This is a genomic window from Pontibacter sp. MBLB2868 (assembly GCF_051904785.1).
In the GTDB taxonomy this organism is placed as follows: domain Bacteria; phylum Bacteroidota; class Bacteroidia; order Cytophagales; family Hymenobacteraceae; genus Pontibacter.
In genome coordinates, this window is the sequence record NZ_CP196710.1 from 2534717 (window position 1) to 3457462 (window position 922746).

Sequence of the window (922746 nt, forward strand, 5' to 3'; positions counted from 1 at the left end):
TTTTGCCGGACCTGCAGACATGTGGCTCGACAGCAAAGAGCAGGTACTTTGGGTACCTACGATTATGGATGGTAAGGTTTACCGCATTGCACTGAACGGCAGATAAAGCCGAAGTGTAGTTTGAAAGGAGTCCCTTGATCAAATTTACTACTGCTACAATTTATAAGTATGATCCAATTACTCAGGCCGTTTTTATTTTGGCTGGCATTACTCTCCCCTGCGCTTACTTTGGCACAGGGAGAGCGAAAACTGCAACCTGCTTTAACGGCAGAAGCCATGCAAATTGACGGGCAATTGTTGGAGACCGTCTGGCAGCAGGCCGCACAAGCCAATGATTTCTGGCAGGTATACCCGGTAGATACAATTAAAGTGCCACACCAAACAGAAGTATGGGTTGCTTATGATGAAACGAATCTGTACGTGGCAGCTAAATTATACGGCATCACCTCCCATCCTATTATCCAGACGTTGAAGCGAGATACAGAATACTGGAACAGTGATGCTTTTTCAGTCATCTTAGACCCCTTGCACAAGCGGATGGGCGGCTACATTTTTGGGGTAAATGCAGGCGGAGCACAATATGACGGGATACTGGATGAAGTAACCGGAGACGATAGTCCAAACTGGGATACAAAGTGGTTATCTGCTACCAAGGCAGGTAGTGATGAACTTACAGTGGAAATGGCCATACCGTTAAATGTGTTACGCTTTAATAAAGGAGGTGAAACCTGGGGAATTAATTTTGTGCGCACCGACATGACCCGCAACACCTTTTCTGTATGGAACAGGGTGCCCAACCAGTACATTTTTGTAACCCCTGCCTATGCCGGTGAGTTGCGCTGGCCCTCAGCTCCTGAAAGCAAACAGAACATCGTGGTTTCCCCCTTTATGAAGGGTAGTGTAATACAGGATGATGTACAGGCAAATTCAACAGCTTATAAAGCAGAGGCAGGAGCTGAATTCAAGATGCGTGTGGGATCTTCGCTTAATCTAGATGTTACCATTAACCCGGATTTCTCACAGGTGGAAGTGGACCAACAGGTTACCAACCTTGATCGCTTCGATCCTACTTTCCCGGAGCGCCGGGGCTTCTTCCTGGAAAACAGCGATATCTTTAACGGTTTTGGCACATGGCCAGCCCAGCCATTCAATTCCAGAAGTATAGGTCTTAAAAACGGAAAGCAATTGCCCATATTGTTAGGCACTAAGCTCAGCGGCAACCTAACAGAGAACCTGCGCATTGGGCTCCTGAATGTGCAGACACGTCAGCATGAACAGGAAAGTGCTCAGAACTATACCGTGGCAGCATTCCGACGCAGGCTTTTCAAACGCAGCAATATCAGTGGTTTGCTTACCAACCGCCAGGGCATAGGGAGTGGTACTAATTTCGAACGCACCAAATACAGCCGCACGTACGGTTTGGAGTTTAATTATCTTTCAGAAGACGGAAAGTGGGTTGGGTTAGCTCATTACCACCAAAGTATCTTGCCTGGAAACTTGAAAGACACTCGCTATTACTCCTTTAGCCTGCAACACAACGGACGTAACCTGCAGGCAACGACCTACTGGAGTCGGATTGGCAAAAACTTTAACCCGGGTACAGGCCTGACGCCAAGGCATGAAGTATATGACCTATTGGAAGACTCCGTGCATCGTGTCGGATTTTACCAGTATTGGGGCAGTTATTCCTATACCCTTTACCCCAAGCAAGGTAGCCGCGTATTGCGCCATCGGGTGGAGTTCCAGCCAACTGTATACTTTGAACTTCAGCATGTGCAGCAGCAGGAAGGAACCTACAACCTTAATTACACAACCAGCATGGCCAATCGCGCACAACTGGAGGCAAGTATAAAACATGTAGCCGTTCAACTCCCTTTTCCTTTCCTGGTACCTGGCACCAAAGAACCCTTACCAGCCATGCGTTACAACTTTACCAGTGCCCGGGCAGCATACCAGTCTGATCCCAGAAAAGCCTTTTCCTGGAACCTAAGAATGGAAACCGGTGCTTTTTACAATGGGGTAATCCAGAGTTACGGTGGAGGCATGAAATATAGGGTGCAGCCCTGGGGTACCTTCTCCCTGGACGCTACCCAACATTTTATTCAGTTACCAAAGGCATATGGAAACAGCCGGCTCATGCTTATAAGTCCCAGAACAGAAATAGCACTGCGGCACAACCTCTTCTGGACCACGTTCCTGCAGTACAACACGCAGCGTCAGAACTTTAACATCAACAGCCGCATACAATGGCGCTTCAAGCCGATGTCTGATGTCTACCTGGTCTATACCGATAATTACACTACCGAAAACTTTGTACGGTTAAACCGTGGGATAGTAATTAAAATGAATTACTGGCTAAATCTTTAATACTTTGACAAGATGAGCAACGGCGTACTTTCATACACCTTGTATTCATGGGCTCAAGCCAATACTAATGCATCTATTTTGCTTCCTGAAAACTATGAAACCTGAAATTACATTTAACTGGATTGGCGGTCCCACCTTTTTGCTGAAACTGGGAAGCTTCAAATTGCTTTCTGACCCTATATTTGCGGGAGGTCCTGTAGCTTTTTATATGGATGGGCACCCTTCCACAGGTGAAGATAATGCACCTATTCTGCGTTTTTCGCCGCTACCTTTTCTGGATTTAAATAATCTGGATTTGGTCCTGATCAGCCACCTTCACAGTGACCACTTTGACAGCTTCGCAACTAAAATACTTTCCAAAGAAAGCATTTTAGTTGCGCCAACAGCTCAAATTAACTCACCTAAACTTCAGAAGTTTATCAATCGCCAGCCGCTGGGTTGGTGGGAAGAAGTGTTGCTGGAAAAGGAAGGTGAGAAGCTGCGCATCATGGGCTTACCCGCTAATCACTCGCATGATGAGCCTACAAATGAAGCTTTAGGGATTGTAAACGGATATGAGCTGCAATACACCTCGGGCAACTTTGCTTACACCATTTACTGGACCGGCGATACGGTATGGTTCGATGAAATCAGGGAAATAAAAAAACGGTTGGGAAAAGTGGATTTACTTATTCCACACATGGGGGCAGTAGGCAAAGATGGTCCCTGGGGCCTGATGACCTTAGACAGCGGGGAGGCTACCAAAGTGGTGGAAATTATAAAGCCTTTTACTGTCATCCCGGTACACCACCATACTTTTTCACATTACACCGAACCTATTAGTCCGTTGGTGGAGAAAATGGTAAACAGCCCCTCAGAGCTTCGGGTATTAACGGAAGGCCAGACCACCTACCTATAAGCATCCTTTTACACTACATACAAAACACTTTTCATGACAACCAAAAACCTATTACGCTTTTTATCCTTTCTCATCCTATCTCTCATTGGGGGATGCAGTACTTCTAAAAGGGCACCAGGCTCCCTACCTGCACACGTTCCCGCTTTACAGGTGCAGGGGGATACCATAAGCTATACGGTAAATTATATGGAGCTCACTGCATTAAAGCTGACACCTCGGCAGAAACAAATACAGCTGGAGATTGAATGCAAAATGCCGGAGAACCATGTGAAATTTATAAGTGGTTCCGATTCGTTAGAGGTCTTGCTACGGGAAGGAACTTTTGTAAAACTGTACCTGGTACAAAAACAGGACACTGTTCTGGTAGAAATCACAGGTATTCCCAGAAACGTAAACTTTACCGATACATACATCAAGCAGAAATCCGGTATAACAGACGTAGAAATCCCGGAGGTACACGAGCTAGCCAATATCTTGACGGCCATTTCGCGTGTCGGGCAGCTTGATTCAAACATGGTGGATATGACCACCCCTTACTACAAGGAAGTATTAACCCACTTCCGGCCTTATCAGCAACATGCTATCGTGGACACCATCAATCAACATATTGTTAAAGCGTTGGATACCGATAGTTACTGGTACTACTATGCTTTAAAGATGAATGCCGCTGCTTATACATTTAATGCTAATGGGAAGATTGTGAATACGGGTGTCATTCGGAAAATGGGTTTTGACAATGAAATAGATCCCATCAGAATACATGCTGGCCTGCTGGAGGACTTTGCTCGAAAATCAGGGTTCAGAAAGTTTTATGAAGAACACCAGCCCTACTACAATAGCCTGATTTTAACTTATAAAGCCCTAAACCCAATTGATCAGATGCAACAGTGGCTACAGCGCAAATTCCCGATCAGTTATGGGAACTACCGCGTCGTTTTTTCTCCTTTAGTGGGTGGGGCACATGCGGCAAGGCGCTTTAAGGACAACGGCTTTGAGCAAACGCTCATGTTTATTTCACGGGCTGAGTTTAATAAAAAGTACAGCAGTAATCTGAATAAGCTGCTGAATTCCCGGGTGGTCTTTACGGAAATTGACCACAACTTTGTAAACCCGACTTCTGATAAATACCTAGCCCAGATAAATGATGCATTCAGTAACCGAAGTAAGTGGGTAAAAGAAATGCCGGGCACTAACGCTTACTCCTCCCCATACATGATTTTCAATGAGTACATGACCTTTGCGCTCTTCTCGCTTTACGCTTTAGATACTTATCCGAAGCAGGATGTGGACGAGTTTATGCCGAGAATGCATAAGCAAATGGCCAACCGCAGGGGGTTCTACAGGTTCCCGGAGTTTAACCAAAAGCTTATCTCTGTGTATTCGGAAAATAAAAATATTCAAATTGATGCGATATTTGAGGAAATGTTAAACTGGAGTAACGAAGTAAACGATGCATCGAATTGATTCAGCGACCACTATTCACCGAAATCGCTACATCCGTTACTTATGCAACACATAATCCATGCTCTAACTATGAAAAAATCATTTTACCTTTTGGCCCTGCTGCTTTTTGGCAGCGGTGCCAAAATAGCAGTTGCTCAGGCAGGAGATGGCATAACAGCTATCCCAAAAATTGTGGGAGAAGGCACCGTATCATCCAAAGATTTTGAGTTTAATTTCACTACTAGCAGCGACTCATCTGTTGCCTTTTTCTCTAAAGCACTTCTGCCGGATTGGCGAAGAATTTCGATTGTTTACTCAAAACGCAGGAAAGGCGCGTGGCAGAAACCAATGCTGGCTCCTTTCTCCGGGCATTACCGCGATGCAGACCCGTTCATAAGCCCGGATCAATCCAAACTGATTTTCATATCTGACCGGCCATCCAAGTACCAGAAGTCTCCTTCAGATTATACGCTTTGGATGATTTCACAACCATTCCTGTCAACCACAGAACCTGTTCAGCTGGAAGGGGACTTTTACCATCTGATAAGCCCCCTCTACCCCAGCCTGTCGCTTAACGGCAATTTATACTTTAGTGCCAACTCTGATCACGACAGCGATGTATACCTTGTGAAAAATGAAAACGGCAAATATAAACTGCCGGTAAAACTGACTTTTAATAGTCCGGAACACCGCGATCTGGACCCGATCATTGCACCAGATGAATCTTTCATCATCTTTACAAGCACATCACGAAAGGGCTTCGGTGGTACCGACCTGTACGTCTCCTTCCAAAACAATGGTATGTGGTCAGAGCCTGTAAACTTAGGCAAGCACATAAACTCTTCTTCGAACGAAGGCCAGCCCGGCTTATCCCCTGATGGAAAGAAACTATACTTCTCTACTATCAGACCTAAGGATAAAACGAACTATGCGCCCCGCGGCAAAAGTATAAAGACGGCTGAACTCGAGAAAGAGCTGAGTTCACCCTTCAACGGGCTGCCTAATATCTGGGAGGTCAGCATAGAATCCATACATGAACTAAATGAATACGCAAAGACGACAAGCAATTAAGACAGGACTAGTGTTTGCCACACTAGTCTTTGGGAGCAGTGGAAACAGCACTTTATTTAGCAAATCCTTTAATAAACAAAAAATGAAACTTACACTATTACGCCATGCCACGCTGGTAGTAGAACTGGCTGGAAAGAAGATCCTGATAGACCCGATGCTGTGTGTCAAAGAAGCAATGGAACCGGTACAAAATGCATCTAACCAACTACGAATACCGATGACCCCGCTCCCGCTGACCGCTAATCAGCTAACAAAATTAATTGACTCCGTAGACGCCGTGCTTATTACCCACACCCACCGCGACCATTGGGATGAAGCAGCACAGAATCTGATTCCGAAAAGCAAACATCTCTTCTGCCAACCTCAGGATGAAGAAAAACTAAGGGAGCAGGGATTTAGTAAAGTACATGCTGTTTCTGACGAATTTAAATGGGATGAGGTAACGATAAACAGAACAGGTGGCCAGCACGGTACCGGAGAAATAGGCAAAAAAATGGGACCGGTATCAGGATTCGTACTTCAAGCCAATGACCAGACCATGTACCTTGCAGGGGATACCATCTGGTGCGCCGAAGTACAGGAAGCCCTGGCAACGTATAAACCGGGTGTAGTAGTAGTGAATGCTGGTGCTGCGCAATTCCTGCAGGGCGACCCGATCACGATGACGGCAGACGATGTGCGCCACGTGATACAGGCTGCGCCAGCCTCAAAAGTAGTGGCGGTACACATGGATACTGTTAATCATTGCCATCTTACCCGTACAAAGCTTCGCGCTTACCTTACGGAGAATAAGCTGGCAAACAAGTGCCTTATTCCCGAAGACGGACAAACGCTTTCCTATGCCGTTTAACCTACTGCCTGCCTGCTTTCTGAACGTCTATATGGCTAAGATACGCTTCCTGTTACCGGTCCTTTTAATCCCGTATGTAATGCTGGCACAGACCAAATCACCGGAAACTCGATTGAAGGAACTTGGATTGCAACTGCCCGAGGCTGCGCAGCCGGTTGCCAGTTATGTCAATTATGTGAAAACAGGCAATCTGCTTTTCCTTTCCGGCCATGCCTATTGCGGCCAGGCCACCACAGTGGATCATGGCAAGCTCGGCAAAGACTTAACTTCGACACAGGGTTATGAGGCTGCCAGGAGAACGACACTTTGTCTATTGGCTACCTTAACTGAAGCCACAGGAGGGGACCTGAACCGGGTCAAGCGTATCGTAAAAGTATTGGGAATGGTCAACTCCGCGGAAGATTTCACGGAGCAGTCCAAAGTGATCAACGGCTGCTCAGACCTGCTGGTAGAGGTGTTTGGGGAAAAGGGCAAACATGCCCGGTCTGCCGTAGGCATGGCCGCCTTGCCCGGGAATTTAGCGGTAGAAATTGAAATGGTGGTCGAGTTGCGGGAAGACTAACCAGCCCGCTGCCTGGCTCCGGTATTGTATGCCAGCGCCAGGCAGCGGGCTACAGAGACTTAACAAAGCGTATGGTTCCAGAACAGGATCTTGCCGGAAAACAGCCCTGAGCACATTGCTTCAAACGCTTCCCGGTATTGCGCGAAAGGAAACGTTGCGCCAACCTCTAAGCGGAAGGAGGCCGCTGCTAGTGTATGGATCAATTCGTGCTCCATACTTGCTTTTACATCCGCAGGTAGCTTACAGAGCCAATTGTCCAGTCCAAAGCCTTTCACGGTAAGGAGCTTCATGATGATGTCCGCGTTATGGTACTGCACTTTATCCGGGCTAAGCAAACCGTAAAGCAGCACAATACCGCCTGTACCAACACACGCATATATTCCAGCCCCTACTCCTCCACCCACAGCATCCAGGGCTGCCGTTACGCCTTTATTTTCTGTTAACCGAAGTACCGTATCAGGCCATTTAGCATCCAGCACATCTACCACTGCCGCGGCCCCCAGGCGCATTAATTCCTCCCGTTCGTTCAGGCCGCGTATGGCAGCAATCACACGCACGCCTTTCGCTCTAGCTAATTGAATCATGATTCTCGCAACTGTAGAGCTGCCTGCAGTTACCAAGAGCCAATCATTTTCCGCAACCTTCGCTTCATAAAGCAATGCCCAGGCGGTTACAGGGTTAAGGGCAAACTGACATGCTTTTTGGACTGGAAACGATGGTGGCAATGCATACAGCTTATCAACGGGTACCTGGACATATTCCGCCCAGCACCCTTTGGTCCTGAAAGCAACCAGACTACCCGTTTGAACAGCAGCGCTTCCACCGGCTTTTACCACGATACCCGCTGCCTCCAGCCCGGCTATCTGCGGAAACACAGCCTGCTGCCGGTATTTTCCCTGGATAAACATCACATCAGCGGGATTAATAGGACTGGCCAGGACCTTCACCAGCACTTCCTGCGGGCTCACTTCAGGCAAACCGGCCGCTTCATAATGCAGGACATCCGCAGGTACACCGGCTTGTTTAAAAATAAGTGCTTTCATACGTTTTATTTTGATTGTAACGGAACCAAGAAGACATGGCATTGCCGAATCAGTAGTTGGTTTATAAGACGCAGCAAATATACTGTAATTTATTTACAGACAGACTTGTCTGTAAATAAATTATTATACTACCTTTGCTTATCGGTATACCCGCTAAATTTTTCATCTCAACTAAACAAAAAACTATGAATACGTTTTATCTGAAAAAATTTAAAACAACAGAACGGAGTCCCAGGCCGCCACAGCTAAAGCAAATTGCCTATTCTGCGCTGGGTGGACTAGTGGCTATCACTGCTATAGGCAAACTCGCACAGTTCAGTCAAATGCCGCTTCTCATGGCTCCGTTCGGAGCCACCTGTGTGCTGGCTTTTGGTGTGCCGGACAGTCCGCTCGCGCAGCCCCGCAACATCGTTGGCGGCCACTTCATCTCTGCTTTCATCGGACTTCTCTGCCTGCAGTGGCTAGGCGCCGGTTGGTTCTCTATGGCTGTAGGTGTTAGCCTCGCAATTGGCATAATGCAGCTTACCGGCACCACCCACCCACCTGCTGGTGCCAATCCCCTATTGGTTATGATGGCAAAGGCCAAATGGTCCTTTCTCTTCTCACCCGTTCTTGCCGGTGCCTTGGTGCTTGTGCTGGTTGCCCTGCTCTTTAACAATGCCTCAAAAGCTAGGCGTTATCCAAAATATTGGTTTTAAAAGCTCCAGAAAGTCCACAATCAAATGAATAAAACTGAAATAGAACAGGCTTATCGCAACATGAAGCCATGTATCAGCAAGACTCCGCTGATGCGGAGTGAGAAGCTAAGTAGCCTTATCCAGGGAGAGGTATACCTGAAACTGGAGAACCAGCAGTTAACAGGCAGTTTTAAGGTACGCGGAGCCTTGCAGGTAATGGCGTCGTTGCCAACCGATACCAAGTACAATGGTGTTGTGGCACCAACTGCCGGTAACCATGGGATGGGCCTGGCCTATGCCGGAAACAAAGCCGGTGTACCAGTGCACATTTACCTGCCTTCCACCGCGGATGCTGCCAAGGTTAGCTTTATGGAGGAGCTGGGTGCTCACATTACCTATTTCCCCAATATTGAGACAGCCCGGCAAGCGGCCCTAAAAGCAGCTGCGGATCAGGGCCTTACATTTGTTTCGGCTTATAACAACCCGAACATGATTGCTGGTGCCGGCACCCTTGCCCTGGAAATATTGAATGAGCTACCGGATCTGGATATTGCAGTGGTCTGCACAGGAGGTGGCGGACTGACAGCTGGTATGGGACTATATTTGAAAGCCCAACAATCACGCAGCAGGCTAGTGGCTGTGCAAACAGAGAACAGCCCAACCTTTGCAGCATGGTACAAGCATGGAAAAGTAACGCAAATAGCATTAGCACCTTCCATAGCCGAAGGACTGAGTGGTTATATCGATCCTTCTACTATTTCCTTTCCTATTTTCAAGGAGGTAGTGGACGAGGTGGTGACGATCTCCGAAACGGAAATAACCACAGCCATGAGATGGCTTTTGGAAGAGCATGAACTGGTTATTGAACCCTCTGGGGCCGCCGGAGTAGCTGCTTTATTGGCCGGCAAAGTAGCTGTAGCTGGCAAGAAGGTAGTGGTTACGGTAACTGGTGGAAACATATCGCCAGAGCGATTTGGATACCTGATTAAAACTGGACTTTCTTCTTAACCCTAAGCTGATGGGGAGTATAATAAAGTATGGATTAACAGGCACCGCGTTATTTCCGGCAAAAAAAACAGACAGACTTGTCTGCAACAATAATTATACTTACCTTTGAGGCATGAAAAAGGTGAAGGAGAGAATATTAGAGACAGCGCATGAGCTGTTTTACAACCAGGGTTACTGCAATACAGGTATTAATCAGGTTATCGAAGAAGCGCAAGTGGCGAAGGCTAGCCTCTATCAGCATTTTCCTTCTAAAACAGACCTGTGCATCAGTTACCTGCAGTACCGCGCCTCGCAATCTACTTTCAGAGAAAAGGTAGAACCAGCTAAAACCAGGGAAGAGGTGGTTCTTAAAACCTACGAATACCTGGTCGATTACTTAATGAATGGCAACTTTCGCGGATGTGCATTCCAGAATATTGTGTCGGAAGTTAATCCACAGGAAGATAAGCGCATTTTACAAGAGGCCAAGCGGTTGAAAAGTGTTTCGAAACGATATTTTCAGCGAATGATCGCAAAAGATCCGGAAAACGTAACCGGAACGGAAGAACTGCTCGGTAACCAGTTGGTGGTACTTTTCGAGGGAGCTATTATTACCTACCAGATTCACCAGGAACTATGGCCTGTTGATGCTGCCCGTGCCGCTTCTCTGGCACTTGTTAAACAAGCATAAGAATAAACTCATGAGGTAAGTACTTCCTTTTATGTGCCAACTAAATTTCCTGACAATTTTACTGCCTGTGTAGTGGTTACCATTCTTACACAATGAATATAAATTTTTTTTATAAAAGACAGACCTGTCTGTATATAACATATTCCTTTGAGTAAATTATTTACCCTAAATCAGGCGCTCCTACTGATAGAGTGCCAGAACGAATGGCTTAATCCGCAGGGAAAGCTGCATCACCTGATGCAGGACAAAGAACAGTTTGAAGAATCCGCCAGCAACCTTACTCATGTCCTGAGACAGGCACGTGCGCGAGGGCTAAAAGTTATTCATTCCGATCTGCGCTTTCAGGAGGGATACCCCGAACTGGCCGGCGGCAAGTGTGGCTTGCGCGATGCAATTCCGGAGGCCGGCACATTCCAGGAGAATAGTTGGAACAGCCAGTTCTACCCCTCTCTCCAGCCAATAGCGGGCGAGTTTATCGTGCGGGGGCGAACTGGGGCCAGTGCCTTTTCCGGCTCTAACCTGGACGTGTACCTGCGCCATAACGGGATCACTGAACTATTCCTGGCAGGATATGCCCTGCATGTCTGCGTAGAGAGTACCATGAGAGATGCCCATGACCGGGGTTATCTCCCTTTCCTGATCATAGACGCCAGCGCCGCCTTCACTGCCATGCAAAAAGCGCATGTGCAGGAGCATGTTATCCATCACTTCGGTCAAAGCCTCACAACAGAGGCTTTATGCAAAACAATGCGAAAGGCAAAACAACTACAAACAGATGTCATCAACCACTTGCATGTTCATTATAAAATCTAAATGTTTATAAATATGAGAAAACAATTAGTAGAAAGCGTGGCTGAAATAAATGTGGTCATACTTACTGGAAAGGCCCTGGAGACATTTCAGATATTTTACACCCCGAATGTGGTCATGCAGGAAATTGACAACGAAAACATATTTGGCAAGGGGGATAGTCTGCTCCGTCAGCAAGAGTTCTTCAGCAACATCACATCCTTTAACGAAGCGGAAGTAAAGTCTGTTTCTCTGGCAGAGAACAGAAGAGTGGTGAAGTGGTTCCAGCACTACAAACGCAAAAAGTGGGAGGAGCGGAAGTTCCACCAAGTAGGCGTGCAGCAGAGGCAGCGTCGTGAGATGACCCATGAGAAGTTCTACTACGGTTCCTCAGTGTACAGTCCTAAATGAAACGCATCCCAACCTTCGTTTTGCTAGGAGCCGTGCCCCTGGTCTGGGGCATGAACTTCCACCTGGCCCGCTATTGCGTACAGCACCTCCCCCCTAACACGGTTGGATCCATACGGTTCATCATCGCAACCCTGCTGCTGTTGCCACTTTTCCTGGCACTTGAGCGGCCAAAGTGGCCCAGCCTGAAGCCGCACTTAGTTGCCATGGCTGTTGTGGGAGCCACTGGTGTGTTTGGGTACAATTACCTTTTTTTTAAAGCCATGCAGACGACAAGCCCTACCAATGCCTCCCTCCTTTTGGCTTTCAACCCACTGGCTACCCTGTTGCTTTCCACGCTATGGCTCAAGAAGGAAGCAAGGCCACTGCAGTGGGTCGGGGTAACCTTAGGCATGGCAGGCGTGTTGCTCATCGTCACCCGGGGGGAGCTACAGGCTTTGCTCGGTATGAAGATAAGCTACGGGGAAATCCTGCTCCTGCTGGTGGCTCTGTCTTTTGCCTTTGCCAACATTATAGTACGAAAATACCTACAGTCAGTCTCCTCCCTTGCCACCTCTACTGTGAGCACGATAGTGGGCACCCTACTTCTTTTAGCTGTAGCTTGGTTCGAGCCGCATCCTGCTGTGCCTTTCACCGCTACTCCGTTGTCGGTGTGGCTTGCATTGTTCTTCATGACCATGGGCGGGTCCATTATTGGCTATATTGCCTGGAACCATAGTGTCGCAAAAGTAGGGGCTGAAAAGGCGGCTCTGTTCATGAACCTCACCCCTTTTTATACCGTGCTGATTGCCCTGTGTATGGGTCAGCCCGTGGAACTACTGCAACTGCTGGGTGGAGGGTGCATTGTCAGCGGCATCGTAATGGCCAACCTACAATTGAAGCGAAAAGCTGCTAAGCCTATGCAGGTTTCCAGCTCCTAACATAAGAAATAAAATATATAACTATGAAAATCACACGTTTAAGTTGGGCCGGAATCATTATTCAGCAAGATAGCACTATGCTGATGATCGACCCTGTAGAAGATTTCACATCCATGGAGCCCTACATGGGCAGGCCCTTGGCTCCAGTTATCCCTTTTGCCGGGTGCATACAGGCCGACGCCATCCTATTGACCCATGTTCATCCTGACCATCTCGATGAAGATGCTATCCGCAATACATTAAGGCCAGGAGGTAAGGTTATCTGCCATAAAGCCGCCGCAGACAAACTGAGAGAACTGGGCTTCCCTGTACATGCCTTGGAATTAAACCAACCCCATACTTGTGGTGTTTTCACTGTCACCCCTGTTTTTGCCCTGGACGGAATCGGCCATGAGCAGGTGTCCTGGTTGGTCAGAAATGAGCTGGGGCAGCAGTTGTTCCATGGGGGAGACACCATCTGGCACAGCCGTTTTTGGGAGATTAATAACTCCTATGGCAAGATAGATGTAGCCTTTCTACCAATCAATGGCGTCGTAGTAAATTATCCGTTTGTTGGCTTTGCGCCACTGCCGGCTTCCCTTACACCGGAACAAGCCGTAGTAGCCGCCAAAATCATGCATACCGACTTACTCGTACCGATGCATTATGGCACTTTCCATTGCCCCCCTATATATACTGAGTTCGAAGCAGTCGAAGAAGTCTTTGTGAGTGCCGCATTAAAGTATGACATGAAGTATAAACTCATACCAGAGGGTGGTATGCTGCGCCTTGCAGAAATATAAAAATCCATTGCGCTACTTTAAAATAATACCTCGGGCAAGTTGTGCTTTGCGCAGGACTATACTTTGAGCACAAAGGACAGGTACTTGGCCTGTCCTTTGTGCTTCTACATAACATATACCTCTTTCCTTTAGTCTCTCAGCTCAAGATTATACGGCAGTCAGAGCGGCACATGATGGCTGCTAAGGTAATTTCAGAACCCGCTGTAACGAAATAAATGGCCGTGTGAATGGAAAGCTTTGAAACTTATAAGTCCCAATAAATACATTAAAACATCTAACACTATGAAAAGAGTTACTACGAATGTGCTCCTGCTACTCCTGCTAATTTTCGCACCATTTGCATTATCAGCAACAGGCACTCCAAAGGCTGAAGCGGAGCTCAATGCCATTATGAACGCCTATGTAGCGGCTACCAATTCACACGACTTTGAGAATGTGCAGCCCTTACTGCTCTCAGATGCCATCTACTGGTTCAATAAAAGCGAAAGTCAAGGCATCGCAGCCATCCGGAAGAACTTTGAAAGCACCTGGGGTTTTCTACCTGATGAAGTGTATGGTATAGTGAATATAAAATGGCTTTCGGTAGAAAAGAACAGTGCCACCTGTATTTACGAGTATACCTACCAGGGAACCCACGAAGGAAAACCTATGAAAGGCAAAGGCCGTGGTACCAGCGTGCTGGTCAGGCACCATGGAAAGTGGCGTATTGCCCATGAACATCTTTCCATTCCGCAATAAACCCACGATTGAATGCAGCTATTCAACAAAACCTACTGCCAATTAAGAATGGCAGCTTGTACGTTTATAATTTATTCAAATACATAAAGTATAAACAATAGCCTGGACTTTGCTGTCCCTATTCCATTTCTTGTGGAATTCAGCAAGGAAATTAGTGATGCATTTGAAAGTGACCTGAGGCGCACCATTAACCTTAGCGCAGAAATACCATTTTTAATGGAGGTAAAATATGTTACACAGACTCCAGGTCAGGAACATAAAAAGGATTTGTTCAGCCGCAACCGGTACTTTGGAAAGAGACACGAATTTGAATGAGATGAGGAACTGGGGTGCTTTGAAGTTACTATTTAACCAATAGGACCCATATTATATTATATACTAATACGGACACTTATTTTCCGGCAACAGCATACTCCACATCGCTTTAGACCATCCTCAGACCAATGAATACTGAGCAGCAGTACCAGGTAAAATACCGACGTGAGCGTTACATGCTACTATTACAAATTTGCTCCGGGAATACTGAAGACAAAATACCACTTTTGCCAAAGCGGCTGCACCCAGCTCCCTGATTTTTGTTACTCTACTTTTTGCTAACACGCCGCTCCTAGCCTGTGCACTTTATTTAAAAAAATCTTATACCTGTGCTTGGTATGCCTCCAGCGGAACGTTCCATATCTTCTACCTGAATGCAATGAATAACTTCCTGCTCCAGGAAAGCCCCCTCCTCTGTGATTAAATTGCAGTCAAGAGAATCAAATGTCCGGCTGATGTATGATCTTGGCCCATGCAGGTATGGGGGATGCATTTACAGGTTATCTAGCCGGATTATAGCCACAGCTCTAAGCCTGAGTGGACAAGCTTCTGACACCGTATCATCAGATTGTCGCCAATTTTCAGTTACTTTTGTAGCGTGGTTGAGGCCTTGGAATTGCTGACTTTACTACTGGTTCAGCTACGCTTGAAAGTTATACCAGCATTGTGTTGATAATACGTATCAAACCATTCCTGACTGTCTCTGAATGTTTGGAGGAATCAATGATTATTTAATCCTTCATACGCAATATACTGAGCTAAAAAAGGGGAGCTATTAACTCCCCTTATTACTTGTGGTTCCTCCTAATATTGATCTTCAGGAAAGCCGGTTCTTCTGTGCCCGGACACATGATAAATAGTGCCTGGTTCGTCGCTAAATTCAGCTTTGAAGTAAATACTATCGGTTTTGATCTTTGTTTTTGATACACCACCGTCCTTGATTACTTTGCCCTCAGTAATGCTGACATTGTTATCTGAAGCGGTATTAATTGCATCTTTCACCGAGAAGGAGCGACTTGCTACATCCAGTCCGGACTTAATTTTAAAATCCCGAAAGTTACCTTGGTCATCCACCCATATGGCATCAGACTTGTTGGCCGCCGTGTTGTAGGTAAGTAAGGGGGTATATCCTGCCTTCTCCACATCTTCAAAGACACCTGGGTCTGTTTCAACTTTGTACGTCACCCACCACTCGCCTGAGACAGGATAAGTAGCAGTGTATTTTACTTCCGGGGCATCCTTTTCACATGCGCTCATAATGCTACATGAAATGAGGATGGCGATTAGGTATAAGCACTTTTTTTTCATCTGATTTAATCTTTTTCAATTTAAAATTTAACAAACGTGCGGATGCCAGCGCCATACCCGGAGTTAAGCACTTCCCAGCTGTAACTTTGTCCTAAATCCACGGTGGCTTTGGTAGCGGCAAATTCGCTGCCATTCACGTCTTGCGCGGGCACACCTAATTTATTTCCTTCATAGTGGTAAAAATGAACGGTGGTAGACGAGCCAGCTGCTGACGTCCCCCCCACATTATCTGTGACATAGTGCCCTACGCCAAGTTTGTTCACCGTAGAAACACCGTTCGCACCAGCGTTGCGCTTGTACTTCCCGCTCATGTCAGCATCGGCAACAGCCGGATCGATCACGCCCACATAGCGTCGTTTAATAACTGAGAAGCCATCTTTATTCGTCGCCGAGTAGGTAATGGTATACACACCGGGAATATTCGTGTTCACAGTTCCATTTACTGACAATTCGATCCTCTGGCCATCTTCAGAAGCTTCAGCCCCTGGATCGGTGAAGACCTCTCCTATCAAAACAGAGTTCCACTGCTCTCCTTTCACCGTAATGACAGGATAGTAAGTAGTCCTGGAAATTCCCTCCGTATCTAGTTCCTTCTCGCAACCGGAAAAGACAAATACCGAAAGCAGCACTAATATGATCGTATTCTTGATTTTTTTCATGGTTTTGTTTTTAAAGTATGTTAGCGAACATCCCACCAAACCGGCTTGATAATGGGCTCCACTGATTGAGGGGCATTCGGATTGCGTTGTCTTTCTTCCTGTGGCCAGGGCAGGCGCGTTGGGAACTGCCTGCCTGAAGTAATGCCTTCTACCGGGTAAGTGAACTCTCCTGGCTTGTAGGATGCATCTGTTGCCCCTACCGGACTTGTCTCCGGGTAGCCGGTTCTGTTGCGCTCTAGGAAAGCTTCTATACCTTGATATGTACCCGCTAAGGCCACCCATTTCTGCACGATGATCGCTTCCAGCTGTTCTTCTACTGAAGTACTAGCCGGATAAGGGTAAAGGGCACCTCTCTCCGCTCCGATCTGCACGAAGGCAGCATCTACTCCCTGGTTGTAAAGGGCTGCGACATCGCCTGATCCCAAACCACGTAGGGTGGCTTCAGCTTGTAAGAAATAGCTCTCAGCCTTGGATATAAAATAAACAGGAGCAGTAGGCAGAATCAACGCCCTGGAGATAGTGCCCGGCACCAACTGCGAGGTTGAAGTACCCGAAGTGCCCTGCACCATCGCTTTCTGCCCTCCTGATCCAGGGATGTATACGTTATCCAGACGCTTGTCCCCGTTGGTCTGTAGGAACGAGAACAGCGTAGTGCTCGCCTTCAGGTTCTGATTGGTATTCAAAGCCGGACTTTGATCCATCTCATAGAGCGGGTTACGCTTGCTGGTAGCATCGGAGAAAATAGCCATGCTGGCATCTGCCTCTAAGAATTTCGCTCCTTTGTTGTACAAGCTCCTGATACCCGCTTCCGCCACGGCAGGACGGCCATACACCTGGCGCAGGTAAATCTTTAGCTTCAGGGTATTGGCAAAACGCACCCATTGGCTCATATCCCCGTTGAAAACGACATCGCCATTGCTCAGGTCAGGTGCTGCCTTGGCTGTCATCGGCATAGCCAGGGCTTTGTCTATTCTTACAATCAGTGAATCATAAACGGCCTGTCCATCCCTGAAGACAGGTGCCAGGTTTTTCGTTGCCCCCCCCTGGCTAGCCTCGTCAAATGGGATCTTATCATACAGGTCTACCAGCACCTGGTAGTTATAAGACTCCATCACGGTGGCCATCAGGTAGGCATTCCAGTTATTCTCAGCCGCTGCTTTGCTTTTGACAAAGCGGTAATTGTTCAGGGCACCGGCATATTGCTCCGTCCACCTGCCGGTAAATGCAGTTGGCTGGATATTGAACTGGTCAATGTCAACATATTGGTTGGAACCGTTGTTTTGGGTATAGTATTGCGACCAGATGCCACCAAGTATAGCATACTCTCCACCTACTGCACTAGCAGTCGAAGTAATCGCTGCCGGTAGCACCAGTTCCACAGGCGCATCTACAGGGTTATTCGGGTCTACGTTCACATCCAGGAATTCTTTATCGCAGGAAGTGGTGGAAGCGAGCAGCGTCAGCGCCAACCCCATGTTTAGAAATACTTTCTTCATTATCGTGTAAATTAATCTGATAAAGGATCTAATTTAAAAACCAACTTTTAGACTAACGCCATAGCTTCTGGTCGTAGGGCCGGCGGCAAACTCCCCGAACTCACTTGTCAGGTCGTTACCAAACGTAGTAGACTCCGGATCGATGATGTTGTTATTTTCAGGCGTCCACATCAACAGGTTTCTTCCCACCAGGCTCACGCTTATAGTGCTGAACGGTGTCTTCTCCAGGAGTGCTGCAGGCAGCATGTAACCAACTACCACTTCTCTTAGCTTCAGAAAAGATCTGTCTTTTAAGTGCTCCTGCTCAATGGCTGGATTATAACCATCATTCCAGTAGTTGGCGATGTGCTGCATGTCTATTGGGGTAGTGTTTTCTCTGGTAATCGGGTTGCCCTTGTCATCTTTATCGATGTTGCCGTCCCCGTCCGCGTCAACGCCTACCACCGATCCAGGCACGACAAAGGGCTGTCGGTCGTTATAAAGGGTGTTGGTTGTGTTACCCACAAACTGAGACAGGCGCTGGGTATAAGAATAGAACTTTCCACCGTGGCGGTAATCCAGGCCTACAGACAGATTGATTCCTTTGTAATCAAAATTATTGTATAAGCCCATGAGGTATTTAGGCTGCGCTGTGCCTAATATCTTCTGTTCAGTCGTTTGCAGCGGTAAGCCAGTGGCTTCGTTTACTATAATATGGCCGTCTGCATCCTTCAGAAAATCCGGGCCTTTAAACACACCCAACGGTTGACCTTCAATGGCCACGAAATCAATACCAAAGGCACCAGTTAAAACAACTTGTTCCAAACCTTCTCGCAGCTTCACTACTTTGTTGCGGTTGTTGGAGAAGGTATAGCGCACATCCCAGCGGAAGTCATTTACCTGCACCGGCGTAGCACTCAAGAGCAGTTCCAGACCTTTGTTCTCCACTTTACCAATGTTCATGATCTTGGTCGTATAACCCGATGATGCTGCTACCGGCACTGCCAGGATCTGGTCTGTTGTAGATCTGTTGTAGTAAGCAATGTCTGCATTGATGCGGTTTCTGAGGAAGCTCAGGTTGATACCGAATTCTGATTCTGATGTGATCTCAGGCTGAAGTAGCTCATTCCCTAACTGGTTTGATAGCTCATAAGCATTTCTGCCATTAACAGGGAAGGTAATATTGCCAAAACCCAGGCCCACTGAACCGGGCATAAATACAGATGATATGCTGTAAGGGCTGGCATCGTTACCCGTCTGCCCCCAGGCAGCTCTTACCTTACCATAAGACAGAATGTTTGGCAGGAACTCCGGAAACATGTCAGAAAAGACGAAGCTGGCATTTACTCCCGGGTAGAAAAACGAGTTGTTGTTCACAGGCAAGGTAGAAGACCAGTCATTACGGGCGTTCAGGCTCAAAAACAGGTAATCCTTATAAGAAAGCTCTGCCTGCCCGTAAACGCCATATAATCTTCTCAGTGACGCTGTGGTAGTAGCAGTGGCTGGATCTTTGGAATTTGACAGGTTATAATAACCCGGGATACTTAAACCTGTAATATAAGCGTAGTTCTCTTTGCTATAGCGCTCGTTCACATTGTAGCCCAGTATTCCATTCAAGTGCACATCTTCTGTCAGGTCGTTGCTGGAAGTCAAAAGGAAATCTGCATTCAGCTCACGGGCAAACCGTGTTCTTTCGTTCACGCGACCCGGAGAGTCTGACCCTCCACCGGCTAAAACAGGGCTGCTTTTAGATAAGGTATAGGCAGCAATCCAGTCTTTCAATAATCCGTTAGAGATATCCCCCCCTCCACGTGCTGTAGCCGTGAGCCAGTTGTTGAGCTTATACCCGAGACTCACATTCCCATAAATGCGGTTTTCTTCATAATCATTACCATTAGCCATGAGTGGGTAGTAAGGGTTTTGCGCATAACCGGTAAAGTAGTTATCCAGGTTATTGAATTTGTTGTTGATGTCTTGAAAGTCTACAATGCTAAAATCCCGTGGGATTTGGATGATCTCCTGGAACATGGTAGTACCACCACCACTTCCTTGCCCTGTCGTAACTACTTTCGCATCTTTGCGAACAAAGTTAATACTAGACGAGGCTGTCAATCTTTTCCCTTCCGTGGAACCTCTGAAAGAAAGCGTGTTGCGTTTGTAAGAATCTGCATCGGTCGGGATGATACCGTTTTCTGAAGCATTACCATACGAGAGGAAATAGGAAGACTTTTCCGTGCCACCGCTGATAGCGAGGGTATTCAGAAAAGAAGTACCTGTTTCATAGAAATCTTTCAGGTTATTTTCCTGGGCAGCATAAGGCTTCAGCTGCTGCGAGTTATCCACTACATTCCCCCACAGGCGGTCTTTGCCATGCAGTTTTGGTCCCCAGCTGCCGTTCTCGTTCGAGATCCACTCGCCGCTCCAGCCCTGACCAAAGGTGTTCTGCAGTTGTGGCAAAAATAATGGGGCAGAGAACGTGGTGGAAGTAGTATAGCCCACTGTCACTTTCTCTGAGGCTCTGCCTTTTTTAGTGGTGATCAGGATCACCCCGTTAGCTGCCCTGGAGCCATACAAGGACGTAGCCGAAGCACCTTTCAGGATAGAGATAGAGGCAATATCGTCGGGGTTGATGTCGTTGGCACGGTTGCCAAAATCCTGCGTTCTGTTGACACGACCGCCAGAAAAGTTACCTGAACCGTTATCAATTGGCACGCCATCCACCACGTAGAGCGGGTTGTTATTCCCTCCAATAGAAGAATAGCCCCGCAGGATGACCTTGGTAGAGGCACCGGGAGCTCCTGAAGCAGAAGAAATAGTCACCCCTGCTACTTTCCCCTGTAGGGAGTTCATCGGGCTTGAGGCCCTGCCCTTGGTGATCTCCTCTGCTTTTACTGTACTGGCAGCATAGCCCAATGAGCGCTCTTCCCTTTCAACGCCCAGCGCCGTCACGACCACCTCCTGTAGTTGCTTGGCATCCGTACCCAAAGCCACGTTAACGGTTGAGGCATTGCCAACAACCTTTTCAAGGATGGTATACCCGACATAGCGGAATTGTAAAGTTGTGGTGTTTGCAGGCATGTTAATAATAAAATTACCATCAATGCCTGTGGCTGTACCCGTCGTAGTACCTTTGACCACCACGCTCACGCCTGGCAAAGGTTGCCCGGTCTCCGCATCGGTGACCTTCCCGGAAACTGCCCGGCTTTGTGCCCACGCCTGGCTGGCAAGCACCAGGAACAAAGCCAGGTTCAAAAACATCATTTTTCTCATAGTATTAGTTTAGAATAATTAAATAGTTAATAATCATATAGTTAAGCAATATTTATTGACGTTTATATCTATTCTTAAGGCAAAATATTCCCCTGGCATGGCTGTCAAAGTCATGTAACATTTATGTATCAAATGGGAAAAGCTGTTAAATCGAGTAGGATGCCGCTCCCGTTGGGCTGGGGTTCTAAGTACTTACCTGTTATCCTAAGTTTACTCGTTCAGATGACTCGCCTCGAAGGGATGTATTTAACTGGTTTAGCCCTGGGATCTAAGGAAAGGATCTGCTTTCTCTAAGGGCTACAATCAGAGGTGTTCAGGCGTAGTTGCGTAGGCACTTCTTCCCATATGGTTATTTGTTTCCGATGAACCCTTATCCCTGTTGCCTTTTTCGCATCGATAGGGTAATTGGGAGTATATTTAATTAGCTTAAGCTGCCCCAGCAGAGATGCGTTGGATGGATGCCCACAACCAAATGAACGGATGAGTAATAACATGACTATAGTTCCTTACAAATGTTTAGTTGTACATTTCTTTATGGTTAACCACTGCGATCTAGTTACTAATTTAGGCTACCATTCCTGTTTAACAGAAACCAGCACCATACACTACCCTCCTTTTCCTAATCCATCAGGAGGAAACCACCGTGCCTGCAATTGGCTGTGCTCACATCTCACCTTAAGAAACAGCTTGTATTGGAAAGGGACAGGCAACGGTGGTTATAAAATTTTGAAATCAGGCAAGTAATCTTTCCTGCCTGCTGCTTCACTTGCATGAGATGAGTCTAACACATGCGTTACTTAGACCAACGCTCCTGATTCCGCGCTGGCACCTGTTCGTATGCTGCTTGAAACAGCAGCATTTCCGCCATCCCAGCCTATCCCTTATTCCCTACCTTTCTTACAGACTTGTGAAGTGATCATTTCTCTTCGTTTATTTCTTTCAAGACTCCATAGTGGAGAAAGCCCTGATGGGACAAAGATATATTCATTTTTTTAATATACAGACAAGTCTGTATATTTTTTTATTCAAATTCTCTGAGCCCCCTGGAGCATCATCTTACTTGCTGAATCAGTTACCAAAAAAGAGTATATTTTGGGGAGCTAACATGCGAAACTAATACCCACATGGCCTACCTTTGCAGTCCAGATTTCACAAAGTAACTAGTCCACATAATGAACCTCCCCTACCTCCATGACATCGTTATAGACAAAGTAAAAGCCACGCCAGTATATGTGCAGCTTGCCCAAGGCTTAGCGGCACTCATCAAGCAGGGCGTGCTCAAGCCGGGGCAAAAACTGCCGGGTTCTCGCATTCTGGCCGAGAAACTGCACCTGAACCGGAACACAGTGGTCCTGGCTACCGATGAATTGCAGGCGGAAGGCTGGTTGGAAGCCAGGGATAGAAAAGGCCTATTTGTAAATGAAATGCTACCCTTGGTTAACCCCACAGGAAATGGCAAACCCACAAAGACTTATCCTGCACATACGGGCTTTCTGCTGGAGGCAAACCAGCTGCTGGAAGCCCCAGAAGTGCACCACCTGCCGCTCGAGTTTAACGACGGATCTCCCGACCCACGCTTGAGCCCCTTACACGAGCTAGGACGGGAATACCACCGGCTGCTGAAAAAGACCAGCCCCTTGCGCTTGTTTAGTTATTCCCATGCCCAGGGCGATACCTACTTTCGGAAAATGCTGAGCCAGCAGTTAAATGAACACCGGGGTCTGAAAACACTACTAGACACTGTCTTTATCACCCGAGGCAGCATCATGGGCATACACTTACTGTCCCAGGTGCTGCTCCGAAAAGGAGACAAGGTAGTCATAGGCGAATTAAACTACCACACGGCTAACTTAAGTTTTGAGCAGGCAGGAGCACAGTTGCTGCGTGTGCCTGTAGATGAAAAAGGCATGGATACCCAAGCAGTGGAGAATTTGCTTAAAACACATCACGTAAGGATGCTGTATATCACGTCCCACCATCATCATCCCACCACGGTCACTTTAGCTCCTGAAAGAAGGCTTCACCTGTACGAACTGGCCAAACAATACCGGTTCTGCATCCTGGAGGATGATTATGACTTTGATTATCATTATGATAACACGCCGACACTTCCTATTGCCAGCATGGATACGCAGGGGCTAGTGGTCTATACAGGCTCTTATTCTAAAATTATCTACCCGGGTATTCGGGTAGGATTTATTGTAGCCCCGCCCAATCTAATCGAGGAACTCATAAAATACCGCCGTATCACCGACAGGCAGGGGGATCATTTAATTGAAAGAGCTATCGCTAACCTCATGCGCGAAGGTACCATGCAGCGCTATCTGCGCAAAAGCAAAAACCTCTACAAAAAGCGCAAAGAGTATTTCTGCCGGTTGCTCCGACAGGAATTCAGTCCTTACCTGGATTTCAAGGAGCCGGAGGGGGGCATGGCGGTATGGGTCACATTTAAGGAGGCATATCCATTGCCCGAAGTGACTGCCCGCTGTAAGGCAAAGGGCCTGTACCTCTCCAGCGGCCATGGCTACAATACGCCATCTGGAAACACAAACGCCTGCCGCCTGGGCTTTGCCAGCATGAATGAAATGGAGATGCACAGTGCATGTGCCATATTAAAGACAGTGCTGGAGGAGATGGCGCACCCTTGACCCTTAGATCACAGATGTGCAGGTTTGATAAAATTAAAACGTTCCTGCCTAAAACGGTACGACAGCATAACATGTCTTCCAAACAGAATTCAGCGTAATGCACTATTACGCTGGAATAGGTAACACGAATTTTAACCCATCCATATGAATAACTTTCTTCATCAACTCCTTAGAGAGGTCGGACTTACAGCCGATCATTTTACGCTCTTATGTGGACTTGCAAAAACCGTATCTTTAACCAAAAAGGAGTTTCTCTTGCAGACGGGCACAACGTGTTCATTTATCGGCTTTGTAGAAGTAGGCGTGTTGCGCTCTTTTGTTCAAAAAGAAGGAGATGAATTCAATATTGATTTTTACCTGCCCCACGCTTTTGTATGTGCGTATACCAGCTTTCTGACCCAGACCCCTGCTGCCGGCTCCATACAGGCATTGGCTGACACAAAGATTAAGCTGATTTCCTACGCCGACTACCACAGCCTTTTAGCACAGGACGATAGCTGGCACAGGTTAGGCAAACACATCTCTGACCAATTGTTTGTCAGGAAATGCAAAAGAGAAATCTCTTTCCTAACGGATTCGGCAAGTGAGCGCTACAAGGCCTTACTAGCTAACTACCCTACTATAGAACAGCTTGTTGCACAATATCACATTGCTGCATACCTGGGCATAAAACCAGAATCTTTAAGCAGGATCAAATCCTTAACATACATCAATGCATAGTTGTCAGCTATGGCTCACCTTTGTAGCAGGAAATAGTTGTACCCACTACAAAGAGTTAAATGAACCGGTTATTTAAGTATACAACAATTGTATTAGCAAGTATGACTTTACAGGCAGCTGCTCAAAACCAGATAAGCAGAACCGATCTGCTACACGCAAAGTTGCAAGAACAAACGGTCTCTTCTGTAAAAGTGGTCGAAATAGAATTTCAGGGCGGGCAAAAAGGTCCATCCCACAGGCACCCCTGCCCGGTTGTAGGTTACATTGTGTCAGGAACCTGCATCATGCAGGTGGAAGGAGCGCCTGCCCAGATTCTAAAAGCTGGTGAGGCGTTCTATGAGCCGGCCAATACACCGATTGTTTATTTCAATAATTACTCGAAAAGCGAACCACTCAAGTTCATCGCCTATTACCTGCTAAACGGCAACCAGGAATTAGTAGAGTTGCTTCCTGGAAAGAAAGAATAATTGTTTTAAAGAACGTGTTTAAAAAGGCAACCTACCTGAAATGGGATAGTATCCAATGCAGTATTTAAAGGAATAACTGCTCAAAATCATCAACCTGCAATGACTAATAGCTTTAAGTAGCTGATAACATCGTGAATTTCCCTTTTGTAAGACCTAACGAAGTGGAGCCTCTATTCAAGAATCAAAAACGATTTTTCAGCCGTTAGTCAACTTTCAACTAAACCAGGGGCTGCACTTCCCTTTTCTTCAAGATCGATTAATGCTATGAATTATAGACTTACCCTGCTTTTCTACTTCAGTTTAGCTATTCCCATTTCAGTTGCTACACCAACTTACCCCAACAAGCTGAATGTTTCACCTGTTACAACTGCTGACAGTCTTATCAGGATAGAAAAATCACACGTTACATTTACGAGCGGCCAATACAAATTGAAAGGTAAATTAATAGCTCCCAAGGGGACAAACAACAAAGTACCAGCCATTGTATTCTGTGTAGGTTCTGGTGAAGGCTCCTCTTATACTTCTAGTTATGCAGCTATGCTCGACTCCCTGCTGGAGCAGAATTTACCCTTGGATAGTGTCGCTCTCTTCTATTTTGACAAAAGGGGAATCGGAGAATCAGAAGGTAGATGGGATAATACCACCTTTGAAGAAAGGGCTGCTGATGCTAAAGCTGCAGCAGACTACCTAAAAACCCTCCCTTTCATAGACTCCGAACGAATAGCGGTAATCGGACATAGCCAAGGTGGTTGGATTTCACAAATCTGTGTATCGAAATATCCCGAGACCTTTATTGGTGGAATCTCAATGGCTGGTCCTACTTTCAATGTCCGGGAACAGTTACTCAACGATTATACCAGCACGCTGATATGTAAGGAACTGCTAACCGAAAAAGTAGCGAGAAAAAGAGCTATTCCAAAAGTAAGCCTTGCTTTTTTCATGGTTTCGATCATGCCTTTAAAAGGGCAGTGGAAGCAGCTGCAAGTGATCAAAAGTTTTGATCCTGCAAAGTACCTGACCACAATCAAAAACCCGTTCCTGTTTATGTTCGGAGAAAACGATGCCTTGGTCTCTGCGACAAACAGTATGGTAGCGCTAAACAAAATATACCCTCAGGGCTTACCACATAATATACAAACCATTACCATCAGTGGAGTTAACCATGGGTTCAAGCTTTCTGAGTTATGCTACAATGGAAGCTGGGAAAAATTAGCTTACTCAGAAGAATGCAAGCAGCAAATAAAGAGTTGGATACAAACTTTTCTGCTTCCTTAAACATTGTCTCCTAACTATTCACTTCCATAAGGCTTACTATAATTTCAATTGCCATTATTTAATGCAGATCATGCACATGCCTTCTTCTCTTTTTCAAATCCTTAATTTCCGTTTCGGTTCAGGACAAAGGAACTAAGCTCATTATCTTCTCGCAACATATTCTTTCCTCGCTTAGAACTTAAACTGCGAAAGGAGCCTTCAAACATCATTTCATATCGATGCACCTTATTAAAAATCTGCCCTGGCTTATTGGTAAGCCCATCAATTTAGATTTCCGGTAATACTTTTTCACATGATTTACTTATGGAGGAAATTTCCATTTCCGTAGGTATTCAGTTTCACCTTCATGCTTTAATACAACCAATTGGTATCCTCTGAAATGCGTTCAACCAATCCATGACACTTGGTCATCGCTGTGCCCCTTTAAATACTGCTTGAATGGCACCCTCTAAGTGAAAGACAAAGTAACATAGCTGGTCTCAGCTCCAGCCCTGTTTCCTCGTGCCAAGCCCGCCTCATGAGGTGCCGTACGCCAGCAGATAATACATTGTTTGGGTTGTGTTTCTCCCATAACTCCAAGTTGCCGGAATCAGGTATTTTCTCCAGCTTCCTGATAATACATACCCAGAGGTAGCCATAAATAGATTAAACAGCACTGTAAATTCATTACATTTAAACCAGGTTACCGTAAAACAATTATGCTTACAATTTTCTGTCATGGTGAGAGCAAAGGTGCACTTAAGTACCTATTCTTCGCTATATGGTTCAGCATAAGAGAAATGCATTATGCAAAACATGCTGTAAAAATAGCAGTTGGTGAAAAACTATGGCATGTCCAGAAAATAATTTCTCCTGCGCAAAAACACAGCGCAGTGTCCCCATAGCTTTGGCACATCAACAACAAATGCCATGCCCGAAGTGGAGGCTTCTACCTGCTCCGTACAGCAGCACATACTGTGAAAGTCGCCCCTATGACTTTAGCTGATTTCTATGAGGCTACAAAGACATTTAATAAAGTGTTCAGAATAGTATAGAACGACGAGTGTTTCCTCTTTCAGCCAGTTGTAGGCCCTGAAGAAGAGAACAGCAGTGGTGTTTACCTATTGGCTATAAAAGAGCGTAGGATCCTGACCAGGTATGGTGGCTACTAATTTAACACCTCCTCCCGCTCCAGTTCTTTCGCCAACTCTTGTTTGTTGAACTCCAGGTGAATCAGCTGGAGGTGGTTGTTGGTTCCTACTTAATGAAGACTTTTTTTAACCAGGTGTAGAAGCTTAAATGTTTAAGCGATAGCGAGTACTCCGACCGCCTCCTTCCTGGATGAACACTCCTAGTTCCAGCAGCTGCTGCAAATCCCTGGTGGCAGTCGCCTTGGAGGCTTTGGTAATGCCTACATATTTCCTGGCATTCATACCTCCCTCAAAACCCTCCGGTCCAGCATCCAGCATCCTTCTCACCGCCTTTGCTTGCCGTTCATTCAGCAAGTTTTGGAAACGTTCAAAGAACTTCGATTTCTTCAGAATAAACTCTACCAGGCTGATCGTCTGTTGCTGTGAGGTTAGAATAACGTGGACAAAGTATTTCACCCAGGACGTGATATCGTTGCTTTTCTGGGCCTGCTCCAAGGAATGGTAATACGCTTTTTTATCTGCCTCTATTGTCCGGGAGAGGCTAAGCAACACCGGGCGGCCTAATGTTTGCGACAACGCTTTTTCTGCTATGGTGCGCCCGATCCGGCCATTGCCATCTTCAAACGGGTGAAGAGTCTCGAAATAAAGGTGTGCCACCGCCGACCTGACAGGAGCTTTCCTGATCTCCTTGTCTCCTCCGGGTGCTGTCTGGTTAAACCACCGGATGAAACTGCTCATCTCATCCGGTATGCGGGAAGAGGGAGGCGCCTCGAAATGCACCTTTTCTTTACCAAGCGCGCCTGAAACAACCTGCATCGGTTCCTCATGACTGCGCCACGCTCCGACCTGGATTCGCTTCTGCTCTTTTAAAAGCATGGTGTGCCATTGGAAGAGCTTTTCCGCTGTCAAGGCCTCCGCATAGGTTTTACGGGCATCCGCCATCAGTTCACCTGCCCCTTGCGCCATTTTATCTTTTGTGGCTTCAGGGGTCTGGTTGAGGCCGAGGTTATTACGAATGGATGAAACAACGTCCCGGCGGTTCAGGTATTCGCCTTCAATTTCTGACGTTTTGATGGCTTCCGCCACCATCATATCCAGCACTGCTTCCAGCTGAACCGCTTTAGGCAGGGCCTTCAGCATCCCGCTGACATGACCCGTCAGCTCCGCAAACTCGTAAAGCATCTCCTCTACTTTGCTTACATCATACCTGAAATTAGGCCAGTCGGATTGTTGCCAATTGTAGATCATGAGCCGAATATACCACATATTCGGCTCAAATAAAACAAAATAGTGAGCCGAATAACCATTTTAATCGGCTCATTTAATCTTGCTTGTGCTAAGGCAGGAAATAAATGTGTACCAGTTGAATTGCTATACATGCAAGTATTTATTATGCGGATCAGGAAGGATATTCTATAAACTTACCATAGGAGTCTATTACTTATATGCTAACCCTTAGCCATTCTTCCCTATATTTAAAAGTAAAGCACGATGTACCAACTATTTGGAAACCAAAACAATAACCCGCCAGGAACTCTACCAACAGGTATGGTCGGAACCCATCTCTTCCCTTTCCCCAAAGTATAATATTTCGGACTATGAACTGCGGAAGCTTTGTAAAGAGCTGCAGATCCCGCTGCCAAAGCACGGGCACTGGCAACGTATCCGTGCCGGAAAGCAGGTGCCCATACCAGCACTGCCCTCCAATGAAACAGTAGCGCACGAAATGGATTTCCATAGGCTTGCCGAGGCGAAGGCAACGGCTCCCCTCAGTCCCCAGGAGCTTTTGCAGGAGGAAATCGAACAAAGCCTGCAAAAGGTGTTGCAGGTACCGGCCCCCCTCACCAACCCGGATAAGCTAATTGCCGCTACCAGGGCGAACATCGAGGAGCGAAATGTTACCTATCGCTTTACCGAACTGCTTACCACCGCCTATGGTTTTCTGGATGTGAAGGTTTCCAGGCAGAGCCTCAACCGGGCCTTCCGGATTTTGGATACGCTCATTAAGGCGCTGCAGGCAAGGGGTCACCGTGTTATGGTGAGCGATTACCAGGCCTATATTTATATCAGAAAAGAGCGATACGAGGTGGCCCTCCGGGAGAAACTGAAGCGATCTACTGAGATCAGGCCGGGGAACTACTCCTACGATTACACGACAACCGGCATCCTGGTCCTCAAGATTGGCCCCTCCTGGAACGGAAAAGAGTGGCAGGACGGCAAGGTGCCCTTGGAAAACCGGCTATCAGCCATCATCGCTTACCTCGAATGGAAAACACAGCATGAGGAAGAGTGGCGTCTCGAATGCCAGAAGGAAAAGGAAGTACGACTTGAAAAAGAGCGGGTCCTGCGGGAGCAGCAGGCACGGAAAGAGCAGGAACTTCTCAGGTTCAAGCACCTGTTACAACAGGCAAAGCGTTGGCATGAAGCCCAGCAGCTGCGGGCTTATATCGCCGCTGAAGCTCAACAGGTGGATAGCTCTTCCCCTCAGTCCACAGAACGTAAGGAGTGGCTGGCCTGGGCTGAGCAAAAAGCGAATTGGTATGACCCACAGGTAAACCTTTCGGATGAACTTTTGGACGAGGTAGACAAAGAAACGCTTGTTTTCAGGAAGAAGGCCCTCTTCTGATTAACCTTTTACATTCCTGTTATTCATGCGATTTAACCACAGCTAATCCGGCAGTACGGAAAGTCAGCACCTTGTGGCATCAAGACTATAGACTATAGTCTGACTAGCTCTATATTTTTCATTATTAGTATATACTAATCTGCTAATTCTCGTACAACATGACATTGCCTCTAAGAAAAATATCATTGCTAAATGTCATTGGCAATGGCGAAAGCACTCGTAAACATTTCTGAGTTTACAGGAAGTCTTTTACCATAGGAATTATCAACAATTAAGGAGTCTAAGACGCCCGACGCGCTATGAAACACCTCAAGAAGTTCCTGACCCGCCTGCAGACCTTTGAGCTCCGTGTGCTCCAAAAGAAAGTCTACGACCAACCATTTGGCCCTGCCAGAGAAGTACCGGTCTATGATATCGGGCACGAGACCAAACACTACGATGCCTTCACCTTTGAAAGCGAGCTCCGGCTGCTCTCCGAGATGGCCAGCCTGGACCTGCTCCCCCTCCCTACCGAGCGGCTTGGCCTCGTAGCTGAACAGATCGAGCATGTGGCGCAACGCTTCCAGCAGTTCTGGGTCAGCTACCACGCCCACTACGACGGCTATGGCATGCATTACGCTGAAAACTATATGATGCAAGTCAGGTTAGATAAGCTCTTTCACCTCCGGCACCTGCAGCCAGACACCTCGCATGTCCTGGTCGAGGAAAAGTTTGTAGAAGACCTGGCTGAGTCGGTGAAGCTGCGGGAGACCTTTCTGCAACAGCTCAGGAAGCGCACCAGCACCCTGCTTCCTATTGAAAGAGAACAGGCTCTGGCTGCCACACCCCTCTCTACAATTCAAGCCATTTCCGCATCTGTCAAGAGCGTTCCGCGCTTTGTGGAGGAAACGGCCGGGGAACTCTACCACATACTCAAAGGCTACTTCACCCCGGAGGATCAGCAGCAGCTCCTGCCCCTCCTGCAGGACAACCAACCGCCTGCCGCTCCCTTAGTCTTCCACGGGAACGGTAACCAACTGGCAGACGCCTTCAAGCAGCTCTTCGAGGCCAACCTGATCGTGGGCTGCCTCAAGGCAGACCTGGAGGAATGGATCTCCGGCCACTTTGCCTACGTGTTTCGCAGGCAGCAACGCACATTGCCTACCGGCTACCTGGCTGCCATCATCTCCTCCAACGCCAGGCCCTGCCAGTCCCCCATCCTGGACGTGCGCAAGCAACCCGGTGGTACCTATGCCATTTACCCGGTGCTCCGCACGCAAAAGAACTATAACTGTTAGTAGGAAACAGGCAGGATGCTGTCCTGCCTTCTTGTAACCCTGTAAACAATGCCGGTATCATTGCAGTGTACACCAAACCAATCACTGCCATGGAAAATTTCACCTTTGAGCAAATGCCCCAGGCCATGCGCCTGCTACATGAGAAAATGGACCGCCTGGAACTGCTGCTCACCGAGCAACGTGCCCCTCAGGACACGGAGACAATCTTTAACGTCACACAGGCGGCCGCCTTTCTCCACCTTTCTGTCTCTACCCTCTACGTGAAGGCCTGCCGCCGGGAAGTTCCTTATAACAAGCAAGGAAAACGGCTTTACTTCTACAAAAGCGAACTGGACGAGTGGGTACGCAAGGGACGGAAAAAGACGGTCTCCGAGATACAGGAAGAAGCGGTTCAGCATGTGCTGCGCCCAGGTCGAAAAGCCTGACGCTCGCCTTAGGGTAATTGGGGACTGAACAACTTGTAGGGCAAAGGTGCGAAGGGGGTAGGATGAATTAGGAACTGCCCCGGCGCCCGCACCGAATCGACATGATCCAGGCAAGGGTTCAATTCCGGCCCGAGATAGAGAAGGCCGTGGAACCCATCGCCCTGAGCTGGAGTGTGCTGGACAAGGCAAAGCTGAGCAAGCAAATCATGGTGGAGCGGGCTATAGAGTACCTGGTGAAGATGGAAAACAGGGTGGGATTTTTTAAAGCATCCAAACAACTTATTATCAAATTTTTAGCCAGCAAATATTTTTAACCACCCGAATCACCTACTAATCAAATTTAAACGCCTATTTTATCAAGGCGACACCCCATAAAACATAGGTAAAGCTATAGCTCACATTTGATGTCGTGCCTGCTACATCAAATGTGAGCTATAGCTTTACATGTAATAGTCAAGATAAAGTCTGACAGCTGGGGCAATTAGCTCCAAGTGCTAAGCTTTAGTTAGTTTGCCCTTCCCGTTTAACACAACGTGCTTGAAAATATTGCCGTTTCCTTCCATTCCCCCAGCTTGATCCAGCCAGTTTCCATTCCCCAGCAAACAAAGAACGACTTTGTAAAGCACCATTTCAAAATTCCCAAGTAACCGATGCCCCTTTATTACTATCCAGATTAACATGCGGTCGAATACCTTAGTCACCGTACGCCCGACAGCTATCATTTAATTTGGGCATGACAGCGTTTCCTGCAAGCATCACAATTTAGCTTTGTTAGGACAAATACAGCGATCGGATTAATATCCCAAGCCTACTTTGTACTTCCCTCTCCATTAGCCATTACAACGCAAAAATCCGTGGGTCATTCATTCAGGGGCAAAGGTAGCCTTGCGGTCCGGACACAGGAACAAGGTAGTCCAAACAAAATGGGTATCCGCCTGTGGCAGACCCTCCGCATTTTCTTTGGCTCCACCTTGCCTTTAGTCCGGCGCCGAAGGCAGATGGAGCACCATAATCAATTTCCTAACACTTAAACATCAATGATTATGGAAAAGACCGTTAACACCTCCGCCTTCACCAGAGTATCCGAAGTGAAGCTCTCCTACCGCAACAAGGTAAAGCCTAGTGAGCGGCCGCAGGTCACCTCCTCTGCCGACTCCTACAAAGTCCTCAAAGAAAGCTGGGACACGGGCAAACTGGAGTTCGTGGAGCAGTTCAAAGTGCTGCTGCTGAGCCGCGCCAATCGGGTGCTGGGCCTCTACCAGGTCTCCACCGGGGGCGTGGCGGGCACGGTGGCAGATCCAAAGCTCATCTTCGTGGCTGCTCTCAAAGCCTGCGCCTCCGGCATTATCCTCTCCCACAACCACCCCTCGGGCAACCTCAAGCCCAGCGCGGCGGACCTGCAGCTGACCAAGAAAATCAAGCAAGGTGGGGAATTACTCGACATCGCCGTGCTGGATCACCTCATCCTTACTAGCGAAGGTTACTACTCTTTAGCTGACGAGGGGCTCCTATAGCCCCTCGTTTCCTTTCAAAAGGGACTTTCTAGCTCCATAAAATCAATCTTTAACATTTTTAAAATTTACTGTTATGAACGCATATCAAAAATTCCAACTGCTCTCCGAACAAGTGACAGGCGAAGTAATCTCCCAACTCGAGCAGGGAAAGGTCCTCTGGCACAAGCCCTGGGGCTCCTACGGACTTCCAAAGAACTATTTCTCCGGGCGGCATTATGAGGGCTTCAACGCCTTCTTCCTCAACTACATCACAGAGAAACACGGCTTCTCGGCCCCCTACTTCCTAACCTTCCGGCAGGTCCGGGAGCTGGGCGGCCTCGTGCGAAAGGGCCAGAAAGGCACCTCCATCCTCTACTGGAAGGTATATGACAGTAAGGAGGCTGAAAAAAGCGGCGGGTTAACATCCAAAGATGAGGACAGACAGGGAAAAAGGTTTGTCCCCTTCCTGTGGACTGTTTTTAACATCGACCAGGTGGAGGGCATAGATTTCCAGCTACCCCCAATCCAGGAGCAGTCCGGACAGCAGGTGATCGCAAGCTGCCAGCGGGTAGTAGATAACTTTCCCCAGCCTTGCCCAAAAATCCTTCACGGGGGCTTTCAGGCCTATTATGCGCCGGTCCAGGACACGGTGCAGATGCCAGAACTAAGGCACTTTGTCTCCTCTGAGGCCTATCACGCCACACTCTTCCATGAGCTGATCCACGCAACAGGCCATGTCAGCAGGCTCAACCGCTTCGCAGAAGAAGGTCAGGCAGATCGTTTTGGCGACGAGCACTACAGCAAGGAAGAGCTCATCGCCGAGATGGGGGCTAGCTTCCTCTGTGCCTACACCGGTATAAAGGAAGCGGTATTTCAGAATTCGGTGGCTTACCTGCAGGGCTGGGTCAGCAGACTTCAGCAGGACAAGACCATGATCATCTATGCGGCAACCAAGGCTTTCAAAGCAGCCAGTTACATAGTAGATCTGAAAGCTGAGTCATGTAAGGAAGCATTACCAAAAGCAAAAGCAGCCGCCTAAAATGCAAAATCAAAAGGGTTGCCTGGCAAGGACGGGCAGCCTTTTTTTTATTTTTCCTTCAAAGTAGCTTTAAGCTAACAGAACTGCTAGCTATGAGAACCTCAGAAAACATGTAACGTCCAGCTAAGTAGCTGTTTCAAATTTATCCCACCTACCCAGTTCCTTGTGAAAAGGTTTTCGGTTGCTTTCCCACCTTTGCAGGAGTTAACCACCTGGATCGCCCGGTACTTTTACTAGCTCCCGTACGCCTGTCATAACGGCTTTTACCCGACAAGATACCACCGCGCCAGCAAACGATAAGAAACGATGAACATTCAGCAAATCAACAGCGAACTCTCTATCACTGATTTTCTGGCAGAACGGGGCGTGCACCCTTCTTCTAAAAAAGGATGTGACTGGTGGTACATCTCCCCGATACGCGCCAAGGAGCGTACCCCATCCTTTAAAGTCAATACGCGCTTGAACCGCTGGTATGATCACGGCAGTGGAGAAGGGGGCAAGGTCTTTGACCTGGCCCTGCGCTTCTACCCGGCCGCAACTGTTCGGGAAGTGGTCCAGCTCCTTTCAGGGCAATCCTTGTCCCCTGCAAAAAATACCATCATAGTCGCCCCTGCCATAGCACCACCCTCAGATTTAGAGATCAATGCTGTCAATCATAAAGCTTCTCCCGGCCTCCGGCTGCTGGCAATAAAACCCCTGGAGGAGAAGAGTCAACAGGCCACCTACCTCCGGCAGCGTAGTATTAGCCTTCATACAGCAAAGTCCTACTGCCATGAAGTAGATTTCGCTATCAATGCCAAGCAGTATGCAGCTATCGGGTTTGAAAATCGTTCTGGCGGGTACGAACTTCGCAACCGTTGGTTTAAGGGCTCCTCCTCCCCTAAAGATATCACCTTCCTGGACCACCAGGTAAACACCATTTGCGTGGTAGAAGGATTCATGGACTTCCTCTCACTCCTCGAGCTCTGGCCCCATTTGAAGGCCAATGCCAGTTTCCTTGTCCTCAACTCCCTTACGCAGTTGGGTAAGGCCGAGGGTGTGCTCGATAAACATCAACAGGTGCTCCTTTTCCTGGATCATGACACTGCCGGAAGACGAGTGACAGCGCAACTTCTTAACTCACTTAAAAAAGCTGTTGATGCCTCCGCTTTTTACCTTGGCTTTAAGGACCTGAACGAGCACCTTGTAGTCAGCCAGGGGCAGGCGAAACAACGACGGCTAAAGTTTGGTCACCGGTAGCTATATTCGCCTGCAACCTGTTCAGGTTCCACTTATTCGTGTTGTCGCACTTTTAAAGTCATGGTAAAAACATATGACGACTAAAACCAGAATAGCGGGTTTTGTCTTCCCCCGACTTTCTGGCCGAAGTTGCGAATGTTGTAAGTAAAAGTTAGCATGCCGTAACGTGTAAGCGCCACTGTCTGGTAGTCCTCGATCAGGTTTTCCCGGATGTACCTGTAAGCCGTGATGTTCTGATCCAGCAGGTCATAGACTGAAAGCTTCAGCTGGGCCCTGTCGTTCTTCAGGAAAAGGAAGGTGAGCCCCGCATTCAGCCTGCCATAGCTTTTCTGCAGGCCCGGCGCCATGTTAGAGTTATACCAGTAATCAAAAGTCGCTTCCCATACAAGCTTCTTTGGCAGCCGCACCACAATTTCAGATTTGGAAGTACTGGTGTTGATGCTAAGGTTATTGAAGGCATTGTTTTCATAGCTACTGCGCCTGTAGTTAAGTGAGAAGGACTGGCTAAGCTCCAGTTTATCATCCAGGTTCATGCGCCCCTCCACTTCAGGGGTGAGGGTCCAATTCTGGCTGTAGCTTTGAGTGTTGTTCAGCAATACAAGTGTCCTTCCATAAAAAACACGCATGTTAGCACCAATCGAAAACTTGTTCTTATCATATTTAAAGTCCTTCATCACACGGCCGCTTCCACTCAAATCCCAGTTGCCGTCTGTGTTAACAGGCTTGATTGTCTGCACCCCGTTTTCATCAACCGTACGTGCTCTGGTGATGGCGTTGTTTCTGATAGAGCCATACACAAATGCACTATAGTTGATCGATTTCTTGGTGTCGAACTTTCTGTAGTTGATGTTTACGGTATTGGATACGGCTGGTCTTAGTGTTGGATTGCCATACGCTATAAACAGCGGGTTTGTGTTGTCCAGAACTGGTTGCAGATATACCGCAGTTGGTTCTGAGAGGTTCACGTTGTAGGTTAAGTAAAACTGTTTCCAATTGACATTAAGGTTGGGGAAAACATAAAAGTAATCCTGCTTAATGTCCGGGGCTGTCTGAAAATTGTTGTTGATGTTCAAAAACGTAAAGCGGATACCCGGCTGCACAGTTACATCTTTGATTTTCCACTTAAGTCCTGCAGTCAGATAGTTTCTCCATCCTTTTCTATCTACCCCATTCGATAGTCCGGGCACAAGTGAAACATACTCCCCTGTTTCAGAGTCCGCCATGTAAGTGGCAAGAGAATTATCATTGCTAAAGTACTCTGAGTTGAGCCTAAAGACAGCGCTTACAAGTTTATGGAAAGGTTCTGTATAAGCTAACGAGTTGTAGACCTCAAAGTCATTCTGATCAGTATCCCGTAGCTGGTTCAGTTGCGTTACTGCAGAATCAGGCTGGTAAAAGATGTTTTCCGCCTCATTCAGCTGATCCTGCATGGAAGCATATTGGTTCAGCCTACTGTATAAAGTCAACAACCGTCCTTTCTTGTTGAAGTTGCGTTGAAAATTAAGGGTATTTCCAAACCCCATACCTTCTCCATTTATACTTTCCTCATTGGTACTCTGATTCAGTTGGATATCGTGGTTCCGGTAAGTATTGATAAAGGAGTTCTGGGTAGAGAGCTGGTACGACAAGTGCATACTCGGAGCTATGCTCAGCGTTGTAAGCGAATCCAGTTTCCATTCTATTTTTCCGCCAAGGCGGTGGCTCTCGCTTCTACCGTTTTGCCCCCTGTTTCTTCTGCTGTTGAGGGTATCGCTTTTCAGGAACTGCTCGGAGTTAACTACCTGATCCAGATCTTCTCTGCTGTCGCCGTAGAAATACTGCAGGTTTACCTTCGTGCCGCGCTTTGTTACCGTGTTGAAGTTAGCTCCTCCTCCGGAGGACTGCTCAATACCCTGGCCCATTCCTCCAAAGGAGACCCCGTTAAGGGAGTATCCCCCATCGGATCGCATGGACATGGTGCTAATGCCACTGCGGTCAAAGCCGCCGATCTTTCTGACATCTGCCATATCGAAGGCTGCCCGGTTCAGGTTGTTGGAGAACCCGATAATGCTCACCTGCGTGGTGTCGCGGAACATGTTCAGGATGCCGCCCCCCTCGTAGCGCGTGTCGGTGCCCGCGCCGCCGTACAGCTTGCCGAACATACCTTTCTTAATGCCCTTCTTAAAGGTCAGGTTGATGACCTGAGGGATGTCCATCTCGGGCAGGTCCGGGTCGCGGCGGAGGGCTTCCGGGTCATTCATCACCTGCACCTTGTCGATCACGTCGGCGGGAAGGTTACGGGTAGCCACCTTCGGGTCGCTTCCGAAAAACTCCTTCCCATCCACCAGGATTTTCTGTACCAGTTTACCATTGACCATGATGTTTCCCTGCTGATCCACTGTTACGCCCGGCAGTTTGCGTAGCAGGTCCTCCACCAGGGAGGTGGGCAGCGTCTTAAAAGAAGAGGCGTTGAACTCCAGCGTGTCATTGCGTACCAGCACCGGGGGGGTCTCGGCCACAATCAACACCTCACTGAGCAGGTGCTCGGACGGCTTCATATGGATTACCCCCAATGCAAAGGAGGGGCTCTCCTGGGAAAGCTGAAACTCCTTTCGGTACACCTGGAAGCCCATCATGGTAATTACCGTGCGGAGTTGCTGGTCCAGGGGAAGTCCGGTCACACGAAAAGCCCCCTTCTCATCGCTCATCCGGAAAGTGACCATCACCGTGTCGGCGGCAGAGTAAACAGCTATGGTGGCGTACGGTAAGGCCTCTTTGGAAATATCATCAAGCAGACGGCCCGTCAATTCGCCCTTCTGGGCCTTGCTTGAGTTTGGTAGAAAGAAAAGGAGTAGCAGGACTGCGAGTAAAGGATGTTTCATATAAGGATCAGGTAGTTAGTTTCACTTTCTTGCAAAATATAGCAGCAGATAGCTTATGCCAAAGTATATCAGCTAAAGCGGTCACATTCCTAAAACTAAGTAATTTCTTTACATAGTAATAATTTAATACACAAATTGGCGCATTCTTTAGACGAACCCACAACTACAGGTGACATAAGTGCACTTGGCAGCCCAAAATCAAGCTCACGACTTGGCTTGTCGCTTGCCTCCAAAGAACCCGACTTCTTTATACCCTATTTTCACTTTCCTCTGTCCGAGGAACCTTAAGAGACGAAGACAGGCCGCAGCGCTCCGAAACTGTATCAACTATCCCTTGCAGTTTAACCCTTTGGTGTTCAGCAACATCATTTTGATGGGAAGGGCGGTCGGTGTTGTTGAGGGTGTGATAGCAGGCTTGTACTTTATTCTGCTGATGGCGGAAGCCAACTGTTGGGGCGGCTTCATCATCTAACAGTGCTTCGTGGGAGCCGCCATGGGCGTGAGTGCCAACAATCTTTTTCCAGGCCAGAACCTGCTGCTGATTATGGTGAGCTGCATGGCTGCTATCAACACCTGCATCACCCGCACTCCAATCAGCAACATCCTCCTGCACTCCACTCTCACCGGCTTCTTCAGAAAATGTAGTGCACCTCATAAGCTGGGGAGCGTTCATCACCTATTAAGTAGCTGTTGTCAGCCTGATAACAGGCCTGTTTGCCTCCTTCTGGGACAATGCCCTACATTATGCTATCAACTTTTCCTTATTTTACCTGCATGCTTCCCTTGTGCTGCCGTTTGCCCTGAAGAAACTTCATATTCAGATCTGACTGAACCCGCTTCTGGTCCTGGGAGAGTTCCTCCCCTATATGGCTGTGGTATATACCCTGAAGTACCTGACCACCTCAATTGCCGGCTTACAGCTGACCCGGCCTTTAGTATTTGATAACCTGGCAGGGCTGAAAATTATCCCGCTGGTGCTCCTCACGCTTGTGGAGAATGTGTTTCAGCATGGGGACCTGACTAATAGTGTATACCCGGCACGCATCACCATCCACTATACCGACCAGGTGCTAAGGGTCACTACCACGAACCTGATCAGCCCGACAACACGTACGGGGCATCAGATTGGGCTGGAAAACATTCGAACCAGGCTGGCGCTTGCCTACCAGGAGACTGCCTCCCTTCAGGCAAATGCAGATGAAAAAGGGTGTTTCCACACAGATTTAAGCATTGCTTTCCCGCAAGTGACCCTGCGACCAAACCCACGCCACGATCCGTAAGGGAAAGGGCACAGCCGCCTTCTCCTGAACGAACATGTACAGCGCTGCGAATAGTGGCTTCCGGTAAAGCGGTTGGGTAATTACCAGATGAACAAGTACAAAGTGTACGTGTTCGTCAGGACAAAACGGGTGTTGGTGTAAAAGATATGGAAGTCTCATGTATACCTGCTACATTCCGGAAACAATCAGCTAGGATTGGCAAGGGAACTACTCGCTGTAGTGTCAGCTTTCTCTTGCGCAGTGCACTTCCAGGCTAAAAACAACTTAAAAACATACGGCGCTACGTTATTTAGAAAAAGCACAGCTGCTATGAGAGAAGGTCCTGCTTGTTTCAGACCTCGCTCCTGCACCTGAATAGACTATTGGTTAATTAGTTCGATAATTTGAAAGTGAATGTTACAAGAAGGAGAGCTGAAAGGCTCTCCACTTGTTTTAGGAATTGGAAACATTACAACCCGTTGCATACGGTTGACAACAGCTTGAACCAGGACTCTTCATCTTATCGCCGGACTCCAGCCACAGTCTGTAATATCCGCTCTGCCGCTCCTTGCGCATGGCACAAAAACTATTTTAATTAAACCACGCATCCGCATAAAACATACCTGTTACATGTTTACCGTTTCCGCATATTACTTTTATGTTTTAATTCCCATGCTGCTCATAGCATCCTGCATTTTCATAAACGACACAAAAGACAGCCTTTTCTTTCAAAAAATCCGAAGCAGCCTTTCCCGATCCAGACGGGCCAGGTAAAGGTTGCCGTCTTTCCAGCTGCCATAAGTACTCCCCTAGTTGCAACTGGATAAGTGGCACCTTCCCGTTCCACCTATCCCTAGATACCTGATTTCAGGCAAAGCAGCTGGATCCGGGGACACACCTCCAGGGGAAACCGTACACACAGCAAAGCAGCAAGTTTCCAACTTTGCTACGGCTTCAAAAAAGCGAGTAAGTTATTATGTCTACAGCATCGCCCACTTGGTCAAAAACTGCAGCCCGTTCATGTAAAATATTTTTAAAGAACCACTCAACCCACTTATTTCCCCATACTTATGTACCCCGCTCCTTCAGCAAAAGCCGGAGCGAGGCAACAGCAGGTCCTGCCTTTCCCGGAGTAAGTCAGGGCAGCTCCCCCTGATGGTAGGTTAACCTTCTCCACCTGACAAGGTGCTTTGGAAGACTATCGGCGGGTGAATAACACCTACAGGCACAACAAGAATTGTTTTTTTCATTTTATAAAATTTAGCAATATGAAAAAAGTTTCACGTTCTATCTTTGTCCTCTGTCTAGTAGCCACCGCCATCACTTTCCCGCTGCGGGCACACGCCCTGGGATGGGCAGACATACCGGATGGCTACACGTACCAGGATGCCAACGGGTGCATCCACCACGTTCACTCACAGGAATGGCAATTGTTTGGCATCACGTGGAGTAGCAGAACTGTTGATGATTTAGTGGCTTGTCCGGAATAACAATGCACCTTATACGAGTAAGTTTATTATTATCCACCCTGTTTGCTTTACAAACAGCATTCGGGCAAACCCTCCGCTTGCAGGGAATCATCTCCGCACATAGCACGCATGAGGGTTTGCCCTATGCTTCCATTGGTGTCCAGCATACCGCCACGGGCACCAGCGCTGACCTGCAGGGGAGCTTTAAGCTGCAGGCGCTCCTAACAGACACCCTCGTGATCTCAGCAGTCGGTTTTAAAACAGCGTATATTGCTGTTGCCGAACTCAAACCTGCCATTTACCTGCAGTCAGACACCACTGCCCTCGCGGAAGTAGTCGTCCGGGCCAAGAAGAGGCGGATGTCCGCCAGGGTCGGCAACCTGAAATCCGAAACGTTCTTAAGTCTTGGAGGCGCCAACCAATACGCCATGTTATTACTACCTCCGTCACCCATCGGCGGGGTACTCGATGAAGCCTTCTTTGCGCTGCAACCAGACACTCGCAAGCACGGCCGCTGGCGAACAGCACTACGGGTACGGGTGTATGCCAACAAAGTGGGAAAGCCGGGACTGGACCTACTCCCTGAAAATGTTATCGTCTCGGTGGATAAAACTACCAAGAAACTGGTAGTTGACCTTTCGCAATATGGCATCAGCGTGCCCCGGGAAGGAGTGTTCCTGGGCTTGGACCTGCTTGGCTACTTTGACGAGGAAGAACGGTTTGTTCCCTTTAGCCGCCAGACCAGGCCGGTAAACCTGCGGGTAAAATTCTCTGACTCCCCCTCCCCCTTTCAAACGTTTAACAGGTTCTTCGGCACTGGTTGGCAAGAAGTCAGGCACCGTACGCGTAGCGGTGACCTGATCCCCATGTTCGCCCAGTTTGGGGCACGCATTTCTTACTAGCAATGGGGGAGCGGGTGTTCAAGCAGTATCAGAAAACCTACCTATATCTCAAATCTCCCGCCGTCTGCCCTGGCCATTCTGCAGAATACCATCATCCACGCCTACATGGCGCTCTCGCCACTTGGGAGGCAACTCATACAAAACTCTCCATCACCGCACCACAGTGGGGCTGGCTGGAGGTTGGCGGGCTTCTTTGAACAGCGTTGTTATTCGCCGTAGTTTTTAACCAGCTTTTTTAAGCTATTATTTTCCAGCGCTTTATCAAGGTATTTGTTTCTACTACTGTTTTCTCTTTGGTAGGGTGCGAACAAACTTGCTACCTGGTTAAACTCATTGTTAAGCTCAATGAGCTCTCTTTTTTGCTCCTCCGTCAAAGGACAAGCAAGGTTGTCTTTATTAAACCGTATGAGTTTTTTCACAGCAACTTCTTTAGCAACTATCGCTTTTTCATTCGCATTTTGAGTGCATATTCCATAAACACCTAAGCAATAGTACTTCCACTCCTCCTCAAACACTTCCATAAACTTATCCTCGATCAATTCTCCTTTTTCATTGAATATATTGCCATATGCAAAGGATCTGGAATCGTGCGCTTGGAGAATTCTTTTAAAATTGTCCCTGAATCGCTGTTTGAACTCGTTTGGCTGAAGAACTTCTCTTTTATGTGCATTAACAAGTGCTATAACATTCTTTCCAAAATATTCTTCCTTTAGCACTTCTGCAGCGCAGTCGTTCAAAGGTGATGAAATCTTTATTTCATGTTCAACAAAGTAAGAAGCTTTAGGGACTAATTCTTTCGAAATTAAACTTTCCAGGAAGTCAGAAGAGGTTTCAGTTAGCTTCAATAAGTCTCTTTTTTCAATAAAATTCGCTTTTATATATTCAATATTTGTCATTCTTGTACTTTAATTTTGACTAATGCTTCTGCCGAAAATAGCGAAATAAAGATAATTTATGCTCTTAATATACCTCATACAGTAACTTTAGGCAATAACCTGATCGTAGCTTAAATACTATACATTTAATCTTAAAAGCGAATATTATCCGTTCTGGACTACTACTCAAATAGTTTTGCTGCTCCATATAACCAGAAGACTCTTATTCCTTCAATTTAAGCCTAACTCTACCAGAAGAGGTAATTGGTCTGTGGGAAACTTGCCCGGGTATAGGTACTACGCTTGGCAGTACATTCATCCTTCGCATCTACTGTTTTTTCCGGCAGCCCCTGCTACCTCAAACTGGTACACACTTGAAGGCTTTTCCCCTTTAGATGAAAAAATGTGTGCAGCAAGGGTTGAGACGGAACACGTAGTACTCAGCTACTCTTCTTTCTTTTCCCAGTTTAGCTTGTACCCCACCCCGAACCTGATGGTGTTGTTCCTGGAGTCAAACCCGTAGCTCTTTCCCCACACTTTTATAGGGTTTGTAGAAGACTTGGCCAGATCATACTGCCACCTCGCCTCCAGCCTTAACCGCCAGAGATAAGCCCCCACACCCAAAGAATATTTCCAGACCACAGGCTTGACGGCAGACCTCAGCGCTGGCAGCACATCTGACACACCCTGCCCCGCATCCCGGTAGTAGAAGTACTCCGCCCCTTTTCTTGTGAGCCGGATGTTGGGCATGAGGCCGGAAGACAGGAAAACACTGCCCATTGGTAACGGAAGGCTCGTTTCCAGCAGAAGCGGCACCTCAAGCGTACGATGCGTCACGTAGCCCGCTTTGATGAGGGGGCACAGGGAGCAGTTCTCAAAATTATTGTACACCAGAAAGCTACTTCCGTCATTGTAGTAGTTTAATCCCGATGTTAGCGAGAAAACCTTGTTCAGTTCATAAGATACGTAACCTCCGAGGTAGGGCCGGCGGTCATTGTCACCTTGAAAAGTAACTTGCACAGAGTCCAGCGTCACAGCGCCTGTTGGGTTGTCGAACATGAGTCCCGCGTTGAGGCCGTAAGAAAGCCGTTGCGCTTTCACGTTGCCAATGCACAGGAGTAAACAAATAAGGAGAACAAGTATTGCTTTCATGAAGTGGGAGTAAGGCATTGTTGTTTTTGTTTCGCAAACATGTGACAGCGCGCTCAAGCATATGAAGAAGCTAAGCAATAGCCGGTACATGTTGAAATTATTAACACCTGTTAAACTAATAAAATGTAAGTTAAAGCAAGAATCGGCACAGGTATCTCAACATACACCCTTGGGCTTAAAAATGCTTTGTTACTTTATAGCTTCTGTTAAGCTACGAACTTCTTTTCCCCCCAGCCAAGCCTGCCAATCCTGCGCAACCTGATCCCAGCCGAACTTGTCATAATCAACGTTTCCTTCCTTATCAAAGCCGAAATAGTTATGCTCCACCCCTATGTAGGGTTTGAATGTAAAATTGTTCTTTCCTTTTCGAATCGTCTCCAGCCGCAGGTAGTCATTGAAGGTTACGCCATGGTCCTTTGTCCCGTAGGTGACCAGCACAGGTATCTTTAGCTTCATCAGATAACCCATTGGTGGCTGGGAGAAAGTATAGGTGGTCCTATAGGCGTCCCCGCCCTGTGAAGCCACGCTTGTTGGATCATCAACAATGGTTTCCCAGTACCTGAACGCCTCTTCTGAGCTGGTGCCCGTGGAGTCTTCCTGTTCCCTGGCCTGGGAGATCATGGAAGCCATCCGGCCAAAAGGATTACCGCCTGAGTAAATCAGGTGTGTCACATCTTTGCATTCAAGTGCAAGCTTCGCCGCCACGGTGGAGCCCGCCGAAGGACCTGCCATAACCAGCTTATCCTTTTGCACCCACTGCTGTTTCTTCAAATACTTTATCACTTCCTGAGCTCGGCTGACATAGTAGTCTACATTATCCCTGGAATAAAACTGGGCAGAAGGAATACCTGTTTTGGGGTCAGCATAGGCACCATGCTTCAGGTCCCTGCGGTATGCAATCAAGGGCACGTAAGGCTTACTGATGATAACCAGGTGGTAGCCTTGTAGCAGGCTGTCGGCTTTGAAGGGGAAGAGCATAAAAGGCTTTCCGTCGTCATTGAGAAGAATGAGAGGGCGTGCCTGGGACCCTTGGTCGAAAAGTAAAACGGGTTTTACTGTCTGTTCATCCCCCTTTCTTGACATGACCAGAATGTCTACCGGGTCTTGCTTATAATTCATTTGCAGGTGACGGTAGCCAAAGTCTTCTGGCTTCTGATCCTGGGCGAATGACTTGCAGACAACCATTAAAATCAAAAATAGCAGTAGAGTAGCTTTATTCACTTTAAAATTGGTTTTATTTTTTTCTTAATAGGCTAGGCCTTTGTCGTTTATAAACCACAATGCTTTTGTTAGCTCTTTTTTTCTTGTCTGCTAGAGCTGAAGCAAGTTGCAAACGTACAATTCTGGTAAAAAAGGAGCTAATTTAACATCCTCAGCCTACTGTGCTACCAGGTACTTTTACCGTTCTTCATCTTTTCCAGAGTCTTCGCTAAGAATTGACTTTTTGAACCCGCAAGCTCAACTGCCTTGCCCTTGGCATTTATCGCCTCTTCTGCCTAGTAAAGCGGCGATAACTTCATAAGTTTACTTTTATATTATTGCCAAACGACACTTAACACACCACCCGCCTTCTACAAAGCTTTCCCTTTAAAACTCATACCCATAAAGCTAAGCAGCTGAACCGTATGCTAATACTTTGTTACACCAACACTGGTGCTGGCTAAACGTACCTGAGTAATTGCGGAAAGTGATACATATGACTTGACCAGGTTTCATGCTCGGACTCTACTAAGAAATGAAATACTGAGCCTATCTATACCTTTTTAGCGTTTCCTCTAGTTTTTCTTCAACCATAATTCTCAGGGATTCAGACTTTAGCACTACAACCCCTATTCCATATCCAAAAAGGTAGAGAATAATTACAACAGTGCTGCCAATGGCTCATCAACGGCCTAAAGATAAAGCAGTCTACATCTCTGAAAAAAAATTACACCAAAAGCCATTTCTCAAGCTGACTACATTTTACGCGCTAGGCAGCACAGTCCAGCGGTGGAAGTAACAGCAGCTTCCTGGCTCCTCTTCACCCGGGGGAGAATCGGGCAAGGCCAAGGCATCGCGTAAACAATGGTGATACGGATTTTTTACTTAACGGAAGACAAGCTCCCAGCATTGGAATGGGCCTTACCGGTGTTTTTAAAGATGCGGTAAAGCAAGAGGTTGAGACTAGTTAATACGGTGCCTTGGGTTTAGGTCATGCTCTAAAGCTAAAGCTGAACCAGGACACGCAGCCGTGACCACTACTTGCCCAACAGGTACACATATAATGATTGCGTTCCGCCAATCGATACTATATTTCACTTCAAGGCTTTGAACGCGACTGCTCCCTCAGACACCACGCCATTCATAATTAAGTTCACCACGAGTGTGCTGTCATTTAACGTCACGATCTTCATTTGCCGCTCAAATGGACGATCTGTTTCCTTTATTGTTAGAATGTCACCTTCTAATTCCCATGTCGCATGGCGTTCCACCGGGAAATAGGCTCCTGCGAATGACCGATCCACATCCATGTACACCAAGTGATTGTCTGGCTTAAAGTCATACTGGCAAACCTTCAGCATCAAGCTTGACTGGTCCTCAAATGCTTTTCTCTGCGCTGCAGGCATCGAAGCATACTGGGGGGAACTTTTGATCTTCTCAAGGGCTTCACTCCTGGTCAACTTCCAGGTGCCAATAAGTGCATCCGAACTTTGCTGTGGCAAGATTGAGATAAGAGAGTAAACAATCAGAGCAGTAAACAGAACTATCGTTTTCATACAGATATTTTTAAATAAAAGGAATCAAATTAAGCAAGTGTGAGACTTCCTATACCAGTGTGTCATGCAGGCTTGTGCAGGCAAAGGGGCATGCTAACCTGTTTCCGGTTGAACCCCTACTCCATTGGTCTTTCAGCTCTACTTTCTCAAAAAAGGATAAGAGAAAGACCATGGAGTCTCCCTCTTATACCGGATAGGTTCTTACAGCATTAATTTACACAATTTGAAGCATAGGTCTCCCACCCGTACAGGATGTCACCCTGGTAATTACCGCCGGTTAAAATGGTCCAGAGTGTGCTACAGTACTCCTCTTTGGAGGTAGGTTCTACAATTCCTCCCTTGATGGTTTTCAATTGCTCTTTTGAGATTCTTTCCATTTTTTTACATTTTAAAGTTGAACATTTAAATATAATTTAGTAGCGCTCTAAATTCACAGTAAGGGGACTACCCTGCGTCAAGCCTCAACAATGATGTATGAAATCCGCTAACACCCGGGTTGAACTAATTAAGTATAATATAGGAAAAGGCTACAGTCCCTTTAATAAAATTACACGAACCTAAGATAAATTGACACTAACACAACTGCTAGAGATGAACGTTCAAATCATATAGGAATCCTACTACCCCTCTTTCTTTAGATCCTTGACAGCTTTAAATAATGATTCGGCTCACAAAACAGCTATCTTACCTGTTTACAAATATGTCTCGGGTGCTGTTAAAAAACCTTCCTAATAAACTCTGCTCCCCTGTCACCACCTCTGCCTGCGCCACCAAACCTGTACGCAGGTTCACCTTTTTCCCATAGGTGGTTACGCTTGGTAACCTCACTGTCGCCGTAAAGACCGTATCTCCGGAAACTACATCTGAAAGATAGGTAACTTTGCCTCTAAGCAGACCAAATTCCTGGGAAGGGTAAGCGTTCAGCCTAATAAGCACGTCCTGCCCCCTCTTGATCTTTCCGAAGGACTGCTGCCCCAGCAACAGCTCCCCGAAAGGCTCGACGTCCTTTATCGCGTTGCTTATATACAAGATTGGCTTATTGAGCTTGACCCACTGGTTCTCCTTAAGTACTTGGTGGAAGATTACCCTTCCAGACTGCTCTGCAAACAGCACATGTTCTTTCTTCCAGCTATCGATCTCACTTTGAAACCGCTGCAGTTTCGACAGAAAGGTGACTCGCTCGTTTGATTTCTCGTGCGCAATTTCCATAAGCTCTCCACGCTTCTGTTCCTGCGATATGCTGTTGTTGATCAGGGAAGACCTGGTTGAGTGGAGCGGCAATTTGCTGCTTAGAAACTTTCTTTCATGGTCAGTGAACTCCTGTAGTGAGATAACATTTGCTTCCATCAAAGCCCTATGCCTTTCAAATTCATCTTTTGCAAGTACAAACTCCTCCTGATTAACCTTCTGCTGGGCTATTAACTGTGTTTCCAACTGCCGCAAGGCATCAATCTCACGCCGGAGGGCCTGCTCCTTCAATTGATACACACCACCAGGCGTGTAGTTCAGGAACTTTAAGTAGGCGAGATAGAATTCCTGCAGCGCAGGCTGTAACTCTCCGTAATGCGTCGTTGGCTTCAACTCAAAGCTAACTTTCATGTGTGGGTCGCCTGTCAGCACGTTCATTTGGAGTTGGTCGATACGTTGGCTGAGAGACAACACCTGCCCATGATCTGCGTTACTTTCCAAATAACCGAGAACCTCTCCCTTTTTGACAAGCTGATCTTCTCTCACAAAGAGTTTGGTGAGCTTCCCTTCCTGTCTTGCCAGTACTTCCTGCGGCCTGTTTTCAGCATCTACCCTGAGCCTGGCCGGAATAATCTCCGGTGATTTAATCAGACCGGCAAAAAGCAGGATCATTAGCAAGATAACAAAGAACAGGCTGATGCCCCAGCGTAAAATCCAGCCTGGTACTGCACCGATAATTTCTTGAACTTCTTCGCTATGCTCCTGCTCGAACAATTGATTGATAGGCATCTATTTGTGATTACATATTACATTGTTGTTAATATAGCCAACAGGCCTGAAAGCTTCGGCTTCCATATTTCCTACACTCCCAGCTCCAGCTGATTCTTCACCAACTCGAAATATTCTCCTTCCTGCGCCACCAAACTCTCGTGGGTACCTGACTCAATGATCTCCCCCTTGTGGAGCACCACGATCTGGTCCGCATGCCGTACCGTACTCAAGCGATGCGCCACGACTACCACCGTTCGCCCTTGAAAGAACTGGTTCAGGTTCTCTATGATCACCCGCTCGTTATTGGCATCCAGCGCGTTGGTAGCCTCATCGAAGAAAATAAAATCCGGGTTCTTGTACACAGCTCGCGCAATGAGAATACGCTGTCTCTGTCCCTGGCTAATACCATTTCCCTCTGCCCCTATCTTCGTCTGCACGCCCAAGGGTAAACCTAAAACGAAGTCCTGGAGGTTGGCCGCCTTGATGGACTGCCAAAGCCGCTGCAGGTCCGGCCGCTCGTCAGCCACGGCAATGTTGTGGGCAATAGTATCCGAGAAGATGAACCCCTCCTGCATCACTGTACCGCAGCTTCTGCGCCAGCTGGAAGGCTTGATGTTCTCCAGCACAGTTTCCCCTACTTTTATCTCACCCTTTTGGGCGCTGTAAAATCCGAGCAACAGTTTTAGAATTGTCGTCTTCCCACTGCCGCTAGTTCCAACGATAGCCGTGGTCTTGCCTGCCGGAATGATAAGATTAATATTACGGAGAACAGGCTCGTTCCCCGCTCCCGGGTACTTGAAACTAAGATCTTTAAGCCGGATTGTCCTGTCTTCCGGCAATCCCGCCTGAAATATCCTGTCCGCAGGTTCTTCATTCTCTATCTCATAGATTTCATTGAGGCGCTCCATACTGATCTTGGCATCCTGTGATGACTGGATGAAACTCAAAAGCTGTTCCACCGGGCTGTTAAGCTGCCCCAGGATGTACTGCACGGCCATCATGGCCCCCAATGTCATTTGCCCCGATATAACAGCCTTAGCCACCAGGAAAATAATGAAGATGTTCTTGCTTTCATTGATAACAAAAGCGCCAGCTTGCTGGTATTGGCCCAGGGACAGGCTTTTAACACTGTAGCGGAACAACCTGGCCTGAATCCGCTCCCAATCCCATCGCTTCTGACGCTCACAGCCGTTGAGCTTGATCTCCTGCATGCCATTGATGAGTTGTATTACAGCACTCTGGTTCTGAGAGGAAATAGCGAACCGCTTATGGTCCAGTTCCTTCCGTTTTTTTAAAAATGCCACAATCCAGAGCGTATACAAGATGCTGGCTCCCATAAAAACGAAGAAAACAGTTGCATTATAAAAGGCAAGCACAAAGGAAAAGACTACCAGGTTGAACAGAGAGAACAGCACCGTGAGCGACTGGTTAGTTAGAAAATTCTCAATGCGTTTCTGATCACTCATGCGTTGCATGATATCCCCGGTCAGCTTCGTATCAAAGAAACTAATGGGCAGATGCATCAGCTTGGACAGGAAATCAGAAAGAATGGAAACATTTAGTCGTGTACTCATGTGTAGCAGTATCCAGGATCGGATAAAGTCTACGCTGGTGCGCCCCAGTAGCAACATGAACTGAGCAATAAGTACTAGGTATATAAAGCTCAGATTTTGAGTGTTAATGCCCACGTCCACTACCGATTGGGTCAGGAAAGGAAGGATCAACTGCAGGATAGTACCTGCCAAAAGACCCAGCGCCAACTGAAGAAGCAGCTTTTTATATTGCAGCAGGTATGTCAGGAAAGTATGGAAGCTGGCTTTGTTCTCCACCTCACCCTCTTCCTCGTAAAAAGCAGGAGTAGGTTCTAATAACAAGGCAATACCATAGGAACTTCCATTATTCTTATAGCTGTAAAAATGCTCACAAAACTCTTTTATGGAGTATTTGATGATTCCCCTGGCAGGATCCGCCACGATACATTTACCTCGCTTTACCCCATACAACACCACAAAATGATTCTGATCCCAGTGCAGTACGGCTGGCAGCCTGGCTTCCATTAGCTGCTCCAAGTTCAGCTTTACACCACTTGCCCTTAACCCGATCTTTTCCGCCGCTTCTGCAATACCAAGCAGGGAAACGCCTTCCTTTCCAATTTCCGCCAGTTCACGCAGCTTCTGCATAGAATGACTTCGACCGTAATGCCTTGCTACCATCCGCAGGCAGGTCGGACCGCAGTCCATCTGGTCAAGTTGCTTATAAAAATGTTTCAATCAACTGATGTTAAGAGATTGCAAATTATCATGTCCATTTGTTGGGTTTTACCTGAACTTTACCTGACTTTTCAACAGCGCGTATTTGTGTTAAACTTTACTCGCACATCCACTAAAGACTGCGTAAGAAAGGGCAGAGCAGGACTTATGGCATTACTTTAACAAGTTTCGGACCTCCTCTAACAACTCCGGATCTTGAGGCCTGGGTGCATTTCGGTTAACAATTTGCCCACTTTTGTTAATTATTATGTAGCGTGGTATCTCGGAAATCTTCAGTGAACTAGCTAGTTGGGACTCAAAGTTCGACACCATCAGGTAGTTCGCACCTGGATTCAGTTTTAGTTCGCCGGACCTTTTCTCCCACCTGTACCTGTCCTTGTCCATGGAGATACTCATGAAAACCACATCTTCGTCCTGCAGGGACTCCTCAAGTTTTTTGCTGTGCGGGAACTGGGCAATGCAGGGAGCGCACCACGACGCCCAGAAGTCAACAACAATGACCTTCCCTTTTTGCTTGTCCAGAACCTTATGGAGCATAGTTGTATTTCCATCTATCTGAACCAACAGATCTTCATTCGCATTTTTAGTTTCAAGCTTGGCCAGTTCCAGGTTCTTCTGCAAGTACTCTTTGAAGGCTATATGAGCCTTATTAGGATTATACCTATGGACTGTCTTTTCAAATTCACTCAGGCTATTTGACGGTTTGTAAAACTTCATCATAGTGAAGAGCAAAAAATCCTCAATGTCCTTCTTCAAATTCAATTTCTTTATCAGCTCGTACTGCTTTTCAATTCCCATGTTTCCGGTTGCCTTCAATGAGTCACTCATGAGTTTGGCTAGGTTATAGGTGGCTGATTTGAAAGGGTCGCTCTCAGGAAAGGAATTTTCATTGAGTAAGGAAGCATATCCCAATAACCCAGAGAAGTCCTTTTCTTTTGAGGCTCGTGCTATTTCCTTTTTCAACTTAAACGTTTCTATTAAAGAGGTCATGTATTTCCCAAACCCTGGCGAAACTTCATGGTTTTTCAGAAAATCCCTTAGCGCAAGTTCTTTATTTTTAAATTCCTTTTCTACTTCTGACTTGCCAAGCTTGTCACCTACTAATTTATACTGAAGATTAAGTCTGCAGAAATTCAGTTCATTATCACGTATAGGATTTCCTGTTCTTAAATAAAAGCCCCCGGTACTGTCATCTTCAATAAAAATTGTTTCCCGAAGTTGCGTCGGGAAATAACTAGCCTTTAAGTCCCGACTTAGAAATAACAAGGTTGGGGCACGTGAAGCAGCAATTCTCAATGTATCCGCACCATGAAACTCATGCAGTTCATTATCCCCGAACTCATTCATGAATTGTATGGCATCCACTTTACCTGGAGCGTTATTTACAAAGCGGATGAAGTTGTTTCCATTTGCAGTAGCCTTTTCTTTATTCTGCATATGTTTCTCAGTTGCCTCTGTACAAGAGGCTAAGCTTAAACACATCAGAAACAAGACCGAAATAAACCTTAATGTCATTCCTTTATTTTAATATTTTTACAAACACTAATAAAGCAAACCAGAAAAAGGGTGGCCACCCTTTTTCTGGTTTGTTAAATTACATTAATAGGGACACGAATCGCAGCACCATCCTGCGCCAGAACCTATGTCATTTGCCATACCTATTGCTTCATCTTTATACATAGTGGATGGGCTGTAATACTTAGTTCCATCAGAATCCTTTACCCACCATCTGCATGTACCCTCTTCGGCAAGTTCATAAAGGCCACCTTTAATAGCTTTCAACTCATTTTTAGATAATATATTCATAATAGCAGCTACTTTTATAGATCAAAAAGCAGCAAAAACTTTACATTTGTTTTTCGTTTTAAAATTTGCTTACCGTTTCGGTAGGTATACCACCTGGTTCAGCAACCCCTCGGGCGGCTGTTCCTGTTTTAGGTCTATAAGAAAATATTGCTCATTAAGTTAAACATGGCTCCGCATTCTGATTGCCCGGAGCTATAGGCTATTATTCTGCTTCAGTGATCAGATACCTTATGTCCTGCATCCGGTAAGTATCTGGTAACCTGCGACCATTTATAAAAAAAGTGGGAGTGCCGCGTACCTCAGCCATATCCAGCCATTTTTTCAACTTAGTGTCATGATATGACAATGGTTTAACTTGCAGTTGATGCTTTATAGACCAACTTGTCAAGTCTTTAGCATCGCTCTCGAACCAGTCATGCAGCGCCTGATTCAGTCCTTCAGTGTCCTCAGCTCCAGAAAGTAGCTCCACAAACTGCCGTTTAGGGTCAGTTTCATCCTGATGGATAAAAATAACTGTGACTTTGAAATCTAAATCGCTTTCTAACCAGTCGTGGATGAGGCTATGAGCTTGGGAGCAAGGACCACAGAAAGGATTACTTACCATCACAAATTCGTACCTTGCAACGGGGTTCCCAAAGGTGAATAACTTCAGTTCTTCAGGAATATGCACTTTGACTTGCTTTGACAACATTGCACTAAACAACTCAGGGTTAGCCTTCAGCCTTCTGTACTCGTTCTTATACTGCCTGCCTTCCTTGAGTTGCCTGACAAGAGGCTTTACCCCCACCCACACAAGGCCAGGTAGTATAAAAGCAGTTATCTGTTCTAGGGAAGGGATGCTGTATTGGAACGGAAGCACCACCATATGCCATACTGCCCCTACAAAACAAGCTAATAGCACCCCGTGGACCACCATACACAACTTGCACCACACTTTTAACACTACCGCCTGCAGGTAAACAGCGTAGAAAGAGAATAAAGGAGCAATAAGTGCCAAATAAAGGAACAGCACTGGAACATTAAAGGAAAAAAGCAGCGCAGCTATGCCCGAAAAATAAATGAAACCGGCTTCAGCCATACTTAGCCAGGGCATCAGCTGTGCAGCCTTACTGCTTAGTACTGAGTTGCACCCCTTATTCGTACTGCTATCACACAGCTGCTTTACCAACACAATGTTCTTATTTAGATGCTGCAAAACCAGCAGCCAGCACACACCTGTACCGACCAGGCTGAACAACATTAAAGTGGTTTGCAAAGGAGACTTGAACAGAGTAATACGCTGCAGCAGGCAGGCTGCTACGAATAGCCAGCAAATTAGCAGCACATAGCGCACAAAAACCGGGTAGGTGATGTTATCTTTGGATTCCGGTTGCCTGCTCTTTCTTTCTCCAGTTGCCTTCAAGTTCAACACAGTACCGTTCCAAATCTTTGAGAATTCCTCTACGGTGTACTGCTGCATATCCCCTTTATCAGTAAAGACTTTTACTCTTTCTTTTGTAAGGCTCTCCACCACGGCAAACATCCCACCCTCACTTGTCAGAAAAATTAGCACAGGCTTTGAGAAGTTACTGATTAGCTCTTCCACATCTGTTCTGTAAGCCTGGTGAGATATTCCAAGTTCATGAAGCACATCACTCACACTCAACAGGCTCGGAAAATAGGGATGCCTTGTAAGCTTCTGCTCGAGCATTTCAGCATCTACACGTACATCATTCCTTCTTAAAAGCCTGCTGACCACATAGCGCATAGGCTGGTGCATGTACGTCGGGCTAAGAGAATTTAGGATTAATGAATTGAACATCATTGTTGTCTCTATAGTTATCTAGTTTACCATCCCACAATTCAGACAGCAGCAGGGCGTCCGCATAAAGTAATCCATTACTTTACACCCAACATTGAAAGCAGAGGCTTGCTTCCTGCTCTATTCACAATGGGTGGAGTGACCTTCTTCCTTTAACTTCTCTGATCATTTATGTTATTAAACTTATAGCACCCTAAGTGTAATCTCTAGTTTATTACACGAAGCCCCCGTTTTTCTTGACTAATAACAAGGGAGATCTGTAGCCAATAATGTTAGGAATTCTCCTTTGGGAGCACATCAGGGTAACTTATTCGACAGCTTTATACCTACCTACCGCTGCAGGAACCTTAACAAGAACCTTACATTACGAACAGGGTGCCGCCGTTTCAACACGGCTTTTTTATATATAGATGGTCTAACTTTATCAACAAAAAACTGTATTACAGCAAGTTATAAGAAAAGAAGGGTGCTTAATCATTTACCAGGACACCGGCTTTAAATTTGTAAATTTTTCCTCCACTAAACTTACCCATTTAGATGGCTGAACTAATTTTACAATAGGATTACTCTATTTAACATCAATATTGTACATTTACCAACAGAGTAACCTGTCTTGGCTGAATAAGCCTTTGCTTATTTCCTCCAGTCATGTGCTGACACTGCTGCCCCACAAACCGGGTACAGGCGTGCTTCAAAAGTCACCAGACCTTACACAGGTCTAGCGCCACAAGGCTAGTGTGATAGTAGAAAGTTTAACGGCTGAACCAGAAGTTTGAAGTTGACGTTGTCGCCCTAACTGGAAATCCTGGATGCTCAATTACACGAACTGCTTACTTATGAATTCAAAACTTAATTACAGGTGCATGATCGTTGATGATGAAAGCCATGCCATTGAATTGTTGTCCGACTATATCCAGTCGATGCCCCAGCTTCAGTTGGTTAAAACTTTTCAAGACCCCATAGCTGCCCTCATGGACAGCAACACAGGGGAGAGCTACGATTTTATCTTTCTTGATGTTGACATGCCTCGCTTAACTGGTATTGAGCTAGCCAAAGCACTCCGGGCAAAAACTCGTTTTTTAGTGTTCACAACAGCACACCTTAAGTATGCAGTGGAAGCGTTTGATGTACAGGCAGACCATTTTCTGCTCAAGCCCATCGGGTTGAACAAATTTGCCTTAGCCATTGATCAGCTCCTGAAAAGAAGCGAGTCTGCTTCATTACCACCTGCCTGCCCCGACAGTACCTTCTTCATCAAGAGCGATAACAAGAACAAGCTCATCCGTATCTGCTTCGATGATATCATCGCTGTAGAGGGGTTGAAAAACTACGTCAAAATCTATACCTCTACCCAACAGCATGTTGCTTATCTGACGATGAAAGAGACTGAGGATGCCTTGTGTGAGACAAACCGCTTCCTTAGAATACACAGGTCTTTTATTGTAGCAATTAAACAGATTGAAGCTGTGAACGGTCGCATGATACAATTAAAAAACGGTTTAGATGTACCTGTTGGCGATTCCTATAAAAAAGCTTTCTTTGACTATGTCTCAGGTAAAAGTTTGGTTTCCAGCCGGTAAGGCCGACTGGAAACAAACTGTCATTTCTTATCGAAAATGATCATTGTTGTTGTGGCCGTTATCGTAGGATCCGTGCTAAGAGTTTTACTGGCAGTCTCATTCCTGAATGAGAATAATCTTTCCTTTTTCAATTCAAATCGAGAGTTGTGCTGCTTTGCCATAATTTTTTATTTTTAAATTATGGCGCATTCTTTTGCTAAGGAAAATTGTTACACGAATCACTCCTTCTGTTTGACATACATCTTCTGACCTTTTGAAACCTTTTATCTTAGACTTTATCCGACGGCACAAAGTCCACTTTATCAGTTGGATTTTCTTTATTTCCTATGAAGTACTGATTGCCGGCATTCTGTATGGAAAATTCAGTTCATTCTGGAACTATGCCCTGCATTATGCCATTAATATCGCGCTGTTCTATACGCATGTTACTGTTGTGCTGCCTGCCACGCTTCAGAGACCAAGGCCCTTTTACTGGCTGCTCCCTCTTTTGGTGATTTGCGAAATAGCCGCCTTCACAGGCATCACCTATGGCGTAGAGGTTGTTATTACACAACACCTCCACCTACAGCTGACTCGCCCCCTGCTACTCGATTATGCTTACTGCTTCCGATCCGCTTGGAGAGCTGTTTATTTCATGGGATTTGCCACAGGGTTCTATTTTTTAGATAATTATTTAAAGGAAAAGCGGCGAGCTAACCGCGTCGAGAAAGAGCACCTGCTCCATATCATTGAGAAGCAGCAGCTTCAGAACGAGTTGATTCGCTCCCAGAACGAGTTGATTCGCTCCCAGAATGCCTTCCTGAAGGCTCAAATAAACCCACATTTTCTCTTTAATACTTTAAATTTTGTTTATAACAACGTCCGCAAGACCTCGGTGCAGGCATCAGAAGCGATACTTGCCTTGTCGAATATGATGCGCTATGCCCTGCAAAGTGAGGATGAGCATCAGCAAGCAAATTTGCTCGAGGAAATTGAGCATGTAGAAAATTTAATCTATATCCACCAGATACGGCATGACCATCAGCTTCAAATTCAACTGACTTACGGAGATAACCTGGCTAGTGTGAAGTTCACTCCCTTGGTGCTAATTACACTCGTGGAGAATATTTTTAAGCATGGGGAGCTATCCCGGGCAAACCATACCGCGCAAATCAGCATCAACCGCCAGGACCATACTTTAACGATCACCACCTCTAATTTGGTAAATACCTCTAAACAAACAGGGCACCGAATCGGGTTAGATAACATTCAGCGACGATTAAATTATAGCTATAAGGGGCAGTATACCTTTGAAGCACGAATGGAGGAGAATGGGTATTTTAATATCTTCATCGAGGTTACTTTACCAACCACGGTTAGCTTATAAAAACAAAACATTGCCTCACATAAAATTTAGGTTGTTTTCAGCCATTTACTCTTTAAACTTAATAATAGAGAATGATCCTACATGTTCACGAATGTTCAAAACCATTAGGGTTTTCGGGACGCTGAGCACTACTTAGACGGTAATCCGGAGATTTAAAACTGTTATGAAGCCGATAGTCTGGCAATATGCCATCGGAATAGGCGCAAATGGCGCTTTCGACTAGAGGCCAGATGGCAGTACGACTTGTCTCGATCGGCAACAAACTCTTATAAGGTAGGGGGGAAGCGATATGACTTTAATTCCTAGAACAATGTTGTCCGGTTTGGTTTGAACTATAACCTGAAAAAAACGAAACCATTATCTGAATAAGCTTTGAGAGGCATTCTCCATTATATAACCTTTCTTTAAATGCTGAAAGAAACTGTGGAGTATACCGCAACCGTGGCCAAGTATAAAGACGTAGTCCTGACTATCAGCTAATACAGCAATACAAAAATAATCCTAGGCATCAAGCCTGAAATAATCTATGACTATTTCAGGCTTGGCAATAATGTAAAGTATAAGTTCAAATCCTTTGGCTTCAAAGGAGCTAGAAACATTGAGATTGATGTTACAGGTGCAGTAGCGGCAGGCGGATTTATGACAAGCCTTTTAATATTCCCAGCCCACCAGTAATAGTGACATAAGCTGAAAAAGCAAACAACAGTGCGAGTAGAGGGCTGATGGTGATAACACCATCAGCGGCTAAAAAAAAGTTTGTATTAAAAAAATGAAGAGTTATTGGTGTAACACCAACAAAGGCAAAAATTTTAAACCGAAAGCGGTATTTTACATTACAGCAAATCAACAACCTGCATAAGGCTTTCCAGTTGCCCCTTGAAATTTTTATTAATGAAAAGGCCATGAATCTGGCTTAAACAATACAAAGGTTAAATTTCTCATTTTTCTAAAACATTTATTTAATTCCTTAAGCCCTCAATAATGAGGGCTTTTTTTCTGCAAATAATATTGGGGTCTTTGCCTAGTTGTAGTACTTCATGATGGCAAATATTTATCCTAAGCTGCTTTATTAATTTCCTGCCCTAATCTATCTCTAATTACTAATTTAGTGGAATAACCCTGCGCTCTTATGCCTTTATACCACTACACAAAGCTGGCTACGCTCTTAGAGTATATCCTTCCCTCGAAAACCCTAAAAACCAATAGTCTTACTTCTATGAATGATCCCAGGGAGTCACTCCCATGGGCATTTGGAGGTATTAATATACCCCTGGAACGGCTTTTTCAGGATGAGTACTCCGATCAGACGCATATAGACTGTCAGTACAGGTTCGGGCAAATGATCAAGGACCGTTTTCAGGTTATCTGCTTCTCAGGGGCCAGGCAGAATGGCTGGGATAATGAAATGATGTGGGCTCACTATGGCGCAGACCAGGGAGGAGTTTGCCTCGAATTTGATGAAGATATTTTTCTCCAAACCATTCAGGAAACTTGTCCGACGAAAACGCATTTTCTAAAGGAAGTACAGTATACTTCTCAGCAATTAGAGCAGCCTTTTATTTACTGGAATTGCAAGGAAGCCGATGAGCAAAACTTTTCCAACAACCTGTTAAAGATGTGTGACAGGATGATTTTCCATAAGTCGCATTTCTGGGAAAAAGAGGATGAAAAAAGGCTGGTCATCTTCCATCCCGAAAATCTGTTTATCCCGATCCACCCTCCGCTCAGAGCTATTCATGTCGGCTTGCGCTTTCCAAAAGCATACCTACCTTCTCTTAAGTTTCTTCTCCAGGATCATGACATAATGCTTTATGACATGGTCTATCAAAAGGATAGGTATGAACGGTGGCCGTCTAAATAGAATGTGAGCAGCAGGAAAAGTAACGGAAATTTAATTGAGGTTTCTGGCGTGGAATGAAAGGTGATTAGGAAGATGTAAAGGTAAGGTATGTAAGTCCGCGCCAGCCGGAGTTTGATGGTTAGTGCATCCCTATTTCCCTTTGGAAATCAATTAATGGTAAATTATTATATCATTTGAATTTACATTATAATAATTTAACTTCATTACAGAAACCTACCATACCTATGGAAACACCTCCTTTCTTCTCTGCACAGGACTTCAGGACCTTTGCAAAGTTCGCCAATGTAACCTACGATAAAACAAGCCCTACCCATTTAAAAGTCCGTGAAGAATTAAAGGCAGGCGCCTGGTCAAAAACCGGCTATTGGGTTAGGGAGTTAGCTGGCAAATTACCAGGTTACAAATTTGATTTTACCATGGCCTGGCAGCAACGCAGCAGGCAAGGCAAACATACCGTATCAACCTTTAAACCTTACACCTGGGGCCGTCTTTATATTGCAGATGCCCCAACCAAGGATGTTTACTTTACTGTAGGCCTGAATCCTGTTGAGGGCAATCTGATCCTAAAGCTTGATTACCAACGGGAAGGAAACTCAGAGTTAACAAACAGCCAGAAGAGGCTGTGCGAACTGCACCTTTATACCCCTAACGGAACCAGGCGCTATACAAGCCCCATTCCGTTAAACCAGCTGTCGCAGTACGATTGGAGCAGCCTTCTGAAAGCCTCCGTTACCTTTATCAAGGCTCATGAGGATCGGTATAAAGAGTTACTGGATCAATTAAGTTCTGTACAAGAACAGCGTATTGCCCGCGTAGCCTGGAATAGCAATGGGTGGATAGCTCCCTCCGGGCCAAAAGGTAAGAGTAAAGAAAAATCCTCTCATGAGTATAAGCAAGGCTTTGGGCATGAGGAATGGCTTTTCGATACAAGCAAACTAGTAGACGGCTATCACTACGCTTTCCTGGAACCTGTCAGGCGGCAGCATGCAGCCTTCGAAGGCAATAAGTATGATGTGATGCTTTACAGTCTGGACGGGGATTCAAAGAAGAGGTACTGGATAGGAGAAGTAAAACAAGTGGAAGTGATCTCCCCAGCAGAGGCAGAAAGAATACAGGCAATTTATAGTACAAAGGGATGGCTTTTGGAGATGAAAAAGCAAATAGCCGATGTAGGAGGAAAATCCAATAACCTTTCGAACTGGAGAAATGTGAATTTTTTCAACATCCGTTTCAAGCCCCAGGATCTCCGGGTATACCCGGATCTTATTGAAATCCCGGGTAATAACTCCGCTATCAAGCGCGATCGTTATGTTTTTCTGAAAGCCGGTCATGATTTCGATCAACCCACTGAGCTAGAGGGTTTCACTTTTCAGCCTGCGCCCAAACGTCTTAATGGTAATAACACCACCTACCAGACGGGTTACACCAGGCAAGCCAAGACTATAGAACTGGAACTGTTTCACAAAAAAATCAGTGATGCCCTTTGTGCCAGCTTACAGAAGGTGTATGGTAAATCAAACGTGCACCCCGAGCACCCTTCCGGTATCGGCAGTAACAGAATTGATATCGTGGTAAAGGATGGTAAGGAATGCATCTTCTATGAAATAAAGACGCATAATGCCTTACGGGTATGTATTCGCGAGGCATTTGGGCAAGTTATGGAATACGGTTTTTATACCAATAGCATTAATGCCAAAGAGCTTATTATTGTTTCGCATCATGCTGCAGATGCTGCTACCACCCTTTACCTACAACACCTGCGCAAACAGTTCGGACTCCCCCTTTATTATCAGCAGTACGATCTCGAAATGCAAGCATTGCAGCAAAAGGTATAAACACTACAATCAGTATACAGGAGAAGAAGAAAAATTTAATTTAAATGGAAGGGAACGGTCTCTACCTGCAAATGCTAGTGTTTTTTTATGAAGTCTGATATTGAATGTATGAATTCAATACATTACTTAGTTCAGGTTTTATCTCAATAACACTTTTAACGGGAGTGTAATTTAAACTGTGTCATTTCCATATTTTCATTTATTGGCCCTGTTGGTGTACTGGTGTGAATCCTTACAGCAACAGGGCCAAACTTTTAAAGTGCGTCTCACTTCAAGTCCAGCTGCATTCTGTCCCCAAACCAGATAGAGAGTTGCTGGGCCGTCTGGCTCCAGTTGCTTAGCGGCATGACCCATTTTTTGCTGATGTTCTGGTGAGACAGGTAAATCAGTTTTAGCAAAGCCATATCCGTTGAGAAAGCTCCTTTGGTCTTGGTCACCTTCCTGACCTGGCGGTGAAAGCCTTCAATCGTGTTTGTGGTATAGATCAGCCTTCTGATCGGCTCGGTGTACTTAAAGTACGTGCTCAGTTTGTCCCAGTTTCGCTGCCAGCTCTCGAGCACCTTGGGGTACTTTTTACCCCACTTCTCCTCCAACTCCAATAGCCGCAGCTCGGCCAATTCCTTTGTTTCTGCCCGGTACACGGGCTTTAAGTCTCTGATGAATTCTTTCTGGTCCTTAGAGCCCACATACTTGATGCTGTTGCGGATCTGGTGCACGATACAGCTCTGCACCTCGGTCTGGGGGAAAACACTTGTGATGGCCTCGGCAAAGCCCTTGAGGTTGTCAATGCAGGCGATGAGCATATCTTCCACGCCCCGCTGCTGCAGATCGGTAAGTACCGAGAGCCAGAAAGTAGCCCCTTCGCTTTCGGATACATACACGCCCAGCAGCTCTTTGTGGCCGTGGCGGTCAATGCCCAGAATATTGTAGACAGCTTTAGAGATGGTGCGCCCTTCCTGTCTGACCTTGTAGTGCATGGCGTCTAGCCAGACAATGCAGTAGAGCCCATCCAATGGCCGGGCCTGCCATTCCTTGACCTGGGGCACGATCTTCTCGGTGAGGGCGGCTAAGGTGTCGTGGGAGATGTCCATGTCATACATCTCCTTCAGATGCGAAGAGATGTCCCGAAGGCTCATGCCCAAACCGTACATACTCAAAATGCGGGGCTCCAGGTTCTCGGCCAGCACCGTCTCCCGTTTGCGGATGATCTGCGGCTCAAAGCTTGCCGAGCGATCGCGGGATGATTCTACTTCAATCATTCCATCTGAGGTGCGAACTTGCTTTGATACTTTGCCGTTGCGGCGGTTGCCTTGCTGGCGCTGCTCAGCGTCCAAGTGCAGGTCCATCTCCGCGTCCAAAGCGGCTTCTAAGAAATGTTTTAACAGAGGGCCTAAGGCGCCGTCTTTGCCAAAGGTGGGTTTGCCGCTCCTAAACTCTTCCAGGAACTGGCGCTTGATCTTTTCCAGATCCAGCTCGTTTTTTTCTTCCATGTCAACTGTGTTAAAGGTAATACTCCTAATCCTTTGACACAGTTTATTTTACAGTCTCCTTTTAACCCAAGAATTAAAATCCTCATACGTTTTATCCTGAGGCAATACTAAAGTCAATGCTCCTTTTTTAAACCACTCAAATGGGAAACGCTCCTCTTTCAAATCATTAGAATGTATTAATACTACTGGTGCTTGTTTACCATATTTAGCATTCTCAATAATAAAAAGTCCCATTAACTGTACAGCATCTTCATATAAGCCAGAATACCAGTGTGAAAAAGCAAGAGCCAAATAAGTGTATATCATATCAAGCTCTTCAAATAAGTTTTGAGTCTTAATGTGGTGATAATGTTCTGTAAGAATTTCAGCAGCTGATGAATATTCTCCAATTATTATTAAATGGTATCCATAATCAAATAGGGATTTTTCATACTTATGAAATAGTCCGTACGATTTTGCTAGTTCTGCTGCTATACCTGATACCTTTGCTGCCTCCGCATGATTTTCTAATTTCGAATAAGTCCATGCTAAACTCGTATATAAGCTATGCAAATTATCAATTGTATTCATGCCATAGGTTTCCATAGCGTTATCATAATGAGCAAAACATTTATTGAAACAATTTAATGCTTCTTGATACTCATTGTTCTCAGTATATGCTTTACCTAGTAACATCCAAAGGCTTATGATTACATTGGAGCTAGCATTTTTTTGAATTGCCTCCTCAAGAATGCAGTCTAATTTAGAAATTTTAACATCTAAGCGGCTCTCATGTATGATTAAACTAGCTAATGTAGCTTTACTTTGGATATATGTGTCGAGGTTGTTAGACTCGCAAAGCTCATTATAGATTGTCATTGCTTCCTCTCTGTACTCCTGCTGATCTGAAGCTCTATATATATACATAAGCACACTAGCCTTCTCAAACTTTATTTTTTCTACCAATTCTCCATTAACACAGTCACTTAACCCTTTCTCATATTTAGAAAGTGCTTGATCATAATGCTCTTGAAATCTTAGAATTCTTCCTTGAACATAATAAATCATGTCCCAGTACTTTGAGCGCTCATCGTGTTCTAAATCATTTGCTAACCTAAAAGCAAGATTGAAATTGCCAATTCCCATCATCGTAGACAAAAAAGAATAAGTTTCACTTTTTGCTACTTCAGAAAGTCCGCTTTTTAGTGCATGGTAAATAACAGCCCACCGTTCAAATATGAATGAATCGCTTTTTATGGATTGTAGGTAGTCAACAGAGAGCTTATGCACCTGTATTTGCACCTTTAAGTTAACATCAACTAAGAAAGACAGAATAAACTCAGGCACCTCGAATAGGTTCTGTTGCCGCCTCTCTATCAAATATTTTTTTTGTAGGTTCTTAAGAATATTTTGAGAATTACTAAAAGGAAGAAACCTTAAAAGGTCAAAGCGAAATGGAATACCTAATACAGATACAAATTCAATAAATTTGATTTCATCATCCAGAAGGTTACTAAGTATTTTATTTTTTATATAATTAGAAATTTCAACTGGAGATTCATTTCTAATATCTTCAAGAAGTGATTCAATTGGTTGATATTCGAATAGACTTGCAAATAGCTTAATTAAAAATGGATGCCCATTCAGCAGTAAAAACAAAACATTTTGCTGCTCTGTATCAATATCTTCAAGCCCATATGAATCAATGACTTTTATAAAGTCATCCTTTACTAAACCCTTTAGATTGACATGATATACAGGATTTAGCCAAGCACTAGACTTAATATCTCTATTAGTTGAGAAAATGACTTTTGAATTACTTAAGAATTTATTCAAGAGTTCAAGCACTGGATATAATTCATGCGTCTCCGAGTTTATAGCATCAAAGACGATATAAACTTTATGCTTGTCTAGAACTGAGTAAGATACTTTTAGTACTTCGTCTGTAGTAGAATTTACAAGGGCAGTAGATAAATCTGGATCATTTAGCTCTTGAATTAGAAACTTTGAAAGGTAATCAAGAAAGGCTTCTTTGGTTTTTACTAATCCACAATCAATCCAAAGACAATCTTTATGCTTCTTGTCTGATAGAAAGGTTGATAAGAAGCTTGTTTTGCCAATTCCAGAAACTCCACCAACCTGTACTGTGTTTACAGTATCAAGAGTATTATTTAATTCCTGCAATTCATTCTGCCGACCAATAAACCCTTTAACTGGAGGCGGTCCAAAGTACATGTATGGAGCGCGTTCCTTTGTTTTAATAGAGTCTATGGCTTGAAGAAATATATCATGTTGCTCTTCTAGCCTCTTTACAACATTAAGTGTTTCCTTTGTAGTTGAATTTATACTCCTAAATTCATCAAGAATTTGTTGAGCATAATTAGGCTTTATAACGAATGGCTTCTCCCTGAATTGATCTTCATGATCGGCCTTTAACTTCTTTAAAACATCAGTTGTGTAAACACTTACATCATTAGTTACAACATGATGAATTTTACACAGGAATATTAAATTACTGTAGGCACGCCGTTCTTCATTTGTTTGGATTATATTAAACCTCTCTCCTCCTGGCATTGCTGCTTCAATATGGCAACATTCACCTACTAGCTGATCTTCATCATTGAAAATAGGCTGCTCGCATCCGGGGAATGCACATTGATTACCAGACCGTAATAATAGCAACTTTATTATTTCAGCTTTTGGGTTAAGCCGTTGTGGAGTTTCTTTCATTGATAAATCAATATCTAAATGAAGTTAAAGTGATGATAACAGCTTATAAGGTTTAATAATTTGAAGTCTATGTATGAGCAAGAAAATTACAGGAATAACTGATATTTAAGCTAGTTCTAATTCATCAATATAAACGTTGTAAATGCCAGCTAGGAAATGATTAATATCTTCTTGATTTTCTAAAGTGAGTAACTCAGTTCTTTGATCAGGGGTAAGCTCACAAACGCCAAAGTTTTTAATATGATTTTTTGCTAGGGCAAAGTAATTATGTGCATAGGGCTTACTCATATTGGAAACATAATACCAGAATATATTACTTGATAAGATTTTTTTCAAGATCCTAAGTTCATCGATTTCATTCGAGATCAAAGCGTACCCATTATAAAACAGCAAATCGGGCTCTTCGGTCAGAATAAAGTAGGGTCGATCAGATATGTATGGGAACAACAGTTTAGCCCCTCTTATAGTTAAGGCTTGATTTCTCCCAAAAGCAAACCAAGCACCATAATTCCCTTTCCCATAATCTCTATTAGCTAGTTTAGCCCTCTTGCTACCAAGGTAATTGTAAGCATCTGGGAATGTGTTCTGCAAAAATCTTTCGGAAAATAACTCTAAGGTATACTCTTCAACCTGCTCATGATCTAATAAAATATCATGTTGCAAAACCCTGCGATATGGGAAAATCACCTGCTCTCTAAGTGTGAACAGATCTCTCTCATTTTTAATTATACTGGGCTTTATGGCAGGCACACATATTCCTTTTTCGATTGGGAAATTCTGTCCTTCTTTAGTATTTAGTATGTAATGAGTCTCTGTATCCTCCGCAGGTGTAAAAACAAAAATATCATTTGCCAAAGTTGCAAAACCATTGCGAATCAAATAGGTCCCTAAAGGTCTGCCCATATTTTCAATTTGGGTGATGTTTGCTAAAGTTTTCTTCTGCAGCAGATTCCAACCATCAATGGGGTGTAATAATTTGTAAGGAAGAACATAGAACTCCGGACTTGCAAGTTCCGGTAAGGTTTTACTACTTCGCTTTATGTAGTGTATAGTTTCGGATACTTTCTTTTGCAGAAAACAAACACATGTATAGGTTGTTCTTTTATGAAATAGTTGCTCCCCACCAAAATCGATTAAATAAAATGATGGTCTTTCATTTGTAAAATATTGCCTCAACAACCTTCCGTTGATACTCTTTATAAAGGAGTTAACAGTTATGTAGCCCAGTACACCATTTTGAGCTAGTGCTTCATAACCTATTTGAAAAAAAGCAATATACAAATCAGTATTACCACTCTTTGTTACTGACCAATTTGCTAAAAGGGCTCGGCTTTCTTCGTCTACCTTTTTTACAGTTACATAAGGAGGATTACCCACTATAATATCAAAACCATTATTCTGATTTATTAAAGGGAACTGATCTCTCCAGCTAAAGTTAAGTGAGTTTCCAACTTCTAAGTTAAACTGAAATTCCTCAACATCTTCATCTTCAGAAAGCGCCAATAATGAAAGTAGAATTTTCGTTCTCTCAATACTGTATGAGGTAATATCTACTCCAAAGATATTTTCTCTAAAAATATCACTACAAGTGCGTGATGTAGCTCTTTTTAAACGAATAGCTGCATTGAATAAGAAGCCACCACAACCACATGCAATATCAGCTAAACGTACTGCACTCTTATCTATACTTGAAATAGATAATGCATTGTCTATTATATATTCTCTTATAAAGTGAGGAGTATAAACAGCTCCATTAACTACTTTATCGTCAGGGGATATGACAAACTCAAACAGCGTGATTAAATTTTCGAAGGAAAAACCCTCGTTATGCTCATCAAGATACTGTAGAAATTCATTTAAGTGTTTTAGCTCACTCTCATCATTATCGTTGATGATATAATTAGCTAATAGTTTATTGTTGGTTACTTTTAAACTATTTAATTGAGCAAATGCACTTACAATTAACCTATTTACACAAAAAGGTTCTTTAGAAAACTTGGTTATAAACTTAAAGATGTTGTGGTTCATAATTGGCAAAGCCAAAACTTACTTGTAAATAAAGATTAGGCAAATCTACTTATTTACAGGCATAAGTTGAGGCCAAATATTGAAAGCAGACCAAGTAACTTGACCCAGTTGAAATGGCTCCCAATGTTTCGAAGTTGCAATAGCGTATGGACGCCAAATACGTTCTTGTGCCCTCCTTAGGATATTTCTATACTCATAACTACTTCTACTCTTAGGATTTAATAACTCTTTTCTCTTCTCACTATGATAGTTTGATAGAATAAAATCTGTAGCTAATATCCCATCTAGTGGTTTATGTGCAACGCGAGGGGAACCTAAAAATAAAGTCGAACCATAATTCATAGTGGAGTTTAAATAATCCATTCTATTTCCACCAAAATGAAAGTGGTAACGAGGATGTGCATCTTCGGGGGCATTACTAGCTGAGGAAACAATATCTCTATCTAGGTGCCAGCAATTTTTAAATAGCGTTTTGTCATCACCCACGCTCTTTGCATTGAGCATAATATTAAAATTAAGCCAATGTAGAGGATCTGCTAATTGACCATGATGTTTTACAACACCAATAATGTCAATATCATACTCTAAAGTAACATCTTGAACATTGGAAGGATGAATTCCATCTAATTTCTTAGGATCTAGTCTTATAATCACATTCTTTAAACTGTACCCCCAGCTATCATCCTTTCTTATAAGATCACCTTTGTATTGTATTTGGTAGTAGTTATTCTGGCACTCATTAGCAGCTTCTTCAAATGGCGTTTTCCCATCAAAACCAATTATACCCTCATCAGTGAGGATTCTTCCGAAATCACGCAAGTCTTTTGCTAGTTCTGATCTAACTCTAGATGGTACTATTTTTGCCACTTCTACTTTGACTAATCGTTCTCTTAATATCTTTTAATCTCTCCTCTTCAAATGGGTGTACCCTCACACCCTCTCTAAATTTTATCCTTTTAACAGCGGCATCGATAGAAATGTATTCTTTTTCTTGCCAAGGTTGTGGTGATCGACCATCAACCATTAAACCATCTACAGGATCAATAGGAACATTTAATGCTTTACATATTGTCCAAAAGCGAGAGCTGTAATTGTCTTTATAACCTGTTTGAGTGATTAAGCCTTTTAAATTAGTGGCACTTTTTAAGAAGTCGACTTTTTCACTTGCATTAAGGTAAGATAAATTCGCTGGACAATTCTTCAATGAAAACCACCATTCACTTACTAAGTGCATCCACCATCTCGGCCATGCTTCATTGAAAGGACCAGTATACTTGCAATTCTTTAAAAACTTATCTCTTAATGATGGCCAATCTTCAGAGCTTTGGTCTACACCCAAACGGGCCGCTAGGAAGTATTCATCTATTAGCACACCAGGCACCTCTATCATTTCCTTTAGTATAAGACGAGCATATTCATGCTCAGGCATTTTCCCATCAGTAGAACCAAAATAATTAAGCAACCGCACATCCAAAGACATAAGTTTCTCCTTCGGCAAATCAAAGAATTGATGGAGTTCGTTTTTCCTATTCCTTATACTTGATTTTATAACTCTTATCATTTCGTACCCTTTTGCTAATGAGACAAGTTGATCAGAGATTGTTTTCCTATTATCTATAAACTCACCTTTTAAGTACCTCTTATCAAAAAGATCGTGCCCAGTTTCATCTTTTTTATAAGATTTGTTAAGCCTGTCATCCGTAGAACATAAAACTATAGGTACTGCTTTTAGACTACCCTCCGTAACTCTTGTTCTAATTTCCTGTGCAAGAGTTAAAGCTCTATACTCAGCTTTTTTCTGATCATTTGTTACCATGTCAAGCCTCAAGTCTAAAAGCAATCCATTTACATCGTTTATGTCAGCTTTTAGTTTTGCCATCTCTTCCGAAAAAGGCAAGGGAGGTCGCATCTTAATCTCTAAGTCTTCTCTCGATCTTTCTAATATTTCAGCAAAAGAGTTAGTCTGATTAGAGTTCTCGTCATCTAAATACAGGTATTTTATTTTCATAATTTCTCAATTTCTTCTTCTGAAGCTTCTGGTATCTCTATCCGAAAACAGGTATTAAAACCTTCTGAGGGGCTAACCAATTCTATATTACCTTTGTAGGCACTTATAATATCAAATACTATCTTCAATCCTAAGCCAGTGCCGGTTGCTTCATCTATTTCATTAGAGAAATGACCAACAGGAGAGGACGTAGTGAAGAAAGCATCAAATATTTTATCTTGAAACTCTTCTGGTATACCATCCCCATTATCTGAGAATTCTAAAAATATTTTATGATCTATCCTCCCAAGCCGTATTTCAATTCTCCCTTTAGCACCCTTACGGCCTATTGCTTTCTTGGCGTTTGAGTATAGATTAAAAAGTATTGAAGACCATTCAGAAGGATGCATTGAGATCGTATAAAGATCAGGATCATCGTATTCTGGCACAGAAACATCAATGCTAAGCTTCTCTACATCAGGTCTGATGACTTCAACAAAAGTATTGACAACATCAGTAATTTCTTGAGGTACAAGCTCCCTTACAACATTTTCGGAAATTGCTTCATCGAAATAGGATGCATAAGTACGAAGTATTGTGACATTTTTAAGTATTGTATCAAATCTAGCTGTTACCTTATTACACTGATCTAAATCATCCTTTAGTAAGATAAGGCTTGCCTCCAGTGTGTGAAGATAGTGACGGATTTCATGGGTAAATTCTCCTATTATGATTCCTAAACTAGCTAAAACACGGAGCATAGCTAGTTCTTCTAGAATCTTGTTCTCATTTTTCGATTGCTCTTCTGCAACTTCTTTTAGATCTTTTGTTAGTTCTTTAAGTCTACTAACTCTACCTTGTCTCTGGCTAATGATATCACTTACTTCCTTTACAGACTTATCACTGTACTGGTCAATCTCTCTAATTTCGTCTTCTATCTGTTCAACCTCTTCAGCAACTTTATTTGCAACTTCGACAACTGTTAACTTAGGGCGTTCATATTTCTTTTCCCAGTCTTTTTGAACAGTTGTTTCTTTCACTCCTCTTGCCCTCGCAATTTCAGTAACTCCCCCAACTAGACTTCTATAAACAAAATTTTGGAGCTCTGTCAGGGCTTCATTTTCTTGCAATCCTTCTCTACTAGATGTCTCCTCAAGTAGACCTGTAGTTTCGTCACTTACTTCTACAAATCCAAAGAAATTATTATTACCGTGTTGTGGCAAAATGCTTCTCCTGCGAACAGATCTATCTAGGTTTAACCAATCAAAGTATGGCTCTCCATATGGAAGTACTCTAAATCCATTCCTATATAGTCTAATACCTCCAATTTCCTCTGATAACTCTCTTAACTTAGATACCTGTTGCTTAGGTACAAACTCCGGTATGTAAATAAAATAGTATGCTTGGAAATGAACATTTCGCAGATACTTAAATGGAGTTAGTTTATTATTATCTAATCCTATTGCCTCATCCCGAAAAACATTCAATACTTCACTTTCTACGTGATAACGTCCAAAACCTTCTGAATCAACGTAACCCTCAATCTTGCCTACAGCATACTTAAAGATCATTGTTTCTTCATTCGCTATTGGAGAAATATGATCATGATTCTTTTTTAAGAAACTAACTTTGAAGCCTGGATCTAACCTTTTCTTTTCAAAACTATACTGCTCTTTCGATAGTGGAAAAGGTTGAATAATTGCTGAAACGTACCTATAGACTCTCTTGATCGATGATTCAGTCCATTTATCACGTAGGTTAGATATTTTCAATGTTGTACCTGATTCTTTCGTCTTAGCAAGAGGCACTATCTTATTGGCGATACTTATTAGATTTGAATCACCTTCATAAAGATCCCAGTTTATATTTATTTGTAAGGCTTCAGGTTCATTCTCAGTTTGAGTAATTATAGATAATTGATGTCCTAACCGCTGTACAGCAAATCTTCCTACACCCTTTCTACCTGCTCTTTTGCGTCCGTATAATGGTGATAATGGCTCATGAATTTTAGAAGTTGAAGAAATCCTCATGAAACCTCTAATCAACTCATCTTTGGTCATTCCAACTCCATCATCATCAATAGTCAATACACCTCCAGCTTCGTCAGAATTTTCGAATGTTAACTCTACAACTTTTGCATCCGCATCATATGCATTTTTAACAAGCTCCGAAACTGCAGTTTCTTGTCTAGCAACAAGTTCTCTTCCCAGTCTATCAATTACGCCAGCATCAACTGAGAAACGCACATTGGATTTATCGAAAGACGCTAATTGGGAGGAAAGCTCTAAAATCAAAGAATAATTATTTGGATCATCTCTAAGAGTTTTAGCTAATTCCTCTCTAAACACCTCTTCTGTAACCATATAAAATATCTTTCAGCTATATTATTGTTTCCCCTTCAACTCATTAATCTGCTTTACCAAATCCTGAATAGCCTTATTCGCATTGGTCAAGAGTTCAACCTTCTCCCGCTCACTCTGTAAAAGTTTCTCAAACAACTCCGCTACTTTCTCAACTGGTGTATTGTTATTGTTAAAGGTTGGCTGGTAATTCAACTGATTAGTCGAACTCTCACGACAAGTATAGTTCGTCTGAATATTATAAACTGCCTTTTCCTCATCAAAGCTTTTGATAAAGTCAGCTGTCACACCCATGCCCTTCGCCAGTTTCTCCAGCGTGTCATCGGCTATATTTTCGCTTTGCTCCAGCTTGGAAATATTCTGCTGGCTCATGCCCGTCACATCGGCCAGGGCCATTTGCTTCATGCCAATAATTTCGCGTACCCGTTGCACTTTTCTTCCCAGGTGCACAGGTCTCTTCGGTTTTTCTTCAACGTCTGCAAACATAGCTTTATCTGTTAATCAATTAAAACAGTAGTAAAAAACCACTCTTAAGTAGTTATGTACCAATTGGTTTATTACCTACTTCAAAATGGTATACTTATCTTCGTGAAGATACTAAAAAATATCTGAATTTTTTAATACTCAATGGGCTATTGCAGGTGTATTTTACGCTGCATAGGCATGTAAATTACTACAAGCCAAAGAGCCAAATCCACCTATACTAATTCAAATAGGCTAGTGCCTCAAATTAAAATGAACCGCATGCATAACCCGTCCAGATCAAATGCTAATCATACTTTAAAAGTATGCGGGTATACTATGCCGCTTCATTCAAAAGCCAGCCAAGATTGGATGCTCCTCATCTCACCCCCTGAGTGAGCTCCTCTTCCACGTTACCGCCCAGCTAACACATGCTGTAGCATCACTTCCTGAGCGGTCTCTTATTTTGTTGTTATATCGTGTACAGCTCTTATCAGGGAGCTGACAGGAAAACTATTGTCATTCTTTTACCCTTCCTGCCATGGAAACATTACCCATTACTAAATCAAAACAAACTTCCGCACCACCCCAGCAGGCGCTGCAACACTTCTGCACGGCTTATTCCCACTGTGAAGCGCAGCAGATGCTCTGGAAATGGTTCATCCTTGCCCTCAAAGCTGACTACGACGGACTCAACTCAGCACGGACAACCCAACTTATCTCTTTCTATGAAAACATTAAGGCGCTTATTTCGGCTGTATATCAGCTACATGACCTGCCCCCGGAAAAAGGGCAGGCACCCCTGACGACCACCAGCCAACAAACCAGCCGGGAAAGCGGCTGCAAAGAAGTATCCATCGCTACTGCCCTGGACGTGCTACACAACAAAATGCACCACAACTGGACACTGCTCATCTGCCCGCCCGAGTGATGTTACCCCTCCTTTTTGCCGCTGACCCAGGTTTTTAACAGCAGCCATAACAGCGGGTAAACCTTTGTTACATCCTAATTTTTACTTGTATGAAACCAAAAAAATGGCTTCCCGGCCCCCCTTTTCCCTTTTATTGCCTGCTACTGCCCTGGCTCATCGCCCTGTTGATGGGCTTTGTCGGAGCGCCCGAACGGCACCAGCACCTGCCCCTTCCAGAGCTGGCACCCGGCCAACCCCTGCCCGATGTTCAGCTTACCGGAATGTTCAACTACCCCAAAACCACGGCCAGGCTCTCCGATTTCCGGGGCAAGCTCGTGCTGCTGGACTTCTGGGCCACCTGGTGCGGGGCCTGCCTCGTGAACATGCCCAAGCTGGAAAAGCTGCAGCAGGCTTTCGGCGACAGCATCCAGATACTGGCCGTTACCTCCCAAAGCCGGGAGGAAGTGGAGCGCTTCCGAAAGAAAAACAAGCTGCTCCAAAGCTACAGCCTGCCGATTGTAACAGGCGACACGGAACTCAAAAGGCTCTTTCCCCACAAGCTGCTGCCTGGAATTGCAACAGTTTACTGTAGGCTTTTTTCAGGCAGCCATCGTTTTGTTAAGGAAGAAGTTTTCAAACTGGCAGGGTGTCAGGTAGCCTAATGCCGAATGTCTCCTTTCCCTGTTGTAGAAGCCTTCGATGTATTCAAATACAGCCAGCTTGGCTTCTTGCCTGGTGTTGAATTTTCGGTGGTAGATCAGTTCTGTTTTCAATGTCTTGAAGAAGCTCTCGGCTACAGCATTGTCCCAGCAATTACCTTTCCGACTCATGCTCTGCACCACCGGTACCCCTGCCAGTTGCTCTCTGAAGGCACTGCAGGCATACTGCACACCCCGGTCCGAGTGGAACAGCAATGATTCTGTCACTGGCCTGTTTCTGACCGCCATCCGGAAGGCCGCCACCGTGGTCGACTCCGCATCCATCGTCTCACTCAAAGCCCAGCCCACTACCTTTCTATCGGCCAGGTCCAGTACCGCCGTCAGGTAGAGCCATCCTTCTCGTGTTTTTATGTAAGTGAGGTCCGATACCCATTTCTGGGCCAGCCGCTGGGCACTGAAGTCCCGGTTTAAATAATTGCTCGCTACAGAAAAGCCATGGTCGGAGTCTGTGGTCTGCACCCGGTATTTTTTTCTTACAATGCTTTGAATGCGGTGCTTTCGCATCAGCCGGGCCACTCTCGGTCTGGAGGCCATGATGCCCTGCTCGCGCAGCTCGAAACTAATGCGGGGGCTGCCATAGCGGCACTTGCTCTGCCGGTACACTTCTTTCACAGAGGCAAGAAGCTGTTGCTCTTTTCGCTCCCTTCGCCCCACAGGGTGCTTGAGCCAGTAATAGTACCCGCTTATGCTGACACGCAGCACCCGGCACATCTTCTCAACGGGAAATTGGTACCGGTGCTCCTTTATGAATCCGAATACCGCCCGTCTCCCTTGGAGAAGATGCTCACCGCCTTTTTTAGGATGTCACGCTCCAGCTGCGCCTCCCTGAGCTCCTTTTGTAATCGCTTGATCTCTTTCTGGTCATCTGTGAGCTCGGCAGTCGGCTGCGCAGGCCGGCGCTGCTTGTTGCGCCATTTGCTCAATCTGCCTGGATCTATGCCCAGCTCATCGGCTACTTCTTTTACTGATCCCCTGGCGTAGCTTAGCTCCACGGCCATCTGCTTGAAGGAGTCGTCGTAAACACGTTTTTCCATATAGTCAAAGTTAACAGTTTATAGTAAACTGCCCTTCTTTAACCCTACAGTCAAAGGTAGCAACTTCAGCCCCACCTGGTGTGGGTAGACGCCAAGGGCCGGCTGATCTCCCAGACAGCCTCGTATGATGCCAACCCGGAAACCATCCGAGCCTTGCTACAGCGCGGAAGCACCACCTTCCGGTCCGCCAAAAAAGATAACATGACCTACAACCCTACCCGGCCACTCTTCCTGGAAGGCAACGGCGGAGCGCCTTTTCCCCTGTATCGATCCCTGCTCACCCCTTATGTAGCGGGACTGCCGGTGCAGGGAGGCTTGCTTGCCTCGGATACAACCGTACGGCTTTTCCAGACCAATGCCTCCCTCGTGCAACTTTATAAAAGGGCAATAGGGCTGCCCTCTTACTTTTCTGAGAAGCAGGTACTTTTAGAGAGTGCTAAAGCCCAGGCATACCAGGTAAGCAACTGGTACGAAGACCGGCAGCGGAAGACCTTCTGCTATGAGCTGCTCCTGCCCGCCCACCAGGCCAAAGAAGCCCCTGCGCGCATGTTGCAGGACCTGGACCGCTTCTTTACAACGAAGGCCACCCTGCAGCAACGCCCCCTAGAATGCTGGGTGCTCTACCGCCGGAAGAAGGCTCCTGTGCCAGCATCCAAAGGAGGCACACCGGCTGATAACCTGGCCAGGGCGAATGAGCAGGAAAAGTACCTGCAAAACCGCCCCATAAGCAAGCTCATCACTTACCTGGACCAGCACCTTGCCCCTGTTCCCGTGGTGGATAAAACAGGGATCACGGTTCCGGTGGACCTGCGCCTGCAAACTGCCAGGGCTGATATGCAGCAACTCAACACCCAGTTGGCCGCCTATGGCTTAGAACTGCGCCGGGAGCCGGTCACGCTGGACGTGCTCGTGATACGCTAACATACACCAACACCTTAAACCATAAATAATCATAACCATGCAAAAAACAGCATTTACCCTCTTATGCCTGCTCGGCCTCTGCTTCCCTGCCCTGGCGCAGGAAGCGATCCGGGGCCGCATTGTTTCTGCCTCCGATAGCCTGCCCCTGCCGGGGGCCACGGTCCGCCTGCTGGGCGCCGCCATCGGTACGGTAAGCAATGCAGCCGGGCACTTTGAATTGCCCCTGCGCCAGCCTGTCGACACCCTGGAAGTTTCCTTCCTGGGTTATCTGCCACGTACCGTGGTAGTGCGCCCCCCTTACCCGACAGCGCTCGTCATCGCCCTCCGGGAAAATACACAGGACCTGCGGGAAGTAGTGATCTCCACGGGCTATGAGCAGCTCTCACCCGAGCGCGCCACCGGCTCCTACACCGTCGTGGATGATAAACTGCTGAACCGCTCAGTGAGTACCGATGTGATCAGCCGCCTCAAAGGGGTAGCCCCCGGCCTCGCTTTTGACGAGCGCCTGCCGGGCAGGCCGAAGGTCAACATCCGGGGCATCAGCACCATCTACGCCAACGCAGAGCCGCTCATCATCCTGGATAACTTCCCCTATGAAGGCAACCTGAACGCCATCAACCCCAACGATGTGGAAAGCATCACCGTGCTGAAAGACGCTGCGGCTGCTTCCATCTGGGGTGCCCGCGCAGGCAATGGCGTGATCGTAATCACCACCAAAAAGGGACGTTACAAGCAGCCCCTGCGGGTAAACCTCAACTCGAACGTATCCATGCAATCCAAACCGGATTTTGATAATATAGCGCAGATGGGTTCAGGGGATTTTATAGAAGTGGAGCGCTTCCTGTTTGACAAAGGCTTTTACAACAGCCAGGAAAACCACCCCTCCCACCCGGTATTATCGCCTGCCGTAGAGCTGCTGATCCTGCACCGCGACGGGCAGCTGACAAACGAGCAGCTGGAATCCAGACTGCAGGAGCTGGCAAGCCATGATGTTCGGGACGATTTCCGCCGTTACCTGTATGAAAACAGCCTGAAGCAACAGCATGCCCTCAGCCTGAGCGGGGGCAGCGACAAAATGACCTATTACCTCTCCGGGGGCTATGATGCCACGGCCGGGCAGTTGAAGGATGCTTATAACCGCCTCAGCCTCCGCTCGGAAAGTAGCTATACCCCATGGAAGAACCTCTCCCTGAACCTGGGTATCAATTACACGCAGGCAACCCAACGCGGCGGACGGCCCTCTTATGAGGACATCACCCCTGACCCCGCTTCTAAAGTGCTCTATCCTTACGCCCGGCTGGCGGACGAGAACGGCATGCCTTTGCCCCTTCCCCGGGACTACAGGCGCCCCTTTGCCGGAGCCGCCGAAGCAAACGGCCTCCTCAACTGGGACTACGTTCCCCTGAAGGATAATGACTTTGTAGACAATCAAACCGAGCAGCAGCAGCTCATCCTGACAGCCGGCGCTGAGCTTCAACTGGCCAAAGGGCTGGCGCTCATTACCAGGTACCAGTACGCTGCCAACACCGATGAGAACAGCAACCTGCAACAGCTCGGCTCCTACTATACCCGCAACTTAATCAACCGTTTCACCCAGCAGGCGGAGGACGGAACCCTCAGCTTCCCGGTGCCGCGCGGCAGCATCCTCGACTCCCGGCTTACCAGCTTCAGGTCGCAAAATGCCCGGGGCCAGCTCCGCTACGACGGGGCCTGGGGAAAACACGAAATAGCAGCCCTGGGAGGGGCAGAGCTGCAGTCGCAGCACACCACTGGCAGCAACTTCCGGACCTATGGCTACGATGAAAACGTGATCACCAGTATACCCGTGGACTATACGGGCCTGTACACAGCCTATTATAACCCGGGTGCCCGGCTGCGCATTCCCGATGGTACCGGCTTTACAGACAGGACCCGGCGCTTCACCTCTTACTATGCCAATTCCACCTATACTTATGATGGCCGCTACATCCTGTCACTGAGCGCCCGCAAAGATGCCTCCAACCTGTTCGGGGTGGCCACCAACCAGCGCGGCGTGCCGCTATGGTCTACGGGTATCGCCTGGAACGCACACCGGGAGAGCTTTTATCACCTCCCCTGGATGGACCGCCTCAAGCTCAAGCTCAGCTATGGCTACAATGGCAACGTGGACAATTCTCTAACAGCCCAGGCCACCATCATTTCCCTGAGCGGGGGTAACCTCAACAACACGCCTTTCGCCGTGGTACGCAACTACCCTAATCCCAGCCTGCGCTGGGAAAAGATTGCCACCTGGAACGCCGGCCTGGAATTCGGCCTCCTTGGCAACCGCCTGGGCGGCACTCTCGAGTACTACCGCAAGTACGGCACCGATCTGATCGGTGATGCCCCCGTGGACCAGACGGCGGGCCTGCTCAACGGCACCGTGCGCCGTAACGTGGCCGCCATGAAAGGCCATGGGCTGGACCTCTCGCTGACAGGCAAGCTCATCGACCGTGCCTTTGACTGGAGCAGTACGCTGCTCTTTAGCTACAACCGCAGCGAAGTTTCCGACTATGCAGGCGATGAAATGAGCGGGAGCCGCTACATTAACTCCGGCCTTTCGGTGGTACCGCTGGTGGGCAAGCCCCTCTACGGGATTTACAGTTACGCATGGCGCGGCCTTGATCCGCAGACAGGCGACCCGCAAGGCGTATTTGATGGGGAGCTCAGCAAGGACTACACCGAAATTACCCGCAAAACGCCTTTAGAGGACCTGGTGTACCATGGACCGGCACTGCCCCCCTACTTTGGCTCACTGCTACAGACCTTCACCTATAAGGGCGTTTCGCTTTCATTCAACATCACTTACCGCTTCGGCTATTACTTCCGGCGCCCTTCGCTCCACTACAACAACCTGTTCAACAGCTGGGAGGGCCACAGCGACTATGCCCAAAGATGGCAGCAACCGGGAGATGAACAGCATACGAACGTCCCATCGCTGGTGTACCCCAACAACGTGAACCGCGACAACTTTTACATGAACTCCGAAGCGCTCGTGGAAAAGGGTGACCATGTGCGCCTGCAGGATGTGAACCTGTCCTACGACATCATCCGGCCTGGAAAGCCAACCGGCACGTTTCGTAGCCTGCAGGTGTATGCACTGGCCCGCGACCTGGGCATTCTGTGGCGCGCCAACCAGCACCACCTGGACCCCGACCTGGCCAGCGGCTACCTGCCGCAAAGCCCTACGTTCTCGCTGGGCTTGCGGGCCGGACTTTAACTTATTCATACCTCAAAAGACAAAATCATGAAACTAAAATACCTACTGATTCCGGCGCTGCTGCTGCTCAGCTGCGCCTCCTGCGAGGAGTACCTCGACGTGAAGCCGGACAAACAGCTGTCCATTCCGACTGACAAGCTGGAAAACCTCCTGCACCTGCTGGACAATACCAGCGTGATGAACCAGAATTACCCTTCTGCCGGGGTACTGGCCTCGGATAACTTCTACATGACGGCCGCCAACTGGAATGCCCTGTCCAACCTGACCGCCAGGAATGCCTACATCTGGGAGCGGGATGTCTACAACGACAACGACCGCAATGACTGGACCATGCCTTATAACGCGGTTTTTATCGCTAACCTGGCACTTGAGGGCATCGGCAAGATTGCCCGCACCCCAGAAAATGAAGCGCTCTGGAATACGGTGAAAGGGAGCGCCCTCTTCTTCCGGGCCCATGCCTTTTACCAGCTGCTGCAAATCTTTGCCAGGCCCTATGACCCGGCCACCGCGGCACAGGACCCAGGTATTGTGCTGCGTTTAAACCCGGATATCAACGAGCGCTCAGTGAGGAGCTCCGTGGAGGAAAGTTATGCCCGCGTGCTGGCGGACCTGCAGGAAGCAGCCTCCCTGCTCCCGGATGTACCGGACTACAAAACAAGGCCTTCCCGGGCTGCTGCCCTGGCCCTGCTGGCACGTACGCAGCTGCAGAGGGGCCGCTACGCCGAGGCGCTGACTTATGCCAATGAGGCCCTGGCCCTTTACTCTCATTTGCTGAACTACAACAATCTGAATGTAAGTGCCTCCTATCCCTTCCCACGCTTTAACGAGGAAGTGCTGTTTCACTGTACCCTCAACAACATCTCCGGGCTCACCTACCCCAACGGGAAAGTGAACCCAACACTTTATGCCAGCTACCACCCGGATGACCTGAGAAAGAAAGCTTTCTTCAGGTACGTCGGCCCCACCGACATCGGCTTTAAAGGAAGCTACTATGGTACCTCTTTGCTGTTTGGGGGTATCGCAACCGATGAGCTGTACCTGATACGCGCGGAATGCCATGCGCGCCTGGGCAAGGTAAGCCAGGCCATGGATAACCTCAACGCGCTACTGGTTACCAGGTGGAAAGCTGGCACTTTTACTGCGTTGGAAGCTGCGGATGCCGACCAGGCCCTGGCCCTGATCCTGGAAGAACGGCGCAAGGAACTGGCCTTCAAGGGCCTACGATGGCCTGACCTGCGGCGGCTGAACCAGGAAGAGCGCTTTGCCCTCACCCTCACCCGCTCCCTGGACGGGCAGGAATACATACTTCCTCCCCGTGACCCGCGCTACATCTTCCCCATCCCGCAAAAGGTGATCGAATCCAGCGGGATTCCCCAAAACTAATGCAAAAAGCCTGGTGCCAAATGGCACCAGGCTTTTTTATAGAAGAAACTTCAAGAAGCTACAAAGTTGCTCTTAACTCTTCAATTACAGGATTATCCACCCCGCTCTGGGTTGGCTTGCCCGGGTCCAGCATGTCTTCTTCGGAATAGATAGCGCAACGCACATCCGAACCGTCGCAACCTTCGGGCGCATCCGTGATGGTGTAATCATCCGGGTTACCGGGATCTCCATTCAATTTTAGCTGGAACCACTGCAGGCCTCGGGCCTCGGGTAAACTGATAGATTTTGAACCGGCAAAAGCCAGGGCGGTGCCAAGCAAAACCGCGATGATACTTAAATTGATCTTTTTCATAATAAAGAATTTATTATTCGACATTTCATTTCAGTAAGCGTTCCACTTACCTGCTGTCCGGCCACTTTCCTTTCTGTAAATGTAGCCAGAGAAAGAAGCGCAGGTACCTGCAAGGCCCTGCTACCTGCTTTCAGGATGATTTCATTTAAAACTGCCCTCCTTTCTGCCGCACTTGTGCCCGCTGGCCGTCGCCCACGGGCCACAAGCGTTTTGCCTTAAAATGTAATAGAATAGCGATAACCGGTAACGCCAGGAAAAACATATTGAAAAAAAGGTGCTCTTTCCATCCCATGCTTCCCAGCACTCCTCCACAACTGCAGGGCACACGGCCGAAAGCCTGTAGCAGCACCAATGCCACGTAGCCTGTAAAAACCGCCATCAGTCCCGCTGCAACATACAGCCCTATCAATCGCATCTTTGGAATGCCTAACAGGAAACAGGTAAACAGCTCCACAAGCGGAATTACCCATACCAGGATGTGCCCCAGCCAGTCCGGGAAGGGCTGCATAGCCAGCTGCCCCTGGAACTGTTGGAAGTGCAGCAGCTTGCTCAGTGCCGTGTACAGCAGCAGCAGCAGGAGCAGGGCAGCAATAAAATCGATAGCAGCTTTTCTTTTCATAAGTGAGAGGGGTTTAACCTTTTACAACAGGAGATGCTCCTTTTTACTTGAAGTAAAGGTAGCCCCGGCAGCCAAGATATTTTCTGTTAACCAACAGGTTATCAGGCTATTTCACAGCAACATTAAAGCTGGTAAAACGTAGCCGTGCTGCTTATTTGGAGGAACGTAGCCGGCTCAGGGTATCGGGAAACATGCCCAGGAAGGAAGCAATATCTTTGATACTGGCCTTGTTGAAAAGGTGGGGCTGGTGGCGCATGAGCTTTTCATACCGGGCTTTTACAGGCAGGTGGGCACGGTCCTGGAAATGCCGCAACACCCGTAACTGGTAGCCTTCCGCCACTGCCCTTTCCAGGTGGCGGTACTCGGGGGAAAAAGAGAGTGTTGTTTTCAGGTCCCGCTGGGATACCAGCAGCAGGGTACAGTCTTCCAGTAACTGCAGGTAATACCTGGTGGGTACTTGCCGGCAGAAACTATCCAGCGCCCACATAATATCTCCTTTTTGCCAGAACCAGACAGTTATCTCTTCCCCCTTTTGCTCATGCAGGTAGTAGGCCCTGGCTGAACCGGACGCAAGAAACCAGGCGTATCCGGGCACCTGCCCTGGCTTTAGCAGGTGGTACTGCCGCGGAAAGACAAGTTCATGGCTTACTTCCCCCAGGCGCAACCGGAGCTGGGTTTCCACGGGATAAAAACCGCAAAGGGCCTGAAATAGTGCTTCCTCGTTTTCTGCCACTGTACGCATTTTTAAGTTTATTCGGGTAAAAGCAAAAGGGGCCTTTAAAAGGGCCCCTTTTGTATGGTAGGATAACTACTTCACTTCCCTGCTACATTGACATCACAGGAGTTGCACGTAGCTTTACCCGCTACATGTTCTTCTTATGCCCTTGCCAGATGAAAGAGGTCCCATTTGTAATGGTAATGGTTGTCAGGGTAGGATCGGTAGAGCGGCCGGTGATGGTACTCGCTTCCGTTTTGAAACGGAACAATGACCTGTTGTTGAGTTGCAGCTGTCTTCTGTTGTTTTTCATGCGTATGGTTTTTGATTAGCTTGAAACTACCGGGTATTGGCTCCAACCAGAAATTTTTTACATAAACAGCAGGATTCTGTAGATGTATAAAAAATATACTATCTTAGTTAACCGCAACCAGCCAGCACCTACCATGAAAACAAGCAAGTCCCTCAATAAAATTTTCCTGCATATTTTAGCCTGGTCAGCATTTATCTTTTATGAAATATCTGTAGTTTTCTTTACTTCTGGCCCTAAACAATCATTTTGGTGGACCTATGCCGGCTATTATACCCTCCATATTTTGCTTTTCTATGCCAATGCCCATCTCGTACTCTACTTTTCCTCCCGGAACAAGCACTTGTTGTTCCTGCTTACCCTCCTGGTACCTCTGGAACTGGCTTTTTATATTCAATTGCAATTCGGCCTGGAGAACCTGTACAACCTCTTCCGCCCAGCACCCCTGCCGGTTTCCCTCAATTATAAATTTATCATAGGATATACCTGGCGTGGTATCTACTTCATTGGCCTGAGCACGGCTTACTGGTTTGTCCTGCGCACCATTGAGAACACGAAAAAAATCGTTCATCTGAAAAAGCAGCAACTGGATGCAAAAGAGGAAAAGCTAGCGCTAGAAAAAAACCTCGTACAAACACAAAATGCTTACTTGCAGGCACAGATTAACCCCCACCTGCTGTTCAATACCCTCAATTTTATCTATAACAAGGTACAGGATGTGTCTCCGCCGGCATCAGAGGGGGTACTCCTGCTCTCGGAGGTAATGCGGCACGCTTTGGCCCCGGTTCATGCAGACGGCAAAACCGACCTGCACAGGGAAATTGAACATATAGAAAAATACATCGCACTCAACCAGATCCGGTTTGGTTATCCACTCTATTTTGACTGGCAGGTAAACAAGGACTTCCACATCGCACACCGTATCCCGCCCCTGGTGCTGCTTACATTCATTGAGAACATGTTCCACCACGGGGACCTGACGAATAGCTTACAACCTGCCAAAGCAACCCTGTATTGTGTAGGGGATACCCTGCACTTTCAGACTGCCAACAAAAAAAGAAGGTCCCGGCAAAAGCTCGGCCATGGGATTGGTGTACAGAATGCGCGCACCAGGCTCGACAGCTTTTACGGGCAAACCGCCTATACCCTGCAAATACAGGAAGATGACGGACATTATATGGTACAACTTAAACTGGAATTGGCATGATTAAATGTTTTGTAGTGGATGATGAGGCGCATGCCATTGAGGTATTACAGCGCTATATTGAGAAAACACCCGGTCTTGTATTGATAGGCACCGCGGAAAACCCCTTACTTGCCCTTGATGACATCACGGGCGGCAAACTTATACCGGAAATTGTTTTTGTGGATATTGACATGCCACAGCTCTCCGGCGTGGAACTGGCAGAGCTGATAAGCAAGTATACCAGGGTAGTTTTCACTACGGCTTATGCAAATTACGCCCTGCAGGCATTTGAGAAAAATGCGGTGGATTACCTGCTGAAGCCCATCACCTATGAAAGGTTCTTAAAATCGGTCAATAAGATACGGGAAAGTATTCATGCCAAAGCATGTATGCCGGCACAGCAGCGGGACCTTAGCTACATTTTCATCAAGAGTGAGACGAAAGGTAAAATGATCAAGGTAAACCTAGAGGAGGTCATCTACATAGAGGCACTTCAGAACTACATTAAAATCCATGTAGGCAAAAGTACCCATGTTACCTACCTGACCATGAAGGAAATAGAAGAGCATTTGCCACGCTGTAGCTTTGCGCGGGTGCACAAGTCCTTTATTGTCAGCCTTGATAAGGTGAAAGCAGTGGAAGGCAACCAGCTTGTCCTGCTGGATGACACCGTCGTCACCATCGGAATCAGTTACAGGGAGTCTGTGATGCAGAACATCCACGCCAGGTTGGTGAAAAGTAAACGCCTGCCTTAAGCCTTGCTTCGTGCTATAAGGGATTTATAGTGGCGCCACAGGCAATAGTAAGCCACCATCTCCTGTTTTCTGGGCTCATCCACGAAGAGTCGGTTCAGGTGCATGTGCATCAGATCGGCAGCAAACCGTGTCTTCCTTTCCGGGGGAAGCATAGCTGCCTTTTGTTCTATTTCCTGAAGCGTTGCCTGCATCCTGTGCCAAAGCTTTCTCAAAGCCAGTTTCTCTTTCGGCGCATCAGGCGGAAAAACGGGCAAAATGGACGTTCGGCTGACCACGCGGTACGTTGCACTCAGCTGCTCCCGTAACACTTTATCACCGTTAAACTCCAGGTAAAAGCGCTCATATAGGCCCGAAAAAAATGCTGCCTTTTCCGCTAAGTCAGCGGTAAAAATGCTGGTGGCTATAGCATCTATACCGGAAAAACCTACCTCATAATAGGCAAAGTCCGTCTCCTCATGGGAATGCTGTTTTATAGTGCCGGCAACCAGGGCGCTGCTGGCCGAGAAGAAAGCTTCAGTTGCTTCCATCAGCTCCGGCCCATACCTTTCAAGTTCTCTTTCATATACAGCTAACTGCACATCCCTGACCACTCCTTTTTCCAATTGCCTGGCAAGCTTCTGATGTAGCGTGTTCAGCGCGCTCCCTACATAAGCTGGCGAAACCGCAAGTCTTACCCGGATATGATATTCCGGGTCGCGGTAACGCACATAAAACCATTGTCGTACCGTTCCCTGCTTTTGCAAGCGGTTTACAACAGGCAGTATACTATCCGTTAGGATTTGGTTAGATCGCGAGGGATGGCAGTAGATTTTGAAGTACAGCCATTCATTTCCAGGTAACAGCTTCCGCTTAATTTTTTTTGTCCCTTGCCGCGCCTTCACAGGCAGCCTGCTAGCCGGGTACACTTCCTGTTCATGGTAAAGTGCCGCCATAAACTGGTGTATGAAAGGCTTTTGCTTTTCATCAGCCACGACAGCCGCTGACTCATCAACAAATGGAAATTCTTTGACCACCACCTGCGCTTTTTTCCGTATCTCCTGAATAAATGATACCAAATCGTCTTCCTGCTGCAGGTCGATGACCAGCTGGTGATCATGCTCTGTAAAGGCAATGTAGCGCGGCCAACCCTGCTCAGCGGCAAGTTGTCGCAACGCCTGCAGGGCTTGTTTCCCGCTTACCGCTAATACACTGGCAAACTGTTCTTTTTTCAGGTGCCAGGTCGCTAAATGCAGGATGGTTGATCTATACGCCACCCGGGGATAAAACCCCATCCCGGGGAAAAAGCTGTGTAAGTCCAGCGTGAAGTTGGCTTTCAGTCCCTGGTATTGCAGGTCGCACAGAAAGCGAAAAAAAGACAGGTCATTCCGGATATAATTAAAAGCAGAGCCCAGGCGGGGAATAATTTCTTTTTGCAGTTTCTGGGAGAAAAGAACCACCTGCCCTGCCTCCACCCTCACCCACAGATCTGATAGCGGGATTTGCCTCTCCAAGGGGAGCGTTGCCTGTACCAGGACGGGAATCTCAAATTCCCGGATAACGTTTCTCCGGTCTATGTTAGCTGTGTGCGCATCCGAGGTGTGGGCAATTTCCGCAAACAGCACATGGGGGTTGGCTTTCTGCTCCTGCGCTGCGAGGGCTTTGGCCATGTTGTCTATTTTTTCACTCACCGGCGTAAACCGGCCAAGCAAGGCTGTGGCGCTGGCCCCTCCTGCCTGTTCTATAAACACTTTGCCGCGATGCACGCGAAAGAGCACCGAGGTGGTGGGCGGCAGTTTACCGGTTTTGGTTTCCACAGGCAACCGCTCTACCTCCTGCTTATTTAGATGTATGGCTGCCATGGCGTGTGTACGGTTCTGCCATTTCTCCATCAACAAAGCGTGAGCCGGTGTCCATTTGATGGTCGGATGGTGCTCCCCTGCTACTGCCAGGTGCATTTCTTCAAGCAACTTTGGGCTGCTGTAACCTGAGGCAAGCGCTTCATACCCCACCCCTATCTCCGGATCCAACGCAACGAGTAAGGGTACTGCCCTGCCCTCAAACTTTTTACTGAAAGCATCGGCAAAGTGCTGCAGCCCCTGTGGCTGCTGCGTGGGTAATAGCCTGTTCAGGCATTCAAGCCCCTCTAAAAGGCAGGTTTGATAGGATATGTCAAGCCCCCCAGCAGCCTTCCCAAGATCCAAGTTTACATACAGCGGTGATTTTGCCTTTTTCAAATGACTGAATGACTGATACAGTCCCAGTATAGCGTTGCCGATGTTCTCTTTCCCAGCCACACCTGACACAGTATCTAGTTTTTCCAGCAGCTGTCGAACATGATTTACCCTTGGCGTATCCAGATGGAGTGACGCGCACAATCGCAAAAGCCTGCCCAGGTAATCCTCCCCTGTGATAGTAGGCTCCAGTGTGGACAGCAGCAGCTGCTGCGCTGTCAACTGCTCAAAAAAAGCACAGCCCTCCTCTTCATTCGCTGCTAGTGACTCTTTTATAAAATGCACAACAGCCTCTTTGCTCTTCCCAGACTGGCAAAATGTAAGAAGCGACTGAAGAAAGGTATTATAGCCTAAAGCGTCTACAAAAAAATTCCTTTTACCGCTGCCCGTGTCGTTCTCATACCTTACATAGCGGATTTCGTCCTTGACCCTATAGAAGGAAGTATTGCTCCGGTACATATGATAGGGTGCCAGCTCCTGCAGGAGCAGCTCATTGGCCAGCTTCATAACTTCTCCATAACCGAGCGAAACAACTGCTTTTAGCCCTTCTGTATGTACTACAGCCAGGGTATTGTTTCCACCGCCCCAAGTAGCTGTAGCTACCCCGGAAAATAGCCCAAAAGGCGTTGGCCTGAAGCACATCCTGTTGAGGTATTTCCGCAATGTAAAGAGCACCTCCGGGGATAGTGCGGCAACTTCAAAATTTTTCTTCGCAAGCTCCTGGTACAGGACAGCACTTGCCAGGCATATAGCCGCCTGAAAGTACGGATCTTTTAACAGGTGCTGTAAGTTTGCCTCATGGTAATTGTAAAATGGGGATGCGGGCATACGCAGCACAAGCTGCGGGTAAAATTGGTACATAAATCATATAAATTTATAACCAAATATATACCCATTGCATTATATCACCAAAATATAATCTGATTCTTATTTACAATATTGCTTTCCGCTCCTGGTAGTCAAGCAGGTACACCTGGTTTCTTTGGTAGTAACTGTCAGACGGAGAATAATGGATGTAGCCCCAGCGCTGCAACCTAGGTACTTGCTGAACCATCAGGAAGCATAAGCTTTACTTTAAAGTATGTTGTCATCGTACATAGGTAGTATGTAAAAAGCAGAAAATTTAATTGAGAAGAAGAATATCAAATGGAGTAAGTTGCCGTATCCTTTGATAATACTTTTCAGGCACTCCTTGCTACCTGTATTAAACTACACAAGCTGCAAGAAGCGCAAAACTATTTGCTAACGAAACCTTGGTAAAAGCGTGAACGTACCTCTTTTATACGTTAAGTATATCCTATTTTCGGGAAATAAGTAGATCACCTTTATAATAGGTAATACTTTTATTTCAATTCATAGAGGCTTTTAATTTTTTACTTTACCATGCTGCTTCTTTAAGCGCGTTTCGGTAAGTTGATAATACTCTCGCTTTTAGGCGTAGAATTTCTGGTGGTTTATTTGAATTTCCCCGGCAGAATGCCTGTTTAAAATGACTCAGACTGCCAACAGCAGGTTCTTGAGCCTGTTCTGCGAGTAGCTGCCAGCAGCACTTATGAGATGAAAACAGAATCAAATTACACCCACGTTGTTATGTTAGATTTAAAAAAATGTCCTCCCTTTTGATTTGTTGCATAAGCAAGGCATTGAATGTAACTTCAAGATTGTAATTTAATACATAGGCTAAAACTGATTGAGATGATTCTCTACCAAAGCAGCACTATCCTACTGGACTACACTCCTGCCACCGATATTTTAGAAGTGGTTTATCCAGATCTGCGTGCCGCTCAGCTTGATGAGGTGAAGCACAGCCTAATGCAACTGGTGGAGGCTATCCACAACTATGACGTGAAGAAGCTATTGCTTGACGGAAGCCGCTCTGCCATGGAGGTAACTGAGGAAGAAAGCCAGCAGATGGCAATGCAGCTTGCAGCTGAACTGGCAAAGACACGGCTGAAAAAGGTGGCTCGAATACGACCATCCGACTCCGAGCGGGAAATCTCATCCCAGGACCGCATCAACCAAATCAAGCATGCAGGGCTGCTCCCTTACGAGGTGAAGACATTTACCAGCAGAGCCGAGGCAAACGCTTGGCTGAAAAGCGATTTCCCTTTTTAACTCACAAGAACAGCCTAGTCCATGGCTTTTCTTTCCCCTAGCAGCAGGTTAAGATATTAGCTGTTATTAGTCTGAAACTTGTTTTAAAAGTCACTAGACCCTCTCAGTACCACAGATAAGCTAGCGGTGTCAGTTAAGCTGAAGCATAGGATAAAGTCAGGATTTTCCAAGCTTTGGTAGCAAATCAACTGTTGCCCTTCCTTCGGCAGTACGGCACCTGCCGCCTCTTTGAAACTTTTCTTGAAGTAATCCACAGACATAGACTTCACCGTTTCTTTAGCCTGGTACCTGATGTAACTATCTGTTAATAATGGTTGTAGTAGTGTGTCGAATTTTTCCATCTATACAAAGGTAATTAATGCTAACAAAATAGGCTGCTGCTTTTTACCACCTCTGCAAGGTGTTAGCATCCTTTGTAAACAGGCTGCATACCTACAGAGAACATACTTTTGATGACCTTATATTAAAGCAAAGGACAGCACCACAATTGGGGCTGCCCTTCGGTCATCTCATAGCTTTGGACCTGGTCGCTCTACTCTCCTTTTTATTTTACTCTGTAATAAAAGAAAAGTTAGCATATATAAGTTAGCCATTAGATTCTATTTGTAAACCGATCACTTGGGAAAGTGAATGGAAATTTCCGTCTTTGTTTAGAAGGGCTGAATGGCTAACTTATATATGCCCCTAGTACATACAACTAACTGGCGTTCATCCAATTTTGCGCGAAGCAAAACTCTGAGAGATGCAAGCGGCTGCTGGAAAACTCCACCACTAATACCCTTTATCTGCATCCAAATGGAAAGCTTACACAAGCTATGGGAACAACTGTTACAGAAGTGCGCTTGGACCCATTGAGGGTAAGCGTGATGAAGGCACCAGGTACCCAGATGGCTCAATGATATGAAAGGAGGTCGCCATAAACATTTTCCAGATGCTCCTCCGGAGCAGCAGGCAACTGAAGGTAATAATTAAGGAACCAGTGCTTTTGTAGCAATTCTTATAATTAATTGTTAGTAGCCGGTGTGATGCATTTAGAAGGCATTTCGTTATGGCTGCCATCACCTGGAATGGCAGTGAAGGAGTAGCCTCCAGCAACACTGGGAATAATGCTGTATTCGATGTCATGTTATAACAATAAACAATGTGCCCCACTCACATAGACGCCTCATCTTACCAAGCACCCGGTGTATCAGGAAGTTATTCCTGGCTTCACCTCGCACTAAGAACTTTATGTCCACCCCATTCAAAAAGATTGTGCCTAAATGATGCTAAAATTTAAATTTAATGATGAGATTTAGATGCAATTTAAAATGTACAGTCCGTGTTCTGCAAGCAAGTTAACCGTATAGTATTAATCATGCGCCTATGAAAGCAGACCACATGCATGGATCCTTGTTTGTGCTGCTGAAGCGCTTTGTTAAAAGGACTTACGGTTACGGCACGTGGGTGAAACTTATTGAAAATGCTGGTGTGGAGCACGGTTTTTTCCAAATGCAGGAATTGTATCCTTCGCATGAGATCTTCGCCATCATGGGTTGTTTGGCTGAAATGACGAACCGACCGCTCTCTGATGTTATGGAACAGTACGGGGAGTTTATCATTCCAGACCTGATGCTGATGTACAATAAGTATGTTAACCCTGAGTGGCGAACCTATCAGATGCTGCTTCACGCGGAAGAAGCCATGCACGGTGCGGTCAGAAGAGCGGACCGTAGCGCCAACCCTCCGAGGCTATTGGTTATCAAAAAAGGAGCCAACGAACTAATCATTGACTACCATTCCGAACGCAGGATGGCAAGCGTTGCAGTCGGCATCATCAGAGGCATTGCCAGGTACTTCGATGAAAGCGACACGGTGGATATCATGCACCTCACTCCTGTAGATGCGGAACGGGTACAGATCAAGGTAGAGTTCCATAATTAGGTTAATGACCTGCATTGAGGGTGTAACCCAAGCTGGTTGCTGCAAAAAAATTAAAGCAGCCACGCTCGAAGTTGCATGGTGGTATAATGAATTAGGCCTGTCGAATCCTCAGTATAGATCGAGTATGTTTCGCGTCCCAATTGAATTTGACCGTATAAGCAAAAATGAAAGATGCATTACTTCCAGACTCAGTCAAAATCTCCTTACTGGATGCCGATTACCTGCTGGTAGAACTCGATTTAACCCAAGGAGACATTAAATTAAGCTGGCTGCGGCCGGTGATTGGCAGCGAAATCGAGCATGGGCTTGGAATAGCTGTAAGCATGGCGCTAGAACTTAAACACGAACTCAAGAAGACACATTCCCTGCTCTGCAAACAAGGGAGATAAAACTCAGCTATACGGGATCCTCTTCAGCTTACAAGGCTTTTGCTTCCCCACACTTCCCTTAGCCTTTGTTTCCTACCGAATCGCTTCTAACTTCGCTTAACCGCCAGAATAAATGGTCTCACCCTTAAAACATTTATGTTTACCCTCGTATAAACAATTAGTGCTTATATGAATTTCAAATAGCAACCATTTGCCTATTCAATCTTCCAACTCCGAAAAAGACCTGGTGGACCGCCTGCAGTCAGGCGATCAAGCAGCGGTTTACATAGTGTATGACAAGTACTCCTCTGTCCTATACGGGGTTATACTGCGAATTGTCAAATGCGAAAAACGTGCCGAAGACGTGCTGCAGGATTGCTTTGAAAAGTTTTGGAAATCTGTCGGCAGTTACGATCTGTCGAAAACAAGCTTGTACACTTGGCTACTAAGCATTGCACGAAATGCGGCCCTTGATGCTTTACGCTACAATCTCAGTAGAAAAAACAGGAACTCCTTCAAAATTAACAGCTACAAGCCAGATTGTCCTGATGCCACCTCTACACAATTTAACACCAACCACCCTGGGGTAAAACAACTTACCCACCTGCTTAGCCCCATGCAAAAAGAGATTATCGATTTGCTTTACTTTGAAGGCTTCACGCATGCGGAAGCAGCAGAGAAATTATATATCTCACTTGGGACATTGAAGAACGAATCAAAAAATGCCTTCGCAAAACTCAAAAGGCATTTCGCATCTCATAATTGATTTTAAAATTTTGCTATCTTTATAGGCAATTACCAGAAAAAAATACCAAATGCAGGGGGGTAGCATTTTATATAAATCTGACAATACAACTATGCCATTTACCCCAAAGGGCGAGCAGTTCACCATCGAAGAACTTCAACTGGCCGTTGGCGGTGAATTTTATTTTATTGCCACAGCTCTCAACGACCAGGTATTTGTTGTAAATAGCAAGAACAACAGCGAGGTTCTCAACTACAACATAAACGCCAATTACATGTACCGCAGAAGCGTCAGCGATAACAAAGTTCTCAAAGGCAACGTGCTGCTGTGCAATTGTTCCTTACTGCAGGAAGCCCATTTAAAGCAGTTTACGGATATAACACAATACTTCGATTGCCCACATTCTGCCCAAGCGTTGCGCTTTTTTACAGTTTTGTTACCCTGGGTTTACTTTTTTCCTACCTTAAATGCTAACGTGCTAGTCTTCAAGTTAAACATATCATTTGTATTGTATCAGCGAAAATTACAAAGGGGTTAACTTGAATCTGTGATAAAGTTTGAAAGTATAGATAAATATTTTCATGCTCCACGTGTATATTGTAATAAGCTGGAAAATAAGCTATTACTAAACGAAGTTAATATTTTAGAAGCCTTCCCCTCAATCGCACTTTTCCAGGCACAGCAGGCAAGGCCAGTGCCCGGATAAAAGCCCTTATCAGCAAAACCAGGAGCAGGTGCAACGGGAGCAACTCGTAAAGCAAGGCCTTCCGAAGACCGCACCTGACCACAGGCATGTTATAGTAAGCACAAAAAACCTGTGAGCCGTTGCCCACAGGTTTTAATAGTTGAATGTTTAACTTATCAGAATAAATGCAGGAGGGGTGCTACCTTATAAATAAATTACTTATTGAAGGCTTTCTTAAGTTCCTCTACTGCCATACTTTGGGCCTCTCTGGCTTGCGGAAGCACAGCAGCCATGCCGAAAAACTCATGCGTAACGCCATCATACACTTTCGTTCTTACCGGAATACCTGCCTTCTGGAGCATATCGGCATACATCTGCCCCTCTGTCTGCAATGGATCGATCTGTGCGTTAATGACTGTGGCAGGGGGCAGGTTTTTCAGGTTTTTGGCCTTTACCAATGAGATAAGCGGACTATCGGCATCCTTCGGACTGTTCAGGTATTTCTCGAAAAACCATTTCATGAACGGCTTGTTCAACGGGTGGGCCTCGGCATACTTGTTATAGGATTCTGTGTTAAAATCATACCCAGCAATCGGGTACACTAACAACTGGTGTATCGGAAGCTTCACGTTATTGTCACGGGCCATCATGCTTACCGCGGCTGCCAGGTTTCCACCGGCACTCTCACCCGCCACAGCAATTTTATCGGGGTTGATCTGAAGCGACTGTGCATTGTTGAGCACCCACTTATAAGCCGCAAAAGAGTCGTTATGGGCAGTGGGGAACTTATACTCTGGCGCCTGGCGGTAACCCACTGATACAACCACAGCCCCGGTTTTATCGGCAAGTGCACGGGCCGACGCATCGTAAGCATCAATACTGGCAATTACCCAGCCACCCCCGTGGTAATACACAATGCCTGAATACGGGGCACTTCCGCCTTGAGGGGTATAAACACGCACATGTATATTGCCGCCTTCCACGGGTACCGTGCGCCCGGTGGTATCTACTTTAGCGGGTGCCACCTCTATGTTGTTATCCATCATCACATTCTTCACCGCATCAGCCGGTGTTGCCGCTTGGCGTGCCTGCTGTGCTGACCTTTCAAATAAAGGAGGGCCAGTGATCAGACTATCCAGTTCTTCGATCACCACCTGCATTGGATCTGTGATGGTTGGACCCCACGCTGGCGCCGGCCCTTTTGGCTCCAGGTTCTCCCCGTTATTCATCGCACCGTTTTGCATGCCATCCATATCAGCATTTGCAACCTGCTCTGTTGTTTCTGTTTCTGTTGCCTGGTCCTCGTTAGTTTGTGAGCAGCTTACGGTGAACAACACCACGAAAGCCAGGAAGAACATCGGTAGGCCTGAGTTTTGGCTTATACGTTCTCTCATGGCTTTATATTGCTGTCGATAAGAAGCAAGGTGTTTGATTAGATTAGTTTGTTTCATTGTTTTATTGTTAAGTTCTAAATAATAAACATCTCATACGGAAGGTTTAGAACCTTAGGTTTACGCGTATCATAAATGTTGCTTTAGTGGCAAAAAAACAGCCATTCGTATTTAAATACGAGTGGCTGGCATAGAAACAGATGATGTTTAGTTCTGGCTTAGAGCTGTTTCGGGTAATACTCCTTATTGCTTCGTCACTTTCCAGATTGAACCAGTGCCCGGCTGGTACGCATAAGGGGGTTTTTTGCTCATGTCAATCGTTACCACACCGTAGTCTACCACATACAGTGCACCATCGGGACCGAACCGCACCCCAAAAGGGCGTTCAATACCGGCTTCCTTGCTACCTTGCGCTGATGCCGGTCCGGGCTGCATGTTGCTTAGGAAAGGTTGCATATTTCCGGTGGACGGGTCAATCATCACAACGCGGCTTCCGGCAGGAGCTTTCCCTCGCAAGGGATTTGTTGGAGGAGCCAGATCGCCCCATTCGGCTACAAAGAGCATTCCCGCCAAATCACCCCATGAGGACGGCGCCACATCGATCATACTTGGTGATGAATTAACCTCATGTCTTCCTACAACTACCGAAGGGTCAGGAGGGGTTAATCCGCTTGCCTGATGGTCTATTACAAAACCCAGGTTTTTGCCTTGCGGCTGTCCGTTTAAAACAACCATGGCCTGCAGGCTGTCCGGCACCTCAAATGTGGCATCTGTCAAGGGCTTGCGACTGGCAGAGAAGTCCGGGATACCGTACCACATCCCTTTGCGAATACGCAAGGTGGCATCTATCTCCCCTTTCACCGGTCGGGCACCACGCACATCGTAACCATTCTCAGCGCCATACATTTCACCTGTGCTGCTCCAGGCTAACCCGATTAAATTCCGAAAGCCCCATGCATACGTTTCCATGGTACCCAGCGCATTGGCAGGGTCGAAAGCCAGTATAGAGCCGCCGCACAATTGCACACCCTTTATTACCTGGCCGGGCATGGAAGGGGTACCATACGGCAGGTAGGCCCCGGTTAAAACCGTATCGCCCGGGTTGCTTGATCTAAAATCAGGTGTCTTAAAGTTTTTCCCTAACAAAACTATGTCCTGACACGGCGTAGTGTGCACATTCGGGCTTCGCATGATCCAGGGGGCAACCGATTTGTCTACCACACCGGCATTTCCTGCCGGGCCAACCGCCACATACATTCTGCCGTCCGGACCAACCCGTATATCATTTATCTGGTGTTCGGCCTGGCTGTCTATGATGCCTTTAAAGATAGTTTCCACCTGGCCATCCATCGTCACCCGCGAAACAGCGCCGGTAAGGTCGTCGGCACGGTGTGTGATATAGAATGCCCCGTTATACCAGGCAAGGCCTACCACAGCAGGGTTTATTCCTTTACTGGCCAGGTCTACCACTTCGGTGGCCTTTCCGTTTTCAATTTTCATGATGCGGATGGGTGCTAGTTTTTCAGGCTCCAGCCCTCCCCCCGCTTCTACTACATACATATTCCCCTGATCGTCCCAGGTCATGCTGGTAGGTAACTGAAGGCCTCCAACTACTTTCTCCACCTTAAAGCCATCCGGTGTCTGGATATCCGGGAAATCATTGCTACCCTTATTGTCATCATTGCAACTCAGTAGTATACTGAGCGGTAGAAGCAACCCCAGCGAAAACGTTAAACGCTTTAGAGCGTGTATTTTAAGATTTTTTACTTTCATAATGCTTTATTTTTAACCGCTAATTACATGGTGTGCCATTAATACCTGGCAATTCTTACTGACATGCACACTGCCTGTCGTGTTTGAGGTGCCTGTACAATTTTACGGCCTCACAACCTGTGAGTTAGCTGTACATACACTGATATTGAGTTTACAGCCAGGTTACTCTCTGCCAAAATCATCCATTTTGCAGCGCACACAGCTACCCGGTAGTTTTTGGACGTGATCGGACTGAAACCGGAAAGTTTCGGGTTTGTCGTGATGCTGACAAATTTGAAGATAATTTTTTAAGGTAACGATGCCACGTGAATGCATTTTCCGGCTTTATCAGGCGGGCAGAAAGGAACAGATAAATATCTGCTGAGACTTCTTCCTGAATTTAGGGCTTACTTTATACTTTATATAACGGCAGTTTGTCTAAAAACCTCTGCCCGTTTCTTGGTTAAAGATAGTGATTTGTAGATATATTGCACTAGAGGAAGGGATTTTTATACGTTGGCTGTAGCCCCGCCAGCAGGCCCCAAACATGGCTTTTAGGGTCCACAACACGCTTAAAGAGGCGGCATAGTAAGCCAGCAGCCGCTCCAAGCCGACGATATTAAAGATGCGGCGCAGGTTGTAGGCCATCAGCATCAGGCCCACGTCAGCCGAGGCGCGTTCCATTCCCTGCTTGGTGAGCACGTAGCTGTAGCCCCACTGCCGCTTGAGCGTGCCGAAGGGGTGCTCCACGATAGCCTGCCGGCGCTTGTAAAGATCAGGCTGTGCGGCGATGTTCCGCCGGTTTTGCTCAAAGACCGGCGTGTAGGTGTTGCGCTCGATGAGCTTGCCGTTCCTGGCTGTCGTGCAGTGGTGACGCACCGCGCACGTCTTGCAGGCCTTGGTGCGGTACTGGTGGAAGCTGGTCGGGTGAGCCCGGCTCAGGTGCTTGGTGTAGACGTGCCCGTTGGTGGTGAGCGTGTGGCCTTCGGGGCAGGTATAGGTATCGCTTGTGTGGTCATAGGCGAAGTGCTCTACGTTATAGGCTGGGTCCGGCGCGTTGGATGCGGGCGCAGGCACGGCCACCAGTGCCGTGATGCCCAGCCCCTGGGCGGTCTCCAGCTCCGAGCCAGCATAGTAGCCCTTGTCAAAGAGGGCCGTGAAAGAGTGGTTGCGCACGATGCTCTTGGCCCGCCGAAGCATGCCTCCCATCGCCAGGCGATCGTTGTGGTTGGTGACGCGGTAGTCGAGCAAAAGGCAATGCCGGGCGTCTACCGTGGCCTGCACGTTGTAGGCCACTTCGGTGATGGTGTTTCTAATAATCAGCTGCCGGCTCTCGGCATCGGAAGTGGAGACCTGGTCCTCACCCGAGTCCTCCAGGTAGCGCAAAAGTCTCAGGTAGTGCTCGCGCCGCAGCGCGTGGCGGGCCATGGCGTCCAAAAGCGGCTCCACCTGGTTTGTCTGCGCCAGCGCCTGCTGTAAGTCCGAAAGCCTCTCTTCGATGTAAGTGAGGTGGCGGGCAATCTTGCCCCGGTTGTAGTTGTTCTTCTTGGAGTTCTGTGCCCGCAGCTTGGTGCTATCGCCGGCCAACAGCTCGCCGCCGATCAGGTCAAAGTGCTGCGCCATTTTCACGGTGGCCCGGAAGACACGGGTGATGGCCTTTGAGTTGTTCTTGCGGAAATTGGCGATGGTGTTGTGGTCAGGAGCCAGCTGGCCCAAGAGCCACATCACCTCCAGGTTGCGGCCGCACTCCCGCTCCAGGCAGCGTGAGGAGCGGATGCGGTTCAGGTATCCGTAGACCAGCAGCTTGAGGAGTATGGACGGGTGGTAAGCAGGTCGCCCGTTCTCGGGGAAGTCGGTGCGGAAGCCCAGCTTCTCCAAAGGCAGGGAATCGACGAAGGCGTCGATGAAGCGGACCTCGTTGTCCGGGGAGATCAGCTCCTGCAGGCTGGCCCCGCCACCGGGAGGCTCGTCCCGGCTATAGGCTTGCTTGAATTTCATAGCGCAAGTGGATAAGTGTCTTATCACTTAGCCACTTAGCTTGATAAAAGTTGCAGAAAGTAAGATGTTATTAGACAGTCTGACGGCTTGCATCAAACCATTTGTGTGGCTGGTAAAGGCAAAAACTATAGGCTGCTCAGGCTTTTGATATAGATTCGATGTCGGTCATAAAGAATTATTCCGGCCTTTTCCAGGTTTTTGAGAACAGAGGAAACAGTTTGGCGGCTGGTTGCGGTAAGCTTTCCTATCTCTTCATGGGTAATATGCATATGTATGGCCGCCTCGTTAGGGTTATTGGCCACCTGATGGCCATATTCCTTTGCCAACTCCTTTAGAAAGTCCATGATGCGCTCCTCAGCCGTTTTGAAAATAAGGCTTTCCAGGCGCCTCTGTACCTTTTCAAGGCGCTCGCCAATAGTTTTGCTAATCTGCAGAATCAACCTGGGGTTCTTAGCCATAAGCCTGGTAAAATCGCAGGCATTAAACTTACAGACCAAGGAGTCTTCTGCTGCAACCGCCACCTCGGTGCGGCTAGCCTGCCCAACCACGGCTAGTTCGCCAAATATCTCACCTGGCCCTAAAATGGCAAGAATCACCTCTTTGCCGGTTGCAAACTTCTGTGTAATTTTAACTCTACCCTCTTTAATTAAATAAAAACAGTTCGAGGTATCGCCCGAGAAGTATATAACCTCCTCTTTGTTGGTCTTTTGCATTAAAGCAAGTTTGCCCAGCTGTTGTCTATCCTCTGTGGTTAACACGCTAAAAATATTAAAATTCTCAAGGTACCACTGCTTCGTTTTTTCATGCTCTCCTGTTGAAAGTGACATAGAAGGTTATTGGTTAGGGTTTACAGATTTTCACTTCGTTGGTCCAGCTGTTAAAGAAAGTCTGGCCCAAAATCAAAACAGCAATTGTCAATACTAGTCCATACGCAACCATTTTAGCCAGAAACTGCTACATTCTAAAGTTTACTTTGCCCAAAAGGGGCAATAAGTTCTTCTACAAATTTAAATATTGGCATGTTAAAACTTTAAATATTCAAATTTTGCCCGTCTGATGTACGATAACACAGGGTAATTGGATACGCTGATTTATATTCCCAAAACTGTTAATTTTTTTTAAATAACTTTTAATATAAGAACTATCGTAAGACGATTAGTAACAAGCATATTAGTAAATATGACCATAAAATTTAACTCTCTATGATTAAAAAATAATTTTCAATCTAATAATTATGTTTTTATATGACAATACATACTTTTTTTAGTATTTCATAAATTTTTATATAATTATTAAATCTGATATTAAATTAGTTCCGTAGGTACACCTATACACGCTCCCATTCCCCCTGATTACCTGCTCACCAAGCTGATTACCTGCTCACCAAGCCCTTCTGTGAGTAATTGCAACACCCAATGTTCAATTCTTATCATTTTAAAACTTATTGCTTATGAAAAATTTTACAAAGGTTGGCCTGAAAGCCTGGCTAACGCTGCTAGTTGTTGGCGGCGTGGTGGCAGTTGGCTCACAGACTAACTACCTCGAATCATCGAGCCACAGGGAGGCGCCTATGATCATGAACGATCCGCTGGCAGATAATACAGATGTGTATGCTTTCCGAAATCCCACTGATCCCTCCAGAATGGTGATCATAGCGAACTACATTCCGTTCCAGCTGCCACAAGCTGGTCCTTATTATTACAATTTCGGAGAGGATGTGATGTATGACATTCACGTTAAAAACGATCCGAAAACAAAAGGCGATGACATTATATATCGCTTCGATTTCAGTATTAAAAACGAGGATCCGACTACCTTCTTTAATATCCGCTTAGGAAAAGAAAACCAGAAGGTAACCTACAATGTGCTGAAAAGCACCGACAACGGAAAAACCTTCTCCACTATTTTGGAGAATGCCGTGGTGCCGCCGCCAAATCAGGGGCCGCGTTCCATCGAGAGCGCCGTTGGTCTAAACAGCAACTATCACCAGGAATCCCTGATAGAGGGCATTCAGAGGCTGCCGTCTGGCGAGAAGATTTTTGTAGGCCCTGTGGATGACCCGTTTTTTATTGATGTAGGTGGATTCTTTGACCTGGGAAATCTCAGACCAGAAAACCCTGTGGATGGCCTGGCTTGCAAAAACGTGCATACCATCGCAATGAACATTCCGATTACTACATTGCAGAAAGACGGAAAGACAGCTAACCAGGCGAAAAGCATACTAGACTCAGACTATGTGATCGGTGTGTGGGCATCAGCAAGCCGCCCTAAGATTACTGTGCGAGAAAGAGGAGGCAAGGTGAGCCACAGTGGCCCTATGGTGCAGGTATCCCGTTTAGGAATGCCACTTACCAACGAGGTGATTATACCGATAGGCCGCAAGGACGAGTGGAATGCCACCACGCCATACAACGAAAAGAAGTTCGAAGAGTATTTCACCAATCCGGAGCTGTCGCTTTACATAGACAACACCGCATTTGGTGACCAGATACCGGAGTTAGGGGCTTTGCCGCTACAAATGAACTCACTTGGTCAGTATGACTTCCGAAATGGAAAGGATGGCTTGTACCCACTGCTCAACTCAAAAGCTGTAAAAGGCACCGCGCTGGACCCTGCCCTGTTTGGCAACTACCTGCTGCGCCCTAACGCGCCGCGCTCCGTAGATATTCTGCCTATTTTTATGACAGGCGTACCGAACCTTGCACCGTACCAGTTAGCTACCGGCAAAGGCGGTAACCCACTGGCTAAAGGCAAGCCGTTTGTAAACAACTTCCTGCCAACCTTCGGGGACATGCTTCGCGTGAACATGGCCGTGCCTATCACACAAAGAGACTCCCCTGACTTTAGCAGGTTCGGTTTGGTGCAGGCAGCTGTGCTCGGCTTAACAGACCCACGCTATAACTCAAATTCCAACATGGAGTTTATCCCGAACATGGATGGTTTCCCGAACGGAAGACGCATAGAGGATGACGTAGTGGACATCGAGACCATGGCCGTGAGCGGTGTTGTGCTGGCAGCTATTGGCTTATGGTACGACGATTATGTGCCCGGAAGTCCGAACCCTGTTACCAAAGATCTTCTTACCGTGCTCACCTATCCGTATGATGGCGTGAACACCAACGACAAGCCTTACTTGCAGGGTTTCCCTTATGTGGCGCAACCGTGGAGCGGCCTGGAAGGCAGCACCTGCGAGTGCGGCGAGAAGAATGGCATGATGGAGTCGCAGAACATTCAGGGCATGAACCTGAACGTGGCGCCGCCTGAGATCATGATGAAGGAAGTAGAGTCGTATCCGAACCCTGCCTCCGAATCTACCACGATCCGCTACAGCCTGCGCGACGCTTCGGCCGTATCGCTGAAAGTTTATGACACAGCAGGCCGTTTGGTGGCCAGCCCGATGACCAACAAAAAACTGGATGCAGGCATGCACGAGGTAAAGCTGGATGTAAGTAAGTTCGGAAACGGCATCTACTATGCTACGATGCAAAATGCCGATGGCAAAACGCAAACGATCAAAATAATAGTATCTAAATAAAAATAAGGCAGGTCGGCTTTTTGTCGGCCTGCTTTTATTTCATCCTACTTTAAAAACCTTATTATATGAAAAAAGGAAACATCTACGCCATACTTTTTGCCGTACTGCTTGTTGCCGCCGCTGGTTTTTATATGCACAGCAGAAACATAGAAAAACCGATCCCTCCGTTACACGACAGACAAGGCCCTATTGCCACAACCAGTGAGTGGCTCAACACCAAAGCAGCCATTGAAGGCTTGCAATACAAACTCCGAAAAAACAGCGGAGACACCCACAGTAAACTGTTGCTGGCCATGGCTTACATGCAGGAAGCGCGTGTAACCGGCGACCACCCCTACTATTACCCAGCCGCCCTGGAGCTGGTGAATGATGTGCTGGACAGGAAAAACATAGATCCTGCCATCCGCTACGAGGCTATCGTGGCCAAGGCCTCCATACAGCTCTCGCTCCACCAGTTTGAGAATGCTCTTGCAACCGGCCATGAGGCCCTGAAAATGAACGATAAACGCGCCGCTGTTTACGGGGTGCTGTGCGATGCCAACGTGGAATTGGGTAACTATGAAGAAGCCATAGAAATGGCCGATAAAATGGTGGCCAGCCGGCCGGACCTGATGTCTTATGCCCGCATTTCCTATCTGCGCGAGATACATGGCGACATGGATGGAGCTATTCAGGCCATGCAGATGTCGGCCAACGCCGGCTACCCCGGCCTCGAGCAAACGGCCTGGGCCAAGTATAACCTGGGGCAACTGTACGAGCGCACCGGCAACCTGCAGATGGCAGAGATCACTTACAAGCAGGCACTGCTCGAGAGACCGGAGTATGCCTTTGCCACCGCTGGCTTGGGGAGGATAAAGGATAAATCGGGCAATACAAAAGAAGCCATTGTGCTTTTGAAGGAGGCAGCGGGTGCTTTGCCGGAGTTCTCTTTTCAGGAGGAGCTGGCGCACCTGTATAAAAAAACGGGGCAAGAGCGCGAAGCAGAAAAAACCATGGAAGAACTTCTGGAAGGTTTTGAGGCTGACCAGGAAGCCGGACACATAGTAGACCTTGAGTTGGCTAAAGTATACCTGGAACTCAACAACGACCCGGACAAAGCCATGGCCTATGCTATGAAAGAATACAAGCGCCGCCCAAACAACATTGACGTGTGCAAGGTGATGGCCTCTATTTTTTACGCCAAAAAGGATTTCGGCAGGGCAAACACGATGCTAAAGAAAGCCACTCGCACCCAAAAACAGGATGCGTCGCTGCTTTGCCTCAACGGACTGGTGAACTACAAATTAGGGCATAGGGCAAGCGGTGAACACCTGCTGCAGCAAGCTTTCTCGCTTGATCCTTTCCAAACCGACCGTATCGGCGCAGAAGGCAGAAGCATCATCTCCAAGCGACTGTCCAGTTTATAACTTCTTTTAAGCCTTCTGTTCCAGGTTCTCTATTTATTGCACCAGGAACAGAAGGTCTTTCTTGGCCAACTTAACTCGAATCTATGTGAAAAATCTACTGTTAGTATCCGTCATCATGTGTTTTTGCACCAGCCTGTGCTTCGGCCATAACGGGTCCATTAAAGGCAAAGTCTACTCAAAAGACAAAAACACACCCCTGCAGGGAGCCACCGTAGCGGTAGCCAACACCGACAAAGGCGCTACCACCGATGCGTTTGGCATTTACAGTCTTACCGGCTTGCCCTTCGGCAAACAAACCCTCTATATTTCTTACCTGGGCTACCGCACACTTACCCAGACCGTGGATATTAAGGAGGGTGAAACCCTGCAGCTAAACATATTGCTTGAACCGGGTTTGGTCGACCTTTCGGAGGTAACCGTTAACTCGCAGAAGCAGGAAGCGCTGGGTACGATCAGTGCCCTTGACGTAAACCTGCGGCCGGTGCAGAGCTCTCAGGAGGTGCTGCGGGTTATTCCAGGACTGTTTATCGGGCAGCATGCCGGTGGCGGCAAGGCAGAGCAGATCTTCCTGCGCGGCTTCGACATCGACCACGGCACCGACATTCGGCTTACCGTGGATGGCATGCCCGTTAACATGGTGTCGCATGCGCATGGGCAAGGCTATTCCGACCTGCATTTTATCATTCCGGAAACCATTGAAGGCGTGGAGTATGGCAAAGGGCCCTACCAGGCTGACCAGGGCAATTTTGCCACCGCCGGATATGCCAGCTTCAGCACGCGCCGCTCCATTAGCAACAGTAGTTTAAAGCTGGAGGGCGGCCTGTACGACACCTACCGCGCTGTGGGTATGTTTGATTTACTGGGAGAAGCGGCACGCCAGAAACAGCAGCATGCCTATGTGGCCACAGAGTATATGTACACCAACGGGTATTTTAACTCGCCGCAGAACTTTAACCGGCTTAATCTTTTCGGGCGCTACCAGGGCATGGTGGGCCAGGATAAAATTCTTTCGCTATCGCTCTCCACGTTCCGTAGCAAGTGGGATGCCTCGGGCCAGATTCCCCTGCGGGCTGTTGAAAGCGGGCTTATTGATCGGTTTGGGTCTATAGACGATACAGAGGGAGGTGCCACCTCCCGCCAAAACGCCAACCTAACACTCACCAGCATTCTACCTAACGGGGCCACCCTAGACAACCAGATCTACCTCGTGAACTACGACTTCGAGCTATACTCCAACTTCACCTTTTTCCTGAACGACCCCATTAACGGAGATCAGATCAGGCAGCGCGAATCGCGAAATATCTACGGGCAAAGCAGCACCTACACCCAGGAAGGAAGCTTGTTTAACAAGCGTATCACAAGCGAGGCCGGAGTTGAAATGCGCTACGATGTGGTGCAGGGTTCAGAACTGTCACGCACCAAAGGGAGAAGCATCACCTTGTCTGAGGCTAAAAAAGGTGACATAGATGAATTGAATTTGGCCGCTTACCTAAGTGAGACGCTGGAGCTCGATCCGAAACTGCGCCTGAATGCAGCCCTTCGGCTGGACCAGTTTATGTTCGATTACCAAAGCCTGCTGAACATAGACTCCACCTATAGCCGGCAAGTGAATACCGAGTATAAGGTAAGCCCGAAGGTTAACCTCTTTTACAACCACTCCCCTGCCTTACAGTTTTACGCCAGCGCAGGCACGGGCTTTCATTCCAACGATACCCGCGTATCGGTGCAGGCAGGTGCCCTGCAAGTGCTGCCCACGGCTTACGGAGCCGACCTGGGGGTCAACTACAAGCCCATCCCTTCGCTGATCCTGCATGCCGCCATCTGGCGCCTTGACCTAGACCAGGAGCTGGTCTATGTAGGGGATGAGGGCATTGTGGAACCGTCTGGCAAAACACGCCGCTATGGCCTCGACTTGTCGGGCCGCTGCCAGTTGGCCACCTACCTTTTTGCCGACGCCGACGCGAACTTTACCAAACCTCGTGCAAAAGAAGAACCGGAGGGAAACGACTACATTCCGCTTGTCCCACTTGTTACGGGAACAGGTGGTTTAACCTTACGCCCTGAAGTTGGGTTGTTCGGCAGCTTCAGGGTGCGCTACCTGCAAAGCAGACCTGCCAACCAAGACTACAGCCTGACTGCCCGGGGCTATACCCTACTGGACGCTCTGGTGGGCTACACTTTTAAGCGCATAGAGCTAAAGCTTTCGGCGGAGAATCTGCTGAACACCAAATGGGAAGAGGCGCAGTTTGATACCGAGTCGCGGTTACGCGGAGAGACAGCCCCTGTTTCGGAAATCCATTTTACGCCTGGTTCACCGACAAATTACAGGTTAGCGCTCATTTTCCACCTATAATACCTATGGAAGCTGTGAATCATGAAGTTCACAATATAAGTAGAATTGATTACTGTCTTTATCCAATAAATTGATTGCTGAATCCTTACAACTTTTTAGTAGGTTCAATTTTGCACCAACCTACTGCGGATTATATTCACTCAAATTCACATCAATGGGCGAATCACCCTAACTAAATGGCTCTAAGTCTGTTGTGAGCCAAATATTGTTTTTAACGCTCCCGATGGTAATAACCAAGTTTAAGAAAAAATCATTAGGAAGGTTGTAGGCAGGTTCTCTGGAGCATCGTTGAGCCACTTAATCGCCGCCTCCTTCTCAGTGAATGTGCGGAGTTGATACGGGAACAGTCCTCCCTACTACTTTTAAATGTTCCAGGCTCCCCAACAAGACGTTTTCAGTATGGGCGTCATCTTTTTTAATTCGAGCAATTTTTTGGACATTGGTTAAGGACAGGTCGCTTAAGAATTGTATTGTGACCGGCTTACTTCTTTCATCCCCCTTTCTATTCTTGAATTACTGGCATTTAAAAGAACCTTCGTTACATGGTAAACCCGCATTGCTTCCACTAACAACTGAAGGCTATAAATTACCACTCAGACATTAAGGTCATGAAAATTCGCATAGTTCACTTGCAAAATGTCTGTTACAGGATCGTAGTCTAACCTGAATACACTGTTCTGACTCAGTCTCATCTCAATACGAATAAGTAGGTACAGGGGGAGGGTAGCATGGGCACCGCCCTGCCTGGGCTAATATTTCTCTAAAGTGACTGACTGTTGCCCTGAGAATCAGCAAACGCCTGCGCACTGTCACACACAGCAGTGCTTTCACAGACGAAATTGCTATGCCGCTATCTTGGAGCATCCGTCAGTGGGGCTGCGTATTCTCAAACAAATAAATCAAAAGCAATTGACCATTAGCACAAGCGGCCCTTTTTTCCCTAGCTGGGATGAATAATTCTAAACCTTATCTGCTAGTTCGTATTTTCACCTGGTAAGAAAGCAGCAATCAGTAACAAGATTTAAATGTTTTATTTAGTTGAATGGTAATGTGTAGTTTTTTTGTTTCCCCGCCAGTTGCTTTAAAAATGAATCAAGATATGCCTATTTGCAAGCACCCATTAACCTTGCTAAGACTATGTGAAATTCATATGCGGCATTAATCATATTAGCAAATAATACAACATTTTATCACAGGCATACTATAGTGCTAAAACCAAAAGAATTGTAGGCTCCCATGCTTTGATACGCTGACACAGGACAAGTTGGCTCAATTGTATACATACTTCCTAAAATTATTCTTTGATATACCAAAATTGCTTTTTCAAGAAGACTAGTTAAGATTTTAAAAATCAGATCATTTTCTTTAAGATTTAATAATGTACGAATTAAATATCCGTGAATTTAAAAAATTTATAAAATTTAGAATATCATAAATGTGGATTTTAATTAATCTAGTTATGGATTTCAAAACAATTTGAATAAATTAATAATGATTAATTATTATTAATTTACTATTATATATAACTTATATTAAAGATAATATTGCGTTTATGCATATGTAGGTTTAACACCTACATATGCATAAACCGTAAGGCATAATTGAGGAATCTTTTGTTTACTAAAATATGTGCGTTCCTTGGATTGAATGGAATTTTTATTAGTGTATACTGTATTTCTTATCCAGCATCCAGCCAAACTCCTCCCAGAAAATATTTCCCCACTGGGGTCGTACTTGTGAAAAAGCCTATCTATTCCCACTGAACTTTCACACACGTTTAGGAGACGCACCAGGTCCTATTGCCTGGTATAACGGCTTCTGCCACAGTAAACCAACGCCTATGGAATCCCCGGTAACACCACCTTCCTTCGTTTGCTTTTCGGCTTACCTCGGGCATGCTCCTGGCCAGCAACAAAACCCGCCTGCAAGGAGAAGAGCCTGCGGACGGGTGCAGGCAGCAAGATGTATTTTTGTAAACAAAAACGCTTGCCCGCCCTTCCATCGGCGGGAGCAGGCTTACCTCGGAACTCGGTTTCTGCTTCAGTGAGCCATGGCAAGAAGAAAGACGGATCAACAAGAAAAGCTGCTCTCCCGCTCTATCGCCATCCGGGTGACCCAGCGGGAATACCACCGGCTGGAGGGCATGCGGCAGAAAAGCGACTGCCACTCCATCGGCGAGCTTATCCGCCGCATCCTATCCGGGAAACCAATCACGCTGTTTCACCAGGACACTTCCCTGGACCAACCCATGGAAGAACTGGCCCGGATACGGCAGGAGCTTCGCGCGATCGGGGTGAACATCAACCAGATCACCCGCCACTTCCATGCCAGCCCCCGGGAAAGCAAACGGTTGCTGCTGGCCCAGCAGGCACTCGAGCAGTTTGCCAAGGTGGAAGCGAAGGTCAACCTGCTCCTCTCCCTGATCTCCCAACTGGCCAAGAAATGGTAGCAAAAATTATTACCGGCAAAAGCGTGAAAGGCATTCTGAACTATAACGAGCACAAAGTGCAGGCCGGACAGGGGGAACTGCTCCAGGCCCACCTGTTCCTGGCAGACCCACAGGAACTTGCCTTCCAGGACAAGCTTCAGCGCTTCGAACGGCTGCTGGCAAAGAACCCCCGCGTCAAAACCAACGCCGTACATATCTCCCTGAACTTCGCCCCGGGAGAAACATTAGACCCGGGAAAGCTGGCGCGTATTGCCGCCTTCTACATGGAAAGGATTGGCTTTGGCCAGCAGCCGTACCTGGTCTACCGCCACCTGGATGCGGCGCATCCACACCTGCACCTGGTCACCACCAACATCCGGCCCAATGGCACCCGCATCGACCTGCACAACATCGGCAGGAGCAAGTCAGAGCCCGCCCGAAAGGAAGTGGAACTTGTGTTCGGCCTGGTCAGGGCGGAAGACCAAAAGCAGGTAAGCGACCTGCCCCTGGCCCCTGCCTCCATTCAGAAGGCACACTATGGCCGGGATGAAACAAAACGCATCATCTCCCGCATCGTCACAACCGTCACCTGCCATTATAACTATACTTCCCTGGCGCAACTCAACGCTGTCCTGCACAGCTTTCGCATCACGGCAGACCGGGGCAACGAAAACACCCGGATGTACCGCAACAAAGGGCTTGTGTACAGCATTCTGGACGAAAAAGGACAAAAGCAGGGGGTACCCATCAAAGCGAGCGCCCTTCCCGGCAAACCAGGGCTTGCCCGGCTGGAACTGCGATTTGAGGAGAACAGGAAAGTCCGGAGGCTGTACCGGGAGTCCCTGAAAAAGCAGCTGGACCAGCTTATACACCTGCCCGGACTCAGCAAAGCGGCTTTCCTCCAGCGTCTGCAACACGAGCAGGTGGAGGTGCTCTTCCGGGAAAATGCCCAGGGACTTACCTACGGCATCACCTTTGTCGATCATCGCCGGAAAACGGTCTTCAACGGGAGTGAGCTCGGCAAAGCTTACAGTGCCAACGCACTGACCAGGCGCTTTGCTGAAAGCCTGGGAGAAATAAAGCAGGCACAAGGGGGACTGCCCGATACTGCCACAGCCTCCCTTCCTCACGCTACCCGTGAAGCTCCCGGCGCTGCCTCTTCCCCTCCCTTGGTAGCAAATTTAGTGGATAAGCTGCTGCAGGTGGAGTCACAGCAGGATTACCTCCCACGCCCGCTCCAACAAACGAAAAGAAAACGCAAAAGAAGAAGACCAAACCTCTAAAACCTATCCACATGCAAACCGGTGAAAACCTACAGGGACTGCGCCACGTCATAGATTTCACCAGGCTACTGAGCCTGGTGGTCCTGCTCCTCCACTGCTACATCACCTGCCAGACCGCTTGTCGGGAGTGGGGACTGGCATTCCCTGTGCTGGAACGGATAGCCGCCAACTTTGCCCGCATGGCGCTCTTTCAAGGCACGCTTCCTGCCAAAGCAGGAGCCTTCCTGTTGCTGGCCATTTCCCTGCTTGGCGCCAAGGGCAAGAAAGATGAGGAGCTCAGGGTAGGCGCCATCCTCGCCGCTTTGCTGACCGGCCTGCTGTTTTATTTTCTGAGTCCACTCGCCCTCTTGCTTCCCGGCTCGGCTGCTGGTATCGCTATCGGCTACATGGCCGCCACCGCTACCGGGTACCTCCTGCTCCTTTTCGCCGGGGCACGGTGCACACGCCTGCTCCGCCTCCGGCTGGCCCGCGACGTGTTTAACCGGCTAAACGAGTCCTTTCCACAGGAAGAGCGCCTCCTGGAAAACGAGTACTCTGTGAACCTGCCGGCTCACTATACCCTGCAAGGCAAATCCCGACGCAGCTGGATCAACATCATCAATCCCTTCCGGGCCCTGCTGGTGATCGGCACCCCCGGGGCGGGCAAGTCCTATTTTGTGATCCGGCATGTCATTACCCAGCATCTGCGCAAAGGCTTTGCCATGTTTCTCTATGACTTCAAATACGATGACCTTTCCCGCATCGCCTACAATGTGCTCCTGCAAAACACAGACAAGTATGCCGTGCCGCCCCGCTTTTACCTCATCAACTTTGACGACCTCTCCCGTTCTCACCGGTGTAACCCCCTGGATCCGGACACGATGACCGACATAACGGATGCAACGGAGGCTTCCCGCACCATCATGCTGGGACTCAACCGGGAGTGGATCAAAAAACAAGGCGACTTTTTCGTGGAGTCACCCATCAACTTCGTCACTGCCATCATCTGGTTTTTAAAAAAATACCAGCACGGCAGGTATTGTACGCTACCCCACGTGATCGAGCTCATGCAGGCAGAGTACCGGGAACTGTTTCCCCTGCTCCGGACAGAGCCGGAGATCGAGGTGCTCATCAACCCCTTCGTATCCGCCTTCGAACACCAGGCGGTAGACCAGCTGGAGGGGCAGGTGGCCAGTGCCAAGATCAGCATGGCCCGGCTTTCCTCTCCCCAGCTCTACTACGTTCTCTCGGGCAATGACTTTACCCTGGACCTCAATAACCCGGAGGAGCCCAAGGTCATCTCGCTGGGCAACAACCCGCAAAAGCAGCAGGTGTACGGCGCGGTCCTCTCCCTCTATGTTGCCAAGGCGCTGAAACTGGTCAACCAGAAGAACCGGCTCAAAAGCAGCCTCATCTTCGATGAATTTCCTACGATCTACGTCAACGGCATCGACCAACTCATTGCCACGGCCCGCGCCAACAAAGTGGCCACCACCCTGGCCGTGCAGGACTACAGCCAGCTTAAGAAGGACTATGGCCGCGAGCAGGCAGAAGTGGTGATGAACATCGTAGGCAATGTGATCAGCGGGCAGGTGGCCGGGGAAACGGCCAGGCAACTCTCCGAGCGCTTTGGCAAGGTGGTGCAACAGCGGGAAAGCATCTCCATCAACAGCAGCGACACCTCGGTGAGCCGCTCCACGCAACTGGATGCCGCCATCCCACCCGCCACCATCGCCTCCCTCTCCTCGGGAGACTTCGTGGGCACGGTGGCCGACGATCCCCACTGCCGGATTGAGCTGAAAACCTTTCATGCCGCCATCCGCAACGATCATGCTGCCATTGGCCGGGAGGAAAGGGCCTATGTGGAAATCCCCGCTGTCCGGGACATTGATCTCGTGACGATCCAGGAAAACTACCACCTGATCAAAATGCAGGTAGAGCACATTCTGCAGGGTGCCGGTTCATGAGTTTATCAAAATCAGGAGCACACAAAAAACGCAAATATACCTATATATCAATTACTTATAAAAGCGAATCCATTCATTAGAATGCACTTTATCAAAATATTACAACATACGTCTTGTCGTTTCCATACAACTGAATGCGTGTCGCCAGGCGAAACAATGGGTGCTGGGCTTCGGCCTGCCCGGTCAGATAACTGGAAAAGCATGTGGATGGGAAAGAACGGATGAAGCCTGCCTTCATTTTCACTATAGCTGAACAATTAAATCGCATGTCTATGATACACCAAGCAGAAAAACTTTACGAACAGCTGGTGGAACAACTCCGCGAGGCGGAGACGATCTCCACCCCGACACCCGCACAGCGCCAGGAAGCCAGCCTGCGGCACATCCGAGTAGCACTCCAAGAACTAAAAGAACTGGTGATCCACCATACCTTCCCCGAGGAGCAGGAGGAGATCCGTTTCTTCCGCCATGTCAAGCCTCGCTTCACTTCCCTTTTGATCTACCACTCACGCCTGGCCCTGATCGAACTTAAAAAGCCGGTGGGCAGCCTGCAGGATACCCGGCGTTACCTGGAAAACGAACTGCTGCTGATCCGCATTTTCTATGAGCACCATGTGCAGCTCTACCAGTACCTGCTCACCGGGGCCACCTACCTGGACACCAAACTGTTCGTGCGCGGGAACACGGACCTGCCACCGGACTTCAGCACCTGCTCGGTGGATACCGACACCCGCTTTACGACCCACTATGACTATGTGGTGGCCCGGATGCAGGCAAACGAGCGCCTTCGCAGTTACCTGGTGCAGGCGCTCCGCGACCTGGAGAAGGGCCAGTTTGATAGTATACCTGATCTACGCAAGGCCCTGGTCTGGACAGGCTCCAAAGTACACCTGATTGAACTGGCCTATGCCCTCTGTGAGTCCGGGCAGATCAACGGGGGCACCACGGGTGTACTGGAAATCGCTGAACGGCTGGAGGAGCTGTTCCAGCTGAAGCTTGGCAGCGTCTACCGCACCTTTCAGGAAATGCGGCAACGCAAAAAGGACAGCCGTACCAAATTCCTGGACCTGATGCAGGAGAAGCTACTCCACCGGATGGATGAGTTGGACGCGGCCTGAGCATGCAGGCCCCTTCCTCTTTGACAAGCACTGCCCCTGATACACTAAAAGGATGTGGACATATGGAAAAGCTCCCGCGGGGACTTTCCCACATGTCCACATCCCTGGTGGTAGTATTTACCGGGGTAACTTTCAGCAGGGATGCCAGTAAGGCCTTATGAACGCGCTCAGGCCCTGGAATCATTTGCAGCAGCTCTTGAAGGCTCCTCGCATCATTCTCCAAAAATAATTTCCCCACTACGGATTGCCTTGTGAAATACGGGCTTTTTCCCTTCCCACCTTTGGCATCATCAACGCTGTCGTACGGTGCGGCAGCCCAAAAACCAAAGAGAACATGCTAACGCAAATTACCTGGAACCAATTCATGCTGGCAATCGGGGGCACAGGGACGGCATACTACCTGGCAGTCCTGCTCCTCTTCTACAGAAGTGAAGCCAAACGCCTCCTGACCCGCAAAACCAACCGGACAACCCTTCAGCCAGACCGGCTTCCCCCTCCACAGGTGTCCATCATGGGGCCCGCCTCCACCGAGGTGGCCCCTCTCCTCTCCGAGGCGGAAGCTATCCGGGTAGCCCCTGCACAGGCCATAGAACCAGCTCCGGATAATGCGATGCTGGCAGAAATAAAGTCACTGCTGGAACTGGCACTCGAGGCAAACGCACAAAAGGAGGAGTTCCTCTCCCTCCTGCACCTGATCTTTACCAGGCACGCCCCACGAAGCCAGGTTCATCACCTGGAAGCCGTCCACCAATTCCTGCTCAAAGAGAGCAAGCGCCAACTCTCTTTCGAGTTGAGTCTCTCTGACCTGCAGTCCATATGGCCAAAAGATGCCTGAGGCGTCTGATCACCAGCTTTACCTGCACACTATACCTGCTTAATCATAACCACAAATCCAGATACCATGAAAAAGAACACAACCCAATTCCTACACCAGCGAAAACCATTAGCCTTTTCTTTTCTCACAGCCGCACTCATCTTTTCGGCTGCACTGGCCGCACAGGCACAGTCTGGCAACGGCGAGGCTGGTATCCAACAGGCTACCGACATGATCAGCGGCTATTTTGACACCGGCACCAGCCTGATGTATGCCATAGGCGCTGTTGTCGGATTAGTGGGTGCCGTGAAAGTATACCAGAAATGGAATGCCGGGGAGCCGGATACCGGTAAAGTGGCCGCCGCCTGGTTTGGCAGCTGTATTTTCCTGGTAATCGTAGCTACCGTCCTTAAATCCTTCTTTGGCGTCTAATCATATTTTTTATGGCAACCAGTGTATACCACATCAACAAAGGCATCAACAGGCCTATTGAGTTCCGGGGACTGAAGGCCCAGTATATCGGCTACCTTGCTATGGGGCTGGTAGCCCTGCTGCTGCTCTTCACCCTGCTCTACCTGACTGGAGTGGCCCTGCTCCTCTGCCTGGGTATCGTATTCCTCTGTGGCGGCGCCCTCTTCACAGGCGTCTACCACTTCAGTAAAACTTACGGGCAGTTCGGGTTGCTGAAAAAAGTGGCCTCCTACAGCATCCCCTCCCGTGTCCGCATCACCTCCAGGAAAACCTTCATTCACCTGATGAAAAAGGAAATATCCCATGGCAGCCGCAGTTGACATTGAACAGATGCTGCCCGTCTACAAGGTAGAGCAGGACTGCATTCTCTCGCGGCAGGGAGATATCACCCTTGCCTTTGAGGCAACCCTGCCGGAGATCTTTACCCTCTCTGACAAAGAGTATGAGGCATTTCACCAAGCCTTCATCAAGGCCATCCGGCTGCTGTCCCACCACACCGTGTTTCACAAGCAGGACTGGTTTACGGAAAGCGCCTACCAGGCTGATTTCACCAAGGAGGGACAGGACTTTCTTTCCAGGGCCAGTGAGCGCTTCTTCCACGAAAGACCTTACTGGGAACATAGCTGCTATGTGCTCCTGACCAAAATGCCGGAGGACAGAAGGCTGTCCAGTTCACTGGTGTCTAACCTGCTCCGGCGCTCGCTGGCGCCACAGCAGGCAATCCAGCCCCAGCTTCAGCTGGACTTCCTGGCACAGGCAGGACAATTTGAACGCGTGCTCCAGGATAGTGGCTTTGTTAAATTAAGAAGGCTTGGTAACGCCGAGCTGACCGGTACGCCAGACAGCGCGGGGCTATTGGAGCGCTATTGCGGCCTTTTGCCAAAAAGCAGTACCCCACTCCTGCAGGACGTTCACCTGCAGGATGGGATTCGCATCGGAGACAAGCACTGTCAGCTCTTCACCCTCTCCGATGCGGAGCACCTGCCTGCCCTGTGCGGCTCCCGTGTAAATTATGACAGGTACTCAACCGATCGCACCAAGTTCAGTACTGGCTTCGCCTCTCCGTTAGGACAGCTGCTGCCCTGCAACCACATCCTGAACCAATACATTTTTCTGGGGGATGCACCCAGGACGCTGCAGCGCCTGGAGAGTAAGCGTTTGCGGCTGCATTCTCTCTCCGCCTACTCGCGGGAAAACGCTATCGCCCGGGACGCTACGCAGGAATTTCTAAATGAGGCCTTCAGCCAGCAACGCCTTCCTGTGAAGGCGCACTTCAACGTGCTGGCCTGGACAGACAATAGGCAAAAGCTGAAAGAATTGCGCAATGCAATTTCTTCGGCGATCGCCCAACTGGACGCTACCCCGAAACTCGAAACAGACGGAGCCCCGCAGATCTTCTGGGGCGGTCTACCAGGCAATGAAGCGGACTTCCCCATGAATGATACCTTTGACACCTTCCTCGAGCAGGCCTGCTGTTTCCTGAACCTGGAAACCAGCTACCGTTCCTCCATCAGCCCCGTCGGGCTGCGCCTGGGCGACCGCCTCACCGGGAAACCCGTACACGTGGACATTTCCGATGAGCCGGTGAGCCAGGGCATCTGCACCAACCGCAACAAATTCATCCTCGGCCCCTCGGGTAGCGGCAAATCCTTCTTCACCAACCACCTGGTGCGTTCTTATTACGAGCAAGGTGCTCATATCGTGCTCGTAGACGTGGGCCACTCCTACAAAGGACTGTGCGACCTGGTCAAAGGCTACTACTTTACCTATAACGAGCAGCACCCGATCCGCTTTAACCCTTTCTTCATCGGCAAGGGCGACACGCTGGACACGGAGAAGAAGGAAAGCATCAAGACCCTGCTACTGGCCCTCTGGAAAAAAGACTCGGAAACCTTCTCCCGCTCCGAGTATGTGGCCCTGTCTAATGCGCTGGAGCAGTACTACAAACAACTGGACGAGAACCCGCACCTTTTTCCATGCTTTGATACCTTCTATGTCTTTGCCCGCGAAACTTTTAAACACACCCTGCAGGCAGAGGGCGTGAAGGAAAAGGACTTTGACATCGACAATTTCCTCTACGTATTGCGCCCCTACTACCGGGACGGCGAGTTTGGTTACCTGCTCAACGCCCGGGAGAACCTCGACCTGCTCTCAGAACGCTTTATCGTCTTTGAGCTCGACAACATCAAGGACCACCCCATCCTCTTCCCGGTGGTGACCATCATCATCATGGAAGTATTCATCTCTAAGATGCGCAAGCTCAAAGGTATCCGAAAGGTGATCCTCATTGAGGAGGCCTGGAAGGCCATCGCCCGGGAAGGCATGGCCGAATACATCAAGTACCTCTTCAAAACGGTACGCAAATTCTACGGTGAGGCTATCGTGGTTACACAAGAGGTGGAGGATATCATCTCTTCTCCCATCGTCAAACAAGCCATTATCAACAACTCTGACTGTAAGATCCTGCTCGACCAGAGCAAGTACCTCAATAAGTTTGACGACATACAACAACTACTGGGACTGACCGAGAAGGAAAAGGCACTCGTGCTCTCAGTCAACAAGGCAAATGACCAAATGCGCAGGTACAAGGAAGTCTTCATCAGCCTGGGCGGTAGCCTCTCCAAAGTCTATCGCACGGAGGTGTCGCTGGAAGAGTACCTGGCCTATACGACCGAGGAATCGGAGAAGATGAAGGTACATGCCTACGCACAGCAATGGGGCGGTGACATGCGCAAAGGAATCGCCCAACTGGCCGAAGACATCCGGGCCGGCAAAGTTTAACGCTATCAAACCCATACACCATGCGAACTTCTTCAAAAACCCTGTTACTCACGCTCCTGCTTTGTCTTGCCCTCGGCAGCGGGCAGGCCCGGGCCCAGGATCCCGTCACAGAAGCCATTAAAGCGGGCGTTACCAAAGTGATTGTCGCCATTGACCTGCAGATCCAGCGCTTCCAGAATGAGACTATCTGGCTTCAGAACGCCCAGAAAGTACTGGAAAACCAGCTGTCCGAGCTTAAGCTCACCGAAATCGCCCAGTGGACCGAGCGGCAACGGGAGCTGTATGCCGAATATTACGAAGAACTCTGGAAGGTGAAAGCCGCCATCGCCTACTACCAGCAAGTCCGGGAAATCATCCAGAAACAGGCAGCCCTGGTGGCCGAGTACAAGCGCGCCTACGGGCTCTTCCGGCAAGACGACAATTTCACTGCGGCCGAACTGGACTACATGTACCGCGTCTACACGGCTATACTCGAAGAGAGCGTCCAGCACCTGGACCAGGTACTGCTCGTGGTCAACTCCTTCTCCACGCAGATGACTGACGGCAAACGCCTGGAGCTGATTCACCAGGCTGCCGGCAGCATCGCCCAAAACTACATTGAACTGCGGGAATTCAACGCACAGAACATACGGCTAAGCCTGCAGCGCGCAAAAGAGCGAAACAACCTCCAGGCTATACAGAAACTTTACGGCTTTTAAACAGGAAAACATCATGAAGCAACTATTAGTTATATCCCTTCTTGCCTTCTGCATTTGCTCAGCCCAGGCGCAGACCTTCGACGAGTGGTTCCGGCAGAAGGAGACACAAAAGGAATACCTGGTGCAGCAGATCGCCGCCTTACAGGCATACTCCGGCACCCTGTGGCAGGGCTACGCCATCGTCCGCCAGGGGCTCAGCGCCGTGCATCACCATAAAATGGGCGACCTTGGTCTGCACCAGGATTTCTTTTCCTCTCTTCGGCGTGTAAATCCGACCATCGCGCAAACGGCAAATGTCACTGATATTATTGCCTGGCAGGCAGCCATTCGCCGCGACTTCGGGAATGTCACCGAGGCACTGTACCAGTCGGGGCAACTGACGCCAGCAGAACTGGACTATATAGACCAGGTGCGGGCAAAGGCCCTGGAGAACTGTGCCTGGGACATGGAGTCACTCTGGCAAGTGCTTACGGCAGATGAACTGGAGCTACGGGATAACGAGCGGCTCAGGCTGCTGGAGGAAGTACACCAGCGCATGCTTTCTACTTACCGGTTCACCCGGTCTTTTCTCCGGGAGGCGCAGTCACTGGCCCTGCAACGGGCCAAGGAGCAAAGCGCAGTCGAAGCCTTACAGAAATTGCACGGACTCTTCTAAAAACCTTAGCAATGCACAAGACAATCTTTCTCCTGACATTCCTGCTGGCAACATTTCTCTGCCTGCCCCCGCGGGCCAAGGCGCAAACCGAGGAAATACAGCAACTCCTGCTCAATGTGGAAAAGCTCAATCAGCTGAAAAGCATCCTTTCCGATATGAAGAGTGGCTATGACATCATCAGCCAGGGCTATGGTACCATCAAGGATATTTCCGAAGGCAGTTTTAACCTGCACGCACATTTCCTGGACGGCCTGCTAGCCGTGAACCCAACCGTGCAGCACTACAAACGGGTGGCTGAGATCGTAACCCTTCAGCAACGCATCGTCAGCGAATACAAGGCCGCCTACAGCCGCTTCCGGCAGGATGGCAATTTTTCACCATCGGAGCTTGACTACCTGGCACGCGTGTATGCCCATCTTTTCGACGAGAGCCTGCGCCACCTGGATGAGCTGGTGCTCATCCTCACGGCCGGTGAGCTCCGCATGAGCGATGATGAGCGACTGGAGGCCATTGACCGCATCTTCACAGGCACAGCCGAAAAGCTCACTTTCCTCAGGCACTTCAACCGGCAGGCAACCTTGCTGGCCATCCAACGGGCAAAGGAGCGCAACGATGTCCAGACATTGCAAAACCTCTACCTGGACTTCACCAGGTAACATCATAAGCATAACCCAACAGATCATATGGAAAAGCGAATCATACTATTCACGCTCCTGGCGGCAGCGCTGCTGCTCCCAGGCCAGGTCCGGGCACAGGGACTGGCAAGCGAGATGCAAAGCATGCACCAGGTGTTGGCTCAACTCTATGATGAGATGATGCCCCTCTGCGAGCGCCTGATCGGCGTGGGGCGGGGACTGGCTGGCTTTGCAGCCTTGTGGTATATTGCCTCCCGCGTCTGGCGGCACCTGGCCAACGCAGAGCCCGTGGATTTCTACCCGCTGTTGCGGCCCTTTGCCCTGGGACTGGCAGTGCTGCTGTTCCCGGCGGTGCTGGGCCTGCTCAACGGGGTGCTACAGCCTACCGTGTCGGCCACCGCCGCCATGGTGGAGGATTCCGACAAGGCCATTGTACTGTTGCTGCAGCAAAAAGAAAAGGCAATTCAGCAATCAGACGCCTGGCAGATGTATGCGGGCATGGACGGTGAAGGCGATCGCGACAAGTGGTACCAATACTCGCACCCGGACGACCCGCTCGGGGAGGGGGAGGGATTACTGGAAAGTGTCGGCAATGATGTGAAGTTCGCCATGGCCAAAGCGTCCTATAGCTTCCGTAACTCCATTAAGCAATGGATGTCTGAAATACTGCAGGTGCTCTTCCAGGCTGCGGCCCTGTGCATCAACACCATCCGCACTTTTTACCTGGTAGTGCTCTCCGTGCTAGGACCACTTGTATTCGGCTTTGCCGTGTTTGACGGCTTCCAGCACACCCTCACTGTCTGGATTGCCCGCTACGTCAACGTGTTTATGTGGCTCCCCGTGGCCAATATCTTCGGCGGCATCATTGGCAAGATACAAGAGAACATGCTCCGGCTGGACATTAGCCAGGTGGAGAGTAGCGGGGACACCTTCTTCAGCGCCACAGACTCAGCTTACCTGATCTTTCTCCTCATTGGCATCGTGGGCTATTTCACCGTGCCCAACGTAGCTAACTACATCGTGCACGCCGGTGGTGGAAATGCCCTCCTCTTTAAAGTCACTAACCTCCTCAGCACCACCAGCCACTCCGCTGTTACAGCTGGAAGTGCAGGAGCAGGCTATGCGGCCCACACCATGGGTGCCGGGGCCAGCCAACTGACTCACAGCTTGGCCAGTTTCACCAGCGGTCACGTTCCGGAAAGCACTGATCCCTCCAAAAGCACACCACCTGAAAACTTCCAGCAGGAACGCCTCTCTGGCAAATCATGATCCACACTTAATACCTCCCACACCATGTTCAGACAACTCCAAAACATCGATAGCGCCTTCCGCTATATCCGCAGTTTCTGCATTATGTTTCTCCTGGCCAGTACTACTATCTGTTGCTTTGCCCTTTACTATAGTTACTGCCAGGTACAGGCCGCCCAGAAGCGTATTTATATTTTGGCAGGGGGAAAAGCGCTGGAGGCTTTCTCCGCCGGGCGCAGGGAAAATATCCCCGTGGAAGCCAGGGACCACGTGCGGATGTTTCATCATCACTTTTTCACGCTGGCCCCCGACGACAAGGTGATCCAGTCTAACATCACCCGGGCTCTTTACCTGGCCGACGGATCGGCCAAGCGTGCCTATGATAACCTGCGGGAGAGCGGTTATTTCTCTAACCTTATCACTGCCAATGTCAGCCAGGAAATCACTGTGGACAGTGTACAGGTTAACACTGATAAAATCCCTTTCTACTTTCGCTGTTATGCCCGGCAAAGCCTCATCCGTACCACCTCCGTGCTGACGCGCAGCCTGGTAACAGAAGGCTATCTCCGTAGCGTTTCCCGCTCTGACAATAATCCCCACGGCTTTCTGATCGAGCGCTGGACAACACTGGAAAACAAAGATCTACTCACAAAAAGCCGCTAACCATGCTCTTGTTCAAACACAAGCCCACAAAGGAGCAGGATCCTCCGGTAAGGAACTCTGTACATCAGGCAGCCCAGGCCATTGCCAGTGTGATCCGCTGCTGGCAGAAAAAGGTAGCCCTCCTGTTAAACAGTAGATTCAAAGTACTCTCCCAGCGTACCCAGCGGGGCTGCCTCGTGCTCTTTTGCCTGTTGTTTGGCAGCTGCAGCCTGTGTTTGCTGCTGCAGGCCCTGTGGCCAGGTACACCTGAGGTAGTTCAAGCGACACTCTTCAACTACAAAGCAGAACCGGTCAGGAAGAAAGCAAACTTCCCCCCTGACCTACACCCAAAGGAACTGCAGCGGATCAGTGGCCGCCTAAAAGCCTTGTCCCGGACAGCAGCAGGCAGACACTTGCGTGACAGCCTATTGCAGGCAAGACCCAGCCTAGTGGACAGCATCCACTACTTAGAGCAACTACACAATAATATCAAACCCAACTCCTTAAAATAAAAAACCATGGAAACACATTCAGAAGCTTTCCTCCGCAGAAGAAGATTCCTTTTAGTCCTGCCCCTGCTGGTTCTGCCCTTCCTCACGCTGGCCTTCTGGGCGCTGGGCGGAGGCTCTGCTACCACAGCCGGGCCGGCATTAGCGGCCCACTCGCAGGGCCTGCGCCTCGAGTTGCCCGAGCCGCAGTTCAAGGATGAGAAGAGCCCGGACAAACTTAGCCTCTATAACCAGGAAAAACGCAACCAGCTAATGCAGCAGGAGAAAAGCAAAAGCACCTCGCTGGGCAGCTTGGGATTTGTAAACGAGGAAGAGCCAGTTGGCCGCTTGAGCGAGCTAATGCCGGTGCCGGCAACCTCGTCTCCAGTAGCAGACAGGGATAAAACGCAGGGAAAGCCTCTGGCAGACCCGAGCGAGGAAAAGATCAACCAGCGCCTGGAGCAGCTAGCGAGATTGGTTCACTCCGAACCGGAGCCGCCTGCCCTTATGCAAAAAACTGTAACAGCCGCTTATGCCAACCCCAATAGCAATGGTCGCTTCAGCCAGGACGTAGCCAAACTTGAGGCCATGATGCAGACCATGGGACGCGGCGATGGTGCCAACCCTGAGATGCAGCAACTGGAGAATATGCTCGAGCGAATCCTCGATATTCAGCACCCGGAACGGGTAAAGGAGCGGCTACAGGAACAGGCTACTGAAGAGCCTCCGCGCATTTTACCTGTCTTGAGCCTGACGGAACAGGCTCCTGTCACTTTGCTGGAAGCATCCCCCACTGGATTCCCTTCCATACTACCCGCCAATACCCTTACAGGAGTTCCCCTTCAGGGTCAAACTCCAGAGCACGTAGTGCAAAATGGGTTTTATAGCCTGCCTGCCCCACAGGAAACTGGAACTGGAAGCACGATTGAGGCTGCCATCCATGAAACCCAAACCCTAACTACAGGCGGTATTGTCAAAATACGCCTGCTCCATGACGTCATGCTATCCGGCAGGCTAATCAACAAGGGCAGCCTGCTCTATGGCACCTGCCGGATCAACGGAGAGCGGTTGGCACTAGAGGTCACCTCCGTGCTCATACAAAACACTGTGATCCCGGTAGCCTTGTCGGCTTTTGATCTGGACGGGCTGCCAGGGCTTTATATTCCCGGCACCGCTACCCGCGATGCGGCCAAGCAGGGCGTACCGCGGGCTATTAACCAAAGCCTTCAGTTCCCTGCACTTCCCCCTTCTATTGTGGCACAGGCGGCAAGCACCGGTATCGAGGCAGTTAAGGGCTTGCTGACCAGGCAAGCCCGGCAAGTCAAGGTTATGGTAAAGGCCGGACACCGCTTCCTACTTAGCGATAATAACAAGCAGTTTTAAACGTCATTTTTCCACTTTCCACTTATAGAATACAAACATGAAAAAGAACATTCTCCTCTCCCTCCTGTGCCTGCTCTTCTGGCACTTGGACACCCAAGCACAAGAACTCCGACAGGACATTCTGGAAGTTACCATCCATCAAACCACCAGCCTTATCTTCCCCTATGCCATCAAAAGCGTGGACCGTGGCAGCCGGGACCTGCTGGTGCAGGTGCCCCAGCAGGTGGAAAACGTACTCCATGTGAAAGCAGCCAGGGAAGGCATCGGGAACACAAACCTCACTGTTATTACATCTGACGGCAGGCTGTACAGTTTCTCCGTCAGGTACGCTACCACGCCGGAAACAACGGTTATCAAAATGGACAACATCCCGCACAGCGGCACATTCATACAGTTTACTGGCACCAGGTTGAACGAGGGGCAGCTACAGCACATCACCGGAGAATTGGCAGGTGATTTCCGGTTCTGTTACGGTATCAAAGACAAAGCAGGTAAGATGAAAGCTACGGTAGAAGGTATTTATACCCTCGGCAACACCCTTTTTTACCGACTGGTGCTCACCAACAGTTCTTCTGTTTCCTACGATATCGATTTTATGCGCTTCTCCAACAGGGATAAAAAACAGGTAAAACGTACCGCCACGCAGGAAGAGGAGATCACCCCGCTCTACATGCTGGGACTTGCTGACAAGGAAGTTGTGCCCGGGCATCGGAAGGTGCTAGTCTTTGCGCTCGATAAATTTACCATCGGAAAGGGGAAGGAGCAGGTCATCGAGCTCTTTGAACGGAATGGAGCCAGGCACTTAATGCTCAAAGTCCAAAGCAGAGACATCGTGAATGCCTGCCCGCTCCTCTTTGACTAACGCGGATTACGAGATCTTTTCACTTTTAGGAAACGTCAGATGAATACTAATAACCTAGAATACCTCAAAGATGGCCTGAAATACACAGGCTTCGGCGATAAGCTCCATGAAGAGCTGGAACGAAACGTAAAAATGCAGGCCCCGGCCTTTCAGCTCAGACTGCAGACGCCCTACAACAACAACACCATGGACTATACGCTGCACTTTAGAAAGTCTGACCAGGCTGACATGTACTTCTTCAACAAGTACGAGGCCACCCTGAAAACCCCAAACCCGGAGCAGGACAAGAGCCAGACTTTTTACATGAACAAAAACAGTGGCATTACAGCCCGGGAAGCCTACAACCTGTTAAATGGCAGGTCTGTGCACAAAGAACTGCTTAACGCAGAGGGACAGCCTTATAAAGCGTGGCTACAACTGGACCCGAACGCAAAGGACATGCAGGGCAACCACAAAATAAGGCAGTTTCACGAGAACTACGGCTTTGACCTAGAGAAGACGCTGAAGCAGTTCCCCATCAAAGAGCTACATGACCCTCAGCAGAAAGAGCAGCTGCTCCAGCGGCTCAAAAAAGGAAACCTGTACCCAGTCACTGTGCAGCAGGATGGGAAAGAGGTCACGCGCTTCCTGGAGGCCAGTCCGAAGTTCAAAACGATTAACGTGTATGACGAGCAACTCCACAAGGTAAAGCGGGAGACATTGCTTCGGCAGGAAGTAAGGCCTACTGTCCGGCAGGAACAGCAAGCACAGCAACCGAAGGTAAAACAGGATACCTCTCTAAAGCAAGAACCTGAAACGAGGCGAACCCGCAAGAAAGGCATGGGCATGTAGTCCCCCTTCTCGTTTATTACTTTTCCCTGCTTAGCAGACAGGTACTTCCAGCTCCGCCATTCGCCAGAAGGACGGAGCTGTTCCTTTCAGGGCAACCACCTCCGGATGCCACACTTCCCGTGTCTCCATAATTTATAGATACTAAGGCGGGTTCTTAACTTTCATCCTACTGCCCTTTGTCCAGCACTAAAGCATAAGAGTTCCTTCTCTTCATTATAACAAACCAGAAGGGGAAAACTTAGGAAATTAAGTAAAAGGGAGGGTGGTAGGTTGAACGGCGTTCCCGGGGAAATCCGAGCGGAAGCCGAGCTTTTCCGACGGAAGCGAATCTCCACAGGCGTCGACGAAGCGGACCTCGTTGTCCGGGGAGATCAGCTCCTGCAGGCTGGCCCCGCCAACGGGAAGCTCGTCCCAGCTATAGGCTTGCTTGAATTTCATAGCGCAAGTGGATACGTGTAGTATCCCTTAGCCACATAGCCTGACAGAAGTTGCGGGAAGAAAGATGCTAATAGATCGCCTTACGTTTCCTGGCTTTGTTTTCAGGCAGGCTTCAATTTATTACTGAAGCTAGTTAGGAGCACTAAACTCCTAGATTCCATGTCAGCCCGCCTGAGGCCAAGCCCGTGTTACCGGTTTGTGGTTTTACTATTTAAAATCTTCTCATACATATTTATCCATTCACTCACGCTCATTTTTTTCATTAGTTCACCGATAAGCCCATAAGGAATTTCATCAAACTTCTTAAAACGGATACAGCTTTTTCCCATATCTAACTTTTGCTTACTATGCCTCGGGTATTCAGATACAAACCATTCCAAAAGTTTTGGATCGGAATATATACCCATATGATAAAGGTTAATGGATTTTTTTTGAGAGGCAATTCCTGCAAATGTGAGAGGCTCACTGGGTTTACAATGATAACCGGCAGGATAAAGTGTGTGCGGAACAACATACCCCAATCCACCATAACTTATGGCTGGCTCAAATCCTTTTGGTAGATTTTTTAAAATGACATTATGTAGCTTGTTAAAAGGTTCCTCCCTCTCTCTTGGAAGGCTTGTTAGAATTTCTTGTACCGTTTTTCCTCCTGCTTTCATTAATTTTTTGAATTTAACGATGTTGGTCAAGTAAAATCACATTACCGTCAGGGTCTGTTAGCATTACGCTGGCAGGGCCTGACGTTTTTTCGTCAGCTTCGCTTGTAAGTGTAAGTCCGTTGTCTTTTAACTGTTTCTGAATTACACGAATATCATCAAAGGTTTCTAAGTTACCAGCATTTTCATCCCAGCCCGGATTAAAAGTTAGAATGTTGCCTTGGAACATCCCTTGAAAAAGGCCTATGATCGCACTGTCGTTTCTCATTATGAGATAGTGCTGTTCCATACTTCCTGCAAAAGCATTGAAACCTAACTTTTCGTAAAACTCTTTTGATATTTTTAAGTCTTTCACGCTAAGACTAATTGAAAATGCACCTAAATTCATAGTGTTTTATTCTTCTGTTTTATATTTTCCTTTAATGTCATTCAATAGTTTTGGAGCAAAAACTGAATTGACATAAATCCAATTGAAAATGAGGCAAGAAGTCCTGAGGTAATGAAGCATCTATTTTCCGTTTGACTCTTTTTTGACTTTTGTTCAATTTGTTAGTGGCGTCTGATCCAATGACCGCTTTCTTCTTGGATATAAGGAGAGCAAGGTGTAGCCGCAGCTTTACAAATGTGCCAGGTCAGGAGGAAGCAATTCTTAGTTTCTTCGTTCACTTAAGGATTCCAAAAATAAATTTGTAATGCCTTCATATAGTTTGTTCGTTGTGCCAAAAGTTACAAACTGCCCGTTTCTTGGAGGCTCTACAATACAATTGATGAAAACAGCTCCTCTTTCAAGCTGAATTGTTATCCTGTTTCGGTATTTTCTAATATCAGAGAAATTGTTCCTGAAGCTTTTTCCTTCGGCAGCTATTAGGGTTTCATTTTCCTTTACTATCCACCAACCATGTATTCTGAAAATTTCTTTTGAAATAGCGAAAGCCTCCTTATTTGAAAAGTTTTCTATTGGAATTACGTAGAAGTACAGCCTTTTATATTGCTTATAGCCTCCCATAAACCAGTAATTATTAGTCCAACAGCAAACTTTAATGTTGGAAATTGATTCCATTCTGGCTGTGACTCATCATAGAAATTCTTCTATTGTAATGTGCTTCCACCTCAAAAGTAAAAAGGTGCCATGAGGTAATGGAAGCCGTAGTTCAATATACTTAATCTTTTCTTATCCATCTTTCTTCTTCCCCCTAACGGGCTTGCCCACAGGGTGGCGTAGCTAACCTATAGGTGTGATTAGGTATTGTAATCCTTTGTTTAAATTTACTTTAACAATATAGAAAAGGGTTAATTAAGCTTTATAACTTTCTTTTTAACTGATCGCTTGTCATCAAACATAAGAATAAAGGTGTACATGCCTGGTGCAAGGGAGGAAATATCTATCTCATCCTCAAAAGAAGTACCCTCCTGCACCTTTCCTATCTGCTGGCCTATGGCGTTAACTATTCGTAAACCAAAGGCGGCAGCACAATCTCCAGCCTTAAAGCGAATCGTGCCTTTGGTAGGGTTAGGGTATACTCCGACCACGGCAGGAGCGCATCCGCCCTCAGGGCACAGCACCGGCTCCAAACCATTGAAGTAGGACTGCATAAAGTTGGGTAGCCCTGCATTGATGTCTACCTCCTCCATACCCCAGTCAAAGTACCTTACATCGCAGTCAAAGCCGCGCTCGTTTGGTCTGTTAATCGTTATCCCTCTGTTATGTGACGCATCCTGAGACAAGTTGCTGCTGATCACATAAATTCTGCCATCTGGGGCCAGTTGCATATCCTTATAGCCATTCAGCGGCCTGTCCGAAGGCCTGTTCAGCGTGGGATTTCCAATGATGATACTTCGTGCGGAGGCGATAACGGCTTTCGGTTCACTTGCTGAAACGTCATACTGCAGTATGTTATCGGTATAAGCTTCTCCCTCCTCCCGCATGCGCAGGCTGTCATTGGCAACATAGAGCTTTGTGTTATCTGGTGAAAAGGAAAGGCCAAACAGCTCGGTGTGGTAACCAAGGGTAATAGGATCTGACAACACACCTGTCTTGTCATCAAAGTTGAAAAGGTCTAATGGGCTGTGCTCTCCATTGACCGCCACAGCAATCTTTCTGCCGTTAGGTGACGCCTTCATCATCCCGCGTAAGGCTCTGTTTCTGTTTTGAGATGATGGCCCATGTACGGAGCCGATGCGCTGCACGAAGGCATCGGACACGCCGTTAGGGGTCAATAAGTTCACATGGAAGGCATCACTGCCCCAACCGTGCGTAACAAGCCAATAGTCCCTGCCGTTGCTGTGCGGTATAGCAGTAAGCTTTTCGGCTAACCTGCTATGCAGCAGCATGTTTTTCTGGTCTGCGACCACAGCGCCCAGTCCGCTTTCCAGGCTCATATCTACAACTGTATACCTCAATTCAAAGCTATGGTCTTGAACAAGGACTCCCAGAGTACACAAATCGTACATTGGCTCGTCTTCCGGGTAAGCGGCGTGATAGAGCGCAAAAACATAGTAGCGATGCGCCTGACCTGGCACCGGAACGATCATGGCTGGCTGGCCGATGGCATTCTGACAGTCAACAGGACTAAAGTCGCCGCCCTTCATTGGCTGATGGTTTCTGTTCCAGATCGTCCTGCCGTTGGTGTAGAAAAGAAGCTCCCCTGTTTCCCGGTGGGAAATGACGGCGCTACCGCCCTCCGTCCGCATGGCACCATTTGTCAGGCGCATGGGACAGCCGTTGTGGAAACTGAACCCTGCCTTGCTTCCGAAATACCAATTTGTCGCCTCCTTCTGAGCATAAGTTGTCAACTGGAGGAGCGTCATGAGGAGAACAAGGAAAGAAGTTCGTTTCATTTTGTTATAGCCGATAGGCGAAGCGTAGTTTACAGGCTGCACGTTAATAGCTGCTGGTTTGTTTTACTTTAATTCAATTGTTAAGATGAAAGCAAAGAGTACAGCGCGCAAAGCTAATAAGAGACACTAGTTTCGGTTTGATAAGTGAGCTTTCAATAACAGTATATATTTGATTATAACAACTTGACACTGGGTGGCACAGCTACCGTAAAGTTGCGGCTGTAACCTGTTATTCTTTATTTTGCAGGTATTCTTCAGTTTTAAAAGAGTCAAATCCTGCTTGTTTTAGTTTGGCTGTTAAAGTAGCACAAACTTCTTTGCTTGCAACTACACCAAACTCCTTCTGATAATCGTGGTTTGTGACCAGAATGTAGTCAGATGCATGAAGGAGCTTTACTGTGTCGCTGTTTAAGCCGGCCAAAGTATCATCAAAGTCAGCGAATCGTTTCGGAAATAGCTCTTCCATCCATTGTATAAACTCGCCTCCTTTTATTTCTTCTTTGCTGTAAATATAGAAATAGTGACCGTATTGGTAAGGATAGAAAAAGCCAGCTTTAGGGTAAATGAGCAGCTCTTGCTCTACCTTCTTTCCAAGGCCGAACCAAGTGCTTTTTTCTTTTTCGAATAGTTTAAACCTTACATTCTGTTCCCTTAATTCATCAAGAGACATTACATACTGGTAGTCTGGAAGGATAAACTGATAAATGCTGTAACCATCAAGCCTGAGAAGTTCATACACGAACGTTTCTTCAATTTCTGAATCAAAATCAACACGAGTTTTGACTTCTTTTCCAACAGAATGAAACAAGGCAATAAAGTGCTTCTTTTTCAAATGATTATAGTATATTAACGGTTAGGCTAAACGGCGGCGGAGGTCCTCGGGCGATGTTGGCGTTTAGCAGTTGTTAAGTCTATTTATTCTCTGCAATGCCCGTACGTCTTTTTTCTGTTTGTGACCTGTTTTAGGAAATTTATCAAAACAGCTGATGCACTAAAGCTGAAACCTGTCACTTATTCTATGAATTTAAAAGGCAAAGCTTCATTGAAACGGCATGATGGCCTCTGAATCAACTTCATTAGGCAATGTTATTTTCTTCTGTAAACTACAGAGGTGCCATCGTTGCCGTCAGTCCATATGTATAACAGGTTGTTTTCTACTTTAAAGAAGCTCTTGATAGAATTTGTCTCATTGTCATAAACAACCCTGTTATAAATCTTATTATCCAAATTGCTAGTTTCTTTGACAATGCTGTACAAGCCGCTCCTTGTTAGTTGCCAATTAGAAATAATTTCATAGCTACTATCTGTGAACTTCATTATAGAACCATTGCCAGGAGAATAATCAGTTAAAGCACCAGTCATGCCATTAGACGCTGATTTCATTTCCCATTCACCAACTATAGAATCATTTGCTATATTTTCTTCGTCGCAACTTGAAAAAGAAAGCATTATAATTAAAAATAGCGGGAGTAAATACCTTTTCATTTTGACGAATTTGTTGAAGAGTTATAACAAGGGTTTGTATGCAATTTTGGAACGGTCACTTTATTACTGTTACTTTTATTTAGATGACTCTTTGTAAATTCAATAGGTTGCACTTGTAAATTTAAATTGTTAAAAATTAAACCTAACGGTACTCGTACATGAGGTGAGCGAGGCTTTCAGCCGAAGCTTTGCTCATGTGTATGGTTAGGCAATTTTCCTTACACTTGCTGAATCAAAACCATTGCTGCCATAGAAAAGCTTCCTTTTCCTTTTCATCCTTCTCAACTTTATTCCAATGTTTATTCAACGGTGTTGAAAATTCTTCCCCACCTGATTTTGTCAAAGAGTCCACCATACTCATTTGAGGACATCCATATGAAGACTGCCTTACCGACAATGTGGTCTTCTGGCACATAACCCCAGTAGCGGGAGTCAAGGGAGTTATGGCGGTTATCACCCATCATGAAGTAATAATCCTGCTTGAAGGTGTACTGCTTTACCTCTTTGCCCTCAATGTACAGCTTACCATCTTTTACAATTGCATCTTTGTTGTGCTCATAGCCAAGAATAGCCTTCTGGTAGAAAGGAAGCGACTCAGATGTTATGGCAACGGAAGCCCCCTTTTGAGGGATGTAGACCGGTCCGAAGTTGTCTTTGTTCCAGTTCAGACTTGGCAAATGAGGAAACACATCCCCAGGTGCGTCCTTCTGCTCCCACAGGGAGACATCCTTTATGAAGGCAAGCGATTTAAGCTGTGCTGCCAACTCAGGAGTGGCGTCAATCACATACCCCGCCTTCCAAAGCATCACATCATTTACCCTGATGCCTCTGTCAAGTAAGAACTTCTCACTTAGCCGCTGGTCTGATTTAATGTAGTACTTGTATTGTGCCTGCGCTGGCATAGCAACTGGCTTGCCATTTATGTACACTTGCCTGTCACGGATTTCAAGGGAGTCGCCTGCCAAGCCGATGGCACGCTTGATGTAGTTGGTGCGCAGGTCGGCAGGGTGCTGCTCCTCTGGGGGAAAGTTAAACACCACTACATCGTTGTGCTTTACCTCTGAAAAGCTTGGCAGTCGGTAAGAGGGAAGCTGTATGGCATCTGAGTATGAGGGAATGTCCGTTCCCCAGATGGTCTGGTGCGTAAGCGGCACCTGCAAGGGAGTGGCAGGCGTGCGTGGACCGTAGTGAAGTTTGCTCACAAACAGAAAGTCCCCCACAAGGAGCGACTTCTCCATCGATGGCGTGGGGATAGTGTAGGCTTCAACTGTTCCCCATCTTATCAGGCTTGCAGCCACCACGGCAAACAAAATGGCATCCCCCCACTCTCCGGCAAAGCTCTTTTTCTTTTTAGGCTCTGTTACGGATGGCTTATTTTTGAAAAGCTTTAATTTCATAAAGACAATGTATTATAATTTTTGAAGAAGCTTATCATGCTGCTCACTCATTTTGTAACCGCCTTTACTTACATCTTCATTCATTTTATTTTTTGATTTTGCTTAACGGTCTTGTACAGGCAACGGGTGAGGCATTAGCCGAACATGATGCCTGTGCTGTGTTGCACTAAACCTTCGGTAGTTCTTTTGTAAAAAGCAGCGGATAAGGGCTATCTTTTGGATTCACTTTAAAGCATAAAAAGATGAAAAAAAAGAGCCTACCCTTATCCAGACTGCTTGCTCTAATGTAGCAGGATTCAGCGAGCTTTACGAGAAGTTCTCTAAAAAAATCACCGTGGCTGGCCGGGGCCAGAGCACCCTCTCCAACTACGCCCGCCACCTGGCCAAGGTGGCCCTGCACTTCAACTGCCTGCCTACCCAGCTGGACCCAGATCAGATCAACGACTACCTCTACCTGGTAAAGCAGGAGCACTGGAATTGCAACAGTTTACTGTAGGCTTTTTTCAGGCAGCCATCGTTTTGTTAAGGAAGAAGTTTTCAAACTGGCAGGGTGTCAGGTAGCCTAATGCCGAATGTCTCCTTTCCCTGTTGTAGAAGCCTTCGATGTATTCAAATACAGCCAGCTTGGCTTCTTGCCTGGTGTTGAATTTTCGGTGGTAGATCAGTTCTGTTTTCAATGTCTTGAAGAAGCTCTCGGCTACAGCATTGTCCCAGCAATTACCTTTCCGACTCATGCTCTGCACCACCGGTACCCCTGCCAGTTGCTCTCTGAAGGCACTGCAGGCATACTGCACACCCCGGTCCGAGTGGAACAGCAATGATTCTGTCACTGGCCTGTTTCTGACCGCCATCCGGAAGGCCGCCACCGTGGTCGACTCCGCATCCATCGTCTCACTCAAAGCCCAGCCCACTACCTTTCTATCGGCCAGGTCCAGTACCGCCGTCAGGTAGAGCCATCCTTCTCGTGTTTTTATGTAAGTGAGGTCCGATACCCATTTCTGGGCCAGCCGCTGGGCACTGAAGTCCCGGTTTAAATAATTGCTCGCTACAGAAAAGCCATGGTCGGAGTCTGTGGTCTGCACCCGGTATTTTTTTCTTACAATGCTTTGAATGCGGTGCTTTCGCATCAGCCGGGCCACTCTCGGTCTGGAGGCCATGATGCCCTGCTCGCGCAGCTCGAAACTAATGCGGGGGCTGCCATAGCGGCACTTGCTCTGCCGGTACACTTCTTTCACAGAGGCAAGAAGCTGTTGCTCTTTTCGCTCCCTTCGCCCCACAGGGTGCTTGAGCCAGTAATAGTACCCGCTTATGCTGACACGCAGCACCCGGCACATCTTCTCAACGGGAAATTGGTACCGGTGCTCCTTTATGAATCCGAATACCGCCCGTCTCCCTTGGAGAAGATGCTCACCGCCTTTTTTAGGATGTCACGCTCCAGCTGCGCCTCCCTGAGCTCCTTTTGTAATCGCTTGATCTCTTTCTGGTCATCTGTGAGCTCGGCAGTCGGCTGCGCAGGCCGGCGCTGCTTGTTGCGCCATTTGCTCAATCTGCCTGGATCTATGCCCAGCTCATCGGCTACTTCTTTTACTGATCCCCTGGCGTAGCTTAGCTCCACGGCCATCTGCTTGAAGGAGTCGTCGTAAACACGTTTTTCCATATAGTCAAAGTTAACAGTTTATAGTAAACTGCCCTTCTTTAACCCTACAGTCAAAGGTAGCAACTTCACACAACACCCCTTCCGACGCTTACTTCAAGTTCACCGTCTACTCCCTGCGCTACGTCTTCCGCATGGAGGGCCTCAAAGACAAGCGCATCGAGCTACCCACCCTGCGGCAAGACCGCAAACTGCCCGTCGTGCTCAGCAAGCCCGAGGTCAAACGACTGCTCTCTGCACCCAAACTACTCAAGCACCGCGTGCTGCTGGCTACCCTCTACGGCTGCGGGCTGCGCAATTTCGAGCTGTGCAACTTAAAACTCCCCGATGTGGACTTTGACCGCAGGATGCTGCATGTGCGCCAGGGCAAGGGAGGCAAGGATCGCTACGTGCCCCTGAGCGAGCACCTGATCCGCGGCCTGCAAGCCTACATCCAGGCCGAGTGCCCGCAACAGTGGCTCTTCAACGGGCAGGTACAGGAAAATGAGCAGGGGCTGCGCGACAGGCGCTACACCACCGTCGGCGTGCAGTGGGTGGTACGGGAGGCCAGAAAGGCAGCCGGCATCCAAAAGCAGGTTACCCCCCACACGCTGCGCCACACCTTCGCCACCCACCTGCTGGAGGACGGCCTGGACATCGTCTCCATCAAGGAGCTGTTGGGCCACGCCTGCATCGACACCACCATGGTCTACCTGCATGTGGCCCAGGGCGGCCGGAAAAAGCCCTTCTCCCCGCTCGATACGCTTTATAGCTAGTGCGGGCAAAACACGAAGTGGCCGATGTGTTGAGACAACACTGGCAAAAGGTGGAGCGCCACCCGCAGATCAACGCCTGGCAGCTGCGCACCCTTGGAGCCATCATGCGCTGCCGCACTGGGGCCATGGGCGGGCACGTGGACGCCTGCTCTGACTGCGGCCAGGTGCGCGTGAGCTACAACTCCTGCCGTAACCGCCACTGCCCCAAGTGCCAGGGCAGAAAGCGCGAGCAGTGGATACAGGCAAGGGAGGCCGAGCTCCTGCCCGTGCCTTACTTCCACGTGGTCTTCACCCTGCCCGATACGCTAAACCAGTTGGCCCTCTGCCAGCCAAAAGTTGTCTACAACACCCTCTTTGAGGCGGCCTGGCAGACACTGCTCACCTTTGCCGGGGACAAAAAGCACCTGGGGGCAAGGCCGGGCATGGTGGCCGTGCTCCACACCTGGGGGCAGACCCTCTCGCTGCACCCGCACCTGCACTGCGTCGTGCCGGGCGGGGGCCTGCGTGAAGACGGCAAGTGGAAGGGAGCCCGCAGCAAAGGTAAGTACCTCTTCCCGGTGAAGGCCATGAGCCGGGTCTACCGGGCTAAGTACGTGCAGCTGCTCAAGGCAAAGCTGCCCGATGTGGAGAAGGCACTGATCAGCGCGCTGTTCAAAAAAGAGTGGGTGGTGTACGCCAAGCGCCCTTTTGCAGGACCTGAGCATGTGGTGGAGTACCTGGGCCGCTACACCCACAAGATCGCCGTCTCCAACCACCGCCTCACCCAAGTAGACGCACAGACAGTGAGCTTTTCTTGTAAGGATTACCGGCAAGGAGCGCGCAAGTTGGAGATGAAGCTGGAGGCAATGGAGTTCATCCGCCGCTTCTCCCTCCACATCCTGCCAAAGGGTTTTGTCAGGATACGCCACTACGGCATACTCAGTGGCACGGGCAAGCAAACGGCCATTCCGGTGATCCGGCAGCAGCTGCCCGAGGAGAAGAAACGGAAAGTGGAGCCCCGCCAGCTGGAGGAATACAACCCGCTCCTCTGCCCCTGCTGCAAGAAGGAGACGATGGTCACCCTGCAGGTGCTGGCCAAAAGGGGGCCGCCGCAGGGCCTGAGGACAGAGCGTGAGTACCGGCAGTTCGAAAAAGGGATCTTAAAAAAACAACCACCCGAAGGTGGCCTGGCGCAGCTATGCCCACTGCGAAGGGAAAGCCATGAAAAAAGCGAAAACAGGAAACAAAAAAGGGAAGAGCACCTTCCACCACCACACGCAAGGCGCCACATCCGGTGCGCGATGGCTATAAAGCAGCCTTCCTAAAAGTATCTAAAGCAAACTCTTTCCGACTTAAAACCCATAACAGGCTGCCCGGTTAGTGCAACCACGGCTTCATTGTCGGCACTCCGTACCCAACGAAGCCTTAGTTGTTAGCCTTAGTTATTTTCTAGGGAACAGGTTTAGGCAATTCTTTTACATATTCAAAAATTTGCTGAATATCCTTTTCAGTGAGAAAGCTGAATTGTTCGTTCTCTTGATATATCAATCCTATTCCCTTTGCATTCTTATTGTTTGGTTGTGCCTCCTTGTCGATATGAACAGATGTCGTTAAACGTTTGCTGAAATCTTCTTCGGTTAAGTCAACCATGCCTTCCCATGGAGGTCCAACAAATTCTTCCCATGTGTCATGGCAGCTACTGCAGTAGTAATCAACAAGGGTCTTTCCCCAATCAGAGTCACCAGGGGAACTTTTATTGAATCTGCCTCCGAAATAGACCAATCTGTCATTGTCGAAGAACAAAAGGTCAGGTTTCCCTTTTTCCCCTTTTGCTGTATTATAAAAGTTTTTCCTTACAAGGAGTTTCCCTTTTTCATCAAAGTATTTCCAGGTTGAGAAAGGGTTCGTGTCAAGCAACTCACCTTCAACAAGCTTCTTTCCGTTGTATGACAGCTCAAATTCCCTACCTTCTTGTGAAACCTCCAAATCCACAGCAGGCTTGACTTTATCCTTGCAACTCAGGAGCAAGAACATCAAGATAGCAAAAAGGAGAATCAAGTTTTTCATACTAATCAAGCTGCTTTCTCTATTGTATTTGATTAAGGCTAACGGCTAGTGTACACGACGGCGAAGGCCATCGGCCGAGGTGACGTTTATACCTGGTTAGAGCTTTTTTTTTCTATTTTTGAATCTCACCAGTTGCCAAATTCACCCAGAAATTGAAATACATATTTCTCCCGTCCGCAACTACCCTCAGTTCATCCAACTCTTTATTATTCTTAAGGAAGGAACTATGAATAGCGTTTACGAATATCAATTTCTGTCCATTTGAATTTACTGCAGATAGGAGCTGATAATAGTAAGCCTCTGGTTCAAATAGGTAGTTGGAGTTCTTTATCATTTCTGCATGATGCGGGCTTCTCTGAATTTCTTTATTTATCTTTGGTTCAAGGGCTTTATTCTTTTCCTGTACATACCTTACAATAAGTCGGTTCAAGTCCGCAATTTCCTTTTTGTCAATATGTCCCGGACGAAGCGTATCCCCTTTTCCTACAACACCTATGTATTCTTCGTAGTCAAGTTGATAATATTTGCCTTCGCGTAAAGGGTCATTAGTTTGGGCTTGCAAACTTGCTCCTAAAGCAACTAGACTAAGTGCTAGGAACAAAGCAATAGACATGGATCTGGATGCTTTCATATTTTTAAATTAGCTCTAACGTTACTCGTGCAGCCGAAGCCCGAAGCGTAGCGAGGGTTAAAGCTGCACTTTGTTAGCGCTTGGTGCTTTTTCATGCTTGATAGACGTTCACGAAAAGCGAATTAAATATTCAAGCACAATCAAAGCTGGTATTGTAAATGGTAGCAGTATCGAAAACCAAAATCCAAAATTGAAAAGCCTTTGTCGAAATACTTCACTATTCACCTCGTTAAAGTTGTTATCAACTACATAGCCGAGACTGTAAAATAAATTGGCTATAAGCATCATAATCAAATAACCAATACCTTGAAAGAATGTCGTAAACAATGTTACTTCAAAGCTATTGTCGTAGGGAGCAATCAAGATTCCTCCTAATATAGCATAAGAAAAAAAGGCTGTTATACCTGCGACGATAAGCCCCATATTATACTTTGCTCTTTTACTTTCCCACCACTCTCTGACCGCCAAAGCATTTGTGTCCTTTACTTCTGATAATTGTAATGAGTCGTCACGTCTTGAACCTTTCACCGAAAACGACTTAATAGCAAGTATAGCCACTATGAAAAGCAAGATTGTGAGCCCAACAGTTATCATCTCATTGATTGTTATTTATCTTTAGCATCTCCGCTAACGGCAGTTTGTCTAAAAACCTCTGCCCGTTTCTTGGTTAAAGATAGTGATTTGTAGATATATTGCACTAGAGGAAGGGATTTTTATACGTTGGCTGTAGCCCCGCCAGCAGGCCCCAAACATGGCTTTTAGGGTCCACAACACGCTTAAAGAGGCGGCATAGTAAGCCAGCAGCCGCTCCAAGCCGACGATATTAAAGATGCGGCGCAGGTTGTAGGCCATCAGCATCAGGCCCACGTCAGCCGAGGCGCGTTCCATTCCCTGCTTGGTGAGCACGTAGCTGTAGCCCCACTGCCGCTTGAGCGTGCCGAAGGGGTGCTCCACGATAGCCTGCCGGCGCTTGTAAAGATCAGGCTGTGCGGCGATGTTCCGCCGGTTTTGCTCAAAGACCGGCGTGTAGGTGTTGCGCTCGATGAGCTTGCCGTTCCTGGCTGTCGTGCAGTGGTGACGCACCGCGCACGTCTTGCAGGCCTTGGTGCGGTACTGGTGGAAGCTGGTCGGGTGAGCCCGGCTCAGGTGCTTGGTGTAGACGTGCCCGTTGGTGGTGAGCGTGTGGCCTTCGGGGCAGGTATAGGTATCGCTTGTGTGGTCATAGGCGAAGTGCTCTACGTTATAGGCTGGGTCCGGCGCGTTGGATGCGGGCGCAGGCACGGCCACCAGTGCCGTGATGCCCAGCCCCTGGGCGGTCTCCAGCTCCGAGCCAGCATAGTAGCCCTTGTCAAAGAGGGCCGTGAAAGAGTGGTTGCGCACGATGCTCTTGGCCCGCCGAAGCATGCCTCCCATCGCCAGGCGATCGTTGTGGTTGGTGACGCGGTAGTCGAGCAAAAGGCAATGCCGGGCGTCTACCGTGGCCTGCACGTTGTAGGCCACTTCGGTGATGGTGTTTCTAATAATCAGCTGCCGGCTCTCGGCATCGGAAGTGGAGACCTGGTCCTCACCCGAGTCCTCCAGGTAGCGCAAAAGTCTCAGGTAGTGCTCGCGCCGCAGCGCGTGGCGGGCCATGGCGTCCAAAAGCGGCTCCACCTGGTTTGTCTGCGCCAGCGCCTGCTGTAAGTCCGAAAGCCTCTCTTCGATGTAAGTGAGGTGGCGGGCAATCTTGCCCCGGTTGTAGTTGTTCTTCTTGGAGTTCTGTGCCCGCAGCTTGGTGCTATCGCCGGCCAACAGCTCGCCGCCGATCAGGTCAAAGTGCTGCGCCATTTTCACGGTGGCCCGGAAGACACGGGTGATGGCCTTTGAGTTGTTCTTGCGGAAATTGGCGATGGTGTTGTGGTCAGGAGCCAGCTGGCCCAAGAGCCACATCACCTCCAGGTTGCGGCCGCACTCCCGCTCCAGGCAGCGTGAGGAGCGGATGCGGTTCAGGTATCCGTAGACCAGCAGCTTGAGGAGTATGGACGGGTGGTAAGCAGGTCGCCCGTTCTCGGGGAAGTCGGTGCGGAAGCCCAGCTTCTCCAAAGGCAGGGAATCGACGAAGGCGTCGATGAAGCGGACCTCGTTGTCCGGGGAGATCAGCTCCTGCAGGCTGGCCCCGCCACCGGGAGGCTCGTCCCGGCTATAGGCTTGCTTGAATTTCATAGCGCAAGTGGATAAGTGTCTTATCACTTAGCCACTTAGCTTGATAAAAGTTGCAGAAAGTAAGATGTTATTAGACAGTCTGACGGTTTTGTGTATACCTTGTGCGAGGCCATCAGCCGAAGCATAGGGTATAAACTGTGTTGGCTAAAGTATTTTTATTTTTAAGTATTGATAATCATTGTTGAGATCACCGTCTTCATCCCAGAATGCTTGAGCGTGTAGCACTTTTACAACAAGTGTAGATGGGTTTAACCAAAAAACTTCCTGTGGCTCTAATGCGACCATCCACTTACTGAAACTTGCGTCCAATTCTTTTTTGACTTTCTGGCCGTCTTCAACCTTATACAATTGAAAGTCGGAGCTTAAGTCATAAGGATTCGTGTAAATAGAAACTATGTATTTACCGTCAGGCGAAAAATAAGGATAGTCATTGAAGCTGATTATTTCCTTTCCATTATCTGAGCTGTACAGCATATACTCTCCATCTTCATAGTAACCAATGGATAAAAGATAAGCATTTAAGTAGCTAACATGTCCCACATAGTTGTAGACTTTCATGCTCTCTTCGGCATTGGGGGAGCTTACATATTCTACTTTCCCGTTGCCAGTAGTTACTGCAAGTACTGAGTCTTTACTTGACACTAAAGCATTTTGACGGTTAACAAAATGATCATCTTTACTTTTTGCTTTCTCAAATTCTTCCTTGTCAATGATATTAATCAAGACTTTGTCCTTCAACTGAACTTGGTTATGGGTTTCATACAGATCCTTAGTTTTAAGCTTAATCTGGGTGAGCGACCCAATATCTGCTTTTGGCAAATACACTACTTCCCAACCTGAAGAGGCGACATGCTGACCATTTCTTATAAAGCTTCTGCCAATCCGCTCCTTGATTTGGTACCAGTTTTCTTCGTCACCGATTACTTCCACTCTATACCCATACTCAAGTGTGTCAAGTATAGCAGATTCCTGGTCTGGCTTTTCATATATGAAACTACCGCTGGACTTTACAACAAATAGCTTCTTGATGGTAGGAATTTCATAAACATCAACATTTTTCTCTACAGCAGCCTTCTCTGAAGAGTTATGTTCTTTTGGTTCATTTTCTGAGTTACTTGAAGTATCAGAATTTGAGCAGCTTAATGCAGTGAATGCAGTAAACAGAAAGAAGAAAACAGCTTTTATTTTCATTTAATATTGTAGCCAACGGACTTGGACAGCCTAAGCCCGCAGCGTAGCAAGGGTTAAGGCTGTGTTGGGTTCTACGGTGTTTTTCTTCTTTTATTAGAAAAGAGTATTTTGATTTATAGGTTGATTTAGCTTAAATTTCATAGGACTTCCTTCTATTATTTGCACTTCATTAAGCTTTTTTAAATAAGAAGTCATTTGTCTTGTACTCCAATTAATTTTAACCCTTTTTAGAATATCTTTAGAAGTGAATACCTGTCCATATTGCAGTAAAAAAATGATTTTTTCTTTCACTAATTCTTCTTCGTTATTTTTAGATTTTGCTTCAACCTTGTAATTATTTTGGGGAACATCGAATAAGGGTTCATTGACATTTGAACCAGCATGTTTCTTAGTTGAGTATGTAGATTTATCAACATTTTGCAACTGTTCTACCGAAAAATAACTATTTAAATCCCACGATTTTATCAGGCTATTTACAAAATTAATTCGTTCATCAATAATCTGTATTTCTTCTCCAAATAGTCTGAAATTTTCAATTTGTAGAGGCTCAACTAATAGTAAGTCATATTTATTTTCAGACATATACTTTTGTCTTAACTCCATTAACAATCTGCCAAGTGCATTAACCCCAACTAATGTGTTGTCATTATGTATTTCTCTTACTGCACCCCAAAACCTATCTTTTCTAGAGTCTTCAACAATTTGTTTTGGATATGTTTCTTCTAATAGTTTGCCAAATTTGATAAAGTTTTGAGCAAGTTTAACTTGCAAAGACCATCTCATAATTGCTATCCTAACACTATCCCAATCTTTTCGAGTATGGGTTCTATGCGGTTTACTTTTCATTTTGGCAGTCATTGGGCTTTTTTCATTGATGATTTGCCGTTGTACATCGGGCAAGTCGGGGAATCTACAGGCCTGATATAATGCCTCTGACGTCAAAATTTTATGACCATTAACTACTAATGGGTAGCCTGAACACATATTTGAGAGCCCACCAAATGCTTCATTGGTTTTTCTAAACCAAACTACTTCTTTATCATTATACTCCCTTGAACTATATTTTTTCTCAATACTTATCATAAACCAGTCCTTTCACTACTAAAATTTCGTCATTTCAAATTACAAAACTATCGTTTATTGACGAATAAAGGTGTAAAGCCCCCTCCTCTGTACCAAAAAACTAAAGGAGTATTATTTGCAACATTTCTCCAAGTGAAAATCAAAGCACCAAATCCAAAATCTTTATAAGCTGGTAATGAGTATCCTAAAGGGCGTATATTTGTCATTGTTACATTTGAATTCCTTAGTATCTCTATACCTTTCTTTAAAAAAATCAGTTCTAATCGTTTTCTATTATCAGATGAAGAATAAAATTCTTCTGTATTTACATCACTTCTGAAAAAGTCTGAACTATAACTGGAGAACCCTTTAGATTCAGCATGTGCATTAGCTTCATTCTCTACTTTTTCTTTATACTCATATACAAAATCAGGTAGATTCTCTTCAACTGGTTTTAAGGCTGCAGCCTTAAACCAATAGATTGAAAGAACATTGATTAAATTTTTAAAATCATCGCTTACATTATAATAGAACTGCCCTAATTTCTTATAATAATATTTCTCTGCTATGAACATATAGAAAACTGTTAAATCAATTTCTTTTGACCTTAGTTTTGCTAATCTATCTTTTCCTGCCTCTGTTGCCCAGTCTTTCAGGTTATTAAAAGAAGTATTCCCTGTACATAGAACATCATCAATGTATATATTATGCTTATGTGAAATTGACCCAAGGTTGTCAGAATTATAATTGAAGTTCTCCTTTAAAACTTCAAATAACAATTCAAGAAGCTTTTTCTGACTTTTACCTTCTGCTTGTAAATCAAGAAAGTTTGAATTGTCAAGAAGTTCTCTATGAGTAGAATAGCCAAAGTTTTCCTTTAGCTTCTCAATTATTCCTTTAAGAAATTTCTTAACTCTTTCTTTTGAAAAATATACTTTACTAAAAATGTGATTCAATTCATTTAAAATAAAAATCTTTTCATCATCTGGAAATTGATTAATCCAAGTTATTATAGCCTGCTCTGAAACACCAAGACCTTCATCTTCTCTGTAATCCTTTATGATTTGATGTAGTTGTTTGATTTCTTTTTCCATGAATTTTATTTTTCTTAAATACCGTAGAACGGTTAGTATATGCAAAGCACGCAGCGTAGCAAGGGTTTTGTATATACAGGGTTATGTCTTGTCATTTTTCATTCATCCCCCTAATACGTTATCACGAATTTTTCAATTTCTGCCCAATCGTCGGATGGTTGCTTATTCCCGCCTGTGTGCCAAGTGTTGTAAACTAAAGTACCTGTCGGACTTTTAAAGAGGCTGAAAGTTCTATCTTTTGGTTTTAATTCTTTGTTTAATGGATAGGTCAATCCGAATTCTGTGAAGTTTTTATTGTTAACTTCAATGATTTTTTCGTAACCAAGGAGCTCAAATATTTTGCAATAAAGTTTTCCTACAGAAGTGATTACTTTAAGTTCTGAATGTTTATTAGCTTCTTCTGCTATCAACATTAACTCTTGCAGATACTGCTTGCACTCCTTTTTATTTAGGTTTAGCTTTGCCCAACTTTTAGAATGCCAATAACAGATTTCCAAAGCGAAAGGATTAAGATTACTACTGGAACCTGTTTTTATTTCTACTAAACGGTTTATCCATTGGTTTCTATGTTGCCACCAAGTTCCGCCTAAATTGTCGCTGAAAGTATCTAAGTATGGGAATTTTTCTGCAAAGTTTTGATAGTCGTTTATTGCATTACCTAACTTTACAAAGCTTCCTGTGTGCATATCTTGAAGCTCTCCAATTACTTGACCCGGATTAAGATTAAGAATGACGCAACTGTTTTTGAATGGGTTTCCAAAATAAGGTTCTAATAATGCATTAGGTACTAATGCTTGATTGTCCTTGCCAGAATAAATAGTTGAAAAAATATCCCTGTTGTAAAATTCGTGCGGTTCTTTACTCCATTCTTTGATGGACTCATTCCAATTATTTAACCAATTCTTCAGTATCATATCATTCTGATTAAGTTGCCGTTTTTTTCTCTTAATTCATTTTTCCCATCCTTTCTGGTTATATGGATTTTTTCGCCACTCCATACAGCATTAACTGCGTTACCTGTCCCAATTTTTCGGATTAGGTTGCCACGTTCATCTTTAAGTTCAACGTAGCCGTTTTTCAATGTTAGTATCATTTTAAAAGAGTTTTTTAAACCAATTTGCATTGCCTTCTTCAATTGCCTGCGGCAATTTATTTTTATCGTAAAATTCAATCTCCATTCTCCAGAATTTTTTAAGATTTATAGAACCTGAAATGGATGCCGGGTTAATGGCTTTGATTACAGAAACATCAATATTGGCTGAAAAATCTACTGTTTCTTCAAAGACTTCCAAAGTTTGATTGCTATGTTCTCTTGCCTGAAATATTGTTTTAAACTTTGGCAAATCAGCTGTAAATAAAACTGCTTTTCTGGCTCTTGCTAAGTCAATTGGGCTTTCTCCGAATTCTTTAATCCGTAAAGTTTCCATATTACTGTCAGAGGAACTTCCAACTGTTCCGCCCTTAAAGCCAAAAGATGTATTAATCTTTTTCCCAATTGCCTCTTTAATTACTATTCGCTTTGCGCCCAAAAATGTAAGGATAGTAATCATTTCTTCAAGAATGATATCCTTGATTAATTCTACTGAGTTCTTTAATGGAATTAATTTATTTGAAAGCTTTGGATGTGTAATATAAAGACCAGTATCAAAAACTCCGAACTCACCTGATAAGTGAAAACTTTTAGGTACATTGTTTCTTTCAACAATGATTAATTCACTTCCACCACCTGATTGCATTAGCTTTTTAAGAACATCTGTACTAAAGTTAGGTACACAGTCAATTATCGGGCTGAACAGAGATTTTGGCTCAAGGCTATAATTCCCTTTTGTACTTGCGTTATTAAAAGATATGCCGCCTAATGCCCAGTCTAAACATTCACTATCCGTTTTAAACCAAGAGTTATAATTTTCATTGTATAAAAATTCTGCTGCGGTTGAAACGAATGATTCTTCAATCTCATTAATTTTATTCAATGCTTTCGATTCAACTTTTCCTTTTAAAAATGAAGGAACCGCTAAAATTGGAGATGTTGCAACTTTTGCAACCGTAACTACATTTTCTATCCCTTTCTTTGTCAAAGATGATATGGGTAATTTAGAAGTTGCCGAATGAACAAAATTGCTTTCATTTACCCTGCTATAACTTCCTTCTGAAAAATCAGGAGGAAGCTTGTCAACTATTGCTATATATCTCATTTTTATTAATTTTTATTAGACATAACGTTAGGCCAGATGGTGTCTCGTTGGAGGGTCGCTGTGCTCTGCAAGGTTCCTCCAATGGCATCTGGACGGTGTTGGTCGAGGGGGTTTTCCCTTTCTTCTCCCGGATTAATGCGAACTTTTTCTTTTTATTTCAAGGGAAAACACCCTGCATGGTTGGGTTATTTTCTCCTATTAAAATCAACTTCTAAGTGGCGCTTTAGCCCTATGGCAATACTGTTAATAGTGAGGTATTAGCAATGTTGCCAGAGGCGTCAGGCCCCGGGCTGGCAACCACCAAAAGAAAGACTAACTCTATCATTGGCCTCTCTATTGCCAGCAACTCTCTGTAAAAGAGCCACCCTGGCCGAAGTTCCATACTTGACTTTGTCATTTCCCAAGTATAACTTCGCCCCACTGTAAGTCTTGCCTGGACGCCCCCGTCCGAAAGCCAGCTTTCTCCCGGCACCGCCGAAGCAAGACTCACGGCCTAAACTCCATTTATGCCTTTGGCTCTTTTCCTGATCGTTGCCCGGCTTTAGTGGCCTTTGATGCCGCCCAGCCCTAAAAAAAGCCTGAAAGACACGCCACTTTAAAACCTGAAAATAAGCCCAATCACGGCCAACGTTCTCGTACAGGCAATGGGTGAGGCAGTAGCCGAACATAATGCCTGTGCTTTGTTACCTGCTTGAGTTCTTCTTTTTCTTGTTAATGATGATGAGATATTTTCAAGAGAAAAAATACTCTGTCATCTCGTCTAAAAATTCTTTGTCCGTTATGGGCAAACCAGATTTAGAACCCAAAACGGAATCTATATTACATTTAGGGCAAACTGCTGTCATTCCACCATCACTTTCTTCAAACCATTCCTTAATTTCATTTGGAGCAAAAGTGTTTTGACAGTAAAAGCATGCACAAACCTCACTCGCTAGCACTTCTTCTCTATGAGAATAACAATGAGTATGGGCTTTTATCAAATAGTCTACACTATACTTCATTTTCATTCATACTTTTCTCTTACAGGTAACGGGTTAGTGCAGCTGATGGGCGAAGCGTAGCTGAGCATAAAAGCTGCATTGGGTTAGGGCTTGTTGTTTTACTGACTTACTCTTATAGGTTCTCTTCTGACCTTACTTCCAAACTTTTCGTTTCTTTCTTTTTCTAATTGCAGGTTGTTACTCAACTGATATAGATTGTTATAGCTGCTACTATCGCTTTGGTATGGTTCTAGAAGGTCATTAGTTTCCTTACTATACACTAACTTTGAGCCCTTTTTATTTATGCTCTCCAGCCTGCCGAGTCCACCACTAAATAGGAGTACCGTATCATCTGGTTGGAACTGGATAAACCAAAATAGTCCATCGTCAAATTGCCAATCGATAACAGCTGAAGCCTGCTGTGATTCTATGCCTTCAAGTGAGTATGCACCGTCATACAGATAGACTTTCTTTTCTTTGTTAAGTCGGGTTATGGTATTTTGTCCGAACTTATAGTGCAGTAAACTTTCTTCTGGTGTACATCCAATGAGCAACAGCAAAGAAAGTAATGTCAAATTCTTTAGTCTATTCAAGTTCATTTCATACTTCACTATTTGCCCTAACGGTTTGCATATGGCTTGTGGCGGTTTCGAAGCACTTTCCTGTCCACCGAAACTAAAGCTGGCTAGGGAGCGAAAACCTTGCTGGCAGCCGTTCACCCGCCATAAGCTATATGCGTTGTTGTAGGCAGGCTTTTTTTATTCTTTTTCAATTAATCCAAGTTCCTTTAATTGTCTTTTTAGGTTATCACCCCAAAAGGTGAATTTCCCATAGAATTCAAGACAGTCTTCAATTGTTTTAGGCTTGTCTAGCTCAGGTAATACAAACTGTTCAAAGTCGAAAATTAAAGAGTCTTTAAATTCTTCTAAGTCCGTGTTGTTAGTTATGGAGTATCCTTGATTGTCTCCAAATTTTCTTTTTTTTCGGTCTGGCAGAAAGGCTCCTTCATCAAGGTGAACCGTCAAATCATTGTATGTTGCTTTTTTCTTATTCTCGTCCTTCACTATTGCTTTCAAAGCAATTCCGATATTGAATCGAAAGTCTACACTGTCTTGTGAGTTCCAGGAATAGTTCTGGAGATTAATTACGTTGAAAAATTCTCCTTTGTCTTTCCACCAAGTTTGTCCAGATGTCTGATAGCCCCATTCTTTTAATGTTGGTTTGAGGTAAGTCTTAATAAATTCCTTCTGTTTCTCTTTTGCAGTCATCTGTTTTTAGCTTGCCTACAACGTACTTGGCTTTGCCGTGGCGTAGCTACGGTAAAGGTGTGGTTAGGCTAAGTAGTTCTTCACATTTATAATTCATACTGCAAGTAAAGCCTGAAGCAAAATATTTTCATCAATTTTTACTTAAGAAGTGTCTATTTCTTAAAGTTAAAAAAGAGTTCTAAGCAAAAGAGCCATTCCTATAATAATAGCCATAAAAGCACCTGCAAACATGCTAATGTTATTCCCATACTTATCAATGACTCTTTCATCTTTATTACTAAAGAGGTAGTACATTATAATAATTCCTAACAGAAGCAACAGTACTCCAAGAACAAGCTCATACCAATCCATTATTATTCTGTCATTTCATTAACTAACATTTTGCCTAACTTGTAGCTAAACGGAAGTCTATTCGGCTTATCTGCACTATGTGCGGAGGAATATTCACCTGTACTAGCAGGTTCTTTCCATAATGTATTTCCTAAAGCCTGCTCCCATTGCATATTCTTTAGCTAATATAGCTCTTTTCTATAAATTGTCAAGCGGGCTCACGATTTTATCCAGCGCGTGCGTCGTCACATGCGCGTAGATCTCGGTGGTTTTGCTGCTCCTGTGCCCCAGCAGCGTCTGGATATAGCGCAGGTCCGTTCCCTGTTCCAGCAGATGCGTGGCGAAAGAATGGCGGAGCGTGTGGGGCGTGACCTTAGCCTTGATTCCAGCCCTTTCCACACAGGCCCTGAAAACATTGCGCGTGCTGTCAACCGTGTACTGCCCGCCAGACTGCCCCTCAAATAGCCATTCCTTCGGTCGGTAGGCTTTATAGTAGGCCCTGAGGTTCTCCAAGAGTTTCTGCGAGAGGAGCGTAGTGCGATCCTTCTTACCCTTGCCGCCCCTGATGAGCAGCAGGTTGCGCTCTGACTTTACATCCGTCAGTTTCAGATTGATCACCTCGCCAATTCTCAGGCCACCGGAATACAAAAGCTGCAGCAGGCACTTGTGCTTCAGATTATTCGTCGCCGAGAGTATCTTCAACACTTCCTGCTTACTGAGCACCGTGGGCAAACGGTCAGGCTTCTCGGGCCGCTCCACATCGCGCAGCTGCACCTCATGGCGGCCCAGCACCCGCTGGTAATAGAACTTGACGGCGTTGATGCTCTGGTTCACAAAAGAACAGGAGTAGGTGCCCCCCTGCACCATCTGCCGGTGGTACTGGTTGATACCCTCCTCGCTAAAAGCATTTACTTGCTCCATACCCTTGGCCTTATGGCTGTTAAGGAAGCGAAGCAAAAGACTGTGGTAGGTGCGAATGGTGTTCATGGAGTAGTTCAGGAGGTAGAGCTTCTCCAGGTAATCGATCGGGCAGGTGATGTAATTATCCGCTTTCACATACGTCTGCTCCCACAGCCTGCGCAGCAAGAGCACGTCGCGCACCACCAGCTCCGGGCTCAGCCATAGCCAGCCTTTTCCATCGAGCTCCTCGGCCAGTTGCTGCATGTGCTGCCCGCCCTCGGGGATGGCAAAGCACTTCTGCTCCCCCTGCCAGGTGGCAAGGCCGCTGCATTTGAGCGTTTCATATACCTGCTGGCTGTAGCGGAAGGTAACGCTGATAACCGTTTTGCCGCCAGCCGCGAGCATGGGCTGAAGCCTGACCACCGGCAAATCCGGCATCTTCTCAAGTGGCTCCCCACGCTGTTCACCAGCCAGCACAGGCACTAGCTTATTGGGTTTCAGCCTTTTGGGGCGGTACAGGTAGCGCGTGTTCACCAGGGCCAACCCCTGAAAGTGGGTGTGTGTCATCTCAATGGCCTGCGGGCTGTGGTGCATCACAAAGCACTTGTACTGCTTACTGTATTTCACCCAGGGCGCCTCTTTCAACCTGTTGACAATAAAAGGGTTGGGCTTGTGCCATAACCGGATAAACTGCTTTCCCTCGTGTTCTAGCGTGTTCAGGTAAAGGATGGGAGAAGTATGATAAGTCTGCTGCATAGGGCCTATTGTTAATTTTGCCCAAATGTAAACCCCACAGTCAACGCATCCGTTTTATGAAACACCTAAGTGCGTTTCTAAACGCAACTATACGTTTCAAAAAACGGATGTTCCAATGAAGGAGGAAAAGCAGTGCCCGCAGTGCGGCAACAAGTTGAGCGGCAGATTAGACAAGCGCTACTGCTCCAACCAGTGTCGGGCGCAGGCCCACAACGCGAACAGGCGGCAGAATGAGGGGGAGCAGCTCATGCTCAGCCTCAATGCCACCCTACGCCGCAACCGCACCATTCTCCGGCAGGCCAGTCCCCAGGGGAAAACCAGCACTTACCGGCAAGTGCTGGAGATGGCCGGCTTCGACTTCCGCCACTTCACCCACCTCTACCGCACCAAAAGCGGCAACACCTACCACTTCTGCTACGACTACGGCTACCTGCTGCTTGAGGAAGAGAAGGTGATCATCGTCAACTGGCAGCCATACATGGAGCAAGGAAAGTAAAGCAACTGAACAGGTAAATTATCCGCACCTGTGCAAGGCGCTCCCTGTCGTATTGATTCGGTGGCTAGGTTTTACAGGCCCTGTACGGGATATCCCGGTACGCTTCCAGCTTTTAGTAAACTACGCTAGTTGGTAAACAGCAAGTAAAGTAAAGAAGGTTGCGTATGGATGTACAGCTGATGAGTGATCGTACCCATACTTTGAGAGAGACTAAATAACCTGATAGATCTGGCAAAACAAAAAAAGCCTGCAAATGAGATATTTGCAGGCTTTTAATTGATCTTGGTATTGCTACCAGCAGGGAGTAAATGCTGTATTTTATAATGTTTAAACTACAATAACTAGACTTAGAAATAAATTTTCTTACATACTGCAGCCATTACTATTAGCAACAGTAATAATATTGACTAAAAGTATAACCTTCCGTAAATATCTGCATAGCCAAACTGGAAACCATTGGTATCAGAAACCAGAAAAATTCCCTGCTCCACCCCACTCTGAGCAACGGTCCCTGTAGGTAAATTTGTGAGAGGCACAAGTTGCTTACCTGCCGTGTTAATAATAGTAAGGTTTCCATCTAAGTTGGCTACTGCTTTTCCATTAATAAACGGCTCTATATATTTAAAATGAATTGGGGTTAACGCTTCTCCTTGCTTATTTATCAGACCATAATAGCTTTTCTTAGAATTGCTGTTGGGGCTACTCTTCACTAAGAAAGTTTCAGAGGAAACAACCTTAAGGTATCCATAAGTAATTGGGATTACCACTCTGTTTTTGAGATCAATAAGGCCATAAAGTTGGTCTTTCTTAACTGCAACCAAGCCATCCTTAGTAGATTGCGCATCATCATAAATAAATGGAATTACAGTTTTCCCACTTCTGTCGATAAAGCCCACTTTTTTATCAATGATGGATTTTGCTTTTATAATTCCATCTGAAAAATTGTCCTGATAATCTATGTAAACATCTTCAATAAAAGCTAACTGTTGTTGCTGATTTAAAAAGGCACAAGAAAGCCCTTTTTTACCTCCAGTACTCAAAAAATCAGGTGAATACAAGGTGAACAGCTTATCTTTGTCATCAAACTGAATCTGCCGGAATTGAAAATCTATTAAAGTACTTCCATCTAAACCCAAGACTCCCATTTTTCCATCTTTATAAGCTAATACTATTTTATCATCTGGGTAAACCTGTAAACTCTGATGGAGAAATGGAATAATAATCTCGTTTTGCTTATTAATTAGACCCACTTTACTATTTAGTTTTGCGGCGGCAAAACCATTTTCAAAATCGAAAGCTGCTTCATAAAGTATAGGAATAATTAATTTACCAGTTCTATCCATGTACCCATACTTCCTTCCTTCGTCATGTACCACAGCTACGCCATCTTGTTGCTTATCAGCAAAATAGGTAACTTCCTTAATTATTGTTTCGCCCTTATCATCAATATAGGAGAATGTCTTTCCAATAGATATTCTCACAACTCCATCTCCAATTGCCCTTATGCCAGAATACATTAATGGCCTTATCTCCTTTCCCGCTGCATCAAACAGTCCATAGACTTGTTTATACGCCTCATGTGTGACACCAGGCAAATCTGGAACAATCCGCTCATAGTTATATACTACTACATAGTTTGTTAATTTATTATAGGCATCTCTCAATGGAAGAGCAGAAGAATATATAGCAGGAACAATAATTTCTCCACCTTTATTAATGACTCCCTGTTTTCCGTTAAGAACAACAGTTGCTAACTGCCCATCAAATTTCTCTATTTTGTCAAATTGTGGAGCAAGCACTTCTTTACCCTTGTCATTTACTAAGCCATAGAGGTTATTGAGCATCACACGGGCCACCCCTGCATAAATAGGCTCAGCATGTTGGTATTTCGGAGCCACCCGAATGACACCTGTTGAATCAGCATACCCCCAAAGCTTTTGCCGTTTGTAAGGAATAAGCTTTGCCATCTTTAGTTTTATCTTATCTCTATTTTCTTTGTAGAATGCAGGGTTTTCTTCTGGCGCTTCAAAATTTATCTGTGCAGCAACATCCAAATGAAAAAAAACCAGGATGCCAATAAATAAAATCAAAAATGGATTCTTCATATGTGTTTATTTGATTTTTATTGCGCCCAATTAGCAAGTAACAGTGAGCAGAAAAGTTGTGTGCAAATTGTGTGCACATAAAAAAAGCACTTACAAGTTTTACCTTATAAGTGCTTGATAATCAAGTGATCCCGTTTGGATTCGAACCAAAGACCTACTGCTTAGAAGGCAGTTGCTCTATCCAGCTGAGCTACGAGACCATTGTTTAGAGAAATGTAACACTTCCCGTAAACAAAAAATTTCGGAATCTCTTCCGAAATTTTTAAGTCGGGGTGGCAGGATTCGAACCTACGACCTCCACATCCCAAATGTGGCGCGATACCGGGCTACGCTACACCCCGAACTATTGCCTTCAACTCCGGTAGTGTTTGTGACACTGTTAATGTTGAACGCGGTGCAAAAGTAAGCGAAGATTTTAAATTGTCAAAACTTTTTTAAAATATTTTTCGCTTGCGGAGAGGGGGGGATTCGAACCCCCGGTACCCTTACGAGTACGGCAGTTTAGCAAACTGCTGGTTTCAGCCACTCACCCACCTCTCCGGTGCTCTTCCTGCTAAAGAGAATGCAAACATACGACATTACCTTTAACAGCGCAATAGCAATCCCTAAAATTTAAGCCATAATTATTCATTAAAAACAGCCTTTAAAGTATAAGTAATTGATAATATACAGCTTGGCCAATCAAAATAGATTGAAAATTTTATTGATGCCGGCCAAGTTTTTTCGAGCGACCTGCTCATTGCTACTAATTCAGTGGAAATATCAGACTATAAAGCCCAGGTCTGCTGGCAAACGAATAGCAAAACAGTGATTTTATTACTTCATCTGGCAGATATTGCTTCCATTTTATATAGCGTTTGACTTAAAAAGCACCGTAAGAATTATAAAATTCCAGGCGACTGCCTTTGCTTAGCACATAGGCACAACTAAAAGCTATGTATTGTTTAACACATCACTAATGTAAAGCTTTAGTATATTTGTACTCCGATTATGTTTTCCCATGACCTGGTATCAGAGCATTACTTTACTCGAGATCTTGTTCGGCACATTATTTTTTGTGCTGTACATAGGTTATCTGTACCGGGTTTGGAAAGTGGCGAGTTTCTTTAAGCAACGCCCACATGTAGTATGGTTTAAATTCCTGCTTCGCCATTTATACCTCCTACTGATCATAATTGCTATCCTTGGCCCCTCGTTCGGAGCCATGAAAAAAGAAATTAAGACGATAGGAAAAGACCTTTACATTGCCGTAGACCTGTCAAAGTCTATGGATGCGACCGATGTGCAACCCTCACGTCTTGGAAAAGCAAAACACGAGATACAGCGTTTGATCGCCAGGTTTAACTCGGATCGGATCGGTTTAATGGTATTTTCGAACGACGCTTACATCCAGAGCCCGCTCACATACGACCAGAACGCGCTGCAACTGTACATCCAGACGCTGCACACCAACCTTTTACCTTATTCCGGCACAGATTACGGGCCTGTACTCCAACTAACGTTGGATAAATTTTCAGCCGGAACGCAGGCAAACCTGGAGCAGCAAAAAGCAAAGGTACTTGTGCTAATTAGCGATGGAGAAGATTTTGGCGGAAACGTAGAACAGTTGGCTGAAAAGCTGAATGAGCAAAACATCAGAGTTTATACTTTAGGCATTGGCACTTCGGATGGAGGCCGCATACCAGTAGGCAACGGCTTTAAACGTAACAAACAGGGCAAAATAATTACGACCTCCCTTAACGCTGCTCCACTGATCCAACTGGCAGACCTGACCGGCGGCCAGTATTTTGAGGTAAATGACCGTGTAAGTGAGGTTAGTAAACTTATTAGTGCCATTAACAGAATTGAAGGAGAACTGCGGGAGAGCAAAACAGTAGATGTAACTGCTAACAAATATATTTATCCTTTGGCATTAGCCTTACTGTTGGTTCTGCTTGATGTACTCATCACGATCAAAGTAATCCGGATATGAAAGCAGCATGGCTCTTGGTTTTCCTGCTTAGTTTGCTGGGAGGTGGCTTTCGCACCATCTCCTCTATCAACAAGTATACTTCAGAAGCCGCACAGGCATATAAGTCTCAAGAGTATGTAGAGGCCATCGCTGCCTACGAATATTTGCTGAATCAGCTGGAGGTAGAGGATGATCAGCTGCGCCTGAACCTTGCCCATTCTTACTACAATGCAGGGCAGTTTAGCAAGGCTTTACAAGAATACCGACTTTTGGCAGATAATGCTTCGCACCAACTACGTTCTGTTGCACATCTACAGCTAGGAAACATAGCCACTAAGCAAAAAAAGTATAAACAGGCACTCTCCCTTTACAAGCAAGCACTGGTAGCAAGCCCTGGTAATGAGGCAGCCAGGTATAACTACGAACTCCTCAAAAAATACCTCGATTTGCATCCTGAAACTGCAGAGCAGCCAGAGCAACCACTTACCCCGCCTGAGCAAGCACCGGAAGACAGTGTTTCTACGCCTCCTTCTGCCGAAGAGGAGCCGCAGGCTAAAAATAAACCAGACTCCGAAGGTGACAAGGAGGAGGAAACAGAACAACCACAACCCGACAAAGAGGGTGAAACAGGTACAGGTGGAACCTCCAATAAGAAAAATGAGAAACCACCGCAACAGCAGGAAAAAGAACAAGCTTCCGGCTCTGAAAAAGGGGACACAGAAGGTATGAACCGCGAAAGCCAGTTCGACCCTCGACAGCAGGAACGTAGTGGTGGCTACGAGAATGCTTCTGACAACGACGCCCGCGCCCAAACCCGCCGAACCAGGTTACAGCAGGCCAACATTAGCCCGGATAAGGCTAAACTTTTACTGGATGCCATGCGCAATGCCGAGCTACAATACATACAGCAACTACCTAAAAAGGCAGGTAAAAAGCCTGACAGATCCATCCCTGACTGGTGACCACTTAACCCTGTTTAGTGGTCTGCTTTTCCTATTGTGACACCTCGGATTCGGCAGCCCTACAGGAGCTGCAGACACTGTGTTAGCCCATTGCCTTTTTTAACTTATAATAGAAATATGAAAGAAACTGATAACCTGCCTAAGTATCTGGAGAGCGAAGTGCTTATCCGGTTTGAAGACTGCGACCCGTTCGGGCACCTGAACAATGGCCGCTACATTGATTATTTTCTGAATGCACGCGAGGATCAGACACGCGAATTCTACGACCTGGATATATATGCCCATATCAGGAATACAGGAAAAGCCTGGGTAGTCGCTTCGAATCAACTATCATATCTCAGTGAAGTTAAATTTATGGAGTGGGTTAAGATCAGAACCTGCCTGAGATGGTACACTACATCTGATCTGCTTACCGAATGTATAATGCTTGACAGGGATACCGGAGCGATAAAATCTGTGATCTGGACACGCTTTGCTTACGTGGATGTTAAAAAAGGGCAAAAAGCCGAATATTCTGACGAATTGATGGACCTGTACAGCAAAGTAGCCGTGGTGGGAGAAGGAAAACCCAGCCAGTATTTTGAAGAGCGGGTGAAAGAGTTAAGATCAGCTGCTCAGGCATAAACTCCTGATTATATAGTTATTCTAAAATAACATACCCTGCACTAACACATTTTTCCTGCAGCTATATTACTTTTACCAGCTTTATGTAAAAAATCAGTTCGCGATCTAAAACTATGAAAAATCAATTAAAAAATGTGCTGGAGGTACTCGCTCTGGCCGAGAAATTAAAGTATGAACTCAGGCACAGCTGGCTCTCTAACGGCAGACAGGAAAGTGTTGCAGAACACACCTGGCGCATGTCCTTAATGGTAGTACTCCTTGAGCCATACCTGGATAAGGAGATCGATACTGCCCGCACCCTTAAGATGGTCATAATCCACGACCTGGTAGAAGCAGAAGCAGGTGACATTCCCGCTTTTGAGGTCACCACAGCCAAAGCAAAAGAGTTGAAGCAGGCTAAAGAGCTAAAAGCGATCGAAAACCTACGTGAAAGGCTTGGAAATGGCATAGGCCAGCACATTTACGAGCTATGGCATGAGTTTGAAGATAAAGTGACCTACGAGGCCCGAGTGGCTAATGCTCTGGACAAACTGGAAGTACAGATCCAGCATAACCATGCTGATATAACCACCTGGTTAGAAGTTGAACAGGAACTCGCCTTTTTGATGGGTAAACATACTGCTTTCGATAGCTGCCTGACACAGTTTAAGGAGTTGATCGAGGAATACGCGGTAATAAAAATGGAGAATGCAGGCATTGACACTGCAAAAGTTAGAGAGCGGGTTTCTTTAAAATATACATTTGAAGTATAAAGCATAAAAACGTGCAGGCCCCGCTACAGCCAGGGCTTGCACGTTTAAAGCTTCAAATCCGGGGCATGTGCCACTTCAAGTATAAAGCCATTCGGATCTTTAAAATCCACAGTGTAGTAACTCTTGTCATAGTGAGGCATAGCCAACGGCCCCCTGATGATAGCTGCTTTCTTGTTAAGCAGCCACTCCCCTACCTTATCAACCACTGAACGGCTGGATGCGTGAAAGCAGATATGCCTGACACCTAGTGTATCGTGTAGTTGAACCGGCATTTCACGAAAATAAATTTCATGCACACCGCAACTAAAGGAAGTACGGTTCAATGCATGCCATCCGATCAATGGAAAAAGCTCACTGTAAAATTGCAAGGACTCTTCCATATCTTTTACCCAGAACTCCAGGTGGCTGATGCCCACACCAAATTTATAGCTCATAGTTTCAGAATAGATTTCATTAGCCTGCGAATGTAAATAGTGTTTTAGGTTTTTGAAAATCTCCTGCTAAAGTTCATTCTGTTTGTTCAGACCGTGTTAGCAGCGTATAGGATATACGCTGGCAATACAGCAGGATATCGCCCTAAAAAGAAAAAGCCACACAGGTAACGTGTGGCTCGCCTTTCATAGCATGGAAAGACCTGATCTATTGTAAGCATGCTGATGGAAGCTATAATAAGTCGTTGTGAAACGATTCTTTAAGCAATCACAGCAGTACTTTAGCAATGATCTTAATCTAACAGACCTCTTTACTGGCTAAACAATAAAAAGTTTAAATATTATAACTTTTCCGCTATCACAGTACCTTTTAAAGGCTTTCACAACACACTTAAAAACCTCTGATTTACCTGATTCCAAAACACTGGATTGCTTCCTGCCTTATTAATTACATACCCTCTCTTATAATTTCGATCCGTTCACCAGCTAATCAATAACATTCTCATAATCAGCGTGTTTTACGGAGTATGTATTACAAACTAAATAATTAAAAAATAAAATTATGAAAAACCTATTACATAAGGCTACTACTGCTGTAGCTATTTACTCTCTTTTTGCGTTTTCTGCCTGCGAATCTGAAAATGCCTCTCCTGATGAAAACATGTTACAGGCCCAAAATGTGAATGATGCTAGAAGTAACAAGTCGCTGAATCTGGACAAAACCTACACAGTAGACTTGATGCCATTAAACGAATCGGGTGTACACGGTACAGCAACATTAACACTGATGGGAGATGAGTTACGTGTGCATGTGATGGCCAGCGGACTGGAGCCAAATCAACTGCACCCACAGCATATTCATGGTTTCATGGATAATAACAGGAATGCTGTTTGTCCACCAATGTCAGCTGACATGAACGGAGATGGCTTTATAGACCTTGCTGAGGGTGCGCCTTACTATGGACCAGTACTGTTACCCCTTGCACCGTTCCCAACTGCTCCGGATGGTACAATTGACTACACCATGACATTTGATGTATCTGAAAACATGGACTTGCTACCTTTACAGAACAATGCGATTGTGTTGCATGGCTTAACAGTTGATGGATTGAAAGTTGATGGCGTGGTAACCGGAGAACAATATGTTGCCACACTACCAGTTGCCTGTGGTGTTGTAAGACCTGGTAAAATGGGTAAATAAGATATCCCGTATCTAATTTAAATACAGCTATCAAAAGAGGGGCAGGGTAATTCCTGCCCCTCTTTTATTTTTTTGGTATGATACAAAACCTCCTTAAGTTCCGTAAACAATTTATATGATACCAGACTTTCCCCAAGGAGCATTTCAATCGAAAAAAAGTCTGGAAAATGATACTGAACTGGCCTCGCTGTTTTAGCTAACGAACGTTTGGTAATGAGGCTGAAAAATAGTAATTTCACACGATAAAACTTAACCTACTCTTACTATGCAAGTGAAAGAAGTATATATTGTTTCGGCGGTTCGTACGCCTATTGGCAGCTTTGGTGGTGCATTGGCAAGCCTTAGTGCAACACAATTGGGTGCTGCAGCTATAAAAGGAGCATTGGAGAAAGCCGGAGTTGATAAAAAGGAAGTTCAGGAAGTGATCATGGGTAACGTGATCTCTGCTAACGTTGGCCAGGCTCCTGCGCGTCAGGCAGCTATTTTTGCCGGCCTTGGTTACGAAGTAGAGTGCACAACAATAAACAAAGTATGTGCTTCTGGCTCTAAAGCAGTTATGTTTGCTGCCCAGGCTATTATGCTGGGTCACAAAGATGTTATCGTGGCTGGCGGTATGGAAAGTATGTCTAATGTACCATACTACCTGGATAAAGCGCGTTTCGGTGCAAAGCTTGGCCACGGCCAAATGATTGATGGTTTATTGCGCGATGGTCTGTGGGATGTGTACAACGATTTCCATATGGGTAACGCGGCAGAAAATACTGCCAAAGAAATGCAGATCACCCGTGAAATGCAGGATGACTACGCAATCAGTTCTTATAAAAAAGTAGCAGAAGCTGCTGAAGCCGGCCTGCTGAAAGACGAGATAATTCCGGTTGAGATCCCGCAGCGTGGCAAAGACCCTATCATCGTTTCTGAGGACGAAGAATATAAGAAAGTAAATTTCGAAAAGATACCAGGCCTGCGCCCTGTATTTGATAAAGCTGGTACTGTAACAGCTGCGAACGCTTCTACGCTGAATGATGGTGCTGCTGCACTTGTGTTGATGAGCAAAGAAAAAGCAGAAGAACTGGGTGTGAAGCCAATCGCGAAGATCCTTGGATTTGCCGATGCTGAGCAGGATCCAATCTGGTTCACAACAACGCCATCCCTGGCAATTCCAAAAGCGCTAAAGAATGCAGGTGTAGATGCATCTGATGTAGATTTCTACGAGATCAACGAAGCTTTTTCAGTAGTATCGATCGCTAACAACCAAAAACTTGGCCTGGAAGGCGGTAACGTGAACGTATTCGGTGGAGCGGTATCTCTTGGTCACCCGCTTGGTGCTTCAGGAGCTCGCATACTGGTAACGCTTTGCAATGTACTTGATAAAAAAGGCGGCAAGATAGGTGTAACCGGTATCTGCAACGGTGGCGGCGGTGCTTCTGCTATAGTAATAGAGAAAGTATAGTACCCCAGGCATACAATTTGCAGGAAGCCTTACGTTAACTCGTAAGGCTTCTTTTTTTAGTATACGTGTCGCCACTTATCTTCTGATGCTAATGAGCAGGGCTACATAGTATACTTTGAATTTATGCTTTCGCTGTATTGTTACCTATTTCAGCAGGTTTCAACTTTACCATCACCCATGCTGTTTTTTTCAGAATTAATTAACGCTGTTTATGTCTAGAATTCTTTTCTTACTTATAGCATTTTGCCTGTCACAAAGTATAGCAAATGCTCAAAAGAAAGTCATCACTTATCACCCCCAGGACCAAAGTGCTGTTAAGGAAGTGTATCAGATCCATCTTCCCGATTCTGCTATTGTTGGCTACTACAACCGCTATTACCTGAATGGCGAAAAGGAGGCTGTGGTAAAATTTTCAGAAGGGAAAAAAGATAGCGTGTACACTGAATACTACCCAAACGGGCAGGTAAAGCTGCAGGTAAATTATGATAAGGGTATAATGCAGGGGCCATTTAGAGCTTACCAGCAAAACGGCAAAATCTTACAGGAAGGCAACTACGAAAACGACCAGCAGTCCGGTGTTTTCAAGACCTATAACCCTGATGGCACTATCAAAAAAGAGGCTGAGTTTGTAAAGGGTTATCCGGAAGGCATGGTGCGGGAGTATTATAAAGATGGTAAACTCCGCTCTGAGATATCGTACAAGAACAGCCAGCAGGACGGTCCGGCTAAAACATACTTCCCGAATGGCAAACTGGAATCTGATGCTACCTACAGCAACGGAATGGTGGTAGGACCTTACAAAACATACTTTGATAATGGCCAGCTGCAGACGGAGACGATGAACGAGGCAGGTAAAAAGAACGGCAGCTTCAGGAGCTACTACCGCAATGGCCAGCTCAGCACCGAAGGCAGTTTTTCAGCTGGCAAAATGCATGGCCAGGCTAAAGCATTTTATGAAAGCGGCAAGCCACTTAGCGTGATCAACTATAAAAACGGAGCCATCAATGGTTCTGCGCAATACTTCTACGAAGATGGTAAGCTGAAGGAAGAGATCATCGGCAGCAATAACGGTGACGATACGAAAACAACCACCTACTACCCTTCCGGTAATATTAAAGCTGAGGAACAGACAAAAGGCAAGAAGAAACACGGTAACTGGAAAGAGTACTATGATACTCCCGGCAAGCCGGTACATGTTTCAGAAAACTACAACGCCGACAAACGCGTGGGCGAAAAGCTGGTTTACTATGAAGGCGGGCAGGTGAAGGAGAAGTATACTTATGAAGACGGCAAAATTGTTGGCCAGAGTTATGAGTATTACCCATCCGGCAAGCTTAAATCAGAAACTAACTACAAAGATGGTCGTCGCTTTGGGCCGTTCAAGCAATATTTCGAAGATGGCAAAGTGGAGGTGCTCGGTCAGTTCCGCAACAACCGCGAAACCGGTACCTGGAAGTACCACAATAAAGAAGGAAAAATATTTAAAACCCGCGTTTACCGTAATGGCGAGGTTCTGGAAGAGAAATAAGCTTATATTCTTAGCAATAGAAAAAGCACCTGGTATGGGTGCTTTTTTTGTTTCGGCTGTATCGTTTTTCCTGTTACGCAGCATTAACTCCTGCTAATTACCTATATTAGATTGCTAACAGGAATACACTTCCGTTTAGCTATAAGTTGAGCTGCATTTGAATTATAATCTCATAAAAGGTATTAGAAACAGAAGAATAAAATGAAGTGTATTCCATTGCTTTTGTTGACGCTCTTATTTTTTCTAAATAAGCAAACTGCCTTTGCTCAAATTGCTTTGGGTTGTGATACTGTTTACATTTTAACAGAGACAATACCTATGTATGAGAAAGGTGATGCTGAAGCAACAAAATATTTATTGAATGAAGTTGCACCAGTGGTAAGCAGCTACAATAAAAAGAATGATGCTCTTGTCACTAAGGTACATATTGACTTGATTATTAATCAACAAGGAAATGTAGTTGACGTTGAATTCCCAAATTCAAATATCTCAAGTGAGTTTGAATTTGAAATAAAGCAAAAGCTACTAAAAATGAAAGGTTGGAAGGCTGGAATAATGAATGGGGAACCTGTGTGTTGTCGATTATCATTTCCAATATCTTGTATTCTTTACAAATAAAACTTTAGCCTAAGAATAAAAAAAACGAAAGCTCAACACGGCACAGGCTCCATACTCGGCTGCGCCTCGTTCGCAGCCTGTACAAGACCGTTAATGTTATAAATAATAAGAACTAAATTGAAAATCTACGCAATTAGCGGACTTGGAGCAGACGAACGGGTATTTAACTATTTGAAGTTAAACTGTGACCTTGTCCCTGTTAAGTGGATTGAGCATCATAATGACGAAACTATTGAAGAGTACTCTAATCGGCTTTCAAAAATTATGGACACAACCTCCGAATTCGGAATTCTTGGAGTTAGTTTCGGAGGACTAATAGCAGTTGAAATCAGTAAAATCATGAAGCCAAAGCTGACTATACTACTATCCACGGCAGAAACTAAAGATGAGCTAAGGCCTCTCTTTAGACTGATCGGTAAAACTGGCTTGCTACAACTTCTCCCTCCTAAAACTTTCGATCCGCCAAGAGTACTTGCTCAGTTTTTATTTGGAACCCCTAACAAAGGGCTCCTAAACAGTATCCTTGATGATACTAACCTGGACTTTGCAAAATGGGCTGTCAACCAGTTGACGAATTGGAATAATCGGGATAGAATAAAGAACGTCTTGAGAATCCATGGCTCGAATGACAAATTAATTCCATTCAAGGGCAATGAGCAAATACACCTGGTTCAAAACGGAGGGCATTTTATGATCGTTGACAGAGCCGAAGAGATCAGTGAAATTATAAATAAAGAATTAAAGGCGCACTACGGCAAAATTCTCGAGCAGTAGAATCATGCTGCCCCTTACTTAGAGCTCAAAAACCATTTACACACTAACGAAGCTACACTTTGCAACCAGACATACTTACTGCACCCGATAGAAACCTGATCGGAAATAGAATTCGCACTAAACTGGCTGAGAACAGAACTTTTGAACTCTGGAGCGGCTTTAAGCCACGCGAAAAGGAGATCACTGGCCGCGTTGACAGCGACTTTTACTCGGTGCAGGACTTTGGAAATGCAGATAACCTGAGACAGTTTACCCCAGACACCTATTTTGAAAAGTGGGCTGCTGTAGAAGTTGAACCCGGTGCTCCGGTTCCGGAAGGTATGGAAGCTTATACTTTACCCGGTGGTCTGTATGCTGTTTTTATACATAAAGGCAAACCCGAAACTTTCTCTAAAACTACCGCTTATATTTTTGGGGTATGGCTTCCTCAATCAACATACGTACTGGACGACCGCCCTCACTTTGAAGTGATGCATGCAACATATGATCCCACTTCTCCAGAATCAGAGGAAGAGGTGTGGGTTCCAATAAAGCCAAAAGTATAGGCGCATAGTCCATCATCGTGCTGATGCATATTTGATTATTTAACATACTGGTTTTCAACCAATATATTGCAAATCAAGTTACCATTGTACCAACTGAGTATTGGGTTCATTTAATCTCAAAAGTATGAACAAGACAATTTTAGTAACCGGCGGAACAGGTTACATAGGATCGTGGGTAGTGAAGATGCTGCTCGAGAAAGGTTATACCGTTAGGATGACTGTACGCAACAAAAACAAAAAGGAAAAGTACGCCTACCTGTCTGATATTGCTGATAAATCAGACGGGAAACTTGAGATCTGGGAAGCTGACCTATTAACAGAAGGCTCTTTTAACAAGGCTGCTAAAGGTGCTGATGCCATCATTCATATGGCCTCTCCTTTTACACTACGTTTTAAGGATGCTCAGAAAGATTTAATAGACCCAGCCGTGAACGGCACACGAAACGTTTTGGAGGCCGCAAACCAGTCAGGTACTGTTAAAAAAGTGGTGCTTACATCAAGCGTTGCAGCTGTGCACGGCGATAACGTAGACATGAAGGAGCAAGGACTTGATGAATTCACAGAAGAACACTTTAATACTTCCAGCTCACTGGAGCACCAGCCATATTCTTACTCAAAAGTAAAGGCCGAAAAAGAAGCCTGGAAAATACATGATGCGCAAAATGACTGGCAACTGGTTGTGATCAATCCTTCTTTTGTGTTAGGTCCCGCTTTGGCCAAATCTTCAGATTCAGAGAGTTTAAGCTTTATGAAAGACATGCTGACGGGCAAGTACCATATGGGAGCGCCGGAGCTCATGTTCGGTTTTGTTGATGTACGTGATGTAGCTCAGGCGCACCTGCTGGCATTGGAGAACGATAACGCATCCGGCAGACATATTCTGTCTGAACGCACCGCCGGCGTATTCGATGCAGCTCAGATCATCAAAAGTAAATTTGGTAGTAAGTATAAGCTACCTGTCATGAAATCGCCAAAGATGATGCTTTACCTGGTAGGCTGGATGTTTGGGTTGACAACAAAATTCATCAAGAGAAACGTAGGCCACCCGATCAAGCTTAATACTACAAAAAGCAAGCAGGAACTTGGCCTGAAGTATACTCCGCTTGATAAAACCATTGAAGATATGGTATTGCAGATGCAGCAGGACAACATTTTAGCTTAACTATTGCGCTACCATAGTTTATAAGTTGTAATTTTTATCCCAGCACTGCTTGTAAAACAAGTTAACAGAAGAGAATGATCAGAAAGTATAAACCAGAGGATACAACCAAGCTAATAGCACTGCTTAGGCTAAATACCCCGCAGTACTTCGCCCCTGAAGAAGAGCAAGACTATCTCGAGTATCTAGCGCATCATTCACAGCATTATTTTGTAGTAGAAGATAGTGGTCAGCTTATAGGTGCAGGTGGTTTTAACCTTGGCTTTGATGAAGGGAAAACAGCCAGGATCTCCTGGGACATCATTCACCCTGACTTTCAGGGCAGAGGCGTAGGTAAGGTACTCACCCAGTTTAGGATCGATGAGATAAAAAAAGAGCCAGCCATTACAAAAATTGTTGTCCGGACGACACAGCTGGTTCATAGATTTTATGAAAAAAATGGTTTTGTGCTTGAAAGAACCGAGAAAGACTTCTGGGCAAAAGGCTTCGACCTGTACCAGATGACATTGGAACTGAGCTAAACGTGTCCTGGCTCAGAATAATGAATCCTGTATTTTACGAGGCGAAACATCCTGTTTTTAAATTTATTCGCTACTGAATTACTACTCTTGCTCTACTGAATTACTTCCCTTGCTTTTACTGGTGCCATTCTGCATAAATATTTAGTAAAGCTCATCTTTCCTTTAGTGCAAATATATATTATTATAACTACATAACATATATTTGTTCCACTGTGCCCATCTCTATCAACCCTTCTGCAGCTCCCTTACAGTCGGCTTTAAAATCATTGTTAAACTTTAACTAAATCAGTTTTATGATTAACTTAAAAGCTAGCAGCTATAAGCTGTTCAGAGTACCCCTAATGTTTTGCGCCTTGGCTATTTTCGGATGCGAAAGTCAGGAAGATGTGCAGCCGGATGGACTGCAGGCTACTGCTCAGCAGGAGATGAAGCACGAGCGGACAAATGTATATTACGGACCAACTACACCTATGCTGGGAGGCACTGCCCGCACCTGGGTAAAATTGATTAACGGAAAGCCTGAAGCGATTGGAATTGAGATGTCGGAGGAGGTATTGGAAAATATGCCTGCTGAGATGGGCATGTTCTTCCTCAAACTGCCTGGACAGGCACATGCCACAGGAATAAAAACTGTTATGGTAGACTGGAACCCAATGGGCCATGAACCAGCAGGGGTTTATACTGTTCCTCACTTTGACTTCCACTTTTACATGATCACCGATGGGCAGATCAAGCATATTGAGGGAGGCGTGGACGCAGGCGCTTACACGCTCCTCGAAAAAGGCATCCTCCCCCCTACCTACATTTTCGGACCACAGCCAATGGCTGTTCCGCAGATGGGGGTTCACTGGGTGGATGTAACATCACCGGAGTATTCTCCTGCCGGTTTCAGTAAAACCTTCATCTACGGCTCTAACAAAGACAGGATAACGTTCATGGAGCCGATGATTACCGTAGCCTATTTAAAAGGTTTAGCAGGAAACGTTCAAGTTGAGACACCTGTTCCCTCTTTGCTAAAGTATGAAGATCCTGGATACTATCCTGAGTCTTACACCATACAGCACAGTACTACCGGCACCTACTCTGTTGCCCTTACTAACCTGGAATGGCACAATTTAGAAAAATAAAAAAAGCTCCCTTGCCTGTGTTGGTAAGGGAGCTTTTTTTATTACTAACTGTCTTCTTCGACCTGATAAAACGTACCGCAACCTTTTCCTTCTGAAAACATTTTGCGCTGCCTGAACAACATGTAAACAACCTGATATGGTTTTCGAATAAATAACGACGCCTTTTAGTTTTACATAGATCAACATAGCCATTCCCCTAAGTATACCAGCAAAATTGTCCGGAACATCGTGGAGACGAGGGTTTTTAGTATTGGTCGGAGCAGATAGAATAAATAGACTAAAACATAAACAATCCAGATCAGTTTCACCTAATACCATTGCCAGTTTAGATGTAAAGATGATGTCGGAATTCAATATTTACGTATAAGTACAAATGCCTCAGGTAAGAAAAATTTAGTATCCAATGTCTTAGAATAGGCAATGAACAGGCGGAAAGTTATACTTGGACTATTGGCATCTTTACCTGTGGCTCTCTTCGCAAAACAATCAACGTGGAGGTTAATCATGTTAACACCAGATGGTTTTAAAGTGAAAGCAGGTGAAGCTCGTTTCGGTGTTCATTACACGATGAAAGGGGTAACGCTAAACACACTTGATATTAAAATTTCCGGAAAGGACACAGCCAATAACTTAGCCGTATTTGAGCAGATCGGACACACGCCAAATGGTGGTCCTCCCTTACACATTCATCCTAACCAGGACGAGTGGTTTTATGTGCTTGAAGGGGAATACCTGTTCCAGGTTGGCGAAGAGAGGTATACCATGGAACCCGGAGACACTATTTTTCTTCCTCGAAACGTACCACATGCCTTCGTTCAACTATCCGAGAACGCGAGGGTGGTTGTTTCTTATGCTCCCGCCGGAAAGATGGAGTCATTTTTTAAGGTGACAGATCAATGGAACTCACCTCCATCCAAAGAAGAGATAGCTAAAGTTTTTGAAGATCATGACATGAAAGTGGTGGGACCTCCTTTAAAAGTTGGCTAATAATAACGCCCGCGCACTAGCATCACTTGTCGCTACTCCCTTTTACTCACCGTAGCCGGAGGCTTTTCAGGTATTTACCATTCAAAAATGATAAACCGGAAAATTTCTCAACAAATTCACAAACCAATTTATCCACAGCAATAGTACAGTTGCTGAATAAGTTAAGTAATTATCCACCGAAACTGCCCATATTTTTGATTTTTAATTCCTAATTCTTCAAATTACCTTCGTAACCCAAATACAAGTACCATGACGCAAAACGGACAAAACACAGACATCCGCACTGACTGGAGTCTGGATGAGATAAAGGAGATATACTACAAACCAGTATTGGAACTGATCGTTGAGGCAGCTAATGTGCATAAGCAGTATCAAGCCACTGGCGAAGTACAGGTGTGTACACTGCTTTCAGTAAAAACCGGCGGCTGTCCAGAGGATTGTTCATACTGCCCGCAGGCAGCGCGTTTTCACACAGATGTAGAAGTGCACAAGCTTCTGAGCCAAGAGCAGGTGTTAACTGCAGCGCAGCGGGCCAAAGAAGGTGGCTCTACCCGTTTCTGTATGGGTGCCGCATGGCGTGAGGTGCGCGATAACCGCGACTTCGACAAAGTACTTGACATGGTAAAAGGCGTGAACGAGATGGGCCTTGAAGTTTGCTGTACGCTGGGTATGGTAAATGAGTACCAGGCTGAGAAGCTGAAAGAAGCCGGCTTGTATGCCTATAACCACAACCTTGATACGTCAGAAGAGCATTACGACAAGATCATATCTACACGTACATATGATGACCGCCTGGATACGATAGACAACGTGCGCAAAGCAGGAATATCTGTTTGCTCCGGAGGTATCATCGGCCTTGGCGAAACAGACGAAGACCGTATCGGTATGCTGCACACATTGTCAACACTGGTACAGCATCCGGAGTCAGTGCCGGTAAACGCGCTTGTGCCAGTAAAAGGTACTCCGCTTGAAAACCAGCCACTTGTATCGGTGTGGGAAATGGTGCGCATGATCGCTACTGCCCGTATCCTGATGCCGAAAACAATGGTACGCTTGTCAGCGGGTCGTGAGCGCATGAGCGTTACGGAACAGGCGCTTTGCTTCCTGGCAGGTGCTAACTCCATCTTTACCGGTGAAAAGCTACTGACTACCCCTAACCCTGATTTCGATCAGGACAAGGCGATGTTCGAGTTACTGGGTCTTTCTCCGAGAAAGTCTTTCAAAGAAGAGTCTCAACAAGTTTGTTCTTAGGCACAAGATTTTAGACACAAGACACAGGACTTTTGTTCTCATTGTATCTGTGAAGAAGTCTTACAGCTAACGTCTTATGTCTGAAATCCTTAAAAATAAACTACAGCAAAAGCTGGAGGAACGGGCCGCGCAGGGCAACCTGCGTCAGCTTAAAACTACCACCGGCCTGGTTGATTTTTGCTCTAACGATTACCTCGGCCTTGCTCGCTCTGAAGAACTGCGGGCACTTATCCATAAGGAAGAGGAAAACTATAAACACCTGCCACTGGGAGCAACTGGTTCCCGGTTATTAGCAGGTAATCATACTTTATTTGAGGAACTGGAAAAAACGATAGCCAGATACCACCATGGAGAGGCAGCACTGCTGTTCAACTCCGGGTATTCGGCTAACGTCGGGCTTCTGTCTGCCCTGCCGCAACGCGGCGATACCGTTTTTTATGACGAAGCCAGTCATGCTTCTATAAAAGATGGCCTGCGACTAAGTTTTGCAAAAAGCTACAGCTTCAGGCATAACGATGTGGCGGACTTAAAGCGGAGACTGCAAACTGCGACCGGAACAGTATATGTGCTTGTAGAGTCAGTGTACTCTATGGATGGCGATAAAGCGCCCTTGGCAGAACTGGCACAGCTATGCCAGGAGCACAGTGCAGCACTAATAGTAGATGAGGCGCATGCTGCCGGCCTGTATGGCCCTAAAGGTGAAGGCATGACTGTGGCATTAGGTCTTGAAGACCAGGTGTTTGCTCAGGTTATTACCTACGGAAAAGCCATGGGAAGCCATGGTGCAGCTGTGGTAGGATCAAAAGTGTTACGCGATTATCTTATAAATTTTAGTCGCGCTTTTATATACACAACAGGTCTGCCGACACACGCTCTTATAACGCTTAAATGCGCTTATAAATTGTTGCCGGAGATGAATAAAGAACGTGACCAGGTAAAAAAACTTGCCAGGCACCTGTTCGAGCAACTGAATAAAATAAAAGGCATCCGCTGCTCACCGGAAGAGAGTGTTATACTTTCAGTTTTCCGGGAGGTTGCCGATGTGCAGAAGCTAAAGGAATTAGCTTTATACTTACAATCAGAAGGTTTTGATGTACGCCCTGTACTTAGCCCTACTGTGCCGGAAGGCCGGGAACGCTTACGGGTAATTGTACATGCATATAATACATTAGGAGAAATTGAGGGCCTCGTGCAGGCCATAGCCAAAGGAACATGAAACGATATTTTGTAACAGGCATAGGTACGGATGTTGGCAAAACAGTTGCAGCCGCCATTCTTACCGAAGCGCTACAAGCCGATTACTGGAAACCTGTGCAGGCAGGCGGCTTGGATTTCACAGATACCGACACTGTTATGAGTCTGGTATCTAACCCTGCATCAGTATTTCACCCGGAAGCTTACCGCCTGAAAATGGCAGCTTCACCACATCGTGCTGCAGCCGCTGAAGGCGTGGAGATTGACGTGCATGGGCTTGAATTGCCCCATACAGCAAACAACCTGATTGTGGAAGGTGCCGGTGGTTTAATGGTGCCTTTAAACAAGCGTTACCTGATGATCGACCTCGTGCAGCAACTTGGCCTGGATGTGGTGTTGGTGTCGCGTAATTACCTTGGAAGTATAAATCACACGCTGTTAACAGCCGAGGTGCTGCGTTACCGCAAAATACCTGTAGCGGGTATCATCTTTAACGGAGAAGAGAACCAGAGCTCCGAAGACTTCATCATTAAGTATACTGGCCTTCGTCGCCTGCCTTCCATTCGCCAGGAAGCTGATTTTTGTAAAGAAACAGTGGCAGAATATGCTGAGCAGTTTAAAAGCTACTTAAAGTAAGCCTAAACTAGTTTATACATTGACAGGTTTATTTATTAGGTGTCAAGAAAGTTTTTCGAAGCATCCAGAAGCAATACTAACTCCTAATAAGCTTTACTAGAAGTACTGTGGCAGATCGGAAGAAGCATATTGTAATCAGCGGCACAGGAAGCATTTCCCCACTTGGCCATGACCTTGTTTCAGTCAGCCAGGGATATGCGCTGGGTCAACCTGCTTTCACTACGATCATCCATAACGGAGAGGCTACTCCGGTAGCCAGATTATTGCCTGCTGCAGAAGCCGAATTACTTAAGCTCACGCAGTCTAACCCTTTTTACAATCAACTTGACAGATCTGTACTGTTAGCCATTTATGCAGCCAGACAATCTGCCATAACAGCAGGGTGGTTTACTGAAAATTCATCTTTAAAAGATGATCTGGCCGTGAACATTGGTTCCTCTCGTGGCGCAACCGGTCTGTTTGAGCATCACTATGATTCTTTTCAGCAGAGTTCTGCAGGAAGGGTATCATCAAGCGCCTCCCCGACTACCACACTTGGCAACCTCTCCAGTTGGGTAGCACAAGCTGTAAATGCGGGAGGTGGCCAGATCAGCCACTCCATGACCTGCAGCACAGCACTTATGGCTGTTGCCAATGGTGTTGCATGGTTAAAAGCAGGTATGGCAAACCGTTTTTTAGCCGGAGGCACAGAAGCCCCTCTCACTCCTTTTACAATTGCCCAGATGAAGGCAGTAGGGATTTACTCTAAGCTGGCCAACGATCCGTACCCGTGTCAACCATATGCAATTGTCAAACAAAACACCTTTGTGCTCGGAGAAGGGGCAGCAGTGTTTGCTATGGAGCAGAAAGCAGAAGATAGCATACAGCAAGGAACAATACTTGTTGAGGCTGTTGGCCTGGGATTTGAAAAAATTGAGAGTAAAACTGGTATTTCTTCTGAGGGGCTGAATTTTCAAAGATCAATGCGGCATGCCCTTGAACAGCTGCCGAAAAAAGATCGTCATATTGATCTTATTATCACCCACACCCCAGGAACCCGCGTCGGCGACAGTGCAGAACTGGCTGCTATCAAAGCTACTTTTGGTATAGAAAACACACCTTTAATCAGCACGAATAAATGGCTTATTGGCCATACTTTAGGAGCTTCTGGCGCATTAAGTTTAGAGTATGCTTTACATGCATTACAAACACAACAAATTCCTTCCATCCCCTATTCAACTTCATTAGTTCAAAACCACAATACTAGTAACTTAACAAGAGTACTTATCAATGCTGCTGGTTTTGGCGGAAATGCTACGAGTGTTATATTAAAAAAGTTATAAAAGCTTTTACTTCTCTCCTAAAGTCAACTATTTAGGACAACCTTCCTTGCTTCCATTTTTGGGAAATACGCATCCCATTATGGAACAGATATTAAAAATGTACATATTATCATATATGCTTTTTAGTATTAAATTTATAACTCTTCAAACACCCTCTCTCTTAAAGTCCTATTAAACAGACACGGCTTAACAAACATCTAAAATCACTTATATAAGGTACAAATGTTGATTAAACGGGCAGGAAAATAAAGCGTTTTTTTCGGTCTAAACGCATTTAAGCAGGCTTCAAATTTACCTGTTGTAATAAAATGAGAAAAATCACATTCGTATCAGTACCATATATAGTTGTTGTTTTGCTTTTGTTAGGCCTAACACTAAACTCCTATGCACAAACTCCAGGACTCATTTACAAACCTGCTACCAATGGCGGGAATAAGGTTTTAGACCCAGACGGAAACGGTTATGTTTCTAAAACCAGCGCTGGTTTTACTGGTGGCAATGATGAAGGGGCTGCTTACAGTGAGATCGACTATAAGCCTTTCCCTGTATTTATGAATGAGCCTCTCTCTGACCTTTCTACAGGAGCCAAATACGGCCACACGGATTATGCACCGAAAGGCGTTGGCTCTTCTCCATTATCCAGTTATTTTGACGGAACAAATCTACTTTTCAGAGTTAGACTAGCTGGACAATCTACTGCTTCGAAGGGGTATAGCATTCTGATTGATACGAATAACGATGTATCTGGTACAGGTAAAAACCCTGGGTTTGAATATGAAGTTGTGTTAACAACTAATTTTGATGTTCGGATATATAACCATGGGTCAAACACAACTACTGAAGGCCCACAGATATTTAATGGTTCTGTAGATCAATATTCTCAAAAGTCTATTGCAGCCTCTACTGGAGGAGGAGACCCTGATTATTTTTATGACTTTTATGTGCCGATAGCAGCTTTTGGCAGTGGCCTTACAGCAAGCACTCCAATTCGTATGACCGGGGTAACCGTTACCAGCGCGAAAAGTGGGCTTTTTGGGGTTGCATCTGATATTGGAGGTGTAGATGACACCAAGTATAGCGGAAATTTTATAGGTGCTTTGAAGGATATCATCGGGAGTTACACTCCTACTACGCCAACTGGTATTCAAACAGGTGGGTTTGCTCAAGTAAAAGCAACTGCTCCTGTCGTTAATGGTCCTATAAATAAAGGTTCAGGTACTAGTCAAATTTTAACCGGTTATTCAGTGGAAGCTGCTGGTTCCGTGATTGATGTTTTTCAAAATGGAATACTTATTGGAAGCACAACTGTTACGACAAATGGCACATGGTCTCTTACTGTTGCTGAATCAACTTTAGTTGCTGATCGACTAATCACAGCTACTGTAAAACCTGCAAATAAATCTCTTTCAGATTTATCTAGTCCAGTAAAAATTCAAAAATCAAGTTGTTTTTCCACAAATCCTCCTACGATTTACGGACCTTCATCCGGTAACAAGGGTTTAACAGGAACAACATCTGAAACTGGCCTAATCAAAGTTTATCTAATTGGGAACACTAGCCCACTTTTTTCAGGTAATATTACGGCTGGAACAACTTGGGTAGCAGATTGGGGTAATCAAGGAGGGTCTTTACCTGATGGTACATACTATGCTACCGTAACTGTTAACGGTTGTGAATCTAACGCTTCAAATCAATTTTGTTTTGTATCAGCAAATAATGGTAATGGACAGGCAGTAGAATATACCACGCCTTCACCTACAATAACACCGTCTTCCATCACAGCCTCTACAGCTACTGTAACAATTACAGGCAAAGCTGGCTCCACTTTAACACTTACTAAAAACGGAGTTCAAATTGCTTCAACCACATTGGCTACTAACACAACTACATGGGTAGTCAATCTTACAAATCTGTCAAATGGTGATGTCCTTTACGCACGTGCAACTTATAATTCACCTTGTACCTCTACTTCTGGCAGATCGAATGCAGTAAATGTAGCTATTGTAACGACACCTGTTCAAAGCGCAGCGCCTGTCATTATTGGAAGTTATTGTGGTACCACAACCGCAATATCTGGAACATCATCAGAAGCTCCTGGTACAACAATCAACCTTTATGATGGTGCAACTTTAATCGGAACTACTAAAGTTAATGCTTATGGAGCCTGGACAATATCTGGTTTAAGTCTTGTTGGAGGCAAAACTGTAACTGCAAAAGCAACCGCTTTAAATAAAACTGAAAGTGTTGCCTCATCTCCTAAAACTATTGGTACATCCTATTCAGGAGCTTTACCAACTATCACTTCATCTCCTATTGTGGAGGGAGATACTAAGGTTACAGGTAAAGCTCCTGTTAACACAGTGATAACATTATATATTAATGGAGACCCAATTGTTGACATAAATGGCAATTCAATAACAGTTGTGACAAATTCGGCTGGAGATTGGACCTTCTCAAGCACTTCCACGCCTGCCTCTTTAACACCTTTTGATTTCTATGCAGGCGCAAAAGTTACTGTGTCAGCCAAAGCTTCAGGTTCAACCTGCGAGAGTGCTCCATCGGCTGAAGTAGAAGTTCAATGTAAACCTGCTGACCAATCGATCACAACCAGTTTATCAAAAGTAAAATATTGCCCTAATGAGAAAGCAATTGTAAAACTTAATAAATCAGAAGCGGGAACAATATATAACGTTTATATCAAAACAAGTACCCAATCAGATGCTCAGGCAAGCTTATTCAGTTATTCTATGTTAGGTACTGGTGGTGCATTAAACATCGAAACTTTTGCCTTAGCCAGTGCTGATGATGGGAAAAAGTTATTTGTACAAACCTTTAAAGTAGGAGCTAGTTGTAAATACAAAATAGGTAGTGACCTTACAGTAGGTGTTTATGGCCCTGTTCCGAATAACTTTACTTTGTTAGCTTCAAACCAAACGAGCAATTGTCCGGGAACTTCAAGCAGCATTACAGTTAAAAATGCACTTACCGGATACTCCTATCAACTTATTTACTATTCAAACAAGAATAAAATTGGTTCTGCGATTATACCAACTATTGATGGAGATATTAGCTTTCCAGCTATGGCCGTTAGTCAAACGACTGATTTTGGTGTTATTATTACAAGACTGGATGGTGGCTGTATAGCTGAAAATGAAAATGCTCAGAAAATTACGATCACAAGAACCGGACCTTTAGTAAATCAAACTGTTACTCCTTCTAATTCCACTATTTGCCCTGGTTCTTCTGTTACCTTTAGCTTTAGTACAGAAAGTGCATCTTATACCTATACGCTGGTAGACAAAAGCAATCCAAACGTAGCAATTACAAGTGTTTTAGGCAACAGCGGCACCCGCACTTTATCAACAGGCACTCTAAACACACTGGGTACTAAAACTTACCAGATTAAAGTAACTACTGGTACTTGCACATCTACCCTTTTATCTGAGCCAACAGTAACGGTGACTAACGGCCCATCTGCAGCTGTCTCAGCTGGTTCAAATAAAACAGTTTGCGGCCCAAGCACTACCTTGCAAGGCAGCGATCCAGCACCTGGAGTCGGCACCTGGGCACAGGTCAGCGGTCCATCTGCTAGCACCATTGTAAACACTAACTCAGTAAATCCAACGGTAACAGGACTGGTATCTGGTGATTATGTTTTCAAGTGGAGTATAACAACGAGCTGTGGAGAAGGAACTTATTCTGCGAGTACAGTTACAATCACAGTTAACTGCCCCGCATACCCAAGTGTCAAAACCACTAAGTTTATTGATGAATATGTGTTAGGAGATGTGTTAGCTGTTATTACAGATTCTGACGGAGGTATTTCAAATTACTTATTGACTAGTGGAATAGTGCCTCCGGGCACTGCACTATCCATTAGTGGCAACCAGGTGTATCTTAAAGTCACTAATGCATCAACTCTTGTAGCAGGTAACTATACTCTAGCAATTCGTACAACAGATGCAAAAGGATTTAATTCCAATACATCTTTACTCATCAGAATGTATGACAGAGTAAGTACACCAACGGCTCCTACGCCCCTCCCAGTGCATTTGGCCTACTTTACCGGCAGCCCGGAGGAGGGCAAAGTACTCCTGCAGTGGGTTACAGCTATGGAAAAGGACAACGACCGTTTTGAGATAGAGCGCAGTACCAACGGGGAGCAGTTTGAGCAGATAGGAATTGTAAAAGGTAACGGTAACAGCTCCCAGGCCATTCGCTACAACTTTACTGACAAAAATCCGGGTACTGGCACAGTGTACTACCGCCTGCGCCAGGTGGACTATAGTGGCGAGAGCAGCTACAGCAAGATCATCTCCGTGGCCCTGGGCCAGTTGCCGGTGGCCGGTACAGCGCAAGCCTACCCCAATCCTTTCACCAGTGAGCTCCATGCAGTGGTAACCCTACCCGGGGCACAGGAGGTGAAGCTGGAAGTGGTCGATATCCGGGGGCAGGCAGTCTACAGTGGCAGGCAAGCCATGCTGGCGGGGTTCAACCAGGTGAACCTGCCGCTCCAGGCCCTGCGCACCGGACTCTACTTCCTCAAACTCTCCGGGCCCAACATCAACACCACCCTGAAAGTACTGAAGGCCCGCTAAAATAGCCTGAAGCCCATACAACAGGAAAGGCTGCCTTTAAAGGCAGCCTTTCCTGTTGTATATTATTTTTTGATAAGTACCAATATTCTGAACTTCCTGCGTTATTTTTGTACTTCATATTTATTTTTAAAGTAACTAGATGAAAATCTTAAAGTTCGGTGGTACCTCTGTGGGCACCGCTGAGAGAATGAAGGCAGTAGCCTCGCTTATCAAAAACGATGAGCCAAAGATCGTAGTGCTTTCCGCTATGTCGGGTACTACCAATGCATTGGTGCAGATCGCTGAAAAGCTGCATCAGAATAAAAACCAGGAAGCTACTGCGCTGATTGATGCGCTACACAATAAATATAAACAGGTAGCAGAAGAGTTGTATACTACTTCTGCTAAAAAAAATCAGGCCGAAGAGCTTTTAAACAATCATTTCGATTACCTCCGCTCTTTCACTCTTGACCTTTTCACAATACATGAAGAAAGAGCCGTGCTTGCGCAGGGTGAGTTACTTTCTACAGCACTTTTCCAGTTTTACCTGGAGGAGCAAGATATTCCTTCTGTACTTCTTCCGGCGCTCAACTTCATGAAGATCGATGAGAATGAGGAGCCAGATACGGCATATATTGCAAAGAACCTGAAAACAGAGCTGGAGCAATATCCCAACACAAAACTGTTCATCACACAGGGATATATTTGCAGGAATGCGTTTGGTGAGATTGATAATCTAAAGCGTGGTGGGTCAGACTACTCAGCCTCTCTCATCGGTGCCGCTGCAGATGCCGATGAAATTCAGATCTGGACGGATATCGACGGGATGCACAACAACGATCCACGCATCGTAAAGGATACATACCCTATTGCAGAGTTATCTTTTGATGAGGCAGCGGAGTTGGCTTATTTTGGCGCAAAGATCCTACACCCTAGCAGTGTTTACCCTGCAAAAGAAAAGGATATTCCGGTGCGTCTGCTAAACACGATGCAGCCTGAGGCAAAAGGCACAATCATAACTTCCGAAAGCAAAGGAGGAAGTATTAAAGCAGTAGCCGCCAAAGATGACATCACAGCAATTAAGATTAAATCAGGGCGAATGCTGCTAGCATATGGTTTCTTACGAAGTGTGTTTGAGGTATTTGAAAGATACAAAACACCCATCGACATGATCACTACCTCTGAGGTAGCAGTGTCGTTGACAATTGACAACGCTAAATTCCTGAATGAGATCGTTGCTGAGCTAAAAGAATTTGGACAGGTAGAGGTTGACCAGGACCAGACAATTATTTGTGTGGTAGGTGACTTTATAGCAGCGCGAAGCGGGTCGGGCTTAAAAATATTTGAAGCACTTAAAGCTATTCCGCTTCGCATGATCTCTTATGGTGGAAGCAAGAATAATATCAGTCTTTTGATTGATACCTCCCACAAGGTTGAGGCACTTACCAGGTTGAACGATGGAATTTTTGAGAGAAACACAACCAATGCTTAAGGAACACTTACAGGAGTTGAAGCAGCACGCCACTCCCCTTTATGTATATAACCTGGAGCTTTTGCGCCAGACGCTGCAAACAGCAAAGCAGGAAGCAGACAAGTATAACTTCCATGTACATTACGCTTTAAAAGCAAATGCAAATGAGCCAATACTTAATGAAATGCGCCATCATGGGTTTGGGGCAGATTGTGTAAGTGGCAATGAAGTTAAAGCGGCCATAGAAAATGGTTTTGCACCACAGGAAGTTGTATTTGCCGGCGTGGGTAAGTCCGATGACGAGATCAACTATGCACTGGACCAGGATATCTTCTGCTTTAACTGCGAATCAAGCCACGAACTTGAAATACTGAACGAGTTGGCAGAGGCAAAAGGGAAAATTGCCAGTATTGCACTACGCATCAACCCAAACGTTAATGCCAAAACTCATAAGTACATTACTACCGGGCTTGAGGAAAACAAATTCGGAATAAACGCCTGGGAACTGGATAGCGTGTTGCTGTTGCTGCAAAAACTGCAACATATCAAACTGATCGGAATCCACTTCCACATTGGGTCCCAGATAACAGACCTTTCTGTATTCAGTAATTTGTGTACGCGTGTAAATGAGTTCCAGGAGTGGTTCCTGTCTCATAATATTCAGCTAGAGCATGTAAACGTAGGTGGTGGCCTTGGCGTGGACTATTATAACCCGGAGGAGCAGCCAATACCCGACTTTGCAGCTTATTTTGGCCTGTTTAACCAGTTCCTGGAACTTCGACCTGGGCAGCAGGTGCATTTTGAACTAGGCCGTGCACTTGTGGCACAATGCGGAACACTACTTTCCAGGGTCCTCTATATCAAAAAAGGCATTACAACTAACTTTGCCATACTTGATGCAGGCATGACAGAGTTGATCCGTCCGGCGCTGTACCAGTCTTACCACAAGATCGAGAACCTGACCAGTGAAAAAGAAGAAGTCCGCTATGACGTGGTGGGCCCTATCTGCGAATCATCGGACTGCTTTGGTAAAGCTGTTGTACTACCTGAAACAAATCGTGGAGACCTGATAGCTATCCATACGGCCGGTGCTTACGGCGAAGTAATGGCCTCACAATATAATCTCCGCACAAAAGCGAAAGCACTGTATATTTAACTGCTAAAGTATAAAAAAAAGCCCCTCATAATTTTATGAGGGGCTTTTTTTTATACTTTAGCAGTCGGATTATCTTCTTACTGAACCGTTGCTTCTATCTCTGTATTCTCTGATGCGAGCAGGTGTTTCCTGTATTTGAGAAACTACAAAATTTGGCTCTGCATGTGCTATACCCTCCTGCCCCTGAAGGAAATTTGCCAGATCAAGCGCATTTCCACTCGCATTCTTATCTACTTTAACTATATATGTGTTTTCATCAAGCCCTCCTACCAGACTGGCTCCATAAGATTGTAATGTTCTGTCTAAAGTTGCTTTCCCTCCACTTTGTACAGTTACAATGGCTTCATTGCTCACTCCAAGTAAATTATCCTGTTGCACAAAAAATGGAGCCGCATAAGTAATAAGCTTATCCTGAGCGAGTATCTTTATAACTTGTTCGGTTTGATGACAGCTCAAGCCTTCCATTAAGGAAAGTGTATAGAGCATTTCAGACTCAGAACTGGTCTGTCCGCTAATGCCATTCACAAAGCCATATTTTTCAATTGCGCTTTTCTGTACATCATATGTTGTACCGGCTGCGAATGTTACCAATACCTGCCGCGTAAAAACAGTTCCTAACGACTTTTCCTGCCCATTATAGGAGTAGCTGTACGAGGTACAAGCTGACCCATCCTTTGCCTGGCTTAATAAATTAGGATCGAAGCGCACATTCCTGATAGGTGATCCGTTATCCTGCCTGCAACTGGAGAAGGCGGCAATAACAAGTATATATAAAAAGAGGGGTATAATTTTTCTGACCATTATCGTACAATTTAATCATCAACACATAATTGTTGTACGAGCACTTTTAGCTTAAAGCTACAATTTCAACTAGCAATTTTACACCGCTTCAGCCCTTTAAACATAGAATTATACATTTAATGAGATATTTAAATGATTTACCGCTTTTATTTTTTAAAATTTTGTTGCTTAAACTTTACCTGTAACTATACCTACAGAATAGCTTCTTTCTCATAACACGACGCTTTTATGACTGCTTCAGGGGTAACATTTTCAGGAAGCAGTGCAATAAAAGCTTTAGCTCTAATCAGTTCTTTCTGCAACTCATTCAGATTTCTGCGCTTCACAAATCCTATAAGTTGTAACTCTTCCGGGTTTACACCAAATGAGGTTACTTCATTCCACTTAATATTTGTCAGAAACAGATCGCTGGGCATGCGAATATATACCTGTAACAGTGTATCCGGGTCGGTAGCAACAGCAGGCTTGTATTTCGGATAAGTATAACGATAACCATTCAGAGCAGCCGAAACATCCGCCCAAACAGCAGAGCCGGTTGGGTAGCTCCCCGCGCCTTTGCCTTTCAAAAACTGATCACCTGCAAATTTTGCCTGTATCTGTACACCATTATACTCGTCCTGCACATGATAAAGCTCATCCGAAGGAAAGACGAATGTTGGAAGTACCTGCACTTCAAGCTGCTCCTCGGTAGTAACCCTGGCAGAAGCAACCAGTCGGATACGAGCTCCAAGCTTTTGTGCCAACACTATATCTTTTGCAGTGATAGTGTCTATACCAAAACATAGCACATGGTCAGGCTGCACAAAAACTCCGAACGCATGTGCTGCTATCAGGCATATTTTATGAAGCGCATCATATCCCTGCACATCCATAGCCGGATCAGCTTCAGCAAAACCCAGTTCCTGTGCCTGAACCAAGGCAGCTTCGTAAGTGCTTCCATCCGTGTCCAGCCTGGATAGTATGTAGTTAGAAGAGCCATTCAAAATACCGCGCACCTGTAATAAAGGCTCGGTGCCGTAGTAGGCTTCCAGGGTCCTAAGTATAGGTATACTGCCACAAACAGCCGCCTCATACAACAGCCTGCCGCCATAGTGCTTTTGCAGTGCTACTAGCTCCGGCAGGTTTTCTGCCACTACTTTTTTGTTTGCTGAAACTACGGTTTTACCGGCTTTCAGTGCCTGTCTAATCAGTATAAGCGCCTCAGCCGGGTCGTTGATCAACTCTGTCAGGATAAGGAGGGAGTCATCCTGCAACAACTCCTGCGGATCATAAGTGAAAGCGGAGGCAGGAAGGGAGCGGGCTTTTCCCTTGTCCCGCACACAAATTCTGGCAACCTCCATTTGGCGGTTATACTGCAGCACATCATATAGCCCTTGGCCTACACAGCCAAAGCCAAGTATACCTATTCTGTTAGTAAGCATGTTTCTCATAGTTTAGTGCTTGAATATTTTCGGCTTCATAAAACGTAGAGATCGCCTTTGTTAACTGATCGCACTCTACTAAAAACCCATCGTGTCCGTAATCAGACTTGATCAAATAAAAAGCGGAGCCAGGCACCTGCTCATGTAAATATTGTTGCTCCTGCACCGGAAACAACAGATCTGAATCTACGCCAACAAACAAAGTTTTCGCTTTCAGGTGCGCGAGTGCTTTCACGATTCCCCCTCTACCACGACCAATGTTATGAGAGTCCATTACTTTGGAGAGCAGCCAATAGGTATAGGCGTTAAACCTGCCGGCCAGCTTCTCTCCCTGGTACTCCTGGTAAGTTGATGCTCTAAAATTATCAGTTATGCTGTTGCCTGGTTCTTGCTGGGTTTGCTCATAGGTGTTATAGTGCCTGTAGGAAAGCATTGCTATGGCTCTGGCCGTTTTCAGTCCTTCAAGACCTGCTGTTTTACTGTACTCAGCCCAGGTTGGATCCAGACGGATAGCCATGCGCTGGCTTTCATTAAAAGCAATACCCCACGCCGAATGACGCGCATTGGATGCAACATGCACCAATCGCTTAAATACTTCGGGTCTTTGCAAAGCCCACTCCAGCGCCTGCTGCCCTCCCAACGAACCGCCAATCAGGGTATGCACCTGCGTTACCGCCAGGTCCTGGCGCAGCAGATCAAAAGCAGCCACAATATCACGGTTGGTCAGTTGCGGAAAGTCATGGAAGTATGGTTTTAATGTGTTTGGATTAACAGACAGCGGACCAGTTGAACCATAGCACCCGCCCAGGGTATTTGCACAGATCACAAACCAATCGGCTGGATCAAAAAGTTTTCCTTTTCCAAACAACTCTCCCCACCAATCGGTAAATTCAGAGTTGCCTGTAAGGGCATGGCAGACCCATATCACATTATTACGGTTGCTGTTGAGGTAGCCATAGGTAGTATAAGCCAACTGGAAGCCGGGGAGTGTGGTCCCGGACTCCAGCTGAAACTGTTGCTGATAGTGGAAAGTATGTTGCTCAAGCATGACTATGTTTAACTTAAAATCGCTTCCGGCTCGGTAATCCGTACCTGCGCAAAAGCCTGTTCAAAATCTGCTTTGATATCGTTTATATGTTCTATACCGGCAGACACACGGAGTAGAGTCGGGTCTACTCCTGCATTTATCTGTTCGGTATCGCTTAGTTGTTGATGTGTAGTAGAAGCCGGGTGAATGATAAGGGTTTTAGCATCACCCACATTGGCCAGATGGCTTACAAGTGTCAGGCTATTTACAAATTTCTCTGCCTGTTTCTTATCACCCTTTATCTTAAAGGACAGAACACCTCCGAAACCTCGTTTCAGATACTTTTTAGCCAGTTTATGATAGTTGCTGCTCTCCAGCCCCGGATAATTAACCGACTCTACCAGTTCATGCTGTTCCAGCCACTTTGCCAGTTCCAGCGCATTTTGTACTGTTCTGTCAACACGCAGCGAGAGTGTTTCCAGGCCTTGCAGCAGCAGGAAAGAGTTGAATGGGCTAAGCGCCGGGCCAAAATCACGTAATCCTTCCACACGTGCCCGAATGGCAAAAGCAATGTTTCCGAAAGGCCCGTCAGCACCAAATACCTCCCAAAAATTAAGCCCGTGGTAACCATCAGATGGCTCAGAAAACTGTGGAAACTTACCATTGCCCCAGTTAAAATTGCCGCCATCCACAATCACACCGCCAATACTGGTACCGTGCCCTCCTATCCATTTTGTTGCAGACTCCACAACCACATTGGCGCCATGTTCCAATGGTCTGAACAGATATCCTCCTGCCCCAAAAGTATTATCAACTACCAGCGGAATCTCATACTTCTGCGCCAATGCTGCAATCGCCTCAAAATCCGGAATGTTAAACCTTGGGTTTCCAATAGTTTCCACGTAGATCGCCTTTGTATTTTCATCTATGTGTTCTTCAAAGCTATTTACTGCATCGTCTTTAGCAAATCGTACTTCAATTCCCAAGCGCTTAAATGCCACTTTAAACTGGTTATAAGTACCGCCATACAAGAAACCGGTGGAAACAAAATTATCTCCGGCCTGCAGGATGTTGTTTAGGGCAATGAACTGTGCCGCCTGACCAGACGCTACTGCTACTGCTGCTACGCCTCCTTCCAGTGCCGCAACACGCTTTTCGAACACATCTGTAGTTGGATTCATGATGCGGGTATAAATATTCCCAAACTCTTTCAGGGCAAACAGGTTAGCGCCATGTTCAGCGTTTTTGAAAGTATAGGAAGTTGTCTGGTAAATTGGCACAGCACGCGATTGTGTGGTGGGATCTACTTCCTGGCCAGCGTGTAGCTGCAATGTTTCGAAATGCAATGGTGTTGACATGATAGTTTAATTATAAATTTGGAGATAAAATATACAATGGAATAAAGACAGGACTAACTGCAGGTATGCGTTGAGGTATACAACAGACGCAGGTCTGCAGAAAAGCCATTAAGTGCTAAAATGTGGGATCTAGGCTAGCAACAACAGCAAGCCATCATGCGCATGGGCTTGCACATGTTTAAAGTACGCTGCATGCAAAGCGCAACGAAAAACAGCGTGAGTTTACCAACCAAGGATGTTGGTAACGGTACTACTAAAAAATGTTCTGTGTGATTGATTCCCTTTTTCATAAACGTATCAATTTATATTCTTCCGGATAATCCGGAATCAGGAATTAGCACCTTTTACCACGTTGGTTAGGTTGCTAGCGCTTCACAGAGCCTGTCTCTCCGCGCTTCTTTATAAATCAATTTTCCGTGTAGGGATAACTGACTTGATGTTGCAAGTATACGCCAGCAAATTTTAAAAAGCCAAAAATAATTTCAAGTATTTTTCTGAATGTTTTCTTCCGTAAAAAGTATAAATCGTTAAAAATTCATAATCACAATAATACCTTTTCTAACAGATAATTGGCTCCTCCATCATCTGCTTATCTTTACTTAAAGCGCCAGATATCCCTGTTATCATAAAACTTACAAACATGTAGGCGCACCAGCTGTTGGAAAGTATAATTAGCACCTCCTAAAGAGGTTTTTTCTCGTTTTAAGTAACAACTATGAAGATATTGCTGACAGGTGCCAACGGATATATCGGAAAACGGCTCCTGCCTCTTTTGGTAGAGCAGGGACATGAAGTCACATGCCTTGTCCGGGACCCGAGGCGATTCGGATTACCCGCCACACTTAAAGAAAAAGTCCAAGTTGAAAAAGGTGATCTTTTAGACCTTAACTCGCTAAAAAACTTACCACCTGACATAGATACTGCCTATTATCTGGTGCACTCGATGGGTGGTGACGGGAAAGATTTCTCTAAAATGGAGGACCAGGCAGCAAGAAATTTTACGGTTTCCCTGAACACGACTTCTGCAAAACAAATCATTTACCTGAGCGGAATCGCCAATGTAGGCAACCTGTCTACGCATCTTTCCTCCAGGTTGCATGTTGAGGATGTTTTAGCAGAAGCAAAAGCAAGCCTGACAGTATTACGTGCAGCCATCATCATAGGCTCAGGCAGTGCCTCGTTCGAAATATTACGTGATCTGGTTGAGAAACTACCTGTAATGATAACCCCCAAATGGCTAAAGTCCAAGTGCCAGCCAATTGGCATCCGGGACGTTATTTTTTACCTCACACAAGTGCAGGGCGATCAGCGTTTTTATGGTAAAAGCTTTGAGATCGGCGGTCCGGAGGTAATGACATATAAAGAAATGATCCTGAGGTTTGCCAAACTTCGTGGTCTGAAACGATACATTATTTCAGTACCCGTGCTCACCCCCCGGCTCTCCTCCTACTGGCTATACTTCGTGACCAGCACCAGCTTCAGCCTGGCCAGAAACCTGGTGGACAGCCTCCGAAACGATGTTGTGGTGATAGATCATTCTATTGAAAATTTAATCCCACATCATTGCCTCACTTTTGATCAGGCTATTAAACTGGCATTTAGCCGGATTGAGCAAAACATGGTGGTATCCAGTTGGAAGGATGCTTTGGTAAGCGGAAACATGCACCTGAACTACATGGATTTTGTACAGATACCCGAACATGGAGTGCTTACGGATAAAAAACGTAGAAAATTTAACAGACCTGTGGATGAAGTACAGCAGAACATCTGGCGCATCGGGGGTGAGCGCGGCTGGTATAAAACAGACTTTTTGTGGCGTATCAGAGGGCTGCTCGATAAAATGGTAGGTGGTGTGGGCCTCAGGCGGGGCAGGCGGAGCCCTTATGACCTTAAAGCCGGCGACACCCTGGATTTCTGGCGGGTACTGGTAGCCGACGAACAACAAAGACGCTTGCTGCTATACGCCGAGATGAGACTACCTGGTGAGGCCTGGCTTCAATTTAAGATATGCGAAGAGGCTGATGGAAACTATCTGGAACAACTAGCTGCTTATAGACCGAATGGCTTAATCGGACGATTATATTGGTATGCTGTACTGCCTTTCCATTCCATCATATTTGGTGGCATGATCGAGAATATTATCGACTACAGAAAATAAGTTCTCCCGATAATATTACTGATACAATATTCATCTGAAATTACAATTAATAGGTTCTTAAGTATAAAACTAAAAGCTATTCTCTTAGTATACTCCTATATATTTTTCAGCCTATGTTTAAGGCGCTTTAGTTGAAACAAGTTTTTGAAAATCCAATATTATTTCCTGCCCTATAATTTAATAGTTAACTTTGCTCCTCGATAACCCATCAGACCTAATGGAGGCTATAAAAGAAACCAACTTCTCCTTTCCTGGCCAGACCGGCTTTTACAGGGGCAAAGTCCGTGATGTTTATTATTTTAATGACAGGCTTGCCATTGTGGCAACGGACCGTATCTCAGCTTTTGATGTAGTGCTGCCGCGGGCAATACCTTATAAAGGGCAGGTCCTGAACCAAATTGCCAGCTTAAACTTAAAAGCCACTTCAGATATTGTTCCAAACTGGGTCATTACTACTCCTGATCCTAATGTAACCATCGGTTATCACTGCGAACCATTTAAGGTGGAAATGGTGATCCGGGGCTACCTGGCAGGCCATGCCTGGCGTGAGTATAAAGCAGGAAAGCGCAGCGTGTGTGGTGTAACTTTACCCGAAGGGCTGAAAGAAAATGATAAGCTTCCGGAGCCGATCATTACACCAACCACCAAAGCTGACGAAGGACACGATGAGGATATATCGAGAGAAGAAATTTTAGCGAAAGGATTTGTATCCGAACAAGATTACCTTAAATTAGAGCGTTATACGCGCGAGTTGTTTGCTCGGGGCACTGAGCTGGCACAGCAGCAGGGCCTTATATTGGTAGATACAAAGTATGAGTTCGGTAAGCACAAGGGAGAAGTGTATTTGATAGATGAAATTCACACTCCTGATTCTTCCCGTTACTTTTACAGCGAAGGCTATGCAGAACGGCAGGCAGCTAATGAGCCACAACGCCAGCTTTCGAAGGAATTTGTTAGGCAGTGGTTAATTGAGAATGGTTTTCAGGGACAGGAAGGCCAGCAAATACCAGAAATGACTGACAAAATAGTAGCCGGAATATCGGAGCGCTATATAGAGTTGTTCGAAGTATTTACAGGCAGGAATTTCCAAAAAGAAAACTATCAAAATGCTCTCAAACGAATTGAAGAGCAGGTAAAAGAAAACATTTTTAGTACCAATGATTACAATATTTAAAGTAGATTTGGTACATTTGCTTTTAAATCCTTATAGGTAGATCTATGAAGTACACGATTGACAAGAAAGAAAACTACACTATTATCACGATAGATGAGAAGAAGTTAGATACTTCTATCGCACCCGATTTAAAGTCAGAGTTCGTGAAGTTGAATGCTGAAGGGATCACAAACCTGATTCTTGACCTAAGCAACGTTAAATATACTGACTCCTCAGGCCTCAGCTCCATTCTGATAGCAAACCGCCTTTGCAACTCATCAAACGGATTATTAATTATGACAGGGCTTCAGGATCATGTTATGAAGCTGATCACTATCTCTAAGCTTGAGTCAGTTTTAAATATCCTGCCTACTGTAGAGGAGGCAATCGACCGTGTATTCCTGCACGAGATCGAGCAGGATCTTACTAACAAAGAAGACTAGCTATAGCCGCCTATTGTGGATTTCGAACTCAGAATATTAGGCAGTTCGTCGGCCACACCATCGGCAAACAGACATCATACCGCCCAGATCTTAACCATTGGTAATCAATACCACCTGATCGACTGTGGCGAAGGAACTCAAATGCAGCTGATGCTTTACAAAATAAAGCATCAGCGCATTTCTAGCATCTACATCAGCCACCTGCACGGTGATCATTATTTTGGCTTGCCTGGCTTGCTCTCTACAATGCATTTGCAGGGCCGACAAGCACCTCTGCACCTCTTCGGACCTCCCGGCCTCTCAGAAATCTTAAGTTTACAACTGAAGTACTCCGGTACTAACCTGTGCTATAAGCTGGTTTTCCATGAGCTGGATACAAGCAGCTATAAAAAGATATTTGAAGACAAGCAGATCACGGTTCATACTGTTCCTATGGAGCATCGCATACCCTGCTGTGGCTTTTTGTTCCGTGAAAAGCAAAAACCTCGTCCGCTAATAAAAGATAAGCTGCCCGCTTTTTTAACACCACCACAGTTAGTACGCCTTAAGTGGGGCGAGGACATACAGGATGAGCAAGGCAATGTGCTGGTACAAAACCATGAGGTAACCATGGAACCCAAGCGAAGCCGTAGTTATGCATACTGCTCCGACAGCCGATATAAGCCAGACCTGCTCCCTTACCTCTGCAACTTAGACTTACTGTATCACGAGGCCACTTTTACGAACGAATTACGTGAACGTGCCGAGTACACATTCCATAGCACTGCCCGGCAGGCCGCAGAACTTGCCGCAGCTGCTCAGGTAAACCAACTAATTATTGGTCACTTTTCTGTCCGGTATAAGGACCTCACACCCTTGCTGGAAGAAGCCAAGGAGGTGTTTCCGCAGACAAACCTCGCCACGGAAGGAAGTGTTTTTAATGTGCAGGAGTAACCGGCCAATTCTTAAAAACTTTAACAAAAAGGGTTGTTTACAGGTTAATCAGATTAATTTCCTATATTTAATCCTGGAGCTTTGCCCCTTTTAGTATCGTTATCAGAATACATAAAGAGAAGTATAAAACATGATCAAGAATAAGTTATTTACGGTAACTGGTATTTTCACTGGATTGGCAGTGCTGTTTATTATTATGCAGTTTTTCCGCATTGATAAAACAAACCCACCTGTTGATCCTTCTAAAGAGTTTGCCATGCTAACCAACCCTCCACAGGATGTACAGCTTATCCTGCAGGAGTCATGCTACGACTGCCATTCCAACGAAACTACTTACCCGTGGTACTCAAATGTCGCACCTGCTTCCTGGTTCCTGAAGAACCATATTGACGAAGGTCGCCACCACCTTAATTTTTCTGAGTGGGGAGATTATACAGCGAAAAAAGCAAACCATAAGATAGAAGAGTCAATAGAGATGGTTGAGGAAGGAGAAATGCCCATGACTTCTTATACACTACTGCACCCTGAAGGAAGGCTCACCAAAACTGAAAAAGAAAAATTGCTTACCTGGTTCAGGTCCATCAAGAAGTAAGCATTTCTGAAAACAAATTGATCCTGAAAAACTTTTAAAGTATAGCTGTTGCTGCCATTGGCGCTAAAGCTATACTTTGTGCTTTAGCACTATCACAAGCAGCTTTATTCCGAAATATACCACACAAATCGGATGATCTTGAAATGGCTAACATAATTCCATCGCAGCACCAACGCGAGAAAAAGAGAACGCAGCTGTTCCTGGTTCTCAGCGGTATCTTTATTTCCAATGCTCTTCTGGCTGAACTAATTGGCGTAAAGATATTTTCTGCTGAGGCTCTTTTTGGTTTACCAGGTGCCCAAATACCCGTGTTAGGTGGCTCAAAGCTGGATTTTAACCTAACTGCGGGAGTTATTATATGGCCTGTAGTATTTATCACTACAGATATCATAAATGAATATTTCGGAAAAGATGGTGTAAAGAAAGTAAGTATACTTACATTATTGCTTATTCTTTATGCATTTTTGATAATCAGCGCCGTAACCGGCCTGCCGCCTGCTCAGTTCTGGCTGGATGTAAATAGCTCTGATCCGCAAGGCAATGCTTTTGATATAAATTACGCCTACAACAGTGTGTACCGCCAGGGGTTAGGTATCATTATAGGCTCCGTTGCCGCATTCCTGCTCTCTCAGTTTTTAGATGCAACTGTATTCCATTGGCTGCGTCGGTTTACAGGCAGCAAAAAAATATGGCTACGTGCCACTGGGTCCACTGTAGTATCTCAGTTAATTGATTCGCTGGTCGTATTGCTGATAGCTTTTTATGCATTTGGCAACTGGTCTTTAGAGCAAGTCCTTTCGGTGGCACTGATCAACTATATTTACAAGTTCAGCATTGCTATTTTGCTTACACCTCTTCTCTATGTTGCCCATTACCTCATAGATCGTTACCTGGGGGAGGAGCAGGCAGAAGTACTCATAGAAGAGGCTGTTATTGAGAGTGAAGTTAACCACAAATAAATTTTTCCTACTGTAAGCCAAAGCCTTACATGTTACAACAATATTTTATTTGTATTTATACTTTCCTAGCTGTTACCTTTGCAATCTTGCAAAATAAAAAATGCCAGCTCACTTAGCACATACACAGATTTTTATTACCGGGTACGTACTTCACGACCTATAGTAGCCCCTCTTTTCTGAATTTGGAGCTATCTCAGCCTCCTGTTTTTACTTTATTTATTGAATCATTTTTTTGGAGGGACAATCATGTTCAGAGGAATCATTTTGGTTTTTCTTGGGGCTTGTAGCTTTGGCATATTATCTACATTCGTCAAATTAGCATATAAAGAAGGCTTTACCTTGGGTGATGTAACGGGCACTCAGGTATTATTTGGGTTGATTTTTCTTTGGGTGATGGTGTTGTTGCGAAAACTGCTTGGCAGTAAAAGCAACAGCACGTCGTTCAGGGAAAAACTACAACTGGCTGCCATGGGCACCAGTACCGGCCTTGTAAGTATATTTTATTATAAATGCGTCCAAACGGTGCCAGCGTCCATCGCTATCCTGCTCCTGATGCAGTTTACCTGGATGAGCCTGTTGCTGGATGCTGTAACAAAGCGTAAACTTCCACAGGCATCGCAGGTAAGTATGGTGGCGCTTGTTTTGTTAGGCACCTGCTTTGCCGGCAGGTTGTTTTCTGATAATCTACCAGCTTTTGACTGGTCAGGGATAGGCTATGGTCTTTTGGCCGCGATGAGCTACACTATTTTTCTGGCTGTGAACGGAAAAGCAGGTAACAAGATGCACCCGATCACGAAAAGCGCTATACTTCTAACAGGAGCCTGCGTTTTAATTTTTACAGTGTTCCCGCCGGTTTTCTTAATAAATGGTGCTCTTTTACATGGCTTATTTAAATGGGGACTGGTATTGTCTGTCTTCGGAACAGTATTGCCTCCAATATTTTATGCTTACGGCATTCCCAAAACAGGTCTGGGACTAAGTGCCATACTGAGTGCAGCAGAATTGCCAGTGGCGGTGTTAATGTCGAGTATAGTATTACAAGAAGAAGTTTTGCCGGTACAGTGGTTTGGCGTTGCTTTGATCCTGATGGCCATTGTAATAGCTAACTGGACAACGATTTTTAAAAGAACAGATAAAAAAGCTGCGGCTGTTCCCGTAGCAGAAATAGCACATTAACAACACGTATATTTTTAAATTTTGTATTTCTTGCCTATGATACTATAAAAGTTTTTGAAATTAAATTGGTTGATTTTAATGGTTAGGTTCAGCAATTGCGCTGTTTTCCTAACCATTGGTTTTTATAGGCCCTCTAATATCTAAAATAGCAGCACCTCTTCTTAGCCTCTCCATCCCCCTTAACACAGGACCTGCTGCATAACTTCCCCCATTAAACAATAAACTACCCTCCTTCCCTGTTTTATAGAAAAGCCTAATTTTTATTTACTTTACCCGATTTTCATTATGAAAAAGGCATTTCCAATTCTACTTGTAGCCGCTATATGCATGAGCTTTCAGGTAAAAAACGTATCAAATCCAACAACAACTACCAGTTCTGAGCTGGAAAATAACGTTACATCACCCAGTCCTGCCAATGTCTCCCTGGGCACCTATGTAGGAACACTGCCTTGCGCAGATTGCGAAGGTATACGCATGAAATTAACTCTGCAGGAAGGTAAAGCTGGTAAAAGCAAAACTTTTGTGATGGAGCAAACATACCTCGGTAAACCTGCAGGCAACAACGCAGTAAAGATTAAGGGAATCTGGTTCCCTGCCCGGGGCAATAAGCAGGATCCGAATGCTGTTATCGTTCAGTTGATCCCTGACGGTAAGTATGACCCGTTATACTTCATGCGCTTAAATGAGAAAGCTATAAAGATGCTGGACCGCCAGCAGAACCCGATCAAGTCAAAGCATAATTATATTTTACAAAAGCAACGGTAACGGCCTCCAAATTATCGCTTGTATTTCAATTCAAAGCCATTTTAGTTTAACTTGCAACTTAGAACTTAAGAACTAAACATACATGGCCCGTTATCTTACCGGAATACAAGCTACTGGCAGACCACACCTGGGAAATTTGCTGGGAGCTATTATCCCTGCCGTAGAATTATCCCGTACTTCTGAAGAGGAGTCACTGTACTTTATTGCTGACATGCATTCGCTTACCACAGTTAGGGATGCAGAACAATTAAAGAGTAACACCTATGCTGTAGCTGCAGCTTGGCTTGCTTTTGGGTTCGACACTGATAAGCACATTTTTTACCGCCAGTCTGATGTACCGATGGTAACAGAATTGAGCTGGTACCTAAGCTGCTTCACCCCCTTCCCGATGTTAGCAAATGCGCATTCTTTTAAGGATAAATCGTCGCGTAGAGGTCTTGCCGATGTTAATGCAGGTTTATTTACTTACCCTGTATTGATGGCAGCAGATATATTGATGTATGATGCCAACCTTGTTCCCGTTGGTAAGGATCAGATACAGCACCTGGAGATTACCCGCGACATTGCCAGTTCATTTAACCACACCTATGGCGAAACCTTTGTTTTGCCAGAGGCACGCGTAGATGAAGCCGTAATGACGGTACCTGGTATAAACGGAGAAAAAATGAGCAAGTCTTACGGCAACATCATTGACATCTTTGAAGCTGACAAGCCGTTGCGTAAAACGATCATGAGTATTGTGACCGATAGTACTGCCTTAGAAGAACCGAAGGATCCGGACAGCGATACAGTTTTCCAGTTATACAGTTTACTGGCTACTGCTGACGAGATAGAGACTATGCGGCAGAACTACCTGGCTGGTGGCTATGGCTACGGCCATGCAAAACAAGCTTTGTACGAGTTAATTATACACAAATATGCTGAGGAGCGCGAGTTATTCAATTACTATATGAGCAACCTGCAGGAAGTAGACAGGAAATTACTGGAAGGCGCTGAAAAGGCAAAAGCGATTGCTACACCAGTACTGAAGCGCGTTCGTGAGAAGCTTGGCTTTTAGCTGCCAGCTAGTTATTCAAATCATACGACCAGCAATAGAAAAAGGCCTGCTTTAACAGCAGGCCTTTTTCTATTTTAGTTGCTCGTCCTGTTACATCGTGCCATAATAACGATTGTAACGGTCATTGTATTCATTATTATCTAATATTCCGTCGTTGTTATCATCCCATAAAGAGAAAATTCCATCAGAATACTCTCTTTCATTTATCATTTTATCACCGTCTTTATCCCAATCTTTGTAATAAGTGGTTTTGGCAAATGCAGTTCTAAACTCATTTTCATCCAGGTTATTATCTTTATTAACATCCCAGTCTGCCCAGTTCTGGCCTTCTATGCCAAAATCATTGTTTGCTGTTGTCCACTCATTTTCATCAATTAAATCATCATCGTTTGTATCCCAGGTCTCAAAGAATCCATTAGAGAATTCATTGTCATCTAAAAGATCATCATCGTTCTCATCCCATTCACCATAGTTTCTGTTGGATGCAAAAGTTGTCCCAAAACGTTCATTATCCCAGTTGTCCATTACACCTGCGTCAGTATCAGCTGTCGTCTCAATGGTTTCAGTGTCTTCGGCAGTCTCCATATCGTTACCACCGCAGGATACCAGGCCAGTGAAAAGTGCAAAGCACAAACCGGTACCAAGTAATTTCCAAACTCTATTTTTCTCTGTCTTCATAGTCTTTTGATTTTATGCGTCAATTCAAATTTATAGTACATTAAAATTAAACGGGTTGTACCCTGCACTAGGTTTGTATTGGGCACATAGACAAGTAAAGACGCTCAAACATTAAGTATAGAGGGGTTTCCAGTTCGTTAACAATTGAATAACTCCCTAACAACAATCCTGCAAAATTGTATTTTTAACTTATTCCATATACATAAAAAAAGCACTTAGATCTGCGTTGGCAGTACGAAGTGCATTGTAAAAGTTAAGAAGGAAATGTAGGTATGCTCTAGTCCTGCTCCTGAATAATAAGGTCAGCAGAGGCTCGGTTTAGAGCAATGGGAATATTATTGATAACAGCCGTTCTGATCAGGGTCTGTATATCGTGCTCGTGACCATGTGGGGTTTCAGCATCAATAAAAAAGATTACTTTATCCACTTCCCCCTGTAAAATTTTAGCAGCGAGTAAAATATCTCCCCCACTTGGGCCATGGCCAAAGGGAGTTATGGTTAAATCGAGCATTTCTCTGATCAGCTGCGATGTATTGGAAGTGCCGATAAGTTGGTGATCCTTTAACAAATGGTGATTTACTTTGGCCCAATTAAGCAGGTCGTTTTTTCTGCTATTGTGGGCAATCAAGGCGATTGTTTTTTTCATGTTTTAATAAATTATCAGTTAAAGAGCGTTTTCGCTCCGTGTGCTTTGATAAAGTTATAATAATCCAGCTCAATAACCAGACTCATAACAGTTTATTAACACATCAACCTTAGCAGTAGTAACACAGTCGCTCCGCTGCCAGAAAGTTATTCTACTCCAGCTAATTCAATTTTAAATTCAGCACAAGAGCATGGATGGGTTTTATCAATCTCTAGATAAGACATTAAAAAAGCAGTGGGTGCAAGGGCCGCAGCTATTCAATATGCTACAGACCCTACACCCACTGCTTTTTTATAATTTATTTTGAACAGCATGGATATACTGCTTCAATGATTCCGGGTATTAAGGAATCCACTTTATATCTTTGAAATTAGGCTTCCTTTTTTCCAGGAATGCGTTTCTTCCTTCTTTCGCCTCTTCGGTCATGTATGTAAGGCGTGTGGCTTCACCGGCAAATATTTGCTGGCCCACCATACCATCATCTGTGGCATTGAAGGCAAACTTCAGCATCTTGATAGATGTTGGTGATTTCTCTAAAATCTCCTGTGCCCAATCATAGGCTGTATCTTCCAGTTCATCGTGAGGGATAACGGCATTTACCATACCCATGTCATAGGCATCCTGTGCCGAGTAGTTTCTACCCAAAAAGAAGATCTCACGGGCACGTTTCTGGCCAACCATCTTAGCCAGGTAAGCCGATCCATAACCACCATCAAAGCTGGTTACATCGGCATCCGTCTGCTTGAAGATCGCATGCTCTTTGCTAGCCAGGGTCAGGTCGCAGACAACGTGTAAACTATGTCCTCCACCTACAGCCCAGCCCGGTACTACAGCAATCACTACTTTTGGCATAAAGCGGATCAGGCGCTGTACTTCCAGGATATTCAGACGCGGCATTCCTGCCTCATCTACATAGCCCTGATGGCCACGCGCGTTCTGGTCGCCACCGCTACAGAAAGAGTAAACGCCATCTTTAGTTGACGGACCTTCCGCTGAAAGAAGTACGACACCGATAGAAGTATCTTCACGGGCATCCAGAAAAGCTTCGAACAACTCACCTACTGTTTTCGGACGGAATGCATTTCGTACGTTTGGCCTGTTAAAGGCAATACGCGCCACCCCATTCGACTTTTTATAGGTTATATCTTCGTACTCTTTTACTGTTACCCAATTTGCTTTGCTCATGATTCTAAGTTTTAATACTGCAAATATAAAGCGCTTACAGCTCCTTTGCTCATCAATTACAAGTATACCCTTTAATTAAGCTTTCTTCAGGTACATGGTTTTCAATACAACCTGGCTCTTGCCGATGCGGCATTCCACTTCATCGGGGTTGCCTGTGAGGCGAATATTTTTGATAACATTTCCTCTCTTTAATGTAGTTGACATACCTTTCACCTTCAGGTCCTTTACAACGTGTACTGAATCGCCATCATTTAAAAGATTGCCATTGCTGTCTTTCGCTTCCATGATCATTACTTAATTGAACTTAATTCCGACAAATGTCGAGCTTTGAGTTCGATTTTCCTTAAAAAATCAATTCATTTATGCGATACGGGTAGTGATTTAGCTATTAGTCAGGCCCTACTGCTTTAGCTGCCGCAATACTTCTTTTATACCTTCCAGGCCACCGGAAATGTTCTCCATTTGCGCGAGCACCTGCCCTGCCTGGTTGTTACCCCCCAAACCTTTCATGCGCTGGTTACGGACAAAGGTAGCCTTAATATCCTCCCAACGTCTGGAATCGTCTTCCGTCGCGATACCAATTAGTTGCTTAAACTTAAGCATATTGGCTTCTGCCCCTGAAGTCAGCGTCTGCGACTCTGCTTCGTAATGAGAAAGTATAAGCGTCTGAAGTTCCTGCTCATTCATTACCGGCATCACTTTTTCAGTCAGCTTATTCATATTTCTATAAGAGCCCTGTAGTTTAAAGGCAGGTTCCGTTCTATACTCTTCTGCCTGTGCTGCGGAGCTGATGTACTGCTGGTTCACCTTTAAAATTACTTCCTGTATCTTAAGCAGCTTTTGCAATACCAGCACATACTCATTAATCTCCTCTGGTGAGTGGTTTCCTTCAAACTCTAGTCCCTCACTGTTGCCTGTCTCGGCTAATTTGATCAGAGCATAAACATCCTTATGGCTCTTTGCTGACAACTTTGCGAGGACTGCATTTGATGTCAGCGCGTTTTCGATGTAACTCAACCTGAACACATCTTCTGTGTCCCCTATGATATCACCCAGGTTGTAAATGTCTGCGCGGTTCGCCAGCATATCCGGAATACGGAATTTCTCACCTGTTTCAGTATAGGGATTACCAGCCATCACCACGCATACTTTCTTCCCTCTGAAATCGTAGGTTTTGCTCCTGCCTTTGTAAACTCCTTCGATTTTACGCTGCGCATCACACAGCGAAATAAACTTCTGCAAAAACTCCGGATTACAATGCTGGATATCGTCCAGGTAGATCATCACGTTATCTCCCATCTCAAATGACAGGTTCAGCTTTTCCAGCTCTTCGCGTGCGGCAGCGTTTGGTGCTTCCGCAGGATCCAGTGCAGTTACCTGATGACCGATAGCGGGCCCGTTGATCTTCATAAAGATGATACCCAATCGGTTTGCCAGGTATTCCATGATGGTGGTTTTACCATAACCAGGAGGAGAAATAAGGAGCAGCATACCCATCAGGTCGGTACGTTTTGTCTCGCCTGCTGTGCCCATCTGCTTTGCCAGGTTTGCCCCGATCAACGGCAGATATACCTGGTCTATCAGTTTATTTCGCACGAATGATGAAAGCACCCGCGGCTTAAACTCCTGCAAACGCAGCTCTTCTTCAAAGCTTTGCGTCAAGTTTTTCTTCAGTTCAATAAACTTCAGAAACTGTGTAGCGGTAGTAGAAGTATAGTTTCTGAGTTTGTGAATATAGGAGTGAAAATGCAGTCCATACTTTTGGTCCTTAAGAAGTGCGTGTGAACCTCGTAGCTTGTCTAATTGATCCTGCAACACTGTATTCACCACCTGCTGATGACTGTAGCTGTTGGTAAACAGAACTACTGACGCTTCAGCCACATACTCCATCTTTTCCTGCAGGCTTGCCTGAACAACAAAAGCCCGTAGCCAATGCTGCACCAGCTCAAACTGCTGCACCGGACTATCTGCCAGAGCTTTTACAGAGGCCTCAAAAGCCTGTAAGACCTTCTTTTCTGACAGATACTGCTTAAAACTTTCATGAAGATCTGCTGCTTGTTTGTCTGTTATAAAATGATTGCCACGGGTCAGTTCGTAAAACAGGTATTCACCGGCATCTGTGTCAACAGTATTCTCAAACAAACCTGTTGCTCTGATAAAATTGCCAATGTCGTCCTGCAGATCAGAAATAATGTCATCGAATTCGCGTGTATCCGGAAATACCTGAAGAATAGCTCCTACTCCTTTTAACTGATGATGCAGCAGCTCTTTTCTTTTCTCCTCAGCAAAACTCTTCCAGTACAATTGAGCGCACGCCCTAACAGCAGACGGATAGCGTAGCAAGTCAGCTGTTTTGATAAAGCGGATGACAGTAGCCAGTATTAATGCCGCATCATGATCGTGCACCCCTTTCATATACCCTTCGTTAAAGCGTTGGGACATAAAGCGACCGACATACGCTACCAGTTCTGCTTCTGTCAGTTTATGCAGTTCATCAATTGTTAACAGCCTGAAACTATCTTCTGAATCTGAAGCAGTTATACTATTGCTTTGCGCCGATTCCAGTACCTTATAAGCCAAATATTCGGCCCGGTATACCTCACTATTCTCCGACACCAGCGACTGATCCCAAACCGGACGATAGCTTAAAAAAGTAGCATCAGTTACCTTCTCAAAAAAGTTGGTACCAGTTAAGTGGAAATACATGGCGTTGTCCTGGTAAACCACACTCAGTTCCAAAGGCTGTGTGTTTACCGTAAACTGGTGCTTGCCAAGCTTCAGAATATTAGCCCCTTCTACAAAAAGCTCCTGTTTATCCTTTAGCTGTCGGACTGCATCTTCCTTCACCGTTTTAAGACGGCTCTGAATTGTATCAGCTTTTACGGTATCGCCTATCTTAAGCAACTCCTCAACCGTAGCCCGCACCTTCTCGACCATCTGGTCAGAGGCAAAATACCCATTTATCTCGCTGAGGTTATTTAGCTTGCCAACACGGTTGTGTACGGCTTTTAAAATTCTGTCTGCAGCCTGCTGCAGACTGCCTGCCCGCTTATTAAGCGCTTCCTGCAGAGCTACTTTCTTCGACTCAAAAGCGCTGTAAATCTCCTCACGTTTGGACGTAATCTGATCAATAAAATCATCAAAATCAGGGAATTTTCCTTCCAGCTCTTCCAGCTGCACCATCAGCTTTGCCAGGTACTCCTCGCACTTTTGTGGCGAGTCACATACATCCAGGTAATTTACTACACTCTGGCTGATCAGTTTGATCTGAGAATTAAACTCAGCCTTACCTTCCTGGCTCTGAAGTTCCTTGCGCCGTCGCTTAAGTGTTGATTTGGTCTGGTTAAAGTTACCGTAGATGGCAGAGATCGAATCAATGATGCGTGTGGTCTGGGTGGCATCATCAATCTTCAGATTACTCACAACATCGATGAGCATTTCAAGTTCTGCCGCTATGCCGGTGATCTCGGTATCGATCGCATCAGCTTCTACTACTTTAGTAACGGCTGCGATTGCTGCATCTATACTTTGTACGCGCTGCTCGTAAGGCTTCAGAGCATCAGGCTTTAGCAGGAAAGCCACAGTAGCATTGGCTGTGTTCTGAGCGTAGTCAAGCAACTGCAGTTCGTATGCTTCGATCTTCATCAGATCCGTATACCTTAGATCCCGAAGCGACACCACTTCACCTCTGATCGAACGGATCTCCGCCAGGTACTTCACATAATCGTTGATATGCTCAGCCTTCTGAATTTTCAGAGCACTTATCAACGTATCAGCCTGGCCTAAAACACGCTCGATCTCTGCTTTTGTATTCTTTTTGATCCGCAGCACTTTCTCATACTCATCAACAGCTGCTGTGGCGGTTTGCCGGATCCCGGAAAGCGGCGTTGCCAGCTCATACGTTTCTTTCCGGCTCAGCCAGTGGTACGAATCGATTATATTTGTGGTAAGCCTGATCAGGTCGATGTACAGATTCGCATAAGAATCCTCTTTTTGCAGCAGGCTCAACAGTTCCGAACATTCTGCCATCGCACGTACAATCTCCTTGTTCCCGATCTTGTACAAGTATGACTCCTGCGTTACCGGAATACTAAAGTTAGGACCTATGTAGGGTGTTTGCCAGATCTGGATGGCATGGTGCTTCTGTGCTTCTCCGTCTGCTTTAAAATAGCATAGCTCTCCATTTTCATAAATAGCATAGCCATGGCACACAACAGGCACCTCAATTTTCTGATTGATCAGGTTGTAAGAGAGCAGCAGGTAAGTACCTTGTTCTTTGTTGTAGAACACGTATAGAAAGTCCTCCCCGTTCGGAGAAACGATACGCTTCTCGAACAACATATCCTGCAGGTTGTTGTCAAATTCTTTGTACTCGCCGGTTTGCAAGTAATAGCCGTAAGGGTAAATGATACCCTGCCCATCCGGAAGCAACACGCAGCTTTGCTCCAGTGCATCTATCCGTTTTGCTTCACTTAATTTTGAGTTGAAAACAAAATAACGATAAGCCAACTCTCTATAAGGCTTAATCTTAAGCAGTACAATGTTGCCAATCAGGGCATAGTATATCTCTGAATCATCGAGCGTCTGATCTTTATCATCAACCTCCTCTGAGTATATGCCCCGCCCTGATTCCGTGTTATCCTCTACTTTTATGGTAAGGTCACCATTGATCGTCTCCACAAACGCTTTGTCTTCGATGGAAACATGAGGATGCTTGCCTTTCCGATGAGCATCACGTGTAGCCCGTTTCCAGGTAAAATCGTGCTGCTCCGGAAATACATACTCGTGGTCGCTGCGGTTATCAATGTAAACAAGCTTATTGCCCTGTAGCGCCCACTTAAACGTCTTGACATCGCTGGCACTTTTACCTACCCTGAAAACCATAAACAGGTGCGTACCTATTATGGCAAACTTTACGAACTGTGTATTTTTGTAGTACTTGTAAAGCTTCTGAAAGTCGTCTTTGAAAGTCGCATCACTTACCAAGTCCAGCGCCTGCTGATGGAAGGTGTGGTTCTCGTAAGTATAAACACCAAATACATCACTTAACTCCACTTCTGACTTTAACCCCAGGTGCACATTGTACCCGAACAGAAGGTTGAAGCCCACTGGTACCATATCCCAGGGAACACAGTTATGCTCAGTAGTAACACGGTCAGTAGTTACAAGCCTCGTTTCGATGGCACCGAACACCTGCTTGCGTTCCTGGTTGAGCTGGCTCAGCTGTTCCCGCAGTTCAGTTCCGCTTTTGTGCAGGCGGTTGCGTAATATTTCATAGGTTCCGCCCTCCAGTTGCACGTTTTCAGATGCAGAAGGAATGGCGGCAGTGTTTTGATCTTCCATTTTTATTGGAGGATTAAATGTTATTGAAAAAGGATGCCAAGGGTTTGAATACAGGTAAAAAACACCCCTGCTCCTTTAAAAGGCAAAACAGGGGTGTGTATTTACTGGTTTATCAGGCGTGGCTAATTAAGAGAAACGTAAGGCTTATCGGCTATACCCATGGCTGTAGCTGTACTTGTCAGTTGCTTAAGGGTATTAAGCGTATTCTCATCAGCGCTGTGCTGCATCATTTTCAGAAGCAGTGCAGATATGCTCAGGTTGCGCACATCATCCGAAGTCATGCCAAACTGATTAATAAAGCGCTGCAGGTTTGCCTTGAAGTCCACATTACCATTTCCGTTTGCATGGAAGAATGTATCTTTCACTGTTTCCAGCACATTGCTGTTACTAACCAGCCTGTCTACCGCTTTACCTTTAGTAATAGACCCTACAATCTGATCAAAGAACATTGTCTCACCACCTACTATATCAATTTTAGCAGCTTTCAGCGCCTCCGAGATAACCTCAGCCTGTGAGGCGGCAATATCTTTCTGGATGTTGATCTGAGCCAGCTCAACTGATTTTTCTTTATCAAGACGCAGCTTGAACTCTTCGTGCTCTTTACCAACACCATCCAGCTTGCGCATGGCTTCTGCTTTCTCTTCGATGCCTTTTGCATCTACCGTGAACTTCTCACCAATTACACGTGCCTCTGCAAGACCTCGCTTCTCTTCAGCCGCTGCCAGGTTCTCCACAACAGTTGCATCTGCAATGCCTTTCTCTTTTGTAACCCTCACAGTTACCATTCCCAGTTTCTCATCTGCTTCGGCCTGTGCATTTGCTTTCGCAAGTATCACCTGTGCTTCTGCTTCCCCTTCCAGCTGGCGTGCATGGGCCTTAGCCTCCATCACCTGCGCTTCAGACAGGCCAATGGCAGCGGCTTGTGCCGCTTCGGCCTCGGCCATTGTTTTAATTGCCTGGGCACGGTTGTTAGAAGACACCTGCTCTGCTTCGGCATCGATCAGCATTTGCTTCGCTCTGAATTCAGCAGCCTGGCGTGCTGCCTCCGCACTCTTGATCTCTTTCACTAAAGATTCTTCAGCTTCTTTCTCAGCATTTTTGATCGCTACAGCTTTTGAACGATCGGCTTCTGCGAACGCCTTGGTGTCTTTGATCTTTTCTTCCTCTTCCACCACAGCTTTTTCAACTGTCACACGCTCCCGGATTATACCCTGAATGTTTTTGCGTTCTTCTTCAATAGCCTTTTCCTTTTCGATCTGGGCCAGTGCTACGATACGCTCCTTTTCATTTGCTTCCAGTAAACGGGCCTGCTCCACACGCTCTGTCTCAATAGCATCTGTACGCTCTTTGCTTCGCTCTGCCACCAATATCTGGCGATCCTTGTTCTGCTCTGCAATTTTTACTTCTTCATCTGTCGCAATCCTTGCCTTCTCAGCTTTCAGGCGCTCCTCGTGGCGCACTTTCTCCATTTCGGCAAACTCACGCGACTTGATGTTTGCGATCTCGCGCTTCTGTTTTTCCTCGTTTTCAGCTAACTGCTTTTCAAGCTCCAGTATTGTTTCCTGAGCCTCTACGTTCTGTTTCTTAATGGTCTTTTCCTTCTCACGCTCGATCAGGTTGGCCTGCACTTTCTGTCTTGCTGTCAGGTCAATAATCTTCTTGATACCTTCTGCATCCAGGATATTGTTTTCGTTCAGGTGCTGAAGTGGAGTCTGCTCCAGGTAATCAATGGCACAGTCGTCCAGGACATAGCCGTTCAGGTCTGTACCGATCGTCTGCAAAATCTGGCGCTTAAAATCATCGCGGCTCTGGTACAAGTCCACGAAGTCAAAATGCTTTCCCACAGTCTTCAGTGCCTCCGAGAATTTTGCATCAAAAAGACTTTCCAGTGCCGTATGGTCTGATGCTCTTTTACATCCAATAGCCTGTGCCACCTGTACCACGTCTTCCGGGGTCTTATTCACCCGCAGGAAGAAGTTCACTTTGATATCAGCCCGCAGGTTGTCTTTGCAGATAAGCCCTTCTGAACCTGTTCTGGCAATTACAATGGTCTTTAATGTGATATCCATCACCTCCAGTTTATGGATGATAGGCACCACAAAAATACCTGAGAAAGACACCTTGGTATCACCAAGGCCTGTTCGTACCAGCGCTTCGCCCTGAATGGCTTTCTGGTACATTTTAATAACGATGGCTATCAAGCCAATAATGACTACCGCCAGAATAATGACGATAGACAAAGACAATTGTCCGATCATGTTAAATAGTTTCGTAAGGTTCTATCAAATAAAAATTGTTCTCATTATTGAAATCGATCACCAGGGCAGTCTCACCTTTTTTAACGGCTCCGCCATGCGTGGTTTTCACATTCAGTAGTAGCGGTGCCCCATTGGTTTTAACAGTTGCCTGGCCCAACTCTGTAGCGTTGGCCGGAAGTATAACCGTGCAGATCTGGCCGATAATAGTTACAGCTGACTCATGTTCTTTCTCAAGTGCAGCAAATAGCTTAACAAAAGGCATTGTCAGGATTTTAGAGATGAAGAGAGCAGCAATAAAACAGGGAATCAGGTAAACCGCTCCCAACAAAGTAGATCCATTATTCAGGTAATAATTAGCTAAAATAGAAAGTACCCAAAAAGGCAGCGCCAGGAATGTAAGGAACACCATGAGCGGAATCTTACCCAAATTAAAGAACGCAAGGGCGGAATTTAGCCAGGTAACAGCAGATATCCCATCAGCATCCAGGTCTGCTTCTGCTTCCACTTCAATGTCCAGGAAATCCAGGTCCAGCAAACCAAAGATCACGATTACCCAGTACAGCAGCGTGAATACCAGAAAGGCTGTTGGAATGATGTTAACAGTAGAAAATGAAGCTTGTAAAAGTTCTGTCATGTTTGTTGACAAAAGGGTTTAATTCAAATTAAAAATCATTATTCTTTTTATCCGGGATCAGGGAACCTGCTTCAAAAAAATCTGGTTGGAGCGCAGCTTTATTCTTTACCGGCATTTTGGATAAAAAGCCCCCGTGAAAGTTTTGCTTCCTCCAGTTGCCTCTTTACTCCTGCTTGTGCAGTCTGCAAACGCTTCACTACTTCGATAATCTTATGCCCCAGCCTGATGGCATTTTCCAAAGACTTTTCAATTTTGGCCTGCACAATCCAGTCAAAGATCAGGTTATCAAAAAAGTAGTCGGAGAAAGTCTCAAAGCTATCCAGGTGAATGGAAAGCTTCTCATTCATATTCACATCTTTTAACTCGTAGTTGAACAGGCGAAGCCGTTGCTGTACGGTATGCATGGCAGCTTTTGCATCGTCAATTTTACCGTGTTTGATCGCGGTCACCATCATGCCCCCGCCAAACATATCCCAGGTACCCCAGTTTTCGGCAGCTTTTAGATCGTCTACTACCTTGTTCATTGCTGTTAGCACATTGTCGCCAGCCAATATAGCCTCATCCAACTCTTTCAAATTTGATTGCAAGCTGATGATCTGTTCAGCCATGTGGTTCAACTGCCTGGACTGCTCATCATTTTCAGCTAACAGAGCTGCCTCTTTAGCAGTAAGAACCGCCTTAAAACTTTTATCCAGCCCATCAAAACTTTTCAGCTCCTGTAGTAGGTGTTCCTCTTCCTGCTTCAAATCCTGAAGGGTGGCAACACTTTCCTCATACTTTAGCTGTGCCGCCAGGTACTCCTGCTTTTCTTTGTTCAGTTGCTCTTCTTTGCTGCCAAGTATAGTGTAAAAAACAGCTGTAAGACCCAGGCCTGTCAGTTTATCAACATCGGCGGCTTCTTTAGTCAGACTTTTCTGCAGTTCGTTGTTCTTGCTGGTTTCCGCAACAATGTCTGTTTGCACCTGCTGGAGCCTCGAACGCAACTTTGCCCTCTTTTTTTCCTTCGCAACCAGGTCTGCTAGTTGTTGATTTAGTTCGCTCAACATGTGTTATAATTTATATAATTGTTGCCTTTCTCATTTTCTCCGATTCCAGCCTAGGGTTTAACTTTCTAGCTTAAAGACCTGACTTTCTGAGATCTGCCCAAAAGCAGGTAAAGGAGCGTGCCTAATACAGGTATAAATATGATAACTACTGCCTAGATGAGCTTATCAATACCCGATTTAAAATTGCTCTTTAGTACATCAACCAAAGTCCACAACCAGATTGCAAATGGTATCAATAGAAACAAAAGCAGTTCTATACCTCCAAACCCTCCAATAAACAGTAGCAGATTCCCACTCATTCTTATGTCTTTTATATAAATTAAAAACCTATTCCTGAGCAGGAGCTTGCGCAAGCCCTAACTTCGCTTTTAGTGTTGCCACGTCGTCGGATGCTCTTTTTACCTCCGAGTGCTGTAAAGCCTTGTCAATTTCCTCGTCCACGGATCGGCTTTCATGAGCTATCTCGCCATAAGATTCTGCCAGAGCTTCCTCTACAGCTACTTTTTCTTTCATGCGCTCCAGAAGTGTAACTGTGCTGGACGAATCAATTTGAGCCAACTGCTTGTTGATCGTTTTAGTGGCATTGCTTACCGTAACTCTAGATTTTAGCGTTTTCAACTCATTCTCCCACTTGCTGATTGTGGAGCGCAGATTTTTTACACTGGCATCCAGTTGTTTAACAGACTTTTCAAATCGCTCCTGATCAGACTTGGCATTTTCTGACAGCTTACCATTTTCCTCCTTTTTAAGCAGGGCTTCACCGGCCAGCCTGTCAGCTTCAGTTGTCTCCAGATCACCTTTATGAGCACGCTGAAGAAGCTGTACCGCTTTGTTCTCGTAATCAGCGGCTTTGCTTTGATATTGATCGGCATCATTCCTGGCACGGATCGCCATTGCTTTTACCTCAGCCAAAGCACGCAGACTTTTCTCCAGGTCCTCTTTCATATCACGAATACCCTGCTCTGTCATCTTAATAGGATCTTCCAACTGATCGATAGCAGAATGTGTCTCGGCCTGCCCTATCTTGAAAATGCGTCTAAATATGTTCATAACTGTATGATTTTAAATTTTTAGAGAAATAAATTAACTGGTCCGAGTATTCACTCAGTAGAAGTGCAAGTGAATTAAAGCAGGCTTCTATTTCGCACAGATCAAGGGCTTCGAGCTGTAAAGTATCCCTGAAAATAACTTTCCGACCTGTTTCGTCAAGCACAAAAGCACCGTGTATTATGTCTCTGTTCTTTTGTAACAAACTGCGATATATCTCCATAGATGGCTCCGGCAGTTCCAGAATATATTGCTCCATTATGAGCAGCGGCTCTGCACAGCCAATTACCAGGTTTTTTATGCCCAGGCTTTCCTTTTCCACTACAAACAGGCACTCCAGCTCATCTTCAAAAGAGATCTGAAACTCCAGCTCCAGCAGATAGCCTTTCACTTTATCAAAGTAGTTGTTTCCCATATTCTTAAAATAAGTAGTTCAATGAATTTATAGTTTGGGCATACTTATCTTGTTTAGAGCAAGCTCCTGAGCCTGCTCTAGCAACAATAGAAGTCTTTAATTTTTGCCTGCCTTTCAAACAGCTCTGTTAAGCTGCATTTGTAAAATAGTGTCTGTTGAGGTTGGACCGGGGAGACAACTTAGAATAAAGTATAAAAGGTTTTATACCTGTGCTATGGTTTGGAGCATCTAATTTAATAAACTAAATAGTTCTTAGCCTATATAACTATATTTATTTTTATCTTTCTGCTGCTGCTCATAATTGTAGAATGTTTCGTATACTTGCCCACATTCATGTCTTATTTGACGATGTAATTATAATATAAATATTAATACGCTCAAAATATTAGCAAGGTTATTTTTTTGTATGTCATATATTGGAAAGAATATTAAGAAGATCCGGACTGTTAAAAACCTCAGTCAGGCAGCATTTGCTCAGCTGTTTAACCTAGCCCGGCCAAGCGTAGGAGCGTATGAAGAAGGACGTTCTGAGCCCAAAATTGACACTTTGGTACAGATTGCACAGCATTTTGGCATTTCAGTAGATCTGCTTTTAACCAAAGAGCTTACCATTAACGAGCTTTATGGATTCGACATATTTAAGAAAGGACTGAGCAAAGAGGAAGTTCTCAAAAAAGTAGCAGCAGCTGCTGACAGCACCAATCAATTTCCGCTGATAACCGGAACACATTCCGAAACTTATCCAGTTAAAAGTGCTGATCCAGCCTATGTTTCCTCACTCCCTACTGTCTCCGTACCCTTAAAGCAACCTGCCACAGAAACCAGAGCCTTTGAAATTACTACTGCAGAACTACAACTTTATGGAGTTCAAGTGGGAGATATTGCGCTATGTACTGCTACTAAAAAGAACTCCCAGACCTTAAGTGCAGCACGTATGTTTGCAGTTGTTACCACTGACAGCATCCGGTTTGGGAAACTGATCCAATCTAATAATAACAAAACGCTACAATTTGAAGCTAACCTCCCAGACGCCTCTGACCTGGAAATAAGTATGGATCAGGTGCAGGAACTATGGGAGATACAGGCCTTGATCAGCTACACGCCAACCTCACCAGAAACAAAGGGAGACAAAATAGCCATACTAGAAAAAAAGGTTGAGAACCTGATAAAGCGTATGGAAAAATTAGAACAAAAAGATAAACATTAATTAATACTCATCACATTGTCAAAGCTACCCAACCGTGCATATTTCAGCCCTGGAAACGACTGCCTGGATGCCATACTTGAATGCATCAACAGTGCAGAAGATTCTCTAAAGATCTGCGTTTTCACCATCAGCGATGATCGTATTACAAGTGCCATACTGGACGCTCATAAAAATGGTATTCAGATAAAGGTGCTTACAGATAATGAAAAGCTCTTTGACAAGGGTTCTGATATACAGGAACTGGCAGCAAAAGGAATTCCTGTACGGGTGGATATGACACACAACCACATGCACCACAAATTTGCCATCATTGATAACGAGGCGATACTAACCGGCAGTTATAACTGGACCCGCAGTGCAGCCAATTACAACCATGAAAACATACTTATCACCCATGACAGGGATACTGTTCTGGCCTATTGCCAGGAGTTTGACCTATTGTGGGATGAGATGGAAACGCTTGCTGGAAGCGCTGGGGAATTTTAAAGCGCAAATACTGTCACGACTTTAAAAACGAGCAATAAAAACCGCGCCTGCCTTAGTTACACACAAAGGCAGGCGCGGTTCGTACAAAGTTATTTTGTGAGGTAGCTTTACTCAGCCGTCCAGAGCACGCGCTCCTGGTCAGCTAATACAAGCAGCACACGTGGAGGGTTTGCCACTAAAACCAGGCGCATTTCCACACCCGGGAAAGAATCTGATTCTACCCATACACCCTCCTGCTCCTCGTTGCTGAGTTCCAGATTAGTCAGGGCACTTGCCATGTAGGCAGTAGGTAAAAGTATGTCGGCGTCAGATTTTATCTTTCCATGCACGTCTTCCAACACATCTTCCAGATAGTCTCCGTATTCTTCATTGAAATCATCTTCAAGATCATGGAGTTCTTCTTCAATATCATCATAACGCTCATCGTTATAATCCAAAGCATTGAGTTCCTGCTTCTTCTCCAGGATAGCAACAATAGAGCTGTTCAGGGCATTTGCGTTCATGGGTTCTTCTTATTTTTTACAAAGTTGACAACATGCCTTAGCAATTGCAAGTATTCCTAATGATAATTTGTATTGCTTTGATACTGGTTTTGATAAATATTTAAAAGCTGTATTTTTACAAAAATCACCATAAAAACTATTTTTAGAAACTATGGCAACAGATATTCTGCCTTTAAATGGCACCGATCATATTGAGTTTTATGTAGGCAATGCCAAGCAGGCTGCCCACTTCTACCAAACAGCTTTTGGTTTTAAGCTCGTGGCATACGCAGGCCCTGAAACAGGTGTCCGTGATCGTGCTTCCTATGTGCTACAGCAGGAGAAAGTGCGTTTTGTGCTGACAACTTCCCTTGACCCTAACTCTGATATTTCGAAGCATGTGCAGTTGCACGGCGATGGCGTAAAAGTACTGGCCCTTTGGGTTGATGATGCTGAAGAAGCTTTTCGCGGAACTGTGGAGCGTGGCGCAAAACCATCGCTGGAGCCTAAAACATTGCGTGACGAAAATGGCGAAGTTAAAGTGGCCTCTATCCACACGTATGGCGACACGATCCATACTTTTGTAGAGCGAAAGAACTACAACGGCCCTTTTATGCCAGGTTTTATAGCAAAGGAAAGTATAGTAGAAGTAGAGCCTGTAGGCCTGAAGTATGTAGACCATTGCGTAGGCAACGTGGAACTGGGCCGCATGAATGAATGGGTTGAATTCTATGAAAAAGTAATGGGCTTTAACCTGCTGCTCACCTTCGATGACAAGGACATCAGCACAGAGTATACCGCCCTCATGTCTAAAGTGGTATCGAATGGAAATGGCTACATTAAGTTTCCGATAAACGAGCCTGCCGCCGGCAAAAAGAAGTCGCAGATAGATGAGTACCTTGAATTTTACAAAGGAGCCGGTGTACAACACATCGCAATTGCCACAAACGATATACTGCACACAGTGAGCGAACTGCGCCGCCGTGGTGTAGAATTTCTTTATGTACCGGAAACATACTACGAAGATCTGATAGAGCGAATCGGTCACATTGACGAGGACATGGGCGAGTTGCGAAAACTTAATATCCTGGTAGACCGTGATGATGAAGGGTACCTGCTGCAGATATTTACGAAACCTGTGGAAGACAGACCTACTGTATTCTATGAGATCATCCAGCGAAAAGGAGCCAAGTCTTTTGGTAAAGGAAACTTCAAAGCCCTGTTCGAAGCGATAGAGCGTGAACAGGAGTTAAGAGGAAACCTCTAGTACCAAAATAAAGTATAGAAGCCCGTGAATTTCCGGGCCATTGAACTAGAATTATTTACAAAATCACACCAGTACTTTCAGTTGTACTTTTGGTACAGAAACGGCTGGTGTGATTTTTTGTGCAGCAAATTGTAATAAAAAAACCTTTTACAGAACACGAAATGATCGACTCAAGCATACGCCAAAAAATTGACAGTTGGCTAGCCGGCAACTATGACGAAGCCACAAAAAATGAAATTACCGGCATGCTGGACCGCGGCGAAGACGAAGCGCTTTCCGATGCTTTTTACAAAGACCTTGAATTTGGTACAGGAGGTTTGCGCGGCATTATGGGTGCAGGCAGTAATCGCATGAACCGCTATACGTTAGGGATGGCAACGCAGGGCCTTTGTAACTATCTGAAGCAGAATTTCCCGGATGAGCAGGTAAAAGTGGCCATTGCCCACGATTGCCGCAATAACTCAGACAACTTTGCCCGCATTGCAGCCGAGATATTCTCTGCAAATGATATAAAAGTATACTTGTTCAATGAGCTGCGACCAACCCCGGAACTTTCTTTTTCTATACGTCACCTTGGCTGCCAGAGCGGTGTGGTGGTAACAGCATCTCACAACCCCAAAGAATACAACGGGTACAAAGTGTACTGGAACGATGGCGCACAGGTAACTTCCCCTCACGACAAAAACATTATTGCCGAAGTAAATAAGATCACTTCTATTGATGAAGTAAAGTTTGAGGCAAAGCCGGAGAATATCCAGATGATCGGCAAAGAAGTAGACGAAGCTTATATGGAGCGTGTACTTGGCTTGTCAGTTTCTAAAGATGCCATCAAGCGCCAGCACGACCTTAAAATAGTCTATTCATCTATCCATGGCACAGGTATAACGCTGGTACCGGAAGTACTGAAGCGTTTCGGTTTTACCAATGTGCATGTGGTGCAGGAGCAGGCTGAACCAAATGGCAACTTCCCGACGGTGATTTACCCGAACCCGGAAGAGAAAGAAGCCATGACCCTTGCCCTGAACAAGGCCAAAGAAATTGATGCAGATCTTGTAATGGCCACCGACCCAGACTCTGACCGTGTGGGTATTGCTGTAAAAAACCTGAAAGGTGAGTTTGTTCTTTTGAATGGCAACCAAACAGGTGCTTTACTGATCAACTACCTGCTGCAGGCATGGCAAAACGCTGGCAAGCTTACCGGGAAAGAGTTTGTCGTAAAAACCATTGTTACCACAGATCTTATCAAAGATATTGCCGACAGCTACAACGTTACCATGTACGAAACCCTGACCGGATTTAAGTACATTGCTGAGGTGATCCGTGAAAAAGAAGGCAAGGAAGTATACATTGGCGGTGGCGAGGAAAGTTACGGTTATATGATCGGTGATTTTGTACGCGACAAAGATGGTATTTCAGCCTGTGCCCTTATTGCAGAAATGGCGGCAGTAGCAAAGGACAAAGGGCAAAGCCTGTTTGAAATGATGGTGGAGATGTACCAGAAGTATGGCTTCTACAAAGAGGAGCTGGTATCATTTACTAAAAAAGGACAGCGCGGCGCAGAAGAGATCCAGCAAATGATGGCCGACATGCGCAGCAATCCACCTCAAAGTATAGCTGGCTCAAATGTAGTTGAGATCAACGATTACAAAACAAGCACACGTAAATTAGTACTTACAACTGAGGAGCAGAAGCTTAAACTGGAAAGCTCTAACGTTCTGCAGTACCTGACCGAAGACGGAAGCAAAATATCTGCCCGTCCGTCCGGAACCGAACCAAAGATCAAGTTCTACATCAGTGTAAATGAACCACTACATTCTACGTCTGATTATGACAAGGTAGAGCAGCAACTAAACCAGAAGATAGAGCAGATCCTGAAAGACCTGAAACTGAAGGAATAGTGTTGATTATAAGCTAATTGAAAGGCTAAACTGTTTAATGAAAACATTAACAGTTTAGCCTTTTTAGTTTTGCGGCACCATGCCCCCTGCTCATGTAGAGAGAACAGTTATGTGCTGTAGCATTTGCGCAGGTAAATGCTACGTTGCTCTGGCAGTTGGAATAAACCCACCCCTACCCCTCCGAGGAGGGGAATGCCTGCAGGTTTTATCATTCACCACTTCAAAGGGAGATTTTTTCATTGTACTTACAAACAGCAAAGGCAGTGGTTATCGAAATGTTCCAAGTCCTTGGGTGGGGGTAGGGGCCCTCGTATAAAGAGCGCCTTGTGCATGTTGCGGTGCCCGCCAGGGTAGCCGAAGCAGCGCGGAGGCAGCTTCAGGCACACAGCGCGATGCCTGAGTTAGTTTACCCCGAAGAATTTCGGGGAGCCCCCGCGGGCTTGAGCGCACCAAAATAAGCAATGGAAAAGGACATAGCTAAGACTGAGGATCAGCTTCAGCTAGAATGTATTGCAGTAATAGTAAAATGAGGCTCAACGGCAGCTAGAAAGATTAGCAGGATCATAAGGAAGTCTACACAGATCTCTACTGCCGTCTAGTCGACAGATTGACAAGAGATAAAGAAAAGCAGAAATGGCAAAGCTATAGTCTCACTAACAACAAAAAGAAAAGCCGCTGGTCTTTGAACACAGCGGCTAATCTCCCTTTGGCTATAAGTTGAAACGTATTGTAATCATTTTCTATTAAACAGTGGCAACGTGTTTTTTATTGCCTTAAATAGTCATCTGTTTAAAATGGAGGTTCTTCATCAAATTTAGAAGTAGGGAACCCTCCCCCACCATTGCTGCCATCGTTCATCCGGCTGCCTAAACGGATAGAACCAGGAGCATCTGTATCGAAGGTACTGTTTGGCAGAGCATTAAACCCACCCATACTGTCTCCTCCAAAATCACTTTCCAGGTTTGTAAACTTAGTAAACTTGCCAATAAACTTCAACTGCACATTTTCCAGGGATCCATTACGGTGCTTGGCAATGATCACCTCTCCTACTCCGGCTGTTGGGTTACCCATTTCATCCTCGGTTATACCGTAGTATTCCGGACGGTAAAGGAAGCAAACCATGTCGGCATCCTGCTCAATGGAACCGGATTCACGAAGGTCGGAAAGCTGTGGACGTTTATCACCACCACGGGTTTCTACGGCACGGCTTAGCTGCGACAGGGCAATTACCGGAACGTTCAGTTCTTTTGCAAGCATTTTAAGTGCCCGTGAGATAGAGGCAATTTCCTGTTCACGGTTACCGCCACCTTTGCCGTCAGCGTTTCCGCTCATCAGCTGCAGGTAGTCAATAATAATCATCTGGATGTCATACTGCGCTTTCAGTCGGCGACACTTGGTGCGCAGCTCACGGATAGAAAGCCCTGGCGTATCGTCAATATAGATCGGAGCTTCGGTTAGCTTCGCTATCTTATGGTTCAGCTGTGCCCACTCATATTCTTCCAGGCTACCCTTCTTAATTTTCTCTGATTCCAGCTCTGCCTCCGACGAGATCAAACGATTCACGAGCTGCAAGGACGACATCTCGAGAGAGAAGATAGCGACACCTTTACCAAAGTCCACAGCAGCGTTACGCATGCATGATAGTACGAAGGCTGTTTTACCCATCGCAGGTCGTGCGGCAAGTATAACTAAGTCAGATTTCTGCCAGCCAGACGTAACCCGGTCCAGGGCAACAAGGCCGCTTGGCACTCCGGTCAAGCCATCCGCCTGCTTCCGTTTTTCCTCCAGTTCTTTGATTGCCATGTGCATCAAAGAACGCATATCATCAAAGTTCTTTCGTATGTTGGATTCCGATACTTCGTAGAGTTTCGCTTCTGTTTTGTCCAGCAGTTCGAATACGTCAGTCGTATCTTCGAAAGCGCTTGAAAGAACTTCTGAAGAGATGGAGATCAGATCGCGTTTGATGGAGTTCTCTGTAATGATACGGGCATGGTACTCAATGTTTGCCGCTGAGTTTACACGCGTAGTAAGCTGCGTTACATAGTAAGCGCCCCCTGCCAGTTCTAACTCCCCATGCTCCCGCAGCTCATGCGTTACCGTCAGAATATCGATCGGCTCCGATTTATCAAACAGCGAAAGAATGGCTTTAAAAATTCGCTGGTGCGCCTCTTTGTAGAAACTCTGCGGCCGCAGAATATCTATCACATTTGTTAGGGCATCCTTTTCCAGCATCAGAGCACCTAGCACGGCCTCCTCCAGATCAAGTGCCTGCGGCGGCTTTTTACCTAATTCCGATACAACAGGGGCTTTTTTTTGCCACCCGTTCCGGTTGCCAGCAGGTTTCACATTCATTTTCATCTCCTCCATAAGCACAAATTTAACAGATAAGCCGTAGAAGCAATCTTTATAAGTGTGTTAATAATCCACAAGATATCCACAAAGTATCAACATATTAGTGTATAGCTATTTTATTTTAGTCAGGGACTTATAACTTTGTCTGTTTCACATCAAATTGCCTGGACCATGGAGAAGAAGGAAATACAGCACATACATCTGATCGCCGTTGGGGGGAGCATCATGCACAACCTTGCATTGGCATTGCACGATAAGGGCCTGAAAGTGACAGGCTCAGACGATGAGATCTACGAACCTGCCAAAAGCCGCCTGGCTGCCGCTGGTATTCTGCCCGAGAAGGAAGGATGGTACCCAGAGAAAATTGATGCAAAGCCTGATGCCGTTATACTTGGCATGCATGCCCGCCCGGACAACCCGGAGCTCAAGCGTGCGAAGGAGTTGAATTTACCGATCTACTCCTTCCCGGAATTTATTTACGAGCAGAGCAAAGACAAGCAACGCATTGTGATCGGGGGTAGCCATGGCAAGACTTCCATTACTTCTATCATCATGCACGTGCTAAAGCACCTGGGCCGCAAGTTCGACTATGCCGTAGGCGCCCAGCTGGAAGGCTTTGACCGTATGGTGAAATTAACTGACGATGCCCCGGTCATCATTATCGAAGGCGACGAGTACCTCTCTGACCCGATCAAGCGCATACCTAAGTTTCACCTGTACCATCACCACATCGGGGTGATCAGCGGGATCAGCTGGGATCATATCAACGTGTTTCCTGACCCGGACAATTACCGTGAGCAGTTCCGTGTTTTTGCAGAGATGACTCCCAAAGCCGGTTCGCTGATCTACAACCAGGATGATGAGCAGGTACAGCTGGTTGCAGTGCCTCGTAACCCAGCTGATATTGCTTATATCGGCTATGGCGTACATGATTACAGCATTAAAAACGGAAAGACCATACTTCACACCAAAAAGGATGGCGATATAGAAATTCAGCTTTTCGGTGAGCACAACCTGCGCAACATAAATGCAGCTAAAGAGGTGTGCAAGAAAATCGGCGTGAAGGCACATGACTTCTATGAGGCGCTTAAATCATTTAAAGGTGCTGCCAAACGCCTTGAAAAATTAGGCGAAAGTGACACTTCCGCAATATTCAGGGATTTTGCTCATGCCCCCTCTAAAGTAAAGGCAACTACTGAAGCGGTAAAGGAGCAGTTCCCAAAACGTGAATTAGTGGCCGTAGTCGAGCTTCATACTTTCAGTAGCCTTAACAAGAATTTTCTACCGCAGTATGCCGGCGCATTGGATAAGGCAGATGAAGCCATCGTTTTTTTCAGCCCGAAAACCATTGAGCACAAGCGCATGGAGATGCTAACGGAGGATGAGCTGAAACAGGCATTTAAGAATCCGGGCATAAAAATATTTACTGATGCTGAGGCACTGCAGCAGCACCTTACAACCCGAAACTGGCAAAATGCGAACCTGCTGCTCATGAGCTCAGGCACATACAATAACATGAACCTGGAGGCGCTAAAAAAAGCGGTTCTTTAATACACATAACCAAGAGCTATGAAGCTAAATTTAAAGCGCCCTATTGTATTCTTTGACCTGGAAACGACCGGTACTGACATCTCGAAGGACAGAATTGTAGAGATAAGCGTATTGAAAGTGATGCCTGATGGTGAAGAGATCCTGAAAACACGTAAAATAAACCCAGGTATTCCTATTCCATTGGAGTCCAGCCTCATACACAAGATATACGATGAAGATGTAAAGGATTGTCCTCCGTTTAAGCAGGTTGCCCGCGACCTGGACCAGTTCCTGAAGGGCTGTGACCTGGGCGGCTATAATCTGCTACGTTTCGACATCCCTTTACTGGCCGAGGAATTTCTGCGCTGCGACATTGATTTTGATATCGAGAACAGGAACGTAGTGGATGCCTGCCGTATTTTTCACCAGATGGAGAAGCGCACCCTTTCTGCTGCCTATAAATTTTACTGTGATAAATCTTTAGAGAACGCACACAGCGCAGAGGCTGACACTGTGGCTACCTATCACATCCTGATGGCACAGTTAGACCGCTATCAGAATACGCCGGTAGAGGTAACGGAAGGAGTTGAGGAATACCCGGTGCAGAACGATATGGAGCAGCTGCACAAATTCACGGTTCAGAAAACAGCCGATCTATCCGGCCGGATCGTGTACAATAATTCTGGGCAGGAAGTGTTTAACTTTGGCAAGTATAAGAATGTGTCTGTGGAGGAAGTGCTTCAGAAAGAACCAAGTTATTATGACTGGATGATGAAAGGCGACTTCCCGCTTCATACAAAAAAAGTACTGACACGCATACGCCTGCGGAATGTGCAGTTATCGTAACCGATACATTTCATAAAAACAGAAGGGGCTGCCAATATTGGCAGCCCCTTCTGTTTTTATGAAATGTATCGCGTCATCGCATGGCCCCTACCCTTGTGTTTCTTAGTAGCCCGTTGGTTTGCGACACTTTATGCACGCATTTATTTTCTATAGAGCGGGAACCGCATTCACACCCGGTTATCTTATTACCCGAATATGTAAAATAGCAGAAGCTGCATCCAATAGAAGCCTGGCACATGTGCTTATCTCCCTGGCTGCTGAGGTAAAGGCTGTTATCAGACGCAATATCCAACTCCAGCGCCATCGAACGGAAGGCTCCGTTTCGCATTCCCAAACCAACCAGGTAATAGGCAGCAGTATCCTCCTCCACTTCCTGCACCTTCCGGATCATAACTTTATCTACAACTGTTCCGTCACCGAACTCACGGATAAAGGGTTGCAAAAGAACTTCTTTTGAAACAATGTAATGCACACTATCTGAAACCACCTGTGCCAGTAAAACACCGTCATACTTCATAGGTGCAGCCTCCCCCTCTATCTGCTCCACAGGCTCCTCGCTGTCCTGCGGAAACGACTCTCTTCTGGTACAAGCCGAAACAATTAAGAGCAACAGCGCCCAAAAGAGCACAGGCTGAAAAACGGCACGCCAGCAGCGGCCAAGGGTGAAAGTGTGCATATAGGTTTTATCTGGTTATTTACGGTAATACTTGAGGGCCTCCGGCATATGCTTCTTCAGGTCGGCTACTCGTGTTCCGGCGCTTGGGTGAGTAGAAAGGAATTCTGGCGGTGCTCCACCTCCTTGTGACTCCATACGCTGCCAGAAAGGGATTGCCTGTTGTGGATCATATCCGGCCATGGCCATGAAGATCAATCCCAGGCGATCAGCCTCCGACTCCTGATCACGACCATACTTCAGCATGCCTAACTGAGAGCCAACGCCATAAGCAGCCATCAAAAGGTTGGCTGCTGTGCCCGGCTGTGATCCGGCAAGTGCAGACAGTGTTTGTCCTCCAAACTGCTGAACCAATGCCTGACTCATACGCTCGTTACCATGCTTGGCAATGGCGTGGGCAATCTCATGACCCATTACGACAGCAAGACCTGTTTCGTTCTGTGCTACAGGCAGAATTCCTTCATAAACTACAGTTTTACCTCCAGCCATGGCGAAAGCATTTACCTGTTCGTCTTCAATGAGGTTAAACTCCCATTTATAGCCAGCCAGTTCGTTCTGCAAACCATTCGCTGCCATATACTGCTCTACCGCATTCTCAATACGGTTACCAACACGTTTTACCATGGCTGTCGCCTGTGAATTTCTGGAGAGTTTATGCTCCTTCAGAAACTGGTCATACGCTTCATAACTCATCGCCTGCATTTCCGCATCGGATACCAGGCTTAGCTGACGGCGGCCTGTAATAGGCACAGTAGTACATCCTACCATTATCACCATAGCTATCGCAAAAGCAACTATTTTCTTATACATCATTTTTGAATTTTACTGGTTCTTTAAAATCGTTTTCAAATTTTGAACCAATTTATCAGAAACCAAACGTTAATACATTAAAAAATTAACATATCACCATACTTCATTAACTACATCCTATCGTATAAACGCAGGAGGCCTTGCTCAACAAAGTACAATATGTGTTGTTGGATTATACGTCTGTCGGAGTGCAAAATGTTATCTGTATGAGCAGCACAATAAATTATGGCCTAAAATGTTTATCAGGAAACAGGCTACTGGTAAACAGGGTAGTATAAGGAGGCAGAAGCCTCAAAAAAACAAACGGATAAATTTTTACTTTTTTAGGTGAGGCAACGTTAGAAACCCTATTTTTGAGATTCGGAAAACCTAACGTATCATGCAATGAAGATATTAGCTATAGGAAGAAACTACGCTGAGCATATAGCCGAGTTAAAAAATGAAGTGCCTGATGAGCCTGTCATTTTTTTTAAGCCAGACACAGCGGTTTTACGTAACAACGAACCGTTCTATTATCCCGAATATACAAATGATGTACACCACGAGGCAGAACTTATTCTGCGCATTTGCCGGGAGGGGAAAAATATCGAAAAAAAGTTTGCGCACAAATATTATGATGCCATCGGATTGGGTATCGATTTCACGGCACGTGACATTCAGGCAAAGGCCAAAGCAAAAGGACTACCCTGGACATTGGCTAAAGGCTTTAACGGCTCCGCACCTATCTCGGAGCTTCTGCCCCTCGACCATTTCACGGACCTGCAAAACATCAGCTTCAGGCTCGATGTGAACGGCGAAACCAGGCAAAAGGGCAATTCGAATATGATGCTGAACTCTTTCGATGATATTATCGCTTACATTTCACGCTTTATTACACTAAAAACAGGAGATATCATTTTTACGGGAACACCAGAGGGTGTTGGCCCGGTTAAGATAGGAGATAGATTAGAAGGGTATGTTGAAGACAAAAAATTACTGGATTTCGAAGTTAAATAAGAAGCGGCTGGTGCTTGCCGCCCTGTCGCTGTTTACCACCTGCAGCACGTTTGCTCAGTTTGGGCCTGATAATGCTGCACCCAATGCCTCTGCTACTCCCAAAATTGTGGAGCCTAAGCCCGGTTATTTTTTGTTCCCGATCAAACCCGGCGAGCGCAATTACCTGTCTGGTTCTATGGGTGAGATCCGGTCTAACCACTTCCATGGTGGCCTGGATATTAAAACTGATCAGCGTGAGGGGTTGCCGGTGCATGCTGCTGCGGATGGCTATATTTCCAGGGTAAAACAATCTACCTACGGCTACGGCAATATCATTTTTGTGACGCACCCAAACGGGTTAGTAACAACATACGCGCACCTGCGGGAATACGAAAAGCCATTGGCCGACTTTGTGCGGCAGCGGCAGTATGATAAGAAAACATTTGAACTTGAGCTTTTCCCGGAGCCGGGCCGTTTCCCGGTCAAGCGTGGCGAAATTATTGGTTATTCCGGTAATACAGGAGGTTCTGGCGGTCCTCACCTGCACTTTGAAATTCGTGATGTGCAAGATCACCTGTACAATCCGCTGAAGTATAAATTCTCGGAAATAGTAGATACCACACCACCGGACATTTATACTTTAGGCATTACGCCTTTAAACATTAATGCCCGCATCGAAAACGAGTTTGACCGCGTTGAGTACCGCACCACGCAGAAAGGTGGTTCGGTTTCTTTACCCGATACGGTACATGCCAATGGCATGATAGGTCTGGAAGTACAGACTGTAGACAAACTGGACGGAGCTTCAAATAAAAACGGCACACAGGAAATAACCCTTTTTGTTAACGGGAAGCAGGTGTACAGCCACTACATCGACCAGGTTCCTTTTGAGTTGTCTCGCCAGGTTTCGCAGCACATCAATTATAATATTTATAAACACCAGGGCCGCTCTTTCCAGAAGGCTTTTGTGGATTACGGAAACGATTTGCCGCTTTATAAGGCCAGTGGGCGCCAGGGCAGGCTTGTAGTTCGCCCTGACTCTGTTTATCAGGTAAAGCTTGTAGCCCGGGACTCTTATAACAATACCTCTACACTGAGCTTTGTGGTAAAGGGGCAAAAGCCTATGTTTAGCCAGACAATTTCCAAAACAGTTAAAAAAGCGGACCTGGAACATGAGGTAATTGGTAACGTGCTTAAAATCAGTGCCACCGATACCAGTAGCACTCCTCAGAATATTGAGCTGTTTGTAGGCAACAAAGCACTTACACTTGTACCGAGCTATGTAAAGAACTCCACTTCTGTAAGTTTATATGACTTGCGGGCAGGCATCCCGGACTCCATGCGCTTCTGTGGCGTGTCTACAACTTTTGATCTGGAACAAATGGTACCTCCGGCCAAGGATTTTGCCTATACAAACAAGGACATGAAAATTGTGTTCGATAAAGAATCGCTTTACGACACACTGTACCTGAAGACCAGCCTGAATGGCGATGTGTATACTATTGGTGACTATTTTACGCCCCTTCATAAGGCAATGAAAGTTACGATAACGCCTCCCAATACGGTGAAAGACAAATCAAAGGCTGCCGTTTATTTCCTGGGTACAGGCCGTGGCCGTGGCTTCGAAGGCGGGCAGTGGGACGGAAACACCATCACCTTTACAACCCGCAACATGGGCAAGTTTAAAGTAATGGAAGATAACCGGCCACCTACTATCAGGTTGTTGAGCAAAAGTAAAGAGCAGATCAGGTTCCGTATCGGAGATGACCTCTCGGGAATCAACTCATTCAACGCTTATATTAACGGTGAATGGCTGTTAATGAAGTATGAGCACAAAGCGGCGATGATTTACTCTGAAAAGTTGGATAAAAGTGTACCTTTGTCAGGTGAAGTAGTTTTGAAGGTGAAGGACAATGCTGGCAACGAAGCCACCTATACTACAACTATCTGACAAACCTTATGGAACTTAATATCGGCGATAAAGCCCCGGAGTTTGAAGGAAGGGACCAGAACGGCAATTCTGTGAAACTTAGCGATTATCGGGGCAAAAAAGTGATCCTGTACTTTTACCCAAAGGATAATACACCTGGCTGTACTGCACAGTCCTGCAACCTGCGCGATAATTACAGCGACCTGCAAAAGAATGGCTATGAAGTGATCGGCGTTAGCATCGATAGTGAGAAATCGCACCAGAACTTTATCAGCAAATTTGAGTTGCCATTTACGCTACTAGCTGACACTGATAAACAAATAGTGGAGCAATACGGTGTCTGGCAAGAAAAATCGATGTACGGCAGGAAGTATATGGGCACTATGCGCTATACTTTCTTAATCGATGAGGAGGGGGTGATACAGGATATCATTACCAAAGTAAAAACGAAGGAACACGCCGAACAAATACTGAAATAATATGAACGCAGCTGCCCAAGAGGGCAGCTGCGTTTTTCGTATATTTGAATTGGGTTTTTACTGCTAAACTCAGCCAGACCCACCCATAACAAAACAGTTTAACAATCCATATTTCAATAAAGTGAATCCACATAACAAGAGTATCGACGAGCTGAAAGAGATTGCTGCACAAGTGCGCAGAGACATTGTACGCATGGTACACGCCGTAAACTCAGGCCACCCAGGCGGCTCGCTTGGCTGCACAGACTATTTTGTATCCCTGTATTTCCGGGTAATGGACTACAGCACCGACTTCAATATGAATGGTGAAGGAGAAGATCTTTTCTTCTTATCTAACGGGCATATCTCCCCTGTTTGGTACAGCACGCTGGCACGCGCCGGCTTCTTCGATGTAAAAGAGCTTTCAACATTCCGTAAACTTAATTCACGCCTGCAGGGCCACCCGGCTACAGAAGAAGGCCTGGAAGGTATCCGCGTTGCTTCAGGTTCGTTGGGCCAGGGGCTTTCAGTAGCCATTGGTGCAGCACAATCTAAAAAGCTGAATAACGATGACAAGCTGGTTTATGTGCTGATGGGTGACGGTGAAGTGGAAGAAGGCCAGGTATGGGAAGCAGCCATGTATGCTGCTCACCACAAGATCGACAACCTGATTGCAACCATAGACAGAAACGGCCAGCAGATTGATGGCTCTACAAACGAAGTAATGGGGCTTGGCGACCTTAGAGCTAAGTTCGAAGCGTTTGGCTGGCATGTACTGGAAACGAACGGTAACAACTTTGAGCTTTTACTTGCTGCGCTCGAGGATGCAAAAAAATCTACCGGCCACGGGAAACCAATTATGATCCTGATGAACACAGAAATGGGTTACGGGGTAGATTTCATGATGGGATCACACAAATGGCATGGTGTAGCTCCGAATGATGAGCAGTTACAGGTTGCATTGCAGCAGCTGGCAGTTAAAGTCGCCTCAGACTACTAATAAATATTCTTTTCAGGTTGTAACGCTTAGCCCCCGGCTTCATGGCAAAATGGCTTAGATCAGTTATTATCGTTTTGCTGCTTATTTCAGCAAACGGGATTTCTATGGCCCAAAGTAAGAAGTCGCCACCTAAAACCAGGATCCTGTTTCTACTCGACGCCTCAGGCAGCATGCTTGCCAAATGGGAAAACAGCGACAGGATGGAGGTTGCAAAAAACCTGTTAGCGCACCTGGTAGACTCCCTTGAGCGCTATGATAATGTAGAAGTAGCTTTGCGCGTTTATGGTCATCAATCACCACGGGAACGGAATGACTGCAGGGATACGAAGCTGGAAGTACCTTTTACAGCTAATAACAACAGCGGTGCCATCAAAAAAAAGCTGGGGCAGATTGTGCCTCGTGGCAATACGCCTATTACCTATTCGCTGCAACAGGCCGCTGGTGACTTTCCGTCTGATAAATCCAGGAACGTTATCATCCTTATAACCGATGGTTTGGAATCGTGTAACGGTGACCCTTGCGCTGTGTCCCTGGCTTTGCAAAAAAAGCGTATTTTCCTGCGGCCATTTATCATTGGTATTGGCATAGCGCCAGAGTATGAGCAGCAACTTAGTTGTATTGGTCAATACTTTAACGCCGCTGATATCAAGACATTCCAGAATGTGCTGACGGAGATCGTGACACAGACGCTTAGCGAAACAACCGTGAGCGTGGAGTTGCTGGATGAAAAGGGAAGACCTGTGGAGACGAACGTCAACATGACTTTCCTGAATTCAGTGACCGGTGACACAGAGTATAACTACGTACATTATAAGAACAGCCAGGGGAAGACTGATGTGCTGGATGTGGATGCCCTGATCCCGTATGATTTAGTGGTGAACACCACACCTGCTGTAATTGAGCCAAACCTGAAGATAAAGCCCGGCCAACATAATATTATCCGGGTAAAAACACCTCAGGGAGACTTACACCTGCGCCAGGATGGCCCTTCGCCATACGGGCAGCTTATTGCACTGGTAAGGGAACAGGGGTCGTCACAGATTTTGAATGTGCAGCCGTTTGGTAACAGGCATAAATACCTGACCGGCACTTATGATCTGGAGATCCTGACATTGCCACGCATCCACATGAAGGGGGTGGAGATAAAGCAGGGACAGACGAATACCATTACGATCCCACCGCCAGGGCAACTGTCCATACCTTCGCAAATGCAGGGCTATGGCAGCATTTATGAACTGGATGACAGCGGCCGGCAACATTGGATCTATAACCTGCCTGAGGATTACAGCAAACTAACGCTGCCTTTACAGCCAGGAAAGTATAAGCTTGTTTACCGGATGAAATCAGCTCAGGCAAGCAAATTTACCGATGTGCAGGACTTTACTATCAAATCGGGGGCAACAACAACCGTTAAGATTTTCAACAGATAGAAAAAAACAGCATGCTACGGGTAACCACTACAGGAAACAGACCTACAGCATGTATCATACAAAAGACCTTTAAAGAACAATAACATACAGATGAAAGAGTACACGTATTCAGAGAAAAAAGACACACGTTCAGGCTTTGGTGCTGGCTTGCACGAGCTAGGTAAAAGCAACCAGAATGTAGTAGCCCTATGCGCCGACCTGACAGGTTCGCTTAAAATGGATGCATTCAAAAAGGACTTCCCGGAGCGCTTTTTCCAGGTAGGTATTGCTGAAGCAAACATGATGGGCCTTGCAGCTGGTATGACTATCGGTGGCAAGATCCCGTTCACGGGTACGTTTGCCAACTTCTCTACCGGCCGTGTATACGATCAGATTCGTCAGTCTATAGCCTACTCTGGCAAAAACGTAAAGATCTGTGCTTCTCATGCAGGCCTTACGTTAGGCGAGGACGGTGCCACTCACCAGATACTGGAAGACATCGGCATGATGAAAATGCTGCCGCATATGACAGTTATTAACCCATGCGACTTTAACCAGACAAAGGCTGCCACCATGGCAATTGCTGAATACGATGGTCCGGTTTACCTGCGTTTCGGACGCCCTGTCGTACCAAACTTCACCCCTGCCGATCAGAAATTTGAGATCGGTAAAGCCGTAATGCTGAACGAAGGCACGGATGTAACTATCATTGCTACAGGACATTTAGTTTGGAAAGCGATTCTTGCCGGCCATTTATTAGCTGACAAAGGCATCTCGGCTGAAATTATAAATATACACACCATTAAACCTTTGGACGAAGAAGCAGTCTTAGCTTCGGTGCGCAAAACGAAATGTGTTGTATCTGCGGAAGAGCACAACCGTTATGGAGGCCTTGGCGACAGCATTGCACAAGTACTGGCCAAAAACTTCCCTGCACCACAGGAGTACGTAGCCACCGATGATACTTTTGGTGAGTCTGGTACTCCGGAAGAACTAATGGAGAAGTATGGCTTATCAGAAAATGACATTGTTGCTGCCGCAGAGCGCGTGATCAGCAGAAAGCAATAGCAATATCGGTTAACAGAATTCTGAAAGAGGCTGTGCTGATAAAAGGTACAGCCTCTTTTTTATTACCTTCAGCTAAAGAAAACAGGAACATCTCCCAGCAAACTGACGCGTGGAAGACAAAGAGCTTTTAGAAAAATTTGCACAACCCGAAAGCCGTAACCTGGCTTTTAACCAGCTTGTCCGGAAGTACCAGCAAAAAGTATACTGGCACATCCGTAAGATGGTTATTGACCATAACGATACCGATGACCTGACGCAGGAAGTGTTTGTGAAAGTATGGAAGAACCTGGACAATTTCCGAAAGGATGCCCAGCTTTACACCTGGATCTACCGCATTGCTACAAATGAATGCCTGACCTTTCTGGCTAACAAGAAAAAGCGCTTTTTCCTGCCCATACACGATGTGGCTGCAGAACTGTCAGACAAGATAGACTCCTCCTCTGATATTTCGGGAGATGAGATACAGCTTAAGCTACAGAAGGCGCTCCTGCGCCTCCCTGATAAGCAGCGCCTCGTGTTTAACATGAAGTATTATGATGAGATGAAGTATGAAGAAATGTCCGAGATTTTAGGCACCTCTGTTGGGGCATTAAAAGCATCTTATCATCTGGCAGTAAAAAAAATAGAAGAATTTTTAAAGCAGGATTAAACTTTAGCTTGTGTTACCTATCTAACAGGTACAGATGAACAAAATGAAAAAGGATTTTAAACTGGAGGATCTCCCAAAACACAATGTATACCAGGTGCCGGAAAATTACTTTGACCGCCTGCCTACACGTGTTATGGAAAGAACTGCTGCCGCAGGGAAACCCGAACAGGCATGGCTGCCAAGCCTGTGGCGTCCGCTACGGCTGGCAATCGCTCCCCTGGTACTACTGCTGGTTTTTGTTGGTGTGTACTTCTTCAATATAGCGCCAACAACACAGGAGCCCCAATATGCCTTGGGGCCGCTGGCAGAGCAGGATATCGTAGATTACCTGAATAACAATGAAGACCTGGAAGTAGCCGACTTTGCTGAGTTCAGTTCCTTGTCAGATCAGGAGCTCACCGCTGATTTTCTGAATATTAGCCCGACCAGCGCTGAGAAAGAACTTGAATACTATAATATTAAAGACTTAGAATATTAATTCACCCATGAAGCGTTACATAACACTATTATTCTTCTTTGTACTTGTGCTAAGTAGCTCTGCTGCCTTCGCCCAGGACAGGAGGGAAAACATTGAGGCCGCTAAAATTGCCTTTATTACTGACAGATTAAATCTCACACCCGAGCAAGCGCAGAAGTTCTGGCCTGTTTATAACGAGTATGAGAACAAGCGCCGAGATCTGATGAAAAACTACAGAAGCGGATACCGCAGAAACTTAGATGAACTCACAGATCAGGAGGCAAAGGATCGCCTTGAGGAGATGATCGATATCAAAGAAAAAGAACTTGCTTTGGAGAAAGAGTATATTGCCAGATATCAAAAAGTACTAGCTCCCAAACAAATCATTCAGTTGTACCGCGCAGATCGGGACTTTACAAAGTTGCTCCTAAAACGACTGGATAACAGAAGAGCTAACAACTAAAGGTTTTAAAATCATAGAGAACAAGAAAAGGCACTACATAACTGTAGTGCCTTTTCTTGTTCTCTATGATCCATTAAGATTTTTTCTGTTCAGCTATCCACTCATCCACTTTCTTCTCCAGTACTGCCAGCGGCATTACCCCTCCTTTCAGTATAAGGTCATGAAACGCACTGATACTGAACTTATCACCTAACTCACGCTCAGCCCGCTGGCGTAGCTCCTTTATTTTAAGTTCGCCGATCTTGTAACTAAGTGCCTGCCCGGGTATTGCCATGTAGCGCTCGATTTCTGCCACTGCCGCGTCCTCGCTTGTCAACTCATTGTCAAGGGAAAACTGTATGGCCTGCTCCCTTGTCCAGCCTTTGGTATGCATCCCCACGTCAACAACCAGGCGTATCGCACGGTGCATTTCATCGCTCAGGCGTCCAAAGTACTGGTAAGGGTCGGTGTACAGCCCCAATTCTTTGCCAAGACTTTCAGAGTACAAGGCCCATCCTTCTCCAAAAGCGCCATACCAGGCATACTTCCTGAACTTAGGCAAGCCCTCCTGCTCCTGCTGAATAGAGATCTGGTAATGGTGGCCCGGAATAGCTTCGTGTAAGAAAAGCGATTCCATACCAACAGCATTATACTTGGTAGCATCCAGAATGGGCACATAAAAAATACCAGGTCTGGAGCCATCCGGTGCAGCCGGGCTATACTCTGCACTTGCCGACGCAGCCCGGAAAGCCTCTGTCTGGCGCACTTCAAACTTTGCTTTCGGAGTGATGCCAAACAACTTGTTAAGCTGAGGTTCCATGCGCTGGTGTATACCTCTGTACGCCGCCAGCACTTGCTCCGGTGTTTTAAATGGTGTGAATTTAGGATTGTCGTTCACGTATTTAAAAAACGCTTTCAGATCGCCTTTGAAGCCAACCTGCTCCTTTACTTTTTCCATCTCCCCACGAATGCGTTCTACCTCCTGCTGCCCTATCTTAAATATCTGATCTGGTGTCATGTTAGTAGTTGTCCAGTAGCGGACCAGGTAACGGTAGTAGGCATCGCCTCCTTTTACACCGCTTATCCCTGTTGTGCTACGGCTCTTAGGCAGGTATTCCTGCTTCATAAAGTCATACAGCTTTTTGTAGGTCGGGATCACTTCCTCTTTTATTGCTTTGCTGTAGGCCTGCCTGATGCTATCTTTCTGAGTGGCGGTAAAGCTTTCCGGCAGGTTTTTAACTGGTGCCCAGAATATGGTTTTAGCAGGGTCGTCAACTACCATGGCCTGCAACTGCGGCATCACCTTTAAAGTGAGCGCACGGGGCAACACTATTCCCACTGACATGCCTTTGCGCATATTGGCTACAGCGGTGTCGCCCCACACTGTAAACCCTTTTATCCGACCCAGAAAGTCACTGTAATCTTCGGGGGTATTAAACGGCTGATTACTGGAACCTGACCCTAACTGTGCCATGGTAATAGGTAAGCCCCAGAACTGGTTGATGGGCAGTAATTCACTGGGTTGTTCAAGGCCTTCCAGCGACATCTCCATCTCATACTTAAAAATATCGTAACTCACCTGCTCCTGATCCGATAAGCTGCTCCTGTCAACTTTATTGATCTGGTCCAGGTACTTCCGGTACATCTGCCTTACCTGCTCTTTGTGCTCCTGGCTGAGGTCATTTGGTAACTGGTCGTTGTACCGGTTATCGGCTATGGCCGTCGCCTCAAGAGGAAAAAGTTTCAGCCGCTCCTCAAAGTAATTATCAAATATCTGGTCTATGTTCTGCTCTGTCTGCACAATTTCGGTAGTTTGCTCTGTTTCAGAAGTGCGTGCACAGCCTGCTATGCCACAGGTGGCAGCAGCCAGTCCAGCACAAAAAATGAGGTGGTGTTTTTTCATGGGTAAAGGTTCATAAGGTCCAACATTTGTTTTTAAGTACTTAAAAGCTAACGATCAGGTGCCACTGCAGGCTTATACGCAAGTTAAACTAAAAGCTTAAAATTCAATTTCTTAAAACAGTAAAGGTGAGACCGGAAGCCTCACCTTTACTGTTTTTATTATCATTGCAAATTAGCTAGTACGCCTCCATCAAAAACCCTATATCATCGCCGGGTTTAAACTCCATTGGCTTTTGGCTTTGCAGGAAAACCCGTGCTGATAAAGGACCGAGCAATTCTATCCTATCTCCTTTTATCCGTAACATACTTCCTTCGCGGAGGCCTATAACGGGCTGTCGATTATGATGGTGGAATTCTGCAATACGCGTTTCACGAGTCTCCCCCATGTGAGTAGAGCCTTCAATGGGGTCAAGGTAATGGGGGTTGATGTTAAAAGGAACAAGCTCCAGCGCATCAAAGGTTTTAACATGTACAATAGGCATGTCATTGGTAGTGCCGATGGTTTTGCCGGCCACATTGGTGCCTGCGCTGGTTCCCATGTACGGCATTCCTTTTGCGACACGCTCCTGCAGTGGCTTCACAAGCTTGTTGTTATACAGGTTTCGGAGTAGTACAAAGGTATTCCCTCCTCCTATAAAAACTGCCTCTGCTTCGTTCACAGCCTTTACAGGGTCATCATACTCATGAACACCGGTTACGCTGATGCCCCATTTCCCGAATGTGTCCTTTACTTTTGCGGTATACTCGTTATGCGATATTCCCCCCGGGCGGGCATATGGTATAAACAGTATGCTTGATTTCCCTTCCAGGAGAGACCTGACCTCCTGTTCGGCATGCTCTAAATACTCTGTGCCGTGGGTAGTAGAAGTGCTGATTAAAAGTAAATTTCTGCTCATGCTCAAAAGTAAAGATTTTGGATGAGTGAAACAGCGAAAGCTTCTATAAATTAAGGATCATGCTAATCCGGGCTTACTGGTTTAAGTTTGAGCTTTATCGTTTCCAGGTATGGCTCCAGTTGCCTGTAACTGGTGAGGGCACGTACCAGGCCAATACTTTTTAAATCGTAGAGAAACCATATCTCCACATAAAAATCCTGAAACCAGTATAAGTCTATTTTGCACCAGCCTTTGATACGGTGGTGTACATAGTGCCCCTGATCCAACACGAGGTCTGCTTGCAGGAAAGGAGAAAGCTCATTAAAATCTTTGGCGCTTATCATTTTTCTAAACTACACATACCAACAATTACATTAAAAAAGGCTGCACTCCGGCAGCCTTTATAGTTTAACGTAATTTTTCTGATTTTGGTCTAGTTCAGGTGCAAAGTGTACAATTCGAACCTATTAGAGGCAAAACTCCAATGGGAAGATGAAGGGTGGATCTCAATGCCATCCTCATCCATAATTGTAATTGCAAATCCCTCGCCCTGGTTTAAAGGCTCAGTAAAATGCTTCACAGGGTACACCTTTCCTTCCTCTACCCACTCTTCTGGTTCGAAGGCAGGCATGGAGGCATCTACGCACTTTGCGTAAACCGACATGTAGCTGGGTGGTACGAATAAATTAACCATATGAAATAAACTTTCCAGAAAGATAAAAAATTCCTCCAAAACAGGAAATGAATTTGCCTTATTCGGATAATTAGAAATTAATGGGCAAAAAACATGCCTTAGTTGCTGCCAGTTGCCCTCTGAGTCAGGTTCCTGCTAAATTACTATTTGTAAATAGTTAGTCCTCTTTATCATACCTCTTTTTGTAAACTTTTGTGTCAGCTAATTTTCCCTGCTTGCCGTATCTACATAACTGACAAAGATTCACTATCTTTAATTAAAACACGGCTTATGGCGGAAACAAAAAGAAATCGGTTCGGCGGTAGCAGGCAGGCATTTGCGGTTGCTCCTCGTGTGTGGGGACTTAAGACTATTTTTGCAAACTTATACTTTGTAGCCAACCCAGACGGAAAGTGGGTATTGATTGATACAGGTGTAAAAGGGTATGCTCTCCAGATCAGGCAGGTAGCAGACGAAATTTTCGGTGAAAACAGCAAGCCGGAGGCGATCCTGTTAACGCATGGTCATTTTGATCATACAGGCTCGGTAAAAGAGCTGGCAGAAAGCTGGAATGTACCGGTTTATGCGCACCCAATGGAATTCCCATACCTTACCGGCCAATCCAATTATCCGCCACCTGATTCAAGCGTGGGTGGAGGCGCCATGGCCTACATGGCATTTGTTTACCCCAAAAAGCCTATCAATATCAGCAAATACCTGGAGCTTTTACCCCCTGATGGCGCTGTTCCGGTGCTCGAGGGCTGGCAGTGGCTGTATACCCCGGGCCACAGTCCGGGACACGTTTCTTTTTTTAGAGAAGAAGACAAAGTGCTGCTTGCCGGCGATGCATTTGTAACGCGTCATGCAGAATCTGCGATTGCAGTGATGACCGAAAAGCGAGAGGTGCACGGTCCGCCTGCCTATTATACACCTGACTGGGGCTCGGCCCACCGCTCTGTGGAAATGCTCTGTAACCTGAGTCCTGAAATTGCGGCTACCGGCCATGGCATGCCCATGAGGGGCAGGGAATTGCGCTGGCAGTTGGAAGACCTGGTGAAGGAGTTTTGGATCAGGGCAGTGCCAGACCATGGCCGCTATGTGCATGAACCGGCAGTTACCGACGAGCGAGGCATCATCTCTTTACCGCCTCCGGTAAGCTATTCAGCTCCTAAGGTGCTTGCTGTGGCAGGCGCTGTGGCTGTTGCCGGCCTCGTATGGGCTACGCTCAGCAAGCGCAATAACAAAGCAAAACCCAACGAGAACGTACCTCAACAGCACCGGCCTCCCAAAGAAAGGCCTTATTCCCATAACCGTGTGATGAACGGCTTTCCACCGACTGTTGACCCTGAACACGATAACCCGGAAGCTCACACCAATAATTATCCCTAAACAGAAAAAAGCCTGGTGATCAAGATCACCAGGCTTTTTTACCTTAGCTAGTTGAGCTTTCCTTAATCACTTTTGTGATTTGCTCTGCCGGAGCCGCTCTTATTTCCGCCACCATCCTGCTTGTTTACAGTGGCCCAGGCTCTCTTTTCGGCTTCATCATGGCTTACACCACGTTTTTCGTAGCCTTCTTCTATATGTTCTGCTTTACGCTTCTGCTTATCGGTATAGGCCGACTTATCTCCTTTAGACATAATATCCTCCTTATTTTATGTTCAACAAAATATAGGCCACCACGGCAGCCTATATTATTTACGATAGAAAGCCAGCACAGGGTTTAGGCAATGCTTATTCTATTTCTTGCACTTTTATCAGCTGATTGTAGCCAGCAAATACTCCGACGCCACCTTTAATATTAGTATAAAGAATAGTTGGTTCTGCAAATGGGTTACCATCAAATTGTTGCTGCCGATGCAAAGCATCCTGGAACAAGTAATAGTTTCTGTCCGTCACTAAAAGTAAGATGTTTAACTTTATTTTACTTCCATCTGCGTTGCTCATATTTCGATAGAAATAAAACTTATCAGATGTGATGGAGCCGTTTTCTAACATATCATCTTTATACAGATACGATTTATTATGTTCAGAATATAGCTCCTCGACCTGGGTATGCACCTGACCATAAGTATCTCGTATTTTATACATAAAACTCCCCAGCACACGGTAATAATTCTTGGCTTCAGGTGCGTCTTTCCATTTAAGAGCAACTTTGTAGTTTCGCAACTCATCACCTGTATAATCAGGTTCAAGTACATAAGAAGTGGCAATATCAGTAATTGCAATATTAGTTACAGCAGGAATGGAACAGGAAGCGCTTGCAGAAAAACCATCAGGGGTAGTTACAGTGAGGTAATACGTTTTACCGGCTACTACATTGTTCATATTAACCGCTGTTCGGTATTCATCAGCATCCGGATTATAGTTCAGGGTAGCCACGTTTGCACCATCAGAGATAGTAACTGTAGCATTCGAAACTTTCCGCTGCTCTTGGCTCAACTCTTTGCCAATTGCCGGTTGCGTTCTCTGAAGTTGCACCTTAACTATTGTATCCTGTGGTGAGATGTAAGAGATAACTGCAAGCTTTGAGGATACATCCATTAACTTAATATTATCTGCGTCTCTTTCGCAACTGGTAAGTATGGCAACTCCTACAAGTAAAAAAACAGGTATAAGTTTCAATATATTCATTGTTGATGAGTTCTGGTGAGGTTAAAATTTAAAGCTATAGCTGACAGATGGGATGATCGGGAACAAGGTCATCTGCTTTAGTTTTGATTCAGATTCACCGTTCTCATACTCATTGCTTATAAAGTAGAAAAAGGGGTTTTTACGGTTATAAGCATTATAAAAACTAACTTCCCATGTACGCTCTCCCCATTTCTTCATTTTATGAAACTGCACACCAATATCCATGCGATGGTAAGCAGCCATCCGGAAAGAGTTTCTATCGCCATAGTCGGTAGCATTGTTATTCATCCAGTAATTACTTACATAGTTGTAAGTTGATGGTTGATGCGGCTTGACAGTATAGGAACCTACTGGTAGCGTAACTGCATTACCAGTGCCATAGACCCAAGTACCAGACAGTGTTATTTTATCGCTTAGTTCATAAATTCCTACCAGTGAGATGTCATGACGGCGGTCGTATCGGGCATAAAATTTCTTACCGAAATTAAGCGAATCAAACTGCATCTGCGTCCAGGATAACGTATAGCCTACCCAGCCAGAGAAGCGCCCAACCTTTTTCTGTAACAGGAATTCTACGCCGTAAGACCACCCCTTCCCTGCAGTAATGTTATCCTCCCAGCTAACCTTTTCAGCTGACTCCGGATCATCGATCACCAGAAAACTTGCCCCCTCTTTGTACCCTATAATGTTATCAGACTTTTTATAATAACCTTCCACTGTTAGTGCCAGGTCCTTCTCCAGGAAATCCTTTGCAAAACCTAAAGCCACCTGCTCCGATTTCTGAGGTGCAATTCGATCAGTGGTAGGCACCCATAGGTCTGTAGGCAGGCCAATACCGGTATTGCTGATCAGGTGTACATACTGGTTCATGCGGGCATAAGAAGCTTTAACTGCCAGGTCTTGTTTGATGTTATAAGCTGCTGACAGGCGCGGCTCCGGCATAAAATAACTCTTTTTAGCTGCAGCAAAGTGGCTAAAGCGAACCCCGACATTTAATTTTAAATTTGGTGCAGGCTTGTAAGTATCCTCTACATACACAGAGGACTCTAAACCGTTTATATAATTTTCCTCACGCTCATACTGTTTTCCAGCATCGTCTTTTATAACAATTGCACTAGGGTTAAACCTATGTAATGTACTCTGAAAACCTGCACGTATAGAGTGCTGCGGGTTAGGCAGGTAGTCCACATCATACTTCAGAGAGAAGTCATGGATACCAGAAAAGTAATCCAGCTTATACTTACTATCATTTTCTTTGTCCTCTTCCTCTAAATAAATATTAAAGCGATACCGGCTGAAGGTAACGGAGGTGTTAGCAAACAACTGATCTGTGAAAAGGTGATTCCAGCGGAGCGTTCCTGTAGCATTCCCCCAGTAAATGCCTCCCTCAGATTTGCTGTCATCATAATTCTCACGGTAGTAAAATTTATCACGCCCAAAGTAGCCACTCAGGTACAACTTATTCTTGCGCCCGAAGTCATAGTTAACCTTCGTGTTCAGGTCGTAAAAGTAATAGCCTGCCTTGCCATCGATGTTCATAAATGGCCTTGCCAGTACATCGGCATAGGTTCGGCGGCCTGAAATCAGGAAAGACGATTTACCTTTGATTAGAGGTCCCTCCAGCATTAACCTGGAGGAGATCAAACCGATTCCTCCCTCACCATGAACCTCTTCTTTGTTGCCCTCTTTCATGTTCAGATCAATCACTGAAGAAAGACGCCCGCCGTACCTGGCCGGAAAACCTCCTTTGGTCAGCTCAACACTTTTAAGTGCATCACCATTAAAAAGTGAGAAGAAACCGAACAAGTGTGATGCATTGTAAACCGTGGCATCATCCAGAATGATCAGGTTCTGGTCTGGCCCGCCGCCACGTACGTAAATACCACTATTCCCTTCACTGCCCTTTTGCACGCCTGGCATCAGCTGCAGTACTTTCATCACATCCTTTTCACCGAGCAGCATGGGTATATTCTTTATTTGCGAGACAGGAATTTCGATTTTGCTCATCTCTACAGCCTGGCTCACCTTTTCCACCCGGTTTGCCACAACCTCTACTTCTGTTAAAGTAGCCTCTGATTGCAAATCGATGTTCAACTCTACATTCTGGCGGAGAGAGAATTTTCTGAATTCGGGTTTATAACCGAGATAGCCGAAGGCCAACGTAATGGAATCGGAAGCAGGAAGTGTTAGAGAATAAAAGCCGTAGGTGTTCGTGCTGGTACTTACAGTTTTGCCGGGCAGGTATACGCTCACCCCAATTAGTTGCTCGCCGCTGCCTTTTTCCCGTACATACCCGCTAATGGTATGTTTGCTTTGAGCAAAAGCAAGGCTGGCACTACATAAAAGCAGTAGAAGCGTAAAAAGTGTTTTCATAGTTTAATTTTGCTTTGAATAATTCGACTAATTTATTGAATATTCCTTTAGCAATCAGTATGCCAAATATTAAAACTTTAAAATATTTAGTAAACGTCATAATTAAAGTTAAAACAATAAAAATCCAATCCATTGTCTTCCCGTTAGAGCTATTAACACTTCATTTAGCACAGCTATGGAACAGGTTACTTATAATTATCAGGATAAAGTAGTGTTGGTAACAGGTGGTACGTCTGGTATAGGTCTGGCCACAGCGCATGCATTTGCCCGGTCCGGAGCCAGGCTGATCATCACAGGCAGGAATGAAGAGAAAGCAAGGGCTGCTATGAGTGGAACCGCTTTTGAGCCGGAGTTTATTCAGACAGATAACAGCCGACCTAAAGCTATTATGCAACTGTTTGATAAGATAAAGCAAAAGTATGGACGCCTGGATGTAGCGGTTAACAATGCTGCCGATGAAACTGGTGTAGGTAAGCCCCTGCACGAATTTGAGCTGCCGGATTTTGAAAATGCCATGGCCGCAAACCTGCGCGGCGTTTGGCTTTGTATGCAGCAGGAGATCCGGTTAATGCTGGGACAGCAGCCAGCCGGCGGGGCAATTGTCAACGTGGCAAGTATAAATGGCTTAGGAGGTGCTCCCGGAGGTTCACTTTATTCGGCAGCTAAAGCGGGCGTGATTGCCATGACTAAATCAGCTGCGCAGGAACTGGCTACAAGTAATATCAGGGTAAATGTACTAACCCCGGGAGCCCACAATACCCCTATGCTGCAGGACATGTTCCGGATGCAGTCAGGCGGAGATGCAGCCAAAGAAGCGGAAGTAAAGCAGATGTACCTCAACTTTATTCCTCAGAAACGCCTCGGAGAGCCTGCTGAAGCCGCTGCCGCTATACTTTGGCTTGGCTCCGATGCAGCCAGCTATATTACCGGGCACACTATGATCATAGACGGAGGCATGAGTGCGATGTTAAGGTAAGTGTTAAGCTTTCTTCATTATTTGCCTACCTTTGTACTATGATTTCGATGAGGCAATTGTTTCTGAAGCACCAGGCCCAGACATCAGATTTTCCGCTGATGATTGAGGTTGAGAAAGCAGAGGGTGTGTACATGTACGGCACGGAAGGGCAGCGCTACCTGGACCTGATCTCGGGGATTGGTGTGAGCAATGTGGGGCACAGGCATCCTAAGGTAGTTTCGGCAATACACGAGCAACTGGAGAAATACATGCACCTGATGGTGTATGGTGAATTTGTACAGGCTCCACAGGCTAAACTCTCTGAAGCCATCTGCAGTACCTTGCCCGAGAGACTCAACAATGTGTACCTGCTCAACTCAGGTACCGAAGCCGTAGAAGGCGCATTGAAATTAGCTAAGCGCTTTACAGGCCGCACCGAACTCATCTCCTGCCGCAACGCATACCATGGATCCACCCATGGGGCTTTGTCTGTTAACGGTAGCGAAAACTTCAAGAACGCTTATCGCCCCCTGCTGCCAGATATACGTCATATTCAGTATAACTCCATCCCGGACCTACAGCATATTACCTGCCGTACAGCTGCTGTAATTGTAGAGACTGTACAGGGAGAAGCGGGTGTGCGCGTGTCAGAGAACAACTACCTGAAACACCTGCGCCAGCGTTGCACCGAAGTAGGCGCTTTGCTGATACTGGATGAGATACAGTGCGGCTTTGGCAGAACCGGTACTTTCTGGGCTTTTGAGCAATTCGACATCGAGCCGGATATACTTCTGTGTGCCAAAGGTATGGGCGGCGGAATGCCGATCGGCGCATTTATAGCTCCTCAGGAGATCATGGCCGTGTTCAAAAACGATCCTATACTAGGTCACCTGACAACTTTTGGCGGCCACCCCGTTTCCTGCGCCGCATCACTGGCTACGCTGCAAACAATTAAAGAGGAAAAACTGCTGGAGGGCGTGCAGCAAAAGGCCGAACTATTTAAACAACTACTGGTGCACCCACGCATCAAAGAGATCCGGAACTGCGGCTTGATGATGGCTGCCGAGTTTGAGTCGTTTGAAGTCTTGAAAGCTGTGATAGACAGAGCGATAGTGAATGGCGTACTTACAGACTGGTTTCTTTTCTGCGATAACTCCATGCGCATTGCACCACCCCTTACCATAACAGAAGAGCAGATACGGGAAGCCTGCGATGTAATATTACGATCCATAGAGGAAGCATAGGAAGTACAGAAATAATTTCCCATTTTCACCACCACTCCGGGACACTGTACGTAAAAGCCGGAACTATACTAACTTCTTTGGTATTCGGTATCCTCAGCTTTTATGGAAATAGCACTGGTACTTACTTTGCTTGTGATTGCAGTGGTACTCTTTGCCACTGAAGCGCTCTCTATCGAGATCGTTACACTGATCATGCTCATTATTCTGGCTAGTACCCGCATTATTACAGCAGAAGAAGCATTTGCAGGCCTCAGTAGCGATTTCATCATCATTATTGCCTCCATTTTTATACTTAGCGCAGCACTGCAAGAAACAGGTATCCTTGATTTTGTGGTTGTGCGGCTTGTTCGGATCGCCAGGCGCAGCAACAACCTCATGCTGTTTGTGGTAATGCTGATATCCGGAACTGTGTCAGCGTTTATGAACAATACTACTGTTACAGCCATGTTCTTAACACCGCTCGTCGGCCTGTCTAAGCGCATCAACCAGAGTACTTCCAAAATACTGATGCCACTGGCTTATGCCTCTATACTTGGCGGAACCTGTACGCTTATTGGTACATCTACAAACGTGGCCGTTAGCGGCTACATTGCAAAAACAGGAATGCCACCTATCGGCCTGTTCGAGATCAGCGGCATCGGTGTTGTGATATTTGCCGTTGGACTTATTTACATGATGACAATTGGGAAGCGCCTGTTGCCAAGCCATGATGATCAGCAACTGGCCGAAGAGTATAAACTACAAAAATACCTGACTGAAATTGTAGTAAACCCGGACTCCCCTCTTATCGGGCAGCTGGTGTTCGCATCTGACTTGACCACACTCAATTTCAGGATGCTGAATATAATCCGGGGGAAGGATAATTTCCTGCCGGACTTCCGGACCCGTATAAGGCCCAACGACATTCTGCTGGTAGAGGGTGATCTGGATAACCTCATCAAGGTAAAGGAAACAAAAGGCATACAGATCATGGCCGATGCGATACTTTCAAAAGACCTTGTGTCTGAAAATATCCGTCTTGCGGAGATGCTGGTGGTTCGTAACTCTACCCTGATAGGTAAAAGCGTGAAGGAAGCGGAATTTCTGCGCCGTTACGGCCTAGTTGTCATTGCCATTTCGAGACACGGCGAGACATTGCGCAGCAAGATCGGGAGCATACGGCTACAGCTCGGCGATCTCTTACTTGTGCAGGGCTCGGCACAGCGCTTCGATCAGCTGAGGCAGTCGAACAGCCTGGCACTGCTGGATGAGTTTCAACCGCTCCTTTTCAAAAAGCGGAAAGGGATCATTGTTATAGCCTGCTTTTTATTTGCCATAATTACCGGCACCCTGAACCTGCTGCCATTGTCAATTGCCTTTCTGTTAGCTGCCATTTGCAGTATACTGTTCCGGTGCATCAGCACCGATAAAGCCTATGCCGCCATAGATTTCCGTTTACTTATACTAATAGGCGGCATGACCGCCTTTGGTACTGCCATGGAAAACTCGGGAGCGGCAGATTTCCTGGCGCACGGAATTATTCAAATGATGGGTTCATTTGGTACGATGGCTGTGCTGGGAGGTTTTGTCGTACTTACGGTGCTGCTCACCCAGCCAATGTCCAATGCTGCCGCAGCACTGGTTGTGGTGCCTGTGGCCTTGCGCACCGCTGCAGAACTACACGCTGACCCCAGGGCATTTGCCATTGCCATTATGCTAGCCGCCTCTGTATCGTTGGTCACCCCTTTCGAGCCTGCCTGCATACTTGTTTACAGCCCCGGCAAATACCACTTCCGTGATTTCATAAAGACAGGCACGCCCCTAACCGTTCTGCTAATAATTGTGATCCTGGTATTAGTACCTGTTTTCTGGCCAATGTAACAGCATTAAAAGATAAAGAGTAAGGATATAAAATTAAGCGTCAAACGATGAAGAACAGACATTTTATACTTGCTGCATTATTGCTTGCCCTGGCCGGCTCCTGTAGTCCCAAGAACGAAGAAGTGCAGGATGAACAGGTAGAAGTTAACTCTCCCTCCGAGGGTTTGGACTCTATTGCCATAACTAAAAAAGACGCTTTAAAGACTGATGAGAATGAGATAAACCCTACAATGCCACTGCCGCCTCCGGTATTACGGCTTCTGTCAGAGCGCTATCCTGGTTTTAAACAACCCACTCTTTCCGCAGGAGTGCGTGCCATGGCAGACGCACATGAACAGGGACCGTACATTGTGCGCGGAGATTTTAATGGTGACACGCGGCAGGATTATGCGCTGCAGTTGCAACAAGATAGAAATGTGATCGTGTTAGCCATACTTGATGCGGGTAACGGGAACTGGGATGTGCATGAACTACAAAAGGATATCCTCTTTAATGACCGCGGAGAGCTTAAAAGCCTTTATTACCTGTACCTGACAGAGATTGGTGAAGAAATCATGGATCCTGCTACCAACGAAGTGTTTGAAGCACCGCATGATGCCGTGTCGGTGGGCATCGAAAAAAACACTACAACCTATGTTTACCAGTCTGGCTCCTTCGAGGCATATAGCCCAAGATGATGAATCGTTAACCTGTTTTAATCCACTGCTGTATAAAGTATCCCTCCGATAATGGCAGCGCCCACACTAACAGTAAAGGCCATTTTACCCAGCCTGGAAGATTGCAGGATATCGGAATCAGAAAAATAATACTTGTTGAGGTGTAGGTGGAACAGGAAAAATAGCAGGGCCAGTACAAAACTGAGAAACCAGAATATACCAAAACGAAGCATAAAATCAAGGGGAAGCCCTCCGTTAATGCTTCTCATAATAACCTTATCGCTTAACAGGAAATGTGATCCTAACGCTGCTACCGCGCTGCTGTAAATTATAATAAGTGATTTATAATACGAATAAAATCTCCTCATAAATAAATTGTTTCTACTGACCCGAATAGGTAAAGAATAGCCTTTTCTTACGCCATAAACAATAGAGCGTTAAGGCAGGTAACATGCTTTTCTTCTGATGTCAGGATTTTAATAATTCAGGAAGGACTGTGCCTCCAGTTTAATGCTCTCACGCGTTAAACCATCTTTTACACCCAATGATATCTTGCGAACCAGCACCCCCACAATAGCTTTCTTAAACCCGAGTCTGGCAGCCATGTGTATACAAAACTCCATTTCGCTCTCATCCACAATTCCGTCGGCCAGCATCATTTCAACCAAGTCATAGATCTGATCGAACCTCTCAGAATCATTTGTTGGCAGCTGTAACTCCGACGTATCAGTATTTGAAATTATATGACGCACCTCATTAGGCTTCATCCCATGCTTTGTACCTATCGAGATAATGAAATTCATCTCTGTAGGGTCTACATGGCCATCTACTTTAGCCAACGCACTGAGGTTCGCAATGTGGCTCTTTAACTTCTTTGTTTCTTCACTTTCAAAAAAACCGAACATACATTGCCTCTTTTAATGTAATTATATTTAAACTTTAAATCATGATAAGCATACTTCAGACAGACTGTATATCATGCTTCACAGCTGCAGAAATACCAAATTTAATTGTGCAACACAGGTTACAAATTGCTAGTATTGTAACTACCGCTATTGCATACGGTTTTCTCTATTTATAGAGACATGCTTTTGTAGCTTTTTTTATATTTATGCCCATAAAGCATTAAACACCTGGTAAATTCGAATTGCATTACACAGTTGTAATCAAATAACGTTGAGATTGGATCCTTTTGTGCAATTCAGTGCCAGACATTAAGCTAAAAAATTTTAAGTAGAATGAAAAGAATTGGAGTGTTTACTTCCGGTGGCGACTCACCAGGGATGAACGCATGTATCAGGGCGGTTGTAAGAGCTGCCGTACATCAGGGAGTTGAAGTATACGGTATTATGCGCGGCTATAAGGGTATGATAAAAGGCGAAATTGTACGCCTGGAGTCAAACTCTGTCAGTAATACGATTCAGAAAGGCGGCACAATGCTTCGATCCGCCAGAAGCAAGGAATTTATGACCAAGGAAGGCCGGCGCGAGGCCTATGACCAGTTAAAGAAATTTGGCATTGAAGGCCTGGTGGCCATTGGTGGCGATGGTACCTTTACTGGCGCAAATATTTTCTGCGAAGAATATGGCATACCTACTATAGGGGCGCCAGGTACTATTGACAATGACCTGTATGGCACCGATTATACGATAGGGTATGATACTGCAGTAAATACAGCACTTGATGCGATAGACAAGATACGCGATACGGCAGACAGCCACGACAGGGTTTTCTTTATTGAGGTAATGGGCCGCGACTCAGGCTATATCGCCATTCCATGCGCGATAGGCGGAGGTGCCGAGATCGTAATGATCCCGGAAGCAGAAACATCCATCCAAACAGTTGTAGACACACTTCGCACAGGCTGGGACCGTTCCAAAACTTCTTTTATTGTGATCATAGCCGAAGGTGATGAAGCGGGCAATGCGACAGATGTTGCCGCCGAAGTACAGAAAGCTTTGCCTTACATGGATGCCCGTGTTACCATTCTGGGGCATGTGCAGCGCGGTGGCTCCCCTACTGCGGCAGACAGGCTTTTGGCCAGCCGTTTAGGAATTGCCTGCGTGGAAGGCCTTTTGCAGGGACGTAAAAGTGTGATGGCCGGAATCGTAAATTCAAAGCTGGTTTATACTCCTTTTATTGATACTATTACCAAGCAAAAGATCATCAACCCGCATTACATCGAGATGGTCAACATCCTATCAGTATAACTTATACTTAACAGCCATTTACAGGCACTTGTAGAGGCTGTTAAGTATAGTACCTGTTCTATTTACAACTTGCCACCCAAAGCAAACATCTAACTACCAGACAGATACAATTCAAAGGTTTTCATAAGCCTATCTATATTCATACAAATTCGTAAAAGCAGAGCACAGATAACTTTTAAAGTTTTATTCTATCGCTACTGCTAAACATATCGGTAAAACCGTTCTGAAAGGTATACTATGGCTCCTGGTATTCATCATAGGCCTGGTTATACTCATTGTCATCGCACTCCAGTTTTCTGGTATTCAAAACTTCGTTGCCCAAAAGGGCGCTCAATACCTTTCCAAAACCTTAGACACTGAAGTAAGGATTGGCCGGTTTACTACCGACTGGCGTAACACCCTTGTTCTGAAGGATGTGTATGTGGAGGATCAGCAGCAGGACACGCTCTGGTATTCTGAACGGCTGGGCGTGGATATGGCGATCTGGAGCTTATTATCTGGTGAACTGAACATCTCAAAGATCAACCTCGACAATGCCACTGTTAAGCTGCACATCCGGGAAGACAGCACCTCTAATTTTGGTTTCATAACGGAGGCTTTTGCCACAGATACCACTGTCACCCAGCCCGCTGATTCCTCAGCAGCGATGCAGATTGACTTAGGAGTAATTGACCTGAATAATGTGTACCTGGTTTACCGGGATGATGCCGCCGGAAATTATGTAAAAGGCAGAGTTGGCGAAATGGTCACGACCATGGATAAACTGGACCTGGATGCCCAGCAATACCTGGTGGATGAAGTGGAACTACGCAACACCTGGGTCAATTACGAACAGACTAAACTTCCCCCTGACACAGAATCAGAACCTCTTGAACTTGATTTTGGGTTAAACAGGGTCGCTCTGGAAAATATAAAATTGAACTACCTCAGCTATGTGTCAAATCAACGCATAGAACTGGCTATCGGAGAGTCAGAAGTTGTATCGGATAACATTGACCTGAAGGAAGCACGCATCGACCTGAAAAGCTTTTCCCTACATAATGCCGATGTGCTTTACGTACAGGAAAAATATACTCCCGCTGACTCTCTTTCCGTTAATCCGGCCAAAACAGCTGAGGAACTGGACCAGTCTGTTGAGAAAGCAAGTGGGCAGTCTATGAACTGGGTGCTTGCCCTGGGCGACCTTGACATCAGTGATCTGGATGTTAAGTTTGACAACTCCAATACCCAGGCGGCACCTCGTGGCATGGACTATGACCACCTGCTTTTTCAGAACATCGTGATCGATGCTGAAGACATCCTCTATAGCCTTAACCGTTCGCGCGCCGAGATAAACCAGCTGCAGCTCAAAGAGAAAAGCGGCTTTACATTACAAAATTTCCAGGGTTTACTTAAACTGGACTCAACCAGCGCCAGCCTCACCAACCTTGATATCCTGACACCGAACAGCCATTTACAGAATGATTTGGCCATGACGTATCCTTCCCTGGATGCCATAGCTGAAAACCCTGAAAAACTGGCCTTAGACATTAACATAAACGACAGCTATGTAGGCATGCAGGACATACTTTACTTTGCCCCTGATCTCGCAAAAGACCCTTCCTTCAAAAGCATAGCCAACTCTACCATCAAAATCGAGGCGAAAGCCGAAGGCCCCATGGATAACCTCAGAATTGAGAACCTGAAGCTCTCCGGGTTAAAGAACACCTATGTTGATGTGAGTGGGGTGGTACGCAACGCAATGGATCCCGACAATCTTTACCTGGACCTGGATATTGACCGTTTGACCACCACCAGAACCGATGTGCTTGCCTTGATGCCTGCCGGAACCATTCCGCCTGATTTCAGGCTGCCAGCCCAGCTGAGCCTGCAAGGAAAGTATAAAGGCACCCTTACCGCTTTCGATGCCACCGCAGATCTGCGTAGTTCTTTCGGTAATGTGGCAGCAGTCGTGGATATGGGGCCCAACGAGCAATTTACTGCTACGGTAAAGTCTGGCGGTTTTGACCTGGGGCAACTCTTTACCGATAGCCTGGGACTTGGAACAGTAGCCCTCAACGCTAAAGCCAGTGGCACAGGCTTAACACCGGAAACCATGCGGGCCAATGTCGTTGCCACCATCCAGCGCTTTGACTACAACAGTTATACTTACAACAACATTAACGTAGACGCTGACATTGACAGAAATCGCTATGATGTGCAAGCAACCGCCAACGACCAGAACCTGGATTTTAACCTGACCGGCGACTTTAACCTGCGCGACTCTCTGAACCCAGCCTATACCTTTGACCTGAACCTGGCAAAAGCGAACCTCCAGGCACTTAACCTATACCCGGAGCCACTCTCAGTAAAAGGGCAGCTGGAGGGGAAATTTACTGGCGCTGATGCAAATTCGCTTAGCGGGCGTTTGGTTGGGGAGCAGCTTGTGATACGCCATAATAACGAAGCATTCCCGATCGATTCAGTTTTGCTTACGCTGCAGCAATCCGGAGAAAAATCAGAAATCGACATTGCATCCGACCTACTGGATGCACAGATGCATTTTGGCAACTCGCTGGCTACCTTGCCAACAGCCCTGCAAAAGCACTTCTCCAACTACTTCGACCTGCAGCCCGACCCTCCTTTCCCGGCAAATCTGAAATTAGAGGACTTTGAAGCTACCATTAACCTCAAAAAAAGCAGCCTGATCGCTTCCTTTGTGCCCGGGCTTGAGCAACTGCAAACCTCCGGTCCCATTAAAGCCACTTATAACGGAGAAACGCAACAGCTTGCCCTGAATGGAAACATCAATAAGCTGGTTTATACTGACTATACTTTACAGAACATAAACCTGCAGGTAAACGGTAACAGAGAACAGCTGGCGTATGATGTAAACCTCCAGAAGCTAATTTCGCCTTCGCTAAACATGACCAATGTGTCGTTGGAGGGAGCAGCCCGTGATGACAATCTGCAGGTGAAACTTAAAGTAGCCGGTGCTGACTCTACCGACACTCAGTTTATGCTTGGAGGTATTTTCAACAGCCTTGGCCGTGGTTACCGCTTTACGTTCAACCCCGATGAGGTGATCATAAGAGGCGATGTCTGGGAGATGCCGGATGATAATTCGCTGCAGTTTGACACGAACCTACTGTATGCTAATAACATACAGTTAAAGCGCAATAACAGCTCCCTTTCAATAAAAAGTACAGGTCCGGTAGTCCCCGGGGCTCCTATGAACATCAGGATAGACAATTTTGACATTGGGTATCTGATGAGCTCTTTCCAACCCGATGACAGCTTGCTAATGGATGGTGTTCTAAACGGGCAGGCCACGCTGCAGAATATCCTGTCCGGCACCTTGTCCTTTACCTCAGACCTGACCATAACCGATTTCAAATACCAGGATGTACCGGTAGGCAATCTGGCACTGGAGGCAACCAGCGCAACGGAGAACCGCTTCAACATCGATGCAAAACTAACCGGCAACAGCAACCAGGTTAATATTAATGGTTTTATAGAAACCCAGCCTGATGCCACTCTTTTAAACCTGACTGCAGACATAAACAACCTGAACGTTGCCTCTTTGCAAGGCTTTACAGAAGGAATTGTGGATGATTTGGATGGAAAGGCAAGCGGTGACCTGAAAATTGCCGGCACACTGGCCAACCCGGATATGAAAGGTGTTTTGAATTTCGATCAGGCGCAGTTTAACATTACAATGCTGGGATCCTTGTTCACGCTGCAGGATGAGCGGCTGGAATTCAACGAATCGGGCATTGCATTCCCTAATTTTACTGTAACTGACTCTTTAGGCAACGACCTTGTGGTCAATGGCAACATCCTGACCCAGGATTATACGGCCTACCAGTTTGACCTGGATGTTGACACAGACCGATTTTTGGCACTTAACTCAACTGCAAAGGAAAATGACCTTTTCTTCGGCACAGTTTTCATCGATGCCAACGCCTCTATTACAGGCAACCTGGAGCAGCCAGTAGTTCGTGTGAACGCCAAGGTGCTGGATGGATCCGATTTCACGGCCGTCATTCCAGCTGACCAGGCTGGTGCCGCAGAGCGCGACGGCATTGTAGAATTCGTTAACCTAAATCCTTCGCTTACAGCAATTGTTGGAGAAGAAAAGGAGGACTCTACTAAGCTCACCGGCTTTGTAGGTGCTGACATTGAAGCACAACTTACTGTAACAGATGAAGTACCGATCACCATCATCATCGACCCTGTTACCGGGGACCAGCTTACCGTGCGCGGCTCCGCAGATCCGCTTTTTATAGGCGTTCGCCCGAGCGGAGAAATTAATATGACGGGCCGGTACACGGTTTCTGACGGAAAGTATAGTATGGATTTCTATGACCTTGCCTCCAGAGAGTTAGACATTGCAAAAGGAAGCTACATCAACTGGACCGGTGAACCACTGCAAGCTACCATGGATATCACTGCGATATACAATGTAAAAACTGCCCCTATGGAGCTGGTTGCCTCCCAGGCAGGCGGAACGCTAAACCCGGTACTACGCAACCAGGTGCCTTTTCAGGTATATGTGTATGTGCAGGGCGAAATGTTGACACCTGAGATAAGTTTTGACATACAACTCCCTGAAGATCGCCAGGGTAGCGTGCCACCAGAAGTAGTCAGCAGCCTGGGTAACCTCCGGCAGGATGAATCAGAATTGAACAAGCAGGTTTTCGCGCTACTGGTATTAAACCGCTTCCTAGCCCCTGACCCGCTCAGTAGTTCTGGTGGAGGCTTTGCTGCTACAGCACGAAACAGTTTGGGCCAGGTAATGACAGACCAGTTAAATCAGCTGACAAACCGCTATGCCGGTGGTCTTGGCCTGGAGTTAGGGGTGGAATCTTATGAGGACTATTCTTCAGGCTCTGCCCAGGGCCGTACAGACCTGAACGTAGCGCTTAAACAGCAGTTCCTTAACGACAGGCTTACCGTTAGAGTGGGTACTGATATCGGCTTGGAAGGAGGAAATAAATCAAATCAGACCATGAGTGGTTTCGGGGGTGATGTTTCAGTAGAATATTCTATAACCGAGGATGGGCGCTTACGGGTAAGGGGGTTCCAGCGTAACCAGTACGAAGGAATTATTGAAGGTGGTGATGTGCGTGCCACTGGTGTGTCGCTCATTTACGTCAGGGAATACAACAGCTTCTCAGATCTGTTCCGTAACCTGGAAAGGCGCCGCGCCCGGGAAGCGGAGAGACGCCTGGAAAAAGCTGAAAGTATGAAATCCCCTAACTAGATCTTACTGAAATTCTATATGATAACACATAAACCCGTTACTGTTTTATTCAAACTTCATTGCCTGTCCCTGACACTGGTGCTGCTCCTATTTACGGGCTGTAGCATCACTAAAACCATTCCGGAAGGAGATGCACTGTTTGCAGGCTATAAGGTAACGGTGAAAGGCGAGAAAGACAGCAGTAACCGCGAAGCCGACCTGGAGACCGAACTAAGCGCAACCGTACGCCCCGAGCCCAATGCATCCATACTTGGTTTTAGGCCAAAGCTGGCTATTTACAACACCTTCTACACTGAAAAAGAAAAAGGCATCGGCCACTGGATCATGACAAAACTGGGGGAACCACCCGTGTTGATCTCAGAAGTAGATACTGGAAGTGTAAGCCAGATCATGAGCAACCGCCTACACAACAGGGGCTATTTCAACAACTCAGTAAACAGCACTACGGAGATCAAGAAAAAGAAAGGAACTATTCACTGGACTGGTCATGTGGGGGAGCCTTATCGCCTCAGAAACATCAAGTATACCTGGCATGATTCCCTGCAGGTGCAAGCGGCTATTGAAAGCACCAAAGCAGAATCGCTGTTAAAGCCCGGCGACCCTTATGACCTGAGCACCATGACGCAGGAAAGGGTGAGGATAGACAGTGAACTGAAAAACAGAGGCTACTACTTTTTTAGTCCGGAGCTCCTGATATTCAGCGTGGACACCACTGTTGGCAACCGGCAGGCCGATGTACTGATGCGCCTGAAAAGGGCTGCCTCAACAAAGGCGCTGCAGGCTTACACGCTGGACGACATCTATATTAACGCTGAGTATTCTCTTGGCGATAGCCTCTCTGTTAACGATACCATTAATGTGCGTGGCTACCATTATATTCCTAATGAGAATTATGTTAGGGCAAGGCACCTGCTGAGGAGCGTTTTCCTGGATCAGGATAGCTTGTATACACGCGAAGAGCACTTGCTGACGATCAAAAGGTTATCCGGCCTGTCTGCCTATAAATTCGTGAACGTAGACTACCAGTTAGATACAGCCAGTAATAATCAGCTGGATGCCTTCATTTTCCTGACTCCTGCCATGAAAAAATCACTAAGGGCAGAAGTAAAAATGGTAACCAAATCCAACGGGTTTGCCGGGCCAGGGCTAAATGTATCTTTCCGGAACAGGAATGCTTTTAAGGGGTCTGAACTGCTTACAGTAGAATTTACCGGTAGCCTGGAGTCGCAGGTAGGTGGCAGGGGCTCCGGAAGTGCATCGAGTGAAGTTGCAAATCCCGGCAACAATAACCTTAGTTCCTTTGAGCTCGGGGTGCAGACAACCCTTTCTATACCGAGAATATTGTCTCCTTTTGAGCTGAAGAATCTGCGTACTGAATTTGTGCCGCAAACGCGTATCGGGCTTGGTTTTGACTTCCTGAACCGAGTAGACTACTTCCAGTTAAACTCCTACAACGCTTCTTACGGCTATAACTGGCGGCCACAGGAAAAAATCACTTTCGATGCTACCCCAATTAACCTGCAATATGTACGACTTAACAGCACAGAGTTCTTTGATAGCCTGCTGACAGAGAACCCGTACCTGCGTCGCAGCTTTGAAAATCAGTTCATTATCGGTTCTATCTATCAGGCTACGTTCAGCACACAGATGTTTGAGGAACGCACGAACACTTTTTTTGATAGACTCACATTTGATCTATCCGGTAACCTGGTAAATGCCTTGCATAGCCTTACCGGAGCTTCAACACCTGACAACGATGAGCCACGCACCCTGCTCGGGCAGGCATATGCCCAATATGTTCTTGTGGATAATGATTTCAGGCATTATTTTAAGATCGGCGACGAAAGTCAGCTTGTCTCGCGGCTTGTAACAGGAGTTGGTTACTCTTATGGCAACTCCTCTACCATGCCGTATGTCAAACAGTTCTCAGTAGGTGGGCCTAATAGTATTCGTGCTTTCAGGGCTCGCAGCGTTGGCCCGGGTACTTACAACGACACCACAAAACTTGCCTTCTCTTACTTTGACCAGGTAGGTGACATAAGGCTGGAAGGTAACCTGGAATACCGCTTCCCAATCGCAGGTTTCTTTAAAGGGGCCGTGTTTGTAGATGCCGGTAATATCTGGCTGCTTCGCAATACTTATGACGATAATGGGAACATTATCCGTGAAGGCGGAAAGTTTGAAGCAGCTGACATTCTGGACGAGTTAGCCATTGGTACCGGCTTTGGTCTCAGAATAGATGTAGACTTCTTCGTTATCCGGTTAGACCTTGGCATTCCGGTACAGGTACCTTACCTGCCCAAAGGTGAACGACTGGTATTAGACAAGTTCAATGGCAGCTTCAGCGGCGATTATGGCATGGTACTTAATATTGCGATCGGATATCCGTTCTAACTGATCTGCGCATTGATGAAAGTAACGATCTCCTGCCATTGCTGCGGGTGAAACCAGGTGTATTCTTCAGGGTTCTTATTAAACCAGGTTAACTGGCGTTTCGCATAGCGGCGGCTGTTACGTTTAAGCAAACGAACAGCTTCGGCCCAGTCATACTTATCATCCAGGTAGTCGAATAACTCCTTATACCCTACTGTTTGGAGGGCATTGTGCTGTTTGTAAGGGTAAAGTTTTTTTACCTCATCTAACAGCCCCTGCTCCAACATCTGGTCCATCCGTTGGTCAATCCGCTGATACAGTTCCTCCCGCTCACGGTTCAGGGCCACTTTAATGCTCTGGAAGGGCCTCTCCTGCTTATCGCTAGTGCGAAAAGAGGAATAAGGCTGCTGGCTCGAAATGCAAACCTCCAGCGCCCGGATAACCCGTTGAGGATTGGCTCTATCTACCTGGTCAAAGTAAAGCGGGTCCAGTTTCTGCAACTCAGCTAACAGGGGTTTTAGCCCTTCTGCTTCATACTGCTTTACCAGTCTCTCTCTAACCTGTGGGTCTGTTTCGGGCATTTGGTCCATTCCCTGCAACACAGCGCGCACATACAAACCCGATCCGCCGGTCATGATCACCACATCGTGCTCCCTGAAAAGAGTTTCCAGCAAACCCAGCACATCTGCCTCAAATGCTCCGGCACTATAGTCCTGAGCTATACTGTGCGAGTCCACAAAATAATGCATGACTCCCTGCTGCTCTTCCGGGGAAGGCTTTGCGGTGCCGATGTTCATCTCTTTGTAAAACTGGCGGGAATCTGCCGAAATGATAGGAGTGTTATAGTGTTTGGCCAATTGCACACACAGGTCTGTTTTACCAACTGCAGTTGGCCCCACCACCACTACTAAATATTTCTGTTTCGTTACTTGTCCCATACACTTTCATAAAATTCCAGCAGCTTCTGTTCTTCGTTCTGCCAGTTCAGTTCCTGCCGCGCCTTAATACAGTTCTCCTGTAACTGCTGATACAGCACATCATCGGTCAACAGCTGATTTAATTTGTCTCTGATCTCCTGCACATCCAGCGTCGTCAACAGCCCAACCTGGTACTGCTCATTCAGCTGGCGGTATTCCGGAAAATCAATGACCAGTTGCGGAATGCCTGCCTGTACATAATCAAAAAATTTATTGGCCAGGGAGTAGTAGTAGCTTAACCCTTTGTTGTCGAGCAACATGGTACCTATGCGGCAATGGTGTGTTATCTGCAGCAAATCTTTTGGCAGCACCTGCCCTTTAAACGTAACTTTATGCGATACCTGCAATTCTTCCGCCAGTTCTTTTAACCTGGGTAGTACGTCTCCGTCTCCGCATATGATCAGCTCAGCATTCAGTCCTACCATTGCCTCCAACAGCTGTTCCAAACCTCTTCCGGCGTTCACCGCACCCTGGTAAAGTATGGTGCGTGGCCATTTTTCTACCTGGTCCAGCGGCTGCAGTACCGGCATGTTCCGGATCACATCAAACCTGGTGCTATACTTCTGATAAAAAATAGCTGCTATTGATTGTGTAACCGTGTAGGCGTGCCTGGTTCTGGGTACGATAAAACGCTCGATCGCCGTCCAGATAGCTTTCACAAATTTGCGGTCGGTTACCTCTATAACCTCCGGGAAATACTCATGGGCATCATAGATAAAAGACACTTTCTTCTGCTTTGCCTGAAAGTAGACCGGAAGGGCCGTGTCCAGGTCTATGGCACAGAGAGCGTGGTAGCTGCGCCTGTTCAGGTAGAGGTACAGGCGAACCATATATTCCAGGTAAAACAGTTTGCCGGTGTTAAAGCGGCACCGCAATCTCTTCTGCGTATACGGTTGGTGAGCTAAAGGCTTTGAATTATGCCACTCCCGCCCAACCAGCTCAACATCATATCCTTGCTTTGCCAGCGAACCACAGATCCGCTGCATTCGCTGATCATGGTTCAGGTCGGTTACTACGGCAAAAAAGAGTTTTTTCATGTGGTTAAACAGGAAAATCAACAGAAAGAGCACGAACTGGGCGCAACTGTTGTTTATAAGCAGCGAGGATTAACTCGAAGACGCATTTTTTTGCTAATTTACTCACTCAAACCGGAAAACCAGTATTCGGGAGTGGGCGACACCCAAATTAAACTAAAGTACTTTAGATTAAACGCAAATGCCAAACATATCTAACCAGCAGCCTCGTGAACTACTCGTACAGCAGGCAGAAATGCTCCTTCAGGTGCTTTTGCAGCTTGCCAAACCCTCACACGGACTAGTAATCGCATTAACTGACGGACAAGTACTGGCAGCCAATCCGGAAGCCTCTCTTTACCAACCTGCAGGCGCAGACTTTAAGCGTACTAAAAAACTGTCAGACCTTCTGAGTCTGGATCAGAAGGCATTGGACCAGTTATTGGCAGAGCTGCATAGCACAAAAAAGGTGGAAGGTGATTTTGCAGAGGAAGCGGGTGCCGTATGCAGTACTAACCACTTCTGCTGCCGCCTGGTTGATTATACCGGAACAAGCTTTGTTTGTGTTGAAATTTCAGGTGTCGGCCAGCCAACTACTCTCATTCCTTTTGATGGAGACAGCTACCATAACCTTTTCGAGAATAGTATTGAGCCTTTATTTATACTTGACTGTGAAGGTAATTTTATAGACCTGAACCAGAGTGCTTCAAAGCTATCCAAACGAAACAAAGATAACCTTATCGGTAGATCCATATTCCGTAGCTTCGGCTTGAACCTTTTTGAGCGTGTTTCACTCAAAAACCAGTTAAATCAGGCTTTCGAAGGTGCTCAGCAGCGTTTTGAATGGTGGTTGCGTGAGAACAACAGCGAACTGCTTCCTGTAGAAATCACACTACAGGCAGGTGAATTCAGAAATGAGAAGGTGGTTTTTGGCTATGTTAAGAACCTCTATGAAATGATCGGCGCCGAACAGGATGTCCGTTTTAGAAATCATCAGCTGGAGTTTGTAAACCAACTTATCACAAACCTGTCTACGTCCGGGAGCCAAAACGATGTGCTGGATTATACACTCGATGAATTAATTGACCAGAGTGATGTAACAGGTGGGTGTGTATATACTTACGATGCGGCAAGCCAGAAACTTAACCTCACCTACTCTACCGGTGATGCAGGTGAAACAGCTCTTCCGGAAGAGCTGGACTTCAGCTCGGATCTCGTGGAGCGGGTTATCTCCTCACAGAAACGCAAAGCGCTTGCCGATACCAGGAAGCTTCTTAAAACAAAGACCCAAAAGAGCCTTTCCATAGTACCCGTGCTTACGGATAAGGAGCTACTGGCCTTCATACTTGTCTGGCCAAGCGACAGGCCAAGTATGACCCAATCATTTATTGCCCTGCTGGACTTTATTGGCAGTGCCATTGGTAACTACATCGCGCGCCATAAACTGTTGCATCAGCTGTCTCTCTCTGAAGACAAGTACAGACTACTTTTCGAAGCATCCTACGACGCCATACTTATGTTTAAGGATGGCGTGGTTGTAGAATGCAACGAAAAGGCACTGGAGTTCTTCCGATGCACCCGTGAAGACCTCATCGGGCATACTCCAGATGATTTTTCCCCGGAGCTGCAACCAGACGGACAGAAATCAACAGTGAAAGCCCAAAAGCTGATGCAGGAGGTACTTACAACAGGTAAATCCATCACTTTTGAATGGAAAAACAGGCGTAAGGATGGCACCCTGTTCGATGCTGAGCTCAACGTAAATAAGGTCGTGATTGACGGAGAGGAGTTCATCCAGGTATTTAAACGTGATATTACTCAACGCAAGCAGATTCAGCAGGCAAAGCGCCGCCAGGAAGTGGTGCAGGAGTCGATGCAGCAGTTCAGGAATTTCCTGGAGAAAGTAAACCTTATCTATTATAGCCTGGACACGCAAGGGAACATTGCCTATGCCAATGATTATTTCCTGAACTACACTGAGTACTCCCGTGAGGAACTGACGGGCAAGAATTTCTATGAAACCCTTGTTCCGGAACCGGACAGGGAACAGCGCCGCCATGATTTCCTGCACTCCCTTAAAACCAAGCATCTTAATTCTTACTACGAGCGTGACATTTTAACCAAGTCAGGTCAGCTGAAGACTATCCGCTGGAACTGTATGTTTGAATATTCCCCTGAAGGCCAAATTATTGGACTAACCAGTGTGGGGAAAGACATGACAGACAAGCGGATTGCCATGGAGGCACTCAAGGATAACAAGATCCGTTTGCAGGACCTATTTGATAATGCCCATGACCTTATTCAGAATATATCTGTCGACAACAAGTTCATCTTTGTAAATAAGGCCTGGAAAGAACGCCTTGGCTATACAGATGAAGACATTGAGTCGCTCTCCCTGAACGACATTGTACACCCTTATTACAAAGCGAAGCTTATTTACCAGCTCCGCAACCTGTATAAAGGTGAAAATGTAAACAAGATCGAAACCGTATTCCTGACCAAGGCAGGAAAGCCGGTGCACCTGATCGGGAGTATAACCTGTAGCTGGCAGGACGGGCGCCCCGTGGCTACACGCGGAATCCTGCACGACATTACTGATCGCATCAAGGCAGAACGCCTTCAGAAAGTATACTACAGCATTGCCAACCTCGCCATCAGCAGTAAAGACCTTAACTCGCTTTACTCGGCTATACATCGTGAGCTAAGCAAAATAATAGAAACGCGGAACATATACATCGCCCTCTGCGATGAAGACCATAAAAACCTGCACTTCGTTTACCTGGTCGACCAGTATATAGATAAAGCTTCGGCACAGAGGACAAATCGCCCGTTCACTGTCGGTTTATCAGAGTACATCATTGAGTCGGGCAAGCCGCTTTACATGCAAAAACAGGAATTGATGGAGTTGTCCCAAAAAGACAATTTTGTAATTCATGGAGCCATTCCTGAAGTTATCCTTTGTTCTCCGCTGGCGATCGGCGACAGGATTATTGGTGTGATCACACTGCAGGATTATCAGAATGCCGACGCGTATGTACACACAGATATTGAGATCCTTCACTTTATTTCGAATCAGGTAGCGCTTGCTATCGAGCGTAAGCGAAACGAAGAGCAGATAAACACCCAGAACGCGCGGTTAAAGGCAATTTTTGAAAGTGGTACACACCACATGTGGTCATTGAACCGCAGATTTGAACTGACATCGTTCAACCAGAATTTTGCCAGTACTTTTGAAAAGCGCAATAACCAAAAGCTACTCCCCTTAACGCGCCTCGACAATGAGAACATGCTTGAGCTGCACGAGAATTCATACAAGTTCTGGAGTGCTAAGTATCAGCAGGCGTTTGAAGGTATACCGCAGCATTTTGAAGTGCATCTAAAGAACCCGGAAAGTTGGAGGGAAGTATACCTGAACCCGATCTACCTGGAAGATGGCACGTTTGAAGAGATATCCGGTATAGCGCTGGATATCACTGACAAGAAAAAATCACAGCTGGCGCTGGCCGAGAACGAAGAGAAATTCAGACACGTGTTTGAGTCGTTCCAGGATGTTTACTATAGTACTGCTATGGATGGTACCCTGGAACTGGTAAGCCCTTCCATTTATGACCTGCTAGGATACCGCGAAGAAGAAGTGATCGGAAAAAACACCACTTTGTTTTATGCCAATCCCAGCGACAGGAAGAGAATACTGGAACTTGTGCTCCAGGAAGAAAGCATACGCGATTATGAGTTAAATATGGTCCACAAAAACGGATCAGTTATTAACCTGCTGATTGATGCTCGCCTGACGTATGACAGCGAAGGAAACACGGTAGGCCTGGAAGGAGTTTTACGCGATGTATCGGAGCTTAAGCGTACCCAAATGGAATTGCTGACCGCTAAAGAAGAAGCTGAGAACCTCCTGAAGGTTAAAACACAGTTTTTGGCCAACATGAGTCACGAACTGCGTACACCGATGAATGGTATAATCGGAATGATAGACCTGCTAAACCAGATAAATACTGATCCGGAGCAGGGGGAGTATATTGACACCCTGCGCAAATCATCCGACGCGCTGTTAGCCATTCTTAACGATATTCTTGACCTATCTAAAATACAGGCAGGTAAACTTGTTATACATGAAAGCGGCGTGGATCTGCACGAGACACTGGATAAAATTTACAGCCTGTTTGTAAACAGGGCGCAGCAGAAAGACCTGCTCTTTAACTACACTATTTCCCCGGATACTCCACGGTACATTATCACCGACGAGACCAGGCTGCTGCAGATCTTCTCTAACCTGACCTCTAATGCCATTAAGTTCACCAGTGCGGGTGAGGTAAGTATAAGTGTAGAGAGCGAGCACCTGAGCGGTGACGAATACCAGTTGCAGGTGCGCGTAAAAGATTCCGGCATCGGTATTTCACCTGAAGGCCAGTCAATGCTTTTCACTGATTTTACGCAGCTCGATAACTCCTCAACCAAAACCTTCGGGGGCACGGGCCTTGGCCTTGCCATATCCAGGCAGCTGACACAGTTGCTGGGCGGCGACATAGGTGTGGAGTCTTCTCCGAATGACGGAAGCGTGTTCTGGTTTAACATTAAAGTACGTAAAGCCGATGAGGCTGAGGTGAAAGAGCATCTGAAGCATCAGCGCATTCAGGAGAGCGAACACAAGATATTAACCAGTAATCCCCGTGTGCTGCTTGTGGATGATAACCAGATAAACCAGAAAGTTGCTTTTAAACAGCTTGAGCGTTTAGGGTGCCAGACCGATGTGGCAGCGAACGGCTTTGAGGCCATCGACTATGCCACGTCTAAGGATTATGACATCATATTCATGGATATTCAGATGCCAGAGATGGACGGTATAACAGCTACAAAGCATATCAAAGAAAAGCTTGGTAGCGAATGCCCACCAATCATAGCCATGACAGCGTATTCGATGAAAGACGACGCTGACAAATTTATGAACCAGGGGATGGATGATTATGTATCGAAGCCCGTAAAAAGTGCAGACCTCTATGCAATGATCACCAAATGGGAGCAACAAAGAAACTTTACCGTACAACCTGAAATAACTGAAGCGCTAAATGAACCTCAAAACACGACACAAGCGATCATAGATGAAAACGTTGTAGAGCAATTACGTATGATTGGGGGAGAGGATTTTACCAAGCAACTCTATTCTGAATTTGAGCAGGAAGCCGCAGAACTACTTGAAGAGGCCAAAAAAGAGCTTCAAGAACAACATTACAAAAGTATTTTAAGTACATTGCATCAGCTTAAGGGGACCGGCTTTACTCTTGGCATTAACCCACTGGCCGAAATTGCAAAGCAGTTAGAGCACGATATCAAGCACGATCACTTCGACCGTGTGGATGATAACTTTGTGAAACTGCTGGAACAGTATGAAAATTACCGTAAAGCATATAAGGAAATTATCATTTAGTGTATAAATATGGCAGATAAAACTATCCTGATCGCAGAAGACAGTTCTGTGATCCTGAACCTGACAAAGAAGATCCTTGAGCTTCAGAACTATAAAATTCTGACCGCTAAAAATGGCGGGGAGGTGATCAAGCAGGTTGAAAACAATAAGATTGACGCAATTCTGATGGATTTGAACATTCCTGTGAAAAGCGGTATGGACTGCACACGTGAAATTCGTGCGCATAAAGATCAGGCAATCGCTAACATTCCGATCATTGCGGTTACAGGCAATGCTAACAACTATAGCATGGAAGACTTTAAGGAGGCCGGCATTAACGATTACCTTCCTAAGCCCCTGGACTTCGATGCCCTGGTATTAACCGTAAAGAAGTATACGGCTGAGTAAATGGAGCTGAAGTATACGCGGCCATTCTTAAACAAGCTGGAGGATATTTTTGCAGAGTCGGATTTTGTGCTGCGCTACGAAAAAGGCAATTTTAAGGCAGGCTATTGTGTACTCAAAGACATGAAAGTGGCAGTTGTAAACAAATACTTTAGTCTGGAGGGTAAAATCAATTGCTTATACGATATCCTGCGTACTATTTCAGTGGATGAGACCCGCCTGAGCGAAAAGAACCGGCAGCTTTATCTGGAAATCCGAAATCAGGAAGATACCAATTGAAAGTAACATTCTTAGGCACGGGCACCTCACAGGGCGTACCAGTTATCGGGTGCAGCTGTGAGGTGTGCCGTTCTGTAGACTACCGTGATAAAAGACTGCGCGTGTCGGTGCACCTGCAGGTTGATGATAAGAGCATTATTATCGACTCAGGCCCTGACTTTCGCCAGCAGGTATTGCGTGAGCGCATCAAAAAACTTGATGCGCTTGTTTTTACCCACGAGCACAAAGACCACACCGCCGGACTGGATGATATTCGCGCGTTTAACTTTTCGCAGCACAAAGACATGCCCCTTTTTGCTGAGGAACGTGTGTTAGAGCAGTTGAAAAGGGAGTTCGCCTATATTTTTGCCGATTTCAAATATCCGGGGATACCCCAGGTGCAACTCCACCCGATAACTGAAGAGCCTTTTGAAGTAGAAGGAGTACCCTTCATTCCTATCCGTGTAAAACACTACAAACTTCCGGTACTTGGCTTCAGGGTTGGCGATTTTACCTATATCACAGATGCCAATTATATTTCTGCTGCTGAGAAGGAAAAGATCAGAGGGTCCAAAGTCATTGCACTGAACGCACTACGCAAAGAGCCACATATCTCACACTTCTCCTTACAGGAGGCTGTTGATTTACTGGAGGATCTACAGCCCGAAAAGGCTTATCTCACACACATCAGTCACCTGCTTGGTTCGCACCGAGAAGTAGAACTGGAACTACCCGATTTTATACGACTGGCTTATGACGGCCTACAGATAGAAGTATAAGTGCATCAGAACTATTACTTTTTAAAGCAACTCACGCAAGCCCTGCAACAACGGCTAACAGGCAAACAAGTGCTCACTACTTTTAGCCAGAACAAGGATGAGCTTGTTATTGGCTTTGGCAATGTAAAAGATGAGTTTTACATCAGAGCGTTATTAAGCCCTCATTTTACTTCTCTTTCATTCCCGGAAACCTTTAACAGAGCCCGCGCCAACAGTGTAGACTTAATGGAAGCCATGCAGGGGAAATACGTGGAGGGCGTAGTCCAACACCTGAATGAGCGTAGCTTTTACCTGCAGTTAACGGATGACATGCAGCTGCTCTTTAAGTTGTTCGGTAATCGCTCTAATATTATCCTCTATCAGCACAACCAGGCGCTGGATCTATTCCAGAACAAGTTCAGCGCGGACGCAGCCCTGGATCCGCAGCAGATGGACCGGCCATTGCAGCAGAACTTTGAAGCTTTTGCTGCCGCCAATGGCAACCTGCGGAAAATATACCCTACGTTCGGCGATCTTCCGGCTATATACCTGGAGCAGTTACAGTATGACCAGTTACCCATCCGCGAGAAGTGGGAGCTGGTGCAAAACATGCTGGACCTCCTGGAAGCACCTGAGCAGTTCTACATCACCCGCGTTCAAGGAAAGCTGCGATTGTCGCTGCTGCCTGTTGGGGATGTAGTGCACACGTTAAAAGACCCGCTGGAGGCCCTGAATGCTTATACACGGTACTACCTATCCGAAACAGGTTTTGACAGGCAGTACCACCAGGCCAAACAGCAACTGGAACGCAAGCTTCTGGTAACACAAACGGTTTTAGAACAGGCAGGCGCCAAGCTGACGGAACTACAGCATGACAGGTCTTATTCACAAACAGCAGATGTGATCATGGCTAACCTCACAAACATTCCAGCCCGGGCAAAAGAGGTGACCCTGTATGATTTCTACACGGATCAGAATCGCAGGTACATACTAAAGGAATCTGAAACACCTCAGAAGTTTGCCGAGCGTCTTTACCGAAAAGCTAAAAACCAACACCTGGAGGTAAAGCAGCTGGAAGAAAAAGTTGAGCGAAAGCTGGAAGAGGTGATCCTGCTGGAAGATGCCCTGAAAGCCTTGTCTGATGCAACAGATTTAAAGCAGCTTAAAGTATTCCTGCGCGACTGTGCCCACCTGCTTTCCGGCAAGCAACAGGCACAGCAGGAAATACCGTTCCGGGTATTTGAGGCTGAGGGGTTTAAAATACTGGTTGGCAAAAGTGCGAAAAACAACGATGTACTTACGCAGCGCCATACATATAAAGAGGACCTGTGGCTTCATGCCAAAGATGTATCGGGCTCCCATGTCGTTATAAAGCATCAGGCAGGTAAAACCATACCGGTCACTGTTCTCGAGAAGGCGGCACAATTAGCGGCGTACTACAGCAAACGCAAAAACGACTCTCTCTGCCCTGTGCTGTACACACCTAAAAAATGGGTACGCAAACCCAAAGGTTCGGCGCCTGGTTCTGTTGTAGTGGAACGTGAAAAAGTAATGCTGGTAAAGCCTGAAAACCCGTTTGAGAAAAACCGGTAGATTAGTTGATTTGATAGTCACCACCCCGGACCTCTGGAACCTACTCCAAAAGCTAAGCTGACAAAGGGTCGGGATGAAGAGGGAAAAGAATGTGCGCACGGGGAGATTCGAACTCCCACACCCGAAGGCACCACCCCCTCAAGATGGCGTGTCTACCAATTCCACCACGTGCGCAGGTAAAATGTGATTGCAAAAGTAAAGAGCGCCCCTGATATATGCAACAGTACTCCCTCCTCTGAATGTAACAAAATCTCACTTTATTGGTAACTAGCTGACTATCTATCTACTGCAATAGTATTAAAAGCTCGCCCCTTAAAAAATAAAATATAATAAAGCGCAGATCAGAAACCATATCATAGCAATTACTTGTTCTGAAAACTAATAAGGGTACTAACGGAGCTATAAATTTACGACACGCGTTACAATTATTCCTTCTTCCCTTTTAATTAGGACTTTTTAAAGTGTATACTTAACTTTATACGCATGTAGTTGTTACAACTATATCAGTGTTAGTTGCTTAGACAATATTAGTATGAACATAGAGATCAGTGGACTATCGAAGGCGTTTGGCAAGAAGCAAGTTCTGAATAACCTTCACTTATCAATAGACAAAGGACAATGCTATTGCCTTCTTGGGAAAAACGGTGTCGGGAAAAGCACCTTCCTGAACTGTATCCTCGATCTGATAAAGCCTGATGCTGGCACGGTGTCTCTCTTCGGACAAAATCATAAACAGCATACGCTTGCAGTAAAACAGAACTTAGGCGCTCTTTGCGAAGACAATCCCCTGATTGAAGAATTTACTGGCCTGGAGTACCTTAATTTTACTGCTAAACTCTATAAACTTTCTAAGGCAGAAGCCGATGAGCGAATTAACAGCCTCACCGGTTATTTTTTTTCGGATCAGGAGTCCCTTCAGAAAAACATAGCCGGATATTCAACGGGTATGAAAAAGAAAATCGGAATAGCAGCTTCTATACTTCATAAACCTGATCTATTGATCCTGGATGAGCCTTTTACTGGCCTTGACCCTATTGCAGCCCAGTTGCTGGTAAAGCTTATCAGAAATTACAGCACCCCAAACCGGGTCGTACTTATCTCGTCGCATGACCTGAATTATGTGGAGAAAGTGGCTACGCATATCGGAGTGCTAAACGATGGCCATTTGATGTATAATGGCTCCATCCAGGAGTTTACTATGAATGGAGAAAACCTGATTGATCAGGCCCTTTTCCAATTGCTGCTGCCGCATCACCAGACAACAGATACCAATATCGACTGGATGCTTAACTAGTAAAATTCAGAACCGAAGCATCAGGGAGGCACAGCTACCTAAGATTTCTTCGTTTTCAATTTAATCTACTACATGGATTTAATCTTATTTTCCTGCAAAGCACGTTTTCACAGTTTTTTCAGGCATAAAAAGACTCAGCGCTCACTTTTGATGGCTTTGGGCATACTTGGATCTGCGTTTTACAGCTGGCTTTTTTCTTTTTTGCTGGATAAGGCGCACCAAGGTGGCATTAATCCCGGTGTACAACAGGTACTGGAATACACCAACCTGTTTTTGCTGGCTATTATAATTCTGCGCGGCTTTTTTCCGGCCTATATTCAAAAAACGGAAATCATTCCACGTATCTACCCTGTCAGTGCATTACAAAAGTTCTGGACGGAGTTTATAGTAGAACTGGTTTCTCCGTTTTACTTTATCCTGCTTAACTTTTTAATGCTACTGTTCCTGATGTCACCGGAATACACGTTCCTGCACCTGCTGCAGAGCATATTGGTGGTACTAACGGCACATGTTACCTTAAGAGCCCTACAGGTATTTGTAGAGCGGAAAATGCGCTGGTTACACAGTTCCTTCATCTCGGCAGCTGTACTTGCCGGCGGGTTCGTGGCTTTGCAGGCACGTGTACCCATGTTTACAGCTTCAGAGGAGTGGCTTTACCTGTTTGTACATCTGGCCAGCTTGGGCTTCCTGATCGGCTCTAATTTCTTTTTAGAGCAGGCTGCCGCTGAACCAAGGCGCAAAGAAGTAAGCTATAGCCAGAATGCGCGGCGCAGCTTGGGTTGGAGGCTTTTCAAAAATCACAAACTGGCCCGCCAAATGATCATTTTTGGGCTTGTGTTCAAAGGTTTCTTCCTGGCAATAGACGCCTTTTCTGTTACAAGAGATGGGGTGCACCTGTTTGATAAAAATGTAACGCTTTGGCTTTTTGTGGGCCCTATCATTGTGTTTGCCTATGTGTTTAACAATGTGTGGGGCTTTTATAAAAATCTTTGGTTAACTGTAGAGCGCACCAGCGGCAATTACAAGGACTTTTTAAAGGCTAGCTTACTGCCTATAAGGGTGCCGCTATTGATGGATGCGGTGCTGACTTTCTTGTACGTGGCCTTTTACAACCACGAAAATGCTATGTTCATCTTTATGATGTACACAGGCTCCATACTCCTTTTAACCCCATTTAGCCTGATCGCATCTTTTGTTAGTCCTAAAGCAGTAAAGGGAGGCTTGTTCAGCTTTGATGTGAAAGTAAGTTATCTGTTCAATTTACTTGGAATGGCGCTTTTCGGGATGCTGTTTCTGCCGCTTCTCCACCCTTTGCTCTACCTGATCTATCCTTTATTGATTGGAGGAGTAATGTTTGCCCTTTTTGCCGTTATGCGGGAATACTCAACCTATAAGTATAAGCTTTTTGAAACGCTTTATAAAGTTGAAGATTAACGAAGCTTAAATGTCTGACAAACCCTCATGCTGCCACTATAACTCACTGGCAGCATGAGGGTTTCCCTTTTGGTAAGGGCCTGTACTTAAAGAAGATTACCAGGCATCAGGCTATCCAGATCAAAAATATCGGCTTCCAGATTTCCCTGCACTTCCAGCAGAAGCGTCAGCCGCCCAGGCTGCGGAGAAACATTTTGCACACGCACCTGCTCCACTTTACCGAGTACTTTTACTCCTTTCAGCTCCAGCCCTTTTTCCAGAAGGACATTAGCCTTAGCCAGTTCTTTTGTAATAAGCTCTTTCAGGTTTATTCTGGTCTTTTGGATGATCTGGCTATAGGCTACTTTATTTGCCAACACCTCCAGTGCTGTATTATAGAATCCGCTTGTCGTTCTGGACTCTACCTTATACTTCTGCACAAACAATTGCTCCGTGGCGTTATCGTAGGCCAGAGTTGCCACTACAAACAGGTCTACCTCATCCCGCTTCATTATAGTTCGAAGCACTTTTATTTTAATCCCTAAAATAATATCTGCTGGACCGGTGCTGCTCTTGGTGATGCCGATATCCAGTATTTGGGCGTATGGCAACTCTGCGCCGCCCTCTTCCGGCTTGGGTATGAATTCACCCACCATTTGCTTCTGCAGGGCACTCTCTAAGGCAGGATAAGAAATTGAGACAGGTAATTGAATTTTAATGGCGTTCTCCATAGGATCAGTGAGGTCTTGAGCTGAGTAAGTAAAAGTACTTAAAAACCCAATATTATGGCGGAGCTTATAAGCAAATTACCGACTACCTGACTTGCAAAGCAATAGCAAACAAAAAAGCCACCCGTTTCGGAGTGGCTTTTTTATTCAAGTGATCCCGCTGGGATTCGAACCCAGGACCCATACATTAAAAGTGTATTGCTCTACCAGCTGAGCTACAGAATCAGTACTATTTTTTCCCTCGTTAAGGGATGGCAAAATTAGACGTTTTATTTTAAAGTGCAAAATAAAATTTCATGTTTTGCTCTTTCGTTTAATTAGAAAGAAAAAGCCTTCCCGGTTGAAAAGGCTGTGCTTTCTATTGTGATCCCGCTGGGATTCGAACCCAGGACCCATACATTAAAAGTGTATTGCTCTACCAGCTGAGCTACAGAATCTTTTTACTAACTTGCATTCTCAAGAACGTTTCCCTGAATTGCGATGCAAAAGTAACAACCATCTGTTTAAATGCAAAATCTTTGGTTTAAAATATCTGTCTTTTTGATTCTTTTTTTGGCGTTCTCAACAAAACAAGCTTATTGTCAGGAAGATAAATCAACACTGGCAGTAGCCGATTCTTTGTTCCAGCAGCAACATTATACAGAGGCCCTGGGATTATATGAGACAATACTGCAAAAGCAGCAGCTATACTCGCCGCAAATGCTCCTGAAAATGGCCTATATTAAAGAAGGGCTACGCGATTATACTGGTGCCATGTATTACCTGCATCTCTTCTACACCAAAGAACCCAGCCGCTCCACGCTCAAAAAGATGGAGGAACTGGCACTGGCCCACCGTTTACAGGGCTATGAGTATAATGACCTGCAGTTTTTTAAAACCCAGCTCAGCAAACACTACATGCGCATTCTGGAACTAATGCTCCTGGCTGCGGTAGTTACGGTCACCATCATGTTCTTTAGCTGGCGCAAAGGCCATCAGTTCACTAAAACGTTCAAGTTCGGCTTTACCGCCTACCTCCTGTTCTTACTTTATTATATCAACTTCCTTAACCTGGGTGATGCAGGCATTATCCGTAATAATGCTGTTGCCATTATGTCGGCTCCGTCTGCAGGAGCTACCTGGCTTGCTACTGCTTCAGAAGGGCACAAAGTGCCGATCACAGGGGAACAGGACATCTGGTATGAGATCCGCTGGAAAGGCAACAAGGCGTATGTCCGTAAAAGTAACTTGCTGGAGCTGCCATAGGCTCTCTCCGGGCATTGTGCCGGGCAGCAGCAGCTACCGGCTTTCCCATTGCTCTACCAGCCCCCTACTAAGTTTCAAATCACATAATTCCGATCCCGGCATTCCGCTCCTGCCACCACTTTACAGATATTTCTAATATGCTATCCAAAAACATTTTTATTCTACATCGCAAAATTTCTATACTAACATCAAATGTTATTAATATATTTAGGAGATTTTATATTGATCAAACACTAAACCCTTCATCATCCATCCATGAAAACAACTTGCGGCATTCTACTGCTATTGCTGTGCTGTGTATTTCAGCTTCGGGCGCAAGCTCCTTCCACTAAAATTGACAACCTGCGCGTATTCATCGACTGCCAGGCCTATTGCGACAAGGATTACATTAAGCGCGAAATAAATTTTGTAGATTATGTTAATGACCGTTTCCAGGCAAACGTGTACATCCTGATAACATCACAATCTACGGGGAGCGGCGGCCGTGAGTATAAGCTGCAGTTTGAAGGGCAGGAGAAGTTTGCAGGCATGACCGACATAAAATCCTATAACAGGCAAGCTACGGCCACTGACGCAGAAGACAGAAAGCTGGCTGTTGAGAACATAAAACTTGGTCTGTTACCTTTCATTTTAAAAACTGAAAAGGCAAAAGACCTGGAGATCTCATTTAAAGGTACTGAAGATCAAACAAATGAAACTGCCACCACCCCCAAAGAGGACCCATGGAATTTCTGGGTGTTTAACTTAAGTCTGAGAGGTTATTTCAGCGGTGACAGAAACTACTCCAGCAACAGCCTGAACAGTGAAATAAGCGCCAACAGAGTGACTGATAAACACAAAACAAGTTTCTCTATCAGTGCCAACAAAGACAACAACCGGTTTGGTGAAGGAGACGAAGAGTTTACCTACTCCAATGAGCGCTATGGATTCAGAAACACTACTGTATGGTCTGTTAACAAGCACTTATCAGCAGGGGCTTTTCTAAACGCACAGAAATCGGATTACAGCAACTATGATTTTGACCTGTCTGTGATGCCGGCCATAGAGTATAACTTCTTTCCGTATTCAGAATCTAATAACCGCTACCTGGGGCTGATGTATAAGGTTGGCCCGCGCTATTTTGATTACAAAGAAGAAACAATTTACTCCCAAACAGAGGAGCTACGCTTTCAGCAGAGCCTGTCGTTGGACCTGAGCTATAACCAGAAATGGGGACAGTTGAGCGGATCAACTTCTTTTAGCCACTATTTTCATGACTTTTCTAAAAAGAGGCTGTCATTTTCAGGTTACGCCGATATCAGGCTCTTCAAAGGATTTTCTTTTAATGTTGGAGGCTACTATGCCATACAAAGGGATCAGCTGAACATCATTAAAGGAGAAGTATCCGACCAGGATCTTTTAACCCGCAGAAGGCAGCTGAATTCCAACTATGACTTTTTCTTCAATTTTGGAATCCGTTACAGGTTTGGCTCCCTGTTCAATAACGTGGTAAATCCGCGCTTTAATGGCGGAGGTGGAGGTACGATCTACTACTTCTAAACTTATAAGTTATCAGTCCCGTGGCTCTGGCTCAAAAAGCCTTACCACGGGACTGAAGCTCTGGCTTTTGCTCCTACTTTTTCTTTAAAGGAGAGTCCTTCTCTTTTGCCATCACGTTGTATACCAACTTATCTGCTAAGCCCGGCAGGAGTTTATTGATCCATACCGCCATCTTACCCTGAGAAGTCATCACGAGGTCGCGCTTGCGCTTTATGGTGGCTTGCAGAATTCTGTCTGCCACTTCTTCAGCACTCATCATTTTCTCTTCTTCACGAGGCGTTTCACCCTGTTGCTGCCCATCGGCGGCCAAAGCAGTATTGCGGATATTAGAAGCTGTAAAGCCCGGACAAGCCAGCAGCACATGCACACCAGTATAAAGCATTTCTGTGCGTAGCGTTTCCAGAAAGCCATGCATGGCAAATTTAGAAGCGGAATACCCAGTACGGGCAGGTAAGCCTCTATAACCAGCAATCGATGAGATACCGATCACAGATCCTTTTGCTGCTTTAATGTAAGGCAGCGCATACTTTGTACTGTACACAGTACCCCAGAAGTTGATGTCCATTACTTTGCGCAACACCTCCAGGTCTACATCCTCGAACAAGGCACGCATCGAAATACCGGCATTATTGATAAGTATATCCAGCTTACCATATTTGGCGATCGTTTCCTGTATCATGCGTTCGCAATCAGCCTCTACGCTCACATCAGCTTTTATGGCTACATTGTCGATTCCGGCTGTAGCAAGCGCTAAGGCAGTGTCGTCCAGCCCCTCCTGCCTACGCCCGGAAAAAGCAACCTTGGCCCCTGCCCTGCCAAACGCAAATGCCAGCGCCTTACCTATACCTGATGTTCCACCAGTGATCAGAACTACTTTATTCTTCATTTATGCTAAAGTCATGTTTCAATGCTGCTGCAAAGATATTGTTAATTGTGGATTGATATCAGGCAAAAGTCCGAATGGTTTTTAGCTGCACGAACCCGATCCTATTCTGAATTCTTTAACTGGCCTTCTGTGTTGTAAGATTTTCGTACTTTTGCATATTGTGAGAAATAAGCATAAAAAGAAATTCCCTATACTCGAGCGTATCCGGATCGAGGAAATGGTAGCGGAAGGCAAATGCCTTGCGCGCTACGAGAACATGGTCATATTTGTGCCGGGCGTTGCACCAGGCGACATAGTAGACCTGCGCATTACACGCAAGAAGAAAAGCTTTATGGAAGCGGAGGCCGTGAACTTTCACGAGCTTTCAGACCTAAGGATTGAGCCTTTCTGTGAGCACTTTGGCATCTGTGGAGGCTGTAAGTGGCAGCACATTGACTACGACACGCAGCTACACTACAAACAGAAGCAGGTAAAAGATAATCTGGAGCGTATCGGTAAGGTAGCGCTACCCGAGTTTGACCCGATCCTGGGCTCTGCCAAAACACGTTACTACCGCAACAAACTGGAATATACTTTCTCCAACACCAGCTGGCTCACGAAAGAGCAGATCCAGTCCGGAGAGGAGTTTGACCGCGATGCGTTAGGCTTCCATATTCCCGGCAGATTCGATAAGATACTCGATATCAAGCACTGCTATCTGCAGCCAGATCCATCGAATGCGATACGCCTGGAGGTCCGTGCTTATGCCAAGGCGAACGGGCTGCCATTCTACGACCTTATCAGGCTGGAAGGCTACCTGCGCAACCTGATCATCAGAACGGCCAACACCGGTGAGCTGATGGTGATCGTGCAGGTGTATTACGAAGATCAGGAGGCCATGCAAAAGCTACTGGATCACCTGGCAACAACCTTCCCGGAAATCACTTCACTCCATTACGTTGTGAACCCGAAAGGCAACGAAACCTTCCATGACCTGGATGTGATCTGCTACAAGGGGCTGCCGTATATCCACGAAGAAATGGAAGGCCTCAAATTCCGTGTTGGTCCCAAATCTTTTTACCAGACCAATGCTGATCAGGCCTACGAACTTTACAGATTAACACGCGAGTTAGCCAACCTGAACGGAGACGAGCTGGTGTATGACCTGTATACCGGGGCAGGAACAATTGCAAACTTTGTTGCCAGGCAGTGCCGTGAGGTTATTGGCATAGAATATGTGCCAAGTGCCATTGAGGATGCCCGAATCAACTCGCAGATAAATGGTATCACCAACACCACCTTTTACGCCGGTGATATGAAAGACATACTTTCTGATGAGCTGATTGAACGCCACGGACGGCCGGATGTAGTGATAACCGATCCGCCAAGAGCGGGCATGCACCAGGACGTAGTAGAGAAACTACTGCAGGTGCACCCAAACCGCATTGTGTATGTGAGCTGTAACCCCGCTACGCAGGCCCGTGACCTGGAGCTATTATCTGCCAAGTATGATGTAACACGCGTACAGCCAGTGGATATGTTCCCACAGACGCACCACGTAGAAAATATTGTATTATTAACAGCTAAATAAGATATAAGCTAAAAGACACTAAACGTAAGTGCAACAAAACACCTGGACAGGGAATTTTTTTTCTTTTAAATCCAGCACGTCCTGCGCCTTATTTCCTGTGTCTCAAAAATAAATAATATGGAAAACGATCCGGAATTAAATGGCAAATACCTCGGCACTATCTCCAAGGATTTTGTGGTAGTAGCCGAAACGCTTAAAGAAGCATCATACCAGGTGCGCAAACGCAAGATATCCGACTACCCCATCTTTGTATTCAGTCGCACACAGTTACCTGTTGGTTCTGTTTTTCTGGCAAAGGAAGAGGCAGCCCTGGAGTGGCATATCAATGCCTCTTACCTCGAAGATTTTGTGCAACGACAGTTGGTAATGCCTGAAAAAGAAGAAGAGTTTAAAGCTGCTTACAGAGACCCGGATGAATTCTGCTGCCTCTTTGTAGCTGACAATGAATTCCAGAGCTTCATCTTTATACCTTACCCGGAAGATTAAGGCTGTAAACTGGAGCTCGTTTCACATATTCCCAAGATTTATTAAAACAGAAAAGGAAGCAGTACTGCTTCCTTTTCTGTTTTAATAACAATACAAAAATCTTAGTATGCCTTAAAAATGGCTCCAGCCCTGTGCTTTTAGCGGATATACGTTGCCATGTTTGGTAGCCAGGTTCACGCCTTCACTTGCTTCCGTGATCTTACCGATTATGGTGATGTCCGGGTGATTTTTTAATTTCTCATGATCTGCAAGCGGAACGGTAAAGAGCAGTTCATAGTCTTCGCCGCCATTCATGATACAGGTAAGCGGGTCGATGTTAAATTCCACAGCTGTTTCGAGCATTTGTCCGTCGGCAGGCAGGTTGTCTTTGTAAACTGTTGCACCAACCTTTGACTGGCTGCAGATGTGGAATAACTCAGAGGCAAGCCCGTCAGAAATGTCGATCATGGACGTTGGCTTTATACCACGCTCTTTCAGGTCATAGATCACGTCCATTCTTGCTTCCGGCCTAAGCTGGCGACCAACAATGTACTGTTTCCCTTCCAGTTCGGGCTGCATTTCCGGATTGGCCAGAAATGCCTGCTTCTCACGTTCCAGTATCTGAAGCCCCATGTAGGCAGCTCCCAGGTCGCCGGTAACACAAACAAGGTCATTTACCTGCGCTCCACTGCGCAACACGGCTTCCCCTTTGGCTACCTCCCCTATGGCTGTCACGCTGATCACCAGCCCTGCATGCGAGGAAGTTGTATCTCCCCCAACCAGGTCAACCTTGTAGTTCTCACAGGCCATCCGGATTCCCTCGTAAAGCTCTTCTACGGCCTCCACGGTGTAGCGGGCACCCAGGGCAATATTTACCGTGATCTGCGTAGGTTTAGCGTTCATTGCAGCTATATCCGACACGTTCACAGCTACTGCTTTGTAACCCAGGTGCTTTAGCGGGCAAAAGGTCAGATCAAAATGTACCCCTTCCAGCAGCATGTCACTGGATACCACGATCTGCTTTTCCTGTGGTTCGAGGATGGCGGCATCATCACCAATGCCTTTTATAGTTGAGTCGTTGTTTAGCTCGATCTTCTCTTTGATCAACCGGATCAGGCCGAATTCACCAACTTCACTTAATGGGGTATAGTCGCTCATGTTTTTCTGTTTTTGGATTTACAAAGGTAAGAAATTGAAGGAAAGATTCCGTAATGCTCCCCTACTCCACCTGCACCACAAAAGCCCCCTGCCCGGCTACATCATAAAAGGGAATCTGCAGTGGGCCAAGCTGCACTTTCAATTGTTCTCTGTACCAGGGGCTGTTAGACGCATCAAGTATAAGTTGCCTGAACTTAAACCGCTGCAACATTTCAGGTTTGATGCGGACATTGTTGCGAAGCAGGATGTAATCGACCTCAAGTGTATCTTTTGGCAGGAATGTAGCCGGATGTGAAAGTATAAGCCAGCTTTGCCCCTGCCATACCAGCATCCGGTTTCCATCCGGAAGTGGCACTGAAGCAGCCATGGGCTCCGTAGCCTGCTCTAATGATACAAATGCTGGCTGCTGCACTCCTTTCGCCCACAAATGCGGCTGTATATTAAAGGTGAAATTATCCTCGTCCTGCAGCAGTGCCGAATCGGCCAGCAGCACGGCCTGTTGCCCCTCCAAAAGGCTTATGCCTGTGCTGTTTCGGAGGCTATAAACGGTTAAGCTTAGCTGCTGCTTCTGCTGCACCGCCTCCCATACTTCCTGCGCTGCAAGTATGCCTACAAAACCAGTAGCTATACCCAGGTACAGCAATTTTTTACGCGCCAGGAAAACTAGCACAACCAACAGCAGCATGTAGAGCAGCACAGTTTGAAAAAGTGAAATATCAATGCCATTGATAAGGGCTCCCGGCAGTTTCTGCACCCACACATTAAACTCGTTCATTAACCAGATCAGCACAAAATGCAGCTTGAAAAGCAACCAGCTCAGCCCCGGTACCCAACTAAAAACCAGGGCCACCATTCCGGAATAAAGCACTACCGTAGCCATAGGCACCACAACGACATTTGCCAGCCAGAAGTAAACCGGGAACTGGTGAAAGTAATACAGCCCTAGCGGGGAAGTAGCCAGCTGCGCAGCAATAGCCACCGTGAACAGCGCCCATACCTTATCAAGGAACCAGTTATTTACTTCCAATAGCTTATAAAGCCTTGGTTGCAGGTAAACAATGCCCAGCACCGCCAAAAATGACAACTGAAAACCCACCTCCAGCAAATTGAGAGGGTTAAAGAAAAGCAGCACCAGGGCAGCAATGGCAACAGTGTTGTAAATATTTGTACGTCGCCGGATAGCCAGACCTATCGTAACCAAACTGAACATAACAACGGCCCGCAGTACTGACGGCGACAAACCGGTGATGAAGGCATAGCCCCAAAGTATAAACAAAATGACCACAGCACCAATAAATCGTTGCTGGCCTGTTCTGTTAAATTTTGCCAGGATCAACATCAACACCGAAAAGATCAGGCCCACGTGCAAGCCCGACACTGCCAGTACATGCATGGTGCCTGTGTTGGCATACGTCTTCCGGATACTGTTATCCAGCTCATCCTTTACGCCCAGTAACAGGGCCGAAGCAATGCCATATTCCCGTTTCTCATCCAGCCTGTCCTGCAACAGTGCATCTAACTTTCGGCGCAGCCTGATGCTATAGTATAAGGCACCAAGTGGCGGGTCGCTACCCGTTTTAGTATACTGAGATGCCTGCAGGTAGTGCCGGTGATAAATATTTTTGTTGCTCAGGTACTGCTTGTAATCAAACTGATTAGGGTTAGCCGGCTGATCCACTACCTGGGGAGCACCCTTGACCAGCAGCACATCGCCATAGTTGAGTTCATAGGCTTTGTCATCGTCATGAGGTACTGACAGCTGCACTTTACCCGAGGCAACCTGCCATGCACCGTTTATCCGTACCCGGCTAACCTCCAGCGCTGTACTTTGATAGCCTGGCTTCTGCACAATATAGTCTGCCACCACACCCGTATAATAATCCGGCTGTTTGTTTAAATGCAACAGATGATCAGGTTGATGCGAGGCGGTTCGGTAATGCGCCATAAAGAGTCCGGCACTAAAAAAGACCAGCAAACCCATTATGCCTGCTATGTTTGTGGCAAAGGCGGCTTTATACTTTTGGGTAATAAACGTTGCCGCCAGGAAGGCTATAAAGAAAAAGGCAAGGAGCTCAAGGCTATACCTGAACTCCCTGCCTGTGATAATATAAAGCAGAATACCCGCTAAAAAACTGATCGTGACGCGCACAAACGGATATGGCGCCCACCGCAGCATCAGCCTTTAAAAACCATTTTGTAATGCTTGATATCGCATTCGGTGAACATGTCGCCTTCAGGCTCAAAACCGTGGCGCTTGTAAAAATTAACAGCTGGCAACTGGGCATTCAGGTAGATCTTTTTCCCGGCCTGCTCCCGCTGCACATCCTCCAGCACAGCCTTTAACACCTGTGCGCCAACATTTTTATTACGGTATGGCTGCAGTACAGCAAAGCGCTCCAGCTTTACCCCATCCGAGGTTACCCGCCAACGGGCTGCCCCACAGGCCACCCCGTCACAGGCAGCCAGGTAATGGTTCGCTTCCTGCTCATGCTCGTCATATTCAGCGTCGCGCGGCACTTTTTGCTCCTGCACAAACACTTGTTCCCGTATACTGTGAGCAGTTTTCAGATCCTGCTCGTTATTAATTCTCTTCAGCTCAATCATGCTGCAAAAGTATAATATTTAAAAACATAGAGACGCAGTTTAAGCTGCGTCTCTACTATTTTTTAACCGTTTGCTGATTTATTAATCAACCTTTATAGATCTTTTTCGACCATTAACGCGCACAGCCTCGCCGTCTTCTTTTGTTTTTGTTTCCTCACGGGCAGCACGACGCTCTTCCTCCAGCTTGGTGTAAGCGTTAACAATGTCTTTCACCAGCCTATGGCGCACGACATCGTCTGCTGACATTTCCACGAATCCAATACCTTTTACTCCGCGCAGAATGTTAAGTACCTCCATCAGGCCGGAGCGCTGGTTACGTGGCAGGTCTACCTGCGACCAGTCACCGTTCACCATCACTTTGGCATTCGGGCCCATACGGGTCAGGAACATCTTCATCTGGGCAGGTGTGGTATTCTGAGCCTCATCCAGCAGCACAAAGGCATTATTCAGTGTCCGTCCGCGCATGTAAGCAAGCGGCGCTATTTCAATGATCTTGTTATCCTGGTAATACTTCAGTTTTTCAACCGGTATCATATCTTCCAGGGCATCATAAATAGGGCGCAGGTACGGGTCCACTTTTTCCTTCATATCACCGGGCAGGAAACCAAGGCTTTCTCCTGCCTCCACCACTGGCCTGGAGATAATGATCTTTTTTACCTCTTTGTTCTTGAGCGCACGAACCGCCATCGCTACCGAAACATACGTTTTACCGGTACCGGCAGGTCCGAGGGCAAATACCAGGTCGTTCTTCTCCACGGCATCCACCAGTTTCTGCTGGTTCGGGGTCTTGGCTTTAATTATGCCCCCCTTGCTGCCATACACGATGATGTCCGTAGACGTAACGATGACCTCCTCATCTGTAAAAGAATCGGCTGAAAGGTATCTATTTACGCTGTTATGCGTAATCTTTCCGAACTTGTGATAATGGTCAATTAATGATGAGAGTATCTCATGAATTTTTGTGATCTCAGGCGTTTGGCCCTGAATCTTTATTTCGTTGCCCCTGGAAATGATCTTGCTGCTTGGGAAAGCGGCAGCCAGTTGCTTGATGTTTTGATTTTCTGTCCCCAGGAAATCAATCAGAGAAATATTCTCTAGGGTTATTACTTTCTCTACCAAATGCTTATCTCCGTATATAGTAAGTTGGTTATATTCCTTTAATTTACTTAAATTAGATATATTATTATTACAAATCTACCTAAATTATAGTTCGTAGTATGGCAGTTATTACGTTTCTATCTGACTTTGGATATACCGACCATTATGTGGCTGCGGTAAAAGCAAAGATCCTTTCGAACAACCCCGAGGCCACAATTGTGGATATTTCACATGCTATAGACCCTTTTAACATTGCTCAGGCAGAGTATGTTTTAGGATCTGTGTATAATGATTTTCCCGAAGGCTCTGTACACCTGGCTGCCATAAGCACGCACGGAAGTAAAAATGGCAAATATCATGCTGCAAAGTATAAAGGCCATTACTTTTTAATGGCTGACAATGGCTTACTGTCACTGCTGACAGATGGGCAGCCCGACATCGTAATTGAGCTACAGAATGACACTCCGTTGATGGCCTTTCCGGCCAAAGACCTGTTGGCGCCTGTGGCTGCCTACCTGGCAAAGGGCGGCGATATAGAGATTTTGGGTGAGCGCACGTATCAGTTCCGCCAACTGCTCAACCGCCAGCTCCGACTTAACGACCATTACATTACAGGGCATGTGATCCATGTTGACCGCTACGGCAACCTGATTACCAACATCACCCGCGACAGCATTGAGACCATTGCCCATGGCCGCACGTACACCATACATTTCGGGCGGGAAACCATTAGCCGTATTTACCCTACCTATACCCAAGTTGATGATGGCGATTGCTGCTGCGCCTACAACAGCCAGGACCAGCTTTGCATTGGTATAAACCAAGGCCATGCTGCCGAGCTTCTGGGCCTTGGTTTCGACTCTCAGGTTGACGTACGCTTTTATCCGGGGAGCTGAAGTAATTTTCTGACTGCATAATTGAATTTAAAATGAGTGGAAATCATACTTCAGAAATCATGAAAGAGAGGCAAGCAAAACTGACGCTTTTTGTTCATCTGCTAACAGTTTTCGTTCTGCTGCTAAAAGGCATCGATAAAACAACGCAACACCATCCTGTTTCAGGCATTATACTTATACTGCTATCATTAATTATACTTGCACTTGTTGTTTTCGAAAGGAAATTAGGCCTTACGCACAGCACAGTTAAACTAACGTGTTACTTTATCGAGGCGCTTGCGCTTACTATTGTTGCTGTGGTACTGCACCAGGAAGGCAAGCAATATGTTCAGTATCTTTTTGGAGGAAGTGCTGTAGCATACTTAATTTCGGCCTTCGTTTATTATTACAAGCACAAACAGGCCAGCCATTAAAGCCGCTTGTTTTTGCAAACTCAACACATATAATTACCTAATTTATGATCATTCGCATTGTCAGGATGACGTTTCAGCCGGAGAAAACCGGTGATTTTCTGGAAATTTTCAAAAACTCAAAAGATAAGATCACGGCCTTTGAAGGATGTAATCATGTAGAGTTGCTGCAAGACTTAAATCAACCGAACGTTTACAGCACCTACAGCCTCTGGGACTCTGAAGAGCACCTGAACAACTACCGGGATTCCGAACTTTTTGGCAAAGTATGGAAAGCTACAAAAGCACTGTTTTCTGATAAACCCCAGGCATGGTCTCATGTTCAGGTAGAAGTATAACGTTTGCCGGATAAGTATAGCCTGCCAATGAGACCACAGGAATACTACCGGAACGGGTAAAACAATCCTCCCTCTTTTCCTGTACCTTTGCAAGGAAAGACCTTCATTTCAGGAAGGCCTGCAGCATGATAAAGAATTGAACGATGAATTACTTCGAGTTTTATAATATACCTGAAAGCTTCCTGCTGGACGAAAAAGCGCTGAAAGCAAAATACTACCAGCTGAGTCGTGAATATCATCCTGATTTTTTTGCCAATGAGTCGCAGGAGAAGCAGAACGAGATCCTGCAGCTTTCTACCCAGAACACCAATGCTTACCGCACCCTCTCCGACCCGGACCTGCGCATGCAGTATATCTTAAAGGAACATGGGGTGCTTGAAGAGGGCAAAAATGAGCTTCCTTCGGATTTCCTGATGGAAATGATGGACCTGAATGAGGAGCTGATGGAGCTGGAATTTGATTTTGATGCAGACAAACTGCACGAGATCGGAGAGAAAAGCAGTGGCATGACGGCACAATTAGATAATGACATTTTGCCTATGCTGCAGCGATACCCAGAGCTACATGGAGTTACCAAAGAAGAGGCCCTACAGGAGATTAAAACTTACTATTTAAAGAAAAAATATTTGTTGCGTATTCAGGAAACATTATCTAAGTTTGCATCCCGTTCCTAGCAGAGGAACACTTGCCTTGGTGGCGGAATTGGTAGACGCGCTGGTCTCAAACACCTGTGAGGTTACACTCGTGCCGGTTCGACTCCGGCCCAAGGTACATAAACGACAAAACCCACTGATTATCAGTGGGTTTTGTCGTTTACAGGTGGCAGGAATGGTGGCAAAACTTGCGGTAACACTTCACAACCTTATCATTGCTACATCCTCAATACAATCCTTTTTACTTCACCGATTGATCGTCATCCCTTAAATGGACTTCATCATATTAAAATATATACATATTAATATATAATTCTGTAAGTTTAGCACAGGAAACAAACTTACATTAGAAGATGAGCAACCGATTTAAAGCTAATCCTAGCAACACATTTAAAGATGAAATCAGATTTCTACAGACTCATGTACCTTCTGCCTTATTTGGAGAACATGAAGTAGAATTATCAATAGATCAAAGACTTCTACAGCATCTAATAACTTTAATCCCACAACTTTATGATGTTAGCGATACTTTATTTGGCGAAAATATAGATTCTCCAACTATACGCCCTATTGATATAGCAGCTTTCTTAGAACAAATCAAAAACAAGGAAGCACTGGCTTATAATATTGCTTTGGAACTAGGTGTAGACTTTAAAATAAAAACAGGAAGTAAAAGTTCTGATGGACTTGCCAACTTAGTTGCTGAATTTGGACGCGATGCATTTGGATGTTATCTGCCAATGCATGCCTTCTATAACAGTCCTAAAACGCCATGGGGTATATACTTATTCCCAGAAATTATTGCTGAGAGAGCTAGATTCTTATATAAGAATAAGCCATGCGGGCTCACTCCAGAAGAGCATTACATACTCTATTTTTACGCTGTTTATAGACACGAACAATTCCATTTTCAGACGGAAAGGTTTGCTACGAAACTAGAAGTAGGCTTTAAGCAAGCATTCTATAAACCTTATAGGGAGTATGTTTACAAAGCATTAAGATACTCAGAACATTGGTTAGAAGAGGCACTTGCCGAAGGTGCAGTAGTTGATGGGATTCTCGTTAGTAATAGAACTAAAATTGATAAAAGTACAATAAGAGAGATTTACCAGTATGATCTTCAATTCATGCCTCCAGGTTACAAAGATTACCACTGTAATTTCTATGGGGGCCGACCTAAAGCTCATCAAGTCTTTTCATCACAGATTATCAATGCTAATCCTGATTTTTATGAAAAAACGACAGCTCTTGTCTCTGTAAAAGGTGAGTTTAGCGCTGATGATAGACAAGTTCCAGTTTACATTGTTACTGGTCTTGAAAATCAAATTCGTAAAATAAATGAACAAGATTTTATTAGAACAGCTTAATAAAGTTGAACTTATTGAAGAGTTGAGATACCATCTTAAACTAACGCATACACAACAAAAAAACAGATTTTTATTAGTTGAAGGCTGTTGAATTGTTGGCAACAATTTGAACTATTGAAATATTGTTGACTTTAAGTTAACCTGTAATAGTCAAAGCAAAACCTAACAGCTGTAGATTAGCTGAGTTAAGATTAAAATTGGTACCTACATAAAAGAGGCCTGCTATTATTTATAGCAGGCCTCTTTTATGTAGGTAAGCCTTAACTACTTCTTAACTAACTCCACACGAATGTTCTGAGGCTTACTGTAAGGCAGCTCATAACCCTGCTTTGAAAAGTTGTCATCAGGACAATCTTTATACTTTACTGGCTTACCTTGTAGCGCGGTCCAAGTTAAATTAACTATCCGCTGCACATAAAAACTATTATCAATCGTTTCTGGATTACCAAAATCTGAGTTGAGGCTGTAAGTCACAAAATTGCGGAATTGAAGTGGTGAATTTTCAGAGCTATAACTTTCAGAAGCAGCTACTCCATTTTTCATTTTACCTATGCCACAATCTTTTATACCGTTTGTGATTGTTAAGCCACCTACGCTAAAAAAACTGTGGGGTGGTATTTCAACAACTCTTTTGGGTTTGATTTTAGTAGCCACCTCTACTTGGCTTGTTTTGACAGAAGACGCAAGATATGCCGGCCTGGAATAAGCACTTTTATTGCTTGTGCTTGTTTCTGTGTCATTGTAGTAATCAAAGCTTTGACCATTTACTATAAGATGACTCCGATCCAAATCAACGTATACTGGTGCATCAGACTTATTATAGAGGTTAAACCGTATTTTACCGGTCTCGTCCCAAAGGTTATAGCTTACCACTAAGTCCTCTCCCACGTGCTCATAAGAGCTGCCATTTGTTTTCACGTCTGCTGATGCTGTTTCCATCACTTGATAAGCTGTAGGAGAGCAAGATGTGAGCAGTACTGCAGCTAAAATGCCCAATATGTAGTTCTTTTTCATACTATTTTTGTATTCAATTAATATTAATACAAATATATTCAAATTAATACATATACAAAACTCATTCTAATTATGCTTGCTATAACAAAAGCTTAATCAGAAAAATATTAAGTATAAACATTCTCATCAAGAACCGCCATAAGGGTAAAAGCGATTAGGAAGTAAAAGCTAGTTATTATCATGGAGAAAATAATTCACTTATTGGACAACAATGTATATATAATGATTCAGCGTAAATCCCTTTTTTGAAACTATTTATAGTTCATATCAGAGCTAGGTGGCAGAATAGGTGGCAGAAGTTGTGGTAAAATATGTTAACAAGTATAATAATGTGTTAACATACCCCTGTACACACTGTAAACGCATGTTTTAATTCGATCGCAGCCATTAAGAACCCAATAAAGTCCGGCCCAAGGTACAATTAACAAATATAAAGGCCTGTAAGCTAAAACTTACAGGCCTTTTTTGTTTTCGGGGACGGTACAGGGGACGGATTATCTTTTCTAGAGAACATTAAAGAGTACAAGTTCTCAAACTAGCTATCTAATAGAGTTATTTGACATTAATACTTCAGTAGTTTTGTTTACGAAGTCTAATAGACATTTTGTATTAATAACACTACCTAATCCTAAGAAGTAATTTGGTTTATTGTTCGAGGAGCTTATTATGGATTCAGATAATACACCTAAAAAAAATAGTCTAGTACCTATTGTCACACCATTTTCAGTAGCGTAGCTACCTTGATTGTATATAAATACGGGGCTACCACTTGAACCAGGATAAACACCTGCATCAATAAGAAACTTTTCTTGATTTGTAAACCTGTTCCATACAGGAGTAGCTGTAATCCCTTTTCTTACAATTGGAAAAGAATTTTCAGTATCATACAAACCACTAGGGTATCCAATAAAAATAATCTCCTCCATAGCAGAAAACTTCTTTATAGTTTCTTCATCTGGAATTATGGAGGGATCAAGCGAGCGAAAGAATACTTTATAGTTATTCCTTTCAAGCCCAGAAATGATTGGGGCGATAGGATGAACAGCTAAATCGTTTGTTACATCTGCAAAAGCTGAAAACATACTTGAGTTTAATTCAACCCTAATTTTGTTTCCTGTTTGTGGAGATTTCCCATCACTCTTTACAAACTCAGTATAAACTTTTAAAGAGTCTTTAATTACATGATAATTAGTTACAAGTAAAGGAATAAAGATATTTTCAGCCCCTTTCATAGGCGAGTTGTAGATAAAACCAGTACCAGAGTTTATACTACCGTCTTTCATTTCTGCCCATATTGGGAAAGTAGTATATAATAATTGAGTGCTTATATTTTCAATATTCATTTTTGATTATTTACAGTTTGTTGAGGATTAGGTATTTCTAAAAGCAGTTCCTCTGCAAAATCATTTAATGCCTTTCGATTTTCCTTTCTAATAAAAAAATAAGATGTACCTGAAATAGCAGCTAAGATTGGGAGTACAATAAAAGTAAACCCTCCTAAATAAGTGTTTAATTTAAGATTAGAGTATAGCGCTCCAATTGCTATTCCTGTTAGTGTTGAAGCGATACTCAATAGTAAATCTGAAAAATTTGTTTTCTTACTTTTATATGGCTCTATTTTGTCCCTTATTTTTTTTAAAACACTTGAACGAACTTTTATGATGCTATCATTTACATCATCCTGCAATGAATGCACAGGATAAGTATAAGTGGTAGTAACTTCTTCCTTGTCATTGGGATCTACCTCCACTCTTACTGTTTCAGGCTTATGCACATATTGGACCTGAGGCTTGAATTTATCTTCCATCATTAATGCTCCACAAACATTTTCACTAAACGAGTTCCTATTCCAAATATAGTACATTTTTAATGTTTTATAATAACAAAAAAACCGGCATCACCGGTTCTTCTGCTAAAACTCTTCTGTCATAAACATAGCTGAGTACTCTTCACAGCATGGGCAGTACAAGAAGTAGTCTATTAAATCTAACATTCCTGTTTCTTTCCAGTGTGGTTGCTGCTCTTTAGGCAGCCCCTGATAATTGAATTCGTTCCTTACTCCTCCACATTTCCTGCAGGGATTTGTTTGCAACCTAAAAAGCTCATGAATACACATAGGCGGAGCAGCCTTATATCTAAAATTGTTCTGACTGTTCTTCTTTTTTCTGTTTCTTGCTACTGGCATTTTCTTGTTGATTTAAATTCTCTAATGTTTTTCTATTCTTGTTCTCTAGTCTGTCATAGAACCTTATCGTAGTCTTATCTAAAGGCACTAGGTGGAGCGTACAGAACTCAAGTGGCACTTCCTTTATCTCAACCTTCTTAAGCCTCTGAAGCTCCTCTAAGAAGCTATAATCTGTATAGAAGTCGGTATAAAGTGCAGAGACAGACTTGGAGCAGTTCCAGATCTGACACTTACACTCAACTTTGTTCATAGTTATACCCTCGAAGTCCGATGCCGTAGCATTGAAACACCTAAGTCCTGCTAAACAGTAAAATCGAACCAATTTAGGATGTGGTGAAGATTACCTTTTGCGCTGGCTTTACGAATAGTAATCAGTTAACTACCAGCAGCCTTTCCTGCGTTAGAAGAGTATAATTGTGTAATAAAACACAAAGGTTTATGCTCAGAACCAGAACACTTACTTTCTGCTTTTTCCTATTTACACTAACTGTATCGGCCCAGGAAGAAATAGGTCTCAATCCTCCGTCTATAGAGTGGCGGCAAATAGATGCGCCTGCCGGAAGGGTAATCTTCCCGAAAGGCCTTGATTCCCTGGCTTTCCGGGCTGCAGGAATAATGGCCTGGCAACAGCTGCACGACAGCAGCCTGGTAGGCACTGGTCGAACGAAACGCATCCCTACCATCCTGCAAAACCAGTCTGCGATGCCTGCAGGTTTTTCCACACCTGCCCCATGGCGAAACGAGTTTTATATAACGCCCCCACAAAACCTCTTTACCGGTCCCACGCCTTGGCTAACATACCTTACCACCCACGAGTACCGCCATAGTCAGCAGTTCCATATGGCAAACCAAGGCACTGTGCTTCCATTTAAGGTACTGATGGGCCAGACTGGGTGGCTGCTGAATGCGTTGGTAAACCAGCCTCTGTGGTTCAGGGAGGGAGATGCCGTGGTAACCGAAACTGCTTTAACAAACGCCGGGCGGGGGCAGGTACCCCGTTTTCATATGGAAACACGCGCCCTGCTCCTATCCGGTTACCGGTATAACTATGAAAAGTTTAACTACCCATCTTCTTTCAAGGATTTCATCCCGAACCCTTACCGCATCGGCTATTACATGACAAGCAAGGCACGCCGGGATTATGGCAATACCATTTGGCATGATGTACTTTACGAAACGCACCACAGCCTTCCGGTTTATGCGTTTACCCGCAGCTTAAAAAAGTATACCGGACTCAGTACCGAAATGCTGTACCAGGCAACCATTCAGGAATTGGACAGCCTTTGGCAACAAACAGATAAAAGTACAACGCTTACGCCTGCCAACGTCATCACCAAATCCGGCAGAACAAACTATACCAACTACCGCTTCCCGCATTATCTGCCAGACGGATCCGTCATAGCCCTGAAAGATGCCCTGGACGAGATCAGAACGTTTTACAGAATCTCTCCCGGAGGGGAAGAGGAAGCCTTGTTTCCCTATGGCGTTTATACCGAAGATCACCTCATGTTTTCGGGTGCGGGCGAATTTATAACTTGGGCAGAGGCTGCCTACGATGAGCGGTGGGTAAACCAGGATTACTCCATCATCAAGACCTACAACACCCGTACCGGCGAAACAAAAAAACTTACCTCTAAAACCCGCTACTTCGCTCCCGCCCCCTCTCCTGACGCAAGTAAAATCGCAGCGGTGCACGTAGATAAGTTTGGTCACAATTCTTTAGTCATACTTGATTCCGGAACAGGAGAACTACTGCGGGAATGGCCTATAGCGGATGGTACACAACTGGCGCAGCCGCGCTGGGGTGAACAGGGAAATAGTATAATAGCCCTGGAGGTAACGGAGAAAGGAAACCGTATAACCGAGACAGACATCGAAACCGGTGCAACCAACGTTCTGCTGCCCTTCACGAACGTGCCTTTATCGCGCCCCTTCGCCTTTGGCGAGTATGTATTCTTCTCCGGCGGCTACACAGGCATCAATAACATTTATGCCTACAACCGGACCACCGGAAAAGTATACCAGGTAACCTCCGTGCGGTTCGGGGCTTTTGACCCGACTGTTTCACCCGATGGTAAAAAGCTGCTCTACAGTAACTATACAGCCAGGGGATACCAGCTGGAAGAAACAGACCTAAACCCACAGCGGTGGGAGGAGTTGCCCCCTGATCAGGTTGCAGAACTCCCTTTCCTGGACCCATTACCCGCAGCGGAGAAGCAGAACCTTGCCGCCACTACTTTCCCCAGCGATTATCAAATTCGAAAATATCATGCCCTCACCGATGGCTTGTTCAATATTTATGGTTGGTTTCCTACCCTCGGCAACAACCAGTATGGCATCGACTTTTATACACGCAACCTGATGAGTACCCTGCGTGGCACAATAGGAGCCTTCTATAACACCAACGAAAATGCTTTAGGAGCAAAAGTTAACCTGGCCTATGCCGCGCTATATCCCATCCTGGATCTGGAGTATGGCCTCCGGACACGTAAAAAAGCAGAGATACGAGATGCCAATGAACTTGAGGTAAGGGACCAGGAATGGACAGAAAAGTATGTTTCAGGTGGAGTAAGATTTCCGTTTAGACTCACGCAGGGAAAGTACTTCACCAACCTGGAAGTTGGTGGGGCACTCGCCCATTACAAGGTAGACTTTGTTGACCCGTTGAACGAGAAGCAAACCACCGGGGAGTTAGACTTCAACAGACTCCGGAGCACCATAACATTTACCCGCTTGCTGCAACGCGCACGCCAGCAGGTGCAGCCACGCTGGGGCCAGGTCGCCAGTTTTGAATATCATAAAGCTTTTGATGAAGAACCGGAACGAATGGTGGCCGCCGGTGCCCTGTTCTTTCCCGGCTTTGCGCGTACGCATTCCTTAAACTTCCGAGGTAGCTGGAAAAAAGAGGCCGTACAGCAAACCTACCGCTTTGCCGATGATTTTGTGATGCCACGCGGTTACAAGCCTGACCCTTTCGAGAAAATTGCCGTAATTTCCGCTAATTATGAGTTGCCGATCTGGTACCCAGATATTTCATTGGGGCCGGTGGCTTTTCTGCAGCGTCTGCGCACAAATGTCTTCTTCGACTATTCTAAGGTTGAGCTGGTAGAGCAGCAAGGTAACTTGAACAGTACAGGCGCAGAATTGCTAATTGACCTGCGTTTCCTGCGGCTGTTCTCCAGTACGCTGGTTTTCCGGTATAACTATACCTTTAATGATGATTTAGCAGAAACCACTCCCTTTCAGTTTCTCGTAGCCCGCTTCGAATTGGCAAACTAACACTAGCACCTAAGCCTTGGAGAGCCTGTTCATCCGCTTCCTCATTTACAATTCGAAGCAAAAAGACTTCCTGGAGTAGTTGCAATAGTGAGATTAACAAAAGCTTCTCTTCCTTGCCATCCGGAAAAGAAATTGTACTTTAACAGACAAAACACCCAACTTTTGTTAAATGACCAGTTTTGAAGAGACCAAAAGGCTGCTGGAGAACTCCACGTTCTACTACATCATTTCCACCAACATGGAGGGCAGGTACACCTATGTGAACAACTGCTACAGCAATGCTTTTAAGCATATTTACGGGACGATAGTAGGGCAGCCGTATGAGATGACGATGCATCCGGATGACACCAAAGTATGCGAGGAGGTTGCCGGCAAATGCTTCACACATCCAGACAGTACCTTTCCGGCTACTATCCACAAGCACGATGGCAAAGGAGGTTACCTTATCACACAGTGGGAGTATAAAGCCTTGTTAGATGAGCATGGAAACCCGGCGGGCATGTTCTGCCTGGGCTACGACATTACCGACTACACAGCCTCCAACGAGCAGCTCAAGGATGCAAAATCCCTTTTAAAAGAAATCGCCTTTTACCAGTCCCATGTCGTCAGGAAGCCGCTGGCCAATATAATGGGTCTTGCAAAAGTACTGGAGCGGATGGAGCTGGACCAGAACCTTCAGAATATCTGCAACATGCTTATTGAGAGCAGCCAACAGTTGGATGCAGTAATCAAAGAAGCGGCTGCAAAGTAACCTGACAGCTAATTTGAATGAACGCAGATGCTACAAAACCCGCTTGATGTAGACCCAACCATCGATGTCATTTTTAAGATAGCCAGCGGTATCTTCTGGTCAATAACTTACCTGCTTATCCTGCGGCGCGGCTTCGCAGACAAAAGCTATGGCATGCCGATGGTGGCGCTTTGCGCTAACCTCTCCTGGGAGTTTATCTTTTCGTTCGTGCACCCGCACAGCACCCCGCAGCTTTACGTGGATTATGCCTGGTTAGCCCTGGATGCGGGTATTCTGGTGCAGTACCTGATGTATGGCAAAAAGGAGTTTTCGGAGCATCTGCCTGGCGAGTTCTTCTACCCCGGCTTTCTGCTCACCCTGGCCTTGTCCTTCCTCTTCATTTTGCTGCTGTCACGGGAGTTTAATGACCTGAATGGCGTGTATGCCGCTTTTGGTCAGAACTTACTGATGTCCGTTCTCTTTATCCACCTGCTACTAAAGCGCAACAGCCCCTTAGGGCAGTCGCTTTACATTGCACTGAGTAAAATGATCGGTACCCTATTCCCTTCCGTTCTGCTTTACATGTACTTCCCCGGCTCTTACCTGCTGGTTCTGCTGTATGTGAGCATCTTTATTTTTGACATGATCTACCTGCTGCTGCTCTACCTAAAGATGAAAGGTGCAGGTATAAACCCGTGGGCCCGGCTTTAGCTTATTCATAAAAGCACACGCTCTACCCGCCTAACTTCTCTGTGATCTCATCCACCAGTTCATCAACCCACCTGGAGGCGATACTTTCATACTCGTTCTGCACCCAGTTTTGTAAGTATGGTTTTGCAAGCCAGGTGGTATTCTTATCGGGAGTTACCATGTAGCTGTCAGGCTCCAGTTTGAACAGCAGGTCTTTGGTGATATCGAAGGGTTCTGCCCCTGCCCTGTTAAAACCTTCCAGCCGAAGCCTGAGCCCCATGTGCTGCACGTTGCCGTTGTCTATACTTACTTCTTTATCAGGATCTGCCGGATCTTTGGTCCAGGTGTCGAGCAAGCGCTCCAGCGTAAAGTTCTCGAACAGGGGTATAACCGGCTCCAGGTTCTTATGGATGTGCTGCCCAAGTGCAGGAAGTACGTCGTTGTAAAGTTGTTGCAGGGCTCTTTTATCCCGTGATGGTGTTTCTTGCATAAAATTAAATTTATTAGCTTATATACTGATTTGCCTTCTTAAGGCAAAGCTTATGGGTTCACTTCCCGTAACTTCCCTTCGGTCTCTCCCAGGTTTCGTCCCCATTTTGCAATGGCGTCCAGTACAGGTACCAGCGTTTTACCAAAATCAGTTAATGAATATTCAACCCGAAGTGGCACCTCCGGATACACTTCCCTTTTAACAAGCCCGTCTTCTTCCAGGGCTTTTAGCTGAAGGCTGAGCATTTTCTCCGTGATATCCGGGATCTGCTTCTTTAATTCACCGAACCGGAGCGTCTTGTTTCGCAGGTACCACAACACTACCGTTTTCCACTTACCCCCGATAAAATGCATCGTCACATCCATGGCACAATGATATGTTTTATCGTATAGGTCAAACACGTATTCCTTGTCTTGAATCAGCATAGGCCAGGTTTTAAAATTAATTTCATACTGTCAGGTTTGACAGTTATTGCAAAGGTAATCAACTATACTTAGTTTTGTTACTATACTTTTAACAGCAACTATAAACCAAACACTTAGATGAAAAATTTTGCAGTTTTAGGTACCGGCGTGGTAGGAAACACCATTGGTACTAAATTAATAAACCTGGGGTATGCGGTAATGATGGGGAGCAGAACGGCTGATAACGAAAAAGCACAGTCCTGGGTAGAGAAAAATGGCGACAAGGCCTCTGCGGGTACTTTTGCAGATGCAGCTGCGTTCGGGGAGGTCGTATTTAACTGCACCAAAGGGGAGCATTCACTGGACGTGTTCAGAATGGCGGGCCTGGAAAACTTCAAGGGCAAAACGATAATCGATATCGCCAACCCATTGGATTTCTCGCAAGGCATGCCACCATCCCTTATCCCCACTTTAACAAACACCAACTCACTGGGAGAAGAGATACAGAAATTGCTGCCGGAAGCGAATGTGGTAAAAACCCTGAACATTGTGAACTGCGAGGTAATGGTAGATGCTAAAAAAAGCGGTGGTGACCCAACAATGTTCCTGAGCGGAAACAACTCTGAAGCAAAAGCAGAAGTGACTGATATTCTAAGTCAGTTTAACTGGACAGATATAATTGACCTGGGAGACATTACCACAGCCCGGGGCACTGAAATGCTGCTACCGATCTGGATCAGAACCTGGATGGCTACCGGTAACGGTTACTTTGCGTTCAAAATAGTCAGGTAAACGCTTTATACTTCCCGTTAAAGTAAGACAGCAGCGATATTAATGGGTTCCTGAATTGCTGGTAGTAACCGGGGGTAAAAATAGCGTTACCCTCGGCCTTACCATGTATTTTAGGATCGAATTTACGTTAACTGCAACAGGATAACCCAACCTGCTACAATTTTACGTGCGCGCTCAAAAGCAGAAAGTATGCTCCGTTTGCTGCGGGTAATGACACTTGCCTGGCTAGTGGTCTAGTTTATTAGGTATCTGGTTACTTGGCCCCTCATACTTTTTCTGCCGTTGTTGGTGTTTTCACCAACAAACCAACTACAAAAACTGCCGAAACATCAGGTAAGCCTATTAAAACACTACTCCCAGGTGTTAAATGAGCAGACTTACAACATTAATGTTATTAATAGAAAAGATGTTATTGTCTTACATTCTGGTAAAAACAGTTGTGCGTATTGCACCGTTGGTAGAAACTTGCGTTACTAGTTCTGCCCCACCTTTCTGACAGGTGTAGTTAATAGTATAATTGCCGGTCGGCACATTGGGGCGTCCCTGGTTTTTGCCAGAGCAGATCACATCGTCTGTACGGGTGAAGGTATAAGAGATCGTGTTGCCACTTACTGTGTACCTGAAGTAGAACTTGAGTGGGGTGCATATACCATTGCAGTCCGGGTTCTCACTGTAGCCTTCGCCATTGCTACCAAAGTTGTAGATCAGATAGCCTGCGCCGTTACAAGTAGGGGTTCTCCATCTACCTACAGGGCAAGAGCTGCTGCTGCTTGTACCACCGTCCCCATTTTTAATTTTTTCGGCAATCAACATAAAATCTTCTTCTGCATCACTTACACATCCAGAAAAAGTAAAAGAAAATAGCGCTAATAGCAGGTATATAATTGATCTGTTCTTCATTTTCGGAATAATTTAAAAGCTGATAGATAAGTTTGCACCCAACGTACCGTTTGCGTTGGACATGATAAAGATGTCGTAGCCGAAGCGTAATAGCGAAGACGGCTTGCCTGATGCACCTATAGTAAGCCCTCGTTGCGCGAACAGGCCAATATGAGTGCCACCACCAAACACACCTGCAGATTCTCCGGGGTTTACGCTATTGCTCTCGTCGGCTGTGCCGCGGGTGTAGCAAATACCGCCACCTGCCAGACCACCAAATGTCACAATATCCTTCACAGATATCTCTTTAAACAGGTATGCTGTAGCATAATGTCTTGACCCATTATAGATTTCACCGTTGCCTAGATTTTCGGAGTATCCGAAATAGTTTGTCGAAGCTAAACCATAACCTTTTGATGGAGCTTTATTGGCATCTCCTGGCTCAAAATATTTCTCTAGCAGCACATTGAAACCGTAGATAGAAGATGTTTCAAAATCATAGATCTCTTCAGAGAATGTTACCTGGCGGGAGTAGGTTACCCCAACAAACGTACGGCCTAAGTTCTCTGTGGTGGTGGCCTGCGCAGTAGTTACCGGCCCCTGCGCCTGCACAGCAAATGCGCCCAGGAGTGTGAAAAACAAAAGGTAAATTTTTTTCATTTTAAAGTTTTAAAGGTGAATTATGAACTTGCTCATAGCTTATGAACCAGCTCGTTAAAAAAAAAGCGGTGCCATGCAGTAAGAACTGCAGGTATAAGATCATGAATGTTGATATGGTCTGTAAAATCCGGGCATGCAGATAATTGCCCTTAAGCTGCTCACAGATAAAGAACAGGCAGAAATGAGGTTAGTAGATCTTTTTGTATAAGCGTCGGGTTATAGTTAGAGACTGCTAATAAAAAAACAAATGTAGCTTCCATTGCTTTCTATTTCCAATACTCATAAGTGGGTATTTTTCGCCATTGTTGTTACCATTTCCAGAAAGCACGACGCTATATAAAAGAAGAAGCCCCTGTAAGTTTGTCCTTACAGGGGCTTCTTCTTTTAAAATGGTAATCTAAAGCTAGCTTCTTAATTAAGATTAACGTACCTAATCTGATAATCCTGGTCATTTACCCTTACCTTAATTAAGTATAAACCTGAATCTTTAAGTTGTTTATCAAATTTTAAAATATGGCTTCCGGCAGGTAACGCAGTGGCTGGTACTTGTTCAATTGTTACCCCACGCATATCGTACAAGGTTATCTGCACCTGGCTAATTTCAGGCAGGTTTACTTTCAGATACAATGTACCCCTCAATGGGTTTGGGTAAGCCTGAATTACAGCAGCATCTGGTAAACTAGTGCTGCTCTCAATATTCTGAACACTGCTGCTACTGATGTTACTTGAGGCTGCTCCGGTACATGTAATACTATTCTGAGAAGCGTTGTATGCTAAGGTACTGTGAGTAACACTATTCACACAGAAATCTACGGTTAAAGCGCCTTTGGCTGAAGCAGCGGTCATAATATTCACTGTCCCGTTTGCCCCTGTAGTACCGCTTCTGGTTTCGCTAAATGTTCCTGAAAACGTACCCGACACAGTAGCATTAGATACAGGATTCCCAAGGTTATCTTTTACAGTAACTGTAGCCAAACCATATTTACTTCCGGCGCCTGCGCTGGCAGTACCTGTAACAATAGCCGCAACAGACATGGATGAAGCAGATCCGCTTTGCCCTGTAACTGAAACACTGCCAGAAGTTGTAGCTGCACCGGCATTATCGGTAGCTTTAGAAGTTAATGCGTATGTGCCGGAGCCTATTGTCCAGTTTATACTATAAGGGCTGCTCGTGTCTGTTCCTATTAAGGTTCCGTTGGCATAGAAATCAACCTTAGTGACCGAGCCATCCGGATCAGAAGCATTTGCTGCTATTGTTACACTGGCGCCGGATGAAAAGGTAGCCCCATTTGATGGCGAAGTAATGGAAACGAATGGAAAGGGCATACCTATAACCCCAGATCAAGAGAGGTGCTGCAGGCTATTTTTCCTGGAACTCATACTTATGATATGACTGCTCTTTCACATACAGTTCATTGATGAGAGTCATTAAAACAGCAACAGTCGGCATCGCAAGCAACACTCCCCAAAATCCACCCAAGGTACCCATTGCTATCTGGCTCACAATAATAAGGAGAGGTGGTATGTCTACCATCTTCTTCTGAACAAGTGGCGTCATTAGAGCTGTCTGAAGCACTTGAATGCCGGTATAGAATGCAATCACAATCAGTACTGTGGAAGTACCCTGCATAAAAGCGAGTAGCACGGCAGGAATCAGAGCAATGATAGGACCAAAGTTGGGGATAAAATTCATCAGGCCCGCAATTAATGAAAGTGTAAGAACCAACGGAAGATCAACTACAATTAAACCGACAGCGGTTAGGATACCGATAAAAAAGACACCTATGATTTGCCCTATCAACCACTTTTTTAACACCTCATAAAGTTTGTCTAAAATATCCACGCCTTTATCTTTTGCCTTAGGCGGAAGCAAATGGACTACTCCCCTACGGTACAGTGATGGGCTTGCAGCAAGAAAAAGAGCGATCAGTAACACAATGTATAGATCACTGACAACTCCATAGGCTGAAGAAAAAAAGCTCCTTGCAATGGCACTGGTTTTCTCGGAGCTGGCGGTTTCGGAAAGCTGGTCAATAATTTTCTGACCGATGCTGCTTTCGCCTAGTCTTGCCCTGGCCTGTTCTACTGTTTGCGGTAAGGTTTCGGATAACTGCGAGATCTGCTGTGTCAACCTATCGCCGACAAACCAGAAAAAAGCGACTAACAGCACCAGGTTAATGAAAACAGACACAAAAACAGACCAGGATTTTGGAAGCGGAAGAATCTTACGCAGCATACCGCCAAAGGCAACGAAATAAACAGCTATTAAAAGGCCTGCAAAAGTCAACAGTATAATACTGAACAGGGTCTTGAAGAGCAAAAGAACTACAAAAATAAAAGCAAGTATAGCACCCCAGGTCCAAGCTTTTTTCGCAGTAGAATTATTAGTTTGAGGGTTGTTTGTAAAGGTTCTGTTCATTAAAACACGTGTTATACTTTATAAATAAAAGTTTTACGTGGTTCTTTCAATGAAAGTGCAAAAGAAGTTGCACAAACTATATTTGTCACCTGCACATTTTCTGTCCGGATAGTACCTTGCTGCCAGATCCTGTACTTAAAAATGTTATCCCGGAATGGGGTGTTTCAGGAGAGTTGTTACCTAAGAACTTACTGCGTTTGAAGTCAATAAAAAACTACACCTCTTATTTTCTGCTTTACCAAGGGCGTGCTGCTCCGGCTATATAAAGTAGTATCGCCCTCTATCGTAACAGAAGAGAACTACTGCCAGAGAATCCTGAAAGTTGTTTTTTATTTATACCTTAAGTTTATTAGGTATCTGGTTACATGGCCCCTCATACTTTACAAAAATGTAAATCCAAAGCGCCCGGGATAACCTGAAGATGATAGGGAGTAAGCCCACCACCACAACAGCCACAACACCCATCATCATAGCTATGGTTACATCTTCTATAAATTGATAAAGTATAAACAAAGCAACTAAGAAGATGGCCACATTAAAAGCGAAGCTAACATACATCGCTCCATAGTAGAAGCCCGGCTCAGGTTCTAATGGTTGTCCGCAGCAGGGACAGTTCTCATGCATGTCGGCAAACTTTGTGCTGTACAAGGTTCCTGAAGGAAACATATTTCCTTCTCTACACCTGGGGCACTTAGCTGTAAAAACCCCATATAAAAGCGAATTTCCCTGGCTCATTTCTTTATGTTTTTTGGTTTGCACGACAAAGATACTACGATCATCTGCTAAACTTACGTGACAAAAGTCTCTTTTTTCGATGCATTTTTAACTGTTACAGAAGTTCTGTGGTTTTTATACTACATGATCTGGGGCATAGCTACTTTAAGGTCATTTTTACAGATACTGTTACTTTACCCGGGCAACAATTTTGATGGCAGAAATAAACCATGTTTACACTTCGATTTTGTAATTCAAAAATGAAACCATACTTTTGCTAACACTGTTAGGTATAATAACAGACATAAAAACAAATGGGAATAGCGGAAAGAAAGAAACGGCATAAAGAGGAGATTCGCGCTTCTATTCTGGAGGCTGCCTGGCAACTGGTAGTTCAGGATGGATGGCAGGCACTTTCTATCCGTAAAATTGCGGAAGCTATTGAGTATAGCGTACCCGTGATCTACGACCATTTTGCAAATAAAGAAGCTATTCTGCTGGAGCTTACCAGGCAAGGTTTCCGGAAACTGAACGACGCGCTGATTAAAGCCCGAGACAAAGCTACGAGCCCTGAAGAGCAGGTGGAGGCCATGGCCTATGCCTACTGGAAATTTGCTTTCGACAATACTGCCTATTACCAGGTGATGTATGGCCTGGGCATACCTTCCTGCGAAACGGTAAACCAGATAAGCGAGCTTAGTACGTTCAGTGAACTGATCCTGCAACCAATCAAGGAGTTGATCGCTAGCGGCAAACACCCTGAAACCGATCCGTTCCTGAAGCTGCATACGTTCTGGTCAATGCTGCATGGCCTGATATCTATCAACATGATGGGTACCGGCGAAAGCAAGGAAGATCTAAACCAGATGGTGCTGAAGGACTTTATCCGCGGATTTATTTCAGGTATGAAAGCATAATATTTTTTTGCGTTACACCTAACAGTGTTAGTTATTATAACATCATTAATTACAAGTTTTAACAGTTAATTTTATTACCAATTATTATGGCAACAACAAAATGGTCTTTGGACCTATCTCACAGCGAACTAGGATTTAAGATCAAGCACCTGATGATCTCTAACGTTACAGGCAAGTTCTCTAAATTTGATGCAGAGGCTGTTACGAATGGCGATACTTTTGCAGACGCTACGGTAGTGGCTGACATTGATGTGGCTTCTATCAATACTAACAACGAACAACGTGATGAGCACCTGCGCAATGCAGATTTTTTTGAGGTTGGGGCTCACCCGAACATGCGCTTTGTCTCTACTAAAGTGGAACGCGTGGATGAAGATACCTTCAACCTTTTCGGTGACCTGACCATTAAAGATACTACCAAGCCGGTAAAGCTTTCTGTGGAGCATAACGGCATCGCCACAGATCCTTGGGGCAATGTAAAAGCAGGTTTCTCTATCAGCGGAAAGATCAACCGCAAGGACTGGGGCATCAACTACAATGCTGCACTTGAGACAGGTGGCGTAATGCTTGGCGAAGAGTTGAAAATTCAGGGTGAAGTACAGCTGGTAAAGCAGGCATAACCCTCAGATGATCATAAGTAAAAAGGCAGCCCGGAATGTTCCGGGCTGCCTTTTTAGCTTTATCTCTATTTGTGTAAATCTGTTTGCTACTTACAATAAAGCGCAAACGATTAATATTTGAATATGAAACCGGAACTCAGGAGTTAAGTATTAATTGCGCCGCCTCCCACAAATCCTTTGCCTGATACACATGGGCATTAGGGCCATACTTATCTCCTACTAACACAGAACGCACACCTACTTTAGCCGCCGCCTGAATGTCACGTTCCGAGTCCCCTATCATCCAGCTTTCAGAAGGGTCAATATGAAATTTCGCTATCGCTCGCTCCAGCATCAGGCTATCCGGCTTGCGAGACAGGGACTCCGAAGAAACAGGATGACCGGGAGCAAAATAAATTGCATCAATTATATTGTTGCAGCTAGTTTGCAACTTGTTGTGGCAAGCCAAAACATCCTCTTTATAGTACAATTTTTTAGCTATGCCGGCCTGGTTCGTAACCACGATCAGTAAATAACCGTTCTTCTTCAGCAGTTTTAGCGCTTCGGGCACGCCGGGCAACACATCAAACTCGTCCGGTTTATACGTATACTCACCGCGTTCGCGGTTTAGTACGCCATCACGATCCAGGAAGATGCATTTGTGTTGCTGCATAACAAGCATTTGTAGTTAGGGCGCTAAATTAACTAAAACTTCGTTTGAAGTACATTACCTTTTAGGGTAAGAGTGTAACAGATGTGCAAAAAAACTGTTTATATAAATAGACCCAAGCCACAGGTTATTTAGATTTCGAGGAGGTAAATATATGAGAGTAGCAATTATAGGTGCGGGGATTTCAGGGTTGGCATTAGCATATTACCTCCAGAAACTTGGTATCGCCTATGATCTGTTTGAATCCAGTTCCCAAGTAGGGGGTGCCCTGCGTACCCTTAAAATCGGAGGTTATTTACTGGAGTTAGGGCCAAACTCGCTCCAGTATTCATCCGAGATGCAGGAACTGATACGGGAACTAAAGCTGGAGAAAGAGGTAATGGCAGCTTCCCCTGCTGTTGAACATCGTTACGTTCTCCGGGATGGCGACTACCACAGGTTACCCACTTCCCCGTTCTCGTTGCTTTCCAATAATTTTTTCTCCTGGAAAACAAAATACCGCATTCTGAAGGAAAAGAATGTGCCTCCTGCCGATATCGACTACGAAACCGTCACACAGTTTTTTGAGCGGCGATTTGGGAAAGGTGTTCTGGAGTATGCTGTAAACCCTTTTATAAATGGCATTTACGCCGGAGACCCTGACAGGCTTTTGATTAACAAGACTATGCCGAAACTGAAGGCATTGGAGACAGCATACGGTTCTGTACTAAAAGGCCTTGTGCACCAAAAAGATACCGACAGTGCGCACGATGTGTTTACGTTTGTGGACGGCGTTAACTCCTTACCAACTGCCATAGCCGGCAAACTGGTATCGCTGCATACAGAACACAGGGTAGAGATGATCACTCGCAACCAGGGCAAGTACGTTATATCCTGCTCCTCCTCCGGCGACTACGACACAGAAGAATACAGCATGCTTGTACTGGCTCTGCCGGCTTACCAGGCTGCAGATCTCATGCACTTCACTTTTCCGGGAATGGCGGCAGCCCTCCAAAACATCAACTACCCTCCCCTGGCTATGGTTTACTCTGTATACAACAGGCGCGATGTAGGCCACGAACTAAAAGGCTTTGGTGCACTGCACCCTAAAGTAGAAGACACATTTGCTGCCGGCTCCTTCTGGACAAGTTCGGTGTTTGACGGAAGATGCCGGCCTCACGAAGTATTGATTACTACGTTTGTTGGTGGCACCCAGTACGCAACTAATGCCTTAACCGAACGCTCCCAGCTTATGAGCAATGTGCATGGCGAGCTCAGTAAACTGTATAACATCAGTGCAGAAAAGCCTGTATTCCAGTACACCCACCTTTGGGAGCACTCTATTCCGCAGTACGACCTGTATATTGAGGATGCACATGATATGGCGAAAGAACTGGAGCAGGATGGCATGTTTATAGCCGCAAACTGGCAGGCAGGTGTGTCAGTATCAAGCTGCATCAAGTACGCAAAAGAGCTCGCTCAGAAAATTAATTTAAAAAGGCCTTCTGTCCTGAATAGCTGATTAACTATATTTGGGGCATGAAAGACGCACTTGTCATCATCCCAACCTACAATGAAAGGGAAAATATAGAGGCAATGGTTAGGAAGGTGATGTCACTGAGCCATCCTTTCGATCTCCTGATCATCGATGACGGATCACCGGACGGCACCTCTGACATTGTGCGCAGCCTGCAACAAGAGTACCCAAACCGCCTGCACCTGGAAACACGTTCAGGCAAACTTGGCCTCGGTACCGCATATATTCATGGCTTTAAGTATGCCCTCCGCCACAAGTATGAATACATATTTGAGATGGATGCTGATTTCTCCCATAACCCCGACGACCTCATTCGCCTCTATAATGCTTGCGCCCTCGAAGGCTACGACATGTCCATCGGCAGCAGGTATATACAAGGGGTTAACGTGGTTAATTGGCCAATGAACCGTGTGCTTATGTCATACTTTGCAAGCCACTATGTACGCCTTATAACAGGTATGCCCATACAGGATACCACCGCAGGGTTTAAATGCTACAAAAGGAAGGTACTGGAAACGATACAACTGAATAACATTCGTTTTGTGGGCTACGCCTTTCAGATCGAAATGAAATTCCTGACTTATAAGTATGGCTTCAAAATAAAAGAAGTACCTATTATTTTCACTGACCGCACAAAGGGAGTTTCTAAAATGTCGTCCGGTATTTTTAAAGAGGCTGTACTGGGCGTGCTTAAAATGAAGGTAAACAGCTTCTTCCGCCACTTCGACAGGTACGAGGTTTAGGTACCAGTGAGGTTCTAACTGTTTACAGGAAGCACTTCTCCTTCCCGCAATTTCTGAAAGCTTTAATTTTCAGAAACAAATTTATACTTTAGCACAGCGCGCAGCCGTAAGTATGTTTACTATACTTTAATAAGCTGAACTCTCCGGGTAATTCACTCTTATGCACGACATTCTCTTCTGGGTTATATTTAACGCTTTTATCCTGCTTTTACTGGGCCTGGATCTGTTCGTGTTCCATAAGAAAGAACATGAGGTCAAGATTAAGGAGGCCCTGCTCTGGAGCCTGTTCTGGATTGTGCTTTCACTGTGCTTCAACGTATTTATCTATTTCTGGCATGGACCGGCCCCGGCACTGGAGTTCCTGACAGGCTATCTGATCGAAAAATCGCTGAGTGTAGATAACCTTTTCGTGTTCATCATGATCTTCAGCTACTTCCAGGTACCCCTTAAATACCAGCACAAAATTCTGTTCTGGGGTATATTGGGCGCCCTTGTCCTGCGTGGTATATTTATTCTGGTAGGTGTGGCCCTGTTAGCTAAGTTCCATTTTATTATCTACATACTAGGGCTCTTCCTGATTTTTACCGGCATTAAAATGGCGTTCACGAATGCCGATGAAGAGATACAACCAGGCAATAACCCACTGGTAAGCTGGGTAAGTAAACATATCAGGGTAACAAAACAGTCTGTGGGAGGCAAGTTTTTCACGAAGGTAAACGAGAAGTGGTTTGCCACACCACTGTTTCTTGTGCTGGTGATGGTAGAAAGTACCGACGTGGTTTTTGCAGCAGACTCCATTCCGGCTATTCTCGCCATTTCAAAAGACCCTTTCATTGTGTATACGTCCAACGTATTTGCATTGCTTGGGCTCAGAGCACTTTACTTTGCATTGGCAGGCATTATGCAGCTGTTCCATTACCTGCACTATGGGTTGGCGGTGATACTGGTCTTTATTGGCGTTAAGTTAATGTTGAGTGATCTCTATGAACTCGACATGAAATACGCCCTGCTGGTTGTGGGCGCAATTCTGGCTATTTCAATTATTTTGTCGCTGATCTTCCCCAAAAAAGAAGATGAAATACCTGAGCCTCCGGTAAATAAATAGAAAGTTTTGAAAAAAATATTTTCCCTGAAATTTGCTTTTATCATAAAAAATAATTTTTATTACAGTTCAAAACAAGAAAACATGTACTTATCATACGCCATTCTATTTACCAATTCTGTGAAGGTTCCTCCTGCGGGGCTCCGGTGGTAGATATTTTGTGTATATAGAAAGTACCAAAACATACTAAAGGGGCCCCGCAGCAAGCGGGGCCCCTTTTTGTTTATACATGTTTATTCAAATCAAATAATGTAAATGCAACAAGAAGAAATTGATTAAGTAATTAGCCATGAGAGCAAGTAAAACAACCATCGATCTAAAGCCACAGAGCAGTTTCCGTCAGGCAGACGGCAAGCTTGTAATGATCGCTGGACCATGCAGTGCCGAAAGTGAAGAACAGATGCTTAAGACAGCCCAGCTACTGAAAAAAGTAAATGGCATTTCAGTGTTTAAAGCGGGTATCTGGAAATCGCGTACACGCCCAAATAGTTTTGAGGGTGTCGGCACAGCGGGCTTGCAATGGCTTAATCGTGTAAAGCAGGAAACAGGCTTGCAAACAGCCTGCGACGTGGTAAACGCGCAGCAGGCAGTAGAGGCGCTGAAGTATGGGGTTGATATACTTTGCATCAGTGGCCGCGCAACAGTAAACCCTTTTACAATGGAAGAACTGGCCGCAGTATTAAAAGGCACTTCTACACCAGTACTGGTTTACAACCCGGTATATCCTGACTTACGCCTTTGGATGGGAGCCCTGGAACGGTTACACCAGGCAGGCATCACGGATCTGGGCGCTATACACCGCGGGTTTGCTACCGATGAACAGCACCCATACCGTAACCAGCCCAAGTGGGACCACATGCTGGAACTGAAACAGCAGTTACCAGATCTGCCTGTGCTTTGTGATGCCAGCCACATTGCCGGTAAAAGGAGCCTGCTTTACCCGGTTAGCCAGCGCGCTGTTGAGCTCGGCGTAGATGGCTTTCTGTTCGAATCGCATGTGAATCCGGCTGAAGCACTTAGCAGCCAGCAGCAGCAGCTAATGCCGCAGGAGCTTGGCTTACTGGTGCATGCAGTCGTTACCAAAGTTCAGCTGACAGAAACAACAGATCTGGTAGATAAGATGGAGGAACTGAGCAAGGAGATAGACCACCTGGATGATGAATTGCTTGAATTGCTCCTCCGACGCTCTGCCGTATCCAAAAAACTGGGTACGCAGAAAGGGTTGAGCAACACCCCTGCCGTACAGGCTGACCGGTGGCAGAAACAACTGGAAGGGTGGCTACAGCAGGAACACATATCCGGCCTTGACGAAAACCTGGTAAAAACGGTTGTCAGGGCATTGCAGCAACATTCCTCAGAAGCGCATAACGATCCGCTGAACACATCTGCTGTTGCCTGATTAAAAAGTCCCTGGCTCTAAGTTAAAAGCCAGGGACATTTTTTTTATGGACACATACTGTCGTTGGGGCACAAAACGTACCTTTGCTGTGTTAAGCTCTGAATACCTAACATACCTATTTAAAATTTTATATGAAAACCCCACTTTCCCGCTTCCGCACCATAGGCTACTACGAAGGAATATCATACCTGTTCCTGCTGGGTGTTGCCATGCCTGTAAAGTATATTTTAGGCGTACCGGAGCTTGTAAAATACACTGGCTGGGCACATGGCGTGTTATTTATACTTTATATAGCCAGCTTATTACAGGTCGCTCTTGTTTACCGTTGGTCCGTGCTTAAGGTAGCTGCTGGTGTAGTGGCCTCTTTATTGCCTTTCGGACCATTTGTACTGGATAAAAAACTATTGCGCCAACAGGAAGAGAAAATCGCAGCTAAGCAAAAAGTAAAACAGGCTGCCTAAGCGTTTGCTTTACGTGCCAACCGCTGTGCAATAACACTGGCTGCCAATAGCTGCAGTGCATGGTACATCATGATCGGGAGCAGCATAATGCCTACCATATTGGCATCCGGGAAAAGCACTTTAGACATGACAGTGCCATGTATCAGTGATTTTTTTGAGCCACAAAAAACAGCGGTGATCCGGTCTTCCTGCTTAAAACCCAACCGGCTGCTCAGGAAGTAGATTATACCGTATACCAGGAAGAACAAGGCTATCATAGCGGCTCCAAGCAATAACAGGTCAGCCACGCTGTACCCACTGAACATGTTACGGGCAAACGATTCGCAGAAGGACGTGTAGACAATTAGCAGGATGATGATCTGGTCAAAAATGCGTAGCCTGCTTTTGTTTCGCTCTGCAAATCCGCCCCAGTACCTGTGTAAAAATATACCCAGCAAAACGGGCAACAGTACTTGCAGCACCAGCTTCCCCATAATGCTCCCTAAGTCAAACCCTTCGGTGCTGGCCGTCAGGAAAAGGCCCATCCAGAGAGGTGTCACAAGTATACCGATCAGGCTGGAGATGCTGGCGTTAAAGATTGCCCCCGGAATATTTCCACCTGCAATAGATACCATTACCACCGACGAAGAAACCGTAGAAGGAAGCGCTGCCAGGTAAAAAGTACCCAGCCACAACAGCTCTTTATTGCCGCCTTCAAAAAATGTATGCAAAGGCAGTATCAGCAGCGGGAAAAGTATAAAGGTACTTAACTGCACCACCAGATGCAGCCGCCAGCTGCTCAGGCCTGCCTTCATTTTTTCTGGGCTCAGGCGCAAGCCATAAAAAAAGAAGATCATTGAAACGCCATAGGTAGCCACATCCCCCAAAGAAATGGGTTCACGGTCTATACCTGCCTGTGGCCATAAGGAGGCCAGTATGATCATACTGATCAGGGCTATCAGAAACCAATCCAGCCCAATGCGCGCTGCCAGCGCACCTATTCTGGGTACAAGGCCAACGGCTTGCCCGACTTCCTGATCTGCGTTGTGCTTTGGGTTCATCTGGTAAGTATAACCATTTATTGTCTTCTAATGCAAAACGACAACGGCTCCGCAGGTAATGCCTGCGGAGCCGTTGTCTCGAATTTCTACGCCTCCTTAATAATCCAGGAGGTCAATAGTCTTTAATTCAAATTCAGTTGTATCTACTTCTGTTGTATCCGGGTTGGTCACGATCAGGTCACGTGCACGGCCATATAACCTCACATCAGGATACAGGTTATCATACTCGGCCTGCGAGATAAGACCACGGCGGCGCATATGCCCACCTATCAGCCTGTAATACCCACTCTTCCAGCTTCTCAGGTGGCCTGCACTGTCAAAAGATGATCTGTAGCGTTTCGGACTAGGTATGATACTTGTCAGGAAGATGGCCTCTGCCAGATTTAGTTCTGATGGCTGCTTACCGAAATAAAAACGCGAAGCATCTTTTGCGCCATACACGTTTGGTCCCCATTCAATTATATTAAGGTACACTTCAAACATGCGGTTTTTAGACACCAAGTTCTGGTTTTCGAGTAGCCATACAATGATAGCTTCCTCTACTTTACGTGCCACCGTTTTCTTGCGCGACAGGAACACATTCTTTACCAGCTGCATAGAAATAGTACTTCCCCCTCGAGCAAATTCGCCTTTCTTAATGTTCTGGATAATAGCCTGTCTGAAAGCCTCCTCATGAAAACCTTTATGGCTATAAAAACCAGCATCTTCGGCTGTAAGTATGGCATTGCGCAGGTACGGAGAAATCTGGCTGATAGGGCTATAAAATGGATTGGAAGGCCCAACCGTAAACGTTCGTACGGGCTTTCCATACTCATACACCGTATGTGTGAAAGAGCCATTTATTTTCTGCAGGTTGGTATTGCCCCACTTAGTGATCTTGAAATCTTTGGAAGCATCCAGGTCAGAGTCAAACACCACCTGCTCTACGCTATCCATGTTGAGGTGAAACTTCAGGTCGTACTGCAATTCACCCTGCGCCTGTATTCCCTCCAGGTTCTCGAAAAGGCCAGCAGGTAAAGAGCTGAAGAAATCATTGGCCGGCATGGCTTTCGAGTTGACTTTCAGGTCGTAAATTTTTGCGTCTTTGTTCTGATAGGCAGCATAAATATTAGCGCTGGCATTATTAACGCGTACCTCCGTAAGGCTATCGATCACGAACAGGTTTGGCCCCAGGGTAACTACATAATCTATGGCACTTTCATTTACAAAGATATCTTCGTCAGCCAGCTTTGGGTGGTTCAAGGTCAGGTGATTTACCATCGCCCGCCCCTCAACGGTTAGCTTATCTTTCTTGTAATTTTTATCTGTAAGGCTTATGTGAAGTGTATCAAAAGCTACTTGCGCATCGAATTTATCCTTTATATAAGGCAGACGTATGCCTTTGTTATCATAGGCATATATACTTGTAGAAATACGGTAATCATCGGGATCAATGGTACCACGCACCCGCATGTTATTTTCAATGGAATCTGCCAGGATAGAGACCTGTGTTTCGATGTACCCGTCATCCATCCGCAGGTAAGGCATTTTTACCTCTATGGTGCGGTGCGTGGAAACATAAGAGGCATTCAGGTTCTTAAAGTCAACTTTATCTGGCACATTGTCGAATGCTGTCTCAATTACACGATTCAGCAGTTTTCCGTAATTACGCCCCTGCGTGGTATCTACCGGCTCCTGAGGCTCGTCTTTTTCAAAGAGAAATGAAAAGTTGGTTACATCACCGTTTTTACGGGCCGTAAGATAACCATCCGTAACCATGAGCTGCTTAAAAACAATGCGGCCTTTAAAGATAGAGCGAAAACTGATCGTGGCATAAACACTGTCAGTGGTAAAAAGAGTGTCCAGCTTATCCGGCACAAAAGAAATATCAGTGAGTACAACGGAATTCCAGTTAACAAACTCCGCGTTACCTATATTTAGATCGGCAGGATATTTATTCTCCACTTTCGTGATCACGCGATCAATGGTGTACTGCAATACCCTGCTCCTAAAAATAAAGAGCAGAACAACTATTATCAGAAGAAAGGCTAGCACACCGCTAGCCCAAACGAGAATTCTATTTTTCAAACGCTTGTCCAAAATGTCAGGTGCGAATTAACTAATAAGATTTGTATCTAAAAAAATGAAGCCAATTTATAATGTGCAAATATAAGGGCACTTTGTGACACCGTCGGCTATATATGCTTTATACAATACTACCATACTTACGGCAGATACGTTTTTAAGATATTCAATTCTGAACGAAGTAGGCAATCAATAGGCCCTCCTAATGCGTTCTACTTTAAATTTACGCCCCAAAAACAACTATGGTTCAACAAGTTACTTGTATTAATAAGCAAAATTATTGCCAACAAGTGTTAGCTTGATTAATTCTGACTGCTGCCTTTATTGGCTTAAGACGCAATACTGCTTATCTTTGAACAAAGAACCACCTCTATCATGAACTTAACAACACTTACTGCTATTTCGCCGGTTGATGGCCGTTACCGCCGCAGTACCATTGAGCTTGCCGGCTATTTTTCTGAGTTTGGCCTGATACGTTACCGTGTACTTGTAGAAATAGAGTATTTCATCGCTTTATGTGAACTTCCTGTACCGCAGTTAAAGCAGATCGATGCCTCTCATTTCCCAAAGCTACGCGCTATTTATGAGAATTTTTCAGAAGCAGATGCTCTTGAGATAAAAGAAACAGAAAAGATCACCAATCATGATGTAAAGGCAGTTGAATACTTTATTAAAAATAAGTTTGATGCGCTGGGGCTGGATGCATATAAAGAATTCATTCATTTCGGCCTTACCTCCCAGGACGTAAATAACACGGCTATTCCGCTTTCTATGCGTGAAGCCAATGAGCGTGTCATTCAACCTGCTTACCAGTTGCTGCACCAAACGCTTTCGGAGCTGGCACAGCAATGGAAAGATATCCCGATGCTGGCACACACGCATGGGCAGCCTGCATCCCCTACCCGCCTGGGCAAGGAACTAATGGTGTTTGCGGAGCGCCTTGAAAAGCAACTGGATTTGCTGCGACAAGTGCCTTTCTCAGCAAAGTTCGGTGGCGCAACAGGTAATTTCAATGCACATCATATTGCTTACCCAGCTATAAACTGGCCTGAATTCGGTAACCGTTTTGTGCAACAGGCACTGGGCCTTACCAGAAGTCAATACACAACCCAGATCGAGCATTATGATAACCTGGCTGCTTATTTTGATGGGTTGAAGCGGCTAAACACGATCCTGATAGATTTCTCGAGGGATATTTGGCAGTACGTTTCCATGGGCTACTTTAAGCAAAAGATAAAAGCCGGTGAGGTAGGTTCATCAGCTATGCCGCACAAAGTAAACCCAATTGACTTTGAGAATGCTGAAGGTAACTTAGGTATTGCAAATGCCATTTTAGAACATCTTTCAGCAAAGCTTCCTATTTCAAGACTGCAGCGCGACCTGACGGATTCAACAGTTCTCAGAAATGTTGGAGTACCGCTGGCACATATTCTTATCTCGCTCAAGTCACTGGAGCGCGGTATTGGCAAACTCGAGTTAAACCAGGCGGCACTAAACAAGCACCTCGACGACAACTGGGCAGTTGTGGCAGAAGGCATTCAAACTGTTTTGCGACGGGAAGGTTATCCGCAGCCGTATGAGGCCCTGAAGGAGCTAACGCGTAAAAATGAGAAGATGACAGAAGAGCGTATACACGCGTTTATTGATTCGCTGCAAGTAAGCGACCAAATAAAAACTGAGCTAAAGAACATTACGCCTTTCAACTATACCGGTGTTGATCTGTTGTAGTAATACAATTGCTAAATAAAAGATCCCCGGTTGATTGACAGCCGGGGATTTTTTATTTTCTGTCTTTCCTGGAAGAACGTTAAGGAGAATTATCAGGCTTGGACTTTAAAAATTGCCGTTAATACAAGCAGAAGATGAAACAAGCATCTTGCTTCTAATTCAAAACTATGGGTTCAACTGGAGGTCCCTTTCCAGGAAGTATTCCAAAGAAAACCTGTTGTCCGTGAGTTTGGATGTATTTTGTATCGTGCGAGGCTCAACCTCAAAGTCCCCCTCATTAAAAGGCTTGTAGAAACCAATATTCTGATCCGTGTAAGGTTGCTGCTTATACACTTCCCCGGCAGCTGCGGCAAGTTCGGCCATGCTGTAGTCGCGGGTGCCTAACAGAACATCAACCGATTTACCCTCAAAGTTCTGCTGGTAAAGATATTGTGCTGCCACATGAGCAACTTCGTAGGACGAAATATAAGGCAGTTTCAGCTCAGGACGGTACGGGGTGTGCAATCCCCAGTTAAGGTTTTCAAAAAAGTTGGCACTCCGTAAATGCTTCAGGTTTATACCTGCGATCTTATTCAACTCCTGCTCAAACGCAACCAAACGTGTAGCAGATCCGCCTTTTTTAATGATGCTGTTGCTGATGTTAACAACATGTGTAATGTTACTTTCGCTAATCAACTCCTCGAGCCGGCGTGCTGCTGCAGCAGGATCAGCAAAACACTCATCTGGTACAGTTAAAAAGAGGCTCCTTGCACTCCAGAAAGCTTCTCTTAAGAACGCATCATCCATAAAGTCCCCGGCCCAGATTTCAGCCTTCCCCTCAAACTTCTGTAATCGTGCGCGACTACGCCCCACGACACCAACATTTGCACCAGCTGCCAGTAATTCATCAGCTATTTTACCTCCAATATTACCACCGGCACCAAACACGAGTATAAGATCTTCTTTCATAATTTTATTTTGCAGTGAATAGAATATGCTGACAAAGTAAATTAAAGAAATGTACACATAATACTGTGGTAGACACATAGCTAAACAATCCCGACACACAACAATTTAAATAGCATGAAGTCTAATCCGGCTACCAAGGCAAACCATTCAGATTTATTTCGGAAGGCATTATATGGGCACTATGGTTTGGCGTTAATATCATCACATTAGAATCGTAGAGCTGCTTACCCGAAGGCTGATCATAATACAGGCTTGCTTGCACCAGGTACCAGCCTAGTCGGCTATAGAAAGGTAACAGCGCATCAGCGCAAAGCAAAAGCCCATACGAGCACTCTAGTTCTTTAAACAGCAATTTTTCTGTAGTTCTTAGCACCTCTGTTGCAAAGCCCTTGCCTCTGTAAGCTTTTGGGGTGATCACATTATTGATTCCAGCTACTTTGTACAGCTGTCCATCTATGGTTACATCACGCACAACAATGTTATAAAAAGCAGCTATACTGTTTCCTTCATACTTAATAACACTCCAGTCTGGTTGTGCCCAGGTATGGGCCTGTACAAAAGCTACATGCCCAAATTCGTTATCGATATGGTGTTGAAGCTCTGCTCGTGTTTCAGGGCTCAGGTTGACGTAACTTATACTTTTGATCACAGCTTTATTTGTAGCAGGTTTAATGAAGCCTGCAAAGGTAACAGAACATTATAGCAGTGAGGCGAAGGTGTATAAGAAAACTTAAATGCTATTTATACTTTATCTGTAAGCTCCCAGATAGACTGCACGAATCGCTGCCAGCTAAACCGCTTCTTATATTTGATTATATTTTGAGAAAAGGTAGGTGCTTCTTTTGAAGCATAAAATTGATGTATGGCATTGGCGATTGCCTGTGGCCGTGGTTCTACTACATACCCTACCTCACCATGCGGAACAAGTTCTGCCAACCCTCCGACGTTTGTAACCACCATTGGTTTATCGAAATGATAAGCTACCTGCGTTACGCCACTTTGCGTAGCGTGTTTATAAGGCTGCACTACCAGATCGGCTGCACAAAAATAATGACGTACTTCTGCATTGGGGATAAAGTCAGTTCTAAGTATAAGCCTGTCCTGCAGATTCAATTCGTTAATAAGTTGCTGGTAAGGGGCGGCATCTTCATAAAACTCTCCGGCAATGATAAGTTTGATCTCCGGATAATTCAGCAGACTTGGTTCAGCCATTGCTTTTAAAAGCAGGTCCAGCCCTTTGTAAGCCCTGATAAAGCCAAAGAAAAGTAAGTAATTATACCTGGGGTCAAGGTTAAGCGCTGCACAAGCGGCTCCTTTGCTTTCGGAGGCTCCGAAATTATCATAAAGTGGGTGTGGCAGGTATAAACCAGGCTTCCCTGGCTCAAACTTTTTCAGGTCCTGCTGCACTGCCCGTGACATAGTTACGAAGCCGTGGCAGGCACTCAGGAAATATTTTGTAAGCCATAGGTCGCCGGGACGCTTCTCATGGGGCACCACATTATCAGTTATCGCCAATACACGGCTATACCTGTTCCTGCGTACAATACGGGCAATTGTGCCTAAAGCAGGCCCCATAAACGGTAACCAGAAACGGAAAATAACTACATCGGGCCTTTGCTTCCGGATATAGGATCCCGTTTTCCACCAACTTACCGGATTAACAGAATTGATCAAAACTTTGATCGGCAGCCCGACAGGGGCTGGTTCATCTGAGTACTGGCTCTTGCCCGGAAAAAGAAAGGAAGGATATTGTAAGCTGAACGTCACGATCTCTACCTCATCGCCTTCCTGCTGAAAGGCATAGGCTAAACGTTCGTTAAAGGTAGCCATACCTCCGCCACGCAATGGGTGCGCCGGACCAACTATAACTACCTTTTTTGCCATTACCGCTTTAAGGCTCCTACTTTGCCGCGTATCAGGTACTCATTTTGCTTATTTGATGCCAAGGAGATCATTTCGGCCAGGAAACCTGCCAAAAACAACTGCACACCAAGTATAACTGCGACGAGCGCCAGGAAAAACAAAGGCTGATCTACTATATCACGCACTCGCCCATTGGCATAAATATCGAATATCTTCTGTGCTATTAGCCAAACAGTAATACCTAAGCCCACTACAAACATCAGCGTGCCCAGAGTACCGAAGAAGTGCATTGGCCGCTTCTTGAACCGGCTCACAAATGTGATGGAGAGCAGATCGAGAAACCCGTACACAAAGCGCTCAAGCCCAAATTTAGTGGTGCCGTACTTTCGTTCCTGGTGCTGCACCACTTTCTCGCCGATGCGGGTAAAGCCATTCCATTTAGCTATTACCGGGATGTAGCGGTGCATTTCCCCATGTACTTCAATGCTCTTCACTACCAGTTGGCGATAGGCTTTCAGGCCGCAATTAAAGTCGTGCAGTTGTATGCCTGACAACTTACGTGTGGCAGCATTAAATAACTTTGTAGGGATAGTTTTACTAGGCGGGTCAAAGCGTCTTTTTTTCCATCCGCTCACCAGATCATACTTCTGGTTCTTGATCATGTCGTACAAAGCGGGGATCTCTTCAGGGCTATCCTGCAGATCGGCATCCATGGTGATGACTACCTCGCCGGCACAACGCTTAAAGCCTTCGTTTAGGGCAGCGGATTTGCCATAGTTGCGGTTAAAGCTAATGCCTTTTACAGCATTATCCTCTGCCCCTAGTTGATTGACAACATCCCAGGAGTGGTCTGTACTGCCATCGTCAACTAGTATAACTTCATAAGAAAACTCGTGCGCATGCATCACACGTTTGATCCAGCGCACGAGTTCAGGCAATGATTCCTCTTCGTTAAAAAGAGGAACCACTACCGAGATATCATAAGGGTATTGCATTTTTATTCAAACTCCGGTCTGCTATTTTTCATCACTGCTGAGATGATTAGCGAAAAGATAAATCCTACGATCAAAGTTATAACGGCAGCACCTAGTATCATAGTAAGAGGACCCTGAAAATTTTCAGCCATTTTCATGCCCGCGTCTATCTGCTCATCAGACATTCCTTGCTCCAGCATCTTTACGCGCTGCTTCTCCATTATATTGCTCATATAATTAGGGTCTACAAAGGTTGTGTAGAGCCAGGTAAATAAGCCTGATAGGAAACCAAATATCACAGAAACAAGTGACCCGATGCCCAAACCCTGGCCATAAGACATATAACCGTAATTAATTGCCTTGTATTGCTTCATGGCTAATATAATACCCACAATCAGTATTATATAAGCGGCACTGCTTAGCCAACGGTTATCTCCAAGGTCAGTTACCATCAGGATCAAGGAGTACACTACTCCGACCAAGGCAGTAAGTAAACCATACTTAAGAGAGACAGAGGTTACAGAAGGTTGAGTTTCAGTCATGGGATTAGTATTTAAGGTTAAGAGTTACTTGCGAAAAAAAACTGCTGCTACCAACGAAAATACCGCTCCCACAAAAATCCTCCTCACAAAATCATCAGCTGCCAACATACTAGGTGTTATAGAATCCAGTGCTTTATACCCTTCGTCATACATTTTCTGACCAAGAAGTTTTATCTGTTCTTCACGGGTTTCCTGCAGCAGTGCCTTCATCTCATTCACATGTGTTTGCAGAACCTCAGGACCCACAACATAAATAAACAAGAAAACCAGCATAGCTGCACTTAGTGCTGTGTAAAAAGAAACTGCCAACCCCACACGCAGTCCCTTCAGAAAACCAATCTCGGTATCATTAAACTGTTTATAGTAACGAATAGCCAGAAACAGAAATACCGGAATCGGAATGTATGTTATCCGCCCCATCTCTCCGAAAGGATTTACTCCGGAAAAATAAAGCACAAGCACGAATACAAAGCAAACGAAGCCGCACATAACACCATACCGCACTCCCACTCTTATTATCGTCTGATCGAACATAGTAGCATTTCGTCTTACTGGAAACCCAGCTTCAACTAAATATAAGAATAAATATATTAAAAAGATTAATGGAGCACCACCTGGCCCTTATGAATTATGCCTGTAACTTTCCCTTTTAGTTCTTTGCCAAAGAATGGACTGTTCCTGGATTTTGATAAAGTAGTTTCTGCAGTAGGGGTCCAACGCACTTCAGGCTGAAATAAAGTTAGGTTAGCAGCTTGACCTTCAGCAATAAGCGGCTCTGGCAATCCGAGTACACGGCGTGGTCCGGATACAAACTTGTCTATAATCAACTCCAGTGGTAACGTATCAGACAAAGTAGTATACGCCACAGAAAATGCTGTTTCTAAATTGATAATACCAAAATCAGCCAGGTCAAACTCCAGCTTCTTAGACTCTGTATCGTGGGGCATGTGCGCAGATACAATAGCGTCTATCGTGCCATCCTGCAGTCCTTGTTTGATAGCAGACACATCTGCTGCATTCCGGAATGGCGGCGATACTTTATAGTTTGTATCAAAAGGCTGGATTGTCTGGTCTGTGAACGCAGGCTGAAAACTGGCCACGTCACATGTTACATGTAAGCCCTCGGCCTTTGCTTTTCGGATTGCCGCTATGGCAGCGGCTGTAGAAACCAATGAGAAATGTATTTTTCCCCCAGCGTAAGCTAACAATTGCAGATCGCGGGTGATTACTATTTCTTCTGCTAAAGCAGGTATGCCCTTCATCCCTAAGCGTGTGCTTGCCTCACCTTCGTGCATTTGCCCATTTTCAGTTAAGCGGGTATTCTCAGCCCTGTTCATCAACAGACCATCGAATAACTGCACATACTGTAGCGCCTTAAGTATAACATCCGCTCCCTGTAATGGCTTTGTACCGTCAGAAAAAGCAACAGCACCTGCCTGGTAAAGGTCAATCATTTCTGTCAGGTCTTTGCCGGCTGCATCTACCGTTACAGCTGCCACAGGGTGTAAAGTAACAGGTAGATGAAGCGAACGGTTGATAAGGTAATTTACAGCACCTTTCGTTTGTAACACCGGTTCTGTGTTAGGCAAGCAGAGTACTTCTGTAAAACCGCCCCTGGCTGCCGCTGCAGCAATGCTTTGAATGTCTTCTTTATACTCCAGACCAGGTTCCCCAACAAAGGCATTCAGGTCCATCCATCCTCCGGAAACAAACAGACCTTCTAAGTCTATTACTTTTTCAGCTTCCTGAATATCGGGACCAATATAAATGATGGTGCCATTTTCTATCAAAATATTCTGCTGTTGCAGATGGAATTCCGACTGTGGATTATAAACTGTTACTGCTTGGAGAAGTATTTTCATGTTAGAGGAATCTAATAAGTGCTATTTCAGCCATTAAGAATAACAGACACAATATTAGACAATATTTCCAAAGCTTTACGCCAAAATATCTTTTTTCGAACTCACCTTTTACTGAAAATGCATCCCCGTAGTCATATACATGCACATTTTTTTTGCCTTTAACGAGCGTACGGAGCTCATCCGGAGTATACTGCTCTAATTGAGATTCTTCGTTGTTATAGTTAAAGGCCAGTGTTGTAATGTCTTTATCCTGAAGTTTTAAAGTGTAAAATCCTGCCTGGTTCAGGGCTGATGGTATGGTAAAATATAAGCGCCCTCCACGTACCTGCTGCTCCGGTATAAATGAAAGCGTATCCTGCTCAAGCTTAAAAATACCCTCTTTTGCAGGTACTTCGCTTACAGGCACCTGCACAACACCATTTCCTAAAGTATAAGCAAGCTGTTGTTCCTGTTTATAGCCTGATATCACTACTTTGTACATTATCGGAAGCAAGAGAGCATGGTTTACCAGGGTATTGTACTGCTCCTGCAGCGGGGCTGCCATCAGAAAAAATTGCCCTTTGCCTCTATCATACCGCGACAAAAATGGTGCTCCACCTTTAAACTTTAGAATATCATCTGATGCGCGTGACCAGACCATGCCCCTGATGGAGGTTGGCATCTGCATCTTCGCATCGAATTCTGAGAAAATGTTTCTGAAGAAAGGGTTATTAGGATCTGGTGCTTCCAGACTTGTTTTGGCTCCCTCCTGTCCTACACCTGAAAAAGCAGCTGAAATATTCAATTCCTGAAACAGGGAGCTATACCCACTTTGATCACCTTTGGCAGGTGGAATTAGTACTAACGTACCTCCGGCTTTAACAAAATTTGCAGCTGTTTTAGCGATTGCGGCCGAAAGGTTATCTATAGCATTAAGTATAATAACATCAGAATTAGTTGCAGCAGCATAATTTATGTTTCCTGACCTATACTTGGAAAATTTAAACAGTGCTTCATTTTTATAAAGCCCCTCCAAAGGACTTTGCTCCTGGTCTGTAATCTCAGTAATGCTTATCCCTTTAGATGGGGTCAGAACAAAGTAGTAGGTATTATCAAAATCTACTGGAAAATCATCTAGTTGAACATAAGCATTAGTAGTCGCCTCATTACCTACTCTGAAACTTAATATAGCCTCTGTTGCCTGTTTGGCTGACAGATCAAGACTTATAGCAGCCACCTGCCTGTTATCAATAAACAATTTAACGGGTACATCGTCTACTGCTTCTGTGCCTGTATTTATAACACGCACATGCAATATATTGTCTGTACCTGGCCTTATAAATTCATCCTCCAGGTATACAGAATCAACAGCAACATTGGCATTCCCCGCTGATGCTATCGGGACAAGGTGAATCTGTGTAAGAGAATCATAAGAATCAAGAAACCTGCTGCTAAAAGTACTCTTTTGGAAATCAGATAAAAGGAATAAATGGGCTGGATTCTTTCTTTGCGATAATAAAGGGAAGGCCGTTGAGGAAAAGGTTAATTCATCAAGATAAGCGCTGGCATCTGCACCCTGAACAGATGCACCATGTCTGGCACGCGTGCTAGAAGTAACAGCAAATGCCGTAGAAGGAGGGAAAAGTTTTATAACTGTTTTAGCAAGATCAACAGCAGCATTCATAACTGTTATATCTTTCCCGGCCTGAAGGTTTTGTGCACTAAATGAGTTATCAACTGCAATAGCAACATCAGACTCATTAGCAGCCACTGCACTTTCAGAACCAGGAATAAAGGGCTGAGCAAAAGCTAAGACCAGAAAGATTATAAATAGAACCCGTGCTAATAGTATAAGCAACTGCTTTAATGTTCTTTGGCTGGCGGTAAGATCTTTAGAGGCCTGTATGAATTTCACATTACTGAATACCACCTTCTTCGCACGCCGTAGCTGTACCAGGTGCAGTAAAATAGGAATAGCTATAGCTGCTAATGCAAACAGGAAGGAAGGATATAGAAACGACATAGCACAAGTTAAAGATGATCTTAAGCAATTGCAAGAACAGCTAATAGCTCCTATACTTTAAACTGGAACTGATGGTTGGTTACATCAATTATTTCACGTGGGAGAAAGAAAATTTGTGTTGCTCCTTGGGGAGTAATAGTAGTATTGGCAATAGCAATTGAGAGATGAAAAATCCTCTTAGGCTGTATCCCCTGGCCATTAGCATGGCTTTTTTGCCTTGCCGTTCTATGGTCACCCTTTGGCAGTGGCCTGGCTTGGTGAGTTGCCAGGGTGAATGGCACCAGCCGACGTCATTTCGTTTTGCTGCTGGTGGTGGTTGGTAGGGGTATAAATGCCAAACAGGGCAGCTTCCTGTACGGATGCTGCCCTGCTGGTGTTGGGGTTGGCGGCCACCTACTCTCCCGGGTGTGACCCCAGTACCATCGGCGCGTCCGGGCTTAACTTCTCTGTTCGGGATGGGAAGAGGTGCTCACCGGAGCCATAGCCACCATTATCGTCGCTGCCGTCGTTGTGGCAGTCTAATGCTTATAGAAGCTTGTTTTGAGCATGATTGGGGAGAGAGCGGAAAAGTGGCGGGCCGCGTTGCGGCTAAAGGCCTGTGGCCTGTGAGAACACGCTCGGGCAATTAGTACCGCTCGGCTTTGCTATCTCTAGCTTTACACCTGCGGCCTATCAACGTCCTCGTCTTGGACGGCCCTTAAGGGAGATCTCATCTTGGGGCGGGTTTCGCACTTAGATGCTTTCAGCGCTTATCCCGTCCGAGCGTAGCTACCCTGCGCTGCGGCTGGCGCCACAACAGGTGCACCAGAGGCTCGTCCAACCCGGTCCTCTCGTACTAAGGTCAGGACCCCTCAAATCTCCGACGCCCACAACAGATAGGGACCGAACTGTCTCACGACGTTCTGAACCCAGCTCGCGTGCCACTTTAATCGGCGAACAGCCGAACCCTTGGGACCTTCTCCAGCCCCAGGACGTGACGAGCCGACATCGAGGTGCCAAACCTCCCCGTCGATATGAGCTCTTGGGGGAGATCAGCCTGTTATCCCCAGAGTACCTTTTATCCTTTGAGCGATGGCCCTTCCATGCGGAACCACCGGATCACTATATCCGTCTTTCGACCCTGCTCGGCTTGTAGGCCTCACAGTCAAGCGCCCTTATGCTATTGCGCTCTGCGCACGGTTACCAAGCGTGCTGAGGGCACCTTTGAAAGCCTCCGTTATTATTTTGGAGGCGACCACCCCAGTCAAACTACCCACCAAGCACTGTCCCCCTCTTGGAGAGGTTAGGCGCCAAGCAACTCAAGGGTTGTATTTCAAGGACGACTCCACGATGCCTGGCGACACCGCTTCACAGTCTCCAACCTATCCTACACATGAGTTACCCAGCGTCAATGCTAAGCTATAGTAAAGGTTCATGGGGTCTTTCCGTCCCGTTGCGGGTACTCGGCATCTTCACCGAGACTACAATTTCACCGAGCTCACGGCTGAGACAGCGCCCAGATCGTTACACCATTCGTGCAGGTCGGAACTTACCCGACAAGGAATTTCGCTACCTTAGGACCGTTATAGTTACGGCCGCCGTTTACCGGGGCTTCGATTCAATGCTTTGTCTTGCGACTAACATCCCCTCTTAACCTTCCGGCACCGGGCAGGTGTCAGGCCTTATACTTCATCTCTCGATTTCGCAAAGCCATGTGTTTTTGTTAAACAGTCGCCTGGGCCTTTTCACTGCGGCTTCTTGTATTGCTACAAGGAAGCGCCCCTTCTCCCGAAGTTACAGGGCCATTTTGCCGAGTTCCTTGGCCGTGATTCACTCGAGCACCTTAGGATTCTCTCCTCGACCACCTGTGTCGGTTTGCGGTACGGGCGGCATGCCATTTAAACGCTTAGCGGGTTTTCTAGGGAGCCTGATTAGGGACGATCTCCGCGCCCGAGGGCTTGGAGTACTTTCAGATTTCAGCTAGCCTGGCGTACTTCACAACCAGGCCAATACCTACGCCCTTAAACGCACTATTCCGTCAGTGCGCCGTCCTTTCACTTCTCCGTCACCGCATCGCTATGACGTGCCGGTACTGGAATATTAACCAGTTGTCCATCGAACTGCGCTTTCGCCTCGCCCTTAGGACCCGACTAACCCTGATCCGATTAGCGTTGATCAGGAAACCTTGGTCTTTCGGTGTGCGGGTTTCTCGCCCGCATTATCGTTACTTATGCCTACATTTGCTTTTCCAAGCGCTCCAACGCCCCTTGCCGGGACGCCTTCATTGCCCTTGGAATGCTCCCCTACCAGTGCACAGTGTGCAATCCGCAGCTTCGGTGCCATGCTTGATGCCCGATTATTATCGATGCCCTGTCGCTCGACCAGTGAGCTGTTACGCACTCTTTAAATGAATGGCTGCTTCCAAGCCAACATCCTGGCTGTCTAGGCAACTGGACCCCCTTTGTTCAACTTAGCGTGGACTTTGGGACCTTAGCTGGCGGTCTGGGTTCTTTCCCTCTCGGCGCGGGACCTTAGCACCCCGCGCCTCACTGCCGTGTATATCAAATGGCATTCGGAGTTCGTCAGGATTCGGTAGGATGTGACTCCCCCTAGTCCTATCGGTAGCTCTACCTCCATATGACTCCACCACGACGCTGCCCCTAAAGGCATTTCGGGGAGTACGAGCTATTTCTCAGTTTGATTGGCCTTTCACCCCTACCCACAGGTCATCCAAATACTTTTCAACGTAAACTGGTTCGGACCTCCATTTGGTTTTACCCAAACTTCATCCTGCCCATGGGTAGATCACAAAGTTTCGCGTCTACCCCCCCTGACTGTGCGCCCTATTCAGACTCGCTTTCGCTCCGGCTCCGCTCCTCAAGAAGCTTAACCTTGCCAGGGAGGAGTAACTCGTAGGCTCATTATGCAAAAGGCACGCCGTCACCCCACTAAAGGGCTCCGACCGCTTGTAAGCGCATGGTTTCAGGATCTATTTCACCCCCTTATTCAGGGTACTTTTCACCTTTCCCTCACGGTACTGGTTCACTATCGGTCTCTCAGGAGTATTTAGCCTTACCGGATGGTGCCGGTGGATTCAGGCGGGATTTCTCCGGTCCCGCCCTACTCAGGGTACCACTACGGCCAAAGAGCTTACGCACACGGGACTATCACCCCCTCTGGTCATCCTTCCCAGGATGTTATGCTTCAATCTTTGGTCCGACGTCGTGGCCCTACAACCCCAGCCGTGCCGTGACACGACTGGTTTGGGCTCTTCCGCGTTCGCTCGCCACTACTTACGGAATCATTGTTATTTTCTCTTCCTCCGGGTACTTAGATGTTTCAGTTCTCCGGGTTCGCTCCCCGTAGGGTAGTATATCTTCAATATACTGGGTTGCCCCATTCGGAAACCTGCGGATCAATTTGTATGTGCCAATCCCCGCAGCTTATCGCAGCTTGTCGCGTCCTTCATCGCCTCTGAGAGCCTAGGCATCCCCCATGCGCCCTTATCTGCGTTCTCGGCCGTTGCTCCTAAAAGCAAACGGCCCGCCTCTTTTCTCGTTTTGCATGAGTTGTCGTTTCCGACAACCTAAACTTTTATTTTCTCTCTCCCATCATGTCAAAGAACTTCTCTCAAATGCCCTTTCTTCCGCTCCTGCTGCCCTATGAGCAGCCTAAACCAAAGCAAAGGCCTTAAGTTGGAAGCAAAAACCTGCTGTTTCTGCCTGTTGTGTGTTGGTGTGGAGAATAACGGAGTCGAACCGTTGACCTCCTGCGTGCAAAGCAGGCGCTCTAGCCAGCTGAGCTAATCCCCCAGGGTAATCAAGTGGGCCTGCGTGGACTCGAACCACGGACCTCTACATTATCAGTGTAGCGCTCTAACCACCTGAGCTACAAGCCCAGAATGAGTGCTGGGCGCCTCACAGCCACCATACAGTGTAGGTTTTGAGGTGTTGCCGAGACAAAAATTACAAAAGAAGAGGATCCGCGCCGGTCTGCTTGTGCCCGGAAAGCCGGGTGTCGACCCTAGAAAGGAGGTGATCCAGCCGCACCTTCCGGTACGGCTACCTTGTTACGACTTAGCCCCAGTTACCAGTTTTACCCTAGACGGCTCCTTTAACGGTCACCGGCTTCAGGTCTCCCTGACTTCCATGGCTTGACGGGCGGTGTGTACAAGGCCCGGGAACGTATTCACCGCGTCGTTGCTGATACGCGATTACTAGCGATTCCGGCTTCACGGAGTCGAGTTGCAGACTCCGATCCGAACTGAGACCGGCTTTTTGAGATTGGCGCCCTGTTGCCAGGTGGCGACCCTCTGTACCGGCCATTGTAGCACGTGTGTAGCCCTAGGCGTAAGGGCCATGATGACTTGACGTCGTCCCCACCTTCCTCACTTCTTGCGAAGGCAGTCTCTCTAGAGTCCCCACCATTACGTGCTGGCAACTAGAGATAGGGGTTGCGCTCGTTGCGGGACTTAACCCAACACCTCACGGCACGAGCTGACGACAGCCATGCAGCACCTTGCTTTGTGTCCCGAAGGAAGGCTCCATCTCTGGAGCTGTCACGCGCATTCTAGCCTAGGTAAGGTTCCTCGCGTATCATCGAATTAAACCACATGCTCCACCGCTTGTGCGGGCCCCCGTCAATTCCTTTGAGTTTCACCCTTGCGGGCGTACTCCCCAGGTGGATGACTTAACGCTTTCGCTTGGACGCTGACAGTATATCGCCAACATCGAGTCATCATCGTTTACGGCGTGGACTACCAGGGTATCTAATCCTGTTCGCTCCCCACGCTTTCGTGCCTCAGCGTCAGTTTCGGCCCAGCGAGCTGCCTACGCAATCGGGGTTCTTGGTGGTATCTATGCATTTCACCGCTACACCACCAGTTCCGCCCGCCTCGACCGAACTCAAGCCCGCCAGTATCAACGGCAGTTCCACGGTTGAGCCGTGGGATTTCACCGCTGACTTAACGGGCCGCCTACGCACCCTTTAAACCCAATAAATCCGGACAACGCTTGCACCCTCCGTATTACCGCGGCTGCTGGCACGGAGTTAGCCGGTGCTTATTCATCTGGTACCGTCAGTTACCCCCGCAGGGGCGTTTTCTTCCCAGATAAAAGCAGTTTACAACCCAGAAGGCCTTCTTCCTGCACGCGGCATGGCTGGGTCAGCCTCTCGGCCATTGCCCAATATTCCCTACTGCTGCCTCCCGTAGGAGTCTGGTCCGTGTCTCAGTACCAGTGTGGGGGACCATCCTCTCAGAACCCCTAGCCATCGTCGCCTTGGTGGGCCGTTACCCCGCCAACAAGCTAATGGCACGCATGCCCATCTTCTATCGCCGAAGCTTTCACCACAACCCGATGCCGGGTCAGTGGTGGTATGCGGTATTAATCCCGGTTTCCCGGGGCTATCCCCCAATAGAAGGCAGGTTGCATACGCGTTACGCACCCGTGCGCCACTGACCAGGGAACCGAAGCTCCCTGATCCGTTCGACTTGCATGTATTAGGCCTGCCGCTAGCGTTCATCCTGAGCCAGGATCAAACTCTCCATTGTAAAAAACTTTACTGCAGTTCCCTGCAAAATGTGTCCGTTCGACCCCGGCTTTCCTTGTCCCTTACAGGACTGGCGCAAATTCCTTGCGCGGATTACCTTATCTTTTTGTATGTTATTTCTGTCTCAACAATCTCTCAAAGAACTTACCGAAGAACTACTTTCTTCGCCGGAGCGCCCCAGGGGGCGCTGATCTTATTTTTACTCCCTTTCGAGCCGTTCGCTCGTTTGCGGGGTGCAAAGTTCGGAAGTTATTTTCAAACTGCCAAATCTTTTTTCACTCTTTTTTTTTCTCTTCTTTCCGTCTCAGAACGTCCTTCCGGAGCGGGCTGCAAAGGTAGCAAAACCTTTTTAATTTGCAGCAAATTTTTTTACTCTTTTTTTTCAGCCTGCTGCTTCCGAATCAACCGCCGGCCCTCTTTCCGAACCGGGATGCAAAGGTAAGTGCTTTTTTGGAAACCGCAAGGGGCAAGGTAAGTTTTTTTTCAAGGCCTAAAGTCCTTCAAAATGGCCTTCTCGCCGCCTCCGGGCCGCTTTCGCTGCCCTGTCTTCCCTTCCTTTCTGCCCCGTTCCTGCTGAACCGGGATGCAAAGGTAAGCAATGTTTTCAGCCCCGCAAGCACTGCCCCCTAAAAAAAAGCAGCACCTCCTGCAAGTACCTGAAAATGAGCCCGAATATTTTCGCCCTTTCTGCTAATCATGGTTCTTGCCCCGCGCAGCCGCTCTTTTGCCTGTGCAGTTCAGTAAACATTCCTTGCTTTTCCTTTAGTTCCCTACCATATCAATTCTCTTTTAAGCAAAGAAGCCCGGTGTTTTACACCGGGCTTCTTCAACTAATCTTGTACTAATATGCTTAGCTTATACTTAATGCATCTCTCTTTAAAGTGCTCTTCCTATCTGGACCGACAGACACTATAGTAATAGGTACTCGCAAGTGCTCTTCTATAAATGCCAGGTAGTTTGTAAATGTTTCCGGCAATTCATCAATCGATTCTATCTTATTCAGATCAATCTTCCACCCTGGAAGCTCTGTATAGACTGGCTCCAGGTTTTCTGCTTCAAGAGAGTGAGGCACTTTATCTGTCAACTCTCCGGATGGCAGTCTATAATGCGTACATATGTTTATAGTATCAAACTCAGTAAGCACATCTGCTTTCATCATGTTCAGTTGTGTCACCCCGTTCAGCATAATAGAGTATTTAAGGCTAGGTAGGTCCAACCAGCCACAGCGGCGAGGTCTTCCTGTTGTAGATCCAAACTCTCGACCTGCTTGCCTGATGCTCTCCCCTACTTCATCTAATAATTCGGTTGGAAAAGGTCCGCTTCCTACACGTGTGCAGTAGGCTTTAAATATGCCGTATACTTCACCTATATGTTTTGGAGCAACGCCTAAACCTGTACAAGCTCCTGCTACAAGTGTAGTAGAAGATGTTACAAAAGGATATGTTCCGAAATCAACATCAAGCAAAGAACCCTGTGCTCCTTCGGCCAACACCCGCTTACCATTCTGAATAGCTTCATTTATCATGTACTCGCTATCCACCAACTTTAAAGTGCGCAGATAATCTACAGCATCAAAGAACAACTGCTCCTGCTCACCAAGTTCAAGCTGCTTTCCGTAGAACTCAACCATTTTGCGATGACGGCTAACAAGCTTATCATAGCATTCCTGGAAATCATCTGAAAGAATATCGCCGACACGTAATCCTACTCTTCCTATTTTATCCTGGTATGTCGGGCCGATACCTTTTAAAGTAGAACCTATTTTCCCGCTTCCCAGTGCTTCTTCGGATACTTTGTCGAGCACCTTATGAGATGGGAGTATTAAAGAGGCTTTTTTGGAAATGAAAAGGTTTTGGGCAGCATCCACGCCACGGTCTGTCAGCTTTTGCATTTCAGTTTTGAATACGATAGGATCCAGCACAACGCCATTCCCTATTATATTCTGAATATGCGAATGGAATATACCAGATGGGATCTGGTGCAGCACATGCTTTGTTCCTTCAAACTCCAGCGTGTGACCTGCGTTAGGTCCGCCCTGAAAACGGGCTACAATGTCATAGGTCGGGGCCAGAACATCGACGATTTTGCCTTTACCTTCGTCGCCCCACTGTAAACCTATTAAAATATCAACTGCCATTTATGTGTTTAGTAAATTGATTCCTTTAAGAATTGCGCTGCAAAGTTATCATTTTCTGCAATGGTAAAAATTGCGTTTAGTTTAGTAACGATCAGCAGCTTTCGAATATGATCAGATGGCTTTATAAGCACTAACTCCCCGCCTCTGTTTCGGAACTTGGTTAGCAGCGACACCAGAACACCCATACCGCTGCTATCCATGAAGCGGACATTAGAAAGGTCGACGGCGCAGAGCATTAGCTTCCCCTCCTGCAGATTATCAACTTCTTCGATCATCTGCTGTGTATCGGTACCGGCAATCAGGTCACCTTCCAACCTTATAAACAGGATATCATCCTTCTGCTCTATCAGATACTTCATGGCGTAGTTCCTCCGTAGCTTTTTTGGCGCGGCAATCACCGCAAACACCGTATAGATTTAGGGAGTGATGCAAGATATGAAAATTTAACAGCTCCCCTACCATCGTTTGTATATTATGAATACGTGGGTCACAGAACTCTACCACCTTATGGCATTCTGTACAAATCACATGGTCGTGCTGGCGATAGCCGTACGATTTCTCATACTGGGCCAGGTTACGGCCAAACTGGTGCTTACTCACAAGGTCGTTCTCTACCAGCAGATCCAGGGTATTGTATACTGTGGCCCGGCTAACACGATAGTTTTTGTTCTTCATGCTGATATAGAGCGATTCTACATCAAAATGCCCATCCCGGGAGTATATTTCTTCCAGGATAGCATAACGCTCCGGCGTCTTCCGCAGCCTTTTGCTCTCCAGGTAGGCGGTAAAGATCTTCTTTACCTCTTCAAATTTGTTATGATCTAATGCCATTATTCTATCCTTATCACAAATGGTGCCGCAGCACTAATCAAAACGTTCTGCTGTTAATACACCGTTTACTTTACTCATGCGCTGAATCAGCTTCTCCAGATGGCTGGTGTCATTTACAAACACCATGATATTACCTTCGAATATGCCATCGTTCGAATCAATTGTAATAGAGCGCATATTTACTTTTAAACTTGTGGAGATGATCTTGGTCAGGTCGTTTACCAGACCAACCCTATCCGTACCTTTAATACGAATACCAGCCAGGAAAGCGAGCTCCTTCTGATCTGTCCATTTGGCCTTGATCACTCTGTTGCCATAATTAGACATCAGCTCCATCCCTTCTTTGCAATTTGTGCGATGAATCTCAATCTCATCATCTTCTGTCTGGAATCCGAAAACATCGTCTCCCGGAATCGGATTACAGCACGTTGCCACCCTGTACTCCATGTTGGATGTCTTCTCGCCGATCACCAACATGTCAGAGTTAACACCGCGTATCTTCTGCACTTCTTTGTCAAAGGTTTTAGGCTCTAACATGGAGGTAGCTTTGTCTACAGCAGCTGTAAAGATAACCTCCTTGATATTTTTAATATCAATATGGCCGGTTGCTATTCTATAATAGAGGTCCTGCAGGGTAGGCACATTAAAGAAAGCCATCAGCTTATTCATATTGTTGTGCGTATCCTGCACTTCCAATAGCTCCAAGCGGCGATCAAGCATGGCTTTACCTTGCTCTGCTCTATTCTTACGCTCTTCCCGAAGCGCCTCTTTTATCCTGGACCTGGCCCGAGAGGTAACTACATACTGCAGCCATTCTTCGTTTGGCTTCTGCTTCTGAGAAGTTAATATTTCAACCTGGTCACCGTTCTTTAGTTTATAGCTAAGCGGTACCAGTTTCTGATTTACTTTCGCACCAAGACATTGTAAACCAATCTGGCTATGTATCTCAAATGCAAAATCAAGGGCTGTAGCTTTATCAGGAAGTATAATAAGTTCGCCTTTGGGCGTAAACACAAACACTTCTTCCACGAACAGGTTCTTCCGGAACTCATCCATAAATTCAAGTGCATTGGCTGTATTATTTTCCAGCATATCACGCACTTTATTTATCCAGACCTCCAGGCCAGACTCAGAGGCTGCACCTTCGGCTTTATACTTCCAATGCGCAGCATATCCCCTTTCTGCAATCTCATCCATTCGCTTGGTGCGTATCTGCACCTCTACCCACTGGCCAGACTTACTCATCACGGTGGTGTGCAATGATTCATAGCCATTGGCCTTAGGTGTGTTTACCCAGTCACGCAGGCGGTCCGGGTTAGGCTGGTAAAAATCCGTGATGATCGAATATACCTGCCAGCAGGCCGCCTTTTCATTTTCTAACGGAACATCTAATATAATACGGATGGCAAACAGGTCATAGATCTCATCAAAGGTGATGTTCTGTTTCTTTATCTTTTTTAAAATAGAGTAAATAGATTTTGGCCTGCCTTTGATATTGAATTTGAAGCCATACTTGCTAAGTTCCTCCTCAATTGGAGATATAAAATCTTTAATGAACTTGCTGCGGGCACTACGCGTCTGACGTATCTTATTGGAGATATCTTTATACGTATCCGTGTCTGTATACTTTAGATACAAGTCTTCGAGCTCTGATTTGATAGCATACAGACCAAGCCTATGTGCCAGCGGAGCATACAGATACATGGTTTCAGATGCAATCTTCAGCTGCTTATGGCGCGGCATACTATCCAGGGTACGCATGTTGTGCAACCTGTCTGCCAGCTTGATAAGTATAACCCGCACATCATCGCTCAGCGTGAGCAGCATCTTACGGAAGTTCTCGGCCTGCTGGGAGGTTCCGTAATCGAACACTCCGGAAATCTTGGTAAGCCCCTCAATGATCTTAGCTACGCTAGGGCCAAACTCGCGCTCAATATCCGCGATTTCCATTTCCGTATCCTCTACCACATCATGCAGCAGGGCAGCAACAATAGAGGTCGTACCCAGCCCGATTTCCTCAACGGCAATTTGGGCTACAGCTAAGGGGTGTAGAATATAAGGCTCTCCGGATTTACGACGCATGTCCTTATGCGCTTCTACCGAGGTATTAAATGCTTTCTTGATAATTTTGGCATCGCCATCCTTCAAGAAAGGTTTTGCATACCGTAATATTCTTCTGTAGTGTCTTAAGATCTCTTTGCGTTCTGCTTCCGGATCAATCATTGTAACCATATTCTATCAATGCATAAGCGTATGCCTATTACTGCATGCTTACTATATAAGTATAAGTAGGTAGCGGCTTTATAAGTTTCAAATATAATGATTATAAACTGCATCCAATAACATCCTGTGCCAAAGCGAGTATGCAACTCCGGCTATATCCAGAGAAAAAAATATTTGAAAAATTTTCAAGGGAGGTATTGCATTTAAAATTTCGTTGCTTACCTTTGCATCACTATTACAAACAAGCACACTTCAAGCGGATGTGGCGAAATTGGTAGACGCACTAGACTTAGGATCTAGCGCTGCGAGGCATGGGGGTTCGAGTCCCTCCATCCGCACAAACAACACGAACCCTCAACAGCCATTGTTGGGGGTTTGTTTTTAGTAGGTATTTCTAAAATCTTAAATTCTATAAGCCTTGAATATTACATTAAACCAAACCGACAGCACCAATGCGCAACTGAAGGTGGTACTGGAAGAGGCGGACTACGCACCGAAAGTAGACCAGCAGGTAAAAGAATACAGCAAAAAAGCCCAGATCAAAGGCTTCAGACCTGGTAAAGTGCCTGCCGGGCTTGTAAAGAAAATGTATGGCAAAAGCATTCTTGTAGAGCAAATCAATAAGCTGCTACAGGAAGAGATCTCTAAATACATTAAGGACAACGATGTAAAGCTTTTAGGTGAGCCACTACCTGAGCCTAGCCAGGAGCAGATCGATTGGGATAACCAGAAAGAATTTGAATTCAATTACGCAGTAGGTCTTCTTCCGGAAATCAACCTTCCACTTGATAAGAGCGTAGAGGGTTACGCAATAGAAGTTGATCAGAAGACAATTGACGAAGCTTACGAAAACCTGAAGCGCCAGTTCGGCAAAACAGTAAATCCTGAGACATCAGAAGAAGGTGACTTTATCTCTGGAGAACTGAAGCAGGTAGATGGTGAGTTTCAATCTAAAACGCTTATACCTACCAACCGTGTAGTAGAAAGCAAAGAGAAATTCGTTGGCGTGAAAGAAGGCGATGTTATCAAATTTGATATCCGTAAAACTTTCGGAGACGATAATGCCGCTCTTGCACATGTTACCGGTCTTGGAAAAGATGTAGTTGCTGACCTTAACGGTGAGTTTGAATTTACAGTAGACAAGATCAACCGTACAGAAGCTGCTGAGCTTAACCAAGAACTTTTCGACAAGCTTTTCGGTAAAGACGAAGTAAAGTCAGAAGAAGAGTTCGACGCTAAGATCCGTGAAACGATCAAGGAGAACTATGACCGTGAGGCGGACAACCTGTTATACCGCAACATTATCGATACACTAGTTGATAACGTTAATGTAGAGCTTCCTACTGAATTCTTCAAGCGTTGGATCCAGGTTACGAACGAAGGCAAGTTAACTGCCGAGCAAATCGAGGAGAACTTCGATAAGTATGTTCGTGAGCTGAAGTGGTCTATGATCAAGAATAAAGTAGTAGAGGAGAATGAACTTAAAGTGAGCAACGAGGAAGTTGTGAAAAGCACAAAAGAGAAAATGCTTGCTCAGTTCAACATGCCTGAAATACCTGAGGAACTGGCAGAAAGCATGAATAATTATGCAAACCAGTACCTACAGCAGGACAATGGCCGTAACTACATTAATGAGTACGAGCAATTGCTAGCAGAGAAAGTGCTCGCTAAACTTAAGGAGCAGATGACTGTTGTAGAAAAGACAGTTACAGCAGAGGACTTCAAAAATATGTCGTTTGAATAAGAACGCGTATTAACTATATTTACAAAAAAGGTCCTTTTTTAAGGACCTTTTTTTATTTTTGAGTAAACCGTAAACCTAAACACATATGTTTAACAAAGACGAGTTCCGGAAATTTGCCGTAAAAGGCCAGGGCATGAGTAGCCTGGGCGTAGACCAATATATCCACCACGTGGAAAGCAGAGCAATGCATACTGTTGAAAGTATGACACGTTCTGTGATTGAGGAACGCCCTACTAACTTCCGTGAGATTGACGTGTTTTCACGCCTTATCATGGACCGCATCATTTTTCTTGGTACACAAGTAGACGATTTTATTGCTAACATCATCACGGCGCAGTTGCTTTTCCTGGAGTCAGCAGACGCAAAGAAAGACATACTGCTCTATATTAATAGTCCGGGTGGCTCTGTATATGCTGGTCTGGGCATTTATGATACGATGCAGTATGTAAGCCCGGATGTTGCTACGATCTGTACAGGCCTTGCAGCATCTATGGGTGCCGTATTGCTGGCAGGCGGAGCAGCTAACAAGCGTTCCGCGCTTCCACATGCCCGCGTTATGATCCACCAGCCAATGGGTGGTGCACAAGGTCAGGCGTCTGATATTGAGATTACCGCTAGAGAGATCCTGAAGCTGAAAAAAGAGCTTTATGAGATCCTGGCGCAGCACTCAGGTAAATCGTACCAGGAAGTGTATGACAATTCTGATCGTGACTATTGGATGAAAGCCGATGAAGCCAAAGAATACGGGCTGATTGATGAAGTGTTGACACGCAAGAAAGCTTAAGTGTACCATAAACAGTACTTTAAACCCCACTCCGGATTAGCCCGGAGTGGGGTTTTTGTTTACCAAGTGTCCTGTTTTAACCCCATTCATACTCTTTTCCGTAGTAAATTACCATAACAACAGAAAAATTATCAACATCTGACTGTGGATATCCTTTTAACACAACTATCTACTAATCATAACATTAACTAAAAATAGATAAATATAAATTCTAAAATTTAAACCCTGTTTTTAATATTATAGTAAAAATTGCATTTAAGAAATTATGCCTGTATAATTTTTCAATTTTGTACCTTTGCTTTTAGACTTTGGTAAACAGAGTCTATATTATTTGGATCAATCGTTTCATATGGCTGAAATTACTTGCTCATTTTGCGGCAAAAATAAAAAAGATGTATCGGTGATGATTTCCGGTATCAACGCTCACATCTGTGATCGCTGTATCGGGCAGGCACAGCAGATTTTGAATGAGGAGAACAAAATACGCGCTAACAGCCGTACTCCGAAATTCAACCTGATGAAGCCGAAAGAGATGAAGACTTACCTTGATCAGTTTGTTGTTGGTCAGGATGAGGCTAAGAAGGTCATGTCAGTTGCTGTGTATAACCATTACAAACGCCTGATGCAGCCAGCCGAAGCTGAGGACGATATTGTGATCGAGAAGTCAAACATCATCATGGTTGGTGAAACAGGTACCGGTAAAACTTACCTGGCGCGCATGATGGCTGGTATTCTACAGGTTCCGTTCTGTATTGCAGATGCAACAGTACTTACAGAGGCCGGTTATGTGGGAGAGGATGTGGAAAGTATACTTACCCGACTGCTGCAAGCTGCAGACTATAATGTAGAATCAGCGGAACGTGGTATAGTTTACATTGATGAGATAGATAAAATTGCCCGTAAAAGCGATAACCCTTCCATTACCCGCGATGTAAGCGGCGAGGGTGTACAGCAGGCATTACTTAAATTATTAGAGGGTACTGTAGTAAATGTTCCGCCGCAAGGTGGCCGTAAGCACCCGGAGCAGAAAATGATCACCGTAAATACGGAGAATATACTATTTATCTGCGGCGGTGCCTTTGTAGGCATCGACAGGTTAATTAAAAACCGCCTGAACACCCGCCCTATTGGTTTCTCAAAATCCAAGCAGGATGACTCTGAAGAGGGCGAGAATTTCCTGAGATATTTATCAGCGCAGGATCTTAAGAACTTTGGCCTGATACCGGAACTGATCGGACGATTACCAGTGGTTACACATCTTAACCCACTGGATAAGGAAACCTTACGCCTTATACTTTTAGAGCCGAAGAACTCTATTGTAAAACAGTATAAGCGACTGTTCGAGATGGAGGATATTAACCTGAGCTTTGATGAGGGTGCCCTGGAGTATATCGTAGAGAAGGCAGCAGAGTATAAGCTTGGTGCACGTGGTTTGCGTTCGATTTGCGAAGGTATCATGACAGACGCCATGTTTGAGTTGCCATCTGAGGAAGGCACAAAAGAACTGCTTATTACAGGTGATTATGCCCGTGAGAAGTTTGAAAAATCAAGCCTCAAACAATTGAAAGTAGCTTAACCGAAAGGTAGTCCATAAAAGCAGAAGCCCCGCTCATTACAATGAGCGGGGCTTCTGCTTTTATGGATTTATACTATCTAAGCCTGCCTGGTGTCCAGGTAATTTACCATCAGTTCAGCGGCACGCTCTGCAGTCCGGAAATTACCGATCTTCTTTCGAACAAGCTCATACCCTTCCAGCTGTTTTTTGATGAAATACTTATCAAAAAGCACTTCCTTTAGCTCGGCAACAATCTTCTTGGGAGTAAAATCATCCTGAATCAGTTCGGTTACCACTGGCTTATCGGCAATAAGGTTTACAAGTGAAATATAGGGTACTTTAATTACCCGCTTTCCTATAGCATACGAGATGGTACTTGTTTTATAGCACACTACCTGCGGCACATTAAACAAAGCAGTTTCAAGAGTAGCAGTGCCTGATGTTACTAATGCAGCCTTGGCATGCGCGAGAAGATCATATGTCTGATCGTAGATGATCTTGATGTTAGGATCTTTGTTATACTGCTCGTAATACGATCTGGAAAAGTTTGACACACCGGCCACAACAAACTGATAATCACGGAAAGATGGCAACACGCTGAGCATCACATGCAGCATGTTCTCGATCTCCTGCTTCCGGCTGCCCGGAAGTATAGCAATTATAGGTTTGTTATTATATAACTTGTTCTTAGTCCTGAAATCTGTGGTAGATACATGGTCAGAAACAGAATCGTTTACCGGGTTGCCCACATAATCTACTTTATAATCAAACCGTGCGTAGAAATCCTCTTCAAAAGGCATGATCACGAACATACGATCCACTACCTTTTTGATGTTATGCACGCGTCCCTGGTTCCAGGCCCAGATTTTTGGGGAGATGTAGTAGAACACCTTTATATCCTGCCGTTTTGCAAATTTTGCAACGCGCATGTTAAAACCAGCATAATCTACTAATATCACTACATCCGGTTTCCATGCTTTGATATCGGCTTTACATTCTTTCAGAAAACCCAGAATTTTACGGAGGCTCTTAAAGACCTCAGCAAAGCCCATAAAAGCCATTTCCTGGTAATGATGCACCAGCTCCATACCTGCTTCCTGCATCATATCGCCTCCCCAGCCACGTATCTGGGCCGAAGGGTCCTGTTTAAGGAGTTGCTTTATAAGATTGGAAGCATGTAGGTCACCGGATCGCTCGCCAGCTATAATATAATATTTCATGCAGTACGTGTCCGTTCTGGGCTACCTGTAAAGGCTGTAAAAAATAAGAATGGAATATAGGCTAGATGAATTATTCTTCGCCAAAATACTCTACGTAGTTTCGGGGTGTTTCGTATAATTTCAGGCTATGTAATTTTGCCCTGCCAGCAGAAATTTCAGAAATATGTGGCTCCAGTATCTTCCAGAACTCAACAACCAGAATCTCTGTACTAGCCAGCTTGCCCTCCATAAAAGGCACATCCATGTTCAGGTTCTTATGATCTACCTTTTCTACGATATGCTTACGGATAAGCAGGCTTAGTTGCTTCAGATCAATCACAAAGCCTGTATCAGGGTCGGGTTTGCCTTTGACAGTTGTTACCAATTCATAATTATGGCCATGCCAGTTCACATTGGCACATGGGCCGAACACTTCTTTATTCTTCGCCAGCGACCAATTCGGGTTATACAGCTTGTGGGCTGCATTAAAGTGCTCTAACCTGCTTACGTAAATCATTTAACCTCTAAAATTGTAATTCTTTTTGAACAGCAAATATACAAAGAAAGGAACACCAAAGAACGAAGTAATGATTCCAATTGGCAGCCCTGCCGGAGGATAAATTATCCGGCTGAGCAAATCGCATATTAACATGAAGAAACCACCTACAAAAGCGCAAAAAAGAAGGTTCGATTTACCTGTAGCCCCTAGCAAACCACGGGTAACATGCGGAATGATGAGGCCAACAAACCCGATCGGCCCTGATGTGGCAACCGCAAAACCAGTAACTACTGAAACTGTAATCAATATTACCCATCGGGTACGTGCTACCCGTACCCCTAAAGCCTGAGCCCGCTCTTCTCCTAGCAGCAAAATATTCAGTTGCTTCTGATAAAAGAAGAAAAATGCAAGTGCCAGCCCCAACACAACCGTAGGATACGGCACAAGGTCCCAGCTGGCACGTTCAAAACTACCCATCGACCAGAAAATAACAGACTTCAGCTTCCCCTCAGAGTCAGACAAAAAAGTAAGCAAACCTACTATTGCAGCCACAAGGGAACTTAGGGCGATACCCGCCAGAAGGAGTTGCGCCGGAATCAATTGCCTTTTACGATAGCCAAGCGCTATGACAACCAACGTAACAGCAAAAGCACCTAACAAAGCAAAAACCGGCGGCATGTAAATGCCTGCAATGGATGCATCCACGAAACCAAAAAAAACGATTACAGCACCCAATGAGGCGCCCGATGCTGTACCTAACAAGTATGGATCTGCCAGGCCATTATTAACCATGGCCTGCATCAGATACCCACAAAAAGCCAGTGAGCCACCAACTACCAAAGCCAGCACCAGACGAGGCAGGCGCAGGTGCACAATGGCATAGTGCGTCGTGTTATCTGCGTTGTAAGCAAACAGTGCATCTATCACCGTGTTCATATCCGCATCAAAGGAACCAACCTGTAGCCCCAGCAGGAGGACCACCGCAATTAGTAACAGTGCAAGCAGAAAGTAGAAGGACCTGTGTATCATTGGTAAAGAAAGCCCTCCAACTCCTTTAGGGATTCCACCACGCGTGGCCCTGGCCTGGACATCAGGTCATCGGTGGGCTCATAAATACGGTTGTGCTGATAAGCCTTTATCTTTCTTAGCTCCGGATAAAGGTTAAAGAACCCGGTTTCTAATTCTTCCCTGGTGCCCCCAAGTAGTACATCCGGATTAAGCTTAAGAATATATTCTCTTGTGAGAGCAGGATAAGGCTGGTCAAAAACCTCTTTCACAGCGTTTTCTGCGCCAAGAATATGCAACTTATCCGTCAGGATAGTGTTTTGGCCATAAACGTAAATCGGATCTTTCCAGGTTATAGCCAACACCTGCAGTGGCTGCCCCACTGTTGCGTGCCGCTTTTTAATGGCATTAACTTCCTGCCTGAGCGAATCGGTTAAGGATCGCGCCTGCTTCTCACGCCCCATTATCTTTCCAATATCTTCTAAACCTGTAAAGATGTCTTCTACTGACTCATACTTCTGGTAATAGACAGGAATTCCCAGTTCTTCAAGCTTTGCAGCTACATCCAGTGGCGTGATCCCCTCAAGTGTAAAAATAAGGTCGGGCTTCAGGCCAAGCACCTGTTCATAATCTACGGGGTAATTACTGACAAGCGGCTTACTCATTGCAGCAGCAGGGTAATTATCCTGCGGTGTGCGGGCAATAATACTACTGCTATCCAGTACGGCGTACAGCATCTCGGTCATTGACGAAGCCAATGCAAAAACACGTTCAGGTCTTTCTGCCAGTCTGATCTCCCTCCCCAGGTCATCTTTTAACAAGATTGTTTTCTTTGCTTCTTTCTTAGCATTACTGCCGCAAGCGCACAACAAAAAGCATATCAACAGGAGTGATACTACCCTATGTGTGAAATACTGTGCTTCCCTTTTCAAAGTATAGGTATGTATTGCCAAGGTGGCTTGGTTTATTTTTGTAAATTTAGCGCAATTTCTGTTACAGTTTTAAACACTGATTATGATCGTAGTAACTGGTGCCGCAGGTTTTATCGCAAGCTGTCTTGTAAGTAGACTAAACCAGGCAAATTTTAATGATATAGTAGTGGTGGATAATTTTTCCGTCTCTAAAAAAGAAAATAACCTGAAAGGGAAGAAAATAAAAGAGTTCGTAGACCGCGATACCTTCTTCGACTGGCTCGATTCAAATTATGAGGAAGTTGAATTTATCTTCCATTTAGGTGCCCGCACCGATACAACTGAGTTCAACAAAGATGTATTCGACCTGCTAAACCTGAACTACTCTAAAAAAGTATGGAATGCCTGCTGCGAATACCAGATCCCATTGGTTTACGCATCATCGGCAGCCACCTATGGTGCAGGAGCTTTAGGGTACGACGATGAAGAAGCGACTATTCCGTTGCTGAAACCACTTAACCCATACGGAGAGTCAAAGAATGACTTTGACATTTGGGCATTGGAGCAAACCGCTAAGCCATTCTTCTGGGCCGGGCTAAAGTTTTTTAATGTATATGGCCCTAATGAGTATCATAAAGGTAAAATGGCTTCGGTTATATACCATACTTATAAGCAGATAAAGGAGAAAGGCAGCATGACCTTGTTCCGCTCTCATAACCCTGATTTTGCTGATGGTGAGCAAATGCGTGACTTCATCTATGTGAAAGATGTAGTAGAGGTATGTATGTTCCTGATGCACCACCGCCGCAACTCAGGCATCTATAACTTAGGTTCAGGAAAAGCACGCACATTTATGGCGTTAGCTTTAAATACTTTTGAGGCAATGGGAGTAACACCAGATATCGACTTCATGGATACACCCGAAACTATTCGTGATACCTACCAATATTTTACAGAGGCGAATATGAGCAAGCTGCGGTCTATTGGTTATGACAAACCTTTTTATACTTTAGAGGAAGGCATAAAAGATTATGTACAGCATTACCTGATACCAGGTAAGTATTATTAATCTGTCGTTCAATAAGGTTTCCTTCAGCTAAATTATAACTTATGAAATCACTTTGTTCCATTCTATTTTTTAGTTTCCTAGCCTTTTCGGTTAATGCACAGTCTGTTAGCACGGCTTACAATCAAGCATTAGCTGACTCTTTGGGAGCCGATGAATATGGTATGAAGCCATACGTACTTGTGATCCTTAAAACAGGTAGCAGCAAATTGAACGACCAAAATAAGGTGAGTGAGCTGTTTAGAGGTCATTTAAACAATATTGGTAAACTGGCAGAAGAGGGCAAGCTGGTCGTAGCCGGGCCGCTGGGTAAAAACGAAAAAAATTACCGGGGCATTTTCATTTTCAACACAAAAACTATTGAAGAGGCAAAAGATATGCTTCAGACTGACCCGGCAATAAAAGAAAAGCTGCTAGATGCCGAACTGTATGAATGGTATGGCTCTGCTGCGCTTCCAATGTATTTACCGGCTCATACTAAGATTGAAAAAATCCGGCCTTAACATGGCTGGCATTTTATTTATGGTAAAAGGAGCTGATTGCTCCTTTTACTTTTACTGCCTTTCTAAAACATTAAAATAATACTGATACCTGCGTACGCCCTGTATGCACCGCCCCAACCCCATTGGCTTTGCGGCCATCATAATTCAACGAAATGTTCAGACCGTTACTCAGGCGCTGTTGTACATTAAAGGACCATGTCAGGTTGTTACCCGGGCGCAGGGCATTCAGAATTTCGTAGCCTACATATGTATTCAGGTCGCCGGTATAATCAATGTTTACAAGGCGAAAGTTTGCTGCAACTGTCCGTTTACCTACCTGGCTTAGCTTCGCATCCAGCCCTAACTCGTTAAAGGTCGCTTTCTGCTCTTCATCAGTAGGTGCCAGTTCGTTTTCTCGTAGGGCAAACTGATACGTACCTGTAAACCTGATTTTTGTATTTGGCTGATACGAAAGTTCTGGCGTAAGCTCCTGCGATACGATCTGGAAATTTTTGGACGTAAGAAAATCAGACCTGTTTTCTCTCAGAGCATATACCGCCTGAAACTGGGTGCTCAGCACTTCATTTAAATTCAGCCGGCCAACCAATGTGTGGCTGCCCAAATTACGGGTTTCGGTACCGTTAGCCAGCAAAGACTTCTGCTGGTTCTGTTGGATAGTATACTCTATGCCATACTGTGGGTTGCTTCGGTTATAGTACACTGTATTTCGAAGCGTTTTAGCCATCGATAAAAGAAACTCATCCTCAAAATTTTCACTAAAAGGGTTGAAGCGGTTCCCCAGATCATCATCAGTCGTTTTTTTATCAATGCTTACAAAGCTTAACATTGAAAACTTTGAAGCCAGCCCCTTAACACCATCTTTCCCGCGCCATGTTCTTGGTGTTGTGCTGTTAAGGCGGTAGGTAAACCGGTTGGTGAAAGCATTTATATATTCATCTGTAGGCAGGAATATCTTGATATAGCGTCGCTGGTCAATAGTTTGCGCCTCCAGGTAATCATTGAGGTCATTGGGGTTACCGCCCTCACGCAAATAGTGCGTACCTTGGCCGGGTAAGGTTTCCCGGAAAATAAACACCCGTTTCAGTTCTCTTCCTGTGCCTACAGAATAACTTAACTCAGACCTGAAGCTACCATCCAGAAAACCGGCATTCCAATCTACACGCGACTGCACTGTCTCTTCATCTTTATTGGTAGCTAGCTCTAGTTTACGATAGGTTGCCTGTATGGCCAGGTCACTCTCCGGGCCAAGAAGTGTTTGCAGTATGGCATTATAGGTCTGCCCTATTTCAGGAGCCCCAAGTTCTCCGTTACGGGTCGGGCGTAAGTCTCTCCGATGGCTGTAGTCTACCCTGAACCTGGTATGGGCCGTATCGTTGCTCTCCACATAAACCAGATGCTCTTCAAAATACATTGCTGAACCAGTGATAGAGTCCGTACCCAGGGCTCTTATTTTATTTTTATCAAAGCGATAAATGTAACCAGGTGCAAAACCGCCAAGGTTATACTTCACGCCAACATCTCCCCTATACCACTCCGACTCCTGCTCTCCCTGTTCGCTATTGAGCAGGAAAAAATTATTGCGAAGTTCTATACGACCAAGTTTTTTCCAGGCGTCCAGGTAATGCTGTACCCCATCTAACTGCTCGTCGCGGTGACGACGACTGATGCGGTAATTAAAAAAATTTGCCGCGTCTTTTGCAGCACCAACCGACAGGTTTATGATGTTGTCTTCTGCTTTTGCCAGCGTAGCAGGCAAACTCCAGTCACGGTCAAATTCTATAGGCCGGTAACGGTCAATCGGGATGAAGTTCTGGTCTGTATACTCATAATTAAACGTGCTACTCAACTTATAATCACCCAAAAACTCCATTTCTCTGTTCACTACATTATAGCCAACCCTGATAGCTTTACCACTATCATCCTGCTCATCCAAATCAGAAAAACGATTGAGATCATTCTCTGATGTTGCCGCTTCCACAAAAAAATCTACCCCTTTACTGATCTCATAATTGGTTCCTACAGTAATTAACTGCTTCTTCCGCGGAGTAGGCAATACTCGTAACGGAGCATAGCTCCCTTGCGGAATACCATCCACAGGAGCCACCCATTTATATACACGACCGTTAACGGCATCATTGCTAACAACATAATCCCCCTGCCTGGGACCTACCTCCGTAAAGCGCACATTATAATATGCGTTTTCAGGATCGGTAGCGTACACAAAGATGGTAGCTGCACGCTGGCCACTGTTATACACTGTGTCACGTTTAGCATATAGCACCTGGTTTGGGTCAAAGGCTACACTGTCAGCCCCTGGTATTACAGCTAAATTCAGACTATCGCCTATACTTGCCAACAAGCGCTTTTGCTCATCCTGCAGATCAAGGTTGATGAGATTATTTGGGTTATCTGACTCATTGTAGTAATTGCCGTACACTTTAAGCCGCCCCAGGTTCTGGTAATGGTTAAGGGTATAAATGCCCCGGCTATAGTTTTGATCAGAGTACTCAAAATCTACTTTGATACGGGTATTTTTAGTGATGATGTGGCGCGTGGTAAAAGTGATCTCTGCCTGATTATAGTCAATCACATAATCATAGTCATAGCCCCGCACCAGTAACTTGCCGTCTAAAAAGACACGCTCAGAATTAGCCAGCACAATTATAAACCGTTCATTGTTGGGGCCACGTAAACGGTAAGGCCCAAGCACACCCTCCAGCGCCTGAATAGACTGGGAAGCAAACTTCCCTTTTGATACAGAAGCGGCAACTGCCGTTACCCCCTGGTTTTCCGGTTTGTTTCCGAACACTGTTTCGAAGGCTCCTCCCTGCACATTTTTGTAGTACTGCAAAAAGTAGGAGGGTTTACTTCGTAGCACCACATCACCGGCCGTCAGCTGCCAACGCTTATGGTCAAGTGTGATGTATACTTTGTCGAATTCCTGTAGCTGCTGTGTATTGCCTTCCGGCTGAAACGGGATGTTCTGGTCTGTAATGGCAGCTGTTATACTTATGTCTTCCGTTAACTTACCATCAAGCTGCAGGTTAAGTGCTGAATTAACGAATACATTTTGTGTGTTACCAAAGGATATGCCCCGCGAAATACTACCTGTTTTATTTAGGCCGGGCGTACTAAAGATTTCCTCCTTCGTACTGATATCTTCCTGGTAATAACCTTTTTGAAAAGAAGTCATCTCCAGCTTTGTAATGTCACGCTTAAAAGCTGGCTTTGTGAGGTTCAGGGGCAAGACCCTAAAGCATACCAACACCGAATCCGGTAGCGGCATTTTAGTACCAAGACTATCGGTCACAACGGAATCCGGTGCCGGAAAGTCAGTTAATTTAAACTCATTTCTGCTATAATTGTAGTCAAACCTGAACTGCTCTTTACGTGGATGGTAGAACGTTACTGACTCCGGTGAAAGCGTCAGCGTATCGAGCTGTTGCGGCTTCTGGGTTAAGCTTATCCATTTGCAGCGCTGATTACTGAACGAGGACTGAGCTAAGAGCGGCATGCTTAGCCAGAACAGCATAAAAAGCATGTACAGCCCTCTCCTACTCATGCGTTTGCCAGCGGTAAAGAAATATAAAACGCAGTACCTTTCCCTTCTTCTGATTCAAACCAGATTCGCCCTCCAGCATTTTCGATTCCTCTTTTTGCTACTGCCAGGCCTATACCCGAACCTGTATACTTCGTACTGAAGTTGGGAATAAAAACTTTACCTTTTATCTCCTGAGGAATACCGCTACCATTATCCTTTATTGTAATAAGCACAGAATGGTCAGGCTTAATCTCCAGCCCTATCATGATCAGGGGCTTTCGACTGGCAGGTACTGCTTGTATTGCATTCAGCAGCAAGTTATTAAATGTACGCACCATCAGGTTTTCATCTGCCACAACAATTGCCTCTTCCACTTCAAATTCAGTGCGAACAATGGCAGTAGCCGGGTCGTTGTGCAGGTCAACAGATTTACGTAGCGTAGCCGAGATATTTATCTGCTCCTGTTTTGGCTCCGGCATGGAGGTAAAGCTGGAGAAAGAAGTTGCAATATCACTCAGTATATTGATCTGTGTGATCAGAGTATGAGAAATTTTCTCGATCAGTTGTTCAGTATTCGGTTTCTTCTCCGCTATTGCCTTCTGCAGGTACTGCAACGATAGCTTCATCGGGGTCAGCGGGTTTTTAATTTCATGAGCTACCTGCCTTGCCATCTCACGCCATGCTGCTTCTTTTTCCTGCATTGCCAGATCTTCCTTGTTCTGCTCCAGGGTCAATAGCATACGGTTGTATTCGTTTACCAACATCCCAATTTCATCGGCCCCCTCATAAGCCAGCATTTCATTCTTACCAGTAAGAGAAGTATGTTTCAACTTGCCTGCCAACATGCGCAAGGGTACTGTTAACGCCCTGGAAGCGAAAAAGGTAAGTACCATAAACATAATAAACATGACCGTGAAAATATTCATCGTAGTTGTTATCAACTCAATCAGTTTCAGGTCTAGTTGCTGTTCCGAATCAAAAAACGGGATTCCGATAAATCCTATCAGCTCGTTAGGTTTAGCCTCACTACGAAGTGGCAGATAAACGGCATTAAAAGCAAGGTGGCCGGCTTGTTCCTGTAATAAAACTCGTAGCGCCTGCCTTTCGGAAATTGCAGCATAAGCCTGAGGGTTGATAAGTTTAGATAATAAGCCAGTTTCAAAGATCAACGGTTGGCTGGTTACCAATAACCTGCCGTTACGATCATACAAGTTAACGTCTGCCTCAGACAGGGCTGCTATATCCGCTATCTTCTTCCGGAGTTCTTTCCCGCTCTCCATCATTTTGTCGTTCAGCAGCCTGCTCAGGTTTTCCTGTATGGCTTCCCCGCGCTGTTCGTACGTGGTCATTAAGTCTTTTTTATAGGATGCGGTGACTAGCCCTGCAATGGTAACGCTCACCAATAGCAATGGAAGCAGGATACCAAAATTCAGGAAGAGCTGGATCTTAGTACTGAAGTTAGGGCTAAACTCTCTGATCTTGTGCCGCTGTACCAATAAGTAAAACAAGCCCATTAGAATTAACCCTGAAGTAAAGGCAAGGAATAAAAATGAAAAGTTAGACAGCACCTCGCGCCCTCCATATTTCTCAGTTGTTATGATCAGAATATTACCATCATTCCCTTTAACCCCTAAATGGTGAAAATTACCATGACTCATGCCTTGCCCAAACAACTCGGGTTGCTGAATCAACTTTCGATTAAAATTTGTAGCGTAATCATACTCTCCCTCGCTATACCATAGTTTGCCTTTTTTGTAAATGGCATAGCTGAGCATATCAGTCCTGAATGTCTTGGAGTAGTTCTGATCGACGAGTAACTCTGGGACAACACTGTTTGGCAACATTTTTTTAAGCGTGAGTTGCAAAACAATTGTGCCGCGCTGGAAATTACCGATGGGTATCTGTATTAATTTAAAATACGTCCGGGCATTGTAGCGGGTAGGATCCTTTATCAGAAACAAATTAGGCCGTTCGGTGCGGGTATCAGGCCTATCATACTTACGAAGGAGTTCCTGAAGGGTCGCAGCTGTTGTATCGGCACTTTCTAAAGTTTGCCCACGGCCATCGAATAAAAGTACATTCGTTTCATACTTATCAAAATAATCCTTGAGATATTGTTTAGTTATCTTACGCTTTATAAAACTGGCATCCACATAGGGGCCCATCATTTTCATCTGGATCAAGGCATCCGAAGCGATCTTTTCAGAAACATCATCCAAGAGATACTCCCCAAGCACATCATTATCCTGCAACAGATTAAATGCCAGCTTCTGCTTATACACCTTCAACTCGTTCTGGTAATGGGTGTATAATGCGAAAGCCCCAACAATCGCACTTACCATAACTACCAGGAAAAAGAAAAGATATGTTCTGTAAGGAAAACTTACTGCACGGTTACTGTGTGCAGATAAAATAATGATAAACCAGAAGCCTGAGCCTATCAGAATAACCGTAAGCAACTCCTCCTGAAGGAAGAACAAAATACCTATCAGCAGAACAGTAATAAGTAACAACGTCCTGTAGGCCCATGCTTTGCTAACCTTTTGTAACAACACCGTCACCACAGTACTTAAAGTATAAGTGAACATGCACAAAGCAAGGGTATGGATGGTCATCACCGCATAGATTATTATCTTGTACTTTGTGAAATTGAGGGATTGCGTGACATCCAGAACCAGGGGGGAGTTGTGATATATACTGTGATAAAATAGGTAGAGTACCGCCAGCAGAAGATAGAGCCCTAGCATGCACCAAACCATGGCCGACATAGCCTTGTCCTGAGAATAGATTTTCAGCTGTGCCAGCACTCTGTTTTTTCGGAATAGGTATAGCCCTATGCCGGCCACTGTTGCCAAAAGCAGCATATTAAGTGCCAGATCGCCAACAGAGGGAGACCAGAAAGAGGCTGCATATAGCCGGGGATCAAACAACTCTGCTTCAGAAATTGAAAACGGAAGGTCGAAAACCAGCAGCAAAAGCCTGTAGATTACTAGCAGGATCAGAAAAATTGCACCCCCTTTACCATATTGCATTTTACTGCCAAAGTGCTTTAACAGGGCAAAACAAAACAGCACAAAGAAAAAAGAACCAAATGTGAGCAGAATAAGCTGTAAATCTTTGGTTCGGCTCTGCTCCTGCTGCCCTTCGAAATCTACCGCAAAAAGGAATTTATTATCTGGGGTATGCACTACTGGAAATGAGGTTGCCTGATCCAGTTCGAGGTTTGCGCTTATGCCTTTGAGTACTTCATCTTTGAGCTGTGGGTACAACTCCGCTTGTGTCCGGCTATTTACTTTAAGTGGGATACACACATAAATATGATAGTTGCGAAAGATATACGGAACTACAATAAATGAACCGTATTCACTTCTAACAGCTGTAATAGAAGAAGTATGATTAAGAGTTTCTAAATCCGGAACAACGGCATGGTCTGACCAGAAAACCAGTTGATCTCCCTGATATATAAAGGTAGGATAATCTGTTTTCTTGATGAGCTTCGAAAAAGAAACCCTTTCGTTTTTTAGATATTTACTGAGTTGTGATGCGTCTTTTTGAGCCTTGTGGATACAGGCATTTGTTCGCGAGACAATAGTAGATAGTTGAGCAGCCTGATCTGTAACAGGGTTTACAGTAGGGAAATTAAAATGCAGTGCTGCTGTAGCCAAAAAGCAAAGCAGCGCAGCAATAAGTAATATAAGGGGAGTTACTTTCCGTTTCAAAACATTGGATTATCTACGAATTTAAACAAAAACGCAAGATAACCTCTATAGATTCAAACGGAAATTAGCGTCTGCTATAGTTAGAATCATAGTCTACGCCTGCAAAAAAGTAAAGCATCAGGATACGGGCGTATCTAAACAACAGCGGGGTAGTTAGTAATATGATACCTGCTACGACCGAAAGATACACCCACGTTGGCGGATCATTTGCTAAATAATACAGCAGTACACCAACCACAAGCACAATCCCGACTGACAAACCGTAACTAATATACATTGCTCCCCAAAAAAGGCCTAGCTCTGTTTCGTAATACAGACCACAAACCGGACAGCTTTTATGCATTTGGTCAAACTTGCGCAGGTTAAGAAAAGAATGAGTAAATACATCTCCTTCTCTACAACGCGGGCAACGACAATCAAGAATTGCGCCTACTTTGCTCGGTTCAGGCATTTTTATTTCTGCCGTACTTATACCACAAAAGCCCCACTGCACCAATAAGTACATACGGAACTACCATTAGGTATAAAATGCCAGTATTTAAACCTGAGCCTACTTCCGACTCCGGATTTTTGCTTCCTGTACCAACATTCGATTCTACAGTAGCACGGCACATAGCACACTGGCTATAGGCATTAGATGTAGTAAAAGCGAATGCAAAAACTAAACAGAAAATGGCTAGTACTCTTTTTATTCTAAGCTTCATTACTTTAAAACAGTTAAGTTAGCTTACAGGTTTCAGGTGTAATAAGGTGAAATTAGCAAATATACCAGTACACCTGTCACAGCGACATATAACCAGATCGGGAATGTCCATTTAGATATACGGCGGTGCCTGACCAACTGGTTAGTAATTCCAAAATATACTGAAAGCAATACAAGAGGAACAATAGCGATGGCCAGTACAATATGCGTTAGAAGTATAAAATAGTATATATACTTTAAGGCTCCATCTCCACCAAATACAGTTCTATCACCTAGAAAATGGTATGTAACATAAGATACCAGGAAAATAGAAGATAAGCCAAATGCTGTCAGCATAGAGGCTCGGTGTCCTTTTATGTTGCCTTTCCTGATGTTATAATACCCAACAAGTAATGCTATAGCTGTAAGTGAGTTAAGTATAGCATGCAAAGCAGGTAAATAAGAGACATCAACATTACTCTCACCAGACTTTGGTAAAAAGAATAAGATAGCAACCACGACAGGAATAGCTACTGATAATAAAGCAATTACAGTAAGAACTTTTTTATCGTTGCTGCTTGTTAGTTGCGCGTTATTTGTTTTTACTGTATTCATCTAACAACACATTAATTTCAAGAATAAGCCTGTCTACTTCATCCGGATCAGTACCATCATATACTCCTCTGATATGATGCTCTTTATCAACGAGCATGAATTTTTCACTATGAATAAAATCCTGCTGCCCCTGCACTTTCTGCACAGGCAAGTAAAAGCCATTCTGCGCCAGGGAATAAATACTGTCTCGCTCACCGGTTAACAAAAACCATTTTCCATTCATAGCCCCATACTGTTCTGCATAGTTCTTAAGAACTTCTACAGAATCATGCTCAGGATTAACAGTAAATGAAACAAGCTTAATTGTAGGATTGTTTTTGTAGGCTTCCTGAACTCGAATCAATTGAGAAGACATTTTCTTGCACACACCAGGGCATGTCGCAAAGAAGAAATCGGCTAAATAGATAGCATTTTCCAGCTCAGAAGACTGTGTTACGATCTTTCCTTGTTGGGAGGTAAATTTGAAATCAGGAACCTGGTGGAAGATTGTATCTCCTTTCTCATTTAAAACTACTTCACCTGAATCATCAGTTACCGGGAAATATGTATTTAGAGAAAAGTGGTGCTCTCCAAAAACGGAGATAAATATAAAAACGAAAATAGGCACTAATAATAGGATACCTAATATTAGTGCCTTTACATTACTCATTATAATAAGATCTAATTAAAGTAATTTGTTACTGATTCAAAGTAGTAACTTCCTTCTGAAATCAAAGCAACCATTAGCCATACTATCAATGCCATTGGTATCAAAACTGACCATATCAAAGCCTTTACTTCATGCTTTAAGTGCATGAACTCAGCAACAATGTAGAAAGCTTTAAATATTGTAAGTATAATAAAGATGGCGTTTCTGGCTGTACTTGCTTCCATAAAGAAAGCGAATATGAATTCAAGGGAAGTCAGGCCTACCAGTATAGCAAAAGTTCTCCAGATAGCTTTTGTTTGTGCCTTGGGTATTTCACCAGTTTGGTGAAAATCATTATCATGATGCGTTGCCATATATGCTGTATGTTTTAGGAAGCTTTATGAATGTTCTATTCCAGCTTCTATTACAGTTATTTTTAATTCAGTATTATATTAAATCAGGTAGAAGAATGTGAATACAAATACCCACACGAGGTCTACAAAGTGCCAGTAAAGACCAACCTTTTCAACCATTTCATAATGCCCACGCTTGTGGTAAACACCATTAACAGTGTTAATAAAGATCATGATTAACAGCACAACTCCTGATAATACGTGCGTGCCATGGAATCCTGTAATGAAGAAGAACAGGTCGGCAAACAAGGGAGGACCATATTGGTTGATAGTAAGATTAGCACCGATTATACGCGTACCATCAGCTAACATCATACCTTCTTCGGTACCTGTAATAAAGTGAGACCACTCCCAAGCCTGGCAACCTAAGAAAGTACTACCAAAAAGGATTGTCCAAAGTAACCACTTCTGCACATCGTTCTTATCCATTCTATGACCAGCTTCCACAGCAAGAACCATAGTTACTGAACTTAGGATAAGGATCATCGTCATTAAAGCCACAAAAGCCAGAGGAAGATCAACACCATGAAAACCAGGGAAAGCATTAAATACTTTTTCAGGGATAGGCCACCACTGTGTGGAGAAAGTAAAAGCTTCCGCTTCACCTGTATAAGGCAGGTGTTTGTGACGGGATAATCCATAGACAATCAAGAATGCACCAAACGTAAATGCATCCGACAGCAGGAAAAACCACATCATTAGTTTTCCGTAGCTCGCTTTTAAAGGCTCGTTACCACCGTCCCATGTACCTGATTTAGGTGCTTCCAGCGTAGTTGAAGTAGACATAGTTTATATAATGAAAAAAACGTGTTTAGTGATTAATTCTTAAGAATATGTACAAATATAGCCAAAGTCCTCCTAAAAAGTGCCAATAAATAGTACACAACTGTATACGCAGCATATTTTTAGAATGTACTTTATATCTGAGGCTACTTACTAATGTTATGGCTAAAAATATAAGCCCTGTTATCAGGTGGAAACCATGCACCCCTGTTAATACATACAGGAATGAACCAGCAGGGTTTGCCTGGGCTCCTCCAAAGTAAATGTTTTCACTTACAAGTGCTGCCCATCCGTTCCATTGCCCAACCAAAAATGCAATACCAAGAATAGCAGTTAAAACTAAAGCAAGCTTCAGGCTCTTTAGATTGTCTTTTTTAGCAGAAGTATAAGCCCATTGCATTGTAACACTACTCAACAAAATAACTATTGTGTTAACCAACATGATGGTTGGTAAATCAAACTCAAGCCAATTGCCTTCTTCCCTCCTAACGATGTATGCACTTGTAAAAGCTGCAAACATCATAATTATGCTAATAATAATCAACCACAGCGAAAACTTTAATGGGTGTACGCCAACGACTGATTTATTCTCTTCTATACTATTACCAACCATATCTAAAGACTAACTTTATCTAACACAAAGGCAATCTGCACAATAGGCAGATATAAAAATGAGCCAAACATAATATTCATTGCTGCCTTTTTAGTGCAGGTACGCATGAGATAAAAAGTTTGAGCTAAAAACAAGACACCACAAACCACGGCAATCATAGCAGAAGTTGCTCCTGTCATTCCAAATTGTAATGGCAATAAACTCAAAGGGATTAGCACCAAGGTATAGATCATGATCTGAATTGCTGTCTTCAAATTTTTCCCACCAGCAGTAGGAAGCATTTTGAAACCAGCTTTTTTATAATCGTCATCTAAAACCCATGCGATAGCCCAAAAATGAGGGAACTGCCAGAAAAATTGTATTCCAAAGAGTATAATCGCTTCGATCTCTATCGCTCCTGTAGCTGCAACCCATCCAATCAGTGGAGGCATGCCACCTGGTATCGCACCAACAAATACACAGATCGGATTGATACGCTTTAAAGGTGTATAAATAAACCCATAAAGAACCAGCGACAGCAAGGATAACGCTGCTGTGAGCGGATTGAAATACAGACCTAATAAAGCTGTTCCAGAAATCCCTAACAAAGCACAGAAGACAGCAGCCTCCCTGATACTTAATTGTCCGGTAGGTAACGGCCTTTTAGCAGTCCGTTTCATTAGTTTATCCAGATCCTTTTCCAGGATCTGATTAATTATATTCGCTGAACCTGTTACCAGTAAGCCCCCTAGCATCACTAATGCTATATCAATATATGCCGCACCAGGGTAACCTAATATAAAACCTATGGCACTAGAAAAAGCTACTGTAAAGCTTAACCTGAATTTAAGAAGCTTGAAATATGCAGATGCTTTATGAGCCATAAAAAATTGTAACGACAGTGTTTCTCTACTTTCTAAATTCATTAGTTAGTAACTGCTACTGTGTTTTTAGACGCCTTTTTAGAGGCGTAATGATAAATAATAAGTAATTGAAACTGCACGCCAAAAAGGAGTGCCGCAAAAGTAAGGTGCAATGGCTGAAGAAAAGGTGGTATAGCAAAATATGCCATAATTATACCGAATATAATTTCCAGTACCACTATCAAAAGCATGATCGTTGTCAGGTTTGATAAAACCCTGTCCCTTACTTGGTAGAGTAATACTGCTAAGTATAGGTGCAATGCGAGTATTAAGATTGAAAAAGAGCGGTGTATCAGAAAACCAACACCTAAATTATCAACCCAAGCTGCTCTGTTGCTTCCATTCATCATGTAAGAAATAAGATCAATCTCTTCTCTTACCTGAGTACCAAGCAATATTTGTATAAAAGTAGTTAATGCAACAATCCAAAGAACGATGTTAATCTTACCTGAATAGCTAATATGCCTTTCAAAAGAATCTTTTTGAGTTCGTGTTACAGCATATTGCAGTGTAGCAACTATCAGCAGTGCAAGCGCCATGTGTATAGTTACTGTTACAGGTAGTAGATTGGTTGACACAACAATTGAACCTAACCAACCTTCCAGTCCAACTGCAACAAATGCGCCTAATGCCAAAAAGAAAACTGTTTTGTCTTTCTTCAAATATGGAATAGCATAAACCACAGTCAGAAAAACTAATATTCCTATCAATACTCCTACTAAGCGATTTAAATACTCAATCCATGTTTTCGTTACATTGAATTCAGTTTCAATGTATTGGCTAGGGTGAGAAAAAATAGATGCAGATACCTCTTTGAATCCAAGATTATCGAGGAAGCCAGCGAACTTCTGATTCTTTTCAATTCGCTTCGCTTTATATATCTCGAGGTAATTATCAGGTAATTGGCTAACATCAGTCGGAGGAACCCAACTTCCGAAGCATTTAGGCCAGTCTGGGCAACCCATACCTGAACCAGTACTACGAACAATTCCTCCGACTAATATTAGGAAGTATACAGCCAGAACTGTAAGTACTCCTATATTTCTAAACCTTTTATTGTGAAAAGATTTTTTGGCCATTTAAAGCACTATTCAAAGTCTTTCTCATGTGGCAGATTTGAAGACTGCGTCTCTGAGAAAGGTACTGATTGTGGAATAAAGTCTTCAGGTGCACCTGGCTTGCTATAGTCATAAGGCCATCTGTACACTGAAGGAATTTCACCTGGCCAGTTGCCATGTCCTGGAAGAACTGGTGTTGTCCATTCTAATGTATTTGAATGCCATGGGTTCTCAGTAGCCTTACGTCCCCTGATGATGCTATAGATGAAGTTAAACAAGAACACAAACTGAGCAGTAAAACCAAGGATTGCAGCAATACTGATGAATGTATTCAGATCTGTGAAGATGTTGAAGGTTTCAAAACCAGTCCAGTTATAGTATCTTCTCGGGAAACCTGCAATACCAATATAGTGCATTGGCATAAACACGAGGTAAACAGAAGAGAATGTTAACCAGAAGTGAACAGCACCCAGTTTTTCATCCAACATTCTACCAAACATCTTCGGGAACCAATGATATACACCGGTAAACATACCAAAGAAGGCAGCAGCACCCATAACCAGGTGGAAGTGAGCAACCACGAAGTAGGTATCATGAAGCTGAATATCCAGAGAAGAGTTACCAAGGATGATACCAGTAAGACCACCTGAAATAAACAGGGAAACAAATCCAACTGCGAAGAGCATTGCAGTAGTGAATCGGATGTTACCTCTCCACAAAGTTGCGATCCAGTTAAATACCTTCACCGCTGACGGTACCGCAATGATCAGTGTCAGGAACATGAATACAGAACCAAGGAATGGATTCATACCTGTCACGAACATGTGGTGGGCCCACACAACGAAAGAAAGAACTGAAATACCAATCATGGAGCCAATCATAGCTCTGTATCCAAAGATTGGCTTACGTGAATTTGTAGTGATAACCTCAGAAACAAGTCCGAATGCAGGAAGAATCACAATATAAACTTCCGGGTGACCCAGGAACCAGAACAAGTGCTGGAAAAGGATTGGGCTACCACCTGTGTTTGATAATGCCTCTCCAGCAATATAGATATCAGATAGATAAAAGCTGGTTCCGAAGCTTCTGTCAAATATTAGAAGCAGTGCGGCAGAGAATAAAACAGGGAAAGAAAGAAGACCAAGAATCGCGGTTAAAAAGAATGCCCAAATCGTAAGTGGTAACTTAGTCATTGACATACCTTTTGTACGCAGGTTGATAATAGTGGTAATATAGTTAACGCCACCAAGTAAGGTTGACACAATGAACAGTGCCATGGCTACTAACCATAAGGTCATACCCATTCCAGAACCTGAGATCGCTTGAGGCAGTGCGCTCAAAGGAGGGTAAACTGTCCATCCACCAGCTGCAGGACCTGTTTCGATGAATAAAGAGGTAAACATAACTACACTTGAAAGGAAGAAGATCCAATAAGAGAGCATGTTCATGAATCCTGATGCCATATCACGTGCACCGATCTGAAGTGGAATAAGGAAGTTACTGAAAGTACCACTCAAACCTGCTGTCAACACAAAGAATACCATGATGGTACCGTGCATTGTTACCAAAGCCAGGTAGAATTCTGGATTCAGTTTACCATTCTCAACCCAACCTCCCAGAATTGGCTCCAGGAAAGAGAAAGTAGCTTCTGGCCATCCTAACTGCAAACGGAACAGTACTGATAGAAATCCACCTATAAAAGCCCAGGCGATACCAGTAAATAGAAACTGCTTTGCAATTACTTTATGGTCCTGGCTAAAGATGTACTTCTCAATGAAATTCTGATCGTGATGATGATCATGCTCTTCATGAGCATGATGTACATCTTTATGAATAGAGATATCTGTACTAGACATTTTCAAATATTTTTAAATGCTATAATTCTGATTTAACCTCTTCTTTAACTACTTTATTCTCTGCTGTCAACTGACTAGGAGTTGTGCTTTGAAACTTTGCTACAACTTCTGGATTCTGTACAGCAAAAGCAGTCTGACTAGCTAACCATTTCTCATAATCTTCCTGCTCATCAACTACCACAACATATCGCATTGCAAAGTGACCACGTCCACAAACTTCTGTACAGGCTAGCTCATACTTGAAGTCCGGATTGCCCGTTTCGTTCTGCATTTCATAGGTGGTTTTCGTCGGAACAAACCAAAATTTGGTAGGCATTCCTGGTACTGCATCCATCTTCAGACGGAAGTGAGGCATGAAAACACTGTGAATCACATCGCGCGAACGGATCTTCAGGAGAACCGGTTTGCCCTTTGGCACGTGGATCTCGAGTGGATTGATGATATCATCCAGCGCATTTTTGTCATTGAAATCAACTCCAAACTCATTAGTTGCATCAATCAAAGTATGCTTAGTAACTCCGAGCTGTCCATCTGCGCCAGGATAACGCACCATCCAATTGAACTGTTTACCCATTAACTCAATTACTTCAGCGTCTTCAGGAGCTGCGCTTGTAATTTTAGTCCAGGTCTTCCAGCCACCAAACACTAGTAGTGCCATAACAACAGCTGGAATCATTGTCCATACAATTTCAAGTTTGTTATTGTGTGGGTAATAATATGCTTTCTTATTATCCTGGTGCTGGTATTTGAAGGAATAGAAGAACAGAAGTACCTGCGTAATTACAAATACTACCCCAATTACTACCATTGTAGTCCAGAACAGGTTATCTGTCCACTCGCCATGCACAGAGGCAATAGGCAAGTTCATAGTATCCCATGAGTCTGCAAAAGACCAAATAAATGCAGCACCACCGAATATCAGGAACAGCAGAAATAACGTACTGTTAACCTTGTTACTGGTTCTTGAAGTACCTGCCGGACGCTGTGATGATCCTCGGAAAATTGAGGCTAGTGTACCTATCCTGAAAAGGAGGAAAAGGACAACTAGTAATAAAAGTATGGATAAACCTATCGCGATCGTAATCATTATTTAACGCTTTTAGTAAGATCTCTAAACATGATGGTGAACACTCTCTTCCAGGAACGGGTGATTGACAGGTACAAGAGAAGCTTTCGTCAAGCCTTTTGTAAATGTTATCAGGAATACTCCTAAGAAAATCAATGCTGTTCCAATTTCAATAAAGCCAATACCTGCATCAGAACGCATTGTTCCAGGCATCATCATCAGGTAAAAATCGAACCAGTGACCAACTAGAATAGCTATGGTTACAATTTTCAGCATGATCATCTGGCGCTTCGCATCTCTTGTCATCAAAACAAGGAAAGGGAATACAAAGTTTACAATAAGGTTCATAAAGAATATCCAGATATAGTGGCTATTCAGACGCTCCATAAAGTAGATTGATTCTTCCGGAATGTTTGCGTACCAGATAAGCAGGAACTGAGAGAACCATATGTAAGTCCAGAAGATAGAAAATGCAAATACAAACTTACCTAGGTCATGCAGGTGGTTTGCGTTCACCATCTTCAGATATCCTTTTTGCTTCAGGATAATTACTGTCAGCGTAGTTGCAGCAAGACCTGATACGAACCAGCTTGCAAATACATACCATCCAAACATAGTTGAGAACCAGTGAGTGTCAATTGACAGTACCCAGTCCCAGGCAGACATAGATGATGAAATACCGAAGATCACCAGGAATATCGCAGAAATAGTGATACTCTTGTGGTAGTATTTGGTACCACCGTGCAAGTCTTCATTGATGGAATTCTTTCTCAACCAGTTGAAGAAGATGATCCATAAAGCAAAGAATACAACCATTCTGATTAGGAAGAATACTGTATTCAAGTATCCTGATTTACCAGCAATGATCGGGTCGTATCTTGGATCATTTACATCATATAGATATTCGTGTGTCCAATGGAAGATGTCGTGTGAACCGAACAGGAATACGAGAAGCATAACCACTGCGCCTATTGGCAAATAGTAGCTTAGTGCTTCCGGAATTCTTTTTATCAGTACAGACCAACCAGCATATGCTACATACTGTACAGCTACGAAGAACGTGCCGACAAGTGCTATACCAGTAAAGTATACATTGTTCAGCCAAAGGTTTACGAATAATCGCTTTGACCATGAAACTACTTCATGTCCTGCCGCTGCAGCCTCGCCATGGCCTTCTGCATGATGCTCTGCCCCTCCGCCTGCGGCCATGAAGATTATACCTGCTATAAGTAACACTACACCTATAGCTATCATTAAGAAAAACTTGTTAGTTGTTTTTCTGGAAATGATGAGTCTTTCTTCTGTCATTATCCTTATAAATTATGCCTTAGCCTTAGTTTTTAGGTGTTTCTTTTTGTGGTGTTTCTGCAGGAGTACCAGTTACAGGATTATCTGTTATTGCTTCTCCACCAGCTTCGTTAGCAACCTCAGAACCAGCTTCAACAGAAGTTCCTGTCTCACCTTTTTGAAGTTGCTGCACATACATCACTATTTTCCAACGCTCCGTAGGATTAACCTGTGAGCCGTGTGGCATCATACGTCCTCTACCATTTGTAATCACGTGGAAGATATGACCTGCAGGTAGTGTTGAAACACGGCCTGCTGAGTATGATGGTACACCTTTGAATTTTTGTCCTACTAAACCTTGCCCGTCACCTTTTTCACCATGACAGTGGGCGCAGAAACGGCTATACAATACTTTACCTTCAGCCAGATTCTGATCTGTTTTAGCTAAAGGATTTGTCAACTCCACACCAGCAACTTCTGCTGTGTCAACAGAAAGGTACAAGTTATATCCTTGCTTTCCACGAGGTACTGTTCCTTTAGCTGGCTCTCTCATGTTCATTCCACCTGGGTTAAACTTATTCTCTTTGATCTGAGAATATGGCTCAAGTGGAATTGAGTGGTACATATCAGGAGCATACTCCAAACCTGGATCTTGCTCGTTGCTGCAGGCAAAAATCACTGCTGAAGAGAAAAGTACAGCAGAGGCCTTTAAACCTATTTTCGTAAATCTTTTCATTATTTTACTACCTCCTTCTCATTAACTTCAATCGCACCGTTAGATCGAAGCAGGTTATTTAGGGCAGAAAGATCTGTAACTCCGTCTTTAACTTCGATTACCATCACAAACTTATCGTCTGTTGATCTTTTATCGAAAACATTTACTCTCAAAGAGGGTTTCAACTTCGTTACAATAAAGAATGTAATCACCATTCCGAATGCAGCACATAGTACTGTTAACTCGAAAGTAACTGGTATAAAAGATGGCAGCGCGATGTGCGGCTTACCACCAATGATCATTGGCCAGTCAAAACCAAGCATCCAGATCTGCATCCAAAGTGCGAATGATGTACCAAATAGACCGCAGAAGAATGCCACAATTGGAAGTCTTGAACGCTTGATACCTAATACGTCATCAATACCGTGTACAGGATATGGCGAAAACACCTCATAAATTTTAGTACCGGCAGCGCGGATATTTTCGATGGCCGTTAGTAGCACATCTTCATCATCATAAATCCCTAGAACAAATTTCTTATTCATTGTTGCGATGTGTATTAGTTATTCAATTCCTTTTCAGTAGCATGCATTGTATCTGCATGATGGTGATGCTTTACACCTGAAGAAGACTTAAGAATAGCCTTCACTTCTGCCATGTTAACCACAGGGAAGAACTTAGCAAATAACAGGAACAAGGTAAAGAACAAACCAATAGTACCTACATATACTCCAATGTCAATTCTTGTAGGAGAGAACATTGCCCATGAAGAAGGGAGATAATCTCTGTGAAGCGAGGTTACAATAATCACAAAACGCTCGAACCACATACCAATGTTCACGAAGATCGAAATGATAAATGTTAGCGTTAAGCTTCTTCTGATTTTTCTGAACCAGAATAACTGTGGAGTGATTACGTTACATGTCATCATTGACCAGTAAGCCCACCAGTAAGGACCAAAAGCACGGTTAATGAAGGCGTACTGCTCATACTCAACACCTGAATACCAGGCAATGAAGAACTCAGTTGTATAGGCAATACCCACAATAGAACCAGTAAGGATAATTACCTTGTTCATTGATTCCACGTGCTCCAGCGTGATATAATGCTCCAGGTGGAACACTTTACGCGTGATGATCATCAGGGTCAATACCATGGCGAAACCAGAGAAGATCGCACCAGCCACAAAGTATGGAGGGAAGATCGTAGTGTGCCAGCCTGGTATCACTGATGTTGCAAAGTCCATGGATACTATAGTGTGTACAGAAAGTACCAGTGGTGTTGCAAGACCAGCAAGGATTAGGGAAACTGTTTCGTATCTGGACCATGCTTTAGCAGAACCTGTCCATCCGAATGAAAGGACAGCATAAGCTCTTCTTGCAATAGGGCCTACCGCTCTGTCACGGATGGTAGCAAAGTCAGGAATCAGACCTATGTACCAGAATACTAATGATACTGAGAAGTAAGTTGAGATCGCAAATACGTCCCAAAGAAGTGGTGAGTTAAAGTTAACCCACAGTGATCCAAATGTGTTTGGCAATGGAAGTACCCAGTAAGCTAACCAAGGTCGGCCCATGTGAAGTACAGGGAACATCGCGGCACAAATTACGGCGAAGATTGTCATCGCCTCAGCTGCACGGTTAATTGAAGTTCTCCATTTCTGGCGGAACAATAAAAGAATGGCTGAAATAAGTGTACCGGCGTGACCGATACCTACCCACCATACGAAGTTCGTGATATCCCACGCCCAACCTACTGTTTTATTAAGCCCCCACTCACCGATACCGAACCACAGGGTACGGTACACAGAATAAATGAATATAGCTAAGCCTACCAAAGCTACAGCAAGGGCAGCTGCCCAACGCACGTTGGGCTTGGCCTCCACCTGTCTGCAGACATCTTCGGTGATGTCGTGGTATGTTTTACCCCCCGTTACAAGAGGCTCCCTTATCGGAGATACATGCTGCATAACGCTCTCGAAATTTAATTTTAAGCTAAGTTTCTAATTTTAGTCAAGTATGTTACGTTTGGCTGAACGTTAAGCTCTTCCAGTACGTGGAATGCACGCTCACCTTGCTGGCGGGCAAGTATTTGTGAAATGCGGCTCTCAGAGTCCTTCATATCACCAAATACAATTGCTTCAGTAGGGCAAGACTGCGCACAAGCTGTTACGATTTCACCATCTTTTGGTCTTCTGTTTTCGCGCTTAGCCTCTAGCTTACCTAGCTGCACACGCTGAACGCAGAATGAACATTTTTCCATAACACCTCTTGCACGAACAGTAACATCTGGGTTCAACACCATCTTACCCAAATCATTATTCATGGTCTGGTTAAAGTTGAACTTGTCATTGTTCGCGTAAGCGAACCAGTTAAAGCGACGTACTTTATAAGGGCAGTTGTTTGCACAGTAGCGAGTACCAACGCAACGGTTATAAACCATCTGGTTGATGCCTTCAGAGCTGTGCATAGTTGCTGCAACCGGGCAAACCGTTTCACATGGTGCGTGGTTACAGTGCTGGCATAGCATTGGCTGGAAAATAACAGAAGGGTTTTCTGCCGGATCTTCCATGGTAGCGTAATCTTTCTCCTCGTGCTCCACTGCGCTATAGTATCTATCGATACGCATCCAGTGCATCTCACGACGGTTCAGAACTTCCGCTTTACCTACTACAGGTATATTATTCTCGACATTACAGCTCATCGTACAAGCACCGCAACCGATACATGAGTTAAGGTCGATAACCATACCCCAATGGTGGTTCTTATACTCATAGTCATCCCAAAGTGAGATTGTAGCCGGTTTGGCAGGACCCTCGTGGGTAGCCAAGCGGATATACTCTGTAACTTCTTTAGGATTCTCTTTATAGTTTGCTAATGAATTCTCCTGCACTACCAGACGATCCATGATCGTATGATGTGTCTGGGTTTGAGCAATAGGAGAAACAGCACCTGTCTTTTCTAATTTTACAGCACCTGTATAAAGGATAGTATTATCAACAACAGTAGCAACTGGATAAGCATTTGCGCCGATTCCTTGAGCAACTGGCATCGCATCCAAATTACGGCCGTAACCCATTGCTATACCAACTGTTCCGTTTGCCTGACCTGGCTGAACTAATGCAGGAAGCTCTATGCTCGTACCATTAGCAAGCGTTACTTTTAGCACATCCCCCTGAACAACGCCCATTTCAACGGACATTTTACGAGGCATGGCCACATAGTTACCCCAAGTAGCTTTTGTAATCGGATCAGGCAACTCCTGTAACCATGGGTTACCAGCCAAGTCACCTGTACCTATTGCTACTTTTTCATAAACTACAGCTTCAATTGCATTTGGAGCGATCACTCTAACAGAAGGAGTAGCAGTCACTGCACTAGCGTTTATCGCCAGCATACTGGTGCCATTTTCAAGAACACCATCGTGCACTGTCTGTTCCCAGAACTTATTGAAATCCCCTGTAGAAACTGTTCTCCAGTTATTGCGCAGGTACTCGTAGAAGTTTGTATTGTTTCCACTCCAGGTTAACAAGCTGTCCTGCATCTGGCGTGTTGTGAAAATCGGGCTAATTGCCGGTTGAGAAAGACTTAGGAATCCTTTTTTAGGTTCAAAGTCATTCCAAGATTCTAGATAATGATGGTCTGGAGTAACATAATCAGCCAGTGCAGAAGTTTCTTCTATTCTGTCTGCAAAAGAAACTTTAAGACCTACTTTACTTAAGCCGGTTACAACTTTCGCTGAAAGCGGGTGATTGTAAACTGGGTTCGCATTATAGAAGAACACTGCACCTACAGATCCAGCATTCATCTCATTGATCAGACGTAACATCTGAGCATCGCTTCCCTGCTTTACAAAGTATGGAGAAGCCGCATCAATTGTTGAACCTTCAGCTCCCAGCGCACTGTTAATTGAAGTTATCATTGCCTGTATCCCTGGGTCGTTTGAACCAGAAACAACAAGTGCTTTTCCTTTGTTAGCTTGCAATTCCTTAATAACAGCTTTCAATGCATTTGCATCGGCAACTGAACCAATCGCTGAACCCTGTCCTGTTATGGCACTGTAAAGAGCCGAAACAACAGCAGCTTCTTCAGACGGTTTAATCGGAACACGTACATCAGCATTTGCTCCAGTTAATGAGTAAATAGTCTCAAACTGGTAGTGACGTGACATTGTCGGATTATCCGGATTTACTTTTCTGTTTTTGATGTACTGCTTTGCAAATGGAACCGGTGCTAACCAAGTGCCCAGGAAATCAGCATTAATACCAACAACTACATTGGCTTTGCTGAAGTCATATCCTGGAATTACGCCACCGTTGGCCTGCAACAGAGCAGAAGCAGAATTTGCATCGTATGTTACGTGCTCAAAATTAGCGAAACGTGCTCCAAATTCTTTGATCAGTTTCTGAGTTGTCGGGCTAATGATTGTAGAAGACACAAACGCCACTTTACCTCTTACATTGGCAAGGCGTGACATAATTTGCTTATCTACCTCATTCCACTCTGCTTCTTTTCCTTTAATTAAAGGATAGCGCAGACGGTTGTTATCATAAAGGCCTAGTAAAGAACCTTGTGCCTTTGCACTTGTTCCGAACGGTGTTAAAGAAGAGCTAGGATTCGGCTCAACCTTGATCGGACGACCTTCGCGCGTTTTTACCAGAATACTGTTATAGTCTCCATTCTGGTAGTAAGTAGAGGCATACCAGTTAGCTACGCCCGGCTCCAGATCAACTGGCTTGTTCAGGTATGGGATAGCCTTTCTTACGGGCGTCTCGCATGAAGCCAAAGAAACAGCAGCCACACTAAAACCTAAAAGCTTTAAGAAGTCTCTTCTAGCAGTTTTACCAGTAGAAGGAACATCTTCGCCACCGGCCTCACTATTTACCGGCAGGAATTCTGGAAACTCGTTATGAGCATGCTTTGCGAATTCCGGAGTGTTATCCAACTCCTCAATTCCTTTCCAGTATTTTATTCTGTCTTGCATATTATATCTAGAAAACTCGAATACTTTATTAAAATAGACTGATTAATAGTGACACTTAGAACACTCTGTACCACCATTAGATGAAACTGTAAAGGCCCCTTTAGAAGACTCATCGTGCAGCTTCACCAGCTTATCATAGTAAGCGTTACCCTCTGTATTCAGAGGAGTTTCGCGGTGGCAGTCAATACACCAGCCCATTGTTAATGGAGAATACTGATAAACTACATCCATCTCCTGGATCGGACCGTGGCAGGTCTGACACTCAATTCCACCAACCTGCGTGTGCTGTGAGTGGTTGAAGTAAGCCAGGTCTGGCAGGTTATGAATTCGCACCCACTCAATCGGTCTGTTGCGCTCAAGAGCTCTGTAGATCTTTTGAATCTCTGGAGATTCTTTCTTGATCTGGCTATGGCAGTTCATACAGATGTTTGCAGAAGGAATACTTGCGCTCTTACTCTTATAGACAGTAGTGTGGCAATAATTACAATTGATCTGGTTCTCGCCAGCGTGAAGCTTATGCGAGAAAGCGATTGGCTGCTTTGGCTGGTAACCTTGCTGAATACCGATACCCATTACCTTATCTATGGTCAGGTCGAGCACGACAACTACAAAGATAAGCACCACCAATGTGCGCACTGCCTTAGACTTGTATATCTTAGAGAAGTCGAAGCGCTGGTTTACCACCGCTGCATCGTACTCATCTAGCTCACGGTTCTTGTTTAAGTAGTTCTTAAGCAATGAAGTGATTAGCAACAACGTTACTACCAGAACAATCAGAACCACGATCAGAACTACCAGAACAATATCCAGGTAGCCACCAACAGCGCCTATAGCATCTGTTCCAACGTTTTCACCGGCAGTTGTTCCCGGTACGCCTTCAGCAACCGTTGACACAACTCCCTTTCCTGATTTGATGTAGGCCAAAATCGATTTGATCTCATCATCAGAGAATGCGAAAGAAGGCATCGCCTGCTTGTTGAACTCATTATAGATCGCAACAGCCTCAGCATCTCCTGCCTGAACCAGCGCCTGGGAGTTCTTCACCCATTTCAAGATCCATGCTTCGTTTCTTCTTTCTGTTACGCCTTGCAGGCCAGGACCTACGACAACGTCAGAACCAGCAGAGTGGCAGACAGCACAGTTGTTTTTAAATAGGGCTTCGCCTGCATCAATGACCGCAGGATCACCTGCTGGTGTTGCTTCAGTGGTTGCGCCTTGCGTAGCACCGGGCTCTACTCCTCTCGTTGCCACTTCGGCTTGCTCGCTAGCTTTCTCCTGGGCAGAGGCGCCAAAAGAAACCACTAACGCAAACAAGAAGGCAAAGAATACTCTAGATTTAGATTTCAGTATACAGCTAATCATAGCCAAGATCACTTGTGTGTGTTTAGTATAATGGTGAATTTACTTTACGGCCACAAATCTACTATGCGAATTCCATTAATCAAACAGAATAAGCTTATTTTTGGGTACAGCAGAAGCGTTGAGACTCCAGTTACCTCTCTGTTAGCTAAAACCCTGTTTTGATTATCATAGAGGCCTTTTATTTAGAACTATTTTAAATAAACCTATTCTTCACCGCAGTTCCCTCTCCTTCATTTTGTGATATATTTTAATGATATTATAGCAACTAGCAACCACTACTTTTGTTCAAAAATCTACTGTTATCAAGGCAAAAAACAGTACAAATTTTTCATCCTGTTGCACACTTAGCACACCTCTTCAAGACGTTATATATAATAGGGCTAATAAATCCTGCTCCTTTTGCCTCACCAGTCAGGTCTTTCACCCTCTCATTCTTCTCTTTAATTCAATACTATGAAAGATCCTTGCTTATGATAAAAACACGGCTTATATTTGCACCCTTAAATAAAAATCATATATCGAACCGAATGGAATTGAGAAATTACGAAACGGTCTTCATCCTGACTCCTCTGTTGAACGAGGTTCAGATGCAAGAAACGGTCGAGAAGTTCAGACAGGTGCTTAAGGAAAATGGCGCCGACATTATTCATGAAGAGAACTGGGGTCTTCGCAAACTGGCTTACCCAATCCAGAAGAAGTCTACAGGTTTCTACCACCTCGTGGAGTTTAAAGCACCAGGCAACGTTGTTGACGCGCTTGAGCTGGCTTACCGCCGTGATGAAAAAGTTGTACGCTTCCTGACTACTGTACTTGATAAGCACGCTATTGCTTACAACGAGCGCAGAAGAAACGGAGAGTTCAAGTCACAAGCTAAAAAAGAGGAGGTTAAAGCATAATGAGCTTAGTAAACGAAAGAATCCACAAGCAAGAGAATCGTCAGAAATACTGCCGTTTCAAGAAAAGCGGTATCAAGTATATCGACTACAAAGATGGTAACTTCCTGCTTAAGTTTGTTAACGAGCAGGGTAAGATCCTTCCAAGAAGACTTACAGGTACTAGCCTGAAATTCCAGCGCAAAGTATCTCAGGCTGTTGCCAGAGCAAGACACCTTGCTATTTTACCTTATGTTACAGATTCTTTAAAATAAGGAGGGCAAACGATGGAAGTAATACTTAGAGATGACGTTAAGGGCTTAGGCTACAAAAACGATACAGTATCTGTTAAGCCTGGCTATGGCCGTAACTACCTGATCCCACAGGGTCTGGCGGTTATCGCAAGCGTTGCTAACAAAAAAGTTGTAGCTGAAAATATCCGTCAGGCTGCTCACAAAGCTGAGAAGATCCAGAACGATGCACAGGAGCTGGCTAACAGCATCGGTGATATCACATTGGAGATCCCTGCTAAAGTTGGTGAGACTGGTAAGATATTCGGTTCAGTAACTACTAATCAGCTATCTGAAGTATTAAAAGCAAAAGGCTATGATGTTGATCGTAAGCGTATTTCTTTTGATCAGGATGTAAAAACAGCTGGAGAGTACACTGCAACACTTAACCTGCACAAGGAAGTGAAGCACCAGGTACGTTTCAATGTTGTTGCTGAATAAGCGATAAAATACTCAATACTTAAAGCGTTCTGCCCCAAAGGCAGAACGCTTTTTTTTGTACCCTGTCTAGTTTTAGTTCGCACCTGTTTCTGCTACTTTTCCCGTACCCTTTCAAAGTAATAACCAGGTATAGCCAACCGCTGTTGCCATGTGAATTTGGAATAATTACGTAATATTGAACAGAAACTAAATCCTGTTTTAATAAAAGATTACCTCTACATGTTCCGGACAGAGATAGATATTCAGAAGTCGAACTTAGACCTGACCCACCAGGATAAAGTTATCACAATCGGTTCCTGTTTCGCTGAAGTGATAGGCTCTAACCTGCAGCACAACAAGGTAGATACATTGGTAAACCCATTCGGCACCATCTTTAACCCTATCTCAGTGTGCCTTTTATTGAATGTTGCCTCTGGCATGCCCTATGATTTTGAGCAGCACCTCGTTCAACGGGATGGCATCTGGTATGCTTATGATTTCCACTCCTCTTTTTCCTCCCCGGATAAGGACTTACTACTGGCACAGATACAGGAAAAACTGCAAGCTGCTAACCAGTACCTGCAAGAAGCATCTCTTCTGATTATCACTTTGGGTACCGCTGTTGCCTATAAGCTTAACCAGGGAGGCGATGTGGTAGCTAACTGCCATAAACTACCAGCCAGGTACTTTAATAGAGAACTACTCAACCAAAGTGATATAATACAAGCTTTTACGGAAATGTATGATAACATCAGGCAGATCAACCCTAAGCTGAAAGTCCTGCTTACTGTAAGCCCTGTGCGCCACATTAAGGAAACACTTATAACAAATAGTGTCAGTAAGTCTATGCTGCGTGTTATCTGCCACCAGCTACAGGAGCGTCATGAGGATGTGCTTTATTTCCCTGCCTTTGAAATAATGATGGATGACCTTCGGGATTACCGGTACTATAAAGACGACCTGATCCACCCAACCTCCATGGCGGAAAATTATATCTGGCAAAAGTTTGTGAACACTTACTACAATGATGCATTTCTGAGTTTTTTAAAGGAATGGGACAAGCTTTCTAAAGCCCTTCAGCACCGACCTTTCCATCCAGGAACTGAATCGCACAGGAAGTTCTTACTCAGCACTGAAACTCTTCTAAAACAAGTCTCCCAAAAGTATGGCATAGATGTCAGTAGTGAAATAAACGACTTACAGGAGCAACTTTCAACTCACTAGTCTGTTAAAGCCTTGCATCTCAAACACTTTTACTTGCCTTGCCCGTACTTAAAAGGGAGTACCCATTAATTTTACATGGCTGGAGATAAAAAGACATCAAATAGGCTAATACATGAAAGTAGCCCTTACCTGCTGCAGCATGCGCATAACCCCGTTGATTGGTATCCGTGGGGCGAAGAGGCACTCACACGTGCAAAACAGGAGGATAAGCCCATTCTTGTAAGTATTGGCTATGCAGCCTGCCATTGGTGCCACGTCATGGAGCATCAGTCTTTTGAGAACCCCAAGGTAGCAGAGGTAATGAACTCCCGCTTTATATGCATTAAAGTCGACAGGGAAGAGCGGCCTGATGTGGATGCCGTTTACATGGATGCCCTACAGGCTATGGGGCTACAGGGCGGCTGGCCACTTAATGTATTTCTGAATGCTGAGGCTAAACCGTTTTATGGGGGTACATATTTTCAGCCACAGCAATGGGTAAACCTGCTTTTAAATATTGCTGAGGCGTATGAAAAGAACAGGCAGGAGTTGGATACTTCTGCAGACCAGTTTGTTAGCCATCTTAACAAAAGTGAATTTGAAAAATACGGCCTGACTCAATCTACACTAGAAGTTAGCGAAGGTGATCTTAACCTGATGTATACCAACCTCAGCAAGCGCTTTGACGTGGAATATGGTGGTTTATCTCCTGCCCCTAAGTTCCCGATGCCCACTAATTACCTCTGGCTGCTACGCTACTACCATCATACGCAGGATGAAAAAGCTTTAAAACACCTGCACCTTACTTTGCGGGAATTAGCTTACGGAGGTATTTACGACCAGGCTGGTGGCGGTTTTGCCCGCTATTCTGTGGATGCGGAGTGGCTAGTCCCACATTTTGAGAAAATGCTTTACGATAATGGGCAGCTTATTTCTTTATATGCAGAAGCTTACCAGGCTACTCGAGAAACATTGTACCACGATGTAGTATATGAGACTATCGCTTTTGCTGAACGTGAGTTGATGAGTTCAGAGGGCGGGTTTTACTCCTCCCTGGATGCTGACAGTGAAGGAGAAGAGGGTAAGTTCTACACATTCACAAAAGATGAACTGCACCATATGCTCCACTCAGAGGAGCCGCTTTTCTCTAAATATTACCATGCCACAGCAGCAGGCAACTTTGAACACGGACGCAACATCCTTCACCGCCGCATCAGCGATGAGAGGTTTGCTCAAGAGAACGAGCTGGAACTGGAAGTGCTCCAGGAAATGGTAGCAAACTGGAAAGACATAGTAATGAACACACGGGCGCAGCGCATCAGGCCTGGCTTAGACGACAAGATTCTCTGCTCCTGGAATGCGCTGATGTTAAAAGGTCTGTCGGATGCTTATTATACTTTTGGTAACAAGCACTTCCTGGAACTCGCTCTACAAAACGCGAATTTTATATTACATAAATTTTTAAAAGGCAATAGACTATACCACAACTACAAAAATGGTAAAGCTACCATAGAAGGCTTTTTAGAAGATTATGCCTTGGTAATATCCGCTTTTATACGCCTTTATGAAGTTACTTTCGATGAGAAATGGCTGCACCAGGCAAGGGGACTTACGGACTATACGCTGGAAAACTTTTATGATGACTCAGATGGGTTCTTCTTCTTTAAAGATAAAAGCACTAAGCAGCTTATTGCCAGTAAAAAAGAGCTTTTGGATAATGTCATACCTTCCTCTAACTCTGTTATGGCTACTAATTTACATTACCTGGGGCTGTATTTTATCGAAGAACCATATATTGCCAAATCAGAGAACATGCTGGCAAAGGTAAAAACCCTGGTTTTAAAGGAACCTTCTCACCTTAGTAACTGGGCAATCCTCTATTTCAATAAGCTTACACCAACAGCAGAAGTATCCATTGTGGGTCCGGAGGCGCCTGAGATGCGGGCAGAGATCAGTTCTTTTTATCAACCAAACATGTTGCTAGCAGGCGCCTTGAACAGCAGCAATGTGCCTCTGATGCTGGGAAAAGAAATTCTAAAAGACAAAACAACAGTATATGTGTGCTATAACAACACCTGTCGTTTTCCGGTTTTTACAGCAGCGGAAGCCCTTGAGCAAATGCAGGTAAAACAAGAGAAGCCTAAATTCCCGTCTTTATAATCAATCCGGAGCAAATTCAAGTATATATCCCGGATGCTGCTATACTTTTAAAACCTTCCTTATTTGGGCAGGTTGGTTAGCCGCGTATGCATTGGGAGTTCTGCATCCTTGTGATCATTATATTTTCATTCAGTGACAATTAAAGAATTAACAGTTCAACAATTAATTCCTTTTTTCCGACCTTTGTACAAGGCACTTTTACTTTTACCCTTTGTCTGAATTACTAAATTTCAATTATCCACCTGAGCAGGTTGTTGAACGTGTTACGTTGTTTGCCGACGTAATACTGCCCTTACCCCTGCCCAAGCTCTATACTTACCGCATTCCATTCGAAATGAATGATGATGTGCTGGTAGGCGCGCGCGTAATTGTACAGTTCGGATCAAAAAAAGTATTAAGCTGTATCGTTGCCGAGATACACGAGAATGCACCCGCTGATTACCAGGCAAAGTACATACTGGATTACCTGGATGATAAACCGATTGTAACCACACCTCAGTTAAAGCTTTTCAAGTGGATAGCGGATTACTACATGTGTACACTTGGTGAGGTAATCAATGCAGCGCTACCCTCGGCTTTAAAGCTAAGCAGCGAGTCAAGGATACAGCTGCACCCGCACTTTAATCCTGAGGAGGACGAGATAGACCTGGCGCTACAGGAAGAAAAGATCATTTTTGCCTTGCAAAACAATCAGGCGCTCACATTTACCGAGGTTGGCAACCTGCTTCAGGGAAAAAGCTACCATAAATTTATTAAATCGCTTATTCAGAAAGAGGCTATCATCATTTTTGAACAGGTTAGTGACAAGTTTGCGCCTAAGGTGGTAAAAAAGGTGCGACTATCAGAGCATTTTGTTCAGGATGAGGGGATGCTGGAGGAACTGTTTAACCAGCTTACGCCCCAGCCAAAGCAGCTCGACGTGCTTCTTAATTACCTCCAGAAGGTACCGGTGCATCAAGATGTGCACCTAAATTACAAAGGCATTGAGAAGAGTGAACTGACAAACGTTCCTCACTTATCAGCTTCTTCTATAAACACCTTAATCAAGAAGGGTGTGCTGGAACAGTTTGACCAGATAGTCTCCCGCTTTCCGGCAGACTATAGTCAAAAATTATTACCTGTGGCGCTATCAGAGCACCAGGAGCAAGCCAAAGACGAGATTCTCGGCTTGTTTAAGGAAAAAGATACAGTACTGCTGCATGGCGTAACAGGCAGCGGCAAAACAGAAGTATACATAGACCTGATCAAGCACGCCCTGGAGGGAGGTGGGCAGGTGTTGTATCTGTTGCCGGAAATAGCGCTTACTGCCCAGATCGTAACACGCCTGATGAAGGTGTTCGGGGAAAAACTTGGAGTTTACCACTCAAAATTCTCCGATAATGAACGGGCCGAAGTATGGCAGGGGATTCTCTCAGGTCGTTTCCAGGTAGTTGTAGGGGTTCGTTCCTCAATCTTTCTACCGTTCCATGATCTTTCGCTGGTGATAATTGACGAAGAGCATGAGGCAAGCTATAAGCAATACGATCCTGCCCCACGGTATAATGCCCGTGAAACTGCTTTGATGATGGCACACCTGCAGGGAGCCAAAACTCTTTTAGGTTCTGCAACACCTTCCATAGAAACATATTATAACTGCAAAACCGGCAGATGGGGACTAGTTACTATGTCCAAACGATTTGGGGAAGCGCAGTTACCTGAAATTGAGTTGGTAAATACCCGGGAAGAGCAGCATCGAAAGAACATGCATAGCCACTTCTCAGGCAAATTGCTGACAGCAATCGAAGCGCGACTACAGCGCCATGAACAAGTTATACTTTTCCAGAACCGGCGTGGCTACGCTCCTTTCATTAGCTGCGATGAGTGCTCCTGGATTCCTAAATGTAACTTCTGCGCGGTAAGCCTTTCTTACCATAAGTATAACAACGAGTTACGCTGCCATTACTGTGGCTATCATGAACGTATGCCTCATGACTGTCCTGCCTGTGGTGCCACAACACTCAAAAGCATGGGATTTGGTACTGAGAAGGTGGAGGATGAACTAAAGCTTCTCCTGCCAAACGCTGATATACAGCGCATGGACCTGGATACTACCAAAAAGAAGAACAGTTATCAGCAGATCATTTCTGAATTTGAGAGTGGCAAAACCAATGTGCTTGTAGGTACGCAGATGGTAACCAAAGGACTTGACTTTGAAAATGTCAGCCTGGTAGGTATCCTGAATGCGGACACAATCATCAACTTTCCGGATTTCAGAGCGCATGAGCGCGCGTATCAGCTATTTGTACAGGTAAGTGGCCGAGCAGGACGAAGAGGAAAAACAGGCTCTGTTATTATTCAGACCCGGGACCCTCTGCAGCCCATCTTTAGCAAAGTGAGCAGCAACGACTACCAGAGTCTTTATGAGCATGAGATCGAGGAGCGTATGCGGTTCAACTATCCCCCTTTCGTTCGTATGATCAGGGCTACTGTTAAACATGCCGATGAGAAAGTGTCAGAAAATGCTGCCATCGTGTTGGCTAAAGATCTGGCAGACAGACTGGGTAAACAGCAGGTACTTGGTCCGGAAGTTCCCTACATTTTCAAGATCAGGAACCTGTTTCTCAATGAGGTACATATTAAACTACCCCGCGAGTCGACTAACCTAAGAGCAGCAAAAGCCCAGATAGCGCAGGCAATTTTTAACCTGAAGCTGCTCCCTGATTTTAAAGGTATACGAGTAGTGGCTGATGTGGACCCGGTGTAATAACCTGACTTAAACGTTTCCTGACTTAGACCATACCTGGACAGTATTTATCCCAATAGTCAACAAGCATTTTTTCGGAGGCAGGCGTAAAACCCTTACCCATAAAAGGAGTTGGCGTGAATTCACCGAAACAAGCCCCCTTATCTGTAGCATAAAAGTCGATCCTGACAAAAATACCGTAAGCTTGGCTTAGTGTTTTAGCATACCCTATCATTTCGTTAAGGCACGCAGGTGGCTCCTGGTATTCTCCCTCTGGATAATATGTATTTATGCGTTCAATCTGATTCCAGTGCTCATCATAACAGGTAGTAAACCCCTGGTTTGGGCTCAGCCTGTTTATGACCTGAATGCAGGCTATTTCTCCGTTGAACATATAAAACTTATAGTCATTCGGGATTACATAATCTCCCTGCTCGGATTTTAAAAACTCTTCTACTATAAATTGCAAGCGTGCGTCTTTTTCAAGAGCTGCATCTAGCTTCTGAATTATCTCCTCTTTGGTATAAGTTTACTTATCCATCAGGTTATAAGAACCATTCATCAAAAAAACCAGCTTAGAACCCGCACCAAGAGTAGGCTTGACAACATAATGCTCTGGAAAAGATTTAGACCTAAAATCCGCCAGGTCCTTTCCTTCCCAGTACAGCATGGGTACACGACATCCAAACTTTTTAGCAAACTCAATAGAATTGTGCTTGTTACTAAGCCTTCGCTGCCAGTTATTTATGTTTTGCCACTCTGCTAAAGGAGCACTGGCATCCATCGGTACAGCTTTGATCATTTTCCCTTCCGCAGATCCCCAAAATTCACTGTTCCTATGCCTGATTCTTTTGGCAAATTCTCCACCGTCCTGTTTCAGAACCTTTTTGAAAACTGCCTTTAATTTTGATTTCAGTTTTGCAATCATTGAAACTTGGTTATAGTTGAAGGAGAATTGGGGCCGCAAGTTGACTATAGCCTATTTACATTAACTACTTACTAAAATAAAACTGACCTTAAAGTCTCAGCGCCTTAATCATATACCATTATAAAAACAATTTTTTATATTGGTATACATTTAAATATATTGATAAATGAAAATAAAAGAGCATGAAATAGTTGGTTCAGAAACAGTTACAAAACATTCTGAGCAATTCATCATCTTACACATCAAAGTGTGAAACTGTTTTAACTGTTTGGACTATATAATTACCTAATTAGGGATTGAAAATAAGCCTTAAGAGGACAATAAAAGGCTTATTATGAAGGAAAGTGTAGAAGAGACATATACGAGAAGCAGATGCTCTAAAAAAAAATAATTTTTTTTTGTGCTTACTAACAACCAATAAAATACCTCTGCCGTATAAAAAGATACCTTTGGCTAAAAGTTGAAAACCTGAAAGTCTTATTCGTCTCCCAAGATAATATAGACTTTCAGGTTTTTCCTTTTCTGTCTTTTAACTAGACATCTTTCTTTTTCCTGAGCAGGATAAACAAATAAATTGTACCGAATATTAGAAAAATTGCTAATAGGAATACATCAATTATGTTATAGTTGCCTTGCAGGATTTTATAGCCATTCAAGCCCGCAAACACAAAGCAGGCAAGGGCCATTACAATTCGGTAAGATCTTCTGTTCTGCATATTAAAATTAGCATGTAGCTTCAGGAACCGGGGCTATTCCTGTCTCTCCAAAAAAGGTAAACGTAAAGCGACCCCAACATCAGGAAAAGTGCCAGCACGATCAAGTCTCTGCCACGGTTTTGTAATGAGCCTGACATCAACTCAAAAACCTTTACACTGGCAAAGGTAAAACAGCTGGCAGCCATCAGGATTCTAACTATCTTTTTATTTTTCATACGTGTTTATCTATAGTCAAATATCGCAGTAAAGGCCATACCAATGTCTAAAAACAAAAGCTAAAAAACTGTAGTTGTGCCATAAACAAGCGCTTGTTAAAACTACAACGCTGCTTAATTTATACAACTTATTCCATATACTACTTCTTGCTTCAAAAACGCCGAAAAGCGCCATATGAATAAGCTTTTTACTTACAGTAGGGATTCCTGATAGATAAATCCGAGAGGCATTAAACCTTTCTAAACTTAAGACTAATCCAGGTAACGCTCGCGTATTACCTTAAGGTGATGGATTTCATGACCTAGGATTGTATACCCGATTGCACGAACACTTAACTCTAAGCCGCTTCCTGTGCCTTTCTGGCTCAGGGCCTCCTCGTCAAAACTCTTGAATAGTTCGATGGTGGCAGTGCGAACTGCCGTGTATTCAGCAAGAATAGAATTAATATCTCTGTTGTCTGCCCGGGAAGGTGCAACGTATGCATTTTCATCAAAACCAGGCAAAGCTGATTTGTCCTGCCTGGCGAAGCGCAAAGCCCTGTAAGAGAAAATTCGTTCTGCATCGAGCATGTGCACCAATAGCTCCTTGATGCTCCACTTACCCTCGGCATAACGGTGCAAAAGCTGCTCTTCAGATAGCCCCTGCATTAAACCTGCGATGTAAGAGTAGCTGGCTGTAAGGCCTTCTATCAGGTCTTCAGCTTGAGCTAGTTGTATGTATGGAGCAACGTAACCGCTGTACTCTTCAGTAGTGGGATATCCTATTAATGTAGCCATAATGACTTGTTCTGTGATTGTTTTTGTAACGCGAAGATAATCAATAAGTAGTTAGTGGTGTACCATAAAATTAAAAAGCCCTGCAGCATGGTGACTGCAGGACTTTTTAACTATTAACATGTTACTGGCCTACCACAAAAACAGCGTTTCCGAACATAAGCTTCCCTCCTTGCCAGAAGCCCCGGAACAGGGGGTTATCAGCCAGGTATACGACCTGACCTCGTCCCATGTCCTGCGTTCCTAATATCAAGGCATCCTGCAACTGCTTTTTAATGTCCGCACCAACAAAACCAGTTGCGTAATTATCTTTCTTTAGTACCCCTACATTCCATCCGTCTTTCATAAAGCTGAACGTATCTGCAGAGCGCACCAATGCAAAGTATGAGTCGCCATAGCCAAAAGCCAAAGGGTGCGTTTTATCCAGGTCTACTCTGAAAACACTACCTTGTACTTCCTCTTGCAACGCTTCCCGTTCACGATTGCCGTAAGTTCGCAGGTTCTCATAGGCATTTTCCTGCTTCTTCTCCTTCTTCTCCTGGTCGCCCTCCTCATCTTCCGTTTTTTTCTTCAGGCTAAAGTCTTTTTTATCGGCAAGGTAGGATGCTGCACTTTCCATGGCGATAAGCTTACCACCGGCGCGCACCCAGTTCTTCACCTGCTCCAATGTCTTTTCGTCAAGCACCTTGCCATAAGATCCGGCCGGCAGAATTAATACATCAAACTCATGCAGTGGCACATTGCTAAAATAAGAAGTGTTCAGCACTGTTATTGGGTAACCGATCTGCTGTTCAAAGTAGTGCCATACTTCCCCAAACCCATAAGGCGAAATGCCTTCACCGGACATAACCGCTACTTTTGGTTTTTTGAGGTAACGCACGCTTCCAGATCCAAAATCGGCGCCACTGCTTACAAACCCTGTACCGGTAGCACTTAGATTTACATCATACTTTGTAGCCAGGTCTCGCACGGCAGCATCCAGCTTATCCCCTAGTCGCTCGTTTCCGGTACGGGTAATAATTAAGGTGCCCGGTTCATACTTTTGCCCCTCTGTTTCAAAGGTCTTATCGGCCATCCGCACTTTTACATCCTGCTTCATCAGTTCTGTCAGGAACTTAAGATCCTGAACGCTGTTCCAGCGGGCCAGGTAGGCATAAGGTTTAGCAATGCTGATACCGGAAGCTTTACCAGGCGCGTTTACATTCGTAGTCGCTGAGTTCACTTCCATTTTATCTTTTAGTGCAAAAGCTTGCACACCGTACGCATAAGGCAATGCCCAGGAGGTAATGTCATAGGTCAGCGAATCCTCTAAGTTCGCATTTGGCTCAAAAAGAACTTTAACCAGGGTTGACTTTGGCTGGTACATACTTACCACCAGGTCATTCTGATCAAATTTAACACGTTCGGTTTTACCAGTGCTATAGTTAAAGCCTTTAGCTGAGGTATTTTTACCTATATATCCGTATTGTATACCTTGATCATCCAGGTAATTGGTAAGCGCTTTCACATTTCCTCTGCTCCTTTCATCACTTCTGATAACGAAAGCTTTATAGTTACCTCCCGGATACTTTTGGCTGTTATCGTGGTACTTTGCAAACTCCTGCTTCAGCTGATCGGCCCTCTCTGATGTTGCCTGTATGGTTGCTTTACTGGCCGCAACATGATGCGCTATTCTATCAACCAGAGTCAGCGTGTCACCGTCCTCCTTTTTGTAAGCCAGACCAGCACGTCCGGAACCGCCTTGCTCATAGGTCATGCCAATTGCGCCGTTAAAGGTTGGCCATGTATCACCATAGCTTGGGTAGAAAAGGTCGAAGTTCTCACGGGTAAAATAAAGCCAGTTATTCTTATCAAAGTACTGGCGATTATAATCCCCGATCGTGTTCTGGAACTGCCGCTGCCATGGAGTTATACTTTCATGGAACGGTTTTGCCGCTGGTGAAAAGTAATACGGTGATTCCGGTCCCATTTCATGGAAGTCGGCGTGCACCTGTGGCAGCCACTTATTATACTTGGCCAGTCGCTGCTTCGATTCTATCTGCGTCTGCCATGCCCAGTCACGGTTCAGGTCGAAATAATAGTGATTTGGTCTGCCTCCTGGCCACGGCTCCCAGTGTTCCCATGCGAACGGGGAAGGATTGCCCCCCTGGTTTGAAGCCTGCTTGTACCACTGCACATAACGTTCACGTCCATCCGGGTTTACCGTTGGGTCAAGTATAACAACTGTATTTTGCAACCACTGCTTCGTTTGCGCGTTGTCCGGATTTACCAGGTCGTATAGTACCTGCATTACTGCCTCGGCACTCACTGACTCATTTCCGTGAATATTATAGCTAAGCCAAACAATAGCCGGCTGCTCTCCCTGCACCTGGCCGCTGATCACATTAGCCTGCTTCAGGTTATTTTCGCGTATCTGCTCCAGCCTCGGCAGGTTTTTGTCAGAGGCTACATATGCCAGCATCAGAGGTCTGCCTTCATAAGTGCGGCCATACTCCTCTACTTTCATGCGGTTTGGCTGCTGCGCTGCCAGGTAGGTAACATAATCTACAATGCGGGCATGCGTCGTAAACTGTTTACCTAACTGGTACCCCAGAAACTCTTCCGGAGACAGCAGCTTTTTTTGTTGAGCGTACGTCACCTGTACACTCAGTAGAAAGAGTATAAAAGCGGTAAAACGCTTTAGGTTATTTCTCATATTAATTCTGCTAAAGTTTTTGAGAGATTGCGGGAAAAATGAAATTACAAATTGCGTAATTATGCTGGTTTTTACAAACCTGTACGCTTTTAACCGATGCTATCTTTTTAATATTTTCAAGGTTTGAAAACCTGCCTCTAACTATTATTTTTTTAACCTTGGTATCATTAAAAGAATAATTTTCGCTACTTTTGCATCCGCGTTTCTAACATATCAATGTTTATACTTTGAATTTAAGTGCCTGACATGTTTTCAGAGGCACCAACAAAAAAATGTTAAACGCCAAGCCGCTCTGAACTATAAAATAAACACAACTTAATGTACCGGTATACTCCTGCTTAAAGCAAGAGCAAAAATTATTTTTCTGGTATATGATGTTCGGTCAGAGATGGAATTAATAAACAGAAACTAAATTAACTAAACTTACATTCAGACCCGGGGCTTTGCCCCGGGTTTTGTTTTTTCAGCATACCCATCCTCCCAAATACGTAGTTAATATAATGCTACAGTGGACACTAAAACTTCTGACTTCCCTGGTATGGGCTCTTTGTACAATCGTAGGCTTAACAGTGGTTTTCTTTGTGGCAGGTTTTCTATTAAGCAGCATACCGGTAAACAGCAGCTTTGCACAGTCAGCTGACGAGAACGCCATAGAAATATTTGTTACTTCTAATGGCGTTCACACCGACCTGGTAATTCCTGTAGTAACTCCTTATATAGATTGGCGTAGCAAGATCCCGCTTCACCATTTTGAAAATGTAGACAGTACCTATGCTTATGTGTCGTTTGGCTGGGGTGACAGGCGCTTTTATATGCAAACACCCGAATGGAGCGATATAACCCCGGAAGTAGCCATTACTGCTGCTCTTTGGCCTACGCGCACTGCCATGCATGTAGAATATATACAATCAGCACTGGCCTCCACCAGAAGGCAAATTCCTGTTCGTATTTCACCTGAGCAATACCAGAAGCTGATCAAATACATTGATTCGTCGTTCCAGGAAAATGAGGGGAATTATATGCATATCCAGGACTCAGGCTATACTTTTAAAGACACCTTTTATGAAGCCCGTGGTAAGTTTTGTATCCTTAAAAACTGTAATAGTTGGGTAAATAGTGGCCTGAAATCTATGGGTGTTAAAGCTGCCCTGTGGGCACCATTCCCATATGCCATTATGAGGCACCTCCGGTAAAGAGAATCACTCGCCATCTATCATGAGTATGATCTTGCCTGCCGCATGTCCTGCCTCGCTGTATTTTTGCGCCTCGGCAGCCTTTTTTAAAGGAAAAATCTTATCAATAACAGGTTTTACCTGTTCCGCTTCTATCCAATGCTTAATTAGTTTAAGATCTTCACCTCTGTCTTTCGTAATAATTGTCTTTAACTTCTTATCTGAGAACACTGACAGCATAAAACCCAAGGCAATGTCTTTGGGGTCTGGTACTGTGGTAACATAGCGCCCGTGGTGTTTAAGGCAGTCTTTGCTGTCAAGGTATGTTGTTTTAGCCACCGCATCGAATATCAGATCATACTTTTGCTTGTGCTGCATAAAATCTTCTTCTGTATAATCGATGACATTATCAGCTCCCAGGCTCTTTACAAGCTGTACGTGGTCCGTACTGCACACACCTGTTATTTCAGCTGCGCCTAATACTTTTGCGATCTGGATGGCAAAAATCCCAACACCACTTGATGCTCCATTTATCAGCACCTTTTCCCCAGCTTTAAGCTCCCCTTTATCCCGAAGAGCCTGCAATGCAGTTAAAGCAGTTAAAGGTACGGCAGCAGCTTGCTTGTATGTTAGGTTATCAGGTATCGGCACTGTTACTTTTTCTGATATTGCGGCATACTCTGCATAAGCCCCACCCACTGTATCACTGATCATTCCGAATACTCTATCGCCGGGCAAAAAGCTTTCAACATCTCGGCCTATTTCTGCCACCACCCCTGCAATATCAACCCCGGGAATCCGAGGGAACGTTAACCCTGTTACAGGCATCATTTTACCTTCCCTGGCCTTCCAGTCAACGGGATTAACACTTGCTGCATGCACCCTTACCAGTACCTGGTCATGTTTAAGTACCGGCTTAGGCAACTCGCCATACTGCAGCACATCTACAGAACCGTATTTATTGTAAAACACTGCCCTCATACGCTATACTTTAAAATCAACTCTTAATAGTACGCATCTAAAGTAGCAGTGTTGAAACTGCAGCCAGCAATAAAAATGGTCAATACAGCTGCTGGGTCATAGTGCATAGTTAAGGCAACTAACACTGAAATTTAATTACTATAGGATAATATGTTTGTTTGTACTGAGAAGTCAATTATCCTGTTAAAATAAAAGCAAAAAAACCGGACGAAACGCCCGGTTTTTTCAGCTTTAAACCCTAATTAGTTCATTTATTGTTTTAATAACTTAAAGTGATTTGTTACACTTCCCATTCTTGTAGTTATGAAGTATACTCCTCGTGGCAATGTCATATCCAGTAAAATTTGCTCTGTATTCAAGCCTTTCTCAACCTGAACAGTCGTCTTAATTATCTGCCTGCCAACTGCATTGCTGAATACAATTTCTACTTCACCGTCCTGTTCAGCTTCAATACTCAAATTCACCTCATTCAGGAACGGGTTTGGATATACCTTGATGTTGTCACTAACACTTCCAAACTCCACCACCTTCGGACCAAAGTATTCAAATGTGCCACTTGCATCCAGTTGTTTCAGCCTATAATAGCGTGTACCATGTTTTCCGTTCTCAATGTCTTTATATTCGTACAGCTGCTTCATACTGGAGTTGCCATTCCTGGTTGGCACAAATGTAATTTTCCGGAAGTTATCCCCATCATTCGATACCTGTACTTCAAAACCAGTATTATCTTTTTCCATCGCTGTAGCCCACTTCAGTACCACATCGCTGCCCTGCTTTTCAGCAGTGAGGTAAATGATTTCTACCGGCAGAGGAACCACTTCTTCGTTATTCAACTCAAGATCTGGCACACATCTGCCAAGTGAAGATGTTATCAGGCATTTCACATATAATTCAGGATCTGTATTGTCGATCACAATGGTATTGGTTGATGTAACTAAAGTAGGCTCTGTTGCGCCTGCTCCGATGTACCATGAATATACCAGGTCAGATTTGTCTGCATAATCTGAAAGTGCTACTATTTCCCACTGCGTCTTGTTGTTGATCCATGTAATTTGCAGCTCACCGTTTACCACTGGCACATCGGTAACAGTAACAGTGGTTTGACCTACACTGCTGTTTCCGCAGGTTGTAGAAGTATTTGTAGCCGACACGGTGTAAGTTCCTTCTTTATAAGTACCCGGGAAAGCTTTTGTAGTACCATCACCAGCTAAAGTTGCTAAAACTGTTCCGCCCTGCATTAAGCTATATGTAATACCTGATTCAGAATTCTCAACGGAGATCGTAGCACCATTTGGTTCATCTATCGGGCAGTAAGGCCCACCAAGTATAGTTTTAGCTACAGGAAGCGGATTGACAACCAGTGGCACTTCAAAAGAATTTAATGGCAAGTTACAAGCCGTAGCAGTTGAGTTACTTACCACTACATAATAGTTACCGGCATCACCGGCCTCCACATTTGTAATTGTTAACGTGCTACTTGTCGCAGTTGACTGTATTGTAAACCTACCACCGTTAGTAACAGGCACCCCACCAGCTTTAAACCAGGAGAACTGCAGATCAGTACCCGTTGCATTAACGGTATATGTAGCAGTACCGCCCAAACAAACAGTTTGCCCGGCAGAAGGCAGATTTGTTGTTATGGTGGCAGGTTGGTCAATTGTGAGGGTTGCCCCCTGCGATGTTAAATTACCACAAGCAGTTGTACCTATTATTTGAACACTGTAAGTACCCTCATCAACCTTAACAGGAGACTCAATAACATAAGTACTTGAAGTAGCTCCAGAAATTGGTTGCCCATTCTTAAGCCACTGATAAGTAATTCCAGACCCAGCGGCTGTAATACTAAAAACTGTTCTTGTGCCTTCACATATTCTCACAGGTACTGGTTGAACAGATATAGATGGAGGAGTATTTACAGTAATTGACCCTAGTGCTAAAGATTGTGTGGTTACACATCCGTTTGACACGACTACACTTACCGGATAAGTAACATCGGGTGTGAAGCTACCGTCAGCAGTTATTATTAGTTGATTAGTATTTGTTGTATAGGTTCTTGCATTAGCACCTGAGCCCACTGTCCAGGTATAAGTAACTTGCGCAGTACCAGTTGGGCTAACAGGTGCAGTAAACGTAACCGTGCTGCCTATACACACCACAGGGTTCTGGAGAGTTGGAGTTGTAGGGATAATATCATTCACCCGCATAACGATTGGAGTGGTTGTTGCATTGCCATTGCATTTTCCACTTGCACCCGTAGTTGCCACATCAGATGTAAAATCTATAAATATTTGATCATTATCTATCAACTTAGCTGGAGACACTCCCTGTTGTGCTAAAGCTGCTTCAATTTCAGCGCTAGTAAGGCCTAGAGTATTGGTACCCTGGACAGTCTTTATAGTATATACATTACTTCCTCTTCTCAACTTCCAAATCATTGTCAGGTTCGCAATGTCCCACATAAATCCTGCATCTAAGTTAGCTGTAAATGTTGTCGGATCACCTGGGCATAATGGATTTTTTGAGACGGAGACTGCGATATTGTAACTATCAAGTACCGCTCCGTAGGCTCTATATGACAATTTTTTATTAAATGTTACTCCACAAAGTGAACCGGAAACATATGACGCATAATATTCAAGTGATGATAAACCAGCATTCGAAAAATCTACTTGCTTGTTACCAATACTATTATCTTGATTTTTAGTCCATTCATAGGTAAACTGATTTGCTGGAATAAGCTCCCCGCCGGTTACAATAGGCTGAAAGTATCTAAATGACATTCTTTTTGCTATCTCCGATGTTCCGGCAGGATATGGATAATTCGGATTCCAGACAGGTAATTCATTTTGTCCAACTGGAGAACCATCTGCTCTAACGGGATCACCATTTGCATCAACCAAATATGGATATATAACCGTTGCATCTCTATAAACACTAACCCTGTGTGTTACATTATCGCCTTGGCAAAATGGCTTAATGTTTGAAAACACTACAACATTATATTTAGACTTTTTAATTTTTATAGTCTTAGTTGCGGTGTTTTGACATCCATTACTGGTAATTGTGTAAGATATAATCACATTTAATTCTGTTGCCCCAGCAGGTGCTGTAGCAAAAGCATCACAAGGATTAAATGTGTTACCTGAATTCGTTTTCCTTCCAGGCCAAGACCACGTTCCACCTGTAGGTGATCCAGTTAATGTAATACTGCTTTGACCAGAATAAACTACTTGCCCATCCGATACTCCTGAGATAGAAACAGCAGGTACTGTTTTAACAGATAATGTGCCAGAGCCATTCGCACTGCTACAGGTTTTACTATCTGTAATTACAACACTATAATTACCAGCCACACTAGCTGTAAAGCTTGACACATTTCCTGGATTCGTAGCTCCTGCTGGCACTGTCCAGCTGTAGTTAGAGTAAGGAGATGTCCCCCCAGATGGTGTTGCTGTAATTGTAGCAGTCCCCCCAGGACAAACTGATGCACTGCTTACCGTCACAGTTGGTTTAGGATTTATTTTTATTGTGAATGACATTGGAGTTCCGGTACATCCATTCGCAGAAGGAGTCACAGTTACTGTTGTAGTTAAAGCAGTAGTTCCGGAATTTTTAGTAGTATAGCCTGCAATGTTACCCATTCCGCCAGTACCGAAGCCAACATCCACTGTAGATGTCCAGGTGTAGGCAGTTCCGCTGACACTACTACCGAAACTAATACCTGCCACAGCTATTCCACTACAATACTCAAAACTTGATACTGCATTAACTGCAGGAATAGGATTTACTGTAACAGCAAAAGGCTGACTAGCTTTGTCAGTACATCCGTCTGAGTTTACTAAACGCCGGTAATATACCTTACCAACCGTTGCTGTGGATGGTATATATTCAGCGCCTGTAGCTCCTGCAATATCTGCCCAGGGGCCAGAGGAAGAAGTGCTTTGTTGCCATCGGTATGTTGGGGCGACTGTAGTGCTTCCGCCTTCAAAAGTACCTGTCAGAGCTGTTGCCGTAGCACCTAAGCAGTAAACCGATGTACCAGAGATGGTGTGATTTGCCACTGCAGGTGTTACAGTTATTTTCACCACGTTAGATACAGTCTCACAACTCCCAGAAGTTGCTCTCCTCCTGTACCACGTAGTTTGCTTTAATGAGCCAGGGCTATGGTTTTGTAGCCAATCATAACCTGTTAGGCTAAACCCCTCTGTCGCAGATGTTGTACTGTATTCCCAATGGTATGTAATATTTCCATTGCCACCTGTGGCAACAGATCCTGTCAACTGACCAGGATAAGTATCGTAGCAAACAGAGAAGTCGCTAGTTAAAATCTCATTGTTTTCTATAACAGGTGTTACTTCAACTTTCACTACAGCTGAATAACTTGTACAGGCACCGGACTCAACTTTTCTTCTGAACAAGGTGGTTTGTGTCAAATTACCTGGCACATAAGTTTGCGCTGTAGCTCCACCTATTGCTGTAAAAGAAGTTCCATCAGTACTGCTTTCCCAGGTATAAGTATAAGCACCGTCGCCACCAGTTGCTGGGTTAGCAATTAACTCCGGCACTGCATCACCAGAGCAGGTTCTAACAGTTGCTGTTGATATTGTATTTCCGATGGGAGGAGTTACTGTTATCTTAACAGTATTGCTATACTCTGAGCAGTTACCTGAACTAATCTTCCTTCTGTACCAGGTATCAACAGTTAGATTACCAGGTGTATACTCCTGACTTGTAGCACCTATTGCAGCAAAAGTTACTCCATCTGTACTACGCTCCCATTGATAAGTATATGAACCACTACCGCCAGTTGGTGTTCCTGTTAGTGTTGCCGGAGCACCACCTGAACAGATTGTCTGATTGGCTGTTACATCGTAGTTGGTGATAGGTTTTGTCACTATAATTTTCACATTACCACTAGGAGTTTCACATGCTCCCGAAAATGCTATCCTTCTGAAAATAGTGGTAGCTGTTAGAATACCGGGAGCATAATCCTGCGCCGTGGCCCCATTAATTGCTGTGAAGGTATCACCACTATCTGTACTTTGCTCCCATTGATAAGTGTAAGTACCGTTACCACCACTTGGTAACCTGGCAGTTAAAGTAGGTGCTGTTTGACCAGTACATATTGTTTTATCGGTTATAGTTAATGTATTATTAGTAATTACAGGCGTTACTGTGATCTTTATCGGATCTGAGTAAACTTCACAGTTTCCGGAGGTTACTAACCTTCTAAACCACGTTGTTTTTGTAAGTGCTACAGGTTCATAACTAACACCATTGTTTGTGCCTGTTGCTGCTGTAAAACCAGAAGAGGAAGACGATGTACTGCTCTCCCACAAGTAGGTATATGAACCGGTACCTTCCCCACCAGTGGCTGCGTTACCCGTAATTTCGGTCGGCACTTCTCCAGAACAAATTTCCAGATCCCCAGAGGAAAGCGTATTAAAAAGTTCCGGCGTAACAGTTACTTCTATTGGGTCTGATGTCCTTATACAAGTTTCACCATCAACTTTAGCCTCAATGGTAACACTGTAATTCCCAGAAGCTGTAGCATAAAACTTAGCAGTGTTTGCTCCACTAATCGGTCCGTTGTCGTCATTCCACTGATAAAGATAGTTCGAGTTTTCTACTGCCTGTAAGAGTAGTGTTTCACCTTCACAAAGTTCAGTTGAGCCAGAGTAAGTTATGTTTGCAACATTTGCATCTAACTGTACAACTTTTACCTGCATTGGAGCCGAAGTAGTTGTACAGCCCAGTGCATTTTTTACCCGAAGAACATAGTTATAAGTACCAGGATTAGTCACTGTTAAATTTTGAGCAGTACTCACAGCCGATGCCCCTCCGTTCAAGAACCACTCATAAGTCAGTCCATTTCCAGCCGGTGCGTTAAGTGTAACAGAGTTGCCCCCATCCTGGCAAAAGCTTGTTGGGCCTGTAGGAGTTATTACAGCAGATGGTTGTGGGTTAACTGTTACAATATAATTCTCTGTAGGACCAGTACAACCATTAGCTGATGTGGTAATTTCATAGGTTACATTGACCGGACTGGTTGTAGTATTTATTAGTGTCTCATTTATATTGCCATTACCATTGGCTGCAGAGTTACTGATACCTGCCACCACAGCACGTTTCCAGGAAAAAATAGCTCCTGGCGTCTGACTCCAAGGAAAATAAGAGAATAGCTGACCACTACACACTGTTGTAGCTAAAGTGCCAGTAAGTTTAGGACTGGGATTCACCGTTACCGAAACGCTTTGCACAGTACCTGAGCACCCGTTTGCGGTGGTTGTGGTAAACAAGTATATTACAGTTATAGGTTTGTCCGAAGTGTTATTCAGTGTTTCACTAATATCTCCAGATCCATTTGCTGGCAAGTTGCCAAAAGCGTCCCCGTGCCGTGTCCAAGAGAAGGTCACACCTGCTGTCGCACTGGAAGGCTTGTAGGAGAAGGCACTTCCATTACACACTGCCCCAGGTGAAAGCGTGCTGGTTAACACCGGACTTGGATTCACCGTCACTTTTACATCCTGCGTGTTGCTGCAACCGTCGGCAGTCATAGTAATACTATATGTCACTACCACCGGGTTAACTGTGGAGTTTGTTAAGGTTTCACTGATAGCTGCGGTACTTCCGCTTGCCGTAGTGGGACTGATGCCCGTCACGCTGGCCCTGCTCCAGCTGAAGCTCACGCCCACTGTCGTACTTGTAGCTGTATAATCAAAGGTCGTGCCGCTGCAGATAGTGGCTGTCAAAGGGCTGCTTAGTGTCGGACTCGGATTAACTGTCACCACTACTGTCTCGCTATTGCTGCAGCCATTGGAGGTCATTGTCACGTTGTAAGTCACCACCACCGGATTGGAAGTAATATTCACTATTGTTTCACTGATGCTTGCAGAGTTGCCGTTATTGGCAGTGTTACTCACACCTGTAACCGCTGATCTGCTCCAGCTGAAAGTGGCTCCAGCAGTCGCGCTCGTGGCTGTGTAGTTGAAAGCGCTGCCGCTGCAGATAGTGGCAGAAGTAGCGCTGCTTAGTGCCGGGATCGGGTTAACTCTGACCGTTACATTCTGAGGAGGGCCATCACAGTTGTTTGCTGAAGCTGTAATTACATAAGTGACATCAATCGGATTATCGGTCGTATTTATAAGTGTTTCATTTATAGTAGCGGAATTCCCAGTTCCAGCTGTAGAACCACTTATACCTGCTACTGCCGTCCTGCTCCAACTAAAAGTAACTCCAGAGGTCTCACTTGTAGCTGTATAAACAAAGGTCGCGCCACTGCAGATTGCAGCAGGTGTTAAGTCACTACTCAGCACTGGCAGCGGATTAACCGTCACCTCTACATCCTGCGTGTTGCTGCAGCCGTTGGCACTCATCGTGACGCTGTAGCTCACTACCACCGGGTTGACTGTAGAGTTTGTTAAGGTTTCATTGATAGTGGCAGAGTTTCCGCTTGCGGTAGCGGGGCTGATGCCGGTTACTGCCGACCTGCTCCAGGAGAAGCTCACGCCCGCTGTCGTGCTTGTAGCTGTATAGTTGAAGCTCGTGCCACTGCAGACAGTAGCTGTCACAGTGCTGCTCAGTTCTGGGGTAGGATTTACTGTTACTGTTACTGGCTTAACTACAGAACATCCAGTAGATGGGTTTGTACCTTTGATGTAGTAAGTTCCACTAGTTGACACCGAAGATGGACTTGGAAGCGCATCTGTGGCTGATATGTCACGCCAATAAGTAAAAATAAGGCCTGAAGTGCTGCCCACCGTGATTGTATTTGCTGTCAAATTTATAGTACCTGGAGAGCAAACTGCCGTAGGATCTGTGATTACAAGTGATGGAAGCGGATTTATCGTTACTGTTACTGGCTTTATTACATAACAACCAGTAGTTGAGTTAGTCCCTTTAATATAATAAGTACCGCTAGAAGTGACGGCTGAAGGAGCTGAAAGCGGGGTAGTGGCCCCTGCATTAGCCCAGTAGCTGAAGGTAAGCCCCGAAGTGCTTCCCGCTGTGATTGCATTCGCTGTCAAGTCTACAGTGCCCGGAGAGCAAACCGCTACTGGGTTGGTAATTTGGAGTGTTGGTAATGCAACAACAACATCTATAAATTTTACTCCTGTTGGATAGTCACATTGATTGAATGCTCTTACACCTATTCTTACAGAACCAGCAGTACTACCAAAGTTAACTGTAGCGGTTGCAGCACTTCCACCAGATGCAATTGTTGCATTACCCGAAATTATAGACCACTCATAGGTCTTTGCACCTGGTACATCAATACTATAGTTGTTTGTTGAACTAGCGCAAACTGAGGTAGGTCCATTTGGTGTTCCAATAATTAATTTTGGATAAACTTCAAATGAAAATGAAACAGGAGCAAAAAAACCACTACCTGTGTTATCTCTATTAGCAACTTGAATAGTATAAGTTCCTGCTGTATTAAATGCAGAAGCCGCTAACACAATATTGTTTATCTCACTGGCAGAATAAGCTTCTAAAATCGAATTGTATTTCGGAACTCCAGTATTATCCAGTATAGTTACCTTTACATTACCCTGACCTTTATTGCTTCCTTTATCTTGAATACCGGTACTAAAGTTTGAACCATTTATAGTAAGTGTTACACCTTCTCCAACTGATGTACAAGTAGGACTAACAGAAGTTATAGTCTGCGCCCCCGCCACATGCGCTATCAGTAAGAGCAGGAACAATAAGATAATTCCTACAAAATAGTGCCTGGTATCACCAGCATCATCAATGAATTGTGTAAATTTTCTCTTCATAATCAGGGGTTAAAGGCTTGGGCTAATCAGATTGGGGTCAGGTTTTATATAAAATAAATAAAATATATTAATTTTATTATATTTTACGGCACTAATGAACATTCAGTATTAAAAATGAAATTTTATACAGCCAATAGCTGCCTAAAATCACACTATACATGCATTGGATATAAATTATCCAATCTTAAGACGACAATATTTTTATGGTTTAAATCTTTCTAATGCAGCGGGTTACATAATAATATACAAATACACTATGCAAGGCCGAGTAAATATATTACATCCTATATATATTGTTTATTTTTAATATTTCATTGAACTAGTAGTAGATATTTACAGCAAAAACTATATTTTGTTACATAGTTACATGTAAGTATTTAGGTAGTTTGTACATTCTTAAATGCAAGAAACCGAAGAAGACGGGGAAAAGACCAATAGCTGCACCTTATAGCCTCAATTAACTAATTCAAATTGCACTTTAATCGGTAGTGTTTTTTTCTGTTCTTTCTAAATAGAATATATGAAAAGACAATACCTCCTTTTTGAAAACTTAACCCACAGCGCTGTATTAGAGTCAGCGACACTGGTTTAACAACCACTGTAAAATGACACTGGCCGCACAGCACATTAAATCAGGGTAATAACCGAGATATAGCTTTAAATAAATTTTAATTACTATTTTTAAAGAATGCTCAGTAACGCTCAACTTTTATAACCCTTTTTAAAAAGCAAAATGAATAAATTATATATGTTCGTTATCGCAGCAGCTATGGGATTGGCCCAGGCTGCAACTGCGCAGCAAACAGATCTATCTTATTATTTACCAAAAGAAGTACAGTATAATAAAAGCATTCCCACTCCTAATGAGCTTTTAGGTTACAACATCGGGGAATGGCACGTGAGCCACGACCAACTTGCCATGTACATGCGCATCATGGCCGAAGCCTCTGACCGGATGACGATCACGGAATATGGCCGCACCCATGAAAATCGTCCGCTATACTTGCTTACTATCACTTCTCCTGAAAATCAGAAGAATATTGAGGCTATCAAGGCAACTCATAAGAAGCTAACCAATCCTTCGGAGTCTGGCAGTGTGAACATAAAAGATATGCCTGCTGTGGTGTGGATGGGGTATAGTGTGCATGGAAACGAACCTAGTGGAAGCAATGCAGCTTTGCTGGCCGTGTATCACCTGGCAGCAGCACAGGGGCCGGAAATTGAGAAGCTACTCCAGGAAACAGTTATACTTCTGGATCCTTCTATAAACCCTGATGGGTTGAATCGTTTTGCCAGCTGGGTAAATACTCATCGCAGCAAGAATTTAGTAACAGACAGCAACAGCGCTGAATTTGATGAAGTATGGCCACGAGGCCGCACCAACCATTACTGGTTCGACCTGAACCGTGACTGGCTACCACTACAGCACCCGGAGTCCAAAGGACGCCTGGCGAAGTTCCACGAGTGGAAGCCAAACGTTCTCACAGATCACCATGAAATGGGCACCAATGCTACATTCTTCTTTCAACCGGGCATCCCGAGCCGTAATAACCCGCTAACGCCTGAGAACAACTTTAAGCTGACCCAGAAAATGGGCGGATACCATGCTAAGGCGCTGGACAAGATTGGCTCTTTTTACTACACAGAAGAAAGCTACGACGACTTCTACTATGGCAAAGGCTCTACCTACCCGGACGTGAATGGATCTGTGGGTATTCTGTTTGAGCAGGCCAGTTCCAGGGGCCATTCACAGGAAAGTATAAATGGCGTACTTTCTTTCCCTTTTACCATCCGCAATCAGTTTACCACCACGCTGTCTACGTTGCAGGCATCGCAGGCAATGCGGGAAGAGTTGCTCACACACCAGCGCGATTTTTACAAAAATGCATTAAATGAATCTAAAAATGCTCCGGTTAAAGCTTATGTGTTCGGTTCCGAATTAGATAAAGCCAAAGCTTACCACCTCGCGGAAATTATTAAACAGCACCAGATAGACATTTATCGTCCGAAGGCCTCTTTTAAGATTAACAATACTACTTATACTCCTGACAATGCTTATATCATTCCAACAGACCAACCGCAGTACCGACTGATTGAGGCCATGTTTGAAAAACGCACCACCTTTCAGGACAGCCTTTTCTATGATATCTCTGCCTGGACCTTCCCCCTCGCCTTTGACCTGGACTATGCTGCTTTGTCTTCAAAAAACTTCAAAGGCAGTCAGTTAGGGCAGAAAGTGGAGCAGCTTACTTTTCCTACAGGTGAAGTGGTAGGTGGCAAAAGTGACTATGCCTATGTGTTTGAATGGCATGGCTATTATGCTCCCCGCGCACTGAACACCCTAATGGAACGAGGCATTGTAACACGCGTAGCAACCGACAAATTTACTACCGTACAGGGCAAGCAGTTTGATTATGGCACTATACTTATTCCGGTAGCAGGCCAGCCAATAAGTTCTGAGGAGCTGCACAAGGTATTACAGGAAGTAGCTATTAAGAACGGTATTCCTGTTTATGCCATGAACACTGGTTTAATGACACAAGGTATCAAGTTGGGCAGCCCGATGATGCTTAGCCTGGAGCAACCGAAGATCATCCTCCTGATGGGGGATGGCGTTAACAGCAATGATGCCGGCGAAGTATGGCACCTGCTTGACAATCGCTTTGACATGAAACCAACGTTGGTAAAAACGAACGACTTTAACAGGATCGGCCTGAACAAATACAACGTGATCATCCTGGCGGATGGCAACTACAACAGTATCTCTAAAGAAAAACTACGTAGCTGGGTATTACAGGGTGGTACGGTAGTAGGTATGGGAGAAGCTGCCAAATGGCTGGCAGACAATGGCATTGGCAACATTACTTTCAAAACTGAAGAAAAAGATACCCTTGCCCGTAAACCATATGCAGAAATGAATAATACAACTGGAGCACAGGTTATAGGAGGCGCTATTTTCGAGACCACACTAGACCTGACTCACCCGCTGGCCTATGGTTATACTGATGCTCAAATGCCGATCTTCCGTAGTAACACATTGTTTATGGAACGCTCTAAGAGTCCGTACGCCAATCCGGTAATGTATACTTCAAATCCGTTAATGGCTGGATACATCTCAAAACCTAACCTACAGAAGTTAAAAAGTTCTGCCGCTGTAGATGTTTCAGCGGTTGGAGCTGGCAAGGTGATAGCCATGCCCGACAATCCTAACTTTCGAGCCTTCTGGTATGGCACCAACAAATTATTCCTGAACAGCATCTTCTTTGGCCAGATCATTAACGGCAGCTCAGCCCGAGCAGAAGAAGAGTAAAACTCGTGCAATTTTTTCAAAACAATAAGGCCTAAGCTGAAACAGCTTAGGCCTTATTGTTTTAATTCTATACATCATTATCCCAACATTTTCCCACCTCGTTAAAATTATCTTTTCCAGACACTCGCCGCACTTTCACCATTATATCTGCATTGCCTATGAAGCATTATTTAGTACAATGTTTTATCCATATATATTAAGTTACTTTTATAGATAAATATTCCTTTCAAAACCCACCGAATAAGCTAAAATTCAATGTCGTAAAGAATTTAAACATAGCAATTCTTTAATATTCAAAGTTTATCACCTGTTACGACAATAACATTTAAGGTTATACATAACTAAAAACTGAATTTTATTACCATCAAGTTACAACATCAAACCCAGTACTATATAAATACAATTTAGCTTAACCATACTTTAGATTACAAGAGCATCATTTTCTACCAATGGCATCTTAAGGATGTCCGGATAATTGAAAACAACACCCTTTATGAAGATACTTTTACCCCTTTTCGTCTTTTTTGCATTTATTGTTGGGTTTCAGATACCCCAGGCAAAAGCACAATGCAATGCACCAAAGGTTTCTTTTCCTACAGGCAAAGAAAACGTGAAATACTGCGGAGCAACAACAGTTGCTTTTAGCACAACAAGCGTCGACCATAAGCCCACTTATACCTTAAACGGAGGAGGAAATATTAAATCCTACACATGGGAAGTGAATGGGGTAGTTACCGCTATGGAGCCAAACCCCACAATAAACTTTCCTACAGCAGGTGATTATACTGTATCCGTAACTGCCACCAGCACCTGCGGCGAAACTTCAGTTCCTGCTATTCAGGTTATTACGATTGAGGCACTGCCAGACCCTCCTCTGGTGGAGGATGTATACGCTTGTTCTGGCAGCAGGGCAACATTGTGGGTTCAGGATAGCCGCCCTGAACTGATCTACAAGTGGTACAGTGTTCCGTCTGGCGGAACTCCGCTCGTATGGGGTACTTCATACACTACTGCCCCTTTAAATCAGGATATAACGCTTTATGTTGAAGCCGTTACGCAATCAGGATGTGTAAGTGCTACCCGTACAGAAGCAAAAGCAATTTCATCTTCAATTGTTGGTGGTGCACAAAATATAGGTAACGACCAGGAAATCTGTAGTGGCGTGATACCTGCTATGCTGACAGGTGCAGCCCCTTCTGCAGGTTCTATTACTTACCAATGGTACAATAGTACAGGCAGCGCAAATACAGGTTTCACTCCTATTGCTACAGGCAGAAGCAAAGACTACCAAAGCCCTGCATTATATGCTACCACCTGGTTTAAAAGAGTAGCTTACCGTGATGGATGCTCAGTGGAATCGAATGTAGTAAAAATCACTGTTGTTTCTCCTCCTGCCACTCCTGCTGCTGTTGATGCGTCGATCTGTTATGGAGAACAAGCAACTTTAACAGTTAGCAACCCTGATCCGAGTGTTGTTTACCGCTGGTATGCAACGGCAACCAGCACGGCAAGCGTCGGTTCAGGCATCAGTTACAGAACGCCGGCTCTTACAGCTGATAGATCATATTTTGTTGAAGCATCTACAACTTCAGCAACAAACTGCTTTAACCCTGTACGCGTTGAAGTAAAGGTTTTTGTTACTACTCCTATTACGAATAACTCCATTTCAGCAAACCAGGCGATTTGTAGTGGCGGAACACCTTCCAAACTTGTAGGCTCAATACCTAGCGGAGGTGGTAACGGACTTTTAGGAGGTGGTTATGTTTACCAATGGCAGCTTAGCACTGACGGCACCTTCTTTACTGATATTGCCGGAGCAAACGCTTTGGATCATACTCCCCCTGCCCTGAGCACCACCACCTGGTACCGAAGAAAAGTAAAAACATCAGGGCCCTGCCCGGAAATAATAAGCAATGCAGTAAAGATAACCGTAACTCCCTTACCGGTATCTATCGACATTATAGACCCGACAGTTTGCACCGGGTCGCCTGCCACTATCACAATCACGAATCCGGAACCCGGTTTTACTTATCGTTGGTACGATGTTCCGGCAGGCAGCCCTTTGCTGGCAACCGGCACTTCTTATACTACTGTACCTCTTACATCCGACAAAACATACTATGTAGAGGCCACCACAACAGACGGATGCATAACTACCCGCCGTCCTGTGAATGTAACCGTTACAGCCCTTCCTGCAAAACCAAGCGCTGAAACGGTAACAGTTTGCTCAGGAAGCAGTGCCATTTTAAAAGTTACCACCCCTGATGACAGGTTATTCTACAGATGGTATGATCAGTCGATGACCTTACTTGCAAGCGGCAGCAGTTATACGACACCTCCACTTGCTACCAACGCCACCTATTATGTAGAGGCAGTTACCAAAGCTGCACCAGGTTGCGGAAGCGGATTAACTACTCTCGAAGTTACAATTGCACCTCCAATCACAAACAACATTATCTCAGGAGATCAGGAGATCTGCAGTGGAGGTTTGATCAACAAGATAACAGGAACGATCCCTGCCGGAAACGGAGGTGGCTTTACCTACCAGTGGGAAAAAAGCGAAGATGGAATTTCTTTTGCAGCTATCGCTAACGCAACTGCAAAAGACTATGCACCTGGCACATTAACGGTTACCACCTGGTTCCGCAGACGTGTAAAAGGATCAGGCCCTTGTCCGGAGCAACAGAGTAATGTGGTAAAGATCACTGTCAATCCACTTCCTTCCACTCCGTCTGTTAACAATGCTTCGATATGCGCCAACACAAGTGCCGTTCTTAAAGTAAATTCGCCGGAGGCAAATGTTACTTATAAGTGGTTTACTGTTGCTACTGGCGGTAGTTCAATCTCCACAGGCACAACATACACAACCGATGTACTTACCTCAAGCAGAACCTATTATGTAGAAGCAACATCTTCTGCAGGTTGTGTTAACCCGACACGTCAGACTGTAACAGTAACAGTAAGCCCGATTCCTGCCACTCCGCAGGCAGACAATGCAGCAACATGTGCGGGCAATGCGGTTACTTTAACAGTTCTTAACCCTGATGAGAACATAAACTACAAGTGGTACAATGCCGCTACCGGAGGGAATCTTCTCGCAACAGGATCAAGCTATACTACCAGTGCACTATCTAACAGTATCACTTATTACGTAGAGGCCGAAACGGCGACAGGTTGCACCAGCCCTACCAGAGATGCTGTTTATGTAAGTGTTACACCTTTACCAGCCACACCGGAAGCAAGCGGAACAACAATTTGCGCCGGCGATAAAGCAACAGTATTTGTTAACAATCCTGACCCAAGCCTGGTCTACCGCTGGTACGACGGAAGCAACTTGTTAGGCACTGGAGTTTCGTTTACTACTGATATCCTTACTTACAGCACCACTTATTATGTAGAGGCAGTCACCAACGCTTCAGGCTCCGAGATGGCTTGCGCCAGCACTTCCCGCAAAGCAGTGATAATAACAGTTACCCCTACAATTGCCAACAACACCATCAGTGCAAACCAAACGATTTGCGGCGGCGGAACACCTGCTAAGCTAAACGGCACTTTGCCTAATGGTGGCGGCGGAGGTTATACTTACCAATGGGAATACAGCGAAGACGGAGCGAACTTTACCAGGATAACAGGTGCCACAAGCAAGGATTATACACCAGGCGCTCTTACCCTGACAACCTGGTTCAGAAGAAAGGTACAAGGCACAAGCAGCTGCCCGGAACACGTTAGTAATGTAGTTAAAATTACGATCTCTCCGCTTCCGGCTACACCATCTGCTGCCAATGTTATAATTTGCTCTGGTGAAACGGCTACACTGGCTGTTACCTCTCCTGATGCATCCCTTACTTACAAATGGTACACAACCGTCACAGGCGGTACAGCCCTGGCTTCAGGAAGTTCTTATACTACAGGCTCTTTAGTAACAAGCACTACCTACTATGTTGATGCCACCACCACTTCTGGCTGTGTTAGTGCCAGAAGAGCTGTAACTGCCTCTGTAAGGCCACAGCCGGGCGTGCCAACTGTAGCTGATAAAATAGTGTGTGAAGGTGAGAGGGCAACCATGTCAGTATCAATGCCTGACCCAACACTTACTTACAAATGGTTTAGTATAAACGGAACCCTGTTGGCAACCGGGACAACTTATACGACCGATTACCTAACCACAAGCACTACTTACTATGTAGAAGCTTCAACTGTAACCAACCCTGTATGCACCAGCACACGCAAAACAGTAGTTGTAACAGTTAACCCGAAACCACTGGCGCCTGTTGTACCATCCGTTACAATCTGCTCCGGCTCATCGGCAGTATTAGCTGTACAATCAGCTGATGCTGAACTGACTTACAAATGGTACACAGCGCCAAGCGGAGGCTCTCCGGTCGCAACCGGTTCCAGCTACACCACAAACACCCTGACATCGGCCAGTACGTATTATGTGGAGGCTTTTTCAGGATCAGGTTGTGTAAGTCCACGTTCAGAAGCGCTGGTGAATGTGACCTCATCTCCGGAAACTCCTTTTGCTGACAATGTGGCTGTTTGTGCAGGCTCGCCTGCAGAACTTTCCATCAAGGATGTAGATCCAACACTAACTTACAGATGGTATAACACAGCAACCGGCGGCGCCCTGCTTGCAACCGGAACAACGTACATTATCAATACCCCAACTACCACTACTTACTACGTAGAGGCTGTTACGGCTCAAGGTTGTGCCAGTGCCTCGCGGGATGCGGCAACTGTAACGGTTACTCCTATTCCTGCTACCCCTGATGCAGATAATGCGAGTATCTGTTCCGGAAACACCACTACGCTTCGTGTTAAGAACCCGGCCACTAACCTGATCTACCGCTGGTACAATACCAGTGGCACGCTCCTGGGAACCGGCATTTCTTATACTACAGCGACACTTACAGCAAACACAACCTATTATATAGAGGCCGCTACAGGCACTACGCCATCCTGCGTGAGTAACCGCAAAGCTGTAACGGTTGGTGTAACACCGCTGCCGGCAACACCGGTTGCCGATAATGTAACGGTTTGCGCCGGGACACCAGCCACGCTGTCTGTGAAAGTGATAGAGCCGGACCTGAGCTACAGTTGGTACACTGTTGCTACTGGAGGCACCCCGGTTGCTACCGGAACCTCTTTTACAACAGGCTCACTTACCACCAACAGAACATACTACCTGGAGGCTACGTCAACAAACGGCTGTGCCAGCGCATCACGCAAAGCAGTTAGTGTAAGTGTTACGCCACAGCCAGAGCAGCCAGCTGCACCAGACCACACCATCTGTTATGGTGAGCGTGCTACCCTCACGGTTTCTTCTCCGGATGCAGCTTATGTTTATAACTGGTATGATAAAAACGGAGCGCCACTGGCAACAGGAATTACTTATACCACAGAAGCACAGTACGCCAGCAACACTTACTATGTAGAAGCAGCCACTAAAACATCGCCAAGCTGCATAAGCCCACGCGAAGCTGTCAATGTAAATGTTACGCCACTGCCTGTTGTTCCGCTTGTGGAAGATGCCATGGTATGTTCAGGCGCTACAGCTACGCTACTGGTTAAGAATGCCGCGCCTTCAGCGGTTTACAAGTGGTACGACGACAACGGCATACTGCTCGCAACCAACACCACTTACACCACTGCCCCGCTAACCAACGACGCTATCTACTATGTGGAAGCTGCAACCAACACAGGCTGTGCAAATCCGGTAAGGGCGACTGTTACGGTGTATGTAACGCAACCTATTACGAATAACTCTATCACTGCAGATCAAAGCATCTGTGTAGGGGATTCTCCTGCGAAACTAACGGGTACGCAGCCTGTAAATAACAGCACCGATATCTCATTCCAGTGGGAGCGCAGTGAGGATGGCATCAACTTTACAACTATTTCTAACGCAACGGGCAGAGACTATACCCCGGGAGTGTTAAACGTTACTACCTGGTTCAGGAGAAAAGCGGTGGTAGTAAACAGTATTTGCCCGCCACACACCAGTAATAGCGTTAAGATCACTACAGTTCCGATACCGGCCACGCCTACAGCAGATAACACCACCATCTGCGCAGGTGCAACAGCAACGGTAAGCGTATCAGTTTCTGAAACAGGTTATACGTACCGCTGGTACGATGTGGAAACTGGCGGCAACATTCTAGCCGCCGGCGAAACGTTCACGGTAGAAGGCCTCACAGCGGAGAAAACATACTATGTAGAAGCTGTTAATCCGAATAACTGCGTGAGCCTGCGCAGGGCAGTAACAATTTTTGTGACACCGCTTCCGGCCATGCCACAGGCTGATGACCGGGTGATATGCTCCGGCGAAGGCACAACGCTTACTGTTACTAACCTGGATGTAAAACTTAACTACAGGTGGTTCGATTCTAAGGGTAGCCTGGTAGCCAGCGGTTCATCTTTCACTACTCCGGCATTAAGCAGCAACACCTTATACTTTGTAGAAGCTTATACTAATACCAGCCTTGCCTGCACAAGCCAGCGAAAAGCTGTAAACGTAAGTGTGCTACAGTTACCTGTTGCCCCTGAAGCCGATGACAAAGAGATATGTGCCGGTAGTGCTACTACGCTATCAGTTAAGCAGCCTGACCCGGCCATGACCTACAGATGGTACACTGCAGCCACGGGTGGCGTTGCCTTAGCAGCCAGTCCTGCTTATGAAACCGGTGCGCTTACATCTGATAAAACATACTATGTAGAGGCTGTCACTTCAGCCGGTTGTGTAAGCCTAAGAAAGTCTGTAAAGGTAACGGTTGATGCGCTTCCGGATGAGCCATTGGCTGACAACCAGGCAATTTGCTCGGGGCAAACGGTAGTGCTTTCAGTAAAACAGCCAGATGCCACACTTACTTACAGATGGTTTGACACCTCCGGAAAGCTTTTGGCAACGGGTAACACCTATTCCATCAGCGGTATAAAAACAAGCACTTCTTATTATGTAGAGTCGATGACATCAGCAGGCTGTACCAGCCCAACACGTAAAGCTGTTGTGGTCAGTGTAGCATCTTTGCCTGCCACTCCTGCTGTAGCGGATGGCGCCATCTGCTCAGGAGACAAAGCAACATTGTTTGTTAAGAATCCTGATCCTGCACTGGAATACAGGTGGTACAACGATGCTGCCGGCACTAATCCTATTGGTTCAGGAACATCCTTTACATCACCAACACCGCTTTACTCCAGCAGATCATACTTTGTGGAAGCTGTAAACACAGCCGGCTGCGCGAGCCCTGCCAGAGAGCAAGCGGATGTTCTGGTAACAGGACGACCTTCTCAGCCAGCAGTGAACGATGTTACTGTATGTTCTGGTAGCAGCGCCACATTGGCCGTTATTGCACCGGATGCATTTGTGGTTTATAAATGGTACCATGCCAATGGCACGCTGTTACATACAGGTACTACTTATACTACAGTGCCGCTTTCCTCTCAGGTCACCTATACTGTTATAGCGTATGCAGCCAGTGCATCAGGTTGTGCCAGCACAAGCGAGAGTGTTACGGTAAGTATCATGACACCTATTACCAATAACAGCATCAGCGATAACCAGACTATCTGTAGCAACGGCACGCCAAGAACCCTGAATGGCTCACTGCCGGCAGGTGGCGGAACAACCGCACTGGAGTACCAGTGGGAACGTAGCTCTGATGGCTTAAACTTCGCCAGCATCGTTGGTGCCCACGGTCAGGATTATACTCCGAATGCCTTAACCTCAGATACCTGGTTCAGGAGAATAGTGAAAGCTGCCGGCCCTTGTGCTGAAAGTGTAAGTAATGCCGTGAAGATCACTGTTGTACCACTTCCTGTTACACCGGTAGCGGAGAGTGAAACGGTTTGTGCGGGTAGCTCAGCGACTTTAAGGGTTCAGAACCCATCTTCCACTGCAGATAACGTTACCTACCACTGGTATAACGTTGTGGCAGGCGGTAATTCGTTGGCCAGTGGCATTTCCTTTACAACGCCAGTTCTCTCAGCAAGCACTACTTACTATGTAGAAGCCGTGAACGGAAATGGATGCAGCAGCAGTACACGCAGAGCAGTACAGGTACTGGTTGATCAGCCGATCAGCAGCAACACCATCAGTTCTTCTCAGAAGGTTTGTAGTGGAGCTACGCCAGCAGCCTTCACGGGATCAATACCTGCAGGTGGCAGTGGAGCTTATACGTACCAGTGGCAGCAGAGCACCGATGGCGCAAACTTTACCGACATACCAGGCGCTACGGGTCAGGGCTATACTTCTGCAGACCAATTTAGAGTAACGACCTGGTTCAGAAGAAGAGTGAAAGCTGATGGGCCTTGCGCTGAAAGTATGAGTAATGCTGTAAAAGTAGAAGTTGTACCGCTCCCTGAAGCACCTACTGTAACATCTGTCGCTACCTGTCCGGGCACCAGCGTAGTACTTACCGCAACGGCCATGGCTGGCCTAACGGTAGAGTGGTATGATGCGCCGCAGGGTGGTAACCTGATCTTTATAGGCAGCACCTTCAAAACTCCGGTTATTAATACCACTACCTCTTATTGGGTGCAAACGGTAAACAGCAATAAATGCATGAGTTCTACTCGCCAGGAAGCCAAAGTAAGTGCAGTAGGGCCGCAGGTAACGATCACCGATGAGATCACTATTGTGGAAGGGAAAACAGTGCAGCTAAACGCAACCGGAGGAGTTACTTATAGCTGGTCGCCGGCAGAAGACCTCTCGGATGCTTATATTGCCAACCCGGTTGCCACTCCAACCAAGACAACTACTTACTATGTAACGATCACCACGAAAGAAGGCTGTACAGTTAAGAAAGGGGTAACGATCATCGTGCTGCCTAAGCTTGAAATCACCAACGTGATCACGCCAAACAATGATGGTTTCAACGACAAGTTCCTGATCAAAAACATCGAGAACTATCCGAACTGCATTGTGGAGATCTACACACGCTGGGGCGAGAAGATATTCGAATCGAAGGGATACAGTGAACCATGGGACGGCAGGAAGAATGGAAGTCCGCTGCCAATGTCAGCTTACTACTACATTATCCGTCTCGACAAGGATTCGGCACCAATATCAGGAAGTGTAACAATTGTAAAATAAACAACACCAGAAGAGATGAAGAGATTTTTAGCAGTTGCATTGGTTGTTATCGCCACAGTTGCACAAGCCTATGCACAACAGCGTCCGCAGTACACACAGTATGTTCTGAACAATTACCTTACAAACCCGGCTGTGGGTGGTATCGAAAGCTATACCGACCTGCGCACCAGCTTCCGTAGCCAGTGGATCGGAGTGGAAGGAGCACCGGAAACTTTTTATGCATCCATACAGGGCTCGATTGGTTACCAGGGCAATGGCTCCTCAGGAAGAGCAGCTAAACCAAACAGGTATGGTTTTTCGAGCAGAGGCGGTTATAAAAAGGCATACCCGCATCATGGTGTAGGAGCCATGGTACAGGTTGATAAGGCAGGTTTATTGAGAGCCTCCACCCTGAATGGCAGTTATGCTTACCATTTGCCACTTACCGGTTATTTTACTCTGTCGGGAGGTATTACAGCTGGAGCAACACAGTATAGTGTAGATGTGCAGGAGGCTACGCCAAACGACCCCAACGATCCATACCTGACTGCGATGAAGCTTAATTCAACTAAGCTGGACCTGGGACTTGGCCTATGGCTGTACACTCCTGATTTCTATGTAGGCGTATCGGGGATGCAACTAGTGAAAAGCAAGGATGACCTTCAGGGTGATTCTCCTAACCTTTCGCTGCAGCCACACCTGTATGCTACGGCTGGTTTTCGTTTTCAGCCAGACAGAGACCTTGCCATAATTCCTTCTGTGATGGTAAAAGCAACTGCTTCAGCAGCCCCCGCAGTGGACATTAACCTACGGGCACTGTATAACCAGCAGGTTTGGGGAGGTGTATCGTACCGCCATAACGACGCCTGGGCGGCTATGGCCGGTGTCAACCTCAACTACCTGTTCGACCTCAGCTATGCCTACGAAGTCGCGACTACCAGTATGAACCAGGTAAGTGTTGGCACTCATGAGGTAGTATTGGGCATAAAACTTAATAACCGCCGCAAGGTGATCTGCCCGACGTGGGTTTGGTAGCGTTTAGAAATACTACTGATAATTCAAGTAGACATGAATCATCCCGAATTTGAAGGGAGCATAAAAAGCATCTTTGTTAGCTACAAAGATGCTTTTTATGCTTAACAGCCGATCTTTTCATAAAGTATTTGTTTAAGATAAACATAACCAACCACCAGTTACCGCATCGCTCAAACTGGCGGTATAACTATAAAGTTCGGGATGACTCATGTTTATATCTGTCAACCACACACAAGGATAAAAAGTATAATCCATTACCTTTGTACCATCAATCATCCTGAACCGGAAATACTATGAGCGCCAAAAGCTTTGAGATACTTTTAGAAACTGCCTTCGACACAGAGAATCCTGGTGTTTTTGAAGAAGGAACAGCCAAGGTGTATGAACAGTTTGAAAAGATCTACAGGGATACGCATCTGAAAGGGGGCAAGCTGACTGAAGAACTTAGTTTCAGGTTTGAGCGCCTGCGTTTAGGTGTAGCCATTGCTTTTGTAAAAGCTTTTACCCGCCTGGCTAACAACGAGAAAAGTAAGGAAGCACTCGATACGTTACAAGAGGCCATTAAGGCCAAAAACACACGTGAAATAGACAAGATCGTTCAGAAGAAGATCGCTACGTTTGACCACCTCTACCACGAGATCTTCGTGAACGAGCAGCGTGAGCATATTCTGGAGTTATTTGAACGCACCTTGGATGCTGCTACCAAAGAAGAACTGGATGAGCTTATTTTTGAGGGACTGGACCTGCTGCAGGAAGTGGATTGGGATGCAGCAACGCATGAAGACGATGACGATATAGAGCCATTAGACGAGGACTTCCTGAAGAACATTTAACTTTTTGGCTTTTCAGCAGCAGCAGCGAATGGAAATCACCCTGACCACCCCCGCCTTACTTTTTCCGGCTATCTCCTTGCTTTTGCTGGCCTATACCAATCGTTTCATGGCCTTGGCAAACCTGATACGAAGCCTGAAACAACGGTATGCCACTACGCATAATCAAATGATCTATGGCCAGATAGAAAACCTGCGCGTACGCCTGATGCTGATCCGTAACATGCAGGCTTTTGGTATCAGCAGTATCTTTGGCTGTGTGTTCTGCATGTTCATTCTTTTTGCCGGCTACATAACAGCTGGTAAATACCTTTTTGGCATGAGCCTAATATTGTTAATGATCTCCCTGGCACTGGCTCTCCGCGAGATCCAGATCTCTGTAAATGCCCTCCGTCTTGAGCTGGATGACCTGGAGGGAACTTCTGAAATGGAAGCCAGAAAATAAAAAATTTCCCTTTCCCACCATTTTTTAGCTCCTCATCAAATCTGCTTTTAACTATCTTAAAAAGCATTTTTGTGTTCTTAACATGGCTCGTTTATGGCGATTCTCCTATCACATTGTTGTTCTTACAAGTTTGTGTAAAATAAAAAAACCATATATTTATAAATTAAAATTTATGGCCACAGTAGGAGTGTCTGGTTCGGCACATGACAACTATCATTAAGACAGCCTCTTACAACATTAAACCTACTTTATGAACAAACGTCTACTCCTGTTGCTGATAATCCCCCTGTTTTTATCAGCAAAGGCATTCGCAACACACATCGTAGGTGGTGAATTTGAACTAAGGCATACGTCCAATTATAACTACAGGCTTTTCTTCAACTTATATTTCGATAAAGTAAATGGTCTTCCGCTAGCAAAAGATCAGAATGTATACGTCGCTATATTTGAGCAGGGAACAAACAGGCAGATCCGAAGCATCATGCTGCCCCTTCGCTCTGAGACTCCAATGAGTTACACGAACGTGGGCTGCTCCACAAGCGACCTGAAAACGGATAAAATACAGTACTACGAAGACCTTTATCTTGACCCGGCTATCTATAATAACCCCACTGGCTATTATGTAGTTTGGGAGCGGTGCTGCCGTAATAACACTATTACCAACATCCAATCTCCGGATGCATCCGGCACAACATTTTACATGGAATTTCCGCCAGTCATAAAGAATGGTGTGTTTTTTCAGAATTCCTCTCCAAGGCTTTCCCCTCCTCCAAACGATTATGCCTGTGTAGACGAACTCTTTTATTATAACTTTGGGAGCACTGATCCTGATGGAGATGTACTAGTGTATGATATTGTAACCCCTTTAAATGGTTATAGCTCACCCGGTAATGTGATACCACCTCCTTCAAGTGCTCCTTACCCTGAGATACAGTGGCTCCCCGGATATTCAAAAGACAACCAGATACAAGGTACCCCACCCGTTAACATCGATGCAACAACAGGGCGGCTAACTGTGAAGCCTGGTTTTGTAGGTTTATACGTTTTTGGGGTGAGATGCCAGGAATTCAGGAACGGAGAAAAAATAGGTGAGGTCAGGCGCGACTTTCAGTTACTGGTAAAAGCCTGCAGCCGAAACGAGACACCTGAGATCTCAACGCTTACACCCGGCACAAATACCACTTACGTCGAAGGGCAAGTGATTCGTATCAGCGCCACAGACCCTCGCTGTTTCAAAGTATACTTTACTGACCCTGATCAGGATGAGCCACTATCACTTTCGGCAGTGCCTGTAAACTTCAGCAATAGCTTTTTCAACTTAAGCGGTACAACCAATGGCATTGTAAATACTGTGGGCGGTGAAAAAGTGTTGGAGGCAACTTTGTGCCTGGAGAAATGCTTTGACACAAATGGTGAAACGTTTCTCCTGGACCTGATAGCTAGTGATAATGGCGATAACGGATGTGGATTGCCAAAACAGGCTATCATACGGCTAAGTCTGGTGGTTGAACCGCAGGAAGATCAACCTCCGGTTATTTCATTTTCTACACCTAAAAGGATCATTGAAGTAGAAGCTGGTGACGTCGTGAGTTTTGATGTACTCGGAATGGACCCGGATGATGAAGAAGTAACCATTTCTGCCGTTGGAAAAGGCTTTGATCTCAGCACCCAGAACATTTCTTTTGAGACCAAGACTGGTATGGGAAACGTTTCCTCACCTTTTAGCTGGCAAATAGACTGCGAAGCAATAAACCAGCCTACTTACCAGATAGAATTCACCGCATCCTCCTCCTGTGGTGATGATATCTTTCAAAAAGAGATCGTTGAGTTTAGGACAATTCGATACGATATTGTAAACAACACTGTCACAGGGGAACAAACCATTTGCTCAGGGCAGGTACCGTCAGCACTCTCCGGAACTTTACCAACAGGTGGCAAAGCAACATTGCCCTATCAGTATACCTGGGAAATGAGCAGCACGAACCAAAACAGTGGCTTTACCACTGCTCCCGGTAGTAGCGACCAACAGAACTATAGCCCTCCTGCTCTTTTTAAAACAACTTGGTTCCGAAGGAGGGTGACCTCTGGTTTGTGTAGTGCGCATGTCAGTGAGCCAATAAAAGTAGTCGTAAATGAAGCTATTGCGAACAATACTGTTTCAGGTAACCAAACAATCTGCATTAACTCTACTCCTGCGCTACTCGCGGGCTCAAACCCCACAGGTGGCAACAGCACATACGCATACCTTTGGGAGTATAGCCAGCAAAGTGAGAACAGTGGCTTTAAACCAGCAAATGGCATAAATAATACTCAAAACTATCAGCCCGAAGCATTATCTCAAACTACCTGGTACAGGCGTGTGGCAATGTCTTCTACCTGCGATGCGCTTACTAGCCAGGCTGTTAAAATCACAATAGTACCTGCTGTTACCCAAAACAACATTTCAGGTGCACAGTTAGTATGTTTTGGAAATGCTCCTACTGAACTGACAGGTATAGTACCTGGTGGAGGAACAGGATCTTTTTCGTATCGCTGGGAGTATAGCACCGAAAGCGCGGCAACCGGATTTATACCAGCCCCGGGCACCAACACAAATGCAGTTTATATACCCGGGCCTTTAAAACAAAGTACCTGGTTCAGGCGCGTAGTTACCTCAACCCCCTGCGAAAGCATCAGTAATGCCGTATTTATAACAGTTGATCCTTTACCTCAATCACCCTTAACCGAAGGGGCTGTTATATGCCCTGACGAAATGGCTATCTTAAAAGCAACGCCAAAAGTTAGCGGCCATGTGTTACAATGGTACGATCAGGCTACTGGCGGAAATCTTGTATACACAGGCAAAGTCTTCACTACCCCGGCACTTCAGGTTACAACAGATTATTTTGTGCAAACAGTAAACAGTAACGGCTGTGTGAGCACATTGCGCACAAAGGTAACAGCCACGGTAATGCCTCCAACTGCAGATGCAGGCCAGGACAAAACTATTATCGAAGGCTCATATGCAGCCTTAAGGGCCAAAGGAGGAGTTAGCTACACGTGGTCTCCGGCCGGTAGTGTTTCAAATCCTAACATTCCTAATCCTATTGCCAGGCCACAGCAAACCACCACTTACACAGTATCAGTTGTGTCTGAGCTTGGCTGCATTTATACTGATGAGGTGACGGTGACGGTGCTGCCGCGCATCGCCCCCACCAACGCCCTCACCGTCAACGGCGACGGGGCCAACGACACCTGGGCCATCCGCAACATCGAGTACTACCCCAACTGCCGCGTGCAGGTCTTCACCAAGTGGGGCGCCCGCATCTTCGACTCCAGGGGCTACACCCAGCCCTGGGACGGCACCCACAACGGCAGCCCCCTGCCCATGGCCGCCTACTACTTCCTCATCGACCTGGGCATGGGCACCGAGCCTGTGGCCGGTAGCGTCACCCTTATCAAGTAATCGCCCATGAAGCACGCCCTCCTTCTTCTGCTCCTGCTGCTCTGCTGCCTGGCTGCCCCGGCCCAGCAGCTGCCCCAGCACACCCAGTACGCCCAGAACAACTTCCTGCTCAACCCGGCGGTGGCCGGCATCGAGAGCTATGCCGACCTGCGCGCCGGCTACCGCACCCAGTGGGTGGGCCTGGAGGGAGCCCCCACCAGCTTCTACACCAGCCTGCACACGGCCCTGGGCAAGAACGACCGCAATGCCCCCCGCCTGAGCATGCGCAACAACGGCCCCCGCCCCGCCACCGGGGCCAACAAAAACAACCGCTTCTATGTCAGGCCCCACCATGGCATCGGCGCAGTGGCCCAGGCCCACAAGGCCGGCCTGCTCAAGACCCTCTCCCTTAACCTGAGCTACGCCTACCACCTGCCCCTCTCGCCCACCCTCAACCTCTCGGGAGGACTGGCTGCCGGCCTCACCCAGTACCGCCTCAACCGCCAGGCCCTGGACCTGGTCACCCCGGCAGACCCGGCTACCTCCGAGCTGGTGGACCACAACAAGGCCGACCTGGGCCTGGGCCTCTGGCTCTACGGCCCCCGCTTCTACGCCGGCCTCTCGGCCATGCAGCTGCTGCCCAGCCCCGCCCCCACGGCAGCGCCGGCACCGGCCGCCGCCCTCCAGCGCCACTACTACGCCACCGCCGGCCTGCGCCTGGCCCCCTCCCCCCGCCTCTCCCTTACCCCCTCGCTCATGGTCAAGCTGCCGCAGGGAGGAACGCCCATGGTCGATGCCACCGCACGCTTTACCTACGACCAGCGCTTCTGGCTGGCCGCCTCCTACCGCCACCACGATGCCCTGGCAGCCGCCGTCGGCCTCTACCTGAACCCCATGCTCGATGTAAGCTACTCCTACGACATAACCACCTCTGAGCTTAACCGCGTCAGCGCCAATTCCCACGAGGTCGTACTCGGGCTTAAACTCAACAACAAACAGAAAGTCCTTTGCCCTAATTGGGTATGGTGAAATTTAGCTTGATAGCTATGTCATACCCTTTCGATGTTTCAGTCCAGAAACGGACTGAAAACCTGATTAAAAGTGCTTATATACCAATAAATTAATACTCAAAACTAGATTCCTTACAATACGTTTTAACTTAATACCCAAGTTTTTCAACTTAGCTTTTAAGGAATGAAGCTACGTTTACTTTTCTGTGTGTTACTGTTATGTTTGTGCTTCAAAGCCCTTGCCACCCACATTGTAGGTGGTGAGCTAAGTTTGCAGCAACGGGCAGGCTATAACTATAGAATAATATTAAATCTGTACTTCGACGATATTCATGGAGACCCCAACCGAAAGGACGCGGTTGCCAGAATCGGGATATTTGAAAAAGGCACGAACCGTTCTATTAAGGCCTTATCTCTTCCGCTTAGGGGTGAAGAAGCCATCAATTACACCAATGTTGGCTGCACAACCAGCGACCTGAAAACACTTAAGCTTATTTATTACGAAGATATTTACCTTGATCCGGCTATCTATAATAGCCCGAACGGTTATTATATCGCCTCAGAGATTTGCTGCCGTAACCCGCCCATCAGTAATATTGTAACTCCCGGAGATGCAGGAACAACATTCTATATAGAGTTTCCGGCAGTTATTCGGAATGGGGTACAGTTTAATAATTCCTCCCCAACGCTGTCTCCGCCACCCAGCGATTATGCCTGTGTAGGTGAACTGTTCTATTATGATTTTAGCAGTACAGATGCAGACGGAGATGAATTGGTGTATGATCTGGTAACGCCTCTGAACGGACATAGCGTACCAGGTAAAGATGCTGTGCCTCCGGCCTCTCCTGCCCCCTATCCGGAAATACAGTGGCTCCCCGGGTATAATGCCGGAAAGCAGATACAAGGGAATCCGGACTTAGCCATTGACAGAACAACCGGAAGGCTCACTGTAAGACCTGCCAGCCTTGGGCTGTTTGTTTTTGGTGTACGATGCCAGGAGTTCCGGAATGGAGTTAAGATTGGAGAGGTAAGGCGTGACTTTCAGCTCCTTGTCAAGAATTGCCATCGCAACGAATCGCCACAGGTTTCGGCTATACTACCAGGTAGCACACAACCCTACCAGGAAGGGCAAATTGTGCGTATAAGCTCTAAAGATCCCCGCTGTATTAAAGTTCTTTTTACTGATCCGGACCCCGGTGAGCCACTCTCACTAGCCGCAAAACCGGGCAACTTTAACAATAATTTCTTTAGCTTATCAGGTACTGTAAGCGGAGTTGTAAATACAGGCAATCAGGATGAGGCACTGGAAGCAACACTTTGCCTGGAGCCATGTTTTGATACAGAAGGAGGCGTTTACCTGTTGAATCTGATCGTGAGCGATGAGGGCGATAACGGTTGTAGCCTGCCACGCCAGGATACCTTGCAGCTTAGCTTAGTAGTGGAGCCGCTTCCGAACAACCCTCCAAGTATCGCCCTGTCTACTTCAAAAAGAATAATGGAAGTATCGGAGGGTGATGTCATTCGTTTTGATGTGACAGGAACCGATCTTGATGATGAGGAAATAACCGTTTCTGCTACCGGGAAGGGTTTTGACATTAACTCGCAGAACATCACTTTTGAAACAAAAAGCGGCCTTGGCCTTGTAACGGTACCTTTTACCTGGCAGATTGACTGCGAGGCACCAAAGCAACATGCTTACCAGATTGAGTTTGCGGTAACTTCAAACTCCTGTGGCAAACAGACCATAAAAACAGAGACGATCGATGTAATCACCAGAAGGTATGATATTGGCAACAACCAAATATCAGGTAACCAGGTGGTGTGTTATGGTGAATCCCCAACAGCACTTACGGGCAGTGTGCCAACGGGCGGAAGAGGGACATTTAACTATACTTGGGAGATGTCGACAGATCAGAAGAATTTCACAGCTGCCCCTGGTGTTTCTAATCAGCAGACGTATACACCACCCACTCTTGATAAAACTGCCTGGTACAGGAGAAAAGTCGTTTCGGGTAACTGCGATAGCAACACCAGCGAAACCGTAAAGGTTATTGCTGATGTGCTTCTACCAACCGTGGGCGAAGACATGACCATCATTCAAGGAAGTTATGCCACATTAAGTGCCAAAGGAGGGCAGAAGTATGCGTGGTCTCCGGCAACTGGACTCTCAGACCCGACTTCTTCTAACCCGGTTGCAAAACCGCAACAGACCACAACCTACACTGTAACTATAACGTCCCCCTACGGCTGCATTTATACCGATGAGGTGACGGTAACGGTGCTGCCGCGCATCGCCCCCACCAACGCCCTCACCGTCAACGGCGACGGGGCCAACGACACCTGGGCCATCCGCAACATCGAGTACTACCCCAACTGCCGCGTGCAGGTCTTCACCAAGTGGGGCGCCCGCATCTTCGACTCCAGGGGCTACGACCAGCCCTGGGACGGCACCCACAACGGCAGCCCCCTGCCCATGGCCGCCTACTACTTCCTCATCGACCTGGGCATGGGCACCGAGCCTGTGGCCGGTAGCGTCACCCTTATCAAGTAATCGCCCATGAAGTACGCCCTCCTCCTTCTTCTGCTCCTGCTGCTCTGCTGCCTGGCTGCCCCGGCCCAGCAGCTGCCCCAGCACACCCAGTACGCCCAGAACAACTTCCTGCTCAACCCGGCGGTGGCCGGCATCGAAAGCTATGCCGACCTGCGCGCCGGCTACCGCACCCAGTGGGTGGGCCTGGAGGGAGCCCCCACCAGCTTCTACACCAGCCTGCACACGGCCCTGGGCAAGAACGACCGCAATGCCCCCCGCCTGAGCATGCGCAACAACGGCCCCCGCCCTGCCACCGGGGCCAACAAAAACAACCGCTTCTATGTCAGGCCCCACCATGGCATCGGCGCAGTGGCCCAGGCCCACAAGGCCGGCCTGCTCAAGACCCTCTCCCTTAACCTGAGCTACGCCTACCACCTGCCCCTCTCGCCCACCCTCAACCTCTCGGGAGGACTGGCTGCCGGCCTCACCCAGTACCGCCTCAACCGCCAGGCCCTGGACCTGGTCACCCCGGCAGACCCGGCTACCTCCGAGCTGGTGGACCACAACAAGGCCGACCTGGGCCTGGGCCTCTGGCTCTACGGCCCCCGCTTCTACGCCGGCCTCTCGGCCATGCAGCTGCTGCCCAGCCCCGCCCCCACGGCAGCGCCGGCACCGGCCGCCGCCCTCCAGCGCCACTACTACGCCACCGCCGGCCTGCGCCTGGCCCCCTCCCCCCGCCTCTCCCTTACCCCCTCGCTCATGGTCAAGCTGCCGCAGGGAGGAACGCCCATGGTCGATGCCACCGCACGCTTTACCTACGACCAGCGCTTCTGGCTGGCCGCCTCCTACCGCCACCACGATGCCCTGGCAGCCGCCGTCGGCCTCTACCTGAACCCCATGCTCGATGTAAGCTACTCCTACGACATAATCACCTCTGAGCTTAACCGCGTCAGCGCCAATTCCCACGAGGTCGTACTCGGGCTTAAACTCAACAACAAACAGAAAATCCTCTGCCCTAATTGGGTATGGTGAAACCATACTTTTTAAAACAAACAACTACCTTTGCACTTAGAAAAATATTCTTCACCCATGACCGACCCGAAAAAGCTGGCCATAAAGGATTTTGTATATGAGCTGCCCGATGAGCGAATCGCTAAATTCCCTTTACCGGAGCGCGACCAGTCCAAGCTGTTACAGTACCGAAAGGGGGAAATTTCGGATCATACTTTCACTGATCTTCCCGAACTACTTCCTCCGCATTCGCTGCTGTTATTTAATGACACGAAAGTAGTGCAGGCACGCCTGCTCTTGCAAAAAGAGACTGGCGGAACTGTAGAGATCTTCTGCCTGGAACCCGTAGCCCCTCACCGCGAAGTTCAGCTGGCCATGCAACAGACAGGAAGCTGCACCTGGAAATGCTTGGTAGGCAATAACAAACGCTGGAAAAGCGGACCGGTAAAACTGCATTTTGAGGGTGGTGTGCTACAGGCAGAACGCGAGTCACGCCACGAGGGGCACTTTTTTATACGTTTCACGTGGCAACCTTCTGAACTGACCTTTGCCGAAGTACTGGAGCTTTGTGGCAAATTGCCATTGCCCCCCTACCTCAACCGTGATCTGGTACCTGAAGACCACACCCGTTACCAGACCATCTATGCAAACCAGCAAGGAGCAGTAGCTGCCCCTACGGCAGGGCTGCACTTTACAGACCGGGTAATGAATAAGCTGCAGGAGAAAGGAATTGACACAGCTTACCTGACGCTGCATGTGGGGGCAGGAACGTTTAAGCCGGTAAAGGCAGATACCATGGAAGCACACGAGATGCATGCCGAACAGCTGTTCATCTCAAAGCAGCTTCTGCAGCGTCTCTTAAAGCAGATCGGCAATCCTGTTATACCGGTCGGAACCACCAGCATGCGATCTTTGGAAAGTTTGTATTGGTTGGGAGCAAAGGTACTGCAGCAACCTGACCTGCAAGCGCAGGAGCTGCACGTTACGCAGTGGCAGGCATACGAGACAGTAAATTTACCTACTGCTACAGCAGCGACAGAAGCTTTGTTGCAGTACATGGAACGCCAGAATACAGGGTATCTGCATGCCAGTACACAGATCATAATAGCTCCAGGATATACTTTCAGGATCTGCAGTGGACTGGTCACAAACTTTCATCAGCCTGAGAGTACGTTACTGTTGCTTGTATCTGCGTTAATTGGTGAAGACTGGCACAAAGTATATCAACATGCTTTGGAAAACGATTACAGGTTCTTAAGCTACGGCGACAGTTCTCTGTTGCTGCCATAGTTTCGCAGAAACATAAAAAAAGGCCTCCTGGTAATTCAGGAGACCTTTTTTTATGCTGATTAGAGCTATTTCTCTGCTTTAACAGCTCCACTATCCAAGCCATATTCCGAGATCAGATAAATTAATGAAGCCATTGAGGCTGCACCTAACTGCATTTCGCGTCTGTTAACGTTCTCAAACACATCTATTGGAGTATGGTGATAATCAAAATACCGCTGAGAATCAGGATGCAGTCCGATAAGAGCCACAGTGCCCTGTCCTTTTAGCGGACCGATATCTGATCCGCCATGCCCTTCTCCAATTTCATGCAAACCGTATGGGGCTAAGAGCGGCTTCCAGGTGAGTACTTTGTTTAACTGCTCCTTAGATGCCTCTAAACCAAAACCGCGCGGAGTAAATCCTCCCGCATCAGACTCAATAGCTGCAATATGCTTTTCCCCTTTTTCTTTGGCTTCTTCAGCATACTTACGACCGCCACGCAGGCCATTTTCCTCGTTCATAAACATCACCGCACGGATCGTACGCTTCGGCTTTATGTTCAGGTCTTTCATTAAGCGCAACACCTCTATTGACTGAACAATACCAGTTCCATCGTCATGCGCACCTTCAGCCAGGTCCCATGAATCAAGATGGCCGCCTACTACGATGATCTCATCTGGCTTTTCTGTTCCTTTTATCTCACCGATAACGTTATAAGAAAGCACATCAGGCAAGGTTTCGCAGGTCATGCGCATGTAAAACTTAAGATTAGGGTCATTCTTCAGCAATTTACTCAACTGCTCGGCCCCATTTGTGCTGATAGCGGCTGCCGGAATTTTAGTAACTCCTTCTTCGTATCTGGTATTGCCTGTATGAGGTACATCCTGAAAATCGTTGGTCATGGAGCGTACCAGCACACCTACAGCACCTAACTTTGCTGCGGCTACCGGACCACCACCACGCTGGTCTACAGCACCACCGTAGGCAGCCATAGTTTGCACCTGGGTATTATCGAATGGGCGGTTAAAGAAAACGATCTTTCCCTTAACATTCTTTTTGCCAAGTTTCTCCAGCTCCTCAAAGCTTTTTACCTCTACAACTTCAGCGCTCAAACCATTTTCACCGGTGCCCACAGAACTACCTAAGGCGCATATTGGGGCATTGGCTGTACCAATTAACTTAGAGTTAGTGATACGCCCGATCTCTTTATCGCCACGCACCCAATGCGGCACCATTACGGGCTGCAGGTAAACGCGGTCGAGTCCCATTTTATCCATAACCTGCCTGCTCCATTCTACTGCTGCTGCAGCCTGAGGGGATCCGCTTAAACGGGCGCCAATATTTTTGGTAAGATAACGGAGGTTCTCATAGCTTTCGAAGCTGGTGAGAGCATTATCATAAATCTTTTTGATAGTGGCAGAATCAGTCGCATAGTTTTGCTGGGCCATTGCCGGCATAGCAAATACAGCGGCCGCTGCTACCATCATGCTGCATAGGCTTTTCTTAGTTAGCATTGTCGCAAATGAGTAGTAAGGGGTTTAAGATGTTTCTTTTTAGATGCTTCAAGTTAATAAAATTGCGTAGCACATAGACGTTTCAACACAGAAAACATTTTTTAGGTGCCATGCAATACCTTACCTGCTACTTTACCTTCAGCAGTTTCTCCAGATTCTGCTTGCTCACACTTAGTAGCCCTACCTCCGGGAGTCGTATGGTAAGTTCGCGCCAGTTATCATCTTTCCTGTAAACATCACGCAATATTTTAGATGCCTCTTCTATCTGACCGCTGTTGGCCAGCCCAATGGCATGCCAGTACTTCATCTCGAGGTTATTGGGGAACATAGCTTCCGCTTTGCCATACTCCTCCATTGCCTTTTGCATTTCTCCCTTCTCTATCGCCAGGTCACCTTTATTCATATGCTCATAGGCACGATGTATCTTCAGTAGCCTTGCCAACTCATCTAAAGGCTGATCACTGTCGTCAACACGCAGGTCAATTGTTTTGTCGTCCCAGGGTTGGTCCGTTTTGTCTCTTTTCACTACCAGCAAGGCTGCCGATTGCCTGCCACGTATGTCACCGCCAGCCTGCTCCCCTGCCTGCAATGCCAGAAGCACGCGCTCAGCCAATGGCTGCCCTTCACTTCTTTCAAAAGCTTTGGCCATGGCTGGCCATACTTTATCTGTCAGCATCATGTTTGCCTGTACCGAAAAATTCTTGCCTGTTATATCACCGGCGTAACGGATACACTGTTTACCGGTATGTGCCGCTACTCGCCCCTGCGCATCTATGATAGCCACCTGGCGTACCTCACGGCCTTCATCATCAGCTAAAAGTATAGCCAGGGCCTCTTCTGGAGTCTTGCCCTCTTTCAACAAAGCAAGTCCTCGGGGGCCAAACGATTTGTTGGTAAAAGATTGTGTGGCAATTGCACCTACTCCTGCCTCAGCCCAAGGCACTGCCGTTCCCACTGAAAACCAGTGGCTTTGCACTCCTACGGCCATCTCTCCTGTTTTAGGGTCGCGGGCAACGATAGAGTATGTATGAGCCAAGGGCTCTTCTGCTTTAAATACCTGCGCTTTGGCTACTCCCATAGAAGCCAGTAGAGATACTCCCATAGCTAAAAGTGTGAATTTAAGTTTTCCCATATCAGTTTTTATTGCTGCCAGTTTAGTACTGGCAGGGTTTCAAATGTTCTTTTAAAAGTTAAAGACCAGGTAATTTACGTAGCTTTAAACAAATATAAGTTTTTATACGACGCTATACCAAGGAGCTGCAGCTACAACCTCTCCCAAGAATAGCAGTATAACTATGTAATCAAATCTAACTAAAAACGGACTGCCGATGCCGCAGTCGAACAGAACCCTTCAAAAATGAAAAATTTATCACGTGATAGTAAGCCATCGCGCATGGCCATGCTAATAGACGGCGACAACGCACAGCCAAGCCTGATTGTAAAACTGCTGGCAGAGGCAGGTAAGTATGGCCCTCCCACCATACGCCGCATCTATGGCGACTGGACCACTCCCCAGATGAATGGCTGGAAAGAGTGCCTCAATAATCACGCTATACAACCCATACAGCAGTTTCGTTACACAGTAGGGAAAAACGCCACCGATAGCGCCCTGATCATTGATGCCATGGACTTGTTGCACAGTGAACTGGTAGATGGTTTCTGTATTGTTTCTTCGGACAGCGACTACACCCGCCTGGCAACCAGAATTCGTGAAGCAGGCATTTTTGTAATGGGAATAGGACAGCGTAAAACGCCAAAGCCATTCGTAAACGCTTGCAACGTGTTTATTTTTACAGAAAACCTGACCGACGATATTGATGAACGCCAGATAGAAGCGGCTGAAAAAGGCACCGAAAACGGAAGTACAGGCCATAAGCCAAACCCGCTTCCTATTTTAAAAGAGGCTTTTGTGATGTCAGCGGATGAGGATGGCTGGGCTCACCTGGGTGCGATAGGTGCTAACCTAAGGCAACTTGACCCTAGTTTCGATTCACGAACTTTTGGCTATGGGCAGCTCCTTCAGCTAATCAAAGCGTATAAAGATATATTCACTATCCGTAAGGAAGATGAGAAGGGACCATCGGCAGTTTATGTTAAACGAAAAGACAAACGCCGGAGCAGACCCCGAAAGAAAACGCAGGAGCAGGCAGTAAACAAAGTTTAAGCTTCCCTGTTGAAAAGCATCTGAAATTCATTAATGAATGTAACTCGTACTATGAAAAGGATTCTTTTTTCTCTAATTCTTTGCCTTTCGATCGCTATGACTTCAAAAGCACAAAGTAAAATGGCCTGCTGTTCAAAACCGGCAACTGATGCCACCGAAAAAACAGAGGCTAATGCAAAATTTGCCTCTCTTAGTAATGATCCAGCCTTTCGGGAGAAACACGAAAACCCTTTACCTTTTAACCTGCAGGAGCAAACGGGTAAAATGGTTTCTTATAAAACGCCTGACGGTAAAACGGCTAGTGCTTATGTGATAAAAGCAAAAGAAGAAACCGATAATTATTTATTTGTTATTCATGAGTGGTGGGGGCTGAATGACTATATAAAAAAGGAAGCACAGCGACTGGCTCAAGAACTTGGGAATGTTAACGTAATTGCCTTGGACCTGTATGACGGCAAAGTAGCGACTACCCAGGAACAAGCCGGGCAGTATATGCAGGCCGTATCGGAGGATAGAGCCAAAGCCATCATAAATGGTGCACTGGAATACGCAGGAGAAAATGCCGATATAGCAACTATTGGCTGGTGTTTTGGCGGTGGTTGGTCATTGCAAACAGCAATAATGGCCGGCGACAGAGCAGAAGCAGCTGTGATGTACTACGGAATGCCGGAGCAGAACGTGGAGCGCCTGAAAACACTGCATGCACCCGTACTCGGGATATTTGCCAGCCAGGATAAATGGATCACACCAAAAGTGGTGGATGAGTTTAAAGAAAACATGAAACAGGCTGGCAAAAAACTAACCGTAAAAATGTATGATGCAGATCACGCATTTGCTAACCCAAGTAACCCCAAGTATAAAGCCGAATTCGCAGAAGAAGCGCACAAAATGGCAGTAAACTTTATCAAAGAGCACCTGATGGAATAAGATCAGAATTAAAAACCTTGAGATGGTCAGGGTGCTTGATAACTTCTGTCAGCAATTCTAAAAGATACATTTCATTTCAACAGCAGTAGACCAAAGTAATACTGCCAGATCAGTTCTACTGCTGTTGAAATGATACTTACCTGAAGCAGTACATAATAGCATTTCTACTCCTTAGCTTGCGTATGCAGTTATAGCACATTTATTGCCTTGCTGTTAGATAACTGGAGAGGCTTGCGCCCACAAATGTACCCCAGTCTCCTAAGCTAGCTTGCCTGGAATATACTCTGCCTCCCAACTTTCCTCCCAAAGATACGGCAAGCCTGTCGGCGCCTTCTGCTGGCAAGTATTCAACCCCGAAAAAGAAATCATCTGTGAGATAGATATCATACTTTTTTAGATCTATACTTACCCAGCCCTCTTTTGTAGAAAGCGGGTGTACAATACTTTTCTCTACAATTCTTTCTCCTGGCAACCCATTGTTATTCTTATAAAAATTGATTCGGAAAAATGCAGAATCTAATTTCGAACTAATCAGGTAAAAATGTACCGACAAGACTTCCGTCGGTTTATCTTTCGTGTTTATGAAATTAGCAAACTCATAAACATCCTTTCCGTCTTTATTCTCAGGATTACCCCATACGCCAGGCAAACGACCTGTAACACCCAGCTTCTTTATCTTCATTTTCCTGCTCTTCACAACTACCTCCTGTAGGGCATTTACCTTTTCTGTAAGTTTTATCTGAAGGGGTTGCGTTTTGATCAAGTCTCGTACCGGCACAGATAGCTCCTGGTAACCTATTGCTGAGAAGGTAAGCGTGTCCTGCAAATGCTCTTTGGGTAACTTAAGCACGAATTCTCCTTTTGCCCCGGATGCAGTACCCAGGTTCTTTTTACGAATTCCGATGTTAACGTAGGCCAGCGGCTTTCCATTACGTTCAGCAGTAACAACTCCGGACAAAGGCAGTTCCTGAGCCTTTACCAATGTAAAAGCGAAAAAGCAAAGCAATGCTGTGACTAGTATTCTCATAGCCTGATAGTATTCAAAAAAGTAAGGATTAAACTATCTGTGCAGCTATCGCTTCCGCAACACGTACATCAGTTGATGAAACATTTGAAGCATCCGTTCCATGATCAGAATATTATTGAGCGGCATGGTCAACAACCAGCTTTATTTGTTTTTCCCCGTCTCCTGTTCCAGTCTTTGGGTAAGGGCTAACTTCTTTTAGAGTGATCACATAATCTACTCCCCCAACCGTGGTGGTTAAAATGTGTTTGCTACGAACCGGGTCTGGCCTGCAGTCGCCGATGCACATTTCCAGTTCTTTATCTTTTTCATTTGCATTAGACGCCTTTAACCTAACAGTGGCATTGCCTAACCATACACAAATTGCGTCTGAGGGGCAGCGGGAATCCGTTACTGTATAGAGCTCTAGTAGCAGGTTATCCTGCTCACCGACAACATTTACAGGCAGCTCTTTATCCATAGTAAATGTCTCTCCAAAGTGTACTTCTTTGGTTCTCAGCTTAATGTCTGCTTCATTGCACTGCCAGAGCAGGAGCACCATCAGCATAGGGTATAAGTAATTGGTCATAGTTTTAGATTGTACTAAATGGCGTCTTCTCCTATAGGAGCCCAAATAAGGTCGGATGGTTGCAAGGCTGCTGTTAAATCAATGATTTTTTATTCTACAGGTACAAGCAACAGAAAAAGAGTCAATTGGATTTATGCCCTTATTGTCAGAAATTGTACAGCTTTATCTACTGGTACTATTCTGGAAGAATAGGCCAGCTTACAATAAAGCGATTACTTTAGCTATGAATAAATTACTGAGTTTGTTAACCTCGCTCATACTTCTTTCGCAACTGCTTCAGGCACAAAGTATAACTGTTGTTGACAAAACCACGCTAAGGCCTTTGGCCGGGGTAACTATTGCTTCCGCAAAGCCTGGTAATACGCTACAAACTAATGCCAACGGACAGGCAGATATTGGCCGGTTACTAACTGAAACGCTTCCGCTACGCTTTAGCCTGGTTGGTTATCAACCGCTCACGCTTTCAGCAAAGCAACTGGAAGAACAAAAGTATAAAGTTGCCCTGGTGCAACAGAACTACAATTTAAATGAAGTAGTTATATCGGCAGGTCGTTTCACCGAGCTGCAGAAGCTGGTGCCACAGCAGGTAGAGGTTATTACTCGAAATGAACTAAGCTTCATGAGCCAGCCGACCACTGCCGAAGTGATGCAGCAAAGCGGAAAAGTGCTGGTACAGAAAAGCCAGATGGGAGGCGGAAGCCCGATCATACGAGGATTTGAGGCAAATAAAGTGCTTCTGGTGGTGGATGGTGTGCGTATGAACAACGCCATTTACCGGGGTGGGCATCTGCAGAATATCATCACCCTGGACAACAGCATGCTGGAACGTGCCGAGGTAGTGTTTGGACCGAGCTCCGTTATCTATGGTTCTGATGCCCTGGGTGGCGTGCTCCATTTCCAAACGCTGCAACCAGAATTAGCTGGCAGCAACGACAAGAAATTGATCAGTGGTAGCGCCTTTACCCGTTATGCTACTGCCCCCGACGAAAAAACCATACACGCTCAATTTAACTATGGCCGCCAGAAGTGGGGAAGCCTTACAAGTTTAACCATATCTGATTTCGGAAATTTGCACCAGGGAGACAACCGCCGCAGCGCCTACGGTGACCTTGGTATCCGCAATTTTTACGCAGACAGGATAGCAGGACGCGACACCATGCTGCTCAACCCAAATCCGAACGTGCAACGCCCCACAGGGTATACCCAGTATGATGTGCTGCAGAAGGTGTTATTCAAGCCAAACGAAAACAATAGCCACACTCTGAACCTGCAGTTCAGCACCAGTACCGATATACCCCGCTACGACAGGCTTACTGAATTCTCCGGTGATAAACTGAAATATGCCGCATGGTACTATGGGCCCCAGGAACGTTTGTTAGCTGCCTATACTTTCGCCAACACTCGCAGCACCGCTCTCTACGACGAAAGCCGCCTGACTGCCGCTTACCAGTGGCTGGAAGAAAGCAGGCATAACCGTCGCTTTGGTAAAAGCACCTTATCTCACCAAACCGAGCAGGTACAGGTTTATAGCCTGAACGCCGACTTGGCCAAAACAATGGATCTACACCGATTGCAGTATGGTTTTGAAGCAATTTATAACAGTGTAAATTCAGAAGCCAACGAAGAGAATATCTTAACTAAGTCCAGAAACCCGCGCAGTACGCGATACCCGGATGGAGGCTCCAGTATGCACAGTGCCGCTGCTTACCTTACCCATACCTGGAACCTGAAGCCGTGGCTCATTTTTAACCAGGGGCTACGGTATACTTACACAGGACTTGATGCAAAATTTAACGACAAGACCTTTTTTCCTTTTCTAGAGCACGAGCTAAAGCAGCGCAATCATGCCTTGTCGGGTAACATGGGGGTTGTTATGTTGCCCGGTAACGGCTGGCGATTTACCGTACTTGGCTCCACTGGCTTCCGGGCACCCAACGTAGATGACCTGAGCAAAGTGTTCGATTCTTCACCGGGTAATGTGATCGTGCCCAATCCAAATTTACGACCAGAATACACTTATAACCTGGAACTGAGTGCCTCTAAAAGTATAAAAGAGCGCTTGCACCTGGAGTTGGTTGGCTACCGCACCTGGTACCGCGATGCCATCACCACGCAACCCTTCCAGCTGAACGATCAGGATTCTGTGGTATATGAGGGGCAACTGAGCCAGGTAACAGCTAACGTGAATGCAGGCAAAGCTTATCTGTATGGCTACAGCGCCAGCCTTAAAGCCGACATTACCAGCGCACTCAGTCTGAGTTCCTCGCTCAACTATACATATGGCAGAATACAAGGCACTGAAGGAGATATTCCGCTGGATCACGTGCCACCGCTGTTTGGCCGTACCAGTGTTAACCTGCAGGTAAAGCGCTTGCGGGCAGAATTTTTTGCGCTTTACAACGGAGCCAAAGAACTGGAAGACTACAACCCGAACGGTGAGGACAACCTGCAGTATGCTACTCCGCAAGGCATGCCCTCCTGGTACACGCTGAACTTACGCACTGCTTACCAGGTAAGCCCACACCTGCAGGTACAGGCCGCTCTGGAAAATATCACAGACAAGTACTACCGTGTCTTTGCCTCTGGCATTAGCGCGCCAGGCCGTAATTTTATCCTTACCGTCAGAGGCAATTTTTAAAGATCCTTTTCTTACAGCACTATAGCTAATGATAGAGGGAACTACATATACTTCCCTCTATTTTTTTGATCTTTAACATACCACCCCAACACCTCAACTCAAAAACGCAGCGTTTCATGTAAAAAACATATTACATTTCGTAAAAAATACTTTACAAAAGTAAAAAATACTTTACATTTGTATTGAACAATTAACCACTAAAACTATGCATAACCGCTTCCTTTTTCCACACCGATATAAGATGATCGGTTGGTTCCTTTTAATTCCTTCCACCATCATTGGTCTGCTCTCCCTGCTGTTCGACTACAACCTTTTTGAGTTGAAAACCACTGTATTCGCTGTTTTTGAAGAAGCCTTTTTTGAACCTGACAAAACATTTTCGTTCATACAGAATGACATCTTCGATGAAGTTATCGGGGCAACGATTGTCATAGGAGGTTTGATGGCTGCCTTTTCCAAAGAGAAGTATGAGGATGAATACATAGCTCAGATCAGGCTGGAATCGTTGCTGTGGGCTACTTACATTAACTATGGCTTTCTGCTTTTCTCTATTCTTTTTATCTATGGCCTTGGCTTTTACCAGATCATGGTTCTGAATATGTTCACGCTACTGTTCATTTTTCTGGTGCGTTTTAATTTTATCCTTTACAAAACTTCAAGGGCCATCGCATGAAGAACAGCATTAGAGTAGAACGTGCCATCCACAGCCTCACGCAGGAGGAACTGGCGAAGAAGATCGGGGTAAGCCGCCAAACCATCAACGCTATGGAAGCCAACAAATATGTTCCATCCACGGTACTCGCACTAAAAATTGCCCGGGTGTTTAGTAAGCCTGTAGAAGAGATCTTTGAGTTGAGTGAGGAAGACTAGACAGAAGAGATTTAAACCCCTGGCCCGCAAGCTGAGTCATGCTCGTCAGTTTGCGGGCCAGGAGTTAAGACAGAAGTTCTCATCTTGTAAAGCGGGACCTATGCCCAGCCAGAACTGCCCGCTAATGTATCCAAGGTCCTATTTACTACTGAATCAGGGCTGCTTTAGCCTGGGGCACTGTAAGCTTTGCCCACTCCAGGTGCATTTTACCAGAATAGTGCAGCCCATCTTTAGCCAAATAAGAAGCATCCTCTAAAGCCTTCCTGGTAAGTGGCGTAATATTAATGAAAGCAACGCCTGCTTTCTGTGCCTCGTCTTTTGCTACGACATTGAAAGCTTCGATTTCAGCGGAGATCTGCTCCCGATCACGACCTTGTGCAAAGGGTGTTGCTCCCCAATCAGGAATGGATAAAACAACCACATTGCCTGCATCGCCTTTGGCTAATCGGATAGAAGTTTGCAACAAACCCCGGAACTCTGTTCTGTAGGAGCTGATGCTCTGCCCACGGTACTGGTTATTGACCCCGATCAACAGCGATACCAGGTCGAAGTCTGCCGTTGGGTTGGCAGCTTCAATGGCCTTGGCTAACTCAGATGTGGTCCAACCCGTTTTTGCTATCGTCACCGGATCTCCCACATCAACACCATCTGCCCGTAGCAGCCTTGCCAGCTGCTGCCCCCAACGATCAGCCACCTGCACACCTTCACCAATAGTATAGGAATCGCCTAGGGCCAGGTAAGAGTAAGCATGGTCTGCATCTGGTTTAAGTCCCGCATCAGGAGACGGGGTATCTTTTTCACAACCAAAAAGAACAGCTGAGAGAAGTACAACAGTAAAGAAAATGTATCGGCGCATAAATTTCATTTAACTACTTACTCTTTAAAGAGTAATTTGGATTACAGGCAGGCATTATGCAGGAACCGGGCCAGAATTAACAGATACAGCAAACGAGGCGTATTGCAGAGGGCCCATCTCTTCCATAATCCGTCACAAATGATTAGCTTTAGAGAGTCAAACTAAAAACTCTACTTCTGCTGACCCACACTATGCAAAAACGAATACTTTCGGTAGCAATGCTGGTAGCCCTCTCCGGGTGCGCCGTGCAGGCTCAGAAATCAAGCAAGCAACCTGCCTTTACGCCAGCCAAAGAAAGATTGGAAGCCTACCAAAAAAGACAGCAGCTGGAGCAAAGCTCCATTGTCGGAAACCTAGCCTTCAGAAATACAGGCCCAACCGTCATGAGCGGACGAATTACCGACATCGAGGTTTCTCCCAAAGACCCCAATACGTTTTATGCAGCCTTTGCTTCCGGCGGACTCTGGAAAACAACCAATAACGGCTTATCTTTTGAGCCGCTTTTTGACGAGCAGGCCGTCATGACCATCGGCGACATTGCCATCGACTGGGACAATAACGAAACCATCTGGATCGGCACCGGAGAGAGTAACTCCAGCCGCTCTTCTTACTCAGGAGTGGGTGTTTACAAAAGCACCGATAGCGGCAAAAACTGGCAGCACCTGGGCCTCGATGATACCCACCACATTGGTAAGGTGATCGTACATCCAACAGATCCAAACACAGCCTGGGTAGCGGCAGTAGGCCATTTATACTCTGCAAACCAGGAGCGCGGGGTGTATAAAACAACGGATGGCGGCAAAACATGGAAAAAGACCTTATACATTGATCCAAACACAGGTGCCATAGACCTGCAGATTGACCCTAAAAATCCGGACAACGTGTATGCGGCCATGTGGCACCGTGAGCGCCGCGCATGGAATTTTGTAGAGGGCGGTAAAACTTCCGGTGTTTATAAATCTACTGACGGCGGCAATACCTGGACTGACATCAGCACGGCTGGCAGCGGCTTTCCGGATACAGATGGTGTTGGCCGTATTGGTCTCAGTCTTTACCCAGGTAACCCGAACGTGATCTATGCATTGGTAGATAACCAGGAACGCCGTGCGGTGGAGAAAAAAGAGCCAAAACCAGGAGCATTGGATACTGATATTTTCCGAGGCATGTCGGCAGAGGATTTCCTGAAGCTGGACGATAAATTCCTCAATGAGTTTCTGGATGAAAACCGTTTCCCCAAAGAATATACAGCCAAAAGTATAAAGGAGATGGTACGCAACGGGGAGATCAAACCTGAAGCCATCACAGATTACCTGGAAGACCCCTTCGCTGAAAAAGAAGGGTCTGACGCACCCGTAAGAGGCGCAGAAGTGTACCGCACCAACGATGGCGGCAAGACCTGGACCAAAACTCACGACAGCTATATCGACGATATGTACTCCAGCTACGGGTACTACTTCGGCGTGATCCGGGTATCTCCTCTCAACCCTGACAAGATCTACATTCTTGGCGTACCAATCCTGAGATCAGACGACGGTGGTAAAACATTCCGCAGCATTGAAGGAGACAATGTGCACTCAGATCACCAGGCACTTTGGGTAAGTGCTGACAAGCCGGGCTACCTGATAGATGGCAACGACGGAGGCATAAACATCACTTATGACGACGGGAAGCATTGGGCTAAGGCTAATCCTATCCCGGTTGGTCAGTTTTATGCGGTGGCTGTGGATATGGCAAAACCATATAATGTGTATGGTGGTTTGCAGGATAACGGCACCTGGTTTGGCCCCAATACCTACAAGCCAAGCAGCGCCTGGACTGCAGAGGGCAAATACCCTTACCAGCGTTTAGGTGGCGGTGATGGCATGCAGGTGCAGGTTGACTGGCGCGATAATAACACGGTTTACCTGGGATCGCAATATGGGGTATACTTCAGACTGAACAAAGAAACCGGTGAGCGCACTTCTATCCGCCCTAATCACAAGCTGGGAGAGCGCCCGCTGCGTTTTAACTGGGAAGCACCAATCCACCTGAGCCGCCATAACCAGGATGTGGTATACTTCGGATCTAACAAGTTTCACCGCTCCCTGAACCGCGGCGAAGACATGGAAATATTATCTGGTGACCTAACGCAAGGAGGCCGCAAAGGGGATGTAGGTTATGGCACGCTCACAAGCATAGATGAGTCGCCGGTGCGATTTGGTTACTTGTATGTAGGTTCTGATGACGGTTTGATTCACGCTTCAAAAGATGGTGGTTACACCTGGACAAAAATCTCAGACAAACTGCCTCAAAATATGTGGGTGTCTACGGTAATGGCTTCGGCTCATAAACTGGACAGGGTTTATACTTCGCTGAACGGCTACCGCTGGGATGACTTTACGCCATACTTGTACGTGTCGGAAGACAATGGGAAGAAGTGGGAGCGCATCGGCACCAACCTGCCACAGGAGGCTATCAACGTTATCACAGAAGACCCGAAGAACGAAAACCTGCTATATGTGGGTACAGACCATGGCCTGTACATTTCTTTAGACAGAGGAAAAACATTTACAGCCATGAGCAAAGGTATGCCGGCAGTAGCGGTGCACGATGTGGTGGTGCACCCGCGCGAAAATGACCTGGTAGTAGGTACACATGGCCGCTCTATCTACATCGCCAACGTAGAGCACCTGCAGCAGCTTACCCCTGAACTCATGAATCAGCAGCTGCATGTCTTCTCATTAAAGCAGGTAAACTATAATCCACGCTGGGGGCAGAAATGGAGTGCCTGGGGAGATACCATGCAGGCAGAGCTTAGCATCCCATACTATACTTCAGCGGCAGGCTCTACTACCATCCGTATCAAGACGGATAAGGGGCAGGTAGTAAAAGAGCTGAAAGACCAAAGTGAGCATGGCCTGAATTATGTGACCTATAACCTGTCTGTAGATGAGGCAAACGCTAAGGCGTATGAAGCAGCGTTGAACAGTGCTAAGAAAGAAGGCGCAGAACCTGTGAAAGTTGAGCCCGCAGAGAACAAGGTGATCTACCTGCAGCCTGGCAAGTATACCGTGGAGGTTGAAACTGCCGGAGGCGCAAAGAAAACGCAGGAGTTCATTATAAAAGCTCCGGAAAAAAGAACGAGAGAATAGTACATTGAGCAGAAGATAATTCTTGCGGTATAGAAAAAGAGGCAACCTGTGTGGTTGCCTCTTTTTGTTTTGCAAATGGATGCTTTTAAAATTACCATAACATAGCGTGGTAAATTTCTATTATTTTGCTTTCCTGACACCAACAAAGGTTTTTTAAAGTATGTAATTCCCCTCCTTGGAGGGGTTAGGGGTGGGTTCACTATAGCGGATAAAACGAATTAGCGCTGTAACGCACAACTTGGATTAACATATAATCATCGTCTCCTGGTCAGGATTACTCACCTTTAAGCAAAAGCACTGGCCAACGCCAGTGCTTTTGCTGTTTCATACCTGCTTTACCCCCTTGCACATAACATTTCAGCCCATGCTGTCCGCATTTTAAAACCCTCCTTCCTTTACAGTAGTAACTGAAACAGGGGTGCAAGCAATTATGTCGTACTGCAAAGTAAGTATGCGCGCTAAGTCAGACAAAAGCGAAAGTATACGCGACAGAAATGACATATTGACAGACAAAAACCCTGATTTCCCCCTTGGCACAAGGGTTGATATAATAGAGGAAAACAGAAAATAAGTATAGGAACTATATAATAAAACTATAGAATGGGAAAAATAATTGGTATTGACTTAGGTACAACCAACTCTTGCGTTGCCGTAATGGAAGGTAACGAGCCAGTTGTTATACCTAACAGCGAAGGCCGCAGAACTACTCCATCTATCGTTGCTTTCCTGGATAACGGAAACGGCGAGCGTAAAGTAGGTGACCCGGCTAAACGTCAGGCGATCACTAACCCGCAGAACACAATTGCCTCTATCAAGCGCTTCATGGGCCACAGCTACAATGAAGTAAGCGAAGAAGCGAAGCAGGTCTCTTACAAGGTACAGCAGGGCAGCAATAACACTGTTCGTGTTCAGATCGGTGACAGAGAGTATACGCCACAGGAGATATCTGCCATGGTCCTTCAGAAGATGAAGGCTACGGCTGAGGATTACCTTGGTACTACTGTAACAGAAGCGGTAATTACTGTACCGGCATACTTTAACGATGCGCAGCGCCAGGCAACGAAAGAAGCTGGCCAGATCGCGGGTCTTGAAGTGAAGCGTATCATCAACGAGCCAACAGCAGCAGCGCTTGCTTACGGTTTGGATAAGAAACACAAAGATCAGAAGATCGCAGTGTTTGACCTTGGTGGTGGTACATTCGATATCTCGATCCTGGAATTAGGTGACGGAGTATTTGAAGTATTATCTACAAACGGTGACACGCACCTTGGTGGTGATGACTTTGATGCAGTAATCATTAACTGGTTAGCTGAAGAGTTCAAGAAAGACGAAGGTTTAGACCTGCGTAAAGATCCAATGGCTTTGCAGCGTTTGAAAGAAGCTGCTGAAAAGGCTAAGATCGAACTTTCTTCTTCCAACGAAACAGAGATCAACCTGCCATACATTATGCCTGTTGACGGTGTTCCGAAGCACTTGGTACGCAAGTTAACGCGCGCTAAATTTGAGCAGCTTTCTGACGACCTGATCCGTCGTTCAATGGAGCCTTGCAAGAAAGCCCTTCAGGATGCAGGTTTGTCAACTTCTGATATCGACGAAGTAATTTTGGTTGGTGGTTCTACCCGTATCCCTAAGGTACAGGAAGAAGTTGAGAAGTTCTTCGGCAAGAAGCCATCTAAGGGTGTTAACCCGGATGAGGTTGTTGCTGTAGGTGCTGCGATCCAGGGTGGTGTATTAACCGGTGAAGTAAAAGATGTACTTCTACTTGACGTTACGCCTCTTTCTTTGGGTATCGAAACAATGGGTGGTGTGATGACTAAGCTTATTGAGTCTAACACAACTATCCCTACCAAGAAGTCTGAGACATTCTCTACCGCTTCTGATAACCAGCCGTCAGTTGAGATTCACGTACTGCAGGGTGAGCGCCCTATGGCGAAGGATAACCGTACCATTGGTAGATTCCACCTGGATGGTATTCCACCAGCACCACGTGGCGTTCCTCAGATCGAAGTAATTTTCGATATTGATGCCAACGGTATCCTGCACGTAACTGCTAAGGATAAAGCTACTGGCAAAGAGCAGAAGATCCGTATTGAGGCTTCTTCTGGTTTGAGCGAGCAGGAAATCGAGAAGATGCGTCAGGAGGCAGAAGCAAACGCTGAAGCTGATAAGAAAGCGAAGGAAGAGATCGAAAAGCTGAACGCAGCCGACTCTATGATCTTCCAGACTGAGAAGCAGCTGAAAGAGTATGGCGATAAGCTTTCTGAAGGCAATAAGTCTAATATCGAAACCGCTCTTGGCGAATTAAAAACTGCTCATGGCGCTAAAGACGTGGCCGGTATCGACAAAGCGATCGAAAACCTGAACAATGCATGGAGTGCAGCCTCTCAGGAGATGTACAATGCAACGCAAGGTGGTGCTCCGGGCGGCGATGGCCAGCCAGGAGGTCAGCCAGGCGCTGATCAGGGTGCAGCCAGCGATGGTGGCGTGACTGATGTAGATTACGAAGAAGTAGACGGAAATAAATAATCCGTTTGCTCAAGCATAAAAAAATCCCCTGCCGGTTTCGGCAGGGGATTTTTTTGTTTTATAGTATAAACCATCGAATATAGCGGCTTCAAAATACAAGTTATCTCTGAAGTGACTTATACTTTTAATAAGCTGTAGTTGGCCTTACTCCAGGCCTCAGGCAAGTTTATACTTCTTTTGCCTTCCTGCTGCTTGCTTTAACAACACACCTGTATAAGTGGCAGCCGCACTTGTCTGATGAAACTCAAGGGATAGTTTTAGATGGGTTGAAATGAACGACCAGTAAAAACCACCTAAACCCTATGAAGCCTGAAAATATTTAACACTCAGCAGCAACAGCTTATACTATCAGGTACACAGTACCAAAATAAAATATTAATTAGGGGCTGGTTTAAAGTTTGTAGCCTTTTTGCCAAGGATCTATCTCTACAGGGCTCGTTGTAGTTTTGCTATGATCCCAACGGATATCATTTCCGTTGGAAAGTGACTTACCCTTAGAGTTCTGCAACTCCAGGGCATCTCTCCATATCTTGGTTCTATAAGGGAAAGTCAGTACAACTTTCATCGCAATGGCCTGTGCATCGTTAACAGCAGGCGACCAGACTCCCAGTTCCTGTAATGCTTTTATAAGGTAGGCTTCGTAGCCGGTCTCGCTTAGTTCCTTAAACTCTCCTAAGTTACCTTTGTCATCAACATTAAAACTGACAACTATGTCGACTGACTTAAATTTCACATTAGTTAAGCTATCAAATATCTGGTACAGGTCATACTTTAACCCTATCCAGCCATTGTTATATGTTGGAGGTATCGCGTTTGTAGGGTTAGCGTCGCAGCTTCCTACTCTCAGTTTTTCAGCGTTTAAAAGCGCTATCTCCTGCCCCAAACCAAAATAATTTACAGCATTGAAAAACTTACGCCCCTCGTAGCCCTTCACAAACCTACCCTTCACATATTCCTGGCTCAGCTTTGTTGGGCTATCAAAGTAGTACAGCTTCCACCTGCCACTCAACAAGCCATTTTTAAACTTGCCTCTCCAACTTGTTTCAACCAAGTCGTTTGTCGATTTACTGTTGTAGTGGTAGATAATAGCCTCTCCGTTGCCATTCTGCACTAGTTGACGGCCATCTATGGACCATACATTTTGCACGACAAGTTTATTGCCTTTCACCGTAAAGCTATACATCGGCTTTCCGTTCGGGAAGAAGTATTCCCAGGTGCCCGTCATTAGCCCCTCATTAAACAGCCCCTTCTGCCATACATGGCCATTCATGTAGCGAATAACCAGCGGGCCGTTTAACAGTCCGTTTTTATAAGTGCCTTCCACCAATTCTAAGCTGTCGTAGCGAAAGTCTTTAAAGGGTCCGTCAAATGCCATTATAGTCGAGTCGTAGGTAGCTTCCCTAAAGAAAGAGGCACACGATGGAGACGTAAGCAAGTAATCTGCTAAGGTAAAAACGGGTTTTGCCGGCACCTGTCTTTACCACACAATCCGAGATACTCAGAGGAATAGCGGTTGAGTCGACAAAAATTTTAACCTGTCCTAAAGCCGAGAAGCTGTATGAGGCGCAAATGAGGGCTATCGTAAGAAACAACCTGCTTGTTTTCATGTGTAGAGATTATGGAAGAAGCTTGAGGTACAATATAACAAAAAAGTAATATATTCACAATTAGATTTGATGAATCCTGGTAGCGGAAGGCTGGATGTGACCATCACATAAAAGGGACAGCCACCAATGGCTGTCCCTTTTATGTGATATGTTTATAGTATAATCGTCTAATCCAAATCCCTATCCCCTCGCTTCAGCTCCTCTACAGAGCGCATCACTTTATCCTTCAGGGTATTTTTATACTTCTCCAGTTTATCAGCCACGGCGGCGCTGTTTGTACCAATTATCTCTGCGGCAAGAATACCGGCATTCAAAGCTCCATCTAGTGCTACAGTAGCCACAGGTATACCTCCTGGCATCTGAAGTATAGACAGCACAGAATCCCAGCCATCAATAGAGTTGCTGGATTTTACCGGCACACCAATTACTGGTAGTGTTGTGATAGAAGCAACCATACCTGGTAGATGCGCTGCGCCACCTGCTCCTGCAATAATCACTTTTAAACCTCGCTTTCGGGCATTCTCTGCATACTCAAACATGCGGTGCGGCGTGCGGTGTGCAGATACAATTGTCAGTTCATAAGGCACCCCTAGCGTCTCGAGTATCTCGGCGGCAGCATCCATTACTTTCAGGTCGGACTGGCTACCCATGATGATTCCTACTAAGGGCTGTTTTGTAGTTTCGTCGGTCATGGTTTATGCTTTTACTTTGATTACGTTCTTAACAGAATCAGCGCGTTGCTGAGCCTCCTCTATCGTCTGCCCCAACACAGTGATGTGTCCCATTTTACGGGCAGGGCGAGTATATTTTTTGCCATACAGGTGAATGTAAACACCCGGTACAGCCAAAGCTTTTTCTAAGCCTTCATACTTTGCCTCGCCATCAAAACCTGGTTCGCCCAGCAGGTTCAGCATTACGGCTGCACTCTGTATTTCGGTTGAGCCAAGTGGCAGGTTAAGTATAGCACGCAGGTGCTGCTCGTATTGCGACGTATAGTTTGCTTTTATAGTATGGTGGCCGCTGTTATGCGGACGAGGTGCTACTTCGTTAACTAAAATCTGGCCATCTTTTGTCAGGAACATTTCCACGGCAAGTATACCTACCATATTAAAGCTTTCGATTACGCGGGTAGCAATTTCTATGGCGAGGCGCTGCAGTTTGAAAGGCACATTGGCCGGTGCAAATAAGGAATCTACCAGGTTATGCTCCGGATGGAAACTCAATTCCACTACCGGAAAAGCAGTCACTTCTCCGTCAGCATTACGGGCCACAATTACAGATATCTCCTTGTCAAAAGTCACCAGCTTCTCGAGTACTGATGGCTCTTCGAAAGCTTTGACTGTATCAGCAATGCCTCCCAGCCTTACTACTCCACGTCCATCGTACCCTTCACGGCGCAGCTTCTGAAAAGCCGGTAAAAAGTGCAGGTTGTCTTCCAGTTCAGCTTTATCCTTCAGGATCATGAAATCAGAAGTAGGGATGTTATGTTGCTTGTAGAACTCCTTCTGCAGCCCTTTATCCTGAATGGTTCGTACTGTCTGCGCATCCGGGTAAACTTTTACCCCCTCCTGCTCCAGCTTCTCAAGGGCATCGGCATTTACATGCTCGATCTCTATTGTCAGGATATCGCAGTTCTTACCAAACGCATACACGGTATCGAAGTCGCGGAAGCTACCAACAAAAAATTCGTTGCAGATGTCTTTACAAGGTGCGTTTTCGTCGGGGTCTAACACTAACGTATACAGGTTAAAATCTAACCCGGCCTGCATCAGCATACGCCCCAGCTGTCCGCCCCCAAGTATGCCTAGCTTTATTTCTCCTTTCATGATGGTTGTTGTTTGGGATGATCGTTTCTCAAAAATACAGAATATACTTTAATCGCCCTCTCATTAGCCAGCATTACCGCCAAAGCTTTGTTTTGCCTGTATTAAAACCTATATTTAAGGCTATACTTTTTTTGCCCCTTATACTATTCATGGAAATCATACTTGCTACTTTCTCTGCTTTGTTCTCGGTTGTAAATCCGTTTGGTGCTATGCCGGTGTTTCTTACCCTTACCCAGGATGATACACCCGCCAGCCGTAACCAGCAGGCCATGAAAGCATGTTTGTATATGGTTGGCATTCTGGCTGTGTTCTTTCTGGCAGGGCAGTATGTACTTAACTTCTTCGGCATCCGGATCCACGACCTGCGCATTGCCGGCGGACTTATGATCATGAAAGCGGGTTTTGATCTGCTGACACCCGGCGCTAACAAAAAGAAAATATCTCCGGAGGTGGTTGAAGAAGGGCAGCATAAAGATGATATCTCCTTTACTCCGCTTGCCATGCCAATGTTGTCGGGCCCAGGTGCCATCGCGATAAGCATTGGCCTGTTTACAACCTCCCTTTCTTACCTGGATATGATGATGATCCTGATCGGTATTGTTTTACTGGCAGCAGTCAGTTATATCATCCTGCGCTTCTCGTATCAGCTTACCCGCTACATGGGTAAATCGGGTCTGGCTGCTCTTTCCCGCATTATGGGCTTCATTGTGCTATCTATTGGCGTTAACTTTATTGTGTCAGCACTTACAGCCTTGTTCTTTACAGAGCGTTAAACAGGGCTAAAGTTCTAGTAGGCACAGCTGCCAAAGCTATACTTTACACACTACCTCAGTGCATAAAATACTACCAAACAATTAACTAATCCGCAACATTACCATAATGCTCAGGTAATCTCACTGCTATACTTTTACCTCCATAATAAATAAAACTATGGAGGTAATACTAGCTACCTTTTCTGCTCTCTTTTCAGTGGTGAATCCTTTTGGCGCAATGCCCGTGTTTCTCACCCTCACCCACGACGACAGCATTGCCAACCGCAACGAGCAGGCTCTAAGGGCTTGCATCTTTATGGCGCTTATTTTATCGGTATTTTTCTTTGCAGGGCAGTATGTGCTCAATTTCTTCGGCATCAGGTTATCAGACATTCGCATTGCCGGTGGGCTCATGATCATGAAAGCCGGCTTTGAGTTGCTTACCAGTAAAGCGCACCGGGGTAAAAAGGTATCTAAAGGCATTCTTAAAGAAGGGGTTCAGAAAGAAGATATCTCCTTTACGCCTCTCGCCATGCCGATGCTATCTGGTCCGGGGTCCATTGCTGTTTGCATTGGCATGTATTCTACAGCGTCAACCGTTGCGGATATGTGCCTGGTCATTTCCGCTGTCCTGCTTGTCGCAGCTGTTTCGTTTGTGATCCTCGTTTTCTCACACCAGCTGGTAAACTACCTTGGCAAGGCAGGTTTATCGGCCTTATCACGGATCATGGGCTTCATTGTTTTATCCATTGGTGTTAATTTTATTTCTACAGGCATCCTTTCTTTATTGCGCGGTTAGTATTTTTACTGGTGAGCGAATTTAACAAAGAAGCAGAAAGTCTTATCTTTGCAGCATGCAACTGAAGAATGATCTGCTTATAAGAGCTGCCAAAGGAGAGGCTGTAGAGCGTACCCCTGTCTGGCTGATGCGCCAGGCTGGCCGAATTTTACCTGAATACAGAGCTGTGCGTAATAGCCTGAGCGGTTTTAAGGAACTGGTTGAAACACCTGAATTTGCTGCAGAAGTAACCATACAACCAGTAGACATACTGGATGTTGATGCTGCCATCATTTTCTCTGACATCCTGGTTGTGCCTGAGGCAATGGGCTGCACCTACGAAATGATAGAAAAACGTGGCCCCCTGTTTCCAAAAACTATCCGTACCGAAGATGACATGAAGCGGTTACGGGTTGCCGATCCGCACGAGCACCTGAACTATGTACTGGAAGCTATAAGAGTAACCAAAAGAGCACTAAATGGACGTGTTCCTTTGATCGGTTTTGCAGGCGCCCCCTGGACCATACTTGCCTACATGGTAGAAGGCAGCGGTTCTAAGACTTTCTCTCATGCCCGCGGCATGCTTTACACAAATCCGAAGCTGGCGCACCAGTTACTGCGCATGATAACCGATACTACCATCGCATATTTACAAGCTCAGGTAGAGGCCGGTGCTAACCTTATTCAGGTATTTGATTCCTGGGCAGGTATACTATCACCAGCGCATTATCGTGAGTTTGCGCTGCCATACATTTCAGAGATATGTAATTCTATCCACAACGTTCCTGTAACGGTGTTTGCCAAAGGTGCTTTCTTTGCCCTGGAAGATTTCAGCAAGTTAAACTGTGAAACTATCGGCCTGGACTGGAACATGGAAATTGGCAAATCCCGGGAACAGATAGGCCCTAATAAGACCCTGCAGGGCAATATGGACCCTTGCCTGCTGTATAGCTCTTTTGATACTATTCAGAGTGAGACTATAAAGATGTTGAAGGAGTTTGGTCCGCAACGGCATATTGCCAATCTTGGGCACGGAGTTTACCCGGACACAGATCCGGAAAAGGTGAAGTGCTTTATTCAAACAGTAAAAGAGTATAGCAGCCTTAACAGATAGCTGTAACAATTATATTTCCCTACATAAAGCCAGAGCGCCTGCTAAAATACTTAGCAGGCGCTCTGGCTTTATGTATTGTAACAGGCTATGCCATTAACCAACAGCAAGGTGTGTTTCAGGGTATCTGTAATTGGTGGATGTAGTACGTGTGCTAAGCGCTAGCGCCAGCGTCAGGGTGCCTACCCTGCCTATGTACATTGACAGAATGATCACAACTTTGCCCAGGTCAGATAAACCAGCTGTGATACCTGTACTCAGACCTACTGTAGCAAAAGCCGACACCTGCTCAAAAGCCAGCTTCATAATATCAAATTGCGCGTCGGTGATGGAAAGTACAAAAATGAAAAGTATGTTTAGCATAGCGGCGAACGTAAATACCGAAAATGCCTTATAAGATACAGAGTGAGGGATGGTTCGATGCCCCACTTCCATATTCCTTTTATTCCGGATAGTTGCCCAAACAGAAATGAGGATAACTGTGAATGTTGTTGTTTTGATACCACCACCTGTTGATCCTGGGGAGGCACCAATAAACATCAGGAAGATGAACATCATGAGTGTCGGGATGTTCAAAGCGGAAATATCTACGGTGTTGAAGCCGGCAGTACGGGTAGTTACCGACTGAAAGAAAGACGCGATCAGAGCCTCTACAAAATTCAGTTCAGATAAAGTATTGTAGTACTCCAGCAGAAAAAAGCCCACAGTACCCATCAGTATCAAAGCCGCAGAAGTATAAATTGTGATTCTGGAAAGCATTTTCCAGTTTTTCCAAGGCGCATGTAAGCGAGTCCTCATAGCCTTCGGCGAAAGCACATCGAGTATAGTCGGGAAGCCGATACCTCCGAAAATAATCAGCATAGCCACCACCAAATGCAGAACATAGGCGAAGCGGACAGGCTGCGTGTACAATCCTTCGGGGTACAGCGAGAACCCGGCATTACAGAAAGCTGAAATGGCGTGGAAAACGGAGAAGAATATCTTGGATCCCAGATTCATAAATTCAGCCCCAGGCCCCCAGGATACAAAAATTATAATTGCTCCAACAGCTTCAATTGTAAACGTAAGAAAGATAAGTTGCCGTAACAGTCCTTTGGTAGAGTACAGGGTTTCGCTCTCCAGCAGCTCGTGCATTGCTACGTGCTGTTTTATACCCACCCCCTGCTTCATCAGCGATGCAAAGAAAGTTGCAAAGGTAAGTATACCCAAGCCGCCCATCTGTATCAGCATTAACAGTACTACTTGTCCTGCAGGAGTAAAATAAGTGCCCGGATCCACTACAGCCAAGCCGGTAACGCAGGAGGCACTCGTGGCCATGAATAAGGCATCAATGAAACGCATTCCTTCAGGAGCCGTCGTCATCTTTGGTAGCATAAACATACCGGCACCCACTAACACGAGCACAATAAAGCTCAGGATGAACAGAATGGAGGGCTTCATCTGAACCGTTTTCAGGTGCACCTTTGTCTCCAGCAGCTCTATCACCAGTAGCACCATCATGTACAGGGAAACGATTACCCGGTACAATTCTACGGAGAGCGGAATTCCAACACTCTCAAACACATTGTAAACTACGGGCACGTCAAACATATAGGTACCAACCTGGTTAACAAGCACGATGGCCATGAGTATACCTTCAAACCAGGTCCGCCTCAGAAACTTGATCCGCTCGAAAGTATAAAGTATCCGCAGGAAATAGATGATAACGAATACAGCCAGGATGACATCGATGGCATAGTATAGCATCTGCAACCTTGCCGGGCTCTCTACCACTCCGTGCGCATAAATCAAAAGACCCACCGCCAGCACCGACAGCACATAGGTTGTGCGGCGCATCAGGGCATAGGCTCTGAGTTTACTGCCGTATAATACTCTGTTAAGCGTTTCTGTATTCATGGGCTTCGAATAGCCTGATTTGCTTTGCCTCTTCAAAAAGGCGTTGTTTATTAACGGGTACTACGCCTACTTGTTCACATACTAAGCCTCCTCCCAGGTTACTTAAACCTGCCATAAAAGGTGCAGAAGTAGTAAGTGCCATACATAAAGCGGCAATACTGATCACGGTGTCGCCGGCCCCCGATACATCGGATATCGAACGACGGTGCGCTTCTATGTATGTTTTTTCTGTTCCGTTGGCTACAAACACACCTCTCTCAGACAAAGTTACAAGCACTTGCTGTACCTGTAACTGGCTTTGCAACGAAACTACTGCTTCTTCAAAAGCATGCAGGTTTTCATCTGCAAAGTCGACTTTAAGCCCTTCGCGGAGCTCTTTCAGGTTTGGTTTAAACAGGGTGCATCCAACGTAGCTCAGGAAATTCTTCTTTTTCGGATCAACTACAATTGGTACGCGTTTCTGATTTGCCAGTGCAATAAAGCGCTGAATATTCTCATTAGAGAAAACTCCTTTATCATAATCCTCCAGCACTACTACATCTGCTTTTTCCAACAACTGCAGGTAGCGCTCCTCCAGGTGGCGCTCCTCGTAATCTGTCAGGTTATGCTCTATCTCGGAGTCAACGCGCAGAAGTTGTTGGGCGCCGGCAATAATACGGTGTTTGATTGTGGTAACCCGCTCAGGGCTCTGCACTATACCTTGGGTGGGTAAATTATTCTCCTCCATCAGGCGCAGGTAATCAGCCCCATCCTGGTCATCACCGATCACCGAACAAAGTAAAGGAGTAGCTCCCAGGGCTTGCACATTAAGCGCTACGTTTGCAGCCCCTCCCAAGCGTTTCTCACGCTTTACCACGTTTACAATGGGCACAGGCGCCTCCGGCGATATACGCGTGGATTTACCCCACAGGTAAGAGTCGATCATCACATCCCCGACGATCAGCACCTGTAGCTTATCGAAGGAAGCGAATAATTCTTCTATGCTATTGAAATTGGCCATTACTGCAGCTTTTCAAGGCTGTTTTTGATGCGTCGAAGTGCCTCTGTCAGCTTTTCGTCTGAAGTAGCATAAGAGAAACGGATACACTGCGGTGCTCCGAACGCCTCACCACTTACAACTGCTACATGCGCATCTGTTAACAGGAACATACTTAGATCAAGTGCAGAGTTTATGGTTTTACCTTCGTAGCTGCTTCCGAAATAAGCGCTTACATCAGGGAAGATATAAAAGGCGCCAGCCGGCACGTAGGTTTTAAAGCCGGGTATCCCCTGCATCAGGTCGAGCACCAGGCCACGGCGGCGGCGATACGCTTCCGTCATTTGCAGAGAGGCTGCATTTCCACCTTGCAAAGCAGCTGTGGCAGCTTTCTGGGCAATAGAACAGGTGCCGGATGTTATCTGGCTCTGCATTTTATCGCAGGCGGCAGCAATATCTTTATGTGCGGCAAGGTAGCCTACTCGCCAGCCCGTCATGGCATAGCCTTTCGAAAAACCATTTATGGTGATTACCCGGTCACGGATAAAGTCAAAACTTGCCATACTGGCGTGCTTGCCTTCAAAATTGATGTACTCATATATTTCATCAGCAATCACATGAATCTGCGGGTGCTTCTCCAGTACTTTAGCTATTGCAAGAAGTTCTTCCTCGTTAAACACCGCACCAGTCGGGTTACACGGCGACGAATACAGAACGATCTTTGTATCTGAAGTGATGGCCTTCTCGAGCTGTTCGGCAGTAACTTTATAATCGTTCTCAAGCCTCCCCATCAGTGGCACAGGCACACCTTCTGCCAGCTTCACGATCTCCTCGTAGGACACCCAGTAAGGTGAAAAAATGATAACCTCATCACCAGGGTTTGTCAGGCAAAGTACGGCATTGGCTATACTTTGCTTTGCCCCCGTAGATACTACAATGTTTTCAGGCTTATAGTCAAGGTTATTATCCCGCTTAAATTTGTTGGCTATCTCCTGGCGCAGCTCAGGGTAACCCGCTACAGGTGTATAAAAGGTGAAACCATCATCTATCGCCTTTTTTGCTGCGTCTTTGATATACTGTGGTGTCTGAAAATCAGGCTCTCCAAAGCTTAAGTTAATCACATCAAAGCCTTGTGCAGCTAGCTCACGGGCTTTTTTTGCCATTGCAATAGTCTGTGACTCTGATAATGCAGAGATCCTATCTGAAAGTATGGTGTTCACCTCTTCTAATTCGTGCATAGGGTATTTTGTATTAAGCCGGCAATTTACTCATAAAGCAACAGACTTTCCAGCACAAGGGCTAAAGGCTGCAATATAACCGGCAAATTGTGTGCGTATTCTTTGTGTTAACCAACCTGTTTCAGGAATTAGCTAAAATAAAAAAGATACAGTTTGTAAACTGTATCTTTTCTTTGTCGCGTCTATAGCTACTACACTTTCCCGTAGACTGTTCGTTCTACAATGCTACGGCCAAGGGTTACTTCATCGGTATATTCTAACTCTCCCCCCACAGGCACACCACGCGCGATGGTGGTAATCCTTACCTGGTGGTCACGGAGTTTGCGGGTCAGGTAAAAGGCAGTGGTATCACCTTCCATGGTTGGACTGATGGCTAACAGCAGCTCCTTTACTTCAGATTTTGGCAAACGCTCCAAAAGCGACTCTATGTTAAGGTCAGATGGCCCAACACCTTCTATCGGTGAAATTACACCGCCCAAAACATGGTACAAACCTTTGTACTGCGAGGTGTTTTCTATGGCGATCACATCACGGATATCACTCACCACGCATATCAGGCTCTTATCGCGCAAAGGATTTGAGCAGATACTACATACCTCTGTATCAGAAATATTATGGCACTGCTTGCAATGCTTTACATCAGTACGCATTTTTACCAGTGCTTCAGCAAGAGAGAAAGTGTCTTCTGTTTGTTCCTTTAGCAGGTGCAGTGCGAGTCGTAACGCAGTTTTCCTGCCAACGCCGGGTAACTTTGCAAGCTCCTCTACGGCATTCTCAATTAACTTCGACGGAAAATCCATTAAACCTCCCCCACTATTCGATATCTGCTGAAAGATCTTTATCGTGCAGTGACGTACACATTCCTTTCAGTTCTTCAAAAGAACCAACCTTAACGGTGCATTTACCTTTGTAATGTATCAGGAGGGTGCACTGCTCTGCCTGCTCTGCTGTGTGGCCACAAACTTTGATGAGCGTCTCGATCACATGATCAAACGTATTCACATCATCGTTGTACACCACCAGGTTACGCAGGTCTGTGGTCTCCTCCAGCAGCTCTACCTCAAACTGTTCCTTATGAAAAATATCTGTATCCCAATTCATAGTGCAAAAATACAAAAAAATACGAATTAAACGAAGTAGCAACCTAAGTATTAACCTACTACAGGGGCCTGCTTCTACCCGCAAAGGGTATAGTTTTCAACAAAGGCTAGGGGCGTAAAATTCCGCATGTTTAGGTATTAGCGCTCCTTCTGTTGTTCCTGTGGCTAAACTTTTGACGCTCATATAAAAAGGCCTTATTTTTGCTCAATATTGATATAAAACCTTTCTTGCATATATAACAAGTGTATCCAAACTCTATAAACACCTTCAATATGACCTTTGCAAACCACTTCAGAAGGGTAACACTGCTCTTTGTGCTTTTGGCTGCTACCCTGCACCTACAGGCACAGGATAAGCTGTTAACCATGGAAGATGCCATTACCAATTCTGCCCTGCAACCAGAAAACCTACGCCAGCTTACCTGGATCGCGGGTACGGACGATTACTCATTTATCAAACAAAATAATGGGGAGCAGGTTTTGATGCGCGGCAGTGCAAAATCAGCCAGACCAACCGAAATCCTGAACCTTAACACTCTAAACAGTTCGTTAACAGCTACCGGAGCAGAAAAACTGAAATCTTTTCCGGAAATCACCTGGGCTGACGGAAATTCATTTGTTATAAACGCGCAAAATAAAATTTACCGCTATAACCTGAAGTCCGGCAAAACTGAAGTTATCACCACCTACTCTCCAGAAGCTGATTATACCGAACTGGCTCCTGGCCTGCAACGGGTTGCCTACACCAAAGGCAACAACCTGTTTGTATCGGCCCCAGGTGCACCTGATGTTGCCGTCTCGGATGAAGCTAATGTGGCAATTGTATTTGGACAAGCGGCACACCGCTCAGAATTTGGTATCTCAAAAGGTACTTTCTGGTCGCCAAATGGTAATCTGCTTGCCTTTTACCGCATGGATCAAACAATGGTAACCGATTACCCGCTGGTGGACATTAACCCGCTACCTGCGAAGCAGAACAACATCAAATACCCGATGGCTGGCGGAAAAAGCCATGAAGTTACGTTAGGAGTCTATAATGTTGCATCCGGGAAAACAATATACCTGAAAACCGGTGAACCGGCTGACCAGTACCTGACCAACGTTACCTGGAGCCCGGACGAAAAGCATATTTACATTGCTGTGCTTAACCGCGACCAGAACCACATAAAACTCAATCAATATAATGCTCTGACAGGTGCATTTGAGAAGACGCTATTTGAAGAAAAGAACGAGAAATACGTGGAGCCTGAGCACGGCTTATACTTTGTCCCGACCAAGCCGAATCAATTTGTGTGGATCAGCGAGCGTAGTGGATTTGACCACTTGTACCTGTATGATACGAATGGAAAACAGATCCGTCAGCTAACCGGCGGTAACTGGATGGTAACGGACGTGCTTGGCTTTAGCCCCAAAGGTGATGAGTTATACTATACTTCAACTGCCGAGAGCCCGTTGGAGCGCCATATTTATGCTGTTAACCTGAAAAATGGCAAAACGAAGCGTTTGTCAGAAGGTGCGGGCACGCATAACGCCCAATTAAGCCCAGGTAGCCAATACATCATCGACAATTACAGCAGCCAGACCACGCCTCGCAGAATACTGGTGCTTAACAATAAGGGCACAGTTGTAAACACGCTGCTGAATGCCAAAAACCCGCTAACGGAGTACAGGTTGGGCGAGACAACTATCTTCCCGATCAAAGCTGGCGATGGGACTGACTTATACGCACGCATGATCACGCCACCGAACATGGATAAGAACAAAAAGTACCCGGTAGTGGTCTATGTGTATGGTGGCCCCCACGTGCAACTGGTTACCGATAGCTGGTTGGGCGGAGCAAACCTTTGGATGCACCTGATGGCCCAAAAAGGTTACATTGTGTTTACCCTGGATTCTCGTGGTTCTGGTAATCGCGGACTTGCGTTTGAACAGGCCACTTTCCGCCAGTTAGGTACTGTAGAATTGGCAGATCAGTTGAAGGGGGTAGAATACCTTAAAACGCTGCCTTACGTGGATGCAAACAGGCTTGGTGTGCATGGCTGGAGTTTCGGAGGGTTTTTGACCACCTCTCTGATGCTGCGTGCCCCTGAGGTATTTAAAGTTGGTGTAGCCGGCGGCCCGGTTATCGATTGGAAATACTACGAAGTGATGTATACCGAACGCTACATGGACACTCCGGAACAGAACCCCGAAGGCTATAAAAATGCGAGCCTGTTGAATTATGTACCTAACCTGCAGGGCAAGTTGCTAATGATACATGGCACTGTGGATGATGTGGTCGTATGGCAACATAGCCTGCAGTTTGTAAAAAAAGCAGTGGACGAAGGTATTCTTCTCGATTATTTCGTTTATCCTGGTCATCCTCACAATGTTAGAGGCAAAGACCGCGTTCATCTTATGCGCAAAGTAACTCAGTACTTTGACGATAACCTGAACATGAAAAATAACAGTGCACTTTGACAGTAACCTGTAAAATTTATAATTTTGTGTGGGGCTGTTGCTTTGGCAGAGCCCCACACAAAATATAAGCTGCTTTTAATCTGGCTGTTATACAGCCTTAAACCAACTATGGATTTGAAAAAGAAAGCAGGCACCCCTCTGCCCCTCCCGGCAAGCAGAGCGGTTAGTAAAAAAAAATTGTCGGACAGCAACAATGACCTGAAGTATTGGTTATCCCTGCTCCCAGAAGAACGCCTAGCAGCGCTGGAGCAGTTGCGAGAGCACTACAGATTTTTAGTAAAAATGGAGCTGACACACGATTTTCAAGAGTTTATAAAAGTTATAAACGCCTGTGGAGCTGAATATTTAATTGCAGGCGGATTTGCTGTTGCCCTTTACGGTTACCCACGTTACACCGGAGATATTGATATCTGGATCAACCCCACTCCAGAGAACGCAGAAAAATTACTACCGGTACTGCAACAGTTTGGCTACACCGAAAACGAAGTTAACCAGGAGGACCTCACAACACCTGATATTGTAGTACAGTTGGGTTATCCGCCTAACCGCATTGACCTTTCTACGGGTCTGGCCGGTGTCGAATTTAAAACCTGTTGGGATAAAAAAGCCGTAATGCCCTTTGGAGATGTTATGGCCAACTTCATTAGCTTAGAAGATCTTAAGAAGAATAAGATGGCCACCGCACGCCAGCAAGATCTGTTGGATTTGCAAAATCTCCCATAACCAGACACTTATGCCAGCAGTCTCCCCGGCCTTTCGTAAGGCTGTTAAACAGTTAAGCGAAAAAGAAAAAGAAGCCATCATACTTAAGGCCGCCCGCCGCGATGCTGAACTGTACGATCTACTTTCGTATGAGCTACAGGAGTTAACACTCGAAGAATTGTTTGAGCAAAGTGCTGATAAGATACAGGAACTGCTGGTAAATGCCAGTGGCCGCAGCCTGGCAAAAGCCCTCACGAAAGCACTAAGAAAAGCTGTTAAAGAAATTGCCCGGTTCAAACGGATCACAAAAGATCCTAAATCAGAGATAGAGCTACACCTGTACACCCTGCGCCAGATTTTCAATAATTTCTCAGGGCAGTTCGATAGTTATTATAAAAGCTTTTATACTGCTACTGCGCGTCTGTTACTGCGCACCATACAGCTTATCCGTAAGAACCTGCACGAAGATTATTACCTGGAGTACAAATCGGAACTGGATGATTTCCTGCAGCAGATCCACAGCCGGAAAAAGCCTCTTACCTTCGCTCTGCCTCAGGAATTTGAGGTAGATTAATTTTCAGGCAGTTCACTTAACTGCACTTCCTCCAGGTTTATTTCTGACACCTTTTCCAGCTCGCCCTTCTCAAAGGCCTTATCGTAATTTTGCAGCGGAAAATCTTTTCTGGAAGTATAGTTGACATAATCCTGGAAAAGCACGCCGCCTATTTTGCGGGGATTAACAGCCTCCCGGAAACGCGAGCCTTTGCCATCCTCTTCTACATAACTATAAGCCAGGTAATCCATCGTATGCTTCTTCTGGTGAATCCAGTAAACATATTCGTCTTCATGATCCTCACCTCCTCCGTTTTGCACAAAGGTAACTTTCACTTTATAGTATGGCTCTCCCTTAACCTTTGCCTCTCCAAGGTAGGCCTTCTTTACCGCAGCATCATTTAAAAAATACGGCAGTAGTGCGAAATATATGACAGAGTTAACGGAAGCACTATAGGCATCTTTACGTTCCTGTGGCAGCTCCACCTTTTCCGAATCAACAGTCCTGGTAAAACCACTGTTGGTCAGTACATCATGTATCCGCTGCCCTGTAGAGTCGTCGGTAAACGTGCGGCTATACAAATAAGCATCTTTATCGCGTAAGGCCCGGTACTGTTTGTCGCGCAGCCTGAAGCTTACCACTGCCTGATCCAGGTTGGCGCCTCCATGTGCAGCGATGGCTGCATCAACAATTTCCTGCGCGTTTGGCTCGTCATCGCTGGAGCAGCCAGGCAAACAGGCCAACACAAAAACACATAATAAAGAGAGGAGCAGTCTGATAGTATTCATAAATAAGCCTCCTGAATTTTGCCTCTAGAGTAAGTATAGCCGAAAGATAAAAAGAAAAGCCGGTATGCACTTCGTTAAGTGCATACCGGCTTTTAAGTGTGCCTGGTTCTGGTTACTGCTTGGCAGTTACATCCAGCGATACCACGAAATCATCATAAATGGCTTTATCTCCTAAATTATCGAAGAAACTGTTTGAGCCATAACGAATATCGAATTTAGAACGGTCTACGGTAACATCTGCCTTCGCAGTAGCTACACCATTCTTTACACTGATAGTTGCTGGGAAATTGATAGCCTTTGTGATGCCTTTAATAGTCAGGTCACCTGTTACAGTGTAATTTGGCTGGCCGGCAGTTGCTCCAGCAATTGGCTTTACATTGGTGATGCTGAAAGTAGCTGTTGGATGCTTCTCTACACTAAAGAAATCATCAGACTTCAGGTGGCCTACCAGCTTTTTATTATAATTAGCATCCTGAATGTCAGTACAAACAATCGAGCTCATGTCTATCGCAAAGGTACCTCCGGTAACTTTGTTACCGTTAACCAGCAGCTGGCCTTGATTTACGCCAATAGTACCAAAGTGCTCTCCGGTTACCTTCTTGGCATGCCATTTAACTTCGCTCTTAGCTACATCTACTTTATAAGTACGCGCCTTAGCAGCAATAGCAACCTCAGTAGAGATAGTTTTCTCGTTGTTGTTTTTTGAGATGTTGCCGGCGTAGGCCGTAAACATTAATGCACTCGCAAGTGAAGCTAGAATTGTTAATTTTTTCATGATCCTTTAAATAATTATCGCTTTGTTATAATAGTTGTTTTAAGTTTAGTCTCTGATCTTATCCAGAAGCGTATTCAATTGCTCTGCTTCCTGCTCCGTCAGGTTCTTTATACCTGTACCTACACCGCCCTCCATAGAGTCCATCTCACGTAACAGCGCCAGCCCTTTGTCTGTGATCTGCACATCCACTGTGCGACGGTCAGCAGGGCATTGTTTGCGTGTTACCAGGCCTTTGGCTTCCAGTTTATCCACAATTCGGGAGGCATTGGAAGTCTTGTCAAGCATTCTCTCGATCAGCAAACTGATGGTTGCCGGCTCCGGGTATTGTCCGCGCAGTATCCTCAAAATATTAAACTGCGGAAGCGTAACCCCAAAAGGCTTGAATAATGCCGCCTGCTGCTGCTGAATCCATCCAGAAGTATAGATCAGGTTGATATTTGCTTTCTGGTAGGCACTCTTAAATGAGCGCTGCTTGATCTCATCCTCAATCTTCATGCTATACAAATAAGGTAATGGTGGTGCAAATATATGTACATACATTTAATGTACAAACATATTAACAATTTTATTATTAAAAGGTTTCACAATAACGTAATTTTTTGGATTATACATATCATACTGCTCCGCACATACGCATAGAAGATGCAGTATATTCCAGCCAAAACTTAAGCCCTCAAAGTGTCCCGCAAGAGCAATAAGCCAGTAATACAGGTTGATTGCCTATACTTGCACGCTTCTTCTTCAGAAATAAGTTTCAGATTCCCCTCCGCCCTATTTGGCAATGTGCGGGAAGCACCTATATTTGCTAAATTTTTGTAGGTATGCCATGTGATTTTACCCCTGATCAAGGGTCTTTCGCAGTGCTTACCACACAAGTATCTTTTATCCCGGCAGTTACTCTGAGTACCTGTCTTTATAAATTCTTTTATGAAGAAGTCATTCTTACCTTTGGCGACACTCGTGTGCGTCACATTGGCTGCCATTCTTACGGTGCTTCAGCAGTATGGCGTCCTTTCATTGCCATCTGAGGTACTGATGGCTATACGCTGGGCAGGCATTGGTGTATTGCTGATGTACGGACTACAAAAACGCTCACTTACCACCTGGATCCTTGTCAGTATGGTAGTAGGCGCAGAGATCGGTTATGATTTCCCTGCTTTTGCCACAGACCTTAGCGTGCTCAGCAAGATATTCCTCAAGCTGATCAAAACAATTATCGCGCCCCTTATTTTTGCCACTTTGGTTGTAGGTATTGCCGGCCACTCCAATTTAAAGCAGGTGGGCAGCATGGGCTGGAAAGCGATCCTATACTTTGAGATAGTAACTACGCTGGCCTTATTTATAGGCCTGGCTGCCATAAATCTTACAAAAGCCGGCGAGGGCATAAGCATGAACCTGGCTGAAGTAAATAATGAGATTACAGCACAGCCAAAGCAAACCGCTACAGATATAATTCTTCATGTTTTCCCGGAAAACATAGCTAAGTCTGTTGCTGAAGGACAAGTATTGCAAATTGTGATCTTCAGTGTGTTGTTTGCCATTGGCCTGGCCATGGTTAGCGAGAAAAAGCGGAAGCCCATGCTGGATTTCTGTGAGAGCCTCTCCGAAACTATGTTCAAGTTCACCAACATTATCATGTACTTTGCTCCTATTGGTGTTGGTGCCGCTATAGCCTATACTGTAGGGCACATGGGCTTAGCAATTCTGGTAAACCTGTTCCAGTTGCTGGCCACCCTGTATGTAGCTCTATTTGCTTTTGCAGTACTGGTGCTGCTACCGGTTGCCCTTATTGCCCGTGTTCCGATCAAACGTTTCCTGAAAGCTATCTCAGGTCCTGTTTCCATTGCCTTCGCTACCACAAGTTCTGAGGCCGCACTGCCACGCGCTATGGAAGAGATGGAGAAAATGGGCGTACCACGTAAGATCGTAGCCTTTGTAATGCCAACCGGTTATAGCTTCAACCTGGATGGCACTACCTTATACTTAGCACTTGCCTCTGTATTTGTGGCCCAGGCTGCAGGTATTGACCTGAGCTGGGAACAACAGCTGGTAATGGTATTTACTTTAATGTTGACCAGCAAAGGGGTTGCAGGTGTGCCACGTGCATCTTTGGTTATACTTTTAGGTACTGTAGCATCGTTCAACCTGCCTGTGTGGCCTGTATTTGCCATACTTGGAATTGATGAGCTGATGGATATGGCCCGAACTTCTATCAACGTAACAGGTAACTGTCTTGCAACCGCTGTTGTGGCCCGTTGGGAAGGAGAGTTTAACCCACAACCTGAAGTTGGACTGGTAGAGTCAAGTAATGAGGAAGCAAGCCCGATACAGGAAGAAGACAGAGCTGCTGAACTGGTTTAAACTGTTACCATCCATATAATGCAAGAAGCCCGGCTATCAAAGCCGGGCTTCTTGCATTATAAAGCGTTAGGAGTACAAATACATTCTACACCAATTGTTCCGGAAGCGTATCATTTGGCAGCGATGCCCGTTTCAGGAATATTCATGTATATAAATTTGCCAGTAGGCAGTACACTAACTCAAAAAACTATCATATGAAAAACAGATTAGTAGCACTGCTGCTCCTTTTTGTTTTTGCCCTCTCTCCGGCAATAGCACAGCAAAGCAGCCAGAAAGACAAAATCCTGCCCTATCCTATCCACCAGAAAAAGCTAAGCAATGGCCTGAATATAGTTACGGTGCCTTATAACAGCCCTGGACTAGCGGCTTTTTACATTGTGGTGCGTGCAGGCTCCCGTGAGGAGGTAGAAAAAGGGAAAACCGGATTTGCCCACTTCTTTGAGCACATGATGTTCCGGGGCACAGAAAAGTACTCCACAGAAGATTATGGCGACATTATGAAGGCCATGGGTGCCGCCGCCAACGCCAACACCTCCATCGACAGAACGGTATACCACATGACGGGTAATGCTGAAATGCTGGATAAAATGTTTGAGATAGAGGCTGACCGCTTTCAGAACCTGAAGTATAGCGAACACGACTTTAAAACGGAGGCCGGAGCCGTAAAGGGTGAGTATACCAAAAACTCAGCCAGCCCGTATCAGCAGCTGTATGAAAAACTTGTAAGTACAGCCTTTAAAAACCATACCTACTCCCATACCACCATGGGTTTCTTTGAGGATGTGGTTGACATGCCAAACCAGTACGACTACTCGCTTACATTTTTTGATCGTTTTTACCGCCCGGAATACACAACTATTGTGGTGGTAGGCGATGTAACTCCGGAACGGGTGAATAACCTGGCGCAGCAGTACTTCGGTGATTGGAAGCGTGGCACTTATAAGCCTGAGATACCAAAGGAGCCAAAACAAACCGAAACCCGCTATGCGCATGTAAAGCAGCAGGGCTTCCCGCCATACCTAAGCCTTAATTTTAAAGGCCCGGCTTTCTCTGACAAAGACAAAGACCTGCCTGCGCTAAGTATACTTTCCACTATTCTGTTTGCAGAAAACTCTGACCTGTACCGCAAGCTGGTAGTTGACGAACAAAAGGCACGTTTCATAGCTGGTGGCCCGCAGTTCTCCCGCGATCCTAACCTGATCTCGGTAGCTGCTTCGCTGCTGAAAGCTGAAGACATGCAGTATGTGAAAGACGAGATCATGAAGACGTTGAACGAGGCAAAAACGAAGCCGATTGACGCAAAAAAGATCGAGGACACCAAGTCGCGCATTAAGTATAGCTTTGCCATGAGCATGGACAGTCCGGATGCTATTGCCAACTCACTGGCACGTTTTATCTGGCTTAGCGGTGACCCTGAGTCGCTGAATAACATTTACAGCGTGTTTGATACCATCACGGCACAGGACCTGATGAATGTTGTCAAGAAGTACTTCACGCCACAGACCATGACTGTGGGCACTATTGCCCCGACAGATAAGTCGCCGGTAAAGTAAGAAGCACGGAAAGAAATGTTTAAAGACATGAAGATAAGAAGTATGAAAAAAATAGCTGCATATATACTACCACTGGCTTTACTGGCAGTTTCCTGCGCCAAGCAGCCCCAGGTATCACAGCAAACCACCGAAACTGAAACGACGGCACCCGCTACAACAGCCCCTGCCCCTTACGATGCCAACGAGGCTTTCGGGCCAGGCAAAGTGGTAGAACTGAAGCAACCGGAATCCAATAAAGTCATCATCAAACTGATGTTCAAGAACGGCTCTATGTCTGACCCCAAAGGGAAAGAAGGCCTTACTTATACTACTGCCCAGATGATCACAGAGTCAGGCACCAAGGACATGACCATATCCCAGATAAAGGATAAGATCTACCCATGGGCCGCAGATTACTATAACAATGTAGATAAAGAGGTAACGGTGTTCACGTTTGCCGTTCACAAGGACTTCCTCAACGACTTCTACCCGATCTTGCGAGGCCTGTTGCTGAACCCTGCTTTTGCAGAAGAGGACTTTAAACGCGTAAAGTCAAACCAACAGAATTTTGTGGACCAGGTAATACGAGCTTCGTCTGATGAGGAGTATAGCAAAAAAGCGTTGGAGGACTTACTGTTTCGGGGCACCAACTACCAGCATGTGGTAGAGGGCACTTCGGCTAGTGTACCTAATATTACCCTGGAAGATGTAAAGAACCACTGGCGCAACTACTTCACACAGAACAATGTGCTGATCGGGATTGCCGGTAATTACAGCGATGATTTTCTGAATAAACTGAAAGCTGATGTGGCACAAATGTCTGATGTGAAGCCAAACCTGCCAAAGGCTGGGGAGCCGAACAAGCCGAATGGCCTGCAGGTGGAGATTATCAAAAAAGACGATGCACTTGGCTCTGCCATTTTCACGGGCACCCCTATGCCGGTAACACGTTCTGCCGACGATTTTGCAGCCCTGATGGTAGCCAACTCTTTTCTGGGTGAGCACCGCAAAAGCTACGGCAAACTGTATGATAAAATACGCACTACCCGCTCTATGAACTACGGCGACTATTCATATATTGAGTGGTATGACCAGGGCGGCAGTTTTCAGCTACCAAACCCGGGAGTACCGCGCTCCTCCAACTATTTTGCCCTCTGGATACGCCCGGTGCAGATAGCTGAAGGCCTTAAAAAGCAGTACTCCGAACTAAGCGACATTAATGTTGGACATGCGCAATTTGCACTGCGCCTGGCTATTCGTGAAGTGGATAACCTGATCAAGAACGGGATGACACAGGAGGAGTTTGAACTGACACGCAAGTTCCTGAGATCATACATAAAACTGTACATACAGACACAGGAAAAGCAGCTTGGCTTCCTGATGGACTCCCGCTTTTATGGCCGTAAAGACTACATCCAGGAGCTGGATAGCTTGTTAGCTAACCTGACTGTGGAAGAAGTTAATAATGCCGTGAAGAAGTACTGGCAGACAGAGAATATGTTTATCACCATTGTAACCGATGACAGTGAGGCTGAACCTCTGAAGCAGGCACTACTCAATAATACGCCATCACCAATGAGCTACTCTAACCTTGTAAAAGAAGGTTTGCCCAAGGAAGTACTGGCCGAGGATGATGTGATCGCGAACTATAAGCTGAATGTGAAAGATGTGAAGATCATTGACAGCAAAGACACCTTTAAATAGACTTCCATAACTTCTTAAAAAAGCCGCAGACTATCCGTCTGCGGCTTTTTTGTTGCTGTTTACTCAGGCTATAATAGCTTCTGCTAAAGTGCTGAAAAATTGCCTACCCCGTTAAATTGTTTTTCTAATATTTTTTATAAACATTTACTTATGATACTACCGTAAAGTATCTTCCGCACAAAATTAAACTTTATGAAAAAAGCATTAAAAATTGTTGGCTATGTAGTTATGGTCATAGTGGCCATAGCAGCCGCAGCAGTTCTCTACCTGCAATATGCCTTCCCGAAGGTTGATGCAGCGCCAGCTATCGCTGTCCCTAAAACTCCTGCTCTGGTTGAGCGTGGTGAATACATTGCCAACCACGTTGCCGTGTGTATCGATTGCCACTCCACACGGGACTGGAGTCGCTACTCCGGGCCCCTTGCACCAGGCACTGAGGGCAAAGGTGGCGATATATTTGACCATTCACTTGGCTTCCCGGGCACCTTCTATGCAAGAAATATTACTTCGGATAAAGAAACAGGTCTGGGAAACTGGACAGATGGAGAAATTTATCGTGCCATGACCAAAGGTGTAAGTAAAAATGGCGAACCGCTATTCCCGCTTATGCCTTACAAAGCTTTTAACCAGATGTCGAAGCAGGACATATATTCAGTTATCGCCTATATCCGCACCTTGGCCCCCATTAAAAACAAAGTCCAGAATTCAGAACCAGACTTTCCGATCAGCCTGATTATGCGCACCATGCCTACAAATGATGAGTTGAATGTGGTAGAGGAAACAGCATTGGGTAATGAGGTTTTACGAGGCAAGTACTTGTTGACTATCGCCTCCTGCTCAGATTGCCACACACCCCAGGAAAAGGGTGCTCCAATAGCAGGTAAGAATTTTGCCGGCGGTATGGAGTTCCAGTTTCCGAATGGCAGCGTGTTGCGCTCTGCTAACATCACACCGGACAAGCAAAACGGCATAGGTGCCTGGAGCGAAGATGACTTTGTACATCGCTTCAAATCATTTTCAAACCCTGAAATGGCACAGAAAGTTGACATGAAAGCCATGAACACTGTTATGCCCTGGACCATGTATGCCGGTATGAAAGAGAAGGATCTAAGAGCTATTTATAAATACCTGAGAACAGTGGAACCTAACAATAACAAAGTTGTGCGCTTTACAGCTGCCCCTTAACATACCTGATTCTCATGCAAAAAAGCCACCTGTGTACTGCCAGGTGGCTTTTTTGTTTTTTATAACTACCTTTTATTCATTTACTTCCTTATTTGTGCAACCAACTATCCAACACTTAGTATACTAAAATGCAAAAGTTTCTTAAAAATAATACATGCAAGCACTTTACACTCAGACAGATAAGAATATTGAGCTTGCTGATTTAAGTACACGCATCATAGCGTTTACTTTAGATGTGCTACTGTTACTTACTTTAATAGGAATAACGGATTACCTCACTTTCAGCAGCAACGATCAGGCCTATTTTTTTAAGCCGGAACGCTTTCTCCACTTTTTGTTGGGGTGGATATACTTTGCCGGTATGGAAACCTGTGCATGCCAGGCTACATTAGGCAAATACCTGGTAGGGTTAAAGGTAACAAGCGACGACGGAAAGCGAATTTCTTTCAAAAATGCCACGATACGTTATTTTGCGAAACCGGTATCATTGGTTCTTATACTTGTTCGGTTCGCTTTCGGCATGCACCACATCTCACGAAAAACATTTCATGACAGGCTGGCAAACTCACAGGTCATCAGCCGTTAGTCCGTCTTATCTTTGCCCGGGTAACTAAGCATCGTAATATCAAACATAGGGGAAGAGTTCAGGTCTTTTTCTTTGATGCGATCATATAACATGTTCTGCACAATTATTTTTACTTGTTCATCCGGTAAAGAGTCGTTTCGGTTATACAGATACAGTTCACAAATAACCGGGTTCATGTTTGGCAAGGTTCCCCGGGTGTAGCGGGCATTGGCTTCTATCGTTTCAATATAATCCAGCTTCTTCAGCTCTGCCTTCATCGTATCTGTTATCTCTGTAGCCAGGCTTGCTTTTTGAAGCACAGGTTGATTGGAATACTGCCAATAGAGTAGGCCGGCAATTATCAGCACAGACATTATCATCGACAGCTTAAACACATATTCACGTCCGGAGGCAAACCGGACTCCCTTGATTGTTACTTTACCCAAAAATCTGAATACCAAAGCTGCAGACAGCTGTATGCCAGCCAATTGCAGTATAAGCAGAAAAATCCCGCTCCTAACAAGCTGCCAATTACCGAAGTTTAAAGCCATGCCAATAAGCCCGGTTGGGGGCGCAAGAGAAGCTGCCACTAGCATTCCTACTGCCGCACCGGCTACCAGGCTATCCCTTTCCGATTGCACCAGGTTAATGCCACCGGCAAACCCTGCTACTAAAGGCAGCAACAGCGTGATCTGCGAGATATGGCTTACACTGACCATCATAGGGGTTGCATGGTCTTGGTTTACGAAAAATGAGAGCAGAAACGTAACTACAATTCCCGTGAAAATAGCCAGAAAATAACGGCCAAGGCTACGCTTAAGCAAACCAGCCTTTCCGGCGGCGGCGGCAAGGGCCGCATTCATGGCCGGACCCGCAAAAGGCGCTACAAGCATAGCTGCCACTAATAAATACGTGGTATTGGTATACAAACCTATCCAAACTAATACACCACCGGCAACCGAATAGCTGATCAGGCCAAATTTTGACCCTACGCTCTGCAAACCTCCTAAGTATATTTCTATGGGGCTACGGTAGGTCACATCTTCTACCTGGTCAGGTGCCTGATCCTTTGGAGGATACAGGGTAATTATTCCTCTCGGAACCAAACTGATCTCTGCTTCTTCCAGGTAACTTATACTTTCAATAAAGCTGCTTACAGCTTTGTTGTTCAAATGCACCCGCACCAGTTCACCTGTATCAACTTCCTGGATTGTGAGGTTTTTCCCAGCTTTTTCTTTTGCTTTCTTTATTACTTCTTCTCCCTGCCCTTTAGCTACCTTAATTGTGAGTTCACGCATAGTTGTGTTATTTTAACCCTACTACGCAGCCATACCTGCTTTGTGTTTTACACAAAGCCATGGGCTACAAAACAGAGATAGCCTGCTGGTCCGGACCAGCAGGCTATCTCTGTTTTGGCAATTACAGTAAAAGCGTCTGAAGCCGCCCTTACTCCGTTTTAGCGCCAAAGTTCTCCGCCTCTACAGTTGCCGTGCCATCCGGGGCAACTATAACTTTAAAGATATAGTCGTACTGGCGTTCGGCAATGTCCGGCACAGGGCGCCTTGCCCCAAAAGCTTCGACGAGAGGTAGCAGGGTATTCGAGTGGCCGGCAACAACAACAACCTCCCCTTTATGCTCCTGAAGTATCTTGCTTTCCAATCCATTAAAATCATGCGCATCATACTCGATCACATCCAATTTCCGCGCTTGCGCAAGTGGTAGCAGGGTATCTTTGGTACGCTTATACTTTGTAGCGTAAAGTGCCCCTATCTTCTGGCCTTCCAAAAGAGAACGCAAGGCTTCGGCTCTTGCTACACCGGCTTCTGTTAAGCCCGGATCCTGATCAGAAGGGTTAGAAATATCTTTCTCGGCATGGCGCACCAGGTAAACTGTTGTCGGCTGCGCCACAATTTCATTTGGTTCCGGGTTAGCAACAGCAATTGCCCCCTCGTTACCAGACGGCATATTACGGCAAGCCGATGCAGCAAAAATTAGCAGTAGCACCCATGCTTTCAGAAGTAAACGTAGCTTCATAAATGAGTTTTAATTTGGTTAGTTAGTGTTATATGAGCGTTTGAAACACTAGTTTACAACGAAATATGCTCTTTGCCAAAACTTTGTAATTTAGCCGCCTCCTGCTGCCGGCCCTCCTCCAGTAGCAGGGTAGCAAGTTGGTTTCTTATTTCCAGTTGATAAGGAAAAACACGTAAGGCTGCTTTATAGGTTTTAATAGCTTTTCTCCTTTTTCCCTTTGCCTCAAGTATCCTTGCTTTTGCAAAGGTTTCCTGTGCCGCCTGGTAGGGAGTTGCAGGAGCAGGTAACTGTGCCAGAAGCTTTTCGGCTTCATCTGTCTCACCCAGGCCGGCATAAACGTGAATTAATTCGTATGGCTGCTCACGCAACTTTACACTGTTATCAAGTATAGGCCGAACAGCAGCCCGGGCGCCTTCCTTATCCCCTGTCTGTAATTTATAATCAGCCATGCGTATCATAAAGTCCGGACGTGGATTGCCAGCAGCAGCAAGTATGCGTTGTGCTTCCTGCAGCGTATTAAAGGCTTGCTCATACTTCCCCTGAGCTGCCAGTACTTCAGCGTATTGCCCGCGTAAGTCGAAGTTCTGGGGTTTGAGGGCCACCAGGTCAGCAAGCACTTTCACGTCTTTGTCAGATCGCACTGCTGTGCCCCGTAGCCAGCTGGCAAATGCCAGTGCTTCATCACGGCGGTCTCGGAGGTATGTGGATTGCGTTGGCGCATTGGCACCATAGGCTACTGCCACTGCTACAGCCTCCGGCACCATTCCATAAGCCAGGTAGAACTCCCGGAAACGCTCATTGGTATATGCGCGCATCAGCAGGTCATCCTCTAGTACCAATGCCTTCTGATAGCGCTCTACCTGTTGCTGTACGGCTTTGTCTACGCTCAATTTTCCATCCCGCCTTTGTGCCTCCAGCAATTGTGCCTCAGCCACGTAAATAGGTGCGTAAGCGTCATTCACCCTTTTGGCCTTCTGCAACCACTCCTGGGCTGCATCATATTTCTTCTGCTCCTGCTTTACACCGGCATAAGCAATCAGGGCTGGCTGATACGCATCATCCCAGATCAACGCCGTATCTAGTAAGGCAGCAGCATCGGTATACGCTTTCTTTTGCTTTGCTTCCTGCGCCAGGTTCAGGTAAACCTGTGCCCAGTTGCTGGCCATAACCTGCTTATTACCGGCTAAGTATGCCCGCTGCCTTGCTACCAGTTTATCCAGGAAAGTATAAAGTTCAGGATCTTTAGTTTTGAGATCGGCAGTCGTGTTGATCGATTTATGATTGAGAGGGTGTACTTTAACTGGCTCAAAATATGCCGGATAGGTTTGTGCCAGGTATTCGTGCTCGTTGTTGGCTGAATAGTAATCCAGGGTGCGGCCCTCTTTCATGGCATTGTAGTAAAGGCGACGTACCTCCCTGTTCTCGGCATCGGTAAAAACACTGCCGTGAAACAGGTGCACGTACTCGTGCAACACTACATTCCGCTCCAGGTAAGAACCACGCACCACATACTCAATCGCTGCAGCTCCACTCCCCACTCCCCTTATGTCCATCCACTGCCGATTATCAAATGTTGTAGCCTGCCGAAAGAAAGGAGAGCCCATGGCTATGGCTAAGTCCGTGTGCAAAGGGGGGATCACAAACTTTTCGCTTTGCTTCGACAGGAAAGGGAAATACACAATACTTTCATATAGCTGCGCCCACACCATTTTCTGCACCTCATTACCCGGATAGTAACTCACATCCGGAAACACCCTGGCAAAGTTCTCCGGATCTTTAATAACCGTTTGCTGTACTACCTGCTGCAATGAGTCATACTGATGCAGGTAAGTTAGCTGCTTCTGTTTGATTACTGCAGCAAGAGCATTGTGGGCAGGTCCGTAATGTTTCTTTTTATCCAGGATGTGCTTAAAAATAGCTTGTGCCGAATCGAGGCGCATGTCGCGGTCCATGTCAAAAGCCATGTAATAGGCTGAGCCACGCAGCATCGCCGGTAAAACAGAGGCAGGGTATTTTTGCTGTACTTTTCTTATCTCCGTCAGTGCCTGGCTGATCTTATTTTCCGACAGAAGTTTATCGGCTGGTTTTAATGCCTCCCTGACCTGTTCATCTTCCGGCTGGGCATAGTCAGCGTAAGTGAGGTTGGTATGACCGTTGCCCCAGTGCCAGTGCGTAACATAATGCAGCGGGTTTAGCTCAAGTGCCAGCTCCCACTGCGCTGCCATGTCATCCAATTGTGTGGCATCTACTCTCCGCCAGATCGCATACCCGTAGTTGAAGCGTGCATCGGCATTAAATGGATTTAAAGTAAGGCTGGTAATCAATGGTTTCTCGGCCAGTTCAGGCTTCTGATTCCAGAAATACACATCGGACTCCAGCAGATAGGCGTTCGCATTCTTCGGATTCCAGTTTTGCACCTTCCTGGCCCACTCCAGCGCCTCATCATATTTCTTCTGCAACATCAGGATACGGCCTTTCGCCAGCGCAGCCGCTTCCGCTTTCGGGTTACTGCGCAGCACCTGTTCTGCATCAGCCATTGCCTTGTCCAGTTCCCAGCCCTGCACGTGCAGTTTACTCCTCAGCAGCAGCGCATCTTTTTGTTCCGGATTTTGCTGCAGCACCTCCTTTACTAACTGCTCTGCCTCTCCAAAGTCGTTCCGCAAAATTGCCAGCCTTGCTTTTACCAGTTTAAGTTGTGCCGTGGGCTTAGCAGTAGACAATACATTTTCAGCCTTTTGCCACTCCCCTAGTGCTAACAACTTTTCTGCTTTAACCGCTGGCGGCAAACCTGATGACTGTTCAACCTGCCTCCGCTCCGTTACCAGTTTCTGCATAACAGCTGCCACATCATCAGGGTGTTGTGCAAAAGTAAGTACCGGCAGCGCGCAAAGCATCGCCAAAAGATAAACTGCTATCCTCTCCCGTATCCGAAGCATGTTCCGCATTATAGTAGTATTGTAAGTAAAGCAGGTAAATGTTTTATCTCATTACCTTAAAAGTACCCTCTACTGAAGGGCTTGTACAAGGTTAAATTTAAGAACTTAGAGGATCTGATGAAAGTATAAATCAGCATGTTTGATTTGGAGGGCATATTTCTTAATAATTAGTTCAGCCTACAGCTTTTTACAAATTTTAACAGTAGTTTTGGGTTTTTAAACTGTGGGAACTCACGCCCATACAAGTAGTGTTTTTACCTACTAACAAGCATGGCAGAGAAATTGCGAATTCTGGTAACTGGTAGCGCAGGCTTTATTGGTCATCACCTGATGATGGCCATAGCACGCACTGGTAATGTTGCAACTGGTTTAGACAACATCAATGACTACTACGACCCTGAACTCAAGTTCAGCCGCCTGAAAGTACAAGGTTTTGAAAAAAACGACCTGCAGCCAGGCGTACTTGTAAAAAGCAAAACCCTCCACAACTTATCTTTTATCAAGCTCAGTTTAACAGATACCGCCGAACTTCAGCGGCTGTTTCAGGAAGAGAAATTTGACATAGTAGTAAACCTTGCAGCTCAGGCCGGGGTTCGGCATAGCATTGAGCAACCGCAGGTTTATATCAACAGCAACCTGGTGGGTTTTGCAAACCTGCTGGAATGCTGCAGAAATGGACAGGTGAAGCACTTCTTATTTGCCTCTTCCAGCTCAGTCTATGGTCTGAACGAGAACATTCCTTTTAAAACAGACCATAAAACAGATTTCCCGATCTCACTTTATGCTGCCACTAAAAAAGCAAACGAGGTAATGGCCCACAGTTATGCCCACCTCTACGGCATACCTACCACCGGACTCCGCTTTTTTACCGTGTATGGCCCCTGGGGTCGTCCGGATATGGCTTGCTACAGCTTCACAGAAGCTATTAGCACCGGAAAGACAATTAAGCTTTTCAACCACGGCAACATGCTCCGCGACTTCACCTTTATTGATGATGTGACAGAGAGCATCATGAAGTTGCTGACAATTGCTCCTGTAGCTGGCGCAACTGCTGGTACCTCCGCCGCATACAAAATTTTCAATATCGGCAATAACACCCCGGAGCAGCTCCTGGACCTGGTTGCAAACCTTGAAAACCTGCTTCAGACAAAGGCAAAACTGGAATTGTACCCCATGCAGGCAGGAGATGTGCTGGAAACATTTGCTGATGTGGATGACTTGATAACAACAGCAAATTTCAGCCCCCGCACACCGTTATCTGTGGGTCTAGCTAAGTTTGTGGATTGGTATAAGGCATATACAGGTGTAAAAAACGTATCGGTAATAAAGGAGCAGCAGTAGCAGACCTCCAGTAGTTTCTACCTGCAGCATATTAACAAGAATGGCCGCCTGTTGAAAGTATGAATTGTGCCGCACAAAAAAGTATAAAAACCACTTAAAAAGGGACACACTAATTATGGATCCTCTTTCACTTACGATAATAGTTCCTGTTTATAACGAAGAAGGCTGCCTGGAGCGGCTTTCAGAAGCTTTGGATGCTTTTCTTGGTCAATCGCCGGTTCCTACTCAAGTGCTATTTGTAAACGATGGCTCAACAGATGCGAGTCTGTCGCAGATACGCGAGATATGCCACAGCAGAATAGGTTATAGCTTTATTTCGCTGAGCCGTAACAGAGGCCTGAGTACTGCTATTAAAGCAGGTATAGACCATATCCAAACCACACACATCGGCTACATCGATTCGGACCTGCAGACATCTCCTATGGATTTTATGCTGTTCTTCGAGCACTTGCCGCACTACGATATGGTGATCGGCATCCGCGCGAAACGTAAAGACACCTTTATCAAAAAGATATCTTCTAAAATCGCCAACGGATTCAGAAGGTATATGATAAACGATGGAATAAAAGACACTGGCTGTCCGCTCAAGATAATGAGTACTGCCTATGCCAAGCGTGTGCCTTTCTTTGATGGTATGCACCGTTTCCTGCCTGCCCTGATCCAGTTGCAGGGTGGCAAGGTAAAGCAGTTGCCGGTACAGCATTTCGAGCGTTTTGCAGGTTATTCAAAATATCACCTATTCAACCGCCTTTGGGGGCCGTTGAACGACACCTTTGCTTTCAGGTGGATGCGTAAGCGCTACATCAATTATGAGATTGCTGAGGAATTCGCAAATGAGCCTGTCGTAAATGGACATTTCTGAAACGCTGATCTACGGAGTGGGCCTGCTGGCCCAGATACTGTTCTCAGCACGAATTCTGATGCAGTGGATTGCTTCTGAAAGAGCTGGAAAAGTACTTTCGCCGGCCTCTTTCTGGACAGCCAGCATGCTGGCATCTGTGCTGCTGATGGCCTACGGGGCCTTGCGAAATGATATTGTCATTATAGGGGGGCAGTTCATTTCCTATTTCATTTACATGCGCAACATCAAGCTCAAGAATATGTGGGAGCAAATTGCCGCTCCCATACGTTGGGCTGCCGTTATTTTCCCCTTTGTGGCTGCTGCCTGGCTCATGTGGAGTGAAACATACAGCTTCAGCTACATTATGGAGCACAGCAAAATATCTGGCGCCCTGATTGCCTGGGGTGGTTTGGGCCAGTTAGTGTTTACCCTCCGCTTTGTATACCAGTGGTACCATTCTGAACGCGCACAGGAATCCATCCTGCCGAATGGGTTCTGGATCATTAGCCTGATAGGCAGTCTGATGATCATATCCTATGCTGTACTGCGCATGGACCCGATCCTTTTCCTGGGCCAGATTTTTGGGGTTGTAGCGTATAGCCGCAACTTTTACCTGGGCGTACGGGAGCAGACAGCCCAGCAACAGTCCTCTACAAACTAAACGTACATGTTTGATAGCAACACCCTGCGTAGTGGCCGTGTTTTAAGCGTACTGCTGCTGCTAATGTTTCTGGTCCTGATCTACAACCTGGGCGGCTGGGGTGTAATAGAAACGAGTGAAGCCCGTTATGCCGAGATCAGCCGCGAAATGTGGCAGACAGGTAACTGGTTCCACCCGCGCCTGCTGGGCATCCAGCATTTTCATAAACCTCCTGTTACGTACATCATCTCTGCCATTGGGATGGGTATTTTTGGCCAGAATGCCTTTGGAGCTCGCTTTTTCCTGCAATTATCACTGATCGCTCAGGTATGTCTTGTGTATCAGATCGGCAAAATTCTGTTTGCAGACAAAAAGCAGGCTCTGGTCGCAGCTATTATCTTCCTTACAATACCAGCAGTTTTACTTGCGGCCCGTAACCTGACCACCGACTCATTTCTGACTACCTTTGAACTGGCTGCCATATGGTGCTGGCTAAAGTATAAGCAAAACAACAGTGTAAGCTGGCTCTATCTTTTTTACCTGCTGCTGGCATTCGGATTTCAAACCAAGGGCCCTGTAGCCCTGATCTTTCCGGTGCTTGTCGTGATAGGCTATGGAAACAGGGCACTGCCAGAAAAAAAGCCTGCTGCCTGGCACCACCTGCCGGGTATACTATTATTCCTTCTGGTGGGTGCCTCCTGGTTTATATACCTGATGCTGCAGAACAGCGCGTTTGCAGATTACTTTCTGTTTAAGCATACTGTGGAGCGTTATACAAACCCAGAGGCATTCGGACGATCAAAACCGTGGTGGTTTTACCTGGTACTGGCTCCAGCACTGAGCCTCCCGTGGGCTGCTATACTTATTGCTAAGATCCGGAAATTAAAGGAACTCCCATCACCGCTTAAGCGCCTTTTTATACTCTGGCTACTCGTTCCGATGGTGTTTTTTTCCATCTCCAGTTCCAAACTTATACTTTACATACTTCCTCTTTTTGCAGGGCAGGCACTTCTGACGGCCTGGCTGCTTTTCCAGTTGCACCCGGAAACAGTGCAGCAGGCGGCCCACTGGAGCATCGGTTACCTGCTAATATTGGCTGCGGCGTTGTTGCTGGCACCGCTCCTGCCGGTTGGCATTGCCTTGCCGGGGTGGGCTTTGCTCTTCCCGGCCCTGATGCTGGTTTCACTCCTGGTTATTTTAAGATCTCATATCCCGCACCTGCATAAGCTACTGACAGGTGTGTTGGTCTTTACATTTTTACTGGTGCCTTATTCCACGCACTTTATGGGCAGCAATTCGCTTCTTATCAATAGCAGCAGGTCTATAGCGGAATTTGTAGAACAGCAAAACTTACAGGAAAGGCAAATTATAGTCTATAATCAATTGTTGCCTTCTCTGGCCTTTGAGCTGAACCGAGATATTATTTCGGTTGAAGATGGTAACAGCAACCTAAACCGTGAAGTGCAATTTGAAGGTGACCAGAAATGGCGTAAGTTATTACTGCAGTTAGAAAGACCTCAGGATGTAACTCGCTTTCAGAGACTGTTACGGCAAAAGCCTGTACTGGTGGTTAAGGATGAACTTCCGAAGGAGAAGGAATGGATGACGGCTAACTTCAGCCATAAGCAACAGTCTGGCAAGTGGTGGATCTACTATTAGACTTACCCTGAATGGAATAAAAAAAGAGGCTGCTTCTTATAAGAAACAGCCTCTTTTTATTAAAATAGTGTGCGCACGGGGAGATTCGAACTCCCACACCCGAAGGCACAGGCTTCTGAGACCTGCACGTCTACCAGTTTCGCCACGTGCGCGCTGGTCACTAAGTTAAATAAAGTCCCAAAACCCTTTAACCCTTTGTTCATTGGGATTGCAAAGGTAAGACTGAAATTTAAATCTGCAATATCTTCTATAAAAAATATTTTAATTACGCCGGCGTTTCTTCCTCTACAACAGGATCTATTTCTTTTTTGGTTACTTTTTCAATTCTACGTAATGACCAGATGCCTATCACCACCCACAAAAACCCAGCAGCAAAACCAGCCACTACATCTGTGGCATAGTGCACCCGCAGGTATATCCGGCTAAAACCAATGAGCAACACAAATACGGCAAGCAACGCAATAAGTGTATTACGCAAGGTTTTGTTGCTCACGTTATGCCATACCAGGTAAATAAGCAGTCCATAAAAAGAGGCCGCCACCATAGAGTGCCCACTAGGGAAACTCAAGCCGGAGGCTTCTACCAGCGGAGTGATTGGTCGTGGCCTGTCAAAAAAGAATTTTAGCACTACGTTTAAAGTAATGCTACCAAGCGCCACCACTGGCACTTTAAGAGAATACCAGCGGTGTTTACGTATAAAAAGGAAGTACGCCACCAGGAGCAGCGCCGCAGGTGTCAGGAATTGTCTTGAAGCGAAAAAGGTGATAAACCTGATAAACTGGCTCAAAGCAGGGTTCGAAATATCTTTTGCAAACCCGAAGGCTGCCTGATCAAACGCTATAGGGTCACCTTCGAGTACTTCACCACCAATTATGAGAAATGCAATAATACAGACCAGGAAAAGCCCCCAAACAATGAGTAATTCCACTGTGAAAAGTGCTGATTCCGCTACTATTTTTTTATAAAACCGTCTGATCATATTTGTTTACTCAAGTTAAACTTTCCAAAGTAAAAGTTAATTGTAAGTTAATTGCATTAAAAAATATGCTATTTAGCATAAGTACGTATATTTAAAACTATGAAAGACAGTATCAGGTTGTTTGTTGCGGCAACTTTGCCCGATCTGCTTATTGAAAAACTAGAGGAGCAGCTACAACAATTCAAGCATTCGAATATCCGATTCATGCCTGTGCAAAACCTGCACCTTACCCTTTATTTCATAGGAAACGTACCGGCAGAACAACTGCCCGCTATTAAGCGCACCCTCCAGGAGGTTGCCCGGCATCACCAGCCATTCATCTTAAGTTACGCACAAACAGAGCCAGGTCCTAACAGCAGGAAACCACGCCTAATCTGGGCAAGATTTGCTACTCACAAAGCATTTGAGGCCCTTAGCCAGGAGTTGACGGATACGTTAGCAGAAAAACCTACACAACCAGTTAAGGCCATTCCGCATATTACCCTGGCAAGGTTCCGGAAAGACAAACCCGCCCCCCCAAACTTACCTGCAGTATCTTTCCCGGAGCCAGTACATCTTCAAATAAATGCAATCTCGCTCTGGCAGTCGGAGCTGGCTTCGCCGCATCCGGTATATACTGTACTGGAAACTTATGCGCTGGGTTAAAACCTGCTTTGGCCAAAATCAGTAAGATAAACACTCTTACCTGAACCTGAACAACGATGAACCAGACGGAACTAACAAGTTTAGTGATGGACCTGAAAGATAAAGGACTGACAGTAGCCTTTGCCGAAAGTTGCACGGCAGGCTTGCTTGCTTCAGAGTTTGTAAAAGCCAAGGGCAGCAGCGAAGTACTGAAAGGTAGTGTTGTGGTATACCAGCCGGAAGTCAAGAAGAAGCTGTTGGGTGTAAAGTCTAAAACACTGGAGCTATACACCCCTGAATCGCAACAGGTAACAAATGAAATGGTAATGGGGCTGAAAAAGCAGATGGGAGCCGACATCAGCATCGCGACTACCGGACTGGCTGGCGAAGGCGGTTCTGAAACTCCTGAAAAGCCCGTGGGTACCATGTTTGTGTCTTTCCTGTATGATGGGAAGGCCGAGGAATTCAGAGAGGTTTTTAAAGGCAACACCGAAAGTGTACGAAAGCAACTGGTGGACTATGTTTTTATAAAACTCCAGGGTATACTCAAAGAGCATTATAACCGCTAATGTTTTATCTTAGCCTTTTCTAAAAATAAGCTAAGTGCCCTCACACCTCCCCGACAGCGGTTTCCATTATGCAGCGCCATTTTATGACAAGCTGGCAAAACTGGTGTACGGCAGCGCTTTACAGCAGGCGCAACTTGCACTATTTCCCTTTCTTCCTCAGCAGGGGCGGGTGCTCATAATTGGTGGTGGCAGTGGCTGGATACTGGAACAGCTGACACACACAGGAAAGAAGCTGGACATTTTGTACCTCGATGCCGCTCCGGCCATGCTGAAACTGGCACAGGCAAAGTATAAAAAACTTCACCAGCAGCACAACTGCTCCGTTGCCTTCAGGCTTGGCACCGAACAAAAGATAGAGTCGCAGGAACAGTTCGACGTGATCATTACCCCTTTTCTACTCGATCTTTTTCCGCCACAGCGCCTGCACCAGCTCATGAGTAAACTTAAGCATGCATTGCCCCCTGACGGACTCTGGTTGGTTGCAGATTTCTGGCCAGTGCTGCAACACCCGCCGCTCTGGCAAAGAGCTTTAGTTTGGGCTATGTATACTTTTTTCGGGGCAATCAGTAGTGTACAAGCAAAACAACTTCCTGATTATGCTTTTCACTTTAAAAAGCTGAACTTAACAGAAAAGTATAGCCGCAGCTTTTATGGCGGCATGGTCCAAGCTAAGGTGTTTGTTAACTGCCCTCAGAATCCATATATTTAGATCTTTAAGTATAAACTCAATCCATGAAAAATAAATTCTACTGCCTGTTTGGCCTGGCCATCGGACTGATGGCGCAGCCAGTACTCGCGCAGCAAAAAGTTACCTACGGCCTCTCTTTTCCGAACGCATTGCACCACGAGGCAGAAATAACGGTTAACTTTTCTGATATCACTTCTGATACGCTTAAAGTGCTGATGCCTCGCACATCGCCGGGAAGATACGCCATACATGAGTTCGCGAAAAATGTGTACAACGTGCGTGCCACCGATGCACAAGGCAAGCCTCTCCAGATATTCCGGCCTAATACCAACGAATGGGATGTACTGGGCCACAAGGGTAATGTAACTATTAGTTATACCCTGTTTGCCGATCATGCCGATGGTACTTATGCGGGTGTAGACGAAACGCATGCGCACCTGAACATGCCTGCCACGCTGATGTATGCGCTTGGGTTTGAAAAGTCACCGGCTTACGTCACGTTCAACATCCCTCAGGATAAGGACTGGAAAATAGCCACACAGCTACGAAAAGAGCAAGGGAATACGTATTTCGCCCCCAATTTCCAGTACCTGATGGACAGCCCCACAGAGCTCAGCAACTTTGATATGGCTGAATGGACTGTGGATGACAATGGAAAGAAAAAAACAATTCAGGTAACGCTTCACCACCAGGGCACAAAGGAACAGTTTGAGGAGTATGTTGCCAAAACAAAGCAGATCGTAGCAGAGCAACGCGCGGTTTATGGCCAGTTACCCGACTATGACTTTGGCCGCTATACGTTTACTGGCTGCTATATGCCACAGGCTGTAGGCGATGGCATGGAACACCGCAACTCTACTATGCTTACCAGCTCACGGTCATTGGCCAGTGCCATGGCTGCCCTGCTCAATACCGTTTCACATGAGTATTTCCACTCCTGGAACGTGGAGCGTATCAGGCCAAAGAGCCTTGAGCCTTTCAACTTTCAGGAGGCAAATATGTCGGAATCGCTTTGGCTGGCAGAGGGTTTCACGAGCTACTACGGCGACCTGACCATGGCTCGTACCGGCCTCTTTGATCTTAAAAAATATGCTTCAGACCTTGCCGGTGACCTGAACTACGTACTGCTTTCTCCGGGCAGAGAGTATCATAGCTTAAAGGAGATGAGCATGCAGGCCCCTTTTGTGGATGCTGCCCGCTCCGTTGATCCGGTTAACCGCCATAACACCTTCATCTCCTATTATACCTACGGCAGCATGACAGGCCTGGCCCTTGACATGACGCTACGCCAGCAGTATAACAAAACTCTTGATGATTTTATGCAGGCCCTTTGGCGCAAGTATGGCCAACCAGAAAAGCCTTATACCTTAGCTGACCTGGAGGAAACACTGGCAGAGGTATCCGGAGACAAGGCTTTTGCCAGCACTTTCTTCAGGAACACCATCAATGGCAGCCAGTTGCCAGACTTTGCACCACTACTGGCTAAAGCAGGTCTGGAGCTTCGCAAAGCAAAACCAGGAGAGACCACGATCGGAATGGTCGCCTTGAATCATGGTAAAGAGGGTGCTACGATCATGAATGGCACTTTTATTCACTCTGCTGCCTACAAAGCAGGCCTCGATCGTACAGACGTTATCCTGACGCTGGATGGACGCAAGATCAAAAAGGAAAAAGACCTCCAGAAAGTACTAAGCAAGCACAAGCCCGGCGACAGCATTCCGGTAACCTTTAACCGCCTTGGCCAGACGCGCAGCACCACGCTGGTACTGGAAGAGGTGCCTACGCTGGAGGTAGTACCTTATGAAACCATCGGAAAAGAAGTAAGCCCGGAAATACAGGCTTACCGGCAGGCGTGGCTGGGATCGAAGGTGAAATAAAGACTTTACAACAAATCTTTTACGCAGCCGTTTTTATCGTTTACAAATTATGCCTTTTGCTTTTGAACTACTGGTGCCCTATCTTAGTATAAAGATTTAGACTTCAGCATTTTCACGTGAAAAACATATTCAGAACCGTATTCGCCGTTAGCCTGCTTTGGGCCGGACAAGCCATGGCACAGGAAACTAAGCCTAGCTTAGACTCTGCGCCTGTTCCTGCCACAACCGTAGCTCCCGCAGCTACAGCACCATTGGCAGAAGCTGAAGCAAAACCAGCCTGGTCAGGGCCTAAGCTTAGCTACAGCATGGCTATGGGGGCAAGTTTCAGTAATGGGTTTGGCAATGCCACTTATGTAGAGCCCTCGGTTCGTTACCAGATAAGCAACCGCTTCAGGGTAAATGCCAGCATGACATATGTTAACGTGATGCCTTACAATTCAAGCGTTGTTGGTCCGGAAGGCACGACGATGCTGTACCGCAACAACGGCGGCAGCCATTACATAGGCAGCGTGGGCATAGATTACCTTGCCAGCGACAGGCTGATTCTGAGTGGCAACATCTGGAGAGATTTCTCGAACCTGCCAGCTAATAGTTTAAACTATGGCTTGTATAGCCCTGGCCGTATGGGTGTAGACCTTCGGGCAACCTACAAGATAACTGAGCATTTATCGGTAACGGGAGGCATGCGTTATACTGATGGTGCTTCGCCATATTACAATCCGTTCAGTTCGCCGGGCTTTGGCAACAGCAACCGCATTGGCTTTGGTTACTAAGTAAAATAAAATACCAGAAAGCGCTTTTCCGTATCACGGGGAAGCGCTTTTTTTGTTTAACCTTATCGGGCCGAAAACTGTTAAACCTACAGACACCAAAAGGCTTATATTTTGCAGCAGAACAAGAAGCACATCCGCCATATAAAGAACGAACGCCTGGAAACTATTAAACCTGATTACCGGGGTAATAAAGTTGTAAACGGACGCTTTGCCAACGGAGATGAGGTCTATGCACCAGACTTCAGCAACGTGATCAAATGGAGGCTATCCGCAAACCCACAGCGCGAGGAAAAGGAGAAGGATGATTATACACCCGATGTACAGTATGGCTGCGACTTTATAAATTCTGACAGGGATATGGTGGTCTGGCTTGGCCACGCCAGCTTCTTCATCAGACTCAAAGGCATTACTTTTCTGTTAGATCCTGTACTCTACAACCTCCCCCTGATCAAACGCAGGTCAGAGCTGCCGTGCAAGCCAGAGCAATTGCGAAACATTGATTTCATGCTGCTTTCACATGCTCACCGCGATCATATGGACAAGCAGTCCATTAAAACTGTTTTTAGTCAAAACCCGCAATTAAAGGCCCTGATTCCTTTAAAGGCCGGTGAAGTACTCCGGAGCGCTAGCCCACATCTGCCGTACCAGGAGGCTGGCTGGTTTCAGAAGTTTGACCTGGTGCCTGATGAAGTGGAAGTTTTTTACCTGCCGGCATCACACTGGCACCGCCGTGGCATGACCGACATGAACAAGGTACTTTGGGGCAGCTTTGTGCTTAAAACAAAAGAGATCAGTATTTACTTTGCTGGCGACTCCGCTATTGACTCTCATTTTGAGGAAATAGAGAACCTGTTTGGCCCAATGGACCTGTGCATTATGCCTGTTGGCGCTTACAAGCCGTCTTTCCTGATGGCCAAAAGTCATATGAACCCACATGAAGCGGTAAAAGCTTTTAATTACCTGCGCGGTGGCACTTTTATTCCGATGCACTATGGCACCTTCGACCTCTCTGACGAACCTCCAGGAGAACCTGTGCGCCTGCTGCAGCAGATTGCCGCCTCCGGCATGTTGCAGGGCTTAAGGATACCTGCCATCGGTGAACCTGTACTGTTAGAGGAGTTACTGTAACACTAAGTGCAGCAGAGGCTGTTTTGTTACTATCTTTGCATTCAGATTTAGCCCCGGCTATTAACAAAACAGCGTTTACGAACCGTAACAGCAATGTCCCCTACTCTTATCATAGGCTTGATCATAGCTTATTTTCTCGTGCTTATCTTTATCTCCTACCTAACCAGTAAGAAAACAGATTCTGACACTTTCTTTCTGGCTAACCGGCAGTCACCGTGGTATGTGGTTGCATTCGGGATGATCGGGACGACATTATCTGGAATCACTTTTGTGTCCATCCCAGGTATGGTAAAAGGTGCCCAGTTCACTTATCTGCAGATGGTATTGGGGTATCTGTTAGGTTATCTGGTTATTGCCACGGTATTGATGCCGCTGTACTATCGCCTCAACCTCGTCTCTATCTATACTTACCTGGAACAGCGCTTCGGTTACTGGTCCTATAAAACCGGTGCCGCTTTTTTCCTGCTTTCACGCACACTGCTGGCCTCTATCCGCTTATTCCTGGTGGCAGGGGTGCTGCAGTTAGCTGTTTTTGACGATCTGGGAATCCCCTTTGCTGTTTCCGTGATCATTACCATACTTCTTATCTGGGTCTATACTTTCCGGGGAGGCATGAAAACCATTATCTGGACCGATACTTTCCAGACGATGGCAATGCTATTGGCCGTAGCCACAACCATCTGGCTCATCTCTGATGAATTAAACTATGGTTTTCAAAACCTGGTGGCCTCGGTGCAGGAGAGCAACTACTCCCAGGTATTTGTATGGGATGTGAAGGCCGGCAATTACTTCCTGAAACAGTTTTTGTCAGGCGCTTTTATTACGATTGCCATGACGGGCCTGGACCAGGACATGATGCAGAAGAATCTGAGCTGTAAAAACATTGGAGAGGCACAGAAAAATATGTTCTGGTTTAGCGTAATACTGGTTGTGGTAAATGTGTTGTTTCTCACGCTGGGGGCCTTGCTTTATACATATGCCGGTACAAAAGGCATTACGCTTCCAACCAAAGCCGACGATGTGTATCCCTACCTGGCTTTGAATCATTTCTCTCACTTCCTGGGCATTGTGTTTATATTGGGGATCATAGCTATTACCTACGCCTCTGCCGACTCGGCGCTTGCAGCCCTGACCACCTCTTTCTGCGTCGACTTTCTTAATTTTAAAGACAGAAGCGAACACGAGCGGGTTCACCTGCGCTACTTTGCCCATGCCGGTGTTTCGGTGGTAATGGTATTGGTTGTGATTGCCTTTGATGTGCTTAGTTCAGAAAGCGTTATTGCTACCATGTTCACGGTTGCAGGGTACACCTACGGCCCTTTACTGGGGCTTTATGCATTTGGCCTCTACACCAAACGCTCCATTCGCGACAGGTTTGTACCAGTAATCTGTGTGGTTGCCCCGCTGCTCACCTACCTGATCAGCTACAATTCTAAGGATTGGTTCTGGGGCTATGAATTTGGCTATGAAGTGCTTCTGCTTAACGGATTCTTAACGTTTGTGGGTTTGATGGCGCTCACAACAGGCAGGACAGAAGCCCTGGAGCTGGCACAGAAAAGTACAGAAGTATAAAACATAGCCTGCTGAATTTATTCGTCATATTCCTTACCTTTGTAAGATTTTATTGGGCGGTGGCATCTTTACAGCACATTAGCTGTTATACCCACAACACCCTCCGGCTGCAACAACAAAAAAGGCAGCCAACAAAGTATTAAAGCATAGTTTCATTAATGGCAAAACGCGGATTCGGGCTAAACGGAGAGCAGGACAAGGAAGGTAGAAAGAAGATCACAAAAGAAAGCTTTCGCCGGGGCCTCCGGATTTTTGGCTACGTTCTACCTTATAAGATTAAGTTTATTGTCGGTTTAGGTTTCTTAGTCCTATCCAGCCTCACTTTTATGGCTTTCCCATACTTAGTAGGCAAACTGTTCGATTCTTCTTCCGGTAAAGCTACCGGCCTGACGGCAGACATTAACATGATCGCCATTGGGTTGTTCTTAGTTATCCTGCTACAGGGTATTTTCTCCTTTTTCAGGGTATACTTCTTTGCCCAGGTAAGTGAAAACGCTGTGGCAGATATCCGCCGCGACCTGTATAGCAAGTTTGTGCAGCTGCCCATTTCCTTTTATGAGAAAAGAAGGGTTGGCGAAATCACAAGCCGCATTACCACTGACGTAGCGCAGGTGCAGGATGCAATGTCTATTACCCTTGCTGAGCTTTTCCGACAAACTACCACACTGATCGTTGGTGTAGCCATCATCATGTGGACATCCATAAAACTGTCCTTGTTCATGCTGGCTACTTTCCCGGTGCTGGTGGCACTTGCGTTGGTTTTTGGGCGACGCATCAAAGGCTTGTCTAAAAAGACGCAGGACGAGCTGGCAAATACGAATGTTATTGTAGAAGAAACGCTGCAGGCGATCAATACGGTGAAAGCTTTTACTAACGAAATGTTTGAAGTGGCGCGCTACAGAACTACACTTGGCAAGGCAGTAAAAACGGCAATATCTACCGCTTACTATCGCGGAGCTTTCATTTCGTTTATCATTGTCGGCTTGTTCGGAGGCATCATACTCGTGATCTGGTACGGAGCTACACTGGTGGCAAACGGCGACATACAGCAGGGCGACCTCGTTTCTTTTGTATTATACACTGCCTTTATCGGTGCTTCTGTTGGTGGCCTGGGTGAACTTTACGGCAAAGTACAGGCATCCCTGGGTGCTACCGAGCGTATCCTGGAGATACTGCAGGAGCAGGAAGAACCTACTGACAAGAGCATAAGGGCATTAAACGAAATACCTAAGTTAAACGGAGATATCACGTACCAACAGGTGGCGTTCTCCTATCCTACCCGCCCTGATATACAGGTGCTAGGCGATATCAGCTTTACTGTAAATGCTGGAGAGAAGATAGCCTTAGTTGGCCCGAGTGGTGCTGGCAAGTCTACCATTATCCAACTCCTGATGCGTTTCTACGATGTAACCGGAGGGGGAATTATTGTGGATGGGAAAGATATTCGTAACATGGACCTGACCACCCTGCGCGCCAACATTGGTGTGGTTCCGCAGGAGGTGCTACTGTTTGGCGGCACTATCCGGGAGAACATCGCTTATGGTCGTCCGGGTGCCTCTGAGTCAGAAATTATAGAAGCTGCCCGCAAAGCCAACGCCTACGACTTTATCATGACCTTCCCGGAAGGCCTGGATACCCTGGTTGGGGAGCGTGGTATTAAGCTTTCCGGAGGGCAGCGCCAGCGCGTGGCCATTGCCCGTGCTATTCTCAAGAACCCAGGCATACTAATACTGGATGAGGCAACAAGTGCCCTGGACTCTGAATCAGAGCAGCTGGTGCAGCAGGCCATGGATGAGCTGATGAAAGGCCGTACCACGATTGTGATCGCGCATCGCCTGGCCACGATCCGAAAAGTAGACAAGATACTGGTGATAGATGGTGGCGAGATTGTGGAAGAAGGCTCACATGAAGCATTATCCCTTAACCCCGAAGGCATGTATGCAAACCTGCTAAAGCTCCAATTTGAATTAAGCTAAAGAACGGCATCAAATTAAAAGAGAGATACTGTTGACGTAACGTTAGCAGTATCTCTCTTTTTTAGTATATATTTACTTCTATATTTTTGTAAGCTTTTCATAAACTTAGCACTCTAAAGCTACCACCTAAGCTACCAATGCTTAAACTAAGACCATCCGCTTTCTTACTCATTGCTGCCTGCTATTTGCTTCTTTGCCCGTTGCAGCTTCGGGCACAGCATGAATTCCTGAAAAGCTTCAGGGCTAAAAATGCGGTTTATCTGGAGCTCAGTGGCAACGGCGACACGTACTCTGTCAATTTTGAGCGGATTTTTTTTCAGCGCGTAGAATTTAAGACTGGCCTGAGAGTTGGCGTTGGCACAAATCTTTTCTTTATACCTGAAGAACCCGGGCCTTACCCCATTATTCCCGTAGAAGCCATAGGCATGCTGGGCCGCAACAGAAAACATTTTGAGTTCGGTTTAGGTTATACCCGCAGACTAACTGATCACCCGGACCTGTTGCACGATATGTACTTTGGCAGGTTGGGTTTCAGATATCAAAACCCAAATGGTGGTTTATTGGTAAGAGTAGCATTAACGCCCTTTTTGTCGGCGGAAAGTAATGTAAGAACACCGGGTCTGGCATTGGTGCCACGTTTCGGGTTAAGTATAGGGCAAAGCTTTTAGTCTGTCGAAATTACAGCCTGAATGGCTAAACATCATTCGTTTGTCCTCTGGAAAATGAGTATCATTACACTGTCACAATACGCTTATCCAAACAATAAAAAATTTATGAAGAAAAAAATTATTGGCTTCGTACTGTCTGCTGCGCTTTTACTTGGTGCAGGCTCAGTGCAGGCACAGGGAATTAAAATGCCCGCGCCAAGCCCAGCTCAGAAAGTAGAGCAGGCAGTAGGTTTAGCTAGTGTTTCAGTAGATTATTCACGTCCGTCGATGAAGGGCCGCAAAATTTTTGGTGACCTGGTTCCTTATGGCAAAATGTGGAGAACCGGTGCAAACGCGTCAACTAAGATCAAGTTTTCAGAAGATGTAACCATCGAAGGCAATAAAGTGCCTGCAGGTGAGTATGCCCTTTACACCATTCCGGGCAAAGATGTATGGACCATCATCATCCATAAAAACACCAAGCACTGGGGCGATGGTGGTGCAGAGTATAAGCCTGAAGAAGATTTAGTACGCTTTACTGTAAAGCCACAACAAAACCCTCGCCAGGTAGAGTCATTTACCATCAACTTTACCAACCTGAAAGCGGATGCTACCGATGTGGAGATCCTGTGGGACAAAACAATTGTTCCTTTTACCATTAAAACGGACGTAGACAGCAAAGTGATGAGCCAGATTGACGAGCAGGTATTGAAAAATCCTGCTGCAACTCCGGCGCTTTATGCAGCTGCAGCAAACTACTATTATGAAACTAACCGCGACCTAAAGCAGGCACGCGAGTGGATTAGCAAAGCGAATGCAACTGATCCTAAGTACTGGAATCTTCACACGCAAGCCAAAATAGAGGCTAAGATGAAAGACTACAAGCAAGCTATCAAGACTGCAGAAAAATCAATGGAACTAGCCAAAGCTGCCAGTAACCCTGATTATGTGAGTCTGAATGAAAAGGCAATTGCTGAGTGGAAAAAGATGAAATAAAGCTATCTTTGTTTTAATCGTATAAAAGAGCCTTCGGAGTTATACTTCGGAGGCTTTTTTATAATCACCAAAACCCATACCTGTTGGAAGAGAAAATGCATTCGGAAGAGCACCTGGGTCCGGCCCGGGAGTACTGGTGGAACGAGGATTACCTGGAGTTACTCGCCAAGCGCCTGTATATTGATTATTGCCAGACCCTAGTGGATATAGGCTGTGGGAAGGGAATGATGGGTTTTAAATTCTCTAAATACATGCCTGACGGGGCAAAAGTATATGGCGTAGATTATGAGCCCGGGTATATTGATGAGGCAAGACAGCGGGCTCAGAGTGAATTCGGACGCAACAACATCCATTATGAATTTAAGGTAGGTAACGCTACAGAGATCCCTTTACCCGATAGTATTGCCGACGTAACACTCTGCCAGACACTGCTGATCCATGTAAAAAACCCGCAGCGCGTTATCCAGGAGATGATGCGTGTTACTAAACCTGGTGGATGGGTACTGGCACTGGAGCCCAATAACCTGGTGCCCAACCTCATGTTCGACCGCTACGGAGAAACGGATTTTAATGTAGAGGGTATGCTGGATGTGCTCGAAATTAAGTTGCGCATCGAAAAGGGCAAAAAGGCACTCGGCGAAGGTTTTAACTCTCTTGGCGATGTGATACCGGACTTGTTCCTGAAAGCTGGCCTGAAGGATATTAAAGTTTGGATCTCTGACAAAGCACTTGCCATCATTCCACCTTACGATACGCAGGAGAAGATGCTGCGCGTAGAACAGATGATGCAGTGGATAGAAACTGAGGCCATGGGCTATGATTACCAGGACAACCTGAACTACTACATGGCTGGTGGCGGCACCAAAGAGAAATTTGATGCTTACTGGCAGAAACTGCTCTACAACAAAATTACTATGAAACAGAAGCTGCAGAATGAGGAATATGTTTCTGCTGGAGGGAGTCTGGTTTATATTGTTGCCGCACAGAAGCCAAGGTAGATCACGTTTTTTAGTTCTAACTATTAGCTGGTACTAATTATCAGCTAATGATTCTACATCTTCAAATTTAGCTTAATTAGAGTCAATGATTCGGCAGTTTTTAACAACTGTCTTTCATCGCTGTTTATGATCCAGCTGTCCTTTCTAGCTGCTGCTTATCCTCAGTTTTACTTGCTATTTTGTTTCACGTTTGCACTGGTGCGCTCTAGCCCGCGAGGGCACGTCCTCGGGCATCGCGCTGTGTTCCCTTCCTTTGCTACCCTTTGGTCGCAATGCCGCTTGGGCGGCACCGGAATCTCACAAGGCGCTCAACCCAAGGACTGGGATTAGGTTCGATAGCTGCTGCCTCTGCAATAGAACATAAATTATTCTACTACCTGGCAACCAATTCCTCTTTCTTTTTGCCTATTAAGCCTTCAAGTACAAAACCGAACAGAATCACACAGACACAGCCAATAACGTTAAACCACAGGAAAGCGATTTCGGTGTAGAAATGGCAGTAAAGCACCACGAGTTCAGCGAGAATGGCGGCATAAAAAACGGCATTGCCCTTGATGCGCTTGAAGTAAAATGCCACCAGGAAAATACCAAGTATGGTTCCGTAGAAGATGGATCCGATAATGTTTACTGCCTGTATCAGGTTATCGAGCAAGGAGGCATAGGTCGCAAAAAGTATAGCAATTGCACCCCAGGCAACAGTAAAAGCTTTAGAGGCATTCAGGTAATGCAAAGGATCACCTTTCTGGTTGATAGAGCGCCTGTAGATATCCACGACTGTAGTAGAAGCGAGTGCATTGAGCTCTGAGGCTGTAGACGACATGGCAGCCGAAAATATCACGGCTAACAGCAAGCCTACCAGGCCAACCGGCAGGTACTTCATCACAAAAGATATAAACACGTAATCGGTGTCTCTTGTCTCTGCTTCGGGAAACGCTTTTTTTATCAGGCCTTTCACCTCTTCCCGCACTTCTTTTCCAGCTGCAGTCAAAGCAGCTACCTCGCCTTCCGCTGCGGATATGGCGGCCTCATCTTCTGATTTTAATGCGGTTACCAAGCCCTGTACTGCCTGCTGCTTCTGCCCAAACAGTGCCGTATACTTTGTTTCCAACTGCCGAAGTTCGGGCTCATAAGCAGTACCATATACTTTGCTCTTGGCTGCCTCATTAAAAAATACCGGGGGCTGGTTAAACTGGTAGAACACAAATACCATAACCCCGATAAAAAGAATCAGGAACTGCATGGGTATTTTCAGAAGGCCATTAAAAATTAAGCCCAATCGACTCTCGCCAATCGATTTACCCCCCAGGTAACGCGCCACCTGGCTTTGATCTGTGCCGAAGTAAGACAGTGCCAGAAACAGGCCTCCCGTAATGCCGGACCAGAAATTGTAACGGTCATCCCAGTCAAAAGAGAAATCCACCACATTCATTTTGCCCATTTTGCCAGCCACAGCCACAGCATCGCCAAGGCCAACATTTGCCGGCAGGTAACTCACCACCATAATTCCGGCGATGATCATGCCACCCATCATAACAGCCATCTGCTGCTTCTGGGTTACGCTTACAGCCTTGGTGCCACCCGATACGGTATAAATGATCACCAGTATCCCAATGATAAGGTTTGTAACAGTCAGGCTCCAGCCAAGCATAGTAGAAAGTATGATGGCAGGCGCATAAATTGTGATACCTGCTGCCAACCCCCGCTGCACCAGAAATAATAAGGCCGCCAGGGAACGTGTTTTCAGGTCAAAGCGGCTTTCCAGGAACTCATACGCTGTAAACACATTGAGCCTGTAGAAGATTGGAATAACAGTGATGGAAATGATCACCATCGCGATCGGTAAACCAAAATAAAACTGCACGAAGCGCATGCCATCTTCATAAGCCTGCCCTGGTGTGGACAGGAAGGTAATGGCACTGGCTTGTGTCGCCATGATAGACAAACCAATGGTCCACCACTTCATGCTGTTGTCGCCCTTCAGGTAACCTTCAATGTCTTTGCTCCCGCGCGTTTTCCAGACTCCGTAGATCACAATAAAGCCCAGTGTGCCGAGCAGCACGATCCAGTCTAATTGCCTCATTCGTAAATTTTAGTGATGGTATAAAACAAGATGATCAGGAAAGCCAGGTTACCCAGCACCAACCAATACATGCCTGCCCAGCTTTTAAAGAACGGAGGCTTGGTGATAGGCGGCTCCGTGTCAACAGGGTGATTATCTTTCATATAGTTATTTCAGGAGACTTAAAATGCTACCAATTTTATCTGTACTAACAGGCGCAGTATACTTACAGCTACTCCAGGGTGTGCTGTGCTTTACTACCTGTTGTTCCCTCATTACCTTTACCCAGCGAAATCATGTTTGCGAATAAACGGTAAGCCCCGGGCACTCCGGCTGGTAATTCCCTGAACCAGGAATACCCTGTGTAGATGTAGTTGCCTTTGCCATACTTTGCCACCAAAAGTCCACCATCACGTGCGGGTTCTCCCGGATCGTTCGATGAAAGTATAGCCGTATACTCCTTACTCCATTCGTACGGGAAGTATAAACCTCGCTCCTGCACCCATCCTTCAAAATCTTTTTTAGTTATCTTATTTGGTGTAGTCAGAACCGGGTGCTCAGGTGCAAGCAGGCGTACTTCTGCCTCCTCTACCGTAACTCTGTCGCGGGACAGTTTGAGCGGGTATGGACCAACGTTCTGTAATACCAGGCTATGGTTAGTATTATACTGCACGATCAGGTTACCACCATTCTTTACATACTCCATCAACGTTGGCTGATCAAACTTTAAGCGGTCCACTGTATTATAGGCGCGCACCCCCATAATGATAGCGTCGTACTGCTGCAGGTTACGTAGCCGCATGTCCTCGTCATGCAGGAGTGTTACATTATATCCAATCTGTTGTAAGCTTGCAGGTATTTCGTCTCCGGCTCCCATCACATACCCAATTTTCCGCCCCCTTGTCTTCAAGTCCAGTTTCACAATTTTGGCAGCAGCCTCCGGGAAAAGAACCTGGGCCGGAATATGGCTGTAATTGATCTCTTTTAGGCCTTGGTTATAAGTCTTGCCATTAACCGTGGCAATGGCCTTCAGCTCCGTTTCCTGCTGCTCCTTCGGAGGATATACCATGAAAGTAACCTCCTGTTCTTCGCCTTTGTTTTTAAGGTTAAAGGGTACCGAAGCAGGTTCTGAACGCCAGCCTTTAGGCAGTTGCAGCTTTACGTTACCAGACACATCAACTTTTCCCGCTTTCACCAGCACCTGCACCTGCTTGGGCTCCTGGTCAGCAAACATGTAAACGTTTTCGTTGATGTTCACAAAAACAGGCGGTGTAACTACAAAAGGACGATATACTTCCCCTTCTACAGGATCTGTGCGCTTATAAACAACAGGTACCTGCAACTGAAGCGGCTCACCGGCCACCTGTAGCCGGAAAGTAACCTGAGCGGCAGCAGGATTTTCGGGTAACCCAACCAGTTGCTGCTCTTCTATGGCAAACATGCCAAGCGTACCTGGCTTTCGAAGCCAGTATGGCTGCGACACTTCCATACTTGCCGGAAGAGTTATTTGCTGCTCAAATTTAACCGGCACATTGTTTTGCAGTTGCTTATTTAAAGTGGTGTCTTTGGAGGCGAAAGTATAATTTACAAGCTGTATGGAAACAGGCACTGTAGAACGGTTAATAGCTTCAATCTGCAATTGAACAGGTTCTCCAGGGGCTGCGGCATAATCGGCGGCAGTAACTTCTACATATAAACCCAGGGCATACCGGATCACATCCTGCAGTTCCTCCTGCTTCACGCGCTTCCAGTAACCGCCAGGTAGCTTGTCCAGCTCCTTCTTTGCTTGAATTAGAGCAGGAACTACAGCGGCAGGTGCTGCAGGCTGGTAGGTATCGATGGCCTGTTGTATGAGCTTTTCTACTTTCTCACCGCCTTTCACACGGCTCCAAGTCGTGTTAATACCTTCAAACAGATCTTTTTCAGCTTTATCACCCTGCGTGTGCTGCAGGTAGTCTATGGCAGAACCTCTGGAACCGGCGGCTCCAAAGCCCTGGCTCTTGTGCATGCTGCGGCTTTCAGCAGCTACTTCTCCATATGATTTTCCCAGAAGCGGGTTATATACTCCCACATCAATTTTTAACAACTGGTCAACATATTTATCAAATTCTGCCTGGCTCCCAAAAGACCATACTCCGGTATTCCAGAGCAAGCGTTTTGGCTGCCATACTTCCACATATTTCAATTGCTCCGGAAAGCGCTTCGGATCTGCCGCTGCATTAAAAGCTTCTGCAGCAAGTATAGCTGAGGCGGCATGCTGCCCGTGGCCAGCACGTGCATCCGGCGGGAAACGTGTGATCATTACATCAGGCCGGAACTTACGGATCGTCCATACCATATCTGAAAGCACCTGTTCTCTGTCCCAGATGGTGAAGGTCTCATCAGAATCTTTTGAATAGCCGAAATCATTTGCCCGGGTAAAAAACTGCTGCCCTCCATCTGTTCTGCGTGCCTGCAACAACTCCTGCGTTCTGATTATACCGAGCCCTTCCCGTATCTCAGGACCTACCAGGTTTTGCCCTCCATCGCCGCGGGTAACGGAGAGGTAGCCCGTATTGAACAACTCCTCATTGGCCATGTATGCGATCAGTCGCGTATTCTCATCGTCGGGGTGGGCAGCCACATACAACACTGATCCTAGCACATTAAGCTTTTTTATATCCTGGAGCACCTTTGCCGCAGAGGGCTTGGGAGGTGTTTGAGCCTGAACAGGGAAGGTAAAAGCAAGAAGAAGTGCCAACAATAAGAACCGTTGGATAAGAGCCGCCTTTTTCATAGTACGTTTTATAATTGTAAAGCTTATAATGAGGATCTTAAAGCTAAGTTATGTAAAGCTAAAAAATAAAGTGTGCAAAAGCATCCTTCTCCTATTCCACCTGACAGAAAGCAATTTTTTGTAGATAAACAGCGCGCTTAATTTTCTTAGTAAACGTTCTGTGAGCTAATTTTAAGGCAATCTGGCAGAAACAGAAATAGCTTCAGAAAATTAGCTCAGCAGGCACTGCCTTACAAAAACCATAATTAATAGGATTTATATTCAACCGTTCATATATTTGTAGCGTAAGAAGAATCAATTGTGATATTTCTAACACCACTTATGTGTAAAAAGGGGTTGAAATAATATACCCCTAAAGTTCCTGAGTTGATAGCGTTTTTTCTTTATATTAGTACCGTTGCTACTTAGCTAAAATTACCTGACTTCATATGTCCAGCACCAAAGAAAGTAAAATAGAAGACTTTGCGTTTGACTATTTGCAGCACTATTATGCGTTGCAGCAAAGCGCAAAAAGCGTTTTGATAAGTAAGTCAGATAAAACAAAGAATGGTGCTGAAGTCGATGGTTTATTTGCCTTTAAGGATAGAGACAGCTCCATATTTGTAGCTACTGTATCTTTTAAAGATGCCTTCCCGCTAGCTGATATACTTATTAACTACAAGAAGAATGGCCTGAGCAAGGTTCGCTATATCACGCCTGCCGTGCTTTTGATAACAAGCTTTCTGGTAGCCGCTCAAAGCGATCACTGGCTTTACATGTGGGTAGCACCTTTCTTAGTAGCGATCAGCGGCTTTTACATTCACTCCTTTTCTGAAAAAAATTACCTGAAGCGCAAGATACGTCAGCAGGTAGATGCGCTTAGACAACACAAGGCAAATGAAAAATGGCTGGGGATATCTATCAGCAGCCTTTGCTTCCGGAATAATAGTTTAGCCAGTTATCTGCTAAAGCAATGCCAGCGCCAGGGCGTCGGTTTGATAACAGTGGGAAAGCGTGCTAAGGTGGTGCTTATGCAGGAACCTCGTACGCAAATTAGCAGACGTGGTGATTACCTCCGACACTTTTCTGCTGAAAACAGCATCCGTCAGGCCTTATCAAATGAAACGGTACTGCGGGTAGCTTAACCCCAGGTATAACAACAACTAATCAAGAGCCCTTGTTGCGAGTTTATGCAACAAGGGCTCTTCTTCATTAGTACAATAGAATACCTTAAACTAACACGAAAAGACAGATGACACTAATAATCATTATCATACTCGTAATTGCCATTGTGATTGGCTTAGTGTGGTTTAACAGCAAAACACCGAAGCATTAATGGTTGATAAAAGAGTAAAACACAAATTTTCCCGCTTTACACTATATCTTACAGGCTTCGCTTTATTACTAAGTATAGCCACAGGGTGCAGAGGCGATGAACCAAAGCGTATGCCTGACACAATGCCAGATGTATATGGTTATATAAATGCCATCTCAACTGATAGAGATGCTGATGCAGTACGGGCAATGGTTATGGTTAAAGCAGTAGAGGGTGTTGAAGCAAAATACCGGGAGGCAAACATTAGCATAGATGATAAAACGTTGATCGAAGATTCTAAAGGCGAGAAACTGACTGTAGAACAGTTGCAGGAGGGGCAGGAAATCCAGGCCTGGTTTGAAGGCGATGTTGTAGAAACCCTGCCCGCCCGGGGTTATGTGAAAGCTGTTCGGATAAAGGCTCAGTAAAATGGCGGAAACAGAAACGCAGTATACATGGCACAAGGTCTTTGACTCGTTGCAGGAGGCAAAAACAACAGTACCCCTCCGGAAACTACATAAATTCGTACTTGATGGCCGCGCTGTCTGCTTTGCCCACACCAACACCGGATTCTTTGCTGTGGATGATACGTGCCCGCACCTTGGATACTCATTAAGCCGTGGTACCACAAACTACCTGAATGAAGTGATTTGCCCCTGGCATAGCTACAGATATGACCTTTCCAGTGGTCGGGAGTGTGAGTACCGAACGCGCAATGCCGTGGCGCACCCCGTTGAAATTCGTACTAACGGAATATACATTGGCATCAGTTCTCCCACTGCTACACGTTAATTTCAATAATTTAACACTCCATTCTGCAGCCTGTAACGTATAAATTCTGAAGTTTTACCAGAATCCATTTACTCCTTTCCTATGGATGTATATTTTAAGGAATATCAAGACCTGATAACTCTCTGGCCAAACCCAATTTTACTCACACACCCTGATGGCATGGTGTATCTGATGATTACGTATAAAAAAGCGTATGTGGAAGCAAAGTGGTTTGGGCATATAACAGCAGATAACGTGATTACAGGGGCTATGGTGTACCTGGAGCTGTTACGCAAATACTCTAATCCTAAGTTACTTAACGACAAAACAGAGTCTACAGGAGACTGGGAAGATGCAAATGACTGGCTGGAGTACGAATGGCTGCCCCAGATAATGGATGCTGGCTTGCAATGTTTTGCCCATGTATACTCTAACAACATGTTCAGCAGGCTATCAGCCAGAGACCTTTACCTCAGGATCATTCCAAACCTGAACATGGAAAATTTTTTAAATCGTAAAGATGCCGAGAAATGGCTAATCTCCTGCCCTACCACTTTTGAAGAGAAAGATAATACCGCAGAACTTCTATAGCTCTTTTGCTTCGTCAAAAATTCTACTTGGATTTTAATATACCTGTTTCCATTAAAAAACGAGGTACAGGTGCTGTTATGCATTAAAAAAAAACGCCATCTCGTAGTAGCCGTAATGATTCACATAGCATAATAAATCTATATTTAACATAAACTAAACTGCTATGCATGAAGAAGGCATACCGCCAGGGTGGAGTTATAACCCTGCAACCTGGGGCCAGCGGCTGCCAATTGTGGGTCTTGCTGTTGTGGGCGTGTGTATCGCAACCTATCTGGCACTCTTTCAGCTACATGTGGTAACCAACGTATGGGACCCTTTTTTCGGAAACGGCAGTAAGCAGATATTAACTTCCAAGACATCGAATATACTCCCTATACCAGATGCAGCCCTAGGGGCAATCGGTTATTTACTTGATGCTGTAACCGGAGCAGTAGGAGGTACTCGCCGCTGGAGAACCATGCCATGGATCGTTATTTTGTTCGGCATGGCTGTAGGCCCCTTAGGTTTTGTAAGTATTTTGCTGGTGGTACTGCAGCCTGTAGTGTATGATTCCTGGTGCACCCTCTGCCTCTGCTCAGCCTTGATCTCTATTATAATGATTGGCCCTGCCATGGACGAAATGCTGGCTAGCCTGCAGTATATGAAGCGGGTGAAAAATTCAGATGTATCTGCCTGGAAAGCTTTCTGGGGATATAAAAGTGTACAAGATAAAGTGAAATAACATGTGGGCACAAATTATAAACGCTATCCTGGGGCTCTGGCTAATGGCTTCACCCGGTATCTTTGGCTATCAGGGCGTAGTGGCCGACAACAATCATATCGTTGGGCCTATAATTGCGTCTTTTGCTATCATATCCTGGTGGGAAGCAACAAGAGTGGTCAGGTTATATAATTTGCCTCTCGGTTTTTGGTTGCTTCTGGCACCCTGGGTGCTGGGGTACGAAAGCACAACAACCATTGTTAACAGCATGCTGGTTGGTGTTCTGGTGATATGTTTTGCCTTTGTTAAGGGCAAAGTTGAAGGTACTTACGGAGGCGGTTGGAAATCTCTCTGGCAGTCAGACACACTGCATCAAAGAGAAGCACGATCTATGCAGGATTACGCAGACGGCAAGCAGTAGCGATCACCGTTCCCATGTTTCCGGCAGGAGTCATGCGATTGCTTTTAAATTCCAGCAATCGCATGTGGGGCACTTACAGTTATCTCAACGGTATCTAGCACAACGTGCATCATTGGCTCTTGTGCTACTGTGAGCTGCTCTACATTGGCAGTAACCTCTTTAGGATGTTTTACAGTTAACACTTCCTGGCTCGCAAGCCCAAATCCGAAAAAAATAGCGAATAATAAGATGATGATTTTCATGGCTTTATTTTTTATAATTTTTAAAAAGTATTGAATTAACGACTACTGCTTTTCAGCTACAATCTCAACCTCAGGCAGTAAATTTGGGTAATCCTTGTATTCATTGATCTCAGTTCTGGTCTGTATCTTCTTCATATCGTCAGCAGACTTTTTAACTGTAGCTCCAAAACCGAATACAAAAGCGAATAATAAGATGATGATTTTCATAATGGTAAATGTTTAGTGGTTAATGACTTATTGTTGTTACAAACTTACTCTATAGTACTTTGCATTGCAAGGTACTGTTACATTAATCACTACTGTTTTATACCAACAGCCATATTTTATCCGTGAACAACAGGTAAATACTGATAAACAGCTCATTAGCCTTAATATGGTATTTGGAGGTTAAAAACAGGAGCAACTACAGCAGCAAAAGAGCCTTCAGAACAGCCTGATAGCCATTTTTGAAAAACAAATGTAAATAACACGCCCTTTTTGACTGCAAAGAATACGGGCAACGAACGTACCCAATCACAATCAAGCTTACCTTAACAGCTACTTTACCCACAAGCAGGAAACTTACCTATCTGTACCGACTGGCAACTCATTTTGCTGGAATCCCGGTACACGGTTTTAAAACAGCACAGCAGCAATTCTAAAATTTTTACCCAAATAAGCCTCTGAATCTGCGTATAGCCTTACCATGAGTACAATATACTTTATCAGTGGCCTAGGGGCAGACTGGCGTATGTTTCAGTTTCTGAAACTACCTGATCACCTGCACCAGCAACAAATTAAATGGTTAGATCCACTGAACCTTGATGAATCCCTGGAATCCTATGCTCAGCGCCTGCTCCCCCAGATAGCAGACACTGCCAATCCCATTTTTGTCGGTTTCTCGTTTGGTGGCTTGGTGGCTATTGAGCTTGCCAAGCTGCTGCGGCCACGTAAAACCATACTTATCTCCAGTCTTGCTACCCGCCATGCTTTGCCCTGGTATTACCGGCTGGCGGGCAAAACGCACCTCCACAAGGTCATGCCATTTAAGTTAATGCAGAACACATACCCTCTTGCCCCATTCTTTTTCGGGGCACATACCCCATATGAAAGAAGAATGCTTAAATCTGTATTTTTCAGGATCGATGAAAACTTTTTGAGGTGGGCACTGGGCAGGTTATTGGAGTGGCAGCAAGCAACCGTTCCGCCAAATATTGTTCAGATACACGGCACCGCAGACTTGATCCTTCCGCTTTATGACAGGCCGGATATAATTAAAATACAGCACGGGCAGCACCTGATGGTACTTCATAAGCCAGAAGCGGTAAGCAATGTATTAAGCCGAATTTTATTAGATTGCACACATGACGAACAAGAATAAATTTATAGTTACTACTAGCAGCGGCCAGGTAGCTGACCTGACAAATGCTACTACTTTAAAGAGCAACAACCTCTACCCTTTCGGCAAGCATAACTACTCTGTTTATGAAACACCGGAAGGTATTTTTGTGCGTGGCCTGAACAAAGGGGAACGTGAAGTGATGCTCACGCACTTTGAGCTGCTGGACGAGCAAACAGCCCGAAACTATAAACACGAATATACCCGCGAAGACTAAACAGATACCGATGCAACTTAGCTTTTGGGAGAAGGAGACTTACTTTGGCAACATTGATGTGTTGATCGTTGGCAGCGGGATAGTGGGACTGAATGCAGCTTTACACCTGAAAGTCTCACAGCCAAAGTTGAAGATATTAGTTTCAGAACGCGGACTTTTACCAACAGGCGCAAGCTCTAAAAACGCTGGTTTCGCCTGTTTTGGCAGCCCCTCAGAGTTGCTGGACGACCTTAGCCACCATACCGAGGAGCAAGTATTTGGACTGGTAGCCCGCCGCTGGGAAGGTTTGCAACGCCTACGTAAAAACCTCGGCGATATAAAGATCGATTATCACCGCTGGGGTGGGTATGAAATGTTTGAAAGCTCGCAGGAGGAGCTCTACACAGCCTGCCTCGAAAAGCTACCATACTTAAACAAACACCTGCAGGCCATCGTGGGCGAGCCTCATGTATACCGTCAGGCAGACCAGAAAATCAACAATTTCAGGTTTAAGCAGGTGGCGCATCTCCTGGAGAGCACTGCCGAGGGGCAGATCGACACAGGTAAAATGATCCTGGCGCTCACCCAAAAGGTACAGGCCCTTGGGGTGTTAGTTTTAAATGGCCTGGAGATCCAGTCGTTGCACGACAATGGGACCAGCATAACTGCAACTACTGCTCAAAGTATAGATATTACTGCACGAACTGTATTGGTAGCTACCAACGGTTTTGCAAAAAAACTCCTCCCTGAGTTAGCAGTAGTACCGGCCAGAGCGCAAGTACTAATCACAAAGCCTATTCCTGACCTACCCCTGAAAGGCACTTTTCATTATGATCGCGGATATTACTACTTCCGGAACATCGGAAACAGAGTCTTGTTTGGCGGAGGCCGCAACCTTGACTTTAAAACCGAGGAAACAGCAGAGCTTGGCTTAACTGACCTTGTACAAGACAAACTGGAGGAGCTTTTAACAAACATTATACTCCCTGATGTACCTTTCGAAATTGAGCACCGATGGAGCGGGATAATGGGAGTAGGTAAAGAGAAAACAATTATTGTGCAGCAAGTGTCGGAGCGAGTATGCTGTGCTGTGCGCATGGGTGGCATGGGGGTAGCCATCGGCTCGCTGGTAGGGGAAGAAGGTGCTGAACTGGTTTTACAGAATCTCTGAATAAACTAAGCTGAACTAAAAAGGCAAACAGGGTAATACTGTCTGCCTTTTTAGTTGGGGTGCTTTAAACGTCTTAATAAGCTGAGATCCATTTGTTTTTATTTTGATGAATGATAGGTCTGCTTTGCCTCAGGGATTCTTTTTCTGAAGCATAGAAAGCCTGGTATTCCTCCTCACTCATTTCCTCACGCAAAGCAATGTGAAATCTGGATAATTCCGGGTACATCTTGTTTCGCTCCTGACGCTCTTCGGGGCTGTTTCTGTTAAAATCAAAAAAGCTTTTCATGGTTGGTTTTAAAGTTTAAACAATTGATTTATAGGCTGTTCAGCAAGAATATCATACTCTATGCTATTGCTTTTTGTTTAAACTATTTTAGTTACAAGCTGCTATTCCCTTCCCTGCTTCAGCTTTTTACTAAAAAAAAACCGGCTGCACCAAAATGATACAGCCGGTTAACTAACTTATAAAGCCTTTTAAATTTAATCTGCCTTTTCGGGCAGCCTTATTGAGCCACAAAGCCCTATAAACAATTAATTACAAGATTAATACAAAATATAGCACCAGCCTATTTTAAGCCAAGTACATCTACTCCTTGCTCAAAAACGATGTCTACTGGTATGTTAGCTTTGGCCAGTCTGTCAAGGTCAGCTTGCAGTTTTGCGTCTACCTGGCCCTGGTTATCTAACAGTTCACCTACACCGGCATAGTCGCCTTCACCCTGCAAGGTCAGTATCTTCTCAGACAGTTTGTTCATGGCCTGGCGCATCTTATCATAATTCACCCGGTATTTACCAGTCTGCTCATCACGTTCGAAAGCGCCGTTCTCTTTAAAGAAGTTAAAACGTACCATGTTAGCTTTACCATGTGCGCTGGATGCACCAAAGCGAACCGAACGGAATATACCTGCCAGGAAGGTAGTATAGAAATCTTTCAGGTCTCCGTCTAACTCCCCTTTCTCGTTCAGCTGCGTGATCATGTACAGGCCAAGTATATCAGCTTTGCCCTCTTCCAAAGCGGAAGCACGTTCTTTCAAGGCTTCACGTACGGTTCCTTTGTTGTTAACCGTGTTCTTGATACCTAAACCGTGCGCCACCTCATGGAACATTGTATTAGCAAAAAAAGCATCAAACGTTACATGGTCCTGCTGGTCCTCTACAATCAGTTCGTCGGCAATAGGCACCATGATCTTATCAAACTTGGCACGCATCGCATTCTTTAATTGTAAACGACGTGTACCGCGTTTTAACTGCACCTCTTCATCGTTCGGCAGGTTGATGGCAATGGTCTTGCTACCGGCATTACTGTCTCCGGCATAGTAAACCACATCGTAGGCATTCAGATCAGAATCGGTACCTGGTGTTTCTTTCTTGTACTTAGCTGGTACCGGAAGGCCGCGCTGAAGCTCAGGCAGGAAAGCGGCATACTTCGCCAGCTTTTCACTCCACTCCATATCTTTTACCAGTACATACGCCTCATGTGCCGCCTTATAACCAAACAGCCTGTCTTCGTAAGTTTCTATAGGACCTATAACAATATCTATTTTATTGTTCTTCATGTCCATCCAGGCAAGATCACTTGGCTGGTAGTTATCTGTCAGCAATGCCTCAGCTCGCAGGTTCAGGTACTTCTTTAGCCCTGGATCATCAGCTAAGTTAGCAGCCTGCTTCAGTAGATCGGAGGCACGCTTTACCTCATCCTTAAACTGCACATGATAAGGCACTGTAATGAGTTTACCGTTCGCATCGCGACGCAGGAATGTGTACTGGCTGGTCTTATCTTTCAGATCAGCTTTTTCAAACTCTTCCTTCGTCATGTCGGCCGGATAGAAATTAGCGGCTTCCGGCTTCGGCCCTACCCCTGCTATAAAAGGTTCGTTGTTGTTCAGGCGATCCCAAGGGCCGTAATTGATCTGAACAAAACGCTTTAAAGGAGCGCTATCCAAAGCTGCCATCAAAGAGTCGCGTTTACCATACGCTTCATACCAGAACAATTGATTCATGATGTCGCCTGCCTCGATCAGCAGCGGGAGCATCTTCTTTTCATTCTCGCTAAGCTTACTCAGATCAGCTGACAGCCGAACGTCTGTATACATGTCCAGCTTTTGTTGTATGCTATCGTCGGCTTGAACGGCTGTTGATGTCGTTTCTCCTTCTGTAGTGCTGTTGGTACAGCCAAAAGTGGCTGCCGCAATTGCCGACGCAAAAAGAATGTGGCGTGGTTTCATTATTTTTAAAGGTTAGTTCCAGTATGGAAGGTAGTAAAATTTAAGGTGTGGTGAAAGTGGGATTGATTTGAAAGCCTCATAATAAAAGAGGTGAGGCTCATCAGAACCTCACCTCTTACTATACTTATGTTTCAAGAGAAATTACTCTACGTCACATTTAATGTGATTTCCGATATAGCCGGCAGCTTCCTTCGCAGCTGTTGCCTCTGGGCTGTCATCATATAAAGTGGCTGCACTGGTTTCAGTTAACTTATCGAATCCTGCCAAGTAGGTATTGATAGCTGCCATTTTAGATGCATATGCTGTAGCCGAAATGTGTCCAAGCTTTTTATTAAGCTCCACTGTAGCTCCCTGGGAAAAGGCAAAACCTATGGTTTTATTGCCGTTGTTTGCATTTGGATTCATCATGGCAAGGCCTTCAGCTTCCGTGTAGGTATGACCACCTAGCACAACTGTATTACCACCCCAACTCCCTTCTTTATGGAAGGCACCTTGTCCAAAACCGCAAATATCTTCTACAAATGTGCAACCAGGGCCCACCATTGATCCCTGCACACACTCGTTGCCAGCCTTCACACCAACTGTAGCGCTGGTTACCTGAACGGCAGCATTAAGTGTAACAGAGAATGTATAAACAGAACCATCCTTAACATTGCCATCAAAATCTGCGAACCGCACATAACCAGGTGTAGCTGCCATGGCACAGGCATTGGCACTACTCTCTAAAAAAGAAAGTGCAAGTGTCTGAACAGGACCTCCTGCTTTTTGCATAGTCAGGGAGCTTACATTGCCTGATGACAGCATAATTGGCTGGCTGTCACAACCTACCAATGCAAGCATTACTGTATTTGCATTTGCACCTGTGTTATCCCCAACTCTTACAACGTCAAAAGACCAGGTCATGCCGTCTGTACTTCTGAGATTAGAGAAACCAAAAGAATTAGTACTTGCAGCCTTTGCTGCATCTGTAGACACACCACTTAAGGTGGACGAAGGGGTCATATCCTCTGCATCTTTTGAGCAAGAGAACATTAGCATTGAGGCACATAGCCCAATACACAGGGTTTTGGTTAGTTTTAACATTTATTGTAGTTTTTATAGATACAAGAGTATTACGTATTATTTAAATATTGTTATATGAAAATAACATATTTTTTAAAATAATTATATTTAATATTAATTATTTGCCTGTAAAAACCAATAATACCTATATTCCAGTAATTAAAATCCTGGTAAGTATTGCAGAAATGTGTAGTAGCGATAAACTGCCTGATAAAAATTAATTGAAGAATAAGAGGATAGCAGAACGTAGCTTAAGTGTAACAGGATGTGTAAATAAAAAACGGCTGCCTCACCCTATTTGGTGAAGCAGCCGTTATAAAGGCTGGCAGGTTGTTACTAAAACAACCCGAACAACTCAACTTGTACTTTCTCAATAATAGTACCCAGATCTTCCTGGTTGGCAACAAAATCCAGTTTGTTAACATCTATTACTAAAAGCTTGCCTTGGTCATAATTACCCATCCAGGTATTATAATGCTCGTTAAGGTTGCGCAGATAGTCTATTCGGATATTATTTTCGTAGTCACGATTTCGTTTTTCAATCTGCCCTATCAATTTAGGGAGGTCTGCCTTCAGGTAGATCATCAGGTCTGGAGCCTTCACCATGCTTATCATTGAGTTAAACAGGGAGAGGTAGTTGTCATAGTCGCGCGTGGTCATGAGGCCTGACTGATGGAGGTTTTTGGCAAAAATATGCGCATCCTCATAAATAGTTCTATCCTGAATAACGCTACGGCCATTCAACTTGATCTGTTGTACCTGGTTAAAACGGCTGTTCAGGAAAAACACCTGTAAATGGAAAGACCATCGCTCCATGTCTTCATAAAAGTCTTTCAGGTAGGGGTTGTTCTCAACCGCTTCCAGGTACAGGTCCCACTTAAAGTGTTGCGACAGTTTGGTGGCCAGGGTAGTTTTGCCAGCGCCAATATTGCCTACAATTGCAATGTGCATGGTATAATGAGGTTTTAGGTAAAAGCCGGTTACAAAAATAGGGTTTTTTAACAGAAGCCTGCGCAGGTTTACCCAGAACTTCCCCACCAGTTATCCACACTCTTCTGTAAGCCGCAAAAGAGGCCTGCCAGTCATGGTTTTTAACTTACCCCACTGCACCCCGTACAACAAGGTATAAAACCAATAAAAACAAGCTATGACAAAAGGACACAATCAAGACCGCAACAAACAGAGCAAGCCAGAGGCCAGAGATAAGAATGATGTAAAAGAGAATCGTCACCTGACCGATCAGAAACAGAATAAGAGTCCGGACCAGGGACGCAATGCAAACGAAAAACAGTCTGGCGGAACAAAAGGCCAGAATGCCATATAACATATAAAGCAGAAAGCCCCGGCAACCTGATGGTTGCCGGGGCTTTCTGCTTTATATGTTATTTTAAATATGCGTTATCTTTTCTCTTCCCGCATCTCCTGGTAAGCATCCTTTGCTTCACGGCTCTTTTTGAGCGTAACAAATTCTACCTGCAGCGCCGCTATTTTAATTTTATCACCATTGTTAAGTTTATCCAGCAACTCTGACTTACGCGTTTGTAGTTCACCCAGCACAAATTCAGCATAATCCCAGTCACGCAGGCTCCAGTTGCGCCTTTCCTCACGGGTATAATCCAGGGCGCGCGCAAAAGCGTCGCGCAGGAGAGCAGGCTTAATTCGGCCAATATGTGTTGTACCTGTCATTGTACGTTCCCAACGCTCCAGCTCCTGCCCATCCAAGTCAACAGCTTTACGGGTTTCATTTCGCTCCTCCCATTCCTTGTAACGCTGTTTCATTGCTGCGTACTCGCTCCTGGAGCTTTCTGTCATACTTTTCGTGTTCTGGTCAAGCGAATAGGTCAGCTCTTTATACTCCTCTTTCACGGTGGGCCACTCCCTCCGGATAGTGCTATCGGCCTGGCTGGACTTCTGCTGCATCCAGGTCCTGAACTCTTTCAGGCTCTGCTCCACCTGCGACTTTGACTGTGATTGCCCCTGCACCGAAAGCGTAACTGCTGTAAGCACAAATGCCAACACTAAACTTCTAAGTCCTTTCAATTTCATAGTAGGTATTATATTAAGTTTTGTAACAACGTTTATACTCATAAATTTTGTGCCATAAAGATATTTAGTGAGCTTTATTAAAATAAAGTGTAATATATCATTCATGTAAACACCACACAGTCATAAAGATAACAATATAACAACCTGCTGCTTGTTATCTTTTAGGGCGAAGTTTCGTTTATAGGCATAAGAAAGCCCCCTGTATGACACAAAAACATACAGGTATTCAACATCCTTGGCTTAAAAGCTATTCAGATCATATGAGTAAACACCACAAAGGCAGCTTCCATGAAACTGTCGTTTCTATTACTAACAACGATGACATTATTCTAAGTGTAGATCAATTTCCGTTTGATACCGCTCTTAGTTTATCGCCTTTAATTGCTTACTGGGAGGATAAGATAAAAACAGACCCCAGTTGCAATGTAGATCGCGTGCGTCAGTTAGCGGAATTACTGCGTAACCGTCCTGAACTTATTGGTTCAATTCACGATGTTTCTGTCATAGAGAAGCACATTGAGACAGTTGACATTCTGATGGAGGACATTTTTCCGGGCGCTCTCTGGGAAAATAACCTGAAGGCTGTTGTGGTGCCATTCCATTTCGAAAGCTTTTACGCCACCCCTCGCCTGGAGGAGCTGAAGCTTTTAGGTGGCAACAACTACTCCGAGAAACTCAACATAGATAATAAGACATTGTTGTTCAGGCTAATGATCTCAGCCTACACCATTATATTGGACCAGTTCTATAATGCCAATTTCTATGTAGATGAGCCTTTTATATTTACTATAAAAGATAAACTTACCGGCTTGCAGCGCCATTATAAGTTAAGCATAGACCTAAAGTTTATGCAGGTTAGGGCTAAAGGCGAGATCAAGCAAATGAGTGCTCAGGAAATCAACTACCTCATTAACCGGTATAACGACCTTGACCTATGGATGCAGAAAGTGCCACCGGAAAACTTTGAGTTCAGCGGTTTTGCCATTTACGATTTCACGGAAGTAACGAACGAAGAAACTATCTCTTCCTTAAGATACGAGCTGCTGGACCGTGATTCAGTTTCTACTGTAGAAGGGTTTGAAAGCCTGCAGCAAAAATTACGCGTGCTGTTTGGTTTACCCGGTATTAAACTGGGCTTTGCCTCCTGCCCGGCCATGCGTGAGTTTGACACCACTTACGCACGCAAAATCTGGAATGGCCTGATACTCACGCATAATTCAGACATAAAACTATCTGACCTGCGCGGCTCCATTTATGAGCCTGTGATCAGAAGAGGGCATACCATTGTTGTTGAAGATCTGAATGTATTCCCGAACCCAACCCAGATCGAAGACCAGTTACTGGAGTCCGGGATACGTAACCTGATCATTGCCCCATTAGCGTATGAAGGCAAGATCATAGGGTTAATGGAGCTGGCCTCTCCCATACCCGGAGAACTGAATGCGCTGTCCACAATAAAGTTAAAGGAGATTCTCCCATTGTTTGCCCTGGCCATGAACCGTAGCCTGGACGAACTGCGTAGTAGCATCCAAAATGTTATCAAGGAGAAATATACGGCCATCCATCCAATTGTTGAGTGGCGATTTACGCAGGCTGCCATTAACTTACTTGAGAAAATGGAGCGAAACAACTCGCCTGAAATTGAGCCGATCGTGTTCCGTGACATTTATCCGCTTTATGGTGCATCCGATATCCGTGGGTCTGCCACAGAACGCAACAAAGCCATTCAGGGGGACCTGCTGGAGCAACTCGTTTTAGCAAAAGAAGTTATACTTGCCGTAAAAGATAACCTGCCCCTCCCTATCCTGGATGAGCTGATCTTTAAAATGGATAAGTATTCCCAAAACATCATGCACGAAATAGCATCCGATGACGAAGGGACGATCCTGCACTTCCTCCGAACCGAAGTAGAGCCGCTGTTCGACCACTTCAGCAAAAAGAACCCAGCCGCTTCGGAGGCTATACAAGCGTATTTATCCGCGATAAAAAACCCTTACAGAGTAGTGTATAATAAGCGTAAAGCTTACGAGGAGAGCCTGTACCTGATCAACGAAACGATATCGTCGTTCCTGGACCGGGAGGAGGAAAAAGCACAGCAGATTTTTCCTCATTATTTTGAGAAGTATAAAACAGACGGCCTGGAGTATAATATCTACATTGGCGCTTCGCTGCTGAACAACGGCAACTTCGAACCTATTTACCTCAAAAACATGCGCCTGTGGCAACTCATGCTCACCTGCGAAATTGCAAGGCGCATTCACAAACTGCGTGCTAACCTTAAACTACCCCTGGAAATCACACAGCTTATACTTGTGCACAGCGACCCTATCTCGATCAGGTTTAGGCTGGATGAGAAAAAATTTGATGTGGAAGGCGCGAATAACATTCGGTATGAGATAATTAAGAAGCGCATAGACAAGGCAACAATACGCGGCACGGATGAGCGCCTGACGCAGCCTGGCAAGATAGCTATTGTTTATACGCAGCAGAAAGAAGTGGATGAATATATCCGGTATATCGAGTTCCTGCAATCCGAAGGATACATTGACAAACACGTTGAACGCCTGGACCTGGAGGAGATGCAGGGTGTACAAGGATTGAAAGCTCTACGGATTGAAATCAATTTTACTGACCATCTTCGCCACGACATAGATGCAGGGGATGAATTACTTTCCATTGCGAAAAGTGCAAGTTTAAATTAACAATTTTATATACACTTAAAATATATTAAATCCTATATTTAAATAATTGTCACTTTTTTTACGGAATGACACCCAACGCAATAAAGCCAATAAATAAATTGACTATCAAATTGTTACATAGCAAAATGCCATATTAAAAACCATCTCCTTTACACCTGCCACAAAATATTATCTAACAAAGTGCAATTATTACAAGCTTCTTACCGTTCTCACAACAACCCGTCAGCAGCAGGTGGCTGGTGGGTTATTTTTTAACTTTTTCAACATTTAGCCAAATGAAATTGAAAAACAATTTTTTACCTGCCATGCTCATGTTTGGTGTGGTAGCATTTAGCTCTTGCGACAAGAGGGAACAAGAATCATTGGAGCCGGAATTTAAGCAAGGCGCAATATCTCAGATCATGGCAGACTCTGCGGAAGTCACTTCCTACGACTTTGCGGGAAAGCAACTGACCCAGATCAATTATTACGACAAAGCAACTGGTAAACTGGAGAGTTTCGAGAAGTTTGTCCGCGACGCTAAAGGCAAACTTACTACAGCAACAACCCATGCAGGCAGCAACAATGCTGTTCTCTCTGAGCAAGCGTATACTTACAACGATAAGGGCTTGTTAACCACTACTACGACGTCTTATTTTAATGGCGGCAAGGTTGAATACAGTACGTACAGCAAGTATGATTATACCGCTGATAAAAATCTGAATAAGAAAACTGTATTTGAAGGCGTTGAATCGGGTGATAAGGCAGGCGTTGCCAAATCTTATACTACCTACGAAGTATTGCCTAACGGAAATTATACACAGGAAAAGCAGTTTGTGGTTGATGACAAAGGTCAGGCGAAGCTTTTCTCTACTACTACCTATTCGTACGACACTAACCAAAACCCATTTCATGAGTTTGCGGAACCAGGCACTGCCAGCAGCCCTAACAACATGTTAGCCTCGTCTATGCTAGTACATGGTAGCAAAAAAACGTACAAATATACTTACACGTATCAGTACGACGACAATGGGTACCCTGTGAGCCAAACAATCACAAAACCAAACGGCACCCGTGAAACTTTTACTTACGTGTATAGCAAATAAGCGTAAATAGCTTCATTATTTGAACAGGCACCGGCTTCTCCGGTGCCTGTTTTGCTTTATACCCTACCAATAATGCCCGGGCAGCAAGTGCTATGTTAAAATTCATTATATTTGTTTATACCTAAAAAAATACGAAATGGCAAAAACAAGGCTTACAGTAAACAACAATGGTTCTTTACGTGTAGAGGGAGAATTTGAAATAGTTGATAAAAACGGAAATGTGTATGGTTTAGGGGGCAGAGAGCTTGTTTCTATCTGCCGCTGTGGCTTATCTAAGAACAAGCCATTCTGCGATGGATCCCACAAAGGCCATTTTGAGCACGAGGCGGAGGCATTTGACCTTCCTCCTAAGAAATAATCTTACATTATGCCTGAACGCCTGATAACTATTGCTGCATTTAATGATGCCACAGAAGCCCATATTATGAAAGGGAGACTGGAGGCTGAAGGCATCCTGTGTTTTTTGGGCGATGAGAATATTGTAAGCGCTCAACCTTTTTATTCGGTTGCAGTGGGCGGTGTAAAGCTGAAAGTCACGGAAAACGATGTAATGGAGGCAAAAGCCATACTATCGCGGATCGAGGAAGGAAGCTCATTGTTTGACTACGACAGTATTGAACTGGCCCCGCCTATGCAGGAGCACCAGGAAGCGATCAGGTGTCCTGATTGTGCGTCAGAGAATGTGGCAGAAGAGAAATTCAATAAAACCGTTTTTTCTGTCAGCTATTTGCTACTCGGCTTTCCTTTACCGTTTCTGAGCAGAAAACACACCTGCTACGATTGCGGGCATAGCTGGAAAGGTAAATAAAAGAGGGGCTTAAAAGCCCCTCTTTTATTTAAAGCTATTACTTAAAAATAGTATATCCTTAAACGCTTAGCTCTGAAAAAGGAATCGGGAAATTAACCCATACATCATCTCCCGGGCGGTCTATTGGTAATTGATCCAACCTGTTATACCGCCGCATATCAATCCAGCGATGCCCTTCAAAGTACAAGGAATATCGGCGTTGCCGCAGCATTTCATCTATTAAGGCTGCCTGCGTAACAGGTCCGGAATATGGCTGCAGCCCATGTCCGGTCCGTATAATATTAAGAGCATCAACGGCATCCTGCAACTGGCCAGTTTGTATCTTTGCTTCTGCATAGATCAGGATGAGTTCTTCGTTTCGGATGATCGGCACCGGATCCACATTAGAGTCATACAAGGCTACGTCATACTTGCTGGTTAATCCGCTTTGGGTTGCCGGAGCATCTCGTAATGCTACCTTAGACAAACGATCATCGCCTGGGGTGGCATCCGCAACAAAACCAGGATGCGCCAAACGAACTTCACCTGTCGCATTTCGTGCAAAGAAAAGCGGGTTCAGCTGATCTCCCGGCGCTGTACTGAACACGTAATACACACCTCTTTCAAAATTATCATTCAGTTCCAGGAATGAGTTATCAAGAGCAGTAAGGGCATCCTGAAAATTGCTCCTGTAAACTGCCACGCGGGCAGCCAGAGCCCGGTTAAACTCCAGGAATGTTTCTGGTTTATTAAAACCTATAAATCCATCTGATAAAGGAAAAGCAAACTCACTTCCGGAGTTTTGCAAATGACCCTGTGCCTCATCCAGCAGGCTTGCAATCGCCTCCAGTGCCGCAGCTTTGTCAACAATCGGCCCGAGGTTGTTGATATCGTCCACATCTATCCGGATACCATTTTCGTTCATCAGGGTCAGGTTCATCAGCAACTGATGCGCCTTAATGGTTTTAGCAAAACCTAAATAGCCCTGTTTTTGGGTGTCTGTTACCAATGCTGTGTTGTTTACTGCACCAATCAGGGTATTTGTGTTCTTTACAACCCGATAGCGGGCTGCCCAGGGGTTTGTAGTATAAAATGTGTTGTTATCCAGGGTTGCGCTACCAAAGCCTAGTAAGTCAGATGTGAAGCGAGGATCTGCCCCTGAAAACCGGTATACTTCCCGGCCAATTACACTAACATCATCATAGTAAGTACCCAAAACATTTCGCATGCCTGCCTCTGTTCCTACCACCAGGTTGTTCAGGTCGTCTACAGTAGCATTTTCAAGTACCGATTCTATGGTCGGGTTATTAGGGTCACTTATGTCATCTACCTCACAGGCTGGAAGTGCTACAGTTACCAAGAGCATCCCTAACAATATTCTGGTATGGTATAGTATAGTATGATTCTTTTTCATGATCTCATTTAATTAAAAGCCAACTGACAGATGGAAAAACATTCTTCTGGAGTTCGGGAATGGAGTTACATCCACACCTGTTGAAAGTCCATTGCTTCCAAAGTTGGAAACTTCCGGATCATAGCCTCTGTAGTCAGTTACGGTGAACAGGTTATTTGCAGAAACACCTACCCTAAGGTTGCGCACCACCGTACCGAATACACTTTGCAGGGCTGTAACAGGCACACTGTAATAGAGCCCTATTTCACGCAGGCGCAGGTAAGAAGAGTTTTGAACAAATGGCTCAGCACTTACACCAAGTGCCGCAATTCGCTCTTCTGCATTGGGTATTCCATCGCCATCGTCATCGTCATCAAAGTCAGGAGAGGTTCCGCCCAAGTCTGTTAGGAGTTCAGTAAGGTTAATGTTGTCACCACCTTTTTTCCAGTGAAGCAGAAAAGAAAAGGTCAGGTTCTGCTGGATGGTGAAAAAGTTCTGGAAGTTCATCTGGAAGTCCGGGGATGCGTCACCAAGTTTCACAACGCCTTCGTCGCCTTTTATACCAACTATCTGTGTAACGGATTTACCTTCTTCTATAAAGAATGTACCCAAAGTATTACCAAAACCACCCAGTGGGAAAGCCGGAACATTCAGCTCTGTCATTTTAGACCTGTTTAGCCAGTAACTGGTTCTGGAATCCCATTTAAAGCCGGGTGTTTCGACTGGTGTGGCACTTAAAGCCAGCTCTAAACCCTTGTTCTGAAGTTCACCCCCGTTAACATAGCGGGTAGTAAAACCTGAAGAGGCTGGAACGTTTTGCACCAATATGAGGTCACGCACTGTTTTCTGGTACACAGTACCCTCAAAAACGATTCTGCTTCCCAAGAAGCCAATATCCAGACCTGCCTCCAGTTCTTCCTGGCGCTCTTGCTGTATGTCTCCGTTGCCGCGTTGCAGCGAGTTGATCAGGCCCGGCACACCTCCAATATTAAACGGTACCAAAGAAGTATACTTTGCTCCGAATACCGGAAATCCGCCTGCCTGCCCATAAGCCACCCTTAGTTTTACCATGCTAAGCTGCTCATAATTCCAGAAGTCGAAATTAGCCAGGTTTGCTGCTAAAGAGAATTTAGGAAAAGCCTGAAACTCGTTCGCATCCGCGTTGTTTGATGATTTATCCAGTCGCAGGCCGGCAGTAGCGATCAACTGATCCTTGAAGTTAAACTCTTCCTGAAAGAACAAGCCCTTGTTGCGTTCTTCTATAACAGTTTGCTCTACATCAATTGCACCTGCCTGGTCCAGGTTTGTCTGGCTGCCTATTAACTGCGTTGCTACATTCAGGATGCGGTCCTGGTTAAAATTTTCCCTGGTGGCACCTATTGTCGTGGTAAATGTTACGGTCTTATCAGAAAGGTATAGGTTGTTTACCAGGAAAGCGGCAAAATTGGTGTTCAGGTTAAAGTTATTGCCCTGAATAGATGCACCACCCGTACCATTGCCTCCTGACTGAAACTGCAGTAGTCTCGGGAAAAGGGCTTCTGTTTTTAAGTTATAAAAATCCAGACCTGCACGAAACGTAAACCTGGTGGAGGTCATATCAGTTTCATATAACTTGGCGTTAGCCGTGAGGCCCCCTAGAAAGCGGTTCGTACTTTCGTTATTCGTAATCAGATCGCGTGTTTGCAGGAAGTTGGAAGCACCAAATGGGTTGTTAGGATAAATGCCGCTTTCATTCGGGAAAAGATCCACAAAACTTGGCGTAGAAGACAGCGCCACACCAAAAGAAATACCCGCGTTATCATTGTTTGTTAAGCCCCGATCTGCTGAAGAGTTAATATAGTTCGTGCTAAGGCTAAAATCGAATCGCTCAGAAATGGTGTGGTCGAGGTTAAAACGGAGAGACTTTTTATTGTAGCCCGTGTGTTTCACTATACCTTCTTCATCCTGCAAAAGTCCTCCTACAAAGAACTGTGTTTTTTCAGAGCCTCCGCTAACGTTTAGCCGTGTGTTATACAGCATTCCTGTATTTCCGTAAAGCTCCTCTTCATAATCTACTAACCGGCCTGCATCACGGGCAGCTATGAACAGTGGCACAGCGGCAGCGCCGAAAGACGCGCGTACCCGATCCTCGGTCAGGGTTCGACGCCCAAGCAGGTTAGCGACCTTAGCTATACCAACATCCTGCGAAAAATTAACCACTGTTTTACCCATGGCCCCTCGCTTAGTTGTGATCACAACCACCCCTGCAGAAGCCAACGAGCCATAGATAGCAGCTGCAGATGCTCCTTTCAGAAATTCTATACTTTCAATATCGTCCGGATTCAGGTCAGCGATACGGTTTGAAGGGTTGTCCTGGTTTGATGCGTTGCCACCACCACTTGCGGCAGTTACGGCATTCAGGCCTCCAGAAATAGAGGAGTTATCCATGATAATTCCGTCTATCACATACAAAGGCTCCGACTCACCAAAGATAGAGGTTACACCCCGCAGTTTTACTGATATACCTCCACCCGGGGCACCTGAACTAGTTACTACGTTCGCCCCAACCACTTTGCCACTTATGGCACCATCAATAGTCTGGGGATTAGTAGTACCAACGAGCTCTTTTGTGTTGAGTGAAGCAACAGCATTGGCGGCATTGGCCCGCTTTACCGTTGTGGCAAGGCCTGTAACCACTACCTCCTGTAGGTTAGTTGTTCGTTCACGCATTCTCACGTCCAGTTTATCTACTGATGCATTTACATCCACTGTTTCTGCAACGTAGCCTAAATAAGAGAACTGAAGTTTACCGGAGTTACCGGGTAGAGTTATAACATATTCGCCTGACGCATCCGTTATTGTGCCAGTTGTTGTGCCCACTACTGCAACGCTAACACCTGGTAATGCTTTACCAGAGCCAAAGTCAGTCACTGTTCCTTTTACAGTTATTTGCCCAAATACGGCAAATGGTAACAGCATCAGAAGAAACATGAGCACCCTTAAGGGGTAATTTTTTTCCATAGCTACATGAATAAGGTAATAGATTTAATTATATATAAACAATTGATTATTAATTTAATACAATAACGATTATACGAATACGCCGCAGATTAGTATAACAAGGTTTATATTTAATTGTATGAATTTGCCTTTCGTGCAGGTGTTAAGAATGTTTTATACTACATAAAAAAAGCAGCGATGTTGCCATCGCTGCTTTTTTTGCTTCTAAACTCAGCTAATAATTAGCTCACGAGCGTGTCCACGAAAGCCACATATTCATCCCGTGCTTCTTCTTTGCTTTTGCCTTCCTGTTTTTTCCAGGCATCCCATTTGGCAATGTTCTTGAAATCGAATCCACCCGGGCGATCTGTGTTCACATCGCCATCAGTAGCTTGTTTGAACAAGGCATAAAGCTTTAATAATACATCGTTAGACGGACGCTCAGATAAAGTTTTTGATCTTTCTACTGCACTTTCAAATTGTTCTTGCGTAGCCATAGTTTGAGTTTGTATTAGGTGATGCATCAAGATAAAAAATAATACGCTGCATGCATAACTTATGCATTGATTATTTCTCCTTTTAAAAGCTTATTTTTAACTTAATAAAATAAGCTTTATTCCTTTTCATGTTAAACAACAAATAAAACAATATGGAAAAAAGACTAAGATTGGCAGGTTACGCCTCCATACTGGTTTTACCGCTAGTGTTCACAACAGGGTGCTCGTCCAGCAAAACGGCAGACACAGGCAATGCTACCGTGGAGCAGGCAAGTACAGCAGCCTCCACAATGCCGGCCAGCACGCAACTGCCCCAGCCCCCTGACGCCAAAAAGGTACCGAAAGAACTTACCACCCACGGCGATACCCGCATTGATAACTACTATTGGATGAACCAACGGGAAGACCCGGAAGTTATCGCTTACCTGAACGCTGAAAACAAATACACCGAACAGGTAATGGCTGACACCGAAGACCTGCAGCAGAAACTGTATCAGGAGATTGTAGGGCGCATCAAGCAAAAGGATGAATCTGTCCCTTTTAAAGATGATGGCTACTGGTATTACACCCGCTACGAAGAAGGAAAGGAATACCCCATCTACGCCCGCAAGAAAGGTACGCTTTCGGCACCTGAGGAGGTAATGGTTAATGCCAATGAACGCGCACAAGGACTAAGTTATTATGCCGCTGCCGGTATGGATGTGAGCCCTAACAACAAGCTACTTGCCTTTGGAGAAGATACCGTGAGCCGCAGAAAGTATACCATCAGGTTTAAAGACCTGAGCACCGGGAAGATGCTACCGGACAGGATACTGAACACTACGGGAAGCGCTGTATGGGCCAACGATAACAAAACGGTCTATTATACTATGAAAGACCCTGCGTTGCGCTCTTACAAGATATTCAAACATACATTGGGCACACCAGCTTCGCAGGATAAGGAAGTGTACCACGAGGCAGATGAAACTTTCAGCACGTTCGTTTACAAAACAAAATCAGATAAGTATATCATCATCGGCTCTGGCTCAACCTTGTCTAACGAATATCGCTACCTGGACGCTAACAACCCGAATGGCACTTTTAAAGTTATCCAGCCGCGTGAGAGAGGACTGGAATACAGTGTGGACCAGTTTGGTGACAAGTTCTATATTGTTACTAACAAGGACGGAGCCACAAACTTTAAACTGATGCAGACTCCGATCAGCAAACCTGGCAAAGAGAACTGGAAAGATGTGATCCCGCACCGGGAGGATGTATTACTGGAAGGTATCGAAATATTTAAGGATTACCTGGCGCTGCAGGAGCGTAAGAACGGCCTTGCCCAGATCAGGATAAAGAAGTGGAATGACCCTAAGACCGATTATTACATCGACTTTGGGGAAGAAGCATATACCGCATACATCAGCACCAACCCAGACTTCGACAGCAAGACATTGCGTTATGAGTACAGCTCTCTTACCACGCCAAACTCCACTTATGACTATAACATGGAGACAAAGCAGCAGGAGTTAATGAAACGCCAGGAGGTTGTCGGCGACTTTAATCCGGAGAACTACGAAGCCAAACGCATTTACGCTACTGCCGAAGATGGCACCAGGATCCCGATCTCATTAGTCTACAAAAAAGGCATTAAACTTGATGGCAGCAACCCGACACTTCAGTATGCTTATGGCTCATATGGCTACAGCACCAATCCTGGTTTCAGCTCAGTACGTTTAAGTCTCCTGGATCGTGGCTGGGTTTATGCCATCGCGCACATCCGGGGCGGACAGGAAATGGGCAGAAAGTGGTACGAAGAGGGTAAAATGATGAAAAAGAAAAATACCTTCACCGACTTTATTGATGCCTCTGAGTACCTGATCGAGCAAGGTTACACCAACCCAGACAAGTTGTTTGCAATGGGTGGCAGTGCAGGTGGCCTGCTAATGGGTGCTGTAGTTAATATGCGTCCTGAACTGTACAAGGGTGTAATAGCCGCTGTGCCATTTGTGGATGTGGTAACTACCATGTTGGATACCAGCATACCGCTTACGACCGGTGAGTTTGATGAGTGGGGAAATCCTGCTGAGAAAGCCTCTTATGACTACATGCTCTCTTACTCCCCATACGATAACGTAAAGGAGCAGGCATACCCGAACATGCTTGTAACCACCGGCCTGCACGATTCACAGGTACAGTATTGGGAACCTGCCAAATGGGTAGCTAAACTGCGCGACATGAAAACCGATAACAACCTGCTCCTGCTCCAGACAAACATGGAGGCAGGCCATGGCGGTGCATCCGGCAGATTTGAACGTTACAAGGAAACCGCATTAGAGTATGCATTCCTGCTAAGCCTTTTGGATAAAAACCAGTAGCACTGGTAGGTATAACTAAGTAAAAAGGCCACTGCAATACATGTGCAGTGGCCTTTTTATTTTTCCGAGAAGGAGCTGAATGCTACTCTCCCACCTTCACTATTATTTTACCGAACTGCTTGCCTGCTTCCATATAGCGCATGGCTGCTTCGGTTTCCTCCAGCGGGTATACAATGTCTACCACCGGTCTTATTTCTTTCTCATCTACCAGCTTTACCATTTGTGCAAAGTCACTGGCTGTGCCCATGGTGCTGCCATGAATAGAAAGCTGTTTCCAGAACAGCTCCGCAGGGTTCAGTTGCCCGATCATGCCGGTTGTTCCCCCATAAATGGCAATACGACCTCCAGGATTTGCCAATTTTACTAATTGCACAAACCCCTCACCGCCAGCACTGTCTATGATCACATCAAAACCTCCTGCAAGTGCCTTCAGCTCTTTGCCCCAGTTCTCGTGCTTATAGTTAACGCCGCCCTTAGCCCCCATGTCTTTTGCCAGTCCGATTTTTTCATCCGTGCCTGAGGTAACCCATACTTCGGCACCAGCGGCAACTGCGAATTGTATCGCAAACAAGGCCACTCCGCCTCCCGCGCCAGTCACCAGTACACGTTCCCCCTCTGCCAGGTTGCATTTGGTAAACATGGCCCGGTAAGCAGTAACACCTCCCAGGGGCAACGCTGCAGCTTCTTCAAAGCTCAGGTGCCCGGGTTTCTGGTGCAGGTTTTCGGCCCGCACTTTCACGTACTCGGCAAAAGAACCGTCTTCAGGCATCCCTAAAACCTTGAACTGACGTGACTGTGCCCTCGGGTTTTCTCCCCAATCAGATGACGGGTCTACAATCACCTCCTGCCCAAGCCAGGTCTCATCCACTCCCTCTCCTATTTCAGCAACTATCCCGGCACAGTCAGAGCCAAGTATAGCAGGATATTCTTTCGTAAAATACCGTCCATGTTGTATCCACACGTCACGGTGGTTCAGTGCTGCAGCCTTTACCTGTACCAGGGCCTCCCCCGGGCCAGCCGTTGGCTTTTCTTTATCTATCAGTGTAAAAGGCTTTCCGATGGCCTCCAGAAAAATCGCTTTCATAGTAAATGCTTTTAAAGTTTAGCTATACACAAAGTTACTATTCTCATACAATTTGCATAACATGACCAGATCAGGTTGTTACCATACCTACCACATCCGCTGCGCAACCCCAGGCAAGTGTAAAACCGCTACCACCATGGCCGTAGTTATGGATTATGTTTGTGCCACTTTCATGCTCAACTCTTATTACGGGCCTGTAGGGCCTGAGTCCTGCCCAACTGCCGGTAAGCGGAGCCTGTTTCAGCACAGGGTATAACTCAGCTGCTTGCCTGTACAAACGCGCAATGGTTTCTGCCTCAGGTACTGCCTCCCAAACATTCTCTTCATAAGTTCCGCCTATCAGGGTCCCATCTCTCCTCGGGACGATGTAGAAAGGCTGCTCTTCATATAGAAAAATGGGAAAACCCTGCTGTGGAGCTGTTTTGGCGATCTGGCCCCTTACCGGATAAATGCTTTCATCATGGCACAACTCCCTCGAGCCAAGGCCGGTGCAATTGATCACCCAATCATGAGCTGCAGTTAACCCGGCCAGGCGCTTTACATCACGCTGTATAAAAACCACGCCGCTTTGTTTCAGGTTTTCCATGAGCCAGGGCAGAAAGATGTGTGTTTCTATCAATGGCACTTGCATTGTGAAGCCTGTTTTGTATCCTTCCTTTAGATCCGCTTTCGCTATAGCCTGGTAAGCGCCCGCTGGCATAAAACTTTGCCACGCAGTGTGAGTGGCTTCGCTATTTCCTTTTATTACCTTCAGGAGTTGGTGCATGCTGATGCCGGTTTCGGTATTCTCCATCAGCGATACATATTTATTGTAGCTTGTCCTGCACCAGTGTATGCACCTCTCGTCATTCTGGATATGATAGGGGAACCAGAAAGCAGCAGCTTTATCGGAAGTTGTATCAGGAGGGAATGCACTGGCCACAATGTTGATCTTAAACCCACTTTGCGCCAACAGATAAGCAGTTGACAAGCCACAGATACCAGCCCCTATTACGGCAATTTCACCTTTCATGTGTACCAGATTCTATACTTTTATTGATCCGGAAATCGTCGTTTCAGAATCCCCTATACCGGAAGGAACTGCAAAATAACCATGCAGCACTTACTGCCTACAGCTTACTATAAAAAGGTTCTTTATGTTATCCCTGCCACCCCGCTGCAATAAGCCTGTGTCAATTTTTAAGGCCGGTCCTTATTGGGATTTCAGGAGAGCAATGATAACTTGCAGCAAGCCTAAAAGACCAATCATGACAGATCAAACTACGATTCACAAAGCTGCTGCCACTGACATTCCTGTCATCAAACAACTTGCAGAAGCGACCTGGGAACCAACCTATCGCAGCATCCTGTCAAGAGAGCAGATAGATTATATGTTTGGCGTGATCTATACGGAAAAAGCACTTCAGAAACAGATGCAGGAGGGGCAAGTTTTCTTGCTGTTGCAAGAAAACAGCAGGCCGGTTGGGTTTGCGGCTTACTCGCTGAAGGATGAAACTGAACGCGTGTATAAATTGAATAAGATTTATCTCTTACCGGAGAAACAGGGCAAAGGATATGGGAAACTTTTACTGCATGCTGTGGAAGAGGAAGTAAAAGCACATGGCGCTGGCAAACTGGACCTGAACGTGAACCGCTATAACAAGGCAAAGCAATTTTATGAAGGCTGTGGATACTATGTGCACCAGGAGGAGGATATTGCAATTGGCCCCTATTGGATGAATGATTTTGTAATGCGTAAAGAACTTTAGCCATGAAAAAAGGGACAGCCAATGGCTGCCCCCTATATTCACTCTACTTTAAACTTATTCTTAGTGATGTGCGATTGTATCTGGCTGACCATCAGGATCACCGATTGCAGAACCGCCTGATACGATGTTACCTAACAATAACAGACCTGCTACGTGTGGAGAGGCCATGGAAGTACCACTGATGGTATTGTAACCACCACCTTTCCAGGTAGACTTGATGCTAACTCCAGGAGCTGCAAAGTCAACAGGAGGGTTGCCATAGTTAGAGAATGAAGCGAACTTATCATTTATGTCAATCGCAGACACAGTATAGATATTATTACCATTAACACGGGCAGGTGATGAATTATTTGCATCAGCACTCTCATTACCAGCTGCCAGGGCAAACTTAACATCTTTAGATGCTGCTAAGATAGCATCGTCAAGTGCTTGTGATACAGGTCCGCCTAAGCTCATATTGGCTACATCTCCAGCAGATCCGTTTGCAGCAACGTAATCCACACCGGCGATAACGCCAGAGTAAGAACCACTACCACGAGAGTCAAGCACTTTAACTGCTACTACAGTAGCGCCAGCTGCTACACCTACAACACCAATGTTGTTATCCAGTGCCGCAATTGTTCCGGCTACGTGGCTACCATGTCCGTTATTATCTTCTGCTGAGCCAGCATCACGTCCGGAGGTGAACATAGAGATGCTTCTTGAAGCATCTACATTCAGGTCAGGGTGCGTCAGGTTAATACCAGTGTCAATGATCCAGGCAGTTTTGCCAACGCCACTAACTCGGCCACCTACTCTTGTGATGCCCCAAGGAACTTCCTGACCTGCAGTAGTTCCACCACCACCTGTGCCTGGCTTGCCTAATGTTACAATTCTATCCTGCTCTACATAAGCAACACGCGGGTCGTTACGAAGAACTTCTACTTCACTTGCTGTTAACTTAGCAGCTACACCATTGATGGCTTTACCATAAGCCTGCTCAATAGTAGCATCCTTAATTCCGTTTGACTCGAATATCTCACGACCTGACTTACGCATAGCGTCTACTCGCTGCTCATAAGTAGCACTCGCGTCCATACGCAGTGTCTCATTCTTGTTAAACACAACGATATACTGTCCATCTATCAATGCGCCGTTCTGGCTCATAGCATCAACTGCCTGTTGTGGGCTTGATACTTCTGCGCCTTCCTGATCGCAAGCTGTAAAGGTGCAGGCTGCTGTTGCCATGGCTGCGCCAAATAGAACAGAGCGCATTGCGCTTCTTAAATGTAATGAGTTTTTCATACTTGTTTAAGGTGTAAAAATTAAAAATGAACTAACTATTTGAGTGACGTCAATCCTAAAGTATTGATAATATATTACATACACAAAATAAATATTCACTTTTTCTAATAAAACAGCCTTTTAACGGCCTAAAGCAAATACAACTTTATCTTATGTTATAACATTCAACTATTGAATTCTGTAGTTCTCTACTTTCTCCTTACACCTTCCTTTTTACCTTCAGCAGAAAAACACATGCAGCCCATGTTACATAAAAACCCTTTACGGTAACTCTAACATAAATAGATGCAGCCCCACAAATATTCTTTTATTATTACAAATAAATTCACTAAAACCACAATTAGAAAAATGCAGTTAGGTAGTTGAACAAGCAATTTGTAGATTAGTATATCAGTAAATCAAAACGACCATGAAAAAGAACCCCTCCCTTCCCTCCATCCTGCGTGCTTTGCTTCTGGCTGGTTTCTTATTACCTATTGCTTCGTGCAACCAGTCAGGTTCCGAAAATGCAAACAATGAGACAGAGCCAACTGAAGCCGAAGCAAAGCTTGAGCCGCTCACCTCAGAAACTGCTGTAGAGGTACTCTCGGCCTATGAAAAGCAGCACCCTGATAGTATTGCCGTCATCAGTACCCGCCTGGGAGACATCAAAGTGAGGCTTTACAAAGACACCCCGCTGCACAGGGCTAATTTTGTTCGTTTGACAAATGCTGGTTTCTATGACCAGGGCGAGTTTTACAGGGTAGTAAAAGGCTTTGCCATACAAGGCGGCGACTCTGATAACCGGGAAATGAAAAATGGGGCTTACAAGATTCCACAGGAAACCAACCCAAAGCATATTCATAAAAAAGGAGCGCTTGCCATGGCCCGCTACGGGGATGAACACAACCCTGATAAGGAATCCTCCTCCCACAATTTCTACATTGTGCTGGGTGAGCCGCTAACTGATGCAGAGCTACGCGCTTATGAGGCTGAACACAACATTCAATATACCCCGCAGCAGATTGAGACTTACAAAACCATTGGCGGCGAACCTGGCCTGGATACTGAATACACGGTTTTCGGGGAAGTAATAGATGGAATGGATGTGGTGGAGAAGATCGCGCAGGAACCTGTGGGAAGTGGTAACTGGCCGAAGGAGATTGTTCCGCACAAAATAAAGATGACCAACAAATAAGATAGGTAACAATAAAGAGAAAGGGGCCGCAATACTTGCGGCCCCTTTCTCTTTATTGTTATTTAGCTGAGTTTACCAGATGTTTATCCTGTTCGCTTCTGCTTTAAACATTTCATCATTCTGTTTACACCCGAATGCCTCATAGAACTCTGGCATATTTGAAACCGGCCCGTTGGTTCGGAAGCGGCCAGGAGAATGTGGGTCTGTTAAAATCTGGCGGTTCAGGTACTCATCCCGGGCATTAACGCGCCAGATCTGGGCCCATGCCAGGAAGAAACGCTGCTCTGGCGTTAATCCGGCTATTTTTCCAGGATTATTCTTTTCAAGCGCCTTTTGGAGAGCTGTATAAGCTATGTTAAGTCCGCCGATATCTGCAATGTTCTCACCCATGGTCAGTTTACCATTTACATGCAGGTTATCCAGCACTGTATACTGGTTGTACTGATCAGCCACTGAATTAGCCCGCGTGGTAAACTTCTCCAGGTCTTCTTTAGACCACCAGTCTTTCAGGTTACCTTCGTAGTCATACTTGGCTCCCTGATCGTCGAAGCCGTGTGTGAGCTCATGCCCGATCACGGCGCCCATACCACCATAGTTCACCGCGTCATCAGCCTCCGGATCGAAAAAAGGAGGTTGCAGAATGCCTGCCGGGAACACGATCTCGTTCATCGTAGGGTTATAGTAAGCGTTTACAGTTGGCGGAGACATAAACCACTCCTGCCGATCAACAGGCTTCCCTATTTTGCCAATGTTGTCTTTAAACGCAAATTCACTTGCCCGCATCACGTTGGCTGCATAGGAATCTCTGCTAACATCCAAGCCTTTGTAGTCTTTCCACTTATCCGGGTAGCCAATCTTCACGGCAAATGACTCCAGTTTCTGCATTGCACGCTGTTTGGTTTCTTCACTCATCCATTCCAGGTCCTTTACGTGCTCCTTAAAAGCTGCCTGCAGGTTGTTCACCATCTCAATAGCTTTTTGCTTCGCCTCCGGCGAGAATGTTTTCTGCACGTAAAGCTGCCCCAAGGCCTCGCCTAACGCAGCGTCAGAGGCACGCAGCACGCGTTTCCAGCGTGGCTGCATTTCTTTGGCGCCTGTCAGCGTTTTACCATAAAAGTTGAAGTTCTCCTGTACAAAGTCCTGGCTCAGGTATGGCGCCATCTCCCGTACCAGGTGCCAGGTAGTATAAGTTTTCCAGTCATCTAACGGAACATTTTTAAGCATGCTGTTCAGCTCCTTGAAAAAGGCCGGCTGCCCAACAATGATTTCTTTGGCAGCCTGTGCTCCCATGTCCGTTAAAAGCTCGCTTACCTTCAGATTAGGGTTCTGCTTGGCAAACTCCTGTATTGTCATCTTGTTATAGTTGGCATAAGGGTCGCGCAGGTCCACCCGTGCTTTCGATGCTTTGGCAAGCTTTGTTTCGATATCCATTACAGTTTTTGCCTTTTTCTGGGCAGTAGTGGCATCATTCCCTAGCAGCTTGAACATGTTCTGCAGGTGTGTCAGGTACTCCTGTCTGATCTTGGTTGATCGGTCATCATCCTTCAGGTAGTAATCTCTATCCGGCAGGCCAAGCCCCCCCTGCCCTGCCTGCAGTGCATATTGGGTGCTGATCTTATCGTCCTGAGACACATACATACTAAAATACCCGCCAATGCCTTTGGTTTTCAAGTCTGCCACTGTCCGGAAAAGATCACTCTTGTTTTTAATGGCTGATATCTTGTCGAGTTCCGGCTTGATTGGGGTAATGCCAGCCTTGTTGACGGCTACCGAGTCCATGCCCGCTGCATAAAAGTCGCCTATTAACTGTGCAGCTGTTCCTTTTGCTGCTGTCTTGTTAGCTGCTGCCTCAGAAAGCAGGCCGCGCAACACCGCATTATTTTTTTCGGCTAACTCGTTAAAGGAGCCCCAGCGGCTTTCAGAGGCAGGGATAGGATTGTTCTTAACCCATCCTCCGTTCGCATACTCGTAAAAATCCTCACAAGGGCTAACGGTTGTATCCATGTTAGCCAGGTCAAGGCCTTTGCCCATGTTCATGCTTTTATTTACCGTTTCGGCAGTGGTGGTAGATGCAGTCGTATCCTCGGGTGTAGTGGAGGAACTGCAGCCGGAGATCATCATCCCGGCCAATACCGCTGTGTAAGGTAACAGGTGTGCTTTTTTCATAAAGTTGTTATTTGTTTGGTCCAACTGTACTTATTAATATGACTATGGCAACTGCTGCCCCGGACATTGTACCTGGGCTATGAGTATATTTGCCATTTATTTTATTTCAACAGTTTTTCAGAAAGATTCATCAAATCTTATACTTAGAAAAAAGAATACTGGTTGTCCGGGCAGGCACTTCCCCGGCTTTTGAAACTGGAGCTTTGAAAGTAAAAACCAGACAGGCCTTACATTATTTTGTTAACAGCCACCGATAAACCTGTACCAGCCTGCGCTGCGATACGCCCATCCGGTACAAAGTATAAATTAGAAAATAACCTGTCTGCAGCGTGTAAACACCCACTTCTTTATACTTCCGGGCAGATGTTACCACTGCCTGCGGCAAAACAACGAACGGTTGCTGCTTCCGGAGGCGAGTTATAATCTCCTGGTCTTCGAGCAAGATCAGTTTTTCATCAAAGCCGCCTGCCAGCTCAAAAAGTTCTTTTTTCACAAACAGGCTCTGGTCTCCGAAACGAACAGCATCCAGATCAAATCTCGTAAACCAGGCGTTCAGGCTAAGGAACCAATGCGGGTCGTCAAACTGAAGCCTGAAGCAACCACTTCCAAACCCGTTTTCAACAGCACCCTTTATCTGCTTTTCAAACTGGACTGGTGGAAAAGTGTCCGCGTGTAAAAAATACAAAACGTTGCCGGTTGCACCTGAGGCAGCTTTGTTCATCTGCGGCGCCCGTCCTTTGCACGCACAGTTTACCACCTTCGCTCCGGAAGCGGTGGCTATGCGTTGGGTCATGTCAGTACTTCCGCCATCAGCAACCAGTATTTCCGTTCCTTCGCTTGAATGCAGTAACAGGTATTGCACCAGCCGCCCAATTACAGCCGCTTCGTTAAAGGTTGGTATGATGATGCTAAGAGTCAAGTTTAACCAGGTCTTTTATAAGTAGGTAAAGTTTTTATGTAACCGAGGTATGATTTCGTAAAGTAGAATTATTCTTTAACTTACATATAAATTGTTTAGCGTTTCAGCGCTTTGTGTTACGCCCTTAGCCCTTGTGGGTGTTACCACTTGCAACTTATACTTCAGCGGCATTTGCTTGCTGATAAAACACACAGCCAGGGCGGTAAGGTAAAACGCTAAACAGTTTTAAAATAAAGTCCTTTTTGTCCATCCATTTACTACATGTAAAAACAAAATTTATGACACGTAAACCTCTACTCTTACTGGCATTTCTGTTGCAGGTTGCAATAGTTGCCAAAGCACAACAGGAGCCGGTTAACCTTGATGTGGTGCACCGCATAAAGCAGGAAGGCCTGAAAAACTCTCAGGTTATGGAAACGGCTTTTTACCTGACAGATGTATCAGGGCCAAGACTTTCCGGTTCTCCCGGCCTTAACAGAGCCAACGAATGGGCAAAGAAGCAGTTGACGGAGTGGGGTTTACAGAATGCGCACTTGGAGGAATGGGGTGAGTTTGGCAAAGGATGGGAAGTAGAAAAATCTTATATCGCCATGACAGCTCCTTACTATCAGCAGCTGATCGCTACTCCAAAGGCCTGGACTCCCGGCACCAGCGGACTGATCAAAGCAAAGGCGGTGCTGGTACAGCTCGAGAAAGAAGAAGACTTGCAGCAGTATAAAGGAAAACTGGCCGGCAAGATCATCATAACCGACACTGATAATGACGCCAAAACCACTTTTGAAGCGGATGCCAAACGCTATACTGAGGAGGAACTGGATAAAATGGCGATGAGCCCGGAAGCAACCAGCTCCTCCAGCAGCTGGACTCCCGAACGTATCGCACAGTACCGCGCCCGCATGGCGCTGCGCAATAAGGCAGTTGATTTCTTTAAAGCAGAAGGAGCCGCAGCTATTCTTAGCTCACGGGGCGGTATGCACGGCACACACTATACCAGCAATGGCGCACCCTATGCAAAAGACGCTCAGCCAGCCCTGCCCGAACTGGAGATGGGATTAGAAGATTACGGACGCCTGGTGCGTTTATTAAAAGCCGACAAGCCGGTAGAACTGGAGATGGAGACGAAAACCAACTTCTTTACAAATGACATGAAGGGTTATAATGTGATAGCCGAAATACCGGGCACTGACAAAAAATTAAAGGACGAAGTGGTGATGCTCGGCGGACACATCGACTCATGGCACGCAGCAACAGGGGCAACAGATAATGCTGCCGGCGTTGCCGTAATGATGGAAGCTGTCCGCATTCTGCAGGCGATGGGCATCAAACCGAAACGTACTATCCGTATTGCTTTATGGAGCGGCGAGGAACAAGGCCTCTACGGATCCAGAGGATATGTAAAAGAACATTTTGGCGATCCGGCAACCATGGCGCTGACGAAAGAGCATGAAAAACTTTCTGCCTATTATAACCTCGACAATGGCACCGGCAAGATTCGTGGCGTATACCTGCAAGGCAACGACGCGGCACGGCCTTTAATGGAAGCCTGGCTAGCCCCCTTCCATGACCTGGGCGCAACAGCTGTAACCATCCGAAACACAGGAGGCACAGACCACCTGGCTTTCGATGCAGTAGGATTACCGGGCTTCCAGTTTATTCAGGATGAGATTGACTATGACACCCGTACGCATCACACCAACCAGGATACGTATGACCGCCTGCAGGCTGATGACCTGAAGCAAGCTGCCACAATTGTAGCTTCGATCGTATACCACACAGCTATGCGTGATAAGAAATTACCCCGCAAGCCACTCCCGAAGCCTAAACAAGCTTCTTAATGCGATAAACACTTAAAATTATAGAGCTCCTTTAACATGAAAGGAGCTCTTATTTTTTGCATACACGCCAATGCTGGCAGTTACCAGAAGCAACCCGTGGCCGGTAATGATAGCTGAAAGAAATGAAAGTTTTTGTACCTTAGCTTTCAGATTATACCCCTTAGATCCATGATCAAATTTCAAGAGCTTAAGTCTCATACAGATAAGTTATACTTAACTATCTACTATGATCAGCAAAATGATTGGATTTATAATAAGTGGGAAGGCTACATAACCCCCGATAATGTGAAGCTTGGCTGCTTAGCCATACTTGATGCTTTTGCAAAATTCCATACCAGCTACGGCTTAAATGACAACAAAGAAGTAGTTGGCACCTGGGATCAGGCAGTAAATTGGATAGATGAAGAGTGGACGCCACGTGCCATTGCCCTGGGCTTACGCTATTTTTCTCATGTGGTGGATAAGGATGCCTTTGCTGCCGCATCCGCTGCAGATTTACTTAGCAGGGTGGAAGATAAAATTTACATGCGGATTTTCGAAAACGTTGTTGATGCCAGGCAGTGGTTGCACGATTGCAAAACTGTTAACCGAGAAACATACTAAAACAACTAAGCCATGTAATTTTTTCGCCGTTTACCCGCACTCACTTAAACACTTTTAGCTTTTGCCCCTCCTAACCCCGTAAAGACTAGTATGGGTAAAGATTTTAAAACACCGGATAAGGTTATTTATGTGTGCACCGGCAGTAAGTGCAAAAAGAAAGGCGGTAAAGAGAATGGCAAAATTCTGCGTAACCTGATAAAGGAGAACGGCCTTAAAGGACAGGTAGAAGTTGTAAAAACCGAATGCACTGACCGCTGCGACTTTGCTCCTGTCATGTGTTTTCAGCCAGATAATTACTGGATGCACCACGTAACCGAGGAACAGGCAAGGCAGGCTTTCCAGGAACATGCCGCTAAAGTTAAACCAGAAAAATAAAGACACAAAAAAGCCTTTGTGATTACCACAAAGGCTCTCTAGCTCTATTTTGTACTAGCGCTGTTACTTATCATACTCATTTTCATACGTGATCTTTGGCACGCGTTTATCAATCTCATACGATCCTGTACCATCCTCTCCTATCACTTCAAACAGTTCCAGGGCGCGTCGGGCTACATATTCCTCTTCTATCTGCTCTTTCAGGAACCACTGCAGAAATGTAAAAGTGACATAGTCCTTCGCCTTCTGGCATCTGTCAGCCATCCTGTTCAATGATTGTGTTACGGCTATTTCCTGCTGCAAAGCCTGCTCAAATACACTCCTGAACGATTCGAACTCTATTTGGGTATTTGTAATGTCAGGCGAAACAGCCCGGCCTCCCATATCAGACACATACTTGAAGAGACGCAACATGTGTTCCCGTTCCTCATCTGACTGCTTTTTAAAGTACCCGGCACTAAAGTCAAAGCCATTACGATCGCACCAGCTTGACATAGAGAGATACATGGCAGAAGATTCTGCCTCCATCTTTATCTGATCATTTATTGCTTTCTCAATTTCCTCGGTTAGAGAGGTTCTTAATCTTAGTAGGTCCTTCATTGGCTTTAGGGTATATTAAACGTGTTTTTACAGATTACCTGTAAAAAGCACCTCCTATTGGATACCTTACTTTTAAGGTTTTTGTTTAATGTTTAGCCCTGAGAATTAACTTTAGGAGCAACTTAAACAAAAAAACACGGTGGTAAACCGTGTTGATCATCCAATTAATAAATAAGCCGGGGTATTAAACTAACTGCGAGTTAAAACACTCGTGCAACATGCTATTTAACTCCATAACAAATTTAGCCTTCGCCAACATCTCCTTAAAGGCATCAAGTTCTGGCAGGGTTAACACATAGCAGCGGTCGCAGCCACAAACAGAAACTATCTCGTAATCTGAAGAACGATCCGTGCTAATAGCCATCTCCTCAAGATCTATACTATCCACGGCCTTTTTCAACCGAAGAAAAGCATCCACTTTCAGCGCAGTTACTTCACCGGCATAATTCAAAATAACCCGGTTCCGGCGGTCACACTGGTAAACACTACCTGCTGCCGAAGTATAAATCTCGTTCAATAAAGAGGATGTTTGCATCTTGTCTGCTAAATTAGCTGTAGCTGCTGCTGTAACATGTACAAAGGTAAGCACTATTTAGAATCAGTCCAAATAAATAAGCAAAGATCCTCAGCATTTTAAATTAGAATAATGGAGAAAGTTAACTTAGCACAAAAATTTGATCATATACCCGATTATTGGAACCCTCGCATAGCCGGTGAATTAAATGGCCAGCAGGTAAAGCTCGCAAAGTTTAAGGGCGCTTTTGAGTGGCACCACCACGAGCACGAAGATGAGTTTTTCCTGGTGGTAAAAGGTAAGTTTGAGATGCACCTTCGGGATAAAGTGATCGAGCTGAAGCCGGGCGAGTTTTTAATCGTGCCACGTGGCGTGGAGCACAAGCCTGTTGCCAACGAGGAAGCCGAAGTGCTTATGTTTGAGCCAGCAGGAACTGTGAACACAGGTAACCTGGAAAATAGTGAACGCACCCGAACAAACCTGGAAAGACTGTAAGAAGAGCGGCCTGGCTGGTGCAATGTAGCAACTATGGCAAACGCTACACTTTGCCTGCCGCCACCTTAGGTGCTTTTACAAGGGTGGTTTTCAGGTTAAGCCGCACCAGGTCGCCCATGCATTTGCACTTTAAAAACTCTTTTGACTGATGGTGCTGCGCCAGCTCCTGCTTTAGCTGCTCTACTTTTTCGGGCGTAGAAATGGTATCGCTGCGCATTGCATCAATCAGGTCTTTTAGCCGGTAACGCGCTGACTTCAGCCGTCGGAACATCAGCGTACGCTCCTCGTTCTGGTACTGCTTCACCACATCCGGCTTCAGCAGGTCCATCACCAGGCCAACGATCACGTTATTGTCTTTGAAGAACTGCGGCAGGTACATCGTCTTTTTGCCTTCATAAGATTGTTGATCAAAATCGATGGGGCGCACACGGTACTGCTCGTCCTCAAAATCAGGAGTAACATCTACTACATAGTTATAAGAGCGCATGTCACCTAGCAGGCGCACAAAACAGCGTTCGTTAAACTTCACAAACTCTTTGGCTATCCGCACCTTGTTGGCGATCTTCCTGTTCACGTAATCCTTGATAAATACATCGCCAGGAATGCCGGCAATGTGCTCTTCAATAAGCGAGTCGCCCTCTACTAAATAGTTTATGCGGCTCGGAGAAAGTATGTGCTCCAGCTCCAGCCCGTAAATACGCGAGGCATCCGCTTTTTTCACATAAAAATAATCGTAGTTATCGTTCAGCTGGTTCATGATCTGCACCCGGAATGGATTGGAATTGCCAAAGGTACAGTAGTCGATGCGCGACACGTAAAGGTGCTCCATCACCGACATATCGCCGTCTGTTTTCAGCAATGCGTAGATCATCGTGAGGCCGCGGTTCAGTTCCTGCTGGGCATGCTGCTCATACATAACCGACTCCCATAGGGTATCGTGCCCCTGTTTATCATAATAAGGAAAGGTGTCAGAGTAGTGCAGCAGGTCTTCATAATGCACGGGCAGTTCTGTTTCACGGTCGTAGTGATGCAGGTACTTGCGCAAGCGTTCCGACACCGGGTAAAACAACTTCTTTTTGGAGATATACACCTATTTGCTAGAATTTAAAAGTATGGATCAGAAACCGGCACTTCGCCATGTGCTGTCATACGTACAACAGCCAAAACCTGCCTTCTCTTCAATTTCTAATTTTTAATTTTAAATATCTAATTTGAAGATGCTATGTTTCTAACAAATTGTTTTGGTTGAGCACCTGGAGCACGTCATTTTTATAAAAACGCCCGATAGGAATTTCTGTTTTGCCAATGTCAACGGCAGTAGCGGAAAAGGCCTGTATCTTATCCATCGCTACAATAAAGGAACGATGAATGCGCAGGAACTTATCAGTTGGCAGCTTCTCTTCTAAAAAGGATATTTTCTGGTAAGAGATGATCTCCTTCGTCTCCGTCTTCACCCGGATATAGTCTTTCAGACTCTCGATGTAAAGTATATCTGCCAGCATTACCTTCACCATTTTTTTATCAGCTTTCAGGTAAATAAAAGCTTCGTTGTACGATGCTGGCGTAGCTGCCGCAGGTGCAGGAGCCGATACAGCAGCAGGGGTACTGGCTTTAGCACTTTCAGGAGTAGTAACTTTTGATACAGCCTTAAGAAAACGCTCAAACGCAATGGGCTTTAGCAGGTAGTCCACGGCATTCAGCTCAAACCCCTCTACGGCATAATCGCGGTAGGCAGTTGTAAAGATAACTTTAGGAGGATGCGCCAGCGACTTCAGGAAATCAATACCTGTTAATTTTGGCATCTGTATATCCAGGAAAAGGAGGTCTACCTGTTCGTTTTGCAGACAACTGTACGCCTCCACCGCGTTGTTGCAACGGCATACAAGCTCCAGGTTATCCAGGCGGTTAACGAACGTTTCCAGCACATCCAGCGCCAGCGGTTCATCATCCACAATCATACATCTGATCTTCATAGTTTTGTTTTGTTACGATTTTCCGGTGCTGCTAAATTTTCAGGAAAGCGTTAGTTCCAGCCGTGCCGCATAACTATCGGGCTCATCCTCTACCTCAAGCACATACTGGTCTTCGTAGAGCAGTTCTAACCTGCGCTGTAAATTCTTCAATCCAATGCCGGATGCCAGGTCGCGGGTATTGTTACTGGCCTTTTCTCCGCACTTACAGTTCTCTACCAGTAGCACCAGTTTGTCGCCGGTCAGTTTCACATCTATGCGTATCCAGGCATTTTTAGTTTCGGTGCTCACTCCGTGCTTAAAAGCGTTCTCCACGAAGGGCAACAGTATAAGGGGGGCGATCTGGTTTCCGGCTATACTCCCGCTCTCGGTAAACTGTACATCTACCCGGGCACCGTACCGGATCCGTTCCAGGGCAATATAATTTTTGATGTAGTCCAGTTCTTTCTCAAGTGGCACTTTGGCGGCATTGGCATCGTAGAGCATGTAATCCATCAGGCTCGATAGCTTTAGCACTACCTCCGGGGCATTGTCAGCTTTTTTAAGCGTGAGCGAGTACAGGCTATTAAGGGTATTGAACAGGAAGTGCGGATGTATTTGCGCTTTCAGCAGTTTCAGTTCTGCCTCCAGCTTATCCTGTGTCAGGTTTTGTGCCGCTTTCTGATGACTGTACCAGTTTTTGAGTAGTGCAATAACCGCAGTAATGGCCACTACATAGTTTATGTTAACAATATTTTTGATGAACCTGAACACCGTCAGGTTATCTTCGGTGCAGGTGGTAGGGCAGAAAAGCGGGTGTATAAGAAATGGCAGCAGCACGAACTGCATCAGGGCACCAATGGCCACCATCAGTAAAAGCAGGTACACAAAAAACTCCAGGTAGCGTTTCTCAAGCAGGTATCGCGGCAGCAGGTAGTACATATTAAAATACACCAGGGCCATTTTGAATGGCAGCTCCACTAGCTCCACCATAAAGGCGTTGTAGTAATCATCGATGTAGCTGCCGTAAAGTAAACCAAAAAAGGTTACGTACACCGTCCAGAAGAACAGGTGCAGCACCAAACGGTTCTGCGTAATATTTCGCACATCCGGCAAGCTCCATGCTCTTTGCTCCAGCGCACTTGCTGTGCCCAACTTAATCTCCATTTTACAAAGTTATACTTTCTTCTGCTTGTCACCAGCTGTCTTTCAGCACTTTTAGACAGGTAGCCACACAAGTGGGCTCAATTACAATTTATACTTGCCCTAAAACTTTGGAGCCTATTCATAATTCCCGAACTACCTGTTAACTACCAGCCCCTTTTGAGAGTGGGGTGATGTAGTATGAAGACCTTTAAATCAAAGAGTAAATATTATAATCGAGATGTATTAATATTTAACTAAGTTCTTTATTTTTAAAAAAGTAAACAGTACCTCTTGTGCCCAAAAAGCCTATACCGATGTTTTAAAACGATACACTCACCTTATACTTTCAAACTACCCATTATGAGAAAACTAAACTTATTTATTCTCCTGCTTTTTACTTTTGTTGTTCAGGTAAGCACACAATCAGAAGCTCCTCCCCGGTAAAGCAAAGCGATCTTTGTAGAACTACTCGGCAATTAAAAGCCAGCTAAAATACCTGAAGCAGCTAAAGAAAATAACAGACATTAATTATGATTTACTAGATTGCCTATAGCTACTTCTACTCTATTTAACCTTATGAAAAACATCACAAAACTTATTGCTACCAAGGGCTTACTGATCATTTTATCGCTGTTTGTGATACTGCACTTTCTGATACTTTTTGGTGTAGTGCCTTATGAAATGGTATGGGGTGGCAGGCTGAAAGGTACTTCACAAATGATTGTGTTTGAATTGATATCTATTCTCATTAATGTTGCCATGCTTGCAGTTGTAGCAGCGGATTCCGGTATTTTAAACCTCAAAATAGACCGCAGAATTATTAAAGGACTCCTTTGGATCATGTTTGTGGTCTTCCTTTTGAATACGGCTGGCAATCTGCTTTCAAGTAATGAGTTAGAGAAGCTGTTGTTCACCCCTTTAACTGTACTACTTGCCTTATTCAGCCTGAGATTGGCAATAGACAAAATGCAAAAAAAAGGCAGCTATGAAACAGGGCACACTATCAACTAAACACCAACCACATCTGGCAACAGGTGGTGCAACCAGGCTTTAGCTACGCCAGCTTATCGGCTACACAAACAAGCAAGGCTTAAGAAATTTAGAATAAATTGAGAATAGCTGCAGAACACATGACTTCAAATAAAAAACTTGGTACTCCGGAAATTGATTCGATGTTAGAAATTTTGGAAAATCGTTTTAAGCAGACTCCTGAAAGGTTTATGAATCTGGATTGGTCTGACATCACATCAAAGCTTAAGCAAAACCCCGACAAATTATGGTCGCTTAACGAAATGGAAAAAACTGGTGGAGAGCCAAATTTATTGGAATACAATAAAGATCTGGATCAGTATATTTTTTGTGATTTCTCCAAAGAGAGTCCAAGTGGCCGAAGAAGCCTTTGTTATGATAGGAATGCTTTAGAAGCAAGAAAAAAATTTAAGCCGGCTGATAATGCCAAAGATGTGGCCCATAGTATGGGAGTGGATCTGATGAATGAAATGGAATATAAAAAATTGCAATCGATTGATGAATTTGATACCAAAACGTCGAGTTGGCTGGATACTCCTGATAGAATCAGAAAATTAGGAGGAGCGATTTTTGGTGACCGTCGCTATGGACAAGTTTTTATCTATCATAATGGCGCTGATTCCTATTACGCTGCAAGAGGATTTCGAGGAATAGTAAAACTTTAAATGACGCCCGTTGATATGTAAGACCATCACTCAAAAATCAATCTTAACATACTGAATCACAAAACTATACAGTCCTTTTTATAGCACAATTTAGCCTGCCTGTAAATTTGATTATTGAATGATTTGATAGATCCACCACAGTAGCAGATACTTACACTAAATACTTCAGCCCAAAAAGAGGTGTCTAAATTCAGATTCGTATACTTTAAAGTAACCTATATGGGTGTTACATATCAAGCAAGTGTGGTTTGTACCTAGGTTAAGATTGGTGTTTATGTATCTATTGAAAATTAATTACAAGGCTGATGGAAAAGAGACTTCATTCCTTGACAATGTCGGTGTTCATTTTCTTATTAACCCTAACAGCTTGTTCTAAAGAAGACACTGTTAGTCCAACCCAACTTACGCCGTCCCCTCCTGCTCCGCCAACACCAAATCCTCCTCCAACAACACCACCACCAGTCAATAACAGCGCTCCCATAGCGCGTGCTGGTAATGATACCACGATCTATGTTCCATTTAATTCACATGTTCTAAACGGAAACAAAAGTACAGATCCGGATGGTAACATTGTTACCTATAATTGGAGGTTTATTAAAGGACCTTCTGAGGTGCCACTAAATAATTTTAGCGATACGAAGGGCTCTGCAAGAGGGCTTTTTAATGTTGGTGACTATGAGTTTGAATTAACAGTTACAGATGCCTATAATTTAAAATCAAAAGATACGGTTACGGTTACTGTTGCTCAACCAACCTGTACTACTGCTAATAAGGAAGTGATTTTCAAGGACCTTACCTGGAGTTATCCCTGGCTGATGGAAACAGGTATTGGAAATCTTTTTTCGTTTCTGCCGGCTAACAGTTATATCAAAGACTTTTACATCAAAAGAGACGGATCTGATACGTGGGAAAAAATTATTAATGTTGACCTCGCTCCAAATAATACTGGCACCATACATACCTGGGAATTTTTTGAAGGAAGACTAATTATATATCCTAACTCTAATCAAACAGAAGACACTCCCGATGTAAAAGTTGAATATTGTAATTAAGCTAACTCCTTAGCTGCTATTTTTGATTTAGTCGCATTGTCAAAAATGAGAACCTGACTGTTAGCCGTATTTAAGCCTTACTTAAAAATAGAAATTATTTACTGGTATAGTTAGAAGTGTACACCCAACACAAACAGTTTCACCAAGAAGAGATGATCAGAAAGCCCACCAGGTAGTTATCAGAACTATCACCCGCCATCTATGCCTTACCCATCTAGGAGGGGCAGTCAATTCAAGATATGGGTTAAGAATAACAATTTTCAAAATAGTTCTGATGTAACACTGTTTAGGTGTTGACCTTCTCAGTTATTTAAAAATAGTACTAAATTTTGATTAAATTTTGCAACAACATCCGTTTATCCTTCTATATTTGGTAGGATAAACGGATGTTTACGCATATCCACTAGTTGGGTGTAATGTATAATTTATAAATGTGGAAGATAATGGCTTTATGACATTAAAACTATAACCCATATGAGACATGTCTTAAAAGTAGTTGCCAGTTTTGTTTTGCTATTAACCATTTCATCTTGCTCCAAAGAAGATATTGGGGTACAAACGGTGTTAAAAGGACATGTTTCGGATAATATTAGAGGTATAAATATCGAAGGCTACAAAATCGAGTTAATAAAAAGCTGGAGAAGCTGCGAGAATTTTATGTGTGGATTGAATTCTGAGGAAGTGGCTACGACATATACTGATGAAAATGGGGATTATTCAATTACGTTTAATTATAAGTTAAAGGAAGGTGAAAGGTACACCCTATCTGAGCAGTACTACGGAAGCCCCTATTACCCTGAATATTCAAATCAAATAGAAATTGTTTCAGGTGAGACCAACACAGTAGACATTAATGCTTGGAAACCTGTCGAATTGAGGTTGAATGTGGCAGTTTTGAATAATATTAGTCCACCGTTGATGATTAGAAACGAAATTGACGATAGTAACACCGCATTTCTCAACACTGAAAATATCTATGAACAAGACATAACTAAAACTTATACTTTAAGGTCTAAGCCTAATACAGCTATAAAAATTATTTTCTGGTATTATACTGGAGATAACCCTTTTCGAACTTTACATCAAAAGACTTTTGTGCACCACACTTCTTTAGATGATGTAAATATATTAAGCTATATGATTGATTGCTCCACTTTTTAAGGAATTAAAAGCATCACTTCACCCAATACGGCACGGGCTTTAAGCTTCGGCTATGCCTCACCACATTATGCACGATCCGCTAGGATTAATCATCAGTAATAAAACCATGAATGTGAAAAGTGAAAATCTGGTTAGGCTAAAGGCTTATGGTGGAGCAATGTGTATGTTTATTGCTTTGATTATACAGGTAATCTGGATAAATGCATTCAACGCTGGTGGAACACATGAAGAGAGGTTAGCCATCTTCAATAACTTTTTCCCTAAATTTCTCCACGGTGGCTATACTTTGACTTTTGTAAGTATAGGTTTATGCATCGTAGCAGTTGTGCTAAGTAACATCGCTATCAAACTACCAACTGTATGGAAAATCATCTCACTAATCACTTTGATTATTAGTGTGTTTCTACTGCTTCTGAATTTGTATCAGTTATTGTAGATGAACAATCTTTAAAAATGTTTTAACCTAATCACATCTAAATGTTAGCTACGCCATCATTTAGGCAAAGCCCAATCCGTTGTGCTTAATTCGTAAATCCAAATCATGAAAAGAAAAGCCCTGAGGTTTTTGATTAAATTTTTAGTAGTTAATTCTGTCATCTATCTAATTGCAGCTTTTACATTGACTTACTGGCCTATTTCAAAAATTGAAAACAGGAAGAATTATGATTTCTCTTCTGTTAGGGAAAGTGCAAGTCATGAGGCTTCTGCAAAAGAAGTTTGGATCAAGCTAAGAGATGGAAAAGAGATTTTTAGCAGAGTTTATGATGGGAAGACAAAGGATGTACTGATTTTTTTACACGGCTCTGGTTCTGATAGTAGATACTTAAGCAAAGCCAGCAAGCATTTCGCTGATTTAAGTCTATTCACCGTCATTACCCCAGACCTAAGAGGGCATGGAAGAAACTCTGGAACCCGAGGAGATATAGATCATATAGGGCAGTTAGAAGAAGACCTCGAAGATATTGTGAGGTATGCAAAGGAAAACCTTCACGCTGAAAAAATCATCCTTACGGGGCATTCTTCCGGAGGTGGATTAGCCTTAAGGTATCTGGGAAACGACAGACTCACTAAAGTGAATGGCTCCATCATGTTTTCGCCATACCTTGGTTACAAATCTCCTACACTTAGGCCAGGAAACGGTAATTGGGTCACTGTTTCAGTAAAGCGGTTTATTGGGCTCTCAATGTTAAATAATATTGGTATGAATGGTTTTAACGGGCAACCGGTACTGTTTTTCAACCGAGCATCAGAATGGAATGATAGCCTGCAGGTTGCCAGCTATTCGTATCGGATGGCAATGAGTATGGACCCTAAAGACTTTAAAGCTGATATTAAAAATATTTATGTGCCAACCCTGGTGTTGGTTGGAGGGGATGATGAGAGTTTTTATCCAGATAAATTTGCAGAGGTTTTTTCTACATCAGATTATGCAGAAACACATGTTATTAAAGGAATAGCTCATTTGGCTGTTATTGATAACAGTGAATCATTGAGCAAAATTAGAGCTTGGCTAGGCAATTTGAATCAGAAAATCAACTAAGCACAACAAAAGCGAAATCTCATACATGTATTTTAGCCCTACCGTTACCTACAAGCTGAAAATGTCAACCTTCACAGAAATTTCAAAATTTTTCAGAACTGAATATCCACTAAATCAACATGGACTAGAAGAACTATTCTCATTGTTTAAAGTAGGAAAACATAAAAAAGGAAGTTTGTTACTTCAAGCAAATACCAAAGAGAAACAACTTCGATTTCTCAACAAAGGAATAGTAAGGGAATATTATTCTAATGAAGGAAAAGAAGTGAATATTAATTTTTACGTAAAACCACACTTTATTTCTGATTTATTGGCGTTCAGTCAAAACTCTAATACAAAAAGAAATCAAGAGTGTCTTTCTTCTACAGAAATTTTGAGTATTGAAAGACAGCCTTTTCTGGATTTATTAGAAAAATATCAATGTGGCAGATCCTTTGTTGATTCATCATTTCAAAAATTATTAAAACAAAAGGAAATGCTTGAATATAACCGTATTACGAAAAATCCAGACGAATTATATAAAGAACTATTTATTTATAGACCTGAATGGTTACAATCTATTCCACAGTACCATATTGCATCATACTTGAATGTGACTGCGGAAACACTAAGCAGGATAAGGAAACGTATTTCTTGATTTGAATCAATGGGAAAGATACATTTTATAGAGTTTTTTGCATTAAACTAAAGCCCATAAAATGTTAAAAATTCATCATATCAGGAATGCTTCTATGATCTTGGAAACAGAGAAAGACATAATTCTAATTGACCCAATGCTTGGAGAACAAGGAGTAATGCCAACTTTCACGCTTTTTAGGCACAAAGCAAAAAGAAACCCTACAGTTCCTCTCCCTGATAATTGCAATCTGATACTTGAAAAAGTAACGCATTGTTTAATAACACATCAACATCCAGATCATATTGATAGCAAAGGAGTTCAGTTCTTGATTGAAAAAAACATTCCTATTACTTGTAGTATAAAGGATGAAAAAGCATTAATGAAAAGAGGGTTAAATGTTGTTCAAGCTTTAAAACACTGGGATAATCAACCCTTTTTAGGAGGCACCATTGAAGGTATCCCAGCTAGACACGGTTACGGATTTGTGGCTAAACCAATGGGAAATGTAATTGGCTTCTACATAAAACTACCTGATCAAAAATCGATTTACCTAAGTTCAGATACAATTTATACAGATGCTGTCGATAAGGTTTTAAAAATTTATAACCCGGAAATCAGTGTTTTAGCTTGTGGGGCTGCTCAGTTCGATTTGTTTAAACAGCTTATTATGAATGTCGAAGATATTCTAACATTTGTAAAAAACACTTCAGGCAAAGTCATTGCAAACCATATGGAATCTATAAACCATTGTCCATTAACTAGAGTGGAGTTAAGAAGAATATTGACAAGTAATGGATTAATAAATAAAGTTTTTATTCCAGAAGATGGTGAATCAATAACTATAGATTAAGCCTGTAGGCAACACTGTATAAAAATAATAGCGGTTTTAGTGTTTAGTGAAAAGTGTATATTTTTTCCCATTAAATTTAATATTACTTTGACAGCTAAGAATTTAAAATTCGCTACTATTCATACACGAAACCGTGATAAACGCTAAAAATAAAACATATGAAAAACTTATACTTATTACTAATTATCGAGCTTTTCTTCACATCGTGTAACAAAGGAGACACTGTTGCTCCCGAACAAGGCCTTTCATTAACAGTTCGGATTTAGTTTCTGCTAATAAGTTTAACATTGCTAAACCTTCACATACTATAACCGAGAACGCATTCTCCGTTCCTTAAAATCAACGAATGCAGCAATTAGAAAAAGAAAGTTATCTCGGAAATACCAGGAACAAACTGATCAATAACCAAGGCGTTTCTATTATAGAAACTGAATATAAGCAGAAGGTATCTGAAAATTGGCATTCTCATCAAAATGCCCACATCACTTTATTTTTAAAAGGAGGAACAATTGAAAAGAGGAAGAACGAAATTCATTCCGTTACTTCAGGTTCAATTTTATTTTATCATAGTGATGAATTGCACTTGAATCAAAATACACTGTTCCCTTCAAGAAATATCAATATTGAATTTGACGAAGCATTTATAAAGAACTTTGAAATTACAGAAGAGACATTAAAAAATGCAACTGCAAATGCTACCAAAACAAAATTATTGATCCTGAAAATTTACCAGGAGTCCTTATTAAAGGACTCTTTTTCAGATGATTCAATAAGTATGTTGCTTTCTAGTTATGCTGAAAACAAAAATTATTTAGAGCAGTTTTCTAAATGCCCAAGTTGGGTAAAACTTCTGTATGACTTGCTGAATGATTGTTGGTTCGAAAATATAAGCTTAAAAGACCTATCAAAAACTTTGAATATTAATCCCATTTCCATTTCGAAGCACTTCCCAAGATATTTTGGCTGTACGTACGGCGAATATATGCGGAGATTGAAAGTAGATAGGTCTATTAGTTTGATTCAAAAATCATCAGATTCTCTAACTGATATAAGCCTTGCATGTGGTTTTTCAGACCAAAGCCACTTTATTAGAACATTTAAACAAGAGACGGGGTTTTTACCCAAAAATTTCAAAAAATTATAACCTCACAGGCAAATATCATTCTATTTAAGGACCGTTTTGCACTCTATTTTTACAATTAATAAATTGTTTTATACAAAAAAATAGAAATAAAAATGGAAACAACTACCCTAAGACAAAGAGTTTTAACCGCTTCTATAACAAAAATTATTCTTGGTATTCTTGTCTGCTTTATCGTATTTATACTCTCTCAACAAGTAGCCGCAAAAATTCTTGATTTAACGCCGCTAGATAGAAATTTCAGAAACCTGGTTAAAGGCATTGTTTCCTCCATAGCTGTTATATATACCTGTATTTCATTTTATAAAGTCATTGAGAAAAGAGCAATAGCCGAACTGAATACAAAACATTTGGCAAAAAATGTTTTACTCGGCGTACTAGTAGGTACTGTTTTACAGTCTTTAACAATTCTTGTAATTTCTTTATTTGGCGGCTTCAAGATCCTTTCAGTCAATCCGTTTTCTAATATGATCATACCTTTTACGGTTGCATTTACGGTTGCCATATTTGAAGAAATTTTGATGAGAGGAATTATTTTTAGAATTACAGAAGAAAAATTGGGCAGTTACATTGCCCTGTTTATTTCTGCTCTCATTTTTGGATTAGTTCACCTTGCAAATCCCAATAGTACGCTCATTTCTGGATTATCTGTGGTTGTGGCAGGTTTTCTGTTTGGTGTTGCCTATATTTATACAAGAAATTTATGGTTCCCGATCGCTATTCATTTTGCCTGGAATTTTATGCAATCAGGCGTATTTGGAGCTGTTACTTCGGGAAATGAAAAAACAAGCAGTTTGTTAACGACCGAGTTGTCAGGAAATCAATTAATTACTGGTGGCGCATTTGGCCCTGAAGGAAGTATCCAGGCTATTATTTTCTGCCTGATTGCTACAATTTTACTATTTTTAATAAGCAGAAAAAACCTGATTAAGCCTTACTGGAAAAATTGAGATAGCCCATAACAAGGTATTGCCATAAGCGGAGTTAAACGGCTTCGGTTGGACTGATCGGCAAAACCTGATCTGTTGGCATAAAATCTAAATAGAATTAGATGATTGGAATTTTATTAGAACTTGCTATTTCCTGGATCCTACTTCGGATAATAGAAAATGAAAGTATTCTGGCATTAGGGTTCCTTCCAATTTTAAAAAGATTCAGACAGTTCCTAAATGGTTTTCTCGTTACCTGCATTTTATGTATTAGCCTACAACTTTTAGAAAGCACCTTAAAATCTTCAGAGTGGATTATTAATTCAGACGCTAATACAAATTTGATTTTGAGTTCATTCTTTTGGGATCTCAAATCTGTAGTAACCGAAGAACTTTTATTTCGTGGAGCTCTTCTCTACATTTTGATCAAGAGAATTGGATCTTCAAAAGCTATATTGTTATCTGCTATGGCATTTGGAATTTATCATTGGTTCTCCTTTGGAATATTTGGTAATATAGTCCCGATGGTAGTGGTTTTTATCGGAACCGGATTAATGGGTTATGCCTGGGGATTAACTTTTTCAAAAACAAATTCTATTGCGATGCCGATCGGATTTCACCTTGGCTGGAATTTTACATTTAATACAATTTTTTCAAAAGGACCCTTAGGTGAAGGATTACTAATTTTAAGTAATGATAAAGTAATTTCTAGCTGGTTCTCCTTACTTGGCTTATTAGTTGTTCCACTCTTGCTATTGGTCTTCGTAAAATTCCTAAACCAATCATCTCAAATAGACAAAGTATGAACGTGAGTAAAAGTCACGAGGAGCGTATTGCAAAAATGACATTTGCCTCGGTGTTTCCCCACTACCTTTCAAAAATAGAGAAGAAAGGTAGAACGGAAGCGGAATTATATCAAGTGATTGAGTGGCTTACCGGTTACAATGAGGAAAAGCAGAAAGAACTAATCGATGAAAAAGTGACATTTAAAATATTCTTTCAAAATGCTTCTTTAAACTCCAATGCTCACCTTATTAAGGGTGTAATTTGTGGCTATCGCGTAGAAGAAATTGAGAATCCTTTAACACAACAGGTAAGGTATTTAGATAAGTTGGTAGATGAGTTAGCGAAAGGGCGTAAAATGGAAAAGATCTTCCGGGTTGCTTAAACAATTATATAGTAATTTTGCTCTTGTATACATTCACCTCGATCTCCCTTGAGGTGAGAGCTAAAGTGCAGATCAGAGAAAAAAAGCTACGATCTTAATTTGACGAAGATAGCATTCCAGCTTCAGTTAATACGTTCTATCCAACTTTCCCCTCACAACAACTCCTTCCCCGGATCCCAGAACAGCTTATCAAACTCCACCACCTGGTTATCCTTTACCTGTACCCCTTCCTGCTCCAGCCGTTCCTGCATGGCATTGGGCGCATCGAAATGCTGACTGCCAGTTAGCATACCTACCCGGTTTACCACTCGGTGCGCTGGTATCTGCGTCATGGGGTGTGAGGCGATCAGCGCCCAGCCTACCATTCTGGCCGAGCCTTTTGCCCCCAGGTAGCTGGCAATAGCGCCATACGAGGTAACCCTACCCTCAGGTATCAGTTTTACTACTTCGTATACATTCTGGAAAAAATTTTCCTTCTTATTTTCCTGGCTCATATCCGGATTTATTTCGCCTTAAAACTGTTTAAACATTAAAATAAGCTGTTTGTCGGGTCTAACACTCGTTTGGTAGAGGATGCCCCGATGTTGCTTTTGTTTAACCCCAGTAGTAAGTAACTTTAAACTTTTATCAACTTGAATAGTCTAAAACAAGCTGGCTTGTTTTAGTGCTTGTTAGCAAGTCTTGTAAAAATAAGGCATTACATTAAAAGAACCCCGAACAAATTTACATGAGTAAAACTATCAAAACCATACTTATACTAGTAGCGGTTACATTAGTAGGCTACCTGCTATACTCCAAGATCTTTAAAAATGATGCTCAGGACCCAGCAATAAGCGGTGGCGGCCCGATGGCTCAGAAAGTAGCTGTTGATGTATACGTGGTATCCCCTTCAGCTTTCCAGAACAAGATCTCGACTACGGGCACGGTGCTACCCAACGAAGAAGTGGAACTTCGCAGCGAGGTTGCAGGAAAGGTAACTAACATCCAGTTTACCGAAGGAAGCCGCGTGCGCAAAGGTCAGTTGCTGCTAACTGTAAATGCCCAGGAAATGCAGGCACAGTTGCAAAAGCTGCAATCTAACCAGAAACTGTACCGCGACATGGAACAGCGCCAGCGCACCCTGCTCGAGAAAGACTACATCAGCCGGCAGGAGTACGACCAGGTAAGCAATCAACTGGCAACCGCCACCGCCGATATACAGGCGCTGAAGGCATCACTTGCCAAGGCGTATATCCGTGCTCCTTTTGATGGCGTGATCGGTTTGCGCCAGGTAAGTGAAGGCAGCTACGTATCTGCGAACACACCTATCGCCCAGATCGTGGACATCAGCCCTGTGAAAGTAGAATTCTCGATACCGGGCCGTTACAGCCAGATGGTAAAGAAAGGCGATAAGATCACCTTTACCTCCGAAGGCAGCCCAACCGAATACGAAGCTACTATTTATGCCACTCAACCTATTATAGACCCTGCCACCCGCACCATGCAGGTGCGCGCCATTTACGATAACAAGAACGAGGAAGTAAAACCTGGTGCTTTTGTGAAAGTGAACCTTGGCCTTAAAGAAGTAGAAGAAGCTATCCTGATCCCAACGGAATCGATCATACCGGAGGCTACCGGCCATAAGGTATTCCTGGCAAAGGGCGGAAAAGCCGTACCGCAGATGATCAAGATCGGGCAACGTTCCGAAACCATGATCCAGGTACTGGAAGGCCTTGCCCCCGGCGATACCATCATCCAGTCCGGGGTATTGCAGGCGCGCCCAGGTGCTGACCTGACTATCCGAAAGGTAAAAAACGGTAAGTAAGCCGACCTTTAACAGTTGAAATCCTCAGGATGCAGCGCCCTGAAGCATACATAACAAACAGGTATAGCAGACTGTTCTTACAATAAATTCAGCGTATACCTAAGATACTGATTACTAATTCAATTTATGGCAAGTTTATCATCCATAAGTATAAAACGCCCGGTACTGGCCATCGTGATGAGCATCACGATCATTGTGTTCGGTATCATCGGCATCTCTTTTCTGGGCGTACGCGAGTACCCCAGCGTTGACCCTCCTATTGTAAACGTATCTACGAGTTACACAGGTGCCAACGCCGAAACCATCGAGTCGGAGATCACAGAACCGCTTGAGGAATCTATTAACGGTATTGCCGGTATCCGAACGCTTACATCCAGTAGCCGGGAAGGTAGCAGCAACATTACTGTAGAGTTTAAGCTGGGCATTGATATGGAGGCAGCCGCCAACGATGTCCGTGACCGAGTGGCCCGCGCCCAACGCAGGCTCCCTGACAACGCAGATCCTCCTACTGTTTCCAAAGCCGATGCTGATGCAAACCCTATCATATTTGTAGGTATAAAAAGCGCTACCCGTTCCTTGCTCGACCTTTCGGCCATTGCACAGGATGTGTTTAAGGAGCGTTTACAAACCATACCGGGCGTTAGTTCCGTGGATATCTGGGGCGAGAAACGCTATTCTATGCGCCTGTGGCTGGACCCTGATAAGTTAGCTGCCCAGCGCATTACACCTATAGAAGTACAAACTGCCCTGGCCCGCCAGAACCTTGAACTGCCTTCGGGTAGAATTGAGGGTGCCACCACCGAGCTTTCGGTGCGAACTATGGGCCGTATTTCTACTGCCGAAGAGTTTAACAACCTTATCATCCGGGAGGATGCTGACCGCCTTATCCGTTTTGCTGATATCGGGCACGCGGAACTGGCCCCCGAAAACGAAAAATCTATCCTCCGCCGTGATGGTATTCCTATGGTGGGTGTGGTACTTATACCGCAGCCGGGTTCTAACCAGGTCGAGATTGCCGATGAGTTCTATGTGCGCTTAGAGCAGATCAAGAAAGACCTGCCAGAGGACATTGAAACCGTTATCGGTTTCGACAATACCGAGTACATCAAGGCCTCTATCTCGGAGGTAAAGGAGACCATTTTTGTTGCCTTCGGACTGGTGGTTATCATCATTTTCCTGTTCCTGCGCGACTGGCGTTCTACGGTTATTCCGGTAGTAGCCATACCTGTTTCCCTGATCGGAGCCTTCTTTATCATGTACCTCATGGACTTCTCCATCAACGTGCTCACGCTGCTGGGTATCGTGCTGGCCATTGGTCTGGTTGTGGATGATGCCATTGTAATGCTGGAGAATATTTATGCCCGGATTGAAAATGGGCAGCAACCCATGAAAGCTGCCAAAAAGGGCTCCGAAGAGATATATTTTGCCATTATTTCGACTACTGTAGCTTTGGCTGCGGTATTTATGCCGGTTATCTTCCTGGAAGGTATAACAGGCCGCTTATTCCGTGAATTTGGTATCGTAGTAGCTGGCTCTGTTATTATCTCTTCATTTGTGTCGCTGACGCTTACGCCAATGATGTGCTCGCGCATGTTAAAGCATCGTGAAAGGCCAAACTGGTTTTACCGCAAAACAGAGCCATTCTTCACGTCCCTTACCAACGGTTATCGCAGCAGTTTAGAGAGTTTTATGCAGGTGCGCTGGGTGGCGTTTGTAATTGTACTGATAGCTGGAGGTCTGATCTTTATGTTCATGAAAACCTTGCCATCAGAGCTTGCCCCCGACGAAGACCGTAACGGTTTACGTGTAATGGTAACAGGTCCTGAAGGTGCTTCTTATGAGTTCATGGACGAGTATATGGGCGAACTGACCCAGATCGTGAACGACTCAATACAGGGGATAGATAACCTTGTTGCCATGACCTCACCGGGTTTTGCAGGCGGTGGTTCTAACTCCGGTTTCCTGCGCGTAAAGCTGGTAGACGCGGACAAGCGTAATATGTCGCAGCAAGAGATCGTGGATAAGATATCCGGACTCACTAACCAGCTTACTGGCGCACGTGCTTTTGCCTCCGGCGATAAAGGACTGGGTGGCGGACGTGGTTCCGGTCAACCGGTGCAGTTTGTGGTGCAGTCTCCGGATGGATCTAAGCTGCGCGATATTATCCCTCAGATTATGGATGCCGCACGCCAGGACCCAACCTTTGGTTTTGTGGATGTGAACCTGAAATTCAATAAACCTGAAATACGCGTTGAGATCAACCGCGAAAAAGCCCAGGCAATGGGTGTGAGCGTACGCGATGTTGCCCAGACCTTACAGGCAGGATTGAGTGGTCAGCGTTTCGGATACTTTATCAAAGACGGAAAGCAGTACCAGGTAATAGGTCAGGTTGCACGTGAGAACCGTGCTGCCCCTATTGACCTGCGTAGTCTGTATGTTAAAAGCAATACCGGTGAACTTATCCAGTTGGATAACCTGATTGATTTAAGTGAGGAAAGTGCGTCTCCGCAGCTGTACCGTTACAACCGTTTTGCAGCAGCCACTTTTAGTGCTTCCCTTGCCAAGGGCAAAACCATCAGCGACGGACTTGCCGCCATGGATGCCATTGCCGATAAGGTGCTCGATGATTCCTTCCAGAGAACGCTGGCAGGCCAGTCGCGTGACTTCTCCGAAAGCTCCGGCAGTTTACTGTTTGCGTTCCTGCTGGCACTTGGCCTGATCTACCTGGCGCTATCTGCGCAGTTCGAAAGTTTCCGTGACCCATTCATCATTATGTTTACGGTGCCACTTGCCCTTGGAGGAGCCTTAATCAGTATCTGGTATTTTGATCAGACGCTCAACATCTTCAGCCAGATCGGTATGATCATGCTGGTGGGTCTGGTAACTAAAAACGGTATCCTGCTGGTAGAATTTGCCAATCAGCGCAAAGAGGCTGGACTCAGCAAACTGGAGGCAGCTACCGATGCAGCAGTACAGCGTTTCCGCCCTATCCTGATGACGTCACTGTCTACGATACTTGGTACGCTGCCAATTGCACTTGCCTTAGGTGCCGGTTCAGAAAGCCGTGTATCGATGGGTATCGCCGTGGTGGGAGGTCTTATTTTCTCTACTGGCCTTACGCTATACGTAATTCCGGCAGTTTACTCTTATTTCTCATCAGCAGAAGCCAACCTTGCCGGTAAGCACACTGAGGAGGAAGATGATGAAGACGAACAAGAAGTAATTCAGCGTCAGGAGCCTGCTCTCATAAAATAATAATCTCACAAACCGACTATAATATAACCCTTGGATAAACTATTCATGTTTCCAATTAGAACCACAGTGCTTCTGCTTGCCGTGGCAGCGTTACTATTACCTGGTAAAGCCTTTAGTCAGGAAAAACTTACCCTGCAGGAGGCAATCCAAATTGGACTAGAGAAAAACTATGACATCAGAATTGCTGATAAGCAGGATGATATAGCAGCTAATAACGTAACACTCGGAAATGCTGGTTTCCTGCCAACGGCAGATGGCCGCATCAGCAGGGACTTTACAAACAATAACATCCGGAACCAGTTTGAAAACAACCCACCACGCGAGGTAAACGGGTCAAAGACAAATGTTACCAATGCCAGTGTGTTGCTTAACTGGACTGTTTTTGATGGTGGTCGTATGTTTATTGAGTATAACCGTTTGCAGGCGCTTGAAAAGTCCGGAAAGCTTTTCACTAAAGCGACTATCGAAAACACTGTTGCCGATATATCGGATGCATATTACCAGGTAGTAAGGCAGGCCCGTAAGATAAAGGCCATTGAGGATGCCATTGCTATTTCGGAGCAGCGCGTGAACATGACGCAGGAACAATACAACGTAGGCGTAAGCCCCAAAGTAGAGATACTGCGTGCACAAGTTGATTATAATGCCGACAAATCTGATCTGCTTCGCCAGCAGGAATCGCTTCGGAACGCAAAAATAGACCTGAACCAGCTCTTAGGCCGGGACCCGAACATCAACTTTACCCCAGCTGATTCTATCATTGTGGATAAGACCCTGAATGTAACGCTTGAAGATGCTGCCTTGATTTCTAATAACCCTAGCCTGCAGCGTATACAGGTGGAGCGCGACATTGCCATTTACGACCTGCGCCAGGCACGGGCCCAGCGTTTGCCAGTAATTGGCCTGGCAGGGAGCTATGGCTATAACCGCTCTTTACAGGACCCGGTTATATTTGGTAACACCGTGGGCACAAACGAAAGTAAAAGAGTGGGATTTAACTACGGTGTAGTGTTATCTGTCCCTCTTTTTAACGGTTTTAACATTAACCGGCAGGTTCAGAACTCCCGCATTACCATAGAAACAACCACGCTGGCATTTCAGCAGGAACAGAACAGGCTGGAGTCAGAACTGGCGCGTGCTTACAGCCAGTATGTGAACCGGCTTGAGCTACTGGAGCTAGAGGAAACAAATATGATTTTAGCCCAGCAGAACGCCGAGATTGCGCTGGAACGCTACCGCTTAGGATTATTAACTGCAATAGAATTACGCGAAGCACAGCGCAATCAGTTAGTGGCCGAGAACAGATTAATTGATATTCGCTATGAGGCCAAAGCCGCTGAAACAGAGATCAAACGCTTAAGCAGCTCCTTATTACAGGAAAGCCCACTGTAACCAATACCTGCTTAATAACGATATTGCATATTCAAGTATAAAAGTATAGCCATGGCTATACTTTTATCGTTTCAGGCAGTAGCTGCTCATCAAAAATTAAACATGGAACTAGAGCTTTTCCAGGTATTAGGCATTTCACTGGGGCTGGGACTACTTGTAGGCCTGCAGCGACAGCATGAGAAATCTGAACTGGCTGGCATTCGCACTTTCCCGCTGATTACTCTTTTCGGTACAGTATCGGCGTTGCTAGCCGGCACGTTTGGCGGCTGGGTGGTAGCTGCCGGCCTTATAAGTATGGCGGGGCTGGTAGTAGTCGGGAATGTGATGAAAAGCAAAGAACCGCCTTTTAGCCCGGGACTGACCACAGAGGCCGCAGCCCTCCTGATGTATGGCGTGGGTGCCTACCTGGTATTAGGGGAAAGTGCCGTAGCAATTGCCATAGGAGCCACAACCGCTGTCCTGCTCCACTTAAAAGAAACCCTCCACCGGTTCGTGGCCCACATCGGTGAAAAGGACCTGAAAGCGATCATGCAGTTTGTTGTCATCTCGCTGGTGATACTCCCTGTTCTTCCGGATAAAACATATGGGCCATACGAGGTACTTAACCCCCACAACATCTGGTTAATGGTGGTGCTGATTGTTGGCATCAGCATGCTGGGATATTTTGCTTACAAGGTTTTCGGGCAAAAAGCGGGCACTGTACTGGGCGGGGTTCTTGGTGGTCTGATATCAAGCACGGCCACTACAGTTAGCTACGCAAGGCGTACAAAAGACTTTAAAAGCAGCACATCGTTAGCCACCCTTGTCATTTTTATTGCTTCGGTGGTATCAGTGGGCCGGATAATGGTGGAGATATCGGTAGTAGCTCCTGATACAGTTCCTGTTGTGGTCCCTCCTATTGCGGCGCTTTTTTTATTGATGCTTATACTTGGCGTTGTCACCTACTTCTTCAAAAACAGCGAAAATGAGCGTATGCCGGAGCAGGGAAACCCTGCTCAGCTTAAAACAGCGCTGATCTTCGGAGCTGTTTATGCTGCCGTAATACTGGCAACTGCTTTTGCAAAAGACTACTTCGGCAGCAGTGGTTTGTATATAGTAGCTGTTATCTCCGGACTCACAGACGTTGACGCAATCACCCTCTCCACTTCAAGATTGATGGGTGTGGGTAATGTAACGTTGCATAATGGCTGGCGTGTTATACTTGTAGCAGCGCTTTCTAACCTTGCTTTTAAAGGCGCGCTGGTTGCTTTCTTAGGTGAACGCCGGGTATTTTACAGAATAGCCTTTTTGTTCGGAACAGTGTTGGCTGGCGGGGCTGCCATTCTCTGGCTCTGGCCAAAAAACTTTAATATTTTGCATGACCTACTTTAACCTGATGGCAACTGGTTAAACCGCCCCAGCTATAGCGGCTTTACTTAGTTTGTGTTAGTGATAAAGTATTGGCCTGTATTAATGCTGTCTACCAGGTCCTGAATAGTTTTGGTACCAAACACATTTAACAGGTGATCACGATAAGCTTTGATATCGTTGTGTAACGGGCAAGGGTGTTTATCGGAGCATTGCTTCATGCCCATTCCGCACTTCTTAAATGCTTCCAGGCCATCAATCATACGGATCACTTCCAGAATATTAATGGTTTTAGCGGGCCGGTGAAGAAAAAAGCCCCCTCCAGGCCCTTTGGTAGAAGCTATTACTCCTTTTCGCACTAAGTCCTGTAAAATCTTGCCTGTAAAGTGGCCGGGAAGGTCCAGTTCCTTTGTAACTTCCTTTACCCCTACCCTATGCCCCTGCGCATCATTCATGGCAATGTATACGATGGCACGCAAAGCATATTCTGTTGTTTTGGATAACATTCTTCTTTAATTTTTCCGATTGCAAAGATATTATATCCTGTCAAGTTGCTGCATTCGCTGTTTACTTATCCGGCTTGCTGCCAGCAATCACATCCTGTAGATTATACTTACACCACCCCGGCTAAGGAAGCATTTCAATCAGGCAACAGTATAATAGGTTGTTCTATAAAAAAACCCGGTTATATGTCAGTTGTTTATTTTTGGATACGTGAGATGGTTTAAGCTGCGCGCTTTGTACAGCAGCACCTGAAACACATTGGCTGCATAAAGAAAAGCTGCGATATTGAAACCGATGGCACCCCCAAGTATGATCTGCTGCCACCTCAGAAACACCCCGGCCAGTAACATTACAAACCCGGCCAGGTAGCTGATATTCTGCCAGCGCAATAATGCAGGGCTATAAAGCTCCTCCGAAAGGGAAGTATTGCATTTCCGTTTGTGGTCTTCGTAAGTATGTACACTCCCCAGGATGGGCAGTATTTTAAAAGTTTGCCCCAGCAGAAGAGCAGTTACAGATCCGAGGAAAACAGTTAGCCCATATACCAGGTAAAGGGACGATAACACGGACTGCGGCAGCCCAAGATCACTAGTAACTACAAACAACAGCACCAGCGGCAAAAGCAGTAATGCCAGCGCCACAAAGATCTGTCGCGTGCCAGGATGCAGTTTTTTACGCTTCCCATTCTTAAGGGCATCCAAACAAGACAACAGGAACAACACTATGCCTGCCATTACCAGGGCTGCATATAGCATCCAAAATCCAAAGCCGAACACCATATGGTCTAACATAAAAAGCAGCAGCCCGGCATTGATGCAGTTGTAAGACCAGGCCAGTTTACCGGTAGCCACCGGATGCGCTAGCAGGAACCCGGGAATCAGTTTAGCGCCTATACCAATAAAGAGCAGCAGGAACCAGCCAGCCATACCGATATGAGAATGTAACTGAAGGTAATGCACATGCTCCTGGGGCAGAAAAGCAATAGTGAAGTTCAGCGCCATCAGTAAGCCTATAAGCCCTGTGACCAATAGCCACAGCGCCGCTGTAACAATAAAGTCAGCCTCAATAGTCCATTTCGGAGCTTTGCGGGCCGTTTGGACCACATTTATATTGAATACCAGAAAAGCCAGGAACAACAAACCAGCTCCCAGTTGCATTACCCAGCCAGCCTGGAAATACCAGAAGGAGTATGCCAGCAGAAAAGTGCCACTACCGAGCAGGGCAAAGGTGATAGCTGCTAACTTTTCGCTGTATAACCTGCCATCGAGTACTACAGGCAACAACTGGTACAGTATTCCGAAAATGAGCATCGTGGCCCAGCCTAAAACCGCTACATGTGTAAGCGTCAGTAACTTTGGATGGAAATAATGTCCGCCAAATGCATCTGAAGAAAAGAGGAGCAGCACACTGAGTACTATAAAAGAAAGAGCAGCGAAAGCGTAATGCGGTAACACAAGCCAAGTAGATGGCGCATTGGAAACAGAAGCTTTTTGCATGGCGAGGTCACTGTTTACAGGTTTGCAGATGTACTTCAGCTGGCCCGGCTATCTTAACAAGACCTGGTCCAGAATTCAGGTGAAAAGGTGTCCTTTTTTGGCAGGTGATTGTGCTCCAGCAGCTTTCCTGTTAGCTGCAGTTCATCCGCCTGCACAACGGTCTGCAGATAGGGAAACAGCTCCCGCTCCTCCCAGCGAATGTGATCTACCAGATCCTGCTGCAATGCCTGGAAAAGGTCCGCTGACAGGTTCTGCTTCTCCCCTTCAGTAACAAGCTTTATAATATCCGACAAAAGCCTGTGTTCCTCTTCCATCCGTACTTGTGCCAGGTCGTTTTTTGGCAGTAGCCTTGCCAGTATCCACTCCTCTTCCTTGCAGTGCTCCTTCAAAATATTAGTCCAGAAGTAGTGTACATATTTTTGCATTATCTGCAGGCTGGTCCCGTTTTTTAGCCCCTGGCGTAGTTTCCAGCAGAACAGTAGCCCAAAATGGTGTTCCCGTGAAAGGGATACGAGACTTTTGTCGCGTTTTTGTGGGTTAATAGCCTTATCCATGGCTGTGGAGTTTTACTAGTTTATAATAAAGAGTAAGCAGGCAACCTTCATTTTTTGTAGGCTGCCTGCTTTTAAATAGGTTAGTTCAGCACTCCTTTTTCCAGTTCAAGCGCCTTCGGAAACAATATATTGTTCTCCAGGTGGATATGGCGGAAAAGATCCTCCTCAAACTCCTGCAGCTTTTTAAAGGTCACTGTATACGTTGCACAGGCGTCAGCAGGCAAAGTATAGTTTGCAGTAAGTGCACGGATTGCTTCCAGTTCATTACCTGCCTGCTCGTGTTCCATTTCCATCATATTTATCGGGTTTTGTATGGAACCAAAGGCAGGTGAATCAAGCTTCACATTATTTTTCTGTGCCTCCTCCAGTCGCTTGATATACGGGAACAGTACACGCTCCTCTTTCGGCATATGCGCTTCGAGTTCACTGGCTACATTCGCAAAATGTTTTGCTACCTCCAGCAGTTCCGGATGCTGGCTACCATGTACGCGGGCAATTTTGGTAGTAAATTCATAGAGGACCGGTATTGCTTCCTGTACATACTTGTGATGCACATTTACAATATAGTCTGCCAGGAAGGCCAACTCCCACTTATCAAACGCCTCTTCACGGCTTTTTCCTGCTACATCGGCTGTCGACAGCGCCTGCTCCAGTTCCTCCTGCTTTATGCCTTTTTCGTGGCAAACCTGCTTCACAGTCTTTTTCCCGCCACAGCAAAAGTCAATGCCATACTTCCGGAAAACCTGTGCTTTTCGGTAATCCTTTGCCACCATTTCTCCCACAGTCTCGCCTTCCTGTGGTGTTAGTTTTGAGATTTTCACTTCCCATACATCAGGCCCCTCTTCCAGGTATTCCCATTTAAAGGTATTCCCGCGTTCACCCAACAACTGGTAGTACAGTGGCTTGGGGTCGTGGTCGTTATGGATAATAAAAGCCTCGCCCGCCTCCAGGTTGTCAAACCGTTTGAATATGGCTGGGTGCTTCATGCCTGGCTCCAGTATTGTTACGTCTAGTTTTTCGATGATCTGTGTGGTTTCCATATAAGTTTAAGATTTAAGGTCTGTACTTTTGTGTTCATTCATCATAGCAAATGTAAAGGGTTGGTTCCTTAATAAAAGACGTAAATGTCTTTTATTAAAATGATCTTTGTCATTCATTACCAAATACCTTTCAAGCACCTTTGAGCATATTTTACAGCGGTGTAATGCTAGTGCGGTTGCACCATAGGGCACGCCTTTCCTGTACCTTCCGTTCCTCTTACAGGGATGAGAAAAGCGGCATAAATGACGTTCAGGTGCTGGCTTTATACATTGAGAAGAAGGAGGTACAAGTTGAAAAAGAACTTAAACCCGATTTAAAGCAGTTAATTTGTTGGGCTACTATCTGAAATAAACCAGGGAAGTAGTTTGAAAATCAGAATTTGCAGCATCATGGCAGAGAACAGAGAGATCATCCATTTAGACGACGTGAAACAGCTCGTTGATACTTTTTATACACGGGTTAGGGCCGATGAACTTCTAGGGCCCATTTTTGAGGAGAGGATCCGGGATAATTGGTCCAGGCACCTGGATATCATGTACCGCTTCTGGCAAACCGTGTTGCTAGGAGAGCTTACCTACCAGGGTAGTCCGGGGAGTAAACACATTACCCTACCTGTTGAAGAAGTACATTTTGAGAGATGGCTCAGCATTTTCTATAAAACGATAGACGAATTGTTTACCGGCGAGAAAGCGGCTGAAGCCAAGTGGCGTGCAGAACGTATGGCGGAAATGTTCGCGTCTAAAATTGCGTATTTCAAAAGCAGGAACGGAGCAATACTTTAATGTGCCTGCCTGTTTAGGGTATATACTTTCTGAAGTTCAGGCATTGGCCTGGGCTTACACTCAGTTTCCTGCCGTTTACCCGCTAATAGCTGAGCCAGGAAAAACACTGATATGCCGACTGGCAGCAGTATACTTACCCCGAATAAAATAAGGTGAAACCCCGGAATAGCTCCAAGTCCGAGCCAGAAAAAGCCCCCTTGCAGAAAAAGCAGTACCTCAGTAGCTGTAAACGCCATAACAAAGGCACCCATGCCCCATCTGCTTAACCGACCTTTAAAGCTGAGCCAGCCTCGCTGGGCAAGAAAGGCAAATACAAAAAAACTAACAAAGCCAATGAGCACCAGGTGCAGATAGCCGATAATAAAAAAGCGGATCCTATATGCCAGATCTGCCATGTAAGGAAAAGCAGTTGAAAACTGAAGCAGTATTTTGAGTGTAAAGGCCCCTGCTGCAAGTATAAACAGGGCACGGCTCCATCTGCCAAACAATTGTACGAGCTGCCTTTTAGCCGGCAACAGCATCATAAATAAAATATACACAGCGGCGAGTTGAGCTACCCCTGCAACCCCACTCACCATATACACTACCGCATCCGGCTTTGTCCAGAGCACCGACAGCAGGTAAGCAGGTATGGCAGCCCAAAACATCAGTTTAAAAAATACCTTACCCCATTTCATACTAAAGGGAATCCTATAATGCTCCAATAGCCAGAAAAAGAGCGCCAGCACAGCAAACGTGAACCAGCCATTGTATTGAAAATGCAGATAAAAATAAATGGCATTGTAATAAAGAGCGCCCCCACTGTGGCCCAGTGCCATGATCGGCCCCATTGCCCAGGGTCCTAGCGAAGAGAGCGCCAGGAAGAACAGCGCCGCTACCACAAACCTGAAAGACAGGCGGTGCTCGCCGTCATGCTGCCTGGCACTTCTGGCATCTTTCAGAAACTGGTAGATAAACCAGTAACTTAACAGAATATGGGCTGTTGAAAAGGTAATGGAGACCGCAGCATAGCCCTGCACCGGAAAGCTCAATAACATCCCTGCCACTGCTACCTGCGACAACCAGAATTGCCAGGTATACGTTTTTTTGGCGTGCAGCTTCGGGGGTAAAAAAGTTACAAGCAACGTAACAGACACAGCTGAATATAACCAGCCCAGCAGTGCCACATGTGAGTGCGCATGCAGTAGAAACTTATAGTTGACCCCTGCCAGAGTGCCCACAAACATCCACCGCAACAAAAGGCCCATGAATGCCACCACCACCAGATTCAGCAGTGCCACCAGCAACCAGGTCCTTTTTGAGTGAATGTTCATCATGCTACTATAACTCTATTTAAAAGACTGCTTCTGCTCCGGCAGCCGCTGTTGCAAGTACTTCCTCAGCCAGCACCAGCAGGTCCTGCTGCAGGGCCTGACTACGGTCTTTCGCATACCAAAGCTGCACCTGCTGCATTAAGGTGTCATGGTCTGCCTCCGGATGCTCCGCTTTAAATTGCAGCACCTGCTGCTGAATGTATGTGGGGCGTGGGCCCCAGACAAACAGGCGCTCTCCTGTTTCTTTGTTAAGGCAGATAAGCTTAGGAATAGAGCGGCTGCCATTGGACAGGCAAGAATCCATCAGTTCAGGGTTCTCATCCCTGAGCAGCACCGTCAGGTGAATGGATGGCACCTCAGCTACCACCCCCGCAATGGCAGGCAATACTTGTGCGCCATCGCCGCACCATGCCTCTACCAACACCTGCCACTCCCAGGCTGGCTGGTGCAAGTTCAGTAACTCACCTAAGCCTGCTAAAAGGGAAAACTGTTTCTCCACCCGCTTCATGCGTTGCATGTTCAGCTTGGTAAATCCGATTTTCTGCGCTGTCTGCTCATTGCCTGTAGTCCTGTTATCAGCCACCAGTTCTGCCACCAGTAATCTGAAATCATCATACGAAAGCGGGTGTACCATTTGAGGAGTTTGCGTTGCCAGGGTATCCATATACTTGATGTTTGCTTACACAAGTGTAGCAAAACCCCTTCTAGTATAAAATGACAGATATCACTTTGCCTGCTTCAGGCACACACTTCCTGACACAGGCACAATATCTTTTTTGAGCAATGACGGAGATCATTTTTAAGGCTGACGCTACGCATTTAACAGGCAGGCTGGGCTGGCGTATTTTGTGCCTGTTAATGCATTGGCAACGACGGGTAGCCCACGGACTGCAGCTGCCGAAGCAGGTCAACGAGAACAGAAATACAGATCTGAATTTTTGGACAAACATTCATAAACAGTAACAAATTCCAAGATGGCATCAAACACACCGCACACCTTTCACATACCTGTAATGGGACTGGCCTTTTCTGTTGACTCGCCCCTGAAGGTGGCCCGTTTCGGCATCTCATCCGTACTCTCGCTCAGCGATGATGCACTTCTGGAGCAAATGCGTGCCTATTATAGTCAGCTATACTTCCTGCCCTATCAGCCAATCACAGATAAAGAGGAAGACTACAGGGCCAGGCGCATTACAGCGTGCCTGAATATGGTAGATCAGCTGGTTAAGTTACAGCTACAACAGTTACAGAAAGAGGAGTTTACGCCGTTAACAGAACTTACCAAATATTTTGAAATGCTCCCAGAGCAATCACCGCTCAAGCTGCTGTACACCCAAATGCTCCATACCGAGGATGCAGCTGTAAAGGAGGTACTGCAGACTAAACTTCGTGCTTCCTTAGTGGCTGGCAGCATTGATGTGAATATCATGACGAAGCTGGACAGGGCAAATTACGACCGGAACGGAAACCTTTTGCCCCAGGAGTTTACAGATGCCATGGCAGCACTCCGCGGCTTTGCCAACAGTACAGTAAAGTCGTCGGTGGTTTTCTCGGCAGGCATGAACATGCGCCTGTTCAGTTACCTGGAGCAGTTCCAGTGTTTCTTCCCTGATGCGGCAGGAGAGTTACTGAAAAAGATCGTTATTAAGGTAAGCGACTATCGTTCGGCCATGGTGCAGGGCAAGATACTGGCAAAAAAAGGCCTATGGGTATCCGAGTTCAGGATTGAGTCTGGCCTGAACTGCGGGGGGCATGCGTTTGCTACTGATGGGTACCTTATTGGCCCGATACTCGAAGAATTTAACCAGAACCGTGAAGCCTTACAAAAGGAACTTTACAGCATTTTCAGCTCTGCGCTGGCCAGCAAAGGCATACACGTGCCACTCGCTATTCCTGAGCAGAAAATAACAATGCAGGGCGGTGTAGGCACTTCACAGGAACATGACTTTCTGATGCAGCAATATGGTTTAGATTCTGTTGGATGGGGAACACCGTTTCTGCTAGTGCCGGAAGCTACAACCGTAGATGAAGAAACTTTGCAGCAATTGGTGAAAGCGAAAGAAGAAGACTTATACCTGAGCCCTATTTCTCCGCTTGGTGTACCATTTAATGCACTGCGCAACACATCCAGTGAGCAGCTAAAGAATTTTCGCGCTGACCGTGGAAAACCGGGTAGCCCCTGCATCAAAAAACACCTGGTGTCTAATACCGAATTCACCGCCGAGCCGATCTGTACGGCTTCCCGTAAATACCAGCGCCGAAAGCTGGAACAGCTGAAGGCCCAGCACCTGGACCCGGTGACATACTTTATAGAAGAAGCGAAAGTACTGGCAAAAGAATGCCTTTGCGATGGCCTGGCAAATTCTGCCACACAACTATTCACGGCTAGTAAAAAAGCGGCCACAAAGGCTGTAACGATATGCCCTGGTCCTAACCTTGCCTACTTTTCGGGTGTTTTCAAACTACACGAAATGGTAGATCATATTTACGGACGAATAAACTTACGCAACAACACATACCGGCCACACATGTTCGTAAATGAATTAAGGATGTACGTGGATTACTGGAAAAACAAGAAAGAAGAGCAGCTGCAAACGTTAACGGATAAGCAGTTTAAGTACCTGCAGAGCTTTTGGGATAACCTGCAGGAGGGCATCAGATACTACAAACAGTTGTTACCCACTATTTTCAAAGATGAGCTGGAGCGGAAGGTGATCATGCTGGATGAGTTGCTGGACGCTGAAAATGAATTACTACTGGCCCGTTTAGAAAAAGTAGCTGCTGTTTAATAGCCGATGAGTAAAATAAGATTAACACGCCTGTTTACTTTTGAGATGGCACATGCGCTGCAGGATTACGATGGCCCCTGCCGCCACATACACGGGCATTCTTATAAGCTGGAGGTAACTGTAATTGGTGCGCCACTGGTAGATGAAACCCACCCTAAGAATGGGATGGTACTGGATTTCGGTGACTTGAAAACATTGGTTCAGGAGACCGTACTCCATGACCTGGACCATGCCCTGTTGCTTCGCAGCGACAGCGATGCCGCCTTAGTGCGTGTGTTGCAGCAGCAGCGGCACAAACTACTACTTACGCCTTATCAGCCTAGCTGCGAAAACATGCTCATCGATATTAAAACGCGGCTTAGTAAGAAAATGCCTGAAAACCTGATGCTGCATAGCCTAAAGCTTTGGGAAACACAAAATTCATTTGCAGAGTGGTATGCTTCTGATGAAGTTTAGCGTGGTACAAAACTAAATAACAGTAGTACCGGACCAAGAGCCGGTATTACTGTTATATGTTTCCACTAGAAGCTAATTATTCATTCTCACTCTCGTGAGGCAGGTTTGAAGAGGGTGTCTGAGAGTATGGTACTGTTTGTGGGATATAGTCTTCCGGTGCACCTGGCTTGCTATAATCATAAGGCCACCTGTATACTACCGGGAGCTGCCCTGGCCAGTTGCCATGACCTGGCAGCACAGGCGTTGTCCATTCCAGGGTATTGGCATGCCAAGGATTAGCACTAGCTTTCCGTCCTCTGAAAATACTGTAAATAAAATTGAACAGGAAGATGAACTGGGCAGCGAAACCCATGATCGCCGCAATACTGATAAATGTATTCAGGTCTGAAAAGATGTTAAAGGTCTCAAAACCTGTCCAGTTATAGTACCTCCTCGGGAAGCCGGCTATACCAATATAGTGCATGGGCAGAAAAACCAGGTACACTGCCAAAAAAGTTAGCCAGAAGTGTACATAGCCTAATTTTTCATCCAGCATGCGGCCAAACATCTTCGGGAACCAGTGATACACGCCACAGAACATTCCGAAGAACGCCGCAGCTCCCATCACCATATGGAAATGCGCCACTACAAAATAAGTGTCATGCAACTGTATATCTAAAGACGAGTTGCCTATTATGATACCTGTAAGCCCACCAGAAATAAAGATTGAAACAAAACCGATGGCAAACAGCATGGCCGCCGTAAAGCGAATGTTACCGCGCCAGAGCGTTGCGAGCCAGTTAAATACCTTTACCGCCGATGGCACCGCAATGATCAGTGTCAGGAACATGAACACAGACCCCAGGAAAGGATTCATGCCTGAAACGAACATGTGGTGCGCCCACACCACAATAGACAGCACAGATATACCGATCAGGGACCCGATCATGGCTCTGTAGCCAAAGATCGGCTTGCGTGCGTTAACTGAAATCACTTCGGAGGTTATTCCGAAAGCGGGTAGTATCACAATGTATACTTCCGGGTGCCCCAGGAACCAGAACAGGTGCTGAAACAAGATAGGACTGCCACCTGTGTTACTGATCGCCTGGCCAGCGATGTAAATATCGGAGAGGTAAAAGCTAGTGCCCATGCTGCGGTCAAAAATAAGCAGCAGCGCCGCCGCAAACAGTACCGGAAACGAAAGGAGCCCTACAATGGCTGTGAACAGCAAAGCCCACACCGTAAGCGGCAACCTGCCCAGCGACATACCCTTGGTTCGCAGGTTAATAACGGTTGTAATGTAATTTATACCTCCCAGCAAGGTAGAGATAATGAACAAAGCCATGCTTATTAGCCACAGCGTCATTCCCATACCGGAGCCTTTTATAGCCTGTGGCAAAGCACTTAGGGGTGGGTATACCGTCCAGCCTCCGGCAGCAGGGCCGTTTTCCAGGAAAAGGGAGGTGAACATGATCACACCGGACACGAAGAAAAACCAGTAAGAGAGCATGTTCATAAAACCGGATGCCATGTCGCGGGCCCCTATCTGCAGCGGGATCAGGAAGTTGGCAAAGGTACCACTCAAACCAGCTGTTAAAACAAAGAACACCATGATAGTGCCATGTATGGTAACCATTGCCAGGTAAAATTCCGGGTCCAACTTACCATTTTCTATCCAGCCCCCTAATATGGGCTCCAGGAAGGAGAAAGTAGCTTCCGGCCAGCCTAGTTGCAACCGAAACAGCACTGACAGAAAACTGCCTATAAAAGCCCAGAAAATACCTGTGATCAGGAACTGCCTGGCTATAACCTTATGATCCTGGCTGAAAATGTACTTTTCAAAAAAATTCTGCTTCTGATGCCCCTCGTGCTCCTCATGAACAGCGTGTACTCCACTGGGTGTGATGTCAGTGCTTGCCATAGTATGCTATATATTTGGTGAGATGAATCAATACAACTTATTGTACAGCAGCTTCTTGCGCGAAATACTACTTATCTTAGATACTCCTGTAGCAGCACAAAGGATATGTTAAAATCGGATAAAAAATGATTTTATAATTAAATATTAACAAAGAAAAACCACAATTATAACATGAGTAAATAAAAAAAGAGCACAGGAACCTGGTCCTGCGCTCTTCCAAAACACCAAAACAAGTAATCAGTTAGCCACCGGAGCGGGCTGTAAATCATAAGTCTCTCCTTGAGAAAATCCTTCTGGAGCTTAGCACAGGCACTATTATCCAGAGCAGCAGCAGGCCAAAGGCAAGGCCTATTCCCCACACGCTACCCAGTATACTTTTGTACAACGCACCGGTATACCCCATCAGCGCCGACACGTCCAGGTTCAGCAGTACGATAATGCGGCCCAGGTCTACAGGGTTGAAAGCCGTTAAAGCAAGTGTGGCGTTCTCCAGCGGATAATCGCTGAAAGTATAAAGTATGAACAGCACGATGCCATCATAGATCAGGGCAAAGTAGAACCACAGCAGCAGCGCGATACCGATGCCTTTTGCTTTATCTCTAGTGATCACAGATGCCAGGAAAGCCAGGGCAACAAAGATGAACGTGATAAAAACGCCGGTTAGCAGCAGGAAGAAGCCTGTGAGGCCTGCGCCAAAAAGCAGCACCGGCAGCCCTACGCCAAGTATAAATGCGCCGGAAAGCGAGCAGGCCACACCCAGGTACTCGCTCATGAAGATCTTGGTGCGGTTGATCGGTTGCGCTACCAGTAGCTCCATAAACTCATAGGAGTTATAAAAATGCGTGGTGGCAAACACAATACTGATCAGCGGCACAGTTAACAGCACCAGGTTCAGCAGACTAAGAATACCTTTATCCGGACTACCGCCCAGGTTAAACAAACCAATAGAAAGCAGCAGCAAAAACAGCGTGTAAGCTAGTACTATTTTGTTTCGGATGATGTCGTAGAAAACGTATTTTATGATCTTGTTCATATCTAATCCTCCTCATTCATAATTTTAGCAATAGCACGGCTCAGGCGCTCTTCATTGGCCTGTGCTTTGATTCCGGCAATGGTTTCATGAAACTTCAACTGGCCATCCATCAGGCAAAGCACCTCATCTGCTACCTCCTCTATCTCACTCATGATGTGCGACGTGATCAGGATCAGCTTACCCTTCTTCTTCTCCTTCAGAATTTTGCTCTTCAGGATCTCAGCAGAGATGGGATCAAGGCCAGCAGTTGGCTCATCCAGGATCAATATCATCGGGTTGAACATGAACGCCAGCGCAGCACTTACTCTCTGTTTTGTACCGCCGGACAGGGCTCCCATGCGTTTCTCATACATTGTTTCCAGACCATTCAGCCCGATCAGTTCTTCGTCGACCTGCTTCACATCTTTGCGAATGTCACGAATCATACTGATTACCTGGCGTATTTTCATATTCTCAGGATAACGACTAATCTGGGGCATATACCCTATCTGGCTCCGGTAAGCATGCTTCTTCAGTACACTTTCATTATTTATTATAATATCACCATCATCAGGTAACACCATTCCAAGTATACATTTGCTCATGGTGGTTTTGCCCGATCCATTGGGGCCGATAATGGAAATGACTCTGCCTGCCCCGAAGCTGGCGCTTACGTTGTTAAGCACTTGCAGCTTACCGTAAGACTTGTGTAAGTTTTCTATCGTTATCATGATCTATCTTCCTCATCAGGGGTTGTTCATCAATAAGATTTTCAGGTATAAAGCTTGGCAGCACTTTCTCCACGTTGTCCATCAGGTCAACCATAAAGCTGCGCATAAACATCACCGAAGGCGGCACTTTCTCCACCAGCATAGAGTAGAGGCTCACGGGGCGGTAAGGCACATCCCCCACCCTGTCTTTATTGAGGTCGTAGCCGTTGTATTTATCCCAATAGTTGTTCGTGAACTTGTTCAGGGTTGAATTGCCGTTGGTGCTTACATCGAAGGAGTTACCGGTAAAGTTGTTCAGCTTAAAAGTATCGTCCATGCAACTGCTCAGCAGCCTGACGGCCCAGCCGTTACGGTCGAAGGTGTTGCGCTGAATATCGAGGCGGCTGGAGCTTTCCATATAGATACCTGCGGTGTTACGGCGGAAGGTATTATTGTAAATTACACTGTTGCTGATCTCCTTCAGGAGCAGGCCATACGCTGCGGCACCCCAGTTGTCTTCAAAGGTGTTATGCTCCATCCGGATGTTCTTCGTGTACATCACAGCCACACCTGCGCCGTTCTTACGGAAGGTGTTATAGGTATACACGTTGCCATCCGAAAACATAAAGTGCAGGCCGTAACGCAGGTTGTGCTGGCTTAGGTTATTCCTGATCCTGCTGTCCTTTACGAACTCCAGGTAAATACCATCGCGGTGCCCTTCTACCCTATTGTTACTGATAATGGAGTTGTCGCAGTACCACAGGTGTATGGCATTGCCCAGGGATGATTCATTCACGCCTTTTACATCCTTCCCTATTACCGTGTTACCCTCTATCAGGCAGTGGTCAGCATTCTGCAGGTAAATACCAAAGTAGGTATTGAGGATGGTGTTGTTGATGATCCGGATGTTGCTGCGCTCAATTACACGGATGGCAGCATCGTCGTGGGTATAACTTGTTTTGATATTTTTAAACGTTAGCCCCTGTATCGTTACATTGTCTGCTGTAACGGTCATTATCTGGCCTTTATAGTTTCCGTCGATCACCGGGTTGTTCTGCCCGATAAGCGTGAGCGGCTTGTTGATCTCAATTCCAAACTCTCTGTAAATACCTCCGTCTACCACAATTGTGTCGCCGGATCTGGCTTTTTTCACGGCCTGTTTTACGGAAGTATAGCTACAGGTTTTGCACACTTCCAACGTACTGCCGAAAGCAACCGGGGCCGTTAGCAGCAACGCTAAAGTGGCAAGTATAAAAGTAATATGTCTATTAAGGTCTTTCATTTCTCTGAACGGCTAGTACAGCTTCGTTCCAGCTTAGCAACCGGCCGCCTTGCTCCCGCTGCATTTTAGAAGCGACAGCTTTATCGGCTACAGCTGTTATATACATGCCCATAGGGCTTGGCAATGCTTTAGTTTGTAAATACTGCGCATTGCGTGCGTCAATCAATTCAGTTGGACGGGTATAATCCGTTACCATTAAAAAAGCAGCTTTCTCACCCTGCTCCGGCTGCTCGTTCAGGTAGGCCATCAGGCACTCAGCAGAATCGAAGAAGTATGGCTTTCCCTTGTCGTTCACCAACTCAGCACCGTAGCGGTTGTCAGCCACCGTCATATTGCAATGCGCGCAGTTGGCGGCTCCATAGGCGATAGGTTTTGGCTCAACCTGGCAGCCGCCCATCAGGGCGATCACCAGCATCAGGCCAAATAGATTTATTAATGCTTTCATACTAGTGCGTGTTTTGTAGTTGCTGTTTGCGCTTTGCCAGCCGTTTTCCTGTTCAGTAAAAACACCAGCAACGAAATGGTGATGCCCAGGAAAATACCTAAGCTACCCAAGCCTGGTAAAGAAAGAGCTTCAAAGTTGAGCAATGTTTTACTCCCTAATAGCGGTGGTATATAGGTCATGCCGGGCACTTTGATGGGAGCGGTTGGGCTAAGGTTGGTACCGAATTTTACTAACCAGAGGTAAAAGTCCAATATACCGGCAGCACCGGAAACTAAGAGTAAGAGGCTCCACCCCAGAACTAACTTGTTTTTACCTGCCAACCCTATCAGGACACCAGTCACGATAAAGAAGAGCACGATATAAGGCATGTACTGTAGTTCAGCGAAAGAATCGGCATGAATTGGCTCCATACCAATGTAGTGATTCAGAATATTGAAATTCTGAAGGACACTTTCCGAGCTGCCTGCTAACTTGTTTACCCAGATGTGCAGTTCCAGTCCTTCGGGGTATTGTGGAGCCTGTAAGTATATCTTCCACATCGGGAACATAAACAGCAGACCCAGGGATAATGCCGCCACAATCATCAGCACTTTAGTATAAGCTTTCATCCTTGTATAGATTAAGGTGAAATAATGTGAGTTGCAGGAGTTTACTCAATACTTGAGAAACCCACCCCTAACCCCTCCCAAGAGGGGAATATCATTCTGTAAGAACCATTTATGGCTCGAGCTTGCTCGCTCGTGACTAACTATTGTTTGGGCCTCTGGCCCAGTAGGATTACAAATCCTACATAATTAGTAAGACACGCGTTGCAAACCCGCGCCAGCAGAAAAGGCCCTATTGCCCTCCACGGAGGGGTTAGGGGTGGGTAAAATTTCAAACTCAAGTATAAATATAACCCGCAGCTCAGGTTAAGTAACCAGCGGAGGATGCCGGAACAGCCCCCGCTGGTATTAGTCAATTTTTATTTTGCAGAGGCTACTGCTGCCGTTTTCTTTTTGCCGGTTGAGAATATTACCGGAACGTTTGAGCCTTTAGGTGATACCCTGATGTATCCCTGCATTTCCTGGTGCAGCGCAGAGCAGAAGTCTGTGCAGTAGAACGGGTACACACCTTCTTTTTTAGGTATCCACTTCATCGTTTGTGTAGCGCCTGGCATGATCAGTGTTTCAGCGTTGTTGGCACCCATCACCGCGAATCCGTGCGGCACATCCCAGTCCTGCTCCAGGTTGGTCACGTGGAAGTACACAGTATCACCAACCTGCACACCCTCAATGTTATCTGGGGTCATGTGGCTTCGGATAGCAGTGATCTTGGCGTGCACTACATTTCCTTTGCGGGTAACGTTGGCCTCACTTTCTTTTTTAGCAGCCTGCGGGTGCTTGTTCTCATCTAGTTTATGGAACTTCACGCTATTGGGAGCTACCAGGTCAGCTTTGATAGCCTGCGCGTAGTGTGGTTCCGCTACTGTCGGGAAGTCAAGCAACAACTTCATCTTATCACCTGTGATGTCGATCAACTGTGCAGAGTGTGCCAGTTCAGGGCCAGTAGGCAGGTAACGGTCTTTGGTGATCTTGTTCATGGCCACCAGGTACTTGCCATATGGAGCTTTGGTATCGCCACCAGGGATCATTAAGTGACCAACAGAGTAGTAAACAGGGATTCTATCTAACACAGTGAAGTCTTTCAGTCTCCATTTCACCACCTCAGAAGACACGAACATAGAAGTATAAGCATTTCCTTTACCGTCGAATTCAGTGTGCAATGGTCCTAAGCCTGGCTCTTTTACTTCAGCTGCCAGCACAGACTCATACTTCAGCACCGGAATACCATTTTTCTCGCCATCAAACTGCTTGTTCTTGATGGCGTTCTGCATTTTAGAGAAAGAGAATACCGGGATAGAGGAAGCCAGTTTACCGCTTACAACCATGTGCTCACCAGTTGGGTCCACGTCGATACCGTGAGGCGACTTAGGAGCTGGCAGCAGGTACATCATACCTGGGCACTCTTCAGGAAGCAGGTAGCGCACTTTTTTCACAACAGTAGAAGAAGCCGTGTGCGTGCTCTTGTCCAATTTATTGTGGTAATAGTTGGCTGGCATCTCGTGTGTTTTACCTTCTTTGGCATATTTAGCCGCCAATTTCCAGTTGATAGCCGCCAGGTAGTCCTTGTCGTTCTGAGAAGCGTTTACTTCTTTCAAAGTACCTGCCTGCTCAGAGTTGTAAGTTGTAAAGAATACCCAATCCTCAGAAGGGCCTTTACCACCGTTTGCAAGGTCGTAGTCAAAGCCAGGCACCATGATCTGGAAATCCAGGTCCATATCACCTTTCTCAGGATCTACTTTTATGAAAGAGATAGAGCCTCTGAATTCTTCAGCATATTTATCCAGGCTCACGTCTTTTGTTCCGCCTTTCATATCCATCGGCACAGAGAAACGGGTACCGGCGATCACATACTCGTTGTTGTTTGTTGGGTATGGAGAGCAGTGGTTACCAGCAGAGTTTGGCAACTCCATGATCTCAACCGTCTCAAAAGTTGTCAGGTCGATACGCGCTACACGTGGTGTGTTGTTAGCGTTCACAAACAGCCATCGGCCATCCGTCATACCATCCTTACGCGACAGCTTCGGGTGGTGCAGGTCATCCCATGGCACAAATCCATGCGAGGTGTTCAGCATCGCCTTAGATTCTTCGCTGTAGCCGTAGCCATTCTCGCCATGTTGCGTGAACACAGGAATGATCTTCAGCAGTCTGCCGGAAGGAAGACCATAAACAGACACCTGCCCGTTAAAGCCACCAGAAAGAAAAGAGTAAAGCTCGTCGTGCTTGCCAGGAGCTACATACACGGCAGAGGCCGCATCCGAAGAAAGCGCTGTTGCTGTTGCACCTGCATTATCGCCACCGTTTATTTTGCTACATCCCTGTAACGCTGTGCCGGCTGCCACTGCCATAAGCAGGGCCGCTTTGGGGGCTACTTTCCTAAATTTATTGATCAGAGTTTCCATAAAAGTATGGTTTGAGTAGTTTTGCTGTTATATAGCTTTGTCGTTTTGTCTCAGATACTCAAGAAGCGCTCTTGCATCCTTCTCCTCCACATTCTGGTTGGTCATCTGTGTTAAGTGCTCACCCAGTAACTTCTTGGCGGTCGGATCCTGCTTTGTCATCTCCTCCGGATTCAGGATCATGTTCATGATCCACTCTGGCTTGCGTCGTTCTGTTACACCGGCAAGGCCAGGGCCCACCACTTTCTGATCAGACAACTGATGGCAAGCGGAGCACTTTCCCTCAAAAAGTGTTTTACCTTCTGCGGCCAGAGCATCCTCTACCCCTTCGCCTATTGCTACTGTTGTTACCGGCCCTACGCCTTTGCCATCATCTGCAACGGTTTCTGATGCTGCTGCTGCCTGATGCGCCAATCCGGGTTCTTCTGCTGTTGTAGCTGTTTCAGTTTCTTCTGAGGAGCAGCTAAAAAGGAATGTGCCGCAAAGGAGAGCCATTGCACTGGTCTTAAGTATGCTGCTTAGTTGTTCCCTTGTATTTTTCATAATAAGCGTATTAATGGATTGAATTTTTGGTGATTTTCATTGAAACAAATTTAGATTTAGGAATAAAGAAAATAAAAGACCCTTATCTCTTTTAATCCTGATCTATATCACTTTTCCTATTTTTTCACCACACAACCAGGCCTTAGCAAATTAGAGAAGGAATACAAGGTGCAGGAAATAACTAATCAGGCAGCAGTGGTCACTCCGAATTGCATTCCCCGAAATAAAAAAGGCTACTCTGCTATAGAGTAGCCTTTTTTAAGTAGCCAGTAAACTGACTTTTACTTGCCTATACAGTTATAACGTTTTATAGACACAAAAACCGTTTCCGGGCCTCTTCCTCCAGACGATCACGGTGGCTCGGGTGCGCTATATTAATTAGAGCTTTGGCACGCTGCCGCAGGTTTTTGCCATACAGGTAGGCCACACCATACTCCGTAACCACATAGTGCACGTGCGCACGGGTAGTGACCACACCAGCTCCCTGGTTTATGAATGGCGTGATGCGCGATATACCTTTTGCCGTTACGGAAGGAAGCGCGATAATTGGTTTACCACCTTCTGATAAAGCGGCACCACGAATAAAGTCCATCTGCCCGCCGATACCGGAATACTGGAAAGTGCCAATAGAATCTGATACTACCTGGCCGGTCAGGTCTATCTCGATAGCACTGTTGATAGCGGTCATTTTTGGATTGGTGCGAATAATGGATACATCGTTTACGTAGTCCGTGCGCAGCATCGTAATCAGCGGATTATCATCTACAAAATCATACAACTGTCGGTTGCCAACTATAAACCCTGTAGCAATACGGCCGGGGTGCTTGGATTTAAATTCATTTGTGATAACACCTTTCTCTACCAGGGGCATGACCCCATTCGAAAACATCTCTGTATGTATGCCAAGCCCTTTGTGATTGAACAGGTTGCTCAGCACAGCATCCGGAATACCGCCAATACCCATTTGCAGGGTAGCGCCATCTTCCACCAGCTCAGCAATGTATGCGCCTATCTTCTGCTCCGTAGCACTTATCTTCAGGCTATAATCCACCTCCGGAAGCGGTTCATCTACTTCCACCATCGCATCAAAACGGCGGGTATGGATCAGTGCCTCCCCATGGGTGCGTGGCATCTGCGGGTTTACCTGTGCAATTACGTGCCTGGCACTTATCACGGCCTCCCGCGCAATATCCACTGAAACCCCGAGGGAGCAATAGCCATGCCTGTCTGGAGGCGACACATGTACAATGGCAACATCCAGGGGCATAATGCCGCTACGGAACAATTGGGGTATCTCACTCAAAAAAATGGGCACATAATCTCCACGGCCACTATTTACTGCCTCCCGCACGTTTGCCGACACAAAAAGTGAGTTAATAAAAAAAGAGTCGGCAAAGCGTTCTTCTGCAAGAGGCATTTCACCAAAAGTGCTGATGCTGACGATCTCTACATCGCGCAGTTCATTTGCTCTTTCAGTTAACTTATGGATCAGAAACTGCGGCGTTGCGGCACTTCCGTGCAGGAAAACCCGGTCTCCGGACTTTATGACTGATAGCGCTTCTTCGGCACTCAGGTAATTCGGGGTTTTATTTGCCATACTTTAGTTGGTAAATGTTTGTATGAATGGCGCTTACCATAGGCTAGTACCTATAGCACCTTTAACTTATTTGCAGCACCTAAGGTTAAAAAGCCTTAAAAGGAAAAGGCACAACCTCATTTAGTATAAAAGTAAAAGCTGCTAAAAAATGTTTCAGCAGCTTTTATACGTTCAGGTGAGGTTGCTTGGCATAAACCGCTTCGATGACCTTTTTCGGCAGTACAAGCAGGTTGAAATCAATTAACTGCTTTGGTTTTCTCCAGGTCGAAGAGTATGCTCAGGCTATCTAAAAGGTTATCGGGTTCGCCGCGCTGGCAGGCGGCTTTGAGTTCTATGGCCGGCAACTTCACAATTTTGTTCAGCATGCGCTGTGTGATCGTTTCGATGAGCTGGGATTCTTCAGGGCTGAGCTTTTTAACGTAGCGTGCTAACTCCTGCTTCCTGATCTGCTCCAGGTGGTTTTTAAACTGCTGCAGAACAGGAGAGAAAGTCAGTTCGCTTACCCATACATTAAACTCAGCCACTGCCTCTTTTATAATGTCTTCCACTGCCGGGATGGAGGCCAGCCGCCGCTCCAGGGCCTCGGTGGTGCGGCTACGGATATCATCAATGTTATAAACGGAAACATTCCCCTGGTTTTCCAAAGCCACATCTATACTTCTGGGCATTGAGAGGTCGAGGAAAATTTTAGGGCTTAGCGGGTTAGAGAAAGACTTCATTTTTTCTCCTGAGATAAAGAAACAGTCACCTGGCACGCTGCAGATCACAACGTCGGCTTTCTCTATCTCCCGCCATACATTTTCCCAGTATGCTGTGCCGGCGCCTGTTCGCTCCGCAAGCTCAAGCGCTTTGTGATGGGTTCTGTTTATGATGGTTAGCTTGCCAATATGAGACTTCTGAAAATTGAGGCATACATCGCGTCCAATATCCCCAACGCCAATCAAAAGCACTTTCGGATCCGCTATGCCAGCACTTAACTCCTCCACCATCTCAACTGTAGCGTATGATACGGATGCTGCTCCGTCGCGAAAGCTGGTAGTGTTAACTGCCTGTTTGTTTGCACTGAAAACAGTGTGCAGCAAGCGGTGCATAAACGGACCTACCACATCTGCCTCTATAGCCCACTGGTAGGCATTTTTCACCTGGTTCATGATCTGCATATCACCCACCACCTGCGACTCCAGCCCGATAGCCACTCTGAACAGGTGCGTAACGGCAGCCTCATGGTCATTTATCTCCTCGAAATAAGGTAAAATGCCTTTAGTCGCAATAAAGCCTTTCTCCATTGCAATCAGCTTCACGAGCTCCCGCGTCAGTTCACTTTCAGAAGTATAATAGATCTCAGTACGGTTGCAGGTAGATAGCACCATCACCTCTTTACAGGCGGTGTATTCCTTCACCTTATCTAACAGGTTACGGCAACCTATCTCGTTCAGCGCTACAGCTTCCCGAATGTGGATAGGTGCGTTTTTGTAGGATAATGTCAGTACTTTAAACTTGCCTTGCATCTTTCTGTTTTTCTGTATTGGCAAATTTCAAAAAACAGGAAGCACAAAAATATGATGCCGGTCAGTTTAAGGGATGATATTGCGCAGGTCTGAGCCCGCTACTATAACAAGTGCAGCTGTAGATGGCAGGTTCCCAGTAGCCGGGGCATCAGGATCACCATAAAAGGCTGATGACACGCTTAGTTACGCATCATCCGAAGCTTTTCGCTATTAATGATCGTTATCTTACTGCCCTGGCTTTTGATCAGTTGCTCATCCTTAAAATCGGCCAGTGTACGGATAACGGTTTCTTTAGAAGCGCCTACGATACTTGCCAGATCCTCGCGTGAAATAGTTACCAGCGGCTCCAACCTGTGCTCATTATCCACATGCTGCTTCTCTACAAAAAGCAACGCTTCGGCTACTCTCTTCCTCACAGAGTTATAGGCTAGCTTCAGCAGCCGGTCTTCACGCTCGGCAAGGTTATCAGATAATATTTTGATAAACTGGTTTGCAACAAGGCGATTGTTGTGGAGCAACACAAAAAAGTCCTCCTTCGAGATCACATATATTTCAGAGTCCTCCATCACAACAGCTGACTCGCGGTAGGCCTTATCCTCGATCAGGTCCAGGTAGCCTATAAAGTCTCCTGCCTTATACAGGTTGGTAATATACTCACGCCCATCCTCGTTCGACTTATAGGTTTTAACTTTACCCTTATTCAGAAAGTAAAGCGCATGCGGGTAATTGCCTTCCAGAAACAGGGTCTGCTTCTTCTTAAAATACTGAAGCTTCTGTTTGTCGGAGGTGAGCATCTCGAGGTTTTCCTGCCCTTTGGCTTCCTGCAGAAAATTATTCAGACCATCGGCCGTCTTCTGAAAACCAGCTTTCAGGCTCTCATTTTTTTTAAGCCGCATCTCCACAGCATCCAGTAGCTCCAGGTCATCGAATGGCTTGATCAGGTAATCGTCCGCACCAAGGTTCATCCCTTTCCGGAAGTCTTCCTTTTCTGATTTTGCCGTCAGGAATATAAAAGGAATACTCGCCGTAGCAGTGTTATTGCTTAGCATGCGCAACACCCCGTAACCATCCAGCTGCGGCATCATGATATCGCAGATAATCAGGTCAGGAATCTCGCGCTTGGCAATGTCTACTCCTACTTTACCATTCTCAGCCTCCAGAATGTCGTAGTTAGCCAGCGTGAGAATCTCAGCGATATTCTCACGTATCTCGTTATTATCCTCAATCAGCAAAATCTTTTTCATCCGATCTTTTTATATGTTATGCCCCCTCACCACCTGCTCTTTTACATCAGCAGGTGAGTGCGCGACAGGCTACGCTTACAGTGTTGTGTTTTGCGGAAGTGATACGGTAAAGGTTGTTCCCCTTTCAATCTCACTTTCATAAGAAAGCGTCCCTCCCATTATATCAACATACTTTTTTACAATGTTAAGCCCCAATCCGGTTCCCTGAATGTTGGTAACGTTCTGAGCCCGGAAAAAAGGCGTAAACAAATGTACCTTATCCGCTTCAGGTATTCCTATGCCCTCGTCCTGCACAACCAGCCGTACAGTATGGTCTTTTACCTCAGTGGTAAAATCAATCTGTTTATACTCCCCGGAGTATTTGCTGGCGTTCGATAACAGGTTGAACAGTACATTCTTTAACAGCTGCTTATCCAATACGGCTGTCGTGTCTTCGCCCAGGTGCTTATAGTTGATCTTCTGCCCAAGTTTTAATACCCCCTGCGCTTCATCGGCCACCTCTGCAGCAAACGAATGCATATCAAAAGTGGTCGGCACATTGTATATTTTTCCCTCCTCAATCCGGCTGATAGAAAGGAAATCGTTGAGTATACTTGTCAGGTTGCTGACCGCCGATTTTATCCGCCCCACGTGTTTCATGCGCTTATCGTCGTCTTCAGCAGTTTTATACTTCCCGATCAGCGACACCGACGAGAGCACAGTGCTGAGGGGGGTACGGAACTCATGCGAGGCAATGGTCACAAACCTTGATTTCAGCTCGTGAAGCTCTTTCTCTTTCTGGAGAGCATTTCGTACTTCCTGCTCCGCTTCGTATAAGCTCCTGTTCGTTTCCTCCAGTTTCCTGATGGCGGCCCCCAGTTCCTGCGTGCGCTCCTTTACCCGTTGCTCCAGTTCGCTGTTCAGGCGCTGAATAACGGCCAGGCTTTTAGCATGCTCTATGCTATACCGGATAGAGCGTTCCAGTTCGTTCGGGCTGATGGTGCCTTTCACAAGGTAGTCCAGCGCACCGGCGCGCATCGCCTTCTCATCTGTTTCCCGGTCGCTCTGTCCGGTTAAAAGTATGAACGGCGCCTTACTTTTCTGCTTAATGGCTTCCTTGATCAGTTCCAGGCCATCATGTGCCCCCAGCCGGTAGTCTACCAGGTAAATATCGTGCCTGCGCTCGGCAATAATGTTCAGCGCCTCCTGAAACGACCCTGTCCAGTCAAGCACATAGTTTCGCCCCGGAATGTCGTCTATGATATCCCGGGTGATGATAAAGTCGTCTTCATCATCATCCACTAAAAGAATTCTGATCTTTTCAGACATGCCGTTGTACTTCTTTGCTAGAGCTTCGGTAACTCAACTATTTCAAACCAGTACTTGCTCAAAGTTTTCATTACATCAACTAAAGAGGCAAATGTAACCGGCTTGGTAATGAAAGAGCTAACGCCAAGATCATAGGTTCTTAGAATATCCTCCTCGGCCTTGGATGTGGTCAGGACCACCACCGGTATCAGCCGGAGCCGGTCATCCGCTTTTATCTCCTTCAGCGCCTCGCGGCCATCCTTTTTGGGCATGTTCAGGTCCAGCAGGATCAGGCCTGGAGTTGGATAGGCATGCAGGTCAGCATACTTACCTCTGTGGTGGAGATAGTCCATCAGTTCCTCACCGTTCTCAACAAAATGGATACTGTTTTTCAGACGACTCTCCTCCAGCGCATCCTTTACCAGCATACGGTCCTCTTCGTCATCGTCGGCAATCAGTATCACAATAGATCTTTTCTCTGACATTGTTTTTTATTTAGTCTTCAGGATGTTTCAGTGCAAGTGTAACAATAAAGCGCGTGCCTATACCTGGCTGGCTCTTGGCCGTAATATCGCCACCGTGGCGGATAGCTATTTTGCGGCTTACAGCAAGCCCGATACCTGACCCTTCATACTTCTGGCCTTCCAGGCGCTGGAAAATATTAAAGATCCGGTCAAGGTACTTTTCATCAAACCCTATACCGTTATCCTCCACGTATATCTTTGCCACCTCATCGCCGGGTGTTGCCGTCAGGTGCGCTGTACGCTGTAAGCTCTTGGCGTAAATATTGATGATCGGGCTCTCATTTTCTTTCCGGAACTTTATGGCATTGCTCAGCAGGTTCTGGAACAGCTGGCGCATCTGGGTCGGTTCAGCCTCTATAACAGGTAGCGGAGAACGTATGATCTTCGTGTTCGTCTGTTCAATGGCCACCTCCAGATCCGAGATCACCTCATCCAGAATCTCATCCAGGTTTACCCTAACAAATGGCTTTGACTTGGCGGTAACCCTCGAAAAGCCCAGCAGGTCGTTGATCAGGTTCTGCATGCGTGAGGCAGCGTTCAGCATACGGTCCACGTAGTCTTTGCCCTGCTCGCTAAGCACCTCGTATTCCTTTGTTTTGAGCCTGTCGCCGAAGGCCTGTATCTTGCGAAGAGGCTCCTGCAGGTCATGCGACGACACGTAAGCAAAGTCCTGTAACTCACGGTTACTGCGCTCCAGTTCAGCAGTATGGCGCCGCAGGCGTTCCTCAGTTAACTTCTGCTTGGTAATATCATGTACAAAGCCTGTGTATACTTTTCTGTCTATCAGATTTACTTCACTTATACTCAGGTAAAAAGGGAATATGGTACCATCTTTCCGCATGCCGGTCACTTCACGGCCAATGCCGATAATCCGCTTTTCGCCGGTTTCCTGGTAGTGATGCATGTAGCTGTCGTGCAGGCTGCGATCCGGCTCCGGCATCAGCATATTTATACTATGCCCTATGAGTTCTTCCTCATCATATCCGAATAACTTCGCTGCTGCAGGGTTCACCATTTCAATGATGCCCCTTGTGTTTATGGTTATGATACCGTCAACAGCGCCTTGAATAATGGAGTTGATCTTGTTCTCACTTTCACGCAAGGCTGCTTCCGCTTTTTTCAGCTCGGTGATATCATGTACGATACCCGTAAATATCTGCTTGTCCTTTAGCTTTACTTCACTGATGCTCAAGAGAAACGGGAAAACGGTGCCATCCTTTTTCTTTCCAAGCACCTCGCGCCCCTTCCCAATAATCTGCCCTACACCTGTGCGGTGATAGTTCTCGATATACTGGTCATGCTGGCTACGATCCGGCTCGGGCATCAGCATCTTAACATTGCGGCCTATTATCTCTTCCGGGGCATATCCAAAAATGCTGGCCGCCGCAGGATTTACCGTTTCGATAATGCCTTTACTGTCAATAGTGATAATGCCATCAATAGCCGTATCGATAATTGCTTTTAACCGGGTGCTGTTCTCGAAGCTCTGGTCGTTTTTATCTAAAGATTCTTCCAAGGATTAAATGTTTTGTTAAAAATAACCACTTCCATAAAGATTTACTAAAGAAATCCCCTGCAATTCCTTTTGATGATAAAAATCATCCCGGTAACTGCCAAGCATCATCAGAGGCTCCGGAGCATAGGTTTAATTTTACGCTCAGAAGCTTTTATTGCTCATTTACCGGAAAGCGCAGTGCTAAAGACCAACAAACGCTGCGATGCCTGGCTCTATTAGTCTCTGCACCCATGAAAAATATACTTGTAGCTATAAATTTCTCAGACTATGCGCAGCAGGTTGCGCTTTATACAGCGGAGCTATGCCAATTGACAAATGCCCGCCTTATACTTTTTTACGCTTATAACCCCAAACTGCATACCCCGGAAACAGAGGTACTCATTGATGAGCCATATGTGCAGCATCACCTGGACAAACTGGCCCGCAACATTCATCAAAAAACGAAAGCATCTGTTACACGTCTTGTTACCCCAGGCGCTCTTCAGCAAGTTACTTTTGAGGTTGCCGGCATGGTGAAAGCTGACCTGATCATTATCTGTCAGAATAGAACAGACCCTTCCGTTACCATGCAGCCTGTTACCCCTTTTACCGGGCAAACCAACCTGCAACTTATACCTACCCTGGTAATGGCTGAGGCCAATAACCCGGAGCCGGAAACAATACGGCCCATACTTGCTGACTTTCTCAACCTTTCTGGTTTTGGCAACTCTCCACTTTTAGAAGTAAGCTAAGTGAGATACTGCCTTGTTAGTAACTCACTTAGCTTGTTCCCGTGTTTATTTCATAAAGGACAGCACCTGCTGTTCCGCCTTTTTACTTTTGCAGTTGGCGCAGCATCCGGAGCATGGCTTCTTTTTCACCTGCCTGAAGGTCAGGATGGGATAGCGTGTATGGTAAGCCATTGTTTTGATGTAGTTGCTGCTGAACAAACGCTTCATCAGGTAATTGTCCTGGGTGGCAAGTATAAGCATGCTGGCAGCTGAATTTTCAGCAAAATCACTGATACCCTCAAGCGTATCTTCCTCCTCCAGGAGCTTAAAAGTCACATTTTTACCATTCAATTTCTTTTTGAGATCCTGCATGGCAGCTTTATAACTGCTTAGCTGCTGGCGCTCTGATTCATTGTATACTTGCACGAGCGTTAAGTTTGCTCCTGCTTGCTCTGCAAATCCTGCAATCTGCTCCAGCACGCTGTCCTCCTGGTCAGAAAAGTCTGTGGCAAACACCAGGTTTGCGAGCTTTTTGAAGGTAGTTGTACATGGCACCACCATAAGCGGGCAGCTTACCAGTTCCATAATGGCTGCTGCATTGTCCGGGTCATTTTCCTCCTCTTCCTGGTGAATCACACAGGTTTCCATCAGCACCATGTCTACTGCGTGGTCAGCCACTACGCCAGCTATGCAATTGTGCAGGTTACCGGGCCGCACCATGCACTCGAACGGTACCTGCTTTGATCCCGGCTTCTGCTCTTCCGTAAGAATGCGCTCACTAAATGACCGCAGCGTTTGGATGCTCCTGGTTTGCTGCGTAAACGTTAGATCTTTTGTCTGGCTGTTGTGCAGTAGCAACAGCTCTGCTCCCAGCGTGTTGGCAAGATGCCAGGCATAGCGCAACAGCTTCTTGCCTGCCTTATCGAATTGAACAGGTACCAACACCCGTTTCACATTTTTTGTCTGGCACATGGTTTAGTATAGATGATGGTATGATAAATATGTTCTCATAAATCAGGGCTGCTAATGTGTATAGCTTTCAAATTAAAAGGCGTTGGTAACTACGGGCTTTTTACAGCAACTCATCTCTGTTTTGTGTGCTGCCGTTTCCACCACTTTAGGACTCAAAAAAGGAATGCCCAAGCCCAGCCCGCGGACAATGAAAAGCACTGCCAGGCACATGCCAACATAAGGCACTGCCCTGTTAAACATACCGCGCATTTTAAGGCTGATCAGTTTACCGGAAAGCGACACCAGGAACATGAGCGGGAAAGTACCCAGGCCGAACAGCGCCATGTATGCCATGGCTCCTGCAACACCTTTTATACTGATGGCGCCAGCCAGGGCAATGTATACAAAGCCACAGGGTAACAAGCCGTTAAGCAGGCCAACCATAAACAGCGCCCCCAGAGAGTTTTTCTGGAAGTAATATCCTAACCTGCGCCTTACCCAAGCCATCAGTTTATCGGTGCCAAGTACATTGGCATACTTCCCTTTAAGTGTGGCTGGTAAAACGAGCAGCAGGAGTATCAGCAGCCCGGATACGATGGAAATAGTCTGCTGTAAACCTGCCATTTGCAGTGTTTCACCCAAAGCTCCTGCCAGGGCACCCAACGATGCGTAGGTAACAATTCTGCCCCCATTGTACAGGAGCCGGCCGGCATAGTATCGCCAGCCGGAACTCCCGACAAAGGGTAGTGCCATTGCTATAGGGCCGCACATCCCGACGCAATGGAAACTACCAACTAATCCAAATAGAAATCCTGCCCAGATCATGGCTTTGTCACTTGTATGGTTTGTTCTGCAAAGTATGTTTCCTGCTCAACCGTAAAAGTTATCCTAACTTTCCAACGTCCTTGTTGCAGCTCTTTTGTTTCGATCAACTGGCTCAGGTCACGGCCTAACTGCAGGGGCAGCTCCTGGTCCAGTTCCTCATCAGAAGGCCGAAAAAGGTTGATCTTTCCGGTTATACTTTGCCCTTTGAAATGATCAGGTAGCTGAATGATTATATCCTGCTTTTCGGGATGAAAAGCGATGGCTACATCGCCGGCAGCCTTGGTACGGCCAACCATGTTAATGTGGTCCTGGTACTTGATCTCCTGTTCGTAATAATCCTTGCTTACCAGATCTACATCCTGGTTCATTGCCTTGTAAACGAACATGGCAATGTAGCTCATGAACATGACCATAGCTACAATAATAGCGTAGGGCCAAAGTGTGAAGCTTTTATTTTTATCGGTTGATTTCATGTTGCTGTCTGTTTCAATTTTGAGTGTCATTCCGAGTAAAGCGAAAGATCTTTTAAGAATTCTAAAGACGTCTCTCCTATCATCGAGATGGCATTAATGTTTACTTCGCCGGTCCTAAAAACTTGGTTTCAGTGGTTGTTATCAGTTCCTTGCCGTAATACACCCCGATCTCTATTTCTGAGTTCATCCTGGTCAGTAGCTCCTGCGGTATCTCGGTAAAGAAAACACCTTCCGCAATGCCTTGTGCAGGCAGTAGCAGCTCATTGCCTATCACTTTAATGCTGCCTTCTTTGTTGAGCAGTTTAAGGGTGAGCGGCATGTTGTGGTTCGTTTTATTGATAACAGAAATGTTGTACAGGTTTTTGATGTGCCCCTGCTCTGTTTTCTGGTATAGCTGCCCCGGTGTGCGAAGTATGGTTGCCTCGGCTTCGTCGCGGGTTAGCAGCAAGGCAGTAAGTGAGGTAAGCAGTATAGCCAGCACCGTAGTATAACCCATTACACGCGGTGTGAAGAATGTCCATTTGCTACCTGTCTCAATCCCCTCTTCTGACTCGTAGCGTATCAGCCCTTCAGGCTTTTCGATCATGCGCATGATGTCGTTACAGGCATCGATGCAGGCGGTGCAGTTGATACACTCCAGCTGTTGTGCTCCGTTACGGATGTCTATTCCTGTCGGGCAAACCTGCACACACTGATGGCAGTCGATGCAGTCACCTTCTGTGCGCTCCTGGTTCTTGCGCAGTTTACCGCGCGGTTCACCACGGCCATAGTCGTAGGCTACCACCACAGTTTTCTTATCCTGCATTACGCCCTGCAAGCGGCCATAGGGGCAAACAATGGTACATACCTGCTCCCGGAAGTAAGCAAACACAAAGTAGAACACTCCTGTAAAAGCGAGCAGGGTGCCGAAGCCGACCAGGTGTTTTACAGGGCCTTCGGTTACTATTTTCTGTAGTTCATCGATGCCAATAATGTAGGCCAGAAAAGTGTTGGCGATAATGAAGGAGATCAGGAGAAAAACTGCAGCTTTAGCCCCCTTTTTCAGGACCTTTTCTGTGTTCCAGGGCATCTTGTCAAGGGCGCGCTGCTTTGTGTAGTCACCTTCAATGGCATATTCTATCCTTCGGAACACCATCTCCATAAAAATGGTCTGTGGGCAGATCCAACCGCAGAAGATGCGGCCATAAACTACCGTAAAAAGGATGATGAACACAACCAGTGTAAGGAATGCCAGTACCAGCAGAAAGAAGTCCTGCGGCCAGAATAACACCCCGAATATCACGAATTTGCGCTCTACAACATTGAGCATGAGCAGCGGCAGCCCGTTAATTTTTATGAACGGGCCGGCAAACAGCAAAGCCAACAGTAAATAGCTAACATATTTACGGTAGTCATACAGTTTGCCTTTCGGCTTTTTAGGGTATACCCATACGCGTTTACCCTGGTCATCTACAGTTGAGATGTGGTCCCGGAACTCATCGGGAGCTGTTTGTATTTTGCTTGCCATGGCAGTGATAATTTGTGCGGATATTACTCCTGCCTGTTGTTAAAAGATGGAAAATTAAACGCAGCGATTTATAAAATCTGCTATGACAAAATTCCAAAATCAGCGTCTCCTAAAAGATGACCAAAATCATCAATCCCAATGATTATCATCAGTAAAGCATCAGAAGCCTGCCGGCGCCCAGCCGATAAAAAAAGGTTGCAGGCACTTATGGCATAAGTACCTGCAACCTTCAAAGGCATTAAACCTTGCTTATTTTATACTTCCTATTTTTACTCCTTCTCTCCTTGCGGCTCTTTTGCATTGGCTGGGTTAGACCCCTTCAGGCTCAGGATGTAACTTGACACCTCCAGTATCTGATCTTTGGTGAGCTTGCCTTGCCACGGTACCATGCCTTTAGCTGGAACACCAAACTTCACAGTCTTGAATATGTCGTTCACATCCCCACCGTGTAGCCAGTACTCATCCGTTAAATTGGGCCCCACTACGCCCTGTCCTTCCTGGCCATGGCAGGCGGCACAGTTTGTCGCGAAAATCGATTTGCCGGATTCTAATGCCGCCGCATCTGTCAGTGCTTCGTAATTGGTTACGGCATTGGGGTCGTCGGCATTTTTAGCCGCAAATAAAGCTGCCTGCTGCATTTCCATTTCATATTCTTCTGTCTGCAGTGCCCCTGTCCTGAACACGTGGAAGTGCAGCATATAACCGATACCGAAAACAATGGAGGCGTAAAACATATACTTCCACCAGGGCGGCAGGTCGTTATCATACTCCTGTATGCCATCGAAATCGTGGTTTGAATGAATTTCGTCTTTTGCTGTACCCGTAACTACTGTTGCATCGCCGCGCATCAAAAAAAGCACGCGCCCTGCAAAGGAGCTTCTGAAATCTTCGTCATAGATGGAGTCGCCCAGCATTGGCACAAACAACCGGAAGAGCATAACCAGTACCAGTACGATCAGCAGGATAATGGCGCCTGCCAACGCAAACGTGAACAGCAACACAGGCGGCAGATCCAGGAAAGCAACCTCTTCTTCGGCACCTGCCGGCACTGCAGCATCCGGACCGGCAGCTGGAGGAGTGGAAGCATCAGCTACCACTTCGGCAGGCTTGTCACTCTCTGCTTTAATATAAGCGATCACATTGGCTACATCCTCGTCTGAGAGCGAGTTGCCAAAGGCAGGCATTTGTATTTTGTTGAACTCATTGTACAACGCAACTGCATCCTTATCACCAGACTGCACCAGTTCCTGCGAGTTTTTGATGAACTTCGTCAGCCACTCATCCCCACGCCGCTTATGGGCATCTTTCAGGGCCGGGCCCACAACCTGGGCATCTATGCTATAACAGGCCGTACAGTTACCTTCAAAAATTGCTTTACCAGCTACGGCATCCTGTGCCTGTACTGCTGTTGCGCTTACCAGAAGCAGGCCAGCCACCAGCGCCAGGCCACTTTTCGAGATTATTTTTTTTAGAGAGATCATTGTTTCGCTCCTTCCAATGTAGTGTCTTCCTCATCGTTTTCGCAGGCAACATAGCTCATGGCCTGTACATGTTTTTTGTCTAGCAGGGCTACATAAACCAGCAAGCCCAGGAAGAACAAAAAGAAGATGCTGAACGAGATAAGCGGATATATTTCGATGCCGTCGATGGCTTGCAAAACATTCTTATACATGGCTTTATATTTTAGAGACTTAAGATCCGTAACATCAGACCCAGGACTTTCCATCGAAATCATTCCATTCCGGGTCCTGGCTCTGATGCCTTGTGTCTTACATCTAGTTTCCTTCTTTCACTTTAATATCTGTACCAAGGCGTTGCAGGTAAGCGATCAGGGCTACGATCTCCTTCTCAGGCTTCACTTCTACACCTTCTTTCTTCAGGGCTGCCGAAATACCATTTGCCTGCTTCATCAGTTCCTGGTTGGCATTAGCGATGTACTCATCCTCGTAAGGCACACCCAGTTTTTTAAGTGTCTTCAGCTTATCCTGCGTAGTGCTCTGGTCAATTTCCTGCTCAAACAACCATGGGTACGAAGGCATGATTGAGCCCGGCGACATGGAGGTTGGATCCATCATGTGGTTGTAGTGCCAGGAGTTAGGGTACTTGCCCCCTACTCTGTGCAAGTCAGGACCAGTACGCTTGGAACCCCACAGGAAGTTGTGGTCATACACAAACTCACCAGCCTTGGAGTACTCGCCGTAGCGTTCTGTTTCAGAGCGGAACGGGCGAACCATTTGGGTGTGGCAGTTAACGCAACCTTCTTTAATGTACAGGTCGCGGCCCTGCAGCTCCAGCGAAGTATAAGGTTTCACGCTGGCAATGGTAGGCACATTTGATTTAATTACGAAGGCAGGTATAAACTCTACCAGACCGCCTATCAGGATCGCCACTGTAGCAAAAATGGCCATTTGCGTTGGGCGCTTTTCGATCCAGCTGTGCCAGTGGCCTGCATTGTTGCTTACAGTTGGCACAATTACAGGGGCTTCTGTACGCTCGTTGGCTACCAGCTTACCAGATTTTGCTGTTTTAACAAGGTTGTAAACCATCAGGAAAACACCACTCAGGTACAACACACCACCTACACCTCGCAGGTAATACATCGGCACGATCTGAAGCACTGTCTCCAGAAAGTTAGGGTATTGTAAGGTTCCTTCAGCCGTAAACTGTTTCCACATCAAACCCTGTGTAAAACCAGCCCAGTACATAGGTATAGCATAGAAAAGTATACCTAGCGTACCTAACCAGAAGTGGGCGTTAGCCAGTTTCTTTGAGTGTAACTGCGTTTTGTAGAGGCGCGGGAATAACCAGTACAGCATGGCAAATGTCAGGAAGCCGTTCCAGCCAAGTGCTCCTACGTGCACGTGCGCCACGATCCAGTCAGTAAAGTGCGCAATGGCGTTCACGTTTTTCAGCGACAGCATCGGCCCTTCGAAGGTAGCCATACCGTAAGCAGTAACCGCTACCACCATAAATTTAAGAATAGGGTCCTCACGTACCTTGTCCCAGGCTCCGCGCAGTGTTAGCAACCCGTTTATCATACCGCCCCAGCTCGGCGCTATCAGCATCACAGAAAATACCACGCCCAAAGACTGAGCCCAATCTGGCAAGGAAGTATAAAGCAAGTGGTGCGGGCCGGCCCAGATATAGATAAAGATCAGCGACCAGAAGTGTATGATTGAAAGCCGGTAAGAGTAAACCGGGCGGTTAGCGGCCTTAGGCAGGAAGTAGTACATCAGGCCCAGGAACGGCGTGGTCAGGAAGAACGCTACCGCGTTATGACCATACCACCACTGTACCAGCGCATCCTGCACACCGGCATATCCGGAGTAGCTTTTCAGGAAGTTAACCGGCATTTCGTAAGAGTTAACAATATGCAGCACAGCTACTGTCAGGAAGGTGGCAATGTAGAACCAGATGGCGACGTACATGTGCTTCTCCCGGCGCTTGGCAATGGTACCGAACATGTTCCAGCCGAATACTACCCAGATCAGGGTAATGGCAATGTCGATCGGCCACTCCAGCTCGGCATATTCCTTAGAAGTGGTAATGCCCAGGGGCAGCGTTAAAACCGCAGACACAATGATCAGCTGCCAGCCCCAGAAGTTTATCCTGCTGAGCACATCGCTGTACATACGGGCTTTACAAAGGCGCTGAAGCGAGTAGTAAACGCCCATAAAAATGGCGTTGCCCACAAAAGCAAATATCACAGCGTTGGTGTGCAAAGGCCTTACACGACCGAAGGTAGTATACTGCGTGCCCATATTTACGCTTGGGTTTGCGAGCTGAAAGGCGATGATCACGCCGATCAGCATACCTGCTATACCCCAGAATACGGTGGCAATACCAAAATCACGTACGATCTTGTTGTCATAAAAGAACGTATCGATTGCGCCCTGGTCTTTACCTTTCGGCACGATCCGTTCAGGCGCATTTTCTAAGACTTCAGCTACATTAGTTGACATGTGCGGTGTCCTCCATTTTGTTTAAGTGTTCTATGATGTTGTGTGGTTTTAAGCACTGACTATAGCTACAAATTTCTGCAAGAGAGCTTCAGGAAAAGATGACGAAGGTCATGTTGCACACTGATTGATGTCAGCAGTCCCGCCTAAGTATTTTTCTCTTTTGTTGCTTGTCCGCGGCTACTGCTCACCGTGTCGTTATCGAACAGCATGCGCACGGCAGGTGTGTAGTCGTCGTCGTACTGGCCTGAGCGCACAGCCCACAGAAATGCCCCCAAAAACAGGGCGGCTACTGAAATGCTGATCCCGATCATTAAAAATATGATGTACATATCGTTGTCCTTTTATTGATTTGCAACTGATTTAAAGCCCTGCCCTCCTGGATGCGAATTTCACGGAAAGGGTGGCAAACACGATCACACTAAGGGAACTGATGGGCATAAGGATAGCAGAGGTGATTGGTGAGAACAGCCCCTGTACAGCCAATGATAAACCGATCACGTTGTAGACCAGCGACACGGCAAATGTGGCCAGAATAATATTCATCGACTTTTTAGAAAATGCGAGAAACTTACTCAGCTTATCAAAGGCTGTCGCGTCCAGAATGGCATCGCAGGAGGGTGAGAAGTTTGTTATGCTGTTTGTAAGGGCTATACCGGCATCGCTCTGCTTAAGCGCACCGGCATCGTTCAGCCCGTCCCCCACCATAAGTACCTGGTGCTGCTTTGCCTGCAAAGCCTGTATACTTTGCAGTTTCTGCACCGGCGACTGGTTAAATACCAGCGCTGCCTCCTGCCCCAGCAATTCTTTCAGCCTTGCCTCTTCATGGTCATTGTCGCCGGAGAGTACAGCAATCTTTTTGCCTTTCAATTCACCGAGTATATCTTTCAAGCCTTTGCGGTATACATTGTAGAAAGTATAATAACCCAGCACCACGCCGTCCACTGAAACATACACCGTTGTCTTCAGGGTATCTGTGGCTTTATCGGTTGGTATTCCCAGATAGGCTGCTGAACCAACGCGCACCAACTGCCCGCTTACTTCGCCACTGAGACCTTTACCAGCAAATTCCTGGAAGTTATCAACCTGTAAGGGCTTGTCTTTAAGGTTTTCGCTGATGCGCTGGCTGAGCGGGTGTGTGGAGTGGCGCAGCACCGACAGTATGCGCCTCTCCTGGTCTGCACTCAGGGCCTTGCCTGTATAGCTTACCTCGGCTGCGCTTGGTTCTGTAAGGGTACCCGTCTTATCAAAAACGACAGTATCTATTTTGGCAAGCGTTTCTACTACAGCGGTATTTTTAAGATAGAATTTATTCTTGCCAAAAACTCGCATCGTGTGTCCGTGCACAAAAGGAGTTGCCAGCGATAGCGCGCAGGGGCAGGCAATGATCAGCACAGAAATGAAGGCACGCATGGCCATGTCCGTATCGCGTGGCACCCAGTACCACAGCGTTCCGGCTGCCACAAACAGTGTAACAATCACAAACCATTTTCCGGCAGTGTTGGCATAGGTCGCAACCGATTGTTTTTCCGGTTTCGAGAAAGCGCTATCGTTCCAGAGTTGCGTCAGGTAGCCCTGTGATACTTCTTTAACAACCTCCAGTTCTATACTTTCCCCTACCTGCCGCCCACCGGCGTAGATCACTTCGCCAGCTACTTTCTCAACCAGCTCCGACTCACCTGAAACAAAGCTGTAGTCGATCATGGCCTGCCCGCTCATAAGCATAGCATCTGCCGGGATAAGTTCCTGGTTCCGTATACGGATGCGGTGACCTACCTCCAGGTTTCGAACCGCTATGGACTCCTCTACCTTATCTTTTAATACCGTTACAGATACAGGGAAGTAGGACGTATAATCTCTGTCGAAAGAAAGGGAATCGTAGGTCTTCTGCTGGAAATACTTACCGATCAGCATAAAGAAAACAAGGCCGTTAAAGGAGTCAAGGTAACCGGGCCCTGTGCCTGTCAGAATCTCATACAAGCTCACGCAGAACAAGGCCATCAGGCCAAGCGCAATAGGTACGTCAATGTTAACGAAGCGCTGCTTTATACTTTCAAGGGCTGAAGTAAAAAAGCCTCGGGCACTATAAAAAAGTACAGGCAGTGAAAGCAGAATGCTGACATACCCGAAGAAGGAACCGAAACTGCGTTGAAGGCCGCCGGTAAATGCCAGGTAGTCCGGGAAAGCCAGCAGCATCACATTGCCAAAGCAAAAACCGGCTATTCCTAACTTATATATAATGCTACGATCCTGTTTCTTGATTTTTTTACCGTCAGTATCGGCTAACGTTATGTCTGGTTCATAACCTAAACGGGCTAACAGCGCCACCACCTCACGCAACGTAGTTCTTTGATGGAGGTAGGTAAGGGATATTTCTTTGCGCAGAAAATTAACAGTAGATTCTGATATGCCTGCATTTAGCTTAAACAGGTTCTCGAGCAGCCAGATACACGAACTGCAGTGCATTTGGGGCACGTAAAAGGTAAGTTTACAGATCGAGTCGTTACGGAAATTGATCAGCTGGGCTACTACGCCCGCATCGTCGAGGTAAGCAAAACGGGCATCAGAGGTGTTTGCTTTGCCATTGATACCAGGATTCTGCTCTAAGTTATAATAGGTACAGAGATTATTCTCCTCCAGCAATTCGTAAACAGTTTTGCACCCGGCACAGCAAAAAGCTTTATCGTGTGCTAAAATCAATTCGTCAATGCAGGAATCCCCGCAATGATAGCAGTTTTGAACATTGGTTTGGAGTGCGGCTTCCATCTCAATTTCTAAATATGGTACTTAACAAAGTTAGACAGGCGCTACCCCCTAAAGAATGATTAATGTCATTCAACAGGTTGATCGATATCAGCAGAAGCAGGCCAAATGAGGAGTATCTTTGTCATATTAAAGCAAAGAAAACAGGCTCAGTTTCAGTTTTATAAAGCCGCACGTTACCAGCGTCACCGGAAATAAACAGAGGCGAGCCAGGTGCTGAAGATCAATAAAGTTTAGTTTAGTATATGGTATATATTCGGCCTTTGGCCGTTTCAAAAGCAGGCTATTTTGTAGCCTGCTTTTCCATTTTACAGGAAGCCTAATTGCTGTTTGCCTAGTGATCTGCTCTGGCTTATTCAGCTATTGTCGTTTTTATCGTTGCTGCTTACTTTATTCGCTGCTTTAATTATCAGTTTTGCGAATTCTGCTATTCTCTATAGTTGGTGTTAAAATTCAAGCTTATTACCCTGCTATTATTTCTAGTTGCTGCTGATCCGCAGTCTTACTTGCTGTATTGTTTCATTTCCAGCTTTGGTGCCCTTCTGGCCGGGAGGCCTCGTCTTGCTGCATCGCGCTGCTTTCCTTTCCTGCCCTCGTGCCTCGGGCTGCCTCGCTCTCGCTCGTCACCGGAAACTCTCGAGGCGCTCAACACCAAGACTGGAATCAGTGCGATCGCTTCAGCCTTCGCTATGAAACAAGTTTAATTCCCCTCCTCGGAGGGGGTCAGGGGTGGGTACATACCAACCGCTAAGGCAACAGCGCTACTACCTGAGCCACAGCTGTAGGTATAAAGCAAAACGCCCAAGTTCGATACAGCCCGGGCGTAAAACGATCCCTATGTCTAACTTAGATTGCTTTGCTGAATATCTGTTGCTCTGATGGTTCGCTTTGTCTTAGCTTGAGGTCAAACACCATGCAGATGTTGCGGGTAAAAGCCCTGCCCAGCCTGGTTACTTTTAACGCTTTATCTGATAACTCTATCAACCCCTCATCCTGCATCTGGTTCAACTCTTCAAAAGCATCGCCCGGCAATAAGGCAAGTAACTGTGAGGTAATGCTGAGCTCTCCCCTGCAGGCAATGTCCAGAATTGCTTCCTTCATCAGCAGATCTTCTTCTGTTAAAAAATGGCCTTTCAGCACTGCCAATTCACCATTCAATACAGCCTCCTTATAAGTCTCCACTTTTTTCAGGTTTTGCATGTAACCATACTTGGCATCGCTGATAGAGGATGTACCCAGGCCGATAAGCAAATCCGTCTGGCAGGTAGTGTAGCCCATGAAATTGCGGTGAAGCTCTTTTTGTTGCAGTGCTTTGCAGAGGGCGTCCTGTGGCAGGGCAAAGTGATCCATGCCTATATCAGTATAGCCCAACGCCTTAAACTTCTGTAGCCCTAAGTCATAAAGGGCACGTTTCTCAGCGTTATCAGGGAGGTCTTTATCGGAGTAGCTCCGTTGCCCCGGTTTTACCCATGGCACGTGTGCGTAGGAGTAAAAGGCAATGCGATCCGGCATTAGTTCTGCCACCTTGTCTATTGTTTCGCTCACGCTTTGCTGCGTCTGGTAGGGCAAGCCATAGATCAGGTCAAAATTTACAGAGTCATAACCTATCCTGCGTGCTTCTTCTGTTACGTGCTTAACGTTTTCGAAAGGCTGTATACGATTTATGGTGATCTGCACCTTAGGATCAAAATCCTGGATACCGTAACTTACTCTTCTGAAGCCCAGGTCATAAAGGGTTTGCAGGTGCGCTGTTGTGGTGTTATTCGGATGCCCTTCAAAACTGAACTCTTTCTGCGGGTGCAGGATGGCTCCCTCGTAGATCCCCTCCAGCAGGTAGCGCAGGTTTTCAGGTTTAAAGAAAGTAGGTGTACCACCTCCCAGGTGCAGCTCCCGGATAATCGGCCTTTCTGTGAACTGCTCCAGGTAAAGCCTCCACTCGCTCAAAATAGCATGTATGTATCCTTCCTCCACACTATGATTTTTGGTGATGCGTGTATTGCAGCCGCAATAGGTACAAAGCACCTCACAAAAGGGCAAATGGATGTATAGACTGATTCCCTTCGTCGCGTTCGATTCATCAAAAGTATGCTTTACCACCTCCATCCAGTGCTTCGCTTCAGGCACATCCTTGTTCCAGTAAGGCACGGTAGGGTAACTGGTATAGCGAGGTGCTGGCACATTATATTTCTGTATCAGATGTTCCTGCTGCTCGATCATGTCTATCGTCAATGAAATTAATAGTAGCTACAAATTTCAGAGAAAGAGGTATAACCATTTATGATACCGGGCAGGCAAAAAAGTGACCTTCATCATCTTTTTAATTAAATAGGTAGAGCAGCACGTAAAGCATAATAATTACATTAATATCAAATTTTATACTTTCAATGCTATTCAAATACTTTTAATAAACTTTTATAATCATTAAATCCGTACAATCTAATAGAGCCTTTGTTCAAAAAAATTAAGCATACAGCTATGAAAAACATTGCTTTAACATCGTTTTTTGTCCTTTTGTTAACAGCTTCAGGTTGCCAGCGCGAAGCAACCGTGCAGGAGGTAATGGATACAGAGGCACAGCGGAAAGAAGTTTATACCACTATAATGGATAATCCTGAAATGCGCCAGGAAATGATGCAGGTAATGCGGGAGCACCCGCAAGGCAACATGATGATGGGTACAGGCGCAATGATGGGTAAAGGGCATATGATGGGAGACAGTACCGGCATGATGCGTGGCATGAACCAGGAACAGATGCACAACATGATGCAGCAAATGATGCAGGCCTGCGCCCAGGACTCCGCCAATTGCAACATGATGTCGCAGATGATGATGAACAACCCCCAAATGATGCAGCACATGACACAACAGATGCGGCAGCAGAACATGATGAACGAGGCTTGCTACCAGCAGATGATGCAGAACATGGGCAAAATGAAAAAATAATCAACCGCTATCTGAAAATTCATCCGGAAAAAAGTATAGAGGGCTAATTATCAGCTACAGGCGCATTAATAAAAGCATCATCCGTCAGGGATTGTAAAAACTGAATGATAAGTGTTTGCTCTTCCGCAGAAACAGGAATTCCTGTCTTGCCCTGCTGCTGCAACTCCGGTGCCAGCGTTGGCGAGTTTTTCACTCCTGTCCGGTAATGCGCTAATACCTGCTCAAGTGTGGCAAATCTTCCATCATGCATGTATGGGGCTGTTATAGCAATGTTGCGTAGTGTAGGTGTTTTGTACTTGCCAATATCTTCTGGTTTACGGGTAATCCGACCACGCCCGAAAGCAAGTGCTTCATTTTCATCTGAATAAGCAGCATCCAAGCCATTGTTGTGGTACTTATTGTCAGTAAAAAAATCTGAAGTATGGCAACTGCTGCAGTGTTTCCTGAAAAGCACGAGTCCCTTTAGCTCCTTGTCGTTTAACATTGTCCCTTTTTCGTTACGGACATACTTGTCGTAGCGCGAATTACCAGATATAATTGTTCGCTCAAACTGGGCCAAAGCTTTGCCAATGGCAGCAGATGTAATCGAATCAGACCCGAAAGCCTTTTTGAAAAGACCCGGATACGATTCGTGCTGCTGGAGTTTTTGTACCAGTGCAGCCAGGTTTTGCCCCATTTCATCAGGGTGTGTCAGGGGGCCGAAACTTAATGATTCCAGATCTTTGGCTCCCCCATCCCAAAACAAACCGTCCATCCAGGCTACATTCACCAGCGTAGGCACATGTCGTTGTAGCTGTTTTCCTGTTATCCCTGCAGTAGAAAGGGCTTTGCCGTCTGTAAACGCTTTTGCCGGTTGATGGCAACTGGCACAGGAAATTTTACCGTTTCCGGAAAGGGCCGGATCAAAAAAAAGCTTGCGCCCCAAAGCCACTCCTTCTTTTGTTAAAGGATTTCGGGCAGGGTAAGGCACGGCCTCCGCCAGGTTGGCAGGAACTTCAGGATCATACTCAGATGCCCCACAACCCGTACCTAGCAAGCAGAAAAGCAGGAAAACCAAATAAAGCCTGTTACAACGCATCCATCAAATAGTTATGCAGGCTGACACCAGCTGTTACTGTACCTGGGTTACATTCAGAAAGCCACTGCTGTAGTTCTCAGCAATCTTACTTGGCCCGGCACCATGCCCCCCGCTACTCATCACATCAAAATCAATAAGATTCGGATCCTGGAAAAGCCCGTTTACATCTGCCTGCATGTTTATTTTATAATTGGATTTTTCACGAAGGTCGATTACCTGAGGCAAGGCTAATGTGATGGTTTTAAAATTCTGATCCCCTCCTACATGAAACACAAGGTTACCATTTTTTGTATCGCCTTCAAAATTACCTACCAGCGACAGGAATTTATATCCTGTATCCCAGTCCCACACCATTTCATTGCCTGGGTCCAGGTCCCCTTCCTGATCTGTAGAATGATTATGTGCTTGGTCTACACCAATGGCCAGTTCTATTTTATTATACATGCCCATTGGTACTTCCTGCAGCACAAACGACATGCTCCCATCCTGTGCTACCAGGTGATAGCTTTCTGGCTCTACATATACAAACTGGCCGTATTGGCTTATCAGTTTTACATTACTTATATAGTACTTCAGATTACTTACTGCGTATGTATCGCCTGCCGGGCTGGTATAGATCGTGCCATTCAGTTGCAGAGGGCTGGTACCAACCATATTTTTAATTTCCACCTCTACTTCTCCGGGTGTTGCCTTATTATCGTCTTTAGAACAAGCTGAAAGGCTAAATGCCGCCAGCCAAAGCAGTACTATTTTAAAAGAGAAATTTCTCATTCGCTAGTTTTTAGAATGGATCCGTGTAACGTTTGTCTTTTACGAAGGATGAGTCCGTTAGCGTTTGCAAAAAAACAATAATTTTTCGTTTCTCTTCGGGTGTCAGCAAAAGCGTTTTGCCACCTGCTACGTTTGATGCCTCTACAATGAGTGGAGAAATATTCGGACTGTCATACTCCATGTGCTCGTTATAATGATCCAGCACCTCCTCCAGGGTTTTAAACCGGCCATCGTGCATGTATGGGGCTGTAAGGGCAATGTTCCGTAGCGATGGGGTCTTAAATAGCCCATTGTGCCGAGGATTGCCGGTAATTTCCCCCAAACCTTTATCTGTTAGCGTAGCATCCAGTCCGTTGTTATGAAATGCCTGCATTGTAAGCAGTGTTCCGCCATGGCAGTCACCGCAGTTGCCTCCCCGTAAACCGGTACCTGGGTCAGGGTGGGTCATAAACAGCTTCATGCCCTCAAGTTCATCAAGGGTCAGTTCCTCTTTCTTGAGCAGGTAACGATCATAGCGTGAGTTCGCCGAAATCAATGTTCGCTCAAATTGAGCAATCGCTTTAAGTATGTTCTGCTCTGTGATCACTTCAGAACCAAAAGCATTTTTAAACAGCGGAGGATACTTTTCAGTGGCCTGCAGTTTCTGTACTGCTCCAGCTAAACGCTGATGTAGCTCTATATCACTTTCAATTGGCCCCCGCGCCTGCTCTTCCATGCTTTTAGCTTTTCCGTCCCAGTTAAAGTCGCTTATCCACAACAAATTGGCCAGCGACATACTACTGCGCCTGTGGCTAATTCCATCTATACCCACAGCCACCGCTCTACCATCCGTAAAAGCCTTGCTCTGCTGATGGCAACTGCCGCACGACATGGTGTTGTTACCAGACAGCTTCTTTTCATAGAATAGGAAACGCCCCAGCGCTACGCCTTCTTCTGTCGTCGGATTATCAGCAGGGATTTTAAAGTTCTGCGGAAGAATCTGCGGAACGTCAAATGTGTAAGGTGTTTGAGTTTGTGTATCGTCGGTGGGCGCTGTATCCTTATCTTTAGAGCAGGCAACTGTGCCTAAAAAGCACAAAGAGAATAGCAGATAATGGAGTAGGCGCATATTCGCAGATAAACTTTGATGAGAGCAATAGTATGCTTCCTCTCCTAATTTAGAATACACAAAGGAGAAAGTCAATTTGGAAAGAGCTCTTTATAGATTTCATTTTTATATACATAAACTTCTCCAATAGGTTTCCCTCTGTAATATGATCTTTTAAAACCCAATTATTTTAATCTAGCGTGTTCTTTTGCCCGATACTAGTTGGTACCATACTTCACCTGGCCCTTCGCGCTTTACAGTATAGGCCACCAAAAGATACTCTGAATTTGCAGGCATAATCACAGGATAAACGGCATTTATTGAATCTGGTGTCAGATAGTTGGTGCGCAGGTGCTCTCCCTTCTCATTTCTTATCTGCAAACCGATATGGCTGCTGATTACCTCCGTTTGCTGGTTGCGTTCGTCCCAGGTAATTGCCAGATTACCTGTTCCAAATGCCGTCATCTGCGGATGTTTAGCCGCCGGTGCATTACTTACAGACTGTCTTGGCGTAAATGCTTTGCCAGGCTGCTTCAAGCTGTAGTAAACGCCACTTCCCCCTCCCATTGTAAACCAGGCATAATGCAAGCCATTTTGATTGGAGGTCATGGCAGGGCCGGTATGCGGACAGCCTTGAATCACCCAGTTATCCGCACTGATTCGCTCCGGTTTCGAAAAGCTTTTGCCATTATCACCAGACACCATATACATCATATCGCGTATGCTGTCGTTCATAATGCCACGGTAAGCCACATGCAGTTTCTGCTGCCCATCCAGGTACAAATCTGTGCGGCAGCACTGGCAAAGCTGGGTGTCGATCACCTTCTCTCCCACAAAACCGTCACGGCCCCGGGTGCTGGCAAAGTATAACGAAGATCCTTCTTTATCAGTATTCTTGCGGGAGTCGAGCCAGATGGCAGCAACTTCGTCGTTGGGCAGCAACTCCAGGTCAAAATACCGTTCATCAATACTGTTTACGGTATTCTCTGCCAGCTGCTTTGGTGTTGTCCAGCTTTTTCCGTTGTCAAACGACTGCGTGTAGTATACCAGTCCCGCATAGGCATTCTTCTCGTTCGGATTGCTAACGGCAAACATGGCTATCATGTCTCCGTTTTTGCGGAACAGCAGCTTCGACAGGTTTTCGTCGTGCGGGTAAACTCCCTGTGTTGTTGGTATGGTGCGCGTAGTACCAAAAGTTTTCCCACCATCTTCTGAAACAGCGTAGGCTAACAGATGATTACCTGTGGTATCTGTTGCCTGCACCCAGCTTAACACGATATTCCCGTGGTGATCTTTAGTAAGGTATGGGCAGGAAGCAGCAAGGCCTGGCTCTGAGACTCGGTGCGCGACAAGTTGCTCTTCGTTGTCCGTAGACGTGTTATCTGTTGTTTTGCTTGTGCAGGCAACTGCTAACAGCAGAACCGTGAATAGAAATGATGAGAGTATATGAGTTAACTTGATCATGGTAGGGTTTCTTTATTGCCCCGAATAAATTTCGTCGGCTTTACAGCTTTGCAAGCGAGAATATTCTGTTCAGGTAAAATTTAATTAGATTTTGAAGCGAAATTGTAACCGAGGCCCAGGTGTACGGTTCTGGGGTTGCCTTGCCTGTAGCTGTAACCATAGGCAGTTTTGTCAGCAGTTGTGGCGTAGAGTTCATTTGTCAGGTTCAGCACATTCAGCCATACCTCCATACCTTGCAAAACGTATCCAGTCCGGACATTTAGCAGGTCATATCCGTTATACTTTTCCGTGTTGGCGGCATCCATGTAATATTTGCCCAGATGCTGCCACTCCATACTTAGGCGCAGGCCTTTTACAAACTCAGGTTTAAAAGTGACTTCGGTGTTGCTGATAAAACGAGGAGCGGTGGTCATTTCCTTATCGCTAAAATCATTTCCTTTTTCCACATAATCTCGGTAGGTGTGCCGGGCGTTCGTACCGCTGAAACGAAATGCAAGACTTTCGATAGGAGCATACTTCAGCGTATATTCTACACCACGATGCCTTGTTTTACCTGCATTCTGGTTTTCATAGGAGTTATCTGCCAATCGTACAGAAACAATTTCATTCGTGCCATTCAGCTGGTAAAAACTTAAATCGAGGTAGCCTCGGGTCTGGGCAAAACTGATCCAGCCGCCGGCTTCGTAGTTCGTATAATCCGAAGGTTTTAAAGTTGGTACCTGTACACCCCGGTATAGCTCAGAGATCTGTGGAGGCGTAAATCCGACGCTATAGTTACCATACACGCCGATGTTTCGACCCAGGTCATAGGTCAGGCCCAGTTTAGGAGTTATACTGTTGAAACCGTTTTGCTCGTCCGGAGCACCTGAGTAAGCACCAGGCTCCAGGTGGTTGTCAAAAGTATAATCCAAACGATCATAACGCAGGGCAGCAACGGCTTTTAAGCGTTCGGTCGGGTTTAATTCAAACTGTGTGTAAGCAGCGGAGTTCAGCAGTTTCACATCGTAGTCGGTCAGTAGTTGATTGGTTTCGGTGTAGCCGGTATACTTTCCAGTTTCATCCCTGTCAATATCGATAAAACTGGCCTGGTAGATAGCAGGGCTATAATCCAGGCTAAGGCCGCCAATCAGTTGCGCGTTCAGAAAAGAGAAGGCTTTACGGTGCTGGGTGATCATACCAAAACTCTGAAAAGCATCTTCGTTAATTTCACCCTTTGCCTTTAACGGATTGCCTGCTACGCTTTTTATAGCATAGAACGGGTTTTGCCCGATGGCATTGTTGCGGTAAAAAAAGGTCATGTGTGTGCTGTTCATCACATTCCAGTCGTGCTCCAGGCTAGTTTTAAGGCGTAGCGCATTCACTTTACGATAAGTAAAAGTATGCAGGCTGCTATACTCCTTTTCGTAAAAACGCTGCTTGTCCAGCCCTCCGGTCTGGTCGGTTTTATAGTCGATGAGGCTGGCTGTGGTGATAAGTCTACTATTCTTATTGAAAGTATAGTCTCCTCTTAAGGTTAAGGCCAGTTTGTCAAAGTCACTGTGTTCAATAATGCCATTGCGCTGTGCTGCATAGTAACCGGCCACATAAACACCCAGCTTCCCAATGGTATTCGACACGCTGAAATCAGTTCTGCGGTAGCCTTTGTCGCTTGCCTCCACTTGCAGTTTGCCCGTCAGAATCTGTGAAGGAGCTTGTGTGATAAAGTTGATTGCTCCACCGATAGCCTCACTCCCGTAAAGCGATGAGGCAGGTCCTCTCACCACCTCAATCGTTTTTAAAGCTGCCATGTTGATCTCGATCAGTGCGTTATGATTAAAGTCGCCGGTTGTCCTGATCGGAATTCCATCTTCCAGGTATAAGAACAGGCTTTTGTAACCGATAGGCTGACGAACCGCCATAGTATGCTGCTCATTCCCCAGGTTAACCATATACACGCCGCTCACTTTGTTAAGCACCTGCTCCAGCGAAGTAGGCTTCGTGTTCAGCAGCACTTCTTTGGATATTGCACTAATGGCGATTGGTGCTTCTGTTCTTACCTGAGCCTCTCTGCTGGCCGATACCACTACCTGGTTCAGTTGGTTTAATGCAGGCTGCAGCTGCACCAGCCGATGGTTATCATCCAGTGCTATTTTACATGTTCTATAGCCAACATATGAAAAAAGTAAAGTATCCGTTTTAGTTGCCGTTTGTACCGCAAAGCTGCCGTCAGCACCTGTAACAGTGCCAATATTGGCCTGCTTTAGCCGAATGGTAACTCCTTGAAGAGGTTCTTTTGTTAAGGCGTCTAAAACCTGCCCGGTTGCTTCTGTTTGGGCAAAAGTATGGTGGCATAGTGCCGTCAGGCACATGAAACCAAGTATAAAATGTTTCATCTGAAAAAGTATAGTCATAAAATCTAAGACACACAGGTAAGAGCCGGAATGTAATTCCGGGTAAATCCTGGGTAATGGCGCACGCTGCGCCACAACAGATGCTTAAACTATACTTTGGGTGGATGGAAAATCGTCTGATGACCTTCGGCAAGATATCCGGGAAGATATCCAGCAAAGTGTAAATCCTCAGTTTCAGGAATTATAGAGGGTACAGCGAATAAAGCCTGGCAGAAAAGGATTAACTGCACTTCCTGCTTCTGGCTTTGCTTTTCGTTGCGTTTTTCAGCAGCGGCCTGTGCTTTTAACTTTTTAGAAAGGTGGCACTTGCCTTCACACTTTAGCTGTGGCTTATCGCGGTTGATACAAAGAAATTCAATAATATACTCCTTATTAAGTTGGTAATCGAGCAATATCAGCATTTTGCTGAAGATTTGAAGCAGCATGATTGCCAGGAGTGCTATAATGAAAAATCTTTTCATTTGTAATTTCTGCTGCAAAACTAACTAAAAACCTAAACATCCTCAGGGTAGAGGTTATTAATTCCTATTTGTAAAGTAAACGCTATTTAATTCTTGTAAAAATGACTATTGTCAGGTATTAAAGTATCTCTTATCACCATTGAAGTATAGTTGGCTAAATCTTGTGCTAAGTGCCCGTTACCTTACCTGGGGCACTCTCTTTTTAATTTTTCTTACAGAAGGTGAAGAAACAAAATAAAGCACAAACCCAGATAGCACTGTAACCAGTCCGAAAACAGAGAATATCCTTAACAGCCAGTTACCGATATTATCCCGCCCCTCATAATCCATGGTATGCAGCATCCAGAAAAAGTCAAACGCACGCCACTGGTTATGCCGAATAGCCTGGAACGTGCCCAGTTCAGCTGCTATATACACCGTGCAGTTATCTGGCTGATTAAAGGTTACGGCCCAGGCTGGCAGTGGTTTTTCACGGTATTCGTGATGTGACCCTACCTCGGTCAGATACTCCACCTGCGCTACTTTTATTGGGTCAACCAGCTGGTTGCGAGCCACCGTTACTGCCATTTCTTTTGAGAGGGCCGGCAAAAAATCGCCTGTCCCGGCATCAGCTAACTGTACTTTCACATTGGAAGTATGCCCTGGCATATGTGAGCCTGCCTCGTGCGCAGAATGATCCGCCTCACCTGAATAATAACGTATCTGGTATGCAGGCACTCCGGCAATCTCGATCAGTTGAACCGACATAACAGAGTCAATAGTGTTATTTGCATTTAGTTTATCCAGCACTACCTGTGGCGAGACTAGATTCATGGAAGCAGGAAAATATTTCTTTTCACTACGGAGATGATCCCCGTGCACTTCATCGATATCATTCCAGCTGAAGTATAAGCCACCAAGGGTCCAGAAGAGAAACTGAATGCCTAGGATTACACCCAAATAGCGGTGGGATTTGCGGATGTAGTAGTTCTTACTTTTTAGCTTCATAGCCCCAATTTAGAAATAAATCTAATGCTATCGGTAAAAGTATTGGCCTTGTAATCTTCTTTATAAAGATATAGAGAAGCTTTTATACAGGAAGTAAGGAGTAGTTAATTAGCCCATAGCGGCTTGATAATACAGTAAAAATAGCTACCTATTCTGATCTTTCGCCAGCCTTGGTTTGTGCATGATTGATAGCTGCCACTAAAATCACACCACCTAAAATATTGCCAATCAGCGCAGGCACGCAATAGCTAAAGATCACTTCCCACCAGGAAACCTGTTGCATGGCAGCCAGTGTAAACGTTTCGACAGCGCCTGCTATAATGTGACTGAAATGACCAATACCAACAACGTAAGTAATGATAATGATCACCCATACCCGGGCTGTTTCGGCATAGGGTAAGAGCCACACCATTAATGCAATGAGCCAGCCAGCAAATATTCCGCGCAGCAGAATAGTCCCGAAGCCTGGTTCCATGGCTTTATGACCAATCTTTTCAAATTCAAGAAGTACATGAGGGTCAAACGCTGTTGTATTGGCAATAACAAGTGCCACAACAAGCGCACCTAAAAGATTGGCAAAAAGAACTATTCCCCACATCCGAAGCACATTCCAGAAGGTTTCAGCATCTTTCCGGTGAAGAAGCGGCAGGATAGGCGTAAGTGTGTTTTCAGTAAAGAGTTGTTGCTTACCGAGTATAACGATCAGGAAACCTATACTATAGCCGAAACTAGAAACAAGTAAACTCCATTCAGTATCAGGCAAATAAGCCTCCAGCATTCCCTCTGAGATCAAAGAAAAACCCATAGACAGACCTGCAGCCAAACCAGACCAAAACAGTGCTTCCGTTGCACGCTCAAGTTCTGACTCGGCTTCTTTGAAAACTACATCGTGGATATTACGGGCAGAGGGCGAATGGTCTAAATTTGCGCTTTCTTCGTCTGCACTTAGATTTGCTTCCTCTACCTTATTATTCATATTACAGTTGATTTATTCTACTACCCGACAAAGTACTAACAGCTTGCTCTATGACATGTTCAGGCTGTAAGCAGGTACAACAACCAGATAAGTAGTACATGAGGTGAATAAGGGGTAGCCGCAGCTTAAATTACGTACCTGGTTGGCAAAGGGTATTTTAAAGCACTTAATGCAAAATAAGTACTACAGTAGCAGTGTAAACTTCCCTTCCATTATAACACAGCAGAAGGAAATAGTTCAGGATTTAGGCAATAGGAAGGTGCTAGGGCGGACGTTGTTCCCGGGGAAAATTGTACGGAAGCCGGGCTTCTGTGGGGGAACGAATTTACAAAGGCGTCAACGAAGCGTTGCTCTATTTCCGGGGAAATGAACTCCCCTAAAGAAGCACCACCACCGAGAGGCTCCTCGCGACGGCCGGGTTGTATAAGTTTCATAGCTCAAGTAGACACGTGTGGTATCCCTTAGCCACTGAGCTGGACAAAGGTGGCCGGAGGAAAGATGTTAATAGTCAGTCTGACGGTGCTTGGGCTTTGTATTCGGGCGGGTTTCGGAACACAAAGCTTTCAATAAGCACTGAACTTAAATAGAAGCACAAGGCTCAAAGTTTGCAAGTCTGCCCGCCTGACGCAAAAACAGTGTCAGCTGTAGTTGTTCCTTTCATTTCGTCTGGTCTGCTGTTTTCCAATAAATAACTGTTGCAAGATAACCTGCTACACAAGTCATAATTAAAATTGAGTAGCTATACTTGTCAAGTAAGTTTTTGTATGCACCTCCTGCACCACTGTATAGTCCTGGAATTGACCAAGGAAAATATGAGCCATATCCAATTGCAGCAATAACTTGTGAAAGCACTAAAGTCAACGCTACAAAGCCTAAAGGTGCAAGATAGCCTTTGCCTAAAAGTGCAAAAAATGCAATAGGAACGCCAATTAATATTGCTAGAAATGTAGTAACAAAATAGTCAGTAATAAGTGTATAAAGAATATTGCTTTCAATTGTGGGTAGCTGCAAAATTGTTCCGATTAAAAGCCCGATCAGTAGATTAGAAATCACTAATGCAAAACACCAAATTGCATAAACGATAAATTTTGCGTTTAATATTTTTGTCCGTGTAGTAGGCAGAGAGAGTAAGTCTTTTGATGTTCCGTCAGAATACTCCCGTCCGAATAGCCAACTGGCTACAAATCCAAAAGCCAAAACACCTCCAACTCCTACGGCTTGCGTCATCAAATCTATATAGGATGTCCAGGTAGCTTCCATTTTCATGGCTTTGGCTTTTGCTACAAGTCCACCTCCCTGAGCAACCGCTTCCGGGTCTTGGATAATCATAATGAATGCCCCACCCATCACAGGGGCTAATGCAAACGCAATAAAAGTCCACCAAAGAGTATTGGTATGTTTTGCCTTTATAAACTCGGCGTGTAATGCCAGTATCTGTTTTTTCATTACGCTTTGTTTCTGATAGTTCTTAAAAAATACATTTCTAAATCTTCAGTAAACAGATACACTTGCTTTGGTGGCAGATTTTTTTCAACTAATAATCTTGAAATATTTTCCGGTTTTGAAATCGCTTCACTATTTGTAATTTCTATTTCATCAATGTCTGTCAATACTGCTTTGTAATTTGAACTCAATAACTCTTGAACAGCTTTTGTATTGTCGGCTGTTTTGACTACAATTTTTTTGATGAGCTGGTCTTTGAGTTCTTTTGTGGTAAGTTCTTTTACCAATTTACCTTCATGAATTATGCCTATGCGGTTAGCCACCTTAGAAATTTCACCAAGTATGTGGCTTGAAATAAAAACTGTTGAGCCATTGCTTGCAAGCTCTTTCAGCAACTCTCTTACTTCTACAATCCCTTCGGGGTCCAAGCCGTTAATTGGCTCGTCAAGTATTAGGAGTTTCGGTTTGTGCATGAGTGCTTTTGCTAAACCTAATCGCTGTTGATTGCCCAATGATAAAACTTTAGCTTTTTTATCTTTGTAGGTAGTTAGCTTTAATTTCTCAATGATGTCGTTAACCAAATTGGGGTTGGTTAATTGTCGCAATTTGTAATAACCCTTTAAGTTTTCTTTCACTGAAAGGTTGGGGTAAGAGTAAGGTGTCTCCACCAAATAACCGATATCATTCCATTGGTCAAATTGTGGTGTAAGGGGTTTGTCAAATATAGTAATGTCGCCGTTGTCGGGTTTAATCATGCCAAGAAGCATCCGTATCAAAGTCGTTTTACCTGCACCATTTAGCCCAAGAAAACCGTATATCTCTCCCTCCTTGACATGAATAGAAATGTTGTCCGAGGCAGAAGTTGTCCCGAAGTATTTAGTAAGTGTTTTCGTTCTGATAATTTCCATGAAGGACGATCATTATCCTGACTAACGTTTTTTCAGGCTGTTGCAAAACCCACGTTTCCTGGTTTTAGAACTAATTTAGCAATGTTTTTCTTTATCCTTTGCACCAGCTTAAGCTTTCTTTTCTCATCGAGGAACTGGTACTGGGTGGGCGGATTATAAGGCACTCGGTACGTGAGCATGTGCCAGATGATGACGGCCAGCTTGTGAGCTGTGGCGCTCACGGCCGCCTGCCTTCCTATGCGGAAAGTTATTCGCCGGAAGAAATCCGACAGGTGCGTCTCACACAGATTGCCGATGACATTAGCAGCGTTTCGTAGCGCTATTTTGAGGCAGTTGCTACCCCTAGGGATACGGCTGCTCAGCACCCTGCCGTTCTTTTTGTAAGCAGCAGCACTATCCCTAGTGTAATAAAAGAGATGCTAAGTAACTGGCCCATGTTCAGAAGCATGCCCGATAAGTATAGATTTCCTGGAGGTTATTCCCGTGGATACCCATTTGTTCCGGACCAGCCAGCGGGTAGGCATGATCGGGGCCAGGGTAACTGCCAACGAGGCGCACGACCTGTTGTTGCAAATGCTGCTCCCGGAGCCTGAGGAACTCTATAACTTCCACATGCTGCGCCATGGCCAGCGTATCTGTACCTTCAATCGCCCCAGGTGCGAGCAGTGCGTGCTCAACGTCATTTGCAATTACTACCAGGATGTGTGGGCAAAGGGCGTTTTATCCAAAGAGTTTAAGAGTTGGTATACCTAAATTTTGAGCGGTATGGGCTGATAAACAGAATTATTTGAGGCTACGCGGAAACCTATTCCCTATGACAGAGTATAGTAGTTGATATTGCAAAAGTTATTTATTGTCTTGATTAAGTAATATTTAATATTTTATATTTATTTTTTAATGGTTTGAATAAAGCCTTGTACTAACCTTAACTGCACATCATGAAAATAAACTCATTACAACCATGGCACTGGCTGCACGCCGGTAAAAGCATCCGTCTGGCTAAATTCTACACATTATTGGCAGCCGCCTCCTCTTTTGCTTTGTTAACAGCCTGCGATAGTGGGGCAGACGAGACCATAAACCCTTCAGCGGAGTTTGCCAATGCAAAACAGGCTAAAGGCATGGTGGGCATAAATGTGCTGCTCAAAGGGCCGGTTACAGATGCCGCCTTAAGTGAGCTGAAGAAGTATGGCACTGTGACCGAGGTGATGCCCGAGATCAACGCCCTGACAATGCGCGTGGCAGGCGAACAGCTACCAGCCATCCAGAAACTGTCTTTTGTGGATGTTGCTAATCCGGATGCAGAGCGGAAAGGCGGCCCTACCGATGCCGTGTCGGTAGCTGATTTTTCTAACGGTTTAAGTACCTGGAACCTGGACGCTGTGAACGTTACCGATATGGGTAAGGGCTTTATGGTGCAGCAGGATGCTACTGGTGTGTATGTGGGTGTGTTGGATACAGGCCTGCTGGACTCGTGGCGACAGTATTTTCCGGAACAACGGATTGCCACACAGTATGCTAAGTCATTCGGCGGCGGCGGCGGAGAAGTCGGAAATGTATCGGAGCAGCCAAACAAGTGGGAGCACGACCAAAACTCGCATGGCACACACGTTACCAGCACGATCATCGGGTTTGATCTAAGAGGAACCGCCATAGCCGGCGTGGCCCCTAAAGCCACTATTATTCCGGTAAAAGTTTTAAACCAGAATGGCTCTGGCTGGTCATCAGTAGTGGCACAGGGTATCCTATATATGGCAAACCTGAAAGCAGGCCCCCTGAAAGATTCACCTGTAGTAATAAACATGAGCTTGGGTGGCTCTGTGCTGGATGCACTAGAAAAAGCGGCTATAGACTATGCCATAGAAAAGGGAGTGATCATTGTGGCCTCGGCTGGCAACAGCGGAACGGCAGGCATGGGGTATCCCGGAGCGTATGCCCCTGTCATTAGTGTGGCAAGCGCTGGCCTGGTAGCAGCCGGAAGTGTTCCGGCCTGGTGGTATGCACTGGACGTTGCCGAGCCAACTAACCCGAGTGATTTCTATCTTGCGTCCTACTCAAGCAGGGCAAAAACAGGCCAGGACCTTGACGTGACAGCCCCAGGCTCCAGCATTATTGGACCTTACCAGATAAACAGTGGCCAGTTATCTTATTACTATCTTTCCGGCACCTCTATGGCCAGCCCACATGTAGCCGGCATTGTAGCGCTAATGGTGGAAAAGAATCCTTCACTGAATGCCAGTCAGGTAGAGAACATACTTGAAACCGTGGCCATCCCTATGCCTGGGCTTGGTGTTTCGGAGGTAGGCCATGGCTTTATCACAGCAGATGCTGCCCTGGGTGTAGTGCAGTAAATAAGGTCTTTTCATAAAAAGCGCCTCCCTTAAAGCGAAGGGAGGCGCTTTTGTATTATGTGTCTGGAGCGATGGAGTTGATAGATGCTTTTGTGGAAGCAATAAACTCTGTGAGGGTTTCTTATAATGGGCCAAACCAACTCTCAAATCCTAACGCTCCTACGCGGGGTGGGGCACGCCCAGATTCCGACGACCGCGGTGGGACTGCTGGTGCATGCCGCCGAACATACCATGCGCTACGTGGGCCAGCTGCACATAACGGTGCAGGTGCTGCAGGCGAACTAGTCAGCCGCTTAGAAGCATAAAAAGGCAGCCTTACGAGTAAAGGCTGCCTTTTTAAAAGCTGGTCATATACTTAAAAGCCAAGAGGCTTTCCGGGCTCAAAATCCAGAACGATGGAGTTCATGCAGAAACGCTTGCCGGTCGGTGGCGGACCATCTTCGAAGATATGGCCCAGGTGCCCGCCGCAACGGCCGCAAAGCACTTCGGTGCGCTCCATACCAAACGCGTGATCAACTTTATAGATCACGCTGTTTTTGCGGATCGGCTCATAGAAGCTGGGCCAGCCGCACTCGCTAGCGAACTTCGCGTCGGACTTGAACAAGGCATTGCCGCAGGCAGCGCAGTAGTAGGTGCCCGCGCCGGTCGAGTTCCAGTATTTGCCGGTAAAGGCGCGCTCCGTCGCCGCATGCCGGGCAACTTCATATACGTCCTCCGGCAGCACCTTCTTCCAGGTAGCGTCCGACAGGTGCAGCCTGGTGGTGTCTGTGCGGGAGTAGTAGGGGTTTTTCGGGTGTTGCGTCTGTGCCATTGTCTGGCCGGCTTGTTTCTCAGCGGCGGCCTGCCCTTGGCTCTGATAGCTCAGCAGCGAGAAGCTGGACAGGAAAAGTAAAAGTATGAGTTGTTCCAGCATGGGTGTATAGCAAGTTGGTTAATACAAACGAAAGCATGTCAAAACTGGATTGCCGTTGCTATACATGCTGCAGCAAAAATGGTGCGAGAGATTAACGTTACTCGTGCATGAGACGTGCAAGGCCATCGGCCGGAGCATGGCTTATGTACAATGATGTGCGGTCGGCCTTTTCCGCACTGTATATGTTCAATCAAATTTCTTTGGTATCAAACTTTATGTGCCGACTGGAGAACGTTAATTTTAGCTATAGCTTTTTGAATCCTTGGCCGATTATAACGTTGAACCATAATTGGGTAAGCATTGAGAATAATGTTTAGCATAAGTAGCCATACTATATTCTTAAATCCATAATATAATCCTACAAAAAGAGCAAGAGCCAATACTATAAAGAAGATAATCAAATGCCCAAATTCCGATTGTCGAGTGTTATACTCCAAATGCTTTAACGCATTTAAACACTTTTTTACAGGACTAGAAGCCTTATTGAGCTTCTCCCAGCCAACCCACACTAAAACCTTTCTAAATCCATTAACCCCGAACCATTTATAAATTTTTCCATCAGCCTCCCACTTTTTCGAACTGTAATAAGTGGATGCTAATCGTGGTTTGAAGGTCTGAGTGGTGTATAAAACCCCCATCATTAGCATGAGGTTTAATACCCATGCAAATAAAAAAGAATGCATTCCTTGCCAAAGAGCTACGGTCACCACCGTACAGAGAACAAGCAATAAGACAAAACAAACTCTTACATATTTATTCATAGCCTTCTTCTTTTGCTTCTTTATCTCAGTTGTCGAGATTTAAGGGTGCTGCCGTAGAGTAGAGCCTGATAGCTCAGTTATAATGTTACTTTAAATGTACACATTTGTACTGAACTATCAGTGCCCCCTTCATCAAACCGTGCATGAAGTTTTCCCTCACACGGCTTTCCAATAGAGTTCTTCACTAAGCTTTCGCAAGCGTTTTCAGGCGTGCATACTTTTCCAAGTCCAACAGCTTCTTGTATGCCACAAGATGTGTGTAGGGTCGCTGGCGTAGCGACTTGTGCGCCTTCCTTCCTTTGCTCTTCAACCACTTGAACAACTTGTAGTCCAGGTGCTTTACCAGCACCTTTATCGTGTCCCAGATATGGCTCACCTTGCTGATCGAAAAATAATTCAGCCAGCCGATCAGCACCTCGTTCAGCTTGTAGATCATCGGTTCTATCTGCCAGTGTCTGCGTTTTGTCAGCAGTTCACTGATGTTGGAGAACAGCTTGGATCTGGACTTCACACTCGGCCTGATGTTGGTGTAGTTCCCCCTGTTCCAGCCGAACTTGGAGGGAACCGTGCGGAACTCAAAGCCCAGAAAGTGCAGACTGCTTTTGCTCACGTGGAGTATCCTTGTCTTCTCTCTGTTAAGGCTCAGGCCCATGTTAGCCATGATCCGGTTGATGTAGCCTATGATCTGTCGACTGTAGCGCTGGCGGCCCATCAGCACAAAATCGTCTGCATAGCGGACGATGCGGATGTCTGCCCTGGCAAACTTGCCCTGGGGATTACTGACGATTCGGTCGAAGGCGTGCAGGTAAATATTTGCCAACAAAGGAGAGATCACCCCACCTTGCGGAGTGCCTCGTCTGGTCTTCTCCCGCATCCCATTCTCATGTTCAACGGGAGCTCTCAGCCACTGCCTTACAAGGCTCAGGATGCCCGTGTCGGCCAGTCTTTCCTTCAGCAGGATCAATAGCTTATCATGGGGTATGGTATCAAAATACTTTGCCAGATCGGCATCGTAGATGAACTTGTACCCTTCGTAGATGTTGCGTTTGATCTGCCTGATGGCCTCATGGGCACTCTTCTTTGGCCGAAAGCCGTAGGAGGTGGAAATGAAATCCGCCTCCCAGAGCGGCTCCATGACCAGCTTGACAGCCATTTGCACCACCCTGTCTTTGATGGTAGGGATGCCCAGGGGACGAAAACTCCCTTTGCCATCTTTGGGGATGAGCACTCGCCTGACAGGCTGACTGCGGTAGGTCTTTTCCCTGAGCTCTTTCTGCAGTGACAACAGGAACCGGTGCAGTCCTTGCTTCTCTATATCTGAGAAACTCTGCCTGTCTACTCCTGTGCCCTTTGCATAGCTTTGTTTAACCCTGCACCAGGATTCCACAAGCATATAGTCCAGACAGATCTTGTCATAGAGACTGTAGGCTCTGAATCCTTCTTCTTGCTTGGCTTTAGTGTATAGCTTCCTTTGAAAGAGGCGGACTCTTGCATCGCACTGCGATGGATTCATTAATAGACTCTCGTCAATATAATTCGTTCTCTCTTTCATTGAAGCGTTTCTAAGGCAGGGCCCCTTCCCTCTTCTGAAGTTATGTTGTCTTCAGCCTCCATGGTACTATGAGCCCCTCCGACTACTGACTAATCCCTCCCTGACTTCGCTATGCTTATACAGGTGTGTTTATGGTTGCCACCCATTGACTAGTCAGTTCTCCCACGTTCATACTGTTTCCTTCTTTAACCACGCCACCCCTATGACTCCGACAGGCCTGCCTGCTTCACCTGACCATTCATCCACAGGCAGTACAAGGATTCAAGACCGTCGACACTCTCTCCGCCTGTGACTGTACATCTCGAAGCTACTACGGGTTCACGCTCTCGCATTGCGGCTTAGTTAATCAATCCAGAGAACTTCTGAGTCACTCTCACGAGTGAAACAGTCTCTTTCATTACAGTACTAATAGTCAATTATACCGATGGGAATTGCACCCATTGAAAACAGTACGCCTCGTGGCGTACTAACGGTGTTGTACATGAGGTGAGCGAGGCGCAGCTGAAGCTTTGCTCATGTGCTGGGTTGCACTAAACCTTCGGTAGTTCTTTTGTAAAAAGCAGCGGATAAGGGCTATCTTTTGGATTCACTTTAAAGCATAAAAAGATGAAAAAAAAGAGCCTACCCTTATCCAGACTGCTTGCTCTAATGTAGCAGGATTCAGCGAGCTTTACGAGAAGTTCTCTAAAAAAATCACCGTGGCTGGCCGGGGCCAGAGCACCCTCTCCAACTACGCCCGCCACCTGGCCAAGGTGGCCCTGCACTTCAACTGCCTGCCTACCCAGCTGGACCCAGATCAGATCAACGACTACCTCTACCTGGTAAAGCAGGAGCACTGGAATTGCAACAGTTTACTGTAGGCTTTTTTCAGGCAGCCATCGTTTTGTTAAGGAAGAAGTTTTCAAACTGGCAGGGTGTCAGGTAGCCTAATGCCGAATGTCTCCTTTCCCTGTTGTAGAAGCCTTCGATGTATTCAAATACAGCCAGCTTGGCTTCTTGCCTGGTGTTGAATTTTCGGTGGTAGATCAGTTCTGTTTTCAATGTCTTGAAGAAGCTCTCGGCTACAGCATTGTCCCAGCAATTACCTTTCCGACTCATGCTCTGCACCACCGGTACCCCTGCCAGTTGCTCTCTGAAGGCACTGCAGGCATACTGCACACCCCGGTCCGAGTGGAACAGCAATGATTCTGTCACTGGCCTGTTTCTGACCGCCATCCGGAAGGCCGCCACCGTGGTCGACTCCGCATCCATCGTCTCACTCAAAGCCCAGCCCACTACCTTTCTATCGGCCAGGTCCAGTACCGCCGTCAGGTAGAGCCATCCTTCTCGTGTTTTTATGTAAGTGAGGTCCGATACCCATTTCTGGGCCAGCCGCTGGGCACTGAAGTCCCGGTTTAAATAATTGCTCGCTACAGAAAAGCCATGGTCGGAGTCTGTGGTCTGCACCCGGTATTTTTTTCTTACAATGCTTTGAATGCGGTGCTTTCGCATCAGCCGGGCCACTCTCGGTCTGGAGGCCATGATGCCCTGCTCGCGCAGCTCGAAACTAATGCGGGGGCTGCCATAGCGGCACTTGCTCTGCCGGTACACTTCTTTCACAGAGGCAAGAAGCTGTTGCTCTTTTCGCTCCCTTCGCCCCACAGGGTGCTTGAGCCAGTAATAGTACCCGCTTATGCTGACACGCAGCACCCGGCACATCTTCTCAACGGGAAATTGGTACCGGTGCTCCTTTATGAATCCGAATACTGAAGTTGCTACCTTTGACTGTAGGGTTAAAGAAGGGCAGTTTACTATAAACTGTTAACTTTGACTATATGGAAAAACGTGTTTACGACGACTCCTTCAAGCAGATGGCCGTGGAGCTAAGCTACGCCAGGGGATCAGTAAAAGAAGTAGCCGATGAGCTGGGCATAGATCCAGGCAGATTGAGCAAATGGCGCAACAAGCAGCGCCGGCCTGCGCAGCCGACTGCCGAGCTCACAGATGACCAGAAAGAGATCAAGCGATTACAAAAGGAGCTCAGGGAGGCGCAGCTGGAGCGTGACATCCTAAAAAAGGCGGTGAGCATCTTCTCCAAGGGAGACGGGCGGTATTCGGATTCATAAAGGAGCACCGGTACCAATTTCCCGTTGAGAAGATGTGCCGGGTGCTGCGTGTCAGCATAAGCGGGTACTATTACTGGCTCAAGCACCCTGTGGGGCGAAGGGAGCGAAAAGAGCAACAGCTTCTTGCCTCTGTGAAAGAAGTGTACCGGCAGAGCAAGTGCCGCTATGGCAGCCCCCGCATTAGTTTCGAGCTGCGCGAGCAGGGCATCATGGCCTCCAGACCGAGAGTGGCCCGGCTGATGCGAAAGCACCGCATTCAAAGCATTGTAAGAAAAAAATACCGGGTGCAGACCACAGACTCCGACCATGGCTTTTCTGTAGCGAGCAATTATTTAAACCGGGACTTCAGTGCCCAGCGGCTGGCCCAGAAATGGGTATCGGACCTCACTTACATAAAAACACGAGAAGGATGGCTCTACCTGACGGCGGTACTGGACCTGGCCGATAGAAAGGTAGTGGGCTGGGCTTTGAGTGAGACGATGGATGCGGAGTCGACCACGGTGGCGGCCTTCCGGATGGCGGTCAGAAACAGGCCAGTGACAGAATCATTGCTGTTCCACTCGGACCGGGGTGTGCAGTATGCCTGCAGTGCCTTCAGAGAGCAACTGGCAGGGGTACCGGTGGTGCAGAGCATGAGTCGGAAAGGTAATTGCTGGGACAATGCTGTAGCCGAGAGCTTCTTCAAGACATTGAAAACAGAACTGATCTACCACCGAAAATTCAACACCAGGCAAGAAGCCAAGCTGGCTGTATTTGAATACATCGAAGGCTTCTACAACAGGGAAAGGAGACATTCGGCATTAGGCTACCTGACACCCTGCCAGTTTGAAAACTTCTTCCTTAACAAAACGATGGCTGCCTGAAAAAAGCCTACAGTAAACTGTTGCAATTCCATACCGCCCGTCTCCCTTGGAGAAGATGCTCACCGCCTTTTTTAGGATGTCACGCTCCAGCTGCGCCTCCCTGAGCTCCTTTTGTAATCGCTTGATCTCTTTCTGGTCATCTGTGAGCTCGGCAGTCGGCTGCGCAGGCCGGCGCTGCTTGTTGCGCCATTTGCTCAATCTGCCTGGATCTATGCCCAGCTCATCGGCTACTTCTTTTACTGATCCCCTGGCGTAGCTTAGCTCCACGGCCATCTGCTTGAAGGAGTCGTCGTAAACACGTTTTTCCATATAGTCAAAGTTAACAGTTTATAGTAAACTGCCCTTCTTTAACCCTACAGTCAAAGGTAGCAACTTCACACAACACCCCTTCCGACGCTTACTTCAAGTTCACCGTCTACTCCCTGCGCTACGTCTTCCGCATGGAGGGCCTCAAAGACAAGCGCATCGAGCTACCCACCCTGCGGCAAGACCGCAAACTGCCCGTCGTGCTCAGCAAGCCCGAGGTCAAACGACTGCTCTCTGCACCCAAACTACTCAAGCACCGCGTGCTGCTGGCTACCCTCTACGGCTGCGGGCTGCGCAATTTCGAGCTGTGCAACTTAAAACTCCCCGATGTGGACTTTGACCGCAGGATGCTGCATGTGCGCCAGGGCAAGGGAGGCAAGGATCGCTACGTGCCCCTGAGCGAGCACCTGATCCGCGGCCTGCAAGCCTACATCCAGGCCGAGTGCCCGCAACAGTGGCTCTTCAACGGGCAGGTACAGGAAAATGAGCAGGGGCTGCGCGACAGGCGCTACACCACCGTCGGCGTGCAGTGGGTGGTACGGGAGGCCAGAAAGGCAGCCGGCATCCAAAAGCAGGTTACCCCCCACACGCTGCGCCACACCTTCGCCACCCACCTGCTGGAGGACGGCCTGGACATCGTCTCCATCAAGGAGCTGTTGGGCCACGCCTGCATCGACACCACCATGGTCTACCTGCATGTGGCCCAGGGCGGCCGGAAAAAGCCCTTCTCCCCGCTCGATACGCTTTATAGCTAGTGCGGGCAAAACACGAAGTGGCCGATGTGTTGAGACAACACTGGCAAAAGGTGGAGCGCCACCCGCAGATCAACGCCTGGCAGCTGCGCACCCTTGGAGCCATCATGCGCTGCCGCACTGGGGCCATGGGCGGGCACGTGGACGCCTGCTCTGACTGCGGCCAGGTGCGCGTGAGCTACAACTCCTGCCGTAACCGCCACTGCCCCAAGTGCCAGGGCAGAAAGCGCGAGCAGTGGATACAGGCAAGGGAGGCCGAGCTCCTGCCCGTGCCTTACTTCCACGTGGTCTTCACCCTGCCCGATACGCTAAACCAGTTGGCCCTCTGCCAGCCAAAAGTTGTCTACAACACCCTCTTTGAGGCGGCCTGGCAGACACTGCTCACCTTTGCCGGGGACAAAAAGCACCTGGGGGCAAGGCCGGGCATGGTGGCCGTGCTCCACACCTGGGGGCAGACCCTCTCGCTGCACCCGCACCTGCACTGCGTCGTGCCGGGCGGGGGCCTGCGTGAAGACGGCAAGTGGAAGGGAGCCCGCAGCAAAGGTAAGTACCTCTTCCCGGTGAAGGCCATGAGCCGGGTCTACCGGGCTAAGTACGTGCAGCTGCTCAAGGCAAAGCTGCCCGATGTGGAGAAGGCACTGATCAGCGCGCTGTTCAAAAAAGAGTGGGTGGTGTACGCCAAGCGCCCTTTTGCAGGACCTGAGCATGTGGTGGAGTACCTGGGCCGCTACACCCACAAGATCGCCGTCTCCAACCACCGCCTCACCCAAGTAGACGCACAGACAGTGAGCTTTTCTTGTAAGGATTACCGGCAAGGAGCGCGCAAGTTGGAGATGAAGCTGGAGGCAATGGAGTTCATCCGCCGCTTCTCCCTCCACATCCTGCCAAAGGGTTTTGTCAGGATACGCCACTACGGCATACTCAGTGGCACGGGCAAGCAAACGGCCATTCCGGTGATCCGGCAGCAGCTGCCCGAGGAGAAGAAACGGAAAGTGGAGCCCCGCCAGCTGGAGGAATACAACCCGCTCCTCTGCCCCTGCTGCAAGAAGGAGACGATGGTCACCCTGCAGGTGCTGGCCAAAAGGGGGCCGCCGCAGGGCCTGAGGACAGAGCGTGAGTACCGGCAGTTCGAAAAAGGGATCTTAAAAAAACAACCACCCGAAGGTGGCCTGGCGCAGCTATGCCCACTGCGAAGGGAAAGCCATGAAAAAAGCGAAAACAGGAAACAAAAAAGGGAAGAGCACCTTCCACCACCACACGCAAGGCGCCACATCCGGTGCGCGATGGCTATAAAGCAGCCTTCCTAAAAGTATCTAAAGCAAACTCTTTCCGACTTAAAACCCATAACAGGCTGCCCGGTTAGTGCAACCACGGCTTCATTGTCGGCACTCCGTACCCAACGAAGCCTTAGTTGTTGTACAATGTTTTTCTTTCAGGTTACCACCACTCGTTTTCATCAATAACATAAAAAGCCTTTACTTGAGAATTGGACTGCTTATTCCGTTCCTGTTCATATCTTGTAGATAGCATAATTCTGTAAAGAGACTCCTTTGATTCAGGACGGTTAGACGCTGTAATTCTTTTGTATTCAAAAAGCGTTGTGTCTACACCTTCACTTTGAAAATGACCGTCACCAGACAGGATTTTTACTTTTCCGCTTTCACTGAAGATTAAATATCCAGAAAAGCCATCATTAATTCCAGAATACTCCGTCCATATTCTACCACTACTTCTACTTTGACCGTTACCGTAGTAAAAGGTAGTTTTACCACACTCATCAATTCTTGTCACTACAGCTTCACCATATTCATACTTAACTTCGGTATGTAAGCCGCAGCATGAGGAAAAGACAGGAATTAATAGAAGTAAGGAGTATTTCTTCATTCAATTTAAATGATGTACAACGAACTTGGCTATAAGATGGCGTAGCTGACTTATAGGTGTGGTTACCTATTGTACTTTCTTTTAAGTTCAGCCTTAACTTCTTCGTATTTATATTTAGGCTCAACCACCACCTTACCGCTCTTATTTATTGCACCCCAATTTTCCTGTTGTTTAATAAGTGCATAGCCGCCGCTAAAATCTTCACAAAAATCAAAATGTATTGGAATTGCCACTTTACCACTAGGGTAAATAAAACCAAATTTATCGCCAATCCTTGCTTTTGCTATCCCTTCAATAAAATCGCCAAATACCATATATTCAAAGCCAGTCAGCTGCTCACCTCTTTTGTTGAATAGTGCTTGGTTGGTTCCCGCACTACCTTGGGTTACAACGATTAGGCTGTCGTTAACCCACTTTAAGTAACTGTACTCACACGGAATCAGGAATTTACCTTTACTATCCATGAGTCCGTAAAAGCTTTTACCTGTACGAATATCCCCAATTGGTCCTTTGCCTATAATTGAATCCTGTTCTATGACTACAATGTAGGTGTTGTTGTATTTTCTAATATGCCTGTACTCTGCGGGGATTTTAACCTTTTCATCACTAGACATCACCCCCATGAAATACTCACCAAAGTATTTAGCCCTGAATCCAAACAGGAATTCGGAAGTATCTAAGGGTTGGAGATATTCATATTTATAAGGTATGACTAAATTACTATTCTTATCTATGGCTCCTAAGCTGTCATTTTTAGCGACTACTGCAATTCCATACATGAACTTTGAAGCATATTGGAATTGCGGTTCGATTTTTACTACCCCTTGGTTGTCTCTGTAGCCCCAAAGAGTAGTTTCTCTGAATGGGTGCAGGTCTTGTGAGTAACAGTCTAAAAAGGTAAGCATCGCCAAAAGCGTTCCCAAAATATACTTCATCATTGATGGGTTTTTTATAATATGTAAGGTAACGTGTTCGTGCTATAATGTGGGAGAGGCGTAGCCGAAACCTAAATTATGCACCTTGTTGGGCTATCGTAATTTTTATTTCACTCCCCCTAGCCAAACAAAACCTTTGGTAACACAGTAAAGAGGTTCTTCATCTCCTTCTATAATTGTTGTTTTAGGATTATTCTTTATTTTTTTAAATTGGCGTTGATCCCACAGCCAGTACTCGTACTTGGCGTAGACTTCTGGCTCTGCGCTATACTCACTCTCAGTGTGTATTTCATCATCCAGAGCCAATTCCCAGCTATACTTCGAAAGTTTATCAGCAAGTGCCCCATAAGCACGACCTTCAAACTCCCTTTTAATATTGGCTAAGCGGTGGGAGTTTTGATAGTACTCTATCTTTTCACCTATTGCACATACGACCTGAGACTTAGAAAACCTTTGTTCATACAGCCACAGCTTCAAGTAATATGGTGTGCCAAGCTTCTCAAGCTCTACTTTCCAACTTTGATAAATCTCCAAAAGCCCTTCCAGCATTAGAGCCTTTGTTTTGCCCTTAGGCTCAGGAATTACGCTTTCAGTTATTGAAATTCCGCTCCAAGGATGTACTAAAATCTCCGCATATTCCCGTTGCCATTTAGACAATACATCCAAGTCCAGTGGTAGCGTGTGAAGCACCCATTTTCTAATCTGCTTATGCCTTCTTCTATGCCCCCTTATTTTCTTTGTCTTCATTTAATCTTTATGCAGCCCAACGTACTGGGCTTTGCGGTGGCGTAGCTACCGTAAAGGTGTGGTGCATGTTGCACAACTGGTTGAAGATAATCGTAAAAGCGTATAGTACCAAATCGATGAGGCGATGCAGGGCAGGAAAACTTTCGAAGACGAGCGGGAGCTACGCTTCTCGCTCTCGGCACACGTACCTGAGTGCAACTTCTACAGGCAGCTCAAGCAGCGGCTGGACTTTTCATTTCTCTATGAGCTGACGGCTCCCTTCTATGGCCGCTGCGGTCAGCAGTCGATCGACCCGGTGGTCTTCTTCAAGCTCTGCCTGGTGGGCTACCTGGAGAACATCATCTCCGACAGAAAACTCATCGAGCACTGCAGCCTGCGCCTGGACCTTTTGTACTTCCTCGACTACCAGCTTGACGAGCCGCTGCCCTGGCATTCGACCCTCTCCCGTACCCGCCAGCTCTTGCCTGCCGCGCTCTTTGAGGAAGTCTTCACCCGCGTGCTCTCCCTGTGCGTGGAAGCAGGCATGGTCTCGGGCCATACCCAAGTGGTAGATTCTGCCCTGATCAAAGCCAACGCATCGATGGACTCGCTGGAGCTGAAGGTGCCCCAGCAGGAGCTGGCCGATCACCTGGAGCGGGTCAGGGCAATGAGTCCTGCCGACCGCAGGGCCATGCGCAACAAGGCCAGCCAGCAGCAGCGTACCCTCACCGCCAGCCGCGATGAGCTGCAGGAAATCAAGGCCCGTAATAAGAAGTGGGGAAAAGACCAGCACCCCGGCGCCAGCAATAAGGACAGCCGCTTCACCTCTAACAAGACGCACTACTCCCCGGTGGATCCGGATGCCCGGATAGCGGTAAAGCCCGGCAAGGCCCGCAAGCTCTGCTACCTTTTACAGCTGGCAGTGGATACGGGCAGTCACGTGATCACCCACGCGCAGGCCGACCACGCTGACCGAAAAGATAGCCTGTGTCTGCCAACCCTGCTGGGGTCGCTCACCTCAAGGCTACAGCTGTTAAGCCTCTCGTGTAGTACGCTGCTAGCGGATGCCGGCTACTCCTCTGGTGAGAACTACGCCCTTTTGGAGCAGCAAGGCGTCACGGCTTTCATCCCGCCCCACGGCACCTACAAGGGAGGCCCTGCCGGCTTTACCTACGAGCGGGAAGGGGATTACTGGCGCTGCCCTCAAAATAAAAAGGTAACCTTCCGCAACGTGCTGGTGGAGAAAAAGAACAACAACAAAAAGAGAACCTACTACACCACCAGGAAGGACTGCAGGGACTGCCCCATCAAAGAGAGCTGCATTGGCCAGCTACACGTCAAAAAGATTGAAGTAACCTTCTATCGGGAGGAGTATGAGAGAACCATTGCCCGCCTCCAAAGCCGCTGGGGACGACGCATGAAGCGAGTCCGGCAGGCCACCGTGGAGCCGGTGCTGGGCACACTGCTTAACTTTTTGGGAATGCGCAAGATTAACACCCGGGGACTTGTAATGGCCCACAAGGGGATGCTTTTGGCCGCGGCGGCCTATAACTTGCAGAAGCTGATGCGCTATACCCAAAAAAGAAGTCAGGCGGCTGTCATGGCCCTACCCAGGCCGGAGCTACATGGTTTTTTTAAACTGCTAATTGAGGCTTGGAAATGGAAGTGCGTGAAAAGAGAATTAAGAAAAGAAATTACTTTAGTGTTGTGCAACAGCTACTGTGGTTATGGCTTGTTGTTTTGTTTTCACTGTTTCCAGTTAATGTACAAGTTGCCGTTTAAAGGAGTATAAATAATAGAACCAAAGTCCTGTTCAGTTTCCACCTTTTGAAGTTCATATATCATGTCTGGCTTTAGAGAACCAGCATATTCAAGTGGAACAGCTTTTATTAAACCGAAAATTAGAGAGTCGCCCCCTTCACAGCTTGTCTTCACGTGTAGACTACTTGGTGTAAACTCAACTTCATATTTTAACTCCCCTTTCTCATCGAAGTATTTCCACATTCCATACCTGTATGAGTAGTATTCTCTCCACAAGCCACCCATGCTACATTGCAGGTATGAGCCAAGTTTGTAATTCCCTTCATTTTTCAGGCTACCATTCTCATGATATTCTTTCCAAAATCCCGCCTTTAGATTATCTGAAGTTTTATCATCAGCTAAGGCATATTTGCCAACAGCTTTAACTTTTCCACTTTCATAGTTTAAAGTAACTGTTGAATCCAAATCTGGCAAGCCATCAGACAAATCACCGTACCTTAACTCGTTACTTATTACAACATAAGTCTTTGGACTACATGATGCTGCAACTACAAAAAGAAAAGAAACAAGTAAACTTATTCTCATTTATGATTTCTATTTGCCATAACGGTTTGTACAGGCTATGAACGAGGCGATGCCGAGTATAAAGCCTGTGCCGTGTTAGCAGCGGACTATTCTTTATTTAAGAGGTAATCAGTGTCAATGAAAATTCTGTTTAACCTATCCTTCTCAAAGCTCAAATTCACCCAAACACCATCGAGAGCTGTTGCTATCTGCAGGTTCTTATAGTTTCTTACACTTGCAGGTTCACCCTTACTGAATAAGACTTCTTTCACTTCATCTCTTGACATTCCAACTTTCAATCCATTGGTCATCTGGATGGATGGTTCTGTGATGTTAGCAGAAACCAAAGCAATATCATTGTTTTCTGAGCCTTCTTCCAAAGTAGTGTGATAGAACTTAACAAATCCTTTATCCATCTTTAGCCTGTATAAACTTACTTCTCCAGATGGGTCACTATCAGAAGTTGAAATCTCTTCTTCAAAGCTAAACCTGTTGCTGTAGTGGCTTTTCAATTCTTCTGGTGTAGTGAATTTTCCAAAAGGATAGTAGAAGTACCAACTGTGGCTAACAAGCTTGAATGTATCAGGTGAGGTTGTCGCTAATTCAAAACTATAGGTCGTATCGGACTCAAAAGACTCTGCATCCAGGACGGCATTTTCCGTTTTGGCAATCTCTGTTTCCACTATACCTTGTTCTTTAACCGCCTGCTGACTACAGGAATAAAAGAACAGAATAGTAAGTACTCCTATTGAAAGAACTCTCTTGTTTTTCATGATTTAGTTTTCTGCTAACTACTTGCTAGCAGGAGTACCTACTCCTACTATCTGCACTATGTACGGAGTAGGATTGCCAACTTTTCAAGATCATTTTTGCAAAAGCCGTTTCTTAAACCTACCACTTTCATAGTCCAACCCTAATATAGCACCTTTCTATAAATTATCAAGCGGACTCACAATTTTATCCAAGGCGTAGCTGGTAACATGGGTATAAATCTCGGTGGTCTTGCTGGACCTGTGCCCCAGCAGCGTCTGAATGTAGCGTAAATCTGTGCCCTGCTCCAGCAAATGCGTGGCAAAAGAGTGCCTGAGCGTATGCGGGGTAGCATTTGTTTTTACGCCGGCTTTTTTCCGGCAAGCCTGAAACACGTTACGCAGGCTGTCTGAAGTGTACTGCCCGCCGAACTGCCCCTCAAAAAGCCATGTTTTTGGTTTGTACTCCTTATAATATACCCTCAGATTATCCAGTAACCGCTGCGAGAGCACAGTGGTGCGGTCTTTTTTGCCCTTGCCCCCGCGGATGAGCAGCAGGTTCCTGTCCGACTGCACGTCCGACAGACTCAGGCTGATCACCTCGCCGATGCGTAAGCCCCCGGCATACAGCAGCTGCAGCATGCAACGGTGCTTTAGGTTATCAGTAGCCTCCAATATTTTTTTAACCTCCTGCTTGCTGAGTACCGTGGGCAGGCGGTCTGGCTTCTCGGGCCGCTCCACATCGCGCAGCTGCACCTCGTGGCGGCCAAGCACCCGCTGGTAGTAGAACTTGACGGCGTTGATGCTCTGGTTCACAAAAGAACAGGAATAAGAGCCAGCCTGCACCATCTGCCGGTGGTACTGGTTAATGTCCTCTTCGCTAAAAGCGTTCATCGCTGCCATGCCCTTCTCGCTGTAGCTGTTAAGGAAGCGCAGCAAAAGCGAGTGGTAGGTGCGAATGGTGTTCATGGAGTAGTTCAGGAGGTAGAGCTTCTCCAGGTAATCTATCGGACAAGTGATATAGCCAGTGCTTTTCAGGTAAGTTTGCTCCCACAGCCTGCGCAGCAGCACCACGTCGCGTACTACCAGCTGCTGGCTCAGCCACAGCCAACCCTTTCCATCGAGCTCCTCGGCCAGCTGCTGTATGTGCTGCCCACCCTCGGGTATGGCAAAGCACTTCTGCTCCGCTTGCCAGGTGGCAAGGTTACTACACTTTAGCGTTTCATACACCTGCTGGCTGTAGCGGAAGGTGACACTGATAAGGGTCTTATCATCCCCGACCAGCATCGGCTGTAGCTTTACCACCGGCAAATCTGGCATCTTCTCAAGTGGCTCCCCACGCTGTTCACCTGCAAGCACTGGCACCAGTTTGTTGGGCTTCAGCCTTTTGGGGCGGTACAGGTAACGGGTATTTACCTGCGCCAGCCCCTGGAAATGCGTGTAGGTCATCTCAATGCTGTGAGGGCTGTTGTGCATCACAAAGCACTTGTAGGTCTTGCTATACTTTATCCAACCTGCCTCTTTCAGCCTTTTTGAAATAAACGGGTTTGGTTTATACCAGAGGCGGATAAACTTTTTGCCCTCATGCTCCAGTGAGTTGAGGAAAATTTCATGCTGAGTACTGCCCTGACGCATAGTTTTATAAATATTGAAAGCGGCAAGTACCTTTAAAATTTTTATTTAAGCGCAAAATATGCGCATAGTTGCGCTTGTAAACGTATAAAGCCTTTTTAAACGCTTACAAACGCTTAGCACCTTAATTCGACAATGAATACCCTGAAAAGATCTTGTGAAAACTGCGGCCAGACCTTACTGGGGAGGGCGGGCAAGCAATACTGTTCCAACCAATGCCGCGCTTCAGCCAGTAACCGACGCCGGTCCGAAGACAAGGGGGAGCAGCTGATGAAGGAGATCAACGACAAACTGCGCCGCAACCGTTTCCTGCTGCAGCGAGCCAGCCCCGAGGGTAAGACCACTCTGCGCCGGGAGGTACTGCTACACAGCGGCTTCGACTTTCGCCACTTCACCCACCTCTACCGCACCAAAAGCGGCAACACCTACCACTTCTGCTACGACTACGGCTACCTGCTGCTGCCCGAGGAGAAGGTGATCATCGTGAACTGGCAGCCATACATGGAGCAAGTAAAGTAAGGGAGTTTGCGTATGGATGTACAGCTGATGAGTGATCGTACCCATACTTTGAGAGAGACTAAATAACCTGGTAGATCTGGAAAACAAAAAAGCCTGCAAATGAGATATTTGCAGGCTTTTAATTGATCTTGGTATTGCTACCAGCAGAGAGTGAGGGATTCGAACCCCCGGACCTGTTACAGTCAACGGTTTTCAAGACCGCCGCATTCGACCACTCTGCCAACTCTCTAACGATTTCGAATACAAAAGTAGGGCGTCGCCCTGAATTATCAAAACTATACAAAATAAATTTTAACAACTTAAGCTCTAAAAACCCATAAAGCTCTGATTTTTAAGCTTAAAAATTTTACTAACGGGTCCATTAACCCAGAGACAATAATTGATAGCAAGCACTACAAACTGTTTAAACCCTAAATTCCGGAAGCACTAATCACTTTCCCTTTATGCGAAGCAGGCGTACGGGTCAATCGTTTGGTAACAGTGTCAATGCTCACATTTATTTCAAAGCCGAGGATAAGGATCATCGACACAAAGTCCAGCCAGATCATTAAACCAATTAAAGCCCCGATAGATCCATAGAACTTGTTATAGGTATCGAATGCACTGATGTAGAAGGAAAAGATCATCGACACCAGGAAGATCAGCCCCGTGGCCACTACTGCGCCCGCAGAGAAGAACGGCCATTTATCTTCTATAGCCGGAACATAATAGTATACTATAGAGGTAGCCAGCAGGAACAGCAATACGATGGCAACATACTTCAGGATAACCAGCAAAGTATAGGTGTAGCTTTCAGTCACTATCTCATAAAACACCATCACATCCAGTATCCATTGCCCAAAGAAGATCGCCGCTACTGCCGTAAAAAGTATAAAAGACAAGACAATAGTCAGTGCTGTGGCAATCAGCCTTTTCCGGAGATAGCTGCGCTTATAAAAAGTATGGTACTTTTTGTCAAAGGCATCCATCAACGACATGATCCCATTGGTAGACAGGATAAGCGCAAACAAGAAACCAAAGGATAATAGTCCCCCACGTGGCTTGTTTACAATATCTTCGATGGTGGTATAGGCCACAGCATACATTTCCTCCGGCATAAAATCCTCGATAAAACTAAGGATGCTCTCACTAAGGTCAAGCGAAAGGATGCTGGGGATATATGGAATGAGGGTGAACAGGAAGATGATGCTCGGAAATATGGCCAGCGTAAAGTTAAACGCCATATAAGAGGCACGCTTGGTAACTGAGTCCAGGCGCAGCTCGCCAATAAGCACATCCACTACCTCATAAACAGAAGACTGCCCGTTGTTAAACCGCCACCTTTTCAGGAAAACGATAAACTTCCGGTATGCCCTGCGGCGCTTTAAATAATGGTGGTTAAGCCTCATTCGCTACAAAGTACGAATCTAATTTATCATGGATTAATGTTGGCACCGCCGTTGGCCTGCCCGTCTGCATATTTACAAACACCATGGTCGTCTCGCCAACATTTAACAACTCACTGGCCTCATTGTATACTTCGTACTCAAATTTTATACGTGAGCCAGTAGGCTTGTGCTTTAGCAAAAGCTTGATCGTGAGAAGGTCATCATACTTTGCCGGGCGTATATACTTGCATTTCAGCTCCAGCACCGGCATCATGGTTCCGGTTGCTTCCATCTCTTTGTAATGAATGCCTAAACGCCTGAACACCTCCGTACGTGCCACCTCATAATAAGCGGCATAGTTGCCATAATATACATAGCCCATCTGATCTGTTTCGGCGTATCGTACGCGTATCTGCACTTCTGATTCGAACACTGCTATCGGGTTTTAGTGAGGTAGTGAAACACGAATGTATAAAAAAAGAGCCTGCCACGCTAATTAAACGCAGCAGGCTCTTTTCAAATAAGGTAACCTATTTCATGATGTTCCGCTCATTCAGGGCACGGTGAAAACGGCGTGCATTGGCCTGATGTTCGGCTACAGTTGTGGCAAAACTATGATATCCTGAGAAATCATCTTTCGCGCAGAAATAGAGATAATTATGATCTTCGTGGTTTAGCACGGCATCGATACTGGAAATGGTGGGCACATTGATCGGCCCCGGAGGCAGGCCCTTGTACCGGTATGTATTATAAGGCGAATCGTAGCTTAGATGCGTGTTCAGGACCCGGCGGATAGTAAAATCTCTGACACCAAAAATTACGGTTGGGTCTGCTTGCAGCAGCATTCCCTTGTTCAGGCGGTTCAGGTACACGCCAGCCACACGCGGCTTTTCGTCATTCTTCGCTGTTTCGGCCTGCACAATGGAAGCTAAAGTAGACACCTCTTTCGGCGACAGTCCAAGCTTATCGGCTTTAGTGCGGCGCTCTGCGGTCCAGAATTTGTCGTACTCCTTTTTCATCCGCTCCATTAGTTCCGGAGCAGTTATCGTCCAGTACACTTCGTAGGTGTTCGGCACAAACATGCTGACTACGTTAGCAGTATCAAAACCTAAGCCTTGCAGGTACGCCTGGTTGTTCAGTAAACTATCTAACTGCTCTTCGGTAGGTTGCAGGTCACCGGCCAGTTTCGTAGCCAGCTGGCTTCTCAGGCGAACGCTGTTAAAGGTAAGTTTCACCGGTGTCTGCTCTCCAAGGCGCAACACACCAATTAACTGGCGGTTGCCCCAGCCATTCTCTAGTTTGTAGCGTCCGGGCTTTACAAGCTCATCATAGTCCATTAACTTAGACATAAACCGAAGCGATAACTTATCGATGATCACCCCTGTTGCCTCTATAGAATCCATGGCCTGCCCGTAAGTGGCTCCTGTTGGAATAAGCACATAGGTGTCACGGTCTTTGGTGTCCACATTGGGGGTGTACACGATCTGGTAAGCGTAATAAGAGAAGCTCACAAACAGGAAAAGGAACAGCACGGCAAGGCTCGGACCTAGTTTGCTCTTTTGCTTTCGCTGTCTTTTTGGGTTGTTAGCAGTGTTAGCCATAGTGTTAGTAAAAGGTCTGGAACAAAATTTAGGTTCCGAACCCGCATATTCAGGTGCAAAAATAATACATCTCTCTCTAATTCAGAATGAGATAGTAGCATAAAGCGCGAATAATTAATTTTAGTCAGCCTAATAGCTGTAACATTAATCTGAAACGCATATTTATTTAAACAAGTATGTTTACTTTATACTTCCATTCATAAACCAACAACATCATGAGCGACGCTACTTTTCTTCAGATACACCCGGAAAACCCACAGGAACGAAAAATTTTAGAGGCTGTGGATATCCTGCGCAATGGTGGTGTCATCATTTACCCTACTGACACTATCTATGGCATTGGCTGCGACATACACAATGCCAGGGCAATAGAGCGGGTCTGCCTGATAAAAGGTGTTAAACCGGATAAGGTCAATCTGTCCTTTATTTGCTCAGACCTGACCCACATTTCCGATTATGCAAAGATAGACACCCCAACCTATAAAGTAATGAAGAAGGCATTGCCTGGCCCTTTCACATTTATACTTAACGCCACCAGCAATGTACCCAAGTATACCAGCGGCAAAAAGAAAACAGTGGGCATCAGGGTGCCTGACAATACGATTGCTTTGATGCTGGTAAAAGAACTGGGCAACCCGATCCTCTCCACCTCTATCCGAGATGAGGACGAAGTTATAGAATACAGCACCGATCCGGAACTGATCTATGAGAAATACAGAAACCTGGTAGATTGTGTAATTGATGGTGGTTACGGCCAAAACAAAGCTTCTACAGTAGTTGACGTAACTAACAATGGCTTTGACGTTTTGCGCGAGGGCGCAGGAGATATTGAGCAGTATCTGTAGAGAAAGAAATTTTAAGCTACCCGCTTGATTTCCATCTCAGCTCATACGAAGTGTAAAACCTTTAGCAGCGGCTACTCTAATCATATGACCGGAAGCTTTACTGCTGTTCAGCAACCTGTGGCCGCTTGTGCTTCCAGCGTTTATGGGTCCAGAGATAATTAGCGGGGTTACGGCGGATGGTGGCTTCCAGTTTCTGAGCAAAAATTTCTGTAACCGGATATTCTACGCCTAAACCGGATAAATCCTGCTGCCCGTCAGTGATGGTTTCAAAGGTTAGAATGTAGTGCCCTCTTTGTGCCCGCTGCACATCGAGGTATAAAACAGGATACTTAAATGAATTTGAAAGTTTTTCGGCACCAACAAAGAAAGCAGTTTCCTGATTCAGAAAGTTTGTCCAGTATTGTATCTCTCCGTATGGTGGTGTCTGGTCTGATAACATCGCGATAACCCGTGGCTCTTTCCGGTTCCGGATAAAGTCGCGCATAGTATCTTTCATCTTAATAAGGCGTGCCCCTAACCTGCTACGAATATGGAGCATAAACTCTTCGAAGAACAAATTACTGAGAGGCTTGTAAATGCCCTCGGCAGGAAAATCAAACTTTACAGCGCCGGCAGATAATATCCATTCCCAGTTTCCCGAATGAGAACCCATTGTAATGGCAGGCGTTCCGCGCTTCACAAAATCATCCAGAACTTGCTGATTTGTGAACGTAATGCGGCTTGCCATTTCAGATTTACGCATAGAGGCCAGTTTAATTATCTCCACGACCACATCCATAAACTGCCGGTAAAATGCTTTTGCCAGATCCTTTATCTCCTGTTCCCCTTTTTCAGGAAAAGAATTTTGCATGTTCTGCAGGACAACTTTTTTCCTGTAACCTATTACATAATATGCCAGCACAAAAAGAAAGTCTGAAAGCAGGTAAAGTACAGGAAATGGCAATAACGAAATACCTTTGAGCAGTAACCAAAAGGGATAATACAGCGGCGGGATATTGATTCTTCTCTCCATATGCGAATAAGCAACCGCAAAGGTACAATCATCCGCCTGATTATGAAATTACAGAATTCGTGCTTATTTAGCAGGTGTGCGGTGCTCGCAGTATAAACCAGGCATTACAGCACCAGATTTAAATTCTTATTTAATTACCTTAAATCAACCACAATTGATCCTCCTTACTGAAATGATGTATAACCCCCCGGTGCAGTACTTCTGGCACGCGCTGCGTACCGATGGCATACTGGTGGAACAGCATGAAAACTACGTAAAGCAGAGTTACCGCAACCGATGCCATGTTCTTACAGCCCAGGGGGTTGCTCCTCTGAGTGTGCCGGTATTGCGGGGCAACAGCAAAGACAAGACCCCTGTTACTGAGATCGAGATAGACTATACTCAAAAATGGCACAAGGTGCATTGGCGCACGATACAGGCTGCCTATGGCCGGGCACCTTATTTTGAATTTTATAGCGACTATGTGCGGGAGGTATATGAGCGACAGCCAAAATATTTATTTGAACTGAACATTGATTTGCTGCGACTTTATCTTAAATTACTAAAACTAAACAGAACACTCAATTTTACGGAGTCTTACCAAAAAACTGCTCCCGGTAACGTGCTGGATTTAAGAAATAGGATACATCCAAAAATCTATCATGACAATTTGCACGTAAAACCCTATACACAAGTATTTGGCAAACAATTTGCACCGGAGTTAAGTATAATTGACTTGTTGTTTACACAGGGGCCAGCGTCACTATCATATCTACAGTAGCTGCTGCCATCAAGCTGAACATTTAAACTGCATGGCTTGTTAAGTAAAAGGTTCTTCTGTTAGCCTCAATCAATTATCAATTTTAGATTTTTTTAAGTTATAGAGTATACATGGAAGCTAAATTCTCAAACCGAGTGAAAGAGGTCATCTCGCTCAGCCGTGAGGAAGCTATTCGACTTGGACATGACTACATCGGTACGGAACACTTGGTGCTGGGCATGATTCGGGAAGGAGAAGGTACCGCCATTGCATTGCTTAAAAAGCTTGGCGTTTCGATAGATGAGTTAAAGTACGCTTTAGAACAAGCTACCCGAAATACAGCAACCCAAAGCAGTAACATTACCGGCAGTATCCCGCTTACGAAGCAGACTGAGAAGGTGCTTAAGATAACATACCTGGAGGCAAAGATCTTCAAGAGTGATATCATTGGTACAGAGCACCTCTTATTATCCATCCTCCGGGATGAAGACAATATTTCTTCACAAATATTAGCGAAATTCAACGTGAACTACGAAGCAATAAGAGACTCCCTGGATTATCATAGCAATAATCCGCTAGCGTCGTCGGATACCGACGATTCTGATGACTCCGACAAATTATTCGGCAGCTCATCGTCACGTTCTGGCAGCACAAGCAAAAAGCCTGGCGAAAAGTCGCGCACCCCGGTGCTTGACAACTTTGGCCGCGATTTGACCAAGCTAGCAGAAGATGATAAGCTGGATCCGATTGTTGGTCGTGAGAAAGAAATTGAGCGTGTGGCCCAGGTACTGAGCCGCCGCAAGAAAAATAACCCGATCCTGATAGGTGAGCCTGGCGTGGGTAAAACAGCCATTGCCGAAGGTCTTGCCCTGCGCATTGTGCAGAAGAAGGTAAGCCGCGTGCTGTTTAACAAGCGTGTGGTTACCCTGGACCTTGCCTCCCTGGTAGCTGGTACGAAGTATCGTGGCCAGTTTGAGGAGCGTATGAAAGCTGTGATGAATGAACTGGAGAAGTCACCGGACGTGATCCTGTTCATTGATGAGCTGCATACGATTGTGGGTGCCGGTGGTGCTTCAGGCTCATTGGATGCCTCTAACATGTTCAAGCCTGCGCTTGCCCGTGGCGAGATTCAATGCATCGGTGCAACTACGCTGGATGAGTACCGCCAGTACATCGAGAAAGATGGTGCCCTTGCCCGTCGTTTCCAGATCGTGATGGTTGACCCAACCACGCCGGAAGAAACGATCGAGATATTGAACAATATCAAGGACAAATACCAGGACCACCACCACGTAAATTATACCGATAAGGCGATTGAGGCCTGCGTGAAGCTATCAGATCGCTACATGAGCGACCGCTTCCTGCCGGACAAAGCCATCGATATTCTGGACGAGGCCGGTGCACGCGTACACATCAACAATATTGTGGTGCCTGATGATATCCTGAAGCTGGAAGAGCAGATCGAGAACATTAAGGTGGAGAAAAACCGCGTGGTGAAGAGCCAGAAATACGAAGAGGCTGCTCAACTGCGAGATAAGGAGAAAAAACTTATCGACCAGCTTGAAAGTGCTAAAAAGGACTGGGAAGAGGAAACGAAAAAGAAGCGTTATACTGTAAAAGAGGAAAATGTGGCAGAGGTTATTGCCATGATGACAGGTATTCCGGTAAAACGTATCGCTCAGAAAGAAGGCGTGAAGCTGCTGAACATGGGCGAAGAGCTGAAAGGCAAAGTAATTGGCCAGGATAAAGCGATCGGCCAGTTAGTTAAAGCTATTCAACGTACGCGCGTCGGGCTAAAAGACCCGAAAAAGCCAATTGGTTCGTTCGTGTTCCTGGGCCCGACAGGTGTTGGTAAAACAGAGCTTGCTAAAGTGCTGGCTACCTACCTCTTCGACAAAGAAGATTCGCTGGTGCGTATCGACATGAGTGAGTACATGGAGAAATTCAGTGTATCTCGCCTTGTAGGAGCGCCTCCGGGATATGTTGGCTACGAAGAAGGTGGCCAGCTTACCGAGAAGATCCGCCGTAAGCCATACTCTGTGGTATTGCTGGATGAGATCGAGAAAGCACACCCGGATGTTTATAACCTGTTGCTGCAGGTGTTGGATGATGGTATTCTGACAGACGGACTAGGCCGTAAGGTTGACTTCCGTAACACGATCATCATCATGACATCCAACATAGGTGCCCGCGACTTACAGGACTTTGGTGCCGGTATTGGTTTTATGTCGAAAACCAAGCAGGAAAACGTGGACGATATTATGAAGAGCACTATTGCCAGTGCGCTGAAGAAGACGTTCTCGCCTGAATTCCTGAACCGTTTGGATGACGTGATCGTGTTCAACTCGCTTAACCGTGAGGATATGCACAAGATCATTGAGCTTTCACTAAGCAAATTGTTCAAGCGTGTGGAAACACTGGGTTATACTATCGAGCTCACAAAAGAAGCAAAAGACTTTGTGGCCGAGAAAGGATATGATCCTAAGTATGGTGCCCGTCCGTTGAACCGTGCGATTCAGAAGTATATCGAAGACCCGATTGCGGAAGAGATACTGAAAGCAGAGGTTAATCAGGGCGATACCATCCTGGTTGATTACAAAGAGGGCGAAGAAAAGCTTTCCTTTAAATCAAAGAAGAGCAATGGTAAGAAACTAAAAGGCGCTTCTGATGAAACAGAGGAAGAAAAAGAGTCTTCTAAACCATCGGGGTCAGACAAGACAAAAGATAAAGAATAATATCTGACACATAGCATGATAAGGGCTGCCTGCCAGGCAGCCCTTATTTTTTTAACAAATTCATACTGAATCAGTTCTGCGTTTAAAAGCTATATATTGAAAAAATGATACAATTGTACAGATTTTCGCTATAGAGTTTTTAAATTTGAGAATTAATAGAACAGAATTAATTACTTAGTTATACTTCACTGAAATGGCCGGAGAAATCAGACAAGCCCAAAATGAAACCCTGGAACGTAAGAATGCGGAGGCACTATTAGGAGGCGGACAAGATCGAATAGATGCACAACACAAAAAAGGGAAGCTGACAGCCCGCGAGCGCATTCACCTGCTAATGGATGAAGGCTCTTTTGAGGAGATCGGCAAATTTGTGATGCACCGCTCCAAAGACTTCGGCCTTGATAAACAGTATTATTTAGGAGATGGTGTTGTTACTGGTTATGGCACGATAAACGGACGATTGGTTTACGTGTTCTCCCAGGATTTTACAGTACTTGGCGGTTCCCTTTCAGAGACACACGCTGAGAAGATCGTGAAAGTAATGGAGCTTGCCATGAAAAATGGTGCTCCGATCATTGGCCTGAACGACTCCGGTGGTGCCCGAATTCAGGAAGGTGTCGTATCGCTTGGCGGCTACGCAGACATATTTTACCGTAACACGCTTGCATCTGGCGTAATACCTCAGATTTCTGCCGTTATGGGGCCATGTGCCGGGGGTGCGGTATACTCACCTGCCATCACAGACTTTATCATGATGGTGGAAGATACGTCTTACATGTTCGTGACTGGTCCGAACGTAGTAAAAACGGTAACGCATGAAGAAGTAACCTCAGAAGAACTTGGCGGTGCCAGCACGCACAGCACCAAGAGTGGCGTGACACATTTCTCCTGTGCAAATGAGGTTGAATGTATCAATTACCTGAAAAAACTCCTGAGCTATATCCCTCAGAACTGTGAGGAGCTTCCTCCTAGCCTGCCCTACGAAGCCGGCCAGAATGAAACCCGTGAAGTGCTGGATACCATTATCCCGGAGAACCCGAACCAGCCGTATGATATGCGCGAAGTGATAGAGGGCGTTATAGATGCCGATTCTTTCTTTGAAGTGCATAAAAATTTCGGTGAGAACATTGTAGTTGGTTTTGCACGCCTTGGTGGCCGCAGCATTGGTATTGTTGGTAATCAGCCCTCTGTGCTTGCCGGTGTACTGGATATAAATGCCAGCACAAAGGCCGCACGTTTTGTACGCTTCTGCGACAGCTTTAATGTGCCCCTACTTGTACTTGAAGATGTACCAGGCTTCCTGCCAGGTACCGACCAGGAGTGGCGAGGTATTATTACGAATGGTGCAAAGCTGTTATATGCTTTTTGCGAGGCTACTGTGCCGCGCATTACCGTTATTACCCGCAAGGCATACGGCGGTGCTTACGACGTAATGAACTCGAAACATATTGGCGCCGACATGAACTTTGCCTGGCCAACAGCTGAGATCGCGGTAATGGGTGCGCAGGGTGCTGCCGAGATCATTTTTAAACGTGAGATTGCAACGGCCGAAGATCCGGCTGCAAAACTGGCAGAAAAAGTACAGGAGTATAAAGATAAATTTGCGACTCCTTACCGCGCTGCACACCGCGGCTTTATCGATGAGGTGATCACGCCTTCAGAAACAAGAGCCAAGCTAATAAGGGCTTTCAAGATGCTGGAGAACAAAGCGGTGACACTTCCGCGTAAAAAGCACGGGAATATCCCGCTTTAATAAATTATGAATTTTAAATTAGAAATTAGAAGTGCAGTTAAGTGCTAAGGCCTTCGCTGTGTTCTGGTTCTAATCCTTTGTAATTTTTAATTTCTAATTTCTAATTAGTAAAACATGAGACAAGAATCTTTTGACTTTCTGCAGAAATATCTAAATAACTCCTCTCCAACCGGCTTTGAATCAGAAGGCCAGAAAATGTGGCTGGAGTATGTTAAGCCATACATTGATGAGTATTTTGTTGACACTTACGGCACTGTAGTTGGAGTTATCAACCCTCAGGCTGATTATAAGGTAGTTATTGAGGCACATGCGGACGAGATCTCATGGTTTGTAAATTATATCACACCAGAAGGCTACATTTACCTGAAACGCAACGGAGGCTCTGATGCCTTGATTGCCCCTTCGAAGCGTGTAAACATATATACTGCCAAAGGTGTGGTAAAGGCCGTTTTCGGGTGGCCTGCCATTCACGTACGCAAAGTCGAGAACGACAAAGCTCCTACCATCGAAACGGTGTTCCTGGACTGTGGTGCCAGCAACCGTGAAGAGGTTGAAGCAATGGGCATTCACGTTGGTTGTGTAGCAACCTTCGAAGATGAGTTCACTGTAATGAATGACCGCTATTATGTGGGCCGCGCACTGGATAATCGCATCGGTGGTTTTATGATCGCAGAAGTTGCCCGTATGCTGAAGGAAAATAATAATACGTTACCTTTCGGCCTGTATGTAGTAAATGCGGTGCAGGAAGAGATCGGCTTGCGTGGCGCTGAAATGATCGCACATCGTATTAAGCCGGATGTTGCCATCATCACAGACGTAACCCACGACACGCAGTCTCCGATGTATGAGAAAAAGACCAGCGGCGACATTCACTGTGGCAAAGGCCCGGTTATCGCTTATGGCCCTGCCGTACAGAACAACGTGCGTGACCTGATCATTAATACAGCCAAAGAAAAAGAGATACCTTTCCAGCGTTCTGCCGTTTCACGTGCAACCGGAACAGACACAGATGCTTTTGCCTACTCAAATGCGGGTGTGGCTTCTGCCCTGATCTCTTTGCCATTAAAATACATGCACACCACCGTAGAAACAGTGCATAAAGATGACGTGGACAATGTGATTAAGATGATCTACGAAACAGTGCTGAAAATACAGGACAAACAGGACTTCCGTTACCTTAGCTAAGAATTAACTTTTAGCCAGCCAGAAAACCCCAACGCACCTATAAAGCGCTGGGGTTTTTTTTCCTTATTTTATGTAATTTTAGTACAATTAACTGGTATGTTATGAATCGATATCTTTTCTGGCTCCTGATGGCACTGCCATGGGCGGCTTTCGTTCTGAGTACTTATATTTTAAAAGATACAGTATATCCATGGATATTTATCGTTAACATTCTCTTTTTACAGGTTATTGTTCTTAATATTCGCCGGAAGCAGGTGGGCCTGACCTTCACTGAATCACTTAAAGCTATAGTTCCGGGCATAGGCTACTACGAGTGGCGCCGCCTATACTTTGCAAAACCATAATAAGCAATTATCATTTTCGCATGAACTGCACTAATTTTTGGCTGATATCATTTCTTACTGTTGCAGCACTGACGATATTTGTTCTAACACCTGTGCCATCTAAGCTTTTTATTGCTGTATTCCCGCTATTAATCTACTTTCCGATTGCTCTTAACAAGCGCCGCAAAACAACAAACATGAGCGTTAAGGATGCGATAGTGGCTTATATTCCGTTTTATGGAATACAACAGTTAAGACGTTTATACCTATAACGTTAGCTTAACTATAAGAAATGACCTTCACTGATCAAATGGGCCACCAGGTAACGTTGCTGAAAAGTCCGCAGCGAATCATCTCGCTGGTCCCCTCACAAACGGAGCTTTTATTTGACTTGGGTTTAGCAGACCGAATTGTAGGCGTAACCAAATTCTGCATCCACCCCAGAGAGCAGGTAAAGCAGAAAACCATTATCGGCGGCACTAAGAACTTTCATTTAGATAAGATAGATGAACTGAATCCTGACCTGATCATTGGGAATAAGGAAGAGAACTATCAGGAGGGAATTGAGCAACTACAGCTAAAGTATAAAGTATGGATGAGTGACATCTATACTTTAGATGATGCGCTGGAGATGATACTGCAGGTAGGGCAATTAACAGGTACCGAGGCAAAAGCAACTGAATTAACTCAAAATATAAGTTCATGCTTTGAACTGCTGAGGCCGGCGCAACCAAGTATAAAAACAGCCTACTTCATCTGGCGTGACCCTTTTATGGCTGTGGGTAAGCAGAATTTTATAGATCACATGCTGCAGCAATGCGGCTTCTCAAATGTATTCGGCAACTTTCCGCGCTATCCCGAGATAAGGCCAGCGCAACTGCAGGAGGCAGACCTGCAGCTTATACTTCTGTCTTCAGAGCCCTATCCTTTCAAGGAAAAACATGTACAGGAGTTCCGGGAGCTGTGCCCGCAAGCAAGTATAAAAATAGTAGACGGTGAGATGTTCAGCTGGTACGGAAGCAGGTTATTAAACGCACCGGCTTATCTGCAACAGGTGATAGAGGAGGTATTGCAGGAGTTAAGCTAATTCTGCTCATGCCGCAAGTTTAGCTTTAGTCTTTATACTTCACTTCAAAGCCAACCTTCTCCAGATCTTCCCAAAACCTTGGGTACGATTTCCGTACAACACTAGGCTCCTGTATTTCTACTTTATGCAATAGAGCGATGGGAGCAAAAGCCATGGCCATACGGTGGTCCTGGTAAGCTCTGAAGGACAGCTCTTTATCTGCTATAATGCCCGGCTCCAGTCTGAACACTCCAGGACTGATCTCCTCTAAAGAAGTCCCCATGGCTAACACTTCTATCTGCAACGCCTGGATCCGATCAGTTTCTTTGATGCGCAGACTTTCTATACCTGTTAGTTCCAAGGTAACACCTAAGCCCGCACAGAGCGCAACGATGGTTTGAGCCAGATCAGGACAATCTGAAAAGTCATAGGTCACCTGTTTTTCATGGTGCTTTTTAGTTAATAGTACCCCATCTTCGGTGAACATAGTATGAACACCTAAGCGATCCATGATGCCGACAATGGCACTATCGCCCTGAAAAGAATCTTCTTTCAGCCCTAACAATGTCACCTCTGCATCTTTCGCCAGAGCTACGAAGCTATACCAGTAACTTGCCGCTGACCAATCTGATTCCACACTAAACGTAGCAGGCTTATATGTTTGGGGCAGTACGGTGATGGTATTTTCGATAAACTCTGCTGCTACGCCAAAATGTCGCATCAGGGAAAGTGTCATCTCAATGTATGGCCGTGAACCGATCTTTCCCTCCAGGTGCAACTCCAGTACGTCCGGAAGTAACGGGGCTACCATAAGTAAGGCAGAAATATATTGACTGCTGATATCGCTGCGAACAGAAAGCTGCTTTTTCCCGCTTCCCTTAAAACCACTGATTTTCAGGGGCGGGAAACCCTCTTCTCCTAAATAGTCTATCGTAGCACCTAGCTCCCGCAGTGCTTCTACCAGCACGCTGATAGGCCGCAGGCACATGCGTTCTGTTCCGGTTAAGGTCTTCTCCTGCCCCGTAATGGCATAGTAAGCCGTCAGGAAACGCATAACCGTACCGGCATCTTCGGCATCAATAACCCCGGAATCACTTTTCAGGAGGCGTTGCAGCAACTGGGTGTCGTTTGCCTCGGATAAGTTTTGCAGCTCGGTTTCAGCACCGGAAAGTGCAGCGATGATTAGTGCCCGGTTAGCCTCACTTTTAGATGCCGGTAATTTAATACTACCCCTAAGGATGCCGGTAGGGTGACTTACAGAAATGCTTTGGCTCATAGTAAAGCGTAATAACGGAGTGATTCCACGATCTCACGAGTGGTTATGGGTTGGTCATATACGGCATGCCCGATTCCGTTCAATAATGTGCAGTTGATGGTAGTATGAGAATTCTTCTTATCCTGTAAAGCAAACTGCGCGATATTTTGAATGTCCTCCTCGTTTAGCCTTACTTTTTCATACACCGATATCAGGAACGTTTCAATTTTATCCAGCTCCTGTTGCTGCAAAAGCTCATGCTTCACCGATAGCCAGGCCTCGCATAGCATACCCACCGCAATGGCTTCCCCGTGCAGTAACTCACGTCCGGCTTTGTCCATCAGGTAGCTTTCGAGTGCATGCCCTACGGTGTGCCCAAAGTTTAACACTTTGCGGTAGCCTCCCTCCTGCGGGTCAGCGTCCACAACCTTTGACTTAATGGCAACCGAGTGGCGAATCAGTTCCTCCCAATCATCTGTAAATAGCCCTACATGTCGCTGCGCTTTAAAAGCATCCGCATCAGCTATCAGCCAGTGTTTAATCATTTCCGCATACCCGGATTTTAACTGCCGAGGTGGCAGGGTTTGCAAAAATAAGGGATTGATGATCACTGCCTGTGGTTCTTTGTAAACGCCTATATGATTTTTTAATCCCTGAAAATCGATTCCTGTTTTACCACCCACACTGGCATCAACTTGTGCCAGGAGTGTAGTAGGTACCTGCACAAAGAACAAGCCCCGCTTAAATACGGCAGCACAAAAACCACCCATATCCCCGATCACACCGCCGCCTAAATTCACGAGTACAGCCCAACGGTCCAGGTTCAGTTCCGTCATCCGTTGCCAGATGTAAGTACAAGTATCCAGGGTTTTATGCTCCTCTCCACTTTTAATCTGTATAAGATCGTGTGGGGGCAGGTGTGGCTTTAGCAACGGGTAGCACTGTGCCAGCGTATTTTCATCTACCAGCACTGCAACCTTGCTAAAAGCCCTGTTTTTCAGCAGTTCTGTCAGCTCCTTAAGAACTTCGTTACCGATATAGATGGTTTCTGTCATAGAATTACATTAAAAGTCAGGCTTCTTAAATGGAGCAAACAACAACTCTTTTCACTTTCGTAAAAGCTTACTCGTTCGATATCTGTGTCTGCTGCCTGATAGACTCTACGTGGATTAGCTTGTATAGCTCAGCAACAAAATCAGGGTTTATACCAGCCTCGGCGGCCCACGCTGCACGGCTACTAAAAATCTCTTTCCATCGTTCCAACTGAAGTACCTGCACGTTGTTTTGCTTTTTATACTCCCCTATCTGTTCTACCAGTGCCATGCGCTTGGCTAAAGCGGCAATAATATCATGGTCAGCAGCATCGATCTGCAGTCGCAGCTCTTCCGCTCTGTTCACCAACTCAGCATCGTCATAAGTTACTTTCCTTACCTGCAACTTATCGGTAATATTTTTTAAAGTCTCCGGTGTAACCTGCTGCTCTGCATCGCTCCACGCCTCGTCTGGCCTGTTATGTGTTTCGATCATCACACCATCGTAGCCCAGGTCCAGCGCCTTTTGCGAAACCGGGAATATCAGCTCGCGGTTACCGGCAATGTGGCTTGGGTCCACGATGACAGGCAAAGCCTGAAAGCGGGCCTTCAGCTCAATAGGTATCTGCCACACGGGGGCATTTCTATACTTTGACTTCTGGTAAGAGGAAAAGCCACGGTGAATGGCGGCAATATCTGTGATTCCTGTGTTATAGATGCGTTCAATAGCTCCTATCCAAAGGGCCAGATCAGGATTTACAGGGTTTTTAACCATCACCGGCACCTGCACACCTTGCAAAGCATCGGCAATTTCCTGTATCGCAAACGGGTTAACGGTAGTGCGGGCTCCAATCCAGAGTACGTCTATGCCGTGCTTTAGGGCTAGTTCTACGTGCCTGCCGTTTGCCACTTCGGTTGTAACGGGCATCTTAAAAGTTTGCTGAACACGCTGGAGCCACTCCAGCCCCTGTACCCCAATTCCTTCAAAAGAATTGGGTCTTGAGCGAGGCTTCCAGATACCCGCCCTGAACAAATGCACGTTTTGTTGTGCAAGTGCTCCCGCAATCTGCATTACCTGCTCTTCGCTCTCGGCACTGCAAGGGCCAGCTATAACCAATGGCTTGCCCTGCCCTGCCTGCAGATTTTTAAAAAATGACTCTTTGTTGTTAAATTCCATTCACTTAAAACTTATTGCAAAGGTAACTTTTGTTCAGACAAAAGCCCAGTGCAGCATCTTTTCATCCCCCTTTGTTCCATTCCAAGAGTATAGCATTGCACTTACACCACAAACCATACATCTGCACTACTAAAACAAGGCCCAGGCCACAGTAGTTTAAGTTTCTGGTATCCAACCAAAATAAGCCCGATTTGATATCGTAAAGGTTGTGAACTGTGCCTGAAGCACTATCTTTGCAGCGTTAATAACTCTTACATGAACCCGATCACTAACTTATCCTTTGATGACACAGCCGTAGCTTTCTCTTCTAAGTCTAATGCTGAGTTATATAAAATGTACCTGCTGTTTAAGTCGATGAACAGCAACACCTTTGTAAAATTGGGCGGCAGCCTTTTAAACACTGCCATTAACCTGCACCTCCCGATAAAGTTTTTAATAAAACCGACGATCTTCAACCACTTTTGCGGTGGCGAGACCATCGAAGAGTCGGAGCGTGCGATACAGGAACTGGCCAAGTATAACATTGGCACCATCCTGGACTATTCTGTAGAGGGCGAAGGCGACGAGAAAAGTTTTGATGCTACCCGTGATGAACTGCTTCACTCTATCGAAAAAGCACATGGCAACAAGAACATTCCGTTTTCTGTGTTCAAAGTTACTGGCCTGATAGACATTAAGCTTTTAGAGAAGGTACAGAAAAAGCAGGAACTTAACGTAGAAGAACGTGCCGCTTTTGAGCGTGGACGCGATAGGGTGAACTTGATATGCAAGCGCTGCCACGACAGCGATGTAAGAGTGTTTATTGATGCAGAGGAAAGCTGGATACAAGATACGATAGATAATCTGGCTTATGAGATGATGGAGATCTATAATAAAGAGAAAGCCAACATATATAATACCTACCAGCTTTACCGCCACGATCGCCTTGATGTACTGGAGCAAGACTATGAGAACGCCATAAAAGGAGGCTATTACCTGGGTGCGAAACTGGTTAGGGGTGCCTACATGGAGAAGGAAAGCCGGCGAGCTGCCGCAGAGGGGTACGAAAATCCGATTAACCCGACTAAAGAAGCATCTGATGCGCTGTTTAACGAGGCACTGCGTTTCTGTGTAGAACACATTGACCGGATCTCCTTTTGCAACGGCACGCACAACGAAGAAAGCTGCTACTTGCTTGTTGAGCTGATGGAGGAGCATAATATTGCGCATAATGACCCGCGCGTTTATTTCGCACAGTTGTATGGCATGAGCGACAACTTGTCTTACAACCTTGCAAATGCCGGGTATAATGTAGCCAAGTATGTGCCTTATGGTCCTATAGAGGCTGTAATGCCATACCTTCTGCGCCGTGCCAACGAAAATACCGCCATTGCCGGACAAAGTAGCCGCGAGTTTACGCTCATCAAGCGTGAGATGGAACGCCGCAAGAACAAATAATAAAAAAAGGGAAAGCCATACATTACGGTGGCCTTCCCGCTTTTTATTGGTCCTCGACATAAAAACAGCGGGACCTCGCACCGAAGTACGAGGTCCCGCTGTGTGTTTCGAACTATAAGCTTATCGCCGTAGTTCTTGCTTTAATTACTGAGCAGCAGGAGTTTCTACAGCTGGAGTCTCAGTAGCTGGAGCTTCTTCAACAACTACAGTTGAATCTTCAACTACAGTTTCTTCAACAACTGGAGTTTCTTCAACTACTTCAGACTCAGTAGCTTCAGTTTCAGTAGTTGCTTCTTCGTTGTTACAAGCTGAGAAAGAAAGAGCAAGGGCTACGATAGCGAAAGTGAATAAATTTTTCATTTTGTGTTTGTGATTAAGTGTTTTGGTTTCGATTTTGACAGTTCATACCGAAACGCAGAATAGGTAACCCAACTTTTTTAAAATTTTAAAAACTTTTTTTTGATGGGTTACTAAATGCCCTTAAACGTATTAAAATTTGACTGGAATGAAGAAGAGTTTGTATGAGACGGATGAGGCGATCATGGAGGGAATCCGGCGCGACGACGACAGGGCACTGTCCCATATGTACAAACTTTATTTCCCGATGATATCTCATTTTATTTTGAGTAACAGCGGAACCGATGACGAAGCCAAAGACATTTACCAGGAAGGCGTCATCGTGTTTTATGAGAAAATAAAGGATAATAGCTTGGAGCTGAGCTGCCAGATCAAAACATACCTGTACTCTGTTTGCAGAAGGCTTTGGTTAAAGCGCCTTGCCGAAAAAGGTCGTTACGTTAGCAAGTTGGATGATACCGATTCTTTTGTATCAGTAGATGATGATACGCAACGGCATGAAGAGCAGGAGAAACAGTTTGGCATAATGGGCGAATCCCTGGAGCAGTTAGGTGAGCCTTGCCGGTCCCTGATCGAAGACTATTATATCAAGCTGCTGAATATGCAGGAAATCAGCGAAAAGTTTGGCTATACGAATTCAGATACAGCCAAGAACCAAAAGTATAAGTGCCTGCAGCGACTGAAAAAATTATTTTTTGCCACCTATAAGCCTGAGGTATAACGGGCTTTGTTTATAAAGGCTTTGCCTAAAAGAGAGACAGAGATGTTAGAATACCGTACTTACGAACAGATAGAGCGCTACTTAAAAGGAGAGATGACTGCAGAAGAGCAGTTAACTTTTGAGGCCCTGATGCATACTGATGTGCGCCTGGCAAGCCAGGTACGTGAGCATAAGCAGTTACTGCAGACTATGCGTAAGTTCGGGCAGCGCCAGTCGCTGCAACAGAAGTTGAACCGCATCCATTCTGATATGCAGTCGGAAACCAGCTCGGTTTTGGCACCAAACGGATGGAAGGTTACCTGGAACCGCCACAAGCAGACCATTGCAGTAGCCGCAAGTGTATCCCTTTTATCAGTTTTCGGCACCTTATGGAGTGTGCAGCAACTTAAGTCACCGGTTCAGCAGCAAACAGCCCGTTACGTGGAACTTCGCCGTGAGGTGGAGCGCCTGAAGAAAACACAGACGGCCATCATCAACGGTATAAATGATGCCGTTAAGCCTGTTCCCCACCCTGTTGCTTTCAGTGGCACTGGCTTTGCCATTTCGGCAGCGGGTTACCTGGTTACCAGTTCGCATGTAGTAGAAGGAGCTGATTCTATCATGATCGAGAACAAGGCAGGTCTGAAGTATAAAGTGAACGAGGTATACCGGGATGAAATACACGATCTTTCTATTCTAAAGATTTCTGACCCTGGCTTTGAAGGTTTTGCGAAGCTGCCATATACTTTTAAAACTGCAGATTCTGACTTGGGTGAAAGAGTGTTTACGTTAGGTTACCCACGTGAAGATGTTGTTTTCGGTGAAGGCTCGCTTAGTTCCTCAACAGGTTTCGAAGGTGACTCTACTTCTTATCAGATCTCAATTCCACTCAACCCTGGCAACAGCGGTGGACCACTTCTTGATGATAAAGGTAATATGATCGGGGTGATAAGCGGAAAACAGGCAGGTCAGGAAGGTGCCGCATTCGCCGTGAAGTCAACATACCTGTTACAAATGATAAGCGAATTGCCTGCATCTACAACATTATCGCCGTTAGCTCTGCCTAAAAAGAACACATTAACAGGTATCTCAAGACCACAACAGCTTAAAAAGCTAAAAGACTATGTCTTTGTAGTAAAGGTGTATAATTAATTAGCAAAGGCACCTTACCTTTTAGTATACACCTTTTCAAACAGTCTTATCAATCCCGTTTCAGTGCTATTGGGTTAACATTTTCAGAGAATTTCAGTTAAAACATAGTTAAAGGATGACTAAATCCTGAAAAACAATTAACTGAAAAGCTATGAAAAAAATAATTTTAAACCCAATGGCTATTGCAGCTTTGGCATCTATGTCCTTGTTTAGCTGTGCCAGTTCTGATAAAATGAATGATACATCTGCCATGGATGACAGCACTACCATGAGTGAAACTCAAACAATGGCAGGAGACACTGAAGTGGAAACAGAGATGGACACAGACGCCAACATGGACATGGATTCTAACATGGACATGGACGCAGATATGGATTATGATGCCATGTTCGAAGATATCAGTAATACCGCTCAATACAATATTGTAGCACTTGCACAGACAAATCCTCAGCTCTCTACCTTTGTAAGCCTTGTTCAGGCTGCCGGCCTTGCCGATGTTTTACAGGGTGAAGGCCCTTATACAGTTTTTGCCCCTACCAACGCAGCCTTTAGTAAACTGCCACAAGAGAAGCTGGATATGTTGATGAAGCCTGAAAACCGGGCTGAACTAGTTAAAGTACTGCAACTTCATGTGCTGCCTTCCAAAGTTTCTTCGATGCAGTTTCAGGACAACCAACGTATCGAAACAGCCGACAATAACTACATCAATGTTAACGTGGATAACATGAGAGGTGTAACAGTTGGCGGTGCAAAAATCGTAAAACCTAATGTAGAGGCCTCCAATGGCTTATTACATGTAGTAGACGGTGTTATTCAGACCTCCACCGATAACGGTCAATAATATTCTCACTCTATAAATCTGCAACGTGTTCTGCCTGGCAAGCCAGGCAGAACACGTTCATACGTAGCCGGCTCACTGAGTCAGGCTTGAAACCTATGTTTAATCTAAATTAAAAACTATGAAAATTATTAAAATAAGACCTTTAGCTGTAGCAGCCCTTGCATCTGTATTGCTTTCCGGCTGTGCCAGTTCCGATAATATGAATGATACAACAGCCATGGAAGATGAAGTGACCATGAGCGAGACACAAACAATGGGTGGTAATACTTCTGATATGGAAGATGCCGATGCTGTGGTGGTTACAACTGAAGTATCTGCGCCAATTGCCACAATTCCGATAGCCGCCCTTTCTCTGAAAAACCCTGTTGAGATTAATGAAATGTTTGAAGACATTGGCGATACAGAGCAATATGACCTGATGGCCCTTGCTAAAACAAGTCCTAATCTTAGCACTTTTGTTCAGTTGATGGAAACTGCGGGATTATCTCAGGATTTTATGGGAGACAGATCTTATACCGTGTTCGCACCTACCAACGAGGCTTTTTCAAAACTCTCACAGCAGGATCTTGAAATGCTGCTGCTACCAGAAAATAAAGCGAAGCTGATAGAGGTACTTAAGGTGCATGTGCTTCCGAGTGAAGTAGGTTCTACTCAGTTTAATAGTACACAACGGATCAAGATTTCTGATGACAAGTATATCCCCGTTCAAATGGAGCTTAATGGCACAAAGATTATGATAGGCGGCGCCGAAATTCAGGTGTCTGACGTAGAAGCGTCCAACGGTTTGCTTCATGTTGTAGATAATGTAATTCTTCCGAGCAAGTATGCACAGGAAGACATAATTCGTTAATTAAAAGTCAGAAAAAACAAAAAGCTCTCCCTCTGAAGGAGGGCTTTTTTATGCAAATATTTCTGATTATCACTTTATACCGTAGAAGTAAAAACAAAACAATAATGATCTATAAACCTATGAAAAGAATTTTCAGATACCCACTTTTAGCAGTTCTTGTTGGCATATTTACATTATCCGGATGTGCCAGTTCCGATAGTAGCACAGATGTAACCACTGGCACCGATCTAGAAGCCGAGATCAAAGAAGATCCATCACAAGGGTCGCAGGCACCTATGGACCCTGACACTGACATGTCGCTGGAAAAGGAGGTGGACCCAAACGTTTCCGCTAGCAATCCGGTTGGCCGCGAGATGAATATTGTTGCGCTGGTACAGCAAAACCCTGACCTGTCAACCTTTCTGGAGTTAGTCAGGGCCGCAGATTTAGTTACAGTTCTGGAGAGCCCTGCCCCCTATACTGTGTTCGCCCCAACCAACGAAGCCTTTGCTGCCTTACCCGCAGGTACCCTGGAAGCCCTGAAACGCCCCGGCAATAAGCTGGAGCTTACAAAGCTACTTCAGGCACATGTGCTGCCAAACAGGATAACAGCTAACGAAATGCAAGACAATATGCCAATGAAAACAGCTTTAGGCGAAGTGGTGATTGTAAAAAGAGATGGCCCTACTATAACTGTTGGAGGCGCCAAAGTACTTACAGCAGATGTAAATGCGTCTAACGGTGTCATTCATGTTGTTGACAAAGTGTTGGTTCCACCACAGAAGTAGCACTATAATAATGGGTGACCGGCAATACTTTTTAGTTGAATGAACTATAAACCGTGTTTAAGGCAGGTACAAGAACCGTAACTAAAAGCACCTGTCATCGTTATTATAAACCAACGGCTTATAAAAAGAAATTATCTATATAGGCTGATTTTAATTTTAATCGACAAAACCATAAAACAAAAGCTATGATGAACAAGAATGAAAATGAGGGCATGATGACTGCCATGTTCCGAGATAGAGAAAGTGCTGAACGTGCTTACAATGAATTAAGAGCACGTGGATATGATAAAGATGATATCAATGTTGTAATGTCTGATGAGGCTCGTGAGCGCCACTTTGGAGACGTAGAAGACACAGATGAAGAAGATAGAACTGAATTAGGAAACAAATCGCTTGAAGGTACAGGTGCTGGTTCTGCCATTGGTGGTACTTTAGGTGCCATTATTGGTGCAGTAGCAGCAATCGGTACATCAGTGGCTATCCCAGGTTTAGGTCTGGTAGTAGCTGGACCACTGGCAGCAGGTTTAGCCGGTGCCGGTGCAGGTGGCCTTACAGGTGGACTGATCGGTGCGCTGGTTGGTGCAGGTATACCTGAAGAAAGAGCTAAAGTATATGAGACTGGTATCAAAGAAGGTAATATTGTGCTTGGTTTCAAACCACACTCTTCAGAAGATGCCCGTTACTTTGAGTCGCATTTCCAGAAAAACCGTGGAGAGCATATTTATTATTAATCAACTCCTGAATTAACGTAAAAGCCTGCCTGCTCTTAGTTGAGCAGGCAGGCTTTTATATTTTAGTCTTTTACTAATACTGAAACTCTGCATAACCCCACACCGCTGTACTATTTGTCAGGTACATTAAAAAAATAAAATAATTCTATACTATTTTTGTCTTGACCTTGCCAAAAATATCTCTAAATTGAATATCATTCTTTATTTAGTATAGAGCAATGCAGACAACATACGCAAGCATGTATAAGCTGAAGCATATTCTCATTATCGATGATGATAAGATTAATAACCTTTTCTCACAGATAATACTTGAAGATGCTGACGCCAGTGAGTTGGTTTCTGTGTGCCACAGTGTAGCAGAAGCACTCGATTTATTACACAATATCTCGGTTTCGCACGATGCTGCTTTCCCGGACCTGATCCTGTTGGACATCAGCATGCCGACACTTGACGGTTTTGATTTCCTGGAGCGTTACTATGCGCTGGGGTATCAGGAAAAGTATAAAACCCTTATCTCTATGTTCACTTCCTCAGAGGAGCCTGAACATGAGGCACGTGCACAGAACTACGAGGCCGTAATAGGGTTTATTCGTAAGCCCCTTTCTATCCCTACCCTTCAGAACATTCTGTCTCTTCATGTTACCTGAGATCATCCTGCTGATGAGGCAAACAATTTTCTAATGTTTCGTATGCAACAGGTATAGTGATATACCTAAACCATCGAACTATGAAAAACATTGTAATAGCCACTATGTGTGTTTTCCTCTTCCTTAGTCTCTCCGCCTGCGACTCCGGGACTAAAGAACAGGTGAATGACAATGAAAACGGAGTTCCTACTGTAGCCGGCGTAGACTCTACCCTAACACAGGAGCGACAGGAGTTTTTTGTGACAGCTGCCCGAAATATCATGCTGCAGAAGGAGCTGGCCCAAAGGGCAATGGAAAAAAGCGAAACCCGCAACGCCAAAGCATACGGCCAGGATCTCATGAACTGGGTAACGACAAAGCAGAACGAACTGCAGTCACTTTCTAAACGCTATGGCGTGGTCCTGCCTCAAAGACTGGAAGATGACCAACTGGAATATATTGAGGAAGTAAAGGAAGAGGACAAGCAGAACTATAAATATGACCTTAACCTGTGGGATCAAATAAAAGACTCTCAGAAAGATGCTATTGATGATTTTGACGATGCCTTAAAAAACGTGGAACAGGCAGACGCATCTGCTTTTACACTGTGGGCACGTAATACTCAGAAAGAGCTCAGGGCACACATGGAGCAGGCTGCTGCTTATGAGTTAGAATTGAAGAACCGTGATGGAGGCATAGCTAAACCTATTATAGAAGAAGCCAATAATTAACAAGAGTGAAGGGAGGCAACATAGTGTCTCCCTTCATTTTTCCAATAACCCTTCTAAAACTGCCCACGTGTGGTTTGCTAATATCTTATGCCCTTCCGCATTGGGGTGTATGCCATCCGGTAAATTGAGGTTCCGTATCCCCACCACACCCTCCAGTAAAAAAGGAATGAAGCTGATATTGTTTTTAATTGCTAATTCCCGGAACAGCTTTCTGAATTCTGCCGCATAACGGCCAGGCACGATGTCTGGTATCTCCATACCGGAAAGTACAATTTTTGCTTCCGGAGAATGCAGTTGTACCTTGTCGATGATCTGCTGCAGGTTTTGTGTGGTTTCGCGTGCAGGTATTCCGCGTAAGCCATCATTGGCCCCTAAAGCAAGCACAAATATCGCAACAGGTTCTTTAAGCCAGTGTCCTAACCGGTGAAGGCCTCCTGCCGAAGTGTCTCCGCTGAGTCCTGCATTGATAACATGATAAGAATATCCTTCCTGCTGTAGCTTTTGCTGTATCAGGCTGGGATACGCCTGCCAAACCGGCAGGCCATAACCAGCAGTAAGACTGTCTCCTAAAAAAAGAATGTTTTTCATGCGCCTGATTTTGATAAAAAAAAATGGGTTGCCACTAAAGGCAACCCATTTCTATAAGTTAATAATAAGTGTTAATCAGCTGATTCCTTCATCTGACGTAAACGCTCACAAGTGGCTAAAGAAGTTTGCTTCTGTTTTTCAACCATTTGCACTACGTTCTGAGGTAATTCCCCTTTATGGTCTAAAGCGTCGTTATAAGCTTTCTGGGCCCACTCTTCGCCATATATGTTGGATTCAATAACAGATTCTTCGTCGCTTCCGGTAATACCGGCCTTCACATCCATCCAGCCTCTGTAAATTTTACCTTTAGCAGTAGTTCCTTTCTCAGGGCTTCCTCCAAAGTTGCTGATCGTACTGTTGATCTCATTAGAGAATTTTGTACTCTGATTAACAAGGTCCTTATAATATGATTGGTGCGCAGGATCTTTGGTTACCTTAGCTGCATGCTTATAACCTTCGATTCTGTCGTTCACGAATTGATTTAGTTCTTGTAATACATCTACTGTTTTTTCATTATTCATAGCTTTCAATTATTTTGTTTCTATTATCGGAAACGAAAAAAACCGGTACAGAGTTATAATAAGCGTGGCATGTTGCCATAAGCTCACGTATAAGACCCTAGTTTATAGGTGATGCTATTACCAGTGGCTCCGAGGCGATAACTCCGGGCTATGTATATAAAAATATTTGTGCTACATTACGTAATATAAGCCACCAATTAGGGTTATAAACTAATATGCGGCACTACTTTTGCCTATACTAATTTGGTTCAACTAATTTAAATAGATGCTATCATTGACAACCAGAATTAAAATAATATTGTCGGTACTTGCAGTTGTTTTACTGACGGGATCATTCATACTCTACAAATCAGGTGAAACGCCTGAAGGAAAAAATGAGATCCTGATCAAGGCACTGATGCAAGGTTTAAGCACCGGCCACTACCGACCTGAGAAAATAGATGACTCATTTTCTAAAAAAGCCTTTAAGCTTTACCTGGAGCGCCTCGACTATAACAAGAAGTTCTTGTTAGCTTCTGATGTAGAGAAGCTTCAAAAGTATGAGACTGCTATTGACGACCAGTTGCGTGCAGGTTCCTATGAATTCTTCGACGTATCGGCTGCGCTGATCGACCAGCGCATAAAAGAGTCAGCGGCGTATTATAAGGAAATACTTGCTCAGCCATTTGATTTCTCTAAAGATGAGACAATTGAGCTGGATGGTAAAAACCTGGCTTATGCCAAAGATAAAGCAGCCCTTATAGAAGCCTGGCGCAAGCAGCTGAAGTACCAGACACTGGTACGCCTGGCTGATATGCAAAAAGAGCAGGAAAAGGCAATTGCTAAAGATCCAAAGACTGAGAAGAAGTCGTTTGAGCAGATGGAAAAAGAGGCCCGCGAGAAACTTGTTAAAACGTACGATGACCTTTATGAGCGCTTGAAAAAAGTGAACAATGAAGACCGACGTTCTACTTATATCAATGCGATAGCCAACGTGTATGATCCGCATACAGGCTATTTCCCACCTAAGGCCAAGTCAGATTTCGATATCGAGTTTACAGGTCGTTTAGAAGGAATTGGTGCTTCGCTGCAGGAAAAGGACGGCCAGATAAAAGTAATGGAAATTGTACCGGGTAGCCCATCTTACCTGCAAGGGGAGCTAAAGCCGAATGATGCCATCCAAAAAGTGGCGCAGGGCAACGGCGAACCTGTATTAATCGAAGGCATGCGCCTTGATGATGCCATACAACTGATTCGTGGTAAGAAAGGAACAGAAGTTCGCTTAACTGTCAGAAAGCCGGATGGCTCTACTAAGGTTATTCCAATCGTAAGAGATGTCATCGTGTTTGAGGAGACATATGCCCAGTCTGCCATGATCAATGACAAAGAGAAGATCGGCTATATAAAATTACCTGGTTTTTATGCCGACTTTGAGCGCAACGGTGGCCGCAACAGTGGTGCCGACGTTAAAAAAGAAGTTGAGAAGCTAAAAGCAGCTGGTATGAAAGGGCTAATTCTTGACCTGCGTAACAACGGTGGCGGTTCTTTGGCCGATGCAGTGGAAATGGCTGGTTTATTTATTGACAAAGGGCCTATCGTGCAGGTGAAAACTGCTGCAGGCAAAGCCATTGTTTTAGACGACCGCGATCCACAGATACAATACGATGGCCCGCTTACCATACTTGTAAACTCTAACAGTGCATCTGCATCAGAGATTTTAGCAGCAGCAATGCAGGATTACAAGCGTGCCGTAATTATTGGTAGCCCGACCTATGGTAAAGGCACTGTGCAGCAGTTCTTTGAGCTTGACGAGGCGCTACCGTCACAGTTTGATGCTTACAAGCCTTTTGGTGCTCTGAAGCTGACAACACAGAAATTCTACCGTATTAATGGTGGTACTACGCAGCTGCGTGGGGTAACGCCTGATGTTATACTTCCGGATGCTTATAGTTACCTTGAGTTTGGGGAGAAAGAGCAAGACTATCCACTTCCGTTTGATGAGATCAGTCCTGCTAAGTATCAGACCTGGATGAATAACAAGCTGAATATTGCACAGATACAGGCCAATAGCCGTCAGAGAATAGCACATAATAAGTCTTTCAGCTTAATAAAAGAAAGCGCGGAGCGCCTGAAGAAGCAAGCTGATAACACTGTTCGTTCACTGCAGTTTGAGAAATACCTTGCTGAAGAAAGAAAGTCAGAGGCTGAAGCAAAGCGTTACGAAGAAGCGCAGAAAGAAGTGCCGGTACTTAATGTGGCACGTCTGCAGCAGGACCTGAAAGAGATAGCTTCTGATACTGCACAGGCAGCCCGTAACAAGGAGTTCCTGAAGAATCTGAAGAAAGATATATATGTGGAGGAAGCAGTAGCTGTGATCGAGAACGATCTTAAATAGTAAAACATACATATCCAAAAAAGCGCCAGCTATTAAACATAGCTGGCGCTTTTTTTTATCTTGTCAGTCTTAACAACAAAACACTACCAATGCAAACAAAACTTACTGCGTATACCCCGATCAGCAAAAAGAACATGCTAAAAGTATGGCTTCTGTTTATCTCCCTGGCTCCTGCTTTAATCATTGGTTGTAAAACCAATCGTGAAACCCCGGTTTCTGCCAGCACGCCTTATACTGCAGATAAGGCTATGGTGGTATCTGCACATCCGGAGGCTTCGCGTATTGGTCTGGAGATACTGAAAAAAGGTGGAAACGCGTACGATGCCACCATTGCCACTCAATTTGCACTCGCCGTGGCTTTCCCGGTAGCAGGCAACATTGGCGGTGGCGGTTTCTTTGTTAACCGCGATAGCGATGGCACGGTCGGATCGCTGGATTACCGGGAAATGGCCCCTGCTGCAGCCACTGAAACGATGTACCAGGATCAAGACGGAAAGGTGATAGACAACCTGAGCACTGCCGGCCACCTGGCAGCTGGCGTACCAGGCACAGTAGACGGCATGTATGCCATTCATAAAAAGCTGGGCTCCCTGCCATGGGCTGAGTTAGTGCAACCTGCTATTGACCTTGCCCGAAATGGTGTTGTGCTTACTGAAAAGGAGGCTGCAGGATTGAATAATACCAAAGCTACTTTTCTGAAGTATAACAAGCACAGACCATACCTGGCGCCAGAGAGAACCTGGGTAGCTGGTGATACGTTACGCCACCCAGATCTGGCACTTACACTGGAGCGAATTCGAGATAATGGCAGAGAAGGCTTTTATGCAGGAAAAACTGCTGACCTGATCGTAAATGAAATGCAGAAAGGCAGTGGTATCATCACGCACCAGGACCTGGCTAATTATAAAGCTATATGGCGCCAGCCCGTTTCTGGCAATTATAAAAACTATAAAGTGATCTCGATGGGTCCGCCCTCCTGCGGAGGCGTAGCACTGTTACAACTTCTTACAATGGTGGAGCCGTATGATCTGTCGAAGTATGGATGGCAAAGCCCTGAGGAAATTCAACTGATGGCAGAAGCAGAACGTCGTGTTTACGCTGACCGGGCTACTTACCTCGGCGACCCTGACTTTGTGAAAGTACCTGTCCGGAAGCTATTGGATAAAACGTACTTGAAAGATCGGATGTCTTCAGTTGATCTTGCCCACGCGACGGCTTCAGCTGATATAAAAGCCGGTACATTACCGGTGTACGAATCAGAACAAACAACCCACTTTAGTATTGTAGATGCTGCAGGCAATGCGGTTTCTGTTACCACCACTCTTAATGGGGCCTATGGATCTAAAGTTGTAGTAGAGGGAGCTGGTTTTCTGCTTAACAATGAGATGGACGATTTTAGTGTGAAGCCGGGAGAACCGAATATGTATGGCCTGGTTGGTGGCAAAGCGAACGCTATAACGCCCGGTAAGCGCATGCTTAGCTCCATGACGCCAACAATTGTTGAGAAGGACGGCAACCTGTTTATGGTGGTAGGCACGCCAGGCGGCTCCACAATCATTACCTCTGTGTACCAAGCTATACTTAATGTAGTGGAGCATGGGATGAATATGCAGGAGGCTGTTGCTGCTCCCCGGTTCCACCATCAATGGCTCCCAGATGAGATTCAGCATGAGCCAGATGCGATCAGTCCGGAGGTGCGGGCCATCCTGCAGCGCAAAGGATATAAACTGCAGGAGCGAGGCCCTTATGGCAGAATTGATGCAATAAGGGTATTACCGAACGGAAAGCTAGAGGCTGGTGCCGACCCACGCGGAGACGATGCGGCTGCCGGTTATTAGTAAAAAGCTTATAAAACAGGAAGGCCTGCCGCAATGCGACAGGCCTTCCTGTTTTATAAGCTTTTTACTTTTTCTACTGCTTGATCATTCTGCTTTGGAAGATCTCACTACCAGCCTCAACCTTTAAGATATAAAGGCCTTTACTGAGTTTAGTAAGGTTACTGTTCAAATGCTGCTGCACCTCTCTCTCTGAACCAGTTACCTCCAGTAGCTTTCTGCCTTCAATGCCATAAATAACCAGGCTGATGCTGCGCATGTTTGACACGCGCTCTGGCAAATCCAGCTTAACATTGTTTACAAACGGATTCGGATACACGCTGAATTGCCCTTTAGTTGCATCGGCAATTCCTGTGGTCGTTTCTGATTGAATGTAATAGCGAGCTGAAACAGGCAAGTGATCAGAAGTTGTGGACCTGTAGTTTGGTATCAGATTTAACAGTTGAGACTCGATATTAATGGAATTATCGATGTACTCCTCCGCTAGTGGCTTGGATATGATCTGGTGATCCAGGAAGCTTTGCAGAGAACTTGACTCATAAGTAGCAGCACCTGTCGTACTTAAGTTGTAGGTCAGCGTTATATAATCTTCATCTGTCACAAATGCCTCATAAGTAGAAGCATTGCCAGTACCCACCACTGACATATCTACATCATCGTTGTAATCACCTAACAAAATCAGGTTCATATTAGCGTACTGGGCGTCTAAAGTATCTTTTAAAACCTGCAGGTCATACTTACGTCGGTCATACTGTACCATGTCATCTCCGCTATTTGCTTTAGCGTGTATGTTGATCAGGTTATAAGTCTGCTTCACCCCATCAATATTGGCTTCAAATTGTACCAGGTAAGGCAAACGTCCACTTGCCCACAGCAGGTTCGAGTTACCTGTAGGATAACCTGATAAGGTTGTTGTATTTGCCAGTATATCAGTATAAAGCTTTGAAAGGATCACTTTCTCTTTCTTTACAGTTACCACGGCAGGGTTATACATAAAGGCAACTATCTGATCGTTACTGCCCTGCCACGACATTTTCTCACTGATATAGTTATAGCCTAACTGCTGGGCAAGCTGCTGTGCTTTAACCTCATCCACTACCTCCTGCAACGCGATAATATCTGCGTTCAAGGCACTAAGCCCCAGCCTTACATTGGCATACTGAAGGTCCTCATCAGATGGTCCGTTACTGGTAGAACCGAACCATTCCAAATTCCAGGTAACAACATCCAGGGTAGCAGCTCTCAGTATGGATGAACCAGACAGGCTGCCACGTGTTACGGACGGTTCTGAGCCACTTGTAAAACTTACTGGTCCGCTGCTCAAGGCAACTGCTGTTAAAGGCTTGAAGCGCACGAAAACCGTATTTGTAGTTGCTGCCTCTGCAGGAGTATAGGTTAAGGATTGTGCGTAGGTTGTACCATCTTTAGAGAGCTCAAAATTAGTAGGAGCAGTTACAATAACGTTTTGCGTAAAGCCCCCCGCTTCAAAAGTAAACTGATTCGGAGCAGACACCCCGCCTACTGCAGTTTCATCAAATCTTAGGTTAAAGTCATTGGTGTTGATATAACTTGCTGCATTCTGCAGCTGGAAATTATCCAGTGTCCAGCGGGCTGCGCTTGATGTTGTTGAAGTATAAACAAAAGCGATATAGGTATTAGCAGATTTGTAGGCCTCCAAATTAAAGTTCTCAAATGTCTTCCAAACATCAGCATCATCTGCCTCCAGAGTTTCTATAGTTGTCCAGGTAGCAGCAGCAGGGTCTCCGGAGCCACTGTAGTCAGTAGATACTCTTACATCAAGCGCATCTCCCGTAAACTTGGTTCTGTAATTGAATGAAAGTAGCGGAAAGGCAAAACTATTGATATCCAGTTTTGGAGAAATAAGCCAGTCAGTGTTTGCGTTAGCCATACCTTCATATCCAGACATCTGAACCGCATTTCCCTCCATTCCAAAGGTAGTGCAAGCCCAGGTCTGGGCACCTGTTACACTGTACTGCATCCAGCCACCGCTGATGGCAGAACCTGCACAGTTATTAAAATTCTGTACAAAAGGGCTATATACTTCAGCTGCCAACGTTACGCTAACATCCGCCAATCCTGTGCTGCTATGCACAACGCTACCTACAAAAGCACCGGCTGTTGCAGTGTTTACTTTCACGTATACCGGCACCCCCGCAGCAACTTCAGTAGCAGAGAAGTTTATACTTTGCACAAACTCACCTGTTGCACTTTTTGAGATACTGAAGGGGCTCACCGTGGTCAGTGTTACTCCGCTGGTTAAATCACTTCCGGTTAACGTGTAAGATAGTACACTGCTTGCCTCATTTACAGCCAAAGAACCAAAGCCCAGGGCCGACTCACTGGTTGAAATCGGTGCAACAGTGCTTGCTCCGTCGTTAACCACAATGTTATCCAGGGCTATACCATCACGGTTACCAGATACTCCTGAAACAGTAATTTCATAGGTTACCCATCGCAACTGCACTACTGCCTTGTCTAATACCTCTGAAGGTAAGTTTACAGAGAAAGACTCAACGGCACCCTCCGTTGATTTTGATGTGCTGCTATAATCGGTGTTCGCTACAGTTGTCCAGGCACCTGTTGTACCTACCCTATATTGCAGTGTTACACCAACAGAACGTGGCTGGTTATTTACCAATTCTACATCATAAGCCACTTTAACATTAGCCTTACCTGTAGTGTTAACAGCCGCAGCTATCTGGTTTGCCCTGCTACTTGTTAGCTGTATGTAAAGTCTGTTGTTACCATCGAGTGTATAGTTGTACACACTACTACTACTGGTCTGTTTTGATGAAGTAGCCATGATCGGAGCATCGGCATTTGGCACTGAAGCCTCGGCTCCAGCTTTTGTATCCTGATAGTTGCTATACCAGGCTGCTATACCATTTGGTAATAACGTGGTATTCTGCATGCTGCTGAAATCTGTACTAAAAGGCAGATTTTGTGCTACGGGATTACTTTGCCCAAATGCACTGCTACTGCAGAAGGCATAGAATACCAGTACAAAGGCACTTAGCTTTTGTAAATTTTTAGTCATAATAAATTTGCTTTAGTGTAGAACGAATTGATTTACAGAGACAGGAAGGCGCTGCCAGGCCAGAGGAAAGTGGATTTTTGATATATCTCGCAGTTCCTTGAATCATGAAACAAAGTTAGCATCTATATCTTCATAAATGTTATGTATAACTTCATAATCAGACTATTACAATTAAAACCACTGTTATGGGGTATTTTTCTTTAAATATCACAAAATAAGTTTTACAGGCATCAGCTCTTTTCCATTGGCACTAACTGCATTTTAAATATCCAATAAAACATAGCGAAATCCATATATTTTACAATCTGGCACCCGACGAGGGAAAGTCATAAATAGCTTAAAATAAAAAGAGCCTGCCACTTTGAAGTGGCAGGCTCTTTTTATTTTAAGCTACAGCTGTTAGTTCTTTAACAACTTAGTCTGATAGATTTCCTTTCCGGCAGCAACATTCACAAAGAACATTCCTTTAGGTAGAGAAGTCATTTTCTCATTCAGTGACTGTTGCACATTAGACTGGCTACCCGCAGACTGGAAAATTACTTTTCCTTCTACTGACCATACTGTTAGAGTAACATTCTGCCCCGCAACATGACCAGGAAGCGATAATCTTACATTCTGGTTTTGCATAGGATTAGGGTAAATACTGAACATACCTTTCGTAGCATCTGCGATACCAGTAGTAGTGGCAGCAGTCAAAGTCATACTAAAATCATCAATAGCATATAGCCCATCAGAACCACTATCATTTGGGTCGCTCCATCTAATCCATAAAGTTTCATTTGGAGCTAAAGTAAGATTTGAAATAGTACCAGCTATACCGATTTTGTTGGCAGCAGCATTTCCATCAACTGCTGCATTGTCTGTAGCACTCTTTAGTATCTCAACCAAATCCATTGAAGTCAACGCAGTCCAAGTAGCTGCTTCATCATTAATACCTGAAGCATTCAGACTATACATAAAAGCAGTAGTCTCATCTGTTGTAGCAAGAGAACCTGTTCGCCATTGCTCCATGGTAGCGGCAAATGCAACTGTTCCAATAGTGCTTGTTGTTCCATTTGTAAAACCTGCTCCAAATCTAACATTTGTAGAGGTAGAACTTACACTTCCAATTGCTCTATCTGTAGCATCGGTTGTACCTACATTATAAATTGCTCCTGAGTTTGCAGAACCATCTGATACAACAGGTGTAAGTGTTGCACCTGCTGTTCCGGTACCTGCATATCTAACTGCAGTCCATCCCTCAGGCAAAGTTGTGCCTGTTGCACCAATTCCATCAAAGTTTTGCGAATAAGTCAGGTTTGTGAGTGTAACCTGAGCAGAAGCATTACTGCCTGCTAAAACCAGTCCACCCAATAAGGCAAGAGCAGCTACTTTTTGTAAATGTTTAATCATAAAAGTTTGAAATTAGATATAGATTAGGTTGATTTTCTAAGTATAAGCGCAGCCACTCCTGCTGTTGGCAAAAGAGTAAACATTAAGAAAAGCTACTGAACTATCTTACAAATCTAACCTGATTTTTAATATCTTATGTTATCTATATATTAAAAATTTTACTTCTTGCTCAAACCGGACTTCTGAATTTGATTCCCTACCCTTTTTATGTTTTTATATGCTCCAGAGCCTGTTCCAAATCCTTTATCAGGTAATCAGGATCCTCGAGCCCAACATAAAATCGTACTAAGTTAAGTGGCAGGTTTGGTTTAAGTGCCCCTTCGGTATAAGAAGCGGCAATCGGAAAGATGAGTGACTCATGCCCTCCCCAAGAGGCAGCCATCAGGAAGTGTTGCAGACTATCACAAAAAGCTTCAACCTGGTTGATATTATCCGTTTTTAACGTGATGGTGAACTGGCCGGAATTATTGCGCATCTGCCGCATAGCTAAGGCATATTGTGGGTGTGCTGGCGAAAAAGGGAAGTATACTTTATCTACTTTGGGGTGTTGCTCCAGGCAGGAAACCACTTTCCGGGTGGAGGCAGCAATGCGTTCCATCCGTACAGGGAGCGTCCGCAGCCCCCGTATCAGAAGCCAGGCATCGTGCGGAGACATAACAGCGCCAAGTGTCATGAACTCCCGTTCGAATATTTTGTTAATCATTTCCCGGGTGCCGCACACAATGCCCCCCATCACATCGGAGTGCCCACCAATGTACTTGGTGCAGGAGTGCAGCACAAGATCCACCCCAAATTGCAGCGGGTTTTGGTGTAGTGGGCTGGCATAGCTATTATCGATAATTGTGGTGCAGTTGTTTTGTTTGGCAACAGCCACAACAGCGGCAATATCCTGAAGTTCGAAAGTATAGGAGTTAGGGCTCTCCATGTATAAAAGGCGTGTATTTGGCTTAATGGCATTGCTGTAATTGATGGTATCCGTACCATCCACCATTGTAACGTCAACTCCAAACCGGGGTAAAAACCGTTGCATCAGCGCATTGGTCCAGGTATATGGTTTCCTGACGCATACGATATGGTCACCGGCATTTACCTGCGACAGTACTGCCGCTGACACAGCTGCTATTCCACTCCCAAAGGCAATAGCATGTTCAGCTCCTTCCAGTGCTGCTACCTTTTTCTCCAAAATAGTTACAGTCGGGTTATTACCCCTTGTGTATAGGTGCACCTCTGGCTCATGCTGCAGCATATACCGCATATCAGCTACAGTTTTACAAGCAAAATTGCTTGTTTGTAAGATGGGAGGCGCTACAGCATTATAGTAATTCTGGCGCTCCTCCCCTAGCTCGTTCAGAATATAAGAAAGGTCCATTTGCAGTTGTTTAACTCCTTCTTTATTACTGTTATAGCACCGGTGTTGTTTTAGCAAATACCCTGAATTAAAGAACCCTTACCTGATTGTTTTACAACACTCATTACACAGCATAATATAGAGCAACAAATACGCATTTATTGTTACATAAAGCAATGTTTACCAACTACTTACATCAATAAATAATTATACTTTTTTGCAACTGATAAAGGACTGAAATTGTTGTTATTATATGAAAGAGAAAGCAGAAGAAAACGTTTTTCAGATCAATCAGGAGGTACAGAACGAGCTTGAGAAGGACTGGCAAAAATCCATTCCGGCACAGGTTTTTCTGAACTACTTTTTTGCAATTAATTACCATCTGAAGCATTCAGACAATACTGGTGTAGAACAACTGGCTTTTCTAAGAGAGGCGCAGTCTGAGCTTGATGAAAAGGACCTGGAAGTGATAAAGCTCCACCTGGTAAACAGCTGGAGCACCGAATATGCCTTGCGGGCAACAGCAGAATTAGGCGATGAGTCTTATATGCGTAATGCCCTCCACTGGACCTTTCCGCAGGCTTATTATACTGTATTTGCCGGCTTACAGGCATTCCTGCATACACGTGGTGTAAAAACAAATAACGAAGACTGGATACTGCGTGAGGCAGGGAGGCTGGTAGTGAAAAATGCGTACCCAAGGGCAATTGGTTTTTATGCCTCCGGGCATTACGATGATTTTAATGTGCATCGCTTGCCTTTAGCGCATTATAAACCCGGATTACAGATAGCTGGTAAAGAGCTGGAGGCACAGTCTCAGATCGGGCAGTTTCTTAGAACTACCCGACGACAAAAGGCAAAAGCTGTCAGGCAGCAGGTGCAGGCAAACCCGGCAACAGCCATTCGTAGCGCCAGGTCAGGAGAGATATTACAGAAATTCGGGCCGCAGCATTGGCAGCAACTAACCTGGCGTATTGGCTATACTACTTTGTTCGACCTGATGGCACGACTTCGTATTTCATCGTCGCACCGTGAGATAGAGCGGTTTGTACAGGCAGAAATTGATTTCAAGTTGTTCCATGAATCACTGCTGGAGATAGTTAGCTACCTCAATGGCATTCACGAAAGTTATGTAGCCCAGGCCATGGGAATAAAACAATACGAGGCTTTTGTGAAAGAACTTCCTAAGTACCTGCAGCATTCTTTTGTGGCAGCCAGGTTGCAGGAGCGCATAAAACCGCTTTTCGGAGAAGAACATTACCAGCTTGGTCAGGCCGCATAAGAACCTTAGCTGCGATCATACTTTTAACACCTGCAAGTATAAACTTGCAGGTGTTTCCTTTTCCATTTCATTGCTATACTATCTAAGAATCAACAATTCACTAACTAACTGTTTAAAAGCTGCCGAATATTTAGCAATTTTGCAGCTTGATATAAACTACACACTTTTAGTATAACCGCATGCAACTGAGCGAACAGGAACTACGCAGACGCCATGAGCGTGAAGAGTTGGAGAAAATGGGCATCAACCCATATCCCTCTGAAACATTTGAAGTTACTGCCACTGCCAAAGAGATAAAGGAAAATTTTGATAAGGAGCAAAACAATTATCAGGAAGTAAGCCTTGCCGGCCGCTTAATGAGTCGTCGTATTATGGGCAAAGCCTCATTTGCGGAGCTTATGGATAGCACTGGCCGTATTCAGATCTACGTTTGCAGAGATGATATTGCACCTGGCGAGAACAAGGACCTTTATAACACAGTGTTTAAAAAGATGCTTGACATCGGTGACTTCATTGGTATCAAAGGCTATGCTTTCGTTACGCAGGTTGGAGAGATCTCGGTGCACGTAACAGAGCTTAAAGTTCTGACCAAATCTCTAAAGCCACTTCCTATTGTTAAGCGTGAGATTGATGAAAACGGCGTGGAGCACGTGTACGATGCATTCAGTGATCCGGAACTCCGTTATCGCCAGCGTTACGTTGACCTGATCGTTAACCCGAATGTGCGTGAGACTTTCAAGAAGCGTACGCAGTTGGTTAACTCCATGCGCAGCTTCTTAAGTGGTCAGGGCTACTTAGAGGTAGAAACTCCTATCCTGCAGCCATTGTACGGCGGTGCAGCAGCACGTCCGTTCAAAACGCACCACAACACCCTTGACATGACACTATACCTGCGTATAGCCAATGAGCTATACTTAAAGCGGCTAATAGTAGGTGGTTTTGATGGTGTTTTTGAGTTTGCAAAGGACTTCCGCAACGAAGGTATGAGCCGCTTCCATAACCCTGAATTTACACAGGTGGAGCTTTATGTAGCCTACAAAGACTATAACTGGATGATGAACCTGGTAGAAGAAATGGTGGAGAAAGTAGCCATGGACCTGCACGGAACAACAGAAGTTAAAGTTGGCGAGCATATGATCAACTTCCAGCGCCCATGGAAACGCTTTACTATGTTCGAGGCTATTGAGCACTTCACGAAGATCGATATCTCTTCCATGGAAGAACCTGAACTTCGTCAGACAGCGGAGAAACTGGGCATTAAAATAGATCCAACTTTAGGCAAGGGTAAGATCATCGACGAAATCTTCGGAGAGACTTGTGAGCCTTACCTTATCCAGCCAACTTTTATAACGGATTACCCCGTGGAAATGAGTCCCCTGGCTAAGAAGCACCGCGATAAGCCAGGACTGGTTGAGCGCTTCGAGGCGATCTGTAACGGTAAAGAGATCTGTAATGCATTCTCTGAACTAAACGACCCAATCGATCAACGCGCGCGTTTTGAGGAGCAGCTGGAGCTTGGTAAACGTGGTGACACCGAAGCCATGATCCTGGATGAAGACTTCCTTCGTGCCCTGGAATATGGTATGCCGCCTACAGCAGGCTTGGGTATCGGTATTGATCGCTTAAGTATGATCATGACTAACTCACACTCTATTCAGGATGTACTGTTCTTCCCGCAGATGAAGCCGGAAAAACAAGACAAGAAAGAAGAAGAGAAAGTAAAGTAACGTTGCCTTACACTTATATAACAAAAGGGCCTGCTACAGTGTAGCAGGCCCTTTTGTTATAAATTATTTGATCATATTATAAGCCCGGTGTTTTGCGAGCATCGTTCACCATGTCATTCAGCTCTTTATCTTCCCACTTATTTTTGTCTGTGTAAGGGCTTGGTTGCTTGTTACCGCTCAGGTTCGGGTTGATATAAACCTCCTTCTTCTTACCGGTCCAGGACTCTACCTTAGACTTAGTAGCAGAATAGCCTTTATTTACCTGATCCCCGAGCTTTGAAGCTGAGTCAGCTACTTTTTTACGGGTAACCTTACCCTTTTCAGGAGCCAGCAGCACTCCGGCAATAGCACCTGCAGCCGCGCCTGCAATCAGGCCTACGGCAAGTTTGCCGCCACCACTACTCTTATTGCTTCTTGAAGAGGTATCTTTTTGCTTGATCTGACGCACAGATGAATTTGTATTATATGTCGACTTGTTTTCTCCTAATGATCTGCATTCCATTTCCGTTCTCATAGTTGTATCTTGGTTTTATTACAATTGATTTAATCCAGTTTGCAGAAGCAAAGCTGTACCTTTTATAACGGGAGAGCAGCTTTAAGGTTAGCACGTACATACCTGTTAAAACGCAAAAAGCGCCTGCTCTAAAAAGAGAAAGCGCTTTCTGATAACAATGTATAAGGCTGCCTCAGCGAGATAAGGTCTACTAAACTGTATCTCCAGCCTTTGTCAACATTGCAGATTATTTATTTTATCCAGACTGGCAATTAAGCGTTTCCGCCGCCAGTTGTACTGCCTGTGCTACCAGCACCAGAAGTGCTTGATGAAGAACCAGAGCTGCTGGTTTTAGATGATGAACCACCGGTATTAGAACCTGATTCTGTTTTACCCAGGTTTCCGCTCATGTTCTTTATTTCTTCAAGTCCAGCCTGCAAGTTCTTTTCTAAGTCCTTGCTCATTTTGCCAGCCCATTTCTTTACACTACCACGAGTTGCCTCACCAGTGTCAGGAGCCATAAGCAGTCCGGCAATTACGCCTGCACTAGCACCAGCCAGAAGGGCCAAAAGAACTTTTCCGCTATTATCTTTCATAGTCTCTATTGATTATAGTTTTTATATTTATATATTCTGATTCTGTGTGTTATACTAACGGTTAAGTATAGCATTTAGTTATATATCTAATGCAGAATACTTAAATACTGCTTTTAAATATATAAAATAAGCTCTAAATACACCATCTTAACCTTGCTTCTGAACGTTGCTATTTAGCGCAATTCTGAAAGCAATCTGATCACTTCGTCTTTGGTTTTACCTAAGCGCCGTTGTATACGGTCCAGTAATTCATGCTCACTGCCTTGCTGATACGAAAGGTCTTCTTCGGTTAGCTCTTCATAGTTCTGGCGTAGCTGGCCTTTTACATCTTCCCAGGATCCATGCATAACCAGTTGGTCATCCTCCTCGCTTGCCCCTCCCTGTGATAGCTTTGTCTTCAAATTATCTGTCCAGCTTTTCATAGACGTATTCAACTCGTCGCTAGCTTTGTAAAGGCTGCGCATAACGCTTTCGCGTGTAGCTTTGCCATTCTCAGGTGCCAGCATAATTCCTGCCACCACACCAGCACCAATACCAGCTAATGTAGCCATTAATATTTTTGAATTGTCTTTGTTCATGTTATCCATTTGCTTCATTTGTTATTGCTCAAACTGTTAGTTTACATGCGTATGCCTTTCATTTATCACTAAAAAAGGGCTTTATCCTAATTAATTTAGATATTTTTACGCTTCCAATAACATACGTCTACATCTGTAGTTAGTTAATTTTTGACGTTCAGCAGCCGATGGCGTATAAAGCAAAGACTGTATAAAAACTAAAACTATGAAACGCGCATTGGTAGCCATTGCCCTACTAACGGTGCTCACTTCCTGTGTAAGCCCTAAGCAAAAATCAAATGCCTGTATTGATGAGAGCCGCATAAACCCAAACCAGGTGTGCACAATGCAGTATGACCCTGTTTGCGGCTGTAATGAAAAAACGTACGGCAACGCCTGCGAAGCAGATCGGGCAGGTGTGACAGCTTATACTCCAGGACCCTGTGACAATAAATAACCTAAAAGACTATTATCAAATTAAAATGGACAAGAAGTATATTAAACAGACAAATCCGTTTCGTGTGCCCACCACCGACGGGAAGTTAATTGAAGAACATTTTGGTCATGCATCAACCCGCACCGGAGGGTTTAGTATAGCGCACATGATCGCGCCTCCCAATTGGAGCGAGCCCCATCAGAACCCTGAATTTGATGAAGTAACCATCGTATTAAGAGGCCGGAAAATTATTGAAATAGATGGCGAGGAAGTGGAAGTGAATGCCGGTGAATCTATTCTGATCAAGGCAGGAAGCCGTGTCCGCTACTCTAATCCGTTTGATGAAGAAACCGAGTATTGGTCTGTTTGTGTACCCGCCTTCGATATTGCCACAGTGCACCGCGAGGAAGAGTAAACTACATCAGGCGGCCCCTAAACAGGAAACGGCTTATGCAAGGTTGCATAAGCCGTTTCCTGTTTAGGGGGAAAAGAAGTAATAAAGTACAGATCCTCGCGCTATCGCAACTGCCTGACTTTAGTCTTCTGATCCAGTATTTATTTGCTGATCATCTCCACGATACCTTCTGATATACCCATGCTGCTGAAGCCACCATCGTGCATCAGGTTTTGCATGGTTACCATTTTCGTCAGGTCAGAGAAGAGTGTAATGGTATAGTCTGCACAGGCTTCAGCCGAAGCATTGCCCAGAGGCGACATTTTATCTGCATAGTCATAAAACGCATCGAAGCCGCCAACACCTGTACCGGCAGTTGTTTTGGTAGGTGACTGTGAGATGGTATTTACTCGGATGTTCTTCTGAAGTCCTAAACGGTAACCATAGTTACGCGCAATTGACTCCAGCAATGCCTTGGCCTGCGACATATCTGTATAATCCGGGAAAACGCGCTGTGCAGCAATGTAAGAAAGAGCCACTATAGAACCCCATTCGTTCATGGCATCCAGTTTCTCGGCAACATGCATTACTTTATGAAAAGACAAAGCAGACACATCCAGCGTTTTCATGAACCAGTCGTAGTTCAGGTCCCCGTAAGACTTTCCTTTCCTGATATTAGGGCTCATACCAATAGAGTGCAGCACGAAATCGATCTTGCCTCCTAAAATTTCCTGTGCTTTAGTAAACAGGTTTTCCAGGTCTTCTACAGAAGTTGCATCAGCAGGGATGATCTGTGCATTGCAGGTTTCCGCCAGCTTATTAATTTCACCCATGCGCATAGCAAGTGGCGCATTGGTAAGTACAAACTCAGCACCTTCTTCTTTGGCACGCATGGCTACTTTCCAGGCAATGGACTTTTCGTCCAGCGCACCGAAAATGATTCCTTTTTTTCCTTTTAGCAGATTATAGGACATGTCTTTATGGTTGTTTTGTTCTTTCCTCGATTTAAGTCGGCAATATAGCAATAAGTCGTTACAGTGATAGCAACTCTTTAGCACTTTGATAAGCATTGGCACTTGGGTTAGCCCCTGCTATCATATGTGCGATCTCATTTACGCGCTCTTCGTCGCTTAGCTTTTTAACGCGGCTAATGGTTCTGTCTTCTGTATCCTGCTTGTACACAAAATAATGCGCATTGCCCTGAGCAGCTATCTGTGGCAGGTGCGAGATAGCAATGATCTGGTGCTTCTGCGCCATCTGCTGCATCATTTTACCAACTTTCACAGCAACCTCACCTGATATACCTGTGTCTATTTCGTCGAAAACTATTGTTGGCAGAGCCGTTTTATCTGCCAGCATGTACTTAACGCTCAACATCAGACGAGAAAATTCACCACCAGAGGCAGCTTTTACCAATGACTGCGGCTGCGCTCCCTTGTTGGCACTAAAAAGAATGCTGATCTCGTCGGTACCGGTAGCTGAAGGAGAAGTAGTATTATGTTGAATGACAATACGGGCATTAGGCATACCTAATTCCGCTAGTAAACTATATAATTCTTTCTCAAAATGACCAAAAGATGCTCTGCGGCGTTCAGAAAGAACCGTTGCTTTTTCCAGCACTTCTTTTTCTGCCTGTTGCATTTGCTTTTGTGTACTGGTAATGGCAGCATCCAGATTCAGCACGCTCCCTACTTTCCCTTCCAGGTCTCGCTGAATCTCCAATAACTCGGCGTTTGACTGCACCTGGTGCTTGCGCTGAAGTGTATAGATCAGGTTCAAGCGTTCCTGCACCGTAATTATCCGTTCCGGGTCTGCTTCTGTTTTGCGCTCCGCATCTTCCAGTTCTCCGGCAATATCGCTCAGCTCTATCATACAGCTTTCGGTACGGGTGCGCAGCTCATCATATTTGGGTGAGAACTGTGCAAGTTGCCCGATCAGGTGAGCCGTATCTTTTAAAGCGGAAATGATGTTAAACTCAGACTCCGAGAGGTGTTGTACTGCCTGCGTCAGCTTCAGTTTAATATCCTCTGCATTCTCCAGCTGTTTCAGCTCATTTTCCATCTCCTCCTGCTCAGCCTCCTGAAGGCCCGCTTCCTCCAGCTCATTCAGCAGGAAAGTATGATAATCAAGTTCTTTCTGTGCCTGGGCCAGCTGGTCTTCCAGCTTCTTATAATCAGATTCCAGCTTTTTATACTTCCGGAAAGAAGTATTGTAATCGTTGAGGTAGGACAGGTTACCTGCGTAGATATCCAACGATGTATTACCGGCATACACATCCAGGATATTAAGCTGGTAGCTGGTATCGCCGAGCTGCAGTGTATCGTGTTGCGAGTGGATATCCATTAGGTTTTCCCCAATCTTACGGATCACATCCAGGGTTACCGGCGTGTCGTTTACAAAGGCCCTGGATTTACCACTTGGGCTTATCTCGCGGCGCAGAATACACTGGTCATCATAATCCAGGTCTTCAGACAGGAAAATATCCTTCAGGTTATAAGAAGATATATCGAACACTCCCTCTATCACGCACTTCTGCTCCTGGTCAAAAAGTAATTTAGAGTCAGCGCGATTACCCATTAACAAACCGATGGCGCCAAGCATAATAGATTTACCGGCACCTGTTTCGCCTGTGATGATGTTTAGAACAGGAGACGGGTTCATCTCCAGTTTCTCAATCAGGGCGTAGTTCTTTATTTTAAGATCAATGAGCATAGAAGTTGACGCAAAGCTATAGACACAAGATGTAAGACTTTTTGCCTATGCTAAAGTTCGGTATTTAAATTAATAATTTGTAGTCAGGCTAAAGTATAATTTATACCACCCTTTGATAAACACGGTAACACGTAAATTTTTCATAGTTGTTCCGGATGCTCCATTTTACTAATCAGAGTAGTTTATTTTCAACCAGAAGTGTCTTACAAGAATAAAAAAAGGGCGAACGTCCCTGATAAACATCCTTCAATAAGGTGCTTCAATATCATAAATAACTTCTTCCACGTCGTTAAAAGCAAAAGTGTGTTTACCAAACCGGAAGTCCTGCAAAGCCAGCATTGCTGGGCCCGATGAACTTAAAACACCGTTTAACACCGCTTTAGAGCGCAAAACAACCTGTACTGATGATTGCAGCAACAGTTCTGGAAGATGTTCTTCTAGATTTTTTCGGAAGATTCGGACCTGGCGCTTGCCCATAGAATGTAGTATAAAATCAGCAGCTCTTTCTGCTGCCGTGAAGTTACGCCGATTTAGTTAAATTCTAAAAATTTTAGCGTTTTAGCAAAACTTCATATTTGCTGTTGTTCGTTGGATCTGTTTGGGAAAGGATGGCATAGGCCTGCTGCTTCTGCGCCGGGGTGGCATTTTTGAACATATTAACCAGTTCATCAGATTTAGCATCGAAAAAAGAGCGGATTACAGCGGCATTTGGCTTTTGCTGCTGCAGGCGTTGAATGTTCTCTAAAACACTTATCACCGTCTGCCGTGCCTTTTCCGGATTTTCTATCATCAGGTCAAGCCCAAGGCGGTGCATGTTGTACAAACCTTCGCGGAACGGCAGAAACTGAGGGTCCTGCATATTATCGATCAACCAATAACGGTTGCGGTTGCTATCAAAGGCTTTCCAGCCCTGATAGCCCGGGCCTTGCGAGGCAGCCAGGTTTAGTACTGCCCGTGCCTTATCAAAAGCAGGTGCGCCGCCTAATCTGCCAAAACTGTCATTATCAACCCCTATGATCATGTAGGCATAAAATGCCAGCATAGATGATAGGTTAGAGGAGTAATTATTCTCAGCAAAATCCAGCGGCTGGGCATCGCTGAACTGAAAAGTCCAGTCTTTGTCAATAAAAGAGAAAAGCGTGGATTCATAACCCGTGCCATAGGCTGGACGAACAGATACTACCTGTACATTGGCTTTAAAAACTCCTATCTCCGGCATCTCCGTCAGGTTGATCAGCACACGGCATTTAATGCGTTCATCCGGGCGGTAAGGTTGGTCAGTCCAGCGCCGGTTGTTCATAAACTCGAAGATACGCGTTTGCATATCCGTGAACAGTTGCCGGTCAGTGTATTGTACCTGTTCGCTGTTAACCACTACATCGCACTGCAGCTCCTGCGCACTCACAGACCAAACTGTCAGGCAAAACATCAGCAAAACAAGTATTTTTTTAGGCATTTACTCTCTCCCAGATCAGGTTTACAATATCCTCTGCTACCTCACTTTTATGCTTCAGATCAAAAGCGGTTACAGTATCTTTCTCGATGATGGTTATTTTATTCGTATCGTGCTTAAAGCCAGCCCCCGGATCATTCAGGGAGTTGAGCACGATCATGTCTAAATTTTTCTTCTGCAGTTTTTCGCGTGCGTTCTCGCTTTCGTTATTGGTTTCCAGGGCAAACCCAACTGAGAACTGCGTCTCTTTTTTTGCTTTGCCCAGCGCTGCTGCAATGTCAACGTTTTTAACCAGGTCTATTGTGAGTTCGTTGCCGCTTTTCTTTATTTTTTTATCGGCCACGACCTTTGGCCGATAATCGGCAACTGCAGCTGCAAACACAAGTATATCAGCTGTGGCTGCCATACTTTTCACTGCTTCATACATTTGTTCGGCAGTGGTAACGGCAGTAACGTGAATTTGTGGGTGCTTTGCCTCCAGGTTTACAGGGCCCGACACAAGTTGGACCCGGGCACCCCGGATCGCGAAGCTTTCTGCTAATGCGTAACCCATTTTACCAGTAGAGTGGTTCCCGATAAAGCGCACCGGATCGATCGGCTCGTGGGTTGGCCCTGCTGTAACAAGTATGGTTTTGCCTTTAAACGTTCTTTTGGTCACCTGCAAAGAAATTCTGAAGCACTTGAATAATTTCCTCTGGCTCAGCCATACGTCCCTGCCCTACCAGTCCGCTAGCTAATTCGCCATACCCCGCTTCTATGATGCGGTTGCCATAGCCTTGCAACTTTCTGAAGTTGTTTTGCACCGATGGGTGCTGGTACATATCCAGATCCATGGCAGGAGCAACAAACACGGGGCAACGGGCAGAAAGATACGTAGCAGTAAGCAAGTTATCGCAAAAGCCGTTAGCCATCTTAGCCACCGTATTGGCACTAGCCGGGGCTACTACCATTGCGTCGGCCCAAAGGCCTAATTCCACATGGTTGTTCCAGGTACCAGTATCGTCTTTGACAAATTTGGTAAGCACAGGCCTTTTAGAGAGCGTGGCCAATGTGAGAGGGGTTATAAAATCAGAAGCAGAAGCGGTTAAGATAACCTGCACTTCTGCTTCCGATTTTATGAGCTGGCGTACTAGCAAAGCTGCTTTATATGCAGCTATGCTTCCGCAAACTCCCAGTATTATTTTTTTATGCCGGAGCATAGACCTGTACTACAGGGAAATTTCCTCAGACTCCTCGTCTGGTGTACGGTAGTAAACCTTACCTTCCAGAAACTCCTCAATTGCCAGGTTTGTAGGCTTAGGCAAACGCTCGTAATATTTAGAGATCTCGATCTGCTCACGGTTCTCGAACACTTCCTCCAGGTTATCTACGGTAGTGGCAAACTCCGCTAATTTAGAGTTTAACTCTTCCTTTAGCTTTACTGCCACCTGGTTTGCTCTTTTAGATATCACAGCCACAGACATGTACATGTTGCCAGTTTGCTTTGCAAAGTCGGCCATGTTGCGGGTAACGATAGATGATGGAACTGATGCCATATATGTATACTTATGAATTTGCTTGATTATTTTTCTTGATTTTTTCTATTTCTGCCATCGCCTGCTCATAGATCTGCTCTGCATCCCGGGCAAACTTGCTGTTTGGATACTGGTCGATAAAAGCCTGATAGTAATCAATGGCTGTATATAAACGCTCTTCCTGCTTGCTCGGTATACTTTCAAGCGCGAACCTAAGTTGCGCATCTAACTTCAGATAAGCTGCTTCTTCGCTATACGGAGAAGAGGCGTGTTCCTTCTGGAAGTTATCAAATGCAACGGCTGCCGATCTCCAGTAACGCAACTGGTAGTAGAGTTTGGCATTGTCAAATGATTTCTTGTCAAGCTTAGTAAGCAGCTCATCAATCATCTCATTCGCAACAGCTACGTTTTCACTATTAGGGTAACGCACCAGGTACTCCTGCAGCGACTCGATAGCGGTTAAAGTGCTTGTCTGATCCTGTTCATAAGAAGGCGACTGGTTATACAGTGCCTTTGCCTGCATGAACATAGCATCTTCTGCCAGTGGGCTGCGTGGGTAGGTCTGGTAGAAATTCTTAAAATGGAAATCTGCCAGCAAATAATCCCCAAGCTCAAAATAGGTCTGAGCCAGGTAATATTTAGCCTGCTCTGCCGTTTCGCTTCCCGTTAGCAGTGGCGTTACCTGCTCCAGTAACTGGTTCGCACGGTAGTAATCCTCTTTCTGATAATACTCAAGGGCTGCCTTGTATTTTTTGTCAACGTCGTTGCTCTTCAGCAGCTTCTGAAAATTACTGCAGCTGGAAACAAGCAGCAACAAGCCAAGTATGGCAACGGTATGTAAAAAGCCTCTATTCATGAACGGGCAAAATTATACAATATCTACGTGATTTACAAAACTGAATATATTGGGTTAAACCCGGCGCAATTTATGTCATTTTTTACCACGAGTGGCCTTTTTTATAGTGGCCGGCTTCTTTTTCGGCGTTTTTTTAGGCTGTGCCTTTTGCTTTGCCGGTACCCGGTTTGCAAAAACATCTTTCCTGGTTGGCCTCAACTCAGCGTACCAGTTAAATCCTTCCAGCCTTCTTTCTTCTTCTTTCAATTCGTGCGGCGGGATAAAGCTTGCGTCCGGCTGCACTAAGAACGAGATCGTCTTCAGTTTATTTTCATCGAACCGTAATACCATATTACTTGATATGGATTTATTCATTCCGGTTAGTACGGTGTCGCCTTCCAGGGCAAAGTATAAGCTCTCACCATTGCCCTGAACATCCACTTTTCGTATATCACCATTTTTGAAATAAGCCACCATGTCACGGCCTTTCACCTGGTTATAATTTTTCAGGGTATCTTCTGAAGAAATAAAGGCATTGCTGAACATATACATCTTATCGATGGTCTTGTTGCGCAGGTGTATGCGAATGGTATCGGAAACCAACTGGCTATTATCATTCCACAGCACCGGTTTCACGTTCATGTACATCACAGAATCAGTGCGGTTATAGCTTACCGAATCAGCTTTGCCCTGCAGGTCTTTTTTAAAGATCTTAACATTTGGGTAGGCAAACAACATACTTTTCTTTCGGGCTCCTTTTGCCTCTCGTGAGTAAAGTGTATCTGCTGACATGTACAAAGTATCCTTATCAAGGATCGTTTCCATTACCGGGCTGCCGTAAACCTTTGCTTCACCCTTGTCTCTCCAGTAGCGGCCTATCTGCCCTCTGATGGTCACATCGTCTTTCAGCGATCTCAGCGAGACATTTTTTTCAGCATACCCATACCCTTTTGCCTGGTCGTAAAAAAGTTTGTCGCCACCCAAACGGTATTCTTTGGTAAGTATATAGGCATTACGGCCAAAGTTAGACACCTTCGTGATCGTGTTATAAGTACCCTCTTCCGCGTACAGATCCCCCTGCTCCCCTTTGATAAAGGTCGGCCCCTGGAAATAAACGATCTTACTTTGGGTATTATACTTCATGTTCTGCGCAGTGATGTTATACTCCTTCGAGAATACCTTTACATCCTGCTGAAAAGTGAACATTTTTGACTTTGTGTCATAAGTACCAATACGGCTCTCCAAGCGGTTCTCAGGGTCAACAATAGTACCTCCTTCGGTGTAAGTGGCTGTTCTGTTTTTAAAGTCATAGTCCAGAACAGGAGTTGTTAACGTCATGCGCGGGTCTTGCATCACCACGTTGCCACTCATCTTAGCAGTCCGGTTTGCCCCATCGTAAGTAGCGCGGTTTCCCGTCATGGTTACTGAGTCAGCCTGGTTAATGCGCACATTGCCAAATGCATCCAATATATCGCTATCGCGATACTGATAGACAGAATCGGCATACAGAAACGTATCCCGATGTTTAAACACCACATTACCAAGCAATTTAGTAATTCGCTGCCCGTTGTAAACGCCTCCCTCCAAAACATCAGCACCTTTCAGTTCTGCTTTAGAGGACTGTGTCTGCGGCTGCTTTGGCGTCTGTTGCCCAAAAACCACAAAGGTTATCAGCGTAAAGACAAGAGAAAACAGTAATTTTGTATACTTCATTAGTTTAATGGATTCAGGACACAGGACCTAAGACGCAAGATATTTGTAACCACACTTTCATCGGTGTATTTACCTAACGTTCCTTTGTCAATTTCTTGCGTCTAATAGATACTTCAAAATTAGAAAAAAATTACCAGCCGCTGCCTTATGCTACAGAAAGTTTCAGGTTTTATACAATCCCATGATCTCTGCCAGCCAGAGAGCAAAATCTTAGCGGCCGTTAGCGGCGGCATTGACTCAGTAGTGCTATGTGAGGTATTGCACCAGCTAAAGTATGAATTTGCCATTGCGCACTGCAACTTTGGCCTCCGTGCCGAAGACGCGGAAGCCGATCAGCAATTTGTCAAAAAGCTGGCCAAAAAGTATGACGTACCTTTTTATACCGAAAACTTTAATACCCGTGCCTTTGCAGAGCAAGAGCACATTTCCACACAGATGGCAGCCCGCAACCTGCGCTATCAGTGGTTCGAGCAGGTGCGTCAGCAGGAAGCGTATGATTTTATTGCCACCGCACACCACAGCAACGACACCACAGAAACTGTATTGCTGCACCTGACCAGGGGCACTGGTATAGCTGGCTTACATGGCATCCCGGCAAAAAACGGCCACATTATCCGGCCAATGCTTGCGGTTACAAAAGATGATATTTTTGAGTTCGTTACAGAGCGCAAGCTGATCTGGCGCGAAGATGTATCCAATGAAACGACCAAGTACCAACGCAACAAAATAAGGCACGAGGTAATTCCGGTACTAAAGGAAATCAACCCGAGCCTGGAGGAAACAATGCAGCATACGGCAGAGCGGGTTAGCCATGCAGAAGCCATTGTGGCCGCTTACATCGAAAACCTGCGCGAGCAAAGCATAAAAGAGGCTGAAAATGCTTTTTACATAGCCTTACTGCCGTTGCAGAATGCAACCGGTTTGCCAGTGGTACTGCATGAATTGCTCAGGCCTTTTAATTTCAGCTACTCCGTTGTACTGGAACTGGCAGAAGCGCTGGATGGCATTTCCGGGAAGCAGTTTGCCTCCCCTACCCATACGCTTGTGAAGGACCGCGATCAGTTGGTGATCACTCCCCGCGATCTGGGCAGTTTTGGAAGCGTCCTCATCCAGGAGGGCGATACTGAGGTAGAAGCCGGTAATACTGTGCTCTCCATTAAGTATATAGAAGCTGCCAAGTATAAACTGAACACAAAACCGCATGTAGCTGCCCTGGATGCTGACCAGCTAAAGTTTCCTTTAAAATTACGTGCGTGGCAGGAAGGCGAATGGTTCGTACCACTTGGCATGAACGGGAAGAAGAAGATCAGCGACTTTCTGATCGACAAGAAAATTCCGGCTAACCTTAAAGGCCAAATACTGGTATTAGTATCGGACCAGTCTATTGCCTGGATAGTAGGACAGCGGCTGGACAACCGGTTTAAAGTAACCGACAAAACAGAACGTGTGGTGGAGATCAGTATGGCGCGCAAATCATAAGATTTCAGCTTCTTTATTCGTTTTGGGTATACTTTACCTGAGCTCCGGGAATAAAAAAGTGCTTATATCCTTTATCCTGTGTCTTTTGGCCAAAAATCACACTTTTAATAATAGATTTTTCTAATTTTACAGGAATTAATAGAATCTCAAACAAAATAAAGTATATCCGATAATGAAAGTAACTGTAGTTGGAGCAGGTAACGTGGGTGCAACATGCGCCGATGTGCTGGCTTACCGCGAAATCGCGAACGAAGTAGTACTAGTGGATATTAAAGAAGGTTTTGCTGAGGGCAAAGCGCTTGATATCTGGCAGAAAGCGCCTATCAACCTGTATGACACACGCACAGTTGGCGTAACAAACGATTATAGCAAAACTGCTGGTTCTGATGTAGTAGTGATCACTTCTGGCTTGCCTCGTAAACCAGGCATGACCCGTGATGATTTGATTTCTACAAACGCTGGCATCGTTCAGTCGGTAACTGAAAACATTGTTAAGCACTCTCCGGATGCTATCATCATTGTGGTTTCTAACCCTCTTGATGTAATGACTTACGCTGCTCACATTACTTCCAAGCTTCCACGCACGAAGGTAATGGGTATGGCTGGTATCCTGGATACGGCTCGATACAGAGCATTCCTTGCTGAGGCGCTAAATGTATCTCCGAAAGATATTCAGGCAGTTCTGATGGGTGGCCACGGCGACACAATGGTTCCGCTTCCGCGCTACACAACTGTTGGCGGTATCCCGGTAACTGAACTGATCGGTGAAGAAGAACTAAATGCTATCGTTGATCGCACCAAGAATGGTGGTGGTGAGCTTGTAAAGCTAATGGGTACTTCTGCCTGGTATGCACCAGGTTCAGCAGCGGCTCAAATGGTGGAAGCTATTGTTCGTGACCAGCGCCGTGTGTTCCCTGTTTGCGTGAAGCTGGAGGGTGAGTATGGTATTGATGGCGTATACTTAGGTGTACCTGTTATCCTTGGTAAAAATGGTATCGAGAAGATCATCGAACTTCAACTGAACGACGATGAGAAGCAACTGCTTGAAACTTCTCGTGGCCATGTGAAAGAAGTAATGGATGCGTTAGACAACATGACTGCTAAAGCATAACCTATCTTTTTACTTATTGATTAAAAAAAGCGGCGCTTCAGAAATGGAGCGCCGCTTTTGATTTATACCTGGGTCTCAGGCTGCAAGAACAGGTGTTAAAATTTGAGCGTTTATTAACGGATAAGCGATCAGCTATCTTTCTGGCTTGCCTGAAAGAGTTTTTGCTTCTCTTCTTTAGACAAACTCTCGTAGCCAGAACTTGATATCTTGTCAAGAATACGGTCTATCTCGTTTTGACTTGGTTTGGCTGACCCGTTGAAGCCGGTTCTGGAAGCGGAGCCGTTAGACGATGGAGTGGTACGCCGATGCGTTACCTTCAGTTTTGGCCGGCGCTTAAACAGGTTTGAGAAAAAGTCGAGCGTGGCGTGTAACGGACGCCCCATATCATTACCCCGTTGCAACTGCTTGATAAATATCCAACCTATTAAAGCGCCCCCGAGGTGGGCTATATTACCCCCGGCATTATCACCAACAGCACCTGAAATAGACAACAGCACAAGGAAAGCTGCAATGTACTTGATGCGGATCGGCCCGATCAGGATCAGGTTAAAGGTAAAGTTTGGCAGGAGCGTTGCTGCAGCCACCACAATAGCAAGTACGCTGGCAGAGGCACCTATCATGAATGAAAAAGCAGCCCGGTCAGCGAAGAAAGGAATAAAGTTATAGCTGAGCATGTACAAAGCACCTCCGGCAATACCACCAAGTATGTATAGACTCAAAAGCTTTTTCTCGCCCAGGTACTCCCGCACCAGCTGCCCGAACCAGTACAGGTTAAGCATGTTAAAGATGATATGCAGAAACCCTTCGTGTGTAAAAAAATACGTGATAAGCGTCCAGGGGCGAGTAATAAAAATAATCGGATCAGGGTTCAGGGCAATGTAGCGCATCAGCACATTGTAGGCAGCTGAACCACCTGTAAGGTATAACAGGGTGCGGGTGATGATGAGCACAACAAATACGATCACGTTGATCAGAATAAGCTGTTTCAGCGTGTTGTTGGGCTGCCGGAAAGCATGTTTTATATCGTCAATAATACTCATTTTGCTCTAGAAATTATTCTGATAATCGCTGCGTTGCCACATCTTTACAAGTATATACGCGAACAACATACCGCCGAGGTGTGCAAAATGTGCTACGTTATCGCCTGGCATCCGGTTAAAGCCCGAATACAGTTCAAACGCTCCGTACATCAGTACGAAATACTTTGCTTTGATCGGAAAAGGAAAAAACAGTAGCATCAGCTCCATGTTCGGAAACAACAGTCCAAATGCCATAAGTATAGCGAAAACAGCACCAGAAGCTCCCAGCATCGGCACGTTGATCAACTGCTGGTACACATAGCGAACGGCCTCCTTGCTTTCTGCTACATAGGTCGGGTTATCCGGGTTCCGGCGATACTCCACAGCAAATTTACGTTCGTACCGGCCTTCAAAATGGTCTTCCATGAAGTTGAAGAATGCCATCGGGGTGGGGTGCTCCATGTAAATAGCGGCCTCCTCTTCAACCTTGTTCAGCTCATAGGCACGCACTCCATTGTACATCAGGCTGGCGCCAAGCCCGCAGATCAGGTAAAAGGCCAGGAAGCGCTGTGGCCCCCAGAAACGTTCCAGTAAAGGCCCGAAGATAAACAAGCTGAACATGTTGCTGAACAAGTGTCCCCAGCCCCCATGCAGAAACATATGGGTAAAGAGCTGGATGGGCTGAAAGTTCTCAGAGCCAAACTGGTACAAGGCAAACTGGTTCGCCGGGAACAGCCTGTCCTGAAGTATAAATATGACCACGTTAATGATCAGGATATTCCTGACCATGGGGGTGATGTTAAACATGCGTATATTCTTTACTATTGAAGTATATGCCCAGCCAAGAACTATACCTGGCTGATACTCTTTAAAATTTTACTGCAAGCATCGGTTACTGTTTCCACAGCAATAGCCTTGCAGCAAAATAACAGTTAAAAAACTGCCTGCTTTCAGCTGCCTTTCAGAAACAGGTCATGCAACTGGCTCAGCTCCATGATCACCAGCGTCTTTTGGCCGCCCGGCGTATAATTAGGTACCAGGCAGGCGAAAAGTTTATCTACAAGAGAATTCATCTCCAAATCCGACATGCGGGCCAGCGTGCGCGACGACAGGCGTTTTGCCATTGCCCGGGCCAGGTTTTCTCTTTTATCAAGCTTTAACGTAGCCGAATTGTTTTTGTACTGCTCAACAAGCTCCTCCAGCAATTCTTTTTCATTGGCTGCATGCACATCGGCTGGTATTCCGTTCAGAATGATCGTATTCCCTCCAAAATCTTCAAACTGAAAACCCATGTCTTTGAATTCAGCTGCCAGTTCTTTCACGAGCACAGCATCAGATGGGGAGAAGTCTACGGTCTGCGGAAAAAGCAACACCTGCGAGGCCCCTGTTTTTTTGTTCAGGGAGTTAACATACTTCTCGTACAGGATCCGTTCCTGGGCCGCCTGCTGGTCAATGATCATCATACCGGATTTTACCTGTACCAGAAGATACTTCTGATGAATCTGGATTGCCTTATTGGCGGAAGCCATAGCAGAGGAGTCCGCAGCAAAGGTATCGTCCAGAAGATCCATACCGGAAGTGGCCGACGTTACCTGCTCCTGCTGCTCCCGCATTGGCTCATACAGCTGCTCCCATCCCTTAGATGTAGCTCTTCGGGTGTTAGATGCGGGGGGCGTAAAGCCAGGGAACGATGTACTGCCACCGCTGCCAAACTTACTGTCTGTGTCAAACTCATTAAAGCCTCCCTGTACCCGGATCGGTTGTAAGGGTGCAAAGTTCACATCTCCTTCAAAGTCGAGTGATGGGGCAATATTATAGGTGCCCAACGCTTTTTTAACTGCCGCATGCACGATGGCATACACTGTTTTTTCGTCTTCGAACTTGATCTCTGTTTTGGTAGGATGTACGTTTATATCAATCTTCTCCGGGTCGATCTCAATAAAAAGCACATAAAAGGGGTGATTTTCTTTCGGCAGCAGCCCTTCGAAGGCCGTCATGACAGCATGGTTGAGGTAACCGCTTTTCACGAAACGGTTGTTTACGAAAAAGAACTGCTCTCCACGTGTTTTTTTAGCATGCTCTGGCTTACCTATATAACCTCGTACTACTAAAAAGCCTGTATCTTCTTCGCAGTAAGCCATTTGCTCTTTGTAATTGCTGCTAAAAATGCCCACAATACGCTGGCTGAGCTTGGCTGCCGGCAGGTTAAAAACTTCTATCTCATTGTGGTGCAGCGAGAAAGCGACCTCAGGGTAAGCCAATGCCACACGCTGAAACTCATCCAGGATATGACGCATTTCCACGGCATTTGTTTTCAGGAAATTGCGGCGGGCTGGCACGTTGTAAAAAAGGTTCTTAACAGCAATGGATGTACCCTCTGGCACTGCGGCAGGCTCCTGCAATACAACAGCCGACCCTTCCACTAACATTCTCGTGCCAGCCTCTGCCCCTCTTGGCTTTGTTTTCAGTTCTACCTGGGCAACTGCACCGATCGATGCCATGGCCTCTCCCCGGAAGCCCATCGTCCGGATCCGGAAGAGGTCTTCGGTGGTGCTGATCTTAGAAGTAGCGTGTCGTTCGAAGCACATGCGGGCATCCGTTTCAGACATCCCGACACCATTGTCCACTACCTGCACCAGTTGCTTGCCGGCCTCCTTAATTATTAGCTGAATACTATTTGCCTGAGCATCGATGGCGTTCTCCAACAGCTCTTTTACAACTGAAGCAGGACGCTGCACCACCTCGCCGGCAGCGATCTGGTTTGCTAAGAAATCAGGCAGTAAATGTATAATGTCGGGCATCCGCTTATAAGAACCTTAAATAATTAATGGACTAAATTTAACTACATTTCAAGCTACTTTTACAACCCGGCCAAATTTTTGCACTCACTAAATTGTGAAAATAGAACTTATTCAGAATTAAATTTATTGTTAATTTACAGACCGATAAATTTAAGAGGTTGGCAAATTAACCATTTCACTGCCTTGCCTGTTTCTAAAAAGCACTTGTCGCTTGTATCAATTAGCAGGATAGTGGCGTTAGCATATATACAGATGCTACTTTTTTTGGTGCCACACTAGCTTGAGGCTGGTATTAAGGTTCCACCTTCTCTCCGGTCAGTCGACGGCTTAAGGCATTATATCTGATTATGGTCTGTTTCCGAACCGCCTATTGCAAAATTAGGCTTAATTTTAACTTGTTCCAATTATAAAATACTAGTACAGGATGTTGAAGAGTTTTAGCTTAGGGTTGTTGATTCTGATTTTTCTCGGAATGGGGCCGCTGATGTCATTAAAGTCATCAGAACAGCTCATAGTGAATGTGAAGGAACAAACCTGGGTTGATAGTGTAATGACTTCTTTGACCCCTGAACAGCGTATAGGCCAGCTTTTTATGGTGGCCGCCTACTCCAGTAAGAATGAAAAACACTTCCGGGAGATTGATACCCTGGTAAGTCGTTATGGTATTGGCGGCATCATGTTTATGCAGGGTGGCCCTGTGCGACAGGCAAAGCTTACAAACCGTTTCCAGAGCGAATCAAAAGTACCAATGCTTATTGCAATGGATGCTGAATGGGGCCTGGGTATGCGCCTGGATAGCAGCATGCAGTTTGCACGCCAGATGACGCTTGGTGCCATGCACGAGGATAAGTATACTTACCTGATGGGTAGGGAAATCGCATTAAAGATGAAGCGCCTGGGCGTAAACGTAAGTTTCTCTCCGGTATTGGATGTTAATGTGAATGCAGCCAACCCTGTGATTGGGAACCGCTCTTTCGGAGAGTCTAAAGAAGAAGTTGCCAGACGTGGGGTTGCCTATATCAGAGGGCTTCAGGATCACGGCGTTATTGCTGTTGCAAAACACTTCCCGGGCCATGGCGATACGGACACCGATTCGCACCTTTCCTTACCAGTGATAACACATGATATGAAGCGCCTGTCGGATGTTGAGCTTTATCCATTTAATAAATCTTTCGAGGCAGGCGTGATGGGTGTTATGGTTGCACACCTGTATATGCCCAAAATTGACAGCACCAAAAATTTGGCTACCACATTGTCCAGGCCGCTTGTTACCGGGCTGCTGAAGGACAAGATGAAGTACAGAGGCCTTGTATTCACAGATGCCCTGAATATGAAAGGTGTCAGCAAATACTACAAACCAGGTGAAGTTGACCTCAAAGCTTTAATGGCCGGTAATGATGTACTCCTATTTCCGGAAGACGTACCTACCGCAATCTTCAAAATAAAAGAAGCCATTGCCGCTGGCAAACTGACCCAGGACGAAGTGGACCTGCATGTGAGAAAAATATTACATGCCAAGTACTGGGCAGGGCTTAATAACTCTAAACCTGTTGCCCTGGCTAACCTTCAGGAGGAAATTGACAGGCCCCTGAGTAGTGTAGTGCAGGAGCAGCTCTACGATCATGCTGTGACTATTGTACAGAACAAAGACAGGCTGCTTCCTTTCAAAAATCTTGATACGCTGAGCATTGCCTCTGTTGCCGTAGGCGTAACGGAGTATAACAAGTTCCAGGAAACTCTGGGCTACTATGCTCCTATTAATAAATTTTCCATCTCTGATCGCTTTGCACCCGACACTGCCTTTATGAAGATCATACCTAAGATAAAGGACAATAATGTGGTAGTGGTAAGCATCCATAACATGAATATGACTCCTGCCAAGGAGTTTGGGATTGGCGTAGGTACCAGGGCATTTATTAAATATCTACAGGATCATACCAATAAAAAAGTAGTGGTAGTTGTAATGGGAAATGCTTATAGCCTGAAGTTTTTCGAGAACAGCAACACACTCGTATGCGGATTCGAGGATCATCCTGTTGCTCAATCCCTGGTACCACAGATGCTTTTTGGCGCAAGGGGAGCTAAAGGCAGCCTTCCTGTAACTGCATCTGCTAAGCTGAAAGCAGGTACCGGTGTGATAACTCAACCACTAGGCAGATTAAAGTATGGCGTTCCGGAGAGTGTTGGCATGAGTTCTTCTGTGCTGGAGCAGATCGACAATATTGCACTGGAGGCTATTGCATATGCCGCTACACCCGGTGCCCAGGTGATGGTTATAAAAGACGGTACTGTCGTTTTTAATAAATCCTATGGGTACTATACCTACGCAAAAGAAAAGCCTGTTACGAGCAGCACTGTTTACGACATCGCCTCGATCACGAAAGTGGCAGCTACTCTGCAAGCTATCATGTTCCTGAAAGACCAGGGCAAAATTAACCTGGATGCAAAGGTATCTACTTATTTGCCGGAGCTGAAAGGATCTAACAAAGAGAACATTGTAATGCGCGATGTGCTCACGCATCAGGCAGGATTACTTGCTGGTATACCAGCCTGGCAGAACACTTTAAAGTCAATAGAGACAAAGAAACTGTTTTACGCCAGCCGGCAGACAGACTCTTATCCGAATGAAGTAACACCTGGCTTCTACTCTATCAAGAGCATGGAAGACTCATTATGGACCTGGACAGTAAAATCAAGACTTATCCCTGCCAGAAAGGATGGCAAAGGGTATGACTACAAGTATAGTGACCTGGACTTCTATATTTTAAAGCGTGTAGCGGAAAGACTGCTGAACCAGCCTTTGGATGAGTTCATGGATCAGAATTTTTACGCTCCGCTTGGCTTAAGCACCATGACCTATAAACCACTGCTAAAGCTCCCGAGAGAAGCAATTGCACCTACTGAGGATGATAAATATTTCCGCCACAACCTGATCTGGGGTACTGTGCACGACCAGGGTGCAGCAATGTTGGGCGGTGTAGCAGGCCACGCTGGCTTGTTCTCTAACGCCAACGACCTGGCTATACTTCTGCAAATGAACTTACAGAACGGAAAGTATGGCGGCCACGATTACTTTACCAACAATGTGGTTACTGAGTTCTCTAAGAAGCAGTTTGAAGGTAACCGGCGTGGTTTGGGTTGGGATAAACCGGAAATGGAAGGCGGCGGCCCTACCTCAAGCATGGCACCACAAAGCACCTTTGGCCATACGGGTTTTACAGGTACAGGTGCCTGGGTCGATCCAGAAAATAAATTGATTTACGTTTTTTTATCAAACAGAGTATACCCTGACGGCGGCAATAATAAGCTTGTTAAGTATAACATCCGCACACGTATACATGATGTGATTTATAAAGCGATAATTCCTAAAACATAAAAGATATTATGTAGTTTAGCAGGTGCAGCCAAACTATGGGGCTGCACTTGTTATTTCACAGCATTCATAACTATGAAAATCGGTATAGTTTGTTATCCTACCTTCGGGGGTAGCGGTGTGGTTGCCACAGAATTAGGCAAGGCTCTCGCTCTTAAAGGGCACCAGGTACACTTTATAACCTACAGCCAGCCCGCACGCCTCGACCTTTTTAACGAGAATTTATTCTATCACGAAGTATATATTCCTACGTACCCACTGTTCCAGTACCCGCCTTATGAGCTTGCCTTAGCTAGCAAAATGGTAGATATTGTAAAGTTTGAGAAGCTGGATCTGCTGCATGTGCACTACGCCATCCCGCATGCCTCAGCTGCTTATATGGCCAAACAGATACTGCGTACCAAAGGGATCAATATTCCTATTATCACCACCCTGCATGGCACAGACATTACCCTGGTAGGCAAAGATGCCTCTTTTGAGCCGGTCGTAACCTTCAGCATCAATCAGTCCGATGGCGTAACAGCCGTGTCTGATAGCCTGCGCGCTGAGACCTATGAGTACTTTCAGATAGAAAAGGACATAGAAGTTATTCCGAACTTTATCAACCTTGAGAAGTTCAAGCGACAGAAGAAAGACCATTTCCGGATGGCGATCAGCCCGAACAACGAAAAGTTGCTGGTGCACACATCTAACTTCAGGACTGTAAAGCGTGTGGAGGACGTAATACGTATTTTTGCACAGGTACGCCAGCACATGCCTAGCAAGTTATTATTGGTTGGCGACGGACCTGAGCGCCCTAAAATGGAGAAGTTTTGCCGTGAGCTGCAAATATGCAATGATGTGCGCTTCCTGGGTAAACTTGATGCCGTGGAAGAAGTGCTTTCCATTGCGGACCTGTTCCTGATGCCTTCCGAGAAAGAGAGTTTCGGCCTCGCCGCTCTTGAAGCCATGGCCTGTGAAGTACCTGTTATCTCCACTAATGCAGGAGGTATCCCTGAGCTTAACATTGATGGCGTAACGGGCTTTACCAGCCCGGTAGGTGCCGTAGATGAAATGGTGCAGAATGCCCTGAAAGTGCTGGATGATAACAACCTGCCACGCTTTAAAGCAAATGCACTGGCACGGGCTAAAGTCTTCGATATCAGCAAAATTGTGCCGCTGTATGAAAATCTATACCAAAAAGTAATCTCTGAGCAGCTGGCTTTGCTCTAACTACTTTATCATGATCTCGTAAAACTAAAAAAAACCGACACGCTTGTTAGCAGTCGGTTTTTTTATGTTGTATATTCCGTAAACACCTGATTTCCAGAATCCAAATCCAGCACCGATGAACAAAGACAAATATTTTATACTTGATTTTGACAGCACCTTTACGCAGGTGGAAGCCCTGGATGAGTTGGGAGAGATCTCGTTACGGCAGCAGGAGGACAAAGAGGAGGTACTTCAACAGATAAAGGACATCACGAACAGTGCCATGGATGGCAGCAGCTCTTTTGCGGAGGGCCTGACGCAGCGGTTACAATTGCTACAAGCCAATAAAAAGGACCTGCAGGAACTAATAACTGTACTTCAGGAAAAGGTATCTCATTCTATCAAGCGCAATAAAGAATTCTTCGCAGAATTTGCTGACCAGGTCTTGATCGTATCCAGCGGATTCAAAGAATTTATTGTGCCCATCGTAACACCGTATGGCATCAAAGAAGAGAATGTATTTGCTAACACCTTCCGGTTTGATGAGCAAGGGAACATCATTGGATTTGATGAGGAAAACGTGTTGTGCCAGGATAAAGGCAAAATAAAATTACTTGATAAGTTAGGCCTGCAGGGAGATGTGTATGTACTCGGTGACGGTTATACTGACTATGAGATCAAAGAGGCCGGAATGGCGAATAAGTTTTATGCTTTTACTGAAAATATTACGCGTAATAAGGTTGTAGAGAAAGCAGAACACATAGCGCCTAGCCTGGATGAATTCTTATATCAAAACAAGCTTCCGATGGCTATATCTTATCCAAAAAACCGCATAAAAGTCCTGCTACTGGAAAACGTGCATCCCAAAGCGACTGAACTTTTCCAGAAAGAAGGATACCAGATAGAGACTATTGCTGGAGCGCTGAGCGAAGAGGAGCTGTGCGAACATATTAAAGATGTCTCTATACTTGGCATACGTTCAAAAACACAGGTAACCGCGAAAGTACTGGAGAGTGCTAACCGCCTGATGAGCATCGGTGCCTTTTGTATCGGGACAAACCAAATTGACCTGGAAACAAGCTTAAAAGCCGGAATTACTGTTTTTAACGCTCCCTTCAGTAATACACGAAGTGTAGTGGAACTGGCATTAGGAGAAATTATAATGCTATCCAGGAAGATTTTCGATAAAAGTACCAAGATGCACCAGGGAGTCTGGGATAAATCAGCTAGTGGCAGTGTAGAGGTCAGGGATAAGAAACTGGGCATAGTTGGTTATGGCAATATAGGCGCGCAGTTATCTGTGCTGGCTGAGGCAATGGGTATGCAGGTATACTATTACGACGTAGTGGAGAAGCTACAGCTAGGTAATGCCCGCAAATGCGATACGCTTAAACAGATGTTAGAAATTTCTGATGTGGTAACCTTGCACGTGGATGGGCGGGCAGATAATAAAAACATGTTTGGCAGCACGGAGTTTGACGCCATGAAAGACGGGGCGCTTTTCCTGAACCTGAGCCGTGGCCATGTGGTAGAGATACCCGCATTGGTAGCAGCATTAAAATCCGGCAAGATCAGCGGTGCCGCAGTAGATGTTTTTCCTTATGAGCCTGCTACTAATGATGAGCCATTTTTAAGCGAGCTTCGCGGCCTGGACAATGTTATACTTACCCCTCATATTGGTGGCAGTACCACTGAGGCACAAGAGAATATCGCACACTTTGTACCTAACCGTATCATGGAGTATATTAATACAGGCAACACTTACCAGAGTGTCAACTTCCCGAACATACAGTTGCCTGAACTGAAAGATGCGCACCGCCTTATCCACATCCATGCTAACGTACCGGGGGTGCTGGCAAATATCAACAATGCACTGGCGCACAACCAGGTAAACATACTTGGCCAATACCTTAAAACAAACGAGCAGGTTGGCTACGTTATCACAGATGTAAACAAAGCGTATGACAAGCAGGTGATAAGCGACCTAAGAAAGGTGCCACATACTATAAAATTCAGAATGCTTTACTAGCAACTAGAATACCTGACCAATCTCCTGCTTCACGTAGCTCAGCGCACGGGCTGTAGGATCGGTTTCTGAGTTAAGCACATTCTCCAGCACCCGTTTAGCCAGTTCTGTTCCTTTAGCATTTTGCGGCAGTTCCTGAAACGTTCTGTTGATCAGGTTCACAACATCCTCGCGGGCATGCTGTACCTGCTGCCATGCCTGTTCCGTCATGTACACTTGCTGCGACATGTTGTGGTTAAACTCGTTTCTGATCTCGCTAAGCAAAATTCTGTGGTATTCAGCCGCTGTCTGTCCGGCGGCGCTTACTCTTAGCAGCAAGTTACTTGGAGTTATGCGCTCCAGGAGCAGCACCACCCGCTCATACGCCTGCAGCCTGATCGGCAATACTACATCCGTATTCTTCTTCCTGAGTTCCAGTAAACGCATTTGGTAATCGCGCTCATAGTGTTTCTTAATCAGGTAATACATGGCTACTGCCACGATCAGGGCAGGTAATGATATTTTGATGAGTTCAATGAAGAACAAGACAGTTTCGTTCATGTTTTGCGTTAGATGAAAGTATAAATATCGTAAAAATTTAATCTTGTGCACATGAATCATTTCAGCGCTTTAGCTGTTTACATAGTACAACAAACAGCCACAAGCATTTTAACTGATAATTGTGTAAGTTTGTGGCTACAAATAATGAATAGGAATTACTATGGCAACAGAAACTAAAACAGCGCCTATTACTCTTACAGAGAGAGCTTTAGCTGAGGTTAAAAATATACTTAAAGAAAAAAATGTACCTACTGAATACGGTTTGCGCGTTGGCGTGCAAGGCGGAGGCTGCTCAGGTATGTCTTATCTGCTAGGTTTTGATAAGCCAAAAGAAACTGATGAGATCTTCCATTTAGAAGGTGTTGACCTGATCATGGATAAAAAGCATGCGATGTATGTACTTGGCATGCAGGTTGATTTTCAGGATGGCCTTAACGCACGTGGGTTTATCTTCAACAATCCTCAGGCTACCAGTACCTGCGGATGTGGTAGCTCATTCTCAGCATAAAAGAAACCTTCTTTCTCTTTAGATAAGTAAAGCCCGGCTAGATTGCCGGGCTTTACTGTTTTTATTTATCTTTTGCCTATGTACCCTAGTAGGTTCTGGTCATACTTTCTGGTACCACAAGTATAAAATCTGCCTTGCCTGTACTTTCCTCAGAAAGCTTTTCTAAATCTTCCTGCAGTACGGTCGTGATGGTGATAACTTTCAGCTTTGGATTTGCTTTTTTTACATACCAGCCAATACCTTCAAAATTATCAGAGTGATAGCCTCCGTTCAGGTGCAGCATGTGCTTGCCGTTTCTCAGAGCCTGTACTATAAAGTGCGCCATGGTAGCATCTTTTAGCGCCTGCGCCTGCACAATATTTGTGCTTTTAGTGTTTCCGTGCGTGCTGTTCCCGAACATGGCCAGCATGTTTTGGTAACCGGGTAAAGTCATGTCTACTTCTATGGGAAGTGGTGCCATAAATTTCCGGGCCTCTTCCGAAACGCCCTCTAGTGCCGTCAGACTACCTCCTGATACCATAGCGGCATACCTTCTGGGCACATTGGTGGCTATAAATGGGATACCTTTTGCTTTGGCAAACCGCACAACAGGCTTATAATCGGTTTTGTAGTTTGGCCATGGCCTTGCTTCCTGCTCAAAATTACTTTCCGGCACCTGTTCGCTCAGATACTCATTTAACACCAGCTGCACATCAGACTCAAACATTTCAGCACCCAGTACAAAGTCTGACGCATGCTTCTTATAAAGGTCTTTGGCTACCTCCAGCTGCAGCCAATGGGCAATAGGATCATTGTGCTGTTCTCCAAACAGAACGATATCAGCTTTCTCCAGCGCTTCAAGCATTTTACCGTAGCTCAGACTTTTGCCATCTTTTGTAAAAAGCCTGTAAGCCGGTTTGTCTTTGTTCTGGGCAGAAGCAACCATAACGACTATAATAATCAGAATGAGTGATAAAAGTACCCTTTTCATGATGCAGATTTTTATACTCTAATTTACTAAAAAGCCGGTACTTAACAGTACCGGCTTTTTAGTAATTATATGTGGTCTATACTCTATAAAATAACCATTTCGAAAGTTCTCTGTAGTTGATCTTTTTGCCATACATTAAAATACCTATTCTGTAGATGCGGCTTGCAATCCAGGTTGTAAAAATAAACCCTAGCACCAGCAACGCCATGGAAAGGAGCAACTCCCAGGCAGGAACACCAAAAGGCACCCGCACCATCATTACAATGGGAGACGTAAATGGTATGATCGACATCCAGAAAGCAACCGGCCCATCAGGATTCTTCAGGACCAAAGTATAAGACATGATAAAGGAGATGATCAACGGAATAGTGATCGGGAACATAAATTGCTGCGTGTCAGTCTCGTTATCTACGGCAGCGCCAATGGCCCCGAACAGGGAACCATAAAGCAAATACCCACCCAGGAAGTAAAACAGAAAGCAACCGACAATCAAAGGAATATTAAGGTTAGACAAGGCCGTCATACTTTCTCCTATTACTTCTGCTGCACCATTTTCCTGTGCAGCTACCTGCTCTTCATCATCTACATCCACTTCGCCGGTAGCAGCAGCTCTGCCTGCCGCCAACTGCTCCATAGGTGTAGGGGCAGCTTTTACCCCGAAAGCAGCCTGCACTCCTGTTACCACCACCATCGACAGCACAACCCAGAGCAGAAACTGTGTCAGGCCTACGGCAGCTATCCCGATCACTTTGCCCATCATCAACTGGAATGGCTTAACAGAAGAGATAATTACTTCAATAATGCGGCTGGTTTTCTCCTCGATCACACCACGCATGATCTGCACGCCATACATAAAGATGAAAAAGTAGATAATAACGGCTCCTATCACCCCTGCAGCAGAGGTAACGATGGCACTGTTCCCCTTTTCACCCTCATCGCTCAGGTTAATAGCTGTAAGCGATATGTTGGCTTTCATCTTCTCAAGCGTGGACCTATCCATACCCGAAGCAACAAACCGCTGGTTCTCAATCTCCTTCTCCAATGCGTTTTCAAGGCGCACCTGAGTCTGTAAGCTCGTATTCTTTTTAGAATATATCTTTATACCCTCTGGCTTATCGATACTCAGTTCTTTCGGGATGTAGAGCAGCGCAGTATTATCCGTTTCCCTATATACTGTTTTTGCCTGCTCCAATGACCCGGCAAGCGGCACGAATTTCAGGTCATTCTTATTCTCGAGCTTCCCTGCAAACAATCCGCTTTCATCCAGTATCATCACTGTTTCGCCACTATCAGAGATAGTAACGAGCCAGGCCGGGATAACCATAAAGGCAGCCAGCAGCAAAGGCGTTAACAAAGTCATGATAATGAAGCTCTTCTTGCGTACGCGGGTCAGGTACTCGCGCTGTACTATAAGCCATATCTTATGCATGGTGCGTCTCCTTTACTTTTCGGATAAAAATTTCATTTATACTTGGTACCAACTCTATGAAAGAATGCACCTCAACTCGTTGAATCAAATATCTTAGCAGGTCGTTCGGTGTTGCATCATCCAGGAGCCTCACATCAGCCCTGAACACGCCATGATTATCATGCTGCTCCAGCACCTCAAAATCGGGAGAAGTGATCAGGAGCTGGCCATTTCCGATAATCTGGTAGGTATTGGTTTTGTAAGTGTCTTTTATTTCCTGCACAGGCCCATCCAGCACCTTGCGGGCACGATTGATCAGCGCTATAAAATCACACAGCTCTTCCACGGACTCCATACGATGGGTCGAGAAAATAATGGTGGCACCTCTATCCCGAAGCCGAAGAATTTCATCTTTGATCAGGTTAGCATTGATAGGGTCGAAGCCTGAGAATGGTTCATCCAGAATAATGAGTGCCGGCTCATGCATAACCGTAGCAATGAACTGTACCTTTTGCTGCATCCCTTTGGAAAGGTCTTCTATGTTCTTGCCCAGCCACTCTCTGATCTCAAACCGGTCTACCCACTCTTTAATCCTGGCTGTGGCTTCAGCTTTGCTCAAGCCTTTTAGTTGTGCCAGGTATAAAAGTTGCTCACCAACCTTCATTTTCTTGTACAGGCCCCGCTCTTCGGGCAAATAACCTATCTCTTTGATGTGTGCGGGTTTCAGGCGCTCTCCATTAAAGTAGATCTCACCGCTGTCGGCCCCGGTAATTTGGGTGATGATTCGGATCAAAGAAGTCTTGCCGGCACCATTAGGCCCCAGCAGGCCAAAGATGCAGCCAGTTGGAATCTCGAAGCTCACGTTGTCGAGGGCAGTGTGGTTGCTGTAGCGTTTTGTAACGCCATCAATTTTAAGGATGCTCAACGTTTTATGCTTTTGATTTATTCAAAAATAGCTTTATCCTACAGATAAGACAAGCTAATATTAAGTTAAGTATATACTTTATCGACAAAGAGAAGTGTACGGCTGACCAAGGTAAAAGTATGCCTGACTAAATCATCTTAAAAAAAGAAGGGCTGCTCCCCAATCAGGAAAGCAGCCCTCTTCTATACGTTAACTTCTGTTATTGAAAGTAATCTTTTACTTTCTCGAAGAAGCCTTTTTCATTTTTCCCCGGGTGTGGTGCAAAGTTATTTGACTCACGCAGGCCTTCCAGCACAGCACGTTCATCAGAACTCAATGACTTAGGCGTCCATACATTTACATGGATCAGCTGATCACCGGTTCCGTAGCCGTTAATATCTTTGATACCTTTTCCGCGCAGCCTGAAGATCTCTCCGCTCTGAGTACCAGGCTTGATACTGATCTTCACTTTACCGGTAATAGTAGGTACTTCAATCTCAGCGCCCAGGGCAGCATCCACAAAACTGATGTACTGATCATAGATCACATTGTTACCATCACGCTTCAGTGTTGGGTGCGGCTCCTCTTCTATCTGTATTAACAGGTCACCGGGTACGCCACCACGCTCTGGCACGTTACCTTTGCCGCTCATTGACAGCTGCATGCCATCCATCACACCGGCAGGAACGTTGATCGTGATCACCTCTTCCTGCAGTTCTCTACCACTTCCGTGGCAGGTTTCGCAGTTGCTGGTAACAATACGGCCTTCCCCGTTACAGGTAGGGCATGTTGCTGTGGATACCATCTGGCCCAGCATGGTGTTTACCACCTTGCGCACCTGTCCGGATCCCTGGCAGGTACCGCAGGTCTGCATCTCAGTACCATTCTTAGCACCGTTTCCGCCACATGTAGCACAGGCTACGTATCTTTTAACTTTAATTTTCTTCTCAACGCCATTCGCTACCTCTTCCAGGTTCAGCTTTAACTTAATGCGAAGATTAGAACCTTTACGGGTACGTCGTCCGCCTCCGCCTGAGCGGCCACCTCCAAAAAAGCTTTCAAACGGACTGCCGCCGCCAAATATATCGCCGAACTGTGAGAAGATATCATCCATGTTCATGCCGCCGCCGCCAAAGCCGCCATTCACGCCCTGATGACCGAACTGGTCATAACGCTGGCGCTTCTGCTGATCGCTTAAGATCTCGTACGCTTCTGCAGCTTCTTTAAACTTATCTTCTGCTGTAGGGTCGTCCGGATTTTTATCGGGGTGGTATTTAATGGCAATTTTACGGTAAGCCTTCTTAATCTCTTCCTGGGCCGCACCTTTGCTTACACCTAAAACTTCGTAATAATCTCTCTTAGCCATTGCTTACGCTCCTATTATAACTTTTGCGAAACGGATAACCTTATCGTTCAGGGTGTATCCTTTCTCAATAACATCTACTATTTTGCCTTTCAGCTCCTCTGATGGGGCAGGAATTTGAGTAACTGCTTCATGCATATCTGGATCAAAGGCGTCGCCAGGATGGATCTCCATCGGCTTAAGACCTTTTTGCTGCGTTACGTGCTTCAGTTTATGGAACACCAGTTCTAGCCCTTGCAGCATAGCATCCACATCTTTGGTAGTCTCTATTGATTGGCGGGCACGCTCCATGTCGTCTAATACAGGTAACAATTCACCCATCAGGTCTTGAGTAGCGGTTTTAGCCAAATCGATGCGTTCCTTAGCAGTTCTGCGTCTGAAATTCTCAAACTCAGCCATCAGGCGGATGTATTTATCTTTCATTTCTGCTAATTCAGCAGCTACGCTATCCTCCTGAGCGCCTTCAGCTTGCTCTGTTGTTTCTTCTTCCTGGTTCAGGTCCTGCTCATCTGCCTCAGTGTTGGCAGTTTTTTCCTGCAGTTCTTCGTTATCCTGCTCTTTCTTACTATTTTTATCTGACATAATGCCTTAAAAAAGTTAGGTTGATAAGTCTATGTTGTCTTGTCAATTAACTTGCCAAAACAGCTTTTGTGCCATTCTGACATTTAATAAATAGTAACACTTGTGATACTATTATCTATGCTGCCCGCTTCCGGTATATGCTTAGCTGCAGCAAATCCAGCCTGATTTCAAAAAAAATCGGTAGTAGACTTTTCAGCCTCTACCGATCTGGTTACTATATAAGTTACTGGGCTGTGCTTAACTGTTTAGCGCTTCCCAAATCATATCTTTTAATTGGGTGATGTTCTTACCTGTTATACTAGATATAAACACTGTTGGCAAACCTTCCGGAAGGGTCTTACGCATTTCCTCTTCCAGTTCCTCATCCAGCATATCAGATTTGGTTACGGCTAACAAGCGCTTTTTATCCAGCAACTCCGGATTAAAGGTTTGCAGTTCATTCAGGAGCACGTTATACTCCTCTGCAATATCCGCGCTCTCACAAGAAACCATAAATAAGAGGATGGAGTTCCGTTCTATGTGGCGCAGGAACCTTAACCCTAACCCTTTTCCTTCTGATGCCCCTTCAATGATCCCTGGAATGTCGGCCATTACAAACGACTTATAATCGCGGTAGGCAACCACTCCCAGGTTAGGTTCTAAGGTAGTAAAGGCGTAGTTGGCAATTTTTGGCTTGGCAGCAGAAACCACTGACAGCAAAGTAGATTTACCAGCATTCGGAAAACCTACCAGTCCTACGTCAGCTAATAGCTTTAACTCCAGCACTACCCATTCATCAGTGCCTTCTTCACCTGGCTGGGCGTAGCGAGGGGTTTGATTCGTTGGAGATTTAAAGTGGGCGTTACCAAGACCTCCACGGCCTCCCGGTGTCAGGATAATTTCTTGTCCGTCTTCGGTGATCTCGCACATAAACTCACCAGTCTCAGCGTTTCTGGCGATTGTTCCTAAAGGCACCTCCAGTATCTCATCTTTGCCCTGGGCTCCTGATGAGTGGTTGGGGCCTCCGTTATGGCCGTTTTCAGCAATTATATGCTTCCGGAACTGCAAATGCAGTAATGTCCAAAGTTGCGAGTTGCCTCTAAGTATAACATGCCCGCCACGGCCTCCGTCGCCCCCATCAGGACCGCCTTTTGCCGTTAGCTTATCACGGTGCAAGTGAGCGGAACCTCCGCCACCATGCCCTGAACGTGAGCATATTTTAACGTAATCTATAAAGTTACTTTGAGCCAAACCAGGTAAGCGTAAAAGTGTATTTTGTAATTATTGCTTTTCTTTTAACGCGTCTATCTGCTGACAAAGCGCCTTAAAAATATCTTCTATTTCACCGATACCTTCTACAGCACAGTATTTACTCTGCCCAGCGTAATAATCGGCTACAGGGCGAGTTTTAGTGTTATATTCTTGCACACGCTTACGAATCAGTTCTTCGTTCTGATCGTCTGGGCGTCCGGAGGTCTGGCCACGAAGCAGCAAGCGCTTTGTTAGCTCCTCGTCGTCAACGCGCAACGCGATCATGCAGGAGATCTCAGTACCGTTATCTTGCAGCAATTTATCAAGCCCCTGCGCCTGTGGCACAGTGCGAGGGAAACCATCGAAGATAAAGCCTGCAGCATGTCTGTGCTCCTTCACTTTGTTCTCGATCATCCCGATCACTACTTCATCCGGCACCAGAATACCGTTGTCCATCAGCTTTTTAGCTTCCAGTCCAAGTTCAGTTCCCGCTGCAATTTCAGAGCGAAGTAAATCCCCGGTAGAAAGGTGGATTAGATTGTATTTATCTATAAGTTTTTGACTCTGGGTACCCTTTCCGGCGCCTGGAGGACCAAACAAAACGATGTTAAGCATATCTTCTAGCTAAATAAAAGACAAATGTAAGTATAATTATGATGAACTTTATTTTTTTTTGGTTGGCAGGTAGCTATAGAAACATCTCCATCTCAAAGCCCTGCTAACGGCACCTATACCCTAAAGGGTTACGATATGATCTTATAAATATCGCGCAGGTTCCGTCCGAGGCCATTATAGTCCAGGCCATAGCCCACTACAAAATCATTCGGAATGGTACGAGCTACATACTTTACATCCAGGGGGTGCTGCAGGCAATCCGGTTTCATCAGCAGCGTAGCCACCTCAACTGAGGCAGGGCCTTTTGCTTTAAGCTGGTCTAAAAGGCCGTGTACTGTATGGCCTGTGTCTACAATATCCTCCAGTACTACAACGTGCCTGTTATGCACATCCTCCGTTAGCCCAAGCACCTCTTTTACACTGCCTGTACTGGCCATGTCCTGGTAAGACGAAAGCCTGATAAAAGCTACTTCACACGGAATGTTCACACGCTTTAGCAGGTCAGCAGCAAACATAAATGACCCGTTTAACACTGCCAGGAAAAGAGGTTGCTTATGTGCATAATCCTGATCTATCTGCTCGGCCAGAATATTGATGCGGGCAATTATCTCTTCTTCGAAAATGTAGGAGCTAAATTCACAATCGTGCAGTTGAACGGTACGTGGATGCATGGGAAGTATGGTTGATATACAGACAAAGGTAAGTATAAAATAAAAAATAAGCCCAACGCGATGGTTGGGCTTATGCATTTTTCAGTTCAAATCTTTATTTCTGCAGCACAGCGGTACGAAGTGCAAACGTTTTTTCAGTATTGACCTGTATCTGAACAGCTTCTGGTGAAAGATGCTGCCCGTTCATGTTGATCTCATTTATTTCTAGTGGTGGTTCCGGGATAGCCGGTTCACGGTCTAAAGCAATATGCGGCGCTATTACCAGCGACACGATCGACATTAGTTTGATGAGAATGTTCATACTTGGCCCCGATGTGTCTTTGAAAGGATCGCCAACAGTATCACCGGTAACAGATGCTTTATGAGGCTCAGATCCTTTGTACTCCATCACGCCGTTAATCATTACCCCTTTCTCAAAAGACTTCTTTGCGTTGTCCCAGGCGCCACCTGCATTTGACTGGAACATTGCCATCAGTACCCCGGAAACAGTTACACCGGCAAGTACACCACCCAGTATCTCAGCAGAAGAAGTATCTGCAAATACTCCTCTAAAGCCAAACCCTATGATAAGCGGAACAATCAGGGCAATAGCGCCAGGCAGCATCATTTCGCGGATAGCTGCTTTCGTTGAAATAGCCACGCATTTTTCATACTCCGGCTGGCCAGTGCCTTCCATAATTCCCGGAATTTCACGGAACTGACGACGCACCTCATGCACCATGGCCATGGCTGCTCTACCTACGGCAGCAATAGCCAGGGCAGAGAATACGAATGGGATCATGGCACCAATAAACAAACCTGCCAGAACAGGAGCCTTGTAAAGGTCTATACTTGGGATACCAGCTATGCCAACAAAAGCGGCGAACAGCGCAAGTGAAGTAAGAGCAGCAGAGGCAATGGCAAAGCCTTTACCAGTTGCGGCCGTAGTATTACCCACGGCATCCAGAATGTCAGTACGACCACGTACTTCTTTAGGCAGTTCACTCATCTCGGCAATACCGCCGGCATTATCAGCAATAGGGCCAAAGGCATCAATGGCCAACTGCATGGCAGTAGTCGCCATCATACCTGCCGCGGCGATTGCCACACCGTATAAGCCGGCAGCTGTATAAGAAAGTACGATACCGGCAGCCAACACGATTATTGGCATAACAGTGGAGTGCATCCCTACTGCCAGACCTGCAATAATATTAGTGGCGTGCCCTGTAGAAGACTGCTGTACGATAGAATTAACAGGTTTTTTGCCCATGGCCGTATAGTACTCCGTGATGATACTCATCAACGCTCCTACCACTAAGCCAACAATAACAGCCATAAAAACCCCATTGTTTGTAAACTCAAAGTTGCGCAGTACCAGCGTTGCAGGCAACAACCAATGGATCACAAAGTATGCTGCAATGGCAGTCAGGATCACCGATATCCAGTTACCCCGGTTAAGTGCAGCCTGTACATCACCACCTTCGCTAACGCGTACAAACAGCATCCCTATTAAAGAGAAAACAATGCCCAGGCCGGCGATCAACATAGGAAGTATGATCGGGGAAAGCCCCCCGAAATTATCGACTGCGATCACCTCACGACCAAGCACCATGGTGGCCAGAATAGTGGCCACATAAGAGCCAAAAAGGTCGGCTCCCATACCTGCCACGTCACCCACGTTGTCACCTACGTTATCGGCAATTGTTGCGGGGTTACGCGGGTCATCTTCCGGGATGCCTGCCTCAACCTTACCTACCAGGTCAGCTCCAACGTCGGCAGCTTTAGTATAGATACCACCACCAACGCGCGCAAATAAGGCAATACTTTCAGCACCCAGCGAGAAACCCATCAGCACCTCAAGGGCGATTTCCATTTCTACGCTATTGGCAGAAGCACCCACGCTTTGCACAAAGAAATAATAAAAGCAGATGAACAGAGAGCCAAGACCCAGCACTGCCAGTCCGGCTACTCCCATACCCATCACGGAACCACCGGCAAAAGAAACCCGCAATGCTTTGGAGAGACTCGTACGTGCTGCCTCTGCTGTTCGCACATTGGCTTTGGTTGCAATACGCATACCCATAAAGCCGGCAAGCGATGAGAATACTGCGCCTATTATAAAGGCTCCTACAATCAGGGGATGAGATTTTTCGCCTGTAATACCCAGGTAGAACAAGAACACAGAGGCGATGATAACAAAGTAAGCGAGAACTTTATACTCGGCTTTCAAAAAGGCCATAGCGCCGTCGGCGATGTGGCGTGCAATGCTGCTCATGCGCTCGTTGCCAGCTGACTGCTTTGTTACCCAAGCCGACCTGATCCAGGTATAGACTAAGGCCGCCAGTCCAAATGCAGGAATTGCGTAAAGAATAGGTTCCATTCAGTTTGATTAAGGTTAGATAATATTCGAATATAGCTATTAAAGAAAAGAGTTTCTATAGAAATTTCCAAATGTTCCGCCTCCTTTCACAGCGCATCTTTTATCTCCTATCCACTTATTTGCTAATCACTTGCAGGCACACAGCCACCAATAATCCTTAAACACCCCAATAGACGTGTTTAAGGCAGTAAAAGCATATAAAAAGGCTGACTCTGTAAAAGTCAGCCTTGTATCTTAATCAGCATTAAACCTTCGCTAAAGCTTTTTCATCAGAGCCTCGTACAGTTGCACCATGCTCTTGATATCTTTTTTATGAACTATCTCATCAGGGGTATGCACATTATCTTCCGGGGCTCCTACAAAGCACCAGTCCCAGGGGTAAGCGCTGTGCTGCAACTCTTTTGCATCGCTTCCACCGGCCCCTTCCACTTCTAACTGGTAAGGCACACCGGATTCCTTCGCAATAGCAATGATCTTCTCTACGTAGGAGCGCCGTGGTATCAGGCTATCCCGCATAGAAATAGCAACCCCTTTGCCAGGCCTCACCCCCTCAGTTACCCAGGTAATATCAGACACTATGGCCTGTTTTACGCCATAATTCTCGTAGATATATTTGCATAGGTAGGCAACAGAACCTCCTCCATGCTCCTCCCAGCAACTAAAAGCAATAATGCCATTCTCCAGGGTTTCGGCAACTTTCAGGGCACTCCAGACTCCTAATCTATTATCAAGGTAGCAACTCTGCACGGTCTCTTCTGTCTCCCTGAAATCGCATTTAAAGACCAGTTCGGTGCCGCGCTCTATCTCACGTTCATAATCATACAACAGCTCCCCTTCCTCTTCATCATACTTCAGACTGCATTCAATTTCGCCCTGCGCGTCCTGCCCTACCAGTTTAAAGCCCTTCTCTGCTACAGGGCCTCCTATTTTAACCAGCTGCTTTCTGTATCGAACAGTAAAACCGATTGAATCCATGTGTGCAAAAATGGCAGCACGCGGCTCACCGAAAACCAGCAAAATGCACTCCTGAAATCCTTCACCGGATAATACGACTGGTTGTTTTTTCCACTGAACTTTATGCTCCTCAATATAGTTTAGCAGGAACTCTGAAAGGTTTCTCTCATTACCCGATGGGGCATGTATTTTGCAAAGCTGTTCTAAAAGTCTCATAGGTTATTTTCCATTTATGGAATTCAAATTTAATATAATTGTTGTACTTTTATTACTCAAGCCCTACCCAGAAGGCAACACAGCAAACCGGCATAGAAATATAAAATTTTAATGAAGAAGCTATTATTTACCATCTTCTCACTTAGTATATCAGCTATAACAGTAGCTCAGGCTCCTGTTGATACAACCGCTATGCGCCAGGTCACCATTGAGTCCATCGAAGTGTTGCCTGAAGCGGTAAAAGTGAAAGGTATGCTCCTGCTTAATAAAGAGGTACAGTATGAACTGGAAGGGGCTGTGGATAATATGTACAACTTTAAGTACGAGCGAGCTGAAAAGCAGTTCAAGTCGCTACGCCGCCGCTACCCGGAGCATCCGCTTCCATACTTTCTGATGGGTCTGAGCCAATGGTGGAAGATTGTGCCTACTAATATTCAAACCCTTAAATATGATGACCTTTTCTTTGCTTATATGGATACAACCATACAAAAGGCGGAGAAAATGTACGAGGATGATGAAAACATTGAGGCTGCTTTCTTCCTGGCTGCTGCCTATGGTTTTACAGGCCGTTTGCACTCTGAGCGCAGCAACTGGCGCAAAGCTACCATAGCAAGCAAAAACTCACTGGAGTACATGGAACGTGCCAAGGCCGGCAATGGTCTAAGTCCAGAGTTTTTATTCGGGGAGGCCTTGTTCAACTACTACGCTGTCTGGATACACGAAAATTATAAAATGTTGCGTCCTGTGCTGATGTTCTTCCCGGACGGAGATAAACGATTAGGTCTGAAGCAGCTGCGCTATGTGGCGAATACCGGATTCTATACGGGTACCGAGTCCAAGTTCTTCCTGATGAAGATCTATGCCAATGAGGAAGGCAACATGAATGAAGCACTTAAAATCTCTCAGGACTTAGCCTTGAAGTACCCTGACAATGCTTACTTCCAACGTTATTATGCCCGATTACTCTTTGTGCAAGGGCAGTTTACAAGAGCTGAACGCGTATCAGAAGACATCCTGACCAAGCTGGAGCAACAAATGCCTGGCTACGAAGCCGTGAGCGGAAGGTATGCCTCTTATATTCTGGCATATATCAACCAGAACAAATACCACGACTTTGACAAGGCCAAGAAATATTACCAGGATGCTATCATGTATGCTGAAATAAGCAATGAGCGTGATTCCGGCTACTTCATTAACTCCTACCTGAATTTAGCCCGTATTGCGAATCAGCAAAAAGACAAAGCTGCTGCCAAGCGGTATTATAGTCTTGTTTTACAGGCCAGTGAAAAGAAATCATCTCCTTACAAAGAAGCTAAGAAGTACCTGAAAGACAACAGAAAGAGTTAAGAGAACAAACTTATAAAAGTCTGCTCATGTGCCCGCATGGTATACTTTTCTGTTACCCAGGCACGCCCTGCTAGTCCTAAATCCGTCCTTAATGCTGTGTCTTGCAGCAATCGGCTTAGGCTTTCGTACCATTCGTGGTTAGTAGTACAGGTGTAACCTGTATCGCCATTTACCACAGCTTCTGTGTTAGCTCCTACTGCCGAAACAACAGCCGGAATGCCCAGAGCCATGTACTGAATTGCTTTAAAAGCACATTTCCCTTTCGCCCATTCAGTATCCGGCAAAGGCATTACCCCAATGTTGAACTGAAGCAGGTCCCTGACCTCAGTTTCAGGGTTCCATGGCACAAAGGAGAGAGAACGCAATTTCAGTTCAGGAACCTTATCAGCTATAACTACAAAATCAAACGCATATTTCTCTTCCAGTTGCTGCAATACAGGCTCAATGATTTTCAGGTAGGGTAATGTGGAATGAGAACCTATCCAGCCTATTACTGTCCTCGCTGTGTTCTGAGCTTTTAACTCGTTGTACCTGTTCACAATATCCAAAGTGCTGGGTAAGCAGACAACTTGTTTGTTAAAACGTGTTGCATATTCCTGCAGATACTTATTTCCTACACTCACTTTTTCACTCCACCTGCAAATTTCTGCTGTCTTGCTGTGCCACTTGTACTTTGCGGCAAGCCTATTTTCTGACGAAGTATTGTCCAGCCAGATAGCATCATCAAAATCAAACAGCAGTTTTTTGCCAAGAAGATTAGCTGCTATCCACTCAAACCATGGTGGACCAACGGGAGTGGCCTCGCGGTGAATATAAACATAATCGTAATCAGGCAACTGTAAGAGGAGTAGCAGCCTTTTTAAAAATCCCTTAATAACATGAAATAGCTTAGAAAGTGCATAGCCTTCTTTGTAAAGTAATGCCCATGCATCAGAACACCAGAATGGCTTCAGATCATAATCTACATTATGCTTTTGAAGAAGAGGCAGAAACTGTTCTACCCTAAACCGCTGAGAAGCGGCTTTGCCTAAAGGGTAGGGTACTACAAACAGCACTTTCACTCTTTTACCTCCTGCCCATTACCAAAAAAGTACTCGTAAGCCTCTTTAATCCTTTCCGGAGACCTGTATTTATGGGCAAGCTTTGGGATTTCCTGCCGATGTCCCGGGTCCTTCATGATCTCCATAATCCTCACTATTGCATGCTCTACACTGCCATTCTTATGCAGGTTAAATAAGGCCCCTCCCCCTTCCCGCTCAATTATTTCACTATCATCCCCTATTCCCTCTGTTAGCAGAACAGGCAAGCCGTTTGCCCAATATTCGCCTATCTTAATCGGGGATAAATATTTTTTTGAAGGCCCCGGTTTATAAGTTGCAAAAGCAAAATCAGCAGCTGATAGGTAAGCAGGTACTTCATGATGAGGAACAGACGCAATGTGTACTTTAGTTGTGTCAACACCTTGCTCCTGCAGGAGTTGCAGGATTTCTGCTTTAGGCTGTGGAGACAGAATGATCAATCTGAAGTTTGGGATAAGTTCGAAGCACTTCTTATAAATCTCAAATGCTTCCTCTTTGTAGTAAAGGTCGCCGAATTTGCCAACGTAGATGCCTATTGTAGCGCTTTGAAAATTTAAAGTTTGCCTAACTTTTATTCTTGCTTCATGATTAAAAGTAAACAATTCTAGCTCTACTCCATTTTGAACCCTTAATAACAATTTAGGATCTACATCTCCTTCGGAAATTAGCTTATCATATAAAGTATGCGAGACAGTTATTAAACCTGAAGCATTTAAAGCCTGTTGATTATCCCACCTATGCTGAAATAAATATCTTATATCAAAAAATTTCCACACTTTGGATTCAAGCATATAAAGTGCATGGGGCTCATAATAAGCTACATAAAAAGGTATTGCAGTCATACGATTAACTGCGAGGGCAAGACCTCCTGCTAATGAGCCAAAAGCGACGATTTTATCTACATGCTCTAACTTAGTAATTCTTTTTAAGTGGTAAAGAAATATTACAAAGTCACTGACTTTGTTCAATAAGTTAAGTGAAATGCTTTTACTCTTTAAACTTATATGAGTTACTTTTTTACCATCAGAAAGATTATTAAAAGGCTTACTATCTCTCTCAATTGTTACTAGTATAATATTACTAACATTACTAAGTTTTTTTAAAACCTTAACATGTGGTAACACAGCAGAAGTTGTTAATATATCATTCGTGCTCCAGTAACAGATAAGTAGAAGAGTTTGATTTGTGCTTACGAACACGCTTTTTGGTATATTTTTATCAGCTTTTGTAAATGTTTTTTGGGTTGATACGTTGAAGCCATTATTTTCCCATTCTCAGCCAAAGTATTTCTTAATTTATGATCATTCTTTATTTTTAGTATCTTCTCTATAAAATCATCTTCATTCTGTTGAGAAAAATAGACTTGTGTATTGCCTGAAACTTCTTTTAGCACCCTTAAATCAGGAACCACACATGGCAAACCCATTTTCATAGCTTCTACCATTGACAAACAGAAACCTTCATACCTACTTGACAAAACAAAAGCATCATATTCCCCAATTACTTCATAAATATTTGCAGTGCTACCCTTCAGTTCTACATTGGTAATATTTTGATTGAAAATTTTTTTTAATAACTGTTCATATTCAATTCCACTTCCATAAATATCCAAGTTAATATTTTGACTCTTAAGCTTTTGCAAACAGTTAATAAGGAAAGAGTGATTTTTTTGATATCTAAGATTCCCAACTGTAACTAATTTGAATTCTTTTGTTAAGTTAGTATGAATCTTATAATTCTTAGCGTAAAACTCATTGTCCAAGAAATTATATAGAACAGATGACGGTTTACTCACTTTTATATGTTTTATATAATCTAATCTTACTTCGTTTGAAACGAAAATAAAATAATTTGTAAGATGAGCAGTAAGAATTTCAGCGATTTTACTTAAAATATTTGGTTCGAAAGCATCTTTTGATATCAGGTTGTGCACACTCGATATTAGATACACATTATAAGGTTTTGCAATTCTTGCAACTAATGTTGGCCAAAAAAGATGAGAATGAATTATATTAACTTTACATTTTTTAGTAATCTTATTGAGTTTAAAAGCTACACTTAGAATATTAGATTTGCCTTTAAATTCTAAATAAAATATTTCAGAAACATTTGTTAATTCTTTGCTTAAAATATAAGGTTCACGAAGGATAACTACTATATTAATGTAGTGATTTGGAAGTGCATTAATATAATTTACAAAAAATTTTTCCGCACCTCCTCTATCAAGCGTCTCAATAACATGCAATACCGTAGTTTTCATAAAGCAATATACTCATGAATGAGAATAATATTCTTAAATGCAAAATATATTAGTAGTTGGCAATTACAACAGAGAAGACTTTGTAAACTTGTTCATAGCGTGTAATAGCTATTGCAAGCTCTACTTTTTAGAGTTCTCTTCACAAAAAGAAATTAATAATAAATACCATAGTCTGTTCGGTAAAGCTATATTCTGGGGAGATTACAAAGATGCATTCGAATTAATAGATAAAACCAAACCCTCTAAAATAGTTTTCTTCTTTATCGAGTCTTATCACCATGTAGCCTTAAGACTAGCATGTAAAGTTAGAAATTTAGAGACTTTCCTAATTGACCATGGCCTAAGAGACTTAAATATTAATATTAGGTTAGAACCTTTTCTTCTTCCACAAAAAGAAAGTATATATAATATATACTATAAAAGAGCAACACAATTTTATTCAAGGTTCAGGGCCAGACTATTTATAATAAATACAACCAAATTATTACCTGGCGAGGAGGCAGATTTTTTTAGAGCTTTTGTAAAGATCAGAAGAAGAAAAAGTTTTTGGGAAACTTATAAAATTATCCCTTCGCCGCTTCGAACTGCAGACTCTTATATTGCCTTTAGTCCCAAAACCTACGAAGTACATAGAATATTAGATTATTTACCTGCTGATCAGCAAGTACATTTCATCGGAATCCCAATCTTTGATCATTTAAGTTCTTTAGAGCCTGTTGTACTAGAAAAGAATATATTGTTCATCGATCAGGGTCTTGCAGAAAGAGGCATTTTTGGCTGGACACAAGCAAAGTATGATCAATTTATAAAGCAACTTGTAACCATTGCCGCTAAGTATGGCTTTAACTTGCATCTTAAACCACATCCACGACAAATACCTCCTTCTCATAACAATATCAGGCTAGTGAATGATGAGGACATGCTCCACCTTATTCCTAAAACTCCCATTGTTTTAGGGTTTGCTTCAACTTATTTACTGCCTCTAATTGCACAACAACATACTACAGTTATAACACTGGAGAACCACCCCATTGGCAAACTGAACGTTTCAAAATCCTTTATAGACGTTGGCGTTGCACATCCTGTTTATGATCTGGAAGAATTGCATACTCTTCTACCCAACATTGATGAGTTGCACCAAAAACAGCTGCCCAATAAGGCTAAGTTCACGGAAGAATGGATGTATAAGTTTGACGGGAAGGCCGGGGAAAGGCTGCGGGATATTTTACTAAGCGACGAGGTATAAAACAGAAGAGGCTGCATGTGCAGCCTCTTCTGTTTTATACTAAGCTTCCTGCTCGGCAGGTAGTATGATTTTCTCTTTGAAGTACTCCAGCGTACGCTTTAAGCCCTCTGCACGGTCTACTTTCGGCTCCCAACCCAATATCTCCTGGGCTTTGGTGATATCCGGCTGACGTTGCTGCGGGTCATCTTTTGGAAGTGGCTGGTACTCCACCTTCAGCTCAGCGCCTGTCAGCCTGCAAATCTCTTCGGCAAACTCCTTAATGGTGATCTCTGATGGGTTACCCACGTTCACCGGCATGTGATAGTCGCTCAGCAGCAGGCGGTAAATACCCTCCACTAAATCGTCTACATAGCAGAAGGAGCGCGTCTGGCTGCCATCCCCGAAAATGCTTAGCGGCTCGCCTCGCAGGGCCTGGCTTAGGAAAGCAGGCAACACTCGTCCATCGTTCAGGCGCATGCGCGGGCCATAAGTGTTGAAGATACGCACAATACGTGTCTCCAGGCCGTGGTGCATGTGGTAAGCCATGGTCATGGCTTCCTGAAAGCGCTTGGCTTCGTCGTAGCAACCTCTCGGGCCCACCGGATTCACATTACCCCAGTAATCCTCTTGCTGTGGGTGCACCAGTGGGTCACCGTAAACTTCCGAAGTGGAGGCGATGAGCATCCGGGCATTCTTCGCTTTAGCCAACCCAAGCAGGTTATGCGTGCCCAAAGAGCCCACCTTCAGCGTCTGAATCGGTATCTTAAGGTAATCGATCGGGCTTGCCGGCGAGGCGAAATGGAGGATATAATCCAGTTCGCCCGGTACGTGTACAAACTTGGACACATCGTGGTGGTAAAACTCGAAGTGCTCCAACTTGAACAGGTGTTCAATATTCTCCAGGCTGCCCGTGATCAGGTTATCCATGGCAATTACATGGTAACCTTCTTTTATAAATCTATCACATAGATGTGAGCCAAGAAACCCTGCCCCACCTGTAATGAGTACTTTTTTCATTGTCATTTATACAATCTCCTTTTCCTGCTGAACCTGTTGCTTTATACCGATTCCGTAGTAGGTAAAGCCTTTCTCACGCATGTCTGCGGCCTCATAGATGTTTCTACCATCAAAGACCACTTTATCTTTCATTAGCTTGCTTACCACGTTAAAGTTAGGGGAGCGGAACTCCGGCCATTCTGTAACCAGTAGCAGCGCATCTGCGTCGATCAGTGCCTCGTACTCATCTTTGCCGTACTCGATGGTGTCTCCAAGTGTGTGTCTGGCCTCTTTCATGGCCACCGGATCATAGGCACGCACCTTAGCACCCCGCGCCAGCAGCTTCTCTATGATCACCAGCGAAGGAGCCTCCCGCATATCGTCAGTCTTCGGTTTAAAAGAAAGCCCCCATATAGCGAAAGTCTTACCGGTAAGGTCCCCGTTAAAGTGCTTCTCTATTTTATTGAACAGCACTGACTTCTGGTTCTCATTTACCTGCTCAACAGATTTAAGCACCTTCATCTCGTAGCCGTTGTCCTCGGCTGTTTTGATCAGCGCCTTTACGTCTTTCGGGAAGCACGAGCCACCGTAGCCGATACCCGGGTAAATAAACTTGTTGCCAATGCGGGCGTCAGAGCCTATGCCTTTGCGCACCATGTTCACATCAGCCCCCATGATCTCGCACAGGTTGGCGATATCATTCATGAAGCTGATCTTGGTGGCCAGCATAGAATTGGCTGCATACTTAGTCATTTCTGCAGAAGGGATATCCATGAAGATCAGCGGATGGCCGTTCATCAGGAATGGCTTGTAGAGCTTTTTCATTACTTTCTCAGCCTTCTCAGAGGATACTCCCACTACAATGCGGTCAGGCTTCAGGAAGTCATCAATGGCAGCTCCCTCTTTCAGGAATTCGGGGTTAGAGGCCACATCAAAGGCGATGTCGACTCCCCTGGCTTCCAGCTCCTGCTCAATGGCCTGGCGTACCTTCTGCGCTGTGCCAACCGGTACCGTGCTCTTAGTTACCACTACCATGTAGTCGTTCATGTTCTGGCCAATGCTTCTTGCCACTGCCAGTACGTGCTTCAGGTCCGCTGAGCCATCCTCACCCGGAGGCGTGCCCACAGCGATGAAGGCGGCCTCGCAGCCGCAGCTATTTATAACCGAGGCCAGGTCGTTAGAGAAGGTAAGGCGTTCTTTTTGCGCATTGCGTGCCACCATCTCATCCAAACCCGGCTCATAGATCGGCAGGATGCCGTTCTTCAGGTTTTCTATTTTTTTATCATCAATATCTATGCAGGTCACATCGATCCCCACCTCCGCAAAGCAGGTTCCTGTCACCAGGCCCACATATCCCGTACCAACTACAGCTATTCTCATAGGTTAAACTTTTGGGTAAGACTACAAATTTATGTTTTTATCTTAATATCACTTAATACTAGCCGGTAAAGATTATTACTCAGCCATATATTTCTTCCACCAATACTGAAATACAAGTATACTCCATATTTGTAAATATGCTGTGGCACTGCTACCATTCAGCAAATCATTGCGCAACTTCCTAACCTGTTGCATTTCAAAAACACCCTGCCTTAGTATAAAGTCATCAGCCAGCAGATCATTTACTAAATCCTTTGCCTGTACTCTTAATAAACTATTCAGCGGAACTTCAAATCCCTGTTTCCCTCTTTTAGTTAGTTCTGGAGGCAACACACTATTAAAAGTATCGAGCAATATGCGTTTTCGCTTTACTCCCTCTATCTTGGAAACATCAGGTAGCGAAAAAGCAAACTTAACGACCCGATGATCTAGAAAAGGACTTCTGATCTCCAAGCCGTTCGCCATGCCCATCAGGTCTATTTTTGGCAACATATCATTTGCCAGCACTAGATTCCAATCGGCACAAAGTACGCTATTAATACTATATGGTTTTTTATCCAAGCAATCAAGCAAGCGGCTTTTACGTGCAAAGTATAACCTGTTGGCTGCTGCACTTCGGTTTTCGGGCTTCAGTAGCATGAGTGCTTCTGTTTCCTTTTGCCAGGTAGCCCAAAACCAATAACGATCCCGTATCGGCAGGTTTGCTCCTTCAGCAAAGCGCTGTAGTTGTCTTACCTTGTTTGCAGTAAAAGAGTTTCTTGATTTTGGCAGAACATCCCATAAAAATTTAAGTTGTTTAACTGCACTTGCACTGCCCCCGCCTGCTAATACCTTATATTCAGCGAGATGCTTATTATAACCGCCAAAAAGCTCATCGGCACCATCCCCTGATAACGCTGCCTTCAGCTCCTGCCCAACATGTTTACTTAAAGCATAAACGGCAAGTGCGGACGAGTCAGCAAAGGGTTCACTGAAATGATCGAGCGTACTAAACAAATTATCGTATAACTCCTGCCCTGTTAACAGCACCTCGGTGTGTTTGGTATTGTATTTCCGTGCCACTAACCGGGCATATTGGGTTTCATCGTAATAAGGCTGCTCCGGAAACCCCACAGAAAAAGTTTTCAGGCCTTCAACCTGCTTCGAGGCAAGGGCAACTACTACCGAGGAATCTATTCCGCCACTTAAAAAAGCTCCAACAGGCACATCAGCAACAAGCCTGTCTGATACAGCCTGTTCCATAAGTTGCCTCAGTTTTGCCTGTTGTTGTTTATACGTTAGTAAATTATGTGATGCCTTTTCAGGGTCAAAAGGTAGCCGATACCACATGCTATTGTGCACCTTGCCATTCTTGATCAGGAGGGAATGGCCAGGCAGCAGTTTTTTTACTCCTTTGATCATACTGGCAGGGGCCGGCACGTAAGTGAGCTGCAGGTACTGATACAATGAAGTATAATCAAGTTCACGTGGAACCCCAAGCTCGAACAAGGCACCAAGTTCTGAACCGAACATAAACCTGTCGGCATCTTTGTAGTAGAGGAGCGGTTTCTCACCGGATCTGTCTCGGGCCAGGAATAGGCTTTGCTGCTGAGAATCATAAATTGCCAATGCAAAGAACCCGCGCAGTTTTTTCAGAAACTCCTGCCCTTCACGCTTATACAACTGCAAAACCACCTCCGTGTCAGAGGACGTAGTAAACTGCACACCTTTTACCTGAAGTTCTTCCCGCAGCTTTTGATAATTAAATATTTCTCCGTTCAGCACAATGGTGCAACACCCCTGAGGGTCTGTAAAAGGCTGATCCGCATTGGGTGAAGGGGCAATAATGGAAAGTCGGCGGTGGGCAAGGCCGATGGGCCCATGCAAAAACAGGCCAGCCGCATCAGGCCCGCGGTGCTGTAAGGCTCCGGAAGCTGCCTGCAACTGCTGCTGCATAACTTTTCCACTCTCCGAGAAAGCAAATACTCCTGTTAATCCACACATAACTACTTGTAAAGTTAAGCTTTCTGTTTTACTGTTGGCATATTACCAGGATACCGCCCCTAAATTTTGACGTAGGACTAGCCGCATTTTAAGTAAATTAAACAACCTCTGCCCCCTTTCAAAGTATATTTAAAACAGACACACCCTAATTCCTATGAAACCAGAATGGTTGGATACGAAGGAGTATCCTTTTAAATCGCACTATCTACAGTTGGAAGCTGGTAAAATGCATTACATTGACGAAGGCAAAGGAGCCCCGATTGTAATGATACATGGTACCCCCGCCTGGTCTTTCGTGTACCGAAATCTGATAAAGATCCTCCGCAAAAAATACCGGTGCATTGCCATGGACATGATAGGTTTCGGTCTATCGGATAAGCCCGATAACTTTAGCTACAAGCCCCGGGCTCATGCAGCTAACTTTGAGAAACTAATGGAGCACTTGCAGCTAAAGGATATTACCCTGTTGGTGCATGATTTTGGAACTCCAATTGGCCTTGCGTACGCTATTAAATACCCGGAGAACGTACAGCGCATCGCCATGATCAACTCCTGGACATGGTCCTTGTCAAAGCACCAGACCTTTACCAAAACCAGCAAATACCTGGTAGGTCCTTTAGGCAAATTCCTGCACTCCAAGCTCAATGTATCTGCTCACACGCTGGTTAACGAGTTGTTCGGGAACGAGGACAAGGTGCCAGAGCCCATTAAGGAGCATTATGTAAAGGCTTTAGGAAACCCTAACCAGCGCGTTAGAAAGCTAGCTTGTGCACGCGAACTTGTGGGTGTAACCAAATGGTATGAGGAATTGTGGCAACAACGAAAAAAGATACAGGATATCCCGACACTTATACTTTGGGGAGAACGAGATAAACTGATTAAGATAGAAGCACTTCAACGCTGGAAAAAATTCTTCCATGAAAGCTACGTTATTCATTTTGAAGATGGCGGGCATTTCCTGCAGGAGGATAACGCTGAGGAAGTAGCAAACTATGTAAGCAATTTTGTGAAGGAAGAGCAGAAAAAACGCCACTTAGTAGATCAACATTAATTATTAACCTTAAACACATTAACAATCCGCTTTATTATGAAAACAGAAAAGGCCAAAGAAGAGGCAATATTACGAGCCTACCAAACTACTGAAGAAGCGAACCAGACCCAGGAAGAGCTTTTACACATGAAGGAACAAGCAAAACTATCTTCAGACAAGTCGCAGTTGAATGAATCGCCAACAAATGTAATGCGGTCATGGCAACACCTCAGGAACCTGGATCAGGACCTGGCAGAAAAAAAATATAGCGACCTGCCCGAAGATGCTCAAAAACCCAAGAAAGAAAAAGAATAAGCAAGTATATGAGTAAACCTTTAAGTGAAAATAACCCACCTTATAGAACAGGCGCTGTGGCAATACGCGCCTGTTTTTGCTTTAAAATATTTTACCCGGATTCAATATGCCATTTGGGTCGAAGAGCTGTTTAATTCCCCGCATTAACTTCAGCTGCACTTCATTTAAGGCAATGTTAATATAAGGCTTTTGAACCAGGCCTATACCATGCTCCCCAGATATGGTTCCGCCAAGACCAACACAAAGCCTGAAGATCTCCCTTATACCTTCCGGAAGTTTGTACTTCCAGTCTTCATCGCTCATATCACCCTTCACAATGTTTATGTGCAGATTGCCATCGCCAGCATGCCCATAACAAACTGATTTGAAATTATACTTCTCGCCAATTTCCTTTACTCCCTTCAAAAGCTTCGGCAACTCGGCCCGCGGCACTACAGTATCCTCCTCTTTATACACGGAGTTACTTTTGACAGCATGCCCTACGTTACGCCGCAAGTGCCATAGTTCAGCTTTTTGTTTTTCACTATCCGCTACCAGAATCTCACCCACATCATAAGTTTCAAGCACTTCATATACCTGCTCTGCATCCTTGAACAACAGCTCCATGTCTTTGCCATCCATTTCTATTAACAGATGTGCCTTTATATCTTCAGGTAAGTTCAGGTTGAGGTTCAGGTATCTGCTGGTCCACTCTATAGCGTCCCGTTCCATAAATTCTAAAGCCGATGGCACTATGCCAGCTCTAAATATATGAGATACAGCAGCACAGGCCTCTTCCTCATCTCGGAACGGCACAAGCATTACCAGCGTCTGGCCAGGGTAAGGTATCAGCTTGAAAACGATCTTTGTAATCACTCCCAGAGTCCCTTCGCTGCCTATCATTAACTGCGTCAGGTTATACCCGGTGGCATTTTTAAGCACATTTGCACCTGTCCAGGTAATTTCACCGGTAGGCAGCACCATCTCAATATTTAAAACATAATCTTTTGTAACGCCATACTTTACAGCCCTGGGGCCTCCACTGGACTCACTCAGGTTGCCTCCTAAAAAGCTGCTCCCCCTGCTTGATGGGTCAGGCGGGTAAAAAAGTCCTTTGGCGATAACTGCTTCCTGAAAGACCTGGGTAATTACTCCCGGCTCCACGGTAGCCTGCAGGTTACGCTCATCAATCTGAATAATTGCATTGAGGCGTTCAGTAGAAAGCACTACCCCTTTATGCACAGCAAGCGCGCCGCCACTCAGGCCAGTACCCGCACCTCGTGGTGTTACAGGAATAAAATTTTGATGGCAGTACTGTAAAATACGGCTTATCTCTTCCGCGTTAGCTGGTTTAAGGACTATCTCAGGTTCATAGCGCAGGTCTTCGGTTTCATCGTGCGAATAGCGCAGCATCTCATCAGAAGCTGCGGGTAGAAGCACATACGCTGAACCAACAATGGCAGTGAGCTCCTCTATAACCTGGGGTGTAACTGAGTTAAATTTCATTTTTAAAAAGGAGAGCTAATGTGTAAATTAGCAAGTAGATATATTTTAATACCCTTACTTTTCTAAATTACGCTTTGAAAACACATTTTACTACTTCCGCCTTATTTATCTTTTTCCTGCTTGTAATGGCCTCCTGCCAGTCATCTCAACCAGTTTTCAGCAAATATGGCGAAGAGTACAAAACTGCCAGAGAAATTGCCGAGGCGAAGCGGCAGGAACGCAAAGCCAAACGCCTGGCCCGCAGAAACGGGGAAAGTCAGAACACTATTGCTTCGAAGGGTAAAAAGCACCGTGTTCCCCGCAACCTGGACAAGCAGGTAGAGTTAGTCGTAAAGGCTGCACGGTCTTATACGGGCACACCCTATAGGTGGGGAGGCACAACGCGAGCAGGGATGGACTGCTCAGGCTTACTTTGCACTTCCTTTCAAAGCATTGATGTCATTTTACCCCGTACATCTAACGAGCAAAGCAGGTATGGCAGCGAAGTAAAACTCAAAAACATCAAAGAAGGTGATTTAGTTTTCTTTGGGGCAAACAGAAACAGCAACGACATAACCCATGTAGGCATGGTAACGGAAGTGATCAGCGATAAAGAGATCCGTTTTATTCATGCCTCTACTTCATTGGGCGTAATAGAGAATAATTTATACTCTGATTATTACCAACGTATTTTCATAAAAGCCGTAAGACCCCACAATTTCTTAGGCAGTACTACATATTCTTTAGCCGATTAAGGAACTTCTATATTTAACATATTCCTAACATTAATTACCTATAACATACGTACTTAAAAGCTAGTAAAAGCTATTGTTAATCAACTAGTTATAAGTACTATGAAACTTTTTTACACTACTTTATTTCTGTGCCTGACCTTTTTGCTTCCAGTAAAAATGGTATCTGCACAGGGAACCACGACTGCCGCCATGAACGGAGTTGTACAAGATCAGGATGGTACAGCTCTACCTGGAGCAACTGTCATCGCTGTTCATACTCCGACAAACACACAATATGCAGCGGGTACCAATACCGAAGGACGCTATAACTTTCAGAACATGCGTGTTGGCGGCCCCTACACCGTAACCGTAAGGTATGTGGGCTACCAGGATAAGGTAACTGAAAACATTAACCTGGGCCTTGGTCAAAACCTTACAATAAATTTCTCGCTTAACCCAAGCAGCCAGACGCTGGGCGAAGTAGAAGTTGTGAGCAAGAGAGATGACCTGATCAGTATTGACCGGACTGGTGCGGCAACAAACGTATCTACCGAGCAAATTGACGCATTGCCTACCATTTCAAGAAGTTTACAGGATTTCACCCGTATTACGCCTCAGGCATCCACTGCTGGCTCAGGAATATCGTTTGCGGGCCAAAATAACCGCTTCAATAACTTCTCTATAGACGGTACTGTAAACAACGATGTATTTGGCCTTTCCAGCACCGGTACAAACGGTGGACAAACCGGCGTGCAACCTATCTCTTTAGATGCAATTGAGGCAATTCAGGTTGTAATTGCCCCTTTTGATGTTCGCCAGAGCGGTTTTACAGGTGGTGGTATTAATGCCATTACCCGTAGTGGCTCTAACAAGTTCACAGGATCAGCTTATTACTTTGTTAACAATGAAGACTTCGTTGGCAAAAGCCCTGACGATGAAAGGACAAAACTACCAGAATACAGAGATTATCAGGCTGGGTTCAGGGTAGGTGGACCGATCATCAAAAACAACCTCTTCTTCTTTTTAAATGGCGAAAAGACAAACAGAAACTCTCCTCTTCTTTTTGAGCCCGGAACTCCAAGTTCAAATATATCCGTTGAGGAGGCTAACAGGGTGTTAGCAGTCGCTAACCGTTTGGGCTATGACCCCGGTAGTTTCAGAAGTATAGAAGACAAAACAACAAGTGAAAAGATTTTTGCTCGCCTGGATTGGAACATCACCAATAATCATCAATTAACTGTCCGTCATAGTTATGTGCATGCAGAAAATTATGATAACAGCAGAAGCCCTAACGCACTACGTTTTGCAAACAACGCTGAGTTTTTCCCCAGCACTACAAACTCAAGTGTTATACAGCTTAGAAGCCAGTTCGGCAACCAGTACGCCAATGAAGCACTTATTGGCTACACCCGGGTTCGTGATGATAGAGGTATAGTTGGAGATCCGTTCCCTAGTGTTACACTAAGGCTCTCTGGCGGTAGAACGATAGCACTGGGTAGTGAGCCGTTTTCGGTACAGAACCAGCTAGACCAGGACGTATTTACGGTTACTGATAATTTCAACATCTTTTTAGGTAAACACACCATCACTTTAGGTACACACAACGAATTTTATAAAACTTTTAACCTGTTTATCAGGCAAGAATTTGGTGCCTATGAATACAATTCCATAGATGCCTTCGAAGCTATTGGCACTCCGGCAGAAGAAGCGCCATCGGCTTTTTTTAGGAATTACTCCAGAACGGATGTCCGGCAACAAGGTGCTGAATTTACAGCGTTTCAGCTCGGGTTTTATGCTCAGGATGAATATGCTGTTATGAAAAACCTGAAGTTAACAGCAGGTATACGATTGGATATACCAACATTCAATGATGACCCTCCTGCCAACGATGAGTTCAACGAGGCATTTGCTGACCGCGGACTTGCCACTGACAAAACACCAGGGGCTCAGTTTATGGTTTCTCCAAGGCTCGGTATAAACTGGGATGTATTTGATAACAGCTCCACCCAGGTACGCGGTGGTTTGGGTGTATTTACCGGTAGAGCACCTTTTGTCTGGATTGCAAATCAGTATACCAACACAGGCCTCTTGCTCGGAAGCGTCTCCCTTACTTCCGGCCCTACGCTCTCACAAATAAGATTTGAGCCTGATCCTGCCGCTCAGCCTAATGCCTCCTCTCTGGGACTATCTGACAGGACAGCTGAGATAAATATTACCGACCCAGACTTCAAGTTTCCACAGTTGTTTAGAGTAAATGCAGCCGTAGACCAAAGGCTAGGCGGTAACTTTATTGCCACCTTAGAAGGTATTTACTCTAAGAACTTAAATAACATTTATTATCAGAACCTCAATTTAGAGCAAACCGGCACCTTGAATGGTGCAGATAACAGACCTGTTTTCAGTAGAATACAAGGCAATAATTTCCAGGATATCATTTACCTCACTAATACAAGTGATGGGTATGCTTATAGTTTTACCGGCCAGATACAGAATAACTTTATCGGGTCCGGTTTTTCAGGATCTGTTGCCTATACCTACTCCCGTGCTAAAGATGTGAACCCAGGTAACTCCAGCCAGGCGCGCTCCAACTGGATAAACGTGAACCAGGTAAACGGCCTTAATAATGTAGATGCTGCTTTTGCTGATAATGATATCCGCTCAAGAGTAGTGGCGGCGCTATCTTATACACTTAATTATTTTGGATTCGCTTCCACCACTATATCAGCGTTCTATAATGGACAGTCAGGCTTACCGCTTTCTTACATTTATAATGGCGATGTTAACAGCGATGCAGGAAGGACCAATGACCTCATTTATATACCTAGAGATGCATCTGAGATAAACCTTGTACCAATCACAGACCGCAGCGGCAACATAGTACCCGGCTCACTCACTCCGGAAGAGCAATGGATGGCCTTGGACGCTTTTATTTCAGATAACGACTACCTAAGTTCGAGAAGAGGGCAGTACGCGGAACGCAACGGTGACCGCTTGCCCTGGACAAATCAAGTGGACTTGAGGCTCATACAGGAGTTTAAGCTGAGCCAGGCAGAGAATACCCATAAGTTACAAATCACTTTTGATGTGTTTAACTTTACCAACCTCATCAACAAAGACTGGGGCAGACAATATTCTGCTACTTTTAACGCTTTCCAGGCAATTGACTTTGTTGGCTACGAACCTGGTACCACAACTCCTCGCTTTAACTACACTGGCAGGGGCCTATCTGACGGAAACCCATACTTTGTAAATGATTTCACGTCCAGGTGGAGAGGACAGTTAGGCCTCAGGTATATCTTCAATTAAGTTTACAGTAGCTATAAAACAGAAGCGCCTCCCGGATACTGGGAGGCGCTTCTGTTTTATGATAAAGCTAATTACTTCTTAACTTCATACTGACCAGAGTTATTCTTTTGAACAACTACAGAAAGGGTGACAGTAGAACCACTATATACTTTATAGTTCAATCTATATTTTACACCTTTTTTAGGATTAGGGAATTGATGCTCTGCAAAAGCTAAAAGAGCTTTTATGATCTCATCTTGGCTCCAATAACGGTCATCGCCCTGTGTTTGAGTGTAAAAGCTGCTATACTTGGCTAAATTTTCTCTATTTGTTGCTGTACCATAAGTTGGGTTAGTATTAAACTCACCAATCCAATCATAGTCAGCATTAGTCAGAGCATAATCAACTGTAAAGTCAACATTCCACTCATTTTGAATTTTGTTAAATTTAAGTGTTACAGATTTCGTTACATCAGAATCTACGATAGTCCATTTTGTACCATCAAAACCCACAGCAGCAACTTTCTGAGATACACCACCACTGTAATATGCGTAATTTACGTACTGCACATCACCAACTTCAGCACCAAACACATTGTTTGTTAAGAACTTGTTGAAGTACTCTCCTAGAACATCATTATCAGAAGAGTTGAAATCAGAGCGTTTACCAACAGATGCGTAATCCTCTGGAGTTACATAGTAGATGTTTATCCAGGTACCATCTTTTTTGTAGAAAGAATCGGTTACGGTTACTGTTTTCCCATTTAGATAGTAGTCAAACGTAAAGATCACTAATTGATTCTCAGGAGCATCTGGATATTTGTAGTTCAAAAACTCAATCATATCATCAGAAGAGTTAAAGTTATCATACTTTCCATCTCCTGTTACATCGTAATCTTCTGCTACAGCTGTGTATTTAGTCGAAACTGCAACTGTTGTAGTAATACCTGGATACAACTGCTGATTAAATGTTACAAAAGCGTCAGCACCATTACCTAAGTGAGGGTACTTTTTTGCAAGTATAGTAGGGATGTATTGAATTGCTTCATCTTCTGTAGCAAAGTAAAACTTTGTTGTGATATAAGCCGGAACATCCTTCAATAATTTATAATCTGCAGCAGATAGCGTAGTAACAACATCTGTTTCATCGCTTTTCTCTGCAACAACTTTATCCAATTCATCATATACGTCTTCCATTGGATCACAAGCTGTGAAAATCAACGTAAGAGCTGATAGTATATATATTATCTTTTTCATCTAAGTTTCAATTAGAAGTTAATTTTTAAGCCTGTTGTCCAGGTTGTACCATTACCGAAGTATACTTGTGTATTTGTGACATCATTGAACTTTTCACCAGTTTCTGGTCTAGTACCGAATCTTGCAAAAGCATCAGAAATGTACTCAGTATTGAACAGGTTGTTCACAGTGGCATACAGTGTACCATTCAGGCCTGCAAATTTAAATTTAAATGAAGCATTCGCATCGAACACAGAGTAATCTGGAACTGACCAAGGAGTCATACCAGGAGTTGTAAGGTCAGTTGGGTTGAAGTCTGCATTGAAGTTTGCGAAGTAGTTATAATCAACACCAAGCTTCAATTCAGTTGTAACATTTACATCCAAGCCAATAGCAGCAGTTGTCTGTGGAGAGTCACCAACTTTCTGGCCTGCCATGTAAACAGCTGGAACTTTACCTACCTCTACTTGATTCTCGTCGAAAACTTTAGTTTCGCCAAGATCATTTAGCCAAGTCCAGTCTCCTACAGAAACCATACCTTTTAAGCTAACTGTCTTGATAGGGTTGTAAGCAAAGTCAACTTCTACACCTTGATGAAGTGCGTCTACGTTCAGAAGGTTTGCAAAATATCTTGAACCGTCTTGTCCTTGGAATGATTTCGTAAATGATCTGTCTCTCCAGGTAGTTCTGTACAGGTTTACGTTCGCAGATAGCTTTGCAGTCCTATAACCGTAACCCAGCTCGTAGCTAAGAATCTTCTCACGAACAGCCTCCTTGTTAACAACGTTCTCATTATTTAAGAACACTGAGTTGAAGAAAGGAGCTTTTTCAAAGTATCCTAAATTTGCGAACAAGTTATGGTTTTCAGTAAGGTTGTAATTAGCCCCCCCTTTAGTCTGGAATCCGAAGAAGTTAACTTTATCGCTCTTCTGCATCGGATCATCATTCTTGTACTTGAAGTAATCGATACGCTGATACGATGTATTTGAACCTGCTAGTGAAACAAAGGCTGCTAAAGGACCTGCTTTGTACTCACCCTGTAAGAAACCACCTTCCCACAGCACGATACCTTCGTTATAGAAACCAATCTTATCGCCTTGGTCAGCTTTTTTGTTAGGGTTGTTGATGTCTCCGTTATCAAGTACATACTGACCACCCAATAAATTTCTAACTGAGTTGAAGTGGATACCTTTGTAGTACCTCAAGTCAGCACCTGCTAACAGATTGAAGTTCTGGCTTAGTGACTTTTGGTAGGTACTCAGGACACCGTACCATCTGTGGTCATTTCTGTTTGATTGCAGGTAACCAAGCGCTCTTCCATCTTCAGAATTACCATTTTCTTCTACAATTGCATCAAGATTAATTGGCTGGTATTTGTTATTACCAAATCTGTACTTTTCAAAATCTAAGCCTGCAGATGGAGAGTTATCGAATTCATTACCACCTGTACCAACTGATACATAAGCGGCAGTTGAAAGGAATGAAGTCTCGTCTATTGTCCAGTAGTGGTTAAGGGAGATCTGGGGCTTGTGGTAAAAGTTACCGCTAATAGTCTGAAAATCACCGTTAAGCACGCCCCAGTTCGGGTTGTAACGAAGACCCTGTGGCGCATCTCTGTACTCCTGAATTGTTAAGCGGTCGTAACGCTGAGCGTGATACTGTGGTGCACCAAAGCCAGTTAGGGATATCGTGTGCTTTTCGTTGATCAGCTTCGAAGCGTTAAAGAAGTAACTGTAAGCGTCGTAGTTAAGACCTTCTGCCCAACCATCGCCTTCAGTTTTAGAGCCTGATACAGCAAATGCCCAACCGTTTTCAGTTAAGCCAGTTGAATAAGAGAAAGCTGTTTTACTGTAACCATTACTACCAAGGCCTTGATAGATAGAACCGCCTTTTATAGCATCTGTTGTTTTAGTGATAATGTTAATAGTACCGCCTACTGAAGGTACAGCTACTTTAGAGGCACCAAGACCCCGCTGAACCTGCATTGCCTTCGTAACATCTGTTAAACCAGCCCAGTTAGACCAGTAAACTTTACCACTTTCCATATCATTTACAGGCACACCATTGATCATAACAGCAATGTTAGCACTCTGGAATCCACGAAGGTTAATTCGGGAGTCACCGTAGCCACCACCAGATTTAGTAGCATAAACACCAGGAGTAGATTTTAATAACTCTGGAAACTCCTGCTGACCTGCTTTTTCAACAATAATATCACTTGTAATTGTAGACATAGCTACCGGCGTTTCTCTTTCGATTGCATAGCTATTGGCAGTAATAAGAACTTCATTTAATGAATTTTCTGTAGCAGATAACGCTATAGTACCTAAGTTCTTAACTCCGTTCAGACCTGCAATAGACACTTCTTTCTGAATGTATCCAATGTAGTTTACTAAAATAGCCTTTGCATTCGCATCGTCTACTTTCATCGTGAAGGTACCATCCGCAGAAGCTGGGACAGCCTGGTTTGTGCCTTTAAGGACCACTGTTGCGCCAGGTAAAGGTTCTTTTGTTGTTGCGTCAACAATTTTGCCTTTTACAGTCCCCTGTGCGAACAAATCCTTTGGTGCTAAGCTAGTACATAGCATCAGCAGGAATAGACTGAGTAAATTGTACTTCATCTTAAATACTATTAGTGATTGGTTGGTTGATTTAATTTGGCGCAAAGATATAACCTCCTGTGAGTAAAGCACAACACTTCGTATTAAAAAAGAATAAAAACATTTCGAAAAAGGTTACAGAAACTTAACTGCCATTTCACCTCTTTTTTCACCATATACAAGATTATCAATCAATTGCAAATAACATCTGACCAATCCTCACATACTAACAATGCAATAAAATACAATTTCTCACTTTTGAATATTGCAGCTTATGAGTTACTTTATTAACTAAACTTTAGAAGTGCATTCGCTAAAAAAACGACAACTTAAAATTATTAAATAACAGACAATCTGCATATTACATTTATAATACAAAATTCATGTTACACCGTTGAAGTATAAATTTTCACTAACATGTTGTGTTATACAAGACTTACAACCCACAGCAAATATTGCAACTATCCATATACTCTTAACTTGATTTTATTATCTTTTTTTTCTTTATAAAATACACAAAATATAATTTAAGTCACATTGAGCACTATAAAGCCGATTTTCATTTATTAATTAAGTTATAAATAGCATTTTACTCCCCACTTATTTTATCTAAAACTGAACGTTATAGTTCAGCTGTTAAAAAAGCGAAGCACACTTTCTGCCTGTCTTCAAAACAAGCATATTAATCCAACTTACCCATTCTTTTCTATATGGGTCAAACATTTACAGTTGAGCAGCATCTAACTCCACATCGCTGCTGCCAAACAACGAGTCGGCAATTCTAAAATGCAATTTTAAAATACTGCTTTTAAAATTGCATTTTAGAATTGCCAATATTCGTCTATGCAAATGCAAAAAATCCGCTTTTTTTCACACCTTTTTAATCAATAACAAATGATACAAAGCAAATCCCAGACTAGATTACAAAACACTATATATCAAGTCAAAACACCCTTTCTCTACACTTACATTTGCTTAAACGGTTACACACTGAAGGTTAATAAATAAATAATATTGAAAGCGATTGTTAAATGAAAATACCGACTTACTTTTGCGTCAAAATCAATCAACCCCTTTATGAAAAATTTTTATAGTGCATTATGTCTAGCCCTAGCGCTGGTACTGTCAGTACAGTACAGCTGGGCACAAGGTAGCACCACGTCTGCGCTTAACGGCAAGATTGTCGATGAAAGCGGCATGGGACTACCAGGCGCAACAGTAGTTGCAATTCACACACCAACCAATACACAATATGTGGCTGGAACGAACGCAGATGGTCGTTACAATTTCCAGAACATGCGTGTAGGAGGACCTTACACTATCAAAACCAGTTATGTTGGTTATCAGGAACAGCGTACCGAAAACATCTACTTAAAGCTCGGACAAGCACTGAATCTGGATTTCAAATTAACTTCAGGCAACGTAAATCTGGGAGAGGTAGAGATTGTAAGCAAGAAAGACAATGTTATAAACATTGACCGTACAGGTGCTGCCACAAACGTTGCACGTGAACAAATCGAAAAATTGCCAACTCTAAGCCGTAGCATCCAGGATTTCACTCGCCTTACACCACAGGCAAACGGAAACTCTTTTGCTGGCCGTAGCAGTAGCTACAACAACACTACTATTGATGGTGCACTATTTAACAACTCATTTGGTCTGCAGTCCAACGTAGGTTCACAGACAAGTGCACAACCTATTTCTTTGGATGCTATTGAGCAGATTCAGGTAAACCTTGCACCTTACGATGTTCGCCAGGGTGGTTTTACAGGAGCTGGCATTAATGCCGTAACTCGCTCAGGTACAAACGAATTTACAGGCTCTGTGTATATGTTTGGCCGTAACGAAAATTTGGTTGGCCTTAAAGTAGGCGATACTGAAATGCCAAAGCAAGAGTTTTCGCTATCGCAGCGTGGTGTTCGTTTAGGCGGACCAATCATCAAAAACAAACTCTTCTTCTTTGCAAACTACGAGCAGGAAAGACAGTCATCTCCAGGTTCAAGCTTTATAGCTTCACGTCCAGGTTTGTCTGGCTCTAACGTTTCTGCAGCTGATGCTGCTCAGCTAGAGCAACTAAGCAAGTTCTTGAAAGACAAGTTCAACTACGAAACTGGTCCTTTTGAGAACTACAATATGGAGACTTATAACAATAAACTGAACACTAAGATTGACTGGAATATCAACAAAAACCACACTTTCTCTTTCAAGTACAATTACCTGAAATCATGGAAAGACATTCCAGCTTCTAACTCTGGCGCACCGGCAAACAACCGTCAGCCAAGTGTTACTTCGCTACCTTTCAAGTCTTCTAATTATGTTATCAACAACAACCTGAACTCATTTATTGGTGAGTTGAGCAGCCGTTTTGGTAACAAGTTCGCTAACAACCTGATCCTGGGTTACACTGGCTTCCGTGATTTCCGTGAGAGCCGTGGAGGTATTTTTCCACTTGTTGATATTGAAAATGGCAATAAATCAAGCTTAACAGCATTTGGTTATGAGCCTTTTTCAGCTAACAACGTCTTAGATTCTGATGTTTACCAGTTAAGTGACAACTTCTCTATTTTTGCTGGAAAGCATGTAATAACTCTGGGTACTTCTAACGAAGCTTATAAGTTTAAGAATGGTTTTGCACCTAACTATTATGGTCGCTACCGTTATGCAAGCCTACAGGATTTTTATGATGATGTAAATACCGGAACTGCAAAAGCAACAGAATACCAGTTACAGTACTCTGCTGTACCAGGTGGTTTCCCTTTTGCCATTATCAAGGCTATGCAGCTTGGTTTTTATGCTCAGGACGAATACGCTGTTACAAACAATTTAAAATTAACAGCTGGCCTTCGTGCTGACTTACCAATCTTCAATACTGACTTACTGTCAAACCCAGCTGTAGACGGCATGACTTTCCGTGACGGTGAGAAAATCAGCGTGGACAAAATGCCAGACACTAAAGTGCTTTGGTCTCCTCGCTTCGGTTTTAACTGGGATGTAAAAGGTGATGCTACTACTCAGGTTCGTGGTGGTACAGGTATCTTTACTGGCCGCGTACCTTTTGTTTGGATCTCTAACCAGGCATCAAACAACGGTGTTTTATTCGGTTCTTTCACTGACAAAAATCAGAATTACCCTTTCAACCCTGATGTAACTGCTAATATACCTCAAGGAGGAGCTGCTGCAGCATCTTATGGCTTAGCTGTTACTTCTCGTGACTTTAAATTCCCGCAAGTGTTCCGCAGCAACCTGGCTGTTGACCATCAGCTACCTTTCGGTATAGTTGGAACGCTGGAAGCGATCTATACAAAAGATGTAAACTCTGTTTATCATCGTAACGCCAACTTGCCTAACGCTACTGGTACTGCTAAAGGAGCCGATAACCGTGATATCTACTACCAGGTTGATGCAAACGGGAATCCGGTTTATGTAAAAGGAAAATTAGTAGCTGTTAACCGTATCAACTCAAATGTGAGCGATGCAGTTGTGATGGATAACACAAACAAAGGCTACTCTTATACTTTAACTGGCCAGTTACAGAAGAGCTTTACAAACGGTTTGTTTGCAAGCTTAGCTTATACTTACTCTGACGCACGTTCAGTAAATGACGGTGGTTCTATCGCTTACTCTATCTGGAGAGACAGACAAGTAGCTGGTGACCCTAACGATAACGTTCTTTCTTACTCTAACTACCTGACGAAGCACAGAGCTATACTGGCACTGTCTTACAAGAAAGAGTACATTGGTCATTTGGCTACTTCTATCTCAACTTTCTTTGAGGCTTCTTCTGGTAACCGTTTCTCTTATACTTACTCAGGCGACATAAACGGCGACGGTCTTACTTCTAATGACCTGATCTACATCCCAAGAAATGCTAGCGAGATCAACCTTGTTCCTGCAAACTCAAGCGACACACGTGAAGCTTCTGAACTTTGGAACCAGCTTGACGCGTATATTTCTCAGGATACTTACCTGAACTCAAGAAGAGGACAGTACGCTGAGCGTAACGGCGCTGAAACTCCTTGGACAACACGCATGGATGTTCGTTTACTACAAGACCTTTTCACTAATGTTGGTGGTAAGAAAAACACCCTACAGTTAAGCTTTGATATCTTTAACTTCGGAAACATGCTTAACAAGAACTGGGGTATTGTAGAAACTACAAACAGAACCAGCTTACTTAACTTCAACGGTTATACTGCAGATGGCAAACCGATGATTGCTTTCCCATATTTGAATGCCAGCACAAATACAGTACTTACTGATTCTTTCCGTGACAATACTAGTGATATCTCTCGCTGGAGAGCACAGGTTGGTATCCGTTATATCTTCAACTAAGCTTAACCACAGCTTTTACATAAAAAGGGGCAGCAATCGCTGCCCCTTTTTTCTTTTGTGCATTTTACACCAGCCTGTTTTGCAATTCAGAAAATTCCTCTATTTTTGTATGACTCAAAAGGGGGATTAGCTCAGCTGGCTAGAGCGCTTGCATGGCATGCAAGAGGTCATCGGTTCGACTCCGATATTCTCCACTAAAAAAAGGCAACCGATCAGGTTGCCTTTTTCGTTTCTGCCTTATGCCCTTCTACACTTACATCTTATACTCCGAAAGATCTGATCGCTATTATGTCGGAAGCTGTGAAAGTATGGAAATGCGTTTCCTTCAACATAACTCCGGCAGAAATCACTCAACCAAAGCAGGAGCTCCTTGGCAGTTGAAGCATACAGAGGAGCATCTAACTCGTTCTGCCGCAGTAAAACGTGAAACTGAGATCAAAAAGAAAAAGAGCAGAAAATATATTCAATGGCTTATTAGCTCAGCTGGCTAGAGCGTCCCGAATGCTTTCGGGAAGGTCATCGGTTCGACTCCGATATTCTCCACTATAAAAAGGCAACCACTTCGGTTGCCTTTTGTGATTCATACCTCCCAGATAGATCACAAAGTTCATAGCCTTCTCCCCCAGCAAATACTAATGTAGGGAAAAACAAACATGCCGCAAGTTTAGCGTCAGCACAACTTATGGCCACCTTTGATGCCAGTTTGTAACTGGCGTAATCCAAGTTTATACTTACGCCAGTTATAAACTGGCTCCACAACCTACCACCAGTTACTGCTGCACTCAAACTGGCGGTATAAATCAGGCGAAAGATTTTTACCTACAAGATTAGCAGTAAATAAGCATCAACTGTTTACTTGATCACACTACTCTTTACTATAAATGAGGAAATAATAATTCCTACCATTGTGGCGGAAATGGAGGTTATAAGCAAACTCCAGATCGCTTCTCGGTCCATGTTAAGAAACCCAACCCTTGCTGTAACTACCAATATACTGAAAGTGATTACAACCGGCCAATACATCCTCCAGGTGTCAGGGCTAGGCACAGATTTACTTTTTATCGTGTTGGGCAGACTCATCACTACACCTAAAATAAACAGTATACCTAGTACAGAACCTACTATATCCAACAGTTGATATAAGGGCACTGCCATATTCCCAATTGCCACCTCCCGCAATAGGAAAGGGAATAACTGAACCCCTAGTCCCCTTGTATGGGTAATACTGTCCCAGCACAAATGAGATGTCGCTCCAACTAACACAGACAGCATGACAACAAGGTAGTTTCTCTTAAAATAAGATTTCCAGTTGAAGCCGGTAAACGGCAAAAGGCGCCTTCTAAATGGTAGCGGCAGGTTTTGAATAAGTGGATCACGTACTACTCCATGAAAAAGAAAGGCAAGCACGACTCCTAGGGGTAAGTTAAACCAGAAAATGCCTTCCCAAGTATGACTTACTGTATTTCCGGGAGCCATTTTAAAGAACTTTTCGAAATCAGGGGCCATACTGCCAATAACTAAACCTGTTGTAGAAACCCATTTTCTGGGCAAAGTGGTGAGTGGCAGTACGATGGCTGGATGCGAAAAAGTAAAAGGCATTTTTGAAATAAGTTTAGCTTGGTTTTGCTAAAGTGCGACTACAACTAACCTGTAGCTATGCTAGAGCAGGTTCAGATTTGAATGAACGAATTAGAATTAATTTGAATGCTTTGCAAAGTGGAGCCATATTTTGCCCCACTTTGCAAAGCACTTGCACTTAAATAAACAACCCTTCAACAGACAGGTAACGCTCACCTGTATCATAACAGAATGTAAGTATCTTTGCACCGACCGGCACCCCTTCTCCTATTTTCTTACTGACGGCAGCCAAAGATGCTCCTGAAGAAATACCGATAAAGATGCCTTCTTCCCGGGCAGCCCGCCTTGTAAAATCAAATGCTTCGTCACGCTCCACCTGAATTACCCCATCCAGAAGCGAGGTATCCATTATCTGAGGAATAAAACCTGCACCAATCCCCTGAATTGGGTGAGGACCAGGTTGGCCGCCACTTAATACTGGTGAATCGGCAGGCTCCACAGCAAACACTTTCAGGGCAGGAAAATGTCCTTTAAGCACTTTCGCTACGCCTGTTATATGCCCCCCTGTACCAACACCAGTTATAAGATAGTCTACTCCTTCAGGAAAGTCCTGCAATATCTCCTGTGCTGTGGTTTCAATATGAATCTGCACATTCGCCTCATTGTCGAACTGCATCGGCATCCAGGCTTTATCGTTTTCTGCTACCATCTCCCTTGCTTTTTCAATAGCACCTTTCATCCCTTTTTCACGAGGAGTAAGCTCTAGCTTAGCCCCATAGGCAGCCATTAGCCTTCTGCGTTCAATAGACATGGATTCAGGCATCACTAAAATAATATCATAGCCTTTTACAGCCGCTACCATGGCTAGGCCTACACCTGTGTTTCCGGATGTCGGTTCTATAATAATGCTATTCTCCTTCAGTAGCCCGCGTGTCTCTGCATCTTCGATAATGGCCAGGGCAATCCTGTCTTTTATACTTCCCCCCGGGTTACTTCGCTCAAGCTTCATCCACACTTCCGCATCCTTATTAAACAGGTTGTTTATGCGCACATGAGGCGTATTGCCAATGGTGCCTAATATTGTTTCTGCTTTCATTTTGTATCGTATATTCAGTTAAATCGAAAAATTCAGAACGTCATCCGGTTCAGATGCTTGCCTTACTCTTATCTGCGGACGGTGGTATACCCGTGAGTAAGGCGGTACACTTTCTGTAAGCCACACATTTCCTCCTATTATACTTTCTTTGCCAACCACAGTTTTGCCGCCTAGAATGGTTGCACCTGCATAGATCACCACATGATCTTCTATAGTAGGATGCCGTTTAGTGTTAACCATTGCTTTTTCTACGCTCACTGCTCCCAGCGTAACACCCTGATATATTTTCACATGGTTACCTATAACAGCTGTTTCTCCGATCACTATACCTGTTCCGTGGTCAATGCAGAAAGCGTTCCCGATCCGGGCTTTAGGATGGATATCAATACCCGTTTTAGCATGCGCATACTCAGAGAGCACACGGGGCAACAGTGGCACCTGGTTCTGGCATAACAGATGGGCAACTCGGTAAACAGCAACAGCATAAAAACCGGGATATGTCCGGATCACTTCTTCCACACTGGTAGCAGCCGGATCCCCTGCTTCAATGGTCGCGGCATCTTCCATTAACTGTTGATATACTTGCGGAAGCGCATCGAAGAAAAGCCTGGTAATAACTCCTGGGGGCTGAACAAGCCGTTCTTGTAACCTAAGCAGAAGAAACTCCAGGTCAGACTGCAGCTTGTCCATGTAAGCCTGAACTTCAGCTGCTGTTTTAAACGTCTGCTCAGAAAGTGGCGGAAAAAGCAATTGCAACAAGCCATCGAGAAAAGTGCAGCTCAACGACCTGGGCACGATGTGCATCGCCTGACGGTGTTTGGAAGCCAGATATTCTATAAAAGGTTTATTATCGAAAGCCATAAATCCTCATTACTATAAGTTCTTATTAACTAATGTTAACAGAATAAGTTTGCATAGGAGCACAAAAAACAAAAGCGCCTGCGTTGTGGTACGCAGGCGCTTTTACTACTAAATTCGGTGTACGTTAATCTTCACAATGTGGTACGCCCATCTCTCCGTTATTATACTTATCAAGCGCTTCGGCCCAATCAGTTAGGTCATCCCGGTCATACTCTCCCCACGACTCCTGGCCGTAAGTGGCATGTAAAAAGAAATCTTCTGCCATTTTATATTCATTGCTTACCGGGCTTATACTAGCTCCTGACAACATGTTTAGTTGTGCAGCAATAAACTGGTGCGCCAGTATCAAATAAGTATTCCCTTTTTTAGGAGGAGTGTTCAGAATTTTCATATAAGAAATTCCTGTTCCATAAAAATTATCTATTTCCTCAATCTCTCCCCAAGTGGCATCATAATGTTTTGAATCCGGTCCATGGTTTTTCCAATAGCCCTGGGTTCTTGTACAGCCTTCCAGCGGTGGATTAGGTACCATCGTTTCTCTGCAGAAAACGATATTGTCAATTGCACCAGATCCAACAGATGCATTAACACCATCCAGAACCACGATCAGCTTTTTAGCATTTGCAACGTTAAGTGTAACCGTTTGAACACTCCCCTCCTCTTCGTATGCTGTAAGCGGGAAAGTATAAGAAGCATTATTTGCATCAATTACCTTTACATAAGAGCTGTTTTCTACAACATGGTTCTTATCAATGTCTACCACCTGAATGGTTTTTAACATCACAGAACCTTCTATAGAACTAAAATCCAGCTCCATTGTAGCACCCCACGCATTGTCACTAGGATCAGAATATTTATATCCTTGCGCATCTAATCCGTCCGGATCTGCCGCAACCTGCTCAGGAGTATACTGATTAGCGATCAACATATTTCCTAATTGATCTGGTACTCCTAGATCATGTCCATCATCACCGGTGTGTACTCTCGCATCGTAAACTCTGGCTACATTTACACTGGTATATTCATCACTTGTTACACCCTCTGCTCTTTTCTTAGCAAATATCCCTACAGTGCCGTAATCTCCTGAAACTTGTGTTATCGGGAAGTCGGTTGCTGAGAAACTCTCAAAATCTATCGTGTAACAATTATTTTCCATTAAATTTTTTCCAGTATTAGCCGAGAAGTCCGGGTTGATTTCTTCGTCGTTCTGGCAACCGAAAAGCAATAGTGCACTAAGGCATACTGCACCTAATTTTGTCAGATTTTTAATCATAATTTTGTTTTCATAGTTTTAAAATTTCATACAATTCAAAGGTGGCACAAAATGGTGCCCACCGCTATACAAAGATTTAGCGGACCGTGGATCAAATAATTTAGAGGCGGAATTTTAAACTCTTTAAAGAGCTGCCAAATGTTAAGAGGGTGACCCTAACATGGCACACACAAAAAATGGTGGTAGTATCTGGTACAATTACTATACTGCGTTCATAAAAAAAAGTATACAAAAAAAATTGGTTTACAGCAAAAAGTGCTATAAACCAATTTATATTTACTTAATTAAGGCTCTTAACTACGGCAGAATTCAATAACATCAATAGCGCCTGATCCGCCTTTATTTTTAGACTCAAACGTGATGCGCACCTTTACAACGCCCGGTGTATTCTCAGTATTCAGGCGAGTAGCACCGTAGGCACCTGTCACAGGCAGCTTCAAAGTTTTAATTACTTTTCCGCTGCTATCAAGCATTTCAAGTTTAGAATTTGCTTCATCTTCTGTTATATCCAGCACATGAATGCCTTTTAAAGTAATGCTTCCCATAGCAGAGAAGTCTAGTTCCAGGCGGCTACCCTGCTCATAGATAGCAACATCTTTTCCGTTTGCTTTACCTGCTGCTAATATATTGCCCATTGGCCTGATAGCATCAGGATTAGGAGTTCTGAACTTTCTGTATTTACCTTGTGGTGAACTTGTATCGAAGAGCACTGCTGAAGCTGTATTTTCATAAGTACCTCCTTTAGAGCGGACCTGTGCAGAAACCGTTACTGGGGTGCTTTGGCTGTAGAGCGTGGTAATAGATCCACTACCACTTATATTACCGTTTTCGGCATCAAACTCTATTATTTCGCAACTCTCCGGGCTTGTTCCAAAATACTTCACCTCCGATGCTGCCAGAGGCTCTACCTGCTCCTGTTCTTTACTTGTAAAGTTCATCAATAGGGCACCCAACGCTCCAATAAAAACAGATTTCACCGCAAAATTTTCCATACACACTACGCTTTAAACTTAACACAATATGAAACAGAACTTCCCTTTACGCATCATCAGATGCAGTCAGCAACCTCAGACCAAGCCTTATATTAAATAAGTGCTATACGCCTTTAGGTTTTAGCTTAAATAAAAGGATAAGAACTGGTTTCTGTGCTTGTACGATAAAGCAGCAGCAGCAGCTAAGCTTAAATCAGATTTTTTGTATTTTTTTCTGATAAATCATTTAAAACATAAACTAATTAACCTTAAATATAAATTTTTAATCTATAATCGGTTTTTGCTTGAGGTAGGTGAATTGCACACAATTATTTCGTTTTGCTTAAGTGACATCATTCAATCAATGAATGCAAAGCTAAAACAGAAACTTCTATAAGTTCAATTTAACACAAAGCCAGGAGTGTACAAAGAACAGAATAAGTCATTCTGTGATGAAGGTATTGAAAGGCTACGAATGGGTTACTTGTAACTATTGGAGTACAAAAATACCTAAAAGAGTAAGGTTATCCCCCAATAACCGGGTTAGCAAGTGAGGAAGGCACTCCGTTAACCGGAACGCCCTGTTCGAGGGCAGCCAAATGAATGCTACGGGCAACGTGCAAACTAACCTCCGGCTGCTGTATATTGCCCAACCTCATTTTTATGTTCTGCCCGGAATCGAGATGAAACCAGACGGTATTCCTGGTTATTTGCACACTGGATACGTCACTCCAAAAGATCACTTTCTCAGTCGAGAAAACAGCAAGACGATAACTTATCCGCTCAGGCGTCAGGGAAAAGTAAGCATCTTTAAACCTGAACTTATTACTCCCCACCAGGCTCCACAAAAAGCCGGTCAATACTAACACAGCGCTGGCAACAGCCCAACCTAACCGGAAAGAGTCCTGAAAGAAAAACTCTCTGATCAGAGCGTATGCCCCACCTGCCATTATAAAAACACTAGCTAGAAATATAAACTGCTTGGTTTGCTTAAGTTGTTTGCGGGAGTATAAACTTACGTACATGAAATTTTTGAAAAAAAGCCTAGGCTAAGGTTACGTTCTTCCTAATCACCATCATTTTAATCTGTTCCTTCACCTGCTTCAACACGCTGTCGTTTTGGATCTGTTCCAGGCTCACGACATGCTCCTCCTCATTTTTAAGCAAAAAAACCACTCTTAATAACTCCAGGCGCACCTGGTCAATCTCATTCCAATCAAATTCCTGTTCAGGCTGCATAAAACGGCTTCGGTACAGTACGCCCTCCTCAGTAAGGGTAAGGTGCCTGCGATACCTGGGGTGTTTATCGAGCCAAGCATGAAAAAGGAAGCCGGCAGAAACAAACACATTAATTAAAAATACAACAACTAAACTTAGAGAAAAAGTTTTTGAAACTGCAAGATATATAATTAAAGCCAGTTGGAGCACAATTGCAAACGCAGCCAGAAGCATAACACGTTGCTCTGTTTTCTGAGTTGTGTCATAGGCACCTGTAAACAACTTGTAGCTGATTTCCTGCATCTGCATAACAATATGTCTTTCTAAAAATAGCTATTTATATAGATATTCACAAATGTGTCTTTACAACAAACTTACCTCCTCTCAGTGTTTTTGCTTATATTGAGGTGCAAAACAAAATATCACCCATGAAGAAAAATATTTCTTTTGCGTTAGCCCTGATGACTTTAGCCGCATGCCAGCAAGCGCCCATGCAAAGTCAGGAGGCTTCCGTAAATAAATTCTCCGACGCCAACATTCAGAAAATATACACGCTCCAGGATGAGCGCAATACCGCAGAGTTACTACCCTACCTGCATAATCCAAAATCTACCTACAGAAAAGAAGCCGCTCTGGCCTTTGCCTCTGTGCAGGACACACTGGCTGTTCCCGACCTTCTGGGCATGCTGTCAGACACGTCAGTAGCTGTTCGTAAAGCTGCCGCTTATGCACTTGGGCAAACCGGAAGCAAGTCAGCAGAAGCAGGAATTATCAACTATATTCCGCAGGAAGAAAAACCGGCGGTGCAGGCGGAACTGTTTGAGGCCCTGGGCAAAGTGGCAACCACAAAGGGCGTTACGTTTCTATCCACCTACAATGCACCAAACCCTGTTGCCCTTGCAGGCCAGGCATGGGGAATATACCGGGCAGGTTTACGCCAGCAGTACACTCCGCAGAGTGTGGAGCAGGCAATTAAGCTAATTGCCGCGGACAAGCCTTATGAGGCACGACTGGCAGCGGCACACTTCCTGGCCAGAACTCCAAAGTTAGATCTAACCCCTTACAAACAGCAGTTGTTAACAAGTGCCACATCTGATGCAACTCCGGAAGTACGAATGGCTGTAACACAAGCATTGGCAAAAATTAAGGCTCCTGATAAAGCTTCTTTCTTATCGAATATTGCGCAAAGTGACCCTGATTACCGCGTACGCTTAAGTGCTATCCGTTCGATGAGCGGACTTGAGTTCAGCCAGATACAGACTGCCATACTTGCTGCCCTGCAAGATAAGAACATCAACACTGCTGTTGCTACTGCTGAGTTTTTACAGGCGAACCCCACAGGTGTAGACCCGAAGGTATTATTAGATGTAATGCCCCAGATGCAGGATGCACGGGTGAGAGGCAATTTATTATGGGTAATAATGAAGAATGCTCCACCTCAGAGCAAGCCCTTCCTGAACACCCGATTCAAGCAGCAATACCAACAGGCCCGCACTCCCTACCAAAAAGCATTTTTACTGAAAGGGCTTGCCGGCAAACTGGACAACTATAAATATGTAGCAGATGAGGTTTTTACAACAGAGCATCCAATAATTGCCACTACTGGCATGGAGGCTCTTATTACCATGCGCCAGCAGCCAGATTTCCCGAAAAGCCTGGAAAATTATTTTGCAGAAATCTTTAAAAAAGGCATAAACTCTTCTGACGTAGCCCTGGTAGGCATGGCAGCGGCAGCTATACGGGAGCCTAAATTAAACCTGCGCAGCCAATACAGAGATTTCAGCTTCCTGACACAGGCGCAGCAAAAACTACAGCTACCCCGTGATATGGAGACAAACATAGAGCTTCAAAAAACCATTGACTTTCTGAACGGCAAGCAACAGAGCGTTACACCAGAGACCCCGTTTACTCACCCTATCGACTGGGAGCTGGTAAAAGCCATACCTGTAGGGCAGCAAGTGCTGCTTAAAACTACCAAAGGTACCATCGTAATGCAGTTATTTGTAGAGGATGCCCCAGGTACGGTTGCCAATTTTGTAGAGCTTACTAAACAGGATTTTTTCGACAACCTTTACTTTCACCGTGTTGTGCCAAACTTTGTAGCCCAGGGAGGCGATAAGCGCGGTGATGGCTGGGGCAGTTCCGATTACTCAATCCGGTCAGAATTTGCGCCGCTGCACTACCGCGAGGGCTTCGTAGGAATGGCTTCAGCGGGCAAGGATACGGAAAGCAACCAGTGGTTTATAACACACTCGCCTACACCGCACCTGGATGGCCGCTATACTATTTTTGCGAAAGTAATAGATGGGATGGACGTAGTGCATCAGCTAGAGGTTGGAGACCAGATACTTGACATCGACCTGAAATAAAGTTAGGCAGCAAATGAATGAAAATTGGCCTTTAACGCTCCCCGTTGCGCAGGTACGCATAGCAAGACCTACTGATAAACTTAAAGAAGTTGAAGCTTTTTACTGTGCTGGAGCAGGCCTGAAGAAGCTTGGTTCTTTTGAAAAGCATGCAGGCTACAATGGTGTTATGATCGGCTTGCCAGGCCTGCCGTATCACCTGGAGTTTACACAACACGAAAAAGGCAGCCCCTGCCCTGCCCCGAGTAAAGACAACCTGCTTGTGCTGTACATCCCTGACCAACCAAGTATAGACCAGGTAGTTGAGAGGCTGACACGTATGGGATATCCTGAAACAGAACCCGAAAATCCTTACTGGAAGGCAAAAGGAGCTGTAACCATTGAAGATCCTGATGGCTGGCGGCTCGTATTGATGCCAACATCGGGTATAACCCTAGTATAAATCTACTTCCCAAGTATAAACTAAAAGAGGCGACACTGTGGTGTCGCCTCTTTTAGTTTATACTTGGGTTATTTTAAGAGCATCTCTCTACCAGTTGCTCATTCAGTGAAACCAGTTTTCCCCACTTCGGAATCAATTGCTTAAACTCCTTTTGCAGTGTGCGGCTACGATCCTGCGCATACCAGCCATGCAGCTGTTCTGCCATTTGCATAAAAGGTACATCTTTTTCTTTGGCATCTAACACTAACTGCTGTGCTGGCTCTGGCCGAGGCCCCCACGTGCCCTGCACTTCCAGTGTTTCAGCATCAAGTACGATCAACTTCGGGATGGAGCGTCCGCCATTGGTGAGGTAGGCATCCATTATCTCCGGGTTTTCATCCCGGAGCAACAGCTTCACCTCTACAAACGGGGAAGCATCCGCTATCTTAACAATTGCAGGCACATTTTGCGCTGCGTCCCCACACCAAGCCTCTGTTAGCACTACCCATACCATTTTTGTCTGGAGGCTAAGCATTTGCTGTACCAGTTCATCTTCCAACACAGTGGTCTTTTCTACTCTGCGCATGCGGTGCATGTTCATACGGGTATACTCTACCATTCCTTCCGAATGGTCATTTCCTGTCGTCTTGTTTTCAGCCAGTAACAAATCGATCAACTCACGGTACTGTCCGTAAGTAATTGCTTTTGCTAAATGTTCGTGGGTGATAGGGCTTGTCATCATATGTGAATCTGTCATATTTTGTTTCGCGTATTTAAATATATACTCTATTATATATTTAAGGGTTTAAATATCTTTAATTTTGTTTCTATGTCTCAATCGAATTGAAGTCGTTACCGCTGCTAAAAAGCACTTTTCAAAGTTGCTTAAAATCCTTTCCACAGCTAGACTATATTCATCATCGTTTTTTCCCCGGATGTGCTTGGGAATGCTAAGGACTGATTGCGCGTGATTACACAAACAAAATTGGGTGGATGTTTTTTAATCCAAATCCAAAACGACCAATTTAATAAAGCTTTTAAGCTTAAAAAGATTCCCCGATGCCTTATCCGGATAGGTTTTTACTGGTTAAACAGTAAAAGAGCCTCTAAGTTTATTGGGATTACAGAGGCAAGATTATTTTTTTCCTACTAATATGTTTTAAGTAGGCTGATACCAGCTAATAGTGCGTTTCCTACTAACCATAAGGCAATTTGAAAGGGCAACAAACACAACACTTTTGCACTGCCCGAAACGAAGATACAAATTATAATGGAAAAGTACTAATACAAATCAAACAAACAACGTAGCATGTCATGCAAAAAGCCCCGCTATTGTAGCAAGGCTTTCTGTTTTTATGGCCGAAATTTATTTCAGTTAGTGTCCCGCCACATGGGCTTTTTCACCGGCAGTAACCTTGAAAGGCAAGAAATTTTGTTTGGGGGGTAAGGGGCAAGTTGCAAAACCGGTAAACGCGCAGGGCGGGTTATATGCTTTATTAAAATCTATAGTGGTTTTCCCATCAGCACCGGGTTTCGGGATGTATAGGTAACGCCCCGACCCATAGGTTTCGCTTCCATTGGTTTTGTCAGCGAAGATGATGAACAACTCCTCTCCCTCTTCCAGCGCATCCAGGCGATATTGCTGGTCATTTACTGTAAAAACAACCGCTCCTGGTGAAGGTTCCTGTGATGTTTGCCCCAACACATTGGTGATCGCGACCTGCTTTGGCAGTGCATTCTGCTCAAGCCTTGCCTCCAGGTTCCACTCCGGCTGAACTGGGTATCGTTCTATACTTGTAAAGTTCCTGCGCCCTTCGCTTTCCGCATCCCATAATCTGACGCCATACTTATCACCTCGCTTTATTACTACCCAGCTAAGCGAACCATGTTTTAATTGGGGCGCCTGCTCCATTTCAGGAGAAAAGATCACTTCCTGCTGCTTGATCGCTTCCCCGTTAAGTTCAATGTTTGCGTTTTCATTTGCTTCCAGCAGCACTTTGTTTCCATCAAGTATAAAACTACCGGCCTGAGCATCAATTGTCCCTTTCGGAAATACGATGTCGTTGCTTTCGGCACTGCCAAAGGTATTTACACCTGGTTTTAGCCAGTAAAGTCCTGCCAGTGCCAGCCAGCTATCCTCCTTCTTTAAATTTTCTATCCGTTCCGCATGCCAGTTATCAATACCTGCCACATAAGTTGTATCAGTATTTGCAGTTGCTACTTTATCTTCCTTTCCGCTCTGGTTATTGGTGCAGCCGGCCAATACGATGGCAGCTAAACCAAAAGTAATTATCTTAACTCTTTTCATACGCTTTCATTTACAACCTGCTACCTATTTTCAGGAAGCACGCTCATTGTTTATTTTCCTAAAGATAAGTTACCCATCTGAAAATTCCTTACCTGCAGCAACACCGGCAAAATAGTGTACAGGATCAAATACCTTGCTTTTATTTAATAAAGCTTAATAAAATTAGATACCTTAGGTAGTAAATAGTTATCAAATGAACACCATCTTTGACCTTGACTCCTTACCCGGAAAACACGTGCTCCAGGCGTATGCCCTCCATGATCTGGAATTTGGCTGGCTGCAGCAAGTAATATTTCAGGTAGAGGACGTATACCTGGTCATTGCCGTGGAAGGTGATACTGATGAAGTGTCCGTTTCTATTCTATCGGAAATAGATCCCGAGACTCTGGAACAGCAGTTTAGTAAAACCTCCATTTCAAATCAGCGAAAAAAAATAGTCTGGCTTTGGCGAATGGTCAACCAGAATGGCTACGAAGATGGTTTTCAGATGGAATTTGATGACAGGGAGCGGACAAACATTCAGTTAATTGCAGAAGCATCCAGGTTAAAGCTTCTTATATTCCAAAGACATCATTAAGAAAATTTCAGACTTATGAATCGATACATACTCTCACTTCTTCTCTTGATGTGTTCCGGTATTGCTGCATTTGCACAGCAAAAAACACCCTTTATAGGTGACTGGAATGGCTCTTTAAACGCAGGTGGCATGGAGCTACCTATTATTTTTCATATTAAAACGGATGAAAACGGCTCACTTTCCGCCACCATGGACAGCCCCAGGCAAGGAGCCACAGGTATTCCTGTACAAGCGGTGCGGTTGGCACAAGACAGCATCTTTCTGGATTTGAAAGCAATTGGCGGTGCTTATGCGGGTAAGTTGTCCGGACCCGAGATCATTGAAGGCCATTGGAAACAGTCGGGGCAGGCGTTTGCACTGCAACTAAAGAAGGGGGCACCTGAGGCGGCTCTAAAACGGCCACAGGAACCGTCAAAACCATATCCTTACCAGAGCACAGAAGTAACCATTAAAAACGAGGCTGCTGGCATCACACTGGCAGGCACACTCACATTGCCGCAGGGCAAAGGCCCACACCCTGCTGTACTGCTCCTGACCGGTTCAGGCCCACAAGACCGTGATGAAACTATACTTGGGCACAAGCCTTTCCTGGTGTTGTCTGATTACCTTACTCGGCAGGGTTTTGCTGTGTTACGCCTCGATGACCGCGGCGTGGGTAAGTCAGGTGGCAACTTTGCTATGTCAACCACAGCGGACTTTGCTACTGATGCAGCTGCCGCCTTTACTTACCTGAAAGATCATCAGAGTATAAACAAGAAAAAGGTAGGCTTACTCGGCCACAGCGAAGGAGCTCTGATCGCAGAACAAGTAGCAGCCACACATCCGGAAGTTGCTTTTGTAGTGCTCATGGCAGGGAATGCCGTTCCCGGCACTGAACTATTGCTGGCTCAGAACAAAGCTTTACTAGAAAACGCCGGCGTACCTAAAGAGCAACTGCAGCAGTACCTGAACCTGCGTGAGGCGCAGTTTAAAGTAGCTGCCACAGAAAAAGATGTGATGAAGGCGGCAGAGAATATAAGGCAACTGGAGCAAAAGGCAAAAGCGAACATGACGGCACAGGAGCAACAACAACTTGGCCTAACTGACAAGGCCGAGCAGGCAATTGTTGCGCAGCTAAGTTCTCCCTGGATGCGCTATTACTTAGCCTATGATCCTGCGCCAACATTGCAAAAATTAAAGATGCCTGTTCTCGCCATTAACGGCACCAAAGATTTACAGGTGCCTTACCAACAGAATTTACCTGCCACTGAAAAAGCCTTAAAAGCAGGAGGAAACAAGAAATACACGGTGGTGGAAATGGCAGACCTTAACCACCTTTTCCAGACAGCCAAAACAGGCTCACCGGCAGAATATGGACAACTGGAAGAGACAATAGCACCTACCGCACTTGAAAAAATAGCTAACTGGATGAAAGAAGTAGTGAAGTAGAGTAAGTATTTAAAAAGCCCTCCATACATTAAAATAAATAAGTATGGAGGGCTTTGCTTTACCTCAGCAGGCCACTTTAAACGGTAAAATACGTTTCCAACTCTCTTAAGGTGTTTTCGTTGGTCTGCATATCCTGCACCAGTTGCCCTTTTTCTAGAATCACGATACGTTCGCATACTTCAATGACATGGCTCAGGTCGTGGCTTGAAATAAACATGGTAATTTGTTTATGCTCACGCATGTTCCGCAACAGGTTTTTCAACCGGATCTGAGAACTCGGATCCAGGTTGGCAAATGGCTCATCCAGGATCAGCAGTTCCGGGTTGGAGAGGGCCGCAGCGGCAATACCCACCTTCTTTTGGTTTCCTTTCGAGAAGTCGCGGATATACTTGCGCTGGTCTAGAATCTCGCCGTTAAACAGATCATGAAAAGGCAACAGGCGCTCCGCAATATCACCATCCGTCAGGCCATGCAAATCTCCGATAAACTTAAAGTATTCCTCAACGGTCAGGTAATCGATCAGGAAGCCTTCATCCAGGTGAGAACCAGTATATTCTTTCCAGTTCTCTGATTTCGCAACGTTCTCGTCTTTCGAAAACACCTCCCCTTTACTTGGCCTGATCAGGTCAAGCACCATTCTGAAAAGGGTAGTTTTACCTGCTCCGTTGTTCCCCACTAACCCAACAGACTCACCTGCAGATATAGTTAACTCCGGTATATTTACGACTATGTTGCCATTGTATGACTTCTGGATGTTTTTTACCTCTATCATGTCTTCAGTATTTATACTTCAAAGATTTGCTTGTATCAAAATAAGTTGTGTTTACTCCTGTCGGTATCCGGCTGCCAGTTTATACTTGTGCGCTACAAAGCGCCTGGCCATCATGTGCAGCAATTGCTTTTGAAAGGACAGCCCTATCAGCCCGAGCAATCCGATACCAGCAATACCTACATAAGGCACACCCCAATAGCCAAAAGGGAGGTAGATCAGTACTGGCAGTACCATCAGCGGGATCACCATGAGAAATTTAGAGGCACCTACACCCTGCCAGTTAAAGGCCGCCCCTTTGCTTAGGTCTAAGCGACTTGTATTGTATACTGAAAAGAAGAACACTACAAATACATTAACACCCATATTAAAGAGCATCGCAGCTGTGTTGATGAGTATGATTTTAAAACTTATAAGGCCATAAGGCAGAGACAACACATATACCAGGATAATAGTGGGCACAAATATCCAGAACTTAGCAGCATAAAACTGATAGGGAGAAATGCGTTTGGTCAGTAACGCATCAAAATGGCTGCTCTGCCAACCCGGCAAAAACTGCCCATAATTAAACACAGGCATGCCCGTCATTACAATGCCGACAAATATGAGCATAGCGAAGCCATCTATATACGCGTCGTTCCTGTAGAATATCAACCCGTAAAACAGGAATATGACTGACATGGCAATTACTGATTTAGGTCGCTTGTGTCTCCAGATCAGCTTAAGTTCTAATTCTATCAATCGTCCGATGTCACCAAAGCGATCCAGGAAAACGATACGTTTGCCCTCAACTGTTGTGTTTCTGCGAACTGCCAGCTCTTCCGGGTATGTATGGGCTAGCAGGTAAAAATAGTTTAGCAGGTAGGCTCCTGTTAAAAGCAACACAGGCACCATTAGCAGCCAGGGCTGCTGTAAAACGGCTCCAAAGGCTACTGTAGATACCTCAAACAAGGAAAAAACTTTTAAATAATCCAGTAAAAGTAGCCCCGCTACTGCCAGCCCGAACAATAAAGTAATCAAAGGCTTTGTGGCAAGCTGCCGTTTGAAATAGATAAGCAGGAAGTTATTGAAGAACGTCAGCGCGATCAGGGCTGATAGCCAGGCAAACGCCGCCCCTGCTCCAAATACCGGCACCACGTTAGAGAACATAAAAGGCACAAATACCAACAGGAAGATCAGGTTAAACATACTTGGCACTGACTTCAGGAGCACGAAATGCACCAGTTTACTTTTAGAAACAGGCAGATGCAGATATGGCTGAATCACCAGCACCGGGAGCTCCTGCAGCATAAAGCGGAAGAATAAGTCAATCAGGAAATAAAATAACAGGGAGCCATTAAAAAGGTCAACCGGGTTTTTGCCTGGCGATAACTTGGTTAACAGCTCACCTAAGTTAAAACCTATCACCAGAAATATGGCCCCGAAATAAAGGATCAGCAGGCCCATGATGACATTTAGCACAATGCTTTTCTGAAATACGGAGGAGCGTCTGCTCGCTTTCAACTGTTGAGAGAGTAGCGTTAGAAGCATATTGCTTTAATAAGGGATTATACTATTTTCTAAATATGGCTAGAAAATTTATAATACCCTACAATCGCCATCATGCATTATACGAAACGAGAAAAGATCAATACTTACCCGGAATAATTACCGATAAAAAGGTTGGAAAACGAGAGGTGTAAAAAGGAGTTTAAGTGACTATGAACTCAACTACAAGGAGGGAATATGCTTTTTTAAGTATGTGCTTTATCTCTTACTACGCAAACGTCATGGCCGAGAAATAAACTGTTTTTTCATCATCTGGCAATACAGCCATGGAAGTTTGTAGCTGCGTATGTGCTGCTTGCATGTGCAAAAGCTGGTCATACACAAACAGGTGGTAAAGTTCTGTTTCTCCCTTCTTTACATACACATACAGGTTGTACTTATTTTTGCCGAAGAAACTCAGCTTCCTGGTTTCAAGGTATAAAATATCTTTAAGAAGAATTTTTGTATCAAAAGTGCCCTCTGGGGCTTGGATTTGGATAGTCATGGATGCCTACATTTATAATAAAAATAATACAGGCGCCTACTTATACTTATAGCAGGTTTGCAGTATAAGCAATTAATTGGTCAAGTGTAAGAAACAATCGTTCTAATTTTAAAACTATATTCTTGCCCTGCTCCTAATCCATACGTAATCAACTAACTTTCAGACATATTATACCTATTCTACCGGATCATATCCGCTTCCGCCCCAGGGGTGGCACCTACCAAGGCGCTTCAGTGCCATCCAGCCACCTTTAAACGGACCATACTTGTTAACCGCCTGCACTGCATAGGTGGAGCAAGTAGGTGTAAAACGACAAGCAGCAGGAGTCAGCGGAGAGATCATGTACTGGTAAACCCAGATGATAGCCAACACTATTTTCTTTATGATCCAGGTCATGGCAAGGCTTTTGTAACAACTTAAAGCATCCTAACGTCTGTTAGGAACTGTAATATTTTATTAAATTTGCGATAGTTTTACTTATCTAAACAAATATTCATGCTAAAAAGAATCCTTTCACTCGTACTTTTAGTTTCGCTAAGCGCGCCTTTTGCCGCAAAAGCAGACGAAGGTATGTGGCTGCCGATGCTTATCAAACGTCTGAATTATACAGACATGCAGAAAAAAGGCCTGCAGCTTACTGCCGAAGAGATCTATTCTGTAAATAACTCTAGCTTAAAAGATGCCATCGTACAGTTTGGTGGTTTCTGTACTGGTGAGTTTATCTCTCCTGAAGGCCTGTTGCTTACCAACCACCACTGTGGTTTCGGTTCTATCCAGTCGCACTCTTCCCCTGAACATGACTATCTGACAGATGGTTTCTGGGCTACGTCTAAAGATCAGGAGCTTCCGAACGAAGGTCTTTTTGTAGACATTCTGCACCACATGGATGATGTTACCGGCAAAGTGCTGGAAGGCATTGACGCCAACACACCAGAGCAGGAGCGCACGCAACTGATTACACAGCGTATCCAGGCAATTGCCAAAGAAGCATCAGAAAACGGTAAGTATGTAACGTACGTGCGCGACTTCTATAACGGCAACGAATTTTACCTGTTCGTTTACAACCGCTACAACGATGTACGCCTGGTAGGCGCACCGCCTCAATCAATCGGCAAATTTGGTGGCGACACAGATAACTGGATGTGGCCACGCCATACTGGTGACTTCTCTATGTTCCGTGTTTACATGGCACCAGATGGTTCTCCGGCTGCTTACAGCAAAGAGAATGTTCCTTTCAAGCCAAAGCACCACCTGCCTGTTAACATCGCTGACAAAGAGCCAGGTGATTTCTCGATGGTATTCGGTTTCCCTGGTCGTACCAAGCGTTTCATGACCTCTCATGGTCTGAAACTGGAAGTAAATCAGTTGAACAAGTCACGTATTAAACTGCGTAACGACAAACTGAACCTGTGGAAAGCTGACATGGACAAAGATCCTGCAACACGCATCAAATATGCTTCTAAGTATGCTTCTACAGCTAACTATTACAAGTACTCTATCGGCCAGAACGAAGGTATTAAGCGCATGCGCACTATCGAGGGCAAACTGGTTGATGAAGACAAGTTCCAGAACTGGGCTAATGCTGATGCTACACGCAAAGCTACTTATGGCAGCGTGCTAAGCGATATCGCAGATGCGTACTCAAACATAGAGAAGTATAACCTGGGTAATATCTACCTGAACGAAGCTGTGCTTGGAACAGAGTCGCTATTGATGGCTTACCGTATGATGCCACTTTACACTGCCTTAAAATCAGGTAACGAAGCCGCTGCTAAGAAAGCAGTTGAAGACCTGCAGCCACGTGTAGATGCGTTCTTTAAAGATTACTACATGCCAGTTGACAAGAAAGTGTTTACTGCCATGATGAAGTATTACTACAACGACATCACGAAAGAGCAGCAGCCAGAAGCTTTCAGAAGCATGGTGAAGAAGTATAACGGCAACTTCGAAAAACTTGCTGACTATGTGTACAGCAACTCTGTGGTAGCAACAGAACAAAAACTCAACAACTTCCTGAAGAACCCAAATCAGAAAACGCTTGAGAATGACCCTGCTTTCATGATCGTAAGCTCTATTATTGATAATTACAGAACTAACATTGCTCCTAAACTGGCAGAAAGCAACGCGAAACTAGACAGAGCAAATCGTTTGTATGTAGCTGGCCTTCGCCAGATGAACCCAGATAAAGTATTCTACCCGGATGCTAACTCTACACTGCGCCTTAGCTATGGTGCCGTTAAGAACTACAGCCCACAGGACGGTGTGCTTTACAACTATTACACGACACTGGATGGTGTAATGGCAAAAGAAGACCCTAACAATGAGGAGTTCGTAGTGCCGGCTAAACTGAAGCAATTGTACCAGGCTAAGGATTATGGCCGCTACGCTAACTCTAAAGGTGAACTGGTAACTGACTTTATCACAGATAACGACATTACAGGCGGTAACTCAGGTTCTCCGGTGATCAACGGTAAAGGTGAATTAATTGGCCTTGCTTTTGATGGTAACTGGGAAGCTATGACCGGCGACCTCGTGTATGATCCGGATTACAAGCGTTGCATTAACATGGATACGCGCTACCTGCTGTTCCTGATCGATAAGTTCGCGGGTGCTCAGAACCTGATCAACGAGATGACGATCGTGGATACTGATAGCCCAGGCGCAGGAGACGCTGCTAAAGCAGAGGCGGCCCCACAAACACCACAGGCCGAACTTCTGGAAGCTACTGTTCAGGAAGCAAACGAAAAGCTTCGTGCCGGTAAAACAGAATTCAAGATCGAGAAAAAGAAAGGCGACGCAAAAGTGAAGCTGCAAGTAAAAGACTAAGTAAACCACTTAGCTATAAAAGAAAAGGCGCTGGAAAATTCCAGCGCCTTTTTTATTGATCATCTTGTACCTTAATAGCCCGGATTTTGCTCAATGTTCGGGTTGGCATCAATCTCAGCCTGTGGTATCGGCAAGATGCGCCTGAAGTTATTTACGTCAATCAGTGCTGTTGAAGCCGGTTGCTCCGCAGTACGTACGATTGGCCGGTTGAGCCGGCTTAGTGTCCAGAAACGATGCCCTTCAAAAGCAAGCTCTTTTCGTCGTTCTGTAATTATATCCTCAATAAGCTGATTATCTGTGGAGGAATAAGTTGAGGCATTCCGGGCTTCCATCAGTTGATTCAACATATCAAGCGCCAGGTCGAACTCTCCAGTTCTCGCATAAGATTCAGCCAGAGTCAACATCACTTCAGCATAGCGGATCACTTTGATATCATCACGGTCAGATGGGTTAGTCCTGTTTTGGTATTTATTCACAACATAAGCAGGATCAATGTCACTCCTGCTGTCTATTAGTATAACGGGTACCCCTGGCACAGAAGGATCTGTGCCGCGCACGTCACCTTCTTCGTATAAACTCACCAAATCAGCAGTTGCCAGAATATCGCCATATCCACCCTGGTCGTAAATATTCGTCAGCGCATCTGACCCATTATTATCGATGTTATCGTTTGAGATCTCAAACAGCGTTTCTGTTCTGCTAGTTACAGGAGCTGCACTAGTCCAGTAATTAAGGTAATTGGACGCTGACACAGTCTCAAATCCACTGCGCATCACAACATCCAGAGATGTTTCCTTGGCTTTCTGATAATCTCCCATAAATAGGTAAGCACGGGCCTGCAAAGCCCTGGCTGCCCACTTGTTCATGTAAGAAGAGTTTATAAACCTGTCTCCCATCATGTCAAAACCCATCTGGTAATCACTAATTATCTGGGTGTATACTTCCGCCACAGTATTCCGTTCAGGCTGCTGATTAACATAGTAGTCTGTAGGGTTATTCGGATCAAATTCTGTAACAATTGGCACACCCAGGGCATTGGGATTAACGGTATAAGGAGTTGCGAAAAACTTTACCAACTCATGGTATGCCAACGCTCTAACTGCGTACGCTTCACCCTTTAGCTGATCTACAGTTGCAGTAGATGCTATGTCTGCTTCGATAATTGCGTTTGCTCTTAAGATCGTGTTATAAAGTGCAGTCCAAATCTCTCCGGGCTCCCTTGTAGAGGCAATCGTTCTGTATACATTCTGAACAAGGTAACGTCCTGAATTTGAAGGGGCTACAAAGGTATTGTCAGCCATCAGGTCACCCAGTACAGGTATTGTTCTGCCGTAGGCATTTGAAGTACGTAGCGAGGCATACATGCCGTAAACGGCTGTTTGCAGCTCTCCAACATCAGTTATTGCCGTTGCAATGGGCACAGATGCAGATGGTTCCTGCTCAAGAAAGTCCTCCCCACACGAGCCAAGCAACACAGCTAAGGCCAGCACGGCCATATATTTATATATCTTTTTCATCGTCTGATAAATTTAAATTAGAAACTCACATTCACTCCCACAGTGTAAACTTTGCTGATAGGGATATCAGCGTTGCCGGTACTATTAACTCCTGACTCCGGATCTATGGTCAGATTATCATCATAGATCTTCGTTAACAGGTTGGTACCGCGCACATACACGTAAGCTCTGGTAAGTTTAATTCTCTCGATCCAATCTCTTTTCAGTTCATAGCCAACAGTCAGGTTTCTGAGCCGGATAAAGTCTCCTCTGTACAAGAATCTGGTTGAAAATGAGTTTGAACTGTTGTTGAGGCCATACTCATACCGTGGCACATCTGTAATGTCGCCGGGTTGCTGCCAGCGGTCTAGTACTTTCCTGTACTTATTAGCAAATGGGTAGGCGCCATCTATCAGGTAAAATTCCCATCCGTCTCTAACATAATTGCCAAAGTTGTAATTGATCAGGGCTTCCACAATAAAGCCTTTAAAAGTGAAGGTGTTGCTCCAGCCACCGAATACGCTTGGTGAGGCACTTTTGTACAGCACCCGCTGCGCTTCCGAATAGTTACTGGTTGTCTCAGTTCTACTTTCATCTTTGTACCACAATGGGTCGCCTGTCTGTGGGTCTACCCCCGCCCATTGGCGCACGTAAAATGTTCTGTAGTCTTCGCCCTCACGCAAAATAAAAGCGCCACTTATAATATCTTCACCATCAGGAAGCTTGGTGATTTCATTGTTATTGGTAGCAAAGTTGAAATCTGTTTTCCACTTAAAGGCCCCGTCTATCGGGTATCCGCCAATTGTTATTTCAACACCCCTGTTCTTCATTTCGCCTATATTCTGCAGCACATCCGGGAAGCCTGTGGTTAAGGAGAGCGGGCGGTTAAACAAGAGGTCACTGGTGGTTCTTACATAGTAGTCAGCTGTCAGCGTCAGTCGGTCTTGCAAAAAGCCCAGGTCTATACCTACGTTAAATGGTTTGTTTTTTTCCCAGGTCAGGTCAATGTTACCTAAGTTTGAGAAAGAGCCGCCCGGCTGTTTGTTGTAGTTAGAGCCATAACCAAAAAGAGGCCGCCAGGTATAGTTACCAATATCACCGTTACCGTTAACTCCGTAGGAAGCTCTGAGCTTGAGGGTAGACAGGAAATCAAGCCCCTGCAGGAATTCTTCCTGATCTACGTTCCAAGACAGGCCTACTGACCAGAAATTACCATACCGGTTATTACTTCCAAATCGTGAGGAACCATCCCGTCGGTAACTACCACTTACTACATATTTATCAGCATAACTTAGCGTAGCCCTCGAAATAATAGAAGAGAAAGTATAGTCGCTACCAGATGCGCTGGCCTCTACGGGACTTGCCGCAATCACTGTTCCTGTTAACTCGCCGGCTGCCGGGTAGTTATTGGCACTACTGGTAAGGAAGTAGCTGTTTGATTTCTGAGCCTCATAGCCAACGGTTAAATCAGCCGTCAGTTCTTCTACTCCAGGGGTTGTAAAACGGTAATTTAACAGGTTCGTAAATGTCCAGTTAAAAATTCGGGTATAGTAGTCAAAACCGTACCCTCCGTAGCTTCTTCCATCTCCATGTACTTTATTCCAGAACATCCTCTCCTCCAGGCTAATGTAATCGGCACCTATCTGCGAACTGAAGGTCAGGTTTTTAACGATATCCCATTCACCTTTAAGTGAGCCAAGGCCTTTGGTGTTAGACAGATTCCTTTCGTCGTTATCGACCAGGTACAACGGGTTATAGTTACCGGAAAAGCCCAGGTTGCCGGACCGGGAAATATTGTAAGTACCATCCGGGTTATAAGGATTCTGAGTTGGCAACAGAAAGCCAATAGCGCCTACCGGGTTTGCAAAAGCGCCACCCGCTGCCGGAGTTTGCTGATCAATGTTTGATAAGTTTAGTGTGCTGGAAAAACGGATCTTATCATTAATAGAGTGGTTCAGGTTGATAGCACCGGTAACCCGTTTAAGTTCAGAGCCAATGATCGGAGCCTCCTGATTAAAAAGGCCGCCGGATATGTAGAAACGTGTTCTGTCATTGCCGCCGGAGGCAGACAAGTTATACATTTGCTGTGTTCCGGTTCTGGTTACAAGGTCACGCCAATCTGTGTCAACCCCAGATCCCTCACCGAGTGAAGCCAGGTAAGGATCAATGACACCAGGACCATAACCTGCGTTCTGTAAGCCTTCACGGGTTAGCGCCAGCCACTCATCTGCATTCAGAAACTCCCCTGCATCGGGCACTTTGGCGATTTCAGTAGAGCCTATTTCGGTTGATAAAGTAAACTTGGTTGCCCCAGACTTTCCTTTCTTTGTAGTGATCAAAATCACCCCGTTTGCTCCTCTTGAGCCATAGATAGAAGTAGATGCAGCATCTTTTAGCACAGTAATACTTTCTATGTCATTCGGGTTAAGGCCTGCCAACTGATTGGAGGTTGTTGTTAGTCGTGACACATCGCCCGTATTAATGATGATGCCATCTACCACATAAAGGGGATCAGAACCGGCATTGATCGAACCAATACCTCTGATCCTGATCTGTTGATTGGCGCCAGGCTGGCCTGAATTACCTACAGATTGCAAACCGGCCACCTGTCCTTGCAGTAACTGGTCTACGGATGGCAGCGGCCTGTCCTCAATTTTAGACGCATCTACTCTGGCCACTGACCCAGTAAGCTCTTTTGCTACTGTGGTACCATACCCGGTGATCACAACCTCCGACAGTTGCTGCTCATCCTGCGATAAGGCAATATCGACAGTGCTTCTGGAGCCTATGTTTATTTCCTGACTTCCAAAGCCAATATAAGAGAAAACCAAGGTGTTAGCCCCTGCAGGTACGTTAAGGCTGTACCTCCCGTCAGCGTTCGTGGTGGCACCAATCGATGTGCCTTTTGCAACAACTGTAACCCCAACTAGTGGGCTACCTGTTGCTTCAGAGGTAACCTGACCGGTTACTGTCCGAGCTTCTTGCGCTAATACCTGCACTACTAATGCCAGCATCAACACAATACTTAGTAGTAGTTGTTTTTTCATAACAATCCATTTTATGTGAAAAATTTTATAATTGAACAGAGCACCATTCCGCTTTGGGTCTGGTTGTGGTAGCCTAAGGGCATGGCTACTTCACCGAAAGGATAACTTTGCTATATAAATACCTGACAAGCAAACGTTTGTTTAATTTTTTATTAAGCTGTGTTTGACTTTCTCTCCAAGTTTTAAAGTTTAAAATACGACTAAATTAAATTAAAGTAGGGCAATTGTCTTATATATGAAATTGGTATAATTATATATATTAGCTTATATTTTCTTTGTTATATCCTATAGCTGCTTTACAATTATAATAGCGTGGCAACATTAACATCAAAGATATACAATGGCATGCACTGCCATTGTAGCCTCTGAGTGATTGAAATTTAACCGTAAAAAATCTAAACTCATGTTGTAGCGTAAGAGTGTTATATCCATCTAGCAACACTATTTATTTGATTCTTCCCATCCGTTACATAACCACTTCCCTGATTTTTTGCATGCTATCGGGAGCAGCTTTGGCTCAGGCTGATACACCTCTTGGGGCTCGTGCTGCAGGTCTGGGCAACGCTTCTGTTACTTTATCTGACCTGTGGGCAGTGCATAATAATATAGCGGGAATAACCGGTGTGAAAGAGTTGCAGGCGGGTACATATGCAGAAAACAGATCTGGGGTAAAGGCCTTTACTACAGTAGCTCTTGCGGGGGTATACCCTACCAGGTATGGGAGCTATGGTGTTAGCTTGAGCACTTTTGGAGACCAGCTATTTCGGCAACAACATGCCGGCCTTGGCATAGCTCACAAACTTGGTCAGTTTAGTATTGGCGCAAAGGTTGATGTGTGGCAGATAGCAGTGAAAGGCTATGGCAGCCAAAAAGCACTTGCGTTTTCTGTTGGAGGTCAGGCTGAGATAGTCCCGCAACTACACTTTGGCGCTTATGCATACAACCTGAATCAGGCGAAACTCGCTACCTTTGAAGATGAACGTTTGCCCACGGTTATGAAGGCAGGCCTGTCTTACAGCCCATACCGCAAGCTATTACTGGCAGTGGAGACTGAAAAGAACATTGACTATGATGCTACTTTTAAAGGAGGCATTGAATACCAGATTTTAGAAGATAAGTTTACACTTAGAAGCGGCTTTATAAGTAAAACGAACACCCTTACCTTCGGGGCAGGTTTTAAAGCACGGCTCTTGCTGATAGATTATGCTTTCGGCAATGCTACTCCCTTAGGCAATAGCCATCACCTCTCGGTTGCATATCATTTCAGTAAGCCTTAGTCCCTTATTTAAACTTGTACCTTTCCCTCCAGGCGCCTGATCAGCTTTTCTATTGTCAGTCCCTGAATTGTAAGTGACAACAGCACAACCGCATAGGTTATAGCTACAATAAATTCTCTGTGCATTTCAGGTTTTAACGACAGGGCCAAGGCTATTGATATACCACCTCTTAACCCGCCCCAGGTCATGATCAACAATGTATTTGGGGCAAAAGCCCGATGCAACATGAAAGAATATGTAGGTATAGCCAGTGCCACATACCGCACCAGCAACACAATGATCGTTGTAATGATACCAATCAGGAAATACTCTCTGTGGAACGGAATTAACATCAGCTCTAGGCCAATTAATACAAAAAGTACCGCATTCAATACTTCATCCACCATCTCCCAAAACTTTGTAAGATAATCTGCTGTAGTTTTGCTCATAGCTAAACGTGTGCCTTGGTTGCCAATTAAAATTCCTGCAGCTACCATCGCCAACGGGCCTGAAAAATGAAAATATTGCGCAATGCTATAACCGCCTGTAACCACCGCCAACGAAATAATAACTTCTGTCTGGTAATGGTCAATGCGCCTCATAAAATAGAAAGCAATGTATCCGATCAGTAAGCCCAAACCAATGCCGCCACCTACTTCTTTCAGAAAAAGTTCCGCCACAAAAGAGCCCTCTATGTTAGACACACCGATCTGGGCTATCTCAAAAATAGAGATAAACACCACTACACCAACACCATCATTAAAAAGCGATTCACCGGTTATGCTAACCTCCAGTTGTTTAGGGATCTTGGCTTGTTTTAGAATCCCGAGTACTGCGATTGGATCTGTGGGCGAAATCAGCGCCCCGAACAGCAGGCAGTAAATGTATTCTACCGGGTAGTTAACCAACTGCAGCAAGTAATAAAACGCCGTGCCAGTAATAAATGTCGATATCAACACACCAATCGTGGCAAATATAAGCACTGGCCACTTTGACTGCGCCAGCTTTTCCAGATCGGTGTGCAAAGCACCGGCAAACAGCAGGAAACTCAGCATGAACTCCAGCAGGATCTCAGAGAAATCTATTTCTCTTAAACGCCCTTCCACTAGTACCTCAAAAGCTGGGGAAATCTCACCTAACACCTGTACCAGCAGCGAAAGCAATAAACCCGCAAGAAGCAGCCCAATGGCTCCTGGTAACTTAAAATACTTATAATTGATGTAGGCAAAAATGGCCGAAATAACCAGTATAACAGAGAAAATGTGAAAGAGCTCCATGTAGTGTTTTTAAGGTGCAGAACAACATTATTGGCAAGTGCAGAGTAGCCCTTAAGTATAAATAATTATACACGCGGGGTTCTGATGCCTATGGTACGAGTTTTTTTACTGTGCTGGTTTACTTTTTGCTTTTGGTTGCCACTTCAGGCTCAGGAATACCCACGACAAAACATTGATTTTGACCTATTTGCACAAGAGCTATTTGCTCAGCAAGAAGACGCGGATCTGCCTTACGAGGATTTTTATGAGGCACTTTTCCAGTACTACCAACGCCCGATAGACCTTAACAACACAAACCCTGAGGAGTTGGCTTCTCTTTATATACTTTCACGCCCGCAGATCGCTGCTATTTTTGACTACATGGAAAAAAACGGCAAGCTGCTAAGCATTTATGAGCTACAGGCCATCCCGGACATCGGTCTATTAACAATCTATCAACTGGTTCCTTTTGTGCGTGTAGATGATGCCGGACTGAACGCAGACCAACGGCCGCTCTGGCAGCGAATGGTGGGTGAAGATAACAATGCGCTGATCGTGAGGTATGAAAGAACCCTGCAGGAGCGTCGAGGGTATGCGTCCGCAGATACCAATGGCAGATCCGGTAGCCGCTACCTTGGTTCACCAGATAAGCTGTATCTGCGCTACAGAGTTAGCCACACCCGCGACTATAGCTTTGGCATTACAGCAGAAAAGGATGCCGGTGAAACCTTTAACTGGGAGCCCAATGTACATCGCTATGGCTTTGACTTTTACTCGGCACATCTACAGCTATATAACAAAGGGAAATTTAAAGCCATCGCCATTGGTGACTACCAGTTGCAGATCGGGCAGGGTTTACTGCTGTCTTCAGGGTATAGCGTTGGTAAAGGGAGTGAGACAATTGCTACCGTTAGTAGAGCCAACCTCGGTATCAGGCCCTACAGTTCGGTTTTGGAATATGCATACTTTAGAGGCGGGGCACTAACTTATACGTTAGGCAAGCTTGATATAACAGGCTTCTATTCAAACAAACGGGTAGATGCAAACCTCCAGACACAGCTTGACACGCTCAATCAGCAAGCAGGTCTCTTTACCGGCGTTCAGACCACCGGCTTCCATCGCACCCCTACCGAATTGGTAAATAAAGACCAGGTGCGGGAGCAGATATTCGGAGGCAATATGCATTATCAATCCACGGATAGAACACTTACGCTGGGCCTCACTGCCCTTGGCACAAGCTATAATGCACCGGTTCAAAAAGCAGGATTAACCTATCAGCGCTTTGAATTTAACGGCACACGCAACTATAACATCGGCACCAACTACAGCTATACCTGGCAGAATTTATACTTGTTTGGGGAGACAGCCATCAGTAAAAGTGGTGGTTTAGGTACAGTGAACGGATTGATAGCAAATCTTTCAAACAAAGTAGAGCTTGCGATGCTATACCGTAATTATGCCCGTAATTTTCATACTTTTTATGGAGGCGCTTTTGGTGAAGCAACCCGTAACATAAATGAACGCGGCTTTTACACCGGAATTAAGATAAAGCCCTTGCCCAAGTGGGAGGTAACAGCTTACTATGACCATTTCAGATTTCCGTGGCTTCGTTACCGTGTGGACGCTCCCTCTCATGGGAACGAGTACCTCGTGCGGCTCCTGTTTAAGCCTTCTCGCCAAAGTACGTTGTATGCTCAGTATCGAGCTGAGAGCAAAGGACTGAACGCTGCAAACGTGGTTACAAATATAGATTATGTAGTACAGGCACTTCGCAATAATTACCTGCTATACTATGAGTTTGCTCCTACTAAGTTTATTATCCTTAAATCGCGGGTACAGTTCAGCAGCTTTGAGCAGGAGGCGCCCCAACAGACGGGATACCTGATTGCACAGGACATCAACTTTAACTTTGGAAACGTTCGCCTCAGTACCCGCTACGCCATATTCGACACTGATAGCTACGATACCCGCCAATATGTATATGAGCGCGATGTGTTGTACGCCTTCTCGATTCCAGCCTTCAGCGGCAGGGGCACCAGGGTATATGCCCTGTTGCAACTCAGGCCTTTCCGGCAGATGGATGTGTGGGTAAAGTATGGCCTGACTTACTACCGTAACCAGGATAGTATAGGGTCTGGTTTAGAAACTATTGAAGGGCCGAGACGATCTGATGTGAAAGTGCAGGTGAGGTATAAGTTTTGATAGCATTTTGCGGGCTTACCTGCAGTTTTGGCTATACTTACTGGATGCCGCTGTTCCTCAGCCTTACAAACCCATAATTTCACTTCCTGTTTTAGTACCCTCAAGCAAGAGAAGGCTTATCCTAGGGCAGGAAGGATGATAATTTTTAATATAATTCCCCTTCTCGAATGCCCTGAAGCCGGAAAAGTATTTGCAAAACGGAATTACTTCTGGCTAAGATGCTGCAGTGGCTTACAGCTTTCCTTTACGCTGGCTCCAATTACCTGCCCATTATGGCTAAACTCCAGGTGGCAGCACTCCATAAAAAGGGCTTTCAATTTTTCGCGGCCACGCTGCACCCTGGACTTAGCGCCGGAATAGGAAATATTGAGACGCTCCGCAATTTCTTTTTGGCTTACCCCTTCTAACTCGCTGAGGCGTAGCGCTTCCGCATATTCTTCGGGCAGCAGTTTAATAAGTGGTTCAACCAGCGCCTCCACATCATGCCGGGTATCCTCCGGCAACTCCCCATCAGCCAACTCCATGTCGCTTATACTTTGGCGGCGGCTGTTTTCCCGGAAGAAATCATACACGGCGTTGCGCGTGATCTGGTACAGCCAGGCTTTCGTGTTCTTTACTTCCTGCAGCTGCTCGCAGTTTTTATAAACTTTCAGGTAAAGCTGCTGCAGGATGTCGTTGGCTTCCTCCTTATCCAGGATACGCTTCTGAACAAAGCCTTTGAGCTGGGCCTCGTAAGCCAGAAACACAGGAGCAACAGCAGAGCAACTTTCAGTGGCTGGGGCATTCGCATTATTTGGGGTAGTACAGCAGTTTTCCATACTTAAATAAACGAATATAAAATAAAAAAAGCAGCAGCGCGAAGTATAAAATACCCGCGCTGCTGCTCTAAAGTCTTATTTTGTACTAAATGGCAGTTATTTCAGTGTTGGCTGTTCTGGCATTTGCGCCCTCGCCGTACACAGTAGATTCTCCGAAAGTATAGAACGCCTCCCAGTCTACCCCTTGTGGGTCAGTTATCCACGATTTCTCAGATTTTGCGTAGCAGCAAGTGCATTTTCCTTCCTCACGGATGGCACCTTTCGCTTCTTTTAAACGGCCATAAACTTCTGCCAGTTCTTCCTCACTTTCAGCCTGAATGCCCAGGTGTTCGATACCGGCATTCTCCGGATGCAACGAGATAGCAAAGTTAATGCGTGGATCTTCCAGCATCCACTTTGCATAATCGCCTTTTAGTACTGTTGGCTCTGTTCCGAACAATGCTGTATAAAAAGCGGTTGACTCCTCCAGGTTTTTTACTCTTACGTTTACGTGAAATCTTTTCATGGCTTTATCGATTTTAAGATGTTCTTGTTTTGATTACACCCTGATGACGGAGCCACTTCTGAAAAGACGCAGACTTTTTTATTTTTTTTTCTTATCACTTAAACCATAAGCCGCTCCCTGCCTACTGCACATTCTTCACAAAGACAATCTGCTGTTTATCCCCTTTTATAATATTGTTCAGAAACTCCAGGTAAGGCGTATATGCCTCTGGTTTAAATACCCCTTTTTTCATCTGCAGTATGCGAATGTAGGTCACCTGTTGGCCCTCAACTTTAATACTGAACTTGTATTCTCCGAATTCAGATTTTAGCTCCTGGTCCTTTGGTTTGTGCTCAAGCGAATAACCTGCCGGCAAGTCAAACACTACAGTATCTACATCCATAAATGCCATGGTCCGGACGATGTCTGTTGTGCGATTTGCCAGTTGCTCAGGGGCATAAGTCCACTTATTCATTAAGTTGGGGCTTAAAAACAAACGTTTGCCAGTAATGGTAGCACATTTATTTAAGCTCAACTCTAATTTTTCTGAAACTTCGGGTACTAACTGCTTTTGCTGCTGAAACGAGAAATCAGTAATCTCAAATGAAGGTACTTTCACCTGTTGGTAAAGCCACTTCCGCTGCTCCTCAGGCTTCAGATTGTGCAGCACGTAGTCGCGTGATTCTTGTTGCAAACCTGTATATAGTGTACTTACCTGCGCTATACCGTTGCCCGCTTCATCTAACTTCACCTTCGTTGTTCGTCTTTGCACATTATCCCGGGCACTATAATCTGGTGTAGTAACCAGCTTGCCTCCTTCCGGTGTTATCAGTAAGGCATGGCGGCCTCCGGTAAAGCTACCGGCATAGCCAGCAGAGGCATCCTGGCTGGTACACTCCAACCAAATGGTATCATTCTCAACAGGTACACAAAGCACTACGTGGTTAAACTGGCTGCTCGGGAAATCAACTAAGAGATCAGACTCATCGTCTCCGGCGCGGATCAAAGCCTGGTAAGAGTTTATACCTACTGCCTTTAACATAGCCTGCGTATAGTTGGTAAGGGCTTTACAGTCTCCGTATCCTTTGCTATCTACAAAACTTGCTTCAAACGGCTGCCAGCCTCCGATGCCTAACTGTATCGATACATAACGCGTTTTCCCCTGCAGGTAATCATATATCTTCTTTATTTTCTCTTCCGGAGTCTTAAGTCCGGCCACACTTGCCTGTAAACGCTGCTGTGTTTCAGCAGGTAAAACATCGCGTCCTTTGTTCAGCTGCTCAATGAATAGTCCATAGTTTTTCCAGCTTTCCATATTGCCCTGGTAACCATCTACTTCAAAATCAGCGGGCGCCGTCCGTACTTGTGGTACCACCTCCCGCAAGGCAGGCCCATAGGGTTCCTGCCGCATAGGCGATAAGTTCTTTACTTGCCACTCATACACATCGTGCTGGTCAGTGGAGCTCATCTTTACCTTTTCAGGCATATTGGTCTCTCTGTAGCGCAGTTTGCCCCCCTTTGGCACCTCAATTCGTAACAGGGCATGCTCTACCATCATATCTTCTTCATCCAACGGCCTCCAGAGCGGGTAGAACATCATATTTTTAGAAGTGACTTTATACTCAAATTCTACCGTGTAAGGATAGATGGTATGCGTCAGGTTCGCAATCTTCACCCTGTTATCGTCAATCAGTGAGATAGAAGATACTGCACTAACATCAGAGATCTCACTGTTCTTCAGCTGCTTTATTTTTTTGCCATTTGCATCATACAGCACCCCTTTTATATACCCGACCTTACTGAGTTTGTCGTAAGGCACATACAGCTTTGCCTTATGCTTCCCATTATCATTTAAAATGGTAATAGTGGTTTTAAATAGTGTGGTACCGCTGTTAATAGCATCCACTGTAAATGTTGTTTCTTCTGAACGGATGACTACATTTGCATCTTTTGCAAAGGAGTTTTCTCCACTTGCTAAAGTCGCTTTCCCCTGAATGAAAAGCAGCCCCAACAGGAGCCAGGTAAAAGTAAAAATGTACCGCATGCTAACTTGATAGTTAATGGGGTTACTAACACACATCATTCCCGGTTGTCGCGACGACCGGGAATGATGTGTGTTAAAAGATACCCTGATGAAATTTATTTAAGTGCTGTGCTTCTTTTGATCACGATCTGTTCAGCGTGCTTGGCTACAATATGGTTATAGAGTTCCTTTAGGTAGGGGTATTCCGGAGCGTAAAAAACAGGCTTGTTAATATTCACTTTGCTCATCACCTGTACCACATTCCCCTCCTGCTGCACCATGTATATGAAGCGTCCGTTATTCTCCGGCAGATTCACAGCAACGCTTTTTGGTGCCTCCTCAATCTCATAGCCATCCGGAATAACAAAGCGGCAGATATAGGTTTCGTCTATTGGAGTGGCAAAGTCTACGGGGTAAGTGCGCTCCGTTAACTTGAAAGGGTTTTCCTTCTCGCCATAGCCTAACATCGGGTTCAAGTAGATAATATCGTTAACCTGCCCGCTTCCACTGGCTTTGATATCATAAGATACATTGAGCGAGTTGCCTATACTGTTCAGGTTCTCAATTTTAGGTTTGCCTACTTTAAAATCGCCTACCTCCTTCGCAATACGCTCTGAGTACTTTGTTTCTCCCTCTTCCAGGATAGATCTTCGCAAAGCCAACGCTTTATATCCTCCCGCTGATTCATAGCCTGTACCAACGATTTCACCATCTTTATTAATAGTAAGATTGGCATTAAACAAGCGGCTGTATGGCATAACTGGCTTCAATGCAACCCAGCGCTGGTCATTTTTCTTGATCAGTCGACCTTCACCGTTCAGGCAGCGCACAGGTAACATTCCGGCTGGTAACAGCGGATCAGTGGCATCAAGAAGAAACTCCTCTTCCCCGATCTTAACTTGAGCAATCACATAATTGAACTTGGATAGCATCGGAGACATCGCAGTGCGTATCTTGCCATGGGTACGGGTGCTAAGTAGCACTGGAGCTGCATCAAGCCCCGCTTCTAAAAGCATAGAAGTAAGCAGTAAATTAATTTCTGCCGCACTTCCGGTGCCAGCATCATATACTTTTCTGATTGGGTTCTTTGCGTATACCTCATGTTTTCCGTCCCACTTTACCTTCTTCTTCACCAGTTCATAAATAGCCTCCATTTGCTGTTTAGGCTCTTTATTACTGGCCATCACTGCCGCCAGGTCATCTTTAAAAAAGTTATTGCGGTTTAGCTGTAAGCCAAATTCTTCTGCTGCCAGAAGGTCTTTTGTTACTTCCTCCCAATTCCCAGTCATCACTTTTGGAATTTCGCCAGGCCACTTTACTTTTTCCAGCTCAAACTCTATTTTAGACTGATAATCATCTAAAGTTGTGATGTATCTTTCTTCTTTCAGGGCAGGCACATCCTTTAATATCCAGTAATAGGTATTGTTCATCATGTTTGCCTGAGCATTTTCTCTACCCTGGCTGGCATCGCTAACAGCCAGATATCCCTGCATCACAAACTTATAGTCAAAGTACTCCGGGATCTCTACATGGTACTCACTCCAAATGGTTGGAATTGATGTCTGAAACTCCCATTCACGTAACGTATATATAAAATCAGACTGTATGGAATAACTTAAGTCAAGTACAGAGCCTTCTTTTACATTAGGCATTGTAAACTTCTTGGCGTACCAGTTCTCCGTATTCTGCTCTTCAAATACGCTTTTTGACTCCAGTTTATCTTTCTGCTCTACTCCGTTAACCAGGTTGAAAGTATAGCCTTTAATAGCTGTAACCCGTTCTTTGTCAGAATTTTTAATATAGAATGGAATAGATACGTTCGCCCAGTCATAGCCTGCCTTTTTAAGAATCTTTATCCGGATGTGCCTATCGAAAACAACTTTCATCTCATGGTTGAAGGTAAACCTGGTTTCCCCATGGTCAAACAGTATAACAGCAGCGGCACTTGTATCATTAGGGTAGCTGTCCATTTTTAGTTCGGCTTCTTCTACTTTACCAAACTTTTTTTCCTGGGCATGCACACTTGATATTCCAAAAATAAGTGCAAAAAATAAAATGAAAGATGTAAGTGTAGATGTTGCTTTCATAGGCAAGCTGTTAAAATATTAGTTAGAAAATAGGTGCAATTTGCAGCTTGCTTAAACACCTGCTATCGCTGCTCCAAGCAGGTTATAAATGTATTTTACAAAATGGAAGTATAAATAAAGCATTATTAATCTATATATTCAAACCCCTATTTGATTTTTGAGAACATTTTATATAAAAAAACTCGCAGCTTACTTTATGGCATAACATATGATAACTTTTTATTTATCCTGATTCAGCCCCTGTTATAGCCTTACTGTTAAATTTACACTGTTCGTATCTATGATTTTTTTTTATCCCATCTGATAGCCTTCATTTATTGCCCTGTAGTCGTTAAACTGTAGGCACAAAAATGTTCAGTGGGTAAAGATGTTTGAGCGGCTGTACAATAAAGAACTGTTGCTTGATGGAGAAAGTGGCTGAGAATTATATAAGGAAATCATCATGGATAGACCATGTGATGAGAACTGTATTACAACATGCTTCCCTGCTAAACTATATGCCTGGTAGCAAAACAAGTGAATGGTATCTGATAAGGAAGGTTTTTACTTTTTATTGCTCAGTTGAAGATGTTGAGCATAATTTATATTTGTGAAGGGAGTTGTGCTTTAGTTCTGTCTATTGGGCAAGATGCAAAAAGAACACTTTTATCTTTATAGTGCCTGTTAAAAGCGCTGGATTAGTGTATTACTAAAGTTAGCAAGTAATTTCAGATGAAACGTGGTTAAGTACCGGGTCTATTGAAGGATTACTGAAGGGGGCTTGAGGAGGCAGCTAGTTAATAAAAATAAAAAGCGGCAGCCCAGGGTAAGAGGATGGCACTGCCGCTTCTTATCAGTTTTTATTACAAGTAGGATGAAAAGTTTTGCTTGTCTTGCCAAAACTCACGGCAAGCTTCTCTTTGTGATTCGATAAATTCTGAGTTCCGCTTAAGTTCTTTCCAGTTACCTAAGCCAAGCCTCTCACACATTCTGAAAAAGCTGTCCCCCTGGTTTTTTTGTCCTTTTACTCTTACCAGTGAGCTTAACAATGGTCGCCCCTCTTTATACTCACGCTCGGAAATCTCGTCGATTACTTCTGTCAGCATGGATTTTTCGTGGGGATTCTCTAAATTAAGACCTAGTTCGGCCTCATAAATTAGATTTTGGAAGGTCATTAAATGAGCTCTACCGCGAGCTACTTGAATGAGTTTCTTTCGTACGCGTGCATTCATAGTGCAAAATTTATTTTTGCGCAGCTAATGCTTCCAAGCTACAAACTTTGCCTCAGAAGCCTTTCCTGCAGTACAACTAAACTGATATATATTATTATAAACGTATTTTATGCAGATTTAGTTGCAAATGAAGTCCAATTTTACAACATTTTAATCACCACTATCATTAGATGCTGCAGAAGATGATGCTAGCGTAGTTTTCGGGGCTGTTTTTCAGAAAGATATTTCCAATATCTTTTGGGTATATGGCGTAAATGAAGCTTCGGGTTCTTACGTTCGGCTATATTGACATGATCAAAGTATACTTGCCAGAGTTGCTTATATGTATCCTCATCATCTGTCAGCATTGTTTCCTGAAGCACCCCATGCCGCCCAGGCCCAGACTGCTCCAGTTCTACTAACGTAGTACCTTTTAAATCAAAGTAAGCACCATATCGGCGATTTGTATCATAAATGGCCCAGCACTGGTCAGCATACCTTTTTTCAAAATGACTCACAATTAAAGGCAGCACGTTAAAGTCAGGCGATATAGCGGCGTAATACAGGTTGTCGGCTGTTTTTTGAAAACGCACGAATGCCTCCATCCGATGCTTCTCCCTGAACATTTGTTTGGCTGCCTGCTGAACTTGTAATACACAAGGCGCGGTATAGTTTGTCTCTATGTTCTGGTCTGTTGCAAACGCCAATCTGATGTATTTAAAAATAATCATCTCAAAGCCTGCCTGCTCCCACAGGTACGTATGGTACAGTGCCGTTAAAGCAGTTGGAGAAAGCTTCTTTTGAAGGCCTTTCCATACCCGGTTCACCTTTACCTCATCTGTTACAACACCCACTGTTTGCCCGAACATAACAGGCTGTGCCAGGTGTGTTTTTTCAATTGTATGGGGCCATACATTGCGTGCGTATGCTTCGAACACTACCGTCAGCAAACCTTCAAAGCTACCGTCGTAAGTGTAGAGGGCCAACCCGGTACAGGCTGTGTTATTTGGCGCTATTATGGTTGGTCCTGCTTTTTTCATTTGCTTCCGGTTGCATTCTTGCTGACAGGCTTTGCAACTGTGGCACCAGCATATTCAGTTTGCAGTACATTGAAACACGGGCAACTTTCTGATTCTTTCTCATAATAATAACTTTTTTAGGTTGTACAGCTTGAGTTGTATGATTCGGTATTGGTGATTTCTTTTTTGATGTAGCCATGGTGATGCACCTTTCAATTAACCTACCTGGCGAAACAGGTCCAGTTGCTGCGTTAGCAAGGCATTTCGAACAGAACCATCTCCGAACAAGATCTTTCTTCTGATCAACTGCGAGTCAAAATCCTGCTTCTGCAGGCTCTTTGTCTGGCAAGTGATAAAATATTTAGCCCTTTTCAACACTACCCCCATTTGCCGCAGATGCTCAAAGTTCAATTGCGCGAACCTTCTTGCCGACACTATTTTCTTTGCAGATTTGATTCCGATGCCAGGCACCCGCAGGATCATCTCATAATCCGCTGTATTTACCTCTACCGGAAACATAAACCTGTTTCGCAGCGCCCAACCCAACTTAGGATCTATTTCCAGGTCAAGGTGGGGATTTTGCTCGTCCACTATCTCCTGTGCATTAAACCCATAGAACCGCATCAGCCAATCAGCCTGATAGATCCTGTTCTCCCGGATAATGGGTGGCTCTGAAATAATGGGCAACCTGGTGTCGCTGCTTACCGGTACATAGCCGGAGTAGTACACACGCTTTAAACTATAGTCTTTATACAACTGGCTGGACAGCTGCAGTATCTGGTGATCATTTTCTGCTGAGGCCCCAACAATAAGCTGGGTACTCTGCCCTGCAGGTGCAAAGGAAGGTGCCGATTTAAAGATCTTTTGCTCATCCTTTGCCTGTGCCAGCTGATCCCGGATGCTGCCCATCGGCAATAGTATTTCCTTATAATTCTTTTCAGGAGCAAGCTGCTGTAGACTCATTTCAGAAGGCAACTCTATGTTCACGCTTAACCTGTCAGCATATAAACCCGCCTCTTTTATAAGTTCTTCACTGGCGCCAGGTATGGTTTTGAGGTGTATGTAGCCGTTAAACTTATGCTCCTGCCGCAATTTTTTAGCAACCCGCACCAAACGCTCCATGGTATAATCGGAATCTTTAAAAATGCCTGAGCTCAGGAAAAGTCCCTCAATATAATTGCGGCGATAAAAATTTATGGTCAGGTCTACTACTTCCTGCACCGTGAAGGCCGCACGCTTAACATCGTTACTTTTGCGGGTCACGCAGTATGCGCAGTCGTAGATACAAAAGTTAGTTAGCAAGATCTTTAAAAGGGAAACGCAACGGCCATCTTCCGTATAGCTATGGCAAATACCCATACCCTCGGCGTTACCTAACCCTTTGTTATCGTTCTTTCGCTTTCCACCGCTCGATGAACAAGAAACATCGTATTTCGCTGCATCTGCTAATACTTTTAGTTTCTCTGTGATCCTGCTGTCCATTTACTTGATTTACTGTACCTATTTCGAACTAAAGATACTGCGTGCGATCTTAAAAAGCCAAAAATATTAGTATTTATTTATCAACGAGTTATCAACACATCATTATTTTACTAACTCAGTTAGCACAATTGAAGACTTGCTTCCTCAATACTTGAAAATAATGCTGCTTCACGACCTCTACAGCAAGAAATCGTTATATTAGAAGGTTCATTCATTGCTCTGTTTACTTCTGCTTCCATTATGCAGCCACCACGCCCTTACATCATACAGTACTTATACCCTCTGCTACTAGGGGTGCTACTGTTATGCGCCGGGGTGTGCCAGGCACAGGTAATACCTAAAACTCAACCTGATTCTACAGTTGTACCACAGGACACCATACCACAGCGTTTTGATGAGCGAATAATGGACAACCTTCGCAGAATGTCCGAAAGAAAGACAATTATGGGCAAGCTGCTCAAGGCTATCCTGGTGTTTGACAAAAACGAAGTCGAGGTATATGGCCTGGATGCTGAATTAATACAGCGGGAATATGAAAAGCATAACTACAAAGTAGTACGTAACCTCGACATTGTCACTTTAGATGCATTTGGCTACTCCATAAATGACACCAGCCGTGTACCCCGTAATTTTCTGGAAAAAGCAGGAAACTCTCTTCATGTAAAGACAGGGCGTGGGCTTATCCGCAATAAGCTACTTTTTCAGAGAAACGAACCACTTCAACCGCTTGCCCTGGTAGAATCTGAGCGTTTGTTACGCCAGACGCAATATATACTTGATGCCCGTATCATAGTAAATGAGCAAACCACTACCGAAGACAGTGTGGATGTATTTGTGATCACCAAGGACATCTTCAGCCTTGGCGGCTCAGGCTCCTACTCCCCTTCTTCGGGCTCTGGCAGAATATCTTTGCGGGAGCTCAATTTTCTGGGGCAGGGGCACCAGGTGCGCGGATCTTACCGCTTTAACATGAACCGCCCGCGCCCCTGGGAGGTTTCCGGCTCGTATAGTGTCGAGAACATTGGCAGGACTTACGTATCAGCTGACCTGAATTACATTGACCAGAACTACTACAAAGAAAAAAGTATATACTTCCGGCGCGACTTCTTCTCTACTAATACTAAATATGCGGGAGCAGTAGGAGCCAGCTGGATCGATGAGCAGATACTGTTACCACCTACACCCGAAGACACAATACCGCGTTTCGGGGACTTGAACTATTCCCGCCGCGATGCATGGCTGGGGCGGGCTTTTAAATTCAAATCATATAACCTGGGATATGAGTCGAGGGGGCGGTTGATTGTTGGCTTACGTGCCGTGGACACTAATTATGGCACAGTGCCCACTGAAAATTTCCAGAGCAATACCCTGATGCTGGGCAGTGTGGGCTACAGTATCCGGAAATACTACAAAGATCGTTATCTGTTTGGTTTTGGCCGCACAGAAGACATACCGGCAGGCTCGCTGATCTCGTTCACGGGGGGCTATGAACGCGGCGACGTGTTCGACAGAAAATATTTTGCAGCTTCGACCTCCTTAGCCAAGTATAGCCCGAATTTTGGGTATTTGTATGGGAGCGCCACCTACGGCACCTTTGTTCGCGATGACCGTTTTGAGCAGGGCGTACTGGAGGTGCAGTCGTTATACTTCACGAAGCTGTCGGAATGGGGAAACTGGAAATTACGCCATTACCTGCTGGGCCGTGGTACTTTTGGTATTAACCGCAACCCCGAAGAGTTGTTGGCAATCAATAATGAGTACGGCCTGCGTGGCTTTCGTTCTGAGCTAGTGCGCGGCTCACGCAGGGTAACCTTCAACTATGAGGCCAACCTGTACACGCCACTTTCTTTACTGGGCTTCCGACTGGCCACCGTACTATTCGCCGACATTGCCTGGCTTTCTACTGGCAACCAAAGCTCTCCGTTTAAAAAAACACCCTACCGCGGATACGGCATTGGCTTCCGCTTCCGTAACGAGTACCTCTCCTTCAGCACCATACAGATTTTAATTGGGTATTACCCAAAGCTACCTGCTAACGAGGACTTCAACAGTTTCAGGATCTTCGAAACATCCCGCCCGTACTACGACTTCACCGACTTCCGCTTTACACGACCAGGTGTGGCAGATTTCAGATAGAAAAATACGGTTTAACGACTACTTATCCATTGTTACAACTTTCAAGCAAGCCTGCTTTTTGTTAGCTTTGTAAGACAGCACCTTACAAACAATAAATCATGGTAGAGTTAGGCGATTACAATGAGCTAGAGATAGCGCGTGAAGTTGATTTCGGAGTATATTTAACATCAGAGGATGGTGATATCCTGCTGCCCGGCAAGTACATACCCGAAGGGGCCCGTGTAGGTGACTTCGTGCGCGTGTTTGTTTACCGCGATTCAGAAGACCGCATCATTGCCACCAACCTGATCCCTTACGCTACTGTTGGTGAGTTTGCCTGCCTTACCTGTAACGATGTAACTCCTTTTGGCGCTTTCCTGGATTGGGGACTGGAGAAGGACCTGCTCGTGCCGCTGAACAACCAGAAAAATAAAATGCAGGTTGGCAAAAAATATTGCGTTTACCTGTACCTCGATGAAACCACAGACCGTGTTGTAGCCACTACTAAACTAGGCAAGTACCTGCAAAACGAAGACATACAACTAACAGAGGGAGAGGAAGTGCAGCTTTTAGTAGCAGGCTTTACAGATCTCGGCACCAAGGTGATCATCAACAACGCCTACATGGGCATGCTATACCGCAATGAAGTATTCAAAGACCTGCACATTGGTGATAAAGCAACCGGTTACGTTAAACTTATCCGCCCAGACAATAAAATTGATGTAACGCTGCGTAAACCTGGCACCACCCAGAAAGTAGAGTCTGACGAGGCGTCTGATAAGATCATCAGGCTGCTGGAACAAGGCAGCGGCTGGCTTCCATTATCCGACAACAGCACACCCGAGGAAATTTACAAGGCTTTAGGCATGAGCAAGAAAACGTTTAAACGTGCTATAGGTGGTTTATACAAGGCCGGCAAAATCACTTTATCTGACGATAGCATCCGGCTGGTCCAATAAACTGTACATACCTGCACTTTCACTCTGACCTACTACCTATCTGCTAACCTTAAAAATTACGCCCTCACCTGGCGTAGTTACAGAACAATGCCTCACAAACTATTACTTGTTGCACTAACACTTTTACTTTTTACAACCTGTGCCTACGCCTCAGGCACATCCAAAGACCCCGAGGCAGTTTCTAAAATAAAAACGACAAGGGCTATCCGCACTTCTGTCGCGCCCGTACTGGATGGCTTTCTGGAGCCTGAGGTCTGGCAGACAGTTGCGCCTGCTACGAATTTTGTGCGCTACGATCCGCTAAATGGCAAGCCATCGTCTCAGAAAACGGAAGTATACATGCTTTATGACAACGAGGCAATATACATAGGTGCTTTGTTGCACGACACTGCCCCGGACTCTATACTTACACAGCTTGGCCAACGCGACTCCGGTGAGAATAACTCTGACTTATTCGGGGTATATCTGGATACCTACAACGATAAGCAGAATGCTTTTGCCTTTATGGTTTCTGCGGCAGGTGTCCAAACCGACATCAAATTATCGCAGGGGCGGGATGATAGAAACTGGGACGCTGTATGGTCGAGCAAAGCAAAGCTTACTCCCGAAGGCTGGGTAGTGGAAATGCGCATCCCGTACGGGGCAATCCGATTTCCTAAAACAGAAGTTCAGTCCTGGGGTATAAATTTTATGCGTATCATCCGCCGTACCCGCGAAAAATCATATTGGACCCACGTCGACAATTCGGTAGAAGGATTTGTGAACCAGGGCGGCCGGGCCATCGGAATTGAAAATATCGAATCGCCGGTGCGGCTACAGTTTACACCTTATATATCAGGTTATGTGAACCATTACCCTGCTAACGTGGAAGGCAAAAGCAACTACAGCCATTCCATTAATGGCGGCATGGATGTTAAGTATGGTATCAACGATGCATTTACGCTGGATGTAACACTTATTCCTGATTTCGGGCAGACACAATCTGATAACCAGGTTTTGAATTTGTCACCTTTTGAAGTCAAGTTCAGTGAGAACCGGCAGTTTTTCACTGAAGGGACAGAGCTCTTTAACAAGGCAGGCCTGTTTTACTCCAGGCGCATTGGAGGAGCGCCCATACTTCGTTCAAAAGCAGCAGATCTATTGAACCCGGGAGAGGTATTAATTGAGAACCCTGCCACCAGTAGTTTACTGAACGCGGCAAAAGTATCCGGGAGAACAAAAAAAGGCTTAGGCATTGGGTTATTTAATGCCTTAACGCGCAACATGTTTGCCCTTGCCGAAGATGAAACAGGAGATACCCGCGAAATACTCACAGATCCGCTAACGAACTACAGCGTATTTGTATTAGACCAGACACTCCGCAATAACTCTTATATCACTTTCACGAACACGAATGTAACCCGTTCCAGGAGCTTTTACGATGCCAATGTAACCGGAGTACAGATGCGTTTTGCCGATAGAAGCAACACCTTTGCCGTGCGTGCGGGTGGTAACCTTAGCCAACTATACGGCAAGTATAACAACGAAGCAGGTGAGCCCGGGGTAACGTTAGGCCATCAGTATAACATCAGCCTGGCTAAAATAAGCGGCAACCTGCAGTATAGTTTAAACCGGAGCGTTGAGTCAGACACCTACGATATAAACGACTTAGGCTATTTGCAAAATAACAATGAGGTAAGCACATCAGCGCAGGTAAGCTACAACTTCTACCAGCCTGTCTGGAAGTTCCTGAACTGGAACAACAGGCTAAGTATAAACCACAATATGCTGTATGCCCCGCGTGAATTTGTAAGCTTTGGCTTTGGAGGCGGGCATTTTGTGAAGTTCCGAAACTTTATCAGCTCTAACTTTAACTGGTCTGTGAGACCAGGTGAGGCCTATGACTTTTTTGAAGCGCGTGCCTTCCCGCAGGTGTTTATTAAACCTCCTGCCTTTGAGTTGAGTGGCAGCATTTCAAGTGATTACCGCAGACGCCTTGCCGTGGATGCTTCGGTTGGCCAATGGCGGTCTGACCGCTACAACCAAAGTAACTGGTGGGGCGGCTTCAGCCCCCGTTTTAGAGTGAACGATAAGCTGCTGCTCATAAATAGTAATAACTATAGCCTTAGCAGGCATAATATCGGCTATATAAAAGATCCAAATAAAAAAACTACTTCAGAACAGATCATTCTGGCTGACCGGGATGTTAAGACACTTACCACAACCTTATCAGGGGAATATATTTTTAGCGAAAAAACCGGTTTAACACTGAACATGCGCCATTACTGGTCCAGGGCAGAAAATAATTGGTTTAATTATTTGCAGAAAGATGGCACTGTAGAGCGCGTTACTGAAGCGCAGGATCCTAATCTTTCCAGGTACAAAGACATCAATTTCAATACTTTTAATATTGACCTGGTTTACAGCTGGCGCTTTGCACCCGGCAGCGAATTGCGCGTTGTCTGGAAAAACGCTATCCAGGACAGTAACAATAAGGTAACTCCACTATATTTTGACAACCTTTCACGGACTATACAGGCTCCGCAGAACAACAATTTCTCCGTTAAACTATTATACTTCATAGACTATATAGCTATAAAAAACGTACTCTCTGCTTAAACTAGAACAGATGCAAAAAGTAAGGACAGCACTTATTGCCGGCGCCAGCGGATTAGTGGGCGGTCATTGCCTTAACCTTCTACTGCAGAGCACGAGGTACAGCCAGGTTATTTCTATCGGTCGTCACGACCTGCCCCTGATCCACCCGAAACTGGAGCAGCATGTGGTTGATTTTAATAAGCTTAAAACCGCTTCTGCCAATTTAGTTGCAGATGATGTTTTTTGTTGCCTGGGCACCACCATTAAAAAAGCAGGTTCGAAGGAGGCTTTTTATAAAGTTGACCATACGTTCCCGGTTGAACTTGCAAGAGTAAGCCTGCAGAAAGGCGCGTCGCAGTTCCTGGTAGTTTCCGCTATGGGTGCTGATGCCGGCTCCATGATCTTTTATAATAAGGTAAAGGGAGAGATGGAGCGTGACGTACAGCAACTTGGATTCAGCACTGTACACATTTTCAGGCCGTCACTGCTTTTGGGCGAACGGGAAGAGAAACGATCCGGTGAAGAGTGGGCTTCTAAAATAATGAAGCCCTTAAGCGGACTGATGATAGGCCCACTTAAGGACTACAAACCTATAGAGGCAGAGACTGTAGCAAGAGCCATGCTGTCTGCCGCCTCGCAGGATGAGAAAGGGGTGCATGTTCATAATTCAAACGAGATCGCGATACTAGGTTCAAAACCATAGCTCCTGCCCTGCCGTAAGCTGCAGACACATTTATGGAATGACATGCAGCCACAGCACCTGAAATATATTTTCCCGAAAGCATTTCAATATGACCCTGAATGGGTGCGCAAGCATTCGATGGGCGAAAACGTGCTCTTCAACCTGGAGAGCCTCACAAAGTCGCTGGACCTGAAACCGGGCATGCAAGTACTGGACCTGGGCTGCGGTAAAGCGATCAGTTCTATTTTTCTGGCGAAAGAATTTGGCGTGAAAGTATGGGCTGTGGATCCGGCCGTTTCTGCAAGTGATAACTACCAGCGCATACGCCGTGAGGGCTGTAAAGAGCAGGTGATACCAATTGAAGCAGACGCCCGTGCCCTGCCTTTTGCTGAGGAATATTTTGATGCCGTAATTGTGGTTGACTCCTATACTTACTTTGGTACAGATGAGAAATACCTGCCCTACATTGCCAGATTCATAAAGCCTGAAGGCTATCTGGCGATAGTGGATGTATGCTTTACAAAAGAGATAGAGACATTAGAGCAGGTGCCCGACTTCATCAAAAAAGACTATCAAAATTACTGGTACTTTATACATACCATTAATTGGTGGCAAAAGCTTTGGGAGAAAACGGGGCTGGTAAAAATTGAACAGGCAAAAGAACTGGAAGAAGCAGCCATGATCCGGAAACAGTACATTGAAGATTACAAGAAAAACAACGAAGAAGATGCCTTTGCCAGAGCGATACAGCATGATGATCAGCACTTTATATCTTTCTTCAAATTAATTGCGCGCCGCACCAAAAAAACTGCCTACCTGCAGGACTACAAACAGGAAGTTAAAAATTGATCTGCCAATACAATAATCGCCAGTATGTACGTTAGAAGTTGTAATTTTGCGGCCACCAAAGCATAAGACTATGTTGCGGTCAAGCGTACTTTTATCATTAATATATTACATGAAAATCTTACTTCGCATTTCGTTTGCACTTGCTCTACTTCTTTCTGTAACCGTTGCCGCACAAGCGCAAAGCAGTGGCTACACAACAGGCATCGGCTTCAGAGGCGGTGCCGCATCCGGCTTAACCATCAAGCATTTTATTAAAAGCGATGCTGCCATTGAAGGTATCTTAAGCACCAGCTTTAAATACAGAGGCACCGTGATCACAGTACTTTATGAGAAACATGCTCCGGCCTTCAATGCCAAAGGTTTACAGTGGTACTACGGTATTGGAGGCCACGTTGGCTTCTACGACGGACGCTATTACTATCATCGCGGACACGAGCACTATGACGATGATGTATTTGGTTTAGGTGTGGATGGCGTTCTTGGCCTGGAGTATTACATCCGTGACATTCCGTTTACCATTGGCGCTGATATTAAGCCGTATATCAACATTCCTCGCGGCGGCGGCTATTGGGATAGCGCACTGCATGTACGCTATGTGTTTTAATTGATCTGGTTTTCCGGATTGGCATTAAGTCACTCGTAAATAAAAAGGCCCCGCTATTATAATAGCGGGGCCTTTTTATTACTGTTTTACCCTGTGCTAATGCGTAATAGTATAGAGAAACTCTCCTAAAGCTTCGCCTGCGAAATACATAAAGAATAGTATAGCAAGAACTCCTACTATAGGGTAATTGAACTTACTTTCTTTGCTATTACAATATTTTATCAGCTTCATAGGCAGAATAATTATAGAAGGCCAAAGGCTCCGGAATAGTATATTTATTAATGTGTAACATTATATATAAAACGACCTACTGACTCTCCTACCATCAAACCTGCACAAAAAAGGACAACAACTATTAGTAGCAGAACAGGTAAGGAAAATCTGGCTCTATCAGTACTACAGCTTTTGAAAAATCTTAACATAATGCGTTTCATTTTAGTGACACCTATAGTTTGTGATCAATTCTGAAACAGGTTAAAATCAGACCACAAAATACAGGCGTAGCTAAATATAGGAATTTTCTGTTAAACACCAAAGGCAAAGGCTACCTCACAAGGTAGCCTTTGCCTTTAAAGTTTTATCGTACTTACTTCTTAATAAACAATGTGCAGCAATGCATCGCCCTGGTTAACGACCGGCATATTGTTTAACCCAATCACGTAACCGGCAGCTGGCGCATTCAGGCGTACTTCCATTTCTCCATAGGGGTCTGTAATGGTGCCTATAAATTGATTTTTCTTTACAAATTCTCCGATAGATATAAATGTACGCCACAGGCCAGCATTTTTAGCACGTAGCCATACGTCTTTTGTACACAGTACTGTCGGCTCCGATGGTTCTGTGTGGTTGGCCATCATACCCAGGTGATGCAGCACGCGGCAGGTACCCTCTATGCCTATGTTTATGCCTTTCTCATCAAACCTGAGCGACTCCCCTGTTTCGTAAACAAGTATGGATTTACCGAGTTTCCCGGCCTCCTTACGCAAAGATCCTTGCCGGTAAGGTGCATTCATAATAAAGGGAGGGGCAAAGGCACGTGCAAGTTCTTCGTTTCTGTGTTCAGCCAGCATGCAACGTATTTGCGGGTAATTCGCACGGCTTGATCCTCCGGTATGGAAATCCAGGCCAAAGTCTACGTACGGCATAACCTCTTTCATAAACCGGTGTGCCACGCGGCTGGCCAGAGAGCCGTCCCGGTTGCCGGGAAAGCTGCGGTTTACATCTTTGCCATCGGGCACCTCTCTTGAAAAGTTAAGGAAGCCATATATGTTAAGCACAGGCACAGCGATGATTGTACCTTTGAGCGGGTATAGCATCTTTTTAGAGAGCATACGCCTGATAATTTCGGTGCCATTCACTTCGTCTCCGTGCATACCGGCCATCAGTAAAAGTACAGGGCCATCGTGTACGGAGCGGAAAACATAAATGGGTATTTCTATTACGGTACCACTGGGCAGCTTACTGATCACGAGCTTTGTAAGTACCTTTTCACCACGGTCTATACTCCGACCGTTAATAACGATTGTTTCCGGCATGCTACTCCTTCACTCTTTTTTTAGTTTTCTTCTGTGTCAGCCCTTCTACATACTCAATAACTTTTGCGGCTATGTCTTTCTGAGTAGCTTTCTCTATACCTTCCAGACCGGGAGAGGAATTAACTTCAAGAATTAGTGGTCCACGCTTTGATTGCAGCATATCTACACCAGCAATGCCTAAACCCAGCGATTTTGCTGCCAGCAGTGCCGCAGCTTTTTCCTGGCGGGTAAGCCTGATCAGCATGGCTTTGCCTCCGCGGTGCAGGTTAGACCGGAACTCTCCTTCCTTGCCCTGTCGCTTCATGGCGCCCACTACCTCACCGTTCACAACAAAAGCGCGGATATCAGCGCCCCCGGCCTCGGCAATAAACTCCTGCACAATAATGCGTGCCTTCAGGTTATGAAATGCTTCTATTACCGACTCAGCGGCTTTTTTTGTCTCGGCCAGAACCACTCCCAGTCCCTGGGTACCCTCCAGTAACTTAATAACCAGCGGAGCACCACCTACCTCTTTTACCAGCTCAGATGTTTCTTTGGAATAATTGGTGAAGGCTGTTTTGGGCATACCTAAACCTGCGCGGGAAAGAATTTGCAGGCTGCGCAGCTTATCCCGGGAGCGCACGATAGCTTGCGAATCTACGGCACTCTTAACTTTCATCATCTCAAACTGGCGTACTACAGCTGTACCATAAAAAGTAACAGATGCACCAATTCGTGGAATAACGGCATCAATTTGACTCAGGCGTTCCCCCTTGTACAGAATGTGCGGGTTGCCTTGCTCAATTACAAGGTCGCAACGTAAATGGTCCAGTACGATGGCTTCATGCCCACGTTGTTCTGCTGCTTCAACAAGTCTGCGGGTGGAGTATAACCTGGGGTTGCGGGACAGAATGGCTATTTTCATATATCTTTTATTTCTTCTTTTGCCTGTTATTAAACTTCCGGGCTACGTTTTTACGGGAAACGTCAACTATAAACCGTCCTTTTAACAACTTTCGGCCAATTAGTACAGGATACTTCATATCACTACGGTCAGATAAAGAGAATTCCCCTTCCAACACCTCATCAAAAAACCTGATCTTGGTTTTGATAACATAGCGCTCCTGCTTCTCTCCTATCGAGCTTTTTATTTCGCGCAAATCGTACTCTTCAAACTCCAGCTTTTTATGATTGTACTGTGGATGAGATGGATCCAGCAGGTCCAGGCAAATAACTTTAGTCCCATCCGGCTTCGTCTCCTCGTGTATGTCTGAACAGTGTATCGCTGATGTAAAGGCACCGGTATCTACCTTTGCTTCTATTTCATCAATATTCAGTTCAGGGAAAGAAACAAGTTCCCTCCTGCCAATCACTTTCTTTTCTAGACTTAACTTATCTTTTGTGTCCTCTTTCATTAGGGGTTAAAGATAAAGGAGAATTTAGTAAGGAGTAACGAATAATAATTATTTAATGCGAATACCGATCATTACAATCAGAATCCACAGCTATCCACTCTGATTGCCAGCCTCTATTTACTTTGTATAGGTGATCCGATAGATCGCATCGTTTTTATCATCAGAAACAAGTAAAGATCCATCCGGCATCGTTAATACATCAACCGGACGCCCCCAGTCGTTTCCTCCCTGCAGCCATCCCTGGGCAAAAGGTTCGTAACTGGTCACATTACCGCTGGCATCTGTACTTGCCAACATTACGCGATATCCTATTTTTTCAGAACGGTTCCAGGAGCCATGCTCGGCAACAAAAATATCATTCCTATACTTCTCCGGAAACATACTACCTGTGTAGAACTTCATTCCCAGCGAAGCACCATGTGGGCTCAGCTTCTGAACCGGCGCTACAAACTCGCTGCAGTTACGCATTTTGCCAAACTCCGGATCTGAAATGCTCCCGGCATGGCAATACGGGAAACCAAAGTGCTGTCCCTTTTTAGTAACGCGGTTCAGTTCATCCTGTGGCATGTTGTCGCCCAGCATATCACGGCCATTATCAGTAAAGTATAGATCTTTGGTTTTAGGGTTCCAATCAAACCCTACTGAGTTACGCACCCCTTCTGCATAGATTTCCAGGTCAGACCCATCGGGGTTCATGCGTGTAATGGTCGCATATATTGGGTTCTCTTCTTTGCACACATTGCACGGTGCCCCTACCGGCACGTAAAGTTTATCATCCGGCCCAAAGGCTATGTATTTCCATCCGTGGTGCGCATCACTCGGAAACTTATCGTTCACCACTTCAAACTTAGGGTTATTGCGGAAACTCTGCTCAATGTTCGGAAACTTGATAACACGATTTATTTCAGCCACATACAGATCACCATTATGCAAGGCTACACCATTTGGCGAATTTAGCCCCGATGCTACTGTTACTACCTCTTCTGCTTTACCATCATTGTTCTTATCTACTACTGCAAACACTTTATCATTGCTACGTGTGCCCACGAACAAGATACCAGATTTACTTAGCGCCATCGAACGTGCGTTCTTAACGTCTTTTGCATAATAATCGATACGGAATCCGTCAGGCAGGTCAATTCGGGCAAGGTCTTTATCTACTGGTCCGGTGGGGATATTTGCCGTACCGGCAGACACTGTCTCTTCTACATCATTTGCTGTACTATTTTCATCTGCTACATCTCCGGATGAGCATCCAAAGCTGATAGCGGCAAGGGTTAGGCAGTAAATAAACAGGGTGCTCTGTATTTTCATAATCTTAATAATTTGTAATAGGAATGATATATAAACAGTGGATAGCCAGAAGTGTTAACTGTTTATAATAATTAGATGGTATACTAGATCAAGGTTACAATGTTTTCGAGGGTACTACTGTTTTGTTAGTGCCCTCTGGGAGCGCATCAGGCAGAAAAAGCAACACACTATTTAACTGATCTAAACAGGTAACAATCACGCTTCTTTCTCCATTCTCTTTTTATGGAGCAGCTCCGCCACATCCTGCAACAAATGAGAATGTCCGGTTTTTAAGATAACCAGTTCGCCACGGTCCAGGGCATCCACAAAAACACCAACCCGCTTAGGCGAAATAATTTGGTCATACTCCCCTAAAAACATCGTTACAGGAACTTTGTACTTGTTCAGCAGCTTCACTATCAGTCTTATGTCAAAGTTAAGCTCCCGAAACCCTATCCAACTGCGGTAAACACGAAGTCGTTTTGGCGTACTGTCCATCTGGAAATGCGCAAACCGGACAAGGCTTTTGTGTACCATGTTATACTTCTCCAGTACTTTAAGTAACTTGAAGAAAGAGTCTGGTTTAAGCACTGTGCGCTTAAACAGTTGCTGCAACCAACCCGGGTAAGTGGCAATGTTGTACCAGAAGCTTGTTTTTATACCGTCAGGGGCAATAAGCACCAATTCTTCAATACGCTCAGGCATCATCTCGACCAGTGCAAGTGCAAATTTACCTCCCATACTAAAGCCTGTCAGCGAAAAACTATTAATGCTATACTTATCTAAGAAGTGTGAAATAGCCTGCTTCAGAAACTCCTTTGTGAGCGGCATATCATGCTTGTGCAGGTGGCTCTGCCCGTGGTAAAAAAGATCAAAGGCATAAATAGTGTAGTCGTTGCCTAATGCCTGCTCCATGGGCTGGTAATAGGCACTGCTTTGCCCATACCCATGAAATGCCAGCATTATTTTACTGCCATGGCCGATTATTCGATAATGGAGTTTGGATCTGTCTTGTATGATGTAGGGCATGATTAAGCTTAATGCAGTAAATCTGTATGAGCAACACTATATTATTCGGCATGCATACAATTTAGTTGCTGAATTGTCGCTTTCTCTTTTAAGATTTAAAGTTTTGACACACCTCCTGAAACAATAAACTTCATCACCTCGCTGCTTGGGGCATCAAGGTAAGTAACGTTATGTTTAGGAATGATAAACAGTTCTCCGGAGAAATTGTAGGAGTGCGGGAAATACACAGCCACTTTGTCTTCGATGTTGACAGACTGTAGGGCATCCTGCGTTACAAAGCCCAGCTTGCAGGTTTCAGAATCTTCGGACATTTTAACAATTACCGGTTTGTTAAATTTCTGGTTGTCGCCCACAAAAGCATCTAACAGGTCTCTTAAACTGGAGTAAATAATACTGATAAACGGCACCTTATGGAAAAGCCGCTCTGTGATAACCAGGAAAGGTTTTACGAAGAAAAAAGAGCCAATAAAGCCGACAAGTGTTATCAGGACCACCATTAACATGATACCGAGCCCGGGAATGCCCAGGTCAAACAAGCTATCCAGCCAGTCTATTATCGCTACCACAATCCATACGGTAAGGGTAAAAGGGGCAATGATTAATAAGCCATTCAGAAAATAGCGGAATATGTTTTTCATTTTTTCAGATATCACAAAAAAGGCTTTGCCGAAGCAAAGCCTAAATGTAGCAAAAATGCTTTATAATGTTTTTACTATGCTTTTATACTTCAGCTAAGTTAAGATCAGAAATGTAGCCGGCTACCCTCTCCATCAGCCACATGGGCGTGGAGGTTGCACCACATATGCCCACACTGCCAGTACCAGCGAACCACTCGTCCTGCAGCTCTTCTTCGTTCTCAATAAAATAGCTATTGGGGTTGTGCTGCTTACATACGCTATAAAGGGCTTTTCCGTTAGAGCTCTTTTTACCGCTGACAAAAACAATCACATCATGCTCCGTAGAGAAGCGGGCCAACTGAGGCTCGCGGTTTGATACCTGGCGGCAAATACTGTCGTTTGCATTAAAATGAGGCTGCGTACTATCCTGGTTTGCCTGCTTAATCCGCTCCTCGATCAGCTCCTTTATATGGTAAAAGCCTTTCGTGCTTTTGGTTGTCTGGCTAAATAAAGTAACCGGACGGGTAAAGTCGATCTTATCAAGGTCTGCATCAGTTGTAACAATGATCGCCTCATCGCCGGTTTGCCCGGCAAGGCCTATTACTTCTGCATGCCCTACTTGTCCGTAAATCACAATCTGCCCGTTCTCACCTTTCCCACCGTCAAAAGCATGCTTTACACGGTTCTGCAGTTTAAGCACTACCGGACACGAAGCATCGATCAACTCAATATTATTTTCCAGGGCCAGCTTATAGGTTTCAGGTGGCTCGCCGTGCGCTCTGATCAGCACCTTGCAATCGTGCAGTTCCTGCAGCTGTTCACGGTCTATTATGCGTAACCCTTTACTATAGAGGCGTTGCACCTCCATGCTGTTATGCACAATATCGCCGAGGCAGTATAATTCCTCGCAATGCTCCATTTCATCCTCAGCCATCTGAATAGCGAATTCCACGCCAAAACAATAGCCAGAGTTTTTATCTATGGTTACCTTCATCTTCTTTCGCTTAAGTTCTGTTCGAGTACCCTCTCTTCATGTATCAAAGCTGATGTTACCTTATCCAATACGAAATCCACCTGCTCGTCAATGGTCATGTGAGAGGTATCGAGCAAAGCAGCATCTTCTGCCTGCCGCAACGGGCTTTCCTTCCTGGTAGAATCGATCAGATCGCGTTTCAGCAGGTTTTCCTTAATCTCGCCTAAGTTAACTAACTGCTTCTTTTCCAACAACTCCTCCTGCCGGCGCTTCGCCCTTGTATCCACATCAGCAGTCATAAAGATCTTCACCTCCGCATCCGGAAAAACAGCTGTACCTATGTCACGGCCATCCATCACAACACCACGCTTCTTGCCCATTTTCCGCTGTTGCGCTACCATTGCATGGCGCACTTCTGCCACCACGCTAACTTCACTTACCTGATCAGAGATATACATTTTGCGTATCTCATCTTCAACATTCAGGCCATTCAGGAAAACTTCGTTGCGTTTAGTTTTAGGGTTGTAGTGAAAATCGATATCAATATGATTCAGCGCATCTTTTACCTCCTTAGGGTTGGTAAGAGAAACATGATGATCCAGAAAATACAATGTAACCGCTCTGTACATGGCGCCAGTATCTATATAGGCATAGCCTAACGAGGCTGCCACTAATTTTGCCGTAGTGCTTTTACCGCATGAGGAATATCCGTCTAGTGCGATCACGATTTTCTTCATAGAGAAAAAATAAATGGGATTAATTAGAATCACAAGGACAAGGCAGATTGCCGCGCTTGCTTTTCCGTTTAAGGGATGCCGTCTTTTTTTGCTGAGGTGTTCTAACAGTACAACTTTCCAAGGCACCGGTTGCCAGGAAGCCCACTAAAACCAAAAATGAAATATACTTTCTCAAAACGACTGAATTTAACGCAAATATAAAGTAATTTACCGTTTTCTGCCTTACACAAGGCCAATTTATCGAATAAACACCTCGTACCATGCATACAGACTATTCCATTTCCGGACACATAATTGATATCCATAACCAGGAAATTTACCAAGGCACGGTTCATGTGTCAAACGGCCATATTTCTAAAATAGTTCGTGAGGCCACCGATGCCACCGATTATATTTTACCGGGTTTCGTGGATGCTCATGTGCATGTGGAGAGTTCGATGCTGGTGCCTTGTGAGTTTGCTCGCCTTGCTGTTCCGCATGGTACTGTTGCCACTGTTTCGGACCCGCATGAGATCGGGAATGTACTCGGCCTGAAGGGAGTTGAGTATATGGTGGATAACGGGAAAAAGGTACCGTTTAAGTTTTACTTCGGAGCTCCATCCTGTGTTCCGGCTACCCCGTTTGAGACTGCAGGAGCCGAGATTACTGCCGCTGATATTGAAACGTTGTTCAAACGCGACGAGATAAAGTACCTGGCTGAAATGATGAACTGGCCTGGCGTGCTGAACCGTGATCCGGACGTGATGGAAAAAATAGCGCTTGCCAGGAAGTATGGTAAAGCCGTGGATGGGCATGCACCTGGTTTAAGAGGTGATCAGGCTGCACAATATGCCTCTGCTGGCATCACCACCGACCACGAGTGCTTCACCGCCGAAGAAGCGCTGGACAAACTGGCCGTTGGCATGAAGATCCTGATACGCGAAGGCAGCGCCGCCAAAAACTTTGAAGCACTTATTCCGCTACTGCCCGAGCATTACCAGCAAATCATGTTCTGCTCTGATGACAAGCACCCCGACAACCTGGTAGAAGGACATATCAACTTGCTGGTGAAACGTGCGCTGGCTAAAGGCAACGACCTGTTCCATGTGCTGCAGGCAGCCTGTGTTAACCCTGTCGAACATTATAAGCTCGAGGTAGGCTTATTGCGCCAGGGCGATGCCGCTGACTTTATTGTGATTGATAACCCTGATAATTTTACCTTGAAAGCTACCTATATCAATGGAGAACTGGTAGCAGAGAACGGTATTTCAAAAATTGCTTACAGCCCGAGTGAGGTCATTAACAATTTTGATACGGATGAAAAAGCTGCGGAGCAGTTTAAAGTTGCCGCAGCCGATGCCACATCCATACGCGTTATAGAGGCCTTTGACGGGCAGCTGATCACGAAAGAGATATGGGCAGACGCAAATATTGACAATGGTTTTATTGAGGCGGATGTTGCGAAAGACATACTAAAAATTGCCGTCGTGAACCGCTATGAGAATACAATACCTGCTGTTGCGTTCATTAAAAATGTTGGCCTTAAAGAAGGAGCCATCGCATCTTCGGTGGGGCACGACTCTCATAACATTATTGCTGTGGGTGTGGATGATGAAAGTATAGCCAGGGCTGTTAACCTTATTATACAGGCGGAGGGCGGCGTGGCAGCTGTTGGCTTAGGCAAAGAACAACTTTTGCCTTTACCAGTGGCAGGCATTATGTCAGCTGAGGACGGCTATAAAGTGGCGAAGGCTTATTCAGCTATTGACCAGCTTAGCAAAGAAATGGGAAGCACACTTGAATCGCCTTTCATGACGCTGTCGTTTATGGCGCTGCTGGTAATACCATCGCTGAAGCTCAGCGATAAAGGATTGTTTAACGGGGATGAGTTTAAGTTTGTACCGGTGGCCGAGTAAAGGAAGCTTTTAAGCTTCCCGCTCTTCTTGCCGGAAGTGCTTTTCGAGCAGCATATTCACCTTTTCTGCTGTCAGCGGTTTGGTAAGATATTCTGCCGCATATTTTTTGGAGTTATCCGTATCCTGGGGATGAGTGGAAGTGGTTAACACAGCCATCATAATGCCTTTCCTGAACTCAGGGTTTAGTCGCTCATATAGATCTAACATTTCAAAGCCATCCATTACCGGCATATTAATATCCAGGAATATCAACTCAGGCTGAAAATAGTCTTTGCTGGTATGCTCATAGTTTTTGTTGCTTACATTGTAGAGATAGTCAAATGCCTGTTTCCCGTTAACAAAAACCCGGATGTTCTCTGTTACCTCCATCCTCTCCAGCAGACGGCGGTTTAAGAAATTTGTTGTGTCGTCATCGTCAATTAATAAGACGCCAGATAGCTTTCTCATTCTTTTAATCTCTTTCCCTTATTTAATACAGGCAATTTTAATGGTAAGTATTATACTTTGTTCCACAACACTCCTGCAACAATTCCTTTGCAATTCTCTACCAGGCACTACGCCATATAAAACTCAATTCCGCTATCCTCCACATGCTCAGGCAATGGCTTTGAGGCTAATTTTTCTTTACCTATTCATTGCTGTCATCCCCCATGCTAGTGTCAGCACATCGTAAAAATATAAAATATCCTGTAACATCAGCGGTTATTTTAAACCGGCATCTTTGCTTCAGTATCATACTTTTCTCAAAAAATAAGAAAACTTTCTGAAAGCTTTTCCTATAGTATTACGAAACACAGGTTTTGTTTATCGAAATTCAAGTTATACTTAGCCTGATTTAATAGCTGCTTTTAAAATTTAAGTTACAGTAAATGTTATAAAAAAAGCCTGAAACTAAAGTCCAGGCTTTCAGTGCATTTTTAAACTAGTAAAAGTGCGGCAGGGTTTAGTCTATGTACCCCTGTGCACGCATCCAGTCGTCGTTATAGATTTTACCCAGGTAGCGCGTACCATGGTCTGGTAAAAGCACCACCATTATATCGTCTTCTGTCAAGTGCTCTTTTGCATATTCAAGCGCACCGTAAACAGCTGAACCGCAAGACCAACCTACAAAAAGGCCTTCTTCTTTCGCCAGTCTCCTGGTCATAAGCGCACCATCTTTGTCAGTTACTTTTACAAAAGTGTCTATCAGGTCAAAGTTCACGTTCTTTGGCAGGATATCCTCTCCAATACCTTCTGTGGCATAAGAGTATATCTCGTTTTCGTCGAACTCGCCTGTCTCTTTATATTTTTTGAATACAGAACCATACGTATCAATACCTACCACTTTAACATTCGGGTTCTGCTCTTTCAGGTATTTCGAAATACCTGAAATAGTACCGCCTGTGCCTACGCCTGCTGCAAAACAGGTGATCTTGCCATCTGTCTGGTCCCATATTTCCGGGCCAGTACTTTCGTAATGGGCTGCCGTGTTAGACATGTTGTCGTACTGGTTCGGGTAGAAAGAATTCGGGATCTCCTCGTTCAGGCGTTTAGCCACTGAATAATATGAGTCCGGATGATCCGGAGAAACATTAGTAGGGCAAACAATAACCTCTGCACCTACGGCACGCAGGATATCCATTTTCTCCTTGCTTTGCTTATCAGCCAGGGTAAAAATGCATTTGTACCCTTTTGCAATAGCCGCCAGGGCAAGGCCCATCCCTGTATTCCCTGATGTTCCTTCAATGATCGTTCCGCCTGGCTTCAACAGACCTGCCTTTTCGGCATCTTCAATCATTTTAATGGCCATACGATCCTTTACAGAGTTGCCCGGGTTCATGTACTCCACTTTAGCCAGCACAGTGGCTTTTATGCCTTTCGTGACATTGTTAAGCTTCACTAAGGGCGTATTACCGATCGCTTCGGTTATATGGTTCAGATACTTCATCTGCTTTGGTTTTGGATTTGGGTGCAAAGGTAAGAATTAAATATTATAGTTTTTCCGCTACTGTATTTCACTTAAATTGATTGTGATGTCCTGCGAACGCAGCCTGTTTACTCAACACAGCATAACACAGATACCGTTCCTTCAAATGCGGCTTTGGTTACTATATTAGGTATAACTATTTTTTGTAACCGTCCTAAAAAAGCCTATTTTTGCACATCCTTATAGTTCGACTGTATTAAAAACTAAAAAAGATACACATGAGTGTTTTAGTAAATAAAGATTCGAAAGTGATCGTGCAGGGCTTTACCGGCTCAGAGGGTTCTTTCCACGCACATCAGATGATTGAGTATGGCACAAACGTAGTAGGTGGTGTTACTCCGGGCAAAGGTGGTTCTTTTCACCTGGATCTTCCTGTTTTCAACACAGTAGAAGATGCTGTTAAGAAAACCGGCGCTGATGTATCTATCATTTTCGTACCGCCGGCTTTCGCCGCTGATGCTATTATGGAAGCTGCTGACGCTGGCATTAAAGTGATCGTAGCTATTACAGAAGGCATACCAGTGAAAGACATGGTGGCTGCTAAAAACTACCTGAAAAATAAAGATGTAACCCTGATCGGCCCTAACTGCCCGGGTGTTATCACGCCAGGTGAAGCGAAGGTTGGTATCATGCCAGGTTTTGTGTTCAAGCCAGGTCGTATCGGTATTGTTTCTAAGTCTGGTACTTTAACATACGAAGCTGCTGACCAGATCGTAAAAGCTGGTTTCGGTATCTCTACTGCTATCGGTATCGGTGGTGACCCAATTATCGGAACACCTACTAAAGATGCGGTACAACTGTTAATGGAAGACCCTGAGACTGACGCCATCGTAATGATCGGTGAGATCGGTGGTAACTATGAAGCAATGGCTTCTAAATACATCAGCGAAACTGGCAACAAGAAGCCTGTAGTAGGTTTCATCGCTGGCCAGACTGCTCCTGCAGGTCGCCGTATGGGCCACGCGGGTGCTATTGTTGGAGGTGCTGAAGATACAGCTGCTGCTAAAATGAAGATCATGCGTGAGAACGGCATCCACGTAGTTGAGTCTCCTGCTGAGATCGGTGCTACAATGGTTAAAGCGCTTCAGGAAGCTGGCATCACTGCTTAATTACAAAGAACTAATACTTTAAAGTATAGCTAAAAAGAAACGGCTGCCTATCAAGGCAGCCGTTTCTTTTTTTACCAGTCGCCTTGCCCACCAACTTCAAAACTCTGATAGAAGCCCAACTATTATAGATAAAGGCTATTAAGTATCTTTACACATAAATATAGCCTATGACACTGGTACAACTGGAATATCTATTAGCCGTGGATACGCACCGGCATTTTGCTACAGCAGCTGAGCATTGCTTTATAACGCAGCCAACCTTAAGTATGCAGCTTCAGAAACTGGAAGATGAATTAGGTGTGCAGCTGTTTGACCGCAGCCGCGTGCCTGTCAGGCCAACAGAAATAGGTAAAGAGATCATTGCTCAGGCCCGGAAAATCATCACTGAATCGAAAAAGATACGCGAGATAGTACAGGACCAGAAGCAGGAGCTTTCAGGCGAGCTACGGATTGGTGTCATTCCTACCCTGGCCCCTTACCTGATGCCGCTTTTTATTACCAGTTTCCTGGAGAAACACCCCAATGTGCGGGTGGTGGTGCAGGAGCTGCTAACGGAGCAGATTGTAGAGCAGCTTAACTATGAGTTACTGGATGTAGGATTGTTGGTAACACCCCTGGAGGACAAAAGTATAAAAGAGCTGCCTCTGTTCTATGAGGCATTCGTGACTTATATCAATCCAAAGCACCCACTGGCACAGTATGCTACTATAAAACCTGAGCAGCTGGATATGAATGAGCTCTGGGTATTAAACGAAGGGCATTGCTTCCGCAGCCAAGTCCTGAACATCTGTAACCGGGGCAGCAGTGGAACTCCGGAGCAATACAGTAACTTCGACTACAAAAGCGGCTCCCTGGAAACTTTAAAACGCATCGTGGAGACACAGCATGGCTTAACCCTACTGCCGGAGCTATCGGTGCTGGAGATGCCGGAATACAAGCGAAAACTGGTGCACCCTTTCCAGGAGCCACAGCCGCTACGTGAAGTGAGCCTGGTAGTACACCGCAGCTTCCTGAAAAAGAAATTAATTGAAGCCTTGCAGCAGGAGATTCTGGCATCTATCCCTGAAGAGATCAGGAACAGGAAAAAAGAACAGGTGGTGGCGATAAAGTAAAGCACAAAAAAAGCCGCCTGCCACAAATGCAGCAGGCGGCTTAACCTTATTTAATATCAAGTAAAAACTTACTTTGCGTAGCTGATGGCACGCATCTCACGGATCACTGTGATCTTAATCTGGCCAGGGTACTGCATTTCTTTTTCGATCTTCTGAGAGATATCAAAAGATATCTGCGCTGCCTTCTCATCCGTAACGTTATCCGCATCTACCATCACGCGCAGTTCACGACCAGCCTGGATCGCGTAGCACTGGTTAACACCTTCAAATGAAACAGCTGTTTCCTCCAGCTCCTTCAAACGCTTGATGTAAGACTCCATGATCTCGCGACGTGCTCCTGGTCTTGAACCAGAAATAGCGTCACAGGCCTGGATAAGCGGAGAAACCATAGCGGTCATCTCCACCTCATCGTGGTGAGCTCCAATTGCATTACAAACATCCGGATGCTCCTTGTACTTTTTGGCAAGCTCCATACCAATGATCGCGTGTGGCAATTCCGGCTCGTCTGGGGTTACTTTACCAATATCGTGTAACAGACCTGCGCGTTTCGCATGCTTCACGTTCAGGCCAAGCTCCGCGGCCATAGTGGCGCAAAGGTTAGCCACTTCACGGGAGTGCTGCAGCAGGTTCTGACCATAAGATGAACGGAAACGCATACGGCCTACCATCTTGATCAGTTCTGGGTGAAGGCCGTGAATACCTAAATCAATGGCAGTACGCTCACCGATCTCCACGATCTCTTCTTCAATGTTCTTGCGTGTTTTAGAAACTACCTCCTCAATACGGGCCGGGTGGATACGTCCGTCGGCTACCAGGCGGTGCAACGACAGACGCGCAATCTCACGGCGAACAGGGTCGAAACCAGAGATAATGATCGCTTCAGGAGTATCATCCACGATGATCTCAACACCTGTAGCTGCCTCTAAAGCACGAATGTTACGTCCTTCACGGCCAATGATCTTACCCTTGATATCATCGCTTTCGATGTTGAACACCGACACGCAGTTCTCAATAGCGTGCTCAGCAGCGGTACGCTGAATGGTTTCGATAACAATCTTTTTGGCTTCTTTGGTAGCGGTAAGCTTCGCCTGTGCAATAATGTCTTTGATGTGCGATGAGGCTTGAGTGGTTGCTTCGCTCTTCAGTGCCTCCACCATTTGCTCGCGTGCTTCAGCCGCGGTTAGGCCGGCAATCTTCTCCAGCTGGCTTACCACGCTTTCATGCTGCTGCTCTACCTCTTCTTTGCGCTTTCTAAGGTGCTCCAGCTGTGTATCCAGGTGCTCTTTTTCTTTGTTCAGCTCATGCTCGCGGCGCTTCGTCTCTTCCATTTGCTTGGCCACATGCTGCTCGCGCTGCTTCACTTTGTTCTCGTTCTGGATGATGATGTTCTTTTTCTTGTTCATCTCCTCCTCGAACTCCGACTTCAGTTTCAGGTATTTTTCCTTAGCCTCCAGGATACGATCCTTCATGATGCTCTCGCCGTTGATCTCGGCTTCACGAATGATGTTCTTGGCTCTCTGGCGCGCGTCTTTCTCCTGTTGCTTGTACACTTTCTGCAACAGCGTTCGCCCAATGTATACGCCTACTCCAAGCGCAACAACGGCCGTTAATAAAATATAAAGGATATTGAGCATAACTATAGTTTTATGGTTAATTAAAAACGTATAGCAGCACCTGCAAAGGAACAGTATAAGGCTGATAGCCCTTAACGAAGTATAAGCAGTTCACCGGGCCATACTGGCCACAGTGGCTTATTATTTATTTGTCGATGAGAGGAGGTCGTCCAGGACGTTGAGTTGTTGGCCAACTTTAGAGACATGCGCAGCTTGCTCATCCTCCAGTTTCAACTTCTCTACCATGGTTTCAAAGGCAACCATGGCTAACAGGTCTTGTTTATCCTGAATACTGAACTGGTCCTTAAAAAAGCGAAGGCGCTCATTCAGTAATTTCCCGACAACCCGAAGTCTTTCTTCTTCTTCCTCTTTTACCCGCATCGGATACTCGCGTTCCGCGATGCGAATCTTTATTGATAATTCACCCATCCGTTGCGTTTATTATTGTGCAGCTTACCGGTTTTACTCCAGTTAAAGGCTTCTAACATCCTTTCCTCCTGTCGTTTAGTCCTGAAGATAAGCAATACACTTATCGATTTCTCTAATGTATTCGTTTAGCTTGAGCTTTAACTCTGTCGAATTTGCAGTGTTTCCTGCTATCGTATCTACAATTTTAACAATATTCTCCTGATTTTGAAAATTTTTTATTTGCTGCTCCTTTTCTTCCAGCAAGCCCTCCAGGTGCTTTACTTCTTCCTGGGCCTGGGCCAGCTTCTGCTGCACCTCGGTGTAGCGGGAGATAAGCTTACGCAGCTTTTCTTCAATATGCTGGAGTTGTTGTAGTTGCTTTTCTTTTTGCATAACACTATTTGCGGATAAATGCTCCCAGTTGCTTCTCAAATTGTTGCATCAGGCGACTCATCACACTGTCGATCACCTTATCGGTTAATGTTTGCTGTTTATCAAGCAACGTAAAGCTAACGGCGTAGGCTTTCTTACCCGCCTCTATTTTATCCCCCTCATACACGTCAAACACATTCACATCCTGCAGCAGCTTGCGCTCTGTTCGTAAGGCAATCTGTTTCACCTGGTCAAAAGAAATATTCCTGTCCAGCACCAGCGACAGGTCACGGCGCACTTCCGGAAACTTCGGCAACTCTTCTGCTACCAGTTTATCTTTATACTTCTTGAGCAGGTAGTCCCAGTTCAGTTCGGCATACCACACCTGCTCCTTCACTTCCATAAATTTGGTAACACCGGCATCCAGCACGCCCAGCTTCGCTATCTCCGTCCCGTTTTTCATGTAAGAGATTCCCTGGCGCATATAGCTGTTCTCCTCCAGCTGCTGTACCTCAAAATCTCCGGCATTCATCTTACGCAGCACGTTTTGCACCACACCTGCCAGATCATGGAAAGAACTTTTTACGCTTGGCTGTTTCCAGCTTTCGGAGCTGACGTTACCAGCCATGTACAGCGACAGCTTACGGCTTTCGCTCAGTTGCCCGTCCAGCTGCTCGTAAACTTTGCCCAGCTCAAAAAGCTTAAGGTCTCGCTGACGGCGGTTGATGTTCCGGCGCAGCACCTCCAGGCCCGAGAAAATCATGCTCTTACGCATCACGTCCAGGTCTTCGGAGTTATAGTTTACCACCTGCACCAGCCCCGCCATCTCCTGCTCACCTGCCGGCTTGTAGTAGTTGGAATTGGTGATGGAGTTGGTAATGATCTCGTTAAAGCCGTTGGCTGCAATGTAATTCAAGACTACATCTGTCACATCCTCAGCATAGGGGTTCGGGAACTTGGCCAGGAAAGTAGTCGCCAGGTTCTCGTCCATTTCAATGTTATTGAAGCCGTAAATGCGCAGGATCTCCTCCACCACATCTGCCTCCCGTGTAACATCCACTTTAAACGGCGGCACCGACAGCGTCAGGTACTCATCTGTTTCAGCTGTAACTTTTATGTCCAGGTCTGTTAGTATGGCTTTGATTCGCTCAGCACCAATGTGCTGCCCGATCAGCATATGCGCCCGTTCAATGCTCAGCTTTATCTCACGATTCTCAATTTTATCCGGGTACACGTCCACAATTTCGGAAGACACCTCTCCGCCGGCAACTTCCTGCACCAGCAGCGCTGCACGCATAAGGGCCGTAATGACCATGTTCGGGTCAGTGCCGCGCTCAAAACGGAAGGATGCATCCGTCTTTAAGCCGTGGGCCATACCTGTCTTGCGCACCCAGTCCGGAGAGAAATAAGCGCTCTCGATAAAGATACTGGTCGTTTCGTCTGTTACCCCAGATTCTTCGCCACCGAACACACCACCGATCGCCATCGGGCCTTCTGTGTCGCAGATCATCAGGTCAGTAGCCTTCAGTTTGCGCTCCACGCCATCCAGCGTTTTGAAGGCAGTGCCTTCTGCAACGGTCTTTACAATGATCTTGTCACCTTTTATCTTATCGGCATCAAAGGCGTGTAATGGCTGGCCAAGCTCGTGCAGCACATAGTTGGTTACGTCTACCACGTTGTTGATCGGCGACAAACCAATGGCACGCAAATGTTTCTGCATCCACTCCGGCGAAGGACCTACCTTCAAACCTGAGATTGTTACACCAGCATAACGCGGACAAGCCTCCGTACTCTCAACTTCAACAGCTATTGGTTTCCTGGTGTTATCAACTTTGAAATCATCAACAGCAGGAAGTATAGCTGGTGTATTGATCAAAGCCTGCAGATCGCGGGCAACACCGTAATGCGAGGCGGCATCGGCACGGTTTGGTGTAAGGCCGATCTCAAAAACCTTGTCAGAACCTAAACCAAAAAACTCGGCAGCAGGTGTTCCGTTCGGCAGGTCCGTATCCAGTACCATGATACCGGCATGAGAGGCTCCAATACCTATTTCATCCTCGGCACAGATCATACCTTCTGACACGGCACCCCGTATCTTGGACTTCTTGATCTTAAAAGACTCGCCACCTGTTGGGTGCAGCGTGCTGTTTACCGTAGCCACCACCACGCGCTGCCCTGCAGCTACGTTTGGCGCACCACACACGATCTGGCTTGGCTCTTCAGCGCCTATGTCTACAGTGGTAATGTTCAGGCGGTCCGCATCCGGGTGGCGCTCACACGTGAGCACTTCCCCTAACACAATACCTTCCAGGCCACCTTTTACCATCTCAAAGTTATGGATCGCTTCCACTTCCAGGCCTGCGCCTGTAAGTAAAGAGCCCACTTCGTCTGCGGTTTTATCTGTATGTATAAGTTGTTTTAGCCAGTCGAATGAAATCAGCATATTGTTATTCTGTCTCTTATAATAAAGTATAGCCTCACTACTACAGAAGCCAATCTTTTTCAAAATTAAACATAATTCTGTTTAGTGGCACAAAGGCCACCAAATTAGATACCCATCAGGCTTTAGAAGGTGGTGCACAGGGCACCAGGGCTACTGCTCTAATGTTTATCGTAGGTCTTTTCGCCAGCCGGTATGGCAATATCCAGGCGGTTATCTTTAGGGGGCACCGGGCATGCATACTCTGCGTTGTAAGCGCAATAAGGATTATAGGCCCGGTTAAAGTCAAGGGTCACTGTTTGATCGCCTTCCTCATAAGGCACATCCAGGTAACGCCCGCCACCATACGTCTCAAAGCCATTTGTTTTATCAGTGAAAGGTACGAAAAGCTGTTCCTTTTTTTCGCCACTTAGCTTCTTATAGAGCGTCAGGCGTTGTGGCTGGCCATCTAATTCAAACGTAGCGATGCCATAGCGTAAGTAAGGCTCATAACTCCCACTAGTGAGCGTCATCAGCAGTGTATCCTGATTTGCAAGTTGCTCTACCTGAGCCTGAACCTGGTACTCCACGTTTGGCTCATAATACAGCAGGTTCTTAAAACTTCGGCGATCTTCGTCCACAAAGGGAGAATTTGCCTGCCCCCTGAAGGAAAGGTCTTTGTCTTCCCGCTCCTTTTGCAAAGGCTTCAGATAGTTCTCCTCGTTAAAGAAGGCATCCTTAAAGAAATATAAAAGCACCAGTGCTACGCCGGCAAGTATGATCAGTCTTAGCGGTCTCTGCATAAAACTCAGCTTCTTTTGTTTCTGCAAAGGTCGTAATTTTTTAACAGGAAATATAGTTGGCTTCACCTCTTTCGTTTACCATCTTGCAGCTTATCCGAAATCAAAATGGATTTAAAAAACCATTACGACAACCTGTTTACAGAATCTTCAAAAGAGATTTTACAGGGTAACTACACTGTTGATGACCTTATTGACTCCTCTTCAGACAACAGGTTTGGCATTACGTTGCTGATCCGGCCCACCAGGCAGATCAAAAGTAGCATTCAGGCATTTATGGATGAACTCAAAGCAGCCAATCCAACGCAGTATTATTATCCGCTTTCTGATGTACACATCACTGTTATGTCGATCATATCTTGTTACAGCGGCTTTCGGTTAGAAGATATTTCAGTTGAAGACTATGTTACAATCATAGAAAAATGCCTTGAAGGTATAAATGCCATTGAGATCAACTTTCATGGTGTAACGGCATCAGCATCTGCAATAATGTTACAGGGTTTCCCTGGCAACAACTCCCTGAACCAGCTTCGTGATAACCTGAGAAAACAATTTAAAAGCGCTGGTTTACAGGAAACTATTGACAGCCGCTATACAATAGCTACGGCTCATGCTACTGTTATGCGGTTCCGGGAAAGCCTACATGACCGTACAGGAATGATACAAATTTTAGAAAAGTATAGAAACCACAACTTCGGAACTTTTACAGCCAAACACATAGAACTGGTCTTTAACGATTGGTACCAGCGAGAAAGGTACGTGAAGCAGTTACACACTTTCCGGTTGAAGTAAATAAGAAACACACAACCCTCCCCCGCTTACCTGAGTTTCTAAAGTAGAAAGCTGCCATACAGACTATGTCAACCAAACAGGAAAAGCATTACCAGGATCTTATCTCACAGCTAGAGCAACTGCATGAAGAGGCTATAGCGCTGGAGAAAAAGTTTGCACCGGCCATTGCCAAAGTTGCCCCCGAGTTTAAGAAAAGTGCTAAAAACCTGCTCCATTACCTCACATTGCGGCATCATGATATCAGGGTACTGCAGGAAAAGCTGTCACAAATGGGCCTGTCGTCGCTTGGGCGGGCAGAAGGGCATGTTCTGGCCAGTCTGCAGGCTGTACGTAACCAGCTTTGCCACTTGTCTGCCTGTGAACCAACCTCTAAACATGTGGCAGTATCTTTTTCTGAAAACCACAAATTACTTTCCGAACATACAGAAGCATTGCTGGGGCCCAGGCCCGAAAAACGTTCTACCCGTATCATGGTCACTATCCCCGGCGAGGCGGACGACAACTATGAGCTCATACTCCGTTTGTTAAAGGCCGGCATGAACTGTGCCCGGATCAACTGTGCGCATGACACCGAACGAACCTGGCTCAAAATGGTGCAACATATTAATGAGGCTAAGAAAGAAACCCACCTTAAGTGCAAAATTTTAATGGACCTGATGGGCCCGAAACTACGCACCGGTCCGCTAAAAGAGGGGCCAAAACTGGCCGTGTTGCACCCGGTACAGAATGATATAGGCCAGATAACGGAAGCCGCTAAAATATGGCTGGCTCCTCCGGGGGCAACGCCCCCCAAGAACATCGACGCCGCATTGCCTGTAAGCCTGGAGTGGCTTGCCCAGCTACAAGAGGGGGATAAGATCAGGTTTACAGACACACGTGGCAGGAAACGCTTTTTTTCAGTTATCCGCAAAGAACCGAATGGTCTGGTTACTAACCTTTTCAAGACCTCCTACATCACGACAGGCACGGAGCTGCGTGTAAAAAACAAGGCCATCGCGCAGCAAGTAGCCCAGGTAGGGGAGTTACCCCCTATTTACTCTCCTATCATACTCAAAAAAGACAGCTTCTTGCTCCTCACGAAAAAACAAATTCCGGGGGAGCCTGCCCAGTTTAATGCGCAGGGGCATGTAGTGCAGCCAGCGCATATCCCATGCACACTACCCGAGGTGTTTACACAGGTTAAACCGGGACAGCCCATACTTTTTAACGATGGTAAAATTGAAGGGGAAATAAAAGATGTTAACCCGGACCAGTTGTTAATAAAAATCACCTATGCCAGCCAGACAGGGAGCAAATTGCGCGCCGATCAGGGCATTAACTTGCCTGAAAGCAAGATTCATGTGCAGGGGCTCACAGACAAGGACAAGCATGACCTGAAATTTATTGTAAAACATGCCGATATCGTAAATCAGTCCTTTGTGAACCAGGTAGAGAACGTAGATGCCCTATTGCAAGAGATGCACAGGCTGAAGGCACAGAAGCTTGGTGTGATGCTTAAAATTGAAACACAGGAAGGGTTTAGAAATCTTCCCCGCCTGCTTTTGGCTACCATGAAAGCTTATCCTGCAGGTATCATGATCGCGCGCGGTGACCTGGCTGTGGAAAGTGGCTGGCAGCGGCTGGCCGAGGTGCAGGAGGAGATACTTTGGCTTTGTGAGGCCTCGCATATACCGGTAGTGTGGGCTACGCAAGTGCTGGAAACACTGGCTAAGAAAGGCAGACCTTCCCGGGCAGAGATCACGGATGCCGCCATGGCACAACGGGCAGATTGTGTCATGTTAAACAAAGGTCCGCACGTAGTGCAGGCTATTGAGTTCCTGCACGATATCCTGGTGCGGATGCAAGAACACCAGAACAAAAAAACCTCCATGCTACGCAGCCTGCATATATCTGATCTGGAGGAGTTAAAAGCTGATCATAAAACGAATCTATAAGGTCAAATACCCATCAAGCTCCTCATAACAGGCTATCAATTTGAATTTCAACAATTTAAATGTAGCACTATTGTTATTTTTTTATATATTTGCCTTGTTAAAGTACTACTAATTTACGTTTCCTGCTCCATTTACTACTTTTAGTGGCAGCAGTATTGTTTAACCAAACCTTAGTTTGATGAGAACAAGAACGATTGAAAAACTCCTGTACAAAATTGCTGCATTTCTGGTATTGATCGGGGCAATAATACGTATCATGCACTTGTCAGAGAACAACCTGGGCTTATACCTTATTCTTGCAGGCCATGTAGCCGGTGTTGCCGCTATTTTTATGTATATGAAATATGTAAATGATATGGAGCAGCAAAAGCATGTTTCCAAGGAAAGTACACAACAACTTAGTAACAAATAAGCTCTATATTTGATTTATGAAAACAAAACTAGCCCTTTTTCTACTGCTGCTGACAGGTAGTTTCGGCGCAGATGCGCAGGTACTTTCCGGATCACCAAAAGACCTGCCTGCCACTACAACGGCAAGTGTACAAACAGCCAGGCCGCTGGTACTGATAAATGATACTGAAACAGCAATGGGAGCGTTTATCCTGAAGCCAGAGCAGATTGCCTCTGTAAATGTGTATAAAGAAGAAAGTGCCCTTGCAAAGTTTGGTAACAAGGCAAAACAGGGCGCTGTAGTTATTAATTTAAAGAAAGGTTTGGTACTGGCAGGGTTAGAGGATATATACAGACATTTTCAAGTTCCTCAGGACCAACGACAGCTGCAAATAGCTATTAATGATACCTTGGTGCCTGATAAAAAGCTTCTTCTGGCAGATATCAAACTGATAGATAAAATAGAATTGAAGACACAAGATGTAACTGCCGTTAACCGCATCAGCTTTAACGAGGACCAGCCTTACATCAACATAGTTACGTCAGTACAATAATATGGACGGGAAACGACGATCAGATATAAAACCTGGCCTTCATGTAAACATTGTTCTGAAAGAGGACCAGCGTACCGGCAACCTAACCGAAGGCTACGTTCAGGACATCCTTACAAAGTCGCCTACGCACCCACATGGCATTAAAGTGAGGTTAGAAACTGGCGAAGTTGGCAGAGTACAGGAGATCTTAGAAGAAGATTAAGGCATTATCCTTACTATAAGGAGCATTAACTGATGCAACTTATACCGTTACTCAGCTATGCCGGTTTACTTCAGCAACTGCCTTTAGAAACCGGAATACTCGGAAAGAAAGACCTGCCACCTCCCTGGCTTTAGAGAATCCCTTCATCGGCAAAGCTGTAGTAGTCGCTGTCGGTGAAGATAATATGATCTAATACAGGTAAATCCAGGAACTGCCCTGCATCTTTCATCTTTTTGGTAAGGGAAATATCTGCGGCACTAGGTTTTATGTTACCGCTGGGGTGGTTGTGCACCAGTATAATGGAACTGGCTAACTGTTCCAGTGCCTTTTTAAAGATCATTTTAGGGTCTGCCACGGTTCCTGCTACCCCTCCTGAGCTGATGCTTTCTTTTCTCATCACAACATTGGCACGATTCAAAAGTATAATCCAAAACTCTTCGTGGGGCAGGTCTAGCAGCTGGGGTTTGATGTAATTATAAATATCTGAGGAACAGGTAATACGTGTTTTGGCCGCAGATGCCGTCTCTTTTCTACGCCTGCCAAGCTCCAGTGCACTCACTATTGAAATCGCTTTGGCCTCTCCAATACCTTTATGCTTCGTCAGGTCCTTTACAGATAGCTTTGCCAGTTCGTTCAGGTCGTTGCTCACAGCGGCCAGAATAAGTTTAGCCACATCCACGGCTGTAAGGTTTTGCGTTCCGGAGCCGATAAGTATAGCGATCAGTTCTGCATCACTAAGGGCAGACTTACCCTTGAGCAGTAACTTTTCCCGGGGGCGATCTTCCTCGGCCCATGTTTTAATATTTAAAGGCTGATCGTATGGAGCGGTGGCAGTAGCTTCTGGTTCTTTCACTTACGGTATAGATTTTGATAACAAAAGAGATGCTAGTGCAATTCTTTTTGCTAAATATTAGTTCAGCAGTAGCAGCTATTAATTCTTTTTAAATCAATTAAATCTAAAATTGTCCGTTTAGGTGTTTTTCTGATACCTTTTAGAGCGGTAAAGTTATATGATAAATCGTATTTTGTCTTTTGGTATAATTGTCCTGATCCTTTTCCTGATAGACTTGTATGTCTTTCAGGCAGTGCGGGTCGTAACTCAGTCACTTAGCCCCCTGTCACAGCGGGTCATATACATTCTGTACTGGCTGATCTTTGCCATTACGTCAGGCACGTTTGTACTTGCCTCTGCCACCAGAGGCACGCCTCCAAGTAATTTTCAGACTTACCTGGCCAGTACATTGTTTATTATTTTTGCTTCCAAGCTGGTAGTAGTAGTTTTTCTGATGCTCGATGATGTCGTGCGATTAGGTAAGTTAACGTTTAACAGCCTGAGTTCAACTACACCATATGACCCTTCGCGTAACCTGTTCTTCAGCCAGTTAGGCCTGGTTGTAGCTGCTGTGCCGTTCACGGCATTTATCTATGGTATGGTAAAAGGAGCTTATGATTACCGTGTAAAGCGTGTAACACTTCGTTTCCCGAATTTGCCTGCTGCTTTTGATGGTTATAAGATGCTGCAGATATCAGACCTCCATACAGGTAGCTTTAGTTCTACAGACCCGCTGAAGGAAGCCGTTGCCTTGATCAATAAACAAGAAGCTGACCTGGTACTTTTTACAGGAGACCTCGTGAACAACCTTGCTTCTGAGGTTCAGCCACATATCCCTACGCTAAAAGAAATTAAGGCTAAATCTGCCGTATATTCGGTGCTCGGCAATCACGACTATGCTGATTATGTCCGGGAGTGGCCAACGCCAACTGCCAAGAGCGAAAATCTGAAGCGCCTGAAGGCCAGTCATGCAGAAATGGGTTGGGACCTGCTGATGAACGAGAATCGTATCATCGAGAAAAACGGGGAAAAGATTGCCATACTCGGTGTAGAAAACTGGGGTAACAAGGCTGGCTTCCCGAAATACGGACGCTTATCAGATGCTTACCAGGGCACAGAAGGCACCCCATTTAAAGTGCTGCTTTCTCATGATCCATCGCACTGGGACGGAGAAATAAACCAGAGTTACAAGGATATCGACCTAACACTTTCCGGCCACACCCACGGCATGCAATTTGGCGTGAACATACCAGGGCTTAAGTGGAGCCCTGTACAGTATATGTATAAACAGTGGGCCGGTCTTTATAAAAAAGGACAACAACACCTCTATGTAAACACTGGTCTTGGCTTCCTGGGCTATCCTGGTAGGGTTGGTTTTTTACCTGAGATCACTGTATTTGAGCTTAAGCGCGCCTAACTTCAGACAACTTCTGTAAAAAGGAGCCGGCATTTGTGCCGGCTCCTTTTTTTTAGCGGCAGGTTTACTTGTTGCGGTGTTTGCTCAGATGTCTTGCACCCTATCATGCAACAAACAATAACTCTCTGGCAGCCGTAAAAAAAAGAAATTCGCAAAGGCCCTGTAAATACAGTACTAGACAGCGAGCAACATTATATACTAAACTATGAAAAGACTATTCTATTCCATATTTGCACTCAGCACCATGCTATTTATGGCTTCCTCATGTTCCGAAGACAGGGGTACGACTACTGAAGTGGCCTCTTCTAATGAAGATGAAAACGTAAACCCAAATAACCTCAGAGGTTATGGAGACCGTGAACCAGGAGGTGCGCCACCTGCTAACCCAGAGGCTGGACAGATGTATGGTTTTGAAGTAGACAAATACTCAGATGCATTTGCAAAGGACTTAAACCTGGACGCAGATCTGGCGACCGAGATGGTAAAGATTTACTATGACCGCAACAGGCAACTAAGTGAACTGGAGCAGCGCTATCAGTATTCAGAAACATCGCGCATGGGAGGCCAGGCCGCGGAAGAGACGGACAACGCCAAAACCAAGGAACCGCCAATGACCGAGGCTCAGAAAAAAGCTGAGCAGGAACGTATAGACCAGGAAACTGACCAAAAAGTAAAGGAGGTTCTTAATCCGGAACAGTATAAAACCTATGAGATGAACCGCAGCAAATACCACCAGATGCAGCTTGAAAAAACTGGAAAAAACCAGTAACAGCATCTGAAAAGTATAACGCAGAGCGCCTGTAGCCCTACTATGCTACAGGCGCTCTGCGTTATAGCCATTGTAAAATTCCTTTTGTAACTTGCCCGAACTTAAATAATTAGGCTAGTATACTTTTAAGTCATTTGTGGCGTATTAATCTTTGCATAGCCCTTAAGCCAGAACCATATACTTATAGATGCTCCGAAATATCCTGCTATTTTGTCTGCCCTTTTTGTTAATTGCTTTTGCCTTTCAGGCGCAGGCTCAGAAAACGATCAGGATAAGCGGCACGGTGCTGCAGCCAGACAAAACTACTCCCATTCCGGGGGCCAGCATTATAAAAGTGAATTCCCAGATGGGTGTTATATCTGATGAAAAAGGTAAATTTCTAATTGACATTGCCCTGGAAGACACTTTACTGATCAGAGCCATCGGCTTTAAATCGCTGCTATACTTGCCCAAACAATTACCTGTATCTGAGATCCGGGTAAATATTGTGCTGCAGGAAGATAGCGTAATGTTGGGTGAAGTAGAGATTACCAGCCGCCCTTCACCGGAGATGATACAACGTGCCCTGCGCAATATGAAGCGTGACCAGACAAGCCAGGTGAAGAAACCCGGTTACATTCCCGGTTTAGAGCCTCCCCCTCCCGCTGCACCGGCTGCACCTACTATTATGAGTCCGGCAAGCTTGCTTTACGACATGCTGTCAAGAGAAGGGAAAGAGAAAAAAAAGCTGCAGGAGCTATTATTGCTGCAGGAAATAGAACAGATGCGTAAGGAAAAGGAAGAGTATAATAAGTTCTTTAAAGACAATACCGGGTACGAGTAAGGGCGGCAGCCAAACAATAACCGCTTGCGTAGGTTAAACAAATAAGCTTAGCACCTGCGCCTATGAAAATCGGATATCCCTGTATTAACCAAACTCTCGACTGCAGTTCCTCCCGCACTTTTCGCCTGGCTTCGTACTCCGAAGAACGCCTGATCGAAACAGTAGAGCAAAACCTTGCCTGCCTGAGGCGGATACTGGAGTATAATGTACAACACGGTCTACTCTTTTTCCGCCTCACTTCAGACCTTGTCCCATTTGCTTCGCATGAAGTGAACACTTATAACTGGAAGGAGCACTTTAAATTGACCTTCCGGAGGCTTGGCTCCTACATCCGGAATAATAACATGCGCATTTCCATGCACCCGGACCAGTTTGTGGTGCTCAATTCCCCTAATCCTCAAACAGTAAAAAACAGCATAGCAGAACTGGAGTACCAAGGCAGCGTACTGGATCTGATGGGCCTTGACACCACTGCCAAATTACAGATACATGGCGGCGGCGCGTACGGCGACAAGCCGGCAGCCATCCAGCGATTTGCTGAAGTATATCATACCATGTTGCCTGAAGCAGTAAAGGCACGGTTGTGTGTGGAAAATGATGACAGGACCTATACTTTACAGGATTGCCTGCAGTTGCATGAACTTACCGGCATGCCGGTAATATTTGATAACCTGCATCATGAATGCGTAAACAACGGAGAACCTCTGTACGAGGCCGTTCAACTGGCAGCCACTACCTGGCATCCTGAAAAGGATGGGCTGTTAATGATGGACTATAGTTCACAGGCTCCTGCGGAGCGCAAAGGAAAACATACTCAAAGTATACAAGAGCAGCTCTTCCATGATTTCTTAGCTGAAACAGAGGGCCTGGATATGGACCTGATGCTTGAAATAAAGGATAAAGAAGAAAGCGCGCTTAAAGCGCTGGAAATAGCAAAAAGTATGGGTAGGGTACAGCTACAAAGCAGCAATTAGATGATATAACCACTCTGCCAACTCCCATAGCCCCCAAAGCATTAGCACGAAGAGCACAACAATTCCGATCAGAACACCTATAATAACTTTTTTGCCACTACCCTGGTATTTTCCTTCCTCGTAATGCGCCCGCAACATACGCACGTTACGCTCATTGGCTTTGTAAAAGAAGTCAAAGATATTACCCAGCACAGGAATGCTACCGATAACGGTATCCAAAGCAATGTTTAACAGCATAAGCACTACCAGTTTGTTACTGGCCCCGTGCCTGGCCATCGTCATTACAATAGTAGCCGAAACTGCAAAGGAAGCCAGGTCTCCGGCAACCGGCACAAGCCCTAACAGGGGATCCAGCCCAAACCTGAACTTGGTGCCCGGCAGCCTGAACTGGCTGTCCATCAGGCGCACCATATGATCAATCCATTTCAGGCTTTCAGTTTGTGGGGTGCGGGTATAGCGGTTGTTTTGCTCTATCATACGCGCTTATACGAATAGATGCAAAAAACGGTATGTTTTATTCCCTGCTCTTCTGCCAGCGATAAATAGTGTAAAAGTTTCCCCCTAATTCTTTCTCCTTTTTCTAAATGCCTTGTCCCGCTGCTTACGCTGTTTACCTAAGCTCTTTGATCCATTCCACTTCTTGTTCTTGCTCTCCTGGCGGCCGTTGTTAAAGCGCATGCTTCTGCGGTCATCATCCAGTACAATAGCTTTCTTGCTTCTAGCCAAAGGTGAGCAGGAGGCGATCATAAGGCCAAACAGAAGCGCAAGTAATCCTTGTTTAAAAATTCGCATAAGTTAATATTTGTTTTCAGTCTTGAATCTTTAAAGACCGGTTTAACAGAATTGGTTCTTTAAGATTTGGGTATACTTTATAAATAAACAATGGTTTAGTATAAAAAATATTATACTGTTTTTAAAAGCAATAAAAAGGTAATTCATTTTACTGGTAAAATGATATTCACAGCATTAAAGTACAAAAAAGGCGCTGAAACAACTAAGTTTTCAGCGCCTTTTTAAACCGATATAAAAATATATTAATCTTCTTTTTTACCGTTCCCTTTCTTTTTATGCTTTGTGTGTCCCGGGTTTGTAGTGTGCGGGTGATGGGGGTTGTTAGGATTTTTGTACCAACCCTTGTGCAAGCCATTATCATGTCGGCTATTGGCTATGCGCACCTGCTTGCCATCGATAATTATTATTTTCCCTGTGCTGTTTGGCTTTGATTTAGAGGAAGAACAGGATACGATCAAAAATGCGGAGGCCATTACGACCAGCCCTTTACTAAGGTAATTCATCAGGATATATAATTGTATGCAAGGCTTAACGCAGGTACAACCACAATAGTATAAGCAGCCATAAAAAAAGTATGACCGTGAGGATCATACTTCAAATACTACTATTTCAGTAAGGGCTTATCTTCCGAAATCGTCCTGAACCCGTACAATGTCTTCTTCGTCAGAAGGCTTTTCTAGATCTGTGTGCTGCCATATTTCTGCCAGTACACTCCACTCATTAAGCCCTACCAACCTGTGGCGTTCACCCTGCTGAAGCGTTATTAGTGTACCTGGCTCCAGCTCCTGCAGGTCGCCTTCCTGGTCGGTGGCACTCGTTACTACACCAACCTTGCCTTGTAACACCTTCCATATTTCCGCACGGCGGTGATGGTACTGCCAGGAAAGCCTCTTGCCTGGCGCTACCAGTAAAAACTTTGGACTAAGCTTACCCGATATTTTTAATTCTTCCAGGGGAATGCCTGTAAAGTATTTCTCTGCGAACTCCTTGGCCTGGTCTTCATTTATAACAAAGAAACCGCCCCAAGGCCTGGAATCGTCTTTTTTTACAATCTCAAAATTACTATTTGTAAGCTCCTGCTCTATCTCCTGAAACAGCGCCTCTTTCTCGTTCTCATTGATCATCCGCAAATGTTTTGTATTAACTGGCAAGTATAGGTCACAGATATTTTAAAGTAAAGAGATACTGATAAATTAATATTAAGTTGTTGTAAGCACATGGATTAATTATAACGCGAAGACAAAGGAAATAACAGCAGCTCAAAGTGAGGTAAGGCTTGAAAGATACTATCTGAAGAAAATTATAGCAGAACAAACAGTTGCTGTTGGCCTGAGCAAACGAGGATCCACTTACTTGATTCAGCTCACCGGTTTCCGGAAGCTCCTATTTGTGGTTTACCTGTTACAGGCCTGCTTTGAAATATGCTAGTCCACGCTCACGCTAAATTTGTCCTGGGTGTTGTATTTTTGTGGTTTGCCCAAAGAGACCATCCACCTGTCGTATGTTGCTTTGGCTAACCATTGCACCACGTAATTATCCTTTAACTCGCTTACAGAAGCAGCTTCACTAGCCAGCTTCTGCGCTATTTCAAATAGCGAACTCTTCTTGCTGTGGTGGAAGATAAATGCGGCATAAAACTTATCCATTGGCTGGCTGATCTTATTATCCCTGTAAAGCTGGCTGACTTGCTCAAGCCTTATACTATCTCGCTTCACCATGCTGTCATTAAGCATGCCAAGATATGCTTTGATGGTCATTCGGTCAGCCTGGTCAGTATTATAGGCGTAAGCTAACTTATCACTCACATCACCGGAACGTACCACAGCAGGCTCCAAAGGGCGAAAGAGTCCGGCTATAACCCCGGACACACATACAGCTATTATTATCAAAGGTACTTTAAACCACCTTGCACTAAGGCTGGTGCGAAAAACTTTAACTGTACCTGCCACCAGTATAACTGCAAAACTCAGAACAATTATCGCCAGCAAAAGAAGACTAACCAGGTTGTACATAAAAGAAAGTATGCCAACAATGATTAGGATAACGAGCAGAACCAGGTTTTTCTTCATTTTGCTTTTATTATGATTTCGTTTGTGCCAAAGCCACTCTAGTATGCAGTGAGCAAGGCATAGCCAACGCTTTGTTCATAAGACTTTCCTCGAAGCTGCCCATTCATACTCTCCTTTATTTTTTAATAATATACCTATTTCGGTATTATGCACATCACCGGAACCCAACCTGGCAGCGAGGGTTTGTACTGTTCTTGAAGCGTTGTAATTAGTCGTTTAATTTACTAATTAAATTATTTAATGAAACTTTTGCCTCCTTCATTACTGGTAAGAGTGGCCAAATATGTGGCATTTTTTTTCCTTCAATTATTTCAATATCCACTTTAGCATCAATGCATTTTTCGATTGCCAATTTTTGATCGGGATAAGTAATGTCCTTATCTGCTATATAAAGAATTGTTTTTGGGAATTGTTCAAAGCTGCCATACAAAGGTGAAATCATTACATTTTTAAGATCATGGGTCTCTGCACACATTCTTTTTGCACTTAACACTCCTGCTTTTGATAGTATGGGGTCCACTGCATCCAACTTTTCTATTTCAGGATTCGACATCGATGCATCCATAACTGGTGAAATAAGAATTATTTTACTTGGTAGTTCTGCCCCCTTTTTAACAAGGCGTTGAGTCAAGGCTGTAACTAAGGTCCCTCCCACAGAATCTCCAATCAACGAAATCTGAGTTGGACGATAATTCTCTAAAGCAACCTTGTATATGGAATCTATATTCGCTGATATTTCAGATATATTACTCTCCGGAGCTTTAGGATAGCTACACATCCAAATCGTATGACTTGTTTGAGTAGCAATTTCTTTAATAGCATCCCAGTGATGTTGTGCTGGGCCAGAAATAAAGGCACCGCCATGAATGAACAGCAACAGGTTCTTAGAATTTCCACACCGTTCTATTTCAGTAATTACGGAATTTGAAACTTTAAAAGTTCGTACTTTATTCTGCTTAAAAAGCTTACCCCCTGGATGATGAACATCTCCTTTCCTTATTTTTTTGTAGTCTATTGGGTCCAGACTAAAGTTCTTTTTAAGACCTTTCAGCCTTATCACCAATAAAGTAATATAGTATGTTAGGCTTTGTTTCATTGTTTTCTCTCAATTACTCAATGGTTTTGCTAATTGCTTTGGCAGGCTTAGAAGTAATATTCTACTAGCCTATAAAAAGCTACAATGAATCGCTTATTCTAAACTACAGCGATAGCAATAAGCAGTGGTTAGCTAGCGGTTTTAGTCTAAATTAGTTCAGACTCTAAGGCTGTCTCTACCACTTTACCTTTACTTATAGTTACCTTGTAAGCCTTATCTGTTGTATTTTGAGTAATAACTCTTCTCAATTGGGTGCCTTCAAAGTAAAGACCGGCTGTTTCATCACAAGCATATCCTGGAAGCAACCTGCCTTCTTCAACCATTTTTAAGTATAAAGAACGCCTTTCTGCTTCAGTGTGGTAATGTGGACAGTTACTTCCTTTCAAGAATCCTAATCCTTTCACGGCAGTATAATTCTCCGGCCTAGAATCAGAAAGCCCCTCTTCAAACCAACAAATTGCCCCTGCGCTTGGTCCTGATAAAACTATTCCTTTCTCCCAGGCTTTCTTCAAAACGATGTCAATGCCTTGTGCTTTCCATAATGCTAAAGCATTCAAAGTATTGCCGCCTGTAACTAGAATAGCATCCATTTGTAATAGTGTGTCTTCGAAAGGTGTTTTCTGTTCTGCACTTGTTACAAAGACTTTTTGCACATAAGGTTGTACTGGCAGTTCTTTCGCTATTTCAAACCATTTGTTGATGTAAGCTTCACTATCTCCCATTGGAGTCGGCAAGAAACATATTTTAGGATTTTCTTTTCCTGTGAGGGAAATAAGATGCTTGATGGTTTTAAGGTCATATCCCCCACCAGTTAGGAATATCTTCCTTATTTCCAGTTTTTGTGCGAACAACTCAACATTTCCAGCGATGGAAATGCCAACGGTTGCAACTGTTGCATTTCTTATAAAATCTCTTCTTCTCATGTTTTTTAATTTTCAGCTAACTACAGGCTTGCAGGAGTACCTACTCCAACTAGCTGCACTATAGGTGGTGGTGTTCGGCTGCATTTTAAATACTTTTTTTCGCACATACATCACCAGCGCTCATATCCATAGCACACTCCTAATATACCGTATTTCTATAAATTATCAAGCGGGCTCACGATTTTATCCAACCCGTAACGGGTTGCATGTGTATACACTTCGGTGGTCTTGCTGCTCAGGTAGCCAAGTAAAAGAATCATTTCTCCCGACCTTATTCGGCTTTTCCGGATAGATCCTACTACTAAATAAGTATAACATGGAGAAAAGAAGCGACCAATAGTCCCTTTAACCATCTTGGCAGTAGGACTACTCTATCGCATCTCTTTTAGTGAAGCCCCAAGCTATAAAAAACAAATAGCTGACACGCAGCAGCAATCCATTATAGCTTGGATCATATTCACTTTAGTTGGCAAATCCGCACATTTACTAAAATGTACACAAATCAATGCGGGAACTATCGATGCGTAATTATTTAATTTTTAGAACAGGAGAATGAAACCGAAGTATGTCTCACCTGACATGTAGTACAGGCTGGAGTAACCAATATCGCTTAAAAGCAAAAAAGCCTGTAAATACGTGATTTACAGGCTTTTTTGCACTAATAATGTGGAGATGCAGGGATTCGAACCCTGGTCCAGACAAGGAAACCGTCGTGCCTTCTACATGCTTAGACGCTAGTTGGATTGTCGGGAGCTTGCGGGCCTAGGTCAAGCCTATGCGCACTCCTTAGATGCTTAATTTCGCCTGTGCACCGCACCTTTACACAGACTAGTAAAACGGATCGAAGCCTCTAATGTGCAAGCAGTTTCACGAAACCTGCACGAGACTATGGCAATTGCTTAATACCTAGATTAAGCAGCCATGGCGTAGTTATATTCGCCAGTTATTGTTCGAACGAATTTTTAACAGGTGTACATTCCCCACCCGACATGCTTACACGCAATCTGCACAAGCTGTCAATTCCGGTCATCCCCAATAAATAAAGAACGAATTCTTACAATATTTATACTTCAAGAAGTATGCCACAAATATACAAAAATTAATGGGCTTTTGGCCGTTGCCGTTAAATAAACGAGCAGCAACGGCCAAAAGGTTTCATCCATTCTAAAGCGTGGGCTTATCGTGCATTTATCTATGAGCTGTAGGAGTTGCCACAGGCAGAACAGGTGCCTGGTATAAGTCAACCAGGGAGTTGGTGTACTTGTACGTATTCATTGGAAACTTCTTCTGAAACACTTTTGGTTGCTTTGCTCCTACCGGTATCAGCATCAACGACTGCTTCGAATCAACGGTTTCCCTGGCAAAATCTACTCCTTCACGGTTATCGAACTTCACATCAAAGTAGTACAGGTACGGATACACCCAATTTACGTATTGCGCCTTGTTTGTCCCTGAGAGGCTACTGATCTCCAGTTTGTCGAAGTTTTTGGCTATTGCCTGCTGAAATTCCACTGCATTCAGCGGCACATTGTTCAGCACAGGCATTACGTCAAACTGTCCGTCCAGCATCACCCATTTCTTCATGTCTGGCAGGTATACTTCCAGCAGCACATGGCCTGCACCAGACTCAATGGTCTCTACATCTTTCATCTTAAGCCCCATCGTGCGGGCTGGTAAACCAATGGCATTCAGGCAAGCTGTGGTCACAATGCCATATTCTACACAACGGAACTGCTTGCCTCCTTTTACCTCTTCCAGTATAGTCAGTGCATCGCTCTTGGTAGGCTGATTCATTCCATTGTGCTCCCACTGATTATGCACCCAATTCACCATTCTAAGCGCTTTCTCAGTATCGTTGGCAGCTCCTGCCACAATGGCATCCAGGTTGTACTGCGAGCGTAATGTTTGCATATAAGGATTATTTGTGTTTTGCTCATAGAACAGCGTATAGCCCGGGATCTTATTGGTTGTATTAAACTGCTGCGCTTCAAATGCATAGCCTTTTAACTCTGTAAGGGCATAGTCCTTGTTGTTCAACAGCACATAGAACTGGTAAGATTTACCTGGCTTTACATTGAAGCTGATAGAATCTGAATCAGTATAAAAAGTAACAGGCTGCTTTTTTGAATGCACCGGAACTTTCATTACATCAGGAGAGATCTCAGGCGTGATGTTCCAGTTTCCCTGTACTAACTCCTCCCCTATTTTATAATCTGCAACCTTAGAGCTTGCTTCTATAACAGGAAGGCCCTTGTATGTTTTTTGAGCGATGGCTGGCGCTAGCAGCACCAACAGCATAAACAGAAATGATAGTGACTTTTTCATAGTTTTAAGATTGTACTAAATGGCTAATTGATACTAGTTTTATTTTGTGTGTAGTAGGTTGCGGTTTAATTTTTTCTGTGATCCCAGCTTTCAGTTCTACTTTCCTGGTTTGCTGAAACTGCATATGAAATTTGAATGCCAAAAACACAATTAATTGATATTCAAATAATTATAAATTATAAAAATTTAAATATGTACGGTTCCGATACACTTGTACCTGATACACATGTGCGCTTTTGGAACATTTCGCAACATGTTGTGGCTGTGCTACAGGCTGGTTAATAGCCTGCATCATAAATAAAGGCGGCAACCCTGTAAGCTAAAATGCTTACAGGGCTGCCGCCTTTTGACCCGACAAGTATGATAGTTATTAGCGCTTTGCCTGCGCTTTCGTGTTCTGTTCTTTCAGGTGCTTCAGGGCGCGATCCAACACAGGGTCCTTCTTCTGGATATAGTCCTGCAACGTCATCTTTACTTCAATGTCTGGTTTCACGCCATAACCCACAAATTCTCTGCCGTCGGGGTAAGTGTCTTTTTTGGTGCAGATGCGGGCAACGCCGCCGCCTGGCAGGTCAAACATAAACGGCTGACCGGTGCTTCCGAATGAGTTTTCGCCAATCCTCGTCATGTGAGGCTGGTTATCGGCATAGATCAGGAAATCTTCGGCGGCAGAGGCGGTTTTATGCCCGATCAGGATAATGGTGGGTACAATCACCTTCTCGTTTTGCTTTACCTCATTCCGGTCTGGTGCATAGTCAAACTCATACATCAACTTATCCTGGTAAGCGTTCAGCGATTTAGCGGCCCAGGCATTGCCAACAGTATCTTTAGGCTCAGTAAACTTACCCCAGGCTTTAAAGCTCGCCAGATGCTGTCGGGTTGTATTTTTTGAGCCATACAACAGCGTGTCCGGCGACAGATAGTTCAATATCTCACGGCCTATTTCGGTATTCCCCCCGCCATTGTAGCGCAAGTCAACTATAAGGGCTTTGGCTTTGCGCAGCTCCGGCAGTTTTTCCAGGAACATCTCGTTTATTTTTGGATCATGGAAGCCATTCAGTGCCAGGTAAGCGGTCTGGTTCGGCAGCCACTTCAGTTCCAGCAACTCACGTTTCTCTAAAGCCGGGTACACCTCCTGTTCCGCGGTTTTGGCATGTGTCAGCGTCAGGCTCTTTACCTTACCCTTAGGGGTTCTGTACTTGATGTCATAATTCTCTCCCACCAGGCCTTTCAGCAAGTCCTGAATTGCCCAATCCATCAGCACATAATCCGTAGACGATGAGATGTAGGGCAGCACATGCTGTTTCAGATAATCCGAAGTCGCCATACCGTTCACCTCTATAATCTCGCTGCCTATGGGCACCTCATCCTTCATGCTCAGGTTGGTTCTGGTAACTACTGCTTTGTTATCGATGTTGCTCAGAAAGATTTTATACTTACCGAACGTGTTTCGGTGAACCAGTGAGTCTATACTTCTAGGGAAGTAAATGTTAGTGTGTCCGTCGTTCAGTAAGGCGCAGAACTTCTGCAGCTCCCGGTAATATTCGTAGTCATTTTTAGTGTTCTGTACTGTAGTTATCGCTTCACGATAAGCATTCTCCCATTTGCTACGGTCCACCTTATCCAGGTACACGAAGTTATAGTTTGCCTCCTGCCAGAATTTAGACAGGCCATATACTTTGTCAGCCGGGCTGATCGTATTGGGTATTTGCGCTTTAACGGCAAAAGCGGTCAGCAGCAGCAGGGCAATAAGGTACTTTTTCATGGTTTGTATTCTATACTTCTTTTTAGAGATATTTTATTCTGTCCGGAGAGAGCTTATGGGTGTATTTACCGCCGTTTTAACGGCATGGAAACTAAGAGTAACCAAGGCAATGATAAAGGTAGCGATGAAGGCCACGGCAAAGATCCACCAGCTAAGCTCCATGCGGTCAGCGTAGTCGTTTAACCAGTTGCTCATGAAGTACCAGCCAAGCGGCAGGGCGATCAGGTTTGCGATCAGCACCAGTTTCAGGAAATCCTTGCTCAGCATATACACGATGCTGGAAACGGAGGCACCCAGCACTTTGCGGATTCCTATTTCTTTGGTGCGCTGCTCTGCTGTAAACAGGGCCAGACCAAACAAGCCAAGGCAGGAGATAAAGATGGCAATGCCTGCAAAGTATTTTGTCAGCTGCCCCATAATGGCCTCGCTCTTGTACATCATCTCATAATCATCATCCATGAAGTGGTATTCGAACGGGAAAGCCGGGTTATGCTTCTTCAGGACTCCTTCCATGGCAGCCAGTGTTTCAGTGGTTTTACCGGGTGCAATGCGCGCCAGCATCAAATTACTGTGGCCCGGATCCAGCCTGATCACAAGAGGCTGCACTTTCACCATCACCGGCACTGTATGGAAGTTTTTCACCACGCCAACTATGTGGCCTTTGTTACCCCACTCCAGCCACTCTCCCACCGGCTCTTGTAGTTGCATCAGGCGGGCAGCTTCTTCGTTAATTAAAAATGCTGCGGTATCGGTGCCAAACTCCTTAGAAAAGTCCCGACCACTTTTCAGCTTGATGTCAAGCGTTTTCAGAAGGTCATAATCCGCGCTCATCACGCTGAAAAGGATATCCGCATTGGGATCTTTGCCTTTCCAGTTAATGCTGGTGGAGTTGCCTACCATCATCGGGTTCTGGTCTGTGGAAGAAACAGCAAGTATGTTCGGGTTGTCCAGCAGCTCATTTTTCACCACCTCATAGCGATCTCTCAGGTTGCCTTCTATTGGCACATACACCAGGTTCTCACGATCCATGCCGATATCTTTTGTGCGGATATAGTGCAGTTGCAGGTACACAACAAGCGTGCTGATGATAAGCAAGCCAGACAGGATGAACTGGAAAACCACCAGCCCTTTGCGAAACACCCCTACTCGCTTATTCAGCTTTACTGTACCTTTTAGCACCAAAGCCGGGTTAAACGACGAAAGGAAAAAGGCCGGATAGCTACCAGAAAGTATACCCGTCAGCAGGGCTACGCCTAACAACATGGCTATCAACTGCGGGTTAAACAGGTCAAGTTCTACAAACTTTCCTGTCAGGTCGTTAAACTGAGGCAACAGCATGCCGGCAAAATTTACAGCCAGGAACAAGGCCAGAAACGCAACCAGCACCGACTCCACCATAAACTGCTTGATCAGCGAAGATTTATCGGCTCCAATGGCTTTGCGAACGCCTACTTCCTTGGCGCGTTTGGCAGAGCGTGCCGTGGCCAGGTTCATAAAGTTTATGCAGGCGATAATAAGTATGAAAATAGCCACAATCGTAAACAGACGCACATTCTCGATTCTTCCACCACCAACTTTACCTACTCTGAAATCGTCGTGTAAATACATATCGCTTACTGCCTGCACAAAGACGTCTGACCTGGACTCTTTGCTGTGGTTGCGGATGATAGGTTCGATCTTCTTATTGAAAGCGTCCACGTCGGTGCCCGGCTTTAGCTGCACAAAGGTGCGGATACCATAATTGTCCCAGCTCTTCGTCCACTGGTGCATTGGTTGGGTAGCAAGATCCTGGTAAGGCATCAGGTAATCGAACTGCAGCGAAGAGTTTTTGGGCACATCTTTCAAAACTCCCGCTATGCGGTAACTGTCCTGGTTGTTCACCTTCACTACTTTATCCAAGGCGGCGTCAGCAGAGCCAAACAGGCTGATGGCCTTTTCCTCTGTAATGACCATTGTTCTGGGCTGGCTTAACACCTGCTCCACGTTACCCTGCAGCAACGGGAAAGTAAAGATCTTCAGGAAAGAAGGGTCAACGTAACGGCCTGTCAGCTTTAAAGCCTTATCGCCAAAGGTAAAAAGCTGCATCGAAGGCCAGTTCATACGCGCTGCCTGTTTCACTTCCGGCATTTCCTCCTCCAGCGCTTCAGCTAAAGGGCCAGGGTTGGCATCTGTGTTAAGATCCTCTGCACCAGGATAATGCTGAATGACCCGAACGCGGTATAAATTGTCAATATCTTTATGAAAACGATTAAAGCTGAATTCATCCTTCACCCAAAGCAGGATCAGGATGCTACAAGTCATACCTAATGCCAGGCCGGAAATATTGATGAGCGAGAAGACCTTGTGGCGCATCAGGTTGCGGTAAGCCATTTTGAGGTTGTTCGTATACATAGTTTTAAGTGTTGAATTGGTACAGTGGCTCAGAAATTTTAAAAGTAAATTTCTGCTCTATGGCAAAGTCACAAGAAATTAAAATGCCAAACATATAAATACCTATAAATCAACATTATACCCACAGTTGCCAGTTTAAAAGTGTTCGCTTCTGATACACCTGCACGCGTTACACCTGTGCGCTTCCGGTACAGGTCTGAACATAGCATTTATTCTCTCTCCAAAGTCTGTTTCGGCTGTTTTTAATTTTATCAGATAGAATAGTTATATTCGATTTCTCAATCAGAATTTTGCTCCCATGGCCACTGTAAAAAATGCCCGCGTATTGGTGGTAGACGACGAAACGGACGTGCTGTTCGCGATGAAGCTGCTACTTAAAACCGAGGTAAAGGAAGTAGTTACCGAAAAGAACCCTGAAAATTTGCTTGGTTTATTAGAGCGGCAGAAGTTCGATGTCATTTTCCTGGACATGAACTTCAAAAGCGCCCTCAACACCGGTAACGAAGGTCTTTACTGGCTCCGCCAGATCCTTGACAGAGACAAAGATGCTTCGGTAATTCTGATCACGGCGTACGGGGATGTTGAACTGGCTGTACGCTCTCTGAAAGAAGGCGCCGCAGACTTTATCGTGAAGCCCTGGCACAATGACAAGTTACTGGAAACATTTCACCAAACGCTCGAGAAACGGCAGCAGAAAGCTAAAGGAACTGCCAGTGCTTCCACTCCTAAAAGTACCAGTATTCTTGGTGAATCAGAAGCCATAAAAGAGGTGCTCTACAAGATTGAAAAAATAGCCCCAACCGAGGCGAACGTACTTATACTTGGCGAGAATGGTACCGGCAAAGAGCTTGTTGCAAAGGCACTGCACGAGAAGTCGTTTAGGGCTAACAAGCCTTTTGTAAGCGTAGATATGGGTGCCCTGACCGACTCGCTTTTTGAAAGTGAGTTGTTCGGTTATAAGAAAGGCGCTTTCACAGACGCCCGCGAAGACCGTCCCGGACGTTTTGAGGCGGCCAACGGTGGCACCTTGTTCCTGGATGAGATCGGTAACATCTCCCCGCATATGCAGGCAAAGCTACTCACAGTGCTGCAGAACCGGCAGGTAACGCCACTGGGCTCTAATACGCCCGTGCCCGTGGATATTCGCCTGATCTCGGCCACCAACGAGCCTATTTATGAGCTGGCGGCCCGAAATCAGTTTAGAAAAGACCTTATTTACCGCATAAATACCGTAGAGATCACGCTACCGCCACTGCGCCAGCGCCACGGTGATGTGGAACTGCTGGCCAGGCATTTTGCTGCCATCTACGCCCAAAAGAATCATAAGCCTACCCCTGATTTTGCACCTGAAACGCTTCAGAAACTAAAGCAGCACAGTTGGCCGGGTAACGTGCGCGAACTGCAGCATGCTGTGGAGCGAGCCATTATACTGGCAGAAGGCAACGTGCTGCAGCCACAGGATTTCAGCTTTTCGCCTGTAGAGATGGCTCCCGCTGCCCCTGCCGCATCTTTTATACCTGAAACACCGGTGCCATTAAGTGAGATCGAACGTGAAACCATTGTAAGGGTGCTGGAGAAAAACAAAGGCAACATTTCTAAAACAGCCAAAGAACTAGGCCTGACCCGTACTGCCCTTTACCGCCGCCTGAGCAAACATGATATTTAAGCGCCTTGAGTTGGGACTTTTGGTCCGGTTTATCCTGCTACTGGGGATGATGTTCCTGACGGTTCTGTACCTGACGCAGTTTACATGGCTGCAGGTTACCTCTGGCATACTCATAATGCTGGCACAGGTTTGGGAGTTGGCTGTTTACGTTACCCGCAGCAACAATGAGCTGGCCCGGTTTCTGGAAGCCGTTAAGCAACGTGACTTTTCACAGCGCTTTAACGAATATACCACCAACAGTTCGCTGCGCCAGCTGCATCATGCTTTTAACCTGATCAACGATACTTATAAGCAGTTACATGTTGAGCAGGAGGCCCAGTTCCAGTACATGCAGACCATCCTCCAGATGATTGATACAGGGATCATAGCTGTGAACGAAGAGACTGGAGAAGTGGAGTGGGTGAACGACGCGTTTAAAAAGATCCTGCACCTACCCTACCTCAAGAGCATCAATACCCTGGAACCACGTTACCCGCTACTTTATGAGACACTGCTAAGTATAAAAGCAGGTGACAGTAAACTGGTGAAGCTGAAATTACAAGATGGCCAGACACAGCTACTTCTATCAGCAACGGCCTTTGTGATGCAGCGCCGCCCCCTGCTGCTCATCGCACTCAAAAATATAAGCGCTACCGTAGATGCCACTGAAACCGAGGCCTGGCAAAAACTGCTGCGCGTGATGACGCATGAGATCATGAACTCGGTAGCCCCTATTGCCTCCCTGGCCGATACTCTGGAACGCCACCTGCACATGGCGCGGGAACAACAGGAACTGGAACCGGAAGCAAACCCTGACCCTGAACTATTGCAGGATACGGAAGAAGGAATCTCCATCATCAAGAAGCGAAGTGAGGGACTGCTGCGCTTTGCGCATTTCTACCGCAACCTGAGCAAATCGCAGGAGTTGATGCTGACCACGGTGTATGTGCAGGAGCTGTTTAGAAGTATAAATGGCCTGATGCGTCCGCAGTTAGAAGAGCAGGGCGTTAAGCTTGATTGCCATGTAATACCTCCTAACCTAACTCTCTATGGTGATGTAAACCTGCTGGAACAGGTGCTCATCAACCTGATCCTGAATGCAAAACGTGCCGTACTAGGCCGGCCTGAGCCACAGGTCATACTTACCGCCGCACAGGAAAATGGCAAAACAGTGATTGAGGTGCAGGATAACGGTACTGGTATTCCGGAGGATATTCTGGAAAGCATCTTTATTCCCTTTTTTACATCCCATAAAGATGGTTCCGGCATCGGACTCAGCCTTGCCAAACACATCATGCTACTACACAAAGGCACGATACAGGTAGAGAGCAAAGAAGGCGTAGGTACTGTGTTTAAGCTGGTGTTTAGTATATAATTCTGGAACTGAATATCCCGCTAGCGTTAAAAATATACTTCTTTTAATATTACACCTGCTAAAGCAGCAAACATTTAAAGGATTAGTTATTTTTGTGCTCATTCTGTCAAAATATCTATGAAAAAACTATATCGCTCCGAAAATAACTGCCTCAACTGCAATGCAACCATTCCTGATAAATTTTGCACGAGCTGCGGACAGGAGAACCTGGAATTACACGAAAACTTCTTTCACCTGGTCCTCCACAGTATAGGTCATTACTTCCATTTCGAGTCTAAGTTCTTTAAAAGTATAGCGCCGTTACTAACCAAACCGGGTTCTCTGACAAAGGAGTATTTTGCAGGCAAACGCGCCTCACACCTCAACCCGGTTAGCATGTACATCTTTATCAGTATCTTATTCTTTACGCTTTTTACTGCTAACACTCACATTAACAGGAAGGATATTTTAAAAGAGGATACCGCAGAAGAGATCACTGTTGCCAATGCAGAAACCGAAAAAGATAAAACCACTACAGGCAACCCGGAATCTAAAAAGGCAGCAGATCTCCTGAACAAAGATCAATCGGTTAAAGGTAGCGCCGGCAAACGCACAGATGCTAAAGTCCCTACAGCAGTAGAAGCAGGGTCAGAAAATAAAAAACGGCCCTCTATAACGATTGGCGGAAACAACATAGTAACAAACACACTACAGACAAAATTTAGGGAAGTGCTGGACGATGATGTAAACAGTGAACTTTTCCAAAATAAGCTGCTCAGTCATTTACCCAAAATTATGTTTATTCTGCTTCCCCTGTTTGCCCTTATCCTAAAGCTGGTAAACCGTAGATCCAGGAAGTATTATACCGAGCACCTGATCTACTCTATACATGTGCACTCGTTCCTTTTCCTGTTCGGCTCTATACTCATCGTTCTAAAATGGATGCTCCCTTTCATTTCAGGTTTGATACAGTTTGCGGGTTTTCTGATTGTAACCTGGTACATCTACCGGTCCATGCGCAACTACTACGGGAGCAAGCGGTGGCGTACTGTTTATAAATTCCTGCTACTGGCTTTATCTTATACTTTCCTGTTGCTGCTAAGCGGATTTATAGTTCTTATTGCTATACTTTATTCCATGTAGCATACGTAACATCTCATACTTTACTATTCTGGATCCTCCTGTTTACTGCCTTTTTCAGGATAATTATTGAAGTCATTATTGATTTTTAACTGCACCCCTATGCGCACTGCTATCAGCCTTGCATCCTGAAGCTGAAAGTCTGATTTCAACTAATCTTTGTTGCTTTCGTTCATACTCGCATTAGTATAAATCCTAATCCAACAGCAACTTCCGAACGATGAGCGCAACCGGCCTACAGCAGCAAGTAACTGATATTTTAGCAATCGCTGACGTCAAAATTAACGGCCCTGACCCCTGGGACCTGCAGGTGCATGACGACCGGTTTTACAAGCGTGTACTCACAGAAGGAACATTGGGGCTGGGCGAATCCTACATGGATGGCTGGTGGGACTGCGACAGCATTGATGAATTTGCCTTTAAAGTAATTCGGGCCGATCTGTACAAACAAGCAAAGTTTGGCTGGAAAACTATTCTGCAAATGCTATTGGCCAAAATCCTGAACATGCAGGCCAAAGGCAAAGCCGAACGAAATGCACAGCGACATTACGATATTGGTAACAACCTGTACCAGCTGATGCTGGATAAGCGCATGGTTTACAGTTGCGGTTATTGGAAAAATGCTGATACCCTGGACCAGGCACAGGAAGCGAAACTCGACCTGATCTGCCGGAAGTTGAGGCTGCAACCAGGCCAGCGCGTGCTCGACATCGGCTGCGGCTGGGGCAGTTTTGCCAAATATGCTGCCGAAAAGTATGGCGTAGAGGTAGTTGGTGTTACTGTGTCGAAAGAGCAGGTAGCGCTCGGACGCGAAATGTGCAAAGGCCTGCCGGTGGAGCTTCGGCTGCAGGACTACCGCGACGTGAACGAAACTTTTGACCACGTGGTATCAATAGGCATGGCCGAACATGTGGGGTATAAGAACCACCGTACCTATTTAAAAACTGCAGCAAGATGCCTGAAAGATGACGGGCTTTTCCTGTTGCACACCATCGGGGTAAATTACTCTAAAACATCAGCCGACCCGTTTACAGATGCTTATATCTTCCCAAACTGCCTTATCCCTTCCGTAAAACAACTGGGTGCAGCCATGGAACATACATTTATTGTGGAAGACTGGCACAATTTCGGCCCCTATTACGATCCCACCCTCATGGCCTGGTTCCGCAACTTTGACGCAAATTGGGAGCAACTGCAGGGAGAATATGGCGAGCGTTTTTACCGCATGTGGAAGTATTATTTATTATCCAGCGCCGGCTCGTTCCGGGCACGCAACAACCAACTCTGGCAGTTGCTACTATCCAAAAAGGGAATTGTAGGTGGCCTGGAGGAGATCAGATAATGTAGCGGACAGAAAATACAGGAGCCCTGCCACAGCTTATCAACTGCGGCAGGGCTCCTGCGATGTTAAATACTTAATAAGCGTTGTTACTTCACGAGCAGCATCGTGCCAGAGCGTGAAACACTTCCGTTTATGATTCTGTAGATGTAGACGCCACTCTTCTTATTAGTGCCTTTAAAGCTGTAGCTATACGTTTTACCGCTGTCTGCATTGCCTTCAAAAAGTGTTTCCACCTCACGACCGGTAATGTCGTACACCTTCAGCAAAGTATAACCAGTCTCTTTTGCCTTAAAGCTGATAGTGGTGCTTTCAGAGAATGGATTCGGATAGCTTTGTATAAACTCGGTATCCTCCTCCTTAACCAACCCGGACGCAGCAATCGATGCAGAAGCTACACTCATATTCAGGCTGCAGTCTCCAAGTTTGCCGCCTGCTTTGGTCAGCATCGCGTCCACTGCCCTAGGGTCGGCGCAGTTGTTCTCGCCATCCACACATACCATCACCTTGTCACGCTTCTTTTTATCGCCGCATCGCACATCCACTACCGTAATAGTGATGGTTGCCTGGCGCTTGCACTTAAACTCATTTAAGGCTGTAACGGTAAAAGTATAACTGCCAGCTTTCGTAGGGGTGAACACAGGCTCCGCAGCAGTAGTACTGTTTAACTCTGTTGCGCCAGGTCCGCTCCATTTATAAATATTAGTAACGTCGCCGGTAGCTTTTAGCTTCACACTTTGCGGACCATATCCAAGGTATATGTTGGTAACAACTCCACCAGTATATACCGAAGACATGGCAACAGCCTCAACAACAGGTTTTTCGCATGCATACATAGGCGGCACATCATAGGCTTCCTCCTGGTCAAACCTGCTTAAGTTAGATCCTTGCTTTGCACTGAAGCCCAAGCCACGCTTAGCAAAGGCCCGCCAGATCAGCTCCTGATTAGCCCCGTTATAAAGCGCCTGGTCTGCTAAAAGTATAGCATCGCGTCCGTCCACAAATCCTGGACGGCAAGGTTGCATTTTCAGGCCATCTATCACCAGTTGCATAGCCATGTTATTTCCACCTTTACCATTGTATAAGTCTTCGTCAAAGCCATACTTATCCACCATGTCCCATGTCATATCCCAGAGCATGGTGGCCCACACAAATCCCACACCGTGTGGAGCGGTGATAGCCGGGTTATTTGTAGCAGCATAGGTAAAGCCATTGACACTGAAGCTGGTGCTGTAAGGAGCAGGTCTGATACCGCCGCCATCTGTTTGCTGGTTACTTACATAAGTACCTATTCCCCTCACCTTCGTGCGGGTGTCGCCGGGCTTCATCGTCATCATCAGTCCGAACCAGTCGCTCCAGCCTTCGCCCATTTGCTCTGTATAAATAATATCTCCGTTAGGATACTGCAGCGCACTGGCAAGGCAGGAAGACGCATCAGGCCCACCCGTTAAGCGGTTGGATATACCATGGCCATACTCATGCACGATAATGCCATTATCAAAATCCCCATCCATTTCAGGATTCCCAAAATCTTTCAGGCTCACCACTACTTCTATGCCTGCATTTAATTGTTCACGTATTTTAGCACCTGTTACATCGCTCACCATTACAGCAGGAATGTTAATAGGCTCAGTTGGTGTGCCTCCCATGCTGATAGGTGCTCCGGACACACTATTGATCACGACAACAGCAACTGCACCCGCTGCCTGCGCATTTTGCACTTTAATTGTAAAAGCACAGGTACCTCTGTACACTACTGCAATGTTTCCGCTTATATCGCTTGCATTAGTAAATGCATTACACCCTTCGTTGCTCACATTATCCTGGGCCAGAACTAGTTTACCTGTAATGGGAGTGGGCGATAATTTTGGCCCGAAACTGGCACCTGCGATAGGATATGTACCGGCTACTGAGGCCGGAGAGACAACGGTAAACGCCTCAGGGTCTGTTTTAGCGCTCCATAAATACATCTGCATGCGGGGTGCAAACCCATCGCGGGGAGTAGAGAAATTGGCGTTGTTACGTGTGGTAGCTATGTTTCTGCTATCTTGTGCCTCTGCCAGCACCGGGTCGCCGGCTGCACCGCCCTTTCCATAGTTATTAAGCTGGAAGCTTCCGCTAGTCTCATCAAAGCCATACTGATACCAAACATCATGCACCAAATTATTCCAATAGAAGAGGTTTGTGATGGCAGCATCGCGCGAGTTAACCGGCTCTTTGGTAAAATCTATCTGGAAGTTGAAGTTAGAGGTTTGGCCACCATCCGGGCTGTAATTATTTAAGTAGCTGTTGTTATTATTAGGATCCTCGTAGGCAAACACATTATTACCACGTGTTATGGTCTCAATATTCCAGCCATAAGGAGAGGCAGACTGATTGGCCGCTGAGGTACTGATGATAGAGCGATCCCCGTGGATTGGACTTTCGTGCGGCATAGCAAACACATTGAAACCGGTTACTTCAGCCACACTGACAGCCGTTGCTGGGCTGGCCACATTAGGCGAAATCAAATTGTGACTGTGGCTATCGTGCAGAAACGAGCCATTGACTCCATTATTCTCAAACTGGCAGTGTACTACCATGTTATCCTTATCCAATACCTCTCCATTACTGGCATCTAACCGGATATTCCACCAGTTCTGGGCATCAAGTTCATAAATAGAGACCTCCCAGGCAAGTCGTAGGCTTCCATCTGCCATCGGCTGGTATACCAGTTTAGCAGGAATCGGCTCCAGCGAAATTCCTCCCGTTGAAAACAGCACCTCACGGTTTCTGCCACTCCCTTTTTCCTTTACTGTAAGTTGCTCTTTAAGCGAGGTGTTCAGGTAGCGGGCTGCAGCTGCCACTGCGCTCTGGGCATCTAAACTCACCTGGTTGTCTTTCACCTTCTTGCTTACTTTGGCGTTTAAGCGGTTTCCCATTGTAACTACTTTATCATCCTTATCCAGGCTGATGTTTGTCAGGGCACCGTGAATTTCTATTCCCTGGTAAAGCTGTTTAAGGTAATAGTGTTTCATGCCACTTTTCTTACTTTCAGTAGCACTACTCAATTCCAGTTCCGCAATGTCTGCATCCTCAAGACCAAGCTTTTGCTTGTTCTTCTTGATATGATCAAGTGCAGCCTGTGGAACTTCTTTTTTCTCGGACCTGCCCGTTCCTTGTCCATAAGTAACGGTACAACCAAACAGCATGGCCACAACTATAGCCAGCCGCGTGTAAACGCGTAAATTTTTGCCCATAATAATAATGATTATAATTTTATAAGGAATAATCAAAGTATTACGTCCTGCTTCACCGTTTAGTTCATATTTGATACTCGAAATAATTTATTTTTTTATTCATATTTTTACAACTACATTACATAGCTCTTAAATATATTTCTATATAGCTATTAACATGATAAACCACCTCCTAAAACCCTGCTGGCAAAGGCATTACTTCACATTTAATTTTTTTTAACCGGAGGTATAGCAATCGACAAACAAAGTTTGCACATCGAATCTATATTCAAATTGTTATATTCTTAAAATCAGAAAACCGTGTTATAACTTCAACTGAACAGAGAAGATCAATTTGCATCAATACATTGGATATAACTTATGTTACAAGAGCATTTTGGTTCAGCTCGATATTACTACAACCGGATTGGTCTATGCCCTTTATTAAAGGCTGGATGAACTGTTTTTACCTTGCAACTGTGATGATAGAAGTAATCCTGAATAGTGGATAACTCTCTGGAAAAGTACTGGATAAAAAGCACTCCCAAGTCAGCTTCAGATTGATTATCTTTGTAGTAATGGAAAATTTTGTAGTATCAGCGCGTAAATACCGTCCGACCACGTTCGACAGCGTGGTGGGGCAGCATCATATAACCAACACCCTTAAAAACGCCATCAGCAGTAAGCATCTGGCGCAGGCCTTCCTTTTCTGCGGACCACGCGGCGTGGGTAAAACCACCTGTGCCCGTATTTTGGCCAAAACCATCAATTGTCAGAACATCACACCAGAGGTAGAAGCCTGCAACGAGTGTGAGTCGTGCCGCAGCTTTAACAGCAACAGCTCGTTCAACATCCATGAGCTAGATGCTGCCTCAAACAACTCTGTAGAGGATATCCGGAACCTGGTGGAGCAGGTGCGTTATGCGCCGCAAACAGGCAAGTATAAGATCTACATCATAGATGAGGTGCACATGCTCTCGAACCAGGCCTTCAACGCATTCCTGAAGACCCTGGAAGAGCCGCCTTCCTATGCTATTTTCATATTGGCTACCACAGAGCGTCACAAGATCATCCCAACCATACTTTCACGTTGCCAGATCTTCGATTTCAACCGGATCAGGATCGAGGACATGGTGCGCCACCTGGGTAGCATTGCTACGAAGGAAAGTATAGATGCCGAATCGGATGCGCTGCACCTGATCTCTCAGAAAGCCGATGGAGCGTTGCGCGACGCCCTGTCTATTTTCGACCAGATGGTGACCTTCTCGGGCAGTAACGTGACATACAAGGCTACTGTAGAGAACCTGCACATCCTGGATTATGATTACTACTTCCGTTTAACAGATCACCTGCTGGAGCAGAACTTATCTGGTTCGCTACTATTGTTCGATGAGATCCTCAAGAACGGATTTGATGCCCATAATTTCCTGATCGGTATCGGGGAGCACTTCCGTAGCCTGCTGGTGTGTAAAGACCCACAGACAGTGCAGCTGCTGGAGGTATCGGATAACATTAAGGCCAAATATGCAGAGCAGTCGCAGAAAGCTTCTGTATCATTCCTGCTGTCTGGCCTGAACCTGGTAAGCACCTGCGACACGAACTATAAGAGCAGCAAGAACCAACGCCTGCACGTAGAGTTGTGCCTGATGAAGATGGCGCACCTGCATGCAGCCCTGAGCTTTGCTCAGGAAGGAGAAGTATCAAAAAAAGCTAAGGTAGCGGCTCCGGCACCAGCCCCTACCGTATCAGCAGGTGCCACGCCAGCCGCAGCCATGCAACCACCGCATGCGCCTAACGCTGTGCCCTCTCAGCAAATGCAGCAGCCAAGCCCGGGCACTGTGCCATCGGAGCGGTTACAACCTCCTCACGCACCCACTCAAGTGCCGTCAGAAGGATTGCAGCAGCCACCTAAGCCACAGCACGTAACACCGGATGCTCATATTAGTCCTCCGGAAGCAAAAGCTGCCCCGGAGCAACCACGCTCCAAAGTGCAGCTGCCGCCGCCTAAAAAGCTAAGCAAGCTCCCAAGCCTGAAAGACCTGCAGCACCAGCAAGCCGCAGCGGCAGATGTGGCTGTTGTGGAAGAGGAGGAAGAAACGAACTATGGCGCTATTGTGCCAGTAGATGAGGCCAGGTTAAAGACAGTGTGGCACGCTATTCTTCGCCGAAAAAAGGCAGAGAATATGATGGAGTTTACACTTCTGAACCGCCAGTACCACATCGGCCCTGAAAATGAGGTCATTCTTCACCTGGAAAACCACGTGATGATGGATCAGTTTACCGCACTTCGCCCGGACATACTTCGGGAGCTGAAGAAAGAGACCGGTAACAAGAATATCAAACTGAGAGCAGAAGTTGTGGAAATGCAGGATGAAGGAAGAAAGCTGTATACATCGCAGGACAAGTTTAACTACCTGGCAGAGAAATTCCCGGTTATCGTCGATTTAAAGCAACGATTTGGTCTGGACACGGATTTTTAACATCCGTTATACCCTATATTCGTATAGTTCTATCATCACTAACAGCAAAAACTATGATTCTCAAAAAAGCGTCATCCCTGTTTTTGGTTGCCTTAGCCTTTACGTTCACGCAATGTAAGAACGAGGCCTACCAAATACAGTCGACCACAGAAACGACGGCGTCAGCCCCCGCTGCCACTGCCGAAAAAGAGTATAAATACGAAACCGTTCCGGGAGATCCGTTGAACGCCCGCATTTATACGTTAGACAATGGCCTGAAAGTATACCTTTCGGATTACGAGGAGGCACCACGTATCCAGACGTTTATTGCCGTGCGTGCAGGCAGCAAAAATGACCCTGCTGATGCCACTGGTTTAGCGCATTACCTGGAGCACATGGTGTTTAAAGGCACTACGGAGCTTGGTACACAGAACTGGGAAAAAGAGAAGGTGGAGCTGGACAAGATTGAAGCCTTGTATGAAAAGTACAGAGCCACTAAAGACGAGGCAGCCCGCAAAAATATCTACCACCAGATCGACTCAGTATCGGGCGTAGCCGCTACCTATGCTGTTGCCAACGAATACGACAAAATACTCAGCTCTATCGGGGCAAAAGGCACCAACGCCTATACTTGGGTAGACCAGACAGTATACACCAACGATATCCCTAGCAACCAGCTGGAGCGTTGGGTAGAACTGGAAGCAGATCGTTTCGGTGACATGGTGCCACGTATCTTCCACACGGAACTGGAGGCAGTTTACGAAGAGAAAAACCGCACCCTGGATAGTGACGGACGTAAAGTAGCCGAGGTGATCAACACCGCGCTTTTCCCGACACACCAGTATGGTACCCAGACAACTATCGGTACCATCGAACACCTGAAGAACCCGTCCATCACGGAGATCAAAAAATATTACAACAAGTACTACATCCCGAACAACATGGCGATTGCCATGAGTGGCGACATTGATTTTGACCAGACCATTCGCTTGATAGACAAGTATTGGGGAGGAATGGAAAAGGAGCCTGTGCCTTCCTTTAACGTAGCAAAAGAGCAGCCAATCCAGAAGCCGATCGTGAAAGAGGTGTTGGGCCCTGATGCAGAGAATGTGTCTATTGCTTACCGCACGCCAGGCATAAAAGAGCACGATGCGCTGGTAATTCAGATGATCAGCAACCTGCTTTATAACGGGCAGGCTGGCTTGGTAGACCTGAACCTGAACCAACAGCAGAAGGTACTGCAGGCCTACGCCTACGATACACCTATGAAAGACTATGGCACCTTCCGGATGACGGGCATGCCACGCCAGGGCCAGACGCTGGACCAGGTGCGCGACCTGTTGTTAAAGCAGCTCGACATGATAAAGAAAGGTGATTTTGACGAAGAGCTGATACAGGCTGTAGTGAACAACAACAAGATCAGCACCATGAAGGCTTACGAAGATAATGGCAACCGGGCCGATGCTTTTGTAACTGCTTTTATTTACGATATGCCCTGGCAGAAATTCGTTAATCGCCAGGAGGAATTTGCCAGCATCACCAAACAGGAGGTGATGGATGTGGCAAACAAGTACTTCAACAACAACTATGTACTGGTTTATAAGCGCACAGGTAAAGACCCTAACGCACAGAAAGTAGAGAAGCCTGCCATTACGCCGGTAGCTGTTAACCGCGATGCACAGTCGGAATACTACAAAGAGTTTATGGCGAAGGACGTGCAGCCGCTTCAGCCAGTGTTCCTGGATTACAGCAAAGACATCACGGAAGCCAAGCTGAAGCAGGATATCCCGCTGCTTTATACTAAGAACAAGGATAACGGCTTATTCCAGTTATACTACATCCTGGACATGGGCACCAACAACGACCAGAAGTTGGGCATGGCCGTGAACTACCTGAAATACCTGGGTACCGACAAGTATACAGCCGAGGAGCTTCAGAAGGAGTTCTTTAAGCTGGGAACATCTTTTGATGTGTTCTCTTCCGGAGACCAGGTTTATGTGAGCCTGACTGGTTTGGATGAGAACTTCGAGAAAGGGTTGAACCTGTTTGAAAGTGTTTTGGCAAATCCGAAGCCTGACCAGCAGGCACTAAACGACATGGTAGCGGGTATTCTGAAAGCCCGTGCGGATGCAAAGAAAAACAAGGGTGTTATCCTGCAGCAAGCCATGGTGAACTATGCCAAGTATGGCAAGAAGAATCCTTTTAACACTGTGCTTAGCGAGAAAGAACTAAAGGCTGTGAAGCCGCAGGAGCTGACAAACATTATCAAGAGCATTCCAACGTATGAGCACCGTGTACTATACTATGGTCCACGTGAAACAGAGAACCTGATTGCTACCCTGAACCAAGGGCATCAGGTACCTGCTAAACTCAAGCCTGTACCGGAAGAGAAAGTATATACCGAGATCGACTTTAAAGAGCCAACAGTTTACTGGGCAGACTATGACATGGTGCAGGCCGAAATGCTGTTCCTGAGTAAGTCTGTGCCTTATAACAAGGATATTGTTCCGGTAGTAAGGTTGTACAACGAGTACATGGGCGGCATCGTGTTCCAGGACCTGCGTGAGTCAAAAGCGCTGGCCTACTCTACTTACTCTTTCTATTCACCGGCTTCAAAAAAGGATCGTGCAAATTACCTGATCTCCTACATCGGGGCACAGTCAGATAAATTGGCGGAGGCAATGGCCGGCATGCAGAATTTGCTTACCGATATGCCATTGGCGGATGCTAACTTCCAGAACGCGCAGGCTGCGCTTCGCAATAGCATCTCTACAGAGCGCATTACAAAAGCTGGTATACTGTTCGATTATGAGCGCGCCAAAAAGCTAGGCCTGAATTACGATATCCGCCAGGATGTTTATGAAAGCGCCAACACCATGACTTTTGACCAGCTGAAGGATTTCCAGCAGAAGTATGTAAAAGGCCAGCCGCAGGTTATACTTGTGATCGGCTCTAAAGATAAGCTGAACTTTAAAGCACTCGAGAAGTATGGCAAAGTGAAGCAGCTGGACCTGAAGACACTGTTTGGGTACTAACTAGTAAGATGTCAGATATCTGACGTTTGACCACAACAAAAGCGGGCAGCCAAGTATGGCTGCCCGCTTTTGTTATACTATAGACTAATTATTAGGCGTATCCTAGCATTATACTTTCAGATAACTGATCCGAAAGAGCGGGAGCGATGAAAGTATAAAGTTTACCGCTTCGCCAGCACCTCGGCTACGCTCGTCCATCTTACTTCTGGATAGCGTTCATTATCCAATGGCTCCAGCTTAGCTAATCCGCTGAACATGTCGCGCATATACTGCATGCCCTGCCAGGCCGGAAAAACTTCGTTACTAGAGGGTGTAAGCGTTTTTGTGATCTTGATTATCGCATTCAGCAAACCTAACCCGCCAACCCGGAATAACCGGAACTGATCCCCGGTAGCTTTGCTGGCAGCATCTTTTAAAACATTTGCACTCAATACATCACCGGCAATCCGGAGGTAACGTGGTGTAGAAGGGTCAAGTGCTGCGGCAGCGGTATAATCGGCTGTGTTCTGGATAGTAGTAAAGTCCATCAGTTGGTCTGCATCTCCATAGTACATCACCCGCTTTATTGGGAATAGAACAACCGGCGCCTGCCCTGTTAGCAAGTCAGTAAACATGCCGTTAAGTATAGAAGTAGCAGCTATAGGCGCTTTGTCTAAACGCTCTTGAAACTCTTTCCTGAAGTCCAGGTTACGGTTTTTGCCATAAGGGAGCTTTGTAAAATCAATCGCAAAGTCAGAAGGGATAAAACGGGGCACCCCTGCTGCCACAGCGGCATTCAGCAGCAAGGTTTGGATACCAACCATCACATAGTGCAGCCCCGACAAGGCAGAAACCACACAAGCACCTCCTTCACAGGCCGTCGTTAATTCAGAAGCATTATGAAAATCTACTTCACAGATAGTCGCTCCTGATCTACGCAAGGCATCAACTGTATCCGGATCACTGTCACTTCGAACCAGTGCCCTCACCTGAGCCCCCTTCTCAAGGAGCGAACGGGCAATGCGTCCTCCCAGATCTCCCGTACCACCTGCCAGCACTATTATTGAATTTGGTGTATCTAATGTGTCGTTTTCTTCCATAACTGCTCGTTTACTTATGGCTAGTAACAGGATTTTGCAGGAAATGTTACTACTTAAGCAGTTGTCTCTTAAAGAAAACGTGATAGGTGACAGGCTTTTGAGGCTGCCTACCCTGAAACCACCCTGCTCTTCTAAATAAGGTTATTAAGTTTCAAGATAGTCCCGGTTATACTAGTGTCACCACAAAATTATTCCTGCCTTTGCCTTACTTTTTCTTCCTCCATACTAAGAATACCTAGCAAGCAAAAACCTTTGCAACTGACTGCGTAGCAAATAGATAGACCATCGCACTAATTTATGCTGTGTTTGAGTGATCAGTAAAAGTCTTACTGCACAAGCTGTTTGGATAAAATTGGAAAGAGCATCCAAGCATGAGTTAAAGAATCTGCCATGCCCGCTTCATACCGACTCATATACTGGTGCCTGTATTTCTGCATTAAAGCAGGCTTCCTATTTTCGGGGTATAACCTGTTTTCAGAAGAAGCGCAGTACTGGCTTTGGTCAAAGCACCCGGACTGGGCATATTACTCCAAGCCGCCACTGATAGCCTGGGTAAATTTTGTGACCACCAGCTTATTCGGTGATCATGAGTTAGTGATACGTCTTACCGCACTTACACTAGGGGCAGCTACGCTATTCATGCTATACAAAGTAAGTATGCTCCTTTTCAAGAATAAGCAACTGGCTCACCTGTCTACTATGTTGCTAAGCATCATGCCCTACTTTGTACTAGCCTCCACGTTCTTCACCACCGATTCGTTGTTACTGTTCTTCTGGGTTTGTACATTTTATTTTTTCCTGAAAGCATTACAAGAGAACACAATTGGGCTGTGGGCGGCTACGGGAATAAGCTTCGGTTTAGGTTGCCTTTCGAAGCAGGCGATGCTGTTTTTTATCTTGCCGTTAGCATGGCCACTGTTCTGGCAAAACGGGAAACGTTATGTAAGGGGGCAGACCCTGGTAGTGATGCTTGTTCTTCTTTTTCATTTACCTATACTTATCTGGAACTACCAGCACGACTGGATCATGCTACACCACCTCCTGAACCTGGCCGGTTCAGAACAGGCAACACAACCTTCTAAAGCTTTCAGGCACCTACCTGAATTATTTGGAGGATTTATCCTGATCAATTCACCGTTCTTCTTTCCGTTGTTCCTGCGCACCTTCTTCCACGGCCGGCAATCCATACCTGAAGCTGACAAACAAAAGCTGGCTCTGATCATAGTTCCTGCCATTGGCTGCCTGCTGCTGTTCACATTTGTTGCTTTCAGCAAACGTGTGGAGGTAAACTGGTACAACACCGGCTGTATGCTGCTTCCTATTGGTTTAGCTTATCTTATAGTGCAGGAAAAACGAATTCCTAAGATCCGCCTGCCCTTTTACCTAACATCCGGGGTACTGCTGCTGTTCATGTTTCCTTCGGTACAGGATCTTACCAGTATGAACCGGTTTATACCCGTGCGTTTCGACGTTTTGAAACGGCTGGTGGGTTGGCAGCAACTTGGAGAGCAGGTACAGGCACTTAGCCATACGTATGACAGCCTCGCCCCATTCGAACTTGTTGCCACAGACTACCAGGTTGCCTCTGAACTTGCTTTCTACTCAGGCAACAAAAATGTGCGCTGCCTCAGCGTCAAAAGGAAGTATGATCAGTTTATGGTTTGGTCTGCCAGTGGCTGGAATCCTGCCCCTGTTAACACGCTGTTAATTACAGATAACCCTCAACTACCGCCAGAGGTGGGGCAGCGTTATGATAAACTTGATGAAAAAGTAGTACCTATAAAGTACAGGGGCGAAAAACTTTACAACTATACGATCTATGTGTTGCGTGCCAGGCAGGTAAAGTAAGTCTCTTTAAACGCCAGTTTGTAGTCCCTCACTATAGTATATCTATACTTTAAGCATTTAATGCCATTTAATGCCGCAAGTTTAGCGACAGCGTAACTTGTGGCTATCCATGAAGCCAGTTTGTAACTGGCGAAAGTAAAATTAAGGAACACGCCAGTTATAAACTGGCCCTATTTCCAACACCAGTTACCGCTTCGCTCAAACTGGCGGTATGGTTAGTTGATAAGTATAATTTCCACCATACCCTTTTCTCCAGCATAGTTAATGGCACTGCTATAAGGATATTCTTGCGGCTCGTACACAAAACCAGCTTCTACAGGGTTATTGTGAATGTAATCTAACTTCTGATCCATCAGAAAATTAAAATTGAGTTCGATAGGTTGGTTGTGCTGCTGCCAGAACTGAAAACCTTGATTGTTACTATTTAGCTTACCTGCCCGCTCAAACATCCAAAGCATCCATTCTTTGCGACTTTCCTGTGGATTATCAAAAATGGCTTTTACTATAGTTTTGGAAGTATGTTTTTTTAGGTCGCGGATAATGTGGGATTGGTTAGCCGTTTCTGAGCCAATGATCAGATGTACGTGATTAGACATGATGCACCAGGCATATACTTCCAGCCCTTTGTTCTTGATGCAATGATTTAGACTATCAACTACAATGTCCTTATAAGCAGGTCTGGTAAAAACGTCTATCCAGTTCACTGTGGCAAACGAGATAAAGTGCAACTTGCTCTGGTCGCTGATCTTAAAGTTTCGGCTCATGCCACTACTATAAGAACATACCGCCAGTTTGAGCGAAGCGGTAACTGGTGGTTGGAAATAGGGCCAGTTTGTAACTGGCGGAAGTATGGTTATGGAATACGCCAGTTACAAACTGGCCTCATGTACAGCCACAAGTTGCGCTGTCGCTAAACTTGCGGCATAGGTTAAAAATCAAATTGTATCTTCAATTTTCTAATTCTAACTTACCATACTTATCATTAAATTCAGTTACTTCTTTTAGTGCGTTAAGCACTAGTAAGTATTGATTTGATAACCAATGAAATTTCACCAAAGCCCTCTCACCTTCTGCTTTACCTAGGTTAATAGCTCTCTTGCTTTCTGTAACTCCACTATCAATTATCTCTTTGTATCTCCTCAGATTCATGTGAACATAAAATTTGGGGGTAGCTTCCATGTCCTCCCTCCAGTATCCATTACTTGATGTTGTTAAATTCAATAATTTATCAATACCTCGAAATCCATTAAAATGTGATATGCCTTGAACTCCATCATTATACCACTCTAATTTAAAGTGACCTCCAGATTTTTCTAATAAACTCTGAAATAGCTTGAATCTCGAAATATTCTTATCTATAATAATTCTAGGAAAAATAGCTTCTCTACTCTCCAGTTCATATGCCCGAATAATCCCTTCTCCAAAGCAAATTTGCCCATTGTGAAACAACTTCCCATATGTAACACCACCTCTTATTAAAACGCCTTTAGAAAGCAAACGATCTTGTAAAGAAGCTAATTGATCTATAAGTTCTTTAATGCTCCACCAGAAATATTCTTTATGATTGGAATAAGAGATAACAATCAGATCAGAAAATACTGAGACGTGTCGATCTTGTTTTGCAGCGGCTTCCATATCCTCTTTATTCTTTTCTAGTATAAGATCTTGGGGAAAGAAATCAAATTTCTCACGACCTTTTGGCCCACTCTCAAATGTAGTTTCTTTCAAACCTTCTTCTTGAAATGTTCTTAGAATTTCAAAAATTTCATTTGCATCTCTTCTGTAGATTATATCCTTAAAGCCGAGAATGTCTACGAATGCAATCAATCTATAAGTATATTTAAAAGTGCTCATGTAAGTTCAATTTGTGAAATATAAATCTATAAAGTAGACATAAAGTAACAATTAATATTAAATAAATGCAAGCTATCTAGTTCTTGAACTAAGTATCATCTTACAAAAAAAGGCCACCCAATTTCTCAGGCAGCCTTTCCTTTTTATACTTTATTCTTCTGATTAGAACTCAGCCAGAATACGATTTAGTGTTTCGCTTGGCTGCATCGCTTTGCTTGCCTTGTCAGCATCCGGGTGGTAGTAACCGCCAATGTCAACTGGCTTGCCTTGCGCGGCAATTTGCTCGTTTATGATCTTCTGCTCGTTATCAGTCAACTCCTGAGCCAGCTTCTTGAACCTATCTTTCAGTTCCTGGTTCTTGTTTTGCTCGGCAAGTGCCTGTGCCCAGTACATAGCCAGGTAGAAGTGGCTGCCACGGTTATCGATGCCGCCTACTTTACGGGCCGGAGACTTGTCTTTCTCAAGAAACTCAGCATTAGCTTTGTTCAGGGTTTCTGCCAATACCTCGGCCTTCTCATTCTTGGTTTTGTAAGCCAGGTCTTCCAGAGAAACGGCCAATGCCAGGAATTCACCCAATGAATCCCAACGCAGGTAATTCTCTTCTACAAACTGCTCTACGTGCTTCGGTGCAGAACCACCGGCACCTGTCTCGAACAATCCACCGCCATCAAGCAACGGAACGATAGAAAGCATCTTAGCGCTTGTTCCTAATTCAAGGATAGGGAACAGGTCAGTCAAGTAGTCGCGCAGTACGTTACCGGTTACCGAGATAGTGTCTTTACCAGCTTTGGCGCGCTCACAAGTATAGCGCATCGCCTCTACAGGAGACATAATCTTGATCTCAAGGCCATTAGTGTCGTGATCCTGCAGGTACTTCTCTACTTTTTTGATCAGGTTAGCGTCGTGGGCACGCTGCGGGTCTAACCAGAAAATAGCAGGCGTGTTCGTGATGCGTGCTCTTGTAACGGCCAGCTTCACCCAGTCCTGGATAGCTACGTCTTTTGTCTGGCAAGCTCTGAAGATATCGCCCTTCGCTACCGGCTGCTCCATCAGCGTATTGCCGTTGGCATCTACCACGCGCACCGTTCCAGCCTCAGCCATTTCGAAGGTTTTGTCGTGCGAGCCATACTCTTCGGCTTTCTGCGCCATTAAACCGATGTTCGGCACAGTACCCATCGTAGTTGGATCGAAAGCACCGTTCTCTTTATTGAATTTGATCACCTCCTGGTAGATACCTGCGTAAGAGCGATCCGGGATGATAGCTACCGTGTCGTGCAGCTTACCATCCGGGCCCCACATCTTGCCCGAAGAGCGGATAGCCGCCGGCATAGACGCGTCAATGATCACGTCGCTTGGAACGTGCAGGTTGGTAATGCCTTTATCAGAGTTTACCATCGCCAGCTCAGGGCGCTTCTCCATCTCAGCTTTCAGGTCAGCCTCTATCTCGGCACGCTTGTCTGCTGGCAGGTTTTGGATCTTGTTATAAACGTCGCCTAAACCATTGTTAGGGTCAACGCCCAGCTCTTTAAATGTAGCCGCATGCTTCGCAAAAGTATCCTTGAAGAACACCTTCACCGCGTGCCCGAACATGATAGGGTCAGACACCTTCATCATAGTAGCCTTCAGGTGCAGCGACAGCAGGATGTTATCTTCCTTCGCCTCAGCAATTGCTTTCTCGAAGAAATCATTTAACGCATCAACGTGCATCACAGAAGAGTCCATTACTTCGCCTTCTTTCAGAGCGATCTTCTCTTTCAGCACTTTTGTATTACCGTTGGCATCTACAAACTCAATGCGCACATCCGTAGCCTTATCAGCCACTACAGATTTCTCGCTGCCGTAGAAGTCGCCTTTCGTCATGTGGGCAACGCGCGTTTTAGAGTCTGAAGACCAGGCACCCATCGAGTGCGGATGGCTTTTGGCATATTGCTTCACAGCATCAGCCACACGGCGGTCAGAGTTACCTTCACGCAGCACAGGGTTTACTGCGCTACCCAGAATCTTGGCGTAACGGGCTTTAATATCTTTTTCCTCGTCGTTTTTAGGCTCAGAAGGATAGTTTGGAATATTATAACCCTGCGACTGCAGTTCTTTGATGGCTGCGTTCAGCTGCGGGATAGAAGCGCTGATGTTTGGTAATTTGATGATATTAGCTTCAGGCGTTTTAGCCAGGTCACCCAGGTAAGCCAGGTCATCGCTTTGCTTCTGCTCCTCGGTAAGGTTTTCCGGGAAAGTTGACAGAATACGACCTGCAAGGGAGATGTCTTTTGTCTCTACTTCTATGCCTGCTGCCTTCGTAAAGGTCTCAACAATTGGTAAAAAAGAGCGCGTTGCCAGAGCAGGCGCCTCGTCAGTTATGGTATAAACTATTTTGGCTGTTTTTGTCATGTCGTTCTTTTATGTTTTGAATCACATCACCTCTCATGAATGAGGCGAGTCAAGATATTATCAGTAGCAAATATAAGAGTCTTTTTGATATAGGTCAGGCAAATGGCGACATTCCTCTGTGCATCCGCAGCCATTCTGTGCTCTTACCTAACCACGCAAATCAAACCCTGAAGGGAGCGCCGGGAACCAGCTACACTCATTAGGAAGTGCCAGTTTTCGAACATTTACTTTTAAAAAATAAGTACTCGCTAAAAATAACTACTCCTTAATCCCGAAATGACTTCCTTTCACCAAAAAAGCACCACAGGACGTAAAACAACTCATCAATAAGCTCGTCTATAGGAAGCTTATTAGCGTAATGTAATATTTTGCTATGGCGATTACCTTTACTACCTTACTTTTCAAACTTATTCCCACGCTTTTCCTCTTTCTTCTTTTTGCTGAAAAGGCATTTTCTGCACCCTTGCGGATCATGGCTCTGGGAAACTCGATCACACAATCCAATCACGAAAACCACAGCTACAGGTACAACCTCTGGAAGAAACTGATTGATGCTGGTGTGGAGGCCGACTATGTAGGTTCCCACAACGTGCATAAAAACGGTAATCCGCAGTGGCCAAAGTATAAAGGCCATCAATTTGACAGTGATAACGAAGGCCACTGGGGCTGGAGTGCCGATCAGATTTTAGCCGGTAATACCGATGAGCCTGCCAAAGGACATCTTAAGGAGTGGTTAAAAGAATATACGCCTGACATTGTTTTGCTGCACCTGGGCACTAATGATATGTTTCGAAACCAGACAATAGCCGGTACCCTTGATGAAATCAGAGAAGTGGTACACCATGTTCGGAAAGACAATCCACAGGCAAAAATATTTTTAGCTAAGCTGATACCGGCTTTCTCACAAAAAGTAGGGGTGCAGGCAGCAGACAATATTCGCCTGTTAAATGAAAAGCTCCCCGCATTAACTAAAGAACTACACACAGCTACGTCTCCGGTCATACTTGTAGATCAGTACACAGGCTTTGACCCTACTACGGGTAAAGATACCTGGGATGGTGTGCACCCCAATGCTTCTGGCGAAGAGAAGATGGCGCAAAAGTGGTTCGAAGCAATTATGCAGGCCATACAAGTTGTTCCGGTTGAATATGCAGCTTTTGAAGCTGAATTATCTACAGATAATAACGTGCACCTGACATGGAAAACCTCGTCAGAAAATGGCAACGACAATTTTGAGGTGTTAAGAGCTAACCAAGGGGAGGATTTTAAAAAAATTGGAGAAATTGACGGCGCCGGTAGTTCAACCGGCAACCTTACGTATAACTATACAGATACAACAGCACCTTATGGAATATTAAAGTATAAGCTAAAACAAATCAGCTTCGATGGCAGCAACAGTTACTCTGAAACCGTTCAGGTTGAAAAACAACAGGTTTTACATGCTGGCGAGGCAGGAGAAGCCGGTGCAAAGTTGTTACAGGTATTTCCTACCCTTAGTCGTGATAAAAAGGTCACGGTGCAGCTACAGGATCAGGAGCCATTCTCAACAATCTGCATCACCATATACACCCCTGACGGCAAGCTACTAAAACTGGTGAACAGACAATGTTCTGCAGAGGGCACTGTAACGGAAGAAATACGAATGCGCGCAACAGATAGCGCCGGGTTGTACCTGGTTAGGGTAACTGGAAGCGGCCAACATTTACAGCGCAAATTTATACTTACCCATTAGCGCTGGCTCTACATTTTTTTATCCTGCTCCTTCAGTAAGCTGATGACTTCTTCATCCGAGGTCTGCGTAAACTCTTCGTAAAACTGCCCCACTGCCTGAAAAAAAGGTGGCACTAATAAACAAATAACTTCATCTACCATTCCCCGGAAGTGATCTATGGCAGAATAGGGTGCCACAGGTACTGCTATCACTACTTTTTTTGGCTTTTCCTTTTTCACAAGCTCTACGGTTGCCTCCAGCGTTTTACCAGTGGCAATACCGTCATCTACAATAATTACCACCTTATCCGTGAGCGGAATATGCTTTCTGTCACCCATAAAAAGCTTATACTTTTGCCGCAGGTTTTCCCGTATCCGTTCCACTTCGCTGTCGATATACTCCTGCGATACATCAACGCGATCATCCACAATTATACTGTCCTGGCTAACCGAGCCAATAGCAAATTCTTTGTTAAAAGGATGTCCGATCTTTTTGGATAAGGTTACTTCTAACGGCATTCCCAGTTTTTTGGCGATCGGAGCAGCCACTGGTACACCACCCCGTGGAATTGCCAGCACAACTCCCTGCTGCCCCTTATACTTTTCTAACCGCTCAGCCAGCATGATGGCTGCTTGCCCTCGGTTCTGTATCTTTTCCATAGCATTGTTTGCTAAATGAGTGAGCCGAGTAAGTACCTTTAACTTTATACACTCGCCCACTCAAATCATTGAATTATGGTTTATTCTGATGTAGGGGGTGCTGCTTACCGGGTTCCAGGTATTTTCTAAACCAATCCGTTGCGAGTTGTGCTACCATTTCCAGCGCACCAGGCTCTTCGAACAAATGGGTAGCATCCGGCACTATCTCCATGTCCTTCAAGCATTGGAGCCGGTCATGCGCCTCTTTATTCATCCCGATCACAGGCTCATCTTTCCCTCCAACAATAAGTAAAGTTGGCGACTGCACATCCGGCAGTACACTATCCGCCAGATCAGGACGCCCTCCGCGGCTCACCACGGCTTTGATCATATCACCTAGTGCGGCGGCGGCACCCAAGGCCGAGGCCGCACCTGTGCTCGCTCCAAAATATCCGATATTAAACTTGTTGATACGAGGGTCGTTCTGCACCCAGCGTGTGGTTTCAACCAGGCGCCGGGTTATCAGCGGTATATCAAACCGGTTAGCTCTATCCTGGTCCTCTTCCGGTGTAAGCAGATCAAAAAGTAAAGTCGCAAACCCGGACCGCTGCAGGTGTTCCGCCACATATCTGTTTCTTGTACTCAGGCGGCTGCTGCCACTGCCGTGCGAAAAAATTACCAGCCCTCTTGCTTCTTCCGGCACTGCCAGATCCCCGATTAGGTTCACCTCCTCCAGGTCGATCCCAACACTTTCATTGATTACATAGTTTGTCATAGCTTGTTGTTTTATAGGTTGATGCAAGCATCAGTGAGATGATGTAAAAGGCTCTATATCAAGTTACGACCTGTATATCTCAAAGTTCACTAAGTACATATCCATACCTGGCTGTGTTCGTACAGTATATTAAAACTTATATTTTCTATGAAACACTTACTTATACTTTTCTTTAGTCTCTTCTACTTACTTTCATGTACATCTGAAACCTCCAATTCCGACTCATCCGGCACCACCGTTAACTCAGAAGCCAATACTAACCAAGGCGTTACTGGCAATAGCTCATCCGATACAGGCAACACAGATTCCACTGATTTTGAGGCAGCATTCAACAACTTCTTTCAGGCTTTACAAACCGGAGATACAGCTGCTATCAACACGTTTATTCATCCTGATTTTGGCCTTTGGGTAATAGAGCAACCTGGGGCTGTTCCAAAAATGACATTTGTAACGGATATCACAGACTTTAAAAGGGAATATCAGAACAGGTCCTTTTTTACTATAGCCGAGGAAATGAAAGCGTGTGATCTGCAGGAAGAGGCTTTCCCTACCTTCAGTTGCGCCGACGTAGATTATGAAGCCGGGAAATCAGGGTATAGTAAAGAGGGTTGTTTTGTATGGAAGCCGGAAAAGTTTCAGAAAAGCGGATACTGGAACTACGCCAGTCTGCCGATGCAAGACATAAAACGCATACAGACAACGCTGCCTCGTGTACAAAAGTCAGTGCTGCACACCAACACTTCCTTCGAGTTCCACTTTGGCTATATACAGGGCCACTGGCGACTCCTTTTTGCTAAACTCATCTATCCTTGCAGCGCGTAACTTTGCGTTTATTGAGTGAAAAATAAACCATGAGTAACTTACTTCTAGAAAACTAATTAAGTGTGGTAAACTGCTTTTTGTCGTACACCAAACACAAGCATGATCCATTACTTCTTACATAATGTATGGCCTACTACCAACGATATAACTCTCCTCCCCCCGATCCGGAGCTACTGCAGGAGCTGACAGCAATGCAAAAAAAGATGCAGGAGCGCATCATTATTCAAAAGCCGGACTTCGAGCTAAAGTTCATCGCTGGCTGCGACTCCTCTTTTATAGGTGAAGACACCATTCTCTCCGCATTTGTGTTGTTGACCTACCCGGAACTGGAAGTGGTGGAGAAAGTATGGCATGCTGGGCCGGTGGAGTTACCCTACATCCCCGGCTTCCTGGCTTTCCGCGAAGCTCCAAACCTGCTGCTGGCTTACCAAAAGCTACAGCAAAAGCCTGACCTGATCATGGTAGACGGCCACGGCATCTCACATCCGCGGCGCCTCGGCATAGCTACACATTTGGGCCTTCATCTGGAAAAGCCGACGATGGGTGTAGCCAAGAAAGTGCTTGTCGGAAAGTATAAAGAGCCGGCCACCACCAAAGGCTCCATCTCACCGCTGGAGTATAAGGGCGAGATCATTGCCAACGTGCTCCGCACCAAAGACAACATAAAGCCCGTCTTCGTTTCGCCGGGCCACCTCATGGACTTAGAATCTGCCACGAACATTGCCCTGCACTGTGCCACCAAGTATAAACTACCAGAGCCAACGCGGCTAGCTGACCATTATGCGGCAGTATTTAAAAGGAGGCACTTTTGACCTCACAGCGTCTAAAAGACCTGTGAGTGTCTTACCAGCTATTATCTATAGACCCTCACAGGTTTTGCAAACACTGTGAGGTCTTTCAAATAAGCGTTTCCGTATAAGCCACAATGCAGCAAACTGTATTTCTTGAGCCTGATAAGTTTTACCACGTTTACACACGCGGCAATAATAAAGAGAGTATTTTCAAGGAGGAGGGAAACTACTTTTATTTTCTGCAGCTATTCAAAAAGTATGTTTCCCCTTACGCAGATACTTATGCCTATTGCCTTCTGCCCAACCATGTCCACTTCCTGATTCGGATTAAACCTGAAGAACAATTAATTATCCGGACCTTAGAAAATGAGGATTTGCTGAAGATTAACCTTCAGCGTCAATTTTCGCATTTATTTAATGCTTACACAAAAGCTATAAATAAAAGATACAACCGCACAGGCAGCTTATTTCAGGAACGGTTTCGTCGGAAGGAAGTAACCTCAGAAGTATACTTTACCAGGCTGGTTTATTACATTCATTTTAATCCACAGCATCACGGCTTGATCGATGATTTCAGCAACTGGGCTTACTCTTCATATCATAGCCTGCATTCTGAATCTAAAACCTTATTAATGAGAGAAAATGTTTTAGAATGGTTCGGTAGCAGAGATTGGTACAGAAAATTTCATGAGGAAAATGCTGCTGACTTCAGCACAATTGCAACCTTCGTAGAAGATGACGAGCTATAACAGTTGCTCAAAAAGACCTCACAGTGTTTGCAAAACCTGTGAGCGTCTGGTGCCGGCAAGACACTCACAGGTCTGTTAGACCCTGTGAGGTCAACGCTTTAAATCAGACAAAAAGTCCGAATCCCACAAATTCACAACTCCTGCACCTGCCATTATTTCAGTAAAATCATCTAAAAGTACCACTGGTGCACCCTTTGCTATACTTCCCGTAGATTATAACTAAGGAAATTCAAGCATAGCAATATGAACTTTAATAATTATACCATCAAAGCCCAGGAGGCCATCCAGAAGGCCACTGAGATTGCAGGCGGCAACCAGCAGCAGGCGATCGAGACCGGGCATATATTAAAAGCGATTCTGGAAACCGACGAAAACGTCACCAACTTCCTGCTCCAGAAGCTGAACATTAACGGCAATATCCTGCACAGCAAGCTAGACGAGATTGTAGCGGCTTACCCTAAAGTAAGCGGAGGCAACCCATACCTGGCAAATGATGCGAATGCGGCCCTGCAGAAAGCTACTTCTTTTCTAAAGGAATTTGGCGATGAGTACGTGGCCATCGAGCACATGCTGCTGGGCCTGCTGGCTGGCCGGGATAAGGTGGCTGGCCTGATGAAGGATGTTGGTTTTAATGAGAAAGACCTGAAGAAGGCGATCAAGGAACTACGTGGCGGAGCCAAAGTAACTGACCAGAATGCAGAGGCCAAATATAACTCCCTGAAACGCTACGCCCGTAACCTGAATGAGATGGCCCGTGCCGGTAAAATTGACCCTGTGATTGGCCGTGACGAGGAAATACGCCGCGTGCTGCAGATCCTGAGCCGCCGCACCAAAAACAACCCGGTGCTGCTGGGCGAGCCAGGTGTGGGTAAAACCGCGATCGTGGAAGGTCTGGCGCAGCGCATGGTATCTGGCGACGTGCCGGAGAACCTGAAAAACAAAACGCTGATGAGCCTCGACATGGGTCTGCTGGTGGCAGGTGCCAAGTATAAAGGGGAGTTTGAAGAGCGTTTGAAGGCGGTGATCAAAGAGGTAACCGACGCTGAAGGCGAGATCATCCTCTTCATCGACGAGATCCATACCCTGATAGGTGCCGGTGCGGGGGGTGAGAGCGCCATGGATGCCGCTAACCTGCTAAAGCCTGCCCTGGCACGTGGCGAACTGCACGCGATCGGTGCAACGACCCTGAAGGAGTATCAGAAATATATCGAGAAGGACAAAGCGCTGGAGCGTCGTTTCCAGGCGGTGATGGTGGACGAGCCTAGCGTGCCGGATGCCATTTCTATACTCCGCGGTATCAAAGATAAGTATGAGGTACACCACGGGGTACGTATCAAAGACGATGCGATTATTGCCGCTGTGGAGCTTTCGAACCGTTACATCACAGACCGCTTCCTGCCAGACAAAGCCATCGACCTGATGGACGAAGCAGCGGCCAAGTTGCGCATCGAGATTGACTCGCTGCCAGTAGAACTGGACGAGTTGCAGCGCCGCATAATGCAGCTGGAGATCGAACGAGAGGCTATCCGTCGTGAGAATGATAAGGACAAAGAAACGGTGCTCTCCAAGGAGATTGCCGACCTGAGTGGCAAACGCGATGACCTGAAAGCCAAGTGGCAGAACGAAAAGCAGATCATCGAAGGCATTCAGAAAGAGAAGGAGAATATTGAAAATTATAAGCTGGAAGCAGAGCAGGCTGAACGCTCCGGCGACTATGGCCGTGTGGCTGAGCTGCGCTATGGCAAAATTCAGGAAGCTGAGGCACAACTGAAGCAACTGCAGGAGCAGGTACACGAGATGCAGGGCGAAAACCCAATGCTGAAAGAGGAAGTCACCTCAGAAGACATCGCTGAAATTGTAGCCAAGTGGACGGGTATACCGGTAAGCAAAATGCTGCAGAGTGACCGCGAAAAACTGTTGCACTTGGAGCAGGAGCTGGGTAAACGTGTGGCCGGACAAGAAGAAGCGATTGAGGCTATCTCGGATGCCGTACGCCGTAGCCGTGCCGGTATGCAGGACCCTAAACGACCTATCGGTTCATTTATCTTCCTGGGTACAACCGGTGTGGGTAAAACCGAGCTTGCCAAGGCGCTGGCCGATTACCTGTTCAACGATGAGAACGCCATGGTGCGTATCGATATGAGTGAGTACCAGGAGCGCCATGCGGTGAGCCGTATGGTGGGAGCGCCTCCGGGATATGTGGGCTACGAAGAGGGTGGCCAACTGACCGAGGCTGTTCGCCGCAAGCCATACTCTGTGGTTCTTCTCGACGAGATCGAAAAAGCGCATCCGGACGTGTTCAACATCCTGCTGCAGGTGCTCGACGATGGCCGCCTGACCGATAGCAAAGGCCGTGTGGTGAACTTCAAGAACACCATCATCATCATGACCTCGAACATTGGTTCGCATATCATTCAAAGCAATTTTAAAAGGATGACACCAGCTAACCATGACGAGATCATTGAGCAGACGAAGGAAGAAGTGTTTGAACTGCTGAAGAAGTCGGTAAGGCCGGAGTTCCTGAACCGTATCGATGAGCTGGTGATGTTCCGTCCGCTGAGCCGTGGCGACATTCGCAAGATCGTTCAGATCCAGTTCCGCCACATCCAGGATCGTCTGGAAGAGGCCGGCATCCAGCTAGTGGCTACCGACGAGGTGCTGGACTACCTGGGTGAGCAGGGTTACGATCCGCAGTTCGGTGCACGACCGTTGAAGCGCGTGATCCAGCGACAGGTGCTGAACGAGTTGTCGAAAGAGATATTGTCCGGCAGAATTAATAAAGATTCTGTGGTAGAGGCAGTACTAGACAACGGCGAGATTCGTTTCAATAATATCGACGTCGAGATTCCGACGGAGAAGTAAGTTTAGAGTTTAGTTGAGCAAACGGCCACCCTTTTGGGGTGGCCGTTTTTGTTTTACCTTACCTTTATATCAACCAGATTTTATTTACTTACATCTTATAGCGCAGCCACCACCTTCAAACAAGTTGGCTTGTGCACCTCCACTTCATAGCCTGTATTAGTAAGCTTGCCTGTTTCCCTGTCAATTTTAAAAGACACGATGTTGTTAGAGCGCTCATTGGCAACTAAAAGCACGTTACCCGTTAAGTCAATTGTAAAATCTCTGGGCCAATCGCCGCCGGTGCTCTCGTGCTGCACTAATGTTAGTTTGCCAGTATTTTTATCGATCGCAAAAACTACAATACTGTTATGCCCACGGTTAGAGCCGTACAGGAATTTGCCATCCGGGGATATCTTAACAGCAGCCGGCTGGTTGTTTTCTTTAAAGTCGGCAGGAACGGTGGCTACACTTTGCACTTCTGAAAAGGTGCCATTCTCGCTGTTGTAGGCAAGCGCTGTCATGGTAGAGTTTAGCTCATTTAAGACAAAAGCAAAGCGCCCGTTGGGGTGAAACACCATGTGGCGCGGCCCTGCGCCAGGTGCCGCTGCAAAAGTTACTGCAGGTGTAACAGGTGCTAGCACTTTCCCATTACGCTGAAGTTTATAACCAAGTATCTGATCAGTACCAAGGTCAACGGCAAAAGCATACTTGTTATCAGGACCTGGGCCTATATAATGTGCGTGCGGGGTTTCTTGTCTTTTTTTGTTTGGTCCGACACCTTGGTGTTGCTGTACTGCTGCGGCCTCACCAAGTTTCCCATCTTCCTGCACAGGGAAGGCAGCTACATTACCACCCACATAATTGGCAACCAGTACTACTTTGTTTGCTTCATCAACAGAGATATGGCAGGGGGCTCCTCCCATCGAAGGCACTTTGTTTAGTATAGTCAGACCTCCTGTCTGCTGGTTAACAGCAAAGGCACTTACAGCACCGCTATTCGTCCCTTCGTAATTCGTGGTTTCGTTAACAGCATACAAATGCTTTTGCTGTGCATCCAATGCGAGGTAAGACGGATTAGCGCCGGCTTTAACAGCCAGCATACGGGTTAACGCTCCTGTTTCTGCATTCAGATTATACAGGAAAATACTCTCATTATCAGGCTCAGCATAAGTCCCAACATATACCCGACTAGTATTGCCGGCGCTGCGCGTTACCACATCACTATCGTTTGCATTGCCTGATGTAGTGGTAGTACAAGATGAGAACGCCAATGTGGTACAAGCCAATCCTAACATAATTATTTCTCTAAAAACGCTTCTAACACCCTGATATTTACTGTAAACCATACTACAACCACGCTTATAATTTAATTATGACTTTCTAAAATTAGCGAAATGATCTTACTACCGCACACAAATCACGACTACCCTACCTTTTTCAAGTTTGTATTCTCCTAATAAATTATGCTATCTGCATCAAAGTTCATGTTAGCAAAAGCAGCCAGATCAGTACAATTACACCTGACTATTTTAGCTGTCAGCGGGAAACTACATTTCAGTAACCCGTTCAAAAAAGCCAGTTAACTTAATCTCACATCAATCTAACATACCTTAACAGAACTATTACTTAGTATTATCCGGCCTTCGGCAAACTGGCTCCTAAATCTATTCTTCCGGAAACAGAATTGCTAAAGTGAAATAATCGACTGACAGTCAATTATATAATTATAGTTTTATTTTATTGCCCTTTTTCAATTTTTAGCGTACAACTATTAAATATAAGAGATTGTTTCAGTATCTATATTTATCAGGCATGTATAAACTTATTAAAAACTATCTTGGTGCGGCAGTTAAGACGCTAAAAACTAAGAACCAAAAATCCAGCTGTGAATTTTCTGTAAGAATCATGCGTAGACACGATATTTTTTGGAAAGCTGCAGATGCTGAGACAGTTCGCAATGCCATTATCCATCCCGAAGCATCAATAGAAGAATGGAAATCAGGCCACTTATGGCAAAGGAAATTAAGCAACAAGTTTAATTCAAAGCAGTTTGCTCAACTACACGGATGCAAGGTGTCAGAGTTATACTGGAAAGGCAGGGACTTGAGCCAACTCAACTTCAACACATTGCCGGATCAATTTGTAATCAGGCCAACTATTGGCCATTCTTGCCAATTAGTCTTTTTAATGGATAAGCATATGAATCACATGGACAGGTGCTTCTATTCCAACGAACAGCTTAAAGCGATCATGGAGGCAAGTCTGCTAAAGAATCCACATCAGGAATTTCTTATTGAAGAGTTTTTAAAGAATGAGAAAGGGGAATACAAAATACCTGTAGATTATAAATTAAGTCTTTTTAATGGTGAACTAGCAGTTATAAATGTGATCAACAGAACTAGCGCTAAATCAGGACAGACAAGTTGCTATGACCAAGACTGGAACATGATAGAAGAGATTGGCAGACTGTATAAACCGTCACCATATCAAGACCCTCCGGCATGCCTGCAAGAGATGATCACGCAAGCCAAAAAACTTAGCAAAGCTTATGAGCTTTTTGTTAGAATAGACTTTTATGCTACAGACAAAGGCGCTGTTTTTGGAGAGTTCACTCCTACACCTAGCAAGGGCAAAGGCTTAACTTCTACCTCAGACAAAATGTTTTTAGATTACTGGAACAAATACTGCCATGGCATGATCTAAGCTAGCTGTGAATGTTTTAGTTTCTTAAACCTTTGAACTGGAACCGCTTCTTCCCGGATCATCAGATTCAAACGCTACCTACTTTAGCATAAAATTCATACTTTGCAGTTGCAACACAGTATGTATTTATGCCAAAGAAACTCATCCCACTTGTACTGTTTATCTTCTGCTGCTTTTTTAGCGCACAGGCAGAGGTTGATACACTAGCCATTAAGAGTGCCTCTATGCAGCAGGTGCTTAAAGCAGGCGTTGTTACCCCTGCCGGTTACTCCAGGAAAAAAAGCGAACCCTACCCGGTACTTTACCTGCTACATGGCTATAGCGGCAATTTCAGCAATTGGTTAAAAGCTCCCAGGCAAAAGGACCTGCTGCAAACAATGGCCGATAAATACCAGATGATCATTGTGACCCCTGAAGGAGGATACAGCAGTTGGTATTTTGATAGCCCGGTTGATAAAGCAAGCCAGTTTGAGACGTTTATCACGAAAGAACTGGTACAGGAAGTGGATGCAAAGTATAAAACCAACGCTGTAAAAGAAGGTCGTTTTATATCAGGCTTGAGCATGGGTGGCCATGGCGCGCTTTATTTGGCTGCACGCCACCCGGACCTATACCTGGCTGCCGGAAGTATGAGCGGCACAGTAAATATAGCGGCTATTAAACAGGAAAAATTACTAAAGAGCATTGAGGCTGTACTTGGCTCAAAAACAGAAAACCGGGAGCGCTTCCAGGAAAATTCCCTTTTGTACATGCTGCCACAGCTAAAAGCATCCGGATTAAATCTGATCATCGATTGTGGCACAGATGACCTCCTGATCGGAGACAATCGTGAGCTACACCGACGCATGGTTTATGACAACATCCCGCACGATTATATAGAGCGCCCTGGCTCCCACTCCTGGGCTTACTGGACCAATTCGTTGGAGTATCACCTGCTATTCTTCCAAAAAGTCAGGGCTGCCCGTAGTGGCTCACTCTAAATGAATTACGAACTATCTGATAAAACCCTTACCTTTCCTGCACAATACCGAACAACACAGCCCTATGATAACACGCTTAGTTTTTTTAACAATTACTTTGGCTTTTAGCATTGCCAGTTGTACCACACCCGCACAGCAAAGCAACTACTCAATTATCGGCATCTGGAAATTGGTGGATATGCAATTTGAAGGGGGCGCAAAGGACATGAGTAAAACACTCTCTCAGAGCAATACCAAGTTTGTTTACGAAGCTTCAGGAGAGTTTAAGATGATGCTCGACGCTGATGGGAGAGGCTTGCAAGGCGGTTACTTTTATGATCCGGAAAGCAGCATACTGAGCATAAAATACGGCACCCAGATCGACACCGCCCTGGTTAGCTGGGTAAACAGCAACAAGATGATACAAACGACCAAAGATGGTAAGACCAGAACCATCCTGGAAAGGGTAAAGAACTAGTTGCAAAGCAGCTGCAACTTAAGAAACCCGGCTAATTTCGTCGAGTAACTTCTTCAGTTAGTCGAATTTTACCCAAAGATTCCGGGAAACCGGGTTGAAGGCAGGCATGACTATTGTATATACAAGTTTAAACACTTAATTTGCCCCTTAAGACCTCTTATAATTTACCTGTACAAAAGCTGTGTCATCTGTTTTATCAACATATTTAAAGTTGGGCTTCCATCATATTTTTAGCTTGGGAGCCTACGACCATATGTTATTCCTGCTGGCTTTATGCGCTATTTATACCGTACATGACTGGCGCAAGGTAGTAGCGCTGATTACCAGTTTTACTATTGGGCATTCCATTACGCTGGCGCTTTCTACGTTTAATATTATTCGCTTCGATACAGCCCTGATTGAGTTCCTTATACCTGTTACGATATTTATTACCTGCGTCACCAATTTTTTCAAATTAAAGGGCGCAGCATCAAAACAGGGAGCCATCTTATCCTTACATAATGCCATGGCTGTTTTCTTTGGCCTGATACATGGCATGGGATTTTCCAATTACCTGAAGTCTTTGTTAGGCCATAGCTCCGACACCTGGTTACAGTTACTGGCTTTTAACGTTGGCATTGAACTTGGTCAGTTGCTGATCGTGTTAATCTTACTTGTTGTCGCTTTTTTAGTGATGAACATTTTAAATGCGAGAAAACGCGACTGGATCATGGTTATTTCCAGTGCCGCGGCAGGTGTAGCCTTGATCTTGATGATGGAGACAAGTATATTTTAAACACATCAACACCAATAATATTTCAAAACTAAACTAATCTAAACTTTAGCAAAACCTATAATGAGAAACCTTTTATCTGGCTTAGCATTACTCGGTTTGTTCGCCGGACCTGTGGTGGCACAGGCGCAGGACAATACTGATAAGTCTAAGTTTAAGCAGTTGCAGCAGGAGCTGCCTACGCCAAACAATTATCGCACGGGCTCTGGCGCCCCAGGCCATGAATACTGGCAGCAGAAGGCAGATTATACTATCAAAGTTGAACTGGACGACAAGAACCAGTCTATCAAAGGTTCTGAGAACATTACTTATACCAACAACTCACCCGACGCGCTGTCTTATGTGTGGGTACAGTTGGACCAGAACATCTTCGAGCCAAACTCTGCCAGTAACCTGACCAGAACAGGCCAGTTGAACGATAAAATGTCGATCCAGGCAATGGAATACCTTACCCGTGAGAAATTTGACGGTGGGTTTAAGATTGACGCTGTGAAAGACAAAAGTGGCAAGGCACTGAAGTACACCATCAATAATACAATGATGCGTATCGATCTGCCAACAACGCTTAAATCAAAACAAAGTGTGTCTTTCAATATCGACTGGCACCACAACATTAACGACCAGAAAGCCCTTGGCGGCCGCTCAGGATATGAGTATTTCCCGGAAGATGGCAATTACCTGTACGAGATGGCGCAGTGGTTCCCGCGCATGGCTGTTTACGACGACGTGAACGGGTGGCAGCACAAGCAATTCCTGGGTAGCGGTGAATTTGCCTTGCCTTTCGGTGATTACAAAGTAAGCATCACGGTACCTGCTGACCATGTGGTTGGTGCAACCGGAGAGCTTCAGAATGCCAGCCAGGTACTTACTTCTACACAGCAGAAACGTTGGTCAGAAGCAGCTAAAAGCGATAAGCCAGTGGTGATCGTGTCGCAGGATGAAGCTGCGAAAGCTGAGAAGACACCGGCAACTGCTAAGAAAACATGGGTGTTTGCCGCTAAAAATGTACGCGACTTTGCATGGGCAAGCTCCCGTAAATTTGTTTGGGATGCCATGAACGTAAATGTGGGCGGCAAAAACGTGCTGGCCATGTCATACTACCCGAAAGAGGCCAACCCACTTTGGGGTCAGTATTCTACTGAGGTAGTAGCGCATACCTTAATAGTATACTCTAAGCATACTATTGATTACCCTTACCCTGTAGCTATTTCAGTACATGGCCCTGTAGGCGGCATGGAATACCCGATGATCTCTTTCAACGGTTACCGTCCGGAAGAAGACGGCACGTACTCTGACCGCACCAAGTATGGCTTGATCTCAGTGATCCTGCACGAGGTAGGCCATAACTTCTTCCCGATGATCATCAACTCTGATGAGCGCCAGTGGACGTGGATGGATGAAGGCCTGAACACCTTTATGCAGTACCTGGCAGAACAGGAGTGGGAGCGCAACTATCCATCTCGCCGTGGAGAGCCTGCAAACATTATAGAGTACATGAAGGGAGCACCAAACACAATGGTGCCGATCATGACAAACTCTGAGTCCATACTTCAGTTTGGCAACAACGCATACGGCAAGCCAGCCACTGCCCTTAACATTCTTCGTGAAACAGTAATGGGCCGTGAGCTATTCGACTATGCCTTTAAAGAGTATGCTACACGCTGGGCATTTAAGCACCCTATGCCAGCAGACTTTTTCCGCACCATGGAAGACGCTTCCGGTGTTGATCTGGACTGGTTCTGGAGAGGCTGGTTCTATACTACGGATCACACAGATATCTCAATTGATAACGTGAAGTGGTATACCATCGATTCTCAAAACCCGGAGTTTGTAAATGCAAAGCTTCGTGAGCAGCAGAACAAGTCTCCTAAAACGCTATCTGAGCAGCGTAACCTGAAAGATATTCCGAAGACGCTGGTAGATCAGAAATCCAGCCTGAAAGACTTCTATAACAATTACGATCCGTTGGCCACCACTGCTAGCGACCAGCAACGCTACCAGTCGTTTATGAAAGACCTGTCGCCGGCGCAGAAAAAAGCACTGGATTCAGGACTTAACTTCTACGAAGTTGGCTTTAAGAATCTGGGTGGCCTGGTAATGCCTTTGATCGTGCGCATGGAGTATGAAGACGGGTCTGAGGAGATCGTAAACATTCCGGCTGAGATCTGGCGCTACAACAACGATGAAATCACGAAAGTGTTTATCACGCAAAAACCGGTAGTAAGCTTTGAGCTTGACCCATACCTGCAGACAGCGGACACAGAGTTATCAAATAACTTCTTCCCACGTCGCCTGGCACCGTCACGCTTCGATATATACAAGCAGCAGCAGCGCGAGCTGCAAAACCCAATGCAGCGCGAACGCTCTACCAGCCGTAAAAACAGCAAGAACGATTCAGGACAGTAATATTTGCCTGAATAACAGAAAAGCCCCGGAAAAACTTCCGGGGCTTTTTTTATGGTTCAGGCTGTACAGCTTGCTCATTCTTTGAGGGCTCTGGCGGGTTACCGGCAGATTTCCTGTTAGCAACTTACCTCAATATAGCACCAATCAATCTCCGCCATACTTATCGATAAACTCCCGTGTCACCCTGTCTCCTTTCCGGATAAACGGCCTTATGATAAGGCGAGTGCCGTTCTCATAGGTAAAGAACTTGTAGATCCAGTTACTAAGCACTACCAGTTTATTCCGGAAGCCGATCAGGTACATGATGTGCACAAACAGCCAGATTACCCAGGCAAAGAACCCGCCCAGGTGTATGTTGTTTGGCAGATCAGCCACAGCACGGTTACGACCAATAATAGCTAAAGACCCCTTCTCAAAATACTTGAAGGGCTCCAGCGGTTCTTTCTTGATAATGCGTTGAAGATTTTTAGCCAGCAACTTACCCTGCTGAATAGCTGGCTGCGCTACGCCCGGATGCCCCTTCGGGTAATCAGGTGTTTTCATGAATGCCACATCACCTATGGCAAAAAGATCTTCGTAACCCAGCACCTGGTTAAACTCATTCACTAATATCCTTCCCCGCTCTACTGTTTCTTCGGGTAGTCCGGGTAAAACAGCCCCAGACACACCTGCAGCCCATATAAGTGTATGCGCTTGTATTTGTTGGCCACCTTTCAGGGTTACTGTTTTCCCATCATAATCCTGCACCAGGGTATTAAGCCGTATGTCAATACCAAGCTCAGTCAGGTACTTAAAGGTTCGCTCACTAGACTCCGGAGACATAGGAGGCAGCACCCTGTCCATACCTTCAATCAGGAAGATGTTCATCTGGGTAAAATCCATGCCGGGATAATCTGTTGGCAGCACATGCCTTCTCATCTCAGCCAGGGCACCTGCAAGTTCTACGCCTGTAGGTCCGCCACCCACTATCACAAAATTCATCAGGCTCTGCCGCAGCATGGCATCTTTGGTCATGTTGGCCTGCTCAAAAGCCTGTAGCATCTGGCTGCGCAGGTTGAGCGCATGCGGGATCTGCTTCAGTGGAAATGCGAACTTCTTCACATTTTCGTTACCGAAGTAGTTGATCTTTGTACCGGTGGCAATTACCAGGAAATCGTAAGGCAGCTCTCCGATCAGGGTTTCAACGGTTTTAGCGGCAGGGTTCACCTTCGTAACCTTTACCAGTCTGAAATAGAAGTCTTTGTAGTCGTCGCTGCCAAACATTTTACGAAGCGGCTCCGCAATCGAATCCGGCTCAAGTCCTGCAGTAGCCACCTGGTAAAGTAATGGCCAGAAGCCATGGTAGTTCTGTTTGTCAAACATTACTACCTGAAAGTATTTTTCTGAGAGTTTTTTAGCCAGGTTAATGCCTCCAAATCCTCCCCCTACTATTACAACACGCGGCTTGGTGGTGTCCGGAATATTTAATGATAACTTATCTGGTTCAAGCATAATTTGGTTTTTTATCTAATGTAAAGCAAAAGCCGGCATGGCTGCTGTCTACAAGAGGACACAAGTAGTGCGCCTACACAGGAAAATAACGAAACATGCTGTTGTTAGTTACCAAGGGGGCTAAAGCCCATGTTATAAGGCAATAATATGCACGGCAGAGTGCAATAAGCAGTACGCGAAAACAGGGTTGTTTGCCGTTTACTTGTCCGAACCTTTAAAAATAGAATTGATCAGGGCAGGTATCGCAAAAGGACTTATAGTAGGGTACATCACGCGGTTCTGCTGTTGCTGTAACTGTTGCTGATTCCAGAACCTGAAGTTAGAGGCTCCGTCCATTGGCGTATTCTTAAACAGTTCTTCCAGGCGTTCAGGGTCCAGGTTTCGTGTGGCCATGGCTCGCCCCTCATCCGGCAGCTTCACATTCACTACGGCTTCCTTAAAATCACGCTCTGTAGGCCACGGAAAAACATCAACCAAAGGCAGTTCGGTTGGGTCTTCCTGCATCTGCATAATAATAGAGTAGCTCTGGCTGCTATACTTCTCCGGGATGATCAGGTACTGCTTTTTATACCCCAGGGCACTGAACAATACGCTGTCGCCGGTTAATACGGGCACTGAAAAGAAGCCATATTGATTTGTCTGGGTACCACGGCTGGTACCAGGCACATACACACTTACGCCGGCCACTCCGTATAAACTGTCTCCGGTTGCCACAAAACCTGAAAGCTGCACTACCCGCTGCTTACCCTGGGCAGCAACCTGGTTTGGCAAAGCCATACACAACAGCAACAGGACCACAACAGGCGCAATAGCCTGTTTCAAAGACTTGAAAGAGAGGTTATATTTCAAGAGAAATGAATTCATTCAGCACAATTATAGGATTAATTATTTTATAATAGCAGCTTTTGCCTAATTTTGTTTTACGCTTTCACCCTAATTATGAGGTTAAAACATTTTAGTATTTCCTTCGGCGAGCAGATTCTGAAAGCGCTGGCAGATGAATCCCGCATTCGTATTCTTAACCTGATCCTGCGCAACAAAGAGATGTGCACTTCGGACCTGGAACAGGTGCTCGACTTTACCCAAACCAAAACTTCACGCCACCTGGCCTACCTGCGCAACGCCAGCCTGGTTACATCCCGCAAACTCGATCAATGGGTATTTTATTCTGTCAAGGATGAAGGTGCTGACCTGGTAAATCAGATCTTTACTTACCTGGAGCGTGACTCCCAGCTACAGAAAGACCTGGAGACATATGATATTCTGTTCTCAAACCGCGAACTGGCCGTAAATAAGCTGGAGACCCGTCGCTGGATTGCCCCTTAGACCTGCTTTTGAAGGAACCGTTTAATAACAGTTAAACTTTTCTTTTATTGCATTGTTCACAATCATTACGTACCCAGCGGCGCTGTTCCGCATCACCGCCCTAAAAACAGCCGTTTCACAAGATCACTTTAAGCTCACACCCCCATGAAAACATACACCCACATCCTGTTCGACCTGGACCACACACTCTGGGATTTTGAAAAGAATTCCGAAGAAACCCTGTATACTTTATACGACGAATTTAAATTAGCCAGTTTCGGCAAGTTTGACAGCAGTGCGTTTTACAAAAAGTATAAGTTTGTGAACACGCGCATGTGGGACCTCTACAACAAAGGCAAGATCAATCAAAAAGAGCTACGTGAAGATCGCTTCACAAAAACGCTGGTTGGCCTGGGGCTGGAGGCACATGAGATACCTGCAGGCTTATCAGAGGCTTACACTACGCTCTGCCCTACCAAGAGAGCTGTTTTTCCTTATACCCACGAAGTGCTGCAGTACTTACAGCCAAAATACGGACTGCACATTATAACCAATGGCTTTAAAGAGGTACAGCATGTTAAAATGGCCTCGTCAGAACTGCACGGGTATTTTAAAGAGATCATTACTTCTGAGTGCTGCGGTTTTAAGAAACCGGATCGCCGTATGTTTGAACACCTCCTGGACAGAGTCAATATCAAACCAGAGGACTGCCTGATGATTGGCGATAATTATGAATGCGATGTAGAGGGTGCCCGCGATGCCGGCATAGACCAGGTTTACTTTAACCCTGAAAAAATTAAAGGGCGCAAACGGCCTAAGCCTACCTACGAAATTAGCTGCCTCAGCGAGCTGAAGCGTATACTCTAGACTTCCCTGATCTCATACCTGAAAATCAAATAATAAGCCTTACCTTTGTTCAGATAGCCCTGCAAAGGCTGTATCAACTATGAAAATCTAATTCTGAATCCTTAACTATAAAACAAATGGCAACCGGATTTTTTAGAGTACCAGCTCCAGTAAACGAGCCTGTTAAATCTTATGCTCCAGGATCTCCTGAAAGAGAAGAGCTACAGCGTACGTACAAAGAGCTCAAATCGAAAGAGCTGGATGTGCCGATGTACATCGGCGGCGACAAAGTATACACCGACAAAAAGCAGCCAATGCTGCAGCCACACGACCACAAGCACATTCTTGGTCACTTCAGCGAAGGAGATGCGACACACGTGGAACAGGCAATTAATGCTGCATTAGCGGCACGCGAAAACTGGGCAAACATGGCCTGGGAGCAGCGAGCAAGCATTTTCCTGAAAGCAGCAGACCTGTTAGCCGGACCATGGAGAGCAAGACTTAACGCAGCCACCATGCTCGGACAGTCGAAGAATGCTTACCAGGCCGAAATTGACTCTGCCTGCGAACTGATCGACTTTCTGCGCTTTAACGTGCAATACATGACGGAAATCTACCACATGCAGCCGGAATCATCGCCGGGCATCTGGAACCGCATGGAGCACCGCCCACTGGAAGGTTTTGTATTTGCACTTACTCCTTTCAACTTCACGGCCATTGCCGGCAATTTGCCTACTTCAATGGCTATGCTCGGCAACGTGGTTGTCTGGAAACCTGCACACACTCAGATCTATGCTGCGCATATTATCATGGAGATGCTACAGGAAGCTGGCTTACCCGATGGCGTAATTAACCTGGTGTATGTGGACGGCCCAACTACAGGAGACGTTATCTTTAACCATGCTGACTTTGCCGGTATCCACTTTACGGGTAGCACAGGCGTTTTCCAGAACATCTGGAAAACCATTGGTACAAACATCCACAAGTATAAAACTTACCCACGCATTGTAGGCGAAACAGGTGGCAAGGACTTTATTTTTGCACATAAGTCGGCTAATGCCAAAGCACTGGCTACAGCCATCAGCCGTGGCGCTTTTGAGTTCCAGGGGCAGAAGTGCTCTGCAGCCTCTCGTGCTTATATCCCAAGCAACCTGTGGGATGAAGTAAAGGGTTACGTAGTGGAAGACCTGAAATCCTTTAAAATGGGAGCCCCGGAAGATTTCGGCAACTTTATTAATGCCGTTATTGACGAAAAGTCTTTTGATAAAATTGCCAGGTACATTGACAATGCAAAAGAAAGCAACGAGGTAGAGATCATTGCTGGTGGTAACTACGATAAGTCAAAAGGTTACTTTATAGAGCCTACCGTGTTACTGGCGCATAACCCGCAGTACATCACCATGTGTGAGGAGATCTTCGGTCCTGTTATCACTATCTATGTGTATGATGAGAACAATGCTGAAGAGACACTGGAACTAGTAAATGCTACGTCACCTTATGCCCTGACAGGCGCTATCTTTAGCCAGGACCGCTACTTTATAGAGCATGCAACCAATAAGCTGCAAAATGCGGCCGGTAACTTCTACATAAACGATAAGCCTACTGGCGCTGTAGTGGGCCAGCAGCCATTTGGTGGTGCGCGTGCCTCAGGTACAAACGACAAGGCCGGCTCTATGCTGAACCTGCTGCGTTGGGTGTCTGCCCGCTCTATCAAAGAAACTTTTGTTCCGCCGGTTGATTACCGTTACCCGTTCCTGGGCGAGAATAAATAAGCAATCTCTGAGTTGAAACATTGGCAAAGGCCGCTCCTGACCGGGAGCGGCCTTTGTATTTTTATACTTAAAAATTGCTTTATCACCCTTAGCGCTGCTAACTACTACAATCACACCGCTTTCAGAACAATTTACATCTGATTTATACTTTTGATTAATGCCTATTTATACCTAATTTTGCCACCAAATTTGTAGAAACGATTACGTAGTTATGGAACCAACTGTGGATCAGTATGTACCATCGGATTACCTACCGATAATTATCCAGTTCGCAGCAGCGCTGGGATTTGTGATCTTTGCTCTTGTGGCTACCCACTTATTGGGCCCAAAGCGCAAAAGTGAGGTAAAAGGAGCCGCCTGGGAAAGTGGAATCGAGTCAGTAGGTGATGCCCGCACCCCGATCTCCTATAAATATTTTATGACAGCGATTCTCTTCGTCCTGTTCGACGTGGAGATCATCTTCATGTACCCGTGGGCAGTTAACTTCAGGAGCTTTGGTTTGGATGGCTTTTTGCAGATGGTCGTGTTCATGATCATGCTTCTGGCAGGCTTCTTCTACGTGATCAAGAAGGGCATACTAAAGTGGGAGTAGCCTAATAAACTTTTCACCAGGCTTTTGTGTTCCTGATATCGGTGCAATTGCATCGAAATAAGACACAGTCAATCAAATTGAAATGAGCGAAAATACAGATATAAAGTTAGCAGAGACACCAGAAGGCATATCTGGTGCAGGTTTCTTTGCCACTTCGTTTGAGAAAGTAATTGGACTGGCCCGTAAGCACTCGCTTTGGCCATTGCCATTTGCCACCTCTTGCTGTGGTATTGAGTACATGGCTACAATGGGTTCAAACTACGATATTTCCCGTTTTGGTTCAGAGCGGCCAAGCTTCTCTCCACGTCAGGCTGATATCCTGATGGTAATGGGTACTATTGCAAAAAAAATGGGACCGGTTGTAAAGCAGGTGTACGAGCAGATGGCAGAGCCACGCTGGGTGATCGCTGTTGGCGCTTGCGCATGCTCAGGAGGTATCTTTGATACCTACTCTGTGCTGCAGGGCATTGACAGGGTGGTGCCGGTAGACGTTTACGTACCAGGCTGCCCTCCGCGCCCGGAGCAGATACTTGATGGCCTGATGCGTGTACAGGACCTGGCAGAAAACGAATCGCTACGCCGCCGCAACTCTCCGGAGTACCAGGCATTATTAGCCTCTTACAATATTAAATAAGCAAATGGAGCTTACGAACGAAAACGTACTCGGCAAGATCATTAGCAAATTTGGTGAAGAGAATGTCTGGGATGCTTTGAACCCGGATGGCATCATGACCATTTCCACCAACCGCGCAACGATCCATGAGTTGATTGAATACCTGCGCGATGACGAGGAAATGCAGATACGCTTTCTCACAACGATGTGCGGCATTCACTTCCCTGACCACAAAGACAAGGAATTGTGCATGATGTATCAATTGCACAGCCTGCGCCATAACTATCGCATCCGCATTAAGGTATTCATGCCTGCTTCAGACCCGGTTATGCCAACCATGACAGACCTGTACGCAACAGCCAATTGGATGGAGCGTGAGGCTTTTGACTTCTATGGTATCATCTTTACGGGGCACCCGAACATGACCCGCATCCTGAATATTGAGGAGATGGAGTACCACCCGATGCTGAAGCAGTACCCGCTGGAAGACCAGACGAGGGAAGATAAAATAAATACATTTTTCGGACGATAAGCCGGTTTAGCTGTTATGCTTAACACGCACGATAACAGCAGACGACAAAAGATATTAAAATGGCTACTGAAAATAAGACAGCTGAACTTACTGACCTGGAACAATTCCGTTTAGACAACGGACTTGCGCTGCATGAAGAACGGCCTTTAACCACGTTGAACCTGGGTCCGACGCACCCGGCAACACACGGTATTTTCCAGAACATCCTGCAAATGGATGGCGAAAAGATCGTGGATGCTGTGCCAACGATCGGATATATTCACCGTGCTTTTGAAAAAATAGCGGAACGCAGACCATTCTACCAGATCACACCACTGACTGACAGGATGAACTATTGCTCCTCCCCTATCAATAACATGGGGTATCACATGACAGTGGAAAAGCTGCTGGGTATTACTGTACCGAAGCGTGCGCAGTACATTCGTGTGATCATGATGGAGCTTGCCCGTATCTCAGACCACCTGATCTGTAACTCGATCCTGGGTGTGGACTCGGGTGCCTTTACAGGTTTCCTGTACGTGATGCAGGAGCGTGAGCACATTTATGATATTTACGAGGAAGTATGCGGCGCCCGTTTAACCACGAATATGGGTCGCATCGGGGGCATGGAGCGTGATCTTACGCCGAAAGCCCTGCACCTGATCGGCGAATTCCTGAAGCGTTTCCCGAAGGTATGGGCTGAGTTTGAAAAGATGCTTACCCGTAACCGCATCTTCGTTGACAGAACCACCGATGTTGGTGCTATTTCTGCGGAGCGTGCCCTCAGCTACGGCTTCACAGGCCCTAACCTGCGTGCTGCCGGCGTGGACTATGATGTACGTGCCATGAATCCATACTCTTCTTATGAAGACTTTGAGTTTGAGATACCAATAGGCTCCAAAGGCGATACATATGACCGCTTCCTGGTTAGAAATGCTGAAGTATGGGAAAGCTTGAAGATAATTGAGCAGGCTTACAAAAACCTGCCCGAAGGTTCTTATCACGCTGACGCGCCACATTATTACCTGCCTCCAAAGCAGGAAGTATACCGCAACATGGAAGCACTTATCTACCACTTCAAGATAGTGATGGGTGAGATTGATGCTCCGGTTGGAGAGGTATACCATAGCGTGGAAGGCGGTAACGGTGAGTTAGGCTTCTACCTGATCAGCGATGGTGGCCGCACGCCGTACAGACTGCACTTCCGCAGACCATGCTTTATTTACTACCAGGCTTATACTGAAATGATCAAAGGAGGCCAGCTGGCTGACGCGATCCTGACACTAAGTAGCCTGAACGTGATTGCTGGCGAGCTGGACGCTTAATTAGAATTATCAATTACCATTTAACACTGATCTTATCTGACTGATCAGTGACAATTGAAGAAATGGCAGAGACTATAAACGAAGTAAAGTTTTCTGATGCGGCCATGGCCGAAATTCAGCGCTATATCAGCCACTACCCGGAAGGCCGTCAAAAGTCTGCCCTGCTGCCTATCCTGCACATCGCACAGGCGGAGTTTGGTGGATGGGTAAGCCCGGAAGTAATGGATAAGATAGCAGATATACTGAACATAAAGCCGATAGAGGTTTATGAAGTAGCTACTTTCTATACCATGTTCAATTTAAAGCCGGTTGGCAAGCATGTACTGGAAGTATGCCGCACAGGCCCTTGCTGCCTCCGTGGCGCCGATCAGATGATCGAGATGATCAAGGAGAAGCTTAACATTGAAGAAGGCGAAACGACAGCTGACGGCATGTTTACCCTGAAGCCTGTAGAGTGCCTTGCCTCCTGCGGAACAGGACCAATGCTTCAGGTACGCGAGTTATACTACGAGAACATCGACAGCGAAGAAAAGCTGGATGCGTTCCTGGAGATGATGCGCAACAAAGAGCACGAAACACCAACCTGGGCAAAGTAAAAAGCCGTTGTTGGTGCTCTCACCAACAACCAGAAAGGTCGCAAACAAGCTGTTTGCTGGTGAAAACACCAGCAAAGGCTAGATAAGCACTTTAAATAGATAAAGTATAAGCGGCAGAAAGTTTAAAAGCTGCTACAATATATATCCTGCTAAAATGGGACTAAAAATATTAACCGAACATATTAACGTACCAGGCATCGAGACCCTGGAGGTATACCGTAAGCATGGCGGCTACAAATCTGTAGAAAAAGCCTTGAAAACGATGTCTCCGGAAGAAGTGGTGGAAGAGGTAAAAACATCAGGACTTCGTGGTCGTGGTGGGGCCGGTTTCCCAACTGGTATGAAGTGGAGCTTCCTGGCTAAACCAGAAGGTGTTCCACGTTACCTGGTATGTAATGCTGACGAGTCAGAGCCGGGCACCTTCAAGGACCGTTGGTTCATGGAGAAAAACCCGCACGCACTGGTAGAAGGCATGATCACTTCCAGCTACGCGTTGGGGGCCAATACATCTTACATCTACATCCGTGGTGAGTTGTTGTTCGTGCTTCGCATACTGGAGAAAGCTATTGCTGAAGCGTATGCGGCCGGCTTACTGGGCAAAAACATACTTGGCTCCGGATACGACCTGGACCTGCATGTTGCTCCGGGTGGTGGTGCTTATATATGTGGTGAAGAAACGGCATTGCTGGAATCTTTGGAAGGTAAGCGCGGTAACCCGCGAAACAAACCTCCATTCCCGGCTGTGAAAGGTTTGTTCCAGTCTCCTACTGTGGTAAACAATGTGGAAACTATCGCTTCTGTGCCATGGATCGTGAATAACACAGGTGCAGAGTATGCGAAAATAGGTGTAGGACGCAGCACCGGCACTAAGTTGATCTCAGCAAGCGGCAACATCAATAAGCCGGGTGTATACGAGATCGAATTAGGAGTACCGGTAGAAGAGTTTATCTATTCTGACCAATACTGCGGAGGCATCTGGAAAGGAAAGCAACTGAAGGCCGTAGTGCCTGGTGGTTCTTCTGTTCCGATCCTGCCAGCAAACCTGATACTTAAAACAGCAGCCGGCGAAGATCGCCTGATGACTTACGAATCACTGTCTGATGGTGGATTTGTGAGCGGCTCTATGCTGGGCTCAGGTGCCTTTATCGTGTTTGATGAAGATCAGTGCATCGTGCGTAACACGTGGAACTATGCCCGCTTCTACCATCATGAATCATGTGGCCAGTGTAGCCCTTGCCGTGAAGGTACCGGCTGGATGGAAAAAGTGCTTCACCGCATTGAATACGGGCACGGACATCAGCAGGACATCGACCTGTTGGTAAGTGTTGCCAAGCAGATCGAAGGTAATACTATTTGCCCGCTAGGAGATGCAGCCGCATGGCCGGTAGCAAGTGCCGTACGTCATTTCCGTGATGAGTTTGAGTGGCATATAAAGTACCCGCAGGAGGCAACAGCTCCGGGTGCCGTGTACAGAGGCCAGTTAGACGCTGTTACAGCATAAAAAACAGAAATAAGACACAGGGCAAAAGACATAACATCTTCTTCATGTCCTGAAAAGTCATTCATAAGTATAGCCTAAATCGTTTGCTGTTGATCCTTTCGAAAAATGATCAGCGGAAAACGAGAAACGATATCAATAATGGTTAAAATAACTTTCGACGGCATCGAGGTAGAGGTAGAAGAAGGAACTACCATTCTGCAGGCTGCCAGAAAAATTGGTGGCGGTGTAGTACCTCCTGCCATGTGCTTTTACACCCCACTTAAAGGTAGTGGCGGTAAGTGCCGTGTGTGCCTTGTAAAAGTAGCACAAGGCTCTACCAAAGATCCACGCCCGATGCCGAAGCTTGTAGCCTCGTGTATCACACAGGTGCAGGAAGGTATGGTAGTAGAAAATACCACAAACGAAGAAGTATTGAATGCCCGCAAAGGGATTGTAGAAATGCTGCTGATCAACCACCCACTGGATTGCCCTGTGTGCGACCAGGCTGGTGAGTGCGACCTGCAGAACCTCTCCTACGAGCATGGAGTTAGCGCAACACGTTACGAGGAAGAGCGCCGTACTTTTAATAAAGTAGATCTGGGGCCATACATCCAGTTACACATGACGCGCTGCATCCTGTGCTACCGTTGTGTATACACGGCAGATCAGATCGCTGAAAACCGTGTGCACGGTGTGCTAGGCCGTGGCGACGCTGCTGAGATCGGTACCTATATTGAAAATGTGATCGACAACGAGTTCTCAGGTAACGTGATCGATGTATGCCCGGTTGGTGCACTAACAGATAAAACGTGGCGCTTTAAGAACCGTGTTTGGTTTACAAAGCCTATGGATGCACACCGCGACTGCCCTACCTGCTCAGGCAAGGTAACACTCTGGACGCGGGGCGAAGAAGTACTTCGAGTAACAGCCCGCAAGGATCAGTACAACGAAGTAGAGGAGTTTATCTGTAATACCTGCCGCTTTGATAAAAAAGAGGTAAAAGACTGGACAATTGAAGGGCCACGTCATATAGACAGCAGCTCTGTGATCTCAGCTAACCACTATGAATTACCGGTGGTTAATGTTCCGATCGTTCCAAATTTACCAGTATCCACTAAGAAAAACCTTCCACAGGAATAAAATGGAGTCTGTAGACCTATTATACAAAGCGATATACATTCTGGCTATCTTCGGTATCACCCTGCTGATAGCAACCTATTCAACATATTTTGAGCGTAAAATAGCTGCGTTTATCCAGGATCGTGTTGGCCCGAACCGTGCTGGTCCGCTGGGCTTGCTACAGCCACTGGCTGATGCAGGTAAATTGTTCTTTAAAGAAGACTTTATACCTACTAAATCAAGCAAGGCGCTCTTTATTATTGGCCCGGGTGTAGCTATGTTGGTGGCAACCATGTCAAGCGCAGTGATCCCTTTCGGAGATATTCTGATACTCGGTGGCCACGAAATAAAGCTGATGGCAATTGATGTCAACATCGGGGTACTCTATGTATTTGGAGTGGTTTCGCTGGGCGTTTATGGCTTGATGATAGGTGGATGGGCTTCTAATAACAAGTTCTCTTTGCTGGGAGCTATACGGGCGGCTTCTCAAAATATCAGCTATGAACTCGCCATGGGTCTTTCACTCATTGCAGTGCTAATGCTAAGCGGATCTTTATCACTTAGTGTAATCGCGGAACAGCAGCATGGCTTTAACTGGAACATCTGGTACCAGCCACTTGGCTTCCTGATTTTCCTGGTATGTGCTTTTGCAGAAACAAACCGTACCCCGTTTGACTTACCTGAAAGTGAGGCCGAACTGATTGGCGGATATCACACAGAGTATGGCTCCATGAAACTGGGGATGTACCTGTTTGCAGAGTATATCAACATATTTGTAGCGTCTGCTGTGATGTCTACTTTATACTTTGGCGCATATAACTTCCCGTTCATGGATGAGCTAAGGGAGTCTATCAGCGACCCGGTAGTAGCCAATAACGTGGTGACCTTGGTAGGCCTGGCAGCAATGTTCGCCAAAATATTCCTGTTCATCTTCTTCTTTATGTGGGTACGCTGGACGCTTCCGCGCTTCCGTTATGACCAACTGATGAAACTGGGCTGGCAGATATTAATTCCGCTTGCTATCCTGAATATCATGTTAACAGGTGGCGGTATTCTGCTGAAAGACTATTTATTTTAAACTATAGTACCGAAATTTGAATGTTGCCGGCGGGTAACCTGTTAAAGGTAAGAACCTGCAAATGCAATGTTCATAATCGAAATAGAGATGGAACCACTATCAAATAGAAGCAAGAAAGTGCAAAAAAGGGAAATGAGCTTTTCAGAAAGAGCTTACCTTCCTGCTATTGCGCAAGGTCTTGGAATAACATTAAAGCACTTCTTCAAAAAGAAAGCTACAATACAGTACCCGGAGCAAACGCGTGAACGCAGCGAGTTCTGGCGCGGATTACACGTTTTAAAGCGTGATGAAAAGGGTGCTGAGCGTTGTACTGCCTGTGGTTTATGTGCTGTGGCATGTCCTGCCGAAGCCATTACCATGACAGCCGGTGAGCGCAAGGCTGGTGAAGAGCACCTGTACCGCGAAGAGAAGTATGCAGTAACATATGAAGTAAATATGCTGCGTTGCATCTTCTGCGGACTTTGTGAAGAAGCATGCCCTAAAGCAGCAATTTTTCTTCAAGACGATAAAATTGCGCCGGCACGTTACGAGCGCGACGAGTTTATTTACGGCAAAGACCGCCTGGTGGAGCCCCTGAAAACTACAGAAACAAAATAACCCGATGACAGAGAACCTGTTTTATTTCCTGACTTCGCTTACGCTGCTTTGCGCCCTGATGGTGGTGATATCAAAGAACCCGGTGCACAGCGTATTATTCCTGATCATAACATTCTTTACGATCTCGGGCCATTACATTCTGCTTAATGCTCAGTTTTTGGCAGCCGTAAATATTATCGTTTACGCCGGAGCGATCATGGTGCTTTTCCTTTTCGTGATCATGTTCCTGAACATGGGTAAAGAGTCTGATGCGAAACTGAAAACATCTACCCTCAGCAAAATATCGGGTACAGTTGCAGGAGGTTTACTGTTTGTAGTAATGATTGCTGCCTTAAAAGATACTGAAATAGTAGGCTACAACCCGGACACATACAACTCACAGATCGGTATGGTTGAAAACCTCGGAGCAGTGTTGTTCCGTGATTATCTGCTACCATTTGAATTAGCTTCAGTTCTGTTCCTGGTTGCTATGGTAGGTGCCGTAATGTTGGGAAAGAAAGAAACAGGCGAGCAGCATTTTTAAAATCTGCCATTGCTTATAAAAAAAGAGGGGTGCTGCCATGGCAGCACCCCTCTTTTTTTATGGCTTCAGGACCACCCAAACAATGTGCAAGCCCGGAAATTCAGTTTACTGATAATACTATTGCTGTAAGGGCTCTTCCACAGCTAGTTCCACCTCCAGAAGTTCAGATCCTCCTTTATCATCATCAGACACTACAATAACGCTGTACTTACCATCCGCGTCCATTTTTTTAACGACCAAAGACTCCGCTTTACCTGTATAAAACGAACCATCCACATTTTTTAACTGAACAACAGGCACCTGTAACGGATTAGCCGGATCAGTAGCGTAAGGCAAAGAACGAAGATCGATCACTCCAATGAAACTGCCCAGCACTTCCCCATCATCAAGAGCATTTGGCGTGTCCTCTACAGATGCGGTAAAAAAAAGCTTACCATCTAAGGCATAAGCTCCGGAAAAACCTGCAATACGGTTCCCTAATCCCGGAAAATTAAAATGGTACACAGCAACTGCCGGGATGTCCTTCCCGGTAAGAATAAAATCTTTAAAAGCATTGGTGTCAAAGCGGAACAGCACATTTACGCCCGTGGCCAGTGGGCGTTGCATCAGGTAAGTATAGACATTATCCATGGCTAAACCCTCCAGGTTTAGCACACCTTCTGTTTCTATTTTCAATACTTGCTTCAGAAAGGTGTAAAAACGAGTCAGATCAAGCTCCTTTACTGCTACATTTTCCGATAAGTTCACTAAGTAGCCTTTGTTACGTGCTTTGCTTGCACCAGACCCCATCAGTAGCAGCATTTCATCACGCCCATACTTAAAATACGTCATGCTCTCCAGGTCTGGCTTTGTAGCTTTTGGTATCCGTCCGTTCACAAAACTACTTGTATCAAACAGCGCGTACTTTTGCATAACATTAAATTGAGCATCCAGCTGGTACAGGTAAGGTGTATCATCACCTAATACATAATAAAACCCTTGAGCTATTTCTAAACCTGAAGCAGAAGGAAGATTGCTGTAGTACTTTTTCTGCAACGTAGAGGCGGTGAGTTTCATATTGTCCATACGATGAGACATGGCAGGCCTATCTGAGGCAGCAGCGATAGGTTTTTCAGAGTTGCAGGCAGTAATAAGAGTAACAAAACCCAGAAGTATAAATAGTTTCAGGTGGCGCATAGATCGTGAGTATCAAAATTTACTTAAGCTACGCAAACATAAAGTAAAAGTATAAATCTGCGCATAATACAGCATCAGGAAATTTAAAGTGCAAAAGCAGGTATTAAGGGTTCAGATGTGTTACAAATGAGCCTGGCAGGGGCCGCCGCTTTACGAAGAAGAATAGAAATATGTTATGGATTTTACAAAAATGAGGATAACTTTGCAACTTGATTTTTGGACAGTAAATTTTCTTAATTCGTTCAGTCCCACAGAAGATGAACCACATACCTGAGGTAATCAGAACCATTCCATTAGAATACTATTTGTTCTTCAGCACCGCACTTTTTGCAATAGGTGTGATTGGTGTACTAACCCGTCGCAACGCGATTGTGATCTTTATGTGCGTAGAGCTTATGCTTAACGCCGTGAACATTTTGCTTACTGCACTGTCTGCCTACCGGGCAGATGCTAACGCGCAGGTATTCGTGTTTTTTATTATGGCCGTTGCAGCAGCTGAAGTATGTGTCGGGCTGGCCATTATAGTAATGACATACCGCAACATCCGATCAACAGATGTGCAATTGCTGAATTACCTGAAGTGGTAACAGCCCCTATTTAATCTGAATTAGCTTAAACAAATATACAGATGCAAGAAATTGTAATGCCGCTTAATAACCAGGGAATGGCACTACTTTGTCTGCTGGTTCCGATTCTGCCCCTTCTGGGCTTTATTCTGAACGGCCTGGGCAATCGCAAACTGGCAAAAGGCGTGGTAAGTTTAGTAGGATGCGGAACCGTACTGGCTTCCTTCCTGATCTCGATCTACCTGTTCTTAGATTTTACCGCTAATGGCAGCCGCGCCTACACTGTTGATTTCTATAACTGGATCTCGGTTGGTGAAATGCACATTGGCTTCTCTTTCCTGATCGACCAGCTGACGCTGCTGATGATGCTGATGGTAACAGGTATCGGATTCTTTATCCACCTGTACTCTGCAGGCTATATGAGCCACGATGAGAACTTCGGTAAGTTTTTCGCTTTCATTAACCTGTTCATGTTCTCGATGTTACTGCTCGTAATGGGCTCTAACTACGTGCTGATGTTCGTGGGCTGGGAAGGTGTAGGACTTTGCTCTTACCTCCTGATCGGCTTCTGGAACAAGAACACTAACTATAACAATGCCGCAAAAAAGGCTTTTGTAATGAACCGTATCGGTGACTTAGGCTTTTTATTAGGTATCTTCCTGATCTTTATCACCTTTGGCTCTGTAAGCTATCCACAAGTGTTTGCTGAGGCTGCCCGTTATACAGGAGGCATCGATTCCACTGTGATGATCGCCATTACCCTGCTCCTGTTTGTAGGTGCGATGGGTAAGAGTGCGCAGATTCCATTATTTACATGGTTACCAGATGCGATGGCGGGCCCTACTCCGGTTTCTGCCCTTATCCACGCGGCAACCATGGTAACGGCTGGTATCTACATGGTACTTCGCTCTAATGTGCTTTACGTACTGGCCCCAACTACACTCGAAGTAATTGCTATTATAGGGGTGGTTACAGCTGTAGTGGCAGCAACAATAGGCCTGGCACAAAACGATATTAAAAAGGTGCTGGCTTACTCTACTGTTTCACAGTTAGGTTACATGTTCCTGGCACTTGGTGTAATGGCGTTCTCGTCATCTATTTTCCACGTACTGACACACGCATTCTTCAAGGCGCTTCTGTTCCTGGGTGCAGGTTCAGTGATTCATGCCATGAGCAACGAACAGGATATTCGTAACATGGGTGGCTTACGCAAGTACCTTCCAATTACTTTTATCACCTTCCTGATCGGCACATTAGCAATAGCAGGTATTCCTCCGTTTGCTGGTTTCTTCTCTAAAGATGAACTGTTGGCGCATGTATGGGAACACAATAAAGTGCTTTGGGGCTTTGGTATGCTGGCCTCTTTCATGACCTCTTTCTATATGTTCCGCCTTGTGTTCCTGACTTTCTTCGGAACGTTCCGTGGTACTGAGTCTCAGAAAAGCCACCTGCACGAGTCGCCACTATCCATGACCTTGCCGCTGATTGTTCTGGCTATACTATCTACAGTAGGTGGTTTCCTTGGAATTCCTGCCGTGTTTGGTGAGAACATGCATGTGCTGCAAAACTACCTGGCTCCTATTTACAACTATGCACAGGTTGCCAATGCTGCTGCAGTAGCACCGCTGCACATAGATCATGCTACTGAATGGATGCTGATGGGTATATCTGTAGCCGTAGCAGTTGTTGCCGCTATTATTGCTTATGTGATGTATGTGAGCAAGAAAACAGTACCTGCACCGGAAGGTGAGCGTTTGTCTCCTATCCACAACCTGATCTACAACAAATATTATATCGACGAACTTTACGACACTATCATCGTGCGTCCGCTGATGTGGATGTCAACTGCTTTCCACCGTTTCCTGGATGTGATCGTGGTGGATGGCATTGTGAATGGCTTCGGCAAATTTGTGATGCAAAGTGGCCGTACCCTGCGTTACGCACAAAGCGGGGTTATCGGCTTTTATATTCTGGTGATGGTGTTCAGCATTGTCCTGATTCTATTTTTAAACTTCTTTATCGGTTAAGGTTCTAAGAAGATGATAATTACAGCTCTTATACTTTTCTGGCCTGCCTTAGCTGCACTTCTGGTGTTGCTGATAAAAGGGACAGGTGCCAAGAAAGTGGCTTTTATTGCAGCGCTTGTTGAGTTCGCGCTTTCTTTATTCGCTCTCTCTGGGTTTAACACTCAAAATGGCAGTACACAATTGGCGCTAAGCTTTCCGTGGGTGGAAAGTGCAGGCATCAACTTCAGCATCGGCATGGATGGCATCAGTTTACTGATGGTGCTCCTGACGACCTTCCTGGTGCCCCTTATTATACTTTCTTCTTACAAGCACGAGTATAAAAACCCGAATGCCTTTTACGCCCTGATCCTGTTTATGCAGACAGGCCTGATCGGTGTTTTTGTGGCAATGGATGCATTCCTTTTCTACTTCTTCTGGGAAGTAGCCCTGATACCGGTATACTTTATCGCTGCGATATGGGGTGGAGCTAACCGTGTTAAGGTTACATTCAAGTTCTTTGTATACACGATCTTTGGTTCGCTATTCATGCTGGCCGCTTTCGTGTACTTGTACCTGCAAACGCCCGGAACGCATACTTCTGATATAAACGCTTTTTATCAGCTTACACTCTCAGCAGAATCGCAGAGCTGGATCTTCTGGTTCCTGTTCATTGCATTTGCTATTAAAATGCCGGTGTTCCCTTTCCATACATGGCAGCCCGATACGTATACTGAGTCGCCAGCACAGGCTACTATGCTGCTATCAGGTATTATGCTGAAAATGGGTATCTATGGTGTTATTCGCTGGTTATTGCCTGTTGTTCCTTTTGGCGTAAGCCAGTGGGATGAAGTGGTGCTGGTATTAGCTATCATCGGAATTGTTTATGCGTCAATAATCGCCATCCGCCAGCGCGACCTGAAGCGCCTGATCGCTTACTCTTCCATTGCACACGTTGGCCTTATCGCTGCGGGTATCTTTACCCTGAACATGCAAGGTTTGCAGGGAGGCGTTATCCAGATGCTAAGCCACGGTATCAACGTGGTAGGTATGTTCTTCATCATTGACATTATCTTCAGCCGCACTAATACAAGAGAGATCACCAGCCTGGGAGGTATCACACAGAATGCAAAGGCTCTCTCCATCTTCTTTATGATCCTGCTGCTCGGTTCTGTGGCATTGCCACTTACAAACGGTTTCGTAGGAGAATTCCTGTTGCTGGCTGGTGTGTACCAATACAATGCCTGGTTTGGCGCTGTAGCAGGTTTAACCATCATACTTGGTGCAGTTTACATGCTGCGTATGTTCCAGGGTGTTATGTTTGGTGCTAAGTCTGAGTTCACAGAAACTTTTACAGACCTTAACCTGAACGAAAAAGCTGTACTTATCCCTTTGGTGATCATGGTGTTCTGGATCGGCTTATTCCCTAATACGTTCCTGAGCATTTCGGAACCTGCGGTTATGAATCTGCTGGGCATCATTAACCGATAGGCAGCTAAAGAATAGATTAAACAGTTTATCAGAAATACGACGACATGACTTCGATAATACTTCTATCCGTATTTGGCATCGTAAACCTCTTTGTAGGTTTTCTGAAGTCTAAGAGGATACTGTTGCCTCTGGCACTGCTTTTTCTGCTAACTGTGTTCGCTGTGAACCTGTTTAGCTGGAACGATACCCAGAGCTACTTCAATAACATGCTTACCATCGATAATTATGCGGTGGCTTTCACGGGCATCATGACGCTCACAACGTTATTACTTATCCCATTTTCGCAGCGCTATGTTGAGGAAAAGGATTCGAACCTGGCAGAATATTACAGCTTATTGCTGTTCTCGCTGGTAGGTGCCATCATGATGGTTAGCTACGAGAACATGATCATGCTGTTCGTGGGCATCGAAATTCTTTCCATTGCCATGTATGTACTGGCGGGCAGCAACAAGAAAAGCCTTCGCTCAAACGAGGCTGCCTTGAAATACTTCCTGATGGGGGCATTCTTCACAGGCATCCTGCTGTTTGGTATTGTGCTGATTTACGGAGCTACAGGTACATTTAATGTTACTGAGATTGGGGCTGCTCAGATTGCTACAGACGGCGTGATGAGTGCCATGTTTGTGCTGGGCCTGCTGATGGTGGTGATTGGTATTTCTTTCAAGATCTCAGCCGCACCTTTCCACTTCTGGACACCTGACGTTTACGAGGGAGCGCCAACGTTCTTCACCGCATTTATGTCTACTGTGGTGAAAACAGCTGGTGTTGCAGCTTTCTATAAATTGATGGCAGCAGCTTTTGCAGCATCTTACGTTACCTGGTTCCCGACCCTGATCGCGATCACAGTGCTTACACTTGTAGTTGGTAATGTTGGAGCCGTTATCCAGACTAGCGCAAAGCGCATGCTGGCTTACTCCAGTATCTCACATGCAGGTTACCTGTTAATGTCTTTGATCGCCTTCAACGAAAAGTCTGACTCTTCGATCTTTTTCTATTCACTGGCTTATTCTACCGCAACAATTGCAGCCTTTGGTGTTATGAAAATGGTGGCAGCACAGAGAGGCTCCGAGAAGTATGATGCTTTCAGTGGTTTAGGCAGAACAAACCCGCTACTGGCATTTGCCATGACAGTTTCTATGTGCTCGTTGGCAGGTATCCCCCTTACAGCAGGATTCTTTGCTAAATTCTTCGTGTTCTCTGCCGTGCTTCAGGATGCCAGCCTGATGTGGCTAATTGTTATTGCAGTTATACTTGCAGCAGTTGGTATCTATTACTATTTCCGGGTTGTAATTGCCATGTACATGCAACCAGCTGGCAATTACGAAAGAATACAGGTGGGCAGCTTTGCCTCTTTTACCCTGATCTTCATTACAGTGCTTACCATCTTATTAGGTATTGCACCGGCTTTGGTTAGCGATATCCTATAACAACATATTTTATTTTTAAACAGAAGCGGCTGCCCTCCAAGGCAGCCGCTTCTGTTTTATCCCTAACCCAATTGATACTTCCGGTCAGTGGGACTCAGCGCTTCCATTTAGCAGCCAACCCTCACCATACTTTTACCTTACAGCTAAAGCTTTTGCCTACACCAATGCAATTATAAGCTACACATAATTGTAAAGCTTGTGTAAACATCAGTCATGGGTTTATACACAGCACTTATAAACTATAGTTATCCACATATCAACAGTAAAAGAGAGCAATTACCAAAAATTAAAAATTTACTGAAGAAAATGAGGCCATAAACACAAGACTTATCCACAATGCAGATGTTAACAAGTAGTAGAATGTGGATAAACAAACAGGCCTGCCTCCAGTTAAGGAAGCAGACCTGTTTGTTTATGTTGATAAGCAGCGCTTAGTGCTGCGGCACATTCTTCAATTTAATGTGTAATTCATCAAGTTGATCACCCGAAATTGTAGAAGGCGCATCAATCATTACATCACGTCCAGAATTGTTTTTAGGGAAAGCTATGTAATCACGGATGGAGTCGGAGCCGCCAAACAAAGAGCATAACCTGTCGAAGCCAAAAGCGATACCACCGTGAGGAGGAGCGCCATATTCAAAGGCATTCATCAGGAAGCCAAACTGCGCCTCTGCTTCAGCGTGTGAGAAGCCAAGGAGCTGGAACATCTGTTCCTGTAACCGGCGGTCGTGTATACGAATAGAACCGCCGCCAACCTCAACACCATTTATTACCATGTCGTAGGCATTAGCTCTTATATCACCCGGACGGTCATCGATTAACTCAATGTCCTCTGGTTTAGGAGAGGTAAAAGGGTGATGCATGGCATGGTAGCGCTGAGCATCTTCATCCCACTCCAGTAGTGGAAAATCTATCACCCAAAGAGGAGAAAACACATTTTTGTCACGTAAACCAAGCCTGTCTCCCATCTCCAGGCGAAGCTCATTAAGTGCTTTACGCGTTTTATCTTTGTTACCGGCAAGAATCAATAACAGGTCGCCAGGCTTTGCACCAAAAGCATCTGCCCACTCCTGCAGGTGTTCCGCAGAATAGAATTTGTCTACTGAAGATTTAATTGAGCCATCTTCATTCACACGGGCATAAACCAATCCGGTCGCACCGATCTGTGGACGCTTTACAAAGTCAGTCAGCTCATCCAACTGCTTGCGTGTATAGTAAGCTGCCCCTTTTGCATTGATACCAACAACTAATTCAGCATCATCAAAAACTTTAAAGCCTTTGTTCTTTACAAGAGCATTCAGCTCTACAAACTGCATGTCGAAACGCGTATCCGGTTTATCAGAGCCGTAAAACTTCATAGCGTCTGCATAGGTCATGCGCGGCAGTTTGCCCAAGTGGATTCCTTTCACTTTCTCAAACAAGTGTGCTATAAATCCTTCAAAGGTATTTAAGATGTCTTCCTGCTTCACAAAAGACATCTCACAGTCTATTTGTGTAAATTCAGGCTGACGGTCAGCTCGCAGGTCTTCGTCGCGGAAGCATTTAACGATTTGATAATATTTATCAAATCCGGATACCATCAACAGCTGCTTGAAAGTCTGAGGCGACTGTGGCAGGGCATAAAACTCACCCGGGTTCATACGGCTTGGTACCACAAAATCGCGGGCACCTTCCGGAGTAGATTTAATTAGCACCGGAGTCTCCACCTCAATAAAGTAATGGTTATCAAGGTAGTTGCGTGTTTCACGCATCATGCGGTGGCGTAGTTCCAGGTTGCGACGGACAGGGGCACGGCGCAGGTCCAGGTAACGGTACTTCATACGCAGGTCATCACCGCCATCGGTTTCATCTTCTATCATGAATGGCGGTAACTTGGCCGGGTTCAGTACTTCTAGCTTGTGTACAACTATCTCAATATCCCCTGTGGGTATTTTGTCGTTTTTAGAATAACGCTCAACTACCTTACCAATGGCTTTGATCACATACTCACGGCCAAGGCTACGTGCCTGATCCAATAAAGCGGGTGGTGTTATTCCATCTTCAAAAGTTAATTGCGTAATGCCGTATCGGTCACGCAGGTCAATCCAAAGCATACCGCCTTTATCGCGCTGACGCTGTACCCAACCAGTCAGGATCACTTCTTCACCAACATTTATGAGGCGTAATTCGCCGCAAGTATGAGTTCGGAGCATAGTTTTGTAATCTATAGTTTTATGCAAATGTACTAATTGTATTTTCGTTTACTTTAACAAACACAAAGATGTTATTCCAACATTTCGTGTGCTGTCTCCACATTATTTACCTGGATGGCATCAGGCTTCAAGGCAATCATTTTAGAAATCCTGGAGCTTGATTTGCCACCAAACAATACCACCTGCAGCCCTTTCTGCTTTGCCCGTAGCATTTGTTCAGGGCTGATATCCTTCCCATCAATGCAGATACCATTTAGGTTATGAGCAAGTGTGAGTTTGAATGTTTCTTCAAAACCAAGGTCAGCATCGGCAATAAGTATGGCTTCCGGCTCCACTTGCCTGAATGCCTCCAAAAAAGCGGGATCAGGAGAAATAAAGGCCAGCTTGTTGAGAGGGTAGTTATATTCTTCTAACAGTGCCACCAGAGATTGCGCATAACTCAAATGGCGCTCCGGGTTATAGTTTCTTAAGTCGATGTGCAGGTAAGGCAGCTCAGGGTAAGTCGCGAACCGCTGCAGCATCTGCTCTAGCGTAACGATACTTTCATCCTGAAACAGGTCATAGAAAATACCACCGCTATACTCCAGGCCCACAACATCAGAGGCATTGTGCTCCTCTATCATACCTGTCTGCTCCGTCATGGACTCCAGGGTAGCATCATGATAAAGGATAAAAACACCATCTTTACTTAATTGCACATCTACTTCTACTCCGTCAGCACCATGTTTCTCAATAGCTTTAACTATAGAGCCCATGCTATTTGCAGGAAGAGGATTAAAAGGGTTAAGAGGCGAAAGGAAGCCAGAACCAGCATGCCCAAGCAAAAGAACCGGGGCATCTGAATACTCTGCTCTGCCAGCAGGCAGAAAGAAGGCAACTATAAATACTAGTAAAAACAATCCCGCTGAAAATCCTAACAACGTTTTCCTGGACCTGTTCACAAGATTTAGCCTGTTCGATTTGACTTTACTGCTCAATTTTCTGCTTATAGTATAATAATAAAGCGAAGGTAACACCAAATCTTTTTAAATACCCTTAAATTTACAGCTGAACAAACCAGTATTATGTCAGGCACAACAAAATCAACTGTTTCTAAAGCTTTTACCGCTGATGCGGCCACTCTTGGCCAGCCGCAGGAACAGTATTTAATTCCGCTATCCGTTATACTTATAATCGCATTTGTTATACGCATGCTGGCGGCGTTCTTCTCACAAGGATTTGCTTTTAGCGATGACCATTTTGACGTAATTACTATCGCACAGGGCTGGCTGGATGGCTTACCACTATGGCTGAACGAGCCAATGCCTCCTCGCCACAGTATGTTGTATGTCCTGATTCATTATGGGATATTCTATACAATGGAATACCTGGGTGTATATAGCCCCGAGGTTAAGATGACGGTGGTACGCGTGCTGCACGGGCTTTACTCTTTACTGATAGTGTATTACGGCTATAAAATAACTGAGAGGCTATCAAATAAGGCAAATGCCAGGCTGGTTGGGCTTATGCTGGCCCTGGTCTGGTTCATGCCTTTTATGAGTGTGCGCAACCTGGTTGAAATGGTTTGTATTCCGCCTTTTATGGCAGCTTTTTACCTGATGCTGAAAGGGGAACAGAGTGATCGAAAACGCCTGATGCCATACTTTTGGGCTGGGGTCCTGTTTGCGCTGGCCTTTACGCTGCGCTACCACACCATGCTTTTCGGGGCAGGTGCCGGTGTGGTGCTTCTTTACCGCAGGCAGTGGCGCGAGGCATTCTCTTTAATGGCCGGTTTCCTTGTAGCGGCTACAGCCGTACAGGGTACTATCGATGTCATATTTTTTGATTATCCATTCCACTCTATTGTAGCTTATTTTCTGTATAACACCGAAAACGCTTATAACTACAGCACAGGCCCTGTTTATCGCTTTGCCTTAACCATACTTGGGTTCCTGGTTCCGCCGGTAAGCGCATTCCTGGTAGTGGGCTACTTTCGCACCGCTAAACTGGCCCCTAAGATGTTTTGGGGAGGATTGATATTCTTTGTGGCACACTCGCTGTTCCCGAACAAACAAGAGCGCTTTATTTTACCATTACTGCCCCTGGTCATGATCCTTGGAGTGATTGGCTGGCAGCAGTATGCACGAAATTCACGGTTTTGGCAGAATCGGAGAAAGCTACTGGCGGCCAGCTGGATATTTTTCTGGGTGCTTAATTTAATTGCCGCCGTTGGCCTTGCCTTTACTTACACCAAGAAGAGCCGCGTAGCTCCTTTGGTTTACCTGTCTGAGAAGCAGGATATGGATGCTGCTGTACTGGACTTTGGCAACCATAGCGTAAAAGCGCCTCCTCTTTTTTACCTGAACCGTATCAGCGTGGATTATGATCTTTATGTAACAGACAAGGACATGGTGTGGGCTGATTATCTACAAGGAAAGAAGCAGTTGCCAGAAGAGTTCGCCATGATCTATACATTGAACGGAGACAAAACAGTTGCCACTCTGGACTCCGCTATTCAATCCACACCTTATAAGCCCGACTATGTGGTAGTAGTTGGCACTGATGATATGGAAGAACGCATGGCACGTCTGCACAGCCTGTTCCCTAACCTGAAGCTGGAGCACGTTATCTCACCATCTTTATATGATAAGCTCCTGCACTTCCTGAACCCACGTGTGCACAAGGATGAGCAGGTGAATATTTATAAAATTATAGAATAAAAAAAGGCCCGCTTTTTTGAAAAGCGGGCCTTTTTTTATTCTATAATTCACCTGAAATACATTCATTTAGATGTGCTAGACACTATGTGAATATTATCTGCTTGCTTAATCGCTACCGCGGAAAAGTATACAGGTAATTGATAGAGAAATTCCAGAGAAACACGATTACAATAGCACAGAACTTGGCTACATAAAAATTTAGCCGCATAAAGCGCTCTGTAAGCAGGTAAATGATCAGGTTGTTAAGCAGCAGGCCGATCAGCGCTACCCCCAAAAATTTTGAGTATTGCCATCCGATCTCAGGGTCCTGACTGTTGAAGGTCCAGATCCGGTTAAAAATGAAGTTACTGGCACTGGCAAGTATAAAACCCAGGCTATTCGCCACATACTTGTTCCAGTGTAGCTTTTCTTTTGCTACGTAGGTCACGCCAAAATCTAGCAAGAGGCCGGAAAAGCCTACAATTCCAAACTTCAGAAATTTCAAAAAAAGACTTTGTAAGTGTACAGGCATCAGGTTTTACTTTCAGAGCTGCTCTTATTTGCCTGAACCGGCACACAGCAAGAGTACAAAAATAACAGACATTGCTGTGGCTACCAAACCCGCTGCCGCTAATCTCCTCCCCCAAGCATCTTTATCATTGATTAACAAGCATCTGCTTCTTTATACTCTTTGTCGATAAATGCTGTGTGTTAGTATAGTTTATTTTGAATACCAGCTAAGAATTATTTAACTTATTAACAGTAAGTTACACCTAACCAATCGAAACCATGGAATTAGTCATAACCAATCTCTCCAAAACGTATCCTAATGGTACTAAGGCGTTAAAGAACATCAACCTTACCATTCCTAAAGGCATGTTTGGCTTACTTGGCCCTAACGGTGCAGGAAAATCATCGTTGATGCGCACCATTGCCACACTGCAGGAGGCTGACCAGGGTAGTATTATGCTCGGTGGCCTTGATGTGCTGCGCGAGAAAGAGGAAATGCGGAAGGTGCTGGGCTATCTGCCACAGGAGTTTGGTGTATATCCAAAAGTTTCGGCCGAAGAGATGCTGGACCATTTTGCGGTTCTTAAAGGTATCAGCAACACAAAAGAGCGAAAAGAAATTGTACAGGCCCTGTTGCAACAAACCAACCTGTATGATGTGCGCAAAAAGAACCTGGGAGGTTACTCAGGAGGTATGAAACAGCGCTTTGGTATTGCCCAGGCTTTATTGGGTAATCCCAAGATCATCATTGTGGATGAGCCAACTGCAGGCCTGGACCCTGCTGAGCGAAACCGATTCCACAACCTGCTCAGCGAGATCGGTGAAAATATCATTGTAATACTCTCTACGCACATTGTAGAGGACGTTACCGACCTTTGCCGCAACTTTGCCATTATAAATAAAGGGGAAGTACTCCTGGAGGGTGACCCGTTACAGGTGATCAACAACATAAGCGGGCGTATCTGGCGCAAGTTTATCCATAAAAGTGAACTGGCCCAGCATCAGTTGCAGTATGAAGTCATTTCTTCGCGCCTGTTTGCCGGCAAAACCATCATCCATGTACTGGCAGATGTACAGCCAGGCCCCGACTTCGAGGCAGTTGCCCCAGACCTGGAAGATGTATACTTCAGCAAAATACATGAGGCTGCTATGCGGGAGCATGCAGAGCCGGAAGCACTGGCGGTTAACTAACGTCCTTATTATATCCCCCACCCAAAACCCATACCTGGAAGGGATATTGCCCCATAACTCTACTCCATAGAGAAGTGGGTTCATAGCAATTGCAAAAGGCTTTAGACTAACACCCGAGCATAGCTGTAGTAAAAAATCTAAAAATCATCAATTATAACACTGAAGAGCATGTTTAAAGAAATATTCTTGTTTGAACTGAAGTACAGGCTAAAGCGGCCTGCTACTTACATATACTTCGGTTTATTATTCCTGATGGCCTTCCTGGCGATGTTGGGCCTGGCAGGGGCATTCGGAGGAAACATAATTATCGGGGATGCCAGCGGGGGAAAAGTATACGCTAACTCCCCTTACCAGATCAACTGGATCGTGACGCTGCTTAGCTGGTTTGGTGTGCTGATCACTTCCGCGATGATGGGAACACCAATCTTCAGAGATTTTGAGCACAAGACCCATTCGCTCTACTATACTACCCCCATCAGTAAGGCTGGGTATTTATTTGGCCGCTTTTTCGGGTCTTTCCTGATCACTCTTTTCGTATTTCTGGGTGTGGCGTTGGGTGCCTGGGCAGCGACAATCATGCCGTGGGTAGAGCCCGATAAGATTGGTCCGTTTAACCTGATGTGGTACCTGCAGCCGTACCTGACAATTATCATCCCGAACCTTATACTTACAGGCGCCATCTTTTTCACGCTGGCTACGCTTACCCGCAGTGCACTTTCCATTTACGTTGGCGGTGTGATCTTTCTGGTTTTGTACGGCGTTTCCAGTAGCCTAACCGGCGACCTGGACAATGAAACGATTGCCAACTTACTGGATCCGCTTGGTGCGTCTGCCATCTATTATACCCAACGTTACTGGACTACTGCAGAGCGTAATACGCTTATGCTGCCATTTAGCGAGTACGTGTTAATTAACCGCGCCCTCTGGACAGGCATAGGCCTTGCGCTTTTAGCCTTCTGTTATTTCCGTTTCAGCTTTTCTTTTGCAAACACAGGCATAAAGCTGTTCCGAAAGCGAAACAGTGCAGAGGCAGCCGGCGCATTTGTACCTTCAGAGCGTCTGTCTTTACCCAAGGTCAACCAATACTTCTCGTTTAAGCATAGCTGGCAGCAGTTTCTCAAACTGACTAAATTAGAGTATAAAGGAGTTGTAAAAAGCATCTATTTTCTGTCAATTACCCTGGCTGGTGTTATTTTCCTCTTCGTGTCAGGGTCGCAGATCGGGAAGATGTATGACACTAACTTTTTCCCGGTAACATCGCAGGTGGTACAGATCCTGAGCGGTACGTTTGCCCTGTTCTTCCTGATCATCATCACGTTTTATGCCGGTGAGCTAACCTGGCGTGAGCGCGATAACAACATCAACCAGATTTACGATGCCCTGCCCATTCCTAACTGGGTTCCTTTTGCCTCCAAACTAGTGGCGCTGGTACTGGTGCAGGTTACGCTGCTGTTTGTGATCATGGCCTGCGGCATTCTCATACAAACTGCAAAGGGCTATTATAACTATGAACTGGATATATACTTTAAGGGCCTCTTTGGTATACAACTGGTAGAATATGTTATGCTTTGTGTGCTGGCTATGCTGGTGCAGGTTATTGTGAACAACAAATACCTGGGCCACTTTATAATGGTGGTGTACTTCCTGTTAAACATCTTTAAAGGACAATTAGGCTGGGAGCACAACCTGTACAGCTTTAACTCTGATCCGGGCATCACCTATTCGGCGATGAATGGGTACGGACATTTTGTATGGCCTTTTACTGTCTACAAAATCTACTGGGCAGCCTTTGCGCTCTTGCTTGCCGTACTGGCAAACATGCTCTGGATTCGCGGAACAGAATCGATGCTGAAATGGCGCTTTAAATTGGCAGCGCTGCAACTTAACAGACCAACTATGGCTGTAACAGGTGCTGCAATGGCAATTTTTATGGTTACAGGTGGATACATATATTATAATACCAACATCCTGAATACCTTCCGGAACTCAGACCAGCAGGAGGAACGCCAGGCTGCATTCGAGAAAACCTACAAAAAATATGATGGTATTCCGCAGCCCCGCATCACTGACGTTAATTTAAATGTGGACATATATCCAAAAGAGCGTGCATTTGCCTTTCAGGGATATTTCTGGCTCAAAAACAAACACAGCCAACCCATTGACTCCATACATGTGATGTTGGATGACGCAGCCGAGATCAAGAAGCTGGAATTTACGAAGGAGGCCAAGCTGGTGCTGGATGATAAGGACAACGGGTATTACATCTATAAGCTCAGTAAGCCCCTGCAGTCCGGCGACTCGGTGCGGTTAAACATGGATTTGCTCTATGAGACAAAAGGGTTTAGAAACAGCGGCTCCAACACAGGCATTGTGTATAACGGAACCTTCATTAACAGCCAGTATCTTCCTAAAATTGGTTATCAGAGTGCTGTAGAGCTTGGTGACGATGACATACGTAAAGAGCACGGGCTTGAACCTAAACCACGTATGGCCGATGTGAATGATGAGGAGGCTCGACAGAACACCTACATCAGCAACGAAGCCGACTGGATAAACTTTGAAGCAACGGTAAGTACCATACCAAGCCAGATTGCTATTGCCCCTGGATATTTGCAAAAAGAATGGACGAAGGACGGCCGCCGCTATTTCCATTATAAAATGGATGCCCCTATCCTTAATTTCTACTCGTTTCTTTCAGCGGAGTATGAGGTTAAAAAGGATAAATGGGTAGGCAAAAATGGTAAAGAGGTAGCCATTGAGATTTACTACCACAAAGACCATACTTATAACCTTGACCGCATGGTGAAAGGGGTTAAAAAGTCGCTGGATTATTTTACAGAGAATTTTAGTCCGTACCAGCACCGCCAGGTCCGGATTCTGGAGTTTCCGGCTTATGCTTCATTTGCACAGTCCTTTCCGAATACTATTCCATTCTCCGAGTCAATTGGTTTTATAGCGGATGTGGACGACAGTGATCCGGAAGATATTGATTACCCATTCTACATTACAGCCCATGAAGTGGCGCATCAATGGTGGGCACACCAGGTTATTGGCGGCGATGTGCAGGGGTCTGTATTGATGTCTGAGACCATGAGTCAGTACAGTGCCCTGATGGTGATGAAACATATGTATGGTGAGGAGCAGATGAATAAATTTTTGAAGTATGAACTGAACTCCTACCTGGTAGGGCGCACAGCAGAAAGCAAAAAAGAAATGCCTCTTTATAAGGTTGAAAGTCAAGGATATATACACTACAGAAAAGGCAGCGTAGTGATGTATGCGTTGGCAGATTATATCGGTGAAGACAAGTTGAACAAAGCCCTGCAGAATTACATAAAAAAAGTTGCTTTCCAGGAAGCGCCCTATACAAATTCTATAGAGTTTATGCAGTATATTCGCGCCGCCGTTCCGGACTCGATGCAGTACCTTGTTACCGACATGTTTGAAAATATCACACTGTATGAGAACAAGACCACTGATGCGAAGTATGAAAAGCTTAAGAACGGGAAGTATAAAGTAACTTTTACAGTAGATGCTAAAAAACTTTATGCGGATAGTTTAGGTTCTGAAAGCGAAGCTACCATGAATGACTGGGTTGATATAGGCGTGTTAGCCCGCGAGAAAACGAAGGGTCATTGGCAGGACACTCCGCTTTACCTGAAAAAGCACAGGCTTAAAGCTGGTGAGAATAAATTTGAGTTTACAGTGGATAAGCTTCCGGCAAAAGCTGGTGTTGATCCATATAATATACTGATAGACCGAAATCCGTCAGATAATACAAAGACATTATCGGAAGGCTGATCCAGCAACGATAATAGGCATACTTGTTTAAGGTGAGATGTAAGTAAGTAAAAGCCTTTACGCTCCAAAAATCTAAGTGACGTTAAGGAGAAGCCATACCTGCTGGGTATGGCTTCTTTTTTTACTCCTAATTAGTTTTTCCTCTACTTAAACATTCCACCAAGCTTATCGCCCAGCCCTTTGCCAAGCGTATCTTTTAGCTTCCCTCCCACCAGGCTGCCCAGTATATCTGACTGGCCCAGGTTTTCAGAAGCCATTTTACCGGATATTTTCTGCATGATAAAGTTTATAGCGAACGGAGCCACCTGCTTGGCAATATTTTCCGGAATGCCGAGTTTGGTAGTTAGGTCCGAAATATATTTTTGAATCACATTATTAGTGGCTGGACTCTCTGCTGTACCCTTATTTCCTTTCAATACATCCATGAACCCTCCCAAATCCCCGCTACCGGCTCTCTGTTTCACTTCGTCCATCAGGTTATCCTTAGCCAGATCTACTGAACGATTAGCCGTATCCGGCTGCAACTGAAATTTATCCTGAAGTTCACCTGTAAGCTGTCCTTTTACCTGGTTTATAATGTTCTCTAGCATCATTAATGTAGTATAGCGTTTAATAAAATTTATTTCTTCTATAGTAACGTCTATCCTGCAAACAAGATACCTGCATCTGTTATCCTCATTGTTTTTCTGATGTTACAACTTTGGCAAAATTCTTGTTTTGAAAAGGTAAGCACTTCAATCTGCTCAATATTTTATAGCTTTGTCTCTCTACCCATATGAATATGCGTTATTTAGCCTTTTTAGCAATCTTATTAATCGCTGGCGTTGCCCTGGCCCAGCCAAAACTGAAAAAATTTCAGATCAGCAAAGAGATCTCGGTGATGTTACCGAAAGATTTTTCGCCATTATCTGATGATGACATAGCCCGGGAGTTTCCGGCTACAACAAAACCACTGGCTGTGTACGCCAGCCCTAATGGTCAGGTAGATTTTAGCGTTACCCAAAAATTTACGCAGTTCAGGTCACGCGACCTGCAAATGCTTCAGGAGTTCTACAAGGCAAACCTGATGGAAAAGTTCACCGACATTGATTTCATCAGAAGTGAAGTTGTAGAGATCAAAGGGGAGAATTACATTGTCTTTGAGTTTGTATCAAAACTAGCTGACGAACGCGGTGCTACTAACCTGAAGCCTGTTCAGAAGTATAGCATTATACAGTACCTGATAAAGGGAAACCAAATTATGATCTTTACCATGCATGCGCCTTTTATGTTAAAAAACGAGTGGCAGCCTGTTATGCGGGAGGTAATGAGTTCTATCAAATTCAAAGCTTAGACTTACGTGTAGCTAATATCTTCAAAAGCCCTTCCTGTACAGGAGGGCTTTTTGCTTTGGGGCTCCTGTTACACTTCCATCTAAACTGATATGTAATGATAGCTTTTCCTAAACTCCAGAACTTGTAACTTTGTACTTATGGAAACAGACTTTTTATCTCTTTACAGCGACGAATATTTTATGCAGCAGGCGTACCAACAGGCACAACAGGCATTTGCCGAAGGGGAAGTGCCGATTGGAGCTGTAGTGGTAAGTAACAACCGTGTTATTGCCAAAGCATATAACCAGACGGAGAAGCTAAACGACGTAACGGCACACGCCGAAATGATTGCCTTTACCGCCGCAGCAGAGTACCTGGGCAACAAGTACCTGCACGACTGCACGCTTTATGTAACAGTAGAGCCATGCGTTATGTGTGCGGGTGCCAGCTATTGGGCGCAGCTAAAGAGGGTGGTTTTCGGAACATCAGAGCCCAAACGTGGTTATAGGCGTGTTGGTAATTTATTGCACCCAAAAACTGAAATGGTAAGCGGCATTATGGCACATGAGTGTGCCGACCTGATGTCTACTTTCTTTGCGGGTAAAAGAAATTAACTATATTTGAAACGACGACGTACACTTTAATCACTTAGTACGATATCATTTTTCACACATAAAACATATATAAAACTATGGCTTTCGAACTTCCGAAACTACCTTATGCTTATGACGCTTTGGAGCCGCATATCGATGCGCGCACCATGGAAATCCACCATACAAAACACCACCAGGCTTACACAGACAACCTGAATAAGGCTATTGCCGGCACTGACATGGAAGGCAAGTCTATCGAGGAAATCATGCGTAGCGTGAAAGAAGACAATAAACCTGTTCGCAACAACGGTGGCGGTTACTACAACCACAACCTGTTCTGGACAGTGCTTTCTCCGAACGGAGGTGGCAAGCCTTCAGGAGAACTGGCTGATGCTATTGACTCTGCCTTTGGTTCTTTCGATCAGTTTAAAGAGAAATTTAACGCTGCCGCAGCTACGCGTTTCGGATCAGGATGGGCCTGGTTGTGCGTGAGCAAAGGCGGAAAATTAGATATCTGCTCAACTCCTAACCAGGACAACACTTTGATGTCGTTTGCAGAAGGATGCGGTGGTCAGCCAATTCTTGGCCTGGATGTATGGGAGCATGCATACTACCTGCACTACCAGAACCGTCGTCCCGATTACATCAGCGCATTCTGGAACGTAGTGAACTGGGATGAGGTATCTAAGCGCTACAACGAAGCGAAGTAGTCTTAATACAGACAATAGATACAGGGCAGAAGACTTAAGACTTTTGCCCACTAACAGAAAACCCCTGCCAGCAATGGCAGGGGTTTTCTGTTAAAAGCTTTTTTAGTATTTATTCTAATAATCAGAAACGCAGATCAGACTATTTCTGCGCCACCTGGTCATGTCTTGCCTTATAAGAAGCGACACCGGCATCCAGAAACTTCACAAAGTTATTTACATTAAGGTCGTAGGCAATAGGTTTCACGAGCACGTTCTCGTTCTCATCCATCAGCACATAGTATGGCTGCGCATTCACGTTAAACTTCGTGATCTGGTAATCAGCGTATTTCTTACCGATGGTGGTTTTCTCTTTATTGTCGTAACTGCTGGTATACCATTCGCTTTGTGGCAGCTCTGTTCGGTCATCCACATAAAGAGCGGCTATCACATATTCTTCCCGCAGGCGCTTCAGTACAGCCGGGTCCGACCACACATTCTGCTCCATCTCGCGGCAGTTCACACAACCATGGCCTGTAAAATCGATAAAGATTGGCTTACCCTGCTCTGCTGCACATTTCTTGGCCTGTTCCAGGTCGAAGTACCCTTTCAAGCCATGCGGTAAATGCAGGAACTCACTGTACTTTGGCGTTTCACATACTTCATTTGCGCCTACAGCTGCTACTGCACTGCCTCCACCACCCTGGCGTACAATGTTACCAATGTCAAAGTCCTGGGTTGTTTGTGGCGGCAGATAACCTGCCAATGCATTGAGCGGCGCCCCGAACATACCAGGTACAAGGTAAACCACAAAACCGAATGTTAAGATCGCGAAAAATAAACGCGGCACACTGATGTGTTTCAAATCAGAATCGTGAGAAAACTTCAGCTTACCCAACAGGTAAAAGCCCATCAAAGTAAAAATTACGATCCAGAGGGCCAGGTATACTTCGCGGTCAAGAATACCCCAATGATAAACCTGGTCCGCAATGCTTAAAAACTTAAGAGCCAGTGCCAGTTCTATAAAGCCCAGCACCACCTTAACCGAGTTAAGCCACCCTCCTGATTTTGGTAATCCGCTCAGCCACGAGGGGAAAACTGCAAATAAAGTAAAGGGCAAGGCAAAGGCCAGTGAGAAACCGAACATACCCACAACGGGCCTGATAGTCTCACCTCCGGCAGATGCCACCAGTATACTTCCTACAATAGGCCCTGTGCACGAAAAGGAAACCAGCGCCAGTGTAAAGGCCATGAAGAATACCCCAATCCAGCCACCCCTGTCAGCTTGTGAGTCTACTTTAGTAAGCCAGGAGCTTGGCAGTGTGATCTCGAACATGCCAAAGAATGACATGGCAAATACCAGGAATATCAGGAAGAAAAGTATGTTTGGCAGCCAGTGGGTGCTAATAAAGTTCGCCCCGTCGGCCCCAAATAGTTTGGCTACGATCGTACCTATTAATGTATAGATGGCAATGATGGAAAGGCCATAAACCAAAGCCTTTACGATACCCTGTGCACGGCTGCCACTGCTGTTAGTGAAGAAGCTTACCGTCATGGGTACCATCGGGAAAACACAAGGCGTAAGCAGTGCCACCAAACCAGAGCCAAACGCAACCAGCATAAATGCCCATAAGCCACCATCTTTCACGTTAGCAGGGGCAGTCTCCGGAATGGCTTTTACTATTGTATCACCTGCTTCTGGGGTTCCTTCAGCTGTACCAGGTGCCAGAGTATCATTTGCAGCTAAGGCCGCCGCCGTATCTGGCGCTGCATTGGCCGCATCAGTTGAAGTACTTACATTCTTACTGGCTTCCTGCTCCGTGGCACTCCCAGCTTTTTCGTTAGGAGCGGGCCTGGCTTCTGGGTTAGCTGCAGCAACAACGTTGATCTGCTTGTTCGTGAAAGTAAAATCGTCCTCAAAAGGAATACAACGGCCATCCACATCCGTACAAACCTGGTATTCAAAGTTTCCTTTTACCAACAGGTCAGGTTTTAAAACCCTTATCTTTTGTCGGAACTGTGCTTTGCCTGTAAAGTAGGTATACTCCCCTTCCCAAAGGTCATCATACTTTTTCTTAGGATTTACAGGCACCAATTTACCTACCAGCTCATAAGTTGGGTTTTTCTGAAACTTGAACACCGTTACCATCGGCCCGAGTTCAGGATCAAAGTCAGAGGAGTATAAGTACCAGTCTTTATCAATTCTGGCATTAAAGATAAGTTCTACTTCTTCGCCAACTGCTACCTGCTTTTTAGAGGTTTCGAAGCTCCAGGTAGCTGGCTTCAGCACCTGTGCCTGTACAGCTGTTATAAAAAAAAGAAGTAGCCAGGTGGCAGTCAGTATTTTTGTAATGATGATTTTATTCATATACATGTATCACAAACTTTATTGAACCCTCACTTAGGCTCTGGTACTACAAAAGTAGGTAATTTTGCCTTGATGTTTTGGATGGATTTCCCAACACAGAAACCATTCAGATAAACAACATGACACGCAACCTCAACGTTACCATTGTCACTCCATAAAACGAAGAGACCTCAAATCTGGGCACTTCCTGTTTATCCTGTCACTCTTCATGAAAAAATTTTAAATAATTCTGCACTTATTTAAGTGCAAATTATCTACTACCTGCTAACGTTAAAGCAGCTGTCTTGGTCTTCATCGCGCATTTTTGAATTTTAACCCTACTTCAGCCTATTAACAAAAATGCAATTATTAATAAATATTATCAAATTAATACATCTATATACATACATATTCATCTTTATTCCGTATTAAATACAAATTAATAAAGATTTTATTATTAACCTGAAAATTATAAATGTTCACCCAGCAATAAGTGACTTTCACGAACATAAAGTAACAACCTGCATCAAAGCAGGAATTTAAAACTGAGGCTAAGTGTATAATTAATAAAGGATTAAATATCGTAAACTCTACACCTATGGAAAACCTGTATACAAACAATGTGTTTACACTGCGTACTGAATGTGGCAAAGAATATTCTAATGTATTCAAAGCTATCAAGTTGGTGCGCGATGAGAAGCATAATTTCCATGTTGTATACAAAACGTTTTCCGATGAGTTTATTTACTCCTTTTGCAATCCCTTCCAGGACACGCATACAGCCGATACTTACAGGTTGATATCTGAAGCTGAAGCAAAACGGATTTTCCTTGACCGGCTGTCTCAGGCCAACGCTCGTGAATTGTTTAACACTACTGAAGCGCCACAGAAGCGATTACAATCCTGAGGTCCTGCTTTCGTGTCCTAAAACAAAAAGGTGCCAGACGGCACCTTTTTGTTTTATACTCCATTCAAAATAATCTATATTGTGTAGCAAAGCGTACACACTGCTATGCATGAAATGGCTTTTGTTTAGCCACTAGCAAATGTAGCGGTAGTTTATGCACGTATTTTAACTAAATTTACAGTCCGTTGCAGTAAAACAGCTGTACAAACTATGCTTTTAGACATACTCTTAACTATATTCCTTGTTTTCCTGAATGGCTTCTTCGTTGCCGCGGAGTTTGCAATTGTAAAGGTCAGGTCATCACAAATAGAGCTGAAGGCGCAGGCAGGTAACGCAATGGCGAAGATGGCGCAAAATATGCTTACGCACCTCGACGCTTACTTATCAGCCACACAATTAGGTATCACCTTAGCATCGCTGGGATTAGGTTGGATTGGTGAAAGTGTTGTTGCCCAGCTGGTTATAAACATCTTGCACTTTTTTGGTTTTACAGGCGGTGAAGAATTGGCTCATACCATAGCCTTGCCAATATCCTTTGCTATTATTACCGTGCTTCACATCGTTTTCGGTGAACTGGCACCTAAGTCTCTGGCTATTCAACGTTCTGAGTCAACGGCACTGGCTATTGCTTACCCGCTTCGCTTCTTCTATGTGGTATTTAAGCCATTCATCTGGATGCTCAATGGCTTAGCCAACCTGGTTTTGCGCTCTATGGGTATACAGGCAGTACACGGTGCAGAGGTGCATTCTGCGGAAGAACTACGCTTGTTATTTGAGCAAAGCGTGGAAGGTGGTGCCATACAGGACTCACACCATGAGCTTATCGAAAATGTGTTCAACTTTAATGAACGCATGGTAAAGCAGATCCTGGTGCCACGTACCAAAATGGTAGCCATCGATGTAAATATACCGGAGCAGGAACTCATGGAGGTGATCTTTAATGAAGGTTATTCGCGCCTGCCCGTTTACAATGGCAACGTTGACAACATTGTGGGTATACTCTATGTGAAGGATATTTTGAGTATCATGCGCCTTAACAAGCCCATCAATATAGAAGAGCTGATGCGTTCGGCCTACTTCGTTCCGGAAACAAAGAAAATTAACCTCCTGTTAAAGCAGTTTCAGCGCCGCCACATGCACATGGCTATTGCCACAGATGAATTCGGTGGCGTATCCGGTATTGTCACGATTGAAGACATCATAGAAGAGCTGGTAGGCGAAATACAGGATGAATATGATGAGGAAGCACCTTTAGTAGAGCGAATCAATGACTTTGAATACAAAGTAAATGGTGCTGCACCAATCTCAGATGCCAATGATTTCCTGCCTTACCCATTACCAGAGGGCGAGGATTATGAAACAGTGGGTGGCCTGATGAATGTGATTTATGGTCAGATTCCGGAAAACCTGAACGAGATCACTACTTTCAACGAATATGACGTGCGGATACTGGAAAAGTCAGAGCGCCGCGTTGAGTGGGTGCTGCTGGTTGTGCGAGAAGAAGCCCGCGATGAAATAAGCTGATTGTAAATTATAATCAAACGGCTACAGCAATTTATCAACCAATGTGAGCTGAGTTTATCCTTTACCGGTAAACCAGCCACTATACATCACATAGTTATTGGCTACTTTGTCTAAGCCCTCTACCTGCTCAGGGCTTAACTGCTTTACTTTTTTAGCTGGTATACCTGCATAGATCCACCCGGACTCACAGATAGTATTCTCCAGCACGATGGCGCCGGCAGCCACAATACAATTTTTCTGGATCAGCGCATTGTCCATCACAATAGACCCCATTCCTATCAATACATTATCCTCTACGGTGCAACCATGCACAATGGCATTGTGGCCTATTGACACATTGCTGCCTATGGTTGTGGCGGCTTTTTGATAAGTACAATGGATAACGGCACCATCCTGAATATTGGATTTGTCTCCGATGCGTATGCTGTTCACATCACCACGAATTACAGCGTTAAACCAAACGGAGCACTCATTTCCCATTACGACATCGCCTACAAGGGTTGCATTCTCAGCAATGAAACAACCGTGTCCCATCTGTGGCTTTATACCTTTCACTGGTAATATTACTGGCATACGTTTACTTTTGAATAACTGAATGTTACTTAGCAGATGTTAAACATTAAACGGAAGGAGCCTTTTCCAGGTGCCTTTCAGGTAGTTATACTTAAGCGTGCTGGGCAGTGCTTTCCAAAAATACTTATTCATTTCTACGGCAAAACTTGGCTGCATGTAGCAGTTTATCGTGCAGCCCTCACACTCGGGTAACCTGCCCTCCTGTCGTTTTAGTTGCTCTACCTCCTGGCTCTTGTATAACTCATAAAGGTTACCCTCGATCCTGAAACTTTTTGCTCCCAAATGATAGCAAGGGAGTACCAGCTCATTTTCCGGTGAAATAACCAGCGTAGTACTGGCCGCTTTACAAACCGGATCATTTACATGATTGCCCCCATCAAGGCGCAGCTGAATAAAGCCTTCGTTCATGTACACACGCTTGCGCTTCCCAAAATCAGACAGATATTTTAGCTCGTCAGCGGTTAATTGTTCCCCGGCTTCAATATCATTGTAGTCAAATGCCGGGTTGATGATCAGGAGTAGCTTATTGGGCAGAATGATTTTATGATACACCTCTTCAAGCTGGTGCAGGTTCTTCTTGAAAACAGTAAAAAGAATATCCGGGTGCTCTCCAAGCTGCTTGGCCACTTCAATTGACTGCATCACAAAATCGTAGCAAGCTACGCCGCGGCCGGTATCATGTTCTGTTTTATCAGAAGAATCCAGGGAGAAGTGAAGCATGTCTATTTTCCCTTTCAGGCGTTGAGCCATTTTAGGGTATAGCAGTCCATTGGTGGTAAGGGTGGTTACAAAACCCATGTCGTGCGCCATCTGCAGCATTTCATCTATCTGGCGATGGAGCAAAGGCTCTCCTCCAGTAAAATCAATCACCTGTACTCCGAGCCTCTTGAGGTCAGTAAGGTTTTGCTTCACATCTTCCAGCGTAATATAAGGCGATGGTTTTTCCCAAATATCACAGAACGAGCACTTTGCATTACAACGATAGGTAACGTAATAATTGCAAAGTACAGGTTTAGAGGTCAGGCGCATAAGCAGTGTTTATAAGCCAAAGGTAAGCATTATGCCCGAAGTATACGACACACAGCTGCCGGTTACCAACGCAAACTTTAGCTTTAGCAGCAGAAATACTATATTTGATTAAATCCGAGTGAGTAAACCTATGAACAGAAGAAACATTTCCTCAGGAGCCGTTTGGGAAGATACAGTGGGATATAGCCGCGCTGTACGGGTAGGCAACACCATCGAAGTATCTGGCACAACAGCCACAGATGGCGATGAAACCGTGGGTGAAGGGGATGCTTATGATCAGACGAAGCATGCGATTTCAAAAATTGAGAAAGCCCTGAAACTTGCCGGAGCGTCCTTGAGCGATGTGGTACGCACCCGTATTTTTGTTACAGATATCAGCAAATGGCAGGAAGTAGGCAAAGCGCATGGAGAGTTTTTCGGCAAGATAAAACCCGCTTCTACCCTGTTAGCCGTGAAGGCGCTTATCAAGCCTGAATTATTGGTTGAAATTGAGGCTACAGCAGTGCTTGACAGAGGAGAAAATTTCCTGACACATTCCACTGACCCATACTATGAAGTTTAATATCTACTTGCTCTTCGCCCTGATTGCAGTCATCGCTTCCGGGTGCACCTCTGCAAAGCCCGAAATGGCCGGTGCAAAAACACCGGATACCGTTAAAACGCAGGTCATGCTGCTGGCAACGCTGCATGGGATACATAAAATAAATCCTGATTACACTTATGCGGATGTATATGACATTATCAGGCAGTTTAATCCGGATGTTATTGGAGTTGAGATAAGACCCGAAGACATCGGCCAGGATACATCCTATCTAAAGCAAATGTACCCCCTGGAAATGCGGCAGATCACGGTGCTGTTTCCAAAAGAAAAGCTGATCGGGTTTGACTGGTATGGCCAGGAAGCTGAAGGCAAATTACTGCCCCCGGATGCTCTGAAAGGTGGCAACAATGAGCTATCAAAAGTTAAGCTACTAGAGCGGCAGTTGAACGCCGACACCAGCCTGACCAGTCAAATGGCAATGATTGCTGTATTGATGAACAAGATGCAGACCTTAGCTAAAACAAGTACCCCCGCTACATTGAACAATTCCGGTGACTATGAGCTTACTTCTGAGATATTTTATGATCAGATGGAAGCTATGATGGCAGGATTACCCTATGAGTTTTACACTACCTTTAACCGCAAGCGAGACGAGCAAATAGGCAAGAACATCGTTGAGACCATAAAAAACAACCCTGGCAAGAAACTCATTTTTGTAATGGGGGCAAACCATAGATATGCAGCCCGAGAAAATATCCGGAAAGCCTTTAACGAGAGTGTGGACCTTGTACCGGTACCCAGCCCAAAATAAGCACTAACTGGTTTAAAAGCTGTTTTAGGTATTCATCTTCTATTTTAGGTTGATTGCCTATTAAAATGAGCAATTGGTATAAAATAATTTCACACAATTTTTAAACCTTTACCTTTGTAATGCATTTAAGTATGCAAAGGGTATCTTGTTTAAGGTGAGATGTAAGTAAGGCCCAAATCTTCTACTACCTAGAAGAACATAACCGAAGGCCACACTATAAAAGTGTGGCTTTTGTATTTTTAGTGGGTAAGCTCCTGCTCAGAACTATCGCATCTTCCTTCTAAAATTTGTCTAAAAGCTATATCTTAGCTTTTGTCAAACGTATACTATTCCCTATGATTCCAGCATTAAAAGCCGGCGACACGATAGCCATTACTGCCACTGCCCGTCAGATTACCTTCCCGGAAATTGAGCTGGCCATCAGGATATTTGAGAGCTGGGGACTAAAAGTTGTGCTGGGGCAAAGCATTGGTGCCAGCTATAACTATTTTTCCGGAGACGATGCCCTGCGCCTGCAGGACCTGCAGCAGTTCCTGGATGATGAGCATATAAAAGCTATTATCTGCGCACGCGGGGGGTATGGCACTACCCGCATTATTGATCAGGTAGACTTTACAAAATTCAGGAAGCAACCGAAATGGGTGGTTGGCTTCAGTGATGTAACCGCCCTCCATTGCCATATTCACAACTACGGCATTGAAAGTGTTCATGGTATCATGCCACTGCTTTTCCCGAAAGATGGAGCCGAAAATTCTATTGAAACACTACGCCGGGTGCTTTTTGGCGAAACATTAAATTACTCAGCTGCCCCACACGCCCTAAACCGAACAGGTACAGCAGAGGGCCAACTCATTGGTGGCAATTTATCGATGCTTGGTACCATTACAGGCACGCGTTCCGATATTAGCACAGATGGTAAGATCCTTTTCCTGGAGGATCTGTGCGAGTATCTCTACAATTTAGACCGCATTATGGTACACCTGGATCGCAGCGGTAAGCTAGCTAACCTTGCTGGCCTCATCGTCGGGGACATGAGCGACATGAACGATACGCCTGTACCATTTGGTAAAACCGCCTACGAAATCATACTGGAGCATAGTGGCAAGTATAACTATCCTGTTTGCTATGGCTTTCCGGTAGGCCACGAGCCGCTTAACCTGGCCCTGGTATGTGGCAGAGAGGCCAGGCTGGAGGTAAGTGAGGAGGGAACAAGCCTTAGCTACAACTAGCAATAAAATAAAAACTACTCATCAGGCCGCTTTATCGATCCCCTTCTGCCGCACATCCTGAAAATAGTTGCAGATACTATTAAGCACGCATTTCTCACATCTGGGGCTATAGTAGGTACAGATGCGCTGCCCATGCCGCAGCATATGAATATGGAAGTTATACAACTCCACCGGATCCGGAGGCAGCATATTTAGCAACAGGTCGTGGGCTTTGTTAGCTGTTACTTTTGCTCCGATAAGCCCGACACGCTGGCTGATCCGGAATACATGTGTATCCACAGGCATGACAGGTTTTTTAAAATTAAAGAGCAGTAGCAACGTAGCTGTTTTCGGCCCTACCCCTGGTAGCTTTGTAAGCCATTTCATCGCCTCATCTACCGGCATGTCCTGTAAAAAATCAATATTGATCTCCCCCCGTTCCTTTTTTATAATGCGCAGGGTTTCCTGTATCTGTGGAGCTTTCTGCCCTGGGTAGCGCGTTGTTTGTATGGCATCTGCAAGTTCATCAGGATCAGCATTCATCACACCTTCCCAGTCACCAAACCGTTCCAGCATTGTATAATAAGCTTTCTCCTCATCTGCATGATTGGTTCGGTGCGAAAGCATGGTAGAGATCAGCTCATGCATAGGGTCACGCCTGTTTTCCAGTTTCAGCCTTTTGTACGCTTCATTCAAAAGGTCATGCGTCAGGAGCGCTTTTTCATCAGCAGGTAGTTTATGAGCATCCATTTTGTGCCTTTTATGGACTTTTTCTTTACGCAAGAGGCACTCAACTGTTAGCCTCAAAACATAACTCACTCATAGTAAACAAGTAACTAAAAGGATTACACACTACACCAAGTACCATTCATTGTATTGACCGAGTACAATTATCCTGACAGATACAACTATTTAGCATGATTTAACGCTATATGCAGAGGCACAGAAACACTGATATCTAAATAATTACCTCTATTATATGCAAATTAAATTCTTGGGAACAGGCGGTGCCTTCGACACAGACTTCCTGAACTCAGCCGCCTTACTGGAATTTCGAGATATTAACCTGCTAATTGACTGTGGTTTTACCGTTTACCCGACACTTGTTAAGAAGAACCTTATAAACAAGGTAGACCATATTTTGCTGACTCATCTGCACAACGACCATTGCGGAAGCCTTGCCAATTTGCTGCTATACAAGCGCATAATTGAAAAAGTAAAACCTCCTGTCCTGCTTTATCCTACAGAGCAGTTCAGGCAACAGCTCTATGAGTTTCTGGCAATCCAGGTAAAAGATCCTGAGAAATACGCTGATTTTGTTCCTTTAGAGCAGTTTAACGGCATAACCGCCATAGATACTTACGGACAGCACTCGGAAGGCCTGCAGACTTATGCTTATATTTTTGAGGAAGATAACGAGCGGATTGTATACTCCGGGGATCTTGGCAAACCGGAGCTTCTTTTTGATAGACTGGCTAAAATGCCTTCGTTGCCAACCTGTGTGTTTCATGACATTACATTTAATCCTGCTAATACCAGCCACACATATTACAAAAAGCTTCTTCCATACCTAAACGGACTCGATATATTCGGGTACCATTGCGACCCGTCAGAGAACCCATCCGATAACCCGATTCGCCTCGTATTTTATGAGAAAGACTTAATGGCATAGCTATAGAACTGCCATCTATACAACCCAACCTGTGCCTATGACCACAAAAGCCATTAAAAGTAAGAGTATCCTGCACCAACCGCTTCACCTGGTTTACATCTTTCTTTTTCTTTGCTTTTGGGTATACACAGCTTTAACAACACCAGACCTGGAAAACTGGGTACTGGAAAACACACTTACCGTTTCTCTCCTCATCTTTCTGGTTGCGTTTTACAACATCTTCCGTTTCTCCGACACCAGTTATACGCTAATCTTTCTTTTCCTACTCCTGCACGTGTTTGGCAGCCAATACCAATATTCCGAGAATCCCTTTGGAGAATGGCTGAAAGCAACCTATCACTTGCAACGGAACAATTATGACCGCCTGGTACACCTCGGCTTCGGACTACTACTGGCCTACCCGATGCATGAGGTTTTGCAGCGCGGGTTTAGAGCAGGCAGGTTCTTAAGTTACCTTATGCCCGTAGAAATAGTCCTGTCGCTTAGCGCGCTATATGAAATAGTTGAATGGATAGTGGCAGACATATTCTATGAAGGGACTGAGCAAGGCATGATCTTTCTGGGGATGCAGGGTGATATCTGGGATGCCCAAAAGGACATTGCACTTGCACTTGCAGGCGCCATAACAGCAATGGCGATCACAGCATTGTTTCAGAAAGGGACATAAAAAAACCAGCCACGCCTGGGGCGTGGCTGGAAAAATCACCAATTATTCACTATCTCAATTATTCTTGCTTTATAAATCACCACGTTCAGCGGCCTTCTTCATTTTCTCATTCGCAAAAATTGCGATCTCTACACGTCTGTTCTGAGCACGGCCAGCAGCTGTTGAGTTATCTGCCACAGGCTGAGTATCTGCATAACCCTGAGTTGTCATGCGGCTACGGTCAACACCCATCGTTGCAAGGTAATCAGCAACAGATTGTGCGCGTCGCTCCGATAAAGGCTGATTGATCTGGGTTGAACCGGTATTATCGGTGTGGCCTTCGATCACAATATTTGTATCAGGGTATTTTTTAAGTGTAGCAGCAAGCTGGGCTATCTCTGTTTTGGCACCTGGCTGAAGTTCAGCAGAATTTATCGGATACAGGATACCTGAATCAAATGTGATCTTGATACCTTCACCTACACGCTCTACCTGAGCACCCTCCAGGTCACGCTGCAACTCTTCGGCCTGCTTATCCATCTTACGGCCTATAAGCGCACCGGCAGTACCACCTACAGCGGCACCAATTATAGCTCCGGTAGCAGTGCTACCCGCAGCTCTACCAATAACGCCACCTACCACGGCACCTGAACCGGCACCAATTATACCGCCTTTAGCAGTCTTACTCATACCACCTCCGCTACCAGAAGCACAGGAAGAAAGTAGTACAGCTATAATGGCTATGATAGAGAGGTTTATTCTAAAATTTTTCATAGTCTTTAAATTAAATCTTGTTTATGAGTTATTCAGCTCTGTGGTTAATACTTATATATAAACTAAAATGTTTGCCTTTGCCCGGGTAAGCTACTTGCAGCCTGGTTTTAATCACCTCTTTTGAAACAGCAACCAACACTGATTAACAACAACTTACCTGAAAAAGCCTTCTACTTTAACGGCTGAAAGAATATTCGGGTTATTGAATTAAGAAGCCTTCACCAAGCTTAGCTGCACCTTTACCGGCAGCTATAAAACAGCAGCGCCTGCCGGAGTAAATCCGGCAGGCGCTGCTGTTTTATAGCTAATATGTAATGTTTACTTTAGCTCACCTTTTTCCGCTGCTTTCTTCAACTCATCATTAGCGATGATAATGATCTCCACGCGGCGGTTCTGGGCTCTGCCTTCTACAGTACTGTTATCTGCAATCGGTTGATCGTAGCTATAGCCTTTTGCCTGAAGACGTGTTCCACTAACACCCAGGCTTCGCGCGTAAGCGGCTACGGCCTCGGCACGTTTTTCTGATAAACGCTGGTTAAGCTCATAAGAACCGGTATTATCTGTATGTCCTTCTATGATAACATTCGTGCCTTCATTCTCTTTTAGAGATTTAGCAAGCTTTTCGATGTCGCGTTTGGCATTGGCGCTGAGGTCAGCAGAGTTCACATTGAAAAGTATACCCGAGTCAAAGTTTACCCGGATGGCTTCTCCTACACGTTCTACCTTTGCGTTTTCCATACTCTTCTCCAGTTCTTCGGCCTGCTTATCCATACGGCGTCCGATAACGGCACCCGTTGCACCACCTACGGCAGCACCTACAATGGCGCCTGCAGCAGTGTTACCCAACCTGTTACCAATAATACCACCTATAACGGCACCAGAACCGGCGCCAATGATACCGCCTTTGGTCGTCTTAGTCATCCCCTTCTTATCTGCCTCCGCTGTTTTAGTATCAGTTGGAGATCCTGTTTTTGCAGAAGTTGTTGTTTCGTTTCCATCGTTACTTGCCGTAGGTGCAGTAGTCTGGCAAGCAGTAAACAACATGGTTGTAGCTAACAAAGAGCTAAGTGATAGTTTTAAAAATTTCATAAAGTTGGTTGTTTGTAAATTCTTAGTTAATCAAGAGTGTAAGTTGATCTGTGTATCCGTAGGCAATACGTGTGCCAATAATATATTTACCTTTAGCTATACACGAAAAATTTAATTTTTTATTTTATCATCGTCTAAAATTTATTCTCCATAACTGGCTAATAAGGTTCTTTATACTGAAAAGGGCCTGTTAAATATTTAACAGGCCCTTTTCAGTATAAATATAATACAAATTAACTGGCTTTAGTAGCTTTAGAACTTTTAGCTTTCGGCTTTGCTGCCGCGCCATTCGCCAGCACCATACTTAGCAGGTCTGTTAATTTATTTTTCAACTCTTTACGGTCTACTATAAAATCAAGGAATCCGTGCTCCAGCACAAACTCTGCACTCTGGAAACCTTTTGGCAGATCTTTTCCTATTGTCTCTTTTATAACTCTTGGGCCGGCAAAACCGATCAGTGCGCCAGGCTCGGCAATGTTAAAATCACCCAGCATAGCATACGATGCCGTTACGCCACCTGTCGTGGGGTCTGTTAGCAGAGAGATGTAAGGCAATTTCTCTTCAGACAGTAATGCCAGCTTAGCGGAGGTCTTTGCCATCTGCATTAGCGAGAAGCCAGCTTCCATCATACGTGCTCCACCAGATTTTGAGATCATCAGGAACGGTGTACGTGTTTTGCGGGCATGGTCTATGGCGCGGGCAATCTTCTCTCCTACCACTGACCCCATGGAGCCACCAATAAAAGCAAAATCCATACAGGCGATAGTAATATCTTGGCCATTTATTCTGCCAAAACCTGTCCGTACCGCATCCTTCAGACCCGTGGCCTTTTGTGTAGCGGCAATACGCTGTGGATATGGCTTAGAGTCTACAAAGCTAAGCGGGTCTCCTGATGTCAGGTTCTCATCAAGCTCCGTAAACTTATTATCGTCAAAAAGTATGGCAAAATATTCTTTAGACCCGATGCGGTCATGGAAATCACATTTTACGCAAGTGCTCAGATTTTTTCGGTGCTCAGCCATGCTGGTAACCGTTTTACATTCGGGGCACTTGTACCACAAACCGTCTGGCGTCTCTTTTTTCTGCTCTGTAGGCGTATGAATTCCTTTTTCAGCTCTTTTAAACCAAGGCATCATAGTTAAAAGCGTGCTTACAGCACTTTAAAGTTAAATATATACCTGCTACACAGCAGTATATAAAATAATATGACCTGCTCCAGCCACACCTCTTCTGAGGCATTTGGTTAAAGCAGGTCACAAAAATATGTAATAATCAGCAGTTCTGCTACAAATTACGCTAATGTAATCTCTTTAGAAAGATACACATCCTGAATTGCATTTAGCAGTTCCACACCATCTTTCATGTCTTTCTGGAAAGCCTTACGCCCGGAAATAAGCCCCATACCGCCCGCACGCTTGTTAATTACAGCTGTGCGCACAGCGTCAGCCAGGTCAGATTCCCCTTTAGACTCACCACCGGAGTTGATCAGGCCGGCACGGCCCATGTAGCAGTTGGCTACCTGGTAGCGTGTCAGGTCGATCGGGTTATCTGTGGTAAGTTCGGTATACATTTTTTCGTTTGTCTTACCAAAACCTATTGCCTTAAAACCACCATTGTTCTCCGGAAGCTTTTGCTTAATGATATCCGCCTGAATCGTAACACCCAAATGGTTTGCCTGCCCTGTAAGGTCAGCGGCCACATGATAATCAATGCCATCTTTCTTAAAGGCATTGTTACGCGTGTAGCACCATAAGATAGTAGCCATACCCAACTGGTGTGCCCTCTCAAAAGCCTCTGCTACTTCAATGATCTGCCGCGATGACTCTTCCGAACCGAAATAGATCGTAGCTCCTACTGCAGTAGCACCTAAGTTCCAGGCTTCATCCACAGACCCGAACATGATCTGGTCATACTTGTTAGGGTATGTCATCAGTTCATTATGGTTGATTTTTACTACGAACGGAATTTTGTGCGCGTATTTTCTGGACATCATCGCCAGGTTGCCAAATGTAGTGGCAACAGCATTACAACCTCCCTCCATCGCCAGTTTGAGAATGTTTTCGGGATCAAAGTAGATCGGGTTCGGTGCGAATGAAGCGCCGGCAGTGTGCTCAATGCCCTGGTCAACAGGTAATATAGAAAGGTAGCCCGTGCCACCTAAGCGGCCATGGTCGTAGAGGTGTTGCAAGCTGCGCATAACCTGCGGACTACGGTTGGAGTAGGCAAATATCCTGTCTACAAAATCTGGCCCCGGTGCATGCAGCTGCTCCTTCGATATTGTTTTACTTTCATACTGCAACAGGCTTTCTGCTTCAGAGCCAAGTAAAGAAACGATGTTATCGTAATTCATTTGTCTTGTTGTTTTATGATAGAGACACTTTGATTTGGTGCTATTCACATATAAACTTCCCATTCCCTTACTTGCTTTAAAAGGAAGCCAAAACGGCTAGATGCCTGCCAGGCAATTACAGGAAGGCTTTAACATAGTTTAACTCACCAAACATACTAGCACCTGAAAAAAAAGTTGCTCTAAAATGCACATCGCATGCTGCCGGAGTGGCAGCAGGCGATGTGCATTAATTTATAATAATAATTCTAATTACATTCTTCATTCACAACCTTCCCGTTAATTATAACGGTGCACACATGTGACGTATATTCAAACGGATCACCATCATAAAGCACCACATCGGCATCCTTTCCTTTTTCAAGTGAACCTATCCGCTTGTCCAGCCCAATTATTTTTGCAGGAGCAATGGTGATGGCGGCCAGGGCTTGATCTGTGGTCATGCCATTTGCAACTGCAACGCCAGCTTCGAACAGGATAACGCGTGCCCGTGGCACATACTGCTCAAACCCGCTCTGTATGGCAACCGGAATACCGGCCCTGGCAAGTATGGCTGCTGTATCAAACGACATGTTCTTGTTATCCCCGTTAGCACGCGCCATTGTCGGGTGAAGTATAACCGGTATACCTGCGGCCTTAAGCTCATCAACTAATAAGTATGACTCTGCACCGCCATCCAGCACCATATTCAGGTTAAACTCCTTTGCCAGGCGCATTGCAGCCATTATATCATTGGCTTTGTTTGCAGTGATCAATGCTTTGTACTTTCCATCCAGCACCCCATTCAGGTATTCCATTTTCAGGTTCAGATCTGGACGTTTACCGGCATCGGAATTCGCTTTTTTCTTAGCGTATGCCTGCGCCGCCTGTAACTCAGCCCGAAGCATAGCCATACCCTTGGCTGATGTTCCCGGCGATTTATAATTTTCACCCACTTCTGTGCCAAGGGTAAAAGCGATCATGTTGGTTGTATCCATCAGGGTGGCAAATCCATCCGGCGAGGTTTTGATCGTCATGGTTTGCCCACTTATCAAAGCACCTGGCCCATGCCCTGTATTAACGGTGGTCACTCCGTGGTTACGCACCCACTCTATCAACTCTTCGTTTGGGTTATAAGCATCCAGGGCGCGTAGTTCTGGTTGTATGGGAGCTGTTTTTTCCAGTTGCTGCTGGTCTGCAGGAATATTGTAAATTCCGGCCAGGCCTATGGAAGTATGTGCATCTACCAAGCCCGGGGTTACCACTTTAGCATTGTATACTTTATAGTTAGCCGGTACCTGCAGGTTTGCCCCCACAGCCTCTATCTTTCCGTCTTTTAAAAGCACCACCCCATTTTTAATAGGGGCACCCGCCATGGTATACACCGTTTCGCCTTTAACAGCTACCTGGGCTCTACTCTGCTGATTAATGCCAATAATAGCCACGCCAGAAAGTATGGCTGCTGCTACTTTTATATGTTTCTTCATGATGTTTTTTCTTTTTAGAGATACAGCACTAAGGATGATAGACAACTGATTTTATGAATAAGGCAAATTATTACCTCAAACTTTATTTTTGATACATGTCACTGGGGAATGTAATATTATCCTGTGTCTTACTTCCTGTACCTTTGTTAATCTGCATGATAATGTAACACGCCATCGTACACACTGTAGCCCCCGGTCGCAAACTTTTTATCATCAGGGTTACTGATATCAAAACGCTTCTGCCCTTCTACCCACGTCTGCTCAACATGAGTATATACACTGAAGGGCTCTCCGTTCAGCACGATAAAATCAGCGTCCTTCCCTTTTTCAAGTGAGCCTACTCTGTTATCAAGCTCCAGCATTTTGGCCCCTGAAATTGTTAACGCTTCCAGTGCTTTTTCGCGGCTCATACCTGCACGCACACCCAGCGCAGCACTGCGCATGAACAAACGTGAATCTGTTATGCCATCATCTGTATGAAATGCTGTAAGCACACCAGCTTTCTCAAGAACGGCGCCATTAGAATTGCGAATTTCTACGGCTTCGGCCTTCCCTCCCGGAGAATCCAAGGTGATAATCGAGGCCGGCACCCCTGCTTTGGCTATCTCATCTGCTGCTTTCCAGGCTTCGCTTACATGGTGAAGTACTAGCTTAAAGCCAAACTCCTTTTGCAGCCTGAGCGCTGTAAGCACATCGTCGTAGCGGTGCGTATGAAAATGAACAATACGCTTTCCTTCAAGTATTTCCACCAGTGGCTCCAGGTTTGGCTTTCGCTCCGGCATCTTGTCAGCTTTGCCTTTTGCAGCCTTTATCTTGTTATTGTATGCCTGCGCATCCAGGAACAACTGCCTCGCCATGGCAGCCGACTTAGCACGGGTACCTGGAAAAGGAGTTGGCCTCATGGGATTGGTGCCGTTTGCCATTTTCATTCCGCCGCAGATCCCGTTTGTCACATCATCGCAAAAGGCGAGGTCGCCAATCGTTTTTCCTTCCCGCATCTTCAGGTAGACAGTCTGCCCGCTCATCAGGTGTCCTGAGCCGGGCATTACGTTTACAGTAGTAATGCCACCTGCCAGGGCTCTCTTAAATGTATCGCTCAATGGATTGATGGCATCTATGATCCGTACATCCGGGTGCATGGCCGCAGATTGATCTCCGCCAGATCCTTCGCCAAGATGGGAGTGAGTATCCACTAAACCCGGCATCAGCACCTTGCCTGTCATATCAAACTCCACAGCATTTTTAGGTACTTTCACTTTATCAGCGGCACCAATGGCTGTAATTTTTCCTTTGTGCACGATCAGCACTCCGTTTTCGATAGGTGCACCTGCTACCGGAATTATCTTAGCTCCTTTAAAAACGTGGGGCTGCTCCTGCGCTGTTGCTTTACCTGCCGTAAAGAGCATCAGCGCTAGCCCCATGGCAGCCGCCAACCGCATGTTATGTTTCATAAAAAAGTATAAAGGTGAATGATAAGGTTTAGTTTCGTTTAGTCTGTCAACTTAACCATTTTAACCCTTAAATAAAAGAGCTCACCAGCTATATCTGGTAAGCTGTGATTGTAACGGCTGCCCCGCAACACCTAAACCGCATTTAATCCGTTAATATAAAGAGGCAACTATTTATTAACCTGATGGATACGCATATATCAAAAGCCGCAAATCTAATGAAACACACAGCCCTGCTGCTATTCTTATTGTTAGGTACATGCCTGCTTGGATGCACGCCTACTACCAGAATTACGGGCACTTGGAAAAACCCTGATGCCGGGGAGAAAAACTATAATAAGATAGTGGTGGCTGCCCTTACAGACAATGTGCGGGCAAGGGAGAAAGTAGAGAGCGATATGCAGGCGCAGTTACAACAGCGTGGTGTTACGGCTATTAAAAGCATAAACCTGTTCCCGCCCACCATGATGAGTAAAGAAGGCCCGGATGTTAATCTTCTGATGGAGAAGATAAAAGGTGAAGGTTATGACGCGATCATGACGGTGGCTTTGATAGATGAAGAAACAGAGACACGTTATGTGCCCGGCACCTATGGCTATGCCCCGGTTACGCGCTTTGGGTGGTACGGAAGATTCAGAGGCTATTATACTTACTGGTATCCAACTTTGTATGACCCCGGGTACTATACTGAAGACAAGATTTATTTCCTGGAAACAAACCTGTACGATGTTAATAGTGAAAACCTGCTGTGGTCGGCTCAATCACAATCGTATGCCCCTAATAGCTTAAGAAAAGCATCTGAAACCCTTGCAGAATTAACTGTCAGCAGGCTGGCCCAGGCAAATTTATTGCGCTAAAATGACCTCAAACGTAAAATTTAAGACATAAAAAAAAGGAGTGCCGCCGCGGCACTCCTTTTTTTTATGAACTCAGTTGATTTACCTACTCGTTGTACAGCACGTGCAGCAATGTCTGACCAACAGCCTTCAATGTATTTTTACTAATCACATCCATGTTGTCGGAATGCCGGTGATGGTACGGCCCGAAATAATCGTCCGGGTTGTTCATGTTATACTCAATTATGTCAATCATCCTGATGTTCCCCCATGCGTTTACATAAGAGTGATCATCCGTGATGGCCGGGGCATTCACATATTTAAAATAATCTGAATACCCGATCCGGTTACCTGCTTTCCATACTTTACCGACAATCTCCTTGGCATACTGCATAGAGGTACCTTCGCGTGCAAACTTAGCTCCCTCTGCTCCTACCATGTCCAATAAAATACCATAATTGGCGCGGTAGTTAGGGTTATGTTTGTTCTTGCTCCAGTACTGTGACCCCAGACACCAGGTATTATCCTGGTAAGGTAAGCCGCTGTCGTCTGGCTGACCATAGTCTTCCCCATCAAAGAAGATCATATCGACACCGATCCCAGGCTTTTTTTCTGCCTGATGTATGGTTCTGGCAATTTCGAGCATGACACCTACTCCACTGGCACCATCATTTGCGCCGTCAGAGGGTGTTTTAGGGTCCTGCTCGTCTTTATCGGCAAAGGGGCGGGTATCCCAGTGGCTTGCCAGCAGCACGCGGTTAGCAGCTCCGGGGTTATAGGAAGCAATAATATTGCGCAGGTTCAGCATTTTTCCATCATAGGTGCGCATCTGGAAATTCTGTACCTCCACTTCAGCCCCATACTCACGCAGCTTCTTAATGATCCACTCACCGGTAGCATAATGTGCCGGTGTGTTAGGCACTCTCGGACCATAAGCTACCTGCTTGGCAATAAGCGCATATGCAGTGTCAGCGTTAAACTCAGGCGCCTGCACTACCGGTGCTTCTTTTTCTTCGACCCGTGCTTGTTGCCTGCCCCCATTATCTGCAGAGTCGCAGCTATATAAGGCTAGCGTTCCGGCAAACAACAGCGTTATCATGTTCATTTTACTCTTCATATGCCCAGTCAATTCCGGTTTTCATATCTTTTATTACAATGCCCTGCTTTTTTAGCTCCGCCCTGATGGCATCTACCTTATCGTAAGCCTTTGCCTCTTTCGCCTCTTTATAGAAGTTAAGCACCAGGCTCAGCATTTCGTCCATGTCTCCGATCTGCTCTTCCTGCAGGCCAAGCACATTCACAACCAGCTCCTGATAGGTTTCGCGCATCGTATCAAAAGTACCCCGGGTAAGCTGCTCTATCTTGATCTGCCCCAGGTAAAGACCGTTGATCTTCTTAAGCAGGTTAAACAGAGATGCAATGGTTCTGGCCGTGTTCAGGTCATCGTTCATACCACGGTAGCACTCTTCTGCCAGCTTTGTCAGTTCCTCATTCAACTTCCCGTCGGGCTCTATTACAGCCGGGTCTTCCGGGTATGAAATCTTTTTCAGAACGTTTAGCCCGTTCATTAGCTTGGTATACCCTTTTCTGGCAGCCTGCAGTGCTTCGTTACTAAAATCCAGTGTGCTGCGGTAGTGCGCCTGAAGTATAAAGAAACGGATCGTCATTGGAGAGTACTTCTCCTCCAGCATTTTATGATTCCCGCTGAACAGTTCGCTCAGGTTGATAAAATTGCCAAGTGACTTTCCCATCTTCTGCCCATTGACTGTGATCATGTTATTATGAACCCAGTACTTGGCCGCATCAGTATGGTTATTACTAGCCTGGCTCTGCGCAATCTCACACTCATGGTGCGGGAACATCAGGTCTAATCCTCCACCGTGAATATCAAAAGTGGTGCCTAAATACTTGCGGCTCATGGCTGAGCACTCCAGGTGCCAGCCCGGGAAGCCATCGCTCCACGGCGAAGGCCAGCGCATGATATGGGTTGGTGAAGCTTTTTTCCAGAGTGCAAAATCCAGCGGTGAGCGCTTTTCACCCTGCCCCTCAGTTGAGCGGGTATTAGCCATCAGGTCCTCTATCACTCGCCCTGAAAGCTTACCGTAATTATGGTTTTTGTTATAAGCCGGCACATCGAAATACACAGAACCGTTTGACTCGTAGGCCATACCATTATCGATGATCTCCTGTACCATCTGGATCTGCTCGATGATATGTCCGGAAGCCCTGGGCTCGATGTCAGGCCGCAGTACGTTAAGCTTATCCAGGTCCTGGTGATACACATTTGTATAATGTTGTACCACTTCCATTGGCTCCAGGTGCTCCAGCTTTGCCAGCTTCTGGATTTTATCCTCTCCTTCGTCAGCATCATTCTCCAGGTGCCCCACATCTGTAATATTGCGCACAAAACGCACTTTATAACCGATGTATTTCAGGTAACGGTAGAGCACATCAAAGGTAACGGCACTGCGGGCATGGCCAAGGTGAGGTTCACCGTAAACAGTTGGCCCGCAGAGGTACATGCCTACAAACGGAGGATGCAGTGGTATAAACTCTTCTTTCTTTCGCGTGAGCGTATTGTACAGGTTCAGTTTCTGTTGCATGTTTCGTATAAAATATAAACACCTGCTGGTGTTGCACTTCTACCATACTGTTCTAAAAATACAGAACAAAACATGGTTCAAAATTATCAATCTCAGGCACTATCTCCTAACGCGCTTCGTCTTTGCCAGGTCTCAGTACATACTTGGCAGATACCGGAAAATGGTCAGACAACCCCATCTCATAGTGTGTTTCAAAGTCAAACGCTTTCATAGACTCACTGTAGAACTGGTTATCAATGCGTAGGAATGGTAGTGGCCCGTTGTAGGTTGCCCCTACGCCAGACCCGGCTTCCACAAAGGCATTATCCAGCTCCTTTGCCAGTTCATTGTAGGTATAACTGAAAGGGATATCATTGAAGTCGCCGCAAACGATCACGGGATAGGGAGATTCTTTTATATGCTCCAGCAACAGCTCTACCTGATGGCCACGGGCAACAAAACCTTTCTTCAGGCGACGTGCCAGATTCCGGCTTTCCTTCTTAAAGCTGCCTTCATTGCCGATGGCAGAATACGTATTCTCAATATCCTGGGATTTGATGCTCATCGACTGTAGGTGTGCCGTGTATACTCTTACCGTATCACCTTCTACATTTACATCGGCCCAGATACCCCGGTTATTATGAGACTCCCCAAACCGGATGATCCCCTTATCCACGATAGGATATTTGGAGAAGATAACGATACCGATATCTGCTTTGTTCTTATCTACATAAGACACTGAAAAAAAGCGTTGCCGGTTATAGCGGGTACCTATTTTGCTAATGGTGTTATAAGTGCTGGAGCCCCGATTGCTGTAGAACTCCTGCAGGCATATGATATCTGCAGGATGCGTGGCAACCCATTCCACCATATCCATGGAAGCCTGTGCCTCACTGCCATCCTGATCGGCATAAGCATTAAAAACGTGTGTATTAAAGCTGAGCACCTGCAGCGATTTACCACTGGGCACACTCTCCTTATTAAAATTAACTGCTACCAGGCGTTCGTAATAATTCCAGCCCAGCAGCAGCACCGACAGGGGCAGCACGAAGAGCCAGGACCTGCGGACCACCCAGTACAGCAGAAACAGAAAGTTGAGCACCAAAGCTCCCGGCAATGAAAATGCAATAAAAGCGGCAGGCCAGAACTCATACGGCGGCACTTGTAGGCACAGTACTCCCACCAACACCCAAAACACTACTGCAATGTTTAGAATGAGCCAAACCCTTCTCCTTATTTTTTTAAAAGTAGCCGCCACAAAAGCAAACTTACAAATTATGCCTTTATCTATACTATGCCTCTCGTCAGAATATCTTTTTAAACAGCTGTAAAGGCATGCAGCCCCGACAAAGCGCATATTGATTCTTGCGAACTATGATTTGCCCGGTTTTGTTATTTTATACTTGGCACCTGAAGCAACGCAACTAGTGTGTTTAACTTGTAAATAAGTATAAAATATTATTTAACTTAGCTATAGAAAACACACTGTGTTGTTTATATAATGTTTTTGTAGTAAATTTGCAGCGTTATATCCAATGAAGTGAGGGGACATAGAAGTCCCCTTCTTTATTTCCTAACCAGTAACTATGGCACTTACCGCACCAGTAATAAGAGAAATGGCGGAGGCGAGCCTCCCCGATAGTGATCTGTTTATAGTGGATGTTTCTGTGTCCTCTTCAGCGGTGCGCCCAAAGATCGTGGTGCTGGCTGACGGCGAACAGGGAATCACTATAGACCAGTGCGCCACCATCAGCCGCCGCATCAACAAAAGGATCGAGGAGGCCGAAGGCGAGGAAGTGAGTTACGTACTGGAAGTAAGCTCGCCAGGGGTGGATTTTCCACTTACGCAGCCCAAGCAGTTTAAACGCAACATTGGTCGCAGCCTGAAGGTAAAACTGCAGGACGATTCTGAAAAAGTGGGCAAACTGGAAGAAGTAACAGAAACAGGTATAAACCTGCTGGAGGAAAAGAAACAAAAAGGCAAAAAGGCAACGTATGAGCCTGTGCAAATACCTTTCGGGGAGATTGTAAAAGCAAATGTTGTAATATCTTTTAAATGATAAAATAATGAACAGTTCAGTCCTGATCGAGTCGTTCGCTGAATTTGCGAAATTCAAGAACATTGACCGTCCGACCATGATGCGCATCCTGGAGGATGTTTTCCGCACCATGATCCGCAAAAAGTGGGGTACCGACGAGAACTTTGACATCATCCTTAACGTGGAGAAAGGTGACCTTGAGATCTGGCGTAACCGTGAAATCGTGGACGACAACTCAGAGGATATCTGGGACTATGATAAGATCAGCCTTTCTGAGGCCCGTAAAATAGAGCCTGACTTTGAGGTTGGCGAGGAAGTGTCTGAAGAGATCCAACTGGAAGACTTTGGCCGCCGCGCTGTACTGACAGCACGCCAGACCCTGATCCAGCGTATCAAGGACATGGAGAAGGAATTACTTTTCCAGAAGTATAAGGACCAGGTAGGTGAGATCATCTCTGGTGAAGTATACCAGGTTTGGAACCGTGAAGTGTTGTTACTTGATCAGGAAGAAAACGAACTGCTTATCCCGAAAGGCGAGCAGATACCAAAAGACCGTTATCGTAAAGGTGATGTAGTTCGTGCGGTAGTGCAGCGTGTGGAGATCGTAAACGGTAACCCGAAGATCATTCTTTCCCGTACCTCTCCTACTTTCCTGGAGCGTTTATTCGAAAACGAGGTGCCGGAGATCTTTGATGGCCTGATCGCTATAAAGAAAATTGTTCGTGAGCCAGGTGAGCGCGCTAAAGTAGCCGTAGAATCTTTCGATGACCGCATTGACCCGGTGGGTGCCTGCGTTGGTATGAAGGGTTCGCGTATCCATAGCATTGTGCGTGAACTGGAGAACGAGAACATTGACGTAATTAATTATACAGATAACCTGGAGCTTTACATTCAGCGTGCGCTTAGCCCGGCTAAGATCAGCAGCATGAAAATAGACGAAGAAACAGGACGCGTATCTGTGTTCCTGAAGCCTGACCAGGTATCACTGGCAATTGGTAAGGGAGGCCAGAACATCAAGCTTGCCAGTAAGCTGGTGGATATGGAGATCGATGTATTCCGTGAGTCTGAATCATATGAAGAAGATATCAGCCTGGAAGAATTCACAGATGAGATCGAAGACTGGGTAATTGCAGAATTAAGGCGCATCGGCCTCGATACAGCAAAAAGCGTATTGGCAGTAAGTAAAGAAGATCTGCTTCGCCGCACTGAGTTGGAAGAGGAAACGATTGAAGATGTGCTTTCCGTTCTTCGTGAAGAGCTAGAGGAAGAAGAAGACAATCAATAGTTGTTAGTTCTGCTCTGTTAGTATAATTTTGAAAAAGATTTATTAACAGAGCAGAATACATTATCTGGCAAGGCAGCTATACTTAACATTAGAATTAAAAAGACAGCATATTAGAACAACATGGCAGAAGAAAAAACAAGGAGGCTTAAACAAGTTGCGACTACGTTAAACATTGGTACATCTACCATTGTAGACTACCTCTCTGCTAAGGGTTTTGACGTGGAGAACAAGCCTACGTCTAAAATCACAGCGGAGCAGTTCGGTATGCTGGCTAAAGAATTCGCGTCCTCTATGCAGGACAAGCAAGAAGCCGAGGAGCTGAACATCGGAAAGAAACCGCAGAGCAATCAGGTTGTCGAGTCAGAGTCTCAGCCGGAAGTTAAGAAAGCAAGCGAGCCAGAGGAAGAGCTACAGATAAAAACAGTGCATCAGCCTAAGGCTGCCACTGAAGAAGTAAAGCCAGCCGAGCCTGCCAAGCCGGAAGCACCTGCCGTTGAGGCAAAACTTCCAGGCATTAAAGTGCTTGGCAAAATTGAACTGGATGCAAAAGGCCGACCGGTAGCGCAAAAGCCGGCACCTAAGCAGGAAGAAACTCCAAAGCCTGCAGAAAAGCCAGCCGAAGAGGCTCCAAAAGCCGAAGCACCGAAAGCTGAAACGCCGAAAGTAGAGGCTCCGAAAGTGGAGGCCCCTAAAGCAGAGACACCAAAAGCAGAGGAAGCTCCGAAACAAGAAGCTCCTGCTGCAGAGCAAAAACCGACAGAACCAGTGGCCGAAAAGCCAGCTGCACCGGAAGCTCCGAAAAAAGAAGAGACCCCTGCCACGCCAAAAGCAGAGGCTCCGCAACAGCCAGTTACAGAGAAACCAACTGCTGTGAAAGCAGAAACTAAAACACCGCCTGCTGCAGAGCAAGCACCTGCAACTAAAGAGCCAGCTACACCAGCTGCTCCAACTGCAGATAAAGAGAAGGAACAACCAATAGAAACGATTACAGGAAAAGCCGACCAGCTGAAGGGTCTTACTGTACTTGGTAAAATCGAATTACCTACAGAGTCCAGAAGAAAAGGATCTAAGCCGGTAGCATCTTCTGATGAGAAGAGAGGCAAAAAGAAAAAGCGTAAGCGCATTATGGTCGCAACTGAGGGTCAGCAAGGCCAGCAGGGGCAACCAGGTCAGCAACGACCACCAGGACCTCCGCAACAACTAGGAGCTCGCCCGAACGACAGAAACCAACGACCTGTTAAACCAGCAAAAGGACGCGGCAACGCACCTGCTGCCAGACCAGAGAAAAAAGAGGTTACTGATAAGGAAATCCAGGAGCAGATTAAGGCAACGCTTGCCAAGCTTAGTGGTGGTAAAGGAGGCGGTGGTAACCGTGCCAAGTATCGCCGCGAGAAACGTTCGGCTATTGCAGATGCAACAGAAGAGCGTCGTATGGCTGAGCAGGCAGAGTCTAAGACACTGCGTGTAACGGAATTCGTATCTGCCAACGACCTTGCTTCCCTGATGGATGTGAGTGTAAACGAGGTAATCAAGGTGTGTATGCAACTTGGTATGTTCGTTTCCATCAACCAGCGTCTGGATGCTGAGGCCATCACCATTATTGCGGATGAGTTTGGCTACGATGTAGACTTCATCACTTCTGAAGAAGAGCAGGGACTGGAGGATATAGTAGAGGAAAATGAGGAAGACCTTGCTGAGCGAGCACCGATCGTAACGATCATGGGTCACGTTGACCACGGTAAAACTTCCTTACTGGACTACATCCGTAACGCAAACGTTACTGCCGGTGAAGCCGGTGGTATCACACAGCACATTGGTGCTTATAAAGTAAAAACTGAAAGCGGCCGTAACATTACCTTCCTGGATACGCCGGGTCACGAAGCCTTTACGGCCATGCGTGCCCGTGGTGCCAAGGTAACGGACGTTGTAATTATAGTAGTAGCCGCAGACGACGCTGTGATGCCTCAAACAAAAGAGGCAATCAACCACGCACAGGCAGCAGGTGTACCTATTATCATTGCAATCAACAAAGTTGATAAGCCTGCAGCCAACCCGGATAAAATCCGTGATGAACTTTCTCAGATGAATATCCTGGTGGAAGAATGGGGTGGTAAGTACCAGTCACAGGAAGTTTCTGCTAAGTCAGGACTTGGTGTGGAAGACCTTTTGGAAAAGGTACTGCTTGAATCAGAACTACTAGAACTTAAAGCAAACCCTGACCGTCAGGCAATAGGTACTGTTATCGAAGCCTCCCTGGACAAGGGCCGTGGTTACGTTGCTACTATGCTGGTACAGACAGGTACACTGCACATTGGAGATATCGTTTTGGCAGGCTCGCACTTCGGTAGAGTAAAAGCCATGACTGACCACCGTGGAAGGAAGATGAAAGAAGCGGGTCCATCCACACCGGTACAGCTACTTGGTTTAGATGGCGCGCCACAGGCTGGTGATAAGTTTGTTGTAATGGAATCTGAGCGCGAGGCTCGTGAAATTGCTTCTAACCGTTCGCAAATGCAGCGTGAGCAGAGTTTACGTACCCGTAAGCACATTACCCTGGATGAGATCGGACGTCGTTTGGCAATCGGTACATTTAAGGAGCTTAACGTGATCGTGAAAGGTGACGTGGATGGTTCAGTGGAAGCCTTATCGGATTCATTATTGAAGCTGTCTACTCCTGAGGTTCAGGTAAGCATCATCAACAAAGGAGTAGGTGCCATTTCAGAATCAGATGTATTGTTAGCGTCTGCTTCAGATGCCATCATCATTGGTTTCCAGGTTCGTCCTTCTCAGAATGCACGCAAACTGGCGGAGCAGGAGCAAATTGATGTGCGCCTTTACTCTATCATCTACGATGCGATCAACGAGGTGAAAGATGCCATGGAAGGTATGCTTGCTCCAACTCTGAAAGAAGAGATTGTGGGTAATGCAGAGGTTCGTGACGTGTTCAAGATCACAAAAGTTGGTACAATCGCTGGTTGTATGGTAACAGATGGTTCGATCCACAGAAACTCGAAAGTACGTTTAGTACGAGATGGTATTGTGGTTCTGGACGGTGAGATATTAGCTCTTAAGCGCTTCAAAGATGATGTATCGGAAGTGAGACAAGGGTATGAGTGCGGTATCAGCCTTAAGAACTATAATGACATTCAGGTAGGCGATATTATTGAGGCTTACGAAGAGAAAGAAATAAAGCGCAAGCTTTAACAAAACTAAATAAAACAGAAAGCCCCGGCTACGTAAGTGGCCGGGGCTTTCTGTTTTATTATCATTACCAGTTAATTGTTGCCTTTGCTAAAGATACAGTAAGTTACTGGCTTCGTCTTTTTCTATTTTTGCGCTCGAGCTTCTTCTTATCACGCTCATGCTTTTTCATCATCTCCTTCTCCTTTTTAAGGATCTCCTTCATTCTCTTACTGTTTTTTATCCTGAGCTTATCGTAGCTTCTTTTACGGTTAGAGGTTTCTTCATACGTATTAAACCGCTTGTCGAGGCCTTCGCCTCGTTTGCCTACAGCATCTACTGTGCTCCCTTTATCCTCAACTTTGGCAGTTCCCCAATATTCATCCTTCGATTTGCTACTTTTAGAAGTAGACTGTGCATTGGCTTCAGAAAAAGCAAAGAAACAACCCAGACACAGTACCAGTAAGAATACTTTTTTCATATTAACTTGTTTGTGTTCATACTTTACAACGAAGAAAGCACGTAAAGTATACATTTTTCCCAAAACACTTAATAAAACATTAAAAGTTCAGCTATTTAAAACTATAAGAAATACCTATGCCCAGGGTTTCCTTTAACTGTAACCGCGGCCCTTTTGCATCGATCTTGTTGTCATCGTTTGTATCAATAGGCACATTGATATCGTCATCGTAGATCATGTGCAGAAACAAGCCAGCTGAAATAAGCTTGTTTACTTTAAAGTTTAACTGATTTTCCCAATTAACGTCCACATTACCAGGCTTCCGCAGATAATTCGAGAAAAGATCCAGCTTAGATTGCAAAGTGATGTTCTGCAGGATTTCTTCTTTGTAACGAACGTTGATATAGCCACCAAACTCTTTCCTGAAATGTTCTCCGGTGCCGGGGATTATATTACCCTCAATATCTGTGCTGGCTGGCTCAACACCAAAGGAGCCCCGGTCAGCCAAAGTCTGATCCTGCACAAAGGTAAATTTACCTGTAACTGGAGAGATGAATACAGACAGCTTTTTATTGGGCTTGTAGTCCATACCAAGGGAGGCCAGTACAAAAGCAGGCGAAAAGAAACTGGAAATGAGTGTGTCGCGGGAGGCAGTATAAGTAGGCGTAAGTTGTGTTTTGAGGTTCAACTGGGCCGAATAGAACCATTTTTCTGAAGCACGATGGCCATACTTCAGATTTAGCTCCAGCTTGTCATCACTTTTCTGTACACGCTGGTTCTCAAGCTTTACCAGTCCATATGTAAGATCAAGGGAATTATTCCAGGTGTTATCGCCATGCTTATAATTTGCAAACAAACCTGCCACACCCAGCACCGACACTGTATTCTGACCACCTGCGGCCCAGTTGCTGAGGCTAACCTGACTAAAATTAACTGTTCCTATTCCACCGAAATCCCAAACGCTGGTGGTGTCGGGTACCTGGTCAGTCTGAGCAAAGGCAGTCGAAGAAAAAACTAGTAAAAAAATAAATGGAAGTGGTAAAAGTGTTTTCGTAAGGTAATTCATGAAATTGAAATGATAAATACATTACACAGTAACGACTGTGCAAACTCTAAAAAGTAAGGAAACGGAAATTAAACAACCTTGTTCTCTGGGGAAGCGGCATCGTCCTTATTCTTCAGAAGATCACGGATCTCTGCCAAAAGAACTTCCTGTTTATTTATAGGAGGGGCTGGCTTAGCAGCTTCTTTTTCGCGCATGCGGTTTATGGTGCGCACCAAAAGGAAAATAGCGAAGGCAATTATCAGGAAATTAAATAAAGCCTGTATAAAATTACCATAACTAATGGCGACTGGCTCAGTAATTACCTCTCCATTTACTTCTACTGCTTCCCTGAGCACTATTTTTAGCTTGGTAAAGTCAACATTACTTACCAGCAGGCCCAACGGAGGCATAATTACATCTTTTACTAATGAGTTCGTTACTCCACTAAAGGCTGCTCCGATAACGACACCAACTGCCAGGTCGATTACGTTGCCCTTCACAGCAAATTTTTTGAACTCAGAAAATAAACTCATATAAATTATTTAAAAGTGAAACATAACACAAAACTAACGTTATCTGTTTTAGAGAGGTGGCTATCGCAGTTCCCCACACCTTGTGCTTCCGGTGCCTTACTAAATTGCTGCTAAAGGATTTAATGAAATCACTATATTTGTGACAGAAATCAAGAAAACAAAAAGAGCTAAATAAATATGGCTGCATACGAGAACCTGTTGCTTGAATTAAATAATGGTATCCTGACCATCACGATAAACAGAGCTGATAAGCTTAATGCTTTAAATATCGACACAATCAGGGAAATAAAAAACGCTATCCAGCAAGTATATGATGATGCCGATGTAAAAGGTGCCATTTTTACGGGGGCAGGCCCGAAAGCGTTTGTAGCCGGCGCTGACATTTCTGAGATAGCTGAGCTGAGTGAAGTAAACGCCCGTAGTTTTGCTGAACGGGGCCAGGAAGTATTTGCCATGATCGAGCGTTGTAATAAACCTGTTCTAGCTGCCGTAAATGGCTTTGCGCTTGGCGGTGGCTGTGAACTGGCAATGGCCTGCCACATGCGTGTAGCCAGCGACAACGCCCGCTTCGGACAGCCCGAAGTTAACCTCGGTGTAATTCCAGGCTATGGTGGCACACAGCGCATGACGCAGTTAATTGGCAAAGGAAAAGCCATGGAACTGATGATGACCGGAGACATGATCTCGGCTGAAGAGGCCCGCGCTTTAGGGCTGGTGAACCATGTGGTGCCACAGGAAGACCTGATGCCGAAATGCATGGAGTTGATGGAAAAAATCATGACGAAGGCACCTTTAGCCATTGGTTTGGTAATAGAGTGTGTAAACGCTGTTTTTAATAAAGACGAGAATGGTTACCAGACAGAAGCTAACTCTTTTGCCCGCTGCTGCACGTCAGAAGACTTTGTAGAAGGAACCAACGCGTTTCTTGAGAAGCGCAAGCCAGCCTTTAAAGGTATCTGATTTTCTCCCCACCCGACCCTCAAAACCTATGAGTATAGCCAAGAAATTGGTCGGGCAGACTGCTGCCTATGGTTTAAGCAGTATTGTTGGCAGAGCCCTTAACTACCTGCTTGTCCCTATTTATACCGCCGTGTTCCTTCCGGAGGAATACGGTGTGGTTTCGTACCTGTATGCCTTTGTGGCTTTCTTCAACATCCTGTACACCTACGGAATGGAGACAGCCTTTTTCAGGTTTGCCAACAAAACCGGGGCAGACCAGAAGAAGCTGTACAACGAAGTGCTAAGCATCATTCTGTGCAGCAGCATATTGTTTTCTGGCATCATCATACTCGCATCAGGGGCAATAGCAGACTACATTGGTTATCCGGAGCAGCAAAAGTATATAATATGGCTGGCGATCATACTTGCCGTTGATGCCATAGTCTCTATCCCTTTTGCCTGGCTCAGGCTTCAGAACAAAGCGGTCAAGTTCGCATCCGTCAAACTTGCCAACATACTTCTTACGGTGGGGGCTAATATGTTCTTCCTGGTGCTTTGCCGTGATATTTACCAGGGCGAATACCTGCAAAGCCTAAGACCATTGGTCACCCGGGTCTATAATCCTGCATTTGGTATTGGTTATATCTTCCTGATAAATTTAATAGCCAATGGCATGCTGATACCAATGCTCTGGAAAGAGTTTTCGCTTTTCCGGTTTGAGTTGAACAAAGAGCTGTTACGGCCAATGCTGGTGTATGCTTACCCCCTGCTGTTTATGGGGTTGGCAGGCATGGTAAACGAGGTGATAGACAGGATCCTGCTGGAGGAGTGGCTACCTGAAAATTTCTACCCGGGTATGAGTAACATGGCGGCCGTTGGAATTTACAGTGCCTGCTATAAACTTTCCATATTTATGACGCTGGCAATACAGGCTTTCAGGTACGCGGCAGAGCCATTCTTTTTCTCACAGGCGGAGGACAAGAACTCTCCAAACACCTTTGCGATGGTAATGAAATGGTTTGTGCTTGCATGTGCCCTTATATTTGTTTTCATATCTGTTAACCTCGAAGACTTTGCCCATCTGTTGCGTAGCGAGTCTTATAGAACCGGTATTCTGGTTGTACCTGTGCTGCTACTGGCAAATTTATTCCTGGGGGTTTACTACAACCTATCAGTATGGTTTAAGTTAACGGACAAAACGAAATTCGGGACTTACATCAGCTTTGGCGGTGCAGCTGTCACTATTGTTTTTAACCTGCTGCTTATACCTGTGCTCGGATACATGGGCTCTGCCATTGCCACTTTTATCTGTTACTTCAGCATGGCCCTGGTAAGCTATCTTTTAGGAAACCATCATTACCCTATCCCATACCCTGTTAAAACCATTATAGGCTATATACTTTTAGCAATTGCGCTTGTATGGTTGGCATTAGGCATAGAAATTCCTAACTTCTGGCTGCGTCATGCGTTTCATTTGGCAGTAACCGCTACTTTCCCGGTTGTGATCTGGCTGAAAGAACGCCCGCGCTTCCTTAAATTTTAATCTTTATTTACAGAAGATGAACAACAAGAATGCAGTGGTTAACGTCATTAACCAATCTAAACACGCGCTTCCATCTTACCAGACCTTGCAGGCCGCCGGCATGGACCTAAGGGCAAATCTGGAGGTACCTGTTACACTTAAACCCTTACAGCGTGCTTTGTTACCTACCGGCCTGTTCATTGAGCTGCCTGAAGGACATGAGGCACAGATTCGTCCGCGTAGCGGGCTGGCTTATAAGCATGGCATTTCCATTGTAAATAGTCCGGGCACGATAGATGCCGATTACCGTGGAGAGATTAAAGTGCTGCTTGTTAACTTATCTGACCAGGATTTTGTGGTTGAAGATGGGGAACGGATTGCACAAATGGTGGTTGCTAAGTATGAGCGCATCGAATGGGCAGAAGCACAAATGTTGTCAGATACCGATCGTGGTGCAGGAGGCTATGGAAGCACAGGCACTAAATAAGCTTGACGTTCAGTTTTAAAAACTGCTCTCCCTTAGATCAACAAGGAATTAAATACTTGATACAACTGTGGTAAAGGCCGCAGTTATAACTTAAAATTAAAAAATTAGCTATGAGGATAATCATACCGATGGCAGGTATGGGTAAGCGAATGCGCCCACACACACTAACAGTTCCAAAACCGCTGATTCCTATCGCGGGCAAACCAATTGTGCAGCGCCTGGTAGAGGACATTGCCAAAGTTTGCCAGGAACCCATCGAAGAGGTAGCATTCATTATTGGCCACTTTGGCGAAGAAGTGGAGAAAGACCTGATCAATATTGCAGAAAAAGTTGGTGCCAAAGGCAGCATCCATTACCAGGAAGAAGCACTGGGCACAGCTCATGCTATACTTTGTGCAAAAGATGCCCTTAAGGGTAAAGTAGTGGTTGCCTTTGCGGACACACTTTTCAAGGCAGACTTCCAGCTTGACACAAATGCAGATGGAACAATCTGGGTACAACGTGTAGATGACCCGCGCCCGTTCGGTGTTATAAAACTAAACGACAAGAACGAGATTACTGACTTTATAGAGAAACCTCAGGAGTTTGTATCTGATCTGGCTATTATCGGCATTTACTATTTCCGTGACGGAGCGTATCTGCGTGAAGAGTTACAGTACCTGCTTGATAACGACATAAAGGATAAAGGCGAGTACCAGTTGACCAACGCGCTGGAGAACATGAAGAACAAAGGCACGAAATTTATTCCTGCCGTGATCTCAGAATGGCTAGACTGCGGAAATAAAAACGCAACTGTTTATACTAATCAACGCTATTTAGAGTATATAAAGAATGAGGAAGGCTTAGTTGCCTCGTCGGCAAAGCTTGAGAATGCGGTGATCATCCCTCCGGTGTACATTGGTGAAAATGCCCAGATTACAAATTCAGTGATCGGGCCACACGTTTCAATCGGAAACGGCACTGTTGTATCTGATTCAGTGGTGAGTAACTCTATTATCCAGGAGAACACCAACCTTAAAAACGGCAACATTGCAAACTCAATGCTAGGCAATTTTGTTGTATATGAGGGCCGCCCATCTGATCTCAGCCTAGGCGACTACAATACGCTTATAGATTAGACTACCATGACCATTTTCAGAAATATTCTCCTAGCCGCATGCTGCATGGTTTTGCTCGTAGCAGGGGAAGCAAACGCACAATCTGCAAAGAAAAAAGCTAAAGCTCAAAAAGAGGCCGCCGCGGCTACTACCCAGTACACGCAGCAGCCTACGGAGCAGGAACAGCAGATAAGTGAGGCGTTATTTCTGGATGGGATGAAATATTTTATGCTGGAGGACTATCAACAAGCCCTCCAGCTTTTTCAAAAAGCCTATACAATTACACCCGGCAATGCCGGCTTAAATTACAAACTTGCCGAAACATACCTGGTGCTTAAAGACCCGAAAGCAGCCATGCCTTTTGCACAGGCTGCCGTGTCATTGGATACCAAAAATGCTTATTATTACCTCCTGTTAGCCCAGCTTAACACGGAGCAAAAACAGTATGATGCCGCTGCCCAGGCTTATAACGACCTGCTTCGCAACGTGCCCGGTTCAGAAGAATACCTGTTCAACCTTGCTGACCTATACTTATCACAGTCCCGCTATGATGATGCGCTTAAAACGTATGAGCGTATTGAAAAGCAGTTTGGAGAACTGGAGCAGTTGTCGGTAAGCCGGCAGCAGATATACCTTCGCCAGAAAAACATGGACAAAGCCATACAGGAAGGTGAAAAGCTAATGGCTGCCAACCCTGCAGAGGTTCGTTATTTTTTAGCACAGGCAGAACTGTATAATGCTACCAAGAAAACAGACCAGGCGATAGCTACAATTGAAAAGGCGCTTCGCATTGAACCGAATAACCCCTTTGCCCACCTGATGCTTTCTGACCTCAGCCGCCAGAAAGGAGATATGAAGGAAGCTGAACAGCAGGTAAAAATTGCGTTTTCAAGCCCCGAACTGGATATCGATACGAAAGTGCGTATTCTGGTTGATTTTATTCGCCAGTTGCCAAACCCCGAAATTGAAGATGTGTCGCTGGAGCTTGTTGATCTGACAATCGCCAATCACCCGGAGGAGGCTAAGGCATACGCCGTAGCCGGTGACCTGCAAACCATAGTTGGTAAGAAACAGAAAGCCCGTAACAACTATTTAAAAGCTGTTAAGCTTGATGATTCCCACTTCAAGATCTGGCAGCAGATTGTACTGTTAGACGCAGAGCTATCTCAGGCCGACTCTATGGTGATACACTCAGAACAGGCACTGGAACTGTTCCCGAACCAGGCAGTTTTCTGGTTTTACAACGGCACAGGTCACATGATCGAGAAAAACTACGCCAAGGCTGTGAAGGCTTTGGAGTATGGCAAGCGCTTGTCAGCCAACGAGACAGAACTGGTTACTCAATTTAATTTACAGCTCGGCGACAGCTATAATTCTTTAAAGGATTATGCAAAATCTGACCAGGCATATGATGCAGTACTTGCCGTAGATGCAGATAATGAGCATGTGCTTAATAATTACAGCTATTTTCTGTCGTTGCGCAACGAGAACATGCCAAAGGCCAAGGAAATGTCTGAGCGCCTTGTAAAACAACATCCCAATAACCCCACTTACCTGGATACCTATGCATGGGTACTTTACAAACTCGGCGAATACACCGAAGCACGAAAGTACCTGGAGCAGGCAGTTGCCATTTCGGATGATGCTACTATTGTAGAGCATTATGGCGATGTACTGTTCAAGCTAGGTAAAAAAGAAGAAGCCGTGAGCCAGTGGCAAAAAGCCAAATTAAAGGGCGAAGCATCGGCTTTTATCGACAGGAAAATCAAAGACAAAAAACTTTATGAGTAAACACCTTTTGCTCTGCCTCTGCACGCTGATCATGCTGGCAAGCTGCAAAAAAGAGACTATACCCACTACGGCATCTGAAGCCACTGCCACGGTAGGTCGTGTTACGGTAAATAACCTGGATTTTAACTACCTCAGCTCTAAAGGCCAGATCACTTTTAACGACAAGAACGATAACCTTTCATCCGGCATTTCGCTGCGCATAAAAAAGGACAGCGTAATCTGGGTGTCAGTGCAACCAGGCCTTGGGATCGAGGCTGCACGCATGATGCTAACGCAGGACTCTGTCTATATGATCAATCGGCTTCATAAAGAATATGTTGCCACTGATTACCGTTTTCTGCGAAGCAAGCTGAACGTGGACGTGGATTTCGAAGTGCTGCAAGCCATACTCTTAGGAAACTACCAATCAGAAGGTACCGAGAAAGTGATGGACGAGGGCAATATGCAGCACATACAGCAGGCCCGGGAAAACCTCCTCTTCAATTACTTCATCGGACTCCAGAATAACAAACTCCAGCAACTGAACGTGCAGGACAAAAATACGAGCAACACAATCACGGTAAAGTATAACAGTTTCGGAGATATTGGAGTTGTTCCGTTTGCACATGCCATGGCTGCACAGGTTTTGCAAAAAGGCGAGGTTACAGATTTCACACTAAAGCACACCCGCGTATCCGTTACGGATGAGGAATTGCAGTTTCCTTTCACTGTACCTTCCGATTATAAGCACCTAACTTTTAATTAAATCAGGAGGTCCGTTGGTTCTTCATTTATAGTTTTAGCATATTTGTAAACTAAGTGTAGACCAACCGATAGTTTGATGAAGGCCCTTTACAGATTCGCCTTTTTCCTGCTCCTACTGTCATTGCCTCTGGCCACCGTGGCTCAGAAACAAAAATCAAAGGCACAACTGGAGAGAGAGAAAAAGGAAAACCTTAAACGTATTAAGCAGGCAAACCAGATCTTGCAACAAACCAAGAAGAAGAAAGAAGCTTCTATTGGTCAGCTTACTGCTATCAAGGAAAAGATTGATGTCCAGAAAGGTGTTATAAAAAATATTTCCAAAGAGATTACCTTTATCGAATCTGATGTACAACAAACAGAGGGTATAGTAGGTGCACTGCAGAATGACCTGGAAAAGCTGAAAGCCGAGTATGCCACCATGGTGTATGCCGCTTCTAAAACGGCTAACAGCTATAACAAACTGATGTTTCTTTTCGCGTCTGACTCATTTAACCAGTTAGTAATGCGCCTGCGTTACCTGCAGCAGTATTCTGAAGCCCGCAAGCAACAGGTAGAGCAGATTAACAAGGTCCAAACCGTGTTAAACGGACAGCTTCAGGTGCTTGAGTCCAAGAAAAAAAAGAAAGAAAATCTATTAAGCAAGCAGTTGGCGGAGAGCAACAACCTTCAAAACCTGAAAGTACAGCAGGACAGTGTTATTTCGCGCCTTAGTAAGCAGGAATCAGATTTAAAGAAGGAAGTTGACCAACGCCAGCAAGCCGTTAAGAAACTAGATAAACTGATTGCAGACATCGTACGCGAAGAAATAGCCCGTGCCGCAAGAGCTGCCCGGGAGGCCGGCAAAAAGTCCAGTGGCAGCACGAGCAAAATGACTTTAACTCCGGAGGCTGCCCTCATCTCATCTTCCTTTGCCGGTAACAAGGGTCGTTTTGCATGGCCGGTTGAACGAGGATTTATCTCTCAGAAGTTTGGCCGCCATAATCACCCTGTGTTAAAGGGTGTAATTGTAGAAAACCGTGGTATTGATATCCAAACTGCTGCAGGCGCAACTGCCAGGGCGATATTTGAAGGAAAAGTATTAACGGTAGCCAGCGTACCGGGCATGAACAACATCGTGATGGTACAACATGGAGAATATTTTACGGTGTATGCCAAGTTAAAATCTGTGAGCGTAACCACAGGACAAACAGTGAAGGTAAATGAACCTATTGGTACCATTTATACTGACACAGATGGCACAACTGAACTCCAGTTCCAAATTTGGAAAAACAGCTCAAACATGAATCCTGAAACCTGGTTGAAAAGGAAGTAAGACTTGATTTTGTTACACTATAAAAAAGGCCACCAGAAGCGAGTTCTGGTGGCCTTTTTTATTAGCATATATCTTTTAAAATAGCTCTAAAACAAAAAAACACCCTACAGTGCAGGGTGCCTTTCCAAGCTATGAAAACAAACTTAATATTTTATATGAAAGCAGCCGGTCTGGTTTCCAGTTTACGCTGCCGTTATAATCTTTAATCAATGTACAACCTTATTTTTAAATGTACAAACAATTAACATATGTACACTTATCACAAATAATAGATAGCTATACTACTATTTATAAATTTTGTTGCATCGCTAACCTGCTTTTATTTAAAGATGCGGGTTTCCACAATAAGGTTGCGTCAAAGGTTGATAAAAAGCGGCGTTTCCGCTATGTTTGAGACTCAATTCAGTAATTAATTACTGCTGCTGTCTGCCTTTGCATTTTTACATAGTCAAGTTTGGTGCCAAAAACACAAAAAATTATAACCAACTGATTCACAAAGCACAATCAAGTTTGCAAGTTTTTATTTTTCCCAAAATTGGATTCGTTTTAATCCAATAATCCCAATTTGAAAAACAGCAACTCTATATACATGTTCCTGTTGCATTACTATATAACTTTTGTTTACGAGAACAACAGCCATTGGTAACTTTTAAAACGGAAAGTATAATTACCAAAAGAAATCTGGAACGGTAGTGGCTTCGTAACTATCTAACCAACATTAGACACATATTAAACTTATCTGTGTTGTTGTGGGTTTAATTAAAATATAAACTCTAATTTTGTAGCATACATTTTAAAATTTAAGAACATGGTTTTAACTAACATTTTCTTGTTTCTTGGTGGCCTTGGAGGCACAGAGGTTCTACTTATCCTTTTTGCCATCTTATTACTTTTCGGCGCTAAGCGTATCCCGGAACTAGCAAAAGGCCTTGGTCGCGGTATCAGAGAGTTTAAAGATGCCACCAAAGAAGTAAAGAATGAGATCGAGTCTTCTGTTAAAGACGACACTCACTCAAAGTAATTCTTATTTCCTAAGCGTATTATAAGGTTATGTACTTTGGTACAATTTTCCTCTTCCTGGGAGACCTGGGGGGCGGAGAGATGCTGGTTATTTTAACAGCAGTCCTTTTATTGTTCGGGGCAGACAGAATTCCTGGTATTGCCCGATCCTTTGGTCGCGGTATCAGGGAATTTAAAGATGCCACGAACGAAATTAAAAATGAACTAGAACGTTCTATCGAAGACGACAAGAAGTCAAACTAGATTGAAACAGTATAATTCGCTAAACGACATCCGCACTGCTATTACCACCGCCCAACTTACGTGCCGCAAACTGGTAGAGCACTATATCCACAATATTCAGGAACAAGCCGAGCTGAACGCTTTTTTAGAAGTGTTTGAACAAGAAGCGTTCACGCAGGCTGACATTGTAGATCATAAGATCGCAAATGGCACAGCCGGTAAGCTGGCTGGCATGGTGATCGGCATCAAAGATGTACTTGCTTTTGAAGGACACAGCCTGCAGGCATCCAGTCAGATACTGAATGGCTTTAAGTCGTTGTACACAGCTACGGCTGTTCAGCGCCTTTTGGCTGAAGATGCGATCATCATAGGCCGGCAGAACTGCGACGAGTTTGCCATGGGGGCATCTAACGAAAACTCTTCGTTTGGCCCCGTGCGCAACGCTGACGATCACAGTCGTGTGCCAGGAGGTTCTTCAGGCGGTTCGGCAGTAGCAGTACAAGCTGACCTGTGTTTAGCCTCCATTGGTTCTGACACAGGTGGTTCCGTACGGCAGCCGGCTTCCTTTTGTGGAATTGTAGGCTTAAAGCCTACCTATTCACGTATCTCGCGCTACGGGTTAATTGCTTATGCGTCTTCTTTTGACCAAATAGGTATCATGACCAAAAGTGTTGCCGACGCAGCTCTTTTACTGGAAGTGATGGCTGGTAAAGATGAGTATGACAGCACCGTGAGCCAGCGTGAAGTGCCAGCTTATAGTGAGTTATTACAAACTGAGAAAAAGTATAAAATAGGTTACATCCGCGACTGTTTCGAAAGCGAAGGCTTAGATACAGAAGTAAAAGACGCCATACTGGGTGTAAAGGATTTGCTTAAAGATGCCGGACATCAGGTAGAGGCAGTGGAGTTCCCATACCTGGATTTCATTGTTCCTACTTATTATATCCTGACAACGGCAGAAGCAAGTTCTAACCTGGGCCGCTATGACGGGGTAAAATATGGCTTCCGCTCAGACAATGCCACTGACCTTACATCGTTGTATAAAAAGACAAGAGCCGAGGGCTTTGGGCTTGAAGTACAGCGTCGTATTATGCTTGGCACCTTTGTATTAAGCGCCGACTATTATGATGCTTATTACACTAAGGCTCAGAAAGTGAGACGACTGATAAAAGAGAAGACGGACGAATTGCTTCAACAATATGATTTTCTTATCTTGCCTACTGCTCCTACTACAGCATTTAAGATAGGAGAAAATACAGCAAATCCGTTGGCTATGTATTTGGCCGATATCTTTACAGTTCAGGCCTCGCTTGCGGGTGTACCGGCGATATCTATTCCGGTTGCTCGGGATGCCAACGGCCTTTCCATCGGGTTGCAGCTAATGACCCGCTCATTTGAGGAAGCAGCTTTGCTTGCATTCTCAAATTACATCTTGGATAAGATAACCGTTGAAGTATAAAGTGACATGACTTACACCAAACTCATTGCAGTGTTGGCGGCTATAGCCGGTAGCTTTGGGGCCATATGTGCTCAAGCAACCGGCTATAGCCATTTTTCTGACAAGCCTATTGCAGAAGACACACTCAAGGCCCGACTCGACACCATAGTACTTTCTCCTGACGAGTTGGCCCTCCTTGTTGAATATATCCCCAACGAACCTAATGAGGTTATTCAGGATAGGCTAAGCTGTATTGAGTCGGAGATCCCCCTGGTGTTCAACAACTTTGTGAGGAGTCACATTGATTATTTCACGATCCGGAACAGGAAGTATACGCGCATGGTGCTCTCAAGGCAAAATGTATACTTCCCGCTATTCGAGAAATACCTGCAGAAATACAACATGCCCCAGGAGCTAAAGTACCTTGCTGTTGTAGAGTCTGGTTTAAAGCCAACGGCTAAATCACCTGCAGCTGCGGTAGGCTTGTGGCAATTCATAAAATCCACAGGTAAAGAGTATGGGCTGGAGCAGAACCAGTATGTTGATGAGCGCATGGACCCTGAGAAGTCCACTGATGCTGCCCTACGTTTTCTGCGCCGTTTACACAATACCTATGGAGATTGGGAACTTGCAATGGCAGCCTACAATTGCGGGCCGGGCAACGTTAACAAAGCTATCCGGAAAGCCGGTGGTGGACAGAAGACTTTTTGGGAAATTTTCCCATACCTGCCGCGTGAGACGCGCAGTTATGTACCAAACATGACAGCCGTGATCTATGCTATGAATTATGCCACAGAGCATAACATTTTCTCCGACTCTATTCTCTACGAACCTAAAGTTGCGCACCTGGAAGTAACGAAAGCAGTAGACCTGGATAAGCTGGCACAGGAACTCCATATAACGCCGGAAGAGTTGATGGCCTTGAACCCCGAACTACAAAAAAGGGAGATACCGGAGCACATGCGCAATTATAAGCTTCGCATACCTGCCCAGCGTGCAGCTTTGCTTGCTTCCTCAAACGATAAAGAGTGTATTCTTTTAGCAGCAGCCCCTGTTGCTGCCCCTCTTCCTGAACCTGAACCAGCAAAGACGCAAGTGCTGTTGGCAGCAGCTAAATCGGAAAAAGAGCCTGAGCAGGTCAAAACACCCGCTCCTGATACCAACATCTCTGAAAAGATAGTTTACAAGGTACAACGTGGAGACAACCTTACATCCATTGCCAATAAACACAACGTAACTATCGAGCAAATAAAAGAGTGGAATGACCTTAAAGCAAGTAAGATCAAGTATGATCAGCATTTGGTTATAATGCAACCAAGCGGTAAACAGACAACAGCCTTGTTAGCTTCTAACCAGGAAACAGAGCCCTCTAAGAAAACAGCTACTAAAGCCGCTTCAAATAAAATAGTACAGCCTGAACAGTTGATCTACCATGTTCAGCCAGGAGATACTTTGTGGAATATATCGCAGCGTTACAATGGTATAACCGTTGAGCAGATCAAGAAACTAAATAAACTAAGAACAAACGAAATCAAGCCAGGGCAAAAACTTATTCTTAGCTAAGGTCTGGCATACTGACCCGTCCTAAAATAAGTTGACAGGTTTTACGATAATTTTAGAAAACCTGTGGGCCTTGGCTCACAGGTTTTTTCATGTACCTGCTGTGGTGTGAGCATCTTCAGGCTCAGGTGAGGCCTTCGGGTGTTGTAGCTTTCCACTGCCTGTTTTACGAGCACATCCAGTTCCTGTCTGGTATTACAGGGGTAAATCAGGAACTCCTCTTTGAGTATGCCGTTCATGCGTTCAGCCAGTGCATTCTGGTAGCAGTCATACCCATCGGTCATGGAAGGCTGGATACTGTGCTTTTGCAGGATGCGCTGGTAGTGCTGCGAGCAGTACTGCAGCCCGCGGTCCGAGTGGTGGATGAGCGGCAAAGTCGTCTTGCGTTCCTTCACAGCCATCTTCAGGGCCTTGCCCACACTCTCGGCGCTCAGGTCGTCGCTCAGGGCATAGCCCATGATGCGGCGGCTGAAGGCATCGGTGACCAGCGAGAGGTAATGGGTGCGCTGCCGGCTTTTGACATACGTGATGTCAGAGACAAACACCTGCTCTGCCCGCTCTACGGCCAGCTCTTTCACCAGATTGGGGTATTTCCTGAGCCAGTGTTTGGAGTGGGTGGTTTTGGTGTAGCTGCGGCGGGGGGCGATAAGCAGGTGCTCTGTGCGCAGATAAGCAAACAGCCCGTCACGGCCCAGCTTGACGCCTTGCTCCTGCAACTGTGCCGAGAGCAGGTAGTGGAGCTTGCGCGTGCCCACCCGGGGCAGCTGCCGGCGCACTTCCTCCACCAGTTCCCTGACAGGGGCCAGCTGTGCTGTGCGCCTGGTTTGCCGCGCCCTCAGCTGGTAGAGCGATTGCCTGCTGCACCCGAACAAAGAAGAGAGACGCGACAGGCTCACGCTTTTCTCTTTCTGGAAGAACCACATTGTCCGGGTAAGGGCTTTTTTGAAAAACCAGTGCCAAGCTGCTGGTCAATGTCCTCTACCATCTTCTCGAGAACCTGCCTGCGGAGACGTTCATCAGAGAGTTCGCGCTCCAGGCGCTTGATCTTTTGGGCGGGTGTTTCGGCTTCTTTCATACGTGTGTGTATAACGGGATAACGCCAATCCAGCCGCCCGTGTTTTCTGAGCCACACCAGCACCGTGGAGCGCCCCTGGATCCCGTAATGGCGCTGGGCCTGCTTGTAGGTCAGCTCGCCTTCTTCTACCTGTCTGACAACAGCCAGTTTAAAGCCTAGCGGATAATCACGACTGCTGCGTCTGCTGCAACCTGTTTCTTCTTTTCCTTGCATAAGTCTAAATAGTGTCAACTTATTCTAGGACGACTCATACAAAATAAAAAGGGCACCTTATACAGGGTGCCCTTTTTATTTTAATCCACTACCCTCAGGAGGGGCTTTAAAGCAAAACCACACTAAAAATTTACATTTTCTGCTTTGCAATGCATTAAGAGCGACTATCTTTGAAGGTTCAGTTTTGGATTAACGCTAAATTCTTATGAAATTGGTCTTTAGCCAGATGTATATGGTTAAAAACCACGGAAAATGTTAGCCAGGCTGTGTCCGAGTAAAACAAACAACAACGCATACCATGATTAAAGTTAACAGAGAGGATGCCCTGAATTACCATATGCAAGGGCAGCCAGGGAAGATTGAAGTAGTGCCAACCAAGATGTTAAGCACGCAGCATGACCTTGCACTGGCATATTCTCCCGGAGTAGCAGAGCCTTGCAAAGAAATCTACGCAGATAAAGACAATGTATATAAATATACTGCCAAAGGAAACCTGGTAGGTGTTATCTCTAACGGGACAGCCGTACTTGGCCTGGGCAATATAGGCCCGGACGCTTCTAAACCTGTTATGGAGGGAAAAGGTGTACTGTTCAAGAAATTTGCAGGTATTGATGTGTTCGACATTGAGATAGATTGTAACGATCCGGAGGAATTTATACGGATTGTGAAATCACTGGAACCAACTTTTGGTGGAATCAACCTGGAGGACATCAAAGCGCCGGAAAGCTTTAAGATAGAAAATGCGCTGAAAGAGCAGATGAATATCCCGCTGATGCATGATGACCAGCACGGGACTGCCATTATCTCGGCGGCGGCACTTTTAAATGCCCTGGAGCTGACAGGTAAAAAGATTGAGGAGATCCAGATGGTGATGAACGGTGCAGGAGCTGCCGCCATTGCCTGCGCCAAGTTATATGTGGCCCTGGGCGTGAAAATGGATAACATTGTTATGTTCGATAAAGAGGGCATCATTCGCCCGGAACGTAACGACCTGGATATTTACAAAGCGCAATTCGTGACTATGCGCAAGATCGATACGCTCGAAGATGCCATGCGCGATGCGGACGTGTTTGTAGGTCTGTCGGCAGGAAATGTATTGCCGGCAGAGTATGTAAAACTGATGGCTCCCGATCCGATCATTTTCGCTTTGGCGAACCCGGATCCGGAAATACCTTACGATGTGGCAATGTCTATCCGTGAGGACCTGATCATGGCAACCGGCCGCTCTGACCATCCGAACCAGGTGAATAACGTACTTGGATTCCCTTATATTTTCAGGGGCGCCCTTGATGTGCGTGCCACTGAAATTAATGAGGCAATGAAATTGGCCGCAGTGCATTCCTTAGCCGAATTAGCCAAGGAAACAGTACCTGATATGGTACACAAAGCCTACGGCGACAACACGATCACTTTCGGGCGCTTCTACCTGATCCCAAAACCACTGGACCCGCGCCTGATCACTACGGTGTCGCCAGCTGTGGCAAGAGCAGCCATGGAGAGCGGTGTTGCGCGTTTACCAATCACCAATTGGGAGCTGTATGAGCAAGAGCTACAGGAGCGGGTTGGCGCTGACCAGAAGCTGATGACGCGCATCACAAACCAGGCAAAGAAAAACCCGAAAACGGTAGTATTTGCAGAGGCCGACAATTACAAGATATTAAAGGCAGCTCAAACGGTAAATGACCAGCGCATAGCAAACCCTATACTATTAGGTAACAAAAAACGCATACAGGCTATTATTGAGGAAAATAACCTGACTCTGGATGGTGTCACCATCATTGATCCGTTTGAGGAAGATGCCAAACGCGAGGAGTATGCCCAAATGCTCTATATAAAGCGCCAGCGTAAAGGCCTTACCCTTTTTGATGCCCGTCGCCTGATGCGTGACCGTAACTACTTTGGTAGTATGATGCTGAATACAGGCGAAGCAGATGCCTTGATCTCTGGCTTAACACGTGACTATTCAAAAACCATTGCGCCGGCATTGCAGGTGGTGGGCGTTGAAGAAGGCATTAATAAAGTGGCGGGTATGTACATTATCCTGAATAAAAAGGAGCCGTACTTTTTTGCAGATACAACTGTAAATGTTAACCCGACAGCTGATGAGTTAGTAGATATTATTGGCCTTACAGCGCGCACTGTACGTTTCTTCGATACAGAGCCACGCGTTGCTATGCTGTCATACTCTAACTTCGGTTCAGTACAAGGCGATATTCCGAATAAAGGTGCTGAGGCTGTACGCAAAGCAAAGGAAAAATACCCTAACTTGCTGATAGATGGTGAAATGCAGGCAAATACGGCGCTTAACCGCGAAATGCTGCGCGAGCACTACCCATTCAGCAATTTAGCAGAGAAAGGGGCTAACACACTAGTATTCCCGACGCTTACTTCCGGTAACGTGGCCTATAAGCTATTACAGGAAATGGGTGGCGCCGAAGCCATCGGACCTATCCTGATGGGAATGCGGAAGCCGGTGCATATTCTGCAATTGGGAAGTTCGATCCGTGAAATTATAAACATGGTGGCTATTGCCGTCGTAGATGCTCAGAACTATAATAATCAACATATATAGATGATAGCCTATATAGATGGCAAATTAGCTCATAAAGATCCTACCTATGTCATTATTGATGTTAATGGCATTGGGTATCAGATCAAGATCTCATTAAGTACGTATTCATCATTGCCAGCTGGCGAACGATGTAAACTGCATACATATTTAAATATAAAGGAGGATGCACACACGCTGTACGGCTTTACAACTGTCGCGGAGAAAGAGGCTTTCCTTCATTTGATTTCTATTTCAGGCGTGGGCCCCAATACGGGGCTCATGATCCTGTCTTCCCTGTCAGTGGAAGAAGTGCAGCAGGCAATTGTGAGGGAAGATGTGCGTACGATACAGAATGTAAAAGGAATAGGCGCTAAAACGGCTCAGCGCATTATACTGGAGCTAAAGGATAAACTGAAGAAGGAGGTAATGCTATCAGATGGTGTTGTACCTGCTGCTTCACACAATACAAACAGAGCGGAAGCGTTATCAGCTTTAGTTACACTTGGTTTCGCTAAAAACGTAGCCGAGAAAACGCTGGATAATATCATAAAGAGGGAGGGCGGAAGCCTGAGTGTCGAGGAACTGATAAAGTTCGCGTTAAAATCGTCTTAATAGATTATACCCAATTTGATCTGGAAAAGTAAAAAAAACAACCTGCTCCTGGCAACGGTTGCAGCTATCTCTATGCTGGCTTGGTGGTCTCAAGCGGAAGAACTGCGCTCGCGGAGCAGATTTGGCTATACTATTCTACAAAATCTGCTATCTAAACAAGATACAGTAAAAAAAGATACCTCCTACATCCCTAGCCGAAGGCCTACTTTTGTGCCCTCCGACCGCCGTGGAAACCCATTCAGCACCCGTTCTTCCACCTCTCCGCTCCTGCTTGGCCAGCCTAGCAACCTGCAGTTAAATGTAGACCTGGATGATAGCCTGCAACTATATAATATCACTGAAACGATAGGTGACATAAATTATCGTCCCCCATCGTCCATGACGATGCAACAGTACTCTGAGTGGCAACAGCGTGAAGCGATCCGGAACTACTGGAGAGCCAAGTCAGCTGGCCTGGACGGGGAAAGTGTCGTAAGCAGCAACCGCCTTATCCCCAAAATATACATCAGCCCGGTATTTGATCGGATCTTCGGGGGTAACTATGTAGATATTCAGCCAAATGGAAACGTTTCGCTGAAGTTTGGCGCGCGCTTTAATCGCAACCAGAACCCAACCATCCCGCTCCGCCAGCAGCGCACCGGCGATTTTGATTTTGACCAGAACATCTCCCTTAACCTGGTAGGCAAGATTGGTGAGAAAATGCGCATCAACTTTAACTGGGATAATAATGCCAACTTCGACTTTGAGAATAACATGAAGTTGGACTACACCGGTTACGAGGAAGAGATCATCCGAAAAGTGGAAGCGGGTAATGTAAGCCTGCCGCTTAATAACTCATTGATAACGGGCGCCCAGAACCTGTTTGGTATAAAAACGCAACTGCAGTTCGGCCGCCTAGGCGTTACAACCATTGCCTCTAATGTAAGAGGCCGTAACGATGAAGTGGTGATACAGAACGGTGCGCAGAACAAGCCCTTCCAGATCCGGATAGATGAGTATGACAAAGACCGGCACTTCTTCCTGTCGCAGTTCTTCAGGGGCCGATACAATCAGGCGCTGGCAAAGCTGCCGCTGGTAAACTCAGGCATCGTTATCCGCCGCCTGGAACTGTATGTAACGAACAATAACCGCTCTACCGAAAATCTGCGCAACATGGTTGCCTACATGGATATTGGTGAAACGGACCCTTACCGCGAGCAATTTGACAAAGGCCGCCCTGCCACTGCACCGGCTGACAATGATGCTAACTCGCTTTATAGTATACTGACCAATTCTACCGCCCGCAATAATACGCAGGTAGATGAGTACCTGAGAAGCCGCGGCCTGCAAAAAGGAATTGACTTTGAGCACGTTCGTGCACGTAAGCTGGATCCGCGAGAGTATAAATTCAATCCGCAACTGGGGTACATTTCCCTGAACACGGCCCTGCTGCCGGACCAGGTGCTGGGGGTGGCTTTTGAGTATACCTATAATGGTAAGACGTACCAGGTTGGTGAGCTGATTGATAATTACCAGAACCTGGACGACCAAAAAGTTATCCAGATGAAGTTATTACGCGCAACCAACCCATCATTGCAATACCCTACCTGGGATCTGATGATGAAGAACGTGTACAGCCTTGATGCCACCCAGCTTAACCGCCAGAACTTCCAGTTACAGGTAATTTACAAAGACGATGAAACAGGCGTTGACATCACAAGCTTAAAAGAGCCAAGCCCGATCCAGAACATACCTTTGGTGGAAGTGCTCAACCTGGATAACGTAAACTCCAACAACGACAAGCCAAGCGACGGTAATTTTGACTTTTTACCGGGCATTACCGTTGACCCTGAAACAGGCCGAATATTTTTTCCAGAGGTAGAGCCTTTCGGTGATTATCTTGCCCAAAAGCTCGAAGGAAGGCCAGAGCTGATTGACCGCTATGTTTTCCAGGAGCTTTATGACCAGACCCAGACCGATGCGCAACAGAATAACGTAAAGGCCAAGTTCTTTTTGAAAGGTCGCTTCCAGGCGACCTCTACAGATGAGATCATACTTCCTGGTTTCAGAATTGCCGAAGGCTCTGTTGTAGTTTACTCCGGTGGCACAAGATTAGTGGAAGGCACCGATTACCAGGTGTTCTACGATCTTGGCCGTATCAAAATACTGAACCCGAGCTACATCAGCTCGGCCAGCGACCTGCGGGTAACTTACGAAAAAGCGGAACTGCTGAACATACAACCACGGTCCTTGCTGGGTGCACGCTTCGATTACCGCTTAAGCGAAGATGTGAACCTGGGAGCCACGGTATTACACTTAAGTGAACAGCCCTACATCAACCGGGTAAGCATTGGCGACGAGCCTACCAACAACACCATCTACGGTTTTGACGTGAACCTGCAGAAGGAATCGCGCTTCCTGACCAAGATGACTGATGCGATTCCGCTGATCCAAACCAAAGTACCTTCCCTGGTCTCTTTTAGCGGTGAGTTTGCCCAACTTGTGCCAGCTACTACAAAATCTGCGGTAAACGAAGATGGGGCTTCTTACATTGATGACTTTGAAGGTGCCGAAACACCTTACAGCCTTGGAGGCTTTAATAACTCCAGCTGGCGATTAGCCGCTACTCCTGCCCCACTGGTGCCCGGAGCCGGCCTGGCTTATTCATACAACCGCGCCAAATTAGCGTGGTATACAATTGACCAGATCTTCTACCGTGATTCAGACGGCTTGCGCCCTAAAAACATTACCAAAGAAGAGCTACAAAACCATTATGTGCGCGGTGTGCGCAGGAATGAAGTGTTCCCTGGCCGTGACCCTGAAATTTCAAATACTTTTGAATATACCTTTGACCTTGCCTATTACCCAAGCGACAGAGGCCAGTACAACTATAATCCGAACCTCACGCCGCAAGGACGGCTAGCAGGTGACCCTCGTAACAATTGGGGTGGTATCAGCCGTGATATTTCTTTTGACACGGATTTCGATAATGCCAACATAGAATATATTGAGTTCTGGCTGATGGATCCGTTCATATCCGGGCCCAATGGTAGAAAAGACGCACTTGGCAACCCGATTAACACGAACGAAGGAGGAGAACTGGTCCTTAACCTGGGAAGCGTTTCAGAAGATATCCTGAAAGATAACCTCTATGCCTTTGAAAACGGCTTGCCTGTAGCTGATAACCTGCAAAATATTCAGGAGACGATCTGGGGGCGCATCACTACGCAACAGTTCCTGACAGACGCCTTCTCTGGCGTGCCCGGGGCAAGACAGCTACAGGATATCGGCCTGGACGGGTTGAACGATGTGAATGAGCAAAATTATTTCCGCAACTCCTTCCTCAATCTGATACCTGGCTCTCCACCTCAGATAGTCCTTGATGACCCATCTGCTGATAACTTCCTGCACCACCTCGATCCGGCATATGATGCACAGAACGCAGGTATACTTGCCCGGTACAAGAATTTTAACGGCATGGAGAACAACTCTCCGGAGAACAGCCGCTTCTCAAACTATGCCTTCCCTGACAAAGAAGACCTGAACAAGGACAATGTTATCAATGACGTTGAGCAGTATTATGAGTATAAAATTGACCTGGAGCCAGGCAAGCTGAACGTAGGCCAGAATTACATAGTAGATGCCGTACAGAACACTGTAAATGGCCAGGATGTAACCTGGTACCAGTTCCGTATTCCGGTGCGCCAGCCAACAGGTACAGTGGGTAACATCAATGGCTTTAAGTCTATCCGCTTTATGCGCATGTACTTAACAGAGTTTGCTGACCCGGTGGTGCTGCGCTTCGTACAGTTCCAGTTTGTGGCAAACCAATGGCGGCAGTACCTGCAACCGATCACAAATGGCAACCCTTGCCTCAACTGTACCGATGATGCAAAGGCTTTCACTATATCAACGGTAAACATTGAGGAAAACGGACAGGCTGTAGAAGGAGAAATACCTTATGTGTTGCCTCCGGGTATTCAGCGTCTGCGTGATTATGCTTCTACAAATGACCGCCGCCAGAATGAGCAGTCGCTCCAGCTTTGTGTTGAAGAACTAAAGGATTCATTTTCTAAGGCCGTTTATAAAAACATCGCTTTAGACATGCTCATCTACAAGCGCCTGAAAATGTACCTGCATGCGCAAAGCCCGGACCCGAATATAAAAGACGGCGACATGCAGGCCTTTATAAGGATAGGCACCGACTTTACCCAAAACTATTATGAGTATGTAGTGCCCTTGCAGTTTACAGAGCGTGGAAGCGTTACTCAAGATGCTATCTGGCCGTTAGCTAACCAAATAGACATTGCCTTAAAAGACTTTGTAGATGCCAAGGTGCAACGTAACCGGGACCCTAATTCTGACCGTTTCCGGCCATATGAGGTAAACGTTAACGGGAAAATTATACGAGTAGTAGGTAACCCTGATTTTAGCGAAGTGCAGGGCATTATGATCGGTATCCGGAACCCAAGTGATGACAGTCAACCGCACTCTATGTGTATGTGGGTAGATGAATTGCGCGTGACAGACTTTAGAAATCAGTCTGGCTGGGCTACTAATGCCAGGTTAAACACTAAGCTGGCAGACTTTGCCAACATCACGGCAACAGGAGCTTACACTACCGTAGGATTTGGAGGCCTGCAGCAGAAAATCGCCCAACGTGCCCGTGAGAATACAGCACTGTTTGATGTTAGCGCTAACGTAGTTGCAGATAAATTCCTTCCGGAGAAACTCGGGATACGGGTGCCGCTTTCGGTGCAGTATGGTACCATGAACAGCGAACCACAATTTGACCCACTTGATAAGGATGTGCCCCTGGAGGAATCTCTGACAAGGTTTGAGTCTAATGAAGCTAAGCAAGAGTATAAGAAGGAAGTAACTACCCGCGAGACCCGCAAGAGCATCAGTTTGCTGAATGTTCGCAAAGAAAGAACAGACCCTGAAGATAAGGTTAAGCCTTATGACATAGAGAATCTCTCTTTCTCCTACTCTTACACAGAACGGGAATTCACGAACATTGAAACGGACAGGGACTTTACAAAAACGTACAATGGCGCTGTTGCCTATACCTATAGCACCACACCTAAGAATATTGCCCCGTTTGAAAAAAGCGAAAGTCTGAAATCACCGTATCTGCGCCTGATTAAAGACCTGAACTTTACACCCCTGCCGAGCAGCTTTGCATTCCGGGCCGATTTGGACCGCCGTTACAATGAGACGTTCCTGCAGCGCCGAGATCCGGAAACAGGCCTGATCACAACACGTGGCATTGACCCGACTTTCCAGAAATACTTTTACTTTAACCGCCTCTATGATTTGAAGTGGGACCTGAGTAAAAGCCTTTCACTGGATTATACTGCCACCAACAGAGCAGTAGTGGACGAACCCGACTATAGGATCAACAATGACATTGACTCGCTAGCTTATAAGAACAAAATCATTTGGGATAACCTGAAGGACTTTGGTCGTAACACCAACTTCAATCAATTAATAGCCCTTAACTATAAGCTTCCGCTAGACAAGTTTCCACTTGTTGACTGGATGGGTGCCGAGACACGCTATGCCGTTACATATATCTGGACAGCGGGCTCCACGGCCCTGAACCAGGATGCAAATTTCCAGCTTGGCAACACCCTGGAGAATAACACAGAGTTTAGTGTGAACGGAAAGTTTGATATGGTGAAGCTTTATAATAAGGTAAAGTTCCTGAAAGCCGTTAACTCGCCAGCACCAGCCGGCAGACCTGTGGCAACAGCCCCTAACGATACTACAGCACAGAAGCCTGCATCACAGTCTAAATTTGTTAAAGGGCTTGCACGAATGCTCATGATGACACGCTCCATTAACTTTACTTACCTGGAGAACCAGGGAACGTTATTACCGGGCTACCTGCCAAAAACAAAACTGTTTGGCTTCAGTGACGGATTTGATGCTCCGGGTCTGCCATTTGTGCTTGGTAAACAATATGATCTGGATCAGCTATACTTTAAAGCCAGGGATAATGGCTGGTACACAGACAGCAGCCAGTACCTGAACACACCATTGAGCTCTATTTTAACTGAAACATTTACAGCCCGTGCTAACCTTGAACCCTTCAGGAGCTTTAATGTGCAGCTGGATGCTAGACGTACTAAGTCTGTGATCGAAGAGATATTTTACCGGAAAGAGTTTGATGATTTCGGGGAGGTTGGAGCGGTTGACCAGCGCCAGAATCCATTTAATACCGGCTCCTTCAGTACTTCATTTATAGCCATCGGAACACTATTTGAATCTACCACTGCGGGTACCTCAGAGGCTTTCGACAACTTTATCCGTAATCGGTATGCTGTGCGCGACAGGCTTACGGCCATGAATGCAGCCGCCGGCGACTCCGGTTATACTTTAAATTCTCAGGAGGTACTGATGAAGTCGTTCCTGTACGCTTACCAGGGGCGAGACATAAATGGCTATAAGGCTAACCCGGATAACCCGTTCAAGCGCCTGCCAATACCAAACTGGCGTCTGGACTATAATGGATTATCACAGTTGCCTTTCTTCCAGAAATGGTTTAGCCAGGTAAACATCACGCATGCTTACAACTCCAGTTACAACATCACAAGCTTTACCACGTCGTTAGCCTATGAGCAGCAACCGGACGGCTTCCCGACCGAAAAGAATGACTTTGGGCAGTTGGTACCATACTACATCGTAAACCAGCTAACAGTAGCAGAAAGGCTGGCACCGCTATTAGGTATAAACTTCCGTACGAAAACAAATTTTACCGGCCGTTTGGAGTACAAGATGGAGCGAAACCTGTCGTTGAACCTGACAAATGCACAAGTAACGGAGACAAATGTAAAGGACTATGTACTTGGCTTTGGCTACAGCACGAGCAACTTCCGTATTCCATTTAAAATTGCGGGCCAGAGACGGGTGCTGGAAAATGAATTAACCATGCGCCTGGACTTCTCGGTACGCGATAACCAGACCGTGCAAAGAGCTATTGCCACCGACGATCAGGGTATTGAGCGCAGCCAGAACCAGATCACTAACGGAACACGCCAGTTGCAGCTTCGCCCTACAGTAGATTATGTACTAAGCCAGCGTGTAAACCTGCAGTTCTATGTACTCCGAACTGTTTCGGATCCGAAGATATCCACGTCGTTCCGTAACAGCATGACAGAAGGTGGCGTTCAATTACGAGTTAGTTTGCAATAAAATTTTGGCATTGCGAAAAAGACCGTATTTTTGAACAGTAATCTTAACAAGAGAAATAAATGAACTTACCTGAAAACCTAAAGTATACCAAAGATCACGAGTGGATACGCATTGAAGGCAATGAAGCTTTTGTGGGCATCACTGACTTTGCACAAAGCGAACTTGGCGACATCGTTTATGTTGATATCGACACTGTAGACAAAGAAGTGAACCAGGAAGAAGTATTCGGGACAGTAGAGGCTGTAAAAACAGTATCTGACCTGTTCAGCCCATTAAGTGGTACAGTACTCGAGTTTAACGAAAGGCTGGAGAGCAGCCCTGAGCTAGTAAACTCAGATCCTTATGGTGACGGTTGGATCATTAAAATGTCAATTTCAGATGACAGCCAGGTAAATGATCTGCTTACTGCAGATGCATACCGCGAACTAATTGGTCAATAATTCTTTGTAGATAAAATAAGTAGGTTTTGATCTTACGCTATAACCTATTTACTATACTTTGGGCAGCAATGATAATGTTAACGACATTGCTGCCCTCTACTTCTATGCCCTCGCTCTCTATCTGGGAGCTTTTTTCTTTCGACTCCTTTGCCCACGCCTTTTTATTCATGGGGCTTACATTCCTGATGATAATCGGGCTTACAAAGCAATTCACTTACCTGAAGCTGCGGCACTACGCTATTCGCTCAAGCCTTCTCATCAGCACTTTATTCGGTATCTTTATTGAGTTGATGCAGCATTTCTTTATCTATGGACGCCAGGGCGATATCATAGATGTATTAGCTGATACCATTGGCTGCCTGATCGGGATCGTGATGTTTAAATGGATATATATCTGGTAAACCAGCCCTCCATTTTTTGCTTATCTTTAAAAGATGAAGCAATTGTACACTTTACTGCTACTGCAGTGCCTTTTTGCCACTGTTGCGCCTGCACAAGACATGGTTCAGGTTCACCAGACCATAGACACCCTCACCAGCCCATACTTCCATGGCCGCGGCTATATAGAGGACGGTGATAAAAAAGCAGCCGCTTATATACAGAACAGATTTCAGCAACTGGGTTTAAAACCGCTTGGGAATTCGTACTTCCAGTACTTCACCTTTCCTGTTAACCGAATCACCGAAACACCCAGGCTGCAAGTAAATGGAGTGCAGCTAATACCCGGAAAAGATTTTTTAGCACGGGCTTCGTCTGCCTCAGGTATAGGAAGCGCCACAGTGCTGGCTCTTGACACTGCTGTTTTCAACAGTGAGGCCGCAGCACAGAAATTCTTTTCCAAGAACTTTTCAAAAAAAGCTTTAGTATACCGCCAACAAGATTCAAAGCGCCTTAGCCTGCTTCCGCAAAACTACCTGCTTAAGCTACAAAAGGCTAAAGTGCATATTATACTGCAGCCTAAGGAGTTATTAACTACAGTAGCACACGAACAAGATGCTGTACCGGTTTTAGAAGTGAAAGAAAGTGCCTGGCCTGCCGGTGCCACTGTGGTCAACTACTGTGTAAAAGCCGAAGTAAATGCTGCCCACCAAACGCAGAATGTAGCTGCTTTTGTAAAAGGTAGTGCACAACCGGATTCGTTCCTGGTATTTACAGCTCATTATGACCACCTGGGCGGGCAAGGGAAATCCGTTTATTTCCCGGGAGCAAATGACAATGCCAGTGGTACAACAATGTTGCTGGAACTGGCAGCTTATTACAGCAAACCAGAGAATCAGCCGAAGTATAGCATTGCCTTTATTGCTTTCGCTGCAGAAGAAGCCGGTTTGCTGGGGTCTTTTTACTATGTGCAAAACCCTCTCTTTCCTCTTAACCAGATCCGGTTTCTTACAAACCTTGACCTTTTAGGCACCGGCGATGACGGCCTGATGGTAGTAAATGGCAAAGTACATGAACAGGAATTTGCTTTGCTCACCAGCCTCAATGAACAACACAAGTATCTTTCGCAGATCAGGAGCCGAGGCAAAGCCGCCAACTCTGACCATTACCCATTTTCCGAGAAGGGTGTTCCCGCTTTTTTCTTTTATACGCTGGGAGGTACCGCAGCCTATCATAATACCCAGGATTTTGCGGCTCAGTTACCCCTTACAAAGTTTCCTGAAGTGTTTAAACTGCTTACAGATTTTACTGCAGCATTACAGCAGTAGGCAAGAAAAGTAGCCCCTTTTAAAGATGGAATTTATCCTGTAAGGCTACAGGTAAATATTTCTTGTATCAGGGTGCAGAATACTATTGCCAATATGATTCCAAATAATTAGTTTTAGCGTTACGCAAACATTTCCCTTACCCGGAATCGTCACTCTCTGTTTCTAAGTATGGCATCTCTTTACAAGTATACCTTTAGCCGTTTCTGGCTGCTGGCATGGCTGCTCAGCTGCCTGCCTCTAACTATACTTGCACAACAAAAAAATGCTTCCGAAGTAGGGCATCCTCTTACCGAAAAGTTAGCTCCTTCCCTGCACAAAGACTTTCGTAAGGGCTTATCCGGATCATATAGAGTAGTAGTTTTAGATGAAGTTGCCTATTTACAATGGCTACAGTTGCATAAGCTTCAGCCAAATTCCAAGGCTATACCGGGCTATAACAAAACATATACGCTCTCACGACTTAGTTCAGACCAACTCTCACAGCTTCTCTCCTCCCCGTTCACGGCATATGTTGACCGTACAAACCGGGTGGCAAAGGAAGAGATGGAGCTAAAGGATGCTGATTTTATAGTAAACAATATACCTGCAGTTCATAGCCAGTTCCCTTCCTTAAACGGATCTGAAATGATAGTGTCAGTAAAAGAAGGCGCATTTAACCCTAATGACCTGGACCTGAAAGGCCGCGTGCTCTCCCCGGAATCTATAGGAGCAGAATATACTTCTCACGCCACTACCATGGCCACCCTGATAGCGGGGGCGGGCAATTCCGGTCCTAAAGGAAAAGGGATCGCCGCAAAGGCTTACGTGGCCTCTTCTGATTTTCAGGAGCTTTTACCCGACAATAGTACGAAGCTACTTGAAAAGGGCATTACCATTCAGAATCATTCATATGGCGTAGGAGTTGAAAATTATTACGGCCTGGAAGCGGCTGCTTATGATCAGCAGACGTTTCAGAACCCACAGCTCCTACATATTTTCTCATCTGGCAACAGTGGGAACAAAGCAGATGCCACAGGCCCTTACGCTAACCTGGCGGGCTTTGCGAACCTTACTGGTCAGTTTAAAACATCTAAAAACACGTTAAGCGTAGGCGCCCTGGACCCTGACGGCACAGTGGGGGTACTGAGTTCACGTGGGCCGGCGTTCGATGGCAGAATTAAGCCAGAACTCGTTGCATATGGTAAAGGCGGCACTTCTGAGGCTGCTGCAGTAGTATCTGGTGTGGCGGCGCTGGTGCAGCAGGCATACAAGCAAAACTTCTCCGGCAACGTGCCCGCTGCCTCTCTGGTAAAGGCAGTTTTAATTAACAGTGCCGACGACGTAGGCCGTCCTGCTGTGGATTTTGAATCAGGTTTTGGAAATACAGATGCCCTGGGAGCTGTAAGAACAATCCAAGACAAACGCTTTTTTACCGCCCAGATTAACGAAGGCAGCCAGAATAATTATCCTATCAGTATTCCGTCAGGTGTACGGCAGTTAAAGGCAACACTGGTGTGGCACGACCCACAAGCACATCCGAACCCTGCTGCTGCGTTGATAAACGACCTGGACCTTCTGATAAGGAACAAAGCTACTGGCGCCAGCTGGCGCCCCTGGGTGCTGAGCACTTACCCCCACCCTGACTCTTTACACAGGGATGCCTGGCGAGGAGTAGACAGAATAAACAATGTAGAACAGGTTAGCATCATGCTCCCTGATGCTGGCACTTACGAGCTGCTTGTGCAGGGGCACAAGGTACCGGGGCAGTTAATTGAGTACAGTGTTGCTTATGAGTACGAAAGTGGGTTAGAGTGGCTCTATCCTTCCACTAACACGATTCTGGAAGCTGGAAGCATTAATCTCCTTCATTGGCAAGGGAGTGTTGCAGGTGAAACGGCAAGGCTGGAGTATCGCTTTGCCACAGAACAAGTATGGCACCTTGTAAAAGAAGTAAACCTTACCAACTCCTTTACGGACTGGCATGCTCCGGACACAGCTGCTATTGCACAACTTAGGCTGGTAACCTCCAACCAGGAGATTTTATCTGGTGCTTTTATCCTCAGCCGGCAATTGAGATTACAGGTTGGTTTTAAGTGTGATGAAAATGCTATGGTTTTCTGGCAACCCCTGAAAGGTGCGAGTGCCTATCAGCTTTACCGCATCGGGAAAACAAACCTCGAACCCTTTTTAACTACCCCGGATACCTTGGCCATACTTGATAAAAAGACTCTGGCAGAATTGGGTGAATTTATCGCAGTTGCACCGCTCATCCAGGGCAAAGAGGCGCTAACAAGTGATGTCGTCGCTTATGAGCGCCAGATCACGGGTTGTTATATCAAAAGTTTTTTGCCAGAGCAGTTTGTAATGGATACGGTAATGCTCAACCTGGAACTTGGCACTTTATATAACTTAACATCTGTTACGTTAGAGCGTCAGCAAGGGGGCAATTTTATACCTGCCTTAAAAATCGCGCCGGTTACAATGCTTTCCATCAAACTACAGGACCTAAGCGCAAAACAGGGCAGTAACTTTTACAGAGTTAGAGTAGAAACAAAGGAAGGCGCAACTTACGTTAGTCAGACTGAAGAAGTAGTCTTTGTTAAACCGGGTTATGTTCAGGTGTACCCGAATCCTGTGGAAATAGGCCAGCCTTTATCCATTGCTATCAGTAACGATTCAGCCATTCTGCAGCTATATGATCAGTTAGGAAAGCTTGTGTATGAATCGGAAGAAAATGCTGTAGTCAAATCGCTGGATACAGCACATTTACAAAAGGGCCTATACATACTCAGGCTTCTTACATCGGATGGTGGTTTGGTCACTACCCGTATTGTAGTGCTCTGATTTTATTAATAGCAGCTAACTTAGCCTTATAATTTTAAAAGCGTTCTGCAGTTTTTTCTTGCTCCAACCACATTCTATAGTCTATTAAGACTTAGCCTGCACCAGCTTAACCCTACACTACTGCTTCGCGCCTGCCTGCTACAGCTACAACACCCCTATGGCATTACAGGTACTGATGCAGTCCTCTGTTTAATTCCTCACCACACAACATAAAAAAGGGCTCCCACAGTAGTGGGAGCCCTTTTAAAGTACATTAGTACGGTTACTGCTAGTAAAGATAGTTAAGGGCAGTTTTGTCGTTTGAGTTAAACGGACGGTTCTGTCCTGAACCGATACAAGCCAACATCCAAGAGTTTGGATCCTGAGCAGCTGGTGTACCAGGGATCAAGATAGCGCCAACTGTGCTTGCACCTTCGTTAGTGTAAGAACCGCCGCAGCTATAGCTTCTGTCCATGTAGTCTGTGTGACGGAAACCGATGCAATGACCCATTTCGTGTGCCAGGATTGTAGCAAACCAGTTTGTATTAGGAGCAGTACCGATATATCTGGTAGCAACTTTTACTTCGTTATGCGGGTCTCCGGCTGCTGTAGGGAAACCGGCAGAAGCAAGGTACTGCGCAGACCTAGGTGCTGCAACAATGTTAATGTCGCCTCCAGAAGAAACACGCTGCATAGAAATAGATAGGTTTTCTGCGTTGTAACGAGCAATAGCTTCATCTAATGACGGGCCATAGCTTGATGGCAATTTAGGATCTATAGATACTGTGATCACTCTAGAACCTGAAACAGCTACTAAATTTGTTGTACGATACTGCTCTGCTTCTCCAACACGAAGAGCTTGTGTGTTATGAGCACCAGTAAGGTCCTTCTGAGATAAGAAAATATCTCCTTCTACAACATAACCTCCATTAACCACCTGCACATTTTGGTTGCTGAAGCCTAAGCTTTTGATTTGTGTAAGGACCTCTTGAGAAGCTTCTTCTTTGTTAGAAACTTCCTCTTCCTGCTGGCAAGAAGAAAAACCAAGAACAGCTACTACAGCTGAGAAAACTAGTAAACGTTTTGTTAACATTTTTTTAAGAATTTTAAGTTAGACATAAATGAAATATAGGGGGTCAAAAACAATAACACAAGTTATTTTTTATTTATTTTAAAGTGTTTAAACAGTGATTTAGCAAAAACAAAAGGTTTATATATTAAGAATTAACTTTTATAATTATTCTAATAATTTTAGACTTGTTTTTGCCGCTTTGTTGCAAATGCCACACTGTCGCAAATTGCTATTATATCTTCTAGTAGTTCAGTTAAAAAACAAGAGCTGCACATCTGTGGAAGTTATATCCAGCAGCTATACAGCTCATGTTTATATTCACGTCAGATAAAAACGTGAAGTAAGCTTAACTTAGGCTAGGTGATCATGAAGAGTTAACAAAAACTCTGTGATCTAACCGGCTTAGTAAAGATAGTTAAGGGCAGTTCTGTCGTTTGAGTTAAACGGACGGTTTACACCTGTACCTACACATGCTAACATCCATGAGTTTGGATCCTGAGCAGCTGGTGTACCAGGTATCAAGACAGCCCCAACTGTGCTTGCACCTTCGTTAGTATATGCACCGCCGCAGCTGTAGCTTCTGTCCATGTAGTCTGTGTGACGGAAACCGATGCAATGACCTGTTTCATGAGCCAGGATAGAAGCCAGGTAATTTGTACCAGGGTTTGAGCCAAGGTAGTCTGAGTTTACCAAAACACTATTGTGAGGATTACCACCAGAAGGGAAACCGGCAGAGGCTAAGTAAGAAGATCCTGCAGGCGCCTTCGAGAAAAGTATCTCGTAATTAGAGGATACTCTCTGGAAACGGATATACAGGTTTTCCGCATTGTAACGTCTGATCGCTTCATCCAGGGCAGCCACGTAAGCTGATGGCAAGCTTGTAGTAATAGCTACACGGATTGTACGACCGTAGTAACCTACACTTACTAAGTTGTTTGTACGATACTGCTCCGCTTCACCTACTCTAACAGCTTTAGAATCATACTGGCTTTGCAGTTGGTCTTGTGTTAGCAGAATATCCCCTTCTACTAAATAACCACCTTCAACACGCTGAACATTTTGTTTGCTGAATCCCATTTTAGAGATCTGGGCGAGGGTTTGTTCCGAAACCTCTTCTTTGTTAACCACTTCCTCTTCCTGCTGGCACGAGGAGAAACCGCAAATACATACAAATGCGATCAAAGTAAGTAAACGAGTTACTTTCATAAACTAAAACAATTAAAAGTTAGACATATAATTTAAACAGAAATCAAGTTTTGGAACGCTTAAAACAGAATGACATAATTTTGCAGTTAAAGCTACGCTATGCATAAAAGCCAGGGCAAACTTTATAGGTATTGCAAAACACCAGCGCCAAACCATTTAATTAAGGTTGCAAGGATATCTGTTCAATGTCCTTAATCACAATCGTTTAGTAAGTCAAAAGTAAATCCTGGTTTAAAATAAAAAGAGGAATATATACGTATAAAAGTAACATAGCCTGTGTTATAGCCATAATTGGTTTCTGCAGTAATTTCTAAGTATTTATCTCAAAAACAGTATCAAAAAAAGCCTTAAAGTAACATTTCGCTTCTAAGTGTTTTCTAAAAAAAGTGGGGTGGAATACAGTATGATTGCCTTAAAACTTAAAACGCGCCAGCAGCAATTAAGCTACTGGCGCGTTTTAAGTAGCGGTATATTATATTATAAGATATTGTTAATCTGCTCTTTGATCTTTTCCAGTTCTTCTTTCATCTCCACTACATAATGCTGTATTTTGGAATCGTTCGCCTTAGAACCTATTGTATTGATCTCGCGGCCTATTTCCTGAGAGATAAAGCCTAGCTTTTTACCTGTAGGTTCCGGCAAATAAGCCGTTTCAGTGAAGTAGTGCAGGTGGTTTATCAGTCGTACCTTTTCTTCAGCTATGTCCAGCTTTTCCATAAAGTACACCATCTCCTGCTCAAAGCGGTTTTTGTCAAACTGTTCAGAGTTGGATATCTCAACAAGATGCCCTCTGACACGTGTCCTGATATTCTCCATCCGTACAGGATCGTGTTTATCTATTTCAGCAAGCAGGATTCTGATCCTGTCTATATAAGACATGATCTCAGCGGTGAGAGCCTTTCCTTCATCCGTACGGAAAGAATTGAGGTTCTTGAGTGCTTCTTCTAAAAGCGGCTGAATCACATCCCACTCGGCATCTCCGGCTTCGTCCTCCTGTTCTTGTTGTAAGACATCCGGCATATGCAGCGCCAGCCTGAAAATATCCTGCTTTGAGGCTCCCACTGCATCCGCTGCACTGCTAAGCTCAGCATAATAAGCCTGCAGCAGCTCCTTATTAATTGTATTTCGTGCTTTCTGGGCCTTATTCTTGGTATAATCAACACTAACAGTAACCTTACCGCGCACAAGCGCCTTGGTTACCATGTTCCGTATTTCGTACTCTTTATCGTTTAAGTAGCGAGGCGTGCGTACACTCAGATCCATTCCTTTAGAATTCAGTGAGCGAATCTCCACTGAAATCGAGTATTGGTCTGAATCAAGGCGGGCACTGCCAAAGCCTGTCATGGACTGCAACATAAGCTCATTATATAATGATACTTTGGCAAATTAAGTATAAATATTCACTTTTGTGTAGCCAGTCGCACTAAAGCTTCCAAAAGCCTTCTTTTATGTGTGATGGCCTGCATAATTTAATATGTATCATGAAACCTGGTGTAGTGGTTTTCTCTGGATCCAACTGCGACCAAGACCTTTTAGATGCCGTTAGCAATGCCATTCAGCAGCAAGTGATTCAGTACGCACAGATCATGGTGGCTACGTAACAGGAATTTGTAACGGGTTCCAGATTCTGGTAGAGGCTGGTCTCCTGCCGGGTGCCCTGCTTTGCAATGTAAACCAGAAGTGTTATCTAGAATAACGTATATATAGAGCCGGCGTGACTAATCAGGAGAAGAATGTATTTGGTATGATGCCGCACCCTGAACGTGCCGTTGACCCTAAGTTGGGCAATACGGATGGTCTGGCTATTTTTGAATCGATTCTGCAAGCGATAAACGCTTAGATTTTAGATAATAATTTTAAAGGAGCCTCCCCGCAAGCTTTTTGGGGAGGCTCCTTATTTTACAAGTTTTACAAGCCCACGGCACCGGATTTCTGAAGTTAAATCCTATTTTGATTTAAAATTTGTACTTTTGCACTCTTAATGAGCTTAACAGTACACTTCAAGACACTTACTCCGCCCTGAATCCGGGAAATAACAAGCTATACCACTTAGCATGTCATTGTGCTTCCCTTGGCATTTCGTAGCATCTGTTAATGTTTACTTATTACCTGCCTAAACGAGTATACCCGCTTCATGTGTATATGCCTGGGAAGCGAGTGGAGATTTAGGCTCGATAATATTTATGCATCACTGTTGAATCTAACTGGTGCATCTACATGATTCATGTGAGTACAGCCTGGAGTAGGAGTGTACATTTTGTACAACAATCAATTAACATCTGTTTATTCAAATTAAAATAATGAACCAGTATTTAAGACTCTTTGATTTCAGCCAGAAAGTAGACTACAAAGTCGAGGTATTGGCTGGGCTTACAGTAGCCATGACCATGATCCCGGAGTCGCTTTCTTTTGCAATTCTGGCTGGTTTTCCGCCACTGGTGGGTTTATATGCCGCTTTTATAATGGGTTTGGTTACGGCAGTTCTCGGGGGCAGGCCAGGCATGATTTCTGGCGGGGCAGGCGCAACAGTTGTAGTGCTTATTGCTCTGATGCAATCTCATGGCCTGGAATATGTTTTTGCAGCAGTAGCACTGGCTGGTGTAATTCAGATACTTGTTGGTGTGTTTAAGCTTGGCAAGTTTATTCGTCTGGTGCCTCAGCCTGTTATGTATGGCTTTGTAAATGGCCTTGCCGTTATTATTTTCATGTCTCAGGTAGGGCAGTTTCAAACTGTTGTTAACGGAGATGTAGCCTGGTTGTCAGGTAGCGCTTTGTATATTATGGCAGGACTCGTAGCCCTGACCATTGCTATAATAGTTGTGTTGCCAAGATTTACCAAAGCAGTACCACCTTCCCTGGTAGCTATTATCGTTGTTTTTCTCATCGTGCTTGGGTTCGGGATAGATACTAAAACAGTTGCAGACATCGCAGCAGTAAGTGGTGGTTTCCCTCCTTTCCATATACCGGAAGTGCCCTTGAGCCTTGAGATGCTGCAGATAATATTCCCGTATGCTTTAATTATGGCAGGGGTAGGCCTGACTGAAAGCCTCCTGACATTAAACCTGGTAGATGAAATAACGGCAACCAGAGGTCAAAGTAATCGTGAATGTGTGGCACAGGGTAGTGCCAACGTCTTAAACGGTTTCTTTTTTGGTATGGGTGGCTGTGCTATGATCGCGCAGACATTAGTAAACCTTTCTGCGGGAGCACGAGCACGCCTGGCTGGTATAATAGCCGCCCTTACCATTTTAGTTATCATACTTATCGGAGCACCTGTCATCGAGAGAGTACCTATGGCAGCACTGGTTGGCGTAATGGTGATGGTTGCTATTGGCACATTTGAGTGGATCAGTTTCAGGATCATTAACAAAATGCCCAAGCAGGATGTATTTGTTGGTATTCTGGTGGCTTTGGTCACCATTTGGCTGCATAATCTTGCCCTGGCAGTATTAATTGGTGTTATCATTTCGGCACTTGTATTTGCATGGGAAAGTGCAAAGCGTATCAGGGCACGGAAATATGTAGATGAAAATGGTGTAAAGCATTATGAAATTTATGGCCCCCTGTTCTTTGGCTCCGTTACCGCTTTTTCTGAAAAGTTTGATGTATTAAATGACCCTGCAGAAGTGGTTGTAGACTTTAAGGAGAGTAGAGTAGCCGATATGTCAGGCATCGATGCCTTAAATAAACTGACAGAGCGCTATAACAAAGCAGGCAAAAAGCTACATCTGAAACATTTGAGTCCTGATTGCCTGGTGCTGCTACAAAACGCTGACGAGGTGATTGATGTAAATATAATGGAGGATCCGCATTACGCTGTCGTGACAGATAAACTTTCATAGTCTAACAGCTGCCTAACGTATAAATCCCGCTGCCTATCCGAATTCGGAAGGCAGCGGGATTTATACGTTAAGCCCCTCGGGTTTATATTAAGTACCGGAATCTCGTTAAATTAATCTACCATTTCGTTTACCGCATCTATCATAGCAAATACTTCGCCGGGGTGTTTGCCTATACGCTCGGCACGTTCTTTACCCAAGCGTACAATTAAAATATTCTTCTCAGGGATAACAATGATATACTGGCCTAATATTCCTCGGGCATAAAACACCTCCTGCCCTTTGTAATCAGGCAGAAGCCACCACTGATAGCCGTAAAAATCCACCTTTTTTTGGGTATCAGCATCAATAATACCACTAGGCGTAATAGAGGCTTTTACATAGGCAGGAGGAACAATCGTATCTCCGTTCCATACTCCATTGTGCAAGTATAACTTGCCCAGTCTTGCGAAGTCGCGGGCGTTGGAGAAAAAACAGCAGTACGCTTTTTCTATGCCTCCCCGGTGGTCTACGCTCCATTCAGCGTCCTCTTTGGCACCTAAAGGCTTCCATAGTTTTTCCTCGGCGAGTTCGCTTAGGTTTTTGCCTGTGGCAGCTTTCAGCACAAAAGCAAGTACCTGTGTATCGCCGCTTTTATAGTTAAACTCCTCCCCCGGTGCGCTTGCCACTTCCAGCCGCTTAATTATCTTTTTCAGGTTTGTACCATAATAAGCCTCTGTGGTCATGGAGAAAGGGTTGCTATAAGATTCATCCCAGTTAAGGCCGGAACTCATCCAGAGCAGGTGCTTTATTTTGATCTTTGCCTTATCTCCTTTCTTGAATGCAGGCAGGAAGTCGCCAACAGGCTGCTCTACACTTTTGATCTTGCCTTCTTTAATTGCAACACCCACCAGCATACTTACAATGCTTTTGGCCATAGAAAACGAGTTGCTAAGTGACTCATCCGAATAACCACCCCAGTATTGCTCGTAGAGGATAGAGTCATTTTTTATTACCAGAAAAGCAACAGACTGAATATCCTGGTGGAGTTTCTCCAGCTTAGGGGGCAATTGCAGCTTGTTATACTTTTCGGCCAATGGCCAGGGTTGCGATGTAGCTGGAGCCTCTATCTCGCGTTGCTCAAATATCTTGTTGTCATCGATGTTGGCGAAGTTATAAAACACGGCTTTGTACACATAGTTCTTGTCAGCTATGTTTATCCAGGCCGCAAAAAGGCCAAGCAGTAGCACTGCTCCTATTCCATAACGTCTTGCTTTTATGCTCATGAAGTAGCTTAGAAGTCGTAACCCAGTGTTACATAGAATTTAGGGCCCTTGCTTTTGTAATCCTCTTCGCCCCAGGCTACGTCTAACTTGCCATACACACCTAATAGGGTAGTCCGGGCTCCGAATCCGTAGCCTACCAGGAATGGATTCCGGTAGTTAATAACTGTTATTTCAAATGGGTTATTCCCTGTTCCGCCAGTGTTACCTCCTACAACACGTGTATTAATAGAGTTATTCCCTGTAAAGGGGTTGGAGCCATTGTAAGCGGAGCCAGCATCGGCAAAAGCAGTAAGCTGCAGGTTACGGAAGAAACCAGAAGGAATAGGGCCGTTATAGAGATACTGTACGATCGGGATGCGCAACTCCGCATTAGCCAGCAAGTATTTATTACCATTGCGTGTATTGTAATTGAAGCCACGTAACGGTGTTGCATATTCCAGGTAAAACAGATCAGCAGGCGATTGTATCAGGATATCATTTTGCTCCGAAGCAGCATCCTCATCAGCAAGCAGCCAGTTATCCATACCTCCAATCAGGAATTTTTTGGGAGAATTACCGAAAAATGATCCATAGCTTAAACGGGTAGCCAGAATAATCTGTCGGTGCAGCTTCTGGTAGTGGCGCAGGTCAACATAAAACTTACTAAAGTTAACAGCTGATTCCCCGAAGCCCCTCATTGAAAGTACACCTGCTTTCATACGGGTTCCTTCCATCATATTCACACCAGTGGCTACAGAGTTATCATATACCAGCTCCACGTTACCTCCACCAAAGTTGGTAATACTGTCCGGGGTGGCAAAGTTATTTACAAACGTAAAGCGCGTATTTACAAACTTAGGTTGTGCCCTGATGCTGGTGCTATGACTTAAGGGGTAAACCAGTGTTGGTGAGAACTCATTTTTTGCAAAACGCAACACAGCGCCTGTTTCATCTACTTGCGTGACAATGATATCACGACGGAACTGCATCCCAAGGTCTACCCGGTTCTTTAAGTTCATGTACTCTGCCCACAAGCGGCTTGTCTCAAGGTCGGTACGCAGGAAGGCACTGCCCCGAATATGATGGTTCTCGAAGAGGTCGCTCATATTTACACCTGCTACAATACCAAAACCTAATTGCGGATCGGCATAAACAGAGGTCACTACCTCCTGCACACTAAAGCGAAGGTCATAATCAAGAGGGCCGGCAATCTGCAGGTTACTGTCTACTGCTCCAGCTCTTCTAACCGTAGTTTTAGACTCTTTTTTAGGCTGGTCTTCTTTACTGAACTGATAGTTTTCAATATTTACTTCCCCCTTTGTACGGGTAGTGTCCTGCTTTTTAGAGTCGGTTTCCAGCAGCTTTCGGGTAAGTGCCGCCTGCTGTGGCATCCGTGCCCTTGTTTCCAGTATGATCTGCCGCGAAGTTTTAGGGAGACTGGTTAAAGCAACAGGCTCAAAGTTTGGCAACAGATAAACGAACTCTACAGATCGGTCTTTGGCGACAAAAGCAAGTGTATTGTTGCTCGCGACATAATCATAATCTTCTATGCCTTGTACAAAGTTAGTGAGCGGCTTGGTTACACCTGTTCCGAGGTCATATCGATACAGGCTTTTCACACCGCTTGCCTCGCCAAGGAAAAGAATGTTTCCGTCTTCAGTAGATCTTGGGCGCAGTTCGCTTGCGATGGTGTTTGTAATTTGGCGCAGGTTTGAATTAGGCCCCTGCCGTTCCAAAACAAAAATATCATAGTTATTTACGATACTTGCAAAGGTTGGTGTGGCAGTTTTCCCTGTGCTGTCTACCCAGCGGTTCGAACTGAAAACAATATTATTGGTACCCTTTAGAAAAGCAGGTTGAATGTCGTCGTAAATATCCTTTGTCAGCTGTTTCTGCAAACGGCCATTGGCACTCAGCAGGAATATGTCGGTTTGTCCGTCCTGGGTAGCACTCACCACTATGTCCTGGCCATTTTCGGAGTAGTTCATGTCATACACCTGCGTAAACTGTTGCAGCACAACAGCCGGTGTAGTCAGGTTTTCATACAGCGGAATCATTGAATAATGATCCCGTGCGTCAACCTGCCTTAAAGTCATTTTACCACGCCGGGCTTCTATAAAGCCCAGCTGGTTGTTGGAGCGCCAGGCAAGCACAGGAATGGCGTAATCCACTTGCTGATCCATGGTTTTATAGCCACCACGCCATACTATCCAGTCCTTTTGGGTTCTAACGTCCTGCACAATTATCTTAAAGCTGCCATTATCGTTCTCGGCGTATGCCAGCAGTGTTCCGGCCGGGTTTAGCACCGGCTCACTGTAATGATGTTGTTGCTTGTTCTTTTTGTCAACTTTTGCGGCATCCGGCATATTAACCAATGGGCTGTCTGTGCTGGTGTTGATCTGGACATAATAGTTATACCAGTCCTGCAGGAAGCGCTTATAAGGTATGTTGAGACTACTGGTAATCCCAATCTCCACATCACGGGTGATGCGGGTGAGGTTCAGGATATTCTGGATGGACGTATAGCCGTAGCGCTCGGCGATATAATTCCAGATTGACTGGCCGGTTAGTTCCTGGTTGCGGGCAAAAAATGCCTCCGGGCGTTGCTTCCCTTCCAGTAGCATGTCACGCATGTAATTATCCATCCGAACACTCCAGCCCTCGGCAGTGTAAGCGGCGGCCCCACTGATAAACCAATCAGGTAAGCGTAAAAGGTAACTGCTCTGCAACGCTTCCTTCAAACTACCGCCATACATCATGTCGTTAAGCAGGAGTTCGGTAAGGTCGTAACTCAGGTCACGTTTAAAGTCGGTCTGGGTATTATTAAATGCCAGCTCGATCTTATTTTTCATGAACAGGGTTTCACCACCTGTCTGGTATTGGTCACTGTTCAGGCCAATGTTGCTTTGGCGCAGGTCAGTTGTGGAATTATAGAGGATGAGGGTTATCTTGGAGTAAGGATAATACCCGATCAGACTAGTAATGCGTTTCAGTTCTTTTTCGGCATACTCGGCAGCGTTCAGGGCGGCTAGTTTGCCCCCATCGTAGAAGTAAATGTTGAAGTTCTGGGTGCTGTACAACTTCCAGTCAAAGTTTTTGTACTGTATCCGGCTCTTTCCGAAAACATCTCGTCCAGGTTGTGCCTGAAGGGTATTTGCCGCTAAAGCGTACAGCACAAGCAGCAACAATAACCTAGTATATAAACGCATGCGCTTAGGGTTGATAGTTCTGGTGTTCTTTATAGTTGTAATATAACGAAAAATAACGCGAAATGTGTATCTCTGGCAGCAGGTCCGTTTTTCCTTCCAGGGCATCGGCAAAGTTCCGGGCAAGAAACGGCGCCATCAGCACTCCCTTAGACCCCATGCCATTAAATATACTCAATTGCGGGTGTTCCGGATGTTTCCCACCTAACGGTCGTCTGTCCCGTACGGCGGGCCTGATACCTGCCCAGTGATTTACCACGTGAAAGTTTTGCGATGTGATCTGCGTAAAACGCTCAGCAAGCTCTTCTTTACCAGCTGTTGTGGGCAGTTCGTCAGGTTGGCGCCAGTTGTAGGTGGCACCGATCTTAAATCTGCCCCCTCCTACCGGAACAACGTAAACAGCTTTGTTATAGATGCATTCCGGCTCAAAATTCTCCGTTTGCACCTCTAATACCTCCCCCTTGGTAGGCTGCAGCGGCAGCCACTTAAAGTATGGATTATGCACAACCTGGTATCCCTCGCAAAAAATGAGATGTGTTGCAGTGATGTTTCCATACTTTACGCCGCTTTCAGTTAGCTGCAGTTGCTCCATGTCAAACCGCTCCGGTAGCATCAGCCCCTTCTCCAGTAACTCATCCGTGAGCAGCTGCAGCATCTCAGCCACTTTTAAGTAGCCGCCTTGTTTTATCATGATCCCACCATACGGATCGTGTATTGTTGGCTGCGCTATGCTTTGTGTATAGGTTGCCTCAATATACTTATCCCAACCTTCACCGGCACTTTTAGCCATCCAGGTGTTCTGCTCCTCAATGGAGGAGAATATCTTATAGATCGGCTTATGTACATACAACTCCACACCATAACGGCCCTCTAACGCATCATAAAATTCATCCGCTGCCGGAATAAAATCATCTACCATCCAGGATTTCGCAAAGCGCTTACCTGCAATAGGGTTTACAAGTCCTGCTGCTACCCTGGAAGCGGAGTTTGTCTTTGGTTCATCAATTACCAGCACTCGATGCCCACGTTTGCGTAACGTATCCGCCAGTATGGCTCCAGCCAGGCCGTGCCCCACAACTATAAAATCGTAATTCATAGAGGCAAGTTACAAGATGTACAGGTGAAATTCGTAACTTAGAAGCCAGTTTTATGGGCCAGAAGACAAAACAAAGAAAGCAATGACAGTTACCTGCCTTACCTTTAATCCGTTTCAGGAAAACACTTATCTGCTGCACGACGAAACCAAGGAGTGCGTAGTTATAGACCCGGGTTGTTACGAAAAGCACGAACGCGAACAACTGAAGAAGTTTATTGAAGACAATGACTTAAAGGTGGTAAGACTGCTGAATACACATTGCCATATTGACCATGTGCTCGGAAACAAATTTGTAGCTGATACCTACAGTGTTCCTCTGGAGATACACCCCGAGGATGAGCAGATTCTTCGGGCTGTGCCTGCTTATGCGCCTAACTATGGCTTTCAGCTATATGCAGAGCAACTGCCAGGTAAGTTCCTGCACGAAGGTGACACTGTTACGTTTGGCAACACTGAACTGGAAGTAATTTTTGCACCAGGCCACGCACCGGGGCACGTAGTTTTTTATAACAAAAAAGATAAAGTAGTGATCGGAGGCGATGTGCTCTTTAAGGCCAGCATTGGCCGCACTGACTTACCTGGCGGTGACTTCGATACGCTGATCAAAAGTATAAAGACGAAACTCTTTTCGCTTCCCGATGAGGTTACGGTTTATCCGGGTCATGGCCCGGAAACAACCATCGGCGATGAGAAAAATCATAATCCCTTTCTGCAATAGCCCAGCTACAGCCTCCCTTACATGAAAAAACACATACCCAATGCCATCACCTGCCTCAACCTGTTCTCCGGTTGCCTGGCATTGTATTTTGCATTTCAGGGCCAACTGGTCTATACCGCATACCTGGTAGCTCTAGCTGCAGTCTTCGATTTTCTGGATGGAATGATCGCCCGCGTCTTAGGGGCCTATTCCGAGATCGGAAAGCAACTGGATTCCCTGGCCGATATGGTGTCTTTTGGCGTTGTGCCCGGCGCTGTTATGTTCATGCTGTTGCAGAAAACCGGTAACACTATAGTTGGTCTCCCTACTGATAAAGTAGCTTTCGTCGGTTTCCTGATCACCATTTTCTCTGCCCTTCGACTGGCTAAATTTAACATCGATACCCGCCAGACCACCTCCTTTATAGGGCTACCCACACCAGCCTGTACTATTCTGGTGGCTTCGCTCCCACTTATCCTGGAGCACGGCGACCTGATTCATTATGAGATTATACTTAATCCACTGGTACTTATTGGCCTAACC

General features: G+C 45.5%; 780 protein-coding genes, 14 tRNA genes, 3 rRNA genes, 1 other RNA gene, 6 pseudogenes and 1 riboswitch (2 of these 805 only partly in view). Of the genes and pseudogenes, 398 read left to right on the top strand and 406 right to left on the bottom strand.

What is annotated here, in order from left to right:
- The 7 genes from ACSX1A_RS10720 to ACSX1A_RS10750 all read left to right on the top strand — a co-directional run.
- Positions 1-106, top strand: partial view of a hypothetical protein gene (locus tag ACSX1A_RS10720; protein WP_439879649.1) — the 3' portion only. The gene continues 782 nt to the left of window position 1, outside the view; the window shows 106 of its 888 coding nt (coding positions 783-888); the start codon falls outside the window, past its left edge; its stop codon occupies positions 104-106.
- 62 nt (positions 107-168) lie between these two features.
- On the top strand, positions 169-2367 hold the full coding sequence (locus ACSX1A_RS10725) for a DUF5916 domain-containing protein (RefSeq protein ID WP_439879650.1): 2199 nt from the start codon (positions 169-171) through the stop codon (positions 2365-2367).
- A gap of 94 nt (positions 2368-2461) precedes the next feature.
- Positions 2462-3265: an MBL fold metallo-hydrolase gene (locus ACSX1A_RS10730; RefSeq protein WP_439879651.1), complete on the top strand. Its 804-nt coding sequence runs from the start codon at positions 2462-2464 to the stop codon at positions 3263-3265.
- Positions 3266-3451: 186 nt separating this feature from the next.
- On the top strand, positions 3452-4729 hold the full coding sequence (locus tag ACSX1A_RS10735; RefSeq protein WP_439879652.1) for a DUF4932 domain-containing protein: 1278 nt from the start codon (positions 3452-3454) through the stop codon (positions 4727-4729).
- Positions 4730-4798: 69 nt separating this feature from the next.
- Positions 4799-5779 (top strand): hypothetical protein, encoded by a 981-nt coding sequence (locus tag ACSX1A_RS10740; protein ID WP_439879653.1) that lies wholly within the window; start codon positions 4799-4801, stop codon positions 5777-5779.
- 82 nt (positions 5780-5861) lie between these two features.
- Positions 5862-6629, top strand: a complete 768-nt coding sequence (locus tag ACSX1A_RS10745) for an MBL fold metallo-hydrolase (protein ID WP_439879654.1) — start codon at positions 5862-5864, stop codon at positions 6627-6629.
- Positions 6619-7191 carry a RidA family protein gene (locus ACSX1A_RS10750; protein ID WP_439879655.1) on the top strand — a complete coding sequence of 191 codons (573 nt, stop codon included), beginning with the start codon at positions 6619-6621 and terminating at the stop codon, positions 7189-7191. Before ACSX1A_RS10745 ends, ACSX1A_RS10750 begins: the two co-directional genes overlap by 11 nt.
- 59 nt (positions 7192-7250) lie before the next feature.
- On the opposite strand, the gene ACSX1A_RS10755 is transcribed toward ACSX1A_RS10750, so the two are convergent.
- Positions 7251-8234, bottom strand: a complete 984-nt coding sequence (locus ACSX1A_RS10755; protein ID WP_439879656.1) for a quinone oxidoreductase family protein — start codon at positions 8232-8234, stop codon at positions 7251-7253.
- A gap of 185 nt (positions 8235-8419) precedes the next feature.
- Here ACSX1A_RS10755 and ACSX1A_RS10760 point away from each other — a divergent pair, with 185 nt between their 5' ends.
- The 8 genes from ACSX1A_RS10760 to ACSX1A_RS10795 all read left to right on the top strand — a co-directional run bounded on the left by ACSX1A_RS10760 (position 8420) and on the right by ACSX1A_RS10795 (position 14226).
- A complete protein-coding gene (locus tag ACSX1A_RS10760; RefSeq protein WP_439879657.1) occupies positions 8420-8932 on the top strand; it encodes an HPP family protein in 513 nt (170 codons plus the stop codon).
- Between the two features lie 24 nt (positions 8933-8956).
- Complete coding sequence (locus tag ACSX1A_RS10765; RefSeq protein ID WP_439879658.1) at positions 8957-9919, top strand: threonine ammonia-lyase; 963 nt, start codon at positions 8957-8959, stop codon at positions 9917-9919.
- A gap of 112 nt (positions 9920-10031) precedes the next feature.
- On the top strand, positions 10032-10589 hold the full coding sequence (locus ACSX1A_RS10770) for a TetR/AcrR family transcriptional regulator (protein ID WP_439879659.1): 558 nt from the start codon (positions 10032-10034) through the stop codon (positions 10587-10589).
- A gap of 147 nt (positions 10590-10736) precedes the next feature.
- On the top strand, positions 10737-11402 hold the full coding sequence (locus tag ACSX1A_RS10775) for an isochorismatase family cysteine hydrolase (protein WP_439879660.1): 666 nt from the start codon (positions 10737-10739) through the stop codon (positions 11400-11402).
- A gap of 12 nt (positions 11403-11414) precedes the next feature.
- On the top strand, positions 11415-11789 hold the full coding sequence (locus ACSX1A_RS10780) for a hypothetical protein (protein WP_439879661.1): 375 nt from the start codon (positions 11415-11417) through the stop codon (positions 11787-11789).
- A complete protein-coding gene (locus ACSX1A_RS10785; RefSeq protein WP_439879662.1) occupies positions 11786-12706 on the top strand; it encodes a DMT family transporter in 921 nt (306 codons plus the stop codon). The genes ACSX1A_RS10780 and ACSX1A_RS10785 overlap by 4 nt, the downstream gene beginning before the upstream one ends.
- 23 nt (positions 12707-12729) lie before the next feature.
- Positions 12730-13488: an MBL fold metallo-hydrolase gene (locus ACSX1A_RS10790; protein ID WP_439879663.1), complete on the top strand. Its 759-nt coding sequence runs from the start codon at positions 12730-12732 to the stop codon at positions 13486-13488.
- Between the two features lie 282 nt (positions 13489-13770).
- Positions 13771-14226 (top strand): YybH family protein, encoded by a 456-nt coding sequence (locus ACSX1A_RS10795; RefSeq protein ID WP_439879664.1) that lies wholly within the window; start codon positions 13771-13773, stop codon positions 14224-14226.
- A 1119-nt stretch (positions 14227-15345) separates the two neighbouring features.
- Here ACSX1A_RS10795 and ACSX1A_RS10800 read toward each other — a convergent pair.
- The 5 genes from ACSX1A_RS10800 to ACSX1A_RS10820 all read right to left on the bottom strand — a co-directional run bounded on the left by ACSX1A_RS10800 (position 15346) and on the right by ACSX1A_RS10820 (position 21747).
- Positions 15346-15798 (bottom strand): lipid-binding protein, encoded by a 453-nt coding sequence (locus ACSX1A_RS10800; protein ID WP_439879665.1) that lies wholly within the window; start codon positions 15796-15798, stop codon positions 15346-15348.
- Positions 15799-15869: 71 nt separating this feature from the next.
- A complete protein-coding gene (locus ACSX1A_RS10805) occupies positions 15870-16544 on the bottom strand; it encodes an immunoglobulin-like domain-containing protein (RefSeq protein WP_439879666.1) in 675 nt (224 codons plus the stop codon).
- The gene (locus ACSX1A_RS10810) at positions 16529-18004 is read right to left on the bottom strand and encodes a SusD/RagB family nutrient-binding outer membrane lipoprotein (protein ID WP_439879667.1); all 1476 of its coding nucleotides are present in this window, start codon (positions 18002-18004) and stop codon (positions 16529-16531) included. The genes ACSX1A_RS10805 and ACSX1A_RS10810 overlap by 16 nt, the downstream gene beginning before the upstream one ends.
- 33 nt (positions 18005-18037) lie before the next feature.
- Positions 18038-21253 carry a SusC/RagA family TonB-linked outer membrane protein gene (locus tag ACSX1A_RS10815; RefSeq protein ID WP_439879668.1) on the bottom strand — a complete coding sequence of 1072 codons (3216 nt, stop codon included), beginning with the start codon at positions 21251-21253 and terminating at the stop codon, positions 18038-18040.
- A gap of 290 nt (positions 21254-21543) precedes the next feature.
- Positions 21544-21747: a hypothetical protein gene (locus ACSX1A_RS10820; RefSeq protein ID WP_439879669.1), complete on the bottom strand. Its 204-nt coding sequence runs from the start codon at positions 21745-21747 to the stop codon at positions 21544-21546.
- Between the two features lie 678 nt (positions 21748-22425).
- Between ACSX1A_RS10820 and ACSX1A_RS10825 the strand changes: the two genes are divergently transcribed.
- From ACSX1A_RS10825 to ACSX1A_RS10845, 5 genes are all read left to right on the top strand, one after another.
- Positions 22426-23901: a PLP-dependent aminotransferase family protein gene (locus tag ACSX1A_RS10825; protein WP_439879670.1), complete on the top strand. Its 1476-nt coding sequence runs from the start codon at positions 22426-22428 to the stop codon at positions 23899-23901.
- Between the two features lie 144 nt (positions 23902-24045).
- Positions 24046-24621 (top strand): Crp/Fnr family transcriptional regulator, encoded by a 576-nt coding sequence (locus ACSX1A_RS10830; RefSeq protein WP_439879671.1) that lies wholly within the window; start codon positions 24046-24048, stop codon positions 24619-24621.
- A gap of 59 nt (positions 24622-24680) precedes the next feature.
- Positions 24681-25088 carry a cupin domain-containing protein gene (locus ACSX1A_RS10835; protein WP_439879672.1) on the top strand — a complete coding sequence of 136 codons (408 nt, stop codon included), beginning with the start codon at positions 24681-24683 and terminating at the stop codon, positions 25086-25088.
- Between the two features lie 264 nt (positions 25089-25352).
- Entirely contained in the window at positions 25353-26363 is a 1011-nt protein-coding gene (locus tag ACSX1A_RS10840; protein WP_439879673.1) for an alpha/beta hydrolase family protein, read from the top strand.
- Positions 26364-27061: 698 nt separating this feature from the next.
- Positions 27062-27247, top strand: coding sequence for a hypothetical protein (locus ACSX1A_RS10845; protein WP_439879674.1), 186 nt, complete (start codon positions 27062-27064; stop codon positions 27245-27247).
- 390 nt (positions 27248-27637) lie between these two features.
- Here ACSX1A_RS10845 and ACSX1A_RS10850 read toward each other — a convergent pair whose 3' ends face one another.
- Positions 27638-28741 carry a Fic family protein gene (locus ACSX1A_RS10850; RefSeq protein WP_439879675.1) on the bottom strand — a complete coding sequence of 368 codons (1104 nt, stop codon included), beginning with the start codon at positions 28739-28741 and terminating at the stop codon, positions 27638-27640.
- 256 nt (positions 28742-28997) lie between these two features.
- Between ACSX1A_RS10850 and ACSX1A_RS10855 the strand changes: the two genes are divergently transcribed.
- Entirely contained in the window at positions 28998-30119 is a 1122-nt protein-coding gene (locus ACSX1A_RS10855) for a hypothetical protein (RefSeq protein WP_439879676.1), read from the top strand.
- Between the two features lie 188 nt (positions 30120-30307).
- Here the strand turns inward: ACSX1A_RS10855 and ACSX1A_RS10860 are convergent, their stop codons facing one another.
- Positions 30308-30667, bottom strand: a complete 360-nt coding sequence (locus ACSX1A_RS10860; RefSeq protein ID WP_439879677.1) for a hypothetical protein — start codon at positions 30665-30667, stop codon at positions 30308-30310.
- Here ACSX1A_RS10860 and ACSX1A_RS10865 point away from each other — a divergent pair, their 5' ends adjacent.
- The 6 genes from ACSX1A_RS10865 (at position 30668) to ACSX1A_RS10890 (ending at position 35592) form a co-directional block, all read left to right on the top strand.
- Positions 30668-31396: a hypothetical protein gene (locus ACSX1A_RS10865; protein WP_439879678.1), complete on the top strand. Its 729-nt coding sequence runs from the start codon at positions 30668-30670 to the stop codon at positions 31394-31396.
- An 89-nt stretch (positions 31397-31485) separates the two neighbouring features.
- On the top strand, positions 31486-31821 hold the full coding sequence (locus tag ACSX1A_RS10870) for a helix-turn-helix domain-containing protein (protein WP_439879679.1): 336 nt from the start codon (positions 31486-31488) through the stop codon (positions 31819-31821).
- A gap of 101 nt (positions 31822-31922) precedes the next feature.
- Entirely contained in the window at positions 31923-32135 is a 213-nt protein-coding gene (locus tag ACSX1A_RS10875) for a hypothetical protein (RefSeq protein WP_439879680.1), read from the top strand.
- A gap of 729 nt (positions 32136-32864) precedes the next feature.
- Entirely contained in the window at positions 32865-33335 is a 471-nt protein-coding gene (locus tag ACSX1A_RS10880) for a JAB domain-containing protein (RefSeq protein WP_439879681.1), read from the top strand.
- Between the two features lie 73 nt (positions 33336-33408).
- Positions 33409-34353 (top strand): ArdC family protein, encoded by a 945-nt coding sequence (locus ACSX1A_RS10885; protein WP_439879682.1) that lies wholly within the window; start codon positions 33409-33411, stop codon positions 34351-34353.
- 306 nt (positions 34354-34659) lie between these two features.
- Entirely contained in the window at positions 34660-35592 is a 933-nt protein-coding gene (locus ACSX1A_RS10890; RefSeq protein ID WP_439879683.1) for a toprim domain-containing protein, read from the top strand.
- Positions 35593-35672: 80 nt separating this feature from the next.
- Here ACSX1A_RS10890 and ACSX1A_RS10895 read toward each other — a convergent pair whose 3' ends face one another.
- The gene (locus ACSX1A_RS10895; RefSeq protein ID WP_439879684.1) at positions 35673-38453 is read right to left on the bottom strand and encodes an outer membrane beta-barrel protein; all 2781 of its coding nucleotides are present in this window, start codon (positions 38451-38453) and stop codon (positions 35673-35675) included.
- Positions 38454-38700: 247 nt separating this feature from the next.
- Entirely contained in the window at positions 38701-39108 is a 408-nt protein-coding gene (locus ACSX1A_RS10900; RefSeq protein WP_439879685.1) for a hypothetical protein, read from the bottom strand.
- 211 nt (positions 39109-39319) lie between these two features.
- Between ACSX1A_RS10900 and ACSX1A_RS10905 the strand changes: the two genes are divergently transcribed.
- The 3 genes from ACSX1A_RS10905 to ACSX1A_RS10915 all read left to right on the top strand — a co-directional run bounded on the left by ACSX1A_RS10905 (position 39320) and on the right by ACSX1A_RS10915 (position 42083).
- Complete coding sequence (locus ACSX1A_RS10905) at positions 39320-39733, top strand: hypothetical protein (protein ID WP_439879686.1); 414 nt, start codon at positions 39320-39322, stop codon at positions 39731-39733.
- A gap of 1247 nt (positions 39734-40980) precedes the next feature.
- Complete coding sequence (locus tag ACSX1A_RS10910; protein WP_439879687.1) at positions 40981-41202, top strand: hypothetical protein; 222 nt, start codon at positions 40981-40983, stop codon at positions 41200-41202.
- A 2-nt stretch (positions 41203-41204) separates the two neighbouring features.
- A complete protein-coding gene (locus tag ACSX1A_RS10915) occupies positions 41205-42083 on the top strand; it encodes a carboxypeptidase-like regulatory domain-containing protein (RefSeq protein ID WP_439879688.1) in 879 nt (292 codons plus the stop codon).
- 206 nt (positions 42084-42289) lie between these two features.
- Here ACSX1A_RS10915 and ACSX1A_RS10920 read toward each other — a convergent pair whose 3' ends face one another.
- From ACSX1A_RS10920 to ACSX1A_RS10965, 10 genes are all read right to left on the bottom strand, one after another.
- Entirely contained in the window at positions 42290-42979 is a 690-nt protein-coding gene (locus ACSX1A_RS10920; RefSeq protein WP_439879689.1) for a DUF6058 family natural product biosynthesis protein, read from the bottom strand.
- 423 nt (positions 42980-43402) lie between these two features.
- Entirely contained in the window at positions 43403-44110 is a 708-nt protein-coding gene (locus ACSX1A_RS10925) for a hypothetical protein (RefSeq protein WP_439879690.1), read from the bottom strand.
- Positions 44111-44299: 189 nt separating this feature from the next.
- On the bottom strand, positions 44300-45331 hold the full coding sequence (locus ACSX1A_RS10930; protein WP_439879691.1) for an alpha/beta hydrolase family protein: 1032 nt from the start codon (positions 45329-45331) through the stop codon (positions 44300-44302).
- Positions 45332-46404: 1073 nt separating this feature from the next.
- Complete coding sequence (locus tag ACSX1A_RS10935; RefSeq protein ID WP_439879692.1) at positions 46405-46866, bottom strand: lipocalin family protein; 462 nt, start codon at positions 46864-46866, stop codon at positions 46405-46407.
- Positions 46867-47075: 209 nt separating this feature from the next.
- Complete coding sequence (locus ACSX1A_RS10940) at positions 47076-47243, bottom strand: hypothetical protein (RefSeq protein ID WP_439879693.1); 168 nt, start codon at positions 47241-47243, stop codon at positions 47076-47078.
- A gap of 307 nt (positions 47244-47550) precedes the next feature.
- The gene (locus ACSX1A_RS10945) at positions 47551-48843 is read right to left on the bottom strand and encodes an HlyD family secretion protein (protein WP_439879694.1); all 1293 of its coding nucleotides are present in this window, start codon (positions 48841-48843) and stop codon (positions 47551-47553) included.
- Between the two features lie 71 nt (positions 48844-48914).
- Positions 48915-51095 carry a peptidase domain-containing ABC transporter gene (locus ACSX1A_RS10950; protein ID WP_439879695.1) on the bottom strand — a complete coding sequence of 727 codons (2181 nt, stop codon included), beginning with the start codon at positions 51093-51095 and terminating at the stop codon, positions 48915-48917.
- 153 nt (positions 51096-51248) lie between these two features.
- Complete coding sequence (locus tag ACSX1A_RS10955; RefSeq protein ID WP_439879696.1) at positions 51249-52532, bottom strand: TlpA family protein disulfide reductase; 1284 nt, start codon at positions 52530-52532, stop codon at positions 51249-51251.
- Between the two features lie 162 nt (positions 52533-52694).
- Entirely contained in the window at positions 52695-52901 is a 207-nt protein-coding gene (locus tag ACSX1A_RS10960; RefSeq protein WP_439879697.1) for a bacteriocin, read from the bottom strand.
- Positions 52902-53103: 202 nt separating this feature from the next.
- A complete protein-coding gene (locus tag ACSX1A_RS10965) occupies positions 53104-54660 on the bottom strand; it encodes a vitamin K epoxide reductase family protein (RefSeq protein WP_439879698.1) in 1557 nt (518 codons plus the stop codon).
- Positions 54661-55538: 878 nt separating this feature from the next.
- Here ACSX1A_RS10965 and ACSX1A_RS10970 point away from each other — a divergent pair.
- Both ACSX1A_RS10970 and ACSX1A_RS10975 read left to right on the top strand, forming a co-directional pair.
- Positions 55539-56282, top strand: coding sequence for a LytR/AlgR family response regulator transcription factor (locus ACSX1A_RS10970; protein ID WP_439879699.1), 744 nt, complete (start codon positions 55539-55541; stop codon positions 56280-56282).
- Between the two features lie 253 nt (positions 56283-56535).
- Positions 56536-57648 carry a sensor histidine kinase gene (locus ACSX1A_RS10975; RefSeq protein WP_439879700.1) on the top strand — a complete coding sequence of 371 codons (1113 nt, stop codon included), beginning with the start codon at positions 56536-56538 and terminating at the stop codon, positions 57646-57648.
- A gap of 637 nt (positions 57649-58285) precedes the next feature.
- Here ACSX1A_RS10975 and ACSX1A_RS10980 read toward each other — a convergent pair.
- The gene (locus tag ACSX1A_RS10980; RefSeq protein ID WP_439879701.1) at positions 58286-58552 is read right to left on the bottom strand and encodes a hypothetical protein; all 267 of its coding nucleotides are present in this window, start codon (positions 58550-58552) and stop codon (positions 58286-58288) included.
- A 312-nt stretch (positions 58553-58864) separates the two neighbouring features.
- On the opposite strand from ACSX1A_RS10980, the gene ACSX1A_RS10985 reads away from it, so the two are divergent.
- Together ACSX1A_RS10985 and ACSX1A_RS10990 are read left to right on the top strand one after the other, a co-directional pair.
- A complete protein-coding gene (locus ACSX1A_RS10985; RefSeq protein WP_439879702.1) occupies positions 58865-59509 on the top strand; it encodes a DUF2971 domain-containing protein in 645 nt (214 codons plus the stop codon).
- A 224-nt stretch (positions 59510-59733) separates the two neighbouring features.
- Positions 59734-61344, top strand: a complete 1611-nt coding sequence (locus tag ACSX1A_RS10990) for a hypothetical protein (RefSeq protein ID WP_439879703.1) — start codon at positions 59734-59736, stop codon at positions 61342-61344.
- A 266-nt stretch (positions 61345-61610) separates the two neighbouring features.
- Here ACSX1A_RS10990 and ACSX1A_RS10995 read toward each other — a convergent pair whose 3' ends face one another.
- The 7 genes from ACSX1A_RS10995 to ACSX1A_RS11025 form a co-directional block, all read right to left on the bottom strand.
- On the bottom strand, positions 61611-62834 hold the full coding sequence (locus ACSX1A_RS10995) for an IS256 family transposase (protein WP_439879586.1): 1224 nt from the start codon (positions 62832-62834) through the stop codon (positions 61611-61613).
- 48 nt (positions 62835-62882) lie between these two features.
- Positions 62883-65543 (bottom strand): hypothetical protein, encoded by a 2661-nt coding sequence (locus tag ACSX1A_RS11000; protein WP_439879704.1) that lies wholly within the window; start codon positions 65541-65543, stop codon positions 62883-62885.
- Positions 65544-65648: 105 nt separating this feature from the next.
- A complete protein-coding gene (locus tag ACSX1A_RS11005) occupies positions 65649-67571 on the bottom strand; it encodes an HsdM family class I SAM-dependent methyltransferase (protein WP_439879705.1) in 1923 nt (640 codons plus the stop codon).
- A 45-nt stretch (positions 67572-67616) separates the two neighbouring features.
- Positions 67617-68438: a hypothetical protein gene (locus ACSX1A_RS11010; protein ID WP_439879706.1), complete on the bottom strand. Its 822-nt coding sequence runs from the start codon at positions 68436-68438 to the stop codon at positions 67617-67619.
- On the bottom strand, positions 68416-69579 hold the full coding sequence (locus ACSX1A_RS11015) for a hypothetical protein (RefSeq protein WP_439879707.1): 1164 nt from the start codon (positions 69577-69579) through the stop codon (positions 68416-68418). Before ACSX1A_RS11015 ends, ACSX1A_RS11010 begins: the two co-directional genes overlap by 23 nt.
- A complete protein-coding gene (locus ACSX1A_RS11020) occupies positions 69576-71921 on the bottom strand; it encodes an ATP-binding protein (RefSeq protein WP_439879708.1) in 2346 nt (781 codons plus the stop codon). Before ACSX1A_RS11020 ends, ACSX1A_RS11015 begins: the two co-directional genes overlap by 4 nt.
- A 21-nt stretch (positions 71922-71942) precedes the next feature.
- Complete coding sequence (locus ACSX1A_RS11025; RefSeq protein WP_439879709.1) at positions 71943-72404, bottom strand: helix-turn-helix domain-containing protein; 462 nt, start codon at positions 72402-72404, stop codon at positions 71943-71945.
- Between the two features lie 517 nt (positions 72405-72921).
- On the opposite strand from ACSX1A_RS11025, the gene ACSX1A_RS11030 reads away from it, so the two are divergent.
- A complete protein-coding gene (locus ACSX1A_RS11030; RefSeq protein WP_439879710.1) occupies positions 72922-73311 on the top strand; it encodes a hypothetical protein in 390 nt (129 codons plus the stop codon).
- Positions 73312-73400: 89 nt separating this feature from the next.
- A complete protein-coding gene (locus tag ACSX1A_RS11035; RefSeq protein WP_439879711.1) occupies positions 73401-73952 on the top strand; it encodes a TlpA family protein disulfide reductase in 552 nt (183 codons plus the stop codon).
- On the opposite strand, the gene ACSX1A_RS11040 is transcribed toward ACSX1A_RS11035, so the two are convergent.
- Positions 73890-74756: an IS3 family transposase gene (locus ACSX1A_RS11040; protein ID WP_439883551.1), complete on the bottom strand. Its 867-nt coding sequence runs from the start codon at positions 74754-74756 to the stop codon at positions 73890-73892. The two genes, ACSX1A_RS11035 and ACSX1A_RS11040, sit on opposite strands and share 63 nt — an antisense overlap.
- A complete protein-coding gene (locus ACSX1A_RS11045; RefSeq protein ID WP_439879712.1) occupies positions 74753-75043 on the bottom strand; it encodes a transposase in 291 nt (96 codons plus the stop codon). Before ACSX1A_RS11045 ends, ACSX1A_RS11040 begins: the two co-directional genes overlap by 4 nt.
- Positions 75044-75121: 78 nt before the next feature.
- On the opposite strand from ACSX1A_RS11045, the gene ACSX1A_RS11050 reads away from it, so the two are divergent.
- The 3 genes from ACSX1A_RS11050 to ACSX1A_RS11060 all read left to right on the top strand — a co-directional run bounded on the left by ACSX1A_RS11050 (position 75122) and on the right by ACSX1A_RS11060 (position 80585).
- A complete protein-coding gene (locus ACSX1A_RS11050) occupies positions 75122-75964 on the top strand; it encodes a hypothetical protein (RefSeq protein WP_439879713.1) in 843 nt (280 codons plus the stop codon).
- A 37-nt stretch (positions 75965-76001) separates the two neighbouring features.
- Complete coding sequence (locus tag ACSX1A_RS11055; RefSeq protein ID WP_439879714.1) at positions 76002-79202, top strand: SusC/RagA family TonB-linked outer membrane protein; 3201 nt, start codon at positions 76002-76004, stop codon at positions 79200-79202.
- Between the two features lie 99 nt (positions 79203-79301).
- On the top strand, positions 79302-80585 hold the full coding sequence (locus tag ACSX1A_RS11060; protein WP_439879715.1) for a RagB/SusD family nutrient uptake outer membrane protein: 1284 nt from the start codon (positions 79302-79304) through the stop codon (positions 80583-80585).
- A 58-nt stretch (positions 80586-80643) separates the two neighbouring features.
- Here the strand turns inward: ACSX1A_RS11060 and ACSX1A_RS11065 are convergent, their stop codons facing one another.
- The 4 genes from ACSX1A_RS11065 to ACSX1A_RS11080 all read right to left on the bottom strand — a co-directional run bounded on the left by ACSX1A_RS11065 (position 80644) and on the right by ACSX1A_RS11080 (position 82584).
- A complete protein-coding gene (locus ACSX1A_RS11065; RefSeq protein WP_439879716.1) occupies positions 80644-80937 on the bottom strand; it encodes a hypothetical protein in 294 nt (97 codons plus the stop codon).
- Between the two features lie 145 nt (positions 80938-81082).
- Positions 81083-81556, bottom strand: a complete 474-nt coding sequence (locus ACSX1A_RS11070; RefSeq protein WP_439879717.1) for a MauE/DoxX family redox-associated membrane protein — start codon at positions 81554-81556, stop codon at positions 81083-81085.
- 151 nt (positions 81557-81707) lie between these two features.
- Entirely contained in the window at positions 81708-82298 is a 591-nt protein-coding gene (locus ACSX1A_RS11075) for a Crp/Fnr family transcriptional regulator (protein WP_439879718.1), read from the bottom strand.
- Positions 82299-82419: 121 nt separating this feature from the next.
- Entirely contained in the window at positions 82420-82584 is a 165-nt protein-coding gene (locus tag ACSX1A_RS11080; RefSeq protein ID WP_439879719.1) for a hypothetical protein, read from the bottom strand.
- Positions 82585-82717: 133 nt separating this feature from the next.
- Here ACSX1A_RS11080 and ACSX1A_RS11085 point away from each other — a divergent pair, with 133 nt between their 5' ends.
- Together ACSX1A_RS11085 and ACSX1A_RS11090 are read left to right on the top strand one after the other, a co-directional pair.
- A complete protein-coding gene (locus ACSX1A_RS11085; protein ID WP_439879720.1) occupies positions 82718-83788 on the top strand; it encodes a sensor histidine kinase in 1071 nt (356 codons plus the stop codon).
- Entirely contained in the window at positions 83785-84522 is a 738-nt protein-coding gene (locus ACSX1A_RS11090; RefSeq protein WP_439879721.1) for a LytR/AlgR family response regulator transcription factor, read from the top strand. The genes ACSX1A_RS11085 and ACSX1A_RS11090 overlap by 4 nt, the downstream gene beginning before the upstream one ends.
- Here the strand turns inward: ACSX1A_RS11090 and ACSX1A_RS11095 are convergent.
- Positions 84519-87593, bottom strand: a complete 3075-nt coding sequence (locus ACSX1A_RS11095) for a lantibiotic dehydratase (RefSeq protein ID WP_439879722.1) — start codon at positions 87591-87593, stop codon at positions 84519-84521. The genes ACSX1A_RS11090 and ACSX1A_RS11095 overlap by 4 nt on opposite strands.
- 70 nt (positions 87594-87663) lie before the next feature.
- Complete coding sequence (locus ACSX1A_RS11100) at positions 87664-87786, bottom strand: hypothetical protein (protein ID WP_439879723.1); 123 nt, start codon at positions 87784-87786, stop codon at positions 87664-87666.
- Between the two features lie 641 nt (positions 87787-88427).
- Here ACSX1A_RS11100 and ACSX1A_RS11105 point away from each other — a divergent pair.
- Complete coding sequence (locus ACSX1A_RS11105) at positions 88428-88847, top strand: hypothetical protein (protein WP_439879724.1); 420 nt, start codon at positions 88428-88430, stop codon at positions 88845-88847.
- Positions 88848-88930: 83 nt separating this feature from the next.
- On the opposite strand, the gene ACSX1A_RS11110 is transcribed toward ACSX1A_RS11105, so the two are convergent.
- Positions 88931-89188, bottom strand: a complete 258-nt coding sequence (locus ACSX1A_RS11110; RefSeq protein WP_439879725.1) for a hypothetical protein — start codon at positions 89186-89188, stop codon at positions 88931-88933.
- Positions 89189-90212: 1024 nt separating this feature from the next.
- On the opposite strand from ACSX1A_RS11110, the gene ACSX1A_RS11115 reads away from it, so the two are divergent.
- The 4 genes from ACSX1A_RS11115 to ACSX1A_RS11130 all read left to right on the top strand — a co-directional run bounded on the left by ACSX1A_RS11115 (position 90213) and on the right by ACSX1A_RS11130 (position 92421).
- Positions 90213-90770 carry a heme NO-binding domain-containing protein gene (locus ACSX1A_RS11115; RefSeq protein ID WP_439879726.1) on the top strand — a complete coding sequence of 186 codons (558 nt, stop codon included), beginning with the start codon at positions 90213-90215 and terminating at the stop codon, positions 90768-90770.
- Between the two features lie 164 nt (positions 90771-90934).
- The gene (locus ACSX1A_RS11120) at positions 90935-91159 is read left to right on the top strand and encodes a hypothetical protein (protein WP_439879727.1); all 225 of its coding nucleotides are present in this window, start codon (positions 90935-90937) and stop codon (positions 91157-91159) included.
- A 190-nt stretch (positions 91160-91349) separates the two neighbouring features.
- On the top strand, positions 91350-91904 hold the full coding sequence (locus tag ACSX1A_RS11125) for an RNA polymerase sigma factor (protein WP_439879728.1): 555 nt from the start codon (positions 91350-91352) through the stop codon (positions 91902-91904).
- Positions 91905-91995: 91 nt separating this feature from the next.
- On the top strand, positions 91996-92421 hold the full coding sequence (locus ACSX1A_RS11130; protein WP_439879729.1) for a hypothetical protein: 426 nt from the start codon (positions 91996-91998) through the stop codon (positions 92419-92421).
- Between the two features lie 362 nt (positions 92422-92783).
- Here the strand turns inward: ACSX1A_RS11130 and ACSX1A_RS11135 are convergent, their stop codons facing one another.
- The 4 genes from ACSX1A_RS11135 to ACSX1A_RS11150 all read right to left on the bottom strand — a co-directional run bounded on the left by ACSX1A_RS11135 (position 92784) and on the right by ACSX1A_RS11150 (position 98536).
- Positions 92784-93962: an alpha/beta hydrolase gene (locus ACSX1A_RS11135; RefSeq protein WP_439879730.1), complete on the bottom strand. Its 1179-nt coding sequence runs from the start codon at positions 93960-93962 to the stop codon at positions 92784-92786.
- A 240-nt stretch (positions 93963-94202) separates the two neighbouring features.
- Positions 94203-95732, bottom strand: a complete 1530-nt coding sequence (locus ACSX1A_RS11140) for a PQQ-dependent sugar dehydrogenase (protein ID WP_439879731.1) — start codon at positions 95730-95732, stop codon at positions 94203-94205.
- Between the two features lie 417 nt (positions 95733-96149).
- Entirely contained in the window at positions 96150-97709 is a 1560-nt protein-coding gene (locus ACSX1A_RS11145) for an IS1182 family transposase (RefSeq protein WP_439879732.1), read from the bottom strand.
- Positions 97710-97834: 125 nt separating this feature from the next.
- The gene (locus ACSX1A_RS11150; RefSeq protein WP_439879733.1) at positions 97835-98536 is read right to left on the bottom strand and encodes a Crp/Fnr family transcriptional regulator; all 702 of its coding nucleotides are present in this window, start codon (positions 98534-98536) and stop codon (positions 97835-97837) included.
- Positions 98537-99159: 623 nt separating this feature from the next.
- Between ACSX1A_RS11150 and ACSX1A_RS11155 the strand changes: the two genes are divergently transcribed.
- The 20 genes from ACSX1A_RS11155 to ACSX1A_RS11250 all read left to right on the top strand — a co-directional run bounded on the left by ACSX1A_RS11155 (position 99160) and on the right by ACSX1A_RS11250 (position 123286).
- Positions 99160-101244 (top strand): DUF4331 family protein, encoded by a 2085-nt coding sequence (locus ACSX1A_RS11155; protein WP_439879734.1) that lies wholly within the window; start codon positions 99160-99162, stop codon positions 101242-101244.
- Positions 101245-101309: 65 nt separating this feature from the next.
- Complete coding sequence (locus tag ACSX1A_RS11160) at positions 101310-102650, top strand: tetratricopeptide repeat protein (RefSeq protein ID WP_439879735.1); 1341 nt, start codon at positions 101310-101312, stop codon at positions 102648-102650.
- A gap of 85 nt (positions 102651-102735) precedes the next feature.
- On the top strand, positions 102736-105003 hold the full coding sequence (locus tag ACSX1A_RS11165; RefSeq protein ID WP_439879736.1) for a TonB-dependent receptor: 2268 nt from the start codon (positions 102736-102738) through the stop codon (positions 105001-105003).
- A 2050-nt stretch (positions 105004-107053) separates the two neighbouring features.
- The gene (gene mobC / locus ACSX1A_RS11170; protein ID WP_439879737.1) at positions 107054-107452 is read left to right on the top strand and encodes a plasmid mobilization relaxosome protein MobC; all 399 of its coding nucleotides are present in this window, start codon (positions 107054-107056) and stop codon (positions 107450-107452) included.
- Entirely contained in the window at positions 107446-108714 is a 1269-nt protein-coding gene (locus tag ACSX1A_RS11175; RefSeq protein ID WP_439879738.1) for a relaxase/mobilization nuclease domain-containing protein, read from the top strand. The genes mobC (ACSX1A_RS11170) and ACSX1A_RS11175 overlap by 7 nt, the downstream gene beginning before the upstream one ends.
- A gap of 11 nt (positions 108715-108725) precedes the next feature.
- Positions 108726-110660, top strand: a complete 1935-nt coding sequence (mobC, locus tag ACSX1A_RS11180) for a conjugal transfer protein MobC (protein WP_439879739.1) — start codon at positions 108726-108728, stop codon at positions 110658-110660.
- Positions 110661-110926: 266 nt separating this feature from the next.
- Positions 110927-111778 carry an RteC domain-containing protein gene (locus ACSX1A_RS11185; RefSeq protein WP_439879740.1) on the top strand — a complete coding sequence of 284 codons (852 nt, stop codon included), beginning with the start codon at positions 110927-110929 and terminating at the stop codon, positions 111776-111778.
- A 334-nt stretch (positions 111779-112112) separates the two neighbouring features.
- A complete protein-coding gene (locus ACSX1A_RS11190) occupies positions 112113-112613 on the top strand; it encodes a hypothetical protein (protein WP_439879741.1) in 501 nt (166 codons plus the stop codon).
- A 66-nt stretch (positions 112614-112679) separates the two neighbouring features.
- Positions 112680-113024: a DUF4134 domain-containing protein gene (locus tag ACSX1A_RS11195; RefSeq protein WP_439879742.1), complete on the top strand. Its 345-nt coding sequence runs from the start codon at positions 112680-112682 to the stop codon at positions 113022-113024.
- 11 nt (positions 113025-113035) lie between these two features.
- Entirely contained in the window at positions 113036-113383 is a 348-nt protein-coding gene (locus tag ACSX1A_RS11200; RefSeq protein ID WP_439879743.1) for a DUF4133 domain-containing protein, read from the top strand.
- Positions 113367-115844, top strand: a complete 2478-nt coding sequence (locus ACSX1A_RS11205) for a TraG family conjugative transposon ATPase (protein ID WP_439879744.1) — start codon at positions 113367-113369, stop codon at positions 115842-115844. The genes ACSX1A_RS11200 and ACSX1A_RS11205 overlap by 17 nt, the downstream gene beginning before the upstream one ends.
- Positions 115845-115864: 20 nt before the next feature.
- The gene (locus tag ACSX1A_RS11210; protein WP_439879745.1) at positions 115865-116542 is read left to right on the top strand and encodes a conjugal transfer protein TraI; all 678 of its coding nucleotides are present in this window, start codon (positions 115865-115867) and stop codon (positions 116540-116542) included.
- Positions 116543-116555: 13 nt separating this feature from the next.
- Complete coding sequence (locus ACSX1A_RS11215; RefSeq protein ID WP_439879746.1) at positions 116556-117197, top strand: hypothetical protein; 642 nt, start codon at positions 116556-116558, stop codon at positions 117195-117197.
- Positions 117198-117208: 11 nt separating this feature from the next.
- The gene (locus tag ACSX1A_RS11220; protein ID WP_439879747.1) at positions 117209-117853 is read left to right on the top strand and encodes a TerB family tellurite resistance protein; all 645 of its coding nucleotides are present in this window, start codon (positions 117209-117211) and stop codon (positions 117851-117853) included.
- Positions 117854-117880: 27 nt separating this feature from the next.
- Positions 117881-119101 carry a conjugative transposon protein TraJ gene (gene traJ / locus ACSX1A_RS11225; protein WP_439879748.1) on the top strand — a complete coding sequence of 407 codons (1221 nt, stop codon included), beginning with the start codon at positions 117881-117883 and terminating at the stop codon, positions 119099-119101.
- Positions 119102-119125: 24 nt separating this feature from the next.
- Positions 119126-119743 carry a conjugative transposon protein TraK gene (gene traK, locus ACSX1A_RS11230; protein ID WP_439879749.1) on the top strand — a complete coding sequence of 206 codons (618 nt, stop codon included), beginning with the start codon at positions 119126-119128 and terminating at the stop codon, positions 119741-119743.
- A 2-nt stretch (positions 119744-119745) separates the two neighbouring features.
- On the top strand, positions 119746-120234 hold the full coding sequence (locus ACSX1A_RS11235) for a hypothetical protein (RefSeq protein ID WP_439879750.1): 489 nt from the start codon (positions 119746-119748) through the stop codon (positions 120232-120234).
- A 6-nt stretch (positions 120235-120240) separates the two neighbouring features.
- The gene (gene traM, locus ACSX1A_RS11240; protein ID WP_439879751.1) at positions 120241-121593 is read left to right on the top strand and encodes a conjugative transposon protein TraM; all 1353 of its coding nucleotides are present in this window, start codon (positions 120241-120243) and stop codon (positions 121591-121593) included.
- A gap of 37 nt (positions 121594-121630) precedes the next feature.
- Positions 121631-122455 (top strand): conjugative transposon protein TraN, encoded by an 825-nt coding sequence (gene traN, locus ACSX1A_RS11245; RefSeq protein ID WP_439879752.1) that lies wholly within the window; start codon positions 121631-121633, stop codon positions 122453-122455.
- 39 nt (positions 122456-122494) lie between these two features.
- Complete coding sequence (locus ACSX1A_RS11250; protein ID WP_439879753.1) at positions 122495-123286, top strand: hypothetical protein; 792 nt, start codon at positions 122495-122497, stop codon at positions 123284-123286.
- 246 nt (positions 123287-123532) lie between these two features.
- Here the strand turns inward: ACSX1A_RS11250 and ACSX1A_RS11255 are convergent, their stop codons facing one another.
- The 8 genes from ACSX1A_RS11255 to lepB form a co-directional block, all read right to left on the bottom strand.
- Complete coding sequence (locus ACSX1A_RS11255; RefSeq protein WP_439879754.1) at positions 123533-123724, bottom strand: hypothetical protein; 192 nt, start codon at positions 123722-123724, stop codon at positions 123533-123535.
- Between the two features lie 188 nt (positions 123725-123912).
- Complete coding sequence (locus ACSX1A_RS11260) at positions 123913-124383, bottom strand: DUF1801 domain-containing protein (RefSeq protein WP_439879755.1); 471 nt, start codon at positions 124381-124383, stop codon at positions 123913-123915.
- A 13-nt stretch (positions 124384-124396) separates the two neighbouring features.
- Entirely contained in the window at positions 124397-124768 is a 372-nt protein-coding gene (locus ACSX1A_RS11265) for a VOC family protein (RefSeq protein WP_439879756.1), read from the bottom strand.
- 261 nt (positions 124769-125029) lie between these two features.
- The gene (locus ACSX1A_RS11270; RefSeq protein WP_439879757.1) at positions 125030-125440 is read right to left on the bottom strand and encodes a hypothetical protein; all 411 of its coding nucleotides are present in this window, start codon (positions 125438-125440) and stop codon (positions 125030-125032) included.
- A 230-nt stretch (positions 125441-125670) separates the two neighbouring features.
- Entirely contained in the window at positions 125671-127218 is a 1548-nt protein-coding gene (locus tag ACSX1A_RS11275; RefSeq protein ID WP_439879758.1) for a T9SS type A sorting domain-containing protein, read from the bottom strand.
- A 229-nt stretch (positions 127219-127447) separates the two neighbouring features.
- Positions 127448-128050: a hypothetical protein gene (locus ACSX1A_RS11280; protein WP_439879759.1), complete on the bottom strand. Its 603-nt coding sequence runs from the start codon at positions 128048-128050 to the stop codon at positions 127448-127450.
- Positions 128051-128304: 254 nt separating this feature from the next.
- Positions 128305-128703, bottom strand: a complete 399-nt coding sequence (locus tag ACSX1A_RS11285; RefSeq protein ID WP_439879760.1) for a hypothetical protein — start codon at positions 128701-128703, stop codon at positions 128305-128307.
- A 299-nt stretch (positions 128704-129002) separates the two neighbouring features.
- Positions 129003-130100, bottom strand: a complete 1098-nt coding sequence (lepB, locus tag ACSX1A_RS11290; RefSeq protein ID WP_439879761.1) for a signal peptidase I — start codon at positions 130098-130100, stop codon at positions 129003-129005.
- Between the two features lie 334 nt (positions 130101-130434).
- Between lepB and ACSX1A_RS11295 the strand changes: the two genes are divergently transcribed.
- Positions 130435-130596 carry a hypothetical protein gene (locus tag ACSX1A_RS11295; RefSeq protein ID WP_439879762.1) on the top strand — a complete coding sequence of 54 codons (162 nt, stop codon included), beginning with the start codon at positions 130435-130437 and terminating at the stop codon, positions 130594-130596.
- Between the two features lie 7 nt (positions 130597-130603).
- Here ACSX1A_RS11295 and ACSX1A_RS11300 read toward each other — a convergent pair whose 3' ends face one another.
- Both ACSX1A_RS11300 and ACSX1A_RS11305 read right to left on the bottom strand, forming a co-directional pair.
- Positions 130604-131470 (bottom strand): IS3 family transposase, encoded by an 867-nt coding sequence (locus ACSX1A_RS11300; RefSeq protein WP_439883551.1) that lies wholly within the window; start codon positions 131468-131470, stop codon positions 130604-130606.
- Entirely contained in the window at positions 131467-131757 is a 291-nt protein-coding gene (locus ACSX1A_RS11305) for a transposase (RefSeq protein ID WP_439879712.1), read from the bottom strand. Before ACSX1A_RS11305 ends, ACSX1A_RS11300 begins: the two co-directional genes overlap by 4 nt.
- Positions 131758-131888: 131 nt before the next feature.
- Here ACSX1A_RS11305 and ACSX1A_RS11310 point away from each other — a divergent pair, with 131 nt between their 5' ends.
- On the top strand, positions 131889-132509 hold the full coding sequence (locus tag ACSX1A_RS11310) for a tyrosine-type recombinase/integrase (RefSeq protein ID WP_439879763.1): 621 nt from the start codon (positions 131889-131891) through the stop codon (positions 132507-132509).
- Positions 132509-133603, top strand: a pseudogene (locus ACSX1A_RS11315) (IS91 family transposase); the annotation flags it as partial. The gene ACSX1A_RS11310 and the pseudogene ACSX1A_RS11315, both read left to right, overlap by 1 nt.
- Before the next feature lie 334 nt (positions 133604-133937).
- On the opposite strand, the gene ACSX1A_RS11320 reads toward ACSX1A_RS11315, so the two are convergent.
- From ACSX1A_RS11320 to ACSX1A_RS11390, 15 genes are all read right to left on the bottom strand, one after another.
- Entirely contained in the window at positions 133938-134555 is a 618-nt protein-coding gene (locus ACSX1A_RS11320; protein WP_439879764.1) for a c-type cytochrome, read from the bottom strand.
- A 112-nt stretch (positions 134556-134667) separates the two neighbouring features.
- Positions 134668-135186 carry a hypothetical protein gene (locus tag ACSX1A_RS11325; RefSeq protein ID WP_439879765.1) on the bottom strand — a complete coding sequence of 173 codons (519 nt, stop codon included), beginning with the start codon at positions 135184-135186 and terminating at the stop codon, positions 134668-134670.
- A 108-nt stretch (positions 135187-135294) separates the two neighbouring features.
- A complete protein-coding gene (locus tag ACSX1A_RS11330) occupies positions 135295-135714 on the bottom strand; it encodes a hypothetical protein (RefSeq protein WP_439879766.1) in 420 nt (139 codons plus the stop codon).
- 114 nt (positions 135715-135828) lie between these two features.
- Positions 135829-137388: an IS1182 family transposase gene (locus tag ACSX1A_RS11335; RefSeq protein ID WP_439879732.1), complete on the bottom strand. Its 1560-nt coding sequence runs from the start codon at positions 137386-137388 to the stop codon at positions 135829-135831.
- A gap of 144 nt (positions 137389-137532) precedes the next feature.
- Positions 137533-138579: an SH3 domain-containing protein gene (locus ACSX1A_RS11340; RefSeq protein WP_439879767.1), complete on the bottom strand. Its 1047-nt coding sequence runs from the start codon at positions 138577-138579 to the stop codon at positions 137533-137535.
- A 93-nt stretch (positions 138580-138672) separates the two neighbouring features.
- On the bottom strand, positions 138673-139662 hold the full coding sequence (locus ACSX1A_RS11345; protein ID WP_439879768.1) for an NADAR family protein: 990 nt from the start codon (positions 139660-139662) through the stop codon (positions 138673-138675).
- Positions 139663-139709: 47 nt separating this feature from the next.
- Positions 139710-140735 (bottom strand): phosphoribosyltransferase-like protein, encoded by a 1026-nt coding sequence (locus ACSX1A_RS11350; protein WP_439879769.1) that lies wholly within the window; start codon positions 140733-140735, stop codon positions 139710-139712.
- Between the two features lie 110 nt (positions 140736-140845).
- Complete coding sequence (locus tag ACSX1A_RS11355) at positions 140846-141649, bottom strand: hypothetical protein (RefSeq protein WP_439879770.1); 804 nt, start codon at positions 141647-141649, stop codon at positions 140846-140848.
- A complete protein-coding gene (locus ACSX1A_RS11360; RefSeq protein WP_439879771.1) occupies positions 141646-141828 on the bottom strand; it encodes a hypothetical protein in 183 nt (60 codons plus the stop codon). The genes ACSX1A_RS11355 and ACSX1A_RS11360 overlap by 4 nt, the downstream gene beginning before the upstream one ends.
- Position 141829: 1 nt before the next feature.
- Positions 141830-142930, bottom strand: a complete 1101-nt coding sequence (locus ACSX1A_RS11365; protein WP_439879772.1) for a hypothetical protein — start codon at positions 142928-142930, stop codon at positions 141830-141832.
- A gap of 229 nt (positions 142931-143159) precedes the next feature.
- A complete protein-coding gene (locus ACSX1A_RS11370; protein WP_439879773.1) occupies positions 143160-143420 on the bottom strand; it encodes a hypothetical protein in 261 nt (86 codons plus the stop codon).
- Positions 143421-143661: 241 nt separating this feature from the next.
- Positions 143662-143937 carry a hypothetical protein gene (locus ACSX1A_RS11375; protein ID WP_439879774.1) on the bottom strand — a complete coding sequence of 92 codons (276 nt, stop codon included), beginning with the start codon at positions 143935-143937 and terminating at the stop codon, positions 143662-143664.
- 92 nt (positions 143938-144029) lie between these two features.
- Positions 144030-144629: a hypothetical protein gene (locus tag ACSX1A_RS11380; RefSeq protein ID WP_439879775.1), complete on the bottom strand. Its 600-nt coding sequence runs from the start codon at positions 144627-144629 to the stop codon at positions 144030-144032.
- A 39-nt stretch (positions 144630-144668) separates the two neighbouring features.
- Positions 144669-145178, bottom strand: coding sequence for a DUF4304 domain-containing protein (locus ACSX1A_RS11385; protein ID WP_439879776.1), 510 nt, complete (start codon positions 145176-145178; stop codon positions 144669-144671).
- A gap of 528 nt (positions 145179-145706) precedes the next feature.
- The gene (locus ACSX1A_RS11390) at positions 145707-147164 is read right to left on the bottom strand and encodes a tyrosine-type recombinase/integrase (protein ID WP_439879777.1); all 1458 of its coding nucleotides are present in this window, start codon (positions 147162-147164) and stop codon (positions 145707-145709) included.
- A gap of 115 nt (positions 147165-147279) precedes the next feature.
- On the opposite strand from ACSX1A_RS11390, the gene ACSX1A_RS11395 reads away from it, so the two are divergent.
- Positions 147280-147660 (top strand): hypothetical protein, encoded by a 381-nt coding sequence (locus ACSX1A_RS11395; protein ID WP_439879778.1) that lies wholly within the window; start codon positions 147280-147282, stop codon positions 147658-147660.
- Positions 147661-148067: 407 nt separating this feature from the next.
- On the opposite strand, the gene ACSX1A_RS11400 is transcribed toward ACSX1A_RS11395, so the two are convergent.
- The 4 genes from ACSX1A_RS11400 to ACSX1A_RS11415 all read right to left on the bottom strand — a co-directional run bounded on the left by ACSX1A_RS11400 (position 148068) and on the right by ACSX1A_RS11415 (position 150305).
- Entirely contained in the window at positions 148068-149765 is a 1698-nt protein-coding gene (locus ACSX1A_RS11400; RefSeq protein ID WP_439879779.1) for a WG repeat-containing protein, read from the bottom strand.
- A 126-nt stretch (positions 149766-149891) separates the two neighbouring features.
- Positions 149892-149965, bottom strand: a tRNA-Arg gene (locus tag ACSX1A_RS11405).
- A gap of 67 nt (positions 149966-150032) precedes the next feature.
- Positions 150033-150106: transfer RNA gene (locus ACSX1A_RS11410), tRNA-Pro, on the bottom strand.
- 112 nt (positions 150107-150218) lie between these two features.
- Positions 150219-150305, bottom strand: a tRNA-Ser gene (locus ACSX1A_RS11415).
- Between the two features lie 460 nt (positions 150306-150765).
- On the opposite strand from ACSX1A_RS11415, the gene ACSX1A_RS11420 reads away from it, so the two are divergent.
- The 4 genes from ACSX1A_RS11420 to ACSX1A_RS11435 all read left to right on the top strand — a co-directional run bounded on the left by ACSX1A_RS11420 (position 150766) and on the right by ACSX1A_RS11435 (position 154054).
- Positions 150766-151737, top strand: coding sequence for a VWA domain-containing protein (locus ACSX1A_RS11420; protein WP_439879780.1), 972 nt, complete (start codon positions 150766-150768; stop codon positions 151735-151737).
- Complete coding sequence (locus ACSX1A_RS11425) at positions 151734-152678, top strand: aerotolerance protein (RefSeq protein ID WP_439879781.1); 945 nt, start codon at positions 151734-151736, stop codon at positions 152676-152678. Before ACSX1A_RS11420 ends, ACSX1A_RS11425 begins: the two co-directional genes overlap by 4 nt.
- 117 nt (positions 152679-152795) lie before the next feature.
- On the top strand, positions 152796-153302 hold the full coding sequence (locus ACSX1A_RS11430; protein WP_439879782.1) for an acyl-CoA thioesterase: 507 nt from the start codon (positions 152796-152798) through the stop codon (positions 153300-153302).
- Between the two features lie 113 nt (positions 153303-153415).
- Entirely contained in the window at positions 153416-154054 is a 639-nt protein-coding gene (locus ACSX1A_RS11435) for an HD domain-containing protein (protein ID WP_439879783.1), read from the top strand.
- A gap of 44 nt (positions 154055-154098) precedes the next feature.
- On the opposite strand, the gene ACSX1A_RS11440 is transcribed toward ACSX1A_RS11435, so the two are convergent.
- The gene (locus ACSX1A_RS11440) at positions 154099-154488 is read right to left on the bottom strand and encodes a VOC family protein (protein WP_439879784.1); all 390 of its coding nucleotides are present in this window, start codon (positions 154486-154488) and stop codon (positions 154099-154101) included.
- A gap of 559 nt (positions 154489-155047) precedes the next feature.
- Between ACSX1A_RS11440 and ACSX1A_RS11445 the strand changes: the two genes are divergently transcribed.
- The 17 genes from ACSX1A_RS11445 (at position 155048) to lysA (ending at position 176002) form a co-directional block, all read left to right on the top strand.
- Entirely contained in the window at positions 155048-155686 is a 639-nt protein-coding gene (locus tag ACSX1A_RS11445; RefSeq protein ID WP_439879785.1) for a hypothetical protein, read from the top strand.
- Positions 155687-155951: 265 nt separating this feature from the next.
- A complete protein-coding gene (locus tag ACSX1A_RS11450; RefSeq protein ID WP_439879786.1) occupies positions 155952-157136 on the top strand; it encodes an acetyl-CoA C-acyltransferase in 1185 nt (394 codons plus the stop codon).
- 211 nt (positions 157137-157347) lie between these two features.
- Positions 157348-158664 (top strand): toxin-antitoxin system YwqK family antitoxin, encoded by a 1317-nt coding sequence (locus tag ACSX1A_RS11455; RefSeq protein ID WP_439879787.1) that lies wholly within the window; start codon positions 157348-157350, stop codon positions 158662-158664.
- Between the two features lie 201 nt (positions 158665-158865).
- Positions 158866-159282 carry a hypothetical protein gene (locus ACSX1A_RS11460; RefSeq protein WP_439879788.1) on the top strand — a complete coding sequence of 139 codons (417 nt, stop codon included), beginning with the start codon at positions 158866-158868 and terminating at the stop codon, positions 159280-159282.
- A 117-nt stretch (positions 159283-159399) separates the two neighbouring features.
- Positions 159400-160056 (top strand): alpha/beta hydrolase, encoded by a 657-nt coding sequence (locus ACSX1A_RS11465; protein ID WP_439879789.1) that lies wholly within the window; start codon positions 159400-159402, stop codon positions 160054-160056.
- A gap of 59 nt (positions 160057-160115) precedes the next feature.
- Entirely contained in the window at positions 160116-160601 is a 486-nt protein-coding gene (locus ACSX1A_RS11470) for a GyrI-like domain-containing protein (protein ID WP_439879790.1), read from the top strand.
- Between the two features lie 124 nt (positions 160602-160725).
- Positions 160726-161763, top strand: coding sequence for an NAD-dependent epimerase/dehydratase family protein (locus tag ACSX1A_RS11475; protein ID WP_439879791.1), 1038 nt, complete (start codon positions 160726-160728; stop codon positions 161761-161763).
- 74 nt (positions 161764-161837) lie between these two features.
- Positions 161838-162281 (top strand): GNAT family N-acetyltransferase, encoded by a 444-nt coding sequence (locus ACSX1A_RS11480; protein WP_439879792.1) that lies wholly within the window; start codon positions 161838-161840, stop codon positions 162279-162281.
- A gap of 293 nt (positions 162282-162574) precedes the next feature.
- Positions 162575-163408, top strand: a complete 834-nt coding sequence (locus tag ACSX1A_RS11485; protein WP_439879793.1) for a hypothetical protein — start codon at positions 162575-162577, stop codon at positions 163406-163408.
- A 504-nt stretch (positions 163409-163912) separates the two neighbouring features.
- Positions 163913-164395: a cupin domain-containing protein gene (locus ACSX1A_RS11490; RefSeq protein ID WP_439879794.1), complete on the top strand. Its 483-nt coding sequence runs from the start codon at positions 163913-163915 to the stop codon at positions 164393-164395.
- Positions 164396-164644: 249 nt separating this feature from the next.
- The gene (gene bioB / locus ACSX1A_RS11495) at positions 164645-165646 is read left to right on the top strand and encodes a biotin synthase BioB (protein ID WP_439879795.1); all 1002 of its coding nucleotides are present in this window, start codon (positions 164645-164647) and stop codon (positions 165644-165646) included.
- 76 nt (positions 165647-165722) lie between these two features.
- Positions 165723-166862 (top strand): aminotransferase class I/II-fold pyridoxal phosphate-dependent enzyme, encoded by a 1140-nt coding sequence (locus ACSX1A_RS11500; protein WP_439879796.1) that lies wholly within the window; start codon positions 165723-165725, stop codon positions 166860-166862.
- Positions 166859-167476, top strand: a complete 618-nt coding sequence (gene bioD, locus ACSX1A_RS11505) for a dethiobiotin synthase (RefSeq protein WP_439879797.1) — start codon at positions 166859-166861, stop codon at positions 167474-167476. Before ACSX1A_RS11500 ends, bioD begins: the two co-directional genes overlap by 4 nt.
- 107 nt (positions 167477-167583) lie before the next feature.
- Positions 167584-168798, top strand: a complete 1215-nt coding sequence (locus tag ACSX1A_RS11510) for a beta-ketoacyl synthase N-terminal-like domain-containing protein (protein WP_439879798.1) — start codon at positions 167584-167586, stop codon at positions 168796-168798.
- Between the two features lie 308 nt (positions 168799-169106).
- Positions 169107-173396, top strand: a complete 4290-nt coding sequence (locus ACSX1A_RS11515) for a T9SS type A sorting domain-containing protein (RefSeq protein ID WP_439879799.1) — start codon at positions 169107-169109, stop codon at positions 173394-173396.
- Between the two features lie 139 nt (positions 173397-173535).
- Positions 173536-174867, top strand: a complete 1332-nt coding sequence (locus tag ACSX1A_RS11520) for an aspartate kinase (RefSeq protein ID WP_439879800.1) — start codon at positions 173536-173538, stop codon at positions 174865-174867.
- On the top strand, positions 174860-176002 hold the full coding sequence (gene lysA / locus ACSX1A_RS11525; protein ID WP_439879801.1) for a diaminopimelate decarboxylase: 1143 nt from the start codon (positions 174860-174862) through the stop codon (positions 176000-176002). The genes ACSX1A_RS11520 and lysA overlap by 8 nt, the downstream gene beginning before the upstream one ends.
- Before the next feature lie 69 nt (positions 176003-176071).
- Here lysA and ACSX1A_RS11530 read toward each other — a convergent pair whose 3' ends face one another.
- The 4 genes from ACSX1A_RS11530 to ACSX1A_RS11545 form a co-directional block, all read right to left on the bottom strand.
- The gene (locus ACSX1A_RS11530) at positions 176072-176803 is read right to left on the bottom strand and encodes a hypothetical protein (RefSeq protein ID WP_439879802.1); all 732 of its coding nucleotides are present in this window, start codon (positions 176801-176803) and stop codon (positions 176072-176074) included.
- Between the two features lie 191 nt (positions 176804-176994).
- Positions 176995-178233 (bottom strand): homoserine dehydrogenase, encoded by a 1239-nt coding sequence (locus ACSX1A_RS11535; RefSeq protein WP_439879803.1) that lies wholly within the window; start codon positions 178231-178233, stop codon positions 176995-176997.
- Positions 178214-179272 (bottom strand): homoserine O-acetyltransferase family protein, encoded by a 1059-nt coding sequence (locus ACSX1A_RS11540; protein ID WP_439879804.1) that lies wholly within the window; start codon positions 179270-179272, stop codon positions 178214-178216. Before ACSX1A_RS11540 ends, ACSX1A_RS11535 begins: the two co-directional genes overlap by 20 nt.
- A gap of 8 nt (positions 179273-179280) precedes the next feature.
- Entirely contained in the window at positions 179281-180609 is a 1329-nt protein-coding gene (locus ACSX1A_RS11545) for an O-acetylhomoserine aminocarboxypropyltransferase/cysteine synthase family protein (protein ID WP_439879805.1), read from the bottom strand.
- Between the two features lie 299 nt (positions 180610-180908).
- A riboswitch (SAM riboswitch) is annotated at positions 180909-181017 on the bottom strand.
- A 307-nt stretch (positions 181018-181324) separates the two neighbouring features.
- On the opposite strand from ACSX1A_RS11545, the gene ACSX1A_RS11550 reads away from it, so the two are divergent.
- The 9 genes from ACSX1A_RS11550 (at position 181325) to trpS (ending at position 189845) form a co-directional block, all read left to right on the top strand.
- Positions 181325-182767 (top strand): SDR family oxidoreductase, encoded by a 1443-nt coding sequence (locus tag ACSX1A_RS11550; protein ID WP_439879806.1) that lies wholly within the window; start codon positions 181325-181327, stop codon positions 182765-182767.
- A 217-nt stretch (positions 182768-182984) separates the two neighbouring features.
- A complete protein-coding gene (locus ACSX1A_RS11555; RefSeq protein WP_439883552.1) occupies positions 182985-183941 on the top strand; it encodes a phosphoribosylaminoimidazolesuccinocarboxamide synthase in 957 nt (318 codons plus the stop codon).
- Between the two features lie 44 nt (positions 183942-183985).
- The gene (locus ACSX1A_RS11560) at positions 183986-184363 is read left to right on the top strand and encodes an STAS domain-containing protein (protein WP_439879807.1); all 378 of its coding nucleotides are present in this window, start codon (positions 183986-183988) and stop codon (positions 184361-184363) included.
- Between the two features lie 15 nt (positions 184364-184378).
- Positions 184379-185296, top strand: a complete 918-nt coding sequence (locus ACSX1A_RS11565; RefSeq protein WP_439879808.1) for a ribonuclease Z — start codon at positions 184379-184381, stop codon at positions 185294-185296.
- Positions 185297-185426: 130 nt separating this feature from the next.
- Entirely contained in the window at positions 185427-185888 is a 462-nt protein-coding gene (locus ACSX1A_RS11570; protein WP_439879809.1) for a heme-binding domain-containing protein, read from the top strand.
- A 143-nt stretch (positions 185889-186031) separates the two neighbouring features.
- A complete protein-coding gene (locus tag ACSX1A_RS11575) occupies positions 186032-186847 on the top strand; it encodes a queuosine precursor transporter (RefSeq protein ID WP_439879810.1) in 816 nt (271 codons plus the stop codon).
- Between the two features lie 246 nt (positions 186848-187093).
- Positions 187094-188023 (top strand): EamA family transporter, encoded by a 930-nt coding sequence (locus ACSX1A_RS11580; RefSeq protein ID WP_439879811.1) that lies wholly within the window; start codon positions 187094-187096, stop codon positions 188021-188023.
- 285 nt (positions 188024-188308) lie between these two features.
- Positions 188309-188788, top strand: a complete 480-nt coding sequence (locus ACSX1A_RS11585; RefSeq protein WP_439879812.1) for a copper resistance protein NlpE — start codon at positions 188309-188311, stop codon at positions 188786-188788.
- Between the two features lie 82 nt (positions 188789-188870).
- Positions 188871-189845: a tryptophan--tRNA ligase gene (gene trpS / locus ACSX1A_RS11590; RefSeq protein ID WP_439879813.1), complete on the top strand. Its 975-nt coding sequence runs from the start codon at positions 188871-188873 to the stop codon at positions 189843-189845.
- 90 nt (positions 189846-189935) lie between these two features.
- On the opposite strand, the gene ACSX1A_RS11595 is transcribed toward trpS, so the two are convergent.
- The 11 genes and pseudogenes from ACSX1A_RS11595 to ACSX1A_RS11645 form a co-directional block, all read right to left on the bottom strand.
- The gene (locus tag ACSX1A_RS11595; protein ID WP_439879814.1) at positions 189936-190523 is read right to left on the bottom strand and encodes a hypothetical protein; all 588 of its coding nucleotides are present in this window, start codon (positions 190521-190523) and stop codon (positions 189936-189938) included.
- A gap of 277 nt (positions 190524-190800) precedes the next feature.
- Entirely contained in the window at positions 190801-191169 is a 369-nt protein-coding gene (locus ACSX1A_RS11600) for a methylglyoxal synthase (protein ID WP_439879815.1), read from the bottom strand.
- 342 nt (positions 191170-191511) lie between these two features.
- Positions 191512-192354, bottom strand: a complete 843-nt coding sequence (locus ACSX1A_RS11605) for a 1,4-dihydroxy-2-naphthoyl-CoA synthase (RefSeq protein WP_439879816.1) — start codon at positions 192352-192354, stop codon at positions 191512-191514.
- A gap of 75 nt (positions 192355-192429) precedes the next feature.
- Positions 192430-192639, bottom strand: a complete 210-nt coding sequence (locus ACSX1A_RS11610) for an alkylphosphonate utilization protein (protein WP_439879817.1) — start codon at positions 192637-192639, stop codon at positions 192430-192432.
- Positions 192640-192753: 114 nt separating this feature from the next.
- The gene (locus tag ACSX1A_RS11615; RefSeq protein WP_439879818.1) at positions 192754-197697 is read right to left on the bottom strand and encodes a DNA repair ATPase; all 4944 of its coding nucleotides are present in this window, start codon (positions 197695-197697) and stop codon (positions 192754-192756) included.
- Between the two features lie 122 nt (positions 197698-197819).
- Positions 197820-199955, bottom strand: coding sequence for a flotillin family protein (locus ACSX1A_RS11620; protein WP_439879819.1), 2136 nt, complete (start codon positions 199953-199955; stop codon positions 197820-197822).
- 1 nt (position 199956) lies between these two features.
- The gene (locus ACSX1A_RS11625; protein WP_439879820.1) at positions 199957-200589 is read right to left on the bottom strand and encodes a hypothetical protein; all 633 of its coding nucleotides are present in this window, start codon (positions 200587-200589) and stop codon (positions 199957-199959) included.
- A gap of 98 nt (positions 200590-200687) precedes the next feature.
- A complete protein-coding gene (locus tag ACSX1A_RS11630; RefSeq protein ID WP_439879821.1) occupies positions 200688-201635 on the bottom strand; it encodes a hypothetical protein in 948 nt (315 codons plus the stop codon).
- Positions 201636-201700: 65 nt separating this feature from the next.
- Positions 201701-201784 (bottom strand): annotated as a pseudogene (locus ACSX1A_RS11635) (hypothetical protein); the annotation flags it as partial.
- A 178-nt stretch (positions 201785-201962) separates the two neighbouring features.
- On the bottom strand, positions 201963-202685 hold the full coding sequence (locus tag ACSX1A_RS11640; protein WP_439879822.1) for a PspA/IM30 family protein: 723 nt from the start codon (positions 202683-202685) through the stop codon (positions 201963-201965).
- On the bottom strand, positions 202672-203097 hold the full coding sequence (locus ACSX1A_RS11645; protein ID WP_439879823.1) for a YbjN domain-containing protein: 426 nt from the start codon (positions 203095-203097) through the stop codon (positions 202672-202674). The genes ACSX1A_RS11640 and ACSX1A_RS11645 overlap by 14 nt, the downstream gene beginning before the upstream one ends.
- 406 nt (positions 203098-203503) lie before the next feature.
- Between ACSX1A_RS11645 and ACSX1A_RS11650 the strand changes: the two genes are divergently transcribed.
- On the top strand, positions 203504-204304 hold the full coding sequence (locus ACSX1A_RS11650) for a helix-turn-helix domain-containing protein (RefSeq protein ID WP_439879824.1): 801 nt from the start codon (positions 203504-203506) through the stop codon (positions 204302-204304).
- 15 nt (positions 204305-204319) lie between these two features.
- Complete coding sequence (locus ACSX1A_RS11655; protein WP_439879825.1) at positions 204320-204790, top strand: phospholipase D-like domain-containing protein; 471 nt, start codon at positions 204320-204322, stop codon at positions 204788-204790.
- A 107-nt stretch (positions 204791-204897) separates the two neighbouring features.
- Here ACSX1A_RS11655 and ACSX1A_RS11660 read toward each other — a convergent pair whose 3' ends face one another.
- On the bottom strand, positions 204898-205293 hold the full coding sequence (locus ACSX1A_RS11660; protein ID WP_439879826.1) for a hypothetical protein: 396 nt from the start codon (positions 205291-205293) through the stop codon (positions 204898-204900).
- Positions 205294-205444: 151 nt separating this feature from the next.
- Between ACSX1A_RS11660 and hppD the strand changes: the two genes are divergently transcribed.
- Positions 205445-206539, top strand: a complete 1095-nt coding sequence (gene hppD, locus ACSX1A_RS11665) for a 4-hydroxyphenylpyruvate dioxygenase (protein WP_439879827.1) — start codon at positions 205445-205447, stop codon at positions 206537-206539.
- Between the two features lie 161 nt (positions 206540-206700).
- Complete coding sequence (locus tag ACSX1A_RS11670) at positions 206701-208437, top strand: phospho-sugar mutase (RefSeq protein ID WP_439879828.1); 1737 nt, start codon at positions 206701-206703, stop codon at positions 208435-208437.
- 789 nt (positions 208438-209226) lie between these two features.
- On the opposite strand, the gene dnaB is transcribed toward ACSX1A_RS11670, so the two are convergent.
- The gene (gene dnaB / locus ACSX1A_RS11675; RefSeq protein ID WP_439883553.1) at positions 209227-210795 is read right to left on the bottom strand and encodes a replicative DNA helicase; all 1569 of its coding nucleotides are present in this window, start codon (positions 210793-210795) and stop codon (positions 209227-209229) included.
- Between the two features lie 135 nt (positions 210796-210930).
- On the opposite strand from dnaB, the gene ACSX1A_RS11680 reads away from it, so the two are divergent.
- Complete coding sequence (locus ACSX1A_RS11680; RefSeq protein WP_439879829.1) at positions 210931-212340, top strand: UDP-N-acetylmuramate--L-alanine ligase; 1410 nt, start codon at positions 210931-210933, stop codon at positions 212338-212340.
- A gap of 18 nt (positions 212341-212358) precedes the next feature.
- Complete coding sequence (locus tag ACSX1A_RS11685; RefSeq protein WP_439879830.1) at positions 212359-213165, top strand: exonuclease domain-containing protein; 807 nt, start codon at positions 212359-212361, stop codon at positions 213163-213165.
- Between the two features lie 73 nt (positions 213166-213238).
- On the opposite strand, the gene ACSX1A_RS11690 is transcribed toward ACSX1A_RS11685, so the two are convergent.
- Both ACSX1A_RS11690 and ACSX1A_RS11695 read right to left on the bottom strand, forming a co-directional pair.
- Complete coding sequence (locus tag ACSX1A_RS11690) at positions 213239-213841, bottom strand: hypothetical protein (protein ID WP_439879831.1); 603 nt, start codon at positions 213839-213841, stop codon at positions 213239-213241.
- Between the two features lie 15 nt (positions 213842-213856).
- Positions 213857-214648: a M48 family metallopeptidase gene (locus tag ACSX1A_RS11695; RefSeq protein WP_439883554.1), complete on the bottom strand. Its 792-nt coding sequence runs from the start codon at positions 214646-214648 to the stop codon at positions 213857-213859.
- A 384-nt stretch (positions 214649-215032) separates the two neighbouring features.
- Between ACSX1A_RS11695 and ACSX1A_RS11700 the strand changes: the two genes are divergently transcribed.
- From ACSX1A_RS11700 to ACSX1A_RS11740, 9 genes are all read left to right on the top strand, one after another.
- Entirely contained in the window at positions 215033-215644 is a 612-nt protein-coding gene (locus ACSX1A_RS11700; RefSeq protein WP_439879832.1) for a fumarylacetoacetate hydrolase family protein, read from the top strand.
- Complete coding sequence (locus tag ACSX1A_RS11705) at positions 215604-217574, top strand: M23 family metallopeptidase (protein ID WP_439879833.1); 1971 nt, start codon at positions 215604-215606, stop codon at positions 217572-217574. The genes ACSX1A_RS11700 and ACSX1A_RS11705 overlap by 41 nt, the downstream gene beginning before the upstream one ends.
- Before the next feature lie 8 nt (positions 217575-217582).
- On the top strand, positions 217583-218032 hold the full coding sequence (gene bcp, locus ACSX1A_RS11710) for a thioredoxin-dependent thiol peroxidase (RefSeq protein ID WP_439879834.1): 450 nt from the start codon (positions 217583-217585) through the stop codon (positions 218030-218032).
- A 121-nt stretch (positions 218033-218153) separates the two neighbouring features.
- Complete coding sequence (locus ACSX1A_RS11715) at positions 218154-219011, top strand: transketolase (RefSeq protein ID WP_439879835.1); 858 nt, start codon at positions 218154-218156, stop codon at positions 219009-219011.
- 41 nt (positions 219012-219052) lie between these two features.
- Positions 219053-220441 carry a vWA domain-containing protein gene (locus ACSX1A_RS11720; protein WP_439879836.1) on the top strand — a complete coding sequence of 463 codons (1389 nt, stop codon included), beginning with the start codon at positions 219053-219055 and terminating at the stop codon, positions 220439-220441.
- Between the two features lie 90 nt (positions 220442-220531).
- Positions 220532-221488: a transketolase family protein gene (locus ACSX1A_RS11725; RefSeq protein WP_439879837.1), complete on the top strand. Its 957-nt coding sequence runs from the start codon at positions 220532-220534 to the stop codon at positions 221486-221488.
- Between the two features lie 109 nt (positions 221489-221597).
- A complete protein-coding gene (locus ACSX1A_RS11730; protein ID WP_439879838.1) occupies positions 221598-222137 on the top strand; it encodes an RNA polymerase sigma factor in 540 nt (179 codons plus the stop codon).
- Positions 222138-222180: 43 nt separating this feature from the next.
- A complete protein-coding gene (locus tag ACSX1A_RS11735) occupies positions 222181-222615 on the top strand; it encodes a hypothetical protein (protein ID WP_439879839.1) in 435 nt (144 codons plus the stop codon).
- 7 nt (positions 222616-222622) lie between these two features.
- A complete protein-coding gene (locus tag ACSX1A_RS11740; RefSeq protein ID WP_439879840.1) occupies positions 222623-223057 on the top strand; it encodes a Spy/CpxP family protein refolding chaperone in 435 nt (144 codons plus the stop codon).
- A 73-nt stretch (positions 223058-223130) separates the two neighbouring features.
- On the opposite strand, the gene ACSX1A_RS11745 is transcribed toward ACSX1A_RS11740, so the two are convergent.
- The 4 genes from ACSX1A_RS11745 to ACSX1A_RS11760 form a co-directional block, all read right to left on the bottom strand.
- A complete protein-coding gene (locus ACSX1A_RS11745) occupies positions 223131-224939 on the bottom strand; it encodes a DUF885 domain-containing protein (RefSeq protein WP_439879841.1) in 1809 nt (602 codons plus the stop codon).
- A gap of 175 nt (positions 224940-225114) precedes the next feature.
- Complete coding sequence (gene pepE, locus ACSX1A_RS11750; RefSeq protein ID WP_439879842.1) at positions 225115-225834, bottom strand: dipeptidase PepE; 720 nt, start codon at positions 225832-225834, stop codon at positions 225115-225117.
- Positions 225835-225896: 62 nt separating this feature from the next.
- Complete coding sequence (locus ACSX1A_RS11755; protein ID WP_439879843.1) at positions 225897-226157, bottom strand: hypothetical protein; 261 nt, start codon at positions 226155-226157, stop codon at positions 225897-225899.
- Between the two features lie 89 nt (positions 226158-226246).
- Complete coding sequence (locus ACSX1A_RS11760) at positions 226247-226507, bottom strand: hypothetical protein (RefSeq protein WP_439879844.1); 261 nt, start codon at positions 226505-226507, stop codon at positions 226247-226249.
- Positions 226508-226777: 270 nt separating this feature from the next.
- On the opposite strand from ACSX1A_RS11760, the gene ACSX1A_RS11765 reads away from it, so the two are divergent.
- The gene (locus ACSX1A_RS11765; RefSeq protein WP_439879845.1) at positions 226778-227875 is read left to right on the top strand and encodes an MBL fold metallo-hydrolase; all 1098 of its coding nucleotides are present in this window, start codon (positions 226778-226780) and stop codon (positions 227873-227875) included.
- Between the two features lie 62 nt (positions 227876-227937).
- Here the strand turns inward: ACSX1A_RS11765 and ACSX1A_RS11770 are convergent, their stop codons facing one another.
- From ACSX1A_RS11770 to ACSX1A_RS11780, 3 genes are all read right to left on the bottom strand, one after another.
- Positions 227938-228126, bottom strand: coding sequence for a hypothetical protein (locus ACSX1A_RS11770; RefSeq protein ID WP_439879846.1), 189 nt, complete (start codon positions 228124-228126; stop codon positions 227938-227940).
- Positions 228127-228220: 94 nt separating this feature from the next.
- Entirely contained in the window at positions 228221-229120 is a 900-nt protein-coding gene (locus ACSX1A_RS11775; RefSeq protein WP_439879847.1) for a DUF4249 domain-containing protein, read from the bottom strand.
- Between the two features lie 21 nt (positions 229121-229141).
- Complete coding sequence (locus ACSX1A_RS11780; RefSeq protein ID WP_439879848.1) at positions 229142-231493, bottom strand: TonB-dependent receptor; 2352 nt, start codon at positions 231491-231493, stop codon at positions 229142-229144.
- Positions 231494-231668: 175 nt separating this feature from the next.
- Between ACSX1A_RS11780 and ACSX1A_RS11785 the strand changes: the two genes are divergently transcribed.
- The 4 genes from ACSX1A_RS11785 (at position 231669) to ACSX1A_RS11800 (ending at position 236229) form a co-directional block, all read left to right on the top strand.
- Positions 231669-232469, top strand: coding sequence for an SDR family NAD(P)-dependent oxidoreductase (locus ACSX1A_RS11785; protein WP_439879849.1), 801 nt, complete (start codon positions 231669-231671; stop codon positions 232467-232469).
- A 41-nt stretch (positions 232470-232510) separates the two neighbouring features.
- The gene (locus tag ACSX1A_RS11790) at positions 232511-233692 is read left to right on the top strand and encodes an aspartate aminotransferase family protein (protein WP_439883555.1); all 1182 of its coding nucleotides are present in this window, start codon (positions 232511-232513) and stop codon (positions 233690-233692) included.
- A gap of 102 nt (positions 233693-233794) precedes the next feature.
- Positions 233795-235552, top strand: coding sequence for an SLC13 family permease (locus ACSX1A_RS11795; protein WP_439879850.1), 1758 nt, complete (start codon positions 233795-233797; stop codon positions 235550-235552).
- Positions 235553-235599: 47 nt separating this feature from the next.
- Complete coding sequence (locus ACSX1A_RS11800) at positions 235600-236229, top strand: hypothetical protein (RefSeq protein ID WP_439879851.1); 630 nt, start codon at positions 235600-235602, stop codon at positions 236227-236229.
- 17 nt (positions 236230-236246) lie between these two features.
- On the opposite strand, the gene ACSX1A_RS11805 is transcribed toward ACSX1A_RS11800, so the two are convergent.
- Positions 236247-236477 carry a hypothetical protein gene (locus tag ACSX1A_RS11805; RefSeq protein ID WP_439879852.1) on the bottom strand — a complete coding sequence of 77 codons (231 nt, stop codon included), beginning with the start codon at positions 236475-236477 and terminating at the stop codon, positions 236247-236249.
- 207 nt (positions 236478-236684) lie between these two features.
- Positions 236685-237113 carry a TerB family tellurite resistance protein gene (locus ACSX1A_RS11810; RefSeq protein WP_439879853.1) on the bottom strand — a complete coding sequence of 143 codons (429 nt, stop codon included), beginning with the start codon at positions 237111-237113 and terminating at the stop codon, positions 236685-236687.
- 333 nt (positions 237114-237446) lie between these two features.
- Here ACSX1A_RS11810 and pfkA point away from each other — a divergent pair, with 333 nt between their 5' ends.
- From pfkA to ACSX1A_RS11825, 3 genes are all read left to right on the top strand, one after another.
- Positions 237447-238418, top strand: coding sequence for a 6-phosphofructokinase (gene pfkA / locus ACSX1A_RS11815; protein ID WP_439879854.1), 972 nt, complete (start codon positions 237447-237449; stop codon positions 238416-238418).
- Positions 238419-238839: 421 nt separating this feature from the next.
- A complete protein-coding gene (locus ACSX1A_RS11820; protein ID WP_439879855.1) occupies positions 238840-243663 on the top strand; it encodes a translocation/assembly module TamB domain-containing protein in 4824 nt (1607 codons plus the stop codon).
- Between the two features lie 18 nt (positions 243664-243681).
- Positions 243682-246057, top strand: a complete 2376-nt coding sequence (locus ACSX1A_RS11825; RefSeq protein WP_439879856.1) for a BamA/TamA family outer membrane protein — start codon at positions 243682-243684, stop codon at positions 246055-246057.
- Here ACSX1A_RS11825 and miaA read toward each other — a convergent pair.
- Entirely contained in the window at positions 246054-246974 is a 921-nt protein-coding gene (gene miaA / locus ACSX1A_RS11830) for a tRNA (adenosine(37)-N6)-dimethylallyltransferase MiaA (RefSeq protein ID WP_439879857.1), read from the bottom strand. The two genes, ACSX1A_RS11825 and miaA, sit on opposite strands and share 4 nt — an antisense overlap.
- Positions 246962-248050 carry a glycosyltransferase gene (locus ACSX1A_RS11835; RefSeq protein ID WP_439879858.1) on the bottom strand — a complete coding sequence of 363 codons (1089 nt, stop codon included), beginning with the start codon at positions 248048-248050 and terminating at the stop codon, positions 246962-246964. Before ACSX1A_RS11835 ends, miaA begins: the two co-directional genes overlap by 13 nt.
- Positions 248051-248228: 178 nt before the next feature.
- On the opposite strand from ACSX1A_RS11835, the gene ACSX1A_RS11840 reads away from it, so the two are divergent.
- The 5 genes from ACSX1A_RS11840 to ACSX1A_RS11860 are packed head-to-tail and all read left to right on the top strand — an operon-like array spanning position 248229 to position 256453.
- Positions 248229-253460, top strand: coding sequence for a PAS domain S-box protein (locus ACSX1A_RS11840; protein WP_439879859.1), 5232 nt, complete (start codon positions 248229-248231; stop codon positions 253458-253460).
- A gap of 9 nt (positions 253461-253469) precedes the next feature.
- Positions 253470-253847, top strand: a complete 378-nt coding sequence (locus tag ACSX1A_RS11845) for a response regulator (RefSeq protein WP_439879860.1) — start codon at positions 253470-253472, stop codon at positions 253845-253847.
- Positions 253848-254123 (top strand): hypothetical protein, encoded by a 276-nt coding sequence (locus ACSX1A_RS11850; protein ID WP_439879861.1) that lies wholly within the window; start codon positions 253848-253850, stop codon positions 254121-254123.
- Positions 254120-254881, top strand: a complete 762-nt coding sequence (locus ACSX1A_RS11855; RefSeq protein ID WP_439879862.1) for an MBL fold metallo-hydrolase — start codon at positions 254120-254122, stop codon at positions 254879-254881. The genes ACSX1A_RS11850 and ACSX1A_RS11855 overlap by 4 nt, the downstream gene beginning before the upstream one ends.
- Complete coding sequence (locus ACSX1A_RS11860) at positions 254882-256453, top strand: NFACT RNA binding domain-containing protein (protein WP_439879863.1); 1572 nt, start codon at positions 254882-254884, stop codon at positions 256451-256453.
- A gap of 92 nt (positions 256454-256545) precedes the next feature.
- On the opposite strand, the gene ACSX1A_RS11865 is transcribed toward ACSX1A_RS11860, so the two are convergent.
- Positions 256546-256627 (bottom strand) — tRNA-Leu (locus ACSX1A_RS11865).
- Positions 256628-256985: 358 nt separating this feature from the next.
- Here ACSX1A_RS11865 and ACSX1A_RS11870 point away from each other — a divergent pair.
- The gene (locus ACSX1A_RS11870; RefSeq protein ID WP_439879864.1) at positions 256986-257747 is read left to right on the top strand and encodes an ABC transporter ATP-binding protein; all 762 of its coding nucleotides are present in this window, start codon (positions 256986-256988) and stop codon (positions 257745-257747) included.
- A 72-nt stretch (positions 257748-257819) separates the two neighbouring features.
- The gene (locus ACSX1A_RS11875) at positions 257820-259181 is read left to right on the top strand and encodes a hypothetical protein (RefSeq protein WP_439879865.1); all 1362 of its coding nucleotides are present in this window, start codon (positions 257820-257822) and stop codon (positions 259179-259181) included.
- Positions 259182-259267: 86 nt separating this feature from the next.
- Here ACSX1A_RS11875 and ACSX1A_RS11880 read toward each other — a convergent pair whose 3' ends face one another.
- The 3 genes from ACSX1A_RS11880 to ACSX1A_RS11890 all read right to left on the bottom strand — a co-directional run bounded on the left by ACSX1A_RS11880 (position 259268) and on the right by ACSX1A_RS11890 (position 260325).
- Positions 259268-259891 (bottom strand): DUF4403 family protein, encoded by a 624-nt coding sequence (locus ACSX1A_RS11880; protein ID WP_439879866.1) that lies wholly within the window; start codon positions 259889-259891, stop codon positions 259268-259270.
- 149 nt (positions 259892-260040) lie between these two features.
- Positions 260041-260113 (bottom strand) — tRNA-Lys (locus ACSX1A_RS11885).
- A 139-nt stretch (positions 260114-260252) separates the two neighbouring features.
- A tRNA-Lys gene (locus ACSX1A_RS11890) sits at positions 260253-260325 on the bottom strand.
- Positions 260326-260428: 103 nt separating this feature from the next.
- Here ACSX1A_RS11890 and ACSX1A_RS11895 point away from each other — a divergent pair.
- Both ACSX1A_RS11895 and ACSX1A_RS11900 read left to right on the top strand, forming a co-directional pair.
- Positions 260429-261133 carry an SH3 domain-containing protein gene (locus ACSX1A_RS11895; RefSeq protein WP_439879867.1) on the top strand — a complete coding sequence of 235 codons (705 nt, stop codon included), beginning with the start codon at positions 260429-260431 and terminating at the stop codon, positions 261131-261133.
- A 255-nt stretch (positions 261134-261388) separates the two neighbouring features.
- On the top strand, positions 261389-262672 hold the full coding sequence (locus ACSX1A_RS11900) for a hypothetical protein (protein WP_439879868.1): 1284 nt from the start codon (positions 261389-261391) through the stop codon (positions 262670-262672).
- A gap of 73 nt (positions 262673-262745) precedes the next feature.
- On the opposite strand, the gene ACSX1A_RS11905 is transcribed toward ACSX1A_RS11900, so the two are convergent.
- A complete protein-coding gene (locus ACSX1A_RS11905; RefSeq protein WP_439879869.1) occupies positions 262746-263558 on the bottom strand; it encodes an SDR family oxidoreductase in 813 nt (270 codons plus the stop codon).
- A gap of 160 nt (positions 263559-263718) precedes the next feature.
- Here ACSX1A_RS11905 and rlmD point away from each other — a divergent pair, with 160 nt between their 5' ends.
- Together rlmD and ACSX1A_RS11915 are read left to right on the top strand one after the other, a co-directional pair.
- Entirely contained in the window at positions 263719-265128 is a 1410-nt protein-coding gene (gene rlmD / locus ACSX1A_RS11910) for a 23S rRNA (uracil(1939)-C(5))-methyltransferase RlmD (RefSeq protein ID WP_439879870.1), read from the top strand.
- Positions 265129-265245: 117 nt separating this feature from the next.
- Positions 265246-265614, top strand: coding sequence for a hypothetical protein (locus ACSX1A_RS11915; RefSeq protein ID WP_439879871.1), 369 nt, complete (start codon positions 265246-265248; stop codon positions 265612-265614).
- A gap of 111 nt (positions 265615-265725) precedes the next feature.
- On the opposite strand, the gene thiL is transcribed toward ACSX1A_RS11915, so the two are convergent.
- The 4 genes from thiL to ACSX1A_RS11935 all read right to left on the bottom strand — a co-directional run bounded on the left by thiL (position 265726) and on the right by ACSX1A_RS11935 (position 270474).
- Positions 265726-266751 (bottom strand): thiamine-phosphate kinase, encoded by a 1026-nt coding sequence (thiL, locus tag ACSX1A_RS11920; protein WP_439879872.1) that lies wholly within the window; start codon positions 266749-266751, stop codon positions 265726-265728.
- A gap of 61 nt (positions 266752-266812) precedes the next feature.
- Complete coding sequence (locus ACSX1A_RS11925; protein ID WP_439879873.1) at positions 266813-268927, bottom strand: ComEC/Rec2 family competence protein; 2115 nt, start codon at positions 268925-268927, stop codon at positions 266813-266815.
- Entirely contained in the window at positions 268927-269355 is a 429-nt protein-coding gene (locus ACSX1A_RS11930; protein WP_439879874.1) for a GNAT family N-acetyltransferase, read from the bottom strand. The genes ACSX1A_RS11925 and ACSX1A_RS11930 overlap by 1 nt, the downstream gene beginning before the upstream one ends.
- Positions 269356-269436: 81 nt before the next feature.
- Positions 269437-270474 (bottom strand): PhoH family protein, encoded by a 1038-nt coding sequence (locus tag ACSX1A_RS11935; RefSeq protein WP_439879875.1) that lies wholly within the window; start codon positions 270472-270474, stop codon positions 269437-269439.
- A gap of 98 nt (positions 270475-270572) precedes the next feature.
- Between ACSX1A_RS11935 and ACSX1A_RS11940 the strand changes: the two genes are divergently transcribed.
- The 6 genes from ACSX1A_RS11940 to ACSX1A_RS11965 all read left to right on the top strand — a co-directional run bounded on the left by ACSX1A_RS11940 (position 270573) and on the right by ACSX1A_RS11965 (position 274117).
- Entirely contained in the window at positions 270573-271349 is a 777-nt protein-coding gene (locus ACSX1A_RS11940; RefSeq protein WP_439879876.1) for an SAM hydrolase/SAM-dependent halogenase family protein, read from the top strand.
- 59 nt (positions 271350-271408) lie between these two features.
- Positions 271409-271762 (top strand): hypothetical protein, encoded by a 354-nt coding sequence (locus ACSX1A_RS11945; RefSeq protein WP_439879877.1) that lies wholly within the window; start codon positions 271409-271411, stop codon positions 271760-271762.
- Between the two features lie 44 nt (positions 271763-271806).
- Positions 271807-272097: a putative quinol monooxygenase gene (locus tag ACSX1A_RS11950; RefSeq protein ID WP_439879878.1), complete on the top strand. Its 291-nt coding sequence runs from the start codon at positions 271807-271809 to the stop codon at positions 272095-272097.
- A gap of 143 nt (positions 272098-272240) precedes the next feature.
- Positions 272241-272771: a Fe-S protein assembly co-chaperone HscB gene (gene hscB, locus ACSX1A_RS11955; protein WP_439879879.1), complete on the top strand. Its 531-nt coding sequence runs from the start codon at positions 272241-272243 to the stop codon at positions 272769-272771.
- A 13-nt stretch (positions 272772-272784) separates the two neighbouring features.
- Positions 272785-272868: transfer RNA gene (locus ACSX1A_RS11960), tRNA-Leu, on the top strand.
- 235 nt (positions 272869-273103) lie between these two features.
- Positions 273104-274117, top strand: coding sequence for a hypothetical protein (locus ACSX1A_RS11965; RefSeq protein ID WP_439879880.1), 1014 nt, complete (start codon positions 273104-273106; stop codon positions 274115-274117).
- 264 nt (positions 274118-274381) lie between these two features.
- Here the strand turns inward: ACSX1A_RS11965 and ACSX1A_RS11970 are convergent, their stop codons facing one another.
- From ACSX1A_RS11970 to ACSX1A_RS11985, 4 genes are all read right to left on the bottom strand, one after another.
- A complete protein-coding gene (locus ACSX1A_RS11970; RefSeq protein ID WP_439879881.1) occupies positions 274382-275173 on the bottom strand; it encodes a hypothetical protein in 792 nt (263 codons plus the stop codon).
- Between the two features lie 497 nt (positions 275174-275670).
- Positions 275671-276474 carry a S1 family peptidase gene (locus tag ACSX1A_RS11975; RefSeq protein ID WP_439879882.1) on the bottom strand — a complete coding sequence of 268 codons (804 nt, stop codon included), beginning with the start codon at positions 276472-276474 and terminating at the stop codon, positions 275671-275673.
- On the bottom strand, positions 276471-276941 hold the full coding sequence (locus ACSX1A_RS11980) for a hypothetical protein (protein WP_439879883.1): 471 nt from the start codon (positions 276939-276941) through the stop codon (positions 276471-276473). The genes ACSX1A_RS11975 and ACSX1A_RS11980 overlap by 4 nt, the downstream gene beginning before the upstream one ends.
- A 325-nt stretch (positions 276942-277266) precedes the next feature.
- Positions 277267-277566: a hypothetical protein gene (locus ACSX1A_RS11985; RefSeq protein ID WP_439879884.1), complete on the bottom strand. Its 300-nt coding sequence runs from the start codon at positions 277564-277566 to the stop codon at positions 277267-277269.
- A gap of 188 nt (positions 277567-277754) precedes the next feature.
- Between ACSX1A_RS11985 and ACSX1A_RS11990 the strand changes: the two genes are divergently transcribed.
- From ACSX1A_RS11990 to ACSX1A_RS12000, 3 genes are all read left to right on the top strand, one after another.
- A complete protein-coding gene (locus ACSX1A_RS11990) occupies positions 277755-280595 on the top strand; it encodes a hypothetical protein (protein WP_439879885.1) in 2841 nt (946 codons plus the stop codon).
- 169 nt (positions 280596-280764) lie between these two features.
- Positions 280765-281346, top strand: coding sequence for a PAS domain-containing protein (locus ACSX1A_RS11995; RefSeq protein WP_439879886.1), 582 nt, complete (start codon positions 280765-280767; stop codon positions 281344-281346).
- Positions 281347-281373: 27 nt separating this feature from the next.
- Positions 281374-282036 carry a hypothetical protein gene (locus ACSX1A_RS12000; RefSeq protein WP_439879887.1) on the top strand — a complete coding sequence of 221 codons (663 nt, stop codon included), beginning with the start codon at positions 281374-281376 and terminating at the stop codon, positions 282034-282036.
- 22 nt (positions 282037-282058) lie between these two features.
- Here the strand turns inward: ACSX1A_RS12000 and ACSX1A_RS12005 are convergent, their stop codons facing one another.
- Positions 282059-282505, bottom strand: a complete 447-nt coding sequence (locus tag ACSX1A_RS12005; RefSeq protein WP_439879888.1) for a hypothetical protein — start codon at positions 282503-282505, stop codon at positions 282059-282061.
- A gap of 50 nt (positions 282506-282555) precedes the next feature.
- Positions 282556-282930 (bottom strand): winged helix-turn-helix transcriptional regulator, encoded by a 375-nt coding sequence (locus ACSX1A_RS12010; protein WP_439879889.1) that lies wholly within the window; start codon positions 282928-282930, stop codon positions 282556-282558.
- Between the two features lie 117 nt (positions 282931-283047).
- Between ACSX1A_RS12010 and ACSX1A_RS12015 the strand changes: the two genes are divergently transcribed.
- Positions 283048-283701 (top strand): NADPH-dependent F420 reductase, encoded by a 654-nt coding sequence (locus ACSX1A_RS12015; RefSeq protein ID WP_439879890.1) that lies wholly within the window; start codon positions 283048-283050, stop codon positions 283699-283701.
- Between the two features lie 417 nt (positions 283702-284118).
- On the opposite strand, the gene ACSX1A_RS12020 is transcribed toward ACSX1A_RS12015, so the two are convergent.
- The 5 genes from ACSX1A_RS12020 to ACSX1A_RS12040 all read right to left on the bottom strand — a co-directional run bounded on the left by ACSX1A_RS12020 (position 284119) and on the right by ACSX1A_RS12040 (position 288325).
- The gene (locus tag ACSX1A_RS12020; RefSeq protein WP_439879891.1) at positions 284119-284601 is read right to left on the bottom strand and encodes a hypothetical protein; all 483 of its coding nucleotides are present in this window, start codon (positions 284599-284601) and stop codon (positions 284119-284121) included.
- Positions 284602-284613: 12 nt separating this feature from the next.
- The gene (locus ACSX1A_RS12025) at positions 284614-285240 is read right to left on the bottom strand and encodes a hypothetical protein (RefSeq protein ID WP_439879892.1); all 627 of its coding nucleotides are present in this window, start codon (positions 285238-285240) and stop codon (positions 284614-284616) included.
- A gap of 411 nt (positions 285241-285651) precedes the next feature.
- Positions 285652-286566: an Ig-like domain-containing protein gene (locus ACSX1A_RS12030; RefSeq protein WP_439879893.1), complete on the bottom strand. Its 915-nt coding sequence runs from the start codon at positions 286564-286566 to the stop codon at positions 285652-285654.
- A 34-nt stretch (positions 286567-286600) separates the two neighbouring features.
- Entirely contained in the window at positions 286601-287659 is a 1059-nt protein-coding gene (locus ACSX1A_RS12035) for an AI-2E family transporter (RefSeq protein ID WP_439879894.1), read from the bottom strand.
- Between the two features lie 333 nt (positions 287660-287992).
- Complete coding sequence (locus ACSX1A_RS12040; protein ID WP_439879895.1) at positions 287993-288325, bottom strand: DUF983 domain-containing protein; 333 nt, start codon at positions 288323-288325, stop codon at positions 287993-287995.
- Positions 288326-288687: 362 nt separating this feature from the next.
- On the opposite strand from ACSX1A_RS12040, the gene ACSX1A_RS12045 reads away from it, so the two are divergent.
- Both ACSX1A_RS12045 and ACSX1A_RS12050 read left to right on the top strand, forming a co-directional pair.
- Complete coding sequence (locus ACSX1A_RS12045; RefSeq protein WP_439879896.1) at positions 288688-289290, top strand: TetR/AcrR family transcriptional regulator; 603 nt, start codon at positions 288688-288690, stop codon at positions 289288-289290.
- A gap of 86 nt (positions 289291-289376) precedes the next feature.
- Positions 289377-289910 (top strand): YceI family protein, encoded by a 534-nt coding sequence (locus ACSX1A_RS12050; protein WP_439879897.1) that lies wholly within the window; start codon positions 289377-289379, stop codon positions 289908-289910.
- A gap of 136 nt (positions 289911-290046) precedes the next feature.
- Here the strand turns inward: ACSX1A_RS12050 and ACSX1A_RS12055 are convergent, their stop codons facing one another.
- Positions 290047-290562, bottom strand: a complete 516-nt coding sequence (locus ACSX1A_RS12055; RefSeq protein WP_439879898.1) for a D-glycero-alpha-D-manno-heptose-1,7-bisphosphate 7-phosphatase — start codon at positions 290560-290562, stop codon at positions 290047-290049.
- 151 nt (positions 290563-290713) lie between these two features.
- On the opposite strand from ACSX1A_RS12055, the gene hemG reads away from it, so the two are divergent.
- The 5 genes from hemG to ACSX1A_RS12080 all read left to right on the top strand — a co-directional run bounded on the left by hemG (position 290714) and on the right by ACSX1A_RS12080 (position 295780).
- The gene (gene hemG / locus ACSX1A_RS12060; RefSeq protein WP_439879899.1) at positions 290714-292060 is read left to right on the top strand and encodes a protoporphyrinogen oxidase; all 1347 of its coding nucleotides are present in this window, start codon (positions 290714-290716) and stop codon (positions 292058-292060) included.
- A 17-nt stretch (positions 292061-292077) separates the two neighbouring features.
- Positions 292078-292818 (top strand): polyprenol monophosphomannose synthase, encoded by a 741-nt coding sequence (locus ACSX1A_RS12065; protein ID WP_439879900.1) that lies wholly within the window; start codon positions 292078-292080, stop codon positions 292816-292818.
- A 160-nt stretch (positions 292819-292978) separates the two neighbouring features.
- The gene (locus ACSX1A_RS12070) at positions 292979-293923 is read left to right on the top strand and encodes a TerC family protein (RefSeq protein WP_439879901.1); all 945 of its coding nucleotides are present in this window, start codon (positions 292979-292981) and stop codon (positions 293921-293923) included.
- A gap of 286 nt (positions 293924-294209) precedes the next feature.
- Positions 294210-295319: a chorismate mutase gene (locus ACSX1A_RS12075; RefSeq protein WP_439879902.1), complete on the top strand. Its 1110-nt coding sequence runs from the start codon at positions 294210-294212 to the stop codon at positions 295317-295319.
- Between the two features lie 131 nt (positions 295320-295450).
- Complete coding sequence (locus ACSX1A_RS12080; RefSeq protein ID WP_439879903.1) at positions 295451-295780, top strand: DUF3817 domain-containing protein; 330 nt, start codon at positions 295451-295453, stop codon at positions 295778-295780.
- On the opposite strand, the gene ACSX1A_RS12085 is transcribed toward ACSX1A_RS12080, so the two are convergent.
- Together ACSX1A_RS12085 and ACSX1A_RS12090 are read right to left on the bottom strand one after the other, a co-directional pair.
- Complete coding sequence (locus ACSX1A_RS12085; RefSeq protein ID WP_439879904.1) at positions 295777-296820, bottom strand: bile acid:sodium symporter family protein; 1044 nt, start codon at positions 296818-296820, stop codon at positions 295777-295779. The two genes, ACSX1A_RS12080 and ACSX1A_RS12085, sit on opposite strands and share 4 nt — an antisense overlap.
- Before the next feature lie 96 nt (positions 296821-296916).
- On the bottom strand, positions 296917-298887 hold the full coding sequence (locus tag ACSX1A_RS12090) for a transglycosylase domain-containing protein (protein WP_439879905.1): 1971 nt from the start codon (positions 298885-298887) through the stop codon (positions 296917-296919).
- 372 nt (positions 298888-299259) lie between these two features.
- On the opposite strand from ACSX1A_RS12090, the gene purB reads away from it, so the two are divergent.
- On the top strand, positions 299260-300612 hold the full coding sequence (purB, locus tag ACSX1A_RS12095; RefSeq protein ID WP_439879906.1) for an adenylosuccinate lyase: 1353 nt from the start codon (positions 299260-299262) through the stop codon (positions 300610-300612).
- A 165-nt stretch (positions 300613-300777) separates the two neighbouring features.
- On the opposite strand, the gene ACSX1A_RS12100 is transcribed toward purB, so the two are convergent.
- The 14 genes from ACSX1A_RS12100 to ACSX1A_RS12165 form a co-directional block, all read right to left on the bottom strand.
- Positions 300778-301560 (bottom strand): NmrA family NAD(P)-binding protein, encoded by a 783-nt coding sequence (locus ACSX1A_RS12100; protein WP_439879907.1) that lies wholly within the window; start codon positions 301558-301560, stop codon positions 300778-300780.
- 130 nt (positions 301561-301690) lie between these two features.
- Positions 301691-302209, bottom strand: coding sequence for a GNAT family N-acetyltransferase (locus tag ACSX1A_RS12105; protein ID WP_439879908.1), 519 nt, complete (start codon positions 302207-302209; stop codon positions 301691-301693).
- A gap of 92 nt (positions 302210-302301) precedes the next feature.
- Positions 302302-303444 carry a glycosyltransferase gene (locus ACSX1A_RS12110; RefSeq protein ID WP_439879909.1) on the bottom strand — a complete coding sequence of 381 codons (1143 nt, stop codon included), beginning with the start codon at positions 303442-303444 and terminating at the stop codon, positions 302302-302304.
- Positions 303444-304418 carry a glycosyltransferase family 2 protein gene (locus ACSX1A_RS12115; protein WP_439879910.1) on the bottom strand — a complete coding sequence of 325 codons (975 nt, stop codon included), beginning with the start codon at positions 304416-304418 and terminating at the stop codon, positions 303444-303446. The genes ACSX1A_RS12110 and ACSX1A_RS12115 overlap by 1 nt, the downstream gene beginning before the upstream one ends.
- A 2-nt stretch (positions 304419-304420) precedes the next feature.
- On the bottom strand, positions 304421-304939 hold the full coding sequence (locus ACSX1A_RS12120) for a DUF4199 domain-containing protein (RefSeq protein ID WP_439879911.1): 519 nt from the start codon (positions 304937-304939) through the stop codon (positions 304421-304423).
- 24 nt (positions 304940-304963) lie between these two features.
- A complete protein-coding gene (locus ACSX1A_RS12125; protein ID WP_439879912.1) occupies positions 304964-305473 on the bottom strand; it encodes a DUF4199 domain-containing protein in 510 nt (169 codons plus the stop codon).
- Positions 305474-305538: 65 nt separating this feature from the next.
- On the bottom strand, positions 305539-306801 hold the full coding sequence (locus tag ACSX1A_RS12130) for a dihydroorotase (protein ID WP_439879913.1): 1263 nt from the start codon (positions 306799-306801) through the stop codon (positions 305539-305541).
- 1 nt (position 306802) lies between these two features.
- Positions 306803-308803: a BatA domain-containing protein gene (locus ACSX1A_RS12135; RefSeq protein WP_439879914.1), complete on the bottom strand. Its 2001-nt coding sequence runs from the start codon at positions 308801-308803 to the stop codon at positions 306803-306805.
- Positions 308804-309034: 231 nt separating this feature from the next.
- A complete protein-coding gene (locus ACSX1A_RS12140; RefSeq protein ID WP_439879915.1) occupies positions 309035-309196 on the bottom strand; it encodes a hypothetical protein in 162 nt (53 codons plus the stop codon).
- Positions 309184-309295 (bottom strand): 5S ribosomal RNA (gene rrf / locus ACSX1A_RS12145). The genes ACSX1A_RS12140 and rrf overlap by 13 nt, the downstream gene beginning before the upstream one ends.
- A 113-nt stretch (positions 309296-309408) precedes the next feature.
- Positions 309409-312299: ribosomal RNA gene (locus ACSX1A_RS12150) — 23S ribosomal RNA — on the bottom strand.
- 221 nt (positions 312300-312520) lie between these two features.
- Positions 312521-312594, bottom strand: a tRNA-Ala gene (locus tag ACSX1A_RS12155).
- A gap of 12 nt (positions 312595-312606) precedes the next feature.
- Positions 312607-312680 (bottom strand) — tRNA-Ile (locus ACSX1A_RS12160).
- Positions 312681-312809: 129 nt separating this feature from the next.
- Positions 312810-314333, bottom strand: a 16S ribosomal RNA gene (locus ACSX1A_RS12165).
- Together the 16S, 23S and 5S rRNA genes with 2 tRNA genes alongside form the textbook arrangement of a ribosomal RNA operon.
- Positions 314334-314686: 353 nt before the next feature.
- Here ACSX1A_RS12165 and ACSX1A_RS12170 point away from each other — a divergent pair.
- Positions 314687-314962, top strand: coding sequence for a hypothetical protein (locus tag ACSX1A_RS12170; RefSeq protein WP_439879916.1), 276 nt, complete (start codon positions 314687-314689; stop codon positions 314960-314962).
- A 220-nt stretch (positions 314963-315182) separates the two neighbouring features.
- Here the strand turns inward: ACSX1A_RS12170 and ACSX1A_RS12175 are convergent, their stop codons facing one another.
- Genes ACSX1A_RS12175 through ACSX1A_RS12190 form a run of 4 tightly spaced genes read right to left on the bottom strand, consistent with a single transcriptional unit; the run spans position 315183 to position 319532 of the window.
- The gene (locus ACSX1A_RS12175) at positions 315183-316469 is read right to left on the bottom strand and encodes an adenylosuccinate synthase (RefSeq protein ID WP_439879917.1); all 1287 of its coding nucleotides are present in this window, start codon (positions 316467-316469) and stop codon (positions 315183-315185) included.
- Between the two features lie 8 nt (positions 316470-316477).
- Positions 316478-316828, bottom strand: coding sequence for an STAS domain-containing protein (locus ACSX1A_RS12180; RefSeq protein ID WP_439879918.1), 351 nt, complete (start codon positions 316826-316828; stop codon positions 316478-316480).
- Positions 316800-317300, bottom strand: a complete 501-nt coding sequence (locus tag ACSX1A_RS12185; protein WP_439879919.1) for a Fur family transcriptional regulator — start codon at positions 317298-317300, stop codon at positions 316800-316802. The genes ACSX1A_RS12180 and ACSX1A_RS12185 overlap by 29 nt, the downstream gene beginning before the upstream one ends.
- Before the next feature lie 33 nt (positions 317301-317333).
- Complete coding sequence (locus ACSX1A_RS12190) at positions 317334-319532, bottom strand: RelA/SpoT family protein (protein WP_439879920.1); 2199 nt, start codon at positions 319530-319532, stop codon at positions 317334-317336.
- A gap of 247 nt (positions 319533-319779) precedes the next feature.
- Between ACSX1A_RS12190 and ACSX1A_RS12195 the strand changes: the two genes are divergently transcribed.
- The 4 genes from ACSX1A_RS12195 (at position 319780) to clpX (ending at position 323627) form a co-directional block, all read left to right on the top strand.
- A tRNA-Leu gene (locus ACSX1A_RS12195) sits at positions 319780-319861 on the top strand.
- 80 nt (positions 319862-319941) lie between these two features.
- On the top strand, positions 319942-321267 hold the full coding sequence (gene tig, locus ACSX1A_RS12200) for a trigger factor (protein WP_439879921.1): 1326 nt from the start codon (positions 319942-319944) through the stop codon (positions 321265-321267).
- Between the two features lie 85 nt (positions 321268-321352).
- Entirely contained in the window at positions 321353-322051 is a 699-nt protein-coding gene (locus ACSX1A_RS12205; protein ID WP_439879922.1) for a ClpP family protease, read from the top strand.
- Between the two features lie 349 nt (positions 322052-322400).
- Positions 322401-323627 (top strand): ATP-dependent Clp protease ATP-binding subunit ClpX, encoded by a 1227-nt coding sequence (clpX, locus tag ACSX1A_RS12210; protein ID WP_439879923.1) that lies wholly within the window; start codon positions 322401-322403, stop codon positions 323625-323627.
- A gap of 77 nt (positions 323628-323704) precedes the next feature.
- Here clpX and lpxB read toward each other — a convergent pair whose 3' ends face one another.
- The 4 genes from lpxB to ACSX1A_RS12230 form a co-directional block, all read right to left on the bottom strand.
- Positions 323705-324826: a lipid-A-disaccharide synthase gene (lpxB, locus tag ACSX1A_RS12215; RefSeq protein WP_439879924.1), complete on the bottom strand. Its 1122-nt coding sequence runs from the start codon at positions 324824-324826 to the stop codon at positions 323705-323707.
- A 70-nt stretch (positions 324827-324896) separates the two neighbouring features.
- Positions 324897-325322, bottom strand: a complete 426-nt coding sequence (locus ACSX1A_RS12220) for a 6-pyruvoyl trahydropterin synthase family protein (protein WP_439879925.1) — start codon at positions 325320-325322, stop codon at positions 324897-324899.
- Positions 325323-326333, bottom strand: a complete 1011-nt coding sequence (locus ACSX1A_RS12225; RefSeq protein WP_439879926.1) for a FecCD family ABC transporter permease — start codon at positions 326331-326333, stop codon at positions 325323-325325. It abuts the gene before it with no gap.
- The gene (locus tag ACSX1A_RS12230) at positions 326330-327130 is read right to left on the bottom strand and encodes an ABC transporter substrate-binding protein (RefSeq protein WP_439879927.1); all 801 of its coding nucleotides are present in this window, start codon (positions 327128-327130) and stop codon (positions 326330-326332) included. The genes ACSX1A_RS12225 and ACSX1A_RS12230 overlap by 4 nt, the downstream gene beginning before the upstream one ends.
- Positions 327131-327323: 193 nt before the next feature.
- Between ACSX1A_RS12230 and rfaD the strand changes: the two genes are divergently transcribed.
- Together rfaD and ACSX1A_RS12240 are read left to right on the top strand one after the other, a co-directional pair.
- Entirely contained in the window at positions 327324-328289 is a 966-nt protein-coding gene (rfaD, locus tag ACSX1A_RS12235) for an ADP-glyceromanno-heptose 6-epimerase (protein WP_439879928.1), read from the top strand.
- Between the two features lie 41 nt (positions 328290-328330).
- Positions 328331-328789 carry a YciI family protein gene (locus tag ACSX1A_RS12240; protein WP_439879929.1) on the top strand — a complete coding sequence of 153 codons (459 nt, stop codon included), beginning with the start codon at positions 328331-328333 and terminating at the stop codon, positions 328787-328789.
- A 70-nt stretch (positions 328790-328859) separates the two neighbouring features.
- Here ACSX1A_RS12240 and ACSX1A_RS12245 read toward each other — a convergent pair whose 3' ends face one another.
- The 19 genes from ACSX1A_RS12245 to ACSX1A_RS12335 all read right to left on the bottom strand — a co-directional run bounded on the left by ACSX1A_RS12245 (position 328860) and on the right by ACSX1A_RS12335 (position 353012).
- Entirely contained in the window at positions 328860-332303 is a 3444-nt protein-coding gene (locus ACSX1A_RS12245; protein WP_439879930.1) for a hypothetical protein, read from the bottom strand.
- Between the two features lie 44 nt (positions 332304-332347).
- Entirely contained in the window at positions 332348-336049 is a 3702-nt protein-coding gene (locus ACSX1A_RS12250) for an ATP-binding protein (RefSeq protein WP_439879931.1), read from the bottom strand.
- Between the two features lie 64 nt (positions 336050-336113).
- Positions 336114-336500, bottom strand: a complete 387-nt coding sequence (locus ACSX1A_RS12255; RefSeq protein WP_439879932.1) for a DUF983 domain-containing protein — start codon at positions 336498-336500, stop codon at positions 336114-336116.
- Complete coding sequence (locus tag ACSX1A_RS12260) at positions 336493-336753, bottom strand: hypothetical protein (RefSeq protein WP_439879933.1); 261 nt, start codon at positions 336751-336753, stop codon at positions 336493-336495. Before ACSX1A_RS12260 ends, ACSX1A_RS12255 begins: the two co-directional genes overlap by 8 nt.
- A 32-nt stretch (positions 336754-336785) precedes the next feature.
- The gene (locus ACSX1A_RS12265; protein WP_439879934.1) at positions 336786-337346 is read right to left on the bottom strand and encodes a DUF420 domain-containing protein; all 561 of its coding nucleotides are present in this window, start codon (positions 337344-337346) and stop codon (positions 336786-336788) included.
- Entirely contained in the window at positions 337324-337995 is a 672-nt protein-coding gene (locus ACSX1A_RS12270) for an SCO family protein (RefSeq protein ID WP_439879935.1), read from the bottom strand. The genes ACSX1A_RS12265 and ACSX1A_RS12270 overlap by 23 nt, the downstream gene beginning before the upstream one ends.
- An 11-nt stretch (positions 337996-338006) precedes the next feature.
- Positions 338007-338348, bottom strand: coding sequence for a cytochrome C oxidase subunit IV family protein (locus ACSX1A_RS12275; protein WP_439879936.1), 342 nt, complete (start codon positions 338346-338348; stop codon positions 338007-338009).
- A gap of 78 nt (positions 338349-338426) precedes the next feature.
- On the bottom strand, positions 338427-339173 hold the full coding sequence (locus tag ACSX1A_RS12280; protein ID WP_439879937.1) for a cytochrome c oxidase subunit 3: 747 nt from the start codon (positions 339171-339173) through the stop codon (positions 338427-338429).
- Positions 339174-339198: 25 nt separating this feature from the next.
- A complete protein-coding gene (locus tag ACSX1A_RS12285) occupies positions 339199-339783 on the bottom strand; it encodes a cytochrome c oxidase subunit 3 (protein ID WP_439879938.1) in 585 nt (194 codons plus the stop codon).
- Between the two features lie 2 nt (positions 339784-339785).
- Positions 339786-340688, bottom strand: a complete 903-nt coding sequence (gene cyoE, locus ACSX1A_RS12290) for a heme o synthase (protein WP_439879939.1) — start codon at positions 340686-340688, stop codon at positions 339786-339788.
- Entirely contained in the window at positions 340688-341764 is a 1077-nt protein-coding gene (locus ACSX1A_RS12295; RefSeq protein WP_439879940.1) for a COX15/CtaA family protein, read from the bottom strand. Before ACSX1A_RS12295 ends, cyoE begins: the two co-directional genes overlap by 1 nt.
- A gap of 8 nt (positions 341765-341772) precedes the next feature.
- Positions 341773-343599 carry a cytochrome c oxidase subunit I gene (locus ACSX1A_RS12300; protein ID WP_439879941.1) on the bottom strand — a complete coding sequence of 609 codons (1827 nt, stop codon included), beginning with the start codon at positions 343597-343599 and terminating at the stop codon, positions 341773-341775.
- A 19-nt stretch (positions 343600-343618) separates the two neighbouring features.
- Positions 343619-344686, bottom strand: a complete 1068-nt coding sequence (locus ACSX1A_RS12305) for a cytochrome c oxidase subunit II (RefSeq protein WP_439879942.1) — start codon at positions 344684-344686, stop codon at positions 343619-343621.
- Between the two features lie 24 nt (positions 344687-344710).
- Entirely contained in the window at positions 344711-345973 is a 1263-nt protein-coding gene (locus tag ACSX1A_RS12310; protein ID WP_439879943.1) for a quinol:cytochrome C oxidoreductase, read from the bottom strand.
- Positions 345974-345998: 25 nt separating this feature from the next.
- Entirely contained in the window at positions 345999-346688 is a 690-nt protein-coding gene (locus ACSX1A_RS12315; protein ID WP_439879944.1) for a c-type cytochrome, read from the bottom strand.
- On the bottom strand, positions 346688-347212 hold the full coding sequence (locus ACSX1A_RS12320; RefSeq protein ID WP_439879945.1) for a DUF3341 domain-containing protein: 525 nt from the start codon (positions 347210-347212) through the stop codon (positions 346688-346690). The genes ACSX1A_RS12315 and ACSX1A_RS12320 overlap by 1 nt, the downstream gene beginning before the upstream one ends.
- A gap of 14 nt (positions 347213-347226) precedes the next feature.
- Positions 347227-348636, bottom strand: coding sequence for an NrfD/PsrC family molybdoenzyme membrane anchor subunit (gene nrfD, locus ACSX1A_RS12325; protein WP_439879946.1), 1410 nt, complete (start codon positions 348634-348636; stop codon positions 347227-347229).
- 20 nt (positions 348637-348656) lie between these two features.
- Positions 348657-351650 (bottom strand): TAT-variant-translocated molybdopterin oxidoreductase, encoded by a 2994-nt coding sequence (locus ACSX1A_RS12330; RefSeq protein WP_439879947.1) that lies wholly within the window; start codon positions 351648-351650, stop codon positions 348657-348659.
- Between the two features lie 42 nt (positions 351651-351692).
- Positions 351693-353012, bottom strand: a complete 1320-nt coding sequence (locus ACSX1A_RS12335; protein ID WP_439879948.1) for a c-type cytochrome — start codon at positions 353010-353012, stop codon at positions 351693-351695.
- A gap of 527 nt (positions 353013-353539) precedes the next feature.
- Between ACSX1A_RS12335 and rpsF the strand changes: the two genes are divergently transcribed.
- The 6 genes from rpsF (at position 353540) to priA (ending at position 360700) form a co-directional block, all read left to right on the top strand.
- On the top strand, positions 353540-353908 hold the full coding sequence (gene rpsF / locus ACSX1A_RS12340) for a 30S ribosomal protein S6 (RefSeq protein WP_439879949.1): 369 nt from the start codon (positions 353540-353542) through the stop codon (positions 353906-353908).
- Positions 353908-354159: a 30S ribosomal protein S18 gene (rpsR, locus tag ACSX1A_RS12345; RefSeq protein ID WP_377506629.1), complete on the top strand. Its 252-nt coding sequence runs from the start codon at positions 353908-353910 to the stop codon at positions 354157-354159. The genes rpsF and rpsR overlap by 1 nt, the downstream gene beginning before the upstream one ends.
- Positions 354160-354171: 12 nt before the next feature.
- The gene (rplI, locus tag ACSX1A_RS12350; RefSeq protein WP_439879950.1) at positions 354172-354615 is read left to right on the top strand and encodes a 50S ribosomal protein L9; all 444 of its coding nucleotides are present in this window, start codon (positions 354172-354174) and stop codon (positions 354613-354615) included.
- Between the two features lie 219 nt (positions 354616-354834).
- A complete protein-coding gene (locus ACSX1A_RS12355; RefSeq protein ID WP_439879951.1) occupies positions 354835-355818 on the top strand; it encodes a GSCFA domain-containing protein in 984 nt (327 codons plus the stop codon).
- Between the two features lie 75 nt (positions 355819-355893).
- A complete protein-coding gene (locus ACSX1A_RS12360; protein WP_439879952.1) occupies positions 355894-357957 on the top strand; it encodes a thioredoxin domain-containing protein in 2064 nt (687 codons plus the stop codon).
- Between the two features lie 211 nt (positions 357958-358168).
- Positions 358169-360700 (top strand): replication restart helicase PriA, encoded by a 2532-nt coding sequence (gene priA / locus ACSX1A_RS12365; RefSeq protein WP_439879953.1) that lies wholly within the window; start codon positions 358169-358171, stop codon positions 360698-360700.
- A gap of 25 nt (positions 360701-360725) precedes the next feature.
- Here priA and ACSX1A_RS12370 read toward each other — a convergent pair whose 3' ends face one another.
- The 5 genes from ACSX1A_RS12370 to ACSX1A_RS12390 form a co-directional block, all read right to left on the bottom strand.
- Positions 360726-361190, bottom strand: coding sequence for an ATP-grasp fold amidoligase family protein (locus ACSX1A_RS12370; RefSeq protein WP_439883556.1), 465 nt, complete (start codon positions 361188-361190; stop codon positions 360726-360728).
- Positions 361191-361208: 18 nt separating this feature from the next.
- On the bottom strand, positions 361209-361607 hold the full coding sequence (locus tag ACSX1A_RS12375) for a hypothetical protein (protein ID WP_439879954.1): 399 nt from the start codon (positions 361605-361607) through the stop codon (positions 361209-361211).
- Positions 361608-362343: 736 nt separating this feature from the next.
- On the bottom strand, positions 362344-362538 hold the full coding sequence (locus tag ACSX1A_RS12380; RefSeq protein ID WP_439879955.1) for a hypothetical protein: 195 nt from the start codon (positions 362536-362538) through the stop codon (positions 362344-362346).
- 252 nt (positions 362539-362790) lie between these two features.
- Positions 362791-363315 carry a DinB family protein gene (locus tag ACSX1A_RS12385; RefSeq protein WP_439879956.1) on the bottom strand — a complete coding sequence of 175 codons (525 nt, stop codon included), beginning with the start codon at positions 363313-363315 and terminating at the stop codon, positions 362791-362793.
- Positions 363316-363436: 121 nt separating this feature from the next.
- Positions 363437-366007 carry a M14 family metallopeptidase gene (locus ACSX1A_RS12390; protein ID WP_439879957.1) on the bottom strand — a complete coding sequence of 857 codons (2571 nt, stop codon included), beginning with the start codon at positions 366005-366007 and terminating at the stop codon, positions 363437-363439.
- A 500-nt stretch (positions 366008-366507) separates the two neighbouring features.
- On the opposite strand from ACSX1A_RS12390, the gene ACSX1A_RS12395 reads away from it, so the two are divergent.
- Positions 366508-367200, top strand: coding sequence for a TIGR02117 family protein (locus ACSX1A_RS12395; RefSeq protein WP_439879958.1), 693 nt, complete (start codon positions 366508-366510; stop codon positions 367198-367200).
- A gap of 6 nt (positions 367201-367206) precedes the next feature.
- Here the strand turns inward: ACSX1A_RS12395 and ACSX1A_RS12400 are convergent, their stop codons facing one another.
- Positions 367207-368160, bottom strand: coding sequence for an NAD(P)-dependent alcohol dehydrogenase (locus tag ACSX1A_RS12400; protein WP_439879959.1), 954 nt, complete (start codon positions 368158-368160; stop codon positions 367207-367209).
- Between the two features lie 251 nt (positions 368161-368411).
- A complete protein-coding gene (locus ACSX1A_RS12405) occupies positions 368412-376940 on the bottom strand; it encodes a PKD-like domain-containing protein (protein ID WP_439879960.1) in 8529 nt (2842 codons plus the stop codon).
- Between the two features lie 733 nt (positions 376941-377673).
- On the opposite strand from ACSX1A_RS12405, the gene ACSX1A_RS12410 reads away from it, so the two are divergent.
- From ACSX1A_RS12410 to ACSX1A_RS12455, 10 genes are all read left to right on the top strand, one after another.
- Complete coding sequence (locus tag ACSX1A_RS12410; protein ID WP_439879961.1) at positions 377674-380250, top strand: M14 family metallopeptidase; 2577 nt, start codon at positions 377674-377676, stop codon at positions 380248-380250.
- A 493-nt stretch (positions 380251-380743) separates the two neighbouring features.
- Positions 380744-389341: a gliding motility-associated C-terminal domain-containing protein gene (locus ACSX1A_RS12415; RefSeq protein WP_439879962.1), complete on the top strand. Its 8598-nt coding sequence runs from the start codon at positions 380744-380746 to the stop codon at positions 389339-389341.
- A gap of 15 nt (positions 389342-389356) precedes the next feature.
- A complete protein-coding gene (locus ACSX1A_RS12420) occupies positions 389357-390355 on the top strand; it encodes a PorP/SprF family type IX secretion system membrane protein (protein WP_439879963.1) in 999 nt (332 codons plus the stop codon).
- A 293-nt stretch (positions 390356-390648) separates the two neighbouring features.
- Positions 390649-391188, top strand: coding sequence for a hypothetical protein (locus tag ACSX1A_RS12425; protein ID WP_439879964.1), 540 nt, complete (start codon positions 390649-390651; stop codon positions 391186-391188).
- Positions 391189-391216: 28 nt separating this feature from the next.
- The gene (locus ACSX1A_RS12430) at positions 391217-391630 is read left to right on the top strand and encodes a DUF2721 domain-containing protein (RefSeq protein WP_439879965.1); all 414 of its coding nucleotides are present in this window, start codon (positions 391217-391219) and stop codon (positions 391628-391630) included.
- A gap of 250 nt (positions 391631-391880) precedes the next feature.
- Complete coding sequence (locus ACSX1A_RS12435) at positions 391881-395075, top strand: gliding motility-associated C-terminal domain-containing protein (RefSeq protein WP_439879966.1); 3195 nt, start codon at positions 391881-391883, stop codon at positions 395073-395075.
- Between the two features lie 6 nt (positions 395076-395081).
- Positions 395082-396083, top strand: coding sequence for a PorP/SprF family type IX secretion system membrane protein (locus ACSX1A_RS12440; protein WP_439879967.1), 1002 nt, complete (start codon positions 395082-395084; stop codon positions 396081-396083).
- A 165-nt stretch (positions 396084-396248) separates the two neighbouring features.
- Positions 396249-398615 (top strand): gliding motility-associated C-terminal domain-containing protein, encoded by a 2367-nt coding sequence (locus ACSX1A_RS12445; RefSeq protein ID WP_439879968.1) that lies wholly within the window; start codon positions 396249-396251, stop codon positions 398613-398615.
- A 6-nt stretch (positions 398616-398621) separates the two neighbouring features.
- Positions 398622-399626 (top strand): PorP/SprF family type IX secretion system membrane protein, encoded by a 1005-nt coding sequence (locus tag ACSX1A_RS12450; protein ID WP_439879969.1) that lies wholly within the window; start codon positions 398622-398624, stop codon positions 399624-399626.
- Positions 399627-399683: 57 nt separating this feature from the next.
- Positions 399684-400895 (top strand): S-adenosylmethionine:tRNA ribosyltransferase-isomerase, encoded by a 1212-nt coding sequence (locus ACSX1A_RS12455; protein WP_439879970.1) that lies wholly within the window; start codon positions 399684-399686, stop codon positions 400893-400895.
- A 65-nt stretch (positions 400896-400960) separates the two neighbouring features.
- Here ACSX1A_RS12455 and ACSX1A_RS12460 read toward each other — a convergent pair whose 3' ends face one another.
- Together ACSX1A_RS12460 and ACSX1A_RS12465 are read right to left on the bottom strand one after the other, a co-directional pair.
- Complete coding sequence (locus ACSX1A_RS12460) at positions 400961-402358, bottom strand: M20/M25/M40 family metallo-hydrolase (RefSeq protein ID WP_439883557.1); 1398 nt, start codon at positions 402356-402358, stop codon at positions 400961-400963.
- Positions 402359-402515: 157 nt separating this feature from the next.
- Entirely contained in the window at positions 402516-403490 is a 975-nt protein-coding gene (locus ACSX1A_RS12465; protein ID WP_439883558.1) for a DUF1028 domain-containing protein, read from the bottom strand.
- 255 nt (positions 403491-403745) lie between these two features.
- On the opposite strand from ACSX1A_RS12465, the gene ACSX1A_RS12470 reads away from it, so the two are divergent.
- Together ACSX1A_RS12470 and ACSX1A_RS12475 are read left to right on the top strand one after the other, a co-directional pair.
- Positions 403746-404552: an NYN domain-containing protein gene (locus ACSX1A_RS12470; RefSeq protein ID WP_439879971.1), complete on the top strand. Its 807-nt coding sequence runs from the start codon at positions 403746-403748 to the stop codon at positions 404550-404552.
- A 120-nt stretch (positions 404553-404672) separates the two neighbouring features.
- Positions 404673-405479: a dienelactone hydrolase family protein gene (locus tag ACSX1A_RS12475; RefSeq protein WP_439879972.1), complete on the top strand. Its 807-nt coding sequence runs from the start codon at positions 404673-404675 to the stop codon at positions 405477-405479.
- A gap of 199 nt (positions 405480-405678) precedes the next feature.
- Here ACSX1A_RS12475 and ACSX1A_RS12480 read toward each other — a convergent pair whose 3' ends face one another.
- Positions 405679-406506, bottom strand: coding sequence for a carboxypeptidase-like regulatory domain-containing protein (locus ACSX1A_RS12480; protein WP_439879973.1), 828 nt, complete (start codon positions 406504-406506; stop codon positions 405679-405681).
- A 112-nt stretch (positions 406507-406618) separates the two neighbouring features.
- A complete protein-coding gene (locus tag ACSX1A_RS12485; protein WP_439879974.1) occupies positions 406619-407071 on the bottom strand; it encodes a hypothetical protein in 453 nt (150 codons plus the stop codon).
- A 223-nt stretch (positions 407072-407294) separates the two neighbouring features.
- On the opposite strand from ACSX1A_RS12485, the gene ACSX1A_RS12490 reads away from it, so the two are divergent.
- From ACSX1A_RS12490 to ACSX1A_RS12500, 3 genes are all read left to right on the top strand, one after another.
- A complete protein-coding gene (locus ACSX1A_RS12490) occupies positions 407295-409709 on the top strand; it encodes a TonB-dependent receptor (protein WP_439879975.1) in 2415 nt (804 codons plus the stop codon).
- Positions 409710-409914: 205 nt separating this feature from the next.
- Positions 409915-410382 carry a hypothetical protein gene (locus tag ACSX1A_RS12495; protein ID WP_439879976.1) on the top strand — a complete coding sequence of 156 codons (468 nt, stop codon included), beginning with the start codon at positions 409915-409917 and terminating at the stop codon, positions 410380-410382.
- A complete protein-coding gene (locus tag ACSX1A_RS12500) occupies positions 410379-410579 on the top strand; it encodes a helix-turn-helix transcriptional regulator (protein WP_439879977.1) in 201 nt (66 codons plus the stop codon). Before ACSX1A_RS12495 ends, ACSX1A_RS12500 begins: the two co-directional genes overlap by 4 nt.
- A gap of 145 nt (positions 410580-410724) precedes the next feature.
- Here the strand turns inward: ACSX1A_RS12500 and ACSX1A_RS12505 are convergent, their stop codons facing one another.
- Complete coding sequence (locus tag ACSX1A_RS12505; RefSeq protein ID WP_439879978.1) at positions 410725-411435, bottom strand: SGNH/GDSL hydrolase family protein; 711 nt, start codon at positions 411433-411435, stop codon at positions 410725-410727.
- A 191-nt stretch (positions 411436-411626) separates the two neighbouring features.
- On the opposite strand from ACSX1A_RS12505, the gene ACSX1A_RS12510 reads away from it, so the two are divergent.
- Both ACSX1A_RS12510 and dnaK read left to right on the top strand, forming a co-directional pair.
- The gene (locus tag ACSX1A_RS12510; protein ID WP_439879979.1) at positions 411627-414566 is read left to right on the top strand and encodes a WD40/YVTN/BNR-like repeat-containing protein; all 2940 of its coding nucleotides are present in this window, start codon (positions 411627-411629) and stop codon (positions 414564-414566) included.
- A 600-nt stretch (positions 414567-415166) separates the two neighbouring features.
- A complete protein-coding gene (gene dnaK, locus ACSX1A_RS12515; RefSeq protein ID WP_439879980.1) occupies positions 415167-417092 on the top strand; it encodes a molecular chaperone DnaK in 1926 nt (641 codons plus the stop codon).
- 391 nt (positions 417093-417483) lie between these two features.
- Here dnaK and ACSX1A_RS12520 read toward each other — a convergent pair whose 3' ends face one another.
- The 3 genes from ACSX1A_RS12520 to ACSX1A_RS12530 all read right to left on the bottom strand — a co-directional run bounded on the left by ACSX1A_RS12520 (position 417484) and on the right by ACSX1A_RS12530 (position 420525).
- Positions 417484-418563 (bottom strand): toxin-antitoxin system YwqK family antitoxin, encoded by a 1080-nt coding sequence (locus tag ACSX1A_RS12520; RefSeq protein WP_439879981.1) that lies wholly within the window; start codon positions 418561-418563, stop codon positions 417484-417486.
- 303 nt (positions 418564-418866) lie between these two features.
- Positions 418867-419391: a 5-(carboxyamino)imidazole ribonucleotide mutase gene (purE, locus tag ACSX1A_RS12525; RefSeq protein WP_439879982.1), complete on the bottom strand. Its 525-nt coding sequence runs from the start codon at positions 419389-419391 to the stop codon at positions 418867-418869.
- A 3-nt stretch (positions 419392-419394) separates the two neighbouring features.
- Positions 419395-420525 carry a 5-(carboxyamino)imidazole ribonucleotide synthase gene (locus tag ACSX1A_RS12530; RefSeq protein ID WP_439879983.1) on the bottom strand — a complete coding sequence of 377 codons (1131 nt, stop codon included), beginning with the start codon at positions 420523-420525 and terminating at the stop codon, positions 419395-419397.
- A 149-nt stretch (positions 420526-420674) separates the two neighbouring features.
- Here ACSX1A_RS12530 and ACSX1A_RS12535 point away from each other — a divergent pair, with 149 nt between their 5' ends.
- The 3 genes from ACSX1A_RS12535 to hemE all read left to right on the top strand — a co-directional run bounded on the left by ACSX1A_RS12535 (position 420675) and on the right by hemE (position 423169).
- Positions 420675-421298: a MarC family NAAT transporter gene (locus tag ACSX1A_RS12535; protein WP_439879984.1), complete on the top strand. Its 624-nt coding sequence runs from the start codon at positions 420675-420677 to the stop codon at positions 421296-421298.
- 157 nt (positions 421299-421455) lie between these two features.
- Positions 421456-422076 carry a MarC family NAAT transporter gene (locus ACSX1A_RS12540; protein ID WP_439879985.1) on the top strand — a complete coding sequence of 207 codons (621 nt, stop codon included), beginning with the start codon at positions 421456-421458 and terminating at the stop codon, positions 422074-422076.
- 55 nt (positions 422077-422131) lie between these two features.
- The gene (gene hemE / locus ACSX1A_RS12545) at positions 422132-423169 is read left to right on the top strand and encodes a uroporphyrinogen decarboxylase (RefSeq protein ID WP_439879986.1); all 1038 of its coding nucleotides are present in this window, start codon (positions 422132-422134) and stop codon (positions 423167-423169) included.
- A gap of 93 nt (positions 423170-423262) precedes the next feature.
- Here the strand turns inward: hemE and ACSX1A_RS12550 are convergent, their stop codons facing one another.
- The 5 genes from ACSX1A_RS12550 to ACSX1A_RS12570 form a co-directional block, all read right to left on the bottom strand.
- Entirely contained in the window at positions 423263-425062 is a 1800-nt protein-coding gene (locus tag ACSX1A_RS12550) for a TrkH family potassium uptake protein (protein WP_439879987.1), read from the bottom strand.
- Positions 425043-426062, bottom strand: a complete 1020-nt coding sequence (locus ACSX1A_RS12555) for a bifunctional heptose 7-phosphate kinase/heptose 1-phosphate adenyltransferase (protein ID WP_439879988.1) — start codon at positions 426060-426062, stop codon at positions 425043-425045. Before ACSX1A_RS12555 ends, ACSX1A_RS12550 begins: the two co-directional genes overlap by 20 nt.
- Entirely contained in the window at positions 426062-427276 is a 1215-nt protein-coding gene (locus ACSX1A_RS12560; RefSeq protein WP_439879989.1) for a pyridoxal phosphate-dependent aminotransferase, read from the bottom strand. The genes ACSX1A_RS12555 and ACSX1A_RS12560 overlap by 1 nt, the downstream gene beginning before the upstream one ends.
- A 191-nt stretch (positions 427277-427467) precedes the next feature.
- On the bottom strand, positions 427468-428076 hold the full coding sequence (gene recR / locus ACSX1A_RS12565; RefSeq protein WP_439879990.1) for a recombination mediator RecR: 609 nt from the start codon (positions 428074-428076) through the stop codon (positions 427468-427470).
- Positions 428077-428089: 13 nt separating this feature from the next.
- Positions 428090-428377 carry an ATP-dependent Clp protease adaptor ClpS gene (locus ACSX1A_RS12570; protein ID WP_439879991.1) on the bottom strand — a complete coding sequence of 96 codons (288 nt, stop codon included), beginning with the start codon at positions 428375-428377 and terminating at the stop codon, positions 428090-428092.
- Between the two features lie 272 nt (positions 428378-428649).
- Between ACSX1A_RS12570 and ACSX1A_RS12575 the strand changes: the two genes are divergently transcribed.
- From ACSX1A_RS12575 to ACSX1A_RS12585, 3 genes are all read left to right on the top strand, one after another.
- Positions 428650-430836, top strand: a complete 2187-nt coding sequence (locus ACSX1A_RS12575; RefSeq protein WP_439879992.1) for a S9 family peptidase — start codon at positions 428650-428652, stop codon at positions 430834-430836.
- A gap of 108 nt (positions 430837-430944) precedes the next feature.
- A complete protein-coding gene (locus ACSX1A_RS12580) occupies positions 430945-431559 on the top strand; it encodes a hypothetical protein (RefSeq protein ID WP_439879993.1) in 615 nt (204 codons plus the stop codon).
- Between the two features lie 10 nt (positions 431560-431569).
- Positions 431570-432112 carry a hypothetical protein gene (locus tag ACSX1A_RS12585; protein WP_439879994.1) on the top strand — a complete coding sequence of 181 codons (543 nt, stop codon included), beginning with the start codon at positions 431570-431572 and terminating at the stop codon, positions 432110-432112.
- Here the strand turns inward: ACSX1A_RS12585 and ACSX1A_RS12590 are convergent.
- The 3 genes from ACSX1A_RS12590 to ACSX1A_RS12600 form a co-directional block, all read right to left on the bottom strand.
- Positions 432109-432879 carry a DUF6503 family protein gene (locus ACSX1A_RS12590; RefSeq protein ID WP_439879995.1) on the bottom strand — a complete coding sequence of 257 codons (771 nt, stop codon included), beginning with the start codon at positions 432877-432879 and terminating at the stop codon, positions 432109-432111. The two genes, ACSX1A_RS12585 and ACSX1A_RS12590, sit on opposite strands and share 4 nt — an antisense overlap.
- A gap of 112 nt (positions 432880-432991) precedes the next feature.
- Complete coding sequence (locus ACSX1A_RS12595) at positions 432992-433654, bottom strand: YceI family protein (protein ID WP_439879996.1); 663 nt, start codon at positions 433652-433654, stop codon at positions 432992-432994.
- Between the two features lie 45 nt (positions 433655-433699).
- Positions 433700-434149: a MarR family winged helix-turn-helix transcriptional regulator gene (locus ACSX1A_RS12600; protein WP_439879997.1), complete on the bottom strand. Its 450-nt coding sequence runs from the start codon at positions 434147-434149 to the stop codon at positions 433700-433702.
- A gap of 432 nt (positions 434150-434581) precedes the next feature.
- Here ACSX1A_RS12600 and ACSX1A_RS12605 point away from each other — a divergent pair, with 432 nt between their 5' ends.
- The 5 genes from ACSX1A_RS12605 to ACSX1A_RS12625 all read left to right on the top strand — a co-directional run bounded on the left by ACSX1A_RS12605 (position 434582) and on the right by ACSX1A_RS12625 (position 441022).
- A complete protein-coding gene (locus ACSX1A_RS12605; RefSeq protein WP_439879998.1) occupies positions 434582-436015 on the top strand; it encodes a dicarboxylate/amino acid:cation symporter in 1434 nt (477 codons plus the stop codon).
- Between the two features lie 194 nt (positions 436016-436209).
- Entirely contained in the window at positions 436210-437568 is a 1359-nt protein-coding gene (locus ACSX1A_RS12610; protein WP_439879999.1) for a M16 family metallopeptidase, read from the top strand.
- 42 nt (positions 437569-437610) lie between these two features.
- A complete protein-coding gene (locus ACSX1A_RS12615) occupies positions 437611-439251 on the top strand; it encodes a M16 family metallopeptidase (RefSeq protein ID WP_439880000.1) in 1641 nt (546 codons plus the stop codon).
- Positions 439252-439443: 192 nt separating this feature from the next.
- On the top strand, positions 439444-440436 hold the full coding sequence (locus ACSX1A_RS12620; RefSeq protein ID WP_439880001.1) for a c-type cytochrome: 993 nt from the start codon (positions 439444-439446) through the stop codon (positions 440434-440436).
- Positions 440437-440590: 154 nt separating this feature from the next.
- Positions 440591-441022 carry an RDD family protein gene (locus tag ACSX1A_RS12625; protein ID WP_439880002.1) on the top strand — a complete coding sequence of 144 codons (432 nt, stop codon included), beginning with the start codon at positions 440591-440593 and terminating at the stop codon, positions 441020-441022.
- Here the strand turns inward: ACSX1A_RS12625 and ACSX1A_RS12630 are convergent.
- From ACSX1A_RS12630 to ACSX1A_RS12640, 3 genes are all read right to left on the bottom strand, one after another.
- The gene (locus ACSX1A_RS12630; protein ID WP_439880003.1) at positions 441019-442299 is read right to left on the bottom strand and encodes a DUF389 domain-containing protein; all 1281 of its coding nucleotides are present in this window, start codon (positions 442297-442299) and stop codon (positions 441019-441021) included. The two genes, ACSX1A_RS12625 and ACSX1A_RS12630, sit on opposite strands and share 4 nt — an antisense overlap.
- 148 nt (positions 442300-442447) lie before the next feature.
- Positions 442448-443035 carry a SixA phosphatase family protein gene (locus tag ACSX1A_RS12635; RefSeq protein WP_439880004.1) on the bottom strand — a complete coding sequence of 196 codons (588 nt, stop codon included), beginning with the start codon at positions 443033-443035 and terminating at the stop codon, positions 442448-442450.
- 53 nt (positions 443036-443088) lie between these two features.
- Positions 443089-445980 (bottom strand): tetratricopeptide repeat protein, encoded by a 2892-nt coding sequence (locus tag ACSX1A_RS12640; protein ID WP_439880005.1) that lies wholly within the window; start codon positions 445978-445980, stop codon positions 443089-443091.
- A gap of 261 nt (positions 445981-446241) precedes the next feature.
- On the opposite strand from ACSX1A_RS12640, the gene ACSX1A_RS12645 reads away from it, so the two are divergent.
- The 4 genes from ACSX1A_RS12645 to ACSX1A_RS12660 all read left to right on the top strand — a co-directional run bounded on the left by ACSX1A_RS12645 (position 446242) and on the right by ACSX1A_RS12660 (position 450452).
- Positions 446242-447312, top strand: coding sequence for an NAD-dependent epimerase/dehydratase family protein (locus tag ACSX1A_RS12645; protein ID WP_439880006.1), 1071 nt, complete (start codon positions 446242-446244; stop codon positions 447310-447312).
- Positions 447313-447427: 115 nt separating this feature from the next.
- Complete coding sequence (locus ACSX1A_RS12650; protein WP_439880007.1) at positions 447428-448174, top strand: glycosyltransferase family 2 protein; 747 nt, start codon at positions 447428-447430, stop codon at positions 448172-448174.
- A complete protein-coding gene (locus ACSX1A_RS12655) occupies positions 448161-448814 on the top strand; it encodes a lipid-A-disaccharide synthase N-terminal domain-containing protein (protein WP_439880008.1) in 654 nt (217 codons plus the stop codon). The genes ACSX1A_RS12650 and ACSX1A_RS12655 overlap by 14 nt, the downstream gene beginning before the upstream one ends.
- A gap of 6 nt (positions 448815-448820) precedes the next feature.
- Complete coding sequence (locus tag ACSX1A_RS12660; protein WP_439880009.1) at positions 448821-450452, top strand: ArnT family glycosyltransferase; 1632 nt, start codon at positions 448821-448823, stop codon at positions 450450-450452.
- A gap of 70 nt (positions 450453-450522) precedes the next feature.
- Here the strand turns inward: ACSX1A_RS12660 and ACSX1A_RS12665 are convergent.
- Positions 450523-450604 (bottom strand) — tRNA-Leu (locus tag ACSX1A_RS12665).
- A gap of 113 nt (positions 450605-450717) precedes the next feature.
- Positions 450718-451431 (bottom strand): phosphatase PAP2 family protein, encoded by a 714-nt coding sequence (locus ACSX1A_RS12670; RefSeq protein WP_439880010.1) that lies wholly within the window; start codon positions 451429-451431, stop codon positions 450718-450720.
- Between the two features lie 99 nt (positions 451432-451530).
- On the opposite strand from ACSX1A_RS12670, the gene thpR reads away from it, so the two are divergent.
- The 11 genes from thpR (at position 451531) to ACSX1A_RS12725 (ending at position 463279) form a co-directional block, all read left to right on the top strand.
- Positions 451531-452076 carry an RNA 2',3'-cyclic phosphodiesterase gene (gene thpR / locus ACSX1A_RS12675; RefSeq protein WP_439880011.1) on the top strand — a complete coding sequence of 182 codons (546 nt, stop codon included), beginning with the start codon at positions 451531-451533 and terminating at the stop codon, positions 452074-452076.
- Between the two features lie 56 nt (positions 452077-452132).
- On the top strand, positions 452133-452624 hold the full coding sequence (locus ACSX1A_RS12680; RefSeq protein WP_439880012.1) for a CinA family protein: 492 nt from the start codon (positions 452133-452135) through the stop codon (positions 452622-452624).
- 34 nt (positions 452625-452658) lie between these two features.
- Complete coding sequence (locus ACSX1A_RS12685; RefSeq protein ID WP_439880013.1) at positions 452659-453333, top strand: class I SAM-dependent methyltransferase; 675 nt, start codon at positions 452659-452661, stop codon at positions 453331-453333.
- Between the two features lie 23 nt (positions 453334-453356).
- Positions 453357-455189 (top strand): M61 family metallopeptidase, encoded by a 1833-nt coding sequence (locus ACSX1A_RS12690; protein WP_439880014.1) that lies wholly within the window; start codon positions 453357-453359, stop codon positions 455187-455189.
- Between the two features lie 116 nt (positions 455190-455305).
- The gene (locus ACSX1A_RS12695; protein WP_439880015.1) at positions 455306-455962 is read left to right on the top strand and encodes a hypothetical protein; all 657 of its coding nucleotides are present in this window, start codon (positions 455306-455308) and stop codon (positions 455960-455962) included.
- Positions 455963-456073: 111 nt separating this feature from the next.
- Positions 456074-457090 (top strand): MBL fold metallo-hydrolase, encoded by a 1017-nt coding sequence (locus tag ACSX1A_RS12700; RefSeq protein WP_439880016.1) that lies wholly within the window; start codon positions 456074-456076, stop codon positions 457088-457090.
- A gap of 93 nt (positions 457091-457183) precedes the next feature.
- A complete protein-coding gene (locus ACSX1A_RS12705) occupies positions 457184-458662 on the top strand; it encodes a sodium:solute symporter (RefSeq protein WP_439880017.1) in 1479 nt (492 codons plus the stop codon).
- A 158-nt stretch (positions 458663-458820) separates the two neighbouring features.
- Positions 458821-460638 (top strand): ABC transporter ATP-binding protein, encoded by a 1818-nt coding sequence (locus ACSX1A_RS12710; protein ID WP_439880018.1) that lies wholly within the window; start codon positions 458821-458823, stop codon positions 460636-460638.
- A gap of 137 nt (positions 460639-460775) precedes the next feature.
- The gene (locus ACSX1A_RS12715; RefSeq protein WP_439880019.1) at positions 460776-461306 is read left to right on the top strand and encodes a hypothetical protein; all 531 of its coding nucleotides are present in this window, start codon (positions 460776-460778) and stop codon (positions 461304-461306) included.
- Between the two features lie 105 nt (positions 461307-461411).
- On the top strand, positions 461412-462281 hold the full coding sequence (locus ACSX1A_RS12720; RefSeq protein ID WP_439880020.1) for a DUF2911 domain-containing protein: 870 nt from the start codon (positions 461412-461414) through the stop codon (positions 462279-462281).
- An 83-nt stretch (positions 462282-462364) separates the two neighbouring features.
- Positions 462365-463279 (top strand): class I SAM-dependent methyltransferase, encoded by a 915-nt coding sequence (locus ACSX1A_RS12725; RefSeq protein WP_439880021.1) that lies wholly within the window; start codon positions 462365-462367, stop codon positions 463277-463279.
- Between the two features lie 373 nt (positions 463280-463652).
- On the opposite strand, the gene ACSX1A_RS12730 is transcribed toward ACSX1A_RS12725, so the two are convergent.
- The 3 genes from ACSX1A_RS12730 to ACSX1A_RS12740 all read right to left on the bottom strand — a co-directional run bounded on the left by ACSX1A_RS12730 (position 463653) and on the right by ACSX1A_RS12740 (position 468114).
- Positions 463653-465359 (bottom strand): sodium:solute symporter, encoded by a 1707-nt coding sequence (locus tag ACSX1A_RS12730; RefSeq protein WP_439880022.1) that lies wholly within the window; start codon positions 465357-465359, stop codon positions 463653-463655.
- Positions 465356-465502 carry a hypothetical protein gene (locus tag ACSX1A_RS12735; RefSeq protein ID WP_439880023.1) on the bottom strand — a complete coding sequence of 49 codons (147 nt, stop codon included), beginning with the start codon at positions 465500-465502 and terminating at the stop codon, positions 465356-465358. Before ACSX1A_RS12735 ends, ACSX1A_RS12730 begins: the two co-directional genes overlap by 4 nt.
- Before the next feature lie 68 nt (positions 465503-465570).
- The gene (locus ACSX1A_RS12740; RefSeq protein WP_439880024.1) at positions 465571-468114 is read right to left on the bottom strand and encodes a PIG-L family deacetylase; all 2544 of its coding nucleotides are present in this window, start codon (positions 468112-468114) and stop codon (positions 465571-465573) included.
- Positions 468115-468542: 428 nt separating this feature from the next.
- Between ACSX1A_RS12740 and ACSX1A_RS12745 the strand changes: the two genes are divergently transcribed.
- The 6 genes from ACSX1A_RS12745 (at position 468543) to ACSX1A_RS12770 (ending at position 471891) form a co-directional block, all read left to right on the top strand.
- Positions 468543-469238 carry a hypothetical protein gene (locus tag ACSX1A_RS12745; RefSeq protein ID WP_439880025.1) on the top strand — a complete coding sequence of 232 codons (696 nt, stop codon included), beginning with the start codon at positions 468543-468545 and terminating at the stop codon, positions 469236-469238.
- A 301-nt stretch (positions 469239-469539) separates the two neighbouring features.
- Positions 469540-469836, top strand: coding sequence for a DUF3221 domain-containing protein (locus ACSX1A_RS12750; RefSeq protein ID WP_439880026.1), 297 nt, complete (start codon positions 469540-469542; stop codon positions 469834-469836).
- 1 nt (position 469837) lies between these two features.
- The gene (locus tag ACSX1A_RS12755; protein WP_439880027.1) at positions 469838-470200 is read left to right on the top strand and encodes a Rieske (2Fe-2S) protein; all 363 of its coding nucleotides are present in this window, start codon (positions 469838-469840) and stop codon (positions 470198-470200) included.
- A gap of 81 nt (positions 470201-470281) precedes the next feature.
- Positions 470282-470770: a hypothetical protein gene (locus ACSX1A_RS12760; protein ID WP_439880028.1), complete on the top strand. Its 489-nt coding sequence runs from the start codon at positions 470282-470284 to the stop codon at positions 470768-470770.
- 163 nt (positions 470771-470933) lie between these two features.
- Positions 470934-471491 (top strand): vitamin K epoxide reductase family protein, encoded by a 558-nt coding sequence (locus ACSX1A_RS12765; RefSeq protein ID WP_439880029.1) that lies wholly within the window; start codon positions 470934-470936, stop codon positions 471489-471491.
- A 1-nt stretch (position 471492) separates the two neighbouring features.
- Positions 471493-471891, top strand: a complete 399-nt coding sequence (locus ACSX1A_RS12770) for an SPW repeat domain-containing protein (RefSeq protein ID WP_439880030.1) — start codon at positions 471493-471495, stop codon at positions 471889-471891.
- 44 nt (positions 471892-471935) lie between these two features.
- Here the strand turns inward: ACSX1A_RS12770 and ACSX1A_RS12775 are convergent, their stop codons facing one another.
- The gene (locus ACSX1A_RS12775; protein ID WP_439880031.1) at positions 471936-472133 is read right to left on the bottom strand and encodes a hypothetical protein; all 198 of its coding nucleotides are present in this window, start codon (positions 472131-472133) and stop codon (positions 471936-471938) included.
- A 42-nt stretch (positions 472134-472175) separates the two neighbouring features.
- The gene (locus tag ACSX1A_RS12780) at positions 472176-472340 is read right to left on the bottom strand and encodes a hypothetical protein (RefSeq protein WP_439880032.1); all 165 of its coding nucleotides are present in this window, start codon (positions 472338-472340) and stop codon (positions 472176-472178) included.
- 478 nt (positions 472341-472818) lie between these two features.
- On the opposite strand from ACSX1A_RS12780, the gene ACSX1A_RS12785 reads away from it, so the two are divergent.
- The 3 genes from ACSX1A_RS12785 to ACSX1A_RS12795 are packed head-to-tail and all read left to right on the top strand — an operon-like array spanning position 472819 to position 474878.
- On the top strand, positions 472819-473493 hold the full coding sequence (locus ACSX1A_RS12785; protein WP_439880033.1) for an alpha/beta hydrolase: 675 nt from the start codon (positions 472819-472821) through the stop codon (positions 473491-473493).
- Complete coding sequence (locus ACSX1A_RS12790; RefSeq protein WP_439880034.1) at positions 473477-473728, top strand: hypothetical protein; 252 nt, start codon at positions 473477-473479, stop codon at positions 473726-473728. Before ACSX1A_RS12785 ends, ACSX1A_RS12790 begins: the two co-directional genes overlap by 17 nt.
- A gap of 10 nt (positions 473729-473738) precedes the next feature.
- Positions 473739-474878, top strand: a complete 1140-nt coding sequence (locus ACSX1A_RS12795; protein WP_439880035.1) for an NAD(P)/FAD-dependent oxidoreductase — start codon at positions 473739-473741, stop codon at positions 474876-474878.
- A 73-nt stretch (positions 474879-474951) separates the two neighbouring features.
- Here ACSX1A_RS12795 and ACSX1A_RS12800 read toward each other — a convergent pair whose 3' ends face one another.
- The 4 genes from ACSX1A_RS12800 to ACSX1A_RS12815 all read right to left on the bottom strand — a co-directional run bounded on the left by ACSX1A_RS12800 (position 474952) and on the right by ACSX1A_RS12815 (position 479116).
- Positions 474952-475164 carry a hypothetical protein gene (locus tag ACSX1A_RS12800; RefSeq protein WP_439880036.1) on the bottom strand — a complete coding sequence of 71 codons (213 nt, stop codon included), beginning with the start codon at positions 475162-475164 and terminating at the stop codon, positions 474952-474954.
- A 280-nt stretch (positions 475165-475444) separates the two neighbouring features.
- Entirely contained in the window at positions 475445-477103 is a 1659-nt protein-coding gene (locus tag ACSX1A_RS12805; protein ID WP_439880037.1) for a dipeptidyl-peptidase 3 family protein, read from the bottom strand.
- A gap of 141 nt (positions 477104-477244) precedes the next feature.
- Complete coding sequence (locus ACSX1A_RS12810) at positions 477245-478186, bottom strand: hypothetical protein (protein WP_439880038.1); 942 nt, start codon at positions 478184-478186, stop codon at positions 477245-477247.
- Between the two features lie 315 nt (positions 478187-478501).
- Positions 478502-479116, bottom strand: a complete 615-nt coding sequence (locus ACSX1A_RS12815; RefSeq protein WP_439880039.1) for a deoxynucleoside kinase — start codon at positions 479114-479116, stop codon at positions 478502-478504.
- 196 nt (positions 479117-479312) lie between these two features.
- Between ACSX1A_RS12815 and ACSX1A_RS12820 the strand changes: the two genes are divergently transcribed.
- Positions 479313-479489 carry a hypothetical protein gene (locus ACSX1A_RS12820; RefSeq protein ID WP_439880040.1) on the top strand — a complete coding sequence of 59 codons (177 nt, stop codon included), beginning with the start codon at positions 479313-479315 and terminating at the stop codon, positions 479487-479489.
- A gap of 74 nt (positions 479490-479563) precedes the next feature.
- Here ACSX1A_RS12820 and ACSX1A_RS12825 read toward each other — a convergent pair whose 3' ends face one another.
- Positions 479564-480211: a hypothetical protein gene (locus ACSX1A_RS12825; RefSeq protein WP_439880041.1), complete on the bottom strand. Its 648-nt coding sequence runs from the start codon at positions 480209-480211 to the stop codon at positions 479564-479566.
- A gap of 260 nt (positions 480212-480471) precedes the next feature.
- On the opposite strand from ACSX1A_RS12825, the gene ACSX1A_RS12830 reads away from it, so the two are divergent.
- The 4 genes from ACSX1A_RS12830 to ACSX1A_RS12845 all read left to right on the top strand — a co-directional run bounded on the left by ACSX1A_RS12830 (position 480472) and on the right by ACSX1A_RS12845 (position 484806).
- Positions 480472-482913: a GAF domain-containing protein gene (locus ACSX1A_RS12830; RefSeq protein WP_439880042.1), complete on the top strand. Its 2442-nt coding sequence runs from the start codon at positions 480472-480474 to the stop codon at positions 482911-482913.
- Between the two features lie 275 nt (positions 482914-483188).
- The gene (locus ACSX1A_RS12835; protein WP_439880043.1) at positions 483189-483998 is read left to right on the top strand and encodes a hypothetical protein; all 810 of its coding nucleotides are present in this window, start codon (positions 483189-483191) and stop codon (positions 483996-483998) included.
- A 136-nt stretch (positions 483999-484134) separates the two neighbouring features.
- Positions 484135-484356 carry a CDGSH iron-sulfur domain-containing protein gene (locus ACSX1A_RS12840; RefSeq protein ID WP_299824300.1) on the top strand — a complete coding sequence of 74 codons (222 nt, stop codon included), beginning with the start codon at positions 484135-484137 and terminating at the stop codon, positions 484354-484356.
- A 9-nt stretch (positions 484357-484365) separates the two neighbouring features.
- Complete coding sequence (locus ACSX1A_RS12845; protein ID WP_439880044.1) at positions 484366-484806, top strand: putative signal transducing protein; 441 nt, start codon at positions 484366-484368, stop codon at positions 484804-484806.
- A gap of 58 nt (positions 484807-484864) precedes the next feature.
- Here the strand turns inward: ACSX1A_RS12845 and ACSX1A_RS12850 are convergent, their stop codons facing one another.
- The 3 genes from ACSX1A_RS12850 to ACSX1A_RS12860 form a co-directional block, all read right to left on the bottom strand.
- A complete protein-coding gene (locus ACSX1A_RS12850; RefSeq protein WP_439880045.1) occupies positions 484865-486199 on the bottom strand; it encodes a RagB/SusD family nutrient uptake outer membrane protein in 1335 nt (444 codons plus the stop codon).
- 12 nt (positions 486200-486211) lie between these two features.
- Complete coding sequence (locus tag ACSX1A_RS12855) at positions 486212-489178, bottom strand: SusC/RagA family TonB-linked outer membrane protein (protein ID WP_439880046.1); 2967 nt, start codon at positions 489176-489178, stop codon at positions 486212-486214.
- 221 nt (positions 489179-489399) lie between these two features.
- Positions 489400-489654, bottom strand: a complete 255-nt coding sequence (locus tag ACSX1A_RS12860; RefSeq protein ID WP_439880047.1) for an acyl-CoA-binding protein — start codon at positions 489652-489654, stop codon at positions 489400-489402.
- 152 nt (positions 489655-489806) lie between these two features.
- Here ACSX1A_RS12860 and ACSX1A_RS12865 point away from each other — a divergent pair, with 152 nt between their 5' ends.
- Entirely contained in the window at positions 489807-492011 is a 2205-nt protein-coding gene (locus ACSX1A_RS12865; RefSeq protein ID WP_439880048.1) for a S9 family peptidase, read from the top strand.
- 82 nt (positions 492012-492093) lie between these two features.
- Here ACSX1A_RS12865 and ACSX1A_RS12870 read toward each other — a convergent pair whose 3' ends face one another.
- Together ACSX1A_RS12870 and ACSX1A_RS12875 are read right to left on the bottom strand one after the other, a co-directional pair.
- On the bottom strand, positions 492094-493095 hold the full coding sequence (locus ACSX1A_RS12870; RefSeq protein ID WP_439880049.1) for a quinone oxidoreductase family protein: 1002 nt from the start codon (positions 493093-493095) through the stop codon (positions 492094-492096).
- 70 nt (positions 493096-493165) lie between these two features.
- Positions 493166-494107, bottom strand: a complete 942-nt coding sequence (locus tag ACSX1A_RS12875) for an FAD-dependent oxidoreductase (protein WP_439880050.1) — start codon at positions 494105-494107, stop codon at positions 493166-493168.
- A 235-nt stretch (positions 494108-494342) separates the two neighbouring features.
- Between ACSX1A_RS12875 and ACSX1A_RS12880 the strand changes: the two genes are divergently transcribed.
- Entirely contained in the window at positions 494343-494843 is a 501-nt protein-coding gene (locus ACSX1A_RS12880) for a GNAT family N-acetyltransferase (RefSeq protein WP_439880051.1), read from the top strand.
- A 60-nt stretch (positions 494844-494903) separates the two neighbouring features.
- Here the strand turns inward: ACSX1A_RS12880 and ACSX1A_RS12885 are convergent, their stop codons facing one another.
- Positions 494904-496127 carry a S8 family serine peptidase gene (locus tag ACSX1A_RS12885; protein WP_439880052.1) on the bottom strand — a complete coding sequence of 408 codons (1224 nt, stop codon included), beginning with the start codon at positions 496125-496127 and terminating at the stop codon, positions 494904-494906.
- Positions 496128-496536: 409 nt separating this feature from the next.
- Between ACSX1A_RS12885 and ACSX1A_RS12890 the strand changes: the two genes are divergently transcribed.
- Positions 496537-497304 carry a peptidylprolyl isomerase gene (locus ACSX1A_RS12890; protein ID WP_439880053.1) on the top strand — a complete coding sequence of 256 codons (768 nt, stop codon included), beginning with the start codon at positions 496537-496539 and terminating at the stop codon, positions 497302-497304.
- A 72-nt stretch (positions 497305-497376) separates the two neighbouring features.
- Here the strand turns inward: ACSX1A_RS12890 and ACSX1A_RS12895 are convergent, their stop codons facing one another.
- On the bottom strand, positions 497377-499470 hold the full coding sequence (locus ACSX1A_RS12895) for a M13 family metallopeptidase (RefSeq protein ID WP_439880054.1): 2094 nt from the start codon (positions 499468-499470) through the stop codon (positions 497377-497379).
- Between the two features lie 232 nt (positions 499471-499702).
- A complete protein-coding gene (locus ACSX1A_RS12900) occupies positions 499703-500389 on the bottom strand; it encodes a TIGR04283 family arsenosugar biosynthesis glycosyltransferase (protein WP_439880055.1) in 687 nt (228 codons plus the stop codon).
- A gap of 278 nt (positions 500390-500667) precedes the next feature.
- Between ACSX1A_RS12900 and ACSX1A_RS12905 the strand changes: the two genes are divergently transcribed.
- From ACSX1A_RS12905 to ACSX1A_RS12915, 3 genes are all read left to right on the top strand, one after another.
- Entirely contained in the window at positions 500668-502224 is a 1557-nt protein-coding gene (locus ACSX1A_RS12905) for a M28 family metallopeptidase (RefSeq protein WP_439880056.1), read from the top strand.
- A 168-nt stretch (positions 502225-502392) separates the two neighbouring features.
- Positions 502393-502827, top strand: coding sequence for a hypothetical protein (locus ACSX1A_RS12910; RefSeq protein WP_439880057.1), 435 nt, complete (start codon positions 502393-502395; stop codon positions 502825-502827).
- A 90-nt stretch (positions 502828-502917) separates the two neighbouring features.
- Positions 502918-503202 carry a (2Fe-2S) ferredoxin domain-containing protein gene (locus ACSX1A_RS12915; RefSeq protein ID WP_439880058.1) on the top strand — a complete coding sequence of 95 codons (285 nt, stop codon included), beginning with the start codon at positions 502918-502920 and terminating at the stop codon, positions 503200-503202.
- A gap of 63 nt (positions 503203-503265) precedes the next feature.
- On the opposite strand, the gene ACSX1A_RS12920 is transcribed toward ACSX1A_RS12915, so the two are convergent.
- Complete coding sequence (locus tag ACSX1A_RS12920) at positions 503266-503802, bottom strand: ferritin (RefSeq protein ID WP_439880059.1); 537 nt, start codon at positions 503800-503802, stop codon at positions 503266-503268.
- 184 nt (positions 503803-503986) lie between these two features.
- Positions 503987-504337 carry a hypothetical protein gene (locus ACSX1A_RS12925; RefSeq protein WP_439880060.1) on the bottom strand — a complete coding sequence of 117 codons (351 nt, stop codon included), beginning with the start codon at positions 504335-504337 and terminating at the stop codon, positions 503987-503989.
- A 111-nt stretch (positions 504338-504448) separates the two neighbouring features.
- Here ACSX1A_RS12925 and ACSX1A_RS12930 point away from each other — a divergent pair, with 111 nt between their 5' ends.
- The gene (locus tag ACSX1A_RS12930) at positions 504449-504811 is read left to right on the top strand and encodes a cupin domain-containing protein (RefSeq protein WP_439880061.1); all 363 of its coding nucleotides are present in this window, start codon (positions 504449-504451) and stop codon (positions 504809-504811) included.
- 43 nt (positions 504812-504854) lie between these two features.
- Here the strand turns inward: ACSX1A_RS12930 and ACSX1A_RS12935 are convergent, their stop codons facing one another.
- From ACSX1A_RS12935 to ACSX1A_RS12945, 3 genes are all read right to left on the bottom strand, one after another.
- A complete protein-coding gene (locus ACSX1A_RS12935) occupies positions 504855-505868 on the bottom strand; it encodes a hypothetical protein (protein WP_439880062.1) in 1014 nt (337 codons plus the stop codon).
- Positions 505869-506031: 163 nt separating this feature from the next.
- Positions 506032-506784 carry a LytR/AlgR family response regulator transcription factor gene (locus ACSX1A_RS12940; RefSeq protein ID WP_439880063.1) on the bottom strand — a complete coding sequence of 251 codons (753 nt, stop codon included), beginning with the start codon at positions 506782-506784 and terminating at the stop codon, positions 506032-506034.
- A 39-nt stretch (positions 506785-506823) separates the two neighbouring features.
- Positions 506824-507927, bottom strand: coding sequence for a sensor histidine kinase (locus ACSX1A_RS12945; RefSeq protein ID WP_439880064.1), 1104 nt, complete (start codon positions 507925-507927; stop codon positions 506824-506826).
- A 555-nt stretch (positions 507928-508482) separates the two neighbouring features.
- Between ACSX1A_RS12945 and ACSX1A_RS12950 the strand changes: the two genes are divergently transcribed.
- The 12 genes from ACSX1A_RS12950 (at position 508483) to ACSX1A_RS13005 (ending at position 518060) form a co-directional block, all read left to right on the top strand.
- Positions 508483-508917: a hypothetical protein gene (locus ACSX1A_RS12950; protein ID WP_439880065.1), complete on the top strand. Its 435-nt coding sequence runs from the start codon at positions 508483-508485 to the stop codon at positions 508915-508917.
- A 119-nt stretch (positions 508918-509036) separates the two neighbouring features.
- On the top strand, positions 509037-509600 hold the full coding sequence (locus tag ACSX1A_RS12955; protein ID WP_439880066.1) for a DUF4256 domain-containing protein: 564 nt from the start codon (positions 509037-509039) through the stop codon (positions 509598-509600).
- A 305-nt stretch (positions 509601-509905) separates the two neighbouring features.
- Positions 509906-510652: a PKD domain-containing protein gene (locus tag ACSX1A_RS12960; protein ID WP_439880067.1), complete on the top strand. Its 747-nt coding sequence runs from the start codon at positions 509906-509908 to the stop codon at positions 510650-510652.
- Between the two features lie 474 nt (positions 510653-511126).
- Positions 511127-511813, top strand: coding sequence for a carboxypeptidase-like regulatory domain-containing protein (locus tag ACSX1A_RS12965; RefSeq protein WP_439880068.1), 687 nt, complete (start codon positions 511127-511129; stop codon positions 511811-511813).
- Positions 511814-511865: 52 nt separating this feature from the next.
- Positions 511866-512249: a hypothetical protein gene (locus ACSX1A_RS12970; RefSeq protein ID WP_439880069.1), complete on the top strand. Its 384-nt coding sequence runs from the start codon at positions 511866-511868 to the stop codon at positions 512247-512249.
- 105 nt (positions 512250-512354) lie between these two features.
- Complete coding sequence (locus ACSX1A_RS12975) at positions 512355-513353, top strand: alpha/beta hydrolase (protein ID WP_439880070.1); 999 nt, start codon at positions 512355-512357, stop codon at positions 513351-513353.
- Positions 513354-513414: 61 nt separating this feature from the next.
- The gene (locus ACSX1A_RS12980; RefSeq protein ID WP_439880071.1) at positions 513415-513990 is read left to right on the top strand and encodes a Crp/Fnr family transcriptional regulator; all 576 of its coding nucleotides are present in this window, start codon (positions 513415-513417) and stop codon (positions 513988-513990) included.
- Between the two features lie 61 nt (positions 513991-514051).
- Positions 514052-514822 (top strand): MBL fold metallo-hydrolase, encoded by a 771-nt coding sequence (locus ACSX1A_RS12985; RefSeq protein ID WP_439880072.1) that lies wholly within the window; start codon positions 514052-514054, stop codon positions 514820-514822.
- 346 nt (positions 514823-515168) lie between these two features.
- The gene (locus ACSX1A_RS12990; RefSeq protein ID WP_439880073.1) at positions 515169-515966 is read left to right on the top strand and encodes a helix-turn-helix domain-containing protein; all 798 of its coding nucleotides are present in this window, start codon (positions 515169-515171) and stop codon (positions 515964-515966) included.
- Positions 515967-516058: 92 nt separating this feature from the next.
- Positions 516059-516913 (top strand): lysostaphin resistance A-like protein, encoded by an 855-nt coding sequence (locus ACSX1A_RS12995; protein WP_439880074.1) that lies wholly within the window; start codon positions 516059-516061, stop codon positions 516911-516913.
- Between the two features lie 101 nt (positions 516914-517014).
- Complete coding sequence (locus tag ACSX1A_RS13000) at positions 517015-517698, top strand: CPBP family intramembrane glutamic endopeptidase (protein WP_439880075.1); 684 nt, start codon at positions 517015-517017, stop codon at positions 517696-517698.
- Positions 517695-518060: a DUF2200 domain-containing protein gene (locus ACSX1A_RS13005; protein ID WP_439880076.1), complete on the top strand. Its 366-nt coding sequence runs from the start codon at positions 517695-517697 to the stop codon at positions 518058-518060. Before ACSX1A_RS13000 ends, ACSX1A_RS13005 begins: the two co-directional genes overlap by 4 nt.
- Before the next feature lie 152 nt (positions 518061-518212).
- Here ACSX1A_RS13005 and ACSX1A_RS13010 read toward each other — a convergent pair whose 3' ends face one another.
- Positions 518213-518554, bottom strand: coding sequence for an MGMT family protein (locus tag ACSX1A_RS13010; RefSeq protein ID WP_439880077.1), 342 nt, complete (start codon positions 518552-518554; stop codon positions 518213-518215).
- 233 nt (positions 518555-518787) lie between these two features.
- Between ACSX1A_RS13010 and ACSX1A_RS13015 the strand changes: the two genes are divergently transcribed.
- From ACSX1A_RS13015 to ACSX1A_RS13030, 4 genes are all read left to right on the top strand, one after another.
- Positions 518788-519864 (top strand): efflux RND transporter periplasmic adaptor subunit, encoded by a 1077-nt coding sequence (locus ACSX1A_RS13015; protein ID WP_439880078.1) that lies wholly within the window; start codon positions 518788-518790, stop codon positions 519862-519864.
- 126 nt (positions 519865-519990) lie between these two features.
- Entirely contained in the window at positions 519991-523119 is a 3129-nt protein-coding gene (locus tag ACSX1A_RS13020) for an efflux RND transporter permease subunit (RefSeq protein ID WP_439880079.1), read from the top strand.
- Between the two features lie 45 nt (positions 523120-523164).
- A complete protein-coding gene (locus ACSX1A_RS13025) occupies positions 523165-524511 on the top strand; it encodes a TolC family protein (protein WP_439880080.1) in 1347 nt (448 codons plus the stop codon).
- Positions 524512-524562: 51 nt separating this feature from the next.
- Positions 524563-525882, top strand: coding sequence for an MgtC/SapB family protein (locus tag ACSX1A_RS13030; RefSeq protein ID WP_439880081.1), 1320 nt, complete (start codon positions 524563-524565; stop codon positions 525880-525882).
- A gap of 44 nt (positions 525883-525926) precedes the next feature.
- Here the strand turns inward: ACSX1A_RS13030 and ACSX1A_RS13035 are convergent, their stop codons facing one another.
- The 4 genes from ACSX1A_RS13035 to ric all read right to left on the bottom strand — a co-directional run bounded on the left by ACSX1A_RS13035 (position 525927) and on the right by ric (position 529452).
- Complete coding sequence (locus ACSX1A_RS13035) at positions 525927-526364, bottom strand: RrF2 family transcriptional regulator (RefSeq protein ID WP_439880082.1); 438 nt, start codon at positions 526362-526364, stop codon at positions 525927-525929.
- Between the two features lie 186 nt (positions 526365-526550).
- On the bottom strand, positions 526551-527858 hold the full coding sequence (locus ACSX1A_RS13040) for a hypothetical protein (protein ID WP_439880083.1): 1308 nt from the start codon (positions 527856-527858) through the stop codon (positions 526551-526553).
- A 53-nt stretch (positions 527859-527911) separates the two neighbouring features.
- On the bottom strand, positions 527912-528412 hold the full coding sequence (locus ACSX1A_RS13045) for a hemerythrin domain-containing protein (protein WP_439880084.1): 501 nt from the start codon (positions 528410-528412) through the stop codon (positions 527912-527914).
- An 80-nt stretch (positions 528413-528492) separates the two neighbouring features.
- Positions 528493-529452, bottom strand: coding sequence for an iron-sulfur cluster repair di-iron protein (ric, locus tag ACSX1A_RS13050; RefSeq protein ID WP_439880085.1), 960 nt, complete (start codon positions 529450-529452; stop codon positions 528493-528495).
- 390 nt (positions 529453-529842) lie between these two features.
- Here ric and ACSX1A_RS13055 point away from each other — a divergent pair, with 390 nt between their 5' ends.
- On the top strand, positions 529843-530235 hold the full coding sequence (locus ACSX1A_RS13055) for a group III truncated hemoglobin (protein WP_439880086.1): 393 nt from the start codon (positions 529843-529845) through the stop codon (positions 530233-530235).
- Here the strand turns inward: ACSX1A_RS13055 and ACSX1A_RS13060 are convergent.
- On the bottom strand, positions 530232-531551 hold the full coding sequence (locus ACSX1A_RS13060; protein WP_439880087.1) for a hypothetical protein: 1320 nt from the start codon (positions 531549-531551) through the stop codon (positions 530232-530234). The two genes, ACSX1A_RS13055 and ACSX1A_RS13060, sit on opposite strands and share 4 nt — an antisense overlap.
- Before the next feature lie 16 nt (positions 531552-531567).
- Positions 531568-532212, bottom strand: coding sequence for a thioredoxin family protein (locus tag ACSX1A_RS13065; RefSeq protein ID WP_439880088.1), 645 nt, complete (start codon positions 532210-532212; stop codon positions 531568-531570).
- A gap of 119 nt (positions 532213-532331) precedes the next feature.
- Here ACSX1A_RS13065 and ACSX1A_RS13070 point away from each other — a divergent pair, with 119 nt between their 5' ends.
- The 3 genes from ACSX1A_RS13070 to ACSX1A_RS13080 are packed head-to-tail and all read left to right on the top strand — an operon-like array spanning position 532332 to position 534793.
- Positions 532332-532511, top strand: a complete 180-nt coding sequence (locus tag ACSX1A_RS13070) for a hypothetical protein (RefSeq protein WP_439880089.1) — start codon at positions 532332-532334, stop codon at positions 532509-532511.
- An 11-nt stretch (positions 532512-532522) separates the two neighbouring features.
- Positions 532523-534337 carry a hypothetical protein gene (locus ACSX1A_RS13075; RefSeq protein WP_439880090.1) on the top strand — a complete coding sequence of 605 codons (1815 nt, stop codon included), beginning with the start codon at positions 532523-532525 and terminating at the stop codon, positions 534335-534337.
- A gap of 6 nt (positions 534338-534343) precedes the next feature.
- Complete coding sequence (locus tag ACSX1A_RS13080) at positions 534344-534793, top strand: 6-pyruvoyl trahydropterin synthase family protein (protein WP_439880091.1); 450 nt, start codon at positions 534344-534346, stop codon at positions 534791-534793.
- A gap of 76 nt (positions 534794-534869) precedes the next feature.
- On the opposite strand, the gene ACSX1A_RS13085 is transcribed toward ACSX1A_RS13080, so the two are convergent.
- From ACSX1A_RS13085 to ACSX1A_RS13150, 14 genes are all read right to left on the bottom strand, one after another.
- Positions 534870-536693 (bottom strand): cytochrome c oxidase subunit I, encoded by a 1824-nt coding sequence (locus tag ACSX1A_RS13085; protein WP_439880092.1) that lies wholly within the window; start codon positions 536691-536693, stop codon positions 534870-534872.
- Between the two features lie 265 nt (positions 536694-536958).
- Positions 536959-537726 (bottom strand): ABC transporter permease subunit, encoded by a 768-nt coding sequence (locus tag ACSX1A_RS13090; protein ID WP_439880093.1) that lies wholly within the window; start codon positions 537724-537726, stop codon positions 536959-536961.
- A 2-nt stretch (positions 537727-537728) separates the two neighbouring features.
- Entirely contained in the window at positions 537729-538436 is a 708-nt protein-coding gene (locus ACSX1A_RS13095; RefSeq protein WP_439880094.1) for an ABC transporter ATP-binding protein, read from the bottom strand.
- Positions 538399-539697: a nitrous oxide reductase family maturation protein NosD gene (locus ACSX1A_RS13100; RefSeq protein WP_439880095.1), complete on the bottom strand. Its 1299-nt coding sequence runs from the start codon at positions 539695-539697 to the stop codon at positions 538399-538401. Before ACSX1A_RS13100 ends, ACSX1A_RS13095 begins: the two co-directional genes overlap by 38 nt.
- Positions 539684-540142, bottom strand: a complete 459-nt coding sequence (locus ACSX1A_RS13105; RefSeq protein WP_439880096.1) for a nitrous oxide reductase accessory protein NosL — start codon at positions 540140-540142, stop codon at positions 539684-539686. Before ACSX1A_RS13105 ends, ACSX1A_RS13100 begins: the two co-directional genes overlap by 14 nt.
- Positions 540139-540750, bottom strand: coding sequence for a hypothetical protein (locus ACSX1A_RS13110; protein ID WP_439880097.1), 612 nt, complete (start codon positions 540748-540750; stop codon positions 540139-540141). The genes ACSX1A_RS13105 and ACSX1A_RS13110 overlap by 4 nt, the downstream gene beginning before the upstream one ends.
- A gap of 356 nt (positions 540751-541106) precedes the next feature.
- Entirely contained in the window at positions 541107-543146 is a 2040-nt protein-coding gene (gene nosZ, locus ACSX1A_RS13115) for a Sec-dependent nitrous-oxide reductase (RefSeq protein WP_439880098.1), read from the bottom strand.
- A gap of 27 nt (positions 543147-543173) precedes the next feature.
- Positions 543174-543686: a c-type cytochrome gene (locus ACSX1A_RS13120; protein WP_439880099.1), complete on the bottom strand. Its 513-nt coding sequence runs from the start codon at positions 543684-543686 to the stop codon at positions 543174-543176.
- Between the two features lie 307 nt (positions 543687-543993).
- Positions 543994-545283, bottom strand: coding sequence for an acetyl-CoA hydrolase/transferase family protein (locus tag ACSX1A_RS13125; RefSeq protein ID WP_439880100.1), 1290 nt, complete (start codon positions 545281-545283; stop codon positions 543994-543996).
- A gap of 236 nt (positions 545284-545519) precedes the next feature.
- The gene (hemA, locus tag ACSX1A_RS13130) at positions 545520-546791 is read right to left on the bottom strand and encodes a glutamyl-tRNA reductase (RefSeq protein ID WP_439880101.1); all 1272 of its coding nucleotides are present in this window, start codon (positions 546789-546791) and stop codon (positions 545520-545522) included.
- Positions 546792-546970: 179 nt separating this feature from the next.
- A complete protein-coding gene (locus ACSX1A_RS13135) occupies positions 546971-548035 on the bottom strand; it encodes a response regulator (protein ID WP_439880102.1) in 1065 nt (354 codons plus the stop codon).
- A gap of 75 nt (positions 548036-548110) precedes the next feature.
- Complete coding sequence (locus ACSX1A_RS13140) at positions 548111-549343, bottom strand: ATP-binding response regulator (protein WP_439880103.1); 1233 nt, start codon at positions 549341-549343, stop codon at positions 548111-548113.
- 17 nt (positions 549344-549360) lie between these two features.
- Positions 549361-549807: a response regulator gene (locus tag ACSX1A_RS13145; protein WP_439880104.1), complete on the bottom strand. Its 447-nt coding sequence runs from the start codon at positions 549805-549807 to the stop codon at positions 549361-549363.
- A gap of 10 nt (positions 549808-549817) precedes the next feature.
- Positions 549818-551362 carry a PAS domain S-box protein gene (locus ACSX1A_RS13150; RefSeq protein WP_439880105.1) on the bottom strand — a complete coding sequence of 515 codons (1545 nt, stop codon included), beginning with the start codon at positions 551360-551362 and terminating at the stop codon, positions 549818-549820.
- A gap of 230 nt (positions 551363-551592) precedes the next feature.
- On the opposite strand from ACSX1A_RS13150, the gene ACSX1A_RS13155 reads away from it, so the two are divergent.
- A complete protein-coding gene (locus ACSX1A_RS13155) occupies positions 551593-552093 on the top strand; it encodes a universal stress protein (RefSeq protein ID WP_439880106.1) in 501 nt (166 codons plus the stop codon).
- Positions 552094-552138: 45 nt separating this feature from the next.
- Here ACSX1A_RS13155 and ACSX1A_RS13160 read toward each other — a convergent pair whose 3' ends face one another.
- From ACSX1A_RS13160 to hemN, 10 genes are all read right to left on the bottom strand, one after another.
- Complete coding sequence (locus tag ACSX1A_RS13160; protein WP_439880107.1) at positions 552139-553044, bottom strand: universal stress protein; 906 nt, start codon at positions 553042-553044, stop codon at positions 552139-552141.
- Positions 553045-553116: 72 nt separating this feature from the next.
- Entirely contained in the window at positions 553117-553848 is a 732-nt protein-coding gene (locus ACSX1A_RS13165) for a sulfite exporter TauE/SafE family protein (RefSeq protein WP_439880108.1), read from the bottom strand.
- Positions 553845-554321, bottom strand: coding sequence for a FixH family protein (locus ACSX1A_RS13170; RefSeq protein ID WP_439880109.1), 477 nt, complete (start codon positions 554319-554321; stop codon positions 553845-553847). The genes ACSX1A_RS13165 and ACSX1A_RS13170 overlap by 4 nt, the downstream gene beginning before the upstream one ends.
- A gap of 100 nt (positions 554322-554421) precedes the next feature.
- A complete protein-coding gene (gene ccoG / locus ACSX1A_RS13175) occupies positions 554422-555828 on the bottom strand; it encodes a cytochrome c oxidase accessory protein CcoG (protein ID WP_439880110.1) in 1407 nt (468 codons plus the stop codon).
- Between the two features lie 269 nt (positions 555829-556097).
- Positions 556098-557309, bottom strand: coding sequence for a c-type cytochrome (locus ACSX1A_RS13180; protein ID WP_439880111.1), 1212 nt, complete (start codon positions 557307-557309; stop codon positions 556098-556100).
- Positions 557306-557500 carry a hypothetical protein gene (locus ACSX1A_RS13185; protein ID WP_439880112.1) on the bottom strand — a complete coding sequence of 65 codons (195 nt, stop codon included), beginning with the start codon at positions 557498-557500 and terminating at the stop codon, positions 557306-557308. The genes ACSX1A_RS13180 and ACSX1A_RS13185 overlap by 4 nt, the downstream gene beginning before the upstream one ends.
- Before the next feature lie 103 nt (positions 557501-557603).
- Positions 557604-559790, bottom strand: a complete 2187-nt coding sequence (gene ccoN / locus ACSX1A_RS13190) for a cytochrome-c oxidase, cbb3-type subunit I (protein ID WP_439880113.1) — start codon at positions 559788-559790, stop codon at positions 557604-557606.
- A gap of 143 nt (positions 559791-559933) precedes the next feature.
- Positions 559934-560119 (bottom strand): cbb3-type cytochrome oxidase assembly protein CcoS, encoded by a 186-nt coding sequence (gene ccoS / locus ACSX1A_RS13195; RefSeq protein WP_439880114.1) that lies wholly within the window; start codon positions 560117-560119, stop codon positions 559934-559936.
- Between the two features lie 31 nt (positions 560120-560150).
- The gene (locus ACSX1A_RS13200; RefSeq protein ID WP_439880115.1) at positions 560151-562553 is read right to left on the bottom strand and encodes a heavy metal translocating P-type ATPase; all 2403 of its coding nucleotides are present in this window, start codon (positions 562551-562553) and stop codon (positions 560151-560153) included.
- Between the two features lie 843 nt (positions 562554-563396).
- On the bottom strand, positions 563397-564767 hold the full coding sequence (gene hemN / locus ACSX1A_RS13205) for an oxygen-independent coproporphyrinogen III oxidase (protein WP_439880116.1): 1371 nt from the start codon (positions 564765-564767) through the stop codon (positions 563397-563399).
- 258 nt (positions 564768-565025) lie between these two features.
- Here hemN and ACSX1A_RS13210 point away from each other — a divergent pair, with 258 nt between their 5' ends.
- The gene (locus tag ACSX1A_RS13210) at positions 565026-565493 is read left to right on the top strand and encodes a hypothetical protein (protein ID WP_439880117.1); all 468 of its coding nucleotides are present in this window, start codon (positions 565026-565028) and stop codon (positions 565491-565493) included.
- Between the two features lie 43 nt (positions 565494-565536).
- Here ACSX1A_RS13210 and ACSX1A_RS13215 read toward each other — a convergent pair whose 3' ends face one another.
- The 10 genes from ACSX1A_RS13215 to ACSX1A_RS13260 form a co-directional block, all read right to left on the bottom strand.
- Positions 565537-566550, bottom strand: a complete 1014-nt coding sequence (locus tag ACSX1A_RS13215) for a cytochrome-c peroxidase (RefSeq protein WP_439880118.1) — start codon at positions 566548-566550, stop codon at positions 565537-565539.
- A 54-nt stretch (positions 566551-566604) separates the two neighbouring features.
- The gene (locus tag ACSX1A_RS13220; protein ID WP_439880119.1) at positions 566605-567342 is read right to left on the bottom strand and encodes an MbnP family protein; all 738 of its coding nucleotides are present in this window, start codon (positions 567340-567342) and stop codon (positions 566605-566607) included.
- A gap of 10 nt (positions 567343-567352) precedes the next feature.
- The gene (locus tag ACSX1A_RS13225; RefSeq protein WP_439880120.1) at positions 567353-568450 is read right to left on the bottom strand and encodes a cytochrome-c peroxidase; all 1098 of its coding nucleotides are present in this window, start codon (positions 568448-568450) and stop codon (positions 567353-567355) included.
- 174 nt (positions 568451-568624) lie between these two features.
- Positions 568625-569893, bottom strand: a complete 1269-nt coding sequence (locus ACSX1A_RS13230; protein WP_439880121.1) for a sialidase family protein — start codon at positions 569891-569893, stop codon at positions 568625-568627.
- A gap of 80 nt (positions 569894-569973) precedes the next feature.
- Positions 569974-572283: a TonB-dependent receptor gene (locus ACSX1A_RS13235; protein ID WP_439880122.1), complete on the bottom strand. Its 2310-nt coding sequence runs from the start codon at positions 572281-572283 to the stop codon at positions 569974-569976.
- Between the two features lie 89 nt (positions 572284-572372).
- Positions 572373-572762 (bottom strand): hypothetical protein, encoded by a 390-nt coding sequence (locus ACSX1A_RS13240; RefSeq protein ID WP_439880123.1) that lies wholly within the window; start codon positions 572760-572762, stop codon positions 572373-572375.
- Between the two features lie 159 nt (positions 572763-572921).
- The gene (locus ACSX1A_RS13245) at positions 572922-573731 is read right to left on the bottom strand and encodes a PepSY domain-containing protein (protein WP_439880124.1); all 810 of its coding nucleotides are present in this window, start codon (positions 573729-573731) and stop codon (positions 572922-572924) included.
- A 148-nt stretch (positions 573732-573879) separates the two neighbouring features.
- Positions 573880-574707 carry a formate/nitrite transporter family protein gene (locus ACSX1A_RS13250; RefSeq protein WP_439880125.1) on the bottom strand — a complete coding sequence of 276 codons (828 nt, stop codon included), beginning with the start codon at positions 574705-574707 and terminating at the stop codon, positions 573880-573882.
- A 657-nt stretch (positions 574708-575364) separates the two neighbouring features.
- Positions 575365-576153 carry an ABC transporter permease gene (locus ACSX1A_RS13255; RefSeq protein ID WP_439880126.1) on the bottom strand — a complete coding sequence of 263 codons (789 nt, stop codon included), beginning with the start codon at positions 576151-576153 and terminating at the stop codon, positions 575365-575367.
- A complete protein-coding gene (locus tag ACSX1A_RS13260; protein ID WP_439880127.1) occupies positions 576153-577058 on the bottom strand; it encodes an ABC transporter ATP-binding protein in 906 nt (301 codons plus the stop codon). The genes ACSX1A_RS13255 and ACSX1A_RS13260 overlap by 1 nt, the downstream gene beginning before the upstream one ends.
- A 483-nt stretch (positions 577059-577541) precedes the next feature.
- Between ACSX1A_RS13260 and ACSX1A_RS13265 the strand changes: the two genes are divergently transcribed.
- From ACSX1A_RS13265 to ACSX1A_RS13275, 3 genes are all read left to right on the top strand, one after another.
- Positions 577542-577811, top strand: coding sequence for an endonuclease III domain-containing protein (locus ACSX1A_RS13265; protein ID WP_439880128.1), 270 nt, complete (start codon positions 577542-577544; stop codon positions 577809-577811).
- A 185-nt stretch (positions 577812-577996) separates the two neighbouring features.
- Entirely contained in the window at positions 577997-579409 is a 1413-nt protein-coding gene (locus ACSX1A_RS13270) for a S8 family peptidase (protein ID WP_439880129.1), read from the top strand.
- Between the two features lie 50 nt (positions 579410-579459).
- Positions 579460-579714, top strand: coding sequence for a hypothetical protein (locus tag ACSX1A_RS13275; RefSeq protein WP_439880130.1), 255 nt, complete (start codon positions 579460-579462; stop codon positions 579712-579714).
- Positions 579715-579764: 50 nt separating this feature from the next.
- Here the strand turns inward: ACSX1A_RS13275 and msrB are convergent, their stop codons facing one another.
- From msrB to ltrA, 3 genes are all read right to left on the bottom strand, one after another.
- Positions 579765-580322, bottom strand: a complete 558-nt coding sequence (gene msrB, locus ACSX1A_RS13280; RefSeq protein ID WP_439880131.1) for a peptide-methionine (R)-S-oxide reductase MsrB — start codon at positions 580320-580322, stop codon at positions 579765-579767.
- Between the two features lie 206 nt (positions 580323-580528).
- Entirely contained in the window at positions 580529-581083 is a 555-nt protein-coding gene (locus ACSX1A_RS13285; protein WP_439880132.1) for a hypothetical protein, read from the bottom strand.
- A gap of 184 nt (positions 581084-581267) precedes the next feature.
- Positions 581268-582635: a group II intron reverse transcriptase/maturase gene (gene ltrA, locus ACSX1A_RS13290; RefSeq protein ID WP_439880133.1), complete on the bottom strand. Its 1368-nt coding sequence runs from the start codon at positions 582633-582635 to the stop codon at positions 581268-581270.
- 698 nt (positions 582636-583333) lie between these two features.
- Between ltrA and ACSX1A_RS13295 the strand changes: the two genes are divergently transcribed.
- Positions 583334-583495: a hypothetical protein gene (locus ACSX1A_RS13295; protein ID WP_439879762.1), complete on the top strand. Its 162-nt coding sequence runs from the start codon at positions 583334-583336 to the stop codon at positions 583493-583495.
- Between the two features lie 7 nt (positions 583496-583502).
- Here ACSX1A_RS13295 and ACSX1A_RS13300 read toward each other — a convergent pair whose 3' ends face one another.
- A complete protein-coding gene (locus ACSX1A_RS13300) occupies positions 583503-584429 on the bottom strand; it encodes an IS3 family transposase (protein ID WP_439883559.1) in 927 nt (308 codons plus the stop codon).
- A gap of 20 nt (positions 584430-584449) precedes the next feature.
- Between ACSX1A_RS13300 and ACSX1A_RS13305 the strand changes: the two genes are divergently transcribed.
- On the top strand, positions 584450-584740 hold the full coding sequence (locus tag ACSX1A_RS13305; RefSeq protein WP_439879712.1) for a transposase: 291 nt from the start codon (positions 584450-584452) through the stop codon (positions 584738-584740).
- Positions 584737-585603 carry an IS3 family transposase gene (locus ACSX1A_RS13310; RefSeq protein WP_439883551.1) on the top strand — a complete coding sequence of 289 codons (867 nt, stop codon included), beginning with the start codon at positions 584737-584739 and terminating at the stop codon, positions 585601-585603. Before ACSX1A_RS13305 ends, ACSX1A_RS13310 begins: the two co-directional genes overlap by 4 nt.
- A 48-nt stretch (positions 585604-585651) precedes the next feature.
- On the opposite strand, the pseudogene ACSX1A_RS13315 reads toward ACSX1A_RS13310, so the two are convergent.
- Positions 585652-585912 (bottom strand): annotated as a pseudogene (locus tag ACSX1A_RS13315) (transposase); the annotation flags it as partial.
- A 131-nt stretch (positions 585913-586043) separates the two neighbouring features.
- On the opposite strand from ACSX1A_RS13315, the gene ACSX1A_RS13320 reads away from it, so the two are divergent.
- Positions 586044-586664 (top strand): tyrosine-type recombinase/integrase, encoded by a 621-nt coding sequence (locus tag ACSX1A_RS13320; protein ID WP_439879763.1) that lies wholly within the window; start codon positions 586044-586046, stop codon positions 586662-586664.
- Positions 586664-587758, top strand: a pseudogene (locus tag ACSX1A_RS13325) (IS91 family transposase); the annotation flags it as partial. The gene ACSX1A_RS13320 and the pseudogene ACSX1A_RS13325, both read left to right, overlap by 1 nt.
- Before the next feature lie 340 nt (positions 587759-588098).
- Here ACSX1A_RS13325 and ACSX1A_RS13330 read toward each other — a convergent pair.
- From ACSX1A_RS13330 to ACSX1A_RS13340, 3 genes are all read right to left on the bottom strand, one after another.
- Positions 588099-588545: a hypothetical protein gene (locus tag ACSX1A_RS13330; RefSeq protein ID WP_439880134.1), complete on the bottom strand. Its 447-nt coding sequence runs from the start codon at positions 588543-588545 to the stop codon at positions 588099-588101.
- A gap of 62 nt (positions 588546-588607) precedes the next feature.
- A complete protein-coding gene (locus ACSX1A_RS13335) occupies positions 588608-589483 on the bottom strand; it encodes a WG repeat-containing protein (RefSeq protein ID WP_439880135.1) in 876 nt (291 codons plus the stop codon).
- 102 nt (positions 589484-589585) lie between these two features.
- On the bottom strand, positions 589586-590227 hold the full coding sequence (locus ACSX1A_RS13340; RefSeq protein ID WP_439880136.1) for a hypothetical protein: 642 nt from the start codon (positions 590225-590227) through the stop codon (positions 589586-589588).
- Between the two features lie 124 nt (positions 590228-590351).
- Between ACSX1A_RS13340 and ACSX1A_RS13345 the strand changes: the two genes are divergently transcribed.
- Positions 590352-591998 (top strand): IS1182 family transposase, encoded by a 1647-nt coding sequence (locus ACSX1A_RS13345; protein ID WP_439880137.1) that lies wholly within the window; start codon positions 590352-590354, stop codon positions 591996-591998.
- Here ACSX1A_RS13345 and ACSX1A_RS13350 read toward each other — a convergent pair.
- The 3 genes from ACSX1A_RS13350 to ACSX1A_RS13360 form a co-directional block, all read right to left on the bottom strand.
- Positions 591953-592552: a toxin-antitoxin system YwqK family antitoxin gene (locus ACSX1A_RS13350; RefSeq protein ID WP_439880138.1), complete on the bottom strand. Its 600-nt coding sequence runs from the start codon at positions 592550-592552 to the stop codon at positions 591953-591955. The two genes, ACSX1A_RS13345 and ACSX1A_RS13350, sit on opposite strands and share 46 nt — an antisense overlap.
- 86 nt (positions 592553-592638) lie before the next feature.
- Complete coding sequence (locus ACSX1A_RS13355; RefSeq protein ID WP_439880139.1) at positions 592639-593304, bottom strand: hypothetical protein; 666 nt, start codon at positions 593302-593304, stop codon at positions 592639-592641.
- A 156-nt stretch (positions 593305-593460) separates the two neighbouring features.
- Positions 593461-594915, bottom strand: a complete 1455-nt coding sequence (locus ACSX1A_RS13360) for a tyrosine-type recombinase/integrase (protein WP_439880140.1) — start codon at positions 594913-594915, stop codon at positions 593461-593463.
- A gap of 267 nt (positions 594916-595182) precedes the next feature.
- Between ACSX1A_RS13360 and ACSX1A_RS13365 the strand changes: the two genes are divergently transcribed.
- Positions 595183-595431, top strand: coding sequence for a hypothetical protein (locus ACSX1A_RS13365; RefSeq protein WP_439880141.1), 249 nt, complete (start codon positions 595183-595185; stop codon positions 595429-595431).
- Between the two features lie 144 nt (positions 595432-595575).
- Here ACSX1A_RS13365 and ACSX1A_RS13370 read toward each other — a convergent pair.
- The 4 genes from ACSX1A_RS13370 to mltG all read right to left on the bottom strand — a co-directional run bounded on the left by ACSX1A_RS13370 (position 595576) and on the right by mltG (position 598399).
- Positions 595576-595660: transfer RNA gene (locus ACSX1A_RS13370), tRNA-Ser, on the bottom strand.
- Positions 595661-595841: 181 nt separating this feature from the next.
- Positions 595842-596819: a YihY/virulence factor BrkB family protein gene (locus tag ACSX1A_RS13375; RefSeq protein ID WP_439880142.1), complete on the bottom strand. Its 978-nt coding sequence runs from the start codon at positions 596817-596819 to the stop codon at positions 595842-595844.
- Positions 596809-597231, bottom strand: a complete 423-nt coding sequence (locus tag ACSX1A_RS13380; protein ID WP_439880143.1) for an acyl-CoA thioesterase — start codon at positions 597229-597231, stop codon at positions 596809-596811. The genes ACSX1A_RS13375 and ACSX1A_RS13380 overlap by 11 nt, the downstream gene beginning before the upstream one ends.
- Positions 597232-597328: 97 nt before the next feature.
- Positions 597329-598399 carry an endolytic transglycosylase MltG gene (mltG, locus tag ACSX1A_RS13385; protein ID WP_439880144.1) on the bottom strand — a complete coding sequence of 357 codons (1071 nt, stop codon included), beginning with the start codon at positions 598397-598399 and terminating at the stop codon, positions 597329-597331.
- Positions 598400-598614: 215 nt separating this feature from the next.
- Between mltG and ACSX1A_RS13390 the strand changes: the two genes are divergently transcribed.
- A complete protein-coding gene (locus ACSX1A_RS13390; protein ID WP_439880145.1) occupies positions 598615-599244 on the top strand; it encodes an L-threonylcarbamoyladenylate synthase in 630 nt (209 codons plus the stop codon).
- 97 nt (positions 599245-599341) lie between these two features.
- Here the strand turns inward: ACSX1A_RS13390 and ACSX1A_RS13395 are convergent, their stop codons facing one another.
- Complete coding sequence (locus ACSX1A_RS13395) at positions 599342-600256, bottom strand: lysophospholipid acyltransferase family protein (protein ID WP_439880146.1); 915 nt, start codon at positions 600254-600256, stop codon at positions 599342-599344.
- A gap of 172 nt (positions 600257-600428) precedes the next feature.
- On the opposite strand from ACSX1A_RS13395, the gene ACSX1A_RS13400 reads away from it, so the two are divergent.
- The 6 genes from ACSX1A_RS13400 to ACSX1A_RS13425 all read left to right on the top strand — a co-directional run bounded on the left by ACSX1A_RS13400 (position 600429) and on the right by ACSX1A_RS13425 (position 608078).
- Positions 600429-601016, top strand: coding sequence for a WbqC family protein (locus ACSX1A_RS13400; protein WP_439880147.1), 588 nt, complete (start codon positions 600429-600431; stop codon positions 601014-601016).
- Between the two features lie 110 nt (positions 601017-601126).
- Positions 601127-603730 (top strand): ATP-dependent Clp protease ATP-binding subunit, encoded by a 2604-nt coding sequence (locus tag ACSX1A_RS13405; RefSeq protein ID WP_439880148.1) that lies wholly within the window; start codon positions 601127-601129, stop codon positions 603728-603730.
- Between the two features lie 193 nt (positions 603731-603923).
- On the top strand, positions 603924-605483 hold the full coding sequence (locus ACSX1A_RS13410; RefSeq protein WP_439880149.1) for an acyl-CoA carboxylase subunit beta: 1560 nt from the start codon (positions 603924-603926) through the stop codon (positions 605481-605483).
- Between the two features lie 114 nt (positions 605484-605597).
- Positions 605598-606668, top strand: a complete 1071-nt coding sequence (locus ACSX1A_RS13415) for a M42 family metallopeptidase (protein ID WP_439880150.1) — start codon at positions 605598-605600, stop codon at positions 606666-606668.
- A gap of 101 nt (positions 606669-606769) precedes the next feature.
- Positions 606770-607012 carry a hypothetical protein gene (locus ACSX1A_RS13420; RefSeq protein ID WP_439880151.1) on the top strand — a complete coding sequence of 81 codons (243 nt, stop codon included), beginning with the start codon at positions 606770-606772 and terminating at the stop codon, positions 607010-607012.
- Positions 607013-607283: 271 nt separating this feature from the next.
- Positions 607284-608078: an ABC transporter substrate-binding protein gene (locus tag ACSX1A_RS13425; RefSeq protein WP_439880152.1), complete on the top strand. Its 795-nt coding sequence runs from the start codon at positions 607284-607286 to the stop codon at positions 608076-608078.
- 25 nt (positions 608079-608103) lie between these two features.
- Here ACSX1A_RS13425 and ACSX1A_RS13430 read toward each other — a convergent pair whose 3' ends face one another.
- The 3 genes from ACSX1A_RS13430 to ACSX1A_RS13440 all read right to left on the bottom strand — a co-directional run bounded on the left by ACSX1A_RS13430 (position 608104) and on the right by ACSX1A_RS13440 (position 611520).
- Positions 608104-609333, bottom strand: coding sequence for a 3-phosphoshikimate 1-carboxyvinyltransferase (locus ACSX1A_RS13430; protein WP_439880153.1), 1230 nt, complete (start codon positions 609331-609333; stop codon positions 608104-608106).
- Positions 609330-610367, bottom strand: coding sequence for a 3-dehydroquinate synthase (gene aroB / locus ACSX1A_RS13435; protein ID WP_439880154.1), 1038 nt, complete (start codon positions 610365-610367; stop codon positions 609330-609332). Before aroB ends, ACSX1A_RS13430 begins: the two co-directional genes overlap by 4 nt.
- A 67-nt stretch (positions 610368-610434) precedes the next feature.
- Positions 610435-611520: a chorismate mutase gene (locus tag ACSX1A_RS13440; RefSeq protein ID WP_439880155.1), complete on the bottom strand. Its 1086-nt coding sequence runs from the start codon at positions 611518-611520 to the stop codon at positions 610435-610437.
- A 255-nt stretch (positions 611521-611775) separates the two neighbouring features.
- On the opposite strand from ACSX1A_RS13440, the gene ACSX1A_RS13445 reads away from it, so the two are divergent.
- Positions 611776-612957 carry a proline dehydrogenase family protein gene (locus ACSX1A_RS13445; protein WP_439880156.1) on the top strand — a complete coding sequence of 394 codons (1182 nt, stop codon included), beginning with the start codon at positions 611776-611778 and terminating at the stop codon, positions 612955-612957.
- 144 nt (positions 612958-613101) lie between these two features.
- Here ACSX1A_RS13445 and ACSX1A_RS13450 read toward each other — a convergent pair whose 3' ends face one another.
- Positions 613102-613317 (bottom strand): hypothetical protein, encoded by a 216-nt coding sequence (locus ACSX1A_RS13450; RefSeq protein WP_439880157.1) that lies wholly within the window; start codon positions 613315-613317, stop codon positions 613102-613104.
- Between the two features lie 145 nt (positions 613318-613462).
- Between ACSX1A_RS13450 and ACSX1A_RS13455 the strand changes: the two genes are divergently transcribed.
- The 8 genes from ACSX1A_RS13455 (at position 613463) to ACSX1A_RS13490 (ending at position 619712) form a co-directional block, all read left to right on the top strand.
- Positions 613463-614035 carry an RNA polymerase sigma factor gene (locus tag ACSX1A_RS13455; protein WP_439880158.1) on the top strand — a complete coding sequence of 191 codons (573 nt, stop codon included), beginning with the start codon at positions 613463-613465 and terminating at the stop codon, positions 614033-614035.
- A 42-nt stretch (positions 614036-614077) separates the two neighbouring features.
- Positions 614078-615166: a S1C family serine protease gene (locus ACSX1A_RS13460; RefSeq protein ID WP_439880159.1), complete on the top strand. Its 1089-nt coding sequence runs from the start codon at positions 614078-614080 to the stop codon at positions 615164-615166.
- Positions 615167-615317: 151 nt separating this feature from the next.
- On the top strand, positions 615318-616007 hold the full coding sequence (locus ACSX1A_RS13465; RefSeq protein ID WP_439880160.1) for a fasciclin domain-containing protein: 690 nt from the start codon (positions 615318-615320) through the stop codon (positions 616005-616007).
- Between the two features lie 118 nt (positions 616008-616125).
- A complete protein-coding gene (locus ACSX1A_RS13470) occupies positions 616126-616857 on the top strand; it encodes a fasciclin domain-containing protein (protein WP_439880161.1) in 732 nt (243 codons plus the stop codon).
- Between the two features lie 119 nt (positions 616858-616976).
- Entirely contained in the window at positions 616977-617624 is a 648-nt protein-coding gene (locus ACSX1A_RS13475; protein ID WP_439880162.1) for a fasciclin domain-containing protein, read from the top strand.
- A 185-nt stretch (positions 617625-617809) separates the two neighbouring features.
- Positions 617810-618355, top strand: coding sequence for a hypothetical protein (locus tag ACSX1A_RS13480; RefSeq protein ID WP_439880163.1), 546 nt, complete (start codon positions 617810-617812; stop codon positions 618353-618355).
- A gap of 218 nt (positions 618356-618573) precedes the next feature.
- Positions 618574-619002 (top strand): response regulator, encoded by a 429-nt coding sequence (locus ACSX1A_RS13485; protein WP_439880164.1) that lies wholly within the window; start codon positions 618574-618576, stop codon positions 619000-619002.
- 80 nt (positions 619003-619082) lie between these two features.
- Positions 619083-619712: a DUF4142 domain-containing protein gene (locus tag ACSX1A_RS13490; protein ID WP_439880165.1), complete on the top strand. Its 630-nt coding sequence runs from the start codon at positions 619083-619085 to the stop codon at positions 619710-619712.
- 33 nt (positions 619713-619745) lie between these two features.
- On the opposite strand, the gene ACSX1A_RS13495 is transcribed toward ACSX1A_RS13490, so the two are convergent.
- Positions 619746-620300: an arylesterase gene (locus tag ACSX1A_RS13495; protein ID WP_439880166.1), complete on the bottom strand. Its 555-nt coding sequence runs from the start codon at positions 620298-620300 to the stop codon at positions 619746-619748.
- A gap of 71 nt (positions 620301-620371) precedes the next feature.
- Entirely contained in the window at positions 620372-620821 is a 450-nt protein-coding gene (locus ACSX1A_RS13500) for a ferritin-like domain-containing protein (protein WP_439880167.1), read from the bottom strand.
- A 265-nt stretch (positions 620822-621086) separates the two neighbouring features.
- Between ACSX1A_RS13500 and ACSX1A_RS13505 the strand changes: the two genes are divergently transcribed.
- Both ACSX1A_RS13505 and ggt read left to right on the top strand, forming a co-directional pair.
- Positions 621087-623195, top strand: a complete 2109-nt coding sequence (locus ACSX1A_RS13505; RefSeq protein ID WP_439880168.1) for a carboxy terminal-processing peptidase — start codon at positions 621087-621089, stop codon at positions 623193-623195.
- An 89-nt stretch (positions 623196-623284) separates the two neighbouring features.
- Positions 623285-625033, top strand: coding sequence for a gamma-glutamyltransferase (ggt, locus tag ACSX1A_RS13510; protein WP_439880169.1), 1749 nt, complete (start codon positions 623285-623287; stop codon positions 625031-625033).
- A 73-nt stretch (positions 625034-625106) separates the two neighbouring features.
- Here the strand turns inward: ggt and ACSX1A_RS13515 are convergent, their stop codons facing one another.
- The 3 genes from ACSX1A_RS13515 to ACSX1A_RS13525 form a co-directional block, all read right to left on the bottom strand.
- Positions 625107-628088, bottom strand: coding sequence for a choice-of-anchor J domain-containing protein (locus tag ACSX1A_RS13515; protein ID WP_439880170.1), 2982 nt, complete (start codon positions 628086-628088; stop codon positions 625107-625109).
- A gap of 399 nt (positions 628089-628487) precedes the next feature.
- Positions 628488-629480, bottom strand: a complete 993-nt coding sequence (locus ACSX1A_RS13520; protein WP_439880171.1) for a T9SS type A sorting domain-containing protein — start codon at positions 629478-629480, stop codon at positions 628488-628490.
- Positions 629481-629685: 205 nt separating this feature from the next.
- Complete coding sequence (locus ACSX1A_RS13525) at positions 629686-630849, bottom strand: trans-sulfuration enzyme family protein (RefSeq protein ID WP_439880172.1); 1164 nt, start codon at positions 630847-630849, stop codon at positions 629686-629688.
- Between the two features lie 232 nt (positions 630850-631081).
- On the opposite strand from ACSX1A_RS13525, the gene ACSX1A_RS13530 reads away from it, so the two are divergent.
- Together ACSX1A_RS13530 and lysS are read left to right on the top strand one after the other, a co-directional pair.
- Positions 631082-632110 carry a hypothetical protein gene (locus ACSX1A_RS13530; RefSeq protein WP_439880173.1) on the top strand — a complete coding sequence of 343 codons (1029 nt, stop codon included), beginning with the start codon at positions 631082-631084 and terminating at the stop codon, positions 632108-632110.
- Between the two features lie 179 nt (positions 632111-632289).
- The gene (gene lysS, locus ACSX1A_RS13535) at positions 632290-633837 is read left to right on the top strand and encodes a lysine--tRNA ligase (protein ID WP_439880174.1); all 1548 of its coding nucleotides are present in this window, start codon (positions 632290-632292) and stop codon (positions 633835-633837) included.
- A gap of 76 nt (positions 633838-633913) precedes the next feature.
- On the opposite strand, the gene ACSX1A_RS13540 is transcribed toward lysS, so the two are convergent.
- From ACSX1A_RS13540 to ACSX1A_RS13550, 3 genes are all read right to left on the bottom strand, one after another.
- Complete coding sequence (locus tag ACSX1A_RS13540; protein WP_439880175.1) at positions 633914-634351, bottom strand: YtxH domain-containing protein; 438 nt, start codon at positions 634349-634351, stop codon at positions 633914-633916.
- A gap of 251 nt (positions 634352-634602) precedes the next feature.
- Entirely contained in the window at positions 634603-634926 is a 324-nt protein-coding gene (locus ACSX1A_RS13545) for a YtxH domain-containing protein (protein ID WP_439880176.1), read from the bottom strand.
- A gap of 173 nt (positions 634927-635099) precedes the next feature.
- Positions 635100-635522, bottom strand: a complete 423-nt coding sequence (locus ACSX1A_RS13550; protein ID WP_439880177.1) for a YtxH domain-containing protein — start codon at positions 635520-635522, stop codon at positions 635100-635102.
- 187 nt (positions 635523-635709) lie between these two features.
- Here ACSX1A_RS13550 and ACSX1A_RS13555 point away from each other — a divergent pair, with 187 nt between their 5' ends.
- Together ACSX1A_RS13555 and ACSX1A_RS13560 are read left to right on the top strand one after the other, a co-directional pair.
- Positions 635710-635940 carry a Kazal-type serine protease inhibitor family protein gene (locus ACSX1A_RS13555; protein WP_439880178.1) on the top strand — a complete coding sequence of 77 codons (231 nt, stop codon included), beginning with the start codon at positions 635710-635712 and terminating at the stop codon, positions 635938-635940.
- 25 nt (positions 635941-635965) lie between these two features.
- Positions 635966-636334, top strand: coding sequence for a cupin domain-containing protein (locus ACSX1A_RS13560; RefSeq protein ID WP_439880179.1), 369 nt, complete (start codon positions 635966-635968; stop codon positions 636332-636334).
- Between the two features lie 140 nt (positions 636335-636474).
- Here ACSX1A_RS13560 and ACSX1A_RS13565 read toward each other — a convergent pair whose 3' ends face one another.
- The 9 genes from ACSX1A_RS13565 to ACSX1A_RS13605 all read right to left on the bottom strand — a co-directional run bounded on the left by ACSX1A_RS13565 (position 636475) and on the right by ACSX1A_RS13605 (position 644540).
- Positions 636475-637287 (bottom strand): enoyl-ACP reductase FabI, encoded by an 813-nt coding sequence (locus tag ACSX1A_RS13565; protein WP_439880180.1) that lies wholly within the window; start codon positions 637285-637287, stop codon positions 636475-636477.
- Positions 637288-637345: 58 nt separating this feature from the next.
- Positions 637346-639025, bottom strand: coding sequence for a DNA repair protein RecN (gene recN, locus ACSX1A_RS13570; protein ID WP_439880181.1), 1680 nt, complete (start codon positions 639023-639025; stop codon positions 637346-637348).
- A gap of 246 nt (positions 639026-639271) precedes the next feature.
- Positions 639272-639502 (bottom strand): hypothetical protein, encoded by a 231-nt coding sequence (locus ACSX1A_RS13575; RefSeq protein ID WP_439880182.1) that lies wholly within the window; start codon positions 639500-639502, stop codon positions 639272-639274.
- 73 nt (positions 639503-639575) lie between these two features.
- Positions 639576-640481, bottom strand: a complete 906-nt coding sequence (locus tag ACSX1A_RS13580; protein WP_439880183.1) for a DUF4835 family protein — start codon at positions 640479-640481, stop codon at positions 639576-639578.
- Positions 640474-641136, bottom strand: coding sequence for a bifunctional phosphopantothenoylcysteine decarboxylase/phosphopantothenate--cysteine ligase CoaBC (gene coaBC, locus ACSX1A_RS13585; protein WP_439880184.1), 663 nt, complete (start codon positions 641134-641136; stop codon positions 640474-640476). The genes ACSX1A_RS13580 and coaBC overlap by 8 nt, the downstream gene beginning before the upstream one ends.
- Complete coding sequence (locus ACSX1A_RS13590) at positions 641117-641614, bottom strand: flavoprotein (RefSeq protein ID WP_439880185.1); 498 nt, start codon at positions 641612-641614, stop codon at positions 641117-641119. Before ACSX1A_RS13590 ends, coaBC begins: the two co-directional genes overlap by 20 nt.
- Before the next feature lie 72 nt (positions 641615-641686).
- Positions 641687-642013: a DNA-directed RNA polymerase subunit omega gene (locus ACSX1A_RS13595; protein ID WP_439880186.1), complete on the bottom strand. Its 327-nt coding sequence runs from the start codon at positions 642011-642013 to the stop codon at positions 641687-641689.
- Positions 642014-642023: 10 nt separating this feature from the next.
- Complete coding sequence (locus tag ACSX1A_RS13600; RefSeq protein WP_439880187.1) at positions 642024-642848, bottom strand: outer membrane protein assembly factor BamD; 825 nt, start codon at positions 642846-642848, stop codon at positions 642024-642026.
- Between the two features lie 75 nt (positions 642849-642923).
- The gene (locus tag ACSX1A_RS13605; RefSeq protein ID WP_439880188.1) at positions 642924-644540 is read right to left on the bottom strand and encodes an OstA-like protein; all 1617 of its coding nucleotides are present in this window, start codon (positions 644538-644540) and stop codon (positions 642924-642926) included.
- Between the two features lie 147 nt (positions 644541-644687).
- On the opposite strand from ACSX1A_RS13605, the gene tilS reads away from it, so the two are divergent.
- Together tilS and mdh are read left to right on the top strand one after the other, a co-directional pair.
- Complete coding sequence (gene tilS / locus ACSX1A_RS13610; protein ID WP_439880189.1) at positions 644688-646019, top strand: tRNA lysidine(34) synthetase TilS; 1332 nt, start codon at positions 644688-644690, stop codon at positions 646017-646019.
- 172 nt (positions 646020-646191) lie between these two features.
- Positions 646192-647130, top strand: coding sequence for a malate dehydrogenase (mdh, locus tag ACSX1A_RS13615; RefSeq protein WP_439880190.1), 939 nt, complete (start codon positions 646192-646194; stop codon positions 647128-647130).
- Between the two features lie 128 nt (positions 647131-647258).
- Here mdh and ACSX1A_RS13620 read toward each other — a convergent pair whose 3' ends face one another.
- The 3 genes from ACSX1A_RS13620 to mutL form a co-directional block, all read right to left on the bottom strand.
- Positions 647259-648170: a rhomboid family intramembrane serine protease gene (locus tag ACSX1A_RS13620; RefSeq protein WP_439880191.1), complete on the bottom strand. Its 912-nt coding sequence runs from the start codon at positions 648168-648170 to the stop codon at positions 647259-647261.
- Between the two features lie 6 nt (positions 648171-648176).
- Entirely contained in the window at positions 648177-648956 is a 780-nt protein-coding gene (locus tag ACSX1A_RS13625) for a rhomboid family intramembrane serine protease (protein ID WP_439880192.1), read from the bottom strand.
- 143 nt (positions 648957-649099) lie between these two features.
- Positions 649100-650950: a DNA mismatch repair endonuclease MutL gene (gene mutL / locus ACSX1A_RS13630; RefSeq protein ID WP_439880193.1), complete on the bottom strand. Its 1851-nt coding sequence runs from the start codon at positions 650948-650950 to the stop codon at positions 649100-649102.
- A gap of 451 nt (positions 650951-651401) precedes the next feature.
- On the opposite strand from mutL, the gene ACSX1A_RS13635 reads away from it, so the two are divergent.
- The 3 genes from ACSX1A_RS13635 (at position 651402) to serA (ending at position 657543) form a co-directional block, all read left to right on the top strand.
- Positions 651402-654326: a glycoside hydrolase family 3 N-terminal domain-containing protein gene (locus ACSX1A_RS13635; RefSeq protein WP_439880194.1), complete on the top strand. Its 2925-nt coding sequence runs from the start codon at positions 651402-651404 to the stop codon at positions 654324-654326.
- Positions 654327-654398: 72 nt separating this feature from the next.
- A complete protein-coding gene (gene bshA / locus ACSX1A_RS13640; RefSeq protein ID WP_439880195.1) occupies positions 654399-655535 on the top strand; it encodes an N-acetyl-alpha-D-glucosaminyl L-malate synthase BshA in 1137 nt (378 codons plus the stop codon).
- A gap of 115 nt (positions 655536-655650) precedes the next feature.
- Positions 655651-657543: a phosphoglycerate dehydrogenase gene (gene serA, locus ACSX1A_RS13645; protein ID WP_439880196.1), complete on the top strand. Its 1893-nt coding sequence runs from the start codon at positions 655651-655653 to the stop codon at positions 657541-657543.
- A gap of 3 nt (positions 657544-657546) precedes the next feature.
- Here serA and ACSX1A_RS13650 read toward each other — a convergent pair whose 3' ends face one another.
- Positions 657547-658080 (bottom strand): hypothetical protein, encoded by a 534-nt coding sequence (locus ACSX1A_RS13650; protein WP_439880197.1) that lies wholly within the window; start codon positions 658078-658080, stop codon positions 657547-657549.
- Between the two features lie 160 nt (positions 658081-658240).
- Here ACSX1A_RS13650 and ACSX1A_RS13655 point away from each other — a divergent pair, with 160 nt between their 5' ends.
- The gene (locus ACSX1A_RS13655) at positions 658241-658588 is read left to right on the top strand and encodes a HesB/IscA family protein (RefSeq protein WP_439880198.1); all 348 of its coding nucleotides are present in this window, start codon (positions 658241-658243) and stop codon (positions 658586-658588) included.
- An 85-nt stretch (positions 658589-658673) separates the two neighbouring features.
- Here the strand turns inward: ACSX1A_RS13655 and ACSX1A_RS13660 are convergent, their stop codons facing one another.
- From ACSX1A_RS13660 to ACSX1A_RS13705, 10 genes are all read right to left on the bottom strand, one after another.
- Positions 658674-659558 carry a ChaN family lipoprotein gene (locus ACSX1A_RS13660; RefSeq protein ID WP_439880199.1) on the bottom strand — a complete coding sequence of 295 codons (885 nt, stop codon included), beginning with the start codon at positions 659556-659558 and terminating at the stop codon, positions 658674-658676.
- Between the two features lie 76 nt (positions 659559-659634).
- Positions 659635-660987, bottom strand: a complete 1353-nt coding sequence (locus ACSX1A_RS13665) for an ABC transporter permease (RefSeq protein ID WP_439880200.1) — start codon at positions 660985-660987, stop codon at positions 659635-659637.
- Positions 660980-661891, bottom strand: a complete 912-nt coding sequence (locus ACSX1A_RS13670) for an ABC transporter ATP-binding protein (RefSeq protein WP_439880201.1) — start codon at positions 661889-661891, stop codon at positions 660980-660982. The genes ACSX1A_RS13665 and ACSX1A_RS13670 overlap by 8 nt, the downstream gene beginning before the upstream one ends.
- A gap of 199 nt (positions 661892-662090) precedes the next feature.
- Positions 662091-663236, bottom strand: a complete 1146-nt coding sequence (gene dnaJ, locus ACSX1A_RS13675) for a molecular chaperone DnaJ (RefSeq protein ID WP_439880202.1) — start codon at positions 663234-663236, stop codon at positions 662091-662093.
- 3 nt (positions 663237-663239) lie between these two features.
- Positions 663240-663815 (bottom strand): nucleotide exchange factor GrpE, encoded by a 576-nt coding sequence (locus ACSX1A_RS13680; RefSeq protein ID WP_439880203.1) that lies wholly within the window; start codon positions 663813-663815, stop codon positions 663240-663242.
- A gap of 237 nt (positions 663816-664052) precedes the next feature.
- The gene (obgE, locus tag ACSX1A_RS13685; RefSeq protein ID WP_439880204.1) at positions 664053-665045 is read right to left on the bottom strand and encodes a GTPase ObgE; all 993 of its coding nucleotides are present in this window, start codon (positions 665043-665045) and stop codon (positions 664053-664055) included.
- 30 nt (positions 665046-665075) lie between these two features.
- A complete protein-coding gene (locus tag ACSX1A_RS13690) occupies positions 665076-665660 on the bottom strand; it encodes an adenylate kinase (protein WP_439880205.1) in 585 nt (194 codons plus the stop codon).
- 128 nt (positions 665661-665788) lie between these two features.
- Complete coding sequence (gene hpt, locus ACSX1A_RS13695; protein ID WP_439880206.1) at positions 665789-666331, bottom strand: hypoxanthine phosphoribosyltransferase; 543 nt, start codon at positions 666329-666331, stop codon at positions 665789-665791.
- A 94-nt stretch (positions 666332-666425) separates the two neighbouring features.
- Positions 666426-668690: a sodium-translocating pyrophosphatase gene (locus ACSX1A_RS13700; RefSeq protein ID WP_439880207.1), complete on the bottom strand. Its 2265-nt coding sequence runs from the start codon at positions 668688-668690 to the stop codon at positions 666426-666428.
- A gap of 255 nt (positions 668691-668945) precedes the next feature.
- Positions 668946-669860: a M20/M25/M40 family metallo-hydrolase gene (locus ACSX1A_RS13705; protein ID WP_439880208.1), complete on the bottom strand. Its 915-nt coding sequence runs from the start codon at positions 669858-669860 to the stop codon at positions 668946-668948.
- Positions 669861-669971: 111 nt separating this feature from the next.
- Between ACSX1A_RS13705 and ACSX1A_RS13710 the strand changes: the two genes are divergently transcribed.
- Complete coding sequence (locus tag ACSX1A_RS13710) at positions 669972-671207, top strand: tetratricopeptide repeat protein (protein ID WP_439880209.1); 1236 nt, start codon at positions 669972-669974, stop codon at positions 671205-671207.
- On the opposite strand, the gene ACSX1A_RS13715 is transcribed toward ACSX1A_RS13710, so the two are convergent.
- The 3 genes from ACSX1A_RS13715 to ACSX1A_RS13725 all read right to left on the bottom strand — a co-directional run bounded on the left by ACSX1A_RS13715 (position 671204) and on the right by ACSX1A_RS13725 (position 674546).
- The gene (locus ACSX1A_RS13715; RefSeq protein ID WP_439880210.1) at positions 671204-672268 is read right to left on the bottom strand and encodes a glycosyltransferase family 4 protein; all 1065 of its coding nucleotides are present in this window, start codon (positions 672266-672268) and stop codon (positions 671204-671206) included. The two genes, ACSX1A_RS13710 and ACSX1A_RS13715, sit on opposite strands and share 4 nt — an antisense overlap.
- Positions 672265-673410 carry a glycosyltransferase gene (locus tag ACSX1A_RS13720; protein WP_439880211.1) on the bottom strand — a complete coding sequence of 382 codons (1146 nt, stop codon included), beginning with the start codon at positions 673408-673410 and terminating at the stop codon, positions 672265-672267. The genes ACSX1A_RS13715 and ACSX1A_RS13720 overlap by 4 nt, the downstream gene beginning before the upstream one ends.
- A gap of 65 nt (positions 673411-673475) precedes the next feature.
- Entirely contained in the window at positions 673476-674546 is a 1071-nt protein-coding gene (locus tag ACSX1A_RS13725) for a glycosyltransferase (RefSeq protein WP_439880212.1), read from the bottom strand.
- 37 nt (positions 674547-674583) lie between these two features.
- Between ACSX1A_RS13725 and ACSX1A_RS13730 the strand changes: the two genes are divergently transcribed.
- Positions 674584-675792: a polysialyltransferase family glycosyltransferase gene (locus tag ACSX1A_RS13730; RefSeq protein ID WP_439880213.1), complete on the top strand. Its 1209-nt coding sequence runs from the start codon at positions 674584-674586 to the stop codon at positions 675790-675792.
- A 39-nt stretch (positions 675793-675831) separates the two neighbouring features.
- Here the strand turns inward: ACSX1A_RS13730 and ACSX1A_RS13735 are convergent, their stop codons facing one another.
- From ACSX1A_RS13735 to asnB, 3 genes are all read right to left on the bottom strand, one after another.
- Positions 675832-676788: a UDP-glucuronic acid decarboxylase family protein gene (locus tag ACSX1A_RS13735; RefSeq protein WP_439880214.1), complete on the bottom strand. Its 957-nt coding sequence runs from the start codon at positions 676786-676788 to the stop codon at positions 675832-675834.
- Positions 676789-676794: 6 nt separating this feature from the next.
- On the bottom strand, positions 676795-678147 hold the full coding sequence (locus tag ACSX1A_RS13740) for a UDP-glucose dehydrogenase family protein (protein WP_439880215.1): 1353 nt from the start codon (positions 678145-678147) through the stop codon (positions 676795-676797).
- Between the two features lie 75 nt (positions 678148-678222).
- The gene (gene asnB / locus ACSX1A_RS13745; RefSeq protein ID WP_439880216.1) at positions 678223-680130 is read right to left on the bottom strand and encodes an asparagine synthase (glutamine-hydrolyzing); all 1908 of its coding nucleotides are present in this window, start codon (positions 680128-680130) and stop codon (positions 678223-678225) included.
- Positions 680131-680284: 154 nt separating this feature from the next.
- Between asnB and ACSX1A_RS13750 the strand changes: the two genes are divergently transcribed.
- On the top strand, positions 680285-681181 hold the full coding sequence (locus ACSX1A_RS13750) for an alpha/beta fold hydrolase (protein ID WP_439880217.1): 897 nt from the start codon (positions 680285-680287) through the stop codon (positions 681179-681181).
- Positions 681182-681217: 36 nt separating this feature from the next.
- Positions 681218-681475 (top strand): hypothetical protein, encoded by a 258-nt coding sequence (locus tag ACSX1A_RS13755; protein ID WP_439880218.1) that lies wholly within the window; start codon positions 681218-681220, stop codon positions 681473-681475.
- 81 nt (positions 681476-681556) lie between these two features.
- Here ACSX1A_RS13755 and ACSX1A_RS13760 read toward each other — a convergent pair whose 3' ends face one another.
- On the bottom strand, positions 681557-682960 hold the full coding sequence (locus ACSX1A_RS13760) for an FAD-binding oxidoreductase (protein ID WP_439880219.1): 1404 nt from the start codon (positions 682958-682960) through the stop codon (positions 681557-681559).
- A 74-nt stretch (positions 682961-683034) separates the two neighbouring features.
- Between ACSX1A_RS13760 and ACSX1A_RS13765 the strand changes: the two genes are divergently transcribed.
- Both ACSX1A_RS13765 and ACSX1A_RS13770 read left to right on the top strand, forming a co-directional pair.
- Positions 683035-683694: a C40 family peptidase gene (locus tag ACSX1A_RS13765; RefSeq protein WP_439880220.1), complete on the top strand. Its 660-nt coding sequence runs from the start codon at positions 683035-683037 to the stop codon at positions 683692-683694.
- Between the two features lie 99 nt (positions 683695-683793).
- The gene (locus tag ACSX1A_RS13770; RefSeq protein WP_439880221.1) at positions 683794-686979 is read left to right on the top strand and encodes a TonB-dependent receptor; all 3186 of its coding nucleotides are present in this window, start codon (positions 683794-683796) and stop codon (positions 686977-686979) included.
- Positions 686980-687050: 71 nt separating this feature from the next.
- Here the strand turns inward: ACSX1A_RS13770 and ACSX1A_RS13775 are convergent, their stop codons facing one another.
- Together ACSX1A_RS13775 and ACSX1A_RS13780 are read right to left on the bottom strand one after the other, a co-directional pair.
- On the bottom strand, positions 687051-688214 hold the full coding sequence (locus tag ACSX1A_RS13775; protein ID WP_439880222.1) for a hypothetical protein: 1164 nt from the start codon (positions 688212-688214) through the stop codon (positions 687051-687053).
- Positions 688215-688225: 11 nt separating this feature from the next.
- Complete coding sequence (locus ACSX1A_RS13780) at positions 688226-690814, bottom strand: TonB-dependent receptor (RefSeq protein ID WP_439880223.1); 2589 nt, start codon at positions 690812-690814, stop codon at positions 688226-688228.
- 1056 nt (positions 690815-691870) lie between these two features.
- Here ACSX1A_RS13780 and ACSX1A_RS13785 point away from each other — a divergent pair.
- From ACSX1A_RS13785 to ACSX1A_RS13800, 4 genes are all read left to right on the top strand, one after another.
- The gene (locus ACSX1A_RS13785; RefSeq protein WP_439880224.1) at positions 691871-695125 is read left to right on the top strand and encodes a TonB-dependent receptor; all 3255 of its coding nucleotides are present in this window, start codon (positions 691871-691873) and stop codon (positions 695123-695125) included.
- A gap of 120 nt (positions 695126-695245) precedes the next feature.
- A tRNA-Ala gene (locus ACSX1A_RS13790) sits at positions 695246-695319 on the top strand.
- A 45-nt stretch (positions 695320-695364) separates the two neighbouring features.
- Complete coding sequence (locus ACSX1A_RS13795) at positions 695365-695616, top strand: GIY-YIG nuclease family protein (protein WP_439880225.1); 252 nt, start codon at positions 695365-695367, stop codon at positions 695614-695616.
- Positions 695599-695668: transfer RNA gene (locus ACSX1A_RS13800), tRNA-His, on the top strand. The genes ACSX1A_RS13795 and ACSX1A_RS13800 overlap by 18 nt, the downstream gene beginning before the upstream one ends.
- Before the next feature lie 309 nt (positions 695669-695977).
- Here ACSX1A_RS13800 and ACSX1A_RS13805 read toward each other — a convergent pair.
- The 7 genes from ACSX1A_RS13805 to ACSX1A_RS13835 all read right to left on the bottom strand — a co-directional run bounded on the left by ACSX1A_RS13805 (position 695978) and on the right by ACSX1A_RS13835 (position 702431).
- On the bottom strand, positions 695978-696724 hold the full coding sequence (locus tag ACSX1A_RS13805; RefSeq protein ID WP_439880226.1) for a DUF4184 family protein: 747 nt from the start codon (positions 696722-696724) through the stop codon (positions 695978-695980).
- 157 nt (positions 696725-696881) lie between these two features.
- The gene (cysK, locus tag ACSX1A_RS13810; protein ID WP_439880227.1) at positions 696882-697799 is read right to left on the bottom strand and encodes a cysteine synthase A; all 918 of its coding nucleotides are present in this window, start codon (positions 697797-697799) and stop codon (positions 696882-696884) included.
- Positions 697800-697817: 18 nt separating this feature from the next.
- Positions 697818-698660, bottom strand: a complete 843-nt coding sequence (gene epsC / locus ACSX1A_RS13815) for a serine O-acetyltransferase EpsC (protein ID WP_439880228.1) — start codon at positions 698658-698660, stop codon at positions 697818-697820.
- A 124-nt stretch (positions 698661-698784) separates the two neighbouring features.
- Positions 698785-699933, bottom strand: coding sequence for a hypothetical protein (locus tag ACSX1A_RS13820; RefSeq protein WP_439880229.1), 1149 nt, complete (start codon positions 699931-699933; stop codon positions 698785-698787).
- Positions 699934-700226: 293 nt separating this feature from the next.
- Complete coding sequence (locus ACSX1A_RS13825; RefSeq protein WP_439880230.1) at positions 700227-700925, bottom strand: hypothetical protein; 699 nt, start codon at positions 700923-700925, stop codon at positions 700227-700229.
- 503 nt (positions 700926-701428) lie between these two features.
- Complete coding sequence (locus tag ACSX1A_RS13830; RefSeq protein ID WP_439880231.1) at positions 701429-701929, bottom strand: hypothetical protein; 501 nt, start codon at positions 701927-701929, stop codon at positions 701429-701431.
- 19 nt (positions 701930-701948) lie between these two features.
- A complete protein-coding gene (locus tag ACSX1A_RS13835; RefSeq protein ID WP_439880232.1) occupies positions 701949-702431 on the bottom strand; it encodes a hypothetical protein in 483 nt (160 codons plus the stop codon).
- A 119-nt stretch (positions 702432-702550) separates the two neighbouring features.
- On the opposite strand from ACSX1A_RS13835, the gene ACSX1A_RS13840 reads away from it, so the two are divergent.
- A complete protein-coding gene (locus ACSX1A_RS13840; RefSeq protein ID WP_439880233.1) occupies positions 702551-704491 on the top strand; it encodes a peptidylprolyl isomerase in 1941 nt (646 codons plus the stop codon).
- A 13-nt stretch (positions 704492-704504) separates the two neighbouring features.
- A complete protein-coding gene (locus ACSX1A_RS13845; RefSeq protein WP_439880234.1) occupies positions 704505-704930 on the top strand; it encodes a VOC family protein in 426 nt (141 codons plus the stop codon).
- Positions 704931-705003: 73 nt separating this feature from the next.
- Here the strand turns inward: ACSX1A_RS13845 and ACSX1A_RS13850 are convergent, their stop codons facing one another.
- Positions 705004-705666 carry a thioredoxin family protein gene (locus ACSX1A_RS13850; RefSeq protein ID WP_439880235.1) on the bottom strand — a complete coding sequence of 221 codons (663 nt, stop codon included), beginning with the start codon at positions 705664-705666 and terminating at the stop codon, positions 705004-705006.
- Between the two features lie 618 nt (positions 705667-706284).
- Entirely contained in the window at positions 706285-707217 is a 933-nt protein-coding gene (locus ACSX1A_RS13855) for a DUF1684 domain-containing protein (RefSeq protein WP_439880236.1), read from the bottom strand.
- Positions 707218-707410: 193 nt separating this feature from the next.
- Between ACSX1A_RS13855 and ACSX1A_RS13860 the strand changes: the two genes are divergently transcribed.
- Positions 707411-707794, top strand: a complete 384-nt coding sequence (locus ACSX1A_RS13860) for a DUF6334 family protein (protein WP_439880237.1) — start codon at positions 707411-707413, stop codon at positions 707792-707794.
- Between the two features lie 15 nt (positions 707795-707809).
- Positions 707810-709222: an alpha/beta hydrolase family protein gene (locus ACSX1A_RS13865; RefSeq protein ID WP_439880238.1), complete on the top strand. Its 1413-nt coding sequence runs from the start codon at positions 707810-707812 to the stop codon at positions 709220-709222.
- Positions 709223-709298: 76 nt separating this feature from the next.
- Here ACSX1A_RS13865 and ACSX1A_RS13870 read toward each other — a convergent pair whose 3' ends face one another.
- The 4 genes from ACSX1A_RS13870 to yidD form a co-directional block, all read right to left on the bottom strand.
- Positions 709299-709994: an ABC transporter ATP-binding protein gene (locus tag ACSX1A_RS13870; RefSeq protein ID WP_439880239.1), complete on the bottom strand. Its 696-nt coding sequence runs from the start codon at positions 709992-709994 to the stop codon at positions 709299-709301.
- 51 nt (positions 709995-710045) lie between these two features.
- Positions 710046-711521, bottom strand: a complete 1476-nt coding sequence (locus ACSX1A_RS13875) for a DUF5687 family protein (protein WP_439880240.1) — start codon at positions 711519-711521, stop codon at positions 710046-710048.
- A gap of 226 nt (positions 711522-711747) precedes the next feature.
- Positions 711748-712023 carry a hypothetical protein gene (locus tag ACSX1A_RS13880; protein ID WP_439880241.1) on the bottom strand — a complete coding sequence of 92 codons (276 nt, stop codon included), beginning with the start codon at positions 712021-712023 and terminating at the stop codon, positions 711748-711750.
- A 174-nt stretch (positions 712024-712197) separates the two neighbouring features.
- Entirely contained in the window at positions 712198-712419 is a 222-nt protein-coding gene (gene yidD / locus ACSX1A_RS13885; RefSeq protein WP_439880242.1) for a membrane protein insertion efficiency factor YidD, read from the bottom strand.
- Between the two features lie 99 nt (positions 712420-712518).
- Between yidD and ACSX1A_RS13890 the strand changes: the two genes are divergently transcribed.
- Complete coding sequence (locus ACSX1A_RS13890) at positions 712519-714849, top strand: S46 family peptidase (RefSeq protein WP_439880243.1); 2331 nt, start codon at positions 712519-712521, stop codon at positions 714847-714849.
- A gap of 71 nt (positions 714850-714920) precedes the next feature.
- Here the strand turns inward: ACSX1A_RS13890 and ACSX1A_RS13895 are convergent, their stop codons facing one another.
- On the bottom strand, positions 714921-716366 hold the full coding sequence (locus ACSX1A_RS13895) for a RagB/SusD family nutrient uptake outer membrane protein (RefSeq protein ID WP_439880244.1): 1446 nt from the start codon (positions 716364-716366) through the stop codon (positions 714921-714923).
- 17 nt (positions 716367-716383) lie between these two features.
- Positions 716384-719392, bottom strand: coding sequence for a SusC/RagA family TonB-linked outer membrane protein (locus ACSX1A_RS13900; RefSeq protein WP_439880245.1), 3009 nt, complete (start codon positions 719390-719392; stop codon positions 716384-716386).
- A gap of 494 nt (positions 719393-719886) precedes the next feature.
- On the opposite strand from ACSX1A_RS13900, the gene ACSX1A_RS13905 reads away from it, so the two are divergent.
- Positions 719887-720669 (top strand): hypothetical protein, encoded by a 783-nt coding sequence (locus ACSX1A_RS13905; protein WP_439880246.1) that lies wholly within the window; start codon positions 719887-719889, stop codon positions 720667-720669.
- An 8-nt stretch (positions 720670-720677) separates the two neighbouring features.
- On the opposite strand, the gene ACSX1A_RS13910 is transcribed toward ACSX1A_RS13905, so the two are convergent.
- The gene (locus tag ACSX1A_RS13910; protein WP_439880247.1) at positions 720678-721925 is read right to left on the bottom strand and encodes a cation:proton antiporter; all 1248 of its coding nucleotides are present in this window, start codon (positions 721923-721925) and stop codon (positions 720678-720680) included.
- Between the two features lie 90 nt (positions 721926-722015).
- Between ACSX1A_RS13910 and ACSX1A_RS13915 the strand changes: the two genes are divergently transcribed.
- Complete coding sequence (locus ACSX1A_RS13915; protein WP_439880248.1) at positions 722016-724106, top strand: ComEA family DNA-binding protein; 2091 nt, start codon at positions 722016-722018, stop codon at positions 724104-724106.
- Positions 724107-724309: 203 nt separating this feature from the next.
- Here the strand turns inward: ACSX1A_RS13915 and sigZ are convergent, their stop codons facing one another.
- From sigZ to ACSX1A_RS13955, 8 genes are all read right to left on the bottom strand, one after another.
- Entirely contained in the window at positions 724310-724924 is a 615-nt protein-coding gene (gene sigZ / locus ACSX1A_RS13920) for an RNA polymerase sigma factor SigZ (RefSeq protein WP_439880249.1), read from the bottom strand.
- Positions 724925-725009: 85 nt separating this feature from the next.
- Positions 725010-725429 (bottom strand): ArsI/CadI family heavy metal resistance metalloenzyme, encoded by a 420-nt coding sequence (locus ACSX1A_RS13925; protein ID WP_439880250.1) that lies wholly within the window; start codon positions 725427-725429, stop codon positions 725010-725012.
- A gap of 121 nt (positions 725430-725550) precedes the next feature.
- Entirely contained in the window at positions 725551-727452 is a 1902-nt protein-coding gene (locus ACSX1A_RS13930; RefSeq protein ID WP_439880251.1) for a DUF3857 domain-containing protein, read from the bottom strand.
- A 95-nt stretch (positions 727453-727547) separates the two neighbouring features.
- Positions 727548-729518 carry a DUF3857 domain-containing protein gene (locus tag ACSX1A_RS13935; RefSeq protein WP_439880252.1) on the bottom strand — a complete coding sequence of 657 codons (1971 nt, stop codon included), beginning with the start codon at positions 729516-729518 and terminating at the stop codon, positions 727548-727550.
- Positions 729519-730360: 842 nt separating this feature from the next.
- Positions 730361-730729: a hypothetical protein gene (locus tag ACSX1A_RS13940; protein WP_439880253.1), complete on the bottom strand. Its 369-nt coding sequence runs from the start codon at positions 730727-730729 to the stop codon at positions 730361-730363.
- Between the two features lie 188 nt (positions 730730-730917).
- Positions 730918-731748 carry a TIGR03915 family putative DNA repair protein gene (locus ACSX1A_RS13945; protein WP_439880254.1) on the bottom strand — a complete coding sequence of 277 codons (831 nt, stop codon included), beginning with the start codon at positions 731746-731748 and terminating at the stop codon, positions 730918-730920.
- Positions 731711-731926 carry a hypothetical protein gene (locus ACSX1A_RS13950; protein ID WP_439880255.1) on the bottom strand — a complete coding sequence of 72 codons (216 nt, stop codon included), beginning with the start codon at positions 731924-731926 and terminating at the stop codon, positions 731711-731713. Before ACSX1A_RS13950 ends, ACSX1A_RS13945 begins: the two co-directional genes overlap by 38 nt.
- A gap of 17 nt (positions 731927-731943) precedes the next feature.
- Positions 731944-733209 (bottom strand): putative DNA modification/repair radical SAM protein, encoded by a 1266-nt coding sequence (locus tag ACSX1A_RS13955; protein WP_439880256.1) that lies wholly within the window; start codon positions 733207-733209, stop codon positions 731944-731946.
- 240 nt (positions 733210-733449) lie between these two features.
- On the opposite strand from ACSX1A_RS13955, the gene ACSX1A_RS13960 reads away from it, so the two are divergent.
- The 6 genes from ACSX1A_RS13960 to ACSX1A_RS13985 all read left to right on the top strand — a co-directional run bounded on the left by ACSX1A_RS13960 (position 733450) and on the right by ACSX1A_RS13985 (position 740995).
- Positions 733450-735345, top strand: coding sequence for a hypothetical protein (locus tag ACSX1A_RS13960; protein ID WP_439880257.1), 1896 nt, complete (start codon positions 733450-733452; stop codon positions 735343-735345).
- A gap of 98 nt (positions 735346-735443) precedes the next feature.
- Complete coding sequence (locus ACSX1A_RS13965) at positions 735444-736283, top strand: CvfB family protein (protein ID WP_439880258.1); 840 nt, start codon at positions 735444-735446, stop codon at positions 736281-736283.
- Positions 736284-736370: 87 nt separating this feature from the next.
- Positions 736371-738881, top strand: coding sequence for a DUF5916 domain-containing protein (locus ACSX1A_RS13970; RefSeq protein WP_439880259.1), 2511 nt, complete (start codon positions 736371-736373; stop codon positions 738879-738881).
- A 10-nt stretch (positions 738882-738891) separates the two neighbouring features.
- Positions 738892-739563: an oxidoreductase gene (locus tag ACSX1A_RS13975; RefSeq protein WP_439880260.1), complete on the top strand. Its 672-nt coding sequence runs from the start codon at positions 738892-738894 to the stop codon at positions 739561-739563.
- A gap of 42 nt (positions 739564-739605) precedes the next feature.
- Positions 739606-740391, top strand: coding sequence for an SAM-dependent methyltransferase (locus ACSX1A_RS13980; protein WP_439880261.1), 786 nt, complete (start codon positions 739606-739608; stop codon positions 740389-740391).
- Positions 740392-740500: 109 nt separating this feature from the next.
- Positions 740501-740995: a hypothetical protein gene (locus ACSX1A_RS13985; RefSeq protein WP_439880262.1), complete on the top strand. Its 495-nt coding sequence runs from the start codon at positions 740501-740503 to the stop codon at positions 740993-740995.
- 593 nt (positions 740996-741588) lie between these two features.
- Here ACSX1A_RS13985 and ACSX1A_RS13990 read toward each other — a convergent pair.
- The 8 genes from ACSX1A_RS13990 to cmk form a co-directional block, all read right to left on the bottom strand.
- Complete coding sequence (locus ACSX1A_RS13990; RefSeq protein ID WP_439880263.1) at positions 741589-742530, bottom strand: succinylglutamate desuccinylase/aspartoacylase family protein; 942 nt, start codon at positions 742528-742530, stop codon at positions 741589-741591.
- A 1-nt stretch (position 742531) separates the two neighbouring features.
- Positions 742532-743434: a 30S ribosomal protein S6--L-glutamate ligase gene (gene rimK / locus ACSX1A_RS13995; RefSeq protein WP_439880264.1), complete on the bottom strand. Its 903-nt coding sequence runs from the start codon at positions 743432-743434 to the stop codon at positions 742532-742534.
- A 7-nt stretch (positions 743435-743441) separates the two neighbouring features.
- A complete protein-coding gene (locus tag ACSX1A_RS14000; RefSeq protein WP_439880265.1) occupies positions 743442-743924 on the bottom strand; it encodes an ATP-dependent zinc protease family protein in 483 nt (160 codons plus the stop codon).
- Positions 743925-744041: 117 nt separating this feature from the next.
- Positions 744042-745238, bottom strand: a complete 1197-nt coding sequence (locus ACSX1A_RS14005; protein WP_439880266.1) for a PQQ-dependent sugar dehydrogenase — start codon at positions 745236-745238, stop codon at positions 744042-744044.
- A 195-nt stretch (positions 745239-745433) separates the two neighbouring features.
- Positions 745434-746246 (bottom strand): alpha/beta fold hydrolase, encoded by an 813-nt coding sequence (locus tag ACSX1A_RS14010; protein WP_439880267.1) that lies wholly within the window; start codon positions 746244-746246, stop codon positions 745434-745436.
- 95 nt (positions 746247-746341) lie between these two features.
- On the bottom strand, positions 746342-746884 hold the full coding sequence (locus ACSX1A_RS14015; protein ID WP_439880268.1) for a DUF502 domain-containing protein: 543 nt from the start codon (positions 746882-746884) through the stop codon (positions 746342-746344).
- Positions 746885-746966: 82 nt separating this feature from the next.
- Positions 746967-747857, bottom strand: coding sequence for a 4-hydroxy-3-methylbut-2-enyl diphosphate reductase (locus ACSX1A_RS14020; RefSeq protein ID WP_439880269.1), 891 nt, complete (start codon positions 747855-747857; stop codon positions 746967-746969).
- Positions 747854-748573, bottom strand: coding sequence for a (d)CMP kinase (gene cmk, locus ACSX1A_RS14025; protein WP_439880270.1), 720 nt, complete (start codon positions 748571-748573; stop codon positions 747854-747856). Before cmk ends, ACSX1A_RS14020 begins: the two co-directional genes overlap by 4 nt.
- A gap of 260 nt (positions 748574-748833) precedes the next feature.
- Between cmk and ade the strand changes: the two genes are divergently transcribed.
- Complete coding sequence (ade, locus tag ACSX1A_RS14030; RefSeq protein WP_439880271.1) at positions 748834-750468, top strand: adenine deaminase; 1635 nt, start codon at positions 748834-748836, stop codon at positions 750466-750468.
- A 9-nt stretch (positions 750469-750477) separates the two neighbouring features.
- Here ade and ACSX1A_RS14035 read toward each other — a convergent pair whose 3' ends face one another.
- Together ACSX1A_RS14035 and ACSX1A_RS14040 are read right to left on the bottom strand one after the other, a co-directional pair.
- A complete protein-coding gene (locus ACSX1A_RS14035; protein WP_439880272.1) occupies positions 750478-750915 on the bottom strand; it encodes a response regulator in 438 nt (145 codons plus the stop codon).
- Between the two features lie 499 nt (positions 750916-751414).
- Positions 751415-752395, bottom strand: a pseudogene (locus ACSX1A_RS14040) (PLP-dependent cysteine synthase family protein); the annotation flags it as partial.
- A 257-nt stretch (positions 752396-752652) separates the two neighbouring features.
- On the opposite strand from ACSX1A_RS14040, the gene sucD reads away from it, so the two are divergent.
- The gene (gene sucD / locus ACSX1A_RS14045; protein WP_439880273.1) at positions 752653-753543 is read left to right on the top strand and encodes a succinate--CoA ligase subunit alpha; all 891 of its coding nucleotides are present in this window, start codon (positions 752653-752655) and stop codon (positions 753541-753543) included.
- Between the two features lie 167 nt (positions 753544-753710).
- Positions 753711-754655 (top strand): LysR substrate-binding domain-containing protein, encoded by a 945-nt coding sequence (locus ACSX1A_RS14050; protein WP_439880274.1) that lies wholly within the window; start codon positions 753711-753713, stop codon positions 754653-754655.
- A gap of 68 nt (positions 754656-754723) precedes the next feature.
- Here ACSX1A_RS14050 and rny read toward each other — a convergent pair whose 3' ends face one another.
- From rny to ACSX1A_RS14075, 5 genes are all read right to left on the bottom strand, one after another.
- Positions 754724-756289 carry a ribonuclease Y gene (rny, locus tag ACSX1A_RS14055; protein WP_439880275.1) on the bottom strand — a complete coding sequence of 522 codons (1566 nt, stop codon included), beginning with the start codon at positions 756287-756289 and terminating at the stop codon, positions 754724-754726.
- Between the two features lie 120 nt (positions 756290-756409).
- Positions 756410-756697 carry a cell division protein ZapA gene (locus tag ACSX1A_RS14060; protein ID WP_439880276.1) on the bottom strand — a complete coding sequence of 96 codons (288 nt, stop codon included), beginning with the start codon at positions 756695-756697 and terminating at the stop codon, positions 756410-756412.
- 75 nt (positions 756698-756772) lie between these two features.
- Positions 756773-757069, bottom strand: coding sequence for a hypothetical protein (locus ACSX1A_RS14065; protein WP_439880277.1), 297 nt, complete (start codon positions 757067-757069; stop codon positions 756773-756775).
- Between the two features lie 4 nt (positions 757070-757073).
- Positions 757074-759491 carry a phenylalanine--tRNA ligase subunit beta gene (pheT, locus tag ACSX1A_RS14070; RefSeq protein WP_439880278.1) on the bottom strand — a complete coding sequence of 806 codons (2418 nt, stop codon included), beginning with the start codon at positions 759489-759491 and terminating at the stop codon, positions 757074-757076.
- Between the two features lie 158 nt (positions 759492-759649).
- Positions 759650-760270 carry a DUF1684 domain-containing protein gene (locus ACSX1A_RS14075; protein ID WP_439880279.1) on the bottom strand — a complete coding sequence of 207 codons (621 nt, stop codon included), beginning with the start codon at positions 760268-760270 and terminating at the stop codon, positions 759650-759652.
- 105 nt (positions 760271-760375) lie between these two features.
- Here ACSX1A_RS14075 and ACSX1A_RS14080 point away from each other — a divergent pair, with 105 nt between their 5' ends.
- From ACSX1A_RS14080 to ACSX1A_RS14100, 5 genes are all read left to right on the top strand, one after another.
- Positions 760376-761059: a 2'-5' RNA ligase family protein gene (locus ACSX1A_RS14080; protein WP_439880280.1), complete on the top strand. Its 684-nt coding sequence runs from the start codon at positions 760376-760378 to the stop codon at positions 761057-761059.
- A 65-nt stretch (positions 761060-761124) separates the two neighbouring features.
- Entirely contained in the window at positions 761125-762993 is a 1869-nt protein-coding gene (locus ACSX1A_RS14085) for a pyruvate kinase (RefSeq protein ID WP_439880281.1), read from the top strand.
- 178 nt (positions 762994-763171) lie between these two features.
- Complete coding sequence (locus ACSX1A_RS14090; protein ID WP_439880282.1) at positions 763172-763405, top strand: hypothetical protein; 234 nt, start codon at positions 763172-763174, stop codon at positions 763403-763405.
- Between the two features lie 16 nt (positions 763406-763421).
- A complete protein-coding gene (locus tag ACSX1A_RS14095; protein ID WP_439880283.1) occupies positions 763422-763937 on the top strand; it encodes a hypothetical protein in 516 nt (171 codons plus the stop codon).
- 1 nt (position 763938) lies between these two features.
- Positions 763939-764139 carry a YwbE family protein gene (locus ACSX1A_RS14100; RefSeq protein WP_439880284.1) on the top strand — a complete coding sequence of 67 codons (201 nt, stop codon included), beginning with the start codon at positions 763939-763941 and terminating at the stop codon, positions 764137-764139.
- A gap of 130 nt (positions 764140-764269) precedes the next feature.
- Here ACSX1A_RS14100 and radC read toward each other — a convergent pair whose 3' ends face one another.
- Complete coding sequence (gene radC, locus ACSX1A_RS14105; RefSeq protein WP_439880285.1) at positions 764270-764992, bottom strand: RadC family protein; 723 nt, start codon at positions 764990-764992, stop codon at positions 764270-764272.
- A 157-nt stretch (positions 764993-765149) separates the two neighbouring features.
- On the opposite strand from radC, the gene ACSX1A_RS14110 reads away from it, so the two are divergent.
- The 4 genes from ACSX1A_RS14110 (at position 765150) to uvsE (ending at position 768954) form a co-directional block, all read left to right on the top strand.
- Positions 765150-766388 carry a metallophosphoesterase gene (locus tag ACSX1A_RS14110; RefSeq protein ID WP_439880286.1) on the top strand — a complete coding sequence of 413 codons (1239 nt, stop codon included), beginning with the start codon at positions 765150-765152 and terminating at the stop codon, positions 766386-766388.
- A 205-nt stretch (positions 766389-766593) separates the two neighbouring features.
- Positions 766594-767157 carry a hypothetical protein gene (locus ACSX1A_RS14115; RefSeq protein ID WP_439880287.1) on the top strand — a complete coding sequence of 188 codons (564 nt, stop codon included), beginning with the start codon at positions 766594-766596 and terminating at the stop codon, positions 767155-767157.
- A gap of 187 nt (positions 767158-767344) precedes the next feature.
- On the top strand, positions 767345-767980 hold the full coding sequence (locus ACSX1A_RS14120; protein ID WP_439880288.1) for a carboxypeptidase-like regulatory domain-containing protein: 636 nt from the start codon (positions 767345-767347) through the stop codon (positions 767978-767980).
- A gap of 62 nt (positions 767981-768042) precedes the next feature.
- Positions 768043-768954 (top strand): UV DNA damage repair endonuclease UvsE, encoded by a 912-nt coding sequence (gene uvsE, locus ACSX1A_RS14125; protein ID WP_439880289.1) that lies wholly within the window; start codon positions 768043-768045, stop codon positions 768952-768954.
- Here the strand turns inward: uvsE and ACSX1A_RS14130 are convergent.
- The 11 genes from ACSX1A_RS14130 to ACSX1A_RS14180 all read right to left on the bottom strand — a co-directional run bounded on the left by ACSX1A_RS14130 (position 768937) and on the right by ACSX1A_RS14180 (position 780315).
- Complete coding sequence (locus ACSX1A_RS14130; protein WP_439880290.1) at positions 768937-769431, bottom strand: DUF4112 domain-containing protein; 495 nt, start codon at positions 769429-769431, stop codon at positions 768937-768939. The genes uvsE and ACSX1A_RS14130 overlap by 18 nt on opposite strands.
- An 84-nt stretch (positions 769432-769515) precedes the next feature.
- A complete protein-coding gene (locus ACSX1A_RS14135; RefSeq protein WP_439880291.1) occupies positions 769516-769746 on the bottom strand; it encodes a hypothetical protein in 231 nt (76 codons plus the stop codon).
- Between the two features lie 242 nt (positions 769747-769988).
- Positions 769989-770249, bottom strand: coding sequence for a hypothetical protein (locus tag ACSX1A_RS14140; protein WP_439880292.1), 261 nt, complete (start codon positions 770247-770249; stop codon positions 769989-769991).
- A gap of 117 nt (positions 770250-770366) precedes the next feature.
- Positions 770367-770870 (bottom strand): phosphoheptose isomerase, encoded by a 504-nt coding sequence (locus ACSX1A_RS14145; protein ID WP_439880293.1) that lies wholly within the window; start codon positions 770868-770870, stop codon positions 770367-770369.
- A gap of 300 nt (positions 770871-771170) precedes the next feature.
- Positions 771171-771815 (bottom strand): hypothetical protein, encoded by a 645-nt coding sequence (locus ACSX1A_RS14150; protein ID WP_439880294.1) that lies wholly within the window; start codon positions 771813-771815, stop codon positions 771171-771173.
- Positions 771816-772023: 208 nt separating this feature from the next.
- Positions 772024-772911 (bottom strand): alpha/beta hydrolase fold domain-containing protein, encoded by an 888-nt coding sequence (locus ACSX1A_RS14155; protein ID WP_439880295.1) that lies wholly within the window; start codon positions 772909-772911, stop codon positions 772024-772026.
- Between the two features lie 146 nt (positions 772912-773057).
- Complete coding sequence (locus ACSX1A_RS14160; RefSeq protein ID WP_439880296.1) at positions 773058-773834, bottom strand: Type 1 glutamine amidotransferase-like domain-containing protein; 777 nt, start codon at positions 773832-773834, stop codon at positions 773058-773060.
- 664 nt (positions 773835-774498) lie between these two features.
- Positions 774499-774868: a transfer-messenger RNA gene (gene ssrA / locus ACSX1A_RS14165) on the bottom strand.
- 154 nt (positions 774869-775022) lie between these two features.
- Positions 775023-776159: a transglutaminase-like domain-containing protein gene (locus tag ACSX1A_RS14170; RefSeq protein ID WP_439880297.1), complete on the bottom strand. Its 1137-nt coding sequence runs from the start codon at positions 776157-776159 to the stop codon at positions 775023-775025.
- Between the two features lie 370 nt (positions 776160-776529).
- Positions 776530-777924: a S41 family peptidase gene (locus ACSX1A_RS14175; protein WP_439880298.1), complete on the bottom strand. Its 1395-nt coding sequence runs from the start codon at positions 777922-777924 to the stop codon at positions 776530-776532.
- 33 nt (positions 777925-777957) lie between these two features.
- Complete coding sequence (locus ACSX1A_RS14180) at positions 777958-780315, bottom strand: ABC transporter permease (protein ID WP_439880299.1); 2358 nt, start codon at positions 780313-780315, stop codon at positions 777958-777960.
- A 298-nt stretch (positions 780316-780613) separates the two neighbouring features.
- On the opposite strand from ACSX1A_RS14180, the gene ACSX1A_RS14185 reads away from it, so the two are divergent.
- The 4 genes from ACSX1A_RS14185 to cfa all read left to right on the top strand — a co-directional run bounded on the left by ACSX1A_RS14185 (position 780614) and on the right by cfa (position 785796).
- Positions 780614-781981, top strand: coding sequence for a sigma-54-dependent transcriptional regulator (locus ACSX1A_RS14185; RefSeq protein WP_439880300.1), 1368 nt, complete (start codon positions 780614-780616; stop codon positions 781979-781981).
- Complete coding sequence (locus tag ACSX1A_RS14190; RefSeq protein ID WP_439880301.1) at positions 781971-783335, top strand: sensor histidine kinase; 1365 nt, start codon at positions 781971-781973, stop codon at positions 783333-783335. Before ACSX1A_RS14185 ends, ACSX1A_RS14190 begins: the two co-directional genes overlap by 11 nt.
- A 117-nt stretch (positions 783336-783452) precedes the next feature.
- Positions 783453-784457 (top strand): DUF3667 domain-containing protein, encoded by a 1005-nt coding sequence (locus ACSX1A_RS14195; RefSeq protein ID WP_439880302.1) that lies wholly within the window; start codon positions 783453-783455, stop codon positions 784455-784457.
- Between the two features lie 217 nt (positions 784458-784674).
- Entirely contained in the window at positions 784675-785796 is a 1122-nt protein-coding gene (gene cfa / locus ACSX1A_RS14200; RefSeq protein WP_439880303.1) for a cyclopropane fatty acyl phospholipid synthase, read from the top strand.
- A gap of 86 nt (positions 785797-785882) precedes the next feature.
- Here the strand turns inward: cfa and ACSX1A_RS14205 are convergent, their stop codons facing one another.
- Positions 785883-789032, bottom strand: coding sequence for a T9SS-dependent M36 family metallopeptidase (locus ACSX1A_RS14205; RefSeq protein ID WP_439880304.1), 3150 nt, complete (start codon positions 789030-789032; stop codon positions 785883-785885).
- A 557-nt stretch (positions 789033-789589) separates the two neighbouring features.
- Here ACSX1A_RS14205 and ACSX1A_RS14210 point away from each other — a divergent pair.
- Positions 789590-791491 carry a DNA polymerase III subunit gamma/tau gene (locus ACSX1A_RS14210; protein WP_439880305.1) on the top strand — a complete coding sequence of 634 codons (1902 nt, stop codon included), beginning with the start codon at positions 789590-789592 and terminating at the stop codon, positions 791489-791491.
- Positions 791492-791544: 53 nt separating this feature from the next.
- Positions 791545-794505: a M16 family metallopeptidase gene (locus ACSX1A_RS14215; RefSeq protein ID WP_439880306.1), complete on the top strand. Its 2961-nt coding sequence runs from the start codon at positions 791545-791547 to the stop codon at positions 794503-794505.
- A 161-nt stretch (positions 794506-794666) separates the two neighbouring features.
- Here the strand turns inward: ACSX1A_RS14215 and ACSX1A_RS14220 are convergent, their stop codons facing one another.
- Positions 794667-795584: an NmrA family NAD(P)-binding protein gene (locus ACSX1A_RS14220; RefSeq protein WP_439880307.1), complete on the bottom strand. Its 918-nt coding sequence runs from the start codon at positions 795582-795584 to the stop codon at positions 794667-794669.
- A 390-nt stretch (positions 795585-795974) separates the two neighbouring features.
- Here ACSX1A_RS14220 and ACSX1A_RS14225 point away from each other — a divergent pair, with 390 nt between their 5' ends.
- The gene (locus tag ACSX1A_RS14225) at positions 795975-797432 is read left to right on the top strand and encodes an ArnT family glycosyltransferase (RefSeq protein ID WP_439880308.1); all 1458 of its coding nucleotides are present in this window, start codon (positions 795975-795977) and stop codon (positions 797430-797432) included.
- 215 nt (positions 797433-797647) lie between these two features.
- Here the strand turns inward: ACSX1A_RS14225 and ACSX1A_RS14230 are convergent, their stop codons facing one another.
- The 3 genes from ACSX1A_RS14230 to ACSX1A_RS14240 all read right to left on the bottom strand — a co-directional run bounded on the left by ACSX1A_RS14230 (position 797648) and on the right by ACSX1A_RS14240 (position 801674).
- Positions 797648-798196, bottom strand: coding sequence for an REP-associated tyrosine transposase (locus tag ACSX1A_RS14230; RefSeq protein WP_439880309.1), 549 nt, complete (start codon positions 798194-798196; stop codon positions 797648-797650).
- 184 nt (positions 798197-798380) lie between these two features.
- The gene (locus ACSX1A_RS14235) at positions 798381-799286 is read right to left on the bottom strand and encodes a hypothetical protein (RefSeq protein WP_439880310.1); all 906 of its coding nucleotides are present in this window, start codon (positions 799284-799286) and stop codon (positions 798381-798383) included.
- A gap of 162 nt (positions 799287-799448) precedes the next feature.
- A complete protein-coding gene (locus ACSX1A_RS14240; protein WP_439880311.1) occupies positions 799449-801674 on the bottom strand; it encodes an NADP-dependent isocitrate dehydrogenase in 2226 nt (741 codons plus the stop codon).
- 373 nt (positions 801675-802047) lie between these two features.
- On the opposite strand from ACSX1A_RS14240, the gene ACSX1A_RS14245 reads away from it, so the two are divergent.
- Positions 802048-803406 (top strand): GDSL-type esterase/lipase family protein, encoded by a 1359-nt coding sequence (locus ACSX1A_RS14245; protein ID WP_439880312.1) that lies wholly within the window; start codon positions 802048-802050, stop codon positions 803404-803406.
- Positions 803407-803414: 8 nt separating this feature from the next.
- Here the strand turns inward: ACSX1A_RS14245 and ACSX1A_RS14250 are convergent, their stop codons facing one another.
- Both ACSX1A_RS14250 and ACSX1A_RS14255 read right to left on the bottom strand, forming a co-directional pair.
- Positions 803415-804044: a phosphoribosyltransferase gene (locus ACSX1A_RS14250; RefSeq protein ID WP_439880313.1), complete on the bottom strand. Its 630-nt coding sequence runs from the start codon at positions 804042-804044 to the stop codon at positions 803415-803417.
- Positions 804045-804117: 73 nt separating this feature from the next.
- Positions 804118-804798, bottom strand: coding sequence for a dienelactone hydrolase family protein (locus ACSX1A_RS14255; protein ID WP_439880314.1), 681 nt, complete (start codon positions 804796-804798; stop codon positions 804118-804120).
- A gap of 147 nt (positions 804799-804945) precedes the next feature.
- Between ACSX1A_RS14255 and ACSX1A_RS14260 the strand changes: the two genes are divergently transcribed.
- The 4 genes from ACSX1A_RS14260 (at position 804946) to clpB (ending at position 810022) form a co-directional block, all read left to right on the top strand.
- Positions 804946-805620: a hypothetical protein gene (locus tag ACSX1A_RS14260; protein WP_439880315.1), complete on the top strand. Its 675-nt coding sequence runs from the start codon at positions 804946-804948 to the stop codon at positions 805618-805620.
- 125 nt (positions 805621-805745) lie between these two features.
- Positions 805746-806432: a deoxyribonuclease V gene (gene nfi, locus ACSX1A_RS14265; RefSeq protein WP_439880316.1), complete on the top strand. Its 687-nt coding sequence runs from the start codon at positions 805746-805748 to the stop codon at positions 806430-806432.
- A gap of 113 nt (positions 806433-806545) precedes the next feature.
- A complete protein-coding gene (locus tag ACSX1A_RS14270; protein ID WP_439880317.1) occupies positions 806546-807160 on the top strand; it encodes a transposase in 615 nt (204 codons plus the stop codon).
- A gap of 243 nt (positions 807161-807403) precedes the next feature.
- The gene (clpB, locus tag ACSX1A_RS14275) at positions 807404-810022 is read left to right on the top strand and encodes an ATP-dependent chaperone ClpB (protein WP_439880318.1); all 2619 of its coding nucleotides are present in this window, start codon (positions 807404-807406) and stop codon (positions 810020-810022) included.
- Between the two features lie 95 nt (positions 810023-810117).
- Here clpB and ACSX1A_RS14280 read toward each other — a convergent pair whose 3' ends face one another.
- The gene (locus ACSX1A_RS14280; RefSeq protein ID WP_439880319.1) at positions 810118-811347 is read right to left on the bottom strand and encodes a lactonase family protein; all 1230 of its coding nucleotides are present in this window, start codon (positions 811345-811347) and stop codon (positions 810118-810120) included.
- A 466-nt stretch (positions 811348-811813) separates the two neighbouring features.
- Here ACSX1A_RS14280 and ACSX1A_RS14285 point away from each other — a divergent pair, with 466 nt between their 5' ends.
- From ACSX1A_RS14285 to ACSX1A_RS14305, 5 genes are all read left to right on the top strand, one after another.
- A complete protein-coding gene (locus ACSX1A_RS14285) occupies positions 811814-812704 on the top strand; it encodes an ATP-grasp fold amidoligase family protein (RefSeq protein ID WP_439880320.1) in 891 nt (296 codons plus the stop codon).
- A 128-nt stretch (positions 812705-812832) separates the two neighbouring features.
- Positions 812833-813684: an alpha/beta hydrolase gene (locus ACSX1A_RS14290; RefSeq protein WP_439880321.1), complete on the top strand. Its 852-nt coding sequence runs from the start codon at positions 812833-812835 to the stop codon at positions 813682-813684.
- 64 nt (positions 813685-813748) lie between these two features.
- A complete protein-coding gene (locus ACSX1A_RS14295) occupies positions 813749-814141 on the top strand; it encodes a hypothetical protein (protein ID WP_439880322.1) in 393 nt (130 codons plus the stop codon).
- Positions 814142-814322: 181 nt separating this feature from the next.
- Positions 814323-814916, top strand: coding sequence for a HupE/UreJ family protein (locus ACSX1A_RS14300; protein ID WP_439880323.1), 594 nt, complete (start codon positions 814323-814325; stop codon positions 814914-814916).
- 60 nt (positions 814917-814976) lie between these two features.
- On the top strand, positions 814977-817319 hold the full coding sequence (locus ACSX1A_RS14305; protein ID WP_439880324.1) for a M1 family metallopeptidase: 2343 nt from the start codon (positions 814977-814979) through the stop codon (positions 817317-817319).
- Between the two features lie 144 nt (positions 817320-817463).
- Here the strand turns inward: ACSX1A_RS14305 and ACSX1A_RS14310 are convergent, their stop codons facing one another.
- Together ACSX1A_RS14310 and ACSX1A_RS14315 are read right to left on the bottom strand one after the other, a co-directional pair.
- The gene (locus ACSX1A_RS14310) at positions 817464-818810 is read right to left on the bottom strand and encodes an NAD(P)/FAD-dependent oxidoreductase (RefSeq protein WP_439880325.1); all 1347 of its coding nucleotides are present in this window, start codon (positions 818808-818810) and stop codon (positions 817464-817466) included.
- Between the two features lie 198 nt (positions 818811-819008).
- Complete coding sequence (locus ACSX1A_RS14315) at positions 819009-819674, bottom strand: carboxypeptidase-like regulatory domain-containing protein (RefSeq protein WP_439880326.1); 666 nt, start codon at positions 819672-819674, stop codon at positions 819009-819011.
- Positions 819675-819749: 75 nt separating this feature from the next.
- On the opposite strand from ACSX1A_RS14315, the gene ACSX1A_RS14320 reads away from it, so the two are divergent.
- From ACSX1A_RS14320 to ACSX1A_RS14380, 13 genes are all read left to right on the top strand, one after another.
- A complete protein-coding gene (locus ACSX1A_RS14320) occupies positions 819750-820136 on the top strand; it encodes an ArsR/SmtB family transcription factor (RefSeq protein WP_439880327.1) in 387 nt (128 codons plus the stop codon).
- Positions 820137-820280: 144 nt separating this feature from the next.
- Positions 820281-820982 (top strand): YjjG family noncanonical pyrimidine nucleotidase, encoded by a 702-nt coding sequence (locus ACSX1A_RS14325; protein ID WP_439880328.1) that lies wholly within the window; start codon positions 820281-820283, stop codon positions 820980-820982.
- 116 nt (positions 820983-821098) lie between these two features.
- A complete protein-coding gene (pruA, locus tag ACSX1A_RS14330; RefSeq protein ID WP_439880329.1) occupies positions 821099-822733 on the top strand; it encodes an L-glutamate gamma-semialdehyde dehydrogenase in 1635 nt (544 codons plus the stop codon).
- 211 nt (positions 822734-822944) lie between these two features.
- A complete protein-coding gene (locus ACSX1A_RS14335) occupies positions 822945-823325 on the top strand; it encodes an NADH-quinone oxidoreductase subunit A (protein WP_439880330.1) in 381 nt (126 codons plus the stop codon).
- Positions 823326-823407: 82 nt separating this feature from the next.
- Complete coding sequence (locus tag ACSX1A_RS14340) at positions 823408-823959, top strand: NADH-quinone oxidoreductase subunit B (RefSeq protein WP_439880331.1); 552 nt, start codon at positions 823408-823410, stop codon at positions 823957-823959.
- A 4-nt stretch (positions 823960-823963) separates the two neighbouring features.
- Positions 823964-824470: an NADH-quinone oxidoreductase subunit C gene (locus ACSX1A_RS14345; RefSeq protein ID WP_439880332.1), complete on the top strand. Its 507-nt coding sequence runs from the start codon at positions 823964-823966 to the stop codon at positions 824468-824470.
- A gap of 59 nt (positions 824471-824529) precedes the next feature.
- Entirely contained in the window at positions 824530-825774 is a 1245-nt protein-coding gene (gene nuoD / locus ACSX1A_RS14350; protein ID WP_439880333.1) for an NADH dehydrogenase (quinone) subunit D, read from the top strand.
- 62 nt (positions 825775-825836) lie between these two features.
- The gene (locus tag ACSX1A_RS14355) at positions 825837-826370 is read left to right on the top strand and encodes an NADH-quinone oxidoreductase subunit NuoE family protein (protein WP_439880334.1); all 534 of its coding nucleotides are present in this window, start codon (positions 825837-825839) and stop codon (positions 826368-826370) included.
- A gap of 154 nt (positions 826371-826524) precedes the next feature.
- Complete coding sequence (gene nuoF / locus ACSX1A_RS14360) at positions 826525-827871, top strand: NADH-quinone oxidoreductase subunit NuoF (protein WP_439880335.1); 1347 nt, start codon at positions 826525-826527, stop codon at positions 827869-827871.
- 138 nt (positions 827872-828009) lie between these two features.
- Positions 828010-828990, top strand: a complete 981-nt coding sequence (locus ACSX1A_RS14365; RefSeq protein WP_439880336.1) for a 2Fe-2S iron-sulfur cluster-binding protein — start codon at positions 828010-828012, stop codon at positions 828988-828990.
- A 1-nt stretch (position 828991) separates the two neighbouring features.
- Entirely contained in the window at positions 828992-830047 is a 1056-nt protein-coding gene (nuoH, locus tag ACSX1A_RS14370; RefSeq protein WP_439880337.1) for an NADH-quinone oxidoreductase subunit NuoH, read from the top strand.
- A gap of 87 nt (positions 830048-830134) precedes the next feature.
- Complete coding sequence (locus ACSX1A_RS14375) at positions 830135-830644, top strand: NuoI/complex I 23 kDa subunit family protein (RefSeq protein WP_439880338.1); 510 nt, start codon at positions 830135-830137, stop codon at positions 830642-830644.
- Positions 830645-830648: 4 nt separating this feature from the next.
- Positions 830649-831167 (top strand): NADH-quinone oxidoreductase subunit J family protein, encoded by a 519-nt coding sequence (locus ACSX1A_RS14380; RefSeq protein ID WP_439880339.1) that lies wholly within the window; start codon positions 830649-830651, stop codon positions 831165-831167.
- 117 nt (positions 831168-831284) lie between these two features.
- Here ACSX1A_RS14380 and ACSX1A_RS14385 read toward each other — a convergent pair whose 3' ends face one another.
- Entirely contained in the window at positions 831285-832343 is a 1059-nt protein-coding gene (locus tag ACSX1A_RS14385) for a DUF6929 family protein (RefSeq protein ID WP_439880340.1), read from the bottom strand.
- Positions 832344-832600: 257 nt separating this feature from the next.
- Between ACSX1A_RS14385 and nuoK the strand changes: the two genes are divergently transcribed.
- Genes nuoK through ACSX1A_RS14405 form a run of 4 tightly spaced genes read left to right on the top strand, consistent with a single transcriptional unit; the run spans position 832601 to position 837830 of the window.
- Positions 832601-832930, top strand: coding sequence for an NADH-quinone oxidoreductase subunit NuoK (nuoK, locus tag ACSX1A_RS14390; RefSeq protein ID WP_439880341.1), 330 nt, complete (start codon positions 832601-832603; stop codon positions 832928-832930).
- Positions 832931-832971: 41 nt separating this feature from the next.
- Positions 832972-834936, top strand: a complete 1965-nt coding sequence (gene nuoL / locus ACSX1A_RS14395) for an NADH-quinone oxidoreductase subunit L (protein WP_439880342.1) — start codon at positions 832972-832974, stop codon at positions 834934-834936.
- A 15-nt stretch (positions 834937-834951) separates the two neighbouring features.
- A complete protein-coding gene (locus ACSX1A_RS14400) occupies positions 834952-836403 on the top strand; it encodes a complex I subunit 4 family protein (RefSeq protein WP_439883560.1) in 1452 nt (483 codons plus the stop codon).
- A gap of 44 nt (positions 836404-836447) precedes the next feature.
- Positions 836448-837830 carry an NADH-quinone oxidoreductase subunit N gene (locus tag ACSX1A_RS14405; RefSeq protein WP_439880343.1) on the top strand — a complete coding sequence of 461 codons (1383 nt, stop codon included), beginning with the start codon at positions 836448-836450 and terminating at the stop codon, positions 837828-837830.
- 431 nt (positions 837831-838261) lie between these two features.
- Here ACSX1A_RS14405 and aspS read toward each other — a convergent pair whose 3' ends face one another.
- Together aspS and ACSX1A_RS14415 are read right to left on the bottom strand one after the other, a co-directional pair.
- Positions 838262-840022: an aspartate--tRNA ligase gene (aspS, locus tag ACSX1A_RS14410; RefSeq protein WP_439880344.1), complete on the bottom strand. Its 1761-nt coding sequence runs from the start codon at positions 840020-840022 to the stop codon at positions 838262-838264.
- A 71-nt stretch (positions 840023-840093) separates the two neighbouring features.
- Positions 840094-840921, bottom strand: coding sequence for a glycerophosphodiester phosphodiesterase (locus tag ACSX1A_RS14415; protein WP_439880345.1), 828 nt, complete (start codon positions 840919-840921; stop codon positions 840094-840096).
- Between the two features lie 165 nt (positions 840922-841086).
- Here ACSX1A_RS14415 and ACSX1A_RS14420 point away from each other — a divergent pair, with 165 nt between their 5' ends.
- On the top strand, positions 841087-842721 hold the full coding sequence (locus ACSX1A_RS14420; protein ID WP_439880346.1) for a glycosyltransferase family 39 protein: 1635 nt from the start codon (positions 841087-841089) through the stop codon (positions 842719-842721).
- 112 nt (positions 842722-842833) lie between these two features.
- Here ACSX1A_RS14420 and ACSX1A_RS14425 read toward each other — a convergent pair whose 3' ends face one another.
- Entirely contained in the window at positions 842834-843205 is a 372-nt protein-coding gene (locus tag ACSX1A_RS14425) for a GtrA family protein (protein ID WP_439880347.1), read from the bottom strand.
- Positions 843206-843489: 284 nt separating this feature from the next.
- Here ACSX1A_RS14425 and ACSX1A_RS14430 point away from each other — a divergent pair, with 284 nt between their 5' ends.
- Entirely contained in the window at positions 843490-844401 is a 912-nt protein-coding gene (locus tag ACSX1A_RS14430; RefSeq protein WP_439880348.1) for an ABC transporter ATP-binding protein, read from the top strand.
- Positions 844402-844569: 168 nt separating this feature from the next.
- Positions 844570-848202, top strand: coding sequence for a M1 family aminopeptidase (locus tag ACSX1A_RS14435; RefSeq protein ID WP_439880349.1), 3633 nt, complete (start codon positions 844570-844572; stop codon positions 848200-848202).
- Between the two features lie 143 nt (positions 848203-848345).
- Here the strand turns inward: ACSX1A_RS14435 and ACSX1A_RS14440 are convergent, their stop codons facing one another.
- Entirely contained in the window at positions 848346-848795 is a 450-nt protein-coding gene (locus tag ACSX1A_RS14440; RefSeq protein WP_439880350.1) for a hypothetical protein, read from the bottom strand.
- 188 nt (positions 848796-848983) lie between these two features.
- Between ACSX1A_RS14440 and ACSX1A_RS14445 the strand changes: the two genes are divergently transcribed.
- The 3 genes from ACSX1A_RS14445 (at position 848984) to ACSX1A_RS14455 (ending at position 850818) form a co-directional block, all read left to right on the top strand.
- Positions 848984-849535, top strand: coding sequence for a hypothetical protein (locus tag ACSX1A_RS14445; RefSeq protein ID WP_439880351.1), 552 nt, complete (start codon positions 848984-848986; stop codon positions 849533-849535).
- 138 nt (positions 849536-849673) lie between these two features.
- The gene (locus tag ACSX1A_RS14450) at positions 849674-850129 is read left to right on the top strand and encodes a nucleoside deaminase (RefSeq protein WP_439880352.1); all 456 of its coding nucleotides are present in this window, start codon (positions 849674-849676) and stop codon (positions 850127-850129) included.
- A gap of 77 nt (positions 850130-850206) precedes the next feature.
- Positions 850207-850818, top strand: a complete 612-nt coding sequence (locus ACSX1A_RS14455; RefSeq protein WP_439880353.1) for a superoxide dismutase — start codon at positions 850207-850209, stop codon at positions 850816-850818.
- 139 nt (positions 850819-850957) lie between these two features.
- Here ACSX1A_RS14455 and ACSX1A_RS14460 read toward each other — a convergent pair whose 3' ends face one another.
- Positions 850958-853168: a cytochrome c biogenesis protein CcdA gene (locus tag ACSX1A_RS14460; RefSeq protein WP_439880354.1), complete on the bottom strand. Its 2211-nt coding sequence runs from the start codon at positions 853166-853168 to the stop codon at positions 850958-850960.
- A gap of 571 nt (positions 853169-853739) precedes the next feature.
- Here ACSX1A_RS14460 and ACSX1A_RS14465 point away from each other — a divergent pair.
- Together ACSX1A_RS14465 and ACSX1A_RS14470 are read left to right on the top strand one after the other, a co-directional pair.
- A complete protein-coding gene (locus ACSX1A_RS14465; protein WP_439880355.1) occupies positions 853740-854048 on the top strand; it encodes a hypothetical protein in 309 nt (102 codons plus the stop codon).
- Between the two features lie 210 nt (positions 854049-854258).
- Positions 854259-855572, top strand: a complete 1314-nt coding sequence (locus ACSX1A_RS14470; protein ID WP_439880356.1) for a hemolysin family protein — start codon at positions 854259-854261, stop codon at positions 855570-855572.
- Between the two features lie 54 nt (positions 855573-855626).
- Here ACSX1A_RS14470 and ACSX1A_RS14475 read toward each other — a convergent pair whose 3' ends face one another.
- Both ACSX1A_RS14475 and ACSX1A_RS14480 read right to left on the bottom strand, forming a co-directional pair.
- Positions 855627-856145 (bottom strand): gamma carbonic anhydrase family protein, encoded by a 519-nt coding sequence (locus ACSX1A_RS14475; RefSeq protein WP_439880357.1) that lies wholly within the window; start codon positions 856143-856145, stop codon positions 855627-855629.
- A 39-nt stretch (positions 856146-856184) separates the two neighbouring features.
- Positions 856185-857174, bottom strand: a complete 990-nt coding sequence (locus tag ACSX1A_RS14480; protein WP_439880358.1) for a radical SAM protein — start codon at positions 857172-857174, stop codon at positions 856185-856187.
- A 130-nt stretch (positions 857175-857304) separates the two neighbouring features.
- Between ACSX1A_RS14480 and ACSX1A_RS14485 the strand changes: the two genes are divergently transcribed.
- From ACSX1A_RS14485 to ACSX1A_RS14495, 3 genes are all read left to right on the top strand, one after another.
- A complete protein-coding gene (locus ACSX1A_RS14485) occupies positions 857305-857736 on the top strand; it encodes a RidA family protein (protein WP_439880359.1) in 432 nt (143 codons plus the stop codon).
- Positions 857726-858526, top strand: a complete 801-nt coding sequence (locus tag ACSX1A_RS14490) for a hypothetical protein (RefSeq protein WP_439880360.1) — start codon at positions 857726-857728, stop codon at positions 858524-858526. The genes ACSX1A_RS14485 and ACSX1A_RS14490 overlap by 11 nt, the downstream gene beginning before the upstream one ends.
- Before the next feature lie 335 nt (positions 858527-858861).
- Positions 858862-859755 (top strand): S66 peptidase family protein, encoded by an 894-nt coding sequence (locus ACSX1A_RS14495; protein WP_439880361.1) that lies wholly within the window; start codon positions 858862-858864, stop codon positions 859753-859755.
- Positions 859756-859776: 21 nt separating this feature from the next.
- Here ACSX1A_RS14495 and ACSX1A_RS14500 read toward each other — a convergent pair whose 3' ends face one another.
- On the bottom strand, positions 859777-860484 hold the full coding sequence (locus ACSX1A_RS14500; protein ID WP_439880362.1) for an endonuclease III domain-containing protein: 708 nt from the start codon (positions 860482-860484) through the stop codon (positions 859777-859779).
- Positions 860485-860713: 229 nt separating this feature from the next.
- Between ACSX1A_RS14500 and ACSX1A_RS14505 the strand changes: the two genes are divergently transcribed.
- Both ACSX1A_RS14505 and ACSX1A_RS14510 read left to right on the top strand, forming a co-directional pair.
- Positions 860714-861406, top strand: a complete 693-nt coding sequence (locus ACSX1A_RS14505; RefSeq protein ID WP_439880363.1) for an MBL fold metallo-hydrolase — start codon at positions 860714-860716, stop codon at positions 861404-861406.
- Positions 861407-861443: 37 nt separating this feature from the next.
- Entirely contained in the window at positions 861444-862073 is a 630-nt protein-coding gene (locus tag ACSX1A_RS14510) for a DUF2238 domain-containing protein (RefSeq protein ID WP_439880364.1), read from the top strand.
- A 69-nt stretch (positions 862074-862142) separates the two neighbouring features.
- On the opposite strand, the gene ACSX1A_RS14515 is transcribed toward ACSX1A_RS14510, so the two are convergent.
- The 6 genes from ACSX1A_RS14515 to ACSX1A_RS14540 form a co-directional block, all read right to left on the bottom strand.
- Positions 862143-862826 (bottom strand): OmpA family protein, encoded by a 684-nt coding sequence (locus ACSX1A_RS14515; RefSeq protein WP_439880365.1) that lies wholly within the window; start codon positions 862824-862826, stop codon positions 862143-862145.
- 318 nt (positions 862827-863144) lie between these two features.
- Positions 863145-863915, bottom strand: a complete 771-nt coding sequence (locus tag ACSX1A_RS14520) for an OmpA family protein (protein ID WP_439880366.1) — start codon at positions 863913-863915, stop codon at positions 863145-863147.
- A gap of 233 nt (positions 863916-864148) precedes the next feature.
- Entirely contained in the window at positions 864149-865048 is a 900-nt protein-coding gene (accD, locus tag ACSX1A_RS14525; protein WP_439883561.1) for an acetyl-CoA carboxylase, carboxyltransferase subunit beta, read from the bottom strand.
- Positions 865049-865206: 158 nt separating this feature from the next.
- On the bottom strand, positions 865207-866265 hold the full coding sequence (locus tag ACSX1A_RS14530; protein ID WP_439880367.1) for a class I fructose-bisphosphate aldolase: 1059 nt from the start codon (positions 866263-866265) through the stop codon (positions 865207-865209).
- Between the two features lie 245 nt (positions 866266-866510).
- Positions 866511-867728 (bottom strand): amidohydrolase family protein, encoded by a 1218-nt coding sequence (locus ACSX1A_RS14535; protein ID WP_439880368.1) that lies wholly within the window; start codon positions 867726-867728, stop codon positions 866511-866513.
- Positions 867729-867874: 146 nt separating this feature from the next.
- On the bottom strand, positions 867875-869179 hold the full coding sequence (locus ACSX1A_RS14540) for an amidohydrolase family protein (protein ID WP_439880369.1): 1305 nt from the start codon (positions 869177-869179) through the stop codon (positions 867875-867877).
- A 215-nt stretch (positions 869180-869394) separates the two neighbouring features.
- On the opposite strand from ACSX1A_RS14540, the gene ACSX1A_RS14545 reads away from it, so the two are divergent.
- A complete protein-coding gene (locus ACSX1A_RS14545; RefSeq protein ID WP_439880370.1) occupies positions 869395-870033 on the top strand; it encodes a hypothetical protein in 639 nt (212 codons plus the stop codon).
- An 85-nt stretch (positions 870034-870118) separates the two neighbouring features.
- On the opposite strand, the gene ACSX1A_RS14550 is transcribed toward ACSX1A_RS14545, so the two are convergent.
- The 3 genes from ACSX1A_RS14550 to ACSX1A_RS14560 form a co-directional block, all read right to left on the bottom strand.
- A complete protein-coding gene (locus ACSX1A_RS14550; protein ID WP_439880371.1) occupies positions 870119-871117 on the bottom strand; it encodes a M28 family peptidase in 999 nt (332 codons plus the stop codon).
- A 1-nt stretch (position 871118) separates the two neighbouring features.
- Positions 871119-872615, bottom strand: a complete 1497-nt coding sequence (gene cysS, locus ACSX1A_RS14555; RefSeq protein ID WP_439880372.1) for a cysteine--tRNA ligase — start codon at positions 872613-872615, stop codon at positions 871119-871121.
- Between the two features lie 106 nt (positions 872616-872721).
- Positions 872722-873792: an endonuclease/exonuclease/phosphatase family protein gene (locus ACSX1A_RS14560; protein WP_439880373.1), complete on the bottom strand. Its 1071-nt coding sequence runs from the start codon at positions 873790-873792 to the stop codon at positions 872722-872724.
- A 388-nt stretch (positions 873793-874180) separates the two neighbouring features.
- On the opposite strand from ACSX1A_RS14560, the gene rimP reads away from it, so the two are divergent.
- From rimP to infB, 3 genes are all read left to right on the top strand, one after another.
- A complete protein-coding gene (gene rimP, locus ACSX1A_RS14565; protein WP_439880374.1) occupies positions 874181-874654 on the top strand; it encodes a ribosome maturation factor RimP in 474 nt (157 codons plus the stop codon).
- Between the two features lie 7 nt (positions 874655-874661).
- The gene (gene nusA / locus ACSX1A_RS14570) at positions 874662-875918 is read left to right on the top strand and encodes a transcription termination factor NusA (RefSeq protein WP_439880375.1); all 1257 of its coding nucleotides are present in this window, start codon (positions 874662-874664) and stop codon (positions 875916-875918) included.
- 120 nt (positions 875919-876038) lie between these two features.
- On the top strand, positions 876039-879122 hold the full coding sequence (gene infB, locus ACSX1A_RS14575) for a translation initiation factor IF-2 (RefSeq protein ID WP_439880376.1): 3084 nt from the start codon (positions 876039-876041) through the stop codon (positions 879120-879122).
- A 103-nt stretch (positions 879123-879225) separates the two neighbouring features.
- Here the strand turns inward: infB and ACSX1A_RS14580 are convergent, their stop codons facing one another.
- From ACSX1A_RS14580 to mscL, 3 genes are all read right to left on the bottom strand, one after another.
- Positions 879226-879579: a hypothetical protein gene (locus tag ACSX1A_RS14580; protein ID WP_439880377.1), complete on the bottom strand. Its 354-nt coding sequence runs from the start codon at positions 879577-879579 to the stop codon at positions 879226-879228.
- Between the two features lie 91 nt (positions 879580-879670).
- Positions 879671-880624: a DUF3078 domain-containing protein gene (locus ACSX1A_RS14585; protein WP_439880378.1), complete on the bottom strand. Its 954-nt coding sequence runs from the start codon at positions 880622-880624 to the stop codon at positions 879671-879673.
- 68 nt (positions 880625-880692) lie between these two features.
- Positions 880693-881136: a large-conductance mechanosensitive channel protein MscL gene (gene mscL / locus ACSX1A_RS14590; RefSeq protein WP_439880379.1), complete on the bottom strand. Its 444-nt coding sequence runs from the start codon at positions 881134-881136 to the stop codon at positions 880693-880695.
- A gap of 177 nt (positions 881137-881313) precedes the next feature.
- On the opposite strand from mscL, the gene ACSX1A_RS14595 reads away from it, so the two are divergent.
- The 11 genes from ACSX1A_RS14595 (at position 881314) to ACSX1A_RS14645 (ending at position 893271) form a co-directional block, all read left to right on the top strand.
- The gene (locus ACSX1A_RS14595) at positions 881314-882096 is read left to right on the top strand and encodes an enoyl-CoA hydratase/isomerase family protein (RefSeq protein WP_439880380.1); all 783 of its coding nucleotides are present in this window, start codon (positions 881314-881316) and stop codon (positions 882094-882096) included.
- A 28-nt stretch (positions 882097-882124) separates the two neighbouring features.
- On the top strand, positions 882125-883618 hold the full coding sequence (locus ACSX1A_RS14600; RefSeq protein WP_439880381.1) for an oligosaccharide flippase family protein: 1494 nt from the start codon (positions 882125-882127) through the stop codon (positions 883616-883618).
- Between the two features lie 16 nt (positions 883619-883634).
- Positions 883635-884084, top strand: a complete 450-nt coding sequence (gene dut / locus ACSX1A_RS14605) for a dUTP diphosphatase (RefSeq protein WP_439880382.1) — start codon at positions 883635-883637, stop codon at positions 884082-884084.
- Between the two features lie 110 nt (positions 884085-884194).
- The gene (locus ACSX1A_RS14610) at positions 884195-885202 is read left to right on the top strand and encodes a sugar phosphate nucleotidyltransferase (RefSeq protein ID WP_439880383.1); all 1008 of its coding nucleotides are present in this window, start codon (positions 884195-884197) and stop codon (positions 885200-885202) included.
- A gap of 45 nt (positions 885203-885247) precedes the next feature.
- A complete protein-coding gene (locus tag ACSX1A_RS14615) occupies positions 885248-886972 on the top strand; it encodes a tetratricopeptide repeat protein (RefSeq protein ID WP_439880384.1) in 1725 nt (574 codons plus the stop codon).
- A complete protein-coding gene (locus ACSX1A_RS14620) occupies positions 886965-887717 on the top strand; it encodes a DUF4292 domain-containing protein (RefSeq protein ID WP_439880385.1) in 753 nt (250 codons plus the stop codon). Before ACSX1A_RS14615 ends, ACSX1A_RS14620 begins: the two co-directional genes overlap by 8 nt.
- A gap of 75 nt (positions 887718-887792) precedes the next feature.
- Entirely contained in the window at positions 887793-889028 is a 1236-nt protein-coding gene (locus ACSX1A_RS14625; RefSeq protein ID WP_439880386.1) for a murein hydrolase activator EnvC family protein, read from the top strand.
- 808 nt (positions 889029-889836) lie between these two features.
- Positions 889837-890049 carry a Sec-independent protein translocase subunit TatA/TatB gene (locus ACSX1A_RS14630; protein WP_439880387.1) on the top strand — a complete coding sequence of 71 codons (213 nt, stop codon included), beginning with the start codon at positions 889837-889839 and terminating at the stop codon, positions 890047-890049.
- A gap of 29 nt (positions 890050-890078) precedes the next feature.
- Positions 890079-890291 carry a Sec-independent protein translocase subunit TatA/TatB gene (locus ACSX1A_RS14635; protein WP_439880388.1) on the top strand — a complete coding sequence of 71 codons (213 nt, stop codon included), beginning with the start codon at positions 890079-890081 and terminating at the stop codon, positions 890289-890291.
- 1 nt (position 890292) lies between these two features.
- A complete protein-coding gene (gatA, locus tag ACSX1A_RS14640; protein WP_439880389.1) occupies positions 890293-891729 on the top strand; it encodes an Asp-tRNA(Asn)/Glu-tRNA(Gln) amidotransferase subunit GatA in 1437 nt (478 codons plus the stop codon).
- A 6-nt stretch (positions 891730-891735) separates the two neighbouring features.
- Positions 891736-893271, top strand: coding sequence for a LysM peptidoglycan-binding domain-containing protein (locus tag ACSX1A_RS14645; RefSeq protein ID WP_439880390.1), 1536 nt, complete (start codon positions 891736-891738; stop codon positions 893269-893271).
- A gap of 41 nt (positions 893272-893312) precedes the next feature.
- Here the strand turns inward: ACSX1A_RS14645 and ACSX1A_RS14650 are convergent.
- Positions 893313-894556 (bottom strand): IS3 family transposase gene (locus ACSX1A_RS14650; protein WP_439880391.1). Its coding sequence is split into 2 segments (ribosomal slippage): positions 893313-894203 and positions 894206-894556, totalling 1242 coding nucleotides; the frame shifts between segments, so codons are not numbered across the junction.
- A 298-nt stretch (positions 894557-894854) separates the two neighbouring features.
- On the opposite strand from ACSX1A_RS14650, the gene ACSX1A_RS14655 reads away from it, so the two are divergent.
- The 7 genes from ACSX1A_RS14655 to ACSX1A_RS14685 all read left to right on the top strand — a co-directional run bounded on the left by ACSX1A_RS14655 (position 894855) and on the right by ACSX1A_RS14685 (position 909864).
- Positions 894855-897128: an NADP-dependent malic enzyme gene (locus ACSX1A_RS14655; RefSeq protein WP_439880392.1), complete on the top strand. Its 2274-nt coding sequence runs from the start codon at positions 894855-894857 to the stop codon at positions 897126-897128.
- On the top strand, positions 897129-897719 hold the full coding sequence (ruvA, locus tag ACSX1A_RS14660; protein WP_439880393.1) for a Holliday junction branch migration protein RuvA: 591 nt from the start codon (positions 897129-897131) through the stop codon (positions 897717-897719).
- A 15-nt stretch (positions 897720-897734) separates the two neighbouring features.
- Positions 897735-904895, top strand: coding sequence for a cell surface protein SprA (sprA, locus tag ACSX1A_RS14665; RefSeq protein WP_439880394.1), 7161 nt, complete (start codon positions 897735-897737; stop codon positions 904893-904895).
- Between the two features lie 59 nt (positions 904896-904954).
- Positions 904955-905335 (top strand): glycine cleavage system protein GcvH, encoded by a 381-nt coding sequence (gene gcvH, locus ACSX1A_RS14670; protein ID WP_439880395.1) that lies wholly within the window; start codon positions 904955-904957, stop codon positions 905333-905335.
- 74 nt (positions 905336-905409) lie between these two features.
- A complete protein-coding gene (locus ACSX1A_RS14675; RefSeq protein ID WP_439880396.1) occupies positions 905410-905736 on the top strand; it encodes a VanZ family protein in 327 nt (108 codons plus the stop codon).
- Between the two features lie 33 nt (positions 905737-905769).
- Positions 905770-907041, top strand: a complete 1272-nt coding sequence (locus ACSX1A_RS14680; RefSeq protein ID WP_439880397.1) for a M28 family metallopeptidase — start codon at positions 905770-905772, stop codon at positions 907039-907041.
- Between the two features lie 168 nt (positions 907042-907209).
- The gene (locus ACSX1A_RS14685; protein WP_439880398.1) at positions 907210-909864 is read left to right on the top strand and encodes a S8 family peptidase; all 2655 of its coding nucleotides are present in this window, start codon (positions 907210-907212) and stop codon (positions 909862-909864) included.
- Positions 909865-910132: 268 nt separating this feature from the next.
- On the opposite strand, the gene ACSX1A_RS14690 is transcribed toward ACSX1A_RS14685, so the two are convergent.
- The 3 genes from ACSX1A_RS14690 to ACSX1A_RS14700 form a co-directional block, all read right to left on the bottom strand.
- Positions 910133-910936 carry a M57 family metalloprotease gene (locus ACSX1A_RS14690; protein WP_439880399.1) on the bottom strand — a complete coding sequence of 268 codons (804 nt, stop codon included), beginning with the start codon at positions 910934-910936 and terminating at the stop codon, positions 910133-910135.
- A 381-nt stretch (positions 910937-911317) separates the two neighbouring features.
- Entirely contained in the window at positions 911318-912121 is an 804-nt protein-coding gene (locus tag ACSX1A_RS14695; protein ID WP_439880400.1) for a M57 family metalloprotease, read from the bottom strand.
- 477 nt (positions 912122-912598) lie between these two features.
- A complete protein-coding gene (locus ACSX1A_RS14700) occupies positions 912599-913477 on the bottom strand; it encodes a YicC/YloC family endoribonuclease (protein ID WP_439880401.1) in 879 nt (292 codons plus the stop codon).
- A 125-nt stretch (positions 913478-913602) separates the two neighbouring features.
- Between ACSX1A_RS14700 and ACSX1A_RS14705 the strand changes: the two are divergent.
- Positions 913603-913961 (top strand): annotated as a pseudogene (locus ACSX1A_RS14705) (hypothetical protein).
- A gap of 460 nt (positions 913962-914421) precedes the next feature.
- Positions 914422-915963, top strand: a complete 1542-nt coding sequence (locus ACSX1A_RS14710; RefSeq protein ID WP_439880402.1) for a SulP family inorganic anion transporter — start codon at positions 914422-914424, stop codon at positions 915961-915963.
- Positions 915964-916073: 110 nt separating this feature from the next.
- On the opposite strand, the gene ACSX1A_RS14715 is transcribed toward ACSX1A_RS14710, so the two are convergent.
- Genes ACSX1A_RS14715 through ACSX1A_RS14725 form a run of 3 tightly spaced genes read right to left on the bottom strand, consistent with a single transcriptional unit; the run spans position 916074 to position 921506 of the window.
- The gene (locus ACSX1A_RS14715) at positions 916074-917225 is read right to left on the bottom strand and encodes a serine hydrolase domain-containing protein (protein ID WP_439880403.1); all 1152 of its coding nucleotides are present in this window, start codon (positions 917223-917225) and stop codon (positions 916074-916076) included.
- Between the two features lie 8 nt (positions 917226-917233).
- On the bottom strand, positions 917234-920413 hold the full coding sequence (locus tag ACSX1A_RS14720) for a hypothetical protein (protein WP_439880404.1): 3180 nt from the start codon (positions 920411-920413) through the stop codon (positions 917234-917236).
- Between the two features lie 4 nt (positions 920414-920417).
- The gene (locus tag ACSX1A_RS14725; protein ID WP_439880405.1) at positions 920418-921506 is read right to left on the bottom strand and encodes an NAD(P)/FAD-dependent oxidoreductase; all 1089 of its coding nucleotides are present in this window, start codon (positions 921504-921506) and stop codon (positions 920418-920420) included.
- An 82-nt stretch (positions 921507-921588) separates the two neighbouring features.
- On the opposite strand from ACSX1A_RS14725, the gene ACSX1A_RS14730 reads away from it, so the two are divergent.
- Both ACSX1A_RS14730 and pssA read left to right on the top strand, forming a co-directional pair.
- The gene (locus ACSX1A_RS14730; protein WP_439880406.1) at positions 921589-922224 is read left to right on the top strand and encodes an MBL fold metallo-hydrolase; all 636 of its coding nucleotides are present in this window, start codon (positions 921589-921591) and stop codon (positions 922222-922224) included.
- Positions 922225-922245: 21 nt separating this feature from the next.
- A protein-coding gene (pssA, locus tag ACSX1A_RS14735) for a CDP-diacylglycerol--serine O-phosphatidyltransferase (protein ID WP_439880407.1) crosses the window boundary here: on the top strand, positions 922246-922746 show its 5' portion. It continues 204 nt past the right edge of the window; 501 of the gene's 705 nt are visible here — the first part of the coding sequence; it begins with the start codon at positions 922246-922248; the stop codon falls past the right edge of the window.

Coding starts and splice junctions, on each gene's coding strand:
- ACSX1A_RS10725 (WP_439879650.1), top strand. CDS start 169: ATGATCCAATTACTCAGGCCGTTTTTATTTTGGCTGGCATTACTCTCC.
- ACSX1A_RS10730 (WP_439879651.1), top strand. CDS start 2,462: ATGAAACCTGAAATTACATTTAACTGGATTGGCGGTCCCACCTTTTTG.
- ACSX1A_RS10735 (WP_439879652.1), top strand. CDS start 3,452: ATGGAGCTCACTGCATTAAAGCTGACACCTCGGCAGAAACAAATACAG.
- ACSX1A_RS10740 (WP_439879653.1), top strand. CDS start 4,799: ATGAAAAAATCATTTTACCTTTTGGCCCTGCTGCTTTTTGGCAGCGGT.
- ACSX1A_RS10745 (WP_439879654.1), top strand. CDS start 5,862: ATGAAACTTACACTATTACGCCATGCCACGCTGGTAGTAGAACTGGCT.
- ACSX1A_RS10750 (WP_439879655.1), top strand. CDS start 6,619: ATGCCGTTTAACCTACTGCCTGCCTGCTTTCTGAACGTCTATATGGCT.
- ACSX1A_RS10755 (WP_439879656.1), bottom strand. CDS start 8,234: ATGAAAGCACTTATTTTTAAACAAGCCGGTGTACCTGCGGATGTCCTG.
- ACSX1A_RS10760 (WP_439879657.1), top strand. CDS start 8,420: ATGAATACGTTTTATCTGAAAAAATTTAAAACAACAGAACGGAGTCCC.
- ACSX1A_RS10765 (WP_439879658.1), top strand. CDS start 8,957: ATGAATAAAACTGAAATAGAACAGGCTTATCGCAACATGAAGCCATGT.
- ACSX1A_RS10770 (WP_439879659.1), top strand. CDS start 10,032: ATGAAAAAGGTGAAGGAGAGAATATTAGAGACAGCGCATGAGCTGTTT.
- ACSX1A_RS10780 (WP_439879661.1), top strand. CDS start 11,415: ATGAGAAAACAATTAGTAGAAAGCGTGGCTGAAATAAATGTGGTCATA.
- ACSX1A_RS10785 (WP_439879662.1), top strand. CDS start 11,786: ATGAAACGCATCCCAACCTTCGTTTTGCTAGGAGCCGTGCCCCTGGTC.
- ACSX1A_RS10790 (WP_439879663.1), top strand. CDS start 12,730: ATGAAAATCACACGTTTAAGTTGGGCCGGAATCATTATTCAGCAAGAT.
- ACSX1A_RS10795 (WP_439879664.1), top strand. CDS start 13,771: ATGAAAAGAGTTACTACGAATGTGCTCCTGCTACTCCTGCTAATTTTC.
- ACSX1A_RS10800 (WP_439879665.1), bottom strand. CDS start 15,798: ATGAGCGCATGTGAAAAGGATGCCCCGGAAGTAAAATACACTGCTACT.
- ACSX1A_RS10810 (WP_439879667.1), bottom strand. CDS start 18,004: ATGAAGAAAGTATTTCTAAACATGGGGTTGGCGCTGACGCTGCTCGCT.
- ACSX1A_RS10815 (WP_439879668.1), bottom strand. CDS start 21,253: ATGAGAAAAATGATGTTTTTGAACCTGGCTTTGTTCCTGGTGCTTGCC.
- ACSX1A_RS10820 (WP_439879669.1), bottom strand. CDS start 21,747: ATGTTATTACTCATCCGTTCATTTGGTTGTGGGCATCCATCCAACGCA.
- ACSX1A_RS10825 (WP_439879670.1), top strand. CDS start 22,426: ATGAACCTCCCCTACCTCCATGACATCGTTATAGACAAAGTAAAAGCC.
- ACSX1A_RS10830 (WP_439879671.1), top strand. CDS start 24,046: ATGAATAACTTTCTTCATCAACTCCTTAGAGAGGTCGGACTTACAGCC.
- ACSX1A_RS10835 (WP_439879672.1), top strand. CDS start 24,681: ATGAACCGGTTATTTAAGTATACAACAATTGTATTAGCAAGTATGACT.
- ACSX1A_RS10840 (WP_439879673.1), top strand. CDS start 25,353: ATGAATTATAGACTTACCCTGCTTTTCTACTTCAGTTTAGCTATTCCC.
- ACSX1A_RS10845 (WP_439879674.1), top strand. CDS start 27,062: ATGCTTACAATTTTCTGTCATGGTGAGAGCAAAGGTGCACTTAAGTAC.
- ACSX1A_RS10850 (WP_439879675.1), bottom strand. CDS start 28,741: ATGATCTACAATTGGCAACAATCCGACTGGCCTAATTTCAGGTATGAT.
- ACSX1A_RS10860 (WP_439879677.1), bottom strand. CDS start 30,667: ATGCTCGATCTGTTCAGCTACGAGGCCAAGCCGCTCGGTAGGGAGGGG.
- ACSX1A_RS10870 (WP_439879679.1), top strand. CDS start 31,486: ATGGAAAATTTCACCTTTGAGCAAATGCCCCAGGCCATGCGCCTGCTA.
- ACSX1A_RS10875 (WP_439879680.1), top strand. CDS start 31,923: ATGATCCAGGCAAGGGTTCAATTCCGGCCCGAGATAGAGAAGGCCGTG.
- ACSX1A_RS10880 (WP_439879681.1), top strand. CDS start 32,865: ATGGAAAAGACCGTTAACACCTCCGCCTTCACCAGAGTATCCGAAGTG.
- ACSX1A_RS10885 (WP_439879682.1), top strand. CDS start 33,409: ATGAACGCATATCAAAAATTCCAACTGCTCTCCGAACAAGTGACAGGC.
- ACSX1A_RS10890 (WP_439879683.1), top strand. CDS start 34,660: ATGAACATTCAGCAAATCAACAGCGAACTCTCTATCACTGATTTTCTG.
- ACSX1A_RS10895 (WP_439879684.1), bottom strand. CDS start 38,453: ATGAAACATCCTTTACTCGCAGTCCTGCTACTCCTTTTCTTTCTACCA.
- ACSX1A_RS10900 (WP_439879685.1), bottom strand. CDS start 39,108: ATGAGGTGCACTACATTTTCTGAAGAAGCCGGTGAGAGTGGAGTGCAG.
- ACSX1A_RS10905 (WP_439879686.1), top strand. CDS start 39,320: ATGGCTGTGGTATATACCCTGAAGTACCTGACCACCTCAATTGCCGGC.
- ACSX1A_RS10910 (WP_439879687.1), top strand. CDS start 40,981: ATGAAAAAAGTTTCACGTTCTATCTTTGTCCTCTGTCTAGTAGCCACC.
- ACSX1A_RS10915 (WP_439879688.1), top strand. CDS start 41,205: ATGCACCTTATACGAGTAAGTTTATTATTATCCACCCTGTTTGCTTTA.
- ACSX1A_RS10920 (WP_439879689.1), bottom strand. CDS start 42,979: ATGACAAATATTGAATATATAAAAGCGAATTTTATTGAAAAAAGAGAC.
- ACSX1A_RS10925 (WP_439879690.1), bottom strand. CDS start 44,110: ATGAAAGCAATACTTGTTCTCCTTATTTGTTTACTCCTGTGCATTGGC.
- ACSX1A_RS10935 (WP_439879692.1), bottom strand. CDS start 46,866: ATGAAAACGATAGTTCTGTTTACTGCTCTGATTGTTTACTCTCTTATC.
- ACSX1A_RS10940 (WP_439879693.1), bottom strand. CDS start 47,243: ATGGAAAGAATCTCAAAAGAGCAATTGAAAACCATCAAGGGAGGAATT.
- ACSX1A_RS10945 (WP_439879694.1), bottom strand. CDS start 48,843: ATGCCTATCAATCAATTGTTCGAGCAGGAGCATAGCGAAGAAGTTCAA.
- ACSX1A_RS10955 (WP_439879696.1), bottom strand. CDS start 52,532: ATGCAGAATAAAGAAAAGGCTACTGCAAATGGAAACAACTTCATCCGC.
- ACSX1A_RS10960 (WP_439879697.1), bottom strand. CDS start 52,901: ATGAATATATTATCTAAAAATGAGTTGAAAGCTATTAAAGGTGGCCTT.
- ACSX1A_RS10965 (WP_439879698.1), bottom strand. CDS start 54,660: ATGCACCAGCCTATGCGCTATGTGGTCAGCAGGCTTTTAAGAAGGAAT.
- ACSX1A_RS10970 (WP_439879699.1), top strand. CDS start 55,539: ATGAATTCAAAACTTAATTACAGGTGCATGATCGTTGATGATGAAAGC.
- ACSX1A_RS10980 (WP_439879701.1), bottom strand. CDS start 58,552: ATGGCCTTTTCATTAATAAAAATTTCAAGGGGCAACTGGAAAGCCTTA.
- ACSX1A_RS10985 (WP_439879702.1), top strand. CDS start 58,865: ATGAATGATCCCAGGGAGTCACTCCCATGGGCATTTGGAGGTATTAAT.
- ACSX1A_RS10990 (WP_439879703.1), top strand. CDS start 59,734: ATGGAAACACCTCCTTTCTTCTCTGCACAGGACTTCAGGACCTTTGCA.
- ACSX1A_RS10995 (WP_439879586.1), bottom strand. CDS start 62,834: ATGGAAGAAAAAAACGAGCTGGATCTGGAAAAGATCAAGCGCCAGTTC.
- ACSX1A_RS11000 (WP_439879704.1), bottom strand. CDS start 65,543: ATGAAAGAAACTCCACAACGGCTTAACCCAAAAGCTGAAATAATAAAG.
- ACSX1A_RS11005 (WP_439879705.1), bottom strand. CDS start 67,571: ATGAACCACAACATCTTTAAGTTTATAACCAAGTTTTCTAAAGAACCT.
- ACSX1A_RS11015 (WP_439879707.1), bottom strand. CDS start 69,579: ATGAAAATAAAATACCTGTATTTAGATGACGAGAACTCTAATCAGACT.
- ACSX1A_RS11020 (WP_439879708.1), bottom strand. CDS start 71,921: ATGGTTACAGAAGAGGTGTTTAGAGAGGAATTAGCTAAAACTCTTAGA.
- ACSX1A_RS11025 (WP_439879709.1), bottom strand. CDS start 72,404: ATGTTTGCAGACGTTGAAGAAAAACCGAAGAGACCTGTGCACCTGGGA.
- ACSX1A_RS11030 (WP_439879710.1), top strand. CDS start 72,922: ATGGAAACATTACCCATTACTAAATCAAAACAAACTTCCGCACCACCC.
- ACSX1A_RS11035 (WP_439879711.1), top strand. CDS start 73,401: ATGAAACCAAAAAAATGGCTTCCCGGCCCCCCTTTTCCCTTTTATTGC.
- ACSX1A_RS11045 (WP_439879712.1), bottom strand. CDS start 75,043: ATGGAAAAACGTGTTTACGACGACTCCTTCAAGCAGATGGCCGTGGAG.
- ACSX1A_RS11055 (WP_439879714.1), top strand. CDS start 76,002: ATGCAAAAAACAGCATTTACCCTCTTATGCCTGCTCGGCCTCTGCTTC.
- ACSX1A_RS11065 (WP_439879716.1), bottom strand. CDS start 80,937: ATGAAAAAGATCAATTTAAGTATCATCGCGGTTTTGCTTGGCACCGCC.
- ACSX1A_RS11070 (WP_439879717.1), bottom strand. CDS start 81,556: ATGAAAAGAAAAGCTGCTATCGATTTTATTGCTGCCCTGCTCCTGCTG.
- ACSX1A_RS11075 (WP_439879718.1), bottom strand. CDS start 82,298: ATGCGTACAGTGGCAGAAAACGAGGAAGCACTATTTCAGGCCCTTTGC.
- ACSX1A_RS11080 (WP_439879719.1), bottom strand. CDS start 82,584: ATGAAAAACAACAGAAGACAGCTGCAACTCAACAACAGGTCATTGTTC.
- ACSX1A_RS11085 (WP_439879720.1), top strand. CDS start 82,718: ATGAAAACAAGCAAGTCCCTCAATAAAATTTTCCTGCATATTTTAGCC.
- ACSX1A_RS11090 (WP_439879721.1), top strand. CDS start 83,785: ATGATTAAATGTTTTGTAGTGGATGATGAGGCGCATGCCATTGAGGTA.
- ACSX1A_RS11095 (WP_439879722.1), bottom strand. CDS start 87,593: ATGTACCAATTTTACCCGCAGCTTGTGCTGCGTATGCCCGCATCCCCA.
- ACSX1A_RS11100 (WP_439879723.1), bottom strand. CDS start 87,786: ATGGTTCAGCAAGTACCTAGGTTGCAGCGCTGGGGCTACATCCATTAT.
- ACSX1A_RS11105 (WP_439879724.1), top strand. CDS start 88,428: ATGATTCTCTACCAAAGCAGCACTATCCTACTGGACTACACTCCTGCC.
- ACSX1A_RS11110 (WP_439879725.1), bottom strand. CDS start 89,188: ATGGAAAAATTCGACACACTACTACAACCATTATTAACAGATAGTTAC.
- ACSX1A_RS11115 (WP_439879726.1), top strand. CDS start 90,213: ATGAAAGCAGACCACATGCATGGATCCTTGTTTGTGCTGCTGAAGCGC.
- ACSX1A_RS11120 (WP_439879727.1), top strand. CDS start 90,935: ATGAAAGATGCATTACTTCCAGACTCAGTCAAAATCTCCTTACTGGAT.
- ACSX1A_RS11130 (WP_439879729.1), top strand. CDS start 91,996: ATGCCATTTACCCCAAAGGGCGAGCAGTTCACCATCGAAGAACTTCAA.
- ACSX1A_RS11135 (WP_439879730.1), bottom strand. CDS start 93,962: ATGAGAGAACGTATAAGCCAAAACTCAGGCCTACCGATGTTCTTCCTG.
- ACSX1A_RS11140 (WP_439879731.1), bottom strand. CDS start 95,732: ATGAAAGTAAAAAATCTTAAAATACACGCTCTAAAGCGTTTAACGTTT.
- ACSX1A_RS11145 (WP_439879732.1), bottom strand. CDS start 97,709: ATGAAATTCAAGCAAGCCTATAGCCGGGACGAGCCTCCCGGTGGCGGG.
- ACSX1A_RS11150 (WP_439879733.1), bottom strand. CDS start 98,536: ATGTCACTTTCAACAGGAGAGCATGAAAAAACGAAGCAGTGGTACCTT.
- ACSX1A_RS11155 (WP_439879734.1), top strand. CDS start 99,160: ATGAAAAATTTTACAAAGGTTGGCCTGAAAGCCTGGCTAACGCTGCTA.
- ACSX1A_RS11160 (WP_439879735.1), top strand. CDS start 101,310: ATGAAAAAAGGAAACATCTACGCCATACTTTTTGCCGTACTGCTTGTT.
- mobC (WP_439879737.1), top strand. CDS start 107,054: ATGGCAAGAAGAAAGACGGATCAACAAGAAAAGCTGCTCTCCCGCTCT.
- ACSX1A_RS11175 (WP_439879738.1), top strand. CDS start 107,446: ATGGTAGCAAAAATTATTACCGGCAAAAGCGTGAAAGGCATTCTGAAC.
- mobC (WP_439879739.1), top strand. CDS start 108,726: ATGCAAACCGGTGAAAACCTACAGGGACTGCGCCACGTCATAGATTTC.
- ACSX1A_RS11185 (WP_439879740.1), top strand. CDS start 110,927: ATGTCTATGATACACCAAGCAGAAAAACTTTACGAACAGCTGGTGGAA.
- ACSX1A_RS11190 (WP_439879741.1), top strand. CDS start 112,113: ATGCTAACGCAAATTACCTGGAACCAATTCATGCTGGCAATCGGGGGC.
- ACSX1A_RS11195 (WP_439879742.1), top strand. CDS start 112,680: ATGAAAAAGAACACAACCCAATTCCTACACCAGCGAAAACCATTAGCC.
- ACSX1A_RS11200 (WP_439879743.1), top strand. CDS start 113,036: ATGGCAACCAGTGTATACCACATCAACAAAGGCATCAACAGGCCTATT.
- ACSX1A_RS11205 (WP_439879744.1), top strand. CDS start 113,367: ATGGCAGCCGCAGTTGACATTGAACAGATGCTGCCCGTCTACAAGGTA.
- ACSX1A_RS11210 (WP_439879745.1), top strand. CDS start 115,865: ATGCGAACTTCTTCAAAAACCCTGTTACTCACGCTCCTGCTTTGTCTT.
- ACSX1A_RS11215 (WP_439879746.1), top strand. CDS start 116,556: ATGAAGCAACTATTAGTTATATCCCTTCTTGCCTTCTGCATTTGCTCA.
- ACSX1A_RS11220 (WP_439879747.1), top strand. CDS start 117,209: ATGCACAAGACAATCTTTCTCCTGACATTCCTGCTGGCAACATTTCTC.
- traJ (WP_439879748.1), top strand. CDS start 117,881: ATGGAAAAGCGAATCATACTATTCACGCTCCTGGCGGCAGCGCTGCTG.
- traK (WP_439879749.1), top strand. CDS start 119,126: ATGTTCAGACAACTCCAAAACATCGATAGCGCCTTCCGCTATATCCGC.
- ACSX1A_RS11235 (WP_439879750.1), top strand. CDS start 119,746: ATGCTCTTGTTCAAACACAAGCCCACAAAGGAGCAGGATCCTCCGGTA.
- traM (WP_439879751.1), top strand. CDS start 120,241: ATGGAAACACATTCAGAAGCTTTCCTCCGCAGAAGAAGATTCCTTTTA.
- traN (WP_439879752.1), top strand. CDS start 121,631: ATGAAAAAGAACATTCTCCTCTCCCTCCTGTGCCTGCTCTTCTGGCAC.
- ACSX1A_RS11250 (WP_439879753.1), top strand. CDS start 122,495: ATGAATACTAATAACCTAGAATACCTCAAAGATGGCCTGAAATACACA.
- ACSX1A_RS11255 (WP_439879754.1), bottom strand. CDS start 123,724: ATGAAATTCAAGCAAGCCTATAGCTGGGACGAGCTTCCCGTTGGCGGG.
- ACSX1A_RS11260 (WP_439879755.1), bottom strand. CDS start 124,383: ATGAAAGCAGGAGGAAAAACGGTACAAGAAATTCTAACAAGCCTTCCA.
- ACSX1A_RS11265 (WP_439879756.1), bottom strand. CDS start 124,768: ATGAATTTAGGTGCATTTTCAATTAGTCTTAGCGTGAAAGACTTAAAA.
- ACSX1A_RS11270 (WP_439879757.1), bottom strand. CDS start 125,440: ATGGAATCAATTTCCAACATTAAAGTTTGCTGTTGGACTAATAATTAC.
- ACSX1A_RS11275 (WP_439879758.1), bottom strand. CDS start 127,218: ATGAAACGAACTTCTTTCCTTGTTCTCCTCATGACGCTCCTCCAGTTG.
- ACSX1A_RS11285 (WP_439879760.1), bottom strand. CDS start 128,703: ATGAAAAGGTATTTACTCCCGCTATTTTTAATTATAATGCTTTCTTTT.
- lepB (WP_439879761.1), bottom strand. CDS start 130,100: ATGAAATTAAAGCTTTTCAAAAATAAGCCATCCGTAACAGAGCCTAAA.
- ACSX1A_RS11305 (WP_439879712.1), bottom strand. CDS start 131,757: ATGGAAAAACGTGTTTACGACGACTCCTTCAAGCAGATGGCCGTGGAG.
- ACSX1A_RS11310 (WP_439879763.1), top strand. CDS start 131,889: ATGGAGGGCCTCAAAGACAAGCGCATCGAGCTACCCACCCTGCGGCAA.
- ACSX1A_RS11320 (WP_439879764.1), bottom strand. CDS start 134,555: ATGAAAAACTTGATTCTCCTTTTTGCTATCTTGATGTTCTTGCTCCTG.
- ACSX1A_RS11325 (WP_439879765.1), bottom strand. CDS start 135,186: ATGAAAGCATCCAGATCCATGTCTATTGCTTTGTTCCTAGCACTTAGT.
- ACSX1A_RS11335 (WP_439879732.1), bottom strand. CDS start 137,388: ATGAAATTCAAGCAAGCCTATAGCCGGGACGAGCCTCCCGGTGGCGGG.
- ACSX1A_RS11340 (WP_439879767.1), bottom strand. CDS start 138,579: ATGAAAATAAAAGCTGTTTTCTTCTTTCTGTTTACTGCATTCACTGCA.
- ACSX1A_RS11345 (WP_439879768.1), bottom strand. CDS start 139,662: ATGATAAGTATTGAGAAAAAATATAGTTCAAGGGAGTATAATGATAAA.
- ACSX1A_RS11350 (WP_439879769.1), bottom strand. CDS start 140,735: ATGGAAAAAGAAATCAAACAACTACATCAAATCATAAAGGATTACAGA.
- ACSX1A_RS11355 (WP_439879770.1), bottom strand. CDS start 141,649: ATGATACTGAAGAATTGGTTAAATAATTGGAATGAGTCCATCAAAGAA.
- ACSX1A_RS11360 (WP_439879771.1), bottom strand. CDS start 141,828: ATGATACTAACATTGAAAAACGGCTACGTTGAACTTAAAGATGAACGT.
- ACSX1A_RS11365 (WP_439879772.1), bottom strand. CDS start 142,930: ATGAGATATATAGCAATAGTTGACAAGCTTCCTCCTGATTTTTCAGAA.
- ACSX1A_RS11375 (WP_439879774.1), bottom strand. CDS start 143,937: ATGAAAATGAAGTATAGTGTAGACTATTTGATAAAAGCCCATACTCAT.
- ACSX1A_RS11385 (WP_439879776.1), bottom strand. CDS start 145,178: ATGACTGCAAAAGAGAAACAGAAGGAATTTATTAAGACTTACCTCAAA.
- ACSX1A_RS11390 (WP_439879777.1), bottom strand. CDS start 147,164: ATGCAGCAGACTTATCATACTTCTCCCATCCTTTACCTGAACACGCTA.
- ACSX1A_RS11395 (WP_439879778.1), top strand. CDS start 147,280: ATGAAGGAGGAAAAGCAGTGCCCGCAGTGCGGCAACAAGTTGAGCGGC.
- ACSX1A_RS11400 (WP_439879779.1), bottom strand. CDS start 149,765: ATGAAGAATCCATTTTTGATTTTATTTATTGGCATCCTGGTTTTTTTT.
- ACSX1A_RS11420 (WP_439879780.1), top strand. CDS start 150,766: ATGACCTGGTATCAGAGCATTACTTTACTCGAGATCTTGTTCGGCACA.
- ACSX1A_RS11425 (WP_439879781.1), top strand. CDS start 151,734: ATGAAAGCAGCATGGCTCTTGGTTTTCCTGCTTAGTTTGCTGGGAGGT.
- ACSX1A_RS11430 (WP_439879782.1), top strand. CDS start 152,796: ATGAAAGAAACTGATAACCTGCCTAAGTATCTGGAGAGCGAAGTGCTT.
- ACSX1A_RS11435 (WP_439879783.1), top strand. CDS start 153,416: ATGAAAAATCAATTAAAAAATGTGCTGGAGGTACTCGCTCTGGCCGAG.
- ACSX1A_RS11440 (WP_439879784.1), bottom strand. CDS start 154,488: ATGAGCTATAAATTTGGTGTGGGCATCAGCCACCTGGAGTTCTGGGTA.
- ACSX1A_RS11445 (WP_439879785.1), top strand. CDS start 155,048: ATGAAAAACCTATTACATAAGGCTACTACTGCTGTAGCTATTTACTCT.
- ACSX1A_RS11450 (WP_439879786.1), top strand. CDS start 155,952: ATGCAAGTGAAAGAAGTATATATTGTTTCGGCGGTTCGTACGCCTATT.
- ACSX1A_RS11455 (WP_439879787.1), top strand. CDS start 157,348: ATGTCTAGAATTCTTTTCTTACTTATAGCATTTTGCCTGTCACAAAGT.
- ACSX1A_RS11460 (WP_439879788.1), top strand. CDS start 158,866: ATGAAGTGTATTCCATTGCTTTTGTTGACGCTCTTATTTTTTCTAAAT.
- ACSX1A_RS11475 (WP_439879791.1), top strand. CDS start 160,726: ATGAACAAGACAATTTTAGTAACCGGCGGAACAGGTTACATAGGATCG.
- ACSX1A_RS11480 (WP_439879792.1), top strand. CDS start 161,838: ATGATCAGAAAGTATAAACCAGAGGATACAACCAAGCTAATAGCACTG.
- ACSX1A_RS11485 (WP_439879793.1), top strand. CDS start 162,575: ATGATTAACTTAAAAGCTAGCAGCTATAAGCTGTTCAGAGTACCCCTA.
- ACSX1A_RS11490 (WP_439879794.1), top strand. CDS start 163,913: ATGTTAACACCAGATGGTTTTAAAGTGAAAGCAGGTGAAGCTCGTTTC.
- bioB (WP_439879795.1), top strand. CDS start 164,645: ATGACGCAAAACGGACAAAACACAGACATCCGCACTGACTGGAGTCTG.
- ACSX1A_RS11500 (WP_439879796.1), top strand. CDS start 165,723: ATGTCTGAAATCCTTAAAAATAAACTACAGCAAAAGCTGGAGGAACGG.
- bioD (WP_439879797.1), top strand. CDS start 166,859: ATGAAACGATATTTTGTAACAGGCATAGGTACGGATGTTGGCAAAACA.
- ACSX1A_RS11515 (WP_439879799.1), top strand. CDS start 169,107: ATGAGAAAAATCACATTCGTATCAGTACCATATATAGTTGTTGTTTTG.
- ACSX1A_RS11520 (WP_439879800.1), top strand. CDS start 173,536: ATGAAAATCTTAAAGTTCGGTGGTACCTCTGTGGGCACCGCTGAGAGA.
- lysA (WP_439879801.1), top strand. CDS start 174,860: ATGCTTAAGGAACACTTACAGGAGTTGAAGCAGCACGCCACTCCCCTT.
- ACSX1A_RS11530 (WP_439879802.1), bottom strand. CDS start 176,803: ATGGTCAGAAAAATTATACCCCTCTTTTTATATATACTTGTTATTGCC.
- ACSX1A_RS11535 (WP_439879803.1), bottom strand. CDS start 178,233: ATGAGAAACATGCTTACTAACAGAATAGGTATACTTGGCTTTGGCTGT.
- ACSX1A_RS11540 (WP_439879804.1), bottom strand. CDS start 179,272: ATGCTTGAGCAACATACTTTCCACTATCAGCAACAGTTTCAGCTGGAG.
- ACSX1A_RS11545 (WP_439879805.1), bottom strand. CDS start 180,609: ATGTCAACACCATTGCATTTCGAAACATTGCAGCTACACGCTGGCCAG.
- ACSX1A_RS11550 (WP_439879806.1), top strand. CDS start 181,325: ATGAAGATATTGCTGACAGGTGCCAACGGATATATCGGAAAACGGCTC.
- ACSX1A_RS11555 (WP_439883552.1), top strand. CDS start 182,985: ATGGAGGCTATAAAAGAAACCAACTTCTCCTTTCCTGGCCAGACCGGC.
- ACSX1A_RS11560 (WP_439879807.1), top strand. CDS start 183,986: ATGAAGTACACGATTGACAAGAAAGAAAACTACACTATTATCACGATA.
- ACSX1A_RS11570 (WP_439879809.1), top strand. CDS start 185,427: ATGATCAAGAATAAGTTATTTACGGTAACTGGTATTTTCACTGGATTG.
- ACSX1A_RS11575 (WP_439879810.1), top strand. CDS start 186,032: ATGGCTAACATAATTCCATCGCAGCACCAACGCGAGAAAAAGAGAACG.
- ACSX1A_RS11580 (WP_439879811.1), top strand. CDS start 187,094: ATGTTCAGAGGAATCATTTTGGTTTTTCTTGGGGCTTGTAGCTTTGGC.
- ACSX1A_RS11585 (WP_439879812.1), top strand. CDS start 188,309: ATGAAAAAGGCATTTCCAATTCTACTTGTAGCCGCTATATGCATGAGC.
- trpS (WP_439879813.1), top strand. CDS start 188,871: ATGGCCCGTTATCTTACCGGAATACAAGCTACTGGCAGACCACACCTG.
- ACSX1A_RS11595 (WP_439879814.1), bottom strand. CDS start 190,523: ATGAAGACAGAGAAAAATAGAGTTTGGAAATTACTTGGTACCGGTTTG.
- ACSX1A_RS11600 (WP_439879815.1), bottom strand. CDS start 191,169: ATGAAAAAAACAATCGCCTTGATTGCCCACAATAGCAGAAAAAACGAC.
- ACSX1A_RS11605 (WP_439879816.1), bottom strand. CDS start 192,354: ATGAGCAAAGCAAATTGGGTAACAGTAAAAGAGTACGAAGATATAACC.
- ACSX1A_RS11610 (WP_439879817.1), bottom strand. CDS start 192,639: ATGGAAGCGAAAGACAGCAATGGCAATCTTTTAAATGATGGCGATTCA.
- ACSX1A_RS11615 (WP_439879818.1), bottom strand. CDS start 197,697: ATGGAAGATCAAAACACTGCCGCCATTCCTTCTGCATCTGAAAACGTG.
- ACSX1A_RS11620 (WP_439879819.1), bottom strand. CDS start 199,955: ATGATCGGACAATTGTCTTTGTCTATCGTCATTATTCTGGCGGTAGTC.
- ACSX1A_RS11625 (WP_439879820.1), bottom strand. CDS start 200,589: ATGACAGAACTTTTACAAGCTTCATTTTCTACTGTTAACATCATTCCA.
- ACSX1A_RS11630 (WP_439879821.1), bottom strand. CDS start 201,635: ATGTTGAGCGAACTAAATCAACAACTAGCAGACCTGGTTGCGAAGGAA.
- ACSX1A_RS11640 (WP_439879822.1), bottom strand. CDS start 202,685: ATGAACATATTTAGACGCATTTTCAAGATAGGGCAGGCCGAGACACAT.
- ACSX1A_RS11645 (WP_439879823.1), bottom strand. CDS start 203,097: ATGGGAAACAACTACTTTGATAAAGTGAAAGGCTATCTGCTGGAGCTG.
- ACSX1A_RS11650 (WP_439879824.1), top strand. CDS start 203,504: ATGTCATATATTGGAAAGAATATTAAGAAGATCCGGACTGTTAAAAAC.
- ACSX1A_RS11660 (WP_439879826.1), bottom strand. CDS start 205,293: ATGAACGCAAATGCCCTGAACAGCTCTATTGTTGCTATCCTGGAGAAG.
- hppD (WP_439879827.1), top strand. CDS start 205,445: ATGGCAACAGATATTCTGCCTTTAAATGGCACCGATCATATTGAGTTT.
- ACSX1A_RS11670 (WP_439879828.1), top strand. CDS start 206,701: ATGATCGACTCAAGCATACGCCAAAAAATTGACAGTTGGCTAGCCGGC.
- dnaB (WP_439883553.1), bottom strand. CDS start 210,795: ATGAAAATGAATGTGAAACCTGCTGGCAACCGGAACGGGTGGCAAAAA.
- ACSX1A_RS11685 (WP_439879830.1), top strand. CDS start 212,359: ATGAAGCTAAATTTAAAGCGCCCTATTGTATTCTTTGACCTGGAAACG.
- ACSX1A_RS11690 (WP_439879831.1), bottom strand. CDS start 213,841: ATGCACACTTTCACCCTTGGCCGCTGCTGGCGTGCCGTTTTTCAGCCT.
- ACSX1A_RS11695 (WP_439883554.1), bottom strand. CDS start 214,648: ATGTATAAGAAAATAGTTGCTTTTGCGATAGCTATGGTGATAATGGTA.
- ACSX1A_RS11700 (WP_439879832.1), top strand. CDS start 215,033: ATGAAGATATTAGCTATAGGAAGAAACTACGCTGAGCATATAGCCGAG.
- ACSX1A_RS11705 (WP_439879833.1), top strand. CDS start 215,604: ATGTTGAAGACAAAAAATTACTGGATTTCGAAGTTAAATAAGAAGCGG.
- bcp (WP_439879834.1), top strand. CDS start 217,583: ATGGAACTTAATATCGGCGATAAAGCCCCGGAGTTTGAAGGAAGGGAC.
- ACSX1A_RS11720 (WP_439879836.1), top strand. CDS start 219,053: ATGGCAAAATGGCTTAGATCAGTTATTATCGTTTTGCTGCTTATTTCA.
- ACSX1A_RS11725 (WP_439879837.1), top strand. CDS start 220,532: ATGAAAGAGTACACGTATTCAGAGAAAAAAGACACACGTTCAGGCTTT.
- ACSX1A_RS11735 (WP_439879839.1), top strand. CDS start 222,181: ATGAAAAAGGATTTTAAACTGGAGGATCTCCCAAAACACAATGTATAC.
- ACSX1A_RS11740 (WP_439879840.1), top strand. CDS start 222,623: ATGAAGCGTTACATAACACTATTATTCTTCTTTGTACTTGTGCTAAGT.
- ACSX1A_RS11745 (WP_439879841.1), bottom strand. CDS start 224,939: ATGAAAAAACACCACCTCATTTTTTGTGCTGGACTGGCTGCTGCCACC.
- pepE (WP_439879842.1), bottom strand. CDS start 225,834: ATGAGCAGAAATTTACTTTTAATCAGCACTTCTACTACCCACGGCACA.
- ACSX1A_RS11755 (WP_439879843.1), bottom strand. CDS start 226,157: ATGATAAGCGCCAAAGATTTTAATGAGCTTTCTCCTTTCCTGCAAGCA.
- ACSX1A_RS11760 (WP_439879844.1), bottom strand. CDS start 226,507: ATGGTTAATTTATTCGTACCACCCAGCTACATGTCGGTTTACGCAAAG.
- ACSX1A_RS11765 (WP_439879845.1), top strand. CDS start 226,778: ATGGCGGAAACAAAAAGAAATCGGTTCGGCGGTAGCAGGCAGGCATTT.
- ACSX1A_RS11770 (WP_439879846.1), bottom strand. CDS start 228,126: ATGTCTAAAGGAGATAAGTCGGCCTATACCGATAAGCAGAAGCGTAAA.
- ACSX1A_RS11775 (WP_439879847.1), bottom strand. CDS start 229,120: ATGAATATATTGAAACTTATACCTGTTTTTTTACTTGTAGGAGTTGCC.
- ACSX1A_RS11780 (WP_439879848.1), bottom strand. CDS start 231,493: ATGAAAACACTTTTTACGCTTCTACTGCTTTTATGTAGTGCCAGCCTT.
- ACSX1A_RS11785 (WP_439879849.1), top strand. CDS start 231,669: ATGGAACAGGTTACTTATAATTATCAGGATAAAGTAGTGTTGGTAACA.
- ACSX1A_RS11795 (WP_439879850.1), top strand. CDS start 233,795: ATGGAAATAGCACTGGTACTTACTTTGCTTGTGATTGCAGTGGTACTC.
- ACSX1A_RS11800 (WP_439879851.1), top strand. CDS start 235,600: ATGAAGAACAGACATTTTATACTTGCTGCATTATTGCTTGCCCTGGCC.
- ACSX1A_RS11805 (WP_439879852.1), bottom strand. CDS start 236,477: ATGAGAAGCATTAACGGAGGGCTTCCCCTTGATTTTATGCTTCGTTTT.
- ACSX1A_RS11810 (WP_439879853.1), bottom strand. CDS start 237,113: ATGTTCGGTTTTTTTGAAAGTGAAGAAACAAAGAAGTTAAAGAGCCAC.
- pfkA (WP_439879854.1), top strand. CDS start 237,447: ATGAAAAGAATTGGAGTGTTTACTTCCGGTGGCGACTCACCAGGGATG.
- ACSX1A_RS11825 (WP_439879856.1), top strand. CDS start 243,682: ATGATAACACATAAACCCGTTACTGTTTTATTCAAACTTCATTGCCTG.
- miaA (WP_439879857.1), bottom strand. CDS start 246,974: ATGGGACAAGTAACGAAACAGAAATATTTAGTAGTGGTGGTGGGGCCA.
- ACSX1A_RS11835 (WP_439879858.1), bottom strand. CDS start 248,050: ATGAAAAAACTCTTTTTTGCCGTAGTAACCGACCTGAACCATGATCAG.
- ACSX1A_RS11840 (WP_439879859.1), top strand. CDS start 248,229: ATGCCAAACATATCTAACCAGCAGCCTCGTGAACTACTCGTACAGCAG.
- ACSX1A_RS11845 (WP_439879860.1), top strand. CDS start 253,470: ATGGCAGATAAAACTATCCTGATCGCAGAAGACAGTTCTGTGATCCTG.
- ACSX1A_RS11850 (WP_439879861.1), top strand. CDS start 253,848: ATGGAGCTGAAGTATACGCGGCCATTCTTAAACAAGCTGGAGGATATT.
- ACSX1A_RS11870 (WP_439879864.1), top strand. CDS start 256,986: ATGAACATAGAGATCAGTGGACTATCGAAGGCGTTTGGCAAGAAGCAA.
- ACSX1A_RS11875 (WP_439879865.1), top strand. CDS start 257,820: ATGGATTTAATCTTATTTTCCTGCAAAGCACGTTTTCACAGTTTTTTC.
- ACSX1A_RS11880 (WP_439879866.1), bottom strand. CDS start 259,891: ATGGAGAACGCCATTAAAATTCAATTACCTGTCTCAATTTCTTATCCT.
- ACSX1A_RS11900 (WP_439879868.1), top strand. CDS start 261,389: ATGAAAACAACTTGCGGCATTCTACTGCTATTGCTGTGCTGTGTATTT.
- ACSX1A_RS11905 (WP_439879869.1), bottom strand. CDS start 263,558: ATGAAGAATAAAGTAGTTCTGATCACTGGTGGAACATCAGGTATAGGT.
- ACSX1A_RS11915 (WP_439879871.1), top strand. CDS start 265,246: ATGGAAAACGATCCGGAATTAAATGGCAAATACCTCGGCACTATCTCC.
- thiL (WP_439879872.1), bottom strand. CDS start 266,751: ATGAGCGACTATACCCCATTAAGTGAAGTTGGTGAATTCGGCCTGATC.
- ACSX1A_RS11925 (WP_439879873.1), bottom strand. CDS start 268,927: ATGCTGCGGTGGGCGCCATATCCGTTTGTGCGCGTCACGATCAGTTTT.
- ACSX1A_RS11930 (WP_439879874.1), bottom strand. CDS start 269,355: ATGATTGAGCTGAAGAGAATTAATAACGAGCAGGATCTGAAAACTGCT.
- ACSX1A_RS11940 (WP_439879876.1), top strand. CDS start 270,573: ATGGCAGTTATTACGTTTCTATCTGACTTTGGATATACCGACCATTAT.
- ACSX1A_RS11945 (WP_439879877.1), top strand. CDS start 271,409: ATGAAAGAGAGGCAAGCAAAACTGACGCTTTTTGTTCATCTGCTAACA.
- ACSX1A_RS11950 (WP_439879878.1), top strand. CDS start 271,807: ATGATCATTCGCATTGTCAGGATGACGTTTCAGCCGGAGAAAACCGGT.
- hscB (WP_439879879.1), top strand. CDS start 272,241: ATGAATTACTTCGAGTTTTATAATATACCTGAAAGCTTCCTGCTGGAC.
- ACSX1A_RS11965 (WP_439879880.1), top strand. CDS start 273,104: ATGAGCAACCGATTTAAAGCTAATCCTAGCAACACATTTAAAGATGAA.
- ACSX1A_RS11975 (WP_439879882.1), bottom strand. CDS start 276,474: ATGAATATTGAAAATATAAGCACTCAATTATTATATACTACTTTCCCA.
- ACSX1A_RS11980 (WP_439879883.1), bottom strand. CDS start 276,941: ATGATGGAAGATAAATTCAAGCCTCAGGTCCAATATGTGCATAAGCCT.
- ACSX1A_RS11985 (WP_439879884.1), bottom strand. CDS start 277,566: ATGAACAAAGTTGAGTGTAAGTGTCAGATCTGGAACTGCTCCAAGTCT.
- ACSX1A_RS11990 (WP_439879885.1), top strand. CDS start 277,755: ATGCTCAGAACCAGAACACTTACTTTCTGCTTTTTCCTATTTACACTA.
- ACSX1A_RS11995 (WP_439879886.1), top strand. CDS start 280,765: ATGACCAGTTTTGAAGAGACCAAAAGGCTGCTGGAGAACTCCACGTTC.
- ACSX1A_RS12000 (WP_439879887.1), top strand. CDS start 281,374: ATGCTACAAAACCCGCTTGATGTAGACCCAACCATCGATGTCATTTTT.
- ACSX1A_RS12005 (WP_439879888.1), bottom strand. CDS start 282,505: ATGCAAGAAACACCATCACGGGATAAAAGAGCCCTGCAACAACTTTAC.
- ACSX1A_RS12010 (WP_439879889.1), bottom strand. CDS start 282,930: ATGCTGATTCAAGACAAGGAATACGTGTTTGACCTATACGATAAAACA.
- ACSX1A_RS12015 (WP_439879890.1), top strand. CDS start 283,048: ATGAAAAATTTTGCAGTTTTAGGTACCGGCGTGGTAGGAAACACCATT.
- ACSX1A_RS12020 (WP_439879891.1), bottom strand. CDS start 284,601: ATGAAGAACAGATCAATTATATACCTGCTATTAGCGCTATTTTCTTTT.
- ACSX1A_RS12025 (WP_439879892.1), bottom strand. CDS start 285,240: ATGAAAAAAATTTACCTTTTGTTTTTCACACTCCTGGGCGCATTTGCT.
- ACSX1A_RS12030 (WP_439879893.1), bottom strand. CDS start 286,566: ATGCCCTTTCCATTCGTTTCCATTACTTCGCCATCAAATGGGGCTACC.
- ACSX1A_RS12035 (WP_439879894.1), bottom strand. CDS start 287,659: ATGAACAGAACCTTTACAAACAACCCTCAAACTAATAATTCTACTGCG.
- ACSX1A_RS12040 (WP_439879895.1), bottom strand. CDS start 288,325: ATGTTTCCTTCAGGAACCTTGTACAGCACAAAGTTTGCCGACATGCAT.
- ACSX1A_RS12045 (WP_439879896.1), top strand. CDS start 288,688: ATGGGAATAGCGGAAAGAAAGAAACGGCATAAAGAGGAGATTCGCGCT.
- ACSX1A_RS12050 (WP_439879897.1), top strand. CDS start 289,377: ATGGCAACAACAAAATGGTCTTTGGACCTATCTCACAGCGAACTAGGA.
- ACSX1A_RS12055 (WP_439879898.1), bottom strand. CDS start 290,562: ATGCAGCAACACAAATGCATCTTCCTGGATCGTGATGGCGTACTAAAC.
- hemG (WP_439879899.1), top strand. CDS start 290,714: ATGAGAGTAGCAATTATAGGTGCGGGGATTTCAGGGTTGGCATTAGCA.
- ACSX1A_RS12065 (WP_439879900.1), top strand. CDS start 292,078: ATGAAAGACGCACTTGTCATCATCCCAACCTACAATGAAAGGGAAAAT.
- ACSX1A_RS12070 (WP_439879901.1), top strand. CDS start 292,979: ATGCACGACATTCTCTTCTGGGTTATATTTAACGCTTTTATCCTGCTT.
- ACSX1A_RS12075 (WP_439879902.1), top strand. CDS start 294,210: ATGAGAGCAAGTAAAACAACCATCGATCTAAAGCCACAGAGCAGTTTC.
- ACSX1A_RS12080 (WP_439879903.1), top strand. CDS start 295,451: ATGAAAACCCCACTTTCCCGCTTCCGCACCATAGGCTACTACGAAGGA.
- ACSX1A_RS12085 (WP_439879904.1), bottom strand. CDS start 296,820: ATGAACCCAAAGCACAACGCAGATCAGGAAGTCGGGCAAGCCGTTGGC.
- purB (WP_439879906.1), top strand. CDS start 299,260: ATGAACTTAACAACACTTACTGCTATTTCGCCGGTTGATGGCCGTTAC.
- ACSX1A_RS12100 (WP_439879907.1), bottom strand. CDS start 301,560: ATGAAAGAAGATCTTATACTCGTGTTTGGTGCCGGTGGTAATATTGGA.
- ACSX1A_RS12110 (WP_439879909.1), bottom strand. CDS start 303,444: ATGGCAAAAAAGGTAGTTATAGTTGGTCCGGCGCACCCATTGCGTGGC.
- ACSX1A_RS12115 (WP_439879910.1), bottom strand. CDS start 304,418: ATGCAATACCCTTATGATATCTCGGTAGTGGTTCCTCTTTTTAACGAA.
- ACSX1A_RS12120 (WP_439879911.1), bottom strand. CDS start 304,939: ATGACTGAAACTCAACCTTCTGTAACCTCTGTCTCTCTTAAGTATGGT.
- ACSX1A_RS12125 (WP_439879912.1), bottom strand. CDS start 305,473: ATGTTCGATCAGACGATAATAAGAGTGGGAGTGCGGTATGGTGTTATG.
- ACSX1A_RS12130 (WP_439879913.1), bottom strand. CDS start 306,801: ATGAAAATACTTCTCCAAGCAGTAACAGTTTATAATCCACAGTCGGAA.
- ACSX1A_RS12135 (WP_439879914.1), bottom strand. CDS start 308,803: ATGTCGTTTCTATATCCTTCCTTCCTGTTTGCATTAGCAGCTATAGCT.
- ACSX1A_RS12175 (WP_439879917.1), bottom strand. CDS start 316,469: ATGGCAGTTGATATTTTAATAGGTTTACAGTGGGGCGACGAAGGTAAA.
- ACSX1A_RS12180 (WP_439879918.1), bottom strand. CDS start 316,828: ATGAAGTATCTGATAGAGCAGAAGGATGATATCCTGTTTATAAGGTTG.
- ACSX1A_RS12185 (WP_439879919.1), bottom strand. CDS start 317,300: ATGGCATTAGATCATAACAAATTTGAAGAGGTAAAGAAGATCTTTACC.
- ACSX1A_RS12190 (WP_439879920.1), bottom strand. CDS start 319,532: ATGGTTACAATGATTGATCCGGAAGCAGAACGCAAAGAGATCTTAAGA.
- ACSX1A_RS12205 (WP_439879922.1), top strand. CDS start 321,353: ATGTTTAACAAAGACGAGTTCCGGAAATTTGCCGTAAAAGGCCAGGGC.
- clpX (WP_439879923.1), top strand. CDS start 322,401: ATGGCTGAAATTACTTGCTCATTTTGCGGCAAAAATAAAAAAGATGTA.
- lpxB (WP_439879924.1), bottom strand. CDS start 324,826: ATGAAATATTATATTATAGCTGGCGAGCGATCCGGTGACCTACATGCT.
- ACSX1A_RS12220 (WP_439879925.1), bottom strand. CDS start 325,322: ATGATTTACGTAAGCAGGTTAGAGCACTTTAATGCAGCCCACAAGCTG.
- ACSX1A_RS12225 (WP_439879926.1), bottom strand. CDS start 326,333: ATGATACACAGGTCCTTCTACTTTCTGCTTGCACTGTTACTAATTGCG.
- rfaD (WP_439879928.1), top strand. CDS start 327,324: ATGATCGTAGTAACTGGTGCCGCAGGTTTTATCGCAAGCTGTCTTGTA.
- ACSX1A_RS12240 (WP_439879929.1), top strand. CDS start 328,331: ATGAAATCACTTTGTTCCATTCTATTTTTTAGTTTCCTAGCCTTTTCG.
- ACSX1A_RS12245 (WP_439879930.1), bottom strand. CDS start 332,303: ATGCCGCTCTTAGCTCAGTCCTCGTTCAGTAATCAGCGCTGCAAATGG.
- ACSX1A_RS12255 (WP_439879932.1), bottom strand. CDS start 336,500: ATGCCTGAACCGAGCAAAGTAGGCGCAATTCTTGATTGTCGTTGCCCG.
- ACSX1A_RS12260 (WP_439879933.1), bottom strand. CDS start 336,753: ATGAAGCTTAGAATAAAAAGAGTACTAGCCATTTTCTGTTTAGTTTTT.
- ACSX1A_RS12265 (WP_439879934.1), bottom strand. CDS start 337,346: ATGAATACAGTAAAAACAAATAACGCGCAACTAACAAGCAGCAACGAT.
- ACSX1A_RS12270 (WP_439879935.1), bottom strand. CDS start 337,995: ATGAGTAATGTAAAGGCACTAATATTAGGTATCCTATTATTAGTGCCT.
- ACSX1A_RS12275 (WP_439879936.1), bottom strand. CDS start 338,348: ATGGCAACGCATCATGATAATGATTTTCACCAAACTGGTGAAATACCC.
- ACSX1A_RS12280 (WP_439879937.1), bottom strand. CDS start 339,173: ATGTCTACTTCAACTACGCTGGAAGCACCTAAATCAGGTACATGGGAC.
- ACSX1A_RS12285 (WP_439879938.1), bottom strand. CDS start 339,783: ATGGTTGGTAATAGTATAGAAGAGAATAAATCAGTCGTTGGCGTACAC.
- cyoE (WP_439879939.1), bottom strand. CDS start 340,688: ATGAATTTAGAAAGTAGAGAAACACTGTCGTTACAATTTTTTATGGCT.
- ACSX1A_RS12295 (WP_439879940.1), bottom strand. CDS start 341,764: ATGGCCAAAAAATCTTTTCACAATAAAAGGTTTAGAAATATAGGAGTA.
- ACSX1A_RS12300 (WP_439879941.1), bottom strand. CDS start 343,599: ATGTCTAGTACAGATATCTCTATTCATAAAGATGTACATCATGCTCAT.
- ACSX1A_RS12305 (WP_439879942.1), bottom strand. CDS start 344,686: ATGATTACGATCGCGATAGGTTTATCCATACTTTTATTACTAGTTGTC.
- ACSX1A_RS12310 (WP_439879943.1), bottom strand. CDS start 345,973: ATGACAGAAGAAAGACTCATCATTTCCAGAAAAACAACTAACAAGTTT.
- ACSX1A_RS12315 (WP_439879944.1), bottom strand. CDS start 346,688: ATGAAAAGATTTACGAAAATAGGTTTAAAGGCCTCTGCTGTACTTTTC.
- ACSX1A_RS12320 (WP_439879945.1), bottom strand. CDS start 347,212: ATGAATAAGAAATTTGTTCTAGGGATTTATGATGATGAAGATGTGCTA.
- nrfD (WP_439879946.1), bottom strand. CDS start 348,636: ATGCAGCATGTATCTCCGATAAGGGAGCCTCTTGTAACGGGGGGTAAA.
- ACSX1A_RS12330 (WP_439879947.1), bottom strand. CDS start 351,650: ATGCAAGACAGAATAAAATACTGGAAAGGAATTGAGGAGTTGGATAAC.
- ACSX1A_RS12335 (WP_439879948.1), bottom strand. CDS start 353,012: ATGATTAGCTGTATACTGAAATCTAAATCTAGAGTATTCTTTGCCTTC.
- rpsF (WP_439879949.1), top strand. CDS start 353,540: ATGGAATTGAGAAATTACGAAACGGTCTTCATCCTGACTCCTCTGTTG.
- rpsR (WP_377506629.1), top strand. CDS start 353,908: ATGAGCTTAGTAAACGAAAGAATCCACAAGCAAGAGAATCGTCAGAAA.
- rplI (WP_439879950.1), top strand. CDS start 354,172: ATGGAAGTAATACTTAGAGATGACGTTAAGGGCTTAGGCTACAAAAAC.
- ACSX1A_RS12355 (WP_439879951.1), top strand. CDS start 354,835: ATGTTCCGGACAGAGATAGATATTCAGAAGTCGAACTTAGACCTGACC.
- ACSX1A_RS12360 (WP_439879952.1), top strand. CDS start 355,894: ATGGCTGGAGATAAAAAGACATCAAATAGGCTAATACATGAAAGTAGC.
- ACSX1A_RS12375 (WP_439879954.1), bottom strand. CDS start 361,607: ATGATTGCAAAACTGAAATCAAAATTAAAGGCAGTTTTCAAAAAGGTT.
- ACSX1A_RS12380 (WP_439879955.1), bottom strand. CDS start 362,538: ATGAAAAATAAAAAGATAGTTAGAATCCTGATGGCTGCCAGCTGTTTT.
- ACSX1A_RS12385 (WP_439879956.1), bottom strand. CDS start 363,315: ATGGCTACATTAATAGGATATCCCACTACTGAAGAGTACAGCGGTTAC.
- ACSX1A_RS12390 (WP_439879957.1), bottom strand. CDS start 366,007: ATGAGAAATAACCTAAAGCGTTTTACCGCTTTTATACTCTTTCTACTG.
- ACSX1A_RS12395 (WP_439879958.1), top strand. CDS start 366,508: ATGCTACAGTGGACACTAAAACTTCTGACTTCCCTGGTATGGGCTCTT.
- ACSX1A_RS12400 (WP_439879959.1), bottom strand. CDS start 368,160: ATGAGGGCAGTGTTTTACAATAAATACGGTTCTGTAGATGTGCTGCAG.
- ACSX1A_RS12405 (WP_439879960.1), bottom strand. CDS start 376,940: ATGAAGAGAAAATTTACACAATTCATTGATGATGCTGGTGATACCAGG.
- ACSX1A_RS12410 (WP_439879961.1), top strand. CDS start 377,674: ATGAATAAATTATATATGTTCGTTATCGCAGCAGCTATGGGATTGGCC.
- ACSX1A_RS12415 (WP_439879962.1), top strand. CDS start 380,744: ATGAAGATACTTTTACCCCTTTTCGTCTTTTTTGCATTTATTGTTGGG.
- ACSX1A_RS12420 (WP_439879963.1), top strand. CDS start 389,357: ATGAAGAGATTTTTAGCAGTTGCATTGGTTGTTATCGCCACAGTTGCA.
- ACSX1A_RS12425 (WP_439879964.1), top strand. CDS start 390,649: ATGAGCGCCAAAAGCTTTGAGATACTTTTAGAAACTGCCTTCGACACA.
- ACSX1A_RS12430 (WP_439879965.1), top strand. CDS start 391,217: ATGGAAATCACCCTGACCACCCCCGCCTTACTTTTTCCGGCTATCTCC.
- ACSX1A_RS12435 (WP_439879966.1), top strand. CDS start 391,881: ATGAACAAACGTCTACTCCTGTTGCTGATAATCCCCCTGTTTTTATCA.
- ACSX1A_RS12440 (WP_439879967.1), top strand. CDS start 395,082: ATGAAGCACGCCCTCCTTCTTCTGCTCCTGCTGCTCTGCTGCCTGGCT.
- ACSX1A_RS12445 (WP_439879968.1), top strand. CDS start 396,249: ATGAAGCTACGTTTACTTTTCTGTGTGTTACTGTTATGTTTGTGCTTC.
- ACSX1A_RS12450 (WP_439879969.1), top strand. CDS start 398,622: ATGAAGTACGCCCTCCTCCTTCTTCTGCTCCTGCTGCTCTGCTGCCTG.
- ACSX1A_RS12455 (WP_439879970.1), top strand. CDS start 399,684: ATGACCGACCCGAAAAAGCTGGCCATAAAGGATTTTGTATATGAGCTG.
- ACSX1A_RS12460 (WP_439883557.1), bottom strand. CDS start 402,358: ATGGTAGCAGCGGCCGCTGTATTTGCTATGCCGGCAATGGCCCAGCAA.
- ACSX1A_RS12465 (WP_439883558.1), bottom strand. CDS start 403,490: ATGGGAGTATCTCTACTGGCTTCTATGGGAGTAGCCAAAGCGCAGGTA.
- ACSX1A_RS12470 (WP_439879971.1), top strand. CDS start 403,746: ATGAAAAATTTATCACGTGATAGTAAGCCATCGCGCATGGCCATGCTA.
- ACSX1A_RS12475 (WP_439879972.1), top strand. CDS start 404,673: ATGGCCTGCTGTTCAAAACCGGCAACTGATGCCACCGAAAAAACAGAG.
- ACSX1A_RS12480 (WP_439879973.1), bottom strand. CDS start 406,506: ATGAGAATACTAGTCACAGCATTGCTTTGCTTTTTCGCTTTTACATTG.
- ACSX1A_RS12485 (WP_439879974.1), bottom strand. CDS start 407,071: ATGACCAATTACTTATACCCTATGCTGATGGTGCTCCTGCTCTGGCAG.
- ACSX1A_RS12490 (WP_439879975.1), top strand. CDS start 407,295: ATGAATAAATTACTGAGTTTGTTAACCTCGCTCATACTTCTTTCGCAA.
- ACSX1A_RS12495 (WP_439879976.1), top strand. CDS start 409,915: ATGCATAACCGCTTCCTTTTTCCACACCGATATAAGATGATCGGTTGG.
- ACSX1A_RS12500 (WP_439879977.1), top strand. CDS start 410,379: ATGAAGAACAGCATTAGAGTAGAACGTGCCATCCACAGCCTCACGCAG.
- ACSX1A_RS12505 (WP_439879978.1), bottom strand. CDS start 411,435: ATGCGCCGATACATTTTCTTTACTGTTGTACTTCTCTCAGCTGTTCTT.
- ACSX1A_RS12510 (WP_439879979.1), top strand. CDS start 411,627: ATGCAAAAACGAATACTTTCGGTAGCAATGCTGGTAGCCCTCTCCGGG.
- dnaK (WP_439879980.1), top strand. CDS start 415,167: ATGGGAAAAATAATTGGTATTGACTTAGGTACAACCAACTCTTGCGTT.
- purE (WP_439879982.1), bottom strand. CDS start 419,391: ATGACCGACGAAACTACAAAACAGCCCTTAGTAGGAATCATCATGGGT.
- ACSX1A_RS12530 (WP_439879983.1), bottom strand. CDS start 420,525: ATGAAAGGAGAAATAAAGCTAGGCATACTTGGGGGCGGACAGCTGGGG.
- ACSX1A_RS12535 (WP_439879984.1), top strand. CDS start 420,675: ATGGAAATCATACTTGCTACTTTCTCTGCTTTGTTCTCGGTTGTAAAT.
- ACSX1A_RS12540 (WP_439879985.1), top strand. CDS start 421,456: ATGGAGGTAATACTAGCTACCTTTTCTGCTCTCTTTTCAGTGGTGAAT.
- hemE (WP_439879986.1), top strand. CDS start 422,132: ATGCAACTGAAGAATGATCTGCTTATAAGAGCTGCCAAAGGAGAGGCT.
- ACSX1A_RS12550 (WP_439879987.1), bottom strand. CDS start 425,062: ATGAATACAGAAACGCTTAACAGAGTATTATACGGCAGTAAACTCAGA.
- ACSX1A_RS12555 (WP_439879988.1), bottom strand. CDS start 426,062: ATGGCCAATTTCAATAGCATAGAAGAATTATTCGCTTCCTTCGATAAG.
- ACSX1A_RS12560 (WP_439879989.1), bottom strand. CDS start 427,276: ATGCACGAATTAGAAGAGGTGAACACCATACTTTCAGATAGGATCTCT.
- recR (WP_439879990.1), bottom strand. CDS start 428,076: ATGGATTTTCCGTCGAAGTTAATTGAGAATGCCGTAGAGGAGCTTGCA.
- ACSX1A_RS12570 (WP_439879991.1), bottom strand. CDS start 428,377: ATGAATTGGGATACAGATATTTTTCATAAGGAACAGTTTGAGGTAGAG.
- ACSX1A_RS12575 (WP_439879992.1), top strand. CDS start 428,650: ATGACCTTTGCAAACCACTTCAGAAGGGTAACACTGCTCTTTGTGCTT.
- ACSX1A_RS12580 (WP_439879993.1), top strand. CDS start 430,945: ATGGATTTGAAAAAGAAAGCAGGCACCCCTCTGCCCCTCCCGGCAAGC.
- ACSX1A_RS12585 (WP_439879994.1), top strand. CDS start 431,570: ATGCCAGCAGTCTCCCCGGCCTTTCGTAAGGCTGTTAAACAGTTAAGC.
- ACSX1A_RS12590 (WP_439879995.1), bottom strand. CDS start 432,879: ATGAATACTATCAGACTGCTCCTCTCTTTATTATGTGTTTTTGTGTTG.
- ACSX1A_RS12595 (WP_439879996.1), bottom strand. CDS start 433,654: ATGAAAAAATTAACAATTCTAGCTTCACTTGCGAGTGCATTAATGTTT.
- ACSX1A_RS12600 (WP_439879997.1), bottom strand. CDS start 434,149: ATGAAGATTGAGGATGAGATCAAGCAGCGCTCATTTAAGAGTGCCTAC.
- ACSX1A_RS12605 (WP_439879998.1), top strand. CDS start 434,582: ATGAAGAAGTCATTCTTACCTTTGGCGACACTCGTGTGCGTCACATTG.
- ACSX1A_RS12610 (WP_439879999.1), top strand. CDS start 436,210: ATGAAAAACAGATTAGTAGCACTGCTGCTCCTTTTTGTTTTTGCCCTC.
- ACSX1A_RS12615 (WP_439880000.1), top strand. CDS start 437,611: ATGAAAAAAATAGCTGCATATATACTACCACTGGCTTTACTGGCAGTT.
- ACSX1A_RS12620 (WP_439880001.1), top strand. CDS start 439,444: ATGAAAAAAGCATTAAAAATTGTTGGCTATGTAGTTATGGTCATAGTG.
- ACSX1A_RS12625 (WP_439880002.1), top strand. CDS start 440,591: ATGCAAGCACTTTACACTCAGACAGATAAGAATATTGAGCTTGCTGAT.
- ACSX1A_RS12630 (WP_439880003.1), bottom strand. CDS start 442,299: ATGCGTGAACTCACAATTAAGGTAGCTAAAGGGCAGGGAGAAGAAGTA.
- ACSX1A_RS12635 (WP_439880004.1), bottom strand. CDS start 443,035: ATGAAGCTACGTTTACTTCTGAAAGCATGGGTGCTACTGCTAATTTTT.
- ACSX1A_RS12640 (WP_439880005.1), bottom strand. CDS start 445,980: ATGCGGAACATGCTTCGGATACGGGAGAGGATAGCAGTTTATCTTTTG.
- ACSX1A_RS12645 (WP_439880006.1), top strand. CDS start 446,242: ATGGCAGAGAAATTGCGAATTCTGGTAACTGGTAGCGCAGGCTTTATT.
- ACSX1A_RS12650 (WP_439880007.1), top strand. CDS start 447,428: ATGGATCCTCTTTCACTTACGATAATAGTTCCTGTTTATAACGAAGAA.
- ACSX1A_RS12655 (WP_439880008.1), top strand. CDS start 448,161: ATGGACATTTCTGAAACGCTGATCTACGGAGTGGGCCTGCTGGCCCAG.
- ACSX1A_RS12660 (WP_439880009.1), top strand. CDS start 448,821: ATGTTTGATAGCAACACCCTGCGTAGTGGCCGTGTTTTAAGCGTACTG.
- ACSX1A_RS12670 (WP_439880010.1), bottom strand. CDS start 451,431: ATGATCAGACGGTTTTATAAAAAAATAGTAGCGGAATCAGCACTTTTC.
- thpR (WP_439880011.1), top strand. CDS start 451,531: ATGAAAGACAGTATCAGGTTGTTTGTTGCGGCAACTTTGCCCGATCTG.
- ACSX1A_RS12680 (WP_439880012.1), top strand. CDS start 452,133: ATGAACCAGACGGAACTAACAAGTTTAGTGATGGACCTGAAAGATAAA.
- ACSX1A_RS12690 (WP_439880014.1), top strand. CDS start 453,357: ATGAAAAATAAATTCTACTGCCTGTTTGGCCTGGCCATCGGACTGATG.
- ACSX1A_RS12705 (WP_439880017.1), top strand. CDS start 457,184: ATGTCCCCTACTCTTATCATAGGCTTGATCATAGCTTATTTTCTCGTG.
- ACSX1A_RS12710 (WP_439880018.1), top strand. CDS start 458,821: ATGGCAAAACGCGGATTCGGGCTAAACGGAGAGCAGGACAAGGAAGGT.
- ACSX1A_RS12715 (WP_439880019.1), top strand. CDS start 460,776: ATGCTTAAACTAAGACCATCCGCTTTCTTACTCATTGCTGCCTGCTAT.
- ACSX1A_RS12720 (WP_439880020.1), top strand. CDS start 461,412: ATGAAGAAAAAAATTATTGGCTTCGTACTGTCTGCTGCGCTTTTACTT.
- ACSX1A_RS12730 (WP_439880022.1), bottom strand. CDS start 465,359: ATGAGGCAATTAGACTGGATCGTGCTGCTCGGCACACTGGGCTTTATT.
- ACSX1A_RS12735 (WP_439880023.1), bottom strand. CDS start 465,502: ATGAAAGATAATCACCCTGTTGACACGGAGCCGCCTATCACCAAGCCT.
- ACSX1A_RS12740 (WP_439880024.1), bottom strand. CDS start 468,114: ATGAAAAAGGCGGCTCTTATCCAACGGTTCTTATTGTTGGCACTTCTT.
- ACSX1A_RS12745 (WP_439880025.1), top strand. CDS start 468,543: ATGTCCAGCACCAAAGAAAGTAAAATAGAAGACTTTGCGTTTGACTAT.
- ACSX1A_RS12750 (WP_439880026.1), top strand. CDS start 469,540: ATGCCTGACACAATGCCAGATGTATATGGTTATATAAATGCCATCTCA.
- ACSX1A_RS12755 (WP_439880027.1), top strand. CDS start 469,838: ATGGCGGAAACAGAAACGCAGTATACATGGCACAAGGTCTTTGACTCG.
- ACSX1A_RS12760 (WP_439880028.1), top strand. CDS start 470,282: ATGGATGTATATTTTAAGGAATATCAAGACCTGATAACTCTCTGGCCA.
- ACSX1A_RS12765 (WP_439880029.1), top strand. CDS start 470,934: ATGCATGAAGAAGGCATACCGCCAGGGTGGAGTTATAACCCTGCAACC.
- ACSX1A_RS12770 (WP_439880030.1), top strand. CDS start 471,493: ATGTGGGCACAAATTATAAACGCTATCCTGGGGCTCTGGCTAATGGCT.
- ACSX1A_RS12775 (WP_439880031.1), bottom strand. CDS start 472,133: ATGAAAATCATCATCTTATTATTCGCTATTTTTTTCGGATTTGGGCTT.
- ACSX1A_RS12780 (WP_439880032.1), bottom strand. CDS start 472,340: ATGAAAATCATCATCTTATTATTCGCTTTTGTATTCGGTTTTGGAGCT.
- ACSX1A_RS12785 (WP_439880033.1), top strand. CDS start 472,819: ATGAGTACAATATACTTTATCAGTGGCCTAGGGGCAGACTGGCGTATG.
- ACSX1A_RS12790 (WP_439880034.1), top strand. CDS start 473,477: ATGACGAACAAGAATAAATTTATAGTTACTACTAGCAGCGGCCAGGTA.
- ACSX1A_RS12795 (WP_439880035.1), top strand. CDS start 473,739: ATGCAACTTAGCTTTTGGGAGAAGGAGACTTACTTTGGCAACATTGAT.
- ACSX1A_RS12800 (WP_439880036.1), bottom strand. CDS start 475,164: ATGAAAAGCTTTTTTGATTTTAACAGAAACAGCCCCGAAGAGCGTCAG.
- ACSX1A_RS12805 (WP_439880037.1), bottom strand. CDS start 477,103: ATGAAACCACGCCACATTCTTTTTGCGTCGGCAATTGCGGCAGCCACT.
- ACSX1A_RS12810 (WP_439880038.1), bottom strand. CDS start 478,186: ATGTTAAAACTAACCAAAACCCTGTGTATTGGGCTATGTGCCTCAATG.
- ACSX1A_RS12815 (WP_439880039.1), bottom strand. CDS start 479,116: ATGCACATTGCAATTGTAGGCAATATTGGCGCTGGCAAAACTACCCTG.
- ACSX1A_RS12820 (WP_439880040.1), top strand. CDS start 479,313: ATGACAAAAGGACACAATCAAGACCGCAACAAACAGAGCAAGCCAGAG.
- ACSX1A_RS12825 (WP_439880041.1), bottom strand. CDS start 480,211: ATGAAATTGAAAGGACTTAGAAGTTTAGTGTTGGCATTTGTGCTTACA.
- ACSX1A_RS12830 (WP_439880042.1), top strand. CDS start 480,472: ATGAGTAAACACCACAAAGGCAGCTTCCATGAAACTGTCGTTTCTATT.
- ACSX1A_RS12835 (WP_439880043.1), top strand. CDS start 483,189: ATGAAATTGAAAAACAATTTTTTACCTGCCATGCTCATGTTTGGTGTG.
- ACSX1A_RS12840 (WP_299824300.1), top strand. CDS start 484,135: ATGGCAAAAACAAGGCTTACAGTAAACAACAATGGTTCTTTACGTGTA.
- ACSX1A_RS12845 (WP_439880044.1), top strand. CDS start 484,366: ATGCCTGAACGCCTGATAACTATTGCTGCATTTAATGATGCCACAGAA.
- ACSX1A_RS12850 (WP_439880045.1), bottom strand. CDS start 486,199: ATGAAAAAGAATCATACTATACTATACCATACCAGAATATTGTTAGGG.
- ACSX1A_RS12855 (WP_439880046.1), bottom strand. CDS start 489,178: ATGGAAAAAAATTACCCCTTAAGGGTGCTCATGTTTCTTCTGATGCTG.
- ACSX1A_RS12860 (WP_439880047.1), bottom strand. CDS start 489,654: ATGGCTACGCAAGAACAATTTGAAAGTGCAGTAGAAAGATCAAAAACT.
- ACSX1A_RS12865 (WP_439880048.1), top strand. CDS start 489,807: ATGGAAAAAAGACTAAGATTGGCAGGTTACGCCTCCATACTGGTTTTA.
- ACSX1A_RS12870 (WP_439880049.1), bottom strand. CDS start 493,095: ATGAAAGCGATTTTTCTGGAGGCCATCGGAAAGCCTTTTACACTGATA.
- ACSX1A_RS12875 (WP_439880050.1), bottom strand. CDS start 494,107: ATGAAAGGTGAAATTGCCGTAATAGGGGCTGGTATCTGTGGCTTGTCA.
- ACSX1A_RS12880 (WP_439880051.1), top strand. CDS start 494,343: ATGACAGATCAAACTACGATTCACAAAGCTGCTGCCACTGACATTCCT.
- ACSX1A_RS12885 (WP_439880052.1), bottom strand. CDS start 496,127: ATGAAAAACTCATTACATTTAAGAAGCGCAATGCGCTCTGTTCTATTT.
- ACSX1A_RS12890 (WP_439880053.1), top strand. CDS start 496,537: ATGAAAAAGAACCCCTCCCTTCCCTCCATCCTGCGTGCTTTGCTTCTG.
- ACSX1A_RS12895 (WP_439880054.1), bottom strand. CDS start 499,470: ATGAAAAAAGCACACCTGTTACCTTACACAGCGGTATTGGCCGGGATG.
- ACSX1A_RS12905 (WP_439880056.1), top strand. CDS start 500,668: ATGACACGTAAACCTCTACTCTTACTGGCATTTCTGTTGCAGGTTGCA.
- ACSX1A_RS12910 (WP_439880057.1), top strand. CDS start 502,393: ATGATCAAATTTCAAGAGCTTAAGTCTCATACAGATAAGTTATACTTA.
- ACSX1A_RS12915 (WP_439880058.1), top strand. CDS start 502,918: ATGGGTAAAGATTTTAAAACACCGGATAAGGTTATTTATGTGTGCACC.
- ACSX1A_RS12920 (WP_439880059.1), bottom strand. CDS start 503,802: ATGAAGGACCTACTAAGATTAAGAACCTCTCTAACCGAGGAAATTGAG.
- ACSX1A_RS12925 (WP_439880060.1), bottom strand. CDS start 504,337: ATGCAAACATCCTCTTTATTGAACGAGATTTATACTTCGGCAGCAGGT.
- ACSX1A_RS12930 (WP_439880061.1), top strand. CDS start 504,449: ATGGAGAAAGTTAACTTAGCACAAAAATTTGATCATATACCCGATTAT.
- ACSX1A_RS12940 (WP_439880063.1), bottom strand. CDS start 506,784: ATGAAGATCAGATGTATGATTGTGGATGATGAACCGCTGGCGCTGGAT.
- ACSX1A_RS12945 (WP_439880064.1), bottom strand. CDS start 507,927: ATGGAGATTAAGTTGGGCACAGCAAGTGCGCTGGAGCAAAGAGCATGG.
- ACSX1A_RS12950 (WP_439880065.1), top strand. CDS start 508,483: ATGAAAAACATCACAAAACTTATTGCTACCAAGGGCTTACTGATCATT.
- ACSX1A_RS12955 (WP_439880066.1), top strand. CDS start 509,037: ATGACTTCAAATAAAAAACTTGGTACTCCGGAAATTGATTCGATGTTA.
- ACSX1A_RS12960 (WP_439880067.1), top strand. CDS start 509,906: ATGGAAAAGAGACTTCATTCCTTGACAATGTCGGTGTTCATTTTCTTA.
- ACSX1A_RS12965 (WP_439880068.1), top strand. CDS start 511,127: ATGAGACATGTCTTAAAAGTAGTTGCCAGTTTTGTTTTGCTATTAACC.
- ACSX1A_RS12970 (WP_439880069.1), top strand. CDS start 511,866: ATGCCTCACCACATTATGCACGATCCGCTAGGATTAATCATCAGTAAT.
- ACSX1A_RS12975 (WP_439880070.1), top strand. CDS start 512,355: ATGAAAAGAAAAGCCCTGAGGTTTTTGATTAAATTTTTAGTAGTTAAT.
- ACSX1A_RS12980 (WP_439880071.1), top strand. CDS start 513,415: ATGTCAACCTTCACAGAAATTTCAAAATTTTTCAGAACTGAATATCCA.
- ACSX1A_RS12985 (WP_439880072.1), top strand. CDS start 514,052: ATGTTAAAAATTCATCATATCAGGAATGCTTCTATGATCTTGGAAACA.
- ACSX1A_RS12990 (WP_439880073.1), top strand. CDS start 515,169: ATGCAGCAATTAGAAAAAGAAAGTTATCTCGGAAATACCAGGAACAAA.
- ACSX1A_RS12995 (WP_439880074.1), top strand. CDS start 516,059: ATGGAAACAACTACCCTAAGACAAAGAGTTTTAACCGCTTCTATAACA.
- ACSX1A_RS13000 (WP_439880075.1), top strand. CDS start 517,015: ATGATTGGAATTTTATTAGAACTTGCTATTTCCTGGATCCTACTTCGG.
- ACSX1A_RS13005 (WP_439880076.1), top strand. CDS start 517,695: ATGAACGTGAGTAAAAGTCACGAGGAGCGTATTGCAAAAATGACATTT.
- ACSX1A_RS13010 (WP_439880077.1), bottom strand. CDS start 518,554: ATGAGCCAGGAAAATAAGAAGGAAAATTTTTTCCAGAATGTATACGAA.
- ACSX1A_RS13015 (WP_439880078.1), top strand. CDS start 518,788: ATGAGTAAAACTATCAAAACCATACTTATACTAGTAGCGGTTACATTA.
- ACSX1A_RS13020 (WP_439880079.1), top strand. CDS start 519,991: ATGGCAAGTTTATCATCCATAAGTATAAAACGCCCGGTACTGGCCATC.
- ACSX1A_RS13025 (WP_439880080.1), top strand. CDS start 523,165: ATGTTTCCAATTAGAACCACAGTGCTTCTGCTTGCCGTGGCAGCGTTA.
- ACSX1A_RS13030 (WP_439880081.1), top strand. CDS start 524,563: ATGGCTATACTTTTATCGTTTCAGGCAGTAGCTGCTCATCAAAAATTA.
- ACSX1A_RS13035 (WP_439880082.1), bottom strand. CDS start 526,364: ATGTTATCCAAAACAACAGAATATGCTTTGCGTGCCATCGTATACATT.
- ACSX1A_RS13040 (WP_439880083.1), bottom strand. CDS start 527,858: ATGCAAAAAGCTTCTGTTTCCAATGCGCCATCTACTTGGCTTGTGTTA.
- ACSX1A_RS13045 (WP_439880084.1), bottom strand. CDS start 528,412: ATGGATAAGGCTATTAACCCACAAAAACGCGACAAAAGTCTCGTATCC.
- ric (WP_439880085.1), bottom strand. CDS start 529,452: ATGGAAACCACACAGATCATCGAAAAACTAGACGTAACAATACTGGAG.
- ACSX1A_RS13055 (WP_439880086.1), top strand. CDS start 529,843: ATGGCAGAGAACAGAGAGATCATCCATTTAGACGACGTGAAACAGCTC.
- ACSX1A_RS13060 (WP_439880087.1), bottom strand. CDS start 531,551: ATGATGAACATTCACTCAAAAAGGACCTGGTTGCTGGTGGCACTGCTG.
- ACSX1A_RS13065 (WP_439880088.1), bottom strand. CDS start 532,212: ATGGATACCCTGGCAACGCAAACTCCTCAAATGGTACACCCGCTTTCG.
- ACSX1A_RS13070 (WP_439880089.1), top strand. CDS start 532,332: ATGACGGAGATCATTTTTAAGGCTGACGCTACGCATTTAACAGGCAGG.
- ACSX1A_RS13075 (WP_439880090.1), top strand. CDS start 532,523: ATGGCATCAAACACACCGCACACCTTTCACATACCTGTAATGGGACTG.
- ACSX1A_RS13080 (WP_439880091.1), top strand. CDS start 534,344: ATGAGTAAAATAAGATTAACACGCCTGTTTACTTTTGAGATGGCACAT.
- ACSX1A_RS13085 (WP_439880092.1), bottom strand. CDS start 536,693: ATGGCAAGCACTGACATCACACCCAGTGGAGTACACGCTGTTCATGAG.
- ACSX1A_RS13090 (WP_439880093.1), bottom strand. CDS start 537,726: ATGAACAAGATCATAAAATACGTTTTCTACGACATCATCCGAAACAAA.
- ACSX1A_RS13095 (WP_439880094.1), bottom strand. CDS start 538,436: ATGATAACGATAGAAAACTTACACAAGTCTTACGGTAAGCTGCAAGTG.
- ACSX1A_RS13100 (WP_439880095.1), bottom strand. CDS start 539,697: ATGAAAGACCTTAATAGACATATTACTTTTATACTTGCCACTTTAGCG.
- ACSX1A_RS13105 (WP_439880096.1), bottom strand. CDS start 540,142: ATGAAAGCATTAATAAATCTATTTGGCCTGATGCTGGTGATCGCCCTG.
- ACSX1A_RS13110 (WP_439880097.1), bottom strand. CDS start 540,750: ATGAAAGCTTATACTAAAGTGCTGATGATTGTGGCGGCATTATCCCTG.
- nosZ (WP_439880098.1), bottom strand. CDS start 543,146: ATGGAAACTCTGATCAATAAATTTAGGAAAGTAGCCCCCAAAGCGGCC.
- ACSX1A_RS13120 (WP_439880099.1), bottom strand. CDS start 543,686: ATGAAAAATACAAGGGAACAACTAAGCAGCATACTTAAGACCAGTGCA.
- ACSX1A_RS13125 (WP_439880100.1), bottom strand. CDS start 545,283: ATGGCAAATAAAACCCCGAATTACCTGAGTGCCGAAGAAGCGCTATCA.
- hemA (WP_439880101.1), bottom strand. CDS start 546,791: ATGCAAGGCAAGTTTAAAGTACTGACATTATCCTACAAAAACGCACCT.
- ACSX1A_RS13135 (WP_439880102.1), bottom strand. CDS start 548,035: ATGAAAAAGATTTTGCTGATTGAGGATAATAACGAGATACGTGAGAAT.
- ACSX1A_RS13140 (WP_439880103.1), bottom strand. CDS start 549,343: ATGTCTGAAAAGATCAGAATTCTTTTAGTGGATGATGATGAAGACGAC.
- ACSX1A_RS13145 (WP_439880104.1), bottom strand. CDS start 549,807: ATGTCAGAGAAAAGATCTATTGTGATACTGATTGCCGACGATGACGAA.
- ACSX1A_RS13155 (WP_439880106.1), top strand. CDS start 551,593: ATGAAAAATATACTTGTAGCTATAAATTTCTCAGACTATGCGCAGCAG.
- ACSX1A_RS13160 (WP_439880107.1), bottom strand. CDS start 553,044: ATGTGCCAGACAAAAAATGTGAAACGGGTGTTGGTACCTGTTCAATTC.
- ACSX1A_RS13165 (WP_439880108.1), bottom strand. CDS start 553,848: ATGATCTGGGCAGGATTTCTATTTGGATTAGTTGGTAGTTTCCATTGC.
- ACSX1A_RS13170 (WP_439880109.1), bottom strand. CDS start 554,321: ATGAAATCAACCGATAAAAATAAAAGCTTCACACTTTGGCCCTACGCT.
- ccoG (WP_439880110.1), bottom strand. CDS start 555,828: ATGGCAAGCAAAATACAAACAGCTCCCGATGAGTTCCGGGACCACATC.
- ACSX1A_RS13180 (WP_439880111.1), bottom strand. CDS start 557,309: ATGATCTCTCTAAAAAAAATAATCTCGAAAAGTGGCCTGGCGCTGGTG.
- ACSX1A_RS13185 (WP_439880112.1), bottom strand. CDS start 557,500: ATGTATAAGAATGTTTTGCAAGCCATCGACGGCATCGAAATATATCCG.
- ccoN (WP_439880113.1), bottom strand. CDS start 559,790: ATGTCAACTAATGTAGCTGAAGTCTTAGAAAATGCGCCTGAACGGATC.
- ccoS (WP_439880114.1), bottom strand. CDS start 560,119: ATGTACATCATATTTTTAATGATCGGGATCAGCATTTCAGTAGCCGCC.
- ACSX1A_RS13200 (WP_439880115.1), bottom strand. CDS start 562,553: ATGGAAGCCGCACTCCAAACCAATGTTCAAAACTGCTATCATTGCGGG.
- hemN (WP_439880116.1), bottom strand. CDS start 564,767: ATGATCGAGCAGCAGGAACATCTGATACAGAAATATAATGTGCCAGCA.
- ACSX1A_RS13210 (WP_439880117.1), top strand. CDS start 565,026: ATGAAAAACATTGCTTTAACATCGTTTTTTGTCCTTTTGTTAACAGCT.
- ACSX1A_RS13220 (WP_439880119.1), bottom strand. CDS start 567,342: ATGAGAAATTTCTCTTTTAAAATAGTACTGCTTTGGCTGGCGGCATTT.
- ACSX1A_RS13225 (WP_439880120.1), bottom strand. CDS start 568,450: ATGCGCCTACTCCATTATCTGCTATTCTCTTTGTGCTTTTTAGGCACA.
- ACSX1A_RS13230 (WP_439880121.1), bottom strand. CDS start 569,893: ATGATCAAGTTAACTCATATACTCTCATCATTTCTATTCACGGTTCTG.
- ACSX1A_RS13235 (WP_439880122.1), bottom strand. CDS start 572,283: ATGACTATACTTTTTCAGATGAAACATTTTATACTTGGTTTCATGTGC.
- ACSX1A_RS13245 (WP_439880124.1), bottom strand. CDS start 573,731: ATGAAGCTAAAAAGTAAGAACTACTACATCCGCAAATCCCACCGCTAT.
- ACSX1A_RS13250 (WP_439880125.1), bottom strand. CDS start 574,707: ATGAATAATAAGGTAGAGGAAGCAAATCTAAGTGCAGACGAAGAAAGC.
- ACSX1A_RS13255 (WP_439880126.1), bottom strand. CDS start 576,153: ATGAAAAAACAGATACTGGCATTACACGCCGAGTTTATAAAGGCAAAA.
- ACSX1A_RS13260 (WP_439880127.1), bottom strand. CDS start 577,058: ATGGAAATTATCAGAACGAAAACACTTACTAAATACTTCGGGACAACT.
- ACSX1A_RS13270 (WP_439880129.1), top strand. CDS start 577,997: ATGAAAATAAACTCATTACAACCATGGCACTGGCTGCACGCCGGTAAA.
- msrB (WP_439880131.1), bottom strand. CDS start 580,322: ATGCTGGAACAACTCATACTTTTACTTTTCCTGTCCAGCTTCTCGCTG.
- ACSX1A_RS13285 (WP_439880132.1), bottom strand. CDS start 581,083: ATGAATAAATATGTAAGAGTTTGTTTTGTCTTATTGCTTGTTCTCTGT.
- ltrA (WP_439880133.1), bottom strand. CDS start 582,635: ATGAAAGAGAGAACGAATTATATTGACGAGAGTCTATTAATGAATCCA.
- ACSX1A_RS13305 (WP_439879712.1), top strand. CDS start 584,450: ATGGAAAAACGTGTTTACGACGACTCCTTCAAGCAGATGGCCGTGGAG.
- ACSX1A_RS13320 (WP_439879763.1), top strand. CDS start 586,044: ATGGAGGGCCTCAAAGACAAGCGCATCGAGCTACCCACCCTGCGGCAA.
- ACSX1A_RS13330 (WP_439880134.1), bottom strand. CDS start 588,545: ATGAAGAAATACTCCTTACTTCTATTAATTCCTGTCTTTTCCTCATGC.
- ACSX1A_RS13335 (WP_439880135.1), bottom strand. CDS start 589,483: ATGATGAAGTATATTTTGGGAACGCTTTTGGCGATGCTTACCTTTTTA.
- ACSX1A_RS13340 (WP_439880136.1), bottom strand. CDS start 590,227: ATGAAGACAAAGAAAATAAGGGGGCATAGAAGAAGGCATAAGCAGATT.
- ACSX1A_RS13345 (WP_439880137.1), top strand. CDS start 590,352: ATGCAGGGCAGGAAAACTTTCGAAGACGAGCGGGAGCTACGCTTCTCG.
- ACSX1A_RS13350 (WP_439880138.1), bottom strand. CDS start 592,552: ATGAGAATAAGTTTACTTGTTTCTTTTCTTTTTGTAGTTGCAGCATCA.
- ACSX1A_RS13355 (WP_439880139.1), bottom strand. CDS start 593,304: ATGAAAAACAAGAGAGTTCTTTCAATAGGAGTACTTACTATTCTGTTC.
- ACSX1A_RS13360 (WP_439880140.1), bottom strand. CDS start 594,915: ATGCGTCAGGGCAGTACTCAGCATGAAATTTTCCTCAACTCACTGGAG.
- ACSX1A_RS13365 (WP_439880141.1), top strand. CDS start 595,183: ATGAAGGAGATCAACGACAAACTGCGCCGCAACCGTTTCCTGCTGCAG.
- ACSX1A_RS13375 (WP_439880142.1), bottom strand. CDS start 596,819: ATGAGGCTTAACCACCATTATTTAAAGCGCCGCAGGGCATACCGGAAG.
- mltG (WP_439880144.1), bottom strand. CDS start 598,399: ATGGCTAACACTGCTAACAACCCAAAAAGACAGCGAAAGCAAAAGAGC.
- ACSX1A_RS13390 (WP_439880145.1), top strand. CDS start 598,615: ATGAGCGACGCTACTTTTCTTCAGATACACCCGGAAAACCCACAGGAA.
- ACSX1A_RS13395 (WP_439880146.1), bottom strand. CDS start 600,256: ATGGAGAGAAGAATCAATATCCCGCCGCTGTATTATCCCTTTTGGTTA.
- ACSX1A_RS13400 (WP_439880147.1), top strand. CDS start 600,429: ATGATGTATAACCCCCCGGTGCAGTACTTCTGGCACGCGCTGCGTACC.
- ACSX1A_RS13405 (WP_439880148.1), top strand. CDS start 601,127: ATGGAAGCTAAATTCTCAAACCGAGTGAAAGAGGTCATCTCGCTCAGC.
- ACSX1A_RS13410 (WP_439880149.1), top strand. CDS start 603,924: ATGGCCGGAGAAATCAGACAAGCCCAAAATGAAACCCTGGAACGTAAG.
- ACSX1A_RS13415 (WP_439880150.1), top strand. CDS start 605,598: ATGAGACAAGAATCTTTTGACTTTCTGCAGAAATATCTAAATAACTCC.
- ACSX1A_RS13420 (WP_439880151.1), top strand. CDS start 606,770: ATGAATCGATATCTTTTCTGGCTCCTGATGGCACTGCCATGGGCGGCT.
- ACSX1A_RS13425 (WP_439880152.1), top strand. CDS start 607,284: ATGACCTTCACTGATCAAATGGGCCACCAGGTAACGTTGCTGAAAAGT.
- ACSX1A_RS13430 (WP_439880153.1), bottom strand. CDS start 609,333: ATGAGCCAAAGCATTTCTGTAAGTCACCCTACCGGCATCCTTAGGGGT.
- aroB (WP_439880154.1), bottom strand. CDS start 610,367: ATGACAGAAACCATCTATATCGGTAACGAAGTTCTTAAGGAGCTGACA.
- ACSX1A_RS13440 (WP_439880155.1), bottom strand. CDS start 611,520: ATGGAATTTAACAACAAAGAGTCATTTTTTAAAAATCTGCAGGCAGGG.
- ACSX1A_RS13445 (WP_439880156.1), top strand. CDS start 611,776: ATGAACCCGATCACTAACTTATCCTTTGATGACACAGCCGTAGCTTTC.
- ACSX1A_RS13450 (WP_439880157.1), bottom strand. CDS start 613,317: ATGAAAAATTTATTCACTTTCGCTATCGTAGCCCTTGCTCTTTCTTTC.
- ACSX1A_RS13455 (WP_439880158.1), top strand. CDS start 613,463: ATGAAGAAGAGTTTGTATGAGACGGATGAGGCGATCATGGAGGGAATC.
- ACSX1A_RS13460 (WP_439880159.1), top strand. CDS start 614,078: ATGTTAGAATACCGTACTTACGAACAGATAGAGCGCTACTTAAAAGGA.
- ACSX1A_RS13465 (WP_439880160.1), top strand. CDS start 615,318: ATGAAAAAAATAATTTTAAACCCAATGGCTATTGCAGCTTTGGCATCT.
- ACSX1A_RS13470 (WP_439880161.1), top strand. CDS start 616,126: ATGAAAATTATTAAAATAAGACCTTTAGCTGTAGCAGCCCTTGCATCT.
- ACSX1A_RS13475 (WP_439880162.1), top strand. CDS start 616,977: ATGAAAAGAATTTTCAGATACCCACTTTTAGCAGTTCTTGTTGGCATA.
- ACSX1A_RS13480 (WP_439880163.1), top strand. CDS start 617,810: ATGATGAACAAGAATGAAAATGAGGGCATGATGACTGCCATGTTCCGA.
- ACSX1A_RS13485 (WP_439880164.1), top strand. CDS start 618,574: ATGCAGACAACATACGCAAGCATGTATAAGCTGAAGCATATTCTCATT.
- ACSX1A_RS13490 (WP_439880165.1), top strand. CDS start 619,083: ATGAAAAACATTGTAATAGCCACTATGTGTGTTTTCCTCTTCCTTAGT.
- ACSX1A_RS13495 (WP_439880166.1), bottom strand. CDS start 620,300: ATGAAAAACATTCTTTTTTTAGGAGACAGTCTTACTGCTGGTTATGGC.
- ACSX1A_RS13500 (WP_439880167.1), bottom strand. CDS start 620,821: ATGAATAATGAAAAAACAGTAGATGTATTACAAGAACTAAATCAATTC.
- ACSX1A_RS13505 (WP_439880168.1), top strand. CDS start 621,087: ATGCTATCATTGACAACCAGAATTAAAATAATATTGTCGGTACTTGCA.
- ggt (WP_439880169.1), top strand. CDS start 623,285: ATGCAAACAAAACTTACTGCGTATACCCCGATCAGCAAAAAGAACATG.
- ACSX1A_RS13515 (WP_439880170.1), bottom strand. CDS start 628,088: ATGACTAAAAATTTACAAAAGCTAAGTGCCTTTGTACTGGTATTCTAT.
- ACSX1A_RS13520 (WP_439880171.1), bottom strand. CDS start 629,480: ATGATTAAACATTTACAAAAAGTAGCTGCTCTTGCCTTATTGGGTGGA.
- ACSX1A_RS13525 (WP_439880172.1), bottom strand. CDS start 630,849: ATGGACCTTTCTTATATTCTGAACGAGCTAGGGGAGGAGCGCCAGAAT.
- ACSX1A_RS13530 (WP_439880173.1), top strand. CDS start 631,082: ATGAAAGAGAAAGCAGAAGAAAACGTTTTTCAGATCAATCAGGAGGTA.
- lysS (WP_439880174.1), top strand. CDS start 632,290: ATGCAACTGAGCGAACAGGAACTACGCAGACGCCATGAGCGTGAAGAG.
- ACSX1A_RS13540 (WP_439880175.1), bottom strand. CDS start 634,351: ATGAGAACGGAAATGGAATGCAGATCATTAGGAGAAAACAAGTCGACA.
- ACSX1A_RS13545 (WP_439880176.1), bottom strand. CDS start 634,926: ATGAAAGATAATAGCGGAAAAGTTCTTTTGGCCCTTCTGGCTGGTGCT.
- ACSX1A_RS13550 (WP_439880177.1), bottom strand. CDS start 635,522: ATGAAGCAAATGGATAACATGAACAAAGACAATTCAAAAATATTAATG.
- ACSX1A_RS13555 (WP_439880178.1), top strand. CDS start 635,710: ATGAAACGCGCATTGGTAGCCATTGCCCTACTAACGGTGCTCACTTCC.
- ACSX1A_RS13560 (WP_439880179.1), top strand. CDS start 635,966: ATGGACAAGAAGTATATTAAACAGACAAATCCGTTTCGTGTGCCCACC.
- ACSX1A_RS13565 (WP_439880180.1), bottom strand. CDS start 637,287: ATGTCCTATAATCTGCTAAAAGGAAAAAAAGGAATCATTTTCGGTGCG.
- recN (WP_439880181.1), bottom strand. CDS start 639,025: ATGCTCATTGATCTTAAAATAAAGAACTACGCCCTGATTGAGAAACTG.
- ACSX1A_RS13575 (WP_439880182.1), bottom strand. CDS start 639,502: ATGGGCAAGCGCCAGGTCCGAATCTTCCGAAAAAATCTAGAAGAACAT.
- ACSX1A_RS13580 (WP_439880183.1), bottom strand. CDS start 640,481: ATGCCTAAAAAAATACTTGTTTTGCTGATGTTTTGCCTGACAGTTTGG.
- ACSX1A_RS13595 (WP_439880186.1), bottom strand. CDS start 642,013: ATGGCATCAGTTCCATCATCTATCGTTACCCGCAACATGGCCGACTTT.
- ACSX1A_RS13600 (WP_439880187.1), bottom strand. CDS start 642,848: ATGAATAGAGGCTTTTTACATACCGTTGCCATACTTGGCTTGTTGCTG.
- ACSX1A_RS13605 (WP_439880188.1), bottom strand. CDS start 644,540: ATGAAGTATACAAAATTACTGTTTTCTCTTGTCTTTACGCTGATAACC.
- tilS (WP_439880189.1), top strand. CDS start 644,688: ATGCTACAGAAAGTTTCAGGTTTTATACAATCCCATGATCTCTGCCAG.
- mdh (WP_439880190.1), top strand. CDS start 646,192: ATGAAAGTAACTGTAGTTGGAGCAGGTAACGTGGGTGCAACATGCGCC.
- ACSX1A_RS13620 (WP_439880191.1), bottom strand. CDS start 648,170: ATGAGTATTATTGACGATATAAAACATGCTTTCCGGCAGCCCAACAAC.
- ACSX1A_RS13625 (WP_439880192.1), bottom strand. CDS start 648,956: ATGTTTAACATCACCCCCATGGTCAGGAATATCCTGATCATTAACGTG.
- mutL (WP_439880193.1), bottom strand. CDS start 650,950: ATGCCCGACATTATACATTTACTGCCTGATTTCTTAGCAAACCAGATC.
- bshA (WP_439880195.1), top strand. CDS start 654,399: ATGAAAATCGGTATAGTTTGTTATCCTACCTTCGGGGGTAGCGGTGTG.
- serA (WP_439880196.1), top strand. CDS start 655,651: ATGAACAAAGACAAATATTTTATACTTGATTTTGACAGCACCTTTACG.
- ACSX1A_RS13650 (WP_439880197.1), bottom strand. CDS start 658,080: ATGAACGAAACTGTCTTGTTCTTCATTGAACTCATCAAAATATCATTA.
- ACSX1A_RS13655 (WP_439880198.1), top strand. CDS start 658,241: ATGGCAACAGAAACTAAAACAGCGCCTATTACTCTTACAGAGAGAGCT.
- ACSX1A_RS13660 (WP_439880199.1), bottom strand. CDS start 659,558: ATGAAAAGGGTACTTTTATCACTCATTCTGATTATTATAGTCGTTATG.
- ACSX1A_RS13665 (WP_439880200.1), bottom strand. CDS start 660,987: ATGCATAAGATATGGCTTATAGTACAGCGCGAGTACCTGACCCGCGTA.
- dnaJ (WP_439880202.1), bottom strand. CDS start 663,236: ATGGCTAAGAGAGATTATTACGAAGTTTTAGGTGTAAGCAAAGGTGCG.
- ACSX1A_RS13680 (WP_439880203.1), bottom strand. CDS start 663,815: ATGTCAGATAAAAATAGTAAGAAAGAGCAGGATAACGAAGAACTGCAG.
- ACSX1A_RS13690 (WP_439880205.1), bottom strand. CDS start 665,660: ATGCTTAACATCGTTTTGTTTGGTCCTCCAGGCGCCGGAAAGGGTACC.
- hpt (WP_439880206.1), bottom strand. CDS start 666,331: ATGCATCCACGTACCGTTCAACTGCACGATTGTGAATTTAGCTCCTAC.
- ACSX1A_RS13700 (WP_439880207.1), bottom strand. CDS start 668,690: ATGGAACCTATTCTTTACGCAATTCCTGCATTTGGACTGGCGGCCTTA.
- ACSX1A_RS13705 (WP_439880208.1), bottom strand. CDS start 669,860: ATGAGACTTTTAGAACAGCTTTGCAAAATACATGCCCCATCGGGTAAT.
- ACSX1A_RS13710 (WP_439880209.1), top strand. CDS start 669,972: ATGAAGAAGCTATTATTTACCATCTTCTCACTTAGTATATCAGCTATA.
- ACSX1A_RS13725 (WP_439880212.1), bottom strand. CDS start 674,546: ATGAAAACTACGGTATTGCATGTTATTGAGACGCTTGATAGAGGAGGT.
- ACSX1A_RS13730 (WP_439880213.1), top strand. CDS start 674,584: ATGCAAAATATATTAGTAGTTGGCAATTACAACAGAGAAGACTTTGTA.
- ACSX1A_RS13735 (WP_439880214.1), bottom strand. CDS start 676,788: ATGAAAAAAGTACTCATTACAGGTGGGGCAGGGTTTCTTGGCTCACAT.
- ACSX1A_RS13740 (WP_439880215.1), bottom strand. CDS start 678,147: ATGAGAATAGCTGTAGTTGGTACGGGATATGTGGGCCTGGTGACAGGA.
- asnB (WP_439880216.1), bottom strand. CDS start 680,130: ATGTGTGGATTAACAGGAGTATTTGCTTTCTCGGAGAGTGGAAAAGTT.
- ACSX1A_RS13750 (WP_439880217.1), top strand. CDS start 680,285: ATGAAACCAGAATGGTTGGATACGAAGGAGTATCCTTTTAAATCGCAC.
- ACSX1A_RS13755 (WP_439880218.1), top strand. CDS start 681,218: ATGAAAACAGAAAAGGCCAAAGAAGAGGCAATATTACGAGCCTACCAA.
- ACSX1A_RS13760 (WP_439880219.1), bottom strand. CDS start 682,960: ATGAAATTTAACTCAGTTACACCCCAGGTTATAGAGGAGCTCACTGCC.
- ACSX1A_RS13770 (WP_439880221.1), top strand. CDS start 683,794: ATGAAACTTTTTTACACTACTTTATTTCTGTGCCTGACCTTTTTGCTT.
- ACSX1A_RS13775 (WP_439880222.1), bottom strand. CDS start 688,214: ATGAAAAAGATAATATATATACTATCAGCTCTTACGTTGATTTTCACA.
- ACSX1A_RS13780 (WP_439880223.1), bottom strand. CDS start 690,814: ATGAAGTACAATTTACTCAGTCTATTCCTGCTGATGCTATGTACTAGC.
- ACSX1A_RS13785 (WP_439880224.1), top strand. CDS start 691,871: ATGAAAAATTTTTATAGTGCATTATGTCTAGCCCTAGCGCTGGTACTG.
- ACSX1A_RS13795 (WP_439880225.1), top strand. CDS start 695,365: ATGCCCTTCTACACTTACATCTTATACTCCGAAAGATCTGATCGCTAT.
- ACSX1A_RS13805 (WP_439880226.1), bottom strand. CDS start 696,724: ATGCCTTTTACTTTTTCGCATCCAGCCATCGTACTGCCACTCACCACT.
- cysK (WP_439880227.1), bottom strand. CDS start 697,799: ATGAAAGCAGAAACAATATTAGGCACCATTGGCAATACGCCTCATGTG.
- epsC (WP_439880228.1), bottom strand. CDS start 698,660: ATGGCTTTCGATAATAAACCTTTTATAGAATATCTGGCTTCCAAACAC.
- ACSX1A_RS13820 (WP_439880229.1), bottom strand. CDS start 699,933: ATGATTAAAAATCTGACAAAATTAGGTGCAGTATGCCTTAGTGCACTA.
- ACSX1A_RS13825 (WP_439880230.1), bottom strand. CDS start 700,925: ATGGAAAATTTTGCGGTGAAATCTGTTTTTATTGGAGCGTTGGGTGCC.
- ACSX1A_RS13830 (WP_439880231.1), bottom strand. CDS start 701,929: ATGTACGTAAGTTTATACTCCCGCAAACAACTTAAGCAAACCAAGCAG.
- ACSX1A_RS13835 (WP_439880232.1), bottom strand. CDS start 702,431: ATGCAGATGCAGGAAATCAGCTACAAGTTGTTTACAGGTGCCTATGAC.
- ACSX1A_RS13840 (WP_439880233.1), top strand. CDS start 702,551: ATGAAGAAAAATATTTCTTTTGCGTTAGCCCTGATGACTTTAGCCGCA.
- ACSX1A_RS13845 (WP_439880234.1), top strand. CDS start 704,505: ATGAATGAAAATTGGCCTTTAACGCTCCCCGTTGCGCAGGTACGCATA.
- ACSX1A_RS13850 (WP_439880235.1), bottom strand. CDS start 705,666: ATGACAGATTCACATATGATGACAAGCCCTATCACCCACGAACATTTA.
- ACSX1A_RS13855 (WP_439880236.1), bottom strand. CDS start 707,217: ATGAAAAGAGTTAAGATAATTACTTTTGGTTTAGCTGCCATCGTATTG.
- ACSX1A_RS13860 (WP_439880237.1), top strand. CDS start 707,411: ATGAACACCATCTTTGACCTTGACTCCTTACCCGGAAAACACGTGCTC.
- ACSX1A_RS13865 (WP_439880238.1), top strand. CDS start 707,810: ATGAATCGATACATACTCTCACTTCTTCTCTTGATGTGTTCCGGTATT.
- ACSX1A_RS13870 (WP_439880239.1), bottom strand. CDS start 709,994: ATGATAGAGGTAAAAAACATCCAGAAGTCATACAATGGCAACATAGTC.
- ACSX1A_RS13875 (WP_439880240.1), bottom strand. CDS start 711,521: ATGCTTCTAACGCTACTCTCTCAACAGTTGAAAGCGAGCAGACGCTCC.
- ACSX1A_RS13880 (WP_439880241.1), bottom strand. CDS start 712,023: ATGACTATCCAAATCCAAGCCCCAGAGGGCACTTTTGATACAAAAATT.
- yidD (WP_439880242.1), bottom strand. CDS start 712,419: ATGACCTGGATCATAAAGAAAATAGTGTTGGCTATCATCTGGGTTTAC.
- ACSX1A_RS13890 (WP_439880243.1), top strand. CDS start 712,519: ATGCTAAAAAGAATCCTTTCACTCGTACTTTTAGTTTCGCTAAGCGCG.
- ACSX1A_RS13895 (WP_439880244.1), bottom strand. CDS start 716,366: ATGAAAAAGATATATAAATATATGGCCGTGCTGGCCTTAGCTGTGTTG.
- ACSX1A_RS13900 (WP_439880245.1), bottom strand. CDS start 719,392: ATGAAAAAACAACTACTACTAAGTATTGTGTTGATGCTGGCATTAGTA.
- ACSX1A_RS13905 (WP_439880246.1), top strand. CDS start 719,887: ATGCTATCGGGAGCAGCTTTGGCTCAGGCTGATACACCTCTTGGGGCT.
- ACSX1A_RS13910 (WP_439880247.1), bottom strand. CDS start 721,925: ATGGAGCTCTTTCACATTTTCTCTGTTATACTGGTTATTTCGGCCATT.
- ACSX1A_RS13915 (WP_439880248.1), top strand. CDS start 722,016: ATGGTACGAGTTTTTTTACTGTGCTGGTTTACTTTTTGCTTTTGGTTG.
- sigZ (WP_439880249.1), bottom strand. CDS start 724,924: ATGGAAAACTGCTGTACTACCCCAAATAATGCGAATGCCCCAGCCACT.
- ACSX1A_RS13925 (WP_439880250.1), bottom strand. CDS start 725,429: ATGAAAAGATTTCACGTAAACGTAAGAGTAAAAAACCTGGAGGAGTCA.
- ACSX1A_RS13930 (WP_439880251.1), bottom strand. CDS start 727,452: ATGCGGTACATTTTTACTTTTACCTGGCTCCTGTTGGGGCTGCTTTTC.
- ACSX1A_RS13935 (WP_439880252.1), bottom strand. CDS start 729,518: ATGAAAGCAACATCTACACTTACATCTTTCATTTTATTTTTTGCACTT.
- ACSX1A_RS13940 (WP_439880253.1), bottom strand. CDS start 730,729: ATGAATGCACGCGTACGAAAGAAACTCATTCAAGTAGCTCGCGGTAGA.
- ACSX1A_RS13945 (WP_439880254.1), bottom strand. CDS start 731,748: ATGAAAAAAGCAGGACCAACCATAATAGCGCCAAATAACACAGCCTGT.
- ACSX1A_RS13950 (WP_439880255.1), bottom strand. CDS start 731,926: ATGGCTACATCAAAAAAGAAATCACCAATACCGAATCATACAACTCAA.
- ACSX1A_RS13955 (WP_439880256.1), bottom strand. CDS start 733,209: ATGGACAGCAGGATCACAGAGAAACTAAAAGTATTAGCAGATGCAGCG.
- ACSX1A_RS13960 (WP_439880257.1), top strand. CDS start 733,450: ATGCAGCCACCACGCCCTTACATCATACAGTACTTATACCCTCTGCTA.
- ACSX1A_RS13965 (WP_439880258.1), top strand. CDS start 735,444: ATGGTAGAGTTAGGCGATTACAATGAGCTAGAGATAGCGCGTGAAGTT.
- ACSX1A_RS13970 (WP_439880259.1), top strand. CDS start 736,371: ATGCCTCACAAACTATTACTTGTTGCACTAACACTTTTACTTTTTACA.
- ACSX1A_RS13975 (WP_439880260.1), top strand. CDS start 738,892: ATGCAAAAAGTAAGGACAGCACTTATTGCCGGCGCCAGCGGATTAGTG.
- ACSX1A_RS13980 (WP_439880261.1), top strand. CDS start 739,606: ATGCAGCCACAGCACCTGAAATATATTTTCCCGAAAGCATTTCAATAT.
- ACSX1A_RS13985 (WP_439880262.1), top strand. CDS start 740,501: ATGAAAATCTTACTTCGCATTTCGTTTGCACTTGCTCTACTTCTTTCT.
- ACSX1A_RS13990 (WP_439880263.1), bottom strand. CDS start 742,530: ATGCCGGAAACAATCGTTATTAACGGTCGGAGTATAGACCGTGGTGAA.
- rimK (WP_439880264.1), bottom strand. CDS start 743,434: ATGAAAATAGCCATTCTGTCCCGCAACCCCAGGTTATACTCCACCCGC.
- ACSX1A_RS14000 (WP_439880265.1), bottom strand. CDS start 743,924: ATGAAAGAGGACACAAAAGATAAGTTAAGTCTAGAAAAGAAAGTGATT.
- ACSX1A_RS14005 (WP_439880266.1), bottom strand. CDS start 745,238: ATGAAAATACAGAGCACCCTGTTTATTTACTGCCTAACCCTTGCCGCT.
- ACSX1A_RS14010 (WP_439880267.1), bottom strand. CDS start 746,246: ATGCCCTACATCATACAAGACAGATCCAAACTCCATTATCGAATAATC.
- ACSX1A_RS14015 (WP_439880268.1), bottom strand. CDS start 746,884: ATGAAAAACATATTCCGCTATTTTCTGAATGGCTTATTAATCATTGCC.
- ACSX1A_RS14020 (WP_439880269.1), bottom strand. CDS start 747,857: ATGAAGGTAACCATAGATAAAAACTCTGGCTATTGTTTTGGCGTGGAA.
- cmk (WP_439880270.1), bottom strand. CDS start 748,573: ATGAAGAAAATCGTGATCGCACTAGACGGATATTCCTCATGCGGTAAA.
- ade (WP_439880271.1), top strand. CDS start 748,834: ATGCATACAGACTATTCCATTTCCGGACACATAATTGATATCCATAAC.
- ACSX1A_RS14035 (WP_439880272.1), bottom strand. CDS start 750,915: ATGAGAAAGCTATCTGGCGTCTTATTAATTGACGATGACGACACAACA.
- sucD (WP_439880273.1), top strand. CDS start 752,653: ATGAGTGTTTTAGTAAATAAAGATTCGAAAGTGATCGTGCAGGGCTTT.
- ACSX1A_RS14050 (WP_439880274.1), top strand. CDS start 753,711: ATGACACTGGTACAACTGGAATATCTATTAGCCGTGGATACGCACCGG.
- rny (WP_439880275.1), bottom strand. CDS start 756,289: ATGCTCAATATCCTTTATATTTTATTAACGGCCGTTGTTGCGCTTGGA.
- ACSX1A_RS14060 (WP_439880276.1), bottom strand. CDS start 756,697: ATGGGTGAATTATCAATAAAGATTCGCATCGCGGAACGCGAGTATCCG.
- ACSX1A_RS14065 (WP_439880277.1), bottom strand. CDS start 757,069: ATGCAAAAAGAAAAGCAACTACAACAACTCCAGCATATTGAAGAAAAG.
- pheT (WP_439880278.1), bottom strand. CDS start 759,491: ATGCTGATTTCATTCGACTGGCTAAAACAACTTATACATACAGATAAA.
- ACSX1A_RS14075 (WP_439880279.1), bottom strand. CDS start 760,270: ATGCAGAGACCGCTAAGACTGATCATACTTGCCGGCGTAGCACTGGTG.
- ACSX1A_RS14080 (WP_439880280.1), top strand. CDS start 760,376: ATGGATTTAAAAAACCATTACGACAACCTGTTTACAGAATCTTCAAAA.
- ACSX1A_RS14085 (WP_439880281.1), top strand. CDS start 761,125: ATGTCAACCAAACAGGAAAAGCATTACCAGGATCTTATCTCACAGCTA.
- ACSX1A_RS14090 (WP_439880282.1), top strand. CDS start 763,172: ATGAGAACAAGAACGATTGAAAAACTCCTGTACAAAATTGCTGCATTT.
- ACSX1A_RS14095 (WP_439880283.1), top strand. CDS start 763,422: ATGAAAACAAAACTAGCCCTTTTTCTACTGCTGCTGACAGGTAGTTTC.
- ACSX1A_RS14100 (WP_439880284.1), top strand. CDS start 763,939: ATGGACGGGAAACGACGATCAGATATAAAACCTGGCCTTCATGTAAAC.
- ACSX1A_RS14110 (WP_439880286.1), top strand. CDS start 765,150: ATGATAAATCGTATTTTGTCTTTTGGTATAATTGTCCTGATCCTTTTC.
- ACSX1A_RS14115 (WP_439880287.1), top strand. CDS start 766,594: ATGAAAAGACTATTCTATTCCATATTTGCACTCAGCACCATGCTATTT.
- ACSX1A_RS14120 (WP_439880288.1), top strand. CDS start 767,345: ATGCTCCGAAATATCCTGCTATTTTGTCTGCCCTTTTTGTTAATTGCT.
- uvsE (WP_439880289.1), top strand. CDS start 768,043: ATGAAAATCGGATATCCCTGTATTAACCAAACTCTCGACTGCAGTTCC.
- ACSX1A_RS14130 (WP_439880290.1), bottom strand. CDS start 769,431: ATGATAGAGCAAAACAACCGCTATACCCGCACCCCACAAACTGAAAGC.
- ACSX1A_RS14135 (WP_439880291.1), bottom strand. CDS start 769,746: ATGCGAATTTTTAAACAAGGATTACTTGCGCTTCTGTTTGGCCTTATG.
- ACSX1A_RS14140 (WP_439880292.1), bottom strand. CDS start 770,249: ATGAATTACCTTAGTAAAGGGCTGGTCGTAATGGCCTCCGCATTTTTG.
- ACSX1A_RS14145 (WP_439880293.1), bottom strand. CDS start 770,870: ATGATCAATGAGAACGAGAAAGAGGCGCTGTTTCAGGAGATAGAGCAG.
- ACSX1A_RS14150 (WP_439880294.1), bottom strand. CDS start 771,815: ATGAAGAAAAACCTGGTTCTGCTCGTTATCCTAATCATTGTTGGCATA.
- ACSX1A_RS14155 (WP_439880295.1), bottom strand. CDS start 772,911: ATGAAACAAAGCCTAACATACTATATTACTTTATTGGTGATAAGGCTG.
- ACSX1A_RS14160 (WP_439880296.1), bottom strand. CDS start 773,834: ATGAGAAGAAGAGATTTTATAAGAAATGCAACAGTTGCAACCGTTGGC.
- ACSX1A_RS14170 (WP_439880297.1), bottom strand. CDS start 776,159: ATGAAAAAGTCACTATCATTTCTGTTTATGCTGTTGGTGCTGCTAGCG.
- ACSX1A_RS14175 (WP_439880298.1), bottom strand. CDS start 777,924: ATGAAAAAGTACCTTATTGCCCTGCTGCTGCTGACCGCTTTTGCCGTT.
- ACSX1A_RS14180 (WP_439880299.1), bottom strand. CDS start 780,315: ATGTATACGAACAACCTCAAAATGGCTTACCGCAACCTGATGCGCCAC.
- ACSX1A_RS14185 (WP_439880300.1), top strand. CDS start 780,614: ATGGCCACTGTAAAAAATGCCCGCGTATTGGTGGTAGACGACGAAACG.
- ACSX1A_RS14190 (WP_439880301.1), top strand. CDS start 781,971: ATGATATTTAAGCGCCTTGAGTTGGGACTTTTGGTCCGGTTTATCCTG.
- ACSX1A_RS14195 (WP_439880302.1), top strand. CDS start 783,453: ATGAAAAAACTATATCGCTCCGAAAATAACTGCCTCAACTGCAATGCA.
- cfa (WP_439880303.1), top strand. CDS start 784,675: ATGAGCGCAACCGGCCTACAGCAGCAAGTAACTGATATTTTAGCAATC.
- ACSX1A_RS14205 (WP_439880304.1), bottom strand. CDS start 789,032: ATGGGCAAAAATTTACGCGTTTACACGCGGCTGGCTATAGTTGTGGCC.
- ACSX1A_RS14210 (WP_439880305.1), top strand. CDS start 789,590: ATGGAAAATTTTGTAGTATCAGCGCGTAAATACCGTCCGACCACGTTC.
- ACSX1A_RS14215 (WP_439880306.1), top strand. CDS start 791,545: ATGATTCTCAAAAAAGCGTCATCCCTGTTTTTGGTTGCCTTAGCCTTT.
- ACSX1A_RS14220 (WP_439880307.1), bottom strand. CDS start 795,584: ATGGAAGAAAACGACACATTAGATACACCAAATTCAATAATAGTGCTG.
- ACSX1A_RS14225 (WP_439880308.1), top strand. CDS start 795,975: ATGCCCGCTTCATACCGACTCATATACTGGTGCCTGTATTTCTGCATT.
- ACSX1A_RS14230 (WP_439880309.1), bottom strand. CDS start 798,196: ATGAGCCGAAACTTTAAGATCAGCGACCAGAGCAAGTTGCACTTTATC.
- ACSX1A_RS14235 (WP_439880310.1), bottom strand. CDS start 799,286: ATGAGCACTTTTAAATATACTTATAGATTGATTGCATTCGTAGACATT.
- ACSX1A_RS14240 (WP_439880311.1), bottom strand. CDS start 801,674: ATGACAAAAACAGCCAAAATAGTTTATACCATAACTGACGAGGCGCCT.
- ACSX1A_RS14245 (WP_439880312.1), top strand. CDS start 802,048: ATGGCGATTACCTTTACTACCTTACTTTTCAAACTTATTCCCACGCTT.
- ACSX1A_RS14250 (WP_439880313.1), bottom strand. CDS start 804,044: ATGGAAAAGATACAGAACCGAGGGCAAGCAGCCATCATGCTGGCTGAG.
- ACSX1A_RS14255 (WP_439880314.1), bottom strand. CDS start 804,798: ATGACAAACTATGTAATCAATGAAAGTGTTGGGATCGACCTGGAGGAG.
- ACSX1A_RS14260 (WP_439880315.1), top strand. CDS start 804,946: ATGAAACACTTACTTATACTTTTCTTTAGTCTCTTCTACTTACTTTCA.
- nfi (WP_439880316.1), top strand. CDS start 805,746: ATGGCCTACTACCAACGATATAACTCTCCTCCCCCCGATCCGGAGCTA.
- ACSX1A_RS14270 (WP_439880317.1), top strand. CDS start 806,546: ATGCAGCAAACTGTATTTCTTGAGCCTGATAAGTTTTACCACGTTTAC.
- clpB (WP_439880318.1), top strand. CDS start 807,404: ATGAACTTTAATAATTATACCATCAAAGCCCAGGAGGCCATCCAGAAG.
- ACSX1A_RS14280 (WP_439880319.1), bottom strand. CDS start 811,347: ATGGTTTACAGTAAATATCAGGGTGTTAGAAGCGTTTTTAGAGAAATA.
- ACSX1A_RS14285 (WP_439880320.1), top strand. CDS start 811,814: ATGTATAAACTTATTAAAAACTATCTTGGTGCGGCAGTTAAGACGCTA.
- ACSX1A_RS14290 (WP_439880321.1), top strand. CDS start 812,833: ATGCCAAAGAAACTCATCCCACTTGTACTGTTTATCTTCTGCTGCTTT.
- ACSX1A_RS14295 (WP_439880322.1), top strand. CDS start 813,749: ATGATAACACGCTTAGTTTTTTTAACAATTACTTTGGCTTTTAGCATT.
- ACSX1A_RS14305 (WP_439880324.1), top strand. CDS start 814,977: ATGAGAAACCTTTTATCTGGCTTAGCATTACTCGGTTTGTTCGCCGGA.
- ACSX1A_RS14310 (WP_439880325.1), bottom strand. CDS start 818,810: ATGCTTGAACCAGATAAGTTATCATTAAATATTCCGGACACCACCAAG.
- ACSX1A_RS14315 (WP_439880326.1), bottom strand. CDS start 819,674: ATGAATTCATTTCTCTTGAAATATAACCTCTCTTTCAAGTCTTTGAAA.
- ACSX1A_RS14320 (WP_439880327.1), top strand. CDS start 819,750: ATGAGGTTAAAACATTTTAGTATTTCCTTCGGCGAGCAGATTCTGAAA.
- ACSX1A_RS14325 (WP_439880328.1), top strand. CDS start 820,281: ATGAAAACATACACCCACATCCTGTTCGACCTGGACCACACACTCTGG.
- pruA (WP_439880329.1), top strand. CDS start 821,099: ATGGCAACCGGATTTTTTAGAGTACCAGCTCCAGTAAACGAGCCTGTT.
- ACSX1A_RS14335 (WP_439880330.1), top strand. CDS start 822,945: ATGGAACCAACTGTGGATCAGTATGTACCATCGGATTACCTACCGATA.
- ACSX1A_RS14340 (WP_439880331.1), top strand. CDS start 823,408: ATGAGCGAAAATACAGATATAAAGTTAGCAGAGACACCAGAAGGCATA.
- ACSX1A_RS14345 (WP_439880332.1), top strand. CDS start 823,964: ATGGAGCTTACGAACGAAAACGTACTCGGCAAGATCATTAGCAAATTT.
- nuoD (WP_439880333.1), top strand. CDS start 824,530: ATGGCTACTGAAAATAAGACAGCTGAACTTACTGACCTGGAACAATTC.
- ACSX1A_RS14355 (WP_439880334.1), top strand. CDS start 825,837: ATGGCAGAGACTATAAACGAAGTAAAGTTTTCTGATGCGGCCATGGCC.
- nuoF (WP_439880335.1), top strand. CDS start 826,525: ATGGGACTAAAAATATTAACCGAACATATTAACGTACCAGGCATCGAG.
- ACSX1A_RS14365 (WP_439880336.1), top strand. CDS start 828,010: ATGGTTAAAATAACTTTCGACGGCATCGAGGTAGAGGTAGAAGAAGGA.
- nuoH (WP_439880337.1), top strand. CDS start 828,992: ATGGAGTCTGTAGACCTATTATACAAAGCGATATACATTCTGGCTATC.
- ACSX1A_RS14375 (WP_439880338.1), top strand. CDS start 830,135: ATGGAACCACTATCAAATAGAAGCAAGAAAGTGCAAAAAAGGGAAATG.
- ACSX1A_RS14380 (WP_439880339.1), top strand. CDS start 830,649: ATGACAGAGAACCTGTTTTATTTCCTGACTTCGCTTACGCTGCTTTGC.
- ACSX1A_RS14385 (WP_439880340.1), bottom strand. CDS start 832,343: ATGCGCCACCTGAAACTATTTATACTTCTGGGTTTTGTTACTCTTATT.
- nuoK (WP_439880341.1), top strand. CDS start 832,601: ATGAACCACATACCTGAGGTAATCAGAACCATTCCATTAGAATACTAT.
- nuoL (WP_439880342.1), top strand. CDS start 832,972: ATGCAAGAAATTGTAATGCCGCTTAATAACCAGGGAATGGCACTACTT.
- ACSX1A_RS14405 (WP_439880343.1), top strand. CDS start 836,448: ATGACTTCGATAATACTTCTATCCGTATTTGGCATCGTAAACCTCTTT.
- aspS (WP_439880344.1), bottom strand. CDS start 840,022: ATGCTCCGAACTCATACTTGCGGCGAATTACGCCTCATAAATGTTGGT.
- ACSX1A_RS14420 (WP_439880346.1), top strand. CDS start 841,087: ATGTCAGGCACAACAAAATCAACTGTTTCTAAAGCTTTTACCGCTGAT.
- ACSX1A_RS14430 (WP_439880348.1), top strand. CDS start 843,490: ATGGAATTAGTCATAACCAATCTCTCCAAAACGTATCCTAATGGTACT.
- ACSX1A_RS14435 (WP_439880349.1), top strand. CDS start 844,570: ATGTTTAAAGAAATATTCTTGTTTGAACTGAAGTACAGGCTAAAGCGG.
- ACSX1A_RS14440 (WP_439880350.1), bottom strand. CDS start 848,795: ATGATGCTAGAGAACATTATAAACCAGGTAAAAGGACAGCTTACAGGT.
- ACSX1A_RS14445 (WP_439880351.1), top strand. CDS start 848,984: ATGCGTTATTTAGCCTTTTTAGCAATCTTATTAATCGCTGGCGTTGCC.
- ACSX1A_RS14450 (WP_439880352.1), top strand. CDS start 849,674: ATGGAAACAGACTTTTTATCTCTTTACAGCGACGAATATTTTATGCAG.
- ACSX1A_RS14455 (WP_439880353.1), top strand. CDS start 850,207: ATGGCTTTCGAACTTCCGAAACTACCTTATGCTTATGACGCTTTGGAG.
- ACSX1A_RS14460 (WP_439880354.1), bottom strand. CDS start 853,168: ATGTATATGAATAAAATCATCATTACAAAAATACTGACTGCCACCTGG.
- ACSX1A_RS14465 (WP_439880355.1), top strand. CDS start 853,740: ATGGAAAACCTGTATACAAACAATGTGTTTACACTGCGTACTGAATGT.
- ACSX1A_RS14470 (WP_439880356.1), top strand. CDS start 854,259: ATGCTTTTAGACATACTCTTAACTATATTCCTTGTTTTCCTGAATGGC.
- ACSX1A_RS14475 (WP_439880357.1), bottom strand. CDS start 856,145: ATGCCAGTAATATTACCAGTGAAAGGTATAAAGCCACAGATGGGACAC.
- ACSX1A_RS14480 (WP_439880358.1), bottom strand. CDS start 857,174: ATGCGCCTGACCTCTAAACCTGTACTTTGCAATTATTACGTTACCTAT.
- ACSX1A_RS14485 (WP_439880359.1), top strand. CDS start 857,305: ATGAACAGAAGAAACATTTCCTCAGGAGCCGTTTGGGAAGATACAGTG.
- ACSX1A_RS14490 (WP_439880360.1), top strand. CDS start 857,726: ATGAAGTTTAATATCTACTTGCTCTTCGCCCTGATTGCAGTCATCGCT.
- ACSX1A_RS14495 (WP_439880361.1), top strand. CDS start 858,862: ATGATTCCAGCATTAAAAGCCGGCGACACGATAGCCATTACTGCCACT.
- ACSX1A_RS14500 (WP_439880362.1), bottom strand. CDS start 860,484: ATGGATGCTCATAAACTACCTGCTGATGAAAAAGCGCTCCTGACGCAT.
- ACSX1A_RS14505 (WP_439880363.1), top strand. CDS start 860,714: ATGCAAATTAAATTCTTGGGAACAGGCGGTGCCTTCGACACAGACTTC.
- ACSX1A_RS14510 (WP_439880364.1), top strand. CDS start 861,444: ATGACCACAAAAGCCATTAAAAGTAAGAGTATCCTGCACCAACCGCTT.
- ACSX1A_RS14515 (WP_439880365.1), bottom strand. CDS start 862,826: ATGAAAAATTTTAGAATAAACCTCTCTATCATAGCCATTATAGCTGTA.
- ACSX1A_RS14520 (WP_439880366.1), bottom strand. CDS start 863,915: ATGAAATTTTTAAAACTATCACTTAGCTCTTTGTTAGCTACAACCATG.
- accD (WP_439883561.1), bottom strand. CDS start 865,048: ATGCCTTGGTTTAAAAGAGCTGAAAAAGGAATTCATACGCCTACAGAG.
- ACSX1A_RS14530 (WP_439880367.1), bottom strand. CDS start 866,265: ATGAATTACGATAACATCGTTTCTTTACTTGGCTCTGAAGCAGAAAGC.
- ACSX1A_RS14535 (WP_439880368.1), bottom strand. CDS start 867,728: ATGAAGAAACATATAAAAGTAGCAGCAGCCATACTTTCTGGCGTGGCT.
- ACSX1A_RS14540 (WP_439880369.1), bottom strand. CDS start 869,179: ATGAAACATAACATGCGGTTGGCGGCTGCCATGGGGCTAGCGCTGATG.
- ACSX1A_RS14545 (WP_439880370.1), top strand. CDS start 869,395: ATGAAACACACAGCCCTGCTGCTATTCTTATTGTTAGGTACATGCCTG.
- ACSX1A_RS14550 (WP_439880371.1), bottom strand. CDS start 871,117: ATGAACATGATAACGCTGTTGTTTGCCGGAACGCTAGCCTTATATAGC.
- cysS (WP_439880372.1), bottom strand. CDS start 872,615: ATGCAACAGAAACTGAACCTGTACAATACGCTCACGCGAAAGAAAGAA.
- rimP (WP_439880374.1), top strand. CDS start 874,181: ATGGCACTTACCGCACCAGTAATAAGAGAAATGGCGGAGGCGAGCCTC.
- nusA (WP_439880375.1), top strand. CDS start 874,662: ATGAACAGTTCAGTCCTGATCGAGTCGTTCGCTGAATTTGCGAAATTC.
- infB (WP_439880376.1), top strand. CDS start 876,039: ATGGCAGAAGAAAAAACAAGGAGGCTTAAACAAGTTGCGACTACGTTA.
- ACSX1A_RS14580 (WP_439880377.1), bottom strand. CDS start 879,579: ATGAAAAAAGTATTCTTACTGGTACTGTGTCTGGGTTGTTTCTTTGCT.
- ACSX1A_RS14585 (WP_439880378.1), bottom strand. CDS start 880,624: ATGAATTACCTTACGAAAACACTTTTACCACTTCCATTTATTTTTTTA.
- mscL (WP_439880379.1), bottom strand. CDS start 881,136: ATGAGTTTATTTTCTGAGTTCAAAAAATTTGCTGTGAAGGGCAACGTA.
- ACSX1A_RS14595 (WP_439880380.1), top strand. CDS start 881,314: ATGGCTGCATACGAGAACCTGTTGCTTGAATTAAATAATGGTATCCTG.
- ACSX1A_RS14600 (WP_439880381.1), top strand. CDS start 882,125: ATGAGTATAGCCAAGAAATTGGTCGGGCAGACTGCTGCCTATGGTTTA.
- dut (WP_439880382.1), top strand. CDS start 883,635: ATGAACAACAAGAATGCAGTGGTTAACGTCATTAACCAATCTAAACAC.
- ACSX1A_RS14610 (WP_439880383.1), top strand. CDS start 884,195: ATGAGGATAATCATACCGATGGCAGGTATGGGTAAGCGAATGCGCCCA.
- ACSX1A_RS14615 (WP_439880384.1), top strand. CDS start 885,248: ATGGTTTTGCTCGTAGCAGGGGAAGCAAACGCACAATCTGCAAAGAAA.
- ACSX1A_RS14620 (WP_439880385.1), top strand. CDS start 886,965: ATGAGTAAACACCTTTTGCTCTGCCTCTGCACGCTGATCATGCTGGCA.
- ACSX1A_RS14625 (WP_439880386.1), top strand. CDS start 887,793: ATGAAGGCCCTTTACAGATTCGCCTTTTTCCTGCTCCTACTGTCATTG.
- ACSX1A_RS14630 (WP_439880387.1), top strand. CDS start 889,837: ATGGTTTTAACTAACATTTTCTTGTTTCTTGGTGGCCTTGGAGGCACA.
- ACSX1A_RS14635 (WP_439880388.1), top strand. CDS start 890,079: ATGTACTTTGGTACAATTTTCCTCTTCCTGGGAGACCTGGGGGGCGGA.
- ACSX1A_RS14645 (WP_439880390.1), top strand. CDS start 891,736: ATGACTTACACCAAACTCATTGCAGTGTTGGCGGCTATAGCCGGTAGC.
- ACSX1A_RS14655 (WP_439880392.1), top strand. CDS start 894,855: ATGATTAAAGTTAACAGAGAGGATGCCCTGAATTACCATATGCAAGGG.
- ruvA (WP_439880393.1), top strand. CDS start 897,129: ATGATAGCCTATATAGATGGCAAATTAGCTCATAAAGATCCTACCTAT.
- gcvH (WP_439880395.1), top strand. CDS start 904,955: ATGAACTTACCTGAAAACCTAAAGTATACCAAAGATCACGAGTGGATA.
- ACSX1A_RS14675 (WP_439880396.1), top strand. CDS start 905,410: ATGTTAACGACATTGCTGCCCTCTACTTCTATGCCCTCGCTCTCTATC.
- ACSX1A_RS14680 (WP_439880397.1), top strand. CDS start 905,770: ATGAAGCAATTGTACACTTTACTGCTACTGCAGTGCCTTTTTGCCACT.
- ACSX1A_RS14685 (WP_439880398.1), top strand. CDS start 907,210: ATGGCATCTCTTTACAAGTATACCTTTAGCCGTTTCTGGCTGCTGGCA.
- ACSX1A_RS14690 (WP_439880399.1), bottom strand. CDS start 910,936: ATGTTAACAAAACGTTTACTAGTTTTCTCAGCTGTAGTAGCTGTTCTT.
- ACSX1A_RS14695 (WP_439880400.1), bottom strand. CDS start 912,121: ATGAAAGTAACTCGTTTACTTACTTTGATCGCATTTGTATGTATTTGC.
- ACSX1A_RS14700 (WP_439880401.1), bottom strand. CDS start 913,477: ATGTTGCAGTCCATGACAGGCTTTGGCAGTGCCCGCCTTGATTCAGAC.
- ACSX1A_RS14710 (WP_439880402.1), top strand. CDS start 914,422: ATGAACCAGTATTTAAGACTCTTTGATTTCAGCCAGAAAGTAGACTAC.
- ACSX1A_RS14715 (WP_439880403.1), bottom strand. CDS start 917,225: ATGAGCATAAAAGCAAGACGTTATGGAATAGGAGCAGTGCTACTGCTT.
- ACSX1A_RS14720 (WP_439880404.1), bottom strand. CDS start 920,413: ATGCGTTTATATACTAGGTTATTGTTGCTGCTTGTGCTGTACGCTTTA.
- ACSX1A_RS14725 (WP_439880405.1), bottom strand. CDS start 921,506: ATGAATTACGATTTTATAGTTGTGGGGCACGGCCTGGCTGGAGCCATA.
- ACSX1A_RS14730 (WP_439880406.1), top strand. CDS start 921,589: ATGACAGTTACCTGCCTTACCTTTAATCCGTTTCAGGAAAACACTTAT.